The sequence below is a fragment of the Rhodococcus sp. SJ-2 genome, from assembly GCF_053750035.1.
Genome location: NZ_CM132340.1, coordinates 1,494,593 through 2,404,506 on the forward strand (window position 1 = coordinate 1,494,593; position 909,914 = coordinate 2,404,506).

Here is a 909,914-nt window from a genome sequence, read left to right on the forward strand (position 1 = left end):
GCGGCAACAAACTCGTCTGGAACGACTTCCCCGGCGAGGAAACCGCAGGCAGCTGCAAGCAGTTCACCTGCAAATACCACGCCTGGCGCTACAGCCTCGAAGGCGAACTCACCTTCGTCCAGCAAGAAGGCGAATTCTTCGACCTCGACAAGGCCGACTACGGCCTCAAGGACGTGCGCTGCGAAACGTGGGAAGGGTTCATCTACATCAACCTCGACCCCAACGCCATCCCCCTCGTCGACTACCTCGGCACCTTCGCCAAGGGCCTCGAAGGCTACCCCTTCGGTGAAATGACCGAGGTCTACAGCTACCGCTCCGAAATCGGCGCCAACTGGAAGCTGTTCATCGACGCATTCGCCGAGTTCTACCACGCACCGATCCTGCACATGAAGCAGGCCGTCAAGGACGAAGCCGACAAACTCGCCGGCTACGGCTACGAAGCCCTGCACTACGACCTGCAGCCCCCGCACTCGATGATCTCCTCCTGGGGCGGCATGGCACCGCCCAAGGACCTCAACATGGTCAAGCCCATCGAACGCGTCCTGCGCTCCGGCCTGTTCGGCCCCTGGGACCAGCCCGACATCGACGGCCTCGCCGACGACCAGCTGCCCTCCGCACTGAACCCCACCGGCTTCCACAGCTGGGGCCAGGACTCCTTCGAGTTCTTCCCCAACATGACCCTGCTCGTCTGGAAGCCGGGCTGGTACCTGACCTACACCTACTGGCCCACCGCCGTCGACAAGCACATCTTCGAGGCCAGCCTCTACTTCGTGCCCCCGAAGAACGCCCGCGAGCGCCTCGCACAGGAACTCGCCGCGGTGACCTTCAAGGAATACGCCCTCCAGGACGCCAACACTCTCGAAGCCACCCAAACGATGATCGGCACCCGCACGGTGACCGAATTCCCCCTCTGCGACCAGGAGCTTCTCCTGCGTCACCTCCACAAGACCGTCGGAGACTACGTCAAGGAGTACCGCGATGCCTCTGCCAACTGAATTCGCCGACCTCGAGCCCTACATCGGCTGGGATCTGGCCACCGAGCCCGAACGCTACGCCAAGCGACTCGCCTCGACGATGCCGGAAATGCAGGACTTCTACAACGCCGCATTCCCCCGCCTCGAAGACGCCATCGCCTTCTGCGACAAGTTCGACCTCGACGACCTGCCCGACGATGCCCGCACCGTCATGCACCTGATGCAGTCACTGGTCATGGTCTCCTTCCCCGTCGAGGTCTGGAAGCAGCCCCGCGTCCCCGACAGCGGCGCCGCATGGTGCGAAATCACCAAAGAACCGGTGGTGTAACCGCATGCTGACGCTCAAAGCAGCCGGACTCCTCGATGTCGAGACCGGCGAGATCATCCGACCGGGCATCATTCACATCGACGGCGAACGTATTGCGGGCGTCGGCGGCGAACCCCGCGGAGAGGTGATCGATCTCGGTGATCAGATCCTCATGCCGGGGTTGATGGACATGGAGGTGAACCTGCTCATGGGTGGGCGTGGCGAAAAGCCCGTCTACTCCACGGTTCAGGACGATCCTCCGATACGCATGCTGCGTGCGGTGGGCAATTCCCGCCGCACGCTGCGTGCGGGCTTCACAACGGTCCGAAATCTGGGGCTGTTCGTCAAGACCGGCGGCTATCTGCTCGACGTCGCTCTCGGCAAGGCGATCGACGCCGGATGGGTCGACGGTCCCCGCATCGTGCCCGCAGGTCACGCGATCACCCCGACCGGTGGCCACCTGGATCCGACGATGTTCGCGGCCTTTGCCCCCGGCGTCCTCGATCTGACCATCGAGGAAGGTATCGCCAACGGTGTCGACGAAGTTCGCAAGGCCGTCCGATACCAGATCAAGCACGGCGCTCAGCTCATCAAGGTATGCGTCTCAGGTGGCGTGATGTCGATGACGGGATCGGCAGGTGCCCAGCATTATTCCGACGAAGAACTGCGCGCGATCGTCGATGAGGCACATCGTCGCGGCATGAAGGTCGCGTCCCACACCCACGGCGCCGAGGCCGTGCGTCACGCGGTGGCTGCAGGCATCGACTGCATCGAGCACGGTTTCCTCATCGACGACGACGCGATCGACCAGATGGTCGAGAACGGCACATGGCTGGTTCCCACGACGCGTTTGGCCGACGCGATGGACACTTCTCACGCACCGCCTGAACTTCAGGCGAAGGCCGCCGAGATGTTCCCGAAAGCGCGCACTTCCGTGCTCGCGGCGTACAAGGCCGGTGTCAAGATCGCGGTCGGCACCGATGCTCCTGCGATTCCGCACGGCAAGAACGCCGACGAGATCGTGGCGCTCGTCGACCGGGGGCTCCCCCCGTTGGCGGTCATCCAGGCCGCGACGATCAACGCAGCCGAGCTGATCGGCGTCGACGACCGTGGCCGTCTGGCCGAAGGCCTGCTCGCCGACATCATCGCGGTACCGGGCGATCCCACCGAAGACATCACCGTCACCCAGGACGTGCGGTTCGTGATGAAAGGCGGAAAGGTCTATGTCAACAAGTGACCTCGTAGAGATCAACCAGCTTCTCGCACGCTATGCCGTGATCATGACCAAGGGGGAGTTCGACGGGATCGTCGACGTGTTCACTCCCGACGGCACCTACAGCGCTTTCGGCGACGTATTCACGCTCGACCAGTTCCCCCAGCTGGCAGCTGCGGCACCCAGAGGCCTGTTTCTCGTGGGCACTTCGATGATCGAGCTCGACGGCGACACCGCTACCGGCACACAGCCGCTGTGCTTCGTCGAGCATTCCGCGCACGACATGCGGATCGGTTACTACAACGACACCTACGTCCGTACCGAGGCCGGATGGCGCGTGAAGACACGCAAGATGACATTCATCCGGCGCAGCGGCGAGCACGACTCGGGAATCCCACACGCATTCGAGGCACCGACGGCATGAACATCGCCGGGGCGAGCGAAGCGACGGGGAGTGTCCGGGCGAGCGAAGCGACGGGGAGTGTCCGGGCGAGCGAAGCGACGGGGAGTGTCCAGGAGTTCAGGACAGCGGTACGCGCTTGGCTCGACGAGAACGATCTCACGCCCGGACCCGACCTCACGTTCGACAAGCAGGTCGAACAGCTGGGCCGGGTCCGGCGCGCTCTCTACGATGCCGGATGGATGCGATACGGATGGCCGGCGGAGGTCGGAGGACTCGGCGGGCCCGCGATGCTGCGGGCCGTACTCGGCGAAGAAGTTGCCACACGCGACCTCGCCGAGCCGGGCATCTACTCGATGATCGAGGTGCTCGCGCCCACCATGATCAAGTACGCAAGTCCTGAGCTGGCAGCCGAAATGGTGCCGCGCCTGCTCGACGGCAGCGAGCAGTGGTGTCAGGGCTTTTCGGAGCCCGGTTCGGGCAGCGACCTCGCGTCGCTGTCCACCCGCGCCGAACAGCGTGGCGACCAATGGGTGATCAACGGCCAGAAGGTATGGACCTCTCTGGCACAGTTCGCGACCCGTTGCGTTCTCCTTACCCGCACGGGCCCCGGACACGACGGCATCACCGCCTTCTTCCTCGACATGGACACCCCTGGCATCACCGTCCGGCCGCTGACGACGATGCACGACCGCGAGGAGTTCTGCGAGGTCTACTTCGACGATGTCGTGGTGCCGGCCGATCGGATGCTGGGCAAACCCGGAGATGGCTGGAAACTCGCGATGGATCTGCTCCCGCACGAGCGTTCGTCGTGCTTCTGGCACCGGATCGCGTACCTGTTCACTCGTCTCGATCAGGTCGCTGCTGTCTCGGATCCCGCCGACGATCGAGAACTCGGCGACGCCTACCTTGCGTTGCACACGGTGCGGAGCCGTTCGTACAGCACGCAGAAGCGGCTCCAGGCCGGATTGCCGTTGGGGCCGGAGACCTCGGTCGACAAGGTCCTGCTCGCGACCGCCGAGCAGCAACTGTTCGACACCGCGCGGGATCTGATTCCGGGAAGGATCGAACTGTTCGACACCGAGCTGCGGACCGAGTTCCTGTATTCGCGGGCCGCGTCGATATACGGCGGTACCGCGGAAATCCAGCGCAACATCATCGCTCGCCGTCTACTGCAACTGGGGAAAGAGTGAAGACCACGAACAGCACTGCACCGGCGGTCGATTCGGAACTGGCACTCCTCGAGGACGCACTTCGCAAGACCATGGAGGCCAACTCGGGTGTCGCACTCGACTCGGCGCTCGTCGAACTCGGCTGGCACGACATGCTCAGCGAGATGCCTGATGTCGCAATCCCTCTGGTGTTCCGGCTGCTGGGCGAGACCGGCGCGCACGCACCGGTGATCAACGACGTGATCCTGGCCGAGGCCGGCGCCGAACCCGGAGGCACAGTGCCGCTCCCATACGCGGGGGGCTCGTGGCTCGTGTGGCACCGCACCGAGCGGAGTACCGAGGCGCTCGACAAGGAGCTCACCGTCGAGGTGGTCGAATCCGGGAATCCGGTACCGCTCGCTGCGGGCCGTCGCGCGCTCGGGTGGTGGCTGGTGGGCACGAGCCGCACCATGCTCGATCTCGCCCGTACTCATGCGCTCGATCGCACGCAGTTCGGCAAGCCCATCTCCGGCTTCCAGGCCGTGCGTCACAAGCTCGCCGAGACGTTCGTGGCAATCGAGGGGGCCGAAGCGGCGCTCCTCGTCGCGGACGACGAGTTCAGCTCGCTCTTGGCCAAGGCCGCCGCAGGTAAGGCGGCGGTGACCGCCGCGCGGCACTGTCAGCAGGTGCTCGGCGGGATCGGATTCACCGACGAACACGATCTGCATCGTCATATTCGCCGCGGATTGTTCCTCGACGGATTGCTCGGTAGCGCCAAGGAATTGACACGAGAAGCAGGGGCGGCCATCCGCGCGTCGGGGTCCGCTCCGCGCATCGCCAACCTGTAGCAATCACCTGAACCAGTAGAGGCCACCGTCAACGACGGTGGCCTCTACTCGTACATCCCCTGGATCGACTACGACGCTGCCGCGCCGTTCTTGGAGGGATCGGGGTGGTTCGAGAACCAGAGGTTCTCCTCTACGGCCTTGCGGCTCTTCCATCCATCGGCTGTGCGCACGACCTCGTGGTGGTAGTTGCCGCCGCAGTATGTCAGGCCGTCGACACCCGGAAGCTGCATCGGGTTGTAGAACATCGCCGAGACCTCAGCGGTGTCGTCATCGACGAACGTGATCGCGATGTTGGTGACGAAGTGCTGGGTCATGGGGCACTGGTCGAGCCCGCGGCTCAGCATGGCGATCACCTGGTCGCGTGTGCCCGCCGGGTAGCCGACCGATGTGTAGTCGAGAGCTGCGTCGTCGGTGAAGATCGACGCCAGCGCTTCCCAGTTCTTCGTGTCGACCGAAGTCGCGTACTTGTACAGCAGGTCGGCGATGTCGAGCCGGTCCTGGAGTCGCTGCAGTGTCATTGTTGTCCTTTGCTTTTCGATGTCGGATCTGCCGTATTTTTCCATCCCGCACACAGACGGCCCTGGGCACCCACCCGCTCCGAGCGCTACTCTCCCTTCTCGAAATCGTATTCTTTCCGATAAGAATATGCTTTCCAAATTCCAGATTCTGCGTAACAATCGGTGCATGACGCCATTGGATTCACTGCACGACCTCACAGGGAAGACCGCCATCGTCACCGGTGGCTCACGGGGAATCGGCCGCGCAATCGCCCAGATACTCGCCGAGGCAGGGGCCGACGTCGTCATAGCGTCCCGCAAGCTCGACGGCTGCGAGCTCGCCGCGAAGGAAATCGAGGCATCGACCGGACGTCGCGTGCTCGCCGTCGCGTGCCATGTGGGTAACTGGGACGACTGCGACGCGTTGGTCGACCGCACCCTCGAGCACTTCGGCCGCCTCGACGTCCTGGTCAACAACGCCGGAATGTCACCGCTGTACGAGAATCTCGAATCGATCACCGAGGATCTCTACGACAAGACCCTCAACGTCAATCTCAAAGGACCGTTCCGCCTTGCCGTTCGCGCAGGTGCTCACATGGCCGCCAACGGCGGCGGGTCGATCATCAACGTCGGCACGGCGGGCTCCCTGACTGCGAGCGTGCGCGAACTCCCCTACGCGTGCGCCAAGTCGGGTCTCAATGCCCTGACGGTCGGTCTTGCAGACGCGTACGCACCCACCGTCCGTGTCAATGCGATCCTGCCCGGACCGTTCAGGACCGACCTTTCGAAGGCATGGGCGCCGCCGGAAGGCGAAGAAGCACCGTTCGTCCCGCTGGGGCGCATGGGGCGACCCGAAGAAGTGGCTCCGCTCGCGCTGCATCTCGCCAGTGACGCTTCGAGTTTCACCACCGGGGCCATCATCCGCGTGGACGGCGGAGTCACCAAGAAGGTCTGAGCCCGCGGCAATCCACACATTTCGAGAAAGGTACCTATGACGGATTCGAAGCAACTTGCAGACAAGGTCGCCATCGTCACAGGAGCGGGCGGCGGGATCGGCCGCACCTACTCCCGCGGTCTCGCCGAGGCTGGCGCCGCAGTGGTCGTCGCCGACATCGACCTCGACACCGCGACCGCCACAGCCGACGAACTGAAGGCCGACGGATATCGGGCGCTCGCCGTCCGGGTCGATGTGAGGGACGAGAAGAGCACGTCGGACATGGCCGCCTCAGCTGCCGCAGAGTTCGGATCCGTCGACATTCTCGTCAACAACGCGGGCCTGATGGCAGAGGTCGTCGGCAAGGGCGGTCTCACCTCAATGTCGTTGGACCTGTGGACCAACACGCTCGCGGTCAATCTCACCGGCCCGCTCCTGTGCACCCGCGCCGTCGTCCCGTACATGAAAGAGCGCGGCTACGGAAAGATCGTCAACCAATCGTCCAGCGGCGCCTTCATGGCCGCCCAGGCCTACGGAATCACCAAGCTCGGCCTGGTGAGCATGACGGTGTCGCTCTCACGGGAGCTCGCGCCGTTCGGGATCCGCGTCAACGCCATCGCGCCGGGCATGGTGAACACCGAGGCGGGTGACATCGCATCGCCGCCCGAACTGAAGGAGATGGTCAAGCACGCGATCCCGTTCCCCTTCGGTGAACCCGAAGAGCTGATTCCAGGTCTGCTGTACCTGGTTTCGTCCGGCAGCGATTGGGTGACAGGCCACACCTTGAACATCGACGGCGGCTGGATCGTTCGAGTCTGACCCCATCCACACATGAAAGGGCGAAGCATGAAGCATTACCTGATGGTCGAGGCGTACCCGTCCCACCCGGAACGCGTCGACGAGTTCAACGAATGGTACGAGACGACGCACATTCGTGAGGTCGTCGCATGCGACGGCTTCGTGAAGGCAACTCGTCTGGCACCCGCCGACCAGGCCGGGGGTTCGTTCGTCACGCTCTATGAGATCGAAGGCGATCCGGAGAAGGCCTTGCACAATGTGCACGCTGCCGCAGCCGCGAAGCAGTTCGACATGTCGGATTCTCTGAGCTTCGGCCCGGTCCCGAAGATGCGCATCATGAGCGTGTACTCGGAATACGTCAAGCCGTGAGCATCCGAAGCTGATTCGGGCGCCTCCGCACTTCGCGGAGGCGCCCGAATCATATTGTTCTACTTGATATTCTGCTTCATCTCGTCGAGCTTCATCAATACCGGCCATCCACCGACGCTCAGGGCATTGCCGTGGCCGGTCTGGTGTACGTCGAACACCGACTGGATCGCCGCATAGAAGCCCTGGACATCGAGCGTCTGATTGACCGCCCGCTTGGCCTGCCGCAGACCGAACGGCGGCATCTTCGCGATCTGTTCGGCGAGTGCTCGCGTCTCGGTGTCGAGCTCATCGCGGGGCACGACCTTGTTGACCATACCGGTCTTCTCGGCCTCTTCTGCTGTGACCGGCCTGCCGGTGAACAGGATCTCCTTGGCCTTGCGCGGACCGAGTTCCCAGGTGTGACCGTGGTACTCGACGCCACCGATACCCATCATGACAACCGGATCGGAGAATTTCGCGTCCTCGGCCGCAATGATCAGGTCGCACGGCCAGCACAGCAGCAGACCGCCGGCGATACAACGCCCCTGCACCGCCGCAATCGAAGGCTTGGGGATGTTGCGCCAACGCATCGAGTACTCGAGATAGCGACGGGATTCGGTGGTGTAGATCATGTCGAGAGTGATCTTGTCGGGCACCGGTCCGCCGCCGCCGGTCATGTCGTGCCCCGCAGAGAAGTGTTTGCCTTCCGCGCGCAGCACAATCACCGATACGTCCGGGTCGTCGCCCGCACGGGACCATGCCGCGTCGAGTTCGTCGAGCAGAGCTGCGTTCTGAGCATTCGCAGCATCCGGCCGGTTCAACGTGATCGTGGCGATCCTGTCCGCTACCTCGTAGAGAATGTACAAGTTACGCTCCTCAGCCGCGTGGTAGCCCGAGCACTCGCTGGGCGACGATGTTCCTTTGGATCTCGGAGGTCCCGCCCGCGATGGTGCCTGCAAAACTGCGGGCGAAGCGTTCGAACCAACTCGACGAGAAATTGTCGAGATTCCATGGCGTGTACGGCGCGGTCGATGCAGGGTGCACGAGCCCTTCAGCTCCTTCGGCATCGAGTGCGTGCTCGGCCGAGCGCTGAATCGCTTCGGATCCGAGCAGTTTCAGCACCGAGAGGGAGGCGACATCTTGCTCGCCGCGTGACTCGCGTGCCAGGGCGGCAGATCCGAGCAGACGCAGCGCTTGCAGGTCCATCACCAGCGTTGCATACCGGTCGCGATCGATGACCGTGCGCGGCTCGAAGTCTACGACGAGATCTTCCAATCGGTCTGCGAAGCTGAGCCACAGGAGTGTGCGCTCGTGTCCGAGCGAGCCGTTGGCAACGCTCCAGCCCTGGTTGAGCTCGCCGATGAGGTTTTCCGCCGGGACCCGGACGTCCTCGAAGAACACCTCGTTGAAGTCGCGATCGTCCTTGTCGGCGATGGACGCGAACGGACGCCGGACCACACCCGGTGTGTCGGTGGGGATCAGCAGCACGCTGATGCCCTTGTGCTTGGGCGCATTCGGATCGGTGCGAACAAAGGTGAGGAGCACATCGGCGTGGTGAGCGCCGGAGGTCCATACCTTCTGTCCGTTGACGACGAAGTGGTCGCCGTCGAGCACGGCGCGCGTGCGAAGACCTGCGAGGTCGGAGCCTGCGCCGGGTTCGCTCATTCCCAGTGCTGCGGTGATCTCCGCGCGCAGGATGCGCGCGGCCCACTTCTGCTTCTGCTCCTCGGTACCGAACGAGAGGATGGACGCCGCAATGATGCCGAGTCCCTGAGGATTGAAGCTGTGGTAGATCCGGCGTTTGGACAGCTCTTCGAGATGGACGGCCTGCTGTATCAATGTCGCGTTGCGGCCACCGAATTCAGGCGGATTCCCCGGAAGAAGCCAGCCGTTGTCGAATTGGAGTCGCTGCCAGCGGCGTGCCCATTCGGGCATGTCGGCGCTCGAGGTGGATCGTTCTGTGGCGTCCGCCTCGTCGGGCAGGTTCGCCTCGAGGAAAGCCACGAATTCGGCGCGGAACGCCTCGACGTCGTCGTCATACGAGAGTTGCACGGTACTCCTCGGTGATCAGTGCCCGATGCTCGGCGGCACTACCGAGCAGATGCTCACAGGCGCGGGCACGTTTGAGCGCGAACTGCAGATCGTTCTCCCAGGTGAAGCCCATGGCGCCGAACAACTGCAATCCGTGACGGAAGACGAGCGATTGGCATTCACCGGCTGCGGCCTTGGCCATCGACGCGGCGAGATTCCTGCGCGGGTCGTCCTCGGCGATGGTGAGCGCCGCGAAGTACGCCAGTGCGCGGGCGCGTTCGATCGCGATGTGCATGTCGGTGGCCTTGTGCTGGACGGCCTGGAACGACCCGATCGTGACACCGAACTGCTGCCGGTTCTTCACATGGTCGAGCGCGAGATCGAGAACCCGTTGGCACGCACCGACAGTCGTGAGCGCAAGCCCTGCGAGCGCCATGTGGCGGGCCCGGGCCGGATCGGCGTCGGAACGCGGATCGCCCTCGACCCGAACGTGCTCGAACCGAACCTCAGCGATGTGCAGGGCGGGGTCGAACACCGGACTGCGGGTCGCGGTGACCTTGTCGGAGGTGACGACGAAGACGCCCGCGTCGGTGACCACTGCCAGAAGGTCGGCGCGGTCCCCGTCGAGAACCTGTGCGGCCGTGCCGTGGAGCACCCAGCCGTCGGCGTCGCGATGCGCATGGACACCGCTGTACACCGCTGCGCCGGCCTGATCGGGTTCGGCCACACCGGGTGCGAGCTGCGCGAACTGCGTCATCGTCGCCAGATAGGGCGTGGGATCCGTGGCCCGCCCCAGCTCCTCCAGGACGATCCCGAGCTCGACAGCCGCCTCGGGATCCGTGAGCTCGGTCCAGCCGAGTCCCACGAGGGCTTTCCACAGCGGCCCTGGATCTGCGCCGTTGTCGACGATATTGCGGATCAGCGTGGACGGACATTCCTTCGCCGTGACGTCACGGACGGTGTCCTGCCACAGTCGCTGATCGGAGTCGAACTCGAAAAGCATTCCGACATACCTCTCTGACAGAGCTGCGGTGCACAGCCATATGAGAATATCATTCTCTATACAAGAAAGTAATGGTCTCATTCGGCGCATCTGACTCTTGGGTAACCTTGCGGAAAAGAGCACGCTCTCCGGTACAGTGCTCACATGTTTGCCTCACGCAACAATGGGCAGTGCGCGCAGTGACCGGCCCGAGCGAAGAACCCGCATGGAAGCAGCGCGCGGTCGAGCGGTCCATCCGGACCGCGAAACTGCGGGCCGAACAGCGCGTGCAGCGCTTTCTCGACGCCGCCCAGGCCATCATCACCGAGAAGGGCAGTACCGACTTCACGGTGCAGGAGGTCGTCGACCGCTCGAAGCAATCACTACGTAGCTTCTACCTGCAATTCGACGGCAAGCACGAGCTGCTGCTCGCCCTGTTCGAGGACGCTCTGGGTCGCTCCGCCGACCAGATTCGCGCGGCCGCGGCGGGCGAGCACGATCCGATGGATCAGCTCCGCGTGGCGGTCGAGCTCCTGTTCGAATCGTCGCGTCCGGACCCGGTTGCTCAACGCCCCCTGTTCACCGATTTCGCTCCTCAGTTGCTGCTCACACATCCGGCCGAGGTCAAGGTTGCCCACGCATCGATGCTGGCCTTGTTCACCGAACTGATGGAGAAGGTCGCGGCTTCGGGCCAGTTGCGCAGCGATTTCAACGCGCGACGTGCCGCGGCAATGACCATGCAGACCGTGATGTTCATCGCCCAGTCGAGCGGCGACGCCGACGCCACCGCGCGGCCGATCACCGCCGACGAGGTGTGGACATTCTGCTCACTCGGATTCGCTACCAAATAGGAAGAATGCTGTTCTCATTTGAGAGCGGGTCATTTACACTCGGCTTGTGACCGAGCTTTGGAATGACCTCCTGACGTGCCTCGACCTCACTCCGGCAGCCGATACGCCCCCTGCTTCCGCTGATGCCCCGTCGAGCAAGACGGTTTTCGAAGGCGCAAACCAGCGCCTGGAATACCACCGGCTCTTCGGCGGCCAGCTGCTCGGACAGTTCGTCCGGGCAGCTCAGCTGACCTGCCCGGAAAAGGCCATCAAATCGCTACACACCGTGTTCGCCCGCGAAGGGCGCGCCGATGAGGCGGTCCGATACGAGGTGACCCGCCAGCACGAAGGCCGGTCCTTCGGCACCCTGACCATCGTCGCGCGCCAGACCAAGGGTGTGCTGGCCACTGCATCGGTCTCCATGCACGCTCCGGAGAACGGCCCCGAGCGACAATCCTTCCCGCCGGTGCCTTCGCTACTCGCGGAAGAGAGCCGGGTCGACTTCTCTCTCATACCCTGGGAGACTCGCGCGTCTTCGGACCTCAATGATCTCGGAACGGCCACACCCGAATTCGACATGTGGATGCGCACGCCCACCGTCGACGAAACGCTGGCACCCGCACTCACCTCGTATGCGACCGACCTCCACCTCATCGGCACCGCACTCCTGGCCGTCGACGGCTACTGCCAGACCGGCAACGGCACGGCCTTCACCTCGGCGGTGACCTCACACAATCTCTGGTTTCACCGCCCCTTCCGCACCGATGATTGGCTTCTGTTGCGCCACAACAGCGCTCTCATCGCCAACGGTCGCTGCTTCGGCCGCGGCGATGTCTTCACCGAACAGGGCGACCTCGTCGCCTCCTTCGCTCAGGAAGCACTCCTGCGCCTTCCTCCCGAGGTGTCTTGATATGTCCCAGAAAGCACTACGCGTCGTCCAGTGGGCCACCGGCAATATCGGCACCCGAGCACTCCGGGCCGTGATCGACCATCCCGACCTCACATTGGCCGGGCTTTATGTCCACAGCGACGCCAAGGAAGGCCTCGACGCAGGTGCCCTGTGCGATCGAGATACCACAGGGGTGAAGGCAACCCGCAGTATCGACGAGATCATCGATCTCGGTGCGGATTGCGTCCTCTACATGCCGCTGCAGTTCGATCTGGATGAAGTCTGCCGCATACTCTCCTCTGGCACGAACATCGTCACCACCCGAGGCGAGTTCCACCACCCACCGAGCATGCCTTCAGCGGTGCGCAACGCCGTCGAAGCCGCCTGCGCCTCGGGCGGCACTTCCGTCCACAGTACGGGGAGCAGCCCCGGATTCATCAGCGAGGCAGTGCCTCTGGTGTTGTCTTCGATCCAGCGTAAGCTCGACCATCTCGCCATCGACGAGTACGCCGACCTGTCGCAGCGGGATTCACCCGGCATCCTCTTCGAGGTGATGGGCTTCGGTCAGTCCCCCGGTGAGTTCGCGAAGGCACGGCTCGACCACGTGAAGTCCAACTTCGGGCCTTCGCTCCAAGTGCTGGCCGACGCGCTCGGCCTACCGCTCGATTCCGTCGAGGCCAGCGGCGAATTGGCTGTGGCTCGGGACGACGTCTCGATCGCGGCAGGAACGATTGCGGCAGGAACGGTAGCAGCACAGCGCATCACGATCTCCGGAATTCGCGACGGCCGGGAGCTGATGCGTTTCCGCCCAACGTGGTACTGCACCACCGAGATCGACGTCGACTGGGACATGCACGCCACCGGTTGGCACATCTCGATCGACGGGGACGCCCCGCTCGACATCGAGATGCGCTTCCCGGTTCCGCTGGAGCGGATGAGCGAGACGGCCCCGAACTACACTGCGAACCGTGCTGTCAACGCCGTGCACGCGGTGCATGCAGCAGCACCAGGAATTCGCACGACTCTCGATCTGCCGCTGATCGTGCCGGTCCTGAACTGACCCCTCCGCCTGCCGTCTGCCCCCGGTTCTACCGACCGAGGAGGCCGGCGGCAGCGGTGTACGGGTCGCTGCGCCCGCCCGCGACGGCGGCGGCGAGATCATCGAGTCCGGGGTGGGTACGCAGCCGCGTAGTGGCGAGCGACAAGATCTGCGCACGTGCTCGCGCAGTACGACGTTCGGGGGTATCGGCGCGCTGATGCGCCTCGATAGCCTCGATCAATTTGTCCACTCCGTCGCCCGTCGACGCGATCAGCTGAAGAATCGTCATGCCGGTTTCCACCCGAAGGTCGCGCACCGTCGCGGCGGCACCTTCCCGATCTGCCTTGTTGACGACGAGGATGTCGGCCACCTCGAGCAGACCCGCCTTCGCTGCCTGAACGGCGTCTCCCGCACCAGGATTGAGAATGACGACGGTCGGATCTGCGACCGCAGCGATCTCGACCTCCGACTGGCCCACCCCGACTGTCTCGAGCAGAATCACGTCGTAGGCCAGCGCACCGAGCAGCTTGATCGCCGCCGGGACCACCGCGGCCAGGCCCCCGAGATGACCGCGCGACGCCACCGACCGGATCAACACATCCGGATCGTTGACGTGCGCGGCCATCCGGATGCGGTCGCCGAGCAGAGCTCCTCCGCTGTACGGCGAGGAAGGATCGACGGCGAGCACCGCGACACGGAAGCCCCGCGCGCGGTAGCCGCCGGTGAGCACACCGACCGTCGTCGACTTCCCGGCGCCCGGAGGCCCCGTGATTCCGACAACACGTACGGGTGCAGTGCCGCGAGCACCCGAAGATGAGGTATCGATCAGTTCGAGAACCTCGTCGCGGCGATCCCCTTCGACCAACGTGAGCAAGCGGCCCGTCGCGCGCTGCGAGCCGCGACGAGCCGCTTCGACGAGTTCGACGACGTTCACGCCGCGCCCGAGTTCGGCAACGGTGCCGGAAGTTCGGTTGTCACGGCGCAGGCACCTCGATCACCACTGCCGAGCCGATTCCTCCGCCCGCACACATCGAGGCCACACCGACGCCACCGCCGCGACGACGCAGCTCGTGGACGAGGGTGGTGAGCATGCGCGCGCCGGTTGCGGCGACAGGATGCCCGAGTGAGCAACCGCTTCCGTGCACGTTCACGCGATCGGCGTCGAGCTCGAGCATCTTGATCACGGCGACACACTGCGCCGCGAACGCCTCGTTGATCTCGAACAAGTCGACGTCGGAGATCGACATACCGGCGCGAGCCAGTGCCTTCGGAATCGCATCGACAGGCGAAAGCCCCGTGAGCGCGGGATCGATGCCGGTGGACGCCCACGCCTTGACGGTGCCGAGCGCAGGAAGACCCAGGTCGCTGCTCGCGATCGTCAGGGCGGCCGCGGCATCGTTGCCACCGCTGGCGTTGCCTGCGGTGATACTGAATCCTTCGATCTCCGGGTGGAGAACCTTCAGCGACGCAAGCTTTTCCATGCTGGTGTCACGACGCGGGTGTTCATCGACCGAGAACAGACCGTGCGGGGTCTCGATCGGAACGATCTCGTCGACGAACTTGCCCTCGTCGATGGCCTTGATCGCGACCTGATGGGAGCGCAAGGCCCAGGCGTCCATCTCTTCACGCGACACGCCGGCCTTCACCGCGGCGTTCCAGCCGACGGTGATGGACATGTCCTTGTTGGGTGCGTCCTCCCGATTCGGGTGGGTCGGCGACAGCCACGGCTCCCAGTTCTCTCCGTTGCGCATGAGCGACTGCGGGGACGTGGAGGCCGAGTTGACGCCACCGGCGATCACGAGCCGGTCCATGCCTGCCATGATGCTCGCCGCCGCATTCTGCACCGCGGCCAGGCTCGCGGCACAGTGGCGGTTGGTGGCCATGCCCGGCACAGTGGTCAGGCCGGCTGTGATCGCAGCGTGGCGGGCGATCACACCGCCGCCGTACAGGCCCTCACCGAGGATGACGTCGTCGATGTCGGCCGCGTCGTGGCCTTTCGCTGCCGCGGTGACGATGTGGTCGGCGAGATCGAAGGCGGTGGTGTCGCGGAGCGTACCCTTGCGGGCGGTCCCGACGGGCGTCCGCAGCGCGGAAACGATGACGGCTTCAGGCATTTTGGTTCTCCAGTTCGGCGAGTAGGGTGCGGCGCAGAAGCTTTCCGGTTTCGGTCTTCGGGAGTTCGTGTCGGAAGACGATGGTGTCGGGGGTCTTCGACGAGCGCAAGCGGTCCTTGACCCACTGTCGCACCTCGTCCGGGTCGGCGTCGCCGACGAGGACGGCCACGATGCGCTGCCCCCATTCGGCGTCGGACACACCGATCACGGCGGCTTCGACGATCGCGGGATGGGCCAGCAGGACGTCCTCGATCTCGGCGGGCGCGATGTTCTCGCCGCCGCGGATGATCGTGTCGTCGGAGCGGCCCTCGACATACACGTAGCCGTCGGCGTCGAGATGCCCGAGGTCGCGGGTGGAGAACCACCCTTCGGCGTCGAGCACGCTGCGTCCACCGTATTCGCCGGAGATCTGCTCACCGCGCACGAAGATCAGCCCGGTCTCGCCGGTGGCAACCGGTTCGTCGCTCTCGGTCCTGATCTCGATCTCGATGCCCGGCAGGGGCCTGCCGACCGAACCGAGCCGGTCGCGCACGGCCGGGTCGTCGGAGGAGATCGCCTCGCGGTGGTCGTCCGGTCCGAGGACCGCGACCGAGGAGGCCGTTTCGGTGAGGCCGTACGCGTTGACGAATCCGGTGGTGGGGAACGCGCGCAGCGCATGCTCGAGGACGGGCCGCGGAGTGCGGGATCCTCCGTAGGCGAGGGTCTCGAGCGTCGGAACGTTTGCGCTGTCTTCGCCGAGGTGGGCCACGATCCGGGCGAGCATCGTTGGCACGAGCATCGCGTGCACGACCTTCTCACGGCGTACGGTTTCGAGCCAGGTAGCGGGTTCGAACGCCGACAGGTACACGATCCTGCGGCCGCTGTAGAGGTTGGAGATGAGGTTCGTCAGACCCGCAATGTGGTAGGGCGGTACGGACACCAGTGACGCATCGGTTTCCTCTGCGGATGCGAACTCCATCGTGTTGAGGACGTACGCGATCACATGCCGGTGACGCAGGACGGCGGGCTTGGGATCCGACGTCGTGCCGCTGGTGTAGATGATCGCGGCAATCGCGTCGCCGTCCCACTGCGGTTCGAGTTCGGCGGGCTCTGCGTCGTCCGGTGCATGGTCGAGCAGCGCGTCGAGATCGTCCTGGCGCAGGATCGTCGCGCCGGGATGTCGATCGAGCAGCGCCGACAGTTGCTGATCCCCGAGGCGGTAGTTGAGCGGAACGAACGGTACCCCCGCGAGTGCCGCACCGAACAGGGCCACCGGATAGGCGAGGTGATTCGTTCCCAGGTAGAGCACCGCAGAGCTGCCACGCACCCGGGCGGCGAGGTGTCGCGCGTGTGTGTCGAGGTCCGTGGCAGTCAACGAGCGATCGCCGACGGTCGCAACTGCGCGCTCGCCGTTGTTTGCCACCATTTCTAGAATCATGCTTAGGTTCATGAGAACATTATTCTCTCAGCACGAGAGCTTTAGTTGCAAGAAGGGAAATCGGAATGCAGATCTCAGGTATCTCAGCCATCGTCGTCGGAGGCACCGGAGGCCTCGGGCAGGCCACCGTTCGCCGCCTCCATGAGGGTGGAGCCAAGGTTGTCGTCGCAGACGTCAACGACGAAGCGGGCAAAGCTCTCGAAGACGAGCTGGGCGTGCGCTACGTCAACACCGACGCAGGTAGCGAGGAGTCGGTCCTCGCAGCCATCGCCGAAGCCGAGTCGCTCGGACCGCTGCGCGTGTCGGTGGACTGCCACGGCGGTCCCGCCGGCGGCGGCCGTCTCGTCGGCAAGGACGGCAGCCCCATGTCGCTCGAAGGCTTCACCAAGACCATCCAGTCGTACTTGACCTCGTCGTTCAACGTCATGCGACTGGCCGCGGCGGCCATCGCCAAGCAGGACCCGTTCAATGACGAGGGCTCGCGCGGTGTCATCGTCCAGACCGCGTCGATCGCGGGCATGGAAGGTCAGATCGGCCAGCTTCCCTACTCTGCCGCGAAGGGCGGCATCCTCGGCATGACGCTCGTCGCCGCACGCGACCTGTCTCCGCTGGGCATCCGCGTCAACACCATCGCCCCCGGCACCATCTTGACCCCTGCCTACGGCAAGGCGGGCGATCAGCTCGAGGCGTACTGGGGCCCGCAGGTCCCGCATCCCAAGCGCATGGGCCGCCCGGTCGAGTACGCGACGCTCGTCGCGTCGATCGTCGAGAACGACTACCTCAACGGCGAGACCATCCGTCTCGACGGAGCGTTGAGGTTCCCGCCGAAGTGATGCCCCTCGAGGGAAAAGTCGCGTTCGTCGCGGGTGCCAGCCGTGGGATCGGGGCTGCGATAGCGGTCGCCCTCGCGGAAGCGGGGGCTGCGGTGGCCGTTGCCGCGCGGACCGAACAGGAAGGCAAGATCCCGGGCACCATCGGTGCGGTCGCCGAGCGGATCGGTTCCGCAGGTGGCAAGGCGATCCCGGTCCAGTGCAATGTCACGGACGAGGCGTCCGTCGACGCCGCGATCACCACGACGGTCGGTGAATTCGGGGGCCTGGACATCCTCGTCGCCAACGCGGGCGTGCTGTGGATGGGACCGATCGAGTCGACACCGCTCAAGCGGTGGCAGTTGTGTCTCGACGTGAACTTGACCGGCGTGTTCAACGTGACCAAGGCCGCCATCCCGCACCTCCGGGCGCGAGGCGGCGGTTCGATGATCGCGGTGACCACGACCGGAGTCACGATGATCGATCGTGGATCGAATGCCTACTGGGTGTCGAAAGCCGGCGTGGAGCGCCTCTACACCGGTCTCGCGGCCGATCTGCAGTCCGACAACATCGCGGTGAACTGCCTGTCGCCATCGCGGGTCGTACTCACCGAGGGATGGCTGGCCGGTGGCAGCGGACAGAAGATTCCGCCCGAGGCGATCGAACCGCCGGAAACGATGGGTGCTGCAGCCGTGCTGCTCGGACAGCAGGATGCCTCCGGAATCACGGGAACCATCCAGCGGTCGGAAACACTGGTGCCGCAACAACGGTAGATATTCGTCGGGGGCCCGGCCATCGTCTCGATGACCGGGCCCCCGCTGTCACCGGTCAATTCCCGAAGCGCGCGACCAGTCGTCCCGTGACCTCGTTGCGGCGCAGGCGTTCCAGCCCCTCGCCGATCTCGTCGAAACCGATCTCCGTGTATTCGGGTTCGATCTCCCGGGCGAGCAGCAGTTCGTAGACCTCTTCGATGTCCTGCACCGTTCCGCCCAAGGAGCCCACAAGCGTCCTGCCGAGGATCGTCGGGGTATTCACGGTGAACGTCGGCCTTCCCAAACCGACCTGGACAACCTTGCCGCCGCGCTTGATGGCGTCGAGCGCCTTACCAGTGGTGTCGAAGCCCGCGTAGTCGACCACGAGGTCGAACCCTTGGCCTGCCCACTCCGACGCATCGCGCACGACATCGACCACCCCGGCCGCTCGGGCAAGACCCCACACGGATTCTTTCGTTTCCGCGACATGCACCTCGGCGCCCGCGAGCACCGCTGCGCGCGTGCCGAATTGACCGAGTCCCCCGTATCCGATGACACCGACCTTCATCCCGGCCGTGGCCCCGCCCTCTTTGATGATCGCGTGGTACGAGGTCATACCCGCGTCAGTGGCGAGCGCCGCCAGCGACAGGTCGAGCCCCTCGGGTACGCGCGCGAGGTCGCGGGCATCGGCGAGGAACTTGTCGGCAAAGCCGCCGGGGGTGAACATTCCGGCCGGTGGACGGAAGCCGGACGTACATACACCGACGATGTCACCGAGTGCCCAACCGTCGACCCCGTCGCCCAGAGCGCTGATGACGCCTGCATTCTCGTGCCCCTGGGTCATGGGCAGGAACGGCATGCTCACCTCGCCGACCTCCATGTACATGATGTCGCTGTGACACAACCCGGCGGCTCTGACATCGACGATGACCTCCCCGGGGCCGGGCACCGGTTCCGGCACCTCGTTCAGTGAGATCGGCTTCCCGGCTCCTTCGAACTGCCATGCCTTCAAGTTGCTCCCCTTCGTCGCAGACCGGACTGCCGCCGGCCTTGGAATCGAACGTCGACACCGCGGTAGGAACCTTGCGGAAACACCCGCTCGAGATTATGGTTCTCCACATTCGGAAGGACATTCTTGAATTACAGACTACGCGAAGGGGGACCGTTCGGTCAGACGTCATCCGACGTTCCGCGTTCCCCACCACAGACACCAGAGAGCAGAGCCATGAGTGTTGATGACGCTGTATCCGACGTCGGCCGCAGGCAACCTGTGTTTCAGTTCGACAGGCACGCTCCCGACTATCGCGACAAGTTCCTGGACATCACCGAGGAATTGCAGTCCACGTGCCCGTTCGCTTGGTCCGATACCCACGGTGGCCACTGGGTCGCCTCCGGTAGTGACGAAGTATTCGCTCTCGCCCGCTCCGCGGACATCTCGAATGATCACGATGTCAAGGGAGTTCGCCGCGGATACAAGGGGATAATGATCCCGTCTGCGGTCAGGGCATCCGGCGTACGCGGCGGGATCCTCGAAATGGACGACCCCGAGCATCGCGAGTTCCGCGCGGTCCTCAATCCCTACCTGTCGCCCGCCGCGGTCAAGAAATGGGTTCCCGTCATCGACGAGGTGATCCGCGCTTGCCTCGACGAGAAGATCGAGACCGGGCAGATCGATTTCATCGACGACCTCGTCAACATCGTCCCTGCGGTGATCACACTCGCGATGCTGGGTATCCCGGTCGCCAAATGGAACGTGTACTGCGAACCCGTGCATGCGGCGATGTACACGCCCCCGGATTCACCCGACGTCACCCGGGTCGCGGAACTACACCGGCGCATGGGGCTGGATCTGCTCTCCAGCCTTCACGAAATCCGAGAGAATCCCCGCCCGGGCATGGTCGATGCGATTGCCAAGGCCACCGTCGATGGCGAGCAACCCGACGACGCAGAACTTCTCGGGGTCCTCAGCCTGCTCATCGGCGGCGGCTTCGATACGACGACAGCGCTCACCTCCCACGCACTCGAATGGTTGTCGCAGAATCCCGATCAGCGCGAAACCCTCAGCACCGAACGCGACACGCTGCTCGACTCGGCCACCGAGGAGTTCCTGCGCTTCTTCTGCCCATCCGCGGGCGACGGACGCACATTCTCCGCGGACATGGAGATCGACGGCGTCGAAGCAAAAGAGGGCGAACGGGTATGGCTTTCCTGGGCGATGGCCAACCGCGACCCCGCGTTGTTCACCGACCCCAACACCGTCGACCTCGAACGCAAGGGCAACAGGCACTTCAGTTTCGGTCTGGGGGTCCACCGCTGCATAGGATCCAACCTGGCGCGAACGGTGTTCAAGCGAATGCTGGTGGCGGTGCTCGACCGTATGCCTGACTTCCACTGCGACCCCGCAGGCGCGGTGCACTACGACTCCATCGGAGTCATCCAGGGAATGCGACAACTTCCGGCCGACTTCACTCCGGGCCCACGCCTCGGCGCGGGTCTCGACGAGACTCTGGCCGAACTCCAACTCATGATCGACGAACGGGAACTCGCCGCGCCGGTAACTGCGCGACAGTAAGGATTTTCGATGAATATCGATGACATGGTGATGGTCAGCATCGACGACCACGTGGTCGAGCCGGCCGACTTGTTCGACAAACACTTCCCGAAATCGCTCCGCGATCACGCTCCCAAACTCACCGCCAATCCCCGCAACCCCGCCGTCCAGGCCTGGCAATTCCAAGGCCAGGTTGTCGGCAGCTCCGGCCTCAACGCCGTCGTTTCCTGGCCCAAGGAAGAATGGGGCATGGACCCCACCGGCTACGCCGAAATGCGGCCCGGCGTCTACGACATGGACATGCGCGTGCGCGACATGGACGCCAACGGCACCCTCGCCGCCACCCTGTTCGCCACCTTCCCGGGCTTCGCAGGCACCCACCTCGCCACCCTGCCCGACAAGAAACTCTCCCTTGCAGCCCTCAAAGCCTTCAACGACTGGGTGGTCGGGGAAGTCCCCGGCGACCACCCCGGACGCTTCATCCCCCTCGGCATCGTCCCGTTCTACGACGCCGACGAATCCGTCAAGGAAATCCACCGGCTCGCCGCGATGGGGTGTCGCTCCATCTCTCTCCCGGAAACCCCCTACGGTGTCGGCGACGGCTATCCCGACTTCAAGTCGGGACACTGGGATCCGATCTTCAAGGCCTGCGTCGACCACAACATCGTGGTCAGCCTGCACATCGGCGGCGGCATGAGCCTGGTCAAGCGCCCCACGGGTTTCGACCTAGACGACATGATGGTGCTCACCCCGTTGATCTCGACGATCGCCGCGACCGACATGATGCTCAGCGGCGCGTTCCAGAAATTCCCCGACCTCAAGGTCGCGATGAGTGAAGGTGGCGTCGGCTGGGTCGCACCCTGGCTCGACCGACTCGAACGCCACATCGTCAACCAGTCCTGGACCGGTGCGAGTTTCCTGCCGAAGGGCATGTCGCCCACCGACGTGTGGAAGAAGAACTTCCTCGCGTGCTACATCACCGAGCCCAGCGGCCTGAACAATCGAGAGCGTCTCGGTATCGACACCATCGCCTGGGAATGCGACTACCCGCATTCGGATTCCACGTGGCCGCGCTCCCCCGAGATGCTCATGGAGGAACTCGTCGCTGCCGAGCTCACCGACGAGGAGATCGACAAGGTCACCTTCGAGAACGCCGCGCGGTTCTTCGGCTGGGATCCGTTCGAGCACACGGCCCGTGAGCAGGCCACCGTCGGCGCGCTGCGGGCACGCGCACAGGACGTCGACATCAGCGAAACGTCCAAGCAGGAATACCGCCGGCGCTACGAACTCGCTCACTCGTAAACCGACACGACGGTGCGTCCGAACTCTGCGGAGTTCGGACGCACCGTCGTTCTGTCGGGTCGGTCAGACTTTCAGCGCCTTGCTCACCGCGGCGCACTGTTCGCCGAAGAACTCCCGCGCGACACCGCTGCGCGAGGAGACGAGATCGAAACCGTGGAAAGCCCCCGATACCGAGTGGAATTCGCACGGCACTCCGGCTTCGACGAGACGGTCCGCGTACTCGCGATCCTCACGCGCGAACAAATCGTTGGCCCCGACACCGATCCAGGCCGGCGGAAGTCCCGCCAGATCGGTGCGGCGGCCCGGAGCCGCAATCGACGCGTCGGCATCCCCGAGGAAGCTCGTCCAACCGAAGCGGTTGCACTCCCCGTCCCACATGCGCATGTGCTCGGGCCCGGAGACAGTCCGGTCGTCGAGCATCGGATAGACCAGGAGCTGGAACACGGGCTCGGTCAGATCGCTGTCGCGTATCGCGAACGCGAGCGCCGCTGCAAGACCCCCACCCGCGCTGGCACCGCCGATCACGACCTTCGACGGGTCCACCTCCTCCCGGTGGACGAGCCACCGATAGGCATGGAGACAGTCCTCCACAGGGATCGGGTACGAGTATTCAGGCGACAGCCGGTAATCGACCGATGCGACGACCGCACCGAGCCGATCGGCGAAGCGCTGACACAGTGCATCGTCCTGCGCAGCCCGGCCGAACACGTAACCACCGCCGTGGATCCACAACAGCGCGGGACGCGGCGCATCACCTGCAGGCACGCGCGGACGGAAGAACCTCACCGCCACGCCGGGTTCCAGGACGTGGATGTCCGGGTCTGCCCCTTTGATCCGCGCCGTGAGGGTACGCAGCACCCCGAGTGTTCTCGGTGTCACTGCGCGTCGCGGTGCCACCAGCGCCGCGACGCGCAGATCAGGATGGAAGTGCGGCAAAGACCTCACGCGGCTCAGCATGGCCCGTGCCCCCTGTCCGTTTCTCCGTCAGCTCTTGCCTGCGGTGAGGCGTGCGATGTTCGCCCGGAAATCGTCGCTCTGGAAGGTCATTTCCTCGGCGCTCAGAGCGTAGTCGATTGCGGCGAGAACCGTGCGTTCGAGTTGGATGTTGATCAGGCGTTTGGTCGCCTCGATCGCCTTCTGCGGCTGGTCCAGGATGTTCTTGGCCGCTGCGAGTGCCTCGCTCAGCGGATCTTCGACCACGTGATTGGCAAGACCCAGCTCGAGCGCTCGTTGCGCGGAGATCCGCTGTCCCGTGAACGCGAACTCCTTCGCCTGCAACAGACTGATCTGCAGCGGCCAGGTGAGCGCACCGCCGTCGGCTGCAACCAGGCCGACCTGCACGTGGGGGTCAGCGAGGTAGGTCTTCTCACCCATGTAGACCATGTCGCTCAGTGCCACGATGCTGCAGCCGAGTCCGACTGCCGGACCGTTCACTGCCGCAATCACCGGAATTCGGCATCGCGTCATTCCGAGTACGAGCTCGCGGCCGTCCGCGATCGACTTCGAGCGCAGGTCGGGGTCCTCCGCAAGTTGGGCGAGATAGCCGAAGTCACCACCGGCCGAGAACGCCCGTCCGGCACCCGTGATCACAGCAACGCGGGCGCTACGGTCGGCGCTCAACTGCGGCCACAGCCGCGCAAGGCCTTCGTGCAGGGGATCGTTGACGGCGTTGAGATCGTCGGGACGGTTGAGGGTGATGATCCGAAGCGGGCCGTCGGCCTGGACGTCGATTTCGTCGGGCATGTCGTACATGTCAGACCCCCAATCCGAGGATTCGTGAAGCGATGATGTTCTTCTGGATCTGTGACGTACCGCCCATGACCGACTGCGCGCGGCTGTACATGTACGAGCCGAGCAGCTCGGTGTCGCGGGTGCCTGCCACAGCAAGTGCGGCGTGTCCGACCGACTGATCCACCCAGGTCATGAGCAGCTTGTCGAGTGAGCCTTCGGATCCGTGATTCACACCGTCGAGCTGCTCCGAGAGCCGGCGGCGCACGTGCAGGCGCAACATCTCGGATTGCACCGCCGCCCACGCCAGGTCCTCGGGTGGCCGTCCTTCGGTGCGGGCAGCGAGCTGACGAACGAGTTTGCCGTAGCGCGCAGCGAATCCGAGCGTCGACGGCTCCCGCTCGTGCCCGACCACAGTCATCGCGACACGCCAGCCGTCGCCGGGGTCGCCGACCATCTGGTCCGCGGGCACTCGTGCACCGTCGAACAGAACCTGCCCGAACTCCTTCGTGACACCGCTGATCATCTTGAGCGGACGCTGCTCGATACCCGCCTGCTTCATCGGAACGATGAATGCCGAGATACCGCGATGCCGCGGCGCATCCGGATCGGTGCGCGCAAGAAGCAAGCACCAATCCGCAACATCGGAATAGCTCGTCCAGATCTTGTGCCCGTGGATGACGTATTCGTCGCCGTCGCGGGTCGCGGTGGTGGTCAGCGATGCCAGGTCCGAGCCCGCACCGGGTTCGCTGAAGCCCTGACACCACCGCTGCGTGCCGTTGATCATCCCCGGCAGGAACCGCTGCTGCAGTTCCTTGCTTCCGTGATGCCCGAGCCCCACCACGAGGTAGCCGAGGCTCGGCCGCGGCGGCGCACCGGCGATCGCGAGTTCCTCGTCGAGGATCACATCGAAGACCGGCGGGAGTTCCTGTCCGCCGTACTCCTTCGGCCACGACAGGCCGAAGAATCCCGCCCCGTAGAGGGCTTGATGCCATTCCCCCTGTTTTGCCCAGTACTCATCGCCCGATGTGGGGAATGTTCCTGCTATCTCTGCGAGCCAGGTGCGCAGCCGCGTACGGAACGCGGCTTCTTCCTGCGAGTCACGAAAGTCCAAGGTCGATCTCCTCCAGGCTCACGGGGAACAGTTCGGTGGACGTCAGCGCCCGCCGAAGATAGACGTGTTCGATGCATTCCCAGGTGTTTCCGATGCCGCCGTGCACCTGGATGGCCGTTTCGCACACCGTGCGTGCGGCACGGGCACAGTAGATCTTCGCGATCCTCGCGGCGCGCACCGCTTCGGCGGGTGTCAGTTCGTCGACTGCCCACGCCGCGTGACGCAGCACGCTGATGGATCCTTCGATGAGCGCTTCGCTTTCGGCGAGCAGGTGCGCGACGGCCTGGTACGAGCCGATGGTGCTGCCGTACTGCTCGCGGATCTTGGCGTAGTCGACCGCGGCCGCCTGGGCGCCGCGCGAGGTTCCCACGAGGTCGGCGCACGTCACGACCAACGCCAGCGCGTAGCCGCGCTCGACCTGTTCGGGCGACAGCTCGCCGATCTGTTCGTACGGCCGGACCAACGTCGCGAATGCGCGGGTGAAGTCGGCTCCCTCTGCGGGGTCGCCGATCTTGGCCACGAGAATACTGCTGTCGCGCACCACAAGTGCGTGGGTGAGACCCGACGCATCGAAAGCGTCGTCGCCGACGGCGATGGCCCAGGTCTGCGGGTCGTCGGCGAGGTGACGTCGCAAATCGTCAGCGAGAACCGGACCGAGGAAGGGGACATCCACGAGTCCTCGGCCGAATTCTTCGGCAACAATCGCAACCTCGACGCCGGAGGCGCCGTCGGAACGAAGTTCGCGCCAGCCTGCCGCGGCCACCGTCTTCTCCAGCCGTGCGACCCGTGTCGCGTCGTCGAGGTCCTGAACCGAACCCGGCCCCAGGTCGTCGGCGAGTTTTGCGGCTGCGTCGCGTAATTGCTGCTGTTCATTGGTCAGACGTACGTCCATGGCGCTCCTCGAGTATTCGGCGCAACACCTTGCCGGAGGGCAGGCGCGGGATTTCGGGCACGAAGACCACTCGACTCGGACGCTTGTACGAGGCGAGGGTGTTCCCGACGAGATCGATGATCTCGCCGGCTTCGATCGGTGCGGTTGTAGTGACCGCAGCGACGACGGCTTCACCGGTGGAAGCGTCGTCGACCCCGAACACCGCGCAGTCGGCGATGTCGGGGTGAGTGAACAGGACGGCTTCGATCTCGGCGGGCGCCACCTGGAAACCCTTGACCTTGATCATGTCCTTGGACCTGTCGGTGATGCGCACCCAGCCGTCGGCGTCGACACTGCCGACGTCGCCGGTGCGGTACCAGCCGTCGGCGAATGCGTCGGCGGTCGTGTCGCCGGGTAGGTATCCGGCCATCATGGACGCCGACCGCACCTGGATCTCACCCGTGTCGCCCGGCTCTAGCGTCTCGCCCGTCTCGAGCGACACGACGCGCATCTCGACACCGGGTACGACGCGACCCACGCTGTCCAGGCGCGCACCCTCGATCGGGCTGCAGGCGATCACCGGGATCTCGCTCGCCCCGTACGCCGGGACCCACGACACTCCGGTCCGGCGGGTGACGGTCTCGGCGACACTCGGCGTAACGGGTGTGGCGCCCCACATGATGTAGCGCAGCGACGTCAGGTCGAAGGACTCGAGATCCGGGTGCGACGCGATAGCCAATGCAATCGGCGCCACCGCCATTTCGACGGTGATGCGGTCGCTTTCGATGTGGCGCAGCATCGCGTCGAGGTCGAATCGGCGATGCAGCCGCATCCAGGTGCCTGCATCGAGTGCGGTGACGATGTTGAGCAAGCCGAGGATATGCGATGGGGGCGTGACGATCTGGATGCGATCGCTCGCGGTGAGTTTCAGGGCGTCCCGCCAGTGCCCGACCGCAGCGGCGAACGATGCGTGGGTGTGGCGGACGGCCTTCGGAAGGCCGGTGGTGCCCGAACTGAACACGAGCACGGCGTCGGCATCCGCGTCGGCCGGTGTGGGCGGACGGAATCCCTCTTCGATCTGCTCGTCGAGGCAGAGCATGGGCATCAGGTCGGCGAGTACCGAACTGTCGCCGACAGCGTGGGTGGCCTCGCTGACATCGAGCGCGTGCGCGACTTCGGCGCGTTTCCATGCCGGACTGATCAGGACGACGACTGCGCCGAGCTGCCAGATCGCCAGCACTGCGATGACGAACTCGGGCCGATTCGACGACATGAGCGCCACACGGTCGCCAGGGCCGACACCGCGACGCTCGAGGGACGCAGCCATACCGGCAGCCAGTGCGTCGAGTTGCGTGCGGCTGTATTCCTGCTGGTCGTAGGCCAGCACGGTGCGGTCGGCCATGTCCTCGTTCCTTACGATCCCGTCTCATCCTGGGAAGAACTTCATCGGGAGCTTTCGCTCTCATTGACGAGAATAGTACTCTCCTAGTAGCAGAATATCGATACCAGGAGGAGACGGTCCATGGCGAGACCACCTTTGTTCCAGCGCGCGACCGTTACCCGGATCGTGAAGGAGACCGACGACGCCCGCACCTACGTGCTCACCCCCGTGGAGGGGCCGTTCACCTACCAGGCAGGTCAGTTCTGCACTTTCAAGGTCAATGTCGACGGCACAGACCTCTACCGGTCGTACTCGATGTCGAGTGCCCCCGAGACCGACACCGAGATGATGACCACCATCAAGAGAGTTCCCGGCGGCAAGGTCTCCAACTGGCTGCACGACAACGTGGCCGAGGGCGATCAGGTGGAGATCACCCGACCCGCAGGCACCTTCCTGCTGCGCGAAGGGGCAGGGCCGGTCATCGGATTCGCCGGCGGCAGCGGCATCACCCCCCTACTGTCCATCGCGAAGAGTGCGCTCGCCACCACCGACAGGGACGTCCGCCTACTCATCGCAGACCGCGACCGAAACGCTGCGATCTTCGACGCCATGACCGACCAGCTCGTCGAGCAGTACGGCGGACGCCTCACCGTCGTTCGTCACTTCGACGACGACTCCGGCCTGCTCACCCCCGCTGGTGCGCTGGACTTCATCGGCGGCGACACCGCGTCCGACGCATACCTGTGCGGCCCCGAGGCGTTCATGGACATGATCGAGTCCGCCCTCCCCGGCCCCGGCACGGTGTACAGCGAACGTTTCGGTGCCGCCGCGGAACCCGTGAAAGCTGCAGAAGCAGAGCCTCCGGCGCCGGCCGCGCCGGTCGAGGGCACCGTGTCGATCCGGCTGGGCAGCCAGCGCGTGTCTGTGCCACTGCAGGCGGGCGAGACACTTCTCGAAAGCGCGCGGCGAGCAGGTCTGGCACCTCCGTTCTCGTGCGAGGCCGGTAACTGCGCGACCTGCATCGCGAAGATCACCGACGGCAGTGCCACCATGCGCGTCAACGATGCACTCAGCGACGACGAGATCGCCGACGGCTACACCCTCACCTGCCAGGCTGTACCGGACTGCTCCATCAAGGTGCGATACGAGTAGGACGTGCAACACATCGATGGCCTCCAACGAGATTTCGTTGGAGGCCATCGATGTGCCCGGGCTTGTGTTCGCAACAGCGGACCAGAAGGTTCAACCGACTGGAAGCGTGCCGTGCTCGCCCAGCTTCGGCGGCGCTCCGTATTCGGGCTCATAGCCGTCGATGCGGATGGGACTTCCGACGAGCCGGAAGTCACCGGCCTCCACAACCATGGACGGTGTGGCCTCCAGCGCGTCCGGCAGCGACCGGACCGCGGCAGCGGGAACACCCAGCGGACGCAATCGCGATTCCCACCCGGCCGCGGTGTCACCGGCGAGTACTTCGGTGACGACGCGAAGCACCTCGTCTCGCTGTGCCGCGCGCTCGGCCATCGTCGTGAAGCCCTCGATACCCGCTTCGGCGGCGAACGTGCGCCAGAAACCGTCGTGGGTGATGAACAACGCCAGCGTCCCGTCCGATGTCGGGAACAACTGCGCGGGAACATAGTACGAATGCGCACCGCTCGGCATACGGCGCGGTGGGGTGCCCTCGTTGAGATATGCCGACGCCCGGTAATTGAGCTGCGAGAGCATGACGTCGCGCAACGAGACTTCCACCTGGCCGCCACGACCCGACACGATCTGGGCGAGCAGGCCGAGCGCGGCCGTCAGGCCGGTCGAATTGTCGGCCGCCGAATACCCGGGAAGTGTCGGTGGCCCGGCGGGATCGCCGGTGAGGTCGGCGACGCCCGTCACTGCCTGGATGACGTAATCGAATGCGGGGTCGTCGCCCTCGTCGAGGCCGTATCCCGTGAGCGCGACACACACGATCTTGTCGTTGAACCGTCGCAATGCGTCGTAGGTCAAACCGTACTTCCGGATCGCCGACGGCTTGAGATTGACCAGCAGAGCGTGTGATTCGGCGGCAAGCTCACCGAGCCGACGCTGGCCCTCATCGGTGGTCAGGTCGAGACAGATGCTCCGCTTGCCCCGGTTGAGACTCGCGAAGTACGCGTCGCTGACCTGCCGTGACAGATCCCCTGTCGGTGGTTCGATCTTCGTGACCTCGGCCCCGAGATCCGCGAGCATCATCGTTGCGTACGGTCCGGCAAGAATATGGCCGACCTCGAGGATCCGGATACCTGCGAGGGGACCGGTCACCGCAGTTCCTTCGCAAGCTCGGCGACGACCTCACGTGTGCGGTACTTCGACGCGACCAGTTCGTCGCGGTTGTTTCCGATGGGAAGCAGGCGCATCGACAGATCGGTCACGCCTGCGTCGCGGTACCGCTTGAACCCGGCGAGGATCGAGTCCTCGTCGCCGACGATGGCCATCTGACCGATGTCCTTTGCCTCGCCCTGCTCGAGCAGACGCTGGTAGTTCGGCGAGATCTCGGCCTCGGCGAGGATGCGGTTGGCGCGTTCACGCGCGACGTCCTCTTCGCCCGGTGCGCACAGACACACGGGCACACCCGCGACGATGCGCGGGTCGGGTCGTCCCGCGTCTGCGGCGGCCTTGGTGATGCGCGGAACGATGTGCTCTCCGATCGCGCGCTCGTCGGCCATCCACAGGATCGTTCCGTCGGCCCGTTCACCGGCGATCTTCAGCATGACGGGGCCCAACGCGGCAACCAGGAGGGGCATCGGTGCCACAGGTCCGATGTCGAGCGGGTTGTGCACGGTGAACGTGTCGTTCTCGACATCGATCGAGCCGGGCAGATCCTTGATGCCGCCGAGCACGTCGAGGTAGTCCCGGGTGAACTTGGCGGGCTTGTCGTAGGGCAGGCCGAGCATGTCCTGCACGATCCAGTGGTGCGACGGACCGACCCCCAGAGCGAGTCGACCATCGAGCGCGGCATGCGTGGACAGCGCCTGGCGCACGAGATGCACGGGATGCTGCGCCTGCAGTGGCACCACTGCGGTCCCGATCTCGATTCGGCTCGTCCTCGTGCTCATGAGGGCGATGGCAGTCAATGCGTCGAAGTCGGTGGGGATCTGCGGGACCCACACGGTGTCGAATCCGGCGGCCTCCGCCCATTCGACGTCCTTCAACATCCGGTCGACCTTGCGGTTGGTGTCCCCTTGCTCGGGTCCGACCATCACTCCGATCCGCACGATTCCTCCAGCATTCGAGTTCGTTGTCTGCGCGGCCCGGTGGCGCGCTCGGTGGGCCGGGCTCGAAAGTGACTACATCTGGACTTGTTTCCGCTCAGCGTGTGTTCTCGGTCAGCTTGCGCACTCCCGCTACCAATTCGTCGAGTGGCGTGCTGGTGGGGAACACTGCGGCAGCGCCCGCTGCGAGAAGTTTGGGAACGTCGGACTGAGGAATGGTGCCTCCGACGATCACGTCGATGTCACCTGCGTCTGCAGCACGCAAAGCCTCGACGACCTTCGTCGTCAATGCGACGTGCGCACCCGAGAGAATGCTCAGACCCACCACCGCGACGTCCTCTTGGATGGCGATGGACACGATGTCCTCGACCTTCTGACGGATTCCGGTGTAGATCACCTCGAAGCCGGCGTCGCGCAGAGCGCGCGCCACGATCTTGGCGCCACGATCGTGGCCGTCGAGTCCGGGCTTTGCGACGAGAACGCGGGCGGTCATCAGAACACCACCGGCTGCTGGAACTCGCCCCACACGGACTTCAGCGCGGACACCATTTCGCCGACCGTGCAGTAGGCGTTGGCGCAGTCGATCAGGGAGTGCATCAGATTGTCGGTTCCTTCCGCGGCGCGGGACAGTGCGGCGAGGGTGCTGCGCACGGCCTCGGGATCACGCTCGGCCTTCACTTTCGCGAGGCGCTTCAGCTGCATCTCGCGGCCTTCGGCATCGAGTTCGTAGGTGGAGATCTCCGGCGCGGGCTCGTCGGAGACGAATTTGTTGACTCCGACGACGGGACGCTCGCCGCCTTCGATCTCCTGGTGGAGCTTGTACGCCTCGTCGGCGATGAGGCCCTGGAGGTACCCGTCCTCGATAGCGCGGACCATGCCGCCGTGTTGCTCGAGGTCGGTCATGATCTCGATGATGCGTTCTTCTGTGCGGTCGGTGAGTGCCTCGACGAAATAGGACCCTCCGAGCGGATCGGCCACTCGGGTCACGCCGGTCTCGTAGGCGAGCACCTGCTGGGTGCGTAGTGCGAGCGTCGCGGATTCCTCGCTCGGCAGTGCGAACGGTTCGTCCCATGCCGCAGTGAACATCGACTGAACGCCGCCGAGCACAGAGGCCATGGATTCGTAGGCCACACGGACGAGATTGTTCTGCGCCTGCGGCGCGTAGAGCGAAGCTCCACCCGCGACACAACCGAACCGGAACATCGATGCCTTGTCGGTGGTGGCACCGTAACGCTCGCGGACGATCGTCGCCCAACGACGCCGTCCTGCGCGATATTTGGCGATTTCCTCGAAGAAGTCGCCGTGTGTGTAGAAGAAGAACGAGATCTGCGGCGCGAACTGGTCGATGGTCATGCGGCCGCGTTCGATCACGGTGTCGCAGTACGTGACCCCGTCGGCAAGGGTGAAGGCCATCTCCTGGACCGCGTTGGCTCCCGCATCGCGGAAGTGTGCGCCTGCCACCGAGATCGCATTGAAACGCGGAACTTCTGCGGCACAGAATTCGATCGTGTCGGCAATCAGTCGCAAGGATGGCTCGGGCGGCCAGATCCAGGTGCCCCTGGACGCATACTCTTTGAGGATGTCGTTCTGGATGGTGCCGGTGAGCTTCTCTCGCGACACACCCTTGCGTTCGGCAGCAGCCACATAGAAGGCAAGCAGAATCGCGGCGGTGCCGTTGATCGTGAAGCTGGTGCTGATCTTGTCGAGGGGGATGCCGTCGAAGAGGATCTCGGCGTCGGCGAGGGTGTCGACGGCGACGCCGACGCGCCCCACCTCCTCGGTGACCTCGGGGTCATCGGAGTCGTAACCGCACTGGGTGGGCAGGTCCAGCGCGACCGAGAGCCCGGTCCCGCCCTGTTCGAGCAGGTATCTGTAGCGACGGTTGGATTCCTCGGCGGTGCCGAAGCCCGAGTACTGACGGAAGGTCCACAGCCGTCCCCGATAACCGGAAGCGAAGTTCCCACGGGTGAAGGGGAATTTTCCGGGCAGGGGTAGTTCACGCTCTCGGTCCCCCGACCCGTAAACCGGATCGAGCGGGATCCCGGACGAGGTTTCCACGATATCGCTCACGCCGGATACCTTACTTGCAGAAAATGAGAATGCCAATATCATCGGTGAGAACGAGTCAGTGGTATGAAATCCGAGTAGGGAGAACGATGACGAGCCAGCATGCACTTCGCGACCGCACGATGGTTGTGTCCGGCGCCAGCCGCGGCATCGGACTTGCGATCGCCGTCGCAGCCGCAGCGCAGGGCGCGAACGTAGTGCTCCTGGCCAAGACCGGCGAACCCCACCCGAAGTTGAAGGGCACCGTGCACACGGCTGTCGCCGACATCGAAGCGGCCGGCGGAAAAGCCGTCGCGATCGTCGGCGACGTACGCAAGGAGGAGGACGTACAGCGCGCCGTCGACACCGCCGTCGAACGATTCGGCGGCATCGACATGTGCGTCAACAACGCGAGCGCGATCGGTACCGAACCGACCGAGCATCTGTCCGCGAAGAAATACGACCTGATGCAGGAGATCAACTGCCGGGGTACCTTCCTCCTCACGAAGGCAGCCCTGCCGCATCTACGCAAGTCCGAGAACGGACACATCCTCACGATCGCCCCGCCGATCAACATGAACCCGCACTGGCTGGGCGCGCATCCCGCGTACACGCTGTCCAAGTACGGAATGTCGCTGCTGACACTGGGGTTCGCGGCAGAGTACGCCGAGGCAGGAATCGCCGCTAACTGCCTGTGGCCGGAGACCTATATCGCCACCTCAGCGGTCGCGAACATGCAGGACGGCGATAACCTGCTGTCCTCGTCGCGCAGCCCCGAGATCATGGCCGACGCCGCGGTGGCAATCCTGTCGAGTCCTGCGAAGACCACCAGCGGAAAGTGCTATATCGACGCCGACGTGCTCACTGCGGCGGGTATCACCGATCTCTCGCGTTACGGTGGTGGCGACAACCCGCAACGGGATCTGTTCCTCGACGCCTGAAAATCGCACACGTACAACGGCACCGAGTGCATTCACTCGGTGCCGTTGTACATCGGCGCACTATCGAACCACACGCCGCCTGCGTGCAGCCTTTCGTTCCTCCTCGGTCATACCGCCCCATACCCCGTATCGCTCACCGGATTCCAGAGCGTAGCGAAGGCATTGCATACTCACCGGGCACGAGTGGCAGATCCGCTTCGCAGCCTCGATTCGCTCCTCTCGCGGTTCGCCGCGCTCGTTGTCGGGGTGGAAGAAGATCGCGCCGTCGACGTCGCGGCATGCGGCGTCCATCTGCCAGTCCCACGACTCCGCGACCGGCGGAGGAAGTTTGAGCAGTTTCAGAGCGGGCATGGGTCACTCTCCCTTCGACATCTCTCGATAGATTCGGATGAGGGCGTCGGTGGACGCATCACCGGTCGCAGGATCGCTGCCTTCGGTCAACGCCGCCTGCAGTTGCGTTGCCTGCACCTTCCCCAGTTCCACACCCCACTGGTCGAACGAGTCGATCCCCCACACGACGCCCTGAACAAACACCTGATGCTCGTACAGCGCGATGAGCTGCCCGAGTGTCGACGGGGTCAGTTTCGGTGCAAGGATGGTCGTCGACGGCTGATTACCCGGCATCACTTTGTGTGCCACCAACTCTTCGGGCGTGCCGTCGGCCCGCACTTGGTTTGCAGTGCGGCCGAATGCCATCACCTTCGACTGCGCGAAGCAGTTCGCCATGAGCACATCGTGCATACTTCCGGTTCCGTCGGCAGTGGGAAGGTCGTCCGTCGACGTGGCGAATCCGATGAAATCGGCAGGTACCAGGTGCGTTCCCTGATGAAGTAACTGATAGAACGCATGCTGTCCGTTCGTTCCCGGCTCGCCCCAGAAGATCTCGCCGGTCGCGCATCCCACCGGAGTTCCGTCGGCGCGTATCGATTTGCCGTTCGACTCCATGGTCAGCTGCTGCAGGTAGGCGGGAAAACGTACGAGGTCGTTGGAGTACGGCAGCACAGCACGCGATTGCGCACCCAGGAAACTCGTGTACCACACGCCGAGCAGGCCGAGCAGGACCGGAGTGTTCTTCTCGAGGGGCGCCGTTCGGAAGTGGGTGTCGACGCGGTGGAACCCTTCGAGCAGTTCGGCGAATCGCTCTCGACCGACCGCACACATCACCGACAGCCCGATCGCAGACCCCACCGAGTACCGTCCGCCGACCCAGTCCCAGAAGCCGAACATGTTGGCCGGGTCGATCCCGAACTCTTCGACCCGCTGTGCGTGTGTGGACACCGCCACGAAATGCGCCGCGACCGCGTCATCTCCGAGCGTCGCGACAAGCCAGCGTCTCGCAGAGGTCGCGTTCGTCAGGGTCTCGACCGTCGAGAACGTCTTGGAGGCCACGATGAACAATGTCGTCGCCGGATTCAGACCGTGGAGGGCCGCCGTGAGATCGGCCGGATCGACATTCGACACGAATCGCACCGGCGGACCGTCGTGGTAGTGCCGCAGGGCACGCGTCACCATCACCGGTCCCAGGTCCGATCCACCGATCCCGATGTTGACCACCGTCGCGATCTTCTCGCCGGTCGCTCCGCGCCACCGGCCGTCGCGGACGCGGTCGGTGAACTCACCCATCGCCTCGAGCACCTCGTGCACGTGGGCTACCACATTCTCACTGTCGATCCGCAACTGTGCGGTCGACGGCAGCCGCAGCGCGGTGTGCAGGACCGCTCGGTCCTCGGTGACGTTGATGTGCTCACCGGCGAACATCCGGTCGCGTGAGGCCTCGACCCCCGTCGCGCGAGCGAGGTCGAGGAGCAGATCCCTCGTGTGGGTGGTGATCCGGTGTTTGCTGTAGTCGATCTCCAGATCCGCGGCGGTGACTGTCATCGCCGTGGTCCGGGCAGGATCTGCCGTGAACAATTCGCGCAAGTGCAACGACTCGACATCGGCGCGATGGGCGTCGAGCGCCTTCCACTGCGGAAGGGTGGTCACATTCTGTGCAACCGAAGTCATCTCGTCGTCCGTCCGTTCACGCGAGGGCGCGCAGACGCGGAGCCAGATCCCGCTCGAACAACTCCAGAAAACGCCTCTGATCATGACCCGGCGCGTGAAAGACCAAATGGTTGAGACCGGCATCGATATACGCCCTGACCTGTTCGACCGCGGCATCCGGATCCGACGCCACAATCCACCGCTTCGCCACCTGCTCGATCGGCAGAGCGTCGGCAGCCGCCTCCATCTCCACCGGATCCTCGATCGAATGCTTCTGCTCCGGCGTCAACGACAACGGCGCCCAGAACCGCGTATTCTCCAGCGCCAACTCCGGATCCGTGTCATACGAAATCTTGATCTCGATCATCTTGTCGATCCCCGCCACCTCACGCTCGGCCTTTGCCGCACCCTCGGCCACCGCAGGCAACAACTTGTCGGTGTACAACTCCATCCCCTTACCCGAGGTACAGATGAACCCATCACCCGCCCGACCCGCATACCGCGCCACCACCGGACCACCCGCCGCGACATACACCGGAACACCACCGTCGGGCACGTCATAGATCGACGCCCCCACCGTCCGGTAGAACTCCCCCTCGAAATCCACACGATCACCGGTCCACAACGCCCGCATCAACCGCACCGACTCCCGAAGACGAGCAAACCGCTCCTTGAACTCCGGCCACGCATCGCTGTACCCCGTCGCGATCTCATTGAGCGCCTCACCGGTCCCCACACCCAGCATCACCCGCCCCGGATACAAACACCCCATCGTCGCGAACGCCTGCGCGATCACCGCCGGGTTGTACCGGAACGTCGGCGTGAGCACCGACGTCCCCAACTGCAACCGCTCGGTACGTTCCCCCACCGCCGTCATCCACGCCAACGAGAACGGCGCATGCCCACCGTTGTGCCGCCACGGCTGGAAATGATCCGACACCGTCGCCGAATCCATCCCATGCGCCTCGGCGAGCACACCGAGCTCGACCAGTTCACGCGGACCGAACTGCTCGGCCGATGCCTTGTATCCCAACTTGAGCATTACGTGTGACCTCCGAAAGACGACGTCGTATGCGGTCGACCGAGGTCCGTAAGTCGAGGAACCTCGGCGGTTCCGGTGTTCTGGGCGAACTTCTCTTCTCGGCAAACTTCAGGTTCGTGACAACTTCGCGAGTTCTGCGCGAGAACGTGCACGTTCTGCTCGAAATAATGCACAGTTTCGCGCAGGAGTGTCAACATCTACGCGCGTTCTGCGTGTCGGTGCGCTATGGTCGTCACCAATCGAGCAGACTCTCGATCTCGACCGCCCAATACCCACGCACCGATCCGAGGAGCATTCGTGTCCGCGAGCGCACGACGACGTGAGATCTTCACTCGAGTACTCGCCGACGGATATGTCGACGCGAAGACACTGTCGGCGGCCCTCGGCGTCGACTCCTCCACCATCCGGCGCGACCTCGACGCACTGGCCCGCGACGGCAGGGTCGAACGTACTCACGGGGGCGCCAAGGCGATCGATGGCGCGTCGTTCGAAGTCCCGTACGCGCTCAAACAGGACGTACGCCGCGCCGAGAAATCGGCGATCGCGTCGGTCGGTGCCGCCCTCGTGTCCGACGGCGACAGTGTCATTCTCGACAGCGGCTCCACCACCTATGAGGTGGCGGTCGCGCTCCGTGAGAAATCGTCGCTGACCGTGCTCACCAACGATCTCCGTATCGCGAAGTTCGTCGCGTCGTTCCCCGACGTACGGCTGCTGGTATCCGGGGGCGAGTTGCTCGGCTCCGTCTACACGCTGATCGGCGACCATGCCGTCCGGTTCATGTCGCACTATTCGGCCGATTGGGCGTTCCTCGGGGCAGACGCGATCGATCCTGCCGCCGGAATCACCAACAACAACACGCTCGAGGTTCCCATCAAACGCGCCCTGATCGCCGCGGCCGCACACACGGTGGTCGTCGCCGACCACGCCAAGTTCGGGCGGCGAGCCCTCGCAAAGGTGGCTGCCCTCGATGAGGTGAACACGATTGTCACCGACTCCGGGCTCGACGGCGACCAACGCGACCTCTACGGCGATGCCTTGATGATTGCCGACGTACCCCCCGCGTCATGACCTGATGCGTCTGCCGGTTTCGGCCGAAAAGAAGCAGACCTCACCGGATTTCGGAATCAAGTAGATTTCGTCACCGTTCGCGATGGGGGTTCGCCGATCCCACCGCACCACGATCTTCCCGACACCGTCGGCCGGGTCCGCCGATACCGCGTGAACGAACGATTCGGCACCGAGTTCCTCGACGAGTACCGTCCGCAATGTCCACGAATCGTTTCGCCATGCTCCGACCGGCGTCCACGATTCCGGCCGCACTCCCAGCACCACGCGACCGGCGTCGATGGACCGGGGCGCCGAAATCTGCAGCGCGCCGAGCTTCGCCGACCCGTCCTGCACCGGCACCTCGACGAGGTTCATTCCTGGCGACCCGACGAATCCGGCCACGAAAGTGTTGACGGGGTCGTCGTAGAGTGTCCGCGGGGCGGCGACCTGCTGCAACCGGCCACCATCGAGCACTGCGACCCGGTCCCCCATCGTCATTGCCTCGACCTGATCGTGGGTGACATACACCGTCGTGGTCTCCAGTCTGCGCTGGAGCTCGGCGATCTGGGCCCGGGTACTCACCCGTAGTTTCGCGTCGAGGTTCGACAGCGGTTCGTCCATACAGAACACCGCCGGGTGACGAACGATGGCTCTTCCCATGGCCACTCGTTGGCGCTGTCCACCCGAGAGTTTGCCCGGTTTGCGGTCGAGCAGCTGTTCGAGTTCGAGCATTCTCGCAGCCTCGAGCACACGCTTCGTACGCTCGGGTTTCTTCATCCCGCCGTTCTGCAACGCGAAAGCCATGTTCTCGGCCACGGTCATGTTCGGGTACAGCGCGTAATTCTGGAACACCATCGCCACATCACGAGCCTTGGGTGGCAATCCCGTCACGTCGCGTCCACCGATCTCGACGCGGCCGGAATCGACCGCCTCGAGACCGGCAAGCATGCGCAGACTCGTCGACTTTCCGCACCCGGATGGGCCCACCAGCACCAAGAACTCGCCGTTCGCGATCTCGAGGTCGAGCGAATCGACCGCCGGGCGCTCCGAACCGGGGTAGCGATGCGTGACATTCCGGAAACTGATCTGGGCCACTGGGTCCGTACCTCTATCTGTGAATGTGTGCTTACAGGTTCGGGGTGATCTGGCGATCGATGATCTGCTGCAGCTGATCCTGAATCTCTGCGAATGTCACAGCGACGTCGGCGTTCTGCAGCGCGATCTTCTCGAGACCGGTTCCGATCACCTGGTCGGCACCAGGAACGAACACGCGGGCGTAGTCCTGGGACCGAGTGACTGCGAGCTGGTCGACGGCGGTGCGCGCGTTGGGGTTCTGGTCGAGGTACTTCTTCATGTCGTCGTTCTCGACCGCGGACTTCCGGACCGGCATGTACCCGGTGTTCTGAGAGAAATACGCCGTGTTGTCACCGCTGGTGACGAAGTCGATGAACTTCAGCGCGTTGGCTTTGCGTTCGTCGGAGATGCCGGATGGGATTGCAAGGCCTGCACCACCGGTCGGGCAGCCGGGGCCGTCCGGCGCGGGCAGGAATGCGGTGCCGAAGTCGAAGGCCGCGTTGCTGGTGATGCCGGACAGGTCACCGGTGGACGCGATCGTGGACGCGAGGAGGCCGGCCGCGAAGTCGTTGGCGATGTCGTTCGAGACGGACGCGTACTTCTTGGTGTGGATCATGCCCTCGAGGAACTTGCCTGCCTCGATGGTCTTCGGGTCGGTGAACTTCAGATCCCAGCCGTCGGAGTAGGCCCCGCCGAATGTCCAGATCGGCCCCTCGAACGTCCAGCCGAGGTAGTCCGCGGCATTACCCCAGCCATGCGCCCACTTGCCACCACCGACGACCTCTTGAATGCGCGGTCCCCACTCGTCGAACTCCGCCCACGACTCGGGGCCGCGGTCGGGCAGCCCGGCCTGATTCCACACGTCCTTGTTGTAGTAGAACAGCGGCGTCGACCGCGCATAGGGAAGCGCGAAATGGATTCCCTCGTAACGGTAGTCGGCGAGAAGCGAGTCGACGTAATCGTCGGTGTCGACGCCGACGCTCGCGAACAGGTCGTCGAGCGGCGTGATGGCACCGGTGATCGCGTAGTTGAACCACCACACGTCGGACAGGACGACGACGTCCGGCAGGTCACCACCGGTCAGCGCGGCGTTGAACTTCTGCGACACCTCTTCGTAATTCTTGCCACCGTCGATCAGGTCGACCGTCAGACCGGGGTTCTGCGCCTGGAAGCGGCCGATCAGTTCTTTCTCGATCTCGATCGACTTGCCGGGGTGGTTGGACCAGAAGTTGATCGTGGTGGCGTCGCCGGACCCTACCGACCCCGATGCGCCGGACGAGCCGGTCGAGCCGTCGCCGGTTCCTGCGCACGCGGCCAGAGCCGCACTCGTCGCAAGGAGACCCGTCAGCCCAAGGAAGCCGCGCCTGTTCAATTGCCTGATGTCGATACCCATTACCAGCTCCCTGAGTGTTCAGCCCTTGACCGCACCGGAGGTGAGGCCCTTGATCATGTGTCGTTGCAGGAGAAGAAAAACCACGAGGATCGGGAGCATCGCGAGCACAGTGCCCGCCATGACCGGACCCCAATTGGTGACGCCGTCGTTGTTCTGGAGCAGCGTCAGCCCGATCGGCAGTGGCGCTACGGATGCGTCGTCCGCCATGAGAAATGGCCACAGATACTCGTTCCACTCGTTCACCACGGTGATGATCGCGAATGCGACCATCGTCGGCCCCGATACCGGAAGCACTACCCGCCACAGCAGCCGCACCGGGCCGACCCCGTCCATCCTTGCGGCTTCGATGATCTCGGCCGGAATCGACAGGAAGTGATTTCGCATCAGGAAGGTGCCGAAGGCGACGCCCGCGAGTGGAACGATGATGCCCTGGAAGGTGTTGCGCCACCCCCATTCCGCGATCAATGCGTAGTTGGAGATGACGGTGATCTGGTTGGGCACCATGAGCGCTGCGATGATACCGAGGAACACGATGTTCTTGCCGGGGAAACGAAGGAAGACCAGCCCGTACGCGCTGAGTACACCGAGCACGAATTTGACGCCCGCGAGGACCGAGGTGATGATCACCGAGTTGCGGAGGAATGCAAAGAACTCGACGGATTGCACAGCCTCGGAGTAGTTCTGAGGATGGAACGTGGCCGGCCACCACGTCACCGGGATCGTGTAGATGTCCGGCCGCTCCTTGAACGAAGTCATGACGATCCAGTACAGCGGCAACCCCACGATGATCAGAACACACAGCATGGCGGCATAGCCGAACACCTTCACGAGACGTTCGCGTCGCACGTGGGTAGCGGCATCCACCGGCTCGGGTTCGGCGTGGAGGGTAGGACGGTCGGCGAGAGCAGTCACTTCTGATCTCCTCGATCCATGATGCGCACCTGGTATACGGTCACCGCAAGCAGCACCATGAACATGATGGTGGCGACAGTTGCTCCGTATCCGGCGCGGAAGTTGCGGAAGGATTCGTCGTAGATCTGGAACACCATCGTGGTGGTCCCGGTGCCGAGTGGGCCCCCGCGCGTCATCACGTTGATGATGTCGAACACCTGGAACGAATTGAGCAGCACTGTGATCGACAGGAAGTATGTGGTCGGGCGAAGCTGCGGTAGCACGACCCTGCGGAAAGTGGTCCACCCGGATGCCCCGTCGATCGCTGCGGCCTCACTCAGTTCGGGGCGCAGTCCCTGCAACGCGGCGAGATAGATGACGAAGGTATAGCCGAGGTTCTTCCACAGATAGGTCAGTGTCACCATCACCAGCGCCCAGGTGGGATCCTGGTAGAAGTTGGGCGATTCGATTCCGATCCGGGCCAGAACATCTTGGACGAGACCGAAGTTCGGATCGAATACGAACTGGAAGGCGACACCGACAGCGGCGCCGGAGATGACGAACGGTGCGAACAGCGCGGAGCGGACGAGGTTGCGGCCGATCAGTTTTCGGTCGAGGAGCAGGGCGAGACCCAGCCCGGCCACCATCGAGCCGATGACGGCAGCCGCGGTGAAGAAAATCGTGTTTCCCACGATCTGCCAGGTATCGGTCCTGCCGAACCATTCGCGGTAGTTTCCGAATCCGATGAACGTCGCAGTGGGACTGGCGATGTTCCATTCGAAGAACGACAGCCGGATGTTGTCCACCAGGGGTCGATAGGTGAACAGGATCAGCAGCGCGAGGTTCGGCCCGACAAGCACCGTGAACAGCGCATAGTCGGTCCAGGGACGGCCGCGGAGTCCACGACTCGTCTGCGGCAGTGTTCGTTCCGGACTCGATGACACCGAGGCAGTTTGGCCGTCATCGGCGAACAAGTGGTTACAACAAGAAGACGCCCCCTACCTTTCCGGGCGAATGTATCGTGCGTTTCGATGGATCGAACCGATGATTCACTCGCCCGACCGGGTAGGGGGCGGAAACTCAGCGCGTATCAGAGGTTCCAGTCTCCGAGTCCGTCCCAGCCGTTCAGGACGCCGCCCGCGGTGTTCTGCACGATCACCGGGTCGCCCTTGCGGGCGTTCTCGAAGAACCACTGACCGTCCGCGGTACTCACGTTGAGGCAGCCGTGACTGGTGTTTGTGTTGCCCTGCGCCCATTCGGACCACGGGGCTGCATGGATGAAGATGCCGCTGTTGGACATCCGCGTCGCGTATTCGACGTACGTGCGGTAGCCCTCAGGGTCGTCGACAGGCACGCCGTACGTGGACGAGTCCATGTACATGTCGCGGAACTTGTCGCCGACGATGTATGTGCCGTTCGGGGTTTCGTAGCCGGGCTTTCCGAAGGAGGTGGGCATGGTCCGGACCACCTCGCCGTTGCGGGTGACGGTGATCGTCTTGGTGTTGTCGTCGGCCACCGTCACGAGGGCGTCGCCGATGGTGAACGACGAGTGCGAGCCGCCCGCCCGGACATCGACGGTGGTGTGCGCGGGCCAGAACTCGAACGGCTTCCATCGCACCTGCTGATCCGACGCCCAGTAGAAATGGCCGCCGACTGCCGGCTCCGACGTGATCTCGATTGCGCGTTCGGCGGCGGCACGGTCGCCGACGGGCTCGTTGAACCGGATGATGATGGGTTGCGCGACACCGACCGTTTCACCGGAAGAAGGATTCAGCGACGGATCCGAGAACGGCGCCGCCGGAGCCGGAGGCGCCGGGAGTTGCGGCGCACCCGGGATCGCCGGTGCGAGACCCTCGATCAGGTCTTCGACACTCGGCACCTCCGGCCCACCCGGCCACAGCGGTGCGGCGGCCGCAGGGCCGACCAATGCGAGAGCGACCGCGCCGGCGCCGGTGAGGGCGGCGACGAAGCGACCGACCCGGCGCGTGGCACGGTGGCGACTCTTGGGCATGGACTGCTTCACAGACATCGACAAATTACCCATCGTTCGACGGTGCGTCGCGTTTTCACATCCCCGACCGCGGCGCTGGCGTACCTCGTCATTACACACACCGACCCGTCGTCGAGCAATTCGGGCAGTAGAGGTGGAGGCAGTGAACGTCAGGCTTCGGGCCTCGACGCCGCGAGCATTTCCTCGATCGAGACGAACTTCAGACGCGATCTTCCCGATGCCTTGCCACGTGCGCGTTCCTGCTTGTCGATGGCTTGCCAGCCCTTGTAATCGACGTACTCGGGGCGGCGTTCGGCTACCAGGGTGTCGAGCTTCTCCCGATCCGCCACGGGTTCGGCGAGACGCCCTGCGATGAAGTCGTCGACGAGCTGCGCGACGGTCTCGGCCGAGCACTGCTTGTTGGTGCCGATCACACCGCTCGGGCCCCGCTTGATCCAGCCTGCCGTGTAGACCCCGGTGACCGGGTCGCCGGTGTCGGGGTCGATGACCTTGCCCGACTCGTTCGGGATGACGCCCTTCTTCTCGTCGAACGGGAGACTGTCGACGGCAGTGCCGCGATATCCGATCGAGCGGAGCACGAGACCGGTCGTGAGCGTCTCGGTCTCGCCGGTGGGGCGGGCGTCCAGCCGTCCGTCGGATTCGACGAGTTCGTTGCGCTCGAGGGTGATCGACTCGACCCTGCCTTCGCCTGCGATCTCGACCGGCGACGCGAGGTACCGCAGCACGATGCGCTTGTTGCCGGGGTTCGGGCTGTTCTGTGCGTACCCCTCGACCTGGCGCATCTTGAGTGCGATCCGCGGCTCCACCTCGGGATCGTCGAGGATGGCCTGGCTGGCCGAATCGAGTTGGATCTCGTTGGGGTCGACGATCACGTCGATTCCCTCGAGCTGACCGAGGGCGAGCAGCTCGGGGTTGGTGTACGCGGCCTGCGCCGGGCCGCGTCGTCCGACGACGACGACCTCTTCGATGTTCGACTTCCGCAGTGCCTCGACGGCGTGCTCGGCCATGTCGGTGCGAGCGAGCTCATCGGGGTTCATCACCAGGGCGCGGGCGACGTCGAGTGCGACGTTGCCGTTGCCGATGATCACGGCGCGTTCGCCGGAGAGGTCGAACTGCCTGCCTGCGTAGTCGGGATGGCCGTTGTACCAGGCGACGAACTCGGTGGCGGCGTGCGAGCCCGGGAGGTCTTCGCCGGGCACACCGAGGTGACGGTCGCTCGATGCACCGACCGCGTAGATCACAGCATGGTGGTGCGCAAGCAGCTCATCGTGGGTGATATGCGTGCCGACCTCGACGTTGAACCAGCACTGGGTGTTCTTGTGACCGATGGCGCTGCGGAAGACGTCGCCGACTCCCTTGGTGGTCTGGTGATCCGGCGCGACCCCGGCACGAACCAGGCCGTACGGGGTAGGCAGGCGGTCGAACATGTCGACCCGGACACTCGAGTGCGAGACGAGTTCCTGCGCCGCGTAGCACGCGGCCGGACCGGAGCCGACGATCGCGACGCGCAGCGTTCCGAGATCTGCCGGGATCTTCTTGCGGCTGCGCAGCTCCGGCCAGTCGGGTCCGATCGGGTACCGCTCGTAGTACGCGGCGTTGATCTCGAGGTACGGCTCCTGTTCGGGGGTGATTTCGTTGTCCGCAAAGATCGCATCGACCGGGCATTCGTCGACACAGGCGCCGCAATCGATGCAGGTCTCCGGGTCGATGTAGAGCATCTCCGTCGTTGCGAACGGCGCCTCGTCGGGTGTCGGGTGTATGCAGTTGACCGGGCAGACTTCGACGCATGAGACGTCGTTGCAACATGCCTGGGTGATCACATAAGCCACTTCGCTACCTGCCTGAGAGTGCCGGGTGGGGTCGTCGAAACCCCAGACTATAACACGTTACAGATTCGGTCGAGAATCACATTACCCAAATCGTACCAGGCGATTGCCGGTAGCGAGAATGTACTATTCGGACAATTCGTCGCCGGACTCGATCCGGAATCCGATCTTGAGCGTAACTTGCGTGTGCGCGACAGCACCGTCATCGATGTGACCACGCGTGTTGACTACTTCGAACCATTCCAGGTGGCGCGTCGTCTCCCCGGCCCGCGCGACAGCCTTGGCGATCGCGTCGTCCACCCCGGCCGTCGATGACCCCACCACCTCGATCACTCGGTACACATGACTCATGGCGCGCTCCTCACGTATCGGCACAGGACATGCAATGTTCTGCTCCGGATACTGCCCGCCTCGCCCCGGCTTCGTGCCGGAACGGCAATCTCCACCACCCGAGCGAATTACGCTCACGCCTTCCTTGCAAGTTCGCGTGCCAGCGCTCCGAGCCGGGCCAGACGCAGGTCACCGAGCGGGATCGCCCCGGCGCCGAGACGGTTGGTGGTGAACGCGAGCGACAGACCCGAGTCGAGGTCGGCGAACGCTCCCGAACCACCCACTCCGTAATGCCCGAGTGCACCTCGCGGACGCTCGGTGCTCGCGAACACGGGTTGGTGGTATCCGAGTCGCCACGCCATCGGGACACCGAGGACGTAGTCGTGGCCGCGGCGGCGCACCTTGTTCATCTCGGCGATCGTCCCGGGATCGAGGAATCGCCTGCCGTCGAGTACGCCACCGGCGGCAATCGCCCCGTACATCCGTGCAAGCGCACGCGCCGTGAACACGCCGTTCCAGCCTGGCATGACGGAATCGTGGACCGCCGGGTCACGGACGAGTTCGTCGAATCCGTCGGGCATCGCCGCTTCCGCGAGCCCGCGCGTAGGTCCGATCCTCGACAACACCGAAGCGCTCATACCCCAGTTCAGCCCCATCGGACTGATCCGTGGAAACAGCGGTGCGATGCGGTGTCGTTCGCCGGCGGGAACCCGATACCAGAAGTCGCCGATACCCAGCGGTTCGGCAATCTCGGTTTCGACCACGTCGACGAACGGCTTCCCGGTGACCCGCGCAGCGATCTCCGCGACCAGCCAGCCGTAGGTGACGGCGTGGTAGCCCGAACCGCGATGACGACGCTTGTCCGGGCGTGCCGCGGCGAGCGCGGCGACCGTCCGGTCGTAGTCGAGGATTCCGTGGCTGCCCGGTACGAGCCCGCGTACACGGTGCAGACCAGCGCTGTGGGTCATCACGTCGGCGACGGTGATCGAGCCCTTGCCCCCTGCCGCGAACTCCGGCCAGTACTGGGCTACGGGAGCGAAATAGTCGATCAGACCGCGCTCGGCGAGTCTGTGCACGACGGTCGAGGCGACGCCCTTGCCCGTGGAGAACGACAGCGTCATCGTGTCGCGGGTCCACCGCCGGTTGCGATCGGCCCAACCCGCCCAGATGTCGAGGATCTTCTCGCCGTGCAGATATGCGGTGAGGGCTCCGCCACCGTGTTGCGGTTCCTTGTAGAGAGCGAAGAATCGGTCGGCGAGCGGGAGGAACCTCGGGTCGACGTGCATGGCGGTCGGGGGCAGTTCTCGGACACCCTGCTCTCGTGAAACCTGGCCCCGGTCGATCGTCCGGACGCTCATGGGCACCTCCGCTCGGATGTTTCCGACACGCTACGTGTCGGCGCGAGTCCGGGGAAGGCCTTACATACTCATTGCCGGCACATACGCGATGCCGGCACGTACGCATTGCCGGAGCAGACGAGTCCTCCGCGACTACGGCATCGTCGTGTACCGCAAGGACCCGTACACGAAGCAACCCTGGCCGGTCGTGAGGTTCGCCGCAAGCGCCATCTCGCCCACGCACAGGACCGGGTCGGTCGCGTCGCCGATGAATGCCTGCGAACCCGGACCTGTCGCCACCACAGCGGTACCCGGCTGATCGAGCACACCGAGTGCGAGCGACTCGGCGCCGACCCCGACGGCAGCAAGCAGTCCTCCGGCACTCTCGGCAGCTCCGACCCCACCGTCGAGACCGAGCGCTCCGACCCTCGAGTCCCCGCGGGAATCGGCAAATCCCACTCCGCCGCTTCCGTAACTCCACGCACCTCCGGGGCCCTCGGTGTTCGCGCCACACGCTTCGGTTCCGAGGATCGCACTGGATTCCGTCGGGGCACCGGGAGGCGCAGAACAGGTCAGCGATTGTGCAGGCGCCGCAGCCAGCAGAGCACCGCCGAGTGCCGCAGCCAACGCCGCGCCGACCACCGACAATCGGCCCGACATCTTCATCCAGGTCACGCCTGCGGCCCTCCAAACGATCCGAACAACTACCCTCGGGTAACAGTTTAGGGAGACATGCCCTGTCACGCTCCACAGTGAGATAACAGCAGAATCTCGGTCAGGTGTTGTTCCCGGCGCTCTTCCCACTGTTCAGCTCCCGGTCACGACTGGGCTGCACGCGCTTCGGTTCGCCCGGCATCTTGGGATGGTTCGGCGGATAGGGCAGGTCACCGAGTCCAGCAGCCTCGTCACGGTCGGCCATCTCGAGCAGAACATCGATCGACTGCGCGGCGGCATCGAGACCCGACATCGGATCGGGTCGCCTCGCCAGCAGCTCGGGCACCGTCGCGATCGTGAAATCGTCCGGTTCCGCATCGGCGAGTTCGTCCCACGTCAGCGGCGTCGACACCGTCGCAATCGGTGTTCGCCGCACCGAATATGCCGACGCGATGGTCTTGTCGCGCGCATTCTGGTTGAAGTCGAGAAAGATCCGCTCGCCGCGCTCTTCCTTCCACCATGCGGTCGTCGCGCGGTCACCACTGCGCCGCTCCACCTCGCGCATCAGCGCGATCCCGGCACGACGCACCCCGACGAAGTCCCACTCGGGGACGATCCGCAGATAGACGTGGATGCCGCGGCCACCCGACGTCTTCGGGAAACCCGTCAACCCCAGTTCGTCGAGCAGCGGCCGGACCACGTCGAGCGCGACCGTACGCGCGTCACCGAAATCCGTCCCCGGTTGCGGGTCGAGATCGATCCGGAGTTCATCGGGCCTGTCCGTGTCGCCGCAGCGCACAGCCCAGGGATGGAATGTCACGCACCCCAGATTGGCCGCCCACACCACATCCGCGGCGGAACGCACTCGCAGAGCATCGGCCTTACGCCCGGACGGAAAGGTGATCTCACACGTCGCGACGTGGTCGGGCCGCTTCGCGGGTGCACGCTTCTGATAGATCTCCTCACCCTCCACACCGTCGGGAAAGCGCTGCAGATGGGTGGGTCGGTCCCGGAGCGCGTCGAGGAGCGGTGCGCCCATGGTCGTCGTGATCGCCCGGTAGTACTCGACGAGGTGGCGTTTGGTGCCACCCTCCGCGCCGAGCCTGGGAAAGTAGATCTTGTCCGGGTTCGACAGCCGCACGGGCACACCGTCGACGTCGAGTTCTTCCGCAGGTGATCGTTTCCCCGTCGCCACCGTCAGTTCTCCGTCCGGTCCAGTACATCGGCAAGGTCGTAACGCACGGGCACCTCGAGTTGGTCGTACGTGCAACTCTGCGGGTCCCGATCGGGTCGCCAGCGGAGGAATCTGGCCGCGTGCCGGAAACGCATTGCGGTCTCCGGAGTTCCCTCCATCTGGTCGTACGCGACTTCGAGCACCCGTTCCGGACGCAGGGGGACCCAGCTGCGGTCGGCCGCTGAGCGCCACCTCGTCTGCTCACCGTCCGCGACCACATCGTCGCCCACCCGTAGCGGTTGCAACTCGGCGAGCAACTCCTGACGCCTGACAGTGGTGAATGCGGAGGCGCCCCCGACCATCACGAGTTCACCGTCGTGGTAGAGCCCCAGCAACAGTGAGCCCACCCCGTCGACGCTCTTGTGCTTGCGGTAACCGATGAGCACGCAGTCGGCGGTCCGGGCATGTTTGAGCTTGATCATGTCGCGCTTGTCGGGACGGTATGCCCCGTGGAGCTGCTTCGCGACCACACCGTCGAGGCCTGCGCCTTCGAATTGTTCGAACCATCGCATCGCAGTCTCCGCGTCAGTGGTCGCAGCAGTCACATGGCAGCTCGGGCCGCCACCGACGGCCCGCTGCAGCCGCACACGGCGTTCGGCGAACGGTTCTTCCATGAGATTGTCGTCGCCGAGAGCCAGCACGTCGAACCCGATGAACTGCGAAGGAGTGTGCTCTGCGAGCATCGCGACACGGCTCGCTGCCGGATGGATCCTTTCCGAGAGCGCCTGCCAGTCCAAGCGAGTGTGCCCGTCGCGTTCACGCGGTACGACGATCTCGCCGTCCACCACACAGCGCTCGGGAAGTTCGGCGCGCACCCGTTCGACGAGCTCCGGGAAATATCTGGCGAGGTCCTTACCACCACGCGACGCGAACACGACCTCGTCTGCATCCCGGAACACTATCGCGCGGAAGCCGTCCCACTTCGGCTCGTACGACCACTGCGCCGCACCGGAATCCGGTTGTTCCGGCACCTTCGATGAGGCCTTCGCCAGCATGGGCGCTATCGGCGGTACGACGGGCAGATCCATGATTCTCATCGTTGCATCCGGATGCGCTGCGCGTGCCGGTTGCAACCGATCGACCTCTTCGCCGACCCATTCACAACGGCGACAGAAGGCCCATGAACTCGATCACACCGATGCTGTTTCGTGAGGTCGGAGAGGGTGTTCAGCAACCATCGCGCGAAGCGAACAATCCAGTTCCGTACTCTGTGCAGCCATGATCACTCTTCGCCGTGCGGCCGGCCTTGCTGTCGCAGCCGTTGCCGCAGTGTCGTTGGTCGCCGGCTGTTCCGACGATGTGGAGCTCCGGGCCGTGCCCGAAGCCGGCTCGTCGGCGACGGAATCGTCGGCCTCGCCCAGTTCCTCGCGCACGACAACTTCGGCTCCGACCACCTCGGACAGCCCGTCTGCGTCCGATCTCGATCTGGAGGTCGACGCCGAAATCGGCGACTGCGTCCTGCTCGGCGGCACCGTCGACGACGCCACGATCGAGGAAGCAACCTGCGGCAGCGACGACTCCAACTACCTCGTCGTCGACATCGTGACGACGAGCGACGAGTGCAATTCCGACCAGTCCTACTACGAGTCCATCCGCGGCAACGAACTCGGCGCGCTGTGTCTCGATATCGACTGGCAGGTCGACGATTGTATGGATCTCGGCGGTGAAGACCCGAAACGGATCGACTGTTCGGAGACAGCCATCGAGGGCGAGAGGGTCACCGAGATCCTCGAAGGCACCACCGACGTCAACGACTGCTCCATCTCCGACAGCGGCTTCGTCTACGAGGAGCGCGAGATGGTCGTGTGCGCAGACTCGTTCTGAGTCGTTCCCGGCAGACTCGTTCCGAGTCGTCCACCAGCAGTCCCGACTCGACCGCGGCCGGACTTGTCGGTGCCGGCAGACACAATGCCGGATGAACCACCGACCATGTCCATCGAACGGATAGGGGAACTGCCTGTGACGCCCTGGCCCGACCTACCCCTTTGCGCGTTCGACCTCGAGACGACCGATCGCGACCCGAGGACGGCCCGCATCGTCAGCGCGTGTGTCGCGACGTTCGACGGGGAACGCATCCACTCCCGCACGTGGCTGCTCGATCCCGGCATCCCTATTCCCGCCGAGACCATCGCCATCCACGGCATCACCGACGAACGCGCCCGCGCCGAAGGTATGGACTACCGGGCCGGCTATCTCGAGATCCGCGAGGCGCTGCTGGAGGCGTGGCGCCGGGGGCACATCGTCGTCGCATTCAACGCGAGCTACGACTTGACGGTGATGGACGCCGAAGGAACGCGCCTCGGACTACCCGCCCTCGGGTTCGGGCTCGTCGCCGATCCGTACGTCATCGACCGGGAAATGGACCGCGGACGGTCGGGAAAACGCACGCTCGCGGCGGTGTGCGACGCATACGGGGTGACGTTGTCGTGCGCGCACGAAGCCGAGGCCGATGCACTCGCCGCCGGTCACCTCGTGCGCGCGCTCGTCGCCCGTTTTCCGCAGCTGGCAGACCTCGACATCATGGCCGATCAGGCCGCGTGGCACGCCGAGCGGCAACGGAATTTCGCCGTGTATCTGGAAGGCCTCGGCCGCGACTCCACCGATGTCGACGGCGGTTGGCCGTTACGCGGCGCGTCCAGCGTCGACCTGCTCGAACGCCCCGCGAGCACCGTCGCCGAGCCGTGGACGACGCGACTTCGGCGACGGGCCCGGGCGTTCTTCGAGGGGTTTCGTCGCACGTAGGGGCTTCCGGCTAGATCCCTCGTCCCGGGTTGAGGATCGAGGTGGGGTCGAACGCGGCCTTCACCTTGCTCATCAGTTCGCGCTCCACCGACCCGACCATCTGCTCGAGGTACGGCTCCTTGAGGACTCCGATGCCGTGCTCGCCGCTGATCGATCCACCGAGTTCCAGGCATTCCGCCACCATGTCGTCGAATGCCAGCCGTGCGCGGCGCGTGTGGTCGTCGTCGGCTGCGTCGAACACGATGGTGGGGTGCAGATTGCCGTCTGCGGCATGTCCGAACGTACCGATCACGAGGCTGTGTTTCTGAGCGATCCGCTCGATCGCCGACAGCATCTGGGGCAACCGTGGGACCGGAACCGCGAGATCGTCGAGCAAGGTACTGCCCTGGCGTTCGAGGGCGGTCAACGCGACCCGGCGCGCCTGCATGAACTCCTCACCCTCGACCGGGTCGTCGGTGTCGTACACCTCGGTTGCGCCGATCTCCGTGCACACGGTGGCACACGTCTGGGCCTCGGCACCGGCTTCTCTGCCGTCGCACTGAATGAGCAGGAGTGCGCCCGCTGATTCGTCGAGTCCCATGTGCGTCATCTCGTTGACTGCGGTGATCGTCGTGCGGTCCATCAGCTCGAGCAGACACGGCTCGGCGCGGTTGCGGATTGCAAGCACCGCTTCGATGGCCTGCGCCGTGGACGGAAATGCGGCCACGACCGTCGACGCCGCGGTCGGCGCCGCCCTGAGCCGCATGGTGGCCTCGACGATGACGGCGAGTGTCCCCTCCGACCCGACGAGCAGCTGGGTCAGGTTGAGCCCAGCGACATTTTTCCTGGTCACTGCACCGGTATGGATGATGCGTCCGTCGGCGAGTACCGCTTTTATTCTGGCCACGTGATCGGCGGTGACGCCGTACTTCGCGCAGCACGTGCCGCCCGCGTTCGTTGCGAGATTGCCACCGATGGTCGAGATCGCCCGGCTTCCGGGGTCTGGCACGTACCAGAGTCCGCGTTCGGCGACTGCGGCTGCCAGATCGCCGTTGATCACGCCCGGCTGCACGGTCGCGGTCCGCGCGGCCGTGTCGATGTGGAGAATCTCGTTCAGTTTCTCGACGCTGAGCACGATGCAGCCGTCGAGCGCATTCGCGGCGCCTGCCAACCCGGTGCCCGCGCCGCGTGTCACCACGGGCACGCCGTGCCGGTGGGCCCATTTCATCGTTTCGACCACGTCGTCGGTGTCGCGGGCCCGCACGAGTGCCAGTGGGATTCCGGCCTCGGTCAGCAGCGACTGGTCGCGCCGGTACGCGAACATCCGATCCGGATCGGTGACGAGTGCGTCGCCGAGCGGGTCGCGCAGATCGTTGCTGAGTGCGCTGTGCAGGTCTTCGATGTTCGCGGAACCAGGCATTCCTAGATTGTCAGACAAGTACACTGGACAGTCAAGGATTGTGAGGCCGCAGCGTGAAAGAATCGCGCACCGGTTCGACAGTGGAGTGAAGGAGCCGGAGATGGCGGGACGTGTCAGAACTCTGTCGATCATCGATGCCCTGACCGAGGAACTGCGGGGACGGTTGTTCTCCGGCGAACTCGCACACGACGATGCACTCACCGAAGCCGAAGTCGCGCGGGTCTACGAGGTCGCACGACCGACGGCGAAAGCAGCCATCGAAAAACTCGTCGGCGAGGGCCTCCTTCAGCGCAGCGCCCACAAGACCGCCCGCGTACCCAAACTGGGGCCCGACGACATCCGCGACATCTACCGCACCCGCGCGCACCTCGAGTCCACAGCACTGCGCTACCTGGCGCAGAGCCCACACATTCCCAACTCTGCCGTCACCGCCAACGGTGAGATCTTCGCCATGACAGACAACGCACCGCTCGCGATCGTCGAACCCGACATGCGCTTCCACACCTCACTGGTGGACGCGATGGGAAGTCCTCGGACGAGCAGGATGTTCGGTTCGCTCGTCTCCGAGGTGCGATTGTGCATGGTCCAGGTTCAGGGCCAGCATCTGCTGACCACGGCGAGCATCGCTACCGAACACCGGCAGATACTCGATGCGGTGGCGTCGGGAAACGGAGAGCTCGCGGTCTCGATCCTCGCCGACCACCTCGGACGAGCGCGCGAACGCCTCGTCGCGGCTGTCGGTGGCGTCCCCGGCCCGGAGGCCGAACTTCCCGAGCCGGCCTGACGGATCGACTCAGAGCAATAGACCCTGCCGACGCGCCTCCACCACCGCTTCGTGACGACTGTGCACCTCGAGCTTCGCCAGAATATTGCGCACGTAGCTCTTGACGGTTTCGAGACTCAGGGCCAGGCGTTCGGCGATCTCGGCGTTGCGGCAGCCCAAGGCCACATATCCGAGCACGTCCTGTTCGCGCGGGGTCAGGTGCGCTGTCGGCACCTGCGACCCGGAGCCCCCGAGCGCCCGCAGTTTGTCCTCGACCCCCTTCAGCCGAGATTCCAGGTCCGGGTCGTTCGCTCCGGCCGCGAGCTCACGTAACTCCAGGTAGCTTTCGGTGATCGTGTCGGACACCGCCCGCGGGAGCCGCTCACCGTTTCCCATCGGGCTGCACGCTCCGACGTTGTCGAGCAGTGCCACCCGACGATCCACCTCGTCGCGGATCTCGATCTCCCGTGCCAACGCTCGCGCGGACTGCGCGAGTTGTTCGGTGACGGTGTCGCCGATGGGCAGTGGCGTTCGGAGACCGCCGTACATCGCCGCACGGGTCCGCCCCCGCACAACGACGGGGACAGCCAGCAACGACTCGATACCCTCGCCGCCGACGGGCCTGTCGTAATCGTGGGTGATGTGTCGCGACGTGAAGTAGTCGGAGACCGAACGGGGGCGCTGCTCGGCGATCGCCCGTCCGCCGAGCCCACGTTCGGAACTGATCACGAGATTGCGGAGGAATCGACCACGAGTTCCGACGTAACCGGACAACACCAGATCGGCGCCGTGCACGGTGCCTCCGAACAGAATGGGAAGGCCTGTCGTCTGCTCGAGCGACCGCAATTCGGCACGAAGCGTGTCGACGTCACTCGGCCGAAGCAGATCAGCACGGTTCACAGCACTCACTGAGCGGCTTCCTCCTAACACCCTCTTTCTAGGGTAGCGGCGCCGATTCGGAGATTCGTAGCCTCGACCGAACCCGGTGTTGCGACGATCACACGTGACGCCGACTTTCCCGATGATCCCGGAGGTTTCCGTGTCCAGCGCACTCGACCGCTCTGCCGCGTCTGCCAACCACAGTCAGCTCAGCCCGCTGCGCTTCCTCGAGCGGTCGGCGTCGGTGTTCCCCGATCGCACCGCGATCGTCTACGGCGACCGTCGGTACACATATGCGGAGTTCGCCGAGGAGACCCAGCGTCTCGCCCGGGTCCTGAAAAGCCGGATCAAGCCCGGCGACCGGGTGGCCTACCTGACTCCCAACGTGCCCGAGACTCTCATCGCGCATTTCGCGGTGCCGCTGGCAGGCGGGGTGCTTATCGCACTGAACTCGCGGCTCGCAGGTCCGGAGCTCGACTACATCCTGAACCACGCCGAGGCGTCGCTGCTGTTCGTCGACTCCGAATTCGTCGGCTCGCTCGCGGGCGTCGACGTCCCGACACTCACCGATATCGTCGAAGTCCCCGATTCGACGGTATCGGCGCCAGAATTTCCCGCTGGCGTGGTTACCGCGCGCTACGACGAGTTTCTCGCGCTCGCCGATTCGCTCGACGCATCCCCGTTGCCTTGGAGCGTCGAAGACGAACTCGGCGTCATCTCCCTCAACTACACCTCGGGCACCACCGGCAAGCCGAAGGGCGTCATGTACTCGCATCGCGGTGCGTATCTCAATTCGCTGGGCGAGACGTTCCACAACGGATTCACGGGGCAGAGCAAATACCTGTGGACGCTGCCGATGTTCCACTGCAACGGCTGGTGCACTCCGTGGGCGGTCACCGCGGCGGGTGGCACTCACATCTGCCTGCGGGCGGTGCGCGCCGACGCCATCTGGGATGCCATCGACAACCTGGGCGTGACCAACCTGTGCGGCGCGCCCGCGGTGTGCTCGACCATCGCGAACGCCGAACAGGCACACACGCTCGACCGGCCCCTGCACATCACCACCGCGGGTGCACCACCGTCCCCGACCGTGATCGCGCAACTCGAACAGATGGGCATCACCGTCGTGCACGTCTACGGTCTGACCGAGGTGTACGGCCCGTACACGATCTGCGAGTACCAGGATTCGTGGGACGACAAGACAGGTGACGAACGCGCCGCACTGTTGTCCCGGCAGGGTGTCGGCATGCTGCAGGCCGAAACGGCCCGCATCGTCGACGACAACATGAACGATGTTCCGGCCGACGCCGAGACCATGGGTGAGATAGTGCTGCGCGGCAACAACGTCATGCTCGGCTACTACAAGGATCCCGACGCCACCGCCGAGGCGTTCGCCGGTGGCTGGTTCCACACCGGCGACCTCGGTGTCATGCACCCGGACGGATATATCCAGCTCAAGGACCGTGCCAAGGACATCATCATCTCCGGTGGCGAGAACATCTCGACGGTCGAGGTGGAGCAGGCGATCATGGCGCACCCCGCGGTGATCGATGTCGCGGTGGTCGGTGTTCCCGACGAGAAGTGGGGGGAGCGGCCGAAGGCCTTCGTCATCCTGAAGGAGTCACAGTCGGTCACGGCGGACGACCTCATCGCCCACACCCGCCGCTTGCTGGCAGGCTACAAGGTCCCCCGCGACATCGTCTTTCCGCTCGAACTGCCGCGAACATCGACAGGCAAGATCCTCAAGTTCGAGCTTCGCTCAGCGGAAACCCCGCGGTCCTGACGTAGCAATCCCCGCGAGGCGGGATACTCGACGTCATGTCACACGGAACAGTCCCCGGCCGCCGTCCCGATTCGGCGGGGCCGGATCCCACACAGTTCCGGGTGCATGTCGTCACCCAGGCCATCCGACTGTTCTCGCAATACGGCTACGAGTCGACGACCGTCGAGCAGATCGCGGCGGCAGCGGGAGTGTCCCGTCGCACGTTCTTCCGGCAGTTTCGCTCGAAGGAGGACGTGATCTTTGCCGATCACGAGTCGCTCCTCGAGCAGGTGTCGGAGTACCTGTCGCGCGAATTCGACGATCCGTGGGCCGCCTGCGGCGACGCGGCACAACTCGTCTTCGGCCATTTCCGCGACCGGCGCGACCTCTCGGTCTGGCGGTACCGGATCGTGCAGCGGGTGCCGGCCCTGCGCGATCGGGAGCTCGTGACGACCTACCGATACGAGCGACTGTTCACAGAATTCCTCCGTCAGGCCGTACCAGGTGAGAAACCGATCCGGATCGTGAGCTTCGCGGCGGCGATGACGTCAGCACACAATTTCCTGTTGCGGGCAATGATTCGCGGTGACGACACCGCGACCGCGGAGGTCCTCGATCGGGAGTTGTACGAGATCAGACGCACCTTCGGGGTGGTGCCGGGTGCCGAGCCCTCCTCCGCCCCCGAGGCACCGCGTGCCGTGACAGTGGTGACGTATCCCGCGGGAACCTCGCCCTCCGCAGTAGCGGAAGAAGTGCGACGCACCCTCGGCGGATAGTGCCCGCTCGCTGCAGCAGGCCCCACCACGTGCATTGACCTGGCACTCAGTGCCGTGGTTAGAATTGGACGATTCCGCGACGTTGCGCCCCCATGGCTCGCTATTGTGGGCGCAGATCCACCCTCTGGAATGGCACCGCGTGCCGATTGGAGTTCCGCCCTCATGGCCCTCAACGCCGATTTCGATCTGTTCAAGCTCAGCGAAGAGCACGACGCCCTGCGCGAGGCCATCCGCGCACTCTCCGAGAAAGAGATCGCACCGTACGCGAAGGAGGTCGACGAGGACTCCCGCTTCCCGCAGGAGGCACTCGACGCCCTCAACAAGTCCGGCTTCAACGCCATCCACGTGCCCGAGCAATTCGAGGGTCAGGGCGCCGACTCCATTGCCGCGTGCATCGTGATCGAGGAAGTCGCTCGCGTGTGTGGCTCCTCGTCGCTGATCCCGGCCGTCAACAAGCTCGGCACAATGGGTCTGATCCTGCGCGGCTCCGACGAACTCAAGGCCAAGGTCCTTCCCGACATCGTGAACGGCGCTATGGCGTCGTATGCGCTGTCGGAGCGTGAGGCAGGCTCCGACGCCGCATCGATGCGCACCCGCGCGAAGGCCGACGGCGACGACTGGATCCTCAACGGCTCCAAGTGCTGGATCACCAACGGCGGCAAGTCCACGTGGTACACGGTCATGGCCGTCACCGACCCCGACAAGGGCGCCAACGGCATCTCGTCGTTCATGGTCCACAAGGACGACGAAGGCTTCGTCGTCGGGCCCAAGGAGAAGAAGCTCGGAATCAAGGGCTCGCCCACCGCCGAGCTGTACTTCGAGAACTGCCGCATCCCCGGCGATCGCATCGTCGGCGAGCCCGGCACCGGCTTCAAGACGGCGCTCGCGACCCTCGACCACACGCGTCCCACCATCGGCGCACAGGCTGTCGGGCTCGCCCAGGGTGCGCTCGACGCCGCGATCACCTACGTCAAGGATCGTAAGCAGTTCGGCCGTCCGATCTCCGACAACCAGGGTGTGCAGTTCATGCTCGCCGACATGGCCATGAAGGTCGAGGCCGCCCGCCTGATGGTCTACACCTCGGCCGCTCGCGCCGAGCGCGGCGAAGGCAACCTCGGCTTCATCTCGGCCGCCGCCAAGTGCTTCGCGTCGGATGTCGCCATGGAGGTCACCACCGATGCGGTGCAGCTGTTCGGTGGCGCCGGCTACACCACGGACTTCCCGGTCGAGCGAATGATGCGCGACGCCAAGATCACCCAGATCTACGAGGGCACCAACCAGATCCAGCGCGTCGTCATGTCGCGAGCTCTGCTTCGCTGATCACGCTCGGATACGGTCTTAGTCGAGAATCCCTCATCGATCAGGAGTTTGTGTAGTGGCAATCGAAAAGGTAGGCATTATCGGCGGCGGCACCATGGGTGCCGGCATCGCAGAGGTCTGCGCCAAGGCCGGCAGCGACGTGCTCGTCAAAGAGACGACCGAACAGTTCGCCGAAGCCGCGCGTGAGCGTCTCACGAAGTCGATCGGCCGCGGCGTCAAGTCCGGCAAGGTCACCCAGGAGGACGCCGACGCGATCCTCGCCCGCATCAAGGTCACGCTCGACATGAGCGAGTTCGCCGACCGCGACCTCGTCATCGAGGCCGCACCCGAGATCGAGTCGCTGAAGGCCGAGATCTTCGCCGAGCTCGACAAGGTCGTCAAGCCCGAGGGCATCCTCGCGACCAACACGTCGTCGATCCCCGTCATCAAGATGGCGCAGGCGACGCAGCGTCCCGGCAAGGTCGTCGGCGTGCACTTCTTCAACCCGGTGCCGGTGATGCCTCTCGTCGAGGTCATCTCCGCACTGACCACCGACGAGGCCGCAGCCGACACGGTGTTCGACTACGCGAAGAACACCCTCGGCAAGACTGCGGTGCGCGCCGGCGATCGCGCGGGCTTCATCGTCAACGCGCTGCTCATCCCGTACCTGTGCGACGCCGTACGGATGCTCGAGTCGGGTTACGCGACAAAGGAAGACATCGACGCCGCGATGAAGGGTGGCTGCGGCTACCCGATGGGACCGCTGACGTTGCTCGACACCGTCGGTCTCGATATCGCCCTCAACGCCGCGCAGTCGCTGTACGACGAGTTCGCTCAGCCGAACTACGCTCCCCCGGCGCTGTTGCGTCGCATGGTCGATGCGGGTCGCCTGGGCCGCAAGACCGGCGAGGGTTTCTACAGCTACAAGTAGCGTCCCAGCAGCATCCTCGAGCCCTGTCGGCCTTTCGGGACCGGCAGGGCTCGATTTTGTTCCACCCCTCCATTTTTCACGACCGTCACAATCCGAACGGGCAGATACAACCCGAACGGGATGTTGTATCTGCCCGAAGCTGTTGCGGCGGTCCGTGATCAGGTCCTGATACGCCGTTCGCAGCTCTGCTATCGTCATATCCGGACACATCGGGGGATTCTGTCGGGGGGACAGTTGTGACGTTGCAGGTAGATCCACACGCGCTTCGCGCGTTCGCCTCATCTGTGAGTGGCGCAGCAGATGCGATCGGGGAGTGGGACACCAGCGCCCCGTACGCACACTCGCACGCAGCACTTCCCGGCACAGGATTGAGTGAGGCAAGTACACGCGGCCACCTCGCTACGGCGCAAGCACTGGCCAGCATCCGCCAGCGCCTCCTCGAAGTCACCGACATCTCGAACGGCGCGGCAGACGACTACGAGATCGCCGAGGCCGACTTCGTCGCAGCACTCGCGGCGATGGACCTGCCCCGGTGAGTCCCGGCGTCTCTGCCGTCGAAGCCTGGAACCCTGACGCCCTCCGGACAACGGCGGACGGGCTCGACACGATAGTCGACTCACTCGACGACCGCATGAAGGGCCTCCTCAACGATCAGGATGCCCTCGCCGAACAGTGGAAGGGCGACGCCGCGAATGCCGCAGCCCTCCGTGTGGTCCGGGAACGTTCACTCGGCAGCGCTATCGCCGGGGCCCTCTTGCAGGTCGCCGATGCCTATCGCACCGGGGCACCGATCGTCGAAGGTGCCCGGATGCACGTACTCGGACTAGTGCGGGCTGCCGAACATCAATCGTTCACCGTGCACGACAACGGCATCGTCGACGCAGCAAACCAGATCTCACTTCTTCGCGCGCTGCTGCCACCGGGCGCGACCTACGATACCGCGTCCCTCCAACTCGAACGCCAGGCCGCCGAGCTCAGTGTCGCGTTGGTCGATGCACTCCAACAGGCTGCGGCAGCCGCAGGCGACGCGATGAGTCGCATCAACACCGCCGTAGCCGTACTGGAAGACGCGGCAAAGGCGGCGACGCCGGGGGAAATCGTCAAGTCCGATACCGGCGAGCACTCCTGGGCTCCGGACGTGCCCGCCACCGTCGCCGCGTCCACGATCGGCGTCATGACCGACGTGACCGACAAGGCATTGACGAGTGCCGCCATCTCGGCGGGCGACGACCTCGCAGCAGGAGTTGCGAAGGGACTCGGTCCATTCGCCGCGTCGCTCGGGACGATACCGGCGATCAACAACGATATCGAAGGTGGAATGGACCCTACTAAGGCTGTGATAACAGAAGGCGCAGGCGCCGTCGCCGGCCTCGGAGGAACATACATCGGCACAAAAATAGGCGGAACCCTCGGCACGTTTATTGCACCAGGGGCAGGAACCGCTGTAGGGATCGTTGTCGGCGCGGCATTCGGCGGAGCTGCAACCTGGTTTGCATCGAAATACCTTCAGAAAGAGTGGGATTGAGCCATGGAAGAATCCTTCCGAGAATGTGCGCAGGAGCACCGCAATGACTGAGTCGAGCCGCGGCACCAGCTCACCAGAATCCGGCAGCCGCACTCGCAGTGACAGCCGCCCACTGTGGCCTCAACGGTTTCGCCCGGCAATTCTGATCGGGTCGGTGGGCACATCGGTACTCGCGATATTCTGCATCCGCACTGTCGGGGAGAGCTGGCGGATCGAAGACCCATTGGTCACTGCAGGGTACTGTGGGGGTTCATTGCTGATGACGATGATTGCTCTGGGGCTGCTGCGCGAAGCCGGATTTCGATACCTGGGTCTATCGGGAAAAATTCGCCCACTTCGCACCCCGTCGCATGGCAACGGGGTGTCAATTCCAACTACCCGCATACTGATTCCGTTTCTGATCATCTCACTCATCGCTTGCGCCTGTTACGGCGCCACCGCCTCCGTCGGCTGGTTCATAGGAGCAGAAGAATCGCTCCTCCCGAACGGCCGGGACTCTCGAGCGGGTGCGATCTACATGGCCACTCTCGCCGCGCTCGCAAGCACACTCGCGCTGTTCCTGGCTTCGATCAGAATCAAAACCGTCGTGAGTATCTACAGCGACGGTATCGAGCGTTATTCCCATCGACGTATCCTGCTGTCCGACAAGGTATCCAGGATATTCGTGGGATGGCAGGACATCACGCATGTCGATGGGAAAGTCATCGACTCGTTCCAGAATCCCGGTATCGACATCCACATCTCACCCGTGATTGCGAGAGAGGAACGGACGCCACACGACGGAGAGCACAAGATCGCACTCATGGCTCACGTACTCGTGACCGAACCGAACACCCTCTTTGCGCTGTTGAAACGCCTCCACGAGAACCCGGACGACCGAGCACTCGTCTGTGAAGCCGACGCCGCAGAACTACTGCGACCTCCTACCCTGCGCCAACGCTTCCGAGCTGCGCGCGATCAGAAGGCGAAGGCATGAACTCTCAGAACCCGATTCCTGCCACCTTGCGCGCCTATCTGGAACGCCACGACGTCGAACTCATTCCCTGTTCGTCCCACGAGCCTGGAGACCCGTTTATCACAATCCCAATCCCCGACGGGTGGGTCACCGTGCCCGACGAGATGTTCCCCCACGCATATTCGGTCCTCATCGCACCCGCATACGCAGAGCACGAGTGGACACCTAACGCGGTACTCCTCCACGGCCGCTTGTCTCGGTGGCGTCCCACCGATGAACTCATCGAGACAGCAACATCCGAAGCGCAAACGCTCCCCGAATGGGTCGAGTTACGTTCGAGCCACAATGATTTCGCCGGTCATCGTTCGGTGTTCATCCACGGTGGGTATTGCGTGGACGGCATGGGGTACGAAGCAGCAACCCGCTATCTCGTAGTCGACCACGAGTACGACCGCTACCTGACGCAATTGACCGTGACGACACCCAGACATCCGCACAGCGCACTTGCTGCCGACGCGGCCACCATTCACAGCGGACTGGCGGTCGAGTCCGCCACCCGAGACAGCGAGCCTCGGTGAGACACGACGACCGGACGCACACAGAGTCTGCACCAGTGCCCACATGGCCACAGCCGTTCCGGCCCGGATCATTCGCTGTGGGAATCGCGTTCATGGTCCTGCTGGCCTGGCTCATCAGCAGAATCGACAGCATGCTTGCGGACGACGACGTCGGCATCATGTGGCTGGGGTTCACCATCATCGTCATGATCGCCCCAGGGACGTACTGGTGGTTCGAGCGTTCGGGCTTGCGCTCGATCGGGCGCAGCCGCCGAATCACGCGATGTTTCTCGGACGAACACGGCCCCGGAATAGAGATCTCCACAGCAATATCGCTCTTCGTCGCGGTTGCAATGACGTGCGCGGCCATGACTTCGGGCTCGGCGCTGTTCATCTACGTCGTTGCCACCCACGCGGACAAGGTGCTGATCGCGCGACACTCACTACGCGAGGCCATCCCGTTTCTCATTCTCACCGTCGTCGCCGCCCTCCTGGTAGGAGCGTTACCCGTCGTATTTCGCGGGCGCACGGTGCTGCGACTGCACCGGGACGGTGTCCACCGCCACGTCGCACTTCGTCGGCTCCGAGTGCACAGGCACGACACGTTCGTGCGGTGGGACGACATCGACGAAGTCGCCGCCGATGTATACACGGTTGGCACCCGCGGCCCCGATGTTCACAATCCGCTCATCCGCCTCCGTGTTCCAGGTCCGGTCGTCACTGCGGGTACCGTACCGTTCGACACCGCGGACGATGTGGCGATCACGGCGTACGTTCTTGCCGCCGAACCCAATACACTCATCGACCTGATGCGCCGCTTGCACGCCCGCACCGAGGATCGCCATCTTGTGGCGCAGTCCGATGCCGTCGAACTTCTCCGACCGCCTCCACTGCGCGAACGATTCCGTGCCGCAAGAGGAGTCACGACGCCGTGGTGAACGACCGAGTCGCACTCCTTTCCGGGCGGCAACACCTCTCACGGACAGGAACAACCTGAAGGACGTTGGTTGTCAGGATGATCGTCAGACACCCTGACAGCCAACGCGGGGATCGGAGCAACAATGTCCGACCTCATCACCGTCCCCATAAGACGCACCCAACAAGGCCACCGCGCGTTCTCCATGGCCTACAAAATCGAGTTCCTCCGCCGCTGGGACGCCTGCATCGAACGCAGCGCGAAATCCCGACAACTCCGCGAGAACAACCTCACCAGCACCATGGTCCGCGCCTGGATCAAAGCCCGCGATGCGGGGCACTTACAGGAGATCCCGCAGGCGTTTATGAGTGCACGCGAGTACGCGCTGTGGCTCGAGCGCACGGCGTTGTCCTGACAGACATCGTCACCAACCTGACCAAAGCGGGGATGCCCGTCACCCGGGGCTGCACGCTGGTGGGGATCGCCCGGTTCCCGGTGGTCTGGCGCATCGAATACAACGAGGAGAAGGTCGAGGCGGTGGAGATGTTCACCGACGCGTTCACCGCGTTCGGGCTGTTGCTCGATGCCTCGCTGCGGCGGGTCAGTGACGACAATCCGCTCTCGGAGTCACTGTTCGAGACCATCACGTACGCGCTGACGTGTCCCGCCAGGTTCGACGATATCGCTCGTGCTCGGCGGTGACCAGGAACACCGACGCAGGCAGGAACGGCTCCACCGAATTCATGAGAAGCATCCGCGTCGGTTCCGGCATCGGCCGGTCGCGGCGTTACCGAAACCGAGCGGCGTTACCGAAACCGACGGGAATCAACACGCCTGCTCTGCCTCAGACAGGTTGACAACTTCCGCCGAAGCTGTTGCAACGGTGCATGATCAGCCGCACCTGGAACAACATAGCCCATCTATTGCTGCCTCCGGACGCTTCGGGAGATTGCGTCGGGGTCAGTCGTGGCGTTCGAGTCCGATCCGGATTCTCCTTCGCATTTGTTCCGAATCCGCCGACCCGCACACAAATCGTATGTCGGCTACTACGATCGAACTCATTGGTCGGCACGCACCTGTTGTCGGCGTAGCGGAGTCTGCCTCTGCCATAGAGCTGTGCTGCAAAGAAAGTGCACGCGGCACTTCCTGTGGAAACCGAGATTCAGGTCGAGACCGTGGAGTGACAATGACCGACAGCTGGCTTTCCCGCGACCCGTTCGACGACATCTTCGACCGATTCTTCAGCTCCGGCGGACTCCGTCAACCGCAGGTACAGCGCGTGGACCTGAGTCGGCTACTCAATGACGACGCGAAGCAGCTCGTCGCCGAGGCCAGGAAGGCAGCCACGGAGTGGGGTAGCGCGGAGCTGACCCCAGAACATCTCTTGTATGCCGCCACGCTCAACGACCCGACCCGCGGTGTGATCAACGGCCTGGGTCTGGATCCTGATGCGGTCGCCGAGCAGATGCGCTCCCTTGCCGGTGGCGAAGGCAACGAGGGCGAGCAGGTGACGCTCAGTCCTGCGACCAAGCGTGCACTACGGGTTGCCCAGCAGCAGGCAGGGCAGTCGGGTATCAGCTACATCGGTCCCGAGCACATCCTCTACGGGATTGCCGCGAACAGCGAGAACCCGGCTGCTCATGCGCTGGCCGGCGCCAAACTCGATTCCGGAGGTCGGCGCGACACATCAGAGAGCACGACGCCCACACTCGACGAGTACGGCAGAGACCTGACCGCCGAGGCGCGCGCGGGCAACGTCGACCCCGTGGTCGGGCGAGCCGACGAGATCGCGCAGACCATCGAGATCCTCTCCCGTCGTCGTAAGAACAATCCCGTCCTGATCGGTGATCCCGGCGTGGGCAAAACCGCGATCGTCGAGGGCTTGGCGCAGCGAATCGTCAACGGAGACGTACCGTCGACGCTGGCCGATCGACGCGTCGTCGCTCTCGACGTCGGTTCGCTGGTCGCCGGTAGCAAATATCGCGGCGAGTTCGAGGAGCGGTTGACGAAGATCCTCGACGAGGTCCGCGAACACTCCGACGAACTGGTTCTCTTCATCGACGAGTTGCACACGATCGTCGGAGCGGGCAGTGGCGGCGAAGGTTCGATGGATGCCGGCAATCTGCTCAAGCCGGCCCTCGCACGCGGAGAGTTGCATGCGGTGGGCGCGACCACAATCGACGAGTACCGCCGCTACATCGAGAAGGACGCGGCGCTCGAACGGCGATTCCAGCCGGTGATGGTGTCCGAGCCTTCGGTCGACGACACCATCGAGATTCTGCGCGGACTGATCGATGTCTACGAGGAACACCATCAAGTTCACTACACGGACGAAGCGCTGGTGGCGGCAGCCGAGCTGTCCGATCGGTACATCACGGACAGGTTCATGCCCGACAAGGCGATCGACCTGGTCGACCAGGCGGGCGCACGTGTACGGCTGCGTACCAAGACTCCGGACGCGGATGCTCGTTCGCAGGAAGACGAACTGGCACGCCTCGAACGCGAGAAGGACACCGCGGTCGCGGCCGAGGACTACGCCAAGGCCGGTGAGTTGAAAGACGAGATAGCAGCCCTCGAAGAGCGCATCGGTTCGAGCGGCTCAGCATCGACGCCGCAGGTCGAGGTCGTCGACATTGCCGAGGTGATCTCCAGGCAGACCGGCATCCCGGTCGCCGAACTGACGGCAGAAGAACGCCAACGACTCCTCGACCTCGAGGATATGCTCCATGCTCGCGTGGTCGGGCAGGACCAAGCAGTCTCAGCGGTGGCCGAAGCTGTGCGGAGGGCGCGCGCGGGCCTGTCCGACCCGAACAGGCCGATCGGGTCGTTCCTGTTTCTCGGCCCCACCGGGGTCGGTAAGACAGAGCTCGCAAAGGCGCTCGCCGCTGCCGTGTTCGGTGACGAAGACCGGATGATTCGCTTCGATATGAGCGAATTCCAGGAGAAGCACACCGTCTCCCGTCTGGTCGGTGCTCCCCCTGGCTATGTCGGGTACGAGGAGGCAGGGCAACTCACGGACAAGGTTCGCCGTCAGCCGTACTCGGTGGTCCTGTTCGACGAGATCGAGAAGGCGCACACCGATGTGTTCAATGTACTTCTCCAGCTCCTCGACGACGGCCATGTCACCGACGCACAAGGCCGCATAGTAGATTTCAAGAACACCATCGTCATTCTCACCAGCAACATCGGGTCCGACCTCATCCTGGCCGACACCAGCGGCGACATCGAGACCCTGACCCCGAAGCTGATGGAGCGACTGCACTCCCATTTCCGGCCCGAGTTCCTCAACCGTATCGATGAGACGGTGGTGTTCCACCGACTCGACAAGGCACAGCTGCGCGAGATAGTCGACCTGATCCTCAACGGGACCCGGCGGCGATTGCGAGCCCAGGACGTCGATCTGGACATCACCGAGAGCGCGGTCGACTGGCTGGTGGACAGGGGGTTCGCACCGGAGTTCGGTGCTCGCCCGTTGCGGCGGACCGTCCAGAAGCAACTCGACAACAGACTGTCGAACCTGCTGCTTGCGGGAACGCTCGGCGCGGGAGACACGGTGCGAGTCGACACCGGTTCTGATGGTCTGGTGCTCGAGACGGTCACCGGTGGAGACGAGCAGCAAGATCCCGACGGCGACTCATCGGCAGAGGACTGATCAGCTGCCGGTCTCCCCATGTACCCGGTCGTGCAGCGCCTCCATCTTCACGTCGAGGTCACGGGCGGTTTCAGCAGCAACACGGAGTTCCTCACGCAGTGCATCCGGCACCGCGCGGTCGTGCTTGTAGTAGATCTTGTGCTCGAGACTTGCCCAGAAGTCCATCGCGACCGTTCGGATCTGGAGTTCGACGTAGACCGACTCCATGCGGTCGGACATGAACACGGGGATCTCGACGATCACGTGGACACTGCGATAGCCGTTCGGCTTGGGCCGGGCGATGTAGTCCTCGATCTCGACCACACCGACGTCCCCCTGTCGCGTGATCATGTCCATGATGCGGTAGACGTCGGAGGTGAAGCTGCACGTGATGCGAATGCCGGCGATGTCCCGGACGTGCTCACGCACGCCTTCGAGAGTCTGAGGAGCACCCTTGCGGCGTGCCTTCGCAATGATCGACTCGGGCGATTTGAGTCGCGACTTGACGTGCTCGATCGGGTTGTAGTCGCGGGCGTAGGTGAACTCGTCGCGCAAGATATTGATCTTGGTCATCATCTCGTCGATGCCGAACTTGTACACCATGAGAAACCGAGTGAGCTCGCTCTTCAGGTCCTGCAGCGATACCGGCGGCCGAGCGGAAGCATCCTCCGGCTCGTCGGGTAGGGGCACGCCCTGTTCAGGACCGTCCACCGTCGTTGTCACTCGGTTCCTCCTCGATGTGTTCCGTTACCGAGTCTGCCAGTTCCTCACGTCGGGGCTCGGTTCTCGCTCGCAATATCTGCCGCAACGTGCGCGGATACACACCTGTTTCACGTCTCGCCTTCTTGCGGGTGATCAGCACACCTACGAGGGCGAGCACCCAGATCGGGTATTGCGCGAGCCACGCGACCCGGAACGAATCGAAGCCGTATCCGCCGAACGCTTCGAGCAGTACACCCATCGTCTGGACGACGAGCAGCGTCGCCAGGAAACCACCGATGTTGACGATGCCCTGAGCTGTACCGAGCGCGGTCGACGGGTTGAAGGTGCGCGCATAGTCGAAGCCGACCATCGAACCGGGGCCACCGACCGAGATGACGACGATGAGCAGCACCAGCAGCCAGATCGGCGCAGGCCCGGGCAACGCAAGCACGACGGTCCAGGCAGTTGCGCACGCGGCGATGATCGACAGCACGAGCCACGAGCGATGATTCGGGTAACGCCCCGTGAGGATGCCGAGGATCGGGCCTGCCGCGATCGCGGTGGCCACCGACACCGTGAGCATCGAACCGGCGGCCGCGGGCGAGAGCCCTTGCGCGGATTCGAGGTATGGGACGCCCCACATCAACGCGAACGTGGTCACCGAGAACTGGGTCCCCATATGAGTGAAGAACCCCAGCCGCGTGCCGGGCCGGCGCCACACTCCACCGATCTGGGCGAGCACGTTGCGCAGGCCCGTGGGCGGGACCTCCAGTCGCTCCCCTGACGGTGCATCACGGACGACCGCAACCACCAGGACGCACGCGAGCAGCCCCAGTGCCGCGGCACTGCCGTACGCTGCCGTCCATCCCTGATCGGACAGGATCAGCACGAACGGAACGGCCGACAGCACCTGTCCGAGCTGGCCGAGGATGCCGGTCAGCTGCGACACCACAGGAACGCGGCGCGGCGCGAACCACACCGGAACCAGCCTGAGCACGGAGATGAACGTCAGCGCATCACCCACGCCGACGAACACGCGGCCCGCGTAGGCGATCGGCAGCGAGTCGGTGACTGCGAGGACCAACTGGGCCACCGCCATGACGGCGGCACCCAACGCGATGATCTTGCGCGACCCGAATCGGTCCAGCAGAACTCCGGCGGGAATCTGCATGCCCGCGTAGACAATGAGCTGCAACACCACGAACCCGGACAACACGGACGGGGAGATGTCGAAACGCTCGGTCGCAGCCAGGCCCGATACCCCGAAGGTAGTGCGATGCAGGACGGCAACCATGTAGGCGAGGACACCGACACCCCAGACCAGCCATGACCTCATGAGATACACACGATACGCCGCAGCTCGTTAGATCAGGTAACTACTCGCGCCCGAGCGACACCCACGTCGGGTCGGAAGCCCGCTCACCGACCACCTCACCGGCAAGTGCGTCGAGGCGTCCGACCTGCTCGTCCGACAGCACCACGTCCACAGCGCCCGCGTTCTCTGTGACGCGCGCAGCAAGACGGGTACCGGGAATCGGGACCGACGGCAGACCGAAAACACGAGCCTTCGCGTCGAGCCACGCCAGAGCAACCTGCGCGACGGTGGCGCCTGCTTCATCGGCGACGGCGCGTACCTTCGCACGCAACTCGAGATTCTTCGGAAGCGCCTCTGCGTCGAAACGCGGGAACCGATGACGAAGATCGCCGTCTCCGAGCTGCCCCGGCGCGAACGCGTCGGTCAGCAAACCGCGACTGACCGGGGAGAACGGAACAAAACCGATACCGAGCTCAGCAGCAGTCGGCACCACATTGCGTTCCACATCGCGCGAGACGATGCTCCACTCCGACTGGATCGCGGCGATCGGATGCACAGCGTGCGCACGTCGCAGCTCGTCACCGGTCGCTTCGGACAGGCCGAGGTGGCGCACTTTCCCGGCTTTCACGAGCTCGGCCATCGCGCCCACCGTTTCCTCGATCGGGACCTCGGGGTCGACGCGGTGCAGGTAGTACAGATCCACCACGTCCACACCGAGCCGCTGCAGCGATTCATCGATGGCCTCGTGCACATGATCGGGGTGCCCGTTGATCCCCCGATTTCCGGTCGCCGGGTTTCCGACGAGTCCGAACTTCGTGGCCAATTGCACCTCGGTGCGACGCGTACCCAGCAACTTCCCGACTACCTGCTCACTCAGCCCGTTGCCGTAGATATTGGCGGTGTCGATGAAGGTGACTCCGATGTCGACCGCGTGATGAAGCGTCGCGAGTGCGTCGTCAGGATCGACCTTCCCGTACACGGGAGCGACGGACATCGCTCCGTAGCCCTGCGCACTGACGGTGAGCCCGGGGGCGAGTTCGACGGCGGGAACGGTCATCGGCGGATTCTCCTCAGGTCGGCGGCACTCGTGCCTTCGCGCACGGCACGCCGATCGATCCTTCCGCACATTGCCGCGCACCGCAGGATTCCGAATCACCATGATCGCAACTGTGCCGCGCCTACGCTGGTCCCCATGGCGATCGACTGGCTCGACCTTCAGCTCACTGCCCGACGAGAATTCGACACGCGCCTCGCCCACATCACAGACTGGACGGCGCCCACGCCCGACACGGAGTGGAATGTCGCCGACCTCGTGCGACACATGGTCGACGAACAGCGTTGGGTCGCGCCCATCCTGGAAGGGCACACCGTCGCAGATGCGGAAGCCACGCTCGAACCGATCCGCGACGACCTCGCCGCGGAATGGCACCGCTACGCTGAAGAGGCCACCGCAGCGTGGGCTGCCACCCCGCTCGACAAGCCCGTGCACCTCTCGTACGGCACCGTGTCGTGTCTCGACTATCTCAAACAACAGGTCGGTGACATCGCAGTACACACCTGGGATCTGGCGCGTGCCGTCGGCGACGGCGACCGCCTGCACCCCGGATTGGTGGACGCCGTGTGGACCGACCTGCAATCTCAGCGCGACATGCTCGCATCGAGCGGATTGTTCGAGCCACCCGTGCAGATTCCCGACGACGCCCCCGTGCAGGACCGGCTGATCGCCCTCACCGGCCGCGATCCCAGGACCGGAGGAGCGTCATGAACGACCGGCCTGCCGACATCGACATCAAACCCCGCAGCCGCGACGTCACCGACGGCATGGAGAAGACCGCGTCACGCGGAATGCTGCGTGCCGTCGGGATGGGCGACGACGACTGGGCCAAACCCCAGATCGGGGTCGCGTCGTCGTGGAACGAGATCACACCCTGCAACCTGTCGCTGGACCGTCTCGCACAGTCTGTGAAGGACGGGGTGCACGCGGCCGGCGGGTATCCGCTCGAGTTCGGAACCATCTCTGTCTCCGATGGCATCTCGATGGGTCACGAGGGCATGCATTTCTCCCTCGTCTCCCGCGAGGTCATCGCCGACAGCGTGGAGACGGTCATGCAGGCCGAGCGACTCGACGGATCGGTGCTGCTCGCCGGGTGCGACAAGTCGCTGCCCGGAATGCTCATGGCTGCCGCGCGGCTCGACCTCGCCTCGGTGTTCCTGTATGCGGGATCGATCCTCCCCGGCATCGCGAAACTGTCCGACGGCACAGAACGCGACGTGACGATCATCGACGCGTTCGAAGCCGTCGGAGCGTGCGCGCGCGGACTGATGTCCGAAGAGGATCTCGGTGCGATCGAGCGCGCGATCTGCCCCGGCGAGGGCGCGTGCGGCGGTATGTACACGGCCAACACCATGGCCAGCGCCGCGGAAGCGCTCGGTATGTCGCTGCCCGGTAGCGCGTCGCCACCGGCCACCGACCGCCGTCGCGACGGATTCGCACGACGCAGCGGACAAGCCGTCGTCGAGATGCTGCGCCGCGGTATCACCGCATCCGACATCCTCACCAAGGAAGCCTTCGAGAACGCGATCGCGGTGGTGATGGCGTTCGGCGGATCCACCAATGCGGTGCTGCATCTGCTGGCGATCGCCCACGAAGCCGACGTCGATCTCACGCTCGACGATTTCGTGCGGGTCGGCGCGCGCGTCCCCCACCTCGCCGACGTCAAACCCTTCGGTCGGCACGTCATGAAGGACGTCGACCACATCGGTGGCGTTCCGGTCATCATGAAAGCTCTGCTCGACGCCGGTCTTCTGCACGGCGACTGCCTCACCGTCACCGGCGCGACCGTCGCGGAGAATCTTGCGGGGATCGACCCGCCCGATCCCGATGGGAAGGTGCTGCGTGCGCTGAGCGATCCCATCCATCCCACCGGTGGCATCACGATCCTGCGCGGATCCCTCGCGCCGGGAGGCGCAGTGGTGAAGTCTGCGGGTTTCGACGAGTCCGTTTTCGAAGGCACCGCGAGGGTCTTCGAACGCGAACGCGCAGCGATGGACGCCCTAGAGGACGGCACGATCACGTCGGGCGACGTCGTGGTCATCCGGTACGAGGGCCCCAAGGGCGGTCCGGGGATGCGCGAGATGCTCGCGATCACCGGTGCCATCAAGGGCGCAGGTCTCGGCAAGGACGTCCTGCTGCTCACCGACGGCCGGTTCTCGGGCGGCACCACGGGCCTGTGCGTCGGGCATGTCGCGCCGGAGGCCGTCGACGGCGGCCCCATCGCGTTCGTGCGCGACGGCGACCGGATCAAGCTGGATGTGGCGAACGGCCTGCTCGATGTCCTCGTCGACGACGCTGAAATAGCGGAACGGCGGCAGGGCTGGAAGCCACTGCCGCCGCGCTACACCAAGGGGGTGCTGGCGAAGTACACGAAACTCGTCGGGTCCGCATCACAGGGCGCTGTGTGCGGATGACCTCCGGTCAGATCGGCCGGAACCCTGCTCCTGCGCCGCCGCGCGCATTGATGTCGGCCATGATCACATCGATGTTCGTGCCGACCTCGGGACCGACGCACGGTGCCAGCAAGTAGGCGTTGACCATCGCGACCAGGGTGGTTCCGACGACGAGCGGCGCACCCGAATCGCCCTCGATGACACAGACCTGGGTCCATGTTTCCTGCGCACCGAAGACGTCGCCCCACACAATGCCGCACGTGTTGCCGGTGGTGCGGCCTTCCTTGCAGGCGATGTTCGGGAACCCGGCGGGGGTCCCGAGTCCGGTGATGGTCACGTTGCCGATGCGGTTGACCGGGGTGACCCTGTCGCCGTAGAACTCGATGACCGCGTAATCGAGGGTCTCGTTGGTCGAGACGATGTGACCCAGTGTTCCGGCGCCCATGTTGTGCTCGGACTTGACCGTCATGCCGGGGTCGCCGCAGTGCGCGGCTGTGAGTCCGACGAGCCGACCGGCCGCATCGTGTCCGATCGTGGTGAGAGTGCAGTCGTACATGCTCTCGTCGCCGTTGCCGAGCGTGATGCCCGATCCGCCGCCGAGGACCACGGAAGGGGCTGCCGTGGCAACCGCCGCACCGCTGCCGACCAGGGCAATCGCGGTTGCGAATACCACAGCAAGTTTTCTGAACATCATGCCCCTCCAACGCGGTCTGTCCCGACCGCTTCCGCGGTCAGCGTACTAGAGCGCCGTCACAGTACTAGAGGATTACGCACTATGCGGGGTTGGAACCGAGACTTTCGAGCGCTTTCCGCGCCTCTTCGAGTTCGCGGCTCAACTGCGCGACGCGTTCCTCCACGGTTCGGCGTGCCTCGTCGATCACCGAGTGCACGGCCTCGATCGCAGTCTCGTCGCCGAGCTCCTTGACGGCGCGTTCGACGGCGTCGGGTGCGACCACGGCGGGCTTCCCGATCTTCCGCGTGCCTTGCGCGACCGCGACCGTCCAGTCGTTCTCGGGGTCGATCGTGACGGTGATGCTGAGGGCGGCGGGCTTCTTGGCGCTGCGCTTGGCGGGGGCCTTGGGCTTCGCAGGCTCTGCGGCCGCCGCGGACGGCGGATTCGCGGAAGGGGAGCTCACTGTGGTCTTCTCCTTGACTGCCGGCCGGGGAGCGGGCCGGGCGGGTTCTGTTTTCGCAACCGAAGTGGTTGCTGCGGGAGTTTGCGTCGTCGAAGGCTTCGGGGCCGGAGCTCTCGTCGCAGCGGGCGGCTTCACAGCGGCCGGTTTCGACGGCGTCTTCGTCGCTACGTCCCGGGTGAAACGCAGCTCGTCGGTTTCGAAGGGAAGCTCGTCGTTGACCCCCTTGGGGCGGACAGTGACCGTGGTCCCGTCGATCGAGATGACACGCGCCGACGTACCCGGTTCGATCCCCAGGCTGGAAATCCCCTCGACGAGATATACCGTGGCGCGGCGCCCCTCCGCGAGGGCGGAGCTCAATTCCGTGAGTTGCTCCTCGGTCAGATGGTCCGCACGTCTACGGGGCGGCATGCCACGTCCTTTCTCAGCTCTACGGTGCGATCGACGGCGCCCACTGTCGCACACCTGTACGACACTCTGTCCGTCCGGACACACCCTGGCTGTATGCCACCGGGGAGCCCGGCGTGTGCTCCCCACCACGACAAGGAAGGATGACGTATGTGAACTCGCCGGAGCAACGACCGCAGCCCGGCCCCGACATGCTCGCCGCCATTCAGCGGGAACTCGAACGCAGCCTGCTCGGGGGCGAACGTCGCTACACGGTCGACGAGGTCGCCACGATGGCAGGCATGTCTCCCGCGCGGGTTCGGCGGCTCTGGCAGGCATTGGGATTCACCGTCGACCCCGAGCCGGACGCAGAGATGTTCACCGACGGCGACGTCGGTGCGCTCCGCGATATCGCAGCGATTGTCGGTAGCGGCGTGATCGACGAGAACCTCGAGCTCTCTGCGGCCCGATCGCTCGGCCAATCGATCTCACGACTCGCCGAGTGGGAACTGACCCTGTTCAACACTCACCTCTTCGACAACCTCGTCGAAGAGCATTCCGATGTGTCGGCGCAGGAGATGCCCGATCTCATCGATGCGCTCGTACAGCAGCTGTCGATGCGGGCCGAGACCCTGCAGAGCCACATCTGGCGGCGTCACATCGTCAGCACTACGGAACGTTCCGTCTGGCGCCCCGAGGGGGACGCGCCCCTGCGCGAGGTCGTGGTCGGGTTCGCCGACATGGTCGGCTACACCCAGCTCACCCGTCGAATCGACGCCGGCGAACTCAACGAATTGCTCGAGTACTTCGAATCCGAGGTCACCGCGGCCATTGCCGGTCACCACGGGTGGATCATCAAGACCGTGGGCGACGAGGTGATGTTCGCGGCCGAGGATCCGGCCGACGGCGCACGTATCGCGCTCGAGCTGCAGGAGACCTTCGGCGCGAGCAAGGACACCCCGGAGCTCCGGGTAGGCCTGGCGTGGGGGCCGGTGCTGGCACGCTTCGGCGACCTGTTCGGCTCCGTGGTCAACAATGCCGCCCGTCTCACCGGCGCAGCGCGGCCCGGTTCGATCCTGGTGGACGAGAAGCTCGCCGCCGAACTGGATCCGGACGAGTTCCGGATCCAGCCGCTGCGCAGGCTCAGGGTCAAAGACTTCCGCCGGTCGCGGCCGTTCGTCCTGCGAGCACCGGACCGACGGCGCTGGACGCTCTGACCAGTGCTCCCGCGTTACTGTCGTTTTGCTGCACGACGAGCCGCGAGGAAATCGTCGACGATCTGTTCGCATGCCGGGCGATCGATGGGCGGCAGGGTGACGAGGCGGTTGAACACAACCGGCCCGACCAGCTGGATGAGTGCGAGGTCGTAGTCGAACTCGCCGAGTTCCTCGCGTGTGGATTCCGCGCCGAGTACGCGGTCGAACGACGAACGGTAGCGCTCGACGAGCTGCTCGCGCAGCGACTGTAGTTCGGGGCGTTCCTGCGCCTCCGGGTCGGCCGGCCGGCTGGCGTGGACGAGCTCCGGACCCATTCCGAGCCAGCACATCGCGGCAAGAGGAATCGGCACGTCCTCGACGATCCGCGCCTGACCGATGAGTAGTTCGACGAGTTGTTCGCGCAGGCCGACGCTCTCCGGCACGGGCGGCGCAGGCGGGATCAACCGCGCGAAGGCCGCGGCAACGAGTTCTGTGCCGTTTGCGAAATGCCGGTACAGCGTTGCCCGGCCCACCCCGGCGCGAGTGGTCACCGCATCGATCGTGACGGCGTCGGCGCCGCCCGTGGCGAGCAGCTCGGTGGCCGCGTCGAGCAGCCGTGCCCGGGACCGCACTTTGCGGGGATCGGGTTCTCTGGATGTACGGACATCTTCGCGCGCGTTCACACCCACAGTTTCTCTCGTCTCGGTCAGGACCTAGTTATGGAACTATCGGTTCCGCTACGATACCGGCAGTCTCGTTAGTCGTTCACCCGAATCATTGCAGTTCAGGCAAACCACCGTCACGTTCGGAAGGCAACCGTGCCCGAAGCCTCAGCACCTCCGAAGTCCGAGATCCCCACCGCGCGCATGACCCGGTCCCAACTGTGGCTGCTCGTCGTGGCGTGCGCTTCGGTGTCCGCGGTGATCGCGGCGATGGCGGCGCTCAACACGGCGTTGCCCGATATCGCCGTCGACACCGGGGCGACACAGAGCGAACTGACCTGGATCGTCGACGGCTACACACTCGCGCTCGCCGCGCTACTACTTCCGGCCGGCGCACTCGGCGACCGGTTCGGCCGGCGCGGAATCCTCGTCGTCGGCCTGGTCGTCTTCGGGCTCGGATCTGCGCTGCCGCTGCTCACCGATGGGCCTACGTGGGTGATCGTGTCCCGCGGCGTCGCCGGCGTCGGGGCAGCCCTCGTCATGCCTGCCACGCTGTCGCTGATCACGACGGGCTTCCCGCCGGAGCACCGTGCACGAGCGATCGGCATCTGGGCCGGGGTGGCCGCTTCGGGTGCAGTCGTCGGCATGATCGTCTCCGGGGTCATCCTCGAATACGCATCCTGGAAGCTGATCTTCGGCGGATTCGCGATCGCGTCCGTCGCACTGGTCGCGATCGCACTGACGATTCCATCGTCGCGGGCAGAGAATCCTGGGCGCTTCGATTTCGGTGGCAGCATTCTGGCGATCGCAGCCATCGGATTGTTCGTCCTCGGGGTTATGGAAGGTCCTCACCGAGGCTGGCTCGACCCTCTCACCCTGAGCGCCGTGACGATAGGCCTCGTGGCCGCCGCCGGCTTCGTGTTCACCGAATTGCGTGCCGCCGAACCACTGCTCGACATGCGCTTGTTCACGAACCGCGCATTCGGTGTCGGCGCGGCCTGCCTGAACCTTCAGTTCCTCGCGGGGTTCGGCATGTTCTTCCTGATCGTGCAGTATTTCCAGCTCATCCTCGGTTATTCACCTCTGATGGCTTCGGTCGCCCTGACACCCATCTTCGCGGTCGTGATGGTCCTGTCCTTCACGGTGCCCGCCCTACTGCGCTGGATCAGCCTGCGCGTGCTGATCAGTCTCGGACTGGGCCTGATCGGGGTGTCGCTGATCCTCATCGGCATCCTCGACGCAGAGTCGTCGTATCTCGATGCCGCGTTGACGATGCTGATCACCGGCATCGGGTTCGGACTCTGCACGGCACCCGCAACGCACGCGATCGTCACGAACACCCCGGAGGACCAGCAGGGTGTCGCATCGGCCGTGAACGACGCGACGCGCGAGATCGGAGCGGCGATCGGCGTCGCTGCAGCGGGCAGTGTTCTTGCCGCCGCCTACGGCAACCGGATCGCCCCGACTGCGGAGACGATCCCGGAACCGGCGCGCGGGGCGGTGGAAGATTCGCTTGCCGCTGCCCTTCAGGTCGCGGAGAAGGCCGGTACCCAGGGCGAACAACTCGCCACACTCGCCAAGGACGCCTTCCTCGAAGGCATGCAGCACGCCTCGTTCGCGCTGGCGGCAATTCTGCTGGTAGGCGCAGTCGGCGCGGTCTTCTGGGCACCTCCGCGCACCTGAGCTCGCTCTTCTCCTGAGCCCACAATGCCCATCGCCGATTCGGCGGTGGGCATTGTGTCGTGGGCGCGATCACTGTAGCCTTCGATTAACAGTTACCCATCGTCACACTTAAAGGTGGAGACATGACCGCATCGCTCACCCGCGAGAACAGCAAGGGTTTCGTTCCAGGACTCCCGATCTCCGACCGCGAGGACACCGCGCGACGCCTGCTCGCATCGTCCGCCCGCAAGTCGTACGACCCGGTGATCGAGGTCGACTGGGACGCACCGATCCCCGACGACAAGTTCGGCATGACGCCGGAATGGAGCACGCTCTACGGCACCGCCCTCTGGGACGAGCTCAGCGACGAGCAGCGCATCTCACTGACGAAGCATGAGGCCGCGAGCGTGTCGGGAGTGGGCCTGTGGTTCGAGGTCCTGCTCATGCAGATGCTGCTGCGCGATGTCTACGACCGCGACAAGCATTCGAAGCACGTGCAGTTCGCGCTCACCGAAGTCGCCGACGAATGCAGGCACTCTGTGATGTTCGCGCGAGCGGGCGAGCGCCTCGGGATGCCCAGTTACGGACCTCCGCGGTACATCCATCAACTCGGACGGCTGTGGGGCCATTACTTCCGCGGCGCCAATGCCTACGCTTCGGTGATGGCAGCCGAGGAAATCCTCGACATGATGCAGCGCGACTTCATGCGGGACGAGCGCGTACAGCCCGTAACCCGCGCAGTGAGCAAGATTCACGTGCTCGAGGAGGCCCGGCACATCCGATTCGCTCGCGAAGAAGTTACTCGGCGACTCACCGGTGCGAGCCGTGCGCGTCTGGCATTCGAGCGCTTCCAGACAGCAGCGGTCGTGTACTTCGTCATGAAGAGCATGGTTCACCCGAGGGTGTACTCCAACGCCGGACTCGACCGCGATCGCGCGCTCGCGGAGGCCGAGAACAACAAGCACCATCACGACAAGGTGCGCAAGTCCGGTGCCAAGCTCATGACGTTCCTCGACAACGTCGGGCTGGTCGGCGGGCCGTCGAAGATCCTCTACAAGAAGGTTCATCTGCTCTGATCGCAAGCCGGATCCACCGAGCGGAACGCGAGACGGATCCACTGAGCGGAACGGCGCGTCCGAGCCATCGGCCGCGCCGTTACTCTCCGATTCCATGAGCATCCCGAACCCGGCCGACTTCACAGGACAGGCAGTCGTCGTCACCGGCGGCACGAAGGGCATCGGTTTCACCATCGCCGAGACCTTCCTCGCGGCCGGCGCCGACGTCCTCGTATGCGGACGGTCCGAACCCGACGTCCTCCCGGCAGCCGACGGTCGAACGGCCTCGTTCTTCGCTGCCGACATCCGTGACGCCGACCAGGCCGCAGCGGTCGTCGATGCGGCGGCAACGCGGTTCGGCCGCCTCGACGTGCTGGTCAACAACGCGGGCGGTTCCCCCGACGCGGACGCCGCGACGGTCTCGACACGCTTCTTCGACCGGATCGTCTCGCTCAACCTTTCTGCACCTTTCTATGTGGCACAGGCTGCGAACCGGGTCATGAGCACCCAGCCCACCGGCGGGTCGATCATCAACATCGGGAGCGTGTCTGCACACGATCCGCAGCCCGGCACCGCCGCGTACACCGCAGCGAAGGCCGGCCTCCTCGCCCTTACCAAGGCGCTCGCGCTCGAGTGGGCACCGGCCGTGCGGGTCAATCACATCACCACCGGTCTGATCCGCACCGAAGCCGCAGCTCACGTATACGGCGAGGACGGCGGAGCAGCGGTGACGAAGACCCTGCCCATGCAGCGGATGGCCGTGCCCTCCGACATCGCGGGAGCCTGCGTGTACCTGGCCGGGCCGCTTGCGTCCTACGTCAACGGCGCCGATCTCGCCGTCCACGGCGGGGGCGAGGTGCCCGCGCGCTTCATGGCACTGAATCCCTAGTAACAACTCCCGATACCGAGACCCCGCCCCCGGCGCTACGCAGCCCGGGGGCGTTTTCGGCTGCACACCTCGAAGACTGTGACCCTTGACACTCGATTATGGTGAATGTACCTTCAGGCTCAGTGAATGAGTATTCATTCTCTCACTTCGACAAGGGAGTCACCATGACCGACTTCGAGGACATCACCTACGAGATCGACGGCGCCGCCGCGATCATCACGATCAATCGCCCCCAGCGCTACAACGCATTTCGGGGCAAGACCGTCGAGGAACTGATCAAGGCCTTCCGCTCCGCATGGGCGGACACCCGCGTCTCGGGCATCATCCTCACCGGAGCCGGAGAGAAGGCATTCTGCACCGGCGGCGACGTCAAGCAGCGCGCCGAGACGGGCGACTACGGCCCCACCGAGAGCGGCATGTTCGAGATCGGCAACCTGCACAAGCTGATCCGGGACGTTCCCAAGCCCGTCATCGCTGCCGTGAACGGAATCGCCGTCGGCGGCGGGCACGTCCTGCACGTCCTGTGCGACCTCACCATCGCTTCGGAGAACGCGAAGTTCGGCCAGGCCGGGCCCCGCGTCGGATCGTTCGACGCCGGCTTCGGCTCTGCCTTCCTCGCCCGCATCGTCGGCGAGAAACGCGCCCGCGAGATCTGGTACCTGTGCCGGCAGTACGACGCCCCCACCGCCGAGCGCTGGGGTCTCGTGAACTGGGTTGTCCCTCAGGACAAATTGCTCGATGAGGCCAAGGCCGTGGTCGCCGAGATCGCAGAGAAGAGCCCCACCGCGATCCGATTCCTCAAGCAGTCGTTCAACGCCGACACCGACCATCAGGCAGGCCTGAGCAACCTCGCAATGTCTGCACTCGACCTGTTCGGCAAGTCCGACGAAGGCCTCGAGGGAGCGAAAGCGTTCGCAGAGAAGCGGCCTGCCGAATTCGCCAAGTACGTCAGGGCCTGACCGCAACTTTCACGTCGAGAGGACACTTCGCATGAGCAACATCGCACTCGTCACGGGAGCCGGTTCCGGTATCGGTAAATCCATTGCGTTGGCCTTCGCTGCGCAGGGCGACAAGGTGATCGCCGCCGATCTCGATCTCGCGGCCGCTGAGGCCACCGCGAAGGAGCATCCGGACCTGATCACCGCGCTGCCCGTGGATATCTCCGACCGCGCCCAGGTCGACGCCCTCCGCGAACACACTCGCGCGCGGGTCGGCGTCCCCAACATCCTCGTCAACGCTGCCGGATGGGACAGGACCGATCAGTTCCTCAATGCCACACCGGAATTTGCGCAGAAGGTCGTTGCGATCAATTACCTCGGTCCGGTGAACATCTGCAGCGCCTTCCTGCCCGGCATCATCGAGGCAGGGGAAGGCGGCCGGGTGATCAACCTCGCCAGCGATGCCGGTCGCGTCGGCAGCTCGGGTGAATCCATCTACGCCGGAGCCAAGGGCGGTGTCATTGCGCTCACCAAATCGCTTGCGCGAGAGATGGCCAGGCACGGCATCAGCGTCAATTGTGTGTGCCCCGGTCCCACCGACACGCCACTGTTCCAGGCCCAGGACGAGAAGCTCAAAGCAGCACTGATCAAAGCGATTCCGTTTCGCAGGCTCGCTCGCCCCGACGAGGTTGCCGCTCCGGTTCTGTTCTTCGCTTCCGGTTCGGCATCGTTCATCACCGGACAAGTGATCAGCGTCAGCGGCGGCCTCACCATGGCCGGCTGAGCACTCACCCACCAGGACAGGACGAGAACAATGACCGCGTCGTACAACGCCCGGGCATACCGGGAGTACTTCGAGAACGACTTCACGTATCTCAACGGGTTCCGGCGCAACACCGGGCGTTACGCGCACCGGATCGCCCTCACCGACCCCACCTCCGGGCGGCAGTGGACCTACCGGCAGCTCGGTGAACGAGTCGACCGGATCGCGACCGGCCTCGCCGACGCAGGCGTCCGGAGCGGCGACGTCGTTGCATACCAGCTGTTCAACGGAATCGAGTTCGCCGAGCTGTACCTCGCGGTGCAGGCCGTCGGCGCTGTCGGCTCACCCGTCAATTTCCGTCTTGCCGCGGGAGAGACCGCGCTCGTGCTCGACACCAGCACACCGAAGGTGTTCGTCTACGACACCGAACTCACTGCGACTGTGCAGGGGGCACTCGAACACTCGTCGCATACACCCGGTGTGATGATCGCGGTCGGCGACGGCGAGACCGTCTCGGTCCCGGGTGCCACCGCCATGCGCTATCGGGATCTCCCGGCCGACCGGGTCGCTTTGCCGCCGCTGCACCGGACCGTCTGGGACGAGACCACCCGCCTGTACACGTCGGGCACCACCGGCATGCCCAAGGGCGTCCCTCTCAACAGCATGATCGAGGTCCTCAGCGCGCACGACGTGATCATGCACTTCCCCCTCGGCCCCGAAGACAAGACGCTGAACATGACCCCGTGGTTCCACCGCGGTGGCCTGTACTCCGGTGGACCGAACCCGACGTTCTACATCGGCGGGCAGGTCGTGCCGCTACGCACCTTCGATCCCGATCGGGTACTCGATCTCGTCGAGGAGCTGGGCCTGACCTTCCTCATCGGCGCACCCACGAACCTCGCGATGCTCGCCACCGCGCAGGAGCAACGTGCCCGCGACCTGTCGACACTCCGCGGCATCGTCACTATGGGCGCTCCCCTCGAGCGCGACGCCGCGCTCCGCTACCAGAAGGTGCTCAACCCGCGAATCTTCAACGGGTACGGCAGCACCGAGGGGTTCTGGAACACCTTCCTCCGTCCGTCCGATCTCCCCGAGCACGCCGGGACCGCGGGCCGCGCCTGCACCGACGACGACGTTCGCGTCGTGCACGTGTATCCGGACCGGCTCGCCGATCCTGATGACGTGGTCGCACGCGACGGCGACGAGGTAGGCGAGGTCATCGTCCGGTCACCGAAGTGTTCCAATGCCTACTTCGATTCTCCGGACCAGGAGAAGGCCAAGTTCCGGAACGGCTGGTTACACATCGGAGACCTGGCGACCTGGGATGCCGACGAATTCGTCACGATCGTCGGCCGCAAGGACGACATGCTCGTCTCCGGCGGAGAGAACGTACATCCCGTCCAGGTCGAAGAAGCACTCAATCAGCACCCGGGCGTGCAGGACTCCCTGGTCGTCGGTGTGCCGGACCAACGGTGGGGGCGCATCGTCGTCGCCTATGTCGTCGCGTCCGACCCCGATCTGACCGTCGACGCGCTCGACGCGCACTGTCGCGCTCACGACCTGCTGTCCTCGTTCAAACGACCGCGAGCATACCGGTTCGTCGACTCCCTCCCGGTTTCGGCAACGGGAAAGAAGCTGCACTACAAGGCGACCGCGGCGGCAGCGAACGAATTCACCGACGGCCACTTCGCCACCCCTACCGCTACCGGGATGATCCGATGAACACCGCACTGATCCACGAATCCGAACATCTCCAGTTCCGCGAGGTCGCACGAGACTTCGTACGCGAGAAGATCACACCCGTCCACGAGGACTGGGAGCGCGCGAGCTGCCTCGATCGCTCCCTGTTCACCGAGGCAGGCAAGCTCGGCCTGCTGGGCTTCTCGGTCCCCGACGAGTACGGCGGGCCGGGTGTCGACGACTTCCGGTACAACGCCATCTTGATCGACGAGGTCAACCGGGCCGGTCATGCCGCTGCCGGTATCGCGTTCTCGCTGCAGAACGATGTAGTGCTGCCCTATCTCACCGACATGACCACCGACGAGCAGAAGGCACGCTGGCTGCCGGGCGTCGTCAGCGGCGAGACAGTCCTCGGCATTGCGATGACCGAACCCGGAACGGGCAGCGACCTGACGGGCATCCGCACGTCGGCGGCCCGCGACGGCGACCACTACATCGTCAACGGCTCGAAGACGTTCATCTCCAACGGACAGAACGGTGACCTGTTCGTTGTCGCGACCCGCACCTCCGACGACCCGCACAAGGGCCTGACGTTGCTGGTGGTCGAGGCCGACACCCCGGGCTTCTCGCGCGGTCGCAACCTGGAGAAGATCGGTCTGCACGCACAGGACACCAGCGAGTTGATGTTCACCGATATGCGTGTGCCCGTCGCGAATCGCCTGGGCGACGAGGGGCAGGGTTTCTACCAACTCGTCCACAACTTGCCCCAGGAACGCTTGTCGCTCGCGGTGGGAGCCGTCGCCGCAGCCGAAGGCGTCTTCGAGGCGACACTCGCCTATGTGCGGGAACGCAAGGCCTTCGGCACCTCGGTGTCCGGATTCCAGAACACCCAGTTCGTACTCGCCGAACTGTCCACCGAACTCGATATCGCACGCACATTCCTCGACGACTGCATCGCCGAGCACGTCGGCGGCAGGCTCACTGCCGCCCGCGCCGCACGGCTCAAGTGGTGGACCACCGAACTGCAGGTACGAGTCGCCGACCGATGCCTCCAATTGCACGGCGGCTACGGTTACATGCGTGAATACGCCGTGTCGCGGGCATTCGTCGATGCCCGCATCCAGACGATCTACGGCGGTACCACCGAGATCATGAAGACGATCATCGCCAAGGATCTCGGAATCTGACGAGAACGGCGGCGCGACAGGAGCAGCAGCATGACCAACGACCAGGACGAACTGTCCGTCCACGACGCGGTGCGGGCAGTACGGACGGATTCCCGGCGACGTCAGGTCCTTCGCGCCGCCGCGACGGTCATGCAGCGGACCGGATTCCATCAGATGTCCATGCAGGCACTCGCCGACGAGGCGGGTGTCAGCGTGGGCCTGATCTACAAGTATTTCGGCGGCAAGGAGGACGTCCTCCTCGCGACGATAATCAGCATTCTGGAATCGTTCCGCGACCAGCTGGCACCCGCAATGGACACCGCGGGTGACGATCCCGTCGAGCGGCTCGTCGCAGGCATGCGGCGGTACATCGAAATCGTCGACGAGAACATCGATGCGGTGACGTTGACCTACCGGGAGAGCCGCACACTCGATCGCGCCGGACGCGACCGCATCAAGGAACTCGAGGTGTCGACGTCGGCGCCACTACGTGACGTTCTCGAAGACGGCATTGCCTCAGGCCTGCTGAATGACGTCGACGTCGACCTCATGGTGTTCGACCTACTGCTTCTTGCACACGGATGGGCTCTCAAGCATTGGCACTTCGGTGCTCTCTACTCCTTGGACGAATACATCCGCCTGCAGATCCGTTTCGTGCTCAATACGATTCTGCCTGCCGAACGCCGCGACGCTTACGCCCACCTGGTCCGCTGATCCTCACCCCCGCACGCAAGCGCGCTGGAGATCTTCCGGGCGAAGTCAGCGACCAACGGTGCCATCCATTCGAGCTGGATCGCGCGCACGCCACCGGCCAGCGACACACTCGCGATGATTCCGCCGGTGCCGCGCAGGGGCGCGCCGACACTACCGATTCCGACGATCGATTCTTCGCGGTCGAACGCAATGCCGTGGCGCTTACGGACCCGATTCAGCTCCTGGTGGAGGATCACCCGGTCGGTGATCGTGTGGTGCGTGGCGGGGGCAAGTCGGGAGGGATACAGGCTGTCGACCTGTTCCGGGTCGAGCGTCGCGAGCATGGCCTTGCCGCCTGCTGTGGCATACGCCGCCGTACGGCCACCCACCCGCGTCGGCATCCCGGCAGCGCCCGCCCCACCGACCTTGTCGAGGCAGTACACCTGTCCCCCGTCCAGAACGTCGAGATGCACGACACCACCGGTTTGCATAGCCAGTTCGTGGAGGTGCGGTGCCGCGCATTCGCGGAGGCGGTCGCGGTCGATGTCGCCGCCGAGGCCGAGTGCGCGGGAGCCGAGTCCGTAGCCGAGTGCACTGTGTTCGAGCCAGTCGAGGCGGACGAGCTGTTCGAGGATTCGGTGCACGGTCGATCGGGGAAGTCCTGATCGGAAGGTCACCTCTTCGAGGGTGAGCCGCGCAATGCTTGCGTCGAAGGCCTCCAGGATGCGTGTCATCCGCTCGACCATCGAGGGTGGTGGGGTGCGCAGCATCGTTGCGTCGGCCTGCGCGAATTCCGAATCGATGACAGTCAACGTGCCCTCCATTGCTAGTGGTGGGGTGCGGAACACGAGCAGAACTGAAATTGGTTACTGCACGATAGACGCAAGGATCGCCCCCTGACGAGAAGTAGAGCACACAGAGTGTATGTGCGCTACGGATGCAAATACATCGGCGCGTCGCAGGGCGTTTGCCTGCGCACTGGTAGAGGTCGTCGATTACGACTATCGTCACGATCGTGAGCAGGACGTACGAACAGTCGCCGGGACATCCGTCGGCGCATGTCCATGCCCGGAAACTGTGTATCTGCGGGTGCCAGGCCCGCTGACCGCCCGCACCCACACCCTCCGGTCCCACGACCCGGCCGGCTCGAAGATCGCTGCGCAGGGTCGCGGACCGCAAGGTCGGCACATCCTCTGAAATCACGAGCCTTCAGAACCACCCGAGAAAACCGGAGCCCGAAACCCATGAGTGACACCACGCCCGACGCTGTCGATCCGGCCGCCGACTGGAACTTCGAGACGAAGCAGATCCACGTAGGACAGCCCGCAGGTGGCGACACCAAAGCCCGGGCGCTTCCGATCTACCAGACCACAAGCTACACCTTCGACAACACCGACCACGCTGCCGCGCTGTTCGGCCTCGCCGAGACCGGGAACATCTACACCCGCATCATGAATCCCACACAGGATGCGGTCGAACAGCGCATCGCCGCCCTCGAAGGTGGCGTCGCTGCGCTGCTGCTCTCCTCAGGTCAGGCCGCCGAGACCTTCGCGATCCTCAACGTGGCCCAGGCAGGCGACCACATCGTCGCGAGCCCCTACCTGTACGGCGGCACCTACAACCTGCTGCACTACACGCTCACCAAACTCGGCATCGAGACAACCTTCGTCGAGGATCCGGACGATCTCGAGCAGTGGCGCGCAGCCATCCGCCCCAACACCCGGGCGTTCTTCGCCGAGACCATCGCCAACCCGAAGAACCACATCCTCGACATCCCCGGCATCTCCGGTGTCGCGCATGACAGCGGCCTGCCGCTGATCGTCGACAACACCGTCGCCACCCCGTACCTGATCCGCCCGCTCGAGCACGGCGCCGACATCGTCGTCCACTCGGCCACCAAGTACCTCGGCGGACACGGCACGGCGATCGCCGGCGTCATCGTCGACGGTGGCACGTTCGACTGGACACAGGGTCGCCACGAGGGATTCACCACCCCCGACCCCAGCTACCACGGTGTGGTCTACGCCGACCTCGGCGCACCCGCGTTCGCCCTCAAGGCGCGTGTCCAACTCCTGCGCGACCTCGGCTCCGCGGTATCACCGTTCAATGCCTTCCTCATCTCGCAGGGGCTCGAAACCCTGAGCCTGCGAATGGAGCGCCACGTCGCCAACACTCAGAAGGTCGCGGAGTTCCTGGAGCAGCGTCCCGAGGTCAGCTCTGTCGCCTATCCCGGCCTGAAGTCGTCGCCCTGGTACGACCGCGCCCAGCAATTGGCTCCCAAGGGTGCCGGCGCGATCGTGGTGTTCGAACTCGCAGGCGGCATCGACGCCGGTAAGAAGTTCGTCAACGCGCTGACGCTGCACAGCCACGTGGCCAACATCGGCGACGTGCGGTCACTGGTGATCCATCCGGCATCCACCACACACTCGCAGTTGTCCGCCGAGGAACAGCTGGCAGCCGGCGTCACTCCCGGACTCGTCCGCCTCGCCGTCGGAATCGAGCACATCGACGACATCCTCGCCGATATCACCGTCGGTCTCGAGGCCGCAGGAAGCTGATCCGGCAGACTCGTGCACACGGGCCGGGGAGGGCACGCACCGAGCGTCCGTCCCCGGCCCCGTTCGTCACGGCGTGACCCGGCCACCGACCGTATGCACGACGACGACATCGAGATGCCACGGGACGAGGGTGTCAACTGTCTGCTGGAGTTCGTCCACCGGAGGTAGCCCGTCGGGTGCCAGGACATGAATCGTCGCCGTATTCTGCTGCAGGGAAACGTCGGTGACCTGAGAATTCTCGTCGTCCCCGAGCCAGATCTCGGTGGCCTCCGCGATCTGGCCTGCCCAGAGCGACGACAGCGAATTCACCACCATCGGAATGGCGACGATGATCAGTGCGACGGCAAGGACGGCGTACGCGCGCCCGCGTCGTGCTTCACCTGCCCCGGCTTCCCTGGCATACCCTACGATGACGAGCACCACTGTCGCGGTGACGATCATGGCCACCATGTTGGAAGCAAACAGCACGAACGCACCGAACGCGAGCCCCGGTGCCCCCGAGCCGAGACAGACGCCCACCACCGCAAGCGGCGGCACCAACGAGATCGCGATTGCCACACCCGGGAGCACGTCGCCGACGTCGCGCCGCGTGATAGCAACGACGCCCACCAGCCCGGTTGCCAGCGCGGCGGTGAGGTCCATCAGTTTCGGGGACGTTCGGCCGACCACCTGCGAGTTCGACAACACATTCGTCGGATTGGGAAGTAACTGCGACACCAGGAATCCCACTGCCACCACCAGCACGATTCCCGCGAGAACCAGCAGCAGGCTCCGCACGATAAGCTCTCCACGGCCCGTCGCGACTCCGAGTCCCACACCGAGGATCGGCACCGACAGCGGTGCAACGATCATGGCGCCGATCACCGTCGCGGTCGAATCACCCGCTACACCCGACGCAGCGATCACCGCGGACAATGTCAGCATGATCCAGAAGGCCGATCGTTTCGATGCAGACTCCCCCGCACTGAGATCGAGGCGGTCGACGAGTTCGTCGAGCGCCCGCCGCTGACTGTCCGGAACCAGAATGTTCATGGCCGAGTCCCGCTCTCTTGGGATGACGAATTCACAAGGTGTTCAACGCCTTATCGAACTGCATCACTGCGAGCAGCACGAGCAGAGCGACATTGACAAGCCTCGTATGCATTGCAATCCACATACGTAGTCGCATCAGTGGCCTGTGGGTCCCTCCCCTCGAATCATGAGACAGATCGACCGGATTGACCACGAACAGCCCGATCTCGAGCGCGAGATCCTTCGGATAAGTCGCATCGATCGCGAAAATGGCACCGAACACAACTGTAGAGACGGTGATGCTCGTCGCGGCTCACCCGGCGCGGATGAAAACGTACGTTGCGAATCCTGGCTGCAACGTGTGGGCTCGTCCCGTTCATCCCCCGAGGTCAGCTCGATTGCGATAAATTCGTCCGCGGGGGGCAGAGCCTAGGAGAACACATCTGACAGTTTCTTGAATGGGAGCCGCGGTGCTGCTCATCAACGGCGACGACAGTTCCACCAGGACGGCCGGACGAGGCGCTCGGTCGATTCCCCGCCTCGCAACCGAGCCCGTACACCGACATCAATTGTGCGGCCACTTCGAACGGGCCCGGCAGCTCGGCGGAGGTGTCGCGCTCGTGTGCGGCATGGCCGGAACCGGCAAGACCGTAGCGGTCACCGAGTGGCTGCGCTGCACTCGTCTGCCCGCCTCACCCGCTCAGGTGGCGTGGACGACGCTCTCCGAGGAGCACAACAATCCCCGAGCGTTCTGGGACGAACTGCATCGGTCGTTCGGCGATTCCCCGCCCTGCCACGGCGAGCAGGCGCCGAGGACGCGGGCAGAGATGTTCGTGCGGTGGCTCGACACGATCGAGGATCCTGCCGTCCTCATTCTCGACCACGCTCATGTAATCCACGACCCGCTGACCCTGTCCGGGTTGGCGCACCTTCTCGAGATTCTGCCCGACCACGTCACCGTGGTGTCGACCTCCAGATTCCCACCCCCGATACCGTGGCACCAACTGGACCTGACCGGAGCCCTGGTACGACTCGACGGGGTCGACCTGGCGTTCGGCCGGGAAGAGACCCGCCAGGTGCTCAGTGCGGGCAATGTGGCGGTCACCGAGGACGAACTCGACGCGGTCGTCGCGCTCACCGACGGGTGGGTCGCCATGGTCCGGTTCATCACGCTCGTGTTGTCGGCCCGCGGCAACAGCAGAGAGATCCTCGCATCGGCCACCGCATCGGAACATCCGGCGATATCCGATTTTCTGGTGGGTGAACTACTCGACAGCATCAGCACGGAACAGCGCGAATTCTTGATACGGACCGCGGTCACCGAGTCGTTCGATGTAGATCTTGCCACCGAACTCGCGGGACCTGAAGCAGCACGAGTACTCGCGGAGATCGTCGCCGCGTATTTCCCGATATCTCACACGGGAGCCACCGGGGCGGAAATCTACAGTTACCACCCGCTCATGCGTTCACATCTCAAGGCCGAGCTCGACCGGATGCTCGGTCGCGACGGGGTGCGCAGGCTCGAGCTCGAGGTCGGTGGCTGGTATTCGAGGAGCGGGGACCCGGTACAGGCCGCCCGCTATCTCAGCGCCGCGGACAATCGATATGCACTGTCGAAATGCGTCCTCGACCTAGGTCCGAAAGCAGTGTTCGGAATACACGGTGCTGGCTTTCTGAAAGTCCTCGATTCCGCGCCCTCCGACATCGCCGACGACCCGTTCGTCCACCTCTTGCGCAGCGTGCACGCGCTGGCTCTCGGTGTTCCGGTCGAAGCCGATACGTTTCTCCGTGCCGCATCTGCCCGCTCGTCTTCCATATGTCCTGCAGTAACGTTCGATCGTTTTCATCACGCTGTCGAAATCGATGTCCGTAGCGCACTCGGAGAAGAAATCGACAAGGTATCTGTACCGGCAGCCTCCGGAGACCATCGCGATATCGAGTCCTACATCGCGGTCCAGCAAGCCAAGTGCCAAATGACGGCCGGTCATCGAGGTACTGCCGATCGTCTTCTGGCCGCCGTCAGCCTTGCCGAGCACGCCGACAGTGTCCGCCCCCATCTGGAAGCTCTGATGCTGCTCGCATTGAACGAAGGGGTTCGCGGGCGCCTGTCGGCGATGAACGCGCGCGCTCTGATAGGCGTCGAATACGCGCGGGAAGTAGGGCTTTCGGGGTCAGGGGATGCCGACCGGTGTGCGGTGATGTGCCGCTACCACCATTTTCTTTGTGGAACGCAACCGCCGGAAGGGATCGATCGGCCGCTCGCAATGTCCGTCGGCATCGATGGACTTTCGTCGCCCTACGCCGGCTGGGACAGCTACGCGATCTCTCAGCTCATTGCCTTTCACCGGACCGCAGACAAGACGGCAGCTGCCCGCGAGATCACCGACGTGGTCCTTACCGCTCTGACCGATTCCCGGATGGGTGCCAGATCGGCGCCGATCATCCCGTTCGCAGCTCAGTCATTCGTGGCCTTCCACGAACTCGATCAGGCCCAGCGGATCATCGAGGGGGCAACAAGAGTTCTGGGCCGGCACCCCCTTTTCGATCTCGCCGCGGCAACGGTCGAACACGCTCGTGGACGCTCTGCGCGTGCCCGGGAACTTCTGGATTCCGCCCTGGGGGATCGACCCGTTCCCGGGGTCGCCCAGGTCGAAGCCCATCTACTGCGAGCGGTCCTCCGTGCAGCGTCCGACCACGAATTCGGAGCATACGACGACCTCGAGGCTGCGCTCGCCCTCGCCGAGCCCGAGCATCTGGTCCGGCCGTTCCTCACCATCGGTGGGGCAATGGCACTGCTCGATACTCACAGCGGACGGTTCGGCCGGCTGGATCCGTTCGTCGAAAGCATCCGGACGCACCCCGACGCGCCGCACGCCTCGACGCACGTCGTCCTCACACCCGCCGAAGTGCGCGTGCTCAAGCAGCTACCTTCTCCCCAGACCACTCAGGAAATCGCGCACGCGCTGGCGCTATCCGTCAACACCATCAAGACACATCTGAGAGGCGTGTACGGGAAGCTGGGCGTGTCGTCTCGGGGAGATGCCATCACAGCCGCTCGGCTGACCGGCCTGCTCTAGTAGTACAGCCCTACCGGTCAGCCCGAGACACCGGACAGGAGATCAGCGGTCGGGATCCCACGTCGCCACTGCCCAGATCACGACGATGTCCAAGGCGATGATGAGGATGGACCACATCGGGTAGTACGGCAGCCACAGGAAGTTGGCGACGATCGACAGACAGGCCAGGACGATCGCCGTGAAGCGTGCCCATGTGGCCCCCGATATCAGCGCAAAGGCCGTGATCACCACGAGAATGCCCACAATCAGGTGGATCCAGCCCCACGTTGTCGTATTCAGCTCGAATATGTACTCGGCGCCGACCACGAACAGTTCGTCGGTGGCGATGGCAGAGATCCCCTGCAGGATCGACACCACGCCGACGACGAGCAGGATGAGCGCAGCCGCGATCGATGTACCTGCCGCAAAACCTTGTTTGACGCCTCCACCGGACGAAGACATAACCGATTCCCTTCATGTGTGATGCGGACCCGGACACGGTCCGGCACGCTCTATTGCACGCGGTTCCCGAGTAATCCCACATCGCCCATCAGAGGTGATCTCTCGAAGTTCACCGCGTACGGGTGAAGCGCATCGTCAATCAGTGCGACATCCTGGTGTGCACCACGAGAGGAGCGGCGATGCAGCCAGATTCGTGGCCGAAGGGCGTGCGATACTCGTTCACCGTCGCCGGTACGCTGTCCGAACGCGCACTCACAGCGTTTCCGGAACTGAAGGTGTCCGACATTCCCGGTGCATACACCATGCTCTACGGCTCGATCGCGAGTCAGACCGAGCTACGTGGGGTACTGGCACGATTCGATGCCCTGGGCCTCACGCTCATCGAAATGAGCCGTCTTCCCGACTGATCGAGAAAGGATTCTGGATGACCCAGTACAACCCGGAGCCTGCGACAATCACGGTGGATGCCAGGAAGTTGTGGTCGGGTGGCCTTGCAACCGCCGTCGTTGCCGCACTCGCCGCCGTAGTGGGGCTACTCGTAGCTCGTGAACTGCTCGACGTCCCGGTGATCACGCCGGAAATACTGTTCGGTCGATCCCAGGCCGTCAATCTTGCGGTGTTCGCGGCTGTTGCGGCTCTGATCGCGACAGGGTTGTTACACCTGCTCATTGTGTCGACTCCGCGTGCCACGAGCTTCTTCGGCTGGATCTGCACACTCGCGACCGTCGCCGTGGCGCTGTGGCCGTTCATGTTCGATGCGACCTTGGCCTCGAAGGTGTGCAGCGGCGTGCTCTACCTCATCGTCGGTACTGCAATCGTCTCGCTCCTGTCGGGCGTCGCACGATCTGCGTCGGTTCCCGAGCCGAGAGTCCGGTGAGGCGGTGCGACGAGATCACCTCCGATGGGTGATGGCTCCGCACGGGATCGGCAACACAATCGGTCCATGACGCAACATCAGGACGCCACAGCCGCTGTGTCGAACAAGAATTCGGAAGCACAGCAGACCCTTCCATTCTCGGACACTCAGGACTTCTCGGACGCCGAGCGCGGTTTCATCGCTTCGCTCGAGCCCGGGGTCGTCAAGGATGCGTCGGGGAACATCGTGTGGGACAGCGATGCCTTCGCCTTCCTCGAAGGAGAGTGCCCACCCACCGTCAACCCGAGTCTCTGGCGCCAGTCAAGACTCTGCGCGATGCAGGGACTCTACGAGGTCACCGAGGGTATCTACCAGGTCCGCGGGCTCGACCTGTCGAACATGACCATCGTCGAAGGCGACACCGGCGTCATCATCATCGATCCGCTCATCTCCACCGAGACCGCCGCCGCAGGCCTGAGCCTGTACCGTGCGAACCGAGGGGATCGCCCTGTTACCGGCGTGATCTACTCGCACTGCCACATCGACCATTTCGGCGGTGTCAAAGGCGTCACCACCGAACAAGACGTTGCGGCAGGGCGTTGCCCCGTGGTGGCGCCGATCGGCTTCGTCGAACATGCGGTCGCCGAGAACGTGTACGCGGGTACCGCAATGGCGCGACGGTCCGCGTACATGTACGGGGCAGCCCTTCCACGTGGCCCGCAGGGTTCCATCGGCGCTGGTCTCGGCCCCACGAACTCCACCGGTACACCGACTCTCATCCCCCCGACGGTCCATATCGATCACACCGGACAGTCCGAGGTGATCGACGGTGTGCGCGTCGAGTTCCAGCTCACGCCTGGCACCGAAGCGCCCGCCGAGATGAACTTCTACTTCCCCGACAAACGCGCGTTGTGCATGGCGGAGAATGCAACCCATACGCTGCACAATCTCCTGACGCTGCGTGGGGCGCTGGTCCGCGATCCGCACGTGTGGTCGAAGTACCTGACCGAATCCATCAACAGCTACGCATCCCGCACCGATGTGCTGTTCGCGTCGCATCATTGGCCCACGTGGGACACCGAACGCATCACCGATTTCCTATCGGTCCAGCGTGACCTCTACGGCTACCTGCACGACCAGACTCTCCGAGCGATGAACAAGGGGTCTGTCGGTATCGAGATCGCCGAAGACATCGATCTGCCGCCTGCGATCGAAACCGCCTGGCATACCCATGGCTACTACGGTTCGGTCAGCCACAACGTCAAGGCCATCTATCAGCGCTACATGGGCTGGTTCAACGGCAACCCAGCAAACCTCTGGGAGCATCCGCCGGTCGCCTCTGCGAAACGCCACGTCGAGTTCATGGGCGGTGCGCAGGAAGTTATCGCGAAGGCCCGTCGATCATACGACGAAGGCGATTTCCGCTGGGTCGCACAGGTACTCAACTACGTGATCTTTGCCGATCCGGCCAACACCGAAGCCAAGTCGCTACAAGCCGACACCCTCGAGCAGCTCGGCTACGGTTCCGAGAACGGCACCTGGAGGAACTTCTTCCTGATGGGCGCGTACGAACTCCGCAACGGGGGTATCGGCACACCGCTGTCGACCGCGTCCGCCGACATCGCGGGCGCGCTCACGATCGAGCAGGTATTCGACGCACTCGCGTTGAGAGTCGACGGGCCCCGGGCATGGGATGCACACATCACGATCGACTGGGAAGTGAGCGATCAGTCGGTCACCCATCGAGCTCAACTGCGAAACGGGCTGCTCGTCCACTTCGACTTGGGGGATGCCGATCTGGGGTCGCCGGACGTCACCTTCACTCTCACGAGTCGTGCACTGCACGAGGCACTACTCGGTGGTGCCGATCTGAGTGCCATGATCGAGGACGGGTCGGTCGGGGCCGACGGCAACGTCGCCGCATTGTCCGAACTCGTCGGATATCTCGATTCTCCCGACCCGGACTTCGCAATCGTGACACCGTAGCAAAGAGCGGAGTGACCCCTGACGAGTCGCGCACTTCGTCAGGGGTCGCCCGGAATATACTCACTGCCCGGAGCAACTCGGCAGAGGCAACCCATGGAACTACTCATCCTCGGCGGCGACGGATTCTGCGGCTGGCCGACCGCTCTGCATCTCTCCGCACATGGACACACTGTCACGATCGTCGACAGCTTCGTGCGGCGTCGCATCGACGACGAACTCCGGGTTCGGTCACTGACACCGATTCGCCCACTTCCCGAGCGCCTCGAAGCATGGACGAGCGCCACCGGAAACAAGATCGACTTCGTGGAAATCGATCTTGCCGAAGACTATTCGGCATTCACGGAGCTTATTGTGATGAAGCGGCCGGATGCCGTGGTGCATTTCGCCGAACAGCGTGCAGCGCCGTACTCGATGAAGTCCTCGGCCCACAAGCGGTACACGATTCAGAACAACGTGGCCACCACCCATAATCTTCTCGCGGCTGTGGTCGAGGTGGGTCTCGATACCCATGTCGTACATCTCGGAACCATGGGGGTCTACGGCTACGAATCGGTTCCGGTCGACCTGCCCGAGGGATATCTGACCGTGTCCTACCCCGACCGCACAGGCCGAAATCACAGCCGGGAGATCCTCTACCCCACACAGCCGGGCAGCGTGTACCACTTGAGTAAATCGTTGGATCAGTTGCTGTTCCAGTTCTATGCGAACAACGACGGTGTGCGTATCACCGATCTCCACCAGGGGATCGTATGGGGCACACAGACCGACGAGACCGAACTCGACCCACGGCTCATCAATAGATTCGACTACGACGGAGACTACGGAACAGTCCTCAACCGCTTCCTGGTCGAAGCGGCGATCGGCTATCCGTTGACCGTCCACGGAACCGGTGGGCAGACTCGGGCCTTCATCAACATCCGCGACACGGTGCGTTGCATCAGGCTGGCAGTGGAATCGGGTGCGGAGGTGTCGGGGCGGGTACGCGTGATGAACCAGGTGACCGAAACCCACCGGGTGTCCGATCTGGCGCACCTCGTCGCCGACCTACTCGGCGCTGAAGTCGAGTCCGTGTCCAACCCACGCAAGGAAGCCGACGAGAACCAGCTCCAGGTACGAAACGACCAGCTCGTGAGCCTCGGGCTGAGACCGATCAAGCTGGCGACGGGTCTGTTGACGGAGTCCGTCGAGATCGCGCAGAAGTACTCGGATCGCATCGAGAGGGATCGCATCCCGTGCACGTCCTTCTGGAACCGGAATCGACAGGCCGCTGCCGGGAGGCTCGCGCATGACTGACGACAACACACCTCCGGACGGCGACACATCTCCCGACGAAAAGCCTTCCGATAAGGAACCGACGACACCGGACTACTTCCCTGGAGAGAAAGATCGTTCGGTTCCTCGGTCCGCATGGTGGGTCCTCGGCCTCGCAGTTGCACTACTGCTGGCGTTCGTCGTCGTCCGCCCCATCTGGTTCGGACAATCGGATGAGGGCGTCGCACCCTTGGATGTATCCGACGACCGGCACTTCACCAAGACACTGGCCGGGCTCGGTAGCAATGACGGCACCTGGCTGACCGACTCCTCACCGTCGACCTCGTTCCTCGTCTCGCTCCCCGTCGACTCGGCGCGCGATCGAACCCGCTTACACCTCACCGGGACCACACAGATCGCTGAGGACAGCACCGTCTTCATGAGTGTCGCCATGGACGGACAGGAAGTCTACGAAAACCAGTTGCCACGCGGTGAGAACGACCTCGACGTAGCGATCGACATCCCCGAGCAGGCGGCACAGGACGGGCACGTTCGGGTCCGCGTCAGAACCCGGGGGATTCTGCACACCGAAGTCTGCACGCCTGACCGTTCCGCAGGCATGGTCATCCACCTCGATCCTGGAACGGCGGTCGAAGCTGCACTCTCGGAGCCGATCCACACGGTCCGCGATGCGGTCGCGGCGTTGAGTCGCGATCTGACCGTGGTCCTCACCGATCAGAGCGACGAATGGCGCTCAACCGCTGCCGATGCCGCGATCGCCATGACGCGGTCCGGGTACGACGTGACATTTTCCGACCGGATCCCCGAAACCGGCCCCGCCGACACACTCCTGGTCGGTCCGGCGGCGCAGCTGACCGACGTCACCGGTTGGATCGGCACCGAGACACAGGGCGAGGGAATCTCGCTGGGCACACTGGGTGATACACCCGTTCTCGGCGTCGTCGAACCTCGGGCGGACCTCGCGGCGCTCTTCCTGTCGACTCCCGCCGTGACCCTCGCCGACACCGCGGTCTCCGATCCGCGAGCACTCACCGCTGTCGCGGCCGGCGATCCCGCGAGCCTCGGCGTTCTCGGCGCGGATGTCACGGAAACCGAGATCACGGAGTCGCACAACTGGACCGCACGGTATTCGCTCGCCGACCTTCCCGGCGGGCGCCTCCCCGAAGCTGTGCGGGTGGATCTGCAGATGCCGGCATCACCCCCAGATCTCACCTGGATCCTGAATGTCACACTGAACGGTCAGTTCCTCGACAGCCGCCGACTCGATTCGCCGGATCCCGTCGTTGTCCCGTTGCCGCCGACCGCTCAGCTCCTCGACAACAGGCTGACCCTCACCGTCGAGCGCGACCGAGACATCGGTGGTTGCGACATGCGGCTCACCAGTTATCCGATACAGCTTCTCGACACGTCCGCTCTCGTTCTCGGCGACGACCCCGGTGCCGGGTTCACCGCGATACCCCGCGACCTGGCACCCGGTTACACCGTATTCATTCCCGATACCGAGTCGGTGTCGACGGTCGAGCTGCTCAACGCTATGGTCCCGATATTGGCCGAGTTCGGTCCGCCGCATCACTATCCGGACTACCGATGGAATGCCTCGCCGATACCCGGCGCACCATTCGTCGTAATAGGCCCGAGCCCCGACGTGGACACACTCGTGGACATGCAGGACGGTCGGCTCACCGCCGGTCCAGATAACGAACCGGTGCTCGACCTGACTGCATTCGAGGACGGGACGTTGGTCCAGTGCGCAACCGAACCTGGTGGTAGCAGGGGGCTGTCGGTCCAGGCATCCGGCGATCCCGGACGTGCTCCCTGGCCCGCCTTCGGACGCGAATGCGTTCAGGTGGTCACCCCCGGAGGCAGCTTCACCCTCGATGCCGGAGGCGCCGTGGTTTCTGATGATCCCCCGCGGTCGAACACTCCGCGATGACCATGGATCACCGGGGCCTGCCGACCCCCGCAGCAATCGCCGACCACTACCGGTCGGTGGACAGCGCACCTGCGAAGTACGCGGTCGACCGCCCGGCAAGTGCAAGCAACGGTTTCCTCGTCACGTTCACGGCGATCAGCATCATCGTGCTGACGGCTCTGACCGTGCTGGTGAACGCAGGGTTCCTGGACCAGAGTGACCCTGTCCTTCTCGCAGGCGACCGTGGAAGCGTCGCCATGCCTACCCGTCTGTTCATCACCGTCTTCTTCATCACCTATGCCGTGTACGCCTATTCGAACGGGTGGCGACGGCTGTTCATCGGCTTCTCTCTTCTCGGCAAGTTCGCAGTTGCCTGCCTCGTAGTCGATACGATCGGGTGGGCGCTCTACGTACTCGACCTGCTTACACTGTCGATATTCGCTCAACAGGTGATATCCGGGCTCGTCGCACTCGCGCTCTTCCCACACACGATCATGCGGCAGGCTCAGCTTCCCACAGCGCGGCGCGGGCGGATCTCCCCCCGCACACCGCTGAGCGCCTACCTCACGTTGTTCCTCTGCTTGATCCTCGCGCTGATCGTCGCAACTCTCGTCGAGCAGGTGTTCTTCAGGGCAGTCATCGATCTCAAACAGTGGGCCCTCCTCGGAGGTATGGGCCCAGGTATCTTCCTCGTACAACAACTGTTCGCGGGATTCACTGCGTACTTCGGGTGGCGCGTACTCGCCCGATCACGCCGGCGCGAGTTCTCGCCACCGTTGGCCGTGCTCGTTCCCGCCCACGACGAGGCCCACGATATTGCGGCCACGATCGTGGCGGTCGACCGCGCCGCCGCCACCTATCCGGGCCACATCCACCTCTATGTCGTCGACAACGCATCAACCGATGCCACATTCGCCGTGGCCGAACAAACGATCGCGGAGTGCAGCGTGATCACCGGCGAAGTGCTCGAATGCGCACAACCGGGAAAGGCGATCGCGCTCAACATGGGCATCCGACAGATCAGCGAAGAATTCCTGGTCCGGATCGATGCCGACACCGTGATCGCGCCGGGATGCCTGGAAACCGCGTTACGGCACTTCGCGGATCCGAAAGTCGGGTCGGTGGGAGGCCTGCCGTTGCCCGCGAAACAGGACACCTGGATCGACAAAGTGCGCCTGGTGGAAGTGCTCCTCCGGCACGGATTCTTCCAGGTCTCTCTCGACGGATATCAGGGAGTTCTGGGCGTACCCGGGATGTTCACTGTCTACCGTCGCAGCGTCCTGATAGAAGTGGGCGGCGTCGCCGAGGGAATGAACGGTGAGGACACCGACATCTGCCTTCGTATGGACGCAGCCGGATACCACACTGTCGCGGATCCGAAGGCCCACTATTACAGCGAGACCCCAGTCTCGTACGCGCACCTACGCGAACAGCGGGTCCGATGGTTCCGCAGCATCTACCACATCGCCGCGCACAATCGGGGCACCCTGCTCGATCGACGATCCATCACCGGAACTTTCGTACTCCCGTTCCAGCTCGTCAACGCAGCTCGGCGGGCCATGCTCGCACCGATTCTCATCTACGCCCTCGTTGTCGAGATCATCTTTCGCCCGGTCTTCGGCGACCTGCGCTGGCAGCCGTTGGTCGCGACCGTTCTGGGAATGCAGATGATCGTGGCACTGCTCGTGTGCTTCTTCTGGTGGCGGAGATCCATCCGGTACATACCCGCTTATCTCGCGTTCCGGGTCCTGCGCAGCTACTTCACGATCGGCGCTGCACTGAGTCTGGTCTTCCCTCCACTCGAGCCACGGTGGCCGGGTATCAGCAGGATGCGCCGAACCTCATCCGCATCGGGTGAAGCGCAGTACGAGAATTGACGGAAGCATTGGCTCCATGACACAGCCAGTTTCTCTCGGGCCCGTGGAAATGGTCGTCCTGTCGTTCCCCGGAACGCAGATCGACGCGGCAGTGACAGCAGCCTTCGCGGAAGTCGTCGACGGTGGCTACGCCACGATCCTCGACCTCATCTATCTGTCGAAGGACGCCGACGGCACCCTCAGCCAAATCGAGATCGACGAACCCCTCTCCGAAACCGGTCTCGACGGAATCACCGTCGATCCACTCGGACTCGTCAGCGACGAGGACCTCGACGTCGTCCGCTCGTCGATGGAGCCCGGCACCTCGGCCGTCGTGATCGTGTACGAGGAGACGTGGGCCCGCAAGCTCGCCGGCGAAGTTCGCAGAGCAGGCGGCGAGGTCGAACTGCACGTGCAGGTCCCCCGCGACGCAGTCGAAGCAGCCTTGTCTGTGTCGTCGAAACAGTAGCGCCCACTCGCCGCATCCCAGAAAGAGGTAGTTCCATGGTCTTCCGTAGGGGACGCGTCGGCCGTCCAGGTCTGCTCGGCACGGTCGCACGCACCGCCGTCATCTCGGGCACAGCCACCGCCACATCCAATGCCATCAACCGGCGCGGCCAGCAACGCGCGGCCGAACAACAGGCCTACGCCGCGCAACAGGCTCCGCCTCCACTTCCCCCGCAGGACTATCCCGCGCCGGCGCCTGCAGCGCCCGCATCCTCCGAGGACTTGGTCTCGAAGCTGAAGCAGCTCGGCGAGCTTCACACAGCAGGTGTGTTGTCCGACGACGAGTTCGCCGCCGCGAAAAAGCAACTTCTCGGCTGAGATTCATCCGGTACAGGTGAGCCGGAGAACGCCGGCCGACTGATTGACTGGCCGTCATGGGCACCAGTATCGGAGAAGTCCTTCCACTGGCCGTAGGTGTCGCGATCTCGCCGATACCTATCGTGGCAGTCATCCTGATGTTGTTGTCGCGCAATGCGAGAGCAACCAGCTCGGGATTCGGAGTGGGCTGGGTCGTCGGCATCCTCGCCGTCACCGGAATTGCCATCGTACTGTCGGGCTCAGCGACCCCGGACGACGGCGGCGGCTCGTCCACCGGGTGGATCAAGGTGGCCCTCGGCCTCCTCCTGATATTCCTTGCTTTCAAGCAGTGGCGCTCGCGCGCCGACACCACACCCCCGAAGTGGATGCAGGCCATCGATCAGTTCACATTCATCAAGGCCGCCGGTCTCGGGCTGGTGTTGTCTGCGGTGAACCCCAAGAACTTACTCCTGTGCGCGTCGGCGGGTGTCGCCATCGGCACAGCCGGATTGTCCTCGGGCAACGCGACAGTGGTGTGGCTGATCTTCACGGTCCTCGCTGCCTGCTCGGTCCTGGTTCCCGTCATCGGCTACGCATTCGCGGCGGACCGACTGGCCGATTCTCTCGATGCGGCCAAGAACTGGTTGCAGGCGAACAATCACATGGTGATGGCCCTCGTGCTGCTGATCATGGGTGTGACCGTCGTCGGCAAGGGCCTCGGGGGGCTGTGATGAACCGGCGAGCCTCTCCCTCCTGGCCGGTCTTCGGATCGTTGCAGGGATATCGACGATCGTGGATCCGAGCCGACGTCGTCGCCGGGTTGACGGTCTGGGCGGTTCTCGTCCCGGAAGCTCTCGCCTATGCGACGATCGCCGGGGTTCCTCCGGTGATCGGCCTGTATGCGGCGATACCCGCCCTGGTGCTGTATGCGGCAGCGGGAAGTTCGAGGCACCTCGTGGTCGGCCCGATGTCGGCCACGGCCGCGCTGTCAGCTGCGATCATCGCACCGATCGCCGGTGCCGACGACGGCAAGTTCGTGGCGCTGTCAGCGGGGCTGGCGATCGCCACCGGAATCGTCGGCCTGATCGCGGGATTCGCGCGCCTCGGATTCATTGCGTCGTTCATCTCCGAACCCGTGTTGAAGGGGTTCATCGTCGGCCTCGCGTTGACGATCATCATCGGACAGGTCCCGAAGCTCTTCGGTCTCGAGAAGACGGAAGGCAACTTCTTCGTCCAAGCGTGGGGCGTCATCCGGGATCTCGGCGACACCGATTGGCGCACCCTGACCGTCGGAATCATCTGCCTTGCTGTCGTGCTGGGGTTCAAGCGATGGTTGCCGCTCATCCCCGGCGCGCTCGTCGCGGTGGCCGTCGGCATCCTTGCCGTAGCGATCTTCGGTCTCGACGACAAGGGTGTGGCCATCGTCGGGCACATCGATTCCGGTCTACCGAGCGTCGGTCTCCCTGCCGGGATCGGGTTTCACGACTACATCGACCTTCTCGGACCTGCCGTCGGTGTCCTTCTGATCGGGTTTGCCGAAGGACTGGGCGCCGCAAAGACGTACGCGGTCAAACAGGGGTATACCGTCGACCCAAATCGCGAACTGCTGGGGCTCGGGCTCGCCAATCTCGGGTCCGGACTCGGGTCGGGCATGGTGGTCAACGGCAGCCTGTCCAAGACCGCGGTCAACGGCGGGGCCGGCGCCAAGACCCAGGTCAGCGGCCTCGTCGTCGCCGCGCTTGTCGTGCTGACATTGCTCTTCCTCACAGGGTTGTTCGAACAACTGCCCGACGCGGCGCTCGCCGCGATCGTGATCGCCGCAGTCATCGAACTCGTCGATTTCGCTGCACTGCGGCGCCTCTACCGGGTGTGGACCGACCGGCTCGGCAGCATCTACGGCCTCGCCGCACGAGAAGATTTCGCGGCCGCGATCGCAGCGATGCTGGGCGTGCTGCTGTTCGATACGCTCCCCGGTCTCGTCATCGGCATCGGCGTGTCGATGCTGCTGCTCCTGTACCGGTCGTCGCGACCGCATGTTGCGTCGCTGGTTCGTTCGGGCGACCGGTGGGTGGACATCACAGCGCACCCGTCGGATGGCCATGCCGCCGGCAGACCCGATGTTCTCGTGGTGCGGGTCGAGTCCGGTCTCTACTTCGCGAACTCCGACTACGTGCATCAGCAGGTCAAGGCGCGGTGTACCGACGAGACGCGCGTCGTCGTGCTGGATGCGGAGACGTCCCCGTTCATCGATGTCAGTGCCGCACAGATGCTGTTCGAACTACGCGACACACTCGCCGAGGGTGGGATCGCACTGCGTATCGCCCGCGATATCGGTCAATTCGGTGATGTGCTGGAGCATTCCAGTTCAGGGGGCGCGCCGATCGCGGTCTATCCGACCGTCCGTGCCGCCGTTGCCGGCGCAGACCCGATTACCGACACGGACTGACCAGTCCCGCAGGATCTCACCCTCGCCGTATGAAGACCCGATGCCCGCGGCCCCATAGCGTCGAGTCCGACAGAATCACCACGTCACCGAATCGAGGAAACCCATGGCCGGAACCCTGACCGTATGGAAGTTCGATACCGAAACCGGCGCCGACACTGCCGTCGAGACATTGAAAGACCTGCAGCGTCAGGAACTCATCACCGTGCACGATGCCGCCGTGGTCAGCTGGGCCGAAGGAGCGAAGAAGCCGAAGACACGACAGCTGAACAACCTCGCCGGGATCGGCGCTCTGGGCGGCGCCTTCTGGGGGCTGCTGTTCGGAATTCTTTTCTTCATTCCTCTCATCGGTGCTGCAGTCGGAGCTGGGATCGGAGCCTTGAGCGGTTCTCTGACCGATGTCGGAATCGACGACAGCTTCATCAAGCAGTTGAAGGAGAAGATCACTCCGGGCACGTCTGCCCTGTTCGTCTTGACCTCCGACGCGACCCTCGATCGAGTTCACGACGAGTTCAAGGGGCAGAAGGCCGAATTGATCTCGACGAACCTGTCCCATGATCAGGAAGCAGCCCTGCGCGAAGTCTTCGCCGAGTAACACAGCGTCGACCAGGAGGAATCCGGATGGGCTCCCGATACACACCTGTGAACACAGAATCGGCACCGCTGCCCTGGACGATTCCTCGGGGGTTGATCGTTCTCCTTGCCCTGGCAGCCACCGTCGTTGCGGTTGCCGGGGCAAGAGCACTGTCAGGCCTGCTCGCTCCGCTGTTCCTGGCGCTGATGCTCACCATTGCGGTGCAGCCGATCCAGACATGGGCCGCGCGACGGGGGATTCCCGTATGGGCAGGGATGCTGGCCGCGTTGGCAGCCGTGTACGCCATCCTGCTCGGTTTGATCGGCGCACTCCTCCTGTCCGTTGCCCAACTTGCCACAGAATTGCCGCAGTACACCGACAGCCTGAACAACTTGCTCGACGGGGCACATGCGCAGTTGAGCAATGCCGGAGTCGACGACGACCGCATCGCCAGCGCGCTGAGCAGTCTCGATCTCGGGAAACTCGTCGGATTGCTCGACGACCTGCTGGCAGGACTCCTCGGAGTCGTGTCGAACGTCGTCTTCATCATGGCTCTGCTGCTGTTCATGGCCATCGATGGCAGTACCATCGGGCGCCGCATGCGCGTCGTCGACCGGATGCGTCCCGACATCTCCTACGCGCTCTCTGCTTTCGTCGGCGGCACGCGCAAGTACCTGATCGTGTCCACGGTCTTCGGTCTCATCGTGGCGGTGTTCGACGGTGCCGCGCTGTGGCTGCTGGGTGTGCCACTGCCCATCCTCTGGGCGCTGTTGTCGTTCATCACCAACTACATCCCGAACATCGGCTTCATCATCGGACTCGTTCCTCCAGCGCTTCTGGCATTGCTCGAGGGCGGGCCGGAACTCATGTTGTGGGTGATCGTGGTCTACAGCGTCATCAACTTCGTGATCCAGTCGATCATCCAACCGAAGTTCGTCGGCGACGCCGTCGGGTTGAGCGTGACAGTGACATTCCTGTCACTGGTGTTCTGGTCGTGGGTACTGGGGGCACTCGGAGCACTTCTGGCGGTGCCGTTGACGCTGCTGGTGAAGGCCCTGCTCATCGATATCGACCAGTCCACGCGATGGGTCGATGCGCTGATCGGCGATTCGTCCGACGCCTCCGAACCCGAGCCGGACCCCGACACGTCCGACCCGGACAGATCCGAAAAGCCCGGGGACCCCGACGATGCTGCAGAACCACAAGCGCAACACGTCGAGGACCCGGGTTGACCGGCATCGCCGTCACGCCGTCAAGATGTCTTGGGCGCGAGCGCCTCCGCCATCCTCTCCGCTTGAGCGTTGCTTTCGAGCAGCTGCCGGACGAGCCACAGGCTCAGTACGCGGGTGACCGCCGCCGCGAGGTACACCGCCATACCGATCAATGTGATCGTCACGAAACCGATGCTCAACAGCTGGTACGAGAGCAGGTCGCGCGAATCCGACAGCGTCAGCGACGCGATGTACACGATGAAGGTGGCCACCGCACCGATGATCATCAGCGCCAGGCCGATGTACTTGCTCTTCGCCCCACCTGATCCGGCGCCGGCCGAATCAAGACCCAGCGACGAAACATCCTTCTTGAACTGTTCACGCCGTTCGTCGACGAGAGTCATGGTCATCCTCCTAGATAACTGGTAGACAGTGCTTCTTCGATCTCCGCCGGATCACCGGTGCGAACCACTCGACCCTGCAGCATCAGTGCGGCACTGGTCGCGATGGGAAGCACTGCCCGCGCAAACTGCTCCGCGACGAGAATCGAAACACCTTCGGCTGCGAGCTCACCGACGATGTCGTAGATCTGCGAGACGATTCGAGGGGCAAGGCCCATCGACAGTTCGTCGAGCAGCAGCACGGTCGGGTTGGTTCCCAACGCGCGCGACAGAGCGAGCATTTGCTGCTCGCCACCCGACATCGAGCCCGCGAGCTGGGTTCTCCGCTCACCGAGAATCGGGAATCGGGTGTACGCGACCTCTTCGAGATCGGGGAGCGAAACACCGGTTCCGGTAGCGATCCACAGGTTCTCCCGCACCGTCAGGTTCGGAAAGACCCCTCTCCCTTCCGGGATCGAGCAGACTCCCAGGCGTGCCAATTCTGCCGCGGACGCGCCGTTGACAACGCTTCCGGCGAGCCGGAACTCTCCCGAACCCACCGGATGAATCCCGGAGCACACCTTCAGCGTTGTCGTCTTACCACCGCCGTTGGGCCCGAGCAGCGCGACGACAGCTCCCGGTTCCACGACTATGTCGACGCCGTGGAGAACCTCGATCGATCCGTACGCCGCTCGCACATCGACGAGTTCGAGCAACGGTTCGGTGCTCATACCGCCTCCTCCTCGGTTCCGATGTACGCGTTGATCACTGCCTGATCGTTCTTGATCTCGTCCGGGTCGCCGCTGGCCAGAATCGCGCCGTAGTCGAGCACGTGGATCGTCGAGCACAGCTTCATCACCAGAGGGATGTCGTGTTCGACGAGGCAGATCGAAAGGCCTTGCTCTGCAAGACCGGTGAGCAGGTCGGCGAACTGGTCAGTTTCCTGCTCCGTCTGGCCGGATGCGGGCTCGTCGAGCAACAGAACCCGTGGGGACGTCATCAGCGCTCGCGCCACCTCCACCACGCGAGCACGTCCGGTGGGGATGTCGGAGACATCCTTGTCTGCAATATCGGCGAGTCCGGTGAGCTCGAGAAGCCGGTCCGTCTCGGATTCCACATCGATACGCGTCCGGGAATTGGCGTTGTGGATGTCGCCTGCCACGCGCAGGTTGTCCCGCACCGACAGCGACACGAACAGTTCGAGTCGCTGGAAGGTGCGGGCAAGGCCCTGCCTGGCGCGCTTGTACGGCGGCGCGGAGGTGATGTCGCGGCCATCGAGGAACACCTTGCCTGCCGTCGGCTTCTGTAGCCCCGTGATGGTGTTGAACAACGTGGTCTTGCCAGCACCGTTCGGGCCGATCAGTCCGGTGATCGTCCCGTTCGAAATCTGGATGCTCACATCTTTGACTGCTTTGTGACCACCGAATTGAACAGTGACACCTCGTGTTTCGAGGATCGGCGTGTCAGCCATTGGTGACCAGCTCCTTATCGCTCCGTGTGGGAGGCGTCGACAGGTACTCCGCGATGCCGAGTTCGCGGTCGATCTCGTCGCGCACCTGCTCGCTGTAGGGCTCGTCCACACCCACACGCTCCGGTACCAGTGGCTCACGGCGCTTCGCTTCCTCTGCTCCGAGTACGGCCTCGGGCATCAGCCATTGTCCGACGACAGGGAGCATGAACACCGTCGCGATGGTGATCGACGCAAACCACCAGTTGTCCAACACACCGACGAGCGCAAGGAGATACGAGACCAGTACCACGGCCGCTCCACCGGCCAGTACCGGCTTCGCGTTCGCGAGGGTGCGGTACCCCTCGATCACCTGGTGCACACTACCGCTGGGGTTGAGCGCAACGCCGATACCGATCAGCGCCGGGCTCACCGCGGCGATGTTGCCGAAGAACGTCCACATGTCGGCGTGCCCGGGCTGCGCCGTCGCGAGGTTCGCGAAGGTGGTCATGATGACCGCGAAACCGATACCCGACATCAGGCCGCCGAACAAGGCGCCCGAGACGTAGCCGATGCCCGCCACGACGGTGAGCATCAACAACGACAGGCTCACCATGATCGAGAAGCTCTCGTTCGACACCGACCCCATCGCGCTCGCCATGAAGAGTCCTCCGAGACCGGCGATGCCGGACGACAGCGCGAAGACGCCGAGTTTGAGCCGGACGAGGCTCTGCCCGAGCATCGCGGACGCCGCGGGGCTGTCCTTCATCGCGGCCAGACGCCGGCCGTAGCCACTGTTGCGCAGGGCGATCACGCCCACGCCGAGCACGGCGAAGAGGACCGTCATGGTCATGAGGAACACGGTCTCGTTGCGCAGATCGAGTGGTCCGACCTTCAATGGCGGGATCGCGATGTTGCCGTCGGTGAAGATCGAGAACTGGACACCGAAGAGTTCACGCTGGGTGGTGTCGCGTAGCACCATGTTCGACAGGAACACACCGAATGCCATGGTCGCCAATGCCAGATACAGGCCGCGGAGCCGCAGCGCAGGCAACGCGATCAAACCACCGATCACCGCCGCCGCGGCGACGCCGAGCGCCACGCCCCATAAATTGAGGTGGGCGGCGAGTCCGGCACCCGATATACCGAAGTGGAACGCGACGATCGTGGAGATCGCGCCGAACGACACCGGCGCGAGGTTCATCTCGCCTGCGTATCCGGTGAGAAGCGTCAACGACAGCGCGATGATCGCGAATGTCATACCGATCGTCATCGTCGTCACCGCCGAAGTCACCATGAGCAGGCGGATCGCGTAGACGATGATTACCAGCGCCACAGCCCACGCCACCGCCTTCCGTACCGACGGCACGTGGTAGCGCTCGCGGGTTCGGGTGACCGCGCCGCGCAGACGATCCTGAGGCAGCACGATCAGCACCACGAACAGCGCGATCATCGGCAGTGATACACGGAAATTCGACGTCCAGTTCCAGGAGGTCGGGAAGTACGCGAGTACGTAGGTGGCCGCCAGACCCAGGAAGATCGCTCCGGCGAACGTCCGAGGAATACTGCGCAGGCGACCGAACATCGCTGCGGCGAAAGCGTCGATGACGAGCAGCGTCAGCATGTTCGCTTCGAGAGTGCCGCCATTGATGGGGGTGATCAGGATGCCGGCGAGTACCGCGAGAGTCGATCCCAACACCCACGACAGCGCGGCGAGACGATCAGGGTCGTGTCCGTTGAGCCGCAACAGATCCGGATCGTCGACGACGCCACGCATCGCCACGCCCGTACGGGTCCGGGTGAACATGATGCGCAAGCCCACTGCGATGAGAATTGCGACGGCGATGCAGATCAGTTCGTGGTAGCGGATGCCGACGCCGAGGATCTCGATTCCGCTCTGGTCACCGAAGAACATCGCCATGGTGCGCGGTTCTTCCGGATGCCAGAACCAGTGCGAGATGGAGACCATGCCGAGAAGGATCGAGACGGTGACGACGATCTTCGTCACCTCGGCCGTGTCACGCATTCCGCGCATGATGACCGTGTAGAGGAACAGGCCCATGAGCGGGCCGAGGAGGCCGAGCACGATGAGTAGTGCCACGGGGGTGGGAAGGCCCCAGCCGACTTTGAACTGCCAATAGGCGAAGGCCCCGAGCATCGCCTGCGCGCCGTGCGCGAAGTTGAAGATGCCCGATGTGTTGTAGGTGAGAACAAGGCCCGATGCTGCGATCGCATATACCGATCCGAGCACCAATCCCAGAACTGTGAAGGTCAAGAAGGTGTCCATACGAAAACCTCTGCTCGTCGGTGCCGGCAGCGCGTACGCCGCCGGCACCGGTCGTCATCGGATCAGGAAACCGGCCTGATGATGTTGGGATTCAGGTACTTCGTTGCGATGCGGTCGGGGCCGAGCTCGGTTCCCCACGTGCTCGCGTCGGTGGCAACCAGGTAACGGTCGTCGCACTTGAAGGTGCCCGCCTCCGCAGGGAACGCCTGCGAGAACTCCGCACCTGTCATCGTGGTGACCAGGCCGCACTTGGCCGGCATGTTGGCACCCGGATCGGTCACCGCGTGCAGTCCGCCGCCGTCCCACTCGTGGATCTTCGACAGTTCGTCGACCATGCACTGGCGAGTCAGGTCCGAGCCGCATTCTTCCGCGGCGGTCGCCCACAGCAGGAACGACGAGGTCGCCTGCATGCCGAGCAGCGCGGTCTTACCGCCCTTCTCACTGATGATGTCGACGTAGTCCTTCACAGCAGGAACAGTGTCGGCGGACTCGATCATCTGGAAGGTCATACCGGCATTGAGGTTGTCGAGCAGACCGCCGTTCGCACCGTTCCACTCGCGCGCAGCGTCGCCGTACCAGGTGGCCTCACCCATGAGAATGGGATCGATTCCGACCTGGTCGAGAGCCTTGACGAAGTTGAACTCGGCGGGCACCGGCGACCTCGACGTCCACAGGCCCTTGACGCCGCATTCCTTGTACTTCTCGGCGAACGGGACGTAGCTGGACTCACCCTCGTAGTTGAGGGTCACGCCGCAGTCCTTCAGGCGGAAGCCCGCCGCCTCCGCGATCGAGCGGGTCTTGGTGGTCGAGGTGATGATCGTCGGCATCGTGGAATTGATGACGTCGAAGTCGTTCAGCATGTCGGGGTGCATTTCGGCCATCTGGAACCACTGCGACCCGTTGGCGAAGTCCACAGGGAACGGCACACCTTGGAAGGTCATCGGCCCGTTCGCCGCATCCGGCGAGACAGTGAACGCCGGGACCGCCGCAAGGTTGCAGGCGACACGGGTCTGCTCGGACGTCTGATCCATAGCGAAACCGTGCCCGACCAGCATGAACTCGGCGCCGCAGGCGTTCTGCATGACGGCGTTCGCCTGAGTCATCGCGCCGTCGTAGTAGGTGCCCACGATTTGCCGACCGTTGATGCCGCCCTGCTCGTTGCACCAGTCGATCATCGCGGAAACAGCGTCGCCCATCTCCTTGTTCAGGCCCGGGCTCTTGGTGTAGCCGCTGTCGTCGCCGTAGCCGATACGGATTTCCGTGTCGGTGACGCCCTGATCGGTCGATCCGGCGGCATCTCCTGCACCACAGGGGGACTCGAGAGTTCCGAACTTCACTTCCGACGGCGCGGACGCCGCTTCCGCAGCGGCGACCGGGGCCATGCCGGCAGCAGCCGGATCCGTCCCTCGATCCGACGCACAGGCCGAGGTCACCGCCATGGTGGCGGCCAAACCTGCCACCAGTTTGGCCGCAGTACTTCGTTTCACGATGTGGAGCTCCTTCGTCCGGGGCGCGCGCCGAGAATGGCGAGGATCGGGACCTCGCGGCGGCATGTCGGTGCGGCGAAAGTAACCAGCGTCATGCAACGGACATCCCGGACTCCCGGTGAGTGAGACTCCGAAGTGATCGTCACCACAGCCCACTCCCGGTCAGTGGTAGCGATCACGCCATACTGGACACCGAGCGTGAGATCGTCGCTCCGCAAAAGTTGCTCAACCCCCACGGCGACACCAACGAAAGGCGATCGAAGTGACAGCACCAGCGGACGTCCAACAGATGCTGCAGAAGGTCGTATCCCAGCTGACAGGACCGGGCGGACGGTTCGAGATCGCTGTGGAGGAAGTTCGTGGTAATCGCATCCCGGTGATGGTCAATCGCGACCGGCGCATCAGCGATGTGATCGCGAAGTCGAAGGAGTGGGGCGACCGCGACTACATCGTCACGGCAGATCGACGCATGACCTTCGCGCAGCACGCCGACGCGGTCGCTGCGCTGGCCACAACCCTGCGCGACGACTACGGCGTGGGCAAGGGCGATCGTGTCGCACTCCTCGGAGCCAATTCTCCCGAGTGGATCGTCGCGTTCTGGGCGGCACAGGCCCTCGGCGCGATCTCTGTCGGGCTCAACTCGTGGTGGGTGCCCGCCGAGATCGCCTACGGTGTCGACCTCGTGAAACCGAAGGTGATCGTCGCCGACGCCAAACGCGCCGCGTTGCTCGCCAAGGCGGAAGTGTCCGGGTTCGAGCTGCTCTCGATGGAAGAGGACGTGCCTCGCATCGTCGCCGCGGCATCCGGCGCCGAACTCCCGGCAGCCGACGTCGCCGAAGACGATCCCGCCGTCATTCTGTTCACCAGCGGCACGAGCGGCCGGCCCAAGGGCGCCGTGCACTCCCAGCGGAATCTGCTCGCCGTCATCGACTACCACCGTTTCAACGATGCGATGATGTCGGCCATGTACGGGCGCCCGTACGACGATTCCACGCCGAGCGACCTCCGCTACCTTCTGACGTCGCCGCTGTTCCACATCGCGAGCCTCCACAACCTCGCTGTTCCCCGGCTCGCCACGGGTAGCGCTCTCGTCATGACCGAGGGCGCCTTCGACGTCGACAAGGTCTTCTCCCTGATCGAACGCGAAAAGGTCACCAACTGGGGCGCCGTCCCGACCATGGCGTCACGCATGCTCGACCATGAGAACACCGACAAGTACGACCTGTCGTCACTGAGTGCATTCGCGCTGGCATCGGCGCCGTCGTCGCCTGCCTTCAAGAAGCGGCTGCAGGAGAAGTTCCCCTTCGCTCAGCAAGCACTGGTGGACAGCTACGGCCTGACCGAGTGCAGCACCGCCATCGCAGTGGCAACCGCACCCGAGATCGAAGCGTTTCCCGGCACGCTCGGCAGTCCGATCCTCACGGTGAGCATGGAGATCCGCGACCCGTTCGGCGAGAAGGTCGACGAGGGTGTCGAGGGTGAGATCTGTGTCCGCAGCCCGTTCGTGATGCTCGGCTACTGGGACAACGACGCCGCCACCGCGTCCGCAATCACTGCCGATGGCTGGCTGCGCACCGGCGACTTCGGAACGCTGGAGAACGGCCGTCTCCGGTTGACCGGCCGACGCTCGGATCTGATCCTGCGTGGCGGCGAGAACGTGTACCCGACCGAGATCGAGCAGGCCCTCGACGAGCATCCCGATGTCCAGGAATGCGCGGTCATCGGTGTCGACGACAACGACCTCGGACAGGAGGTCGGTGCGGTGGTTGTGCTTCACGCAGGCAGCAATGCCACCGAAGACGATCTTCGGGACTTCCTGAAGGAACGTCTGGCCTACTTCAAGGTCCCGAAGACCTGGAGGGTCACACAAGATCTGCTGCCGCGTAACGCAACCGGAAAGATCATTCGGCGCGACCTCAGCGTCTGAAATCGGTCGGGTCGCACCACCGAACGTCTTCACAAGAGAAAAAGGCAGATACAGAACTCCGGAAGGTCTGTATCTGCCTTTTCCCGTTGTATCGGGCGGGCGCTGCTATCCCAGGCCGAACAGTGCGGCGGCGTTGTCGTGGCACACCTGACGTACCCACGCGGAATCCGGCGCGAACCGCTCGATCACCTCGAGTTGGTGGAGGTAGCCGTACGGAATGTTGGGGAAGTCGGTGCCGAGAAGAATCCGCGACCGCAAGGCATCGAGCCTGGGCAGTGCCGCCTCCGGAAACGGCATGTCCGCTTCCACGAAGTCCGTGAACGCCATCGTCGTGTCGAGGTACACGCGCGGGTATTCGTCCGCGAGGTCGAGAAATGCCTCGTACTCCGGCATCCCCATGTGGGCGATGATCACTGCCAGGTTCGGGTATCGGCGCATCAGTTCGGCCATCGGTCCCGGTCCGGTGTGGGTGCCGGGCGCCGGCCCCGACCCGCAATGCACCACGATCGGTAGCCCTTCGTCCTCGAGCAGGCCCCACACGTCCTCCAGCTGCGGATCGAGTGGTGTGTAGTCGCCGACCTGGATGTGGGATTTGAACACGACCGCACCCGACGAGATCGCATCGGCAACATAGGATGCCGCGCCGTCCTCGGGATAGAACGTTGCGGTGTGCAGGCAGTCCGGGGTGCGGGCGGCGAAATCGGCCGACCACGCATTGAGCCACGCCGCCATCTCAGGACGATGCGGGTAGAGCATCGACGTGAAGTACCGGACACCGAACGCGCGCAGTCGCTCGACGCGCTCCTCCTCGGTGTGCCGGTAGGTGATGGGCCAGGTCCGTCCGACGAGCGGCCCTGCCGTGTCGAAGTACTCCCAGACCTTGTCCATCACGTTCTTCGGCATGAAGTGCGTGTGGACATCGATGAGCTCATCGATGCCGTGCCGCCGACGGAACTGCGCAATTTCCTCGACCTCGTTCACTCAGCGACCGTACCGCGGTGGTTGAGGCTTCCGCCCGCGCACCCACCACCGGCCGAAAGCACGAGTTCAGGGGCGGATCCGAAGCCGGACTAGCAAAGTTTCTGGGTTAGGTTATGCTAACCGTTTTATAAGGTGTCCCAAAGGCCTTACCCAACCCTTTGTAAGCAAGCAGCAAGGAAGTTTGATGAACGCATCCCGCCTGTACCGAGGTGCCGTCCTCGGCACACTGGCTGCCCTGGCCCTGACTGCATGTTCGAGTGATCCCGCCACCGAGACCACCGACGATGCCGCAACCACCATCACGGTGGAGGACAACTTCGGCACACAGACGGTCACCGTGCCCCCGCAGTCCGTGGTCGCCACCGACAACAGCACGTTCGAGACCCTCGACACGTGGGGCATCCCTCTCACCGCAGGCGCAGTCACCCTGATGCCGGACACGATCTCCTACACGGAGGACGAGAGCATCATCGATCTCGGCTCCCACCGGGAGCCCAACCTCGAAGCCGTCGTCGCCGTCGAACCCGACCTGATCATCAACGGCGGCCGCTACGGGCAGTACCGCGAGAAGTTCCAGGAACTCGCACCGGACGCGACCATCGTCGAGGTCGCTCCTCGCGACGATGAGGCGTTCGACACCGAGCTCAAGCGCGGCGTCACGGTCCTCGGTGAGATCTTCTCGAAGCAGGACGAGGCACAGGCACTGAGCGATGCGTTCGACGAGTCGATCGCGCGGGTCAAGGCCGCCTACTCTCCCGAGCAGAGCGTCATGGGCCTGATCGTCTCCGGCGGCGAAATCGGTTATGTCGCCCCGAGCACCGGCCGCACCATCGGTCCCATGTTCGACATCTTCGGTCTCACCCCTGCGCTCGAAGTTCCCGAAGGAACCGACGACCACCAGGGCGACGACATCTCCGTGGAGGCCATCGCCGCCTCCAACCCGGGCCTGATCATCGTCATGGATCGCGACGCCGCTGTCGCCTCGGATGAGGCCGGCTACCAGCCCGCCGCGACCGTGCTCGAGAACTCCCCCGCACTGCAGAACGTGCCTGCGGTCCAGGAAGGCAACATCATCTACCTGCCCGCCGACACCTACACCAACGAGAGCATCCAGACGTACACGGAATTCTTCAACTCGCTTGCGGACCTGCTCGAGAAGAACGCGGCACCGAGCACAGAGAACAACTGAGTCACAGCGTCGAACGCCGTGTGCCCGGCCCGCGGCCGGGCACACGGCCGACGTGATTACAGAGCAGAGAACGACATGACCACGCAAGCTCCACTCGCCCGGACTCGGGACACGCTCTTCGACTGGAAACTCCTCCTGGGCTTCCTCGGGGTCGGCGTCCTGCTGATCGCGTCGCTGTTCACCGGTGTGTTCGACATCTTCGGCGGCGACTTCGGCTGGGAGATGTTCAGCATCACCCGGATCCCCCGCACGATAGCGCTGGTACTGGCCGGTGCGGCGATGGCGATGTCCGGCCTCGTCATGCAGCTGCTCACTCAGAACCGCTTCGTCGAACCGACCACCACCGGCACCACCGAGTGGGCGAGCCTGGGCCTGTTGATCATGCTCATCGTCTTCCCCACCGCGGGCCTCATGCCCAGGATGATCGGCGCCATCGTCGCCGCCTTCATCGGAACGATGGTCTTCTTCCTGTTCCTGCGGCGGGTGCAATTGTCGTCGTCGCTGATCGTCCCCATCGTCGGCATCATGCTCGGTGCTGTCGTCGGGTCCATCACCACCTACATCGCCCTCGCCACCGACAAACTTCAGAGCCTGGGCATCTGGTTCGCCGGGAGTTTCACGTCCATCATCAAGGGCCAGTACGAAGTGCTCTGGATCGTCGCCATCGTCGCGTTGCTCGTGTTCGTCGTAGCCGATCGGTTCACCGTCGCCGGTCTCGGTGAGGACGTGGCCACAAACGTCGGACTGAACTACAACCGCATCATCCTGCTGGGAACAGGGCTCATCGCCATCGCCACCGGAGTCGTGACGGTCGTGGTGGGTGCCCTTCCGTTCCTCGGGCTCATCGTCCCCAACATCGTCTCGATGTTCCGCGGCGACGACCTGCGCAGCAACCTCCCCTGGGTGTGCCTGCTCGGCATCGCCATCGTCACCGTGTGCGACCTGATCGGGCGCACGATCATCATGCCGTTCGAGATCCCCGTGTCTTTGATCCTCGGCGTCGTCGGTTCCGTCGTCTTCATCTCTCTGCTTCTCCGGAGCCGCCGCAATGCCTGAGACAACCGTCGAATCGATCGCTCCTGTCACCGCCCCCGTCCCCTCGGTCGAGTCCGGGCACACCGGTTCCGGAGCATTCGCGACCGCGCGGCAGCAACGTCGCTACTGGATCCTCGTAGGCGCCCTCGCAATTCTCTCGGTTCTGATCGCCGTGGGCATCGTGACCTGGAACAACCCTGTTCCGTTCGGGACCGCCGGATACTGGCGGATCACGCAGATGCGTGCGGGCAGCCTCCTCGTGATCGCGCTCGTCGTCGTGTGTCAGGCCGTCGCGACGGTGTCGTTCCAATCTGCCACCAACAACCGCATCATCACGCCGTCGATCATGGGGTTCGAAGCCCTCTACGTCGCGATCCAGACCGCCGCCGTCTTCTTCCTCGGCGCGGTAGGGGTGACGCTGTTCCAGGGGGTCGCGCAGTTCGCCCTGATGGTGGTGCTCATGGTGGGCTTCTCCCTGATGCTCTACGGCTGGCTGCTGTCCGGTAAGTACGCAAACCTGCAGGTGATGCTGCTCGTCGGCATTGTCCTCGGTGGCGGTCTCGGCTCCGTGGCGACGTTCATGCAACGCATGCTCACCCCCAGCGAGTTCGACATCCTCACCGCCAAACTGTTCGGGTCGGTGTCCAATGCGGATTCGTCCTACCTCCCTCTGGCGGTCCCGCTGTGCGTCGTGTCGGCAGCGATCCTGTGGTGGCGTGCGCGCAGGCTCGACATCATCGCGTTGGGCAAGGACGTGACCACGAACCTCGGCCTGAACCATCGCCGCGAGATCATCCTCATCCTGTTTCTCGTGTCGGTGCTCATGGCAACCACAACCGCGCTGGTCGGTCCCCTGACATTCCTCGGGTTCCTCGTCGCCACGCTGGCCTATCAGTTCGCGACCACCCATGAGCATCGCTACGTGTTCCCGGTGGCGATCCTGACCGGGTTCGTCATCCTCGGCGGTGCCTATTTCGTGCTCAAGAACATCTTCTACGCCGAGGGCGCCGTGTCCATCATCATCGAGGCCGTCGGCGGTTCGGCCTTCCTCTACGTGATTCTCCGGAAGGGCAGATTGTGATCGAGATCAAGGGACTCCGTAAGGAGTACAGCAGCACGGTCACGATCGGCGAGATCGACCTCACAATCCCCAAAGGCGGCATCACCGCCCTGGTCGGGCCCAATGGCGCAGGCAAGTCGACGATGCTGACGATCGTGGGACGGTTGCTCGGTGCCGACGCCGGAACCATCGAGATCGCCGGTTACGACGTTTCGAGCACCAAGTCGAAAGACCTCGCGAAGATCGTCTCGGTGCTCCGCCAGGAGAACCATTTCGTCACCCGGTTGACGGTTCGTCAGCTCGTCGGCTTCGGTCGCTTCCCGCATTCGAAGGGCCGCCTCACCCGCAAGGACGAGGAGGCCATCACCCAGGCCATCGAGTTCTTCGGACTCACCGACCTCGAACACCGCTACCTGGATCAGCTCTCCGGCGGGCAGCGGCAGCGCGCCTACGTGGCCATGGTGCTGTGCCAGGACACCGACTACATCCTGCTCGACGAACCGCTGAACAACCTGGACATGAAGCACTCGGTCCAGATGATGCAGCACCTCCACAAAGTCGCAGTCGAGCTCGGGCGCACCGTGGTCATCGTGCTCCACGACATCAACTTCGCCGGCCACTACGCCGACCGGATCTGCGCCATGAAGGACGGCAAGGTCGTCGAGTTCGGAACCCCCGACGAGATCCTGGTGGACGAGGTCCTCACCGGTGTGTTCGACACCCCCGTCACCTGTGTCGACGGGCCGAACGGCCGCCTCGCCGTGTACTACTGATCCGGAGCGGTTCACCGACTCAGAACAGCGTCATCTCGACGTCGGCGGCGGGGGCCGTCTTCTTGGGCTTGACCACGGCAGGCGCGACCGTCGGCACCTCGATCGGGCCCGGTCGGGCCGCGGCCTCTCGCGCAGCCTCACCGGCAAGCTTGTCGGCGACCTCGTTGAAGTGGTTGCCGACGTGCCCACGCACCCAACGGAAGCGCACCGGACCCTTACGCTCGGAGATCTCCCGGTCGATGTCGCGAACCAGGTCGAGGTTCTTCACCGGGGCGCCGGCTGCTGTCTTCCAGCCCTTGCGCTTCCAGCCGGGCAGCCACTCGGACGCGCACTTGATCGCGTACTGGGAATCGGATTCGATGAGCAACGGGTCCGGCCCTGGATGAGCACGGAGCGCTTCGAGCAGCGCCCGCAGCTCCGCGATCTGATTGGTACCGGAGCGATCACCACCCGACGCGCTGGGGCCTTCGTGATTGACCCACGCCCACCCGATAGCGCCACCGGGATTGCGCAAGCAGGATCCGTCGGTGCTCACGATGATCATGCGCGAACCATAGCCTTTCCCTCCGACACCGTCTAAACCCGAGTTTCGTTCACGGGCGTACGGTGATTCGGTGCCCGCGTCCACGTTCACCATGGACACCCGTATAAGAGTGCCATGGCCGGTCGACCTCGTGTCGACCCTCCGACCTCTCCAGCGTGGCGCGTGGGATCCATGTCACCGCACCGACGGCACCGCGGTGTGGCGGGTGTCGCGAATGGAATCCGGGCCGGTGACCTACCGCCTGACCCAGGACGGCCCAAATGGAGCACGCGCCCAACTGTGGGGACCGGGTTCGGCCGAACTGCAGGAACAACTCCCCGCCCTGCTCGGTGCGCACGACGACCCGTCCGGCTTCGCACCCGAGCATCCCGCGCTCGTCGAAGCCCACCGGCGACTCCCCGCACTGCGGATCACACGCACCGGACGCGTCTTCGAAGCGCTCGTCCCTGCCGTCCTCGAACAACGAGTGCACGGCGTAGCCGCGTTCGCATCGTGGCGTCGTCTCGTCACCCGTTTCGGCGACCAGGCACCAGGCCCCGCACCGGCGGGTATGCGCGTGCCACCGAGCGCGCAGGTGTGGCGCCGCGTCCCATCGTGGGAGTTCCACAAGGCAAACGTCGACCCGGCCCGGGCCCGCACGATCGTGCGGTGCGCGCAGCTCGCCGACCGCCTGGAACGCCTGTGCGACGACGCGCCGGACCGAGCTCAGCAGAAACTACGGACGCTTCCGGGGATCGGGGTGTGGACTGCTGCCGAGATCGCGCAGCGCGCATTCGGCGACGCAGACGCCCTCTCCGTGGGTGACTATCACCTGTCGAACGTCATCGGCTGGTCGCTGCTCGGAGAACCTCTCGACGACGCGGGAATGGTCGAATATCTCGAACCGCTACGCCCTCATCGCTATCGAGCGGTGCGCTTGATCACCGAATCCGGCGGGTACTCCCGAATCCCGAAACGCGGACCCAGAACGGCGATCACCGATCACCGCGGACGCTGAGCGTGGCGCACCGCACGAAACTCGCTTCACGGACATGGCCGAACGTAGACTCCGTCGCATGCCCGCCACCGATGCCCCAACCGGTCCGGCCCGACTCGAGCTCCTTCCGAGCTTCCTTCTCAGTCAGGCTGCGCGACACGTCCACCGGGTCGTGTTCGACCGGCTCGACGCCTCCGATGCTCGCGGACACCACTACCGCGTCCTCGCCGCGCTCGACGAGTACGGGCCGTCCAGCCAGGTCGAGTTGGGACGCCGGTGCGGTCTGGATCGCAGCGACGTCGTGTCCGTTCTCGACGAACTGGTCGATCGTCATTTCGTCGAACGTGCTCCCGATCCGAGCGACGGACGCCGGAACATCATCAGTCTCACCCGTCGAGGGCGGAACCGGCACTTCGACCTCCAGCTCACGCTCACCGCAGTACAGGACGTGGCGTTCGCCCCACTCGATGCGGACGAACGCGCCCAGCTGGCTGCGATGCTCACCAAGCTGGTGGGGCATCACACCCGCAACGACTGAATCGTTCGACCTCGGCAACCTCTACAACGACCGCGCGATGAGTGACTTCATCACTTCGTTCGCACCTGCGTAGATCCGCTGGACGCGTGCGTCCTCGTACATCCGCGCGATCAGATACTCGCGCATGTACCCGTAGCCACCGTGCAGCTGCACGCACCGGTCGATCACTTCGCACTGCTTGTCGGTGAGCCAGTACTTGACCATCGCGGCGTCGGACGCATCCAGCTCCGATCGCAAGTGCTTCTCGATGCAGTAGTCGAGGAACACCCGGCTGGTGCGCGCGATGGTCTGACACTCGGCGAGTTCGAATGCGGTGTTCTGGAACTCGAACAGACTGTGCCCGAAGGCCTCCCGTGACTTGGTGTAGCGGACGGTCTCCTCGACCGCACGTTCCATCGCGCCTGCGGCCTGCGCGCCGATGATGAGCCGCTCCTGCACGAGTTGCGCCATGAGCTGGCCGAATCCGAGACCTTCGGACTCACCGAGCAGGTTCGATACCGGCACTCGTACATCGACGAACGACAACTCGGAGGTGTCGGCCGCGTGCTGGCCGACCTTGTCGAGCACGCGGCCCACCGTGAACCCCGGGGTGTCACGCAGGTCGACTATGAGCAGCGAGACGCCTTTGGCGCCTGCTTTCGGATCGGTTTTGACGGCGAGGACGATCACGTCCGCCGAGGAGCCGTTCGTGATGAACGTCTTGCTGCCGTTGACGACGTAGTGGTCGCCGTCGCGGATCGCACTGGTCTTGATCGCCTTGAGGTCGGATCCGGCGGTCGGCTCGGTCATGCCGATCGCGCCGAGGATCTCACCGGTGGCCATTCCCGGCAGCCACGTCTTCTTCTGTTCTTCGGTGCCGTATTCGAGGATGTAATGCGCGACGATGCCGCTGTGCACCGAGACTCCGAATGCGAGATCGCCGGAATAGCCCTGAGCTTCGAATACTGCAAGGTCGTGCGCGAATGTCCCTCCGCCGCCGCCGTATTCTTCGGGCACCGAGCACAGCAACAGCCCCAGCTTGCCCGCCTTGAACCACACCTCACGGTCGATGCGCCGTTGAGCGTCCCACTTCTCGGCATGAGCCATGACTTCGCGCGCGAAGAAGTCGTTCGCGAGGTCGCGCACGGCGCTCACTTCGTCGTCGTACCATGCGGGGACGTGCTTGTTCACCATGGACTGTTCCGATCGTTGTGGCCGAATGTCACCTTCGGTTAGTTGAAGTGACCGAAGGTGACATTCGGCCAATCAGGCAAGGGCGATGGACTATTCCGAACGCAGCTCCCGCTTGAGGAGCTTGCCGCTCTGGTTTCGCGGCAGGGTCTCGACGAACCGAACCGCCTTGGGAACCTTGAACGGCGCCAGACGCTGCTTCACGTGATCGACGAGTTCACTCTCGGTGACGATCTCGCCGTCCTTGAGCACGACCACCGCGGTCACGGCCTCGATCCACTTCTCGTCCGGCATTCCGATCACTGCAACTTCGGCGACCGCGTTGTGCGTGTAGATCGCGTCTTCGACCTCGCGCGAGGCAACCAGAATGCCGCCGGTGTTGATGACATCCTTGATGCGGTCGACCACCGTGATGAATCCTTCGGCGTCGCGCGTGACGAGGTCGCCGGAGTGGAACCATCCGTCGCGGAACGCTTCTGCCGTCGCCTCGGGATTGTCCCAGTAGCCGATGCACAGTTGCGGCGACCGGTACAACACCTCACCCGATTCCCCGTCGGGAACATCGTTGCCCTCGGCATCGACCACGCGGGTCTCGACGAACAGGATCGCCTTCCCGCACGACGACGGACGCTCCTCGTGCTCCTCGGGGCGCAGCACGCACGCAAGCGGGCCGATCTCGGATTGGCCGAAGCAGTTGTAGAAAGCCAGGTCCGGATAGCGCTCGCGCAATCGGTTGAGCACCGTGACAGGCATGATCGACGCACCGTACTGAGCCTTGCGCAGCGACGACAGGTCGCGGGTATCGAGGTCGGGGTGGTTGGCGAGCGGCACCCACACGGTCGGTGCGAGGAACAGCGACCCGATCGATTCTTCCTCCACCAGGCGCAGCACCTGCGGAATGTCGGGGGCAGGCAACAAGCGGATCGTTGCGCCGATCGCGAGATACGGGAGCATGAACACGTGCATCGCCGCCGAATGGTAGAGCGGCATGCAGATGAGCGGATTGTCGTCGGCTGCGAGATCGAGCGCGACGATCGACGAGGTGTATTCGAACACGAGCGCGCGATGAGTCATCATGGCGCCCTTGGGCTTCGATGTGGTGCCCGAGGTGTAGAGGAGCTGCACGAGATCGGTGTCGGTCGCGGCAGAATCGACAGCGGGGACGTCGCCGGTTTCAGCGATGGCGAGGAGTGACCCGTCTTCGTCGCGCAGGGGCAGGACGATCTCGGCAGGCACATCCGAGCGCACCGCGTCGATGTTCTCCCGGAGCGCCGGGTCGACGAGTATCGCCCGCGCACCCGACTGCCCGAGCAGATAGACCAGCTCTTCACCGCGGAGCGCGTAGTTGATCGGCACGTGCACGAGCCCTGCACGCGCGACGGCGAGGTACCCGATGACGTAGGCGTCGGAATTGGTGCCGTATGCAGCAACCCGATCGCCCGGGCCGAGACCGAGCGACAGCAGGTGTGCAGCAGCGCGGGACACTGCGTCGTCGAGTTCGCGGTAGGTGACGGTGCGGGCCTCGAACCGCAATGCGACACGATCGGGGAAGCGTCCGGCAGAGCGGCGGACGATGGCATCGACAGTGCTCGAGCGAGGATCGGGACTCATATCGACGAGGTTATAGGGCGTCCAACAATCGGTCCAGACCCAGGATCGACCGGGTGCCGAAGCCTCTCAACGGCCCTGCCACACCGGGGTCCGCTTCTCCACGAAGGCAGTCATGCCTTCCTGCGCATCGCAGATCATCGCGTTCTGGGCCATCGTCTCGCCCATCGCCTCGTACGCTTCGTCCTGGGGCAGATCGATCTGGCGATAGAACGCCTCCTTGCCGATCTTGACCGTCGCGGGAGAGGCACCGACGATCTTCGCCGCCAACGTCGCCGTCTCGATCTCCAGTTCTTCCGGGTCGACGACGAAGTTCACCAGACCCCAGTCTGCGGCGGTGTGCGCATTGATCGTTTCGCCCGTAAGCAACATCTGCAGCGCACGCTTGCGCCCGATCGCGCGGCTCACCGCCACCATCGGCGTCGAGCAGAAGAGTCCGATCTTCACACCCGGCGTACCGAACACCGCGGCGGACGACGCAATTGCGAGATCGCATGCCGCTACCAGCTGACACCCCGCCGCGACCGCCGTGCCCTGCACCGAGGCGATCACGGGCTGCGGGATCGCCTGCACCGTCTGCATCATCTCGGTGCAGGTATCGAACACGGCCCGCTCCTCGTCGAGGGTGCGGCCGATCATCTCGCGCAGGTTGTGTCCGGCCGAGAACACCGGCCCCTCCGCCCGGATCACGATCACCCGGACCGCGGGCTCCGCGGACAGCGCCTTCAGCCCCAGCGTCACCTCCCGCATGACAGCGACCGACAATGGATTGCGCTGGTCGGGCCGGTTGAGGGTGAGCACACCGATCTCGGCGGTTTCGTCGACCGCGATGAGCACGGACGCGGGCATGGACTCGTCGGCGGAGCGGCCGTTCGCGTGGTGATCCGTCACAGTCCCCTTACTACACCACCGCGCCGATCCGGGCAGGTGGACGACCCAGAAGCCCGTGTAACTGCGCGCTACCGGCAACGAATCCGTGCCGGTCGTAGAAGTCGAACATCGCGGCCAGGCGTGCACGTGCGTCGTCTGTGAGTCCGCGCCCGTGCCGCTCCATCCATTCGGCCACCGGCACCTGCGAGACCATCACCGGCCCACGCGCTCGACGACACAACTGCCGAACGCTGAGCGACTCCGGACCACCGAGCTCATAGGTAGCACCGTGGTGGACGTCGGCGCCCTCGCCGAGGACACGGGCGGCAACCGATGCGACGTCTGCGAGTGCGACGAACGAGAACCGTGCATCCGGGTCGTACGGCACCTCGAGTGTGCGCACCGACCCTTCGAGCACCGCGGCGAAGTTCTCCGCGTACGCGCACGGTTGCAACACCGTCCACCGCACGCCGCCGAACGTATGCAGTTCGTCCTCGCATCGTGCCTTGTCCAGATGGTGCGGCATCCCGGGCGAATACGGCCACGCAACGGAGTGATAGACGACGTGGTCGACACCCTCCTCCACAGCAGCCGCGAGCACCCGGCGCAACAACGCCGGCTCATCGGGATGCACGTTGGGGGCGATGAAATACACACCACTGCATCCCGAAAGGGCCTCGCCGAGACCGGCTCCGGTCTCGAGGTCGACGGCCCGATCGCCCGCCCGCCGGGCGGTATGCACCACCCGGCGAACAGAAGCCTTCCCCTCGAGTGCCGCCACGACGGCGGCTCCCGTCTTCCCGGCGGCGCCGATCACTGCAAGATCAGCGCCGCCGGACATGAAGGCAACCACGAGTCAGTTCCCGATGAAGTCGTACTCGGCGAACTTGGCTCCCCCGGAGAGCCTTTCGTAACCGGGACCACGATCGAAGAACGGCTCCTCCGCAGCGCGCTCCGAGCGCATCTGCTCGCGCAATGCCTCGGTTGCCGAGATGTCCGCGACCGGCGCGTCGACGGGGGCATCCTTGAGGACGACACCGTAATCGGCACGCGCTCCGTCTACCGACACCTTGCGCCACAGCACATCTCGTACCACCTCGTCAACGGGCCGGTCGAGCGGGTCGCCCCAGCCGCCGCCACCAGTGGTGCGAATCCGGACCACTTCGCCTGCCTTGATGGGCTCGGCGTCGGTGAGCGCGTCGAATTCGCGTTCGTCGGGGGTGCCAGGATTCAGCACCACCGAGAACGGTCGCCCCGCCTTACCGCCCTTGACTCCCCAGCACGACAGAATCGATCGGTCGGCGATGGACATGAAGTGCGCGTCCTTGAGCATCCGGATGTGCTTCTCGTATCCCAGGCCGCCGCGGTACCGACCCGCTCCACCGGAATCGACGGCCAGACCCAGCTTTTCGACGATGAATGGGAACCGGCTCTCGGTGAACTCCGTCGGCAGATTGCGCGAGTCGGGAACCACATGGATGGTGTCCTCGCCGTCCGCGTAGTTGCGTCCACCGGAGCCACCGCCCAGTACCTCACGCATGAGGTACGAGTGGCCCTCGAAGTCCTCGCCGTACACACCGGTGTATCGGATGGTCTCCTGGTCGGCGGGCATGTTGCCGTCGACGGCCTTCGCAACCACCCCGGCCAGCACACCGAGCAGACGCAGGATCACGAATGTGCGGGCATTGGTAGGCGCCGGGAAGATCGGCGTGATGAGCGTGCCCTTTTCGGGGAACTTCATCTCGATCAACGGCACGACGCCCTCGTTGACGTCGAGTTCGGCCATGCGTTCCGGGGTGTCCGCCAGATTGCGGAGGATCGGGGCCAGCCACTTGATGAGGAAGTTGCCGTCGGCGTAGTCGCCGCAGTGGTTGATCGGTCCCTTGGCCTGCGGGCCGGTGCCGTTGAAGTCGAGGATCAGGCGTTCCCCGCCCTCGTCCTCCGGCCCCGTCTTCGTCAGGGTGATCCGCTGAACGTGCAGCATGGGTTCGTCCACGCCGTCGTGCTCGGCGTAGTCCTCCCAGGTGTATTCACCCTTCGGGATCTTGCTGAGGATCTCGCGACGGTAGGTCTCCGTAGTGGCGTCCATCATCGCGTCGAAGCAGGACTCGACGGTCTCCACGCCGTACCGCTCGAACAGTTCCGTGAGACGCCGCGCACCCATGAGGCACGCGGAGCATTCGGCGTCGAGGTCCGCGGCCAGCGCGTCGGGTGTCCGCGAGTTGCGGGTCATGATGCGCAGCGCTGCCTCGTTGGGAACACCCTGGTCCCACAACTTGATCGGCGGAACCATCAGGCCCTCTTCGAACACCGTGGTCGCACCCGACGGCATCGATCCCGGGCAGCAACCACCGATGTCGTCGTGGTGGCCGAACGCCTGCACGAACGCAACGACCGTCGGTTCCGTTTCACCGGGGCGGGTTGCGAACACCGGCACCGTGACGCACAGGTCCGGCAGATGGCCGATGCCACCTTCGGACAGGTAGACGTCGTTGTGGAAGAACACGTCGCCGGGCTTCATGGTGTCGAGCGGGAAGTCGCGCGCGACGGGGTGCACGAGCGCCGAATACGAACGGCCGGTGAGCTTGCGGAGGTTCCGGTCGTGGATTCCTGCGCGGAAATCGTGGGCGTCGCGGATCATCGGCGACCGTGAGGTCCGCGAGATGGAGGTCTCCACTTCCATCTCGACACTCGCGAGGTAGCCGGCGACGATCTCCACGAGCACCGGATCGGGTGCTGCTCCCCCGGCGTCGGTCAGCCGATAGGGTTTCGCCGCCTGGGCTGCGGCGGAATCGAGGATCGCGGTCATCGGTTCGCTCCGTTCGAGTCGGACGTCTTGGTGATGCGGATGTTCCCGAACGCGTCGACGCGCGCGCGGAATCCGGGGTGGACGGGAATGGTGGAGCTGAACTCCTCGATCACGGCGGGCCCGTCCAGCTCGTCGCCTGCACCGAGCAGGGTCCGGTCGTACACCTCGGTGGTGACCCACTCGTCGAAGTACGCCTCGCGGGTGCCGGTGATCGCGACGTCGGCGCCGCGGCCTGCGGCGATCTCCTTCAATTCGGGACGCTTGATGGGCCCGATACCACTGACCCGGAGATTGACCCACTCCACATGCTGGTGCGGATCGCCACAGAAGTCGTATCCGTAGAGTTCCCGGTGGGCCTCGTGGAACCGTGCGGCTGCCTCGTCCATCAGCTCCTGGGTGACCGGCCCGTCGCCGAGCGGTACTCGCACCTCGAAGGCCTGTCCGAGGTACCGGAGGTCTGCCGAGCGTGCGTAGCGACGCTCGTCGGGAGCGAAACCTTCATCGGCGAGCGCGCGCTCGGCTTCCACCGCGAGCGCGTCGAGTCCGGTCTGCAGCTCGGCGACCTGCAACCGGTCGTGCCTGCTCACGTGCGTCTGCACGTAGTCGTTGCGGACGTCGACAGTGAGCAGGCCGAACGCCGAGACGTTGCCGGGATTGAGCGGGACCAGGACATCCTTGAGACCGAGGATGTCGATGAGCCGGCACGCGAGCAACGAGCCGGAACCGCCGAAGGTGACGAGCGTGAAGTCTCGGACGTCGAGCCCCCGCTTGACGGTGACCTGCCGCAACGCATTGGCCTGGTTCCACGCCGATACTTCGAGGATGCCCGTGGCGCAGGCTTCGAATTCGAGCCCAAGCCGGTGGGCGAGCTCTTCGACACCCTTGCGGGCGAGTTCGGTGTCGAGGGGGATCTCGCCGCCGAGCAGGTGGGGCGGAATGCGGCCGAGCAGCACGTGCGCGTCGGTGATGGTCGGCTCGTCGCCACCTTTTCCGTAGCACAACGGGCCGGGATCGGCGCCTGCCGACTGCGGGCCCACACGGAGGGTGCCTTCCGGAGTCATCCACGCGATCGAACCGCCACCGGCACCGACGGTGACCACGTCGATCATCGGGATCTTCGACGGGTACACGCCGACCCGGCCCTCGGTGGTCAGAGCGGGCTCGCCGCCGACCACCACGGTGACGTCGGTGGAGGTGCCGCCGCCATCGCATGTGAGCACCTGATCGACTCCCGCGACACCCGCGATGAGCGCCGCTCCGAGCGCACCGGCAGCGGGACCGGACAGGACGGTTGTGATCGGCTGATTCACAACCTCTTTCGCCGACAGCACACCGCCATTCGACTTCATCACGTAGAACGGAATGTCGCGTGATTCGCCGTCGAGCGAGGAGAACTCGCGCAGGCGATTCGCGATGTTGCCGACGTAGCTGCGGATATTGGGCTTGACGGAGGCATCGACAAGCGTCGTGATGGACCGCTCGTACTCACGGTACTCGCGCAGCACCTCGCTCGAGATGCTCACCGTCGCCTCGGGATACTCGTCGAGCAGAATTTCCTGAACGCGGCGCTCGTGGTCCGGGTTCGCGTACGAGTGCATCAGGCACACGCCGATGGTGCGCACATCGCTCTCCCGGAAGAACCGGGCCGCGGCACGGACATCGTCCTCGTCGAGCGGACGGATCTCCTTGCCTTCGAAGTTGAGTCGACCTCCGACGGTCTTGACCCGGTCGGCAGGCACGATGCGGTCGGGCTTGACCCAGAAATAAGAGTTGCCGTAGCCGTCGGGGACGGACTGGCGGGCGATCTCGAGTACGTGTTCGTAGCCCTCGGTAGTGATGAATCCGAGGTGGCCGACCTTGCCTTCGAGCAGCTTGTTGGTCGCAACGGTGGTGCCGTGGCTGACGGCTCCGATCGCGTCGCCGGTCTCGCCGAGTTTCGCGAGCACCTTCTCGATGCCGGCGAGAAATCCCACCGCCGGGTCTGCCGGGGTCGACGGGGTTTTCGTCGTGACGATCGCACCGGACTCGTCGTCCACTGCCACGATGTCGGTGAATGTTCCGCCGGTATCGATACCGACCCGAATCTTCCTGGATCCCACGCTTCCTCCTGGGTTCGTCTCGCCGGTTCTTCCCTGACGCTTGTTGCCATTCCACCCGCTGCGCGACGCTGTTTCTTTGTCACATTTCGCCGAACTCTCTCCGGATTGTTGGGGGTTCTGCATCGGCCGCGGTACAGACGACGTCACCCCGGGCCAGCAGGCCCGGGGTGCCGATTTCCGTTCGTGTCGCGCAGCCCTACCTTCGGGCGAGAATCCCGCCCAGCACGACACCGGCGAGCGCGATACCCGCACCCACCGCGGCCGAGACCAGGACAGTGGCAACCGGCATACCGGCAGCCGTGTGCTCCGACGCGGCAGCCACCGGCATCGGGGCGCCCCCGGCCGCGGCAACCACCGCTCCTACGCTCTCGGCGCCTGCGCTCACGGTTCCGGCGGGCGCGGTATCGGCAACGGATCCGCCCGCTGCGGGTTCCGGGATGCCGTTGGCGATCACTCCGTCGATGCCGTTGAAGAACACCCCCGCCATCTTCTTCGCGACACCGGTGATCATCCGCTGGCCCACGCCACCGACCATGCCGCCCACGACTGCATCGGCGTCGTAACTCAGGACGGTGCCGCCGTCACGCTCTTCGAGTCTGACCGTCACATCGGCCTTGACCGTTCCCGGCGCACCCGAACCCGATGCGGTCATCACGAACGAGTCGGGCCTGTTCTGCTGGGAAAGAACGACTTCACCGTCGTAGGTGCCTTTGATCGACGCCACCCCCGCGGTGATGGACAGCTTGTAGTGGTTGTCGCTGACCTGTTCGAGCGACTGCACACCGGGGATGGTGGCCGCGAGAACACGGCCGTCCTGCAGGCTGTCGTACACGACCTCCGGCGGTGCCAGCAGTTGCGCGGTACCGGCGATTCTCATTCGTTCTCCTTGCTCCGGGTTGCCGCGTGAGTCAGACGCAGCTCGAACAACTCCGAGGGGGAAATCGGCATGGACGTGATCGGGATGCCCTCCGCGTCCTCGATCGCGGCGGCGATGACGGCCGACGTCGGGATCACGCCCGCTTCCCCCGCGCCCTTCATTCCGAGGGGGTTGAGTGCGGACGGAGTCACCGTGTGATCCATCTCGAGTGAGTCCGGCATCTCGGTGACGAACGGCATCAGGAAGTCCATGTAGGACGCGTTGAGCATCTGGCCGTGCTCGTCGTAGACGATCCGCTCGTACAGTGCGCCGCCGATGCCCTGGGCCACTGCACCGATCACCTGGCCTTCGACGATCCGTGGGTTGATCACGTTGCCGCAGTCGTGCACCACCGCATACTTCCGCACATGGATCTCCGCGGTGACGGGGTCGGTTTCGACGATCGCCGCGTGTATACCCGACGCGAACGTCGAGGTGGGCGGCGAATAGTATCCGGTGGCCTCGAGTCCGGGCTGCTCTCCTTCGCGGACGGGTGGCACCGTCATATCGGTATCGGCCTTGGCGAAACCTGTTGCCTGCCGGGAAGCGTCGTCGAACGCGTAACGCAACGGATTGGACAGCACCGCGACGACTCCGAGCGGGATCGATGTGCCCTCCGCCCCGGGTTCGGTGCCGAGGACGCACACGTGCCCGCCGCGCAGCTCGAGATTCGCAGGGTCGATGTGCAAGTGCTCGGCGGCGATCTTCTTCGCCTTCTCGGCAACCATCTGTGCCGCCACGTGGAACGCCGAGCCGGACATCACCGCGCCGCGCGACGCGAAAGTGCCTACCGCATATCCGAACCGGCGAGTATCACCGGTCACGATCTCGACATCCGACACGGCAACGCCGAGATCGTCGGCGACGATCTGCGCGAACGACGTCTGGTGACCCTGGCCTTGGGTGGTCAGGCCGGTCGCAGCCTTCACCTTGCCCGACGTCTCGACGAGCACATGCGCGCCCTCGTACGGCCCGGGGCCGGTTCCTTCGACGTAGGCGCCGATACCGATTCCGACGGTGCGTCCTTCGGTCTTCGCCTGCAACTTGTACTCGGCGAAACCGTCCCAGTCGATGAGTTCCTTGAGCTTGTCGATGCCGGCCTGGTAGTTGCCGGTGTCGTAGATGAGCGGGCGACCGTCCTGGAAGGTGAGGTGGAAGTCGTACGGCATCTCCTCGGGCCGGATGAGGTTGGCCTCCCGCACCGCGATGACGTCCTTGCCCAGGTACTTCGCGATCGCATCCATCGATCGTTCCATCGCGAACACACCCTGCGGCCGGCCTGCACCTCGATACGGAGTGACGATGACGGTATTGGTGTACAGCGAATAGGCATCCACCCGGAACGATTTCGGCTTGTACGGGCCGAGCACCTGAGTGGAGGTGTTGAGGATCACGATGATGCCGTACGGCAGGTAGGCGCCGTTGTCGTGCCAGATGGAGAAATCGAAGGCCAGCAGCCGTCCCTCGTCATCGAACCCGACGGTGACCTCGTGCAGCTGTCCGCGCTCGTGCGCGCTCGAGATGAAGTGTTCACGACGGTCTTCGACCCATTTCACCTCGTTGGAGATGCCTGCCTGGCCGAGCCTGCGAGCAGCCCACGTCACCATCACTTCTTCGGGCCACGGGTGCACGATCTTCACGCCGAAGCCGCCGCCGACGTCGGGGGCGATGCAATGCACCTTGTTGTGCGCCATGCCGAGCCGCGCGGCGATCGCGGCGCGTGCGGAAGTCGAAGTCTGTGTGGAAGTCCAGAAGGTCAGGGTCTTCTCGTCGTCGTCCCAGCGCGCGTAGACACCTTTGCCTTCCATGGGCATCGAGGCGGACCGCTCGATCTCGAGGTTCAGCGTCAGACGGTGCGGTGCGGCCGCGAGTTCTGCGTCGACGTCGCCGAATCCGTGTTGCAGGTGTGCGGCGACGTTGTCGGGCACATCGGGGTGGACGCTGCGCTCGGCGCGGCGGGACACGTCGATGCCCACGACCTCGGGCAGTGTCTCGTAGGTGACGTCGATGAGGGCGCACGCGTCCTCTGCGATGTATCGGTTGTCGGCGACCACCATGGCGATGGCTTCGCCGACATGATTGACTTCGTCCTTCGCGAGCGGATACCCGTTGCGAGGGGCGGTGATCGCCGGATGCGGAATCAGCAGCGGCAGATTCTCCGCCATCTGCGGTCCGTCGTCGACGAGATCGTCGTATGTGTAGATAGCGTGCACCCCGGGCACCTCGAGGGCTGCGTCGATGTCGATGCCGGTGATACGGGCATGGGCGTGCGGTGATCTGACGAACGCGGCGATGAGGGCGCCTCGCCCCAGGTCGTCGAGGTACCGGCCCTCGCCGCTGAGCAGTCTGCGGTCCTCGCTGCGCGGGATCGGGGTGCCGAACGACCTACCCGACTCCCCGACACTGTCGACGCCGTGCGGCGCCAGCTCCGGGGCCGTGCCGGTCGAAGCGTCGGTGGTGCTCGTCATGCTCGTCCTGCCTTTCCACCTACCGGGCCGGTGGTGCCGCGGACCTTGTCGTCGAGTGACGCGCGCGCCGCGTCGTCGTCGGGTCCGAGCGGTGAGCCGCCTGCGCGTTCCCTGGTGATCTCCGCGGCGCGCAGCACCGCTGCCCGAATGTTCTGGTATCCCGTGCACCGGCAGAGGTTGCCCGCGATCGCCTCGGTCGCCTCTTCCCGGGTGGGCGAGGGATTCTCCTCGAGGTACGCGGCGATGGTGGTGACGAAACCCGGTGTGCAGAAGCCGCATTGCAGACCGTGGCAGTCGATGAATGCCTGTTGCACGGGGTGCAGCGTGCCGTCGGGTTCGACGAGTCCTTCGACCGTCGTCACCGAACGCCCTTCGAGGCTCGCCGCGAACACGAGGCACGAGCGCACGGGCTTGCCGTCGAGCAGGACCGTGCACGCTCCGCACACGCCGTGCTCGCATCCGACGTGGGTGCCGGTCTGGCGCAGGTGGTGCCGGATCGCGTCGGAGGCGAGCGTCCGTGACGGCAGCACCACCGTCTGTGTCACCGAGTTCAGCGTGAACGTCACCGCGACGTGTTGTTCGCCGGTCTCGGCCTCCAGCTCGCTCACCTGTTCGTCGAGTGTGCGTTCCGGCGCGCGGCCTCGGCTTCCACGCGGCATCGTGCTCGTCATGACATTCCTCCTGTCGGCATCGGCATTCTGATCCCGTCGTGTGCGGCGTCCTGTGCGGCGGCGAAGCCGACTCGTGCGGTCAGTGCCGCGACCAGCTGCGACCGGTAGCGGGCGGTCGCGTGGATATCGGCGTCGGTCTCGACGTTCTCGCGTGCGACCTCCGCGAGTTGCTGCCACTGGGGATCGCGGTCGTCCGTTGCCGATGCTCCGCTCAGGGCGTCGCTGTAGTCGACGACCTGCCCGAGTTCCCCGGCGGACACATAGGTCATCCGAGCGCCCACGACGAGGCCGTCTTCGACCTTCACCTGTGCCACCACCCCGACGAGGGCGTAATCGCCGTGGCGGCGGGCGATCTCGTCGATCGCGGTGCCGACGCCGGGGCGGGCAGATGGCACCGTGACGCTTGTCGCGATCTCGTCGGGCTCGAGAGTGGATTCGAGCGGACCGGCGAACAGGGCGTCGGCCTCGATCTCCCGGACCCCGCGCACCGATCGTGCCGTGAGTGTGCCACCCAGCAACGCCAGCACGGCCGGCATCTCCGCGGAAGGATCGGCGTGGACGATGGACCCCACCGTGGTGCCGCGGTTACGGATGGTCGGGTGCGCAACCAGCCGCAGTGCCCGGCCGAGGAGCGGCTGGACTGCCGCCGCCCCCGGGTCGGATTCGAGCACGCTGTGTGTCGCCAGGGCGTCGAACGTGACACCGAGCTCCGGCGAAGCCGTCACCGCGGCGAAGCGCGGTATGGACCCGATGTCCACGACGTGTGCGGGCGCGGCGAGCCGCATCGACAGCAGCGGAACCAGCGACTGACCACCGGCGAGCACCTTGCCCTCAGGGGCAACCCGCGCAAGGATTTCGCAGGCCTCGTCGATCGACCGGGGCCGGTGATAAGTGAGTGGCGACGGTTTCATTCTGTAGATCCTGCCCGCATCGTGTGATCGGTGTGTCGTGAAGAAGTGACAACGCTCACGCTCTCGCTCTGTCAAAAGTAATAGTGGTCACGCCGGCTGTTCGACTCGGCTCCTCGCGGTGCCGCCGTCCGGATCTGCGTCCGGTTCGCGATGCAGGCCCATACCGTCATCGGTGTCATCCGGGTTGTCCTTCGGCGCGATCGCGCGGCACACGTGGTAGAGCACGATGACGACGATGGTGCCGAGCGCGATGCCGCTGAGCGAGAAGGTGTCGGTGAACTGCAGTGACGTGTCGCCGATCGCGATGATCAGGCCCGCGGCGACGGGCATGAGGTTGATCGGATTACCGAAGTCCACGCCGTTCTCCTTCCAGATCTTGGCGCCGAGCAGGCCGATGATGCCGTAGAGAACGACGGTGATACCGCCCAGTACTCCACCCGGTGTCGCCGAGATGACGGCACCGAACTTCGGGGAGAACCCGAGCAGCAGCGCGATCACGCCTGCCGCGGCGTAGGCGGCGGTCGAGTACACCCTCGTCGCTGCCATGACACCGATGTTCTCCGCATAGGTGGTGGTCGGCGAGCCGCCGACGCCCGTGGCCATGGCGGTGGCGAGGCCGTCCGCGGCGAGCGCGCGCCCCATCATCGGATCGAGGTCGGTCTTCGTGATCTCCGCGACGGCCTTGACGTGGCCGGCGTTCTCCGCGATCAGGGCGATCACCCCGGGCAGGACGAGCACGATGAACGTGAGGCTGAACGACGGCGCGTGGATGCCGACGATGCCGTTCGCTTCGTCGGTGAACGGCGGCAGCCCGAACCACGATGCCGACGCGACACCGTCCCAGTTGACCCGGAAGTGCTCGGTCACCGCGTCAGCAGTCGCGTCGTACGAGGTGATCGGTCCGGTGACCAGGTCGAGCACCCACGACAGCGCGTAGCCGAACAGCAACGACAGGAAGATCGCGACCCGGCCGAGGAAACCGCGGAGGACGACGCTGGAAATGACGAGCACGATCATCACGATCAGCGCCACCCACTGATCCTGCGGCCAATAAGTGCCCGCCACGACCGGAGCCAGATTGAATCCGATGAGCATGACGACCGCGCCGGTGACGACCGGCGGCAGAACCTTGAACACCACCGAACCACCGAGGAAGTGGATCGCGACGCCGATCGCCGCGAGCACCAGACCCGACACCATGATCGCGCCCGTGACTTCCGCACTGGTGCCGCCCTGCGCGTGGATCGCCGCGATGCCGCCGACGAATGCCGCCGAGGTCCCGAGATAGCTGGGGATGCGGCCCTTGACGACGAGCAGGAAGAACAACGTACAGAACCCTGAAAGCATCACCGCAAGCTGCGGATTGAGGCCCATGATGATCGGGAAGACGAAGGTGGCACCGAACATCGACACCACGTGCTGACCGCCGAGCCCGATGGTGCGGCCCCAGCTCAGCCTTTCGTTCGGTGCGACCACCCCTCCCGGTTCGATGGTCTTTCCGTCTCCGTGCAACGTCCATATGGCCATGGCGGACCTTTCAGGCAGAGTGTGGTGCCAAGAGAGTCGACGTGGATTGTTACGGTTGTGTTGCCGCTCACACATGCACCCGGATAGGCGCAAACGTTAATTGAGTGGGGACGTTCGAGGATGGGAACAATCTGCCAGTGCGGGACGGCAGATATTGGCAATATCAGGAATTGATCCCGCGCATCGCGATGATCTTGAGGGCGAGCGAGAGGTCGAGACGCAGCTCGGGATGCGCGGTGAACGGGCCCAACATCTTCTCGAGCTTCGCGACCCGATAGCGTAACGTGTTGTAATGAAAATGTAACTGGCGCGCGGTTTCTGCGATGTTGATGTTCGTCGCGAGCAACACTTCGAGGGTGCGACGCATGTCCTGCGCTTCTGCGGTTTCGTCGGTGAGGTCTTTGAGCGTCTCCCGCGCGAACGACTCGAGTTCGTCGGTGTCCTCGACGAGACTGAGCAGCCGATACACACCGAGATCGTCGAAGTGGGTGACGGCCCACGCCCCGGTTATCTTGCGCCCCACCTCGAGCGCGGTCCTGGCCTGGCTGTAGAGCGCGGGCAGGTCGACGGTCGACGACGCCGCCCGCGAGACCCCCACTCCGAACGGCAGACGACCACCGCCTCCGGCGCCGCGCACCTGGGCGACGAGTTCGTGGACGAGCGTCATGGTGTCGCTGCTTTCGCCCATGACGATCACGATCTCCGTCGCGAGCGCGGTCACGGCCGCTCCTGGATCACGTCCGGCGACAGCGCCGACGAAGGCCCTCGCCTGCCGCTCGATGACAGGCAGGCGCGCGGGCGCAGTCGGCGCATCGTCGTCCAGGACGTCCGGTTCGACCGCGACCACCACGATGTTCCGGTCGAGATTCCAGCCGAACATCTGCGCGTGCACGATGACCTGCTCGGGGTCGCCACCGCGCCCGCGCAACAAGTCGCGGACGAAGTTGGCGCGGTGTTTCTCCTCGACTGCGGAGACCGCCAGTTCCCTGCTCACCACAAGCGCACATACCGTCGCGGCCTGCTCGACGAGGTACAGATCCTCACACGCGAGAGTGCGTCCCGGACAGAACAGTACGAGACGGCCGTGGTCGATGCCGTTCGCCGAAATCGCTGCGATCGCCACGTACTCGTCGTCGAAGCGGTGCAACCCGAGCCCGCCGTCGAGGGCATCCGTGCGGACCCGGCCCGTCGAGTCCAGGGCAGCGGTCGACGCCAGCCAGCAGAAGTCCGCGTCGGCTCCGGCACGACAGGTCTGGCGGCCGTCCGGCGTGGTGATCAGTACCGCACCGCCGAGCCTCTGCGCGACAGCGTCGGCAAGCGCCTTGTATCCCCCGCCCGCCATCACGATCTCGAGGAGCCCTCGGCGCAGATGATCGGCTCTCAGGACGGAATCGACCTGCGTTTTCGCCATCTCCGCGAGGCCCTGAGCGAACTCGTGTCCGGCGACGATGTCATCGGAGGTCGTCACGATCGGAAAGGCGACCTCATCCGCGATGCCGCCCGGAAGCTCACAGCCTTCGTCGAGCCGAACCACGAGGCCTGCGATCTTGTTCCGACCCAACCGCGCCGTGAAATCGCCGATCGTTCCTGAGAGGCGCGCGAGCACCGTGGTCGAGGTGACGAGAAGCTGGTTCGGACGCAACCACGGCCCGATCTCCGGAAGCATCATCACGGCGACGGCGGTGATGTCGCGTGCGGTCGCCGGGTCGCCCGCGATCACCGTCGGGTCGACCAGTAGTCCCGATGCAACGACGTCGGCGAACGAAGGGGAGTCGACGGTCGTCCGATGGGCGCCGGAGTCGCCGTTCTGGGAGGCATTCGTCTTCCGCACCATCACAGCAACACCCGCTCACCTGCCAGTCGTCCATCCCGCCGGGCGCGAGACCATGACCATAGATTCCCCGGGACGGAGCCGTCAACACCGACACCCGACAAGAGCGTGGTCGATCCTCGACGTTAGACGCCGACCTTCGGAACACCAGCCACAGATTGCGCCGAAATCGTACGCACCCACTTGTACATTGTCGCCGTCGCGGTGAGGCATCCCTCTCGACCATCGTCGTGACGATGAAGCCTCTACTCCACGGCGTCCGCGTTCTCGATCTGTCCCGAGCCCTCGCCGGCCCCCTGTGCACGTCACTGCTCGCCGACTTCGGCGCCGACATCATCAAGGTCGAATCCATCAGCGGGGGCGACAGTTCGCGCCAATGGCCTCCGTTCGACGGATCCGACAGCCTGTACTTCGCATCGGTGAACCGGAGCAAACGCTCTGTCGCGCTCGACATGCGGTCCGACGAAGGGCGTGAACTGCTGCGCCGTATGGCTTCCGAGGTCGATGTGGTCGTCGAGAACTTCCGGCCCGGAGTCCTTGCCGCGATGGGGCTCGACCAGGAATCACTTCGACGCGACAACCCCGGCGTGATCGTGATGAGCGTCAGCGGCTTCGGGCCCACCGGACCCGACCAGTTCGCGCCGGGACTCGATCAGGTCGCGCAGGGCATGTCAGGACTCATGTCCGTCACCGGCGCAGGTGACAACACACCCATGCGAGTGGGCATACCCATCATCGATACGGTGTCGGGAATCTATGCGGCACTGGGTATCACAGCCGCGCTCGTCGCTCGGTCGCGCGACGGCGAGGGCCACCATGTGCAGACCTCACTGATCGAATCGGCATTGTCGATCATGACCTTCCAGGCGCAGGACTATCTCAGCACGGGAAGGGTTTCCGAAGCCAACGGCAATACCCACCCGACCATCACCCCGTACGGCTGCTTCGACACCGCCGACTATCCGATCATCATCGCAACCGGTTCCGACAAGCATTGGGAAGCTCTCTGCTCGGCACTCGGCGACCCCGATCTCGCGGCGCGCCCCGAGTACGCCACCGGCAAGTCCCGTCTCGAGCACCGCGACAGGCTCACGAAGGAACTTCTCGAACTACTGACACACAGATCGGCAGCCGACTGGGTATCGGCCATGCGGGATGCCGGAATACCCTGTGGTCCCGTTCATTCCGTCGATCAGGCGTTCGCAGATCCGCAAGTGCAGGCACTGAACATGGTTCAGAACGTGTCTACGCCCGACGGTAAGGAACTGCCCCTGATGCGCGGACCGTTCTGGGTCGATTCCGAAACGCTGCCGATTCGGAACGCCCCGCCGATGATCCTGGGGCAAGACACCGACGCGGTGCTCGCCGAGTTCGGGGTCTCCGGTGACCAGCTCGAATCCCTTCACCGATCCGGGGTCATCTGATCCGGAGCCTCCTCACAGTGTCGCTGCCGCTGCCAGCGCAATGTGTTCGTGGAAAGGGCGGGCGACGAGCTGCACACCGATCGGCATGCCGTCGCTCGTCTGTCCCACCGGCACCACCACCGACGGGAAGCCTACGACGCTGATCGTGCGGCAGCTCGCCAGCGCCTCCTGCCACGTGAGGGAACGACCGTCGACGTCGAACCGGTCACGGCCGAGGAGGGGAGCACCGATCGACGCGACCGGAAGCACGAGCAGATCGCCCATCTCGGCGAGCAACCTGTGCACGAGCCGGGTACGCGCAGCCCACAGGTCTTCGACATCGATGCTGCGCGGAGATACTTTGGCGAACAATATCTCCTGGATACATGCGCCGAACTCGCCCGGAGCAGCGAGGGCCGTGATGTCGGTGTGCGTCTGCGTCGCACGCAACCTCCCGAACAGGGCGTTGCCTTCGCTCAGCGCCGACCCGCGGTAGCGACGAGCACGGAGTCGGCCTGCCGTCTCCACCACTGCCGCCACGATGTCTGCGGCGACCGGCACGGTGCCCTCCCCCGGCGCCCAGGTGATGTCGAGTTCGCCGACGTCGACCGTCGCGGGATCGAGCCACGCGACGTGCGGCGCCGACACCGTCCGCAGCACGAGGGCAGCGTCGTTCAGGCTGCGCGCCATCGGGCCGATGGTCTGGAGTAGCCCGTGGACCGTGTGGGGATTCGCCAGCACATGATCGCGGGACCGCACACCGGGGTACTGACCGTCCCCGGATACCCGGCCTGCGGTCGGGCGGATCGAGGTCAGCCCTGTGCAGTGCGCGGGCCACCGTACCGATCCACCGAAATCCGTACCCAGTCCGAGCACGCTCATGTCCGAGGCGATCGCTGCCGCTTCCCCGCCACTCGACCCGCCCGGGGAACGCGGCAGATCAGCGGTTCCCAAAGGATTCGCCGTCGGTCCGAACAGCTCGTTGTCGGTGAGACCGGACGTACCGAACTCCGGGGTGTTGGTCTTCCCGATCAGAACGGCCCCCGCCGCCTTCATCGCCGCGACAGCCGGCGCGTCGGCGCAGGGCACATTCTGTGCGAGAGCGCGCGACCCTGCCGTGGTGCGGACCCCGGCTGTGGTGATCAGATCTTTCGCGGTGAATGGGACCCCGGACAGCGGGCCGGTCCGCTCACCGCGCGCGATCCGGTCGTCGAGCACATCCGCGTCGCGCCGGGCCTGCCCGGCCGCGACGGTGACAAGTGCGTTCAGCCTCGGATTGCGGTCCTCGATGTGCGCGAGATGTTCCTCGACGACTGCACGCGCCGAGGTCTCTCGCCGGCGCACCGCACAGGCAATCGTGTGGGCGTCCGCTCCGACCCAGGTACCCGCCGCCACACGACCGCTCGTCTCCACGCATCCTCCTTCGTTCCGATGGACGTGAACGCTAGGTGCGGGTGGGCCGGGCCGCCAACGTCCAGTGTCCACAGGATCGCGGCGGTCGCACTGTGAACAGTTGATACGTCAGCGCGGGGAGACACCTGACAGGATCGGTCCATGTTTGCGCCGTGGGCTCGTCTGTCGTTCGCCGTGTTCGCGGTGAGCTGGGGCGCCAATCAGTTCGCTCCGATGCAGCTCGTCTACCGCGAGCATCTGGGTCTGGGCAGTGGGTCGTTCACCGCCATGCTGGGCTCCTACATCCTGGGGCTGATTCCCGCGCTGCTGTACTTCGGCCGGGTCGCCGATCGGATCGGCCGACGTCCGGTGATCCTCGCGATGGTCCCGGTGAGCATCGCGTCGTCGGTGGTGCTGCTCCTCGGCGCCGAGCTACCCGGGTTGCTGTATCTGGGCCGGGTCCTCGCGGGCCTGGCGTCGGGGATGGCGTTCGGCGCAGGCACCGCCTGGATGAAGGAGCTCAGCGCTGACGCAGGTGCGGGGGTGGGAGCACGTCGCGCCGCGGTATCGCTGTCGGCAGGCTTCGGCTGCGGAGCGCTGTTCGCCGGGCTCATCGCGCAATGGCTGCCCGCGCCCGAATTGCTGGCTTATGTCGTGCACATCGTGCTCATGGCAGTGGCTCTGGTGCTGGTGTGGCCGGTGCCCGACGACCACGTGCCGCGCACGGTGCAGGGTTCGTGGCGGTTGTCCATCTTGTCGAACCCGCGGTTCCGGTGGGGTGTGGTGCCGTGGGCTCCGTGGGTGTTCGGGTGTGCCACGGTCTCCTTCGTGACGCTTCCGCCGCTCGTGTCCGATACGGTGAGCGAAGTATCCATTGCGTTCACCGGCACGATCGCCGCGCTCACTCTGCTCACCGGCGCATTGATCCAGCCCTTGGCGCGACGCATCGCCCGGCACGACGAGAGTCTCGGGGTGCGGATCGGGATCGGGATCGGAGTCCTCGGGTTCGCCGCGGGTGCCGGTACCGCATATGCGAGTGGGCTGTGGGCGGTCGTCGTGATCGTCGTCGCAGCTGTTCTCCTCGGTGCGGGCTACGGCATCCTGCTCATCTCAGGTCTCGTCGCGGTGGAGCACATCGCTCCGGCCGACGAGCTGGCGCAGAGCGTGGCGGTCTTCTACTGCCTGATCTATCTCGGTTTCGCGGTGCCGTTCGTCATCTCGCTCGCTGCCCCGCACCTGGGATTCGGTGTGTGCTTCGCTGCAGTTGCCGCGTTGATGTGTGCGGGCCTGGCCATAGGGCGGATACATGCCGCAACGGGATCGCCCATCGAAGCACGGACGTGAACTCCTCCTCCCGATAGGTAGGAGCGCGGCGTCGAACGCATCGCTGTCCGTAGCCGATCCCGGCGATGAACCGGGTCGGGGTGCGGGTCATCCACGTCAACCTGTAGCAAAGAGCGTAGCGTTGCGAACCCGCTCGAGCAGGCTGTCGAGAGCCCCGGCGACCATGCCGGCGCTCTCGGAAAGCACGCGGTGTCCCGCGCCTGGGATCCGGACCAACTCGGCTCCGGGCAGGTGTGAGGCGATCATTTCCGAATGTGCGATGGGCACGAACCGATCCGCCGTCCCCGCCGCCACCACGACGGGGACGCCGGTGAGTGCACCGATTGCATCGAATTCGTCGAGCACCGCGAATGCCGCCAGCAGCCGCGACCAGGTGACGACCGATGTCTCGTTCGCCAGCACCATTCCGAGCATGCGCAGCCACGATTCCGCCGGACGGCGACGCCCGAGCATCGTGCACACCGCGCCGCCTGCGCGCTTCGACCGTTCCATGGTTCGTGGCGCGCGCAGGACGGCGCGGTGCAGGAAAGACGCGGCGGGATGTCTCAGATACCGGCCGACACCGTCCTCGGCGAGCCCGCCCGCGGCGGTCGACACCAACGCAAAGCCGACGATCCGGCCTCCGATCGAACCGGGGTGCAGTCGGGCATAGGCCAGCGACACCATGCCGCCCATCGAGTATCCGGCCAATACCACGGGACCACGCGGCACCAGCGCACGAAGCACCGAGTCGAGGTCGCGCGCCAACTGGTCGAAGGTGAACGACTCGACGTCGCCGATCCCGGAGCGGCCGTGGCCACGCTGGTCGTAGCTCACCGTCCGGATCCCGGGCGCACCCAATCGGTTTCCGACACCGTCCCAGCACGACGAGTCCTGGCAATGGCCGTGAACGAACACAACCGTGAGCTCGGCATCGGCCGGACCATCCACATACGCGACGAGCGGCACACCGTCGTCGGCCGCGACGGTGAACCGGGAAGGTGAATCGGGCATGAACACTCCTCGCAGAGACCTGCCCGATTATTCGTCTCCGCGTTCCCTTCCGTTAACCGCCGCAACCGGATCGTGACTACTCGCAAGGACGTCAGCGCGGTGCGAGCGCCCTCACCATCGGTGTCGGATCACCGGGCGCGACGAGCAGGATCGCCGGCGTGGTCACCCCCGCCTCCGTGTACCGCTCGATGTGCTCACGGCATGCATCCGGATGTCCATGCACGATGAGATCGTCGACGACGCTGTCGGGGATCGCGTCGAGCGCGGCCTTACGATCGCCTTCCGCCCACAACCTCCACATGCCTTCGAACTCGTCGGACCGTCCGAGGAATTCGTGGAACGCCCGGTAGACGGGCACGTTCATGTATGCGGCGATCATGCGCCGGCCCATCGCACGGGCGGTGTCGGTGTCGTATCCGGGGAGCACGAAGATCCGGGCGACGATCTCCTTGCCCTCACCGCCTTCGTGGACGTACGGCGCGACAGTGCGGACGTCGTCCGCCGACAGCCAGTTGACGATCGCCCCGTCGGCCTCCCGTCCGGCGAGCCGCAGCATTCCCGGTCGCAGTGCCGCGAGCAGCACGGGCGGAGCGGGGTCCGCGACCATACCGGCGCGGAACCCGTCGACAGAGAAGGTGTCGTATTGCTGGGTCACCTTGTCACCGGCCAATGCCGACTTCAAGAAACGCAGTGTGTCGCGGGCGCGCTTGTAGGGCTCGTCGAAGGGGATGCCGTTCCATTTCTCGACGATCACGTTCGACGACGTGCCGACGCCGAGCACGAACCGGCCCGGAGCAGCGGAAGCCAGGGTCGCAGCCGACATCGCGAGTGTGGCCGGGCCTCGGGTGTAGACGGGAACGATGGCGGTACCGAGCCGCAACGTGGGCGCCCACGCACTCGCAAGTGCGAGCGGCGTGAACGCGTCGGCCACATTCGCTTCGGACGACCACACGTCGGTGTAGCCGAGGTCGGGAAGTTCTTCGATGAGACTGCGCTGATCGGCCAGGGGGATGCCGTCGAGGGGAACTGTCAGCCCCCACCGTCGTGTGGCACGTCCCGTCGCTTCGTTCGCTTGCTCGGTATCCGTCATGGCCGTCACCCTAGAGCACGTTCCCGCGGGTCACACCGCATCCGTATGCTGGGGATTTGTGCGTATCGGTCAGCTGTGGCGGTATCCGGTCAAGTCGTTCGGCGGCGAACAGCTGGCAGCGGCGACCATCGAAGCCGACGGCCTGCGCGGCGATCACGTGTGGGCGGTCGTCGACGCCGAGTCCGGAGCAGTGGCGACTGCGAAGAAGTTCCGTCGGTTCGGGGTGCTGCTGACGTGCGGCGCACGGCTGACGGACGACACCGAGCCGCGCGACCCGGCGTCGCTGGAGCTGACCTTCCCCGACGGCACCGTGGTGAGCGGCGACGACCAGGGCGTCGATGAGATGTTGTCGGATCTGACGGGGCACGCCGTCCGGCTCGAAGGCAGAGCCCGTACCTACGACGCGGCCCATCTTCATGTGCTCACGACGTCGTCGGTCGACGCGCTGGAGACCGGCGACCCGTTCGATGTCGCAGTCCGCCGGTTCCGTCCCACGATCGTCGTCGACACCGAAGGCATGGACGGGTTCGTCGAGAACGACTGGCTGGCTGTTCGGCTCGCGCTCGGTGACGTCGTCATCGAACCGAACAAGCGTACGGATCGGTGCGTGATGGTGACCCTGGACCATCAGGAGATCCCGGCTCGGCGCGAGATGCTGCGCACCGTCATGTCACGCAATCGCGTAATGACCCGCGAAGGCGGCAAGGAAGCGCCGTGCATCGGCGTGTATTCGCAGGTCCGCGAGACGGGCACCGTGCGCTGCGGCGATCCGGTGGAGATTACGGCCGCCTGAGCCCAGGCGCGCATTTTCGAGACAGAAACCGCCGACGGCCGGGTTGTTTCTGTCTGCAGATGTCGCAGTGGTGAACCACGAGGCTGGACATATCGTTTGTCGATGGGTATAACGATTATCGATACATCGTTTATCGATACGTCCGCCGAGAGGCATGGGAGACGACATGGACACGACCGACACCGGACCGATCACCCCCACCGACACGTCGAAGAAGGATCGCCGCGACCTGTGGGCGTCGATCGCGGTCTTCGCCCTCACCGGCGGCGTCGTCCTCTACACCTACGTCACCCGGCTACTCCACGAACTGAACGCCGGGATCGTCACAGCGCGTGTCGAGTTCGATGAACCCCAGACCCTCACATCGCTAGGGGGTGTCGCGATGCAACTGGGGTCCCCGTCCACCCTCGAAGTGCCGACCGACGCGCTCTCCCCCGTCACCGTGGGCTTCCTCCGCAGTGCAGAGGGACTGCAGACGCTCGGCTATCTGGCCATACTGGCGCTTCTGAGCTGGATGGTGGCGCGGTTCGTACGGGGCCGGATGTTCGACCGTCTCGCGGTTCGACTCGTCTGGATCGCGTCCCTCACCGGAATCGCCGCGATCCTCGTTCCTCAGATGCCCCGGACTCTCGGCACCAACATGTTGCTGCGCGATGTGGAGGCTCGGGACATGCTCGACTTCGCAGGGCTCGGGCCTGAATTCTGGTACGGCTACGTGTTTTGCATGGCGCTCTCGGCAGTGGCCATCGCGCTGCGCATCGGAAGCCGCATGGCCCGGGACAACGAGGGCCTCATCTGATGCCCCCCGAAACAGAGCATGCCGTCCGCTGCCACCTCGACACACTGCTCGCCGACCGAGGTATGACGCTGGCGCAGTTGGCCGACGAGGTGGGGGTGAGCGTCGTCAATCTCTCTGTGCTCAAGAACGGGCGGGCGCGCGCCATACGCTTCTCGACTCTCACCGCACTCTGCAGGGTTCTGGACTGTTCTGTGGGAGAGCTACTTTCGGTCGAGTGACGTACACACGGCGATGCCCGGGACCTTGTGGGTCCCGGGCATCGCTGCGTGGTCCGGCTATCAAGCCAGGGGCGCTCCTGTTGCTGCACGGACCTGCTCTTCGGTCACGCCCGGCGCGCACTCACGCAGGGCCAGACCATTGTCTGTCACGTCGATGACGGCAAGATTGGTGATGATCCGCTGCACCACACCCTCACCCGTCAGCGGAAGCGAGCACTTCTCGACGAGCTTCGGATTACCCTGCTTGTCGGTGTGCTCCATCAGCACGATCACCTTGCGGGCACCGTGCACCAGATCCATCGCACCGCCCATGCCCTTGACCATCTTCCCCGGCACCATCCAGTTCGCCAGATCACCGGTCGCCGAGACCTCCATCCCACCGAGCACGGCAGTGTCGATGTGGCCGCCACGGATCATGCCGAAGCTCAACGACGAATCGAAGAACGCGGCACCGGGATTGACCGTCACGGTCTCCTTGCCCGCATTGATCAGATCCGGGTCGATCTCGTCCTCGGTCGGATACCGGCCGGTGCCCAAAATCCCGTTCTCCGAATGCAGAGTCACCCGCACACCTTCGGGCAGGTAATTCGGGATCAGGGTCGGCAGGCCGATACCGAGGTTGACGTACTCGCCCGGCGACAGTTCTTGCGCTGCACGCGCCGCCATCTCGGTACGCGACCAGCCGAGCGTCTCCACAACAGCAGTCATGCTCAGACCACCTTTCCGGCGCTGACGGTGCGCTTCTCGATCTGCTTGTCCTGCATACCCGTATGGACGATGCGGCTGACGAAGACCCCCGGAAGATGCACCTGCGCCGGATCGATCTCACCCGGTTCGACGAGCTCCTCGACCTGCACGATGCACACCTTGCCCGCCATCGCCGCCAGCGGATTGAAGTTCATCGCAGCCTTGTTGAACACCAGGTTGCCCTCGGTGTCGCCCTTGAGCGCGTGCACCAGCGAATAATCCGCGTTGATCGACTCTTCGAGCACGTACCGCTTGCCGCGGAACTCGCGGATCTCCTTCGCGGGCGACGCAATCTCCACGGAGCCGTCGGCCGCGTACCGCCACGGCAGACCACCCTCGGAGATCGGCGTGCCGACCCCAGCGGGAGTGAAGAACGCCGGAATCCCGGCACCACCGGCACGGAGCTTCTCGGCCAGGGTGCCTTGCGGTGTCAGCTCGACCTCGAGCTCACCCGAGAGATACTGCCGCGCGAACTCCTTGTTCTCACCGACGTACGACGCGGTGACCCGGCTGATCCGCTTCTCGCCGAGAAGAATTCCGAGTCCGTGCCCGTCGACGCCGCAGTTGTTGGAGAACACCTCGAAGTCGGTGGCGTCACCCGCAGCGATCGCCTTGATCAGCTCATCGGGGATACCCGACAAACCGAAGCCGCCGACGGCGAGCGACGCACCCGAGGGGATATCGGCGACCGCGTCGTCCGCGGTAGCGAAAACCTTGCTCACTTGCTGTCCCCTGTGGCGGGCAGGATGCGGTTGCGCACCTCACCGAAACCGATACGCGAACCGTTCGGTCCAGGAGCGGTAGCGGAGATGGAGATTTCGTCGCCATCCTCGAGGAAGGTGCGAGTCTCGTCACCGACCTGGACGGGTTCTGCTCCGCCCCAGGTGAGTTCGATGAACGCACCGCGTTGATCCTTCTCCGTGCCGGAGATGGTGCCGGAGCCGAACAGGTCGCCGGTGCGGGTCGCGGCACCGTTGACCGCGGTGTGCGCAAGCATCTGCGCGGGCGACCAGTACATCTGCGCATACGGCGGCCGCGACACGATGTGTCCGTTCCACTCGACCGCGAGATCGATGTCCAGCCCCCACTTCTCGGCGCCTTTCAGGTACGGCAGCGGTTCGGGGTCCTGAACCGGGGTGTCGATGCGCGCGGCCTCGAGCGCGGCGATCGGCACGACCCACGGTGAGATCGACGTCGCGAACGACTTGCCGAGGTTCGGTCCGAGCGGCACGTACTCCCATGCCTGGATGTCGCGTGCCGACCAGTCGTTGAGGATCACGGCACCGAAGCAATGCTCGGCGAAGTCGTCGGGAGCGATCTGTTCGCCCATCTTCGAGCCTGTACCGACGATGAAGCCCATCTCGGCTTCGATGTCGAGCCGGATCGACGGGCCGTACACGGGCGCTTCGTCATTCGGGCCCTTGCGCTGACCGCACGGACGCACGATATCGACACCCGAGGTCACGACGGTCGACGAGCGACCGTGGTAGCCGACCGGCAGGTGCTTCCAGTTCGGCATGAGCGGGTCGGGGTTCTGGGGACGGAACAACCGGCCCAGGTTCGATGCGTGATTCTCCGACGCATAGAAATCGACGTAGTCGGCGACCTCGATCGGCATGTGCAGCGTGACGTCGGTAACCGGGAAGACGGCGTCGTCGGCAATATCGCCGGCGATCGTCTGCTTGATGGTGGCGCGCACCTCGTCCCAGCGCGCACGTCCCTGTGCCATGAAGGCGTTGAGGGTCGGCTCGGCGAAGACAACATCGTCTTCGAACACGCGACTCAGGTCGAGAACCGAATCCCCCACGCGCACACCGACACGCGGCTCCGAATCAGCGGTGGAGAAGATGCCGTAGGGCAGGTTGTCGGGTCCGAAGAGCGAGTCGTCCGGGATTGCAATGGTGGTCATTCGTGCGTTCCTTCGCTGATCGGGGATACGGTCGACGGTGCGAGGCCGAGGTCGAGCAGGTCGGTGAGCGGGTCGGCGATACTGCAGGTTCCGTACGAGCGGAACATGCTGCGTACCTCGGCGGCGCGCTCCTCGGACAGGTTCTTCAGGCGTGACGCAAGCGCGGCACCGTCACGGTCGGCGAGCACCTCGGCGATGGCTGCGTTGTCTCCGCCGCCCAGCGCTACGGCGACCGCAGCAAGGATGTTCAGGAAGCCGTGCTGCTCGAAACCGGTTTCGGGGTCGGTGTTGCGCACCGCGTGATGCAGTCCCGCGGTGGCCTTGAACGGCACACCCGAGGACACAACCGTGCGGATCGCGTCGGCCAATTCCGCTTCGTCCGGGTATGCCTCGGCAACGATGCCTCCGGTACGGAACTTCGCCGAGTACGGCGTCTGCGCGAGACGTGCCAGGATCTCCGGCCGACGGTCGTCGCGGGGCACCTCGACGAAGATGTCGCGTTCCGTCTCGGTCGAGGAGATCTCACCGAGCGCGGCAAACAGTTCGTCGACCGTCTGCTCTGCGGGAACGGCGATCTCGAGGGCGGTGACGGACACCGAATCGAGTGTCGCTGCCTTCTCCAGCGCGGGTGCAACCGCGGCGGTGCCTGCGGGCACCGTCAAGCTCAGCTCGAGCTCACCGCTGTACGGCGTCCGTGCGAGCAGTTCGGCGAGCTCGCCGAGACGGCCGGCGGGGAAGACGAACGAGCCGACGAGCGGCGCGTGATCGGCGGCGGTGTGGACGGCATGTGCGGGTACCGCATCCGCGATCGGCGCATTGCCGGGCGGGAAGAGTGCGGCGTCGTCACACAGATGCGTGAGCAGAGGTCCGAAAGTTGTCACTTGGACGCCTCCCGATTGCGGTTCCAGCTGCCCGCATAGGTGGTGTCCTCGCATGCGAGAGCACCTTCACCGAGCTCGAGCGGGCGGAAGGTGTCGACCATGACGGCGAGCTCGTCGAAGAACTCGGCGCCGATGCTGCGTTCGTACGCGCCGGGCTGCGGTCCGTGAGCGTGGCCACCGGGATGCACCGAGATGGAGCCCTGTCCGATACCCGAACCCTTGCGTGCTTCGTAGTCGCCACCCACGTAGAACATGACCTCGTCGGAGTCGACGTTCGAGTGGTAGTAGGGCACCGGGATCGACAGCGGGTGGTAATCCACCTTGCGCGGCACGAAGTTGCAGATCACGAAGTTGTGGCCCTCGAACGACTGGTGCGCCGGCGGCGGCTGGTGCACGCGACCGGTGATGGGCTCGTAGTCGTGGATCGAGAACGTGTACGGGTACAAGCAGCCGTCCCAGCCGACGACGTCGAACGGATGGTTCGGCATGAGGTAGCGGGTACCGACGATGCCGTGGGAGGTGCGGTGCTTGACGAGCACCTCGACATTCTCCTCCTCGACGATCAGCGGCTCGGTGGGGCCGTGCAGGTCGCGTTCGCAGAAGGGGGCATTCTCGAGGAACTGGCCGAACTTCGACAGGTAGCGCTTCGGCGGCACGATGTGGCTGTTTGCCTCGATCGTGTAGGCGCGCAGTGGCTCGTCGCCCGTCGGTACCCAGCGGTGTGTGGTGGCCATGGGCAGCAGCACGTAGTCGCCGGGCTCGGCCTCGAGCGTGCCGAACACGGTTTCGACGTTCGCGGTGCCCGACTCGACGTAGACCATTTCGTCACCCACCACGTTGCGGTAGAGCGGCGACGGCTTCTTGGACACGGCGTACGAGATGCGCACGTCGGAGTTGCCGAGGATCATGCGGCGGCCGGTGACGACATCGGTGTCGTTCCAGACGCTCTCCGGGAACAGATCGTGCAGCTTCAGGTGCCGCGGCTTGAGCGGATGGTTCGGCGTCGTGGTCTGGTCCGGGACCTTCCACTCGGTGGCGTCCACGATCGCCGACGGAATGTACTTGTGGTACAGCAGCGCGGAGTCCGACGAGAAACCTTCCTCACCCATCAGCTCCTCGTAGTAGAGGTTGCCGTTGTCGTCGCGGTGCTGGGTGTGACGCTTGGGCGGGATGACGCCGAGCTGTCGGTAGAAAGCCATAGTTCAGCTCCTCGGAAATGATGAATCGGGCTGCGCGGGGTCTCTGCCGCCGCCGGGGTTAGTAAATACATTAACTAATTGGAGAGCGTGAGCGCAACCACAGGGATCGAGTTGTCGTGAATCAGTTGCGTCCGCGCACGTCGAACTGGCTCCGGTTGGTGATGAGCTTGTTCAGCAGCATCACGAGAATCTGCTGCTCAGCGTCGCTGAGGACGTCCACCCACGCGAGTTCGCGCTCGTTCTGCGCACCGAAGGCCTCGACGATTTCCTTCTCGCCGGCCTCGGTCAGCGACAGCTGCACCGAACGCGCATCGTGGCTGACGGGCGTCTTCTCCAGAACATTGGCTTCGACCAGTGGTTTAGCGAGATTCGACACGGCCGCACGACTCATCCCGGTCAGCCTCGCCGCCACGTTCGGCTCGATGGGACCGGCCAGCCAGATCACGAACATCAGGCGATACGCCGACCACGAGCGTCCGCGCGGGCGGTGCACGCTCGATTCGAGGTCGTAGGTGACGATGTCCGACGCCCGGTTCAACGTGAGCAACACTTCGGTCGCGCTGCGGTGATGGTCGCCGAACTTGCTGTTCAGACGCTCCTGCGCGAGTTCGACGAAGGACCAGTAGTCGAGGTCGCGGGGTGCGGACATGCGGCCACAGTACCGCAGACCGCGAGCTTGTTCACACATTTATCATCTGCTGAACAACGAGCGCCGACACCCACATCGGGTGCCGGCGCTCGCTCGGAACATGTCCGACGTCAGTCGGTCGGCAACTCGATGCCCTTGGTCTCCTTGATGAGGAAGACCGCCACCAAGGTCAGTAGCGCCGTGAACACGAAGTACCCGGCCGGAGCCAGCGAGTTCCCGGTGAAATCGATCAGCCACGTGGCGATGAACGGTGCGGTGCCGCCCAGGCACATGTTCGTGACGTTGTTACCGAGTGCGATACCGCTGTACCGCACCGACGCCTTCAGCATCTCGACATAGACGACGAAGGAGGCGCCGTTGACGACCGACACACAGATGAACAACACCGACTGACCGAGAACGGCCTGCCACAGGGTTCCGCCCGCCATCAGCATGAACATCGGGACGCCGAGCACCGCCGCAGCGAGGCTACCGGCGAACAACACCGGCTTACGTCCGTACTTGTCGGCCATGTAACCGGAGATCGGCAGGGTGATCACGCCCAGGACCAGCGCGAGGGACGTCGACAGGAACGCCGCCGACGACGTCTGTCCACCTTCGGTCTGCAAGTACGTCGCCGCGTAGACAGACGCGACGTAATAGCCGCCGACGATGAGTGCCCCGAGCATGATGATCTTGACGACGCTTCCGCCGGAGGTCTTCAGAAGCTCCACGACCGGCAGCTTCTTCGTCTCACCCTTCTCGGCCATCTCCTCGAACTGCGGCGTGTCGTCGAGATGGTTCCGGATCCAGACGCCGATGACACCGATCACCACGCTCAGCAGGAACGGAATGCGCCAAGCCCACTCGAGAATCTGCTCCTCGGAGAAGGTCGACGTGATACCGAGTGCGACGAGCGACGCCACCAGCGAGCCGAGGTACGTGCCGGAGTTGACCATCGAGGTCTGCGTCGCACGCCACCGTGCAGGTGCGGATTCGGAGACGAACGCGTTGGCACCCCCGAGCTCACCGCCTGCCGCGAAGCCCTGCACACACCGAGCGAGCACGAGCAGAACCGTCGCCCATACGCCGAGCGTCGCGTAGGTGGGCATCATGCCCATGGCCGCCGTCGCCACCACCATCAACAGGATGGTCCAGGACAGCGCGGTCTTACGTCCGTACTTGTCGCCGATATGGCCGAAGACGATGCCGCCGGGCACCCGCAGGAAGAATGCCACCGCGAAAGCAGCGAAGGTTCCCAGCAGGGCTGCGGTGTCGTTCTCCGAAACGAAGAACAGTGTGGCAACCATGGTTGCCATGTAGCCGTAGATACCGAAGTCGTAGTACTCGACGATGGTGCCCACGACTGCCGCGCGGATGACCGTGGCCGTCGACTGTTTCTTCGGTGCGGGGTCTGCGTGCGACGGCCTTTCCGCGGCGGTGGCCGCGTCGGATCCAAGCATGGTTGTGTCCTTAGTGGTTCGAGGGGACAGGCGGGCGTCAGACGCCGGCTGTCCCGAGTTCAGACGACGGCGTGGAGCCGACGGAGGACGTCCGTGCCGCGTTGCGGCCTGCGATGCGTCCCATGGTCAATGCATTGGCGACGGCGTTTCCGCCACCCACATAGCGCAGGCCGAGGATTCCGGCTCCCGCTTCTCCGGCCGCATACAGGCCGGAAACGACATTCCCGATCTTGTCGAGAACTTCGGCGTTCTGATTGATCTCGAGCCCCGCGTGCGTACAGACCAGTTCGGCGGGCAGCATACGCACCGCGTAGAACGGTCCGCGAGCGACCGGGTCGGGGGCGGAGGTCGAGCCCTTGTTCGCAAGTGTCCGGTGACGAAGGAAATCGTCGTCCACACCGTGGGGAAGCTGGGCGTTCCACCGGTCCACCGTGGCCACCAACGCAGCACCAGGTACGTCGATCAGCTTTGCGAGGCCCTCGAGGGTGTCGGCGCGCACAGTACGCCCCGCGTCGGCTTCCGCTGCGATGCGGTCGGCATCCCAGTCCGCGTAACCGGCGGGAAGCTCGGTGCGCGCCTTCTCATCGAAGATCGCCCACACGGGCCCGTCCTGCGCGTCCATCAGGCCGCCGGACACGGCATAGGACGCGTCCTCGTCCATGAACCGGCGCCCCGCCTTGTTGACGTAGATCCGCGACTTGGGCGGGAAACCCGCCTGCCAGTGGTGGTAACGCTGGAAATAGGCGGTGGGCATGGTCAAGCCCCAGTTCTCGCCGACAACCGCGGAGTCGACCTGCTCGCCGAACCCGAAGTGATCGCCTCGGCTGCCGGCCGCGGCGACGACGAACAACGAATCGCGTGCGGCGAGAGGATACGGATAGTACTGCTCGAGCAATTCCGGGTTCTGCGCAAATCCTCCCGAGGCGACGACGACCGCGTGGGCCCGTACCTCGATGTCGTCGGCGACAACACCGACGACCCGGCCGTCCTCGACGAGCAGACGCTGCACCCGGGTGCCGAGGATCGCCTCGACCCCGTGCGAGCGACGCGCTCGATCGAGTGTCTGCACAAGCCCGTACCCCTGGTCCTTCGGCACATGGCCGCGCCACACGTCCTCCACACCGGCCTGGCACAGACCCGGCATGTGCGCATTCGACGACACCCTCGGCGGGATCTCCACCCCGAGTTCCAGGAGCCACTCGAGGGTGGGGCCTGCGTTCTCGCAGAACGCCCGAACCAGGCCCGGCGCGAGGATCCAGTGGTTGAGATCCATGTAGTGCTGGAAGAACTTGTCGGCGGAGTCCTCGATGCCGAGACCGGCCTGCACGCTCGTTCCCGCTGCCGTGAAGAGCCCGGCCGACAACTGCGTCGACCCGCCCAGTTCGGTTTCGGATTCGAACAGCAGAACACTCGCGCCTGCCTCGCCGGCAGATACCGCCGCTGCGAGCCCTGCCCCGCCGCCGCCGATCACCACGACGTCGATGATGTCGTCGCTCATGACAGTTGATCTCCCGTCTCCGCGATGATGCGGTGGTAGAGGCCGTTGGAGGTCATTCCGCCGTCGACGGTGACCTCACTGCCGGTCATGTAGGTGGACCGGTCGGACAGCAGGAACATGACAGCGTCGGTGACCTCGTCGACCGTCGCCATCCGCCCGAACGGAACGCTCTCGAGCGCGGCGCCGACGAACGCGTCGGCACCTCCCAGCAGCGACGTTCCGACGAGCCCTGGATGCACCGAGTTCACTCGGATTCCCCACTTCGCGAAGTTGCCTGCGGCCGATTTGGACAGGCCCCGCACTCCCCATTTGCTCGAAGAGTAGGCCGGGGAGAAGTAACCGATCTGCCCGGAAATCGAGGAGATGTTGACGATGGATCCACCGCCGCTGTCGCGCATGAGGGGTGCTACAGCCTTCATCCCGTAGAAGGGACCGAACAGATTGATGCGCATCGTGGCTTCCCAGACGTCGTCCGGGGTGTCCATGAACTCGAGCCGCCGCGAGATCCCCGCGTTGTTGACCAGTCCGTCGAGTGTGCCCTTGCGTGAACGGATCTCGTCCACCACCCGGGCCCACGATGCCGGGTCGGCGACGTCGAGTGTGTGGGCCGACGCCGAGCCTCCCGCAGTTTCGATCTCCTCGACGACCGCCGAGGTATCCGCCACGTCGGCCAGGCACACATGGGCGCCGCGAGCCGCGAGCACACGGGAGTGGTTGGCACCCATGCCCGCAGCTGCTCCGGTGATGAGGACGACCGACGGGTACGTCACGGTTTCCAGGACCGGATCAGACATGGCGTGAGCCACCGTCGACCGCGATCGAGTGGCCCGTGACGTAGCGGGCGCTGTCGGACAGCAGGAACAGCAGCGGCCCGAAGACCTCTTCCGGCGAGCCCAGACGGTGCAGCGGCACGACGTCGAGTGCGTGCTTCAGCGCTGCCGGATCCTCCTGCACCCAGCGGGTCATCTCGGTGTCGATGTAGCCCGGAGCGATCGAGTTGACACGAATTCCCTTGTCGCCGAATTCGACTGCGAGCGACTCGGTGAGGTGCGCGACGGCAGCCTTCGACGCGCAGTAGGCACCGCGACCCTTGCGCACGCGCAACGCCGACACCGACGACATGTTGACGATCGCGCTGCCCGGCTGCATGTGCCGCGCCGCGGCCTGCGCACCGAAGAGCACACCCTCGACGTTGACGTCGAGCGTTGCCGAGATCTGCTCCTTCGAGATCTCGTCGGCGAGCGCGAACGGGAAGATGCCGGCGTTGTTGATCCAGAAGTCGATCCAGCCGAACTCCTGCAGCGCGACCTGGGCGAGCGCCTCATGCTCTGCAGGATCGGTGACGTCGATACGCGCGCCGACCACGACGCCGGGAGTCTCGGCGAGAGACTCGGCTGCGAGCTCGGAGTTGATCTGTTCGGCGGTCTCCTTCATCTGGACGTCGTTGATGTCGCCACCGACGACGTTGACGCCGCGCGACGCGAGACCACGGGCGAACTGTGCCCCCATTCCGCGTGCGGCTCCGGTGACGACGGCGACCTTGCCGGCCATCTCCGGGTACTGAGCGATGATCTGCGAGGTGACGGTACGACCCGGGTTCTGAGCATCAGTGGTCATCGTGGAAATTCCTCCGTAAGTGCGAAACAAAGTGGGTTACAACAACGCAGCGTTCATGCGTCGTCGCGAGCGACGGTCCGGCGGTCGACGAGCCACGTGTCGCCGTGCCGGACGACGCGGTCGTCGATCGTGGTGAATCGGACAAGACGCGAGTCGCCGCCGCGGGCGGTGGCCACGATCTGCAGGTACGCCCGGACGCGCAGGGTGTCGTCGTCGACCCTGTCGACGGCCACGTTGGTGATGACGTGACGGTGGACCTCGTCGGCATCGTGCGCGCCGGTGTAGAACCGGCCGGCGAACGCCTCGAGATCATCGGTACCGGAGACGGGCGCCGGATAGCTGGGTGAGCAGAACTCACCGTCGGGCGTGAATGTCTCCGCCCAGGCCCGCGCGGAGCCGCCGTCGATGAGATGGCTCTGCAGCCCGTAGAGCTGATGAACCTGCGCGAGCAGCGCCGCGTCGACACCGTTGTCAATGCGTGTCATGTCGTGGAAACCCATTCGTATGTGTGCGATAATCGCACTATCCGTGCGATTAACGCTAATGCTAGGTGTTACAGTTCACAGACGTCAAGGAGGTACGGGGCAAGATGACCCAAACGCAGGATGAGGCTGCGCCTACGCGGACGTTCGACGTGCCGCGAATCGAGCCGGATTCGGGCATGTCGAAGACACTTCACAATGGTCTCGAGATCCTCGAACTACTGGCCGCGCACCCGAACGGGTTGTCCGTCAGCGAGATTGCCGAATGCATCGGCGTGCACCGGACCGTGGCCCACCGGCTGATCCGAACCCTCGAGGCACACCGCTTGTGTCGCCGCGACGAGTACAAGCGGATCTCGCTGGGAGCCGGACTCGTCACTCTGTCGGAATCGGTCGAACAGGATCTGCGCACGCTCGCGCGCCCGATCCTCGAAGATCTCGCCGACACTGTGGAAGCGACCGCCCACCTCGTCGTCCGCGAATCGGATACCACCGTCCGAGCAATGATGGTGATCGAGCCGCGACGATCACAGGTCCACATCGCTTTTCGACCCGGACAGGTCCATCCTGTCGATCGCGGATCCGCAGGCCTTGCGATCCTGGCATCGCTACCGCCTGCCCCGGACGAGCGCCCTGAGGTCGAGCAGGCACGCCGGCTCGGTTATGCGGTCTCGGCGGGCGAGGTCGTCTCCACCACCATCGGTATCTCCGCCGGCGTACGGGGTCGCCCCGGAGGGGCGCAGGCCGCGGTCGGCGTCTCGGTGTTCACCGCGGCCGACGAGAAGCGGATCGGCGCAGCGGTGGCGGCGGCAGCGAAATCACTCGGGGACATCCTGCGCTGAGCTGTATCCACCATCAGCGATGTCCGACTGTCGGTCGGGCTGCGGGGCACGCGTGCCCCGCATGGCCCAGCGTCACGCCTCCGAGTCGCCCTCGGTAGCGGCTCGTGCCGGATCGACCAGGCGGCGCATTCCTGCATTGAAAACTGCGGCATCCGGCATGAGGTCTCCGGCAAGCAGGAGCAGACCGGCGCCTTGATCCAGCGCAGCCAGTAGCTTGCCGACATCCGAGACAGCAAGCGCCTCTCCCTCGGGACGGGCCTCCTGAGCAATCGCATCGTAGTGGCCGAGGACTGCCGTGAGGCGCTGATGCAGCTGCGGAGCGAGCGCCTCGTCACGGGCGGCGCTGGCGATGAACTCCAGCGTGGCCAGCGCGAAACCCTGCGTTGCCTGCAATGGGTAGCCCTCTCGTTCCGCCAGCTCCATGCCGGTCGAGGCCGGGTTGGTCGGCTGTTCGAACGGATTTCTCGAGTCGGCTCCTGCCAGCTCCAGGTTCTGATCCATGACTGCCAGGAACAGGGCGGACTTGCCGTCGAAGTTCGAGTACACGGCGCCTTTCGAGAACCCGGCCTCGCGCGCGATCCGATCCAGGCTCGCCGCGTGATAGCCGTCCTCTGCGAACACCCCGCGCGCCGCGAAGATCAGCGCCTCGCGCGTCTGCTGCTGTCGATCCCGCCGAGAGAGTGGGACGCGAAGTTGTGTCATGCCTCCAAGAGTAGAACGCGGACACGATTGACATACCATCAGTATCCCAATACCGTCAGTATTGATATTCCGACGGTATCCGAGGAGCTGTATGAATGCCGACGTATTGCGCATCACCGGTCTCACGCGACGCTATGGACACATCGCCGCGAACGACGACATCTCACTTCGCATCCGCGCCGGCGAAGTCGTGGGCCTGCTGGGCCACAACGGCGCGGGCAAGACCACGCTGGTCTCCCAGGTGGTCGGTCTGCTGAAACCCGACGTCGGCGAGATCCGGGTGGGACACACCGACGCTGTGCAGAATCCGGGCGCCGCACGCAGGCACGTGGCCCTGCAACCGCAGGCACAAGCACCCATCGACGGACTCACCCCGCGTTCGGCGATCGAAATCGCAGGCCGCATCCGCGGGCTCTCATCCCGCGATGCCCGTGCGGTCGCCACCGACCTGGCCGAGGAGCTCGATATCGGCCCCTGGCTGGACCAGCGTGCCCTGCCCGAGGGTGGCGGCCTGTCCGGCGGGATCCGGCGACTGACGGGTTTCGCCATGGCCGTGGCGAAACCCACCCCGCTCCTCATCCTGGATGAACCCACCAATGACATCGACGCTTCCCGGCGGCGCCTGCTCTGGGATGCAGTGCGCCGCCGCGGCGATCTTGGCAGCGGCGTCCTGCTGGTCACTCACAACGTCGCCGAGGCCGAGCGGATCGTGGACGAGCTGGTCATCCTCGATCGAGGCCGGCTGGTCGCCGACGGATCGCCCGGGCGTCTGAGGGGAACCCAGGACAGCGACCTGCGCCTGGAACTGCAGCTGACGCCTGACGGAACGGACCCGACCGAGAAGGACCTGCCCCTGCCGGTGCTGCGCCGGGTCAGAACCGGACGGCGCATACTGCTCACCGTTGCTGCAGACGAGGCGGCGAATGCCGTCGCATGGGCCACCGCCCAACGCGCCAACGACCGGATCGAGGGTTTCTCGCTCGCGCCGGCGACACTCGAGGACGCGTACCTGGCCCTCACAGCACAACCTGGCCGTGCAACCGACACCATCCCCAATGCCACACCGACCGGCCAGGAGGCAACCGATGCATGAGACAACCGCCGCCCCAACGATGGCCCCCGATCTGCAACTCGGGCCGATCGCTCCGGTCCAGGTGAGCCTGTGGAACAGTTTTCGCACCATGATGCGCTGGTCACTGGCATCGATCGGAGCGATGCTGCCGCTCATCGTCATCATCCAATCCATGCTTGCCGCCGGGATCGTCGTCGGGTTCGGCTTCCTGATTCCCGACATCTCTCCCGACAGCGCACTTTTCCTGTCCTCCGGCGCGCCGACGATTCTGCTGCTGACCATCGGTCTGGTCATCGTTCCGCAGGGAGTCTCCCGCGCCAGGGCTACCGGCGCGTTGGACTATCAACGCGCACTACCGGTTTCGCGGCCGCTGCTGCTGATTGTCGACCTCACGGTGTGGACGCTCATCGCGCTACCCGGGGTAGCGATCGGGCTCCTCGTAGCGTCAGTGCGCTACGACCTGACCTTCTCCTTCGACTGGCCGTTGCTCATCCTTGCCTCGCTGTTGGTGACGACGATGGCCACCGCCGTGGGGCACGCGATCGCGGTGACCTTGCCTTCGATGCTGGCTCAACTCGTTTCACAGGTGCTGGTGTTCTTCGTCCTGCTGTTCTCGCCGATCACATTCCCGGCAAGCCAGCTGCCGGACTGGTTCCAAACGTTGCACGTCATCCTGCCCATCCAGCCCGCCGCAAATCTCTTGCGGGCCGGGATTGCGTCCGAAGTCTTCACGGCCGAGGGACGCGACCTCCTTGTTCTGGCGCTTTGGACGGCGCTCGGCCTGCTGGTCACGACGCGTGCGCTGGTGCGACGGAAGTGAACTGCGGGTAGGTGTGTACGAGGCCAACGCGTCGTGCACGGCGACATCGGTGAACGCGGGCAGGACCCCGGTAGCGTCCATCGCCTCGCGGCCGCGCCGACGGTGGCAGGTCATCAGGGTGAACAACGACGTCGAGGCCGAATGCAGCCAGTGCAGCCTGCCGGCGGCGCGGAATCCGGTCTCGTCGAAGTGCGCTACCGGCGCGGCCGTGATCCGTTCGGCCGCGGCGGCGGTGAATCCGTCGAGGTCGTCTCCACCACCATCGGCATCTCCGCCGGTGTCCCTCGCCGCGTCGGCGGGGCACAGGCAGCGGTAGGTGTCTCGGTCTTCGATGCCACCGACGAAGCACGGATCGGTGCCGCGGTGGCGGCATCAGCGAGATCTCTCGGAGAGCTCCTGCACTGAGACACGATGAGTACGCTGCCCGTATCCGGAATGATGTCGCGATCTGCGGACGAAGGGATATCGCGCATGCGCGTCGCACTCGTACTCACCACTGCTGCCGCACTGGTTCTGACCGCCTGCGGAACCTCGGACGAATCGACCGGCCCCGAGTCGGGCAACGGCGCGGAGGGCGCCTTTCCTGTCGAGGTCACCGACAAATACGGCACCGTCACCATCGAGGAACAGCCCGAACGGATCGTGACGGTGGGCTTCAACGACCAAGACTTCGTCCTCGCACTCGGCCAGGTGCCGGTGGGCACCCGCGAATACATGGGATTCGACTATCAGAACCGCCCGTGGGCTCAGGAGCAGCTCGACGGGCAGGAGATTCCCGAGGTCGGCGGGCTCGAGGTCAACGCCGAGCAGGTGGCCGCGCTCGATCCCGACCTGATCCTCGGCACCTACTCGGTGCTCGAACCGGACCAGTACGACACGCTGTCCCAGATCGCACCGATGGTGGGCGATCTCGAAGCCAGCGACGGCACCTCCACTCCGTCGTGGCAGGAACAACTCGCGGCGATCGGCGACGCGATGGGCGCGCGTGGAGAAGCCGAGCAACTCCGCGCCGACGTCGAACAGGATTTCAGAGACGCGGTGGAAGCCAACCCCCGGTTCGAGGGTCGTACTGCCGCTGTTGCGCTGCACATGGACGACGGATCGTTCTACATCCTCGAGGCCGGGGACCCGCGCAATCGGTTCTTCTCCGATCTCGGTTTCGCGACCCCAGCGGTCACCGGCGAAGTCGGCCCCGAACGCTACGACCTGCTCGACCAGGAGAACCTCATCGTCGTGGGCGCGACGGCCGAAACGCTGGCAGACGACGAACTCTTCCAATCGCTGGACGTGGTGAGTTCCGACCGCACCGTCTACCTCGGCGAGTTCGGTACCACCGCGCCTGCGGCGCTCGGATTCGCGAGCCCTCTCAGTCTGCCGTACCTGATCGACGCAGTACTCCCGTCGCTCGTAGCGGCGACCGACGACGATCCCGCGACCGTCGTCCCCGCCGTCGAGGAATGAGCGATCAGCGAGAGCGGAGAACCTTCCACCAACCGTCGCCGATCTCCCACACCGCCACCCCGATTGCAACGACGATGACGATGGTGTTCGCTACGCGCATCGAGTCGCCGGTGTCGCCGAACGCCGCCTCGAAATAATCGGGCTGGAACAGCCGGTCGACCGACGCCAGCCAGACCAGCGGGATGGTGAACAGCAGGTTGAGCACGGTGTTGACGACAGCGAGCGTGACGGTCCAGTGCCCCACTGCATACTTGACGACCTCGAACACGGCGCTGAGCACGAGCACCGCGATAAGCGCGGGTAGCCAGAACGACCATAGATCGGGGTCGAGGATCGGGATCGAGGATCCGTCGGCGTACCTGTAGGCCGAGAAGTTGCGCTGTAGGAACACCACCGCGAGCCCGACGACGAGAAACGCAATCGTCCACACGGTGTCGCCGAGAGACACGCCACGGTTCGTGTCCGTCTCCGGAAGCCTCTCGACCGTCCATTCGCCGGTGAGGTGTCCGCGTCGATGACCGTTGCGCTCCAGGACGGCGAAGACCAACGTCGTCCAGAACAAGATCTGCAGCGCAACCACCGCGGCTGTCCAGATACCCGATGCAATCGCCTCCCCCGGGGATGCGCCGTCGAGTAGGTCGAGGACCAGCACGACGACACCGGGAATCGGCGCGATCCACAGCAGAACCGAGAGCAGCCGCCTCCAGTCGAGGTAGAGACCGGGCCCGATCAGATACAGCGGGCGCTCGAGGTATTCGGCCGCCAACCGGTCGGGATCGCCGAGTTCGGTGAGCACCTCGGTCTCGGCGTCCACCGGGTCGGCGCCGGATTCGACCCGCGCATCGACAGCATCGGCGATAGAACCGCGCAGTTCACGATCGATGTCGTCGCGCTTGCCAGCGGGGATTCTGCGCAACGTCGTAGCGACATAACGATCGGTGAGTGTCATCGCGCATCTCCTTCGGTGTGGGAATCGATCGTCCTCAGGCTGCGCCCGAGAGCGGTCCACTCGTCGAGCAGAACCCCCGCAAGCCGCCCCCCTGCCTCGGAGGTCCGATAGAACTTGCGTGGACGCGCCTCATCGGTGTTCCACTCGCTGACGAGAAGGCCCTGCTTCTCGAGGCGCCGCAACAACGGATAGAGGGTGTTGGCATCGACGGCGACGCCCGCAGCGGCCAGCGCTTCGAGCAGGCCGTAGCCGTAGCCGGGGGTGCGCAACATCAGAAGGCTCGCGACGACGACGGAACCTCGTCGCACTTCTTGGCTGTGGCCGGTGGAGATCTCGGGGTCGATCACACGTCACACGATAGTGTGTGTCGCACACTATCGCAACGGACACAGGCCTCGACCCGGAAAGGCATTCCTCAGAACTGGTATCCGAGGCGGACGTCGTCGACGATCCGCGGCCGATCCAACGTCGACGGCTCCATCTCGCGAGGTTGTCGATCGAGCGGGAACGCCGACGCCGCCGCGAGGGTCGCGGAGTCGAGGAACCTCCGCGGCGCAGCATTCGCCGACAGCGCCGGTATCGGAGGTGGACCGGCCTGAGCGACGACGAATCCCCAGTCACCGAAACTCGGCACGTGCACGTGATAGGGGGTGGTGCCCAGACCCGCCGATCTCACCGTCGACACCGTCCTCCAGTAGGCGTGCGGAGTCGAGAACGGACTCCCCGACTGCACCGTCATCAAGCCGTCGGGGTTCAGCGCCGACGCCACCAGTCCGTAGAACTCCATCGAGTACAGACGCCCCAGCGCGGGAGTGTCCGGGTCGGGCATATCGACGACGATCGCGTCGAAGCCGGGACCGGTGTACTCGCGCAACCACCGGAACGCATCGTCGACGACCACCTCCACCCGGTCATCCAGCAGCGCCCCACCGTTGAGCGCGACCAGCCGGGTGTTCGCGAGGTCGAGGACCGTCGGATCGAGTTCCACCTGCACGACCTCCTGCACATGCGGATGGCGCAGGATCTCCCGCGCGGCGAGACCGTCGCCGCCCCCGAGAACGAGGACACGGGCGGGGTCGCGTGCGAGCGCCGGATACACCAGGGTCTCCGTGTAGCGATGCTCGTCGCGGCTCGAGAACTGCAGATCACCATCGAGATACAGGCGCACATCGTTGCCGCGCTCGGTCAGCACGATCTCCTGATACTGCGAGCGCTGCGCATACACCACCGGATCAGGGTAGAGCCGTTGCCGCGATGTGGTCTCGATATCGGACGAGCGCAGCAGCAGGATCGCCAGCACGGTGGCGGCGAGCAGCAGCACCACCAACGACAACGCCCGGGTCACCGGTCGCAGGTGCCCCCGCAGGAGGAACAACGCCGCGACGGCCGCCGCAGCCAGATTCACCATCCCGGTCAGCGCTGCACCGCGGATCATCCCGGCCGCGGGTAGCAACAACAGTGGCCACGCCAGGCCACCGATCAGCGCGCCCGCGTAGTCTGCCGCGTTGAGATTCGCAAGCACCTTCCCGGTGTCGCGAGCATCTGCAGTACGGCCGGTCTGCATCAAGGTCATGAGCAGGGGCACTTCGGCGCCCACGAGCATTCCGATCGCCGCTGTTGCGACGACGAGCACCCACGTCGACGACCCGACGAACGTGAACGCCACGTACAGCACAGTTGCGCTCAGTCCGCCGATCAGGCCGAGCGCGACTTCCACTCCGATGAATGCCGGTGCGGCGTGCGGCAACAACGGTTTGGCGGCGAGCGCACCCAATCCGAGGGCAGCGACGAATCCCGCCACGATCAGGGAAGTCTGGGTGATGCCGCCGCCGGTCAAACTCACCGAGAGGGTAAGCAGTGCAAGCTCGTACACCAGACCGCACGCGGCACATGCGGCCACCGCCACGAGCAGTACCACGCGGGTCCGGCGCCCAAGGGCCGGGCCGCTCGAATCCACGGCGACAGTGGTCACCTCGGCTGCAGGATCACGAGTAGCCACCGGTTCACGACAGCGCGACCGCGTTGACCAGCCCCACCGACAGCAACGTGATCGCCACAGCCCACGCGGCACCGCTCATGTGCGGCTCGGCGACGAGTGCCGTGATCCTCCCCGGCAGCACACGGTTCATGATGAGCAACGCCGCCGCCTGCAACAGCACACCCACCAGGCCGTAGACGAGCGAGTCGGTGATCCCTTGCGCGAACCCGTCGGCACTGGTGGCGATCGCGGTCACCACGATGATGGCCAGTGCCAGATGGTTTGCGCCGAGCAGCAATGCGGCGTTGGGATTGCGGTCCACATACACCTGATGACGCAGGTTCCCAGGGGTCAGACCGTCAAGCACGGTGAATCCGAGCGCCAGAACACCCACGCCGATGATGAAGTAGATCAGCGTCCCGACCACCCCCTGCACAAGCAGGGACGGGTCGACGGTGCCGAGTTCGAGGTCGGCCGCCAGCAAGGTGACTCTCATATCGTCAAGGTTCCGATCTGCTGAGTTCGTTCGTCATTTCGCGCTCCCCGATCCACCGGAGGTGTTTCCTGCCGCCGGTGAACCGGGCGTGAAACCCGGCCCGAGGAACACGAATCCGCCGCTGCTGTAGCGGCCGTCGAGATCCTCGACAGTGATGGTGCTGCCTCCCCCGGACGCAGCGCCGACGGTGACGATGTCGTCGTTGTACCGGAGATACTCGTTGCCACCGTCCGCCTTCCGCGCCGCGGGATCGTCGTTCGCGACGATATCGGAGACCGTGGTTCCCACCGGATCGGGCGAGTAGTAGGTGTCGACATCCCCTGATCTGCCACGGTGCTCGTAGGTGTCGGCAATGTAATCGTGCACCTGACTGCCGCACCCCGCGGTCGCGAGCACAGCGACAACGAGCGCGAATCCGGCTGCCATCCGTCTCACGGCCGCCACCGGCTTTCGGTTTCGACGATCACACTCGAGTCGGCGTGGGGGTAGAGATGCCAGGTGCACCAATGCCATTCGCCCGAATCGGCGGCACCGGTGAGCACGGTGAGCGCGTCGCCGTCCCCCGGGAATCCCGCACACAACCAGCCCTGCCCCGACGACGCCGCGTCGCGGAGTTCCTCGGCTCGCCGGGCCAATTCGTCGCGCCGCACCGTGATTGCCCGGCTCCGGAAGCGGTAACCTCCGCGATCCTCACGATCGGGGAGCAGGCGGCCCCCCGAATCTACGGCATCGCATGAAACCTGCTCGGTGAGCATGTGTTCGCCCGATACAGCAGTGACCACGTGCGATGCCCCCAGTACGCCGAGAGTGAGTGTGCCCGCGGCAGAATCGGTCAGCTGCTCGGACACCAACGGCGTGGGCACGGGCGCATCGAGGACAAGTCCCAGCGCCGCGGCGGACACGTCACGCGGAGCGATATCCAGCATGTGGTGGCTCATCGGGCGGGGCCCGCGTGGATGACGGTCAGCTCACTGCGCGTGACCGTACGTCCCGTGGACACCTCCCACGACCCGCCGCGAGACCACCGCTCGAACGCGATCAGGCCGGTGCTGTCTGCGGTTGCATAATCCACGTAGTCCATGGTGCCGCTCGGCGCCGTGCCGGTCGTTCCTTCCGCAGTGAATCGGGCGGTGCCCGCTTCGAGCTGACGGTGGACGCGGTCGTCGAGGACGACATCTCCTCCGGGCTCGAGGCCGGTGCCCTCACGTCGCATCCACAAGGTCATCTCGAGTTCGCCCTCGTCGTTCTCGACGGTGAGCCAGCGGCGACCGGTCGAACCGTCGAGCAGGTGCTCGTGCCAGCGATAGCCCTCCTCGTCGAGGGTCAGTGTGCCGCGCACCACGTGGTCGATACCCGCATACGTGATGATGTCGCCGACACCGATCGCGTAGGGATCCCACACTTCCGGGTAGTCGGTGAGCGGATCCACCCGCGCTGCAGGTGCAGACGGCTTACGGGTGCGGATGACCACGACGACAACGGCCACGACGAGGGCAACGATCAGCAGGACAAGCAGGACTTCGGTCATCGAGTACCCCAGGTCGACAGCAGTTCCGTTGCTCGACCCTACCGGCCGACGTGAGCCCCGACCCAGCCGTCCCGTCGTCGTGCCCTCGAGCACTTCGTCCCATTCATCGGACACAAATTCGCACACGCGTGTGCACAATCAATGGGTGAGTTCAACAGGTACCGTGACCGATCCCCACCGCAAGACGCTGCGGAGCCCCCGATTCTGGCTCGCACCGCTCGTCGTCGTCACCGCAGTGATGTCCGCGCTCGGCTACTTTTACCTCGCGAGCATGGTCAATCCGTCGGAGAACCTGCGCGAGTTCCCCATGGCGATCGTCAACCAGGACGTCGGGGACGTGATGCCCGGCGACGAAGAACCGCGGAACCTCGGAAACGAGATCACCGCGGCGATCCTGGACGGCCTGGATCCGGAAGAGATCGACATGCAGGAGATGGGTATCTCCGCAGCCAACTCCGGCCTCGACAACGGGTCTTTGTACGGCGCGATCGTGATCCCCAGCGACTTCACCAAACGCACATCGATTCTCGCGCAGGGCAGCGTCGTGCCCGGCGACATCGAAAAGCCCATCATCACCGTCTACTCGAATCCCCGGACCGGGACGTTCTCGACCGGCATCGTCGGCATCATCGGCGACACCGCTATGACCCAGGTCAACGAAACGGTGGGGGAGCAACTCACCACGCAGGTCACGAACACCCTCGCCGAAACCGCACCCGACCTGCAGTTGTCGGGCGGAAGCCTCCTCACGCTCCAAGACCCGATCAACGTCCTGAACGTCGAACACAAACCGCTGCCCGACGGCACCGGCGCCGGCCTGTCCGCGTTCTACTTCACGTTGCTGCTGATCCTCGCGGGATTCACCGGCGCCACGATCGTCAACACCCTCGTCGACACCGCTCTCGGCTTCATCCCCACCGAATACGGGCCGCTCTACATCAACAGAGAGACCACCCGGATGTCCCGCTTGACCGTGTTGTTCATCAAGTGGGGAATCATCGTCGTCCTGTCGCTGATCGTGTCCGCGCTGTATCTGTGGATCGGTACGGCACTCGGCATGCCGGTGCCGCGCGCCCTGCTGATGTGGGAATACGGGGCGCTCGCGATCAGCGCGGTCGGCATCACCTCGGTGTCGGTGATGTCCGTGTTCGGCTCCGCAGGTCTGCTCGTCAACCTGTTCATCTTCATCGTGCTCGGGTTGCCCTCGTCCGGCGGCACGGTCCCGATCGAAGCGATGCCCAAGTTGTTCGAGTGGCTGTCGACGTTCGAGCCGATGCATCAGATCTACATCGCGACCCGCGCGATCCTCTACTTCGACGGCCACGGAGCTGCGGGATTGACGCACGGAGTCGCGATGACGTTCGTCGGGCTCGGTGTCGGCGTGGCGCTCGGCGGAATCGTGACGTGGCTGTACGACCGTCGAGGATTCCACCGCTCCATCGAACTGCTGGCGGGCAGCACCGCGTCTTCGGCCGATAGAGCAGACTAGGTCGGTGCGTGCCGTCGTCGTTCCCCATGCCTCCGAGAGCGGGGGTGTACGCGGCGGCACCATCGCCCTGATCGACGACGCGGGCACCCCGGTGAGCGACGCGCGGGACTGTCGCGATCTGGCCGCGACCGTCGCGGAAATCGAATCGGCCCGCAGCCCGCGCTGGGTGTGGACCTCCACTGCCACCGTGTACCCCGGTCTGCTGCGCGCCGGTGTGCGGGTACAGCGGTGTCACGACCTCGCGACCACCGCCGCGATCCTGAACACGCGCGACGGCATCCCACCGGAACCCATCGAAGAACCGGCCGATGAACGGCCGGGACTGTTCGACGCGGCGCCCGCCACCGACATCGCCGCCGTGATCGAGCGATTCGTCGGGCAGCGACGACGTACCGCCGTCGATCGTCGCCTCGACCTGCTCGTGGCAGCCGAATCCGCGGGCACGCTCACCGCCGCCGAAATGAGCTTCGATGGGTTGCCTTTCTCCGCCGAAGCGCACCGCGCACTGCTCGAGCGCACCCTCGGTCGACGTCCACTCGGCTATGAACTTCCCTCGCGGATCGCCGAGGTGGTCGCGGAGATCCAGCTCGTGTTCGGTCGGCCCGTGAATCCGGCGTCGCACGTCGAGGTGCTCGACGCGTTCCGCCGCGAGGGCATCGAGCTCGCGTCGACCCGCAAGTACGTGCTGCGCGAACTCGACCATCCCGCGGTGCCGTTGCTGCTGCGACACCGCGACCTGTCGAAGCTCTACAGCACCAACGGGTGGAGTTGGCTCGACACCTGGGTGCACGACAACCGCTTCCGTCCCGTCTACGTGCCGGGAGCAGTGGTCTCCGGACGGTGGGCGAGCCGCGGCGGTGGTGCATTGCAGATCCCCAAGGCATTGCGGTCGAGCGTGATCGCCGACCCCGGGCATACTTTCGTCATCGCCGACGCCGGGCAGCTCGAACCCCGCATCCTCGCCGCCATGTCGGGAGATCCCCGCATGGTCTCGGCCGCAGGAAGCGATGACCTGTACGCCCCGGTGGCGGCAACAGCATTCGGCGGCGACCGCGCGAAGGCGAAGGTCGCGGTGCTCGGTGTCCTGTACGGCGCGACCTCCGGAGATTCCCGTGCGCTGCTGACGGTGCTGCGCAAGAGTTTTCCCGATGCGGTGGAGTTCGTCGAACGTGCAGCCCGCGCCGGGGAACGCGGAGAGGTGGTGCAGTCCTGGCTCGGGCGTGCCTGTCCCCCACCGGAACCCGGCTTTCTCTCGCACGGGGATGTGCGTGCACGCGGACGATTCACCCGAAACTTCGTCGTCCAGGCCACGGCGGCGGAATGGGCGCTGTGTGTGCTGGCAGAGCTACGTCGCCGGCTCGCGGCGGCTCCGGATGGTCGCGACGGCGAGCTGGTGTTCTTCCAGCACGATGAGGTGGTGGTACACACCCGGAACCCCGATGCCGCGGCCGCGCACATCGAAGCTTCGGTCGAGGCAGCGACTCGGTTGATGTTCGGCGACACCGAAGTTCGGTTCCCCATGTCGACGTCGATCCGGAACTGCTACGCCGACGAGGGCGAGGACCCCGAGTTGTGATCCGGCCTGAGGGACATTCAGGTCGACCTGCCGATTTGCTGGAGGTTACTCGGTAGAGGCGTGCTCCTCGTCACCCTGTGGACGAACACGGTGCGCTCAGTAGCGCAGCAATGCGGCCACCCCATCCGCCGGGGTCAACCGTTCGTCCATCCGCAGCATGGCTGCGCCACTGGTCACCGCCGCGAACGGCAGGGCTTCATCCGCACGATGGATCCGCTCACTGCCCGAACCCATCTCCGACAGCGCACCCGAATCGGCGGCGACAAGGGAAGGATCGTCACCCACCAACACCGTGACGTCGCCGAGATCCCCCAGGATCAACATGTCGACGCGGCGCTGACGCAACGCTGCTGTCACCTCACTCAATCCCTCGACGGCCAGTCCTGTGCCGGCTCCGGCGCGATAACGCTCCGCCGTCTCGTCCATTTCAGTCAGACGTTGCTGCGCCAGTGCCTGCTCGATGTGCTCACCGGTGCGTTCCCGGTCGCTACCCTCACCCCGAGAGCCTGTCTGCAGCTGCATCGACACCTCCTTGATGCGCTGCGGCAACGCCTCCACCAAATCACTACGAGAGCGAATTTCACCGATCACGAACACCGGCTCACACCGGTGCTCGTCGGCGAGCTCGGTGAGGCGGTCGGCGAGGGCGGCGATGTTGCGGTGCCGCTGCTCCTCGACGCGAGGTTCGGGGTCCCCATAGCCGGGCGTCTGCGCACCGGAGGCCTTGTGGATCGGATAACCCTCCCCGGCGACTGTCTCTTCATCGAGCGCAGTGCCCTGCTGGTCGTAGACCGTCAGATCACCGCCGGTGTGGTCGACGGCGACCACGAGATACGGCCGGCCGCTCGCGCCGTGTTCCACCAACGGCAGTAGGTAGGGCAGCTCGGAAACCCGCACCTCGGTGCGCAGCGGCGGACGGATGAGCCGCTCGTGCACGAGCACCTTGTCCCCGTTGGCCACGATCGCGCGTCCACCGCGGCCGATCGCTGTCGGCGCCTCCGCCAACGCGCGTTCGATGTTGTCGAGTACCGGCGGCGGGGCCTCGAGTTGTTCGAGTTGCTCGCGGATCGAACGCCATGTCAGTTCCGCGATCTGCGCCGCGTCCTCCGATGCGTGTGAATCCTCGTAGTACACCGAAGCGAACGGCCCCTTCTCGGTGGTGAACTCTGCGAAACGGTCGGCATGCACGGCTTCCCCTCTCGATGTGTCGCGGTTGTGATTCGGGTGCCCGCCGTCGACGAAGGTAAACGTATGTGCTCTTGTGCAGCGATCACGGCTGCGCGGGGCCCGTGTTGGCCACATATCGGCGTCGATGCTCCCCCGGTGGTGTCCGAGCAGCAAGACGCGGTTACCGGCTATTCGACGGGATCATCGAGTTGAACGCGTGTCACGTCCGCCAACTCCGACAACCGGGTCACCAGGGCCGATAGCGGTCCAGCCCCCTCGACTTCGAGTTCCACCTCCACCTGAGCGGCGGGAAGGGTGGCGGGATCGAGACCGTCGGCCAGCCGACCCAGCAGACCGCCATGCTCGGCTACTGATCCGCGGGTGGAGAAACCGTCCACTGCAAAACCCTGCTCGGTGCAGGTGTGCAGAATTCCACGCAACGCTCCGGTCCCGTCCAGATAACGCACCCGCACGATGTTCTGCTGCGAACGCCTCATACCGGTGAGCCGGACGATGGCCGGATACAGGTACGCGATCAGGAAATGGCTGACGGTGACAAATATTGCCGGCACCACCAAGCCTGCTCCGGCAGCAGATCCAATGGCGGCAGTCAGCCAGATCGACGCGGCCGTGGTCAGTCCCCGGACCTTGTTGCGACGTACGAACACCAGGCCGGCGCCGATGAAACCGATCCCGGAGACGATCTGTGCAGCCACCCGGGACGGGTCGAGGGTGACCAGCCCTTCCTCGGCGACGTCGTCGAACCCGTACTTGCTGATCACCATGAACAGCGCAGCACCGAGTCCGACGAGAGTGTGGGTGCGCATGCCGGCCGACTTCTGCTTGATTTCACGTTCCACACCGACCGCGGTGGAGAGCACCAACGCCACGCTCAGCAGGACAAGCAGCTGCCACCATTCGGCAGGTGAGTCGAGCAGCATTGCCCTATGTCCTTCCTTGTGGGCAGCTTCGACGACCGGGCCGACGGTTGTCCTCGCGCCCGCACGGCCACTCGATACCACTCAGGTCGAGTTCACCAATTGGTCCCCTTGTCGGAGCGGTGTGATGTGGTCTCGCATTCCACTGCAGGGCACGGCCCAAACGTCATCGGTACCGCGTGGCGGTTATTCGGCGTCGGGCATCGAGACCGTCAGTACTGCGTCGACGACGTGCGTATTGCGTTCGAGGTCTCGTTCGAGCTTGCGCAGGGTGGGGGCGATACGCGACTCGGCGTAGTCCCCCATCAGATCGACACTGGCGACGAGGAACACCTGTTTCGGCCCGACGTATTCGAGGCGGACGAACCGCACCGCCGCAACCTCGGGCATGTTCTCGATGCGTGCCACAGCCGCGGTATGCAACGCGTCAGAGGCCGGCTCGCCCGTCAGAAACCGCCGGTTGCGATCGATGAGAATCACCGCGATCACGCCGAGCAGTACGCCGACGAGTATCGATCCGATGGCGTCCCACAGCGCGTTGCCGGTGAGTTGGTGCAACGCCATTCCGACGAAGGCAATGACGATTCCGATCAGCGCAGCGCTGTCCTCGGCGAATACCGCCCGCAATGTGGGATCCGACGTCTCGAGCACGTAATCCAGAATGTCCCGGTCTGCGCGGTCGGCCTCACCGCCGAGCTGGCGGGTGGCCTGCAGCAGCGAGATCCCTTCCAGGACGAACGCGACGGCCAGCACGATGTAGCCGATCGCATAGTTTTCACCGCCCGCGCTCTCGTGGATCAGTTCGGTGATGCCGTGCCAAACCGACACCGCAGAGCCGGCGACGAAAAGGCCGACCGCAGCCAACAGTGACCACACGTACGCTTCTCGGCCATAGCCGAGTGGATGGTTCGTGTCGGCAACGCGTGCGCTTCTACGGTTGGCGATCAGAAGGAAGATCTGATTGCCCGTGTCGGCCCAGGAGTGTGCGGCTTCGGCGACCATGGAGGCAGATCCGGTGAACAATGCAGCGGCCGTCTTGGCCAGTGCGACGGCAAAGTTCGCGCCGAATGCGATGAGCACGGTGCGCATACTTTCCCCGCCGAGGTCCTGGTCTGTTGCCGCTTTACGGGGAGGGGGCGTGTCCATCTTCGTCAGTCTGGCAGGTTCGGTCAGCGGGGACCGGGTGACGCCGATTTCTGTTGCACGTACCTGGCGACCGGCCCTACACGTGCCGAACGTGACCTGGCGCGGTTCTTCCGGGGGCTGTGGCCGCGAGCGTCGGCGACGAACAGTCCGACAGGATTGGCCAGACAGCGCAGCCGGACGCGGCGCATCAAAATGGGCTTCGGCGTGGGTGGTAGTGCTGCTGCGGGCGTAGCCGACCTCAACGGTGTACAGGTCGGCCGGTGTCGACGTGATCGGCGTGACCCAGCTGACAACACCCGATGGCGATGGTCTTCCCGGTCTTCAGCCGCAAACCGATCTTCGGGTACACCGGCCTGGTGTACGCGACCATCGCGATCGCCGCTCTGTCGGTCGCGGTGTGGGCGCACCACATGTATGCGACCGGAGCGGTGCTACTGCCGTACTTCGCGTTCATGACCTTCCTCATCGCGGTACCGACCGGGGTGAAGTTCTTCAACTGGATCGGCACGTTGTGGCGAGGGCAGATCACGTTCGAGACGCCGATGCTGTTCGCCCTCGGCTTTCTCATCACCTTCCTGTTCGGCGGACTGACCGGGATCATCCTCGCGAGCCCGTCACTGGATTTCCACGTTCACGACACCTACTTCGTGGTGGCGCACTTCCACTACGTGCTGTTCGGCACCATCGTCTTCGCGACGTATTCCGGCATCTATTTCTGGTTCCCGAAGATGACAGGCCGGATGATGGACGAGCGGCTCGGTAAGTGGCATTTCTGGCTGACATTCGTCGGGTTCCACACCACGTTCCTGGTGCAGCACTGGCTGGGAAACGAGGGCATGCCGCGTCGCTATGCGGACTATCTGCCGTCCGACGGGTTCACCACGCTCAATGCGATCTCCACGATCGGGGCGTTCATCGTGGGGGTCTCGACGCTGCCGTTCGTGTGGAACGTGTTCAAGAGCTACCGCTACGGGCAGGTCGTCACCGTCGACGACCCGTGGGGTTACGGCAATTCACTCGAATGGGCCACCACCTGCCCGCCGCCGCGCCACAACTTCACCGAACTGCCGCGCATCCGCTCCGAACGGCCCGCGTTCGAGCTGCACTACCCGCACATGTCGGAGCGGATGCGCGCGGAGGCGCATGTCGGGCCGGGTAGCCACAAACGTGAAGTCAATGTGCTCGAAGGCGCCGACCGCAGGCCACCCGACAAGACGAACACACCCCGCTGACCAGCGGTTCGACTGTTCACGTATCCGCGTCACACCGTGCCGCTCACCTACGCGTGGGGACAGCCCGTGGCCTCCCGCACCTGCCTGCAGGGCGAGACCTTCACCGTCGAGCAAGCGCACGCGATGGGGCATCCTGCACGACCAACTCGCCGTCCTCATCGCCGAGAACGAAATCCTCAGCGGTAACCCGGCGCGTTCCCACCTGCGCACATGGCGTGTGAATCCGAGATCAGGACGGCCTGCACGAATGAGGGCCGTACCGTCGCCGACGCTGTCGATGTGCGCGTTCGACCAGGCGGCGGGCATCAGCGTCGGTAGTGCTCGGCCACCGCAGTGAACGACTCTTTCGGCTCCCACGCCATATCGGGGTACGTCTGCCCGCGGTGATTCTCGAGAACCTTGACGATCCCGAAGCTGGCGAGATCCAGATCATCGCGCGGGTCGCCGTCCGGGCGATGGGGGTGGTTGTACAGCGCGAAGAGGAACACGAAGGTGCTGTCGACGCCCTCGGTGTCGAAGATCTCCAACAGCTCGCGCAGATAGTCGGCCTGGCCTGCCTCGTCACGTCTGTAGTGCCCCTGCAACCGGATCGGGTCACCGTGCTCGTCGTACTCGACGATATCCATGCTGCGCGGCGCCATGTCGCCGGCTCCGTGCCACGTTGCTGTTCCGAATCCGGTGACGGCCACCGGCTTTCCTTGTGCGACCAGCGTGCGCACACCCTCACGAAAACGGTCGGCCACCTCTGCCGAGCGAATCAGCTCGATCGACAGATAGTCGAACGGCGCCCAATCGACGTGCTCGAACTGTATGCATGCGTATGTGACTTTGCCCCGGAAGTGTGCGCGAACGATCGGCAGTGCCTCACAGAAGAAGTCGTTGAGACGGGTGCTCACCTCGGCGAACCGGGCAGACCGGAATTCAGGGTCTCCGAGTAGGTGGTCCAGACGCTCGGAAGTGCTTTCACCAGAGGTGAATCCGCGGTTCATGATACTCAGCTCGACACCGGCGACGAATACGACCTCGGCGCCCGAGCGTCGTATCCGTTCGGCTCGCTCGGCGCAGTCGGCGAACAAGGTCACGATCTCGCCGGGAGTCAGTTCCAGTGGATAGGGGGAAAACCAGACCTCCAACCCCAACTCCGCGGCATAACGGCCGGCGAGTTCGAGTCGAGCGGGGTCACCGCCGGTGATCTGGACTGCGGTGCAGTGCAAATCGTTCCGGATGATGGCAAGTTCGCGCCTGACCACCTCGGGGGCGAACTCCTCACGTGAGGTCTTGCCGTTCCGGACGAAGCCGGTGTCGTATGTCATGCCCTTGCCGCGCATCTACCCGTCCCTTTCGTCCGCTGGCTGCTTCGATCGCCCACAGTAGGCATCAACATGCGTGCACGCAATATTGCGTGCACGCACCTACAGTGTCATGCTGGTGTCGTGACGACGACACAGGGATGGCGAGAGAAAAAGAAACAGGCCACACGCCGAGCACTACGCGAATCAGCACTACAGCTCGCGCGCGAACGCGGACCCGAGAACGTGCGCGTCGAAGAGATCGCCGAGGCGGCCGGTGTCTCACCCAGGACCTACAACAACTATTTCCCCAGTCGCGAGCACGCGATCGTGGCCGCCGTCACCGCCGAGCGGGAGGCCCAGGTCGCGGCAGCAATTGCAGCGCACCCGTCGGCCACCCGGCTTGTCGATGCCATCACCGATGCGATCGTCGAGCAGTACACGGCCCCGAGCGAACATCACCGCGACGCACTGCTGCTGATCACCACCCACCCGGCCCTTCGAGAGGTGTTCCTCGGCTCCACGAGCGCGATGGAGCACCCCCTGGCCGACGCAATCGCCGACCGCCTCGAAGACACCGACGAGCGCGCAGCCCGCGTACTCGCTGCCAGCGTGACGGCCGCGGTCCGTATCGCGCTCGACCGGTGGCTGCGACCGGCCACCGAGCCCCTCGCCGGCACCGGCCTGATCATGGTGTCCGGTGCACTTGCCGACGAGCTCCGTGCGGCACTTTCCCTCCTGGCGCCGGCGCTCGATGCAGCCGAGGAGAAATCCCGTACCCCAGTGCGCCGGTGAACCTACTGTCCGCGATCAGGTCGGCCACCTGCCACACGGTAGGCGGCGTGTGTCCACAGGTGAGATACGGCGTAGGCGCGCCACGGCCGCCATGATTCTGCGCGCGTGGTCGTTTCACCGGCAGTGATGCCTCCCAATGCTCGGCGCAGCACGAGGTCGCCGGAGGGAAAGGCGTCGCGGTCGCCGAGGGCCCTCAACGACAGGTAGTCGACGGTCCACGGTCCGATTCCCGGCAGCACGAGTAGGTCGTCACGAAACTCGGAGCTCGATGCCGGGTCGAGTCCGTCGGCTGCAGCGTTCGCCAGCGCATACACCGTACGTGAGCGCGCCCCAGTGATTCGAACCGTCGTCTTCAGTTCGTCCGGATCGATACCCTTGAGACGCTGCGGCGTCGGGAAACATCGCAACCCGTCGAAATCGGGTTCTCCGTATGCTGCAACGAGTCTCGCCGTGAACGTCGCGCCCGCCGCAAGACTCACTTGCTGCCCGAGCACTGTCTGCACAGCGGTGGAGAACCAGTCGGTGGCGCCGAGCACGCGCAGGCCGGGCGTTCCCGATACGAGGGGTGCGAGGATCGGGTCTGCTCCCAGCGCCGCGTCGATCACGGTCGATTCGGCGTCGAGGTCCAGCCAGGTGCGGATGCGCTGTTCGAGTTCGGGCACGTCGCGATCGTCGGCGGCGTCGATCCGTGCAGTGACATGAGAGGCTTCGGGATCGCTCGCGAACGTCACCGACACCACCGCGGGGCCACCGCGAGCCCGGACCGCGCGGCTGTGCGTGCGGGTCTGTGCGTCGTGCCGCTCATAACCCGCGACCGTGTGGCTCCGCAGTGCATCGAGCATCGCGGACGCGGCGAACGGCGGTGTCACCGGCAGTTGCAGGATCGTCATGCCGCGGTCTCGAGGCTCAGCAGAGTTTGTTTCGCCTCGATACCCCCGACGTACTGCCCGATCCCGCCGTCGCTGCGCACCACCCGATGGCAGGGAACGATCACGGGCAGAGGGTTCTTCGCACAGGCAGTACCCACTGCACGCACAGCCCTCGGGCTGCCTGCCGCCGCCGCGACTTCGGCGTAGCTGGCGGTGTGCCCGTAGGCGATGTCGGGGAGGTGCGTGATCACATCGCGCCGGAACCCGGTGGCGAGCCGGAGGTCGAGCGGTAGATCGAACGATGCGCGATTGCCCTCGAAGTACTCGTCGAGCTGCGTCGCCACGGCGTCGAGTCGGCGCGGCGCTTCGAGGATGCGAGGGCTGATCCGCGCCGCGAGGTCGTCCAGCACGTCGTCCTGTCCGTCGGCGACATACGCGACGCGAACGAGTCCGGCGTCGGTCGCAGCGAGCAGCAGAGGACCGACCGTGGTGTCGACGGTCCGGTAGGCGACGTCGAGGAGGCCGGCGGCTTCGGCATCGATCGTGAGTTGTCGATGCAGCCACGCAAGATCGGACTTCGCGACCGGTGGCGTCGGAAAGGTCATGACACGCTCCCTGTCTCGGTGCTGTAGTGACGACGCAATGCTGCACGGCCGTCGGATGCGGCACGACGTGCAGCTTCTGCGGTGTTGCCCAGCAGTTCACCGATTTCCGCGTACCGCAGTCCGCCGATGTAGTGGTAGACCAGCGCGGCGCGCTGGGTGAACGGGAGGGCCGCAACCTCGCCCCACAGTTCGTCGTCGCCGGTGCCGGGAAGGTCGGTGGTCGATGCCCGCTCGGGTAGCACCTCGGTAGGTATCGGTGTCCGCCCGTGCACACGGTGGACGTCGATGGCCTTTCGATGCGCGATGGTCACGAGCCACGCCTCGAGGTTGGCGTCCGGCTTCAGATCCGGGTACGCACGCAGTGCCGCGAGGAACGTCTCCGACCACGCGTCGTCGGCATCGGCGACGCTGAGCATGGCGCGGCACACCCGGAGCACCGTCGGACCGTGCTCGGCCACGACCCGTTCGAACGGTGGCAGATGTGTCTCAGGCCGGTGTGGGGGCATGGGCTATCCGCTTCTCCTGCTCGAGGAGGAACAGTTTGCGCTCTACTCCCCCGGCGTATCCGGTGAGTTTGCCGCTGCTGCCGATGACGCGGTGGCACGGAACGACGATGCTCAGTGGGTTCCGTGCATTGGCCGCCGCGACCGCCCGAACCGCGGTGGGGCGGCCGATCGCGGCTGCCACTTCCCCGTAGGTCGAGGTGGTGCCGAATTCGATGGCTCGAAGCGCTGCCCACACTGTGTGCTGGAACTCGGTACCCGCCGGTGCGAGCGGGATCGTGAAGGTCGTGCGTGTGCCGTCGAAGTACTCGCGGAGTTGGGCGGTGGCGTCCTCGAACCCGGCAGCGCTCTGTGGTCCGAAGCCGTCGCGATCCGGGGCAGGGTGGTGATCGGGCATGTAGAGGCCCGACAGCACTCCGTCGGTGTTCACGAGGGTCAGCTCGCCGATCGGCGAGCCGATCACAGTATGAGTACGTGATGCGGTCACGGCTTCGATCCTTCCATCCGGTGCAAGGTCTACATGGGGTAGACGCACGGGGCGGCGAAAACGTGAGGTGCCCTGTTCGGGCACTATGGGCGGATGATCTCGCTGCCACCGCTGCCCCTCGTCGGATCGATCACCGGTGCAGCACGCACCCTCGTCGAGGGCACGGTCGCCACGGCTGTTTTCGCCGCGACCATTCCCGCTCGCGTCGAGGTATTGCTCGACACCGCCGAATCACTCGTCGCACGCGTCGACGGTGTCGTCACCGACGCTGCCGCAGCCGTTGCACGAGCAGCTGCGGTGATCGAGGCGACCACGCTGGTCATCGAGGAAGCTGCGGGTACCGCTGCCCACGCGAAGCAGGTCATCGAGTCGGCGGGTGCCAGCACCGACGTCGCCGGTGAACTGCTCGATACCTACGCGCCACTCGCGAAGCAGGCAGCACCGCTGGCGTCGCAATTCCTCGACGAACTGTCGCCCGACGAAGTGCACGCGGCGATTCTGATGCTCGATCAGTTCCCGGAACTCTCCCAGCGAATGGTCGGCCTGATGCCGGTCCTGGCGACCCTCGAGACCGTCGGGCCGGAACTTCACGAACTGCTCGAGGTCGCCAAGGACGTGCGTCGGGCCATCACCGGAATGCCCGGCTTCAATTTCCTGTTCCGCCGCGGCGAGGACAAGCCCCAGAACGACTGACGCCTCATTGACCGAACGTCACCTTCATACCGTTGAACTGCATGAAGGTGACGTTCGGCCACAACCGCAGGGGCCGTCAAACCTCGTACATGCTCGAGCCGGCACGACTGAGAACCAGCCGCGGCAGCACCGCGCGCGACGACAACTTGAGCAGCGCGTCGACCAGTTCCACGACGTCGTTGACCTCGAGCATCGTCTCCGCGGGGATCTTCTCCTTGATCCAGTCCGACATGTCGGTGTCGACATAGGCCGGCGCAATCGCCGACGCGGAGACTCCGTTGCCGGATTCTTCGAGATTGAGGGTCTCGATCAGAGAGATCAACGCGGCCTTCGTCGCGCCGTAGGCCGCAAGCCCGGCTTCGGCATACACGCCGGTGATGGATGACAAGGCCACCACTTTCGCTCCTCGGGCAGGGTCTGCTGCAGCAGCTGCCCGCAACAGCGGCAGCGATGCCTGGAGCAACGCGAACGGTGCGGCGAGGTTCACCGCGAGTGTCTTGTTGAAGCGCCGTGCCGGGAATTCTGCGATCGCGCCCGCGGTGCCGACACCGGCGTTGAGGATCAGGGCCCGCATCGTGCCGAACGATTCCTCGTGCGCACCGACCACTCGTGCCGCCACTTCGGGATCGGCGAGATCGGCGGCGACCGCGCGTACTTCTGCGGCACCCGCCTCACGCAGTCGACCGGCGGCCTTCTCGAGCCGCTCCTCGTCGCGTGCCGAGATCGTGAGGGCATATCCCTGCTCGGCGAGCCTCACCGCGACACCGAACCCGATGCCGCGTGACGCCCCGGTCACCAGTGCACTCGCCGTCACGAGTCTGCTCCCTTCATTGCGTCGAGACCGGCTGCGACAAGGGCGGGAACTGCTTCGCCTGCCTTGTCGAACCCGTCTCCGATGGTCGCGCCGACTCGCCACCGGTGGTTGATGCCTTCGGCGATCACGGCGAGCTTGAAGTACGCGAGCCCCATGTAGAAGTCCCAGTGCGCGATGTCGCGACCCGAGGCCACCGCGTATCGCTGGACCAGATCGTCATTGGCAGCCAGGCGCGGACTCGTCCACGCGGCAGGGAATCCGAGCACATCGTCGAGTGCCGGATGCCGATACACGCACATCAGCGCGAGGTCGGTGAGCGGGTCGCCGAGTGTCGACAGTTCCCAGTCCACCACTGCCGCAATTGTTCCGACATCGTTCCGGTCGAGGATGGTGTTGTCGATGCGGTAGTCGCCGTGCACGATCGACGGTGCAGGCGATTCGGGAATCGAATCGGTGAGTGACGCATGCAGACGTTCGAGGTCCGGAAGTTCACGTGTCTTGACCCGGCCCCACTGGCTCGCCCACAGTTTCACCTGCCGGGTGACGTACCCATCGGGGCGGCCGAGTTCGCCCAGGCCGACGGCACGGAAGTCGACATTGTGCAAGGCTGCGATGACGCGGACGAGTTCGTCGGTGCAGCGTGCGATCTCGTCGTCGGTCAGAGTGTCGAGGTCGTCCTTGCTGCGGATGACGCGTCCGTCGACATGCTCGACAACAGTGAACGGTGCGCCCATCACTGCGTCGTCCTCGCACAACGCGATCGTCCGCGCTACCGGCACTCCGCTGTCCTGCAGCGCGGACGTGATGCGGAATTCACGGGCCACGTCGTGCGCAGAGGGTGTCAGACCGGCGGTGGGAGGACGGCGGAGTACCCACTTCGATGTGTCGTCGAAGATGCCGTAGGTGAGGTTGGATTTGCCGCCTGCGATGAGTTCCGCACGCAGTTCACCTTCGACGCCTACCCCGGATTCCGACAGGAATCGTTGGAGGGCAGGAAGATCGAGGCCTTCGTGGTGCACCGTGGTCATGACGTGGCTGCCTTCGCAGCGGCAGCCTTACGGGCGGCCCCGACGGTGCGCTTCGCGATGGCCCAACGGTGCACCTCGGACGGCCCGTCGTACACCCGGAAGGGACGGACTTCACGCGAGAGACGGGCGAGCGGCAGATCTTCGGATACGCCGAGACCGCCGCACATCTGCACCGAGCGGTCGACGATCCGGAAGATCGCCTCGGCCGCGAAGGTCTTGGCGATGGAGGTGGCGTTGGCGGCGTGGGAGCCCTGGTCGAGCTCCCAACATGCCTGCGTGAGCAGAGCACGGGTGGCGGCGATGTCGATCTCGTTGTCGGCGACCATCTTCTGGATCATGCCGAGATCGCCGAGCTTCGAGCCGAAGCCTTCACGCTCGGAGACGTATCCGACGGCGACGTCGTGACCACGGCGGGCAGCACCGAGCCAGCGCATCACGTGGGTCATGCGCGCCGGGCCCAGCCGGACCTGCGCGTAGGCGAAGCCCTGGTCGGCTTCACCGAGCACGGCGGAGTCCGGGACGAACAGATCCTCGAACGTCACCTCGCAGTGACCGCCGAGCATGGACTTGTCGAGGGTGCCGATGTGCCTGCCGACCGTCAGGCCCGGGGTGTCCGCCGGGGCCAGAAACATGGTGGCGCCGCCGCGCTGGCCGGGTTCACCGGACGTGCGCGCCATGATGATGAAGAATCCGGCACCATCGGCTCCGGTGATGAAGTGCTTGCGGCCGTTGATTTTCCATCCACCCGAGACCTTCTCGGCGCGGGTGTTGAGCGCGTTGGGATCGGCACCTGCGCCCGGGGCGGGTTCGGTCATCGCGAACGCGGAGCGGACATCGCCCGCCGCGAGCGGGGCGAGGAACTGCTGTTTTTGTTCGTCGCTCGCGATGTGCGCCAGCATGTGCACGTTGCCCTCGTCGGGCGCGGCGATGTTCAGTGCGGTAGGTCCGAACAGCGAGTAGCCCGCCGCTTCGAAGACGGGTGCGCGGTCGGACATGCCGAGACCGTGTCCGCCGTACTCGACGGGGGCGTGGGGTGCAAAGACTCCCGCATCCTTCGCGGCCTTCTGCAGGTCCGTACGGATGGCGTCGCCGCCCGCAGCGGTGATGTCACCACCGTTGGCGTCCTCGATGGGCAACACGTGGTCGCGGATGAATGTTTCGGTCTTCGTGACCAGGCCGGTTACCTGATCCGAATACGACAGATCGACTGCCATGATCACTCCCTCTCCACACCGACCGATCGATCGCTCGGTTACGGATACCGTGACATATCCGCGCCGGTCCGGTCAAGACGAGCGGAAGCTCAGCGCGCCCCTACAGCACTGCGCGCAATGGCGAGATTCCGCCGGACGAGCTCATCGGGGGTGAGCGCGCCATCCGGGCGATACCAATCGGCCACCCCGATGCACATCGTCGCCACCGCGCGTCCCGCATCCTTGGGAAACGGCGTCGTGAACTCCCCCGACTCGACTCCCGCTTCGATGATGTCGTCGATCATGCGCTGCTGCTCGTCGCGCAGCGCGACGTATGCCTCGCGACTCTCGGCCTCCATGCTGCGCATCTCCGTGGAAGCGACGAATGCTTGGTCGCGGCGGAACATGTGGAACCGCAGCAGCGACTCGACCACCGCGTCGAACCGCTCGGACGGCGTCGGTCCGGCCTCTGCGAGGGCACGACGACTGCGGTCGAGCAACTCGTTCATCACGGCCGTCGTCAGCGACACCAGGAGCGCCTGCTTCGACGGGTAATGGTGATAGAGACCGGGGACGGAGAGTTCCGCGCGCGCGGCGATCTCCCGGATGGAGGTGCCGTCGTAGCCTCGCTCGGCGAACGCGTCGAGTGCGGCAGCCAGAGGTTTCGGTAACGACACCGGGCCGTAATCTCGCCACGACCCGGTGTCGCCGGAGACCTGATCCTCACGCGTGTCCATGGACATCACGGTAAAGGACGGCCATCCCATACAGACTCAGTAGTCGTCGTCGCCGTAGACGATGACCCCGCGCAGGTTCTTGCCTGCGAGCATGTCGGCATAGCCCTCGTTGATGTCTTCGAGCTTGTAGGTCTTGGTGACGAGACCATCGAGTTCGAGTTGCCCGTTCCGGTACAACTCGAGCAGCTTCGGGATCTGCGAACGCGGCCCGACACCGCCGAAGATCGCGCCCTGCACCCGCTTCTGCAGCAGCGTGAGCTCGAACAGACTCATGGTGACCTCGGTATCCCGCGCGTCACCCATACCGACGACCACGACTTGGCCGCCCTTCGCGGTCACCGCGAGCGCAGGCGCGATCATGTCGCCGTGAATCTCACCGACGGTGATGATCGTGACGTCTGCCATTGCGCCCCAGGTGATCTCACCTATCACCGGCGCGGCCTCCTCGAGCGACGCGAAGGTGTGCGTCGCACCGAATTCCTTGGCCTTGTCCCGCTTGAATTCGACAGGATCGATCGCGATCACGAAGCGCGCACCGGCGTGGGCCGCGCCCTGCACAGAGTTGATACCGACGCCACCGACGCCGATCACGACCACCGCATCACCGACCTTGGTGCCGCCGATTGCCGTCGCCGATCCCCAGCCGGTCGCGACACCGCAACCGAGAAGCGCAGCCTTCTCGAGCGGGATATCCTTCTCGATCTTGATGACCGAGGCCTCGTTGACCGTGACATACGGGGCGAAAGTACCGAGCAGGCACATCTGGATGACCGGCTCGCCGTCCAGCGTCACCCGGTTGGTCTTGTCGGAAATCGCCTTTCCGGTGAGGAGTCCGGCGCCCTCGTCGCAGATGTTCTGCAGTCCCTTCGCGCACGAGCGACACCGTCCGCATGCCGGGATGAACGCGAGTACGACGTGGTCGCCCTCCGCCACCGAGGTCACGCCCGGACCGACCTTGGTGACGACGCCCGCACCCTCGTGACCACCGAGCGCAGGGAACGACGGGAGTGGTGACGCTCCGGTACGCAGATGTTCATCGGAGTGGCACAACCCGGACGCCGCGAGCTTGACCTGCACCTCACCCGCCACCGGGTCGCCGAGATCGATCTCCTCGATCTCCCACTGCTGGTTCACGCCCTTGACCACTGCCGCCTTGACCTTCACCGAAGCCTCCTATGCGATGGGAACCACGCGATCTACCGCAGAGTGAAACAGGTTTTCCGGCATTTCGGGAGAGAACTTCGGCCGCGCCTCTTCCCGCACCGAAAAGTAATAGCTACCCTACGTAACAGAAACAAGTGTCGAAGGGATCTACTCACCATGATCGAGGTCCGCCACAGCGCCGTCGCGAATGTTCCTGTCGACGTCGCGTTCGACTACGTCGACGACCATCGCACCGTCCCCGAGTGGATGTTCGGCGTCGTCCGATTCGAACCGGTCGGAGCACAGATCCAGGGCCTCGGCGCGATGTTCGACGCCACCATGCGGGTCGGCCCGAAGAACCTCGATTCCCGCGTCGAGATCGTCGAATGGGAACACAGCAAGGTCATCGTGTTGTCGTCGGTCTCGGGTTTCCGGACGTCATCGTCGTGGAAGTTCACCGAACTCGACGGCGGGCAAGCCCGCCTGGACGTCATCTTCGGCTACGAACTTCCCGGGGGCCTCGCCGGCCGCGCCCTCGGCAAACTCATCGAGCCGATCGTGGGCACGGCCGTACGACAGACCGAGCAGGCGCTGCGCACCCGTCTCACGCAACTCGCCTGACACCCCGCGAACAGGTTCACACCCCTGCGGTGAACCGTCCGCTCTGCTCCCCTGACAACAGACCCGGCGGAAGCGTCCGGCCGGTCAGGACCAGCAGGAGATGCTGAGCCGATCCGGTGACCGTAGAGCCAGCGCCGAACGACCAGTCGTGATCGTCGGCCTCCAATCGGACACCGGTCAGATCGGCGCCGAAGAAGTCGATGGCCTTGGGCTTCAGTGATCCGGTCATCATCTCGATGCGCTCGCTCGGCACCGTTCGGTCGATGCCGAGCGCGACGGTCATGTCGAGACCATGAATCACTTCGTGGAACAGTGTTGCCTCCGGCCCATCTCCGGGAGGATGCCACGGATGCTCGATGTTCATCCGCAGACTGTCGAGTAGTTCTGCGTCCGACAATGCACGAGTGTCGGCACGGGCACACGCGTCGGACGCGCGGTTGACGTCACCTCGCGCCTTCACCATCGCGAAAACGAGCTTCGGAATGCTGTAGCGAAACGCTGCGGTGGTGTGCGCGAGCACTTCTCGAATCCGCCACCCTTCACACAGCGACGCAGTGGCCCACTGCTGCTCGTCGAGTCGGTCGAGTACCTCGAGGAGGTCTCGCCGTTCCCCGGCAACATACGGATGTGCAGACTTCGGCATCGGCCGGTCCCTTCACTCGGAGTTTCTGCCAGTGCAGACCGGCCCGAGGTGAGGAACTCATCGCGCGATCAGAACACGATCAGAAGTTGCCTCGCGCAGCCTGCTCTCGCTCGATCGCCTCGAACAGTGCTTTGAAGTTCCCCTTACCGAATCCCAGCGACCCGTGGCGTTCGATGAGTTCGAAGAACACTGTCGGGCGGTCACCGATCGGCTTCGTGAAGATCTGGAGCAGATACCCGTCCTCGTCCCGATCGACGAGAATCCCGCGCTTCTGGAGTTCCTCGATCGGGACCCGCACCTCACCGATCCGCGCGCGCAGTTCGGGGTCCTCGTAGTACGCGTCGGGGGTCGCGAGGAATTCGACGCCTTCGGCCCGCAACCAATCCACTGTGGTGAGGATGTCGTTCGTGGCGAGTGCGAGATGCTGCGCGCCCGGGCCCTGATAGAAGTCGAGATACTCGTCGATCTGCGAACGCTTCTTGGCGATCGCCGGCTCGTTGAGCGGGAACTTGACGCGGTGGTTGCCGTTGCACACGACCTTGCTCATGAGCGCCGAATAATCGGTGGCGATGTCGTCTCCGACGAACTCCGCCATGTTCGTGAATCCCATGACCCGGTTGTAGAAATCGACCCACTCGTCCATCCGGCCCAGCTCGACATTGCCGACCACGTGATCGAGGGCCTGGAACAGCCGCTTCGGGGCACCGTCACGCTTGCGGAAGGTGGAGGTGCGCTCGACGTACCCGGGCAGGTACGGCCCGTTGTAGCGTGACCGGTCGACGAGGGTGTGGCGGGTGTCGCCGTACGTCGCGATCGCCGCGGTACGCACGGTGCCGTGCTCGTCGGCGATGTCTCGGGGCTCCTCGATGATCGTCGCGCCCTGCAGGCGGGCATGTTCGACGCACTTGTCGACGTCGGGCACCTGCAGCGCGATGTCGACGACACCGTCGCCGTGGCGTCGATGATGCTCGATCAGCGCGCTGTCCGGGTCGACCGCGCCCTTGACCACGAATCGCACAGCCCCGCTGCGCAATACGTATGCATGATGGTCACGGTTTCCGGTGTTCGGACCGGAATAGGCGACGAGTTCCATTCCGTAGACGGACTGGAAGTAGTGCGCGGTCTGGGTGGCATTACCGACCACCCACACCACCGCATCCCAGCCGCTCACGGGGAACGGGTCACTGTCGCTGTCGTATTCGACGAGCCCGACGAGTCGATGCAGCTCGTCGGCGTCGAGGTGAGCGAGCTTCTCGCTGTCGGTGAGGGTGTATTCGAGCGTCATGTCGTGAACCTCCTGCCGCCGTCTGCGGCACCGGTCGATGTGTCGTGTATCACCAGGAGAAACCCATCGAACGGGGTCGCGCAACGTCCCCTTTCCCAACTGGTCGTGTTGGCTCGAATCCACAGGAGAGTGGACGTACAGCTATACAATCGGCATAGAATTTGCGGCTCGATGGGAAGGACCCGCCATGCGCGAGCCCGTACAACTGGACGAGTTGGATTTTGCGCTGCTCGACGCGCTGCACGCCGATCCGAAGATCGGTGCACTCGAATTGTCACGTCGCCTGACGGTTGCGCGCGCGACGGTCTCTGCACGCCTCAAGCGACTGGAGGACACCGGCGTCATCGCCGGATACGAGCCCCGAATCAACCTGGCTGCAGCAGGATTCGAAGTTCAGGCCTTCGTGACGATGGAGATCGTTCAAGGCGCACTCGAGGCGGTCACCGAAGTACTGGAGGCGATTCCCGGAGTGCTCGAAGCATTCGCTACGACGGGAGCAGGCGACATTCTGTGCCGCATCGGTGCCGATTCACACATCGGGCTACAGCAGACTCTCATCGAATTGAACAGGTCGTCGATCGTCGCTCGGTCGACCAGCGTGATGGTGCTGTCCGAAGTGGTGCATTACCGCGCGATGCCACTGCTGCGAACACTCGAGCCCGAACGATCGGCGAAGGCGCCGGCATACCGTCGTTGACCTGATTCACCAGCAGGAATCGATACAACTGTGCGGATTGCACAGAAAATCCGGCCGGGGCAGCTCCGGACCTCCGCACCGTGCACAGTTGCCTGAGCCGCAGTTGCGGGCTGATTGTTACTGCCGTCACAGTTCTTCGCTATGAAGAACCTGCTGACGAAATTCGAAGACAAAGCCCCCGAAATCGTCTTCGAATGGCACGACACCGACACCACCGCCCGCGGCTGGGTCGTCATCAACTCACTGCGCGGCGGGGCGGCAGGCGGCGGCACCCGTATGCGGCGCGGACTGGATCGCCGCGAAGTCGAGTCGCTCGCGAAGACCATGGAGATCAAGTTCACCGTGTCGGGCCCGGCGATCGGTGGCGCGAAGTCCGGCATCGATTTCGACCCGTCGGATCCCCGCAAGGACGGCGTCCTGCGACGCTGGTTCGCCGCCGTCGCACCGCTGCTGCGCGCCTACTACGGCACCGGAGGGGACCTCAACGTCGACGAGATGGCCGAGGTCGTCCCGATCACCGAGGCCAACGGCCTCTGGCACCCCCAGGAAGGCGTTGTCACAGGGCATTTCGGCAACGACGAGCGCCATCGCATTCAGCGCGTCGGGCAGCTGCGGCTCGGCGTCGCGAAGGTTGTGGAGGATCCGCGATTCACACCGGCGCTCGACGCGAAATACACCGTGGCCGATCTGATCACCGGATGGGGTGTCGCCGAATCGGTGCGCCACCACCAGCGCCTGTATCCCGGTGATGATCTTGCGGGGAAGCGCGTCATCGTGCAGGGATGGGGCAACGTCGGTGCCGCTGCCGCCTATTATCTCGCGCAGGCCGGTGCCCGGATCGTGGGCATCATCGACCGCGACGGCGGAATCCTCGAGCCCGAAGGCTTGTCGTTCGACGAGATCCGCACCCTGTTGCTCACCCGCAACGGCAACGCCTTGAACAGCGACCGCATGCAGCCCTTTGCCGAGGTGAACGAGAAGATCTGGGATCTGGGCGCCGAAATCTTCCTCCCGTGCGCCGCAAGCCGTCTTGTCACCCGAGAGCAGGTCGACCGGATGGCCGCCGCAGGACTCGAGGTGATTGCGAGCGGCGCGAATGTTCCGTTCGCCGATGACGAGATCTTCTACGGCCCGACCTACGAGCACGCCGACAAATCGTTCTCCGTCATCCCGGATTTCATCGCCAACTGCGGTATGGCCCGCGCGTTCGCTCAGCTCATGGAAGGCGAGACAGAGGTGTCCGACGCAGCGATCTTCGGCGATGTGTCCGGCACGATCGAAGCCGCGCTGCGACGCTGCCACGATCGCTCGGCCGAGCACACCGGCCTCGCCGCGACCGCCTTCGAGATCGCGCTCGACCAGCTTGTTCCCGCCGGGGAGCGCATCGATGACTGACACTCTCGTCGTGGCGCCCACCACGACCGCCGAACCGGCCGGGCTGCATCGCGCGATGAAGCCGCGCCAGCTCGTGATGATGAGCCTCGGCGGCGCGATCGGTGCCGGACTGTTCGTCGGGTCCGGCGCGGGAATTGCGGTCGCGGGCCCGGCCATCTTGATCTCGTTCCTGGTTGCGGCAGTGCTCGTCGTGTTCATCATGCGGATGATGGGCGAGATGGCAGCCGCGAACCCGGCCAGCGGCGCGTTCTCCACCCATACCGAGGCCGCGCTCGGCCCGGTCGCCGGACGCACGATCGGGTGGCTGTACTGGGTGCAGGTGATCATCGTGATCGCCGCCGAAGCGACTGGTGCAGCAGCGATCACCGCGGTGGCGCTTCCCGGCATCCCGCAGTGGGCATCGGCCCTGTTCTACATGATCGTCCTCACGGGCGTGAACCTCGTGGGCGTGAAGCGTTTCGGTGAGGTCGAATTCTGGTTTGCCGCAATCAAGATCACCGCGATCGTCGCGTTCCTCGCGATCGGGATCGCCATGATCGCGGGTTGGGTACCCACGTTCGACACCACCGGGTTCGCGAACCTCACAGCACACGGCGGTTTCGCGCCCACCGGAATCGCCGGCATCGCCGCGGGACTGCTGATCGTCGTCTTCGCCTTCGGTGGCACCGAGATCATCGCGATCGCCGCCGCGGAAACATCCGATCCGCGACGCAATGTCGGCCGTGCGGTACGCACCCTGGTTTGGCGAATCCTCGTGTTCTACATCGGCTCCGTACTGGTGATGGTGACGATCCTGCCGTGGACGTCGGAAGACCTCGCCACAGGACCGTTCGTCGCGGTGCTGCAGGCCGGTGCCGTGCCGGGTGCAGCCGCGGTGATGACCGTGATCGTGGTGGTGGCACTGCTGTCGTCACTCAACGCAATGCTCTTCAGCGCGTCGCGGATGATCTTCTCGCTGTCGCACCGAGGTTCGGCGCACCCCGCATTCGGACGCACCTCGAAGAACGGGGTGCCCCGCAACGCGGTGCTCGCGTCGGTCGCGTTCGGGTTCGTCACCGTCGGACTGAACTACGCCTACCCCGACAAGGTTCTCCCGCTACTGCTCAACGCGGTCGGTTCCACGATCCTGGTGCTGTGGACGTTCGTTGCGGTGTCGCACATGGTGTTGCGACGTCGCGCTCGACGCAACGGCACCGAAGATGCTCTGCCGCTGAAGATGTGGGGCTTTCCATACCTGTCGTACGCGACGCTCGGCCTGCTCGCCGGCATCGTGGTGCTGGCGCTTTTCGACAGCGCCGCCCGCACCCAGTTGCTCGCGACCGGCGCCCTCACGGCTGCCATTGCCGGTGCGTGCACGGTTCTCCACCGTCGCAGCACCAAGGCCATGAGTCTCCGATAGCCGGCAGGTCTGCCCCCTTGAAGACACCTTCGGAAGGGGAGACCATGAAGCTCCCGAGTTAGGACATTACTAGCCGGTAGGAAGTCCCCCAGCTCCGCTACCTGCGCGTTCGCGATGTCGCGACGGTGGATTGGGACACTAACGAGATTGGTTCGGGCGGTCGTATCGCCTGCGGTCGTGACGATGCGGACGGAGTTGAGACGGCCATTGTTGCCGTGTCGACACGTCCTTGGCTTCGGATCTCACCACGCTCGACGAAGTGGGATCGAAATTCGACATCAACGCTGGGCGACCGACGGTCCTTAACGGTTTGACATCCCATTATCCTTGGTGCGGTGGAAAAGTCATCGATGCCTAGGGCGTCGACACGGTCACAAGCAGTCGTTCCGCACGGCGAGGGTCGAGCTACGGGCACGGCCATCGTTCCATCGAACTGGCGAAGCACACCTCCTGACGATCGTGTTCATGGGATTCGTGGTCGCCCCCTGCGTTCAGTGCGAGAGATCGACCTCCCGACGAGGGGCTCGCGACGATGGGTTGGCCGGCGGCCGCGCTGAACAGGAGATTCTCAGCAGGATGGGGTTCGAAACAGGACACTAAGCAAAAATGTCCTAACTCAGGTCCGATAGCCGGCAGGTCTGCCCCCTTGAAGACACCTTCGGAAGGGGAGACCATGAAGCTCACAGCGACCACATTCGTCGGTCGGCGGAGTGGCACAGGCGCCCGGTGGCCCCGAGGAAGACCTCAGTGGAGGCTTCGCTCGGGGCAGCCGGGTCGTCCCATTCAGTCGACCAGACCGAGTTTTCCGACGAGATCAGGTATCCGTGTCGCCAAGGTAGTGAAGATGAGACGATCGTTGACCTTGTCGTAGTGATGAGCAATGAGGTTCCGCATCCGGCCGATCGCCACCCACTCGATATCGGGGTGTGCTGCTTTGTATGCGTCCGGCAGTTTCTCGACGACGGTGGCCACCTGAATCAGGATATGCCGACCGTTGTTGCGGAGAACTCTCCCCGGCGCACTGTCCTCCAGATACGCATCCAATCCGAGGCCGACGGTATAGGCGGCATCAGCTGCGATTTCCGAGAGATCCTCCAGTCGGCGGCACACACGTGCGTTGCGCCCTGATTCGGGTTCATTCACAGCGCAACAGATTCCGCTCGCGCACTTCCGATGACCTTCCCGGCGCTCCTGCCGTCGATGACCTCCACACGCACCGTCAGCAGGTCTTCGAGATCGCCCTGAAGCGCCAGCAGATCAACAATGTCATGCCCATCGGTGAAGTCCACGATCAGGTCCAGGTCGGACGACGGTTCGTCGTCGCCCCGAGCCACTGACCCGAATATCTGTGGCTCGGGTAGATTCGCCCGCGCGAAGAGCTTCTTCACCTCGTCACGCCGCATCTCCAACGCTACTGACGGTCGCAGGACAAGCGCGTCCATCAACGCCGTCCGTGCCGCTTCGGACGGCACGCGCCGCCCGGTCTCGAACGCGGCGATCAATGGCTGTTTGACGCCGGAACGAGTCGCAAGATCACGCTGGGTAAGACCCAGAATGCCCCTGCGAGCTCGTAGGAAGTCGCTGAATGTTGCGGTCACGAATTCCATGATAACAATATTTGTTATCGTCAGATTCCGTCCGTCCGCGGAGCATTTCCGGCTCCGGTTATATGCCGAAGGGAGCTGCGTAGCGGACCGTGCCGCTGGGCAGCGGTTCGGCGCTGAGGCTCAACGCCATCAATGCCTCGTCCGGGACATCGATACTGAGCCGGATGCCGTATTCGGAAGCGCGGGTGAACCCGAACCGCGGGTAGTAGTTCGGATGTCCGAGAACGATCACGAAATTCTCACCCGCCTGCTCCGCGGCCTCGAGAGCAGCACGGATCGCAGCGGCACCCGCCCCGGTGTTCTGGTGTTCGGGCAGGACCGCGCACGGCCCCAGGCACAGTGCCTGGGTATCGTCGACGTGACAGCGAGTCAGCAGCGCGTACCCGACGGGCTTGCCGTCGGGTCCCGCACTGACGATGGACAGGCCGTCTATCCAGGCAGGATCGGCGCGTAGGGCGTCGACAAGGTCAGCTTCCTCTGCGGTATCGAATGCTGCGAGGTTGATCTCGCGGATTGCAGGGATCTCGGCGTCGGTCTCGGCGCGAGAAATCCAGTCGGTATGAGTGCTCAAAGCGTTCGTCTCCGTTCGAGATGGTAAGTGGCACAGCGATAGCGTCACGGTCGGGGTTATCGCTGGCGGTCGCGGAATCGATAGGTCGCGCGAAGGTCGCGCGTGATCTGCTTCTGGATTTTGCTTCTCTTGCTCGCCGCACGAGCGGCGTTGCCTCGGGTGGCGGCCCGCTCGCTTTCGCGTAACAACTTGCGGTATCGATCGAGTCGGCCTACATCCAACCTGCCGTCGACTATGGCTTCCTGCACGGCGCAGCCGGGTTCACTGCGATGTTGGCAATCACGGAAAGCGCAGTCGTGCGCGTAGGCCTCGATCTCGGAGAACACCCGCTCGACCCCGCCTGCGGCATCGTGCAATCCGATACCTCGCAGACCCGGGGTATCGATGAGCACTCCGCCGCCCCGCAACGGCAGCAACTCGCGGTGCACGGTGGTGTGCCGGCCCTTGCCGTCGCCGGCCCGCACTTCGCCGGTGCCCATCTGCTCACTTCCGAGGAGCGCGTTGGCGAGGGTGGATTTCCCTGCTCCTGACGGGCCGAGGAGGACCGTGGTCCCGGTCAGCACCTCCGACAGGACGTCCAGACCAGCACCTGTGGTGGAACTGGTGGAGACGATGTCCACGCCGGGAGCCAAGGCAGTGACGCCGGCCCGCGCTGCTCCCGGGTCGTCGGCGACATCGGCTTTCGTGAGAACGATGACGGGCTTGGCGCCGCTGTCCCAGGCCAGCGCGAGGAGGCGTTCGATCCGGCCCTCATTGGGCGGTGCCGCGAGCGATACCGCGATGACGACGGAATCGACATTCGCTGCCAGAACCTGCTGGTGGGATGTGCGATCCGATGATGCCCTGGTGATTGCGCTGCGCCGTGGCAGCAGTGCCACCAGTTCCGGTTCCGGACCTGGGCGCAGCGCTGCCCAGTCGCCCGTGCATACGGACAGGACGGGGTCGAGGGAGGCGACCGCAACGCTGGCTGCGCGGACAGGACCCGATGCGGTCAAGGTGTCGCAGCGCCCGCGGTCGACCCGCACGACGCGAGCCGGAACCAGACCAGCGGCCGCATATTCAGCGAACAGCGCTTCGAACGAGTCGTCCCAGCCGAGTGCGGACAGCGGAGACGGGGACGAGGAAGGTCGAGATGAATACATGGTGAGACCCTTGGGTGAGGGGCCCCGCTCGAGCACCGAAACCATCGAGGCTACAAGCCGATACGGTTCGCGCCGCTATCGACGATGGGAATCGATCAGACCGGAGCCCAGGAAGTAAGGATGATCCGGGCGCTGCACAGCGCAGCGGTCTTCGCCGCAATCATCAACTCACCTCCCGATCTCTAGAACCACGTCGAACTCGGACGCACGACTTTAACACCCGACGGCAGCGTCCCACCAGCCATTTACCGGCCCCCGGCCTTCATCCGCGACAGAGACCACCGGAGGACGTCAGAATCCGGTAGCCGAGTTCGTGCAGACGACGGTGCTCCGGCCAATGATCGCGGGCCCATACAGGTTCGGTGTGAGCGGCCGTGATGGCTGCGGCGGTGGAGGCGTGCAGGTCGAACTCGAGGTCGCGACGCAGCTCGGGAAGGTCCTCGCCGTCGGTCGCGATTGTCATTTCCGAGATGCGGTCACGGATCCGCGCATCCGCGAATGTGAGGTGCCTGCGATGCGCGCGCGGCAGCACACACCACATGACAACCACCGCCACAGTCACCCCGACCACCGTTTCGAGGAATCGGTCCTGAGCAACCGTTGCCAGATCGCCCGGCGTTCCGAGTACACCGAGGATCATCGCGAGCGGGGTGATGAACACCATCGCCAGTCCGTAGTTGCGCACCAGGAAGTTCTCCGTCCCGGCCATCGCCAAAGCCAGGACGGCCACGAGCGCAGCGCCGTGCAGATCGAACCACACCAGTCCGGCGAGCAATGAGAGACCGAGCACCGTGCCGACGAACCGGTGAACTGCCCGGTACGTGCCGAGGATCCGGTCCGGTCCCTGGTGCAGGATCATCGCAGCCGTGATGACCGCCCAATCCGACCTGCCGACTCCCAGCGCGACGGCGATCGCCCCGGCCGCCGGGCATGCGACAAGCAGCCGCACCACAATGGTCGTCGACCGTGCTCGAAGGTGCGCCGCACGAGCAAGCCGGTAACGCACCGAGGGCCTGCGCAGCGGGATCTGCGGCCTGAGGTGGTCCGCAGGGGTGGCTTCATCGTGGTGGCCCGCATGGAGAACTGCGGTACAGCGCAGATGGGCGGCATACAACTCTTGTGTCAGCGGATGGTCCGGGAAGGTCTCCGCATCGGCGTTTCCCGCCGATTCGGCGAGCCCCGCATCGTGCAGGCATTGCCACGCGGCGTGCAGATCGTGGACCGCGGTGCGGCGACGCATCGCCGAGTTCTCCGCCATCACGGCGTCGACAGCGGCAACCGCGGCAGCGACCGCGATACGTTCCGGGGTGCGCGGCCGGACCAGCACGCCGGACATCCCGACTACGAGCGCCGTGCCCGCGCCGATCGCAGTCCACGTGACGACCGACGCGACGGACACACCTGAGGCAGGCAGGAAGGATGCGATTTCCAGGGTGAACAGCAGCAGGAACGCTCCGGGCGCGCCGAGACGCAGCGCATCGACGACGAATGCGCATACCGCCACCACTACCGTCATCGCGAGTACCACCGCCATCGTGCACCACGCGGATCCCCCCGCGCTCACGACACGATGGACCTCCGACCCGATGGCTGCGCCGACCCCTGCCAACGCGACGAGAACCAGCCCGACGATCGCGATGACTCGCCACCGTTTCCGGTAGGGCCTTCCTTCGCCGTAGACGACGGCAAATGCGCCGAGGGTGGCGACTGCCGCAACCGAACCCAACCCCATCGCGACACCGATGAACCCCGGTAATGCAACCGTCAGTGCGGCACGTGCCGCACCCGGCCAGCGCCGCCCGTGAGGCGGCACTGCCAGCATCGCCGTCCGCAGCGAGCCCGGAGCGGGGATGGGGAGATCAGTGGCCACCGCCTGCTGACCATCCGCTCCGTTCGCCACAACTGTTCAGAGTAGGAAGCGGACGAGGCCATCCCCGAATCCAGGAAAGCGCATGAGGCGCATCTCACGCCATCGGACCCGGAATCCGCGGTCAGGCGGAGCCTGCCGCCGAGCGCCCCTGCAGGGCGGACTCGACCAGGTTGCTCTTGTGCAGTGACGCGCCGGACTCCACCGCCTTGGCCCAGTCCCCGGTCGTCGCCACGGCAGCGAAGTTCGATTGCAGCAAGACCATCAGTGCGCTGTGGAGAGACTCGGCCGACACGCTTCCGGCCTCATTGGCCAGATGAATCGCGCCGGTGGCATCGGAGAGGATCTCGGCGGCGAAGCCCAATCCTTCGGCTTCGACAGCGGTGGCGAGATCGCAATTGTTCGTCATGTATCCGACGATCGTGATCGTGTCGATGTCGCGTGCGCGCAACCATTCCGCCACGTCGGTTCCGGCGAATACGCTTCCGTAATCCTTGTGCACCCGCTTCGTCGCCGTGCCTGCACGCTGTTCGATCTCCGGATGAAGGGCCCAGCCCTTCGAACCTTCGACGAATACGGGGGCACCCTCGGGCATTCGGTGCTGCACGACGATCACGGGCACACCACCCGCGGACGCGGCATCCATCGCGCTGAGGATGTTGGCCAACGATTCGTCACGTGGCGGGTACTGGATTTCGAGCGGGCCGTCGAAGTATTCCTGCTGGACGTCGACGACGACGAGTGCACGGCGGGGTGTGGTCACGATGGGCTCCTCGGGTTGTGTGGTGCGCTCCGGATGTGCGCCTGCCCATCGATTGTTCGATAGGTCTACGCTGTCCACGAGTGGCACATATGCCGACTTCCGATGAGTTCGGGCCAGCCTTGGAGATCCAATGAAGATCGCGATCTACACGTTCGACGGCATCACGATGTTCCACCTCGCGGCCCCGCTGATGGTGTTCGGCGAGCTCGGACGACTCGGTCTCGCCTCCGACTGGGAGACCCGGCTCTGGTCCGATCACTCGGAATCGATTCGCACCGTCGAGGGATACCCGGTGGGTGAACTCGCTGGCCCGGAGACCGTCGACTGGGCCGACATCGTCATCATTCCGTCCTGGCCTCAGTCGCTCATACCGGTGAGCACCGCACTGTCATCGGCGCTGCGGGACGCACACGAGCGTGGCACGACGATCGCGGGACTGTGCCTCGGCGCGTTCGCCGTCACCGAAGCCGGACTCCTGGACGGCCGCCCAGCCGTCACCCACTGGACGATGATGCCCCAGCTCGCCGAACGACATCCCGGTACCGAAGTCGACGCATCCGTGCTGTACATCGACCACGGCGACGTCATCACGTCGGCGGGCACCGCCTCGTCGATCGATGCGTGCCTGCATCTGGTGCGCAAACATCTCGGATCGGCGGTCGCCACACGAGTGGCACGCAGCCTCGTCGTCGCTCCGCACCGCGAAGGCGGGCAAGCCCAGTACATCGAGCGCCCCCTCCGCCGGCCTGCGGGCGACACCGCGATCACCGACACCATGGACTGGGCACAAACCCACCTCGACGAGCCGCTCACCGTCGAACGACTCGCCGAACACGCCAAGATGAGCCGGCGCAGCTTCGTGCGCCACTTTCAGCGCACCACCGGCACGACCCCCGCACAATGGGTACTCGAGCGTCGCCTGCACGAGTCGCGAGTCCTGCTCGAAACCACCGACTGGGGCATCGACGCTGTCGCGTCCACGTGCGGCTTCGGGAGCACTGTGACGTTCCGGCAGAACTTCGCGTCGGCCTTCGGAACCACACCCAGCTCCTACCGACGCCAGTTCTCCGGCTGAAACGCCGCCGATCCGGTTGAATCAGATTCCGTGACGGACGGATCCGGGAACGCGAAGCGGCACGTGCTGCGCACCGCCTACGGCAGCACTTACGCAGAGGCCTTTCTCGTCATCGCCATCATCACGATTCTCGTCACCCGCCTCTACCTGGAACTGACCGGCTACCCGCAGGTGGGCGGTGAGACACTGCACATCGCACACGCGCTCTACGGCGGGGCTGCAATGATGACGGCACTTCTGATCGGCTGGCTCTTCCTCGGGTTCGGGCCACGACTGCTCGCAGTTGTCGTCGGCGGCATCGGCTTCGGCCTGTTTCTCGACGAGATCGGCAAGTTCGTCACGAAAGACAACGACTATTTCTACGGTCCGTCCGCAGAAATCATGTACGTACTCATCGTCGTCGTCCTCGTGGCGAACCGACTGGTTCGGATCGCCCGCGCTCCGACTGCACAGGAATACCTCGCCAACGCTGCTGCCATCGCCGCCGACGGACTCGCCGGTGGCATCCCACCGCACCGACGCGAGGCCGCCGCACTCATGCTCGATCAAGCACGAATGCTCGGTGGCGACACGCACACGATCGAGGGTGTGCGCGCGGTACTCGACTCAGCAGAACACCGCGATGATCGTCTCGAAGCAGGTCAGCGGTTGGCGGCCCGCATGATCCCGAAGCTGTTCCGTAGCCCACGCTGGGTTCCGGTCGTCGGATGGCTCATGGTGCTGGCCGCCGCTGCGGGCGTGGCACTCGGCGTCGTGCAGATCGTGACGGGCGGAGTACATCTCGGGACCGCCGACACCCGGATCGACATCGACAGGATGAGCATCACCAGCGGCATCCTGTTCGCAAGTGCGACGATCACGCTGGCAATGGCACTACCCGCCATGATCGCGGTGCATCGCACCGACTCACTGCGCGGGCTTCGCGCCCTGCGCACCGCGGCGCTGATCTTCACTGCTCTCAACGCGCTGGCCGAGTTCGCCACCTCAGGATTCGGTGCGCTGCCCAACCTCGCGGTCGGCCTGTTCAGCATGGCCGTGCTGTCACACCACATCACGGTCCGGGCCGAACAACTCACCGATACGACGGATACTCCGTCACTGCCTCGACGCCGGCCATCGCCACAGCGAAAATGACGACGTAGAGCACGATGAGCAAAACCATGAATATTGCCCAGACGAGCAGCGCGATCTTGCCGAGTTTCTTCGCCTGCGCCGACGCACGGTCGGCACCCTCGTAGTCACCCATCATCCACAGTGGGAAAACCTTGGAGGAGTTGTCGAACGCCGAGAATGCGAGCGGCCAGAAGAAGAGGAGTGCGGCAACCGCCCAACCTGTGTTCTGCGCGGGCGGCGCCGGTCGCGAGGGAGCGGCTGCCGGGCCGTACTGGAAACCTGCCTGCGCGAACTGCTGGGTCATCGTGCCTCCGTGTGCGTCTACTAGCGCGGAGGCACACCGCCCCCGTCACATACTTGGATGCGTCGAATCGTGTTTTGGTTCCCTCGCACGGCAAATTGGTTTCGCACACCGTGACTCACCCCACCAAGATCGAAAGCTATAAGTTAGCCTCACCTACATGCTCAGATCCTGGTCTCGCGTCGGCGTCGCAGCGCTCACAGTTGTGTTGCTCGCTTCCTGCGGCTCGAACGATACTGCCGGGCAAGCTGCAGGAAATGCCGATGTCGCGACCGGCGGGGAACGGTTCAGCACGGCAGACACCGAAACGGCGAGGCTCGGCAGCGACGCCGAACCCGGAGTGTTTCCGCGCACCGTCACTCATGCTCTCGGCGAGACCGTCATCGAGAGCAAACCCGAACGGGTGATCGTGCTCGACAGCGGTGAGCTCGACGACGTCCTGTCGCTCGGCATCACGCCGGTCGGCCTGGCCAGCCCGGAAAGCGCTTCCGGACAGCCGTCCTACCTGGCCGACAAGCTCGACGGCGTCGCCGATGTCGGAACGATCAACAACCTCAACCTCGAAGCGATCAGCGCCCTTCAACCAGACCTGATTCTCGGCAGCCAGCTGCGCGCAGACAAGCTCTACCCGCAGCTCTCGTCGATTGCACCGACCGTGTTCAGCATCAGGCCCGGATTTCCGTGGAAGGAGAACTTCCTGCTTGTTGCAGATTCCGTGGGCGACGAGAACGAGGCCATGGAAGTTCTCAACAACTACCAGGCGCGCGCCGACGAGGTCCGCGCATCGATCGATGGTGACCCCACGATCTCACTCGTTCGGTTCATGTCGGGAAAGATCCGTCTGTACGGGAACTTGTCGTTCATCGGCGTGATTCTGCAGGATGCCGGACTCCCCCGACCTGCAATCCAGGACATCGACGAGCTCGCGGTGGAGCTGAGCCCCGAGACGATCATGGAAGCCGACGGAGACCAGATCTTCTACACGAGTTACGGCCGGCCCGAAAGCACCGACGAGGCCACCGTCGTCTCGGGGCCGCTCTGGAACCAGATCGAGGCCGTCAAGGACGGTCGAGTGGAGCGGGTCAGCGACGAAACCTGGTTCCTCGGCCTCGGCCCCACCGGCGCGATGCTGGTGCTCGACGACCTGCAGGACATGCTCGGATCCTGAAGTGCCGACCAACCGCCTTGCGGGGCAGCGGAGCCCGGTCACGCAGCCATCGTCGGGGCGATCGCCTCCATCTGCACGAGCACCAACTTGATCGCTCCGGTCTGCCGGTCCGGCGGGTACTTGTAGCGAGTCAGCAGACGCTTCACCTGCGACCGCAACTTGGCTTTGACGTCTTCACGCACCTTCCAGTCGGTCTTGACATCGCGCCGCATGACACCGACGAGTTCCCGGGCAATCTGGGCGAGAACGTCTTCTCCCATCCCATCCAACGCCGACTCGTTCTGGGAAACCGCGTCGTAGAAGGACAACTCGTGATCACCCAGGGGCGGATCGAATCGCTGCCCACGCTGCGCTTCGGCCTGCACCTCCTTCGCGACCTCGACGAGTACCGCAATCACCTCGGCCGAGGTGAGCTGGCTGTTGGTGTATTTGATCATCAGATCCTGGAGCTTCTGGGAAAACGCGCGCTGCCGCACCAAATTGTGGCGCGACACCTTGCGGGATTCCTCCGATACCAGTTTGCGCAGCGCCTCGATCGCCAAGGCCGGGTTCTTCGCCTGCAGCGTGCGCTCGAGGAAGTCCGCGTTGAGATCGGCCAGTGACGGCTTGGGCATGCCTGCTGCGTCGTAGATGTCCAGCACCTCACCGGATTCCACTGACGCAGCCATGAGGGCGCGCAATGCGCGCTTGACGTCCTCGGGTACTGCGACACCGTTCGCTTGCCGTTCGGCAGCATCGAACTTCGCTACATACACCCGGACCTCTTCGAAGAAGCGTGCGTCGCGGGCCAGGGGTTGAACGTCCTCGTGGGTACTGCAGATCGCCCACACCCGCGACAGCTGCGACGCGTGCTCGCGATAACGAGCAGCGAGGGTCTTCTCCCCTTCTGACACCTTGTTCTGTGGGTTCTGCTTGTCCCGCACGAAGTTGACGGTCGCGAGGACCGCGTCGAGCCAGGCACGCCGCCCCGGAGCATTGCGGTGCGCCCTCCAATCGAATCCGTGCAGCATGTTGTCGAGGATCGTCATGCAGTTCTTGACGGCGTCGACGGCTTCGTCGACCGGTCGCCCGAGCGGCTTGGTAGTTCGGTCGGAGGCCGTGTACTCGGCCAGCGCATCGGCCAGATTCTCCGCCACGGGTGCATATGCAACCAGCAGACCGTCGCTCTTCCCCCGGAAGGTGCGGTTGACACGGGCGAGCGTCTGCATCAGCAAGGCCCCCTTGAGCGGTCGGTCGAGATACAGGGTGTGCAGGGGCGGCGCATCGAAACCTGTGAGCATCATGTCCTTGACGATCACGAGTTCGAGTTCGTCGTCGATATCCTTGATCCGCTTCTTGATTGCGGCGTTCTCGGAATCACGGCGCACATGGTCGCTGATCGGCGGCTGGTCTGTCGCGTCTCCGGAATACACCACCTTGATACGCCCGGACGAGAGATCGTCGGAGTGCCAGCCGGGGCGGAGTGCGACGATTTCGCTGTAGAGGTTGGCGCAGATCTCACGTGTCGCGCACACGATCATCGCTTTACCGGGTGCGGTCGGATTCTCTTCCGAGCCTACGAACTTCGCCATCTGGGAGCGTCGCTTCTCCCAGTGTGCGACAAGGTCTTCCGCGAGCATCTGCAATCGTGCTGGCGTGCCGTAGACGGCGTTGATCACTGCGACGGACTTTTCGATGCGGGTTCGTTCGGTGTCGTCAAGGCCGACGGTGAGTTCGTCTGCGGAGGCGTCGATCTGCTCTTCGGTGATCTCTCCGGCGAACGCGACCTTCACCAGACGGCTCTCGAAATGGACGGGGACGGTGGCTCCGTCGTCGACCGCGCGGGTGAGGTCGTAGATGTCGATGTAGTCGCCGAAGACCGCCCGGGTGTTGCGGTCGTCGAACGAGATCGGGGTTCCGGTGAATGCGATGAGCGTTGCGTTCGGGAGCGCATCACGCAGGTGGCGGGCGTATCCGTCGAGGTCGTCGTAATGACTCCGGTGAGCTTCGTCGACCACGACGATGATGTTGCGACGAGCGGACAGCTCGGGGTGACCGAGCCCTGCCTCGCGTTCCTCGCGGCTCTTCCCGAACTTCTGCAGCGTCGTGAAATAGATGCCGCCGGTAGTGCGACCGGACAATTCCTGGCGCAGTTCTTCCCGCCGTCGAATCTGCTTGGGATGCTCCGGGAGCAATTGCGACCGCGCGAAGGTTTCGTAGAGCTGGCCGTCGAGCTCGTTGCGATCGGTGATCACCACGATCGTCGGGTTCGCAAGCTGAGGATGGCGAATGACCTGGTTCGCGTAGAGCTCCATCTCCATGGACTTGCCGGATCCCTGCGTATGCCAGACCACTCCGGCTTTACCCCCGGAGCCGACGGCAACGACGGTCGACCCCACGGCCTTGGTGACCGCGAAGTATTGGTGAGGTTTCGCGATTCGCTTGACGAGGCCGTTCTCACTCTCGTCGAATGCTGTGTAGTTGCGGAGCAGTTGCAGGAAGCGCTCCTGGTTGAACAGGCCGAACAGTGCGGTGTCGAGTGGATGATGCTCGCCACTGGGTTCGACGGGCGCGCCGTCGTCGTCGACGTTCCACGGGGAGAAGTGCTCGAAGGGCGTGAACGGAGTGCCGTAGGACGCGGTGACGCCGTCCGATACCAATGCCATCACCGCGTATCGGAACGCGAGCGGGAATTCGCGCAGATACGTCTGCAGTTGAGCATGTGCATCGGTCAGGCTTGCGTACTCGCTACCGGCATTCTTCAGTTCGACGACAGCGACAGGCATTCCGTTCATGTACAGCACGAGATCGAAGCGGCGCTCGTAGTCTCCGCGGATCACGGTGACCTGGTTGGCGACGAACCAGTCGTTGTCGTCGGGGTCGACGGAGACGAGACGGATGGTGGGCGTGACCTCGACGCCGGCGTCGTCGGTGTAGGAGATCTTGCGCAAACCGTCGGTGAGGTACTCGTGGATGGCCCGGTTCTCCGCGATGGCGTCGGTCGAGCCTGCTGTTGCCACGAGCGCGACGGCATCGTCCACAGCGCTGGCAGGTACATGCGGGTTCAGTGTGACGATGGCGGATCGCAAGCGTGAGGGCACGAGGAGGTCGTCCCACGAAGTGCGCTCTCCGGATCCGGGAGCGATGTCGCCGCCGTGGATGTATCGCCATCCGAGCTCGCCCAGCGTCTCGAGTGCCATCTGCTCCCATGCCGATTCGTTGAGACGGCCGGGGAAATCCAGAATGTCTGCCATGCACACAATTTAGAAGCTCGCGCAGATACGAGCGAGGCAGACTGCCGATAATACGGGTTATCGGAAGGAAAGTGGTTCACGGGTTCGGTTCGGACGCACGATTCGAGCGTTCCGATTGCTCGATCAGGAGATCGCCGTGACCATTCAGTTCGCTCCCCCGACCGCCGATTCCGATCCTCTCACCGAGGCCAGCGGAGCCGGCACTCGGTTCTGGCCGGGCTTCTCGGTGGGTCTGTGCGCCGCGGCGATGACCGGCGCTCTTCTCGCGACCGGTTCCCTCATTGCGGATCGCGCGTCGGACGCGCCCCTGTTCGAGATCGGCGGCACCGTCACGCTCATCGATGGTGCCGCCGACAGCACTGTGCCGGGATTCGAGTGCGAAGGCGACCACGGCTACGACGACATCTCGCCTTCCACTGCAGTGCGGGTCTCCGACGACGCCGGCGCACTGCTTGCAACGGGAGCACTGACCTACAGCGTGAGCGAAGGCGACTTCTGCACGTTCTTCTTCACCGTCTCCGACGTACCACGCGGTGCGTCGTACTACGACGTGGAGATCTCGCATCGCGGATCCGTCTCGTACGACGAATCCGATGCCGAATCCGGAGTGCACCTCACTCTCGGCCACTGATCCACATTTCGCCCCCCGATGAAACGAGGCCTGTCATGACGATGCCGAACCAGCCTGATCCGCGGATCCAGCCGCCCACCCAGCAGTACTCCCCGCAACCCACCGGGTGGCAACAGTCCGGCGGATTCGCACCGGCTCCGCAACCGAAGAAGAAAAAGAAGTGGCCGTGGATCGTCGGGGCGTTCGTCGCGTTCGCAGTCATCGTCTCGGTATCGGGCGGCGGCGACGACGAACCCACCGGCGCTGCCGATCCCGCATCCTCGGCACCGCAAGCCGGTGCCCCTGCCGGCGTTGCCCCGGAGGTGGAGTCACCCACCGCTGTTGAGGAGTCCGCGGCCTCCATGAACATGCCGGTGCGCGATGGCAAGTTCGAGTTCGTGGTCACAGGAGTCGAGGCCGGCCTGACATCTCTGGGCGACAACCCGTTTCTTGCCGAAGAAGCACAGGGACAGTTCGTGATCGTCACGATGACGGTCAGCAACATCTCCGATGCGCCCAAGGGTCTGAGCCCGAGTGACCAGGAGCTGATCGACGACCAGGGCCGCACCTTCAGCCCCGACACGGCTGCTGCGTTGAATCTCGATTCGGACGTGACGTTCTGGGATGAAATCAACCCCGGCAACACCGTCACGATGCCCCTCGTATTCGACATGCCCGTCGGGGCGGTTCCCACGGCGGTCGAATTGCACGACTCCATGTTCTCCGGTGGAGTGACCGTTTCGCTGAGGTAACTCCGCCATTCCCTGCTGGTGCGCCCGACGAGGGGTCGGGCGCACCGGCGCACCCCACAGGTTTTCTGAAAGGAACACGCCGATGCCCATCAAGAACTCCTCGACTCCCGCCGGATGGTACCCGAATCCCGTTGGCGGGCAGCGCTACTGGGACGGAAGCACCTGGCTCGACCTGCCCGACCCTGATTCGAGCGACAAGCCGAGACGGAAGATTCGCAAGAAGCCGATCTTAGTGGCCTTTGTCATCGTCGTCCTCGCGGCCGTGGGTGGGACGGTTGCATGGAAGGTCGATCACGACGCCCAGGTCGCCGCTCAGGTGGCCGCCGCAGAGGAAGCCGCAGAGCGTGAAGCCGCGCGTATCGCGCAGGAGAAGGCCACGCAGGAAGCCGCTGATGCAGCCGAGCGTCTCTCACGTTCGGTGAGTGTGACGAGCATCGAATCGAGCGTCGAGGAAATGGCCGTCGAGCACGTGAACGATGGGATGTACGACGGCCCGATTCTGTCGGTGAACTGTTCACCGGTGAACGGGGGCTCAACCGACAACCTGAGTGAAACCACTACCGTTTTCGAGTGCTTCGTGGGCACCGAAGACCTCGGCGACGGTCGCATGCGCGGTCGCACGTATCACGCGACGATGAACTGGACCAGCGGTGAATACACCTACGGCTACGGCGCACCGTAACAACGCCTTCCCGCATCAGGTCGCGCCGTACCCCTTACCCGGCCCGGTGCAGGACATCCACCACCCGCCGGGCCATGTGCCGCATTCCCGCTTCGGTGGGATGCAGTTGCCGAGCGAGCGACAACGAGTACCGTCCTTCGAAGAAGCTGGAACCGGGCAGGGCACATGCGTCGTGCCCCTCTGCCCCGACAGTGACATCGACGAACTGGGCTCCGGCACCCGAAGCAGCGCCCGCCAGCACACGATTCATCCTGGTGAAGAAACCGTTGACGAACGCGGCGTCGGGGTCGCTCGTGGGGATGTTGGGCCAGCATCCGCGGGTGCCGAATATGCCGCCGTGCCCGACGAGAAGAACTCGGGCATTCGGCGCCTTCCTGGAAACCGCCCCGAGGGTGGCGGTCACTTTCGGGCCGAGCGCGCCGAGCGCGGCGTCCATGCGAGAGGCCACTGCCGGATCGTTCCTGCAGTTCGCGTCGACGCCGGGTGCATCGGTGTAGCACGCGGAAACCAGGTTGGGCCAGGCAATGTCGTTTCCACCGATGCTGACGGTGACCAACGTGGTGTCCGGCGCAAGCGATTCGAGCTGCGGCGGTACCGGACCGGCCGACGTCGGCTGCGGCACCGACGTGACGTGCTCGGTCCGAGCCCCGGTGCACGACACGTTCGTGAACGATTCCGGATGGAGTATCTGCGCCACGACCGCGGGGTATCCGAGGTTCGACCGCGAGCACCCGTTGGCGTGGGCTGCAGCGTCGAGATACGGTCCGGCCGCTCTCGAGTCGCCGAGCGCGACGTAGCGGATATTCGGATCCGCCGAGCCAAGAGCCGGACTCGACAACACGGCGATCGCAGCAACGATCGCCGCCACCACGAACGCGCGCACCGCGGGAATTGGATTTCGTCCCTCGGTCACGTCAGATGTACCAGCCTTCACGAAGGTCATTATCCGGTAGCGACGCTGTGACAGCAGCGCAATCATCGCAGTTCGATTTCCCACACATACTGAACCGTCACATGTCCTGCGTCCGTTACGGGGTAACGATCGAGAATCCGGGATCGGCTCGATCGGTCAGCGCGACGATCCTGGCGATGACCGTGGAGTCGCCGTCCATCACGACACCGTCAGTGTCGACGCCGGCCAGAAGTCCGAGCAACTGGGGCTTGGTGAGGGTCACCACCAACTCCGCAGGGTCGGACCGGCGTGTGGGGTAGTGGATCAGCACGCCGTTCGACAACTCCATCCGATACGTCTCATCGAGATCGGTGAAATGCCAGCGGATCGTTGCATTCACATCCCACGCCCGAGGACCGTCGATACAAATGGCGACACTGTCGAAGACTTGGGTGATGGTGAGTGCGGCAGCCATGCCTGCCGCGCTGACCTCGGCAGGGTGTGCAGGACCGGTGACTTCACTTGCCCCAACGAGATAGTTGTTGCGCCACGTTGCACATTCGGAGCCGTAGCCGAGTCGTGTCAGAACATCAACGAGCACCTGTTTCGCGCCGGCATGGTCGGGTTCGGCGAAGACCGCGTGGCTTGCGAGCTCTGCGGCGAACCGGAGGTCGCCCTCGTCGGCGAACTCCTTCGCCTTCGCCACAGTGACGTCGACGCCGCCGATCGTGCGGACATAGCGGGTGGCGGCCTCTTCCGGCGGGTGCTGCCACAGGTGCGCCGGATTGCCGTCGTACCACCCGAGATAGCGCTGGTAGATGGCCTTCACGTTGTGGCTGACCGAACCGTAGTATCCATGGGTATGCCAGGCGGCGTCCAGTGCGGGCGGCATCTCGAAGTTCTCGGCGATCTCGCTGCCGACGAGCCCCTGGTTGAGTTGACGCAGTGTCTGATCGTGAAGGTAAGCGTAGAGGTCACGCTGCTCGTTGAGGTACCCGACCAGATTCTCGGTGCCCCAAGTGGGCCAGTGGTGCGAGGCAAATCCGACATCGGAGTCGTGAGCGAACATCTCGATCGCCTCGGCGAGATATCGCGACCAGTTACGGGCATCGCGCACCTCTGCGCCTCGTAGGGTGAGCAGATTGTGCAGGTTGTGCGTTGCGTTCTCTGCCAAGCACAGCGCGCGACGGTCGGGGAAATAGAAGTTCATCTCCGACGGCGCCTCGGTGCCGGGAGTGACCTGGAAAACCATCCGCACGCCGTCGAACGTCTCTTCCTGCCCGGTGTGGGTGATGTCCAACGTGGGTGCGAGAAGCCCGACAGTTCCGCTGGACGTGCTCGGCCCGAGTCCCGCGCCCAGGGTGCCGGTCGCGCCAACCGGGAGGACGATCCCGGTGTGGTACATCCCGCGTCGCAGCATTGCACCACCGGCATAGACGTTCTCCGAAACTGCGTGCTCGAGGAAGTGCTCCGGCGCAATTATCGGCACAGTCGTGTCAGCAGTGACAACACCGAGCACGCCACCGAAATGATCGATATGCGAATGCGTGTAGACGACGGCAGTGACCGCACGGTCACCTCGATGCTCGCGGTACAGCGCCAGACCTGCAGCGGCGCACTCGGCAGAGACCAGCGGATCGATCACGATCACACCGGTATCACCCTCGACGAGAGTCATATTCGACAGATCGTAGCCGCGGATCTGATAGATACCCTCAGTGACCTTGAACAATCCGTGGATGGCGGTGAGCTGCGCCTGGCGCCACAAACTCGGGTTCACCGTGTCGGGGCAGTCCCCTGTGGTGGCGGCGGCGAACCCTTGGGCGTCATAGACCACACGACCATCGTCGGCACGGACCTGAGCGGGATCCAACACCGCAACCAGGCCCCGACCGGCATTGTCGAAGTCGGTGCGGTCAGAGAAATCAGCGGGCATCAGCACTCCTCTGCTAGGTCGCGATCGACGTGGATCGGACGCGGTCGCCAATCAGTGACCGTAACCGGGGCGAGCGACCACCGACTCACCCGTTCCGGGCGAATATCGGCAGGAGATTCACAACGTCAGATCCGGCGCATCTCCGGATCGTGATCTAGCGGCACCCGCTGTACTCGCCGTCTTTCACGACCGACAGCACCGCATCCGCCTCACCGACCACCGCACCCGACACCGGCGCCTGTTCGATCACGATCCAGCTCCGATCCCACACCTGCGCTCGACCCTCACCCGTGGCATCGATACTTCTCGAATAGAACACGCCCGCAGCCTGAATCGCGTCCTGCGCTGCCTGGAGGTCCATGCACATCACGTTCGGCATGATCGCGGTCGACGCGCTCGCAGGTTTCGCCGTGGCAGCGACCGTGCTCGCCGGCGCTACAGTGCGCGCCGTCGTCGCCGCCTCCGTCGACATCGGAACCGTCAGCGGAGCTGATGCGGTTGCACGAGCCGACGACTGCGGCGTCGTGACCGCGCCCTCCTCGGATGGCGCATCGAGCCCGTCGGAGATGTCGCTGATGATCCCGATGAGCACGAAGAACGCTGCCACAACCACGGCGATCACGACACCGCGACGCGCTTTCGACGGAGGCGGTAGTGGAGGCGGGGGCGCGAATGCGGCCGGATGCCCAGCCAAGAACGCGCGGTGCCCTGCCTCTGCTCGGGCAGCGAGCGCGTCGCGCTCGGCCTCGACCCGCGAGTGATGCTCTCGTATCAGCTTGCCGACAGCGAGGTAAGCGAGACCGACAGTGAACATCAGCTGGACGAGGGCAGGCCCGGCATTGCCATGGATCAATTCCACGATCGCCAGCCACAGCGTGATGCCCGCGAACATCCCCGCAAGAACCCTCAGGTAGGGCTTCAAGTGTGCTCCTCCGACTACCCGGGCCACACGCACATGGTCGGCGCGGCCTCGCAGAGGAAATCGAGTCCGATCACCACGCCGTTACCCACGACGTCGTCACATCTGCCCGGTGCCGCTCACGGGTCGACACCCTCATCGAACCAGCGTGGTCTCCGTATCCGGCGATTGTCTGCCGCACCGCGGTCGCGATGGCCGTCGCAACCTCCTCAGCTGCGGATTCGGGTAGGCAGGCATAACCGCACACCAGTCCGCGCGGTCCCTGCTCACCGGCGAGCTGCACCGACACCGGGGTCGTACGGACCCCGAGTTGCTCGGCAGTTACCGCGACCGCCACGTCGTCGAGGCCATCGGGCAGGCGCAACACCACGTGCAGTCCTGCATCGATGCCCACCACACGCACCCCCTCCAAGTCGCCGGTCCGTCGTCGGAGCGCGTCCACGAATGCGGCGCGGCGCGCCCGGTACGTGCGCGCCGTTCGCGCGAGATGCCGGGTCAGGGATCCGTCGTCGATAAATGCGGACAGTGCGAGTGCCGACATCGCGTTCGCCCCCTCACCGCACACGGATACCGCCTCGGAAATGTTGGCGCGCAGTGGCTCCGGCGGTATCAGCCAGGAGAGCCGTAACGTCGGCGACAGGATCTTCGACGCGGTCCCGAGATAGGCGACACAGTCGCGTCCGCCGTCGACGCCGCGCAGAGCAGGCAGAGCCGACACGTCGTACCGGAATTCGCCGTCGTAGTCGTCTTCGATCACGAGCATTCCGGTAGCTGTCGCTCGGTCCACCAGCTCGGCGCGACGCGCGACGGGCATGCGCGATCCCAGCGGATACTGGTGTGCGGGTGTGCAGTAGACGGCGGCATCGGTGTCGGCGAGGAGTTGCGGAGGCAGTCCGTCGTCGTCGACGGGAACCGGTCGGATACGAGCACCTTCGGTGATCAGCGCGCGACGGGCCCGATGGTATCCGGGTTCTTCGAAGGCGACGTCGCGTCCGCCGAGTCCGGCAGCCACCGCAAGGACACGCGTAGCCGCGGCAACGCCGGGAAGTATCACGAGATCATCTGGATTCACCGCGATTCCGCGGGTACGGCGCAGGTGCACGGCGAGTGAACGCCGAAGTTCGGGGTGGTCCAGCGGGTCGACGCTACCCGTGGCCCGAGGTGCACTCGCAGCTCGGCGCCAAGCCCGCCGCCACGACGGTTCGGCGATGAGTGCCGTGTCGGGGAGTCCGGGGCGGAGGTCGACGACTGCCGGAGCGGGGCGGGTTCGGGCCGGCGGTACCGGTGCGGCGTCGGGCGCGACCGGATGGGGTTGCGTGTGCGCGCGGGCAGCGATGTCGGCCCCGGGGGCAATCCTGGTAGCAGATCCGGGCACTGCAACAACGAATCCTGAAGCGGCAAGCTCGTCGTATGCCTCGACAACTCCACCTCGCGCCACTCCCAACTCGGCGGCAAGCACCCTCGACGACGGGAGGGCATCGCCGACCCGTAAGTGGCCGAGTCGGATCTGCTCGACGATCACTTCGGCAATGCGGTGTCGCAGCGGCGCCTTCCCGTCGGGCACTGTCAACGGCAGGTGGACGGGAGGGGATACGCGTGGCACGGCTGCCAGAATACTGGTCTGCCAGTATTGCTGGAATGCGGATCTGTTCTCCGGTCCAGATAGCCGGCAGGGTTGATGTCATGGACACGCTGACTCGCTACCCCGACCGCGCCCGCACCGACCGCGAAGACCTCGATCGAGTGCTCGATGCCGCGACGACCTGCACGTTCGCCACTGTGCTCGACGGACAGCCGTGGCTGGTGCCGATGTTCTACGCCCGGGACGGCGACCGGATTCTGCTGCACGGCTCAACCGGGGCCGGCGCGCTGCGCCACGTCGCGGCCGGGGCGCCCGGTGCGGTGAGCGTGATGCTTCTCGACGGCATCGTCGTCGCCGAGGACCTGTATCACTCGTCGGCCAACTACCGCTCGGCTGTGGTCCGCGGCACCATCGAGCTACTCAGCGGGAACGAGGCGCTCGATGCCCTGAACATCCTGTCCGACAATTTGATTCCCGACCGCAGCACCGAGGTTCCCGGGCCGACCGGCAAGCAACTCGCGGGCACCTCGGCGCTGGTACTGACGATCCGGCCCGGCCAATGGATCGTGAAGGAACGGAATGCGCCGCCGACCCGAACCGACGCGCCGGGGCCGTGGGCCGGGGTGGTACCGCTACGCACCGTCGCCGAGCGCCCGGTGCCGGCTCCGTGGATATCCGACGACGCGCCACTCCCCGCATCGGTGCTACGCCTGATCGCCGGTTACGGTTCGGCGGAACGAGCACGGTAGCGTCCCCCCAGCTTCGCGCTATCATGAATTTGTTCCTGATAATTAGCGAAAGCGCGAGTGGGTGTGATGAACGAAGCCGCGGATGCCAGCACCGAAGCCCGCTACCTGCGCGGTGATCTCGGTTTCGAGGATGCGCTGCGAGAGGTGACCGGCACCGATGTCGGTCGGAAGTTCTTCGCCCAGATCCTGCACAGCCTGTCCGACCGGAACCCGGCAGCACCGCCGCTGTCCGACCACGACGCGGCCCTGCTCGATCAGGCCGGATTCGTCGAAGACCCGGCCGCGGCGGCGACCGTACGGGTGGGTCGCGACATTCGCATGCAGGAACTGATCCGCAATTCACTGTCGATCGCTGAGGCGGCGGACCGTCTCGGGGTGACCGCGGCCCGGATCCGGCAACGCCTCGGAGACGGCACCCTGTGGGCGTTTACGTCGGGCCGTAACCGATTGCTGCCCCCCGCCCAGTTCACTGACACCGGGGCGGTACCGCACCTCGACCAGGTGGTGCCGTTGCTGGCGAAGGATCTGCACCCGCTGACCGTGCAGGCGTTGCTGACCCTCCCCCAACCGTCCCTGACCGTGGAGGGCCGGCCGGCGTCGATCGTGGCATGGCTGTCCGGCAGCGCCGGAGCTGCCGCCGATATCGAACAGGCCCGAGGCGTGATCACCGCCGCCGAATGGGAATCGGCATAGATGGGGTCGATGCTGCCCGCACCACCGACTGTTGCGGACCTTCGTGGTGCGGGCGTGCGCCCCGAGGAAGTGTTCGCCTGGCAACCGACCGAAATCGTGTGGCGGGTGCATCGCACCACCGGAACCAATGTGCTGCCGTGGAATAGCATGCGCACGTTCGGCCCGATCCTGAGGTTCGACCACCACCCGCCTCCGCGCGCCGAACATCCCGGCTACGGCGTCTGGTACGGCGCCTCCAGTCCTCGCGGCGGGCTGGCCGAGGCGTTCCAAAGCTCCCGTGTCATCGACCGCCACCGCGGCGACCCGTATCTGACCGGGCTGCGATTCACCCGCCTGCTGAGCCTGCTCGATGTGTCCGGCATCGGCGAGGGGACGTGGGCGACCCGGGTCGGCGGCAACCATGCCCTCGACTCCGCAGCGCACGTCCGAACCCAGCACTGGGCCCGCACCATTCACCGCGCCCACGACGATCTCGACGGCATCGTCTATCGCGGTCGGTGCGCCGGGAGTATCTGCATCGCTATCACCGAACCGGCCGCCGATGCGTTCCCCGCGCTGCCAGCGGTGTCGCTCCCGTTGTCACATCCCGGGTTGTCCGGGCCGATCGACAGCGCGGCCCATCAGCTCGGCTACGCCATCACCTGACGCTGCGGTCCTGCAGTCTGCGAGTTCCGTAGAGTGGATGCTCATGCTCTCCGGACTCGACCGCCTGACCCAGTCGCAGCAGGCAGCACTGCGTGGCCGGTTTCCCCAGTTCGATGTGGTCTCCGACATGAGCTGGAATCTCGTCGAGACCACCGTCCTGCGGATTGCCACGTCCGAGGGGCGGTTCGTCGTCAAGGCCGGCGGCGCTGCCGATCATCACATCGCCCGCGAGATTCGGGCTCACGAAACCTGGACGGGCCCGTGGGTCGCGACCGGCCATGCTGCTCGGATGGTCCACTCGGATCGCGACGCCAAGCTCGTGGTGACCGAGTTCCTACCGGGACGGCTCGTCCAGGACGACGCCGCGATGTCGAGCCTCGACACGTACGCGCAGGCGGGCCGGATCCTCGCTGCGTTTCATGCACAGGAAAGCGTCGAGGACGACGGGTACGAGCGGCGCGCCAACAACAAATCGTTGCGCTGGCTCGCAGCGCCTCACCGCATCGAACCCGACGTCGCCGAACGTCTGCGCGCGATGATCCGGGCGTGGCCGACCCCTGCCGCGACGCTGGTACCGACACACGGCGACTGGCACAGCCGAAATTGGATCATCGACGACGGGACCGTACGGGTGATCGACTTCGGGCGGGCGGATCGTCGACCCGCTATCGAAGACTTCGACAGATTGGCGGCGCGGGAGTTCGTCCGTATCCCAGGAGCCGAAGTTGCATTCCTGGGCGGCTACGGAACGGACCCACGCGAGCCGAACGCCTGGTTCCGGCAACGTATTCGCGCCGCCATTGGAAATGCAGTGTGGGCATTTCAAGTGGGCGACGAGGCCTTCGAGGCCGAGGGGCACCACATGATCGCCCAGCTACTCGGAAGATAATCTGCCTACCGTCACGCATCCACGATGGCGCGCAGCTTCTCGATCTGCGCGACACGGCCAGCCGCATCGGGGGCGAGTGCCCGGACGTTCAGCGTCGTCGCGCCAGACTCCTTGAACGCCACGACCCGTTCGCGCACGTAGCCTTCGGGCCCGATCAGCGAGATCGCGCGCACCAGGTCGTCGGGCACGGCCGCGGCAGCTTCCTCCTTCTTCCCGTCCAGGTACAGATCCTGGATGGTCTTGGCTTCCGCTTCGTATCCGTATCGGCACGCGAGGTCGTTGTAGAAGTTCTTGCCTCGCGCACCCATTCCGCCGATGTACAGCGCCAGGTGCGGTTTGACGACGTCGAGCAGGTGATCGACGTCGTCTCCGATTGCGAGCGCCGGCCCGGCGTAGACCTCGAGATCACCGAGCGCCGGATCGCGACGCGCCGCACCCTTCGCCAACGACTCGCCCCACACATCGTGTGCCCGTTCGGGGTGGTAGAAGATCGGCTGCCAGCCCTCCGCGATCTCCGCCGTCAACGCCACGTTCTTGGGTCCCAGTGCGGCAATGACGATCGGGATGCGCTCGCGCACCGGATGGTTGATGAGCTTCAACGGCTTACCGAGGCCGGTGCCCTTCTCCGGAGGAAGCGGAATCTGGTAGTGCTTGCCGTCGTGGCGCACCGGTTCGCGTCTCCACACCTGCCTGCAGATGTCGACGAGTTCGCGGGTGCGGCCCAGCGGCGAGTCGTACGGCACGCCGTGAAAGCCTTCGATCACCTGCGGACCTGATGCGCCGATGCCGAGCACGAACCGACCGCCCGACACGTAGTCGAGGCCCGCCGCCGTCATCGCCATCAGCGACGGGGTGCGTGTGTAGATCTGGAAGATTCCGGACGCCAGCTGCACCGTCTTGGTCTTCGCTGCGAGGTAGCCGAGCTGGCTGACGGCGTCGAACGAGTACGCCTCGGCCATGAAGATGATGTCGAGTCCGGCGCGTTCGAGATCAGCTGCCTCCTCGACGGTCTCGGCGAACCCACCGCTGTAGGTGATCATCGTTCCGATGCGCATCGGCAGTACTCCAATCGAACGACCCGGTGTCGAGAACGGGTCCGAGTTTCGCGAACCTGAGGATTCAGGCAGTTCAACACCTCACGGCACCATGACGCAAAGACACATCGCCGATTCAACCCATCAGCAATGCCTATGAACATGTGGGCAGGATCTGATCACATCGTCGATGACAGAACGGCGTTGTAACGCGCGAGCATTCGTTCAACGAGCACCAGGCCGGACGGGCTATCGAGACGGAGTGAGTCTTTGCTGTCGACGGCAAGTTCGGGATGGTGGGCGTGGGAAGGGTCTGCAGTAAGCATCCATGCGAAGCGGTCTTCGTTGTGGCGGCACCGGTATGTCAGACCGCCGGCCGAGGGCGCTGCTGTCAGCAGTGCTCGTGCCCATGTTCGGGTCTGCAGGTAATCGGAGGGGTCTGATTTGGTGAGCCAGGTGTCCTGACCGACGGCGGACAGGTGCGGGCCGTACAAGGCTATCACGGTGAGGTCGGTCGTTACGGTGAGCCGACTCAAGACACGGCCTGAAATCTGGACCCGCGGTACCAGTCTGGGACGGGCCGTCACTGCCAAGCCCCTACACAGTGTCTCCGCAACGGCAGCCTCCGGTGAATCGCCGACGTAGGTATAAGCGTAGTCACCGGCGAGGCTGTCGAATCGGGCCCCGCCAGGAATTGTGGGCTGCGGAGTCGGATTCATCGCATTCGCCGCGTACTTGTTGTGGTGTATCCGCCACAGCTCGGCGCCTGCAGGGAGAGTTACCAGAACGGGCGCGCCCGTCAGATCTGGAGGCGGCGATGCCGCAGGCACCGGTTCAATCCTCCAACAGATCATGGACGATGGCGCGGAGATGATCTTCGTGACCGCCCGCTGCGGCGAGGTCCGCCGGAGATTCTCCGTCCGCGAGCCACCCGGATGGACTGAGCCACCACGAACTCACTCCCCATGGGTCGTGCTTCGCATCGAGCAACTGGTTGATTTCCGCGACGACCGGTCTGACCTTCGCAGTGGTGGCGTCGAACTGGAAACTCGGGTAGAGGTAGCGCCCACCGATCTCGTATCCGACGATGTCGCCGCGTTCGCGTAACCGGCTGGCCGGGCTGCGCCGGTTACTATCACGGGACTGCAGGACGTCGGCGATATCGCTCGCCTCGAGATGTGGATGTTCGAAGATTGCTTGCCGGGCGGAAGTCTCGATCCGGGCCCGTGCGACCGCCTCCGCCACTGTGTGCGCAGGCACCGCCGAAGAGATCGAGGCGCTGAGAGTGGGCCCGGAAGCGACGAGCGAGAGCAGGGAGTCTCGTACCGAGCTCATGGACTCACGGCGGCCGACTTCGTCAGCAAGTAGAGCCAAGAACGCGCCATCCGGTAGGGCGCGCAGTTCCGCGCCGAGATCGTGGTCGATGCTCATGCCGGCCTCCACCTGATGCGACAGTAACAACAGCATACGCGTGCGTCGTTTCCGTCGCACATCTGAGCACCCCTGAGGGCTGTAGCGGGCAGACCCCCGAAGGCGTGCGAACGTTCCCGCCCCGGTTGACGGCATCCGCCGCACGTGGGACTATCCCTCCACTGACCTTGAAAATAGGTCGACCCCGGCCGGTGCGCCAACACCGAACCGGGGTCTGGGTACACGACAGAAGAGAGCTGCCATGCACCGTACGGTGGATTCTATCCACACGCCCTACAGAGGCGTGCACCAGCGACGAGCCGCGAGCGCCTTCTCACGCGCCGGCCACCTCTTCTGGCCTCCAGGTTCATCGACGTCCTGACCTTCTCGCCCCTCGACCCTGCTCCGGCAGCCGGTCGAGGGGCCCGAGGTGTTTGCCGCCTGCACCGGCGTGCACAAGGGCCGTTCCGGTAACCACGGCACAGCGGGCAGGCATCGTCGCTCATCTCCCACAGTCCGACGTCAGCGCATCGACGCTGCGAACCGGGGTGCCATTCCCACGGTTCGAAACCGACTGGGCACCAGTATTCTTCGTCTCCACAGCTGGTGGTGGAGCACCCGATCGTGAGGGTCGACACGAACGACCGGGTCCAGCGCAAGCCACACGTCATCTCCGGCGTGGGGCCAAAAGCGCTGGCCGAGATGGTCTATCGGGACATGGCGACTGGGCAGCGTTGGGGAAGGGGCCGAAGGCAAGCTCAGGGACCCGCAGGGTCTCCGCATGGTCAGGCACAGCCGCCCGCAGGGCGTCCTTCTCGAGTTGCCCAGCACAACACAGATCGCACCTCAGCTTCCTGCGGTCGTGGTGTTCAAACATCGGTGACGTGGACACGTTCGCCCTGCACGCTGTACAGAGCGATGATCTCGGCGGGTCGGTCCTTGTGGGCGTTGGCGATCCAGTGCGGGGTCGTGGTGGCGAACTCTGCCGCCTCGCCCGCCCCGAGGGTGGTGCGCTCGTCGGACAACGCCAAGGTCACCGTGCCGCTGAGGACGTAGAACCACCCTCGACCCGGATGGGTGTTGTACTTCGCCGGGGCCACCGCGCTGGGCGGGTAGATCACCTTGAATCCCCGTATGCCCCCAGCGTGGACGCCGAGCGGGATGAACGTCAGGCCGTGCTTGCGCACAGGTTTCAGATGGACTCTCGGATCACCGACGCGCGGGGCAGCGACGAGTTCGTCCAGTGGCAGTCCGTAGACCCGGGCGAGCGGAAGCAGCTGCTCCAAACTCGGACGCACCAGGCCCCGCTCGAGACGGGAGATCGTGCTGGCCGTAATCCCGCTACGTGCGGACAGCTCGTCGAGGCTCAGCCCCAGCGATTGCCGGAACCCTCGAAGCCGTGGACCGACCGCGCGGAGCACCTCGTCATCCATCGCGCCTCCTCGACCCTACCGAGCCCTCATTTTGCAATCCTGCAAGGCCCCTGGCTTCAATGCAATGCAGGGTGCGAGCGTGGATCCCATGACCAGAGCTTCCAAGACCACCTCCGAACCCTATCGGGTTGCGCCGAACGCGCGCCTCGTCGAGATGACCTCCCACCTCACCCCCGGCGACGCACTGGAGCTCGGCTGCGGCAACGGCGGCGACGCACTCTGGCTCGCTGAGCACGACTGGAACGTCACCGCCCTCGACATCTCGCAGCGCGCAGTCGAACAGTTGACAGCACTCGCCCAGAAGACCCGCCTCACGCACCGGCTCGTCGCGACTCAGTGGGACCTCGACGCGGGAGTCCCGTCCGGGGAGTTCGACCTGGTGAACGCCCATTACCTGCACGCCGCCTCCCACTTGGATCGGGCGGCCGTGTTCCGGGCCGCAGCACATGCACTGCGGCCCGGCGGTCATCTGCTGGTCGTGGATCACGGCTCCATCGCGCCGTGGTCGTGGAACCAGGACCCGAGCACCCACTTCCCGAGTTCTCGAGAGCTCCATCGCGAGATCGCACTGGATCCCCCGGAGTGGGAGCTTGTACGCGCCGAGGCGGATCAACGGATCGCGGCCGGGCCGGACGGACGCAAGGCCGAGGTCACCGACCACATCCTGATGATCCGCCGCGCCTCCGACCTAGGACGATCTGCATGACCGTGAACCGACGCCGCGACGCCCCGCCACCGAAGACCGGCAGCAGCGAGGCCGAGGTGCTGCGCGGCTTCCTGGACTACCTCCGCACATCGATCGCAACCAAGGTCGAGACCACTCCCGAACCCGAGGTGCGCACCGCGGGCGTTCCGTCGGGCACCAGCCTGCTCGGCCTGCTGAAACACCTCGCTCACGTCGAGGAGTCGATCTTCCTTGGCCACCGAACCACCAATTGGCCGAAGACATTCCGCTGCGATTCCACAGACACCGTCGAGAGCGTCGTTACCCGTTACCGCGCTGCCGTCGAACAGTCCAACGCGGTGCTGGACAGGTGCACGGACCTTGCCGCGCCGATTCCGCACGGAGCCGGTGAGCGCCCGGGGCCGAGTGCCCGGTGGGCGCTGGCGCACATGATCGAAGAAACCGGTCGCCACGCCGGACACGTAGATATCCTCCGCGAACTCATCGACGGAACCACGGGCCGATAGTGTGGATCACAGTATCTCGGCTGCGGTTGCAATGTAGGCGTCGACGTCGAAGTCGTCGCGCAGAGACTGCTGCACGATGAAGCCTTGGACCACGCCGAGCACCACCGGCGCGTATCCGGCCGCCCAGGTGTGAAGGTCGACAGCTCCGGCGGGAAGCACGCCAGGGTCGGCTTCGGCGCATTCCACGAGTGCGCCGGTGACCGCCCCGAGTAGCCGGCCGATGACAGACTGGGCGAGTTCGCGGATCTCGGGGTCGATGGTGGCTTCGGCCCACACCTGCAGGATCGCCCGTCCGTAATTGTCGCCCGCGAGGGTGTGCAGATCTTCGGCAAGAGTCCTCATGATGCCCGCAGCGACATCCCCCGGGCTCTTCGCCTCCGCAAACGCGCCGCCAGCGGTCAGTGCAGTATGCCGATCGCTGAGGACGTGGTCGGCGACCGCGACGAGCAACTGTTGTTTTCCGCTGAAGTAGCCGTAGATGGCACCGGCCGACAACCCGGATTCAGCGATGATGTCGGCCATCGATGTGCGCTGGTAGCCCGCACGGGTGAAACTCCGTAGGGCCGCGTCGATGATCTCTGCACGCCGCGCGACACGATGCGCCTCACTCACCCTCGGCACGACATTTCTCCTGTTCACAGCGCCATTGTTGACAAGCCACTCTAACCGACCTCACTATAAAGAACGAATATTCGTTTTGATAGGAGCAACATGAGCGCTACCCCACCGGCGGTCGGCACGCCACCGATTGCACGTGCCATCGCCCTCGCGGCGGGCGCAGCCGTCATCGTCGGCGTCGTCCTGCTGGCATTCGCGTGGCCGGCCGTCACCTCCGAACCGCGCGATCTACCCGTCGGAATCGTCGGCCCCGACGCATCGGTCGCACAGACCACCGGGATGCTCGAAGCTCAGTCCGGCGACGCACTGCTCCTCATCGAGGAGGACACCCGCGACGCAGCAGTTGCGGCGATCGAGCGACGCGAGATCTACGGCGCGATCGTCCTCGGCGACAACCCCACCGACATGCCCGAGGTCCTCGTCGCGACCGCGGCGAATGCTCAAGTCGCGCAAATGCTTCAGGGCATCGCGACCGGAATTCAGCAGCAGATCGACGCGCAGCTACGGTCGGCGACGGAAGCCGCGATCGCGCAGCGTCTCGCCGAACCAGCCGCAGCGAACGCGCCGACCTCCTTCACGATCCCGCAGGCCGAAGTTCCGGTGACCGACGTCGTACCGTTCTCCGATTCGGATGCGCGCGGAGCAAAGCTGAGTGTCGCCGCGTTCCCGCTCGTCCTGGGCGGCATGGCCGGTGCCGTCCTCATCTCGTTCGGGGTCGCTCGCGCATCACACCGCATCGGCGCGCTCGTGACGTACGGGGTGGTCGGCGGATTGCTGCTCGGCGCCATCCTGCAGGGAATGTTTGGGGCGTTGCAGGGCAGCTACTGGACGAACGCCGCCGCAATCGGGTTCGCGCTCGTGGCGATCACGGCACCCATCGTCGGACTTCGCAGCCTGATCGGTCCTCCCGGCATCGGGATCGGCGCGGTGCTGATGATGCTCGTCGCCAACCCTATTTCGGCTGCCACCATGCCCGTCGAATTCCTGCTCTCACCGTGGGGCGCGATCGGCCAGTGGTTCCCGCCGGGCGCGGGCGCGACACTACTGAAAGAACTCTCGTACTTCCCCGACGCGAGCACTGCCTTCTCATGGACTGTGCTGGCGGGGTGGACCGCAGTCGGTGTGCTGCTCACCGCGATTGCGGTTGTGCGCGAACGGCACACCCCCGACCCGGCCGACGCTCCGGAACTCGTGCCTGTCGTCTGAGCGAGCCCTCCCGGGTGCCCGGGCACTACCGAACGATGCCCGCCGCTCGAGCCGCACGCAGCCAGTCCGGAAATTCGCTCAGCAAACGACGGTAGAGCTCTGCATCGCTGATCTTTCCGATGTCGTCGACGCTGAAGAATCCGGCATTGTCGACGACGCGACCCTCCATGGTGTCGAGGCGTTCGAGGACCCCGTAGTTGGCCTTACCGAGCCCGACGAACTGCCAGAATGCCGGCAGCGCGGCCGCTTCTTTCATCAGCGAGCTGATCTGCCTCTTCTGATTGAAACCGCCGTCGGTGAAGAACAACACCAGGGTGGGCATCGACGCGCCCGGTGTGAGCGAGGAAATGATCTCGCCCATGATCGGCAGTTCGTCGTTGACCCCACCGATCGGCTTGTAATCGATACCGCCGTGCACACCGCTGAGGTGCAGATACGTCGACGACCACTCCTCGACCTCATGGACGGCGATGTCGGGAAGCCGCACGAACGACACCGCGTACAGGTAGGGCTCGAGCTTTCCGTCGTCGTCGACCTGCACGGCGATCGGCACCATGCGTTCGACGACTTCGTGGATGCGCTTCTTCGAATACTGGCGGTGCATGCTGCCGGTCTTGTCGATGACGAGCACGACGCGTGCCCGCACCCCGGGCGTTCCCTTGTCGAGAAGCACCTTGGCGACCTCGCGTTTGCGCAGGTCGAGCTTCTGACGCTTCTCGAGCGACAGTTTCTCCTCACCCGCGACTGTGCGCACGCCGTCCTGGGCCGGTGCGGGCGCGGGAGGCGCGTCGTCGACCTGCACACCGTGCTCGGTGACGAGACCGGACAGGCCGGAATCCCAGCCGGCGGAGACGTTGCGGATCTTCCACTCGCCGTTGCGCCGGTAGACCTCGAGGAGCACGGCTGCGCGTTCGCTGGTCAGATCGAGTGCTTTCGCGGTCGCGGCGCCAGTGGGATGAGCTACGTCGACTCCGAGTCCGGGCACGGATGCGAGGCTGCCGGAGACGCTGTCGTCGAGTGCGACTGCGATCGAGAGACGTTCGACCGCGGGCGGGATTGCGGTGAGGTCGATGGAGACGCGGTCGGCGGCGACCAACCGGACGGCACCTTCGGGCGATGCGGGTTGGTTGAAGAACACGAAGTCGGTGTCGCTGCGGACTTTACCGTCGGCGCCAAGCTGGAAGACCATCAGGTCGACGGTCCCCTGCTTCGCTCCCGTCACCGATGCCGTCACGGCTCCGGTGCCGATGGTGGTGTTCTGTCCGCGCGCCAACTCAGCCATGACTGATTCATACCTCGAGCTCTGCCGGAAAGACAGTTAGGGTGGACCGTAGCGCGGGCGTTCGGCCATGTTCCTCATCGAGTGTGCAGTTATCGACGGATTCAGTACCAAATCACGTCAATAACTGCACACTCAAACAGGATTCATTCAAGTCAGCGGCTGCCCGTGGCATCCATAGCCGCAAAGTACGGTATCGCTGCGCGTAGTTACGTTTGTGCCAGAGAAAGTACGGTATGGCTGCAAGTAGTTGCGTTTCTTGAGGGGACTCCAAGGCTTTCCATCTGGTTTTGCTCCCGCCCCAACCTTCCATGGCACACCACGGAAGAACAGTACGATCGGCTCATGCCAGCGACTCAGCACGCACCACTCGCGGCCATCTCCCCTGTCACGTTGTACAAGATCCTGATGCTGCGTACCGAGGTCTTCGTCCACGAACAACGCATCGTCGACGAACCCGAACTGGACGGCGTCGATCTCGAGCCGTTCACCGAGTTGTACTGGATCGAAGAGGACGATTCGGTGGTGGCCACGCTTCGTCTGATCACCGAGGGAGACACCGCCCACATCGGCCGAGTTGCCACATCACGCTCGGCTCGTGGCCGTGGACTCGCGGGCGCTCTCATCGAGGCCGATTTGTCCGCGACCTCCACCGACGTCGAGATCTCAGCACAGGCGTATCTTGAAAATTGGTATGGGCGGTTCGGATTCACGCGCACGGGGACGAACTACATCGAGGCTGGGATCGATCATCTTCCTATGCGGCGGACGAGCGGCGGCCGCTACTAATGATTTGATGGTTTCGACTGCGATATACGCGGTCGAAACCACCAAGTTGCGCACCGCTGGGTAGGCCCAACCCGGTCCAAAAGTGTGGATTTGAGCCCGACGGTATCCGAGCTCAAACCCACACTTTCCTCGGGTACATTGCTACAGCGCGTTCTCGACTACTTTCTCTGCATCACGCACGCGGAGTTCGCCGGACATCAGTCGGCATCATCACCCTGATCCTTGGCGCGGTGGCCACAGCGTCACTGTTCGTACGGTTCTCGCGGGAAACCGATGCACGGGCAGCGGTGCGCTGGGTTGCCCCTGTCATGGGAGTGATCTGCCTGGTCATCGCGATCTACGACCTGTTCGAGGTCTCGTCTATCACCAGCGAGTTCTTCGGAGAAACAATCGGTGTCCAGATCGGGTGGGGGTTGTGGCTACTGTTGCTCTCGTCTGCAGTGCTGTGCCTGACGTCGTCATCCATCTTGAAGCGACCGGCGAACCTCTGATCTCCACTCAGCAAGAGAACCCTTGCTGCACTTATAAGTGAAAGTAGCTACGGTGATGGGCATCGGATCGACGCCATGACGCAAGGAGGTCGGGTCCATGAGCACTGAGCACATCGCTCGCGACGACAGAACCGTCCTATCCCTGAGTGCGGACGAGATCGAGCAGGCTCGCGCGTTCAACGAGCAGGTCCATGCCGCTCGCACTACGTCGAACGATGCCCACAGCTACATGATCACGCTCGCCACGTCGGACAACGAATCCCTTCCGCTTCCCCCTGAACTGACCGGACTACTCGGTCAGGTACTCGACATCGTCAGCCGCGGGGGCACCGTCACCGTCGGGAGCCTTCCCACCGAAGTCACCACGACCACCGCGGCGAAGATGCTGGGCATATCCCGGCCCACATTGATGAAACTTGTGCGGGATGGAGCGCTACCCGCACATATGCGCGGGTCGCACACTCGCCTACTCAGCAGGGACGTTCTCGCCTACAAAGACGCCAAGCAAACCGAACAGAGCCAGGCGTTCGAACGCTTGCGCGCCCTCGAAGACGAACTCGGCATCAACGACTGAGCGCGACGGTTACGCTCGACTCACGGACTCTCCGCAACCGGCTTTCACTGCTCTATTTACGTTCTGGCGAAACAATGTTCGAGGTTCTGTGGACTGACGACATCATGGTCGAGTTCCACTACCACCACCTGCGGTGCCCACCAACGTTCGAGGACATCGACGACGCACGGACAGCGGCACGCTGGATTGCCCCGTCATGGGAATGATCTGCCTGGCCATCGCGACCGACGAACCCCGACCTCCGCCGATCGACTGCGCAGTTCTTGACGTGATTCTGCACCAAATCCGTCGAAAACTGCACTCCCAAAAGGATTTCGAGCGACTCGTAAGCCGGATTCTGGTCACGTCAGGTCCGGTCAGCGGGAACTGTGTCCGTCACCTTCTGGAGTGACGTTGTCCCCCGCGAGAGCTACGCGCAGGTTAGTACTGTCGGGTGACGATTTCGAGGCACTGAATCCGTAGGTTCGAATCGATCGCGGCGCTCGGGGCCCGCGGCGCCGAAGAAGGGATCTTCATGAGATTCGTCCCACAACTCCTGGCCGTCGCGGCGGTGTCGTTCATCGGCAGTCAGCTTCTCTTTGCTGTAGACGGGAATCCTTGGCTCACACTGATCGTCGGCGTGTGTGCGGCAGCATCCGCCCTGTGGGTCTACCGCTGGGTGGTGCGACGTACCGAGCACCGACCCACCACCGAACTGGCCCGACGCGGAGCCTGGCAGGCCATGGGGTGGGGGACACTCATCGGTATCGCGCTTTTCGCCTTGGTGATTGTGAATCTCGCTTTCCTCGGAAGCTACGACGTCGAGGGCTGGGGCTCGGTGACGGGGGCGTTGGGGATGATCGGTTTCATGGCCGCAGCCGCCGTCACCGAAGAGTTGCTCTTCCGCGGCGTCCTGTTCCGGATAGCGGAGGAACGTGTGGGTACGTGGATCGCGATGGTCTCGACCGGCGTCCTGTTCGGGATGGTGCACCTGTTCAACGAGCACGCCACCGTGTGGGGTGGCCTCGCGGTCGCGATCGAGGCCGGTGGCATGCTCACGGCCGCATACATCGCGACCCGCAGTCTGTGGCTGCCGATCGGGTTGCACTTCGGCTGGAACTTCGCCGCGGCAGGCATTTTCAGCAGCGAGGTTTCGGGGAACGGCGCCACATCCGGGCTGTTGCAGACTTCGACCTCGGGTTCCACGCTGGTCACCGGCGGCAGTTTCGGCCCGGAGGGAAGTCTGTACTCCGTCGCGTTCTGTGTGCTGGTGACGCTCGCGTTCCTGTGGCTGGCGCGGCGCCGCGGCCATATTGTGCCGCGGCGTGGGCGTGCCGACCGAAATGCTGTCACCGCTACACTCGCCCGGTGATCGGACGCGGGCTGTCTGACGCGCGCCGTCAGTTGCAGAGCAGGACGACGCCGATTCCGTCCCACACCTCGGTATCGCTGCTGTAGCGAGTGTGGGTGCTGCTGTTCCACTCTCCCGCGGCCTCGGTGTGATAGCCCAGGTCACGCTGCTCGACGACCGTGCACGAATCCCGCGAAGAACTGCCTGCTCTGCTGATGATCGAATGCGGCGCGCCCGCAGCATCCAATGCAGCGTTCGCGTCTGCCTCGCTCATTCCCACCACGTTCGGTGCGGTCGTCGCCGAGGCCACTCCACCTCCCCACACCGCTGCCGATATCACCGCAACACCGACGAGCCCGCCGACGATCTTCGAACGCATGTCATCTCCTGTTCTACAACACAACCGATGGAGGAAAGCGCCGCGATAGTGGCTGCTTCCCGTTCGACTCCATGGTTGTTGTGCAGGCTCCGAGGACCCTTCGCTCACGCTCGGAGTCTGCTGTGAACCTCGGGCTCGCTGCGCTACCGATCCGGCCCGGGTACTGGACGGTCAGCTCTCTCGCTCCGTGGAACGACCGACGTCCGGGTAGCCGCGACCCTCGCGGTGGCACCTTTCCCATTTCCGAGCCCTTGTCACACACCGGCAGATGAGCTTAGACTCCCCTAAGTTATGGGGTGCAACTTAAGGGAACGGGGCGATGAACAAGTGTCCGAGCTGGGCAGACGCGTGCGCAAGATCGACATCGACGACATCGTCCGCGTCGGTCGCGAACTGGGCATGCGCCACCTGAGCCTGAGCGCGGTCGCCGCCGAACTCGACGTGTCCACCACCGCCCTCTACCGGCACGTCGACGGACGCTGGGGGCTAGAGCGGGCGGTGGGAGAAAGCCTGCTGGATGACCTCGTCCTGCACGACGACCCGGCTCACGACGCCACACAACACCTACTGTCGTTCGGGCTACAACTCAGAGCGTTCGTTCTGGCCAACCCCGGGCTCGGCACCTACATGCAGACACTCTTCCCGCGCGGTGAAGCCGGCCGTCGCCTGATGGTGCACGAGGTGGCCGCCCTGGCGAGGCGCGGATACACACCCGACCTCGCCATCATCCTGTCCAGTGCGGTCGCGGGCAACACGATCAATTACGCGGTGGCAGACGAAAACCAGCAGGAAAGAGCAGAGGGGCTCGAGGACCAACGCCGCAATGTCACGAACCAGTTGGCTACCGACGCGGAACTGGGCACAACCCACCGCGAGCTACCGACGTTCACACACGACGAGTACGTGAAACTTGTTCTCACAGCAATAATTCGAGGCCTTGTCGCGGTCGCACCTCCAGGTCGGCCGTTGGAGCAGGTGGTCGCCGATCTGGCGGCCACCGGAATGGGGATCTGATGGCCAAACGGGGGTTCCAGGGCGCGGTGATGCGCGGATTCGGTGCCCGCGTCCACGACGCGGTCGTCACCGGTACCGAGCAACTCGCACCGCACTTCCTGCGTGTGCGGTTCTCATCCACAACACTGTTCGACGACGCCGATCCGGGACCGACCGCATATCTACGGTTCTGGGTCCCCGACCCCGACGACCCCGACACGGAACATCAACGGGGATACACGTTCTCCGAGGCAGACACGGAGGAAGGCACCTTCGCGGTCGATTTCGTGCTGCACGAACCGGCTGGGCCGGCATCGGTGTGGGCGAAACATGCAGAACCCGGCAGCACCATCAGCATCACGTCGTTCGGTTCCAAGCAGTTCACCGTGCCCGACGAACTGCCCGCCGGCTACCTGTTGATCGGCGACTCCGCCTCGATTCCCGCAATCAACAGCATCATCGACGTTCTCCCCCGCGATGTCGCCGTCGAGGTGTATCTCGAACAGCACGACGACGCCGACCTCCTCATCCCCATGTCCGATCATCCGCTGATGAACACGCACTGGGTCCCGCGGCTCGGCCCCACCTCGCTGGCCGCGGCGATCGAGGATCGCGACTGGTCCAATTGGAAAGCATGGGCCGGTACCGAATCCAAGGCTCTCAAGCACCTGCGAACCCGGTTGCGCGACGATTTCGGATTCCCCAAATCCGAGGTGTACGCACAGGCCTACTGGTTCCACGGTCGCGCCATGGGCACGTACCGCTCGAACGACACCGCCGAGCCGGAACCCACGATCGAAGAGGCACCACCGGCACCGCAGCCCACCCAGAGCAGTCGCGGCTCGTGGCAAGCGGAGTCCGGGGGCAAGCTGATCGGCACGCTGCGCAATACATTCGTCGCTGCCGGCGCCCTGCAGGCCTTGATCACCCTGATCCAGCTCGCCCCGTTCGTACTGCTCACCGAGCTTGCTCGTCGCATGCTCGACGGAGCACCGGAATCACAGCTGTGGACGATCGGCATCTGGGCGATCGGACTGATGGGTGCGGGCACGCTGCTCGCCGCCGCGCTGTCCTTCTGGCTGCACACCGTCGATGCACAATTCGAACGTGGTCTGCGGACACAGCTTCTGAGCAAACTGGCGAAGCTTCCCCTCGGCTGGTTCGACGACCGTGACTCCGGGCAGGTGAAACGCGTCGTGCAGGATGACACGTTGTCGCTGCACTATTTGGTGACACATGCTGTCACCGATGCCGTCGCCGCGGTGGTGGCGCCCGTTGCTGTACTGATCTACCTGTTCACCGTGGACTGGCGTCTGGCGCTTCTGATGTTCGTGCCGATCCTCGTCTACGTCGTGACGACGGTGATCATGGTGGTCCAGTCCGGAAACAAGACGGCGCAGGCGATGCGCTGGGCCGACCGGATGAGCTCCGAAGCGGGTGCCTATCTCGAAGGACAACCGGTGATCCGTGTGTTCGGCGGAGCAGCGGCATCCACGTTCCGCGCACGACTACGTGAATACATCGAGTTCCTCGACGGTTGGCAACGCCCCTTCAGCAACAAGAAGTCGCTCATCGATCTCGCGACGAGACCCGCCACTTTCCTGCTTCTCATCACTGTCACCGGGACCGCTCTGATCACGTCCGGAAGCATGCAGCCCACAGCTCTGCTGCCGTTCCTGTTCCTGGGGACCACGTTCGGAGCTCGCCTTCTCGGCCTCGGGTACGGTCTCGGTGGCCTGCGCGGCGGCATGCTCGCTGCCCGTCGTATCGGTGTCGTCCTCGACGAGCCCGAACTCGACACCCGTGAAAGCGACTCCGCGCCACCCCGTCACGCAAGCTCCGTCGAGTTCGACCGCGTCTGCTTCTCCTACCGGCCCGGTGTCCCCGTGATCGACGACGTCTCCCTCACCCTGAGCACCGGAACAATCACCGCGCTCGTCGGGCACTCGGGTTCCGGGAAATCCACGATGGCGGCACTGCTCGCCCGGTTCCACGACATCGACGACGGCACCATCCGCATCTTCGGCCGCGACATCCGCGAGTTCGATGCCGACGCCCTCTACGAACAGGTCGGATTCGTCTTCCAGGACACACAACTCGTGCAGGGAACGGTGCGAGACAACATCGCGCTCGCCGTTCCCGACGCCACCGACGAACAGATCGAATCGGCTGCACGGTCCGCGTACATCCACGATCGGATCCTCCAGCTGCCCGACGGCTACGACACCGTGCTCGACGCCGATCCACAACTGTCCGGTGGTGAACGACAACGCATCACGATTGCCCGTGCCATCCTCGCCGACACTCCGATACTCGTCCTCGACGAAGCAACGGCCTTCGCCGACCCCGAATCGGAATATTTCGTCCAGCAGGCACTGAGCAGGCTCACCACGGGCCGCACCGTTCTGGTCATCGCACACCGCCTGCACACCCTCGTCGACGTCGACCGCATCGTCGTCCTCGATCACGGCCGCATCGCCGAAACAGGCACCCACAGCGAACTGCTCGCCGCAGACGGCCGCTACCGGAAGATGTGGGACGCGGGTTCCCACACATCGAACGAACTCGCCTACGCAGACCAGGAGCCGGCCCGATGATCCGCACCCTGCTCGCTCTGCTGCCACCGGGCAGCCGCCGCACCGTCGTCCTCCACCAAAGCCTGACCGTCGTCAGCGTCGTCCTCCGCGCCGTCGGTGTCGTCCTGCTCGTGCCACTCGTCGGTGCCCTGTTCGGCTCCACCCCGTCCGATGCATGGCCCTGGATGGGCGCACTGGCCGCCGTCACCGTCACCGGATGGATCGTCGACACGGCCGCCTCCCGGCTCGGCTTCGACATCGGCTTCGGGTTGCTCGACCACGCCCAGAACGAAGTTGCCGAGCGCACCGCACGAATCCGGTTGACATGGTTCACAGGTGAGAACACCTCCATCAACCGTCAAGCCATCGCGGCCACCGGACCGGATCTCGTCGGTCTCATCGTGTATCTGGTGACACCGATCCTGAGCGCAATCCTGCTGCCGCTCGCCATCGCGATCGCATTGCTGCCGATCAACTGGGTCCTCGGAGTCGCCGCGCTCGCCGGTGTGCCCATTCTGCTCGGAGCGTTCCTGTTGTCGGGACGACTCGGGCGCAGCGCCGACCATGCCGCCGCCGACGCCAATGCGGCTCTCACCGAACGAATCGTCGAATTCGCCCGCACCCAGCCCGCTCTGCGCGCAGCACGACGCACCGAGCCCCACCGCAGTCATGTGGGCGAGGCCTTGGAACGTCAGCATTCCGCGACCCTGCGTCTATTGCTCATGCAGGTCCCGGGGCAGCTCATCTTCGGCTTGGCCACCCAGCTGGCATTGGTGATCCTGGCCGGTGCCGCAACCGTGCTGACCGTGCGCGGCGACCTCGGTGTGCCCGAGGCGATCGCGTTGATCGTTGTCATCGTCCGGTATCTCGATCCGTTCACGACGCTGAGCGACCTCACCGGAGGAGTGGAGTCGTCACTGACCACGCTACGGCGCATCCGTGCCGTCCTCGAGGCACCGGTCGACAGTGACGACGGCACCTGCACCATCACCGGAAGAGCTCCCCGTATCGAACTGCAGGACATCCGCTTCTGGTACGGAGACGGCGCCCCGGCACTCGACGGTGTGGATCTCACGTTCGAACCCGGTACCACCACTGCCATCGTGGGGCCGTCGGGTTCGGGCAAGAGCACCATCCTCTCGCTCCTCGCCGGTCTCCTCACTCCGCGCACCGGACGGATCCTCGTCGACGGCATAGAATCCGATGCTCTCGACCCGATCTCACGTAGCGCGCTGGCGGCCGTCGTCTTCCAGCATCCCTACCTGTTCGACGGCACGATCCGCGAGAACATCCGTGCCGGCGACCCGAACGCCGACGACACGGCACTCGCCGCGGCCGCGTCGCTCGCGCAGGTCGATGAAGTGATAGCTCGTGTCCCGGACGGGTGGGACACCCGTGTGGGCGAGGGTGGCAGCGCTCTGTCGGGTGGTGAGAAGCAACGGGTGTCCATTGCGCGCGCGCTACTCAAACCGGCGCCGTTGCTCCTCGTCGACGAGGCCACCAGCGCACTGGACACAGAAAATGAAACAGCAGTGGTCCAGGCCCTCACTGCCGACCCCACACCACGGACCCGCGTGATCGTCGCGCACCGACTGGCCAGCATCCGCACCGCCGACCGCGTCGTGTTCCTCGAACGGGGCAAGGTCGTGGAGGACGGCACTGTGGACGACCTACTCGCTGCGGGTGGTCGATTCGCCGAATTCTGGCGTCAGCGCGACGTCGCATCGGGCTGGCGATTGGAGAGCGTGTCGGATGGTGCCGGTGTGGCTCCCTGATCGTCTCCCGCCCGGAAGCACCGGCATGTGTGGAAGCACCGACGGCGGGTACCCGATCCCACATGACATCACTGACCGCACTCGCACTGACCTGTTCACTCAAGCCCTCACCTGCACCGTCGAGCAGTGATCTGATCGCAGATCAGGTCCTCGAGGAACTGCGCGCCCACGACGTGACCGGCGACAAGATACGGCTCGTCGACTTCGATATTCGACCCGGGGTCGAGGCAGACATGGGCGACGGGGACCAGTGGCCTCGCATTCGTCAGCAGATCTTGGACGCCGACATCCTGTTGATCTCGACCCCCACCTGGCTGGGCCAGATGTCCAGCGTCGCCAAACGCGCCCTCGAGCGTCTCGACGCAGAACTGTCCGAAACCGACGACAGCGGACGTCCGATCTTGTTCGGCAAAGTAGCGATCGCAGCGGTGGTCGGCAACGAAGACGGGGCCCACGCGATTGTCGCTTCGCTGTTCCAGGCGCTCAACGACTGCGGCTACACCATTCCCGCCCAGGGCTGCACCTACTGGAACGGCGAGGCAATGACACCCGGCGACTACAACGATCTCGACAGCGTTCCCGAAGCCGTCGCATCCACCAACGCAACCGCAGCCCGCAATGCCGCGCACTTGGCCCGGACCCTGCGAGAGCAGCAGTACCCTGCTGCGGAGGGATGACAGAGCACCACCGGGAAGTACGTTGCGACACCTCTCATCTCGACTACGCACAATCCTTCGGCACCCCGCTACGGTGTCGGCCTTCAAATGCACTGTGGCAGTGCTGATCGCATGGGTGCTGGCCGACCGTGTGCTGCATAGCCCCGAAGCCTTTCTCGCACCCTATGCCGCCCTGTTCATCATCGGCACCACGGTGCGCAGTTCGGTCACCGCCGCAGTGCGCCAGATCGCGGTCGTGATACTCGGAGTGCTCGTGGCCGCGCTGGCAGCAAGCACGCTGCCGGAACTCGCGGCACTGGCTGGGGCGGTCGCAGTCGGCACCGTCCTCGGCCGCAGCCGTTTGCTGGCGCCGGACGGCATGTGGGTCGCGATCACCGCATTGCTGGTCTTGCTGTACGGCACGGCTACGAACGCCGCCTTGGTGCTTCATCGCATTCTCGATGTCACCATAGGCGTGCTCATCGGTGTTGTGGTCAACGCTCTCGTGTTGCCTCCCGATCGACTTTCCACCGCGCGCGATCTCATCCTGTTCCGCGCTCATGAGCTTTCGGTCCTGCTCGCCGATCTTGCACATGAACTTCGGGAAGGCGACGGGGACGGTCAGGACCGAGACCGGAAACAGCAACAGCTGTGGAGTCTCTACAAGTCGACAGGGGCCCGCGCCGCGCTGCGTGAGGGCAGGGAAAGCTTACGCGGCAACATGCGGAACGCCGGCTGGGCCAAGGTCGGTGGCTCACGCGTGTACCAGCCGATAGCAACCATTCTCGACCAGTCGTTGCTGCACGTGTCGATGGCGGAGGTTGCAGTCGAAGCACTCATCGATCCCGAAGATTCGAGCGCCGCTCCCGTTTCCGAACGGTTGCGTCAGGACGCCGCGGCACTACTCGATACATTTGCCACCGCGTTCGACGAACTCACCTGGGATCCCGCACATCACCGCGACCCCTACCTGAAGGTCGTGAATACGGCGCTGCCTGACGCACGTTCACTTCTCGGTTCGTTCAAGGAGGGGATCCGAGACGAACATCCCGTATCCGATGCGTGGTCGGTGATCGCCATGGCTGCGGAGGGTCTGAGGACTGCGCTCGCCGCACTCGACACCCTCGAGGGACACGGCCGCGAGCCCACGCGATAGTCGCGATGAGCCCGCGTGCCGTCGTCCCTCGACGGTGTAGCGCCCCCCTCACACGCGAGGCGGCAGGTCGTTCTCCCCGGTCTCACGGCCCGTATACCCGTGGCGAGAGTCCCCGCCCACGCGATGGTCCCCACCGACGTGATGGTCCCCGCTCACGCGCTGGTCTCCGTCCACCCGGTGCTCTCCACCGGACGACGGATCGAGCTTGTTCGCCCGCGCCACATCCGCGTCGAGTTCCTCGCGGGACCGATCGGCTGCAGCGCGCTGGTTGTCCGCGCGGTTGCGCAGTCGTGCCGCTTCGGCTGCCTTGGCGTCCGCGTCCGCCGCAGCCCGCCGCGCTTCGGCATCGGTCTGCTCCGCCACCACTGCGCGTTGTTCGACAACCGGTTGCTTCTCTGTCACTCGGTCGCGGATGTGCGCCGCTTCCTCTCTGCGCTTCACTTCAGCGCGACGCCTCAGCGCCCACACGAGTCCGACGAGCAACAGCAGCACCACCAATACGATGATGATCAGCAATACCCAATCGTTCGTACTCATCGCTACCTCCTCAGGCATCTCCGATGGGCTACCCGCGAGGACGGTCCCGAAACTCGAATTGCCGCTCGATCGGCCGACCGCGGGTTCAGATCCCAATCGGTCGATCTACTCCGAAGAAAGCGGTCGCATCACTCGGGCCGCAGGAACGATTGCCGAGACCAACACGATGACGAGCGACACGACACTCACGGCCACCACCGCGCTCCAGCGCATCTGCAGCGACACCGGCTGCCCGAGGTCGGCGGCCAAGCCGGCTGCAACACCCGCCAGAGCAGGCCATGCCAGAACCACACCGAGCACCACACCGATCAGCGCGACCACCGCCGACTCCGCTGCGACGACGCCGAGAATCTGCCTGCGCGTCGCGCCGATCCGCTGCAACAAGCCGAAGGCCGCGCGACGGTTGGTGGTGGCCATCGCCATCGTGTTGGCCACCGCGAGCGCCGCGAATGTGAGTGACAAACCGACGAGCGCAAGTTCGAACAGGCGCAGAAGACGCTCGTCCTCCGCGTTGCCCGCACTCTCGTACTGTGACGGGGTCTCGACCTGCGCACCCGTTCCGGCCAGGGTATCCGCCAATGCAGCCTGTTCGATCCCGTCCGCATAGAGCACGGGAGTCATAGCTGTCCGGTCGTGATCGAGAGCAGTGCCCCGGTCTACGAATGCGAATGCCGGTGCGCCGGTGACAATGCCGGCCACCTCGAGCGGGATGTTCCGGCCGTCCGGGAAGACCGTCTCGACGGTCGCACCGATGTGTGCGCCCACTCGGCCGGCTGCGTCCCGGTCCAGCACGATGCTGCCCGCTTTCAGATCTGCCGAGCCGCCTTCCACTTCCAGGTCGAGCGCGCTCATCCCGGCCGAGTCGATTCCCCAGACATCGACAACGCGGTCACCGAAGACAACGCTGGTCGCGACCGGCGCGATCACGGTGCCGGATCCATACGAGTGAACTGTCTCGACGACATCGGGCGGCAGAGTGGGCGCACCCTCGGGTGGAGACACGACGAGATCGGTGGGGACTGCAGCGGAGGCATTGTCGCCGAACGCGGTGTCCATCGTGTCGATCATCCCGGTGAGCATGACGGCGAACCCCACCAGCACGAGGACGGGCGAGAGCACGGACGACACCCGGCGCACGCCGTGCGCGGATTCGGCCCGGATGAGTTCCGCTGTCGGGCCCGAGCCTCGGACCAAGATTTGCATCAGTTTCGGCAAGTAGACGGGGCCGAGCGCTGTGACCCCGACGATCGCAGACATGACCGCGGTGACGGCGTACATCGCACTCGATCCGCCAGTGCTCAGCCCGCTCGCCGCGGCGAAGGCGAACGCCCCGACCACGGCACACACACCGGCGATCCCACGCGATCGCGTCATGGGCGACCGTTCCACCTCGGACACCCGCAGCGACTCCATCGGCCGCACCCGCGCAGCCCGCCGGGAGGCAAACCATACTCCCGTGATGGCAACGCCGACACCGGCGATGACCGCGGCCGCTATGGGGACCGGCGTGATCGACAATTCCCATCCGGCAGGCAGCATCCCGGCGTCGCGCATCCACCCTCCGAGCAGGGGCGCCACGGTGCAACCCAGCACCGAGCCCGCAATGCTCGATACGAGGCCGACTGCGCCGGCCTCGGCCAGCAGCATGCCGCGGACCTGGCCGGGTGTCGCACCGACGGCCCGAAGCAACCCCAGTTCCTGACGTCGCTGTGTCACAGCGAAAGCGAACGTGGTGCCGACGATGAACACCGTGATCATCGCGGCGAGTACGCCCATCGCACCGAGCAACTGCGACCCGATGTTTCGCGCCCCGCGATCGGCCGAGGTCTCGATGTGCGCAAGGTCGTCTCCCGTGAGTACCGATCCGGCTCCCGCAATCCCCTCGAACACGGCGCGTACCGAACCGATGTCGGCCTCCTCGTCGAGAACTACGCCCACCGTGGTGGCGCCACCGGACAGCGATCGTGCTGTGTCGTCGTCGACGTACACCGACCTCCCGTCCGCGACACCCGAGACGGTGACGTTCGTACGTCCGGCCGGTGTCACCAACGTGGTCGCGTCGCCGGGGCTCAATCCACTCGCCTCCGGTGCGACGACCTCATCGGGCCCAACGGGAAGCTCGCCGGAGATCACCCGGGCTGTCCCCAGGATCGACGCCGAAATATTGTGTCCGAGTGGATCATCACGTTCTGTCGGAGTCAGTATCCGGTCGCCGTCGGCAAGTTGGGCGGGGAAGACGAGATCCGGTACGACGAGGGCGACACCGGCAACGCTTGCCAGCTGCGCGACGAGGCCGCGTTCGTGCCCCTCGTCCAGCGGGCGGCGGACCGGGGTGCTGTTGTAGGTCTCGCCGAGGACTTCGGTGGTGACGATGAGGTCCGCATCGAAGTACTGCGACGGTGGACGGGGTTGCGCAGACGCAATGACGAGCAGAGTCACCGAAAGCAGACCGATGCCGCACGCCAGCGCCACCGCACTGCCCACAAGATTCCGCCACTGGTGTCGCGCGGAAGTCACTGCAAGCGAAAACATCACGCCTCCCATTCGGTCATGCGGGCGGCAATGCGCTGCGCAGTCGATCTCGACCCGAACTCGTCCACGATCTTGCCGTCTGCAAGGAACAGCACCCGGTCGGCCGCGGCAGCGACCACCGGGTCGTGCGTTACCGTCACCACTGTCTGACGATGCTGGTCGACCAGTCGTCGAAGCTGCTGCAGCACAGTGCGTGACGAGGTGATGTCGAGCGCGCCGGTGGGCTCGTCGGCGAATAGGACCGACGGTCGTGAGATCAGCGCCCGCGCAATCGCGACACGCTGCTGTTGTCCGCCCGACAACTCCGAAGGCAGATGTGCCGCCCGGTCACCGAGGCCGACGAGGGCGAGCGCCGACGCCACTTCGGCCTTGCCCGGGCGCTCACCATCCAACCGCAACGGCAACGCCACATTCTGCGCGGCCGTGAGGGACGGGACGAGGTTGAACGCCTGGAACACGAACCCGATGTGCCGACGCCGGAACTGTGTCAGTGCTTTCTCTCCGAGCTGCGTCACGTCGGTGTCGCCGATCCGGACCGCGCCGGCATCCGGGCGGTCGAGCCCCGCAGCACAGTGCATCAGTGTGGACTTACCGGATCCGGAAGGTCCCATGATCGCGGTGAAGGTACCCGGCGCGAACGCGACCGAGACATCGTCGAGCGCGGTCACCACGCTGTCGCCGAGGCGATACCCCCTCGAGACTCCGCATAACGTGACATCTCCGCGCTCGGTAGCCTGAATAGTTGTCGTCATGGCATTCGACCCAACCCGATATCGAGGACCGTGTCGGTCGCGCAGAGACGACTGTTACGAGTAGCGCCAGCACTACTGTGGCGTCCCGCCGGACGGGATAACGTGCGTGGACGTGGAGTCTTCTACGCTACGCGTCGCGGTGACCCGGTCACCGATACGGTTCCTGTTGTCGTGGTGGCCGTGGCGTGCCATCGCATACCTCGCGACAGGGGCCGCGCTGGGTGCCCTGACGGCTGCCGTAGTCGCGATCGCGGCCCTGCTGTCGATCTACATCGTCGGTCTCGTACTGCTCGCCGCATGCCTGCTCATGGGCATTCCCATTGCACGGTGGGAACGGGCGCGGCTCCGCTTGGTGGACGAGGAACCGACCTTCGACCCGCACAGTCGCGTCGCCGAACGTGGATGGCGTGTGTGGCTCCGAACTCGACTGCGGGAGCGCGTCACGTGGCGGGAATTGGGCTACGCGGTGGTCAATGCGTCGATCCTGTGCTGGATCGACGCGCTGGTCCTCGTCCTGTGCCTCGGAACGGTGTTCTTCGGCGTGGAGGTGTCGTTGACGGAACCCGGTGTACCCACGCACTATCGGATCATCTTCGTGCTCGCGTCGGTCGCGTTCCTCCCGGTCGCGACCTACATCATCGCGGCATGGGCGGCCGGACGCGCCGAGATCGCCCGCGCTGTTCTCTCTCCCCGCGACGCCGAACTCGACCGCATGCTCAACGAAGTAACACTCTCGCGCAGTGCTCTCGCTGCAGCATTCGACGCAGAACGCCGACGCATCGAACGTGATCTGCACGACGGTGCACAGCAACGGCTCATCGCGCTGTCGATGTCGCTCGGCATGGCAAAACTCGATGTGCCCGCAGGTTCCGCGGCGGCCGAGCAGGTGGGTGACGCCCAGCAACAGGCGAAGCTGGCGTTGCAGGATCTACGCGACCTGATCCGCGGCATCCACCCGCAGGTTCTGGCGGAGCGCGGTCTCGCGGCAGCGGTCGACGATGTGGCGGCACGCTCTCCGATCCCCGTGGACGTGCAACTCCCCATCCCACGGATGCCCGCAGACGTCGAGTCCACCGCATATTTCGCGGTGTGCGAGGCACTCGCGAACGTCGCACGTCACGCCGGAGCGTCGCGGGTCAGTGTGTCTGGCCGGTTGGCAGAGTCGACACTGTTCCTCGACGTCACCGACGACGGTTCCGGTGGTGCCGATCCAGCGCAGGGAACCGGGCTCGCCGGGCTCGGCCACCGCCTCGCTGTACTCGGCGGCACGATGATGCTGGACAGCCCCGCAGGCGGCGGAACCCGACTACGAATGGAGATCCCATGCCGGCACTTCGCATAGTGTTCGCCGAGGATTCCCTCCTCGTCCGGGAGGGCGTGGTGGGGATCCTGGCCCGGTTCGGGCACGACGTCGTCGCTGCTGTCACCGACGCCGATTCCCTCCGCGACGCCGTCGTGTCGTACCGCCCGGACATCGCGATCACTGACGTCAGGATGCCGCCGACACACACCGACGAGGGCCTCGTGGCGGCAATCGCCTTGCGCCGCACAGTGCCCGCCCTCCCGGTTCTCGTTCTCAGCCAGTACATTCAACCCACGTACGCTGCCGAACTCATCGATTTCGACGCAGGGGGCGTCGGTTACCTCCTCAAGGATCGTGTCGGGGAGGTCGAACAGTTCGTGTCCGACGTCGAACGTGTCGCGGCGGGCGGTACCGTGGTGGACCCTGAGGTGGTTCGCACTTTGCTTGCCACGAACCGAAGTCCCCTGTCGCGGTTGAGCAGCCGAGAGCTGGAAGTTCTCGCTCTGATGGCCGAGGGCGATTCGAACGCGACGATCGCCGCGAAACTGGTGGTCACCGACGCGGCGGTAGCGAAGCACGTGCGGTCGATTCTCATCAAGCTCGATCTACCACCGGAGATGGACGGCCATCGGCGCGTGCTGGCGGTGCTGAAGTACCTACAGCGTTGACGAGGGACGTACTCGACGTACTCGCAGGCGCTTCCGTGTCAGTGTGTCGCCAACTCCACCTTCCGACGTTCCGCGGCGGGAACGCCTCCACCGCGCGCCAGATCGATTCTCACGTCGCGGAGCGTGCCGGTGAAGGCGAATCTGCCGCGCCGGGCGATTTCCTCGGCGACCGGGCTGCCCCTGTCTACGCCGATGTCGAGTTGTTCGTTCATCGAGAAGATCGCACGCGCAGTGCTCTCGACGCGTCCGTTCGCGACGGCCACGTCGTCGATACACAGGGTGACTGTGCCGCCCTTGCCGATGCCGCCCCCGTCGTAGTCGAAATGAAGCGACACCACGCTCTCCCCTCGAGGCAGCGAGTCCGGTGCACGCACGAAGGTGCGCTCACGGTCGCAGAAGTTGTAGCAGAAAACGGGTTTCGAATCGAGGACGTACAGCGCGAAGCCCCCGAACCTGCCACCGATCCCCACGAGCATCCCTTCGGACGACGCGCCGTCGGTGTCGATACGCGCAGTGAGCATGAACGACCGGTTGAAGAACGACGGTGCCGCCTTCTCGACCAGACCCTGCATGTGCGGGTAGAGAGTGATGCTCGAACGACCCTCGAACGGGTGCGGCGGTCGCGATTCCTGGGTGTGCCTGCCCACGGTGCGATCGTCGAGCGGGAGCACCTGATACTTCGCGGCCTCGACGAGGAAGAGTTGTTTCAACCGGTCCAGAACGTCCGGGTGCTCTGCCGCGAGGTCACGCGCCTGCGACCAATCGGTTCGAGTGTCGTACACTTCCCAACGGTCTTCGTCGAGAGTCGGTAGTTCCGCACCGGCCGTCGCCATGAGCCAGGGTGGTCGGTGCGCCGTCACCGCCGTCCATCCTTCGTGATAGATGCCCCGGTTACCGAAGATCTCGAAGTACTGGGTGCTGTGCCGTTCGTCGGCGTCGGCCTCGTCGAACGTGTAGTTCAGTGCGATACCTTCCATGGGCATCTGAGCGACACCGTCGACGGTGTGCGGTGCGGGTATGCCCGCAGCTTCGAGGATCGTCGGCGTGATGTCGACGCAATGGTGCCATTGGTGCCGTAGCCCGGACGGGCCTTCGATTCCGGCAGGCCATCGCACGATTAGCCCGTTGCGGGTGCCGCCGTAGTGCGACGCAACCTGCTTTGCCCACTGGTATGGGGTGTCTAGCGCCAGCGCCCACGCTGCTGGATAGTGCGGGTAGCTCGACGACGTCCCCAACTCGTCGAACCGGTCGAGAATCTCGCGGGTGGTGCTCTTGTAGCCGTTGAGACCCGCGAGATAGTTGAACGACCCTTCCATCCCGCCTTCGGCCGAGGCACCGTTGTCACCCAGCATGTACAACACCAGGGTGTTCTCGAGCGCACCCAACTCCTCGAGGCGGTCGACGAGTCGCCCGACCTGATCGTCGGTGTGTTCGAGGAACGCCGCATACAGCTCCATCAGGCGTGCGGACGCCCGGCGTTGTTCGTCGGTCAGCGAATCCCAGTGGGGCAGACCGGGCGCCCACGGTGCGAGGACGGTCTCGTCCGGCACAACACCCAACTGCTTCTGTCGTTCCAACGTGATCTCGCGTTGCCTGTCCCAACCGTGATCGAATTCGCCGCGGTATTTGTCGAGGTATGCGTCCGGCACCTGGAGCGGAGCGTGGCAGGCTCCGAAAGGCAGGTAGCAGAACCACGGTTTGTCTGCGTCCACTGCGGTCACGCCTTCGATCCACGCGGTGGCGCGGTCCACCAGATCTTCGGACATATGGTATCCGTCCTCAGCGTTGCGCGGCGGCTCGACCACCGTGAAATCCTCGTAGAGAACGGGATTGAACTGGTCGGATTCTGCGCCGAGGAATCCGTAGAATTTGTCGAAACCTTCCCGGCATGGCCACCGATCGAACGGCCCGGCCGGTGTGATCTCCCAGGCGGGCGTCTGATGCATCTTGCCGAACGCACCTGTGGCGTATCCGTTGCCCTGCAGGATTCGCGCGACCGTGGCAGCGGATGCAGGGCGTGTTCCGTTGTACCCCGGCGCGGCACCGGCCATTTCGGAGATCACACCCATGCCGACCGAATGGTGGTTACGTCCGGTGAGTGTGGCTGCGCGAGTGGGAGAGCACAAGGCCGTCGTGTGGAATCTCGTGTACTTGAGCCCATCATCGGCGAGCCGGTCTGCCGTCGGAGTCCGGCACGGGCCGCCGAATGCCGATGCCGCACCGAATCCGACGTCGTCGATCATGATGAGCAGGATGTTCGGCGCTCCCTGAGGGGGACGGACCGGAGCACTGCGCTGGAACGGGCGGTTCTGGCTGCGATAGTCGACGGCAGCCGCCGGCTGCGGAACATGCCCGACGATCGGCAGAGAATGGCGGTCCATATAGGCGAATTCCTTCCGGAATGAAAGAGTAGTGGGATTCGTGACGGTGGTCAGACACTCTCGTGATGATGAGTAGGTCCCGCGGGCGTTTCCGATGCTTGCAAGCCGCCGGTGGCGGGCGCGCGCCCGTGCTTCATGAGCACGGCGATCACCAGACCGACCACACCGACGAGCGCAGCAGATCCGAAACCGTAGACGAACGCGGAATCCGCGTACACCACGGTCCGGTCGCCTGCGCCGACACCGCTGAGGTGGCCCGCCATGACGACACCCGTCACCGTCACAGCAACCGACGACGTCAACTGCATCCCGACGCCGGCAATCGTCGATCCCACGCCACTGTGTTCGGACGGAAGGGCATCCTGAACGAGATTCGCGTTGGACGAATGCAGGAAGCCGACCGCCACTCCGGCCAACGCGCTGATCAGAACGACCTGCCCCAGCGACGTCGGCAGCTGGGAACCGAGGAACATCACGAGCACGAACAGCACACCTGATGCGATCAGCACCTGGCGCGGACCGAACTTCTTCGCACAGTATCCGCCGAGGGGGCCTGCCAACATCGCGGACAGTCCGAGTGCACAGGTCCACAACGCGTATACCGTCGCGGTCAGGCCCGCCCCGTACGAGTTTCCAGGGATCCCTGCCGGAGTCTGCAGCAGCGTCGGCATCATCAGCGCGTGCGCGTTCATCATGTACCCCACGCACGCAACCGCGAGTACTGTGGGCCCGAACCTGCGACCGAACAGGATCGTCAGGTCGATGAGGGGATACGCCGTGGTGCGCTGGTGCACGACGAACAGCACCAGCATCAGTACACCGATGGCCAACAGCGCCAAGGTCGTTGCAGACGACCATCCCCACGTCGGGCCCTTGCTGACACCGACGAGCAGAACCGCGACACCGGGACCCAGCAGCAGCGTGCCGAGGTAGTCGACGGGACGATCGGCCCGTACCGGGCTTTCCGGCACCACGGCGGCATACAACGGGATCAACACCGTCACGTAGATCGCCAGGAAGAAGAACACCGCTCGGAAGCCGAAGCCGTCGATCAGCCATCCCGCAACGAATGGTCCGACGATGGCGGACATCCCGATCCCAGTCGCGACCACGCCCAGTGCGATCGGCACGAAGTCGCGCGGCATGACGTCACGCACAAGGCTGTACGACAGCGCCACGATGCCCACAAGAGCTCCCTGCGCCGCACGACCGGCGAGCATGAGTTCGAAGGACGGCGCCACGGCACTGAGCAGACTTCCCAACACGAACACGCCGGCCAGCACCATGATGACGCGCTTCTTGCCGACCTTGTCGGAAACCTTCCCGATCAGCGGCATGAGGGTCGCACCTGCAAGGGTGACGATGGAGATGACCCATGCCACGTTGAGTGTGCGGAATTCCTCGGCGATGTGTGGCACAGCCGGGTACACCATCAGGATCTCGAAAGTTGCGATCTCCGAGAACAAGATGATGACGCCGAGCATGGCAAACAGTTGCCGCTTGGATGCGCCTGCTGTCGGAGAAGCCGAATAATGCACCAGAGTTGTCCTTTGTTCGAGTGAGTCGAGGACGAGGAAGAAAGAAAAGACTGCGACGCGGCGGCAGTCCACGCCTGAACTCTTCGGATGCGGGGATGACACCAGCCCAGCTGGGGGTGACGCTAATCACGAATTTTCGGCACTCGTCCATCCTGTCCCACTGAGCGGGACCAAGGAGCGTCCGGCACCGCCCGCCGTGGATCGACGTCAAACCTGGAGTACAGCGGCACTTTCGACACATTTAAGTCAGTGTCTTGACTCCCCCGCCGGGGTCGAATACGTTGAGCACATGTCATCGGCAGCCGATTCCCGCCAGGCCCTCCTCGACGCAGCCGAGCAGCTGTATGCCGCTCATGGCATCGAAGGAGTGTCCATGCGCGATATCGCGACGGCTGCCGGGCAACGGAACAACTCGGCGGTGCAGTATCATTTCGGGAGTCGAGAAGGGCTGCTACTGGCCATTTTTCAGGATCGAATGCGTTCGATCAATCAGGTGCGACGCGCCTACCTCGACGACGTCGAACGGGCCGGGCGGGGAAGTGACGTCCGCGCCCTCGTTGAAGCCGAAATCCGGCCCCTCACCGAGTTTCTCGCCGAGATCCCTGATGGAAGCTACTACGCCCGGTTCCTCGCGCGCGTCTCGCCATCCGCAGTCTCCACTCTCGCGGAACTCAGCGAGGTCCAGGACGCCGGCAGAGACATCGTCGAAATGCTCGTAGATGCACTGACGCATCTTCCGCGGCGCGTAGCTCTCACACGAATCGATCTGATGTTCAACATGATGATCTCCGCGCTCGCTCTTGTCGAACAGCGCAGCGCCGAAGGACTTCCCCAACTCACGAGCTTCGCCGACACCGTCGACCACTTGATCGATATGGCGGTGGGCGCGCTGCTCGCAGACCGGACAGGAGCACCATGGAAAGCGCAATCACATCCAGAACCGTAGAAATCGGCGATCACACAATCGAATTCGGACCACGATTGCTTCGTCGCACGGTCGACGGCAACGCGACCGAGCCGTACACAACCCTCCATCTCGATCCGGTGACCCCATACATCGGAGCCACCGTCACCGGAGTAGACCTCCGCGACCCGGCCGAAGAGCAGATCGACGAGCTGCGTCGTGCACTGCTGGAATGGAAGGTGCTCTTCTTCCGCGACCAGGACCTCACCCCAGCACAACACCGCGACTTCGCCAGGCACTGGGGCGAGCTCGAAGTTCACCCGTTTCTCCCCCAGGGTGACGTTCCCGAGGTGGTGCACTTCGAGAGAAGCCAGGACGATCCCGGAACGGAGAACATCTGGCACGTCGACGTCACCTGGCAGCAGCGCCCGCCTTTGGGTTCCGTCCTGCGCGCGCTCGAAGTCCCTCAGGCAGGCGGCGACACCCTGTGGGCGGATATGGGAAACGCGTACGACTGCCTCTCCGACGAAATCAAGAGCAAAATCGACACCCTCACCGCAGTACACGATTTCGTCCCGTCCTTCGGTCGCGGAATGACTGCTGAGCGCCTCGAGCAGATGAAGGAGACCTACCCGCCGGTCCGGCATCCGATCGTGCGGATCCATCCCGAGACGGGCCGACGGACACTGTTCGTGAACAGCCTTTTCACAACGCACATAACGGATCTCGACCCGGTTGAAGGGCAACAACTTCTGCGCCACCTGATCGACCAGGCAAAAGTACCGGACTTCCAATGCCGCTTTCACTGGGAACCGAATTCCATTGCGTTCTGGGATAACCGGGCAACACAGCACTACGCGACGAGCGACTACTTCCCCCATCGCCGCGTCATGGAGCGGGTTGCGATCATCGGCGACGTTCCGCACTGACCACCGTGAAGGAGAGGACTGTGTCAGGTGGCACACGTCTTCGGTGCGTCCCACCTGCCGCTCGTCATCATGGCCGGACGATACAGCGGAAACCTATGTGACACGTTGATGTTTCGACGGTTTCTGCTTGTCGTGCAGCCGGGCGATATCGCAGGCAGTAGTTCGGAGCGCACAGGTGTGAACCCCCCTTGATCACACGGCTCGGATAGTCTTCCTCACCCTCGCCGACACTCGAACGCGGGTTCGCTGGAATGCAGCACGCATGAGCAGGAGAGGTCTCGCGACCATCTGCTCCATGCTGCGTGGTGAAGAGGTCGGTGGTCCACTGCCACGCGTTGCCTGCCATGTCGACCAGACCATATCCATTGGGTCCGTACGACCCCACAGGCGAGGTGCCGACGAATCCGTCGTCGGCGGTGTTCTCCCATGGAAACTCACCCTGCCAGGTGTTGGCTCGAAATCGTCCGCGCGGAGCGAACTCGTCACCCCACACGAAGCGCGCCCGGTCGAGACCTCCGCGTGCCGCGAACTCCCACTCCGCCTCGGTCGGAAGCTCTTTGCCCGCCCACTCGGCGAAGGACAGTGCGTCGAAATACGACACGTGCACCACAGGGTGACGTTCGCGTCCGGCAATGCTGCTTCCCGGCCCTTCCGGCATGCGCCAGTTGGCGCCCGGCATCCACGACCACCATCTGCGGAAGTCGTCGAGCGGCACCGGGCCGGGGGGCGAAACGAAGACGAGTGAACCCGGGACCAGCAGAGCAGGATCAGCATCGGGATAATCCTCTGCGCGGGGCTGCAGTTCCGCTGTGGTGACGTACCCGGTGTCTTTCACGAAGCGTCGAAACTCTGCGACGGTGACGTGATGTTCGTCCATGAAGAATCCGTCCACAGATACCTGGTGGGCCGGGCGTTCCTCCGGATAGAACTCGTCCGAGCCCATCCAGAATGTGCCGCCGGGGATCCATGCCATGTTCTTGGGTGCGGTCCGTGCTCGAGACACCGTGTTCATGCAGACCATTCTCGCATGACTCGTTCTTCAGGAAACAGAATGGATGACAGCAGATTTGCTCCCGGTGGCCTCATGCCCCGCGCGCTGCACACCGAACCGGTTCTCGACGAAGTCTCCCCGGTCGTACTGGCTGGATCGGCCGCCTCTACTGCGCTTCGGCGGCACGCTTCGCGACCAGATCCTTGATGTCGTCGTCGATCTCGAGCTGGAATGACCTGAACATGCGCGCGAGCATGTCGTAGCTACCCACAGTGAAAATCAGGTCGAGAATCTGCTGAACGTCGAGGTGCGCAGCCAGCACCTTCCACGTAGATGTGCTGATCTCGCCGTCCACGATCAGTTCATCGACGGATTTCAGCATCGCACCATCGAGTTCGTCCCAGAGCGGTGCCGTCGGGCCGAACGTGACCCGGCTGATCTCCTCGTCGGAGAGACCGGCATCCCTCGCCATGAAGACATGCTGAATCCATTCGTATCCCGAGTCGCGCACCACCGATACTCGCAGAATGAGCAGTTCGCGCTGACGCTCCGACAGGGTGGTCGCCATGAGGAGGTGCCCGTTGAGAGTGAAGTACGCCTTTGCCAGTTCCGGGTGGTGCGCGAACGTGCCCAATGTGTTGAGCGCTTTGGGGCGCCCCTCCGTCGACGGCTGCGGATGCCGGGGGTTCGGTGGGGTCATCGCAGCGAGCGCCCCACGCATCTCCTTGGGGAACTCGCGCAGAGCCAGTGGTTCGATTCGTGCCATGTCGCTTCGTCCTTCTGTTCGTCCATCCATGATTCTGCAAACCCGGAAGCAATGCGGCTATGCGACCGCTTCCTCACCCACCAGCGTGGTGCGATGCATCAGGCGAGGTGATGTGGGCTCGTACGGCAATGCCCGGTGAAGAAGCCCTGTGTTGTCCCACATTACGAGGTCGCCGACCTGCCAGCGATGACGGAGCACGAACTGCGGTTGCGTCGCCCAGTCCAGCACGTCGTCCAGCAGCGCGCGTCCCTCCTCGGGAGTCATCCCGACAACCTGCCCGGCGGTCGCTCCGATCAGTAGCGAGTGGCGGCCGTCCCTGTGCTTCCAGACCAGCGGGTGTTCTCGTGCGGGAAGTTGATTCCACGCATCCTTCTGCTTCCGAGTGGCTTCGGGGTGCGTCAGTGATTGTGCGGCCGCCATACTGTGAACCACTCGGTACTGGGCCAGTTCGGCCTTCCGTGACTGTGGCAGGGCATCGTAGGCCGCGTAGGTATTCGCGAATTCGGTATCGCCCTCACCTTCGGAGACTGCGCGCGCAGTCAGCAGCGTGGCCTTCTGCGGGATGTCGTCGGTAACACCGTCGACGTGCCAGAACACGGTGCTGCGGCGCACCCGCGCCAGCTCGCTTCTGCTGGGATCCAGGGTGACCGGCGAGATTTCCGGAAAGCCCGGAAGCCCGCCCATCTTCGCTACCACCACATCTCCGAGCATTCGGCTGAAGGCAACCAGGTCTGCATCGGAAACATGCGCCCGAGGAAAAACGACGACGCCGTGGCGGGCCAGTAGTTCCGAGGTGGTCGACGCGATATCCGGATCCGTGAATCCGGACTCCGAGATCCCTTGAATCTCAACACCGATGGATGGAGAGATCATGTTTGTGATCATGAACGCACCCTTCTTCGTCCATCGGAACCTTAGATGCGCGCCGCAATGTTGTCAATGACTACATTGCGGCGGCGTTTGCTAGAGTTCCCCCACATGACCAAGGGCTACCATCACGGAGATCTTCGCGCCGCACTCCTGACGAAAGCCGAAGAACTACTGCAGGCATCCGGGGAATCCGGACTGTCCTTGCGCGAACTCGCCCGCGCGGTCGGGGTCAGCCACAGCGCACCGAGTCGCCATTTCGCCGATAAAGCCGCACTTCTGGAAGCTCTCGCCATCGAGGGGTTCCGCCGGCTGGGTAATACCTTGGACGCTGCGGCCACGATCGAGGGCCGCAGCTTCGTGGCCACCCTGCACGACGTGGCAGTAACCTTCGTCCGGTTCTCGACCGACAACCCCGCACTGGTGGAGCTCATGTCGCGCTACCGGCAGGGAGACGTCACTTCCGAATTGAGGCACGCCCGCGCTGCGAGCTTCGCTCCGGTAGCAGCCCTCGTAGATATCGGCCTGTCCAAAGGCGAACTCGCAGGAGAGGCTCGGACCATCGGCACCGTTTTCTTCGCGACCCTGCAGGGGATCTACGTCATGAGCAACAACAAGACGCTCGACCCACTGGACGACGAACTGATCATCGATGTGGTCGATTCACTTCTGAACGGTTTGGCGCCGAACCCGCATGCGCGGGACGAGCCGCATTCCCGGTAGAACTACCAAGCAATTGCTTGGTATAGTGCCGCACAGGAGGTCGTTCAATGACATTGATGCGAAGCGAATCGAGTTCGGCACCGAAAGCACCGGCCCAGCGCCCAGGCGTCGTGGAACGGTTCACCCTGATTCTCGACGCAATCGCCTCCGGCCCCGATCGGATGTACCTCGAAGAGATCACCGATATCACGGGTCTACCGCGTTCCACCGTCTTCCGGCTCCTTGCCCAGCTCATCGAACAGGGGTGGATCGAGCACCACTCCCGCGGCTACCGGCTGGGTCCGCGAATGTTCACGATGAACCGGACCAAAGACCACTCGCGGCTACGCGGAGCCGCATCGGGAATACTGAACGACCTGCACGCGAGCACCCGCGGAGTCGTTCACCTCACAGTCCTCGAGGGCGCCTCCACATACTTCCTCGACCGGATCGGCGGTGCCGCGAGCGCAGCCATCCCCTCCCAGGTCGCCACCTACCTACCCGCCGAGAGCACGATCAGCGGTCGGGTACTCCTTGCCGGACTCGAACCCGAACAGGTCGACGCACTGCTGACGGCAGGGCCCCGCGTACATTCCCGCTCCGACCTGGACGCCCTGCACCACAGGCTGAACCGGATCCGTCAGCGCCACGGGCTCGACGTCATTCCCCGTCGCGCATGCCATATGGCCATCAGCTCTGTTGCGGCGCCGATCACCGGCCCCAACGGTATCGAAGCTGCAATCTCGGTCTCCTGCGTCGGCACGGTAGAGCTGTCGAACATCGCACCACTGGTCTGGTCCGCGACTCGACGTATCTCGCGAGCGCTCCACCACCAGGGGGAGAACCGTCGGCAGCCGAAGACCTCCGCGCGATCACCTCGCGCGGAGGTACGCGCCGCACCGTAGGAACTCCGCGACATAGAAACTCATGGTTGTCGCGCGGCCCTCGGGACGGGCACCGGAATCGCGTCGAGCAGCTCCCGCGTGTACTCCTCGCGGGGCGACTTGTAGATCTGATCGACGGCACCCGATTCGACTACGGTGCCCGATTTCATCACCAGCACACGATCTGCAATGACCTCGATGAGGGCAAGATCGTGGCACACGAACAGATAGGCGAGGCCGAGTTCTTCCTGCAGATCGCGGAGCAGATTGAGAACTTGGGCGCGTACCGACACGTCGAGAGCGGCGACCGGCTCGTCACATACGATCATGTCCGGCTCGAGAGTCAACGCACGCGCAATCGCGACCCGCTGGAGCTGGCCACCCGACAGTTCTGCCGGATAGCGGCCCAGATAGCGCGACCCGATACCGACCTTGTCGAGCAGTTCCTCGGCACGACGCCCGCGGGCCGCCCGGTCCATGTCGGTATGCACGATCAGCGGCTCGACGACCGCGTCGAGTACTGTCATCCGCGGATCGAGTGAACTGTGCGGATCCTGGAAGATCATCTGCATACTGCGCCGCATCTCGCGTAGCCGTGCAGGTTTCGCCGCCAGCACGTCTTCACCATCGAACAGGACAGTGCCCGAGTCCGGCTCTATCAAGCGGAGCACCATGCGTCCCACAGTGGATTTACCCGCGCCGGATTCACCGACGACAGCAAGGCACTCGCCCGCGTCGAGAGTGAACGACACATCGCGCACGGCATGCGTCCATCCGGTGCGGCGCCCCAGCAGGTTGCGTCCGGTCGGGAACGACTTGGTCAGGTTGGTTACTTCGAGCAGGCTCATGCCCCCGTCACTCCTTGCAGTTCCAGATCCGTCACGCGCAGACAACGAGCGGAACGACCGGACGTGGTCTCAACCAGCACCGGATGGGTGTTGTCACAAAGTCCCGTCCGGGCATGGGGACAGCGATTGTGGAAGTGGCAACCGGAAGGCCATTCCCCCGCCGCGGGGATGCGCCCCGGGATCGCTGCTAGCCTCCGGTCGGAGCTCATCCCGGGACGCGGGATCGACGACAACAGGCCCGACGTGTACGGGTGCTGCGGGACCGAGAACACATCGTCGACCGTGCCGTCCTCGATCACCTCCCCCGCATACATGACCACGACGCGCTCACACAGTTCGGCCACGACGCCCAGATCGTGGGTGACGAACAACAGCGCAACCCCGGTCTGCTCCTGCAGATCCCGCAGCAACTGCAGGATCGTCTTCTGCACGGTCACGTCCAACGCGGTGGTCGGCTCGTCCGCGATGAGCAGGCGCGGGTTGCAGGCCATGACCATCGCGATCATCACCCGCTGGCACATGCCGCCACTGAATGCGTGCGGATACTCGCGCACTCGCTCGGCTGCACGTGGAATCTGCACCAGCTCGAGCATTTCCACTGCGCGTGCCATCGCAGCCTTGCGGTCGAGACCGAGGTGCTTACGGACTGATTCGGCGATCTGATCGCCGACGGTATACGCGGGATTGAGACTGCGGATGGGCTGCTGGAAGATCATGCCCATCCCTGTCCCGCGCAGTGCCCGCCACTGCGCCGGCGTGCCCGCCACCAGATCGCGCCCGTCGAATTCGACGCTGCCGTGCGAGACCCTGCCTCCGGTGTCCCCCGTCAGACCCATCACAGCGAGCGACGAGACGGTTTTTCCGGAACCGGACTCGCCGACAAGGGCAACCGATTCCCCGGCCGCCACGTCGAACGACACGTCCTGCACGGCTGTCACCCACTCCTTGCGACCCGCGCGGAACTGGACCGTCAGGTCGCGTACTCGAAGCAGGGGCGAGTCGCGTCCCGGTGGCACCTTCTCGAGTCGGGTGAGAGTGTCAGTTGCTGCCATTACGACTCCTCGTCAGCGCCCGGCGAACACCGTCACCGAGGTAGGTGAACGCCAGCACGGTCAGAAAGATCATCACCCCGGGCGGCCACACCAGATGGGGAGCCAGCTGCATGTTCGATGCAGCGGTGCTGAGCATCGCCCCCCAGCTCGCGGCGGGAGGCGCTGCGCCGAGCCCCAGGAAGCTCAAGCTGGCCTCGGCTGCCACCGCGGTCCCGAGCGACACGGAGATCACCAGCACGACAGGGGGCATCACGTTGGGAAGGATGTGCCGTCCGATGACACGGAAGGTACTGCATCCCAACGCAATCGATGCCTCGATATAGGTGTCGCCGCGCACGTCCATCGTCGTTGCCCTGGCCACCCGGAAGAACCGTGGCGCCATCACCAGGCCCACCGCCAGCATGGCGTTGGTGATTCCCGTGCCGAGGACAGCGACGATGGTGATCGCCAGAACGAGCGACGGAGCACTCATCAACGCATCCATGATGCGGGTGAGCACGGAATCCACCCAGCTGCCACGGTAACCGGCGATCACGCCCAGCGGCAGGCCGAGTACAAGTGCGAGAGCGACGGCCTGCACCGACGCCTGCAACGAGATACGGGCTCCGTAGATCAGCCGGCTGAGCACGTCCCGCCCGTAGTCGTCGGTGCCCAGCCAGTGCGCCGACGACGGCGGCTGCAGGCGGTCGACCACCTCCTGTGCGTACGGGTCGTACGGCGCGATCATCGGAGCGAAGACTGCCATCACGATCAACAGCAGCACGAATGCACCGGCGATCGCGGTCCCCGGGCGCCGTCGCAGGAATCCGGTGACACGACTGCCGATTCCGGCAGCGTTCTCGACGTTCACCGTGTCGGACAGTGTCGATGTCATGCGCGCACCTTCGGGTTGAAATAGCCGTACGAGACGTCGACGAGCAGATTGACGACAACGACCACGCAGGTGGTGAACAGGACGAATCCGAGCAACACAGGAACGTCGTGGTTCTGCACGCTGTTGACCGCCAGGCTTCCCATGCCCGGCATGCTGTAGATGATCTCGATCGTCACCGCACCACCGAGCACCTCCGCGACACGGAAGCCGAGCACCGTAACGACCGGGATACATGCGTTCTTCAGTCCATGTTTCAGGACGACACTTGCAGACCCGAGCCCACGCGCTTTGGCATTGAGGATGTAATCGCTGTTCATCACCTGCCCGAGGGCCGACCGCAACTGCACCGTCACCTCGGCCGCGGGCAGCAGGGCCAACGCCACGCCCGGCAGCACGAGGTGCTGGAACCACGGCACGACACCCTCCGAGAGCGGCACGTACCCGAAGGCAGGGAAGATCTGATTCGACACCGCGAACACCGAGACCAGGACGAGCCCGAACCAGAATGCGGGAATCGCGATCGCGACGGACGCCACGACGTTGATCCCCCGATCGAGAAGCCCACCGGGACGCAGCGACGCCACCACTCCGAGTACGACACCGATCACGACCGCAAGGACCATCGCGAACGCCACCAGCGACAGCGTCGTCGCCATGCGCCGCAGCAGGAGATCGCCTACCGCCTGATCGGACAGGAGCGAGGTTCCGAGGTCGCCCTGGAGCACTCCCCAGACCCAGTCCAGATATCGGACGAACACGTTCTGGTCCAGATTCAGCGTGGCCCGCAGCTCTTCGAGCCGTTCCGGGCTCGGGTCCTCGCCCGCGAGGATCACCGCGGGATCCCCCGGCGCCAGGTCGATCAACAGAAATATCAGTAACGGCACGATCAGCAGCAGCGGAATCGCCGCCAGCAATCGTCGCCCAGCGTACAACAGCATCGTCCAACCTTCCCGTATGTCGTTGCCCGGGCCGGCTATCCGGTCATTCCGACGTGACGCACGTCGAAGATGCCGAGATCCACCCACGGCATGTCGTCGAGGCCGGTGACCTTGCCGTTGGATACCGAGGCGTTGGTCTGGTTGCAGATCGGCACGAACATCGCTTCTTGCAAGGTCAGGTCCCAGATCTGCTGGTACAGCGCTGCTCGTTCCTCCTCGGAAAGCGCAGGATCTGCTGCCTTGGTGGCGAGATCCTCGATCTCCGCGTTGCCGTTCGACAAGTCGTACGGTCCTGTGACGAAGGTGTTGACCGTCTCCGCGGGATCGACCTTGGGGCTGAAGCTGTTCGCGACCATCGACTGGAAGTCGCCCGCGATGTATCGCGGCTCGTTCTGCACGTTCGGGACCGGATCGAGTTCGGCAGTGATCCCCGCGTCGGTGAGAGCAGACTGGAGGACATTCGCAGATTTCTCGGTGTTGGTGCCCGCGGCGAATGTCAGTGTGATCTGGGCACCGCCAGCCGATTCCACGAGGGACCTGGCCTTGTCCACGTCGTAGGTGTACGGGTATACGTACGACTCGTCCACGGACCAGCTTCCGGCCGGATACAACTGACGGCTCGGTGTGCACGTACCCGAGAACAGGGCGTTGATCGCTTCCGGATCGATCGCTGTTGCCACCGCCTGACGAACCTCGGGTTTCGCGAGATCGCCCTGCGCACGCATGTACAGCCCGAGAACATTCCGGAACCGAACTTCGTCGACGTCGAACGCTCCGGACTGTCCCAGTCCCTGAGCTTCGACCACCTCGTTGGCGGAGCTGACCCACGTCAAGTCCGTTGCGCCCGTCTTGATGCCGTTCATTCGGGTGCTCGCGTCCGAGATCGCCTCGTATTCGATCGCCTGGACCTTGCCCGCCTCGGGATCCCAGTTCGTCCCCTCCGCGCGGGTCAGCGACAGCGACTCTTCCGGAATGTACTCGCGGACGAGGAATGCGCCCGAGCCGCTCGTGCCGGGATCGTTGCGTAGGTCCGCTCCGGATTCGATCGCCCTCGGGCTGACCATCATTCCCACGTTCGTGGTGAACACACCCGGCAGTTCCACCCCGGTCCCCGGCACGAGCATCAGACGAACCGTGTGGTCATCTACTGCTTCGACGCCCGTGATATCACTCAGAGCAGCGGTGACTGTACTGCCTTCCATGGTCTTTCCGCGATCGATGTTCGCAGCCACTGCAGCGGCATCGAAGGGTGTGCCGTCGTGGAAGGTGACGTCCTTGCGCAGCCTCAGTTCGAGATAGGTGCCGTCCGGTGCGAATTCCCAGGATTCCGCAAGCGCGGGCTTAAGTGCGCCGTCACCGTCGACCACCGTCAAACGGTCGAACACCGGTGTGATGTAACCCCATCCGCCGTAGCTGGTCTGCAGATACGGGTCGAGATTGCGTGTAGGTGCACTTGCGGTGACACGCAGGACGGCAGCGCTGTCGAGCTCACCCGTGGGCCCGCCGGCCGTCGTCGAGGACACACCTCCGCCGCCACACGCCACCAGCGCCAGGGAGCCCACGGCAGAGACAGCCATCAAGCGTGACTTACGAACCCAGTTGTTCCTCATATTGTGTCCTCTCAGATACCCGCGAACCAGTGATCGAGCACAGGAACTCTCTGCACGGAAGGAGCGGGGAGGGCGAGTCACTCGACCGACGAGCGGAATCCTCGGACTCGAAACCCAAGCAGCACAGACCATCCAGCGAACCCGTTCGCTGTGATGACTGTAACACCGATCACTTGCTTGGCAAGAGATCACACCGCCGTCGTGTCGGCGCCCGGCCGCATCCCACGAGCGCAGGCATCGGCCCGGCGGGCAGCACTGAGCGGACACGCAGACCAGGCCTGCGCATCCGCCAATACTGTGTATTTTCAGTTGCTTTCGATGACCGTCCAACGCGGCAACTCTGCCCGGACATCGACCTGCTTGACCTTGCCCGTCGCATTGCGCGGCAAGTCCTCGGTCCGGAAGATCCACCGCGTCGGCACCTTGTAGCGAGCGATACGTTCGGCAACGAAGCCGGAGACTTCCGATTCCGTCAATCCCTCACCCGGAGACACGACGACCACCGCGCAGACCTCCTCGCCGTACTCGTCGTGATCGACTCCGAGAACAATGCACTCACGCACCGCCGGGTGCTCCCCGAGAACCGCCTCGACCTCTGCCGGATAGACGTTCTCGCCGCCGCGGAGAATCAGATCCGAACGCCGACTGCTGATTCGGAGGTATCCATCCTCCATCGTGCCGAGGTCGCCGGTGCGCATCCAACCGGACTCGTCGATAGCTGCGGCCGTCGCCTCCGGATTGTTCCAGTAGCCGAGCATGATCAGTGGGCCACGCAAGTAGATTTCGCCCTCGACGCCGTCCTCGACCGGATCTCCGGCCTCGTCCCGGATCTCGACACGAGTCGTGAGCACCGGCCGTCCGACGGTATCGGGACGCCCGGCAAGATCGGCCACCGTCGCCAGCGTTGCGGCAGAGGAGGATTCGGTCAGTCCATAACTGGTACCGAGCGACCGTTCCGCCGCCGGAAGGATTTCCCGCAGCCGCGCTCTGAACGCTTCCGAGGACGGTGCGGAGCTGATCGAGACAGCGCGCAGCGACGACAGATCGTAACGGGAGAGATCGCCGTGCTCGAGCAGCCGGGTCAACATCGTCGGTACCGCGCCCCAGTTGGTGAGACGTTCCCGCTCGATCAGCCGCAACACACACTCGATATCGAATCGGCCGGTGCTGATCACCGCGGTGTCACCGAACGCAAGGCGCGGTACCGCCAGATTATGCAGTGCCGCAATGTGGAACAGCGGTGTAGCGAGCAGGAACCGGCGCGCATTCGGCGCCTGGCCGAGTTCGGCCGCAAGCGCATCGTTGAATCGATGGAAGTCGACGGCCGCAACCATGTTCCGGTGCGAGTGAGTGGCACCCTTGGCGCGGCCCGTGGTTCCGCTGGTGAACAGGATGACCGCGGGATCGTCCTCGTCGATCTGCACCTCGGGTAGATCCGCACCGGGGTGGGCAGACCCCATTACCGGCACGTCGTCTTCGATCGAGAGCACTGCAGCATCGACGGAACCCAGCAAGTCCCGTCTCCGGCGGTCGGCAATGACCACCTTCGGAGCGGCCAGTTCCATGCCGTATCGGATCTCCCGGGCGGACCACAGCGAGTTCATTCCCACCGTGATTGCGCCGAGCGCCGTCGCAGCCCAGAAGGACATGATCCATTCGGCATTGTTGGCGGAGAGAATCGCCACCCGGTCGCCCTGTTCCACGCCGTATCGCGTCCGCAACTCGTATGCGAGCGACGCGACACGCGCCAGATGTTCGGTGAAGGTCAACCTGAGGTCGCCGCAGACCAGGTATTCGGCATCGCCGTAGCGCGCGGACTCCGCGAGCAGCGCGTTCAGCGACCGGTGCCTGTTGCGGAGCACCGGCATCGTGATTCCACGGACCTGCTCGTCGACGATCTCGAAGGGCGTGTCCCGCGCCGTCAGTCGCGCGATGGCGTCCGCGCGCACGTCGGACACACCATGAAGATCGGGCATCCACTACTCCTTCCCTGGCGGAGCACTGGATCCGGCCAGGCACAGCCGAGCATCTGAGGATTGTGCGGACACCGTCGATGTCCGCAACGTCTCCTTGATACCGAGAGAAGAGGGCCTTTGTGTCGCAAGTCTCACTGATCGGCACCCGGCGCGGGGTCGATGCCCTGAAGGGACGCTCATCGCCTCACGCGTACTCCGCAAGCACCAGCCGCGTCACATCCTGGACGTTTCGCAATGCCTCCGGAAACGCGATTCTTCCGGTGGTCCACAAGATCAATGAGTTGAGCATCGTGCTGCCGATCGCAAGCGAGGCGAGCCGAGCACGTTCGGCGGGAACACCGTCCATCAGCTCGAACAAGGCTGTGCGGTTGGCAGCAGAACGCTCGTCGAGCGTGTCCCGGACATAGGGATCGCCGGAGGTCTGCAGCTCGACCTCGAGTCGCGCGAAGTGGGGACCTCGCTGAAATGCCTTCATCTGCCGTGTGTAGAGGTCGATCACGCGGTCGAGGACGGAGCCGTGGGCTCGGCTCCCCCTCGACTCGCGTTCCTCCGCGAGCCGGTCGGCGAGGATATCGTTCCAGGCGACCATCGCGGCAGCGAGGAGGTGTTGCTTGGCCGGGAAATATCGGTACAGAGTGCCCATCGCCACCCCGGAACGCTCCGAGACCTCACGCATCTGGATGCCGTCCGGACCGGTCTCGGCGAGCATCTCGATCACCGCGGTGGTCAGCTGACGCCGACGCCGACGCTGCCCGTCGGTCATGTCGTCGGGGCTCATCGGCACGGCCAAGGAGTCGGTCACGACGGCATTCTAGTTGCCTCGTCGCCCTGCACCGCCGAGGACGGAGCAAGATGGCCGCCTAGAACCTCGTGCAGTTCCTCCTGCTCCCACCGCGACGCCGACGTCAGGTGGGTCTGCACCGTGGGGGCCGACATCACATCGATCCGGTCGCCGTACACCACCAGGACCTGCCCGGTGATCTGCTCGGCCGCAGGTGATGCGAGGTAGACGACAAGCGGGGTCACATGTTCGACCGACAGTGGGTCGTCTCCGGACAGCGGCTCGGGGTCGAACACGCCGTCGGTCATCGCGGTCCGGGCACGGGGGCACAGTGCGTTGACGCGCACACCGAACCGTCCGCAGCCTCGCGCCGTCGACATCGTGAGCGCGACGACCCCCGCCTTCGACGCCGCATAGTTCGCTGCGCCGGGCGGGCCCGTCGCGTATGCCTCCGATGACGTGTTCACGATTCGGGCATATACCGGATTCCCGGTCTCCTCGGCACGACGCCGCCAATGGTGGGTCGCGGCGCGGGTGGTGAGAAACGTGCCGCGCAGATTTACGCGGACGACATCGTCCCATTCTTCCGCAGACATGTTGAACACCATGCGGTCCCGGATGATTCCGGCGTTGTTCACGAGAATGTCGAGTCCGCCGAACTCGGCCACCGCAAGTGCGACGAGCCGGTCTGCGGTGGCCTGTTCGCCGATATCACCGACGTACGTCACCACGCGTCCACCCGCATCGCGGATCTCGGCCGCGACATCGTCGATCCGCGCGCTCCGCGCGTTGATCACCAGATCGGCGCCCGCGGCGGAGAGCGCGAGGGCCTCGGCACGCCCGAGCCCCTCGCTCGCACCGGTGACGATCGCGGTCCGGCCGCCGAGAATCCGTGTGCTCATCGTGGTTCTCGGGGCAGCCCCAGAATCTGCTCGGAAATCACGTTGAGCTGGATCTCCAGGGTGCCCCCGCCGATCAGCAACGACGGCGTCGACAGGTACGCCTTGGCCGCACGGCCTCCCCCGCTGACATCCGTTCCGAGGCTACCGACGGCAGCCTCCGGCCCGAACCATTCGAGCACTTGTGCCGCGACATCCGTGATGTGCTGCGCCGAAGCAGCTTTGAGCACGCTCGCTTCGACACCCGGATCTCGTCCGGACAGGCGCCCCAGCACACTGCGGTGCGCGAGCGCGTCGAGCGCTCCGGTCGTGGAGGTGAGCCGGCCGAGCGCTGGGATCGCATCCTGCCGGATCTCGGGGTCGAGTGTGCGAACCACCTCGATGGGATCGAATCGATCGCGTCCCACGACCGGCGTGCGACCCATCGACACCCGCTCGTTTGCAAGCGTCGTCCGCGCCACCTTCCATCCCTCGCCGGGTGCACCGACGAGATCGGCGTCGGACACGAACACTCCGTCGAGGGTGACTTCGTTGAACATCTCGTCGCCGGTGGCTTCCCGCAGCGGACGTACTTCGACTCCGGGCGTCGACATGTCGACGAGGAAATAGCTGATGCCGCGGTGCTTGGGTGCAGCGCGATCGGTGCGTGCCAGGCAGATTCCCCAGTGGGCCTCGCGTGCCTTCGAATTCCAGACCTTACGGCCGTCGAGTCGCCAGCCACCGTCCACCTTGGTCGCGAACGTGGTCAGCGAGGCCAGATCCGAGCCCGCTCCGGGTTCGGAGAACAATTGACACCAGATGATCTCGCCGCGCAACGTCGGGACGATCAGGCGCTCGCACTGCTCCTCGGTCCCGTACTGCAGGATCGAGGGCAGCGCCCATTCACCGATGACCGTGCTGGGCTGTGTCAGACCGGCACGCTCGAACTCTTCCGCGATGATCAACTGGCCGGCTGTGTCTGCGCCCAGCCCGTACGGGGCGGGGTAGTGCGGCGATACGAGACCGCGGTCGGCGAGCAACACCCGCGCCTTCTCGGCGTCGAGACCTGCGGCCTCGTCGATCGTGGCTGCCACCCCGGCTCGAAAGTCCGGGCGGTCCTCGGTGACGAGGGAGGACTCGCGTTCGGTGGTCATCGCCAGCTCGCCCGCCCGGCGGGCCCATTCGTCCTGTGATCCGCCGAGTGCGAGCAGGCTGACGACGCGGCGCCAGTACAGGTGGATGTCGTGTTCCCAGGTGTTGCCGATACCGCCGAGGAGGGTGAGTGCCTCGAGTACCACGTCGACGGCCTCGCGTCGTACCACCGTCGCGGTACGCGCAGCGGTGAGTGCGATCTGCTGCCGGTCGTCGCCGTCCGCGGCCACCGCCGCATCCCACGCCGAATTCGTCATCACCTCGACGCGGATGAACAGTTGGGCGCATTTGTGCTTGATCGCCTGGAACGATCCGATCGGACGGCCGAACTGCTCCCGGATCTTGGCGTATGCAAGGCTCGTCTCCTGCGCCCATCGCGCGACACCCACCGCCTCGGCACACTGCAGGACCGCATTGAGAGCGGCGATCTCGTCGGCCCTGGCCCCGAGAATGTTCTGCGCGGGAATTCGTGTCTCGGACAACCGCACCCGGCCAACGTCACGGGTCAGGTCGACACCCTCCTCCCCGAGCCGCTCGACACCCGCATCCGTTGCCGACACGACGAACCAGACCGTCTCCTCCCGGCACCGACCCGCCAGGACGAGGATCTCCGCACCGAGCGCACCGAGCACAGGCACTGTGGTGCCTGAGGCGATCACCTCGTCGCCGTCTCCGTCGAGGGTGACAGTGCCCGGTGCGAGCCCCAGCACACCCGTCGTACCGGATGCGAATCGCGGCAGCAGCGTCGTGCGCGCCGCATCGGTGCCGTGGGACGAGATCACAGCGCTTGCACTGACCGTGGGCAGCAGCGGTCCCGGGATCAGTCCGTATCCGGACTGTTCGAGCGCCACCGCGAGCTCGAGCAGTCCGGCGTCGGCACCACCGTGCTCCTCTGCGAGATGCAGGGAGGGAATACCCATCTGCACCAGCTGTTCCCAGAAGTCAGGGGTGTCGCCACGAGCGATCCGGTCGAACTGGTCGCGGGTACGTGCGACAGGCGTGTGCCGTGCAGCGAACCGAGCGAGCGAGTCGGCCAGTGCGTCGTGATCCGGTCCGATTCCGATCGGCATCTCCGGTCAACCTTTCAATCCGAGCACCTTGCGGGCATTGTCATGCAGAAACTTCGGCCACACGTCGTCGTTGAACGGAACGTTCGGCATGTCGTCGAAGATGCGGTCCAGGCTCAGACCCGCCGGAAAGTACCCGGCGTAGATGATCTTGTCGGCGCCCCGGGTGTTCGCATAGTCGACGATCGCCTTCGGATAGTGCTTGGGAGCGAAGGCCGATGTCGAATAGTACAGGTTGGGCCACTTGAGCATCAGCTTGACCGCCAGATCTTCCCACGGCTCACAGCCGTGCCGGGTGACGAACACGAGATCCGGGAAGTCGAACATCACGTCGTCGATGAGTTCGACATGCTGCACCGCGGATTTCAGCCGAGGACCCGCGATTCCTGCACACGCGAAGATCGGGATGCCCAGTTCGACACATTTGGCATAGATCGGATACATCTGCGGTGCGTTGAGCGCCACCTGCGGGAAGGTGCCTGCCGCGAAGGAACTCACCGACCGGATATCGAATTCCTCGCGTTCGCGCGTCATCCGCTCCAGGGTGCCCATGATGTCGTTGGGGTCGACGGCAGAGCCTTGCGCGACGAACCGGTCCGGAAACATCCGGACTGCTTGACGCCCTGCCTCTTTGGCAACGCTGACCATTCCGATCTCGATGCCGTGCTTGTCCATTTCCCGCAGTGTCACCGACACCGGATCGTCGGTCGCCAGGTCGCTCGGAACATCCTTGAACATGTATTGCGCGGGCATCGTGAACTCGTCACGGCTCTGGCTGTCCTTCGTCTGCTTCGTGATGAAGGCGTACTCGTCGTATCCGGATTCACGAAAACCGATGTGTGTGTCGATGATCGGAATTCCTGCGTAGGCGGTCATGCGCTCAGCTCCGCTTCGAGTTGCTCAGCGAAGGAATCGCGCATCAGTACGTCGTTGGGATTCTCGGGAAGCTCGGTCAGAGGCTGCGCGATCTCGGAGGGTGTCGGCCCGTACTCGGCCGCGAGCGGTGCAAGCGCATCGAGATCGAAGTCGTACAGTTCGGCGGCGTTGGCGGCGAACAGCTTCCGCAGCTCGGACTCGTCCACGTCGTGCATGACCTGACGAATGCACTCGCGCGTAAACGGGTAGGTTCCCTCGTTGTGCGGATAGTCGCTGCCCCACATGAACTTTCCTTCGCCGAGAGTCTCGCGCACCGCGATGTCCTGCGCGGACGGCATTGTCGCACCGACCCACACATTGCGGCGGAAGTACTCGCTCGGACGCAACGGCAGTTGCTCGTCCTCGCTGTAGAACAGCTCACCGATCCGGCCGGTGCGCTTGACGCGCAGGTCCACCGTGTCGAGCTGACGCATCAGATCCGGCGCCCACGAGCAGCCCTGCTCGGACACGGCGAACTTGAGCCTGGGAAAGCGCTCGAAGACACCCGAGAGGATCATCTGCACCAGAGGGCGCATCGAATAGAAGCCGACCTCGTTGATATAGAGCAGCGACGAGGTCTTGTACCGGCCGTAGTCGGGCAGGCCGGTACCTGCGTGGCTGTTGACCGGCACACCGAGGTCTTCACAGATCTCCCAGAGCCGGTCGTACTCGGGATCGTAGAGCGGCTTGACCCATTTGATGTCCGGCGCCAGGTTCGGCAGCAGAACACCTCCCCGTAGCCCGTTCTCTTTGATCCACTTCACATCCGCGATCGCCTCGTCGACGTCGTTGAGGAAGATCTGCCCGACGCCTGCCCGCTGCGCCGGTGCGTCGTCACAGAAGTCCTTGAGCCACCGGTTGTGCGCGCGCACTCCGGCCAGGCGTTTCTCGAAGTCGTCCGCACGAGGTGGCCCGGCCAGCACCGCCGCACTCGGGAAGAACGGTGGCACGGTGTTCGGGAACAGCACCTCACCGACCGTGCCGTCGCCCTGCGTCTCGCGCATGCGCCGCTCGTTGTTCCAGTTGCGGTCCCGTCCGTCGTCGACGAGGTCGCGGTAGGGGTTCTTGTACTTGCCGCGCCACGCGTCGAATTCCTCGTGCCACTTCGGCTCGAGGTAGTCGCGGTAGGTGGCGTGATCGGCGCCGGCATGACTGTCGGCGGAGATGAGGGTGTACGGGACTTCGTTCGTCACGAGATGCTCCTGTCCGATGGCTACGCGAAATCATGGTCACTGCATATCTGAAACTCGGTTCTAAATTTCTGATCCCAGACTAGCGCCCTATCACCTGTGGTCAAGCAGAAATCCCACTGAGTGATGCAACCCGGTTTCATTCTCTCCCGCCAAGCTCGGGAGCTGCACTGCCGACAAGATCAGGCGCCGGCCCGGGTGTACTTCGAAGCGAACGCGTGGATGGTCGCGACGGTGTGGTCGAGCTCCTCCGCGGTCGTACCGTGACTCATCCCCAGCGACATACCCCGGGCGAAGACTTCGTCGGCGAACGGCAGACCCGCATCCGGAACCCGGTATTCGACGTTGCTCATCATCGGATGGCGAGTGACGTTGCCGCTCCACACGGTGCGGGTGTCGATACCTGCGCCTTCGAGGAACTCCTGCAGATCGGAACGTTCGAACCCGGCATCCTCACAGACGGTCACCGGGTAGCACAGCCACGCCGTGTGGAAGCCTTCGAGCTGCTTGGGCAGGCGGAACAGGTCCGGGTAGGCTCCGAACGCGGCAGTGAAGGCATCGAAGATCTCGTGGCGACGCCGGTAGTTCTCCTCCAACTTGCTCAGCTGGACCAGACCGAAGGCCGAACTCAGCTCGGAGGGCTCGAAGTTCCACGGCAGGACGTCGAAGATGAAGTCGTTGTCGTAGGAGACACCGTCGAGATCCTCGCGGAACACCCGCCCGCCGGGCTCGGAACCGAACAGGTGCGGTTCCGAGCGCCGCCCCCAACGGCGCAGCATCAACCCTTTGTCGCGAAGCTTCTCGTCGTCGAGGCAGACCATACCCCCGTTCCCGGCACAGGTGATGATGTGCGACATCGCGAAACTGGTGACGGTGATGTCCGAGCGCGATCCGGTCTTGGTGCCGCGCAAGGTGGTGCCGATGCAGTCGCACGAGTCCTCGATGACCTTCAGCCCGTGCTTGTCGGCGATCTCGCGGATGGCATCCCAATCCGGCGCATTACCAGCGAGATTCGGAACGAGGATCGCCCCGGTCCGGTCAGTGATCATCTCCTCGATCTTGGCAGCGTCGACGTTGTAGGTGTCGGGCTCGACATCCACGAAGACCGGGATCCAGCCACCCCGAACGATCGGCGCGACATCGGTGGAGAAGGTCAGCGGCGAGGTGATGACCTCGGCGCCCTTGGGCAGATCCAGCAACTCGAGCGCCAGATACAGCGCCGACGAACCGGAATTGCACATGAGGCCGAGCTTCTTGCCGTAGAGATCGGCCACCCGGCGTTCCATCTCCGCGACGTTCTTGCCGATCTTCAACGCGAACGGTCCCCCGCGCAGAACCTCGAGGCAGGCCTCGATCTCGCGCTCGTCATGAACACTGCGTGCGTAGACAACCCTGGTCATGGGATCTCCTCATCCGAATTCGTCGAAGGTGCCGACGCCGCGGATCACCACTTCAGGAAGCGAAGCAGTAGGGAGTCGTAACGAATGCGGTCCGGCCGCAGCCGTCGTCGGCGATGAACATCGTTTGAACGATCATTCAATCCCGAATATAGAATTGCCGAACGCCGTCGTCAAGTACGCGGAAGATCACGGAAGACGTTGACCCCCGACGAAATCTGCTGAACAGAAAGAAGTCACCGTCGCCGCAGCCGCCCTGTTTGCGGAATACGGGAAGTCCCGATACATTTTCTCGAATGAGCGTGGCCACCCGAAAGTCAGACGGATCCGGCCCACCGGACCGGCGATCGGAGATACTCGATGCCGCCGCGACGGCCTTCGCCGCACGCGGCATCGCCGGCACGTCGATGCGGGAGATCGGCGACGCCGTCGGCCTGAACGCAGGCGCGCTCTACCACTATTTCCGGTCCAAGGGCGCTATCGTCACCGAGCTCGTGACGGGATATCTGACAGACCTACTCGACGACTACCGGGCTGCGGGGGCCGAGAACCTCGACCCCCGAGCCCGGCTGAAGGCGATTGTCGACGTCTCGCTCGCCACTGCAGCAACCCGCGGCAACGCGACGAAGGTGTACCAGGCAGAGTTCGAGAATCTGCGGCGCCTAGAAGATTTCGTCGAAGCACGGCGCCTCGCACAGTCGATCCAGGCGGTATGGCTCGACGCCATCGAGGCGGGCAAGGACGCGGGCGTCCTCCGAAAGGACATTCCTACCAGGGTGTTCCACCGATTCCTTCGAGATTCCGTGTGGTTCACCGTGTACTGGCACAAACCCGACGACGGTTACTCTCTCGACGAACTCGCGGAAGACTGTATCTCCGTTTTCCTCGACGGAATGGGGGCGGACGCCGAGCGCTGAGCCCGCCCCGGCACTCACATCCGTTCGACGATCGCCCCCGTTGCCATCGCTCCACCGGCGCAGACCGCGACGAGGGCGCGTTCCGCATCGCGACGTTCGAGTTCGTCGATCACTGCCCCGATCAAACGGACACCGGACGCTCCCACGGGGTGGCCGAGCGCGATGGCGCCGCCGTTGACGTTCAGACGGTCCTCGTCGACGCCGTGCACGCGGGCCATCGACATCGGCACCGCCGCAAACGCTTCGTTCACCTCGAACAGGTCGATGTCGCCGATCGACATCCCGGTCCGTTCGAGCAGATACTCGGTAGCCTGCACCGGGCCGTCGAGCAGGTAATGCGTCTCTGCACCGATGAGGCACTGCGCCACGATCCGCGCCCGCGGACGCAGACCGAGTTCCTCGGCCCGTGTCTGGTCCATGACCACGAGCGCAGCTGCACCGTCGGAGATCTGGGAGGAAGTGCCCGCCGTATGCAGACCTCCCTCGAGCACCGGCTTCAGTCCCGCCAGGGCATCGAGCGAGGTGTCGCGCAGACCACCGTCACGCGACACCACGACCGGTGCCTCACCATCGGCGTCGGGCGCCTTCACCGGCACGATCGCACCGTCGATGCGACGATCGGCCCACGCGGCGGCCGCACGCTCCTGTGACCGGAGCCCGAACGCGTCGAGATCGCCACGCGAGAACCCGCGACGCCGCGCAATGCGATCGGCCCCGTCGAACTGAGCGGGGATGTCCACGGTCCAGCCCGGGGGCTTCGGGCTACCGAAGTCACCGGCGATGTTGGACAGCAACGGTACTCGCGACATCGCCTCGACACCGCAGGCCATCCCCGTGTCGATCACACCCGCGGCGATCTGGGCGGCAATGAGGTGCACCGACTGCTGACCGGAGCCGCATTGCGCGTCGATGGTGGTCACACCGGTCCGCTCGGGCAAACCGGCGTGCAGCCATGCGTTGCGACTGACGTTCGACGCCTGTTCGCCGGCCTGCGTGACGCATCCGCCGATCACCTGCTCGATGAGGGCCGGATCGAGACTCAGTCGCTCGAGCAGACCTTTCTGGACGGCGCCCAGCAGCTCGGCGGCGTGCAGCCCGGACAATGCCCCACCGCGTCGGCCGATAGGAGACCTCGCCGCATCGACGATCACCGGGTTACCCATTGCAGTTCTCCTCGCAGTACGCGGTCCGAATGCTCTCTTGGTATCGCGGAAGCTGCGCTCTTACTGCTCCGGTCTCACTGGGTGGCAGCGACGACCGCAGCAACCATCTCTTCGACCGCGCGGCGGCAATCGTTGCGGTCGTAGCCGAGCAGCGCCGTCTCGTCCACATCCGGCTCGTACGACAGGGTGTTGCCGCGTCCCTGGACGATCGCAGCATCCGACAGCAGCGGGTGCGACTCGTCTTTCACCGCGACCTCACGATTGCCACCTGCGGCGTCGACCATCATCTGGAAGAAGCTCTGGTAGGTGAGGTTCTCGTCGCCGATCAGGTACGCCTTCCCGGACTCACCGTGATGCACGGCGCCGCGGATTGCCTGTGCAAGCGAGCGGGCCGACAGGTAGTTGGTGCCGCCGGGGGGAGCGAAATCGGGGATCTGCGGCTCGTTGCCTGCGGCCCACGAGACCATCTTCCGGTAGCGGCGGGTGGAGGCACCGGGCACGACACCGAGGATCGACGGCGGATTGAGCGTGCAGACGTTGAACGACTCGCCGGCGAGCGCACGGGCGCCCTCGTCGGCGGCCTTGCGTGCCGCGACATACAGGTTGGTCTCGGCGATATCCGGACGCACCTGGTGATAGTAACTTCCGACCTGCACGAACCGCCCGACGCCCGCGTCCTTCGCTAGTTGGGCGAAACGTGGCACACCCACACTTTGTGTGGTCTCCCAGAATTTCAGCTCGTCGTCGTCCTCGCGTGGCTTGTGTCGCGGGTCCTGGCCGGCAGCGAAGACGATGGCTTCGAAACCGGACAATTGCTCGCGGGTGAAGGTCGGCACCGTGTAGTCACCGGTCAGCAGCGGAAAATCGGCGACGAGCGAGTCGTCGGGAAGGGGCCCGCGTCCCGCGACCGTGACGTCGTCGCCGTGTTCGCGCAGTTCGAGTGCGGCGTGCGCGCCGATCATGCCGGTGCCGCCGATAACCAGAATTTTCATGATGTCTCTTTCGGATCGTGGATCAGGGATTGCGGGGACGGTTGGTCCAGCCGCCGGAGTTGCGTGGCACCCACCCGCCGGACGAATGCGTGCCGCCGTCGACGTGGATGGTGCCTCCGGTGACGAACCGGGACAGGTCGGAGGCGAGGAACAGCGCGACACCCGCGACGTCCTCGGGCTGCCCGGGACCGCCGAGCGGCGACCAGTTCGGCCACAGCGGCAGGTCCTCCTCGGGCACGAGCGTCGCGTAGGGAACCTGCACCGACTCGATGAGGTCCGGGGCGATGGCGTTGACCCGGATGCCGGCTGGGCCGACCTCGGCCGACAGCGAGCGGGTGAATTGCGTGAGCGCAGCGTTGTAGGCGGAGTACACGGTGTGGCCTGGAATCGCCCGGTGGGCTTCGACGGTGGTCAGGTTGATGATCGACCCGTGGCCACGTTCGGTCATGCCCGGCAGCAACGCGTGCGTCAGGCGCAGGATGTGCGCGAAGTTGACGTCGTGCAGCTCGTCCCACAGCGACGGCGAGTTGGTGGCGAATGCGTGCGGCGGCTGCAGGTAGTGGCCGACGTTGTTGACCAGCACGTCCGGCCGGTGCTCGACGAGTTCGGGCGGGCACGATCCCTCACGCACATCCCATTCGACGGCGGTGATCGATCCACCGGCAGCCGGGACGAAGTCGGGTCCGTCAATCGGCTCGATATCCGCGACGAGTACGTCAGCGCCGTGGGCGGCGAACGACCTCGCGATCGCAGCGCCGATACCTGCGGCACCGCCGGTCACGACAGCTCGACGACCTGCCAGCATCGCGCCGGGAGTCATACATGAGGGATTCGGCATGGACGGAGTACACAGCATCGGGTCCCCGGCGTGACAGCACCGATTCCGGTAGGCGGAAATACCGGATTCCGCGCGGCACGGTGTGTTACCCATGTCCGGGGACGAGGAAGGAGACCCGGATGGAGGGGCCGACCGGAACATTGCAGCGCGCGGCGGTGATCCTCGACGTGTTCGAGGGCGCAGACCGCCTGAATCTGTCGCAGATCGTCGCCGCCACCGGGCTCCCGCGCACGTCGGTGCACCGTGCACTCGAACAGCTCGTTGCGCTCCGTTGGGTGTATCGCGAGGGCATGGACTACCAGCTGGGTATGCGGATGATCGAGCTGGGCGCTGCGGCTGCGCAGCAGAATGCCCTGCGTCGCGCAGCCCTGCCCAGCCTGCGTCGGCTTCATCAGCTCACCGGATGCGTCGTCCACCTCGCCGTGCGGGACGGATCCGAGGCCGTCTATCTCGAAAAAGTCGGTGGCGAGTCGGCTCCGCTGGTGCGGTCTCGTGTCGGCGACCGGCTCCCCGTAACTTCGTCGACGATCGGCAAGGCATTGCTGGCTCTCGGCGATCCCACCGATGTGGACTGCCCCGAACTCACGAGAGTGCGTGAGCTTCGTCTGGCCTACGACCCGGAACGCTGTGTGAAGGGCTTCAGCTGCGTCGCCGTGCCTATCGGAAAGATCGGCGGCACCGAGGCCGCAGCTCTATCGGTGTTCGGTCCGGCCGACCGGGTACGAGACAAACGAATGATGTCGTCCGCGCAGACCGCGGCCGCGGAGACCTGGCGGAGGATCTACCCACACCAGAATTTGATCTCGAAATTCTAGAAGGCAATTGGCACTGAAGTGAATCTCAATAGAGGAGACTGACCCTCGATCCCTGCTTGCGAAATAATATAGATCATCCAGGAAAAACCTTCGCGAATCCTCGTGTGGGTTGTGCACGAGCGCCAGCGCTCCTCCAATTCGTCACGTAATGACCACTCCGGCACCACGCAAACGGTGCTGCGTGGTGCGGCCCGCACTCGGCCCACGCCACGCGTCGATCTACTCCGGTGCACTCGGCCGAGCGGGGTGAACGTCCATTCCGGCGTCGTCGTGGGCTTCGGACCGTGCACCGGCCGACACTCCGGCTTCTGCGGCAATGCTCGAGCCGTCTAATGGAACGGTACGAATTCTCCGTAATATATTGGAGCGCAAGATATTATGACGATTTCATATACTGGCAACGAGACGTATTGCAGTGAGACGAGTTGCCGTTGAGATCTGCTCCTGATCCGCGGTGGTTCGGACGGGTGTCAGGGCGAACCGATGGTCAGGTCGATTGTGCATCGTCGATAGCTGCGATGTATTCGGCGTAGCCGGCCGACGAGGCAGCAGCGTGCCGTTCGATCGTGGCCGGGTGATAGCCCAGGGTCTCGGCGATGATCGCCACGGGTGCGAGTCTGCTGAGTTGCTCGAGGGTACCGAGCCGGGCAGCACGCGCACTGAAGGTTCTTCTGAGTCGGTCTCGTGCAGTCGCGGAATCGAGGTGCCGACCGGGAGTGTAACCGCGAAATACCCAGTTGCTGTGGGGATGTGCGGCCGTCTGGTCGTGACCGGGATTGACGGTGAGATCACGCCACGGTTGGTCGAGCGGTGTGGGCAACGCAATCTCGAGGTCGGCGAGTCGAATGGTGACCTGCTCGTCGGTGATGGTGACATCGTCCCAGCGGAGCTGGACGATGTTCTCGATCTGTTGGGCGAAGACGAGGACCAGGATGGCCAGAGCACGATCGCGGGACGACAGTTCGTCGGTGTGGACCGCCACCTGTAGTGCATGATCCTGTTCGGCGGCGCTGAGACGTCGGCTGGTGCCGCGGCGATGCTTGGGCACGGTCAACTCCGGTGTGGCCAGTCGGCTCGCGATGGCCCAACCGAGAAAACGGTCGACGATCAGCCGGGTCGTGGAGCCGGTAGCGATCCAGTGATCGAGATGGCCTTGCCGCAGGTCGCCAAGTCCGAGGCCTTCGTTACTGAGCCAGTTGACGAAGTCGATCGCGACGGTCACGGTCTGCTTACTGCGCAAGAAGGCACCGTGTGAGACCGTCTCGCTCTGGTTCATGCGGCGCAGCACATGCCACCGGACATAACGGTCGATGATCTCGCGCATCGCCGGCTGGTGGACGCGGTTGAGAGCTTCGGTCGTCCACTGTCGGTATCGGATCCGGATCTCGTCACGCGGGGGCAGGACACCGTACTCGACGAGCAGTGCCCGAACGTAGTCACGTGTGCGTGAGGCAGGCAGCGCATCGAGGCTGCCGTGGGTGATCGTCGGTGCGGTCGACAGACCCTCGAGGAACGCGGTGACGTGGCGTTGCCGGATCCAGGTGATCCCACTGTTGGGTCGCGCCATGGCCTTCAACGCCACTGCGACCGGTGCCAGCTCCGCGACGATCGTTCCGGATTGCGGGTCGGTGAGCAGGTCATCGACCAGGCTGGCGAGTTCGCAGCGTTGGCAGCGGCCGCCGCGGTAGAGTTCGTCCTCGACGCCACAAACCCGGCAATCGAGGTTCAGAGCGATCCCGGAGCACCGGCGACACACCGGATGGCCGTCGAGAACCCCGGGGAGCACCCCGGTGTGGCCGCAGCCGCAGGTGCCGCGGGTGCGTTTGGCCTGCTGGTAGCAGTAGTTGCAGATCGGGCCGTCGGGCCAGTTCGCGGCGATCGGGTAATGCCCGCGACACCGGGTGCACGGGATCGGCCACGCGTCGGGGTCGCTGGGTTTGCGTGGTCTAACCATCGTCGTCCGGGGCGATCACGCGGATGCGCCGGGCGATCCGCGGCTCCGTTGTGACACCGAAGTTTTCGGGCCTCCGGGGTGCGTCGGCGGTCTTCGCGGCCCGCATTTCGACGAACGGTTCGAACAGATCGTTCGGTGTGCAGTCGAGAATGTCGCACAAGGCGGCGAAGGTGCGGGCCGGGATCCGTTCCGGGGTCGCGGTCACCAACCGGTGAACCTGTGCGTTGGATAGGTTGATACCCCGCGATTTGAGCAGGGGGATCAGCTCGGTGGTCTTCCACAAATTGCGTTGGGCCATGAGCTGACGCAGATTCCACCTGTAGCCGATTCGGCGCTGCTCACTCATGAGCCGGTCCCATCCTCTGTTCCGATGCCACGGAGTCGAGTGGCGATAATCCGCTGCACGGTCTTCTGCTTGAAGTCCGTGGACACCGAGGTATACAGCGCGGTGGTCGACGAATACCCGTGGCCGACCTGCTGCTGGACGAACAACGGGTCATAGCCGGCCTCGATCAGATGCGTGACGTAGGAATGGCGCAGCGCGTGCAAGGTGAGCTCGCCGGGCAGGCCGGCACGGTCGCGGGCGTGGCGGAACGCCCGATCGAAGTTGCGCACCCCCGACCCGTCGGCGCGTTCGGACGGCCACAGCAGCCTGGAGCGATCCGCGGTGGGGAACCGCTCCCGGCCCTGCGGCGACAACCAGAATTCGAGCAACGGCACCACCCACTCGAACTCGGGCACCGTCAGCACGGTGCGCCGACGCGGGCCGGAACCACTCGTACCCTTGGCCCACCGCACCTGCACGGCGCCGAACCTGCGGTAGTGCGCTACATGCGGGTTGGGACCGAAATCGACGTACTCGAGCATCGCCAACTCACGTCGTCGGAGCCCGTAGGCGTAGGCCACCTTGAACGCAATCGAGTCCCGCAGTGCTGGCAGCCACCGTTTCGATCGCTTGGCGAACTCATCGTCGACGAAGTCGTCCACCACATCGAAAAACCGCTGCAGCTCCGTTCGGGTGAGGCTGCGACGGCCGGGTGTGACCGCGTCGTCGGTCGCGTGACGGGGCGCATTCCATTCGAAGACAACCTGCGCCGGAATCTGACCGAATACCTTCTCGCAGAACGGTATCCATCCGTATCGAGGTTCGGTCACATAGCAACAGAACGTCCGGATCGACCCGGCGTTCGACCGCAATGTCGACAGCGCCAGTCGACGTTGTCCACTGCGCCGGTCGGCCATGAACTCGTCGAAGTGGTGGGGGGACCACGTCCAGGGATATTCGTTCGTATGCTGCTGGAAACGCCCGACCAGCCGACATGACGCCTCGATGTGCGCCACTGTCAACCCGCGGGCCAGCTGTTGCGCTCGCCAGCCGTCCAGCATCGCCTCGAAGGCACGATCCTCGGCGCGCAGCAAGCCGACGGTCTGATCACTCAAGAAGGCGGGAATTCTCCCCGGGACCACGTCCACACCCTGGGACCCTACGCGAGAATCTCTCATCAAATGAGAGAAACGGCCTCGGACCTGCACACCAACCACCCGGCCGCCATCCCGACACGTCAAGCACGCCTCAGCGGAACCCCGTCATCACTTGCAGGAACGGTTGTCATGGCATGGTGGGATGAGTAGTTGCATCTGTTTGAACTCGTCCTGGTTTATTGCCGATAACGAATATTACGTCAACCAACGGCCTGTGGTCGTGCCTCGGATGCATCATCGCGCCACCCGCACCGCCCGCGACCCTGTGCCCGAGTCGTCCCCGACACCGTCCGACGCCGGTGCTGGGTATCCCCGCCCGTGGGCTCCCGCCGCGCCTGGCCGACGCCTTTCGGCCGCATGCGCGGACCCGCGACCCCGGCGCCCCTGCAACCATGCGCAGCGTACGCACACCGCCCGACATCGTCGCCGTGCCACGCGCGGCCACACACTCAGCAACAGGTCGAGCCGAATCCGTCTCACATTTGGGTGAGATCGAATTATAATCCACTGCAACATATTTGATGGATAATCACACTTATCCATCACAAATAGTCACGAGTTACAGAAGACGCGAATTCATGATCAGGCTCATTGTCCGCTCTTGTTTGATCTGGGCCATTCTCGCCGTCCTTTCCCCGTAGTTCTCGAGGAAGACCAGCAGCGACGGCGACCGCGCCCGCCATCACCTGCTCGTCCCCGCAACCGACGCGGCGCTGCTCGCGCTCGCGCACCTCACCGGCAAACCTCCCGCCGACCTCGCCCACGCACTGCCTCCCTTCGGCGACACCGACATTCAAGGCCCGCTCCGGGCCACCACCGCCTGCCGACGATGCACCATCCGCCGCGGCATCCGCGGACCTGTCCCCGTCCCCCTGCCGATACACCACAATGTCTGCACACGCCACGGGATCTGGATCGGCGACGCCGACAGCCCCCAGCTCGATCTGTCCGCCTCCCCCGAGATCATCACAGCCCAACGCCGCACCAACCAGCTACTGCGCCACCACACACCCCAGCAAGTGACACTCGCCTACGCGACCGCGGTCAAAGCCATCCCGCCCTGGCCGGCCTCGACGACCGCCATTCCTCACCACCGGAGATACCGGCTGCTCCGGCTACAGACCCGCAACCACTATCTCGGCATCCAAACCGATCACGACAGCTTCACCCACGCAGCGTTCTACCCCGACACCGTCGAACTGGCCGCACAGATCCTCAGGCCCGCCAACCAGCACACGCCGAGAAGAAGTCGAACGAAACCGTGAGAAGGAGACGCCGAACAGTTGATGAGAACCGACCACAAACCCCCAGGACAGACCACGAAAAGTCGAACTTTTAGGCGGGAACCTACATCGGAGGCGGTCTGCTGGCCCAAGATCAGCGAGGACGAACACTCGGGTTGTTCCGTGCCCGGCAGACTCGGAAGTACTCACCCGGCAAGATGCGCTGGCTCGTGATTGCCTCCGTGTCGATCTGGGGTGTGTCGGCATCTGGATCATGCACTTCCTCAGCATGGATGCTCGCTGATCGGCTCCCATGCACGCTCGCGTACCCTGTACCGCATGCTCGTGAAGGCTGCATCGTGATCGACGGCCTCGAACGGGCCGTGCGGGTCCTGGACCTCTTCTCATCCGACGTCCCCGAGTGGACGGTCAGTGACGTATGCCGCGAACTGAACCTACCGAAGACAACGACCTGGGAGTACATGCAGGCCATGACCGGCCTGGGCCTGCTCCGCCGCACGGCGCGGGGCCGTTACCGGCTGGGGTGGCGGGCCTTCCAGTTGGGGCTCCGGGCGCGCATGACATCGGAGATCTCCGGCCCGGCACGGGTGGAGATGAGCCGACTGGTCGAGAAATACGCCGAGACCGTTCAACTGGCCTCGCGCTATTGCAGCGAGGTGGTCTATCTGGAGAAGATCTCACCCCGCACCGGCGTGCAGGTCAACCTGACCCGGGTGGGCGAGCGGCTCGCGGCACACTGCACCGCGGCCGGCAAGGTGCTGTTGGCCCACCTTCGTCCCGGCGACGTGCAGAACGTGTATGCCGGCGCCGGACTGACGCGTCTGACGGAGCGGTCCATCGGATCCTGGGCGGTACTGGAGACGGAACTGGCCACGGTTCGGGAGCGTGGTTACGCCCTCGAGGTCGAGGAGACCGTCGAGGGTATGTGCTCGGTCGCCGCCCCGATCAGTAATGAGGACGGCGACGTGACCTGGGCCTTGAGCATGAGCTTCCTCGAATACCTGCTGCCCACCCACGTCGAGATCTACGCCCAGGCGATTGTCGACGCGGCACAGCGACTGTCCCACCCGAAGGCTCCGTCTCCGGGCGACGGTCGATTGCCGTAGGGCCCGATCTGCCCCCCGGCGTGGTAGTTGCCCCTGTCGACACCGCCGCACGGCCGTGTTCGGCTCAGGCGAACAGGAGCATTGCGGACCTGCTGTGAGGCGGGTTACTTTTCGGACATGGAAAGCCACTTCTAACCGAGGGTTCAGCTTCGGTTCGACTGTTTTCCCGTAGTTCACTGCGCTTCGTCGCGCCCCATGGTGTGCGTCCTTGCCTGAATCCACCCCTGAATCACTGCACGGAGATGTCTCGATGATGAATGCACGCACTACAACCGGTCGCCGGGTCGGAATCGATATCGGAGGGACGTTCACCGATCTCTTCGTGGTGGAAGGAGACGGTGCCGGGCGAATCTACAAGTCGCCCACCACACCGCACGACCCGTCCGAGGGCCTGCTCACTGGGCTGACCAAGGCCGCGGACGCCGTCGGTGAATCGCTCGAGGAATTTCTCGGCGGGGTCTCCACGATCGTGCACGGCACCACGATCGCGACCAACGCCGTGCTGACCCGGCAGGGTGCGAAAACCGGCTTCGTCACCACGCGCGGATTCCGAGATCTGTTGAACATGCGCCGCGGCATCCGGGACCGTCAGAACGACTCCAAGTACGCACCACCTGTTCCGCTGGTGCCCAGGAACCTTGTTGCCACCGTGCGCGAACGTATCGACGTGTCGGGCAACGAGCTCACGGAACTGCATGAGGACGATGTCAGAGCGGCGGCACAACTGTTCAGGGAACACGACGTCGAGGCCGTGGCGGTCTCCTATCTGTGGTCCTTCCTGGATCCTTCCCACGAACAGCGCACCGCAGAAATCCTGCGTGAAGAACTCCCTGGCGCCTTCGTCACGATGTCCCACGAGGTGCTGCCGCAGATTCGCGCCTACGAGCGACACAGCACCACGGTGCTCAATGCCTTCGTCGGCCCCACGCTGCAGAACTACCTGGCCAACATCAAGCGGCAGCTGGCCGACCGCGGTTTCGATGGCACCCTGCTCATCGTCCAGTCCAACGGCGGTGTGATGTCGCCCGAGATCGCCAGCGAGATGGCCGTCAACGCGCTGATGTCTGGCCCGGCGGCCGCACCGGAAGCAGCCCTGCAGTACGCACGCCGCCACGGCTCGCAGGATGTCATCACCGTAGACATGGGCGGTACCAGCTTCGACGTGGCACTGGTCCGCGGCGGTGAGCCCTTGCTCACCAGCGACAGCGAAATCGGCGGATATCGCGTGGCCCTGCCGATGCTGGATATCCACACCGTGGGCGCCGGCGGCGGCTCACTGGTGTGGGTGGACTCCGGCGGTATCCTGCGCGTCGGCCCGCAGAGCGCCACTGCCACTCCCGGCCCAGCCTGCTACGGCCGCGGCGGAGAAAACCCCACCACCACCGACGCCGATCTACTCATGGGCTACCTGAACCCGGACCTGTTCGGAGACGGCGCTTTCACCCTGGACGTCGAAGCCTCCCGCAAGGCCGTCGAGGAGAAGGTCGCCAAGCCGCTGGGTCTGTCCCTGCCGGAAGCCGTCGAAGGCATCTACCGCGTGGTTAACGCCACCATGGCCGAGGCCGTCAACGCGGTGTCCGTCAAGCGCGGTTTCGACCCCCGCGAATTCACCTTGGTCGTGGCCGGCGGCGCCGGGCCGATCCATGCCGTGCCGATCGCCCAGGAGCTGGGCATCAGCCGCATCATCGTGCCCCGCGAGTCTTCCGTGTTCTGCGCCGTCGGCACTCTGCTGACCGACCTCAAGCACCTGTACGCACGCACCTTCGTCTCGGACACCGATGCGCTGGATCTGCGCCGGGTCAGCCAGGTGTATCGGGAGATGCGGGACGAAGCCATCACCACGCTGCGGTCGGAAAACGTCGCCCCGGACGCCATCGAGCTGATCTTCACCGCCGACATCCGCTATGTGGGACAGTTCGACGAGATCGAGGTCCCCCTGGAGTTCGACGGCGATCTCACACCCGCGGCGCTCAAGCAGCTCCTGGCCGACTTCGAAGACAAGCACGAGAGCCTCAACGGCTACTCGATGCCCGGGGAGAGCACGGAGCTGATCAATGTGCGCCTCACCGCCCTCGGTCGCACCACCAAACCGTCCCTCGCCGAAGACCCCTCCGCCGGCCAGGACCCGTCCGCCGCACTCAAGGGCACCCGCGACGCGATCTTCTCGGGCTCACGGATCCAGGTGGACGTCTACGACGGTCTTCTCCTGCACCGGGACAACCGCATCGCCGGGCCCGCCATCATCGAGCAGCCCACGACCACCGTCGTCCTCATCGAGGGCTACGGGCTGACGGTTGATGCCCAGGGAACGTACGTCATCGAACCGGCCAACTGACCGGACTGAAAGGAACACTCCAGATGACACAGACACGAACCACCTCCGATCCCATCCTCGTCGCGGTGATCGGCAACGCTCTCGACGGCATCACCCGTGAGATCGGCCAGACCATGTTGCGCACGTCGCGCTCACCGATCTTCGTGGAAGCGCGGGACTTCGCCACCTCGATCTTCAGCGCGGACTGTCGGCTGCTGGCACAGACCCACTACATTCCCGTCATCGGCGGGGCCACACCTTACGCGCAGCGCGCCATCGTGGATTTCTTCGGCGACGATGTGCACGACGGTGACGTCTTCATCCACAACGATCCGTTCAACGGCGGCTCCCATCTTCCCGACATCACCATCACGCGGCCGATCTTCTGGGACGGCGAGCTGGTGTTCTGGGCAATGACCAAGGGACACAACGCCGATGTGGGTGGCGGAGGCGTAGTCGGTTTCAATCCCGCAGCCCGGGACGTCCTGGACGAGGGGATCCGCATTCCGCCGGTCCGCATCATCGACCGGGGCACGCTCCGCAAAGACGCCTGGGAACTCATTCTTACCAACGTGCGTATGCGCTCGCTCGTGGAGAGCGTCCTGAACTGTCAGATCGGTGCCACTGCCATCGGTGAACGGCGGCTGCACGCGCTCCTGGACAAGTATGGGGCTGCGACGCTCAGTGACGCCACCGATGAGCTGATGCGAGCCAGCGCCCGTCAGGTCCGCGCGCAGATCGCCCAGATCCCCGATGGGGAGTACAGCGCAGAGAGCCTGGTGGACAACGACGGTATCGACAGGAGCCGGCCCTACCGGATTGCCTTGACCATCAAGGTTCACGGCGAGGAGCTCACTTTCGATTTCAGCGCCAGCGACCCGCAGGCCCAAGGATTCATCAACAGCCCGATCGCCAACACTGTCGCCTCGGCCCACCTCGCCCTGTTCGGATCCATCGATCCGGACATCCGCTACAACAGCGGCGCCATCGATCCGATCGAGGTCGTCGCCCCTGTGGGCTCCATCGTCAATCCCAGCGACCCGGCGCCCGTGGCGGCCTGCACCGTTCCTACCTGCGAAGCCATCGCCGGGGCGGTTTGGGTGGCCCTGTCCCAGGCCATACCGAGCCTTGCACACGCCGGCTGGGCACGCTGGTGCACCCCGGCCACCATGGGGGTCAATCCCCGCACCGGGCGCCCCTTCGGCGACCTGCACTTCCTTGGCAAGGGCGGTAGCGGCGCCACCGAAGGGTTCGACGGATGGGACCACCTGTCACCCGCGAACACCCTGGGCGGACTGCGCACCCCGGACCCCGAACTTCATGAACTGGACACCCCGTACCTGCTGGAGGAGCTCGAGTACCTTCCGGACAGCGCGGGCGGTGGCCAGTGGCGTGGCGGACTGGGCGTGCGTTACCGGTGGAGGGTACAGGCCAGCGACATTGCGTGCGCAACCTACGGCAGCGGATTCACGCCGGAGACCGCACCCGTGGGCCTGCTCGGTGGCCGGCCCGGCATCGTCCAGCGCCTCACCCTGACCCCCGAGGGCGCCGACCCCACCGAGATCGACACCAACTCCTTCTACACGCTCGGCGAGGGAGACGTCTTCGAAGTCATCTCCAGCGGCGGCGGCGGATACGGCGACCCGCATCGGCGCGACGTCGAACTGGTGCTGCGCGACGTCCGGGACGGTGTGGTGTCCGTCGACGCCGCGCGCACGGTCTACGGCGTCGACATCGACCCGGACACCCTGGACATCCGGCAGGACGAGACCCGAAGCCTACGCGCCGCCACTCGCTGACACCTTGCCCCGCAGACATATGCGGGCGAACATTCTACGCAACAAAGGAGTTTCACCATGGCCACAACCGCATTCGCGGTGGCCGCCAGCCACGCACCCGGACTGATCGGCATGTTCGACCAGGCCCCGACCGAATCGCAAACGGTGGTGTCCTCCGCTTACGGTTCCATTGCACAACACATTCGCGACGCCGACCTCGACGTGATCCTCATGGTCGCCAACGACCACATGGCCAACAACCGGATCCGGGAGTACCCCGATTTCGTGATCGGCATGTCTCCGGAACATCGCGGACCGGCCGAATTCTTCAAGGACTGGCTGGGGTGCGGCGAGTACACGATTCCCGGCCGCCCCGACATCGCGGAAGCGATCTTCAACGGCCTGAGCCGGCGGGGCATCCGCGCGTCCGCAACTCGTGAGAACCTGAACTTCGACGACAACATTTCGGTTCCGGTGGTCAAGACCGAGATCGAAGCCAGCGGCGTTCCGATCATCCCCATCCTCCAGAACGTCACGGTTCCGCCCATCCCGGATCAGCACCGCTGCTACGCGATCGGACAGCAGCTCGCGGACATCATCGAACACGACCTGCCGGACGGTCTACGCGTGGGACTGTTCGCCACCGGCGGCATGAGCCACGAGCCGGGCGGCGTACGGGACTTCTGGATCGATGAGGAATTCGACCAGTGGTTCCTCGCGCTGCTCGCCAACGGCGATCACGACAAGATTCTGTCCGAGGTCACACCGGAGCGCCTCGACCAGGCCGGCATCGGCGGCACCGGGGAACTGCTCAGCTGGATCCTGGTCATGGGTGCCATCGGCGAGCGGTTCTGCGACGTACTCGGGTACACCGCCTGGGACCAGTGGCGCTGCGGCATCGGCGCCGTCAGCTGGGACATGACCTCGACGCTTGCCGGAAACGAGGAGGTGAAGCAACGGTGAGTCTCGAGAACATCAACCGAGCCCTGGTCTCCCACGATCTGGTGCAGGATCTCAAATGGAACGCTGACCTGCGCCAGGAATTCGAGCAGGACGAGGCAGCCGTCCTCGACCGCTACGACCTGACACCGGCGGAGCGTACAGCCATCGAACAGCGGGACTTCCGCGCCCTCTACGACCTCGGGTTCCACCCCTATCTGGGGGCACAGTTCGCTCGGATCCTGTTTGCCAACAACAAATCCGGAGCCACCAGCGCGGTCCAGCTCCTACTCGCATCGATCCGTCAGGAATCCGCACCGAGCGAGCCGGACGGGAGTCGGCCATGACTCCCGATACCGTCGCGCATCCGTCCGCCGTTCCCGGGACGCAAGCCCCAAGGGCCGGGGAGCAGCACCGCGTCCATCATCTGCCCGCCGGGCCGGACACCGTCCGCGTGGGGGTCATCGACGCGGCCGCGCCGCCGGTGCTCACCGTGAACCCGGGCGACGAGGTCACGCTGTCCACCTGGGGGCACTGGGGAAACCAGGTGACACCGGAGACGGTCATCGGGGACTTCCCACGCATCCGGGAGGGTTTTCCGGAGGCACTCGGTCCGCACTCGATTACCGGACCGATCCACGTGCGCGGAACTCGTCCCGGCGACACGCTGGTGGTCGACGTGCTCGAACTCGTCCCGGCGGGCCACGGGTTCAACCTCGTGGTGGCCCACCCCCGCGGGCGGGGTGTCTTGCGCAGCCGTTTCCCCGACGGGATGATCCGCCACTTCGCCTTGGATCGCGAATCCATGACGACCACGCTCGGCGGGAACGTGACGGTGCCGCTGAAGCCGTTCCTGGGCATCATGGGAGTGGCTCCCGCCGACGACGGCCCGCGGAGCACTGTGGAGCCCGGACCGTTCGGGGGCAATATGGACCTCTCCGAATTGGTGGTCGGCGCCCGTCTGAGGTTGCCGGTCTTCCGCGACGGCGCCGGCTTCTACTGTGGCGACGCCCACGCCGTCCAGGGGGACGGCGAGGTGAACCAGACCGCCATCGAGACGGCCATGGACCATGCGCGGCTGCGGTTCTCCGTGGAACGCGGTGCCCGGTTGCGCACACCCCGCGTCGAAACCGCACACCATTTGGTCTCGACCGGCTTCGGGGGCACTCTCGAGGATGCCGCGCACGACGCGGTGGACGACCTGGTGAACTGGTTGGTGGACGACGGCCTCAGCGCCGACGACGCCTACAGTCTTTGCTCCATCGCAGCGGATGTCCGCGTGACCCAGATGGTGAACAACATCGTCGGAGTCCACACCGTCATCGAGAAACTCACCCGTCGGCCCTGATCGACCGATGCAGACCGCCCCCACCGAGACCGAGATGTCGGCACGCCGGTCGCTGGTACGACACCGGCTCCGGGCTGTGTCGAACCGGGGCGGCCCCCGCGACACGTCGCCTCGACAAGGTGCGCACAGCATACAACGGCGTCCCCGTAAACCGGGGAATCGCCACTCATCTCAGTGAAAGGAAGGTCGATGACGACCCTGCCCATCCCCGACTACCGGACCGACGCCTTCTTCGGCCTCGAAGACAAATGGCTGCAGACCGGTGACGGCGAGCTCACCCACTACCACGAGCTGGGTGCGGGCACCCCGATCCTGTTCCTGCACGGTTCCGGAACCGGTGTGACCGCTGCGGCCAACTGGTGGCTGAATCTGCCCTGGATCGCGGAACAAGGTCGCTGCATCGCGATCGACTCCATCGGCTACGGCCAGTCGATCGTGGCCCCAGACACCGAATACGGTATCCGGGAATGGGTCCGGCACGCGGTACGCGTGCTGGACGCCCTCGGTATCGACAAGACATGGATTGTGGGAAATTCCATCGGCGGCTGGGTCGCCCTGCAGTTCGCCATCGACTTTCCCGAACGGCTGCTGGGCATCGTCTCGATGGGTACCGGTGGAGCGAAGAAAACCGCTGCCCTGGCGGGTCATTCCACGCCTGAACTGTCCGAAGCCGGCATTCGCCGCACCCTGGAGCAGTTCGTGGTGGATACCTCCCTCATCACCGACGAACTGGTGAGCCTCCGCTACCGAGCGGCACTGAACGACACGGCCTCCGAACGCCTCATCGAGGTGGTCTCGGCTCGCGACCGGGACCGGGAAGCACTACCTCTCGACTTCGATGTTCTGTCCACTCTGGATCTCCCGGTGCTGCTGATCCACGGCCTGCAAGACGAGGTCATTCCGGCATCACGGACGTGGGAACTGCTCAACACCATCCCCAGCGCCGACGCACACATCTTCAACAGGTGTGGTCACTGGACCCAGATAGAACGCGCCGACGAATTCAATGAGGTGGTCAGCCAGTACCTGACCCGGCACGGAGTTACCCCGGACCGCTCCCTCTCCTCGTGACCTCGAGGAACAGGCCGAAGGTTGCGGGGTGCCCGTCGGGGCATCGCGCAACCTTCGGCCGTGTCATGCCTCCAGGTTCGCGGCAGACAAATGCCGCCCTCCCGCCGGGCTTCCGATACCACGAATACCGAACCCACTGTCTGCCCAGAGACATTCACCAGTGACAATCTTGGCGGCATCCGATGCCAGATAAGTGAATGCAGCAGCATATTCCGCAGGTTCCGGGATGAAGCCGAGTGGTATGACTTCTTCGGCTCCAGGCAGGACCGCGTCGATCGGTTGCTGATCGAGATGTGCCAGGCCTTCCATCCGCGTGCGGGCAACACCGATTGCGACACCGTTGACACGCACGTGCGGCGCGAACTCCCACGCCAGTCCGCGCACGATGCCCAGGTTCGCATGCTTGGTGGACACGTACAACGCGCCGTCGTCGACAGCGCGGTAGCTCGCGAGCGAACACGAGAAGATGATGTTGCCGCCGGTGCGTAGCAGTTCGGGTAGTGCGGCACGGGCGCCCAGGAGATACCCCTTGACATTGATCGCGTAGATCTCGTCCACAGCTGCCTCGAGCCGGTCCAGTGGGATCTGCGACAGCGGAAGATTGCCCGCGCCGACGCCTGCGTTCCCCACGAAGATGTCGAGCCCACCGAAGCGGTCGACGGCCTCGGCGACCGCGGTCCGGTTGTCGGCAAGAGTCTCGACCGAGCCGATCGTGACATGTGCGTCCGACCCGAGGTCGCTCGCGAGCTGCTTCGACGCGTCGACGTCTCGATCCAGCACCGCGACCCGTGCGCCGGCCTCAAGAAATCCCTCTACGACTGCGCGCCCGATTCCGTTCGCACCTCCGGTGACCAGAGCGACTTTTCCTTCCAAAGATCCCATGTCGTTGTTCCTATCTCTTCCGGGCGCGGTTACAGCGTCAGGCTGTAACCGCGCCGCCGTTGATGTCGATGACCGAACCGGTGATGAATCCACCGGCATCGGAGACGAGATACGGGATCACTCCCGCGATCTCGTCGGGACGGCCGAGCCGACCCATCGGGATGCGACTCGTCATCGCAGCTTCGCCGTCGCCTCCGGACTCGACGAAATAGTCCGCAAGGTGCTCGGTCCCGATGGTTCCGGGGTTGACCACATTCGCAGTGACCCCGTGGGCGGCGACCTCGAGCGCAAGCTGGCGGGTGAAGCCCACGAGCCCGGATTTGGCGGCGACATAACCGATGGCGTTGTCGCGCTGCGGCGCCGTCGTGACGATCGACCCGATGTTGACGATGCGTCCCCACCCGCGCTCGATCATTCCTGGTAGTACCGACTGGCACAGCAGGAACGGCACCGTGAGATTGACAGCAAGGTGGCCATTCCACTCGTCCGCAGTCGAGTTGAGCGTGTCGACCGGCCGGGTGAATCCGCCGGCATTGTTGACCAGGATGTCGACCGCGTTGACCGTCTGCAGCAGTGTAGTCCGGCCCTGCGCGGTTGTCAGATCACTTGCGCACCCTCGGACCCGGCCCGGTGCCCTCTTGTCGAGTTGGTGCACCTTCTCTTCCACCTGCGTGGGGTTGCGGGCACACACGACGACGGTTGCGCCATGATCGAGCAGCGTCGCGGCGATCGCGGCGCCGATACCGCGGCGTGCGCCTGTCACCACTGCGACCCGGTCGGTCAGATCGAGTGCTGTCATCGGGCATCGACCCGTCCGCCCGGCTTGGCGATGCCGCGGATGGCCAGGCCGCTGTCCACGGACACCAGGGTGCCCGTCATCGCGGCCGACTCGGCGCGCGATGCCAGCATCGTGAATACACCGTCGTAGGCAGAGACCGGCGCGACCTCTTGAGTCGGTAGCGCCCGATCGGTCCCGTCGAGTACCGAGTCGGTGATCGCCTGGCCGAGCGATTCGGTGCCGCGCAACCGAGTCGGGGCGACACCGGGCGCGACACCGTTGACGCGCACGTCCGGCGCGAACTCGTAGGCGAATTGGCGGATCAGACCGTGCACGGCATGCTTGGAGGCGGTATACAGCGAGCCACCTCCGGCTGCGTTGGTACTCGCGAACGACCCGGTGAGGATTACGCTGCCTCGTGATGCGACGAGTGCGTCGAGGCAGGCCCGCACGCCGAGCATCGGCGCGAGCACGTTGACACCGAAGAGCTCGTCGAACGCCTTGGGTAGCTGCTCACCTGTGATGTCCTCAAGACCGCGCGCGCCGTCGGTGATACCGGCGTTGCCGACGAAAACATCGATCTTGCCCCAGGTGTCCAGCGCGGTCTGCGCCGCAGTCGTGTTGCCCGACCAGGTGGCAACATTCGCGACTACGGGTACTACCGCGTCCCCGAGCTCGGCCGCGAGGTCGACGACTGTCGCGGCGATGTCGACGGCGACTACTCGCGCGCCCTCGGCCACGAACCGCGTGACGACCGATCGGCCGATTCCGGCACCGGCGCCGGTAAAGACGACAACCTGATTGTCCAGTGCACCCATGTGACTTCTTCTCCATTCTTCATCGATTCGCCGGGCGTGTGTCGTGGAGACCCGCGGCCGGGTGGTGTTTCTGGGGGTGGTCAGTAAGGAAGCCGGGCGCGTGCCTGCTCTCGTACAACCCGTTCGGACTCGGGCAGCGTGAACAGGGTCAATTGCCCCGTCTCCGGGGTCATGAGCTGGAGACACTGCTGCTCCCACGGTGTGTCGGTCATCGTGCCCGAGCGTGTGGCTCCGGCATCCTCGAGTCGTCGTGCGAGGTCTTCGATCACTGTGTCGTCGCGGACCTCGATGCGTAGGGCATGGTCGGCGTTCAGTCGTACTCCGGTCTCCGCGTCGTCGACGAAGTCCCACTGCGACTCATCGAACAGTTCGAGCGCGGCGGGAGCCACACCGAATAGCACGCCGCGCTGGCCTCCCGGGTGGACCCACTCATCGACGATCGGCAATCCCAGACCATCACGATAGACGCGCACTGCCTCGTCGAGGTCGTTGACCTTCAAACAGATCCGCATCTCGTCGAACCGACGTGCGGTGTTCGCGGGATGCATCGCAGGCCGGCTGATCAAGGCATAGATGTTGCCGTCGGGTGCACGGAAATGTGACCATGCCGTGCCCCAGGAGTCTTCGACTCCTTTGTGTACCTCACCTATGAAGTCCACACCCCGAGCCTCGAGTTCGGCTCGCACCTCGTACACGTCGTCGACGATGAGGCCCGGCACCGGATGGTCGAAGAACGAGTGGTCGGTGTCGACCGGCTTGAACACCTCGAACGCCGTTCCATCGGCGAATGAGAAAACGACCGCATTCTTCTGGTCGAGGGTCATGGTGAGTCCGAGTTTATCCGCGACGAATTCGCGCATCTGCTCGAAGTTCGAGGTGCGGGATCCGACCCACCCCATTCCGTAGACCTTCACGTGATGTTCCTTCCAAAGAGGCCGTGCAAGCAAATTCGGCTCGTTCGCTCGAGGGAGTCGAATGGTGTTGTACGAGGGTGGACCGCGTCAAGGGCCCGAGTTGAACGATGCACGTCACTCTGCCGCGGAAATCAAGTCGGGGCCCTTCCGCGTGGACTCTGTGGGCCGGCCGGAGCGCGGTCGTGAGGATCGAGTCAGCAGGTACACAGAGGCGTAGGCCACGACGGACAACACGAGGACGATGAGCTGAGCCGACTGGTTCAGGATCGCTGGGACAGTGGGTGTCTCGATCAAAACGACGCCGATCACGGACGGCACGAGCCAGGCCACGAGCCCCCAGGAAAGCTGAGGCGCACGAGAGCAATCCGATTCCGCCAGGGTGTAGCGGCGGTCGGTGCGGCTGAGTACGACATGAGTGAACACGATGCCGACCCAGCCAACGATCAGGACGCCTTGCCAGTTCAGTGCCGTCTGTACATAGCTGAACACATCGGTGAGCATCAGCAGGAAGACTGCGATCGAGACGCCGATGACCCATATGAATCGGGGAAAGCGCAATGACGTGAACGTGCTGACGATTCGTTCGAAGTTGGTGGTGCACTGGTAGTAGTTCAAGGTGTTCACCCTGGTCTGAGAGACCACGATAAAGAGCAGACCGGCAAGACCGAGGCTGCCGAGGATTGCCTGTACGACCCCGATTTCGGAGGCTGGCTCGTTGGGCAACACTGTCTGCACCAGATAGATGCCGGCGACGCCGTTGACCACGAAAAGCATCAGATAGAAGACCCAACCGAAGGTGACATTCTCATGGAACTTCTCGTCCCGACGGTCAGCGAACCGCGCGAAATCGACGGTCGTCGGCATGGTGATGAAAATGCCCATGTAGAGAACGAACCCGAGAACCCAGCCGGGAAGTGTCCGGGCCTCGGACGGCACGAGGCCGGTGAAGTTGAGCCACGCCGAATCGCCGCCGAATTTAATGTACGCGGCGACAAGAGTCGCGACTAGGCCGAGACCGTAGAACGGGAGCAGTAAGCCGTTGAGCTTGGCCATCCAGGATTGAACGCTTCCGAGCATCAGGGGGAGCATCGCGACCACCACCACCGCGTACCAGATCCGGATGTCTCCGATTCCGAAGTACGACTGGAACGCCACTGCCAGGGTGCTGCTCTCGAAAAGCGCGTAGTACAAGGTGGTAGCAGCGATCAGAAGTGACGTCACCAAGGCGCCCCATCGTCCGAACATGGGGATGGTCAGCAGATACGTGTTGAGCCCGGAACGGATTCCGAGGCGGACCATGACGATATTGCCCACGCTGTACACCACTGCTGCAAGGACGACCGCCCCGATCGCATTCATGGTTCCATACAGCGACGCCGCGAGCGCACCGTAGAACAGCCATACCATCGCACTCAGCAACGACCAGAACGACATGGTGATCTGCCATCGACCGAGTCGCACCGAGATCGGCACCGCGGTGGTACTGAAGTTTTCGTCGGGATCGATCTCACCGGTGCGGTCGGATGGGACCGAAGGAAGTGCAGGCACGCAGGCCTCCAAACTGTATACATAAGTGGATTCAAAATTAGTGTAGCGGGAATCACTCCCCGATCAAGGGGTGCCGGTGAGGAATCTGCGAGCCACCGGATCTCGACCCGGGTGATGCCTCAGCGGCACACAAAAAGACCGATACGCAGTATCGTTGGGAAAACTGTATGCAAATTGCAGCGGCTCGAGTGACCTTCGATCGGAGAATTCATGGCAACGGCAGGACGCGTCCGCGCAGGTACAACGGTGGACGATGTGTATGCCGCACTGCGCGAACGCATCATCGACGGCACGTATCAGCCGGGCCTGAGGATGTCCCAGGAGCAGCTGGCGACCGACTTCGAGGTGAGCCGCACCCCGTTGCGCGAAGCACTCCAACGCCTCGAATCGGACGGGCTCGTCGTGGCCTACGCGAACCGGGGAATGCACGTCGCACCCATCGTGAACTCGGAGACCGAGCAGAGCTATGCCCTGCGCGTGCTCGTCGAGCCCCCGACCATCGCTGCCGTCTCATCGAACCTCACCGAGGAAGACATCGCGGATATGGAGCTGCTGCTCGACGAGATGCGAGACCATCGAGCCCACAGCCGACGGTTTCAGGAAGCCCATCAGCGCTTCCACGATGTGGCGCTGCGCCGGTACCCGAGCTACTTCCGGCAGCTGATCGATCAGCTGCATACGAGAATCTACCGGCATCAACGGGTCTATCTCTCTCACCAGCGAACACCCGACGACTTCATCGAGGTGGATGCCGATCTCCTCAACGCCGTCAGAATCGGCGACTCCGGGCAGGTGCGTCGCATCATGGAGTTTCATCTCATCGACGCGGCGATCGGCCTCGTCCTCGACGCCGACCCGGATCACTGCTTCGAGTCGCTCCTCGTCGCCTTGGAAGGACGACAGATCGCCATCGATCACCACCCCGACGGGCGAATCGACCGGCCCACCGAGATCCGCTGGACGTCGGGTGAACAGGTGGATGTGCCCGACCGCGCGACGCAGAACCTCATACTGCGACCGCCCTACTGACACCGGATCACACCAGGCGGGCGGTGAAGAACGCCGAATGGATCGCGTCGAACACCCGGCCGGGTGTGCCGGCCGAGCCCACCACCCGCACATCGAGACCCGCCGCGCGCAGATCTGCGACGAATCGAGGATCCGCATCGGCCCGGCCGAGCGCGAGGACCACGGAATCAGCGACCACGAGTTCTATGGTGGCCTCACTGATTACGTGCACGCCGGAGCTGTCCACGGCCGTCACCCGCGCGCCGGTGCGCACGTCGACGCCCGCCGCCGCCAAGAACAGCGGCAGCCTCTCCTGATCGGTGAACACTTCATCGCCTGCCAACAGCTGGGGTCCCGCCTCGAGGATTGTCACGTTGACCCCGTCCATTTCGGACAACCGCAGCGCCGCTTCACAGCCCTGCAGCCCACCGCCGACCACCACTACCGTGCCGCTGAGCGGTCGGCCCGCTCGGACGTCACCTGCGTAGAGCACACCCGCCGAGGAAGACACCGGGAAATCGGCCTGACGCGGCGGCGCTCCGGTGGCGACAACCACCGTGTCGAAGCCGGCGCCCGTCAGCGCCTCGACCTCCACGTGTTCTGCAGCGATCTCGATTCCGCGGCGCTCGACCTCGTACACGAGATGGCGGAGCAGCCCCGACAGATCCTGCTTGACCGTCGAGTCCTGCGCGTGGGCCAGCGACCCACCCAACTCACCCGGCTCGAACACGGTGACCTCATGGCCGCGATCGTGGAGCACCGCAGCGCTGCGCAGGCCGGAAGGCCCGCCACCGACCACCGCCACTCGCTTGCGGGTGTCGCTCGGCAGCACCGGGAACCGGCCCTCTTCTGCGACGTGCGGATTGACACTGCACCCGGCACTGCGCCCGCGATTGAGGCCACGATGCAGGCATCCGTCGTTGCAGCGGATACACGGGGTGATCTCCAGTACTCGTCCTTCCCTGGCTTTTCGGGCCCAGTCCGGGTCGGCGAGCATCGCCCTACCGAGTGAGACGAAATCCGCGGAGCCGGACGCGATGATCTCGTCTGCGACCTCAGGTGTCACCAGCGAGCCGGACGCGATAACCGGGATCGACACGGCCTCCTTGATCTTCTCCCAACCCCACCGATGCGGCGCGCGCACCTGATACCAGGGGCTGACCTCCCACTCCATCCCGGCGTGATGGCCACCGGAACAGTGGAGTACGTCGACACCGTGCGCTTCGAGCAGGCGACACAGCTCGACGGTCTCTTCGATGGTGATCCCGTCCGGTTCGTAATCGCTCACCGACAAACGGATGCTCAGCGGGAAATCTCGCGGCACCGACGCCCGGATCTCGTCCACGATGCGCAACAGCAGTCGTGCACGGTTCTCGAAGCTGCCACCGTACTCGTCGTCGCGCCAGTTCGTGTGGGGGGACAAGAAATTGGTGATGAGATAACCGTGGCCCGCATGTACTTCGACCAGGTCGAATCGGGCGGCCCACGCCCGGGCCGCCGCCGCGCCGAACGACTTCACCACCGCATCGATTTCTTCGACCGTCATCGGCGTCGGGACCACGCCGTACTGCCCTTCCACGTCGGACCAGGACGAGGCGGTCGCCGATTTGATCGGTGCGGTGCCCAGAAACTTCTGCCGACCCCCGTGCGCGATCTGCAGTCCCACCTTCGCACCGGTCGAGTGCACCTCGTCGGCCAACCACCCCAGACCCGGGACATGCTCGCGACAGGAGTTCCCGAGTTGGTTGTGGATGGCCTTCGACGCATCGTCGTCGATATGGCTGTACTCGACCATCACCAGCCCCGCGCCGCCCTCACCCAGCCGGCGATAGTGGTTGACGGTTCGTTGGCTGACGGTCCCATCCGAATTGGACGTGGCAGTACTCTGCGGTGATTTCAGGATTCGGTTGGGGATCTCGATGGAGCCGATCCGACCGGGTGTGAACAACGCGGGAAACTTCACTGAGACTCCATGTGACGACAGGCGCCCGACGGCGCTTCGGAGGAACTGCAGGAGTAGGTGCGGTCAGGGAGCGAGCAACGCACCAGCGCGGGGCACCACCGGGTCGAGACCGAGCCGGCTCAGAATCCGCCATGTGGTTGCCGCAGCCGCGGACACCACCGGAATATCGAACTGCTGCTGTACGGCGTCGAGGACCGGTAGCGACGGCATCTGCACGCAGGCGCTGAGCACGAGCGCATCGGCCCCACTGATATCGACCCGGCGGACGTGTTCGAGCAGGTTTTGCGGATCGAGTCGTCCCACCGCGAGATTGTCGGGCACCTCGAGCGAAAGCGAATCCACTACGTTGAAGCCCTCGTGTTCGATGTAGTCGCAGACAGTGGCGGTCAGCGGCTTCATGTACGGCGTGACGACCGCGATGTTCTTGACTCCGAGATGTGCCAGCGCCTCGGTGAGAGCGCCGGCCGAGGACAGGACGGGAATCTCGGTACCACTCTCCTGCCGCGCGACCGCCGACAACTTCGATTCCGACTCGGAGTGATATCCGCGCCCCTGCGACATGATCGCTACCAGGCAGGCGTAGGCCATGGCGTCCACGCGCGCGTCGGCGAGTTCGGCCGCGCACCGCAGCGAATCGGCGTCCATTGCCGCAAGTTGTTCGGGCGTGACGTGCTGCATTCGCATCCTCGAAGAGTGGAATGTGAACCGGTCAGGACGAATTTCCTCACGCGCGCGGAGCATCGCCGGGATTTCCGTCTCCATCGTGGTGTTCGAACTCGGCACGATCATGCCGATGCGGTAGTTGGAAGTCATTGTGTTTACCTCGATTCGGTGGGTGTCTACGACGCTGCCGGCAGGTAGTCGGCGGTCGTGACGAGATTGGTTGTTGCCAGCACTGGGGCATCGGAGTCACCTCGCCAGCCGATTCGGGCGGACTCGCCCGCACGCAGCCGATCGAAATCATCAAGCGTGATCCCCATTCCCTTCAAGGTCGTTGTCAAGGAATCGAACTCATGGTCGGTGTCGATGGACATGATCATTCCCAGCGCTGTGTCGAGTAGGTGGAACTCGAGTACCGACCTGGCCCGAAGGCTGTCGCGGTTGCGGATCGCATCGAGAAACAGGGTGTCGGTTGCAGTGATGTCACCCACCGCGGCAGGCCGTTCGAAATACATTCGTTGGTGCCTGTCGATCACGGTGAGGTGGGACTCGATCACGTCCTGCATTCCATTCGGAAACCTGTCGAGGATCACCCGGTGGTACCGCCAGTGCGCCAATTGGAAATCTCGCGGCGAAATGCGGGAATCCTCCATGTCGGCGAGCGCAGCCGCCATGGCATCGGCGTCCGCATCGGTGACCTCGTCCAGTACCGCCGAGATCAGAGCCGGCTCGACCAGGAGCCGCGCCGAGTACGAATCCTCGACATCACGCAACCGGATCGGTGCAACGACCACACCGCGGTTCGCCTGATTGACCACCAGGTTCTCTGCCTCGAGCCGCCGCAGCGCTTCGCGCAACGGTGTCCGCGACACGGCGAGCTCCTCGGCAAGACGCACCTGCGACAGGTTGACGCCGGGGCGATATGTCCCCGACAGGATCCTCTCGCGTAGTAGGCAATACGTCCGATCGACGGTGTCGCCCCGCCGTGGCGCCGACACATCTGGGTCGCTGCCGACCTGCTTCGCAGCGACCACGGTCAATGGTCCGCTGAACCGAGCCGTGTCGCGATGAGTCCGGTGAAGAACTCCGGCTGCTGATCCGCAAGGACCTCGAGCGCCATCGGATCCAGGAGGATCCGTGCCTCCGTCCTCGGTACGTAGATTTCGAGGCGTTCGCCGTTCCGGGTGGACACCTTCCGGAACTGCACACCCGTGAACTCGTTACCGACCCCGTTCCACGGCTCGGCATCGACGACACCGCGAGGAAGATCCTGTGGACCATGCTGTTCAGTCATCGCGCCGGCTCCTTCTGTTCGATCGGGATACGAATGACGTCCGGTTCACCGGCGTAGACCCGCGGGTCGCGCCGACCGGAGAGGACGGGCAGCTTCGTGCGCGCACGCTCGACTTCACCGAGGTCGAGTTCGACGACCTGCACCCCCTCGGCCGATTCTCCGAGGTCGGCGAGGATATCGCCCCACGGCCCCACCACCAGCGCATGCCCGTAGGTGGCAAAAGCGTCCGTGTAGTCGGTTGTCGGTGAATGCACCGTGGCCGGGGCGACGACGAACGCGTGATTCTCGATCGCCCGCGCCCGCAGTAACGTATGCCAGTGGGCTTCGCCCGTGGTCTGGGTGAATGCCGCCGGAACGAGCAGAACCTCGGCGCCCGCCGCAGCGAGAGCACGGAACAGTTCAGGAAAGCGGACGTCGTAGCAGATTGTCAGCCCCACCCTGATCCCGTCGATCTCGACCACGACGAGTCTGTCACCGGGTTGCTCTACCGACGACGCCTCGAACGACTGCCCGTCGATGTTGGCATCGAAGAGGTGCAGCTTGTCGTAGCGCGCAACGACCGAGCCCTCGGCGTCGATAACTACGGCGGAGTTGAATATTCCTTCATCAGTGCGGTTCTTCATTCCGCCGAGCACGATGACGACGCCGATGCGCCGCGCCTGCTCGCGCAGTGCAAGTACCGGAGTGGAGCCCACGCTCAACGCGGCTTCACGCATCTCGGCGTTGGTGCCCAGAATCAATCCGTTCTCCGGCAGCACCACGACGGAGGCTCCGTCGGCTGCTGCGCGCTCGATCACACGGGCTGCCTTCTCCAGGTTCGACCCGATGTCAGTGGTCGGATGCCACTGGGTCACACCCACTTTCAGCGTTCGAGGCGATGTGATCACGACCGACCCACCTCGGAAACCAATGCGCCGGAACGCTCGCGCGCGTCCTCGAGGTCCATGTCGACCACGGTCCAGCCACCGCCGGATGCCTCCATCGGCTCGTAGGCATAGACGTTGCCTCGAACAGCCGGTCCGACAACGCCGAGCATGATCATCCAGTTCAGGATTTCGTACTGGCCGTGCTCGAGCAGCGGGAAGGGTTCGAGCGAACATATCTCGAGGCCACGACCGCTCTGGAGCAACTGCAGGATGTAGGTGTCGAATTCGGTGTCGACACCGCCGAAGTGTCCCGGGTCTAGCCAGTGCGACAGTCCGCCCGTGGCGAGGAAGGCAACCTTGAGCCCGGAGCTCTCGATCGCGCCACGCATCGCCTCACCGAACCGTCGAGCATTGAACGGCGAGAAGCTCCGGGCCGGCTGGGTGATCACCGGGATGACCGGCAGATCGGGCCGGGGCAGGAGCAGTCGCAGCGGTACGACGAGTCCGTGGTCGAGGTCGACGCGTGGCGCCGCTTCCACTTCGAGGCCGCCGGCCCGGACCGCATCGACGAGCGACCGTGCGAACTCGGGATGTCCGGTCAGGTCGAGGTCCAGATCGGGTCGCTTGAAGAACTCCATCGAACCGGTGTGCCCCTCACCGACGCCGAGCACGAAGTGGCCGGTGTCGAAGCTCTGGAAGTGGCAGTCCGCAGAAACGAGGATGACGTCGGGGTCCGCCGCGGCGAGGTCTGCCGCGAGCTTCGCGTAGCCGGCGAGCAAGCGCGCCACAGCATCGTCTGGATCGATTTCCGGCCGGGCCAGGAGATCCGGGACGTGGGAACATCCGCCCGCGAACACCAGGTTCCGCGGAACATCCGGCGTCGGCAGCGGTATCGACTCGTCCACCACGAATCCGCCGGAACTCGAGGTGTCACCGAGGTCGTCGTTGAACCAGCGGCTGACGAGAATCGTCAGCCCGTCGCCGAGGCCGATCGACCGCAACCGATCGCGATCACCGGCGAGGATAGTCGACGCCCATTCCTCTTCGATGCCCAGCAGTTCCGGTGCGCGCGACGGTGCCGCTTTCACCTCGGCCAGCAGATCGCTGTCGCGTGCCATCGCGAGAATGGCGGCTTCGATCCTGCTCTTGTCCATGTCGATCACGTCTTTCTTCATCGATCAGGTTCGGGTCGAATGTGTCAGTCGGTGACAAGCTTGCCGTCGCGGACCACCGCGACGCCGTCGATCTCGACGGTGCAGCCGCGCATCGGGATGTCGAGGTGTGCCGGGGTCTCGCGGTCCGCGAAGCGATTCGACCCGGTCGACCACATGAAGTTGCCGGCAGTGGAACGCAGTTCCTGGCCGTACAGGGTGCGTGGATCGTAGACGTCGAACGCCGACCATCGGGCGCGTTCGAGCAAGCCCCAACCCATGTGGCTCAGCGCCCAGACCTCACTGTCGTTCCACGCCTCGAAGTAGTCGTTGAGGAGATGCGCGTCGGCACCCTCTCCGGAGATGCTCTTGATGAAGCCCTTCTCCACCTCGAGGGTGACGGTGTCGCGGACGTAGCGCTGCCACGGGATGAGGGCGTCGCCCGGTTGCAGGACGATCCGGCCTTCCGCTGTGCGGTCCTGAGGGAAGCATGCGACGAAACCCGAGGGCCAGTGGTCCCAGCGTCCGGGCTCGTCGACGTACCCCCACTGGTGGGTGATTGGCAGGTCCTCGCCCGAGATATCGGCGGTGAGATCCATGCCGGCGGCATTGGTGACGCGGAGGGTACTTCCCGAGCGCAGGCGGTTGCCGCCACTTTCGACCGCGGAGCGCAGGTCGATGTTGCCTGACAAGCGTTCGAGTACGTCATTGGGCTCGGCGACGAACAGCATTCGCTTGCCGTTGCCGGTGATCCGGGTGCGGACGTCGGAGTGGATCAGCCCGCCGACGGTGACATCGACGACGAAGTCGCATTCGCCCGCAGCAGCCAGGAGCGGCGCGACCTCCCGCCCGTCGGCCACGTAGGGCGGGAGGTTCGGGTTGGACAGGCTGGAGGCATGGAGGACGAGCACACCGGCTCCGAGTTGCCGGGCGGCAGCTACCGCAGCGGCGACGTACTCGTCCTTCTGCCCGAGTTCTGCGATGATGCCGACAGTTTCGTCTGCTGTGACCTTGCACAGCGTGAACTGTTCGACGAAGTTCTCGGTCAGGGTGTTCGGCATTTCTGCTCCTTGTATGAGTTCTATCCGGCTCGGTTGTCAGTGCGCGGCGCGCACTGCGCCGCCGTCCACGGACAGGGACGTGCCGGTGATGAATGCGGCCCGCGGAGAGGCCAGGAACGCAACGGTGTCCGCGATCTCGCTGGCCTCCGCCCACCGGCCCATGGGGATGTCCTGCACCACTTTCGCGATCTCGGCGTCGACCGTGGTGCCGTTGTTGCGTGATTTCATCTCGACGATGCCCTGCATCCGGTCGGTTCCCGTCGCACCGGGCATCACCTGGTTGACTCGCACACCGTCGCCGGCCACTTCGCTCGACAACGTCTTCACGAACGCGGATGCCGCGGAGCGGTACGACGCGGAGAGTACGCCACCGGCTGCCGGCTGCCGTACCCACGTGGATGACATCAGGACGATCGAGCCGCGACGCTGCGTTTGCATCTGTCGTGCTGCCGCGATCCCGAGCTGGACGATCGGGCGCAGCAGCAGGTCATGAGCTTTCTGCCAATCCGACCACGACGTGTCCAGAGCAGAGACGATGGGTGGGCCGGGCGTGTTGAGCACCGCGACGTCGAGGCTTCCATATTGTTCGACGACAGTATCGACGAGGGTGGCCGTCGCCGCGGCATCACCGAGGTCGGCCTCGATGGGGACGATGTGTCCTTCACCGAGATCTTCACGTTCCGTGCCGACGCTGCGCGCCGCCACGACGACGGTCATCCCCTCCATCGCGAGACGCTCGGCGGTCGCGCGGCCGATACCTCGCGATGCAGCGGTGACCAGGGCGATGCCTTTGTCCAGTCCGAGATACACGATGAACTCCTTCGAAAACTATGGTGTGTGGAGACTCAGAAAATTTCGCGGATTGCCTGCTCAGGGCATAGTGAAATAGCTCGGCGCGCCTTGTCCTGGTCGCGTTCCGGAACTGTTCCGTCTCCGGCAGCAGCGGCATAGCCCCACTCGTCCGAGCGGAAAACCGACGGGCACACGTCGAAACAGATGCCGTACCCGTCGCACTTGGTTGCGTCGACAGCGACTTTCATGACCTCGGTCTTGTGCTCGACTTTCACGGCAGCACTCCTTTGCTCGAGTTCTCTTCCCGGCGAGCGAGTTCGGCTCCGGCAGTACGCGCAAGCGTGAATGCCCCGTCGGCGAAGCCGCATGCTCCGCGTCCGGGAGTCGTCGTTCCCCAGCGCATCAGGTTATGCCGGTGGGCGGGGTCGTGACTGCCGCTGAGGACCTGCCGGAAGGCGCGGGCGATCGCGTTCGTGCCGCTCACACAGATTCCGCACTGCATCGCGGATTCCTGCCGGAACCAGGCACTGAGTTCACCGGCGATCTCGATGATGTCGTCATCGGGACCCAGGACGGTGACCGCGGCGCAGCCGAGGCCACTACCGGCGGCGCGAACCGCATCGTAGCAGCAGTGCAGAGCGCTGTGGTCGCCGGTGAGGATGCCGCCGAACCATCCCCCGATCAGCATTCCTGTCATCGTCCCAGCCATCGTGCCTGCGGTGGCAAGGTCGAGTACCGGTCGCCCCAAGGACATTTCGTATACACCTGGTGACGAACACGCGCCGGTGAGCGTGAACAACGCTGTGCCCTTGGATGATCCGCTACCGACCGACGCGAACTCGGTGGCACCGTGCACATGGATCCACGCCGCGTGCGCGAGAGTCTCGACATTGCTGACCAGTGTCGGAAGCCCGTTCACGCCCTGTTGGTAGGGGCGTGGTGGCTTGCTCGTCGGTTTGGCGGGGAAACCGTTGATGGACTGACAGACTGCGGATTCCTCGCCGGCAACGTAGGTGTCCTCCGCGAGGTGCACGCGCAGGCGCACATTCTCGGGCACCAGCCCTGCCGAACGAATCTCCCCGATCGCGCGTTCCACGGCGGCCACGGCCTCCGGATGAGACGCGTACACGAGGGCGTCGTCGGCTCCGACCACCGCGGCGGCCAGGAGCAACCCGTCGAGGACGAGGTGGGGTCGACGAGTGAGCAACCACGTGTCCTTGAGCGAGGCCGGTTCGCCTTCGTGCCCGTTGGCCACGACGACCTTCGGTCCGGCTGCCGCTGCGACCGTGGCCCACTTACGGTGGGCGGGGAAGCCGGCGCCGCCACGTCCTCGCAAGCCCGACCGCTCGAGCTCCGCGAGAAATGCGGGCCCATCGACGGGTTCGCCGAAGAAGCCGAGTTCACGTTCGTTTCGCAATCCCCAGTCTCCGCTGCCGACTCCGGGAAGCACAAGTCTCGGTGGCGTGGATTCGACGACCCGGGCGGGCGTGTCGAGCGAGGGGGCACGGTACAGAGCCCTGTCGATCGCGATTGTCATGGCTTTCCCCTGACAAGGTCGAGTGCTTCGTTGAGTGAGACGACATCGCCGTACTTCGCCTCTATGTCGAAGAGAGACGCGTCGTGCGGTGCTGCTTCGCGATCGCCCACGCATTCGCGGACCACGAACGCGGGAATGTCCGCAGCGCAGGCGTCGACGACGGTGGCGCGAATACAGCCGGAGGTGGTGGCGCCGGTAACGAGGATCGTGTCGACCTCGGCTGCATGGAGCTGCTGCGCGAGGTCGGTGTGTGCGAATGCGGAGGCCGTCTGCTTGATGACGAGCTTCTCATCGGAACGCATCGCCAGTCGCTCGTCGATCCGGGTGCTGCGCTCGCCTTCGCGCAGTCCCGCGAGTGCGGGCATCTTGGCGAGCCAGGTGGCGCCCCTCCCGTCTCCGTCCGCCGGGAATGCGATGGTGGTGAACCACACGGGTATCCCCCGGCTGCGGGCCGCGTCTACCAACGTGCGCGTGTCCGCCACGACCTGGTCGAGATCGAAGCCCGGACCGTACTCGGCTTCAGTGAACCCGTATTGGAGGTCGACCACAACCACGCCGATGTTGTGTCCCGGTGTCAGTCGTCCGAGCAGACCCCCTGCCACATACTTGTCGCGGACGGCGTCATGGGCGGTCAAAACTCGAACTCCGGCCATTCGCCCTGCTCCGCGCGCATCATGTCGGCGTAGAACTGGTACAGGTTGCGTTGGACGCCTTCCTCGTAGCGTGTCCAGTACACCTTTCCGGGGCCAGGCCAGTCGGACACCGGTGTTGCCATGCCGATTCCGGGCATGCCCATCTCGTAGTTCAGCTCGAATCCGAGGAGTTCACCGGCCACCGAACCACCGGTGCGCGTCACCGTGATCCACGGTTCGGTATCGTCCATCTCGAACGACCCGCCGAGCGAGAAGGTGCCGAGGGCCGCGTGGTAGGTCCGCTCCTTCTGCTCGGGTGTCATGTTCTTGTAACCGACGAACCAATTCCAGATCTCGATCTGCCCGGGCCCCTTGGGCTGCCAGGTTCGGATGGTGAGGATGCCGGTCGGTACATGGTTGGCACCGTCCTCGGTCATCGGCAGGGCCAGAATCGAGAAGTTGGGGAACACGTTCCCGACGAACACCCGCGATCGGCGAGCCACCTCGAGTTGTTCGGGTGAGATGTTGACGCTGTCGAAGTGCTTCGAAATCGATTCGGGAAACCCGAAGAAGTTGGGTCCTGGCTCGTCGGCGTACTCGGCCATGGAGAACGACAACGAGTGCCCCGGCGAGGCCTGAATGTGGTACCCCATCATGTTCTCGCTGAACGGGACCGGGAAGGCGCCGATGCTCCACACCGATTTGTGCAGGGTGCCGAGGTGGTAGTCGTCGCCGGAGAAGTTGTCCGCACCGGATTTCCAGTTGGCATCGACGACGAAACGTTGTGGCGCGCCAAGAATTTCGACACCGTCCTTGTCCAGACCGAAGACGAGGTCGAGGTACCAGGCCATGCCCCCGAGGTAAGTCCGCAGCGGTGGGGCAGTCGGGTCGAGGGTCGCGAAGATCAAGCCGTGGAAGGACTCCACCTGGGCCGCCTTGGCGAGACCGTTGTTCTCCTTCGTCATGCCTCCGAGTGCATTTTTCCACAGGGGTGCCCCGACAAGGGATCCATCCGATGAGTATGTCCAGCCGTGATAGGGGCATCGGAAGTGGGAGGAGTTCCCGGAGTCGGATCGGCAGATTTGCACGCCCCGGTGGCGACATGCGTCGAACAGGACGTGGATCTGTCCGTGTTCGTCGCGGGTGACGACGAACGAATCTTCGCCGATCTTGCGGACGACATAGTCGCCGTTCGCTTCGATCTCCGACTCGTGCGCCATGAACACCCAGGCACGGCCGAAGATTCGACGCAGTTCAGCTTGATAGATGTCGGGATTACCGAATATCTCGGCGGGGATCCGGCCGCGTGACAGACCGTCGTCGATGCGGTCCATCACTTCACGGACCGTCGGCTTCAGGGTCGATGCCGGCTTGGTCTCAGGCTGACCTCTGTTGATCACGGGGTTCATGGCTGCACTTCCTGATTTGCGTGTAGGACGAGAAATCGTCAGAAGAAGAGGGCGAAGTTGTGCGTTCCGATGACGGTGAGATCGAGGTAGACGAGCCGCTGGAGCAGCAGCCATCGACCGTCCTCCCGGCGCAGGATGTCGTGGCGCTCTCCCGAGAGAAGCTGCGGAATCGTCTGTTCCTGACGCGTGCGGTAGATCAGGAGATTGCTCCTGACGTCGAGCAGGTCGGGATCCGAGTCAAGGGTCGGTCGGACCCGGATGTTGGTGACGAAGTGGCGCACCCGCGATGGCGGGTCCTCCGCCCAGGCGTACTTCGTCTCCCCGCGGGTGACCCGTGAATCCAGCGACCCGTATGTCTCGTCGAGGTGGAACGTTGACGAGTGGAATCCGCGGCCGCGCGCTCGTTCGACGGTTTCGCGGACCGGAATCCGGTACACGATGTCGCGGCTGACAAGTTCGGTGAGCCATGTGCGCTCGGCGAGACCATCGAGCAACTCGGCCTCGTAGTGCAGGAAATCCGCTGCTTCGGCGTGTCGAGGGTCGGACACGGACAAGGGTCGAGTCACTGTCTCGGGCTGGTTCAGAGCAGTCACCAGACGTCTCCTAACTGGATACACTTTTGGATGCACTTAGGATGACTGGTGATCTGGATTACTGCAAGACCCAATTTGTGAAATCGGAGTTGCTCCTGATCGCAGACCTCTCACCGGCCACCCGCAACTCTCGTATCGACAGCTACGCCTGCCCACCCCGTACCATGCACGCACGCAACCCTGATACAGACCCGCAGCGCTGGTTCGTGGAATTGACCAACGCAATATCCGATCAACCACTCAGGACACTTACGTCAGCAGACCCACAGGTCAGCGTACTGCGAGCGCAGTGAATCGTCTGTAAGTGTTGGCAGTGGCCGGCCCGGGCTGGCTGACAGGATCGGTGTCGTCGCCCTCATCCGCTGTGACTCGTGAATCGTCTTGCCCCCTGCCTGGGGGTACACTTCCCGGGATCTGTCCATCGCTCGAGCGGCGGCGACGCTGGCCCGGTCTCGCTTCGGTGGCTTGATTAGAAGCCTGCCCGACCTGTTTACCCAGGTTGTGGCCCATTACAGGCCTGCCTCGAAGCTCCTTCCGGACCGACGCCGGAACACGACGTCCGCCCGTTGGAAAGGAGAACCGCCGCAATGACCATCGTCGCAGACCACTACCAACACGTCATCGGTGTCGACACACACGCCGCAACCCACACAATGAACGTCGTGACAGCAGCCACCGGCGCGCCAGGGGCGCCGGCGACGTTCCCCGTCAGTGCGGCAGGACTCGACCGTGCTCGGGACTGGATCGCGCGGTCCGTGCTGAGCATCGACCTGGCGAGGCTCCGTACGCCCCGCGCGGATGGCCCGCGTGTGGCGATGCGTGTTCTCGTGGTCGCCCGGGAGCAGATGACCTGCGAGCGCACCCGTGCGATCAATGCATTGACTGCACTCGTCCGCACCGTCGACCTCGGCATTGACGCACGTAAGCCCTTGGCCCACAGCCAAATTTCGACGATCTGCGCTTGACGGCGCCGTGACGAGGACGCCGTGCTGCACACCTGTCGCCACGAGGCGGTCCGGTTGGCGCGGAGAAATCTGCGCGCTCGAGTCCGAGCTTGCCGACAACCGCAAGAAGCTCGATGCCGTCGTCAAGGCCTGCGCCCCGAAACTGGTCGACCTCCCCGGCGTCGGTGCCGTGGTCGCCGCGTCGATCCTCATCGCATGGTCGCACCCAGGGCGTGTCCGCAGCGAGGGGGCTTTCGCGTCCCTCGCGGGGACCTGCCCGATCCCGGCGTCCTCTGGAAACACCATGCGACACCGGCTCAATCGTGGCGGCGACCGGCGCTGGTCGTCCGGGTGAGGACCGATCCGGATACCCGCGCCTACATCGCACGGCGACGTGCGGAAGGTTGCAACACCAAGGAAATCATGTGGTGCCTCAAACGCTACGTGACCAGACAAGTCTTCCGTAAGCGTCACTGCCGTATCGTTTCCTCGGGATGCTTGACAGATATAGAAGTGCCCTATGTCAAGCAGCTGAGAGTTTTCGACTGGTGTGTAGTTGCGGACTGAAGGGGATTTCGTCTTGCCCAGCAGCGCCAGATGATGCGGATCCAGGCGCGTGCAAAGATCCGGATGGCATGAGGGTGTCGACAGCCTTTGGCGATGGCCCGCTGGTAGACGCTCATCGCCCACTCGTCGCCGAGGCGGCTGCCGTTCGCGAAGTCCATGACCCCGGCGCACGACCAACGAAACACGGTTTGTTCGTGTTTGCAGGATTGTCGAGTCGAGGGCGAACCCGAGGGCCCCAGGGAACGCAAGTTCGAGGTTGCACCGGAGCTGGTTCATCACCTGCACACGCATCTCTACGAGCTCCTAGCGAGCCCGGCACATCGCCCGCAATACCTTCCGTCTCCGGGTGATCCTCCCGCAGCGGCCTCCACCGGTGCCCGTCGGTGCGTAGCGTGTCCGCGAGGACGTACGCGTCGAGACGATCATCTTTGTTGCCGGCAGAGCCGTAACGGGTCCGCAAGGCTTTGATCTGACGTGACGGGACAACGAACACCGCGAGGCCGGCATCGATCAATACCTGCACGACCGGCCCGTCGCCGCGCTCGATCGCTACCGTGGCCACCCCATTCTTCCGGAGCCGGGACACCATCGCGCGAAACGCCTGGCTATCGTGTGTGATGTCGAACCGCTCGATCATCTTGCCGGCGCTGTCGAGGACACATACCGCGTGACGTTCAGCGGCCCAGTCGATCCCAGCTACCGCACTTGGTTCCTGCATACGCACCTTCTCCGCATCGTCGGGATGCTTCACCAGGTGGAAGGCGTTGGTGCTGGTCGCTCACTGCAAGGCGCTCGAAGCGCATGGCCCTATCGCCAGTCTCAACGCCGGGCCGCCGGGTCCTGCGGAACTCCTATTGGCCCTCGAAGGGCGAGCATCCACAGCAGTGGCCCAGCGGCTACCGGGTTCAGCACCCACCACCCTTTCAAAAGGCAGTCGGTACGACCATGGTTGTTCAGTGAGCATCCCGGAGTGACGGTAGCGGCGATCACGAGCAGCCCGTCCCCCAGTCTGCGGCCCTTCTTGACGTGTCGGATGATCACAGCGTCTCACACCGTGGCAGACAACGAACTGAGACGAGGTGGATATGCCCGTTCGAGTGTGGTGGGTGTTGCCGGGGGTCCTGACAACGCCCCACCAACGCTGCCTCGGTCTTGGATCGGTTCCCCGCTTTGTCAGCGTCACTGCGACGGCATAGCGATGCCATCGAGGGCTCCGGTCATCCCTTGCATCGCTGAATCGTACGCGAACGGAGTCTCCCGCCGAACCCGTCGACCGGGCTTCTACGACGTGCGCCCTCACCGAGGTGAGGGCGGCGCTTGCTTTTTCAAGCCGAGCTCTACAGTGGCCTCACCGAGGTAGCGACGTGCGTTTCCGTGGAGGATGGCCGCGGTTTGTGCTTCCGTGAGGAAGTCGGAGCGTCGTACAACCTCACCTGCTGGTCGCTCGCCGAGCGGATACGGGTAGTCGGAGCCGACCATCACCTGGCTGCTGCCGAGTGTTTCCACCAAATTGCGCAGCGCGCTGGGATGAAACACCACCGAGTCGACGCTGAAACGGTCGAGGTAGTGCGACGGTGGTAGCGCGGATTTTGCAATCAGGTCCGACCGCTGATGCCACGCGTTCTCGAAACGCCCAAGCCAGAAGCTGAAAGATCCACCGCCATGGGCGAAACAGATGCGCAGGGAGAGTGGAATCCGGTCGAACACGCCACCGAGAATCATCGCAATGATCGAGAGGTGAGTCTCCGATGGCATGCCTGTGAGCCACCGTGCCATCCAGCGGTCGAGTCGAGGCGAATCGGGCATGTCCCAGGGATGAACGAACACCGGGACGTCCAGAGCTGCCGCGTGCTGCAGGAAAGTCACAATTCCTGCGTCGTCCAAATCTCGGTCACCGACATGGTTCCCGATTTCGACGCCCCGATGTCCTGCCTGAACGGCACGTTCAAGTTCTCGACATGCCGCGTCAGTGTCCTGGAGCGGGACCTGGCAGAACGGGACAAGCCGTGGGCCCACCGGTGCACACATCTCGATGGCGAGATCGTTGAAGATTCGTGCGATCTTCTCGCCCTCACGTGGGGATGCGTCGTAGTTGAAGAACACCGGAGTCGGTGACACGACCTGAATGTCGATGTTGTCGGCATCCATATCGCGAAGCCGGATGTCAGGGTCCCAGCATTCGGCCCCGATCGGTCTGAACTCCCGTGAGTCGATCATGATCATCGCGTCACGCTCGCTGTCGATGCGCAGCCAGGGCTTGCCAGCACCCAGATCCGGCCACTGGCGAGGAACCGAGTGGGTATGGATATCAATCGCGCCCATGTCTACCCCTTCCCAGGATGCAGCGCACCGCAGTTGCCGCAGGTGCGGGCTTCTTCCGAGTCGTAGAATTCCTGGAAGACCGGCGGCAGATCCTCGACGATGTGACGAACCTGAAGTTCGATCTCATGGACGAGGTGATTGCACTCCGGGCAGAACCAGTTGAACTTCTCGAGGGTGCCCTCCTTTCGGATGCGCTCGATGACGATGCCGATCGAGCCCGGCTCAGGACGCTGCGGGGAGTGGTACAGATTCCGCGGAAGCAGCCACATCTCGCCTTCCCGGAGGTCGATGCGCTGTGGGCCGTCCTTGGTCATGAGGTTGATGTGCATATCGCCCCGATACTGGTAGAACCACTCCTCGTACGGGTCGAGGTGGTAGTCGGTGCGTTCGTTCGGACCGCCGACCACTTGGACGATGAAGTCGCCCATGGGTTCCCACATCTGCGCGTTGTTCACCGGCGGCTGGAGTTCGTCTTCGTGCTCCTTGATCCAGCGCTCGAAGTCGAAGACAGGCGGTATGGCGGTCATGGTCAGCTCCTTGTCGGAAGCCAGGCAACAGCCTGAATCTCAATGAGTAGGTGTGGGTGCGGGAGTTGATGGACAGCGACTGTGGTTCTCGTCGGCCCGTCTTCGTCGAAGTAGCTTCCGTAGACCTCGTTGTATCCGCCGAAGTCATTCATGTTGACGAGATACGTCGTGATCTGAACAAGATTGCTCAGATCTGCTCCGACCGTGCGAAGGATGTCTGAGATGTTCTCGATCACAGCGCGTGTTTGAGTTCGAATGTCGAGATCGACCACCCCGAGATGGTCAACTTTCACGCCTTCGAAAGAGTTGTCGGGTCGACGACTACTGGTGCCGGAAACGTAGACCAGGTTGCCGACCACCTTCACGTGGGGGAAGCGTCCGCGAGGAGTGGCTTTTCCTTCGATGACTTTCGACTCAACCATGGCTGCGTGCATCTCCTGTCCGGACCGAGACGGTGCCCAGCCCGTAGACCATGGCGCGGTACGAGTGCCCGACCGTGATCGGTGCGGCGGGCGTCGCCGCGCCGGCGAGCAGTATCGAGCCGGCTGTGATCTCGTGTCCATAGGTGGCCGACATGCGCTGTGCTGCGGCGATGGCTTCCCATGGATTGCCGAGGATGTCAGCGGTGGTGCCCTCGGCGATCACGTCGTCGTCCTCGAAGAGGAAGACAGGTTGCTTGCTCAGATCGAGGCGTCCTTCGACCTTTTCGACCGGCACCCAGTTGCCGATGACGAATGCCGATGCCGACGTGTTGTCGGCAACCACGTCCTCGAGGCTGAACTTGAAGGCCTCGAATCGGCTGTCTATCACTTCGAGCGCCGGAGCAATATGAGTCACGACTGGGGTGGTATCCGGATCGTTCTGGCCGCCAGCGGGATGACCGAACAGGAATGCGACCTCGGGCTCGATTCGGGGGTGAACGCCTCGCGTGAGATCGATTTCACCGCCGTTCGATACTCCCATGGAGGAGGTCAAGGTTCCGATGATGATGTCGGATACGCCCATTTGTTCGGCTTTGGCTCGACTGGTGAAGCCGAGTTTGACCCCGACTGTGCTCTCGCCGCGATCTTTCCGAAGGGAAATGCCCGCGTGCTGGACAGCGTAGGCGTCGGTCAGATCGAGGTCGGCTTGCTCGGCGACCTGTGGGATGGCCTGCCCGCTGTCTGTTGCGTCGGCGAGTTTCCGAGCAATCTGCACGAATTCGGTGTGGTGCACAGCTTTCCTCACTTTAGTGAACTCGGTCATCACAACTGCACGCACACGTTGGTGGGCTCGGAGTAGAAGTGCAGCGAGTGCATTCCGCCCTCACGCCCGATTCCTGAGAGTCCAACTCCACCGAACGGTGAGCGCAGGTCGCGCAGATACCACGTGTTGACCCATGCCATCCCCACTTTCATTTGCTGGGCTACCCGGTGACCGCGCTGTAGATCGGTCGTCCATACTGCTGCGGCCAAGCCGTATTTGGTGTCGTTTGCCATGCGGATGGCTTCTTCTTCGGTGTCAAAGGGGATCAGTGCTGCCGCCGGTCCGAAGATCTCCTCGCGGACCACTCGACTGCTGTTGTCCAATCCGGTCCACAGTGTCGGCTCGACCCAGGCTCCCCTCTCGAGGTCCTGCCCGAGTTGTGGGATGCCCCCACCTACGACCGTGTTGGCCCCCTCGCTGCGTGCAAGATCGAAGTAGGAAAGCACCTTCTTGCGGTGTTCTTGGGAGATGAGGGGACCGGTGGTGGTTTCCGGGTTCATCGGGTCGCCGAGAGTGAGTTGCCGGGCCCGTTCGGTGAGGCGTTCGACGACCGTCTCGAAGATTGGCCGCTGAATGTACACCCGTTCGGTGCACAAACAGACCTGCCCGGTGTTGAGGAAGATCGAACGGGTCAGGCCGTCGATTGTCTTGTCCAGATCGCAATCCGCGAAGACGAGGGCTGCGTTCTTACCGCCCAGTTCGAACGACACGGGTCGGACCGATGGTGCAACGGCTCGCATGATGGCCGAACCGGTCGACGATTCACCAGTGAAGGTCACGCCGTCGACGTCGGGATGCGTGGTCAGGTACTCGCCGGCGGAGTCCACTCCGAAGCCGTGGACGACGTTGTACACGCCATCGGGCAGGCCGGCTTGAGTCATGATCTCGGCGAGCAGTGTCGCGGTCGAGGGTGTTTCCTCGGACGGTTTGACGACCACCGCGTTGCCGCAGGCGAGTGCCGGTGCGAGTTTCCATGTCAGCAGTAGAAGGGGCAGGTTCCAGGGGACAATGACTGCCACGACGCCAAGTGGTTTCCGAACTGCATAGTTGAGCGCTGAGCTCCCGTCGGACAGGTCAGTGAGAAAGGAATCCAGGCCGGCGCTGGAAATGATGTCCGCGAAAGCACGGAAGTTGTGTGCTGCGCGAGGGACATCGAGTTCACGCACCAGTTTCTCGGGTTTTCCGGTGTCAGCGATCTCGGCTGCCACGAGATCTTCGAATCGCTCGTCGATGACGTCCGCGATACGACGTAGTAGCTCCGCTCTCGTGGTGACCGGCATCGATGCCCAGGGGCCGGTCAACGAGGCGCGGGCCGCACTGACTGCCTGATCGACAACGCTCTGGTCGGCCTCGTGCACCTGGACGTTGACCGAGCCATCGACAGGATTGACCTTGTCGAAGACCCGCCTACCCGGAACGCGTTGGGCACCGACCACATTGAGGATCTCCGTCTTCGACGGGACAGACGTGTTCTGACCGTAGGACTGCACGGCATGTTCGTCTAGTGTCATTACATCACCTTCTATGCACAGATGGGTATAAGCCGAGGGCTTGGGTAGTCGAGTTGCCCGCCCTGTGGGATGTGTTCTGCGTCAAGTCCGAGTCGCCCCCTTCGGGCCGCTGGTTGCTGAGATGAGACAGCGTCACTCCTCGACGACAGTCGGAGTGTGACCTCGCTGCGAAAGTCGGCTACCGGCTACAAATCCACCGAAGGGCTGCCCTGATCGTCAACCGCAGCATCGTGCAGGGAGGGCCCATCGAACATGACAGCGTTGTCGGATTCGCGATCCCAGGTACTGGGGGTTCTTCCACGTTCGCGCAGAACGACCTTCCGAATCTTGCCGTTCTCGGTCTTCGGCAAATCGGCGACAATGTCGATAAATCGTGGAACGGCGAACTTCGTCAAGCGTCCGTGGCAGTGCTCAATGATGTCCTGAGGAGTAAGGCCAGTGCCGGCCTTGGCGACGATCGCCACCATGACTTCGTCCTCGGCCATTTCCGAAGGTACTGGGTATGCGGCTACTGTCTCGACTGCTGGATGTAGACCGATGACCTGCTCGACTTCGAACGATGAAATGTTCTCGCCCCGCCTGCGAATGACATCCTTCATCCGGTCGACGAAGCGGAACCATCCGTCGGGATCGCGTATCACCCGGTCTCCGGTGTGGAACCAGAGGTTGCGCCAAGCTTCTGTGGTCTTGTCGGGCATCCCGTAGTACCCGGTCGCGAACGCGTACGGAACGCGCGAACGCAGCAGGAGCTCGCCCGGTGTTCCGTCAGGAACTGGGGCGTCATGTTCGTCTACGACGATCGCTTCGTAGTCGGGTTGCGTCTGACCAAGGTACCCCGGTCGCGGCGCGTCCGGGGCCGAGGTCAGAACGGAATTGGTTTCTGTGGAGCCGAATCCGTCGATCAGCTGGATGCCGAAGCGTTCGCAGAAGGGGGCGGCCAGTGTTGCGGGTGTGGCGGGCGAGAGCGCGATCCGGGCGGAGTGTTCTCGCTCGAGCGGATCGGGATTCCGGGACCAGAGGATGTTGATCATGGCTCCGAGCAGGTATGTGACGGTTGCTTTCGATTCCTTCAGCTGGTCCCAGAAGCGACTTGCCGAAAACCTTTGCCCCACCACCATTGTTGCTCCTGCAACAAGCGCTTGTATGAAGGCGTTGAGGGCATTGGTGTGGAACAAGGGCAGCACCGTGAACAAGGTGTCGTCCTCGGTGATCTCCAACTGCTCTGTGACGGAGATGCCCCACCAGTAGAACTGGGCGTGTGGGCAGCACACCCCCTTGGATACCCCGGTAGTGCCGGATGTGTACAGCAAGGCGGCAGTATCACCAGGAGCGACATCGCCGGCCGGCACTGATCCTGTGATCGGGGGCATGGTTCGCACGTCGTAGCCGTCGACACTCGGCTCGGTGACTGGGCCGAGGCACCATACCTGTTCCAGAGCGGGGGGCGGCGTTACTGACTCGAGTCGGGAGAGCAGGTCGGATTCGACTGCCAGTATCTGCGAGTTCGAATCTTCGAGCGCGTGGTGGAGTTGAGCACCTTGCAGTGCCGCGTTCAGTGGTACGGCAACGGCACCCATCCATGCGCATCCGAGAATGATCTGTAGCAGTTCGAGGCGGTTCTCCGACAGGATCGCGACTTTGCCGCCGTGGCTGATCCCGTTTGCCTGCAGAATTTCTGCGGTGCCTGCCGCGAGGTCTCGGACCTGCGCGTATGACAATGTCGACTCCCCGATTTTCAGCAGGGTCTTCGGACCGTACTGCTCGGCTTGCCGTGTCAACAGCGACGGGATCGTGCATTCGGTCAGCGGTAGCCCGCGAAGTGGTGCGGTGATGGCTACGGCGTTCTGCATGTTTCACTACTCCTTGATGGAAGGCTGCGGAACAACGGCGATCAACCCACCGGTATGCCTCTTGTTCGTTGATACAAGGGTGATTTCCGTTCCCGGGGCCCCGCCTTCCCCGACGATCTCTGCCACGACGATCGGTCCGAGGTCGGTTCGGATGGAGCCGAACAGTATGGGCGGTGAACCGCTCTGAAGGGTTGTTTCCTCTATGACCCCTCGGCTGGCCGTCGCGGGCGCGAAGGCATCGTTGTGGCAGTGCGGACACATGCTTCGGGGAGGAAACACTGCCTGTGCGCAATCGATGCAGCGCTGCATTTCGATACCCACATCAAACCCTTTCCAATATGGCAAGGTTGGCGCATGCGCCATAGCGATACGTGACCATGCCGTAGCCGCTCACCGCAGCAATATGTGCGTCGGGAACCTGGCGGTCTTCGGCCTCGCCGAGCAGTTGAGTCACAGCCTCGACGAGGCCATGCATTCCCGCGGCAGAACCGGCTTGGCCTGCGGACAGTTGCCCACCCGAGGTATTGACGGGCCAGTCCGCACTACGAAGACGGTGGGCGAGTTTCCGAATATCGCCGTCGGGCGCGAAGCCCATGTCGGCGAGTTGGATCAGCACCATGACCGGATAATCGTCGTAGACGCTGATCACGTCGACATCGGATGGATCCAACCCGGCTCGATTCCACAACGTGGGAGCGATACCGGCAAGTCCCGTGCGGAGGCCGTCGCCTTCATGGAGATCGAAGTTCACAGAACCGCCGACAGCACGCACACGAACTGCAACCCTTCCGGCCGGTACTCGGTCCTGCCTGGTGACGATGATCGCGTCAGCGCCTGAAACCGGAGGAACGCAGTCGAATCGACGTAGTGGTGAAGCGACGACGGGTGACATCAGATAGTCATCCATCGTCATGTCCGTTCTGTATACCGCTCCAGGATTCATCGTGGCCCAACGCCTTTGAGAGACAGCCACGGAACCGTAAGCGGTTTCGTCAAGGCCATGGCGGCTCATATGACGTTGCGTGAGCATCGCGAACATGGAATTCGGACCCCCCATACCGAGTGGCGCCACGTAATCCCTGGTGATGACGTTGTATTCGTCGACGACCGCCTGAAACTCTGTCGAGGTCATTCGGTCCCCGGCGACAAGAACGATGGCTTCGGCGTCTCCCGCTTCGATTGCGCGTACGGCATGCTGGAGCATGTTGATCCCACTGGCTCCGCCGTTGGTGTCTTCCATGATCCAACTCAGGGCCAGACCGCTTCGGAGAGCAAGATCGACAGCGTGATCGGGACCGATCGTGAAGCTGGAGACACCTAGCCCGTCGACGTCCGAGAATTCGAGCCCAGCATTCGAGATGGCATTGCGGATTGCTGTGGTGAGGAGGGCTTCGGTCGTCACATCATCACCAGGGTGCCGGGTATAGGGAACCTCGACAGCGCTGACGATGACTGCGTGGGAATGGTTCATACACGCTCACCCACTTCGTTCGTCGGGCGTGCCTCTGAAGCAGACTCCGAGCTTGTCAGGAGATCATCCGTGGGCCTGGTTTCCGGTGCCTTGATCACAGCGATGGTGCTGAGGACACCGAAACATGCGAGGTACACCGCGATGGGCCAATACGTTCCCGACCACGCGAGCAGCGCCGTGGCGATCAGGGGAGCGACGCCGCCGGCGAAGATCGCCGCGACTTCATGGCCGATCGAAAGCCCGCTGTAGCGCACATTGCCAGTGAAGAGTTCGCTGAAGAAGCTCGGCTGTGTGCCGATCATGGCACTGTGACAGATGCTGATTGCCACGATGATCGCGATCCAGATCAACGCCGTATTCTTCGTATTGATCAACAGGAAGAACGGTGCTGCCCACACGATCACACCGACTGCACCGATGAGATACACGGGACGTCGCCCGATCCGGTCAGAGAGAGCAGCGAATCCGACCATCGTGAAGGCTTCCAATATGTTCGCCGCAATGATTGCCGTCAGGATCACTCCGCTCCCGACGCCGATATGAACGCCGTAAGCAAGCGAAAACACTGCGAATATGTACGATCCGCCGTTTTCCGCCATCCGGGCACCCACGGTGATCAAGATGGAACGACGCTGCGTCTTGATGGCCTCGAGCGCGGGATAGCGGACGTTGCTTCCGTCCGATTGCAGCTCCTCGAACACCGGCGTTTCTTCAACTTTCATGCGAATCACGAGGCCCGCAATCATGAGCACCAAGCCCAGGACGAAGGGAATTCTCCATCCCCAGGAAAGGAAGTCGTCTTCAGGTAGTAGGCTGACCAGCGCAAAGACGGACGATGACAGGATGAAGCCCAGCGTGACGCCGACTTGACTGAAGGCGGAGAAGAATCCCCGGCGACGTGGTGGGGCGTTCTCGCTGATCAGCAGTACAGCTCCGCCCCATTCGCCGCCTACCGCGATGCCTTGGATGACGCGCAGGGTCACCAGGAGGATCGGCGCCCACATGCCGATCTGCGCGTAGGTCGGGAGCAGGCCGATCAATGCAGTGCAGATGCCCATCATCATCAGGGTGATGACGAGCATCGATTTACGCCCGACACGATCTCCGAAGTGGCCGAAAATGACCCCGCCGAACGGTCTTGCGATGAATCCGATCGCGAACGTCCCGAAGGCGGCCAGCGTACCCGTCAAAGAGTCGTCCCCGGTAAAGAAGAGCGGGCCGAATATGAGGGCCGCGGCTGTTCCATACAAGAAGAAGTCGTACCATTCGAGCGCGCTTCCGATAAGACTTGCGGCGGCCGCTTTCCGCGTCCGCGTTTCTGCTGTGTGATTGGACATGACAGGATCCGTTTCGTTCTGCATATTTCGAGCCCGGCTGCGGCGCATCGTCGGGCCGCACTCATCAGCGATCATGCGAGACAGTTCTGTGTCGACCGGTTCGGATAGCCGGCGGCTAGTGGCCGAAGGCTTCGACCAGCCACCACGACCCTTCGTCGGAGACGATCTTGGCGTCCAAGACCATTGGTCGGTCGGGTCGATCCGCCCACGACTTGACCGGTAGCAAGTCATCGGGGTGTCTGACGGTGAGAGCGTCACAGCCGAAGCCTCGGGCGATGGCGGCGATGTCGGTATCAGGGAAGGTCACGGTATCGAGGACGACGTCCGACCCGAAGTGATGAACCTCTGCGCCATACTTGGCATCGTTGTAGACAATTACCAGCATCGGCAGCTTGAGCCGTGCCGCGGTTTCGAGCTCGCTGAGGCCCATCATGAACCCTCCGTCGCCGCAGGCTGCGATCGGAAGTCGGTCAGGCTGGGCGATCGCGGCGCCGATTGCCGTGGCCAGTCCGAGGCCGACCGACTGGAATGCCTGTGTGAAGCAGAAACCGTATTCGTCGGGGACGTCGAGATACATGCTCGGATAGCCGAGAAAGTTTCCGGAATCGACGGACAGGACTCGTGAGCGCGGAAGCAATCGATTGAGATGTGCGCTCATCAACCTAGGATCGATGCGCTCGCCTGTGCTTTCGTCGTCGAACGGGATCTGGTGCCAGCGTCCTTCGGAACGGATCTGCTCAAGGATCTCTTCTGTTCTGTAGCCCGTCTTGGAGATTCCCTGGGTGGCCAGCAGCGCAGAAGCGTCCGCGGCGGTCGCGGCGACGTCGGCCCACACGCCGAGATCGACCGGTCGATGTCGTCCGAGTGCACCTTGGTCGATGTCGACCTGCACGACCTTGGCGTCGTCGGCGATGAGTCGGCCGTGACGCATTGTCCACATGTTCAGCCCGCACCCCCAACCGACAATGAGGTCGGCGTTGGCGATGAGGTCAGCGGCGAGGGGCGTCGAAAATCCACCCGCAACATCGATTCCCCACGGTTCGCCCTCGAACATGCCGCGCGAGACCGCGGAGGTGGCGAGTAGAGCGCCGCACCGGTCGGCGAGCTCGATCAGAGTGTGTTTGGCAGAACCTCCTCGTGCTCCACGGCCAGCGACGAACACGGGACGCTCGGATTGCCCGAGTAGCGCCGTGAGCTTTTCGACCTCTGCTCGCTGGGGGCGAGGTGCTTGCCGCGCGAGAGGTGGTGCGACGACGCCAAGCTCGGGAAGGACGTGATCTTGAACGTCGATCGGAATGTTGAGCACCACGGTGCGGTTCTGCGTCGCGCAGATGTTATAGGCGTTGGAGATGTCGGCGATGGCTGTTTCTGCCGAGCGCACGCGGAGGGCGACGGCTCCGCATCCCTGGGCGATTGCCTGCTGATCGATGTAGAAGTTGGACTTCGGATCAGTCGCCTCCGCAGTCAAGACGAGGAGCGGGCTCCCACTTTTTGCTGCCTCGACAATTCCGGTCAGGGCATTCGTGTAGCCGCACCCTTGGTGAAGGGATAGTACGGTGACTTCGTCGCTCATGCGTGCGTGTGCATCTGCCATGACAGCGGCTCCACCTTCGTGGCGAGCAGCAACGAAGCGGGCTCCGGCGTCCACGAGAGCGTTCGTGTAGTGGAAGTTGCCGCTACCAACCACTCCGAATGCCATGCGGACACCGAGTTCGTACAGTGCTCGGCCGATCGCGTCGCGAACATACATGGGTCAGCCCTCCTTCTTCGATGATTAAGCTGGTGCGTCGACGATCGCCAACACTCGGGCGGGGCTTCCCGACCCACCGACGATCTTCAATGGAGCTACAACAAGTACCCCTCCGACGGTGGGGAGAGATTCGAGATTCTGTAGCTGGGTGACGCCGTACTTTCCGGCACCGAGTAGGTAGTGGTGGCAGGGGAAGGGAGGGTCGAAGGCAAATGCTTGGCCTGCGTCGATGCCCACGGTTTCCACCCCAAGTCCTCTGATCGGGGCCTCGCCGGCCAGCCACTTGGCACATTCGACCGAGACGCCGGGTGTATGGGGACCGCGTTCGTCGGCGTTGATGAACTGCTGTTGGTCTGTGGAACGGCGATCCCAACCGCTGCGGTAGAGTAGCCACCCGCCCGTCGGGAGCGCACCGTGCCGTTGTTCCCACTTCTGCACGTGTTCGATCTCGAGGAGAAAGTCCGGGTTGTCTGCCGCTTCCTGCGACTTATCGATGACAACGAAGGGGCTGATCAGTTCCTCAGGCGGAACACTTGCGACATCTGCAAGATCGCGGCCGGTAATCCAGTGGCACGGGGCGTCGAAGTGCGTCCCCACGTGTTCACCAGTGCGGATTCCGTTCTGGTAGGAGGTCTCACCCCGTTCGTCGTAACGGGCTAGCTCTTCGAGTGCAAAGTGTGGGATCGGCTCCATGCCTTCAGGCAGTGGGAGTACCGGTGTCGAGTCGGACAATGGGGCGGTGAGGTCGATGACGTTGATCATTCTGTCTCTCAACGCCTTTACCAGGATCTCGGCAGAGGGGAGAAGTGGAGGCATGTGGTAGATACTTCATTCCTTGTGGCAATCCGCATAATGCCCTTTCCGCACCAAGTATGCCTATATGGCTATGCCTGCACCCTTAGGTATGATCTCGCCATGGAGCGTCGGCTGAGGAACTTGCTGGACGGCGGGTTCAAGTTGCGCCACCTGCGACTGATCACGACAATCGCGGAGAACGGCACGATCGCCGGCGCGGCTCGGGATCTGTATGTCACGCAACCCGTAGTGACGAGAGGCCTCCGGGAGGCCGAAGAAATCCTGGGAGTCACCCTGTTCGATCGCGGACCACGGGGTGTCACCCCCACCCCTTACGGGACGCTACTTCTAGAACACGCCGTCACGATCCTGACCAGCGTGGAGCGGTTGGCCGAGAACATCGATCATCTTCAAGACAGCGGCAACCGGCCGATCAGAGTGGGCACGAACATGACAGGGTCCCATGCTCTACTGCCTCGCGCGCTGGTATCCCTCAAATCGGCTCATCCCACCCTCAAAGTATCGGTCGTCGAAAGTACGGACGAGTCGCTGCTCGAGCAGTTGGCCCACAACCAAATTGACGTACTGATCGGTCGGATGACACCCGGCGGTGGCCGGGACATTACACAGATACATCTCTACGACGAACCCATCCGAGTCGTGGGGCGGGTCGGTCATCCTGTGTTCGGGCTGACGGATCCGCAGCTTGAGGATCTCGCAGCTTTTCCATGGGTGCTGCCGCCCCCGACCGCGGTGGGGAGTCGACTCGGTACTTCGTTTGGTCAGGTCGGAGTGTGGGCGCCCGCGAACCTCATCGAATGCACTTCGATCCTCACGATTCGGTCGATTTTGCGCGCTACCGACACTCTGGCGCCGTTGCCCATGCTGGTCGGCGCGGAGGATGAGCACCTGCAGGTGCTCTCGGTCGAGCTTGACGCGGTACCGAGCAAGCTCGGTCTCACCCATTCGTCGAGTGCTGAACTGAGTGACAGTGTCCTGCTATTTATCGATCATCTTCTCAAAGGCGCCAAGGAGATTGAGGCGGAACTATTGTAAGCACCCTTCGCTCTAGAGTCGCCAGCAAGGAATTCTGAGGCCCCCAGCCGATCGGCTGCGCCCGCGATCCGCACCACGTCGGCGCATAGTCAGCCAGCGCCACAACGGGTTGAGCTTGAGTCGACTCATGTACAAGAGATATGGCCACAGTTGGTGGCCGAACAGAAGATCCGGCATAGTGCCGATGAGAGGGTGACTGCAGACTTTCCGCACCTGCATCTCCCAGGTCATCCGATGCGGATCCGCCGCAGCTTTCGCCTCCGGTGAAGTTCCGATTGTCTCGACGAATCGACGGCACAGTTCGCCGCGGTCTACCACCAGGCCGCCGAGATGACCGATCGCCGGTTGACCCGTTGCGGCATGGCTCCCGACCTACCGCAGCGGATGCTCGCCTACCTGTCCACACCGCGCGCCCAACTGCGCACGCTCTACGGCACGATCCCCCTCCGTCGAATCCGCCGCTGGCACACCGCCGTCGGCCTCTACCGGTCCCTCGGTGGCCTCGTCGCCGACAGTCCCGGCCGCAGCCACACCCTCGCCCGGCTCCGCGGCGCCCAGGCCGCATTCGAGCAGCACGGTCTGCCGCTGACACTGCCACCGAACCTGGCGCACATGGTCGGTCCGGGACTGACCACCATCGCGATCCGGGTACACGCCGCCAACCCCGCACATGCCGCCGCGCTGGCCACTCTGCTGTTCACCGGCGCCACCTTCGACGAACTCCGATCGCTCCCCCGACTCGCGCTGACCGGGGACACCTTGATCACCGTCGCCGCATCCGCTGCTGCACGCCCCACCGACCTGCGCCTCTGGGTGATCCCCCAGCCGGCACGACCGTTGCTGCACGCCGCCGCCATCTTCCAACGAACACGCACCAACCCCACCGGCACACTGTTCATCGAGGCAGTCGGGAGGACCGGCAGGCTGCGCCGGACCGCAGCCACGTGCGGGTTGACGATCCCGGCCCTGCACCGGTGGCGCGATGGCTGGCTCTACCGGACCGGCATCCTCAACCTCGCCCTGGACGCTCCCTGACTCCCGGTGTCGGCGCCCTGCATTCGTCTAGTCACTCGGCGGAAACCGGGCGCACTTGGGAAGCTACGAAGACCAACCCCTCCACTAGGCCACTCGCCCGCTGCCACTCGAAGTCGACCTGCTGTCCCGGATCGAGTGCGCGGAAGCCCGGGACCTCGACCTCGCTGAAGTGCACCCAGCAGCCGCCCGGAGTCTCCGCGCACTCGAGAACACCCCATCCGTCCTCGCGATGCCACACACGCACAAAACCTCGTGAAGTCATCTGCCGAGCATGCCTCTACTCCCTGATTCGCCGCATGAAGTCAGCAACGCCGATCAGACTCCCGGTGGGAGAGGAAGCCGGTCACCGGAAGCGTTGCTCCCTCGGACCAGGAACAAGACACCGCTCGCTCGTAAGGCCCGGGTCGGCGCGCATTCCGGATCAGGCTCGGACGGGACTTCACTGACATCAAGTGGGAAAACCCACTGACACCCTTCGGGAAAAGCCCTGTTCGCCGCACTGACATCCCAGTGGGAAGTCTCACACGTGTTCCCGGCTGTGCTTCGAACCGGATGAGCAGAACGCGGCACCGTTTGCAGATGAGAGGCAGCACAAAAGTGTCAGCGGGAGGCCGCATGAAAATGGCAGCACCGGGAGCAGGATCGACTGCATGACCTAGGTCAACAAGCGAATCCTGCCTGAATGCTGCTGACATTCCGTGCGGCCTAACCGGTGGACATGCACTGACGAACCCCCAGGTCACACCACTGAAATTCTCGTGCAGAGTCTCACCCACCTGCAGGAATGTCGACGCACGCCACCTGCGGAATGTTGCACCAGATGCAATTCCGCCTGTTTTCGCTGACATCGAGTGACGTTTCCCCAGGTCGACCCGCTGACAATTTCGTGCGTCCTCTCAGCCTCGGATCGAGTGGCACAGGACACGAGAACCTACAACAGGACAATTCGGGCGTTTATTGTGACCTGGGGGTATGTCACTCACGGTTCGTGCGGGGTGACCGACGAAAAATACCGTTTACGCACCTATCCCACGGAAACCCGAGGTGAGCGCGTTTTCCGGTGCAGAAGGCGGTGTCGGAGCCGTCCGATACAGCCCCTCCTCGTGCACAGACGGCCGGAAACCACAGACGAGCAGCAGTTCACGGTACCCGCGAGATCTCCGCAGGGCCCCCTGCCGGACCTCGCCCCTCCGCTGCGACCCGGATCGTTGCCGGCGCATCCGGCCGCCGCCGCGTTCCCGGGCGCCGATGTCCTCGCAATCGTCGAGAAAGCGCGGGCCCACTGCCAGGGTTGGGCCGACGAGGTGCTCGAACGCCGCGGCAGCGCAATCCTGCTGCTCGGGTTTGCCTGGGCCCTTCCGGCGCAGCGAACTCGTCGCGCTGACCCGGGAGGACGCCAGACTGCATCGACTCGACGGCTGCACCGTCGCATGCGGATATCGGAGACCGATCAGGAAGGCCGCGGGCACATTCGGGCGCTGCCGTTCGCCCACGCATACGAGTTGTCCGCCGTGTGCGTGGATGTGGTGGGCCCAGATCGTGGCCGCCTTCGACACCGACGGCCGTCCCGGCAGTGATTCGGTTGGTGCGCACCGCGGAGCATTCGAATCGCATGTGTGTCGGGGCGGCGGCGCATGCGGCGATCCGCCGCGCCGCACTCTCGGGCTACGACCCCGACCTCGTGAGACAGTTGGGTGGCATCCGCTGCGGGCCGGGTTCGTCACCCAGACCAGTGGCGAAAAGGGGAAGCCATACAGCGACATCCTCAGGCAGCCCGAACCTGTGGCGCCGTACCCGAGTCGCCCGGCAATGACGTCAAGGAAATTGGAGTAAGGTCCCCGACCACGAAAGTGACGGCGACCACTTCCTTCGACGAAAGGGGTACCTCAGTGCCCGGATCAACGATGCCTCCCGACTTCGATGCCGATGCCCTGCGCGCGAAATACCGTCACGAACGGGATCGACGCATCCGCCCGGAGGGCAATGCGCAGTACCAGCGCGCGGCGGGGAAGTTCGGCTACTACATGCATGATCCGTACACCGAGCGCGTGGAGCGTGCACCACTGACCGACCGCGTCGAGGTACTCGTCATCGGTGGTGGATTCGGTGGATTGCTGGTCGGCGCCCGCCTGCGTGAGGCCGGGTTCGAATCCATCCGCATGATGGACGAGGCCGGCGACTTCGGTGGTACGTGGTACTGGAACCGCTACCCGGGCATCCACTGCGACATCGAATCGTACGTGTACATGCCTTTGTTGGAAGAGATCGGGTACATCCCGAAATGGCGGTACGCTCCCGGCGAGGAGATCCGGCAGCACGCGGTCGCCATCGCAGAGCACTACAGCCTCTATCGCGATGCTGTCTTCCACACCCGGGCGACCGACTTCACGTGGAACGAAGAGGCAGTCGAGTGGACGGTGCGCACCGACCGCGGCGACACCATTCGCGCGCGCTACGTCATCGCATCCTCTGGGACGCTCACCCAAGCCAAACTGCCCGGCATTCCCGGTATCGAAGATTTCCGCGGCCACACCTTCCACACCAGCCGCTGGGACTACGAATACACCGGTGGCGGTCCCGACGGCGGCCTGACCGGGCTCGCGGACAAGCGCGTCGCCGTCGTCGGCACCGGCGCGACCGGCCTCCAGGCCATTCCGCACGTCGCCGAGGGCGCACAGCATCTGTTCGTGATGCAGCGGACGCCGTCGACCGTGGATGTGCGAGACAACCGCCCGACCGATCCCGCATGGGCTGCCACCCTGCAACCGGGCTGGCAACGCGAGCGGATGGACAACTTCCTGGCCATCATCTCCGGGGAGGACGCCGCGGAGGACCTCGTCCAGGACGGATGGACGGCGAACGCACGCCTTCAACGCAAGATGATGACGGGCGCGCTGGACACGACCCTCGACCCCGCCGAGCGCGAACGTCGCGACGAGCTGGCCGACTTCGTGACCATGAACAGGATGCGCGCCCGCATCGAGGAGGCCGTCGACGATCCGGCCACCGCCGAGGCACTCAAACCCTGGTACCGGTACATGTGCAAGCGCCCCGGTTTCAGCGACCTCTATCTGCCGACGTTCAACCGGCCGAACGTCACACTCGTGGACACAGCGGATCACGGCGGAATCACCCGGATGACCGAGAACGCAGTCGTGGTGGGCGAGACGGAGTACGAGGTCGACTGCGTCATCTTCGCCACCGGATTCGAGGTCGGAATCTCGGGCGTGCTGTCCGGCACGCTACCGGTCTACGGGCGAAACGGGACGACGCTGCTCGAAGCGTGGGCGCGGGGCCCGCGCACATTGCACGGCTTCTACACCCACGGATTCCCGAACCTGTTCCACCTGGCGTCGATTCAGAATGGGAACTCGGTCAACATCTCTCACGTGCTGCAGGATCAAGCTGCTCACATCGCCGCGGTCATCGCAATGGCAGACAAGACCGGCGCGAGGTGGGTGGAGCCGACGGCGGAGGTGGTGCAAGCGTGGTGCGACACGATCGCCGAGAAGGCGGTCGACAATTCCGCGTTCCTGACCGAGTGCACGCCGGGCTATTACAACGGGGAGGGGACGCGCACGACATCATCGTCGTACGCGCCCGGCCCCGTCGCATTTCATCGTGTGATCTCGCAGTGGCGCGAGGGCGATATGAGCGATGTCCTCGTCCCCGCACCCGACGACGAAGTCAGTCCTTCGGGCCACCGGCAACGTAGATGACCTGCCCCGACACGAAGCCTGCGCCTTCGGACGCGAGGAACGACGCGGTGTGGGCGATGTCGTCCGGCTCACCGACACGTGCGACCGGGATTTGCTGTGCGGCAGCGGCTTTGTAGTCCTCGAACGGGACGCCGACGCGCTCTGCGGTTGCGGCGGTCATCTCCGTCGCGATGAAGCCGGGGGCGATCGCGTTCGCGGTGACACCGAACTTGCCGAGTTCGACCGCCAGTGTCTTGGTGAAGCCCTGCATGCCTGCCTTGGCAGCCGAGTAGTTGACCTGGCCGCGGTTTCCCTGTGCCGACGTACTCGACAGGTTGACGATACGACCGAACTTGTTGTCCACCATGTACTTCTGGGTGGCGCGCGCCATGAGGAATGCGCCACGCAGGTGAACGCTCATGACGGCGTCCCAGTCTTCGACCGTCATCTTGAACAGCAGGTTGTCGCGCGTGATGCCCGCATTGTTGATCAGCACGGTGGGTTCGCCCAACTCCTCGGCGACCTTCTCGACAGCAGCGGCGACGGACGCTTCGTCGGCGACATTCGCGCCCACGGCGAGGGCCTTACCACCGGCGGCCTCGATGGCGGAGACGGTGTCGGCGCACGACGCAGCATCGAGGTCGAGGACGGCGACCTGCATGCCGTCGGCGGCGAGACGCTTGGCTACTGCGGCACCGATACCGCGTGCGGCTCCGGTGACGATGGCGGTGCGGACTGTTGAGCTCACTGCAAACCTCCGTGAAGTGATGCGGTCAATTGATGGTGAGGCCACCATCGACCACGATGGTCTGGCCGGTGACATACCCGGCCGCCTCGGATACCAGCCACACTGCGGTGGCGGCGATTTCTTCCGGATCACCGGTGCGACCCAGAACGATGCGCGGCTTCATGCTGTCGAGATAGCCGGGCAGGTACTCGTCTGTCATCTCGGTTTCGAAGAAGCCCGGCGCGATCGCATTGACGCGGATTCCCTTCCTGGTGCCCCACTGCTGAGCGAGGTCGCGGGTGAGGCCGATGATCGCGGCTTTACTCGACGCGTACGCGGCCTGCGGCAGGCGCGCGGTGGTCAGGCCGAGCACCGAGGAGATGTTGAGGATCGAGCTGCCTGGCTGCATGACACGGCCGGCCGCCTGCGCCGCCCAGTACGATCCGTTCAGGTTGATGTCGATGACCCGCCGGAATTCGTCGGGGGTTTCCTTGGTGGCAGGCACCGCGGTGCCGATACCTGCGTTGTTGATGAGGACGTCGACCTTGCCGAGTTGCTCGACGGCCACCTCGACCATGCGCTGCGCCTGCTCGGGATCTGCGATGTCGGTCTCGACCGTAACGGCGCGTCGTCCCGCGGCGCGGACGAGTTCTGCGGTCTGCTCGAGCCGGTCGGCGCGCCGCGCCGCGAGAACGACATCAGCGCCCGCTTCGGCGAGAGCTTGTGCGAATGCAACGCCGAGACCGGACGATGCGCCGGTGACGATCGCGACGCGGCCGTCGAGGCGGAACCTGTCGAGTACGGACATGCAGTGATCTCCTCCTGTGACGGGCCTACGTATGTATAGCCCAAGTGAAGTCCGATGACAAAGGCAAAACACAGTTGAAACGCGTTAGGCCGCATGTCTTTTCAGACATGCGGCCTAACGATGACTTAGCCCGAACCTATGTGTGGATCAGTTCAGGCGCTCGAGCACCATCGCCATACCCTGGCCGCCGCCGACACACATGGTCTCGACGCCGAACTGCTTGTCCTGGGTACGGAGGTTGTTGAGAAGCGTATTCGTGATCCGCGCTCCCGTCATGCCGAACGGGTGGCCGAGCGCGATCGCACCACCGGAGACGTTGAGCTTGTCCTCGTCGATCCCGAGCTCACGAGCCGACCCGAGCACCTGCACGGCGAACGCCTCGTTGATCTCGAACAGATCGATATCGGAGACGCCCATGCCGGCAATTGCGAGAGCCTTCTTGGTGGCCTCGATGGGACCGAGACCCATGATCTCGGGGGACAGACCCGATACACCGGTCGACACGATCCGCGCGAGCGGCGTCAGGCCCAGCGCCTTGGCCTTGGTGTCGGACATGATCACCAGCGCGGCAGCACCGTCGTTGAGCGGGCATGCGTTGCCCGCCGTGACCGTGCCGTCGGGACGGAACACCGGCTTGAGCTGGCTGACGGCCTCGTAGGTGGTGCCGGGACGCGGCCCGTCGTCGGTGGACACCACGGTGCCGTCGGCGAGCGTGACCGGGGTGATCTCCCGCTCGAAGAAGCCCGACTTGATGGCTTCCTCGGCACGGTTGTGTGAGCGCACGCCCCAGCGGTCCTGGTCTTCACGGGAGATGCCGGTGAAGGAGGCGACGTTCTCCGCGGTCTGCCCCATCGCGAGGTACACGTCGGGAATCAAGCCTTCTGCACGCGGATCGGTCCACGCGGTGCCACCCTCGGCGAGCTTGGCGCTGCGCGCCTGTGCGTCGTCGAAGAGGGGGTTCTTCGTGTCGGGGAGGCCGTCGGCGTTGCCGGTGACGAAGCTCGACACGGACTCGACACCCGCGGAGATGAACACGTCCCCTTCGCCCGCCTTGATCGCGTGCAGCGCCATCCGGGTGGTCTGCAGCGACGACGAGCAGTACCGGTTGACGGTGACGCCGGGCAGGAAGTCGTAGCCGAGCTGGACTGCAACGACGCGAGCGATGTTGAAGCCCGACTGACCGGCAGGCTGACCACAGCCGAGCATGATGTCGTCGATCTCGGTGGGGTCGAGCTCGGGGACCTTCGCCAGCGCGGCGGCCACCATCTGCGTCGCCAGATCGTCCGGACGGACGGTTTTGAGCGAGCCCTTCATGGCGCGCCCGATGGGCGAGCGAACAGCGGACACGATCACAGCTTCGGGCATTACATGCTCCTCGTGGGTTGTCGTTACCGGGCTACAGGCCCAGGTCGCGGCCGATCAGTTCCTTCATGATCTCGTTGGTCCCCGCCCAGATCTTCGTCACGCGAGCATCCTTCCATGCGCGGGCCACACGATATTCGTTCATGAAACCGTAGCCTCCGTGGATCTGCACGCACGCATCCAATACCTCTGACTGGGACTGTGCACTCCACCACTTCGCCTTCGCGGCATCCACCGCGGTCAGCTCGCCGTCGGCGTGGGCCTCGACGGCCTGGTCGACGTAGGCCTCCGCAACCTCGATCTTCGTCACGAGCTCGGCGAGCAGGAACTTGTTGTACTGCATCGTGCCGATGGCCTTGCCGAAGGCCTTGCGTTCCTTCGCGTACTCGATGGTCTCGAGCAGGATCTGCTTGGCATGATGCACGTTGTTGACCGCGGAGCCGAGCCGTTCCTGCGGCAGCAGTTTCATCATCGAGATGAAACCCATGCCTTCTTCGCCGAGCATGTTGGCCTGCGGGACGCGCACGTTCTCGAAGAACAGTTCCGCGGTGTCGGCTTCGGGCTGGCCGACCTTGTCGAGCTTGCGGCCGTTTTCGAAACCCCCCATCCCACGCTCGACGACGAGCAGGGAGATGCCCTTCGCGCCCTTGCTCGGATCAGTGCGCGCGGCCACGACCACGAGATCGCAGTTGTAACCGTTGGTGATGAACGTCTTCGCGCCGTTGAGGATCCAGTCGTCGCCGTCGCGCACCGCGGTCGTCTTGAGATTCGCGAGGTCGGAACCGCCCGAGGGCTCCGTCATGCCGATCGCGCAGATGAGTTCACCGGTCGCGCACTTGGGCAGCCAGCGTTCGCGCTGCTCGTCGTTACCGAGATGAACGATGTACGGGACGGTGATGTCGGAGTGGATGCCGATCGACGACGACAACGCCATGTTCGCGCGGGCCATCTCCTCGGCGACGACCGCGTTGAACCGGTAGTCGCCGGCTTCACTGCCGCCGAAGCGCTCGGGAATCTCGAGCCCGAGGATGCCGGCCTTACCGGCCTCGATCCAGATGTCGCGCGGGATCTCGTGCCGCTCGATGAGCTCCTCAGCGCGGGAAAGTACGAACCGATTCACGAACTCGCGAACGGACTCGCGGAACGCCTCGTGGTCGGGGCCGTACAGGGTGCGTCGCATTCAACTGCTCCTCATAGATAAGCGCGCGCTTAGATTCTAAGCGCTCGCTTATTAAACGTCGCTGTGGTTTGCTTGTCAACCACAGAGGAAAGGAAGCCGGACCCACCGTGAGCGCACCCGAGAACACCGTGATCAGCAGCTCCAAGGCCGCCGCGCGCATGCGGGAGGCCGCGATCGAGGCGTTCGCGGAGAACGGCTACGGCAGCACCACTACGCGGCAGATCGCCGCGCGCCTCGACATGAGCCCGGCCGCGATGTACCCGCACTACAAGTCGAAGGAAGAGCTTCTCTACGCCATCGCATACGAGGGCCACGACCTGGCACTACAAGTCGTGCGCGACGCCGACCTCCCCGACGCCGACGCCATCGCGCGTCTCATCTCGATCATTCGGCGCTTCGTCGAGTGGCAAGCCCAGAACCATCGACGCGCCCGCGTCATCCAGTACGAGCTGACCGCGCTCGAACCCGACCACTATCGCGTCATCACCGGCCTGCGACGCGACACCACCAAGGTGGTCCGCGACGTCGTCGACCTCGGCATCGCGTCGGGCCAGTTCACGGTGCCCGACGCCGAGGGCGTCACCCTCGCACTCATGTCGCTGTGCGTCGACATCTGCCGCTGGTACCCGTCCGGTCGCTACAGCGAGCCCGGCACTCTCGGCTCTCTCTACGCCGACCTGTCATTACGGCTGGTGGGGGCGGTTCACTGACCTCCTCCGGTCGCGACGACGTACGCGTCCACCGCAGACTGCAGCCGATCCAGTGCGGCACCCAACGTGCGGAAGTCACCGCTGCGCTGCGCTGATCGCAGCTCGTCGAGAGCCGCCTGCAAGTTCTGCGCGGCCGTTGCCGCTTCCGGGTTTTCTGCAGGCGCAGGCGTCGCCACCGGCGGGGGCGCTTCCTCGGGCACGGTCGCGGCATCGCCGCCCGGCGGCGTCGCCGCGCTCCCCGCACCGCGACCGAGCACCTGATCGAGCGCCTCCGCCAATGTCGGGGCATATCCGACGAGGACACCACCGGTCTGCGGGTCGCGGTAACTCACCAGCACTCGCGCCAACTGCGGGAAGGTCGATCCGTCGGTCGCCGCGGACATCCGCTCGGTGTACAGCGGTTCGACGTAGAGCATCCCGCCCTCGGCGATCGGCAGTGTCAGCAGATTGCCGTAGTGGATGCGGTTCGATCGTTCGAGCAGCGTGCGCTCCGACGCGACACGCGTATCCGAGATCATCGAGTTCTGCGTCTGCTGCGGCCCCTGGGTGAGACTGTCGGTGGGCAGTTCGAGCACAGTGATCTTGCCGTATCCATCCGGATCGGAGCGCGCAGAAATGTAGGCCGACAAGAACTCTCGATGAAAACCCACCATTGCCCCTGCCAGCCGGAACGACGGCTGCGCGGCCTCCTCGTCGCCGACGAGCACGTAGTACGGCGGCTGATTCGGATTCGTGTCGACGGTGGGATCGCTCGGCACCGACCAGAATGCGTTGGTGGTGAAGAACTCCACCGGATCGTCGACGTGATAGCGGGCCAGAATCTCCCGCTGCACCCGGAACAGATCTTCCGGATAACGGAAGTGGTCGCGCAGGCCGTCGGGCACCTCGCTCTCCGGTCGGACGGTGCCGGGAAACACCCCCATCCACGTCTGCAACACCGGATCGGCCGAGTCGACCTCGTAGAGCGTGACAGTGCCGTCGTAGGCATCGACGGTGGCCTTCACCGAATTCCGCATGTAGTTGATCGCCTGCGGGCGCATCGCATCAGGCTCGGGAAGCGCACTGCGCTGCGAATACGGATACTGGTCGGCCGTGGTGTATCCGTCGACGATCCACACGATCCGCCCATCCACCACCGCCGGGTAGGGATTCGTGTCCGTCTCGAGCCAGGGCGCCACCATGTGCACCCGCTCGGCGGGGTCTCGGTGGAACAGAATCTTCGATTCCGAACCGATCTCGCCCGAGAAGATGATGTTGCGTTCGCCGTATCGGACCGAGAACGCGAGCCGGTTGAACCAGTTCCCGATCGCGACACCACCCTCGCCGTCGTAGGTGTACGACGAGGTGTCGGTGTCGTACTCACGGGGCGCCTCCCCGGGGTCACCTCCCACGATCACGTACTCCTGACCGGACTGCCCGATCACCTCACCGAAATACACGCGGGGTTGCTCGACCGGGATCACCTGCTCGGTGCTGTGCGTCGCGATGTCGCTCACCGTGTACAGCGGGTATCCACTGTCGCTGCTCGACGCACCATCGGTCGCATCCCGCACCGCCGCGTTGACCCGGTTGGCCGGGGCCGCGACGAACCCGTTGCCGTGGGTGTAGACCGTGTGCCGGTTGACCCAATGGGTCTGGTTTCCGGTGAGTCGCTCGGGTGAGAGTTCCCGCACCCCCACCACGAAGTCCCGCATTTGTCCGTCGATCCGGTAGCGGTCGAGATCGAGGTTGCGGGGGAACTCGTAGAAGTTCTTCAACTGCTGTTGCTGGGTGAATGTGCGCGACAGCACGTCGGGGTCGAGCAACCGGATATTGGCGATGGTCGTGACGTCGGAGGGAACGTCCTGGGGCGGCGTGGTACCGACACCCCGGTACGGGACGTATTCGACGGTGTCGTCCCCCACGCGATAGGCCTGCCGCGTGGCCTCGATGCCACGTTCGATGTAAGGGGCTTCGCGCACTGCGGCGTTCGGCCGCACCGAGAACTGTTCGACCACGAACGGCCAGACACCCCCGACCAGGATCGACGACAGGAACAGCAACGCCAGCGCCAGCAGCGGTATACGCAGGTCCCGAAGTTTGATCACAGCGAAACACGCCACCGCGCACAACAACGCGATGGCGCAGAGGATGAACTTTGCGGGAAGGACAGCGTTGATGTCGGTGTATCCCGCACCGGCGAAGGCGGGCTCACGATGCCCTGCCGACACCAGAGCGTAGCGGTCGAGCCAATAGGCAACGGCTTTGAGCAACACGAAAACTCCGGCCAGCAGCGCCACCTGGATCAGCGCAGGCGAGGAGAACACCTTGCGTAACTTGCCGCCGACGGTGATCCCACCGAACAGATAGTTCGTGGTGACATTCGCGATTCCCGCCAGGAACACCGCAACGAACAGCCAGCCCAGCACCCACCGGTAGAACGGCAGATCGAATACGAAGAAGCCGACGTCGAGTCCGAATTCCGGATCGACAGAGCCGAACGCTGCTCCATGCACGAACAACTGGACAGTTGCCCAATTGTTCTGTGCGATCAACCCTGCCAGCGCTCCGATGACCACCGGAATGCCGATACCGAACACGCGGAGTCGCTGCAGCACCACCCGGCGATACGGCTCGAGCGGGTCGCTGCGCGAAGGCATCAACAGCGGCCTGGTCCGGAACGCCGACCCCATCCCGGCGAAGATCGCACCCCCGACCAACGCGCCGATGACAAGGAACACCGCCCACCGGGTGAGGAACACGCGGACCCACACACCGCGGTATCCGACCTCTCCGAACCACAGCCAATCCGTGTACGCCCGGACGATCGGCGGCACGAAGGCAAGCAGCACCAGCAACGCCACCGCTGCAACGACCGTGGCCCGTGTCCGCGTGCGCATGGCTCCCTCCCTGTCGGGAGTCGGGCGCCGAGCTCTCGTACGGCGCCCGCGTGCTGCCAGTCTACGGATTACGAGTTCGGTGTATCCCCAGAAGACGTATCCCTAGAAGACGTTGACGAGCGCGACGAACGTCACCGTGCCGAGGCCGACGCTGACGAGGGTACGACGACCGGATGCAAGATGCGTGACAATCGTGACGGCCGCGGCCACGGCGGCTTCCCACACGAAACTTTCGGTACCGCCCAGCGCAGAGGTGTGCAGCGTCGACAAAGCGAAGAACCCCAGGATCCCGGCAGGCATCCAGAGCGCCAACCTCGTCACGAACACCGATTCCCTCAGCGGCCCGATCACTGCGAAGGGAAGTGCACGCAACGCGAAGGTGATGGTGAACATGACCCCGAGAACCGCGACGATATAACAGCTTTCAGACATGCGCGACCCTCCGCTGCGTAGCGACGTAACGCACGATGAGCGCTGCCACGAACAGAACGAGTCCTGTGAACATGACGGCGTCGGGTGTCAGCAGGGTCGCGAACGCGAAACTCGCCCCCGCCATGAGCAAAGAGGGCACCTGTTCTCCGGTGCGGCACGCGTCGAGCGTCAAGGTGAGGAACAGTGCGCACAGCGCGAATTCCAACCCCACGACAGGGCCTGGTAGCAGACCGGCTACGGCCAATCCGACGAGCCCTCCACCGATCCAGTACGTGTGGAAGGCGAGCTGCATCGACAGCAGTCTCCACGAGGTCCACCCCTCGGGTCGTGCCGAGGTGACAGCGTAGGCCTCGTCGACGAGCGCGAAGGCCGAATAGAAACGGGCGATGGGATTGCGCACTACTCGCAACGGGAACGAGAACGCATAGAACACGTGCCTGAAATTCACGAGGAAGGTGGTGAGCGCAATCGGCGCGAGCGGCGTGGCGACAGCCATCATCCCGATCAGAAGCAGTTCGAGCGAACCGGAGAATCCCACGAGCGACATGGCCGGGGCCACCCACCAGGGCAGTCCCGACTGCACTACGAGAAGTCCGAATGCCACCCCGATCGGGAAGATGCCCAAGCCGGCCGCAAGTGAGAGCCGGATACCCGTGCTGATTTCTTGCCGCCGTGAGAATTCGACCTTTTCACACACCTGCGTCATAGGTTCAAGAATCTCATTTATGGCGCGACATTTGATTGCCGATTCTTCCGCTGAATATCCAGCTCGTGCAATTATTGGTCATGGATGATTTGGATCGAGCAATAATCGAGGTGCTCCGCCGAGACGCACGGATACCGAACGTTGCTCTGGCCGAACGCGTCGGATTGACGCCGGGACCGTGCCTACGGCGAGTCCAGCGGCTCGAGGCCGAAGGCATCATCGTCGGGTATCGCGCTGTCCTCGCACCGGAGGCCGTCGGTCGCGGCTTCGAAGTGCTCGTCGACATCGAGATGACGAACTTCGATCGGAAAAGTATCGACACCTTCGAGTCGACGATGAGTGCGTTCGACGAAGTGCAGGAGTTGTACCGGCTGTTCGGATCACCCGACTACTTCGTGCGCATCGCCGTCGCCGACCTCTCCGCCTACGAGCACTTCCTGAGCGAGAAGGTCCAGACCATTCCCGGAATCCAGAAAGTGTCGTCGAGCTTCCCCATGAAGGTCATCAAACCCAACGCGCGGGGAGTCTGAGCGGCTCAGTTGGTGCCGGAGGCATTGAGTATCCGCACCGTCTCGTCGTAGTCGCCCCGCGCTTCACCGTGACGGAGGAACTTGACGCGCTCGACAAGTACCTCGTGGGCGTCGGGTCGGGTGCGCAGCAGTTCGACGGCTTCGGACACGTACTCGTCCAGCGGCATCGCGAACGCGTCTTCCCTGTGTCCGGGCATGAGATCGGTAGCGACCGACGGCGGCACGAGCTCGATCACGCTGACGTCGGTGTCGGCGAGCTGCAGGCGGAGAGCTTCACTGAGCATGTGGATCGCGGCCTTGGAAGCGTCGTAGCTGGGAGTGGCCGCGAGCGGAGTGAAGGCGAGTCCGGAAGAGACGGTCATGATCGTCGCGCGTGGCCGGGTCTGCAGATGCTCGATGAACGCACCGATGAGGCGGACAGGGCCGAGAACGTTGGTCGTGATCGTCTCCTCCGCTGTATCGAGAAAGCCGTCCGAGCGATGCCAGTCCTCGACGCGCATGACGCCGGCCATCGCTACAAGAGTGTCGAGGTCGGGGTGACGCCCCAGCACTTCTTTCGCAGCTGCGGCGATGCTCTCGGGGTCGGTGGTGTCGATGCGGACGGTGTCGATGCCTGGATGCTCGGTGGCGATCCGCGCGAGCAGTTCGGTGCGGCGCCCGCCGACGACAACAGTGCTGCCCTGCTCGTGGAGTGCAACAGCGAGCGCCAAGCCGATGCCGCTCGTCGCTCCGGGAATGAAAACGGTGCTGTTCGTGATGTCCATGTCCTGATCGTCTGCCCCTGCCGTCGGCCGAGGCAGAGTCCGTCGAACGGGGGATTCGCGATCCCTGGCACGTGTCGCGGCGGACCGGGACGATGAGACACATGGACCGCCCCGCACTCGCCGACTTCCTGCGCACCCACCGCGAATCACTGCAGCCGAGCGACGTCGGGTTACCTGCCGGACTGCGGCGGCGCGCGCCGGGCCTGCGCCGCGAGGAGGTCGCGCAACTCGCACTCATGTCCACGGACTACTACACGCGCCTCGAACAGCAACGCGGCCCTCAACCCAGCACACAGATCCTCTCGTCCGTCGCGCGCGCACTGCGCCTGACCTCTGATGAACGCGACTATCTCTACCGTGTCGCGGGGCACGGCGTCCCTGACCGCGCGACAGATGCCGATCACGTCGCACCTGCACTTCGACGCGTCCTCGACCGGCTCGACGACACCCCCGCCCTGATACTCGGTCCGCTCGGCGAGACCCTCGCGCAGAACGACCTCGCCCGCGCTCTGTACGGCGACGCCACTGCGCGCGGGGGATGGGACCGCAGTGAGATCTACCGGTGGTTCGCGCACCCGGAGACTGCGCGGACCATCTATCCCGCAGACGACCGCGATCGGCAGGGTCGCGCACTGGTCGCGAGCCTTCGCTCGGCCGTAGCGATACTCGGGCGGGATTCGAGAGCCGGTGAGCTGGTGAGCACCCTGCGACGCGAGAGCGCCGAATTCACGCAGCTGTGGGAACGGCAGGAAGTAGCGCGCCGGTTCGCCGACCACAAGGTGCTCGTACACCCTGAGGTCGGCGAGATCGAGGTCGATTGTCAGGCCCTGTTCACCGAAGACCGGGTGCAGGCGTTACTCGTTCTCACCGCCGCGCCGGGAACCGAAGCGGCGGAGAAGATTCGGTTACTCGGCGTCGTCGGAATCCAGAATTTCTCGCCGAGCACTACGAGCTGACTCGGTCAGCGTCCGGCAGAGCAGGTGGAGTGCCCACCTTCGGCGCGGTCCACGAGCGTCGACGCCGGTGTCCACACTCGACCGTGGACCTTCTCGAACTCACGGATCTTGCTCAGTACGACGTCGAGGCCGACCGTCTCGGCGTAGTGCATCGGGCCACCGCGGTGCTTGGGGAATCCGTAACCGTTGGTGTAGACGACGTCGATGTCGGATGCCCGCTGCGCGATACCTTCACCGAGCAACGCCGCGCCTTCGTTGACCAGTGCGAGGATGCAGCGGTCGACGATTTCCTCGTCGGTGATGGTGCGACGTTCGATACCGTCTTCTTCCGCGCACTTACGAATGATCTCCTCGACGGCCGGGTCGGGAATCGGTGTCCGACTTCCCTCTTCGTACTTGTAGTAACCGGATCCCGTTTTCTGACCGAAACGTCCTGCCTCGCAGAGGGTATCGGCCACACGCGAGTAGCGCAGATCCTTCGGTCGGGTCGGGGCGAGTCGCTTGCGCGCGGCCCACGAGATGTCGTTGCCGGCCAGGTCGGCCATGGCGAACGGTCCCATGGCGAGTCCGAATGCCTTCAACGCTGCGTCCACCTGTTGCGGGGTCGCGCCTTCCTCGAGCAGGAAGTCGGCTTCGCGCCGGTACGGGGTGAGCATGCGGTTGCCGATGAATCCTTCGCAGACCTTCGCGAGCACCGGGACCTTGCCGATCGTCTGTGCCAGCGCCATGGAAGTCACGACAACATCGTCGGCGGTGACATCACCGCGCACGACCTCGACGAGCTTCATGACATGTGCCGGGCTGAAGAAGTGCAACCCGATCACGTCCTGCGGACGGGACGTGCTGCGCGCGATCTCGTCGAGATCGAGCCGGGACGTGTTCGACGAAAGAATCGCCCCGGCCTTGCACAGCTCGTCGAGTTTCCCGAACACCTCCTTCTTGACACCCATGTCCTCGAAGACGGCTTCGATGACGAGGTCTGCGTCGGAGGCCGCCGCGAAGTCGAGGTGCGGTTCGATCAGTGCCACACGCTCCTGTGCCTGTTCAGCGGTGATCTTGCCCTTGGACGCCGACGACTCGTAGTTCTTGCGAACCGTGTTGATCCCCCGGTCCAGCGCCTCGGAGCTCTGCTCGATCAACGCGACCGACAAGCCTCCGTTGGCAAACGCCATGGCGATACCCGAGCCCATGGTGCCCGCGCCGATCACGGCGACGCGCTTGATCGGGCGCTGCGTCACCGAATCGGGAATGTCGGCGACCTTGGACGCGTCCGCGACAGCGGTGGCCAGATACTGCTCGGCGGCGGATTCCGGGCTGTCGGTAGAGGTGGGAGTACTCACGAGCCGCACTTCCTCTGAGGGTCGGGGCACAAGGTGCCGTGATCGGTGGTCACCCAATTGTCTGCCGGATGGATGGACAGCCAATTGTGATACAGGTCCCAATACCCCGCCACTTTCCTCACGTTGTCCGGATTGCCACGGGTCGTGAGGCAACGGGAACCCGGACGGCCGGGCGAAAGTTTCGCAGTGACGACACTCGCTCGGTCGCGTGCCCGGATCTGCGTTAATATCTGCCCGACCGGACGGATCGGGGGGATCCTTGGCAATGGCGTATTCACGTCTTCTCGGTGCCGCAAAGGTGGGGGCGGCGCTCATCACCGCGGGTGTCGTGCTCAGCGGCTGCACCGCAAGCGAGGCCACGGTGGGCGCAGCCGAAGACACAACGACAACCCCGACGACCCGCGCACCACGTATCACCGACGAGTCGGGCCGACCCGACATCACCTTCGACCCGTGCCTCGACATCCCCGACGACGTCCTCGCCGAGGCCGGCTACGACCCCCGCACCGAGGACTCGGCCGATTACCCGATGGAGCACTACACCTTCATCGGGTGCAAATACCGGGCTCCCGTCGCGATCCCCGGCGTGATCCGCTCCTACGGGCTCGGCATCCTCTCCGGGAACGTCACGATCGACGAAGAACTCGCCAAAGTCGGCGACATCGCCAGCGAAACAACAGTCAACGGGCGTCGTGCGCTGCTGGAATACGACCCCAAGCCGGACAACACCTGCTCCATCGCGGTGCAAACTGACTTCGGAATCGTCATCTTCAGCCGTCTTTACCACGCCGACCACACCCGCACACTCACCCGCGACGAACGCTGCGGCGGGCTTGCCGACACCGTCGCATTGTTCGAACCGTTCATCGACAACAATCCCGGGAAGAGGCCGCAGTGAGCGAATTCGTCCGCCTCGAACCACACGTGATCGACGAGATCCTCGCCATCTGCGACACCGTACTGGCAGAACTCGACAGGGCAGCCGAGGTCGCAAAGTATCTCGGTCAAGCCGAGGGATTCGGCGAGTTCGAATCCGCCAAGCAGCTCGCCACCGGTTTCGCCCGCAAAGGCGCAGGCACACCCGAGTCGGCAAAAGAGCGCGTCGACCAGTTCATCGTTGCCTTCACCAAGTTGCGCGACGCATTCGCCTCCGGCGGCGAAGCCTTTCTCGAGGCAGAGTTCGACTGGGTCCGTCAGCTCGCCTCCATCGAACAGGAGTTGTGACGATGTCCGACAACGACAATCCGATCCGCGAACTCCTCACCCCACTACTGGGCACTGTGCCACCGGAGTCGGTCGCGCGTCGGCAAGCTCGCCACGACGAACTTGCGGGACGGGTCGGCAGCGGCGTCGATCCCGATTACATCGCGCAGTTCGAGAATTTCCACGGCATGGAACACGCGGAGATCTATCAGCTCAGCCAGACGATCAGCCCACTCGCGATGTCCACACTCGCGCACGAATGGAGGGATCTCGGAACGGTATTCAGCTTCACGGTCTCCATGGCCACCGCGATGATCCGCGACAAGATCGCCCAGCATTGGGAAGGGGGCGCTGCGGAAGCCGCATCGTCGGCGACGGAACTGTTCGGCACCTCTGCGCAGCGGTTGAGCGATGCGTCGCTCGCGGTGTCGCAGAAGCTCGCGATCGCTTCGGATGTGGGTGCACGAGTGAAGTCGTCGGTCGCTCCCCCGTCTGCTTCTGTCCCGTTGCCGATGGACGTGCTCAGCCCCGTCGCAGCGGCAGATAGGGAGCGTCAGCAGGAGGCTGCACGGCAGCAGGCGATTCGCATCATGGAATCTCTCTACAAGCCGTACTACCGCGATTCCGGATCTGCGGTTCCCGTTCTACCTCCGCCCCAGGACACCGCCGGCGGCGCCGGCTCGGCAAGTGCGGGCGCGGTGGGGTTCGGGAACCCTTCGGCAGCAGGCACCAGTTCATCGTCGTCCGACCGGGCCGGGGCGGCGGGTGCTCAACAGTCCGGGTCCACGGTGACCGCGAACGGCAACAATACGACCGACAGTTCCGACAGTGACAGTTCCGACACCGACAGTTCGCGAAACACTCAGCAGCAACCCGAGAGATCCGAGGCCTCAGAAGCACCCCAATCGGAATCTGCTCGCACCTCACCGACCTCGACGACCCAGACGTCGGCTCTTCCCGGCAACACAACCGCGCAACCGTATGGTTCTTCGGCTACCGGCTCCGGACTGCCCGGAAGCGGAGGCTACGGCAGTAGCGGCGGAGGTAGCGGCGTGACCGGTGGAGGGGGTGGAGGTGGTTCTACGCTCGGCCCCGGCGCTGTCGGTGGCGTCGGTGCGGCCGCAGCCTCAGCGCCTGCCGCCTCCCAGCAGGGAACAGCCGCTGCCCGCTCCGGTGCGATGCGCCCGATGGGTATGTATCCCGGCATGATGGCCGGTCAGCAGCGCGGCAACGACGAAGAACAGAGGGTCGCGAGTTATCTCGTCACCAACGATCACGGCAACGAACTGATCGGGTCGCTTCCCGACACCGCCCCGCCCGTCCTAGGAGTTGATCCGCTTTGACCTGGGTCGTTACGCCCGACCGTTTTCTGTCGCTCTGGACGACTGCGGGGAGCGACGAATTCCCCTTTCCGCTGCGCTACCGATCGACGTCGGTATGGGAGGACGAACACGATGCCGATCTGCGCGCCGCGCACGAATGGCGGCGGGAACTGTCCGATCCGCGACTCGAGCACGCGATCCGCGTCCTGCACGCGGGCGAAGTCGCCGTCGAGGTCTACGGCAATGCAACCACCGGAGACATCCGAGTGCGCGGTGGAGCCGAGGGCGCATTCGCCGTCGTCGCACGCCAGCACGCCTCTGGGGACATCCAGATCATCCCGATCCAGTCGGACACACTCGTGCGCGCCGTCGTCGCACAGATTCCGGATGCGCGACGCGGACGTGAGCAGACGCGGACCGTGTCCATGCGCGAACTCTCCGAACCCGGCGGCACCACAGCTGTGAGAGAGCAGATCGGCGAGAATGAGCCGCGGGCACTGCGTCGCCTCCTTCTCCGCGACCGTTCCGGTGCGGGCAGTATCCGGATCCTCGCTCCGAATGCTCACGGCCGCTTCACGACCGAATCGGACATCGGCTGGTTCGACGTCGTCGACGACGGACGCTACATGTTCGTGCCGGGTGCGGACGTGCGAGTGATGCCCGCCACCAACGACGAGCTGGGCGTCGAACTCACCCGCCGGATCGATCGGACTCGCGTCCGCCGACGGCAGGACACACCGACACCTTGGTGACGGGTGTCAGCCGCGTGCTGCGCACTCGTCGACGAACGACACCACGCCACGGTGATACTCGGTCGCCGCAAACCCCACACTCATGTTGTGTCCACTGTCGGTCTGCCGATATTCGACGAACCTCGGGGTCGCGACGAATGCCGCCCTGATCTTCTCGCGCACCGCGTCGTCGGTGTCCCACACTCGTTCGTACTCGGCGTAGGTGAGCCGCACCGGAATTCGGACCTTCGGAGCGAGGCGCATGAAATCGCGGGGCCATTCGGCCGCCACCACCGTCTCGTAGCGCGGAGTGATGCACGTGAGACTGCGTCCGCCACGGACCTCCGGCGGATACAGCTCCTCCGGGTACCACAGCAGATCCCGGATAGCTCCCCGGTTGCGCGTCGTCCGCATCCGCTTGATGATCTCGAGCGCCTCGCGTTGCTTACGTGTACCCGTCCCCGCGAGTTCGACACCGAGCAACGACGCACCCCGCGGGTCCGCGGCCATCCGGAGACCGAGGTCGCAGCCCGCCGAGTGAGCAAGAAGGAAGACTCCGGCTCCGCGTGAACAATTCTCGAGCAGCTTGTCCACAGCACCGTAAGCGGCGTCGACGCGGCTGTCGGGATCGTCGAACCGTTCCTGGCATTCGAACGAGTCTGCGTAGCCCGGGCGGTCGATCGCGAGGACGGTGTGGCCGAGTGTCGCTGCGGTTCGGAGCAGGGACAATTCGGGGTGGCCGTCAAGATCGAAATACCGGGAGGTCGTGGCGCCTCCATGCAAGGCGACGATCACTGCGCGCGGACGCTCGACGTACGAGCACAGAGCCGAGATCCGGGTTCCGTCCACATCGACTGTCCGGGCGATCACGGTCTCGTCGAGCTCTCCGACACCTGCGGCATTCACCGGTCTGCCCTCAGCAACATGACACCGCTGGGCGTCAGCCCTCCGCTGCTCACCACCGCGACACGTGCATCGGCGACCTGCCGTGCGCCCCCGTGCCCCCGCATCTGTGTGATCGCCTCGTGCACGAGCCCCATTCCGTGGGTTCGTCCGTGCGAGAGCTGACCTCCTTGGGTGTTCAATGGCAACCTTCCGTCGAGCGCGATGTTCGTTCCCCTGTTCAGGAAGTCTCTGGCTCCCCCGATGTCGCAGAATCCCAATGCCTCGATCCACGACAGGCAGTTGAAGGTGAATCCGTCGTAGAGTTCCGCGACGTCGACGTCGTCGGGACGCAGTGTGGTGCGACTCCACATGTGCGCGGCCTGGCCGAGAACCTGTGGTTCGTGGGTGAGGGTGCTCTGGTCCCAGTCGAGGCGCTCGAGTATCTGTGTACCGACCGCTTCGACGAAAACCGGTGGTTGGGCGAGGTCGCGCGCGGTGTCGCGGGCCGAGACGATGACCGCCACCGCGCCGTCGCACGGCACGTCGCAGTCGTAGAGACCGAACGGTGTGGTGATCGGACGGGCATCGAGATAGTCGTCCATCGTGAGTGGCTCACGGTAGATCGCCTCGGCGGTTCTGGCCGCATTCGCGCGCTGGTTGAGCGCAATCCAGCCGAGCGTTTCGCGATCGGTCCCGTAGCGGTGGAAGTGCCGTTGCGCGGTCTGCGCAAGCAGGTGCGCGGCCGACACGGCACCGAACGGCGCGAACCATTCGTCCGACAATCCGGCCGCCGGTGCAGTGCGGCCCGTGCGGACGAGTTCGCCGTAGGTCGATTCCCATACCGTGCGGAAGCACAACACGTGTCGGGCGAGACCGGATGCGACGGCAAGCATCGCCGCGATCACCGAGCCTCCGGGCCCGAATGTTTCGATTGCTCCGTTGTGCCACGTAGGTTTCAGCCCGAGGGTCGACTCGACCGCGGTGACCCCGCCTTCGGTGAACGGACCGAGCGACCCAGCACCCGGATAGGTGGACAGTCCGTCGATGTCGTCGGCAGTGAGGCCCGCGTCGTCGATCGCTGCGCGGCAGGCGTCGACGGTCAGCGACAACGGATCGGCCATGAGGCGCCGACCGAGACGCGACATCCCGATTCCGGTGAGCGCAACTGCGTCCTCGAATTTGTCGGTACGCGCCATCGGCCGCACGCTGCGGCGAATCGCAGCGGCGTCCGGTTCCTCCGGCAGCGCTGTCACGGCCACGTGATCCGTCGGACGGAACAGTGGGAGCCACACGTCTTCTGCCTTCTCGAAGACCACTTCCATCCGCATACCGAGTGAAAGGGCGTCGGCGGTACATTCGACCGCGTTGGTCGTCAGACGCACCTGTGGATCGTCTTCGAGCATCACCTGAGCGACGATGTACGGCGGGGGCATTCCCGGCGGCGCGAACCGATGGTTGACGGTGAAGCCGATGAGCGTCGCGAAACCCGAGACGATACGCACACCCATGTCGCTGCTGTGGCAGTATCGGCATGCGGGGCGCGGTGGATGGATCAGTGCGGCGCAATCCCGGCATTCCTGGATCCGCAAGCTGCCGTCTGCACCGGATGTCCAGAAGAACTCCGTCTCCGGAGAGATCTCAGGAGACGGCCGCGCGGTCGGTGCGCTCACGAAAGCACCGCTCCTCGGCCTTGTACTTGCTGTGCAGCCCAACGGTAGTCCGGCTTTCCGTTGCCGAGGCGGCGTATCGCAGGGACGAACATGAATTGCTTCGGGGTCTTGTACCTCGCCAGCGATTCTCCGCATACCCTCTTCAAGTCCTCCGTAGGGCACTGCGCTTCGTCCACCGCCTGTACCAGGGCGACGACCTCCTGCCCCCACCGCTCGCTGGCGCGACCGGCAACCAGGGCGTCGATCACTGCCGGATGCGCGCGCAGCACTTCCTCGACCTCTTCGACGAAGACCTTCTCGCCGCCGGTATTGATCACGAGAGAGTCCCTGCCGAGCAGGCGGAGCGATCCGTCGTCCGCGAGCCTCACGCGGTCGCCCGGTATCGCCATCCGCTGACCGTCGACCACGGGGAAGGTGTGCTCGGTGGCGTGCCGGTCGCGGAAGTATCCGAGGGGGACGCGGCCTGCGCGTGCAGCCCATCCGATCTCGTCGTCGCCCGGTTTCAGCATTCGGGTGCGATCGTGTGACACCGCGTATCCCCCGGGCATCGGGGCGAATGTGTCGACCTCGGCGCCGCGATTGCTCCGCCCGAACCCCATGCCACCGGTCTCGGTCGATCCGTATCCTTCCACGATCGTCGCGTGCGGGAGCAATTCGAGGAATGCCTTCCGGTGGACGGCATTCGTTGCGGCTCCACCGCTAGCGATGACCATCAAAGAGTCGAAGTTGTTTCTGCGCTTGCGCATTTCGTCGACGAGTGGTCCGGCGTACGCGTCACCGACGATGGTCATCAACAGAACGTTCTCTTTCTCGACGATTTCCAGGGCACGCCGTGCATCGAACGTGTTCCGATCGTCGTAGAGCACAATGGTCTGACCTGCGAGCAGTCCTGAGAATGCGGTCCAGGTACCGGCCGCGTGCGACAGCGGCGACACTGCGAACCAACTCTGCCCCGTCAACGCGGTGAGCGCCCGTATCGGTTCGTCGGTCTCGTGGTCGGAGCCGTTCATCGACGACACGTATGCGTCGCCCTGCCGCCACAGCACTGCCTTCGGCCGGCCCGTCGTCCCGCCCGTGCACATCATCATCAGGTCGTCGGGCGACCCCGCGATCACTCGTGCCGGATCACCTTGTGCGACGGCCTCGTCGAACGACACTGCGCCGTCCAGCTCGGGAGTGTCGGTGCCGTCGTCCACGGACACCCGCAATTCCACGCCGGCCGTCAGTTCTGCGCTGCCGTCGAGCGCCTCGGCGACCGCGGGGCCGAACGACCGGTGATAGACGATTCCTCGCGGGGCGATGTATTCGAGAAGGCTGCGAATTTCCTGGGATGTGTAGCGCGGGTTGATGTTGACGGGCACCACCCGCGCTTTGAGGCATCCGATCAGCACATCGGGGTACAGGTCGTTGTACATGAGCATGGCGATGCGATCCTGGCCGCACTCCCATCGCTCGAGCCCGTCCCTGGGTGTGTGGGCCCCGAATCCACGATCGGCGAGGAAATTCGCAAAACGTCGTGTGCGTAGCGCAGTCTCACCGAAAGTGTTCCTGCGGTCTCCGCAGACGGTCATGATTCGATCGGGTACTGCATCTGCGACGGCATCGAACACCTCGCCGAGAGTCCATTCGGTCAACGCATCTCTCCTGTGTCAGTGTCTATCAGCGAAATTCGGTGGATCAGCGAGAGTCAGGGGACGATCGCGCAGCGGCTGACGGGTTCCGCTACTGCCTGTCGTGCGTAGATTCCCCGCTGCAGCGAGGTGAGCAGGGCGTTGCGGGTTTCCTCGGGGCTGATGAGCTCGTCGAAACCCATGTGTTCGGCTGAGCGGTAGGACGCTTCGAGTTCCATCTCGCGCAGGCTCGCATCGAGGTCGTCGTCGGCGTTCGACGCACCGCTCAGCGCAGCGGCGCTCATGGCACCCATCGTCGCGCCGGGGTACGCGTAGGCCGCGGTCTGCCCGTCGAATCCGATCAGCGACATGACCATCGACCCGAACCCGTACGCCTTCCTCAGCGTCACATGCATCTTCATGGTGGTGGCGGTGGTTTGCGCGACGAACATCCGCGCGCCGCTACGAAGCACACCTTCGCGTTCGGATTCACTGCCCGGCAACATCCCCGGATTGTCGGCGAGGAACACGAGCGGTAGGTGGAACGCGTCGGCAACCGAGATGAAGTGGGCCGCTTTGTCTGCTGCGTCGGAGTCGATCGAGCCGGCAATCACCTGCGGTTGATTCGCGACCACCGCGACGGGATGGCCTCCCAGATGAGCCAGCGCACAGATGATGGCCTGCCCGAAACCGGGCTGCACCTCGAACCAGTCCTTCGTGTCGAAGACCGCGTCGATAACCGTCCTCATGTCATAGGTGCTGCGATTGTCGCGGGAGATGATGTCGAGAAGTTCGGGTGTGTCGCGGGGTTCGGAGAACTCGTCGGGCTCGGTGGCGATCGGATACGACCAGGCGCTCGGCGGGAAGTACGACAGGTAGCGGCGGATCTCGTCGAGAACCTCTTCGTCGGTCTCCGCGACGTTGTGGATCAGCCCGCTGGCCACGGCCACATCGGGACCGCCGAGATCTTCCTTCGAGATATCTTCTCCCGTGGATACCTTCACGACCGGTGGGCCTGCCGTGAAGATCGCACCCTGCCGACTCATGATAGCGAAGTCCGCGACCGGCGCGATCAGCGCGCCGTGCCCCGCGGAGGCACCGAGGACCGCGGTGACCACGGGTACCTTGCCCGAGCACTGGGCCTGCGCAAGCAGATCCGTCGGCGTTCGGCCGTAGTGGTCTCCGGTGGGACGGAACCCTGCTCCTTCGAGGAGCATGACGAGCGGAACCTTGTTTCGGACAGCGAGTTCCGCGAGCCGGTACCGCTTGGAGTTGCTGCCCGGTGCGATGGTGCCCGCGACCGTGGTGAAGTCCTCGGCTCCCACCATCACGGGCATACCGTGGATGAGTCCGGAACCGGTGATGATCGCGTCGGACGGGATCTCACCTCCGACGAGGGTGCCGAATTCGTGGAAGCTGCCCTTGTCGAGCAGATGCTCGATCCGAGCCCGAGCATCGAGCTTGCCTTTGGCACGGTGTTTGGCCAGACGTTCCGGACCGCCCATCGCCTGCGAGTGTGCTCGGCGGCGCGAGAGGTCCTCGAGCGTGTCGTCCCAAGTCCGCGCATGTGTCATGTGAGGTCCTCGCATTGTCATGTGGCCATCGTGTAACGGATCGGCAGGTGCTTGAGTCCACCGACGAAGGTCGTCGCGGTCAGTTCCGGTTCGCCGGCGAGTTCGACCGAATTCAGACGCGGAAGCAGTTCGGCGAAGAATTTCTTCATCTCCATCCGCGCCAGACCTGCGCCCAGGCAGAAGTGCACGCCGAACCCGAACGCGACGTGGTTGTTGGGATCGCGCCCGATGTCGAAGGTGAACGGATTCTCGAAGACATCCTCGTCGCGGTTGGCCGACGCGTACGACAGCAGTAGTGAATCACCGGCAGCGATGGGCACCCCGCCGACCTCGGTGTCTTCTGCAGCGGTGCGCATGAACGCTTTGACAGGAGTGACCCATCGGATCATCTCCTCGGTGGCCTGCGGCAGCAGATCGAGGTCGCTGCTCAACGCATGCCGTTGATCCGGATGATCGATCAACGCACGAAGCCCGCCCGAGATGCAGCTGCTCGTCGTATCGTGTCCGGCGGTCGCGATGATCGTGTAGTACGACATGGTCTCGATATCCGAGAGCGGCTCGCCATCGACGCGCGCGTTCGCGATCGCGGATGCCATGTCGGCGGTGGGATTTTCACGCCGGGATGCGGTGAGCGCACTGAAGTACTCGAACATCTCCAGCAGGGCGTTCATGGTTTCGTCTGCGGGTTCACTGCGTTTGAGTTCGTCGTCGTCGCTGCCCACGAGTTCCTGCGTCAGGCGCAGCATCTTCGGGAAGTCCGATTCGGGTACCCCGAGGAGTGACATGATCACGTACAGCGGATAGTTCACTGCAACTTCGGATACGAAATCGCATTCCCCTCCGGCAGCCGCCATCCGGTCGACGTGGTGCTTCGCCAGTTCTTCGATGCGCACTTCCATGGCTCTCATGGCCTTCGGGCGGAACCAGTCCGTTGCGATGGCACGCATCACGCGGTGTTGCGCACCGTCCATGTGAATGAGCGTGCGCACCCCCGCAGCCGCCTGCATCTCGTCGGATTCCGCCGTCATGAGCACCGGTCGCGGCCAGTTGGTGAAGAGCTGGTGCGCACGTTCGACGGCCATGACGTCGGCGTGCTTGACGACTGCCCAGAAGGGCCGGTACGACGGCACTTCCACTCTCGTCACCGGGCCGATTGCCCGGGCCTTTGCCAACGCCGCATGGAGGCGGTCTTCATCCTTGTAGGCGGTGGGGGTCACCAAGACCCGTGTCCCATCTCCGACTGTCCCATCTCCGACGATTCGCTGGTTCACGAACGACACTCCGTTCCCGCGCATTGTGGCGGCGTTCCTCATCCGGCGCCGCAGGCCCGAACCCTGGTCTTCCCGCCCCAGAGTGATTTATAGTGTGCCTTACTGTCAAGCATTCTATATAGCTTTCGTCGAGTTCATTTCCGGGAAAGGTTCGGAGCCATATGCCAACTGATCAGCGCAGGATTGTCGTCGTCGGTGCGGGGTCCGGGATCGGCGCTGCGACCGCCGCCCACTTCCACGGGCAGGGTGATCACGTACTCGCAGTCGATCTTCGTCCAGATGACGCACAGGCGTCGGAGCATGCGCAGTGCGACCTGCGCGATGCGAAGCAGATCGCCAAACTCCTCGGCTCGATCGGAGCCGACTGGGATCTGCTCGCCTATGTGGCCGGGGTCCCCGGAACCGCGCCCGCTGCCGACGTACTGAAGGTCAACTATCTCGGTATGCGGCTGTTCGTCGAAGGCATGCTGCCACTGCTCCGCGAAGGCGGAGCCGTCGTCACCGTCGCGTCGGTCGCGGCACTCGGCTGGCAGGACCGCCTGAACGAACTCACCGGGCTCCTCGAAGCAACCGACGGCGAAAGCGCCGAGCGCTGGCAGGCAGAACAGGATCCGAACTATCCCGTGTACAGCACCTCGAAGCAGGCGGCGATCATCTACGCGAAGCGTCTCGCCCCCGCCGCGTGGCAGAAGTACGGAGTCCGGGTCAATACCGTGAGCCCGGGGCCCACCGAAACTCCCATCCTCGGCGACTTCGAGGAATCGATGGGCAAGGAAGTTCTCGACTCGGTGAAAGCCACCATCGGCCGCCACGCCACCGTCACCGACATCGTGCCGGTCATCGCGTTCCTCGGGTCACCGGCAGCACGGTGGGTGAACGGTCAGGACATCCACGTCGACGGCGGGTTCGTCGCCCCGCTCACCGTCGGCGCACCCATCCAGCTCTGACCACTCTCCGACATCCCGAGGTGACCATGCCCGACAACGCCGTGAGCTCTCACGGACCGCTGCTCGCCGAACAGCACGCCGGCATCCTGACACTCACTCTCAACCGACCCGAACGAAAGAACGCGATCACGCCCGAAATGTGGGCGCGTCTCCGCGACCGTCTCCGCGAAGCGAGCGCGAGCAACGAGGTCCGCGCGGTGGTGCTCACCGGGGCAGGCGGCACGTTCTGCAGCGGCGCCGACATCGCCGACACCGCGGGTATGGACGAGTTCCCCGACCCGTCCGATCTGATCGACACCATCAACGACAGCATCCGCCTACTCCACGAACTGCCGGTGCCGACCGTCGCGAAGGTGCGCGGGGTCGCGGTCGGAGCGGGCTGGAATCTCACGCTCGCATGCGACCTCGTGGTGGCTGCGTCGGATGCGCGGTTCTCCCAGATCTTCGCGCGACGCGCGTTGTCGCTGGACACGGGCGGGTCGTGGCTGCTCCCGCGTCTCGTCGGGCTGCAGCAGGCGAAACGGCTGACCCTCCTGGCCGAGATGATCGGCGCCGACGAGGCGCAGTCGCTCGGTCTCGTCACGTGGGTGTCGGCGCCGGAGTCACTCGACGAATTCACCCACGGCATCGCAACACGCCTCTCTTCGGGCCCCCCGCTCGCACTCGCACAGACAAAAGATCTGCTCAACCGCGGTCTCGACCGGACGTTGACCGAGGCACTCGAGTGCGAATCACACGCACAGGCCGCGAACCTTCAGGGCCCCGACGTACTGGAAGCCTTCGCCGCATTCTCGGAGAAGCGCGATCCCGACTACTCCCGCGCCGCGGCCGCGCGGTGAATCATCGGACCTCCGACCTCCGTGCAGAAGGAAGAACAGTGGCAGAAGGAAAAACAGTGACGTACGAGACCATCGAGTACGCCGTCGACGGCCACACCGCAACCCTCACCCTCGACCGGCCGGAAGCCCTCAATGCGCTGAGCCCGTCGATGATCACCGAGCTGCGTGCGGCGTACGACGAGGCCGAGAACGACGACAAGATCTGGACTCTCGTCGTCACCGCCAATGGTCGGGCATTCTGCACGGGTGCGGACGTCAAGGAGATTCCCGGCGACGGCAAGGTGATCAACGAGCGACCGTACCTGTCCACCTACGAGCAGTGGGAAGCACCGCAGGAAGGCACGCCTCCGTTTCGTTCGATGACCAAGCCGATCATCGTCGCCGTCAACGGAATCTGTTGCGGTGCCGGCATGGACTGGGTCACCACCGGCGACATCGTCATCGCCTCAGAGAAGGCCACCTTCTTCGACCCTCACGTCAGCATCGGACTTGTCGCGGGACGCGAGGTGGTGCGCGCCGCACGAGTTCTCCCCCGAACCGTTGCGTTGCGCATGGCGCTGATGGGCAAGCACGAACGAATGACCGCCCAGCGGGCATACGACCTGGGCATGATCACCGAGATCGTCGACCACGACCTCCTGCTGGAGCGGGCACACGAGATCGCCGACATCGTCAACTCCAATGCACCACTGGCAGTTCGGGGAACTCGGCTGGCCATCCTCAAGGGCCTGGACCTGCCGCTGCACGAGGCCGAGATGCTCGCCGAATCGTTCCGCGAGCGCGTGACGCGTACCGAGGATGCGCTCGAGGGCCCCCGCGCCTTCGTCGAGAAGCGCGCCCCCGTGTGGCAGTGTAAATAGACGGTCAGGGCAAATAGACGGTCAGGTGAAGTCCGAGCCGCCGTCGATGTTGATGTCGGCTCCGGTGATGTACGAGTTACGCCGCGAGGCCAGAAATGCCACCAGCGGGCCCACTTCCTCGGGTAGGCCCGCACGCGGCATCTGCGCTGGATGCCCGAAATGCGTTCCGATGGCGCCCATCAGCGCGTACGGATCGCTGGATTCGACACCCACCGACCTCGCCCACTCGATCAGCGACGGCGTCACGATGGTTCCGGGAGAGACAACGTTCACCAGGATTTCATCAGGCGCCAGGAGTTGCGACAGGTTTTTCGAAGCACTCGTCAACATCGATTTCGCCGCCGTGTATGCCACGAGCGGAACACTCTGTCGCTGAGTGGATTGCGCAGAGAAGTTGACGATGCGCGCCCATTCCGCAGCCCGAAGGAAGGGGAGGGACGCCCTCACGCAACGCACCATCGAGAGCACACCGTCTTCGACGGCCTCGCGCCATTGGTCGTCGGTCAGGATATCGAATGCCCCCTGCGCATTCGGTCCCACCGTGTTGACGAGCACGTTGAGCGTCCCGCCCCAGCGGTCTCCGAGCTCGACGAAGAGCTCTGACACCGCATCCCCGTCGCGCACATCTGCGACGAACCCGACGGGATCGGGACTTCCACACTCGGACAGGCTCTCCGCGGCGACTTCCACATCCTCCCGAGACCGGCCGACTACTGCGACGCGCGCCCCCTCTTCCGCCAGACACCGTGCGGTCGCGAAACCCATTCCACGGCTTCCGCCCACCACGACCGCCGCAGCATCCTCCAGCCCGAGATCCATGGGAATCCTTCCCGCAATTGCAATCCACATCGATACCGAAGACTATACGGTAAGCATATCCACAGCGGAATGCGTCGGCACATCACAGACGGAACGTACAAAGGCGGTATCCATCATGGCGAAGCGGGCACGGCTCGAGCGAGGGTCCCTCAATCCCGACGACATCCTCCGGGGCGCATTCGAGCTCGCCGAGGAGGTCACCGTCGACAATCTGAGCATGCCGATGCTCGCGCGCCACCTCGACATCGGCGTGACAAGCATCTACTGGTACTTCCGCAAGAAGGACGAACTACTCACCGCGATGGCCGATCACGTGCTGCGCGAATCCACACGTTCCATGCCCGTCGTGGAGGCAGCGAACTGGCGCGACACCCTGCGCACTCACGCGCGCACGGTCCGACGCACGTTCCTCGACAGCCCGATCCTGTGCGACCTCGTCCTGATCCGGCCGTCCCTGAGTTCCAATGCCGCCCGGCTCGGCGCCAGGCACAACGAAAGTGTGATCACCGGTCTCGTCGAGTCCGGTTTCACGCTTGCCGACGCGGTGAACATCTATTCTTCCGTGCAACTACACGTCCACGGCATGGTCGTGCTCCAGCGACTACAGGACAAGAATCGGCAGTCGCAGGAACCGTCCGGGGCATACTACGAAATCCTGTCGATCTCCGCCGAAACCACCCCGCTACTCGCAGAAGCGAGCGAGAACGGTCTCCAGAGCGGCGAGCCCAACGACCGGAACTTCGAATATGGGCTGGAGTGCATCCTCGACCATGCCGCGCATGCACTCCGGATGCCGGACCATCAGGATGCGATTCATGCGGGGGCGGAACGGTAGCCCGGCACCAACGCCCTTCCGCTCAGTTCGAGTGCGTCTCCTGCACGGTCATTTCGCGGTGAAGCGGGTTGCGTCGAGGATCATGACCACGCGGTCGTCGACATCGCCGGGCGGCTGAGGATCGGCCTGGCCGTACCGCCTCCCCAGTGACGCGTAGAACGATCCGTCGTGGTCGCCCTCCACTGTGACGAGCCACCCGCGCACTTCGAGGCACCGCTCCCGATCTTCAGGGTCGGTGATGAGGAACGAGTAGTTGGGATTCGCCTGCAGGCTCACGAATTTCTTGCGAGGAATGGTGTGGCTCACCCTCAGATGCGCTCCGTCCCAGGTGAATCGCATCGGCGTCAGGCTCGGTGACCCATCGGGACCGACCGTGCCGAGCACACCGATGATCGGCCGTTCGAGAAGATCCTCGTACCCTGGCGGCACTGTCGACATCATGGCATTACTGTAGGACGCCCGCGCCGATATTGAAAGTACAACGGTAAGTCTGTCGGCATCTGTATCGTCGTGAAGATGAGACCGTCCGATTCGAAGCCGGAGCTCGGAACCTTCGCCGATCAACTCGGCCGCCACCTCGCCGGTTACGGCTCGAAGGCATTCATCGAATACGAACGCCGTTGGTACTCGGGCGACGAGATCACCGCGTACATCGACGACGTCGGCGCTGCGCTCGACCAGGCAGGAGTCCCGCAACATGCGCCGATCGGCCTCGTAGCCAGGAACAGGATCCCGCACGCCGCAGCGACGCTCGGCCTCCTCGCGGCAGGTCGCCATATCGCGATGATCTACTCGTACCAATCCGAGCAGGCCATCGCCCGCGACATCGAAAGCCTGCTTCCTGCAGTGGTGATCGCGGACGAACAGGATTGGACCGAGGTCACCCTCGGGGCCGCACGCAGATCCGGGTGCGCAGCAGTGGCGTTGTCGTCGGCACCGCTGGCGGTGAACGTCCTGTCGGAGGCGCCGGACAGGACGCGACCCTCGACCATGTCGCAACGCTCCGACATCGATCCCGGCCTGCACATCCTGTCGAGTGGCACCACCGGACCCCCGAAGCGGTTCGCTCTGCCGATCGATGTGCTCAGCCATACGGTCCACACCATGACGATGGGCGGGGCTGGGCGCTACACCGACCCGCCCGAGCTCGTCTACTGGCCATTCGGCAGTGTCGGTGTGTGTCAGCTGCTCGCGGCCCCGTTCCTCGACAAGCGAATGGTGCTGCTCGAGAAGTTCACCGTCGACGAGTGGGTGCGTGCGATCAGAGACTTCCGCATCGAGCGCGCCGGCATCCAGCCGGCACTTCTGCGGATGCTGCTCGACGCCGACGTACCTGAGGATGATCTCGCGTCACTGAAGTACCTTCCCGGGGGATCGGGGCCGCTCGACCCGGAATTACGCCAAGCATTCGAGGCGAAATACGGCATCACATTGCTGTGGGGCTACGGGGCCACCGAATTCGCCGGCTCGGTATGCGCCTGGACACCGGACGACCATGCCCGCTTCGGCGCCGAGAAACCGCTGAGCGTAGGACGTCCCCTACCCGGCGTCGACGTACGCATCGTGGATACCGAGACGGGCGCGGAAGTGCCGATCGGCGAACGCGGATACCTCCATGCGCGCGTCGCGGTCATGGGTCCGCAGTGGACCGGCACCACCGATCTGGCGTCGGTCGATGCCGATGGGTTCGTCTACATCCACGGGCGAGGCGACGGCGCCATCAATCGAGGCGGGTTCAAGATCCTCCCCGAGCGAGTGCGTTCGGTGCTCGTGACGCATCCTTCGGTGCTCGATGCCTCTGTTGTCGGCGTCGACGACCGGCTCCTCGGTCAGGTTCCGTTCGCGGCAGTCGAGCTGCGTCGAGACGCATCGACCCCGACGCCGGACGACCTGAAGGCGCTCGTCCGTGAACACCTGCCGAGCCACCATGTCCCCGTGTCGATCTCGATCGTCGATCGGCTACCACGTAACGCAGCGTGGAAGGTGGAAGTGCGGAAGGTCGCAGGCCTGTACGAGGACGCGAACCATCACCGCGCTCGAACACACTCCGACCAGAACAGATTAAGTTACGGTAATACCGACTGTTGACATAACAGTCACTGCGCTGCGAGTCTTGATCCACGACCGGCGACGAACAAGGAGAACTGGCATGGCAGGGTCCGACGACGCACCGATCTTCGATGCCGACACGCACATGTACGAGACGTCGGAGGCATTGACCAGATTTCTCCCCGCCGAATACGCCGAAGCAGTCCAGTACGTGCAGATCGGCCGTCGTACGCGGCTCGCCATCGACGGCAGGATCACAGATTTCATTCCGAATCCCACATTCGACCGGGTCGCGGCGCCGGGAGCCCACGAGAAGTTCTTCGCCGGCGAGAACGTCGACGGACTGACGCTCCGCGAAATGCAGGGCTCGGCCATCGATTGCCCACCCGCGACTCGCGGGCCCGAAGAACGCCTCGCCGAGATGGACCGGCAGGGAGTACGCGAATCGCTGGTCTTCCCCACGCTCGCAAGCCTCGTCGAACACTCGTCCGCCGACGACCCGCAACTGACACTTGCGATCGTCCACGCGTTGAATCAGTGGATGCACGAGCACTGGGGATTCGACTACAGGAGGCGGGTTTTCACCACACCGGTGATCAACTGCGCCGAGGTGGACGGTGCGCGTCGAGAGCTCGCGTATCTCCTCGAGCACGGCGCAAAGGTGGCACTGATCAAGCCCGCACCGGTGAAAGGCGTGCACGGGTGGCGATCACCCGCCTTGCCCGAGTTCGATCCGTTCTGGCGCGAGGTGGAACAAGCCGGCCTTCCGATCGCGCTCCACGCCAGCCAGCCGCCGCTCGACGAGTACGTCAACAAATGGGAACCACCGAACACCCAGAATTTCATGGCGATGAGCGCGTTCCGGTGGCTCGCGCTCGGACACCGCGAGATCTCGGACATGCTCGGTAGCCTGATCTGCCACGGAACCCTCACGCGCTTCCCGAAACTGCGAATCGCCAGCGTGGAGAACGGAAGTTCGTGGATCCGCCCGCTGTTCCACGACCTCGAGGATCTCACCAGGAAGATGCCCCAGAACTTCCCGGAGGATCCGCTCGAGGTCTTCCGGCGCAACGTCTGGGTCAGTCCGTTCTGGGAAGGGTCGGTCGCCGATGTCGTCGACATGGTCGGCTGGGACAAGGTCATGTTCGGATCCGACTATCCACACCCCGAGGGCCTTCCCGAGCCGAAGGGCTACTGGAAGTACGCGGAAGGTATGGATCGCCGGCGCACGTGGGATTTCATGGGCGACAACGCCCGGCGGTTCATGGGTCTACCGATCGCGAATCCCGATCCGGAAGCTGCGAACCCACCGAAACTCGCCACAGCAAGGTAATCGGCCACGAATCCGTACGGTCCTCGGAAGGGAACGAGCATGGACAAGAACGACATGATCCTGATCAGCGTCGACGACCACATCATCGAGCCGCCCGACATGTTCACCAACCACCTGCCCGCGAAATACGCCGACGATGCACCGCGTCTCGTGCACATGGACAACGGCGCGGACATGTGGAAGTTCCGCGATCGCATCATTCCGAATGTGGCCCTCAATGCTGTCGCCGGACGCCCCAAGGAAGAGTACGGCCTGGAGCCCGAGGGCCTCGACGAGATCCGTCCGGGTTGTTACGACGTTCATGAACGCGTCAAGGACATGAACGCGGGCGGTGTTCTGGCACAGATGAACTTCCCCTCGTTCCCCGGCTTCGCTGCCCGACTGTTCGCGACCGAGGACTCGGACTTCTCACTGGCACTCGTCCAGGCCTACAACGATTGGCATGTCGAGGAGTGGTGCGGTGCGTACCCGGGCCGGTTCATCCCCATGGGACTCCCGGTCATCTGGGACGCCGAACTGTGCGCGCAGGAGGTCCGGCGCCTCGCGAAGAAAGGGGTGCACTCCCTGACCTTCACGGAGAATCCCGCCGCGCTCGGCTACCCCAGCTTCCACGACGAGTATTGGAATCCACTGTGGAAGGCGCTCGTCGACACCGACACCGTCCTGTCCATCCACATCGGCTCCTCGGGCAAACTCTCCATCCCCGCAACGGATTCACCCCCCGATGTGATGATCACGCTCCAGCCGATGAACATCGTGAACGCGGCAGCCGATCTACTGTGGTCACGGCCGGTCAAGGAATTCCCAGACCTCAAGATCGCCCTCTCCGAGGGTGGGACGGGCTGGATCCCGTACTTCCTCGAACGCGTCGACCGGACGTTCGAGATGCACTCGACGTGGACGCTGCAGGATTTCGGCGGCAAGTTGCCCAGCGAGGTGTTCCGGGAGCATTTCCTCACGTGCTTCATCAGCGACCCGCTCGGGGTCAAACTCCGCCACGACATCGGTATCGACAATATTTCGTGGGAAATGGACTATCCGCACAGTGATTCGATGTGGCCGGGCGCTCCCGAGGAGCTCAGTGGTGTCTTCACCGACGAACATGTGCCCGCCGACGAGATCGACAAGATGACCCACTTGAACGCCATGCGGTGGTACTCGTTCGACCCGTTCACGCACGTGCCACGCGACCAGGCCACCGTCGGAGCCCTGCGGGCTGCGGCAGCAGGGCACGACGTGAGTATCCGCGCACTGAGCCACCATCAGACGAGCGCCGAGGAGAAGCTGGCCGTCTGGGACCAGCAGATCGCCGCCGCATCGCAGATGCAGCGCTCGAACTGAGCTCGTTCGATCCGACATCGAGGAGACAACCGTTGGACGTACCGTTCACCTGGAAGGTCACGGGCTGGTTCGTGATCGGCTGGTCGGAAGAGTTCGAGACCGGGCACAGCAGGGCCCTGCGCTATTTCGGGGAGGATCTCGTCGCCTACCGCGACGACAGCGGTGAACTCCACGTCATGACCGGGCACTGCCGCCATCTCGGCGCGCACCTCGGACACGGCGGCAAGGTCGTGGGTGACTGCATCGAGTGCCCGTTTCACGGGTGGCGGTGGGGGCCGGATGGGACCAACCGCTACATCCCGTACGACCCCGACCGACCGAACAAGGCGCTGAAACTGCGTGTCTACCCGATTCAGGAGCAGCACGGAATCGTGTACATGTGGCATCAGCCCGACGGAAAACCACCGCAATGGGAGCTACCCGACCCGTTCACGAAGTTCCCCGAGATCGTCTCCGGCCCCGACAGCTACTATCGTGTCTATCCCGAGTTCTCACGCCGAGCAGAGTACGAGCCGGTGCACCCACAGGTTGTCGCCGAGAACGGCCCGGACAGTGCACATTTCCGGTACGTACACGGCGCGAGCGTGACGCCGGTATCGCTCGGCTGGGAAGCGGTCGACAACGAATGGCGATTCCTCACCGGCTGGCCGGACACCACCAGCGACGACCCCGACAAGATGGCCCTTCGCATCCACAGTCACTTCTCCGGACTCGGGTACGCGATGAGCGCATTCGAAGGCACCCAGAACTATCGGCTGATCTTCGCCTGCACACCCGTCGACAACGGGCATTCCGATCTCTTCTATTCGATCTGGTGGCCCCGCAACGAGGGAGACACCTCCGAGGTCCCGCCGCCGGCCGTGCAGGAGAAGGTCGAACGCAGGTTCCTTCATACCGTCTTCGAAGACCTCAGCATCTGGCGCCATCAGATCTACGTCGAGAACCCCCCGCTCGGTCGTGTCGACGCCAAGCCGTACATGGCGATGCGCCGGTGGGCGAAGCAGTTCTACGAGGTACCCGCAGAGAGAAACGTCGAGGAGCCGGTGTGAGCGCACCGACGCTGGCCGAGCTCGTGGATCCGGAGCGCACGGCGATCGTCACGCAGGAACTGCAGGGCGCGGTCGTCGGTCCGGATTCGGGAATGCCGGCACTCACGCAGGAGGCGGGGCGTCACGCTCTGCCCAATATCGCCCGGCTCCTGCCTGCGGCACGACAAGCCGGCGTCCGTATCGTGCACTGCCTCGTCCACCGCCGCGACGACAACCAGGGATCGAACCACAACGCGAAGCTCTTCGCAGTCGGGCGCCGCGCGACGTCGATGTCCCCCGGAAGCCCGGGGGCAACTCTCCTGCCGCAGTTCGGGCCTGCCTCCTCGGATCTGGTGTTGACCCGGATGCACGGTCTGGGTCCGATGGGCGGTACGGATCTCGATGCCGTCCTCCGCAATCTCGGCGTCGACACGATCGTGGCGGTCGGGGTATCCCTGAACGTCGCGATCCCCAACCTGGTGATGGACGCGGTGAACAAATCGTATCGGGTGGTGGTCCCCCGCGACGCCGTCGCGGGGATTCCCGCCGACTACGGCACAGCGGTGATAGACCACACCCTGAGTGTGCTGGCCACCGTCACCACGACCGACGACATCCTCGCCGCGTGGAGACGGTGACGCAGCAACGCCTCGTCAATCACTGGCAGGTAGCGCCTTGGAATCCCTCACACCTGTCTTGATCATCCGTCGACTCTCCGTTTCTCACTCGTCAATGCAATCGGGCCTTCTGCCACCACCGAGCCGATCCAGCCGAGATCGACACCGGCGTCCGTAGCGGCTGCGTCACACGCAGCAACATCCTTGCGCAGGAACGGAGACGCAACCTCGGAGAATGCTTCGACGCCACCGATCTTCCTGATCGAGTCGAGCGCATGGCTACGGCCACTGCTGAGCGACACAGCGTCGAGCAGTTCGTTGCGTCCGATGCCGAGCCGATCGCCGAGTTCGACTGCTGCCGCTGCAAGTTGGGCATTAGCGGCAAAAAGGATGTTGTTCACCAGTTTCAGGTTCAACGCAGTGCCGAATCCCCCGGTCCTGATCACCGGATCGGCATAGGCACTCACCACGGGGTCCACCCGGTCCACCACGTTCTCCTCGCCGCCCAACAGGACGGTCAACGTCCCGGCCGCGATGTCGTCGGCCGATCCGCTCACCGGCGCATCGACAAGCGCAGGACCGCTCGGATGATCGGCGCGGATCTTCGCGAGTGTGCCGACGGTGCCCGTGGTGTGCGATACGACGATCGACGTCTCCTTCGCGTTCTCCATGAAACCGTCGGGGCCGCCAGCCAGGTCGATCAGTTGCTCATCCGAGAACACGCAGACCACGAGGATGTCGGCCTGTCGTGCCACGTCGGCGACCGAGTCCGCGAGGTACGCGCCCGCACTGCCGAGACGCATGCGTACCTCCTCGCGGCGGGCGTAGAGGCGGACGTCGTATCCGGCGGCGAGAAGTCGGCGAACCATGGGTTCACCCATCTGGCCCGCTCCGAGGAATCCGATGACTTCGGGCATGGCGATACTCACCCCTTCCAGGGCACGGACTTCACATAGCCGCCGGCATCGATCCGCAGTTGGGTTCCGGTGATGAAACGCGACGCGTCGCTCGCGAGGAAGAGCACGGCCTCCGAGACGTCGTGCGGTTCGATGTACGGCACACGCATCGCCTGCATGGCCGGAAACGCCATCTCCGCCTCCTCCCGGGTGGGATGTTCGAGGTCGGGCCTGAACACCCGGTACATTCCCTCGTTGTGGAGCATGTCGGTGTTCACATTCGTCGGGTGCACCGCATTGATTCGGATGTCCTTCTTCGCCAACTGCACTGCGAGGTCGTTGACGTACCGTGCCACGATCTGTTTCGCAAGGCTGTACGCCGAACCACCCGGCCCCTGATTGGTGGCGCTACCCAACTGAGCGGCCAGAGAGCCGGTCGCAATGATCGACGCGCCCTTGCCGAGATGCGGAATGCTGCCCTGCACCACGTTGAATACGCCTGCCAGATCGGTGTCGATGGTGTCGGACCAGGATTGCAGCGTCTGCCCGTCACCCATCGGACAGATTCCCGCGTTGGCAACGACGATGTCGAGCCGTCCGAGATCCTTCACTCCCGCGGCAATTGCGTTCCATACGTCGCGTCGTTCCCGCACATCGGCGACCACGGTGTGAACACGGACGCCTTCCTTCTCGACGAGACGTGCGGTCTCGTCGAGATCCTCTGGGCGTGCCAGGGGATATGTGTTGCCGTCGAGGTCTGCGCACAAGTCGAGAGCGATGATGCTTGCACCCTCGGCGGCCAGGTGGACCGCGTGCGATCTTCCCTGTCCGCGGGCTGCTCCCGAAACCAATGCAACCTTGTTGTCCAGCTTGCCCATCCGTATGCCTTTCGTAGCCGTATGATCACCCGCGAGGAAGCCTGCCTGCGATAGTTTTCGTTTCGAGATACTGATCGAAACCTTCTATCCCGCACTGCCTCCCGATACCGCTGTTCTTGTATCCGCCGAAGGGCGCGTCGGCCCCGTAGAACATTCCGCCGTTGACGCCGATAGCTCCGGTACGCACGCGCCTGGCAAGTGCCATCCCTCGTTCGGCCGTGTCCGACATGACTGCACCAGCAAGACCGAAGTGGCTGTCGTTGGCGAGCCGTACGGCTTCGTCGTCATTCTCGAACGGAATCAGTATCGCGACCGGACCGAACACCTCTTCCTGCGCGATGGCGGCGCTGTTGTCGACTCCGGTGACGAGGGTGGGCGCCACGAAGTGGCCTCCCTGCAGGTGTTCGGCCAGACCGTCGACCTCACCACCACCGGTGAGGAATCGCGCACCGTCGGCGCGTGCCTGATCAAGTATGCCGAGCACCTTCTGTTTCTGGGCTGCGCTGATGAGTGGCCCCACGAACGTTCCCGGGTTCACCGGGTCGCCGACCGGAATCTGCTTGTACGCCTCGGCCGCACCCGCCGCCATATCGTCGAACAAAGACTTGTGCACGAGGATTCGCGTATTGACTGCGCAGGCCTGCCCCGCGTGGGAGCACGCGCCGATCGTCGCCATGATCGCCTTCGACAGATCGGCACCGTCGGTCACGATGAGAGCGGATTTACCGCCGAGTTCGAGGAACGTCCGCTTCATCGTCGCGGCTGCTCGCTGCATCAGAATGCGCCCGACGGCGGTCGATCCGGTGAAAGAGATGAGGTCGACCCGGGGATCGTCCGCGAGCCGACCCGCGACGTCGTTGTCGGGCGTGGTCACCACATTGAACACGCCCGGGGGAATATCGGTCTTCTCCGCTACGAGCCGACCGAGACGAGCCGCGTTCCACGGCGTATTCGGATCGGGCTTCAGGATCACAGTATTGCCCGCAGCCAGGGCAGGCCCGATCTTGTTGAGGATCACTTCGATCGGGTAGTTAGAGGGCGTGATTGCTGCGACCACCCCGGCGGCTTCCTTGACGACGGTGCGTACGTTGCGCGGGCCGAACAGGCCTCCGCCGTCGAGGGTCCGCTCCCATTCGAAGGAGTCGATCAGCGACGCAGGGTAACGGAGTGAGTCGGCCAGCGGCCAATCCAGCTGGGCATCGGAGGTGGCCATCACCGGGCATCCCACCTCCGCGACGAGTTCGGCACGCAGGTCTTCCTTCTCGGACTCGAGTGCGGCCTGCAACTGTTCGAGGCAGCGCCGCCGCAGGCCGCGGTCGGTCGACCACGAGGTCTCGTCGAATGCGCGTCGGGCAGCGCCGATTGCCCGTTCCATATCCGGTGCGCTCGCCGCGGCAGCATCTCCGAGTACGAGCCCGGTGGCCGGACTGAGATTTCGATATGTCGCACCGCCCGTCGCTTCGGTCAGCGCTCCGTCGATGAGCAGACGGGTTTCTGCTTGTTGCGCAACGCGACGACCCCACTCCACACTTGTCGCGGTCTCGAGACGACCCCTCCCGTCGCTCAGCTCGCCCCGACGGTCAGCGACTCCACTCATACATTCTCCTCGACTACGAAACCGGATGACTAACTGTAATCAATACAGTAATGTCTTGGGAAGCTGTACAGCCGACTTTCTGCAAGAAGGGAACGCCGATGTCCGATCTCCTCAACGGTGTCACGGTGGTGGAACTTGCTTCCTGGACTTATGTTCCGAGTGCCGGTGTCGTTCTCCGGGATTGGGGGGCCGATGTCATCAAGGTCGAAGACACTCGCGGCGGCGATCCCTGTCGCTACCTGACGGTCGGTGGCCTCGACCCCGCGGAGTCCCGCGTGAAAGCGAACTTCATGATGGAAATCGGCAACCACGGAAAACGCAGCATCGCGATCGACATCAAGACACCCGAGGGTCGCGAGATCTTTGCCAAGCTCATCGCCAAGGCCGATGTCCTCCTGACGAACTGGCTTCCCGGCGCACTCGAACGCGCCGACCTGTCGGTGGACACGCTCCGCGCCTTCAACCCGAAGCTGATCATCGCGCGTGGAAGCGGCCAGGGCCCCCTCGGCCCCGACCGCGACAAAGGCGGATTCGACGCCTCCGGATACACCGCTCGCGCCGGTGTTGCCTATGCACTCACCCCGGACGGCCAAGAGTTCCCATTCGCACAGGGCCCCGCATTCGGCGACCTGCAGGGCGGTAGCACCCTGGCCGGCGGTATCGTTGCCGCTCTCTTCCATCGAGAACGGACCGGAGTGGCACGGACGGTCGACGGATCGCTGCTGGCCCAAGGAATGTGGGCCGTGGCACCGGACATCTGCGCCGCCGACTACTACGGCATCGACCGCATTCCCGCCTACGCGCCGGGCGAAGCACCGAACCCCGTGGTGAATCGATACAAGACCCGCGACGACCGGTGGCTCCAACTCGTGTTCCTGCAAGCAGACCGCTACTGGAAGGGATTCTGCGAGCGGATCGGACATCCCGAACTCTCGGACGACGAAAGATTCACGCCGCTGGCCAACCTCATTGCCAACAAGGACGATGCCACCGCCATTCTGCGCAAGATCTTCGCCGAGCGCGATCTCGCAGAATGGCAGGAGGTCCTCGCCGACGAGCCCGGCGTGTGGGCACCGCTCGCGACACCGGCGGAAGCACTCGACGACGCGCAGGCCGTCGCCAACGGCTATCTGATGACCGTCGCCGACGACGACGGCGAATTGTTCAAGACGGTCTCCGCCCCGATCCAGTTCGACGAGACGCCCCCGAAACCGGGGCGCTCACCCGAGCACGGGGAACACACCGACCAAATCCTCGAAGAGCTGGGGATGAGCTGGGACGACATCATCGCGGCGAAGGTCTCCGGCGCCGTTCTGTAAACCCCTGATACACAACGCCGGCCGGACCACAGTGGTCCGGCCGGCGTTCTCGTCGTGACAACTCAGCTCTTCACCGGCGCATATATCGGCCGGCCCAAGCCCAGCATGTACTGGCCGATCATGTTGCGGAACACCTCGAGGGTGCCGCCGTATATTCCACACAGAGGAGCCCACCGGTACAGGTATTCACTCGCTCCGTCGTCGAGTGCCCCGTCGGTCTCCACCGGCAACGCGGATGCGGGGCCCAGGATGTCCATCAACTCGGGGGCGACATCGCGCATCGTCTGCGCAATCGCCACACGGCCGTACATGTTCGATGTACTGAGCGCCACCTCGATCCGGGCGACGGCCTTGCCCAGACGGTGTGCGACGGACTCGTCGTCGATGCGTCGAAGCCCGTCGACCCCGGGGCGGTCCACAATGGTCGCCACCTTGTCGACAGCCGTACCCATGAACATGCCCTGATGCTGGAGGATCGCGATGTCGTCGAGTCCGTCGGCGTCCGCCGCGACCACCCCGTGTTCAGCGTCGAGCGGGCCACGCAGAACGGCCCAGCCGCCGTTCACTTCCCCGAGTCGATACTTGTCGGGAATCCGGACGTCGTTGTAATAGACGATGTTGGTGCGATCGCCGTCGACGGTCCACAGGCCCTGGATCTCGATGCCCGGCGTGTCCAGCGGGACCAGGAACATCGTCAGGCTCTTGTGCTTTTTTTCTGCGTTCGGGTCGGTGTTCGTGATCAGGAAGACGTACCGGCAATTGTGCGCGCCGGTGGTGAACATCTTCGAGCCGTTGATCACCCAGTCGTCGCCGTCGCGCACCGCCCGGGTCTTGCAGGTGGCGATATCCGAGCCACCCTCGGGCTCCGTGTAGCCGAGGCACATACGCACGTGACCGCTGAAGACCCCGGGCATCACCTCGTCACGCAGTTCCGGCGAACCGTACGCCTCGACGGAATGCGAGACCAGGATGGTGGTTCCCCACGTCACCCACGGAACATGGGAACGTCGGCGCTCGAGCGCCCACAGGCGGCTCTCGACCCGTGAGAAACCGCCCTCGTCCGCCTTGCGGTACTCGCGTTCCAGATAGCCGGCTTCGCCCATCGCGAGGTGGACGCCCTCATCGAAGTTGTCGCCCGTTTCGCGATCACGTCGCCGAACTTCGTCGGTGACATGTTTGTCGAGAAACGTGCGGATCTCATCGAGAAACGCCTGTTCGTCGCCGGTCAGCTCAACCCGTGAAAAATCCATGGTCCCCTCCTCTACACCGCAGCCAGAGCCGCATGGGCACTCGCCGACCGCTTCTCCGCCACGATCCGAGCGACGTGTCGGGCGGTGTCGGCCGGATCTCCGCCTGCCAGCGACCAGCCACGCGCCCGCACCAGATACGAACTTGCCGCGGCCTCGGTGGACACTCCGAGACCGCCTTGAACATGCACCGACATCGTTGCTGCGCGCGATGCCTCATCAGCCATGAAAACGAATGCGGCTCCGGCCAACTCGGGGCGCACCTCCGGTTCGTTGTCGAGGAACCACGCTGCCTTGCGTGCCAGCGCCCGCCCACCCTCTACCGTGATCGCCATATTCGCCAAAGGGTGCGAGATGCCCTGCAGCGACGAAATGGGAACTCCCAGTGTGTAGCGCGACTTCGCGAACTCTGCCGCGATACGCATGGACTGCTCCACCAACCCGACGAGAGCCGAGGCGGTCAGCAGGCGCCATTCGGCGAGCGCTCGATCGAATTCTTCGAGGGCAGCGGGCCCACACGCAAGAACAGTTCTGTGCGTCGCCTCGGCAGGGTCGACCCACGCCATCGGCAGCTTCCCTAGATTCTCGACCCGTTCCGGAGCGGAGTCGAACGTCAGGAGCACGATGTCCTCACCGTCGCGGACGACGAGATCGTCGGCGACCGACGCGGCGGGGATCAACCGTCGGCCGGACACGTCACCGAGGTGCGGATCGAGCCCGACGATTCGCTGCCCCGACGCGATCGCACCGAGGTCCTGGACATCGAGCCGTGCCAACAGGCGTGCGGCACAGACGTGGTCGATCCACGGCACAGGTGCCAAGTACCAGCCTACTTCCTCGGCGACCAGCGTCAGATCGACCAGCGTCGCTCCGTCACCACCTGCATCCTCGGGGAGGGCCATCGTTGTGGCACCGGTCGAGCAGAGCCGTTCCCAGAGCGCGCGATCGAGCCCTGCGGCCTCGGCTGCGTGCACCGTATCGATAGTGCAGTGGGTCTCGAAGAACTTCGCGTACGCGTTCTGCAGATCCAGTTGGTCCTCGCTCAGGCTGTAGTCCTCGCGCCGTAGCTCGTACCGATCCATCTCTACTCCTCTGTGTCTTGTCGGAATCAGGCTCGTGCCGAGATCAGATGAGGGGCTGCCGGGCGCCGAAGAAGAACTCCTCCGCGTTGTTGAACAGGAAGTTGTCGAGCGCAGCCTCGGGCAGATCGAGCTCGAGCGCCTCGGGGACGATCCTGCGCTGCGACAGAACCGGCCAGTCGGATGCGAAGATCACTTTGTCCTGTCCTCGTGTCCGCATGAAGTGCAGCAGATTCTCCGGCAGCCGCTTCGGCGACCACGCCGATGTCATGAGCCTCAGGTTCGGGAATCTGATCAGCATCCGGATTGCGACGTCCCACCACGGGTCCGCTCCGTGGATCATGCAGAGTTTCAGTTCCGGGAAGCGCACGCACACCTTGTCGAGGTGTATCGGGTTCTGCGCTTCGGCGGGGAGCGGCGGGCCCGGGATCCCGGTGTTCACGCACAGCGGCAGGCCCATTTCGGCGCATTTCGTGTACAGCGGGTAGTAGACGGCGTCGCTGGGTGGATAGTCACCGTCGCCCCAGAAGCTCGGTCCTATCGCGGCGTAGCTGACCGGCAGGACCTGTGCCACCGCGGCGAGTTCGCGCAACATCCCGATCGGCCGGAGAAGATTGCCCACCCCCATCGCCAGGGAGAACCGTTCCGGATGGGCCTCGGCGAACTTCCGGGCAGTCAGGCGTGGAGTGACCACGGAGTCCATCAAGATGGCCTTCTGGACGCCCATCTCGTCCATCTCGTCGAGCAGTTGCGACATCTCGACGGCTTCGAACATCGACTTCGGTCCCTTGAAGTAATTGTCGCGGACCGAGGTCATCCACTTCGGTTGCGTCTGTGTCTCCCCGAAGTGGACGTTGACCAGACAGTCGATGACATTGCGCGGCATATGAACTCCGTTCGTGCGGAAGTGTGGACGATCGCGCGATAACCGCTCCTACTGTATACCTATCGGTATGATATACCGCAATATCTGACCAGGTGGCCGCACGCCACCATTCCCAGTCCCAGCAACCCGAGGACGGACCGTGCAGAGAGCAATCGCCCCAGAGATATCGACTTGGCCCGACGACCGACCACAACTCCTCGCCAGCACGTGCGACGACTGCGGCGCTACGGTTTTCCCCGTGCAGCCGCTCTGCCCCCGATGCAGCCGCGAGCAGATGACCGACGTCGCACTCCCCCGCACAGGAACACTCGTGGCCTGGACCACGCAGGGCTTCCTTCCCGGCGCACCGTATCTCGGCGACGAAACTCCTGAGACATTCGTACCGTTCGGCGTCGGGCTCGTGCAGTTGGGCGACGTAGTTCGAGTGGAGGGGCGCCTCACCCAGAACAGCCCGTCGGTCCTCGAGTTCGGTATGGAAGTGGAACTGACGATGATTCCGCTCGGACACGACGAGAACGGCGACGAAGTCCTCACTTTCGCGTTCCGGCCGATCGATCCGAAGGGAGTGTCGAAATGAACGAGGTAGCAATCATCGGAATCGGGATGCACCCCTTCGGGCGATTCGACAAGACAGCCATGGAGATGGGCACCGATGCCATCCGCGCTGCGCTCGCCGATGCCGGTCTCGAATGGAAGGACATCCAGTTCGCCGTCGGTGGCAGCTGGGAGGTCGCGAATCCCGACGCGATCGTGGGCCTGATGGGACTGACGGGAATCCCGTTCACCAACGTGTTCAACGCGTGTGCCACCGCAGCCAGCGCAACGGAGTCCTGCGCAGATGCGATCCGGCTCGGCAAGTACGACATCGGCATCGCGATCGGACTCGACAAACATCCGCGCGGCGCATTCACGGTGGATCCCACCCTCGTCGGGATGCCTTCCTGGTACGGCGAGAACGGCCAGTACCTCACCACACAGTTCTTCGGAATGAAGGCGAACCGGTACCTGCACGACCACGACATCTCCGTGCGTACCCTGGCGAAAGTCGCCGCGAAGAACTATCGGAACGGCGTGGACAACCCGAACGCGTTTCGGAGAAAGCCGATATCGGAGCAGCAGATCCTGGATTCTCCGATGCTCAATTACCCGCTCACGCACTACATGTTCTGCGCACCGGACGAGGGTGCAGCCGCGGTGATCATGTGCCGGGCAGACATCGCGCACCGTTTCACTTCGAAGCCGATCTATGTGCGTTCGGTGGAAGTGCGCACGCGGACCTACGGCGCATACGAGGTCAACACCACCTATGCGCCTGTCGAGGAAGTCCCCTCGCCGTCGGTGTTTGCTTCTCGCGCTGCCTTCGAAGCCGCCGGGATCGCGCCGCAGGACGTCGGCGTCGTCCAGCTCCAGGACACCGACGCCGGTGCTGAGGTGATCCACATGGCAGAAGCCGGCTTCTGCGCCGACGGCGATCAGGAGAAGCTGATCGCAGACGGTGCCACCGAAATCGGAGGAAGCCTTCCGGTCAATACCGATGGCGGGCTGATCGCCAACGGCGAGCCCATCGGCGCCTCCGGCCTGCGACAACTGCACGAACTCGTTCTCCAGTTGCGCGGCGACGCAGGCCCACGTCAGGTACCGGGCAAGCCGACCGCAGGATTCGCCCTGCTCTACGGAGCTCCGGGCACCGCTGGCGCGACCGTGGTGTCCACATAGACGCGATCACACATCACAACGCCAATAGACAGAAACAACGTTCCGGGAGGGTTGTTTCTGTCTATTGGCGTTGCAATCGCTGCCCGGCATCATTACGGCCGAGGGCGGACCCTTACTGGGACGTGGTCGTACCCCGCCACATTCTGCATACTCACGCGGGTGCAGTTGTCGAAATCGACGTCGAACTCGGGCATGAACTCGAGCATGTGGCCCAGCGCCACAGCGCTTTCCATCCGTGCGAGCGCCGCTCCGAGACAACTGTGGATTCCCGAACCGAACGCGAGGCTCTGCGCTCCCGAACGATCACGCTCGATGTCGAAGACGTCCGGCTCGTCGAATGCGGCGGGATCCCGGTTCGCCGACCCCAGCAACAGGAAGACAGGTTTACCCGCGGGAATCGTGACTCCGTGAAGCTCGACGTCGCGCATGGAGTACCGCACGTTGTACTGATTCGGTGACTCGAAGCGAAGCAGTTCTTCGACGGCATCCGGGATCAGCGAGCGGTCCTCTCTGAGCCTGGCCCACTGATCCGGGAATCGCGCGAACGTCACGGGCGCGCCGCCGATCAGTTTCGCGACGGTCTCCGCTCCGGCACCACCGAGCAGCGATGCGAACATCGCGATCTCCATGGTGGTCAACTTCGGAGGCTGATCGTCGTCGCGCTCGATCTCGGCTTGGGTGAGCTTGGTGATCATGTCGTCCTGGGGGTGCGCCCGGCGCTCTTTGACCAGCCCGTAGTAGAAGCGCATCACATCGACGACGGCGTCGAGTCCGGCCTGGGTCATCTCGATCTGGCCGACTTCGCGGTGCAGCGACGCGTCGGTCCACAGACGCAGCTGGGTCCTGTTCTCCGGTGGGACGCCGAGCATCTCCGAGATGATCTCCATCGGGAAGTGCGCCGAGAAATCGTGGACCATGTCGAATCCGGAGGGATCCACCTGTTCGAGGAATCGGACGATCTGCGCGTCGACCATGTCGCGTAGGTCGTTGATTGCACGAGGTGTGAACACCTTGCTGACCAGTCGACGCATGTGCCGGTGTTCGGGTGGGTCGAGGACGATGATCGTCTTGTACGACGAGATCTCACCCTTGCGGACGGTATCGAGGTCGAGTCCGCGTGCCGAGGAGTACGTTGCGAAGTCGCGGTACGCCGGGGCGACGTCTGCGTACCTGCTCAGCGCATAGAAATCGTATTCCTCGCTGTAGTAGACAGGTGCTTCGTCGCGCATCCGGGCGTAGATGTCGTACGGTCCGTCGAAGAACTCCCGAGAGAACGGGTCGAAGACGAGCTTCGTCTGGGTCACTGCATCCTCCTGTAGGAACTCATGTCAGGTCCGGCTCGGGGACGTGGAAGTGCTCGTCACGAAGACGGAATGCTTCTTTCGTTCCGTGTTGGGCCCGCGTCTTGACGAAGTTGAACTCGCCGGGCGAGAACTGCAGATTGGTGCCGAAGGCATGGAACAGGTAACTGGCCACTTCCTCGCCCTGGTACGCCTGGCTCTGCTCCACCAGGCGGAACGCCTCCTTCGCGATGACCACACCGTCGGCGGGCATCTTGGCGGCCTTGTCGGCCCAGTACCGTGCGCGGGCCGTGACGTGCGCGGGGTCGCAGGTCTCGGTGAACACACCGAGATGTTCGACGGAGCCTGCAGTGACGATGTCGCCGGTCAGCAGCAGCTGCCGTGCCAGGACGGGTCCGAGGCGATGGAAGAACATGTGCAGGCTCCCCAGGGCCGGGCCGAGGAACCGTGTCGCGGGCATGCCGATTCGCGTGTCACGTGCGATGACGGAGATGTCTGTCATCAATGCCATCTCGAATCCGCCGCCCAGCGCGAATCCGCTGATCTCGCCCACGGTGACCTTCGGGAAGCCCAGGAACTCGTGGTAGAAGCCGAAGGTCTTGCGATCCACGATCAATCGGCGCCGCTGGCTCGGCCTGCGCTTCTCCGGTGCGGGAGAGTCTCCGTTCCGGCCCTCGCCGTACCAGCCGTAGGCGTTGTTCATGTTTGCGCCGGTGCTGAAGACGCCTTCCGCTCCTCGCAGCAGTACCACGGTGATGTCGTCGTCGTCGACGACGATGTCGAGGTAGCGCGCGATCTCGTCGCGCATCGCCTGATCGTAGGAATTCCGCTGAGACGGATTGTTGAGGGTCACGGTCGCGATCCGTGCCTCCCGATCGACATCGAACAGCACTCTGCCGTCGGAGGTCTTGGCGTCGGTCATCGATATGCCCTTCCGAATAGTTGATCTGTGCAGCGGAGTACAGCTCGGCGCTGCGTCATTCTCGACACCGGGTCATCGCCTCCGGCCGAGTTCGGTGGTCTCCAGCGCGTCGATTCGGACCGCTACCGAATCGAGCTCGGCGATACACAACACTTCACCGTTCCGCATGAGGCGCGCTTCGGACACCAGCCCGCGCTCGGTCGTCCGCCGGACGACATCGAAATCCAACGGGGTGAGCAACGGCGTGGGACGCCGATACCGGATGCTGAGGAGCCGTGTCTTACCCGCGACCCCCACCGCGCAATTGTGGTGCTGGATCATACAATCGAAGAACACTGCGAGGAATCCGCCGTGCACAAGCCCGGGCGGTCCTTCGTACACCACGGGGAAGTACACGGTGCCGGACGCACTGTCGGCGTCGTAGGAACGAAGTTCGTACTCGGGGAAGTGCGGATTGAACGAGCCGACATCGAATGCGTGGTCGAGGTAGACGCGCCGATCGTCGTCTCGGTCGTCGGCGAGCCGGAGCCGGGTGTCCGAAGGCGCCTCCGCTGCCAGAATCTGCTCCCACTCGGCGAATCGGGAGAGCATCTCGTCGACCACATCGTGTTCGTGCTCGAGCGACAGCAGCAATCCGCTGAGCCGGCGGAGTGAGGACGCGGCACGTTCGGTCTGCCTGAGCGGAGTTTCGCCGAACCTCCCCGGAACGGAGCGTTCGCCCGAGAAGGATGTCGGCTCCACCTCATTGCTGGTCATAATCTTCTTTCGGCCGACCCGGTTCCGCCTGACCGGGTTCCTTGCTAACTTGTGTAGGAGGCAACGGTACTACATACCGTATACATCACAGTATAGATTCCGAGGGGCGGTTACCACGGTGAGTGACGAGGATGGTTCATCCGAACGAGTCGGTGAGGTACGCGTCGAACACGACGGGCCGATCCTCAGGCTGACTCTCGACCGGCCCAAGGCGCTCAACTCACTGAACCCGGCAATGGTGCACACTCTCGTCCACTCCCTCACCGCCGCCGCGCACGATGATTCCCTCCGCGCGGTGCATATCACCGGAGCCGGAGAGAACTTCTGCGGCGGCGCGGACTGGGTCGGGGCGAACAGCAAGGACGCACCGCGGCCCCGTGCCGGGAATCTGGTTCGCCGCGTCCCCCACCAGGCGCATCGCATCGTCGAACTGGTTCACGATCTCCACCTTCCCGTGGTGTGCACAGTCCGCGGATGGGCGGTGGGTCTCGGCTGCAGTCTCGCATTCGCCGCCGATTTCACCGTTGCGGACGAAGACGCGATCTTCTGGGAACCGTTCATCACGCGCGGTTTCAGCCCCGACTCCGGCGCCACCTGGCTCGTACCCCGACTCGCGGGGACAGCGCGGGCGAAGCAGATGCTGATGCTCGGAGAGAAAATCGGCGCACCCGACGCGTGCGAGTGGGGTCTGATCTACCGCTCGACCCCCGCATCCGACGTCGACGCCGCCGGCGCATCAATACTGGAGCGTCTCGCATCCGGCCCGACCGTGGCGCTCGGACTCGCCAAACAGGCAATCAACCGTAGCCACACCACATCATTGGCCGAGGCGATGAACCAAGAGTTGTACGCTCTCGAATTAGCGTGTCGTACAGATGATTTCAAATCCGGCCTGAGCGCGTTCCGGGAACGGACCGAACCCGAGTTCCACGGCCGCTGACCCCAGACCTGATGGAGAATCGGAGACCCGGAATGGCCTTACCGACAACCTTCGACGAATCGTCGATCCCCGAGTTCGACACGATCCTGCTCGACATCGACGCCGACCGACACGTCGCCACGATCACCCTGAATCGACCGGAACGGTTGAATTCGTTCGATCGCACGATGTGCAACGAGATGAAGGATGCGTGGCGCATCGTCAAATTCGACGAGCGGGTGCACGCGGTGGTCCTGCGAGCAACCGGCGACCGCGCATTCAGCGCAGGTCTCGACATCAAGTCCTCCTACGGTCAACCCGACAACGTCTGGAACCATGAGGATCCGGGTGAGCTCCTCAGCCCGAAATGGCAGAAGATGTGGAAGCCCGTGGTGTGCGCCGTCCAGGGAATGTGCACGGCGGGAGCGCTGTACTTCGTCAACGAATCCGATGTCGTCATCTGCTCCACCGACGCCACCTTCTTCGACTCTCATGTTTCGGCCGGGTTGGTATCCGCTCTCGAACCCGTCGGATTGATGCGCCGCGTGGGTCTCGCCGAGACCCTGCGGATCGCACTGATGGGCAACGACGAACGTGTGGGGGCAGAGACAGCCCTCCGCATCGGGCTCGTCACCGAAATCACGTCACGCGAACAACTGTGGACACGCGCCCACGACATCGCCGCCGGGATCGCCGCCAAGCCTCCGACTGCAACCCAGGGAACAGTGAAAGCCATCTGGGAATCCCTCGACAAGCCGTATCGGGCAGCGATGGATCAAGGCCTGATCTACACACGACTCGGCAATCCGATCGCGAAGAACGAACTCGCCACGCCCGACCCCGAGACGCAGGCATCCCGCGTCACACACCCACCGAGGATCCGCTGATGACCCGAACCGTGCTCGACGAAACCGTCACCGACCACCGGCTCACACGCCGGATCGCGGCGGTGCTCGGCCTCGATCCCGAGGCAGGCGCGATCGAGTACGACGGTGAATGGATCACGTGGGCACAGATCGCCCGCTGCGCCGACCGCATCAACACGATCTGCCGACGGTACGGTCCCGCCGATGGAGCGGGAATCGGTGTGCTGCTACGCAACCGCCCCGCGCATGTGGCCACGCTCCTCGGGGTGCTGCTCTCCGGGCGGTGCCTCGTGGTCGTCAATCCGTCGCGCGGAGACGAGCGGACCCGCACCGACATCGCGGCGCTGAGCTTACCCGTGGTCATCGGTGAGGCCGACGATCTCGGCACGCTCGTCGGCAGACCACCGGGTACGACCACCGTGACGGTCGGCAGGATCTCGCACGAACCCGAGGTCGTGCCCGCAACCGAACGTCCGCGGGCATCGGAGAACCGCCCCGGGACGGCAATCCTCATGCTGACCAGCGGCACCACCGGACCCCCCAAGCGCGTCGAACTCACCCACGACATGCTTGCCCACAGTGTGCTCGGGCCTCCCACGGCCGGCGACACGCCTCCCCACAAGCTCAGCTCGGGTGTCGCGATCGTCAACGCGCCACTCGTCCATATCGGCGGGGTCTATCGAACGTTGCAGTGCATCGTCGCGGCACGACCGTACGTGCTCCTGCCACGGTTCGAACTCGCACCATGGGCGGACGCGGTCCGCAGGCACCGCCCCCGCGCCGTCTCCCTCGTCCCGACGGCACTGCGAATGGTGCTGCACTCCGATCTCACCCGCGACGACCTCTCGAGTCTCCGGGTGGTCACCTCGGGCACCGCCCCGCTGTCGGCAGACGACGCCGACGCCTTCACCGACAAGTTCGGTATCCCGGTACTGACGTCGTATGCCGCGACGGAGTTCGGCGGTGGTGTGGCCGGATGGAGTCTCGCCGACCACCGGCAATACTGGTCGACGAAACGAGGGAGCGTGGGGCGCGCCGAATCCGGCTCTCTGCTGCGCGTCGTAGACGAGTCCGGGACCGAGGTCGATACCGACACCGTCGGGCTGCTCGAGGTCAAACCCGCGCAGCGCGGTGAGGCAACGGACTGGATGCGGACCACCGATCTCGCACGCATCGATGCCGACGGGTTCCTCTGGATCCACGGTCGCGCCGACCAGGCGATCATCCGAGGCGGATTCAAGATCATGCCGGACGACATCCGGAAGGCACTCGAAACCCATCCCGCGGTGGAGAACGCCGCTGTCGTCGGTCGTCCCGATGCGCGATTGGGAGAAACTCCTGTTGCCATGGTCGAGCCCCGCCCCGATGCAGAGGTCACATCGGCCGATCTGGTGGACTACCTGTCCGCGCGGCTCGCTCGCTACGAGATTCCGACCGAGATCGCAGTCGTCGACACCATCCCGCGTACGCCCTCCGGCAAAGCGGACCTCACAGCGGTCCGGAGTCTGCTCCTCACACAGACGCACGCGGAGGACGGGGTGCAGCATGCCTGATCTTCCCCCGGGGGCCACGATGGCGTCGCTGGTCCGCGCACGAGCATCCGAGACACCGACGAAGGACATGGTGGTGGACCCGGTGAACAGGGTCGGCTACCGCGAGCTCGACACCTCCACGCTCCGCATCGCCGCAGTACTCGTCGAGGGCGGAGTCAGTGCAGGCACCCGTGTCGGGCTGATCATGCCGAACAGCGCCGGATGGGTGCAGATCGCCGTGGCGATCACTCGGATCGGCGCCGTACTGGTCCCGCTGAGCACTCTGCTCACGGGAGCCGAACTCCGCGCACAGATCCGGACCGCGTCGATCGCCCATCTCGTCACCGTCGACGAGTTCCGCGGTCGCCGCTACCGCGACGACCTCGCCTCCGAAGTCGGACTGCCCGAACTCGAACCGGGCGATGTTCTCGATCCCGAACTGCCGTCCCTGCGGAGAATCTGGCGAGTCGCGGACGTCCTCGACGCGCAGCCGGCGGCCCGCTCCCACGCGGTTGCCGCTGCCATGGCGGACACCGTGGCACCGTCCGACACGATGGTCATCGTCTTCACCTCGGGAAGCAGCGGTGCACCCAAGGGCGTCATGCATTCACACGGCAGTGCACTCGGTGCCGTCGCATCCGGCTTGGCCGTTCGCTGCATCACCTCCGACAGCCGCCTTTATCTGCCGATGCCGTTCTTCTGGGTCGGGGGTTTCGGTGCAGGGATCCTCTCGGCGCTGCTAGCGGGCGCCACCCTCGTCACCGAGGAGATACCGGTGGCCGCCACGACCTTGCAACTCCTCGAACGAGAACGGGTGACCTTGTTCCGGGGGTGGCCCGACCAGGCCGAAGCATTGGCGCGCGCGGTCGACGAAGTGGGAGTCGACCTTTCGTGGTTGCGGCCCGGCAGTCTCGCCGCGCTGTTACCCGTCGGCGAACGTGGCGAACCCGGCTCCCGCGCGAATCTGTTCGGGATGACCGAGACCTTCGGCCCCTACGCCGGCTACCCCCTGGACACCGATATGCCGCGAGGAGCCTGGGGCAGTTGCGGCATACCGTTCGACGGCATGGAAGTCCGTATCACAGACATCGAATCGGGCAAGCAGGCGCTCACCGGCCGAGAGGGCCGGATCGAGGTCCGAGGACCCCATGTCCTGCACGGCATCTGCGGCCGCAGCCGCGAGGATGTCTTCACACCCGACGGCTTCTATCCCACGGGCGATCTCGGTTACATCGACGATGCGGGTTTCCTCTTCTACCGTGGACGGATCGACGACATGTTCAAGGTCAGCGGAGCTACCGTGTACCCGAGCGAAGTTCAGGCGGCCTTGAAAAGGATCGACGGAGTGGAGAACGCCTTCGTCACGCGGGTCGGCGACGATACCGGTCCACGAGTGGCTGCCGCGGTGATCTGCTCACGCCCGTTCGATCCGTCCGAATTACGCTCGGCAGCAAAAGAACTGTTGAGTTCGTTCAAAGTTCCGACGGTGTGGCTCGTGCTCGATTCGGACGAGACCATTCCGCGCGGAGGCACAGGAAAGGTCGACGCGACTCGACTTCGCCACCTACTGACGACCAGCAATGCATGAACCACAGCCCCGACCGGAGCGAAGGACGACATGAAGAAACGATTGACCTGCCCATGCGGCGAGTACGTGCGCGGTACCGACGAGGACGATCTCGTCGAGAAGGTGAGGCAGCACCTCAGTGAACGCCACCCCGACCACGAGTACAGCCGCGACGAGATTCTGTTCATGGCGTACTGAACCTGAATCCCACCGATCCGGAAAGGAGTGACACATGCGCGTGGAAGTCGACGGCGACAGGTGCGTCGGCCACGGCTTGTGCGAGGCCACCGCACCAGACGTGTTCGAGGTAGGCGACGGAGGTTACGTGATCATCGATGACGAGGCCGCATCTTCCTGCGACCAATCGGATCTGCGCACAGCAGTGAACAACTGTCCCTCTGCTGCACTCCGTGTCATCGAATGAGCTGACTTCCCGGCGGTGTTCCGGTATGAGCTACAGTGAGCCACCATGGGGTCGGCAGCACTCGGTGCCACCGGCAGTCCGTACCACCGCGGGCCGCTTCAGGCCTGCGCTGCCCGACTCTGCGGATCAACTGTGGACGGAAGTCGGAGAGCAATGGCGCGAAAAGAAGAACCTCAGAAGCGCGAACGGCGTGAGCGCGGATCCATCAACCCCGAGGACATCATCGCCGGCGCGTTCGAACTCGCCGAGGAGATCCCGGTCGACAATCTGAGCATGCCGCAGCTCGCGAAGCACCTCGGAGTCGGCGTCACGAGCATCTACTGGTACTTCCGCAAGAAGGACGAACTCCTCAATGCGATGACCGATCGCGCCCTCGAACAGATGCAGGTCGAGGCCGTGATGGGCGACTCGGGTTCGGACTGGCGGGAACGCCTCTACAATCACGCACACGCGGCGCGCAAGGCCTTCATGGAAAACCCGATCCTCTGCGACCTGATCCTCATCAGATCGTCGCTCAGCCCCAGAAACGCCACGTTGGGCGCGCGCGAGATCGAGCACATCATCGCCGATCTCGTGAAGGGCGGTCTGTCTCTCGACGACGCATTCGACGCGTACTCGGCCGTCCAGCTACATGTGCGCGGATCCGTCGTGCTCGCACGTTTGCAGGAGCGCGGCAAGAAGTACGACCCGACGTCGCAGGCGTACTACGAGAATTTGGTCATCACCCCGGACAGCACACCTCTTCTGGCGGAAGCCGCAGCACACGGCCGGGTCGGCGGGGCGCCGAACGACTACAACTTCGAGTACGGCCTCAACTGCATCCTCGACTACACGAGCCGGCTCCTCGAGCAGGAGAAGCCGGCTGCGAGCAAGACCAAGAAGACCACCGCGCGCGCATCCCGGGCAAAGACCGCGCCCGCAGAATAGAAGTGCAGTGGGTGTGCTCGCCGGGCGAGCACACCCACCCCGGAATCACCGGGCGTAGGAGATACCCAGGTAGTCGAGGACGTTGGTACGCATGATCGCGTCCTTCTCGGTCTCGTCGAAATCGTCCAGTTCTTCGACGAAATCCGTCGGCTTCTCGAGACCTTCACCGTGCGGCCAGTCGGAACCGAACAGGACGCGATCTGTGCCGACGAGGTCGGCCAGCGCTCGAATGTCGTCCTCGTAATACGGCGCGACCCACAGGTGCCTGCGGATCGTGTCGGCCGGCGCTTCCGTGAATGCCCACGGGGTCTGGTTCGCCTGTTTGTTCAGTCGCTTGACCAGTAGCTGCACCCAGTCCGAACCGTTTTCGATGCTGGCGATGCGCAGCTTCGGATGGCGTGTGAACACACCGTCGAGGATCAAGCTCGCCATGGTGTCGTGAATTGCGCGATCGGAGACGACGATGTTCGCGAGCGGGTTCGACGTCTTGAACGGCACGAACCGTTCCGGTGCACCCCACGCACGTGCGATCGAACCGTTGTATCCGCTGTCGCTGAGATGGAACGCGACCGGAATATCGGCTTCTTCCAGTTTCGCCCACACCTTGTCGTAGGTCAGGTCGCCCAGCGACTTCGACGTCCCGTGGCCGGCAGGCACCGGCGCGGGACGGATATAGACGAGTTTCACGTCGCGTTCGAGGAGCCGGTCGATTTCCGCGACGGCCTCGTCGGGGTCTGCCAGCGCCAGCATGGGCGCCGAGAAGATGCGGCCCTTGTAGTTGAATCCCCAGTCCTCGTCCAGCCACTTGTTGAATGCCGTCACGCTCGCCATGGTTGCGGGGATGTCGTTCTTGAGCGCCTCCTCGACGCCGCACGCGAGCGTCGGAAGCAGAATGACCCCTGACATCTCCTGTTGCGCGATCATGCCGACGCGAACGTCGCGATCCTGGTAGGCGGGGTTGAGCGGCTCGACCTTCATCAGGCTTCGCGGGTCGACATCGTCCGGGACCTGTCCGCGGAACAGCAGGTCCAGCGCTCCGGGGACGATCACAGGATCGAATGTCGGGTTCGGAACGAACTCGAAAAGCTTTCCACCGGCGAGCAATTCGGTGTGGCTCCCACGTTTGATCACTTCGACGCCGCGATCCTTGAATGCGGGATCGAGGTACCGTGTGAACGCATCGATCTTTTCGTAGTAGTGGTTGTCGCAGTCGACAGGCCGGTCGTACACGACTTCGTCGATGCGGGTTGAATTCTCGGACACGACGGTCATCGTCGTTCACCTCCGGTCGAAGTTTCAGTACACGGTGCGCGCGCAGATCAGCCCCCGCGTCGGGCCCAGACTACACCCTTACTGTTGTCAATACAGTATGTTTACCGCGCAGGCGCTTGCCGCTGCGGCGTCGGGCAATCCGCATCGTCAGAGACACGATCGCGCGCGGCACCCACCCGAACGGCGGTACAGCGCTCGACGTGGTGAGCATGAAGGGAAGATCGGTTCCCACAACGGACCGGTGATGACTGAACGTGTCGAAACCTGCGCGACCGTGATAAGCCCCCATTCCGCTGTTGCCCACTCCACCGAATGGCGCGGCAGACGGAAGCATATGAATCCCGAACTCGTTTCGCGCCACTCCACCGGTGCGAGTACTGCGGACGAACCGGCGGAAGTCGTCGTCGTCCGGGCCGAACCAGTAGGCAACCAGCGGCGAGGGCCGCCGGTTCACGTAGTCCACGACCTCGGTGAGTTCGCGGTAAGTAATGAGGACGAGCGCCGGGCCGAAGATCTCCTCCTGGGTGATACGCATGTCGTCGGAGACGTTCGAGATGAGGGTCGGAGGAACCTTACGCGTCGATGCATCGGGGAGTTGCTCGCCGCTCGGCACAGCAACCTGTACGTGGGCACCGCGGGAGCGGGCGTCGTCGATCAGTCCCACCACCCGGTCGAAATTCGCGGCGTTGACACACGAGGGGTACTCGGGGTTCTCGACCACGGTGGGGAATCGTCTGCGCCACGTGGAAAGCACCGCAGTGGAGAACCTTTCGGCTTCCCTTTCGTGCACCATCACGTAGTCGGGGCAGATGCAGACCTGACCGCCGTTGACCATGCGCCCGAGACCCACCCTCTCGGCGGCACGTTCGACGTCGGCACGCGGCCCCACCACGACGGGGTTCTTGCCGCCGAGCTCGAGCGTGACAGGTACCAGATTCTGCGCCGCTGCTGCGTGAATCCGTTTCCCGACACTCGTCGAACCTGTGAAGAAGAGATGGTCGAGTGGGAGCGACGAGAACGCTGCACCGACCTCCGGGCCGCCGGTGACAACGGCCAGCTCCGACTCGTCGAAGTACTTCGGGGCCAGGGACGCGAACAGGTCCGCCGTCTCCGGGGTGATCTCGGACATCTTGATCATCACGCGATTTCCCGCTGCGAACGCCGCCGCAGCAGGCATGATCACCAGATGAAGTGGGAAATTCCACGGCCCGATGATTCCCACGACCCCCAGTGGCGACGGCACCACTTCGGCACGAAGCCCGACCGCCCTGGCCGCACGCATCAGCGGTGTGGTTCTCATCCACTTCGCCACGTGCGCACGGGTGTGCTCGAGTGCGCCGATGATGCCGACGATCTCCATCGACATCGTGCCTGTGCGTGATTTACTGCCGAAATCCCGGATCAGCGCGCCGACGAACTCGTCCGCATTGTCGACCATCAGCGCCACGAGCCGATCGATGCGGTCTCGACGCGTCCGGGCCGAGGGAAACCCGTCGGCTAGGAAGGCGCTGCGCTGGAGCTCGAGGATGCGTGACAATTCCGCACCGGATTCGTGTTGCGTTGTGACGTCGAGGTTTTCGACCGTGCTCATCGTCATCCCCCATTCGACTTCGAGTTACCAGGCCCGAACCCTACCGCAAGGGTTGCCGTATATATTACAGTCGGACGAATAGTTCATGTGACGGGTTAGCTGATCCCACAGGAGTCGCTTTGACCGACCTCACCGCCCAGCCCACGACGGTCACCCGAGAATTCACCATTCCGGAACTCGTCGACGCTGTCGCGTCGTCCATCCCCGACCGAGAAGTCGTCGTCTTCGGCGACCGGCGGCTGACCCAGAGCCAGCTCGCCGAGCGATCACGAAGACTCGCCGCCTATGTGAAGTCCCGAGGGCTCGGCGCACGAATCGAACGCGACCAACTCGACGGACACGAAGTCGGCCAGGACACCCTCGGCATCTACGCCTACAACGGAAACGAATATCTCGAGGCGATGCTCGGCGCATTCCGCGCTCGTGTGGCACCGTTCAATGTCAACTACCGCTATGTGGAGAAGGAACTCGAATACCTTCTCTCCGACGCGGGGACGACGGCGCTCGTCTACAACGCGGCATTCGCGCCGCAGTTGGCACGAGTCCTGCCGAACCTTCCTCACCTCGAAGTGCTGATCCAGATCGCCGACGGATCGGGTGCCCCCCTGCTCCCCGGTGCGGTCGACTACGAAACCGTGCTGGCCGACTCCTCACCGGAGGCCGAACTCGACACGCTGTCGCCGGACGACCTCTACATTCTCTACACCGGTGGGACCACGGGAATGCCGAAAGGCGTTCTGTGGCGCCAGCACGACATTTTCATGGCCTCATGTGGCGGCCGGAACGTATTCACCGGCGAATGCATCTCGTCGCCCGACGAATTGGCCACCCGCGCAGCCGACAATCCGGGACTCACACTGTTCGTGCTGCCGCCCCTGATTCACGGCGCAGCTCAATGGGCGGCCCTCACGGGAATTCTCACCGGCCAGACCCTCGTGTTCTCACCGGTCGTCGACCGCTTGGATCCGGAAGCGGTAGTGCGGACGATCGCCTCCGAACGACCCGCAGCGCTGATGATGGTGGGCGACGCAATCGCACGTCCCCTCGCCTCCGAGTTCGAGAAGACCGACGCCGACCTGTCTTCCCTGTCCATCCTCGCTAACGGTGGCGCAATCCTGTCGCCCACGGTCAAACAGCGTCTTCTCGACCTCGTACCGAACGCTGTGGTGGTCGACGGCGCCGGCTCGTCCGAGACCGGAACGCAGATGACACATGTATCCAACGCAGGTTCGATCTCGACGGGGCAGTTCACTCCCGGATCGAACACCTGTGTCCTGACCGAGGATCTCGACCGCCTCGCAGAGCCGGGGCACGACGACCTGGGGTGGCTCGCGCAACGCGGGTTCGTACCACTCGGTTACAAGGGCGACGCAAAGAAGACCACGGCAACATTTCCGCTGGTCCACGGTGAGCGGTTCGTCCTGCCGGGCGATCGCGCGCAACTGCTCGACGACGGCTCGATCCATCTCCTCGGCCGCGACTCGGTCACCATCAACTCCGGCGGCGAGAAGATCTTCGTCGAAGAAGTGGAGATGGCGATCAGCTCGCATCCCGCTGTCGCCGACGTTCTCGTCGCCGGAAGGCCGAGCGACAAGTGGGGTGAAGCGGTCGTTGCCATCGTCCAGCTACTGCCGGGCCATGAAGCGACGGCCGACGATGTGGTGGATCACGCCGCGAAGTCGATCGGGCGCTACAAGCTTCCGAAGTCGGTGATCTTCGCCGAGACGATCCAGCGGAGCCCCGTGGGCAAGGCCGACTACCGCTGGGCCCGTGCGCAGGCCGCGTCGCTCGGTACCGAATAGTTCCCGACGTCATAGTTCCCGACGACGAAGGGGAGTGTCCTCCCGGCCTACGGAGGACACTCCCCTTCGCAGCGTGCAACTCAGCGAGTCTGGAATCGCTGTGCTCCATCGAGGCGCACGACCTCGCCGTTGATGTACGGGTTCTCCAGCAGATGCTGGGCGAGGAACGCATACTCGTCGGGTGTGCCGAGGCGTTTGGGGAACGGGATGTTCTTGGCGAACTTCTCGAGTCCTTCTTCACCGATCAGCTCGAGCAGCGGTGTGCGCATGGTTCCCGGGGCGATGGAGTTGAGCCGGATACCGACCGAACTGAGATCACGAGCACCCGTCAATGTCAGACCGATGACGCCGGCCTTCGCCGCCGAGTACGCGGACTGCCCCATCTGCCCTTCGAAGCCGGCGATGGAGCTGGTCATCACGATGGCGCCCCGCTCCCCGTTCGGCTTGGGATCCAACTTCGCGATCTTGGCCGCGGCGAGGCGGAGCACGTTGTACGTGCCCGTGAGGTAGAGCGAGATCGTGTCGGTGAATCCCTTGCGCGAGTGCGGTGTGCCGTCGCGGTTGACGACCTTCTCCAGCACCCCGATCCCGCCGTGGGCGATCACGGCGTACCTGAGGGTGCCGAGCTCATCGGCCTTCGCCAGCGTCTGCTCCACGGAGTCGTCGTCCAGCACGTCGGTGCGCGCATACACGACCTTGTTGCCGAGTTCATCGGCCAGTTTCTGCGCAGACTCGTCGGCGATGTCGGCGATCACCACCGACGCCCCTTCTGCGTGCAGCTTCCGTACTGTGGCCGCACCGAGCCCGCCGGCGCCGCCGGTGACAAGTACGACCTCACCCTCGAATGACATATGTTCCCCTCCTGTTGTTCGGTTGCTTCGCGCCCGGTATCAACTACCGGTCCAGTTCGGTTTCCGCTTCTCGGCGAACGCTTTCGCGCCTTCGGCTGCATCCTTGGACATGAAGACCGGGATGAGCAGATCCATCTGTTTCTTCCACTTCTCGTCGTCCGACCAGCTCCGCGACTCGGCGAGTATCTGTTTGGTCGCAGCTACTGCCAGGGGCCCGTTCTCGGTGATGCGTTCCGCCAACCGGATCGCTTCGGTCAGAGCCTGACCCGGCTCCGATACCACGTTGACGAACCCGTAGCCGGCGCCCTCTTCAGCGCTGAATGTGTCGCCGGTCAAGGCGAGCTCGACGGCCTTCTGGTAGGGAATGCGTTCGGGCAGCCGAAGGAGGCCACCACCACCGGCGACGAGACCGCGCTTGACCTCGGGCAACCCGAACTTTGCGTCCTTCGACGCCACGACGAGGTCTGTGGCGAGGACGATCTCGGTTCCTCCGGCAAGAGCGTTGCCTTCGACAGCCGAGATGAGCGGCTTCCGGGGCGGCTTCTCGGTGAACCCGAGACCGCGTCCTTCGACGGCGGCAATTTCGCCGGCGGCGTATGCTTTCAAATCCATTCCCGCGCTGAAATTTCCACCGGCACCGGTAACGATACCGACGGACAGTTCGGGACTCTCGTCCAACTCGTCCATCGCATCGGCGAGCCGCTGGCTGACCGCGCGATTCACGGCATTTCGTGCATCCGGCCGATTGATCGTGGCGATCAGTATGCGCCCGCGGCGCTCGACCAGTACTTCGTCCGACATGCGGTTTCCCTCTCAGCCTTCTACTTCGATCACGACGGCGCCACCCTGGCCGCCGCCTGCACACATGGCGGCCACACCTATTCCTCCACCACGCCGGGACAATTCGTAGATCATCGTCGTGACCATGCGGGCACCCGACGCCGAGATCGGATGGCCGAGGCTGCACCCGCTTCCGGAGACATTCACCAGTTCTTCGTCGAGGCGGAACTCACGGCACGCGGCGATGGGGACAGAGGCGAAAGCCTCGTTGATTTCCCACAGCGACACATCCGACGGGGTGAGGCCGGCGCGATCCAACACTTTGTCGATCACGGTCACGGCCCCGAGTCCGCAGTGCCGCGGCGCCACTGCGGAGGATGCCCACGCTTTCACGGAGCCGAGCACGTTCAGCCCCTTGTCGCGGGCATAGGCGCCGTCGGTAAGAACAACCGCTGCGGCAGCATCGTTGATGCCGCTGCTGTTACCCGCAGTCACCGAAAATCCCTCGATCTCAGGATGCAACACTTTCAGCCCGGCCAATTTCTCGACTGTCGTATCTCGTCGCGGATGCTCGTCCACACTGAAGTCGATGAACGAACCGTCAGCACCGGCCACCTTCAGAGGCAGGATCTCCTCGACGAACTTCCCCGCGTCGATGGCAGCGACGGCGCGTTGATGCGAGCGGGCTGCCCACGCATCCATGTCTTCACGCGAGATGCCGACCGCTTTCGCGGTGTTCCAGCCGACCGTGATCGCCATGTCCATCGTCGGCGCATCCGGAGTCTCGGGGTGGCTCGGCGGGATCCACGGCTCGCGGTATTCGGTTCCGCCCGGTGTGGGAACACGCCACTTCATCAGTGGACCGGTGGACAGCGACTGCACACCGCCTGCGATCAGCACGCGTTCCATGCCCGAGCCGATCTGCGCGGAGGCGTTGCCGATCGCGGTCAGACTGCCTGCGCAATGACGGTTGACGGCCTGACCCGGAACGTTCTCGAGTCCTGCAGCGACAGCGGCGTACCGGGCGAGATCGCCGCCGCCGTAGTTGGCTTCGGCGAGAATGATGTCGTCGATGTCTGCGGCATCGATGCCGGAGCGGCGGATCACCTCCGGGAGGATGGCCGTGGCAAGTTCCTCCGCCGAGGTGTCGACCAGAGAGCCTTTGAAGGATCGTGCGATGGGTGTGCGTACCGCACCGACGATGACAGGGTTGGGCATGCGTTGAACCTCGCGTGATCAGGGGGTGACTGTGCCCACCCCGGGTGGACGGAGTCGATCGGTGAAGTGTCAGAGCTTCCTGACCGACATCCTCTTGATGCCGTGAACGAAATCGCTGTGCACATACTCGGGGTCGGATACTTCGACCTTCGGAAGCCGGTTCAGGAGTTCACGGAACAGATGTTTCAATTCCAGGACGGCCAACTGCTTGCCGAGACAGAAGTGCGGACCGCCACCACCGAAGCCGACGTGCGGGTTGGGAACTCGACCCACATCGAACTCGAGGGGCCGGTCGAAGACTTCCTCGTCGAAGTTTCCGGAGCAGTAGAACATGACGAGCTTGTCGCCTGCCTTGATCGGGGTGCCCGCAACCTCGGTATCGACCACCGCGTGACGCGCGAACTCGATCACGGGAGTCGACCACCTGACGAACTCGTCCACGGCGTCCGGTCCACGTTCGTCCCAGTTTTCGAGGAGCCATGCGATCTGTTCGGGATTCTCGCTCAGCACCTTGAACGCATGCGAGGTCGCTTGCTTGGTGGTGTCGTTGCCTGCAGAGGCAAGAAGGACCATGAACGATCCGGCTTCCTCGTCGGTGAGCCGGTGACCGTCGACCTCGGCCTGCACGATGTTGGTCATCAGGTCGCCCTGCGGATCTGCCCTGCGTTGCTGTGCGAGTTCGACGCCCGCCTGCGTGAGCACACCGAGCTGGGTCATCATGTGTGTTGCGCGCTCTTCGATGCCGGCGTATTCGTCGTCGCTGGTGCTGAAGAGTGCTTCCGCTGCGTACGCAACGGCCTCATGTTTCGCAGGATCGATCCCGATCATCTGCGACACGGTCTGCATCGGTAGTTTCTTGGATACGGACCGGACGAAGTCGACGGGGTCACCCGAGTCGAGTTCGCGGAGGAATTCGTCGACGATCGCCGCGGCGTTCGCGATGATCTGCTCTTCGATCGTGCGCACCTGTTTGGGCGTGAACGCCATGCTGATCAAGCGTCGATAGCGGGTGTGTTCCGGGGGGTCCATGGTGAGGAAGAAGCTGATCCCCTTCTGGATCTCGGCAGGCATGGGATCCATGCTGATGCCGGCCGACGAACAGAACAGTTCGGGATGTGCACTCACATAACGAATATCGGCGTGCCGAGTGACGGCCCAGTAGCCCTGTTCCTCATGAGGGAAGAGCGACTCGGTGGGGCGATGCCAGGTGAGCCCGTCGACTGCGCGCAACTGTGCGAAGGTCCGTTCGCGCTCGAAGAAGTCCTGGCCCCAGAAGGACGACGCGGAGATGTCCAGCGAGTGGTACGGCCGAGTCGACGCAGTGGAGACGTTGCTCATGCTACCTCCGGATACCGGTTGGTTATGGCGACGAAGCTATGGGTGGAGCAACGGGCCCGCGCTCATCCGCGTGGGTCCGGACACCCATACCGTATACCATTCCGTAAGGAAGTCGATAGAACAACGGCTCACATTCTTCCGGGAACATTCGAACCCGTTATCCCTCCAGGCTGCGGCGCACCAGCCCCTTCGTCATATGCGCGAGCACCGCACTCAGTCCCGCGCCCGCGATCTTGTGCACGAAGGCCGGGCCCACCGGGTCCATCGCCGCACGCCACGTGAAGCGGGTACCTGCCCCCTCCGGCTCGAGGACGTAATCCTCCGCGAAGGCACGGCAGATCGGCCGGCTGATGCTGTCGGCGGTGAACGTCATGCGACGGTTCTCGTCCCAGCGGTAGAAACGTTCCTCGACGGTTGCCGCGCCGAGAAGTGTCACGTTGCGCACGGCCCCGATGCCGCGGTCGACCGAGTCGTCCCACTTCGCCTGTGTCACACCGGGGCTCCACGCCTGCACGGCGTCGTCGGCAGACAGCGCACGCCACAGTCGTTCGGGCGAGATCGGTACGAATGTGGTGTGGCTGCCCCGCACGGGAGCCGTGTCGAAAAACGAGTCGTCGGTGGCCGTCAAAGAATGCATACCGGTCATAGCGCTGTCCTCTTCTGGGAGGTCTGAGTATTCGGAGAGTTCTCGAGGTTCGGCGCGCAGATGCCTGCGCACGAACGCGGCCGCGTCGACGACAGCGGCGTGTGCCTCGGGAAGCCGACGGCACAGAGAGACGAACGAGTGCACCTGTCCGGGCACGGTGAACGTCGAGCTGCGAACACCAGCGTCGAGTAGCGCGGCATTCAGGCGCGCGGCGTCGGATCCGAAGCATTCGGTGGAGCCGACGAAGCTGGCGATGGGCGGCATTTCGGCAAGCATAGACGGCGGCGCACGGAACACGTCGACGTGCGGCGAGCTCCGATCCTCGCTGCCCACATAGATATCCGCGCAGCGCTGCGCGAAGATCGGCGGTAGGAACGGGTCGCGGGTCAGGGCGTCGGCGCGCAGGGCCTCCTCACCGGATGTGTCGAGCAGCGGGGAGAACAACACGACCGCGCCGGGCCCGGCGTCGCCGTTCTCGATCAACGTGGTCAACATGCTCATCGCGAGATGCGCTCCAGCCGACACTCCGACGATCGCGATGCGGCCCGGTGAATGGCCACGGGCGATCAGCGACCGGTATGCGGCGAGGGCATCCGTGCGAGCGGCAGGGAATCGATGTGCGGGCGCGAGCCGGTAGTCGAGTGCGAGCACCCGCATTCCCGTCGCAATGGCGAGATCCGAGGTGACTGCCCGCTCCTGTCTCGCCGACCCTGCGACGTAACCGCCGCCGTGCAGGTACAGGATGATCTCGTTGTCGAGGGCATGCTCAGGCACGATCATCTCGCCGGGCACGACATCGTCGACGACCGCGGTGCCCGTGGCCGCGCTCAATCCACCGAGTACAGAACCGGCTGCGACCGTGCCCCGGAGGATCGCGCGCCCGGGACCGGACGGGTCGGCGTGCTCGAAGATCGGGCGCAGCAGCGTGCGGGTGGTTGCCGCGAGCGCTCTACTACGGCGACTCACGGTCATCGATCGGCTCCGGTCATCGCCCGACCGACTCACGCCGCTCGAGGTCCTCGATGAGGGTGTGCACCGTGCGGTTCCGCACGACCCACTCGTCGATCAGAGGGTTCACAATCCCGCGTAGAGCCGAGTACGCACCCCACAGTATCGGCGTGACGACGCGTGGTGCCCGTCGTTCGATCGCGCGCACAGTGACAGCAGCCGCATGATCGGGGTGCACCCGCCTGTTCATCGGCCACGGCAACAGCTGACCGACGCGCACGCCCAAGGGATCGCGGTCGAGCGTGTTGCGCGCCAGTTCCGTGTCGACGAATCCGTAGTAGGCCACCGTGACGGTCGCACCGGTGTGAGCCAGTTCGAGTCGCAGAGCGCGTCCGACCTGTTCGACCGCGGCCTTACTCGCCATGTACGCGGATCCGCCGAGTCCCGGGCTGAACGCAGCCGCGGAGGACACGACGACGACGTGCCCTCCGCGTTCGACGACTCCGTCGAGAGCGGGGTGAATCGTATTGAGTGCACCGGTGAGGTTTACCGCCATCACGCGATCGAACTCGGCGAGGTCGGAGGTGCGGATGGTCGCAGGTGGCGGGGTGATACCGGCGTTGGCGACGACCACGTCGATCGGGCCGAAGTCCGCCGCAGCTCGCGTGATGACCTCGGCCATTGCATCACGGTCGGTGACGTCGGCGACCGCGACGAAGGTCGAGTTCACATCGAGCGCGTCGGCGGCCTTCTTCAGCGTGGTCTCGTCGCGGTCGACGAGCACCACACGAGCGCCGCGTCCGAGAAGCTCTCGGGCCATGGACAATCCGATGCCCTGGGCAGCCCCAGTGACGAGAGCGACCTTGCCCGCGAGGTCGAGTGCGCGCGTCATACCGTCGTCTCCTTCGAAGCGTGCCGTGCGGTGGAGCCGAGGACCTTGCCGAGCCGGTAGTCGGCGAGGTCGAATGCCGACATCCGTCGCCGGAACGACGCGTTGAAGCCGGGCCAGAACGTGAAGTTGCGGCCAGACGGGCTCAGGTAGTAGCTGCTGCATCCGCCGGAGTTCCACACCGACCCGGCCAGGCGACGGTCGGTGTCCTCGACGAAATCCTGCTGGACATCGGCGCGTACCTCGACACTGTCGATTTCGGCGGCCTCCATGGCATGCAGGGCCGCGAGTACGTAGTCGATCTGTGTCTCGATGGTGACCACCTGGGAGGTGTAGACCACGGAGTTCGGGCCCAGCAGCATGAACATGTTGGGGAAGTTCTCGATCGTGGTACCCACGTAGGCGGTCATCTCACCGCCGGACCACTGCTCCGACAACAGCCGGCCGTCGCGGCCACGCAGTCGGGCGAAACCACTGTTGTTCGTGAGCTTGAATCCGGTGCCGAACACGATGGTGTCGACCTCGTGCCGCGTGCCGTCGACCGTCACGACCGCGTCGTGTTCGACGTGATCGATGCCGGTGGTGACGACGTCGACGTTCTCCGACGCCAGAGCCGGATAGTACTTGTTGGAGAACGTGGGCCGCTTGCATCCGAACGCGTATGTGGGGGTGAGCTTCTCGACCAAGGTCCGGTCCTCGACCTGGCGTCGCAGGTGCCACCGGCCGAGTGCCGCAGCGCCGCTGAGCAATCCGGGCCGGTAGACGAGCCCGGGTACGAGGGCTTCCTGAACGAGATCCAAGGCCTTGCGCGCCGCGCGCTGGGTGGCCGGTACTTTCGCGAAGAGTCGCTGCACACGCGGGGCCACCGGTCGGTCGGGGTGCGGGAGGATCCAGGTGGGTGTCCGCTGGAACACCGTCATGTGACCGACCTGCGGTTGCAGGCGAGGGATGAACTGCACGGCGGACGCTCCGGTGCCGATCACCGCGACGCGGCGCCCGGTGACGTCGTGCTCGTGGTTCCAGTCGGCCGAGTGATAGGCGGCACCTTCGAACGAGTCGAGGCCGGGCAGGTCCGGCACGGAAGGTTCACTGAAAGGGCCCATCGCGGCGACGAGGATGTCAGCGGTGTAGTTACCTCGATCGGTTTCCACGCGCCAATGCTGCGCGGCGTCGTCCCAGGCCGCCTCGATCACCTCGGTCCCCAGATGCAGGTGGGGGCGGAGACCGTGCTTGTCGGCACAGTCCTCGAGGTACTGCTGGATCTCTTCCTGCAGCGGGTAGAGCCTGCTCCAGTCGGGCTTGGGCGCAAACGAGAAAGAGTAGAGGATCGACGGAATGTCGCACTGAGCGCCCGGGTAGGTGTTGGCCTGCCAGGTCCCGCCGAGGGTCTCGGCGCGTTCGAAGATCGCGAAGTCGTCGATTCCGTCCTGCAGGAGTCTGATTCCCGTTCCCAGGCCACCGAATCCGGCACCGACGACGGCAACACGCAGGTGTGTATCAGTCATGATTCGGCTCGTTTCACAGATCGATTTCGAGTATGGACCCCGCCGCGCGCGACACGCACGGGAGCATCGATTCCGCTCGCTGTTCATCCAAGAGGCGTGTGTCGCGGTGATCGACGTCGCCGGACAGCACACGCACCTTGCAGGTGCCGCAGAACCCTTGCCTGCACGAGTAGGTCGCGCCGGGGACCGCACGCCGGATGGCGGAAAGGGCGGTCTCGTCCGCAGCGACCTGGACGGTGGTTCCGGTCCGGGCGAGGCGCAGTTCGAAGGGTTCCCCTCCGACGACGGGAGGCGGGCTGAATCGTTCGGTGTGCAGCGAGCAGGTGGGTGCCACGAGCGGGGCCTGCTGGTGTGCGTCCTTCGTCAGGGGCGCCGGACCGCACAGGTAGATGGCACCGTGAGGTTGCGCGTGGTCGAGTATTTCGGCGATCGGGGTGATGCCGAATTCGTCGTCGGGCCGGATCATGACGTCGCCACCGGTCAGTGCCGACAGTTCGTTCCGGAACGGCATCGTGTCGCGGGAGCGGCCGAGGTAGTACAACTTCCACGGAGTGCCGGTGCCTGCGACACTGCGGATCATCGGCAGGATCGGCGTGATTCCGATCCCGGCGGCGACGAAGAGGTACGACGGCGCGTCGGCGAGCGGAAATGCGTTGCGGGGTCCGCGGACTCGGATCGCGCTCTGTTCGGCAACCGACTCGTGGATCTCCGCGGAGCCCACGCCGTCGTCGACGCGGCGGACAGCGATCCGGTAGCGGGTGCGATCCGCGGGGTCTCCGCACAGCGAGTACTGACGCTGCAGATCCGACGGCAGGAATACATCGATGTGCGCACCGGGAACCCAGGTGGGCAGTACCCCGCCGTCCGGGGAGACCAGCGTCAGCGAGACGACTCCGTCGGCCTCTACGGTGCGTGTCTCGACGCGCAGCAGTCGGTCGTAGTCGCTGTGCCGCACGGGAGCGGGCCTCGACAGGATCGGCGCGAACCTGCTCTCGCTGAACAGCTTCGAGTAGGCCCTGGTCGCGTGCATCACCGCGCCGAGGAACGGCGACGGGGTGGTTGCGGTGCTCATGCTGCGGCCTCCCTGGCGGCAGGCGACTTCGCGAGGTAACGAACAGCCTTGCCGATGTCACCCATCCGCGACGGATGGAAGTCGCGCCTGAGATAGGGCGGGATCTGCTTCGCGAGGAAGGTCAGGGTCGGGATCATCGACGCTTTCGCCGAACGTCGGTAGGCGCGGGGCCAGGACACGCGACGCGTTTCGGTGGTGTCGATGCGGTACAGGTAGGCGGTGGTGCTGAACCACAGCAGCGCCAAGCCCGCGAATGCGATGAACGCGGTGCGGACACGCCGCGCGTAGCTGCCGTCGACGTACTGGAACGCGTCGTAGGCGACGTTGCGGTGTTCCATCTCCTCGGCGCCGTGCCACCGCAGGAGATCGAGCATCGTCGGGTCGACGCCGCGCCGGTCGAACGGGGTGTTGTCGATGAGCCACTCGCCGACGACCGCGGTGAAGTGCTCGGCGGCGGCGTAGACGCCGAGGCGCTCGCGCAGCCAGAATCGGCCCGCGCGACCTTTCAGTCCGTGGTCGCCGAAGATCTGGTCGACGATGTATCCGATGCGGTCCAGTACGGGCGCGATGTCGACGTCGTGAGCGATGAGGTACTTGCGGAAGCTCTCGTGGGAGCTCGCGTGCGTTGCTTCCTGGCCGACGAATCCGACGACCTCTTCGTGCAGGCGCGGGTCGTCGATGTAGTCCAGGGATCGACCGAAGACATCGGCCATGGCGCGTTCGCCTTCTGGAAGGACGAGGTGCATGACGTTCCAGAACTGCGTGGCGTACGAGTCGCCGGGAACGTACTGCAGGGGCACCCCCGACCAGTCGAAGCGCACGTTACGGGCGGTGATCGCCAGCGCTTCCTCGGTGTAGGGCGTCGGAGCGCCGTGATGTGACGGCATGCTTTGTCTCCTCGGTCGGTACGTGTAACCACTCGATACAGAGAAGATACATATACACATGAGATGTTTCAATGTTTCAGCTGAAATCGGGATAACCTGGACCGATGCCAGCCGAACAACCCCCCACGGCCGTATCGCCACCGGCGATCGGCGCGACCAACCCGCCCGAGATCGAGTCGATCCTCGACGCGGCCGAGGCACAGTTCAGTGAAGTCGGGGTGCGACTGACCACCGTCAACGACATCGCACGACGCGCCGGCGTGGGGCGGGTGACCGTCTACCGGCGCATCGGCAGCCGCGACGAGATTGCCCAGGCCGTCACCGCGCGCAGCGCTGCCCGCCTGATCGACGAAGTCGTCGCCACCGCGCAGGCGGCTGGGACGATCGACGACCTCGTCGGTGACGTCTTCGCGACCACCGTCACGCGGATGCGCGAGCACCCGGTGTGGAACCGGATGCTGTCCCTCGAGACGGACAGCGCACTCCCCCGGCTGACCACCCAGGGTGGCACGCTCCTGACCACCGCCACGAACGCCGCGGTGGCGATTCTCGACGATGCAGTCGAGTCCGGCCTCCTGCCACCCGTCGACGACCTCGTCGGCCGTGCCGAAGTCGTCGTGCGGGTGGCGCACTCCGTCGTCCTCACCCCCCAGGCGCTGGTTCCTCTGCAGACCCGAGAGGATCTGGCCTCGTTCGCGCGAGAACGACTGTTACCGATCCTGGCGCCTCACCGCCCGTGACGTAGCCCAAGGACCCGCCGCAGAATCGGCAGCACATGCGCCTTGCGACGCAGCGCGATCAACTCGAAACCCGGCAACGAGAAGCGCTGACGCACGACACTTCGAGTACGCACGAACTCCCGCATCCCGTCGACACCGTGGACACGCCCGAATCCGCTCTCGCCGACCCCACCCATCGGTACTGCACCCATCCCCGCGAACGCGACCACGGAGTTGATCGACACCTGCCCCGCACGGAGTTGCTCGGCGATCTCGACACCACGCCGACGTGAGAAGACCGACGCCCCGAGCGCGAAATCACTGGCGTTGGCCAGCTTCACGGCCGCGTCGACATCACTGACCGTCCGCACCGTCACGGTCGGACCGAACGTCTCCTCCCGGACGGCGTCCGACTCCTCGGCCGTATCGAGAATCACGACCGGCTCGATGTACCGCTCCCCCACGGACTCCGGGCCGCCCAGCAGCAACTGTCCACCGTCCTTGACGGCCGCGTCGATATGACGGCGCACCACCTCGATCTGCGCGGGCATCGTCATGGGTCCGTAGGTGGCGTCGTCGCCGCTGCCCGGTCGTACCTGTTCGAGTTGGCGGCGCAGTTCGGTGAGGAACTTGTCGCGGACCCCGCCGACCACGTACACGCGCTCGACGCCGACACACGTCTGCCCCGCATTACTGAACGCTCCCCACGCGATCGCCCGGGCCGCCGCTCTCAGATCGGCGTCCTCGGCGACCACGACGGGATCCTTGCCACCACATTCGAGCAACACCGGCGTCAGGGTGCGGGCGCACTGCTCCATGATCTTCTTGCCCGTGCGCGTCGAACCTGTGAACCCGATCTTGTCCACACCCGAATTGCAGAGCAGAGCGCCGGTCTCACCGAATCCCGTTGTCAGCCCGACGATTCCGAGCGGTGCATGCGGGTTGGCTCGGTAGAACCCCTCTACATACCAGGCCGCCACCGCCGGGGTGTACTCGCTCGGCTTCAATACGACCGTGTTTCCGGCGGCAAGCGCGAACGACACAGAACTGTTCGGTGCGTAGAGCGGGTAGTTCCACGGCGAGATGATGCCGACCACCCCGAGCGGCACGTACTCGACCGACGTCGTGTAGTTCGCGAAGAGCAGGCCCGGGCCCGACTTCGGGGGCGTAAGCGCACGTGCCGCGTTCTCCTCTGCCCACCGCATGTGTTCGACGGTCAGGACGACCTCGATGAAGGCGTCGTCGCGGGGCTTGCCGTTCTCCCGGTGAAGCAGATCCACGACCTCGTCCGCGTGACGCCAGATCCACGTGCGCCACCGCCGCAGGTGCTCGGCGCGGCCGGTCGCCCCCTGGTGCTGCCACCAGGCCGACGTGGACCGGGCGCGATCCACCCGCGTCTGCACGGCACGCTCGTCGTGGATTCGGAACCGGTCGATCTCGTCGCCGGTGGCCGGATCCAGCGACCGGAATTCGTCGTCGGACAACCGGATATCGGCGCCCGTCATATCGGGAGTCATCGTGTGCCGTCCGCCGCCAAAGATTCCCGGAGTTCACGCTTGAGAATCTTGCCCGCACCCGACATCGGGATGGCATCGACGAAGTCGAAGCTTCGCGGGGTCTTGTAACCGGCGATGTGCTCCTTGCAGAACGCCTGCAGCTCTTCCGCGGTGACCTCGACACCCGCTGCCAGGATCACCACGGCGTGCACGGTTTCGCCCCAGGTCTCGGACGGCAATCCGATCACCGCGGACTGCGCGACCGCCGGATGCTTGCTCAGTGCGCTCTCGACCTCGGCGGAGTACACGTTCTCCCCACCGGTGACGATCATGTCCTTGAGCCGGTCGACGACGAAGACGAACCCGTTCTCGTCGAGGTAGCCGCCGTCGCCGGTGTGGTACCAGCCGTCGCGCAGTACGGCTGCGGTCTCGTCCGGCTTGTTCCAATATCCCTGCATGACATGGCCGCCGCGCACACAGATCTCGCCGACGGTGCCGGTCGGAACGGGAGTGCCGTCGAGGTCGACCACCCTCAGCTCCGAATGCGGCGCAGCCCGCCCGCCCGAGCGCAACGTGACGCCAGTGTGATCGTCGGGCAGCAGGAGCGAGGCGACGGGTGCAACCTCGGTCATGCCGTACGCCTGGGTCATTCGCACGCCCGGGAACATCGTCAGGATCCGGGTGGCCAGACCTTCGCCGATGGGCGAGCCCCCGTAGAGGATCCGCTGCATCGCCGACAGGTCGTGCTCGCCCACCGAAGGATGGTCGACGAGGAGCTGGAGCATGGTCGGGACCAGCAGGACGTCGGTGGGACGATGCTGCTCGATGGCCTTCAGCACAGCGACCGGCTCGAAGAACGGCACGATGATGTGCGGTCCACCGAGCATGACCTGGCCCGCCCACGCGGCGAGGTCCGCGAGGTGGAACATCGGGGCCGCATGGAGCAGACGCGCTTCGCCGGAGAGCAGTTCGCCGGTCGCGACGGTTCCGGCTGCCGAGGTCACCATGTTGGCGTGGCTGAGCATCACGCCCTTGGGGAAGCCCGTCGTCCCACCGGTGTAGAAGATGCCGGCGAGCTGGTCTCCGGACCGGCGCGCATCCTCGACCGGGCCGTGCGACGCAATCAGCTCTTCGTACGACACGGTGCCTTCGGGGGCGTCGTGCTCCCCCGCGTACACGACGGTGGCCAGGTCGGGGCATGCGGCACGCAGAGCAGGTATTGCTGCGGCGAATGCGTCGTCGACGATCAGCACCGTTGTGCCCGAATCGTTGAGCGAGTAGGCGATCTCGGCGGGGCTCCACCGGATGTTGACGGGATTGAGAACGGCGTCGGCCCACGGGATCGCAATGAGGTACTCGGCGTAGCGATCACTGTTGAGTGACAGCATCGCCACGCGATCGCCGGAGGACACACCGAGACTGTGCAGGCCTGCGGCGAGACGTGCGATCCGATCGACGTGTTCGCGGAAGGTGCGCGTGCGGTCGCCGTAGATGGTGGCGGGCGCGTCGGGGGTGCATTGCAGGGCACGGTGCACGCCTTGTGTCAGGTACATCGAGGCTCCAGGGGTCCGGGGGAACGGTGAGGGTCGTACAGCGAGCGGCTTACAGCGAGCGGGCGATGATGTCCTTCATGACTTCGTTCGCTCCGGCGTAGATCTTCTGCACGCGACTGTCGGTGAACATCCGCGCGATCGGAAATTCGGTGGTGTATCCGTAACCGCCGAACAGCTGCAGGCAGCGGTCGACGATCGAGCACTGCTGGTCACTGGTCCAGTACTTGGCCATCGCTGCGGTGGGCACGTCGAGTTCACCGCGCAGGAACTTCTCGGTGCAGTCGTCGACGAAGGTCCGGGCGATGCGCGTGACCGTCGCGCACTCGGCGAGTTCGAACCTCGTGTTCTGCATGGCCATGAGTGGCTTGCCGAAGATGTTGCGTTCCTTGGTGTATGCGGTGGTCAGCTCGACGGCGTGCTCCATCATCGCGACACTGGCCACCGCACAGATCAGTCGTTCGTTGGGGAGCTGCTCCATCAGCTGGATGAAGCCCTTCCCCTCGACCGGACCGAGGAGGTTCTCTGCCGGGATACGCAGGTTGTCGAAGAACAGCTCGGCGGTGTCCTGACCTTTCTGGCCGATCTTGTCCAGCACGCGTCCGCGCTCGAAACCCGGTGTGTCGTCGGAGATCTCGGACACGATCAGCGACAGGCCCGACGCGCGCGCCTCAGGGTCGGTCTTCGCGGCGATGATCAGAAGGTCGCAGTTGCGGCCGTTGGAGATGAAGGTCTTTGCGCCGGATACGAGGTAGTCGTCTCCGGACCTGACGGCGCGGGTGCTGATCGCCTGCAGGTCGGATCCGGTTCCTGGTTCGGTCATCGCGATGGCACCGATCCACTCGCCGGAAGCGAGCTTCGGCAGCCAGCGCTGCTTCTGCTCTTCGGTGCCGTACGCGAGGATGTAGTGCGGAACGATCCCGGTGTGCACGCCGAGCTGCATGGCACTGTCGCCGGAGCGGATCTGCTCCTCGAACAGGATCGCCTCGTAGGCGAAGTTTCCGCCGCCACCGCCGTACACCTCGGGGATCGACATACACAGAAGGCCGAGGTCGCCGGCCTTTCGGTAGACAGACCGGTCGGGGTAGCCCTGTTCGACGAACTTCGGTTCGAGCGGTGTCACTTCCTTGGCGAAGAAGTCGCGTGCGAGTTCCCGGACCGCTGCCAGTTCGCTCGAATCGGGTGTGGTGGTGAGTGCTGTGGACACGGTGCCTCCGGTGTCGCGCATGTCGGGTTCGCTTCTGCCCCGTGGGTGCCCCTAAAGTAATCAGCTTGTTGGCAGACTGTCAATAACGTTTCGGAGCGAATTCTGCCCACTCGAATGTGAGTGCCGTGCGAAGTGAGAAGGTAAAACCATGAGCTTGGACGCCGAACCTCGGCGGCAGCGCCTCGAACCCGACGCGCGCCGCCGCCAGATTCTCGATTGCGCGATCCGGTTGTTCGGCGAACGCCCGTACGCGTCGGTGTCCGCCACTGAACTGGCCAAGGAAGCCGGGGTCGCGCGGGGCCTGATCAACCACTACTTCGGAAGCAAGCGCGATCTCTACCTCGAGGTGATCAAGGCGATGGTCACCGTCCCTCCACCCGAGCGCGTGACCGTTCCCGACGGCACCCTCGCCGAGCGCGCAGACGCCTTCATCGGCTGGTTCCTCGGAATCCTCGAACGGCACGGCAAGACCTGGCTCGTCGCCGTCGCAGGCGGCGGAATGGCAAGCGACCCGGACGTCGGCAAAATCCTCAGCGACGCAGACGACCTCGCCGCAGACCGGCTGCTCGAAGCTCTCGGCCCGACCATCACCGAAGAAGAAGCCGTCGCGCTCCACCCGATGATCCGTGCCTACGGTGGCCTGATCAAATCCACCGGACGGGAATGGATCGAACGCCGATCATTGACCCGGGAACAGGTACACACCCTGCTCACCGACACCCTCGTCGTCATCGTCGAATCGACCACTTCGGCATCCCGCTCCGCGCGAGGGCCTCGCCGGACACACACGGTGGACTAACCTGGAAACATGTCGGATCGGGACCGGACCGCAGACGGGAAACCGCAGAACGCACGACCTCGCGACGCACTTGGTCGCCCCCTGCCTTACGGCGAGGAGGGGGTCGAGGGAATCCCCGAGGACGCGAGCTTCACCCCCGACGAAGCGATCACCGAGGGCCAACGGCTCCTCGACCATGGATTTCCCTTCCACGCACACGAGGTGTTCGAGTCGATCTGGAAGTCCTGCGAACCCGAGGAACGCCCGCTGTGGCAAGGACTCGCTCAGCTGTCCGTCGGCCTCACCCACCTGCTGCGCGGCAACCCGAAGGGCGCGACGTCGCTGTTGCGACAGGGGCAAGCGCGGATTCGCCATTACGAGGACGTGCCGCCTCACGGACTCGACATCGACGGCCTGGCCGCGTGGGCCGATCATCTGCTCACCGAGATCGAACGCGACGACCCGATCCCCGAACCCCCGACACCCCGGTTGAGGATGCCCTGATGCCGATTCTCCCCATGTTTCCACTCGGTACAGCACTGCTTCCCGGCGACCACCTCCCCCTGCGCGTGTTCGAGCCGAGGTATCAAGAACTGGTCCGCGACTGCATGGCCGCACCCGACGGCCCCCGTTTCGGAGTCGTACTGATTTCGCGCGGGCACGAGGTGGGTGGCGGCGACCAGCGCACCGACGTCGGCACCGTGGCCCGCATCATGGTCGACAACGAGCTCGGCGGTGGGCGCCACACACTCGAATGTATTGCGGAAGAACGTATCCGGATCATCGAATGGCTTCCCGACGATCCGTACCCACGCGCAGAGGTCGAGGCGTGGCCCGATACCGGCTCCGGCGCTGTGGATCTGAGCGAACTCACCGAATATCTGGGCAGGCTCTACGGTCTGCTCGATAGGCTCACCGAGGGGCGCGCGGCGCCCCCGCCGGACGATCTTCCGACCGATCCCGGGGCCCGGCTCTTCGCTCTCACTCGGTACATCCCCATGGGGGAGGCCGATCGTTACGCGATACTCAGCGCTCCCGGGCCCGAGGAGAGACTCGCCGCGCTCATCGAATCCATCTCGAGCACGATCGACCTCGCGGAGTGGCGGCTGAAGAACGGCTGACGTAGCTCTCGTCGTCACATACCGTGCTCCGCGAGCCACCGTTGACGCCGTCTCGGTGATGCCTGCGCCAGCCAGGCGTCCTCGATCACCTCGGCCAGTTCCTGCCGCCTGATCTCGCCGATCCGGCTCGTGCGCAGGAGCACCGATGGATGACCGTCGAAATGTGGGGTGGTGAAGAACGGCGTGGCGGGGTCCTGGATCAGTGCGAGTTTGTCGGACTCTGACGGCACCCAGAACACCACTACATCGGTGTACCGCTCGCCGGTGTCAGGATCTTTCGCATCGGGTCGCGGGGTACGGAAGAACACGAAAGACTTCCGGCCCACCTGATACACGGAATTGCCCCTCGGGCCCGTTTCCACCGTGACGTCGGGCATGGCCGACGCCAAGTCGTGGATGTCCTCCACCCGAGCCTTCGTCACACGATCACCACGTCCAGGGTACGTCGATTGTGAGATTTCACGGGCGAAACGGCATCGCAGCGGTCGTACGGTGAGAGCGTGGACATTCGAGAGCACATCGTGGCCGAACGTGCGGAACTCATCGAACTCCTGCGTTCACTGACGCCCGCCCAGTGGGCTGCACCATCGCTCTGCGAAGGGTGGTCGGTGCGCGACGTCGCGGGCCATCTGACGATCGACGCCGTGCCCCTGCACCGTTATGCCCTCGCCGGTCTGCTCCATCCCTCCGCCGATCGTCTCAACGAGCACTACGTCGTCGCGGCACGTGATGTCCCCGTCGACCGCCTCGTCGACAGGTTGTCGGCCTCGACTTCCCGTAGTTGGATGGCCCGATACTTCCCGCGACTGTGCCTCGCTGATCATCTTGTGCACCAGCAGGACATCCGCAGGCCACTGGGGCTTCCGCGAACGATCGACCCCGACCGGCTCCGGCTCGTGCTCGATCACCCGGATCCGTTCGCCCGGCCCCGGCGCTACATTCGAGAACTCCGGCTCATCGCGACCGACCTGGAGTGGGAGCGCGGCGACGGGCCCCTCGTGCAAGGCCCCGGAGAGGCACTCGCGCTGGCGATGGTGGGCAGGGCCGCAGTGCTCGACGAATTGGACGGCGACGGCGTCGAGCTGCTGCGCCTACGTATCGGTCGGTCCTGAGCACTCAGACGATCACCACATCGAGGGTCCGCGGACCGTGCACCCCCTCGACACGTTCGAGTTCGATGTCGGAGGTTGCCGACGGGCCGCTGATCATGGTGGTGGGCCGCTCCGGCACCAGCCTGGCGAGCGCCTCAGGAACCCCGACCTCGACGCTGCCCATCTGCACCACGCAGACGTGCAGGTCGGGCACCAGTGTCAGTGCGCGGCGCCCCTGATCGGGGCTGCCGTCGAGGAAGATCGTGCCCGTCTCGGCACACGAGACCGTCGATGCCGTCACGACACCGTCGAGACCCTCGAGGGCCGGCGCCGGGACGTCGACGCTGTCGACGACCACCTCGCCGTCGAACTGCGACAACCACGAAGAGTCCAGCCCCGCAGGTACTCCCACTCGGCGGGCACCTCGAGCGGCCAGCACACGCGCGATCGTGGCGGGTAGCTCCCCGAGGGTACTGCGGTACACGTTCGCTTTGTAGTCGACGAGTCTGTCGACGAACAGTTCGTAGCGTTCGTCGTCGGGAAGCGTTCGACCGGTGCGGTACTCCCGCGGAACCTCCACGGACTCAGGAGGCGCGAGCACCGACGCGTCGCGGATGCGGCCGAGGATCGTCTCGCGCGACGTCATTGCGCGTCTCCGTTCTCGCGCGCCTGCGCGATCGCTGCTGCGCCCTCGTCGGACTGCCACCATTGCCGGAAGGTCTGTTTCGGAGGTGCCGGGATGTCGCGGGCTGCCGTCCACCCCGCGAGCGGTCCGGGCAGATTCGAGATCTTGCCCTTCTTGCCTGCGACGATCCGCAACGCCCCAGCCGCCTTCTGCGCCGCGGTCCAGCGAGCCGACGACGACATTGCCATCGAAGCCGCCTTCATTGCTGCCGCTTCGGGACCGAACTTGGCATGTTCGACCTTCTGGTGCCGCAATTCGACCAGGAGCGAGGGAATGTCGATCTTCACCGGGCAGGCGTCGAAGCACGCGCCACACAGGCTCGAGGCGAACGGCAAGGTCGCGTTGGGATCCCCGGGTTCGCTCATCCCCGCCAGTTGAGGGCTGAGCACCGCACCGATCGGGCCGGGGTACGTGGAGCCGTAGGCATGTCCGCCGGTGCGCTCGTACACGGGGCACACGTTCAGGCACGCAGAGCACCGGATACAGTGCAGTGCTTCGCGTCCCACTCGGTCGGCGAGTGCTGCGGTACGACCGTTGTCGAGAAGAACGAGATGGAAGGTCTGCGGTCCGTCGCCCGGGGTGACACCCGTCCACATGGAGGTGTAGGGATTCATTCGCTCACCGGTGGACGAACGGGGCAGCAACTGCAGGAACACTTCGAGATCCCGATACGTGGGCAGCAGCTTCTCGATACCCATGACGGTGATCAGCGTGTCGGGCAGGGTCAAACACATGCGGCCGTTGCCTTCGGATTCGACGACGGCGAGGGTGCCTGTCTCCGCAATCCCGAAGTTCGCACCGGACACCGCGACGGGAACGGTCATGAATTTCCGGCGCAGGAACTTGCGGGCCGCTTCGGCAAGATGCGCGGGATTGTCGTCGAGATCCGGGTCCACATCGGCCATCTCGCGCAGGAAGATCTCGCGGATCTCGGTGCGGTTCCGATGGATGGCAGGCACGAGGATGTGCGAGGGCTTGTCGTGCCCGAGCTGGACTATGAGCTCGGCGAGGTCGGTCTCGTATGCGTGGATCCCCTCGTCTTCGAGATGCTCGTTGAGCCCGATCTCCTGCGTGGCCATCGACTTGACCTTGATGACCTCGTCGGAGCCGGTCTCCCGGACGAGCCTCGTCACGATGGCGTTGGCTTCTGCGGCATCGGCAGCCCAGTGCACGATGCCGCCGCGCGCGGTCACTGCGGCTTCGAGCTGTTCGAGTAACTCGGGAAGTCGGTTCAGCACATCGGTTTTGACGGCAGCACCGGCGTCGCGCAGCTGTTCCCAGTCGGGTACCTCGCCGGTGACGGCGAGACGTTTGGCGCGGATGGTGTGCGTCGCTTTGCCGATGTTGCGTCGTAGCTGCCCGTTCGCGAGCTCATGATGCGCCGCGGCCGGAAACGTCTCGGTTCCGCGTAGATTGCCGAATCCGCGCGGCGGGATCGAGGGCAATCCGAGTGCTGTGGCCGGGCGGGTCAGGGGGGCGGGTCGAGAGGTTGTCATGCTGGAACCGCCTTCGACTCGGTGGCGCAGAGTATCTCCGCAAGGTGAATGGTTCGGGTTCCGGTCTGCAATCGCGACATACCACCGCCGATGTGCATCAGGCAGGACGAATCGCTCGCGCTGCAGAACTCGGCACCCGTGGTCGAGACGTTGCGGATCTTGTCGGCCAGCATTGCGGTGGAGGTCTCCGCGTTCTTGAGCGCGAAAGTGCCCCCGAAGCCGCAGCACGAGTCGGCTTCGGGGAGTTCGACCAGGTCGATTCCCCGAACCGCGCGGAGAAGCTGCAGTGGTTTGTCTCCGACACGCAGCATCCGCAACGAGTGACATGTCGGGTGGTACGTCACGCGATGCGGGAAGTAGGCACCGACATCGGTGACGCCGAGGACATCGACGAGGAACTCCGACAGTTCGTACGTCTTGGTCTTGACCGTATCCACGCGACCGCACAGGCCAGCGCTGCCGTATCGCGACGCGACGATCTCATGCTGATGCCGCACCGATCCGACGCAGGAGCCGGACGGCGCGACCACGGCATCGATGGAAGGGTCGCCGAACGTACCGGCGTAGTTTTCGACCAGCGGCAGCGCGTCGGGCTGGTAACCGGTGTTGACGTGCATCTGACCGCAGCAGGTCTGCGAGTCGGGGAACACGATCTCGTGCCCGAGCCTGGCCAACAGAAGAGCAGTGGCTTTGACTGCGTTCGGGAACAATGTGTCGCCCAGACACGTGGCGAACAGCGCGACTCGCATGGAAAACTCCGCATCGGCTTGTGTGGTCTGACCACACCCTAGCGGATGAACGTGGATGCCGTCACGCGATTTCGGATTTTCACGATTTCGCCCCCGGGGCTCGATTGTGACACGCATCATGGTGTAGCTTCCCCTGTGGTCTGACCACGTGGTCCGACCACACAGCCAGTCGCCGCACACTGCGGCCGCGATCTCAGGAGCCCCCTTGTGGAAACCGACCTGCTCGCGGTGACCTTCACACCGTCGACGACCGCCGTCGCCGGCAGCCTCACCGCCTCTGCACTGCTCGGCCTGGTGCCGCTGCTGACATTCTTCGTCCTGCTCGCGGGATTCAAGCTCAAGGCCTGGTATTCCGGCCTCGGCGCGCTCGCCGTTGCACTGGTCGTCGCGGTACTGGGGTTCGGGATGCCCGCACAGCTCGCCGGACTATCGGCCCTGCAAGGCATTGCGTTCGGCCTGTTCCCCGTGATGTGGATCGTGGTCACCGCGATCTGGTTCTACGAGCTCACGGTTGTCAGCGGCCGGTTCGAAGATCTCCGGCAAGTATTCAATTCGGTCGGCCGCGGCGACATGCGTGTGCAGGCGATGCTCATCGCGTTCTGCTTCGGCGGAATGCTCGAGGCACTCGCCGGTTTCGGCGCCCCCGTGGCGATCACCGGCGCCATGCTCATTGCCATCGGAATGCCTCCCATCCGCGCCGCGGTCACCGTCCTTGTCGCGAACACCGCGCCGGTCGCCTTCGGCGCGATGGCTATTCCGATCACCACCGCCGGCAACCTCACCGGTATCCCGGCCACCGAGATCGCTGCCGTCGTCGGACGCCAGACCCCGCTGCTGGCGCTGTTCGTGCCGATGCTGCTGCTCTTCCTTGTCGATGGTCGTCGCGGCTTCCGTCAAGTGTGGCCGATCGCGCTGGTCACCGGCGCTGCGTTCGCGCTTGCCCAGTTCTGGTGCTCGAGCCACTTCTCGTACGAGCTGACCGACGTCGTCGCCTCCCTGGTGGGCTTGGCCGCCGCAGTGATCATGCTGCGCTTCTGGGGCCCTCGCACCCCTGATGACCAGCTCTCGCAGGCGTCGGCCGAAGCCATCGGCCCCACCCGCACGATGTTCGCCTTGTTCCCGTACCTGCTGGTGATCGTGGTGTTCGGCATCGCCAAGCTGTGGACACTCGGCGTGGACATCCCGAAGTGGCTGGCATCGACCGATATCAAGATCGAGTGGCCCGGCCTGTACGGGAATCTGTTGAACGAGGACGGCTCCGCATCGACCGGCGCGATCTACACGCTGCCGTGGCTGTCCACTCCGGGCACGCTCCTGCTCATCTCGGGCGCCATCGTCACCGTTGTCTACGCGATATGGAACAACGCCGGAAAGTTCCCGATGGGCGCACGCCTGGCCGTGGTCACCCTCGGAAGCACCGCATGGAAGATGCGCCTGGCCATCGCCACGGTCGCGACCGTGCTCGGCTTGTCGTACGTGATGAATCAGTCCGGGCAGACCGTCGCGATCGGCACGTGGCTCGCGGGCACAGGGGCCGTCTTCGCACTGTTCTCACCGATTCTCGGCTGGCTGGGTACCGCCGTCACCGGATCCGACACCTCGGCCAACGCACTGTTCGCCCGCCTGCAGCAGGCTGCAGGTCAGACCGCCGGGATCGACCCGACACTGCTGGTTGCCGCCAACACCTCCGGTGGCGTGGTCGGCAAGTTGATCAGTCCGCAGAACCTCACCATCGCGGCCACCGCCGTCGACCGGCCCGGTAGCGAGCCGGAACTGCTGCGCAAGGTGGTCTGGTACAGCATCGGCATGCTCGCCGTCCTGTGTGTGCTTGTGTACCTGCAGTCGACGCCAGTGCTGTCCTGGATGCTGCCCTGACCTGCCCCGACACATAGGCTGTCGAGTCATGTCGCCACAGTCCGAGCCACGCGCGTGGGAACACGTGCTGAACCATCTCGAGCAGATGCTGGTCTCCGGGGAGCTCTCCCCGGGCCAGCGCCTGCCGGGTGAACGCGTACTCGCCGCCGAGCTCGGAGTGGGGCGGTCGTCGGTGCGGGAAGCGCTGCGCGTGATGGAGGCGCTGGGTCTACTCAAGTCGCAGACCGGGTCGGGGCCCACCTCCGGAGCGATGATCGTCTCGCGGCCGACGGGCGGGATGACGATGCTCATGCGGATGCAGGTCGCGGCCCAGAACTTCCCGGTCGCCGACGTCGTGCAGACCCGCCTCGTCCTCGAAACCGAGGTGATGCAGCTGCTCGCCACCCGCAACCCCACTCCGGATCTGAGCAATGCCGAAGAGCTGCTCGACGCGATGGACGACACCGCGCTGGCGGCGAACGAGTTTCTGGTGCTCGACTCGCAGTTCCACATCGCAATGGCCGACGCCGCGGGCAACCAGGTGATCGCGGCGATGATGGCGGGACTGCGCGAATCCATCGAGGGCTACGTACTGACCGGGGCGCCGCTCGCAATCTGGCCGACGACGTGCGGCCGGCTGCGTCACGAGCACCGAGGTCTGGTCGAGGCGGTACGCGCGGGAGACCCCGAACTCGCGCGCCGCCGGATCGAAGGTCACATCCGCGGGTACTACTCCGAAACCCTCGCCGCGTTCGAGGCGTAGAACAACCCCGGTAATTGCACCCCGAAACATCGTGTACTGTAGGTCAGGCAACGCGGGGTGGAGCAGCTCGGTAGCTCGCTGGGCTCATAACCCAGAGGTCGCAGGTTCAAATCCTGTCCCCGCTACCACGACTTCAGGCCCGGCTTCCCACGGAAGCCGGGCCTGAAGTCTTTTTGCGTCCATCCCGACGGGTGAATCCGAACGGTCCGCCCTATTACTTATTACCAGCAGTTACTGTAACCTTCGCTCACATGAACAACCGCAGCCGCGCGCACGGTCCGGACCCTTCCGTGAGCACTGTGCCGCCCGTCGCACCCGATCGCGTACTCCTGCACGCCCGCGACGTCCATTTCGATTGGAGCGCACTCCCCGCGCATTGGGTCCCCGGTGATCCGTTCAGCACCCACGTGCTCAACGTGCTGCATCTACTTCTTCCCGCCGGAGAGGAGTGGTTCGTCGAGACCTTCGAGGAAGCACTCCCCCACATCCACGACGAGGAACTCCGCGAGGACGTCCTCGGGTTCATCGGGCAGGAAGCGGTCCACGCCAACGCACACCGTGGCGTTCTCGAGCACCTTCATGCCCGAGGACTCGATCCCACACCGTTCACCGACCAGATCCAATGGCTGTTCGGACGCCTCCTCGGACCACGCCCCCTGACCGGCTTGCGCGCCGAGAACTACCTCGTAGAGCGGCTCGCCATCATCGCAGCAATCGAGCACGTCACGGCGTTCCTCGGCGACTGGGTCCTCAACGCACGAGGACTCGACGCAGCGGGAACGGATCCCAGGATGCTCGATCTGCTGCGGTGGCACGGCGCGGAAGAAGTCGAGCACCGCAGCGTCGCCTACGACCTGATGCGCTACTTCGACCCCAGTGAAGCACGCCGCCTGCGGACGCAGATCATCGTCGCCCCGATTCTCACCTGGCTGTGGATCCGCGGAACCCGATTCCTCATGTCGCACGACCCCGAGCTCACCGATGCTTCCGCGAGGGCGCGCACACCGCACGTCTCGGACTGGCTCGCCGCAAGCAGGCGCGGCACCATGCCAGGGCCGTCCGACCTCGTCAGGCGACTGTCCCGGTACTTCGATCGCATGTACCACCCGAGTCGGGAGGGGTCGACTGCCCAGGCCGTCCGCTACCTCGCCTCCTCCCCCGCAGCCCGCGGAGCACACCGGTGACCGGCCTGCCCGTTCGGCAGGAACGTCCGCACGACCTCCGTGGACGCAGGCGCCCCGACCGCGCGATGGGACTCCTGAAAGTGCTCGTCGACCGGTACGTCGGCGTGGTCGCCCCACTCGGCAGCGGGACCGGACACCTTGCGCAACCGGACCCGGAGATGCGACTCACCGTGTCGCGCAAGGAGGTCGTAGCCGCGGACGGGGATGTGGTGCAGCTGACACTGCAGGCACCGGATGGTGCCGCGCTGCCAATGTGGCACCCGGGCGCGCATCTCGACGTGCACCTGAAGTCCGGACGGCGCAGGCAGTATTCACTGTGCGGCGATCCCGCTGACACCGGCAGCTACGTCGTTGCAGTGCGCCGTGTGCCCGACAGCGGTGGCGGCTCACTCGAAATGCACGCGCTCGAACCCGGACACACAGTGTCGGTGCGGGGGCCCCGCAACGGATTTCCGTTCGTTGCCGACGGACGAGTGCTCTTCCTGGCGGGCGGCATCGGGATCACGCCGATCCTGGCGATGGTGCGCGCTGCCGAGCTCACCGGAATCGACTGGCTCCTGACATACACGGGCCGAAGCCGCAGCGCGATGCCGTTCGTCCGCGAACTCGAACAGCGTTACGGTGAACGGGTTTTCATCCGTCCCGACGACGAGTACGGTGTCCCCACCGTCGACGACCTCCTCGGCGCAGCGCCCGCCGGCGGCGCCGTCTACTGCTGCGGACCCGCGCCGATGCTGGACACCGTGCAAACCGGATTCGGCAATACCGGCGCCCACGCGCTGCACTTCGAACGGTTCGGCGCGCCTCCCATCGTCGACGGCCGCCCGTTCGAGGTGCAACTGGCGAGCACAGGGGCAGTTCTTCCGGTGTCCGCAAACGAATCTGCACTCGATGTGATCCGCCGACACCGTCCCGATGTCCCCTACTCGTGCAGGCAAGGTTTCTGCGGCACGTGCCGCACACGCGTCTTGTCCGGCAGTCCCGACCACCGCGAGAACCGGCTCACCGCAGACGAACGCCGCGAGGAGATGCTCGTCTGTGTCTCCCGCGCCGATGGCCGGCTCGTACTCGACCTCTGAGGAACCGCATGCGCACACGTATCGTCACCAACGGGCCGATCCGCCTTCACACCGTCGAAGAGGGAAACCCCGACGGGCCGGTCCTGATCCTCGTCCACGGCTGGCCCGACACCCATCTGCTGTGGGACCGGGTAGTGCCCCACCTGGCCGATGAATTTCGCATCATCCGATTCGACAATCGCGGTGCGGGCGCCTCCACCGTTCCCCGAGATGTCGCCGCCTACCGGCTGACGCACCTCGCCACCGACCTGTTCGCGGTGATCGACGCGATGAGCCCCGATACCCCCGTTCACCTGCTCGCACACGACTGGGGTGCAGTGCTGTGCTGGGAAGCGGTGTGCGAGCCGGGGGCCGCCGAACGCATCGCGTCGTACACCTCGGTGTCGGGACCCAATCTCGACCATCTCGCGATGTGGATGCGGCGACGCCTCCGGCAAGCACGCCCGCTCGGACCACTCGAGCAAGCACTGGCCTCCGCCTACACCGTTCTCTTCCAGATTCCGGGGCTACCCGTGCCCGCGCTTCGATGGTGGTTCTCCCGGCACTGGCCGGGCTTCGTCGGTGCCTTCGATCGCACCGATCCCGCGGCGATCGGGCCGCTCGCACCCACCGTCGCCGACGACATGGTGCACGGACTGAAGCTGTACCGGGCGAACGTGCGCCGGCATCTGCTCCGGCCGCGCGAACGGCGAACCGACGTTCCGGTGCAGCTCGTCCAGAATCTTCGTGACCTGGCAGTACGCCCTGTCGGATACGAGGACACCGAACGGTGGGTGACGGATCTGCACCGCGAGCCGCTCGACGCGGGGCACTGGTCGCCGCGGTCGCACGCAGGCGAACTGGCGGAGCTCACAACCCGCTTCCTCCGGATTGTCGAAGCCGGTACCGCCGCGCAAAGCAGGAACGCCGAGTAGATTTCGCGTCAGAGCAGATCGCCCGAGGAGGTGCGATGAGCAATGACGCCGATACTGCGGACCGTCCACGTGCGCCTCGGTGGTTACGACCGACGATCATCGCAGTGCTCTTTGCGATCGCGTTCTACCAGATGTCGGGTTGGTTGTTCCACAACCTGAAAGGCTTTCTCGGCCTGATCTTCCTGGCGTGGCTGTTCAGCGTCACCATCGAGCCGATCGTCGACCTGCTGGAGCGTCGAGGCCTCCGGCGAGGGGCCGGCACCGGGTTGGTCATGGTGAGCCTGTTCGTGCTCACCGTCGGGTTCTTCGCGCTGTTCGGCACCATCCTCGCCGAACAGGTGGCACAGTTGCTCACCACACTTCCCGACGCTCTGTCGCGGGTGACCGATTGGGCGAACCGCACATTCGACACCAACTTCAAGACCGGCGACGACCTGCTCCACCTCACGCCGGACACGATCCGCGATCTCGCGCAGCGATTCACACCGGGCGTGCTCGGCGTCGTGAGCACCCTGGTCGGCACGCTCTTCCAGTTGCTGACGATTCTTCTGTTCGTGTTCTACATGTCTGCAGAGGGCCCGAAGATGCGGCGGGCAATCTCGAGTTGGTTTCCCGCGCGGCAGCAGAAAGTGATCGCGGAGGTATGGGAAACGTCGGTCGAGAAAGCAGGCGGCTACGTCGTGTCGCGGTTGATCCTCGCGGCGGCGAGCACCATCGCGACCGGGATCTTCCTGCTGATCATCGGCGTGCCATACTGGTTACCGCTCGCGATCTGGACCGGAGTCGTCTCCCAGTTCATCCCGACGCTCGGTACGTATCTGGCGATCGCACTGCCCGCGATCATCGCTGCCGCATCGCAACCACTCGATGGGGTGTGGGTGGTCGTGTTCGGCACGCTCTATCAACAGGTCGAGAACTATGTGCTGCACCCCCGGATCACGGCACGCACCGTGTCGATCCATCCTGCGGTGGCCTTCGGTTCGGTGATCGTCGGGGCGACCCTGTTCGGCGCGGTCGGAGCACTCGTATCGGTGCCGGTGGTCGCGATCCTGCAGGCTCTCGTCGAGTCCTACGGGACGCGGTACGCGCTGATCGAACAACCCGACTCGACGTCGCCACCGCCCGATCCGGACAGCACAGCGCCCCCGGGCCCAGAGGACCCGGAGGCGCGCTGATGTAGCAAGGCCGGACCGTCAGACGATGAGCTTCGCGGCCGTCGCAGCGACCACTTCTTCGGTGGTGACACCGGGCGCGGTCTCGACGAGCTTCAGCCCCTCGTCGATGACATCGATGACGGCGAGATCAGTGATGATCCGCTGGACGCACCGTTTGCCGGTGAGCGGAAGTGCGCATTCCTCGAGGATCTTCGGGTCGCCCTTCTTGGTGACGTGATCCATCATCACGATGACGCGCTTGGCGCCGTGCACGAGGTCCATCGCGCCGCCCATGCCCTTGACCATGGCGCCCGGAATCATCCAGTTGGCGATATCGCCCCTGGCCGAGACCTGCATCGCACCGAGCACTGCGACATCGATCTGACCGCCGCGGATCATGCCGAACGATTGCGACGAGTCGAAGTACGAGGCACCGGGGATCGCGGTGATCGTTTCCTTACCCGCGTTGATGAGCTCGGGATCGAGCTCGTCCTCGGTGGGGTACGGGCCGACGCCGAGCACACCGTTCTCTGCGTGCAGGATGACCTCGATGCCGGGCTCGATGAAGTTCGGCACCAGCGTGGGCATGCCGATACCGAGGTTGACGTACTGACCGTCGCGCAGTTCTCCGGCGACGCGCGCGGCCATCTGCTCGCGGGTCATGCCCTTTGCCGACTGTGTCATGAGCGCACCGTCCGATTCTCGATTCCGACCTCGATCTTGCCGACGTGCACCACTCGCTGCACGTGGATACCGGGGGTGTGGATCTCGTTGGGATCCAGTTCGCCCGGCTCGACGAGATGCTCGACCTGAGCGATCGTGATCCGCCCCGAGGCCGCGGCGGGCGGGTTGAAGTTGCGGGCCGAGGCCCGGTAGACGAGGTTGCCGTGCCGATCGCCCTTCCAGGCGTGCACGAGTGCGTAGTCGGCGGCGATACCCCGTTCCATCACGTAGGTCTGGCCGTCGAACTCGCGGGTTTCCTTGGGCTGCGAGGCGAGCTTGATGCCGCCGTGCCCGTCGTAGCGCAGCGGCAGGCCGCCTTCTTCGACCGCGGTACCGACACCTGCGGGAGTGAAGAACGCGGGGATACCCGCGCCACCGGCCCGCATCCGCTCGGCGAGTGTGCCCTGCGGGGTGAGCTCGACTTCGAGCTCACCCGAAAGGTACTGACGGGCGAATTCTTTGTTGGCACCGACGTACGACGAAATCGTGCGACGGATACGGCCCTTCTCGAGAAGCAGGCCCAGACCGAAACCGTCGGTACCGCAGTTGTTGCTGACAGTCTCCAGGTCGGTCGCGCCCTGCTCGAGAAGCGCGTCGATGAGGATCTCGGGGATGCCGACCAGGCCGAATCCACCGACGGCGATGGTCACACCGTCGGGGATGTCGGCTACTGCCTCGGCGGCGGAGGCAACGACTTTGTCCATGCATGCCAGAATAACCGGCGACGTACGTAATGTGAACCCTCGTCCGCAATACGAACAAATCCGCCAAAGGCCGTTGCTTCACGCTCAGGACCGCACTAGCCTGTCCGCATAGCGTCCATCCGTCCTCATTGCGAACAAATGGAGCATGCATTGACTGTCACGCTGCACTACGAACAGCACGGAGACCCGTCCGCGCCGACTGTGCTCTTCCTCGGCTCACTCGGATCCGACCTGTCGATGTGGCAGTCGCAGATCGACGCACTGTCCTCGACCTGGCACGTCGTCGCTGTCGACCACCGCGGGCACGGTTCGTCGCCCACACCGCCCGGCCCTTACACGATGAGCGCACTGGGAGCCGACATCCTCGCGCTGCTCGACTCCCTGGACGTGCAGTCCGTGCACTACGTCGGACTCTCCCTCGGGGGCGCCGTGGGCCAGTGGCTCGCGGCCAACCATCCCGAGCGCGTCGACTCGCTCACGCTGTTGTGCACGTCCTCGGCGTTCCTGCCCGCGCAGCCGTGGCTCGATCGTGCCCAGACCGTGCGCACCGACGGATTGGCCTCCATCGCCGCATCCATCGTGTCGCGCTGGTTCAGTCCCGGTCGCGCCGAGAGCGATCCAGACCTCGTCAGCAGGCACGTCGCGATGGTCGAGGGCACCACCGACGAGGGCTACGCCGCATGCTGCGAAGCCCTCGCGACCTGGGACGGCCGCGACGGTCTTGCCCGCATCACCGCACCCACTCTCGTGATCGCAGGCGAAGAAGACCCCGCCACCCCGCCCGCCGTGATGCAGGCCATGGCCGACGGCATCGCCACCGCCGAGTTCCACGTCGTCGCACCCGGCGCGCATCTCGCGAACGTCGAACAGGCAGACACGGTCACGCAGCTGATCACCGAGCACCTGAAGAAGAACCTGTCGTGACCGATACCGATACGAGCCCGGTCGTGAAGGACGCCTCGCCCGACTACGTCCAATCGCTCGCCCGCGGACTGTCGGTCATCAAAGCGTTCGACGCAGAGAACCCGCGCCGCACCCTGTCCGACGTCGCACGCGCCACCGGCCTCACCCGCGCGACCGCGCGCCGTTTCCTGCTCACATTGACCGAGCTCGGTTACGTACGCACCGACGGATCCCAATTCTGGCTCACTCCGCGGGTACTCGAATTGGGATACAGCTACCTGTCGGCGCTTTCGCTGCCCGAGATCGCGCGACCCCACCTCGAATCTCTCGCCCAGAAGATCCACGAGTCGACGTCGGTGTCGGTGCTCGATCGCGACGACGTCGTCTACGTCGCCCGCGTTCCGGTCAACCGCATCATGACCGTCACGATCACCCTCGGCACCCGGTTCCCCGCGTATGCCACGTCGATGGGCCGCGTCCTGCTCGCCGGCCTGCCCGACGTCGAACTCGACGACTACCTCGCCCGCGCCGACCTGGCACCCATCACCGGTACCACCGTGCAGACCCGCGATACGTTGCGCGCCGAACTCGACAAGGTGCGCCGCGAAGGATTCTGCATCGTCGACCAGGAACTCGAAGAGGGACTGCGGTCGCTCGCCGCACCGATCCGCGACGCATCCGGCACTGTGGTGGCCGCGGTGAACATCTCCACCCACGCCGCCCGCTACCCGATCGGAACCCTCCGCGACCGGCTGGTCCCCACCCTGGTTTCCACCGCGGACGAGATCTCGTCGGATTACGCCCGCACCCAGACGAATTGATCGGAGAGAGAACTGATGACCGATGTAGTGATCTGCGAACCGCTTCGTACCCCGGTGGGCCGCTTCGGCGGCGTCCTGAAGGACATCGCACCGGAAGACCTCGCCGCCACCGTCATCCGCGAAATCATCTCGCGCACCGGCATCTCGGGTTCCGACGTCGACGACGTGATTCTCGGGCAAGCTTCCCCGAGCGGTGAGAACCCCGCGATCGGACGCATCGCCGCACTGAACGCCGGTCTCGGCGTCGACGTTCCCGGCATCCAGGTCGACCGCCGCTGCGGCTCCGGCCTCCAGGCGATCGTGCAGGCCGTCATGCAGGTCCAGACCGGCGGCAGCGACCTGATCCTTGCCGGCGGCGCCGAGTCCATGAGCCGGGCCGAGTTCTATGCGACCGGGATGCGCTGGGGAGTCAAAGGCGAAGCAGTCTCACTCGACGACCGCCTCGCCCGGGCACGCGTCACCGCCGGAGGCCGCGACTTCCCCGTTCCCGGCGGCATGATCGAGACGGCCGAGAACCTGCGCGCCGAATTCTCCATCAGCCGAGAGGATCAGGACGCACTCGCGGTGCAGTCGCACCAGCGCGCCGTCGCCGCGCAGCACAACGGTGTCTTTGCACAGGAGATCGTGCCGGTGACAGTGCCGCAGCGCAAAGGTGATCCGCTGGTCGTCGACACCGACGAACATCCCCGCGCCGACACCACCGTCGAGACACTCGCGAAGCTGCGTCCGATCCGCGGCAAGGTCGATCCCGAGTCCACCGTCACCGCGGGCAACGCGAGCGGCCAGAACGACGGCGCCGCACTCGCGATCGTCACCACCGCAGACAAGGCCGCACAGCTCGGCCTGCGCCCGCTCGCCCGGCTCGCGAGCTGGGCGGTGGCCGGAGTCCCTCCACGCACCATGGGAATCGGCCCGGTGCCGGCCAGCGAGAAAGCGCTGGGCCGTCTCGGCCTGACGCTCGCCGATATGGACATCATCGAACTCAACGAGGCGTTCGCCGCCCAAGCCCTCGCGGTGACCCGCACGTGGGGCATCGAAGCCGACGACAGCCGGCTCAATCCCAACGGCTCCGGCATCTCCCTCGGTCATCCGGTCGGCGCGACCGGCGGTCGTATCCTCGCGACACTGCTGCGCGAATTGGACCGCCGCGAAGGACGTTACGGACTCGAAACGATGTGCATCGGCGGCGGACAGGGTCTCGCCGCGGTGTTCGAGCGCATCGCCTGATCCGCTGCCCGGCCCCGCGGCGAAGATGTCGAGATGCCGCCGCGGGGGCCGTCTGCTCCGTACGATCGCAGCATGACCGATCAGCAGACGGAAACGCCACCTACCACTCGGCCGAGGACGATTGCGCGGTATCTCCTCGCCGCGGCCCTGGTGTTCGCGGGGATGAGTCACCTGTTCTGGGCTCGTAAGGACTTTCAGGCGCAAGTTCCGGACTGGGTCCCGATGGACAAGGACGGAGTGGTGATGGCGTCGGGCGGGGTGGAAATCATGCTCGGCGCCGGCCTCGCCGTCCTCCCGCGGGACCGCGTCCGCGTGGGCCGGATCGCCGCGTTGTTCTTCGTCGCGGTTTTCCCCGGCAACCTTGCGCAGTATCTCCACCGCCGCAGCGCGTTCGGCCTCGACACCGACCGGAAGCGTCTCATCCGACTGTTCTTCCAGCCCGTGCTGGTGCTGTGGGCACTGTGGTCGACGGGCACGCCACGTCGCTGACGCATTACTGTTCCGGCGCGACCTGCACGAGCAGTTTGCCGAAGTTCTTCCCTTCGAGCAGGCCGATGAACGCTTCCGGCGCGTTTTCCAGACCGTCGACGATGTCCTCTCGATACTTCAGGTCACCGCTGCGTACCCACTCCGAGGCCTCGCGAAGGAAGTCGCGGTACATCTCGGACACGAATTCCGATTGGATGAATCCCCGGATCGTGAGGCTCTTGACGAGCACGAGCGAGAAGAAGCCGGGCAGCCGGTCGCGGCGCTCGAGGTCGGCGCCGTTGTACTGCGCCACCAGACCGCACACCGGTATCCGCGCATAGAGATTCAGCAGCGGCATCACCGCATCGGCGACGTGCCCGCCGACGTTCTCGAAGTACACGTCGATGCCATCGGGTACCGCGTCGGCAAGCTTCTGCGCGAAGTCGGGGTCGCGGTGGTCGACGGCTGCGTCGAACCCGAACTCGTCGAGCAGCGCCTTGCATTTCTCCGGTCCGCCCGCGATACCGACTGCGCGAGCACCCTTGCGTTTCGCGATCTGGCCGACCGCAGATCCGACAGGCCCGGTCGCCGCCGCCACGACAACGGTCTCGCCTTTCTTCGGCTGCCCGATCTTCAACAGTCCCGAATAGGCCGTGAAGCCCGGCATTCCCAGCACGCCGAGCGCTGTGGACAGCGGTGCTGCGTCGGGATCGAGCTTGCGCACCTCGTCACCATTGATGACGGCGTGCGACTGCCAGCCTGCGCCCGCGAGAACATAGTCGCCGGCGGTGAGGCCCGAGTGTCGCGATTCGACGACCTGCCCGACCGTGCCGCCGACCATCACGTCGTCGAGTTCCACAGGATCTGCATACGACTTTGCGGTACTCATGCGACCGCGCATGTAGGGATCGAGGGAAAGGTAGACGGTCCGCAGCAAGATCTGCCCGTCGGACAGGGCGGGGAGGTCGACGACCTCGGTTCGGAAGTTGTCGGTTGTAGGCGTCCCGTCGGGGCGAGACGCAAGGACGATACGTGTGCTCTGGATCTTCGACGATGCGCTCATACTCTCGCAGTCTGCCCTACTGTCTCGTCGACGTCAGGCCGCTCCGGGACGATCACCTCGCGGAGGCTCGTAATTCGAGAACAAACGGGAATGGATGGCCTCGGTGAACGAAGGACCATCGTGCTCGACGATGCGGTGCGGACGCTGATGCTGGGTCTGGGACCTGACCTTGGCGTTGGACGTGGATCGGATCGACACATCGACTCCTCTCGGTGATGGGAGGAGGGTGCTGACTACCGCACACCATGCGTGACCTGGTGTGCGCCCCCCTTTCGCATACATATACCCGGTCGGATCCCATGGCGCACACATCGGTCCCGGGGCACGAATGCACCGAGGTCCGGCCGGCATGTGCCGGTCGGACCTCGTGCGTGAACATCCGCGCGGATGCGCGATTTCTACGAGACCGGGACGGGTTCCCGTGCAGCGGCCGCAGCCTTCTTCTTCGCCCGTTTGCTCAGGTTCCTGGTCGCGTCCGTCTTGGGCGCATCGGCCTTCGATGCGTCCGACTTCGGCGCGTCGGCCGGCTTCCCCGCCTCGGCAGGGGCTGCCGGTTCGAGTTCCTGCGCGTAGTAGAAGTGCGGGCGACGGTGGCCGAGGAACGAACCGCACCACGACATCACCGCGATGTACCGGTTGCGGAATCCGACGAGGTACACCAGGTGCACAGCGAGCCACAGGACCCACGCGATGAACCCGGTGAGTTCGATCTTGCCGACGCGGGTGATCGCGCGGAAGCGGTTGATGATCGCCATGCTGCCCTTGTCGCGGTATTGGAACGCGGTCCCCGCGGGTGCCTTGCCGAGGATCAGCTTCGCGACATGCCGGCCGCCCTGCATCGCGAACGGCGACTGCGCGGGCAGGTTGTCGAGCGTGACCATGTCGCCGATGGCGTAGATGTTGTCGGCGCGTCCGACGGTGAAGTCGTTGTCGACGAGAAGACGGCCGCCCCGGACGGTCTCGCAGCCCGTGCGCTCAGCGAGCACGCCGGCGAAATCGTTGGCCTGGATCCCGGCCGACCAGATGATCGTCTCGGCCGTGAGGCGACGGGTCTCGTCGGTGTTCGCAGTCTTCAGGGTCGCGCCGTGCTCGTCGATGTCGGTGACCATCGTGTTGACGACGACGTCGACGCCTGCCTTCTCGAGCGATTCCTTCGAGTACTCACTGAGCTTGCCGCCGAACGGCGGGAGTACCTTGTCGGCGCCCTCGACGAGCGTGACGGTGACGTCCTCGCCCTTGATGTTGCCGATCGACTCCGCGAAGTAGCGCTGGGCGAGTTCCTTGATCTGCCCGGCCAGTTCGACACCCGTCGGGCCTGCGCCCACGACGATGAAGCTGAGCAGGTTCTTGCGGAGCTCCGGGTCGGTCGTGATGTGTGCTTCCTCGAAGCAGCGGATGATCTGGCGACGCAGGCGTTCGGCGTCGTCGACCGTCTTGAGAGCGAAGGTGAGGTCGGCGAACTCGTCGCGGCCGAAGTAGGCCTGCCGAGCGCCGGTCGCGGCGACGAGGTGCTCGTAGCCGAGCGTGTGACGCTTGCCGCCCGCCTCGTACACGACGGTGTTGTCGTCGGGGTTCACATCGACCACGCGGCCGAGACGCACATCGGCGTTCGGGTACTTCGCGAGGATGGCGCGCACGGAGGGAGCGATCTCGCCGGGCGAAATGACGCCCGTCGCGACCTGGTACAGCAAGGGCTGGAACAGGTGCTCGGTGGTCTCCGAGATGAGGACGAACGGTGTGCCTGCCTTACCGAGCTTCTTCGCCACGGCGAGAGCACCGAATCCGGATCCGACGATCACTACCTCGGTCCGGTCGACGACGGTCGTCACTCCCTTGTCTGCACCACCCATGCTGTCGATACCTCCACATTGAAGTTCATGTATGACCTCCAACCTAGGTATCTACGTCCCTTGGTATCCAGTAACCTGGGATATTCGAAAAACTGTTATCTGTTCTGCTCATAAATGAGGTGAGATGGACTTCCGGCAGCTACGTTATTTCCTCGCGGTCGGCGAGGAGTCCAGCTTCTCCCGCGCGGCCGAGCGGTGCTTCATCTCGCAGTCCGCGATCAGCCACCAGATCGCGAAACTGGAGCATGAGCTGGGCACGAGTCTGTTCGACCGCTCCACGCGATCGGTCAAGCTCACCGCTGCCGGCCTGCGGCTGATGCCGATCGCGTCGGAAGTACTCAGCCTCGAAGCGCGCGCCTTCGAAGTGGCCACCGAACCTCGCGACAGCATCCGCATCACCGCCAACATGAGCTTCGCGACGCAGAGCCTCGACGCAATCTCCCAGGTCCGCGAGCGTTACCCCCACATCGACGTCGAGTTCGTCATCAAGGATTTCACCGACCGTGTCAACGCTGTCGCCTCCGGCGAAGCCGACCTCGCCCTGATTCGCGGCGAGGTGGATCGGCCGGGGCTCGAGACCGTGCGGCTCGGCATCGAGGATCTGGTGATCGTCACCTCGGGCCACCATCCGCTGTCCGCATTCTCGACCGTCGACCTCGGCGAGCTGGCCCACTTTCCCCTGTTGCTTCCGCCGCGGAACAGCCAGGTGCTGCTGCACCGCGTCATAGAGGACGCGTTCGTCGAAGTGGGGCGACGTGTCCGCCTCGGTCCGGCGATCGCGAGCGACCACACGGCCACCCTCGAAGTCCTCACCAATCCGCGCGCCTGGACGGTGCTGTACGCCAGCACCGCCTCCGAGACTCCCAGCAAAGGGCTGAAGTTCATGCGCGACAACCGTCGTCTGCTGCGGGTGCCGGTATGCGGCGTCGTACGGAGCGGCACGGCCCCGACCCCCGAACTCGAGTTCCTGGTCCAGGCCCTCGCACATTCGATCGTGCCCGCGAGCAACAGTGTTGCTCCCGCGCGCGACGCCGGTAGCTGACTCCTCCGGCCGTCCGTCGCCGAAGACGGGACTTCCAGCTCTGGACGAGTGACCGAACATCTGACAACATCAATTGTCATAGTTCGGACGCTGAAAGGCCGTGCATGACCACTCCAATTCCGTCGCGCCACCCCGAAGCACCGTGTGCTGTTCCCGCAGGGATCAAAGCGTTCGGCCTGATCATGGGGCTGCGCAAGCCCGACGAGGCAGAATTTCGCCGCATGGGCGAATGCCTTCTCGTCGGGGACGCACCCGCAGACCGGCTCGTCGACTGGATGTACTCGGCCGGGTCGGCAGACACCCGACCGCTGTTCGAGAAGGCGCTCGCCGACGGCATCGACAGCATCGACGACGCGCCCCCGCCACTCCGAGATTTCTTCACCGAAGTCGAAACCGTGCCCGACTGGGTCGACTGGGACAAGATCGAACTCGGGGCGCGTGTGATGCGCAGCGGCGGAGCCGATGGTCTGTACATAGCCCGCGACGTCGCCTTGCTCGGCGGCTACATGTTCTCCGGATTCAACCAGACACTCCTGCGGACCGGGGCGCTCGAGAAAGGGTCGAACGCGCGATTCGCCGAAACATCACAGTGGGCGATCGACGTCATCAGTCCCGGCGGACTCGCCCCTGGAGGCGCCGGCTACCGCTCGACCGTTCATGTCCGGCTCATCCACGCGATCGTCCGGCGCCATGTCTCGGCCATGCCCGACTGGAGCACCGAAACGTGGGGTATACCCATCAATCAGACCGACATGGCTGCCACCCTCGTCGGCGCGCTCGTCGCACCGGTTATCGGCGGCATCGGCATGGGAATGGTGAGCCGCCCCGGAGAGTACGAGGCCGTTGCTCACCTGACCCGGTACGTCGGGACGCTGATGGGAGTAGCCGACGAGTTCCTGCCCATCGGCTTCCGCGACTGCGTCCGCGTGCTCCTCCACACGTCGTATGCACTTTCGACACCGGATGAGACCACGAAGCAGCTTTCTGTCCCCATGGCCGACGACCCACTGGCCTGGGACTATTCGACCAGGCCGAGTTTCCGGCGCAGGCTGGCGCGATCGCAGCACCTGTCGATCACGGCGACCTTCCTCGGCCCCGGCGCGATGCGGGAACTCGGCCTGCCGATGTTCGTCCTGCCCTGGTACCCGGTACTCAAACTGCCACTCAACCTCCTTCGGTCGTGTGCTGCGCTACGCCGTGGCGGACGCGAACGTGCCGCCGCGCGGGGTGTGCGCGAACAGCAGCACTTCATGAAGACGATGCTCGACGGCGACGCCACCATCGGCCACTCGGCAACCCTCGCCCACCCAGTCGCGTAGGGGCTGATTTGGGAAATTTCACCGAACACTTTGGAGCCCAGGGCTATTCAATGGAAGTTCGTGCTAGATTCGCATCCCGTCCGACCATCGAAAAAGGACTCGCATGCGTAAGTCGATCTTCGTTCTCGCACTTGCAGCAGGGCTCACCACAGTGACGATCGGAACCGCGAATGCCGCTCCACCGGAGTCGGCCACGGGCCCGTCGATTACAGGGGTCGCATACCAGTGCATACCCACCGGTAGCTTCATCGCAGATCTCCAGTGCCGACTCGGAACCGGCTCGTCGCTGCCGGGGTTCCTGTAGAGCCTTCCGCTTCACTGCTCAGTGCGAGTAATCCTCTCGTCCTGCTCAGCACCGACTTCGAGATGATGACACCCCACTTCAGCCTTCGGATGACATGATCCGACCATGACTGCACCCATCGCACTGCCCCGCATCATGCGTATCGGTGGCGGCGCCGTCGGCGAGATCGGCGACGTCGTCTCGAGCCTCGGCCTGTCACGCCCACTGGTGGTGACCGATTCGTTCCAAGTGGGTACCGGCGCCGCCCAGAAGATGCTCGGCAACCTCGAGGCAGCCGGCGTCACACCACGCCTGTTCGCCGACGCCGTACCCGACCCGACCACCGACTCACTCGCTGCGGGTGTCGTCGCGCTCACCGAGCACGACGCCGACTCGGTGATCGGGTTCGGCGGCGGCAGCCCGATGGACACAGCCAAGGCCCTCGGCATTCTCGGCCGACAGGGCGGGCAGATGCGCGATTACAAAGCCCCGCGTAACAACGTCGGCCCCGCCCTGCCGGTCATCGCCGTTCCCACCACCGCCGGTAGCGGTTCGGAGGCAACCCAATTCACCGTGATCACCGACAGCTCGAGCGACGAGAAGATGCTCTGCCCGGGCCTCGCCTTCCTGCCGACGGCTGCGGTGATCGATTACCGACTGACCCTGTCGATGCCGCCGCGACTGACCGCCGACACCGGTGTCGACGCCCTCACCCACGCCATCGAGGCCTACGTCAGCCGCAAGGCCAACCCCTTCTCCGACAGCCTTGCGCTCATCGCCATCGGCACGATCGGCCGCATGCTGCGACGTGTGTATGTCGACGGCAGCGACGCCGAAGCACGCGAGCAGATGATGCTTGCCGCCACCCAGGCCGGGATCGCGTTCTCCAACTCGTCCGTCGCCCTCGTGCACGGTATGAGCCGACCCATCGGTGCGCATTTCCATGTCGCGCACGGACTGTCGAACGCGATGCTCTTCCCCGCCGTCACCGCCTTCTCTGCCGGAGCAGCAGAATCCCGCTACGCCGACTGCGCGCGAGCACTGGGCGTGGCCACCAGCAGCGACGACGACACAGCCGCGGCGAACAACCTCGTCGAGGCACTACACGAACTGTGCCGCGATGTCGAGGTCCCGACTCCCAAGGCCTACGGCATCGACAAAGCGCGGTGGGACGAGCTGATCCCCCTCATGGCCGAGCAGGCCCTGGCCTCCGGGTCGCCGAACAACAATCCGCTCATTCCCACCGACGCCGAGATCCGGGATCTCTACGCGCAGGTGTACGGCTGAGAGAGTGTGGATTCGAGTCCGGATTGGACAGGCTCGAATCCACACGACTTCAGGAAGTCCTTTCCAGCTCGAGATGCGGCCAGTCGGCGATATCCCGTCGCAGCTGCCGGTCATGTGTCGCGAGCACGACCACCGCATCGGTCACCCCGAGCGCGTCGGTCAGCTCGTCGACGAGCGTGATCGACAGATGGTTGGTGGGCTCGTCGAGCAACAGCACATGGGGCCGTGCGGCGAGTACCATCGCGAGATCCAGTCTGCGTTGCTGTCCCATCGACAGATCCCGAACTCGTTGATCCAGATCATGATCGGTGAACAGACCCAGCTCCTCGAGCGCCACCACCTCCGCACCCCCCACAACACCTGCGGATTCGAGCGCGCCGATGTGCCTGTCGTACACGTCCCTCACGGACGCCCCGGACGGCGATGGTGATTCCTGGGCGAGCCGCCCGACCCGTACGTGCTCGACGATGTCCAGATCTCCGGAGGTGGGTGGTAATTCGCCTGCGAGCACACAAAGGAACGACGACTTGCCTGCGCCGTTGGGCCCGGTCACGGCGAGCCGGCTGCCCGCACCGAGCGTGAGTGAGACCGGCGTGGGGAGACGGCCCGACACGGCAACGTCCTCTGCTCGAATCAGCGGCGCGTCGGTACCGATCCCGTCGAGCTCCGCGCCGAGCGCGGGCATCGAGAATTTCAGCGGCGGTGGTGGAGTGGTGACGGCATGCTCGTCGAGCGTCTCCTGCCGTCGATGCACCGACTGCACCAGGGCAGGGGCGCGGGTGGCGCGCTGGTGCTTGCCGGTCCCCTTGTCGGGGCGCCAGCCGGAGACGAGCCGGTTCCGGGCTGCCTCGAGATCCACGGCCAGACGCGCATGCTCCGCCTGCTGACGGTTGTACTCGTCGACCCATCGCTCGTACTCCGCGACACGTCCCTTGCGATATCCGGCGTACCCGCCGCCGTACAGGCGTGGACGACCGTCGACACTGGGGTCGAGGTCGAGAATCGACGTCGCGACGTCAGTGAGCAGAGCACGATCGTGACTGACGAGGACGACGCCACTGCGGGTGGTACGCAGCCGCTCGGTGAGGTACTCGAGCCCTGACGCATCGAGGTGGTTGGTCGGTTCGTCGAGGAGCAGGAAATCGTGCTCGGCGCCGAGCAGAGCAGCCAGCCGAACGCGGTAGCGTTGTCCCACCGACATTTCGGTGAGCAGCCGCGACCGATCGGTTATCGCTCCCAGGGCATCGAGGGCGGAATCGACGCGCCGGTCGGCGTCCCACGCGTCAAGCTGCTCGGCGGCATCGAGGACGTCGGTATACAACTCCGCCGCACCGGGTTCCTGCTCGGCGAGGGCAACTGTTGCCTCGTCGAGCAGGCGCAGCACTTCACGAACATGGACGAGCTCGATGTCGATGAGGTCACCGACCGTGCGGGTCTCGGTGACGGCCATCTCCTGCTCGGCGAACCCAAGCGACCCGAAGCACCGCACTGTGCCCGCATCTGGTTCGAGCCGGCCTGCCAGCACGTTGATCAGCGTCGTCTTGCCGCGACCGTTGTCGCCGACGACACCGAGCCTCGCACCGGGCGTCAAGGCGAGGTCGACGCCCTGCAGTACAGGACGGCCACCGCGAGCGATGTGCACGCCGGTCGCTCCGAGCTGCGCACGCGCGCGCCGAGGCAGGGTGATAGTGATGGTCATTCTTCCTCCGGATGGAGGCGCGTCGACCACGGCAATATGGACGACTGCGCTTCTGACGAACGGCCGTGTGGGCGGCCTGGGGACACGCGTCGGCCCCGCCCGGCTACATCACGGGTCGCGGGGCTTGCGTCGTCAGTTGAAAAGAAGCGCTTGAATCACGTCGTCCAGGGTACGTTCGTCCTGCGCCGTGTCAATCGAATTACGCACCGTCGTGGCGGAGTGCATCGACCGCAGCGGTGAAGCGCGTTTCGTAGGCTATCGCCAGCTCCTCCAGGGCCGCGACACCGTTTCCGTCGTATGCCGGTGCGTGCATCGGCGCAAGTGTACGCGGCTGCAGATCGGCGAGAGCTCGGATGGTGGGCGCCAATTCCGGCGTCAAGCACGTCGCGTGCCCCAGATCCTCAGCAGCCAGTGCGGGACCGACCATCTCATGGTCTGTCTGCGCCGGATACTTCCCGAATGCTGTGAACAGGTCGCCGCACAGCAGCGTCGAGGTCGTCTCCTCGAACATCAGTCCGGCATCCCACCCGTGCGGAACGTGAGGTGTGTCGATGTGGCGGACCCTGCGGCGGCCAGTGTCCAGAACATCGCCGTCCTGCAAGGGCCGTGGAGGTCTATCTGCGAGGTCGTTCACCTGGACGAAGCAAGCCATTGCTCCGTGCGCAACCTCCGCTGACGGCGCGACTTCCAGCCAGGAATTCATGGAGCCGCATTCGTCGGCCTCGACGTGACCGAACGTGATCCACCGCAGTCGATCCAGCGGGACCACTCGCGCGAGGGCCTCGGAAACGTGGGGGAACAATGCGCGGTACCCAGTGTGGAACAGCAGTGGCTCATCGCCGTCGATGAGGAACTGGTTCATCGTCAGGTTCGCCTCGTCGACGAATGTGGACAGGCGGTAGATGTCGGGGGCAATTTCGGTGATCAGGGTGTCCATCGCTGTCCCTCTCGCTTACAGTCCCCTTTCCGAGGTTCCTCCGGTCTCGGCTTACTTACAAGACCGCACCTGGTACTCGTGCAAGGATGCGAGGACAGCACGTCGACCAGCCGGTAGGAGATCCCCATGCAGCACACCGAGTCCTCGTTCAACGGAGGCAACGACACTCGGATCGTGTACGACCTGTGGTCGCCCGACAACGCCGAGATCGCAGGCGTGCTGGTTCTCACGCACGGACTCGGTGAGCATGCACGCCGCTACGATCACGTCGCGCGGCGCCTTACCGAGCTGGGGCTGGTCGTGTTCGCTCCCGACCACCGCGGCCACGGCCGCTCGGGCGGCAAACGACTGCACGCACGGGCGATGTCGGCTTTCACCGACGACCTCGATTCGCTGGTCGATATCGCAACGCAGGCGTATCCGGGCCTGCCGGTCTTCCTGCTCGGCCATTCGATGGGTGGAGCTATCGCGTTGGCGTATGCGCTCGACCACCAGGATCGTCTGACGGCGCTTGCACTGTCCGGACCGGCGGTGATCGTGACGTCCGGGACGCCGGGCATCGTCGTGGAGATCGGCAAGGTGATCGGCCGGTTCCTCCCCGATCTGCCGGTGCAGAAACTCGACAGCAATGCCGTGTCGCGGGATCCCGCGGTCGTCGCGGCGTACCAGGCCGATCCGCTCGTGCACCACGGATTGGTTCCCGCCGGGATCGCGCGCGTCCTGATCGACAACGAGCAGAGCCTGCCGCAGCGTTTGCCGTCGCTCACGTTGCCGGTGCTGGTGCTGCACGGCACCGCGGACACACTGGCCGACCCCGCAGGTGCTCAGCTCATCGCCGACCGCGCGGGCTCGCGAGATCTGACTCTGAAGCTTTACGACGGGTTGTTCCACGAGGTGTTCAATGAGCCCGAGAACGACCGGGTGCTCGGAGAGCTCGTCGAGTGGTTGCGTCCTCGCATCTCTCCGGAAAGGTAAGTGAGTTTCATGACCCCGCACATGCCGGTGGCGTTCATCGGCCACGGCAGCCCGCTCAACGCTCTCGAATCGAATCGGTACACGCAGACCTGGGCCTCGTTCGGGAAGTCGGTGCCGACGCCGCGTGCGATCCTGTCGATTTCGGCTCATTGGTTCATCAATGCCACAGCCGTGACGGCAATGCCGTCGCCGCGCACGATCCACGACTTCTTCGGATTCCCGCAGGAGTTGTTCGATGTCGAATACCCCGCACCCGGACTGCCCGAGCTGACAGAGGAGATCGCCGACCTGGCCCGTCCGAAATGGGTGGGTGGCGACGTCGATTCATGGGGCATCGACCACGGCACGTGGTCTGTGCTCACCCATATGTTTCCCAACGCGGACGTGCCGGTGGTCCAGCTGAGCCTCAACGCATTCAAACCTCTCGAGTACCATCTGGAACTCGGCGCGAAACTCGCGGCGCTGAGGGATTCGGGTGTTCTGATCGTCGGTAGCGGCAATATCGTGCACAACCTCCGCATGCTGGATGCAGGTAAACCGGACGAGGGCTTCGACTGGGCGAAGCGGTTCGACGAAGCCGCCGGCGAACTACTTCGCGAGCGACCAGGCGACGCACCGTCGTTGGCCGAGCATGCCGATTTCGCGAAAGCTGTTCCCACACCGGATCACTTCATTCCGATGATGCATTTCGCAGGCCTGCTCGCCGCCGCCGGAGAACAGCCCGACACCCTCGTCACCGGGGTGAACTACGGGTCGTTGTCCATGACGTCGTACACCGCTGGTGCTCAGCATCTTTCGATTCCCGGCAGCGACGACCACAGTGCCGGACTTCCCGATTCGACGGATCCACTCAACACCAACCTGTGACAGGTCAGGCGGCGCGTCCATTGTCTACGGCGACGACGGCACGCCGCGCGAACCGGGTGCTCAGCCCGATGAGTTCCATCGCCTCGGGCAATGCTCGCGCGAGGACCGGCCACGCATGGATCTGCTCGCGCCACAGGTGCGTCTCCACCGTGTTTCCCGCCTCGGCGAGGCGCTCGCTCATGTCCTCGACGTCGGGCCGGGTGAGTTCGAATTCGGCTGCACACAGGAACATCGGAGGGAAGAGAGCCGGGTCGGCGTCGACGGGGTTCATCTCGCCTTCGATCGCTTCCTGACCCGCGAGCCAGCGCGGGCGCAACTTCTCGAGTGCTTCGATCGGCAGATAGGCGTCCTTCTTCATGTACTCGAGATCGTGGCCGGAGTCGTCGAGGTCCAGGCTCAGCAACGGCGAATAACCGATGACGGCGGCCGGCCGCTGGATACCGCGTCGCGCAGCGAGTTCGGCGACCTTGACGGCGAGATATCCGCCGGCCGAGTCGCCGCCGACGATGATCCTGGTGGGATCGACTGCTGTCTCGACCAGTGCGGTGTACGCATTCATCGCGTCGTGGACCGATCCCGCGATGGGGACGGCCGGGACCTGCCGATAGTCCATCGAATACACGGGTGCCCCCGAATCGAGAGCAAGCTGCACACACAACTGCCGGTGTGTCGAGGGTCCGCAGAAGATGAAACCGCCGCCGTGGAAGTACAGGATGGTGGCATCCTCGAGCGGATCATCGACGGGTTTGGGCGAGATGATGCACTCGCCGGGCACTCCGCCGAGATCGGTGTCGACGATCTCCACCGACCGCGGCCTGGGGGTGACCTTGTCGACCACCCACGAAAGCCTGCCGAGGAGGCCGATTCCGAAGTCGTTGCTCGGCCAGATGCTCAGAATCGGCTTGACGAGAATCCGGACGACCCAGAGAAGGATCAGCGCGATCCGACTCGTCCGATCGTGCCAGGTCACAGAAGCACTGGAGCTCATGTGCACACACTATGTGACAAATGCGTTCGCGGGTACGCGACATTGCACACGTCATGGCCAGTTCTGCGGCTCACCACACTCGACCCTGTCACTGAAGACGCCCTGTCACTGAAGACACAGAAGTGGCACGAGTAGTTCGTCGTCGGTGAGTGCGCCGTGTTGCCCGGGCAGTTCCGACATCACCCGTTCACCGTCCGTGCGGATCACCGACGACTCCCCCATTCCGATCGCGACGATGTCGCCGATGCGGCCGACGAGCGACGGTGCGGGCTCGGGGCCGAACAGGCCGGCGGCGATCACCTCGTCGCGGGTACCGACCCACATCTGCTCGCCGAGTTCGTTTCGCCAGCGCTCGAGCACCTCGCCGACGCTGTCGGTGTAGACGTGCCTGCACCGTGGCTCACCGGCGATGACGCTCACGTCCTCACCGAGTCCTGGGGTGTGGTCGAAGTCGATGCGTCGCCCGCGGGAAGCATCGATCATGCCGTGATCGGCGGTGACGAGCAGCCGGGTCCCGCGGGGAAGCGCACCCGCGAGTTGCTCGACGAACCGGTCGACGATAGTGAGCTGCGCGAGCCACGCATCGGATTCGGGCCCATACACGTGGCCGAGTGTGTCGACCTCGCCGAGATAGCAGTAGACGAGGCTGCGTTCGTCGGCGCCGGTTGCCGACACGACACGGGCGAGCAGATCACCGTAGGCGGAGACCCCGACGAATGCGCCGCCGCGCAGAACAGCGCGGGTCAGGCCACTGCCGTCGAAGTGCTTCGGAACGACGGTAGTGACGGCGATGCCCGCATCGGCGCCACGTTCGAACGCCGTCGGGTGCGGTTGCACGTCCTCGGGGACCAGTTCGTCGCGCTTGTCGATGGCGGTGCCCGCGAGTGTCCAGCGCAGCCAATTGAGGGGTGCTTCGATCTCGTCGACATACGACTGATAGCCGGTGATGCCGTGGCGTCCCGACGGCAGCCCGGTTCCGAGTGACGCGATACTCACCGCGGTGGTCGTGGGGAAGCCGGCGCGGATCGCGTGTCCGGGGGCGGAGGTGAGAAACGGTGCAACCTTCTTGTTTCGTTGCAGCAGTTCCCAGCCCATACCGTCGACGAGAAGCACGACCGTCCTGGAGCACTCGGCAAGCCCGAGGCGGTTCATCTCACCGGCGACGCCCGCGGAAGCGAGCACCGATGGCAGGAGGTCGGCGAGGGTGGGCTCGGCGTACACGTCGCGCAGCGGCAGGCTCATACTTCGAGTATGGCCCCGACTCACCCCGGCCGTCCTTTACCGCTCGGCGTGCCGATTTCTCCGGCCGCGTACGGCTCGTTCCGCGTCGACGCAGTGAGCGATTCCAGCGCTCACTCACTCGAAATATTGTCAGTGTGGGAGGGGCGAATGTGCAGGTCGACGACCTGCAGGCAAAGCATTGCACGGGACCGTGACATTTACGGCCCCACAGTGCGCCTTCTTTCTCTATGTGGCTGTCGAGCACCAACACTACGAGTTCCGCACATAGCGAGTTGTCCGCACGCCCTGTCGCCCGTCGACCCGTACCAGTCGTTCCTCGGTCAACTTCCCTGGCGCATATCGCACCTGAGCCCCGGTAAGTCCGGTGAACTCGGCGATCTCGTTTCGACCGCGGTTCGATCTATGCATCCCAGACTGCGGGCGCGTCGGTCGCGATCGACGACAAGTGGTCTATCGGGACATGGGGACCGGGCAGCTGTGTGGAAGGGGCCGAAGGCAAGCTCAGGGACCCGCAGGGTCTCCGTACGGTTGGGTGCAGCCGCCCGCAGGGCGTCCACTTCGTCAGGCCGGTTCCTGCCGCACTCGCTCGAGGAGCGTCAGCGCCGCCGATCGCAGCTCGTCGACCACGGCCGACGTGCTCACCAGTCCGTCGCTCGACAGATCCGCGGCGGCCACCGGAACATGCCGGCAGGCATCGTGGACGATGTCGGCTCCCGTGTAATTCAGGACGGTCTCGAGCGACGCATGAGCGCCCGCCGCATTGGTTGCGTTCGCCGACACGTTGATCCACGCCACGGGCTTGTCGACAATCTCCATTCCACCGACGGTCCAGTCCAGCAGATTCTTGAACGAGCCCGGGAGCGCTCCGGCGTACTCGGGCGTGCAGATCAAGACCGCGACGGCGTCGTCGATGTTCCTGCGCAGACACGCGACGACGTCCGGCAACGCCGTGGCCTCGACGTCGGGGTTGAAGTGCGGCAACAGTCCCATTTCGGCGTAGACGGTGACGTCGGCGTCGGACTCCAGCTGGGCTGCCACCGTGCGGATCGCCGCGCTGTTGCTCGACCCGTCACGCAAGGAACCGGAGATGAGGAGGAGCCGAGGACCAGTCATCCCCGGACTCTACATTCCCGCAAGTCGTTCCGGACATCGTTGACGCTCTCTGGATGCAAGTGTCTCGCCGGATGGACGGATAACCCGATCGACCGTGCAGTTATCGACGGTTTCAGTGAGAGAACGCGTCAATAACTGCGCACTCGAACAGAATTCCGCTTTTCTCCTACAAGCGAATATCCGCACCCCTTCGAGAAGAGTGCGGATATTCGAGTGCCGTACCAGCGGGAGGTGGCTACTTGACGTCCGATCCGTGCTTCGTCAGCGCCATGACCTCGATGTTCATGTACGGGAACAACGGCAGGTTGAACAGGATCTCGTGCAACTCATCGGCCGAGTCCACGTCGAAGATGGAGATGTTGCTGTACTTGCCGACGATGCGCCAGATTTCGGGCCACTTACCCGCCCGCTGAAGTTCCTGGCTGTAGGCCTTCTCCTTCGCGATGGTCTCGGCGCGCACCTCGGGGTCGAGGTCGCGCGGGATGTTGACGTCCATCCGAACGTGGAACAGTGCCATGGGGTTTTCTCCTTCTTCGGGTGTGGGGGGTCAGTCTCGCGCGTACTTCTTGACGACGTCCATGTCGAGTTCGACACCGAGGCCGGGACCCTCCGGCAGGTGCACTTGTCCTTCGGAGTACTCGAGGGGCTTCTTCAGCAGCTCGACTGCGAACAACTGGGGGCCGAACAGTTCCGTACCGTAGTTGATTCCGGGTTCGGAGCATGCGAAATGAATGGACGCGGCGGTACCGATCGGGCCTTCGATGGACGTCGCGCCGTGGCAGCGAAGACCGGCGGCCTTGGCGACCGCGACCACTTCCTTGCTGCGCTGCAGACCACCGCATTTGGTGGTCTTGAGGGCGATGACGTCGGCCGCGGCGAGTTTGGCGACCTCGTATGCGTCGTGCGGGGTCTGGACGGATTCGTCGGCCATGACGGGTGCGGAGACGCGGCGATTGATCTCGGCGAGGACATCGAGCTGGTCGGCCGGGGTCGGCTGTTCGATGAGTTCCACACCGCCGTCGACGAGCTGCGGAACGTGACGCAGCGCGGTGAAACGATCCCAGCGCGCGTTCACATCGATGCTGAATCCGACCTTGCCGTCGAATGCCTCCACGATCTTCACCACGCGGTCGGTATCGACGACGGGATCGAGCGCACCCATCTTGAGCTTGAACGAGAAGTTGAGGCGCTGCTCCATCTTGTGGGTGACCTCTTCGACGATCTCCTCGAGAGGTGCCGCGCCGAGCGCCCAGCGTACGTCGACTCCGGTGCGGAACGCGCCACCGAGCAGTGACGCGACCGGCACGCCGAGGCTGCGACCCCAGGCGTCGTGCATTGCGACATCGACCGCGGCCTTCGCGAAACGGGCGTTCGCGACGATCCGTTCGATGTCGAGCATCACGCCGCTGATCTCGTCGACGCCGCGACCGATGATGTAGGGACCGATGTAGCGATCGACGATCTGCTTCATCGTCTCGACGGATTCGCCGCCCCACCACGGACCTCCCGGCACGACACCTTCGCCGTAACCGGTGATTCCGCCGGCAGTGGTGACGGCGACGAACAGGATCGGCTGTACTTCCGAGGTCGTGGTCGCGAATTTGTGCGGACGAATCAGGGGTACGTCGACGATCGTCGATTCGACGGAAACGATCAACAGGTCGGGGTCGGACATCTTCGGTCAGCTCACAATCGGTTCTGGGTGTGACGGTCGATACGGCAGAGGTACATACGCGCCGAATGCCGGCGCCCCTGTGGGACACCGGCATTCGAGGTCAAAGGTGAATCACGCTTCGGGATCGAGCACGAAGTCGTAGCTCACCTCGGCGATACCGTCGGCGTTCGGCTGCGGGTCCAGGATGAGCTCCGGCTTGGTAGCGGTCGCGACGTCGTCTTCGACCCACTCGCCGCCCTTGAAGTAGAGCTGGGTGGTGATTGCGCGCTTACCCGGCGCCGACACCAGCAGGTGCAGGTGAGCAGGACGCCACGGGTGACCGCCGTAGGACTTGATGAACCAACCGGTGGGGCCGTCGTTCGGGATCTGGTAGGGAGCCGGCTTGAGTGTGGTGATCTCGTAGTTGCCGTCCTCGTCGGCCACGATCGTGCCGCGCAGGTTCCACTCCGGGATATCAGGAGCGAACTGCGAGTAGTAGCCGTCTTCGTCGGCGTGCCAGAGTTCGACGGTGGCGCCGGCGATGCCGTTGCCCTCGAGGTCGGTGACCTTGCCCTTGAAGATCAGCGGCGGGGCGACCTTGTCCTTCTCGCGCATCGGCATGGTGCACTTGGACGGCAGTTTCGGAGCGTTCGGAACGTAGTAGGGGCCTTCGATGGAACCCTTGGTGCCGGTGAAGTGCTTGCGGCTGTAGTTGACTTCCTCGACCTCGTGCTCGACGAAGACGTCCAGCCACAGCGGCCATTCGCCGTACTCACCGACGTCGATCATCCACTGCTTGAGGACGCGGTACTCGTCGTACGTCACCTCGTGCTTGTGGACGACCCCCGCCAGCGCCTCGAGCACGTCCTTGTAGATCGCGGCCGCGCGCTCGACGGAAGTGTCGGACGAAACCCGCTCGGACTTGAACTTGTCGGTGGCGGCGTTGCCGGAACCGTGAGCGGTCGGGTTCTCGGTGGTGGTCATGGACTCTCCTCGTCGGGGCTGAGAAACGGTGTGGAAAGCAGCGGCCCTGTCCGTGCCGGGGGCTGCGGACTTACCGGATGTACGCTGTGCGTACTTGTGGATCGCAATGCGTACAACACATACTGTGCGTGTTGTCACATCGCTTGTCAACACCCGATTGAGGCAACATCGACAGGTCCCGCAGGTAGGAGCAGGTAGGAGATGTGATGCCGAGCACCGGCCTAGGCAACAATCCGAGTAACGACCGCGACTTCATCCAGAGCATCGAACGCGGTTTTGCGGTATTGCACGCCTTCGACGACAAGGATCCGAAACCGACGTTGGCCGAGGTGGCCACCAAGACGGACTTGTCGCGGCCCGCAGTTCGTCGAATCCTGCTCACACTGCAGCGCCTCGGCTACGTCACCGCCACGGGAACCCGCTGGTCGCTGACGCCGCGGGTACTGAGCATCGGGCAGCACTACACAGCTTCACACACCCTCGTGGACTCCGCACTGCCCAAGTTGGTGGAAATCGCAGATCACACCCACGAATCTGCCTCGCTCGGCGTACTCGACGGAGCCGAGGTCGTGTACGCGGCCCGCGTGCCGGTGCGACGCATCATGAGCATCAACGTCTCGGTCGGTACCCGCGTACCCGCATACGCAACCTCGATGGGTCGCGCCCTGCTCGCCTGGTCGCCACGCGAACTGGTCGACGCGGTGATCGAGGAGACCCGGTTCGAGAAACTCACGTCCACCACCATCGACAACGCCGACGCATTCCGCACCGAACTCGCGCACGTGCGCAGCAAGGGTTACGCCATGGCCTCGGCCGAACTCGAAGACGGGTTGATCTCGCTTGCGGCACCCGTGTTCGACCCCGCCGGGCATGCGGTGGGCGTGCTTGCCTGTTCGACGTCGACGGGCAGGCACACTCTCGATTCGTTCCAGGATCTGTGCGCGAAACGTGTGGTGGACTGCGCGGAGAAGCTCAGCGAGGAACTCGGATACCGCCACCGGTGACGAGGGCGCCCTCGCTCAGGTACGCAGAGTCTCCGAGGGCGCTACCCCGTATTTGCGTTTGTACGCGGCCGAGAATCGGCCGGTGTGCGTGATTCCCCACCTCAACGCCACATCCGTCACCGACATCTCCGACCCGGATCCCGCAGAGAGTTCCTCGTGAATACGCGACAACCGCAGATCGAGCAGGTAGTCGCGAGGGCAGACGCCGAGATACTCCCGAAAACCCTCCTGCAGACGACGTACGCTCACCCCGGCAACCTCGGCCATGTCCGCCGACGTCCAGGGCAGAGACGGATCGTTGTGCACCCGGTCGAGGACCCGCTTGATGATCCGCGGCCGCGCGCCTCCGGTCGGATCAGCGTCGTCGGGCATCACCGCGAGAATGAACGACGAGGTCAGAGCACCGGAGAGCTGATCGGCGACCAGGGGGTTACCCCAGAGCGACTCATCGGACTTGAGCTGCTCGATGATCGACCGCAATAGCGCCGTCCAGCTCTGTCCCGCGTCGGTCGTCAGGTCGACCTGGGCGGGAAGGTGCAGGTCGGGGCGCCCGAGAATGCGGGCCATCTCCCGGTGCAGGTAGTCGCGCTCCAGCTTGACCCCGACGATCTCGCAGTCGCCGCTCCACCGACGGATCGTCGCGTCGATATCGGGCTCGAATACGGTGGCCTGCCCCACCCCGGACTCGGTCTCGATGCCGCCGGCGATCGACTCGATCGTGCCCGACAGAGGAATGTTCACGGCATAGGCGCCCGGGTGCGAACTGCGGACCGATGTCTCGGCGCCCCAGCCGATCCTGGCCAGCCGGACCGGCCCCAAAGGCAATGTGCGCAGATTGAGGCGGGGCTCGACCTTCTCGAGAGGGGTGAGGTCATGGGAGAAGTACGCATGCGACACCACCTCTTCCACCTCGCCCCAGTCGGACGGGTGCCGAGTCGAATCCTCTGCCATCTGCGATCCACCCACCTTCACCGGATATCGGGGGTCTTCATATCAGTGTGATCAGGGACACTCGCCCTGGCAAACAAGGACTTTATACCTACCCGCCGCGCTAACCGGATAGTGACCGCGCTCACTGGATCGCGGACCCCCTTTCGCATCCATATGGTTTGTGTCACACCAGATCGAACCGGGACAGGGAGGACGCAGACATGGAACAGCGAGACCTGCGAAACATCTTCGGACAGTTCGCAAGTGGCGTTACAGTCATCACCTGCGCCAACCGGGACGGCGAACCGCACGGCGCCACCGTCACCGCGTTCACCGCAGTGTCGCTCGAGCCGCGACTGTGCCAGGTCACCTTGACCCGCACATCGAAGGCGTGCGGCTTCCTGTCGGGCGCACCGTTCGCCGTGAACGTCCTCGCCGCCGACCAGGTCGACACCGCAATGCACTTCGCGGGCAGGCCGCAGTCGCCCGAACCGACATGGGAGGACGGCCCCACTGCCCCGGTCCTCGCCGGCACCGCCGCGACGATCTCGTGCATCCCGTGGCGCGAATACGACGGCGGTGACCATGTCATCTACATCGGCGAGATCGTCGATGCCTCCAGCCGCGACGTCGATCCCCTCCTCTTCTTCCGCAGCACCTTCCACGACCTCGGCGCTCCCAGCGCGTCTGCGGCATGGAACGGCAGCCTGGACGATCCGCACAGCGGATGGTTCGACGCCCAGACCAAGTTCACTCCGCTCCACCTGGCCACATCCCCGGCCTGACATCCCTTGACACAGCGAATCCCTGCCCCACCGGACTAGGAGAAATTCCATGACCACCACCGAACCGCGCCCCGACACTCTCGACCGCTCCAAGGTCAACGTGGCCGCAGAGTGCGAAGCGAACCGGACGAAGAATTTCGCGACCCGCCCCATGACCGGCGACGAGTACATCGCCTCGATCGACGACGGCCGCGAGATCTTCCTGCACGGCGAGAAGGTCAAGGACTTCACGAACCACCCGGCGTTCCGCAACTCCATCCGGATGACCGCGCGCCTCTACGACGCGCTGCACACCGGTGAGCACGTCGACGCACTCACCACCCCGACCGACACTGGCAACGGCGGCGTCACGATGCCGTTCTTCCGCACCCCGAAATCCTCCGCCGACCTGGTCAAGGACCGCGATGCCATCGCCACCTGGGCACGTCTGACCTACGGCTGGATGGGCCGCTCCCCCGACTACAAGGCCTCTTTCCTCGGAACACTCGGCGCAAACGACGAGTTCTACAACCCGTTCCAGGACAACGCGAAGCGCTGGTACCGGGAATCGCAGGAGAAGGTTCTGTACTGGAACCATGCGATCATCAACCCGCCTGTCGACCGTCAGCTGCCCCCGGACCAGGTCGGCGACGTGTTCATGAAGGTGGAGAAGGAAACCGACGCCGGCCTCATCGTCTCCGGCGCGAAGGTCGTCGCGACCGGCTCGGCCATCACCAACTACAACTTCATCGCGCACTACGGCCTGCCGATCAAGAAGAAGGAATTCGCGCTGATCTGCACGGTGCCGATGGATGCACCCGGCATCAAGCTGATCTCCCGCGCCTCGTACTCGGAGAACGCCAACATCGTCGGCTCGCCGTTCGACTACCCGCTGTCGAGCCGGATGGACGAGAACGACGCCATCTTCATCTTCGACAAGGTCCTCGTCCCGTGGGAGAACGTCTTCATGTACGGGGACGTCGAGAAGATCAACCAGTTCCTGCCGGGTTCCGGTTTCCTGCAGCGCTTCACGCTTCAGGGCTGCACCCGCCTCGCCGTGAAACTCGACTTCATCGCCGGTCTGCTCATGAAAGCCCTCGACGCCACCGGTGCCGGTGGATTCCGAGGAGTACAGACCCGCGTCGGTGAGGTCATCGGCTGGCGCAACCTGTTCTGGTCGCTGACCGACTCCATGGTCAACAATCCCGAACCGTGGATCGGCGACACCGTCATCCCGAAGCTCGAATACGGCCTGACGTACCGGATGTTCGCGATGCAGGGCTACCCGCGCATCAAGGAGATCATCGAGCAGGACGTCGCCTCGGGCCTGATCTACCTGCCGTCGTCCGCCGCCGACTTCAAGAACCCCGAGGTACGCCCCTACCTGGACAAGTACGTTCGTGGATCCGACGGTATTCAGGCCGTCGACCGTGTCAAGGTCATGAAGGCACTGTGGGATTCGATCGGATCCGAGTTCGGTGGCCGTCACGAGCTGTACGAGCGGAACTACGCCGGCAACCACGAGAACGTCAAGGCCGAACTGCTGTTCGCCGCCGAGACCCGCGGTGACGTGGCCTCCATGAAGGGCTTCGCCGAGCAGTTCATGAGCGAGTACGACCTCGACGGCTGGACGGTGCCCGACCTGATCGGCAACGCCGACGTCTCCGCGTTCTACAAGTAACGACACCCCACACCACCGCGCGCGGGCGGACGACCCCCCACCTACCCCGCCTGCGCGCGGTACCCAATCATCCACCCCACGCGAAGGAGCGTCCGAGATGTCCGCCGCTTCGAATTCCGGTGCCCCTGCCCCCATTCCGGAGTTCGACGCCGTGATCCTCGGGCGTTCCTTCGCATCCCAGCGCGCGGCAGGCCGTCTTCGTGACGACTTGCGTCTGTCGGTCTGTGAGCTGGTCAGCGCAACCTCGGCCACATACGACGACATCAACAATCGCTGGGAATTCCACGTAGGAAGGTTCGTCATCGCGCGCGCCAAGTTCGTGATCGATGGCGACGGGACGATCCACCTGCTGGGGCGTGAGGCCACCGCCATCGATCCTGCCGCCGTGACCGCGCACGGATTTCCCAACCTGTTCCGCCCGGTAGGCACCGACCGAATCGATTCCCTCGGTTACACGGTGGCGTGCATCGAGTACATGCGCACGCACGGCCACGACTACGTCGAACGGCGGCTACGCACACCGGTCGCCGATGACGACTATCCCGAGTTGTCGTTCGACCGTCCGACCCCGGTCATGTGGGTCGGGTAACGCAGATACACACCTATTGGACAGATGCACACCGTCAAACGGTGTGTATCTGTCCAATTCCGTTGCAGCTGAAGTTCCGCTTTCATCACTGCCGCAACATCGCCGAGGGCGTCGTCCCGTATCTCTTCTTGAACGCCGCCGCGAATCGGCCGGGGCTGCTGAATCCCCATCGGAACGCAACATCGGCCACCGTGAGGCCGGAGTCGCCTGCCGCGAGTTCGACGCGTGCGCGATCCAGCCGGATATCGAGAAGCACTGCGGAAGGACTGCTTCCGACATACTCTGCAAATGTCTCTTGCATCCGCCGCACGCTGGTGCCTGCAATCTCTGCCATATCGGCTGCGGTCCATGGACGTGAGGGATCGTCGTGCAAGACATCGAGGACGCGGCGGACCATCCCCGGCCTCGGCGCCGGAGCAGCATCCTCGACCGGGGGCGCCACCGCCAGCACGAACGCGGCCGTGACCGCACCCGCAAGTTGCTGCGACACAAGTGGGTTGGAAAGCGAGCCGGTGCCGCCGGAGAACTGGTCCGATAATGAGGCAACCAGGCGGCGCCAATCATCGGCCGACCCGGTGAGATCGATCTGATCAGGCAGCACGAGCCGGGAACGCAGCGGCGCACCCAGAATCCGGTCGGCCTCTCGCTCGAGGTGGTCGCGTTCGAACTTTACGCCGAGAACAGAACATGTTGCGTCCCAACGTGTGATGCGATTCGGAGTATCTGCACTGAACACGGTGGCCTGCCCCGGCCCGGAGATGACGTCACCGCCGCGGCCCCGGGATTCGAGACTGCCTGCGAGAGGGATGTTGATCTCGTAGGCCCCCGGATACTCGCACTCGATGGCCACGTCGACGCCCCAGGCGAGTCTGCCGATCATGACCGGGCCGAAATCCACCGAGGACAATTGTAATTCGGGCTTCTCAGCTCCCGACAGCACGGTCAATTCGTGCGGGAAGTACACGTCGGCGACCACTCGGGAGGCGTGCTCCCAGCCCTCGAATCCTGACACCTTCCACCTCCGCGACCCCTACCAGGCCACATTTCCGCGCGATTCGTATCGACTCCGCGCAATCGGCATAGAACCTGAGTGACCTGGATCATATGGTCCTCTTCACAGAGTACGGAAGGTCCGCGCGAGACGGCCCCACGACCCACCCGAGGAGCATCCCATGACAAGCACTCTCTCCTGGATCGACGAAGTCACCATGACCGAGCTCGAGCGCAATCCGTACCCGATCTACGAGCGTCTTCGAGCCGAGGCGCCTGTCGCTTTCCTGCCCGTGCTGGGGGCGTTCGTGGCGTCGACAACGGAGGCGTGCCGCACGATTGCGAACAGCGACGACTTCGAGGGGATCATCACCCCTGCCGGTGGCCGCACATTCGGGCATCCCGCGATCATCGGGGTAAACGGCGATATCCACAAAGACTTGCGATCGATGGTCGAGCCGGCTCTGCAGCCCAGCGAAGTGGACCGGTGGATCGAGGACCTCGTCCGACCGATCGCCCGGCGTTACCTCGAAGAATTCGAATCGGACGGTAAGGCCGACCTCGTCACCCAGTACTGCGAACCGCTCAGTGTCCGCGCGCTCGGAGATCTGCTCGGCCTGAAAGATGTCAGCTCGGACATGCTTCGCGATTGGTTCCACAAGCTGTCCAACTCGTTCACGAATGCCGCAGTCGACGCCGACGGCAATTTCACCGATCAGAAACGATTCGACGAGGGTGACGCTGCGAAAGCCGAGATCCAGTCGATCGTCGACCCGCTGATCGACCATTGGATCGAACATCCGGACGACAGCGCCATCTCGCATTGGCTGCACGACGGCATGCCCGACGGGCAGACCCGCGACCGCGACTACATCTACCCCACCCTGTACGTGTTCCTCCTCGGCGCCATGCAGGAGCCGGGGCACGCAATGTCGTCGACACTGGCCGGTCTGTTCAGCCGACCGGAGCAGTTCGAGGCCATCGTCGACGAGCCCGATCTGATTCCCCGTGCCATCGCCGAGGGAATGCGCTGGACGTCGCCGATCTGGTCAGGGACCGCACGAATCGCCAAGTGCGACACAGTGGTATCCGGAATAGAGGTCACCGCGGGATCGGTGGTCATCCTCTCCTACGGATCGGCCAATCACGACACCGGCACGTTCGACGCACCTACCGAGTACGACATGACGCGACCACCGCTTCCGCACCTCGCGTTCGGCACCGGCAACCACGCATGCGCCGGAATCTACTTCGCGAACCACGTCTGCCGTATCGGGCTAGAGGAACTGCTCGAAACCATCCCCAACCTCGAACGTGACACCGGCGCAGACGTCGAGTTCTGGGGCTGGGGCTTCCGCGGTCCCACCTCACTGCACGCGACTTGGGAGGTCTGACATGTCGTACACCGTCACCACCGGCTCGACGACGGTCGACTGCGGTCCCGATCAACCGGTTCTCGACGCGTTCCTGCGCAGCGGTGTGTGGATGCCCAACTCGTGCAACCAGGGAACCTGCGGCACATGCAAGATCAAGGTCTGCTCGGGTTCGGTCGACCACCGAAACTCCCCCGAGAACACGCTTCCGCAGCACGAACGCATCGCGGGCTTTGCACTGGCCTGCCAGGCCACGCCGTGCAGTGACACCACGATCGACCCACCGATCGCCGAGGAAATCGCGCCTACGCATGTGTTGCACGACTTCGTCGCCACGGTCTCCGAGGTGCGTGATATCGCCTCCGATACCCGACGTGTGCTGCTGACCCTCGATGTTCCTCTCACGTTCTCCGCGGGCCAGTATGTCGACGTCACCGTTCCGGGAACATCGACGAGACGTCAGTACTCCCTGGCCAACCCGCCGACCGAACCGAAACTGCTCGAACTGCACGTACGACGACACCCCGGCGGAGTGTCCTCCGAATGGCTGTTCGGATCGATCGAGGTGGGTGACCGGATCGATATGACAGGTCCCTACGGCGATTTCACGTTCGACGAGAAGTCGACGGGGCCGATGGCGCTGCTCGGTGGCGGCACCGGACTCGCACCGCTCAAGGGCATCGTCCGTCATGCGCTCGCGTTGGATCCGCAGCGGGAGATCCTGCTGTACCACGGGGTGCGGACCTGCGCTGATGTGTACGACGCCGACTTCTTCCGTGAACTGGAGGACAAGCACTCCGGCCTGCGGTACGTCACCTGCGTAAGCCGTGAGAACGGGGGCGACCGGGAGGGCTACGTCACCGATGCCTTCGCCGAGGACGTTGCCTCGGCGAAGGAATTCACCGGTTACGTCTGCGGGTCGGAGAAGTTCGTCGAAGCCGCGGTGAAGTCGTTCAAACGACGCCGGATGTCGCCGCGTCGGATCCGGCGCGAAAAGTTCACCGCAGCCGGGTAGGGTCCCGCTCGCCGGTTGACCGAATGTCACCTTCATGCAGCTCGAGCTCATGAAGGTGACATTCGGCCATTCCGCTCGTCCAGAGCACTTCGTCCCTCGAGCCTCGGGTCCTAGGTATCACTAGGCATTTACCCGGTGTGACCGCAAACACAGGCTGTCAGGGTAGTAGTAATGCCGGACACAGCCCGTCCGAGCCCCACCCCGACACAGCCTGTCCGACCGCCGCCACGGCAACTGTGTTCGGACCGGAATCGGACACCGACGCTGTTCGTCCCGGGAACTACGCCGACACTGGAGGATCCCTATGACCGACATCGTGGAACACGTGCGCACCCACCTCGACGGAGCTCTCGTCGAAGACCCCGCGACCGGACGGCATCAGGTCCGTCGCGATGTCTTCACCGACGAAGAGATCTTCGAACTGGAGATGAAGTACATCTTCGAGGGCAACTGGGTGTACCTCGCTCACGAGAGCCAGATCCCGAATGTCGGCGACTACTTCACCACCAACATCGGCCGTTCCCCCGTCGTGATCAGCCGCGACAAAGAGGGTGAACTTCACGCCCTGATCAACGCGTGCAGCCACCGCGGCGCGATGCTGTGCCGCCGCAAGACCGATAACCGCACGACCTTCACGTGCCCCTTCCACGGCTGGACCTTCCGGAACAACGGCAAGCTGCTCAAGGTCAAGGACCCCCGCGACGCCGGTTACCCGGAACAGTTCAACACCGACGGCAGCCACGATCTGACGAAGGTCGCCCGGTTCGAGAGCTACCGCGGGTTCCTGTTCGGCTCGCTCAACCCCGACGTCAAGTCGCTGGACGAACACCTCGGCGACACCACGAAGATGATCGACATGCTCGTCGACCAGTCCCCCGAAGGACTCGAGGTGCTGCGCGGCTCGTCCACCTACACCTATGACGGAAACTGGAAGCTCCAGGCGGAGAACGGGGCTGACGGATACCACGTGTCGGCGACCCACTGGAACTACGCCGCGACCACGGCACGCCGCGGCGCCGGTGAGTCCGCAAACGAGACCAAGGCAATGGACGCCGGCACGTGGGGCAAGCAGGGCGGCGGCTACTACTCGTTCGACCACGGGCACCTGTTGCTGTGGATGTGGTGGGGCAACCCCGAAGACCGCCCGCTCTACCCGCGCAAAGAAGAGCTCATGAAGGAGCACGGCGAGAAGAAGGCCGAGTTCATGGTCGGTGCGTCGCGCAACCTGTGCCTGTACCCGAACGTGTACATCATGGATCAGTTCTCGTCGCAAATTCGGCACCTGCGCCCGATCTCGGTCGACAAGACCGAGGTGACGATCTACTGCATCGCCCCGAAGGGCGAGAGCGCCGAGGCCCGCGCCAACCGAATCCGCCAGTACGAGGACTTCTTCAATGCCACCGGCATGGCAACCCCCGACGACCTCGAAGAGTTCCGCTCCTGCCAGAAGACGTACATGGCGTCGTCTGCACCGTGGAACGACATGAGCCGCGGCGCCACTCACGTGCTCAACGGGCCGGATCAGGTCGCGAAAGATCTGGGCATGGATGGTGTCCTGTCCAGTGGTGTGAAGACCGAGGACGAGGGCCTGTACCCGATCCAGCACGGCTACTGGCTCGACACGATGCGCAATGCCGTCGACGCCGAAGCCGCAGCTGCCGCCGCCGGCGAACCCACCGCGCTCTGAGAGGAACCGAAACCATGACTACTGCAACAGAGTTGACGCAGACCGACATCGAACAGTTCCTCTACAGGGAAGCACGCCTGCTCGACGATCGGGAATTCGAGAAGTGGATCGAGTGCTACCACCCCGACGCCGAGTACTGGATGCCGGCATGGGACGACGACGGCAAGCTCACCGAAGATCCGCAGTCCGAGATCTCATTGATCTACTATCCGAACCGCGGTGGGCTCGAAGACCGTGTGTTCCGAATCCGCACCGACCGGTCGTCGTCGACGTCACTGCCCGAACCTCGCACCGGACACAACATCACCAACGCCGAGATCCTCGAGCGCCGCGGCACCGAAATCGACCTGCGCCACAACTGGTTCTCGCTGTACTTCCGCTACAACACGACGGATACCTACTTCGGCACCACATTCCTCACTCTCGATGTCTCGGGTGATCAGCCGGTGATCAAGAAGAAGAAGATCGTTCTGAAGAACGACTACATCCACCACATCGTCGACGTCTACGTCGTCTAATACCCGGAATCACGAGAGGAGGCTTGGGCACCATGACATTCCAGGTGGCATTGAGCTTCGAGGACGGGGTCACCCGCTTCATCAAGGTCAAGCCGAACGAGACCGTCGCAGACGCGTCGTACAAGGCGCGGATCAACATCCCCCTCGACTGCCGCGACGGCGCGTGCGGCACCTGCAAGGCGTTCTGCGAATCGGGCACTTACGACGGCGGCGACTACATCGAGGATGCGCTGACCGACGAGGAAGCAGAACAGGGTTACTGCCTGCCGTGTCAGATGATGCCCGAGTCGGATCTGGTGGTGCAGATCGCCAGCACGTCGGATGTCGCGAAGACCGCCGCGGCCTCGTACACCGCGACGATCACCGAACTCAATCGCTTCTCCGAGAGCGTCGTCGGCTTCACCGTCGAGATCGACAACCGGGACGACCTGGTGTTCCTGCCCGGGCAGTACGTCAACATCGGGGTTCCCGGTAGCGACGACGGCACCGGCAAGCAGGCGAGCAGGTCGTACTCGTTCAGCACCGGCCCCCACGACAATTCGCTGGCGTTCCTGGTGAAGATCACCGAGGGCGGCCTGATGTCGGAATATCTGCGCGACCGCGCTCAGGTGGGCGACACTCTCGAATTCACCGGCCCCTTCGGTAGCTTCTTCCTCCGCGAGCGCAAGCGCCCGTCGCTGCTGCTGGCAGGCGGGACCGGACTCGCCCCGCTGTTGTCGATCCTGTCGAAGATTCAGAGCGAGGGCACCGATCATCCGGTGCACCTCATCTACGGCGTCACGTTCGACCACGACCTCGTCGAACTCGAGAAGCTCCAGGCCTATGCGGAGTCTCTGCCGAACTTCACGTTCGACTACTGTGTCGCCGACAAGGATTCGTCGGCCCCGAACAAGGGCTACGTGACCGGACTGTTCGAGCCGCAGCACCTCAACGACGGCGACGTCGACATCTACCTGTGCGGCCCACCGCCGATGGTGGAAGCGGTGCGTAATCACCTGTCGGAGAACAGCATCACACCCGTGAACTTCTACTTCGAGAAGTTCAACACCTCCGCCACTCCGGGCGGGGCGACCACCCCGGCCCCCACCGACGCGGAGAAGGCTGCTGCCGAGAAGGCCGCTGCCGAGACCGGCCGTCCCGTTGCGCTCGAGACACCCGCCGACCCCGGAAACTACGAGATCGGTGAGGAGCACCCGCCTGTCGCCGAGTCCGACGAGCAGTTCGACGCCCGCATGGCGCTCGAACTCGGTGTCCTCGAGCTCACCATCGGCCGGCTCACCCCCGAGCAGCTCGTGGAGTTCCGGATTCTCGCCGAGGCATCCGGCGCGTCCGTCGAAGGTGACCACTTCACGGACGCCGCCGCGTTCACAGACACCACCGCGGCGTTCCACGAGTACCTGTTCCGCTGCTGCACCAATCCGGTACTGCTCGAGGCCTACAACCGCCTCGAGGTGACACAGCTGATGTACCAGGTGCTCCGCGACGCGCACTGGATCGAGGGACACATCATCGACGAACACCTGCAGCTCGTCGAGGCGTTCGAGCAGGGCGACAAGGCCGCAGCCCGCGAACTGATGGTCGCGCATTCCGGCCACGCCAAGGAGACGATGCGGCGAGCGATCGCCGAGGGCGCGGCAGCGGGTGCACGATGAGCGAAGCGAAGTTCTTCCCCGGGCGGTTCGACGGCAAGTGCCTGACGATCACCGGCGCCGCACAGGGCATCGGTCTCGCGGTTGCGTCCCGTGTCGCGGCGGAAGGCGGCGAGGTCGTCCTCGTCGACCGTGCCGAGATCGTCCACGAAGTCGCCGAGACGCTGCGCGCCGAGGGCGGTAAGGCCCACTCGGTGACTGCGGATCTCGAGACCTTCGAGGGAGCGGAGGAGGCGCTCGCGTTCGCGACCCGATCCGCCGGACGACTCGACGTGCTCATCAATGTGGTCGGCGGAACGATCTGGGCCAAGCCGTACGAGCACTACGCGCCCGATGAGATCGAGAAGGAGATCCGCCGGTCGCTGTTCCCCACGTTGTGGTCGTGCCGCGCCGCTGCGCCGTACCTGATCGACCAGCGTTCCGGCACGATCGTGAACGTGTCGTCCGTGGCGACGAGCGGGGTGAACCGTGTTCCGTATGCCGCCGCGAAAGGTGGCGTCAACGCCATCACCTCCGCGCTTGCGCTCGAGCTGTCGCAGTACGGCGTTCGCGTCGTCGCCACCGCGCCGGGCGGGACCGTCGCGCCGGAGCGGCGGGTCGCGCGGGGGCCTGCCCCGCAGACCGAGCAGGAGAAGGCCTGGTACCAGCAGATCGTGGACCAGACCGTCGATTCTTCGCTGCTCAAGCGGTACGGCACGCTCGAGGAGCAAGCCGCGGCGATTACTTTCCTGGCCTCCGATGAGGCCTCGTACATCACCGGTTCGGTACTTCCCGTAGCCGGAGGCGATCAAGGCTGACAGCCGTTCGACCGGGCCTCACCAGTGGGCCTTTCCCTGCTGGTGAGGCCACTTTTCTGCCCGAATTCATTTGTGACCCCTCACACAAACCGGAGCAAGTCATGACCCGAACCACACAGACCTGGGCCAGTCCACAGCACAAACGAAGCGTCATCTGGATCGTCGCTCTCGCCACCGTCGCGATCATCTTCGACGGATACGACCTCGTCGTGTACGGAACTGTTCTTCCGACACTCATGGGCGACCCCACCCAGCTCGGCGAGATCTCCGCGCAGCAGGCCGGGGCACTCGGCTCCTATGCCCTGATCGGTGTCATGGTCGGTGCTCTCGTCACCGGCGCGTTCGGCGACCGCGTCGGCCGCCGCAAGATGATGCTGATCAACATCGTGTGGTTCTCGGTCGGTATGGGCGCAGCAGCGTTCTCGACCAGCATCGCGATGTTCGGTGGCCTCCGGTTCTTCACCGGTATCGGTGTCGGCGGCCTGGTCGCCACCGCCGGTGCCGTCGTCGCGGAGTTCGCCCCACCCGGCAAGCGCAACCTGTTCAACGCCATCGTCTACAGCGGCGTCCCCGCAGGCGGTGTCCTCGCATCGCTGCTCGCGATCCTGCTGCGTGACGTCATCGGATGGCGTGGACTGTTCCTGATCGGCGCTCTGCCGCTCGTCATCCTGTTCCCACTCGCGCTGGCCAAGCTCCCCGAATCGCCCGCGTGGCTGGCCTCCCGCGGGCGCCTCGACGAAGCGAAATCCACCTGCGACAAGTTCGGCTTCCCGATGCCCACGGCCGCGCCTGCCGCACCCACCGAGAAGGTCGGTTTCGCTGCGCTCGCCACCAGGAAGTACGCGCTCGGCACCGGTCTGCTCGGCCTGATGAGCTTCGCCGGCCTGCTCCTGACCTACGGCCTGAACACATGGTTGCCGAAAATCATGGCCGACGCCGGCTACAACGCCGACGGTTCGCTCGCGTTTCTCCTCGTCCTCAACGGCGGTGCCATCATCGGCGGCCTCATCGCATCGAAGATCGCCGACGGCCGCGGTCCGCAGTCCGTCATCGTCACCACTTTCTTCCTCGCTGCCGTCGCATTGGTGATGCTCACCCTCGGGTTCCCGCTGCCCGTGCTCCTCACCGCCGTCGCGATCGCCGGCGTCGGCACGATCGGTACGCAGGTGCTCGTCTACGGCTTCGTGTCGAACTACTACGACACCCCCGCTCGCGCAGCCGGCGTCGCGTGGTGCGCAGGATTCGGCCGGCTCGGCGGGATCTTCGGCCCGATCATCGGTGGCCTGTTGATCGGCGCCGGCTTCGCGAACAACGTGAACTTCTACATCTTCGCGGTGATCGCTCTCGCCGGTGGCCTCGTCACGTTCTTCGTTCCCCGACCGCTGCAGCACAACACGCGGATCGACGTTCCGGACGCCTCGACCGGGACTACCGTGGATGCGTGACGGACAATTCGATGCTGGTAGGACGTGAAACCGAGCTCTCTCAGCTCGACCGACTACTCGACGGGGCGCGCGCCGGGTCTCCCGTGCTCGCCCTCGTCGAGGGTCCACCCGGCATCGGAAAAAGCGCTCTCGTCCGAGCTTTCACGAGCAGGCACCGTGATATACACGCACAGTTCGCATCAGGGGCGCCGTGGGAGTCGGACCATCCGTGGGCGGTGCTCGAACAGTTGACTCACGCCCCTGAGCCGGGGGCCGACCCCATCGATGCTGCGCATGCGTACCTGGACACGATCCACAGCACCACGATCATCGTCGTCGATGACGCCCACTGGTCGGATATCGATTCGTTGCAGTCGCTTTCGTCGATGATCCGCCGCGCACACCAACGCCCGATCCTGATGTTGTGGGTGATCCCCGACGTCCTGCCCGACGGCATCGACGACACCACCGCACGAATCCTGTCGTCGCATCGGGCCGACACCATCCATGTCCGCGCCCTCACCTCCGGCGATGTCGCCCAGCTCGCGCTTCTCCGCGCGGGCGTGGACCTCTCGCCCTGGACGGCTCAACGCCTGCACGAGCACACACTCGGGAGTCCCCGGCCGGTGTTACAGCTCCTCGACGAGATCCCGCGCGCCCAATGGCAGCGGTGGCAGGCGCGGTTCCCCGCACCTGCGCAACACGCCGCAGCAGTACGGCGAGCCCTCACCGCCTGCTCACCCGACACACGCGCCCTCATCGAAGCAGCGGCGATCCTGGGCACCGGATCGCCGCTCGCTCCGGCTGCCGCACTTGCCGAAGTCGACGACCCCACACCGTTGCTCGACGAAGCACACACCGCCGGTCTGCTGACGATGCGGGAACGGCAGGGCATCGTCACCCTGCTGTTCCCCGACCCGATGACCAGCGCCGCCGTCACCGACGAGATCGGGCCTGCGCGGTGGCGCGAACTGCATGCGCGAGCGGCCACACTTGTCGACGACGAGGGCGACGCGCTGTTCCATCTGGTGTCGGCCACACCCGCCGCCGACGGCACTCTCGCGGACAAACTCGATCGGTTCGCTCGGCAACGCGCTGCCGACGGTGCATGGGCGCAGGCCGCCGAGGCGCTCATCACGGCAGGCCGCATCACGCCCGAACGCGACCTCCGCACACAACGTTTGATCCGCGGGGTCGATGCACTCACCGGCGCCGCCGATCTCCCCCAGGCTCAGACCTTCGTTCCCGAGATCGAAAGCGCCCCCGGAGGCCCGATGCGCAACGCCGTCCTCGGCTACCTCGCAATCCAGCGGGGCCGCGCCGCCGAGGCGCACTATCTGCTGTCCGAAGCCTGGACCATGGTCGACGAGTCGGATACCGACCCCGAACTGGCAGCGATGATCTGCCAGCGGATGGTTCTGCACTCGCTGGCCAGGATGCGCGGCGACGAACTCGTGGCCTGGTCCGATCGTGCCTCGTCGCTGGTCCCGGGCGATGCACCCGCTGTCGTGGAGTCCAACGCCATCCGAGGCCTCGGTCTGGGCATGACAGGACGCATCGACGAGGCGCGCGCTTCGTACGCCGGCCTTGCCGACCACGTCCGCCTCGGAGCACAGAGCCAGCGTATCCGCATGGCAGAAGGCTGGCTCGCGTTGGCGTTGGATGCGCCCGATCGTGCCCGTACCGAACTGGAAGCCTCCGAACCCACCACGTTCCGCGGTGGCTCGCTCCGGATCTCACTGTGGGCGCAAGCGTGGCTCGCCCGCACACAGTTCACCTTGGGGGCGTGGAGCGATGCCCTGCGCACCGTGGACCGGGCCGCTGCACAACTCGATTCGACCGGCCTGGATCTGCTGCGACCACTTGTCCATTGGACTGGAGCCCAGGTACATGCACTGCGCGGCAACTGGGATGCCGCGCGCGAGCACCTTCGGCGCGGCCGCGCCGGGAGCAACGACTACACGCTCATGCTCGTCCCCTCCTGCATCTCCGCAGCCCAGTGTGCAGAAGTAGCAGCAGATTACGACGGGGTGCTCCGCCAGCTCGACCCCCTCGTGACCCTGCGGCACAGAGAAGCCCTCGACGAACCCGGATTCTGGCCCTGGCCCGACCTCTACGGCAACGCGCTGGTGATGACGGGTCGCGTCGACGACGCCGACGCCTTCCTGCGCCCCCACGAAGAACGTGCCGCCGAGCGAGGTCACCGTTCCGCGAAGGCACGACTCGGGTACGTGCGCGGACGAATTCACGGCGCGCGCGGCGACATCGATGCGGCCCGCGACTCTTTCGAGAGTGCATTGTCCGAAATCGCTACCCTCCCATTGCCGTACGATCGCGCACGCATCAATTTCGCGTACGGGCAGACCTTGCGCCGCGCCGGACGGCGACGCGACGCAGACAGTGTGATCCGCACCGCGCGGGAGCTGTATGCCGTGCTCGGCGCGGGCTCGATCGTCGCGCGCTGCGACCGCGAGCTCAAAGCGGGCGGGTTGAAGTCCGGCGACGCGGTGAGCATTCGGAATCACACCGACGTGTCCGCGTTGACACCGCAGGAACGTGCTGTCGCCACACTCGTCGCGTCGGGCCACACCAACAAGGAGGTGGCGGGAGAACTGTTTCTCTCGGTCAAGACCGTCCAGTACCACCTGACCCGCGTCTATGCGAAGTTCGGCATCCGCTCACGCAGCGAACTCGCAGCACGTTTCCGCCAAGAAGAGTAAGGAAGAAGCAGCCCGATGACAGCTGTCGACGACGTCACACGCCCCGACACCGACCTGTTCGAGCGGCCCCCTCGGCCATGGCTCCGGCCCGCGGAGGTGTTGCGTGACTTCGGACCCAGGTACGTATCGAACGGGCTCATCGGACTGATCTTCTCGTGCACCGGGCCTGTCGCCGTGATTCTCGCGGCAGGCGCCACCGGGGGGCTGTCACAGGCGGAGTTGGCGTCGTGGATCTTCGGGGTCTTCGCGCTCAACGGCATCCTCACGATCGCCATGAGCCTCGCCTACCGGCAGCCGCTCGGCTTCTTCTGGACGATCCCCGGCACGATTCTCGTCGGCGGGTCCCTCACCCACCTGAGCTGGGCCGAGGTGGTCGGGGCGTTCTTCGCCACGGCCGCATTGATCACCGTGCTGGGAGTGACGGGCCTCGTCCGCCGCACAATGGAAGCGCTCCCCATGCCCATCGTGATGGCCATGGTCGCGGGTGTGTTCCTGTCGTTCGGGACGAACCTGGTGAAGGCCCTGGGCTCCGATTTCGCGATCGCAGTGCCCATGATTGTCGTGTTCCTGCTGCTCAGCACGGTAGGAGCACTGGGCCGGTGGATGCCGCCCATCCTGGGGGCACTGCTCGCCGGCGCCGTCGCGGTCGCGTTCTCGGGCCGGTTCGAACCGCAGCCCGGCAGTGGAAACGTCTTTGCAGCACCGGTCTTCACCGCGCCGGTCTTCACCTGGTCGGCACTTCTCGAACTGGTGGTTCCGCTCGCGATCACCGTCATCGTCGTACAGAACGGGCAGGGTGTGGCCGTGCTGCGCTCGGTCGGGCACAACCCTCCGATCAACGTCTCCACGATCATGTGCGGGCTGTGGTCGTTCCCCGCTGCCTGTGTCGGAGCAGTGTCGACCTGCTTGACCGGTCCTACGAACGCGCTGCTGACCTCGTCCGGTGAACGGTCCCGCCAGTACACAGCCGCGTTGACGTGCGGTGCGCTGGCGATCGTCTTCGGCCTGTTCGCGCCGCTGTTCGTGCGGTGGATGGTCGCGGCGCCCGCATCGTTCGTCGCGGTCCTCGGTGGCTTAGCGATGCTCAAGGCCCTGCAGGGCGCCTTCGTCGCCGGGTTCGGTCGCCGCTACACGATGGGTGCGCTCGTCGCGTTCATCGTCACGGCGTCGGACGTGATGTTCTTCAACATCGGTGCAGCGTTCTGGGGGATCGTCGGCGGTGTCGCGGTGTCATGGCTGCTCGAACGCAAGGATTGGGCGGATCCCCACGGCGAGTAGGAAGTCCGGCTTCTGGCAGCATGCGTGAATGGCCTTCCGCTCCCACGTCACAGCGCTGATCGTGTCGATCGTCGTGCTGGTACTGATCGTCGCCGCATTCGCTGCGTATCGCCTCATGGATTCGAGGAGCACGCAACTGTTCGGCACCCTCGTCGACCGCGTGGACACCGACGAGAAGGTCGTGGCGTTGACGCTCGATGACGGGCCGAGCCCGCTCACACCCGAGGTGTTGCAAACTCTCGCGGACGCCGATGTACCTGCCACCTTCTACGTCACGGGCACAGAGATGGCCGAGCGACCCGAACTCGGTCGAGCGATTGTCGAGGCCGGTCACGAACTCGGGAACCACACCGCAACACACCGCAGGATGGTTTTCGTCGGCCGCGACACCGTCGCGGAGGAAATCGAGAGCACCGACGCTGCAATCCGCGACGCCGGTTACGACGGAGAGATCACCTTCCGGCCGCCCTACGGAAAGAAACTGATCGCGCTTCCCCGCTATCTCGACGAACACGACCGGACCACCGTCATGTGGGACGTCGAGCCGGACTCGGCCTCGTCCGACACCGGCGAGATCGTCCGGACAGCACTCGAGGAGACACGCCCCGGTTCGATCATCCTGCTGCACGTGATGTACCCGTCCCGGACGTCGTCGCTCGAGGCGATTCCCGACATCGTCGACGGTCTGCGCGCCGAGGGGTACCGGTTCGTGACGGTGTCGGAACTGCTCGGCCGGTGAGCTCGACGCAGCGCGAACTGGACGAACAACGTAGGCCACACCGGCACGATGTCGGGTAAAGAGCACTCACGACAGCGCAGTGCCTGACAATCTGTTCTTCGAAGACCCCCGACGGAAGGATTCCGATGGCACGTCCGGTTCGCGTCGTCGTTCTCGGCTCGGGATCGTGGGGCACCACGGTCGCGGGGCTCGCGGCGCGCAACACCCCGACCCTGCTGTGGGCGCGCAACCCCGACACTGCAGCCGAGATCAACGAGACCCATCGCAACAGCCGGTACCTCGGCGACCGGGAACTGCCGCAGGATCTGCGTGCGACATCGGATCTCGTCGAGGCGGCCCACGAGGCCGACGTGATGGTGGTGGGTGTGCCGTCACACGCGGTGCGCGCGACTCTCGAACCGATCGCCGACGAAGTGCGGGCCTGGGTGCCGTTGCTGTCCCTGGCGAAAGGACTCGAGCCTGGCACCCGGCTGCGGCCGACGCAGGTGGTCTCGGAATGCCTGCCCGGGCACCCGGTCGGCCTGCTGTCGGGGCCTAACATCGCCAGCGAGATCGCCGACGGCATGGCTGCGGCATCGGTCGTGGCGATGCAGGCCGAGTCGGTGGCGACGGCGCTACAGCCGCTGTTCGCGTCGAAAGTGTTTCGCGTGTACCGCAACACCGATGTACTCGGGTGTGAACTCGGCGGCGTGTTGAAGAACATCATCGCGATCGCCGCGGGAATGGCCGAGGGGCTGGGGGTGGGCGACAACACCCGGGCGATGGTGCTGGCGCGTGGCCTCGCCGAAATGACCCGGCTCGGGGAAGCAATGGGTGCCGATCCGCGCACGTTCGCGGGCCTGACCGGGATCGGTGATCTGATCGCCACCTGCATGAGCCCGGCATCGCGGAACCGGCGTGTGGGCGAGTCGCTCGCACGCGGCCTGACATTGGACGAAACCCTCGCCGAGCTCGGTCAGGTCGCAGAGGGCGTCAAGACCGCACCGACGGTGATGGAACTCGCGCGCGAATACGACGTCGTGATGCCGATCGCGGCGGAGGTGGAAGCAGTGGTCGCGGAGAGGCGCTCGCCTGCCGAGGCGTACCGAGGGCTACGGAGGGTTGCGGCCGGACACGAGCAGGACATCGTGTGAATTCCGCTGTCCGGCCGCTGCACGTCAACTGCGGGACCGTAGCCGCTCCACGACGGACGATAATGCGCTGATCTCACTCCGGTCCAACGCAATTCCGAGTTCCAGTACCGTGTCGACGACTTCGGCGACCGATAACTTCGTGTGTTCGGTGGCCCTTCCTGGGGTTCGGATCGTGCGCGCAGCTTCGGTGAGTGTGACGTGAGCGTGCGGCATGTGCCGCATGACCATGAGGTGATTCACGAACGGCGAATTCTCCTCGCGCGAGGTGATGAAATGCCCGGTCCTGACGTCGGCTGGATGGACCGGGCTCTCGTCGACGTAGTGTTCGGCGTCGCCCTCCCGTGTGAGCGCCCAGACGGTGGTGCCCTGATCGGTGAGCTCTCGCACGCCGAACTGCCGGTCTCCCTCCGCGCGTGTAGCACCGTCCTTCAATGCGATCGGACCGGTAATACTGAATCCGAAACCCGGGTCGCACAACCATCTCTCACCATCGAGATCGACGTGGATCGTCATGTGGGTCCGGGTATTGGTCGGCTCGTGCACTCGTCCCAATGCCCGGCGCACAGAGAATCCGAGGTGTTCGAGCGCCGCTGCGAAGATCTGCGAATGCTCGAAGCAGTAACCACCTCGGCTTCGTCGCACCAATTGTTCCTGGATCGCGTCGGGCGCGACGCCGGGATGGGTGCCGAGCAGCACGTCCACGTTCCCGAAGGGAAAGGTACGCACGTGTGCGCCGTGCAATTCCTCGAGCAGGTCGAGGGTCGGCGCGGTGGGCCGAACTCCGACGGCGGCGAGATACTCCGGGACGTCGAAGAGGTCGGTGCGCCACGACCGTCCCATGAGCGGCTGTTCGTCCATTACCCACGGCCCTTCTGCGAGACATGCGGTCGGCGGATATTCCTGCAGTCTCACACAGCGTGGCTCTCGGCGACAGAACGCACGTCCCCATGGGAATATTCCAATATCTCGGCTGTGCGCTAGATATGCGTATATTCCTCGATTCTTCGCATGCAACCGGTGGTGGATCGAGGCGCAAGCCGAGGACGTCGACCATCCTGGTTCGCACGCCGGATCATCGACCCTGAACGAGCGCTAAGTCCTGTCTTGTGCCATCGTGGTCGACATGACCAGCAACGCAGAGATGTTGTCGACCCTCCTCGACTCCCGCTACAGCTGCCGCGGCTTCCTCGACAAACAGGTACCGCGCGAGGACATCGAACGCATGCTGCAGATGGGACAGCGCACCGCGTCGTGGTGCAACTCCCAGCCGTGGCGCGTGCATCTCGTCAGCGGAGACGCCATCGAACGCCTTCGTGAGGCGCTCTACGCGCAAGCCTCGTCCGGCGAACTCGACCCCGATATCCCGGGACCGGTCGAGTACCGGGGCGAGTACGCCGAACGCCGCCGCGGAGCGGGATACGCGCTGTACAACGCGCTCGGCATCGCCCGCGACGACTACGCGCGCCGCACCGAGCAGATGCTCGAGAACTACCGGTTCTTCGGCGCACCGCACGTCGCGATCATCACCACCGACAAGGCCCTCGGTGTGTACGGTGCGGTCGACTGCGGTGGCTATGTCTCCACGCTGCTGCTCGCCGCGGAGTCCCTCGGCATCGCTGCCGTCCCGCAGGCCGCCGTACCCATGGCCGGGACGGCGTTGCGGCGCGAACTGAACATCGGCGACGACCGCGACGTCGTCTGCGCGATCGCCTTCGGGTACGCAGACGACGCTCATCCGGCCAACACGTGCCGCACCGATCGGGCATCGCTCGACGCCACCGTCGAGTGGGTGGACGAATAACCACCCGAGGGTCGGTATTGCTCGGCCACGCCGCGACGGAAGGTGGTGTGACATCCACACCACCCGAGAGGACCACCGCCGTGGCCGACAAGAACACCGAACTCCTGCTCCGCCACTGGGTACCGCGCGCCGTCGCCGGCGAGCCGCACGCCGTCGGCACCGTGGTGAGCTGTGTACGCCCGCACATCCTGCAGTTCTGCACCGCCCGTATGGATGAGCAGACCCGGGCACACACACCCGCCGAAGACGTCACGCAGGAAACCTGCCTGGCCCTGGTGCGCGCGCTGCCCCGATACGACGACCGGGGCGGATCGGTGTTGCGGTTCGCTTTCGCCATCGCAGCAAACAAAGTCGTCGACGCCCGGCGCAATGTACCGCGCCCGGTTGCGCCGGTCCACGAGGTCCACGAACCCTCACCTGACGAGGATGTACTCGACAGCGAACTCGCCGCCGCTGCACGTCGTTTCGTCGACATGCTTCCGGAGCAACAACGCCAGATCGTGATTCTGCGAATCTTCCGCGGCTACAGCACCGAACGCACCGCGCTCATGCTCGGCACCACACCCGGCGCTGTGCGCGTGGCGCAGCACCGCGCCTTGACGCGTCTACGCACACAGATCAGTCTGTTTGAGCACGAAGATACTTCCCGAAGTGCGGCACGGTGAATCCGATGAATCCTCGTTCGGCGGAATAGATCAGGCCCTTCTTGATGAGTCCGTCGCGAGCCGGCGACAGCGACGCCGGTTTGCGTCCGAGTTCCACTGCGATCTTCGACGTGGGCACCGGGCCGTCGTCGCCGGAGAGCTCGGCCATTGCACGCATGTATTCGCGTTCGGCGGGGGTTGCACGCTCGTAGCGGGAACCGAAGAAGCCGACGGCAAGTTCCTCCTCCGCGTCGGGGGACCCGACTCGCACGTCGTCGGGGGTGATCGGGCTGGCCGCGGCGACGTCCCACGTGGCTTTTCCGTAGGCCTGAACGAAATACGGGTAACCATCGGCCATTTCGTACAACACGTCGAGCGCTTCCTGCGTGAATTCGACGTCTTCTCGCTCCGCAGGGGCGATCAGCGCGTGGTCTGCCGCCTCGCGGTCGAGACGGTCGATGCGGTGATAGGTGAACAATCGCTCGGAGTACGACTTGGACGCCGACAGCACGGCGGGCAGATGCGGCAGTCCCGCGCCGACGACGATGAGCGGCGCAGCATCCTGACTCAATTCGTGGCACGCGCCGCAGATCGCGGAGACGTCGTCGGGGCCGAGGTCCTGCATTTCGTCGACGAACAGGGCGATGCCGACACCGACGTCACGGGCGAGGCCTGCAGCGTCGACGAGCAGTTCGACGAGGTCGATCTCGATGTCGCCGGAGTCGGCGCGACCTTTGACCGCGGGTGCGTCGATGCCGGGCTGCCAACGTTCGCGCATGCCTTTGTCGGCGGTGGCGCGTAGCGCGAACGACTTGAGGACACCGAGGAAGTAGTCGACCGATTCCGGATCGGGATGGCCTGCGGCGATTTCGCGGACAGCCATGTGGAGCGCGGACGACAGAGGCCGGCGCAGTCCTTGATCCGGACGGGCTTCTATCTTGCCGGTACCCCAGCTCTTCGCGATCGCGAGCGAGCGCAGGTGGTTGAGCAGGACGGTTTTGCCGACTCCGCGGAGGCCGGTGAGCACGACGCTGCGCTCGGGTCTTCCCCGCGCGATGCGTTCGAGCACCACGTCGAAGGCCGTGAGCTGCTTCTCGCGGCCGGCGAGTTCGGGCGGGCGCTGCCCTGCGCCGGGGGCGTACGGGTTGCGGACCGGGTCCATCGGTCGATGGTAACGACGACATCAGCGGTTTCTGGGTTCCTCTAGCGCGTGTCTTAGATATACGAATGCACAAGTACCTTGATCGCGCGTTCAGCAGACACACGTCGTCGATCCGCTGTTCGTGCCCTTTTGGTGGCGGAGACCGTCCACAAGGGCGCTGGGCCTCGAAGTCGTGCGTTGGACGTGGCAGGAACTGTTCCACTTCGACACTGTCCGAGCTCGCCTCTCCGCCGCAGCGAAAAGGGCACGTCGCCGACAACCGCGCGGTGCGCGGACAGGTACACGACGTCGACCGACGGCATCTGCCCGCGCACCGCGCGGCTGTGTGACTTCCAGGCCTCAGCTCAGGTGGTGAACTTCCTGAAGGCCGTAGACGGGGGTCGGGATCCCCTCGTACCGCGCCTTGAGCTGGAGGGCGAGGTAGAGCGAATAGTGCCGCGACTGATGCAGATTTCCGCCGTGGAACCACAGCCCGTCCTGCTGCGTGGGCTTCCACATGTTGCGCTGCTCGCCCTCCCACGGCCCCGGGTCCTTGGTGGTGTCCGAGCCCAGGCCCCAGCACTTTCCGACCTTGTCGGCGACGTCCTGACCGATCAGGTCGGCGACCCAGCCGTTCATCGAGCCGTATCCCGTCGCGTACACGACGAGGTCGGCTTCGAGTTCAGTGCCGTCCTCGAGGATGACGGAGTGCTCGGTCAGCTCCCGCACGTTGCCGTGGGCGAGCTTGATGTCGCCGTTCGCGACGAGTTCGGAGGCTCCGACGTCGATGTAATAACCTGACGCGCGGCGCAGGTATTTCATGAACAGACCCGATCCGTCGTCGCCCCAATCATGAAGGAATCCGGCCTTTTCCAGGCGATCGTAGAAGTCGGCGTCGCGTTCGGCAATCTTCTGATACACCGGGATCTGGAACTCGTGCATGATCCGGTACGGCAGCGACGCGAACGTCAGGTCGGCCTTGTGCGTGGTCACGCCGTTGGCGAGTGCACGTTCGGAGTAGAGGTCGCCGAGTCCGAGGTCCATGAGCGAATCGGATTTGACGATGTGCGTCGACGAGCGCTGCACCATGGTCACGTCGGCGCCGACCTCCCAGAGCGCACCGCAGATGTCGTGTGCGGAGTTGTTGGCTCCGATCACCACCGCCTTCTTGCCCGCGTAGGCGTCGGGTCCCGGATGCGCACTCGAATGATGCTGGTCGCCTTGGAAACGGTCCATGCCGGGGAAGCTCGGAATGTTCGGTTTACCCGACATACCCGTCGCGATCACGAGTTGCTTGGGCCGCAGCACGAGCGGTTCTCCGTCGCGCTCGATGTTCACGGTCCACTCTCCGGCCGCATCGTCGTACGACGCCGACGTGCACAACGTCTTCGACCAGTACGGCACTTCCATGATGCGGGTGTACATTTCGAGCCAGTCGCCGATCTTGTCCTTCGGCGCGAACACCGGCCAGTTCTCGGGGAACGGCAGGTACGGAAGGTGGTCGTACCAGACGGGGTCGTGCAGGCACAGCGACTTGTACCGGCCGCGCCACTGGTCGCCCGGGCGGTCGTACTTGTCGAGGACGAGCGCCGGTAGCCCGAGCTGACGCATCCGCGCGCCGAGCGCGATACCGCCCTGGCCACCACCGACGATGACGACGTACGGCTGAGTCTTGTAACCGAGCTCGCGTTCCTCCGCTTCGCGCTGTTCCGACCACGTGACGCGGTGGCGGTCGGCGCCGTGCTTCGTTCCGCGCGGGCGGCGCTCCTTCTTCCCTTCCTCGTGCCCCTTCAACTCTTGGAGCGTGGTGAGCAGCGTCCACGCGCCCTCGTCGTTCAGACGCAGGTGCCCTTCGCCGCGACCGACGGCGGTCTCGAAAGCGATCCAGGCGCTGACCACGCCGTCGTCCTCGGTCGGCGTCTCGGTGGTGCGGAAGCCGCTGGGATCGGTATCGGCAAGGCGTTCGCGCAGCATCCCGGCGACACCGTCGCGTCCCTCGACAGTCTTGAGGTTCCAGGTGAAGGACACGAGATCACGCCAGAAGCTGTCGGTGGCGAACATGCCCGCAGCCGCCTCGACGTCACGTGCAGCGAGCGCCGCTTCGAAATCTCGCAGCCACACATCGACCCGCTGCTGCGGGCCGGTGACGCGATCCGAGGGGTGCTCGAGAATGTCGGTCATGGCCGATCCTTTCCGGTCGTTGATGTGATCCAGCACACTGCCGATGCAGCGGCGCGGCAAGCGTTGCATCACGTTGCGTGTGGCGCGCGACACAACGTGGGACCTATGCTGCAGAGACCAGCAGGAACACGGAGGGCCAGTGACGCGGATGGACAGGAGTACGTTCAGCGCGATCACGCCCGGCACCGATCTGTCCCGCTACGCCCGCGACCTGATGCGGATGCACGACACGGTCATCGGTGGCGGTAAGCCGACGATGCAGCCGCGCAGCGTTGTCGCCCGGTCGTGGTCTCGAGTCCTGCGCACCGGTCTCGACCCGGTGGGCAGCAACGTGCGCGTTCCGTATTCGCCAGAGGAGATCGAACAGCGGCGGCGGTCGTCGCCGCTGGCCTCGATCATCGGCGACCTCGAACAGGTGATCTCGCCGGTTGCCGACGCTTCACAGATGTTGCTCGTCGTGACGGACGCGGACGGCGTCATCCTGTGGCGCAGCGGTTCGGCACGCGTGCGGTCGCGGGCCGATGCGCTGGGGTTCTGCGTGGGGTCCGTCTGGACGGAAGAGAAGGTGGGCACCAACGCGATCGGCACCGCGCTGGCCGAGACCGCGCCGGTGCAGTTGTTCTCCGGCGAACATTTCGAGCAGTCGCAACACCCCTGGTACTGCACGGCAGCGCCGATACACGACCCCATCAGCGGCGATCTGCTGGGCATCGTCGACGTCAGCGGGCCGGCCATGACGCTGCATCCCGCAATCGGAGCGTTGGTCGACACCGCGGTGCGCCTCGCCGAATCGCAGTTGTGGCGGCAGCACGAACAACGACTCGATCGTCTGCGCACCGAGGCCGCGCCCCTGCTGGCGGCGGTCAGCGGTCCGGTTCTGCTGGTCGACGATCACGGTTGGGTCGCACACGCGTCCGGGGTCGCCGCGACCCGTCGCGTCGGTGCTCCCCGTACCGACCGCGCCCTGACAGTGCCCGGTCTCGGACTGTGCGTGCCGGAGCAGTTGTCGCACGGATGGTTGATCAGGCCGTCCGAATCCGCGGCGACGATCCGCATGACGTTGCGGCTGTCATCGTCACCGACCGTCGAGGTGACGGGCACGGGGCGTCAGTGGCGCAGCGCTGTGACGGTCCGACACGCTGAGATCCTGCTGCTGTTACAGATGCGTGGCCGAATCGGGATGTCGGTGACGGAGTTGAGCCACACGCTGTTCGGCGATGCTGATCACGCGGTTGCGGTACGCGCGGAGGTGTCGCGGTTGCGCCGTGCGTTGGGCTCGGTCGTGGACAGCAGGCCGTATCGTCTGGCCGAGTCGGTGGAATTGTCGTTGGATCTCTGCGGAGCCGAAGACCTGAGCGAATCTGCATTCGTGCTGCACTGTGCCGGTTTCGGCGTGCGAAACCGGATCTCGGAGAAGTATTCGGCAGTCTAGCGGTAGGCCGATACGCCTGGATATTCATAGGTGGAGTACGCACTATCGGAATCTCTACCCATATCTAGCAAATATACGATAAATCGATATATACCGGATACGCCTCCGTATCAAGCCTTCGGGAACCGCCTGAAAGGGATAAACCGAACAGCTTATGTGGCAGAACCGTCCGGACTCGGCTGCGCCGTACAACGTTTGTGTAACGTGACCACGGGGTCGCCCCGACGGGATCCCGAAACGTCGTCGTCCCCGGAGGTCTACCCCGTGCTGTTGTCCGAAGTCCGCGCAAGGCCCGTGCACTCCGCACTGATCGCCATCGGACTGTTGGTCACGGCGTACGCGGTGGCGGGCTATGTCCAGGACGCGTTCACCGAATACCTCATGGATCTCGACGTCTTCCGCGACGCCGGGTACGCCTTCCTTCACCACACCCCCCTGTACACGGAGGGCTTCTACAGCCACTCGGGCTTCCGATTCATCTACCCACCGTTCGCCGCGTTCCTGTTCGCTCCGATGGCGATGGTCGGCAGCACGACACTGCAGGTGCTGTGGACTGCGGGTCTCATCGCCCTCGTGTGGTGGATCCTCAAGGTCGTCTACCAGCGCCTCGACGTCACCCGCGCGAGCCTCGTCGCATCCGCATCCCTCGGTGTGGTCCTTCTGCTCGAGCCGTTCCGGTCGAACTTCGCGTTCGGCCAGATCAACATCATCCTCATGGCACTCGTGGTCGCCGACGTCCTCGGCGTGATTCCCGCACGCTTCCGCGGCGTCGGTATCGCGGTGGCCGCAGCAATCAAGGTGACACCTGCCGCATTCGGTCTACTGCTCCTGCTCCGCAAGGACATACCGTCGGTGGCACGCGCGTTCGGCGCGTTCTTCGCGACGGTCGCGTTCGGTTACTGGCTGCGACCCGACTCCTCGGTGTTCTTCTGGACCGACGAATTCTTCGCGACCGACCGCGCCGGCGACCAGGAATTCTTCCGGAACCAGGCACTCACCGGCTTGATCGCCCGGTTCGGATTCTCCGAGGGCACAAGCAAGATCCTGTGGATCATCGGCGCCGCGATCATCGTCGCCGCGACCGCGTGGGCAGCGCACCGCTTCCTCCGCGCAGGAGAAACTGTGCCCGCTCTCGCCCTGGTGGGCCTCGCGACGCTGCTCGCCGCACCGATCGCCGTCACCCACCACTGGGTGTATTCGCTGTTCCTGGTGCCGCTGCTCGTCGCCCCGCGCTACCGCCGCTGGTGGCCCGTACTCGTGCCCGCGACGTTGATCTTCCTGTTCGGGCCCAACAAGCTGCTCACCGATGCGTCGTCGCGCGGCTGGGTGGAACAGATGGTGCTCGAGACCCTCGGCAACTCGCAGGCCATCATCGCGGTCGTCGTGTTCGTCGCCGCGGTCTTCGCCGCACGCACCCGCCGCGGCGAGATCATGACCCCGATCCCGCCGGTCACCATTCCGACAGCGGACGCTCAGCTCCAGAAGGCCGACGCCACCAAGTAGAGGCCGGTCCCTGCCACGGTGCTCAGCGCCGCGTTGCGCCGCCACAGGTGCATCGCGATCGTGCCGGACAACCCGATCGTCGCGGGGAGCCACGTCGTCGCACCCACGTCCCGCAGCGTGTACATGACGAGGATGATCATGACGCCGACGGGCATCGTCCGGCCCAGGAAGTCGACGACGGCCGAATGCTTCAGGGCGGACAGCGCCACGAACGGCGCGGCGCGCAGCGCGACCGTCACGACGAACATCACCAGCAGCGCGCCGAGCACATATCCGGCGCCGGGTACCGATTCAGGCACTGGCAGCCCTGTTCCGATAGACGAACCTCGCGAGCAGACACGCGACGAACAATCCGAGTCCGACGACAAGCATCTGTTCCTTCGCGATCAACATCGCCACCAGCCCGCACACCACCGCGAGCACCGTGGCCGGAACGTCGCGGTTGACACGGAACGCGTCGATCGCGAGCACCGTGAACAATGCGGTGAGCGCGAACTCGAGGCCCGTGAGGCCTGCGGGCAGCACCGCACCGATGAGTGCGCCGACAGTGCCCGACACCACCCACATGGCCTGGCACAACGCCTGCACGGTCAGCACGCGGGTGCCGGACAGCTCTTGGCCCGCCTTCGGCGCCACGATCGCATAGGCCTCGTCGGTCAGCGCGTACACCGCGTAGAAACGGCCGATCCTGCTGCGTATCGAGCGCAGGGGAAAGGACAGGCCGTAGAACACGTGCCGGAAGTTCACGAGCAGTGTCGCCGCCGCGATCGACGCGAATGGCGTGACCGCGCTGACGAGACCGATCGCCAGGAATTCCATCGAGCCGGCATAGATCACGATCGAAAAGATCGGCGCCCACCACCAGTCGAAGCCGCCTCGAGTGAGCACCACCCCGAACGCGAGGCCGAGCGGAATCAGTCCGAGTCCGACGGCCCACGAGTCCGCGATACCCGCGCGGACAGCGGTGGCACGACTGTCAGGCATGCTCATGAGGCTATCGAGGCCGGCGACGTGTCGCGCCTCACCCGTACCCGACGAAAGGTGACCAGTGGCGTCGAGCCCTGACTCGTCCACGAACACAGACTCGTTCACAGACGTGGTGGGATCCGCGTGGCAGGCAGTCACCACCGTCGACGAACCCGCGTCGACGGTACTGGTGGTGATCACGGCGGCGATCGCGCTGATCCTCGTGACGGTCCGGCCGCTGTGGCGCAAGACCCGCCACGTGATCACGCAGGCGCACGAGGGTTCTCATGCCTTGATCGCGGCGTTGGTGGGACGCAAGCTATCGGGCATCCGGCTGCACAGCGACACCTCTGGTGTGACGGTGTCGTCGGGGAATCCGCGCGGCCCCGGCATGGTCGCGACGGCGTTCGCGGGGTACACCGGTCCGGCGGTGCTCGGTTTCGCCGCGGCCACACTGCTGACCCTGAACCGGCCGGCGGCGGTGTTGTGGTCGATTCTCGCCGCGTTGGCGTTATTGCTCCTGTTGATCCGCAATCTGTACGGGTTCGTGTCCGTCGTTATCGCGGGCGCCCTGGTGGGTGCCGCGGCGTACTTCGGTGATCCGGTCGTGCGCTACGCAGCCGCGTATCTGATCACCTGGGTCCTGTTGCTCGGCGCGACGCGTCCGGTGTTCGAGCTCGCCCGTACTCACCTGCGAGGACGTGGCCAGGGCTCGGACGCCGATCAGCTGAGGTGGCTGACGCGGATCCCCGCAGGTGTGTGGATCGTCGTGTTCGGTCTGATCACGGCCGGGACCGCCGTGTACGGAACGGCACGTGTCGTGGTGACGCACCTGCCCTGAGCGGTCAGGCTTCTCGGCACGAAGGACGTGCGGGCTCGTCGAGCGGGCACTCAGGTTATCGATCGGCGGGCCAATCGGTCAGCCTTGGCATCCACTCGCCGCTGGAAGCGTTCAGTGATGATGATGTTGCGGCCGTGACGGCCCGACGCAGCGATGTCGCCATCACCATCGATGGCGGTGACATCCCATTCGTAGTAGGGCGGTTCGACTTTCGTACAGACCGCTGTGACGGTCAGTTCGACCCCGGCCGGCGTCGGGCTGGAGTGCCGGATATCGACGAGAGTCCCCAAACTTCCCTCCCCCTCGTCGAGGACTCTGCGCAGCGCGATGATCGCGCACCATTCGAGCAGCCCGACCATGAATCCGGTGGCAAAAACACGCGGCATCATCCGATAGTCCGCAGACTCCGCGTAGAGATTCGGGACCATCTTGTCGTCGCGGACGACGTAACGGAAGATTTCGATGTCCCCCACGGTTATCGCGTCTTTCATGAGCCCAACCCCTTGCATCCGAATCGCTGTCCCGCATTGCGGTCCAGTCGATAGCTGCCGAGACTTCCTCATTCATAGTTCACTGAAGTATGAATGATGCCATACCTCGCAGCCCTCGGGAAAGGACCGGGACAATGACGCTTCAGCAGTACGTAAACTCTGAGTTCAGGTTCATCGACCGATCGCACAACGGCGAGGAGATGCAGGATGGACACAACCGACGACCCTGTGGCACGCGCGGCAGACCTCGCGCGCGAACTCAGCTCACCGGTGCGCGTGTCCATCTTCCAGCACCTCGCCACCGAAGGCCCGACCCGCATGCGCGACCTGGCCGAACACCTCGACCTTCCCGAGCCTCTGCTGTCCAACCACCTACGTCGACTACGGGCCAAGCACTACATCGAGGTCGACAGAAACGGCCGCACCGCCACCTACCGCATTGCAGATCCCCACATTCGCAACGCAGTCGCGACTCTGCTCGCCGCCGTCGGTGCACCCGGCCACGATCCCGGACGGGTCATCGACGACAATCCCGGCCTGACGTTCGCCCGATCCTGCTATGACCACATTGCCGGCGAACTCGGTGTGCAACTGCTCGAAGGGCTGCTGGAGGACCGGGCACTCAGAGCGAGGCCCGATGGTGAATTCGAACTCGGTCCGGCTGCCGAACCATCGTTTGCAGCCCTTGGATTGGGACTGACCTCCCTCCCGGGCCGCCGCAGACTCGCCTTCGCGTGCGCGGATTGGAGCCACGATCGAGATCACCTCGGTGGCGCACTCGGGGCTGCGTTGATGACCGGCCTGTTGTCGAAACGCTGGGTCGAACCTGTCGAATACTCTCGACGACTCCACCTGACCGACGCCGGACGAGAAGGACTCGCACGCTATCTCGCGGCGTGAGTCCATGTAGCCAGCGGACCCGTCAGGGCTCGAGCTGCATCGCCACCGCGCGCACGGGCGCACCGTCGGCGCCCTCGAACGGAATCGGCAGCAGACTCACCAGCGGGTCGTCGAAATCGATCCCCGCGAGGTTCGTCAGATTCTCACAGATCACGCCACCCGCGTCGGCGATCACGTGGTGCGCGGCAAGTATCTCGTCACCCGTCGGATCGATACTCGGAGCGTCGATACCGATGGTGCGCGCGCCGCGGGCCAGCAACCACCGGCAGGCGACCGGGCTCAGCGCCGGATGCCGGAAGTACTCATCGGTACCGAAATGGTCGGACCAGCCGGTGTGCACGACGGCGATATCGCCCGAGCGGAGATCGGTCTCACCCCACAGGTCCGGCGTGATCAGCCCGCCCGGGCCGACGCGGCCGCGTACGTCGAAAACCACTCCCCTTCCCACGAACGCTCTGACAGGGAGCTGGTCGACGGAGTCTCCGTCGTCGCGGATGTGTCGCGGTGCGTCGACGTGAGTGCCGGTCTGCGATCCCATCGCGACGTGCAGCAGGTTGTATCCGTCGCCGGCGATGGTCGCGTGCGGCGTGAACACGGGTGACGGGTCTCCCGGATACACCTGCGTGCTCGGTGACACCGGGTGACTGAGGTCCACGATCCGCACTACTCGCATGGCGCACATGCTAGTTCGGCATCGTCGTCCTCAGCCGAAGTCCACCTGCCGATGCGGATCGGCCAGTGCGGTCACCGTTCCGGAACCGAACGGTCCGAGCCGATCGAAGAGCACCGACGTGCCGACGGAGATACCGTCGGAGCTGATGTGGTGGTCGGCCTCGACACCCACCTCCGGGCCGACGGGTAACCGTGACAGTGTGATGGTGAGGTCGGCGTTGATGAAGCCGACACCGCGGTCGCTCCAGTTGGTCACCAAGCTTGTCGCCTCCCCAACCGTCGCGGTGCGGACGAATGGCGACATCTCCTCCCCGACGACGACGGGTAGCTGGCGCGCCCACAAACGCTTGCGACTCGCATTCTGATGTTCGGATCGCGTGGTCGACCATCCGTCGGGATGAGCGTCGCTGCCGAACCAGGTGGGGAACACGAATCCGGTCTCCGGGTCTGCGGGTGTTTCCGCGGGCGGCTCCGGCCGGTCCTCGCGGACCCACACCGCACCCGGCGGCTGCTCCGACGGCCGCAGGAAGACGACGGTCGCGCGGGCGGAGATGTCGTCCCCCTGCATCAGCAGCGCATCGGCGACACGGATCCGGTTACCGTCGCGCACGCGCGTGGTGGTGAATCGGATCTCGTCGTTGCGGACCGGCTTGAACAGGTCGACGGTCAGGCGCGCGGGCACCATCGTGTCGTCGCCGTGCCGGTTCTCGAGCTCGCGGGCGATCAGCCCGCACACGCACGGTCCCGCGAGCATCGTGGACGACCACGGACTCTCGGCGTACTTGGTGGGCCGGTATGTGCCCTCGGCGTCCGTGAAGTATCCCCAGGCCTTCTTCTGCATCGTCGAATGTTCCCAAGCGGGGATCGGCGGCAGACCGGGACCCCCTGGTGCGCGATGCCGAGGCGATGTCGCAAGATGTGTGTTGTGGGCTCCCCCGACCTCCCGAACACCCCGACCCGACTTGTCGTCGACGTGGACACCGGCATCGACGATGCGCTTGCGCTGCTGTATCTGCTCGCGAGCCCGGAAGCCGACATCGCCGCGGTGTTGTGCACGGCCGGAAATGTTCCCGTCGATCAGGTGACCGCGAATACCCTTGCGGTGCTTGAAATGTGCGGCAGAACCGACATCGAGGTCGCGGTCGGGGCACAGGTTCCGCTCGTCGCACCGCTGATGACTACCGAGGACACCCACGGACCGCTGGGGGTCGGGTACGCCGAGCTTCCGCCGGCATCGCGCGCGCCGTCGGCACGCAGCGCAGCCGAGGCATGGGTCGAGCTCACACGCACACACCCGGGCGAGCTGACCGGACTGGTGACCGGGCCGATGACGAATCTCGCGCTGGCGATACGGATGGACCCGGACCTTCCGAGACGACTGCGCCGACTGGTGATCATGGGCGGTTGTTTCAACCATCCCGGAAACACGACGCCGACGTCCGAATGGAATGTGGCGGTCGACCCGGAGGCCGCGCGCGAAGTGTTCGATGCGTTCTCCGGTCTACCCGACTCGCAGCGTCCGATCGTGTGTCCGCTGGACGTCACCGAAACCATCGAGATGCACGCCGTGCATGTGGCGAGGATCGCGGAGGCAGCGGAAAGCCTTCCTGCCGAAGTACTGTCGCCCGACGATCCGCGGGGGCTGCGGTCTCGGGCGTCGAACATGGTGGTGCGTCACCTGTCGGATTCCCTTCGCTTCTACATGGAGTTCCACCGCGACCAGAATCTCGGGTTCCTCGCGCACGTACACGATCCGTTCGCGGCAGCCGTGGCGCTGGGAACAATTCAGTACACGGCAAAGCCCGCGACCGTGGATGTCGAGCTGGAGGGGCGCCTCACCCGTGGCACCACGATCGCCGACTGGGCGGGCATGTGGGGGCGCGAACCGAACGCGGATATCGTGACCGGCACCCGGCCCGAGGCATTCTTCGAGCACTTCGTCGCCCGGGTTGGTGCATTTGCCCGGAATTTGAAGCTACCCTTCAGTAACAACTAGCGTCTTGGTTGAAAGTTCGGGGACAAGGAGACAGTGTGGCGCAGCAGGTGCGTGTCGAGTATTACGACGATATCGACGGCGAACCGATTACCGACGGTCTGGCGCAATCATTCCGGATCACGGTCGACGACGTGGAGTACGAGATCGATCTTCGTCCCTCCAACGCGGACAAGTTCTGGGCCGTTCTGCAGCCGTGGCTCAGCGAGTCGAAGCGAAATCGGACACCGAAGCTACCCAGCATCCCTCCCACAGCCCAGGTGGCGGCCCCCACTCCGGCACGGAAGCGAAAGCCACGTGATCGCAAGGTGATTCCCGGTCGCTCACCCGAGCAGCTGGCTGCGGTGCGTCATTGGGCACGGGGCCAGGGCTTCGATGTCAGCTCACGCGGACGCATTCCGTCGCACATTCTCGAGAGTTTCGAGGCAGCTCACGCGTGACCTCGGTCAGGTGAGCACGGTCGCCGCGCTGGAGGGTCAGCGCGGCGACGACCACCCCGACCACCACGCCGATCAAGGTGTCGCCGACGCGACTGAGTGCGACATCCGGACCGAGATCGGTGCCCAGACCGGTCAGCATCAACGCCATCGCGGTGACGAACACGGACGCGAGCGCGTAATTTCGCGTGACGAACATTTCGGTGGCCGTCTGGAGCACCACGATGACGACGACCAGCGGCCAGTAGCCCGGATCCAGCACGAGCAACACCGCAGCGAGCATTGCTCCGAGCGCATTACCGATCAGTCGTTGGATCGCACGCTGCACGGTATGGCGGTAGTTCACGCCCTGTAATGCGGCCATCGCGCCCATCGTCGCCCAGAGTGGATGGTCCATACCGACGGCCGCGGCAAACCATCCCGCAAGCAGAGACGCGATCGCAACCCTTGCGACACCCACCAGGATCTCGCCATCGCGTAGGCGCCGAGCACCGTCGCCGACAAAACCCCAGAAGCGCCCGGTGACTCCGGCACCGCCGACCGCGACCCCCTTCGCATCGATTCGGGGAATGTCGATCTCGCGCCGCACCTTGCGCAATTCCGTCTCGAACCGGCGAAAGTCGTCGCGCCGCGCACGCATCGTGTCGTGGGATCCACTGTCGAGCACGTTCTCGGCAGCGTCGAGCAGTGCGAGCAGCTCGCGACTGTGAGTTCGCATCCGGCGGTCGTCACCAAGGGCGATCACCTCACGGGCAGCGGCGATGTTCCGGCGGGCCGTCGCAACTTCTGCCGCGCCGTCGGATTCCACCGCGACACTTTCGAGCGCAGAAACAGAAGCCAGCGCACGGGCAACTGCGACTCGCGCCGGACTCTGCGGGTGCGAAAGCGCGGGGAGCATCGCGATGGTCCAGCCGACCACCGAACCGATGGCGGCTGCAGCGGTTGCGAGGCCCACGTCCGCAGCACTGTGGGCGAAACCGGCCGCACCGGCCGCGGCGAAGATGAGGATCACGGGGCCGGGGCCCGTGAGTCGGAACGCCGTGAGCAGCCAGAACGATACTCCTGCGGCTCCCGACAGAAGCAGAATCTGCAACCACATCGGCAGCCCTGTGGCGCCGAGCGTGGCACCGAATGCGGTGAAAGCGATGAGTCCGACGGCAACGCACGCAAGTTTCGTGGCGAGCCTCGGAAACGGTTCGTAGCGAAGAAAAGCCGAAGAGAGCGCACCCAACGCGGCGAATCCCGCAACTTCCGGATGGCCGAGCAGGCCACCCCCGACCAGCGCGATCAAGGTGGCCACGCCGACACGAACAGCCACAGCGATCGTGGGATCGGCCCTGCGCACCTCGAGAGCTTCCCGCCACGCGGTGGCCGACACCGAATGCGCCAGAGCGCCACCCGAATCACGGAGGCGGTCGTGGTCGGAGAGTCGGCGCGCGGGAAACATGAGTCCAGGGTAATACTTCACAGGTAAAATATCTATGAAATTGTTACTCCTCGGACGTTAGAATGCACACATGCCCACGCACCCCACCCCGCCCGACTACGTCGAACGCATACGTCACGCGTGGGCGGCCCGCTATCCCGAACTCGATCTCCGCGCAATCGACGTGATCGGCCGGATCACCAGAATCGGCTCGCTCGCGCTGGCGCAGCTCGAGAAAGAACTCGAGCCGAGCGGCGTCGGACGCACCGAGTTCGAGGTACTCAGCGCACTCGCACGCAGTGAACACCCACTACGTGCCAGCGAGGTCACCTCCGTCACCGGCATCTCGGGGGCCTCCACCACCAAGCACACCGAACGACTCGTGAAGATCGGCCTGATCGAACGTCAGCGTCTCGAACGCGACGGACGCGTGGTCCTGCTCTCGCTGACCGATGCGGGGCGCGAGGTCGTCGAGCGGGAACTTCCGCGCCGCGTCGCAAGCGAGAAGCAGATGCTCGACGGACTCAGCGACGACGAGCTCGACGTGCTCACCGGACTGCTGCAGCGCATCGCGCGCAACGTCGAGGAGCAGACGCTGCGCTGACGTGCGTCCGAGAAAAATGTCGGTCAGGGCATTTCCATGGTCTCGGACCGCTCGATCTCGGCGACGGCACGTCGCAGATACGGGCCCGGGGCGGATTTGCGCGCGGCAAGAAGATCGGCGAGCACCAGCACACCCGCGCTCAGGTAGTCGGCCGGTTGCACTTTCGGCGCTTCGTCGTCGTGCACACCCAAGGTGCCGGTGAGCACGGCAACCACCGCGTCGGGCTGCAGCGACGGCAGCCAGCGCATGCCGTTCCGAAGGGATCGTTCGAGCACGCTCTGGACATCCTCACCCGTCAATCCGTCGGGGTGAAGCTCCTCGAGCAACTCGCGCACCATCCCCGCGTGCACCGCAGTGACCTGCTCGTACGGTAATGCGGCCAGCTCTGCGAGCGCTTCGTCGAACGCGGGCACCGCCTCGCTGCGGGCCGCGGTCGCCGCAGCGTCGGTCTCAGTGGCGATCTGCCGGGTGATCGTCGGCCAATGTTCGGGCCACACGTGCTACTCCTCCAGACGCTCGGTCCCGGCGGTTCCGGGTCGTAGCCGGCGCTGCAATGACAGCGCGTCGTACGGGGCAAATCCTTTCATGTCGTTGTCGAAATAGACGTACACGTCCAGCCCGTCGCCCACCCACGTTCCGATACGCTCGGACCAACGAGCGAGTACCTCGGATGTATAGCCACTCGCATACAACTCCTTGTCACCGTGCATCCGCACATACATGAAGCTGCTGGTGACCTCGGTCAGGAACGGATATCGTCCCGCGGTGTCGGCAACGACGAGAGCTACGTCGTGCGCCCGGAAGAGCTCGATCGCCGCCGACGATGCGAAATCGGGATGACGCACCTCGACAGCGTGCCGTACGGGCCGGTCGCCGTCGGTCGCCACCCAAGCCCGGTCGCCGGTCACCTTGTCCGTGTGCCCGCCGGCCAGCTCGACCGCAGCCGCCGTCGTGCGCGGCAGCTGGTCGAAGAACCCGGCGAGACGACGCTCGTCGAATCCGAGGGTCGGAGGCAGCTGCCACAAGATCGGACCGAGTTTCGGACCGAGCGCCAGCAGACCCGATGCGAAGAAGTTGGCCAGCGCCTCGTCGACGTCGACGAGGCGCTTCATATGCGTCACGAACCGGCCACCTTTGACCGCGAATACGAAATCCTCGGGTGTCTCGGCATACCACGACCGGTAACTGCTCGGACGCTGCAATGAATAGAACGAACCGTTGATCTCGATCGTGCCGAACCGCTCGGCGGCGTACGCGAGTTCGCGGCGCTGGACGAGGCCGTCGGGATAGAAGTCCCCTCGCCAGCCCGGATAACGCCAACCCGAGATTCCGATTCGTGCCGATGCCACGTCTCGAGGCTACGGCTGTATTTGCCCATCGGTATGGCGGTCTCGATTTCCCCTGCGGATCAAGGTAAGCCGACCTATTCTGAGGACCATCAAGATCGCGCCGTCATACGCAAGGAGCCGTCATGTCCGCGAATCCGGAGTCAGCATCCGACCTGTTCCGCTCGGTGTTCAAAACAGTGTGGTGGGTGGTGCTGATTCGAGGCATCCTCGCAGTCCTCTTCGGCATCGTCGCCCTGGTGTGGCCAGGGATCACCGTGTGGGCCCTCGTTGTCGTATTCGCCGCGTACGCGATCGTCGACGGGGTTGTCCTCGTGTGGCATTCCATCCGTGATCGAGCAACGCTCGACGGCTGGGGGCTGTGGCTGGCCATGGGCATCCTGTCGGTCATCGCCGGTCTGGTCGCGCTGTTCTGGCCGGGAATCACAGCGCTGGTGCTGCTGTACCTGATCGCGTTCTACGCAATCCTGTTCGGCATCATCGGCATCGTCGGTGCCCTGCGGTTCCGTAAGGTCCCGGATTCGGGGTGGGTGTGGTCGCTGATCGCCGGGGTAGTTGCAGTGATCTTCGGCGTGATCCTGCTGATCTTCCCCGGCTCCGGCATCCTCGGCCTGATCGTCCTGCTCGGCATCTACGCAATCCTGTTCGGCGTCCTGCTGATCGTCATGTCCTTCCAGGTACGCAGCGCCGCGAAGAAGGCCGGCATCATGTGAGCAGGCCGCTTTCCGGCGTCGGCCTCACGCGTTCATCAACCGGCCCCACGCGTGCCAGCGGTCGATCTCGATCCACGCACTCACACGCTTACGGTCGCGCACATGATAGGGATGCCCGATGTAATGCCGTGCGATCCGATCGATGTCGGTCAGGTCGGGGTCGTCGACGAATTCGACGACCCTGCCCTGAATGCTCACGTGGGTAACCCAGTCGTCCGGATCCATCGCGCTCAAAGCCACTCGCGGATCATTGCGGAGATACTCGAGACGCTTGCGACCCTCGTCCATGTTCACGAGGATGCGACCGTTCTCGTAGATGTACCAGGTGGGGACCGAAACAGGCTGGCCGCTGGCGCGCAACGAAGCAATCGTTGCATGGTTGGGGCGAGCGAGTAGTTCTGCAACGGCGTCGGGAAGCGGGGGCTTCGGCACGGTGAACCTCCTCCAGGATGGTGTTCTGTTCGAGTTCGAAACCCGAGCGTAGCGAACACCGGCCTAGAGACCTGGCCTCCCGCACGGTCATTTGGGGAGCGCAGCGAAGCCGCCGTGCTCGGCCGGCTCCCCCGGATCCCGAAGCGCCTCGTCCACACCACCGCACGGCACGCCCCGGGACCTGGCGCGCTGCACCAGGGTGGCCTCGGCGGGCGTACACAGTCCGTCGAGGACGTTGTCGGTCGCGACCACGTAGACGACCCGGTCATCGAGTTCCCGGGTCGGGGTGAGCCCGTGCTCGACCGCCCATCGCCGCACCAGTTCCCACTGGGTGAGTTCCGCCAGACTGGATGGGGTCCCGATCAGCAGCACCCGCGGTCGTGTTTCGCCCGGCCTCACGGTTTCCGGGGTGACGAATGGGCCGAGACGGATTGTGGTCATGAGTTGCCTTCCGGAGTTGTCCACGGATCCGACAGCATGGGCGATCCTTTCACGATCCGAACCGGACCGATCCGAGTCGACTCGGCGCAACGCACACCGGAACACCCGAGGCGATCACTCACGTGTCAACTAATAGTGTGTGAAATCACAAACACATTTCGCTGTGATTGGTATTACACCACGATCTGGTCACGCGCGACCCAATCGACACACCCGTTCGTAACCCGTCGAGCGATACCGACACCGGCCAGGTTCGGCACACCCGGCGGTCACGTGTGATCCCTGACCGGCTGGGCATTCCGTGTGCATGAAACCGAATCGACCAGGGTGAGGCGCTGGTCGACGCCGAGACAGCAACTTACGCCGAACAGGGTCACACAGCCGGTATGTCGCCGAGCCCGCTGCGGCCCGCCGTCCGTGATGTGGAGGAGAGAGTCGATGCCCGAATGGAATGACATGCTCCTACCCAGCCTGCTGGTACTCGAACTCGTCATTCGCGGCACGATCACCTTTCTGGTGCTCACACTGCTGCTCCGGTTGGTCGGTCAGCGTGAGGCAGGCGGGCTGGGATTGACCGATCTCCTCGTCGTCGTGCTGGTTGCCGACGCTGCGAGTTCCGGAATGATGGGCGATGCACAGACGATCGGGGACGGCTTCATCGTGGTGGTCGCGATGTTGTTCTGGAGTATCGTGCTCGACGCTCTCTCCTACCGGTGGCCGGGATTCTCCCGCGTGGTCAAGGCGCGACCACGCACGTTGATCTCCGACGGCAAGCTCAACCGGAAGGTCATGCGCCGCGAATTCATGACATACGACGAGGTGCTCTCGCAGCTTCGGCTGCACGGGATCTCCGACGTCGCCGGTGTACACCGGGCGTATCTGGAACCTAGTGGAATGGTGAGTGTGATCCCCGCCGGGAACGAGCAATTGGTCGATCAACCCGAGAAGCCGGCCCTCTGACGAGGACGCCCGCTACTCACCCGGAGGGCCACCGTCGAACCGGTGCCGGGCACGTTGCATCTCTACCCGCTTTCCGGAGACAGGGGTGCCCTCTTCGGTGAGAAGCTCCAGCGCACGACCGCCGTGACACGACGCGGGCGTCCCATCTGCGTGGACGACCCGCCACCAGGGCACGTCGTCCAGCATGCTCATCGCTCGGCCCACCTGCCGTGGACCCGCTCCGATTCGTGCGCCTATATCGCCGTAAGAGGCCACCGATCCCGCAGGAATGGACAGGATCGCGTCTCGAACTTCGTCGATGATGCTCATGTCGTCTCGCCCGGTGGCGGCGGGTAGGTCAACCGCCCGTTGTGCACGTGCGCGTTCTCGTTCAATGTGGCAGATCTGGTGGCCGTCGCCGACATGATGTGGGTGACCTCTACGCCCGCGACTAGCAACGCGTCGGTGATCAACCGCCGATGACAACGCCACGGCACTGCCTCACTGCACATGATCGCCGGTCGTTCATGTGCGGAGAGTTCGATCAGCTCCCGCAGTCCTTCTGCGAACTCATTGCTCTGCATGTAGTCGGCGTAGTCGCGGAAGGCCTTGACCCGCCACGCTCCGTTCGCGCTCGGTGTACCCGCGGGTGTGTGCCTGCGGCCACCCAACTTCGGCATCCACCGATAACCGATCGCATCGGGCAGTGCCTCGATGATCGCAGCTTTGTTCCACTGCGGGAATTTTCTCGACGACGGGAACGAGCGCACGTCGATCAGGTAGGTGATCCGAGCGGTCTGCAACATGGCCAGTACTTCGTCGAACTCGCGTGTCGAATGACCGAGCGTCCAAATATGTTTCGTCATCAGGGTTCTGGAACTCCACATATCTCTCCACCCTCGATCTGCAACCGTGGCGACGCCGGCAATCTCTAACCGTCGACAGCCGACGACGCCATGGCAGCCACCGCTGGGACCATCCGATCCAGCGCCCACGCCCATCGTGAGTGCGGTGTCGGATGCTCCCGGGTAGAGCCCATCGCGTCCCAGCTCCACCACGCCACACGCCATACGCTGAGCGCCAGCTCCGCGTGGAGCCGCGCTTCGCCCTCGTCGAAACTCGGGGCCAGGGTACACAGGACTGCGACGGCGACACGCGTCAATTCACCATCCTCGCTCGAGACATGAGCGCGCAGATCCGGTTCCGCTTCCAGGAGTGCGCCGATGCGGCGATGTTCGTGATGGTCGATCGGATCGTCGCGGATGAGTTTTCCGAGCCTGCCCATCAAGCGTCCTACGGCCTGCCGGGGAGTGAGCACAGCACCGGCCTCTCCGGGGTGATCCGCCACAAGGGCAAGCAGGGCCACCCTGAGTTCACCCTGCCCGGGCAGGATCGCAGCCTCCTTGGATGGGAAGTAACGAAAGAAGGTCCGTGCGGAAATGCCGGCCGTCTCCGCGATCCGAGCCACCGTCGTTGCCTCCAGCCCATCGCGCTCCACGCACTCGACAGCGGCCTGATGGATCAGGGCAGTGGTCTCGCGGCGGCGGCGCTCGCGCAATCCTCGCGCGGGTGCGGATTCAGACATATCCACATCCTGCCGCATCACTCCGTGTGGGGTACCACACCATTCTGTCGCATTACGCCAACTTGGCAGAGTGTGTCATAATTTTCTGTCTCCGCACCCCACTCGGAAATCAGGTACCCCCTTGACCACAACGGCCCGAACCGCCGCACCCACAGCACTCCCGCCGGCCGTGAAGGGCACAATCACCGTGCTCGCCGTAGCCGCCTTCGTCATGATCCTCAATGAGACAGTCCTGGCAGTGGCCATGCCGCAGCTCATGATCGACTTCGGTGTGGACGCCACAGCAATCCAGTGGCTCTCGACTGGATTCCTGCTGACCATGGCCGTGGTCATCCCCACGACCGGCTTTCTCCTGCAACGCTTCACGGTCCGCAGCCTGTTCACGAGCGCGCTCGTATTGTTCCTCGCCGGTTCGCTGCTCGCCGCCTCGGCCCCCAGCTTCCCCGTCATGCTCGCTGCCCGGGTGGTCCAGGCCGGCGGTACTGCAATCATCATGCCGTTGCTCATGACCACGACCCTCACTGCGGTACCGCCTGCCCGGCGCGGTGCCATCATGGGCATGAACACCATCGTCATCGCGTGCGCCCCGGCCGTCGGCCCCACGCTCTCCGGAGCCATCCTGGGTTCGGCCGGCTGGCGCTGGATCTTCTGGATGATGGTCGCCATCGCCACCGTGACGCTGCCGATCGGACTGGCCTTCGTCGCGAAGGGCGGAGAAACCCGGCGCGCCCCGCTCGATGTGCTCTCGGTAGTCTTGTCCGCGTTCGGCTTCGGCGGCATCGTCTACGCTCTCTCGGGCGCGGAGGCCGCACTGAGAGGCGCATGGATTCCCACGGCTGTCGCTCTTGCGATAGGAGCCGTCGGGCTGGTGCTCTTCGTCGCCCGCCAGCGGATACTGCAGGACCGCGGCGCGTCGTTGCTGGATCTGCGTCCTTTCTCTGTGCCGACGTTCCGCTTCTCCGTCATCACCGTGGCCATCAGCTTCGGCCTGCTCCTGGGTTCGGTGGTCCTGCTGTCCATGGTGCTGCAGCACGGGCTCGGAATGAGCTCGCTCGGGGTCGGACTGCTGTTGCTACCCGCCGGGCTCGTCCAAGCCGTGCTTGCACCCTTCGTCGGCCGAGCTTTCGATCGCGTCGGCCCGCGCCCCCTGGTCCTTCCCGCAACCGTCCTCCTGGCCGTGTCGATGTTCGCACTGGGCTTCGTCTCCACCTCCACCCCGATCTGGTACGTGCTGCTCTTCAACACCCTGTACGGAGCCGGCATGGCCTTCGTACTCACATCGCTGCTGACCGCCTCGCTCTCGTCGCTACCGCGCCACCTCTACGGCCACGGTTCGGCGATCATGAACACCTTCCAGCAGCTGGCTGGAGCCGCTGGCACCGCACTGTTGGTGGCGGCCATGACATTCGGTGCCTCCAAGGCGACCGAAACGGGACCTGCCGCGGAAATGGCGGGAGCCCGCTGGGCGTTCCTGATCTCGGGAGTGCTCTGCCTGATCGCGATTCTCACCGCGACGAAGATCCACTCGGCAACGGCCGAATCGTCTCGACCCGAGTCCCTGGTCCCCGTGGAAGACGACGACAGGGCGCGCACCGTGTAGGAAGCGCACTCCCGAAGATGCCCTCGTCGACAGGTACGTCTGTTTCAGCGAAACCACCGCGCGTTGCGCGCGACCGTCCGACCATGGAAGGCGACAGCAACGCCGGTCGAGGAAAGCAGGAGCCATGCCGACATACCTGTGGCAGGTCACCTATACCGCAGAGGGCGCGAAAGGACTACTGAGCGACGGCGGCAGCGCCCGCCGCGATGCGATCGTCGCCATGGTCGAAAGTGTCGGCGGCACCGTCGAGTCCGTGCACTTCGCGTTGGGAGGGCACGATCTGTACGTGCTCGGTGAGGTGCCCGACGAAATTGCCGCCGCCACTTTGGAACTGCGCACCATCGCGTCGGGCGCAGCGCGGTCGAAGCCGATCGTGCTGCTCACCCCCGAGCAGGTCGATGAGGCTTCGCGCCGCGATGCGTCCTATCGGGCGCCCGGCAGCTGACCTGCGCCGAGCACTTCGGCGGTGTGCTGCCCGTGCCGAGGGGCGGGACGAGCATCGGTGTACCGGCCGTTCCAGCGCAGCGGCGGCCGCGCGGTGAGCACAGGACCGATATCCGGCTGGTCGATGTACTGCACCACCGAGTCGGAGCGGGCGGCGAGATCTGCGGCCACTTCGTCCATCGTGCGGTACGGCGCCCACAACACCCGCGTGCCCGCGAGGTCCGCTTCGATTCGAGCGAGGGTTCGTTCCGAGAACCAGGGTGCAAGGATTGCGGTGATCGCCTCGCGCGCCGCGTAGCGGTCGCCCTCGCGATCGAAGTCGAGCCCGCGCTGGGCACCGAGCGCGTCGAATACCGCTTCGGTGCCGGTGACCTCGACGAGCGCCCGCCACTGTCCGCGAGTCAGGCCGACGATCATGATGTAGCGGCCGTCTGCGGTCGCGAATTCGGAGCCGTAGCTGCCGTACAGGGCGTTGCCCTGCAGCTCACGCCCCGACCCACGTGCCTGCGCTTCGGCTAGCCAGCCCATGCTCGCGACCGCAGCATGTGCGACGTCGTCGAGCGCGAGTTCGAGATACGCTCCCGCGCCGGTCTGTTCGCGGCGACGCAGCGCGGTGACGATGCCGAGTGCGGCATGCACACCGGTGAGCAGATCCCACGCGGGCAGCACGTGGTTGACCGGCGTGCCGAGGCCGGCAGGCCCCGTCATCAGCGGGAGACCCGCGGCAGCGTTGACGGTGTAGTCGACCGCAGGGGTGCCGTCAGCATTGCCCGCGATATGCACATGGATCAGGTCCGGGCGATGCGCGAGGAGCACATCGTGGGCGAGCCACGGGGCATGCGCCGCGTTCTCGAGGACGATGCCTGCGTCGGCGATCAGTTCGACGACGCGGGCCCGGTCCTCGTCGCTGCGCAGATCCACCGCGACCGAGCGTTTCGCCTGGTTGAGCCCCGTCCAGTACAGGCTTGCGCCGTTCTCGGTCAGTGGCCAGCGGCCACCGTCGACAGCACCGCCGACCGGGTCGACGCGAACGACGTCGGCGCCGAGTTCGGCGAGCATCCGGCCTGCCGTCGGCCCGGCGACGAAGCTGGACAGATCGACCACACGGACGCCGTCCAGCGGGCGCACGGTCACGCGACCCGCTCGAAGATCGCGGTCAGGCCCTGTCCACCACCGATGCACATCGTCTCCAGGCCGTAACGCGCGCCGCGACGATCGAGTTCACGCAGCATCGTCGCGAGGATCCGCACTCCGGTCGCACCGACAGGGTGACCGAGGGAGATCCCGGACCCGTTGACGTTGGTGCGCTCGAAATCGGCTGCGGTGAACTTCCATTCACGCGTCACGGCGAGGGCCTGCGCGGCGAATGCTTCGTTGAGTTCGATGAGGTCGATATCCGACAGGTTCAGCCCCGCCCGATCGAGGGCCTTCGCGGTGGACGGCACCGGGCCGATGCCCATCTCGGCGGGCGACACACCGGTGGCGGCCCACGTGACGAGTTTTCCGAGCGGACGCAGGCCCAGCCTGTCCGCGGTCGCGCGGCTGGTCACGATGCAGGCTGCGGCACCGTCGTTCTGCCCGCTGGCGTTGCCCGCGGTGACGGTGGCGTCGGGGTCCTGCTTGCCCATGATCGGGCGGAGCTTCGCGAGGGTTTCGACGGTGGTGTCGGCGCGCGGGTGCTCGTCGCGGTCGACCGTCTTGGGATCGCCTTTGCGCTGCGGCACCTGCACTGGCACGATCTCGTCGGTGAACTTGCCCGATTCGATTGCGGCGACCGCGCGCCGGTGCGACTCGACGGCGAGTTCATCCTGCTCCAGGCGGGGGATATCGTACTTCCGCCGCAAATTCTCGGCGGTTTCGAGCATGCCACCGGGCACCGGATAGTTGCGGCCACCGGCGGTGACGCGGCCACGGGCGAGGCGGTCGTGCAACGCGGCGGGCGCACCCTTGGCTCCCCAGCGCATCGATTCGGTGTAGTACTCGGAGCGGCTCATCGATTCGACCCCGCCGGCAATGACGATGTCGGCGACACCGGTCTGCACGCGCATCGCGGCATCGAGCACCGCCTGCAGACCCGAACCGCATCGCCGGTCGAGTTGCAGACCGGGGACGGTGACGGGCAGGCCCGCGTCCAGCGCCGCCACACGACCGATCGCGGGTGCCTCACCGTTGGGGTAGCACTGGCCGAAGATGACATCGTCGATCCTCTCGGGGTCGAGCGCTGTGCGCGACAGCAACTCCGAGATGACACGAGCGGCCAAGTCTGTGGCGGGCACGTCGATGTACATACCGCCGTAACGGCCGACGGGGGTGCGCAGTGGCTCGCAGATGACCACATCGGTGGCGGCTGCGTGTGAAGCAATCGAATCAGTCACGACGGAAATCCCTTTCACGGTCGATCCAGTTCTGCGCCCATTCGCGCAGTTCTACGGCCCGGATCTTCGAGCCGTTCCCGCCCACGGTGGTGGGCATGCGGTCGATGACATGGATGGCCGCAGGCACCTTGAATGCGGCGAGTTCGCTCTTGCACCAAGCTTTCAGGTTCTCGGCATCCGTGTCGGCGGGCGCATCGTCCGTCGGTACCACGAAACCGACGGCCTGCGTGTAGCCACCGACGCCGGTGATCCCGACGACCTTCACGACACCCACCCCCGGATGCTGAGCGAGGCGACGCTCGATTTCGGCGGGGTCGACCAGGAACCCGCGCAGGCGCAGCACGTCGCCCATGCGGCACACGTAACGGTAGCCGCCGTCGCCCAGTGCCACAGCGAGGTCGCCGCTGCGAAACCAGCCGTCCTTCGTGAAGGCGCGCACCGCAGCCTCGGGATTACCCAGGTAGGCGTCGACGACGTTGGGGCCGCGGAACTGCAGTTCACCCTGTTCACCGTCTGCGACCGGCGTGTCGTCGAGAGGATCCGCGACACGCAGCTCGATCGCGGACTCGACCGCGCGGCCACCACCGTTCCAGCGCACCGATTCCGGGTCGTCGGCGTTCCACAACATCGCGAGAGCGAACACCTCGGACGACCCGAAGACACCGGAGGTGTGCGTGCCGAACTCGTCGCGCGCCCACCGTGCGATCTCGTGTGATCGTCCGAGGAAGTCGGCGATCCCGATCCACCTCAGGGTCGACAGATCCGTTCGCTCGCCGGCGTGCCATTCGTCGTAGAGGCGGCCGAACAGGTCGTCGGCACCCACCGCATGGGTGACCTTCACCTGCCGCATGCGGCGGAGCACCGCCGACGGATCGAACACCGTTTCCATGAGCAGTGCACCGCCCCCGGCGATCATCGCCACGGCGGTGCTGAAGCCGAACACACCGGAGACGGGAAGAACACACAGCCCCACGTCACCCTCACCGACCTGCATGATCGCAGCATCGGCATGGCCGTGTCGCACGATGGCGCTGTGACGGTGGGCCGCGAGCTTCGGGACACCGGTCGAGCCGGAGGTCGTGAACGCGACAGCCAACAGGTCGTCGGGGTCGTCATCGACTCCGGCCGCGGTGAGGGTCGCCCGATCGGGTGTGTCGGGCACCCGGATGCCTCCCGTATTTCCGCTGCCGGCGATCCAAGCTCCCCCGCCGAGGTCGAATTCTCGGGCAATGGCAGAGATTTCGGTGGGCCCGTGCACCACCGCGATGACCGGGGTCGCCACATCGGGAACAGATGCGGCAGCTTCGGTGAGACGACCGAACAGGTCCAAACCGTGGAATGCAGCCGGGACGGCGACCACGGCCGGACACGCAGCGGTGAGGATGTGGGCGACCTCACCGGTGTTGTACCGGGTGTTGACCCCGATGACGTGAGCGCCCACCGTGGCTGCGGCGAACTGCCAGACAAGGGCGTCGGACCAGTTGGGCAGCATCACCGCGATGCATTGCCCGGGACGGACTCCGACGGCGTCGAGTTCGGCGCACACCGCTTCGGCGCGGTTGCGCAGGTCGGATCTGCTGCTGACGATGACGTCGTCGCCGACCACGTCGTACGTGATTGTTGCTTCGGGGTTTTCGGAGACGAGCGAATCCAGCAGCGCCGACAGAGTCTCGGTTCTGGTGCTCACAGCACTACCTCCTCGGCGACGACCGACCGCTGCATTTCGTTGATCCAGGTATCGACGAGTCCGGCGAAGTCGTCGATTTCTTCCATCGGGTAGTGGCCGATCCCGTCCAGCACGGTGAATCGTGCACGACCGGGCGTGGTTTCGTTGGCGAGTTCTGCGACGCGTGCGATCTCGTCGACATCGATCCACGGGTCATCACGGCCCGCGACGACATGTAAGGGTGCCGTGACCTGGTTCAGCCGGTCGCGCACGTCATGAGTGCCCCAGCCGATCAGGTCGGACGACGAGATCTCCGGGTCTTCGCGCTTGTGCATGAGCGCTATAAGGTGAGCCTTGCCGTCGGGAACCGAACGCCCCACCGATGCAAGAGTACCCAGGTACGTCCGTTCAGCACGAGCAGGACCGGCGACGTCTTCGAGTTCTCGACGGAGACCGTTGACGTTGACGCGGCCGGGACCTGCTTCGGCCTCCATGGCGATCGCGCCGGAGAGTGGCCGCTCGGGGCGGGTCGCGAGTTCGAGGGTGAGTTTGCCACCGATCGAGCAACCGATCACGTAGGGGCGTTCGATTTCCAGAGCGTCGAGTACGCCGCACAGCCAGTCGCCGTAGTCGACGATACTGGTCACCGGACCGGACGGCGCGGGCTCGGAGCGTCCATGCCCGGGCAGGTCGGGCACGATCACGCGGTAACCCCGGTCTGCGAGGTCGCGCGACACGTGCCGCCACTGCACGCCGCTCTGACCGGCGGTGTGGATGCACAGGACCGCAGGCAACGCCTCGACGTCGGGGTGGTCGGGTGTGACGATCTCGACGAAGCCGAGAGCGCCATCGATTTCGAGATAACGGGCCTCGATCATGAGTCGGCCTTCCGGGCGATGAGTCGCGCATGCGCGATGATCATGTTGAGCGGCTTGGTCAACCTCAGGTACTCGTATCCGTCTCCGGTGGAGGAGAACTCACCGCTGATCGCGCGCCGCATGAAATCGTCGGCATCCGACAGAACGAGGTCGACCCAGGTATGGGCCGGTGCGACAAAGGTGAACGTGGCGCCGTGAGGGGCGCGGCGGGTGACATCGATGATGTTGCCCTTGTAGATCCGGAGATGGAGTTCCCTGTCGCCGCAGCGCAGACCGATCGTGCCGTCCCAGGTGGACAGTGACGAGGTGAACCCGCGGTCGTCTTCGAGACTGTCGCTCAGAAGGTTTCCCCATTCGGCACTGCAGAAGTCGAGTTCCGGCGCGGATACGGCCGCGGCGGGATCGTCGAGAATCCATGTTTCAGTGCCGCTCTCGCGAATCGCCCCTGCGTTGTCGCGCAGCATGATGTGCCGCTCGACGCGGCCACCGGCAACGCGGGTGATCACGGACTCGATGATCACCGTGTCGCTCACGCCCACTGGACGGTCCGTCTTCCACTGGGCTTGCGTCCGGTTGGCATCGGGTACGGCGGGGGTGACGATGTCTGCAGCAGTCACACCGACACCGGGGGAGCCGGCGGGCAGGGACACCCCGGCAGCCGAGAGGATCTCGGACACGAGGAACGACTGTGGCCCGGTCCGGTCGCCGACCTCAGCAAGTTTCGGGGGCATTGTGGTGCTCATGCTTTTTCCGGCCTTCCGAGCAGTTCATCCGAGATGATTCGCATCTGGATTTCGCTGGTACCTTCGAAGATCTTGGTCAGACGGGCGTCGCGCCAATGCCTTTCGACCTGGAAGTCGGTGGTGTAGCCGGCGCCACCGTGGATCTGCACTGCCTCACTCGTAACCTGTTCTGCCATTTCGGTTGCCACGAGCTTGCACATCGACGCTTCGAGCGAGCAGCGACGTCCGGTATCGATGTCGGTCGCCACCGAGTACATGAGCTGGCGGGCCGCTTCGATATCGGCGGCCATCTTGGCGATCTTGAACCGAAGATGCTGGAAATCGCCGATGGGGCGCCCGAACTGACGGCGGGTGTGCATGTACTCGATGGAGTCTTCGAGCGCGGCGCGGGCAAGGCCGATCGCGCGGGCCGCAGTGTGGGCACGACCCACTTCGAGGCCGGATACGGCGAGGTAGAAGCCCTTGCCTTCTTCGCCGAGCATCTTGCCTGCCGGGATTCGGTAGTTGTCGAACGCCAATTCCCAGGTGCTCCAGCCGAAGTAGCCGATCTTGCGGACCTTCGTGCCCGAGATTCCGTCGGGGAATCCGCCGCGTTCCTTCTCAATGAGGAACGCGCTGATCCCGCGATGCGGCTTGGCCGGGTCCTTGTTCGGGTCGGTACGAGCGAACAGCACCATGTAGTCTGCCTCGTCGGCGTACGTGCACCACATCTTCGTGCCGTTCACGACCCATTCGTCGCCGTCACGCACGGCTCGGCACGAGATGTTGGCAACGTCGGAACCCGCTTCGGCCTCGGACAGGGCGTAGGCACCGAGGTACTCGCCGCGCGCGACCTTGGGGAGCAGCGCTTCCTGCTGTTCCTGTGTGAACCCGCCGCCCATACCGTTACCGCGCGCAAGCAGGCCCGACACGCTCATCCATGCACGGGAGAGTTCCTCCGCGACGAGGCAGTACTCGAAGACGCCGAGCCCGAGGCCGCCGTATTCCTCCGGGATCATGATCCCGAAGAAGCCGATCTCGGCCATCTCCTTCTTCAGCGAATCCGGGATCGTGCCCTGGACGGGGTCGAGTTCGTTCGCCACGGGCAACACCCGCGTCATCGCGAAGTCGCGGGCAAGATCTCGAATCCCGAGGCGCTCTTCGGTGAGGTAGCGCGGCGAGTCGGTGCGGGGCTGAGACGGCCGGTGAGTCATGGGTACTCCCTCTATGGACCGGAGTAGGTCATTAACGCTTGTTCACCCAGTACAGCACGAGACCCACCGCCCGTCAACGTCCCGGGTCAGGCTTTCCGGTATCCCACGAGGTTGAGCGCATATCGGCCGTAGTCGTCGGCCACTTCCTGCGCGGTGAGCGGGCCGTCCACACGGAACCACAGCGGGATCCCCGCACACATCGTCAACACCGCAGTGACTGCCTGATGCACGTTCGGGAGATCGAATAACCCCTGTTGGGCGGCCTCTTCTGCAATCCCGACGAACAATTGCTCCTGCGCGTCACGCGACCCCACGACACGTCGGCGATTGAGATCGTCGAGATAGCGCAGCTCCGTGTTGGCCACGAGGCAGGCCCGCGGATTCCGCGCGGTGAACAGCGCATGGGCGACGACGGCGGCCTTCCATTTCTCGGCCGGATCCGAACCGGCCTTTCGCAGGGCATTCCGAGTCGCGGTGAACTGCTCATCGCTCGCTCGACGCAGGATCTCGACCAGCAATTCCGACTTGTTCTCGAAGTGGTTGTAGACATTTGCAGCACTACAACCTGCACTGTTCGCGATATTTCGCATGGTTGCACCGTGAAATCCGGATGCATAGAACTCGTCGAGAGCGGTCTCGAGAATTCGCTCCCGGACGGACGACAGTGTCGCAGTTGACCGCGTGTTCATCTTTCGAAGGGTAGAGGTACATGCGACGACCAGCAACAACGCCCCAGTTGACCGCATACCCACCCCTTGCTATGGTTTGGATCACATGAACATGCGTTAACCCAAGCGCTTCCGGAGGCTCTCCCGTGACCAACCCCAAATCCGATCGCTCTCTCGTCGAGCGCATCACTCGCCTCGAAGACCTCGAGGCGATCCGCACGCTCGATGCCCGGTACTGCCGCCATCTCGACGACGGGAACTGGGACGCCTTGATGGACCTGTTCACCGAGGACGGCGCGTTCGACGGCCTATCGCATCCCAAGGGCAAGGACGAGATGAAGACGTTCTTCGCCGGACTTGCCGACGGCGGCCTCACTGCGTTCTGGCATTTCATCACCAACCTCGAGATCGACCTCGACGGTGACCGCGCCACGGTCCGCTCGTTCCTGTGGCAACCGTGTGTCACCGACGGCACGGCGAGCATCGCGGCCGGACGCTACACCGACGAGGTCGTCAAGATCGACGGCCGGTGGCTCTATCGCGTCAAACAGGTCCGCTTCCATTTCTTCGGACCCCTCGAAGCCGGCTGGGACGAGAACCTCTTCGCCCTCGATACGGCACGCCGAGCGGCGGTGCGAGCATGAACGACACCGTCTCGGACAAGGGCACATTCGCCGCAGAGGATCTGGTCTGGTCGAGGATGCTGCAGCTTCCCGAAGTCGCAGAGTTGCGACGTCGACGCAAGCTGGTGACCACCACACTCGGCGGTGCCACCATCGCCCTGTTCACGAGCTTTCTGATCGCTTGGATCGGCTTCCCCGACCAGCTCGGCTCCAACTCGATCCTCGGTTTCCCACTGTCGATCTGGGTGGTCTTCAGTCAGTTCGCCGGCACCTGGGTCATGGTGTGGGCATATTTCCGGCTGTCTCGCACATACATCGAGCCCGCCTCCGACGCGGCGATCCGCGCCGTGACCGACAACCGTCCCGACTCCGAGGAGGTGGTCGCATGACCGGCGACGCCGACTACCTGGCCATTGCGATCTGCAGTGCCGTCATCTCGCTGACCCTGTGGGTGACGTTCGCCGCGTCACGTCGCGCCAAGAGCGCCGACGGCTTCTTCGCTGCCGGACGGTCGATCTCGAGCTGGCAGAACGGATTTGCCATCGCGGGTGAATTCATCTCCGCCGGTAGCTTCCTCGGCACCACGGGCCTGATCTTCTCCAAGGGCGTCGACGGCACCGTCATCCTGTTCACCTCTGTCATCTCGTTCCTTCCGGTGCTGTTCCTCCTCGCCGAAAAGATGCGCAACCTCGGCAAGTACACCCTCGCCGACGTACTCGTCTTCCGCACCGAGTCTCGCAATGTGCGGGTCGTGGTGGCGCTCAGCACGATCACCACCGGCACGTTCGTTCTCCTGGCGCAGCTCGTCGCAGCAGGTGTTCTGCTCGAGTCGGTATCGGGAATCCCCTTCTGGCTGTCCGTGATCGTGGCCGGTTCGCTCATGGGTATCTACGTGTTCGTCGGTGGCATGCTCGCCACCACCTGGGTCCAGGTCATCAAATCGACCATCCTGTCGGTGCTGGCACTCATCGTGTGCTTCGGCATCCTCGCGCAGTTCGGCTTCAGCTTCCCCAAGGTTCTCGGCGACGCCACCGACAACGCCGTTGCCGGTGAAGCCATCCTGTCGCCGGGCCTGATCTTCGGTGAGACCAGCGCGATCAACCTCATCTCGTATGCCCTGGCGTTCGCACTCGGCACAGCAGGAATGGCGCACATTCTCATCCGGTTCTTCACCGTCCCGGAAGCGCAGACCGCACGCCGGTCACTCGGCTGGACCGTCGCACTGTGCAGCATGTTCTACCTGATCGTCATCGTGATGGGTTTCGGCGCCGCGGCACTCCTCGGTCCGAACGGCACCGACCTGGTCGGACCCGGCGGAAACCTCGCAGCCCCGGTCCTCGTCACCGAACTCGGCGGCGGCATCGGCACGATCGGTGGTTCGATCGCGCTCGCTCTCGTCGCAGCGGTTGCTTTTGCCTCCATCGTCGCGGTGGTGGCAGGCGTAGTGATCTCGGCTGCAGGAACATTCGCCCGCGACGTGTGGCCGGCGTTGACGCGCAAGGAACCCGTCGAACACCTCGATGTCGAGGACCGGCACCGCGAAGAGAACGCTCAGGCACGCATTGCGCGCTACGGTGCCGTCGCGTTCAGTGTCATCGCGATCGGCCTGACCATGCTCATCGGCGACGACACCAATATCACGTTCTTCATGGGCATGGCATTCATGGTCGCCGGAAGCGCCCACCTGCCCGCTCTGGTACTGAGCCTGAACTGGCGGCGATTCAACAGCACCGGCGCGATGTGGGGTGTGCTCACCGGCCTGATCTCGACCGTCGTGAGCCTCATGTTCACCGAAGCCCTGTGGATGGGCAGCGGTCCCGCACCACTGACCATCCAGCTGCCGGTGATCTTCACGATGCCGCTCGGCCTCGCAGCCTGTGTCATCGGTTCTCTCGTCGCGGAGAAACGACGCGGTCGCGGGATCCACGACGACGAGAAGTTCGCGGAGATGCTGGTGCGTGCCGAAACCGGGATCGGCGCAGAGGTCGCGTCCACCCACTGACGCGGACCTACCCGGCCTCCCCGGGTGCGGCACGCAAGCAGATGGCACTCAGTCGAAGGTCATGCCGGCATCGGCGCCGCGTTGCATGGTGGTGTTCGCACCATCGAGCGACTCGCGAATGATGTCGGCATGACCGCTGTGGTGGGCCGTCTCGCGGATGATGTGCAACAGGATCTTTCGCGCACTCCACCATTCCCGCTCCGGTGCCCACGGTGCGGTCGGGAGCGGAACCTGCAGGTCGAGATCGAGACCTGCGACGAACTCCTCGGTCGCAGCCGCGACCTTCGCATACTCGTCCAGCAATCCGGCGAGGGTCTCGTCGTCGCTCATGTAGTACGACACCATCGCTGAATCCATGTCGAAGACGGCGTTCTCGTCCAGTTCACGAATCCTGTCGATCCAGCCGCTCTCGGTGGCCGATACGTGCTTGATGAGCCCACCGAGCGTGAGGTCGCTCGGAGTGCTGCGGGTGCGCGCGCCGGCGTCGTCGAGTCCCCGCACGGTGATCAGGAGCATTTCACGCTGTTCCGCGAGCATCGCCAGAATTTCTGCGGCTTCCACGGTGATGTTTTCGGTCATGCTCTCACGGTAGAGACAATCGAGGACAACTTCGGTCCGCAATCAACACCTGGTCGGAATCAGGCCGCGAAACCCACCGCGCCGATCACCGGGATGACCGTCATGAACACGATCGCAACGATGAACAGGGCGATGGTCAGCTTCCTGTTCCACTTGGCTCGCGCTCCGCTGGCCGCGGCGAGGAAGAACACGAAGCCCAGACAGATGGAACCGATTCCGATGATCACAGGTGTTTCGAGCATGTGCCCATCATTCCGTACACCAGGCGCACCGATATCACCGGTTGAGTTGTGCGATACGCGCGCTGAGCACCGTCGCAAACGACGTCCACACGGGGTAGGGAAGCAGCGCCGCACCGGCGACCGGATGAGCCGCAGCGGTGCGTCGCGCGAGGTCGGCGCTGCTGATGGTCAGTAGAGCCGAAACCGCCGTCGCCAGGGCGGGGCGATGCCATTTGAAGAACACCCAGGACCATCCGCCGTTGAGCACGAGGTTGGCGGCGAGCGCAGCGACATAGTTCCGGCGCTCCTCGCGGGTGCCCCGATCGGCCAACTCGTCGAGCGCTACCGCAGAGGTCGCGGCGAGGTCGGCGTACAACGTGGTCCACACGATCGGAAACGCCGCCGGGGGCGGTTGGAAGCGCGGCTTGCGCAGCTTGCGGTACCAGCGCGAATCGACGTCACGCGATGCGATCGATCCTATGAGCGCGGTCGCTGTCGTCGCAGCCGCAGTTCCCAGTCCGGTCGTGAGTTTCATCCCGATACGCCTTTCCTCGAACACCGACGACTTCCGACTTCGGCTACCCGGGGCCCGGCAATACGAAACCCGATATGCAATCTGGGGGTTGCAACAAAGAACATTCAGTGCAACCATGGGGTTGCACTTCATCCGGAGATCCACCCTCAGGAGAAATCATGACCGACGAACTCGGCACCATCGAACGGCAGATCACGATCGACGCTCCGGCCGCACGAGTATGGGAACTCGTCGCCGAGCCCGGCTGGTACATCAACGACAGCAGGATCACCGAACACCGGATCGAACGCAACGGCGACCTCACCGTCGTGCACGACCCTGTCCACGGCGCCTTCACATTCCGCACCATTGCGCTGAACGAACCGAACTATGCAGCATTCCGCTGGCTGTCCGACCACACAGACCCCGACAGCCCGTCCACGCTCGTCGAATTCCGGCTCGATGCCGTCTCCGACACCTCGACCGTCCTGAGCGTGACGGAGACCGGGTTCGATTCACTCCCGGGTGACTCCGTCGAACGCCGCGCAAAGTACGAGGGCAATGTCGAAGGCTGGATCATCGAACTGGGCCTCGCCAAGGCGCATCTCGAGATGGGGAGAACCGTTGCCGCACACTGATTCGAACGGGACGCCCGACACCACACGCGTGTTCGCAGCCCTGGCCGACGACACGCGGTGGAGCATCCTGCAGCGCCTCGGCGGCGCACCTGCCTCTGCGTCGGGCCTCGCATCGGAGTTCACCGTGTCGCGTCAGGCCATTGCCAAACACCTTGCGGTCCTGGAGGATTGCGGACTGGTGACATCCGAACGCATCGGCCGCGAACTCCGTTTCTCCGCCGCCGGTTCCAGATTGAGCGCACTCGGGCGAGCATTGGATGACGTCGGCTCCGGGTGGGACCGCAGGCTCGATGCCATCAAGGAAGCCGCGGAACACCCGCCCGGTTCGGAGTAGCGGCGTCGCGCTCGTCGTAGTCCTCGCGCATCGATAGTTCCTCACCGGCCCGGCGCACAGTCCATTTGCTGCCCACCCGTCGGGCCGGCGAGGAAACACCTGCCGATCGACTACTTGCGGCCTGCCTGCCACTGCATGCCCCACCCGTAGGCACGGTCGAGGTCGGACTGGCTGCCGTTGACGTACTCGACGAGACGCTCCACCGTCACGCCCTGGCCCGTGCTCTTCAGCATTGCGATGGCGCAGATGCGGGCGCCGTTGTTCGGCGAATCGAGGCGGACCTCGATTTCCTGACCCGACGGCTGGGTGAGAGTGATGACGCCGTCGACGGCGGCCCAGTTCGCTGCACCCTCGTAGATCATCGCGAAGATCAGCACTCGCTTGAACAGCTCGGGGCGTTCGAGGTTGATGTGCATGTTCTCGCCGCCCTGGGCGGAGCCGGTGCGGTCATCGCCGTCGAGGTGGACGTACGGCGCAGTGTTCAGCGCTCCGAAGCTGTTCCCGAGCGCCTGGATGACGCCCTTCGAGCCGTCGGCCAGCTCGTAGAGGCACCCGAGATCGAGGTCGACCCCGCCGGTGGCACCGGTGAGCTTGGCGAGGAATCCCTTCTTCTGCTCACCGCGCGACCAGTTGAGATTCACGCGGACCACACCCTGTCCCGCACCGCCCTTGCTGAGGCTTACGGTGGGGGATTCTTTCGTCAGGTTGATCTTGCTGAGGTTCACTCCACTGGACCCCTGCTCGGGCTTCTTGTTGTAGTCGATGGCCATGTGCGTGCCTTTCACTGAGTGGTGTGCAGATGTGCAGGTGCCGGATACGGAAAATGGGAGCCCTCGGCCCGAAGACAAGTCGGGGGCTCCCATCGGCTCAGTGCGATCAGACGGACACTTCCGCCTTCGCTTCCTTGCGGTTGCGGTAGATGCTCGACCCGAACGCTGCACCGATCAGAACGATGCCGACCAGACCGGTGATGAGCTCCGGGACATGGGTGCCGATCGAGTACAGCAGGATCAGTGCGAGCGCACCGATCGCCCAGTGGGCACCGTGTTCGAGATAGACGTACTCGGACAGCGTGCCCTTGCGGACCAGGAAGATCGTGATCGACCGGACGAACATGGCACCGATGAAGCCCAGACCCAGCGCGATGATGATCGGGTCGGACGTGATCGCGAATGCGCCGATGACACCGTCGAAGGAGAACGAGGCATCGAGAACCTCGAGGTAGAGGAACAGGAAGAACCCGGCTTTACCGGTTGCCTTCGCGAGGCCGCTCGGCCCACCGGTCGGTTCCTCGTCCTCTTCCGGGATATGGAACATCTCGCCGAGGCCGTTGACCGCAATGTATGTGATCATGCCGAGCGCACCGGCGATCATCACGGTCGAGACCTTGTCGTCCGGCGCGATGATCGTAGCCGTGATGAGGAGCAGCACGACCGCGATGACGACCTCGAGCTGGTCGAGCTTGCCTGCCTTCGCCAGTGGCCGCTCGAGCCATTCCAGCCACTTGATCTCACGTTCTTCGAGGATGAAGTGCAAGAACAACATCAGCAGGAACATGCCACCGAATGCCGCGATCTGCGGGTGGGCGTCGGTGATCAGCGTTTCGTAGCTGGGGTCGCCGTTGGGGAAGTACGCCGCACCATCCGCCGGCGGGTTGAGCGCGAGGTCCAACGCTGCGATCGGGCCAAGGCCCGACGCAACCCACACGATGAGCAGCGGGAAGACCAGACGCATACCGAAGACGGCGATGAGAATGCCGATGGTGAGGAAGATCTTCTGCCAGAACTCGCTCATCCGCCGCAGCACGGTCGCGTTGATGACCGCGTTGTCGAACGAGAGCGATACCTCGAGAATGCCGAGGATCACGCAGAGGAACAGAGCTTGGGGACCGCCATAGAGGAAGGCAACCACCAGAGAGACGACGGTGACGGCGAAGGACGCACCGAATACTCGCAGTACCACGAAGCGTGGCCTTTCTTTTCGAATTCAGGGCTATGCAGGGTGGTTACTGCAATCCGGCAAATGCAGATCCGGTCCCGGCATCGAGGCACAGGACCGGATCCGATCTTCGGCGACTATCAGACGTTGACGCCGTAGTCGCGGGCGATGCCCGACAGGCCGGAGGCGTAGCCCTGGCCGATCGCGCGGAACTTCCACTCTGCGCCGTTGCGGTAGAGCTCACCGAACACCATGGCGGTCTCGGTGGAGGCATCCTCGCTGAGGTCGTAGCGGGCCAGTTCGGTGCCGTTGGAGCGGTCGACGACGCGGATGTAGGCGTTGCGGACCTGGCCGAACGACTGGCTGCGAGTGTCACCGTCGTAGATCGACACGGGGAAGAAGATGGACTCGATGTTCGCCGGGACGGCAGCCAGGTCGACGTTGATGACCTCGTCGTCGCCTTCGCCCTCACCGGTACGGTTGTCGCCGGCGTGCTCGATGGAGCCGTCGGGCGACTTCATGTTGTTGAAGAAGACGAAGTGCTGGTCGGAGACCACCTTCTTGTCGGCGCCCGTCGCAATGGCACTCGCGTCGAGGTCGAAGTCGGTGCCGGTGGTGGTACGCACGTCCCAGCCGAGGCCGACCGCAACTGCGGTGAGGTTGGGGGCTTCCTTCGTCAAGGAGACGTTTCCACCCTTGGTCAAGCTGACGCCCATGCGGGGTCCTTTCGATCGGTCGTCGACGCACCGAGGCGGTACGTCCGGTTTTCGCGCGTGTTCCACCACAGTAATAGGTGGGAATGAAGTACGCTCCTGTCCACTATGCCCAGTGTTGCGGGCCACGGTGGCGAACACCGGACGACCAGTACCATTCGGTCTTGTGGCGAGCCGATGGACGCGCCGCCTCTTCGGCGGCGGGCACTCCGAAGACCCCGCGGCTCGTCGTGCCCATGATGCGATGGTGGCCGCGTTCCTCGACATGGATCGACGTCAGTCGGTCGCTGAAGCGGGCGTTGCCGACTCTCACGAGCTCGCTCCCGAGCGGAATCTGCGCCGGCAGTGGGAACCGATCAGACAGAGCTGCTATCGCGCAGCCGAAGAATACCTGCAACTCGCGCACACCGAACCCGACCAGGAATTGGCGTCGACGGCCGACTACGAACACGTCATTCGTCGAATAGGCGATGCAACAAGAATTCTCGATGAATTCTATGAGAACAATCGTGGTCACCTCGAGCATGTCTCCGCACTTGCCCAGACGGTTCCCCAACTCGCGCATCGGGTTCGGGCGGAAGCCCGAGTGGCGCTCGAGTCATTGCAGGCGCCCGAACGCACAGCGTTCGCGCACTATCGATCGGTGGGTATCGCCACCGAGGCACTCGAGAACGCGCTGCGTTCCCTGGACTCCGCGCGCGGTACCAGCGCCCTGCGCGCAGGAGCACATGCGGTCGAGGAAGCCACGAGCACTCTGCGTCAGGCCCTGACCGACGCTCCCGGGCGCCAGAATGAAGCGCGCAACACCGTGGTGTCGGTCACCACCAGGATGAACGCGGTGCGTACCCGGGCAGAGGGTCTGCCACCTGCATATTCGTCATTGCTCCGTGAATTCAATGCCGCGAGCTCCGCCGATCTGTCCGACAATGCCCGACAGGCCGAGGCACTCCTCGAGCGCGCAGACGCACGCCTCGACGAAGCACGCCGAGCTGCGGACGACGCCCGGCCCGAACTCGCACTCGATCTCGCCACCGAGGTCCGCGTCGATCTCGCCGCCGCCGAAGAACTGGTCGACGCCGTGACCGGCCGACTGGCGACTTTGCGCGCCGTCCGGAAGAATCCGGAGGCCAAGGTCGACGAGGTGCGGTTCCGCCTGCGTGATGCGCAGCTTCTTGCCGTACAACGTGACCTGACCGCAGAGTGGGGGTCGGTTCTCGACGCCCAACTGGACCGGATCGACAGGGCGGTCGATTCGCTCATCGGCGTCCACCCGGACTACTGGGCCTACGTGCGCGATCTCGATGCGGTGTCGGATTTCATCGCCACAGTGGTAGAACGAATGAGAGGACGGGCCAACGGCCGATGACGGGGGCAACCTTCACGAAGGCGCAGACGATGCGCCATTTTCACCACCTGGATCGAACCACGCTCGAGAGGTTGTTCTTTCGTGCGCCGCAGTCGTTCGGCGACGGTGACGACCGCGAACGCCTCGCGGTCGCCCTCGGTGCCACGCTGTACGTGCCCGCGACCCGCAGCGACCTCACCGCAACGATCCTGCGCCGGGCGAGCGAGGGCGTCACGTCGATGGTCCTCGATCTCGAGGATGCCGTCGCCGATCATGAGGTGGAGCAGGGACTGCGCAACGCGGTCGCCACTCTCGACGAGCTCGCCGCACAGGGTGACGACCCGATGCTTCTGTTCATCCGCGTCCGCACGGCCGACAGCATCGACCGCATCGCGGACATCCTCGGCGGCGGTGTGCGAGTGCTCACCGGGTTCGTGCTGCCCAAGTTCGATTCCGGCGGCGGCCGCGAGTTCCTCGAAGCAGTGGTGCGCGCATCCGGCCTGCTCCGCAAGCATCTGTACGCAATGCCGGTCATCGAATCCACCTCGGTGGTGCACCGAGAGACCCGCGACGACGAGTTGCGCGGCATCTCGCAGTTGCTCGCCGAATTCCGGCACCAGGTGCTGGCCGTGCGTGTCGGGGCGACCGACATGTGTGCGACGTTCGGAATTCGGCGCGACCGCGACCTGACCATCTACGACGTGCGCGTCGTCGTCGATGTGATTGCCACCATCGTCAACTACCTCGGCCGCACCGACGGCACCGGATTCGTCATCACCGGCCCGGTCTGGGAGTACTTCGCCGACCACGAGCGGATGTTCCGGCCGATGCTCCGGGCCACTCCGTTCGAGGAGCAGGACGCCGTGCTCTTCCGGCAACAGCTCGTCAGCCGCGACCTGGACGGGCTGCTGAGGGAGATCGCGCTCGACCGGGCCAACGGCATCCAGGGCAAGACCGTGATCCATCCGTCGCATGTCGCGGCAGTACACGCATTGTCCGCTGTGACGCACGAGGAATACCACGATGCCATCGACATTCTCGAAGCCGACACCGGCGGTGTCCGAGCGTCCGGGTACGGCAACAAGATGAACGAACGACGGCCGCACCGAACTTGGGCACAGCAGACCCTTGTACGCGCATCGGTGTTCGGGGTCACCAACAAAGGAGTCTCGTTCGTGGACCTGCTGACCGCACTGGTGGTCCGATGACCGACACACTTCGTCCCAGCTGGGCAACAGAGACATTCGGTCTCGCGTTGCATCATGACCTGACGTCGACGGGATACACCGTCCCCGAACTGGTCGAGCCGGGCCTGCGCCGAAACCCGCGCCGCGCACACCTGCTGGTTTCGACGGTGCTCGGCAAACACCTGCCCACCGATCCCGCAGTGGTGCTGGCCGCAGGCAACAGGCTCGGAGAGCTCGTCGCCGACGCGCTCGGCCCAGAGGCCTCCGATGCGGTCGTACTGGGATTCGCCGAAACCGCAACCGGATTGGGCCATTGCGTCGCCGACAGACTGGCGGCGGCGTGCTACCTGCACTCCACGCGCCGCCACGTTCCCGGTGCCGACGTGTTCGCAGGATTCGAAGAAGGCCACTCGCACGCCACGTCGCACCTGCTGCAGCCCACCTCGGCAGAATTGTTCGCGAACACTGCACCGCTGGTACTCGTCGACGACGAAATCTCCACCGGCGCCACCGCACTCGATGCAGTCCGGGCCCTGCACCGGCAGCAACCGCGGTCGCGCTACGTCGTCGCATCCCTGGTCGATATGCGCTCGGACGAACACCGCCTGCGCATCGCTGCCGCCGCCGAGGAACTCGGCGCTCGCATCGATCACGTGAGCCTCGCCTGCGGACACACCGAAGTACCCGACGGTTTAACCGCACGTGTGACGGCACTCCCAGATCCGGACTTGAACCCCATTGCGCCACAACGGGGAGCCAGTCGATTCGTGACATTGCCGTGGCCCGATCACGTCCCCGATGGCGGCCGGCACGGTGTATTGCGTGCCGACGTCCCGGAGTTCGACATCGCCATCACCGACGCCACCGACGCGCTGTCGGATGCGCGCGACACCACCCGTCCGGCGATCGTGATCGGTCACGAGGAATTGATGTATCTGCCGTTGCGGCTTGCGGATGCACTCACCTCACGTGGAACACCGACACGGTTTCAGACCACCACTCGGTCTCCTGCATACGTACTCGATGTTCCCGGGTATCCACTCCGGCGAGGATTCACCTTCGCCGCACCGGAATACATCGACGTCGACCTCGAACCGGAATCACCACGCTACCTGTACAACGCGCAGTGGGCCGACGCTGACGCGCGTTCCGAACTGATCCTGGTGATCGACGGCCCGGCCCACACCGAACGCCTGTGTGGCCCAGGCGGGATACTCGATGTATTGACGGCAGCGGGCGAAGACGTACTCGTCGCCGTGGTGCCGTCCACGGATCCGGTGAAGTTGCGCCGATCCAGGGAAGGTCGTGTCAGGGAGGACAACAAGTGACCACACCGTTGACCGGACCCGATTTCGGGTCGTACGCCGCCGACGAGGTGAGCTGGCTCCTCAAAGACCTGTCCCACGTCGATCTCGAGGGCGGCATCACCGAGCGGGAGGCCAGAATCCAGGCGGGACTCGCCCACTACGCCGAGTCCCTCCCCATCGAGTATCAACCCGACGCCGCCTACCGTGAACTGTTCGACAAGGCCCTCGCCACTACCGCGCCCCGTCTTGCGCAGGCCGTCGGCACCGTCACCGAGTTGCTGCTCACCGAACGCGGCACCGATCTCACCCTTGTGTCGCTGGCCCGGGCAGGCACCCCGATCGGAATTCTGATCCGCCGCTGGGCACAGCAGCATCACGACCTCGATCTTCCGCACTATGCCGTCTCTATCGTGCGCGGACGCGGAATCGACAGGGCAGCACTCGATTACATCACCGAGCATCACGATCCGAAATCCGTAGTGTTCGTCGACGGCTGGACCGGCAAGGGCGCCATCGCACGGGAGCTCGCGGCAGCGCTCGCCGAGTACAGCGCCTCCGGTGGTCCGGCCCTGTCGAGTGATCTCGCAGTCCTCGCCGACCCGGGACATTGCGTGCGCACATTCGGCACACGCGACGACTTCCTCATCGCGTCGGCGTGCCTGAACTCGACCGTGTCCGGCCTCGTCTCACGCACCGTGCTCAACGACGATTTCATCGCACCGGGCGAATTCCACGGCGCCAAGTTCTATGCCGAACTCGCACGAGACGACGTCTCCGGTGTCCTCCTCGACACCGTGGCGGCCGAATTCGGCGATCGCGGCGCAGCCGTTGCGCAGGCCAGGAAGGTCTCGGAGTCCGACCGCGAACCCACCTGGGCCGGTTGGGAATCGGTCGAGAAGGTCCGCATCCAGTTCGGCATCTCCAGTGTGAACTTCGTCAAACCCGGTGTCGGTGAAACCACGCGTGTGCTCCTGCGTCGCGTGCCGTGGAAGGTGCTCGTGCGCGACATCCACGCCGACGAACACGCCCACATCCGGATGCTCGCTTCGGCTCGGGACGTGCCCGTGGTGGAAGTCCCCGACCTCGCCTATTCGTGCATGGGCCTGATCAAGGATCTCCCGTGACCGCCACCGCGCTCATCGCGACCGATCTCGATCGCACGATGATCTACTCGCGCGGCGCGATGGGCGAAGACCGTTTCGCCGCAGGCGGGCTCGTGTGCGTCGAATACTACGAGGGTGCTCCGCTGTCGTATGTGACCGAGAAAGCGGCGCTGGGGCTCCGGGAACTCGCCGCGACTCTGCCGGTGGTGCCCACCACCACGCGCACCCCCGAACAGTTCCGCCGCATCGATCTCCCCGGCGGTCCCTGGCCGTACGCCATCACGAGCAACGGGGGAGCGATCCTCGTCGACGGCGACGCCGATGTGAGCTGGCGGCGAGGCATCGACGACACGGTGCGCGCATCCTCCGCGAGCCTCGACGAGGTCGTCACAGAGCTCAGGCGACGCATATCCGACGAGTGGGTCTCGAAGCTCCGGATCGCCGAGGACCTGTTCTGTTATCTCGTCGTCGATGTCGCCGCCCAGCCCCGGGGCTTCATGAGCGACTGGAGCGCGTGGTGTGCAGGCCACGGCTGGAATGCCTCACAGCAGGGACGCAAGATCTACTCGATGCCCGACCCCGTGTGCAAGAGCCGCGCGGTCGCGGAGGTGCACCGACGGCTGACGGATGCGGGACTGCTCGCCTCCGGCGCGCAGGTGTTCGCGGCAGGCGACGGTGCACTCGATGCCGAGATGCTCGCGTCCGCCGACTCGGCGATACGCCCCCGGCATGGAGAGCTCGAGTCCATGAACTGGCAGCATCCGACGCTCACCGTCACGGAGAGCACGGGCATCACGGCCGGTGAAGAAATCCTCACCTGGTTCACCCGGTCAACAGCAGTACCCGTCGCTTCGTAGAGTTGGTGGCGGTGTCATCACCGCCGACCCCGCCCTATGCTCAACCGTCCACCCGCCGACACAGTGAGGACTTCGATTTGTCCAGCCCGCTCGCCAAAGGCCAGAACGGCCCCCTCAGCGCAAACGACGTCGTCGTTTCCCTGGAACTGACGACACCGGCAGACCTGTCTGCACTGCTGGTCAAGGCCGACGGCAAAGTCCGATCCGACGCCGACTTCGTCTTCTTCAACCAGCCCACAGGCCCCGGCGTCAACCTCGTGCCCGGTGCGCCCGGACAGGCCGCGTCGCTCGCGGTGTCGCTCGGTGCAGTTCCGGCCGATATCGAGCAGGTACGCGCAGTGATCACCCTCGACGACGCGTCGAGCAGCTTCGGGCGCTTCGCGCCTCCCACCGCGCGAGTGTCCGACGCGAACGGCACTGTGCTCTACGAATACCGGATCGAGGGCTTGAGCAGTGAATCCATCGTGATCGCGCTCGAGCTGTATCGCCGCCAGGGTGCATGGAAAGTCCGGGCGGTCGGCCAGGGTTACGCCGGTGGGTTCGCCGCGCTGGTGACCGATCATGGTGTTTCCGTGGACGATGCGCCGGCAACTCCCCCTGCGTCGCCGCCTGCGCCACCCGTGGCGCCCCCGCCGCCTGCACCACCCGTTGCACCCCCGCCGCCTGCCTACAACCCGCCCCCACAGCAGCAGTTCGCGCCACCTCAGCAGCAGGTCGACCAGGCACCCCCCGCGCCTGCCGGGCCGCCCGAGGTGAGCCTGACGAAGAGTCGTCCGGTGAGCCTGGTCAAGGGGCAGAAGGTCACGCTCCGCAAGGATGGCGGTGTCGCACTCACGTTCCTGCGGATGGGCCTCGGCTGGGACCCCGTCAAGAAGAGCGGCCTGTTCGGCAGCCGATCGGCCAACATCGACCTCGATGCGTCCGCGGTGATGTTCGCCGATCACAACATCGTCGACGTCGCCTACTACGGGCAGCTCACCGCGAAAGACGGCTCGATCCAGCACCAGGGCGACAACCTCACGGGCGAGGGCGCAGGCGACGACGAGGTGGTCCTCGTCGACCTCACACGCGTGCCCCCGCACATCAACACGGTGATGTTCATCGTCACCTCGTACAAGGGCCACACTTTCGAACAGGTCCAGAACGCATTCTGCCGCCTCGTCGACGGCACCACCAACGACGAACTCGCCCGCTACACCCTGCAGGGCGGCATGCCGTTCACCGGCATGGTCATGGCGAAGGTCTACCGCCACGGCAGCGAATGGAAACTGCAGGCCATCGGCGAGGGCATCCAGGCCAAGCACCCGGGCGAGGCGGCGCCGCAGCTCGGTCGCTTCCTGGCGTCGTAACCGTGAACGGAGTGTTCTCTCCGGGGCAGAACGCTCCGTTGACGGCCCGGGCCGTCCGCTTCACCGTCTCGGCCACCGTCCCGGTCGACCTGTGTGCGTTCGTGGTCGACGACCGCCTGCAGGTCGCGTCGTCGGACGACGTCGTGTTCTACAACCAGCCGCGGACACAGGGCGTCCGGCTCGACGGCGACATGATCGTCGTCGAGTTGGACGCTCTGCGCGCAGGCACTCGCGTGCTGTGCGCGGCAGGTACGGATTCGGCGCAACGTGTCTCCACGTCGCTGGCCGACCTTTCCGGCACGCCGCTCGTCTCGTTCGAAGTCGAGACGTCCGGTGCCGAAACCGCGCTGCTGTGCTGGGAGCTCTACCCGCACAATGGGAACTGGAAGATGCGAGCGCTCGGTCAGGGCTATGCAGGTGGCCTGGGCGAGATGTTCACCGCGCACGGAGTCGAGGTCGATGACGATCCGCCGCCGCCAGTGCAGCTGCAGCCGTCTGCACCCGCCACGAGCGATGCGACACCGTCGTTCGAGTGGTTGTGGAAGATCTTCGAGGATGCCGCACGATCCGCAGCGGCCTACATAGCGGCCCACGAATATGCGCAGCACCGCCTCGACGACGAACTCTCTGCCGCCGTCGCCGATCCCGCGACCCGCACCGGTGCGGCAGCGGAAACAGCACGCGCACTGGCCCACCGACGGTGTGAGGAACTGAACGCTGCCGCGGAGAAGCGGCACCGTGAGGACACTTCGAGTCTCACCGACGAACTCCGCGCAATCGACGTCACGCTTCACGCGTCGCTGGCATCGTGGACGTCCCCGGCCTGGAATACGCTGCGCACGACCAGTGACGGAATCCGGGTGGGCGAGCTGTCTGCACCCGAACGTGGAACACTCCGGGTGCCGCTGTGCGTGCCGTTGCCCATGCGCCGGCCGCTGTGGATCGACGGCGATGATGCGGCCTCACAGCAGATCGTCACTGCTCTCGCCCTGCGTCTGCTCGCCGCGCAGCCCGGCACGCGTATCGACGTCGTCGACCCTGCGGGTGCGCTCGTCGAACTCAGGGAGCTGACCGCCCCGGTGCTCGCGGGACCGCCCGTCCTCGGCATCGGGGGTGTCGCGCCCAAACTGAAGGGTCTGGCCGACAGCGCCGAGCTGACAGCCCTGTCGATGTCCACCGATCCTGCTGCGGCACACTTGGAACCGCGCGTTCTCGTATTGGCAGGCATGCCTCACGGATACAGCAGCGACGACCTCATGCAGATCATCCGCCTCACCCAACTGTCCGGTGCGCAGCACATCTCGATCGTGATCGCCGGCGCATCCGACTCCGTGGTCGATGATCCCGCATACCGGATCCTGCTCGAGCAATCCCAGCACCTGCCGTCGAGTGACGATGGGCATTTTGCGGATCCGTGGACCGGAAGCGACTGGACTTTCACTCCCGATGTGATTCCCGCCGACGCGGTCCTGTTGCGACGCGTGGTCGCAACCCTCGGCACGGCGTAGCGCGAAGGGGACGAGACCATCGTGCACACCTCGGTACTGCTGCTGGGGTCGCACGCGACGGTCGGACCTGTGCTCACCCGCGACGATATCGCCGCTGAACTGGAACGTAAGGGCGTCCGATTCCCTGAGCACGAGGCGGCCCACGTCTGACGCACCCCCGGTGTCCGAGACTCTTCGACCCGGAGGACCTCCAGGATCCACGAGAATTCCGCCGGCCCGTCTTCTACCCTGCCTGCCATGACGAATCGAAACGACGACGAGACGTACCAGGCGGTCGTATCCATCGCGGACGAGTCCTTGGCCGCCATACAGGCGATCCTCGCCGGCATGACCACCGTGCAGGCCAATCGCGTCCCTGACTTGCCAGGTGCCAACAGTCCGTATGCGATCGGTGCACACTGCGTCGGCATGGCCGACTACTGGGGCGGCTCGCTGATCGCCGGTCTACACATCCCCCGTGATCGTGACAGCGAGTTCCGCGCGCAGGGCGATCCACAGCAGTTGTGTGCCGAACTCGCCCGCGTCCGCGAAGACTTTCCCCAGCGGGCTGCGATCGCCGTGACCGAGGGAGTGCGCAGCCGGACTGCCACCGGCACCACCCGCAGCGACACCGTCCGAACAGCCAGCGCCACGTGGATGCTGCTGCATATGGTGCGGGAGTTGTCCCAACATCTCGGGCAACTCGAAATCACTCGCGACATCGTGGCAGCCGACGATCACTGAACACACAGTTGCCCATGGAGATCCCGGGTGTCGAGTGGGCACGTATGGGTGAGCTCGAGATCAGCTGAGTCGATTGCCTTCCCTCACAACAACACGAGAAACGGACGGATACTGCACTTCGTAAGTGTTGTATCCGTCCGCTTCTCCGTTTCTGCTGTCGCTCACACCAGCCGGGTCACGGCACCGGCTCTAGCACCGCATCCATGCTTGCAGCCCCCGTATCGGGCACTCGGGGTTGATGCCATGCCTCGACGGGGAACGAGATGTTGATCAGCGAGTAGCACAAGTGCAGGAGCCGGGTGGCGTCCTCGGGCAGGTCATCGAGGTCGAAGGAGTCGAGATACGCTGCGGCATCGGCGAGCCGGGGGATTGCCGCGTCGTAGAACGCCTGCAGTTCGGGCATCGTGCTCTCGAGACGACGGCCGTAGCGCTGCGCCTCGGTCGGTAGTGCCCAGTCGGCCCACGGCTCTAGGTCGGAGAATCCCTCGGGAAGCAACTGTGTCATGGCGGCTTTGACTTCCTATCCGGCCGAGGCCGTTGCAGGGGTGTGCGTCGCGCGATACTCGTCGACGATCTTCTGCGCCGACGAATGCAGATGACGCAGCAGAATCTCCTGATCGCACAGTGGGAATTCCGACACCACGCGGGTTTCGAGCATCTTCTGGGTCGCTTCGAGCGTGTTGGAATCCTGCAGTGCGAACTCCTTGAACGTCACTGCAGCGATCTCCTGCCGCAACCGATCGGTGGCGCATCGAGGAGGCGCCATATACATGGTGCCCTCGAAGGTGTGACGGTTGTACGCGGTCGGCCAGTAGTGGTAGGTCAGGAACCAGCCCGGCTCCCACATGACGAGCATGAAGTTCGGGAAGAACACGTACGAATCGAGACCCCACGACGGGTGCCGCGCGGGATTGAGACCGGCGGGCAGGTCGGCGAGACCGGGAATGTCGGGCTTGTCCCACGGCCCGAAATTCCCACTGCGCAGGATGCGTTCGATGGGCTTGACCATCGAAGGGTCTTTGGGCGGGGCCATTCCGCCCCACGACGACACCATTCCGTGCGGGCCGTCCACGTCGTAGTGCAGGGCTTCGAACCCGTAGCCCTGGAGCTTTTGCGCTTCCTCCGTCACGTACTGCTTCGAGTGGAGCACCGGAGCGTGGTAGAACTCGGCGAACGCGTCGATGTAGAGCTTCCAGTTGCTCCCCACATCCGACCGGTATGTGAACCGTTGGGTGAATTCACCGAACGGGAACCCTTCGAGGCCGGCCGCGAACTTGCCCAGACTCTCGCGTAGCGGGTTCGTGTTCGAGTTGTCGAGGTTGACGAAGATGAATCCTTCCCACACGTCGACCTGGACAGGAGTGAGGTCGGCGACGGAAGGGTCTTCACCGATCGGGAATCGCAAGGCGGCTATCGTCCCGTCGGTGTCTTCGATGATCAGCACGGTGACCTCAGCGATCACGATGTCCTGCGTGTAGCGGCGTTCGTCATTCCGGAGTTGGTTGATACGACCGACATTGAGCCACGAGCGCTCGAAGATGGCCTCGCGCTCGAGCTCGTAGTGTTCGGGGCTGATCGAATCCTCGTACGACATCGGCGCGGTACCGATTCCGTAGTGCTCGGTCCAGCTTCCTTCTTCTGGTTTCGGAAAGTGCGACATGTTCTCCAGGTCCTTCCGACCGGTGACGCTTGTGCAATGCAGTGTCTCGGACCGAACCCGATAACATGACTGCCGGTCCAATTCGACGTGCAGCCGACGATATGGACCAACGGTCCAGTTGTCAACGGAAGGCTTCACGATGCCGGATCCACAGCCGAAGAAGGAGCGGAGCGACGCGGCACGCAATCGTCGCGCGATCCTCGACGCCACGGACGCGCTCCTCGCCGCCCACGGCTCCGAACACGTGTCGATCGACCAGATCGCGGCAGCGGCCGGCGTCGGCAAAGGCACGATCTTCCACCGCTTCGGAAGCCGTGCGGGCTTGATGCGAGAACTCGTGCGCGAGCGCGCCCTGGTCCTGCGTGACGCCGTGACCGACGGTGGGCCGCCCCTCGGCCCGGGAGCACCCGCACCCGACCGGCTCCTGGCCTATTTCGATGCGATGTTCCGGCTCATCGTCGACAACGTCGAGCTCATGATCGCGTACGACAATTCCACCAGCGAAGCCCAGGAAGACGAGATCAACGTGTTCTGGGCGCGACACATCGCCGCACTGCTGGCAGAAGCACGGCCCGACGTCGACGCCACCGTCCTCGGTCGCCTACTCCTCGGCGCCCTGAACCCCGATGTGATCCTGCAGCACATCCGCGCGGGACAGACCGAACGACTCGCCCACGCTGTGCACAGCCTCGTGACGTCGGTCGTCGGCGAACCCGGGCGCACCGACCGACGCACATAGGATTGCCCTATCGCTTGATGCGGCCGCAGGTCTTTGTCGCCGTCGTCACGATCGTGATCGACTGGGAATCCCCGGACCGGTAGTCCGTGCGGACAGATGTCGACCAGGAGTGTCTCGTGAGCGAACTGCACCTTCCCAACCGTATCCGGCAGCTGGCGGTCTCCCAGCCGTCGGCGCCTGCGGTCACGGCCGAAGGCACAACCCTCACGTACGCGGAGTTCGACTCGTACACCAACAAGGTGGCCACAGCACTGACCACGCTGGCGACATCCCCCGGCCGGGTCGGTGCACTGCTCCGCATGGGTCTGCCCGGCGCGGCGACATTCGTCGGTTGCGCGAAGGCCGGACTCGTCTTCACCCCCATCAACTGGCGCCTCAACCCCGACGAGATCGCGTGGATCGCAGCGGACGCTCAGCTCGGTGTGCTAGTCGTCGAGGCAGCCTTCGCCGACGCCGCCCGCGCGGTCGCCGCCGCGCTTCCGGATGTGCGCATCATCGTTGTCGGTGAGGCATCCCTCGACGGAGCCCGCAGCTGGGACGAGCTCGTCGCATCCGGTGACGACACCGACCCGGGCCTTGGCGACGACCCTGAGACCGCGGTCCTGCAGCTCTACACCTCCGGCACCACCGGCAAGCCCAAAGGCGTTGTCGCTGTGCATCGCAACCTCTACAACGTGCCGGAGAACTTCGAGCTCTACGAGTTCGACGACGATTCGGTGTCGTTGAATGCCCTGCCCCTGTTCCACATTGCCGGTTCCGGGTGGACCAGCACGTGCCTGTCTGCGGGTCTGCATCTCGTCCTTCTCGGGGAGATGCGCCCCGCGCTGGTGGCCGCGACGATCGCCGAGTACGGCGTCACCCACGCATTTCTCGTGCCTTCCGCGATCGGCATGCTCCTCGAGCTGCCCGACCTCGCCGACTACGATCTGTCGAGCCTGAAGGTGGTCGCATACGGGGCGTCACCGATCACTCCGACGATGCTCGCGCGCACCATGGACACTCTCGGATGCCGCCTCGTGCAGCGCTACGGGATGACCGAGACGATGGGCGCACTCACCGCGTTGCGCGCCGAAGACCACGACCCTCACGGCTCGCGCACGTACCTGCTGCGCTCCGCAGGAACGCCGCTTCCCGGCACCGAGGTGCAGATCCGCGACATCGTCACCGGAGTGGCACTTCCGCAGGGCGAAACCGGCGAGATCGTCTCGCGGTCGCGCAACAACGTCTCGGGGTACTGGCGCCGCGACCTCGAGAACGCGTCGCTGTACACCTCCGACGGATTCCTGCGCACCGGGGACGCCGGACATATCGACGAGGACGGGTACCTGTTCGTTACCGACCGCGTGAAGGACATGATCATCACCGGCGGGGAGAACGTGTATCCCGTCGAGGTCGAAGCGGTACTCGCCGAGCATCCCGCTGTCGCGGAGGTCGCCGTGGTCGGCCTGCCCGACGAGCGCTGGGGTGAGGCGGTCACGGCGGTAGTGCGCTTGGTGAACGGCGTCGAGCAACCCTCGGAAGCCGAACTCATCGCGTTCACGGTGGGTCGGCTCGCGTCGTACAAGAAGCCGCAGCGGATTCATATCGTCGCCGAACTGCCGCGCAATGCGAGCGGCAAGATCCTCAAGCGCACTCTGCGCGACACTCTCGGCACCCGAGTGGAGGCAACATCATGATCATCACCGAAGACATCGGTGTCGTCCAGCGCGAAGCGTGGGCCGCAAAGACCCTCCCACCGGTGGAGGAGGTGCGGCCGGGGCTGTGGTCGATTCCCGTCCCCATGCCGGGAAATGCATTGCGCTACGTCCTGATCTACGCACTCGCACTCGACACCGGACTCGCGTTGATCGACGTCGGCATGGACACCGAGGAGTCCTGGCAGGCTCTCGTCGACGGCATCGCCTCGACCGGCCACCACATCTCCGACGTCCGGTATGCGGCGATCACACACTTGCACCCCGACCACTTCGGTCTCGCTCCTCGGCTACGCGAGACCACGGGCGCTGCGATCGCGATGCACACCGCCGAGGCAGCAGCACTGGGCCACTTCACTCCCACCGATGTGGCCGCCGACGTGGAAGCCTGGCGGGTGGACCTGACCGACCTCGGCGCTCCTCCGGAGGTCGTCGCGGCACCCCGATTCGACCTCGTCCGGTTCAAGGCGGGTGAGTCGGCCGATGTCGTGTTGTCGGGTGGCGATCGCCTCGACCTGCCCGGATGGAACATCGAGGCGGTGTGGACACCCGGGCACACTCCGGGCCACCTCGCCTTCGTCGACCGCGACCACGACCTGCTGTTCAGTGGCGACCACATGCTGCCGCGCATCAGCCCGAACATCTCGTCCGGTCCGGGCGAACTCGAGTCCCCGTTGCATCGGTACCTGTTGTCGCTGCATGCGACGACCTCGTTGCCGGACTGCGAGGTGCTGCCCGCACACGAATACCGGTTCCGCGGTGTTGCTGAGCGCGCCCGGGAACTGCTGGGACACCACGACGATCGTCTCGAGGAGATCCGCGCCGCGATCGAGGCACGCCCGGAGTCGACGGCGTGGGAGGTCACCACGCACATCACCTGGTCGCGTCCGATCGATGCGATGGATCCGAGGCTGCTCCGGCTTGCCGTCCGCGAGACACAGGCCCACCTGATCGTTCTTTCCGAACGAAATGTCATTCTCTCTGATGGAGGAACTCCTTCTCGATGGAGTCTCGCCACACCCGTCGCCGACCAGTAACGAAGGAAAAGCAGACATGAGCGTTGTTCTCACCGAGTTCGCCGACGGCATCGCCGTCTTCACTCTCAATCGCCCCGAGGCCAAGAACGCCGTCACCCTCGAGGTGTCCGAGGCACTCGCCGCCGCGATGGACGAATTCGAGGCACGCCCAGACCTGACCATCGGCATCCTCACCGGTGCCGGTGGAACGTTCTGCGCCGGTATGGATCTCAAGGCGTTCTCACGCGGTGAGCGACCCTCGATCCCCGGTCGCGGTTTCGGCGGCATCACCGAGGCACCGCCCACCAAGCCGCTCATCGCCGCGGTCGAAGGCTGGGCACTCGCGGGCGGATGCGAACTCGCGCTGTCCGCCGACCTCATCGTTGCGTCGCGCGAAGCGAAGTTCGGCATCCCCGAGGTCAAGCGTGGCCTCGCCGCCGCGGCCGGTGGCCTGCTGCGCCTGCCGAAGATCCTCCCGTACCCGCTGGCCATGGAGATGGCCATCACGGGCGACCCGCTCACCGCCGAGGTCGCCTTCCAGCACGGCCTGGTCAACCGCGTCACCGAGCCCGGCGAAGCGCTGACCGTCGCGAAGGAACTCGCTGCACGTGTCGCTGCGAACGGCCCGCTCGCCGTGAAGGCAACCAAGCAGGTCGTGGCGATGTCGGCGAAGTACACCGACCCCGACGCGTTCGTCGCGCAGCGCAAGTTCATCGACCCCGTGTTCGCCTCGAACGACGCCCAGGAAGGCGCCAAGGCATTTGCCGAGAAGCGCGCTCCGGTCTGGACAGGCGCATAGAAAGAGCTTCCCGATGCAGCGTTCGGCGGTGCGTTCGTGCGCACCGCCGGGCACCACAATCCGCCGACCGCCTAACATGAACGGGTGGACCTGCATCTCGTGACTTATTTCGTGGCCGTCATCGACCACGGCGGAATCACGAAAGCAGCTCAGGCTCTGTATATTTCACAGCCATCACTGTCGCAGGCCATCCGCACCTTCGAACGAAGGCTCGGCACCACCCTGTTCGACCGGACAGGTAGGCGTCTCACCCTCACCGAGGACGGCCGCACCCTCGAGATCGCGGCACGCCGCATACTCGTCGACGTCGAACGCGCGAAGAGCAAGGTCGCTGCGGTCCGCGAGCTCGAGGCAGGCCGGATCCAGATCGTGACCTACTCCGCGTTCTCGATCCATCCCGTCGTCGAACTCGTCCGACGGTTCCGAAGCCGCCACCCCGGCATCATGGTGTCGATCTCCGACTCCGACGGACCGGCCGGTGTGCACTCCGCCCTCCGGCGCGGCGAGGCCGAGATCGGAGTGACCGATCTGTCGGCCGAGCACGCAGGCATGATCACCGTTCCACTCCTCGAGCAGGAGATGGTCCTCGCTCTGCACCCCGACCTCGCGGCCGGCCTTCCCGATCCCGTCCCGCGCGAGATCGTCCGCAAGGTGCCCCTGGTCATCGATCTGGGATCACCCGCCGATGCCGCGAAGACCGGCGAGCTGCTGGGCTCCGACAATGTCGTTGTCGATTGTGCCCACCCCACCGCCATCTGGGAGTTCGTGATGCGCGGCACCGGAGCGACTGTGGTGCCCCGGCAGGTCGCCGAGAAGCAGATCCCCGGCGCAACCGTCCTGCGCCTCGACCCGCAGCTGCACCGCCCCGTCGGGCTCGTTCTGCGAGCCGGGGAGCCGTCACCGGCAGCGGCAGCATTCATCTCTGCCGCAACCGGCACGAAACCGGGAGCGTAGACACCATGGAATTCCGCCAGATCGAATACTTCCTCGCAGTCGTGGAGAACGACGGCATCAACGGCGCGGCTGCCGCGCTCGGCGTCGCGCAACCGACCGTGTCACAGGCGCTGCGCAGCCTCGAACGCGAGCTGAGTGTGCAGTTGTTCCACCGCATCGGCCGCGGCATGGTGCTCACCGCTGCCGGACACAGCCTCATCGGGCCGAGCCGCCAGATCCTGCGTGACGTGGCCGGGGTCGAAGAGCTGCTGACCTCCTCGTCGGCCGAGGTCACGGGTCGTCTCGACCTGATGGTGTTCCCGGCGCTCGCAACCGGCCCGATCATCGATCTGGTCGCCCAGTTCAGGCGTGCTCACCCGAAGGCCACGGTGCGCTTCGGTGATCTCCGCACCGAGGGCGACTCGGCTTCGTTGATCCGCGACGGGCACTGCGAATTCGTGGTCGCGCATCTGCCGCTCGAAGGCAGGCTCGGACTCGACGTCATCGAGCTGGGCGAACAGGAGTACTGGATGGTGTATCCGCCGGGGACCGAGCTGCCACCCGGTCCGGTCACGCTCTCGGCGATGCCCCCCATTCCGATGGTGTTCGTGCCGCGCGGAGGCGGAACGTTGAGCGACGAGTTCGATCACGAAATGCGCCAGGGAGGCCATCGGCCCCGCATCGCCGCACTCGCCAATCACCGCGAGGCGCGTCTGCCGATGGTGCTGGCGGGTGTCGGCGGGTCGCTGGTGGAGCGTTCGCTCGCCGAGTCTGTCCGTGACATTGCGGTCGTGCGGCCCTGCGAACCCACCTTCACCCGTACATTCGGCCTGGTGTTCGATCCCGCAGCGCTGTCGAAGGCCGGACGCGCGTTCGTCGACCTGGCAAAAACGGCAACGAACCGGACCTGAAGCGATCAATGTTCCGCGAGCCACGCGAGGGCGGCGACGACGAGCGCTTCCACCCCGGTGTCCAGTGTGGGTTGCACGACCGGTGCGAACGCCGGTGAATGATTGACCGGGATGTCCTGCGCGACCCGGCCGCGTTCCACGGCGTTCCGATAGGCCGACGGGTCGATGCCACCGATACCCCAGTAGGTGTAGGGAACGCCGAGCGCATTCGGGATGTCGCCGAAATCCTCGCTGGCCGTCTGCCGGGGCAGTTCCCGGTACCGGTCACCGAAATGCTCCGCGAACGCGACCGCCACCCTTGCGGTCACTTCACCGTCGTTGCGTGTCAGCGGAAAACGTTCGTAGAGTTCGAATTCCGGTTCTCTCGGCGAATCCGAGGCCTGACATTCGGCAGTCACGATCCTGCGGATCGCGCGTAGCATCGTCTCGCGGGTGCCCTCATCGTAGGTACGCATGTTGAGTTGCAGCACCGCACTGTCGGGGATCACGTTGCCCTTGCTGCCCGCATGGACACTGCCCACGGTGAGCACTGCGGACTCGCCGGGCGCGGTCTCCCTCGATACGACGGTCTGGAGGCGCACGATGATCATCGCGGCGAGCACCACGGGATCGACCGCGGCCTGCGGCATGGAACCGTGTGCTCCCCGCCCGTACACGGTGATGCGCATGCTGTCCGCGGCGGACAGGACCGCTCCGGATCTGGTGCCGACGTCGCCGGCCGATGCCGGAAGGACATGCTGAGCGAGCGCGACGTCGACGCCCGGCAGCAGTTCGGCGAGGCCGTCGCCGACCATGGCACGGGCGCCGTCGCCGGTTTCCTCGGCCTGCTGGAACAGCGTCACCAGGGTGCCCTGCCAATGGTGGGAGCCCTGCCGGAGCAGATCCGCCGCCCCGAGCAGTGCCGTGACGTGCACATCGTGCCCGCACGCGTGCATCACCGGCACATCATTTCCGTCTCCGTCGACCGTCCGGACGGTACTGGCGTAGGGGAGACCGGTCGCTTCTGCCACAGGCAGGGCGTCCATATCGGCGCGGAGCAGAACGGCGGGTCCGTGCCCGTTGCGCAGAATCCCGACGACTCCGGTGCCACCGATTCCCTCGTGCACCTCGTATCCGGTGTCGCGGAGGCGGCCTGCGACCTTGTTCGCAGTGGCGTGTTCCTGATGTGAGAGTTCCGGGTGCGCGTGCAGATCGCGGTAGAAGTCCTCCAGCCCACTGCGCACACTCGGTAGTGCGTCGAGGACCGCTCCAGCACGTGAAGACGAGATCATGCCTGACCACGGTAGCCCTCCCGGACATGATTTGGACGGCGAACGACCGGTGACACAGGCCTGCCCGCGGACGACGATGGAAACAATCACTCGTCCTCCTGCACGGAGATGACCGCTATGTCCACATCGATACCCGAACAGCCCTCGGCTTCCGTTGCCCGAACCGAATCCGTCGACGACTTCGCACAGCGCATCCTCGATGCCACGCTCGGCGCGATCGACGTGTTCTCCATCTATCTCGGAGACCGGCTCGGGTGGTACCGCAGTCTGGCCTCGGACGGACCTGCGACGGCAGACGAACTTGCCGACCGCACCGGCACGCATCCGCGGTATGCGCGGGAATGGCTCGAGCAACAGGCTGCCACGGGCCTGCTCTCGGTCGATGATGCCGAACCTCCGCGGTTCACCCTCTCTGCGGCCGGTGCGGAAGTACTCACGGACGAGCGAAGCCTGTCGTACATGACTCCGCTGCCGCGCATCCTCACCGGCGGTGCCATGCAGATGCCTGCGTTGCTCGAGGCGTATCGCACGGGCAGCGGCGTCGGCTGGGCGCAGTACGGCAGCGATGCCCGGGAGTCCCAGGCCGACGTGAATCGTCCGTGGTTCGAACAGGCCCTGCCCGGCGCATTGCACTCCGTACCCGATCTCGACGAGTTGCTGCGCACCCCTGGTGCCGCGATCGCAGACATCGGGTGCGGTGGCGCATGGTCCACTCTCACGCTCGCGCGCACCTACCCGGACGCCTCGGTTCACGGTTTCGACATCGACGCCGCGACCGTCGAAATGGCCCGGTCGAATGTCTCGTCCGAACCCGAAGTAGCACAGCGCATCACGATTACCGAGACCGACGCAGCCGGGCTGCCGGAGTCGACGTTCCTGGCGGTGTTCGCATTCGAGTGCATCCACGACATGCCGCAGCCCGTCGAGGTGCTCTCGGCGGCACGCCGGTCACTGGCTCCCGGTGGCGTGGTGATCGTCATGGACGAGGCCGTAGCCGACGAATTCACGGCGCCCGGCGACGAGGTCGAGCGGCTCATGTACGGATACAGTCTGATGTTCTGCCTTCCCGACGGTATGAACCATCAGCCCAGCGTGGGGACAGGAACGGTCATGCGACCCGCGACGCTGCGGCGATATGCGCACGAGGCCGGATTCGCCCGGATGGATGTCCTTCCCATCGAGAATTTCGGTTTCTTCCGTTTCTACCGGCTGTCGGACGGGTGAAAGTCTGCAGCGTCCGGTAGACAGACGACCATGCCCACCGACTCGACGCTGTTGCTCGTTCTGGATCTGACCGGCACCTTCGTCTTCGCCCTCAACGGTGCACTGACCGCGGTCCGCGTCGCACGGGTCGACATCGTCGGCGTGGTGACCCTGGGCATGTTCACCGCGCTGGGCGGCGGCACGATCCGGGATGTCCTCCTCGATGCACTGCCCCCGGCCACCTTCCTCGACTGGCGTTATCTCGCGATCGCCGCGGCGGGCGGGTTGATCGCGTTCGGTCTGAGTCGCGTGCTCGACCGCCTCTCGTTTCCCATCACGGTCCTCGACGCGATCGGCTTGAGCGTGTTCGCGGTCCTCGGCGCCGCGAAAGCCCTGGCTCTGGATTTCGGCGTCGTGCAGGCCGTCATCGTCGGCACGATCACCGCGGTCGGCGGCGGCACGATCCGCGATGTCATGGTCATGCGGATTCCGACGGTGCTGACCAGCGAGCTCTACGCCATTCCCGCGCTGGTCGGTGCGGCCGGATTCGCCACCGCCTACAGTCTCGGTTTCGGTGGAACGGTAGCTCTTCTCAGTTCTGCCGCATTGTGTTTCGCAATTCGGATGCTCGGCGTGCAATTCTCCCTGCATGCTCCGAGACCGCCCGGACAACATCTCGATCCGTAGATCGATGTCGACCGTCGTTCATCGCCGCGTCATCGGATGAGCAGCTCCTTGAGCGTATTCAGGTGGGTACGGGTGAGGGTGGCTGCGAGCCCGGCATCACGTGAGTCGATCGCGTCGTAGATGCGTTCGTGCGTGGCCTGGTCGGCGTCATCGCCGTGATCGCCTCGGTCGCGGAGCATGTCGACCATCGCCCGCCGGTTGCGCGGCGCGAAATGAGTGAACAACTCGAGAAGGATCGGACTGTGCGCCGCACGGAGGATGCCGCGGTGGAACGCCATGTCGGTGTCGACGTGTTTCTCGACGTCGACGCGGTGGTGCGCGCGGTCGGTCAGCGCGCGGCGCAGGTCCTCGAGTTCCTCCGGTGTGCGACGTTCAGCGGCCAGTGCGGATGCCTCGACCTCGATCGCGATGCGTGCTTCGATGACGGCAACGATGTCGGCGCGGCGCAGGACGGCATCCCAGTTCTCTGGGATATCGAGGGCGGTGACGAACACCCCTGCCCCTTGGCGCGACGCGAGCACCCCTTGACCGGCGAGTTGCCGGATGGCCTCGCGCACGGTCGAGCGTCCGACTCCGAGCGCAGGGGCGAGTGTGGTCTCCCCGGGAAGCTTGTCTCCGACTTTCCACTCGCCGCCCCTGATTCTCGACAGGAGAAGCTCGGCAGCCTGTTCGGCGAGGGATTCACGACGCACGAGTGACATGTCGGCATTCTCCCACCCTCAGCACTTCTCAGCTTGTCTGAGGAGTTGTGTTACTGTGGCCCGGTGTTCATCCGCGGATTCCTCCTTCTTCGCCGCCACGGCGGGGTATAGCCTGACCGGCTCCCGTCGTGGAGCTCGAACGTGCCGGTCGACACGTCACGACCCACAGAAGGAACCACCACCATGACCACCTTCCCCCGCATCGACACACCCGCCGGGCGAGTGCCTTCCACTGCCCCGTCCTGGAATCGGCAAGCTCACTCACAGATGCCCTCACACCGCTATCGCGATGTATATTCGCGCGTGGAAGTTCCACTCACAGAACGCGACTGGCCGCACGCACGCTTGACCACGGCCCCTCTGTGGGTCCCCGTCGACCTGCGCGACGGCAACCAGGCGTTGGCCGAGCCCATGGATCCGGCACGCAAACGCCGATTGTTCGAACTGATGGTTGCGATGGGATACAAGGAGATCGAGGTCGGCTACCCGTCCGCATCACAAACCGACTACGACTTCATCCGTCTCATCGCCGACACCGACATCGCACCCAGCGATGTCACCATCGTCGTATTCACCCCTGCCCGCCGCGACCTCATCGAGCGCACCGTGGATTCGATCCGCGGTGTCCGCAATGACGTTGTCGTCCACATGTACACGGCGACCGCACCGACATGGCGCGATGTCGTGCTCGGGCACGGCCGCGCTGCACTCACCGAGTTGATCGTCTCCGGCGGACGCGACGTACTGGAGTTCGCCGGCGACCTGGAGAATGTGCGCTTCGAGTTCTCGCCCGAGGTCTTCAACCTCACCGAACCCGACTACGCCCTCGAGGTCTGCGACGTCATGACGACGCTGTGGGATGCCTCGGCGCAGCGTCCCGTCATCGTCAACCTTCCCGCGACCGTGGAGATCGCAACGCCGAACGTCTATGCCGATCAGATCGAATACATGCACAAGAACCTCACTCGCCGTGATGCAGTGATCCTGTCCGTACACCCACACAACGACCGCGGCACCGGGGTCGCGTGTGCCGAACTCGCTGTCCTGGCCGGAGCACAGCGCGTCGAAGGCTGCCTTTTCGGCAACGGGGAGCGCACGGGCAATGTCGATATCGCCACTCTTGCCCTCAATCTGCATGCGCAGGGTATCGATCCGATGATCGACTTCTCCGACATCGACGCCATCCGGCGCACCGTCGAGCACGCGAACCGCATCGAGATCCATCCCCGGCATCCGTATGTCGGCGACCTCGTGCATACGGCGTTCAGTGGAACCCACCAGGATGCGATCAAGAAGGGTTTCGCCGAACACCGCGCCCGCGCGGCAGCCGAGGGCCGCCGCACCGACGAAGTCGATTGGCGCGTACCGTATTTGCCGATCGACCCCGCTGATCTCGGACGCAGCTACGATGCCGTCATCCGGGTGAACTCGCAGTCCGGCAAAGGTGGCATCGCCTACCTGCTGGAAACCGAGTACGGAATCGGACTGCCCCGCCGTTTGCAGATCGACTTCGCACACCACGTACAGATGCACACGGACGCCACCGGCAGCGAGGTCACTGCATCACAACTGTGGGGCATCTTCGAGGCCGAATACCTTGCCGCGCCGGCCGGTGACTCCGCCGTCGAACTGGCATGCTTCGGCACTACCGATGAGAGTACGACGGTCACACTGCGTGTCGGCGACTCCGAGCTCACCAGCGTGCATCACAACGTGGGTCCGGTGGAGGCGCTCACCGATGCACTCGCGCGAACCGGGATCTCCCTCGAAGTTCTCGGCCTCCATCAGACCAGCATCGGTTCCGGCAACGACAGTGACGCGCTCACTCTGATCGAGTACCGCAGTGGCACGGTCACACGGTGGGCCGCAGGGAGGAACCGTTCCGTGCTGACCGCGACCCTCGAGTCGCTCATCGGTGCTGCCAACCAGATCAGGCGTCGGCGGTAACCGACTTCGTCGCTGTCGATTTCGCCCAACGATAGTCGGCCTTGCCCGCGGGGGAACGCAGGATCTCGGGTACGACGACAACGTGCCGGGGGACCTTGTAGCCAGCGATGACGCTGCGGCAGTGATCGGCGAGTTCCTCCCGAGTCGGCTCCTGCGCGCCGTCGCGCAGTTGCACCACTGCCGAGACCTTCTCACCCAGAAGAGGATCCGGCACTCCGGTCACGAGGGCGTCGTGCACCGCGGGATGACCCTTGACCGCTTCTTCCACCTCTTCGGCATAGATCTTCTCACCGCCGCTGTTGATGCAGGCCGAGCCGCGTCCCAGTACGACGATCGTGCCGTCCGCCTCGACCGTTGCGAGATCGCCGAGGATCGAAAGGCGGGTGCCGTCCACCACTGGGAAAGTGGCTGCGGTCTTCTCAGGGTCGTTGAAGTAGCCGACAGGCACGTGCCCGACACGTGCCAGATAGCCGATGGTGCCGGAGCCGGGTTCCACGAGCGAGTAGTCGGTATCGACGACGCGCATCTTGGGGGAGGCAGCCAGTCGCGGTTTGCCGTCTTCTCCGGGGCTGAGGGGCCCGTTCGCTCCCGACTCCGATGAGCCGAAGGAGTTGAGCAGCATGATGTCGGGGAGTAGCTCCTTCAGCCGATCGCGCACACTGACCGACCACAGGGCGCCACCCGAGCCGATGACGATCAACGAGCTCAGATCGAAATCGTCGCGTCGCTCTGCGAGCACGTCGGCGATGGGCCTGCTGATCGCATCTCCGACCACCATGAGCACGGCGGCCTTGTGTTCGTCGATCAGACGTAGCGCGTCCGCCGGTTCGAAGTTGCGCATGAGGACCTGGGGAAAGCCCATGAACAGTCCCATGAGCACCGCGTACATGGCCGCCCCGTGCATCAGCGGAGCGGTCACGACGTACGTCAACGGGTGCTCGCCTGCGGCAGCCGCAGCGGCGAGCGACTCGGGAGTGCTGTGCGGATCGCCGTATGCGTTGCCTCCTCCGAGAGCTGCGAAGTAGAAGTCCTCGTGCCGCCACATCACACCCTTGGGCATGCCCGTGGTGCCGCCGGTGTAGAGGATGTAGAGATCGTCGTCGCTCCGGGGCGGAAAATCGCGTTTGGCGGACGCATTCGCCACGGCCTCCATATAGCGCACCACAGTGACGTCGGAAGCCGAGGCCACAGCATCGAGCTCCGGCGTGGGCCCATCCCCGACCACGACGATATGACGCAGGTGTGCAGCGTTGGGCAGGACCTCGGCGACGACTGCAGTGAGGTCGGCATCCACCACGAGCGCAACGAGTTCCGCATTGTTGTAGAGGTACTCGAGTTCTGCACCCACGTAACGGAAGTTGATGTTGATCGGGACGGCCCTGATCTTCATCGCGCCCAGCATCGTATCGAGGAACTCGAGACTGTTGCGCATGTGCAGGCCGACGTGATCGCCGGGCTCGACACCCGCAGCGGCGAGGTGATGCCCGATTCGATTGGCAGCGGCGTCGTACTGCGCGTAGGTGTGCGATCGGTCGCCGGAGACGAGAGCTGCGCGATCGGGAATCGCGTCGACCACCGCTTCGGTGAGGTCGGCCAGATTCAGAGACATGTTTGCCCTTCCGATCGGTCCTGCGACGACGCGATCACATCCGCTTCCGATGTGTCCCGCATCACTGTGGCCAGAAGTAGAACACATATCAGTTCTGCCTTCAACGGATGCTTCCGACCAGCAGAACGGACAACGGTCGGCCGGCAGATGCCGGCCGACCGTCGTCGGTAGAGAGAGTGGGTCGTGTCAGGACACGCGTTCGAAGATCGCGGCGAGGCCCTGTCCACCACCGATGCACATGGTCTCGAGGGCGTAGCGACCCTCACGGCGGTGCAGTTCACGGGCGAGCGTCGCGAGCATGCGACCACCGGTCGCGCCGACGGGGTGACCGAGCGAGATGCCGGAACCATGGATGTTGGTGCGCTCGAAGTCGGCGGCACCGAACTTCCACTCGCGGGTCACGGCCAACGCCTGTGCCGCGAAGGCTTCGTTGAGTTCGATGACGTCGACGTCGGCCAGCGTGATGCCGGCCTTGGCGAGGGCGATCTCGGTGGCGGGCACCGGGCCGATACCCATGATCTTGGGCGCTACACCGGCCACACCCCACGACACGATTCGCACGAGCGGCGTCAGACCCAGCTCGGCTGCCTTCTCCGGCGTGGTGACGATAGCCATCGATGCGGCATCGTTCTGACCGCTCGCATTCCCCGCCGTGACGGTCGCCTCGGGATCCTGCTTGCCCATGATCGGGCGCAGCTTCGCCAGCGTGTCGACGGTGGTGTCAGCACGAGGATGCTCATCGGTGTCGATGACCTCGTCACCCTTACGACTGCTCACGGTGACGGGAATGATCTCTTCGGCGAGGATGCCTGCCTGCTGAGCGGCCACCGCGCGACGGTGCGATTCGGCGGCGAGTTCGTCCTGCTCCTGACGGCTGATGCCGTACTCGGCGCGCAGGTTCTCGGCAGTCTCGATCATGCCGCCGGGGACCGGGTAGTGCTTGCCTCCGGCAGTCGAGCGGGCACGGACCAGGCCGTCGTGCATCTGCACACCGGTGCGGGCACCGCCCCAGCGGATGTCGGTCGAGTAGAACGCTGCGTTGCTCATCGACTCGGCGCCACCGGCGACGACGAGTTCGTTGTCGCCGTTTCCGACCTGCAGCGCGGCCTGGATGACGGCCTGCAGACCGGAGCCACACCGGCGGTCGATGTGCATGCCGGGCACGGTGACCGGAAGCCCTGCGTCGAGAGCGACGACACGACCGATGGCCGGGGCCTCACTGTTGCCGTTGCAGTGGCCGAGAATGACGTCGTCGACCTCGTCGGGAGACACACCCGTCCGCTCGAGCAGACCCTTCAGTGCCGTGACACCGAGATCGACTGCGGTGAGGGACTTGAACATTCCGCCGTAGCGGCCGATCGGGGTACGGACGGGCTCGCAGATGACAACTTCGCGCATGATGACCTTTCGAGACGTGGGTGACGGGACCGTCACATGAAGCGGCCGCCGGTGACCTCGAGGACGGTGCCGGTCATGTAGGACGACATGTCGGAAGCGAGGAACAGTGCAACAGAGGCAATTTCATCGACCTCACCCGGACGGCCCATCGGGATCTCGGCCATCTTGCCGTCCCATGCCTTCTGCGGCATGGCCTCGGTCATCGCCGAACGGATCAGGCCGGGCTGGATCGCGTTGACGCGGACACCGTGGTGCGCCATCTCCTTCGCTGCGGCCTTGGTCAGACCCACGATGCCCGCCTTCGCCGCGGAGTAGTTGGTCTGGCCGACCATGCCGACCTTGCCGGACAGCGATGAGATGTTGACGATTGCGCCGCGCTTGGCCTCGCGCATGATCGCGGCAGCCTTGCGGGTGCCGTGCCAGGTGCCCTTGAGATGCACGGAAATGACGAGGTCGAAATCCTCCTCGGTCATCGTGCGCATCGTCGCGTCGCGGGTGATACCTGCGTTGTTGACCACGACATCGAGAGAGCCGAACCCGTCGACGGCCTCTGCGAGGAGGGTGTCCCAATCGGCGGATTCGACGACGTTCGCTTTCACCGCACGCGCCACGTCCCGGCCGCCGAGCTTCTCCGCTGCTGCGGTGGCGGCGTCGAGATCGAGATCGCCGATGACGACGCGGGCACCGGCTGCGACGAAGTTCTGGGCGATCGCGAATCCGATACCCTGGGCGCCACCTGTGATCACGGCGGTACGGTTCTCCAACAGCGACATCTGAAATCCTTTCGAGGGGACCTGAGTTGTCCCCGAAACGGGTCGATGTCTTCGAATATATCCACGCAACGACCCGAATCACCCCCCGGAATCCATCGAGACTGCCTATATGGGAATGGCGCCATTCGTATTGGACACCGCCTGGGACTGCCTCGAAAGTGGTAGGCATGACACTTGCGACTCCGACCCCCGAGGTCGACGAAGACGACTTCCGCGAGATCCTCGCCCAGACCCGCGCGTTCGTGCGCAATGTCGTGGTCCCCCGCGAGCAGGAGATCGCCGACACCAACGCAATTCCAGACGACATTCGACAGGCCGCCAAGGACATGGGCCTGTTCGGGTACGCCATCCCGCAGGCGTGGGGCGGTCTCGGCCTGAACCTCCAGCAGGACGCCGAACTCGCCATGGAACTCGGCTACACCACCCTGTCGCTTCGCTCGATGTTCGGCACCAACAACGGCATCGCCGGTCAGGTTCTCGTCAATTTCGGTACCGACGAGCAGAAGCAGCAGTGGCTCGAGGGCATCGCCTCCGGCGACGTCGTCGCGTCGTTCGCGCTCACCGAGCCCGGCGCCGGCTCCAACCCGTCGGGTCTGCGCACCAAGGCCGTCCGTGACGGCGACGACTGGGTGATCACCGGCGAGAAACGTTTCATCACCAACGCGCCGCTCGCGAACCTGTTCGTCGTGTTCGCCCGCACCCGCCCGGCCGACAGCGACGGCACCGGTATCGCGGTGTTCCTCGTTCCCGCCGACACCGAAGGTGTGCAGGTCTCCGGCAAGGACGCCAAGATGGGACAGGAAGGCGCCTGGACCGCAGACGTGCACTTCAACGAGGTGCGGGTGCCGAATTCGGCTCTCGTCGGCGGCAGCGAGGACGTCGGATACAAGGCCGCGATGGTTTCCCTCGCGCGCGGTCGCGTCCACATCGCTGCGCTGTCGGTCGGACAGGCACAGCGCGCGCTCGACGAGTCCGTCGAGTACGCGGCCACCGCAACTCAGGGCGGCAACCCGATCGGCAATTTCCAGCTTGTGCAGGCGATGATCGCCGATCAGCAGACCGGCGTGATGGCCGGTCGCGCCCTCGTGCGCGACGCAGCACGGGCATGGGTCGAGGAGACCGACCGCCGCATCGCTCCGTCGGTGGCGAAGCTGTACTGCACCGAGATGGTCGGCAAAGTCGCCGATCTCGCCGTGCAGATCCACGGCGGCACCGGCTACATGCGCGAGGTGCCGGTCGAGCGCATCTACCGTGACGTGCGTCTGCTGCGCCTGTACGAGGGCACCAGCGAGATCCAGCGTCTGATCATCGGCGGCGGACTCGTCAAGCAGGCCCAGCGCTCCTGACCGGTTACGGGAATCAGGCGGTGCAGCGCACCGACAACTCCCACAGTGCCGCTGCGGCTGCGGGATCGGTGGCGTGGTCTTCGGCCCGCCCGATCCCGCAGTCCGCGAGGTAACTCCCGCCCGCAGCCTCCAGGTCCGGGGATGTTGCGGCCCAGACCGAGGTCGCGGCGCCGGCAGGGATCGACTTCAGGTTCGTCAACAGTTCCGGCTTGCCTGCGCTCATCCGCTTCATCTCGGCCATGTCGTCACGGGACATGTGTCGTGCCAAGGACGTCGCACACACGCCGGGGTGCACGGCGAACGCGTGCACACCGCGTCCACCGAAACGCCGTTCGAGTTCGACGGTCATGAGCACATTCGCCGACTTCGACCGGGCGTAGGCGACGAACTTGTCGTAGTCGGTGCGTTCGAAATGCGGGTCGTCGAAATCCACGCCGGATGCTTGATGTGCATCGGACGACACCGTCACCACGCGCGACGAGACACCCGATCGGGCGGCGCCCGCCTCGAGACTCGGAACCAGCAACGTCGTGAGCAGAAAATGTCCGAGATGATTGGTGCCGAACTGCAATTCGAATCCGTCGCGTGTGCGCTGGAACGGCGTGTACATCACACCGGCGTTGTTGATGAGCAGATCGATCGCGTCGTGACCGGCACGAATATCAGCGGCTGCAGACCGCACACTCGACAGGTCGGCCAGATCCAGGCGCACCGAATGCACCTGCGCATCCGGGATTGCGACGCGGATCTTCTCGGCGACCGCACCGAGACCGTCCTCGTCGCGGGCGGTGAGCACAACTGTGGCCCCCACGGACGCCAGCGCTCGCGCCGTCTCCCCGCCGAGCCCGCTCGTCACGCCGGTGACCACAGCCGTACGACCGGTGAGGTCGACGCCCGGCAGAACGTCGTCGGTGGTGGTGCCGGAGCCGTACAGATTCGATTCCATTGGGTTCAATCCCACGGTAGTTCCTTCCAGTCCTTCGACACACTCGCAGTCCACAGCGGTGGTCGCCGCTCGAGGAACGCACGGACGCCTTCGGCGGCGTCCTCGCCGCCCATCACCCGGTGGTGCAATTCGGTTTCGTGATCCGCGACCTCTTCCGGTGTGAATCCGTTCATCGCGGTGTCCCACAACAGACGTTTGGACAGCGCAGCAGACATAGGTGCGACGTTCACGGCGATGTCGCGGGCGATCTCCAGTGCCGCGGGCAGCACCTCACCGGCGGGCAACGACCGGCTCGCGATACCCAGCCGCGCTGCCTCCTGCCCGTCGAAGGTCCGGCCGGTGAGCAGGATGTCGGCGGCAGCGGCCAGGCCGGCAATCTTCTGAACAGTCCAGTGCGACATGGCATCCGGAATCACACCACGGCGCACCTGCGGGATCGCGTACTTGGCGTCGTCGGCGGCGATGCGGATATCGGCCTGCATAGCGATGGTCAGCCCGATACCGATCGCATGACCGTTCATCGCCGCGATGACGGGGGTGCGCAGCCGGAACGCGGGCGGATCGACCGGCGACGCCGTGAAACCCGCCCCGGCCTCGGCGAACGTATCGGCGCCTGCCGTCAGGTCGGCTCCCGCGCAGAAGGCGGGCGGGGTGCCCGTGAGGACGATGACCCGCACGTCGTCGTCTGCGTCGAACTCCCGGTAGAGCGCACCGAGCCGCCGGCCCATATCGCCGGTGAAGGCGTTGCGGTGGCGCGGACGGTCGAGGGTGATGATCGCGATACCGTCGCGGACCTCGGACAACACCCCGGTCACGATCCGAACGCTTTCAGCGCAGTGACATCGAACGCTTTCAGCGCAGTGACCAGATCGGCGATGTGCTCGTCGCGCACAGGGTTACGAACTGCTCGACATTCTGTGAGCAAATGTGAACAAACATGATCGAATGTGTTCACAATGCGTGTGAAGCCGACCGAATGGGCGCACCCACAAGTCACATGTCGGACCCCTCTGCGAGCATGATCCTCGTGACCTACCGCAACCGTCCGGTCCGGCTCGGAGCCCTGCACCCGACGGCGGCCCTGCCGGCGCAGGACCGCCGGATCGTGGCGAGCGACCACGGTGAGACCGAGGACGATCCGGTGCGGGACCTCACCGAGGATCCGACCTCGAGATCCGTCCGCCTCTACCGCCACAACCGTGCGCGCACTCGTGCGATGCGGCCGGTCACTGCCACCACACAGGACGTACCCGAACCGCAGGTCGCGTGATGGCGCGCTTCGAGATCCCCGACGGCTGGACCGCGCAGGCCTACACGTTCGCGCTCGACCCCACACCCACCCAGATACGAGCATTCCGCTCGCACGCCGGCGGGGCCCGTAAAGCGCACAACACGATGCTCGCCGCCGTGAAAGCGGTCATGAACCAGCGGCAAGCCGAACGCACCTACGGCCTCGACGAGGACGAGTTGACACCCGCATGGGGATGGTCACTCGCGGGTCTGCGCAAACAGTGGAACGCCCGCAAACACGAAGTCGCGCCGTGGTGGGCCGAGAACTCCAAAGAGGCCTACAACTCCGGGCTGGACGCGCTCGCTCGGGGATTGGACGCGTGGTCGACATCCCGCAAAGGTACGCGGGCCGGGAAAACCATCGGGTTCCCGAAATTCAAGACCGCGAAGTCCCGCCGGTCGGTGCGGTTCACCACCGGCACCATCCGTGTCGAGACCGACCGCCATCACGTCACCCTCCCGAGGTTGGGGCGGATCCACACCTTCGAATCGACCCGGAAACTGGCCCGCCGCCTCGAGGCGGGCACCGCCCGGATACTGTCCGCCACCCTGAGTGAGGATTCGGCCGGTCGGTGGCACGTCGCCTTTCAGGTGTTGGTGCAGCGCGCGGTCGCGGTACCCGGCCATGTGGGAGCCGGTGAGCCGGTGGTCGGTGTCGACGTCGGCGTCAAAGCCGACTCCCTGATCGTTGTCGCGACGCCGGACGGACGCGAACTCGACCGGGTTCCGGCACCGAAGTCCCTGACCGCAGCCCAAGACCGGCTGCGGGCCTTGCAGCGCAGAGCCGCACGGCAGCGTGGTCCGTACGACCCGTCGACCAAGACGAAGCAGAAACCGTCGAAACGCTGGGTGCGGCAGCAACGCCGGATCGGGCGTACCCACGCCCACGCCGCGGCGGTGCGCCGCGACGTGTTGCACAACGCCACCACCGAGTTGGCGCAGCGGCATCAGGTGATCGCGGTGGAAACATTGAACGCGAGTGGGATGCGGTCGGCGGGTGGGGCGCGGAAGAAGGGCCTGAACCTGGCGCTGTCCGACGCGGCGTTGGCGCAGATCCGCCGAATGTTGTCCTACAAGACCCGCTGGTACGGCTCGGTGTTGGTGGAGGCCGGCCGGTACTTTCCGTCCAGTAAATTGTGTTCGGGGTGTGGCAGGCGAAAACCAAACCTGACCCTCGCGGACCGGATGTATGTGTGTGACCACTGCGGCCTGACGATCGATCGTGATCGTAATGCCGCGATCAACCTCGCCCGCCTCGGCGAGACCCAGCGCACGGGTGCAACGGGGACCGGTACCGGGAGTAGCCCGGCCGCCACCGATTCGGGTGGAGACGGACGTGGAGCCACGCGGGAGTCCGCGACCACGGAAGTGGTCAACGCTGCAGGCGAGGAAGCGTCAACCCGGCACCAGCAGTTGCTGGGTGAGTCCGGGACTGTCTCATCGGAAGGTGAGGCTGCCTGATGGGCAAGCACACAGAGTGGGTTCACGTGTGCTCACCAGAGGCAACGGTAGCCGGGAAAGTAGCAGCACACGCGCTCGGCATGGTCGCCGAACCGGGCAACGATCTCCGCTGCACACTCCTCGGGGGTGCCGTGTACCGCGAGCGTGGCGAGTGCGGTGTCATCGATCAGGTCGGTCATCGCCGCAAACTGTCCTTGTTTGGAGAGCACGTTGAGCGCGGGCTGAAGATCCGCCCATCCTTCGACCTCCAATACCGGCCGGTAGGCGGGGGTGGACCCGTAGAAGGCCAGAAGAGTGCGCACTCCGCGCGAGGCCGCATCGAGTTCTTCCCGCGTACGGCCCATGCCGACGACGATCTGAGGGTGGATCGCCAGGTCGGCGCGGTCGCGTCCGGCACGGTCGAGCCCTTCTTCGACGGCCGGAAGAGTGCGTTCCCGGAAGTGCCGGGCGCTGTTGAACGGCATCACGAGAAGTCCGTCCGCCACCTCCGCTGCGGTTCGCGTCATGATCGGCCCGAGTGCGCCCAGATAAACCGGTGGCGGACCGTACGGGGTGGGGCCGGGGTCGAACGTGGGCGGCATCAAGGTGTGGGTAGAGAACTCGCCTTCGAACCGGAGCTTCGAATTACCTTCCCACGCATCGAAGATCGACTTGACTGCGAGGACGGTTTCACGCATGCGCGCGGCCGGACGCGACCACTGCGCGCCGTAGCGCTTCTCGATGTGGGTGCGGATCTGCGAACCGAGTCCGAGCCGGAATCGTCCTCGGCTGAGCACCTGCAGGTCGTAGGCGGTGTGCGCCAGGTGCATCGGGCTTCGTGGCATCGCGATCGCAACGTTGGTCATCAGGTCGGAATCGACGACCGGCGCCGCAGCAGCCAGGGGGAGGAACACATCGTGCGGGCCTTCGAAGGTGAACAGACCACCGACACCGAGCGCGTCGAGTTCACGCGCACGTCGAGCGGCGTTCTCGGGCCGGCCGTCGAGCTGGACGTCGATCTTCATTGCTGCCCACCGTTCTTCACGTCGGAGATCTCACTTCCGTGCCGAGCCAGTACATACAGAGAGGCAGCCAGGTCAGCGACGAACGCGTCGGCGTCGGCGTCGCCGTGGATCAGTCCGCGAACGGTGGTGGCGCCGGAGAGGATCTCGAAGAGCAACTCCGTCGGCGCCGGTCCTGGGATCTCACCGGCGTCGGCAGCTGCATCCAGTCGTTCGGCGAAGGCCTTGCGAATCGGATCCTGCAGCGCGAACAGTCGTGCACGGTCGACGTCGGTTGCGGCGTCGGAGAGGAGTCCCGGTACGCCGGCGCGCGCGGCGGGGCTCGCTGCCCTGGCGAGGAAGATCGTTGTCCACGTCACGAGATCGGCGTGCAGGTCGGCGGTCGGTTCGGGTAGGACATGCCTGCCGGGACCGTGCACCGCTTCCTCGAGGAGTGATTCGCGGGTGGGCCAGCGCCGGTAGATCGCGGGTGCGTTGACACCGGCACTCCGCGCGATGGCGCTGATCGTGGTCTGGCGGTAACCGACCTCGCCGAGCAACCGGCGTGCAGCGACGAGCACCGCGAGATCTTTGGCAGGGTCGCGCGGGCGTCCTGGGCGGGGCGGTTTCTCGGTCATTACGTTAGAAGTTAACACGTTATGTTTCCGACGGCTCGACCACTACGAAAACGCCCTGCCCGAACAGGCCCACCCACCGAAACGATGGGCGTATCCGTCCGAGCAGGGCGTCCCTACTTGCGAAGCACTTACAGTTGTGCGCGCAGATCCGTCTTGAGGATCTTTCCGGCCGCGGAGGTCGGCAGCGCATCCAGGATCACGATGTCCCGGATCTTCTTGTACGGCAGTACACGTTCGGCCACGTACGCCATGAGTTCGTCCTCATCGACGTCGGCACCCGCGACAGGCACGACGAATGCCACGGGCTCCTGCCCTGTCGCACCCACGTCGCGACCGACCACCGCAGCGGTCGACACGGACGGATGCGTCACGAGGATCTCCTCGAGCTCACGCGGATACACGTTGTAGCCCTTGTAGATCAGCATGTCTTTCGCGCGGTCCGCGATGAACAGATAACCTTCGTCGTCGCGGTAGGCGATGTCGCCGGTCGCGAGCCAGCCGTCCACGTACTGCTCCGCCGTGATCTCGGGGTGACCGAGATACCCGTCGGTGACCTGCGGGCCACGAACCCACAGCTCGCCACGCTCGTTCGGACCGACCGTCGCCGTCGTGTCACCTTGAGGCCGGATCTCGATCTCGGTGTCGAAGACAGGAAGGCCGACGCTTCCGATCCGATATCGGAGACCCCGGACCAGTGGCATGGCGGTGACCACGCATGTGCCCTCGGTCAGCCCGTAACCCTCGGCAACGGTCGCGTTGGGGAACGCGTCAGCGAGTGCCTCGAGAGTGACATGGTCGATCGGAGCCGCGCCCGACGACACCACCCGCACCGTCGACAGGTCGCGGGTCGCGACATCCGGGTGCGTGGCAAGCGCGTGCCACATCGCGGGGCTGCCCGTGATGTAGCTGGCGCGATGGATCTCGATCAGTTCGAGCATGCGGGCCGGGTCGAAGCGGCCCGCAAGCACCTGTGTGAGACCGCACGCCAGCAGGAACGACGTATTGATCAGCGCATGTGCGTGGAACAGAGGCGACACGACGATCGTCGACCCCTCGCCCGGAACGACGCCCGCGATGTCGAGGCCGTCGATCTTCTCGAGCGACACCAGACCATCCTTCACCACGGTCTGGTACCCGGCACGCCACCCGCACATCTGCGTCACGTTGCCGACGACGTTGCGGTGAAGAACCCGCACGCCCTTCGAAATGCCGGTGGTGCCACCGGTGTACGCGATGTGTGCGACATCGTCACCGCCGACCTGCGCGGGTGCGAACTCGGTGGAGTGACCGGCCAGCAACTCGTCGAACCGGACCGTCTCGACCGCACCGGTGTCGACAGGCTCGTCGGACACGACCGCGACGAGACGGATCGTGGTGCCTGCCGCAGCACCGAGCAGCGTGGGGAGCTGCTGCGGTTGGGACACGGCTGCGACGGCTCCGGTCTCCTCGATCTGACGCCGCAGACCCGGCTCGGGCTGAAGCGGATTCACAAGGGTCACGGCCGCACCGACACGCAACGCGCCGTAATACGCGATGTGGAACTCTGCGCAGTTACCGAGATGCATGAGCACCACGTCGTGTTCGGCGACACCGGCGGCGCTCAACGCACCTGCAAACTGCGCCGACTTCTCGTCGAGCTCGCGGTACGACAGAACCCGATCACCATCGACGACCGCAGCGCGGTCGCCGTACATGGCGGCGAGACTCGGCGCCCACACCGCCATCGAAACCTGTGGGTAGGACAACGACGTGTCTGCCCAACCGAATTGAACGGAAGTCATCTTCGATCCCCGGATCAGCGCGGTGCCATACGGATGGCACCGTCCAGGCGGATGGTCTCACCGTTGAGGTAGCCGTTCTCGAGGATCGATGCGGCGAGTCGACCGAACTCCTCCGGACGGCCCATACGCGACGGGTTCGGCACAGTGGCCTCGAGCGATGCACGGACGTCGTCGCGCAGACGCGCGAGCAGCGGCGTGTCCATGATGCCCGGGGCGATCGTGTTGACTCGGATGTTCTTGCTCGCAAGATCGCGGGCAGCGACGATCGTCATGCCGACGATGCCCGCCTTGGATGCCGAGTAGTTGATCTGGCCGATTTGGCCTTCGTACGCTGCTGCAGACGCCGTCATCACGACCACTCCGCGCTCACCGTCGATCGGCTCGAGCTGCGCCATGCGCTCGGCGCCCAGGCGCAGCGCGTTGAACGATCCGATCAGGTTGAGGCGGATGACGAACTCGAAGTCCTCGAGCGAGCCGGCCTTGCCTTCCTTGTCGAGGATCCGCATCTTGCGGCCGGCACCGGCGCAGTGCACGACGCCGCGCAGTCCGCCGCGCTCGTGCGCGACATCGAGTGCGGCAGCAAACTGCTCCGCATCGGTGACATCGGCACCCGCGAACGTCGCACCGTCACCGAGATCCTTGGCGACATCGGCGCCGTTCGACGACGGCAGATCGATGAGGGTGACGTTGCCGCCTGCGGCGAGCACGCGTTGGGCGGTGGCAAGTCCGAGCCCGGAGGCACCACCGGTGATTGCGACGGAAAGACCCTTGAGTTCCATTATTTTCGATCCTTGATGTGAGTTATGTGGGTATCAGAGCAGTTCGAGGATGGTGGCGTTGGCCATACCGCCGGCCTCACACATCGACTGCAGTCCGTAGCGAATTCCGTTGTCACGCATGTGGTGCACGAGGCGGGTCATGAGGATCGCGCCGGAGCCACCGAGCGGGTGACCGACACCGATCGCGCCGCCGAGCGGGTTGAGCCGGTCGAGCTTCGCACCGGTCTCGGCGAGCCATGCGAGCGGCACGGGCGCGAAGGCCTCGTTGATCTCGAACGCGCCGATGTCGTCGATCGACAGACCCGAGCGCTTCAGCGCCTTCTCCGTGGCGGGAATCGGGCCGGTCAGCATGACGACCGGGTCGTCCGCCGCGACGACAGCGGTGTGGATGCGCGCGAGGGGAGCCCATCCCTGCGCGGCCGCGTACTCACTGGTGGTGACGAGCAGTGCGCCTGCGCCGTCGGAGATCTGCGACGAGTTACCCGCGTGGATGACGCCGTCTTCCTTGAACACGGTCTTGAGCTTGGCGAGCGACTCGAGGCTGCCGCCCCGGCGGATGCCCTCGTCAGTGGTGAGGCCGGCGAGCGGCGCGAGCTGCCGGTCGAATGCGCCTGCGTCGGTGGCCGCTGCCGAGAGTTCGTGCGAACGCAGAGCGAACTCGTCGAGTTGCGTGCGGGAGAAGCCCCACTTCTCGGCGATCATCTCGGCACCGATGCCCTGGCTGAATCCGGAGACGCCGAACCGCTCGAGCACCTGGGCCGGGTAGTTCTCGTTGGGGACCTTCACGGCGCTGCCCATCGGAACCTGCGACATGGACTCGACACCACCGGCGATCACCACGTCGGCCTGCCCGGAGATCACCGATCCTGCCGCGAACGACACGGACTGCTGGCTCGAACCGCATGCACGGTTGATCGTGGTGGCAGGCACCGTCTCGGGCCATCCGGCGGCAAAGACCGCGCTCCGCGACACGATTCCGGCCTGCGCTCCGACCTGGCTCACACAACCCCACTGGACGTCGTCGACGGTGGCGGGGTCGAGACCGGTGCGCTCGGCGAGTGCGGTGAGCACGTGTGCCGACAGGTCGACGGGGTGAACTTCGGACAGTGCACCGTTACGGCGCCCGATGGGGGTACGGACGGCATCGACGATCACGGCATCGCGCATGGGGATCGGGTCCTTTGTGAAAGCGAACAATCGGTCTTGTGGGCAACCGGTGGAGCGAGCACCGGAGAAAAGCAGCCGGCCGGGTGGTGGCCCTCACTTCGAGGAGACCACGCACCCGGCCGGTGAGGATAAGTCTTTCGGCGGAAGCTTCCGTTAGGCGGAAGCTATGCCGACTTCGTTCAGGCCACGCCGCGGATGATCTTGCGGTCGCGTTCGGGGTTGGCGAACACCAGCACGAGCACCGCCGCGATCGCACCGAGGACACCGATGATCTGGAACGAGGTCGCGTAGCCCTCCGCCGCGGTTGCAGCGTTGTCGACGATGAGGCCGGTGCCGTAGGGAGCGACGAGGCCACCGATCGCCATGAGTGCGAGGAACACGCCCATCGTGCCTGCGGTCTGCTGCGGCGGGCACAGCTCGGAGATCGCTGCGTTGATCAGTGGGAAGGCGATGGCACCGAAGCCGTAGCCGATCGAAACGACCGCCACTGCGAGGGCCGGGGTGCCGATAGACGGAAGGAAGACGAGGACCGCACCGCAGATGAGGACGCCGACGGCGGGGACGATGATGCGGACCACGCGGGAGGTGTGGCCGCGGCCGCGCAACCGGTCGGTGACGGTGCCCGAGGAGATCATCAGGAAGAGTCCGACGATGGACGGCAGAGCAAACATCGAACCGGCCTGCAGAGCGCTGTAGCCGAGACCGAGTTCGAAGTACGACGGCAGCCAGGTCAGGACGACGGTGGTGAGCGCGTAGACGACGATGATCATGAAGGCGCAGCTCGCGAAGGTGCGGGTGAAGAAGATCTTGCGCCACGGCACGGACGGCTCGGTCGGAGCGGACGCCACAGCAGTATCGGCGCCCTTGACCGCCTTGGTGGTGTAAGGGCCTTCCTTGAAGCCGGGAACCCAGCACATGATCCACACCAGACCCAGCACCGACAGCGCGACGATGGCCATCCGCCAGCCGTATTCGACGGTGATGAAGGTCAGGACGGGTGCGAGTGCGATCTTCGCGACCGAGGCGGAGCCGGCGAGGAAGGCGCCGGGAAGACCGCGCTTGGCGGGCGGGTGCCACGAGTACGCGGCGGTGTGCATGAGCGCCGAACTCGGACCTTCGCCCAGGCCGAGCAGCATGCGGCACACGACGAGCACCACGAAGCCGCCGGTGACGACGAGCGGAAGCATCACGACCGACCAGGTCAGGCCGAGTGCGAGCAGTGCCCACTTGAGAGTCAACTTCTTCTCGAGCGGTCCGGCGAGGAAGCCACCGATCGTGAAGGTCACGAAGAACAGGGAACCGACGAGGCCGATCTGCGACGAGGTCATCCCGAATTCACGGGCGAGCGGCTGGGCGATGATGCCGAGCACGGCCTTGTCGGCGTAGTTCACCACGTACAGGAAGATGACAAGACTGGTCATCCCCCACGCGCGGCCGGGAGTCACCTTGAACGGTGATCTGGATTCGGATGGCTCGAGGCCATCGTGGGTACTGGACGTACCGTTCACGATTTCACCTGTAGTCACGTGGGAGTCCCTTCAGACTCGGAGGATAACGACGCGGGCCGCACTCTGACTCGCACTCGGCGTGGACCGTCACGCCTGGCGTTGAATTCATTGAACGTGACCGAGCTCACCGAACACAAAGAGCCTTACGCGAACCAATCGATCACCAGAACCTATGACCCATCACAAGTGGTCGGGATATTGGTCTGCGCTAACCGAGCAATAGCCGATCCGGTGCTGGTCCGCCCCCGAAAGCTGTTGCATGCTGGCTAGGAACCGATTCGGGTCGCGTGTGCCCGGAACACGCGACGGACGAGGACAGGACGCCATGAATTCCACCGCTTCCACAGACGAGTTGCCCTCGTCCACCGCCCCCCTCGCGGGAGTCCGTGTGGTCGAAGTGTCGAGCTTCGTGGCGGCGCCCCTGTGCGGAATGACGCTCGCCGCTCTCGGTGCCGACGTGATCCGTGTCGACCCGATCGGCGGAGCCGCCGACTACAAGCGCTGGCCCCTCACTGCGGACGGCGAGTCGATCTACTGGGCGAACTTGAACAAGGGCAAACGCTCGTTTGCCGCTGACTTCCGAAACCCGCAGGCGCACAAGCTGATCAGAGATCTGATCATCGACGCCGGCATTCTCGTCACCAATGCGGCCGGACGCGATTGGCTCGATTACGACGAGCTCGCCGCCATCCGCCCCGACCTGATCCACGTACAGGTCCTCGGGCGCGCCGACGGCACCGGCGCCGTCGACTACACCGTCAACGCCGCAGCCGGATTCCCCCAGGTCACCGGACCCGAGAACCTCGACGGGCCGGTCAATCACGTACTGCCCGCATGGGACGTCTCGTGCGGCCTCTACGCCGCACTGTCCGTCGCCTCGGCCGTGTACCGCCGTGAGATCACCGGCGCCGGAACCAAGATCGTTCTTCCCCTCGAAGACGTCGCGTTCGCCACGGTCGGCAACCTCGGCTACATCGCCGAGGCCCAGCTCGGCCTGACCAACCGCGGCCGGGTCGGCAACGCCGTCTACGGCACCTACGGGTGCGACTTCGCCACCAGCGACGGCGCCCGGTTCATGACCGTCGCACTGACCCCGCGGCATTTCCGCGACCTCACCGAACTGACCGGCACGACCGCCGCCGTCACCGCCGTCGAAGCTGCACTGGGCACCGACTTCCGCGACGAAGGCGAACGCTACAAGCACCGCGCGGTCCTCAACGGCCTGTTCGCACCGTGGTTCGCCACGCGGACGGCCGGAGAGGTCGAAGCCGCACTCGACGGCACCTCGATCCTGCACGAGCGCTACCGCACCTTCGCCGAACTCGCCGCCGACCCGCTGATCACGAACAACCCGATGTTCCAGCAACTCGACCAGCCGCGCATCGGCACCTACTCCGCGGCCAGCACTCCCATGTCGTTCGACGGCGTGCATCCGGCCGTCCGTCCCGCCCCTGCCAACGGTGACGACACCGCCACCGTCCTCGTCGAGCACCTCGGGCTGACCGACGACGAAGTCGATGCCCTCGCCGCTGCAGGCGCCGTCCACACCAAGCAGAAGGACCTCGCATGACCCGCCTCGCCCAGACCCTCGGACTGACCGAATTCCAGTCGGAGATCCTCGACAACGTTCGACGGTTCGTCGACCGCGAGATCATCCCGAACGCGCAGGAGCTCGAGCATTCCGACACCTATCCGCAGGCGATCGTCGATCAGATGCGCGAGATGGGCCTGTTCGGCCTGATGATCCCCGAGGAGTACGGCGGACTCGGCGAGTCACTGCTGACCTATGCGCTGTGCGTCGAGGAACTCGCGCGCGGCTGGATGAGTGTCTCCGGCGTCATCAACACGCACTTCATCGTCGCGTACATGGTCCGCCAGCACGGCACCGAAGCCCAGAAGCAGCACTTCCTGCCGCGCATGGCGACCGGCGAGGTGCGCGGTGCCTTCTCGATGTCCGAGCCCGAACTCGGCTCGGACGTCGCCGCGATCCGCACCAAGGCCAAGCGCGACGCCGACGGCAACTACGTCATCAACGGCCAGAAGATGTGGCTGACCAACGGCGGCAGCTCCACTCTCGTCGCCGCGCTCGTCAAGACCGAAGAGGGCTCCGACAAAGCCCACAAGAATCTCACGGCGTTCCTCGTCGAGAAGCCCGCCGGGTTCGGCGAGGTGGCGCCGGGTCTGACGATCCCCGGAAAGATCGACAAAATGGGTTACAAGGGCATCGACACCACCGAGCTCGTCTTCGACAACTACAAGGCCTCCGCCGACACGATCCTCGGTGGCGAGCCGGGGCGCGGCTTCTTCCAGATGATGGACGGCGTCGAGGTCGGTCGTGTGAACGTGTCCGCTCGCGCGTGTGGTGTCGCGATCCGCGCATTCGAGCTCGCAGCGCGTTACGCGCAGCAGCGCACCACGTTCGGCAAGCCGATCGCACAGCACCAGGCGATCGGGTTCTCTCTCGCCGAGATGGCGACCAAGGTCGAGGCTGCGCACTTGATGATGGTCAACGCTGCGCGCCTGAAGGATTCGGGTGAGCGCAACGACGTCGCGGCAGGTATGGCGAAGTACCTGACGAGTGAGTACTGCTCCGAGGTGACGCAGGCGAGCTTCCGCATCCATGGTGGCTACGGCTATTCGAAGGAGTACGAGATCGAGCGGCTCATGCGTGAGGCTCCGTTCCTGCTCATCGGTGAGGGCACCAGCGAGATCCAGAAGACGATCATCAGCAAGGGCATCCTCCGCGAATACGCGCTGTAATCCAGCTGCCCTGTCACACATAACCCGGAAGGAAAATCCGTGCAGCGTACGGTGTTCAACGAGGATCACGAAGCATTCCGCGATACGGTTCGCACCTTCATCGCGAAGGAAGTCACGCCGGTCTACGAACAGTGGGAAGAAGAGGGACATCCCCCGCGTGACTTCTACCGCCGCATGGGTGAACTCGGCTTCCTCGGCATCCAGGTACCCGAGGAGTACGGCGGCGGCGGCGAGAAGTCGCTGAAGTTCAATGTGATCCTCGCGGAAGAGGCGTCGGCGGCGGGGGCGTCGTTCGGTTCGTCGTCGGTGCACTCGAACCTGATCCTGCCGTACATCATGCAGAATGCGACCGACGAGCAGAAGCAACGCTGGCTTCCCGGATTCGCTTCGGGCGAGCTGATGTTCGCGATCGCGATGACCGAGCCGGGTACCGGCTCCGACCTCGCGAACATTGCAACCAGCGCAAAGCTTTCGGAAGACGGCAGCCATTACGTCCTCAACGGATCGAAGACGTTCATCACCGGCGGCGCACTCGCCGACCGCGTGCTCGTCGTCGCCCGTACGACCCCGTACAACCCGGAAGACCGTCGCGGCGGCCTCTCGATCCTGGTGGTGGATGCCTCGAGCGAGGGCTACTCTGTCGGCCGCAAGCTGAAGAAGATCGGCCTCAAGACGTCCGATACCGCAGAGTTGTCGTTCGACGATGTCAAGGTTCCGGTCACGGATCTGCTCGGTGAAGAAGGTAAGGCCTTCTCGTACCTCACCCAGAACCTCGCGCAGGAGCGCCTGACAATTGCGTTCGGCGCGGCAGCCACCGCGTCGGCCGCGATCGCGCACGCAATCGCCTACACCAAGGACCGTAAGGTTTTCGGTAAGCCGGTGGCGTCGTTCCAGAATTCGAAGTTCGTGCTCGCGGAGTGCTCTGCGGAGCTCCAGGCATTGCAGATCATGGTCGACAACGCCATCGAGCTCAACGATCGTGACGAACTCACCGTCCCGGATGCCGCTCGCGCGAAGCTCTTCGCGACAGAGACCGCCGGTCGGATCATCGACAAGTGCCTGCAGCTGCACGGCGGATACGGCTACATCACCGAGTACCCGATCGCGCGCCTGTACGCCGACACTCGCGTCACCCGCATCTACGGCGGCACGAGTGAGGTCATGAAGACGATCATCGCGAAGGATCTCGGCCTCTGACCTGATCGGGCCGGGAGCCGGCCACACAGAAATCGCGGATCATGTTCCCTCACAGGGGAGATGGTCCGCGATTCCTTACCGGTGCTGGAGGAATGCCTGGTCGAGCACCAGCACCGCTCCGAGCACGATCATCACAACGCCCGACACTCGGCTCACGACACTCGCCAGCGACGGGCGGGCGCGCAGTACCCGTCTCGCTCCGGCACCGACACCGAGATACACCACAGCGCATGTGATCACATGCACCACACCGAGCATCGCGATCTGCGCGGCGAGCGGCCACGGGCCTGCCGGATCGGTGAACTGGGGGAGCAGCGCCAGGAGCAACAAGAACACCTTCGGGTTGAGTCCGCTGACACCCACGCCCTTGACCGTCTGCCGCGCCCACGAGTCCGCGCTGCCGGGTCCGCCTTCCGCCGGGGCCGACGGACTCGTGAACATTCCCACCCCGAGCCAGATCAGGTATGCGGCACCGATGGTCGAGAGCACCGTGAGCAGGACGGGCGATTGCGCGAGCACCGCTGCAACGCCTGCCGCGACGATCGCGGTCATCGCGAGGTGCCCGAGCAGCATGCCGCTGACCGCGGGCACCACACTCCGGTACCGCAGTCCCGCGGTGATGGCATAGGCCCAGTCCGCGCCCGGCGTCAACACGAACAGTATGGACACCACCCAGAACCCAGCGACGACACCGGCAGCCATGATCATTTCCTTTGCGTTCGACGCGAGAATTCCCACCGCAAAGACTAGGAAGTTCGAGCCAGAAACTGTTTGCAAATACAGCCTCGAAACGCGCCTTACGGGGGAGAATCTTCTCCATGGATGCAATCGACCGGAAGATTCTTGCCGAGCTGCAGAAAGATGGCCGCCTCACCATCACCGAGCTCGCCGACCGCGTGCGGTTGAGCATCTCGCCCTGCCACCGGCGCCTGCGCGCGTTGGAACGCGACGGAGCGATCAGCGGCTACCACGCACAGCTCGACGCGAATGCCCTCGGCCTCACCTTCGAATCCCTCGTGTTCGTCACGATGCACACCGTGGAACGCGGCACCCTCGACGCATTCGAGACGGCCGTAGCCACGATCCCCAACGTGATTCAGGCGCAACGCTTGTTCGGCGACCCGGACTATCTCCTGCGAGTCCTCACCCGCGACCTGTCGGCCTACCAGGCGCTCTACGACGAACAGCTCTCCGCGTTGCCCGGCGTCCAACGCCTCAGTTCGACGCTCGTCATGAAACGTGTCGTGGAGAATCGCCCCCTGCCGCTGTGAGCCGGCTCGCCACCGACCGGTGGAGGACCCGATACGACACGGACATCGCCAGCCGATACTCTTCGCGCCATGCGACTGCTCGAGAAATCGAAACGAGTGATCGAAGCCCAACTGAACAACTCCACGATCCGCGCTCTGTCGGGCTCGATGGTGGCGTACGAAGGGCAGATCACCTTCAAATCCGCGGGGTTCGGCGGCGGCGACGGCGTGCTCGCGGGTCTGCGCCAGCGCGCGGCCGGCGAAGGCCTGTCGCTCATGGAGTGCACGGGCACCGGCGTGGTGTACCTCGCGCACCAAGCGCAGAACACCACGGTGCTCGAGCTGAACAACGAGACGTTGCAGGTCGAGTCCGAACAGCTGCTTGCACTGAACGGGAACCTCAGCACCAACGTCACGTTCGCCGGGGTGCGCGGTGGAATGAGCGGGCAGGGCCTGTTCACGACCACGGTGTCGGGATCCGGTCAGGTGGCACTGCTCTCGTCGGGTGGCCCGCTCATCCATCTCGAGGTGTCGCCGCAATACCCGCTCGTCGTCGACCCCGATGCATTCGTGTGCGCGAAAGGAATGCTGACGCAATCCTTCGTGACCGATGTGTCGTGGCGGTCGGCGATCGGCCAGGGCAGCGGCGAAGCCTTCTCCCTCAGGTGGGACGGCAACGGCGTCGTGTCCATTCAGCCGGCGGAACGGTAGGGGACAGACCATGGCGTTCACGAAGATCAACAGCAAGGTCGTGCGGGTCGACCTCATGCAGTCGGGTCCCATCATCGCGCGGCGCGGCGCGATGCTCTTCTATACCGGCGACGTGCAGTTCGCTCCGCACGGCGCTCCGGGCGGGGTCGGCGGAGGCCCCGGACTCGGCGGCCTTGCCGGGATGGCCGGCCGGATGATGCAGGGCGAGCACGAGGCGACGATGATCGCCCAGGGCAAGGGCACCGTGCACTACGGCTTCAAGGGCCTCGAGACGCACATCGTCGACATGGCGGCCGGAGGGGAACTCCGAGTGGAGGCATCGCGGTTGCTCGCTCATACCGCCGGTCTGCAGAGCACAGTGGTCTCGGCGAACGCATCCCCGTCCGGAGGAGGTGGCGGAGGGCTGATGGGAGCGTTGCGTGGCGCCGCGACCGGCGTCGTCACCGGCCAGGGCATGTTCACCACCCAGTTGTCCGGTTACGGTGCGGCAGTGCTGCTCGCCCACGGTGGGGTCCTCGAGTTGCAGGTGGGTGGGCCGGCGCCTGTGGTCGTCGACCCGCAGGCATTCGTCGCCTCCTACGGTCCGGTGCGCACCGAATTGAAATCCTCGACGAGCTGGCGCAACGTCGGCCGGACCGGGGGCGAGTCGATGCAACTCGAATGCACCGGCCAGGGCATCGTCTACGTGCAGGCATCGGAGGAGAAGTTGTGAGCACCATTCTGAATCCGTCGCACCTGGTGGGCAGCGACAACGTTCCCGGTAACAATTACGCGTTCAGCATCGACCTGCAGTCACCCTGGTTCCTGTCGAAGGGGGCGATGATCGCGTACTACGGGCAAGTGCAGTTCAACGCGCTCACGCACGATCTGAGCGGGCAGATCCTGCAGATGGTGGCGCGGCAGTTCTCGGCGCCGATGTATCTCGGCGACTACGTCGTGGCGAACGGCCACGGGAAGCTGATCCTCGGCGACCGCGGATACGACATCAATTCGTACGATCTCGACAACGGCAACCTCACGATCCGGCAGGCAAACCTGCTCGCATTCGAGCCGGGGTTGTCGTTGAACCAGTCGATCGTGCCCGGGTTCCTCACTCTGATCGGCACTGGCAAGTTCCTGGCGTCGTCGAACGGGCCGGTGATGTTCGCCGAGCCGCCGCTACGCGTGGATCCGGAGGCGCTGGTCGGCTGGGCCGACTGCCCCTCGCCCAGCCACCACTACGACGAATCGTGGATCACGAGTCACCTGGCGGCCGGTGCACGGCGATTCGGGGTGCAGTCGGGGGAGGAGCGTCAGTTCGATTTCACCGGCGCGGGCACGGTGCTGATCCAGTCGAGCGAGAAGGTCATCCACGATTCGTCGATCGTGCGCACCATCGAGGGGCACCTTCCCGGATTGTCGTCGAGTGGATTGCAACGAATCAACCAGGTGGTGTCACAGCAGATGCAGCAGCAACAGGGGTAACACGCCCTGGGTCGATCCTGGGTCTATCACGGATCAGCCGTTCCAGTTTTGTGACTACGATCACACACTAGGGTAGCCTAACTAGATGTAAGGTTTGGGCAACCTAAGTAAGCATCCGGTTACAGGAATGGTGGCTCATGATCGTCTGCAGTTGCCACGCACTCACGCATCATCACATCGAAGCCGAGGTCGCAGCCGGTGCGCGCTGCACCCGCGAGGTGAGTGCAGCCTGCCGAGCAGGCACCGATTGCGGCAACTGCGTCCGCAACATCTCGGCGATCATCCGGCACGCCCGCGCTCAGAGTGAGACCATCGAACTCGAGACCGCCGTGTAGCCAGCCCCTACCCGGCGGTGAAACCCGATGGTTCACCCGGGAGGTGCCATGAAGGGCGACAAGAAGGTAATCGAACTACTCAACGAGCAGCTCACTGCCGAGCTCACAGCGATCAACCAGTATTTTCTTCACTCGAAGATGCAGGAAGATCGCGGATGGACGAAACTCGCCTCGCACACGCGCGCCGAATCGTTCGACGAGATGCGGCACGCCGAAAAGCTCACCGACCGGATCCTGTATCTCGACGGACTCCCCAACTATCAGCGGCTCGGGTCGCTGCGACTGGGCCAGACCGTGAAAGAGATGCTCGAATCGGATCTGGTCGTCGAGGTCGAGGCACGTGATCGGCTCCGCAAGGGATCCGAGTACATGCGTTCGGTCAGCGACATCACGTCGGCGAACATCTTCGAGGCGATCCTCGCCGACGAAGAAGAACACATCGACTATCTGGAAACCCAGCTCGACCTGCTGGAGCAGCTCGGTGAGCCGCTCTATCTGGCCAAGCACGTGACGCCGGAGGAATGACGGCGTAGCGCACGAACAACACGTGAGGGCGATCCCGACGGGGTCGCCCTCACGTGTGTCTGCGATGAGTTTCGTCCGATCCGACGGTCGGTACCTGGTGGATGGCACGGCACCCGCCTTGCCCTGTCCGTAAGGAGTCCCGATGACCGCACCCTCTCTCGGCAGCATGCTCCTGTCGAGCACCGACCCCGAGCGCCTGCGCGACTGGTACGTGAACGCATTCTCGGTGAAGGCCGAGCGCACACCAGGCGAACCCGCATACGACGTCCTGGATTTCGACGGCTTCTACGTCATGCTCGACCGTCGCGCCGATATCGGCGCACTCAATCCCGAGCCCGGACGTCTGATCATCAACCTCGAGGTCACCGGTGCGCACGACATCGTTGCTCGACTCGACGATCTCGGCACGAAGTGGCATTCGCCGCTCGAGGATCGCGACGGTAGCCTGTTCGCGACCGCGATCGATCCCGACGGCAACTACGTACAACTCGTCGAACTCAGCAACGAAGCAAAGGCAGCGATGAGCTGAGGTTGCCTCGCGTCGGACTGTTGGGGATGGCACCCTGGAATACATGACCGAACGCAAGCGTCCGGACGTGAGTTTCGAGACGTGGATCGAACGACAGATCCGCGTCGCGCAGGAACGCGGCGACTTCGACAACCTTCCCGGCGCCGGCAAACCCATCCCGAACCACGGCAGCGACGAAATGTGGTGGCTCAAGTCCTATCTCGAGCGTGAAGGTCTATCGGGAGAAGCACTGTTGCCGCCGGAGCTGCAGTTGCGCAAGGAGATCGAGCGACTACCCGAATCGGTGCGGACGATACCGACGGAAAAGGACGTGCGACAGGTCGTCGCCGATCTGAACCGCCGTGTCGCCGCGTGTCTGCTCTCCCCGGAACGTCTCCCCGTTCCACTGCACAAGGTCGACGTCGACGAGGTCCTCGACGCCTGGAGGGCCGAGAGGCAGCGACGCCGCGCACAAGCCGAGGAAGCCTTGGCGGCGACACCGGCGATCAAGCCCGATAGCCCACGGCGTCGGTTCCGATGGCGCCGGATCCGATAGCCGTCCGCCGGTCGGGCCGCGTCGTGGAGCGCCCGCACATCAGTCTGCGCCTTCCCCCGGCATGAGATAGCCCAACCCCGTCAGAAGGTCCAGGGTTGCACGCGCGTGCCGTGAGAATGCCGCTCGTGCCCCGTCGGCGTCACCTGCGAGGATGCTGGCGAGCAATGGGTCGTGGGCACGTTCGACGAATTCGACTCGCGCTCGGAATCGATTCAAGCCCAAGAGCGTCCGCGTCAGATCCGCCTGGATTCGGCCTTCCTCGTCGAGGATCCTGCGTGAGCCGGACACCTCGGCGATGAACAGATACACGCGGCTGTCGCAAAAGCGGAACTCTGGAGTGCCCACTCGTTCGTTCTGGGTTGCCGCCACCAGTTCGGTCAGTTCTCGCATCTGCGTCTGCGTGATCTGTGTCGCCGCACGGGCACATGCTTCGCCCGTTATCGCCTCCCGCCACACGGTGAAGTCGGTGAACTCCTCGAGCGTGGGGAAGCCGTCCCGGTTCCCGATGATTCGTTCGACGACATCTTCGGCGACGAATGTGCCTGCGTACCGGCCCCTGCGGGTCGTCAGGAGCCCGTGATCCCGCAGCACCTTCAGTCCGCTTCGTACGGTCATGGGGGCGACGCGAAACAGTGTCGCCAGTTCGGTTTCGGGGGGGAGGCGGTCGCCGGCTCGCAGAATCCCCGATCCCATCAAGTCGCCCAGTTGCCTCACCACGGCTTCGCTCGCTCCACTGGCCGTCACCGGCGTACACAGACGATCCCACTCCCGAGTTGTCACTCATGAACTCTATCATCTAGCGTTCATACTTCACTAATCGTGATCGGAGTGCATCCATGACAATTCTTGTAGCAGTACCCAGACGTTCGACCGTTCGATCCAGTACTGACGCTCGGGTCGCCCTCGCCGAATTCCTCTTCGACGAGGTGCTGACAGTGATGCGGGAAGTGGGCCTGGAACCGGTGGTCCTGGATCGATGCCCTGACGAATCGACGGGCTTCGCGGCAGTGGTCCTGCCAGGAGGAGGGGACATCGATCCCGACCGATACGGCGGCAGGCACGTGCCACATCTCTACGATGTGAACCCTGAACAGGACGAGTTGGACTTCGCCTTCGCGTCATACGCAGTGATGTCGGGGCTCCCAGTACTCGGCATCTGTCGAGGGTTCCAGATCCTCAACGTCCTCCACGGAGGGACTCTGGTCGAACATCTCGAACCGACAGGCGTCGAGCACTACGACTCGGCCGCCCTCGCCACGTCGGTGATCACGGCACGACTTTCCTGGCACAACGTGCGGGTCGCGGAAGGCACCCGACTCTTCCAGGAGTCCGGCCACGGTGATCCCGTCGTCGCATCCGGCCACCACCAAGGAATCGCGACACTCGGTTCCGGACTGATCGCCAGCGCTCACGCCCCGGATGGACTCATCGAGGCCTTCGAAGACCCCTCGGGCCGCGTGCTGGGGGTGCAGTGGCATCCGGAACTCACGGCCGAAGGACCAACGCGACCAGCACCGTTCCTTGCGCTCGCACGAGCGGTCGAGAGCACGGCCGACCGGGTCGGATAGGAGACAGCGGTGCCCGGGACCTTGTGGCCCCGGGCACCGCTGCATAGTCCCGGCCATCAAGCCAGGGGCGCTCCTGTTGCTGCACGGACCTGCTCTTCGGTCACACCCGGCGCGCACTCGACCAGCTTCAGACCATCGTCGGTGACGTCCACGACGGCGAGATTCGTGACGATGCGCTGCACCACACCCTCACCCGTGAGCGGAAGCGAGCACTTCTCGACGAGCTTCGGATTACCCTGCTTGTCGGTGTGCTCCATCAGCACGATGACCTTGCGAGCGCCGTGGACCAGATCCATCGCACCGCCCATGCCCTTGACCATCTTCCCCGGCACCATCCAGTTCGCCAGATCACCGGTGGCCGAGACCTCCATCCCACCGAGCACGGCAGTGTCGATGTGGCCGCCCCGGATCATGCCGAAGCTCAACGACGAATCGAAGAACGCGGCACCGGGATTGACCGTCACGGTCTCCTTGCCCGCATTGATCAGATCCGGGTCGATCTCGTCCTCGGTCGGATACCGCCCGGTACCCAGGATCCCGTTCTCCGAATGCAGAGTCACCCGCACACCCTCGGGCAGATAATTCGGAATCAACGTCGGCAGGCCGATGCCGAGGTTGACGTACTCACCCGGCGACAGTTCCTGCGCCGCACGCGCAGCCATCTCGGTACGCGACCAGCCCACGGCCTCGGTGGTCTCCACGCTGGTGCTCATGCTCACGCTCCCTTCGCAGCGCTGACGGTGCGCTTCTCGATCTGCTTGTCCTGCACACCCGTATGAACGATCCGGTCGACGAACACCCCCGGCAGATGCACCTGACCCGGATCGATCTCACCCGCCTCCACGAGCTCCTCGACCTGCACGATGCACACCTTGCCCGCCATCGCCGCCAGCGGATTGAAGTTCATCGCAGCCCTGTTGAACACGAGATTGCCCTCGGTATCACCGCGCAGGGCGTGCACGAGCGAATAATCGGCGTTGATCGACTCCTCGAGCACGTACCGCTTCCCGCGGAACTCCCGGATCTCCTTCGCGGGCGACGCGATCTCGACCGACCCATCGGCGGCATACCGCCACGGCAGACCCCCCTCGGAGATCGGCGTGCCGACACCGGCCGGGGTGAAGAACGCCGGAATCCCGGCACCACCGGCACGGAGCTTCTCGGCCAGGGTGCCCTGCGGTGTCAGCTCGACCTCGAGCTCACCCGAGAGATACTGACGTGCGAACTCCTTGTTCTCACCGACGTACGACGCGGTGACACGACGGATCCGCTTCTCACCGAGCAGGATCCCCAAACCGTGCCCGTCGACACCGCAGTTGTTGGAGAACACCTCGAAGTCGGTGGCATCGCCCGCAGCGATCGCCTTGATCAACTCGTCGGGGATGCCGCACAGACCGAAGCCGCCGACTGCGAGCAGGGCACCCGAAGGGATGTCCGCTACGGCCGCCTCGGGTGTCTCGAATACCTTGGATGCCAAGTCCAATACCCCTCCGCCACGTGGGCCGCATCTCGGAAGCGCCGATGCGTCCGCTGGATGAACACGTCTGAATACTTCAGTACTAATTAATAGGGTGTGTGCTCACATTTCAAGGGCGAGGCAGGGCGTTCCGATCGATTGGTCGCTCAACGAACACACACATCGCATGTGTCCACCCAGTGGACGTATCGTGAAGACCATGGCGTCGGGTGCACACGGACAAATGGTCGGCAGAGTTGCCGTGCTCTTACGGGCAGTCGCCGCGCATGAGCCCGACGGGGTCTCCACGTCCGACCTCGCGCGCGAGACCGAACTGGCCCGGCCCACCGTTCACCGAATCCTGGCCACCCTCACCGACGAAGGACTGATAGACCGGCATCGCGACAACGGCAGATGGACCTTGGGACCGGAGCTGTACCTTCTCGGCTCGCTCGCGGCCGCTCGGTACGACATCACCGGGCTCGCCGGGAACATCCTGCGTGACCTTGCTCGCGACACCGGCGAAAGTGCGTTTCTGTCGGCTCGGCGCGGCGACGAGACCGTGTGCCTGGCCGTCGAGGAAGGCAGTTTTCCGCTGCGCTCGCACGTGCTGCACGTCGGGATCCGGTTTCCGCTGGGGGTGGCGTCGGCAGGACTCGCAATCCTGGCGCATCTACCCGATCGCGATGTGGAGGAGTACCTGTCGAGAACCGATCTGGCTGCGGATTGGGGACCCGACCACGCGAGGGGCGACATCGAGGAACGTGTCGCCGCTACCCGCCTGGCCGGATACTCCGTCAATCCGGCTCTCATCGTCGAAGGCAGCTGGGGCATGGGTGCCGCCGTGTTCGATCAGCGAGAAGCCCCGGTGTGGGTGCTGAGCATCACCGGAGTGGAGAGCCGCTTCCGCGAAGACCGACGGCCCGAGCTGGGAAGCGCGCTCCTGAATCACGCCCATCGGCTCACCCAACTCCTCCAGCGCAGGCCGCAACGAGGATCCTGATCGGATCACACCCGCGCCGGTCGCTTCGAGCTGATACCGGGAACGCGGCACCTCGCGAACTTCGATGCCCCGGATGCATTCACCGGGGCCATCCGTCGATTCGCCCGCGAGTTGCCCGCTTCCCCACGCTGTGCGCCCGGTCAGGGATTGCTCTGCGCCGCTCGCTGCACGAGACGTTCGGCGTGTTTGAGCACAGGACCGTCGACCATCTTGCCCTCGAAATCGAAGACCCCGCGTTCGTTCTCGGCCGCGGCGAGGACCCGTCGCGCCCAGTCGGCTTCCTCCGGCGTCGGAGCGAACGCACGGCGGATCACTTCGATCTGGCCTGGATGGATCGCGACCTTGATGTCGAACCCGACTGCGACGGTGTCGAGGGTTTCCTCGTACAGCCCATCGGTGTCCTTGATGTCGAGGTACACCGAGTCCAGTGCCCAGCACGCATGGCCTTTCGCCGCGAGCAGCGACACCGACCGCGCGTGCTGCGCGACGGCCCGGTAGGTGCCGTCGGCTCGGCGGCTCGAGTTGCCCCCGAGTCCCGCGACGAGGTCCTCGGCGCCCCACATGACGCCGATCGTGTTGTCTGCCTTCGCGATCTCTTCGACCGCGAGCACACCGAGCGGCGACTCTATCAGTGCGACCACCTCGAGCAGCGCGAGCGAGCGCACTTCGTCGGCGCTTTCGCATTTCGGGAGCATCACACGCGTGTAGGACGTGCGACGTAGCGCTTCGAGGTCGAGCTCGTGATCGGCGGTGCCCACCGGGTTGACCCGCACGACCGTCCGTTCCGGATCGAGTGGCGTCGCGACGAGCGCGTCGCGTGCTGCCTGCTTGTCGCCGGCCGACACCGCGTCTTCGAGGTCGATGATGACGACGTCGGACCGGTCTGCGGCCTTGGCGTAGCGTTCGGGCCGATCAGCAGGTACGAACAACCATGCGGGACCGGGCAATTGCCATGTCATGAGGTCGGCCTCTTCTGTACGAGTGTCTTGCGGACCGCGATGCCGACGACGTCGCCGTGCTGATTTCGACCGGTGTGTTCGAGCGTGACGATGCCTTCGCCGGGACGGCTCTTCGACTCACGCTTGTCGAGGATCTTCGTCTCGACGTAGAGGGTGTCGCCGTGGAACAACGGCTTCGGGAACGACACTTCGGAGAATCCGAGATTCGCGACGATCGTGCCCTGCGTGAGCTGCGCGACGGACAGACCGATCATCGTGGACAGCGTGAACATCGAGTTCACCAGCCGCTCACCGAAGCTCGTCCCTGCCGCGTACGCGGCGTCGAGGTGCAGGGCCTGCGTGTTCATCGTCTGTGTCGTGAACAACGTGTTGTCGGCCTCGGTTATGGTGCGGCCGGGCCGGTGCTCGTAGATCGCGCCGAGTTCGTATTCTTCGAACCATAGACCACGCTGCGTAATTCGCTTTTCGTTATCGCTCACAGTCCCAGCCCCCGTGCGACGAGCATGAGTTGCACCTCGGTGGTGCCCTCACCGATTTCCAGGATCTTGCTGTCGCGGTAGTGCCGCGCGACAGCGTATTCGTTCATGAACCCGTAGCCACCGTGGATCTGCGTTGCGTCTCGCGCGTTGTCCATAGCCGCCTCGGAGGCAACGAGTTTCGCGATCGACGCCTGCTTCTTGAACGGCTTTCCGGCGAGCATGGCTGCCGCGGCATCGTAGTAGGCGGTACGGGCAGTATGAGCCCGCGCTTCCATCCGCGCGATCTTGAATGCGATGGCCTGGTTGTTGCCGATCGCGGTGCCGAACGCTTCGCGCTCCTTGGCGTACTTGATCGATTCGTCGACGCAGCCCTGTGCAGCGCCGACCGACAGCGCTGCGATCGCGATGCGGCCCTCGTCGAGGATGCGCAGGAAGTTCGCGTATCCGCGGCCGCGTTGCCCGAGAAGATTCGCTTCGGGGACACGCACGTCCGCGAAGGTCAACGGGTGGGTGTCGGAGGCGTTCCAGCCGACCTTGTTGTAGGCGGGCTCGGCGGTGAAGCCGGGCGTGTCGGCAGGTACGAGGATCGTCGAGATCTCCTTCTTGCCGTTCTCGTCGACGCCTGTGACCGCGGTGACCGTCACGAGCGAGGTGATGTCGGTGCCCGAGTTGGTGATGAACTGCTTGTTACCGTTGATCACCCACTGCCCGTCCTCGAGCTTCGCGGTGGTCTTGGTGCCGCCCGCGTCGCTGCCTGCGCCGGGCTCGGTCAGACCGAAGGCCGCGAGGTTTCGGCCACTCGTGAGCTGCGGCAGCCATTCCTGCTTCTGCTCCTCGGTGCCGAAGCGGAAGATCGGCATTGCACCGAGGGAGACGCCTGCCTCGAGGGTGATGGCAACCGACTGATCGACCTTGCCGAGCTCCTCGAGCGCGAGGCACAGGGCGAAATAGTCGCCGCCCATTCCGCCGTACTCCTCCGGGAACGGCAGGCCGAACAGGCCCATCTCCGCCATTTTCCGCACCACGTCGTACGGGAACGAATGCTCGGCGTCGTGTTTGGCGGCAACAGGTGCGACGACGGTGCGCGCGAAGTCGGCGACCGACTTCCTCAGCTGTTCGTATTCGTCGGGGAGCTGACCGGTGGCCAGGTACGTCGGTGACTCGCTCATGCCTCTTCCTTCGTGTCTGCGGGCGGTGTGATGCGTGCGAGAATCTGATCGACCTTGACCTGTTCGCCTGCGGCAGCGAACAGCTCGACAACACCGTCGATCGGGGCGGTCAGTGCGTGCTCCATCTTCATGGCTTCGACGATCGCGATCGTCTGACCCGCGGTGACCTCGACACCTGTCTCGACAGGGACGGCGATGACGGCACCCGGCATCGGGCTGGTGATGTCGGCGTCGCCGGTGTGGGCGTCGTCTCCCCGCACGCTGGCCTCTCGGACCTCACGGACCGCGACGGCACCGCGATCGTCGGCGAGCCAGATCGCGTCGTCGACCTCCGCGACCCGGAACACGTGGCGGCGACCGTTGAGCACGACAGCAAGAACCGAGCCGTCGAGAAATGCGGACAGCGAGTATTCGCTGCCGTCTTCAACATTCGCGGTGCCTGCAGACGGGGTTCCGGTGAGTCGCACGTGCGCGGTGCGGTCACCGGACGCGAGCCGGTAACTGGTGGGCAGGTGCATGCCCATGCGCCATCCGTCGGGAACGTCCCACGGGTCGGAGGTGTCGTCGGGCCAGTGCTGCAGCCAGCGGAGCACCGCCGCGGCGACGAGCGCGGCATCGGAAGTCTCCGGCGCCGTGTAGTCGCCGAGACGGCGGTCGAGCAGGCCGGTGTCGAGTGCACCGGCCACCACCTCGGGATCGGCGAGCAGGAACCGCGCGAAGTCGATGTTGGTGACCACACCGAGCACCGCCGTGTCGGCGAGCGCGCGGTCGAGGCGTCGTAGCGCCCCGGCGCGGTCGTCGGCGTGTGCGATGACCTTGGCGAGCATCGGGTCGTAGTCGCTGCCGACGACGGTGCCCGGCTGCAGGCCGGAATCGACGCGGATGCCGGTGCCGCTCGCTTCGATCACATCAGCGACGGTGCCGCCGGTGGGCAGGAACCCGCGACCGGGATCCTCCGCGTAGACACGGGCTTCGATGGCGTGCCCCGTGAGTGTGATGTCGTCCTGCGTGAAACCGAGGGGTTCGCCCGCGGCGATGCGCACCTGCCATTCGACGAGGTCGAGGCCCGTGACCATCTCGGTGACGGGATGCTCGACCTGCAGCCGGGTGTTCATCTCCATGAAGAAGAACTCGTCGGGTTTCTCGGCCGAGACGATGAACTCCACGGTGCCCGCGCCGGTGTAGTCGACGCTGCGCGCGGTGTTGCAGGCTGCTTCACCGATGCGCGCGCGGGTGGCCTCGTCGAGCAGCGGCGACGGCGCTTCCTCGATTACCTTCTGGTGGCGACGCTGCAGGCTGCATTCGCGTTCGCCGAGGTGGACGACGTTGCCGTGCGAGTCGGCGAGGATCTGCACCTCGATGTGGCGCGGGCGCAGGACGAATCGTTCGAGGAAGAGTGTGTTGTCGCCGAACGACGATGCAGCCTCGCGCCGCGCTGAAGCCAGGGCGTCGGGGAGGTCGGCGGGGTCGTGCACCAGCCGCATGCCCTTACCGCCACCGCCTGCCGACGGCTTGACCAGCACCGGATAGCCGACTTCGGCGGCGCCGGCGATCAAGTCCTCGTCGGTCAGGCCCGGTCGCGAGATACCCGGGACGACAGGGACTCCGAACTCCGAGACCGCGGCCTTCGCGGTGATTTTGTCGCCCATGGTCTCGATCGCGTGTGCCGACGGCCCGAGGAAGGCGATACCTGCCGTGGAGCACGCGGAAGCGAAAGCCGAGTTCTCCGACAAGAATCCGTAGCCGGGGTGGATGGCCTGCGCACCGGTTTCGACTGCCGCGGCGATGACCTTGTCGATCACCAGATAGCTCTCACGGGCCGCCGCGGGCCCGAGGAGTACAGCGGTGTCGGCTTCGCGCACGTGCCTGGCGTCGCGGTCGGCCTCACTGAACACGGCGACGGAGCGGATGCCCATCGACCGCAGCGTGCGAATGACGCGGACGGCGATCTCTCCGCGGTTGGCTACCAGTACTGTATCGATGCGTTTCGTGTCACTCATCTCGCTCACATCCGGAAGACGCCGTAGGAGACCGGCTCGAGCGGCGCGTTCGCGCACGTCGAGAGTGCCAGTCCGAGAACTTTTCTGGTGTCGGCGGGGTCGATGATGCCGTCGTCCCACAACCGAGCGGTGGAATAGTAGGGATTGCCCTGGTCTTCGTACTGCTCGCGGATCGGGTCCTTGAACGCTTCTTCGTCGTCGGCCGACCACGGCTTGCCCGACGCGTCGAGCTGGTCGGAGCGCACGGTCGCGAGAACGGATGCGGCCTGCTCGCCGCCCATCACCGAGATGCGGGCATTGGGCCACATCCACAGGAAGCGAGGCGAATACGCGCGCCCGCACATCGAGTAGTTGCCCGCTCCGTAGGATCCGCCGATGACGACCGTGAGCTTGGGGACGCGGGCGCATGCGACGGCGGTGACCATCTTCGCGCCGTGCTTGGCGATACCTGCGGCCTCGTAGTCGCGGCCGACCATGAACCCCGAGATGTTCTGCAAGAACAGCAGCGGGACGGAGCGCTTGTCGCACAACTCGATGAAATGTGCGCCCTTGAGCGCAGATTCACCGAAGAGCACACCGTTGTTGGCGATGATGCCGACGGGGTGGCCGTGGATGCGCGCGAATCCGGTGACCAGGGTCTTGCCGTATTCGGCCTTGAACTCGTGGAACGAGGAGCCGTCGACCACGCGGGAGATGACCTCGCGCACGTCGTACGGGGTGCGCGAATCGGTGGGGACCACGTCGTAGAGTTCGGCCGGGTCGGCGTCGGGTTCGGCAGTCGGTGCGACGTCCCACGGGCGCGGGGTGCGCGGTCCGAGCGTGGAAACGATGTTGCGCACGATCCGCAGTGCGTCGCGGTCGTCCTCGGCGAGGTGGTCGGTGACACCGGACACCTTCGAATGCAGGTCGCCGCCACCGAGTTCCTCGGCTGTGACGACCTCGCCGGTCGCGGCCTTCACCAGCGGTGGGCCGCCCAGGAAGATGGTGCCCTGATTGCGGACGATCACGGCCTCGTCGCTCATCGCGGGCACGTAGGCGCCGCCCGCGGTACACGAACCGAGGACGGCGGCGATCTGCGGGATCCCCTGCGCGCTCATCGTCGCCTGGTTGTAGAAGATGCGGCCGAAATGCTCGCGGTCGGGGAAGACCTCGTCCTGCCTGGGCAGGAACGCGCCACCGGAGTCGACGAGATAGATACAGGGCAGGTTGTTCTGCAGCGCCACTTCCTGCGCGCGCAGGTGCTTCTTGACGGTGATCGGGTAGTAGGTGCCGCCCTTGACGGTGGCGTCGTTCGCGACGATCACGCACTCACGACCGGCGACGCGGCCGATGCCGGTGATGACCCCTGCGCCGGGGCACTCGTCGTCGTACATGCCGTTCGCGGCGAGCGGGGACAGCTCGAGGAACGGGCTTCCGGTGTCGAGAAGCTCGTCGACGCGGTCGCGGGGGAGCAGTTTTCCTCGCGCGACGTGGCGTTCGCGGGATTTTTCACTTCCCCCGAGGGATGCGACAGCAAGCTTGCCCCGGAGGCCTGCGACCAACTGTTCATGCTGGTCACGGCTGGTTTTGGAGATCGCGTGAGCGGTTGTCACCGGTACCGTCCTCGGTAGATTGACCTAATCACCATTAACTGAAAAACTAGGTTAGTTACCATTAACCGAGTTGTCCATACCCAATGTCTCCCGATCAGACGAGCGGAGTGCCGGCCATGAACAAGGCTGTCGATATGGAGTCCGCCGCGCTCACACCACGGTCGCAGGCCAAGGCCGAGCGCAGGCGGCAACTGCTCGTCGCCGCAGCGCGCCTGATCGCCGAGCGCGGCTTCACCGGCGTACGCCTCGAAGACCTCGGTGCGGCCGTCGGGATCAGTGGGCCCGCCGTCTACCGGCACTTCCCCAACAAAGACGCGCTGCTCGTCGAGATCCTCGTCGACATCAGCCGGCGCCTGTTCGCCGGCGGCACCGCGGTAGAGGAGAACACCTCCGACCCGCACAAGGCACTGGAGGGGCTCGTCGACTTCCACCTCGACTTCGCACTGGGGGAGCAGGATCTCATCCGCGTCCAGGATCGCGAACTGCACTCACTCACCGAAGAGGGGCGACGCCAGGTCCGCACGCTGCAGCGCCGCTACGTCGAAATCTGGGTGGGTGTGCTGTGCCGTATCCATCCGGCCCTTGCCGAATCGGACGCCCGCACCATGGCGCACGCCACCTTCGGACTCATCAACTCCACCCCCCACAGCGCCGATCCGCGCTCACCGCACAGCACCCGCACCGTGCTGCGAAGGATGGCACTCGCAGCACTCGACTCCACTCGGGTGGAGAAGTAGGACCGAGCAGTCCGGAAAGGCAAGGAAACCGATCATGAGCTACTTCGAACGCACCGGGGAGCACTCCTTCCGCGCAACCGAGCATGTGGGTGGCGCATGGAACACCGCGGAACAGCACATCGCACCCGCCTTCGGGCTGCTCGCGCACGTCGTCGAATGCGACCGCGACGCACGGCGCGACGACGGCCTGGTGATCGGCCGCCTCTCCTACGACATCCTCGGGGTCCTTCCGATCGGCGACATGGATGCCGAGGTGACGGTGCTGCGTCCGGGCCGCACCATCGAACTCGTCGAGGCCGTACTCAGCCACGGCGGGCGTGCCGCTGTGCGACTGCGGGCGTGGCTCATGGCTCCGGGTGCCACCGACGCACTCGAAGGCACATCGCTACCTCGGATCGCCTCGCCGGACGAGATGAAACCCTGGGATGCCTCGCAGGTATGGCCGGGCGGGTTCATCGAATCCGCTGAAGTCCGGCGCGATCAGGTAGAGCCTGGACGCGCCTCGTTCTGGGTACGCTCCCCGATTCCGCTGCTCGCCGACGAGAAGGTCAGCGACCTCGCCCACGCTGTCCGGCTCTTCGACATCTCCAACGGCATGACCGTGCGCGCCGACCCGAAGGCCGTTGCCTTCCCCAACCTCGATCTGACCGCCCATCTGTTCAGGCAGCCTCAGGGTGACTGGGTCGGCTTCGACACCACCGTCTCGTACGGGGCCGACGGCATCGGCCTCACCAGCAGCGTCCTGCACGACACCGCTGGACCGCTCGGCACGATGTCGCAGATCCTCACGGTGCGACCCAACTGACGCTGCAAATGCACGTGCCTGTCCTAGGCTGACGCCATGACAGGACCGGCGACGCAGATCAAGTCCCCCGGCGAACTCGCCGATGCCCTCGAATCGACCGGTTACCTCGCCGACGAGGGTGTCGCGATGTCGGCGTTCCTCGCGCTCCGCATGGGCAGGCCCCTGTTCTGCGAAGGAGAACCCGGCACGGGAAAGACCTCGCTGGCCGTCGCACTTGCCGAAGCACTGGGCCTGCCGTTGATCCGGCTGCAGTGCCACGAGGGCATCGACGCCTCACAAGCACTGTACGACTGGGATTTCCCCCGGCAGCTGCTGCACCTGCGCACGATCGAAGCCGCAAGCGATGGAAGTTTCGACGCCGACACCGCCGAACGCTCCCTCTACACCGAACGATTCCTGCTCGCCCGCCCGCTCCTGCAGGCACTCACCGACGCCCCGTGCGTGCTGCTCGTCGACGAGATCGACCGCGCCGACGACGAGTTCGAAGCCTTCCTGCTGCAGATTCTCGACGAGAACTCCGTGACGATCCCCGAACTCGGCGAGATCCGGGCAAGCGTTCCGCCCCTCGTCGTACTCACGTCCAACCGCACCCGTGAGGTGCACGACGCACTCAAACGACGCTGCCTCTACCACTGGGTCGAACACCCCGGCCTCGATCGCGAGATCGGAATCCTGCGCAGGCGTCTGCCCGGAATCGATGCGGCACTCGCTGAACAGATCGCCCGCGCCGTCCACGCTCTCCGCGACGCGGATCTGCTCAAACCCCCGGGTGTCGCCGAATCCCTCGACTGGGCACGGGCGCTGATCGAACTCGACCGCGACGTGCTCGACACCGCGACCGCTGCCGCAACCCTCGGCGCTGTCCTGAAGTATCGCGAAGACCTCGAACGGGTCGCGCGCGCCGGTCTCGACCGACTCCTGGCAGGCTGAACACGTGGGCGACGGTGCGCTCGTCGGCGTTGCAGGGTTCGCGCGAGCCCTCGAAGAGGCCGGTCTCCCGGTCACACTCGACTCCACGCACGCTTACGTTCGCGCCCTGCGTGAAGTGGATGCGAGCGACCCCGCGCACGTGTACTGGACGGGTCGCGCGACCCTCTGCCGCGACCCCGACGACATTCCCCGCTACGACCTCGCGTTCGAAGCCTGGTTCGGCGGCGACCTGCCCGTCATCTCCCGCACCACCGGACAGCAGCAGCGCACCGCCACGGTTGCCGCGCTCACCTCACCGAGTGGATCCGACAGCGAAGGCGACGACTCGCCACGACTCCAGGTTGCCGCCGACGACACCGAGATCCTGCGGCACCGCGACATCGCCGAACTCACCCCCGCCGAACGTGCCCACCTCGACGAGATGCTCACGCTGCTGAAACCCCGCCCCCCGAGACGACCCGCAGCGCGTCTGCAGCCGTCACGACGCGGCACCGTCGACCCCCGGCGCACCCTGCGTGCCATGCTCGCTGCGGGCGGCGAGACAGTACGGCCTGCCCGGCACCGTCGCGCGACCCGTCCACGCCGAGTGGTGCTGCTCATCGACGTGTCCGGCTCCATGAGCCCCTACGCCGACGCGCTCCTGCGTTTCGCGCACGTCGTCACCCGCAGCAACCCTGCTGTCACCGAGGTGTTCTCCCTCGGCACACGCATGACCTGCCTGTCGCGCGCGCTGCGCGCCCGCGATCCTGAACGCGCGCTGGCTGCGGCATCGAGCACCGTTCCGGACTGGGCGGGTGGCACACGTCTCGGCGACACGTTGCGTGCGTTCCTCGATCGTTGGGGCCGGCGGGGCATCGCTCGGGGCGCTGTCGTCGTCATCTTCTCCGACGGCTGGGAACGCGGCGACACGTCTCTGCTCGCCGAACAGATGGCACAACTGCGCCGGCTCGCCCACGCCGTACTCTGGGTCAACCCCCATGCGGGCGCCGACGGCTACGAACCCATCCAGTCCGGGATCTCGGCCGCACTCCCGCACCTCGACCGACTGCTCGCCGGGCACAGCCTTGCGAAGTTGGAGGAACTGCTGAAGGAGGTCCACCGTGCGTGATGTTCTCGACGAACTCGAGCGCCGCTACCGTGCAGGAGAAACCGTCGCACTGGGCACCGTCGTCTCGACGTTCCGGTCCGCGCCACGCGAAGCAGGCGCGTCGATGCTCGTCGCGGGCGACGGCACCGTCACGGGCAGCGTGTCCGGCGGATGCGTCGAGGGTGCGGTCTACGAACTGGGCCGGGAGGTCATCGGTGACGGCAACGCCGTCCTACAGAGATACGGAGTCTCCGACGACGACGCATTCGCTGTCGGCCTGACCTGCGGCGGCATCATCGATGTCTTCGTCGAACGCATCGATCCCGCCGAGTTCACCGCGCTCGGTGATGTCATCGATTCGATCCACGCGGGCGAGCCCGTCGCGATCGCCACCGTCACCGAACATCCCGACCCTGCCGTGGTCGGGCGCCGCATGACAGTGTGGCCGGACCGGACGGACGGCGAACTCCCATCTGCCCGCATGACTGACGCGATCACCGACGACGCGCGCGGCCTGCTCGATGTGGGCCGTTCCGGAACCCTGCACTACGGTCCCGACGGCCAGCGGCGCGGCGAAGGAATGTCCGTGTTCGTCAATGCTTTCCAACCGCGGCCCCGTCTGCTCGTGTTCGGCGCGATCGATTTCGCCGCCGCGATGGCCACGCTCGGTGCCTTTCTCGGCTATCGGGTGACAGTGTGCGACGCGCGCGGTGTGTTCGCGACCCCCGCACGTTTCCCCTCGGCCGACGAGGTGGTCGTCGACTGGCCGCACCGCTATCTCGCCGCCGAACACGAAGCGGGCCGGGTCGACAAGCGCACGGTGATCGCGGTGCTCACCCACGACCCGAAGTTCGACGTACCGCTTCTCGAAGTGGCGCTACGAATCGATGTCGCCTATGTGGGAGCGATGGGCTCACGCCGCACGCACGACGACAGGCTCGCCCGCCTGCGCGAGATCGGTATCACCGAAGACGAGATCGCCAAGCTGAGTTCGCCGATCGGCCTCGATCTCGGTGCTCGCACCCCCGAGGAGACCGCGGTGTCGATCGGCGCCGAGATCATTGCCCTCCGCTGGGGCGGGCGGGGGGAGCGTCTCGCGAACCGGGAGGGGCCGATCCACGCACACGAGGAGTTGTCGCCGCACCCGCCCCACTGATGGCCGAAGGTGACGTTCATACAGTCGAAATGACCGAAGGTGACATTCGGCCTACAGCCCCTGCTCAGAAGTACTGAGCGCCGCCGTCGATCGCAAGACTCTGGGCGGTGACGAATGCGGATTCGTCGGAGGCCAGGAACGCGACCATGTTCGAGATCTCGTCGGCCTCCGCCATGTACTTGTTCAGGAACGGCATGGTCATGCCGCCGAGGCGCGGATTGGACTCCGCGGTCTGTGCGATGCGTTCACGCATGCTTCCCGATCCCATCGGAGTGTTCACCGCACCGGGATGGATGCTGTTGACGCGGATGTCGTGCTGCCCGAGTTCTGCCGCGAAAGCGCGGGCCATGCCGACGAGCGCGTGCTTGCTGGTGGTGTAGTGCACCATGAACGGCTGCAGCTTCACACCGGCCAGTGAGCTGGTGATGACGATCGACCCGCCACCGCGGGTGATGAGGTGCGGCGCGGTCGCGGTGATCGTGTTCCAGACACCGGTGACGTTGATGTCGAGGGTGTCGCGGAAACTCGCGGGCGTGACCTCGTCCCACGTCTGCGGAATACAGATACCGGCGTTGGCGACCACCACATCGAGACCACCGAACTGCGCGACCCCCTCCTCGACCACCGCTTTCATACCGTCGAGATCGCGGACGTCGCACTGCTTCAGGTACGCCTTCGCGCCTTCCGCCTCGACGAGCCGCCGCGTTTCCTCCAAGTCGTCGAGGGTGGCGGAATCGTAGGGGACGCCGGGCAGCGGACCCGCGAGATCGATTCCGACGATCTGCGCGCCTTCACGAGCCAGCCGTACGGCGTGGGCGCGGCCCTGGCCACGGGCAACTCCGGTGATGAACGCGATCTTGTTGTCGAGCCGGGCCATGTCCATTTCCTCTCGCGGTCGGAGCTTCGGCCGCCAGCGCTGATGCGGCCGAGAGATTTCCGTCAATCACCTCCTTTCTACGCGCGGGATACAGGAAGCTGACAGTGACTCATATCACTGGAACACACACACGGGATTGTGGAAAGCACTGGGAGGTCCGATGCGCATCGTGGTCACGGTCGACGGAGCGGTCTACACCGACGACGTCGAACCCCGGCTCCTTCTCGTCCACTACCTGCGAGAACGACTCGGCAAGGTGGGCACTGTCGTGGGATGCGACACCAGCAACTGCGGTGCGTGCACCGTCCTGCTGGACGGCAAGAGCGTCAAATCCTGCTCGGTGCTCGCCGTGCAAGCCGACGACAGGGCTGTCACGACGGTCGAAGGTCTCACGAAGGACGGCGCGCTCCACCCCGTCCAAGAAGCCTTCCGCGAGAAACACGCGCTGCAGTGCGGGTACTGCACGCCCGGCATGATCATGGCGACCGTCGACCTGCTGAACGAGAACCCCGACCCCGACGAGGAGCAGGTCCGGCACGGCCTCGAAGGAAATCTCTGTCGGTGCACGGGATATCAGAACATCGTGGCCGCCGCGCAGGACGCTGCCCGGCGAATGCAGGGAACTCGGACGGAGGATGCCCGATGACCACCACCGAATCACGCAGCACCAGCGGGGTGGAGCCCGAGATCGGGCAGTCCCGTCGCCGCAAGGAGGACGAGCACCTCCTCACCGGCCGGACCCGCTGGACGGACAACATCGTCCTCCCCGGCATGCTGCATGCCGCGATCCTGCGCAGTCCCTTCTCCCACGCCCGCATCACTGGCATCGATGTGGAGGAGGCGAAGACACTGCCCGGCGTCATCGCCGTGTACACGGGCGCCGACCTCGCCGAAGAGCAGGGGAGCCTGCCGTGTGCGTGGCCGATCACCGAGGACCAGCTGGCTCCACCCGCACCGTCACTGGCCGTCGACACCGTCAACTTCGCCGGTGAGGCGGTCGCAGTCGTGGTGGCACGCACCGCCTACGAGGCACACGACGCACTCGATTCCATCGACGTCGACTACGAGGACCTACCGGTGGTGCTCGACCTCACCGACGCGGCAGCCGATACCGAACTGGTGCACCCCGGCCTCGGTACCAACCGCAGCGCCACATGGACATTCGACTCCGCCGAAGCAGGCAGCGGGGGCAACGTCGAGGACGCGATCCGCGACGCGGAAGTTCTCATCGAACGCACCTTTCGTCAGCAACGCCTGATACCTGCGTTCATGGAACCCCGATCGGTGGTCGTCGATCCGACCGCCACGCAGATCACCATGTGGTCGGCCACCCAGGTGCCACACGTGCTCAAGCTGATGCTGGCGATGTCGCTCGGCATTCCCGAGCACAAGTTGCGGGTGATCGCACCCGATGTGGGCGGCGGCTTCGGTGGCAAGCTGCAGGTGACCCCGGAAGAAGTACTCACGCTGCTCATCGCGCGCAGACTCCACAAGCCGGTCAAGTACACCGAGTCGCGTAGCGAGTCGATGGTCGCGGCACATCACGGCCGCGACCAGGTTCAGAAACTCACGCTCGCCGCCCGGCGCGACGGCACCGTCACCGGTTTCAAGGTCGAGCTGCTCGCCGACATGGGCGCCTACCTGCGTCTCGTCACGCCCGGGGTCCCGATCCTCGGCGCGTTCATGTTCACCGGAATCTACAAGTTCGACTCCTACCGCTTCACCTGCACGAACGTGTTCACCAACAAGGTGCCCACCGATGCATACCGCGGTGCGGGGCGCCCCGAGGCGACGTTCGCGATCGAAAGGATGATGGACGAACTCGCCGTCGAACTGTCCATGGACCCGATCGAAGTACGTGAGAAGAACTGGATCAAGCACGAAGAGTTCCCGTTCGATTCGGTGGCGGGCCTGACCTACGACTCGGGCAACTACGAAGCGGCCACTGCGAAAGCCCTGGAACTGTTCGACTACGACGGCCTGCGCCGTGAGCAGGCGCAACGACGTGAATCCAAGGACCCGGTACAGCTCGGCATCGGGGTGTCCACGTTCACCGAGATGTGCGGTCTGGCACCGTCTCGAGTCCTCGGATCGCTGTCGTACGGAGCAGGCGGGTGGGAGCACGCGGCTGTCCGCATGCTGCCCACAGGGAAGGTCGAGGTGGTCACCGGGTCGTCGGCACACGGCCAGGGACACGAGACCGCGTGGAGCCAGATCGTCGCCGATCAGCTGGGAATTCCGTTCGACGATATCGAGATCCTGCACGGCGACACCCAGTCGTCGCCCCGTGGACTCGACACCTACGGGTCACGCTCGCTCGCCGTCGGTGGCATCGCCGTGGTCAAGGCGGCCGAGAAGGTGGTGGCGAAAGCCCGGCCGATCGCGGCGCACCTGATGGAATGTGCGGAAGACGATCTCGAATTCACCGGCGGCCGGTTCAAGGTGAAGGGCACCGAGAAGTCGGTCGCGCTGACCGACGTCGCACTCGCCGTGTTCGCCGCGCACGACCTACCCGACGGCGTCGAGCCCAATCTCGATTCCGAAGCGACGTACGACCCGGACAACTTCTCGTTCCCGCACGGCACACACCTGTGTGCGGTGGAGATCGACACCGAGACGGGGCACGTACGCATCCGCAAGTACGTATGCGTCGACGACATCGGGCACGTTGTGAACCCGCTCATCGTGGAGGGCCAGGTGCACGGTGGTCTGGCCCAGGGGATCTCTCAGGCGTTGTACGAGGAAGCCGTCCACGACGAGTCCGGAACACTGCTCAGCGGCTCGTTCGCCGAATATCTGCTGCCGACGGCAGTGGACCTCCCGAATTTCGTCACCGACCGCACCAACACACCGGCTCCAGGAAACCCGTTAGGAGTCAAGGGAGTCGGTGAAGCAGGCACGATCGCGTCGACACCCGCCGTGGTCAACTCCGTACTCGACGCGCTCCGGCCCTTCGGGGTTCGTTCCATCGACATGCCGTGCACGCCCATGCGGGTCTGGCACGCCCTCCGTTCCGCCGAGGAGACAAACCGATGATTCCCGCTGAATTCGAGTACGCCGCTCCCACCACACTCGACGAGGCCGTCTCGGCACTGAACGAAGCCGGTGAAGACGCCAAGGTGCTGGCCGGAGGCCAGAGCCTGATGCCGGTATTGCGACTCCGGATGGCAGCACCGACCACCATCATCGACCTCGGTCGCGTCCCTGACCTGCGCGGTATCCGCGAGGACGGCGACACCGTGGTGATCGGTGCGACCACTACGCACTACGAGGTGCTGCACGATCCGCTCGTCGCCCGGTATGCACAGTTGCTCGCTGAGGCCACCGCCACCGTCGCCGATCCGCAGATCCGCCACCGCGGAACGTTGGGCGGCGCGCTCGTGCATGCAGATCCCGCAGGGGACCTGTCGGCTCCCGCTCTGGCGCTCGACGCGGAATTCGTCATCGTCGGTGCGTCCGGTACACGCACCGTCACGGCGTCGGACTTCTTCGAGGACTACTTCACGACCGCAGTTCGGCCCGGTGAAATCCTTGCGGAGATCCGCATTCCCAAGCACACGGGGTGGCAGGCACGCTACGAGAAGTTCCATCGTGCAGCGCAACAATGGTCGATCGTGGGTGTCGCAGCGACAATCGAGATCGACAATGGCACGATCCGACAAGCGAAGGTCGCCCTGACGAACATGGCGGCGGTGCCCGTACGGGCCCGCGCGGTCGAAGAAGCACTCGTCGGGCAAGCGGCCACCGCCGACACGATCGCGTCGGCCGCCGCACACGCGGCCGACGGGACCGATCCGATGACCGACGGCAATGCCGACGCCGAGTATCGAAGCCACCTGGCGACGGTCCTCGCCCGGCGAGCCGTGACGACCGCGGCGGGACTCTGAGTAGCCCCGCAGAAACGACGCAGGAGAATCGATGCAACTCGAACACCAGCTGTCCGTACCGGCACCCGTCGACGAGGTGTGGGCCGCGCTGCTCGACCCGGAGAAGGTCGCGCCATGCATGCCCGGGGCAACACTGACCGGTGTGGACGGTGACACCTTCACCGGCACCGTGAAGGTCAAGCTGGGCCCGGTCGCGCTCACGTACAAGGGCACCGGTGTCTACGTCGAGAAGGACGAGTCGGCCAAGCGAGCAGTCATCGAAGCGAACGCGAAGGACGCGAGGGGCAACGGGACCGTCAGCGCGACCATCACCATCGTGCTCACCGGCGAGGGTGACCACACCGACGGCACCGTGACAACCGACATGACCATCACGGGCAAGCCGGCGCAGTTCGGCCGCGGCATGATCTCGGACGTCGGCGGCAAGATCCTCGAACAGTTCGCAGCGTGCCTGTCCGAGAAGCTCGGCCCGGCAGCAGCCGAGCACGAGGAGGCTCCGGCCGCAGGCGCGAGCGCTTCCACTCCGGCGGCTGATGCCCCGTCGAGCACTGCTTCTGCACCGGCGAGCGCACCGAAGGCACCGGCGGCGCAGCCCGAAGCCGAGCCGCTCGACCTCATGCACTACGCGAGCGGTTCCGCCGTGCAACGCATCGCGCCGGTCGTGGGGATCGCCGCAATTCTCGCGGTGATCCTCGCGGTGATCCTCCGCAAGCGGTCGAACTGACCGCACCGGACCGATCGCTCCGCGGTGACCGGAAAACCTTCAGGTCACCGCGGAGAGGCGTGTGGTGTGGAGTCCGGCAGCCAGATCGGGCGTGGCGATCACCGACAATTCGGTGCGCAACCAGCGGTGACCCGGGTCGTCGTCGAACTCCTCGTGCCACACCGCCCACTCACGGACGGCGGGAAGCGAGAAGTTCGGTTCGAGGATCCGTAGCTGCGCCACACCGGCGATCCGCCGTGCCATGCGCTCGGGAATGATCGTCACGAGGTCGGTCATCTCGAGCACGTACGGCAACACCGCGATGTTGGTGGTCGTCGCGGACGACCTCGTGCCGATCCCGGCCCGGGACAGAGTCCGGCTCAGGCTCTTGTCGCCGCCGTACTGCAGATAGGACAGCAGCGGGTAGCCCGCGAGCACATCCGCGGTGAGTTCGATACCTGCGTACGGATGTCCGCTCCACACGACCCCGACGTACCGGTCGTGGAGGACGACCCGGCGACGGCACTGTTCGAATTCGGATGTCGCGAGAAGTTGTTCCGGCACCACGGCGAGGTCGACCTCGTGGCGGTGGAAAGCCTCGATCCCGGCCATCGAAAGTGGTTGCATGTCGAACCTGATGCCGTGTGATCGGTACCGATTGCGTCTCAGGAGATTCCGGAGCAGCGTCACCTCCGAGTAGTCCCCGGTCAAGAGCGTGAAGGCACGCTCGGCCGTCGCGGGATCGAACTCGGGGACAGTGAGGATCGAGCGTTCCACAGTGGACAGCACGCGTCGGAGCGGTTCGGCGAGGGCGAGTGCACGCGGCGTCGGCCGCAGTGTTCGTCCGCTCTTGACGAGAAGTGGATCGTCGAACTGCTTGCGCAGGCGCGCAAGTGCGGTGCTGGTAGCGGGTTGCGACATGTTCAGTCGGCGTGCAGCCTTCGTCACATTGCATTCGGTGAGGAGGACATCGAGGACGACGAGCAGATTGAGATCGACTCGACGCAGTTCCACCGCATTTCTCCTCTTCATGGGGGATTGCTCGGCCTGGGGGATCCTATCCCAGTCGCCCGTTACATACTGAACGTCCGGTATCTGTTACATCGAATACCTGATATCCAAATCGGACATGCAATTTGTATAAACGCATGACACGGCCCTAATCTGGCCCAGATCTCACTGGTTGAGTGTTAGATTGCCGATCTTTTTTTCAGGGGAAGGTCCCGATTTCGGCCCGGCCGGTGTGAGACACGGATCAGAAAGGCCAGGCCCACCCCCCATGAGCCTCTTCCGCAACCTACGGCTGCCGACACCGGACAACTGGCGCCTGTGGCAGAAGGTCACGGCGGTTGTCGCTGTGCCCCTCATCGCCGCCTCGCTCTACGGCGGACTGCGCGTGTACGACACCGTCCAAGAGGCGACGCACTACTCCGAGCAGGCCGAGCGGGTGACGATCATCCCCACATTGGCACAGTGGAGCATGGGCGTCGCAGGCGCTGCGCTGGCAAACATGATCCACCTGCCCACCGACAATGCCGCGGCGATCATCTCCGAGAACGAGCCGGCGCTCGACGCGTTCCTCGCCGACAACGAGCTGGATCCCAAGATCATGGGCGCGGTGTCGCGCGCTGTCCAGGAAGGCGAGGCCCTCTACCAGAGCGCCACGCAAGGCGGAGTATCGCGCGAGGCACTCCACGAACAGGTCCAGGGATTCGTCTCCCGGATCACGCTGGTGTTCCGCACCATCGTCGACTCGACCGGCGACTCCCAGGTGCTCGACGATGCCGGCCTGCTCCTCTCCACCTGGGACACCCAGTGGGAGATCATCGACCAGATCGTCGCGTTCGGGGCGCTCATGGACGGGTCCGAGGCGGCGAGCCTCATGTTCACCAACGCGCAGGCCGCCGAGGCGGGCAAGCTCGCGTTGTTCCTCGAGAACGTCAATGATCCCGAGCTGGCAAGCCAGCTCAATGGGCTGATGGACCAACGACGAGCCCTCATCGCGGGTATCGACGACGCCTCCACCGACGTCTCCGCACTGCGCAACTCCATCTTCGGGACCCTGACCATCTACCAGGAGATCGTCGACGGTGCAGGCACCCGCATCGTCACGACACTCGACGATCTCGCGTCCACGGCCAAGCGCGACGCCTGGGGAACGGCCATCGGCGTGACTGTCATCCTCGCCCTCGCCCTCACCCTCGCCCTGCTCGTTGCCGCTTCTCTGATCCGGCCGCTACGACGCCTCCGCAACGACACCCTCCGTGCCGCCGAAGTCGGCCTGCCGGAGGCGATCGCGACGATCAAGAACGGCGCCGACATCGAAACGGTCAATCTCGATCCGGTGCGCGTCACCACGCGTGAGGAGATCGGTGAGGTCGCCCGCGCGGTCGACAACATGAGTGCGGGTGCGCTCCGCCTCGCAGGTGAGCAGGCGGCACTTCGCCGTCAGGTCAACGAGATGCTCGAAACCCTTGCGCGGCGGAACAAGACCCTCGTCGAGCAGCAGCTCACGCTCATCGACTCGCTCGAGCACGAAGAACGCGACCCCACACGACTCCAGAACCTGTTCGCGCTCGACCACCTTGCAGCACGTATGCGACGCACCGGCGATTCGCTGCTCGTGCTCGCAGGCACCCGTCAGCGCATGGGACGCGTGCCCGACACCCCGTTGGGCGACGTGCTCCGCGCCGCGGTCTCCCAGGTCGAGAACTACCAGCGTGTCGATTTCGGTAATGCACCGGAAGGCAGCCTGCTCGGCAGCTCCGTGACCGACATCGTGCACCTCGTCGCCGAACTTCTCGACAACGCGCTCCGCGCCTCCCCACCGGACAGCACTGTCGCATTCGCGTTCTCCCGCGCGGTCGACGGCGGGCTGCTGCTCGAGATCGCCGACCGCGGAATCGGTATCCCGAGCGAGGAACTGATCGACGTCAACGATCGACTCTCGAGCGACGACGAAGGCAACTGGGGAGCCGCCCGACGCATGGGTCTGTTCGTGGTCGCGCGCCTCGCTGCGCGTAACGGGATCACGGTGCGCCTGCGCCCGACATTCGACTCCACGACCAACGCCGGCATCACCGCGAGCGTCTATCTGCCCATCCGACTGCTCAAGGGCGTGGGCAACTCTGTCAGCGACACGTACCAGATCGACCGTCCGCGGCGGCTGCAGCGATCGGCGACCGAGACCGAGCATGCGATCAACCCGTACCCGCTCGCACAGGAGATTTCCGAACGGCCCGCAGGACAGCCGCCGAGGAATTCGTTCTCCGAGAACACAGGGCAGTATGATTCGAGCCCGCAGTACGACCCTGAGGCGCAGTTCGACCCTGAGCCCCAGTACGGCTCCGACTCTCAGTACAACTCCGAGGCCCAGTACTTGCCGGAACCCCAGTACGGTCAGGGCCCACAGCACGGGCAGCCGTACGAGGGTGGTCAGGGGCAAGACGTCGACGGTGAGTGGCAGCAGGATCCAGCACCGCGCTCGCAGAACTCCGGCACGAGCCCGACCATCCAGCGCGGCCGCCTCCATGAGCGGTGGCCGAGCAGGCGCGAGGACTGAGCCCGGGCTCACCGCGAGCCACCGATACCGACATACGTGCGGCTGACGACATTGTCGTCGGCCGCACGTATGTCTGCAGCGTCCGACTCGGTCCGACACGCCCCTCCGGATCGTGATCTTCTCGCAATCATCACCGATGAAAAAGTGACGGCAGACACTTATTCCAAAGAATACCGTTCGGTCTCCCGGTTGCCGGATTCCAGCTCCTACCAGCAGAAATAGTGACGGACCCCGTCGCCTGCACCGGAAACGGCCGCAATGAAGACGTGACCTTTCCGTTATATTCGCCTACGGTCGTGGTAATCCCGGCAACGGGAGTTACAGACCAGCGGCGCCGGGCCGAAATGCACCCGTCGGGGGTGGCCCGGCGTCGCGCCCCTCAGGGCGCTCGCCGTCACGACATGAGCCGGACGGCTCCGAATCCAGCGGCCGCTGCCACCACCGCGAGGACGAGGGTCCCGAGTGCCCCGAAAAACGCAGCGCGGTACCTGCCCTCCTCGAGCAGCCGCACCGTTTCTACGCTCACCGTGCTGAATGTGGTGTATCCGCCGCAGAATCCGACGCCGAGGACGACTTCGAGTCGCCGATCCGCGTCGTGGAGCAAGACGAGGCCCACCAGAATCCCGAGCAACAACGATCCCGACACGTTGACCACGAGCGTCGACCATGGGAACTGCAGGCTCCGACGATTGCGAATCTCGCCGTCCACCACGAATCGCGCCAGCGCGCCGAGGCTTCCCGCAAGAGCCACCCACAGGGACATCACGACGCGCCACGCCGGGCAAGGCGCGCACCCACCGCAATGCCCATACCCGCCGCACAGACGCCCAGAATCACCGAGAGAACCGCGTAGGACGCAGCGAGCACGAGATTGCCGTCACGCCCGAACGTCGTCACTTCGACGGCGAAGGTGCTGTATGTCGTGAATGCGCCGAGCAGGCCCGTCCCCGCGGCAAGGCGAAGCAGGTATCGACGACCCGTATCAGGCCCTGTTCGCAGCAGAGCCTCGAGCAACAAACCGAGAGCAAAGGCTCCCACGACATTGACCGCGAACGTGGCGGTCGGCCAGCCGTGCGGCGAGGAAGGAAACACGAGACCGGCGTAGTAACGACCGAGCGTCCCGAGCGCACCGCCGACGGCGACCGCCGCGAGCGCGGACGGGCGGCGATATGCGGCGGCACCTCGGTCGTCGACCACAGGTCAGTTCCTTCCCGTGAGAAGTAGGAACCTACCGCCGAAACTATGAAGCGGCCACTCGCGCAGCTCGGGCCTCGAGCTCGTCAGCGTCGACCTCTGCACCCCACGCCCGCAGCGCCGACGCGGTCACGCGCAGCGACTCCGCCGACGGCGTCGTGGACGACGCTGCCGGTGCGGGACGACTCTTGCGTCCGGCCAGGGGGAACATCGCGCTGAAGAGCATGCTTGACCTTTCGTGCGGATCTGCCAGGTAGTGCGCACGGCCGAGCGCCCACGACGGAGCTCCCGAACACACAGGTTGTCCGTTACGGGTCTACCACCGAGTAACTTAGATGTGAATGCGAAGTGAGTCACATCGCCGCGCGCGGCAGCGGACCCGACAGGTCACCGCGTGGGACACACGACCGCGATACCCACGAGTGAGCGAAATCATGACGTCCGCACAGGGATCCACGCGTCGAGCACATCGCCCGACTCATCGGATCGGCGCGAACATCTCCTCGGCAAGCAGCGCCGGTGCCTCGAGCGGGAGCAGGCGGCCCGCACCCTGCACGACCTCGACAGTTGCGCCGATCTCGCTCGCGATCTTCCTAAGCGGGGCGACCTGCACGAGCGGGTCCTGATCTCCCACCACGAGCTCCACAGCGCGGCCGTTCCACCGCTGCCACAGCGACCGGCCGATACGAGGCATCCCCGCCAGCGACGTGCAGTACGCGCCGACGCGGCACGACCACCGCAGTGTGGCCTCGTCCGGCTCGAAGCCCGAACCCGCGAGAGCGCGTAGGTAACGCTCGGTGTTCTCGAAGTTCGGCTCATTACGCCATTGGAGGCCCGGAATCAGTGCGCGGTGCCAACGCGCACGTGGTACCAGCCCGAGGGGCGCGGCGAGGACGAGCTTCTCGACCCGCTCGACGTCGGTGATCGCAGCAGCAACCGACGCGGCCCATCCGAGCCCTAGGATCGGTGCCACACCGATCTCCAGGAGGTCGAGGACCTCCGTGAGCCATCGGCCGTACGCGGCGTGGACGTTGCCCTCAGGACGGGTGCATGCGCTGGCCCCGGGCAAGCCGGGCAGGTCGACGAGCAGCACTCGCCGGGACGGATCGAACGAGTCGGCCAGATCGCGCAGGCCCGCAGCAGGGAGGTCACCTCCCGCAAGGACGACGATCGGATGCCCCGCCGCGGGCCCGACGCTGAGCACGTGGGTCTCGCCGAGGGAGGTACGCGCTACCTGCTCGTCGACTGGCCTCGGCCAGTGCGACAGCATTCCTGCACACGCGTGATGGATGACGCTGTCATCGCCGGGACAACGGTACGGGGACTTGGTGAGCATTCCCAGTCACCCACCGATCCGGACCAGAGCTGCATCTTCACAGGTGAACGGCATGTTTGGATCTTCTCTCGTACGTACGACACATCTCTCGCCGACCAGACTTCCGGCACACCGCAGGACACCGTAGCTCACTGTTCGGCACTCACGCCAGCAGGGCTTCTCGAAGCACGCACACCAGTACCAATCTCCCCATCAGCACCATCGGCGGGTATCGTTCCGATCACGTTACGGCCTCCGCCACAGCACCGTACGGTCTTGACCTTCAGCAGATCTCGCGAAAGGAACATGATGGACATCGACGTACTCGTCGTCATCGGCGTCGGCGGAATGGGACTCGCGATTGCGCGGCGACTCGGCGCAGGCCGCACCGTTCTGCTGGCAGACTTCGACGAGGAAACCCTCGGCAACGCCGCAACCACCCTCCACGGCGAGGGCCACACCGTGAAGACGCACGTCGTCGACGTATCCGATCACAATTCGGTGGCCTCGCTCGCCGATTTTGCGGCCGGACTCGGACGCGTCACACACGTTGCACACACCGCCGGGGTGTCACCCGAGCAGGCGCCCATCGACACAGTCCTGAAAGTGGACCTACTGGGTGTCGCACTCGTCCTCGACGAGTTCGCCCGGGTCATCGCTCCGCGCGGGGCCGGCGTCGTGATCGCCAGCATGGCCGGCCACATGGGAGCCCTGCCTTCCGAGCACGAGACGGCGCTCGCTGTCACGCCGGCAGCCGAACTACTCGACCTTCCCTTCCTCGACCCCGAGAAGCTGGGACACCCCGGAATCGCGTACACCGTCGCGAAACGTGGGAATGCCCTGCGGGTGCAGGCAGCGGCGGCTGCGTGGGGAAAGCGCGGGGCGCGAATCAATTCCATTAGCCCCGGCGTCATCTCCACTCCCATGGGCAGGCAGGAACTCTCCGGTGAATCCGGGCAGCGCATGCAATCGATGGTGGACATGTCGGCGACCGGCAGACTCGGCACCCCCGACGACATCGCAGGTGCAGCTGCGTTCCTCCTCGACCCGCAGGCCGGTTTCATCACCGGCACAGACCTTTTGGTCGACGGTGGCGTGGTCGCCGCGGTCCGTGCTGTTCAGCGGGCAGGAACGAACTGATCGGTCAATCAGGCAGTCCTCGTCTCCATTGCACATCCATCGGCAACTCGCCGATCGACTCCAGCACCAGGGGGCGGTAACCGCCGCCGACCTCGGGATCGGGGAAATGTTCCTCGGGATCGATGAACATCACCTCGATCCCGTCGAGGTGCAGCCGACGGACCATCTCGAGCAGAACCCTTCTACCCGCCGGGAACACCGAACGGACGAGGGCCAGGTCGAGCACGAGCCGCGGGGTGACGATCGGTTCGTCGATCAGGTCGCGGACGATCGTCTCCACGTTCGTGAACTGGAGGTCGCCCTGCAACACCAGCAGGGTGACCGCGGTATCTCCGTCTCCGAATTCCCTGCGGCGACGCAGAACCGAGTGCGCAACCATCGGAGCGTCCATGAGATGCAGATTCATGTCTCGTGAAAGACGTTCGCAGACTTCGACCCCGCGAGCACTCGTACCGTGCGAATCGAGACGCGGCGAGAAAACCGAAATCCCCAACTGTCCCGGGAGGATTCCGATGATCCCGCCGGATACACCACTTTTGGCGGGGATCCCGATGTTCGTCAGCCAGTCTCCTGCCGCGTCGTACATTCCGCACGTCGCCATCACCGACAACACTTGGCGCGCCACAGGCCTGGAGAAGATCTGTTCACCCGTATGCGGCTGAACTCCACCGCTCGCAAGGGTGGCAGCCATCATTCCGAGATCGGCGGTCGTCACCCGGACCGCGCACTGTCGTACATACCCTTCGACCACGTCGTCCGGGTCGCCGGTGAATACGTCGTAGCTGCGAAGCAGGTTGGCCAGCGCGATATTTCGGTAACCGTTGTCCAGCTCCGATCCTGCAACCTTGTCGTCGATGTCGAGTTCGCGCCCGGCCAACGACGAGAGCAGCTTCCGGATCTGCTCGACGCCGGAATCCGCCGACGGCGCGGATGCTACGAGGGCATGCGTCGCGAGCGCACCGGCATTGATCATCGGGTTGAGCGGACGACCGGTGTTCCGCTCGAGCGAGATCTCACTGAACGCCTCACCGGACGGTTCCACACCGACATGGTCGAGCACAGCCTCGAACCCGAGGGTCTCGAGTGCGAGACCGTACACGAACGGCTTCGAAATCGACTGGATCGTGAACGTGTCCGCGTAGTCGCCGACCGAGTACGCGTCGCCCTCCGCGGTCACCAGCGACAGCGCGAACCGATCGGGGTCGACCGTTGCCAGCTGCGGAATGTAGTCCGCAAGCTCACCCGAATCGGCCGCGCACGTCTCGAGTACCTCGTTCAGATAATCCGGGATCGGGGACCGCATGGCCTCATTCTGGCCTACCCGGCCCCCGCCCGCCGACTCAATACGAGGTCTCGATCGGTCCGGGGGTCCACCACCCGGTCCGGGTCCTCTCCTCCGTGTCGATGTGCGCAGGTTCGGCCGACGCGTCGAGCGGACGGTACTGCTCGACCGAACCCCAGTCACGGTCCCAGTCGTGGTCGAGGTACGAGGAGATCGTGCGACCACCGAGCAACATCTCGGTCCAGCCGAGCGGGCCGCCACCGTAGTGGTCCTGCCACAGGTTCGTCGAGATGGCTCCGACGCGGTCCGGGAGGACGCGGAACTCTGGGATCTCGGCAACACCGTTGCTGTGCAACATCTGATGCTGGCACGGGAAGTTCAGACCGACCGCCCAATCCAGCAGGACCGGGGACTCGGTACCGAGAACGGCCTGAGCCGTCTGCGTCTGCGGCACACGGGGTGGTGTGAACGCGAGCCACTGTTCCGGTGCCAGATCGTGGTCGTGTGCGACGATGCGCACCGTGTCGGCTTCCGCGGGAAGGGAGTCGAGCGGCACCCGCAGGTTCCGCCACGACGGCGCCGGTCCGATGTCGATCGGGAGGGCGGTCCCGAGTGCGCGCACGGCATCGCCCTCTGCGACGCCGTATTCGAGTTCGATCCGTTGCCCGTAGGTTTCGGTGCCGTCGGCGTCGACAGAGAAGATGCGTCCGGCCGCCGATATCGACACGATGTCGCCGCGCGAGCCCGCCGCATCCGGTTCGGGCAGGCGGTACCAGTCGGTGGTGACGTTCCCGGTGATGCCGCCGTAACTGCCCAGGACCGGGGTCGTGGCGGGATCGAGACCGAACGGCAGCGCGACGATACTGCCGTTTGCACCGGCCTGTCCGGTACCGCCCTGGGTACCTGCCGTGCCACCTGCCGTCTGATCGTTGTCGGAGTCGACGGTGTTCGCGGTGCCCGCGTCGGCGGACTCGTCGTCGGCGGTCAGGTCGTCGGCGACACCATTGGGACTGAAACCATCGCCGCCGCCTGCCACCAGTGCGTTCGCGATGTCGCCACTGACTGGAGCCAGCATTCCCGCGTTGGGATCCATCTCGAGCAGGACGTCGTTCGCCAGACCGCACGAGTTTCCGGTGAGCGCATCGATGTTGGACCTGGCCACCGAGTAGCCCGGGTACTGCGAGACCGCACCCTTCGCGAGGGAGAGCACCTCGAACAGCACCATTGCGGCGGCCGCGACCGTGAGCGGCGGAATCGACCAGAGCCGCGAGGGTGTATCGGTGCGTCTGGAGGCGACAGGGTGGATGTGCCACCACGCCGCCAGCAGCAGTGCGAGCACTGTCAGTCCGAAGAACACGGTGGAGAACCCGAACCCTGCGATCGACGGCGGCTTGTCCCACCACGGCACGCCGTAGCTCGACACGTACCACCATCCGTTGGGGCCGATGAACGACATGGTGACGGTGAACAGCACCGCCGCCGCGAACAACGCGCGATTGCGGCGCGAACGCAGCACCATCGGTCCCACGGCGACCGCCGCGACGATCGCCACCGAGGCAGCCAGGCCGGCGTAGATCCCGAAGTGGTGCGTCCACTTCGTGGGGGCGAACATCATCAGCACCATCGCGCCGAGGGTGATGCCCACGATTCGCCGGGACGGCCCCTGCGCCGCGCCGGGTACCTTGCCACCGCGGCGCATCAGCGCCAGAATTACCGTGATCAGGCACAACACCATCGTGAACACCGCGAAACGACGCGCGAGCGAGCCATCGACGGTGATCTGCAGCAGGTACTGATAGCGAAGGTATTCCTGGAACCACGGCACGCTCGGGCCGACGACATGCGCGGACTGCATCTCCAGCACCGCCGCCAGCGTCTGATCGGCGAACACGGCCGCGAGGATCACCGTTCCCGCCGCGACGATCGGTGCGAGCACGACGAAGAACCCGAACTGGCGGCCACGCGCGAGGACGATGCGGGCGATCGGCCGCGCACCGGCGATCAGCGCGGCAAAGCAGATGATGCCGGAGGGCCCGGCGGTGACGGTGACTGCGCCGACGAGCACTGCCACCGCAGCCGGGAAGAGCCGTCGGGTGGCGATCGCGCGCTCGACGGAGCACCACGTCAGCAGGACACCGGTCGCGACGATCGGCTCAGGACGCAGGCCGTTGTTGAACGGGAGCCAGAACGCCAGGAAGACGAAGGCGCCGGTCCACAGCGGTATCGAGTTCCGGCGGACCGCGGCGCCGATCCGCGGCGCGACCTCGCGACTGATCACCCACCATGCGAGCAGGCCTGCGGCCAGGCCGGGCAGTCGCATCCACACACTCGCGGTGGAGACATGGGTCATGAGGGCGAGCACGTCGTAGAACGGTGTGCCGAACGGCGACTCCGGTACGCCGAACCACCTGAAGTAGTTGGCCATGTATCCGGCTTCGCCTGCCGCCCGGGCCATACCCAGTTGGTAGCCGTCGTCTGCGGTGTTCGCGCCGATGATGTGCCAGAGCAGCAAAGTACCGACCACTACGCCGTCGACCGGGCGGAACGACCACCACGATGAGGGCAGGATGCGGCGGGAACGTCGGCCGTCGGTGGTGTCGAGCCGGTGCAGCGACCACAGCGACACGGCGGTGGCGAGGCCCGCGACAACCATCGCGAGCAGTTTGATCCAGGTCGGAGAGGATGTGAAGCGAGTGTCGAGGGTGGCGTCGACCGCCAGCCCGTCGGGCAGGTCGCCCGTCAGGCCGGTGAACACACCGACCATCTGCGGACGGAGGTCACGCTCGAACACCTGCTCGGTGTCCGCGCCCCCTGCGCCGCTGACGGAGGCGACCGTGCGAGTGGGATTCGAACTCACGGTGAGCGCGCACCCGGGCGCCAGTTCGTCGACGGGCACCGAGACCAGCATCGTGTTGCGCGCGATCACCTCGAGGGTGGCGGGACGTTCGCCGGAGGCCGACGTGACGCGCGCAACAAGCCCGTACCGCTCGGCGTTGGGTGCACCCTGCGGGGATGTCGAGACGATGGTGGTGCCCTCGGCGTCCGCTGCGACGGCGCAGGGGATGGTGATATCGAGTTCGACGGGGGCGTACGACACCAACGGAGCGGTCACACTTGCGCTGGTACCGCCCTGCGGCCAACTCAGCGTTCCTTGGGTCTGCGTCACAGGCAAGAACGGGATCGCCAGCGCCGCGACTATGCCGACGAGCGCTCCGACCAGGGCGATGAGTCGTGCCTGCGTCACCTCGGATCGGGTCGCCGACGGCTCGACTGCCGGTGGTCGGACGGGGTCCTCGGTCGTCCTGGCTTCACTCACGCCACGCGATGCTATCCGAGATGCAGGCGTGCCCCTATTCCAGCGAGACCCGTCACGGTGCTTCGGTCGCATTCGGACGCGGGAGAAACGCTGATCGGAGCGAGTGGTGCCTCCCACTGTTCCCGCATCACGGTGGCGGTAGCGCTGATGGGTCCGGCTCCGGTGTCGACCATGGCCGGTATGACGGTCACGCGGTGAGTGCGACCAGAAGTTCGGGGCCCGGCCAATCCCTCCGGCCACCGCGCTCTGCGGTGCGGATCAGGTCGATGAGCCGATCGTTGACCGGGGTCGCGACACCGTGCTCGCGACCGAGACGCACCACTTCGCCGTTGATCCACTCGACCTCCGTGACACGCCCCATTTCCAGGTCCTCCCACATCGACGACCGGGCGAGCGGATCGATCGCGAGCATCGACGACGCAAGCGTGCGGAACACGACGTCCGGCACTGTCAGCAACAGGGGGATCCAAGACGGCGGCAACGGCGTGAGGCGCGCCGCGGTACGTCCCGCACCCCGCCCGACGCTGAGGGCTTCGCGTTGCGCCGCAGCAATGCAACGTCGATAGGCGCGCTGTGAAAGCTCGGCCTTCAGCGGCAGTCCCGACAGCGCGTTGATCGGATTGTTCAGGTTGAGCAGCAGCTTCGCCCACAGCACCGCATCCATATCCGGCCGAAGAGTCAGCGGGAGTCCTGCCGCGTCGAACTGCGGCAGATACGGCGTGAGCAGACCACTGTCCTCGACCTCGATTCCGCCCTCCGAACCCTGATGGAACCGGCCCCTGCCCTGCGCGACCACATTGAACGGCACCATCCCCGTCAGCACGGGCCGGTCGATCTTCTCTCGTATCAGGGCCGCGTTGGACAACCCGTTCTGCAGGCTGACGACAATCGCATCGTCGCGCAGCAACGGAGCCAGAGTGGCCGCTACCTCCGCTGTGGCGGAGGACTTCACCGTCACCAGCACCAGGGACGCATCGGCGATCACGTCCGGTTCGGTGCGGTAGTCGACGGATCGCCGCCGTACATCGGCGCCGTCCAGATCCGTCAGGTGCAGTCCGTGTTCACGCACCTCGTCGGCGACCCGCTGTCTTCCCACGAACACGACGTCGGCTCCCGCACCCGCCAGCCGCCCGCCGATGTAGCAACCGATGCTGCCTGCCCCGTACACGACGATGGGGGAACGCATACAGAAAACTCCTGTCAGAAAGACGGATTGGAACGGACGAAACGCTCGTCGATGTCGGCGATAGAGCGCGCGCCCGTCAACGCCATGGTGAGGTCGAACTCGGCGATCACGTTGCGGATCACCTCCTCGACCCCGCGCTGCCCCGCTACCGCGAGCCCGTACATGTAGGGGCGGCCGAGCAGCACGGCATCGGCGCCGAGTGCGAGCGCGACGAACATGTCGGCACCGCTTCGGATTCCGCTGTCCAGCAACAATGTCGGCTCACGACCGATTGCGGCCCGGATCTCGAGGAGCGCATCGAGCGAGGCGATCGCGCCGTCGATCTGCCGTCCGCCGTGGTTCGACACCACAACTGCGTCGACGCCGAGATCGACAGCACGCCGCGCATCGTCAGGATGCAGGATGCCCTTGAGCACGATCGGCAGCCTCGTGCGATCACGAAGCGTCGCCAGATGATCCCAGCTCAGCCCGGGATTCGAGTAGATGTCGAGAAACGTCTCTGCCGCGGCCCGCGGCACGGGAGAACGCAGATTGTCGAGGAACTTACCCGGATGATTACGGGTCATCGAGATCAACGTACGGAGCGCACCGAGCGTGACGTCGGGTCGCTCGGTGATCATCTCGCGTGCCGCGTCGATCCGCTGCCGCACGATATCGCGGAACCGCGGATCCGACGTGTACTGGGCGATGCCCTCACCCCGCGCGAACGGCAACGATCCCAGATTCAGGTCTTGTGGACGCCATCCCAGCATGGTCGTGTCGAGGGTGACGACCACAGCTTCCGATCCGATCGTCTCGGCGCGGTGCAGAAGGCTGTCGACGAGCGCCTCGTCCGAACTCCAGTACAGCTGAAACCAGCGCGGCGCATCACCCATCGCGACCGCGCAGTCCTCCATCGGATTGCAGCCCTGGTTGGAGAAGACGTACGGCACGCCCGTCGCGGCTGCTGCGCGCGCGATCGCAAGGTCGCTGTCGGGCGCCATCAACGCGCCCGCCCCGACCGGGGCGAGCAGCAGCGGTGACGACAACGACGTGCCCGCCACGGTCGTGCCGAGGTGGCGTTCAGTGATCCCGTGTGCCATGCGCGGAACGATCGCCCACCGATCGAACGCACGGCGATTGTTGACCATCGTGCGTCCCTCACCTGCACCACCTGCAACGTACGACCACGCTCGGGTGGAGCTGACGCGGCGCGCCTCGCGTTCGAGGTCGCCGAACGCGGTCGGCACGGCGGGCCTGCGGCCCAGCGCACCGTCGCGGTAGACGACACCTTGACGGTCGCGGCCGGGGCCTGCGGTCGCGGGAGCAACAGTTTCGGTCACGAGTTCCCCTATCTCGAGCACTGCGGTGCCACGATCCTTCCGCACTGCGGCAGATGAGGGAACCGTCGAGACCAGCTGGCGTCACCGAATGCACGAATTATCCGAATGTGATGGACTCGGCTGCATGTACCGCGAATACCCGTCGAAGTCCGACGTGGTGACGTGCACGTGGGAACGCCGCAGTCCGCCAGTAGTTGCACAGCTGATAGTTCCGGACGGCTGCCTCGATCTCGTGTGGTTCGGGGACGGCCGAATGGAGCTCGTCGGTCCGGACACCGCACCGCTTCTGGAAGACAATCGCCGGCCTGCGCAATAGCGTTCCGCCCATGAGCAACGATCCGCCCACCATCCGCAGCCGCCACGTCAGTCAGGTCATCGCACGTCCGCCGACGCAGGTGTACGAGTTCGCGGCGAACCCCGACAACCTGCCCGCATGGGCGTCGGGCTTGGCCCAGAGCCACGTCGAACGCGTCGGCGACACCCTCGTGGTGGACTCACCCATGGGTCGTGTCACCGTACGCTTCACCCCGCACAACGAGCTAGGAGTACTCGATCACGACGTCACGTTGCCGTCCGGCACGACAGTGAACAACCCGGTGCGTGTACTCCCGCACCCGAACGGTTCCGAAATTCTCTTCACGGTGCGCCAGATCGGACTGTCCGACGACGAATTCGATCGGGACACCGCGATCGTCGCGGCGGACCTCGAACGCTTGCGTGTACTACTCGAAGAGCTCCCGCGCTGAACTGCCGTCAGGCGTGCGCCTGAAACGCCGTCGCCAGTGCTTCTCGGGTCTTGGCGAGACCGGGGGAGACGTGGCCGATCTCCGTCAGCTCGGTCTCGATGTTCGTCATCTCCACGTCCGGGAGCCCGCACGCGACCGCCAAGTGCCACGGCTGCATGTCACCCTCGACATTGAGCGCGAACCCGTGAGTTGTGATGCCGCGCCCCGAACGCATCCCGATGGAGACGATCTTGCGGCCGGTGTTCTTCGTCCACACGCCCGTCAGCAGTTCGCCACCCCGCGGGGTGTCGCGGCGCTCGGCGGCAACGCCCAATGCACCCAGTGCGTCGACGAGGCGGTGCTCGACCTCACGGACATAGTCGACGACGCCCTCGCCTGCCCGCAGCTCGACGATGAGGTATCCGACGATCTGACCCGGACCGTGATAGGTCAGCTGTCCTCCGCGGCGCGTTTCCCTGACCGGAATGCCCGTGCCGACGGGGAGGTGTTCGGGCTTCGTGCGTGCACCGACCGTGAAGGTCGAGGGGTGGGAGAGCAGCCAGAGCGTGTCGGGGCGCCGCGACTCCCGTCGCTCGTCGTACATCTCCTGCATCCGCGCCATCGCCACGTCGTAGTCGACCGGGTCCTCGTCGACCACGAGATGAAGTGGACGATCGGCCAACAGTTTCTCGCTCATGTCCCGCTCTCACTCGATCCGTGGGCCACCTCGACGGCCACACCCGGCCACTTTAGCGACCGGCGTCGGCGGGCGCGCTTACACTCACCCGGTCCCGAGGTCCCGACCGTGAGGAGTGCCCGTGCGATACACACTCGATGCCGTGATGGTCGATGTTCCGGCGCAGCAGGTCCTCGAGGCCAGGAACTTCTACGCGTCGCGACCCCCAGGCCGCGGACCCGGAAGCATCGAGGAGTTGATGTCGGTCCGAGCGAGGACACCCACCCCGTCACCGGCTGTGCCACCGGCCGTCGAGGAGCTGATCGACGCCGGCACCCACCAGGTCCCGATACGGATCGCCCTTCCCGCCAGCGGTGGGGTTCGGGCCGTCCGTCTCGAGATTCACGGCGGCGGCTTCTACATGGGCTCGGCCGCAGGGGACGACGTACGCAACCGCGCCCTCGCGGATCGTCTTGGCATCGCTGTCGTCGGCGTCGACTACCGGCTGGCACCGCAGTGCCCGTGGCCGGCCGCCCCCGACGACTGTGAGGCAGTGGCGCTGTGGCTCGCAGAGCATGCCGGGTCCCGTTTCGGTTCGTCACGACTGGTCGTCGGAGGTCGTTCTGCGGGAGCAACACTCGCGCTGGGTACGCTGCTCCGACTGCGGGACAGGGGCGTTGCCGGACGGTTCGCCGGTGCCGCACTCCAATTCGGCACCTACGACCTGAGCGCCCTGACCCCGGCGGGGCGCCGGATCGCGGACGAATACTTCCTCGAGGCATACGTCGGCCACGTAGCGGACCGCACCGCGGCAGACATCTCGCCGATCTACGCGGATCTGCGCGACCTTCCGCCGGTGCTGATGGTCGTCGGGGCCGACGACATATTGCTGGAAGACAACCTCGCGATGGCGGGTCGCCTGTCCGCAATCGGAAACGACGTCGACCTGCGCATCTATCCCGCGTCGCCCCACGGATTCACCGGGCATGCAACGGCACTGGCCGAGACAGCTCTCAGCGACATCGATTCGTGGATGCTCGAACGGATCAGCGCGTCGCGGCATTGACGGCGCCCCGTGGGCACGTCCTCGTCATCTCCCGGCACCTCGTACCGCATCGGCGAAGGCCCTCATCAGAGCCGGATCCTTGACACCCCGACGCGACTCGATACCGCTGGACACATCCACACCCCAGGCACCTGAGGTCGTCAGTGCCCGCGCCACGTTGCCTGCGTTCAGGCCGCCGGCGAGCACCCACCGACCCGACGGCAGAGCGCTGCGGTCCTGCCAGTCCCAGGTCTTCCCGGCTCCGGCGATCGCGCCGTCGACCAGCAACAGGTCGGCGCCGAAGTGGTCGGAGAGCGACTCCGCGCCACCCGAGTTGACGGCGCGAATCACCGTCAGCCCCGCGTCGTGCAGGACGCGCACGTCGTCGGCCGAACGGAGATCGTGCACCTGCACATGCTCGAGGTCTGCGGACTTCGCCATCGCGATGATCTCGTCGAGGGGGATCCGCACGTACACTCCGACCGCGAGTGTGCCCGCGGGCAACCGCATCCGCAACCGTCCGGCCTGCTCCGCCGACACTTTGCGGGGACTGTCGGCGAACACGAAACCGACTGCATCCACACCGAGTTCGACGGCGAGATCGACCGTCGACTCGTCCTGCAGCCCGCACATCTTGATGAACGTCATCCCACACCTTTCATCTCGCGCGCTCCTCGAGGCGCCTGTCCAGCCCGTCGACGATGAGGTCCAGCTCGAACTCGAACTGTTCGACTGCGCGGGACTGTGCTTCACGGCTCAACGCAAACCTGTGAAGCAGCGGCAGGTCGCCGGTAGATCCGGCTTCCACCGTTCGTACGACATTGTCGACCTGCGGATCTGCGGCTCCCGACGCCGCGGCGATGTCCTCACGTGCCGCTGCGTGCGCGATCACGGCGAGGAGAGTGATCACACGTCCCGCCTCCTCGGCGTCGAATCCTGCGCGCACCAGGCGTTCCATGATTCGCTCCACAGTCGCGAGTGCGCCGAGATCCGTCATTCCGTCGAATCTGATGTAGACGATGAGAACGCCTGCGGCCGTCAGCGCCTCCTTCATCGCTCGTGCACAGGATCGCAGCACCTGGCGCCAGTCCTGGCTTTCCGGTGTGTCGACGCCACGGATCGCGGATTCGAAGACATCGAGCGCGACCAGCTCGAGGAGGCCCTGCCGGTCGCTGACGTAGTAGTTGAGAGCCTTCCGGTCGACCCCCAGTTCGTCGGCCACGGCCTGCATCGTGAGCGTGTCGGGAGCAAGCGATCGTGCCGCGGAGACGATCCGATCGCGGCTGATCTTGCTCGGACGGCCACGGCGGCGGCGCGTGCCCGCACTGCGGATCATCTCCTCGCTACTCACCCGCCAAGCCTACGATCTCCGGCTTCGCCGCAGTGTTCGACTCCTCCCGCAGCGGTATTCCGGGCGTCCGACCTGCATGCCCACGGTGCCGAAGAGTACGAGTGAAATATTCTTCCCATGCGGGAATTAATACCGTATTCTCTCAATCGAATATCCGGTTCCGCACGGCACAGCCCAGCCGTTCGCCCAGGCCGTGCTCGAAGATCCCGTGTGCGACGACGTCGTTGTGCACCGTGAAGAGGAGGCAGACTTGACCGGCTTCGACGAGATCGATTTCTTCACCGACGCATCCCTGGTGGAAGATCCCTACCCGTACTTCGAGCACCTTCGTTCGAAATGCCCCGTGACCCACATGCCGCATCACGGAGTGGTCGCCGTGACAGGCTACGACGAGGCCCTCGAGGTGTATCGCAACCACGAGGTGTACTCCTCGGCCAATGCCTTCCTCGGGCCGTTCCCGCCACTGCCGTTCACCCCCGAGGGCGACGACATCACCGAGCAGCTCGCCGCACACCGCAGCGAACTCCCGCTCAACGAGCACATGGTCACGATGGACCCGCCGGACCACACTGCACAGCGTGCACTCCTCAAGCGGCTGCTGACACCGAAGCGGCTCAAGGAGAACGAAGAGTTCATGTGGCGGCTCGCCGACAAGCAGATCGACACCTTCTTCGGAAGTGGCCGCCTGGAACTCCTCGACGACTACGCAAAACCGTTCGCGTTGATCGTCGTCGCCGACCTCCTCGGCGTCCCCGAAGAAGACCACGACCAGTTCCGCGACAAACTGCTCTCGCAGACTGCCCGCACGCTCGACCAGAACGAGGAAGTCGAGGTCAATCCGCTCGAGTGGCTCGACGCCCAGTTCAGCGGCTACATCGAGGACCGCCGTAAGAATCCCCGCCCCGACGTCCTGACCGACCTCGCTACTGCCACCTACCCCGACGGTTCCCTGCCCGAGGTCATCGATGTGGTGCGCTTGGCGACCTTCTTGTTCGCCGCCGGCCAGGAAACCACTGCCCGACTGCTGAGTTCGTCGATCCAGGTCCTCGCCGAGCGGCCCGATATCCAGAAGCAGCTGCGCGACGACCGCGAACTCATCCCGGCATTCATCGAGGAAACCCTCCGGGTGGAGAGTCCGGTGAAGACCGACTTCCGCCTGGTTCTGAAGAACACCACACTGCGTGGCATCGATCTCCCCGCGGGCACTCCGGTGGCCATTCTGCCCGGCGCGATCAACCGCGATCCGGACCGCTTCGAATGCCCCGCAGAGTTCCGCGTCGATCGCGAAAACCTACGTGAGCACATCGCTTTCGGCCGCGGCGTTCACTCGTGCCCGGGCGGTCCGCTGGCGCGTGTCGAAGCGAAGGTCAGCATCGAGCGGTTCCTCGACCGCATGGGCGATATCAAGCTCGACGACGCGGAGCACGGACCCGAGTCGGATCGGAAGTTCACCTGGGAGCCCACCTATCTCCTGCGCGGGCTCAACAACCTGCACCTGCAGTACACCCCGATCGGCTGACCACCGAGACGTCAGGATGCCCGGCGCAGTGACCTACGGGGTCTGCGCCGGGCCCCACACCGGCCCCTTGGAGAGCAGATGAAGGTCACACTGGATACGGATCTCTGTGAAGCACACGGATTGTGCGAAGCGAGTGCCCCGGAGTTGTTCCGGCTCGGAGACGAGGACATCGTGACGATCCTCGATGACAACCCCGCACCGGAACTGCACGATGCCGCGCGCAGAGCCGAAGGAAGTTGCCCCCGGATGGCGATCCGGATCGCGGAAGACTGACGTGTGAACTTTCCTCCGGTAGTGCGGATTCCCGTTGCCTCACGACCTACGGAAACCCGCACGAGCGGAGGAAGGTTCAGCCGCGCGCCATGTCCACGAACCGCGACAGGTGCAGCTGGTGCGCCACTGTGATCGTGGCCGTCGGGCCGTTACGGTGCTTACCGACGATCAAGTCGGCCTCACCGCCACGCGGGTCGTCGCGTTCGAACGCGTCGGGACGGTGCAACAGGATCACCATGTCGGCGTCCTGCTCGAGACTGTTGTGCACCGAGATGCCGTCGGCCACGAAATTGTGTGTGCCCGGGACGGTCCCGTCGAAAACGTCCTGCTCACCGAGGCTGGCGATGGAGACGATCTCGTCCCAGTACACGTTGTTCGTGGCGACCATGTCGATGTCGGCTTCGCCCAGCACACCGGCCACCTCAGCGAGGCTGGAACGTGGGGCCCCAGCACCGACGAGTTCGCTCGGCGTGAACCGCTCGACAGCGAGGAGCCGGCCCAGTGACTCTTCGAGTTCGGGGGAGACACCGTCGACGCTGCGACGTGTGAGCGTGGGCCCGAGCTGTGTCAGTACCCACTGCGCTGCCGTGCCGTGGGCGCCGACGTCGTGCAGGAACACCGCCTGTCCGTCCGGGTCGGTCACGCGCAGGTCGTAGCCCGACGCGGTTTCCGTGATCTGCGAGAACACACCGATCCGCAGCAACAGGACTGCCAGATCATCGATGAATCGGCGGTCGGCGGCCGAGTACCGGATCATCGCCTGCTGCGCGTCGACGTCCCAGGCGAGCATGCCGCTGTCCTCCCACACGTGGCAGAGCAGCGCCGCAACCTGATCCTTGGGCAACGCGAACGCCCGCGCAGGCACGGCGGCATCGGCGACGGCCCGGAGGGCGAGTTCGACGATCTCGTCTTCGGAGGAGGTCACCATGTCGATCGGTGCGGGCAGTGCACGCGGCACCGCGACACGTCCGCCCGTCGTCAACTCACCGAGGGGCATCCAGCCGTCGACGGTCAGGAACGGGTGATTCGCCGTCGCTTCCACCTGGCGTCCGGACGCGAGCCGCAGCCGGAACACTTCCTTGCGCCCGCTGGGAAAGACCTTCGTCATCGGCCGCGCGACCATGCGCATCCGCTCGTCGAGCGACCACACGAGCGGCTGCTCACCCGTCGCGAGAAGCTCCCCGAGAGTGACCTCTGCGCCGGTGTCCGCGCGCAGAATGCGGGTGGACGCAGGGAGGCAACCCGACTCACGGAGATCGGAGACCTGCGGCTTCTTGTCGGTCCGCTGCTCTGGACCACGGTTGAGCTGACAGACCGCAATAACGGGAACTTCGAGTTCCTTCGCGAGCAGCTTGAGACTTCGCGAGAACTCCGAGACCTCCTGCTGGCGCGACTCGACCTTCTTACCGGACGTCATGAGCTGCAGGTAGTCGATGACGATGAGACGAATGTCGTGCTTCTGCTTGAGACGCCGCGCTTTCGCACGAATCTCCATCATCGTCAGGTTCGGCGAATCGTCGATGAACAGCGGTGCCTCGCTGATCTCGCTCATACGACGCGCGAGCCGGGTCCAGTCGTCATCGGTCATGCGACCGGACCGCATGTCGCCGAGCTTGATCTTCGCTTCCGCCGAGAGCAGTCGCATGACGATCTCGGTGCGCCCCATCTCCAGGGAGAAGATGACGGAGCCCATGCCGTGCTTGATCGAGCACGACCTCATGAAGTCCATGCTGAGCGTCGAGTTGTGGGTGGGCACCATCGCGCGACCCGCAAGGTACATGTGCTCGCCGTCGACCTCGACGCAGCGCACCGGCACCGACTCCACCGGCCGCACCGCGACGATGCGACGCTCGACCGGCACCGGACGCCGGCACTCCTTGTGCAGAAGGGCCTTGCTGGGAAGGACAAAGACGTCGTCGGCAGTCTCGAACGCCACCTCGTCACCATCGACAGTGCAGGCGTGACCCAGACCGGAGAGCAGTTCGGCGACGTCCTCGACCAAGCGTGCACAGTCCGAGACGAATCTGATGGTGCCGTCGCCGTCGACAGTGCCCCCGGCGTCGAGGAGCCCGGCCAGCAGATCGCGGCGCTGTTCCTGTGAGGCACGCAGATACGCCGTGGGGATGTGCGCACCGAGCGCCATCAGGGCCTCGGTGCACCCTCCCTCACCTTCGACGCGCATGTGGACGTGCGGATCGGCCGACGGACCACCGAGCCAGGCACCGAGCGTGAACGGCGGAACGGGCAGGTCTGCTGCGGGCGTCCGGAGGGGAGCGGCATTGGTGACGGCGTGGTCGGCCTCGACGGTGGCAGCAAGCTGGGCGGTGGTGCGGACGGCGCCGTCGGAGGTACACCACTGGTGCTGAGCGTCGGCGACGAGCACGGTGCCGTCGGAGAACACGACGTCGAAGCACGGCCGCCCATGCATGACCTCGGTGGCCGCGACGACACGGGTCGGCTCGCCGTCGGCGTCGAACAGTACGTCGCCGACCGAGACCTCGCCCATGGTGGTCCACCCGCTCGGGGTGGGCAGGACAGTATCGAGCGCGAGGGCTTTACCGACACCGGGGCGGGCGGCGATGATGATCATCTGCCCTGCGTGCAGGCCGTTGGTGAGTTCGTCGAGCTCGGCGAAGCCGGTGGGGACTCCGACCGAGATCCCGCCGCGGCTGGCGATGGAATCGATCTCGTCCATCGTGGGCTGCAGCAGTTCTTCGAGTGGAACGAAATCCTCGCTGGTGCGGCGTTCGGAGACGTCGAAGATCTCGGCCTGGGCGCGGTCGACGACCTCGGCGACATCCTGGCCCTCGGAGCCGGCATATCCGTACTGGACGATGCGTGTGCCCGCTTCGACGAGGCGGCGCAGGATGGCCTTCTCGGAGACGATCTCGGCGTAGTAGCCGGCGTTCGCGGCGGTGGGGACCGTCTGGGTGAGCGTCACGAGGTAGGCGGGCCCACCGATGCGCTTGAGCTCGCCCTTGCGATCGAGTTCGGCCGAAACCGTGACGGGGTCGGCGGGCTCACCCCGGCTGTAGAGGTCGAGGATCGAGTCGTAGACGAACTGGTGCGCAGGCTTGTAGAAGTCGCCCGGGTGAAGCACCTCGAGGACATCGGCGATGGCGTCCTTGCTCAGCAGCATGCCGCCGAGCACGGACTGCTCCGCCACGTAGTCGTGGGGAGGCTGACGCCCGAAATCGGTCTCGGGTTCATCGGGCGGTCCGGAGTATTCGGAGTGGCCTCGATCGTCCACCACTGCCAACGCGATACCGCCCTTCCGAATCCCGAACCAAGCACGGTCATGCCCGGCCTACGGGCTTTCCGCAGACAACTCCGGGCCCTGAGGCCCGAACCACAACCCACGTTCTACCCGTGCCCACCGACATATTTCCGACCCATACCAAACCCATGGGGGGAGTCGTGCGCACGACGTTAGGGACCGAAAAGCCTCTCACCAAATCGGGTTGTGCACACATCTGTGGATGAACTGTGGAATCCCGTGGACTACGTTGTGCACCCTCTGTGGACAACCTGGGGAGAACGCATGTCACATCACGCATTCATCCAGTTCAGAGCGCAAAAACTGCTCCTCACACCTGTGGAGCAAAAGAATTCCGGCGTGTCGTGGCCATATCGACAGCCGGGCGTGTCCGAAAGTTTCGTTCGAGAAAGATATGTTGTGGATCACATGAGAGTTGAATCCCACAGGATTTATCCACAGGTTGTACACAGACAGCGAGGAGCCCCGCGCGATGTGCGCGGGGCTCCTCGAAAACCGGATCAGGCAGCGACGACGTTCAGCGTGAACTTCGCAGTGACATCCGGGTGCAGCTTCACAACGACCTCGTGCTTGCCGGTCGCCTTGATGTGCGCCTTGGGCAGCACGACAACGCGCTTGTCGACAACCGGGCCACCGGCAGCCTTGAGCGCGCCGGCAACGTCGGCAGCGGTGACCGAGCCGAACAGCTTGCCCGAGTCTGCAGCGGTCTTGACTGCCAGCGAGACGCTGTCGAGGCCCTCGATGGCGGCCTTGAGCTCCTGTGCATGCTCGAGGCCGCGCACTGCACGGGCCTCCTGTGCACGGCGGATGCCCGCGACCTGCTTCTCGGCGCCACGGGTGGCAACAATTGCCAGTCCGCGGGGCAGCAGGTAGTTGCGACCGTAACCGTCCTTGACCTCAACGGTGTCGCCAGGCGCACCGAGGTTGTCCACGTCGGCGGTGAGGATGAGCTTCATCGTGTTCCCCTTTCCTTAGCGAGTCGTCGAGACGTAAGGAAGCAGTGCCACCTCACGGGAGTTCTTCACAGCAACAGCGATATCGCGCTGGTGCTGCACGCAGTTGCCGGTGACGCGACGAGCGCGGATCTTGCCGCGATCGCTGACGTACTTACGCAGCAGCGTGGTGTCCTTGTAGTTGATCTGCACATTCTTTTCCTTGCAGAAGGCGCAGACCTTCTTCTTCAAAACCTTCTCGCGCGCGGGCGACTTAGGCATGGTCTTTCTCCGTACTTAGATGTTCCGATCGAAGGTCGGATCAGAACGGGGGCTCGTCGTCCCCGCCACCGCCGAAGGAACCACCCGCAGGAGCGTTGCTCCACGGGTCGTCCCCGCCGGTATTGGCATTGGAACTGGGGCGCCCACCGCCCGATCCACCGGAGGAACCACCGAAGCCGCCTCCGCCACCGCCGCGACCGGCCTTGGTGACCTTGGCCGTGGCGTAACGGAGCGAGGGGCCGATCTCGTCGACCTCGAGCTCCACGACAGTGCGCTTCTCGCCTTCACGCGTTTCATAGCTGCGCTGCTTGAGACGGCCCTGCACGATCACGCGGGATCCTCGAGTCAAGCTCTCGGCCACGTTCTCGGCTGCCTCGCGCCAGATGTTGCAGCGCATGAACAGAGCCTCGCCGTCTTTCCATTCATTGGACTGACGGTCGAACATGCGGGGCGTGGACGCGACGGTGAAGTTCGCGACCGCGGCACCCGACGGGGTGAAACGCAGTTCCGGATCGGCGGTCAGATTGCCGACCACGGTGATGACGGTGTCGCCTGCCATGTGGTTCCTCCTGCAGTGTGTGGAGTCCTGATGCGCCAGAGCCTACGGCCAAGCGCCGACAGGCTCACTTTCCGAGGCGCAGAACCTTGGTGCGAAGCACCGACTCGTTCAGGCCGAGCTGGCGATCCAGCTCTGCAACCGCAGCAGGCGTCGCGCTGATGTCGACGACCGCGTAGATGCCTTCGGCATTCTTCTCGATCTCGTACGCGAGACGACGCTTACCCCACACGTCGACCTTGTCGACCTTGCCGCCTTCTTGGCGGATCACGTTGAGGAACGTCTCCAGCGAGGGAGCGACAGTGCGCTCATCCAGGCTGGGGTCCAGGATGATCATCAATTCGTAATGACGCATAAGACCTCATCACCTCCCATGGACTGTGAACGGTCACGGACGATCCGTGACAGGAGGGTCGTTGCGTCAGCAACCCAAGAAGGGTACATGACCTCCGCTCGACCAGCGAAACTGACTTAGGGTGAGAACATGCGCACGAGCCGATCCCTTCCCGCGCTCGTCGCCGTCGTCACGTGTGCGCTGACGCTGCTGCTCGGCTACCTCAACAAGGCGCGCTGCGCAGGCCCGCCCTTCGATCTGTTCGGTCGCTCGATGCAATTCGACGAGCTCAAGGACGCCACCGTCTGTTATTCCGATATCCAGCAATTGTGGCTCGGGCGGGGAATCAACCTCCACCAGTTCCCCTTCGTGGACGGCGGCATCACCACTGCCGGGAACCTCACCGGCGGCACTGTCGAGTATCCGGTGCTCGGCGGCGTCCTCATGTGGGTGGGGGCATTGTTCGCGGAGACCGACGCCGATTTCCTGCTGCACTCCGCGCTGCTACTGACGCCGTTCGGGTTGCTCACGGCGTGGATTCTCGGGCGGATCGCCGGATGGCATGCCCTCTGGTGGTCGGCCACACCACCGCTCGTGATGTATGCGTTCTTGAACTGGGATCTGCCTGTGGTCGCGGTGACCGTCCTCGCCATCGCCGTCGTGGGCACCCGGCGCTGGTCGCTTCGTACCCGCGGGATGATCGCCGCGGTGCTTCTCGCCGTCGGATTCTGCCTCAAGCTCTATCCCGGGCTCTTCGTGTTGCCGCTGATCGCCTATGTCTTCCTCGACGGCACAGCCGAGCGCGACGACAGCGCGCCGATCGGGCGCCGCGATCTCCGCGGTGCACTGGCCGTGGCCGGAACGGCCGTCGCGACCGTCGTCGCAGTGAACCTGCCGTTCGCGATCCTCGGTTTCGACGGGTGGCGTGCGTCGTTCACGTTCCAGCAGAACCGAGCGGCGGACGCGACCAGCAACTCGATCTGGTACTGGGGACTGCGTCCACTGATGGGCAACTACCAAGGGCACGAGGTCACCTCCGAATACAACGACGTGGTCGCCCTCGTTTCACCGGTACTCATGCTCGCGGTGTTCGCGGCCGCGCTGTGGCTCGGATGGCGCCGCTATCTCCGCGAAGGCGTCTACCCGTGGCTGCCCGTTGCCGCCGCGATCCTGTGCGGGTTCCTGCTTCTGCACAAGGTGCATTCCCCGCAATACACACTGTGGCTGTTGCCCCTGTTCGTGTTGCTGCGCATCCCGTGGCAACTCATCGCAACGTATCTGCTCGTCGACCTGTCGATGGGGATCGGGATCTTCCTCTGGTTCGACTCGACCGCGGGGAACAGCGACCAGGCGCTGCCACTCACGCTCGTCCACATCGGGGTGTGGGGCCGGGCACTACTGTTGGTCGTGTTGTTCTTCGTCTTCCTGAACTCTTCCGAACGGCATTCGACGAAGAGGCGCACGCATGGCCACCACGATCGATCACTCGAGAGCCCGGCAAACGCGTGATGACAGGCGACGGACCCACCGCACACACGCAACCAGAGGAGCGCGCCGGCGAATGAATGCGTATCGACAGTTCCCACCACCCGGCCCGCAGCCCGGTGCCTACGGTTCGCCGTTCCATCCGTACGGTCGGCCGCCGGAGAACAACATGGTCTGGGGCATCGTCGCTACCGTGGTGTTCTGCATGCCGATCGGGATCGTGTCGCTGGTCAAGGCGTCGCGGGTCAACAATCTGTGGGCACAGGGACGTTTCGACGAAGCGCACAGATCTGCACGCTCGGCGAAGACCTGGGCCATCTGGTCTGCGGTGATCTGGGTTGTCGGGCTGATCGCGCTCATCGTGGGATACTTCGCGTTCTGGGCCGCGGTCGTGGCCACGACGCGCTGAAACCTCACGGACGCGCTGAACCTCATGGAACGCACCCTCTCACGCCTGAAAGCACCCGCCGCAGTCGCGGCAGGTGCGGTATGCGCGTGCGCATTCGTGGCGTGGGCCGACCCGACCACCCCGGGCGGAATCATCCCGCCGTGCCCCACCTACGCGATCTTCGGGATCCTCTGCCCCGGCTGCGGTGCGTCGAGAATGTTGTATTCACTTGTACACCTCGATATTCCGGCAGCAGTTCGGTTCAATGCACTGGGCGTCGCCGTGACGGTGGGGCTGCTCGCAATGTTCTTGCTGTGGACCGTGAGTCGCGCGCGCGGCACATCGATGCCTCGATGGGGAGGGTACCGGTGGGCCCCGCACATCGCGCTCGCGCTGATCGCCGTGTGGTTCGTGGTGCGCAACCTCCCGATCGAGCCGTTCACCGCACTCCGCATCTGAAAGCAGCTCGCCATCCGAAGCAACTCGGCGACCACGAGACCTCAGGCCGCGCGGAGCGACCGCAACGCGACGTGCTGCTCGGCGCGCACCCGCCGCGGACTGATGCCCAATGCGATTGCAGTCAGCTCCAGATCCAGACCGACGATGGTGCGCAGAATGAGGACCTCCCGTTGAATCCGGGTACCGGCACCGCCTCCCGAACGAGCGAACCGGGAGTCGGCGGCGTCCACAGCGGTCGCATAGGCGAGGCGGACGAACGGCTGCTGGGCGCCCACCACCGACGACACAGCGGCGAGGATCTCGTGACACACCTCGAGAGCCAGACGATCGGCTTCGGTGAAGGAAACGCCGGTGTCACGAGCACGCGCACGGCAATACGCGGAGACCTGAGGATACAGCTGCCGAAGGAGCGCAGGCATCGCAGCCGCGTCACCTGCTGCCACCGACCAGGCGAGCTCGCACATCGTGAAATTTCCGAGTACTCCGCCACCACGCACAGTGCTCATGTCCCCTCCCTCCGTACAAGCCTAGGACGACATGCGGGCCTCCGCTGTCCTCCGATCGAACGAAACCGAATCGAAAGAAACCGGTCGGGACACCTTCGACGGCACGCGGCCGTGTGCCGGTTTCAACCATCTCGGTAGCCACCGCGGATACGCATCGGGTGCCTGGTCCAGAACACCACCGACGGGGTCGTCGATGAATCCGTACCGGACGGGATCGTCGACCGGATGCCGGATCTGCCACAACACCACCGCACACAGCGCAAGGACGGCGAGGTCCCGGATCGCCACCGTCGCGGTGAACCACTGCTCCGGTACACCCTTGTTGTCGGGACCGAGGTAATAGAACATGCGCGGAACCCACACGAGGGCATCGATCGTCATCCACGCGAGCAGGGCCCTGCGGTGCGGTATCGCGAGTACCGCCAGCGGGACCAGCCACAGTGAGTACTGCGGACTCCAGACCTTGTTGGTGAACAAGAATGCCGCCACGAGCAGGAAACACAGCTGGGCCAGTCGCGGGCGCCGAGGCGCGGTCAGCGCAAGCCATCCGATCCCGACGCATGCGATCGCGAACAGCAGCAGCGACACGGAGTTCAGCGTCGAGGGGGACCAGCCCGGCCATCCGACGAACGACCGCACCACGTTGTAGATCGAATCAGGGTCGGCGCCGCGATCGGAATTCAAGCGGAAGAATTCGTACCATCCCCGCGGGTACAGCAGCAGGATCGGCAGATTGACCGCCAGCCACGCGCCTGCCGCTGCACCGAAGGTTCGGAAGAATGCGGGCATCTTCCCGGTACGCAGACACAACACCAGCAGTGGACCGAGCAGCAACAGCGGGTACAGCTTCGTCGCGGCACCGATCCCCAGCAGCACACCCGCAAGCACGGGGCGGCGGCGAGCCCACGCAAGCAGACCACCCGCCGCGAATGCCGCAGCCAAGGCATCGAAGTTCGTGAACGCATGCACCATCACGAGAGGCGACGCAGCGACGAGCGCGGCATCCCATACTCGCCGTCCCGCCGACCTGGCGGTGGCCCACAACGTCGCGAGCCACGCGAACGCGAGCCCCAAAGCGACGACATTGAAATAGATCGCGACCTGGAGTCCGCCGGGCAGCCAGGACACCGAATCCCATGCCTTCGCGACCCGCATCGACACGTACTGGTAAAGGCCCGAAACGACGGGGTACTCCATATACCGGGTCTGCGTCTGCCCGTCCGCGCCCGGCTCCTCCCACGACGTCGCGTACGGGAACGCGCCCTCGTTGAGCCGCTCCGCACCGTAGAGCGGAACGATGTCGGAATAACACATCGCCACGTACTGCCGGTTGTCGCTCCAATCCAACCCGAGGTCACCGTCCGGGCCGAGCGGCGCCTGCTGGATGCATGCGGCCTTGCCGAACCATCCCAACGCCAAGAACACCACCGCGAGCAACAGCATCGCCCGCAGCGGCGTGAAGAAACGGGTGCGGCCGAGCAGCGCGTGCCTGCCGACAGGGCCCCCGACAAGTGCGGAAAGGCGCGACACCATCGGGTCGGTTCGACCCGGGGTGTCGCGCCAGTCCACGGAACGACGATCGTCGGCGAGAGGCTCAGGAGAGACGTGTCCCCTGTGCGCGGCCTCTCCGTCGACGGTCACGCGGCGAGGCTACCCGGCAGGCTGAAGCTCGTCGTAATCTCGGCCGTTCGCCGCGCCTGGAAACTGGTTGAGCTGGGGGACCCGATTGGTAGTGGTGGGTGCCGACGGCACGGTGGGGTCGTTGCCGTCCGAACCGTCACTTTCGGTTTCCTCCTCTTCGGAGGTCGAATTGTCGTTCGACGGCCCGCGAGGCGGAGTCGTGGTGGCAGGTGCCTGCGCCACGCCCGGAATCGGAATCGTCACACCCGGGAAGATCTCCACGTTCTGCGTCGTGATGTCGGGGACCTCCGGCAACGTCGGAATCGTTCGAGACGTCGACGGCTTGTCGCTGGTCGGTGGGGCCGTGGTCTTCGCGGACCAGCTCGGCACACCGGACTCACCGGCGATCTTGCCCGGCTTGGGGAAGGACTCGACATCGGTGCCCTCCAGAGCTCCGTCCATCGTGTCCTTCCAGATGTCCGACGGCAGGCCGGACCCGTAGATCATGCCGCCCCAGCTGTTCTCGAGTGGCAGTCCCTGCTCGGTACCGACCCACACTGCGGTGGCCAGCGACGGGGTGTACCCCACCATCCACGCGTCCTTGTTCGACCCGGTGTCGCCGAGCTGGGCGGTTCCGGTCTTCGCAGCGGACGGACGCCCACCGGCGAGGGCATGCCCGTTCGAGTAGGCAGCGATCGGCGTCATGGCCGCGGTGGTGTTGTCGGCCACGGCCTCGTCGACCACCTGTTCGCCGCTAGGCGCGCCGCGGTCGAGGAGCACCTCCCCGTCGGAGGTGACAACCTTCTGCACGAAGTGCGGGTCGTAGTGCATACCCGACGCCGCGAGCGTCGCATAGGCCGACGCCATGTCGAGAACCCGCGACTGGTACTGGCCGAGGACGATGCCGTAGTTCGGTCCCACGCCGCCCTGCTCGGTGAGGGTCTCGCCGATTCCCGGCAGTTCCTTCGCGACACCGAGCTTGTGAGCCATATCGGCGATGGCCTGCGGACCGTCCTCCATGTCGAGCATCATCCGATAGAAACTCGTGTTCAGCGAACGCTTGAGCGCCTCGGCGATCGTGCATTCACCGCACTGCTCACCTTCGACGTTTCCGATCTTGATGCCGTTGATGGTGAGCGGACCGCTGTCGTACGTCGTCGACAACGGCTTGCCCTGGTCGAGGTTCGCAGCCAGACCGAACACCTTGAACGACGAACCTGTCTGCAGCCCTGCCTGCGCGAAGTCGTAACCGACGCCGCTGTCACCGCCGTAGTACGCCCGCACCGCGCCGTTGCGCGGGTCGACGGACACCACTGCAGTACGCAGGTTCTCGTCCTCTCCCTCGAGGTTCGACTGCGCGGCGTCGATCGCGGCGGCCTGCGCTGTGGTGTCGATCGTCGTGGTGATCTCGAGACCGGCGGTGTTGAGCAGGTTCTCGTCGATCCCTTCGGCGGAGAGTTCTGCCAGCACCTGGTTCTTGATCAGTCCTTCCGGGCCCATCGACTGGTCGCCGAAGTCGAGCTCGGCGAGAGGGACGTATGCCGGGTACTGCTTCGTCGCACGGTCTTGCGCGTTGAGGGTGCCCGCGGACACCATGCCGTCGAGCACATAGTTCCAGCGGGCCTCGGCGCCCTCGGGGTTCTGTTCCGGGTCCAGCAGCGACGGCAGCTGGATCGACGACGCGAGGACCGCGCCTTCCTCGACGGTCAGATCGGTGACGGGTTTACCGAAGTACGCGGTCGCGGCCGCCGAGATGCCGTACGCACCACGACCGAAGTAGATGGTGTTCAGGTAGGCGGACAGGATCTCGTCCTTCGACCACTGGTTGGCCATCTTCACCGACAGGACCAGCTCCTTGGCCTTACGCGTGAGGCTCCGCTCGTCGCCGACCAGCGCCTTCTTGACGTACTGCTGCGTGATCGTCGAACCACCGCCCGCGCTCTCACGCCCGAGAATGTTGTCGCGCGCGGCACGCGCGAAGCCCGTGATCGAGAACCCGGAGTTGCTGTAGAAATCACGGTCCTCGGCCGCGAGCACGGCGTTGCGGACATGCTCGGGGATCTCCTGGAGATCCACCTCGTTGCGGTTGCCTTCAGGCGGAATGACCTTGGTGATGACGCTCGAGCCGTCGGCGTTGTAGATCGTCGACACCTGGTTGGTGACGAGTTCACCGGGCTTCGGCACATCCTGCGCAATGTAGGCGAGCATGAACGTGAGGACGGGAACGAGGATGCCCGCCGCAACCACCACGTAGCCGATACGCCGGATCGTGCGCCACGGCATGCGCCGCTTCCGACCGTCGCCCCCGGCTCCATCGCCGGGTCCGCCCGTGGGAGGCGTCGGCGGCGGCCCACCCGCGGCGGGCGGGCCACCAGCGGAACCGGAAGCTGAGGCAGCTGCCCGCGGCGGGGGCTGCCTGACTGCCGCTTGCTCCTGACTGTTCGGCGCACCGGCCTGCATCCGGCGTGTGGGATCGGCAGCGGGGGCGCCCCGTCCGGCGGCGCCTCCCGGTGCGCGATCGGTAGGCCCGCCGGGGAACATCTGCGGTGGACGCTGCTGCTGAGGGACAGGACCCGTGCCCGGGCGCGTCGGCTGCCCCGGTCCCTGGGGCGGAAGTCGCCGCCCCTGCTGGGGCGGCGGCCCCCCGCGGCCGGGCAGCGGACCGGGTTGCTGGGGGCCGGCCGGACGAGGCCCCGGCTGCTGCGGGGGCAGCCCGCCACGCCCGGGCGGTTGCTGCTGCGGACGCCCCTGAGGGGGGAGCGGCGGCCGTGGACCTGGACCCGGAGGTTGCCCCGACCCCTGCTGACGCGGCGGAGGCGGCAGCGGACGCCCCGGAGCGGATGCACCATCCGGTGTCGGCCGCTGCGGCGGGATACCGCCGGGACCGTTCGGCTGGGGCGGAACCGCCCGGTTGTCCTCGGGTTCGTTGTCGGTGGAACTCACGTACGTTTCTCCAAATGTCGGCGCGACGCGTTACGCCCGATCCTCGAATCCGTACTCGGACAGGGGGTCGACGACTCGGTCGTTCGGTCTTGTGCAGCTGTGTACACCGTCGGGCACGTCGATGTCACGTCGTCCGGCGACCGTTCACTCGCTCGCGGTGCGTCGATTTGCACCCGTCGATCGACGACGGGGCCGCTTCGGCGCGGGTTGCGCACCGAGAACGTACGACTGCACCAGGTGGTTCCAGCTGCAGGTTCGGCAAACTTCGACCACGTGGACGGAGAATTCCTCCTGGCTGGAGGCCAGGCGGGTCAACTCTTCGGGAGTGCGCGCGGAACCGGAAATTGCTCCGAGCTTGTCACCGAAGACCCACGAAACGATGGTCAACTGCTCCCTGCGGCAGATAGGGCACACGATCTCGCTGCCTGTGCCGTGGAACTTTGCAGCTCGCAGGAGGTAAGGGCTTGCATCGCAAACCTCGGCCACGCCGCGTCTCCCCGAGTAGACCTCGGCGAGCAGCGACCGCCGCTGCAACGCGTAGTCCACCACCTGCCGCTGAGTTTGCACGGGATCCAGAGTACGTGCGGCCCAAGTGCAAGTGGGCGCGGAGTGTGCCCGGTCCTGTGCGCGGCAGACCCATTCCGGACGAACTACGCTTCTGCCGTGGTTCGTCGACAATCGCCGCAGACCCGAGTACGCGAGGGCGATCGTGCTCTCGCGCGCACCCGTCTCGACGCCGCCTACGCCGACGGGCAGCTCACAGCGGAACAGTGGCGCGACCTCGTCGCACGCGCCGCAACAGCGACAACACTGCCGGAACTCGCGGACCTCGTTCGCGACCTGCAACCGCCGGCCGAACCCGAGGGCGACGGGACCGGAATTCCACCTGGGGCCTGATTGCCCCGATGATCGCCGGTGTGGCGGTCGTCGCTGTCGCTGCCGTTCTGTGGAGTGCACTTCCCTCACCGGCCAGGTTCGGGACAGGCGTATGGTTCTATATATCGGTGCGATATAGTTTTGCATCGCATCAGTCGGTCAGGTTCGAACGGACGTAGGAGGTGGCCCACTTGCTAGAGCTGGCAATCCTCGGGCTGCTTCTCGAATCGCCTATGCACGGTTACGAGCTCCGCAAGCGATTGACCGGACTCCTGGGCGCCTTCCGCGCCTTCTCGTACGGGTCGCTGTATCCGACATTGCGGCGGATGCAGGCCGACGGCCTCATTGCCGAGGAGGATGCCGGAGTCCCCGGGCCGGTGAAGCGGCGCGCTCGTCGCGTCTACCAGCTGACCCCGGTAGGGCGAGAACGGTTCACCGAACTGGTGGCCGACACTGGTCCCCAGAACTACACCGATGACGGATTCGGCGTTCACCTCGCTTTTTTCAGCCGGACACCCGCGGAAGCGCGGATGCGGATTCTGGAAGGCAGGCGACGCCAGGTCGAGGAGCGCCGGGAAGGCCTCCGCGACGCCATCGGGCGGGCGAGCGGCACCTTGGATCGCTACACCCGTCAGCTACACCAACTCGGCCTCGAGTCCAGCGAACGTGAAGTCCGCTGGCTCAACGAACTCATCGCCGCCGAGCAGTCGTCAGCAGCAAGCAGAAAAGAAGGAGAACCCGACCATGGGTGAGAACAGCACCTCGGTGCGCGTGGCCATTGTGGGCGTGGGGAACTGTGCCTCGTCTCTGGTTCAGGGCGTCGAGTACTACAAGGACGCCGACGCCGATATGACCGTCCCCGGTCTGATGCACGTCGAGTTCGGTCGGTATCACGTGCGCGACGTCAAGTTCGTCGCCGCATTCGACGTCGATGCCAAGAAGGTCGGGTTCGATCTCTCCGAGGCGATCAACGCCAGCGAGAACAACACCATCAAGATCACGGACGTGCCGCCGACGGGCATCTCCGTCCAGCGCGGCCACACGCTCGACGGCATCGGCAAGTACTACGCCGAGACAATCGAGCTGTCCGACGCCGAGCCCGTCGACGTCGTCCAGACACTCAAGGACGCCGAGGTCGACGTTCTCGTGTCGTACCTGCCCGTCGGGTCCGACGAGGCCGACAAGTTCTACGCCCAGTGCTGCATCGACGCCGGTGTGGCATTCGTCAACGCTCTGCCTGTGTTCATCGCCTCCGACCCGGTGTGGGCCAAGAAGTTCACCGACGCCGGTGTCCCGATCGTCGGAGACGACATCAAGTCGCAGGTCGGCGCTACCATCACCCACCGCGTGATGGCGAAGCTGTTCGAGGATCGCGGTGTCGTCCTCGACCGCACCTACCAGCTCAACGTCGGCGGCAACATGGACTTCAAGAACATGCTCGAGCGTGAGCGTCTCGAATCCAAGAAGGTCTCCAAGACCCAGGCCGTCACGTCGAACCTCAACGGCCCGCTGGCCGGCAAGGTCCACGACCGCGACGTCCACATCGGCCCGTCCGACTACGTTCAGTGGCTCGACGACCGCAAGTGGGCATACGTCCGCCTCGAGGGCCGCGCCTTCGGCGACGCCCCCCTGAACCTCGAGTACAAGCTCGAGGTGTGGGACTCGCCGAACTCCGCAGGCATCATCATCGACGCGATCCGCGCTGCGAAGATCGCCAAGGACCGCGGTCTCGGTGGCCCGATCCTCCCGGCATCCGCCTACCTGATGAAGTCCCCGCCGGTCCAGATGGCCGACGACAAGGCTCGTACCGAGCTCGAGGCCTTCATCATCGGCGCCGAGGACTGATCCTCCTTCATGACCGAATGTCACCTTCGTACACTTCAACTGTATGAAGGTGACATTCGGTCATTTCGGGGCGGTTACGCCATTCGCCGTACCACCGACAACGGCAACAGCTTCATCGCGTAGGCGAGCGGGATCCACGGCCATCCGGGCACGTACGCCTTGGCCGGCTCCTTCTCGATTGCCGCAGCCAATGCACGACAACCGGTTTCGGTGTCGACGATGAACGGGACCTTCTTCACCTTCTCGTTGATCTCCGACCGGATGTAGCCGGGAAAGATGGTGCTGACGTCGATTCCGGTGCCCGCCAGGTCCGATCGCATCCCCTCCCCGAGGGCCGCGACCGCTGCTTTCGACGCACCGTAGGTCGTCATGTTGCGCGGCATCCCGCGCAGTGCGCTCATCGACGAGATCAGGACGACGTGCCCCGCATTGCGCGGGCGCATGAGCTCGAGCGCTGCCTCGCTCTGGGCGAGTGCACCGAGAAAATTGGTCTGAGCAGTTTGCACGTTCGCACGGAAGTAGCCCGTGCCCAACGGCTGTCCTTTGCCCAGGCCTGCATTGACGATCACCCGGTCGAGACCGCCGAGTTCCTCGTCGAACTCCCGGAAGACGGTGAAGACGTCGTCGTGCCGGTTGATGTCCAGCGCCCGCACCGCGACAGTGATATGCGGATGCTCGGCGAGCAGTTCCGACCGCAGTGCGTCGAGGCGATCCACCCTGCGAGCGGCGAGTGCGAGATTGCGTCCCCGCGCGGCGAATTCGCGGGCCATTCCCGCACCGAGTCCGGAGCTTGCTCCGGTGATGAGGATGTTGCGTCGCTGTGGCCGGCTCATCGGCCCTCCTTCTCGAGTTGGTCGATGAGTTCGTTGCACCGGGAGTCGAGGTAACCGACGACCACCCAGAAGTCCTTGAACGCGGGGTTGGTGGTGTGCCCGTGGTGGTAGCGGTAGTAGATCTGCTGGGCGATCACGGCGAGCCGGAACAGGCCGAAGACTTCGTAGAATCGCCAGTTGTCCACCGGCAGTCCGGATTTCTCGGAGTAATACTCGACGATCTCACGGCGGGTGAGCATGCCGGGCAGATCCGACGGCTGCCGCTTGGTGGCAAGCATCATCGGGTCGTCGTCGGCCTGCACCCAGTACGCGAGCGACGACCCCAAGTCCATGAGCGGGTCGCCGATCGTCGCCAGTTCCCAGTCGAGCACCGCGACCGGCCGCAGCGGATCGTCCGCATCGAGCACCACATTGTCGAGCCGGAAATCTCCGTGCACGACCGTCGACGCGACGTCGGCGGGCTGTGTCTCGTCGAGCCAGCGGGTGACGCGCGCGAAATCAGGGACGTTGTCGGTCCGGACCTTCTCGTAGCGCTCGGTCCAGCCCGCAACCTGTCGCGCGACGTATCCGGTGCCGCGGCTGAATTCGTTCAGCCCGGAGGTCTGGGGGTCGACGCCGTGCAGTTCGACGAGCAGGTCGACGATCCGCAGGCACAGGGCACGGGTGTGTTCCGGCGTCAGGTCGAGGGTGGTCGGCGGATCGGTCCGCAGGATCGTGCCGGGCACGCGTTCCATGACGTAGAAGTCGCTGCCGAGCACGCTATGGTCGGTGCACATACCGACCATAGCCGGCACGTGCGGGTAGACCGGTGCGAGCAGCGATTGGATGCGGTACTCGCGCGCCATGTCGTGTCCGGACGACGGCTTCGCCCCGGCGGGCGGACGACGCAGCACGAGATCTCGATCCGGATAGCGCAGCAGGTAGGTCAGATTGGACGCGCCACCCGCGAATTGACGTACCTCCGGAATTCCCGGGATGCCTGCGTGTTCGTCGAGCCATGCCGCAACGGACCGGACGTCGAACGCGTCCTCGTCGCGGACCACTCGCGCGTTGTCAGGAAGTTCAGTCACTCCTGTATCCCCATCTCAGTTGTATTTGCCGAGTTCGAATCGTGCGACGAGGCCAAGATGCACCTCATCGGGGCCGTCCGCGAGACGCAGTGCCCGCGCTGCCGTCCAGGCGCCGGCGAGCGGGAAATCGTCGGACAGCCCTGCGCCACCGTGGATCTGGATCGCGAAATCGATGATCTGTTGCGCGACCCGCGGCGCGGCGACCTTGATCTCGGAAACCGCGGATCGGGCACCCGCCAGACCCTGCGTGTCGAGCAGCCATGCGGCGTGCAGAACGAGCAGCCGGAGCTGGTTGATGGCGATGCGGGCGTCGGCGATGCGTTCGCGGTTGCCGCCGAGGTCGACGATCGGTTTGCCGAAGGCCGTCCGGTCGAGCCCGCGGCGGCACGCGAGTTCGAGTGTGCGCTCGGCGAGCCCGACCAGACGCATGCAGTGATGGATGCGCCCCGGGCCGAGACGGCCCTGGGCGATCTCGAAACCGCGGCCAGGACCGGCGATCACCGCATCCAGGGGCAGCCGGACGTCGGTGAACGACACCTCGCCGTGCCCACCGGGTTCGTCGAAGTATCCCATCGCCGGGAGCATGCGCTCGATCGTCACCCCGGGTGTGTCGATCGGAACGAGGACCATCGAATGCTGCTGGTACTTGTGCGCGTTCGGGTCGGTCAGGCCCATGAAGATGAGTACCCTGCAGTCGGGGTGCCCGATACCTGTGCTCCACCATTTTCGCCCGTTCAAGACCACCTCGTCGCCGTCGACGACGGCGGTCGCGGCCATGTTGGTGGCATCCGACGAGGCGACGTCGGGTTCGGTCATGCAGAACGCCGACCGGATCTCACCGTCGAGCAGGGGTCGCAGCCACCGACCCTTGTGGTCGGCGCTGCCGTAGTGGTAGAGCACCTCCATGTTCCCGGTGTCGGGCGCATCGCAGTTGAACACGGCCGACGCGAACATCGACCGGCCCATCTCCTCGGCGAGCGGGGCGTACTCGACATTGGACAGGCCCGCGCCCAGGTCCGGATCAGGGAGGAAGAGATTCCACAGCCCGGCCTCACGGGCCTTGCGCTGCAGTTCTCGGAACTCCGGCGAGACGGACCAGCTGCCGGTGACCTCGCGACGCTGGGCGAGCGCCTCGCTCCGCACGGCACGGAGATGCCGTTCGACAGGTTCGACCTCGGTGACGATGAAGCTGCGCAGCCGCTCGCGATAGTCGAGGCTCCGCGCGGACTGTCCGAAATCCATGAAGGCTCCGTCCTCAATTGAGCAATGCTCAGTTAGGCTAGCGGGGTGAGTACTCCCCGACAAGCCCCGGACGTCAGACGCCGGCTGCCACCCGAAGAGCGTCGACGCCAGCTCGTCGCGGTGGGCCTTCAGGAGTTGTCGAACCGCCCGATCCACGCGCTGTCGATCGACCGCGTCGCCGAGATCGCCGGTATCTCACGCGGCCTGCTCTTCCGGTATTTCCCCACGAAGCAGGACTTCTACGTGGCGGTCGTGGGCGCCGCGTCCCGCCGTATGCTGCGCGCGGCCACACCGGACCCGGACGACCCCGACCCGCTCCGGGCGTGCCTGAACGCATTCGTCTCGTTCGTCGACCGCCACAGCGACAACTACCAGGCGTTCTTCCACGGCGGATTCGGCGCCGACCCGCAGATCCGCGAGATCCACGACGAGGTCAGGAACACGATGGTCCGGCGAATCCTGACCGCCGCGGGAACAGCACCGGATCCGCTCACCACCATGAGACTGCGCGGATGGTGGTCGATGGTCGAATCACTTGCGGTCGACCGCACCGCCGCCCCGGACACCTCGGTCGACGATGTGGTCGACTACAGCATCACCGTGCTGCGGGCCGTCGTTCTCGACGACCCCGCAGCCCGCGACGTCACATCCCCGGGATCTGGATCGTGACGCCTGGGAAGACCTCGATCTGCGGCGGTAACTGAACCTCCGGAGGGATCTCGACCGGCGGCGCCGGGATCGTGATCGGCGGCAGGTCGCTCAGACCGGGGAGTTCGAACCCGGGTACCGGACGCCCGGTGGTCGTCGGGGTGCTGATGCCCGCGTCGGCGGGCACTCCCGCCTGTCCACCGATCGGGTCGGGCCACGGGAAGCTCTCCACATCGGTGCCCGCGAGCGCGGTGTCCATCGTGTCCTTCCAGATGTCGGAAGGCAGGCTGGAGCCGTAGATGGAGCCACCCCACAGATTGGTGATCGGTCCTGCGTCGGCGGTGCCGATCCACACGGCGGTCGACAGCGACGGGGTGTACCCGACCATCCACGCGTCCTTGTTCATGCCTGTGTCACCGAGCTGGGTGGTGCCGGTCTTCGCAGCCGACGGCCGCCCTCCGGCAAGCGCGTGGCCACGCGAGTACGCCGCGACGGGCAGCAGCGCTTGGCTGACGTTGTCGGCGACGGCCGGGTCGATGCGATCCTCGGCGGGGGACGCAGGCCGGTCGAGGAGCACCTCGCCGTCGGATGTGGTGACCTTCTGCACGAAATACGGCTGATGGAAGGTGCCCGACGCCGCGAGCGTGGCGTACGCCGACGCCATGTCGATCACGCGTGACTGATATTGGCCGAGCACGATGCCCCCTTCGGGGATGCCGTTGGCCTCGGTGAGCGAAGTACCCTCGACCCCGGGGATCTCCAGCGGGATACCGGCGTCGTGTGCCGCGTCGGCGATCTTCTGCGGACCGTTCTCCATGGACATCATCAGCCGGTAGAAGCTGGTGTTCAGCGATCGTTTCGTCGCCTCCGCGATAGTGCACTTGCCGCACGACTCGCCTTCGACATTGTTGATCTCGATGCTGCCGACGGTCAGCGGGGTGCTGTCGTAGCGCGCACCGAGGCCGATGCCCTCACGCAGAGCCGCGATCAGACCGAACACCTTGAACGACGAACCGGTCTGGAGCGGCGCCTGTGCATAGTCGTAACCTGCGCCTTCTTCGCCGCCGTAGTACGCGCGCACCGCGCCCGAGCGCGGGTCGACGGACACCACGGCAGTGCGCAGGTCCTCGGGTTCGCCCTCGAGGTTGCTCCGCGCCGCATCGATTGCCGCCTGCTGGGCCACCGGATCGATCGTGGTGACGATGCGCAGGCCCTCGGTGTTGAGCACCTGTTCGCTGATCCCCGCTGCAGAGAGCTCACGCAACACCTGGGAGCGGATCAGACCTTCGGGGCCGGGCGCCTCGTTGGCTCGCGCCAGCTGATCCGACGGCACGGTCTCCGGGAAGGCGGCTTCCGCGCGGGCGCCGGGATCGAGCACGCCCATGTCGACCATGCCGTCGAGGACGTAATTCCAGCGCGCCTCGATCGCAGGACGATTGAACTCGGGATCGAGCGACGACGGGGTCTGGATGACACCGGCGAGGACAGCACCCTCGGAAACCGTCAGATCGCCGACTGCCTTGCCGAAGTACGCCTGAGACGCCGCGGCTATGCCGTAGGCGCCGCGACCGAAGTAGATGGTGTTCAGGTACGCCTCGAGGATCTCGTCCTTCGACCATTCGCGGGCCATCTTCGAGGAGATGACCAGCTCCTTCATCTTGCGCGTGAGGGTGCGATCGGCGCCGACCAGCACGTTCTTGACGTACTGCTGGGTGATCGTGGAGCCGCCACCTGCGGTGTCCTTGCCCAGGACATTGTCGCGGGCCGCGCGAGCGAATCCGGAGATCGAGAAACCGGGATTGCTGTAGAAGTCGCGGTCCTCGGCCGAGAGCACCGCGTTGCGCACGTGCTCGGGTACCTCGTCGATGCCGACCTCGACGCGATTGCCCTCCGGAGGCACCACTCGGCTGATCTCGGTGGTGTCATCGGCAGCGTAGATGCGGGCGATCTGGTTGGTCGTCATGTCGGAGGGACGGGGCACCTCTGCCGAGACGTACGCGCCGGCGAATACTCCGATCGGCACGAGAACCAGCAGCGCAACCACCACGAGTACGACATACCGGACTATTCGCCACCGCCGTGACTTCGAACCAGCGGAAGCGCGTCCGCTGCTGGACGTCGACGGTTTCGGGGGACTCACACGTACCACTTTCTCCAGAATGGGACTCGGCAGATTCTTCCATCCTGCCGACAGCATGGTACGAAGTCACGCGCATAAGTGACGTACATAGCACTCTGCAGAATGTGTGCGCAGCACTACGACGAATCGGTACGACGCCACGCTCGGTACGTGAACCACCATGCGAGCGCGAATCCCGCCAGCACCAGTGACGGCACGATACCCGGCTCCGGCGACAACATTTCTGCGACCGCCCCCACCACCGCCATCACTGCGAAGACCGTGATGACACCGAGCAGCATCTCGAGTCGCTGACGGCGGGGGAGCCGAGGACTCACGACTTCACGCCACCCGCCGTCAGGCCCGAGATGATCCGGCGCTGGAAGATCAGCACCATCACGACCAGCGGCACCATCACGAGGGTGCCGCCCGCCATGATCGACGCGTACGGCGTCACGTACGGGTCGGTGCCCGCGAACCGTGCCATGGCCACCGTCACCGGAGCTGTCCGTTCACTCGAGAGCTGCGACATGAGCAGGTACTCGTTCACCGTCGCGATGAACGCGAGGATCGCCGTGGTGAACAACGCGGGGGCCGCGAGCGGCAGCATGATCAGGCGGAACGCCTGCCCGCGGGTCGCGCCGTCCATACGCGCGGCCTCCTCGAGTTCCCACGGCAGTTCGGAGAAGAACGAGGTGAGGGTGTACACGGTCAGCGGCAGCACGAACGAGATGTTCGGGATGATCAGCGCCTGGTAGCTACCGATCCAACCGATGTCGGTGAACAACTGGAACAGCGGGGTCACGAGAGCGACGACCGGGAACATCGAGGCACCGAGAATGATGCCGGTGACGAAATACTTGCCCCGGAACTCGAAACGCGACAGCGCGTACGCGGTGAACACACCGATGAGCAGTGCGATCGCGGTGGTCGCCCCGGCGATGATGACGCTGTTCATCAGCGCGCGCGAGAAGTTGACCTTGGCGTCGGGGTCGAGTGCATCGGCGAAGTTCTGCAGGGTCGGATTCGTCGGCCACAGACTCGTGCTGAACGTCTCGGATGGATCGCGCAGCGCCGTGACGATCATCCAGTAGCACGGGGCGAGCCCCCAGACGATGATGAGTGCCACCCCGAGGTAGGTGCCGATGGTTCCCATCCGGAACCTGCCCGCACGTTTGGGACCGGGCGGCGGGCTCTCGTCGGCAGACGTCTCGGTGGCGGTGATCGTGCCGGTCATGCGACGTCTCCCTTACGCTGCTTCTCCTGGGTACTGACCGCATTGGCGCCGAGGAACCGCACCAGGATGAAGGCGACCGCGAAGATGATGAGGAATGTGATCGTCGACAACGCGGACGCCGAATTGGCGCCCTGGCGCATCTGGTCGACGACCAGCACGGAAATCGTCGAGGTCGCGGGGTTGGAGCCCATCATGATGGCGGGCAGGTCGTACATGCGCAGCGCATCCATCGTGCGGAACAGGATCGCCACCATGAGTGCGGGCTTGACGAGAGGCAACGTGATCTGAGTGAAGCGCTGCCAGGCATTCGCGCCGTCGACCTTCGCCGCCTCGTACACATCCGAGGGAATCATCTGCAGGCCCGCGAGGATGAGCAACGCCATGAACGGCGCGGTCTTCCACACATCGGCGACGATGATCGCGAAGCGGGCGGGCCAAGGATCGGCGGTCCACAGGATGTCGGTGCCGAGCATCTTGTTGGCGATGCCGTCGTTGGCGAAGATGAAGAACCACAGCTTGGCGGTCACCGCGGTGGGGATGGCCCACGGCACCAGAACCGACGCACGCAGCAGACCGCGGCCCCGGAACGACTTGGCCATCACGAGCGCCATCGCGAAACCGATCACCGTCTCGATCGACACCGTCACGACGGTGAAGAAGAAGGTGTTGAAGATCGACTGCCAGAACTGGGAACCGAGGGTTCCCGGCGGGCAGGGGATCGAACCGGTGGCAGTACCGCAGGTCTGGGTGATCCAGCGGGTGTAGTTCTCGATACCCGTGAACCCGCCCGTGACGAACCGGCCCGTCTCTGGGTCGAGCGTCTTGGCGTCGCCGTGCAACGACATCCAGACCGCTCTGCCGAGCGGGTACAGGATGATCACTGCGAGGACGATCATCGACGGCGCGATGAACATCCACACCGGCACCTTCCGCCGGGTCTTGGCCGGCGGAGCGGTCATCGGCGGCGGCGCGGGCGCGCGGTGCCGACCGGCCACACGTCCGCGGCCGGGACCATCGGTCCCGACCGCGGTGTCGTGTGGCGGATCCGCGGGCTTTCCGACCTGCGGTTCTGCCATCTACTGCTCCTAGTGGATCAGTTGCCGGCGGTTTCGATGCCGGCCTGCGTGTCGTCCAGGGCCTGCTGGACGGGCTTCTCTCCCCGGATCGCAGCGTAGGCGTTGTCGGAGATCGCCTTCGACACGGCCGAGTAGTACGGCGACGACGGACGCGGCTTCGCGCTCTCGAGCGCTTCCTTCAGTGTCGAGAAGTACGGGTACTGCTCGAGGATCTCCGGGTCGTCGTACACCTCGGCGAGGACCGGTGCGCCGCCGACCTCGGCGTAGTACTCCTGCGACTGTCGGGTCTGCATGAACTCGAGGAAGTCGCGGGCTGTTGCCGGAGCATCCGTGAACGCGCTGATGCCGACGTTGTAGCCACCGAGGGTGGACACACCCGGGCCGTCGACCCCCGGGAGAACGGCGATGCCGTACTTACCGGCGACCGACGACTGCTCACCGTCGGTGTAGAAGCCGGGCCAGGTGCGCATGAACATCGCCTCGCCGTTGCCGAATGCGGTCTGCGACTCGCCCTCGGTGTAGGTCTGCGCGGCTGCCGGGATGGTGCCGTCCTCGAAGGAGTCGACGATGAACTGCAGGCCCTCGGCCGTCTTGTCGTCGATCGCGGGAGTGAGACCGTCCTCGGCGACGAAGCTGCCGCCGAAGGCGTTGACGATCTCGGTGACGTTGACCGTCAGACCCTCGTAGTTGCTGAACTGACCGATGTAGCAGGCGATACCCGCTTCCTCTGCCTTCGGGCACTCGGCCTTCAGGTCGTCCCACGTCGCGGGTGCCTGATCGACGAGGTCGGTGCGGTAGTACAGGAACGCACCGTTGGTGTTCTTCGGCGCCGCGTACAGCGTGCCGTTGTAGGTGCCCGATTCGACGGTTGCGGGCAGCAGCCCATCGGTGTCGATGGCGTTGTCGCCCTCGAGCGGAAGCAGCCAGCCGTTGGCGGCGAACTCGGCGGTGTTCGTGACGTCGACGGCGACGAGGTCGTACTCGTCGCTCTGCGCCTGCATGCGCTGCGCGATATCGGCGTACTGGTCGTTGGCCTCGCGCGCGAGCGGCTTGAACGTGACCTGCTCGTCGGGGTTCTCGGCATTCCAGTCGGCGATGATGTTCTCGAGCGCCGCGTTCAAGGGGTCCTGGCCCTCGACGATGGTGATCGGACCGCGGCCCTCACCGGATGCGGCAGCGCCCGTGTCGGATGAGCCGGTGTCGCTGCCACCGTCGTCGGAACCACACGCCGTCAGAACCAGCAGCGCCGCCGAGGAGGCGGCGATGACGGCTCTGCGCATCGCCTTCTTGTTCAAAGCCATGTACATCTCCCGTGTGAGATCGGAAAAACAACTCGCCGGTGACCCCTGAGGCACCGGCACCGGCCACTACTGTGGCACGGGCCACCTCGAAAAGTCGGCATTCCGCCCGTCCTTGATCGGTTCTGTGTCGGCGACCCCGGTGGGCGAACGCGGCGGAACCGACCGATTCAGCCGATGCGACGACCGTCCGAGGTCTTGAACACATGCACGTGGTTGGGGTCGAACCGCAGGTGAACGCGGTCCCCCTTCTGCGGTGGAGTTCGCCAATCGCTACGAGCCACGATCTCCTGGCGGATCCCACCGATCGTGGCGTTGCCGTACACGTATGCGTCGGATCCCAGTTCCTCGAGGACGTCCACATCGACGGGGAGCCCGTCGGAGGCGATCTCGAGGTGTTCCGGCCGGATGCCGATCGTCACCTCCGTCTCGGTCACCTGCCCGAGGATATCGCGGGGCACCTGGACGTGGACGTCGCCCACCATGACTCCGCGTTCGACGACGGGGAGGGTGAACAGATTCATTGCGGGTGAGCCCATGAATCCGGCGACGAACACGTTTGCCGGCTGGTTGTAGAGCACACGCGGCGACGCGCACTGCTGGAGGATGCCCTTGTCCAGTACAGCTACACGGTCACCCATCGTCATGGCTTCCACCTGGTCGTGTGTGACGTAGACGGTGGTGGTGTTGAGCCTGCGCTGCAACTGGGCGATCTGGGTTCGGGTCTGGACGCGCAGTTTGGCGTCGAGGTTGGACAGCGGCTCGTCCATGAGGAACACCTGCGGTTCCCGCACGATCGCACGGCCCATGGCGACGCGCTGCCGCTGGCCGCCGGAGAGGGCCTTCGGCTTGCGGTCGAGGTACTGCTCGAGATCGAGCATCTTGGCGACCTCGGTGACCCGCTCACGGATCTGCGATTTCGGGGTCTTCGCGAGCTTGAGCGCGAATCCCATGTTCTCGGCCACCGACATGTGCGGGTACAGCGCATAGTTCTGGAACACCATCGCGATGTCGCGTTCCTTCGGATCCTGCGCGGTGACATCGTTGTCGCCGATGAGGATGCGCCCACTGTGCACCTGTTCGAGCCCCGCGAGCATCCGGAGCGATGTCGACTTACCGCATCCGGAGGGCCCGACCAGGACAAGGAACTCGCCGTCCTCGATCTCGAGATCCAGTGCATCGACCGCCGGTGTACTCGAGCCGGGAAACAGACACGTCGTCTTGTCGAAGGTCACCGAGGCCATCGCAGATCCTTTCCGAAGCGGACACGCTCGTGCGCTACCGGAATCTACCGTGCATCTTCACGGCCCACCGCCACCGGCGCGTCGTCGTCGCCCCACACCTGAATCCCACGGAGCCCCGGCACGTCGCCGCGGTGGAAGACCGGGTCACGTCCCTGCTTGCGTTGTGCGCTGTAGTTGTGGAACAACGCATACGCGACACCCGACAGCGGGACCAGCGCGATGAGGTTGACCGTCGCCATCACGCCCATCGCGAGGTCGGCGAGCGCCCACACGAGCGGGACCGAGCCGATCGCGCCGAGGAACACGCACACCACCACGGCCGAACGCAGATAGGGCAGGGCCTTCCGTGAACCGGTAAGGAACTCGATGTTCGATTCGCTGTAGTAGTAGTTGCCGATCACCGAGGTGAACGCGAGGAAGAAAATGAGGATCGCGAGGAAGTGCACGGTCCAGTCGCCGAGCTGCAACGCCAACGCATTCTGCGTCAACGCAGCGCCCTCGAGTCCCGAACCGAACTCCGGATCGGAGAGCAGGATGATGAATCCGGTGATCGAGCACACCAGCCACGTGTCGAAGTAGACGCCGAGGCTCTGCACGAGCCCCTGTTTGACCGGGTGCGACACCGATGCGGACGCACCGGCGTTCGGGGCCGACCCCATACCCGCCTCGTTCGAGAACAGGCCGCGCCGGATGCCGTACATGAACGCGGCACCGAACCCGCCTCCCGCGACCTCGCGGATGCCGAAGGCGTTCTCGAACACCAACCGGAACATCCCGGGGACCTCATCGATGTTGAGGACCACCACGATGATTCCGATGATCAGGTAGGCGATGGCCATGACCGGCACCACCACCTGCGACACACTCGAGATCCGCCGCACCCCACCGAAGATGACCAGAGCGACGAGGATCGCCACGCCAATGCCGATACCGACCTGCAGACCCGTCGTCTTCTCACCCACCGAGCTCGACACCGCATCGACGATCGAATTGGTCTGCACGGCGTTGAACACGAATCCGTACGTGATCGTGATGATCACCGCGAAGATCATGCCCATCCACCGTTTACCGAGCCCGTATTGCATGTAGTAGGCCGGGCCGCCCCGGAACGCACCCTTGTCGCGCACCTTGTACAGCTGCGCGAGAGTCGACTCGACGAAAGCTGTGGAGGCACCGATCAGCGCCATCGCCCACATCCAGAACAGTGCGCCGGGTCCGCCGATACTGATTGCGATCGCGACGCCCGCGATGTTGCCCGTTCCCACCCGCGACGCTGCGGAAATGGAGAATGCCCGGAACGCCGAGATCCCTTTCTCCCCATCGGGGAGGTCCTCGGCCTTCTCCACGATGGACCGCAGCATGTCGGGAATCAGCCGGATCTGGATGAACCGGGACCGGAACGAGTAATACAGTCCGGATCCGACGAGTAGCGCGATGACCGCGTACCAGTACCAGTCGTTGATGTCGGTGACGAATTCGACCGCGGTGTCCATTCCACCGATCTTCGCGGTCGAGGAACGGTTCCGCAGGATTTCGACCGGGAATCCCTTCAGATCCGGTCGGCGAGGCGGGTGCCCTGCTCGATCGCGCGCTTGGCGTCGAGCTCCGCTGCGACGTCGGCGCCGCCGATCACATGCGTCGTGATGCCGGCGAGAGTGAGCCCGTCCACGAGGTCACGTACCGATTCCTGCCCCGCGCACACGATGATGGTGTCGACGGCGAGCACCCGGCGCTCACTGCCGTCCTTGCCGAGACTGATGTGCAGACCGTCGTCGCCGATCCGTTCGTAGCTCACGCCCGAGAACTCGTGGACACCCTTGTGTTTCAAGGCGGCCCGATGCACCCAGCCGCTGGTCTTGCCCAGCTTCGCTCCGATACGGCCGGGAGTGCGCTGCAGTAGATAGACCTCGCGAGGCGACGGCGAGGGCTGCGGAGTGGCCAACGAACCGGGCGCATCCTCATCGTCGCTGACACCCCACTCACGCTTCCACTCGGCGAGATCCGTCGCCGGGGAGGTGTCGTGGGTGAGAAATTCGGAAACGTCCACGCCGATGCCGCCCGCGCCGATCACCGCGACCCGCTCACCGAGCGGCGCACCGCCGCGCACGGCCTGCGCATAGGTCAGCACGCTGGGATGATCGATGCCGTCGATGGCCGGAACTCGCGGCGTGACACCGGTCGCGACGACAACCTCGTCGAATCCGTCGGTCAGATCGGCGACCGTTGCGCGCGTATTCAACCTGACGTCGACACCGGTGAGCTCGAGTTGCCGCGTGTAGTACCGCAAGGTTTCGGCGAACTCCTCCTTCCCCGGGATGAGCCGCGCGATACCGAATTGACCACCGATCTGCGCATCTGCTTCGAACAGGCTGACGCGATGCCCGCGGCGCGCGAGGTTGACCGCAGCCGACAGACCCGCGGGGCCTGCCCCGACGACCGCGACCGACTTGCTGCGACGCGTGGGCGAGAGCAGCAGTTCGGTCTCACGGCCCGCCCGCGGGTTGAGCAGGCACGAAACGTGCTTGTTCACGAAGGCGTGGTCGAGGCAGGCCTGATTGCAGGCGATACAGGTGTTGATCTCGTCGGGTGTGCCCGCTGCGGCTTTTCGCACCCAGTCGGGGTCGGCAAGCATGGGCCGCGCGAGCGACACCAGGTGGGCGCGACCGTCGGCGAGGATTTCCTCTGCGGTCTCGGGCATGTTGATGCGGTTGGACGCCGCGACCGGGATGCTCACGTGCTTTGCGAGCCTGGCCGTGAAGTCGACGAAGGCGGCGCGGGGCACAGAGGTGACGATCGTCGGTACCCGCGATTCGTGCCAGCCGATGTCGGTGTTCAGCAGGGTTGCACCTGCCGACTCGACTTCTTGTGCAAGAGAGACGATTTCGTCCCAGCTCTGGCCGCGGTCGACGAGATCCGCCATCGACAGCCGGAAGGAGATCACGAAGTCGGGACCGACCGCCTCGCGGACGCCGCGGACGATTTCCACCGCGAGGCGACGACGCTTCTCGGGGGTGCCACCCCACTCGTCGGTGCGCCGGTTGGTCCGCTCCGCGAGGAACTGGTTGATGAAATACCCTTCGCCACCCATGATTTCGACTCCGTCGTATCCCGCCTGTTGCGCAAGGCGGGCGCAACGGACGAATGCGCGGATCTGCCTGCGCACACCCCACGAGGTCAGCCTCCTCGGCCGGAACGGGTTGATGGGCGCCTTGATCGACGAGGCGGACACACTCAGCGGCCAATAGCTGTATCGGCCCGCGTGCAGGATCTGCAGCACGATGCGGCCGCCCTCCGTATGCACCGCGTCGGTGATCGTGCGGTGCCGCCGCGCCTCGATCCGGTTGGTGAGCTTGGCTCCGAAAGGCAGCAGCCATCCGGTCCGAGTCGGTGCATAACCGCCGGTCACGATGAGCGAAACGCCACCGCGTGCGCGTTCTGCGAAGTAGGCCGCGAGCCGGCCGGTGTTCTTGGCGCGGTCCTCGAGCCCGGTGTGCATCGAGCCCATGATCACACGATTGGGCAGGGTGATCGGCCCGAGATCGAGCGGCGACAGCAGGGTCGGGTAGGCGTCTGTTGTAGTCACGGTTGTTCCTGTTCCGAAGGGGGCGTGAGGGCGTCGAGCATGTCCTGGCACCAGTCGCGGAAACCCTCCTCGACGCGGATGCCACCGCGCAGCACCAGGTACTGGTGCAACGCCGGGCCGCTGAGGGAGGCCTGCGCCGGGAAGTCCCGTTTCTCGATGAGTCGATAGACGTCGAGGCGAGCGTCGTGAGCGTCGCGGTGGCGGGTGATCTCCGCAAGCAACTCGGGCAGGGTGCCGGGACGGGCGGCGCGGATCTTGACGGCCAGTTCGCTGCGCAGGTGGTCGGGTTCCGACGGCTGCGCGATCCAGCGGTCGAGTTCGGCGTGACCGGCTGCGGTCACCGTGTAGATCTTCTTGTCGGGGCGGCCGTCCTGCGGCACGGTCTCGCACGTGACCCACTCGCGTTCCTCCATCCGTCGCAGGACCCGGTAGATCTGCTGATGGGTCGCGCGGTGGAAGAAGCCGATGGATCTGTCGAAGCGACGAGCCAGCTCGTAGCCGGATCCGGCGCGCTCGTCGAGTGAGACGAGCAGCGCGTGTTCGAGTGCCATGGGGAGATTATGCAACCAGGTGCATATGCAATCAAGTGCAGAGCATCGGCGGGCTGCTGTCGGCACGACCCTCTACGCTCGACGGGTGAGTTCGGACAAGATGCTGACCCGCATCGGCGGTCTGCTGCGCCAGGCGGAGTCGACGGACAATCCACACGAGGCCGATGCCTTCCTCGCCGCCGCCCAGCGGCTCGCGACATCCGCCTCGGTCGATCTCGCAGTGGCCCGCGCCCACACGACCGCCAGGCAGCGTCGTGCGGCGCCCGTCCAGCGACTCGTCACCATCGGGGAGGCCGGGAAGAAGGGCCTGCGGACGTATGCGCAGCTGTTCCTGGCGATCGCCGCGGCCAACGACGTGCAGTGCGACATCACCGCGACCTCCACGGTGATCTACGCGTACGGCTTCGCCGCCGACATCGACGTCTGTGAGGCCCTCTACTCGTCGCTGCTGGTGCAGATGGTGCGCGCCTCCGACGCCTACCTGCGCTCGGGCACCTACAAGGACGAGACGACGGTGCAGACGGTGATCGAACGTCGCGGAGGCCGACAGGTCCGCACAAAGGTGCGCAAACCCGTCGCGGGCGTCACCGCACGCCTGAACTTCCAGTCGGCGTTCGCCGCGCGAATCGGTGCGCGCCTCGCCGAAGCGAAACAGGACACCGAGCGCGAAGCCGAGGAATCGACGCCCGGCACCGCCCTCGTCCTTCGCGGCAAGGAACTCGAGTTGCGCGATTTCTACCGCACGACTTCGCAGGCGCGAGGAAGCTGGCGGGGGAACCGTGTGGCGACGCGATCCACCGACGCGCAACGCGCCGGCGACCGCGCCGGGCGCACGGCGCGACTCGGCGGCTCACCCGAACTGCCACCTGCCGCGAGGAGGCTGGAATCGTGACCAAGGTGCGCGATACACAGAGAACGTCTGTGTACGAGGCAGAGTCGCTCGTCCGGCGCATGTTCGATCTCGCGGACGAGCGCGGTTTGCGCGCCGTCGAAGTGGCCGGGTCCCACGTCACCTTGCCGATCGAACGGCGTTTCGCATCGCTCGAGTCCGCGCAGCAGTACGTCGACAAGGTACTGGCACTCAATTGGGTGCGCGCGTACTGGCCTCGCGCCGCACTGCCCGTACGGGTCCGCGCCCGCTCGGGGAATACCGCCGCGCACTACGAAAGCGACTGCGCAACCATCGCACTGCCTGTGTATCGCGACAATCGAGCGTGGGCATTCCGCGAGCTCGTGGTGTTGCACGAGCTCGCACATCACCTCGATCCGCAGGATCCGGACGATCCGACCGAAGCGGCCCACGGACCCGCGTTCGTCGACCGGTTCCTGACACTGGTCGAGGGGGTCGTCGGCCCTGAGGCGGCGTTTGTACTGCGAGCCAGTGGCATCACCGGGAGATGACGAGAACTTGACCGGATCGGCACTCGGTCATTACCTTCGCCCTCCTTCCTGGAGTGGACGATCGCTCGAAAAACGTAGGTAAACATACCGATTGGTCCATTCGGACAGATACACCCTCACACCCCTCTTCTTGCTCATACGGGTGCGCAAATTTTCTCGAATTTGCCGTATTGTGGTGTACATCACATTTCATGTCGGGCGTATTACGCAGTGATTCAGCGATAGCAGCTCACACCGCGGCGCGTCATACCCGCGAAGGAGAACAGTGATGAATCCAGGAGTACGAGTCGCTGTAGGTGTGGGGATCGGATACTTCCTCGGCCGCACGAAGAAGATGCGACTGGCCTTGATGCTCGCCGGTGCCGGCCTCACAGGCAAACTGCCCAGCAGTCCTCAGGAACTCCTACAGCGTGGAACCTCCATGCTCAGCTCGTCCCCTGAGATACACAAGATCACCGAATCCGTTCGCGGAGAACTGATGAGTGCAGCACGCGCGGCCGCCGTCACCGCAGCAAGCACCCGCATAGATGCCCTCAACGAACGACTGCAGGACCGAACTGCCAGACCTTCGGCCGATGAGGAACCCGAAGGGGACGACGATCGCGAGTACAGCGAAGACCGCGAGGACGACCGAGAGCACGATCAGGAGAACGACGACGCCGAGGAAGCCGACGGCGCCGAGGAAGACCCGGACGAATACATCGAAGACGACACGGCAGAAGACGACACGACAGAAGACGAAGAGCCCGAACCCGAACGTCCGGCCCCCCGCAAGCGCTCTACCCGCCCCCGCGCGACACGGAAGACCGCAGCGTCCCAGTCCTCCGAGTCGGACGAGACCGAGAGTCCTCCTCGACGCCCCCGTGCACGCACTGCACGCGCCGAGTCGACCACATCCGGCCGCGCTCCGGTGCGCCGCACGAGAAGGTGAAGTCCGATGGCGAAGTCGTTGAAGGACGCACCCACCGACGTGGCCGACGCAGTGGGCACAGCGGGGAAGACCGCAACGAAGGCAGCGGGCCGGACGGGTCGCGCGGTAACCGGAACAGCGAAGAAGGCGGCATCAGCGGGCAAGAGCGGAGCGGACAGCCCGACCGCCCGGCTACAGGAGTCGCTACAGAACCTGGCCGGCACCGTCGCGGAGTCCGCCTTGTCCAAGGTGTCGGACCGCGTGATCGGCGCCACCGGTCGGCTGCACGACTACGCGGAGGGACGCGGCGGCAACCTTGCGAGCGCCCTGACCGGCGTCGACAAACTCGCGCAGGGTGAATCGCCGATGAAAGCGGCCGCGAGTGCCGGGTTCGAAAGCCTCAAGCATGCCGCGAAGGACAAGTTCGAAGACGTCAAAGAGGCGGTCACCGGAGGTAAGGGCAAGGGAGGCGGCGGCAAGAAGATCAAGCTCACCAACATCGTCGAACACATCGACGTAGGGGTACCTCTCGAATTGGCATACGACCAGTGGACGCAGTTCGCCGACTGGCCCAAGTTCATGAAGAAGGTCGAGCAGGTCGAACAGAGCGAGGACGAGAAACTGCAGTGGACCGGAAAGGTGTTCTGGTCGCGACGGACCTGGGAATCGACGATTGTCGAGCAGATCCCGTTCGAGCGGATCGTGTGGCGTTCCAAGGGCGGAAAGGGTTACATCGACGGCGCGGTCACGTTCCACGAGCTGACCCCGGACCTCACCCGGATCATCATGGTTCTCGAGTATCACCCCCACGGCCTGTTCGAACGTACCGCGAATCTCTGGCGGGCCGTAGGACGGCGGGCACGATTGGAACTCAAGCACTTTCAACGGTTCGTGACGACCGAGGCCGTACTGCATCCCGATGACGTTGTCGGCTGGCACGGAGAAATACAGGACAGCGAGGTGGTCAAGGACGACGAGACCGCACGCCAGGAGGAAGAAGATACCGCCGGGGACGAGGACGTCGAATCCGACGAAACCGAACCGGAGGAAGACACAGCCGAGGAGAAGCAGCCTCGACGGAAGACACGCGAACGTGCACCACGACGCACACGCAGGCCTGCGGAGTCCGATGCGGACCGAGATGAGGAATCATGACGATCCAGCCCGCTGGTGGCGCCGGCGGTGGCGGTGGCGGCACTATGGCACGTCCGAACTCCTCGGGCCTCGCCGACGTCATCGACACGATTCTCGACAAGGGACTCGTCATCGACGCGTTCGTACGAGTCTCGCTGGTCGGTATCGAACTACTCACGATCGACGCCCGCGTGGTGGTGGCGAGTGTCGATACCTATCTGCGATTCGCGGAAGCGGTGAACCGGCTCGAGATCTCCGACAACGAACCGAAGGGATTACCGGATCTCGTCGGCGACATCACCGAAGGTGGAGCCAAACACAAGACGAAGGGGGCGCTCGAGGCCGCCGGGGAGAAAGTGAGCGACTTCCTCGGCGATGTGCAGCAACAACGACAGCCGGCATCTCGCGCGCGCAAGAGGGAGGACTAGATGTCCACCGAGCGGACCGAGCAAAGCACGGCTTCCGAAAATGATTCGGGAACTGCGTTCTACGTGTACGGCATCGTGCCGGCCGATGTGGAACCGGAGGGACACGCGACCGGTGTCGGCGACCCGCCCAGCGAGGTTTCGGTGGTACGTAGCGCAAAGGTGGCCGCTCTCGTGAGCGAGATCCCCACCGACCGCGCCCTCGGCACACCGGACGACCTGAAGGCGCACGCGGCCCTGCTCGACGGAACGGTTGCCGTCGCGCCTGTGCTTCCGCTCAGGTTCGGTGCGGTACTCACCGACCGCGATGCGGTGACCCGCGAACTACTCGAAGGCAACGCGGAGGAACTCGCCTCGGCGCTGGACCAGCTCGAGGGGCTCGCACAGTTCGTGATCAAGGGACGCTATTCCGAGAAGGCGATCCTGCAGGAGATCCTCGACGAGAATCCCGAAGCCGCGCAGCTACGCGAGCAGATTCGTGGGCAGCCCGAGGACGCCACCCGCGAGGCGCGCATGTCGCTGGGCGAAATCATCAACGGAGCAATCGAATCCAAACGTGCCGAGGACACCCGACGCACAGTCGAAGCACTCGATTCGCTCGAACCGATGGTCAACGAACGGCAGCCCGACCACGAGCAGACCGCGGTCCACATAGCCGTGCTCGTGGAACTCGGGAAACAGGAGGACCTCGAGCAGGCCCTTGCAGATCTCGCACGCGAGTGGGAGGGCCGCGTCGACACGACCCTCCTCGGGCCCATGGCAGCATACGACTTCGTGACGAAACCCGAAGCGCAGGAGCACTGATCATGGGACTCGTGACATCTCTGCTCACCCTGCCGCTCGCTCCGATCAAGGGCGTCTTGTGGCTCGGGGAGGTCATTCAGGAACAGGTCGAGCAGCAGATGCATGATCCGGCGAACATGCGACGCGAACTCGAACAGATCGAGCAGGCCTGGCAGGCGGGAGAACTCACACAACAGCAGATGGACGATGCGCAGCAGGAAGTCCTGAACCGGATGATGACGCCTGACGCATCCGCCGCGGACAGGAGGAGGGAGTGACGTCGTGGCGACCGACACCGGACCCCCCGCAATCTCGGCAGCGCAGGCTGCCGCGGCAGCCCTCGCTCATCTCGAAGAATTGACATCGAAAGTGCCGCAGGGGGTCACCTCGGTCGAACCCACCGACGACGGCTGGGTCGTGGAGGTGGAAGTCGTCGAGGACCGACGTATTCCGTCGTCGGCCGACATGCTCGCATTGTACGAGGTGGAAATCGATCTGGACGGTGTCCTGTTGGCGTACCGGCGAACCCGACGCTACGGACGCGGAGCAGGAGACACCGGAACGAGGGCAGGCGCATGACCGTCGTGGGCGGGGGCGGTGGCATGTCTGCAAGGCCGTACGGTGGTGGCCACCAGTCCACCAACCTCGGTGACATCCTCGAACGCGTGCTCGACAAAGGTCTTGTCATCGCAGGCGACATCCAGGTCAACCTGCTCGACATCGAACTCCTCACCATCAAGCTCCGGCTGGTCATCGCGTCGCTCGAGACGGCGAAATCCGTCGGAATCGACTGGTGGGAAAGCGATCCATGGTTGAGCAGCAAGGCTCGCAATCGTGAGCTGGACTCTCCGAAACCGGACCTCGAGATCGAGAACCGGAAACTACGTGAACGAATTGCCGAACTGGAGTCGCGCCACGCACTACCCGAATCCCGCGAGCCGGAATCCATGGACGAGCGGAACCGTGACTGAGACAACCGGAGTGTGGATGTATGCCGTTGCCCCCGCGGGCTCACACACTCACGAGGGCGGAGACATGACCGGTGTCTCGGGGGAACCGGTGCGCACAGTCGAACACTCGGACCTGGCGGCCGTGGTGGGGACCGTCCCGCTGGCCCAGTTCGGGGAATCGGCGCTCGCCCGCAATCTGGAGGACATGGCGTGGCTCGAAGCAGTGGCGCGAGCCCACGACGCCGTGGTGTCGCGAGTGGCGCGCCACGGGGCCGTGGTGCCCTTGCGCCTGGCGACAGTGGCTCTCGACGACAGCCGGGTACGAGATCTTCTCGAACAGCATCGCGAGGAGTTCCGTTCTGCGCTGGTGCTCGTCGAAGGCCGGACCGAGTGGGGCGTGAAGGCGTTCGCCGACCGGAAGGTCCTGACCTCGACGATCGCCGAGGCGCGCACGGCCGGTGCCGAACCGGGCTCGGGCACCGCCTATCTCCTGCGCCGCCGCGCGCAGCTGGCCGCGCAGGAGACCCTCGAGAGGGAAGCTGCGGCGCGGACCGACGACATCCACGAGCAGCTCGTACGTGCGGCGGCCGCCGGTCGTCGACAACCCCCGACGGATCCGGCGCTCCGCGGCAACCATGAATGGATGGTGCTCAACGGCACCTATCTCGTCGACGACGACCGGACCGATGACTTCGCCGCAGTGGTACACGAACTCGACGCTCGCCACCAGGGGATCCGGCTCGAGCTCACCGGTCCGTGGCCACCGTATTCATTTGCAGGTGCCGAGAAGGTGTCGCCGTGAGATACGCCGATGGGTCGATCGACGAGGACCGCCGGATCGCTCTCATCGATCTGCTCGATCGTGTGCTGGCCGGTGGTGTAGTGATCTCCGGTGATGTCACGCTTTCGATTGCCGATGTCGATCTGGTTCAGATTTCGCTCCGCGCTCTGATCTCGTCGATCAGCACGGTGTCGGTGACGGGCATCGAACCGCCGGTGCCACGACACGCGGGGCAGACCCGTGGATGAGGCCGCCCGGATTCCGGCCCGGATCGATGCAGATCCCGAATCGGTGGAACGGGGCCTGGTGACCCTTGTCCTCACGCTGGTCGAACTGCTCCGTCAGCTCATGGAACGGCAGGCGTTGCATCGGGTGGACGCCGGTGATCTCGACGACGAGCAGATCGAACGCATCGGAACGACGTTGATGCTCCTCGAGGACCGGATGACCGAACTGCGTGAGCATTTCGGTCTCACTCCCGAGGATCTGAACATCGATCTCGGCCCGCTGGGCACGCTGTTGCCGCGGGAGTGAGCCCGTCCCACTCACATTCCGGTGATCTCGACCCGTTCGTAGTCGCCGACGCCGGCGGCGAGGACGCGCAGATGGTCGTCCATCGTGCCGAGGGTGTGTTCGATCGCAGTGAGCCTGCTCAGGTAGTGCCCGATCGAGTGTTCGGCCGTCACGCCGATACCACCGTGCATCTGGACGGCATCCTGCCCGACCTTACGGGCCGACCGGCCGACCTGCAGTTTCGCACGCGAAGCAATCACCGGATCGACGATGCCGTCTGCCAGCGCCATGGTCGCGTACAGGCTCATGCTCGCCGCCAGTTCGTACTGCACGTACATGTCGGCGGCGCGGTGTGTCAGGGCCTGGAATGTCGCGAGCGGCACACCGAACTGCTTGCGCTGCTTCAGGTAGTCGGCGGTGGAGTACACCGCACGCTCGAGTGCACCGGTCGCCTCGGCGCACAGCACCGCTTGCGCCCTGACCTGTGCCGCGACGATCGCGGACGATGCGTCGCCTGCTTCACCGAGGGGGACGGCCGCGACACCGTCGAGCACGAACTGCGCACCGCGGCGCTCGTCGTTCGTTCGGTACGACGTGCGGGTGAGCCCTTCGGCTTCGGCGGAGACGACGAACAGACCCGTCCCACCGTCGGGCAGCTGCGCCGAGACGATCAGCGTCTCGGCGCAATCACCGTGGAGCACAGGGTTCTTGCGGCCGGTGAGAGACCACTGCTCACCGTCGGCCACAGCGGTGGTGGTGACGGACGTGGACGGCCAACGGGTTCCGGGCTCGTCGTGCGCGAACGCCATCAACAGCGTTCCTTCGGACAGGCGCGGAAGGAAGTCGCCCCGCTGGTCGTCGCTTCCGACCTCCGCGACGAGCCCGCCGGGCAGGTACACGGCAGCGAGCACCGGTTCGGGAGCCAGGGCCGCGCCGAGTTCGGTCGCGACGGCCATCACCTCGACGGGCCCGGCACCCATCCCCCCGTGCTTCTCGGGGAACGGCAGGCCGAGCACACCGAGTTCGGCAAGCTGTTGCCACAATTCGCGGCTCCAGCCGAGATCGTCTTCTGCCACGCGGTTGCGGGTCTCCACGTCGTACGTGTCGGCGAGCAGGTCACGGACGGTCTTGCGGAGCAGATCCTGTTCGGTATCGAGATCGAAGTTCATGTCCTTGGCCTCACAGTCCGAGAATCGAGGAAGCAATGATCGAACGCTGCACTTCGCTCGACCCGCCGTAGATGGTCACCTTGCGGTTGTTGAGGTAGGTCCCTGTGGTGAGCTGCGCCCACTCCGGCGAATCGATGTCGTCGGAATCGGTGGGGAGCGAATCCGGACCGGCGATGTCGACGAGGAGTTCGGTGGCGGCCTGCTGAAGTTCCGAACCACGCATCTTGAGCAGCGAGGATGCGGGATTCGGCTTACCGTCGGACGAGCTGGCGACGACCCGCAGCTGAGTCAGCTCGAGAGCGATCAGCTCGTTCTCGAGTTCGGCGAGGCGGGCGGCGAACAGGGGGTCATCGAGGAGCGTGCTCTCGCCGAGCCGGGTTTGCGCGGCGAAACTCTTGGCACGCGCCAACTTGACCTTGGTGGCTCCGACACGAGTGATGCCGATACGTTCGTTGCCGAGCAGGAACTTCGCGTACGTCCAGCCCGCATTCTCCTCACCGACGAGGTTCTCGGCGGGCACTCGCACGTCCTCGAAGAAGACCTCGTTGACCTCGTAGCTGCCGTCGATCAATTTGATCGGTCGCACGGTGATGCCGGGGGTCGACATGTCGATCAGGAGCATCGAGATGCCCGCCTGTTTCTTGACGTCGGGGTTGGTGCGGACCAGGCAGAAGATCCAGTCGGCGTGCTGCCCCAGCGTCGTCCAGGTCTTCTGACCGTTGACGATGTAGTCGGCACCGTCGCGCACCGCACGGGTCTTGAGCGAGGCGAGGTCGGAACCGGCCTCCGGCTCGGAGAATCCCTGACACCACCAGATGTCGAGGTTCGCCGTCGCCGGAAGGAAGCGCTCCTTCATCTCCTGCGACGCGAACTGCGCAAGCACTGGGCCGATCATGGAGGCGTTGAACGGAAGCGGCTCGGGAACCGACGCGAGCTGCATCTCGGTGAGCCAGATGTTCCGCTGCACCGGGGTCCAGTCCTTGCCGCCCCACTCGACGGGCCAGTTCGGGACCGCCAGGCCGTGCGCGTTCAGGATCTGCTGACTCCGGACGAACTCGTCCTTGCCCAGAGATTTACCGGCCGCGACCTTCTCTCGCAGCTCGGCGGGGAATTCCGTGGTGTAGAAGGTGCGCAGTTCATCGCGGAACGCACGCTCGTCGTCGGTGAGCTTCAGATTCATGGTGGCCCTCTGTCACGGTTGTGCCGGTAGGGAGACCAGCGCGAACGCTGGTTGTCGGGTACCTTCGAACGGTAACCTGACACTGTAAGGTTGTCCAGTACGGCGGCCGGAAGGAGACGCGCATGGCGCGGCCACGCACCCCGATCCTGAGCCGGGAACTCATCCGCGACACCACGTTGCGTCTCGTCGACGAACACGGACTCGACAGTCTGTCGATGCGCAAGATCGCCACCGAACTCGGCGTGCGCGCCCCCTCCCTGTACAGCCACTACGCCAACAAGGACGAACTACTCGACGACATCGCGAGCACCATCGCCGTAAGTGTCGACGTGAGCGGCTTCGCGAGCGACGACTGGCAGGGCGCCCTCCGCACCTGGGCGACTTCCTATCGCGATGCCCTTGCCGCCCACCCCAACATGGTTCCTTTTCTTGCGTACGGCCCGAGCGACCGCCCCGTCGCCCTCGACCGCGCCGACGCCGTTCACGGCGGACTCACGCGCGCGGGCTGGCCACCGCGGACCGCAACGATGATCGGGGCATCGATCAAATACATCGTCGTCGGTTCGGCGATCACCTCGTTCGCCGGCGGATTCATCGACGACATCGACACCTACAACGAACGCTATCCGCATCTGTCGCAGGCGCATCGGCTCCGCGAGTACGCCGCCGAAATCGACCAGGACAGCTTCGAACTGGTACTCGAAACCTTCCTGTCGGGACTCACCCTGCAGTACGCAGCACTCGACACCCGGTGATCCGGCCGGGAGTCACACCCGCCGCAATCGGACGAACCGGATCCGGCGCCCCGCCTCACGGAAGTCGTCGTCGCTGCCGTCGACCTCGAATCCCATCGTCGCGGACAACGTCGTCGCGATACGTCGGTGCTTGTCCGCATAGTGCACGAAGAATTCCGCGCCTTCGTCGGGCTCGAGTAATTCGGCAGTGACCGCGACCCGCTCGCGTCCCGACTCGACCCGCACATGCGGATCGGCGCGCAGATTGCGGTACCAGTCCGACTCCGCTCCGAAACCGACCGCGACGACGAATCCGTCTCGAGTGTTGTCGTGGTTGACGACCTCGAGCACGACGTACCGGTGCTTCCCGGTCTTGCGGCCCTTGTGCTCGAGAAGCAGAAAACGGCGGCCGAGCACAAAACCGAGGTGCCAGCGATACAACAGAATCGGCAACCGGAAGAGCCGACGTCGGATACCGCTCGGAGGTGTTGCGGGTTCCGTCTCACGCATGCGTCCAACATGCACCTTTCGCACCCCTGTTGTCGACACGCCGACCCGCGCCCTACGGGTGAAGCGGCACCATCACGCATAGCTTCGATAGGCATGCAGCACAGCGGTGCGCCACGTCGAGCACGCAACCACCCTTCGTGGTGGCTTGTCGCGCTCGGCCTCGCAGCTGCCGCCGCGTTCGTAGCGCATGATCGGCTCCTCGGCTTCGACACCTTCTACGGGCTGTTCGGCAACACCGTCGACGCCGAGGTCTACCGGTACGGCGGCACAACCGTCCGGACGTCCGAGCCGCTGTACGACTTCGTCCTGCACGACGCGCTCCCGTTCACGTATCCGCCGTTCGCGGCTCTGACTTTCCTGCCGCTGTCGGTCCTGTCGATCCACGGCACGGAACTCGCGCTCAACCTGGCCAATCTCGTGCTCGTGTATCTCGCGGTGTGGTTGTGCTGGCGGCAACTCGGCTACCGGGATTCTGCGCGCACCAGGCTGATCAGCATCTTTCTCGCGGTTCTGTTCACGTGGATCGAACCCGTCCGCATGACCATCTGGCTCGGACAGGTCAATCTCATCCTGCTGGTTCTGGTGCTGTGGGACCTCGGGAGGCCCGAACGCTCCCGGCTACGGGGGATCGGGGTCGGGATCGCGGCGGGCCTCAAGCTCACCCCGCTGTTCTTCATCGCCTATCTCGCCGCTTTACGACAGTGGTGCGCCGCGGTCGTGGCCACCGCGACGTTCGTCGCGACCGTGCTCCTCGGCTTCGTCGTGATCTTCTCGGACTCCTGGCGATTCTGGACCAGCACCATCATCCGGTCGGAGCGGATCGGGCTGATCTCCTCACCCGCGAACCAGTCGATCCGCGGGATCCTCGCCCGCACCCTGCACACCGAAGATCCCCCCATGTGGTTGTGGCTGCTGTGCGCCGGGGCGGTCGGAGTCCTCGGGTTGTGGGCGGCATACCTCGCGCATCGCAACGGCAAACGCCTCCTGAGCCTGACCGTCGCAGGACTCACCGCCCCGATGGTGGCGCCGTTCTCGTGGGGACACCATTGGGTGTGGGTGATCCCGCTGCTCGTCCTGTGCCTGGATCAGGCACTGCGCTGGCGGCGATGGTGGGGATACCTTCTGCCGTTCGCCGCGGCCGTGCCGCTGCTCGCCTGGTACCGGTCGTATCCCGACGGTGTCGTGGCGATCGGGATATTCATGACGCCCGGCTCACCCGTGGTGCAAAGCCTGCTCCAAGCCACGTACCCGATCGTCTACACGGTGCTGCTCGTCGTCGTACTCGCGACGAACCGTCCCACCGGAATCACGCTGCGTCGTGAAGCCGATCCGCCTACCGTGGACGCATGACACGCCCCATTCGCATCGGTCTCCAACTCCAGCCCCAACACCAGCCGGATTACCGAGTCATCCGCGACACCGTGCTCCGCGCTGAGGACGCAGGCGCCGACATCGTCTTCAACTGGGATCACTTCTATCCACTCACCGGCGATCCCGACGGCGCCCACTTCGAATGCTGGACCATGCTCGGCGCGTGGGCCGAGCAGACCGAACGTGTCGAGATCGGTGCGCTCGTCACCGGTGGCGGCTATCGCAACCCCGAGCTGCTCGCCGACATGGCCCGCACCGTCGACCACATCAGCGGTGGTCGTCTGATCCTCGGCATCGGCTCCGGCTGGTTCGAGAAGGACTACGACGAATACGGCTACGAGTTCGGCACCAAGGGGTCGCGCCTCGACCTACTCGCCGAGAATCTGCCGCGCATCACCTCCCGGCTCGGCAAGCTCAACCCACAGCCCACCCGGCACATTCCGCTGCTCATCGGTGGTGGCGGACCGAAGAAGACGCTGCCCCTGGTCGCGAAGTACGCCGATATCTGGCACAGCTTCGGCAAATTCGACACCCACACCGAGAAGGCGAAGATCCTCGAAGCCCGATGCGCGGATGTGGGCCGATCGCCTTCGGAGATCGAACGGTCGGCGCCATGGCCGGGGCTCGAACACGCCGCGGCATACGCCGACGCGGGCATCACGTTGTTCACCGTGGGTGTCGGAGGCCCTGACTACGACCTGACCCAGCTGGTCGAAGCAATCGAGTGGCGCGACGAGAATTCACCGCCCCCGGTGGCAGGACTGGCGTAATCGGACGGCGTGGCACTTGCGACAGCTCGCCGAGCCGAGACGCTGAGGCGCGCCGACGCCGCGCCGCTTCGCAGCATCGTCGATACGTCTCTACGATCGAAAGTGCATGCCCGATGTACCAACGCTTCCACCGTGCACCGCCGGCGACTGGGACGACGCTCGCCGGAGGCGGCGCCTGCGTGACAGCCGCACCGGCCACAGTTGGGTTCGATTCGGCAGGCTGCGCCGCTTCGTCGCCCGCACTGCGATCGCGATCGTGCCGTTCGTTGCGCTCTACACGCAGTACTGGCATTTCGACGTTGCGCCGATGCGCGAGCAACTCGCCGACACGCAGCCGCGCATCCATCAGGTCTACGAGGCCCGCGACCGGGGTGACCGCGACACCGCCGTGGTGGACCTCGTCGGCCTCGGCAATCTCGACGCCACGGACACCGCATCCCACCTGCCCGCCCTGAGTGGCCTCGGCGAAGTGTGGGCTGTCGAGTACGACAACAGCGGTCTCGACACCGCCGTCGTGAGCCGTCTCGTGGCAGCACGCGCCGAGACCCTCGGAATCGACTCGGTGATCCTCACCGGCCACAGCATGGGTGGCATCATCGCGCTCGAGGTCGCGCAGCACCTGTATCAGGACACGCCTCTCGACGTCCTCGGGGTGATCCTCGACTGCACACCGATAGATCTGCACGCCGTACGTGCCGACAGTCGCGATGCGGGGGAGGACCTGCTGCGCTGGATCGGTTGGATACCCGGAGCCCGTGAGAGCCGAATCATGCGGATGACCGTCGAGATCGCGGCACGCCAGCACCGGTTCGTGCTTCCGTCGGATCGTTGGTACAGGCGCATCGACGGTTCCGAACTCGTCGACGTCGTCGAGGAGGTGCTGAACGACAAGATTCTGTCGACCGACGCCGCGAGCAACGGTCTGATCGAATCCCAGTTCCAGGCGATCGTCGCCTCCGGCGCTTCCGACAGTCTGCGTGCACTCGCCGCCGAACAGGACGACAAGGTGCGGCCTGCAATCGTGTTCGTGCGGCCACGGAATGCGTCGAACGATCATGTGGTGGACGTCGAGTACACGCAGCAGGCCCTCGTCGACCACTCCGGCGGAGTCGACGGCACACTGCTCGTCGCGAAGCTCGATCACACCGGGCACGCCAACCCGATCCAGGCGCCCGAGGCCTACAACGACGCGATCACCAAGCGGATCGAACCGTTCATCGACCTGCGACCCGGCGAGAACGACGAGGACGACACAGGGAGCGTGCCCTCATTCGAGCCGGCCGGTCCGTGATCTTCGAACACTCACACTGCGTTCACCTTCTCGTTGCCTTCGACACGCTTCCGGCTTCTACGGTCCCTCGGTTGTACCTAGAAGATGAGGGAGACAGCCCCGTGGCCCGCAAAGATTTACCTCTGATCGTCATGCACGACGGCAAGTCGTCGCGTTCGAACATCACCTGCAAGTACAAGTGCGGCGACGCGTGCTCGCACAACGTGCCCAACACCTCCGGCGGCGCCTACTTCGGAGACCTCGTGCGTCACGCGGTGTCTCGGCGCGGCGTGCTGCGCGGCGGCGCGATGGCCGTGCTCGCCGTGGGCGCCGGAGGCGCGCTCGTCGCATGCTCCGACGATTCCGCTGCCGCGCCCGCCGAGGGCGGCACCCAGGGTGCCGCCGATCTCGGCCCCAGCCCCGCCGGCACCGACTTCGTCGCCGTCGCTCCCAACACCGACGATGCGGTGACCGTGCCCGAGGGCTACGAGCAGGAAGTCGTGATCCGCTGGGGCGACAAGGTCCTCCCGGACGCCCCCGACTTCGATATCGACAACCAGACTGCAGCAGCGCAGGAGAAACAGTTCGGATTCAACAACGATTTCGCCGGCCTGCTGCCCGTCGACGGTGTCCCGAACACGTACCTGCTCGTCGTCAACCACGAATACAGCACCGAGCCGTTCATGTTCGCCGGGTACGACGAGGAGAACCCGACCGAGGAGCAGGTCCGCATCGGCATCGCGAACCACGGGATGTCGGTCGTCCAGGTCAAGGGCGAGTCCGGATCCGGGCGTCTCACACCGGAGTTCGGAGAGTACAACCGGCGCATCACCGGCACCACCGAGTTCCTGGTCACAGGCCCGGCAGCGGGCAGCGACCTGCTGAAGACCACCGCCGACCCCACCGGTAGGCGGGTGGCCGGAACACTCAACAACTGTGCGGGTGGCGTCACCCCGTGGGGTACCGTGCTTTCCGGCGAGGAGAACTTCAACCAGTACTTCGCGAACGCCGAGACGGTCACCGATCCCGCCGGCGCCGAACGCCTCGCCCGGTACGGACTCGAAGGTGGCGCCTCCGGCCGCAAATGGGAGCGCTTCGACCGCCGCTTCGATATTGCAGCAGAACCCAACGAGGTCAACCGGTTCGGCTGGGTCGTCGAAATCGATCCCTTCGACGCCACGTCGACGCCTGTCAAGCACACAGCGCTCGGCCGCTTCAAGCACGAAGCAGCCAACATCCACGTCACCGGTGACGGAACGGTCGTCGCGTACAGCGGCGACGACGAGCGCTTCGACTACATGTACAAGTTCGTCTCGTCCCGCAAGATGCAGGATGGAAACTCCCGCGCCGCAACGGCTCACAACATGACACTGCTCGACGCGGGCACGCTGTACGTCGCGGTGCTCGAGGGCGACAACCCGGATGCCGTCGACGGCTCGGGAGATCTGCCCGAGAGCGGCGCATTCACAGGTACCGGAACGTGGATTCCCTTGCTGCGCGCGAACGAGGACGGCACGAGCGAATCCCTCGTCGACGGGATGAGTGCCGAAGAAGTCGCGGTGTTCACCCGCTTGGCGGGCGACAAGGCCGGCGCCACCAAGATGGACCGGCCCGAGGACTTCGAGGCCAACCCCGTCACCGGCAAGGTCTACGTCGCGCTGACCAACAACACCAAGCGCGGCGTCGACGGTGGCGCTGCCGCCGACGAAGCCAACCCGCGCAACAACAACAAGAACGGTCAGGTGCTCGAGATCGACGACGACCACGCCGGTACGTCGTTCACGTGGAATCTCCTGTTGGTGTGCGGCGACCCTTCCGCCGCCGACACCTACTTCGGTGGATTCGACAAATCCCAGGTCAGTCCGATTTCGTGTCCCGACAACCTCGCGTTCGATCCACACGGCAACCTGTGGATCTCCACCGACGGAAACGCACTCGGTTCCAACGACGGACTGTTCGCCGTGGTCCTCGATGGACCGCGCCGCGGTGAGACGAAGCAGTTCCTCACCGTGCCGGTCGGTGCCGAGACATGCGGACCGATCATTCAGGACGGCCGCGTCGTGGTGTGTGTCCAGCATCCCGGCGAGACCGACGACGCATCGTGGGACAGCCCGGGGTCGCACTGGCCCGATGGCGGTGACTCGCAACCGCGCCCGTCGGTGGTCGCGGCATGGAAGAGTGGCGGAGGCCGGATCGGCGTCTGATTGCCCTACCGCGAATGGCCGAACGTCACCTTCATGCAGTTCAATCGACCAAGGGTGACATTCGGCCATGAAGGCCGGGGCGCAGCTAGCCCAACCAGTCGAGAACTGCTGCAGCGGTCCAGGATTGCTGCATGCTGCCCAGAGGTTCGCCGGTGAACGGCTCGTAGTACTCGGCGAACGAGCCGCCACTGGCCTGCCGCAGCCCCTCTGCTCGCAGGGTGTTCGCGCGTTCGATCCAGCCGCGGCGCGCGAACACCCACGAGAACAACCACGTCATGACGGGCCACACCGGGCCCCGCCAGTACTCCCGCGACCGGAAGTCCAGTGACACCGGCGACGTGGACGCTGGCACCGCGTAGCGCAGGTCGGGGTGGCCGCAGAACTTCGGGCCTTCGAAGGTGCGCAGCAACGACCGCTCGACCGGCCGCTCCAGCCCTCCGCTGATCAGCGGCGCGAACATCGCGAGGGTGTCTGTGGCCACCCACTTCCCGGTTCTGAGGTCGAAGTCCTTCGCTGCGCCCGTCCGCGCATCGGCCGAGTCGACGATGCCGCGGCGGAACCGGTCGGCCCACCCGCGCAGTTCCCGTACGTCGGCGTGGGGGCGCGACTCTTCCTCACCGATCTCTGCGAGTACCTCGCACGACAACGCGAACACGGCACTGACGAAGACGTCCTCCACTGCGAAACCCATTGTCTCGGCGAGCACGTCGTCCTCGTACCGCGCGGCCTTCATCTCCTCGAGCAGATACAGGTAGCGGGTGTACTCCACATCGCTGGGTCGCTCACCCGGATCGGCGACATGAGCGAGGTCCTCGCGACGGAGTTCGGGGACGGCATCGACGACGACATTCGCGTAGGCGGCGTCCCACCGCGGCGAATTGTCCATACCGGACTCCCATCCGTGGAAGATCGCAATACGTCCGTTGCCACCGATGTCCCGGGCCTCCGCCAGCCAGCGATGCCAGCGCATCAGATCGGGCCAGCGCCGATCCAGGAACGCATCGGCGACCGCGCGGGTGCTGCGACCGTGTCGACGAGCGTGGTCGAGGATGCGCTGGACAGCGATCGCGTGCACCGGCGGCTGAGTGATCCCGGAGGTCTGTACCCCTTTCGGTGCGTGGGCCGCGAGCCGGTTGCATTCCCACCGCGACGGCCCGGGAAAGTATCCGTCGACACCGCCCGCGAACACGATGTGCGGGATCATGCCGTTCGACCATTGCGCCGACAGGAGAGTGTCGAGCTCGACTACGGCGCGCTCCACACTCAGCGGAGCCAGTCCGATCGACACGAACGCCGCGTCCCAGCTCCACATGTGCGGGTACAGCTTGGGCGCAGCGCTGGTCATGGTGCCCAGGTCGTTGCCGCGAAGTAGATATGCAGCGCGTGCGGCGAGCTGGGTGGGGGTGAATCCGCGGTCCGGCATCGTCCCATTCTCCGGCTTTCGGTCGAATACGCACCTCGGGCGTCTCGTACTAGGCTCGTCACATGGGCAGACGCAGGGCTGGCCGGGCCAAGCCGACTGTGTCGAGCCATGTACCGGTCGCAGGGTTGTACGACACCGATACGGGTACGTGTGAGCTGATCAAGGACCCGTACCGCGACTCGGGATGGATTCTCGAGGTCAACGGCGTGCCGAGTTCCCACATCGACCCGGACGATCCGACACTTCTCGAGTTCGAGTACATGCGCTGGATCACGATGCTGGTACACAGTCACTTCTCACGCGACACCCGGCTGCGTGTCCTGCACCTCGGCGGCGGTGCGTGCACCATGGCGCGGTACCTCGCCGCGACGTATCCCGAGGCCCGGCAGGTCGTCGTCGAGATCGACGGGCGTCTCGCCGAGCTGGTGCGCGAGTGGTTCGATCTACCTCGCGCACCGCTGCTTCGGATCCGGGTGGGCGAGGCCCGGTCGGTTCTCACCTCGCTCACCGACGCAACGCGGGATGTCATCGTCCGCGATGTGTTCGCGATCGACCGGACACCGGTGGCGCTGACGACCGTCGAGTTCACGCGACAGGCGAGACGCGTCCTGGCGCCCGGTGGTCTCTACGTCGTGAACTGCGGCGATACCCGCGACCTGACCACCGCCCGACGCGAGGCCGCGACCATCGGATCGGTGTTCGAGCACACCGCGATGATCGCGGATCCGGCAATGCTCAAAGGCCGGCGCTACGGCAATCTCATCATCGCGGGCAGCGACCGGCCGCTCGGAGAGTCCGACGCCCTGGCCCGTGACCTGCTCGGTGGTGCCGTGCCCGCTCAGATCAGGCACACTGCGGAGACGCACAAGTTCGCGGCGGGTTCGAAGGTTCTCGACGACAGCGAAGCGCCTCAGCGGAGCACGGCAGCACCGTAGCGCCCCAGCGGAGCACGGCGGCACCGCAGCGGGGAACACGTGGACCCCTCTGATCGTTGAAGCTTGCATGACCTCGACACATTCGCCCGTCCTGCAGGTATTCAAGCTGGGTTCGCCCTGGCAAACGATCGATCCGTTCCTGTTCGTCGCACACCACGTCGACGCGTATCCCGCCGGCAATGCCGATCTCGGGCCGGATGCGCCGCTCGACGGACGCCCGCTCGGCCAGGACTTCGGCAATCCTGCGGGGTGGAACATGTACCACGGCACCACCGTCCCGGGATTCCCCGGCCATCCACACCGTGGGTTCGAAACGGTGACGTTCGTGCGATCGGGTTTCATCGACCACTCCGACTCTGTCGGTGCCTCCGCCCGATTCGGGGAAGGCGACACCCAGTGGCTCACCGCCGGGCATGGCGTCGTGCACAGCGAGATGTTTCCGCTGCTGAACCGGGACGCCGACAACCCGCTCGAACTGTTCCAGATCTGGCTGAACCTGCCCGCGGAGTCGAAGACCGCCGACCCGCATTTCTCGATGCTGTGGAACGAGGACACGCCGACGGTGACGTTCACCGACGACGCCGATCGGGCCGTCTCCGTCCGGGTGCTCGCCGGAAGGCTGGACGACGCGACAGCGCCTGCGCCGCCGCCGCACTCGTGGGCGTCGCGCTCCGACACCGACGTGGCGATCTGGAACATCGACCTGTCGGCAGGCGCACAGTGGGTGCTGCCTCCCGCAGCAGGTGCCGGAACACAGCGTGTCCTTTACGTGTACAACGGTTCTCCGGTGCAGATCGGTGATCAACAGGTGAGCTCGGGGCACGGCGCCGTCGTCGATGCCTCCGAACCCATCACACTCTGCGGAAGCGACGACACCACCCAGATCCTGATGCTGCAAGGACGTCCGATCGGCGAACCCGTTGCGTCGTACGGCCCGTTCGTCCTCAACGACGAAGCCGGCATCCGGCAGGCGTTCGACGACTACCGCCGCACGGGTTTCGGTGGCTGGCCGTGGGAGAGCAACGACCCGGTACATGCTCCCGACGCCGGGCGATTCGCACGGTACCCCGACCAGCGGATCGAAAGGCCCTCAACGCCACAATCGTAGGTGAACGTCAGCGTGACGGCGACACCCTGACGATGCCGTGCCGCTTCATCAGTACCCTCGTCGATCGACGGTACGACGAGGGACGTGCCGGCAGAATCCACTGCGACAACCTGGTCAGAGGTCCTACGTTGGCATCGATTTCGTCGAGTACCTCATCGACCTGCCGTAGCGAAAACGGGATGATATTGGTTCCGCGAGCAGGTTTTCCCTCACTTCGCTCGATCATCCAGTCCAGTCGCGTCCGAACGAATTCGCGGCGTTGCTCCAGCGGTGGCAACTCTGCGCCACCCAGCAGGTGGTCGGCGGTCCAGAGAGCGGCGGCCTCTGCACTGAGCGGACTGAACAGCGACGACCCGTAGCCGATGAAATACAGATTGGACACATCCAATGGCAGGATCTGACGATAGAGGAGGAAGTTGCCCTCCAAATCCGTGAGACGTCGTTGGATCTCGTCGTCCAGAAACGGCACCCGTTGTTCGAACCCCGTTGCACACACGATGACGTCCGCAGGTACGACGCTTCCGTCGGACAGTTCGGCGACCGCGCGACCGTCCTTCTCGTACAACGCGGTGATGGCGGTTCCGCGACGTACCTCGATCGTGCCGGATTCCACTTTCTCGTAGAACCGCTCGGTCGCAAGGCTCACCGCGTGGCGAACAAGCCGCTCGAAGGAACCCTCGGGAACCAGGCCGACCCGATCGAGCGACAGTTGCCTTCGCACGATCCGCTGGATGAATCCGAGCATCCCGTCCCGCACGAACCTTCCCGGGCCCGTGAGGAACCGCCCGAACCCCCGCTGCTCGATATGCTCGAACAATCCCTCGCTGAGCCGGGTGAGGAGAATGTACTTGTAGTTCAGCATGTTTCCGAGCTTGCGGGGCATCTTCCAGGTGACCTCGCGAGCAACCACAGTCATCGTAGCCGAGACCTCACTGAGAGCCTCTGCAACATCGCATGCAGACTTTCCGTAGCCGACTACCAGCACGTGCTTGCCTGCCGCCTCGTCGAGATCGTGGAAATCGGACGCCGCGCACAGTCGGCCACCCACTTCCTCGAACTCCGCCACGCCCGGATACGAGGGAATGAACGGGTCGGAGAAGATTCCATTGGCAATCACAACGTGGTCGTACCAGGCATCCTCGGCGTGTCCGGTCGCGACGTTACGGGTCGAGACCGACCAGCGGCCGGTGTTCTCGTCCTGGAGCATGGAGGTCACTTCGGTTCCCAGTCGCAGGTACGACTCCAAGCCGAAGAACTCGACATAGCCGGCCAGGTACCGCTGAACCTGAGCGCCGGTCGGCCACTCCGGATACCACCGCGGCATCGGATAATCCGAGAACGCATACGTTCCTTTGTTGTTCTGGGTCATCACTCCCGGGTAGCGACGGGTCACACTCCACACGCCGCCCACATCCGGTGTCCTGTCGTACACGACCACATCGAATCCGAACTGCTTCAGCACCTTCGCGGTGCACAGTCCCGCAACCCCGGCCCCGACGATGGCAATCTTGGTCTTGTCCGCCGAGTGTACCCCCGAGACCGGGCCGCCGTTCCGCGGAGTCGACGCCCATGAGTCGTTCACAGGACTTCCTCCGGCACGAGCGACTCACCGAGGAAACCGTCTACCAACTGCTGGAATCGCGTTGCGTGTTCGATCTGGGTCCAATGCCCGCACTTACCGAACACGTGCAGCTGAGCGTTCGGAATCATGTCGAACATGTGCCGTGAGGCCTCGACCGGTACCACGCGGTCCTCTCTACCGTGCACGATCAGCACCTCGTGTCCGATCTTCGCGAGGCTCTCGTCCGCTACGATCTGAGCATCGAGCCAGCGCTGCCGTGGCTCCGGGAATACCTGCTCGAAGGCTTCTTGGGCGCCCGGGCGGATCGTGGCACGATAGCGCAGTTCGGCGAGTTCATCGGTGACGAGCGTCCGGTCGTACGCCATGATGTCCATGATGTTCCTCATGTTCTCCACCGACGGCGTGTATCCCCACAGCGCGTCGAGCTCGGGCGTGAAATCGATCTTCACTCCACCCGCGCCCATGAGTACGATTCGGTCGAGCCGCTCAGGGAATCGGGTGGCGAGATGAAGGGCAAGCCCACCACCGAACGAGTTCCCGACGACGTGCACCTTCTCGATACCCAATCCATCGAGCAACGAGAGGATCTGATCGATCCAGGTGTCGAAGATCTCGAACCGGACAGGGTCGGGCAGCGTCGTGTAGCCGAATCCCACCAGATCGGGTGCGATCACCCGAAAGTTCTCCGACAGTACGGGAATCAGGCCCCGCCAGTTGGCCCACGCCGACACGCCGGCACCTGAACCGTGCAGTAGGAGGACCGGTGCTCCCACGCCGCTTCCCACGTCGTGATAGTTGGTCTCGAATGACCCTGTACGGAAGGTCTTCCCGATCTCGGGATTGGTTGCGTGTGTCATCGTGGATTCCTAGCTCTGGAAAACGGAAACGACCGACTGCAGAAGGTCGTCCTGGAGGCGTTCGGGAGACGGGTATGCACGCTTGCTGTGCGAAAGTCCGGTCTGAACAAGCATTTCGCACATCTTGTACGCGACGACACCGGGATTGAGGACGGGAACGTCGAGCACCGACGACAGATACGCGTGGCTCTGATGCATGGTGGTCGATCCGAGCACGATGACATCGGCTCCGTCATCCTCCACGGCGGCGCGCGCCTGACGTTCGAGCTCGGTGAAGACGAACTCTTCCTTCCCTGCAAGAAGTTCCGCTGCATCGGGCCGGACTCCGATGTCGCGTACCGACGCGAGGCGTGCGCTGATTCCGTTCTCCCGAGCGGCCTTGTAGTACAACTCGTGCCACTGGGGCCACATCGTGACAACCGAGAATCGCTTGCCGAGCAGACAGGCAAGCAGCATGGTTGCCTGACTCGGCGCGACCACCGGGATCGTCAAGCGCGAGCGAAGCGCGGCGAGGGCGGAGTCGCTCATCGAGTTGACACATACACCCACGTAACCCTGTTCCTGTGCCCGGCATCCTGCCTCGAGAACGAAGGCGTCGGCGAGAGTGGTTTCGTAGGCGCTGTCGAGCGTCGCGCCACCGGCCCTGGCCGAGACGAAGACATTCTCGAAGGATGGGTGGACGAACTCGCCTGACAGCTGGGCAGCGAAGGCATCCAATGCCTCTGGCGGTACGGGAACGGGAACGATATTGAGCACACGGTTCACAGGTCGAGTTCCTCTCTGGTTCGGGTGAGGGTGTCGACGACGGCGTAGGCTACGGCCTTGGTCGCCATCATCACGTCGGCCACGGAGGCGACACCCATTCCTCCTAGCCCCTCGTTCAGGTCATCGGGGGCAGTTTCCGGCGGCCACGGATATCCGATGCGCGCGCACGGTATTCCGAGGCGCCGGATCAGTGTGCCGTCGGTCTGGCCACCGAGGAGCGGCGTCGTGGTGTACGGGCGACCCTCGACCTCCTCCCATCCTCGTCGGCACGACTGGACTATCCAGTTCTCCGGGTCGGTCATGCCGCCGGGCAGCGAGCCGTACATCTCCCAATCCAGATCGAGGTCGGGGTTCCGTCTGCGAATCTCATCGATCATCTGCGCAAATTGGTGACGAACGTCGCCCGGTGTCACGCGGGGATTGACCCGGACGTCGAGGTAGATCTCCGTGGTCGCGGACGGGAAGGCAGGCTTGTCCGGGCTCCCCGACCGGACGGCCGAGATCCAGCCCTCGGGAATGGTCGAACCGGACGTGTTGCGTGCGGTGTACTGGGGCAGCCACGCCTCGATCTCTTGGATCACCGTGGCAGCCGGCACGATCGAGGAGCGGAATCCCTTGGTTCCCCTTGTGATTCCGGCGTATCCGAAAGTCCCGCGCACCGACACCTTGAACCAGCACATACCTGGCTCTTCCGGGTATACCGCCCACCACGGCTTGAGCACGACGGCATGGTCGGGTGCCATTCCGTGGGTGAGCAGATGAAACACACCGCTACTCATCCCGACGTTGTCGCGTTCGCTCATCGTCACCGGCATCCCGCCGCCCGCGAACCCGATTGCGAGGTCCCCGATCAGGGGAAGATCGGCGTCGACGACGGCATGCATGACTTCGGTGAGCCCGGCGACCATGCACTTCGGATTCGAGGCGCCCAGGCCGACGACGAGATCCCCGTGAACCGTAGCTTCGGGAATCATGTCGGATCGCAACGATTTTCCGATCCAGGGGACATCCGATTCGGGATCGATGTGCGTGTCGATAGGGGCGTAGAGCAACAGCCTGCTACCTCCACCCGATCCCTGCATCTCGCCGATCGCGTTGCCGGTGTGTTCGGAGATCGGCTGGTATCGCGCATCGATCCCGACCCGCTCACGGAGGTGGGACGCCATGAACTCGGACGCTGCCCGCTCACGGCCGGTGGGACTGTGAATGCCGATCAGATCGACGAGCAAGTCCCGGAATCGATCAGCGTTCAGGTTCGCGCAGACGGCCTCGTACATCTCGCGCCGACGATCGTCGAGCGGGAGCGCCTTGGTTGTCGATATATCAGTCATCTGTTTCTCTCTCCGATATGCCGGGCCTCGCAGCCAGGCCGGCGCGATCCGTCAGACAGGTCGCTATGCGCACCAGCGCCTGATCCGCATGTGCGGGTGCCACAAGCTGGATTCCGAGAGGCAGGCCATGGACGCCGCGTCCTGCCGGGAGCCCGACAGCGGGACATCCGCTCACACTCGCGAGCTTGTTGAACACGGGGTCACCGGTTCCGGTACCGATCACAGGTGCTTCGCCCGGCGCGGCGAGCGTGACCAGCAGGTCCAGGTCGTCGAACAGGCGATCGACCACGGTGCGTGCCCTCCTGAGCACCGTTCTGGCAGACTGAATCGCATTCGACGGCGCCTCGCGACCCGACTGCAGGAAATTCGTCAGTTGCCTGCTGACACTTCCCGGACGCGACCCGTGGATACGTTCGGCGAGCGCAGCGGAGGCTTCGGCCGCCATGAGCAGGGTGTGCGCGTCGTCGAGGTCGGCGAGGTCGGCCGGAATCTGCACATCGACGATGTCGGACACCAGCCCACGCAGGCCGGAAGTGAAGTCTTCCAGGAGTGCGGCCGCCGCCGGAGTTGCGCGGTCGTCCCACGGTGGTCGCAGCACTCCGACCCGTAGTTCTCGCAGTGGTGCCAGCACGGTAGCCGGGGGAGGGACATGTCCGGCGGTGGAGAGGGATTCGTCGATGGCGCCCAACCACGCGGGATGCCGGGCGAATGCGCCGACCGTGTCGAAGGTGAGCGCGACGGGCAGTACACCGTCAAACGGCCAGCGCCCGTATGTCGGCTTGAGCGTGAACACGCCGCAGAAGGAGCCCGGCCGTAGGACCGATCCGGCAGTCTGGGTTCCCAACGCCAACGGCACCTGGCCGTCTGCGACCGCAGCAGCAGAACCACTCGACGATCCTCCGGGAGTATGTCCCGTGTGATGTGGGTTGCGTGTCTCGGTCGGTCGATACGTTGCGAACTCGGTAGTGGTCGTCTTTCCCATGATCACTGCGCCGTCGCGGCGCAGACGCCGAACGACTTCGGCGTCGCCGTCGGGCCGGTGGCCTTTCCACAACTCTGATCCGTATGCCGTGGGCTGGTCATCGGTGTCGATGATGTCCTTGATACCGAACGGAATTCCGTGCAGAGGCGAGCGCCGTTGCTCGGAGTCACGTGCCGACGCCTGACTCAGTGCGAGCTCAGGGTCGACGTGTGCCCAAGCCATGATCGTCTCGTCACGTTCCTCGATGCGCGCCAAGCAACGCTCGACTGCCGCGACGCTTCGATGCTCGTCGGCCAGGATGTCAGTGATGGGGGAGGTGGGTGCGGTAGGGCCGGACACCGCGGTCACCCCGCCTTCTGTGGTTCGTGACCCCATCGGGACGGAGACCGGAAGGTCTTGACCTCCCACTCGTCCGAGTCGATGAGCTCGCCGCCGTATCCGATCTCTATCGCGAATCCCGATGGCGTGCGCATGTAGAAGGACGTCACGCCGTCATTGGTGTGGCGCCCGAATGTCATCTGAAGATCGATCCCTGCAGCGTTGATGATGTCGTATGCGCGGCCCACGTCGTCCAGGGATGCCGCTTCGATCATCAGATGATTGAAATCACCTCCGGTGAACGAGAAGCATTCGTTCATCAACGCAAGGCTGTGGTGCCGGGGGTTGCAGTGCAGGAACGTCGCGTCGGCACCGTCCCACACGATGTAGTCGGTGAGCCGGAAGCCGAGCACCCGGGTGTAGAAGTCCACGGCGGCCGGGTAGTCCTTGCACATCAGCACCACATGTCCGAGACCGAGGGTCCCGGTGACGAATCCGCTGATCACATTGCCGTGCACGAGAGGGGCATGGTCGATCGTCGGGCCGAAGCAGACCTCATTGGGGAATCCGTCGTGGTCGACGAACCGGAACGCTTCGACAGCGAACCGCTCCTCCGCGGGACCGGCCGGAATCCACTCAACGTCGATTCCCTCGGTCGTGACCCGGTCCGCCAGGGTCCGCAGCATATCGGGACTGTCGACCTCCCACGTGATCGACCGGATTCGGTCCTGTTCCGCGGGATACAGTGCGATGCGATGGTGGTGGTCATCGATTCGGATCAGCAGCGGATCCTGTTCCGTTTCGCGGGGGCGTGCGTACAGCCCCAGCAGGTCCACCAAGACGTGGCGCCAGGCCTCGAGGTCGGTGACCTCGACACTCATTGCGCCCAGACGGGAAAGGCTCATCTCTTGCCTCTGTTCGGAAGTAGCGAGTCAGCTGGGTAGGAACTGCTCGGCGTGGATACGCTCGGCCGGCATCCCGAGTTCGAGCAGCCGCTCCTCCGCGGCTTTCAGCATCGCCGGCGGGCCGCACAGGTAGGCGGAGGTGAGGGGGTGCTCGACGTCCGCTGCGTTCAGAACGCTGACGGGGTTACCCTCCAGCACTCCGGTTACGGCGGTCGGTTCGTCGACAACCACGCGCACGTCGAGTTTGGACATGAAGCCCTGCCGGGCTTCCAGCTCGTCGAGATGGAACAGGTCGGTTTCACGGCTGCAACCGAATACGAGCCTGATCGGATATTCGTCGCGTGCGGTCTGCAGCTTCTCGAGCATCGACAGCATCGGGGCCAGTCCGGTACCTCCGGCAATCATGAGAACCGGGCCGGACTCGTCGATGAGTCCGAAGCTACCTGTGGGACCCTCGATCTCGATCCGGTCTCCGACCACGGCGTTGTTGCGGAGGTAATCCGACATCACGCCGGCGGGTAGCACCCGGATCGTGAAGGTCAGTTTCTTGCGGTCTCGTTCGCCGGATGCCATCGAGTACGAACGCCATTCGTCGGTGCCGGGCACCTGCATTCGCACGTACTGCCCGGCTCGAAACGCAAAGCGCACCGACTTGGGCAATTTGAGTTGCAGTTCCACCGCAGTCTCACCGAGCCAGATGATCGCACCGACCTTTGCGGTCGCCGTGATCACGGGGTACTCGTCGAGCATCGATGCCGGGTAGTCGAGGTCGATCTCGGAATCGCCACGCACGTGCGATTGACACAACAACCTTTGGCCAGCGTCGATTTCGTCCTTCTTGAGCGAGTACACGCGCCCTTCGGGCATGATCACGTCACCGCGTGCGACCCGGCCCACGCATGTTCCGCACGTGCCCACCGTGCATTGACTGACCAATCGCACACCGGCTTCGGTCGCCGCTTCGAGAATCGTGGTATCTGCCGGTACCTGAACGGTTTTGGTTCCATCTGTGAAGTTGAGACGGACATTGCTCTGGGTGGCCATCGAGCGCTCCGGAAGAGTGTCGGTCGGGGCGATCGACACGACGCTAGTCCTCGTCCTCGTAGGGGGACTCGAAGAAGCCGCGAGGGTGCCGCGACGCCATCTTGCGCCATGCAACGATGGAATAATCCATGTCGCAGAGCATTTCATTGTTCCAACCATCGAATCTGGTGTAGTGCTCCTCAGTGGCTTCGCGTGCGAAGACGTCACTGTTGTTGAACCCCTCGAGTGCGAGAGGGAGCATGAAATTGTCGTACTTGAAGTTGAACTCGGCGATGTCTTCTTCAGTGGTCACGCGGGTGGCGATGACCTCCCAGTACTCGTGATGGTGATCGTCGATCGGCACGTAGAACTCGTACTGCACGTGATCGGTGATCGGCCAATGCTCAACCATCAGGACCCCCGGAACCCACAGTGACGTGCGGAAATAGTGCGGCACAGTACCTCGGGCCTTCATGTTGACCTTCGGGTTGTCCAGCACCGGCTCGTAGAGGTCCGGCCGGTCGTAACGGTTCATCACGCCCTTGGGACCGTCCGGGATGTCGATTTCCTCGGTCGCGGAGTCGGTCAGAGCGTTGACTCCGAGCGGCAGCGCCCGGTCGAGCGCTACCAGAATCTGGTTGTCCCAGTGCACCAGAAGGTGACCGGGATCGAGGCCGTTCTCCGCCGCAAGACGCCAGTTGCCCACCAGTTTGCGGTGGATGCCACGAATGACAATTCCCTCGTCCAGTAGGTGCGCGACTGGAGAATCGTTGGGGTCGTTGGTAACCGGTGCCGGAAGGTCGGCACTGAGAGGAGGTGGGGTGCCGTAGTCGTCCTCTCCCACGAACACGTAGATGATCCCGTTGACCTCTTCGACGGGATAGGTGCGGATGCCCACTTTCCCGATCAGTGAGTCATCGGGATTTCCTACAATAGTGGTGAGGCTGCCGTCCTCGAGTCCGTAGGTGAATCCGTGGTACCAGCAGGTAATGGTGCCTTCCGACAAGCACATCGGCTTGGCCGAGAGTTTCACACCTCGGTGGATGCAACGGTCGGAAACCGCGTATGCCTTGCCGGCCGAACGTCGCAGTGCGATGTCGTGACCGCCGATAGTGACACCTTTGGCGGTGTCGTCCTCGAGTTCGTGGGACAACAGTGCGGGATACCAGTGATTGGCGTAGCCCCAATCGGCCTTGACGTACGGCGCGTACTGCCGGGTGGCTCCGGCGGACGAGCCGCTGTGAGAGGTAGTTGTCATCGAAGTGACCTCCGGAGGATGTGGTCGGGGAATAGTGGCTCCCATCCGCATGGTCTTGCCGGATGGGCGAGCGGCCCGGGCTGATGGGCCATCGATTCGAAGTCGAAACAAGGGGGTGTTGCAGACCACAATATCCATCCTCCGTGGAATGTCAATCAATTTTCTATGAATGATCAACTGATCATTCGAGTCGTCGCTGGTAACATCTGTGTCCAACACCCCATGCGCAGCACAAGCCACCGACGAGCGGACTACGGAAGAAAAGATGAGCAACACCGAACCCCGGTCGTCCGGACAACCCGAGTCGCTGGCACCGGGGCGACGCTGGCACCTCGCGGACAACGCCTACGAAGAGGCGCTGACGGCCTTCGAGTTCGCGATCCTCCAGGTCGAGGGCGGCTTCCAGCGGTTCGCGGTCCAGGCCATTCGGGTTTCCTCCGACATCGACCTGACATTCAACGAGGTCGTCGCTCTACACGTCGTGCGCATGCAGGAACGATCGAAGGACACAGCGACGATCGCCCAGCTGACCAATCGGGACGATCTTCCGAATCTGCAGTACAACCTCCGGAAATTGGTGAGCCTCGGCTTGCTGGAGCGCACCAAGTCGGGGACTTCGTCGGTCTTCACTGTCACCGCGACCGGCCGTGAGGTCACCGATCGGTACGCCCAGTTGCGCCAGCAGACCTTGAGCACCAACCTCGAGGAGCTCAGCGACAGCGTGACGAAGATGCATCACGCGGTCCGGTCGATGCAAGTACTCACCGGCCTGTACGAGGCGGCCAGTCGCGAACTCGCAACAATCAACACGGCCGCATTCTTCGACCCTCTCCCCGGTGAGGGCGCCGAGTCCGAACCTCCCACGAAACCTGCCGGCTGAGTCCGCTCACGTACCGATCGCGCTCGGTCCTGACAGCTCGCACGGCCTCATGGCAGGGCGGCGAAGTTCATCACGACCGCATCTTCCGAAGACGCGGACAGCAATGAAAACTCCGTTCATACAACCTATTTCAAATACGATGGTTGACGAATACACGAGGAGATCATAGGCTGACGCAGCCATATGTAGCGCTCTGCTCCGAATGTGGACAGCCAATCACTCTGCCGCCCGAAAGGGACCTCCCCATGACAGCTCTCACGCCGCTGCCACTACTCACCGCTCTTCAGGATTCCGGCCACGGAGCCGACGGCCCCGATGCGGTCCGGGTGGGCGACAGCGCCCTCACCCGATCCGAACTCATCGCCGCAGCATCCGCAGTGGCAAACGAGATCGCCGGTGCTTCAAGCGTTGCAGTCGATGCCACGGCGAGTATCGAGACGGTCATCGCGGTAACGGGATGCCTCATGACGGGCGTGCCGGCTGTTCCGGTTCCGCCCGACTCCGGCCCGAGCGAGCGTGCACACATCCTGAAGGACTCCGGCGCACAGATCTGGCTCGGCTCTTCGCGTGAGGACATCTCTCTTCCATCGGTCGCGGTCGACGCGCAAGCCCGTTCCTCGGCGACGCATCGCGAGCCGGATCCTGAGGCAACAGCGATGATCATGTATACCTCGGGTACCACCGGTTCCCCGAAAGGCGTCGTACTGTCCCGCTCCGCGATCGCCGCCGGGTTGGACGGCTTGGCCGAGGCGTGGAACTGGAGTCCGGATGACACTCTCGTGCACGGGCTTCCACTATTCCACGTGCACGGGCTCATCCTGGGCGTCGTGGGAGCCCTACGGCACGGCTCGCCCATTGTTCACACGGTACGACCTACCCCCGAGGCGTATGCGGCAGCATCCGGTTCGCTGTACTTCGGTGTTCCCACCGTGTGGTCGCGAATCTGCGCGAACACCGCGGCCGCACGGGCCCTCACATCGGCACGGCTCCTCGTCTCGGGCAGTGCCCCTTTGCCGGTTCCACTGTTCGAACGGATCGTGAAGCTCACCGGTCTCACCCCGATCGAGCGGTACGGAATGAGCGAAACCCTCATCACGCTCAGCACACGGTCCACCGGTGAACGCAGACCCGGCTGGGTGGGGAGTCCCATCCGCGGAGTGCGAACGCGCCTGCTCGACCAATCGGGCAATCCGGTCCCGCACGACGGGGAAACAGTGGGTCGGCTCGAGGTTGCGGGCGACACATTGTTCGGCGGATACCTCGGAAACCCAGCCAAGACTGCGGAATCCATGACTGCCGATGGTTGGTTCAAGACCGGCGACATCGCCGCGATCGACGAACAAGGCTTGCACCGCATCGTCGGACGGGAGTCGGTCGACATGATCAAGTCCGGCGGATACCGGGTCGGGGCAGGCGAAGTGGAGCAGGCACTGCTGAATCATCCCGAGGTTCGCGAGGCTGCGGTCATCGGTGTTCCCGACCACGATCTGGGGCAGAGAATCGTCGCGTACGTGGTGGGCGACTGTCACGACGATGGTGCGCTGCCTGATTTCGTCGCGCGCACCCTTTCGATCCACAAACGTCCGCGAGAGATCCGATTCGTCGATACCCTGCCGCGCAACGCGATGGGCAAAGTCCAGAAGAAGATCCTGATCGACGATCACCTGACGAAGCGATGAGCCTCGAGCGTGCCGAGATTCGGACGGAGACCCACCGGAACGTCGCAGTTCTCATAATCGATCACCCGCGCCGGCACAATGCACTCACCGGTGGGATGCTCGACGAATTGATTTCCGTACTAGAACAACTCGCGGACGACCCCGCGATTTCGGTCGTTGTACTCACTGGTACAGGAGCACAGTTCTGTGCTGGCATGGATATTCGTGAACTTCGATCGGCACGTGTAGAAGGCATCCGTATGGAAGATCGAGTCACCGATGCAGAGGAGGCGCTCGCAGCCTTTCCCAAGCCGACAATCGCAGCCATCCGCGGATACTGCATCGGCGGGGGTGCACAACTCGCTCTTGCATGCGACTTCCGGGTGGCTGCAGAAGGTTCCGAGTTCGCTGTCACTCCAGCGAAGCTCGGCGTGATCTATCCAGCGCGGACAATCCGTCGGATGGTGCTCACTCTGGGCCCTGCCACGACAAAACGGCTGGTGATCACGGGGGACCGTATCGGCAGTGCTCTTGCGGCACAACTCGGCGTCGTCACCGAGGTGGTCCCGGACGAGACGCTCGTCGCCCACGCCATGACTTTGGCGGAATCCATCGCGTCGAGGTCCTCGATCACGCAACGAGCTGCGAAGGAGATGATCGATGCGGCCGCCCGCGGGCGACTCGACGACGAGCTGGAGCACTATTGGCGAGACGCAACCAACCCCGATCTCGAGATCGGACTCGAGGCCTTCCTGTCCGGCAGGTCTCCGCAATTCAGCCACACGATGCGCGAATCAACTCATGTGAATTCCATCGACTCGTCGATCCGGCCGAATCGCATCGTGGGTAGATCGAGCAGATAGTTCTGCCGCATCAACCACGGGCTCCGTGAACCCTGTTTCGGAAGAATGCTTTCCGAACGCGCGACATAACCCGACGTCAAACCGAGCAGCGGCTGAGGTGAGGCGTCGTGATGCGATACCGGCCGGGCGATGCGATACCCGCCCCGGCGCATGTGATTCAGCAGGCGGCACACGTACAGGGATGCGAGGTCGGCGCGCAGTGTCCACGACGCGTTCGTGTATCCGAGACACAGCGCAAGATTGGGTACGCCGCTGAGCATCATCCCGCGATAGGTGTAGTGACGGGCGAGATCCACGGTCTCACCGTCGATCGTGAATTCGACGCCGCCGGCGGGAACGAGGCGCAACCCGGTCGCGGTGACGAGGATGTCGGCATCGAGGTGGTCGCCCGACTTCAGCAGCACGCCCTTCTCGGTGACGGTATCGATGTGGCCGGTCACGATGTCCGCGGCACCGGAGTTGAGAACCTTGAACAGATCGGCGTCGGGCACCAGACACATTCGCTGATCCCAGGGCCGGTAGCTCGGGGTGAAATGCGGATCAACGGTCGACCCATCACGCAGATGTCGCTTCGCAAGCCGGCGCAGTACAGGTTTCGCCACCCCGGGAAGACGCTGACACAGCTGGTAGAAGCCCAGATTGGCCACCGTGTTCTTCGCGCGGATCACCCGGTGGGACACCTTGTCGGGCAAGTATTTCCGAATACGGGTCGCGATCGGATCGCGGGACGGCAACGACATCACATACGAAGGCGACCGCTGCAGCATCGTCACGCGCTCGGCCTTCTCCGCAAGCGAGGGCACGAGAGTCACCGCGGTGGCGCCACTGCCGATCACCACGACCTTCTTACCTTCGTAGTCGAGGTCGTCGGGCCAGAACTGGGGATGCGCGACGGTTCCGGCGAAATCATCCAGGCCGGGAATGTCAGGTAGATAACCGGATTCGTAGCTGTAGTACCCGCTGCACAGATACAGGAACGCACAACTCAGTTGTGTGTCCTCCCCGCCCGAGTCCTCACCGCCGGAGCTCACCCGGACTGTCCACCGCGCATCGGTGCTCGACCATGCCGCCGACACGACGCGATGCCCGAATCGGATCTTGGCGTCGATGCCGTACTCCGCGGCGGTGTCGCGCACGTACTGCAGGATGCTCGCGCCGTCGGAGATCGATTTCTCGCCGCGCCACGGCCGGAACGGATACCCGAGCGTGTACATATCACTGTCGGATCGAATTCCCGGGTAGCGGAACAGATCCCACGTACCACCGACACTGTCGCGGGCCTCGAGAATCGCGTAGGTGCGGTCCGGGCACTGCGTCTGCAGTCGGTATCCGGCACCGATGCCGGACAGTCCGGCACCGACGACCAGCACATCGACGTGTTCCATGTCTACTCCTGCCTCCTCGTCCCTACCGACTCGCCCACGTCAACAGATCATCCACCGGCCACGCGTTGATCACCACGTCGGGTTCGACACCCCGCTCGGCCGCGCGCTCGCATCCGAACCCGAGCCAGTCGAGCTGCCCCGGGGCATGCGCGTCGGTGTCTATCGAGAACAGGCACCCGATATCCAGCGCGAGATCGATCAGTCGCGACGGTGGATCACGACGTTCGGGACGCGAATTGATCTCCACCGCGGTGTCGTAATCGCGGCACGCCGTGAACACTGCCTCCGCGTCGAACGTCGACTCGGGTCGCTGCCCGCGACCGCCGGTGACGAGCCTGCCGGTGCAGTGCCCGAGGACATCCACATTCGGATTCTCGACGGCCCTCAGCATCCGCTTCGTCATCGTCGCCCGGTCATCGCGCAGCTTCGAGTGCACGCTCGCAACGACGATGTCGAGGGCGGCGAGGAGCCCTTCGTCCTGGTCCAGCGACCCGTCGTCGAGGATGTCGACCTCGATGCCCGTGAGGATCCTGGTGCCCTGTGCGCTCTCGTTGAGCTCCGCTACAACGGACAACTGCGTGTGGAGGCGTTCGGCGCTCAGCCCGTTCGCCACCGTCAACCGAGGGGAGTGGTCGGTCAAGGCCATGTACTCGTGGCCGATCATCGTCGTGGCGGTCCGTTGCATCTCGTCGATGGGGCTGCCGCCGTCGGACCAGTCGGAATGGGTGTGCAAATCGCCCTTCAGCGCTTCGAGGAGTGCGCGACCGCCGCGACCGATCGGCTCGGCGTCGTCGCGCACACTCTGCAGGTAGTCGGGGACACTGTCGAACGCTTGCCGGATCACGGTCGCGGTCTTCGGGCCGATCCCGGCGAGTTCGGTCCAGTCATCGGCGCGACGGTGCTTCGCTCGAGCGATTTCGGAGAGGCCCGCGACCACGTCGGCGGCATTCCGGTACGCCTGCACACGATAGGTCGACGCGTGCTGACGCTCGAGCCAGAACGCGATCTCGCGGAGCGCGGCCACCGGGTCCATCTCACCATTGTGGACGCGTGCCCACAGGTTGCGCTCCGTAATGTGGGCACCATGTCGAGACGTCGAATAGTGCTGCTCACCGGATGCATCGCGACCGGGTCGGCGTTTGTGTGGGTGTCCTCGCAGGTCGCTTCGTCTGCGCAGGGCCGGATGTACAGCCTCGCCGACGCACCACCGGCTCCCGTGGTGATCGTGCCCGGCGCGCGGGTACGAGACGGCAAACCTGGCGGATTCTTACGCGGACGTCTCGATGTCGCGGTGTCGCTCGTCCGGGACGGACGCGCCCGGGCAGTTCTTGTCTCCGGTGACGCCGCGGGACGCTCCGGCGACGAGATCACCGCGATGATCGACTACCTCACCTCACACGGCGTGGATCGCAACCGCATCGTCGCCGACCCGTACGGCCTCGACACCTTCGACACTGCCCAGCGGGCCATGCGCACGTTCGGGGTGCGGGAGGCGAACATCGCGACGCAGCGGTTCCATCTGCCCCGTGCGGTCGCGCTGTGTCTGCGCGCGGGGATCGACGCGACAGGTGTCGTGGCGCGTGGACAGGCGCGGCCCGTGTCGCAGATCCGCAGTCATCTCCGCGAATGGGTGTTGTCACGTCCGAAGGCGTTCCTCGAACTTCGCTTTCCCCGCGACCCCGCGGTGTCGACACCTCCCAATGACACACTCGCCGAGATCCTCGCCGTCCGCTGACCACCGGGTCGTTTCGGTCCTGACCACCGGGTCGATTCGGTTCTAGTGTGATCGGATGCGACCTTCAGCTCTCATTACCGGAGCGAGTCGCGGCCTCGGCGCCGCGATCGCCCGCGAACTCGCCCCCACCCACGACCTTCTCCTCGGCGGCCGCAGGCCCGACTCGCTCACCGCGATCACCGACGAACTCCCAGGCACCACCCCGTGGCCCGTGGACCTGCTCGATCACGACGCGCTGACCGCTGCGACGGCCGGAATCGAGCGGCTCGACGTCCTCGTCCACAATGCGGGTGCGGCCGAACTCGGCGCCGTCGCCGACAGCGACGTCGAGCAGTGGCGACACATGATGGACGCGAATCTCCTCACCGTCGTCGCACTGACGCAGCTGCTGCTCCCGGCACTACGGGCCGCGAACGGCCATGTGGTGCTGATCAATTCGGGAGCAGGTATCCGAGCGAATCCGGGATGGGGTGCGTATGCCGCGAGCAAGTTCGCGCTGCGCGCATTCGGCGATGTACTACGCCTCGAAGAACCGTCCTTGCGGGTCACGTCGGTGCATCCCGGTCGCATCGACACCGACATGCAGCGCGCGATCGTCGCGACCGAAGGCAACGACTACGACCCTTCCCGCTTCCTGAAGGCGTCGACGGTGGCGCGCGCGATCCGGAACGCCGTCGAGACACCGGCCGACGCGCATCCTGCCGAGATCATCCTGCGCCCGTGGTCGCCGCCCGGATCATGATCGCGCACTCAGAACGGTAGGGGAATCACCACCGGGGGCCCGCCGGGCACGTTGATCCGGATCTGCGGGGGCGGCGGGGGAGCCGGTGCAGGTGCCGGCGCGGGAGGAGGCGGCGGCGGTATCTGCGGCATCGGCTCAGGTGCCGGTGCCGGTGGTGGTGGAGGCTCAGGTGCCGGGGGTGGAGGCTTCGGTGCGGGCGGCGGAGGCTCCGGTGCGGGCGGCGGTGCCTGCACTCGAGGGCGCGGTGCGGGGGCCGGATTCTGCTCGACCGTTTCGGGTGCCGCAGCCACTTCCGGTGACGGCGGCGGCGGCGGTGCAACCGGGGCGAGCGGACCGGCACCGATCGGCACCGCAAGCAAGTCACCGGTCGTGATGTCGACGACCTTCAACTCGTTCACCGCATCGGCGGACGATTGCACGACGAACAGTCGTTCCGGATCGAACCCGGTCCACTCGGTGCCTTCGATGTCGGTGTCCTTCGCCAGCACGGGCGGCGACAGTGGGTTGCCGCGGGCACATCGCACCCGCGGCATCCCGTGGTCGTCGACGAGCACCACCGTCCCTGTCTCGAGAACCGCCTGGACGGGAAGGGCCATGCCGTCGATGTAGTCGTAGCGGGTGACGCGGGTATCCGCGCGGAGCAACACCGGAGTGAGAGCGCTCGTGTACTCGAGGATGTCGTCGGCGCCGACCTTGGCCTTCCAGGCGGCAGCCTTGGCCGAATCGCTGGTAAGGGTCGCGACCAGTTCGTTTCGGTCGCACAGTTCCCGGTCGAGACTTCCCCCGTAGAGCGCGACGCGGTCGCCTGCGACCGCGGGCGTTCCGTCGTGTGATACCGGATCTCCGGACTCTGCGAGCGCGTCGTCCGGCGGTGGCGGGACCGCCACAGGAACCTGGGCCGGAAGCAGAAGTCCGGTCCAGGGGTGGTCGCTCTGCGCGGTCGCGATGTCGAGTCGCACGGGATCCGGAGAACCGGAACCGCCGGACGAACACGCACCTGCCACGAGCGCGGTCAGGGCGAGCACCAGTCCGCATCCGCGTACTGCGGTGTCGGGGGCCACGTTCGTCAGCCTAGGTCGACGAGACCGGCCGCGCCGGGTTATTCGGATCGTTCGCGCGGATACAAATCCGCAAGGAAACCGAGCAACAGGTCGTCGACCTCGCGCCGGCGCTCCATTTGCACGAAATGTCCGGCACCGTCGAGCAGATGGATCCCGCGGAGGTCTGGCACGGTCTGCCGCATGCGGTCGAGCGCATGCGGCCCCGACATCGTGATCACGGGGTCCGATGCCCCGGCGACGAACAATGTCGGCACCGTGAGGTGCGCACCGTCGTATTGTGCGGATGCCTCCCAGTTCGCGTCGTAGGCGCGGTACCACGAGAGCCCACCGCCGAAACCGCTACGGGAGAACTCGCTCGCGTAATGCTCGAGTTCCGCTTCGCTGAGCCAGTCCCATGGAAGCTCCGGCGCGGCGGGCAGCACGTCGAGGTATCCGCGCCCCTCCGAGGGATGGTCCCAGACGTCGAGGTACCGATATGCACCCGACAGTGCGAAGAACAGACGCTGAAGAAACTCCGCAGCGTGCGGATCCAGTTCGGCCTCGGCGACACCATGCTGCTGAAAGTAGTGCAGGTGCAGAAAGTGCTTGCGCGCCATCGCCGCGTACAACTCGGTAGGGCGCGAAGGCGGGCGATCCGGCGCGTACGGCACCGAGAGCAGAACCAGCCCGGCTACCCGCCCCGGGTGCCGCAGTGCTGTCGTCCATGCTGCGGGCGCACCGAAGTCGTGTCCGACGAATACGGCTCGTTCGATGCCGAGTGCATCGAGGAGCCTCGTCAACCGATCCGCGACCGCGACGTTGGTGTAGTCCTCGACGGACTCCGGGCGGTCGGTACCTCCGTAACCCGGCATGTCGGGAGCGACCGCGCGGTAGCCCGCCGCGGAAAGTGTCTCCACCTGATGCCGGTAGCTGTAGCCGAGGCCGGGGAATCCGTGGCACAGCACGACCGTGGGTCCTCTGCCCTCGTCGTGGATGTTCCACGTGAAACCATCGATTTCGACCGAGCGGACAGGCATCAGGTCGCGGGCACCGTCTGCATGTCGTCCTGACTCCAATACGCCCTCATGCCGGTGATCTTCGCGTCGTCGTCGAAGGACATGACGTCGACGACCTCCATCACCATGTCCTGCTCACCCAGGTGCGTGACCAGGCGGAAGAGGAAAGCGGCATTGTTCTCGGCGATCTTGAGGGTGAGCACTTCACCGGTTTGGTCCAGCGGTTCGATCACGCTGTAGAACTCGCGGATCTCCGTTTCCGTGGTGCGTGCGGGAGTGCCGACGGGATCTTCGACCGTCGCACCCGGCGCGTACAGCGCGAGGATGTCTTCGACGGTGCCCTTCGCCACTGCGCGGACGTAGTCCTCGACGGTGTCGCGGATTGCTTCACGAGACGGTGCCATGATGCCCTTTCAATGTTAGAACGTGTTCTATTTTTCAGAGTAGTGCACGATCGCATCCTCGGCCAGGGGCCGAACATGCAATCCTGTGCGCAACATTCATTCCCACCGACAGGAATGCCATCGCATGAGCGCAGACATCGCCTTCACCCTCACCGGGCACACGACCACGCTCGCCGCACGACGCTGGGAACCGGAGTCACCCCGCTACATCGCGCTGCTGTGCCACGGCTACGGAGAACACTCGGGCCGATACCACTACGTCGCGACGCGCTTGATCGCCGACGGCGCCGCCGTGTACGCGGTCGACCACATCGGGCACGGCCTCAGCGACGGCGAACGGGTACTCGTCGAGAACTTCGAGGACGTCGTCCATGACTTCCGCCTTCTCGATCTCACCGCACGACGCGAACATCCAGACCTCCCCATCGTTCTCATCGGCCATTCGATGGGCGGGATGATCGCCGCGCGCTACGCCCAACTCCACGGCGACGAACTCGCCGCGGTCGTCCTCTCCGGCCCGGTGCTCGGCACGTGGGCGGTCGTCGACACACTTCTCGCCGCAGACGAGATCCCCGACGCCCCTGTCGATCCGTCGACACTGTCGCGCGACCCGGAGGTGGGTCGCGCCTATGTCGACGATCCGCTCGTGTGGCACGGTCCGTTCAAGCGACGCACTCTCGAAGCGCTGAAGGACTGTCTCGGCACCATCATTGCGGCAGGTGCCGTCGACACCGTGCCGGTGCTCTGGCTGCACGGCAGCGACGACGCACTGGTCCCGGTGGACGGCACCGCCACCGGCTGGGCGACATTCTCCGGCCGCGGTTCGTCATCGAAGCAGTATCCCGGGGCACGACACGAAATCTTCAACGAGACGAACCGCGACGAGGTGCTCGACGACGTCCTGGATTTCGTGCACGAGCAGCTTCGATAGTGCGCTATCCGCCCGAACCGTATGGCCGGGTGATGATTTCGAGATAGTGACCTGACGGATCGAGGAAGTAGGTTCCGCGTCCGCCGTCGTTGTGGTTGATCCCGTGCGCGGATTGCTGGGGATCGGCCCAGTGTTCGAGCTTCTGCTCGAGGATGCGCCCGTGGATCCGGTCGAAATCCTCCTCCGACACCAGGAACGCGTAGTGCTGGGGCGAGAACTCGACGTGAGGCGGCGGCTCGGCGAAGTCGAGGGTGACGCCGTTGGCGAGCTGGACGGCCAGGAATCGACCGGCCGGGACCGGATCGGGCAGACCGAACAGAGTCGTCAGGAAATACGCCGAGTGCTGTTTGTCCCTGGCAGCGATGATTGTGTGATCGAGAGAGATGGTCAAGAGGAATCCCTTGGGGTTCGACGCCTCCATGCCTGACGCAGTCCGTCATCGACACGCGACGCTGTTTCCAGAATTACCATCTCCGGGTGGAGTTGTCGATACCGCTCGTCGCGCCCGTTCCGCACTGCTCAAGCTCCGGCGATCTTACCGATCTGCCTTTCCGCCAGGTCGACGACCAACTGATCATCGACGGGCCCGGTCGCGTTGATCTGGAAGTAGACACCGTCGACCGTTCCGGCGACGACGGTGGTGGACTCTGCTGCCCCGCCCTGGTCCGCCTCCGCGCGAGCCGCCGTGAGACTCTCGGCACCTTCCACATCGAGTTCCAAAGGGGAGACGCGGTAGGTGACGGATGCTTCGGCGTCACCGGATGAACTCGTCCGGGTGAAACTTGCGCACTCGTCGAGGTTCTCGACCACCCGACTACCGGTGTCACCGGTGGTGACCATGACGGTGACAGAACTGTCGGTTCCCTGGCTGCCGTCGGACGCATATTCCGAGACAGCCGTGCCTGCACGATCCCGGTTCAGTCTCAGCACGGTATCCACCGCGGTGGGCACGAGTGCGCCACACGATTCGGGATCGGTGACCGTGCTGCCGCTGATCTCCTCGAACATCGCGATCACCTCGTCGTTGCTCACCTCACCCATATCCGAGTCGAGCGTGTCGGCCACATCAGTGTGGATGTATCCCGCCGGGGCATCGACGTCGGAAAGAACCACCTCCGACGGTACGACTGCGACCGCTGGAGTGGACACCGCGTCGGTCTCGGTACTGCCGGAATCGGTGCCGCAGGAGGTCAGGGCACACATGGCGAGACACACGAAACCGGCGGCCAGGGGCTTGTTCACAGTGCGAAAGTTACTTTCTCCTAAGGGGAACCGAGATACTCGGCTGTACAACTCCATCAACCAAGCTATCAAGACCCGGTCGTTCAACGACAGCAGTTCGGATCCAGCACCACACGCAGAGCGTCGAGGGACTCGCCCCGGGGACGGTGGAAGACGTTCATCCCGCGTCGTTCGGAGTCGACCATTCCGGCCTTGCGGAGTTGCCCGAGGTGGTGACTGACGGTGGATTCGGTGAGGTCGACACCGGCTGCGAGATCACACGTGCACATCTCGCCGCCATCGGCGGTGAGCAGGATCGACATGAGCGTGATGCGTACCGGATCAGCGAGGGCCTTGAGACGCAACGCAAGTTCGAGAGCAGCGTCCTCGCTCATCGGCGCGGCCGATACCGGTGCGCAGCAGATCGGTGCACTGACGTCGATGACGGGCAAGGCTTTGGGCATGAGTTGAGACTATCCGCCTACTTGACATATGTCGAAAAGGTGGCGCACTCTGTAGCCGACCAGTATTTCGACATATGTCACACAAGTGGAGCCACCATGTCACGCGCACAACTTGCCCTCAACGTCGACGACCTGATCGAGGCGGTCACGTTCTACTCGAAGCTGTTCGGAGTCGAACCTGCCAAGCTCGAGCCCGGCTACGCGAACTTCGCAATCGCCGAGCCGCCACTCGAGCTGGTCCTGCTCGAGAATCCCGGCAAGGGCGGGACGATCAACCACCTCGGCGTGGAGGTCGACTCCAGTGAGAAGGTCCACAGCGAGATCGCCCGCCTATCCGAGGAAGGGCTGTTCACCGAGGAGGAAATCGGCACCACCTGTTGTTTCGCGACCCAGGACAAGGTATGGGTCACCGGCCCGGCCGGGGAGAAGTGGGAGGTCTACACCGTCCTCGCCGATTCGGACACCTTCGGCTCGAGCCCGCAGCACCTGGACAGAACCCCCGGCTCCGTGAGCGACGTGTGCTGCGGCAGCGCTGCTCCGGCCGGGGAGACGAAGTCGGCCCCAGCCGGAATATCCTGCTGCTGAACAGTTTCGGAGTTGCGATTGCGACCGAGGGTGATCACGTACTCGCAGTCGGTCTTCGCTCGGATGACGCAGCCGGGTTCACATGTGCGGCGGCTGCGCTGTCCCTGCGCCCTACTCGACTCCACGCCCTACTTGACGATGTTAACCATCTTCCCTGGCACCACGATCACCTTGCGCGGCGCAGCGCCGCCGAGCAACTCCACGATCTTCGCCTCGGCCAGTGCCGCCGCCTCGATCGCATCCGCCTTTGCGTCAGCGGGAACAGTGATCCGGCTACGGACCTTGCCGTTGACCTGGATCGGGTACTCGACGGTGTCCTCGACCAACCACTTCTCATCAGCGATCGGGAAAGGCCCGTGCGCAAGCGGTTCGGAGTGCCCGAGCCGCGACCACAGCTCCTCGGCAAGGTGCGGCGCGACCGGAGCCGTCATCAGTACCAGTGGCTCGACCGCGGTACGCGGAGCACCCGAAGGATATTGCTTGGTCAGGTGGTTCGTGTACTCGATCAGCTTCGCGATCGCGGTGTTGTCGCGCAGATGGGCATAATCATCGGTCACACCTGCGACGGCCTTGTTCAGCGCGCGCAGCGTGTCCTCGCCCGGCTCGTCTTCGGTGACCCGGACAGCGCCACTCTCCTCGTCGACGACGAGGCGCCACGCACGCTGCAGGAACCGTGACGCACCCACGACATCCTTCGTCGCCCACGGACGCGACTGATCGAGCGGCCCCATCGACATTTCGTACACACGCAGGGTGTCTGCACCGTAGTCGTTGCAGATCTCGTCGGGCGCAACAGAATTCTTGAGTGACTTGCCCATCTTGCCGTATTCGCGGGCAACCTCCTGCTCGCCGTCAGGACCCGGCCAGAAGAACTTGCCGTCGCGCTCGACCACCTCTTCGGCGGGAACATACACGCCACGCGAATCGGTGTACGCGTAAGCCTGGATGTAGCCCTGGTTGAACAAGCGGCGGTAGGGCTCCGACGACGTGACGTAACCGAGGTCGAAGAGCACCTTGTGCCAGAAACGCGAGTAGAGCAGGTGGAGCACCGCGTGCTCGACACCGCCGACATACAGGTCGACGCCGCCCGGGTCGTTCGGACCGTGCAGTTCGGGACGCGGACCCGTCCAGTACGCCTCGTTCTCCTTGGCGCAGAACTCTTCCGAATTCGTCGGGTCGATGTAGCGCAGCTGGTACCACGAGCTGCCCGCCCACTGCGGCATCACGTTGGTGTCGCGCGTGTAGTGCTGCAGTCCGCCGCCGAGATCGAGTTCGACGTTCACCCAGTCGGAGGCCTTCGCGAGCGGAGGCGACGGCTCGGAGTCGGCGTCGTCCGGATCGAACGACACCGGCGCGTAGTCCTCGACCTCGGGAAGTTCCACCGGCAGCATCGAATCGGGCAATGCATGAGCTTCACCCTGGTCGTCGTACACGATCGGGAAGGGCTCGCCCCAATAGCGCTGCCGGGCGAAGAGCCAGTCGCGCAGCTTGTACTGCACAGTGCCGGTGCCGGTGCCGTCTTCCTCGAGCTTCGCGATGATGGTTTTCTTCGCGTCGGCGATGTCCAGTCCGTCGAGCAGCCCGGAGTTCACGAGTGTGCCCTCGCCGGTGTAGGCCTCGGCTCCGACGTCGCCACCGGAGATGACCTCCCGGATGGGCAGTCCGAACGCGGTCGCGAATTCCCAGTCGCGCTGGTCGTGACCGGGAACGGCCATGATCGCGCCGGTGCCGTAACCGGTGAGTACGTAGTCGGCGATGAAGATCGGGAGCTTCTCACCATTGACGGGGTTCACGGCGTACGCGCCGAGGAACACACCGGTCTTCTCCTTCGACTCCTGCCGCTCCAGATCGGATTTCGCGGCGATCGCGGCGCGGTAGGCAGCAACGGCGTCGGCCGGGGAGGCAGCGCCACCCGTCCACCGCACGTCGACGCCGACCGGCCACGCCGATCCGACGATCGCGTCGACGAGTTCATGCTCGGGAGCGAGGGTGACGTAGCTGGCGCCGAAGAGCGTGTCGGGTCGGGTCGTGAAGACCTCGACCGCGGCGTTCGTACCGTCGACCGCGAACGCCACCTGGGCGCCGTGCGAGCGGCCGATCCAGTTGCGCTGCATGGACTTGACCTTGTCGGGCCAGTCCAGGTGCTCGAGGTCGTCGATGAGGCGGTCGGAGTATGCGGTGATTCGCATCATCCACTGGCGCAAGTTCTTCCGGAAGACGGGGAAGTTACCGCGCTCCGAACGACCGTCGGCCGTGACCTCTTCGTTGGCCAGGACGGTACCCAGGCCGGGGCACCAGTTGACGAGCGAATTCGACTGGTAGACGAGGCGGTACGAGTCGAGGACCGCGCCACGCTCGCTCGACGACAGCGATGCCCAGTCACGTCCGTCGTCGAGGGTGCGCGTGCCATCGGCGAATTCGGCCTCGAGCTCGCTGATCCGGCGCGCCTTACCGGCTGCGGCGTCGTACCACGCGTTGTAGATCGTCAAGAAGATCCACTGGGTCCAGTGGTAGAAGTCGACGTCGGTGGTCGCGACCGAGCGTCGGTCGTCGTGACCGAGCCCCAGACGGCCGAGCTGCCGCTTCATGTTGACGATGTTGGCGTCGGTCGTCGTGCGGGGGTGGGTGCCCGTCTGCACCGCGTACTGCTCGGCGGGCAGACCGAAAGCGTCGTAGCCGAGCGTGTGCAGCACGTTGCGTCCCTGCATCCGGTGGAACCGGGCGTAGACGTCGGTCGCGATGTAGCCGAGGGGGTGCCCGACGTGCAGACCCGAGCCCGATGGGTACGGGAACATGTCCTGCACGAACAACTTGTCGGCGGGCACGTCACCGGCGAGATCACCCACCGGGTTCGGTGCGTGGAAGGTGCCGCGCTCGCGCCACAGCTCCTGCCAGCGCTGCTCGATCTGCCCCGCGAGTTCGGCGGTGTACCGGTGCTGGGGGGTGGCGTCGGACGACGATGGAGAGGACTGAGGGGGACGGGTCACGGTGATCGCTATCTACTCGGCCGGCGTTTGTGGGCTGCAACCAGGGTAGAACGTGCCCCGACCCGAGGAGTGGGGCGGCCACACGCGGCGGTATCCTGGTCCGGTGCTGATCGTCGCCATTCTGCTTTTTCTTATCGCCCTCGCCATCGGCGCGGTCGGTGTCGCGGCGCTGACCGGCAAGCTTCCGCGCAACCGCTGGGCGGGTGTGCGCACGCCGGAGTCCCTCCGCGATGAAGAAACCTTCGCCATGGCCAACAAGGTCGCTGCACCCAGCATGCTCGGCGCAGGTGCGTTGTGCGTCTTCGGTGGTGTCGCGGCGCTCACCCTGCCCACGATCGGCGGTGTGATCGCGGTCGTCGTCACGGTTGTCGCAGCGCTGCTCACGGCGGGTGCCGGTGGTTCGATCGCGGCCCGGGTCGCGGAGGCGACGAAGCCCGCGGACGAAGGTTGCGGAACGTCGTGTGGTGCGTGCAGCCTGCGCGGAATGTGTGAACCGACCGCCTGATCGTTCGCCCGCACACCTTCGCGTGGCAGTGATCCATATCCTGTGCCCATGACCAGTCGTCGCGTCGTCGATCCTGCGGGGGCACTGTTCGGGCTCGCGATCCCGTTGCTGTGCGCACTCGCTGTGCTTGGGCTCACGGTCGTGTGGGAGCCTCGCCTTCCCGCCGAGGTCGCATCGCACTGGTCGGGTTCGGGCGCCGCCCCCGACTCGTTCGCAAGCCCGATGTCGGGCGCCTGGACGATGGCCCTGCTCATCGCGCTGGTCGGCGGAGGATGCAGCGCCATCGCTGCGCTCGCCCAAGCACAATTGATGATGCGTCGCTACATGCTCGTGATCGGTCTCGCGGTGACCTTCCTGATGGCGACGCTGTACGTCGCGACGCTGGCTGTGCAGTTGGATGTGTCCGACCCCGCAGAGGTGCCGTTCCCCGCGTGGTCCCTCGGACTCGGCATGTGTCTCGGCGTCGCGGTCGGATGGGTCGGCGCGCTCCTGCTCCGTGATCACCGCGAGCGCCTGTCGGCGAAGACCACGCCCGATCTACTGCTCCCGCGCGGACCCGTCGAGTTACCCATCGTCGATCAGGTCGGCACCGGCAGGCTCACCACCTTTGTGCTCGCACTTCTCGTACTGATGCCCGTGATCATCGTGTGCATCCTGATAAGGAACTGGTGGCCCATGGCCATCGCGATCCCGGCGGGCTTCCTGGTCCTGAGCCTGCTCCGGTTCACGGTGCGCGTCGACGAGCGCGGTGTCTCGGTGCGCAACCTCGGAGCGTCCTCGCTCGACTACGACCTCGAGGAGATCATCGGCGCGAAGGTCATCGAGACACGCCCGTTCCAGGACTGGGGCGGATGGGGAATGCGGATCAAGCGGCCCCACCGGTACGGACTGGTCACGAACACCGGACCGGCACTGGTGATCACCACCGAATCGGGCCACGAACTCACCATCACGACCGAACGGGCCGAGGAGATGGCCGGCGCGATCAACACCCTCGCCGACCGGCGGAACACCGTGTGATCTTTGACGTCCTCCCGGCCGTGAACGACCGAGATTCCTACCAGCGCCCGCTCGGCGCTTTCGGTGGGTTCCTGTTTCACAGGGACATACCTTCCGCTAGGCGGCAGGATTTACAGTCCCTCCGCAGGCGTTTCGCCTCTCCGCCCGTCCGGCGACGAGGATATTCTTGGCTGCATTCAGATCCCGGTCGTGGACCACACCGCACGCCGTGCAGGCCCACTCCCGCACCGACAACGGTTTCGGACCGTCCGACCCGCCGCACACCGAGCACAGTTGGGACGACGGAAACCACCGGTCCACCCGCTGGAAGGTCCGCCCATAGCGGGCGGCCTTCTCCTCGAGCAACCGAGTGAACATCCCCCACCCGGCATCGTGCACCGACTTCGCCAACCGCGTCCGCCCCAAGCCCGCGACACACAGATCCTCGACGAACACCGCTTGATTCTCGCGGACGATCCTCGTGGAGTGCTTGTGTGCCCAATCCTTGCGGGCGTCGGCCACCCTCGCGTGAGCTTTGGCGACCTCGAGGCGGGCCTTGGCCCGGTTCTTCGAACCCTTCTTTTTTCGGGACAGATTCTGCTGCGCCTTGCGGAGTCTGCGTTCGGCACGTCGGAAGAACCTCGGCGACTCGATGACCTTCCCGTCCGACAGGACCGCGAACGTGGTGAGACCGAGATCGATCCCCACCTCGGAGTCGAGTTCGGGCATCGGTTCGTCGGTGGTCTCCACCACGAACGACACGAAGTATCGGCCCGCCGAATCCCTGATGACCGTGACGCTGCTCGGCTCGGACGGCAACTCCCGTGACCACACCACCTTCAACTCGCCGACCTTCGCGATATACAACGTGCCGTTCGAACGCAGCGAGAACCCGTTGCGGGTGAGCCGGACCGTCTGCCGGTTGTCCTTGCGGGACCGGAAGCGAGGCGCCCCGATCTTGCGGCCCTTCCGCTTCCCGGACAGCGAATCGAACCAGTTCCGATACGCGCGCCGCGCGTCCTGACAGGCCTGGACCAACACCACCGACGCCACCTCGGCCAGCCATGCCCGCTGCGGGGTCTTCTTCGCTGCGGTGACCACCCACCGCTGCACGTCGGTGTCCGAGACCCTCACCCCCGCTGCGTACGCGTCCTGCCGGGCGCGAAGTGCATCGTTGAATACCACCCGTGCGCATCCGAACGAGCGGGCCAGCATGTCCTGCTGGCCGGGCGTCGGGTAGACGCGGTATTGGTATCTGAGTTGCACGCCCGCACCGTACAAGCGACCACCGACATTTAGATTGAGTGTGTGCCCCGCGGACGGACCGAGGCCATCGACTGGAACGCTTGCGATTCCTGAACAGTGAGCGGCTGTCCGCGGGGCCGGCCTGAGGTTCGGCCGGTGTCTCTGTTCGGGAACTTGAAGCCGCACGACCACCAGTGGGCGTCGTGGACTTCTGCTTACGGAATGTCTGGGCAATGCCGTCACCGATCCGGGCCGAGCGACCCCTGCAACCGAATCGTGGAAGGTAGTCCGTGAACCTGATCTTGGGCATCGACCTCGCCTGTCGAGCAGCTCATCAATCCTCCCTCGCCCGCACCGACGGAACCTACGTGTGGACTGGGAAGAAGTTCTTCACCCGCCCCGCGGACCTGGACGACCTATGGGCCGACATCGACCTCCAAGAAGGCGACACGCTGCGGGTCGTGATGGAACCCACCCGCAACGCTTGGGCACCTGTCGCGTCGTGGTTCCGGCGGCGTGGCGCGGTGGTCTCGATGGTCCCGACCACGCAGTCCGCAGACCTGCGGGCCTACTACTCCAAGCACACGAAGAACGACCACCTCGACTCCAAGCTGCTGGCCCGGCTGCCGCTGCTGCACCCCGAAGGACTCCGCGACCACACCGGCGACGGCCCCGCTGAACCGCTCCGGCGGGTGGTGAAGATGCGGTCCTCGGTGGTCAAGCGCCGCACCGCTGTCTACTCCCGGCTCGACGCGTTCCTCGAGCTCCTCGGGCCGGCCTGGTACGACGCGCTCGGATCGAACTACGGCAAGGCCGCGCTCGCGGTGCTGGTCCGCTACGCCGACCCGACCACTCTCCTCCGGCTCGGGCACGCCCGGCTGACCCGGTTCCTGATCCGTCACTCCCGGGGCGCCTGGCGCGAGGCACACGCCACCGCGCTGCTGAGGGCGGCCCGCGAGTCCCTCGACCTGTGGGGCACCGATCCTGACGTCGGCATCGACTTCGCCGAGCTCGCCGCCGACATCGCTGTCGAAGCTGAGCAGGCCCAGGTGCTGACCGAGCAGATCGAGGACCTCGACGAACGCATCGCGAACCTGTACGAAGAAGCCGATCCGGCCGGGATCATCGCCTCTGCTCCCGGGGTCGGTCCAGTCACTTCCGGTGTCATCGCCGGCCGGATCGGTGACCCACACCGGTTCCACTTGCTCGCCGCAGTTCGTGCCTAATCCGGACTCGTGCCCAAGGTTGCCCAGTCCGGGCAGTCCCACCACCAGCACGGGCTGACCAAGGCCGGCGACCCACTGCTACGCGAAGCGCTGTACGCCGCAGCCGACTCTGCCCGCAAGACCGACCCGCAGCTCGCGGCGAAGTACAAGCGGCTCATGGACAGCGACCGGCACCACGACTCCGCCGTGTGTCATATCGCGACCGTCCTGCTGACCCGGATCGTGGCCTGTTGGCGGGCTGGCGAGCACTACGTCATCCGCGACACGACAGGCCACGTCATCACCGCCGAGGAAGGCCGTCAGATCGCTCGCGACCACCACAAGATCGACCCAAAACGACGCCAGCAAGCCGCCGACACCCGGCGCTCACAGCGCCTCAAGAACAGGACGAGCCGGGAGCAGAAGGAGTCGCAGAGCGCACCAGCAACCCGGCCCGTCAACACCAAGCCTACGACGCTCGAAGTGGCTTGACATTCCTTAGGAACTCACACACCGGTCGAGGGATCGGCTGTCCCGGCCGTGAACGGCCTGGCTTGCGCCGAAGACAATGCGGTCAGTTCCGCTCGACCTCGATGGGGTGGGTCGCCAGCAGCGCCATCGGGAGCGGCTGGCGGCGCAGCACACTCGCCCACATGTCGGTACCGGCCGGGGCCAGGATGTCGCGGGGGTGGGCGGAAACGACCATCCAGTCGTCGTTGCTGAGCTCACCGTCGAGCTGACCGGTACTCCACCCTGCATACCCTGCGAAGATCCGCACTCCCTCGACGTGCTGGGCGAGGGTTTGGGGGTCGGTGTCGAGGTCGACCAGCACGACCCGGCCCGCGAGCCTGCGGACGCCCTTGATGTTGTCGACCGAAGCGCCCTGCCTCGCGATGCCGAGGCACAGAGCGGAGTTCCGGTGGACCGGCCCGCCGACGTACAGGGCACCCGGCGAGGCCGACAGGGGAGCCCAGTGGGGGAGCATCGCGCCCACGGCGGTGTCGCTGATTCGATTGAGTACGACACCGAAGCTGCCCGAGGCGTTGTGTTCGATGACGTAGATCACGGTGCGCCGGAACGTGGCTTCGGAGAGCGCGGTGCCTGCGACGAGCAGATTCCCCGCACGGACCTTGGGGGTCGACGGTGCGGTGCGGTCCTCGGGGTCGTCCTGGTGCTGCGCCACGTCGTCATTGTCTCACCGTGGCTGTGCCTTTGTGGTTACGAATCCTGCAGTGTCGGCCAGAACCCCGAGGTGGTGTTCGAACAGCGCCGACACGTCGGTGAAGGTGTCGCGGCCGTATTGACCGAAGACCTCGAAGCCGACCGCGCCGAACAGTCCGGTCCACACCAGGATCCCGCGGGCGAGAACCGTGTCGGGTAGCTCTGCGTCGAACTCACTTCTGATCCGCGAGAGATCCGACGAGAGCGAGTCGGGGACCGGAACGGTCTCGATCGCCCGCAACCCGCCCGCGGCATACGCGTCCGCCAGAATCCCGACGAGTCGGACCACGACCCGGATTCCGGGCTGGGTCGTGCGTTCGGCAGGCGCCTGGTAGCCGGGGACCGGGCTTCCGAACAGCAGCGCGTATCGCGCCGGTTCGCGCAGGCCCCATTCGCGCACGGCACGGCCGAGCGCGCGGAACCGGTCGTGCGGGTCGTCCACCCCGGTTACTGCGGCGTCGACCGTGTCGCCGAGTTCGTCGTACGCATCGACCACCAGAAGGGTGAGTAGTTCGTCGCGACTCGCAACATAGCGGTACACCGCGGACGACACCACGCCGAGATCACGTGCGACGGCTCGCAGCGAGAGTGCGGCGGCGCCTTCTGTCGCCAAGTGGTCTCGACCGATACGGAGGATGTCGGCCATCGTGCGGGCGCGGGCCCGTGCGCGGGGGGTGGTCATGCTCCCAGCCTGACCACAACAGCGAGCACTGTCAACAAATGTGAGCACTGCTCTTGACATGGGACCACTCGCGGTGCAGTCTGAGTTCAGAAACAGAGAGCAGTGCTCACATTTGTTGGACAAGGTCTCGAGAAAAGGACGGACACCATGTCGAAACTCCACGTAGTCGCCGGCGCCGGGCCTGTAGGCACCACTGTCGCGGAACAACTCGCAGCGCAGGGACACCGAGTCCGCGTCCTCACCCGCTCGGGAAGCGGACCCGAGGGCCCCGGAATCGAACGCCTGCGCATCGACGTCAACGACCCCCGCGCTCTCGACCAGGCACTGATCGGCCCCGACGGAGACAGCGCCGTAGCCTTCTACATGTGCATCCACGGCTCGACCTACTCCGCGGAAGTCTGGGAGAAGGAACTCCCCAGCGCCGAGCAGGTCGTGCTCGACGCTGCCGGTCGCATCGGCGCGGTCGTCGTGTTCCCCGAGAGCCTCTACTCCTACAGCTCACCGCACGAGGTCATGACCGAGAACTCGCCCCGCAAGGCGACCCGCGGCAAACTCGGTGTGCGCACTCGACTGCTCGCAGCCCGTGACGCACACTCCACACCGACCGTAAGCGTTGTGGCATCGGACTTCTTCGGCCCCCACGTCCTCGAAGCCCATGCGGGTGAACGCATGGTCCCCACCGTCCTCGCCGGGAAGACATCCCGGGTCCTCGGATCAGCGGACACACCGCACTCGTTCACCTATGTGCCCGATCTCGCAGCCGCGATGATCGCCGCCGCGGGCAACGACGAAGTGTGGAACCGCGTCCTGCACGCGCCCACGGCGCCCGCGGTGACACAACGCGAGATGGCCACTGCTTTCGCGGCCGCCGCGGGAATGTCCGCTCCGAAGGTGGGGACCATCCCCGCATGGGTACTGCACGTAGGCGGGCTCATGAGCCGCGATATTCGCGAACTCGCGGAAACCGTCTACATGTTCACCGATCCGTTCGTGATGGACTCGAGCCGTACCGAGACGGATCTCGGGTTGGCGCCCACACCGATCACCGAGGCAGCGGCAGCAACCGTGCGCTGGTGGCAGGACCGCGAACGGTAGACAGCACCGGCGGCGGATAGTCTCGAAAATTGTGCAGGACTCGAAGCGGCAGGCGTGGCAGTCGACGGTTTCCGCTCTCCGCGGATCACCGGGACTGGCACGCCTGACGCTCGTGCGCTTCGCGAGCCAGTTCGGCGACGGCATGTTCCAGGCCGCACTCGGCGGAGCGATCCTGTTCAATCCCGAACGGCACGCAGACCCCGTGGCGATCGCCGCGGGGTTCGCGGTTCTGCTGCTGCCGTACTCCGTGATCGGCCCGTTCGCAGGCGCGCTTCTCGACCGCTGGGACCGCCGTTCGGTTCTGTTGTGGGCCAATGCGCTGCGCGGAGTCTTCATTCTCGCTGCCGCCACCGTGCTCATCACCGGCGGAGCGCAGACACCATTGATGGTGCTCGCCCTCGCCGCCGTGGGGGTGAGCCGCTTCGTTCTCGCGGGGGTGTCGGCATCCCTTCCCCATGTGGTGAACCAATCCTGGCTCGTCGGTGTCAATTCCGTTCTCGCCACGGCAGGTTCGGCCGTATCGGCTGCCGGCGCCGGCGCCGCTGTCACCACGATCGCACTCGTCGGTGCAGGCGACCTCGGTTCCGGTACCGCTGTCGCCCTGGGGGCGTCCGGTTCGGTGATCGGCGCGGTCGCCGCGGGCGGATTTGCACGTCACGCACTGGGACCCGACGGCGCGCGGCCCCGGGCGGTGGTGCACACCATCGTCTCCGGGCTGCGGACCGGAGCAACAGCGGTCTGGGAAGCTCCCGGTGTCGCCGCCGCCATGATCGGAATCGGCGCGCACCGAATCGTCTTCGGTATCGACACGCTGATCATGGTGCTCGTGCTCCGCAACACCGAACAGGAGACGTCACTGCCCGGCGGGCTCGCAGGATTCGGTGTGGCGGTCGCCGCCACCGCAGTCGGCATGCTCGTGGCAGCGATCGTCGCACCGTTCCTCATCCCACGACTCGGCCGGCCGCGCACGGTCACCCTCGGGTTGATCGTCGCGGCGGTGGTTCAGCTCTTGTTCGTCACAGCGGTGGCCCAGGGACCTCTGCTCATCGCGGCCTTCCTCCTCGGACTCGCGGGACAGACGATCAAGCTCACCGGTGACGCCGCAATGCAGATGGACATCGACGATGCCCGCCGTGGCCAGGTATTCGCGTTGCAGGACACCGTGTTCAACATCGCATTCCTCGCAGCACTCGCAATGGCTGCATTTGTCATCGCGCCGGACGGCCGTTCACCCGCACTTGCTGTCGCCGGTGCGGCGATCTACGTGCTCGGTGTGATCGGGGTGCTTGCGATCAGGCGCTATCGGATCGACAGCGGGAGTTGATCACACAACGCGGTGGATCCGGATCTCGGTGGCCTTGACCACGAACCACACGGTTGCTCCGGGTTCGAGTGTCAGGTCGACGGCCGCGGCCGTCGTGATTTCGGCCGACAATCCGCTCGACGCACGCACCAGCACCGTCGCACCCCTCGCCTCGATTTCACCGACGGTGACACGCAGCGTGTTCCGCGGGCTTCCGTGCGGCGGCTCGGTGTAGACGGCCACCGCGGACGGGGGAAACACTGCTGCCGCCGCAGCTCCGGAGGGGCAGTCGTCGTCGACGAGGCCGTGCACGAGACCCACTTCCGTGGCAAGACCGTCGGCTTCGAGGACCCCGCCCAGCAGGTTCGTTCCAGCAATGCGCGCGGCAAATGCACTGCGCGGGCGCGTCAGGACGCGTTGCACAGTGTCGTCTTCGACGATCCGCCCACCGTCGACGACTACCACCCGGTCGGCCAGTGCCAGGACATCGAGGGGATCATGGGTCACGATCAGCGCTGTACGACGGTCTTCACGCAGCACCCTGCGCAACAGCGACCGCACGGCAGGGGCCGTTGCGACATCGAGTGCAGCCATCGGCTCGTCGAGTAGGAGCAGTTCCGGGTCTGCCGCCAATGCCCTCGCGACAGCGATACGCTGAGCCTGCCCACCCGAAAGCTGATGCGGTGTGCGATCAGCGAATTCGACGGCGTCGACATCCTTCAACCAGCGCATCGCGACCTCGCGTGCAGCATTGCGCCCCCGGCCCGCACTGCGGGGTGCGAACGCCACGTTGTCGAGTGCGGTCAAGTGCGGAAACAGCAGTGCCTGCTGGGCGAGCAGAGCGACCGAACGTTTATGAGGTGGCACCGCTGCACGCGCCTCCGTATCGGTGAGAACGCGATCGCCCAATTCCACTCGGCCCCGGTCCGGTCGGATCAATCCGGCGATCACCCCGAGAAGCGTGGATTTGCCGGCTCCGTTCGGCCCGAGCACCGCGACAGTGCTGCCCGCGTCCACGTCGAGCTCGACCTCGAAATCGCGCTCGTCGACACTCGCGTGCACGCGCAGCCGGCTCATTCCGGTCCTCCCTTCGGGTGTCGCGAGTGCACGGCGACGACGATCACGAGTGCAACGACGATGAGCAGCAGCGACAGGGCCACCGCTGCGTCCGGATCTGTCTCACGTCGCAGATAGATCTCGAGTGGCAGCGTCCGGGTAGTGCCCTGGAGACTGCCCGCGAAGGTGAGGGTCGCGCCGAATTCACCGAGTGCACGGGCGAATGCGAGCACCGCACCCGACGCGAGCCCCGGTAGCACGAGCGGAAGTGTGACGCGACGGAAGACGGTGGTGGGCCTAGCACCGAGTGTGGCAGCGACGTTTTCGTACCTGTTTCCCGCTGTGCGCAAAGCACCTTCGAGGCTCATCACGAGGAACGGTAGTGCCACGAACGTCTGCGCCACCACCACCGCGGTGGTGGAGAAGGCGATGCTGATCCCGAACACTTCGAGTTGCTCACCGATCAGCCCCCGTCGCCCGTAGGTGTAGAGAAGCGCGATACCCCCGACGACGGGTGGCAGGACCAGCGGCAGCAAGACCAGCGCGCGGAGCACCCGCAGACCGGGAATGCTGCTGCGCGCCAATACAAGCGCCATGGGTATACCCAGGATCATACACAGCACAGTGCTCGACGTTGCGGTCACGAGACTGAGTTCGAGCGCCTCGAGTGACGCCTCCGATGTGATCAGCTCAGGGTAGTTCGCCCAGTCGACAGTGAGGAGCATCGCAGCCAGCGGCACCGCGATGAAGAGCAACCCCACCGCGGCAGGCGCGTACATCCACGCAGGTATCCCCGTGGACGCGCGCACGGGACTCACGGTGCGCCGAATCCTGCGTTTCCGAGAACTGCACGCCCCTGTTCACCGGTCACGAAGTCGACGAATTCCGCTGCCAATTCGGCATTGTCGGCTGCTGCGAGCTCGGCAATCGGATAGGTGTTGACGGCTCCGGACGACTCCGGGAACGCAACCGCAGTCACCGATTCGCCTGCGCTCGTCGCATCGGTGACGTACACGAGACCCGCGTCCGCCTGACCGGAAGTGACCTTACCGAGGACATCGGTCACCGAGGATTCCTCCGAAACCGGAGTGAGAGCCACTCCCGAGGCCTCCTCGACCCGCTCGGTCGCGGCCCCGCACGGCACCTGCGGTGCACACACGACGACAGAGAGCCCTTCCCTGGAGAGATCGGCGAACGAGGCAATGTTCTCCGGGTTTCCCGGCTCGGTGACGATGGTCAGGACGTTGGTCGCGAACTCTACGGGCTCACCCGCAACCAGTCCGGCGTCGACGGCGTCACCCATGGTCTTCGTGTCGGCCGATGCGAACACGTCGGCAGGTGCACCCTCTTCGAGCTGCGTGACGAGAGACGACGATCCGGCGAAGGAGAACTCCACGGTCACCCCGGGGTTTTCGTCTTCGAAGAGATCGCCGAGCTCGGTGAATGTCGACTGCAGTGATGCTGCTGCAAACACCGTCAGGGTCTCGGAGCCCTCTTTGCCGGCATCACTGTTCGCACAGGACGTCAGGACGAGAGCGGCGGCGATTCCCGCCGACGCTGCGACGAGTGCGCGGATCTTCATCAGTTCTCCCCGGGGGTTTCGACGATGACGTTGGTGGATTTGACGACGGCGACCGAGATGCTGCCCGGTACGAGACCGAGTTCTTCCACGGCCTCGGTACTCATGAGTGAGACGATCCGGTGCGGGCCGCATTGCATCTCCACCTGCGACATCACCGTGTCGGACACAACGCGCGTGACGAGTCCGACCAGCCGGTTGCGTGCGGAGCTTCCGACACCCAGCAGGTCGGGTGCCTCGGTGGCCTGTGCCCGGGCGAAGGCTGCGAGTTCACCACCTTCGACGACCTTGCGTCCCGAGCCGTCCTTGGTCGCCGAGAGCAGACCTTGATCGACCCAGCGACGCACGGTGTCGTCGCTGACTCCGAGGAGAGCCGCGGCGTCTCTTATCCGCACATTCGTCATGAACTGGACGATACTTCCGCGTTTGCGTACGAACAAGCGCGGATTACTTTACAACGCGTGGCCGCAGCCGCGGCCGCTATTCGGGGCTCGGGTCGGGGATCTCGTCCGGCTTGTATGCGGGAAGCCGCGAGGCCGGGAGGATCGCAATAGCACTGATCCCAGCGAGGATCAGCAATCCGGTCTTCAGGGCCCTCAATCTGGCATCGGTGTTGATCTGCACGGCCGCATCGACCACCTCCGGCGAGGCACTCGTCTCGCTGAGCACTTCGCGAAGCTGGTCGTTGCTCACGAAGTTGATGTCATCGAGGTCGATCTCCGCAACGACGGACTCCGGGATCTCGACATCGTTGGCCACCGACTGGGCGACGTTCAGTCCGAGAAGCGTCACCAGCATCGCCCCCGCCACCGCCGTCCCGACAGCGGAGGCGAGATTCTGGGTCGTGCCTCGAACCGATCCCACATCCCCGGCCAGCTCTTTCGGCGCCGAGGTCACGAGCACGTTGAACACCAATGTGACCAACGCGCCCTGGCCCATACCGAAGACGATCAGACCCACTATCGTCGGCAGGGTTTCCCAGTCGTTCGTCACGACGAAGGCAAGCCACACCAGCGCAACCGTGGTCAGGACGAACGAGAACATCCCGATGGTCCTCGGGCTGAACCGCTTGTAGAAGCGGATGATCAAGGTGGCCGTGACGAACACCGTCAGATTGAACGGCATCATCGCCAGTGAGGTGTCGAACGGCGAGCGTCCCTGAACGATCTGGATGTACAGCGGAACAGTGAAGTTCAACGCAGCCTCGAGCGCGACAACCACGAACATTGCGTAGAGGGCCGCTCGCTCACGCGACGAGCCGAGCACCGACAGACTGACCAGCGGGACCTTGCCGACCCGCACCCTGCGCCTGGTCCACAACAAGAATGCCTGGCCGAGAACGACACCGAGGACGATGAGGATCGGCGCCGGCGACAATCCGACGACATCGAACGGCGCTCCCTCACGGGCAATGAGCAGGCCCCAACCGTTGAGATTGTTGAATCCCAAGGTCAATACCACGATCGCGACACCGATCAGAGTCGCAGCGACGACATCGATCTCGACCGACGAGTTACCCCGATCCGAGCGGAGAGTGAAACTGAAGACGAAGACCGCGACCGCAATGGCCAGCACGATCGCGAACACCGGCCGCCACCCCACGGTCGCGCCGAGCGCGCCGCCGATCAGGAACGCGCTCATCCCGGAGAACGCGCGGGCCGAGCCGAGTGAGCCGATGGCGGTCGCCTGCTGGGTGCCGTGATAGTTCTCCGCGATCAACGCGACGAGCGCAGGCACGATGATGGCTGCAGAAACCCCCGCGAGCGTCTGCGCGGCAATGACGAACTCCACCGTCGGCGCGAGGATCATCATCAACGACGAACCGCCGAATACGACAACCACGATGCGGAACACCAGGACCCACCCGAAACGCTGACCGAGTTTCGCGCCGAGCATCACCAGCGCGGCCACGCCGATCCCGTACATGACGATGGCGGTGCTCACCGCGGTCGGCGGTGCGCCGAAGTCGTCGACCATGCCTCCGATCGACACAGGTAGCGCAGCGACGTTGAACGACATCAGGATCTGGCCGAGGAACAAACCGATCATCGGCAGCCACGAGTTGCGCTCTTCGACGCTCACGGTGTCCTGTCCGGTACTCATCACAAGAGCCCCTTCCGTGGAGAATGTGCGGCGGAAGCAAAGATGTTCAATCCCAGCACCCTCGACAGATATCCGGTGGCCCGCTGCCCTCGAACACTGTTGCCCGCGGAGTCCAGGCGCGGTGAGAACACCCCGATTCCGCACTTGCCGGGCGCAATCGACACGATGCCGCCCGCGACGCCGGACTTGGCAGGCAATCCGATCTCGAAAAGCCACTCACCGGAACGCTCGTACAGGCCCGTCGCAGACAGAACCGCGAGCGTGTCACGACACACGCCGGGCGGCACCACTCGTCGCCCGGTAAGAGGATTGACGCCCCCGTCCGCGAGGGTTGCGCCCATGACAGCGAGGTCGCGAGCATCGACGTTCAATGAACACTGCTTCGTGTACACCTCGACCACCTCGTCGGGATCGAGCTCGACACGTCCGTAGCTCGCGAGCAACTGCGCAATGGCGCGGTTGCGCTGATTCGATTCGGCTTCGGACCTGTAGACGACCTCGTCCACTTCCAGTCGGCGCCCCGCGAACTCGGACAACCCCGTCAGGACGGCTTCCCATCGTTCATCTGCGCAAGCACCGGGCACGAGCGCTGTCGTTGCTATGGCCCCCGCATTGACCATGGGGTTCATCGGGTGCCCGTCGTTGAGCTCGATCGCGATAACCGAGTTGAAGGCGGCCCCGGAGTTGTTCACCCCGACGCGTTCGCGAACGAGCTCGTGACCGAGCTCCTGGCATACCAGGGCGTAGACGAATGCCTTGGAGATCGACTGGATCGAGAACTCGATGCGCGTATCGCCCGACGAATGAACACCACCGTCCGTGCCCACCACGCACACACCGAATCGATCCGGGTCCGCCTCGGCAAGCGCCGGAATGTAGTCGGCCACCGCACCGTCTCCGAGGGTCCGGTAGCGTCGATGGGCAGCCTCGACGAGCGAGTCCACCTCGTTCCATTCGGGTAGCAACCCCGTGGAAACTTCCTGTGAGACGTCCGAGAGCCCGAGCTCCACTGCAATCCCTCCCCGGACCACCGTGTGTGACAAGCATTCTGTGGCACAAACATTCCTGGGTGGACTGTAGACTGATCGCACGCCGCTCGCGGGAAACGCGCCGATCTTGGTCAGGAAATCGGGATTCGTTCAGTACACGTCGCGCACATAACGCTTCTGCGCGATGAGCCCGTCGATATACGCAGTCGCCTGGTCCTGGTCGAGCCGGCCGTGGGCCTGCACCACGTCGCGCAGAGCGGTGTCCACGTCTTTCGCCATCCGGGCGGCATCACCACAGACGTAGAAGTGGGCACCGTCCTCCAGCCAGCGCCACAGACGCGCACCGTGTTCACGCATGCGGTCCTGCACGTAGATCTTCTGTCGCTGATCACGGGAGAAGGCGAGGTCGAGCCCGGTGAGGAATCCGTCCGAATGCATCGCCTCGATCTCATCGCGGTACAGGTAATCGGTCTCGATTCGCTGGTCGCCGAAGAACAGCCAGTTACGTCCCGTGTGTCCGGACTCTCGACGGTCGTGGAGGAAGGCACGAAACGGCGCGATCCCCGTCCCCGGACCCACCATGATCATCGGTGTGTCCGGCGACGAGGGCGGCCGGAAGTGGTTGCTGCGCTGCACGAAAATCGGGATGTCTACGCCCTTGCTGTGGTCGGCGAGGAAACTCGAGCACACCCCTGCGCGGCCACGACCCGCGTTGTCGTACCGCACCACCGACACGGTCAACTGCACTTCACGAGGATTCACCTTGGGGCTCGACGAGATCGAATACATGCGGGGCTGGAGACGTTCGAGCAACGGCAGCCATTCGTCCAGGGGTGCTTTGAAAGGATATTCGGCGATGACGTCCATCGCCTGCTTACCCCACAGCCAACGCTGCAGTTCGAGCTTGTTGCCGGGGCGGAGAAGTTTCGCGAGTTCGGCGCTTCCGGTCTGGTATTGCACGAACTTCAGCAGGTCCGGTGTCACCCGGGTGATATCGAGGTGCCGTGTCGCGGCTTCGCGCAGCGGGATCGTCGGGAGTCCCGGGATCTCGGTGGGTGCCTCCGCGTCGAGAACGGTGACCTGAAGCCATTCGTCCACGGTGTCCGGACGATTGGTGGGCACCACACCGAGTGCATCGCCCGCGCTGTATTCGAACGCAGGATCGAACAGTTCGAATCCGAACTGACGCACCTCCTTGGACGAACCCGCACCACTGAGGCAGGTATTGCGAGTGAGCCGCGTGATCAGCGGCGATTTTCGCGAGTAGGACGGTGCTGCCGGTACCGGTGCGGCAGCAGGCCCTGCACGTCCCGGAGCGCCATCGAAGTGCAGCTCGATCTCGCTGAGCCACTGCGCCGACCGCGCCTCGTAGTCGGGCTCGCAGTCGACGCGGGAGACGAGAGCGGTTGCGCCGAGCTCGGCCAGCCGCTCATCGAGCTTTCTGCCGAATCCGCAGAAGTCGTCGAAACTCGAATCACCGTACGCAAGAATCGCATACCGCATTCCCGCGAGATCGGGAGCGTCGTCGCGGGTCAACGCCGCGAAGAAGGTGCTGCCGTTGTCGGGAGCGTCGCCGTCGCCGAACGTGCTCGCGACGACAAGCAGATTCGGGACATCGATCAGGCCTGCAACGCCCAAATCGTTCAACGACATCGACCGCACTGCGCAGCCTGCAACTCGGAGGCGTGCGGCGCACGTTCCGGCGAACTCCTCGGCGTTGCCGGTCTGCGACGCCCACGCGACGACGACGGGTGTCCCTTCGCTTTCGCCGGCAGGATCGGTGGACTCGGGCCCTCGCGACAAGGCTCCTGCCAGCAGACCCTCGATCCATGTGCGCGTCGACGCAGAGAACGGCGCCGATGCAGGCAGCACCGGGACACCGCCGAAATCACTCGAACGAATTCCTGCGAGCATGCCGGACAGGTAGATTCGTTCGGTCTCATCGAGCGGAGGCGCCTCGATATCGAGACCGATCGCCGACGCGACACGACCTGCGGGGTCGTCGATGACCTGTTCCGGCGAGTCCACCTTCGCCAACGCGACAGCACACACCTTGAATTCGGGCTGGTGAGATAGGGGATCGGTTGCGTCGTTGGTCACGGCGTTGATCGCGAGGTCCTCGCCGAACTTGTCGTTCCAATGGAACGGTGCGAAGCAGTTGCCCGGGCCCACGCGGTCGGTGACCACCGCGGGAAGCACCGCACGTCCACGACGCGAGGTGATCTCGACGCGATCTCCGTCGGTGATCGCCAGTCGCTGCGCGTCGTACGGGTTCACTTCGACGAACGGGCCGGGCTCCAGCTTGTTGAGCTTGGCGACCCGTCCGGTCTTCGTCAGGGTGTGCCATTGATGCTGGACCCGTCCGGTATTGAGGATCAGTGGGTAGTCGTCGTCGGGCAGTTCGGCGGCAGGCGCGTACGGACGCGGGAAGAAGCGGGCCCGTCCGTCCGGGGTGGCGAACACGTATCGGGGTGCGGTGCCGTCATCGCGGACGAGCTGCGGCCGGACGGTGCCGTCGTTGAGATAGCGGATGGGATTGCGCGCGGCTCCTCCGGGCGGGCACGGCCACTGCACCGGCGTCCGGCGCAACCGGTCGTAGGTCACTCCACGCAGGTCGTATCCGGTGTCCGGGTTCGCGAACCCGACGATCTCCTCGAAGATCTCGTCGGCACTCGAGTAGTCGAAGGCGCTGCCGAATCCCATCGCGGTGGCGACCCGGGCAATGATCTCCCAGTCGGGAACAGCGTCGCCGATCGGATCGACGGCCTGACCGATGAGATTGAGTGTTCGGTCAGAACCTATTGTCACGTAGTCTGATTCGGACCACAGTGCGGCGGGAAGCAGGATATCTGCGTAATCGGCGGTTTCCGTTTCGGCGAAACTGTCCTGCAGGATTACGAGTTCGGCCTTCTCGAGACCCTCGAGAACGGTCTTGCGGTTGGCGACGGTCGCTACGGGGTTGGTGCAGATGATCCAGCAGGCCTTGATCCCCCCGGCAGCCATCTTTTCGAACATGTCGATCGTGCCGGTCCCCACCTCGGTCCGCAACGTGCCGCGGGGGAGGCCCCACTGTTCTTCGACGAACACGCGATCCGCCTCCGAGAGCACACTGCGCTGACCTGGCAGACCCGGTCCCATGTAACCCATTTCGCGTCCGCCCATGGCATTGGGCTGGCCGGTGAGGGAGAACGGGCCGCTGCCGGTCCGGCAGATCGCACCGGTCGCGAGATGGAGATTGCAGATCGCGTTTGTGTTCCACGTGCCGTGGATGCTCTGGTTGAGCCCCATGGTCCAGCAGCTCATCCAATTGCCTGCTTCACCGATCCACTGCGCCGCGGTCCGGATGTCACCTTCGTCGATTCCCGTGACCTGTGCGACTGCCTCCGGCGGATAGTCGGCGAGGAATTCTTCCATCGCGGCCCAGCCATCGGTGTGATCGTCGATGAACTTCCGATCTACGTGACCGTTTTCGACGATGAGGTGCAGCAGGCCGTTGAGTAGGGCGAGATCGGTGCCGGGGGAGATCCGCAGGAACAGGTCGGCCTTGTCGGCAGTCGCTGTGCGGCGTGGGTCGACGACGATCAACTTCGCCCCGGCCTTGACACGATCCATCATCCGCAGAAACAGGATCGGATGGCAATCGGCCATGTTGGAACCGATCACGAAGAACACGTCGGTGTGGTCGAAGTCCTCGTACGAGCCGGGTGGTCCGTCCGATCCCAGCGACTGCTTGTAACCGGTGCCTGCGCCTGCCATGCACAATCGCGAGTTCGATTCGATCCCGTTGGTGCCGATGAAGCCCTTCGCGAGTTTGTTGGCCAGGTACTGCGACTCGAGAGACATCTGCCCCGACACGTAGATCGCGACGGCGTCGGGACCGTGTTCGTCGATGATGGCGTTCAGGCGACGCGCGGTGTCCGAAATCGCGGTCTCCAGCGCCACCGGGGCGTGATCGGCACCGCGTTCCGGGCGTACACGCGCGGTCTCGAGTCGGCCACCTCCGGCGAGCATCGCGGCGCTCGTCGCGCCTTTCGTGCACAGACGGCCCCGGTTGGTGGGGTGTTCCTTGTCTCCGTATGCGTCGAGCACACGGCGAGTCCCGGTGCTCGGGTCGACGCCGACCTCGAGGACCATCCCGCATCCCACGCCGCAATACGAGCAGGCGGTTCTCACCAACGCGCTCGCGTCCTGCATTTCCAGCTCCTGCCCGGACCGTCTCGTGAATGGCCCGGTGTCCATGCTGCGGACACGGTGTTGCGGGAGGATCAAACGCGGTGAGCACGCTGTGACATCTGGCTCACGAGTCCGCACAAACTGTGTGAGGAGCCGGAAACACTCACGCCTTCGGTTGCTGATCCCACCATTTCAGGAGCTCGGCCTCGGCCTCGTCCCGATCGAGCGGCCCGCGGTCGAGGCGCAGGTTCTTGAGGAACTTCCACGCCTTACCGACCTGGGGCCCTGCGGGGATCCCGAGCAGTTCCATGATCGCGTTGCCGTCGAGATCCGGACGGACCCGTGCCAGATCCTCCTGCTCGGCGATCACGGCGATGCGCTGCTCGAGATCGTCGTAGGTGGCCTGCAACGATGCGGCCCTGCGCTTGTTTCGGGTGGTGCAGTCGGCACGCACGAGCTTGTGGAGCTTCGGGAGAAGGTGCCCGGCATCGTGCACGTAGCGACGCACCGCCGAGTCCGTCCACTGTCCCTTGCCGTATCCGTGGAACCGCAGATGCAAGAACACGAGCTGCCCCACGTCCTCGACCATCTGCTTCGAGTACTTCAGCGCTCGCATCCGCTTGCGGACGAGCTTCGCGCCGACCACCTCGTGGTGGTGGAAGCTCACCCCGCCGCCCGGCTCATTGCGTTTGGTGCCCGGCTTGCCGATGTCGTGCAGGAGCGCTGCCCAGCGCAGCACCAGATCCGGGTCGCCGTCTTCGAGGTCGATCGCCTGTTTCAGAACGGTGAGCGAATGCCAGTACACGTCCTTGTGCTGGTGATGCTCGTCGATTTCGAGTTTCATCGCCGGGATCTCCGGAAGCACGCGCTGCGCCAGTCCCGTTTCGACCATCACATCGATGCCCTCGATGGGGTAGGTACCGAGAATGAGTTTGTCGAGTTCGGCCTGGACGCGTTCGGCGCTGATCCGCAGGATCTCGTCGGCCATCTCGACGATCGCCGTGTGCACCCGCTCGGTGAGGGTGAATCCGAGCTGCGACACGAAACGCGCCCCGCGCAGCATCCGCAGCGGATCGTCGTGGAAGGAGTCCTCGGGCCGCGCCGGAGTGTCGAGCACTCCCGCGACCAGCGCGTCCATCCCGCCGAGTGGGTCGACGAACTCGCCGGCACCGTCGGGGCCGATCCGGACTGCCATCGCGTTGACGGTGAAGTCACGGCGCACCAGATCGTCCTCGAGCCGGGTGCCGTACTCGACGATGGGATGGCGGGTCACACGGTCGTACGCGTCGCTGCGGAAGGTGGTGATCTCGATCTGTTCGGGGCCCTTCGACGCGCTCACCGTTCCGAAGTCGATTCCGGTGTCCCACTGATGGTCGGCCCAACCGCGAAGAAGTTCCTGCACGAGTTCGGGGCGGGCGTCGGTGGTGAAGTCGAGGTCGGTGCCCAATCTCCCCAGCACGGCATCGCGAACACTGCCTCCCACCAGGTACAGCTCGTGGCCCGCCTCGGCGAAACGTGCCCCGAGAGGAGCCAGGACATCCGAGAGTGCACGCAGCGTCGAGTCGGCGCTTGCGAGCAGTCGGGCGCGGCGATCGGCGTCCGCGGTGGGAGAGTTCACGCCTCCGGACTTTACCGAGCTGCCCGTGCTCCCGGTCGGACAGGCACCGACGTGTGGTCGGACCGGACCCGCGGTTGAAACAGCACGGTGGCCGTTACAACTACTATCGATCAGGTGTCGCCCGCAGAACGTGCCAACCGCAACCGCCGCAATCCGCGGCGGCGTGGTTCGGGCGGCAAACCACCTGTGCGGGGGGGTGCCGCGGCTGCGGCTTCGACGCCGCACGCGCGGATGCGCACCGTGCGGGAGACCTCCGCCGGTGGTCTCGTCGTCGACGGACTCGGCGGCCCGACCGACCAACTGTGCGCTGCGCTGATCGGTCGCACCGACCGCCGCGGACGCCTGCTGTGGTCGCTGCCGAAGGGCCACATCGAGAAGGGTGAGACAGCGGAAGAAACCGCTATGCGCGAAGTCCACGAGGAGACCGGCGTGCGCAGCAAGGTCCTCGCCGAGCTCGGCAGCATCGACTACTGGTTCGTGACGGAAGGACGACGAGTCCACAAGACCGTTCATCATTATCTGCTCCGTTATCTCGGAGGTGAGCTCTCCGACGCCGACATCGAGGTCACCGAGGTGGCCTGGGTCCCACTGACCGAATTGCGGACGCGGCTCGCGTACGCGGACGAGCGGAAACTCGCCGATATCGCCGATCAGCTCATCGCCGACATCGACCCCGCCTGGCTGAAGGACGCCGACGATCCGGGGGCCGCGCTCGGATGACGGTGGTGTTCTCACGGGCCCGCGCCGCGGTCCTCGCTGCGATTGCGCTGGCCCTCGTAGCTCTGGTCGGGCCGGTCCCCGGCTCCGCAATTGCCCAGACGACCGACGAACCACAGTTCCTCCGCCTCGACATCGACCAGGTCACCCCGTCGGCGGTGTCCCTGACCAGCGGTCCGGTCGTGTCGGTGACCGGCACTGTCACCAACATCGGCGATCGCGATGTCGAAGACGTCTGGGTGCGCCTGCAGCGTGCACAGGCCGTCGCGGATTCAGCGACCCTACGCAGCGCATTGACCCTTGATCAGGCCGGATACGACACGGTCGGGGAGTTCGAGGTGGTCAGCGATCGTATCGGGCAGGGAGACACCGAGGAATTCACTCTCGAACTGCCGCTTCGCTCCGATCTCGTCCCCTCCCTCGACATCACCGAGCCGGGTGTGTACCCGCTGCTCGTCAACGTCAACGGTGTCCCCGAATACGGCGGCCAGGCGCGCCTCGACGACGCCCGGTTCCTGCTTCCTGTCCTGGGGGTGCCCGCCGCGGACGAGGTCGGCACCGGCACCGATGAGAGCACCGACACGAGCGGCACAACCTCGCTCGGGGAAACGTCCGCCGAAGCCGGGGAGAAGGAATTCCCCGCGATAGCGCCCGAGGGATCGACGCCCGTCCCGACCACCGTGCTCTGGCCACTCGCCGATCGACCCCGGATAGCAGCGGGAGTACCCGGATCGGCAACCGATCCGGTCCGTCTCGTCGACGACGATCTTGCAACCTCGCTGGCCGAAGGCGGTCGCCTCGACGGGTTGCTCCGTGTCGCAGAAGAGGTCGTGCAGAACGAGCAGCAGGTCGGCGACGCAATGTGTCTCGCGATCGACCCGGACCTGCTGGTCACGGTCGCGAACATGACACGCGACTATCTGGTGGTTGCCGATCCCGCCGACCCGATCGGCGTCGCAGAGCCCGGCACGGGCACCGGCGCGGCAATCTCATGGCTCGAGCGGTTGCGGGCCCTCTCGGCGCGGATGTGCACAACCGCCGTGCCGTATGCCCAGGCAGACCTCACGGCGCTCGCCGAGACCGGCGATGCATCACTGATCGAATCCGCGCTCACCTCGCCCACCGAGATCATCGACACGACCCTGGGTATCTCTTCCGTTGGCTCGGTGGTCTGGCCCGACTCCGGCGTGCTCACCGAAAAAGCAGGAACGATGATCGCGGCGAACGGTCCGGTGACCGCGTTGCTCGCCGACGACGCCGTGCAGAAGACCGATGCCGGCGCGTCGGGTGTCCGCATCAGCGGCGTGGACGGACTCACAGCGGGCCTGTTCGACAGTGCCGCGGGTGCTGCACTCGCTGCCATGGGCGACGATCCGCAGACACCCTCGTACGTGCCCGAATCGTCGCGCTACACACTCACCGACGATTCGACGACTGCCCGACTCCAGGACGCGCTCGGCGCCATCGCCTGGCCAGCCCTGAATTCGTCGTCGGAGTCGGCATCATCGGCCGGGCCGGATTCGCTGGTGCTCGCGCCGCCGCAGGTGTGGTCCGTATCCGCCGACGATGCTGCCCGGGCCCTGTCCATGGTGTCGACCCTGATGAAATCAGGACTCGCAACGGCGCAGCCGTTCCAGTCGATGCTCTCTGCCGCCGCTGCGACCGGCAGCGACCCGGTCACGTCACTGCTGACGTATCCGGAACAGGCGATCACCGACGGTGCGCCCGCGTCGGTGGTTCACGAGGCATCCGCACAGATGCCGCGTCTCGACGGGCTGGAGAATGCCTTCGTCGAAGACCCGCAGGCCCAGCTCACCCCGAGTGCGTTCACCGCGCCGCTGCGGAACGACATGCTGCGCTCGATGACGCTGGCCGGGCGGCGCGGCACCGATCCGGATGCGGCCGCCGCAGCCGCCGAACTGCGAGCGACGGAAGTGCGTGAGGCCGTCGATCGGATGTTCGACTCGGTCACGGTGCTCGCGCCGGGCGGCGTCTTCACTCTCACGTCGGAGCAGAGCCCGCTGCTGCTCGTGGCCCGCAACGATCTCCCGGTGGGCATCACCGTCCGGTTGCATGTCGACGTGCCCGCCGCAATGGACATCACCGACATCGGCCCCACCCAGCTGCCGCCGAGAGGGAGCCGCACCCTCACGGTGCCTGCCGAGATCAGCGACTCGAGAAAGATCGAGGTCGAGTTCGCGCTCACGACCGAGTCCGGTCTGTCACTCGGCAGCCCCACGCAGGTCACGGTACGTTCCAATGCGTACGGCCAGATCCTCGCCATCGTCACAGGCTGTGCGGGAGCACTCCTGTTGTTCCTGGCGGGGCGGAGACTTCTGCACAGGTTCCGCGGGGAGCCGGATCCGGCCGATGAACGATTGGGAGAGAAATGACCGGGAACCCCACCCGCACCGGTACCGGGGGCACCACCGGTCGCAGTGAGCATCAGGGACCGACGAGGGAGCATCAGGGACCGACGAGCTCCCCGGATCTCACGGGTCCGACGACGTCTCCCGACCTCACCGGGGCGCCTCGATCCGGCAGGGCGCAGAGCCTGCTCGCCGCGACCGGGTCGATCGCGATCGCCACCCTGATCAGTCGCATCACGGGCTTCCTCAAGCAGCTCCTCATCCTCACGTTGCTCGGCGCCGGGGTCGCGAGCTCGTTCACGGTCGCTCACCAGATCCCGAACATGATCTCCGAGCTCGTGCTCGGAGCCGTGCTCACCTCGATCGTGGTGCCGGTTCTCGTCCGCGCCGAACGGGAGGATCCCGACGGCGGTGAGGCCTTCATCCGGCGGTTGTTCACTGCCGCGCTGGTGCTCCTCGGCACCGCGACGGTGCTCGCCGTCGCAGCGGCCCCGCTCCTGACGACACACGTCTTCCTCGACGATTCGGGGGAGGTCTCGACGTCGCTGACCACGGCGCTGTCGTATCTGCTGTTGCCCGCGATCGTGTTCTACGGGATGTCAGGCCTGTTCACAGGCATCCTCAACACCCGGCAAGTGTTCAAGCCCGGCGCGTGGGCGCCGGTGCTCAACAATATCGTCGTGCTGTCCGTGCTCGTTCTGTACTACCTGATGCCGGGCGAGATCACTCTCGACCCGGTACGAATGAGCGATCCGAAACTGCTGGTCCTCGGGATCGGCGTGCTGCTCGGTGTCGTCACTCAGGCCATGAGTCTGGTCCCCGCGCTGCGCAGGGAAGGCGTCAACCTCAAGCCCCTGTGGGGGCTCGACGACCGGCTCCGCCAATTCGGCGGCATGGCCGCGGCGATCATCATGTACGTACTGATCAGCCAGGCCGGCATGGTCTTCGCGACACGGGTGTCGTCGGGCGCCGACGAAGCAGGCCCCGCCATCTACAACAATGCGTGGCTGCTCCTGCAGCTGCCCTACGGCGTGCTGGGCGTCACCGTGCTCACCGCGATCATGCCGAGACTGAGCCGAAACGCCGCCGACGGTGACACGCCCGCCGTCGTCGACGATCTTTCTGTCGCGACACGCCTGACGATGATCTCGCTCATCCCCATCGTCACCTTCCTCACGATCGCCGGACCCCAGATCGGCGAAGCGCTGTACGGCTACGGAAACTTCGGCAGCGGCAATGCCGAGCTGCTCGGTCGCGCGGTGAGCTGGTCTGCGTTCACGCTCATCCCGTATTCGCTCGTGCTGATCCATCTCCGCGTGTTCTATGCGAGAGAGCAGGCGTGGACGCCCACATGGATCATTCTGGGCATCACCGCTGTCAAGATCGGGTTGTCGGCGCTGGCACCGGTCATCGCGAGCAACGGCAGTCAGGTCGTCGTCTTCCTCGGGGTCGCAACGGGTATTGCCTTCACCGTCGGTGCGTTCATCGGCGGATTCCTGCTGCATCGCACACTCGGCAACCTGCAGATGGCGAATGTCGGGCGGACTGTTTGGCACGTGGTGTTCGCGTCGGCCGCCGCTGCCGCTGTGGTGTTGCTCGCCGACACACTGCTCCAGCTCGACGCACTGAGTGAGCGGTTCGGCGGGCTCGGTTCCTTTGTGCAGGTCGGCATCACCGGTGTCCTGATGGTCCTGGTCGCCCTCGTAGGCATGTGGTTGCTGAAGGTTCCGGAGATCCTGTCGATCGAAGCCATGATCCGGCGCAAGGTAGGTGCGCTGCGCGGCGCCGCACCGGACGACACGCCGGGACCTGCCGGCGCTCTCCCGACGTCACCGCCGCCGACCGGGCCACTCCCCGCCCCTCGCCGCTACGACTATCCCGAAACCGATGTGGAGCGCACCGTTGTGCTCCCACGTATCGACTACGGGGAGTACGGAGTCGGGCCGTATGACGCGATCACAGAGGTCATTCCCGCGGTTCGGGACTTGCCCCGTCCCGTCGATCGTCGGGCGCAACTCCCGTACCCTGGTCAACAGATTCGACCCGGGCGGCGTGGACCGCGATACTTCGTGGCTCCCGGCGATCCCCGCCTCCGTACAGATGGCGGACGAGTCGACAACGAAGGAGTAAGGGTGAGCGACGACCACGCTGCCGGCAAGTCCGCGCTCGATTCAGCGAACCGGAACAACACCGGCTCCGCTGCCGAAAGCTCGAAGGCCGCCGCCGGTTCGACGGGCGCCGCAAACCGTACCTCCGCGCCCGAGGCCCGGAACCCGGATGCCGGACGGCCGCGCGATCCCCACACCGACACGGGTGTCATCCCGATCGGTTCGCCGCAGCTGCCGCCGGTTCGGGTGTCGGGCAGCGCACCTCGTCGCACGATGCGCGGACCCGAGCTCATCGCGGGCGCATCGGTCGCGGGAGGACGCTATCGGCTGCTTGCTCCACACGGAGGTGCACGGGGACTGCGATTCTGGCAGGCGCTCGACGTCAAGCTCGACCGCGAAGTGGCTCTGACGTTCGTCGACGCCGACCAGCGAGCCGCCGATGCGAGCGGACCAGATTCTCCTCAGGCCGTGCTGTCCCGCTCGCTCCGACTCGGACGCATCAACTCGCCGGGTCTCGCACGAGTGCTCGACGTCGTCCGTGGTAGCTCGGGCGGCATCGTGGTCGCCGAGTGGACCCCGGGTCGGTCGCTGAAGGAAATGTCGACCACCGAGCCGTCACCGATCGGCGCGGCTCGTGCCGTGCGCGCGCTTGCCGCGGCAGCCGAAGCCACCCACCGCGGTGGCAGCGCATTGTCGATCGATCACCCCGACCGGATCCGCATCAGTGTCGCGGGCGACGCGGTGCTCGCGTTCCCGGCCACGTTCTCCGACGCCGATGCGATCTCCGACGTCCACGGTCTCGGCGCGACCCTGTACGGGCTGATCACCGGGCGGTGGCCGATCGACGAACCCGGTAACCCGGGTGCCCCCAAGGCAGCTCCGGCGCGCAGTGGTGGCACGGTCGGCGGAATGCCGATCGCGGAGCGCGGTCCCGACGGTGTTCCCGTCGAACCTCGCGCAATCCGTCCGGATGTTCCCTTCGAGATCTCCGCGGTCGCGGTGCGTGCGCTGTCCACCGACGGTGGCATCCGGACGGCCGCGACGGTGCAGCACATCCTCGACCAGGCGTCGGTGGTCGACCAGAAGACCGACATGATCCCCGCGCTGCGACTCGGACAACGGACGGCAGCTGCGGAGAACCATGCCCTCGCCGACCCGGAAGCGCTCGCGCAGAAGAAGAAGCATTCCGAGCGGATGCTCATGGCGCTCGTCGGACTCGGCATCGTCACCGTGATCATCCTCGCGTTGATCGGCTGGTGGATCACCAATCTTCTTGCCGGCGATACCAACGATGCGCCGTTGACCAGTCAGGAATTCGGGCTCACCCCGACGTCCGAGGCTCCGGTGGCCGCGGGCTCGGGTGAAGGTGCAGAATCCGCGGCGCCGATTGCTCCGGTGGCCGCCGGACCGGTCGCCGCGACGTCTGTTGCGGTGTTCTCTCCGCAGGGCACCCCCGATTCTCCGGCGACTGCGTCGCAGGCCATCGACGGCGATCCGAGCACCGAGTGGAGCACCGACGCCTACTTCGATCCGTTCCCGTCGCTCAAGAACGGTGTGGGCCTGCTGGTCACACTCGCCGACACGTCCACGCTGTCGTCGGTGACCGTCACGACGGATTCGCCCGGAACGGTGCTCGAGGTGCGCAGTGCGCCGTCGGCTCAGTCGTCTCTTGATCAGACCCAGGTGATCGGTTCTGCCACACTCGATTCGGGCGAGACCGAGATTCCGGTCGAGGCCGACGGTGGCACGTCGCATGTGTTGTTGTGGATCACCGATCTGAGCACCAGCGGCGGTGGCCACAAGAGCACGATCTCCGAGGTCACCTTCACCGCTGCGAAGTAGGCCCCGCACAGCGGGAATCATCCGGCAAATCGGATACCATCCGCGCGTGCGAATTTTCGGGGGGATCGCAAAAGTCGCTGTGCCCGACATCGGAGAGATGTCGGATGCAGAGTTGTTGTCGGCTCATGTCGGAGGGGACAGGGCCGCGTTCGAGGCGTTGATATCTCGGCACCGCGACCGTCTGTGGCAAGTGGCCAAGCGCACGAGTTACTCGGATGAGGACGCAGCCGATGCGATGCAGGATGCGATGCTCTCGGCGCACCGGATGGCGGCCACGTACCGAAATGATGCCGCCGTGCGAAGCTGGCTGCACTCCATCGTCGTCAACGCGTGCCTGGACCGCATTCGCCGCAATCGGGTACGTCCGAGCGCGGCACGCTATCCCGATGGTGTCGAGCAGATCCGCGATGAGCACAATCGAATTTCCGATCTCGAGATCACCCTCGACGTGCAGGCCGCGTTGTTCGCGCTCCCACCCGAGCAACGCGCTGCGGTGGTGGCCGTCGACGTCGAAGGCTATTCGGTGAAGGAAGCAGCACGCAGGCTCGGTGTCCCCGAGGGCACTATCAAGAGCCGCTGCGCCCGCGGGCGAAAGAAACTTGCCTTCGTTCTCGACGACCTTCGATTCAGAGGGAACCGATCGTGAACCGCGTACGTCCTACTCTGGTGAGGGCACCCGAGCCGCCGAGGAGGAATGCGTATGAACGAGGACGAGTTTCCACGTCCGCCGTACTCCGACGACCTACTCGCTGATCTCCACGCCGGGGCATTGGACAACGAACTGGCCGATCGGCTGTGGCCGATCGTAAGGCAGGATCACCACGCCATGGCCGTGATCGACCGGCTCGATGCCGTGCAAGCACGATTACGCGCGTGGGGTGATGAACCCGCTGCCGAACCCATACCGCACGATGTCGCACTGCGTCTCGACGCGACGCTGCACAGCCTCGGACGGCATCACGGAGAGAGGCGGCTCGACCGACGGGCCCTTGCGGTGGCGGGTATCGGTGCCGCGGCGGTCCTCGCGGTCGTATTCGCTCTCGTCTTCCGCGGAATCGGTGCTGCCGAGGACTCCGTCGGACCACCGCTCGCATCCGGTACCTCACCGTCGCAGGATGATTCCCCTCTCGGGGAGAACGCACTGACCCCGGCGTCCTTGCGAGAGATCGTCGGCTCCACCGGCCTCGGGCCGCTGTCCGAGATGAATCGCCTGGGAGACTGTCTGTCGGCGAACGGATTCCATCCGGGCAGCCGGATTCTCGGTTCGCGCGAGATCCGGGTGGGCAATTCCGATGCCATCGCAATTCTGCTCGGCGGACCGCAGTCACCGCAGATCACGGCACTCGTGGTGGGCACGGGGTGCGGAGCCACCGATCCCGCGACGATCCAGGTCGAAGTTCTGGGGTGATTCCGATAGGTCAGCCTTCGGCCGCGGGCAGCAGCAACTCGAGGATCCTTGCTCGTAATTCCGGGGTGTCGTCTTCAGCGGCGATGAGCCCTGCAAAGAGCGCCGAGCCCGCCGCCATGACCAGGATCGCGCGGGCATCGATCTCGGAGTCGTGACCCGTCTCGCCGGCGAACAGGGCCGTACTCGGCCCACTGAATGTGCGCCACAGCGCGTTCCGGAGGTCGTCGTGATCACGTAGTGCGGCAAGTAGCCCGGGCAGGGCAGCACGCACATCGGGTCGGGAGAAGAGTTCCACACTGCCGGTGACGACCCATTCGATCCAGCCCCGGCGATCGATCCCCGTGTACGGCTCGAGATCAGGTGCCGCTCCGAGCAGCGCGTGGAGAACCAGGTGTGCCTTGGTGGGCCAGCGCCGCGTCAAGGTCGCGCGGCCGACACCGGCGCGTGCGGCGAGTGCACGCATACTCAGTCCGTCCCAGCCGACCTCGACGAGCATCGCTCGGGTAGTGGCCAGCACTTCGGCGTCGATTCGAGGGTCGCGGGGACGCCCGGGAGCAGCATCGGACATACAGTCTGCATTTCTCTTCGGACGGATCGTGGCGTCAGCGGCGCCGCGCGCGTTATAGTCGGATTCTAATTACGGTACCACTGGCATCGAAAGTAGGGGCATGACTTCGCCGCGACCCACCGTCTTCGAGCCCGCCCGGCTCGGACCTCTCACCCTCCGCAACCGAATCATCAAAGCCGCCACGTTCGAAGGCGTCATGCCTCGTGGAGCAGTCAGCGATGAACTCATCGAGTTCCACGCCGAAGTCGCGCGAGGCGGAACAGCGCTGACCACCGTCGCCTACTGCTCGGTGTCCGCAAGCGGTCGCGTCCACCGCGACACGCTCGTTCTCGACAGCGCATCCGTTCCCGGCCTTCGACGCCTCACCGATGCCGTCCACGCCGAGGGGGCACTCGCGTCCGCGCAAATCGGTCACGCCGGCCTCGTCGCCAACCAGATCTCGAACGGCATGAGCACCCTCGCCCCGTCGACGCGGATCAGCGCACCCGCAATGGGTCTCGTCCGCGGCGCATCGCTCGCGCAACTCGACGACATCGTCGAATGCTACGCATCAGCGGCCCGCCATGCGGTCGATGCGGGCTTCGACGCGGTCGAGGTCCATCTCGGCCACAACTACCTCCTGAGCTCTTTCATGAGCCCGAACCTCAACAAGCGCAAGGATTGCTACGGCGGGAGTATCGCCAACCGCACCGCATACCCGCGCCGCGTGCTCGAGGCGGTACGACGCGCGGTGGGGGACAAGATCGCCGTCATCGCGAAGTTCAACATGACAGACGGAGTCCCCCAGGGGTTATGGCTCGACGAGTCGCTGCCCATGGCACGACTCATCGAATCCGACGGCCACATCGACGCGATGCAACTCACGGGCGGCAGCTCGCTCCTGAACGGCATGTACTTCTTCCGCGGCGACGTCCCGATGAAGGAATTCGTCGCGTCGCAGGCCAAGGTTGTCGGGTGGGGCCTGAAACTCTACGGCCCGAAGATCTTCCCGAAACTTCCGTTCGAGGAGGCCTTCTTCCTGCCGATGGCCCGCCAGTTCCGGTCGGAGCTGTCGCTGCCGCTGATCCTGCTCGGCGGCATCAACCGTCTCGACACGATGGAGACTGCTCTGGACGAGGGGTTCGAGTTCGTCGCGATGGGTCGAGCGCTACTGCGTGACCCGGATGTGGTCGACAAGTTCCGCAATGCGACCGCGCACGAGGGGCTGTGCATCCACTGCAACAAGTGCATGCCGACCATCTACACCGGCACCCACTGCGTCATCCGCAGAACCTTGGAGGACGCCCCCACGACGACTGTCTGAGGTCCGTCGCGCACCGGCCTGATCGGGCGCTTCGGAGGACGCCGCGGGATCGTCCGCAGCAACTGTGGCGTGAGGCACGGCGAGCAGGGAACAACACCGTTTACCCTGGTGTTGATACTTGAAGCTCGGCCGTGGCCTCACCTGCACGGACGACTGTGGCCGCTGACTGCGTCCCACCCACAGCACCCGACCCAGGAAGGTTCGCATGACGACTTCGCCCACGATCCACGACCTCATCATCGTCGGCTCGGGACCGGCCGGATACACCGCCTCGATCTATGCGGCTCGTGCCGAACTCTCGCCGCTCGTGTTCGAAGGAACCCAGTTCGGTGGCGAACTCATGACCACCACCGAGGTCGAGAACTTCCCGGGCTTCCGCGAAGGGATCATGGGCCCAGAGCTGATGGATCAGATGCGTGAACAAGCTCTGCGATTCGGCGCGGATATCCGCACCGAAGACGTCGAAGAGATGGATCTGCGGGGCCCGATCAAGACCGTCGTCGCGAACGGCGAGACCTACAGCGCCCGCGCGGTCATCCTCGCGATGGGCGCCGAGCCTCGCTACCTGGGGGTGCCGGGGGAGGAGAAACTCCTCGGCCGCGGTGTTTCCGCGTGTGCCACGTGCGACGGCTTCTTCTTCCGTGATCAGGACATCGCCGTCGTCGGTGGCGGCGACTCGGCCATGGAAGAGGCCACGTTCCTCACCCGCTTCGCACGAAGCGTCACCCTCATCCACCGGCGCGAAGAGTTCCGCGCTTCGAAGATCATGCTCGAGCGTGCACGCGCGAACGAGAAGATCCGCTTCCTCACCAATGCGACCGTCGCCGAGGTCCAGGGTGAGAACAGCGTCACCAACCTCGTCATCGAAGACACTGTGACGGGCGAGCGCAGCGATCTCGCCGTGACCGGTCTGTTCGTCGCCGTCGGCCACGATCCGCGGAGTTCGCTGGTCGCGGGCCAGGTCGGTCTCGACGACGAAGGCTATGTGCTGGTCTCCGCACCCGGTACGGCGACATCCGTGCCCGGTGTCTTCGCAGCCGGCGATCTCGTCGACCACACGTACCGCCAGGCGATCACTGCCGCGGGCACGGGCTGCTCCGCTTCCATCGACGCCGAACGCTGGCTCGTCGCCAATCGCGAAGCGGCCGAGCCGGTCGCTGCCCAGGCATAGAACACCGGGCATAGAGCGCCCTTCTCGATCCCAACCATCACTGCGCAGGAGAACAACATGGCAAACACCGTCAACATCACCGACTCGTCCTTCGTCGAAGACGTACTGCAGGCCGACAAGCCTGTGCTCGTCGATTTCTGGGCGACGTGGTGCGGTCCCTGCAAGATGGTTGCGCCGGTCCTCGAGGAAATCGCGGGGGAGCACGGCGAGAAGCTGACTGTCGCCAAGCTCGACATCGATGCCAACCCTTCGTCTGCACGCGACTACCAGGTGATGTCCATCCCCACGATGATCCTGTTCTCCGGTGGCAAGCCCGTCAAGACGATCGTCGGGGCGAAGGGGAAAGCGGCGTTGCTCCGGGAGCTCGACGAGGTCCTGTAGTAACGTCCCAGGATCGAGCGCCCGTGGACATGGTCCCGGGCGTATCTGAGACAATTCCGTTCGATGCTGCCCCGCGCGTGCTGGGCACTCCGGTCAGCACGGAAAGGCCCCCGACACATGCGCCCTCTTCGTCACGGCGATCACGGCCCTGCTGTAGCCGAGATCAGGAACACCCTGGCCGGATTGGGGTTTCTTCACGGCGGAGCCGAGGTCGCCGACGAGTGGGTCGGCTCCGACGTCACCTTCGATCATGAGCTCGACGGTGCCGTTCGCGCCTTCCAGCAGCAGCGTGGTCTGCTCGTCGACGGCATCGTCGGCCCGGCAACATATCGGTCGCTGAAGGAAGCGTCGTACCGTCTCGGTGCACGCACACTGATCTATCAGCTGTCGGCGCCCCTCTACGGGGACGACGTCGCAGCACTGCAGACGCGCCTTCAGGATCTCGGGTTCTACGTGGATCGGGTCGATGGATACTTCGGCCCCCGCACCCACTCCGGTCTCAGCTCGTTCCAGAAGGAGATCGGTCTCGCACCCGATGGCATCTGCGGACCCGAAACTCTGCGGGCACTCGAGCTCCTCGGCACGCGAGTGTCGGGGGGGTCGCCGCACGCCATCAGTGAGGAAGAGATCGTCCGGCGGTCCGGTCCTCAGCTCAGCGGCAAACGGATCGTCATCGACCCGGGCCTCGGTGGTAATCACCACGGGATCGTTCTCCGCAGCCCGCACGGCACCATCTCGGAAGCGGACATCCTGTGGGATCTCGCTCGCAGGCTCGAAGGGCGCATGGCGGCCACCGGCATGGAGACTTTCCTGTCGAGGCCCTATCACGCGAACCCGACAGACATCGAGCGCGCCGGTACCTCCAACGCGTTCGGCGCCGACCTGATGATCTCGCTGCGCTGCGACGCGAGTTCGAATCCGGTGGCAAGCGGAATCGCCAGTTTCCACTACGGCAATTCGCACGGCTCCGAATCGATGATCGGGCAGGTCCTCACCGGGTACATCCAGCGTGAGATCGTCGCGCGCACACCTCTCCAGGATTGCCGCAGCCACGGACGAACCTGGGATCTGCTGCGGCTGACGAATATGCCCACGATCCAGATCGATCTCGGCTACCTCACCAACGCACACGACGCGATGGTGCTCGCCGACCCACGTCACCGCGACACGATCGCCGAGGCGGTACTCATCGCGGTCAAGCGCCTGTACCTGCTCGGTCAGGACGACCAGCCGACCGGGACGTACACCTTCGCCGAGTTGCTCGCAGAAGAGCTGTCGATCACCGAGACGCGGTAAGTCTCACTCGCAAAATGGAGAGGCCCCCTCGCTGAGGGGGCCTCTCCATTTTGCGTGAGGACGCTACTGCACACCCACCGTCGCCCTGCCTGCAAAATCCTCGACCGTGATCGATGCGGCCTCGATCAACCGATCCAAGGCAGCTTCGACCTCTTCCTTCCAGCCGTGGTCGCGGTCGAGCTCGAGTCGCAGGCGCGGATACCGGTGATGAGGCGCGACCACATCGAACCCCATGTCCTCGAGGAAATCAGCGGAGATCATGCACTCGTGCGGCGAGCAGGTGTTCGCTGCCGTTGCCGACGGCGTGTCACCGAGCGAATCCGCTACAGTGTCCGCTCTTATACCGAACGCTTCGAGCGCACGCACATTCCGCCGTACGAGATCGTCCACGACGGCGCGAATCAGGTCGGCCCCCACCGCGAGTCCCTGGGCATGCGGTTCGATCCGCATGGTTGTCAGGAGAATCGCGTCGGCACTCACCGGCGAAGTGGGAAACAACTGTGCCCGGGGAACCATATTGGGCGGCGCGTAGAACGCGCACGCGGCCACTTTGTCGCCGACGGTCGCGATCTGCGCGCAGGAACCCCATTGCAGCATGACCGTCGACAGCCACGCCTCCTTCTCGAACTCTGGGTCCGAAAATCCGCGCGCCTCATCGACAGTGTCGGGATCCATCTCCCAGAACACACACCGCCGGGAGTGCCGCGGCAACCGATCGATACCACTCAACGAGAGCGGTGTGACTCGTGTCGACACGCGATTCCTTCGCCTCCACCTCTGGTCTAGACAGCCGTCCTGCTCCGGTGGGGAGTCAAGAAGGGTTCTGACGGGCGCCCGGCTGCTGCGATTCCATCAGGGTCACGATGCGTTCGAGATCGTCGACCGACCCGAACTCCACCACGATCTTGCCCTTCCGCTTGCCGAGACTGACGGTGACGCGGGTATCGAACGACGACGACAGCCGTTCAGCGACGTCCTGTAATCCGGGCATCTGGATCGGCTTCCGCCGCACAGGAGCCGCCACGTCGGGTGTGCCTGCCCGATTCGCGAGGACGACGGCTTCCTCGGTGGCACGTACCGACATACCTTCGGCCACGATGCGCGCGGCGAGCACTTCCTGGGCATCCGCTCCGGCCTCGAGGGAGAGCAGTGCGCGAGCGTGACCCGCCGAGAGCACCCCCGCCGCGACACGACGCTGGACGGCAATGGGAAGTTTGAGAAGCCGGATCATGTTGGTGACCACGGGACGCGAGCGGCCGATGCGTGCTGCGAGTTCCTCGTGGGTGACTTCGAACTCTTCGAGCAACTGTTGGTACGCTGCGGCCTCTTCGAGCGGATTGAGCTGCACGCGATGGATGTTCTCGAGGAGCGCATCGCGGAGGAGCGCGTGGTCCTCGGTGTCGCGAACGATCGCGGAGATGGTTTCGAGCTCGGCCTGCTGCGCCGCGCGCCAACGCCGCTCGCCCATGATGAGCTGGAACCGGTCGTCGTCGATCCGGCGCACGACGATCGGCTGCATGAGCCCGAACTCGCGGATCGAGTGGACGAGCTCACCCAGAGCCTCCTCGTCGAACACCTGACGCGGCTGCTTCGGGTTCCGCTCGATGCGGTCGATCGCGATCTCGAGGTACACCGCCCCGGTGGGGGAGGGGAGGGGTTCGGCGGTGTCGGGTCGCTCCGACGCTTTCGTTTCCGTACCGGAGCCGGTCGAGTCGGGGCCGACAGGTTCGGAAGCTGCCGACTCGGTCTTCCCGGCGGCGGCCGGCGTCCCGTCACCGATGATCACATCGGCCGCTGCGGTCCCGAGGCCCGACGGGGAGATCGTGAAGCCGGAGCTACTTCCCGGACGCCGTGTCTGCGTCTTGATGACCGGCGACTTCTTCCCGGATGCGGAGGTGGCTGCATCCGTCTTGGTTGCGGTACCTGTGGCGGGTGCAGGATCGTCAGAGCTCTCGACGGGAGGGCCCGTCGGAATCAATGCCGCCAAACCGCGTCCAAGCCCACCCTTGCGTGTCGCACTCATCGGTTCCCCTGGTTGTCCTGAATCCCACGTGCCGCCAGTTCACGCCCTGCGTCGAGGTAACTCATTGCACCGCGCGAACCTGGATCGTAGTCGAGAACCGTCGTCCCGTATCCGGGAGCTTCGGAGACTTTCACACTGCGCGGGATCACCGACCGGAGCACCGCGGCGCCGAAGTGCTGACGGACCTCGGCTGCGACCTGATCCGCGAGCTTGGTCCGACCGTCGTACATGGTCAGAAGAACGGTCGACACGTGCAGCGCAGGATTGAGATGTGACTGTACGAGTTCGATGTTGCGGAGCAACTGGCCGACACCTTCGAGTGCGTAGTACTCGCACTGAATGGGGATCAGGACTTCCTTCCCAGCGACCAATGCGTTCACTGTGAGCAGCCCGAGCGACGGCGGACAGTCGATGATGACGTAGTCGTAGTCGCGGTCGCCGAGCGCTTCTTTCGTGATCGCATTGCGGAGCCTGTTCTCGCGCGCAACCATCGAAACGAGTTCGATCTCGGCACCCGCCAGATCGATCGTCGCCGGAATGCAGAAGAGTCGTTCACTGTGGGGACTCTGTTGCACGGCCTCCGCGGCAGTCACCTCACCGAGCAGAATCTCGTAACTCGACGGGATGCCGGAGTGATGGGGCACTCCCAATGCCGTGCTCGCATTGCCCTGAGGATCGAGGTCGATGACGAGGACGGTGAGCCCTTGGACCGCGAGGGCGGCGGCAAGGTTGACGGCCGTTGTCGTCTTACCGACTCCACCCTTCTGATTGGCGATGGTGAGGACGCGACGTTCACGTGGCTTGGGCAGTGCGTTTGCTTCACTCGGGTGCAGAACCTGACTCGCGCGATGCGCGGCCGCGCCGATCGGGGTGTCCATCGACGAGAAGGTATCGACGGGGACCGGAAAGAAGTCGTCTTCGTTTGCGACCTCGGTTTCACGTGAAACAGCGGATTCAGATCCACCCGACATAGAACGCTCCTTAAACATAGATCCGCTCGGTTCGCACGCTACATCCTTCACGCTTCCGATACTTGCTATGCGCGGCGGTTGCAGACGAAGACGTGGCCTCGCAAGGATTGCCCGGACGGGGGACCTACACAGCGCATCCCCGACACTTGAGGCGCATCCACTTCTTCGCTCGCGCTCAAGTATGTCAAAAGAACTCTCGGCAGTGTCGTTGACACCTCGTCGCCGCCCACACCTCGTCGTCGTTGTTTCACGTGAAACGTACGTCCGCAGGTTTCACGTGAAACAACACCAAGGGACGCGCCGCTCTGTTTCACGTGAAACATGACCCACGAAGACCGAGCGCAGCGAGAGACCTCCGGACCCCAGGAGGTTGCGATCAGTACGGAAAAGGTTATGAACCAACGCAATTCGAGAATTGTCATCGAAAACTACTGCACAGCAACGCAATTCATGCACTGATGATAGTTCGCTGTAACGAGCCGGCACGAATTGTCACAGTGACGAAAGTAATGCGGGGTATCGGGACACCCTCCCACACCACACTCTTGCGCGATGGAGTCACCAGAGCGGGACATTGCAGAACCCCTCCGGCCACAGCGGGGGAGGGGAGGGGTTCTGTTTCACGTGAAACCGGTCAGCGCTTCCGGCGTCGCTGAGGCTTAGCGATACGCTCCGCTTTCACCACAAGCGTGGGAACCTCGAGGAGATCAGCACCGCACTCGAGTACCTCGAGGTTTCCCGCTCCGAGCTTGGCAAGTTCATCGCGATCCCGCTCGATCTCTTCAGCCGCTGAACTTCCCTTGAGCGCGAGCATTCGCCCGCCCTCATGAATGAGGGGAATCGACCACTTCGCGAGTTTGGCGAGCGGAGCCACAGCCCGAGACGTGACCACATCGGCACCGCCCGCTTCGTGAACCACACCTGGCTGCTCGGCGCGGCCGCGCACCACGAGCACGTTCTCGAGACCGTGCGTCTCGACGAACTCCGCGAGATACACCGAACGCCGCAGCAACGGCTCGACGAGCGTCACCCGAAGATCGGGCCGGGCGATTGCAAGCGGAATACCGGGGAGGCCGGCCCCACTTCCGACATCCACAACTTTCTCGTCCGCTTCGATCAATTCACCGAGGACCGCGCAGTTGAGGATATGCCGTTCCCATAGACGTGGAACCTCGCGGGGGCCGATGAGTCCACGTTCGACACCGTCTGTCGACAACGACTCGTGGTAGCGCTGCGCAAGGTCGAATCGGTCACCGAAGACGCGGTGAGCGATTGCGAGAAGGTCGGACTCTTCGTGTTCCACGTGAAACATCCTCTCCCGTACACGGGCAGTGCAACAAACAATGGACCGACCTGTCGCGCCTACCGATGAAAAGAGGAGCCCGGGCCGGCCGGGCTCCTCTTCGAATCAACTGTTGATCAGTCTCGAATGATCACGACTCGCCGGTTGGGCTCAGCGCCCTCGCTCTCGCTGGACACACCATCGATCTGAGCAACGGCATCGTGCACGATCTTGCGCTCGAACGGCGTCATCGGAGTCAGTTCCTCGCGCTCGCCTGATTCGAGAACCCGCTTGGCGGCCGACGTACCGAGAGCGCTCAGTTCGGACCGTTTGCCCGCGCGCCAGCCGGCGACATCGAGCATCAGCTTGCTGCGTTCACCGGTGGCCTGCTGAACTGCCAGTCGCGTGAGCTCCTGGAGCGCGTCCAGAACCTCGCCGCTCCGTCCCACGAGCTTGGACAGATCCTTGCCTCCGTCGATGCTGACCACCGCACGGTCGCCCTCGACGTCCAGGTCGATGTCGCCGTCGAAATCGAGTACGTCGAGCAACTGTTCGAGGTAGTCGCCGGCAATCTCGCCCTCTTCGATCAGATCATCGTCGTCATCCACGTCGAGTTCTGCATCCCGCGGCTCGGTAGTCACCTCGAGGTCCTCCTGTGCCTTGTCCAGGTCACTGGCCATATTCAGCTCTCTTCTACTTCGATCAGCGCCGCTTGCGCTTGGAGTTCTTGGGACGGCTGCCAGGCTTCGGTGTACTCGTGCCGGAAGTCTTTCCGCCCTGGGGATCGGTCTTCTTCAGTGACACATCCGGGGCCTGTGCGGCGTCATCGTTGGTCGATGAATCCTCGGACGAAGATTCGGCAGCCAACGGTGCGGCAGCTGCGCCGCCCTTCTTCTTGTTCTTGGTGGGCCGTGCCCCCGGCTTGGGTGCATTCTCGTTCCGGCGTGCAAGCGCCGCCTCACGCTTCGCTTCTTCCTCGCTGTCGATCCGCCGGAAGACGATGTGCTGCTGACCGTAGGTCCAGACGTTGTTACTCACCCAGTAGAGGAGGATCGCGATGGGCAGGAACGGACCACCGACGAGCACACCCAGGGGGAATACGTACAAGGCCAGTTTGTTCATGATGGCGGCCTGAGGTGCGGCCGCAGCCTGAGCGCTCTGCCTGGCCACCGAAGCACGCGAGTTGAAGTGCGTAGCAATACCCGCGATCACCATGAGCGGGACCGCCACCATCGCGATGTCCCAGCGGGACGGCAGGTCTCCTCCGTCGACGGTGAAGGCCTGAAGTGATGCCATCGGCTGAGTGATCCACGACGAGATCGGCGCGTTGAAGATACGCGCGCTGAGGAACGACTGGACGTCCTCCGGGCTGAAGGCGTAGTTGCCGAGCTGTGCGTTCTCCTCCGGTGTCAGTCCGAGCTGACCGAGCCCCGTCCCTGTGCGGTTGAACGAGCGGAGCACGTGGAACAGACCGATGAACACGGGCACCTGCAGCAACATCGGCAGGCAACCCATCAAGGGGTTGAAGCCGTGTTCCTTCTGCAGCTTCTGCATCTCGAGCGCTTGACGCTGGCGGTCGTTCGAATACTTCTTCTGCAACGCCTTGATCTGCGGCTGCAGTTCCTGCATCTGGCGCGTCGTGCGGACCTGCTTCACGAACGGCTTGTACAGGATGACGCGCAGGGTGAAGACGAGGAACACCACGGAGAGCGCCCAGGTCAGTCCGCTGTCGGGCGCCAACACGAAGGAGAAGGCTTTGTGCCAGACCCACAGGATCCAGGACACGGGATAGTAGATGAAGTCGAGCACGGCTCTAGGTACTCCTCTGGTCGTCCATGATCGCCACGCAACGGCGTCGGTCTCAGGTCTTCAGGCGCCGCTCAGGTTCCCGCTGGGGAATGTCGGTGTCGGCGCTCCGGCACCGGATCCCAACCGCCAGGGTGCCAGGGTCCACACTTGAGCAGTCTCACAGCCGTCAGTGCAGAACCCACGACGACACCCCGCATCCGCAGCGCGTCGACGGCGTATTCGCTGCAGGTGGGAAAGAATCGGCAGGTCGGCATCCGAGTCGGCGACACATAGACGCGATAGAGCTCGATGCAGAAGATCAACGCCCGAGCCGGGGCAGTACGGACCGCTCGCAGCGCAGCACTCCATCCGCGCGAGTTCACCGGCGTCCCTCGTCCTCGAGAATCCCGAGACGTAGCAGCCCCGAGCGGACTTGACGCTCGAGATCGCGGGATTCGGCGGTAGCCGCGCCCGGCAAGGCGCGCAACACCACATCGGTGCCTTCGGGAATCGACTCGACCAGCTCCACGCAGATATGACGAAGCCGGCGCGCGACTCGATGTCGAATCACCGCCGGCCCGACAGCCTTACTCACGACGAGTCCGAAACGAGGACCGCCGACACCACTCACTACGAAATCCGGTTGCTCCCGCGAAAGCGCGTGCACAACGAGATCTCGACGCCCCTGACGACGACCACGGCGCACGGCTTCGGAGAAATCCGAACGGCGCCGCAGTCTATACGGCTCAGGTAACACCCCGAGCTCCCGGTTACAGGATCAGGCGGTGAGGGAAGCGCGGCCCTTACGGCGACGCGCCGTCACGATGGCGCGGCCCGCACGGGTCCGCATCCGGAGACGGAAGCCGTGAACGCGCGCGCGGCGTCGGTTGTTCGGCTGGAACGTCCGCTTGCCCTTGGCCACGGTCAACACTCCTCGATAATCTGCGGCACCGGGAGGCGCCATTGGTCCAACGTTTACGGAATTTCGCATGGTCCGCGCGTAGTGACACAGCACAGACCAGCCACTGCAGTACGAGTGACTGTTCGAGGCTACTCGGGTCCGGGCGCGAAATCAAACCGCGAGCCGCCCGCTCACGCAACTCGACACGCCGATCCGAATTCCGCCGAACCTTTCCGAGACGACCTGTGATTGCAGTCACTGTGGGGTAAGGTATCGATCATGGCGTCGAGGGGGATCGCTGCCGCCCTGCCAACCGTGTGCCACACTGGGTTCACGACAGGCCATCGCAGCCGGCGTCGCCGATGACAATTGCGGTTGCACCCTGTACACAACTTGCGCTGACCACAGCTTGCGCATCGAATCCCCAACCCGACCGGGCCGTTTCCCCTGGTTGTCCACACCTGTGGATAATCATGTGGAAATCCGGTCGACTCTGTGGGAGGAAGCTTCGTGAACGACGAGCCTAACGCGCTTGCCGATGTGTGGGCGGACGTCGTTTCCGAGCTCACCGTGGACAACGGTGGATTGTCGAAGAGCCAGAAGGCGTGGCTCAACCTCGTCAAACCCATCACCCTGGCCCAGGGCTTCGCGCTGCTGTCGGTACCGTCCACGCTGGCGCAGCAATCGATCGAGCGGGATCTGCGCGAGCCCATCCTGCGGGTACTCAACCGCAACCTCGGACAGGGAGTAGAAGGGCTCGGAGTCCGCGTCGAACCCCGCGAGCGGGTCGACGACCCCGCAGAGGACCCCTACGCCGAACCTCGCGACACATTGCCACTGGAGGGACTTCCGACCGAACCCACCTCGCGTGAGGTCAGATCCCGCGAAACGGCACGTCGCGACACCGAAACCCGGGAACGGCGCACTCCCCGCGACGCAATGCCCGCTGTCGACGGCAGGAGCCTCCACCCTCGCCGTTTCGGACCCGGCTACGACCACGAACCCTTCGAACCCGACCACGGGGACGTCGACGAGGTCGACGACGATCACGAAGCGCTCACCGCGGTACGTGAGTCCTGGCCGTCCTACTTCACTCAGCCGCCGCCTCCCGAAACGCCAGCGATCGGGAGCAGCAGTCTCAACGCGAAATACACCTTCGACACTTTCGTCATCGGTGCGTCGAACCGATTTGCGCACGCCGCGGCCGTGGCGATCGCCGAAGCTCCGGCCCGCGCGTACAACCCGCTGTTCATCTGGGGTGCGTCCGGCCTGGGCAAGACGCATCTCCTGCACGCCGCGGGGCATTATGCACAGCGACTCTTTCCCGGAATGCGGGTGAAGTACGTCTCGACGGAAGAGTTCACGAACGACTTCATCAACAGCCTGCGGGACGACCGCAAGGTCGCGTTCAAACGCCGATACCGCGAGACGGACATTCTCCTCGTCGACGACATCCAGTTCATCGAAGGAAAGGAAGGAATCCAGGAGGAGTTCTTCCACACGTTCAACACCCTCCACAACGCGAACAAGCAGATCGTCGTCTCTTCGGACCGGCCGCCCAAGCAGTTGGCCACGCTGGAGGAGCGGCTACGAACCCGGTTCGAGTGGGGTCTGATCACCGATGTCCAGCCACCCGAACTCGAGACGCGCATCGCCATCCTCAGTAAGAAGGCGCGGATGGACGGGCTCGATGTGCCGCACGATGTGCTCGAGCTCATCGCGAGCCGGATCGAGCGCAACATCCGTGAACTCGAGGGTGCACTCATCCGGGTCACTGCGTTCGCGTCCCTCAACAGGCAGCCACTGGACCTGACCCTCGCCGAAGTGGTGCTTCGCGATCTGATGCCCGATTCGACGGCACTCGAGATCAACGCCTCGACGATCATGGCGGTCTGCGCCGAGTACTTCGGCATCTCGATCGACGATCTGTGCGGGCCGGGTAAGGCACGCCCGTTGGCCCAGGCCAGGCAGATCGCGATGTACCTGTGCCGTGAACTCACCGACCTGTCGCTGCCGAAGATCGGCCAGACGTTCGGGCGCGACCACACCACAGTGATGTACGCGGACAAGAAGATTCGCAAGGAGATGGCCGAGCGACGCAAGATCTACGACCAGGTGCAGGAGCTCACAGCCCGCATCAAGCAGCGCTCGAAGCGGTAGCCGAGACCCACTGCAGGACCAACCACGAATCGGAAGCGCCGACCCGGCGCTTCCGATTTTTCTGTCCACAGCCTGTGGGCAACCCCTCGATTCCATCCCGGATCTCGAGAAAACAGACCCACTCACACTTGTGGACAACGGTGTGCAGAACGTGGGATCTTTGTGGACGAACGGTGGACAGAAGTAGAACAGTCTCGAGGAGTCCACATTCATCCTCGAGAATTCCTCGAGTTCATCCTCGAGTCGAACGCCTCGAGAAGACCTCGCCACCAGCGTAGACGGTCGTTCGTCCACAGATTCCACAGGACCTATTACTACTTCTGTGAGTTCTTCTCAGAAATACTCTTTCAAAACAGGTGTGTGGATCCCTCGAGTCCACAGGCCCTCGAGAGTCGTGCCCTCGCAACGAGGTCCGGCTTTCCAAGCAGCGCTCGAGGGCCTACCGTGGAGCCGCATCCCCGACGCCGAGCAATGGAGTCGGGGCCGTGTGTCAGACTCGTAAGACTTGTCGATGACCACGATCGAGAGAGGATCCCCCGGGCGATGGAGCTTGGAAGCATGAAGTTTCGTGTTGCTCGCGAGGACTTCGCCGACTCTGTCGCATGGGTGGCACGAAGCCTCCCGTCGCGCCCACCGGTTCCGGTGCTCGGTGGAGTGCTTCTCGGAGCCGATGAGCAGGGCCTGACCGTCTCGGGCTTCGACTACGAGGTCTCCGCGCAGGTTCACGTCCCGGCCGAGGTCATCACGCCGGGCCAGGTGCTCGTCTCGGGCAAGTTGCTCGCCGACATCACCCGTGCACTCCCCAACAAGCCTGTGGATGTCATCCTCGACGGCACCCGCGTGCTCATCACCTGCGGTAGCGCCAAGTTCTCCCTGCCGACGATGCCCGTCGAGGACTACCCGCAGCTTCCCGAGCTCCCTCAGCAGACGGGTGCCCTGTCCGGAGATCTGTTCGCCGAGGCCATCGGCCAGGTCGCGGTTGCGGCAGGCAAGGACGACACCCTTCCGATGCTCACCGGCATCCGTGTCGAGATCGAGGGCACCGACATGGTGCTCGCGGCCACCGACCGTTTCCGGCTCGCGGTGCGCAAGCTCGAGTGGATGCCCACCGGTGAAAGCACCAGTTCTGCAGTGCTGGTGCCCGCGAAGACCCTTTCCGAAGCCGCGAAAACAGTTGGTGGAGCGTCGAGTCCAGTGGTCCAGTTGGCACTCGGCAGCGGTTCCTCGGTCGGGGCCGACGGTCTGCTCGGCATCGTCGCCGACGGCCGCCGCACCACAACGCGGCTTCTCGACGCCGAATTCCCCAAGTTCCGTCAGCTGCTCCCGAGCGAACACACCGCGATGGCCACGGTCGAGATCGCACCGCTGGTCGAGGCGATCAAGCGCGTTGCGCTCGTCGCCGAACGCGGAGCACAGGTCCGCCTCGAGTTCAGCGAGGGCAGCGTGTTGCTCTCGGCCGGTGGCGACGATGCAGGGCGCGCCGAGGAATCGCACCCGGCCGAGTTCCACGGCGAGCCGATGGTCATCGCATTCAACCCGGGATATCTGCTCGACGGTCTGACGTCGTTGCACACCGACAAGGTGTCCTTCGGCTTCACCACATCGAGCCGTCCGGCCGTGCTGCGTCCCGCCACCGATGAGGAGCCGGTGCCCGACGAGTCGGGTACGTTCGCTGCCCCCGACAGCGCCTACACATACCTCCTGATGCCGGTGCGCCTGCCGGGCTGACCGGCAAGCAGAAAGTGAACGGACCGTGTACGTTCGCACGTTCGCGCTGCGCGATTTCCGTTCATGGGAGACCGCGTCGGCCGATTTGGAGCCCGGCCCAACCGTTTTCGTCGGGCCCAACGGACACGGCAAGACCAATCTGATCGAAGCGCTCGGGTACCTGTCGGGTCTGTCATCGCATCGTGTGTCCTCCGATTCCCCTCTTCTGCGCGCTGGGACCGCACGAGCGTTCGTGGGTGCCGTGGTCGTCAACGGTGGCCGTGAACTCGGAATCGACATCGAGATCAACGACGGCAAGGTCAATCGGGCCCGAATCAACCAGTCGCCGGCAAGGCGACCGAGAGAGATCGTCGGGATCCTCAGAACGGTGTTGTTCGCACCTGAGGATCTGTCGCTGGTCCGTGGCGACCCTGGCGACCGTCGGCGGTTTCTCGACGAGCTGCTCACCACCCGGTTTCCACGTCTCGGTGGGGTGCGCGCGGACTACGACAAAGTTCTGCGTCAGCGTTCCGCGCTGCTCAAGACAGCCGGCGGTGCCCTTCGAAAGGGTGCGCGCTCGAGCGATGGCGCGAGCGCGCTGGCGACGCTCGATGTGTGGGACGGGCACCTGGCGGCACACGGGGCGGAGTTGCTGGCGGCACGAATCGCGCTGCTGCACGACCTCGCCCCACACGTGGTCGAGTCCTACCGGTCCATCGCACCGGAATCACGGCCGGCGGCCCTGCGGTACCGGAGCAGTCTCGGCGACGCACTGCCTGCAGAATTTGCTGATCCCGCCCGAATACCCGGGCACGACGACCTGGGCCTGATCGAGGTCGCGTTTCTGCAGAGGCTGTCGGAGATGCGTTCCAAGGAGATCGAACGAGGCGTGTGCCTGGTCGGTCCTCATCGGGACGACCTCGAATTGGCGCTCGGTGATCAGCCCGCGAAAGGATATGCGAGCCATGGCGAATCCTGGTCGTTCGCTCTGTCGCTCCGGCTGGGTGCGTTCGCTCTGCTCCGGTCGGACGGCACGGATCCGGTCTTGATGCTCGACGACGTGTTCGCCGAGCTGGACCGTCGTCGCCGAGCCGCGCTCGCGGCGGTCGCGGCGACGGCGGAACAGGTCCTCATCACCGCGGCCGTGCCCGAGGACGTACCGTCCGAGCTGGCGGGTGCACGGTTCCCGGTGTACGCGGAGGAGACCGAGCGCGGCCGTATCTCGGTGCTGGGTGCCGCGAGGCGAGGAGAATCGGTAGGGGAGGTATCCGATGACGGATGACGAGGCTGCCGGATCGAAGGACAACGGACCGGAACCCGAACTGCGTGGTGTGGATCTGGCACGGCGCGCGCTAGAGGAAGCTCGAGCCGCTGCGAAGGCCAGTGGCAAATCGGTGGGGCAAGGGCGTGCTTCGAGTGGAAGGGTGCGTCCGCGACGCCGCAAGCGTGGCTGGTCGGGTCCTGGCCCCGACGACCGGGATCCTCAGCGGCTGGGTGCGTTGACCGGGGCGATCGCGAAGCAGCGTGGCTGGTCGGCGCATGTATCCGAGGGCACGGTGCTGGGCAGTTGGGCGCGGGTCGTGGGCGAGGACATCGCCTCGCATGCGAGGCCTACGACGCTGCGCGACGGGATCCTCCATGTCTCGGCGGAGTCGACCGCATGGGCGACGCAGCTGCGGATGATCCAATCGCAGATACTCGCGAAGGTCGCGGCGTCCGTGGGGCACGGTGTGGTCAAGGAACTGCGGATCACCGGTCCCACCGCGCCGAGCTGGCGCAAGGGCGAACGGCATATCCATGGCCGCGGCCCCCGCGACACCTACGGTTAGCCGCGGCGCCGGGTCTCCGTGCGAGCGCCGAAATACCGGCGATGTAGGAATTCACTTTCGCCGGTCTGCGCCGTGCCGACTGTGGGGACGTCAGCGGTGCGGCAAGCGCGCTCTGTGTCGCCGGGGGCATACGGGCTCGAGCCAAGTAGAATGGACAAGAATGCGCCACGCGCATGTGCGCGAGGCCGAGGCGGAAAAGGAGAGCTACCCACCCGTGGCTGCCGAGAAGTCGAACAAGAACAAAAGTGACTACGGTGCGTCTTCCATCACCGTCCTCGAGGGCCTCGAGGCGGTTCGTAAGCGTCCCGGCATGTACATCGGCTCCACGGGCGAGCGTGGTCTTCACCACCTCATCTGGGAGGTCGTCGACAACTCGGTCGACGAGGCGATGGCGGGTTATGCCTCCAAGGTGGAGGTGACCCTTCTCGAGAACGGTGGTGTCGAGGTCGTCGACGACGGCCGTGGCATCCCGGTCGGTATGCATGCGTCGGGTGCGCCCACGGTCGAGGTTGTGCTCACCCAGCTCCACGCAGGTGGCAAGTTCGACTCCGATGCATACGCGGTGTCGGGTGGTCTGCACGGCGTCGGTATCTCTGTCGTCAACGCCCTGTCCACCAAGCTGGAGGTGGAGATCGATGTCGATGGATACCACTGGGAACAGACCTACACGAACTCGAAGCCCGGCGAGCTGATCAAGGGTGAAGCGACCAAGCGCACCGGAACCACTGTGCGGTTCTTCGCAGACGACGACATCTTCGAGACCACGCAGTACAACTTCGAGACCGTTTCACGACGCCTGCAGGAGATGGCGTTCCTCAACAAGGGCCTGACCATCACGCTCACCGACGAGCGGGTTCTCCCTGAAGAGATCACCGACGAGGTCGTCGCCGAGACTGCCGAAGCTCCGAAGAGTGCCGAGGACGAGGCAGCGGAGGCTTCCGAGCCTCCCGTGCACAAGACCAAGACGCGGGTCTACCACTACCCGGGTGGTCTCGAGGACTACGTGCGACACATCAACCGCACCAAGACGCCGATCCACAACTCGGTGGTGGGCTTCACCGCAAAGGGCACCGGTCACGAGCTCGAGCTCGCGATGCAGTGGAACTCGGGTTACTCCGAATCCGTCCACACCTTTGCCAACACCATCAACACCCACGAGGGCGGTACGCACGAGGAAGGTTTCCGTGCGGCGCTCACGAGCGTGGTCAATCGGTACGCGAAAGAGAAGAAGCTCCTCAAGGACAAAGACCCGAATCTCACCGGTGACGACATCCGTGAGGGCCTGGCCGCGATCATCTCGGTGAAGGTCGCTGAGCCGCAGTTCGAGGGACAGACGAAGACGAAACTCGGCAATACCGAGGTCAAGTCGTTCGTGCAGAAGGCGTGCAACGAGCACATTTCGCACTGGCTAGAGGCCAATCCGGCCGATGCGAAGACGATCGTGACCAAGGCCGTGTCGTCGGCTCAGGCTCGTGTGGCCGCGCGCAAGGCCCGTGAGCTGGTGCGTCGTAAGAGCGCCACCGATATCGGCGGCCTGCCCGGCAAGCTTGCGGACTGCCGCTCGAAGGACCCGGGCAAGTGTGAGATCTACATCGTGGAGGGTGACTCCGCAGGTGGTTCGGCGAAGTCGGGCCGCGACTCGATGTACCAGGCGATCCTTCCGCTGCGCGGGAAGATCATCAACGTCGAGAAGGCGCGTATCGATCGTGTGCTGAAGAACGCCGAAGTGCAGTCCATCATCACGGCGTTCGGCACCGGCATTCACGAAGAGTTCGACATCGCGAAATTGCGCTACCACAAGATCGTGCTGATGGCCGACGCCGACGTCGACGGACAGCACATCGCGACGTTGCTGCTCACGTTGCTGTTCCGCTTCATGCGCCCGCTCGTCGAACACGGTCACGTCTACCTGGCGCAGCCGCCGCTGTACAAGCTCAAGTGGCAGCGCGCCGAAGCCGAGTTCGCCTACTCGGACCGTGAGCGCGACGGACTGCTCGAAGCGGGCCTCGCTGCAGGCAAGAAGATCAACAAGGACGACGGCATCCAGCGCTACAAGGGTCTCGGCGAAATGAACGCCAAGGAACTCTGGGAGACCACGATGGACCCGAGCGTGCGCATCCTGCGTCAGGTCACCCTCGACGACGCGGCTGCAGCCGACGAGTTGTTCAGCGTGCTCATGGGTGAGGACGTGGAGGCTCGGCGCAGCTTCATCACCCGCAACGCGAAGGACGTGCGCTTCCTCGACGTCTGATGCTTGCGGATGTGAAGGCGTCGTGGTTTGCCTCACGTTCCGGTGTGTCGACCCAATAGGGCCTGCGATGTGTGATAACTCATGTCGCAGGCCCTACTGATACTCTCATTTCGGACTAAAGCCGCTTACATTCAGCGGTTACTCATGAGTACACTCCTAACGGCCATTCGTATGCGTGGCCGCCGAACAGGGCCATGAAGGGAATCATCGGGCGTATGTGGAAACCCGTCTTCCATATCCCTTGTATGTCCCGATATGGTGCCCTCACCCAGAAACGTCTCGTTCGACTGCATTCCAGAGAAAATCACGCTCACCGGTCGAGTGGGTTGGTTGCGAATGCTCGTCGCCCGGCGCGAACGGGTTGGAAGGAGAGCTGTAATCCATGAGTGACGAGTCACCGCGCCGGCAGCGGTGGTGGAGCATCGAGGGGTGGGGTCTTCGCAGGAAGGTCACCGCTGTCCTCGCCGTTCCTGTAGTAGTGGCGATGGTCCTCGGCGGACTTCGCGTCCAAGCGGAACTCAGTAACGCGATCCATTTCTCGTCTGCTGCGGACCAGGTCGTGGCGGTGCCCGATATCGTCGACTTCTCGACTGCGTTCGCAACCACGACCGCTAGCAATGCAGCCGGCACGGCGACACCGGAGGAACTCGATACGCTCCGGGCATCATTCGAAAAGATCAAGCCGCTTGCCGCTAACCCCGAGTTCGATCCTGCTATCACTGCAGACCTCACCCAGACGATTGCCGCCGCGGAGACCCTCTACGGGCAGATGCAGGCCGGCCCCGTTCCCGTCGCACAGATGGCTACGGTCTACAACGAGGTCCGCGACAGCCTCAACCGGATCGTCGAGGCGATTCTCGACCAGATCGACGACCCGGAGGTCCTCGACCACGGGACTCGCCTGATCAACGCGTGGTACTCGCAGCGTTACCTGTTCGGTCAGGTTCTCGGCGTGATCGAGATTCTCGAGAACCCGGAAACCTCGGGCACTGCGCTGGTCACCGCGTCCGGCGGCGAACTCGCGATGCTCGATCTGCTTGCCCGCTCGTACCCCCTCGCCGACTCACAGATCGCCGACCTGCGCGGCCGCATCGAAGAACGCACCGCAATGGTGGAGGCCGCAGGCCAGGGTCCGCTGCCGGTGATGGACCTGCGCGCATCGATGCTTCACAGCGTCGACGTCTACTCCAACATCATCAACGAAGCCTCCCAGGCGATCAGTGGAACTGTGATCGACCGCGCGTCGGAAACTCGTTCTGCTGCACTCCGAGATACTGCATTCGTGCTCGCGGCGCTGCTCGTGGCTCTCGTTCTCGCGTTGCTCGTATCGCGGTCGCTGGTGGGACCGATCCGTCGTCTGCGTTACGGCACCCTCAAGGTTGCACGACAGGAACTCCCCGAAGCCATCGACCGGATCAAGGTCGGCGACAGCATCGAGGACATCGAGTTCACACGGGTTCCGGTCGAGACGACCGAGGAGATCGGTCAGCTCGCCCGCGCCGTCGACGACATGCACGGTCAGGCGCTGCGCCTCGCCGGCGAGCAGGCCCACCTCCGCTTGCAGATCAGCGACATGTTCGAGACGCTCGCACGTCGAAGCAAGTCGCTCGTCGAACAGCAGCTCGGGCTCATCGAGCGACTCGAGTTCGAAGAGAAGGACCCGTCCCGTCTCGAGAGCTTGTTCAAGCTCGATCACCTTGCGGCACGTATGCGCCGTAACGGCGACAACCTCCTGATTCTCTCCGGTACACGGATGCGCCGTGGACAGTCCGCCCCGGTTCAGCTCGGCGACATCCTGCGTGCAGCGATGTCCGAGGTGGAGGACTACCAGCGCGTCGAAATCGGTTCCACGCCAGACGGTGCGCTCAGTGGTGCCGTCGCAACGGACATCGTCCACCTGCTCGCCGAGCTGGTCGACAACGCCCTGCGTGCCTCCCCGCCGGACAGCACCGTCACGTTCAGCTTTGCGCGTGCCGTCGACGGTGGCCTGCTCGTCGAGATCGCCGACCGCGGTATCGGTATCCCGTCCGACGAACTCGAGTTGATCAACGATCGTCTCCGTCAGGGTGGCGAGGTGGGCCCGGACACTGCTCGGCACATGGGTCTGTTCGTGACCTCGCGTCTTGCAGACCGCCACGGGCTCACTGTGCGCCTGCGGCCGACATTCGACACCGCTCGCAATCCCGGTATCACCGCGAGTGTCCATATTCCGGACGTTCTGCTCATGTCGCCGCTGGCACTGGCCCAGCCGGTGCCCGTCATCGACGGGGAGGCGGAGGAGATCTCCGTCGAACAGAAGCAGGAAGCTCCTCTGACCTCGCCGGACCGCGAACACTCGCAGTCGATTCCGGAGTATCTTCCGGTGCGCGCCGATTCGCGTCAGGACTCGCGCGTCGACGATCAGCTCACGGAGATCCGTCGCCCGGACACCGCTCCGGGCGGGTTCCAGCAGTCGGAGCCCGTATACCGGGAACAGCCGCACGCGCAGCCGCAGGCGTTCCCTCCTGCTCCGGCAGCCCACGCCGTTCCGGCAGCCCACGCCGCTCCGACAGTTCCGCCTCGTCAGCAGCCGCCGCGCGAGCAGACACCGACCGGTCTGCCGCAGCGTCAGCCGGGCTCGACTCCGGGGCTACCGCAGCGCAGCCCCGGCTCGACTCCAGGACTTCCGCAGCGCAGCCCCGGCTCGACTCCAGGACTTCCGCAGCCGGATGGACAGCAGGCTCCGCGCCGGATCCAGCCCGATGCGGCGGCGGCATTCGCCTCGGCGCTCCCGTCACGTGCCAATCGCACACCCGTGGATCCGAATACCGAGAACGGACGTCGCGAGAGTCCGGAACGCGAGCAGCAGGATCCGCCAGTTCAGGAGTCGTCACGTCATGAGGCTCCGGTTCAGGAATCGCTGAACCAGGACGAGGAGAGTCGGGAATCGTCGAGCCACGCAGCTCTCGCGACTCCGCCGATCCGCGAATCCCGTCTGCCTCAGCGTCGTCCGGCCCAGGATCCGGCTTCGCAGAACCGCTTTCCGGTCCAAGGGAACCCGCCGGCCTCGGGCCCAGGTCTGCCTCAGCGTCACCCTGGTGCAACTCCCGGTGTTCCGGTGCGCGCGGTGCGGCCCCCGCAGGACGCGCCCGAATCGGGTCTGCCGCAGCGAAATCCCGGTGCCACGCCGGGTCTGCCACAGCGTCGGCCGGGGTCCACGCCGGGTCTGCCGCCGCAGAGCCAGGACGGATCGGCAACGTCGAACGGTCGTACCGCACAGCCGACCCGAAATGAGCCGGATGCACGACCGGCAGAGGTCACGTCGTCGGGTCTGCCGCAGCGGCGTCCCGGTGCGACTCCGTCGGTAGCGCCTCTACAGGCAGGTCCGCCGCCCAGCGCGGAGAATCGTCGTGGTGGAGCATTCGGGCTGCCGCGTCGGCAGCCGGGGTCGTCGCCGCGAATCCCGCAGTCCGCAGCTCGCCCGGCGAGCATTGCCGACGGTGGTTCGGTATCGGAACAGAGCGATGCGCAGAATGCGGCCCGTCATCGTTACCGCACCAATTCCGCGAAGACCGCGTCGTTCTTCCAGCCGCGGCCGGATGTGGGTTCGCCGAAACCTCACTCGGCGGCCGGTAACCCGATCTTCTCCGACATGATGTCGGACTGGCTCGTCGATCCGACGAACCTTCCCGAGGATCGGCGGAAGCGCGAATGGCATTCGGCGGCCGACTCCGGATGGCAGGCCGCGCAACGTGCAGCGGAAGTTCCGGTGGAGGAACACACCACCTCCGGCCTGCCTCGCCGTGCGCCGGGCGAACGCCTCGTCCCGGGTGCCGTGCGCGAACCTGCAACCGCAGAACAGCGCGCGCTTCGACGTCGTGACCCGGAATCCATTCGGGCCAATCTCAGTCGCCACCAGCAGGGCGTCCGCAATGGACGCGCCTCGGCGACGACAAGTAATCGCGAGAACAATGAACAGGGAGTTCGATGAACATTGATCATGGATCCGATGTAGCTCGTCCATTGGACTGGTTGGTTTCCAACTTTGCGCGCGAAGTCCCTGGTGTCTCGCATGCGGTCCTCGTGTCGGCCGACGGTCTCCTCATGGCTGCCAGTGCCCATCTTCCGGTCGACCGTGCCGAGCAGCTCGCTGCGGTGACGTCCGGACTCGCGAGCCTCTCCAACGGGGTTTCGCAGTTGTTCGACGGTGGCGGAGTATTGCAGTCCGTCGTCGAGATGCAGCACGGCTACTTGCTGCTCATGAGTGTCGGCGACGGTTCGCACCTCGCTGCGCTCACAGCTTCGGAATGCGATATCGGACAGGTCGGCTACGAAATGGCGCTCCTGGTCGACCGGGTGGGTGCGTCGGTCGAGGCGACGCCTCGGGTCGGCCTGGGGTCCTGACGTCGAGGTGGCCATGGAACCGCGCAAGCCGGAGTCGGTGCCGGACCAGCCGAGTCTGGTCCGGCCGTACTCGCTGACTTCGGGACGCACAAGTCCTGCGGTCGAACTGGCGTTGGAAGCCCTGATCCAGGCAATTCCGGGAACAGACAGCCGGGCTCGGGATCTGGACAACATCAACGCCACGATCTTGGAACTGTGCAAGGAGTCTCCGTCGGTCGCCGAGATCGCGGCGAGGGTGGGTGTGCCGCTCGGCGTTGCACGCGTGCTCGTCGCCGACCTCGTCGAAGCCGGGCATGTACAGATCCTGGCCACGCTGAAAGACGATTCGAGCGACGCGGAGCGTCGTGAGCTGATTGAAAGGGTCCTCAGTGGACTTCGCGAACTCTAACGCTACGAAGCGCGTGACCTCGACCAAGATCGTGATCGCCGGCGGATTCGGTGTCGGTAAGACCACGCTGGTGGGGGCTGTGTCGGAGATCGTTCCGCTCCGCACAGAAGCGCTCGTCACCAACGCCAGCGATGGCGTCGACAACCTTGCCGCAACGCCGCAGAAGTCGACCACAACCGTGGCCATGGACTTCGGTCGAATCAGTTTGGCCGAGGATCTCGTGCTGTACCTCTTCGGTACGCCGGGTCAGCATCGGTTCTGGTTCATGTGGGACGACCTCATCCGCGGTGCCATCGGTGCGATCGTGCTGATCGATACCCGTCGATTGGACGAGAGCTTCGCTGCTGTCGACTTCTTCGAAGCGCGCAATCTTCCGTTCATCGTCGCGATCAACGAGTTCGACGATGCACCGCGCTACCCTCTCGAAGACATTCGCCAGGCCATGGCCATTTCTCCCGAGGTGCCGATCGTCTCGATCGACGCTCGGTCGCGTGAATCGGCCAAGCAGGCACTTGTCACCGTCACCGAGTACGCACTTCGGAAGTTGCATCAGCCGGTGGCGCAGTAGGAGATTCGTGCCCGCGGCCATTCACCATTCGGTACGGATGATGGCGCGGGTCACCATCACCTCGGCAATCGGGGTGTTCGTCGGAGTGGCGGGTGCGCGCATCGCGCGCACTGCGTCAGCCGACGGGTCCGTGTGTGGTGGTTGATCATCACGACATGTCTTGTCGGTCGGGCTGTTGCGGGTGCCGCGGTGATCTGCGTGCCCGATCGTGGTGTTTCGCAACTGAAGTCGTGTCCGATCAATGGGTGTCAGGTCACATTCGTGAGAACGGTGTCGCCTGCACCGCTCGATTGCTCGGACTACCGACTGTGTCTCCTTCGAGCCTCTCGCACAACAGTTTTCGATGAAGACAGGGTAATGTTCCCGACGGCTGTCGGGGCCACTGTTGCATCGAAATCACGTGTGCAGCATGCCTCCTCGTGCTGGTGGGGTCGTGTGCTGTCCTGCTTGGAGAACATATGTCGCACGAGCTTCACCACTTCTCGATGGGAATGTGGCTCTTCGTTCTGGCCTGGCTCACATCGGTGATCGGGTCGTACGTCGGCCTGTCCTGCGCGCACCGCGCAAACCACGCTCCCACCCGGGCACTCCGGATGCGCTGGACCGTGCTGGCGAGCATCTCGATCGGCGGCGTCGGGATCTGGTTGATGCACTTCATCGGAATGATGGGGTTCTCAGTGCCCGGTTCCTCTGTGCGTTACGGCTTGATCGAAACACTGGTCTCGGTCGTACTCGCCGGTGGCGCGACATGGTTCGGCCTGAGCATCGTCGGTAATGATGCGCCCTGGATGGCGAATGCCCCGCGGCGGATCCGGCTGGTGGTCGGCGGTGGTGTCATGGGGTGCGCTGCTGCCGCGATGCACTACACCGGAATGGCCGCGGTACGCGTACAAGGGGAACTCGTCCAGGACACGACCTTCGTTGCTGCCTCGGTCGCGATCGGCGTGGCTGCCTCCCTCGTAGCGCTGGCATTGTCGCAGCGTGTCGCGAGCCCGCTCATGCGTGTACCTGAAGCGTTGTTGATGGCCTGTGCGGTGGTGGCATTGCACTACACCGGTATGGCAGGCGTGTCGGTGATCATCGATCCGGCGGCGCCGGCTCCAGGCGGCATGACCGTGATGTCCCTGATGTTTCCCGGCTTCATCGTAGGTCTCGGTGTACTCGCGGTTCTGGTGATCTTGCTGCTTGCTGCTCCCAGCGACGACGACATGCGTCGTGAGTTCCAGATCGCGGACTGGTCGGAATCGGTGGATTCGCGCGGGGTGAAGTCCGAGATGTCGTGATGCGTGGCCCGAAAGTGGATGTCCTTCGCGGCGGTTGCTGACCTGCACCTATAGACTCGGGTGGTTGCGAGAGGTTCGTCGGGCGTGAGCCCGTACCGGACGTTCGAGCCGAGTAGAAGAAGGAGCTCATGACCGACATCACGTTGCCGCCGGAGGGTGCGGGGCACGACCGTATCGAGCCCGTCGACATCCAGCAGGAGATGCAGAACAGCTACATCGATTACGCGATGAGCGTGATCGTGGGCCGCGCCCTCCCCGATGTGCGTGACGGCTTGAAGCCCGTGCACCGCCGCGTGCTGTATGCGATGTTCGACAACGGCTTCCGTCCCGACCGCGGCTATGTGAAATCTGCGCGTGCGGTCGCGGAGACGATGGGCAACTACCACCCGCACGGCGACTCGTCGATCTACGACACGCTGGTCCGTCTCGCGCAGCCGTGGTCGTTGCGGTACCCCCTCGTCGACGGACAGGGCAACTTCGGCTCCAGAGGAAACGACGGGGCTGCGGCCATGCGGTACACCGAGTGCCGCCTGACGCCGCTCGCAATGGAGATGTTGCGCGAAATCGACCACGAGACGGTCGATTTCCAGCCGAACTACGACGGACGAACGCAAGAGCCGACGGTTCTCCCCAGCCGTATCCCCAACCTGTTGATCAACGGTTCGGGCGGTATCGCGGTCGGTATGGCGACCAACATCCCGCCCCACAACCTTGGCGAGGTCGCCGACGCGATCTACTGGGCACTCGAGAACTTCGAAGCCGATGAGGAAGCCACACTCGCGGCGGTCATGGAGCGCATCAAGGGCCCCGACTTCCCGACGGCAGGCCTGATTACGGGTTCGCAGGGCATCCATGATGCCTACACCACCGGGCGCGGTTCGGTGAAGATGCGCGGCGTCGTGGAGATCGAAGAGGATTCCAAGGGCCGTTCGTTCATCGTCATCACCGAGTTGCCGTACATGGTGAACCCGGACAACCTGATCACCTCCATCGCGGAGCAGGTCCGCGACGCGAAGATCGCGGGTATCTCCGATATCCACGACGAGTCGTCCGACCGCATCGGCATGCGCATCGTCGTCACGGTCCGTCGTGATGCCGTCGCCAAGGTCGTGCTGAACAACCTGTACAAGCACACGCAGTTGCAGACGAGCTTCGGATGCAACATGTTGTCGATCGTCGACGGGGTGCCGCGCACGTTGCGTCTCGACCAGATGATCCGGTTGTACGTGAATCACCAGATCGAGGTCATCATCCGCCGGACGCGGTATCTGCTGCGTAAGGCCGAGGAACGCGCCCATATCCTGCGCGGTCTGGTCAAGGCCCTCGATGCGCTCGACGAGGTCATCAAGCTGATCCGCGCGTCACAGACCGTCGACATCGCTCGCGCCGGCCTGATGAATCTGCTCGACGTCGATGAGATCCAGGCCGATGCCATCCTGGCGATGCAGTTGCGTCGGCTCGCTGCTCTCGAACGACAGAAGATCGTCGACGATCTCGCCGAGATCGAACGTGAGATCGACGATTACAAGGACATCCTCGCCAAGCCCGAGCGGCAGCGTGCGATCGTCCGCGACGAATTGAAGGAGGTCGTCGACAAGTACGGCGACGAGCGTCGCACCCGCATCGTCCCCGCCGACGGCGACGTGACCGACGAGGATCTGATCGCCCGCGAAGACGTGGTCGTCACGATCACCGAAACCGGCTACGCCAAGCGCACCCGCACCGACCTGTACCGGTCGCAGAAGCGCGGTGGCAAGGGCGTCAAGGGCGCCGACCTCAAGCAGGACGACATCGTCAAGCACTTCTTCGTGACGTCGACACACGACTGGTTGCTGTTCTTCACCACCAAGGGCCGCGTCTACCGCGCGAAGGCATACGAGCTTCCCGAAGCGAACCGCACGGCCCGTGGCCAGCACGTCGCGAACCTGCTGGCCTTCCAGCCGGACGAGCGCATCCAGGGTGTTATCCGGCTCAAGACGTACGAGGATGCGCCGTACCTGGTGCTCGCGACCCGCAACGGACTGGTGAAGAAGTCGCGCCTCTCGGATTTCGACTCCAACCGCTCGGGCGGCATCGTTGCGATCAACCTGCGCGACGAGGACGAGATGGTGGGCGCCGTGCTGTGCTCGTCCGAGGACGATCTGCTGCTCGTGTCCGAGCTGGGGCAGTCCATCCGCTTCTCGGCGACCGACGAAGCATTGCGTCCGATGGGTCGCGCGACTTCCGGTGTCCAGGGCATGCGGTTCAACGGCGAGGACAAGCTGTTGTCGCTGAACGTGGTGAAGGAAGGTACGTACCTGCTGGTTGCAACTTCCGGTGGCTACGCGAAGCGCACGCCGATGGAGGACTACCCCGTCCAGGGTCGCGGTGGTAAGGGTGTTCTGACCATCCAGTACGACAAGCGACGTGGCACCCTGGTCGGTGCACGAATCGTCGAGGACGATGACGAGTTGTATGCGATCACGTCCGGCGGCGGTGTCATTCGTACTGCTGCCAAGCAGGTACGCAAGGCAGGCCGACAGACCAAGGGTGTGCGTTTGATGAACCTGGGCGAGGGCGACACGTTGCTTGCGATTGCACGCAACGCCGACGAGCCCGAGGAGATCGACGCATCCGAATCGAAGGAGTCGTAAGTGAGCACTCCCCAGGGGCCGAACGGATCCGACCAGGGAAAATCCGCCCGGAAGCCCGAGGACCGGAACGGACGCGAGGTGGAGACCGACCCGAGCGGGCGAGCCGCTGACAAGCAGGCGTCCGGGCAGGCGAAGTCTGCCGGTGACGCCGTGACGCCGGAGGCTGCTCAGTCGGGGAAGCCCGGTGAAAAGCCTGCGGCAGATTCCACGAGCGGGCCGGCCCAGAAGTCCGCCAAGTCATCGGAGCCCGCATCGACCCCAGCCAAGGGGGAGTCGGCTCCCGGTAAGGGCGAGTCGGCTGCCGCCGAGGATCAGGCGACGCGACAGGCACAGCGTTCGAGCCCGACGGCGCGTCCGACGGGTCAGAAACCGCCTTGGCAGCGTGGACAGCAGCCTGCGGCCAACAAGCAGGGTGCTGCGGCGTCGCAACAGAACACCCCGCAGACGAATCTCCCCGGGGTCGGGCCCGGCCTGGGGAAGACTGCAAATCGCCCGTCAGGAGCCGCTCAGCGTCCCGCGACGGGCCCCCAGCCGGCCGTGGGTAAACCTGCCGCCAAGAACAATCCCGCCGCAAAGGGCAGTGCGGCGCCTACTCGTCCCGTCGTCACCGGTACGGCAGCCGCCTCCATGACCGGTGGCGCGCAGGGGTCCGATCGGGGCGCCGCGACAGCGAAGTCGGCGGTCATCGACGGCCCGACCCGGCACATCGAGCGCAAAGACCTGGCGAAGGACCTGCCGGATCTGTCGAGCGTCAAGCACCCGACGCCGGCGGCGCCCGCCGCGGCGGAAACGCCGCACGCGAGCCCCGTCGTCGTGGCACCTGCCGCGGGTGAGGCGCTCAGGGCGACTGTGCAGCTCCGCCGTATCGATCCGTGGTCGATGCTGAAGGTGTCCGCGCTGATCTCCCTGTCGCTGTTCTTCGTGTGGATGATCGCGGTGGGCCTGTTGTACGGCGTGCTCGCGGGCATGGGCGTGTGGGATCGGTTGAACAGTGCCTTCACCGACCTCGTCTCGGAGTCGGGAAGTGACGGACTTATCACTGTCGGTCAGGTGTTCGGCTACGCGACGGTGATCGGTCTCGCGAACATGATTCTGATGACCGCTCTCGCCACGCTCGGTGCGTTCATCTACAACCTCTGCAGCGACCTCGTCGGCGGAGTGCAGGTCACTTTGGCAGACCCGGACTGACCTGCAGGAATACTGCCCCACCGAGGCGATTTTGTTCTTCGAGTGTCGGTGGGGTAGTGTTCCATCTCGGTTCGAGGGCCTATAGCTCAGGCGGTTAGAGCGCTTCGCTGATAACGAAGAGGTCGGAGGTTCAAGTCCTCCTAGGCCCACTCCCCGTGCCGAAAGGGGCAGCAGAATGAAGGTTCTCATCGCGGTGGGAACGGTAGTTCTGGTGGTCTTCGGAATCGCCCGGATGCTCCGGAGCGAGGATGAGTGGCACGAGGTACCCAGCCGGTAACCCGGCGTACGGGGCCTTAGCTCAGTTGGTAGAGCGCTGCCTTTGCAAGGCAGATGTCAGGAGTTCGAATCTCCTAGGCTCCACAGTTGAAGGGCGCTTCCGAGAAATCGGAAGCGCCCTTCGGTCGTTTACGACGAAGTGTCAGATCAGGATCGCAGTAGACGAGCGATGGCGTCGGTCGCTTCCTTGATCTTCGCGTCCGCTTCGGGCCCGCCCGCGACCGCGGCGTCGACGACACAGTGACTGATGTGGTCTTCGAGCAGACCCATCGCGACGGCCTGCAGCGCCTTGGTCATCGCCGAGACCTGGGTGAGGATGTCGATGCAGTACTTCTCGTCTTCGACCATTCGCTGCAGCCCTCGGGCCTGGCCTTCGATGCGCTTGAGTCGCTTGAGATAGGCGTCCTTCTCAGTGATGTACCCGTGTCCGGCGTGCTCATGGCAGTCGGCCGCGGGAACACCGGATGGTGTGGCCGCGGGGGTGGGGGTGGCCATTGTGTCCTCCTGGGATCCGGCTGTCATGTGGCGCAACGTCGATTATGCCTATCGTGCGGTGGAGCGGAATCGGCGAAGCCGCAGACTGTTGCTGACCACGAACACCGACGAGAAGGCCATCGCGGCGCCCGCGATCATCGGGTTGAGCAGCCCCATCGCGGCCAGTGGCAGCGCGGCCACGTTGTAGGCGAACGCCCAGAACAAGTTGCCCTTGATCGTGCCGAGGGTACGGCGGGAGAGCCGGATCGCATCGGCTGCGGCGCGCAGGTCGCCTCGGACGAGAGTCAGATCGCTCGCTTCGATTGCGACGTCGGTGCCGGTGCCCATCGCGAGCCCGAGGTCGGCCTGGGCGAGAGCGGCGGCGTCGTTGACCCCGTCACCGACCATGGCGACCACCTTGCCCTGTCCCTGCAGACGTTTGACGACGTCGACCTTCTCGGACGGCAGAACCTCGGCGATGACCTCGTCGATTCCCACTTGACCCGCGATGGTCGTGGCTGCGGCGGTGTTGTCGCCGGTCAGCATGATCGGTGCCAGACCGAGATCGCGCAGTTGGGCGATCGCCTCGGCAGAGGTGGGCTTGATGACATCGGCGACCACCAGCACTCCGCGCGCAGCGCCGTCCCAGCCGATCGCGACGGCGGTTCTGCCGTCGGCTTCTGCGGCCTTCATGGCGTCGTCGAGTTCGGCGGGCAGATGCTGAGCGAAGTCGGCGAGCAGCCGGGTGCGTCCGATGAGCACTGCACGATCGTCCACGGTGCCCTGCACGCCGAGTCCCGCGAGGTTCGTGAACTGTTCGACCGGTGGCAGGCTGCCCACCCTGTCGCGGGCACCCTTGGCGATGGCCTGTGCGATGGGGTGTTCGGACGAATCCTCCAGAGCCCCCGCCAGACGCAGAACCTCACCGGTGTCCTCACCGGGGGCGGCGATCACGTCGACCAGCGTCATCTTGCCTGCGGTGATGGTGCCGGTCTTGTCGAGGACGACGGTGTCGACGCGGCGGGTCGATTCTAGGACCTCCGGACCTTTGATCAGGATGCCGAGTTGAGCTCCGCGACCGGTGCCCACCATCAGAGCGGTCGGTGTCGCCAGCCCGAGCGCGCATGGGCAGGCGATGATCAGCACGGCGACGGCTGCAGTGAACGCTGCCGCGACCGAGCCTCCGGTACCGAGCCAGAACCCGAGGGTGCCTACCGACAGTGCGATCACGATGGGGACGAAGACTCCCGAGATCCTGTCCGCGAGCCGTTGTGCCTGGGCCTTGCCGGTCTGGGCGTCTTCGACGAGCGCGGCCATCTGTGCGAGCTGGGTATCGGATCCGACGCGATTGGCGCGCACGATGATTCGGCCGCCCACGTTGACAGTGGCGCCGATGACCTGGTCGTCCGGTCCGATTTCTACCGGTACCGATTCGCCGGTGACCATCGAGGCGTCGACTGCGGAAGAGCCGTCGACGACGATGCCGTCGGTGGCGATCTTCTCGCCGGGCCGGACCACGAACTCGTCGCCGACGGACAATTGCTCGACGGGTACCCGTTGCTCTTCTCCGTTGCGGAGTACCGAGACTTCCTTGGCACCGAGTTCGAGCAGCGCCCGTAGCGCTGCCCCGGCATTGCGCTTGGACCGGGCCTCGAAGTATCGGCCTGCGAGGATGAAGGTGGTGACCCCGGCGGCAGCCTCGAGGTAGATGTTGCCTGTGCCGTCGGTGCGGGCGATGGTGAACTCGAACGGGTGTGTCATGCCGGTGATGCCTGCGGTGCCCCAGAACAGGGCATATACAGACCAGCCGAATGCTGCAAGGGTGCCGACCGAGACGAGGGTGTCCATCGTGGCGGCGCCGTGCCGGAGGTTGGTGAAGGCGGCCTTGTGGAACGGCCAGGCACCCCACACGACGACGGGCGCGGCGAGGGTCAGGGACAGCCACTGCCAGTTCGGGAACTGGAGAGCCGGAACCATCGCCATCGCGATCACCGGGATGCTGAGGACCAGTGAGACCAGCAGTCGCTGCCGCAACACGGCGGTCGGATCCGGTTCCGCGGTGGGCTCGGATCCGGCGGCAGTGGGCGGCGCGGGTAGTGCGGCGGTGTATCCGGCCTCTTGGACGGTGGCGACGAGGTCGGCGGGTGATATCTCGCCGACATAGTCGACGCGCGCCTTCTCCGTGGCGTAGTTGACGGTGGCTGTGACGCCGTCGAGCTTGTTGAGTTTGCGCTCGATTCGGTTGGCGCACGACGCGCAGGTCATGCCACCGATCTCGAGTTCGATACGACCGTCTGCCGGACGGGCGACGGAGTTCATTCGGGTACTCCTCTCGGATGTGGTGGTCAGTGTCCGTGCTCGTCGACGGTGGTGGTGGTTGTCGCGGGGTGGGGCGGGGGATCGATGTGGCTCGTGTCCTCGGGGCCGGCCAGCGCGCCGGCCCCGAACGCAAGGGCGAAGACTGCGACCAGGCCGAGGATGAATCCGGAGACCTTCGTCGAGGTTTTCATCGGAGGGCTTCCTGTCGGAGTCGGGATAGGTGGATCAGTCGGCGATTTTGTAGCCGGCCTCATCGACGGCTGCTGCTATGGCTGCACTGTCGATTGAGGTATTCGACTCGATGTCTACGCGTCCGCTTGCGAGGTCGACTTCGATACCGGTGACACCGGGGATCTCACTGATTTCTTCACGGACCGACGAGACGCAGTGCCCGCAGGTCATCCCGGTCACGGTGACGGTGGTGGTGCTCATGAGTTCCCTCTTCTCGCTGCAGTAGGTGTTTCGCCCACCAGTATACCTATACCCCCCATGGGTATCAACCGTGGGTATAGGAGCGAAGAACTTCCGGAGATTCCCGCCGGGTGATGTCGAGACCCGGCGAACAGCTCCGTCCCAGTGGTGTATGCAGCCACACTGGCTGCACAGAACCGAGGAGACCCCGATGACGAAGTACCTACTGCTCAAGCATTACCGCGGCGCCCCCGAGGCGGTGAACAGTGTCCCCATGGATCAATGGACCCCCGGAGAGGTCGACGATCACATGAAATACATGCAGGAGTTCGCTGCGAAACTCGAGAAGACCGGTGAGTTCGTCGACGGGCAGGCACTCGCTCCCGAGGGCGCGTTCGTGCGATACGACGGGGAGGGGCGTCCGCCGGTCACCGACGGGCCCTTCGCGGAGACGAAGGATCTCATCGCCGGCTGGATGGTGATCGACGTCGACTCCTACGAGCGTGCCGTCGTCCTCGCAGGTGAATTGTCGGCAGCGCCCGGCGCAGGCGGCAAGCCGATCCACGAGTGGCTCGAAGTGCGGCCGTTCCTCACCGCGCCTCCGACGATCACCGAGTGAGATGGACGAACTGCTGCTGAGGACGCTGACTCCCGCAGTCATCGGCGTCCTCGTGCATCGCGGAGTGGACTTCGCGACAGCCGAGGACGCCGTGCAGGAAGCGCTCATCGAGGCCATCCGGACATGGCCGGAACGTCCACCCGCAGATCCGAAAGCGTGGCTGGTCGCGGTGTCCTGGCGCAAGTTTCTCGACGTATACCGCTCCGATACGGCGAGGAGGGAACGCGAGCAGCGAATGGTCGTCGAACCGCCGCCCGGGCCGACGGAGACCGCCGACGACACACTGCACCTGTTCCTGTTGTGTGCTCATCCGTCGTTGACCTCGGCTTCTGCAGTGGCGCTCACACTCCGCGCCATCGGAGGTCTGACGACCAAGCAGATAGCGTCGGCCTACCTCGTTCCGGAGGCGACAATGGCGCAGCGGATCAGCCGTGCCAAGAAAACCGTGAGCGGTGTGCGGTTCGAAGAGACACGCGATCTCGCAACTGTGCGACGCGTGCTCTACCTGGTCTTCAACGAGGGCTACACGGGGGACGTCGATCTGGCAGCCGAAGCGATCCGGCTCACTCGGCAGCTGGCGGAGATCCATGATGACGAAGAGACCATCGGGTTGCTGGCGCTGATGCTGCTGCACCACGCCCGACGTTCCGCTCGTATGCGCGAGGACGGGAGTCTTGTCGCACTCGCAGACCAGGATCGTTCCCGCTGGGACACCTCACTCATCGAGGAGGGCGTGGAGATGCTTCAGGCCGCGCTGGCTCGGGACCGGCTCGGCGAGTTCCAGGCTCAGGCTGCCGTCGCGGCCCTGCACGCCGACGCGGTGTGTGTCGAAGAAACCGATTGGGTGCAGATCGTCGGCTGGTACGACGAACTCCTCCGGTTCACCGGATCTCCGGTCGTGGCGCTCAACCGTGCCGTCGCGGTCGGTGAGGCCGACGGGCCCGCGGCGGGTCTCGCGGCCTTGGCTGCGGTGGATCCAGGTCTTCCGCGATACAGCGCGGCGGCGGCGTACCTCCACGAGAAGGCGGGTGATCTCGACGACGCCGCTCGACTGTATGCCGAAGCTGCTCTGACGGCACCCAACCTGGCCGAACGGCACCATCTCGCACGGCAGGCAGCAAGGGTGAATCGGATGCTACGCGGGTAGCCGGATGTTTCACGTGAAACGACGCCCGTGTACGACAGTTCGTAGTACCGACGTACCCTGGGCTCATGTCCACCGAACGACGGCTCGTGGCGCATCTGCGCGGCGGCTTCGTCGGGGGCACTTCCGGTGCGGTGAGCATCGCCGCACACGCGGCGGCCGGGGGAGCGGCGCCCGGTCAGAGTTCGGCGGTACTCCTCTTGCTGGCGGCGGTCGCTGTCGGAGCACTCGCGATGGGAAGTCGGCTTCCCGTGATCGCGGTCCTTGCGGTGGGCCAGGTCCTCGGTCACGTCGTACTTGCGCTGGGGTCCGAACACATGCACATGCCGAGTCCCGCCATGGTCTCGGCGCACGTCGCGGCGGTGGGGGCCGGAGCCTTCTTGATCACCGCTGCAGAGCGGGGCTGCCGCATAGCCCTGGCAGCGGTGCATCGTCTCGTCCCTCGGCGCTACAACGCGCCGCCCGTACGTTCTCGCGTCGTCCCGTGCGTTGCGCATCGCCCGCACGCGCGTCGTGTGCTTCTTCCCGCTGCCGGGCTCGGCACGCGAGGTCCGCCGGTCGTGGCCTGACCTCGACCTCGTTCACGAGTCCCCACCGGGATCGCCGCCGCGCGGCGATCGGCGCTGCCGCATGCCCGGAAAACAGCATGGAGAACCCAAGTGATCAAGATCTTCAGAACAACTCTGCTCCTCACCGCCGCCGGCGTTCTCGTCGCGGGATGCGGCGCCGACAGCAACCACACCACCGCAGCAGACTCGCTCGTCGTCTCGTCGTCCTGGGCGAAAGCTGCCGACTCAGGCATGACCGCCGCGTTTGCGGAACTCGAGAACACCGGCGATGAAGACCTGACCATCGTCTCTGCAGCGAGTCCCGGCGCGGGCAGCACAGAACTACACGAGATGGTCCCGGGTGACGGTGGCGCGATGGTGATGCGCGAGTCCGAATCCGGGTTCGTCGTCGAGGCCGGCAGTGTGCACAGCCTCGAACCGGGAGGCGACCACCTCATGCTCATGGATCTGACCGGTCCGATCGTGCCGGGAGCGGACGTGTCCTTCACCCTCACCTTCGACGACGGTTCCACGAAGGATTTCACAGCGCAGGTCCGCGACTTCGCGGGTGCACAGGAGGAATACGCACCAGGCCACGCTGAAGGAGCCGACCACAGTGGCTGACGTAAGTCGTCGTCGTCTGCTGGGCGGTAGCGCTGCGATGCTCGGGGTGGTCGGGCTCGGAGTGGGAGGCGCAGGTGTCGCCGCCGCAACGCGGGAGCCTGAGCGCAGGGGCGCACACACCGTCGAGTGCCACGGTGTGCACCAGGCGGGGATCGATACCGAGCCGCAGGCGTTTGCCGCGTTTGTGGCGCTCGACCTGAAGCCGGATGTCGATCGGGTCGGCTTGATCGGTGTGATGAAAGTGTGGGCGGAGGACACGCGCCGACTCACCCGGGGAGTGCCTGCGCTCGGCGATACCGAACCCGAGCTGGCAGTCGACCCCGCACGCCTGACCGTCACTGTCGGATACGGAAGCGCGGTGTTCGATGCGGCAGCATCGGTCGCAGCGCGACCGGCGTGGCTTCGGCCGCTGCCGTCGTTCGGCATCGACGAACTCGAGGACCGATTCTCTGGAGGCGACCTGCTGCTGCAGGTGTGCGGCGACGACCCGATGACGGTGTCTCATGCGGTACGCGCACTCACCAAGAGCGTGAGATCGCGTGCGTCGATCAGATGGGTGCAGCGGGGTTTTCGTCATGCCGCGGGTACCCGGCCCGAGGGGCTGACGATGCGCAACCTCATGGGCCAGGTCGACGGCACCGTCAATCCGCAGCCTGCGACCCCGGATTTCGATCGCCAGGTCTGGAATGGGGGAGAGCCTCGGTGGCTGGCGGGTGGGACGTCACTCGTGTTGCGCCGCATCCGCATGGAGCTCGATACGTGGGACGAACTCGACCGTCCCGCGAAGGACCTCGTGATGGGGCGCAGGCAATCGGACGGCTCACCGCTGACCGGTGCCGACGAGCACGACGACGCCGATTTCGAGGCGCTCGACGACCACGGGATTCCGGTGATCCCGCCGGAGGCGCACGTTGCTCGGGCCCGGCCGCGCAGCGCCGACGAACAGTTCCTCCGCCGCGCCTACAACTACGACGACGACGGAGCAGGTCTGTTGTTCGCCGCCTACCAGGGCGATGTGGATCGGCAGTTCGTTCCCGTGCAGGAGCGGCTCGCCGAGCACGACGCGCTCAACACCTGGACCACTCCCGTCGGATCGGCCGTCTTCGTCATACCGCCTGGATATGGGCCCGATGGGTACCCGGGGGATGTGCTGTTGGAGAACTGACCGAATATGTGACGCCGGCCCGGTTCGGGGCTAGCCTGGTTGCTGTGACGTGGATAACACAGGAACGTCAGGGGTTTGCGTCGCTGCGGGAAGGCGGCCTCAATTGGGACGCCTTCCCGCTTCGGCTCTTCTCGAAAGGCAACGCCAAGTTCTGGGATCCTCACGACCTCGACTTCTCGCGTGACGCGTCGGACTGGGCGGAGCTGAATCCGGAGCAACAGCGCAGTTCGACCTTCCTGGTTGCGCAGTTCGCCGCGGGTGAAGAAGCTGTCACTCAGGACATCCAGCCGTTCCTGCGTGCGATGGCGGCCGAGGGCCGGATCGGCGACGAAATGTACTTGACGCAGTTCTGTTTCGAGGAAGCGAAACACATGCAGGTGTTCCGGCTGTGGATGGACGAAGTGGGCCTCACATCGGATCTGCATCCGTACGTGGCGGACAATCCGTACTACCGACAGTTGTTCTACGAGGAACTACCTCACTCGCTGAAGGTGCTCGATTCGGATCCGTCACCTGCGAACCAGGTGCGCGCGAGCGTCACCTACAACCACGTGATCGAAGGAAGTCTGGCCCTCACCGGCTATTACGCCTGGCAGAAGGTGTGCACTACACGGGGAATCCTGCCGGGCATGCAAGAACTGGTGCAGCGCATCGGCGGCGACGAGCGCCGCCACATGGCGTGGGGAACGTTTACGTGCCGCCGGCACGTCGCGGCGGACGATTCGAACTGGAACGTCGTGCAGGAGCGCATGAACGAACTGCTTCCGATGGCCCTCGGGATGATCGGGTGGGTCAACGACCAGTTCGACGAACAACCCTACGGACTCGATCCCGAGGAGTTCGTCGCCTACGCGGCCGACCGGGCGCAACGCCGACTCGGGGCGATCGAATCGGCTCGGGGCCGGGCCGTCGAGGAGATCGACCTCGACTACACACCGGAGGTTCTCGAGGAGAAGTTCGGTGCCGAGGACGCAGCGGAACTCGCCTCGATCACCGAGACGGAGACTGCCGACTAGATGTACTGACCGGGGACGTTGATCAACCGCGTGAGGGTGGCTGGTTCGCCCAGGCCTTGTGGGGTCGGTGACGGTGTGGACGTAGCATCTTTCGGCCCGGGACGGCGCCGCGGCACCCGCCGCTGTCAGGTTGGATGCTGCACGTGGATGCGCAGGGCGTTCGCGGCGAACTGCGCGGCCTCTGGGCTGCCGAAGGTCTGGTGGAAGTCGGGGTTGGTTTCGTAGAGGTCTGCCATGCCTCGCACCATTGCGGCGGATCGTTCGGCATCGCCGGCGTGGGTGGGTGTTCCGGGGATGTCAGCGAACCAGGCCATGTGCTCGGCAGCGTGCGCTCGAGCAACTGGTGAGCCGGGTGTGTGGCCGGCTTCGTGGATTTCTGCCCACCGGGTGAGCAGGGCCTGGGCGCTGGCCTGCCAGTCGCGTTGCTGTCCCACGGACTTGGCATGCCACCACCGGTTCGACGCGTCGAAAGCCTCGCGTCCCCACCGTCGTACGACCTCGACCTCGTAGCGGTCGTTGAAGCCTTCGAGCATCACGTCCATGCGTGGTTCGCGGCCTTCTCGACGCATCTGCAGGGTGTGCTCGACCGCGCTGATGCGCCGGTTCAGGGCCTCGCGGTCATCGGCGAGCTGTGTCAGGTGGGCCTGGAGTGCTTCGACCTCGGCGGTGGGCGTCTCGGGTGCGTCGAGGACTGCAGCGATGTCGGCCAGTGGCATACCCGTGTCGCGGAGCAGGAGGACTTGCTGCAGGCGAGCGACCGCGTCGGGACCGTAGTAGCGGTAGCCGTTGGACCCGACGCGGTCGGGATCGAGCAGGCCGATGCGGTGATAGTGGCGCAGCGTGCGGCCGCTGATGCCTGCGCGTTCAGCGAGCTCGTGCACCGTCCATTCCATCAGTGGGCTCCTGTCGTTCGACTTACTGCTCAGTGTGCCGGGTCTGTGGTCAGGCCCAGCCGTGGCAGCGCAATGCGCAGGATTTCGGACGCGGGAGTGCTGATGTTTTGGGCGGCCGTGGTTCCCGTGGCGTCGAGGTATGCGCGGACAATTCGAGCACCGGCTGCATAGCCGGCCCCGGTCGGCAGGCCGACAGGCTCGGCACCGAATAGTTGTGCGCTGGAGTCGCCCAGCACCCAGGCGGCGAAGTCTGCCATTCCGGTGACGCCCAGGCCGCTGGCAACCTTCGCCAGGACCTGGTCGTCGGAGCGGGTTTCGTCGCGCACGAAGTGGGTGTAGCCGGCGTCGCCGTACAGTTCCGACGCGAAAATGTCGGCGAGCCCTTCGGACACAACGTGCTCGCCGACCATCACTGTCTGTGGGTCCCACACGATTCCGCCGGGTGAGTAGCGCACGTTGTGGTGCAGTTCGTGGACCGCGATCGCCTCGAGGCGATCGAGGACGCGTGAAGTGGGCCAGACGGTGATGGCGATGTAGCCGCTGATGCCGCCGAATCCTGACATCCCTTGCACCTCGTCGACGAAGTGCCTGTTGGTCGGATCCCCGAGTACGAGCAGCACGTTCAGATCGGGGATCGTCACACCCGGATCGGCAGCCCTCAACGTTGCGATGCCCTCCTCGAGGGCCTTCTCGATGCGGGTCCACGCATCTGCCGCGACAAGGGACTCCAGACCTTCGCGGACCTGCCCGATCGCGGACTCCGGACGGAAGCCGAAGTTCTGCTGGTGCACGGTGGCCATGTCCACGCCGCCGGGGATGAAGTGGTATATCCCCGCCATTGGAGCCCACATGTCGCGGATGAGGTCGTCGCGATCCTTCGCGTCCGCCGTCAGGACTCGGCTCATGCCCCAGGCACTGTCGATCATCGAAATGGTCATGAGAAGCGACCGTAAGCATTGCCGTTACGACAAGGTCAACCTTTTCCTCGATCAATGTCCCTGGTCAGTGCAACTAGACGCAGATCAGGTGGTCAGAGTATCAAGGCGAGCACGAGGCACACGACGATCACCGCGCCGATCCCGGCCAGCGCGTATGTGCGCGCCGACAATTTCGGCTCAGTGGGTGGTTCGGTGGCCAGCGCGACGCTCAGTGCTTTCTGATCTTCGTCCACCACTTCGGACGCTGAGGAGCCTCCGGGCGAGGACTCTCGGACCGGACCCGAATCGGTGGTGGTGGCAATAGCCACAGGTGGGTCGTCCTCCGAGTCGGATTCGGCTTCGCGCAGGCGCGCGAAGCCTCCGGTGAGGACATCTGTTCGGTCGTAGGACGGCGGCAGGCCGATGCGTGCCTTCTTCTCTCGCGCAGGTGTGAACCCTGTTGCCAGAATCGCGGCGCCGAGCGCAGCGGTCTGCTCGGGCCCGGGACCGACGAGGCTCCGAACCATCAATTTGGTCGCGAGGCTGTTCGCGATGTCCTGGATGTGCGACCGGTCGCGGGCGATGAGCCCATCGCCCATGACCACGACGGCATCGAGGTTGTCGGGCATCCACCCGAACGCCCCGAGCGCTGTCGCGAGTTGCGCTGCCGGTGAGGGCGCGCCCTTGGCCGTGACACGGAAGGCCTTTCCTGCGGGCACGCCGGACCGAACCAACGTGACCGTGGATCCGGCATCGTCCACGTGGTAGACGCCGATGAGCAGACCGGGGGTTTCGGAGATCTCCGAGGCATACCACGTTGCGGCGCCCTGAGCGTCGGAAACGAGGTCGACGTGCCTCAATTCGGCGTAGTCGAGCGCGGCGCGGAGTACCGAGACCCGGGACGGATCCCAATGCGATGGGTAGGTGGCGGTATAACCGGGATCGGTGTCGCGGTCCATGCCCCCGAAGGTCGGAAGCGGGTGACATTCGTTGAGGAGGCAGTGAACTGCGGTTGCCATTGCGTCCTCGGCGCGATAGACGCGGCCGTCGCTTGCCGCGATGCCCCCCGGATCTCCGACACGTGACAAGAACCCGGAGAGCGTACGTGCCTCGTCGACCGTGCGGGTGGAACCGCCGAGTTGTGAGTTGCCGTCGTGGTCGATGTGCAGGACCGTGTCGCGGGCGATGACAACAGGATCGGGGGTGCCGGGTTCGTTGGATGCCACCACTGCTGTGGAGACGATCCTGCCTATCCGAAGCCCTACCCCGATCGCCATCTCGAACCCTCCCTGTAACGATTTGCTTACATCATGCCCCCTTGCTCTTCCGGGAGGGCGTGCACGCCGTATGGCTACCGTAGACCGCGCCTGTCGTGAATATCCCATTTAGACTCCAGCGATGACACAGCAGGAGGAGCGCCCGGATCCCGGATCGTTTCGGGAGATCGTCTATCGGCGCGCAGCGCACCCGGTCGGTCTCGCTGTCGCACTGTTCTTCTTCGCGCAATCGATGACGCCGTCGCTGCTGCCGCGTGTGTGGTACCTGCAGGGTGTTGCCACGGGAATCTCGGTGGCCACGGGTTATGGACTCGGCTGCCTCGTCGCCTGGGTTCTGCGCAGATGTGGAGTGCACCCCCGGTGGTCTGCAGCCACTCGTCGTCGTGGATGGTGGTTGCTGGCCGTCGTGGCTGTCGTGGTGATTCCGACCTTCCTCGTTCTCGGCTCGTGGTGGCAGCAGATCGTCCGTGAGCTGGTCGGCCTCGAACGGCTCGAACGCCTCCTTTACCTGCCGGTCCTTCTCGTTGCGGTGATCGTGGCGCTCGTGCTGATCGCGGTGGCTCGCCTGCTGAGATTCGGGGTGATGCGGATGTCCGTGTTCTCTGCGCGATTCCTGCCCGATGGAGTTGCGAATGTCGCTGCGATCGTCGTCGTGGTGGTGTTGCTCGTGGTGGTTCTCGACCACGGGGTGTATCGGGGGATCCTCTCGGTGGCAGAGCGTTCCGCGGCCGTATCGGATCACGGTACGGCGGACGGCGTCGATCGTCCGGCCGCACCGGAGAGGTCGGGTTCACCGGACTCGTTCGAAAGCTGGGAGACACTGGGCCGGGAGGGAAGAACCTTCGTCGCGGGCGGCCCTACTGCCGCCGAGATCGCCGATGTCACCGGTGAACCCGCGCTGACACCGATCCGCGCATACGTGGGTAAGGAATCCGCCGACACTGTCGCCGAGGGGGCAGGCAAGGTGGTTGCGGAGCTGGAACGCACGGGCGCATTCGACCGCTCGGTCCTCGCGGTGGTGACCACCACCGGGCGCGGTTGGGTCAACGAGAACGTCGCAGGTGCACTCGAATTCGTGAGCGGCGGTGATTCGGCGATTGCGGCGATGCAGTATTCGTTCCTGCCGAGTCCGTTGGCATTTCTTGCCGATCGTGAAACCCCGCAGGATGCCGGACGCGCGTTGTTCGATGCGGTGTACGAGCGGTGGGCCGAATTACCCGGCGATGCCCGTCCGAAGCTTGTGGTCTTCGGAGAGAGCCTCGGATCATACGGTGGTCAAGCCGCTTTCGCGTCCGGCGATGCGCTCGTCGCCATGACCGACGGTGCGTTGCTGGTGGGCACACCGAACTTCGCGCAGCCGTGGGGGAGGATCACCGAGATGCGCGACGAAGGTTCGTTCGAGCGTCTTCCTGCTGTGGACGGCGGGCGGAACATCAGGTTTGCGTCGGATCCGGGTGATGCAGATCTTCCCGCCGAGTGGGAGTTTCCACGTGTGGTGTTCTGGCAGCACGCCAGTGACCCCATCACGTGGTGGTCGTTCGATCTGATCCTGCATCGGCCGGACTGGCTGCGCGAACCTCTGGGCCCCGACGTGGACCCGGGGATGCGGTGGATTCCGTTCGTGACGTTCTGGCAGGTGACTCTGGACATGGTCTTCTCGGCGGACGTGCCCGACGGACACGGTCATTCGTATGGGGTGGATGCAGCCGAATTGTGGGCGGACATTCTCAGCCCGCCGGGGTGGGGCGGTGACGAAACCATACGGGTGCAGGAAGCGCTTTCCGGCATGTCACAGAACGCGGAGCCGGAACTTACTGCCGAGTAAATGCATGTTACATTGCGTATCGCCGTGATGGGCGGCACACATTTCGAGGCACGGAGGAATCAATGGCGGGTCGTACCCGGCGATGGGGGATGACGGCGGGATTGGCGTCTGCGGCACTGATGGCCGGATTGATGATCACCCCGGCGACAGCGAATGCAGAAGGCGACTTCTATCAGCCGCCGGAGGTGCTCGGGGGAGCACCGGGCGATCTCATTCGCACCGAATCTTCCGACCTCGCGATCCGCGTGCCCACGGCCGACGGTGTGTTCCCCGCTCAGGGAACACGGCTGCTCTACCGCAGCAACGACGCCAACGGCGAAGCAAACGCCGTGAGCGGCACCTATCTCGAACCGTCCATGGCATGGAACGGGCCGGGCGAGCGACCCCTGGTGGTGCTGGCCCCCGGAACGCAAGGCCAGGGCGACCAGTGTGCACCGTCGAAGGCCCTCAACCACGTCGTGCAGTACACACCGCCGCTCGATCTCTTCACCGAATACGAACTCCTCTCGATCAACGCGATGCTGTTGCAGGGGATCGCCGTGGCGGTCACCGACTACGACGGATTGGGAACCCCCGGCCACCACACGTACGTCAACCGCGAGGCGGAGGCCCACGCGGTGCTCGACGCGGCCCGAGCAGCGCAGAACCTGCCCGGGGCTTCCATCTCGGAAAACGGACCTGTCGGCCTCTTCGGCTACTCGCAGGGCGGTGGCGCCACAGCCGCCGCGGCGGAACTCGCTCCCTCCTACGCTCCGGAACTCGACATCAAGGGCGCCTATGCCGGCGCACCTCCGGCCGATCTGGTCGAGACCCTGAAGCAGATCGACGGAACCGCGCTCACCGGTGCCATCGGCTACACGATCAACGGTCTCATCGAGGCACACCCGGAACTGACGGACGTCCTCGACGCAGAGATCAACGAACGAGGGCGCGAGATGCTCGCCGCGGTGGCGAACCAGTGCTTGCCCGAGACGCTGTTCACCTTCGGTTTCCAGCAGACCAGTGACTACACGCGCACCGGCGAGCCCCTCGACGTCGTGATCTCTCGGATCCCCGAGGTCCAGGAAGTGATCGCGGAGCAGCGTATCGGCCGACTGTCCCCGCAGATCCCGGTTCTCGTCCAGCACGGCACCCAGGACGATACGGTGCCGTACGGCCAGGGCCGCCAGATGGCGCTCGACTGGTGCGCCCAAGGTGCCGCGGTGCAGTTCTCCCCGAACAACACGCCGCCGATCCTCCCCGGCTTCATCGTCAATCACGCGTTGCCCATGATCGGTGGCCTGCCCGAGGCGGTGGCGTACATGAACGATCGCTTCGCGGACAAGCCCGCGCCGTCCAACTGCGGCGCATTCTGATCCTGCCACGACAGTAGAATTCGGCCCCCGCTCCGCGAGTGGGGGCCGAATTCTTTTGCGATCACGCAGGATTCTGTGTCAGCCGGAAGCGGCGGGCCAGGTTGTCGTCCTGTGACGGTCCGGGCGCCCACTCTGAGATCCACGGACCTGTGCCCTCACTCTGATCGAGCACCCCGTTCTCGAGCCACGTGTAGCGCCCCTCGAGCACACCGTGAGTGAGCGCGACATCGGCGTCGTCGGTGTTGGTCCACAATCCGTCGAAGAGCCCCTCGACTCGTATGCGCGCCTGCTCGCAGAAGGTGTCGGCCAGCACGAAGGCATCCTCGGCGCCGGGATGCCGGTCGGCGCGCTGTCGTTCGGCACGCACGCAGCACGCTGCCATCGCGAACAGCTCGGCCCCGATGTCGACTATGCGTCCCAGAAAGTTCTGTCGCTTCTCGAGCCCGGCCTGCCAGCGGGCCATCCCGTAGAACGTCGACCGTGCGAGCTTCCGAGATGCCCGTTCCACATACCTGAGATGGACGGCCAGAGAACCGAATTCATTGTAGGAGTTCGGAAGCTGGCCCTTGCCCGCTACCAGTTTGGGGAGCCACTTGGCGTAGAAACCGCTCGCCCTCGCTGCGGCTTTCGCTTTTGCCTCGGCGGAGGCCTTGGGATCGGCGAGATCACCAGCGGCCTTCAGGTGTGCGTCGACTGCCTCTCGCGCGACGAGCAGTCGCATGATCTCGCTCGACCCTTCGAAGATCCTGTTGATGCGCAGATCACGCACCAATTGCTCGGCCGGCACGGCACGTTCGCCGCGCGCTGCAAGCGATTGCGCGGTCTCGTATCCGCGACCCCCACGGATCTGCACGAGCTCGTCGGCGATGATGCACGCCATCTCGCTGCACCACAGTTTCGCGAGGGCGGCTTCGATGCGGATGTCGTTGCGTTTCTCGTCGGACATCTGCCCGGAGAGCTCGACGACGGACTCCAGCGCGTAGGTGGTGGCAGCGATGAACGAGATCTTCGACGCCACTGCGGCGTGCTCGCCGACGGGTCTGCCCCACTGAACCCTCGCGGACGACCACTCGCGCGCGATCTTCAGCGACCACTTTCCCGCCCCCGCGCACATCGCTGGAATCGCAAGACGCCCGGCGTTGAGGGTGGTCAGCGCGATCTTGAGGCCGTCGCCTTCGCGTCCGATGAGGTTCTGCGCGGGAACACGCACCTTGTACATGCGCGTGACACCGTTCTCGATGCCCTTCAATCCCATGAACGTGTTGCGGTGCTCCACCGTGATGCCCGGTGAATCCGCTTCGACGACGAAAGCCGAGATCCCGCCTCGATGTGCGTCGTCACTGTTGCCGTCGCTGCGGGGCACACGTGCCATGACGACGAGCAGTTCGGCGACGACACCGTTGGTGGTCCACAGTTTGACTCCGTCGAGTTCGTACGCCTCGCCGTCGTCGATCGGGGTTGCCGTGGAGGCGAGGCGAGCGGGGTCGGAGCCGACGTCGGGTTCGGTGAGCAGGAATGCGGAGATGGCACCCTTCGCGCAGCGTGGGAGGTATTCCTGCTTCTGCTCGTCGGTGCCCGCGAGCGCGAGTGGCTCTGGCACGCCGATCGACTGGTGGGCCGACAACAGCGCACCGATGCTCGGATGCACGCTCGCCACCAGTGTCAATGCGCGGTTGTAGGCCACTTGGGAAAGCCCGAGTCCGCCGTATTCGGGCTTGATCTTCATACCGAAGCATCCGAGGTCGGCGAGACCTGCAACGTAGTCGTCGGGGATCTTCGCGTCGCGTTCGATGACGGAGCCGTCCATCGTGCGGCACAGGTTCCGCAGTTTCGTCAGGAACTCTTCGGTGCGGGCGTCCTCGTCGGGGGTGGGTCGTGGGAACGGGTGGACGAGGTCGAGTGTGAGCCGGCCGAGGAACAGCTCCTTTGCAAACGAGGGCTTGTCCCAGTCGGCTTCACGTGATTCTTCGGCGACTGCGCGTGCTTGTTCTTCGGTGACGTGCGCGGATCCGGTCATGAAACGCCTCCATCGGGTGTCTACTCGTGAGTATCCACCTTTATGTGGTATGCGTCACACGGTTGAACGGATTCGATACCGACCGGTAACTCCAGCGGTCTCAGACGCCGGTGATCCCGTCGTCGGGCACCGCCTGCACGCGCGGCGGCTCGGGCGCGACGGGCGGGAAAGACGGGCGACGCGTGCGATAGAAGACGACGCCACCGAGGACGACAGCGCCGAGAACGCCGGCGATGAGCAGTGCCGGCCGTCTGCCACCCGACTCGGGTGCGGCCTTCTTTGCGGCGCCCTTGTCGGCCAGCGCCTTCTCCGCGGCCGACTTGATCAGCGGAGACGCCTCTTCCCGTGCGCGACGTGCGTGAGCAGCGAGCTCCCTCGACACCTCGACACCCTTGCGGGCGACGACAAGGCCGGCTGCTGCCGACCCCTGAGCCAACGCCACAGCACCGTCCCCGGCGACACGAAGCGCGCCAACGAGATTGGTGGTGTCGTCGATCGGAGGTACGAGGTCGCGGACAGACTCGGAGAAAGCACTACCGGAAAGGGACTCGCTCACACTCGACATGGCTCCACACTGCCACACCGGTTGATCCTTCCGTCAGGAGCGCGGGAGGATCATCACAGTAGGAGGAGTGCCGCGCCGAACAACACAAGGATGGCAACATGGGGGTGTGACTTCACCCAACCAGACAGCAACCGCCACCCTCCACACCAACCGCGGGGACATCGTCATCTCCCTGTTCGGCAACCATGCGCCGAAGACGGTCGAGAACTTCGTCGGCCTCGCCAACGGCTCGAAGGAATACAAGACCCAGAACGCAAAGGGCGAGACCACCGGCCCGTTCTACGACGGCGCGGTCTTCCACCGCGTCATCGACGGCTTCATGATCCAGGGTGGCGATCCCACCGGCACCGGTCGCGGCGGCCCGGGCTACCAGTTCGGTGACGAGTTCCACCCGGAGCTGCAGTTCGACCGTCCCTACCTCCTCGCGATGGCGAACGCCGGCCCGGGCACCAACGGCTCACAGTTCTTCATCACGGTCGGTGCCACCCCGCACCTGAACCGTCGCCACACCATCTTCGGTGAGGTCGTCGACGCAGAGTCGAAGAAGGTCGTCGACGCCATCGCGACCACCGCGACCGATCGTGGCGACCGCCCGACCGACGACGTCGTGATCAACAGCATCACGGTCGCCTGAAAGAGAAACCTATGACGAACCCCGGCTGGGGCCCGGCGGCCGAGGGGGGCGGCCCCGCGTCCCAGCCGCGGTGCGTCCGTCACCCCGACCGCGCCACGCTGCTTGCCTGCACCCGGTGCGGTCGACCCTTCTGTCCCGAGTGCCTGCGTCCCGCGTCGGTGGGGCATCAGTGCGTCGAGTGTGTCGCCACCGCGCAACGCTCCGCACCGCAGGCCCGAACGGTCGCCGGTGCGCCGATGCGCACAGATCGGCCGACTCCGTTGGTCACCTACATCCTCATCGCGCTCAACGTCGTGATCTTCGGGATCACCGCCGCGCAGTCCGGCAGCGTGATGAACAACGAGCAGGCATCGCGCCTGTTCTTGGATTGGGCGCTGTGGCCGCCCATGATCGCGGCCGATGGCGACTACATCAGGGTGCTCGGCAGCGGTTTCCTGCACTACGGCCTGCTACACCTCGCGGTCAACATGTTCGCGTTGTGGATCATCGGCCGCGACACCGAGTTGGTACTCGGGCGTGCCCGCTATCTCGCCGTGTATGCGGTGTCAATCGTCGGTGGTTCCGCCGCGGTGATGTTCCTTCAACCCGAGGCTGTCACTGTGGGGGCGTCGGGTGCCGTGTTCGGTCTGCTCGGAGCCCAAGCCGTCATCCTGCTGCGGTTGCGTCGGAGCCCAGCGCCGGTGCTTGCGGTGGTGGCACTCAACGTCTTCATCAGCATCACGATCCCCGGCATCTCCCTGTGGGGACACCTCGGCGGCCTGGTTGCGGGTGCTGCGGCGACGGCAGCTCTGCTCTACGCCCCGCAGTACGTGGGCGCCGGTACCGACCGAATCAAGATCGTCCGTACGGGATGGATCGCGCTCGCTGCGGTGGTGCTGGTCTCGCTCGTACTGGTGGTGCTCGCAGTGCTGCGTCTGCGCTCTCAGTTGGGAGTGTGATCGGGCGCCAGTCCGTGCACCGCAAGCGCGTCGTACACGTCGCGCGGGTCCGTGCCCAGATCCCAGCGGCCGAAGATCATCAGCCGTTCGTCGCCGGTTCCGGGTTCGAGCGTGTCGATTTCGAGCATCGGGACCCGCCGACCGAGTCGTGGGTATTCCACGATGCGCACCCGGTGCAGTGTCGCGCGCGGGAATTCGCGACGACCGGACAGGCGCGTGGTCGCAATTCCCGATGCCTGTCCGTCGGGGTCGCCGAGGACCTCGAGGCGGGGCCGCTGGCGGGCAGCCGAGAACGCCATCGAAAGAACGAGTAGCGCAGCGAATCCGATGAGAATCCGGCCAACTGCGTCGGGAACAGCGAACACCGCCGCCACTGCAAGGACCACTCCGCCGGCTGAGAGGGCTGCGACGGCGACCGGCGGAGTCGACCATTCGAGTGGAGCCCGATCGGTCATGCCACTACGTCCGCACGGTTGTGCACAGGGTTCTCCACAGGTGGGGATTAATTACAGCGGTGTAATCCAGCGTCATCGGCGGTCGTCAACGCCACTTCATCGTCATGACCAGACCCGCCACCATGAAGCCGAAACCGATGAGGAAGTTGTACGCACCGAGGCTGTTCATGAAGGAAATGTGCTCTGCGGCGAGGTAGTACACGATCAGCCACAGCAATCCGATGATCATCAGACCGAGCATCACCGAGACGTAGATGGAGCTCGACGGCGCGGCCTTGATTTTCACCGGAGTACGGCTGACCGACCTCTCGACCGCGTCGTCCTTCTTCTTCCTGACCTTCGACTTGGGCATGGTGTCCTCGCTGGTACGACTCCGCCTCCTGCAGGTCGGCAGAGTAGGTTGGGCATCTACCTGTGCTGTACACGCTAACGCAGTAGCCGAAAGGGAGGTTCGACGTGTCGAACGGTCGGCTGCGCACTCTGGCCTGGGCGTCCGCGACACTTGTCGTGTGCCTCGTCGCGGGGCTGTTGCTCGGCACGACCCGCGGTGTTTCCGACGGTAGTGAACTGCGCGCGAGTGACTCGCCGCGCCTGTCCGACCTCGTTCGTGTCGCGCAGGCCGAATCGGATGATCTCGCTGCCACCCGTGACGCGCTGGCCACGCAGGTCGCACAGCTTCAGAGCAGTGCGGCCACCGACGACGACGAAGTCGCTGCAGTGCTCGACGAGATCGCCGCACTCGAGGATCCTGCGGGACTGACCGAACGGCAGGGCGCCGGTGTCACCGTCACCTTGACCGATGCGCCGCGCGATGCCGACGGCCGGTATCCGGCAGGCGCCTCGCCCGACGATCTCGTGGTGCACCAGCAGGACGTGCAGAGCGTGCTCAACGCGATGTGGGCGGGCGGAGCGGAAGCCATCTCCATGCAGGATCAGCGGATCGTCGAGACCTCGGCGCCCCGCTGCATCGGCAACACCCTCCTACTGCACGGCCGCACCTACTCGCCCCCGTATGTCATCACGGCGTTGGGAGACCCCGCCGCGATTGCGGCGTCGCTCGATGCCGAACCCGGAGTGCGCTTGTACAAGCAGTACTCCACGCGCTACGGATTGGGCTTCACGCAGCAGGTCGGTTCCGAACTCACTGTCCCCGCCTACACCGGTGGAGCCGCGGCACGATAACTCGGTGAGTACTCTGCTCACCATGCGCATTCTCGTCGTCGACAACTACGACAGCTTCGTGTTCAACCTCGTGCAGTACCTCGGTCAGCTCGGAACACGAGCAGAAGTGTGGCGCAACGACGACGAGAGGCTGACCGCGCCCGGCGCGCTCGAGAAGGTCGTCGACGAGTTCGACGGCATCCTGCTCAGCCCCGGCCCCGGCACCCCCGAACGCGCCGGAGTCAGCATCGACCTCGTCAAGGCCTGCGCCGCCGCACGCACGCCGCTGCTGGGCGTGTGCCTCGGTCACCAGTCGATCGGTGTTGCATTCGGCGGAACCGTCGATCGTGCCCCGGAACTTCTGCACGGGAAGACCAGCCTCGTGCATCATGACGGCGCCGGTGTCCTGTCGGGCCTGCCCGACCCGTTCACCGCGACCCGTTATCACTCGCTGACGGTGCTCCCGGAAACGATGCCCGACGAGCTCGTCGTCACCGGGCAGACCGACAGCGGTGTGATCATGGCGTTGCGGCATGCGGAACTGCCCATTCACGGTGTGCAGTTCCATCCGGAGTCGGTACTCACCCAGGGTGGTCATCGCATGCTGGCGAACTGGCTCGCCGTGTGTGGTCGGGCGCCGCAAGAATCGCTCGTCGCGCAGCTCGAGGGTGAAATGGCCCGGGCGCTCGACGGTGGTGCCGCCTGACGCCCCCATACGCACGGCGCTCACACAACGCGGCGGCCCCTCCCATGGAGTAGGCCGCCGCGCTGCGTGACGTTCGCGCTATCGGATTCCGAGAACCCCGACTCCGACGCTCACGGTGTCGGACTTGGAGATCTCCGAACCGGGCGGCTGCTGCTGGGTGATGATCGTGCCCACGAGACCGGCATCGAGTGTGGCCTCACGGGTCTGCACGAGCTGAGCAGCCGAGCCGGTCCAGCCTGCCGCGCGGAGCGCCGACAGCGCCTGTGACACCGAACGGTTGGTGAGCACGGGCATCTCGATCCGGTCGCCGTCGGAAACCTGGATCGTGACGGTGCCACCCCGATCGGTCGTAGCGCCGCCCGCCGGGTTGGTCGACACCACCGTGCCTGCCTCCTCGCTCGACTCGACCTGCTCGACGACGACCTCGAATCCGGCGCCCTCGATGTTGCCTCGGGCCACTTCCTGGGCCTGCCCCACGACGTTCGGGACACGGACCTGCTCGGGCCCGGAACCGAGCGTGATGGTCACCATGGAGGCGCGGTCGATGTTCGCGCCCGCCGACGGGTTCTGCTCGACTACGGTGTCGACCTCGTCCTCGTCGGACGGCGCCCGCAACACATTCGGGTCGAGCCGCAGCCCGACCGAATCGAGTTGTTGCGCGGCCTTCTCCTGCGAGAGACCGTCGAGTCGCGGAATCTGCACTTGCTCGGGGCCACTCGACACCTCGATGGTGACGGTCGAGCCCTCATCGGCCTGGCTGCCCGGTACCGGCCGGGTGTTGACCACGTTGCCTTCGGCGACCACCGCGTCTGGTTTCTCCTGCAGAGCCACCCGGAAGCCACTGTCCTGCAGCTGGCTCTCCGCCTCGCTCGCCGCGAGATTACGGACGTCGGGAACGGCAATCTGCGCCGCAGTGGAGCCGGGGCCCAGCGACCACAGGAACACGCCGACGATGCCCACGACGATAACGGCCGCGACGCCGAGGAGGACCTTGCGCAACGTCGAACCGCCACCACCTCCGGACTCGTCGCCTGCAGCGACCCCGCCTGCAGCGCCCGCTGCGGCAGCGGGACGGTAATGCCTGCCGGTGTTCTGATCGACCGAATCGATCAAAGTGGTGCGGTCTTCGTCGGTCATCACCATCGGCGCGCTGGGACGCTGGCCGCTGAGGACCCGGATCAGGTCGCTCCGCATCTCTGCCGCGGACTGGTAACGGTTGGCGGGGTTCTTCGCCATCGCCTTGAGGATCACCGAATCCAGCTCGGGGGGAACCTGCCGATTCACCGACGACGGCAGCGGTGGATCTTCACGAACATGCTGGTAGGCGACCGCGACGGGTGAATCACCTTTGAACGGGGGTTCGCCGGTCATGATCTCGAACAGCACGCAGCCCACCGAGTAGACGTCGGAGCGCGCATCGACCTGCTCGCCCCGCGCCTGCTCGGGAGACAGGTACTGAGCGGTGCCGATCACGGCGGCGGTCTGCGTCATCGGGCTCGACGCGTCGGAGATCGCGCGGGCGATGCCGAAGTCCATGACCTTGACCGCGCCGGCTTTGTTGATCATGACGTTGGCGGGCTTGACGTCACGGTGCACGATCCCGTTGCGGTGGCTGAAGTCGAGCGCCGCACACACGTCGGCGATCACCTCCATCGCCCGCTTCGGCGCCATCGGACCCTCGCCGCGCACGATGTCGCGCAACGTGTCGCCCTCGACGAACTCCATGACGATGTACGGGATCGGGCCGGCTTCCGTTTCGGCTTCACCGGTGTCGTACACGGCGACGATCGCCGGGTGGTTCAGTGCCGCCGCGTTCTGTGCCTCGCGCCGGAACCGCAGGTAGAACGTGGGATCGCGGGCGAGGTCGGCGCGCAGAACTTTGATTGCCACGTCACGACCGAGTCGTAGATCCCGTGCCAGATGCACCTCGGACATGCCACCGAAGCCGAGGATCTCACCCAGCTCGTAGCGTGAGGAGAGCTTGCGCGGTGTCGTCATGACGTTCCTTGTGTGTCCGGCGGTGCGTTGTTCGTACCGTTGCTGGCTGCGGGCTCTTGATCGCCTCCCGTACCTCCGTCGCCTTCTCCGTCACCTGAAGCATCGCCCGGCGGCGTTTCCCCGCCTTCGGCAGGTTGCGTCGTGGTGGTCGCGGCGGTGGTTGTCGGTGTCGCGGTGGTCGTGGTGGGAGCTTGGGTGGTCTGCGTCGGAACTTCGGCCGTGGTGGTCGGCGGGACCGTCGGCGGAGCCTCGGTCGTTGTCGTCGGCTCGAATGTCGGAGGCTGGGTCGGGACCGGAAGTGGGGCAGTCCATTCCGAGGTCGTCGTGGTCTGCGGAGGACGCGTCGTCGTGGTGGGCTGTGGCCTCGTCGTGGTGATCTGCGTGGTCGGCGACGGCCCCGTGTCGGGCTCGTCCTCACCGTTGGTCAGCAGAACTACGCCCAGCGTGACCAGCGCAAGTACGATCGCCACGCCTGCGGCCCACGCGAGCGCGGTGGGGCTCGGCCCCTTCCGGTCGCCATCGCCGTCACCTCCGCCCGAAGCGGCGGCCGCAGCAGCATAGGGAGGTCGGCCGCTCGTCGGTGGCTGCGACGACCCGGTGTACGGCCCCTGCGTGTACGCGGTCGGCGCATACTGCTGCGTCTGCTGAGACGACTGCATGGGCACCGTCGTGGTCGCCCCCGGAACACCCGGAGGCAACACTCGATTGGCGCTCGTCACGGGCGGCACATTGCCCGGCGGCGGCGCGGGCCGGCCGGACCGCACGGCCGACACGGCATCGCCGAATTCGCCACCGCTCGAGTAGCGGTACTTCGGGTCCTTCGTCATCGCGATGTCGATGAGGTCGCGGACCTCGGGCGGGAGATCGGCGGGCAGCGGCGCGGGAGTTTCCTGCACGTGCTTCATCGCGACCGTGACGACACTCTCGCCAAGGAACGGGCGCCGTCCCGACAGCACCTCGTAGCCGACGGCCCCGAGCGAATACACATCGCTCGCCGATGTCGCCTCCTGCCCGAGAGCCTGCTCCGGCGCGATGTACTGCGCGGTGCCCATGACCATCCCGGTACGCGTGACGGGCGATGCGTCGACTGCCTTCGCGATACCGAAGTCGGTGATCTTCACCTGGCCGGTCGGGGTGATCATGATGTTCCCGGGCTTGACGTCGCGATGCACGACACCCGCATTGTGCGCGGCCTGAAGAGCCCGGCCGGTCTGCTCGAGCATGTCGAGGGCTTGTGGCAACGACAGCCTGCCCACACGCGAGAGGACCGCATTGAGCGGCTCGCCGTGTACCAGTTCCATCACCAGATAGGCGACGGACTGTCCTTCCTCGTCGGTCGTCTCGCCGTAATCGAACACCCCGGCGATGCCCGGGTGATTGAGTTGCGCCGTGGTGCGCGCTTCGAACCTGAATCGGGTCAGGAAGTCCTGGTCGTGCGACAACTCGGCCTTGAGAACCTTCACCGCGACACGACGGTCGAGCCGTGTGTCCAGGCCTTCCCAGACCTGACCCATACCGCCCGTGGCGATCAGTCGCGTGAGGCGATAGCGGTCGGCGACCATGGCGCCGCTGTACAAAGCCATGTCAGCCTCCCTGTATTCCGGCCGAAATCACGGCCCGTCCGATAGGCGCAGCCACCGAACCACCGGTAGCGGCGAGAGCGCGATCACCACCGTCCTCGACGATCACGGCCACCGCCACTGTGGGCTGCTGAGCGGGTGCGAACCCGATATACAACGTGTGAGGTGGGGTGTTGCGCGGGTCGCTGCCGTGCTCGGCGGTGCCGGTCTTCGACGCGATCTGAACACCGGGAATCGCACCCTGTCCACCCGACCATTCTTCGGAGCCGATCATCAGATCGGTCAGTGTTGCCGCGACCGAGGGGTCGATGGCCTGCCCGAGGGATTCGGGCTTGGTTTCCGCGAGGAGTGCGAGATCGGGCCCCTCCAGACGTTCGACGAGATACGGCTTCATGCGCACACCGCCGTTGGCGACGGTCGCGGCGATGACCGCGTTCTGCAGTGGAGTCAGCGCGACGTCGCGCTGTCCGATGGTGGACTGCCCGAGCGCAGCCCCGTCGGCGATCTGCCCGACGGTGCTCTCTGCGACAGGCAACGGAATATCCATGGTCTCTCCGATGCCCAGAGCTTCCGCCTGGTCGACCAGGGCCTCACGACCGGTGTTGATGCCCATCTCTACGAACGCGGTGTTGCACGAGCGCGCGAATGCTTCGCGAAGCGACACTGTGGGAGCGCCGCCGCAGGCAGCGCCGCCGTAGTTCTCGAGGGTGGTCGTGCTGTCGGGAAGGGTGATGTTCGGGGCGGCAGTGAACTGATCGTCCGGGGTGACACCCGAGTCGAGAGCAGCCGCCGTCGTCACCACTTTGAACGTCGAACCCGGCGGGTAGGTCTGAGAGATTGCTCGGTTGAGCATCGGCTTGTCGGGGTCTGCGTTCAGTTCGTCCCACGCCGCCGACGTTGCGGCGCCGTCGTGGCCGGACAACCGGTTCGGGTCGTAGCTCGGCGTGCTCACCATCGCGAGGATCTTGCCGGTCGCAGGCTCGATGGCCACGACCGACCCGGTGTATCCCTTGGAGGTGAGTTCGTCGTACGCGACCTGCTGCATGGCCGGATCGATCGTCGAGACCACATTGCCGCCGCGTGGGTTGCGTCCCGACACCAGATCGAACAGCCGACGACCGAACAGCAGGTTGTCGGAGCCGTTGAGCAGTTCGTCCTCGCTGCGTTCGAGGCCAGTGCTGCCGTACTGCATCGAGTAGAACCCGGTGACCGGCGCGTAGGCGAGCGGACTCATGGGCTGCGCGGGTGTCGACGGATATTCACGCAGGTACTTGTAGCGACTGTCGGTGGGGATCGACACGGCCAGCGCCTGCCCGGCAGCCGAGATCTGACCGCGCTGACGTGAGTACTCGTCGATCAACACCCGTGAGTTGCGCGGGTCGGTGCGCAGATCGTCTGCCTTGATGACCTGCACGTAGGTGGCGTTGGCGAGCAGGGCGACAACCATGAACATCACGGCCATCGCGACCTTGCGGAGCGGAGTGTTCATTCGCGCCCCATCATTTCCGTCTGCGCTTCCGCGATGGGCGTCATCGGTTTCTTACGCGGCTGCACGGGTTCGCGTGCGGCGTGCGAGATCTTCATCAGCAGAGCGAGCAGCAAGTAGTTCGCGAGCAGCGACGACCCGCCGTACGAAACGAACGGCGTGGTCAGGCCCGTGAGGGGAATCAATTTGGTGACCCCGCCGACCACGACGAACAACTGGACGGCGAGGGTGAACGACAGACCGGCGGCGAGGAGTTTGCCGAAACTGTCGCGCACGGCGAGAGCGGTGCGCAAGCCGCGGATGACGAGGATGAGGAACAGCAGCAGGATCGCGGCGAGCCCGATCAGGCCGAGTTCCTCACCGATCGCGGCGATGATGAAGTCGGTCTTCGCGAACGGCACCTGGGCGGGCCGCCCGCTGCCGAGACCCGTGCCTGCGACACCGCCGGTGGCCAGACCGAACAGCGACTGCGAAATCTGATATCCGGTGTTGCTGTAGTCGGCGAGTGGGTCGGCCCACGTCTGGACGCGGACGCGGACGTGACCGAACATCTGGTACGCGAAGACGAAGCCGACCGCGAGCAGCGAAAATCCGATGATCAGCCAGCCCACGCGTTCCGTCGCGATGTAGAGCATCACCAGAACGGTGGTGAACAGCAACAGCGAGGTGCCCAGGTCTTTTTCGAAGACCATGACGCCGATGGAGATGATCCACGCGGCGAGGATCGGGCCGAGATCTCGCGCACGGGGAAAATCCATGCCGAGGAAGTGTTTGCCTGCCGTGGTGAACAGATCACGTTTCGCCACGAGGACGGAGGCGAAGAAGATGATCAGCAGAATCTTGGCGAATTCACCTGGCTGGATGCTGAAGCCCGGGAGCCTGATCCAGATCTTGGCGCCGTTGACCTCGGAGAACTGCGACGGCAGCAAGGCGGGGATCGCGAGGGCGATCAGCCCGATCAACCCGAGGGTGTAGCTGAAGCGGGCAAGCAGCCGGTAGTCGTGGAGGAACACGAGGACAGCGATGAAAAGGGCTATGCCGATCGCGGTCCACAGCACCTGCTGGTTCGCGTCGGGCGACGGCATCGGCAGACCCATGTAGCGCGCGTTTTCCTGGTCGGCCAGGTCGAGCCGGTGGATCAGCACGAGGCCGAGACCGTTGAGCAACGCGACGATCGGCAACAGCAGTGGATCGGCGTACTTGGCGTACCGCCTCACCGCCAGGTGCGCGACGAGGAACAACCCGGCATACGCGAGTCCGTACTTCGCGAGATCGAGCGTGAGCGCCTGCTCGAGAGAGGCCTCGACGAGCATCATCGACACCGTCGTGATGCCGATCGCGACGAGCAGCAGTCCCAGTTCGGTGTTGCGCTTCGTGGATTGAGCAGGGGCCGGAGCGAAACCACCCGGGGGGCTGGGAAAAGCCCCCGCACCATGGGTCACCGACATCAGGCGCCCACCCTGCAGTTCTGGCCGGGGACCTGGGGTACGGGCGCCGGTTCCGGCGCCGCCGTCGTTTCGATTCCGCCGTTTTCGGGCGCCTGTTCACCGGGTGCGGGTGCTGCCTCATTCGGGACGGGCTCGGCAGGCGGGGCAGGTGCCTCACCGGGCACGGGTGCTCCCGGTGTGGGTTCGCCGGGCGCAGATGGTGTGGGTTCCGGGGCCGGGGCAGGAGCCGGCTCCTCGACCTTGCACACCGGAAGCAGATCCTGCTGCGCGAGGCGGGCCATCTGCACGCTCGCCTCGTCGAGCGTCCCCGACGGAAGACCGGCACGAACCTGCTCTCGCGCGGCGGGCTGAAGGTCGTCGACCATCATCACGCGACACTGCGCGTCGGCCGGATCCACAAGGGTCAGCTCACCCTCGTCGGTCACGCACCCGATACGTGCTGGTTCCTGCAGCGAGTAACCGAAGATGTTGCCGGGGAGTCCGCGCAGCACGGTGACACGCGCGTCATCGGCGCTGACGTAGTAGTTGTTCTGGATCATCTGCCGACCGAAGTACCCACCTGTGGCGATCAGACCGAGCACCACGAGCGCGATGAGCGGAGCCCACCAGCGGCTACGACGCTTCTTCGGCTCTTCGGGCGCTTTGTTGATGACGCGTTTGGGTGTGGCGCGGGGCGGCCGCATGGCGGCGGCGCGACCGGCGGCGGTGTTCGGCCGGGGAGCTTCGTCCTCGTCCTCACCCGATGCTGCTCCGGCGACGATGGGGTTGCTCTGCCCGTAGTCGAGATCGATGACGTCGGCGACCACCACGGTGATGTTGTCGGGGCCGCCGCTGCGCAATGCAAGTTCGATGAGCCGGTCGGCGCATTCGTCGTGGCCGCCCTCGCCCAGGGTGTTCGCGATCGTCTCGTCGCTCACCACATCGGACAGGCCGTCGGAGCAGATCAGGTAACGATCCCCGGCGCGCGCTTCGCGCACCGTCAGGGTCGGCTCCACTTCTGCCCCGGTGAGCGCGCGCATGATCAGCGAGCGCTGCGGATGCGTGTGCGCCTGTTCCGCAGTGATGCGACCTTCGTCGACCAGTGACTGCACGAACGTGTCGTCGCGGGTGATCTGGGTGAGCTGATTGTCGCGCAGCAGGTAAGCGCGGGAGTCGCCGATATGCGCCAGGCCCAGCTTGCTTCCTGCGAACAGGATGGCGGTGAGCGTGGTGCCCATGCCGTCGAGTTCGGGTTCTTCCTCGACCTGATCGGCGATCGCGGCATTGCCCTCTCGCACCGCGTCGTCGAGTTTGCCGAGGAGATCTCCTCCCGGCTCGTCGTCGTCGAGATGTGCGAGCGCGGCGATCATCAGTTGCGAGGCGACCTCGCCGGCGGCGTGACCACCCATTCCGTCGGCCAGGGCCAGCAGGCGCGCACCGGCGTAGACGGAGTCCTCGTTGTTGGAGCGAACGAGGCCGCGGTCGCTGCGGGCGGCGTAGCGCAGTACAAGTGTCACGGGCGGAGCTCGATCACGGTCTTACCCACGCGCACAGGAGTGCCAAGGGGTACGCGGACAGCAGTGGTGACTTTCGCTCGGTCCAAGTACGTTCCGTTCGTCGAGCCGAGGTCTTCGACGTACCAATCGGACCCGCGCGGAGATAGTCGCGCATGCCGGGTGGACGCGTAGTCATCGGTGAGCACGAGTGTCGAATCGTCGGCGCGACCGATCATCACCGGTTGCGTGCTGAGCGTGATCCTCGTGCCCGCGAGGGCACCCTGTGTCACGACCAGATACTTGGCGGTCTTGTTGCGGCCGAGCGACGGCAATACCGACTGCTTGGGGGAGTAGCGCGGTAGTGGTCGCGCAGAACCGGCATAGATGTCCGAGCGCAATGCTCGCAGCACTGCCCAAACGAACAGCCACAGCAGCAGAAGGAAACCTGCCCGGCTCAGCTGCAGAATCAGCCCCTGCACGGCATGTCCTCCTTCGGCATGTGCGACCGGCGCGCGGTCGTCCGGTTCGGTGCGGTCACTCACAATACGGACATCGACCGACTCCATGCAGAATCAGATCCGCAGCTCGTGCTGCGGATGAGATCTGTGGATCCGGTGAGCCGGTTTTTCCGCTGGTCAGAGGATACGAACGAGGATTTCCGAGTGGCCTGCGCGGATCACATCGCCATCGGCGAGCTGCCAGTCCTGAACCGAAGCACTGTTGACGGTGGTGCCGTTGGTCGAACCGAGATCGGAAAGCATCGCGACCTGCCCGTCCCAGCGGATGTCGATGTGGCGGCGGGACACACCCGTGTCGGGGAGGCGGAACTGAGCGTCCTGCCCGCGTCCGATGATGTTGCTGCCTTCGCGGAGCTGGTAGTAGCGGCCGCTGCCGTCTTCGAGCTGCAGGGTCGCGGTCAGGACACGTCCGGCCGCGGCGGGAGGCTGCTGGTAACCGCCGCCCGCGTATGACTGCTGCTGATAGCCCTGATCGGCCTGCTGGTAGCCGGGATCGGCGTAGCCCTGATCGGCGTAACCCTGCTGGCCGTACGCCTGCTGCTGGTAACCCGGGTCTGCGTAGCCCTGGTCGTATCCGGCGCCCGCTGCGTATCCCTGCTGCTGGTAGCCCTGATCGGCGTAGCCCTGATCGGCATAGCCCTGCTGGCCGTAGTCCTGGCTGTAGGCCTGCTGTCCGTAGGCCTGATCGGCCTGCTGTCCGTATGCCTGGTCCTGGCCGTACGCCTGGTCCTGTGAGTAGCCACCCTGGTCCTGCTGGTAGCCCTGGGCGCCGTATCCCTGCTGGTCGTACGCCTGCTGATAGTTCTGCTGGTCGTAGGCCGGCTGCTCGTAGCCTTGGGCGCCGTACGCGCCCTGCTGGTCGTAACCGCCCTGGTCGTCGTACCCGCCGCCCTGAGGGGCGTAACCACCGTTGTAGCCCTGTGCGTAGCGCTGATCCTGGCCGCCGTGCGCGTGACCGTTTCGTGCGTACTGTGCTTCCGCCTCGGCGGGGTCACGGCTTGGTTCGTAGCCGGGGTTCTGCGTCATGGAGCCAACTCCTGGTTCGGGGGTCACTGTTGGACGGTTCTGCGGGGTCCGCTGTGACGGGACGTGCGTCTGTGGACGCCCTGCCTCAGGGTCGACCGAGCCGCGTGTCCGGAACTGCCCGGTGTGCAGTGCCGAAGACGACTCGAATACAACCTGGATCTCACCGTATGTCTGCCATCCCTGTTCGCGAATGAAGTCCTCAAGGTGACGCGCGAACGCCTTCACAGTCAAGTCCCGATCCGCCGCCAAGGCCTCGTGATCGGAGTCGCTGATGGTGATGACGTACTTGTTCGGGGCCAGCGTGTGGCCACGATCAAGCTGCTGGACGCCGTCGGTGGCCTCTTGCTGGAGGGCAGCTTCGACTTCTTGGGGGACGACGCCACCACCGAAGACGCGGGCGAACGCGTCGCCGATTGCTGCCTGCAGCTTTCGCTCGAAGCGTTGGGCGATACCCATGACGACCCCCTTTCCGGTCCAGCGTGTCGTGGGTGCAGATCTCGCTACTGCATGGTATCCATTTTTGCTCGGATTCGACCGGGCGGATTACTCCGCGTGTTCAACCTGACATGTCGAGGTACGGGGCCGGAGCCCGAAAAGCTGCTCTGACCTCGCGAATCGGTGATTCGGTAGGCGCTGTGTTACTGTTTTCTGCGTTGCTCGGGCGAGTGGCGGAATGGCAGACGCGCTGGCTTCAGGTGCCAGTGTCCTTCGGGACGTGGGGGTTCAAGTCCCCCTTCGCCCACAGTGAGCAGTTCCACGAACTGCGACGAACGAGGTCACGAACTCGAAAGAGATCGTGACCTCGTTTTTTGTTGGCAAGTAGTCCGGGGATTGACGCGTTACGGGCTGCGGGAAATGCGGTGTGTTCCGCACCCTGTCCTCGAGAAGACTCCCGTGCTGGCGTACCTGCGACGCACGACTGCTCGCCGATAACGAGTCACGGCGGATGGAGAAGTGGAACCTCGAACCCGGCAGCTACTCTGCAACAAAAGTTTCGTAGTCTACTGCTGATATGAGCTGAGCTTGCCAGCCTGTCTGGCGGTCGAAGCGAAGCAGCAGTTCGTTGACAAGGACCCACAGAACGTCGATCTCTTCAGGCAGGTCAGGCGGAATCGTGGGTCTGAAGTCGAGACCTCGTTCGGCAGCCCAGCGTGTCGCCGGCATCCTCAACGCGTCGATTACGAGGAATCCGTGCCTCTCCCCTTGCTCACCGGCGAGCGACTCCCGCAGATTCCTGCCCCTAATCGTCATCCACTGATTCAGCGTCTCAACCATCAGATCCGGATCGACGGAGTGCTGGTGCTCCATCCCCAAACCGGCTAGCATGACGCCCCTCCCGAAACCAGGCGGACCCGAGATGGGGTCCATTCTGCTGCAATGACCGCCACAAACTAGGCGATAGATCGCGCTACTCGCATCCTTAGTCCTGGGATCGGACTTGAAGTAGTTATCGATGCCGTATGTCTCGAGCATTTTCAGATGTGGCAACAGTTGCAGCCGTGTACGAGCTGCCCAAGCCCATCTGGATAGACCTCGACGTGCTGGGCGGACGGTTTGAAACGTTCATCGGACCACTGCCTGCCACGATCGTCACGATCTGCCAAGCCTGAGCCCAGTGGTGGTGCAGCGTGGTGTGGTTATCGTGGGCCCGGGTGACCGTGACGACCGAGTTCAGAACCGAACGGCGTTCCCTGTACGGGTGGGGTAGGCGTGCCGCGACACCAGCAGACGTACTCTCGACCCCCGACCTCGACGTGATCACCCAGGCCGTACGTAGGGCAGGCCCACGCGGGGTCATCGCCCGCGGCCTCGGGCGCAGTTACGGCGACCCCGCCCAGAACGCTGGCGGCCTCGTGGTGGACATGACCGCCCTCGACCGCATCCACGGCATCGACCCCGACTCGGGAATCGTTGATCTCGAGGCTGGAGTCAGTCTTGACACCCTGATGCGAGCCGTTCTCCCACACGGCCTGTGGGTCCCGGTGCTGCCTGGCACGAGACAAGTCACGATCGGCGGTGCCATCGGAGCCGACATACACGGCAAGAACCACCACTCGCACGGCAGCTTCGGCAACCACGTCGAATCCCTCGATCTGCTCACCGCCGACGGGTCCATCCGCACGCTGACGCCCACCGGTGAAGACGGGGATCTGTTCTGGGCCACGGTCGGCGGGATGGGTTTGACCGGCATCGTCGTGCGGGCACGTGTACGGATGAAGCATACAGAGACCGCGTATTTCATCGCCGACCACGATCGCACCGCGACCCTCGACGAGACGATGGAATTGCTGACCGGCGGATCCGACGAGGGCTACGACTACTCGATGTCGGTTCCCGACACGATCTCCACCGGCCGGAAGCTGGGCCGGGCGGGCTTTACCCGCGGGTCGCTGGCAACGCTAGACCAACTGCCGCCGAAGCTTCGCCGGGATCCGTTGCGGTTCAACGCCCCCCAACTATTAACCGTCCGGGATATCTTCCCGAGCGGCATGGTCAACCGGGTAACGACGAGGATCGCGGCCGAAGCCGCGTACCGGATGTACCCGAAGCACGGCCGGGGCACAATCCAGAATCTGACGCAGTTCTATCACCCGCTGGATCTGCTCGGAGAATGGAACCGGGCGTACGGCCCGGGAGGGTTCCTCCAGTACCAGTTCTCGGTCCCGTTCGGCGCCGAACAGCCGTTCGCGGACGTCATCCGCCTGATCGCCGAGTCAGGGCACCGGTCGTTTCTCAACGTGTTCAAGCGCATGGGTGAAGGCAATCCGGCCCCGTTGTCGTGGCCAGAGCCGGGCTACATGCTCAGCCTCGACTTCCCGATCCGCGAGGGCCTGGGCAGGTTCTGCGACGAACTCGACGAACGGGTCCTTGATCTCGGCGGCCGTCTCTACTTCGCGAAGGACTCACGCAGCACCCCGGATCGCATTGCGCGGATGTACCCGCGGCTCGATGAATGGCGGACGACCAGGGATCGTATCGACCCCGAGCGCGTGTTCGTCTCCGACCAGGCACGCCGACTCCGCCTGGTCTCCTGTTAGGCGATCGTCAAACAGCACACTCAGGAATCCGCCACAGCGAGCCAGGCCGACTTCCGCCGGGGCGGACTCGCGAGTCGAAGATTGCCCACCTTTGCGTTTATTTCACTTGCTGCGTATATTTCATTTGGAGGAGGTGTGCATGTCCGCGATCGAACATCCCAGTGCCGTGGAGCAGGAACAGGCACGACAGGCGCTCAATGCCCTGCGGGACATCAAACCTGGTCCCGGCACGCTTGACGTCACCGTCGCCGGGACAACAGAGTCCGTTCACCTGCCGAGTGCGGCTCTGGAATTGATAAAAGACGTCTTGGCGAACATGGCGGCCGGCCAGGGCGTGACCGTGGTTCCTGCGCATGCGGAGCTGACCACCCAGCAGGCCGCCGAGCTGCTCAACGTCTCACGCCCGCACGTGATCAAGCTCCTCGACCAGGGCCTTATCCGGTATCGACTGGTGGGCCGGCATCGCCGGATCCTGGCGTCGTCGCTTCTCGAGTACCGGCGTACCCAGCAGCGCGACGCGCGTGGGGCTGCGGACGAGCTGGCCGTGCTGTCCGAGGACCTCGGACTGTACTGACGTGACCTTCACCGTGCTCTACGACGCGAATGTGCTGTACCCGAACGTGCTTCGCGACGTGCTGATTCGCCTGGCCCAGACCGGACTGGTGCACGCCAGGTGGACCGACCGGATTCTCGACGAGACGTTCCGCAATCTCGCCGCCGACCGACCGGACATCCCTGCCGACACCTTGGCCAGGCTGCGGGAGCTGATGAACCGAGCGGTGCCGGACTGCGTGGTCACCGGGTACGAGACACTCATCCCGGCGCTGACGCTGCCCGACGAGGACGACCGGCATGTACTCGCCGCGGCGATCCGCTGCGGCGCGCAGGTAATCGTCACCGCGAACCTGCGCGACTTCCCCGATACCGAACTTTCCCAGTTCGGCATGGAAGCTCTGCACCCCGATGAGTTCGTCATGGATCTGTTCACGCTCGACGGTGCGCGGGTGCACCAGGCGATCAGCGCGACTGCCGCGGCGTGGCGCAACCCGCCCAGCACCCCCGCCGACGTATGCGACCGTCTCGCAGCAGCGGGCCTGCCGATCTCCGCAGCTGCGTTGCGCCGCTGAGACCCACGATGCGCGCCCACGAGCACGATGGTTCCACGGCAAGATCTGGTGGAGGGTGAGCCGTCGACATTGTGTTTCTCCTAGGGGCACCGTCGACGCATTCCGGCGTGTGAGGATCGATGGACTCACACGCTGTGCAACTGGCGGGTGGCGGCTGCGTACTTGTTGCTCAGGTCCTTGTGGACCTCGGCGATGTACTCGAGCGACCTCTGGGTTGGATTGACCGCTCGTTCGCTCGTGTGAAATGTCGGGTACGACGAGATGCCTGCCATGCACGCCGGGTCGATTTCCTTGAGGACACACCAAATACGCTTGGCAACAGTGCCGTTGAGGATCACAACCTCGAGGTTCGGGATCAGCAGGAGGAATCCGCGCAGCGTCTCGGCTGCCTCACGGTCCGATCGGTCGGTCTGGGGGTGCGGCTTCGGCCACGGGTAGGCATTCCACGACACGATCTCCGAAATGTGGATGCCGGCTTCATCCAAGAAGAACTTCTGCCGAGCGGCCGTGAGGTCGACGTTCTCCAGGCAGATCATGCCGGATCCGTCGATATTGGTCGGGTCGGTCTTCGGGCCCGGGTCCTGCATGAGCGTGAGCAACCGCGCGTCGACGCCACCGTAGGTCGGCGCGATATACGGAATGGACACGCGACGCTCGGCCCGCAACGTGTCGACGTACTCGTTGATCGGCCGGACGCTCGGGTCGTACCGCCTCCTGTACAGATCGTTGCGATAGGCGTTATCGCGACACCGCTGCTTGGCAAGTGCTTCCTCGGATGTTGCGGCGGTCGGTACTGTCCACCTCTTCTTGGGAGGGGCGGGCGAATCGGCTTCCGGATTGATCTCAGCGCGAGGACCGGGGTGGCTGCGGAAACCACACGCGGGAGTATCCTGCGGTGATGCGTCGGCTTCGTCGTACATCGGTGAAGTGGAGCCGTGGCGCTGATCTCGGTGGCCACAGCTGGTCGGGCGGCGCCGCTCATCGCCGCCGATGACGAAAAAGTCCGCCGCGTAGTGGAAACCCTTCCTCAATGCATCAGCGAGTTGGCGCAGATCGCTGAACAACTCAAACAGCAGATCCTGATGTGAGGTCAGAAGCGTTGGCCGAGATGGTCTATCGGGATATGACGACCGGGTAGCGGTGAGGAAGTGTCTCCGCACTGGGAGATGCCATGCGGCGGCACGAAGATGTATGTGCCGAAAAGCGCACTCCTGATCTGCCAACGGCCGGATGTTCGACCGAGTCATCGCCAGTCGCGTCACCCGCCTGCTGGCGCGAAAGATCTTCCGGCGGTCACGCGCCCGCGCGCTCGGCGAGGCTCAGGCCGACCATCAGTACCACCGTGATCGTCGTGGCACCGAGGAGCGGCCACACCCACATGCGTGTTCGTCGTCGCGCGGCAAGGACGATACCCGCGACAGTGCCGATGCAGGCCACAGCGATTCCTCCCCACGTGACTGCGAATGCGGCGGTGAGGTAACCCTCCTGGCAACCGTCGGGGCCGCACGAATCCATCCCCATCGGGAAGAGCAGAGACACGAAGAATGCGACGGCCGCGAAAACTATGGTCACGATGACGAACAGAACGGTCACGGCGGTATCGATCGTGGCGGGAGCGGAGCTGTGCGGGTCTTCGCCGCCGCGGCTGTGGCTCATCGAGGTCATATGTTCATTGTCGGTGCTGTCGACGCGATGTCCTGAGTGGTTCTACCCGAGTATCCCAGTGGCATCTACGGTGGTCCTCGGGCACCATCGAGTGCGACGAAGGGGTAACTACAGTGGTGAACGACGCTGATCTTGCACACCTGCATCGATGCATCGAACTCGCTGAGGAAGCACTGATGGCCGGCGACGAGCCATTCGGATCCGTACTTGTCGGCGCGGATGGTCGAGTCCTGGCGGAAGATCGCAACCGAGTCGCCGACGGCGACCGCACTCGGCATCCTGAATTCGCACTTGCCAGGTGGGCGGCGGAGAACATGACGCCCGACAGTCGTGCGGGCGCAACCGTATACACCTCGGGAGAACACTGCCCGATGTGCGCAGCTGCGCACGGGTGGGTCGGTCTCGGCAGAATCGTCTACGTCGCATCGTCCCGGCAGCTCACCGGGTGGCTCGAGGACATGGGCGTTCCTGCGGCGCCGGTGCAGCCCCTGTCGATCCACGAGGTTGCGCCCGGCGTCATCGTCGAGGGTCCGGCACCGGAACTGGAGGACGCGATCCGTCGGTTGCATCGCCGATGCCACCTCGGTGAGTGAAAAGTGTGGTGAAGCTCGGGAATCGTCTGCGCTGCAGACATCAGGGCGCCACGGGGTAGTGGCTGGTGATCGCCACCCGATTCCACGCGTTCATCACGATCGCGAGCCAGCTCACCGCTGACGCCTGTTCGGCGCTCAACGATCCGTCGTCCCAGGCGTCCGTCTCCGGAACGGGCAGCCGGGTGACCTGCTCGGCGAGGGCGAGCGCGGCCCGCTCCTGAGCTGTGAAGTACTGAGACTCCCACCAGGCCGCGACCACGGCCAGCCGGTCGCTCGTCTCACCCTTGTCGAGCGCGTCGCGCGTGTGCATCCGTAAGCAGAATGCGCAACCGTTGATCTGCGATATTCGGATCTTGACCAGTTCGGCCAGGAGCGGATCCAGACCCGCGTTTTTCACTGCGGTTTCGGCCTGCTCATTGAGACTCGCCAGTTGCTCGTACGCAGCCGGATGTTGCTTGCTGAGGTTCACGTCGCTCATCTGTCGCCCTCGTGTTCGTGCTGTGCTGAGAATGCGCCGGGACTGCGCTGACAAACTAGCCGAATCGCCGGTGTGCTGTGGGCCGATTTGTATTCGAGGCGAATGAAAACGTTCCGGGGAGCACGGTGGAAGTGGAGGATGGCGGGTGCCCTCGTCTCCCGAAGGTGGCGTCCGAAGGATTGGAAGGTGAACATGTCGATCGTCGTCGTTGCGGGTAATCCCAAGCCCGGCTCCCGAACTCTCGATGCCGGAGTTCGGCTCGCTACCGCACTGACCGGCCGGGAACCCGACCACGTGATCGACGTGATCAGCCTCGGTGCAGGTCTTCTCGGGTGGGGTGACGAGGACGTCGCCGCCGCTGTGTCGACTGTCTCCGAGGCCGCTCTGGTGGTGTTCGCCAGTCCGACGTTCAAGGCAACCTACACCGGTGTGCTGAAACTGTTCCTCGATCAATTCGCCACCGGCGACGGATTGCGCGATGTCGTCGCGGTGCCGCTCATGCTGGGCGCAGGCCCGGCGCATGCACTGGCGCCAGACCTGCTGCTCAAGCCGGTACTGGTGGAACTGGGTGCGACGACACCGGCGCCAGGGCTGTATCTCCTCGACTCGACCTATACGACGGACAACTCCATCGCCGAGTACGCCGGACGCTGGTCGCCGGCGGTGACTGCGGCAGTCCGCACGGAGGCGTCTTGAACGCACTTCGACCACTTGGTCGCGTTTGTCCGTTCTTCCACACCTGGGGATAAGTGTGTTGAGCGATGTGCACGACGATCCGCGCTGCTTCAGCGCAATGCGACGTCCAGAACGGCCATGAGTTGTGCAGCACGGCTTCTGCCTGTCGGTGCCGCTGGATACCGGCACAGGACGTCGATCAACACCGGAGTTGCTCGCATGCGCGCTCTCTCGATCATCTCGTGTCCGACGGCCGGGTCGTCGCCGGCCTCGATCTCTGCGATACGTGCCGCATTGGCTGCCGCCCGAAGGATGTGCCCGACCTGGTGGGCTTTCGCGATGGGATGCAGATAGGCCGCGGCGGCGGCGTCGCCTGCGGCTTGTGCGGCCAGTCGCGCGACCTCGGTGGGAGCGTCCGCGGCTGCGCGATGCGCATCCATCGAGGTGATGCGCTGAAGTTTGGTTCGGCGCGCACCGCCGATGAACTCCCAGGCAGCGTCCAAGGCAGCGCGAGGTCGAGGATCGCTGGGCTTGACGGCCTCGAACCGGGGGAGCACCTCCTGGGCGGACTCGGCGACGTAGCGAGCAACCACACGCAATTCATCGTGTGTCAGTTCGAAGTCGCCTGTCACCGACGTCATGGCTCGGCCCTCCCTCGTCGAACTCGCCCGATCGGCACCGCGCCGGCGCCGGCCGACCCACAATGGGTGACAGCATGTCCGTCGTCGACGAAGGGATGTCCCAGTGGATCGATACGAACTCCCGCAAACGGTCCGCCGATCGTCGAAGGAGGTGCAGGAACTGTACGGTACTGCCTACGAAGCAGCGGTCAAGCGGGTCGGGGAGGGCGAGGAGGCCGAGCGCGCAGCCTACGGGGCGGTCAAGGAGAAGTACGACCTCGAGAACGACCATTGGGTACCGAAGCAGGATTGATATTCGACAGCGCCCTCAGCGAGGATGAATGACCCGATCAGCGCGGATATCCGCGGCGTACCGTGCGCGCGAGGATACCGAGGGTTGCTTTCAGGGATCCTTCGGCGATGACGGGGAAGATTCCCGCCTCACGCCATTTCGGGTCGATATCGGACCAGTCGTAGTACGAGGTCACGAGAGAGCCGCCTTCGGCCGGTTCGATGCGGTACCCGTAGATGTGCCCGATCTGCGGGCGAATGGTCCCCAGGATGGTCCAGGCGATTTCACGGTCCGGAACGAAAGTCTCGATATTCACTGTCACGTCGTATTCGCCCATCGGAAAGTCGCCGAGAGCTTCCCGATCCATGTGCACGACAAAACTGTCGCCGACGGCCCGCACGACGTCGCCTTCTGCATCCATCAACATTCCGGAACCATCGATGGCAACGTGTCCCTGGGGATCACAGAGCACCGAGAATATCGACGCGGGATCGGCTTTGATGGTGCGCTGTACTTCAATCCGCTCATTGGTCACTCGAGGATGTTGTCAGATCGACGACGAATGTGCACCTGTCTACGTCACAGTGGCTTCACGCTGCTGGACGTACAGACTGTCGACGAATCGAATGAAGCCGATGTGGCAATGGAACGCACTGCGATCAACGGACACCTGCCGATGCCGATACGGTGAGGTGTATGAGCGCTGTTCCGAGCCACTGGATTCCGCACCGCCGCGAGGACGGTGAAGTCATCGGCTGGATCGACCTGGAGTCACAGGAGCCGGAGATGATTCCCATCGACCGCCTGGGCCGACCCCTCGAGCCGGTCTCCGACTGGACGATGGCCGAGGAAGTGCTCGAAGACCGTGGTCTTCGATTCCTCATGAACCGGTTCCATTACGACGGTCATACGGTGCGGATCAGGCACCTCTACGACGACCGTGTGATCGTCACGACCGCGGTATCCGATGCTGTCGGTGATGTCGGGCAGGAGTTCACACTGCCTTTCCCGGTGGGCACGGACCTCAGTGAGATCCGAACGCGCTGATCGGACGGTCACTGTGCCGGTGGCAGACCCAGCGCATCGGCGAGCAGCGGCCACGACTGATGGAAAGCGTCCTGCCAGTACCCCCAAGAATGGGTACCTCGAGGCTGCAGGTCGAACGTCGCGGGAATGTCGAGTTCGTTCAAGCGGTTCTGCAGGTTCGTCGTGCACCAATGCACGGCCGCCTCGATCACACCGCCGACCACGACCTGGTTCGCCAGCGCAAGCGCCTGATCCTCGACACTCGCATCCGGTTCCACGACCGTGAACTCATTGCCGAGGGTTTCGTGCGGGCCGGGCAGGCCGGTGGCGTCGGAGATGAACAGCTTGGTTCCGCGCAGACCCTCGGCGTTGACCACCGGATCGTTCTCCACCCATGCCGGATCGTCGTCTTCGCCGTACATGTTGCGCACGTCGCCGCCGCCCCATGTCTCGACGACGAGTTTGACGAACTCCTTGCCGATGGGGTCCGACGTTTGTGCGCATCCGCTGTAACCCGCTGCTGCGGAGTAGAAGCCCGGTTTGGCGATCGCGTACTGCAACACGGCGGTGGCAGTCATCGAATTCGCGGCAATGGCCTGTACGCCGTTGGTACCCAGCGCGGCATCGATCAGCGGAGGAAGCTCGTCGAGGAAGAACGTCTGCCACTTGTTGAGACCGAGATTGGGATCTTCCCGTTTCCAATCGGTGTAATACGAGAACGCGCCGCCGATGGGCATGACCACGTTGACATCTTGTGTTTCCAGAAAATCGCCGACGTCGGTATTGGCCCACCATGTCGCAGCATCGGTACCGCCACCGGCGCCGTTGACGAGATACAGCACGGGCCGGGCCTGGGAGGCGTCCCGTGGTCGCTGGACCCGGACCGGGATGTTCTTGTCCATCGCCGCGGAATAGACCTGCAGTGTCAGATGCTGTCCGTCGATTTCGCTCGAGACGATCCGGGATCCGTCCGGCGACACCGGGTCGGCAAGCAACGCTTGCGCCGTGACGATCGGGTCGGTGGCGTCGCGGTCCTGTGCGAACGAGATGCCACTACCTGCGGTTGCGGCCAGGAACGTTGCAATGGCTGCTGCAACGACGGCGGTCCTGAGCATCGCGGTCCTCTCGCTGGTGCCGGCGGGCACGCGAGGAGCCCGAGGATCGATATGCAGCCATGATGCACCACGCACCGTGCTCTCGCGGGTCGACCGAACGCATCCGGCGCTTCGTCAGTGGCGCCGCGTCAGGTGCAAGCGGACGACCCTGCGGCCGTCGAGTTCGCTGACGGTCAGACGGTGGCCGTCGACAGTGAGGCTCTCCCCGAGGCGGGGAAGGTGTTGCAGGCGATCCAGAACGAAACCGGCCACGGTCTCGTAGGGCCCATCGGGCAGGGTGATTGCGGTATCGCGGGCGAAGTCGTCGATGTGCAGCTGGCCGTCGATTTCCTGATGCAACGGTGGTTGCCGAGCAGGAGCTTCGGCCGAATCCGGGTCGTCGGTGGGGTCGAATTCGTCGCCGATCTCACCGACGATCTCTTCGACGATGTCCTCGATAGTGACGATTCCCGCGGTGCCACCGTACTCGTCGACGACAAGTGTGAGCTGAGCATTGTCGCGCCGCATCATCGTCAACGCTGCCAAGGCCGGTATGGAGCCGGGCAAAGCCAGGATCGGCCGGCAGAGGTCACCGACGGTACCGGAGTGCGTGTCCGCGTCGGCGAGCATGAGATCACGCATGTGAACGAAGCCGATCACATCGTCGACCGTGTCGGCAGTGACAGGAAAACGACTGTGCGCCTTGTCCAGGGCGAAATTGCGGGCCTCGAGGATCGGGGTGCGGGCAGAGAGGAAGTCCACGTCGGTACGTGGACGCATCACCTCGGTCAACCGGCGTGACCCCACGTCGAAGACCTCCCGGAGCACACTGCGTTCGTCTTCGGGCAGTGCTTCGTGCCCGACCAGGAGTTCGCGGAGTTCTTCGCGGGTGACGTCCTCGTTCTTGCGGGACGGATCGCCGCCGAGCACGCGCACCAAGGCGTCGGTGGACACCGACAGCAACCAGATGACCGGACGCATCACGGTCGCGAATCGATCAAGGGTGGGGGCAGCGGCCAGTGCCGTTCCGGTGGCGCGTTGCAGGGCGATGCGCTTGGGAACCAGTTCGCCCAGCACCAGCGACAGGTAGGAGATGACCAAGGTGGTACCGATCAGGGCAACGGCGTTCGCCGCGGTGTCGGACAGCCCCCAGTGCTGCAAGGCCGGGGCGAGATCGGGAGCGAGAGTGGAGGCGCCATAGGCAGCCGAGAAGAAGCCTGCGACGGTGACACCGATCTGAACTGCGGCGAGGAACCGGTTGGGGTCGCGAGCGAGGGCGGCGGTGCGCTCGCCGCGTCCGCCGCGCCGGGCCAACTCACGCAGCTGGCTCTCGCGCAGCGACACCAACGCGATTTCGGTGGCAGCGAATACGCCGCCGATCAGCACGAATATCAGAACCAAGGCAAAGTTTGCGGCGATGTTGGAGGTCATGCAGACCGCTTCCGGCCGGGGCGGAAGTAGGCAGGTCCGGGTGCGTCGTCCATGTCCGTCTCTCCTTGCCGGTGGTCCCAGTGTAGGAAAATCACGGTTCAGGGGGCCGCGTTCGACGCAGTAGTGCGATGAGTTTTTCGGACGCCGGAGGTCTCACCTGTCACGACTATCGGAAGAGAAGACGGAGATCACGGTGAGCCAGCTGCTGAGAGTTCAGAATTTCGGCGTGTCCAGCGACGGTATCGCTGCGGGCGAGAACCAGAGTTTCGAGAATCCGTTCGGCCTCGACCACGGTGACATGTTCGCGTGGGCCGGCGCCACAGCGAGCTGGCCCAACCGCACGGACCCCGGTGGAAGCCGCGGTCTCGACGACTACTTCACACGCGACTTCACGCACAACATCGGGGCCGAGATAATGGGCCGCAACAAGTTCGGTCCGCAACGTGGCCCCTGGACCGACCACGAATGGCTCGGATGGTGGGGCGACGAGCCTCCGTTCCACACGCCGGTGTTCGTCATGACCCATCATGTGCGCCCGTCGTTCACGCTCGGCGACACCACGTTCCACTTCGTGAACAGCGACCCGGCAACCGTCCTCGAGCAGGCACGCGAGGCCGCACAAGGGAAGGATGTGCGCCTCGGCGGTGGCGTCACCACGATCAAAGAGTTCCTCGACGCCGATCTGGTCGACACCATGCATGTAGCCGTGTCGCCCGTGAAGTACGGACGAGGTCTCCGGCTCTGGGAATCACCCGACGAGTTGCGCGACAGGTTCCACCTGGACGTCGTACCCAGTGCGAGCGGTGTCACTCACCACGTGTTCTGGCGGAAATGATGCGGACGAATCACTCCGCGCGGGGGCGCGCGAGATACCCGGCGATGAAAAGCCCTTCGGCCGACACACAGACCTCCCCGTCGGACGTGCTGATCTCGCCGATCGTATGGATTTTCTGGCCGTCGCGCGACACCTGACGGGCAGCGACCGTCAGCGGTTCGAACAATGGCGCCACGCGGTGGTACCGGACCGTGAGCTGCGCTGTCATGCCACGCTCGCCCGCGAAGTCGTTCGCGTTACCGAGAGCGTGATCGAGTAGGAGCGCAGACACACCGCCGTGCACCTTTGCCGGTGGCCCCTGGTACGGCAGGTCGAGCGTGGTTTCGCCGCGGATCGATCCGTCGTCGTATCCCCGGAACTGCAGCGGCGGTGCGATCGGATTGTCGACGCCGGTGACAGGACTGTGGCGCGTCGGTCCGTTTCCCTCCCACATTTCGACCAATCGCGTGTCGAGGTCGGGGGAGTGCTCGTCGAGCGTGTCCGCGATCTCGTGCAGCGTGTCGCGGATGCGGGCGAGGTGTGGGTTGTCGCGTCCGGTGCGCAACACCGCCGCCATGAGACGTCGCGTTGCATCCGCGACCTCCTCGATCACATGGCCTGTGGGTGGGGCGCAGGTCGCGACACCTTCGTTGGTCTCTGCCGAGGCAGTCGATGCCATGGTCACCCCTTCTCCACAATCCCTGCGCTGTACGAGGACCGACGGTAGGTCCTGACCGCAACGGTCGCCGGGCAACTTCCGCTGATCGGGAGCGGAAGCATTCGCACTGACCGCGACGGTTGTCCGGAGTGCCGAACTGGCGCGAACCGCAACCTGAAACCGCACGGTGCGCGCACCATTGTTCTGTGACCACACCCGACCAGGGCCGTCCCACTCGCGCACCATTGGTGCTGGCATCGTTGATCCTCGTCGCGGCGGTCGCGAACCTGAACCTCGCCGTTGCGAATGTCGCACTGCCCGATATCGGGAAAGCCTTCGATGCGACTCAGACCAGTCTCAACCTCATCGCGGTCGGATACTCGCTCGGATTGGCGGCGTCCGTCCTCTATCTCGGCGCCATCGGCGACCGCTACGGACGCAAGAGCATGCTGCTCCTCGGCATGGCGCTGTCGGTGCCCGCGTCGCTTGTCGCCGGCCTTGCACCGAACGAGGGGATCCTGTTTCTGGCCCGGGTGATCGGGGGAGTGTCGGCTGGGCTCGCCTATCCGACGACGTTGGCGCTGATCACGGCGCTGTGGTCGGGAGCGGGCCGGACCCGAGCAATCGCGTTGTGGTCGTCGATCGGCGGTGGTCTCACCGCGCTCGGGCCGCTCGTCGCCGGGTCGCTGCTGGAAGGCTTCTTCTGGGGATCGGTGTTTCTCGTGACGATCCCGCTGGCACTCGTGGCGCTCGGCCTCACGATCGCGATCGTGCCGAGCCATGTCAACGAGTCGACGGACCCCGTCGACCACCTCGGCGGAATCGTGTCGGTAGTCCTCGTCGGATCACTCGTCATCGGTATCAACTTTGCTCCGGTGGACGGAATGACCACCGTCGCCGTGTCTGCGCTCGCGATCGCTGTCGCCTCGGGTGTGGGTTTCGTGATCCGTCAACTGCGGGCGCGGAATCCGCTGTTCGATCTGCGGATCGCGCGGCGTCGGACCTTCTGGGTCGCGGCTGTTGCGGGCATCATCGTGTTCGGCACGCTGATGGGGACGATGTACATCAGCCAGCAGTACCTGCAGAACGTCCTCGGGTATTCGACACTCGCCGCGGGATCGGCCGCGCTGCCCGCTGCGTTGGTGATGGTGCTGGTGGCGCCGCAGTCGGCGAAGCTCGTCGAGTCGCACGGGGCTCGGTTCACGCTGCTGCTGGGATACGTCGCAATCGTGCTCGGATTGGTGGTGGCTCTGATGATGTGGGACGCCGATGCCCGCTACTGGGTTGTTGCCCTGGGTTTCATGTTCCTCGGCGCAGGTGTCGGCCTGGCAGGCACACCGGCATCCCACTCGCTGACGGGCTCGGTGCCGGTGTCGCGCGCGGGCATGGCCTCCGGAACAGCCGATCTCCAGCGCGACCTCGGTGGCGCCATCGTGCAGTCGATTCTCGGAGCGCTGCTCACAGCGGGGTATTCGGCATCGTTCGCAGCCACGATTGCCGCGAATCCGCAGGCGTCGTCGGTCAGCGAACCGACGCAGGCCGCACTGGAGAAATCGTTCGCGGGTGCGGCGAACATCGCTGAACGGTATCCGCAGTACGCGCAGCAGATCATCGCCGCAGCCCGAGCAGCATTCCTCGACGGCGACACACGCGCATACGCGGCAGCGATCGCCATCGTCCTCCTCGGTGCGGTACTTGTGTTCTTCGCATTCCCGAAGCGCGACGCCGAGCGCGAGCTACTGGCGAGTTACGCCGCAGAGGATGCGCGTGAGGCCTGAACGGCGTGTCGTCGGTGCCCGAACCGGCAGTTCGGCGAAGGTGGCGGCATGGTCTCTGCCTTGCGATACGTCCTCATCGTCGCCGGGGGTGTTGCATCAGGTGTCGTACTGGGTGAGCCCAGCGTCGACACCTACATCGACTTCGGCTCGAACGCGGTGTTCGATTCCGATGTCGCAGCGGTCGCGGCGGGCTCGATCGTGGCGATACTCGTAGCAACGGTGTGCCGTGGCCGCTCCCAGGTGGCAATCGCGGTCCTCGCAGGGACTCTGCTCGTGGCGATCGTCGCGTTGCCCGGAGCATGGCGTTACGACACCTATCCCGCGACGATCGGCGCGGGCCTGATTCTCGGTGGCCTGTTGACGATATGCAGGGGACCACAACTGCTGTCTCGGCAGAGCGTCCTTTCCGGTGCTGTGGTCGCCGGTCTGTTGACGGCGTCGCCGATCGCCGAATACCGAAGGTTTGCGGCCGCGTCCCCCGGCTGGGCCGCGTACGTCGAGGTGAGTGAGCAACCAGCGAATATCGTGTGGTTGACCTCGGCGATTGCCGTCGCTGTCTTCACGATCGTGACAGCGGTGATCGGCGGTATCGATACGGGCGACGACGCACGGGCGTGGGACACGCGTGAGCTGGTGGCCGGAGTCGGAATCCCTTTCGTCGCAATCATCTTGTACTGGTCGTTCGACCGTGCCCTGTACACGCCGACGAGTGACTTCGGGCAGGGGCGATGGATTCTGGGCATCCTGATCGTGCCGATCGTGATCATCGCGGCACTGAGCTTGCGGAACCGCTCCGGAAAGCTGCTTCTCGCCGCTGCTGCACTGCTCGTCTCGGCTCGTGCAGCAGAGGAGCTGGCCCCGGGCGCGTGGCCGATCCTGTTGATCCCGTCGGCACTGGTGGCTCTCGGTGTGTGGCTCGGCCGCCGCTATCCGGTGCCGCTTGTCGGGATCGGAGTGCTGGCGCTCGTCGCGGCGACGGCGATCTTCGAGCGGGCACCATGGGACAACATGCATTTCGTATCGACGATCTTCGTCCTACCGTGTGCTGCCGCATACACGATCGTCTCGTCCCTGCCCTCCACCGCAACTGTGACTGCGACGTCGCTGACGCTGCCGGCCGTGATGGCGCTGCCGTTGATGATCCAGTTCGGATGGACCGCATACACCCCGCTCACCGAAGCGAATCAGGCCTTTCCGGAAGATGTGCCGAGCACGTGGACGGTGATGACGGTCGCTGCGTCGGTGGCGTCGGTGATTGCGTGCGGTGCCGCTATGGCGTGGTTGCAGTACCGGAGGCCGGGCCGGGACAACACTGTGTGATGGATGGCCCGGCGCCCGGTATTGCAGGCGTCAGGGCACGATCACTTCGGTCGACACGGGGATGTTCGGCCGGTCGGTCCGGAGAGTGAGTTGGACCCGCCCCGGACCCGTATGTACCTGCACGACCATCGGAGTGGTGCTCGAGTGGCGTGCGGGAACGAAGTGGCTCACCGAACCGCTCTGCCCGGTGTCGAGGTTGCGCCAATCGATGATGGCGGTGACGTCGCAGGCCAGGAATGTCGGCGCCCACTCACCCAAAGGTGAGAACCCCTGCGTGATACGCAGTTCCACGGAGTGAGTGGAACCCGGCGCATTCGAATACTCGTACAGCGGACCGTCGTACGCGGTGCCGGACGCGCTCAATATGCCTGCGCAGATGCCATTTCCCAACGTCAACACCGGCGCTGTCCCGACATCGTTCATAGCGCAGGATCGCGGTCCCACATTCGACCACCCGAGCATGCATGGGTCGGCGGCACTGGCCACGCCCGGTGCCGCAACGAACATTGCAGTGCCAAGGAGTCCGGCAGCTGCAGCTGAAGTCAATCGATGTGAAATTTTCATGCCCTCCACATCGTGCACGATGCAGAATTCATTACACCGGCCGGGCACATTCGGTGCCCCGACGATGCACTACCTCATCGAGCCTTCGAATTTCGAACTGCGTGTCACATTCGAGGCATCTCCGGTGTCTTCATGTCGACACCACTTCGATCGGAGGAATGATGACCACCAGAATCCCGCCGGCGGAAATGACCGGACTCTACGGCGGACTCGTCAAGGCCATATCGCGACGCATGGTCGGCAACGTACCCGACGGTGTAGCCGTGTTGTGGCACAACCGAAAGGTGATGAACTTCAGTCTCGGTGTCGGCCGCAGAATCAAGCGATGGGACCGGTGCGACGAGAATCTGAAGTCGCTCGCCAACATGGCGGCGGCGGCGTTCGTCGGATGCGAATTCTGTCTCGATTACGGGTATTTCGAGGCACACAACAAGGGTCTCGACGAGAAGAAGGCGCGTGAGACACCGCGGTGGCGCGAGTCCGAGGTGTTCACACCACTCGAACGTGACGTGATGGAGTACGCCGAGGCGATGAGCGCTACCCCGCCGACCGTCACCGACGAATTGTCGGCCCGCCTGCTCGATACACTCGGTCCGGCCGCACTGGTCGAGTTGACGGCCCACATCGCGTTCTCGAACTTCGCGACGCGCTCCAACATCGCGCTCGGTGTGAGTTCGGAGGAATATGCGGCGAGCTGCGCTCTCGAGCCGCTCGCCGTAGCGTCGAAGTCATGACCGACGATCCGTTCGTCGCCCACCGCGGCCTGCTCTTCACAGTCGCGTACGAGATGCTCGGTTCGGCAGCCGACGCCGAGGACGTCGTCCAGGAAGCATGGCTGCGATGGGATGCCGCGGACAGGACAGAGGTACGCGACGCCCGCGCATACCTGGTCCGGATCGTCACTCGTCTGTCGCTCAACCAGTTGCGGACATCGGCGCGGCGACGCGAGGAGTACATCGGAGAATGGCTGCCCGAGCCTGTCCTGACCACCCCCGATGTTGCGGAAGATCTCGAACTGGCCGACAGCCTCTCCATCGCGATGCTCACCGTGCTCGAGACACTCGCACCGGCAGAACGTGCGGTCTTCGTATTGCGTGAGGTTTTCGATACTCCGTACGAGGAGATCGCCGCTGCGGTGGAGAAGACGCCGGTATCGGTCCGGCAGATCGCTCACCGTGCCCGCAGACATGTCGCCGCGCGACGACCCCGGATGGAGGTCGATCCGGGCGAGCAGTCTGTGATTGTCGAGAAGTTCCTGGCAGCAGTCACGACGGGCGATATCCAGGCGTTGATGGAGGTCCTCGCCCCGGATGTCGTCGCGATTGCGGACGGCGGTGGAGTGGCGCCGGCATCGAAGAAGCCGGTCGTCGGAGCGCGGCGGCTCGCCTCGCTGCTGGTTCGCTACCCGAAGCTTCGGGGTTTCGAGGTGGCTGCCACTCGGATCAACGGCATGGCGGGTGCACGCCTGACTGCGAACGGCGCCACGGTCGTGGTGAGTGTGGTGGTTGCCGACGGCAGGATCACCCACATCTACGGGATCGCCAATCCGCACAAACTGGGACGCATGAACGAGACGGTGGAGTTGCGGCGGTGAGACGTCGCCGGGCAACTCACGACCTGTGCGGGCTTCGTGCTCCACGAACACCGCGTACCCGAAAATCTGCGCAAACAGGTGTAGTCCGCTCTTCGATGGGTATACAGCGAGGACGCTGTCGATGTCCGGCACGGAGTGGATCTGTGCCGGACATCGCTTGCCTTGATGCACGAGAAGGGACTTGTAGCGATGCTCGGACTCGGAATTATCGGCTGGATCATCATCGGCGGCCTGGCCGGCTGGATCGGTAGCAAATTCATGGGCACCGACGCCCAACAGGGCATTCTCCTCAACATCGTCGTCGGCATCATCGGTGGACTGCTCGGCGGCTTCCTGTTGAATCTGCTCGGAGTCGACGTCGAGGGTGGCGGACTGATCTTCAGCTTCCTGACGTGCTTGCTCGGGGCGGTTATTCTGCTGTTCCTCGTCAAGGCAGTCACGGGGCGTGGCGTTCGTCGTTGATCTCTGCTGCCTGAAACTCGCCGTGGCCGACTCGATGTCGACCACGGCGATTTTCTTGTCCGGAGTGCGCACCTGCGTGGCAACACGAATGAAACTTGTATTGTCTGTGAAATAGATCACCCTCCTTTTTCTGTCGTGTAGGTGATTGGGCGAACGGTCTGGGTACGCGATGTGTGCAGATGGGAAACGGCCCTGATGCAGAAGAAATGAATGCGGACCGAGTCCGTATCTACACGAGGAGGAAGAATGACCGAAATCCTGCAGGCAGTAATCGACAACCTCGATGCCATTCTCGGTACGCTCTCCAGCGGTAGTGCACAGCTACTCGGAACGCTGCAGTAATCGCACTCCGCTAGAGGGAATCGGAGGGTTTTCCTCTGAGAGTGTCGATCTGCACGATCATCGGCCACAGCGGTTGATTCGACCGCTGTGGCCGATGCGTGTCGGCAACGAAGTGGATCAGGGACGGACGCCCACTCCCGTGGCGATTTCCCTTATCCGGCCCCGCGGCGAGTCGGGCGCCAGAGGCGGGGTGGGAAGTCCGGCACCGGCGCGCAGCCCCTCGACGAACTCATCGAGGATGTCAGCAGGCGCATGAGCCGGGGACCAGCCGAGTTCAGCACGCGCGCGGGCACAATCCATCAATGGCAGGCGCAGTACGGTGTCGAGCAATCCGGGTTCGGCCGGCGCGATGTGGGCGTGCCACGCGGCGGCGACTGCCGACCGTACGAGTCCCGGGCGGACAGCGACGACACGTGCGCTGAGTACATCGGCCAGAGTGCGCGCGTCGACCGAATCTTCTGCAGCGATGTTGAACGCTCCGCGGACGGGGCGTACGACGGCGAGCCGGTAGGCCTCGGCGACATCATCGGCGTGGACGATCTGCATGCGTAGCCCGGGCATGTCGGGGACGACAGGGATGGTGCGCAGGAGTGAGCCCGGCACGAAGGGTCCCGCAAAGATCCGCCGCTGTGCCGACGCGGACCCGCGCTGGAAGATGAAACCCGGCCGCATGCGCACCACTCTGATATCGGGGTGGCCGAGCTCGAAAGCGTCGAGCCACCGTTCCAGATACGCTTTCTCTCGTGGATACGCTGCGCCGGGCCACCCGTGCGTGGGCCAACTCTCGTCGACCCTGCGATCATCCCGTGGACCCGGGGAGTAGGCGCCCACCGACGACGCGACCACGATGGTCGATACCCCCGCTGCTGCGGCCGCGGTCAACGTTCGAATCGTGCCGAGCACGTTGTTGGACCACGTCGCCTCCGGTTTGTGCGTCGGCTGGAAAAGCCAGGCGAGATGCACGAGGGCGTCGGCGCCGTGCAGTGTCGAATCGAGATCGTCCACGGCGATGTCGACGGCCGCGAATTGTGCTTTGGGTGCAGTCCAGTCGGTGTCACGTCGTGCGACACCGAGCACCGAGCCCACACTCGGGTCGGTGCCGAGCGCTCGGACGACGGCGGTGCCGACATTCCCGGTCGCGCCGGTCACCACGACGTGTTTGTTCGGCAGGTTGGCTTTCGGGTCTTCGGTCATGGTTCCGGGTACCCGCGATGGCCTGCGTCAACCAGTGGTGTTGATGAACCACTACCCTCCCCGCAGGTCTTGACTGTCCTGTATATGTCACAGCCGAAGATGCTCTGGCCGAGTCATACCCACCGATAATGCAAGGATATTCGAATGGATCTGCTTCGCGACGTTGTTGTACTTCTTCATATCGTCGGCTTCGCAGTCACATTCGGCGGATGGGTCACCGAAACAGTGGCCCGGCGATTCCGTATGACCCGCGTGATGGACTACGGGCTACTGTTGTCGCTCGTCACCGGCCTCGCATTGGCCGCGCCGTGGCCTGCAGGAATCGAACTCGACTACACGAAGCTCGGCGTCAAACTCGTGGTCCTCGTGATTCTCGGGGGTGTCATCGGCATGGGCAGTGCCCGCCAGCGACGCTCTGGCGAGCCTGCGCCGCGTCCACTGTTCTACGCCGTCGGCGTCCTTTCGATACTCAACGCCGGGATCGCCGTCATCTGGTGACGGATCCTGTCCAGCGGGAGCCTTCGTATACCCGATCGGCGCGCGCGGTTAGTGTCCGGCGCATCGGATCCACGCGGAAGGAACAGTGATATGCCGACCGTCGAAGAGCGCCTCGATCGCCTCGAAGCTCTCGAACAGATCAAGATGCTCAAGCATCGATATTTCCGGGCGTGCGACGCCAAGGATCCTGAAGCCATGCGCGCGTGTTTCGTCGAGCGGGGAGCCGACATCTACTACGGTCCTGCGCTCGGTAGCTTCGACGACGCGGACGGGCTGGTCGACATCTACTCCAGAATCGCCCTCCAGCGCGTCGATGATCGGTACGTCATCCTCGACATGCACCACGGCATGCACCCCAGCATCCAGCTCACCGGCCCGACTACCGCGACCGGCGCGTGGACGCTGCGTTTCCGGCAGGTGGATCTGAACGCCCGCACCGAACGGGTCACCGCCCTCGACTACGACGACGACTACGCGGTCGAGAACGGCGAATGGAAGGTCGCCAGGTGCCACGTCAAGGTGCTGTGGTCGATCGAACGTCCCCTGACAGACGATGTGAAAGTGGTTCAGTAGCATGCCTGAGCGCAAGGTTGCCCTCGTTACCGGAGCGAGCCGCAGCGTGGGTAGAGGCGTTGCGTGTGCGCTCGGTTCGGCCGGGTGGACGGTCTACGTCACGGCCCGCGGGTCCGTCGGCGTGGATGGCCCGCTCGACCGGACCGCCGCGATGGTCACCGAACGAGGCGGAAGCGGTATCGCTGTACAGTGCGATCACCTGGACGACAAGCAGATCCACGATCTGTTTGCGCGGATCGCGGACGAGCAGGGCGACCGTCTCGACCTGCTGGTGAACAACGTATGGGCGAGCCCGAAAGGGTTTGCCGGCTTCAGTGATCCATTCTGGAAGCGGCCGGTGGACGACTGGGACAGCCTCATCGGTGTGGGTCTGAGAGCCCACTACGTCGCGTCGGTCGAGGCTGCCCAGCTCATGGTGCCTCGTGGAAGGGGCATGATCGTCAACATCTCCTCGTTCGGCACTCGTGGGTACCTGCATTCAGTGCTGTACGGGATGTCGAAGGCGGGTCTGGACAAGATGGTGGCCGACATGGCCGTCGACCTGCGCGGCACCGGCGTGACCGCATTGTCGTTGTGGCCGGGACTGGTGAAGAACGAAGCGATGCTGGCACGCGGCCTCGACAACTTCCAGGGATTCCCACTCGCCAACGCCGAGACCCCAGAGTTCATCGGACGGGTCATCGCTGCGTTGGCTGCCGATCCGAAGGTGAACGAACGCAGTGGATCCACGCTGATCACGGCCGAGGTCGCGTTGGATTACGGCGTTGTGGACATCGAAGGAAACCAGCCGGATTCGCATCGGAGCGTATTCGGGGGAGGCCCGGTCTTCGGAGGCTGATCAACCGGCACACACATAGCGTCAATCCATGGTTGACGCGCGTCATACGTCAACCTATGGTTGACGTATGACTGAACCAACGCGTAGCACCCATCCGGTTCGCCTCGACGACCTCATCGAGGCGATTAAAAAAGTCCATCCCGACGCCCTCGATCAACTCCAGGACGCCATGCTCGCCGCCGAACACCTCGGGGAGGTCGCCGACCACCTCATCGGCCATTTCGTCGACCAGGCCCGACGCTCCGGTGCGTCGTGGTCGGAGATCGGTCGGCGCATGGGAGTCTCCAAACAGGCTGCCCAGAAGCGATTCGTCTCCAAGGCCGACAACGATCTCGACCCGAACGAGGGATTCAACCGCTTCACTCCGCGCGCGAGGAACGTGGTGATGGCCTCGATGAACGAGGCACGCGCCGCAGGCAATGTCGAGATCACCCCCGAGCACCTCGTTCTCGGGTTGTTCGCGGAACCAGAGGGTCTTGCGGCCCGCGCGATGGTCGCGCAGGGCGTCGCGCAGGACGAACTGCGACGTACCGTTCTTGCTGCGCTTCCGGCGAAGACGACCGGCCAGGTTCCCGAGCTGATTCCATACGACGCGCGCGCTCGAAAAGCTCTGGAACTGACTTTCCGCGAGGCCCTGCGGCTCGGCCACAACTACGTGGGTACCGAGCACATTCTCCTGGCGCTCCTCGAACTGGAGAACGGCACGGGAGCGTTGTCGTCGGCCGGTGTCGACAAGTCGAAGGCAGAAGCGCACGTCGCCGAAGCGCTCGCCGCGATTATTGCCGAGCAGGAGAAATAGCACGAACCTCAACCCTCATTGCAGGAGTGTCACTTTCGGTGCTGGTCATCGCGGGATGCAGTAACGACACTTCCGGCAACGAGGAGACCGTCGAGATGCCCCCTGCCACCCCTACCCCGACCACCACCCTGCCCGCCTCCCGCGCCCGGTACGTCCGCCGACGCGTTCGGTTTCCCGACAGACACCGATGCCAACGCCTGCACGTACGACGAGGACTTCTGACAGACGAAGCTGCTCAGAATCCGCACAGTGCCTTCCGCGAACGTGACCCTGTGCCGGAACGTCCGGCACGCACGCGACGCGAGGAGATCTGACATGCGCACATTCGTCATCGACACAATTCCGGTGGAGGGCGTGGAACTGGACGAATCACGGCTTGCTCGGATTGTCGGAGGCTTGCCCAAGAGCCGGGGTGACAGGGAGCGGACCGGCTGCACCCCCGATAGCCCTATCCGAGGGGACGATCCAATCCTGCACTGAGCCCGGAATGCCGGTCACTCGACTCGGCGAGGGACGCACAGTTGCGTCCCTCGCCGAGTTGTGTCCAGCAGCAGTGTTCGGTGGCTGTGTATTTGCTGCGCTAATTCATTGCTCAGAGTCTGCACAGCGGCCCTCGTGACTATATCCGTGCTGCCGGGAGGTCCGGCACGGAACACACGAGGAGAGCCGAATGAGCACGTTCGCAATCGACACGATTTCCGCGACCGGCGCCGAACTGGACGAGTCACACCTAGCCCGGATCGTGGGCGGCAAGGCGAAGACCAAGGAAAGGTGCGAGATCATCATCAACCAGGAGACATGCCAACCAGAGGGCCCGGATCGCATCGTCCAGGGCTAGTTGAAGGGTTGTCGACCCATCTGTGCGTCTCTCACCGGGGAGATCGCGCCGATCCGTAGCCCGGGGCGTGATGCTGCGCCCCGGGCCGCCTCCGGAGGTCTTCGTAATGCCAGATGTCCTTGTCCTCACCTGTTCCGGCGACGTGCATGCAGAAGCTGTCATAGAGCGGTTGTGCCAGCGCGGGGCAGACTTCGCCGTTATCGATCCGGGAGATTTCCCCGTCACCGCAGTACTTTCAGTCTCTTACTCCCGATCCGGACTCATCGAACGCACCCTCATAGGCTCGGCAGGACGTCTTGATCTCGGTGCCATCGGCAGCGTCTGGTTTCGGCGGCCCAATGTGCCCGAACCACATCCGGAGATCGACCATCCCGGTGCTCGTGACTGCGTCCGCGAGGAAATCCGTGCTCTCTCGCGATATATGTGGGACAACCTCGACTGCTTGGCTGTGCCAGGGACGATGAGGGCCATCCGAGAGGCATCGTGCAAGCCGGCGCAACTCGCGCGCGCCGGTCGCCTCGGGTTCGAATTGCCTCCAACAATCATCACTACTGATCCTGAGGAGTTTCTGGAGTTCTGGGGTAGTCATGCTGGGCAGGTCATCACGAAACCGTTGGATGGCCTCAGCATCGGAGTGGACGGAGAGGTATCCGGCCGATATTCCGAGATCCCGACCATCCTCGATCTCGCCGCAGCGGACGCTGTGAGATTCTGCCCTGTCATTGCGCAGGCGTATGTGCCCAAGGATGTGGAACTGAGGGTGACCGTCGTCGGTGACCGCGTGTTCGCGGTCGAAATACGCAGTCAGCGAAGTAATCATGCTCGACGGGACTGGCGAAACTACGATGCCGCCCCGGGCATGTACGCACTCCACTCGCTGCCGGATGAGACGGCCGAGCGCTGCATTCGGCTCGTGACCGAGCTGGACTTGAACTATGGCGCCTTGGATCTGATCCTGACACCCGACGGGCGCTATGTCTTTCTCGAAATCAATCCGGCCGGCCAATGGCTGTGGCTCGAATCCGCGACCGGCGCCCCGATCGCGGACGCGGTCGCAGATCTGCTGCTGTCCACCGGCGACCGGTCCTCACGATCCTTGATGAACGGAGCCCTTCGATGACTCTCACGATCCCGCAGCGGCGGCATTCATTCGACCCGGGCGTGGTGTCCGATGCTCTGGACGTGATCCTGTTGGAGAACAGTGCTGGGCACACTGATTCGTCGGAATCCCTCCGTTTGCTGCGCGAGAGCAACAGTGATTTGCGGATTCGGTTGATACGGCACGTGGAGCCTTTCGACGGGTCGTCTCAAAGCGCACTGCTCATCACCGACACGGAGGGAAACGTGACAACGGTGTCGTGGTCGCCGCCCTCGACTGTGCCGTGGCCGCTTCGCGGGGCGCGGCGGGCCGGTGAATCAACCCTGTTGTCCGTCGACGGGGAGACGCTCACGGTCGGTGACGCCATTCTGCATCTCGACGGGATGTGGGACCGTCCGGACCTCCTCACCGGACTCATCGATGCTTGCGTGATACGTATCGAGCTCGAGGAAGACCCTGTCGAGTTGACCGACGCACAGATGCAGGAAGCTCTCGACGCGTTCCGCCGGGCGCGAGGTCTGCTCACTCGCGACGCTACCGAGGCATGGATGGCACAGAATCATCTGAGCCCGAACATGTTCGAACGAACCGTCCGGCACGAAGCCGAGCTTGCGATCCTTCGTCGCCGCGTGGTCGGCGATCGTGCGTCTGCGTGGCTACGTGAGCATGGAGAGACCCTCGACCGTGCGCGTATCACGCGCGCAGTGTTTCCCAGCCGTGCAGAGGCACGCGAGTTCGCAGCACGGGTTGCGGATGTTGACTCCTTCGATGCGGATGACGCAATCCGCTACTTCGCCGGCGAACTGGGGCTTGCTGTGGCCGACGGTCGCGGACAGGCGGAATTCTGCGACGTCAAACGTAGTGATCTCCACGGCGAACTCGCGAATTCGGTTCTCGCTGCGGCGCCGGGGACTGTGATAGCTGCCGAGACGGGTGATGGCGAATGCGAAGTTGTGCAGGTCCTCGCCGTGTATCGAAGCCGGCTCGACGCAACTGCACTGCACATCGTCGAGCGTCGACTGTTCGGTGAGTGGCTTGCCGAGCGCAGGCGCGCCGCGCGTGTCGAGTGGTTCTGGGGAGAGGCCGAGAAGACCGATCGCGTGACGGCGGGCATGGCGTCATGACGCGGAGGGTTCGGTTGCGACACCAGTCGGGGATCTCGGACTGCGGTGCAGCATGCCTGGCCATGATTCTCGACTTCTACGGTGCACCGATGCCGGTCAACGACGTGGCGGACGACCTTGCGGTGGGGCGCGACGGGACGACGGCACTCACGCTGGTTCAGGTTGCCCGCGACTATGGGCTGGACGTGCGTGCGTTCGGCCGGCCCGCCGAGTCGATCGCCGACGGACACACGAGGTTGCCGGCCGTGGTGCATTGGGATCACAACCACTTCGTCGTCGTCGACCGTGCGACGGCGCGATACGTGGCGGTGGTGGATCCGAGTCGGGGACGGCAGCGCCTGACGCACACTGATTTCGCGGAGCGGTACTCGGGTGTTGTGCTCGAGTTCGGTGCGGGCGACATATCGTCGAAGACGCGGCAGGTACGGCACCGCGATACCCGCTGGCGGCGAGACTTCCTCGACCTCGTGTGGCGGGGCAACCGCGCATCGTTTGCGGGGGTCCTGAGTGCGGCGGTGATTCTGCAGATCGTCGGTGTCATAGTCCCTTTGCTCACCGCATTGTTCGTCGACAGGGTCGTTCCCGAGTCCGATTTCGGGCTCTTGGGCATGCTTGCGGTTGCGGTGGCGGGTATCGCCTTCGTGCTCCTTGCTCTGGGGGCACTGCGTACCGTGGTCATCGCTCGGATCCGCCGGCGGGTCGATGCCGTGCTCACCGGATATTCGGTCGAGCGACTGTTCGCACTGCCGTTCACGTACTTCATGCGACGGGGTACCAACGACGTTGCTCAACGCATCGGCGGTATCAGTACAATTCGTGATCTGTTCACCGAGAGGGTTGTAGCTGCTCTGCTCGACGGTCCACTTGCCCTCACCTATGTCGCAATCGTGATGTGGTGGGCACCGAGCGTCGGGGTCGGACTGCTGGCACTGACCGTGGTGCAGGCGTTGCTGATCGGCGTTGTGCATCGACGAGTTGTCGACCTGTTGCAACGTGAGGCTGCGACGGCGGCCGAAGCGGAGGGCACTCTCATCGAGAGCATCCGCGGGATCGAGACGGTGAAGGCGTCCGGAACCGAGGCTGTGGTGATTGCCCGGTGGAAGCGATTGTTCGAACATGCTCTCGCCGTGTCGGTCCGCAGTTCGCTCGTGTCGGGGCTGGTCGACGCCGCACAGGCGGCTTTGCGTGCGGTTGCGCCTGCGGTGCTCCTGTTTGTCGGGGCGTTTCATGTGGTGAGCGGCAGGCTTTCTCTCGGTCAGCTGATTGCGGTCAACGGGATGGCAGTGGTGGCGCTCGGATGCGTGACGTCGTTGCTCACACTCGTGCAGTATCTGCAGTCTGCCGCGGCATATGCACGGCGCCTTCAGGACATCCTCGAATCGGATGTGGAACAGGAAGGTCTCGACGTAAATACGGCGCCGCAACTTTCGGGAGCGATCCGGCTTCGGGGTGTCGGGTTTCGTTATGGTCCGAGGTCCCCGTGGGTACTCCGCGGCATCGAGTGCGATATTCCGGCGGGTGCCACAGTTGCGTTGGTGGGGCGGTCGGGTTCGGGGAAGAGCACGCTCGCGCGCCTACTGCTCGGGTTGTACGGCCCAGAGGAAGGCACCGTTCTCTACGACGGTCTCGACGCGCGGTGCTTGGAGGCGCGGTCACTGCGTGCACAGTTCGGCGTGGTGACGCAGGGCAGTGCACTGTTCACCGGGAGCATCGCCGACAACATTGCTACAGGCAATCCCGAAGCGCCGTTCGTGGATATCGTGCACGCGGCCTCTCTTGCACAGATCCACGAGGAGATTGCTGCGCTGCCGATGGGCTACGACACGGTTCTCCGCGAGGGCGGTGGTCTCTCCGGTGGGCAGCAACAGCGCGTGGCGATAGCTCGTGCACTCTTGACGCGGCCTCGCGTGTTGTTGTTCGACGAGGCGACGAGTGCCTTGGATTCCATGACCGAAGCTGCGGTCGTAACCGGACTCGGGCAGCTGCGCCAGACCCGAATCGTCATCGCTCATCGTTTGTCGACGGTGCGCACCGCCGACCTGATCTTGGTGCTCGAGGCAGGCAGGATCGTCGAACGCGGCAGCCACGCGCAGTTGCTCGCGAAACAGGGAATCTATGCAGGTCTGTGTGCCGAATCAGCGCGGTAACCTCGAGGTCTGGAGGTCCCGGGGAGTGGGGCCGTGACCGTTTCGGGGGATGCCACGTGGGCTCGGCACCTGCACAGATCACCGTCTGTGTTCTCGGTCCTGTCACGGCGTACCGTGACGGTGCGCCGGTCGACCTCGGAGGGCCGCGTCAACGTGCCCTGCTCGCTGCCCTTGCCGTCGCATCGCCGCATGCAGTGAGTGCGGAACAGCTTCTCGGCGAGGTGTGGCGTGACGTGTGCGCTCCGACGGCCAACGCACTGCATTTCGCCGTGTCGAAACTGCGTCGTCACCTCGATCCTCGGCGTGAACGTGGGCAACAGGGCCCGGTCGTGCGCAGCGGACATGGCTATTCCCTGCAGGTCGCAGGATTGGATTCGGCCCGATTCGAAGCGCTCGTCAGAAAAGCCCACGAGGTTCGCGCCGACTCGGCACCGTCTGCTCTCGACGATGCAGCAGTGCTTCTTCGTGAGGCGCTCGACTTGTGGCGTGGCGATCCATACCAGGACGTCGCGGACCTCACCGGCGTCGTCCTCGAACGAGCACGACTGGACGAAAGGTACCGCGACGGATCGAGTGCACTCGTCGACCTCGATCTCGCGCGCGGGTATCCGCGGGAGGCCCTCCAGGCTGCGGAGGCTCTTACCGATCGGTATCCGCTCGACGAGAACGCGTGGGAGCTGTTGGTACGGGCCATGTATCTGAGTGGTCGTCAGGCCGATTCCCTTGCTGCGATCCGGAAGCTACGGCGCACACTGATGGAAGAACTCGGGGTCGAGCCCGGCGCCGCGATACAGGACCTCGAGCGAAGAATCCTCTCGCACGAGGTCGTGGACGCTGGGCACCCGACACCCTCCGCGCAGACACCCGTGGCCGCCGTGATCTTGGATGGCGTGTCCAGCCCGGCCCCGGCTCTCCCGACTTCCCGCACACGGTTGATCGGACGCGCGGCCGATCTGACGCGAGTTTCGGTGCTGCTGGCCGATCACGGTCTGGTGACCCTTTTCGGTCCCGGCGGAGTAGGGAAGACACGCCTCGCTCTCGAGGTGGCAGGCGGTGTCCGAACCGGGGACGGCCCCTGGTTCGTCGACTCGAGTGGAGTGACGGAGGGATTGTCGCTCGTCGTGACCGTCGCGCAGACCCTCGGTCTTCCGAGTGTGGACACCGCCGAGCGTCTCGCCGGACTGATCGGCCTGCGCACGATGTTCCTCGTCCTGGACAACTGTGAACACCTCGTCGACGCAGCGGCGCACCTTGTGGGAGTGCTTCTCGCGCGTTGTCCGCACGTGTGTATTCTCGCCACGAGTCGTGAGCTGTTGGACGTGGACAGTGAAATCGGATACGAGGTCCGGCCCCTAGATCACGGTGCTGCTGAAGAGCTGTTCGCTGATCGCGCTGTTCGATTCGATCCGGAATGGACGCTGACGAACTCGGATCGCGGCTCGGTGCGCAGAATCTGTGAAGACCTGGACGGGCTTCCGCTCGCGCTCGAGCTCGCCGCTGCCCAACTCTGTGTGCTCTCCGAAACTCAGATCGCCGACGGACTCACCGACCGGTTCGCGATACTCAGTGCAGGACAACGCTTTGCCGGTGCGCGTCAACGACACCTCATCGATACCGTCGAGTGGAGCTACCGGATGCTCGATGCCCCGACGTCGTGGGCTCTGCGATCCACATCGGTGTTTGCAGGCAGCTTCGACATCTACGGTGCCGCTGCCGTGCTCGGTGAGCAAGACCCGATTCGTGCGGCTCAGCCGATCCGCGCGCTGGTGAGGCGCTCGTTGCTCTCGGTGGTGCCCGGAACTGCACCGAGAAGGTTCACGATGCTGAACACCATCAAGCATTTCGCTGCCCAGCAGAAAACTACGGACGAGGGGGCGCACATTGCGGCGGCCTATCGCGACCACGTTGTCCGGCGTGCTGTCACCCTGGCTGCCGAGTTACGAGGAGCCAGTGCACGAGAAGCGGTGTCCGAACTGACTGCTGACCGCGCAGAGCATCGGGCAGCCCTCACCGCGGCGCTCGAACATGGTGATTCACATTTCCTACTCGAATTGTCCGGTGCCTTGTACTGGTTCTGGTACCGAGATGGAAACGTGTCGGAGGGCCTGCGCTTCCTGCGAGCCGCAATCGAGGGCGTCGAGCACCATCCTGTCCAGCCGAAGCCCGTAGACCTGGGCCGGGCGCTTGTCGGGATGGCACTCCTGACCGACCTGACCGGAGACTCCCGAGCGGCAATGCGGCACAGTGATCGTGCGCGGGAGGTACTGCTCGAAGCCGGCGACGCTGCCGAGATCGTGTATGCGGACTCGTTGCGTGCCTACTACCGCACGGTGTGCGGAGACCACGACAGTGCCGCGGAGATCACCCAGCGCATTCTCGTCGACGCTCGCCGGATGGGCGTCCACTGGATCGAGGCATCGATTCTGATGGTCATGGGAATCGCGCAACGTAACAGCGGCGATAGGGCGGCAGCAGCAACGCTGAGGAAGTCCGTCGATCTCGCGCGTCGGTGCGGCTACCAATGGGTATCGATCTGTTCGCTGTGGGCGTTGGTCAAGATCGCCGTGGATTCTCGCGATCACGGCAGGGCACTCGAACTTGCACGCGAGAGCCTCCCGATTCTCGAAGCAGAATCCGAAGTGACCGGGTGGATCGTCACCATGCACACTGTGGCAGCGGCGCTCGCGCAGTCGGGGCGCACTGCCGACGCGGCGCGTGTGCTGGGTGCCGCTCGGGCGCATGGTGAGCGGGTAGGGGTGCAGGCAGACCTCCTCGACCCGTACAGCGCTGAGGAAGATGCGGCGATGGCAGCGGCGTCGCTCACCGACGGCTTCGACACGTACTGCGAGGAGGGTTCCCGCCTTTCCCGTGAGGAAGTGAACGCGCTGCTGATGTCCTCTCGACCGACCCTGTGAATGGGCCACGGCATGGTTTCTGCTGTTGGTTCCCTACACACGGCGGGGCTGGCATGCGATGCTGACGATCCAACGGCCCGAACATGAGGAGAGCGAATGAATCCCGTCGTCGAGACCACACGTGGCCGGGTACGGGGAACGGTCGTGGACGGCACTGCAGTGTTCAAAGGTATTCCGTACGCGGCCACGCCTTCCGGCGACCGCCGGTTCGCTGCGCCGGAACCTGTACCCCACTGGGACGACGTGCGCGACGCGAGCGAATTCGGTCCTACCGCACCTCAACCGCTCTACGGGCCACCGCTCGACAAGCTGCTCGACGAGGTGATGATTCCGGGTGAGAACCCGCTGAACCTGAATGTCTGGGCCCCCGACCTCGAGGCTTCGCTTCCGGTGCTCGTGTGGATCCACGGCGGCGCATTCGTCCACGGCAGCAGTGCGATACCGATCTACGATGGAGCGAACTTTGCACGCGACGGCGTGGTTTTCGTCAGCATCAACTACCGGCTCGGGGCTGAGGGCTTCGCGCTCGTGGACGACGCCCCGGCCAACCGGGGCTTGCTCGACCAAGTGGCGGCGCTCGAATGGGTCCGCGACAACATCGCGAAGTTCGGCGGCAATCCCCATTCGGTAACGATCGTCGGCGAGTCGGCGGGTGGGATGAGCGTCGGGGCGCTGCTCGCGATGCCCGCGGCGCAAGGCCTGTTCCATAGGGCGATAGCCCAGAGCGGAGCGGGACATTCGGCGCTGTCGGCCGACACGGCGCGCACAGTGTCGCGTGCGCTCGCCGAGGCGCTCGACATCGAACCCACTCGCGCGGGTTTCTCGACTGTCGACCCGGACCGTCTCATCACGGCGCAGGAAGAGCTGACCGTGCGTATCCGTGGCGACAAGGACGCCGCGAAATGGGGTGAGATACCCACTCATGCAATGGCATTCGAACCGTGTATCGACGGCACGGTGCTGCCGGAGCTGCCCATCGACCGTCTCGCTGCCGGGGCCTGTTCCGACGTCGATCTCCTGATCGGTCACAACGAGGACGAGATGACCTTGTTCTTCGTGCCCTCAGGGGTCGATTCGATGATCGACGACAACAGTCTTCGCATACTCGCGGCCCCGTACGGGCTCACTGAACCCGCCTCCCTCGAGGCCTACCGGTCTGCCCGGCCGGACACGACACCGGGGCAGGTGCTCATGCATGTGCTGCGTGACTGGATGTACCGGATTCCGGCCGTGCGCATCGCCGAGGCTCGCGCCGCGCATGACGCCGCCACCTACGTGTATCGGTTCGACTGGAAAACACCCGTATTCGATGGCCGGCTCGGTGCGACGCACGCGCTGGACATCGGCTTCGCGTTCGACAACCTCCACGTCCCGGGCAACAGCGCACTGGCAGGGCCCACGCCTCCTCAGGAACTCGCGCAACGAATGCATCAGGCGTGGGTGACCTTCGTGACGACCGGTGCGGCCGGGTGGGCGCCGTATGGACGGCAGCGTACCGAGATGGTCTTCGGTGAGACCTGTGAGACGGTCGACGATGCCGAGCCCGAACTGCGTCTGTTGTGGAACGGGATCCGCTGACGACGTTTGGTCGCCGAGCCGGAGGGTAGTCCGCAGGGGAGTCATGTACAGCCCACCTCCTCTTGGATCGGAGTGACCACATGCCCGGCGAGACTCCCAAGGTTCCAGGTACACCGTCATCGATAGAACCGAGCGTCGAGGAGCCCACGACGCCGGTGGACCCGCCCGAAGCCAAACCCGACCAGTCCGAACCGGCCGGAGTGACCGCATCCGGCGCTCCGGTCGACGCGGAGCGCAAGCGCGCACAGCAGGGCCGCTATCTGACCACCGCGCAAGGGGCGCGTCTCACCGACACCGATCATTCCCTCAAGGCAGGGGAACGCGGTCCCACCCTGCTGCAGGACCACCATCTCCGCGAGAAGATCACGCATTTCGATCACGAGCGCATCCCCGAACGTGTCGTGCACGCGCGCGGTGCCGCGGCACACGGAGTGTTTCGCGGCAACGGTGCCGCGACGAGCCTGACCAGGGCCGGTTTCCTCGGCAAGGGTGTGGAAACTCCGGTCTTCGTACGCTTCTCGACGGTGCTCGGTTCGCGAGGCTCGGCCGACGCGGTGCGCGATACTCGCGGATTCGCGACCAAGTTCTACACCGATGAGGGCGTCTTCGACCTCGTGGGAAACAACATCCCGGTGTTCTTCATCCAGGACGCCATCAAGTTCCCCGACATCATCCATGCGGGTAAGCCCCACCCTGATCGTGAGATCCCGCAGGCCCAGAGTGCCCACGACACGTTCTGGGATTTCGTCACCCTTCACACCGAAGCGGCCGCGCACACGATGTGGAACATGTCCGATCGGGGAATCCCGCGGTCGTTCCGCATGATGGAGGGCTTCGGTATCCACACGTTCCGGTTGATCAACGAGTCGGGGGAGACCTCGCTCGTCAAGTTCCACTGGAAGCCGCGCCTCGGAGTGCACTCGGTGGTGTGGGAGGAAGCCCAGTTGATCAACGGCTTCGACCCCGACTTCCATCGGCGTGACCTCGCCGATGCAATCGAGGCGGGTGCGTATCCGGAGTGGGATCTCGGTGTGCAGGTGTTCCCGGATTCTCCCGAGCAGATGTTCGAGGGCATCGACCTGCTCGACCCCACCAAGATCGTTCCCGAGGAACTCGCGCCGGTGCAGATCATCGGCACCATGGTGCTCAACGCGAATCCGAGCAACTTCTTCGCCGAGACCGAGCAGGTCGCGTTCCACCCCGGGCATCTCGTGCCGGGTATCGACGTCACCGACGATCCGCTGCTGCAGGGGCGCCTGTTCTCCTATCTCGACACGCAGATCACACGGCTCGGCGGCCCGAACTTCGCCCAGATCCCCATCAACCGCACCCACGCCCCGGTCAACGACATGCTCCGCGACGGTTTCCACCAGCATGCGGTGCACACGGGAGTTGCGCCGTATCGGCCGAACTCGCTCGACGGAGGGTGCCCGTTCACGGCGGCGCTCGAGGATGGGGCATTCATCGACTTCCCGCACGAGCTTCCGGCTGCGAAGAAGGAACGCGCGGCGGCGCGGTCGTTCGACGACCACTTTTCGCAGGTCCGCTTGTTCTACGTGAGTCTGTCCGAGGTCGAGAAGCAGCATGTGGCCGGCGCCTACACGTTCGAACTCGGAAAGTGCTACGAACAGGCGATCAAGGAACGTGGCCTGCAGGAGCTCGCGAACATCGATCGCGACCTGTGTGCGACGGTGGCCGCCGGACTCGGGCTTCCTGCTCCGGAGCCGACCGTGCCCCTCGGTGATCCCACGCCGAGCCCGGCACTGTCGCAGGTCGGATCGACGTGGCCCGTGGACGGGCGTGTCGTGGGGATCGTGGCCGACGATGCCACCGATGTCGGTGAACTGCAGGCAGCCGTCCAAGCGCTCGACGCCGCAAGCGTAGTTCCGCTCGTCATCGCGCCGCACGGTGGAACGTTGGGCGCAGGCGCGGTACCGGTCTCGCGCACCTTCCTGACCGCGAGGTCGATCGAGTTCGACGCCGTGCTCTTCGCGGCGTCGCCCGCAGATCCTCGCGTGAACGTGCTCGTCGACGAGATGTTTCGGCATCAGAAGGCGCTCGGAGCGTGGGGGAGCGGGACCGGCGCGCTCGGGGACACCGCGGCACCCGGTGTCGCTACGGCAAACGATCCCCAGACGCTGGTTTCCCAGGTGCTCGAACTCCTCGGGTCGCACCGGGTATGGGAGCGCGACACCGTGTGACAGACCTCACCGGAACCTGGGGTTTCAAGTTCGGGAACCCCAAGTTATTCTTTCGTTACCTCTGGCCGCAGCTGATATTCTCGCTGCGGCCAGTTGTTATTCACGGCCTCTTCATCTTCGTGGTCGCGGCGGACCCGATCCGCCGATCCTGCACCCCCGTTTGGCACCACCGTTAAGTGGGTATCTCCCTTTTCCCCGACCGTTTCAGTGCACGATACCGAGGCAGCGATGAGTGTCGACGATCCGATTTTCGCGTCTCGGCGCCGAGTGCAGGGCTACGCGCTCGTCGTCGCCTTCGTCTTCCTGATCATCGGCGTCCTCGGCTTCGTCCCCGGACTGACGTCCAACTACGGCACGATCCTGCACGTGGGAGCCGATTCGCAGGCGCATCTGCTCGGCTTCTTCCAGGTGTCGGTAGTGCACAACGTCGTGCACCTGATCTTCGGCGTGGCCGGTGTGCTCGCTGCGCGCCGCTTGGCCTGGTCGCGCATTTATCTTGTAGCCGGCGGCTGTATCTACGTGGCGTTGGCGGTGTACGGGATGCTCATCGATCACCACAGTGTCGCCAACGTCCTCCCGGTCAACAACGCCGACAATTGGCTCCATATCGCACTCGGTGCGGTAATGGTGTTGCTCGCCGTCGATCCCCGGGGCAGTCAGCGCCCCCTGTTACCCGGGAAGCGTCTGCCGCGCAGGAGACGACTCCGCCCTCGACGCGGGTGACGGCGGCCGCTCTTCTACATCTTGGCGTAGCGGGCCATCGCAAAGCAGTACAGACCGTAGATCGCCACACCGGCCCCGGCGCAGGTGAGCAGCACAGCGCCGAACGGCTGCGCCCCCAGCGTCTTCAATGCTCCATCCAGTCCGGTCGCCTGGCTGGGGTCGCTCCGCACCGTGGCGATGACCACGAGGATTCCCACTCCGACGATCGTGATCCCTTTCGCGACGTAACCCACCACGGCGAGTGGCTCGATCCACCTGCCCGCCCCGGTCCGGTCATAGGTAGTCAGGTCGTCGCGGAATCCCCGTGTGACGCCCTTGTACACGTGATAGCCCCCGACGCCCAAGAGGACCAGCGCAGCGACGATCAACAGCGCTTTGCCCGGCAACGATTGCATCAGCCGGGCACTGAGCGCGGCATTCTGTTCGCCGCTGGACTTTCCGGATCCCAGAGCGAAACCAATTGTCGAGTAAGACAATCCAACGTACACGGCGGCGATCCCCATGGCTTTGACGCGGTCCAGCGGTGAATTCGACCTCGCGTGTTCGCTTTGCCCGCCCCACACCGCCTCGACCACCCGCCACAGTGCCATCGCGACGAATCCCACCGAAAGAACCCACAGCGCGATGCGACCTCCGGGTTTGTCGGCCAGTGTGGCCAGCGCGCCCGACTGATCGATGTTCTCCCTCGAACCGAAAGCGACCGCGACCGCGAGCATGCCGATCAGCAGATGGAGTACTCCACTGACGACATGGCCGAATCGTGCGCCGCGTTCGAATCCTCGGCTGCGTGCGGCTCTTCGGGCACCACGACCGACTTCGCCTGTCCTCATGTTGCTCCCACGTCCGTGACCTCCGCCTACGAGTCGCATTTGCCCCGTATCGAGGCCCGGACAGGAGTACCCGGAGAGGCCTCGTCGGAAACCCTGCGATCAATGGCCTGTTTGCGGCTGAGACGCGGCGGGTAGTTCGGACGAAGACGGCGGCACCGGCCGGTGCCGCAATGGAGGAGGAAGCAACCCATGGCCGACGCACGCGTGATCTTCTACAAACCACTCGCCCTTGCAGCAAGTGTCGGCGGCGGACTGCTCGCAGGTGCGGTCTTCAATCAGGTATGGAAGCGGATCGGTAGTGGTGAGAAGCCCGAACCGCAGGACTTGTCGCAGAAGACCCGCGACGTGCTCGTTGCGGCGGCAGTTCAAGGGCTCATCTTCGGCATTGTGAAGGCAGGCGTGGACCGGGCCACCGCGAGCGGCTTCAAGAAGGTGACGCACGTGTCGCCGGAGTAACCTGCTTCTCCGCCTTCGCCCGAGGGTGACGCGACGGCGAGCCTCAGGTCTCGGCGAGGATGCGCCGAACCCTCGGGTCCTCGGCGAGTTCCGCCCTGACGTTCCGTGCCCTCTCATTCGCGTCGGAATAGGCAAACGCGTGCGCCCTCGCGATGTGGTCGGAGAGAGCCCGAGGCGACAGGTCGTATGCGTGGGGAGGGATCTCCAGACCCAGAATCCGGCCCGTGGGGGACACGGTCATTTGTATCCCGTGCGAGGTTCCGTTGCCTCTGATCATGTCGATCTCGTTCTGGATCCTGCGGACCTTCGACGAGAACTCTTCGGTTCGGGTCACGGCGTTCTCCTTTGTGTCACCAGCCTGGGTAGGCGGGCAGGGTTCTGGGTGGGATGGGGGAGCGGATGGTTTCGGAACCTTCGGCCGGGACGTCGGGTTCGATGCTGCGTCCCCAGTCTTGACAGCGGTGCATGGTTTCGCCGAGGTCTGCGCCGAAGGTGATGGTGTAGCCGGTGTCGGTGAAGAGGTCTTCGGTGGGGGCGGACCATTGGTTTGCGGATACCGGCATATCCTGCAATGCAGGATATGGATCTGTTCGATCGATGGGGGGCCATCGTGGTTCGAGTTCGAGCTGTGGGTGCTCTGCACTGTCGACGATGCGAGTGAACTGAACGTAGCTCTCTCGGCCTGAGAGCGTGGTGATCCGATATTCACCGTCGTCCCAACGAATTCCGAGATGAGACGGTTGTGTGCACACTGTGGCGTCGAACCCGGTTTCGGTCTCGGTAACTTGGAGGATGTGGGCGCGTGCGGTACCAGCGAGAGCATGATAGGGACGTGCGTCGATGCGGCTCGCGTACTCATAGCTGAGAACGTCGGCAAAACCTGGGTAGGTGACATCGAGTCCGCCGTAGTGCGCGATGGTCTTCGCTTCTTCTGCTGCGCGGATGAGTCGGCCGCGCTCGTCGAACAGATCGATCTCAGGTTCTGCGGACCACACGTAGGTGGCGTTGAGAACTTGCGTGGGAGGCTGATACTCGCGAGGGATCGTCGGCTCGGGTTCGGTCGTCGGTTGCTCCTGTGTGTCCTGCGAGCAGGAGGAAAACACAAGAATGCTCACCGCAATCCAAGAAGCTCGAAGGATCGATCTGTAAGTGGATTTCACTGTGAGTAGTCCCAACGCTCGCCACCGGACGGGACTACGTCGCCCAGTAATACCTCGCGGAAGCCGGACGAACCATCTCTTCGATCTGCGTAGACGATGTCGAGGAGGTCTTGTTGGCCTGCTGCAGATACACCCAGGTAGTACGCCTGGACATCCTTTGGGACACCGGCGTTGGCCAGGAGGTCGGGTACTTGGTCGGTCAGCACATTTCCAGCAAAGGCATTTTGTTGTTTGAGGCCACCGCTGTCTATCCAATCTGCGGGCAGAGTGTTCCTGTCTACTGTTCCTGATTCAATGAGCGCGCTGAACATGTTGTAATTTGTGGTGCTTCGCGCGCTTGTCTCCGTCAGATACATCGAGGTATCCAGACCCTCTATTCCTGATGCGTGACCCACGTATCGTCCTTCAGCATTGATGATTTCGGAGTCCAGGAGGACCCCGGTCGAATAGGCCATCGGCCCGGCCACCACCCCACCCGGAAGCGCTGTCAGAGCACCGGTGACAAGAGTCTGTGCCACCGCATACGCGTCCGAACGGTACTGATTTCGGATGTCGATCGCAGCCTGCTCGATGGCCTTCTCGTTCTCGTACGCACTGCTCAATCCCACCTCGACGAGACTCTGCAACCGGCCCGAATACGTTCCGTAGCTGTACTTCCCCTCACCGCCCACCTGATCCAGCGCAAACCGCCGATCGAAGTCGGTGGCCTGCGCGAGTGCTGCGCCGTTGACGAGCGCACCGGCTGCGGGGTCGGTGTCGAGGAGAGTGAACACCCGGGTGGCGGGGACAGGGCCGAGGTCGCCGAAGCCGTGGGTGGGTGTGGCGTCCGCGTCAGCTCCGACCATGTCGGATGCATACGGCGCGAGTGCTTCCGAGAACGACTGTACTGCAGTAGGGTTGACACTTCCGATCGTGCGGTCGGAAGGGTGTCCGTCTGTCTCGGGCATGTGCAGGAAGCGGTCGAAGTTGTTGCTGCCGTCCCATCCCGATTTGGGCGACGACAGCGTCTCGGCCAGGCCGAAGGCCGCCTGCCCTGCCCGCTCGGCCCGGGCGACGTCGACGGGGTCGGTCGGGTCGGGCGGGATTGCGTCTGCGGCGATCCAGTCGGTGAGACCGGCGAGGGTGGACCCATCGTCCTCCCACTCGCGGGTGAACAGGGGCACAAGGACTTCGTCGCGGTCGAATTGTGCCGGGGAACCGTCGACACCGGTACCCGACAACAGGTGGTACGACGCATCGGGATTGCGTGTGCCGATGTCGAGGAACGTCCGCGCAGTCTTGTCGTAATAGGAAGGATCGGGCGTGGGAACCACGTGCGGGTCGGCATAGGTCGGCACACCCGCCATGTATCCCGCGACCCTGTTCAGCTCGACCCCCATCTGGGTACCGGGCCGATACTCGGGATTCGCTTCGCCGAGCATCGCCCCGAGTGCGTCGAGACGTTCCAACCGGATAGCGGAACCCGGTTCGCGTGGACCAGGCTCGTATCCGTAGTGGAGGGTGTCGCGGATGTCCTGTGGCACTCGGTCCCAACCGCCGCCGTAGTCGGGGTTCGACAACGTGAGGAGACCGTTGCCCACTGCGTCGGCCCACCCTGCCGCACTCGGATCGCCGTCGTCCTCCCATTCCTTGAAGGTCGCGAAGAGCTCTGTCAGCTCGTCCTGCCCGAGCCCGTTGTAGAAGGCATCGAGGTATTCGATGCTCACGCCACTGTCGGAGGACAAGGCCCGTCCGATACGTTCGAGGTCGGAGTCGCGGGCACGGCCGGACATGACGATATCGGCGTCTTCGTGGCCGTCCGGTCCCTCCAACGCCCAGAGTCCCTGGGTGCGGAAGTCTCCTCCGAACGTCGACAGCCGGATGGTGATCTGGTCGATCGTGTCGGCGGCGTCGCGGTCGAGTTGGTCGAAGGAGCTCAGTGCAGATTTCAATTGCACTTCGAACGTGAGGGCTTCGTCGTCGAGGCAGGCCTGCCCGACGACGTCGGCGCGGGCATCGCCCGTGTCGCACCGGGGTGGGACGACAGTGCCGTCGTCGTGGACGGTGAAGCCTGCAGCGGTTGCATTGTCTGCGGTGCGGACGACGGTGTCGCGCGCGGGAATCAGTGCCGCCGATGCGACACGAAGGGCGTCGACGTGCTCTGTCACCGCGTTGGCAATGCCACGGCCGACGACGCGATCGCTCCACGCCCGTGCGGTGGCGGCTACGGCAGCGTCGCCGTGCCACGTGCTGAATGCGTGGTCGACGTGCCGATCGACCTGATCGGTTGCTTTGCCGAATGCGATGTTCGCAGCCTCGGCGCCGTCGGCTGCAGTTGTGAGCGCAGCGGGGTCGAGTGCTCGGATCTGCGAGAGTGTCGACATCTACGACACGGTGCTTTCGAAGGGCGCGGTGCTTTCGAAGCTACTTCCTACCGCCTCGACCTGCCGTCTGAATTCGTCCTCGGCGGTCTCGTAGTTCCTCGCGCCGACGGATGTTGCTTCGGCCATGCGGTGCAGGCAGGCGGACATGGCGTGGTACGCGGTGCGCAGTGGAGCTTCGGCGCGCGTGAGTGCGCTACCGACCGCTGAGGACGTCATCGCGCCGGCCGCCCCAGCGAGCGGGGCTTCCGGCTTCAGCTCGCCGATCGTGTCGGCCTCCGTCGTCAAGGCTGCCGCCAAGGCTTTCAAGGCATCGATGTCGACTTGCAGCGATGTCATCCGCAACCAACTCCTGATCTCGAGACCGTCCCACCAGGGTTGGACGCAGCAGCCGACCGATCGGTTCCACCGAATTTCAGGCGAAGCGGATGACCGTCCCCACCACGGTGTTGCGCACGCCGGTGAGCCGGGTCGCCGTTGCTACGCGGGCGACCATCCGGGACGCACGTACCAGCAGTTGGGTGCGGCGGCGTCGTGCCCGGTCGTAGAGACCGAGGGCGTCGTTGACCGGATGTTCGGTCAACAAGGACGCGAGTGTCGCACCATCGACCATTGCTTCGCATGCGCCTCGGCCGAGATTGGGGGTCATCGCGTGTGCGGCGTCGCCGATCAGTGCGACGTTTCCCCGAACGTACGACGGCAACCGCGGCGACTCGTATAGATCGTGGTGCAGGACTTCAGCGGGATCGAGGCGGTTCAGGACGTCGCGCACGGCAGGGTGCCAGTCGCCGAAGCGTGTGCGGAGTTCGTCGACCGTACCCGCTCCACCCGCAGGTGCGCGCACGGCCGCGAACCAGTTGGTGAGGTCGCCGTCGCGCGGGGTGATCCCGAAGAGTGCGCCGGGGCCCCAGGTCTCACTCATTGCGGTGGTGGCTCCGGGCACCCAGCCGCGCCACGCCGCGTAGCCGGAGTGGGCAGGACGATACGACGGCCCGAAGAGTTGTTCACGTACTGCACTGCCGAGGCCGTCGGCGCCCACCACCACGTCGTATCCCGTGAGGTCGGCGAGTGGAGGGGCGGTGGAACCGAACCTGACGGTGCCGGTGGGGAGGGCCCCGAGGAGGAGGCCGAGCAGGGCGGGACGAGACAGCAGGATCGCCGGCGTACGGATGTCGCTGAAGCGTCCGAGGACCTTTCCGTCCCATCTCATGAGCGCGCCGGATTCTTGCAGCACGCCGAGGCGCTGTGCCTGCCCGCCCACGCCTGCGAGTTCGAGTGCCCGGGCGGCTGCGGGCCACAGTCCAAGTGCGGTTCCGGTGCCGGGTGGTGATGCTGCGCGTTCGAAGACGTCCACGTGCCAGCCGCGGGCGATGAGGGCGTTCGCAGCGGTGAGTCCGCCGATGCCTCCACCGAGTACGGCGGCCTTTCCTGCGAATGTCGTGGTCATGCACGCAACGTACTACGCCTGTAGTGAATTGTCACTACGGGCGTAGTGCTCGTCGTAGGATCGGGATGTGACCGACAAACGCACCGTCGCGCTCGACGCCGCGATCGAACTGCTCGGATCCGAAGGTCTGCGGGCACTCACACATCGGCGCGTCGACTCGATCGCCGACTTGCCTGCGGGGTCGACCAGCAACTACTTCCGCACCAGGCAGACCCTCGTCGAGGGAGTCCTCGACCGCCTGCTCGAGCGCGACCGGCTCGATGTGGCCGCACTCGCCGGCGTCGCAGCGCCGCGTGACGCACAAGCACTCGAAGATCTGCTGTGTGGATACGTCCTGGTTGCGACCGAGAGCGACGTCGTGCGGACCCGGGCGCGCTTCGCGATGTTCGTCGAGGCCATGGCTGCCCCGGACCTCCGCGGCGCGGTGGAGATCAGACGCGGCGAGCTGAGGGCGTGGGGAGCGGAGATGCTGACGGGACTCGGAGTAGAAGGTCCAGGTGAATCCGACGCGGGTGCGCGGCTTCTCGTCGACTACCTCGACGGCGTGATCCTGCATCGACTCACGTCCGGCTCCCATCCGGACCCGCGCCCGGGAATCCGCCGCATCCTCGGAGCGATCTTGTAAGCGCGGTAGTCACGATGAAGCCCCCGCTACGGGCCGGTTACCGGCATATTTCCGCTGCTCACGTGCAAAGTAGGGCAGCCTTGCTTGCGTAACCCCCCGTGGCCTGGCATATCGTTTGCTGCGAGGCGGTGGGCCCACGACGTCCCACCGATCGTCAGGTTCGATCCCGCGCTGCCGAAAAAGGCACCCGCACCGTCGCGGATGGGCGGATACTGACGAGGACAAGGTATCGGCACACCCGGGTCGATACCCATCTACAGCAGTAGATGGCCATCAGTGTTGCTGGTCGTCAGTTGCCATCACCGCAACGAAGGCTAGGTATGACTCATCTTCCCGGGCCTCGAGGGCTCTACCACCCGGCAAACGAGCACGATTCCTGTGGCGTCGCGTTTGTCGTGGACATGCATGGTCGACGCAGCCGCGACATCGTCGAGAAGGCGATCACCGCGCTGGTCAACCTCGAACACCGCGGTGCCGCGGGCGCAGAACAGAACACCGGCGACGGTGCAGGCATTCTGATCCAGGTGCCCGACGCGTACTTCCGCGCCGTCGTGGACTTCGATCTGCCCCCCGCCGGCGCCTACGCCACCGGCATGGCATTCCTGCCCAAGGGCGCCGATGCCGCGGGTCAGGCGCAGGAAGCGGTGGATCGGATCGTCGAGGAAGAGGGCCTCGAGGTCCTCGGCTGGCGCGAGGTGCCGATCGACACCTCCGACCTCGGCTCCATGGCCAAGGACGCCATGCCGACGTTCCGGCAGATCTTCATCGCCTCGGGCGCACGAGCCCTCACGGGCCTCGACCTCGAGCGACGTGCGTACGTGGTGCGCAAGCGCACCGAACACGAACTCGGCCACAGCGGCCCGGGCCAGGACGGCCCCGGCAGCGAGACCGTGTACTTCCCGAGCCTGTCGTCGTCGACGTTCGTCTACAAGGGCATGCTCACGACGCCGCAGCTCAAGGGCTTCTTCCTCGACCTGCAGGACGACCGTGTCGAGTCGGCGCTCGGCCTCGTGCACTCGCGCTTCTCCACCAACACGTTCCCGTCGTGGCCGCTCGCGCACCCGTTCCGCCGCGTCGCGCACAACGGCGAGATCAACACGGTCATCGGTAACTCGAACTGGATGCGTGCCCGCGAGGCACTCATCGACACCGACGTCTTCGGCGGGCGCGGCAAGCTCGACAAGATCTTCCCCGTCGTCACCCCGGATGCATCCGATACCGCACGTTTCGACGAGGTGCTCGAGCTGCTGCACCTCGGTGGCCGCAGCCTTCCGCACGCCGTGCTCATGATGATCCCCGAGGCGTGGGAGCGGAACGAGGCGATGGATCCTTCCCGCCGCGCGTTCTACGAGTACCACTCGGCGCTCATGGAACCGTGGGACGGGCCTGCATCGGTGTGTTTCACCGACGGCACGGTCATCGGTGCGGTCCTCGACCGCAACGGCCTGCGTCCGTCGCGCGCATGGGTCACCGACGACGGCCTGGTCGTCATGGCCTCCGAGGTCGGTGTGCTCGACATCCCTGCCGAGAAGATCATCAGCAAGCGACGGCTCCAGCCGGGGCGCATGTTCCTCGTCGACACCGCAAAGGGGCGGATCGTCGAAGACGAGGAGATCAAGTCGGAGCTCGCCGCTGAGCACCCGTACGAGGAGTGGATCTCCAAGGGCGTTTCACGCCTCGAAGACCTGCCGCCGTCCCGATACACCTACATGTCGCACGAGCGGGTGGTGCTGCGCCAGCAGGTGTTCGGATACACCCGCGAAGAAGTGGACCTGCTGATCAAGCCGATGGCAGCGACCGGCGGTGAGGCACTCGGCTCGATGGGTACCGACACCCCCATCGCGGTGCTCTCGTCGCGTCCGCGGACGCTGTTCGATTTCTTCTCGCAGCTCTTCGCCCAGGTCACCAATCCGCCGCTCGACGCCATCCGCGAGGAGATCGTCACGAGCCTCGGTGGCATGCTCGGCCCCGAGGGCGACGTGCTGCGGCCCACCGCGGAGTCGTGCAGGCAGATCCTGTTGTCGGCGCCGGTCATCGACAACGACGACCTGCAGAAGCTCATCCACGTCAACGACAAGAAGCAGTACCCCGGATTCAACAGCGTCATCGTGCGCGGCCTCTACCCGGTCGCGGAGGGTGCGCGCGGTCTCCACACCGCGCTGGAGAGCATCCGCGAGCAGGTCTCGCAGGCGATCGACAAGGGTGCTCGCCTGATCGTTTTGTCCGACCGCGAGTCCGACGAGAAGCTCGCGCCGATCCCGTCGCTGCTGCTCACCTCCGCGGTGCACCACCACCTCGTGCGCGAGAAGACCCGCACCAAGGTCGGGCTGCTCGTCGAGGCCGGCGACGCCCGCGAGGTGCACCACATCGCCGCTCTGTGTGGTTTCGGTGCGGCCGTGGTCAATCCGTACATGGCGTTCGAGAGCATCGACGAACTGCTCCAGAACGGTGACCTGCCCGAAGGCATGACCCTCGACAAGGCGATCGCCAACTACATCAAGGCGGCGTCGAAGGGCGTGCTCAAGGTGATGTCCAAGATGGGCATCTCCACGCTCGCGTCCTACACCGGCGCGCAGCTGTTCCAAGTCATCGGCCTGTCGCAGGAGCTCGTCGACGAGTACTTCACCGGATTGCAGAGCCAGCTCGGCGGCATCGGCCTCGAGGAGATCGCGGCGGATGTCGCTGCGCGGCACCGGATGGCGTTCCTCGATCGCCCGTCCGAGCATGCGCACCGCGAGCTCGAGGTGGGCGGCGAGTACCAGTGGCGTCGCGAGGGCGAATACCACCTGTTCAATCCGGACACGGTGTTCAAGCTCCAGCACGCCACTCGCACCGGCCAGTACAAGATCTTCAAGGAGTACACGAAGCTGGTCGACGACCAGTCGGAGCGGCTCGCGTCACTGCGTGGACTCTTCGAGTTCAAGACGGGCCTGCGCCGGTCGGTTCCGATCGAGGAGGTCGAGCCGGCCAGCGAGATCGTCAAGCGGTTCTCCACCGGTGCGATGAGCTACGGCTCGATCTCGGCGGAGGCCCACGAGACCCTCGCGATCGCCATGAACCGCCTCGGCGGCCGCTCCAATTCCGGTGAGGGCGGCGAGCACCCGTCGCGTTTCACCCCCGACGCGAACGGTGACTTCCGCCGCTCGGCGATCAAGCAGGTGGCGTCCGGCCGCTTCGGTGTGTCGTCGCACTACCTGTCGAACTGCACCGACATCCAGATCAAGATGGCGCAGGGTGCCAAGCCCGGTGAGGGCGGCCAGCTGCCGCCGCACAAGGTGTACCCGTGGGTCGCGGAGGTGCGTGGTTCGACGCCGGGCGTCGGCCTCATCTCGCCGCCGCCGCACCACGACATCTACTCGATCGAGGATCTCGCGCAGTTGATCCACGATCTGAAGAATGCGAATCCGCAGGCTCGCATCCACGTCAAGCTCGTCTCCGAGCTCGGTGTGGGCACGGTCGCGGCGGGCGTGTCGAAGGCGCACGCCGACGTCGTGCTCATCTCGGGCCACGACGGTGGCACGGGTGCGTCGCCGCTGACGTCGCTCAAGCACGCGGGTGCTCCGTGGGAGATCGGTCTCGCCGAGACTCAGCAGACCCTGATGCTCAACGGTCTGCGCGACCGCATCGTCGTGCAGGTCGACGGTCAGATGAAGACCGGTCGTGACGTCATGGTCGCGGCGCTGCTCGGTGGCGAGGAGTTCGGCTTCGCGACCGCACCGCTCGTCGTGTCGGGCTGCATCATGATGCGCGTGTGCCATCTCGACACGTGCCCGGTGGGTGTTGCGACCCAGAACCCGGTGCTGCGCAAGCGGTTCACGGGCAAGCCGGAGTTCGTCGAGAACTTCATGCTGTACATCGCCGAGGAGGTGCGCGAGTACCTTGCCGAGCTCGGATTCCGCAGCCTCGACGAAGCGATCGGTCAGGTCGACTGCCTCGACACCGTCAAAGCCGTCGAGCACTATCGAGCATCGAAGCTCGATCTGTCGCCGCTGCTCGAGAAGGTGACGTCGCCGATCTTCACCGATCAGGACATGTACTGCACCAAGGAGCAGTACCACGCTCTCGACAAGGCGCTCGACAACGAACTGATCGTCAAGGCGCAGGCCGCTCTGGAGTCGGGCACCCCGGTGTCGATCGACACCACCGTCACCAACGTCAACCGCACGGTGGGCACGATGCTCGGTCACGAGCTCACGAAGCGCTACGGTGCGGAGGGACTGCCGGACAACACGATCGACATCACCTTGACCGGTTCGGCGGGTAACAGCTTCGGCGCGTACGTCCCCAAGGGCATCACGTTGAAGCTTCTCGGCGACGCCAACGACTTCGTCGGCAAGGGCCTGTCGGGTGGTCGCATCGTGGTGCGTCCGCCGGAGGACGTGGCGCCCGGATTCGTCGCCGAGGACAACATCGTCGCAGGCAACGTGATCTTGTTCGGCGCCACCGGCGGTGAAGCACTCATCCGCGGTATCGCCGGTGAGCGCTTCGCGGTGCGTAACTCGGGCGCCACGGCTGTCGTCGAGGGCGTCGGCGACCACGGTTGCGAGTACATGACGGGCGGCAAGGTCGTCATCCTCGGCAGGACAGGACGCAACTTCGGCGCAGGTATGTCGGGTGGTGTCGCGTTCGTGTACAACCCGGACAAGGAATTCGAAGACAACCTGAACACCGAGCTGGTCGATCTCGAAGACCTCGAAGGCGAGGACTTCGTCTGGCTCAAGGGTGCCGTCGAGCGACATCGTGACGAGACGGGCTCCGAGGTTGCAGCCCGTATTCTGGCCGACTGGTCACAGCAGGTCGGCCACTTCGCGAAGGTGATGCCTCGCGATTACAAGAAGGTTCTCATGGCTATCAAGGACGCCACCATTCGTGGTGCGAACGTTGACGAAGCGATCATGGAGGCGGCTCGTGGCTGATCCGAACGGCTTCCTGAAGCACGGTTCTCGCGAAACACCGGTCCGTCGTCCGGTTCCCCTTCGGCTGCTCGACTGGAAGGAGGTCTACGAGCCGTTCCCGCTCGAGTCCCTCCAGATCCAGGCTAGCCGCTGCATGGACTGTGGAATCCCTTTCTGCCACAACGGTTGTCCCCTCGGAAATCTGATCCCCGAGTGGAACGACCTTGCCTACAAGGGCAAGTGGGACGACGGCATCGAGCGACTCCACGCCACGAACAACTTCCCGGAGTTCACGGGCAGGCTGTGCCCCGCCCCGTGCGAGGCATCGTGCGTGCTGGGCATCAACCAGGACCCGGTCACCATCAAACAGGTCGAGGTGGAACTCGTCGAGAAGGCATTCGACGAAGGCAAGGTCACCCCGATCCCGCCGTCGAAGCTCACCGGACGAAAGGTCGCGGTCGTGGGGTCGGGTCCGGCCGGGCTTGCTGCAGCGCAGCAGCTCACCCGCGCCGGCCACAGCGTCACGGTGTTCGAGCGTGCTGACCGCATCGGTGGTCTGCTCCGCTACGGCATTCCCGAGTTCAAGATGGAGAAGCGGTTCATCGACCGTCGTCTCGCGCAGATGGAGGCCGAGGGCACCGTCTTCCGCACCGGCGTGAACGTGGGCGTGGACATCACCGCTGAGCAGCTGCGTGAGCAGTTCGACGCGGTCGTCCTCGCAGGCGGCGCCACGGTCGCACGCGACCTGCCGATCCCGGGGCGGGAACTCCACGGCATCCACCAGGCGATGGAGTTCCTGCCGATCGCGAACCGGGTCCAGCTCGGCGATCTGCCCGCACCCACGATCACGGCCGCGGGCAAGAAGGTCGTCATCATCGGTGGCGGTGACACCGGGGCGGACTGCCTGGGCACCTCGCACCGGCAGGGCGCCGAGAGCGTTCACCAGTTCGAGATCATGCCGCGTCCGCCGGAGGCGCGTGCCGACTCGACTCCGTGGCCGACCTACCCCCTCATGTACCGGGTCTCGTCTGCGCATGAGGAAGGCGGCGAGCGGGTTTTCTCGGTCAACACCGAGGAGTTCGTCGGCAAGGACGGCAAGGTCACCGCACTGAAGGCACACGAAGTGCAGATGGTGGACGGCAAGTTCGAGAAGGTCGCGGGCAGCGACTTCGAGCTCGAGGCAGACCTCGTGCTGCTCGCGATGGGCTTCACCGGTGCGGAGAAGCCCGGGCTGCTCACCGATCTGGGTGTGGACTTCGATCAGCGCGGCAACGTCGCCCGCTCGTCGGAGTGGAACACCAACGTCGACGGGGTGTTCGTCGCAGGCGACATGGGCCGCGGTCAGTCGCTGATCGTGTGGGCCATCGCAGAAGGCCGCTCGTGCGCGGCCGCGGTCGATCAGTACCTCGAGGGAGCAACGGCACTGCCCGTCCCGATCACCACGCGGACAGTGCCGCAGCGCTGACCCACTCACACAGGGCCGCTCACCGGACTCCGGTGGGCGGCCCGGTGTGTTCCGCTGCCGCGCGGTGCCGGAGCGGTTATCGTTCTGCGCATGACTGCATCCGGGAGTGTCACGAGGCGGGTGCTGACGGCGGCCGCGGTCGGCGCGGGCGCTACCGCGATAGCCGTATCGGCAGCGCACACGGCGGCGGCCGATCCGTTGAGCGACTGCGTTCGCAACGCCGGGGGCATCGTCACCGTCGACGGGGCCTCGCCGGTAGCACCGGTTTTCGGGTTCGACGGCCTCATGCTGCTGGGCGTCGATGGTGGTACCGGTAATTCCTGCATCACCAACGTCGGACCGGGCACGGTGAATGTGACACATCCGGAAGGACGCGAACCGGGACGCACCCATGTGACCGACGCCCCGCTCGAGATGCGCGTCGACGGGGGTATCGGCAACGTCGCGGTCACGAATCTCGGCACCGGTGGCGTGACCGTCGACCGCCACGCGGTCGCGCCGAGGCCGCAGCCGGCAGCGAGCGAGCCCGAGCTGTTGCCGCAGATGGAACTCGATGCGGGCAGCGACGGCGTGTTCGTCACCAACATCGGGACGGGTTCGGTCGAGGTGATCGATTGGGACCACGCGAGGGGTCCTCTGCCCGCGGAGATTCCGGCCCCGCCGGGCATGGTGGTGACCGACCCGATCACCGGCAACGTCTACGTCACCAACTTCTTCGGACCCGCGGTGACCGTGGTCGATCGTGCCGGAGGATCGGTCTCGAGGGTTGTCGAGAAGCCCGATCCGGTTACTGCTCTCGACCACGGCACCAGCAACGTATTCGTCACCAACATCGGGGGCGGCGCCGTCACCGTCGTGCGCGGATAGGTTCCGTTCCGCCGAAAATACCGACTCGAATCACGCCGAGTTCACCGATGTGTCATATTCGTGATGGAAACTTGGGCGCGGCGTGATGTGACGAAACGGGGCGGGGGATCTTCCATGGGGTTCGGTAGGGCATCGGCAATGTTGGCGGCAGTAGCCGCAGTCGCAGGTGCGATGGTGGCAGCGCCTGCAGCGCAAGCTGTTCCGGGTGGCTGTCCGACGTTGAACGTGATCGCTGTCCCCGGGACGTGGGAGACGTCGAGCACCCCCGACCCCGAACGTGGTAACGGCATGCTGGCCCAGGTCACGGCCGGGCTTCCCGCCGGAGCCCGGGTCGATTATGTGCAGTACCCGGCCACTGCCTTCCCGTGGGAGGGCGACATGTACGGCATCTCCCGCAACCGGGCGGTCGACAACGCCAGGGATCTGATCGCCGGTACCGCGGCGCACTGCCCCGGCACCGATTTCGCGCTCGTCGGGTACAGCCAGGGCGCCGACGCCGCGGGCGATCTCGCCGCCGAGATCGGCACCGGACTCGGTGTGGTCCCGCCACACCGGCTCACCGCGGTCGGCCTGATTTCCGATCCGCGTCGCTCCGAAACCGATTCGCTTGTCGGACCTCCCGTGCCCGGCAACGGCGCAGGTGGGTCCCGCGTCGGTGGGTTCGGATTGGTGAGCCCCAACGTCCGCACTATCTGCGCCGTCGGAGATTTGTACTGCTCGACCTCCCGCGAGGACTACGTGACGCGCCTCGCCGGGTTCATGGCGATCACGGCGGGAACCGGCCCCGATCAATTCGAGCACTATCGCGACGAGGCCACCATTCTCTACAACGACATCATGGCCGCGGGCGGGGTACCGATGTTGCAACTGCAGATCAGCCCCGAGGCGAACTTCGAACGGGAGACACAGATCCGCGAGTTCTACGGCTCCCAGGTCCACCAGGACTACTCGAACTATGCGGTCGACGACCGCGGTACGACGGCAACGATCTGGCTCAACGACTGGCTCGCGTCGAAGGTATGAGGCCGCGGGGCGCGCGATCAATCGAGATCGAAACGCGAGCCCACCCTCACTACCCGTGGAGCCAAGCGGCTCAGCCACTTCCTGGCCTTCGCACCCGGAGCGACGGTGACGATGGGCCGGTTGTGGCGCACCGCGGAGACGATCGCATCGGCGACGCGCTCGGGTTCGACATGCAATCTGCGGTGGAGCGACAGCGCGTGCTCGCGGCGAGCGGCGCGCTTCTCCCGGCTCGGAGCGACGTATTCGGAGTTCCGGGTCAGATTCGTGTTCACCAGATCCGGGCACACCACGGTCACACCGATACCGTGTTCGATCAGCTCGGCGCGTAGGCATTCCGAAAGCATGAAAACTGCGGCTTTGCTCGTCGAGTAGGCCGTCAGGTTCCGCTGCGTCATGAATGCTGCTGCCGACGACACATTCACGATGTGTCCCCCGGTACCGCGTTCGATCATCTGCGTGGTGAACGAGCGGCACCCGTACACCGCACCCCAGAAGTTGGTGTTCATGACATCTTCGAAGACCGACTGCGGTGTGTCGACGAATGCGCCGATGACTCCGAACCCGGCGTTGTTGACGAGCACGTCGGGAATTCCGTGCCGTGACCGGACAGTCTTCGCGAACTCACGGACCTGCGCCTCGTCTGCGACATCGAGCTCGTAGGCATGTGCGCCGCCACCGAAGACGGCGGTCGAACCGCCTGCAGATCCGAGATTGTCGATCAGGTGCACTGTTTCGAGCGCACCATCGAGATCTTTGTCCGCCACCACAACGATCGCGCCCGCGGCCGAGAAGGCGCGAGCGGCGGCGCGACCGATTCCGCTTGCGCCGCCGGTGACCACGACCAGCGTGCCGGTCAGGTCGTGGAGGCGGGCGCGGATAGAGGTTCCGGCTCGCCATCGTCGGATCTGCGCGTACCGAGTGGGCATGCTTCCATCCAACACGACGAAACCGCATGTGTCCGGCTCACAGTGCTCACACGACGGTGCTCACACGACGGTGATCGAGCGGGTGTGCCATCCGCTGGCGCCGTCGGGGATCGGCTCGACGCGCAGTTCGGTCTGGACGTCGCCGGCCTGATCGGTTGCCCGTACCTGAAGGGTGTGCGTGCCGGGAACGGCCTGCCACTTCCAATGCCATTGACGCCAGGTGTCGATGGAGTATTCCTCGGCTAGGGTCGCGTCGTCCCACGGGCCTCCGTCCACCCGCACTTCGACCCGGGCGATACCGCGGTGCTGGGCCCATGCCGTACCCGCGACCAGGACCTCGCCTCCGGTGACACGTGCGAACGGCGCCGGAACATCGATCCGGGACGCTGTCTTGATCGGTGCCTGCTCGGCCCAACCGCGACGCGTCCAATACGCCTGTGCCCGGTCGAACCGTGTCACCTCCCAGTCCACGACCCACTTTGTGGCCGAGACGAATCCGTACAGGCCGGGGATCACCTGCCGGACCGGATAGCCGTGCTCGAAAGGCAGCGGCTCACCGTTCATCGTCACCGCGAGCAGCGCGTCGCGGCCGTCACGCACGAGTGCTGTCGGCGTGCCGACGGTGAATCCGTCGACACTGGTCGACAACAGCATGTCGGCGTCGGGCGAGATGCCTACCTCGTCGAGTAGGTCTTTGATCGGGTAGCCGATCCAGGTGGCGGTGCCTGCGAGAGATCCGCCGACCTCGTTGGACACGCAGGTCAGAGTGATGGTGCGTTCGACCGGTGTGCGAGCCGTGAGATCGTCCCAGTTCAACGTGATCTCCCGATCGACCATGCCATGTATCCGCAGTGCCCAGTCGTCGGTGGTGAGCATCGGCACCTGCAAAGCGGTGTCGATGCGGTAGAAGCTGTTGTTACCGGTGATGAACGGTGTCGCTCCGGGGACTGTGATCTCGGAGCCGGGTGCGACCGCCGGCGCACGATCGCCCGTCTTCACGAGTGGTGCAACGAAGGCCATGCGGTTGCGGACGGCACCGGCGATCGAGCCTGCGAGGTGACGGCCTGCCATACCGGCGGACACTGCGACGGCAGCAGCGGCGCCTGCCAGTACGAGAAATCGTCGGCGGGGAAACCCTGAGCCTGCGTGTGCTGCCTTGTCGATCCCGAGCGCGCACCGGGTGAGAGTCGTCAAGGTTGCGACCCCTGCGGCGACACCCACGATTGTCGGAACGGCAGCGACGGCGGTCGCATCGGGCCGGGTCGTGGCTGCATATACCCCGACGAGGCCGAGGCCAACGAGAACGAGACTGCCGTAGGGGCGCCCGGGCCGCTCGACGATCCCGGCGAGCGCGGCGAACACCGCGATCAGGATGCTCATCCCGATGAACAGCGCTGTCTTGTCATTGGTGCCGAAGGTGGTGATCGCGATTTCACGCGCCCACGAAGGACTTCGGTCAACGGTCGTGGATCCGACTGCGAAGAGCGGGGACGCGGACGATCCGAACGGCACCGCTACGAGTTCGCCCACTCCCAGGGTGACCGCAGCGGCCAGTATGCCGGCGAGCGCCCGCGCCGCGAGCAAGGGCCGCGCATGCGGTCTACGATTCTCCGTTTCCGGGTTGCCCTCGTGCGTGCTCTCCTCGTTCGTCGTCATGCACCTGATCCTTCCGTCATGTCGGGGAGGACTTCGGCACCGAACATGAAGCGGATGGGTGAGCCGGTGCGGCAGTGGACGACGCGGCTTCCGATATCAGCCGAGATACACGAAGTGCGACGGACCTCCACCCGGCTCCGAGGAACCGGTGACCGCGGGGAAGTTGAACGGGAGTGCGGTGAGCTTGTGCGGATTTCCGTTCTGGTCGGCCTGCCAGCAGTCGAGGAGTACGCCGTGGAATTGCGTACATTCGATTCGCGTCGACTCACCGAACGGTGAGGTGAGCCGGTTTTTCGCGACCAGCGGATTCCAGAACTCGCCGTCGCTCGGAACGAGGAAGTCGGGCTGTTCGACGACGGTCACCGCGCCGTTGTCGGAGGGCCACTCGTCGGCAGCTGCGGTGCCTGCGGTGCCGAGCACCGCAGCGCCGGCCAGAGCAACTATGGACACTGTTCGGCTGAAGGTGCGCATGGCCCCTCAGCGTAGGAGCTGCGCTCGGCCCGTGTGCCGGTTTCACACGCGCAATGTGTCGCGCACATGCCCTGTCTCGTTGATCGACGCCACCCGCCGCCGACCCGCGCGGGAGACGAGAAGGCGCGTGACCGATGCGTATTCGATCGGGAATGCCAGCGGCAACTCGAGCCCGAGGAGGTCTTGCAGCACGATGTTGATGACCCCGCCGTGCGCGACGACCACCGCGGTCTCCTCATGCGTACACGAGGAAACGACCTGCTCGACCGACGTCAGCACCCGCGTGCGGAAAAGTTCCGCATCGACGAAATCGGGAAGGTGACCAGCAAGGATGCGCTGATAGGCGTCGGATCCGAGTTCTTTCGCGGTTTCGAACGGAATGTAGTGATCGAGCTCGTAGTCGTACTCCGCGAGGCCCGCGATCTGCTCGACCGGCAGCGTCAGCCGGTCGGCGAGTGGCTGGGCTGTTTGGAGCGCCCGGAGCTGCGGGCTCGAGAACAACCGCGCGATCCGGTAGGGCGCGAGCGCTTCCACCAGCCGTCCGGCTTGAACCAGTCCCTGTTCGGTCAGGGACGGATCAGCGCGCCCCAGGTTCACGCGGGCGTATTCCGGTTGGGCGTGGCGGATCAGGAGAAGCTGCACGGTGTCCACCATGCCAGGCGTGCGCGGGCAGGCGTAAACGCCCCCGTTTCACGTGAAACATGCGCGCCCTCAGCGTCCTCCTTGCATGTGCTGCGACGGGTCGTTCTCTGGGGAGAGCCGACGCGGGCGTTCGGTGATCGCGGTGGTGCTCGGTGCCTGGATTTCGGCGAGCAAGGACGAGGGGAAGTAGACCGATGCGGTCACACCGGCATTGGTGTCCGAGTCGAACGTGGGGCGAAGCCGGACGTTCATGCCGTTGCGCGCAGCGAGGCGACCCACCACGAACAAGCCCATCTGCCGAGGCGCGTTGACGTCGGCCTCGTCCCACGCGGAGAGACGCAGGTTGATCTGCTCGAGTGCATCGCGCGGGATACCGATCCCCACATCCGCAATCTCGAGCAGAAGCCCGCCACCCTCTGCGGATGCGAATTCGAGTCTTACCGGGCTGTTGGGAGGAGACGCGCGCAGCGCATTGTCGACGAGCTCGGCAACCATATGCACCACGTCGTCGACGGCTTTTCCGACGAGATAGCCGTGCGGCGTGCGCCCGATGTGGACCCGCTGGTAGTTCTCGACTTGGGAGACCGCGCCCCGCAACACGTCGGTGAGCGGCGCCGGGGATGTGCGGGTGCGAGGCCGGGTGCCCGCGAGCACGAGCAACGACTCGCCGGTGCGACGCATGCGCGCTGCAAGATGGTCGAGGGAGAACAGGCTTTGAAGGCGGGCGGGGTCCTTCTCCTGGTATTCGAGCGAATCGATGAGCGAGAGCTGCTGTTCGACAAGAGTCTTGTTTCGTCGTGCGAGGGTTTCGAACATGACGTTCACCTGCTGCCGCAGGTGTGCCTGCTCGCCCGCGAGCCGGAGAGCTTCGTTCTTCATCGAATCCACAGCGCGCGACACCTGGCCGATCTCTTCGGTGGTCTCGATGCCGATCGGTGCGAGGCGGACGCTCTCGACGTCGGCGCCGTCCTTCACCGCTGCGATTGCGTTGGGTAGTTCGGTCTCGGCGGCGGCCAGGGTTTCTTTGCGGAGCCGGCGGAGTGGGAGGCCAAGAGATCGCGCGACGAGCAGGCCGAGTCCGAGCGCGACCACGAGTAGCGTGCCGATCAGGATCGAGTCGCGGATGGCGTCGGATCGGGCGTCGGAGGTGAGGCGGTCGAGTGTCGTCGTGATCTGATCGCTGGCATGGACGATGGTGTCGGCGTACGGCGCAGAAGCCGCCACCATCGAACCGCGTAGTTGCTCGCCGAATTGGCGGGTGGGTGTGTAGTTCTGGATCAGCGTCCGGCGTGCTGCGATGTCGCCGAGCATTCCTTCGATCTGGCCGGTGTCGAGCCGCGAGCCGAGTAGCAGCCGTAGAGTCGACTCCTCGTTGTTGATGGCCTTCAATGCAGCGGCCTGTGCCGCTTCGGGATTGGTTGCAAGCATGCCGAGCGTTTCCATCTCGCTGAGCAGATTGAGCTGTGCGTCCCACACAGTGATCAGATTGGAGGCGTCGACGAGTGCGTCGTTGTCTTCGAGAAGGTCGAAGATGTCGCGGAAGATTTTCTTGCATCTGACCAGGAAATCGGTGGTGCGTCGCTCTCGTTCCTCCGCAGACATGCCCGAATTCATCACGCCGTCGTGAAGAATCGCACCGTCGGCGAGGAGTGCGTCGAGTTCTTTGTGGATGGCCGGGCCGAGTCCGCTCTCGTCTGCCGTGTCGACCACCTGTCGCATCGTTGTGGTGACGTCTTCCGAGGTCGCCAGCGTCGGTGGGATTCCGAGGCCGGTCACGGTCACCATGCTCACGAGGGCGGTCGAGTAGTCGAGCAGTGCCGGTGCGACGGCAATCTGGTCGGAGAGGGCGTCGTACCGGCTCGATTCCTCGAGCTGAGTGCTGATGCGGAGACCGCCGAGCAGCATCGCTGCGAGGAGGGGCACGGCGACGACGACACCGAGTTTGTATCTCAGCCGCCAGTTGCCGAGCTGGAAGATGCTGCTGCGGCGGAGTTTCACGCTCGATTTTCCTTCCACACAGGGCTATTTCGGCGCGTGAGAAAGTGCGCTGGAATACGTTCTACCCCTTGAGGGTGATCTTGTGCAAATCTCCACCCAAAGTTCGGGTAAAAACCCGAAGCGTGATCTGCCTGCTGTGAAGGGTGTCAACCGTCCGGTTCAGGGGGAATGTGTATTCGACGTCAGCTTTGCGAATGCCGCGGCTTTACGAACGGGAATGCGAGTGATTCGCGGATACTCCCACCGAGGATCAACATCACGATTCGGTCGACGCCCATACCGAGACCACCTGTCGGCGGCATCGCGTACTCGAGTGCGTGCAGGAAATCGTCGTCGAGCTCCATCGCTTCCTCGTCGCCGCCCGCGGCGAGAAGTGACTGCTCGGTGAGCCGCGCCCGCTGATCGATCGGATCGGTCAATTCGCTGTAGGCGGTGCCGAGTTCGACACCCCACGCGACCAGGTCCCACTTCGCCGCGACACCACGTTTGCGCGGGTGCGGTCTGGTCAGAGGCGAGACGGACGTGGGGAAGTCGGTGTAGAACGTCGGAAATTCGGTACGGGATTCGACGAGGTGCTCGTAGAGTTCCTGTGCAGTCGCGCCTGCGTCCCAGGCCGGGTCGTAGGCGATCGAGCGTTCGTCGCACATCCGGCGCAGTACCTCGGCCGGGGTCTCTGCGTCGACGAACGTGCCCAGGGCCTCGGACAACGCGTCGTGGAAGGTCTTGATCGGCCACTCACCCGAAATGTCGATCTCCACCGCCGTGCCGTGGTCGTCGCGGCGAACGATGATCTCGCGTCCGTGCGCGGCGACCGCCGCCCGCTGGATCAGGGTGCGGGCGAGTGTGAGCATTTTTTCGTAGTCGCTGTGCGCCTCGTACGCCTCGAGGATCGTGAATTCCGGATTATGCTTGAAATCTGTACCTTCGTTGCGGAATACGCGTCCGATCTCGAACACTTTCTCCATTCCGGCCACGCACAGGCGTTTGAGATACAACTCGGGTGCGATCCGCAGATACAGGTCGGTGTCGTAGGCGTTGATGTGCGTGGTGAACGGCGCTGCATTCGCCCCGCCATGTACGGACTGCAGGATCGGTGTCTCGACCTCGAGGTATCCGACGTCCTGCAGGTGGTCGCGCAGGGACCGCACCACGGCACTGCGGGCAGCCAGTAGCCGCTGGGCGTTGCGGTCGATCGCCAGATCCACGTACCGCTGGCGAACTTTCGCCTCCGGATCGACAAGACCGCGCCACTTGTCGGGCAGCGGATGCAGACACTTACCGTTGATTCGCCACGAGTCGGCCAGCAAGGAGATCTCCCCGGTGCGACTGCGACCCATCTCGCCGGAGACTTCAACGAGATCGCCGAGGTCGAAGAGGAATTGGCGGCCACCGACCCGTTCACGATCGACGAGGATCTGCACATCACCGGACCAGTCACGCACGACGGCGAACAGGACTCCGCCGAAATCGCGGATCCGTAATATCCGGCCGGCGACCTGGACCGGCCCCCCGCGGGTCGTTTCGCGGGCTTCGGCAACGGTATGGGTCGGTGCGTCGGCGACCGGATACGGGTCGACGCCGTACTCGACGATCCTCTCCAACGTATTCATCCGTACGCGGTCCTGCTCAGGGCCTCGGCGATTACCGCCGGAGTGTGCCGATCGCGATGGGGCGGAGTCGGCCTCCGAGATACTTCCGTGCTCGGGCGCCGCGTCGGGGTCGACCGGCAGCATCGAATGGGTACCGGTGTGCTTCAGGAGTTTCCGGCGACCGAAACTGGGCACCGTGAGAAAACCCTCGGCAACCGACGAAGCCAGTGCGATACGCGGAATCTCGCGGTTGTCGCGGAAACACAGGAAGCGCGGCACCCATTCGGGGTGGTACTTGACGTTGGATCGGTAGAGAGCTTCGAGTTGCCACCACCGGGAGAAGAACAGCAGGATCGATCGCCACAACCGCATGATCGGCCCGGCCCCGATGCGAGAGCCCTCTTCGAACGCGGAGCGGAAGACCGCGAAGTTCAGTGAAATTCGTTCGATTCCGAAAAGCGATGCGTGGGTGGCGAGCTCGGTGACCATGAACTCGACGACACCGTTCGGTGCCGCCGGATCACGACGCATCAGATCGAGCGACACGCTGTTTTCACCCCAGGGCGCGAGTGACAGCATCGCGACCGGTGTGCCGTCGACGATCGCCTCGACGAGAAGACAGTTCGCGTCGAGTGGATCGCCCAGCCGGCCGAGTGCCATCGAGAATCCGCGTTCGGTGTCGGTGTCGCGCCAGGCGTCGGCGAGCCGGATCACGTTGGCCATCTCGCCGGTGCCGACATCGAAGTGTCGTCGAATCCGTACGGACACACCGTGCTTGCGTGCCCGGTTGACGGCCTGTCGCACCGGTTTCATGTCGTGGCCGGTGAGGGAGAATCCCTGCGTGTGCAATACCGCCTCGTCGCCGAGCTGCAGGACCGACAGTCCGGCACGGTGATACGCCCGGGCGCCGTCTTCGCTCGCGCCCATCACGGCAGGCGTCCATCCGTACGCGCGGGCAAGGCCCAGCCATTCGTCGATCGCGTGCGGCCACGCCTCGGGATCGCCCACCGGATCGCCCGAGGCAAGGCACACACCGATCTCGACGCGATAGGTGACGGCAGCCTTACCACTCGGTGCGAACACCACGGCCTTGTCGCGTCGCGTCGCGAAGTAACCGAGCGAGTCGTCGCCGTGCTGATCGAGCAGTCGCCGGATTGCGGATTCGTCTGTCCCGGTGAGCGCATTCGACGAGCGTTGGGACCGGAACAGTACGAACAGTGCGGCAAGCAACGCAAGTGCGCCGAGGAACCCGAGGACGGTGCTGACGAGCCAGTGTGTGTGCCCGCTGAACTGGTCGTTGTCGATGAAGGTCAGGGCGGTGACGCGATTGACTGCCCACCACAAGCGGTCCTCGGGAGGCAGAGTTCCGGGAAACAGTCCGACGAGCCCCCAGCCGATCAATGTCGCGGTGACGAGTCCTCCCACGAGGACCACCAACGACCACGGAATCGAACCCGGCCGCACACGCGTGTCGAATTCGCCGAACGAGAGCAGCAGCACCCCCACGAGCAGCAGGTGCACGATCAACGCCCCGAGGTGGCTCGGATCGCGGTCCACGATCGCGAGCATCAGATTCGTGAGCGCGAACCCGCCGAGGTAGATCGTGAGGATCCACCAGGCGATGCGCTTGCGCCCCGCGATCGCGGCGGCGAGCACCGCGACGACGAGCGCGAACGACAGACTCGTATCGGGGGCGTCGAAGTAGTACTCGTCGATGTACTCGCGCGGCGTGTGAAGCCAGACGCGCAACGTGGGCGACAGCGACCACAACGCGACCACGCCCGCATACACGGCGAGCGCCACTCCGAAGAAGTGTGGAACCGCCGTCATGCGGGCGTGGAAGCGTGTGGGCGCTGTGGGAGACGGAACCGTCACCGGGGACGGTGGATCCGGCCTCGCGGTGAGATCCGCAGACATGTCCCGACCGTATCGTTGTCGGGCCTCCGTTGCGAACGGTACGCGCTAGGACATTGCCTTCGTGTCGGTCTCGGCCGCGGTATCGGGCTCGCTACGCGACAGTGCGCTCGGCCACCAGACCTTGCGGCCGATGTCGATCGTCAGTGCCGGAACCACCAGCGACCGCACCAGAAGCGCATCGAGCAGTACACCGAACGCGACGATGAACGCGAGTTGCGCAAGGAACAGCAGCGGAATGACCGCCAGCGCCGAGAACGTGGCGGCAAGCACGATTCCCGCCGACGTGATCACCCCGCCGGTGACCGTGAGCGCACGGAGCGTGCCGGTGCGCGTGCCCACCTTCTTCGTTTCCTCGCGCACCCGGGTCATGAGGAAGATGTTGTAGTCGACGCCGAGCGCAACGAGGAACACGAATGCGAAGAGCGGCACCACCGGATCCGAGCCGGGGAAGTTGAACACGTGGTTGAACAGCAGCGACGACACACCGAGAGTGGCCGCGAACGACACGATGACGGTGAGCATCAGCAGAATCGGCGCGACGATCGCCCGCAGCAGCACGATGAGCACCAGCAGCACCACGAGTGCGACGACCGGGATGATCAGTGTGCGGTCGCGGGTAGCGGTGTCCTTGGTGTCGAGGTCGACCGCGGTGGGCCCGCCGACGAGGGCGTCGGAGCCGGGCACCGCGTGCACGGCCTCGCGGATGCGTTCGACTGTCGCCTCCGCCTCGAGCGAGTCGGCCGCGTCGGACAGGGTGGCCTGGAGAGCGATCTGCCCGTCGACGACGGTGGGGGCACCGTCCGGGCCGGTGACAGGTTCGACGGTCGTGACGCCCTCGATCCGGGCGGCGTCGGTAACTGCGTCGCGTGACGGTTCGTTTGCGATGATCACGGTCGGCGAACCGCTGCCTGCGTCGAAGTGCTCGCCGAGGATCTGCTGTCCGGACTTGGAATCGGTCTGCAGGAGGAACAGATCGGACGATGCCACACCGGCAGCCTTGAATTGCGGCAGCAGCAGCGCGAAGGCGACGAGTACGAGACTGCACACGATCCAGATGGGTCGCGGTTTCGATCCCACCCACTGGGCGATTCGGTTCCAGAAGCGGTGCGCCTGTTCGAGGTTGTCGCTGTCGAAATTCGGTTCGTACCGCGGCCGGGTGGGCCAGAAGGCGACTCGTCCGAGTAGGACGAGGGCGGCGGGCAGGAATGTCATGGAGGCGACGAACGACGCGGCAATACCGATCGCGGCGACCGGTCCGAGACCGCGGTTGGAGTTCAGATCGGACAGCAGCAAGCAGAGCACACCGAGGATGACGGTGCCCGCCGATGCTGCGATGGGTTCGAGCGAGGCGCGCCACGCTGTGCGCATGGCAGCGTACTTGTCTTCCTGGATGCGCAGTTCTTCTCTGAAGCGGGCCACGAGCAACAACGCATAGTCGGTGGCTGCACCGAATACCAGGATGAACATGATGCCCTGGCTCTGCCCGTTGAGCGCGATGGTGCCTGCGTCGGCGAGCAGGTAGACGAGCGCACTGGCGAGCGCGAGTGCGAACACGGCCGAGATGATGACGACGAACGGCAGCAGTGGACTGCGGTAGACGACGATCAAGATGAGCAGCACCACACCGCCCGCGACGAGCAGCAGCAGTCCGTCGATCCCGGCGAACGCAGCCGAGAGATCCGCAGCCTGACCCGCGGGTCCGGTCACGTGGACGGTCAGGCCTTCCGGTGCGCCTTCGAGCGCGGTACGCAGCTCTTCGACGGCATCCTTGACCTCGACGTTGCTGTCGATCGGAACGATCATCTGCACCGCTTGCCCGTCCTCGGAGGGGATGGGCGGCGGTCCTGCCGATTCCGTGGCGAGGAAGGCGATGTCGTCCTGGGTGATCCCGCCCTCGCGCTCGGCGACGACAATCGCCGGAATGGCGTCGCTGTCGCGGAACTCGGCGTAGATCTCGTCGGCGCGGGTCGATTCCGCCGAGGCGGGCAGGAAGGAACTTGCGTCGGTCGAGGCGACTTCGCTGAGCTTGCCTGCGAACGGCCCGCCGCCGCCCGCGATTCCGAGCCACACCAGAAGGAGCACGGCGGGTATCAGCCATCGCAGACGAGAGCGGTGAGGTTTCGATGTCGTCGTGGTGCTCAAGAGCTCCTCCTGGTCGGGCCGGCACGGAACGTGCAGGCACCATGTTGCCTCGAGTGTGCCGGTCGCTCAGGATTCGGAGTGCCTGCCCGCACGGATGGGTCAGGCGGTGGCTGCTCCTGCGGAGTCACTGATCGACCGGATGACGCCGACGAGCCGTTTCGTCTGCTCGGGTGCGAACAACTGGGTTGGCCCCTGCGGTGCGGTATCGGTGAACGGCGCCTCGAACAGCAGCTTCGGGTCCATCTCACCGTGCCGGGTGAGGTGACTGATCACGAGGTTGACGAAGTCGATCTGGCTGGACGACGCGGTCCGCTCACCGAGGAACTCCGCGAAAGCTTCCTGCACGGCCTGTTGGTCGAGACCGACCAGGGAGCGGATGAATCGCCCGAGCCCCTGTGCGTTTGCGATGGCCCGTTCCATGTCCTCGGAGTCGCCGGCGCCGCTGCGCGCCAGCAGCTCTTCGAGGGATTCCAAGTCGGCCGGGGTCAGCGATTTGCCGGAGCGCAGCTTCTGCAGGGCCAGGTTGTGGGGCTGGCGACGCAGATAGTCGCGCACTTTCGCGGTGTAGCGCTCGACATCGGTACCGGACGACATCTCCGGCATGTTCCTTTCGACGACCTCGCCGCGGGTATCAGTGAAGTCGGTGTAGACGATGGCCCGCTTCTTCTTCTCCAGCAGCCCGACGACCGATCGCAGTTCCCGCCGAGCGTGTTCGAGCATTTCCGGGGTGACGTCCTGCCACCATTCGTCGCTCGCGACCTCGCGGAGCAATTCTTCCTTGGCTTTGACCTTCGGGATCGTCAGCCCTTCCTCGAGCAGTCCGTCGGCGACACCGCGGATGGTGCCCTCGTGTTTCGGAAGAGTGCCGTCGTCGATGATGACGGCGAGTTGGCCACGCAGGACGACGAGATCGAACCGCTTGGCCATCTCGTCGCTGTCGCGCACGGTGGTCGGCAGCCCGGCGAGACTCTCGACGATCTCGGCGGCCTGCTGCTCTGTCAGCGAGTCCCACGCGGCGCGGTCGGCGTACTTCTCTACCTCACGACGGCGAGTGCGGACGATGAAGTTGTCGAGCCGCATGCCGGCAACCTGGGTGTGCAGTGTGTCCGCGGTCGCCTTGCGCAGTTCCGTCGCCGCGCCGGAACGGTCCAGTGCCGCCACGAGTTCGGTGCGTACGGTGAACAGCCGCTGCGACAGCGAGGGCGAGAGCGCACCCTCGGAGGCATCCGGGTGCTGATCGAAATAGTCGAAGTTGCCGCACACGTCGAAGATGAAGAAGTCCGTCTTGTCCTGGCCGGGACCGTACAGGTCAGGTCGCAGACGGGTGCCACGGCCGACCATCTGCCAGAACTTCGACTTCGACCGCACGGGTTTGAAGAACACCAGGTTCACGACCTCAGGGACGTCGATGCCGGTGTCGAGCATGTCGACGGAGATGGCGATGTGCGGTTCCTGGTCGGGTTGTGAGAACTTGTCGATGAGGTCCTGACCGTAGGTCACCGAGTGTGTGATGACGCGCGCGAAGGAGCCCTTGAACTCGGGGTAGTTGACATCGAACCGATCCGCGATGAACTGGGCGTGCCGCTCATTCTTCGCGAAGACGATGGTCTTGCCGAGCCTGTCGCCTCCCGCGACGCGATGCCCGTGCGTCATGAGCGTTTCGAGGACCTTGTCGACGGTATCGATGTTGAACAGCCACTTGTTGACGGCCTCGGCCTGGACGACGTCGGGGATCTCGTCGTCGGGGACGTCGTCGCCCCAGTCGATCCCCTCGTACCGCTTCTTCTCCTCGTCGCTGAGGTCGGCGTACCGGATACCCTGCAGCGGGAACGTCAGTGGCACCGTCACCGCGCGCGGCGGTACGAGGAACCTGTCGTTGATTGCCTGATCGAGCGAGTAGTTGTCGGTGGGGACACCGGTTTCGAGCTGGAACAACTGATAGGTGTTGTAGTCCACCTCGTCCTTGGGGGTGGCGGTGAGTCCGAGCAGCAGCGAGTCGAAATAGCCGAAGATGTGCCGGTACTTCTGGTACACCGAACGATGCGCCTCGTCGATGACGATGAGGTCAAAGTAACCAGGACCGAATCGTTTTGCACCACTATCAGTTTCGTCGATAAGGCCCATCATCGTCGGATAGGTGGAGACGTAGACGCGACCCTCGGTGTTCTTGTCGGTCAGCAGGTTCACCGGCGACGAATCGGGTAGATGCGTCTTGAACGCGCCGACTGCCTGTTTGACGAGGGCCTTGCGGTCGGCCAGGAACAGCACGCGCTTCACCCAGTTGGCACGCATCAGCATGTCGGCGAGTGCGACGACGGTGCGGGTCTTTCCGGATCCGGTGGCCATCACCAGCAACGCGGCCCGCTGATTCTCGTGCTCGAACCGTTCGATGACCGAGCGGATTGCCTTCTCCTGATACGGCCGGCCTGCGATCTCCTGCGGTACGGGGATGTCGGCGAGTGGCCGGATCGAGGCTCGGCGCGCGACGAGAAGTTCGAGTTCGTCGCGGGTGTGGAAACCGGCGACCTGCCGCACCGGATAGCGCAGGTCGTCCCAGAAATGGTGCTCGAAACCGTTGGTGTAATAGATGACCGGGCGGTGCCCCGTCATCTGTTCGAGGCAGTCGGCGTACAGCTTCGCCTGCTGCTTCCCGGCGAACGGATCCACGGACGTCCGTTTCGCCTCCACCACGGCAAGCGGGCGCCCGTCGGCGCTCCACAGCACGTAGTCGGCGAATCCGCTCTTGCTGTCGGGCATTCCGGTGACCGGGTACTCGCGGTCTCGCGGCTGGTCGAGCAGCCACCCGGATTCGCGGAGCATCAGGTCGACGAGGTCGCGGCGGGTCTGCGCTTCGTCGTAGTCATGGGTGTCGGGGGCGACGGCACTGGCCTGGTGGGCCGCCTCGATCTGGGCGCGCAGCTCCGCGATGAGCTGCTCGAGGCTCGCTTTCTCCAGGTCTGCCGTCTCGGCAGCCTCGTCGCGGGCCTTGACCTGCGCGATCAGGTCTTGCTTCTCGGCCTCGGACTTCTCGAGCTTCGCGTCTTTGGTGGCCAACTCGGCTTCGAGTTTGCCGAGCTGTGCGACGGTCTTCGCGACGACTGCCCCGCCGCCCGGCTTGGGCAGCCGCGCCGGGTCGAACTGCTGCTGCGGCGACGGCTTGCTCGACGGCTGCGTCGCATAGTTGCGGGCCAGCCAGGACAGGATGTGGAATAGTTCCGCGAGCATCTTCGTGCCTGCGTCCTTCGGGACGGGCCTGGTCTCGTGGACGGCGGTGTTGCCGAGCCGGCGGATGAGATCCATTTTCGCGACGAGAGAGTGCCCGACGACGGCGACGAACTTGCCGTCGTGTAGCCGGGCCGCGAGGTCGGACTTGTACGGCTCGGGCAGGCTCTGGGTGCGGTAGATCCATTTGACGGCGTGCTCGACGACGCGACGGGCGTAGAAGCAGGTGGTGCGCGGGTCGAAGAGTGCGTCGCGCTCGGCCTTCTTGGCCTCGGCATGCAGCTGCGGCCATTCGGCCTGTAGGAAGTCGAAGTTCCCCACCATGGACCGTGGTCCTCTCTTCGCTCGTGTGCGCGCCCGCGCAGTGACGTGTCGTTCTGTGCTCGATCTTGGCACAGGCATCCGAGTTGTCCGGAGCCGACGAACACTACTGGCCGGGTCTGACACGACCGTCCGGGGCCGAATGCCGACAACCTTCAATACGATCGTCGCGCATTAAAGGTTGAGATACTAAACTTTGATTGTATCGGGCAGAATGAAGAGATTCGCACAGTGGCCGAGCTGTATCGCGCGTATTGGAAGCCGGATCCCGGTTCCGGTCTGGTTGCGCGCGATCGTCGTGGCGGTCATTACGACCGTTACCTTCCCGACCTGGTGACGGACCGACCACTGATCATGCCTCCCGACCTTGCTGCGCGTGCCGCGTCCGCAGAGCGCGACATCCGGAGACGCGGAACAGGTCCCGGTTCGGGCGGACTGCAGTCGATCGCTCGATTTCTGCTGCGGTCGGAGGCGATCGCCAGCTCGATGATCGAGGGGATCGCCCCCTCACCTCAGCAGGTCGCCCTGGCCGAATTGGCGCAGGATGAGGACATCCGCGGGTTCAGCGACCAGGCGCGCCTCGTAGCCAACAACATCTCGGTCCTCCGGCACGCGTCGAGCAGTCTGGTCGACACCGACGCCGTCACCGTGGATGACATCGTCATGCTGCACGCAGCACTACTGCCCGACGAACGGCATCACGGCCTCCGGCAGGTTCAGAACTGGATCGGAGGCTCGAATTGGCATCCGCTCGAAGCGGATTTCGTCCCGCCCTCGCCCGAGGATGTCGGACCGTTGATGACCGACCTCGTCGACTATCTCAACGGATCCCTGCACGGACCGCTGATTCAAGCCGGGATCGTGCACGCCCAGTTCGAAACGATCCATCCGTTCACCGACGGCAACGGTAGGGTCGGGCGCGCGTTGATCCACACCGTTCTTGCCAGGCGCGGTCTGGCACCGGAAGCGGTGCTCCCGATCAGTCTCGTGCTGTCGACTCTCAGCGACCGCTACGTCGACGGGTTGAGCGCCTACCGGTATGTGGGCAACCCGGTCGATCCCGACGCCGTCGCTGGCGTGAACGATTGGCTCTCGACGTTTATCGAGTCCGCTGTCGTCGCGTCGGAGCATGCGCGACGCCTGGCACAGGACATCGACGAGCTGGCGCTCGAGTGGGTTGGCCGCCTTGCCGGCCACCGCGAGGCGCAAGGGCTTCGAGGGGAGCCCCGCGCAGGGTCCGCGACAGCACGCATCCTTCCGGTGCTCGCCGAGGCGCCGATCATGACCGCGCGCACTGTGCAACGGATCCTCGGGGTGTCGTTCCCCGCAGCGCGAGCCGCGCTCGACGAACTCGCGGACGCTGGAATTCTGTCCCGTAAAAGCGTCGAACGCGGCACCACAGGGTACGTCGCACGCGACGTCCTCGACCTGATCGACTGTTTCCGAGAGACGTGTCTCGGTATCAAGGATCTGGCGGGGCGTTGTCATCGCTCCGGGTAGCGGATGTATCTCTCCGGCTCGGGCGTTCCCGCCGGTATCGGTGCCGGGCGAGGACGCCCGCGACGAAATGATCCAGGTGGTGCCGGTGGTTGACTCGGGGTCGCCGGTCGGGGTCGATGTGGGGTGGCGCGATCCATTCGACGCGGCCCGGATGCGCAGCATCGGGCGGTGCGACGCGGGTTGTCCAGCCGCCCGGACCGTCGTGAACGAGGGCATGGCAGCTGTCGCAGGCGAGATCCTCGTTGGTGATGTCGGTGGCGCCGCCGTGCTGCCACTCGTTCACGTGGTGCACGGCTGTGAGGGACGCAGGAGCATCACAACCGGGACGCGTGCACCCGCGAGACGCTGCGATGAGGGCGAGTCGCTGATCCGCCGAGGCGAGGCGTCGGGCGCGACCGAGGTGAAGGGGGCGGCCGTTGTGGTCGAAAATGGCGAGTACGGGGTGGGCGTTCTGCGCCATGCGCAGTGCATCCCTGATGGGAACGATGCCGCCGGTGGCGGTAGTCGCCACGCCGGACGCCTTCTCGAGTTGGTGTACCGACATTGTCATGATCGCCGTCACCGGTAGGCCGCGATGACTGCCCAGCACGCCGGACGACAGCATCTGCCGCAGCCCGGCCTTCAGTGCGTCGTGGTTGCGCTGTACCGCTGTGCGGGTGTCGCGGGCAGCGGCCTTAGCCATCGCCGTACGGTCCAGATTCGGGGAATCGACATCCCCGGTGGGTGATTCGGGGTCGTCGGGGTTGTTCATGCCGGGGCGGGCGAGCTTGGCGAGCACCGGTTCGAGGAGTGCCCGTGTCTCCGGATCCAGCAGTCCGGAGATCGGGGTCATGAGGTCGGTGCCCTGCTTGCCGAGCCGCAGGCCACGGCGACGCTTACGTTCGCGCTCGTCGGGGGCGTTGCCGTCTGGGTTGAGGTGGGCGAGCAGGTGGATGCCGATCTTTGTGACGTCTTCAGGGGTGGTGGAGCGGGCGGCGTCGGCGAGGATCTGCTCTGCGGCGTCGATTTCGTCCGGGGTGGTGCCGTTTGGGAGTTGGCGCATGGTTCTGGCGATAGCAGCAACGTGATCGGGACCGATGGCGCCTTCGCGGCCGGCCGACGCGGTGGCGGGCAATGTGGCGTCCATCGGCTCGCCGCTGAGCGTGTGCCAGGTGCCGGTCTTGGTGGCGCCCTTCACGCGTTTCGCGGCATCGGCTCCCGAGATGCGGAGAGTGGAGACGAGGAAGTCGTTGATGGAGCGGCAGGCGAGGTGTGCGGGGATCGACCGTTCGACGGATTCGACGATCAGCCGGTGCCCGACGGCAGCGGCCTTCCGCAGGGAGACTTCCATCCGTTGCAGCGCTTCGACGACATCGGATTCGGACAGGCCCGTCAGCGGCTCGGTGAGTAGACCCTCGATGGCAGCGTCGAGGGTGGCCAGGTGGTTTCCCACTCGACCGAGCCCGCCGACGCCATCATTCGAAAGCATGTTCGGAGTGTAGCCGGAGCCTCCGACAAGAAATGGAAGTCAGGGGAAGCGGAAATCCGGACGGTGCTTCCGATCTGGAGAACCCACATTCGGGTTGACGCCCACCGCCGCGCATGGGACCATCCCTGCACCGGCCTGAATACAGGTCGACCCCGGAGGGTGCTACCAACACCGACCGGGGTCTGGGCACAAGACAGATAGGACTGTCATGCACCGTAGGGTGGAGTCTATCCACACGCCCCCAGGGGGCGCTTCTCATGGTTCGGTCTTCGATACCGACCCTCTTCTTCTCGCCCCGCCGGGGTCTTCGCTGACGTCCTGATCTTCCGAGCCTCTCGACATCTCCGTCGAGAGGCTCGAGGTGTTTTCGCTGCGACGTGCGCGCGGGCCGGTCCGGTAGCCGCGGCGCGTCGGGCATTCGTCGCTCGTCTCCCGAGGTCCGACGTCAGCGCAATTCGACGCTGCGCGCAGGGGTGCCTTCCCGTGCGTGAAACCGACTGGGCGCCAGTACCTTCGTCTCCACAGCTGGCGGTGGAGCACCCGCTCGTGAGGGTCGACACGAACGACCGGGTTCAGCGTGAGCCGCACGTCACCTCCGACGTGGGGCCAGAAGCGTTGGCCGAGATGGTCTATCGGGGTATGGCGACCGGGCAGCTGTGGGGAAGGGGCCGAAGGCAAGCTCAGGGACCCGCAGGGTCTCCGTACGGTCGGGCACAGCCGCCCGCAGGGCGTCGTCTGGCCAGGCCACCGAGCCCGGGCAGAACCCCATCGAGTTCCCGGCCGAGAGTTGAGGAGCAGCCCCGCTTACTGCGGGCCGGACTGTAGCCACCCCGTGGACTGGTTTCGTGCACCTCCGCAGGGGGATTGAAATCAAGGCAGGAGATCGAAGTACTGCGGACGGGCCTTCATTGCGTGGATAAGAAGTTCGTTTCCACTGTCGAAACGCAGTACGACTATTTCCAGTAGACGGCCCTTCCGGTCGAAACCGAGTCGGAATTCTCGCGTGGGATGGTCGTCATCGAGGTCGGCTGCATAGACGTGATGCTGAGCCGCGTGGAGGCTGTCGGTCTCGTCGATTCCGTGCTTGAGTGCGGATTTATGTGCCTTCACGCGACCTGAGTCCAGGCGCGGATCGCTTCTCGAATCGCCTCCGACCTGGACACATGCTCCTTCTCTGCCCGCGCGTTCAGTGCCTGCAGCAACGCTTCGTCCATGCGGACCGGGACCACTGTTGCGGGGCCGTCTCCGATGGTCGGGCGACCACGCTTACGTAAGGTGGGGACGTCGTAGCCTGCCTCGGCTTCGTCGGCCCAGCCTTCGATCATCTCGTCGGTGACGGGGGTTCCGTCGATCGTCTCACCAGCCATACTCAATAGTGTAATACGAAATGGGGCTGGCCTGAACTCGCACGTAGAAGGCCAATACGCCACGAGCGCCGCACCGACGGCTACTGGTCCGGTCGTAAGTCGACCCAGCTCGCTCGGAGGTACTACTGGCGGCGGCCGTAGCGCGGCGCGTGCTGCCTGAGGTTGTGTGCGTGCGTTTGCAGCGATCGTCAGGCGTCGGTGGCTCGCCCGAGGACATGCGCCGCGAACGCACGGTTGTGGTACTGCGCGTACGGGCCGCGACCCTTGCCGACGAGCAGTTCGGCTAGGGGGCGGATCGCGGCGGCGAGAGGCAGGCCGAAGAATTGTTCGTCGGCCCCATCGTCGGACAGGAACCAGTCGATGACGACACCGTCGCCGTCCGCCGACGCCATCCCGGTGCGATGGAAACGCAGCAGTGGGAGGCTGTCCTCCAGTTGCTCGACGGTCTTCGAAGTGGCGGCACCGAGAGCGGACTCCGACACATACAGGACGATGCGGTAGTCCACGATGTCGCTTCCCTCGAGGTGGCGCTCGACGTACAGCACTTCCATCGGTCCGACGTTCAGCGTGAAGAGCCGCTGCATCTCGGCGGTCCTGTTCGTGGTGGGGAGCGCGCTCAGCGTCCACCGGTCCACTTCCGCGCCGGCCGGGTCGTCGAAGGCGTCGGCCAAGAAGTCGGCGACGAGGTCGACTCCGGGGTCGAAGAACGGGTCCCGTTGCAGTTCGGCGAAGTTCTCGTCGCTGGCGGACGGGTGGAGTGTTTTCACGGGTGTCCTCGGTTCATTCGAAGTAGTCTTCGTCCACTTCGACGACGGTGAAGGTCTGCCGGGTCTGCACGGCCACGCCATATCGAATCATCAACGACGCCAGGCGTTGTCCATCGATGAGGATGATGCGTGTGCCGATATTCTGGGCGTACTCGCGGGCACCGGAGGTGAAGGAGCTGGTGGTGATGAATACGCCGCGGGCGGCACCGACGCCGTGCAGGGCACCGACGAACGCCTGAATTTCGGGTCGGCCGACGGTGTTGTCGGCGGCGTAGCGCTTGGCCTGCACGTAGATGCGTTCGAGTCCGAGCGGGTCCTGATCGATGACCCCGTCCACGCCGCCGTCACCGGAGCCGCCGATGCGGGTGGCCTTTCCCTCAGCGCCGCCATAGCCCATGGCTACGAGCACGTCGAGGACGGACTGCTCCAGGAAGTCGGGGTGCTGCCCGCGCAGTCGTGTCAGCAAGTCTGTCGCGACCTCCGAATGCAACCGAGTGATGCCACTCTCGATCTGTTCGAGAGGGTCGGCTTCACTCTCGTCCTGTGCGGCAGTACTGACCTGGCCGGGTTCGGTTTCCGATGTATTCCGGACGACGGGAACGTAGTTCTGGTACGCCGGAATAGCTTTCAGCGTTCTCTCGGTGATTCCGTCTGGGTGCTGCGCGAGCAGGGCGCGGCCGGCGTCGGTGATGGTGAACGTGGCGCGTGCCGGTTTGTCGACGAGTTGCGCACGGAAGAGTCCGCTCAGCGTCCATCCGATCCTGTTGTCGAAGCGGCTCTGTCCGGACGCCAGCGCCTCAGCCCGCTGCTCGGCCGTGAGGCCGACATGATCTGCGACTGCTTCGTGCAACTCTCGCTTCCGCCACGTTGCGCCGTCAGCGAGCACCTCCAGCACCGGCGTGAGGAATCCGGACCACACCGGCATTGCAGACACCGGGGTAGGTGTTATCACAGTTCGCCTCGGAAGGCGCGGGACTGGAGGGAGGAGAAGAGGGCGTCGAGTTCGGCGAGTGCGGCTTGGTGATGGAATTTCAGCCTGCCGATCCCCTGCACCCGCTCTGCGTACTCCAGCTGCAGTTCGAAGGGAGGTACTGGCACCTTGAGGCCGCGGAGCCGCCCCATACTGATTCGTGCGCGTGTTTGGCCCAGGACCAAAGCATGCGCCATCTTCTCCGTTGACTTCTGATTGAGAAGTCCCACCAGGAACTCTGCGTTCGAGGTTCCGATCTTTGGTCGCACTTGAACACAGTCGGCTTTGTTCAGCGCTATCTGAAGCCATTCTGGCTGAACACAAGCGCGGAGATTCGGCTCCCCCAGGGTTCCTACCAGCACGTCACCAGGGCGGCAATCATGATGACTCAATGTGGAGTAGTGATCTTCTGCCACATACGCTCGATCTTTGTCAACGAACTCACCGACTCCGATGTTCTGAAGGCGGATGACCCGCACCCCTTCATCCACATAGTGTGAGCTCTTCAGATTCGATCCGAAGGGACCGTCGGAGAACTTGTCTGCAAGTGACCCAAGTTCCGCCACGGTCCACCCCCGTGGATTCAGCGCCGGGTCGCCGAACATGTCAACGAAGATCGACTGGGTCAGCTCGTCGAGGCGGGCGAGGGCTTCGCGGCGCTTGGCGCGGAGGGCGTCGGCGTGGTCGAGGATCGCCGCGATCCGCCGCTGCTCCTCGATCGGCGGAAGTGGGATCGGCAAAGCCGCATACTGTTGAGCATTGATGTTCGGCTGCGCCACAACGCGCTGACTGTTGGCGATCCAGCGCCAGTACTGCAGACTCTGCGTATAGCGGAAGACATACTCTGGGACCGCCCGGTCCAGATCGAGTTCAAACTTGATCAGATAGCCTGCGTACACTGCCGGCTGGCTGCCGTCCGAATGCAGATACGCCTTTCCGACGGTTGCTCCTGATCGAGCAAAGAGCAGGTCACCCGGGTTCAGAAGTGCCTTAGCCCAGGAGCCTTCATCGCCATCAGGTGCGACCCTGTTCGAGTTGAGGCATCCGTTCTCATCGATGTCAGTGATCCTGATGTATCGCGGATCACCGGAAACCCACTCCCGCGAAGAGAGCCCAACGCCGTACTGCCCTTTGCCGTGGGATATATCGCTTAGCGTCGCGACAGGCCACCCGCTCACGCTGCACCACCCGCAAGCATCTCCCGCAGCTGTGCCATGCCGTCTGTGATTTCCTTCTCGAGCCGGTCCAGCTCGTCGAGGATCTCGGTCGGCTTCCGGTGCTCGACTTCCTCGTGCACGATTTCCTTGTACCTGTTCAACGACAGGTCGTAGCCCTGCGCGGCGATGTCCTCACGGGGCACGCAGAAACTCTGCTCCGTCCGCGCGCGTTCCAGCTCCGCACCGTCACGTTCGGCCCAGCGCCGCAGCACATCCGGGAGGTTGTTCTTCACATGCTCATCGTCCGACAGTTCGGCAAGCGCACCGAGCTTGTCGGCGTCCAGCAGCGGGTTGCGCTTGTCGTCCAACGAGAATCCGTCGGCCTGCACGTCGTAGAACCACACATTGTCGGTGCCGCCCGAGTTGGTCTTCGTGAAGAACAGGATCGCCGTCGACACACCCGCATACGGCTTGAACACCCCCGACGGCAGCTTCACGACCGCGTCGAGCTTCTGCTCCTCCACAAGAATCCTGCGAAGTTCCTTGTGCGCCTTCGACGATCCGAACAGCACGCCGTCGGGCACGATCACCGCCGCACGGCCACCCGGCTTGAGTAGGCGTAGGAACAGCGCCAGGAACAGGAGTTCCGTCTTCTTCGTCTTCGCGATCTGCTGCAGATCCTTCGCGGTGTTCTCGTAGTCGAGGCTGCCCGCGAACGGCGGGTTCGCGAGGATCAACGAATACGCTTCGGCATCACCGGTGTTCGCTTCGGCAAGTGAATCGCGGTACCGGATGTCGGGCTGCTCGATGCCGTGCAACAGCATGTTCATCGACCCGATTCGCAGCATCGTGTTGTCGAAGTCGAATCCGTGGAACATCTCGTGGTGGTACTGCTGCTTGCCGGCACCCGCGTTGATGGCGTCCGCGTGATAGCTGCGCATGTACTCCGACGCGCCGACGAGGAAGCCGCACGTACCGGACGCCGGGTCCACAATCGTGTCGCCCGGCTTCGGTGCCGTCATGTGCACCATCAGCTCGATGATGTGCCGTGGTGTGCGGAACTGGCCGTTCTGCCCGGCGGCCGCGATCTTCGCGAGCAGGTACTCGTAGATGTCGCCCTTGGTGTCGCGGTTCTCCATCGGCACCTTGTCCAACCGGTCCACCACCCGCTGCAACATCCCCGCGTTCGGGATGCTCAGCCGCGCGTCCTTCATGAAATGCGCGTACGTGGACTCCTCGCCGCGCATGTTCTTGATGAACGGGAACACCCGGTTCCCGACGATGTCGAACATCTCGTCGGCATGCCGGTCCTTGAACACCGACCAGCGCAGGTCGTTGAACGGCCTGCCGTCCTCGTCGTCGCCCTCCGGGAACGGGTTGCCCTCGATCGGGTCGCCGAACAGGTTCGCCTTCTCCAGCGCCCGCGTCTGCTCGTCATCCAGCCTGCGGATGAACAGCAGGTACGTGATCTGTTCCATCACCTCCAGCGGATTGGAGATGCCGCCCGTCCAGAATGCGTCCCAGACTGCATCGACCTTGTTCTTGATGTCACCGGTGATCACGGGTACCGCTACCTGCCTGTCCTGCTCGCTCGAGTCCAACAGAACTGTATAGACCACCCCACCGACAAGGTATTGCCCAGGTCGGCACATGCGCGGTTTAGGGTGGACTGTGACCGAAATCGGAGGAAGTCCGAGCGCGGCGCCGCCCCTCGCGACACTGACCGTACGGCTGAGGTCTGCCGGGTGTGTCTTCGCGGAAGACGAAGCCCGCCTGCTCACCGATGCAGCGCGCAGCCCGTCCGATCTGGAAGACCTCGTACAGCAGCGGATCGACGGCCGACCTCTCGAGCACGTGCTGGGATGGGCCGAATTCTGCGGTCTGCGGATCAGCGTCGACGCAGATGTCTTCGTTCCACGCCGTCGCACGGAGTTTCTTGTGCACTGCGCCGCCGAAGTCGTTGCTCCGGGTTCGTTCGTCGTCGACATGTGCTGCGGCTGCGGTGCGGTCGGGGCTGCGCTCGCCGCTGCCGAACCCGCGATCCGGCTGCACGCCGCGGACGTCGATCCCGCGGCGGTCCGTTGCGCGCGGCGCAACCTCGAACGATGCGGCGGCGACGCCCACTGCGGCGATCTCTATGCGGCGCTGCCCGACACGATGCGAGGCCGCATCGATGTGATCGTCGCCAATGCCCCCTACGTGCCGACGGCGGCGATCGCGACAATGCCGTCGGAGGCACGACTGCACGAGCCGCGTGTCGCGTTGGACGGCGGTGCCGACGGACTCGACATGCATCGTCGCCTGGCGGTGTCCGCGTCGGAGTGGCTTGCGCCCGGGGGCCACCTGCTGATGGAAGCCGGTCTCCGGCAGGTCGAGGCAGCAACCGGGATCCTCGCTGCGGAGGGACTGGCAACGGTCGTTCACCGGTCGGACGAATTCGATGCCACCGTGGTCGTCGGCGTTCCCCGCAGATCGCGACCAGGGTGTAAGGAGATCGGAGGCGGGTAGACCGAAGTATGGTCACATTTGCACTCCAGAACCCGAACACCGGTACCGACGAAGAGCAGTTCGAACGAATCGACGACTCAGACCGAGATACGATCCTCGATCGCGCCACCGAAGCGCAGCGCAGCTGGCAGGAGACCTCCGTCGACCAGCGCGCGGATGTTCTCCGCGCCGTCGCCGATCTCTATGAACAGCACAAAGATCGGCTGATCGACTACATGGGCCGAGAGATGGGCAAGCTCCGACCGTGGGGCGCGGCCGAACTGGACATCGTGGTGGGCATCTACCGCTGGTACGCAGACAACGCCCACCAACTGCTCGCGCCCGAGGAACTCCCGGCGCAGGGCGCGGACCGTTCGTACGTGGTCAAGCGGCCGCTCGGAGTGATCCTGGGAATCATGCCGTGGAACTTTCCGTACTACCAGGTCGCGCGGTGGGCGGCCCCTAACCTGCTGCTCGGAAATGCGCTGGTGCTCAAGCACGCGGGGATCTGCCCGCTCTCCTCCCAGGCGTGCGAGGACCTCCTGATAGAGGCCGGGCTGCCGCGTGGCGTGTTCCAGAACATCTACGCTTCCGGCTCCCAGATGGAACCCTTCATCGCAGACAAGCGGATCCGGGGTGTCTCCCTCACCGGATCCGAAGGCGCGGGCTCGGCAGTGGCGAAGACAGCCGGGGAGCACTACAAGAAGTCGCTGCTCGAACTGGGCGGAAACGATCCCTTCCTCGTGTTGGATGCGGAGAACCTGGAGTGGGTACTGGACCGATACGTAGACATCCGGATGTTTGCAACGGGCCAGGCATGCAATGCGCCGAAGCGGCTCATCGTGCAGCCGGAATTCTACGATCGCACGGTGTCCTACCTGGAAAAGGCGATCGGCGCGCTCACGGTGGGTGCCTATGACGATCCGGATGCCGAAGTAGGCCCGCTCAGCTCGATCGGTGCCCGCGACGAGATCGTCGACCGCCTCGCCACCGCGGCACGCGAGGGGACCGCCACGATCCGGGTGGGCGGGAAGAAGATCGACCGTGACGGCGCGTACATGGAGCCGACCCTGCTCACGGATGTGGATCCGTCCGCAGATGTGGGGTGCAACGAGATCTTCGGTCCGGTCGCGATCGTGTACAAGGCGGACGGGGTGGACGAGGCCGTGCGCATTGCCAACGAGGAATCCGAGTACGGACTGTCCAGCTCTGTATGGTCCTCGGACGTCGACAAGGCGCACGAGGTGGCTGCGCGGCTCAAGGACGGCATGACGTTCGTCAACGAGCATGCGGTCACCGCAGCCGGCCTGCCTTTCGGCGGTGTCGGCCGTTCCGGCTACGGCCGCGAGCTGGCGCAGTGGGGCGTGGGCGAGTTCGTCAACGAGAAACTGATCCGTGTGTCCGGACAGCGCAGCGCTGGTCTGTCGCCCACATGAGCTTCGATTGCCCGACGCAATCGGGCGATCAACCGAGCGGCAACTCAGCGAAAATGCTTGTCGGCTGGGTTGATCCGCCTTCCGGCTCCACACTGAATCCCAATGCGGTCGCATCCGAGATGCCTTCGAGCACAGCCGTGGTCGACGGTGCGACGTCGGCGGGTGTCATGGTGCCTGCGGCAGTCGCGCCGTCGGGTCCGATCAGCCACATCTGGTAGACGGTGCCGTCGGTCGGCGGCGCGACGTTGTTCATCACCAGCACACCGGCGTCGACGTCCTTCGAATACACGACCGTCGCCGTACCGCCCCCCTCGATCGAACCCGAGGTGGTGCGCACGTCCTCGGCGGCGAGAACCTGCGCCGAGGTGGGGGGAGTGCCCTGGCCGATCTGGGTTGCCACGCCGATACCTGCGATGGCGATCACCACCGCCGCCGCTGCCGCAAGCAGGAAATAGCGTCGCCGGTTCCGGCGGGCCGACAGGTCGATCGGGGAATCGGGCGCAGAGGTATCCGGAGCAGTGCCGATGGTTTCGAGCAGACGGTGACGTACGTGGGCCGGCGGCTCGGCGACTGTCGCATGCGAAACCTGCGCCATCGTCTCGCGAACCTCGCGGACCTCGCGCCGGAATGCTGCGGCGACGTCGGAGTCGGCCTCGGCCACTCGCAGTTCGATTTCGCGGCGTTCGTCGTCCGAGACCGCATCCAGGGCGTACACAGCGGCGAGGTCGAGCAGATGGTTGTCGTCGAAGTCGAGAGGGCTACTCGTCATCGCTGGTCACCCCCAGACAGTTCTTCAAGCGGATCAGGCCGTCCCTGATTCTCGATTTGATGGTCGGCAGCGTCGAGGCCAGTCGTTCCGACACTTCGCGATAGGTGAGGCCGCCGTAGTATGCGAGCTCGACCGACTGGCGCTGCAGATCGGTCAGCGTGCCCAGACAATCGAGGACCTGACGTGTGTCGTCGCGGCGGAGTGCTTCGTCGCTGACGCTGTCGAACTCCGTGGTCGTGGACAACGCGCCGTAGCGGGCCTCTCGCTCGGCCCCCGACTGCTCGGAGCGCACCCGGTCTACCGCCCTGCGGTGCGCCAGCGTGATCAGCCACGACAGCGCCGATCCCTGCGTGCGGTCGAATCCCGTCGCGGTCCGCCACACCTGCAGGTAGACCTCCTGCAGTGTTTCTTCGCTGTAGCCGGGATCGCGCAGTACCCGCAACACCATGCCGTACGCCCGCGCTCGCGTCAGGTCGTAGAACTGCGCGAAGGCAGCCGAATCCTCCGCCGCGACTCGATCGAGCAACGCTTCGAGTGTGTCGGTTCCGCCACCGACGTCGGTCATGGTCCGTGTCCGCTCATCGGACGAAACACTAGCCGGACGAATCGGGCCGCTCAACCTGCACCCACCTGGATGTGGCCCGGTCACGAGTGGCAGCGACGCATCGAGCACGCCGATCATCTCCTGTGGACGCGCGACCGCGGGGGCCGCGGAAGGAAATACGACGTTCGCTGCTGGTACTCGGGATAGCCGGGCCGTTTCGACATGGACTGCTCGAGCAGCCGCGCACCTGTCGCGTAGACGAGGAAGTACGTCATGATCGCGGGTGAGGCCACAGTGACTGCTCCGGGCCACACACTCGCCGCGATCAGCCATACTCCCCACCACACGGTGGCGTCACCGAAATAGTTGGGATGACGCGTCCACGCCCACAGCCCGCGGTCCATGATCCGGCCACGATTCGACGGGTCCGATTTGAACCGCCGCAGCTGCAGGTCGCCGATCGCCTCGAACGACACACCGACGATCCACGCGGCGACACCGACCCAGAGCACCACCGTGCCGACGCCGCGGGTGGGCCCGAGCACCGCCGAGACCTGGATCGGCAACGACACGAACCATTGGGCCGCGCCCTGGGTCACGAAGACCTTGCGGATGATCGTGGCGATCGAGTGGTCACCGGCGCGTTCGAGCATGTCCGTGTAACGGGGATCCTCGCCTTTGCCCAGGGACTTGCGGTACATGTGCCATGTCAGCCGCAGACCCCACACCGTGACCAGTGCGAGCAGGAGGAACCGACGCGAGGCGTCACCGCTGCCGAGCAGTGCCGAGGCGGCGGCCACCGCCACGAAACCGAGACCCCACGACACATCCACCACGTTGTACCGGCCGATGCGGTGCCCGATAGCGAAGGTGACCGCCTGGATCACCGCGAGCAACACCACCGCAGACACCGTGATGAGCAAGAACTCCGGCCATGTGCTCATCGCTCGTTCTCCTTCCGGAACACGATCTGCTGGACGTCGAGATAACCCGACCGGAACCCGGCCTCCGAGTACGCCAGGTAGAACTCCCACATCCGCCGGAACACGGCATCGAATCCGAGATCCGCGACCCGGTCCGTGCGCGTGATGAAACGTTCCCGCCACAATCGCAGGGTCTCGGCGTAGTGGTCGCCGAATCGCAGACGATCGACGGTGCGCAGCGAGGTCAGCGAACGGGTGATCACGTCGATCGATTCGGTCGACGGCAGCAACCCGCCCGGAAAGATGTACTTGTGGATCCACGTGTAGCTGTCGCGCGTCTCGGCCATCCGGTCGTGCGGCATCGTGATGGCCTGCAGTGCGACGAGACCACCGGGTCGTAGGAGTCGATCGAGACTGCGGAAATATGTGGGCCAGTAGTCGTATCCCACCGCCTCGATCATTTCCACCGAGACGATCGCGTCGTATTCGCCGTCCACTGCGCGATAGTCGAGGAGATCGATCTGTACGCGGTCGGACAGACCGGCCTCCGCCACCCGCCTGCGGGCCAGCGCCTGTTGTTCGGTCGAGAGCGTCACAGAGCGCACGGTGGCACCACGCTTCGCGGCACGCACGCTCAGTTCACCCCAGCCGGTACCGATTTCGAGGAGCCGCGTTCCAGCGCGCACGTCCGCGGCATCGAGCAACCGGTCGATCTTGCGGTGCTGGGACGTCTCGAGAGCATCCCACCGTGCGGGGAGCTCGTCGAACAGCGCACTCGAGTAGGTCATGGACCCGTCCAGAAACGTTTCGAACAAGGCGTTCGACAGGTCGTAGTGGCGGGAGATGTTGGAGCGGGTGTTCTCCTCGGTGTTCCGTTCCCCAGTGGGTTGCGCCGCGACGACGAGCCGGCGCAAACGTCGGAGCGGCAACGGGATCAGCGACCCGATCTCGGCGGCGAACGGGGTGAGTACTGCGACAGGGTCGGACGCGGTCCAGTCGCCCGCCATGTAGGCCTCACCGAAACCGACGAGTCCACCGCGGCCGAGCCGTCGGGCGAACGACTCCGGATGGCGGATGATCATCCTGGGCAGGATCCGAGAATCAGTGCCATTGCTGCTTCCCGCCGCTCCGCTGCCTCCGAGTACGGTCCCGTCGGGGTACTCCACCCGCACGTCCAGGCGCGCAGCAGCATTGCGGAACAACCGGTCGGCGACCACCGCGGCGACGCGGGTGCGGAGTCCTCCTTGGACGGATGCCAGCCCGGGCCATCTCGTCGCGTCGACGCTCACATGCGGGGTCGGCAGTTCGAGTTCGGGTGTGCTCATCGAGAGATCTCCTGTAGATGTCTGGGGGCCGAGGGCGCGGCCGGACGCGGGACGAGGGGCAGCCCCCGCAGCCACAGCCCGATGCCCTGCCTTCGGATGCGAGCCGAAACCATGTGAGGTGCAAGCGGATGGGTGAACTGAGTCAGGGCGATCACCCCGAGAGTGGCGGGTCGGCCGGACCCGCGCATCGTGGCCGTGAAAGGCGGCTGTCCCTCGCGGTGTAGCGACACCTCGACATCGAGAAAGGGGCCTGGCTCCGCGAGCCGCAGGGTGTAACTGCCGGTGACCTCATTGAACGGGGAGACGTAGAAGACCTTGTCGGCCTCCGCGTGTCCCGAGGCATCCGGCCTCAGCAGATAACAGTGCCGCCCCCCGTAGGTGTTGTGCACCTCGGCCACGACGCACGCGAGCGCGCCGCCGGGATCGTGACACCAGAACAGCGTCAGCGGATCGAAGACGTGACCGAGTACCCGCGCGTTCAGCAGCGCGGTGATACGTCCGCCGTCGAGGTCGATTCCCTCGCCCGCGAGATACGCGTCGATCCGCTCTCGGAGCGTCGCGTCCGGGCGGGTGCCGTCGAAGTGATCGGCGGGGTCGAACCGGGCGAACGGACGCAACCACCACGGCAGCACCGGAAGGTCGTCGAGGTCGATGTACCAGCTGTAGCTTCGGTATTCGAATGCGTGCCGGATCGGTGCGCGCCGAACGTGTCCGATTCTGGTGCGGTAGATCCACGCCGTGGTCACGGGGACACCTCCGCCTCGATGCAGGAAGGCGCACCCCACTCGACGCCGAGCCGCCGAGCGGCCTCCACGCCGGACCGGGCGCCGTCCTCGTGGAATCCCCACCCGTGGTACGCGCCGGCGAATGCGATTCTGCTGTCGCCGATCTCGGGCAGACGTGCCTGTGCTGCAGTCGATTCGGGCGTGTACAGCGGGTGTTCGTACGTCATCTCCGCGATCACCTTGCGCGGGTCGACGAGATGCGCGCCACCCAGGGTGACGAGGAATCGTCGATCCGTGACCGTGGTCAGCCGCATCAATCGGGTCATGTCGTAGGTGACGATCACTCCCTCGGGCCCGGTGTCGGCCGGTGTCAGATAGTTCCACGACGCGCGGGCGCGCTCGTTACGGGGCAGCAGCGACGTGTCGGTGTGCAACTGTGCATGATTCGTCGAATACGGCATCGCGCCGAGTACTCGGCGTTCGATGGGTGTCGGATGGGCGAGCATGGCGAGGGCCGCAGACGGATGCACGGCGATGACGGCCGCGTCGAACCACCGCACATCTCCGTCGCCGACGACCACGCACACCCCGTCATCCGTCCGCTCCACGCTGCGCACCGGGGTGTCCACGAGCACCTCGTCGAGCCGCCGCGCGAGTGCGTCGACGTAAGTGCTCGAGCCGCCGGTCACAGTGCGCCAGGTGGGGGAACCGAAGACGGTGAGCATGCCGTGGTGGTCGAGGAACCGGAAGAGGTAGCGAGCGGGATAGCGGGTGGCCAGCGCCGGGTCGCACGACCACACCGCGGCGACGAGAGGTGTCATGAAATGATCGATGAAGAACGGGGAGAATCGATTCCGTGCGAGAAAAGCCTCTAGCGGCTCGTCCTTCCCGTCGTCACCCGATTCGAGTAGGGCCAGCGCGGCGCGGTGGAAACGCAGTATCTCAACCAGCATCCGGAGGTAACGCGGCTTCGTGAACGACCGCCAGGTGGGAAAGAGCCCCGGAAGACCCTTCGCTCCCGCATATTCGACTCCGGTGGGATCGGAGCGGATCGACATCGACATGTCGCTCTCCTGAGTGGCGACACCGAGCTCGTCGAACAGGCGTAACAGTGTGGGATAGGTGCGGTCGTTGTGCACGATGAAGCCCGTGTCGACGGCGACTTCCTGCCCGTCCTCGAGCGTGAGGTGGTGGGTGTGGGCGTGGCCCCCGAGGCGTGAGTCCGCCTCGAACAGGGTCACGCGGTCGCGCCGGGACAACACGTGGGCGGCGGTGAGCCCGGCGACGCCGCTGCCGACCACGGCGATGGAACGGGACGGTTCACGCGTCATGGTTTCCTCCGGTAGAGCTCGTCTCGGGTGTCAAGGCATCGATGAGGAAGTCGGCGGTGACGGAGTGCCACCAGCCGGGCCGGGTCAGCATGAAATGTCCCGCGCCGGGTAGTGGACACCACGTCGCGTCGACTCCGCGCCGCAGGGCCGCCGCGGTCTGGGATTCGGCCGACGCGGGATCCGTCCAGCGGTCGCCGGTTCCGTGCGCCACCAGGAGCCGACGTCCCGCAGGGATGAGTGCGGCGTCGTTGGCGGGCCACCAGGGGGCCAGCGCGACCACTGCTTCGACACCGTTCTGCGCGGCGAGATGTGCCGCGACCCGCCCGCCCATCGAATGCCCCACGAGGGCGATCCGGGTGTCGGGCCGCCGATCGAGTGTCGCGTCGAGTGCACGCAATGCGTCGTGCACGGGGCTCATCCGGTCGCCGTTCCAGCCGCGCACTCCGTACTGCACCTGGCCCACCGTGATGCCGTGACCCGTCAGCCTCGAACGTAACGCCTCGGTCAGCAGGGCCATTCGCACGCTCGTCAGATGCCACGGTCGTGTCCCCGCATGGCTGGAGGGTTTGCCACCGGGCAGTACGAGGACGTGCGCGCGTCCCCGAGGTGAAGTGGAATCCATGCTCGGGCTTCGGTGCGGGCGCGATTTCGGATGGGTCGCCGGCACCAGAAAATATTTCTTCCGATCGCACCCATCCCCCTGCCCCGCAGCGGCGAATGACTCTCCGACACACCTCATCGACGCGGTTCGAGGACCGCGCGTACCGAAGGGAACGAGACGATGGCGAATCGGACACGTAAGAGCTTGGCGCTTATCGGTATCGGCGCTGCGGCGGTACTGAGCATCTCCGCCTGCACGTCGGACGACAGCTCCGACACCACGATGGATACGACCACCACCATGACCGAAACCACCGCACCGATGGAAACGACAGAGTCCGCCGCAGCAATGCCGGCAGGCCTCGTCGGGCCCGGCTGCGCCGCCTACGCAGAACAGGTGCCGACGGGTCCCGGTTCGGTCGAAGGGATGGCGCAGGAGAATGTGACCACTGCGGCATCGAACAACCCGATGCTCACCACGCTCACTGCGGCGGTCTCCGGGCAGCTCAACCCGGACGTGAATCTCGTCGACACTCTCAACGGCGGTGAATTCACGGTGTTCGCGCCGGTGGACGACGCCTTCGCGGCGGTCGATCCCGCGACCATCGAGACGTTGAAGACCGATTCGGCGCTGCTGACCGATGTCCTCACCTACCACGTGGTCCCCGGTCAGATTGCGCCCGCCGATATCGCCGGCGAGCAGACCACCGTTCAGGGCGGCGCCGTCGAGGTCGCAGGCTCCGGTGACGAGTGGACGGTCAACGACGCCAACGTGATCTGCGGTGGCATCGAAACAGCGAACGCGACGGTCTACCTGATCGACGGCGTCCTGATGCCGCAGTAGTACTGCGTCGGCAAGCAGAAGGGAGACCCCATGAGGAAAACAATCATCGGTCTCGCTGTGGCGCTCCTCGCCGCAGCGGGCTCGACATTGGTTGCAGCACCCGCGCAGGCGGCACCGCTGAACCCCGTTCCGCAACTCGATGTGAGCCGCTACCTGGGCGGCTGGTACCAATTGGCGGCCAATCCGGCGCCGTTCAACCTCGATTGTGTGCGCGATACCACCGCCAACTACTCACTGATCGACGAACAGAACATCCGCGTGGAGAATTCGTGCACCACGATCACGGGTGAACGCCGAGGAATCGTGGGCAACGCGCGGGTCAACGACACTGCGTCGCTTCATGTGTCTTTCCCCGGTGTCCCGACACAGGATTCATTGGACGGGCCGAGCAACTACATCGTTGCGCATCTCGCGGACGACTATTCGTGGGCGCTGGTCGGTGACCCGAGCAGGCTTTCCGGTTTCGTGTTGTCGCGGTCCCCGGTGGTGGACGCGGCGGGCTGGCAGGAGATCCGTGCAGTCGTGGAGAGCGAAGGCTACAACTCGTGCCTGATGCTCACCTCTCCTACGACGGAAGGGCTTCAGGAGATCAAGCCGCTCTGCACCGTGTGAGCGAGACGGAAAGACCGGTGGCGCAGAGCGTCACCGGTCTTTCCGTGTCACCGGTCTTTCCGTGCTGTTCCAGCAATGTTCTCGAGCATGCCGGCGAAGATGATTCCGTGGAACGGAAGAAGTGAATACCAGTACACGCGGCCGGCAAGACCTTTGGGAAAGAAGACTGCACGCTGGTACAGGCGGGTGCGGTCGGAGCCGAGGGGCTCGACCCGCCATTCGAGCCATGCGCCGCCCGGCGCAAGCATTTCCGCTCGCAGCCGCAACAACTTCGGGCGGTCGATGCGCTCGACCCGCCAGAAATCGAGTGCATCCCCGGTGTGCAGGGTGCGGGGGTTCCGCCGTCCGCGGTTCAGTCCCACTCCGCCCGCGAAGCGGTCGAGCCAGCCGCGAATCGTCCACGCCAACGGGAATGAATACCAGCCGTTCTCGCCGCCGATTCCTTCGACGACATCCCACACCGCGTTCACGTCTGTGTCGCAGTCGAGGCTGCGCTCATCCGTGTAGACAACCTCCCCGGCCCACTCCGGATCCGACGGTAACGGGTCTGCAGGCGCGCCGACAGGCGACGCGTTCGCCCACGTGGTTTCCACTTCGCCGCGTTCGATACGCCCCAATGCCAATGCGACGGCGTCGCGATACCCGGTGAGCCCGCCGCGTGGCGGCGCGATCACTTCGTCGACATCGTGATCGTCCATCACCGCATCGTTTCCCAGCGATTCGATCAGGGTGCGGCCCAGGGACGGCGGGATCGGAGTGACCAGGCCGATCCACAGGCCGGCCAGTTTCGGTGTGAGAACCGGAAGCACCAGGATCCTGCGACGGTGCAATCCCGCCACGTCTGCGTAGACCTGCATCATCTCGCCGTACCGCAGCACATCGGGTCCGCCGATGTCGTAGGTGCGGCTGCGCGGCAGCGGGGCGGTCGCTGCGGCCACCAGATAGTGGAGCACGTCCCGGATCGCGATCGGCTGGATCCGGTTGTTCACCCATCGGGGTGTCGTCATGACGGGCAGGCGATTGCTCAGATGCCGGATCATCTCGAATGATGCCGAACCCGAACCGATCACCACGCCCGCCTGAAGCACCAACGTGGGCACCCCGGACTCGAGCAGGATCCGGCCGACCTGTGCTCGCGACCTCAGGTGCGTCGACAACTCCGCGGACTTCGGGTGCAGGCCACCGAGATAGACGATTCTCCCGACATCTGCACTGCGCGCGGCGGAGGCGACGTGTTCGGCAGCGCGACGTTCTGCGTCGAGGAATTCGCCGCGACCACCCATCGAATGCACCAGATAGTAGACGACGTCGATGTCCCGGCATGCTCGCTCGAGCGATTCGGGATCGCCGAGGTCGCCGCGCACCACTTCCACATCGCCTGCCCACGGCACGTCCCGGAGTTTGTCCGGATTGCGCGCGAGAACCCGCACCCGGTGTCCCGCTGCGACCAGGCGAGGTGCGAGCCGGCCGCCGATGTACCCGGTCGCCCCCGTCACGAGGATGCGCAGCGACTGCCCGGGCGAGTCGGCGCGACCTGTTTCGGTCATGACGCCGCCAGCAGGTGGCCGAGTTGGTGGCGCAGGCAGTCCTCGAGGGAAGCCCTTCGGAATGTGTGCCCGGCATCGAGCAGACGCCGGGGTACGACGTACTGGTCGGCGGTCGCCAGCTCGCGGGCACCCTGCTCACCGAGCAGCAACTTCGGACCGAAGCCCGGGACGGGCACCAACGCCGGACGGTGCAGTACATCCGCCAGAACTCGCGTGTATTCCTCGTTTCGGACCGGTTCCGGCGCAACAGCATTGACAGGGCCTGACAACGACGGGTCGTAGAGCGCGCGATGGTAGACGTCGAGCAGGTCGTCGAGATCGATCCACGACAACCATTGCCTTCCGCTGCCGAGGCGCCCACCGAGACCTACAGCGAACAAGGGCCGCATCAGCTGCAGAGTGCCGCCGCGCGGGGTCTGCACCACCCCGGTACGCACATTGACCACGCGCAGTCCCGCGTCGGCGGCGGGTGCGGTGGCAGCCTCCCAGTCGGTCACCACATCGGTGAGGAAACCTCCTCCACCCGTGGAGTGCTCGTCGAGTGGTTCGTCCCCTCGGTTGTAGCCGTACAGACCGATCGCCGATGCACACACGAACGTTGCCGGCCCGTTCGCGGTACTGGCCGCGCGCTCGGCGAGCCGCCTCGTCGGTTCGATGCGGCTCTCGCGTATCGCGGCCTTGTGGGAGTCGGTGAACCGTCCGGCGATCGACGCGCCTGCGAGGTGGACGACGGCGTCGACGCCCTCGAACAGGTCGGCGGCAGGCGACTCGGGATCCCAACGTCGCTCGTCGTCGCCGCGCGCCGTTCGCCGCACCAGGTGGATCACCCGGTAGCCGCCGGTGCTCAGGAATGCGGTCAGTGCCGTGCCGACGAGCCCGGTCGTGCCGGACACCGCGACGGTCGCGGGCCGCACTCCCTGCTCACGTGCCCAGCGGTGGCTCGCGAGGTCTTCGGCGAGCTGGCGATGCCGGTAGCGGAAGGTCTGCAGCAGCAGACGTTCGGGGACCGGGGTGTCGACGCGATCGGTCAGGCGGGTGCGGTGGCCGTCGACTTCCTCGAATCGGTGTTCGTGGCGCCACGAGCGGACAAGCCCTGCCGGTACCGACATCACCCCGTCGCGGCCGAGTTCGTCGACGAAGCGAGCCGGCGGATCGTAGGCGTCGCGCTGATGGTCCGCGACCCACCGCAAACCCCCGGGCAGTCCGAGGACGGCGCGTCCGTCCGAGAGGGATTCGGCCTCGGATACGACGCTCATCGGCTGCCACGGCGGTAACAGGCGATGGATCGCGCCGCGCCGCGTGTGCCAGTCGAACACGTCGTTGCGGGTCGCGTCGACGACGCTGCTGTACTCGATTCCCATCGTGCCTCCGTGGATCGTGTTCCGCCTGTGTTCCATTCGGAGCCGGTCGCTCGGCGGATGGTTCAGTCTCGGGCGGAGATCTCTCCGTATCGTGCCAACGCCACCTGTCGTTCGTGGGCATGATCGACCATCGGCTCGGGATATCCGGGCGGAGGGCCGTCCGGCAGCCGATGGACACTTTTACCCGCGATGTCGCCCAACTCGGGTACCCAGCGGCGCACGTAGTCACCCTTCGGATCGAACTTCTCGCCCTGTGAGGTCGGGTTGAAGACGCGGAAATAGGGTGCGGCATCGGTGCCGCAGCCGGCCGTCCACTGCCATCCGTGCTGGTTGGATGCGAGATCGCCGTCCACGAGGTGTGTCATGAAGTGCTTCGCGCCCCACCACCACGGCAGGTGCAGATCCTTGGTGAGGAACGACGCGACGATCATCCGGAGCCGATTGTGCATCCAGCCTTCGGCGAGTAGTTGCCGCATTCCTGCATCGACGATCGGGAATCCGGTGCGGCCCTGCTGCCACGCGGCGAAGGCACGCTCGGCGTCCGGTCCTGTGTCGTAGCGGATGCTCTCGAACCGGGGGTTGTAGTTGCGGTATGCGGTGTCGGGGCGGTGGTGGAGGACGTCGGCGTAGAAGTCGCGCCAGCACAGTTCGCTGCGGAAGGTCACGGCGCCGGGGTCCGAACGGCCGCGCAGATCGTGGAGCAGGGTGCGCGGGTGCAGGCACCCGAATTTGAGGGCGGCGGACAGTCGGCTCGTGCCGTCGAGATCGGGCCGGTCGCGGTCGGTGTCGTATCTTTCGAGCTCGTCGTCGCGGAACTCCCGCCAGCGGCGCAGTGCAGCCTGCTCACCGGCCGGGGGCAGCATGATGTCGGTGTCGTCGTCCGGGATGTCGACACGCAGGTCGACCCCGTCCGGGTCCAGCCACGACACGGTGGAGACGTCGGTGGTCGCGGGGGATCGCCACCCGTGGTCGAGCCAGGTGCGCCGGAACGGGGTGAACACCCGATACGGTGTGCCGTCGTTCTTGAGGACGCGACCGGGCGAGACGGCATAGGGCGAGCCGGTCCGGACCAGCGGCACCTCACCGAGCGCGGTCTCGACCGCTCGGTCGCGGCGCGACCCGTACGGCGCGTGATCGGCACTGATGTGCACGGCACCCGCATCGAACTCGCGGGCGATCTTCGGTACCACGGTGGCGGGGTCGCCGTGGGCGACCAGCAACCGCCCGCCGAGGTCGTCGTCGAGAGCGCGCAGACAGCGCAGCAGAAAAGTGTGGCGGGGCCCGGTGGCAGCGAACGTGTCGTCGAGCACGAACAGCGCGACCACATGGTCGGCGTCGGCGGCGCTCGACAGGGTGGGCAGATCGCTCAGCCGCAGATCGCGGCGGAACCAGACGACTTCGGTGGTACTCACCCGTCCAGTGTGCGTGGAGGGGGATGGGTGACAATGGCGAACATGGCCGATGCGTTCGAAGTTCCCATCCGTGACGACACGATCAGGCTCGGCCAGTTCCTGAAACTGGCGAGCCTGATCGAGTCCGGCGCCGAGGCCAAAGAGGTGATCGCCGACGGTCTCGTCTCGGTCAACGGTGAGATCGAGGTGCGCAGAGGCAGGCAGTTGCACACCGGTGATGTCGTCGAGATCGGTGGAGTGAGCGCGCGGGTGGCCCGCGACGCGTGAACGGTCAGTCTGCCGCGCGGACTACCACGCCGTCATGATCGCTGTAGACGATCTCGCCCGGGTTGAACGTCACCCCGCCGATCTCGACGGGCACGTTCTTCTCACCCGATCCGGTCTGGGTGCTCTTGCGCGGGTTGGTGCCCAGCGCTTTGACGCCGATGTCGAGTGTGCGCAGGATTGCGGAGTCGCGCACGGCACCGTTGATGATCACACCGGACCAGCCGTTGTCGACGCCGCGTCCGGCGATGATGTCGCCCACGAGGGCGGTGTGGATGCTCGCGTCGCCGTCCACCACCAGGACACCGCCGTTGCCCGGCTCGGACAATGTCTGCTTGACCAGCAGATTGTCCTGGAAACAGCGGATCGTCGTGATCGGTCCGGCGAACTCGGCGCGGCCTCCGAACTGGATGAACTGGGTGTCGCAGCTGCGGATGTCGGGGCCGATCTCGTCGGCGAGGTCGGCGGTCGCGGTGAATTCGATGGCTTCGCTCATGGGGCGAGGATAATGCGTGTGCAGGCGCCCCTCGGTGATGGTGACGACGGCCACGGGCCCACTTCGCCGCAAATGGGTAGATTCTTGTATTCTTACTGGCCGGTTTCGCCCATGACGGATACAGGACGGTGACATGCCTCTCGACGCCCGCTCGGCCGTTGTTCGCGTGCCGAAAGCCGGTGAGCTGATCGCGGCGAGCCTGCGCCGTCAGATCATCACCGGTGAGCTGGAGGCCGGCGAACCGCTGCCCAACGAGGCCGCTCTGATGGAGCGATTCGGGGTGTCGCGACCTACGCTGCGCGAAGCCTTCCGGATCCTCGAATCCGAAGGCATCATCACCGTGCTCCGCGGTGCGCGCGGCGGCGCACGCGTCCAGGCACCCGACGGATCGACGGCGGCCCGGTACACGGGCTTGCTCCTGCAGTACCGCGGTGTTCCCCTCGCCGACGTTTACCGCGCACGCACCGAACTCGAGGTCGCGGCCGTCGGGTTGATCGCCGCAGACCCGGGCGACCGCATCGACACACTCGCCGAGGTCGTCGACCGCGGCGACGCCGTGGTCGACGACCCGCACGCGTTCGTCAGATATGTGAGCGATGTCAACCGCACGATCATGGAACTCGGCCGCAATCAGACGATGTCGACGCTCGCGAGCATGCTGCTCGACATCATGGACGCGCACAACGCGCTGTTCCTGTCGACGCGGACGGAGCGGGACAGCCCGGGGACGGCTGTCGCGTTGCGCGCCAACCACAAACTCGTCGAATTGTTGCGCAAAGGGGAACCCGGTGCGGCGGAGGCGTTCTGGCGTCGTCACCTGGACAGCGTCGAGCGCTACATGACCGGCGACTCGGAAACCACTCTCGTCGAAGTGCTGTCGTGATCAGCTGCCGGTCGCGGTCAGCCACACCAGTGCGACGTTCAGCGCAACGATGAGGCCCGCGGTGAGCCACGCGGCTGCGGTCACCGCCCGGGCGTTGCGCATCCCGCCCATCACCGTTGCGTCGGAGGTCAGCCGCACGAGGGGAATCACCGCGAACGGGATGCACATACTCAGCACCACCTGACTGAGTACGAGCGCGAACGTCGGATCCACGCCGACGGCGAGCAGGATCAGGGCGGGAATCATCACGACCACGCGCCGGATGAACGGGCGGATCCGGATGTGGAGCAGACCCGCCATGATCTCGGCGCCTGCGGCAGAGCCCACCGCGGTCGACGCCAGTCCCGACGCGAGCAAGCCCACCGCGAACACCGTCGCGACTGCGGGACCGAGGGTATCGGTGATTGCAGCGTGTGCGCCCTCGATGGTGTCGGTGCCGGGCGTGTCGCGCAGGGCGGACGCTGCGAGCAGCAGCATGCCGATGTTGACGCTGCCCGCGACGAACAGGCCCCCGGCCACATCCCATCGGGTCGCGCGTATGACGCGGTCGAGTTTCGGTCCTGGTTCGACTTTGCCGTGCCGTCCGCGTGACAGCGCCGAATGCAGATAGATCGCGTGCGGCATCACGGTCGCGCCCAGCATCGACGCGGCGAGCAGGACGGTGTCGGTGCCTGCGAATCGGGGCACGAGCCCGGCGGCGGCATCGGCGGGGGAGACGTCGGTGAACAGCAGACCGCACAGGAACCCGATGGTGATGATGGCCAGCATGCTCACCACGACGTACTCGAATGTTCGCTGACCTCGACGGTTGTGCACCGACAGGATGACCATCGACACGGCGCCGGTGATCAGGCCGCCGACGAACAGCGGGAGCCCGAACAGCAGGTGCAGGGCGATCGCCCCGCCGATGACTTCGGCGACGTCGGTGGCGACTGCCATGACCTCGGCCTGGATCCAGAATGCGCGACGCGACGGGGTGCGGAGCCGGTCGCCGAGTAGTTCCGGGAGGGAGCGGCCGGTGACGACACCGAGTTTGGCAGACAGATACTGGACGAGGATCGCCATCGCGTTCGCGACGACGAGTACCCACAGCAGCAGGTAGCCGTAGCGGGCTCCCGCGGTGAGGTTGGCGGCGACGTTACCGGGATCGACGTAGGCGACGGCCGCGACGAAGGCGGGGCCGAGGAGTGCGGCCAGACGCGGAGTTGCCGTTGTGCGCGTCGTGTTCAGCGGCCGAACCGGCGCTCGTAGTCGGCGCGTTCGCGGTCCGCGCGGGCGCGGGCCTTCGCGCCGAGCAGCGCGGGATCGAAGCCGTGCTGCTGAAGGCGATGACGCTGCCAGATCGGCATGAGTGCGACGGAGAAATAGATCCACGGCAGCAGCAGGAGCAGCATCATCGACAGCGGCATCCAGACCGGGCCGGGGATGAGCAGGAACAGCAGCAGGAACGGGATGAGGGGAAGGTTCCACCGCAGCAGGTATCGTCGGGCTGCCCCCGGGCCGACGATGTCGTCGCGCACCCACTCGCGCATCTCGGTGGGCAGCGTGCGACCGAACATGTAACCGATCCGCTGAGGCAAATTAGGTCGCGCGCTACTCATATTGCCCAGGATAGAGCCTCACTCGTAGAGGCGCGTCAGGCTGTCCGAGAATGTATCGACCACCACTTTCCTTCGCAGCTTCATACTGGGCGTGAGATCGCCTTCTTCGACGCTGAGCTCGCGCTCGATGATCGTGAACTTCTTGATCTGCTCCCATCGATTGAGCTGCAGATTGAGCGTGTCGATGTCCTTCGAGATCAGTTCGCGCGTCTTGTCGTGTTGCGTGATCTCGGAGAACGAACTGCCATCGAGGCCGTTCTTGCTCGCCCATTCCGTGACGGCCTCGGCGTCGAGCGCCACCAGTGCGACGCAGTACGGCTTGCCCTCGCCGTGGACGATGATCTCCGCCGCGTAGGGAGAGATGCCCTTGAAGGTCGCGGCAATCGCCGACGGCGCGACGTACTTGCCCTGCGACGTCTTGAACATGTCCTTTTTCCGGTCGGTGATCTTCAGGTAGCCGTCGTCGTCGAGGCTGCCGATGTCGCCCGTGTGGAACCACCCGTCGGACTCGAGCGCTTCGGCGGTCGCGTCGGGACGGCCGTGGTAGCCGGTCATCACGCCTGGGCCCTTGATGAGCACTTCGCCGTCGTCGGCGATCTTCACCTCGGTGCCGGGAAGAGGCCAGCCCACTGTGCCGAGCCGGTTGGCCTGGGGGCGGTTGACGCAGGACGCCGCCGAGGTCTCCGTCAGTCCGTAGCCCTCGAGTACGGGAATTCCGACGGCGTCGAACCACTGGGCCACGTCGGGATTCAGTGCTGCCGAGCCGGAGATGAAGAAGCGGAGCCGACCGCCGAAGCGTTCGCGGATGGTCGAGAGCACCAGCTTGTCGGCAACCTTGTGCTGGGCCGAGTCGAGCAAGCCCGGTGAACGACCGCCCTGGCGTGCCTTCGACACGTTGGTGCCCACGCCCATGGCCCAGTCGAAGAGCACCTTCTTGATGCCGCCCTCTTCGTTCATCATCCCTTCGACGCGCGCGTGGGCTTTCTCGAAGATGCGAGGAGCCGCGCCCATGAACGTGGGGCGCACGACGGCGAGATTCTCGACGATCTTGTCGACCCGCCCGTCTACCGCGGTGGGGAAGCCCATCTGCAACGGCAGCGTCAGCAGCACCTTGCCGAACACGTGGGACAGGGGAAGCCACAGGTATTGCAGATCGCCGGATCCGAGAAGACCGACGGAGTCGACCGCGGCCGCCTCATACGTCCACGCCGAATGCGGCAGGCGCACGCCCTTCGGCTTGCCGGTGGTGCCGGAGGTGTAGATGACCGTCGCCAGATGGTGGGGCTCGATGCTGTGGATTCGGTCGAGCACAGCGCTCGAGTCCTCGGCGAGCTGCGCCCTGCCCAGTTCCAGGAGCTCGTCGAATCCGATCACCCAGTCGCCGTCGCCCTGTCCGTCGATCACGACGACCTTGGCGACGTCGGGTAGTTCGCCGCGATGCGCCGCGAGTTTGTCGACCTGTACGGAGTCTTCTGCGATGACGATGTGGCTTCCCGAGTTGGCCACGATGAAGGCGACATCCGGTGCGTGGGTGGTGGGATACACCGTGGTGGTCGCTCCGCCGGCGCACATCACCGCGAGATCGGCGAGCACCCACTCGAAACGGGTCGACGACGCCAGCGCGACGCGGTCTTCGAGACCGAGGCCCAGCGACAGCAGACCGGCCGCGAGCAGCCGGACCTTCTCGCCGGTCTCTTCCCACGTGATGCTCGTCCACCCGTCCTTACCGTCGGGGTAGCGGAAGGCTTCTTCGTCCGGTGTCGCGGTGACGCGATCGATGAACAGGCGCGCGACCGACGGCGCCCGCTTCTCAATCTTGGCGTGGTCGACCTTTTCTTCGGACGCGCGCATCGTGGTCATTGCCCCAGTCTAGGAGTCCGCCCGGTCCTGAGCAGCGCTTCTCCGGGCACGCTTCTCCGGGCAACATAGGGAGACAACTTTCCCCCGTCTGCACGGGTTCCCGTGGGTCGTGAGGCAACGGAAACTCGTGCAAGTGGGGGAAGAATTCAGTCACGGGCACTCCTGCCGACGAGCAAGGGAGAACACCATGAAGGACGTGAAGACCAGGACCGAGACCCTGCGGCGCACGATCGGGCATCGCGTCGTCGACGGCAAGGACGCCGCTGTCGTGACGGTGTCGCAGAGTTACCCCACCGACGCCGACGATCTCTGGGATGCCTGCACCAACCCCGAGCGGATCCCGCGCTGGTTCCTGCCGGTCACCGGGGAGCTGCGCGTCGGCGGCCGATACCAGCTCGAAGGCAACGCCGGAGGCGAGATCCTCACCTGTAACCCGCCGAAGTCGTTCTCCGCGACCTGGGAGTTCGGAGGCGGCAAGAGCTGGATCGAAGTGGCGGTGATCCCCGAACCGGGCGGTCATGCCCGCTTCGAACTGGCGCACATCGCCCATCCCGAGGGCGACCACTGGGAGACGTACGGTCCCGGAGCCGTCGGTATCGGCTGGGATCAGGCGCTCCTCGGTCTCGGACTGCACCTCGACTCGGGTGCGGCGGTCGATCCCGCCGAGTTCGAGAAGTGGTCGCTCTCGCCTGAAGGCCTCGGCTACGTCCGGGAGTCAGGGAACGGTTGGTGCGACGCCGACGTGGCCGCGGGAACCGAGCCGGATGCAGCACGCGCGCGAGCCGATCGAACGATCGCCTTCTTCTCGGGCACCTGATCCAGGAATGAGAGACCCATGACGAGGGCCACCCCTGCGCGGTAGTTTGGTGTAACTCCGATTTCTACTCACCGGTAGGGGTGCGATATGCCTGCTCCGAACACTGCGACCTTCACGAGGCTCGCAGAGCTCATCGCGATCGAGGACATCTCCTCTCGACCCACGCGACCCGTCGTCGAGGCCTTCACCGGCCGCGAGATCGCGACCGTGCCCGTCGGCACCGCCGACGACGCGAAAGCCGCGATCGACCGCGCACGCAAGGCGCAGGTCGCGTGGGCGAAGACGCCGGCTGCGGAGCGCGCCGAGATCTTTCACCGCTATCGCGACCTGCTGATCTCGAAGCGCGAGTCGCTCATGGACATGGCGCAGGCCGAAACCGGCAAGTCGCGGGCATCGGCGCAGGAAGAAGTGCTCGACATCGCGATGACCGCGCGCTACTACGCGCGCACCGCCGCGAAACTGCTGCGCCCACGCAATGCGACGGGAATGCTCCCGATCCTGACGAAGACCACCGTGCGGCACCATCCCAAAGGCGTCGTCGGGGTGATCGCGCCGTGGAACTATCCGATGACCCTCGCCGTCTCCGACGCCATCCCTGCGCTGCTCGCGGGCAACGCGGTGGTGCTCAAACCCGACAGTCAGACCCCGTACTGCGCACTCGCGGTCGCCGACCTGCTCTACGAGGCGGGACTTCCGCGTGACGTGTTCGCCGTCGTCCCCGGGCCGGGTTCGGTAGTGGGCACCGCACTCGTCGAGAACACCGACTATCTGATGTTCACGGGTTCCTCACAGACCGGTCGGTTGCTCGCGGAGCAGGCCGGACGACGTCTCATCGGCTTCTCCGCAGAACTCGGCGGCAAGAATCCGATGATCGTCACCGAAGGTGCAAACCTGCGCGAAGTCACCGAGGCCGCGATGCGCGCGTGCTTCTCGAACTCCGGCCAGCTGTGCATCTCCATCGAGCGGATTTACGTGGAGAGGTCGATCGCACCCGAGTTCCTGCGGATGTTCGGTGATCGGGTGCGCAAGGTCGCGCTCGGTGCGAGCTACGACTTCGGTACCGAGATGGGATCACTCATCAACGAGGACCAGGTCAAGACTGTGTCGGGGCACGTCGACGACGCGACCTCGAAGGGCGCGACCGTCGTCGCAGGCGGAAAGGCGCGCCCGGATCTCGGTCCGCTGTTCTACGAGCCCACCGTCCTGACCGACGTCCCCGAAGACGCAGAGTGCTACGCCGAGGAGACATTCGGACCGCTCGTGTCGGTGTACCCGGTGGACAACGTCGAAGAAGCGATCCGACGCGCCAACGACACCGAATACGGCCTCAACGCCTCGGTGTGGGCACGCACCAAGGCCGAGGGTGAGGCGATCGCCGCGCGCATCCACGCCGGCACCGTCAATGTCGACGAAGGATATGCACCGGCGTGGGGGAGCACCGACGCCCCGATGGGCGGCATGGGTATTTCCGGTGTGGGCCGGCGGCACGGCGCCGACGGATTGCTCAAATACACTGAGGCGCAAACAATCGCGACCACGCGGGTACTCAACCTCGACGGTCCTCGGGGGTTGCCGAAGAAGGTGTGGGCGAAGGTGCTGGCACCGTTCGTGGCTGCGATGAAATGGCTGCCGGGAAGGTAGGGCTGACGTCCGCTGCCCATGCCCCGTCGTGAGGTGGAGGGTCAGTGGCCCTGACGCAGTTGCCCGGAGAGGCGTTCGAGGCGTTCGCGGCTGGCCCCGTCGATCCCGATGATCTCGACGGTCTTGCTTTGGCTGCGTACTTGTGTCGGATCGCGTCTAGGGTCGCAACGGTCGACGCGTCCCAGATATCGGCACCGTTGAGGTCGATGACGACGTTCTCCGGGTCTCGTTCGAGGCGGGCCTGCGTGCAGGGGCTCGGTCTCGGTGTCGTTCGAGAGCGGTCTGCATATCGGTGAGCAGGATCTGCAGTGCGATCGGATAGAGGTTGCGGGTGCCGAACTCCTCGAGCAGGTCTGCGGTGGCCGCGATGTTCGGATACTGCTCGGCAGAGACGCCGGCGTAGACGCTCGTCCATCGCTCGGTATCGGCACCTCGGTGGAGCGTCGAGACGAGTTTCTTGGCGCCGTCCCGAGCCGCATACGAGAGCATCTGAGCGATGAAGCTCCGGTAGTACAGCACGGCGAGACGGTCGGGGAAACCCGCGCTGCGCAGTGCGGCGAGAATCGCCTCCACCCCTGCCAACTCGGCGGGACGTCCGGATATTCGGGCGGCCGAGATCTGGGCCGCGTGAGGATATTTCAGGTATTCCGTGTAGGCGCTCACTCCCCAGCGCTGAAGGTCTGCCTTCCAGTCCCCGGTGCGATGCCAATCGCGCGTGACCCGGGCGATCAGCTCGTCGGCAACCGCCAATTCCAGATCGTCCATCCCTTGAAAGTAACGGTAGATGGTGGTCGGATCCGCGCCGAGAGCTCGGCCGAGACGACGCGCCGACAGTCCTGACGATCCGTGTTCTTCGAGCATCCGAAGGGCTGTGTCCACGATCTTCTGCTCGTCGAGTACGACGCCGGACTTGGTGGATCGTCGACGTTGCCGATCGGCCTCTGCGGTCTTCCTGCCGGTCATTTTCCTCCTTATGTCAACGCCGTTGACGAGCATTCTGCCTTACCGGTTACATGAAGCGCGACACATCGACAGACGGTCTGAGTTGCAGATCACATCTTGTGAGGAATGACGATCCCCATGATTGAAACCCGGTACCGCTCTATGCGGGGCATGACCCCGGTGCTCTTGGCCGCCTTGACGCTCACAACGGCAGCGATGCTGACGGCATGCGGGACACCGACAGATACCGCAGAACCGGCCGCCCACAGTTCTGCTGCGTCCGAGAACCGCCTCGCCGAACTCGGAGTGGAAGAAGGCCCTGATGCGGTCGCCGACTTCTACGCTGCGGAACTGCCCGACGGAGCCGAGTCCGGCTCGGTGGTGTGGGCAAAGCCCCGCACGGACGCCCCGGAGGGCGCCTCCGCCTACACCGTCATCTACGCCTCCGAGAGCGTGCACGGTGGCCTGGCCCCCGTCTCGGGCATCCTCTACGTTCCCGACCGCGACATCGAGCCCGGCCTGGTGGTATGGGCACATGAAACAGCCGGATCCGCGGATCACTGCGCACCCTCCCGCACGACCCTGGCCGAACGCTACGAAGGCGAGTCCGTAGCCGAGATCCTCCGCGACGGACACGCTGTGGTGGTGCCGGACTACGAGGGACTGGGCACACCGGGAAAGACCGTGTACATGAACGGCCAGGCGCAAGCGAGAAACGCTCTGGACGCGGCCCGCGCCGCACAGGGATTCCTCGGCGACGACCTCGGCAATCGCATTGCTGTATATGGCTATTCGCAAGGCGGCCAGACCGGTCTGTGGTCTGCCCACATCGCCGCGGAGTACGCTCCGGAACTGGACATCGTCGGTGTGCTCGGCATCGGTGCCGCCGCCAAGTACCACGACCTGGCGATCTACGAGTCCACCGCCCCGAACACCCGGGAAGACTGGGGACAAGGCGGCTACCTCGTCTCGGCACTGGCCGGTATCAGCGTCGGTAAGGACCTTCCACTACAGGATGTGCTCACCCCCGCAGGCCTCGAACTGCTGCACACCCTCGGCGGGGAGTGCTGGGAGCCCTGGAAGGAATCGGCCCAACGGCCCGGTCCGTTCGCTCAGGAGCAGGCTCTGCAACCGGGCCATCCCTGGGGAGACATGCTCGCAGCCAACGACGCTTTCACTCCCGTTGCATCGACCATCCCGGTCACCCTGGTTCAAGGTGAAGCCGACACCGACGTGCCCGTACGCGTCGGCCGTGAGCTTCGCGACGAACTCTGTGCCAGCGGAGCGACGGTGGACTATCAAGAGTTTGCCGGTGAACCCCACGGCGTTCCGAGCTTCAAGCCCCAGATTCAGCAATGGGTGAGCGACCGTTTCGCAGGCCAGCCGCTGAATGACACCTGCAGCTGACCGGAGTCGACCGCCCCGTTCCTATTGCGGGGCACCACCGTGTGCAGGTGAACCAAGGCGATCCGTCGCGCGAACGACACCGAATACGGCCTCAACGCCACGGTGTGGGCGCGCACCAAAGCCGAGGTCAGGAAATCGCCGCACTCATCCACGCGGGTACTCAACCTCGACGGCCCTCGGGGGTTGCCGAAGAAGGTGTGGGCGAAGGTGCTGGCACCGTTCGTCGCTGCGATGAAGTGGGTGCCGGGGAGGTAGGGGTCGAGGGGGCGCTTTCCAACTGCCGCCGCAGTGCCTCGAGATTGTCGCGCATCTGCGGACGCATGTCGTGGTGCTGAGGATGAAGGCGAAGGTAGATCCATTCGAACGGACGATAGGGCTTCTCGATCACGCGGTAGGAGTGGCGCACCCGGGTGCCGTGGCCGTCGGGAGTGAGCTCGTACGACCAGAGCGTCGAGTCGCGGTATGCGGGGTTGCGTGAACTCGGTACAGTGCGGAACGCAAATGCCTTGCCAGGGTGGGCTTCCGTCACTTCGCAGAGCCGCGACCAACGGATGTGACCCGACCGGTTGTGCCCTCGGAACCGGGCGTCCACTTCTCCCGCGGGCTTTCCTGACAGTGGTGTGCAGGAGACGCATTCGGTACTGCGCTCGCCGGTGCGGGTGACGTCCGCGAGTGCCTCGTACGCCGATCGGGCCGGGGCATCTATGTGTACGTCGACGGATCCCTCGGTGCGGGCCGGCCGACGGTGCAGAGGGCGGATGTCGACGTCGGCGCCCCAGCGGGACGCGCATGCCCGTCGATACGACCGCGCGAACGCATGCAGCAGAATGAAACGGGTGACGGGACCGACCTTGCGGGCCATGATGTCGTAGTCCTGCCGGTCTGCTCCGTCGATCAACCAGTGCGCTTCCACGCCCAGTTCCTGTTTCGACTTCGGCGCGAGATAGAACCGTTCCTCCCATTCGTCCAACTGGGACTGTGACAGCGTCCGGGCCACAACGGGCATCGCCTCGTTCTCCTCGCGTCCCAGATGCGGTATCAAGACCTCCGACAATCGTTCGAGCGAATGCGAAAGTTGTTTTTGGGAAACGGCATTCGATCGGTAGGCGGCGACGGCCGCGGTCACCCCGGCGATCTCCGGTGCGACCAGCCGGTGGTCGGCGTCCATCCGGTCGAGCAGCGGCCCCGCGCCGGGGTTCAGTCGGCGCACCATCGGCCACAGTCCGCGGTCCTCACCGTCGTGATGCACGTGCAGAAAGTGCATCATCCAGTCCAGATGGTCGGAAAGTGCGGCGCGGCGTTCGTCGTTCGGCGGGGGAGCGGACGCGAGTGCGTGTTGTGCGCGCGTGAGGTCGCGGCGGAGTGCGTTGTGGACGATATTCATGGTGCGTGTATCGGTGATGTGCGGGTCGGCGCTCATGATGTACTCCATCAGAGACCGTCCGAATCATTCGGGACGGTCGAGGATTTCTTCTATACGGCCGGTCAGCCATGCCGTGTAGCGGGCTCGGCTCCAGCCGCGTTCGGTCACGAGCAGGTGGTAGACCTGATCGCTGGTCAATGCCCACAATTCGTCGATCCGGTCCGGCGGGAGATCTCGTCCCGAGATCATTCGTGCGGCTTCGGTGACGGTGTTGTATCTGCGTTGTGTTGCAGCGATAACTTCGGTGTGGAGAGTGGGTTCGGTTCGGGCTCCGGTTCGGAGTACCTCGATGATGCGGTGTGTGCGCTCGTTGATGTCTGCGGTGAGGCGCGCTGCCGCATCGATCCGTTGGTGACGGGTCGGTGCAGCGCCGATTCGGATGAATGCCGACCGGTCTGCGAGCGGTGACGGTTCGGCGTCGCCGACCACTGCGATGTCGACAGCAGCCTTGAGGAGTGCGGCTTTGGGACCGACCGCCGAATAGATGGTTTCGACCGATACTTCGGCAGCACGTGCGACGTCCCGCATGCTGGTCCCGGCCCAGCCACGAGAGGTGAACAGTTCAGTGGCGGTCGCGAGCACGGCGGCTCGCGTCCGGGCTGCCTGCAGTTGACGCCGCGGAGATCGGTAGGGGCGAGTGGTGGACCTGCCGGATGTCGCGGACGTATCCGTGGACACCATTCGATCGTAGAACGCCCTCACGTTCAATCCAAGGGTGTTCGGGTGAAATATCGACAGGACCCCGAGGGGCCGTGACTACAGGTCAGCTCTCTGTCACAGTCTTCCGCTCGATGGTCGTCGCGAGCGGTTTCTCGATCACGAAGAACAGGCACACTGCCGCGACGAGCGCGAGCGGCGCGATCGCAAGGTAGATCGGGGTGAGCGCCTCGTTGTACGACTCGATGACCGCCAGGTTCAGTGAGTCGGGCAGGGCATGAACAATGGACGGGGTGAGCGAATCCGCGTGGATCCCGTTGTCGGCCGCGTCGGGGACTCGCTCGGTGATCAGCGTTGCCACCCGGGTGGTGAACACGCTGCCGACCACGCCGACGCCGAGGGTCGCGCCGATCTGGCGGAAGTAGTTGTTGCTCGCCGTTGCGGTACCGACCTCGTCGATGGAGAAGGAGTTCTGCACGACGAGGACCAGCAGCTGCATCGAGGTGCCGAGGCCGAGGCCGAGGAGCGCCACGAAACATCCGAGCAGCCACAGGGGGCTGTCGACGGTGAGTGTCGACAGTAGGACCATGGCGGCTGCCACAAGAATCGCTCCGACGATCGGCCAGTTCTTGTAGCGGCCCGTGCGCGTCACGTGGCGGCCGAGGAGTGTGGAGGTGACGAACAGGGTGCCCATCATCGGGAGCATCATCAGGCCTGCGGCGGTCGCTCCCATGCCTGCCACCATCTGTAGATAGGTGGGCATGTATGACGCGACACCGAACAGCGAGACGCTGATGAGGAGCCCGGCGAGGGTGCACAGATTGAAGTTGCGGTCGCGGAACAGGTGCAGCGGGATGACGGGTTCCGCGGTGCGGGATTCGATGAACAGGAACAGCACTACGGCCACGAGGGTCGCGGCGATCATTGTGACAATGGTGGGTGATGCCCACGCGAACTGCGCGCCGCCCAGCGTCGCAACCAGCACGAGAAGTGTTGTCGCGATGGACAGCACGGCCATCCCGGCGACATCGATCCGGGGCCGCGAGCGTCGACGCTCCGGGAGGCGGAGGAAGAAGGCTGCGGCCAGCAGCGCGAGTAGCCCGATCGGAATGTTGATCCAGAACACCCAGCGCCATCCGGGGCCTTCGGTGAAGAATCCGCCCAGCAGCGGACCGCTCACCGACGACAGCGCGAAGACACTGCTCATGATGCCCATGTACTTGCCGCGTTCGCGGGCGGGAATGACGTCGGCGATCGTCGCCTGCGACAGGATCATCAACCCGCCGCCGCCGAGGCCCTGGATGGCTCTGCCTGCGATGAGCCAGACGATGTTCGTAGCGGTCGCGCTGACAACCGATCCGATCACGAAGACCGAGATGGCGACCATGAGAATCGGTTTGCGTCCCAGGAGGTCTCCGAGCTTGCCGTAGATCGGCATCATGATCGTCGACGCGAGAATGTAGGCGGTGATGACCCACAGCATCAGGTCGGCGCCGTGCAGTTCGCCGACGATGGTGGGCAGCGCGGGGTTGAGGACGGTCTGGCTCAGCGATGCCGAGAGCATCGCCAGGAGCAGCCCCGCGAAGATGAAGGCGATCCGGACTGGGGGTGCCGACGATTCCTGTTCGGACTTCGAGGTTTCCGTGGTCACGATCGCGTGACGTTTCTGAACTGGGCGCATTTGCGACGCAGAACTGCATCGGCATCGGTTTCCTCGAGGTCTGCGCGGGTGAGGATCGGGCGCATGGCCGCCCGCATCACGGCGCCCGCGACGGTGACGACCATTTGCGCTGCCTCTTCAGGGGATTCGTCGGGATGGGCCGCTGTCCAGCCGCCGGAGGCGACGAGGCGTTCGGTGACGAACTCGGTGACGAGCGCCTGCACGTCGTCGATGTACCGGAAGCGTCGGCGCGAGAGTTCGGGATGGCGCTCCATCAGATCGGCGTATTCGGTCTGCGTGATCTGTTTGTGGTTGGTGGTGCGGAAGACGGTCAGGAGTAGGAACGCGACCTTTTCGACGAGGTCGTCACCCGGTTCGATGAAAAATTCGTCGACGACCGTGTCGCTTATGACGGCGGCGCGCAGACCCAGCACGGCGTCTTCCTTCGACTTGAAGTAGTTGAAGAAGGTGCGTGGTGAGACGTAGGCGGCGTCGGCGATCGCTTCGATGGTGATGTCCGACAGGTGGTCGTGCGTCGCGGCTGCGTTCGCGGCGGCGAGGTGGATTGCCGTCCACGTGCGGGCGCGCTTGCGCTCGCGATGCGATACCTGATCGGTTGCAGTCATGAATATTTACATTATGGCAACTACCGGTGGATGCAAATCGGATTCTCGAATCTCGCAAAGTGGATCCACTGACAGTGCTCTCGGCCGGGGCACTTCGATGCCCGGTGGTCTACGGTCCCTATATGCGACCTTCGGCTCAAAGTCAATGGTTGACGAGATCCAGTGTTCGAGGTTACATCTTAGCGGTAAGTCTTTTAGGGCTTAAGTAATGGCCTCCGACACCGAGGACCCCGATGACACCGGTATCGACCACCATGTCCACTAGTGCCGAGATGATCAGCGCCCGCCTCGAGCGGTTGCCGATGAGCCGATGGCACATCAAAGCTCGCGTCATCGTCGGCGCCGTCACGTTCTTCGACGGGTTCGACCAACTGATGATCGCCTACTCGTTACCCGTCCTGATCCCCAAGTGGAATCTCACTCCGGCAGGCGTCGCGTGGGTGATCGCCATCGGCGGCATCGGCATGCTGGTCGGAGCGCTCGGCGGTGGCTGGCTCGCAGACCGAATGGGTCGTCTCAACGTCATCATCGTCTCGCTCGCGCTGTACGCCGTGATGAGCCTCGGTATGGCGTTCACCGATTCGCTCATGCTGTTCCTGGCGTTCCGGTTCGTCCAAGGCATCGGACTCGGAGCCGAGGTGCCTGTCGCGGCGACCTACATCGGTGAGATCACCAAGGCCCACAAGCGAGGCCGCTTCGTCCTGCTCTACGAGGTCATCTTCCCCGTCGGACTCGTGATGTCCGCGATCGTCTCGGCGTGGGTGGTACCCCGCTTCGGCTACCAGATCCTTTTCGCACTCGGCGCCATTCCGATCCTTCTGCTGCCCGCCTTGTTCAAGCTCCCCGAATCTCCGCGCTGGCTCGCCTCGCGTGGGAAGTACGACGAGGCCGATGCCGCCATGCGACGGATCGAAACCGAGATCACCGAGCGCTCCGGGAAGACTCTGCCAGAACCGGCACCTCTCGCCACCGGCATCGTCGACACGACTCGTGGGCGCTTCCGTGAGGCATTCCAGGGCGTCTATCTGCGCCGCACACTCATGCTCGCGGCGATCTGGGGCTGCGCCTACTTCGTCAACTACGGCATCGCGTCATGGCTGCCGACCCTCTACCGCTCTGTCTTCGAGGTCAGCGTCGACACGGCGCTGCACTACAGCATCTTCACGACGGTGGCCGGTCTCATCGGGTGTCTCGTGGTGGCGTTCCTGATCGACAACCTCGGTCGCCGCATCTGCATCACGGCCTCGATGGTGCTCTGCTCGACACTGTTGTTCCTGCTCGCTGCCACGGGGACCGGATCGGCCTTGGCAGTGCTTGCCTGGTCCGCCGGCGCCGCGCTGTTCGTCTTCGCAGTCAACATGGCCCTGTATGTCTACACCGCAGAGCTCTACCCGACCCGGATGCGTGCGATCGGATGCGCGATCGGCGGAGCCAGCGGCCGGCTCGGCATCATCGTCGGCCCCCTGGTGGTCGGCGGAATCCTCGGAGCCGGCGGAACCCTGGCACTCGTGTTCGGAATGTTCGGTGTCGTAGCGCTGATCGGTGCCGTCGTAGTCGGATTCTTCGCGGTCGAGACTCGCGAAAAGACTCTCGAGGAGATCTCCCAGTGACCACAGCACTTCGTGCCGACGCGGCACTTTGCACCGACACCGCACTCGACTTCGTACCGGTTGCCGACGAGATCGTGGTGGGCGGCACCTGGCGCCGGGCTGCCGGCCCCGCGTTCGCCGTCACCGATCCTGCCGACGGCGAAACCCTGCAGATCGTCCATCAGGCCACAGCGGCCGATGTCGATGAGGCCGTCGCTGCAGGCCGCGTCGCCGCAGCTGACCCGGCCTGGCGCGGGATGCTCCCACACGAACGCGCCCGCTATCTGCATCGCATCGCAGATGCGATCGAGGAGCATGCACCGCGGCTCGCGCTGCTCCAGAGCTACAACACCGGTAAGACCCTCACCGAGACGACCGCGCTGGTCGGCAGTGCCGCAAACACTTTCCGGTACTTCGCGGCGGTTCTCGAAACCTCCGACGACGACCTCACGACGCAGCGCGGCAACTACCTGACGATGAGTATTCACGAGCCGATCGGCGTGATCGGTGCGATCGCCCCGTGGAACTCGCCGATCGCCAGCGATGCGCAGAAGATCGCACCTGCGCTGGCAGCTGGGAACGCCGTCGTGCTCAAGCCCGCAGAATGGACGCCATTGGTATCGATGGCGCTCGCCCGCGTGATCCACGACTCCGGGCTGCCACCCGGGCTGCTGTCGGTGTTGCCGGGCAAGGGCTCCATCGTCGGAGATGCCATCGTGCAGCATCCGCACGTCGGCAAGGTGACCTTCACGGGCGGCACCCGCACCGGGCGTGCCGTCGCGCATGCCGGTGCCGAGAAGCTGATGCCGGTGTCGCTGGAACTCGGCGGAAAATCGCCGACCATCGTGCTCGACGACGCCGACATCGAGGCTGCGGTGGCAGGGGTGATGTACGGGATCTTCTCGTCGACGGGGCAGAGCTGCATCGCCGGGTCGCGGCTGTTCGTCGACAGGTCGCTGTACGAGCCGTTCCTGGCGCGGCTGGTCGAACGCACCCGGGCGTTGCGAATCGGGCACGGACGTGACCCCCGCACGCAGGTCGGGCCGCTCGTGCACCACACGCACCGCGCATCCGTTGCCCGGTATGTCGACCTCGCGCGGTCCGAGGGCGGTCGCGTGTTGTGCGGTGGCGCTGTGCCGGACGACCCGGAGCTGGCCGACGGCGCGTACTACCTGCCGACCATCATCGACGGCCTGAGCAACGACGCCACGGTGTGCCAGGATGAGATCTTCGGCCCCGTCCTCATCGCTCTGCCGTTCGATGGTGAATCGGATCTACTTGCACAGGCCAATGATTCGGTGTTCGGACTGGCGTCGGGTATCTGGACGCGCGATTATCGGCGTGCTTGGCGGCTGGCGCGAGCACTCGAGGCGGGCACCGTGTGGGTCAATACGTACAAGCGGTTCAGCATCTCGACCCCGTTCGGCGGTATCAAGGAGAGCGGTCTCGGTACCGAGAAGGGGCGTGCCGGCATCGCAGCGTATTCGCGGCAGAAGAGCGTGTATCTCGGGCTCGACGACGAGCCGGACCGCTGGGCCGACTGACACCAACGTATGGCCGAATGTCACCTTCGGTCATGTGGATCGACCGAAGGTGACGTTCGGCCACGGGGGGTCTGTACAACCAAATATCTTAGCGCTAAGATAATATGCATCACTCCATCGGAGGAATTCTCATGAATCAACCCATCGCCCGGCTGCGGCGCCTGCGCTCGGTCGAACTGCGCACCCACGCCGCCGCCGACTCCGCCGAATTCTATTCCGAGGTCTGGGGCCTGAGTGTCGTCGAATCGGGCCGGGAAGGCGCCTGGCTGCGTGGAACCGGCGACCAGCACCACGCTCTCCAGCTCACCCAGGCGGACCGAAACGGTCTCGGGCGCATCAGCTTCGCAGTGGCCACGCCGGCCGACGTCGACGAAGCGGCACGCCGTGTCGCGGAACGCGGCATCCTCGTCGTGCAAGGACCCGGCCCGGTGGACGACGCCGGAGGTGGATACGGCCTGCGCATCGTCGACCCCGAGGGGCGCATCATCGAGCTCATCGCCGACACCCTCGCCGTCCCGGCGCTCGGTCGCGATGACGCCGTGCCGGTGGGTGTGACCCACGTCGTGCTCAACACCATCGACATCGACGCCGCGGTGCAGTTCTACTGCGACGTCCTCGGAATGCGCGTGTCCGACTGGTCGGAGCATCAGATGGCCTTCCTGCGATGCAATTCCGACCATCACAGCATCGCGTTCAATCAGGCGGAGTGGACGTCGATCAACCACGTGGCCTACGAGATGCCGACGGTGGACCACTTCATGCGGGGCATCGGGCGGCTGCGTCATCACGGGCAGCTTCCGCTCTGGGGGCCGGGTAAGCACGGCCCCGGCGACAACACCTTCTCGTACTTCGCCGATCCGGCCGGTCTGGTGTGCGAATACACCTCCGGTATCGCGCAGGTCGACGAAGACCGCTGGCTGTGCCGGGTGTGGCGGCGCGTGCCGGAGCTCTCCGACCTGTGGGGAACGGCCGGTCCGCCGTCGCGCCAGGTGCGCGAGCACATGGCGGGCATCCCCGACCCGGGCGCTTTCGAACGCCACGACCTGGAACAGGCATCATGACGTACGCCGTCGACTACGGGACCGGGCCTGCCGTGGTGATGTTGCACGGAATCGGCGGTAGCTCCGACAGTTTCGCGCCGCAGATCGCAGGTCTCGGTGATTCGCTCCGGATGATCGCCTGGGACGCACCGGGATATGCCCGAAGTGAGAATCCGGTCCGCTCACTCGACCTCGACGATTACGCCGATGCCGCCGCCGAACTCGTTCGTGAGAAGTGTTCGGATGCAGGAGCACACGTACTCGGTATGTCGTGGGGAGGGGTGATCGCGACACGTCTGGCACTTCGCCACCCGGAGCTCGTACGCAGCCTCGTTCTCGGTGCTTCGACCGTCGGCTCGGGTGCCGACGCCGACAGCGCCGCGGCCATGCGATCGCGGATCGCAGACCTCGACCGCAGCGGATCCGAGGATTTCGCAGTCCGCCGCGCACCGCGTCTGCTCTCGGCCGAAGCCTCCGGCGACCTCGTGCAACAAGCCACCGGAATCATGGCGGATGCGGTTCGGCTGCCCGGCTACGGCTACGCCGCCGAATCGATGGCCGCAACCGACCACACCGACGATCTCGAGAAGATCGACGTCCCGACCCTGGTCATGTGCGGCGACGCCGATCGCGTGACGGGGATTCCTGCGAGCCAGGTGCTCGCCGGTGGAATCCGGGGCGCAGTCTTCGTCACCCTTCGAGGCGCCGGGCACCTCGCCAACCAGGAGCAGCCCGAGGCATTCAACGCCTGGACCGAATCATTCGTGCAGATCACCGAACGACTGCGCAACCACACCGCCGTTACCCACTGAATTGGAGACCGTCATGGCACTCGACTACCAGGCCGCAGATCTGAAGGAATTCACCGACTCGCTGATCCTCAGCCGCGGCACCCGCCACGAGGACTGGGATACTCTCGGGTTCCAGGCCAAGGCCGGAGATCGCTTCCGGCGCGCACAGATCCGCTATGTCGGATCCGGCGCCACCGGCAACCACGAGAACGACAACCGCACCATCGCGTCGCAGGGATTCACCTTCTCGAACATGCTTCTTCCCGCCGGTGCGGAAGGCCCCGAACACACACACCACGATGCGGAGGAAGCCTTCTTCGTCCTCGAAGGCGAGGTGGAGGTGGGCATCCACCGTGACGGTGTCGTCGAGAAGCGCACCCTCGGCTATCGCGACATGATCGTCGTCCCGGCCGGTGTGCCCCGCAGTCTGAAGAACACCGGCAGCGTCGACGCGCTGTTCTGCGTGATCATCGGGACGCAGAAGCCTCAGGTGCCCACCTACCCGGAGACGTCCGCGGTCTTCGGCATCTCCCGGGACTGACCGTGGGGGCACTCGACGACCGCACCGTCGTCGTCACCGGTGCGGCACGCGGACTCGGTCTCGCCATCGCTCACCGACTCGGAATGGACGGTGCCCGTATCCAGCTCTGCGACATCGACATCAGCCGCGGTGAGGACAGCGCTGAGAAACTGCGGACCGACGGCATCACCGCCCGATTCGTGCGCGTCGATCTCGCCGATGCGGATTCGGTGGCGGAGATGGCCGCGGCCGTCACCGCCGAAGGGCCCGTGTACGGCCTGGTCAACAATGCCGCGCTCGCCGACGGAGTGGGCGGCAGGGCCGTGCACGAACTCACTGTCGACGAGTGGGACCGCGTGCTGAACGTGAACTTACGCGGAACGTTTCTCGTCAGCCGCGCGCTGATTCCCTCGATCATCGAACACAGCGAACAGAACGGTACAGGGCGCGTCATCTCCATCGGATCCGATGCGGCACTGTACGGCTCGCCGAAATTGACGCACTACATCGCGTCCAAGGGTGGCGTGTCGGCCCTGACGCGCACCATGGCACGCGATCTGGGGTTCTACGGGATCACCGTCAACACGGTCTCGCCCGGCCTGACGGAAAGTGAATCTGCACAGCATGTTCCGGAGCACCGGCACGAACTGTACCGATTGAACCGGGCCCTCGATCGACCGCAGCGGCCCGCGGATCTCGTCGGTGCCGTCGCCTTCCTGATGGGTGACGAGGCGTCGTACATCACCGGACAAGAACTCGTCGTCAACGGCGGCTTCGTCCTGCACTAGCACCTGAGAGGACCGGGTCGTGGACCTGAATCTGAAGAACCGCACTTATCTCGTCACCGGAGGCAGTTCCGGCGTTGGTCTCGCGACCGTCGGGATGCTGCTCGAAGAAGGTGCACAGATCGTAACCTGCGCCCGCGACGTCGATCGGCTCGACGCAGCACTCGATGGGCTGCCGGGACGCGACCGTGTCCTGACCGCCGCGTGCGACGTCCGGGACCGCGACAGTGTCGCCGCGCTCGTCCATGCTGCTACGGACAGGTTCGGAGGTCTCGACGGGCTGGTCAACAATGCGGGTGCGTCGCGGATGAAGCCGCGCGCCGAAACCACGCTCGACGATTGGCGCGACGAATTCGACCTCAAGTTCGCGGGCGTGCTCAACACCGTCGAGACCGCGTTGCCCGCGTTGCGGAAGTCGTCGGCGCCGTCGATCGTCAACATCTCGGCCGTGCTGGCGCGGCAGCCGGAGACACGACTGGTCACCACCAGTGCGGCACGTGCGGGCCTGCTCAACCTGAGTAAGTCGCTGTCGCTGGAACTGGCGGCCGACGGCATTCGCGTGAACTCGGTGGCGCTCGGACTCGTCGACACCGGGCAATGGCGTCGCCGCTACGAAACTTCCGGATATGCAGGAAGTTTCGACCAGTGGGAAGCCGAGATCGCAGCGGATCGCGGGATCGCCCTCGGACGATTCGGCCGCGCGGACGAAGTGGCCCACATGATCGTCACCCTTCTTTCTCCTCGCTCGTCGTATGTGACGGGCACCAGCATCGATGTGTGCGGCGGTGTCGCGCGCTATGTCTGAAAGGACCTTCGACATGTCCATCGGAAACCGGGTCGGAAACGGTGGCGATCTTCTGGTGCAGGTACTACGCGAGGCGGGTGTCGACACCGTGTTCGGCATCGTCAGCGTGCACAACCAGCCTCTCGTCGAGGCGGTGAGCAAGCACTTGCGGTTCGTGCCGGTACGGCACGAAGCGACCGCGGTGAATGCGGCCGACGGATACGCCCGGGCCACCGGCGGCCTCGGATGCGCGCTCACGAGCACCGGAACCGGCGCGGGCAACGCGGCAGGTTCGCTCATCGAATCACTCAGCGCCGGAACTTCGGTCCTGCACGTGACCGGACAGGTCGAATCGCAGTACCTGGGTTCGGGGCGCGGATTCATCCATGAGACCAAGGACCAGTTGGGCATGCTCGACGCGGTGTCGTCGCACGCGGAGACCGTGCGCGATGCGGACAGTGCAGGAAAGGTGTTGCGCGATGCCGTCGCCCGGGCCCTGGGTACACCCGGCGGTCCGGTCAGTGTGGAGTGGCCGATCGACCTTCAGTATGCGCAGTGCCGATTCGATTCCGCTCCTGTCATCGAAGAACGGGTCGAGGCACTGGATCCGGCGCAGCTCGACGCCGCTTTCGCTGCGATGGTGGCGGCACGTCGACCGGTGATCTGGGCCGGGGGTGGTGTGGCACGCGCAGGGGGCGAGCTCACCGCGCTGGTCGAGACATGGGGCGTGCCACTGCTGACCAGCAATTCCGGTCGGGGGGCGGTTCCGGAGGATCATCCGCTGTGCATCGGAAACTATGCATCGTCACCGCTCGGACGCGGACTGCTCGCTGATGCGGACCTCGTGCTCTCCCTCGGTACGCACTTCCGCTCCAACGAGACGGGTGACTATTCGATTCCGATGCCGCGCAACCATATCCAGGTCGATCTCGATCCGGCCGCACCGGGCCGCGTGTTTCCTGCCGATCTGCCCGTGGTCGGTGAGATCGCGGCCTTCCTCGACGCGGCGTCCGGCGTCGAAAAACTCGGTGGATCGGTGGACACCGCATGGACCGAACGAGCTCGGGATACTCGAACCGCAGTCCGCGCGAACCAGCGTGCCGGACTCGGCGACCATGCTGTCCTGTGCGACGCGGTGCGCGCGGTGCTGCCGAGGGACGCCGTGATCGCGCGCGACGTGACGATTGCATCGAGTTCGTGGGGAAACCGGTTGCTGCCGATGTTCGATCCACGCTCGAACATCTTTCCCCGCGGCGGTGGTATCGGTCAGGGGCTCGGCATGGCGATCGGTGCTGCCCTCGCAGACGAGACCCGGCCGACGCTCGGCCTGGTGGGCGACGGTGGATTGGCCGTCCACCTCGGTGAGATCCTCACGATGGCGCAGGAGAAGCCCTGGCTGGTGCTGCTCGTGTGCAACGACGGCGGCTACGGCGTCCTCCGTAACATGCAGTCCGGTGCAGGTCGCGGCACCTATGCCGTGGATCTGACGACACCGGATTTCGCGCTGCTCGCCCGGGCCATCGGCGTCGAGTACCGGCGGATCGGTGGAGCGTCCGAGGCGCACGCGGTGCTCGAGGACGCGGCGTCGTTGCAGGCACCCGTGATCGTCGAGGTCGATCTCGTGTCGTACGGCGAGATGCCCACGCCGTTCACCCCGCCGGTCACCGTTCCGGCCGACTGAGAACCCTGACGCGGAAAGAATTCTCCGCCGGCTGTGGCGCAGATAACATCTTAGCGCTAAGATAATGAGCACTGAAGTAAAGCGTCTCCGAGGAGAATCATGACTACAGACACCGTCGACCTCATGGTCCGTCAGATGCGGGTCGAGTCCACCGGCGTCGTCTCGCTCCGTCTCGAGCACCCCGACGGCGCTGCCGTCGACCGGTGGACTCCGGGTGCTCACCTCGACCTCCACCTCGGAGGCGGGCTCGTACGCCAGTACTCGCTGTGCGGCGACCCCGACGACAAGTCCGGATACCGCGTGGCCGTCCTGCACGAGCGCGCCGGGCGGGGCGGATCACGTCGAGTGCACGAGGCTCTTCGTCCCGGCGACTCGGTCGCGGTGAGCGCCCCGCGCAACAACTTCGAACTGCTCCCGTCGTCGCGCTACGTGTTCATCGCCGGTGGCATCGGAATCACGCCGATTCTCGCCATGATCGGTGAGGCCGAGCGCGCAGGCGCCACATGGGAACTCCACTACGGCGGACGGGATCGCACCACGATGGCCTTCCTCGACGAACTCGAATGCTACGGCGACCGCGTCCACATCGTCACCGAGAAAACCGACGGCATCCTCGATCTCGCGTCCCTGCTCGGTACCGCGCGACCCGACACACTCGTATACGCGTGCGGCCCCGACGGATTGCTCACGGCAATCGAATCGTATTCCGAGGTGTGGCCGCAGGACGCGATCCGCCTCGAACGGTTCAAAGCGAAAGAGCGCGTCGCGGAGACGGGAGGGGATGCGCCGTTCTGGATCGTATGCGAGCAGTCCGGCGTGTCCGCGACCGTCTCGCCGGACAAGACGATTCTCGAAACACTCGAGGAATCCGGTGTCGACGTGCCCAATTCGTGCCGTGAGGGAATTTGCGGCACGTGCGAAACCCGCGTCCTCTGCGGCACTCCCGACCACCGCGACTCCCTGCTCACAGCCTCCGAGCAGGAGTCCGGCGCCACCATCATGCTCTGTGTCTCCCGTGCCCGCTCCGACGAGCTGGTGCTGGATCTGTAGAAAGGATCATTCGATGACTCGGTATCTCGAGATTCATCAGGCCCGATCGGCCGACCTCACCCCCTACGAGATCAAGCTGGCCAAGGCCATCGAGCAGGTCTTCGGTACAGGAGTTCACGACCTCGAAGGACTTGTCGAGGGCCTCAACGGTTCCGGAATTCACGGGCCCGACGGACAGCCCTGGACACCCATCTCGTTCACCACCGAAATGCAACGGATCGGAGCGTAACCATGGTGAATCGACTTCGCACCGCGCCACTGTCCGCCGACGAGATCTTCGCGACCGGCATGCGCGACCAATGGCATGCGGTCTGCCCGTCCGACTTCGTCGAGCGCGGCGGCATCAAGAAGTTGCGTCGCCTCGGCGACGACTGGGTCCTGTACCGAGGATCGGACGGCACGGTGCGGATGCTCGCAGACCGGTGCCCCCACCGCGGTGCTCCCTTGTCGCAGGGCGTACACCTCGGCGACCGCATCGCCTGCAAGTACCACGGGGTCGAGGTCGACGGAACCGGCACCGTCGCGAAAGTCCCGGGGATGCCGGGCTGCAACCTCGAGGGGAAGCGGCTGGTGACGTCGCTGCCCGTGCGCGAGGCCGGCGGTGCAATCCTCGCGTGGTTCGGCACCGACCCCGAAGCCGAGCCGGGCCCGCTCGAACTCCCCGATCCGCTCGTCGACGAGAAGGTCTCCGCGTTTCTCTGCTACGCCGAGTGGGAGACGCCGTGGCGCTTCGCCCTCGAGAACCTGCTCGACCCGATGCACGGAGCGTTCCTGCACCACGAATCGCACTCGATGTTCGGCGGTGAGACGACCGCGAAGTTCCGCATCCGGGAGACCGACCGCGGGTTCTTCTTCGAGAAGACCGACCAGCGCGGCGTCAACTTCGACTGGGTCGAATACTGTCGCACCGGAGCCGACTGGGTGGACCTCGAGATTCCCTACCCGCCCACCGCGGGGCCGGGAGGGTCGTTCGGGATCGTCGGTATGGGCACCCCCATCGACTCCGAGACCACCGCGGTGTTCTTCTGGCGATACCGGCGTGTCGAAGGCTGGGAACGCGACGTGTGGCGCTTCCTGTATCGGACCGTCCTCGAAGAGCGGCACTGGGAGGTACTCGAACAGGATCGGATCATGCTCGAGGCAATGGCGCCCGACGCAGATCAGGCCGAGAACCTCTACCAGCACGACCTCGGTGTCATGCGGTTGCGCCGCCTGTACCGGGGTCGCGCCGAGGAGTTGGCGAAGCAGCTGGCCGGATAGACAGCGTGTCCGGCAGCCGCGGCACGAAAAGACAGAAACACCCTTCCGCAAAGGGTGTTTCTGTCTTGTGCTGCGGTATACCCGCTGTACGTCTCAGTCGCCCTGGTGCCGGGCGAGTGAATACTCGAGTTTTCGCAGCAACTGCACCAGCTCGCTCTGATCGTCCTTCGACAGCTCGGCGAGCATGCGGGTTTCGTTCTCGAAATGAGCAACCGCGACCTCGTCGATGAGTTTCTTTCCTGCCTCGGTGAGCTCGGCATGCACGATGCGCCGGTCGTCGGCGTCGCGTTCACGTCTCACCAATCCCGCCTTCTCGAGACGGTCGATGCGGAGGGTGACGCCACCGGTGGTCACCAGCGAGCTTTCGGCCAGTTGTCCGGGGGTCATGCGATAGGGCTCGCCTGCGCGGCGCAGTGCAGCGAGGACGTCGAACGAGGCCATGTTGATGCCGTACTCGTCGAAGATCCGCGCGATGGTGCTCTGATAGCGCAGGTAGGTGCGGTGAAGGCGTCCGAGTACCTCGAGGGGCGTGACGTCAAGGCCGGGCCATTCGCGAGTCCACTGACTCACGATGTCGTCGACGGCGTCATGGTCGGGAACGTTGTCGCGCCCCACGCGGGCCTCCTCGTGTCTTCGGCTTGCCGCTCGATTGTTGAGCGCCAAAGCATTGTTCACGATACGGCCTGCGCGGGGCGCGTGGGGATGTCAGGGATCAGCGTGGTGCTGTGGCAGTGGCGACTGCGTCGATCTCGACGGTCGCGCCGTAGGGAAGTGCACTCACCTCGACGAAGGTCCGAGCCGGGCGCGGTTCTGCGAAGAGCCGCTCGAACTGGCGGTTGGCTTCCTCTCTCAGCGACAGGTCGGTGACGAAGTAGGTGAGTTTGACGACGTCGGAGAGCTTTCCTCCGACGACGGCGAGCCGGTCGGTCATGCGGTCGATCGCGGCGTCGAGGGCTTCGGTGCGACCCTCGACGGCGATGCCCTCGGGATCGATGGACAGCGCGCCGGAGACGAAGACGAGTCCGCCGGCGACATAGGCGGGGCTGTACGGATGGTGAGAGCTGACGGAGGTGAGTGACATCGGTGATCGCTCCTGAGGTCGGGTCGCGGTTCGCCGACTATCTTAGCGCTAAAATATTGTCTGTGAAGAGGACTTCTCATACCGATACGGACACGTCCGCCGCGTCGTCGTAGAAACACACGTGCCCCGCGATCGGTTCCATCCCGGCGAGAGGTTCCTCGTACGACCACGCCACGTTCTCGGCAGCCGCTTGCCCGGTGAACGACCAGTAGTGCGCCGTGCCCTTGTACGGGCACCCCGTGCGCAGCGCCGACTCCTCGAGCTGAGAGAAATCCACATCCGCAGGGGGGACGTAGTAGCGCGTCGGTAATCCTGTCTCGAACACCAGCACCGGGTTGCGCGTCTCGGCGACGACCGTGTCGTCCACCGTGACACGGACGTGCCGGGAACTGGGAAGCGCGTCGACACGATGATGCGGGTCGCGTGGATGGGTGAACACCTCGGCCTCCTCCTCGAACCAGTGCTCGTCCTCATCGACGTAGACCGTGTCGCCCGGCTCGGGCTCGCCCTGCCGGAACCATGCGAATGCCAACCGATCGTCGAGACCGTCGATGTCCAGCTGGAACACCGGCGAATACGCGCGCTGGTCGTCGACGACGATGTCGTACCACTGCCACACATCGGGGCGGCTGCGGCTCGGTGACAGGGATGCGGACAGCAGATCGAAGCGCACGTCGTCGCGCGGGAACGCATAGAACGGCACGGGTTTCCCCGGCGCCCACACCAGCACCGCGCGGGTGCTGTCCACGACCGTCCGCCCGAACCACTTCCCCCGGATCCTGCGCTCACTGTGTTCGTACAGATAGTCGTCGGATTCGAGGGCGGGCCGGGGCGCGGCGATCTTGCGGGCAGACATACATCGACCGTATCGCGCATGAACACCACGCGGCCGTATCCTGCGACGTCTTGTCGAGTCGATCGGCGGGATACGCTGCTCGGCGATGGTCGACGATCCGCTCGAACTCATCCGGACACTGGTGGGAGTCACCGCGCTCGCTTCCGTGGCCACCGCCGTCCTGTGGGCGTTCGGTGTTCCCCACCGGTTTGCACCGGTGTACGCAATTGCGCGCGGCACAGTGCAACTCGCATTCGTTGCCCTCGTGCTCACGGGAGTCATCGCCGACGCTCGGTGGGTCGCGCTGGTGCTCGTGATCATGTTCGGCGTTGCGCTGTGGACTGCGTCGCGGCGGGTCGGGCGAGGAATCGGGACGACAGTGATGGTCGGTGTGGCCATGTTCTTCGGAATCGGTACCGCCCTTGTCATCGTGTTCGTCAGCGGTGCCATCGAGCTCACGCCCCGATACGCCCTCGCGCTCGGCGGGATTGTGATCGGCGGTGGGATGACGGTCGCCGGACTTGCCGGCCGGAGATTCACCGAGATCGTCGACGACCGGTGGACCGAGGTCGAAGGGTGGCTCGCGCTCGGCGCGACCATGCGGCAGGCAACGCTCGGCCACGCCCGGCTCGCGGTGCGGGCAGCGCTGATCCCGTCCCTCGACCAGACGAAGACCACCGGACTGGTGACGCTGCCGGGAGCCTTCGTCGGCGCGATCTTCGGCGGACTCTCGCCCCTCGAGGCCGGTCGCTTCCAGGTGGTGGTGCTCGCGGCGATCATGGCGGCGGGATCGATCACCGCGGTGGTCCTCGCGATCGGTCTCGGACGTCTGCGGGTGCGTCCGGTCGTGCAGGAGTGAGCTGCGGTATGAATTGAGGTCGATGTCGATTCGACCTGGAGGTGCGCAGGGATGATGCTCGTAGCCAACCGCGGTGAGATCGCGTTGCGAATCATCCGTACGGCCACCGAGCTGGGCCTCGACACCGTTGCCATCTATGCCGATGACGACTCCGCAAGCCCGCATGTCGCGGCCGCTACCAGGGCAGTTGCGCTTCCGGGCTCGGGTCCCGCCGCATATCTCGACCAGGATGCGATCCTTCGCATCGCCCGCGACACGGACTGCGCGTTCGTTCATCCCGGCTACGGCTTCCTCAGCGAGAACGCCGCGTTCGCCGACCGCTGCGCCGACGCGGGCCTGACATTCGTCGGACCCGATCCGGCTTCGCTGCGTACCTTCGGCGACAAGAAGACCGCCCGCGACGCTGCGGCAGGCCTGGGCATTCCCGTGGTGCCCGCGTCGGGTTCGGGTGACCCGGAAGAACTGCGCACATTCCGTGCGCAGCACCCCGACGGCATCGTCGTCAAAGCTCGAGCAGGAGGCGGCGGCCGAGGAATGCGGATCGTGCGCGACGCCGACGACCTCATCGACGCCCACCGCTCGGCCGCAGCCGAAGCGCTGGGTGCCTTCGGTGACGACCGCCTCTACGCCGAAGCGCTCATCACGGCGGCCCGCCACATCGAAGTGCAGATCGTGGGCGCACCCGACGGCGTCGGCGGGACCGTCGCGCGCGCACTCGGCGACCGTGACTGCAGCGTGCAGCGCCGCCACCAGAAACTCGTCGAGATCGCTCCCGCCCCCGCGCTGAGCGCGGCGCTGCGCCGCGACCTGCACGTCGCGGCCGTCCGGCTCGGCGTCGGCACGCACCTGCGCGGGCTGGCGACCGTCGAGTTTCTGGTGGCAGGGACGACGATGGTGTTCCTCGAGGTGAACCCGCGGATCCAGGTCGAGCACACCGTCACCGAAGAAGTCACCGGCATCGATCTCGTGACCGTGCAGATCGCGGTCGCGCGCGGCGCCGTGTTCGACGAACTCGACCTGCCCGACGGCATCACCGCGGACTCCCACGGTGTCACCGGAGCACCTACCCGTGCCAGGGGAGTGGCTGTGCAGGCGCGCATCAACACCGAAACGCTGCGCCCGGACGGGCAGACCGTCCCCGCGACCGGAACCCTGGCCGCATTCACTCCGCCTTCCGGGCCCGGGATTCGCGTCGACACCCACGCCCGCCCGGGGCTCGAAGTGGGTGCCCGCTACGACTCGCTGCTCGCGAAGGTCATCGCACACGTGCGGGTCTCCGATCCTGCCGCCGCGTTCCGCAAACTCGATGCCGCGCTCGGCGAGTTCATCGTCGACGGTGTCGCCACGAACCGGGATGTGCTCCGGAAGATTCTGAGCGACAGGGAATTTCTGTCCGGCCAGGTCACAACGACGTGGCTCGGTGAGCGTCTTGCAGAGTTCGTCGCCCCGCACGTGGACACCGCAAGCCCGGAGCAAGTACCCGAACTGAGCGCCGGTGAGCGTGCGGTGTGCGCCGAAATGGTGGGCACCGTCGTCGAAACCGCTGCCGAGGGCGACACCGTGCAGGCCGGCGCACCCGTCGTGATCCTCGACGCGATGAAGATGCAGCACACCGTCACTACACCGGGGACCGCCTGCGTGACTCGGATGCTCGTGCATCCCGGGCAGACCGTGCAACCCGGAACCGTCCTCGCCGTGGTTCACCTCGATGCCGAGCCCGGTTCGGACGCCATCGCAGAGGCATTCGACCTCGATGGCGAGCGCACCGATCTCGACGAGATCCGCGCGCGCCACGCTGCCACCCTCGATGCCGCCCGTCCCGATACGGTTGCCCGCAGGCACCACAGCGGCAGGCGCACCGCGCGCGAGAACATCACCGACCTCGTCGACGTCGGCAGCTTCGTCGAATACGGCGGTCTCGTCCTCGCCGCGCAACGCGCACGCCGCAGCGAAGAAGACCTCATCGCGAACACCCCCGCCGACGGACCTGTAGGAGGCACGGCACGTATCGACGGTGCCGACGTCGTCGTCATGTCGTACGACTACACCGTGCTCGCCGGAACCCAGGGCAGGTACAACCACAGCAAGACCGATCGGCTCCTCGAACTCGCCGCGCGCCGTGAGGTGCCGGTGGTGCTGTTCGCCGAGGGCGGCGGCGGCCGGCCGGGCGATGTCGACGTAGCGCACGGCGCGGGTCTGGACCTGTCGACCTTCCGGTCGATGGCGGCGCTGCACGGTCGTGTGCCCACCGTCGCGGTGGTGTCCGGCCGGTGTTTCGCGGGCAACGCCGCACTCGCCGGTGTGTGCGATGTACTCATCGCGACGCCCGACGCGAACATCGGGATGGGCGGGCCGGCCATGATCGAGGGCGGCGGACTCGGAGAGCACCGGCCCGAAGAGATCGGTCCGATCGACGTGCAACGCCGCAATGGCGTCGTCCACCTCGCCGCGCGCGACGAGGAACATGCCGTCGCGCTTGCCCGGCAGTACCTGTCGTATTTCACTGTCGAGGCAACCGGATTCGAGGCGCCCGATCCGCGTCTCGCGCGACACGTGGTCCCCGAGAATCGCCTCCGCGCCTACGACGTCCGTGCCGCTCTCACTGCTGTCGCCGACGTCGATTCGGTGCTCGAACTGCGTGCGGACCACGGAGTCGGTATCGTCACCGCACTCGTGCGGGTCGAGGGCAGGGCCTACGGTGTGCTCGCGAACAGCAGCCACCATCTCGGGGGCGCGATCGACGCCGAAGCCGCCGACAAGGCCGCTGACTTCCTCGAACTGTGCGAAGAGCACAGGCTCCCCGTGGTGACTCTGTGCGACACGCCCGGTTTCATGGTCGGACCGGAATCGGAGAAACAGGCGACCGTGCGGCGATTCGGCCGGTTCTTCATCGCGGGCGCCCGGCTGACGGTGCCGTTCGGCACGATCATCCTCCGCAAGGGCTACGGGCTGGGTGCCATGGCGATGGCCGGTGGATCGTTCCACTCACCGCAGTTCACGATCGCGTGGCCGACCGGCGAGATCGGAGGAATGGGACTAGAGGGCGCGGTGCGGCTCGGCTTCCGCAAGGAACTCGATGCAGCGCCCACCGCGGAGGCCCGCGAGGAACTGTTCGGGCAATTGGTCGCGGCTGCCTATCAGCGAGGTAAGGCACTGCAGGCGGCGACGATATTCGAACTCGACGACGTCATCGACCCTGCCCACACCCGGACCTGGATTTCTCAGCTGCGATAGGGGTATGCCACCGCCATGGTCACCTATCCAGGGGCTGAGGACTATCTCCCCGACACCCTCGACATCCTCTCGCTCGAGACAGCGGCCCGGGGGTGTCGCGGGTGCGACCTGTTCAAGGCCGCAGAGCAGACCGTCTTCGGAGACGGGCCCACCGATGCTCGTCTGATGCTCGTCGGCGAACAGCCGGGAAACGAGGAAGACCTGGAGGGGGAGCCGTTCGTCGGGCCCGCAGGCCGCCTGCTGGACAAGGCGCTCGTAGCGGCCGGTGTCGAACGGGACACCGTCTATGTCACCAATGCCGTCAAACACTTCCGATTCGACCGGGCCGCGGGCGGGAAGCGGCGCATCCACAAGAAACCGTCGGGCGGGCAGATCATCGCGTGCCGGCCATGGCTCGTCGCGGAACTCGACGTGGTGCGCCCCGATGTCGTGGTGTGCCTCGGTGTGACGGCTGCCCGCGCGTTGATCGACAAGGATTTCAAGCTCACCGCGCATCGGGGTGAGGTGCTGCAGCTCGACGAGCAGGTGCGGGGCACGATCGACCCGGCGGTGGTGGCCACGATCCATCCGTCGGCGGCGTTGCGCGCCCACGTGGACCGCGACGACGTCTTCGAATCACTCGTGCGCGATCTTCAGCGTGCCGCCGGATTCCTCTGAGCAGCGATCATGCGGTGGTGGCGAGTGCGGCTGCGAGCCCGAACGCCACCGACATCGCGCAGACTTCGATGACGGCGTTGCGCAGAGAGGTATCGGCGGCGGCTCGGTGGACTTCGGCCGCGGGCACCCATGTGCGGCGCCAGATCCACGCCAGCGCGAGCAACGCCACGAGCACCACCACCTTGGCGAGCAGGACGCGCCCGTAGCCGGTGTCGACGAGCGCAGCGACCGATTCGAGGCGAACCGCCGCGTCGATCACGCCGGTCACGCCGAGCACGACGACGCATATCGTCGCGAGCTTCGAATAGCGCGGCAGTAGCCGGGACCAGGCCCCGCGGCCCCGGACCAGCAGAGCGAGCGCGGTGAGCACCCCCAGCCAGACCGCGGCCGCGAGGACGTGCGCCGCGTCGAGCAACGACCCGAACGGCTGCTGCGACATGTGCCCGGTGACGGGTCGCGCGACGAGAGCGAGAGCTGCAGCGACGAGCACCGGCGCGCTCGACCACGACGCTTCGAGCCGGAAGGCGAGGGCAGCGGTGACGGTGAGGGCGGCGACGCAGACCCACGCGGCTCCCGCGACCCGCCCCGACCCTGCGGTGCCCAGATATTCGACGAAGAGTCCGGAGCTGAGCCGGACCACGGGCACGTCGACGGTCGCGGCGGCCTCGAGGACGAGCTGGACGGTTTCGAGCAGCAACCACACCCCGCCGAGCACGGTGAGTGCGCGCCACACGTCGTCGCCGGACACATCGGGGCGCCTTCGACCGCGCATCATCGCCGCGAGCGTGGCGACACCGAGCACAGTCGAGCCCACCCCGAGCGACAGCGCCCGTATCCATGCCGACAGCTCCGGCGCGGCCAGCAGCATGCCGAGCGCGACCCCCGCGACGGCGCCGGCGGCGGCCCCGAGGAGCCACCGCCGGCGAACGATCGGCACGAGTGTCAGGCCTTCGGCTTGCGCAACACGAACCACAACGCAGCGACGACCACAACCACACCTGCGACGACGAACCACCACACGGCGGGACCCCCACCGCTGTCGGTGTCGGCGTCGGATGCAGGCGCGGCATCGCCGGCCGCGGCCTCACCGGGGGTGCCGGTGCCCTCCTGCGTGAGGGTGAACGTGCGGGTGCCGCTGACGGGATGCCCGTCGGCCGACGTCACGCGGTAGGCGATCGTGTACTCGCCGACCGGGCCGAGGCCGTCGATCTCGACGCTGACCGTGGGTCCGTCGACGACCGGGTCGCCCTTGGACCACAGATTCCCGTCGGGCCCGACCACGGTGAGCGCTGCGAACTGCTCCTGCAACGCTTCGTTGAACGTCACGCTGACCTGCTCGGGTGCTTCCGCGATCTCCGAGCCTTGCTCGGGAGAGCTGCCGAGGACCACCGAGTGCGCCGCGGCGGGGCCTGCCGCGAGCGTCAGCGAACCGACGAGCGCGAGGAGAACGGTGACGAGACGTCCGATGCCGCCGGTGTTCCTCATGGGTGCTGTGGCTTTCATGCGCGCCGTCCCCGGATCACTGCACCGAGGCCGAGCGCGGCGCCGAGCGCTCCGAGCACCAGACCGATGCCGCCGAGCCACCGCGCGGTGTTGTCGGTGCTGCTGTCCGATTCGGCGGTGGCGGTCGTTTCGGTGCTGTGCGTGTCGGTGCTGCTGCTCCCGTGCCCGTCACCGCTGCTCGCTGCGAGCGTGAGGGAGGGTGCGGGCTTCTCCGGTTCCTCGTCGCCGGTTGCGATCTGATCCCAGGCGACGACTTCCCCGTCGCTGTAGGTCTGGGTCGCTGCGAACGTGACTTCGTCTTCCTCGGGAAGCGGGCCGACGGAGAGAACGAACTGCTGGAACTGGCCCGGTCCGACTTCGACTCCCGGGTCGGCAGTCCAGGTGACCGACGTTGCGAGCTGCGTCTCGGGGTTCTTCTCCACTGTCGCCGTCCAGCCGGGCAGCGGCTCGGTGCGAGCGGACCGCAGATCGGGCAGCTCGACGGTGAGAGCGGTGGTGCCTGCCGTCTCGGACTCGGTGGGGACGCGGAATGTCAGGACCGAGTAGCCGCCTTGCTCGGCGCCCGGAGCGACGACGGTGACGTGGGCGGCGGCGATGCCGGAACCGGCAAGGAGCAGCGCCGCGGTGGCACCGGAGCCGATGACGGTCCGGGTGAGGGTGTTCTTCATGAAGATGTGGTTGCTTTCTCGAATGAGGATCAGGACACGGCGAACCGTGCGCCCGGTGGACCTCGTCGAGAGATGCCGGAAGGGAAAGACCTGACGATGTAGCTGTCGGTGTCGATGCGCGGTACGAGAACCGTGGATGCGGTGATCGCGGGACGCCACGCCCGCACGCGCCGAACAACCGAGGTACACGCAGCGTAGAGGTGGTCGGCGATGCCGATCAGCAGTGCGCACCCGACGACGGCGACCGCGTGCGCGGCAAGCATCGCCGGAGAAAGATGCAGGTGCCCGTCCGTCAGCGACGACAGGACGAGGTGGGTTCCGAGCTGGCCGGCGGCAAGCAGCACGGCCGGTGACGTCCTCGGTCGCCCGGCCCCCACGATGCCGACCCCGACGGCAACCGCCGTCAGCAACGCGACGGCGGGGTTCGTCGGTATCGAACCTCCGGCCGCACCATGCGCTGCGACGGCGAGCGCCGCGGTGGAAACCCCCGCGGTGCCGCCGAGCAGGGCCGGGTTCGTCGTCACTCGGGTGTCAGCGCACGCCGAGACGGGCCAGCAGGTCCGCCTCGATTCCGTCGAGCTCGTTGCCGATAGCGGTGTGCGCGGCCTTACGACGCGCGGCAGGCATCTGCTCTGCGGCAGACACTGCAGCGGTCAGGTCGGTGAGGCGACCACGGATGGCCTCCGCGAACTTCTTCGTCTCGGCGTCCTTGGAATGCAGCTCCTCGGTCTTCGTGACCGACTGCTCAGCCGCCGCGATGCGGGCGCTGAGCCGTGCTCCGTGACCGGTGAACTCGCCGAGCTGTTCGACACCTACACCGAGTTTGTGGGCGCGGCGGACGTCGAGTTGCCCGCGTACGGCAGTCGCGGCCTGGTAGACGAGGGGCGCGAGCACGGGCACGAGCAGGCGGGCGACTCCGAGGTAGCGACGGATCTTCGCCGCGGTCAGGCCTTGATTCTCGGCAGCCTTCTTCTGAGCCTTGAGGGTGGCGATCTGCTCTTTTTCTACCTTGGCCTGCGACTTCACGAGCTCCTTGTCGAGCTTGGCCTGCGACTTCGCGAGTTTGTTGGCGAGCTTTTCCTGGGACTTCGCTGTGCGCCGATCACTCTTGTACTGGTTCTTCGCGCCGAGCTTTGCCTCGAGCTTCGCCTTGTGCTTGAGAGCATTGGCCTCCGCTTTGCGGGTGGCACGCCGCTTCCGCCGTGTGAACAACCCCATCGAACAGCACCCTCCATTCGGTACGACCGCAGCGCGCCCGCGCTCGTCGTCAGCCTAACGTGACGGTGCTGCTTCGAGGCGCCGCACGTCCAGCGAATACCCTGGACTGTTGTGGACAAGACCGGGGAGCAGCGACGCAGGCCCGTCTCGATCGAGGCGAGCGCGCTGACGCGGTGCCGCCACCGGGTGTTTCTCGACGCCACGTTTCCCGAGGAGCTGTCCGCGGCTGCCAGGAACCCGGGCGCTGTCCAACGTCAGGAAGCCGCCGCAGCGCACCGCGAGGCGATCCGGCAGCGGATGTTCGACGCCGACCCCGACGGCTGGGTGCACATCGTTGCGGAGGGGACCATGGCGCAGCGCGCCGACCGGACCCTCGAGGCGTGCCGATCGGGTGCCGACCGCATCTGGGGTGCGGTCCTGCCCGTCGAGCCCGACACGGGCAGGCGGGGACGATCAGAGATCCTGCTCCGCGACGCGGAACGCGGCGGCTACATTCCCGTGATCGTCGTCAATCACAAGGTCACCGACCCGGGACGGGGCGCTGTCACCACCGATCTGTTCGGCTGGGCGCCTGCGGTCGATGAGAGCCGCAAGGTGCGGGCGCATTCGGGTGATCAGATGCGTGTCGCCCACCTGTACCGGATGCTCGAACGCCACGGGCTGGCCAGTCCCGCGCAGGTGGCCGGAGCGATCGGATACAACGCCGACTGCATGCTCGTCCACGACCTGAGCGCCGTCCTCGACGACTACGACGCGCGGCTCGCCGATCGCCTCGACATCGCGCGCGGCAACGTGCCGACGGTGCCGTCGCAGATAGGGGAGTGCCGTACCTGCCCGTGGTGGGACAGGTGCCGTTCCGAGCTGGCCGAACGGCGCGACGTGTCGCTGGTCGCGCCGGGGCAGCGCGCCGACGTGCTGCGCGAACTCGGGGTCACCACGATCGAGGGACTGGCCGGCTGGACCGGCGAACAACCCGAGGTGTGGCCGCAGGGACCGTTCGAGGATGCGGTGGTGATCGCGAAGGCATGGCTCGCGGGGGCGCCCCTGGTGCGCCGCTACCGGCAGGTGCATGTCGCGCGCGCCGATGTCGAAATCGATATCGACATGGAGAGCTACCACGAACACGGCGCATACCTGTGGGGCACGTTGCTCAACACCGACGTGCAGTCGGCGTACAGACCGTTCTCGACCTGGCAGCCGGTGCCCACGACCGACGAGGCCCGGTCGTTCGGTGAGTTCTGGACGTGGTTGTCGGCCGAGCGGCGCGCAGCAGAGCGCCGCGGGAAAACCTTTGCTGCCTACTGCTATTCGAGGTCGGCGGAAGACAAGTGGTTGTTGTCGTCGGCCCGGCGTTTCCATGGATATCCGGGGGTGCCGTCCGAGGCGGAGGTCAAGGAGTTCATCTCGTCGCCGCAGTGGGTGGACATCTATCAGGCGGTGACCGACCAGTTCGTGTGCCCGAACGGTAAGGGCCTGAAGAAGATAGCGCCGATCGCGGGTCATCACTGGCGCGACGACGAAGCCGGAGGGGAAGCATCGATGGCCTGGTACCGGGAGGCTGTCGGCTACGACGGAGGCGAGCCGGTGCTGTCCGAGCGCACGCGGTTGCTCGAGTACAACGAGGACGACGTGATCGCCACCAAGGTGCTGCGTGAATGGATGAGCGACCGTTCGGTGCTGGACATTCCGCACATCGACGATCTCTGAGCCCACGGTCGGCGAGATTCGCCTACCGTACGGCGTCGGCGAGTCTGCCCAGAGCGTCGACGACGGGTGCCCCGAACATCGGTGGGTCGTTGTGCTCGACACCGTGCAGTTCGACGATTTCGACGAGGTTCGGCGCACTGTCGGCAACCGCAGCGCTCTGCGCGGCGGGCACGATGCGGTCGGCGGTGCCGTAGACGACGGTGATGGGCACATGGAGTCCTGCGACGATGTCGGCGACCGGGAACCTGTCCTTCAGGAGGATGTCCGGCACGATCCGGTAGTGGTGCCGCGCGACCGATCCGAGGTCGGTGAAAGGAGACCGCAGAAGCATTCCGGCCGGTGGTGATTCGGCGGCGAGTGCGGTCACGACGGCGCAGCCCAGACTCTCGCCGAAGTACAGCACTCGATCCGGTTCGACGTCCTGCCTGCCCCGCAGGTACTGCAAAGCCGCACGTGCGTCGCGGGCCACGCCGTCTTCCGACGGCCGGCCGGGGTTACCGCCGTACCCGCGGTAGTCGAACAGCAGCGTCGAGAATCCTGCGGCGGCGAGGTCGGCGGCGGTCTCCGCGCGCCCCAATCGGTTCCCGCCGTTACCCGGTGCGAGGAGCACTGTGAAGTCGGCACCCGGACCGGTCGGATTGCGGCCGGGCACGAACCACGCTCCGAGTTCGAGGCCGTCCGATGTCGTCAGGACCACGTCCTCGGCACCCGGCAGTACGGTCGCGGCAGCGGGCGGGACCGATGTGTCGGGCAGATAGATCAACCGTCGTTGCAGCGTCCACGCCGCGACACCGGCGATCACGGCGACGAGTACGACTACGAGCACGATCCGCACGGGCAGCGGAGCGGCGTTACCGCGGTGCCATGCGGAGCGCACCGTCCATGCGGATGGTCTCGCCGTTGAGGTAGTCGTGCTCGACGATCATCTGCGCGAGCTGCGCGTACTCGGTGGGCTGTGCGAGCCGCGACGGGAACGGAACACCGGCTTCGAGACCCTTGCGGTAGTCCTCGGTGACACCGGCGAGCATCGGGGTGTCGACGATACCGGGGGCGATGGTGTTGACGCGGATGCCGAACTGCGCGAGGTCGCGTGCGGCGGGCACCGTCATGCCGTGCACGCCGCCCTTGGACGCCGAGTACGCGATCTGGCCGATCTGGCCTTCGAACGCGGCGACGGACGCGGTGTTGATGATGACGCCCCGCTGGCCGGAATCGTCGACGGTGTCGGTCTTGGAGATCGCGTCGGCAGCGAGACGCATGACGTTGAATGTGCCGAGCAGATTGACCGTGATGACCGTCCGGAACAGCTCGAGGTCGTGCGGGCCGTTCTTGGACAGGATCCGGCCTGCCCAGCCGACACCGGCGCAGTTGACGACGATGCGCAGCGGTACTCCGGACTCGGTGATGCGCGCAATCGCGGCGTGCACTTCGTCACCGCTGGTGACGTCGGTGGGAATGAGGGTGACGCCCGCGGGTGCGTTGTCGCCGACCCGTTCGATGGACTGCTCGAGATCGAGTCCGAACACCGTGGCTCCGGCGTCGGCGAGTCGGCGAGCGGTGGCGGCACCGAGACCCGATGCGGCGCCGGTGACGAGCGCGGCAGAACCTTGAATTTCCACAGTCTTGCTCCTGTTCCGGGGGACACGCGTTTCGCGTCGAACCTTAGCGCGACAACGTCCCCGAATCCGCTGTGTCGCTGCTCTGCTGCGCCGGTCGCCGCAGTACGGCGGTGCCGATCAGCGCGGCCACCACGCACGCACCGGCACCGAGAAGCAATCCGGCGCGACCGCCCCACTGTTCGACGACCCATCCGGCGATGGGGCCGCCGATCGCTGTGGATCCGAGGAATGCGACCGCCCACAGTGCCATCACCCGGCCCCGCATCTGCGGCGAGGAGGCGAGCTGCAGTGTGCTGTTCGCGCTCGTCGTGAACGTGACGCTCAGGGCGCCGACGATCACCATGAGCCCGATCAGGACCGGCAGGGACGGTGCAGCGGCTGCGACGGCCATGGCCACGCCGAATGCGAGTGCGGCGAGCACGAGTGGTCTGATGCCCGTGCGACCCCACGTGGCGACGACGAGGCCGCCCACCACGGAGCCCGCACCCATCGCGGCGGTGAGAAAACCGTACGCTCCGGCGCCCGCCTCGAAGGTGTGGTCTGCCAAGACGGGGAGCACCACCTGGAATTCGTATGCGAGACAGCCGACGAGCGCCATCATCGCCAAGGGCACAGCCAGATCTGGTGTCCGCCGCACATACGCGAGTCCTTCACGTAATTGGCCGCGGGCCCGCGCGGTCGGGGGAGAGGGTCGCAGTTTCGACACGTCGAGGGTGAGCAGCGAAGTGACCACGGCGACGAAGCTCGCGGCGTTGAGCAGGAAGCAGATCCCGATGCCGCCTGCGGCGATGACGATGCCGGCAACCGCTGGGCCGATCATGCGCGAACACGCGGCCAGGGTGGACTGCAGGCTCACCGCGTTGCGCAGGTCCTCGGGCCCGACCATCTCGAGCATGAACGACTGGCGCGCCGGATTCTCGAAGCACTGGTTGAGTCCGAGTCCGAGGGCAAGGACGTACACGTGCCACAGCTGGACGGTGTCGGTGATGACGAGCAGGCCGAGGATCAGCGCGAGCAGCCCCATCATCGACTGCAGCCCGATCATGAGCTTGCGTTTGTCGGAGCGGTCGGCGACGACACCGCCGTACGGACCGAGCAGCAGCATCGGGACGGTCTGCAGAGCCAGCACGATGCCGATCGCTGTGGCGGATCCGGTCAGTTGCAGGACGAGCCACGATTGTGCGACGGTCTGCATCCACGTCCCGACCAGGGAAATTGCCTGGCCGGTGATGTAGCGGCGGAAGTTGGGGCCGCGCAGGGCGGCGAATGTGTTTCCACGGATATCGGCGAGGACTGTCAATTGCGCGCCTCGTTTCTGCCGCATCCCATGCTGTCGGCGAGTGCTTCGAGGGCGGGGAGTGCGTCGTGCAGTGCGTCGACGTGGTGTTCGCTCAGTTCGGTGAGGTGTTCGGCGAACAGGGCGGTACGTCGGATCCGCAGTTCTTCGGCGAGCGCGGCGCCGTCGGTGGTGATGTAGGCGAGGACGACGCGTTTGTCGTCGGTGTCCGACGAACGCGACACGAGCCCGGCGTCTTCGAGCTTGCCGAGCATGCGCGAGCACATCGTGGGATTGAGGCCTTCGAGGTCGGCCAGTTCGCGTACACCGACGGTTTTCCGTCGCGCGACGGTGCCGAGGAGGGACGCCTGGGACGGGGTCAGGCTGCCGTCTCCTGCCGGTCGTGAGACGCGGCGTGCGATGCGGCCGAGTGCGATGCGAAGGCGGTTGACCTCATCGGGATCGAATGATTCTCTGCTCACCGGTGTGTGCACCTCCAAGTATTTGCCTATCGGCAAGCATATACCTGTGGGCGCCGTGGCGCCGCCGGTCGGCGCCGAAGGTCACACGTGCGTGGCGGGAGTCGCCTCGGTGGGGTCGGTCCGCTTGGTCCGACGGGCGAACAGGAACATGACCAGGGCAGAGATCACGAGAGTGACACCGCAGGCGCCGAGGCCGATCACGGGGGAGTCGGGAGCGATACCGGCCGCGAGCATCCACGCCCCGAATGCGAAGAACAGTGCCGCGGCCCCGAAGCGGATCGCATTGTCCGGCAGGTGTCGTCCGAGGAGGACGCCCGCGACGATGGCGAGCGCGTCGGCAGCGACCATGCCGACCGTCGACCCCACCCAGATGCCGATCCAGTTGTTGTCGGTCGCGAGTGTGATGGTCGCGAGCATCGTCTTGTCGCCGAGTTCGGCGAGAAAGAACGCCGAGGTGACGGCAAGGAACGCCGACCGGGTGACGCGGCCCGCCTTGGATTGCTCATCGTCGTCGAGGGAATCGCCACGCAACGTCCACGCGCCGAACAACAGGAAGGCGACCCCACCGACGAGTGAAATGGCCACGGTCGGGATCGCGACACCGAGATAGTGGCCCACCGCCACTGAGACGAGATGCACGGCGGTGGTGGCGAACAGGATCCCCGACAACACCACCCACCAGCGGTAGCGCAACGCGAACGTCATGGCCATCAACTGGGATTTGTCGCCGAGTTCGGCGATGAAGATGATTGCGAAACTCAGAACGACTGCGGACCACATGAGCGGCTTTTCCTCCTTCGTCTGTGGAGGAATCGGGCTTCCTCCGGACGTCGGACGCGTGGTGCGTCGACGGCCGAAGGTCTCGCCCACCGGAGGTCGTCCGGTTCGCCGTGCCGGGCCGATGGCGGCCAGTGTGTCGACAGGGCGATTGGGGGCTACTCCCCTTCGCTGCCACGACATTAGCGCGCGAAAGTACCCGGTGTAAAGGTAATGCTAAGTTAAGTAGAACCGAACTCTCATTTACGGCATAGCTTCATGCCGCGAGCAGCATGGCCAGAACTGCGGTGTCGGGGTCCCTGCCTGGATCCACGTTCACCTTACTGACCAGCGACGTCACGGTTCCATCCGCTTCGGCCTCCACCCACGCGGCGCGATGATCGAGACCGAGATACGGCAACCCGGGTAGGAGCACACACCCCGATGCGGCGCCCGCATTCTCTGGCAGCGACGGCGTGGTCTCCGACGGAGGATGCAGCATGATCAGTGCCGGGGGTTGATGCTGCGCGAAGCATCCCGGCTCCACGGCGGTCTCCCCGAGGACCGGCCCGGCGGCGAGGACCAGGCCGACGGTGCCCGGCTCCGGATCGTCCGGAAGTTCCTCACGAACCCCGAACACCGTGGAGGTCGGCAGCAGTCCCGGCAGTGATGCCACACGCACCGTCAGTGCGAGCAGCTGTGCCCATTCGCGCGTGGTCGAAGGCCACCGTCCCGTCACTACGAATCCCCGCAGCGACCCACCGGAATGAAACGCGGCAATCCCGATCTGATCCCGCATGGCGTTCCTCCGCTCCCGCTCGGGCGATGAGGGAAGAATGCCCGTTTTTCTCGCTGGCACACAAGAGGCGCCGAGTGCCAGGTGCATTCGGTGCCCGGTGTGTTCGGCGCTAAGCGTGTGGTCGGCCCGACACATCGACTCCCGGCACGTCGACACGCAGCCGCACGATCGCCCCGGTGCGTTCACGCGCCGCGATCTCGGGCTGCCAGTTCTCGGCGGTGCAGACGAACAGGTCGCGGCCGTCACGACCGCCGAGTGCCACCGCATACGGATTCGCGACGGGCACCCGGTCGGTGATCACCCCGGACCGCGACACCCGGATCACCTCGCTGCCGAACGGCGATGCGACCCACACGGCGTCGTCACGGTCGATGGCAAGCCCGTCCGGGAACACCGACCGATCGAACTCGATCAGCGTGCGACGGTCGGTGAGGGAGCCGTCGTCGCCCACCGTGAAGGCGGTGAGCCGGCCCGGAATCGCGCGGGTCTCGGCGACGATGAGCGTGCGACCGTCCGCGGTCGCGACCATCCCGTTGGCGAACAGCAGGTCGTCGGCGACGGGCCGGACGGTTCCATCCGGTTCGACGAGTGTGAGCACCGCGGGACGGACCGGGTCGGGTGGGGCGCTGGCATCGCCGTAGTTGCCCACATATGCGCGACCGGCACCGTCGACGTACATGTCGTTTAGATGCCAGGTCGCGAGCCCCGACAGATCCGCGTGCGGGGTGAGCGTGCCGTCGGATTCGCGCCGCATCACCGTGCGGGTGTGGCCGACGGCGATGAGCAGGCGCCCGTCGGGAAGGAACCCGAGCCCCGCTGGGTGCCCGTCGATGTGGGCGATGATCTCGGACGATCCTGTGGACGGATCCAGGCGATGTACGTCGTTCGCGTACACATCGGAGAACCAGAGCCGGTCGTCGTGCCAACGTGGGCATTCGGGAAATGCCAGGCCGGAGCACACGGTGTCGAGCGAGGGAGTCGTCATGGCCGCACAGGATAACGGTCGGCCCTAGGCAACGGTGTCCCGCAACGCTGAAGAGGGCCACCCGCTGGGTGACCCTCTTCCACATGGTGCCGGTGACTAGACGATCAGACCTGCGGTCTGGGTGCGCGCGCGCTCGAAGCGAGCCTGCACGTCGGCCCAGTTGACGATGTTCCAGAACGCCTTGACGTAGTCGGCCTTCACGTTCTGGTACTGCAGGTAGAACGCGTGCTCCCACATGTCGAGCATGAGCAGCGGGGTCAGGCCGATCGAGATGTTGCCCTGCTGGTCGTAGAGCTGGACGATGATCAGACGCTGCCCGATCGAATCCCACGCGAGGATCGACCAGCCGGAGCCCTGAATGGAGTTCGCGTTCGCAGAGAAGTGATCGCGGAACTTGTCGAACGATCCGAATGCGTCGTCGATAGCTGCTGCGAGCTCACCCGTCGGCTTGTCGCCGCCCTCGGGGGAGAGGTTCTGCCAGAACACCGAGTGGTTGGTGTGGCCGCCGAGGTGGAATGCGAGGTCCTTCTCGAGCTTGGTCGCCTGAGCGGCCATGGTGCCGTTCTCACGGGCCTCGGCCAGCTTCTCGAGTGCAGTGTTGGCGCCGGCGACGTAGGTCGCGTGGTGCTTGTCGTGGTGCAGCTCCATGATCTTCGCCGAGATGTGCGGCTCGAGCGCTGCGTAGTCGTAGGGCAGTTCCGGAAGCGTGTACTCAGCCACGAAGGGTCCCTTCTTTGCGGGCCTGTGAGCCCGTTCGATTTTTTCCGTGCCTATATGGGTATCCACCCAAACCCATAACTACACGCTGCGCAACATTCGGCCTCACGCGGGACATCGGGCCCTACCGGGAACGTGAGGGGAACGGTATGCGCAGAAAACCGAACGGAATCGCTCCTACCTGCGCCGACTCTCCTGATCGGGTGTGCGATTGGGAGCGTTGGTGAACGGGACCTTAACATTGCGGGGTGTCACGGCCGCTCTTCGACGTTCAGGCACGCGGAGCCGAGGCACCACGTGTCCAGCTGCCCGGGCTCGACCTGCTGAGATTCCTCGCCGCGATCGCGGTCGTGTACTCGCACATCTGCTTCTACCTGATCGACGATCTGGGCACCGGCTGGTGGTTCATCGACGTCACCCACATCGTGTTGACCCAGGGCGCGGGTCTCAACATGCACCTGTCGTTCGTCGGTGTCTCGGCGTTCATGATGCTCACGGGGCTGCTCATCACGCGCTCTGCGATCCGCCAGCCGCCAGGGCAGTTCCTCATCGCACGTGCGGCGCGGCTCGTCCCCGCGTTCTGGGTGTGCATCCTTGCCGCGATCCTGCTGGTCCGTTTCGGCATCAACGGTATGTTCAGCGGCCACACCACTGTCACCGACGGCGAGGCCGCACTCAGCTTCTTCCTCGGTGCTTTCTTCCTGAAACCGCAGGTGGCGGTGCTCGGAGTCGCGTGGACGCTCGCGGTGCAGATCATGTTCTACCTGTTCTGCGTGAGCGGGCGATCGCTGCTGCGGGCCAAGCCCATCGTCATGCCGCTGCTCGGGGCCGCGCTGTGCATGCTCGTGATCATCTACAACCTGTACGTCCCGGAGCCGTACACGGTGCCGTTCCTCTCGAAGATCGCCGCGACGCTGCCCACCGTGTTCCTGGGTCAGATCGCCTATCTCGCGTGGGCGCGGCTGATCTCCGTTCGCGGCCTGCTCGTGGCTCTGATCGCCCAGGTTCAGGTGATCGTTCTCGCCACCGACATGCAGGTGTACTGGGCAGGCAGCCACTACCTGTGGACCATCAGCGTGGTATTCGCGGTCGTGGTCCTGCTGTCCCGGTACGACGGCAGACTCGGTCGTCTGCGCGTCGTGCACTGGGTCTCGACCCGCAGCTACGCGATCTACCTCGTGCACACGCTCGTCATGTACCGGATCTACGAGAACACCGTCGGATTCGTCGGTATGACAGGTGCCGTGATCTGCCTGATCATCGGGGTCGCGCTGGTCTCCGAGCTGGTATATCGCGGCGTCGAAGTGCCTGCGGCCCGGTGGATCGGCAGCAGGTGGCTGCACGCGAAGCGGCCCGCGGCCGTGGAAAAGGTCGCCGCGCGGACACACGCGTAGCATCGGGTCATGTCCTGGTTCGACGACATCCTCGCCCATGCAGGCTCGAAGTCCCAGATGGTCGCAGCCGAAGCATCGCTGCCCGGACGGTCGGAGCCCATGCCGGTTCCCGAGACGCATCACGTCAACGGTCACCGCATCGTGCCGCCCTTCCCCGAAGGCCTCGCCACCGCCGTGGTGGGTATGGGGTGCTTCTGGGGAGCCGAGAAGGAATTCTGGCAGCTCGACGGCGTGTATTCGACCGCTGTGGGATACGCAGGCGGCTACACCCCCAACCCCACGTACGAGGAAGTGTGTTCCGGTCGCACCGGGCACACCGAGGTCGTGCTGGTCGTCTTCGATCCCGACGTGATCGACTTCGAGGGGATTCTGAAGCAGTTCTGGGAGAACCACGATCCCACCCAGGGCATGCGACAGGGCAACGACCACGGAACCCAGTACCGGTCGGCCATCTACACGTTCGACGAATCGCAGATCGAGGCGGCCGAGGCCACCGCAGAATCGTTCGCGACACGCCTCGCGGAAGCGGGATTCGGCAAGATCACCACCGAAATCGCACCCCTCACCCAGTTCTACTATGCCGAGGACTACCACCAGCAGTACCTCGCCAAGAATCCCAACGGGTACTGCCCGGTTCACGCGACCGGTGTGAGCTGCCCGGTCGGTCTCGGGGCATAGTAGCGCTGTGTTCAACCGCACAATGTGAGATCGGTTGGCACTCCTTGAATTTCACCCGGTCGGCGAGCACTCTGGAGGGTAGGAGTGCCGAGTGGGGGAAGGGATCGGGGTACCGAGATGACGTCCGCAGCAGGATATCTACGACGCACACGTAGGAGTCTGCGTGGGCGCAGCCCTCTCGTCCGCCGCACCGACCGCGTCGAAGCCCGTCTGTTCTCGTTGCTCGTCGCCGCGATGCTCCTCATGATCCCCGTCGCCGCGATCGTCGTCGCGAACGTCCAGAACACTCAGGTTGCGATGGCGCAGCAGCAACTTGCCGAACGCACCATGGTCACCGCCACGCTCGACGCCGACCCCGTGGTGGCCGACTCGGGCTGGGGAGAGTTTTCCTACATCGCGCCCTCGACCGCCCCCGCCACTTGGGAGTTCCGCGGCGTCTCGCACCACGGCGACGTGCAGATCACCGGTACCGAGGGTGCAGGCGACGAAGTGCAGGTGTGGGTCGATCGCGCGGGCGCCATGACCCTGCAGCCGATGAGCGTGTCCGCCGCCGAGTTCTCCTCGGTGCTTGCCGGTGTCGCGGTGTACATGTTCGCGCTGGTGACCGCATGCGGTCTGTTCGCACTCGCGCATTGGGGTGTCGAGCGTGCCCGCAGCCGCGAGTGGAGCCGGGACATCGAAGCGTTCCTCGGCTCCACCAGCAGCCACTGATCTACAGCGCTGACACCGCAGGCATGACCTCCTGCGCGACGAGTTCGAGGTGGTCGAGGTCGGCCAGATCGAGCACCTGCAGGTAGATCCGCTGTGTCCCGATGTCCGCGTAGGTGCGAATTTTCTCCACGATTTCCCCGGGGGTCCCCGCCAGCCCGTTCTCACGAAGCTCGTCGACCTCGCGACCGATACGCGCGGCACGACGGGCGATTTCTGCTTCGTCCCTCCCGCAGCACACCACGAGCGCATTCGACAGTGTCAGCTCGGCGGGATCGCGTCCCGCGTCGCGGCACGCCTGGCGCACGCGCTCGAAGAGGGTCGCCGAGCCGTCCACCGAATTGAACGGAACATTGAATTCGCTCGCATAGCGCGCCGCCAACGCCGGCGTCCGCTTCTTCCCCGCACCACCGATGACCACGGGGATCTTTTGCTGATGCGGCTTCGGAAGGGCCGGTGAATCCACGATCCGGGTGTGCGTGCCGTCGTACGAGAATTTCTCCCCGACCGGGGTCTCCCACAGGCCGGTGGTGATGGCGAGAGCGTCCTCCAGCCGGTCGAATCGCTCTTTGAGCGGCGGGAAGGGAATGCCGTACGCGGAGTGCTCCTCCTCGAACCAGCCGGCGCCGAGCCCGAACTCGACGCGGCCGGAACTCATCGCGTCGACCTGAGCGACCGAGATTGCCAGTGGGCCGGGGTGGCGGAAGGTCGCCGAGGTCACGAGGGTGCCGAGCCGGATCGTCGACGTGTCGCGGGCGAGTCCGGCAAGCGTGATCCAGGCGTCGGTGGGTCCGGGCAGGCCCTCGGTGTTCATCGCCAGGTAGTGGTCGGATCGGAAGAATGCGCCGTAGCCGAGCCGCTCAGCAGTCTGCGCGACCGCGAGCAGATCCTCGTAGGTTGCTCCCTGCTGTGGTTCGGTGAAAATCCGTAATTCCATTACTCGATTGTTCCAGGCGCCCACCTACCGCGAATTGTGAGCGGTCTCGAGCGATGAATTCGACGGTTGGGGAACCCTGGGGATGAACCTGTGGAAACTGTGGATAACTCCTGCGCGTGGGCATTGTGGAAACTCATTACGGTATGCCGCGCGGCTGCATCGCATATCGACGCGTGCCACTATTGGAATCGTGAGTTCTTCCGATGTGCCCACCGTGTCGGTGGACGAGGTTCCCGAACCGGGCCCCGACTCGGTGCTCCTCGACGTACGAGAGGACGACGAGTGGGCGCTCGGGCATGCGCCCGGCGCACTGCACATAGCGCTGGCCGATGTTCCCGCCCGCCTCGAGGAGATCGACATCGACGCCGAGATCTACGTGGTGTGTCGCCAAGGGGGCCGCTCGCTCGGCGCCGTCGAATATCTCAACCGGATCGGATACGACGCCTTCCAGGTGGCAGGCGGAATGGTCGCGTGGCAGAAGTCGAACCGGCCTCTGACAGGTGACGGCGACGACCCGGCAAAGATCTATTGATGGCCGCCTACCAGATCTGTGTCCGCTGTGAGAGCCGCTGGCCCGTGTCCTACCAGGCGCGCCAGTGGTGTCCCTCGTGCCGCGGTTTGCTGCTCTCACCCGTCGATACCCACGTTGCCGTTCCTCCCGACCGACGAAACTTCCGCTGGGTCGTCCGGTCACCGCAGGGCAGCTCTGCCGAACGAACCGCCCCCCGCGCCCCACAGCCCACGGCGGCACCCGCCTACGACGAGATTCCGCGGTGGGGACTACTCGACCGGCCACGACCGCACGATGAGGAGCCGACCCGAGCCGAGACGCTCGCGGGCCTGGCACCCACCTTGCTGGTCGGCGCGGCAGCGGTATTCGGGCTTGCCGCGGTAGCCGAGCTGTCGCGATACGTGTTGCTGCTGGTCAACCGCACGCGGCTGATCGACCCCATTGTTCTGGCATTGTCGGACTCGGCCGTGTGGGCGACCCAGATCGTCGGTCCACTCGTCGCACTCGCCGCCGCGGTCGCGTCGGGTCTACGCCTGATCGAGGTCCGCCGCCGAGTGTTCGCAGAGCGCGGCACCTCGGACCCTCGGTCGCCGGGTTCGGTGTTGTTCGGTGTTGTGGTGCCCGGTATCAACCTTGCGCTCCCCGGCGTTTTCCTCACCGAGATCGCCTACGACAGGCCGCGGCTCCTGCGTGCCGTCCGGATCTGGTGGGTGCTGATCGTGTCGAATGCGGTGCTGTTCGTATTCGTGCTGTTCTGGCGTCAGCGCGACTCGCTCCAGGCCAGAGCCGACGCGGTCCTGTTGACCGCCGTGGTCGCTGCCCTCGCCGCGGTGGTCGCATTGGCGACGCTGTACGTGCTCCGCTTGTGCGACGGCGCCGACCTACAGGGCAGGCCGCTCCAACAGCGCAGGTTCACCACGGCGACCGGGCCGGTATACGCGCCGATCGCCGAGATCGTGCCCGCCTCCGCTGTTCGGGAGGACGAGCACCGGATTCCGGCGGTGACGTCGTGACCGAGTTCGCCGTGCCGCGTGTCGTCGCCCACCGGGGCTCGTCTGCAGCCAAGGCAGAACACACCTTGGCTGCCTACGAACTCGCCCTCGAAGAAGGCGCCGATGGGCTCGAATGCGATGTGCGGCTGACCCGAGACGGACATCTCGTGTGCGTCCACGACCGCACGATCGACCGGACCTCCACGGGCACCGGTGTCGTGAGCGAGATGACGCTCGCGGAGTTGTCCGAATTCGATTACGGCCGGTCGGGGGAACCCGCGAGTCTGCTCACGTTGACTCAACTCATCGAACTGATGATGGACTTCACGAGCGTGCCGGTGAAGTTGTTCGTCGAGACCAAACATCCCGTGCGGTACGGCGCGCTCGTCGAGGCGAAGCTGCTGGCCGAACTGTCCCGGTTCGGGCTCGCGACGCCACCGTCAGCGGACTTCTCCCGGGTTGTGGTGATGTCGTTCGCCGCGAGCGCTGTCTGGCGGATCCGTAGGCAGGCGCCGCTGCTGCCCACGGTCTTGCTCGGAGAGACGTCCCGTTACCTCGGCGGCAGTGCCGCCACAACGGTCGGGGCCACCGCAATCGGCCCGTCCGTCGCGACATTGCGTGAACACCGCGACCTCGTCGACAAGGCTGCTCTCGCAGGCCGGGCCACCTACTGCTGGACGGTCGACGAACCCGAAGACGTGGAGTTGTGCCGCACACTCGGGGTCGGCTGGGTGGCCACCAATCATCCCGGACGCACCAAGGCTCAACTCGACGCGGTGCCCGGCGTGTAGTTTTGCGCCGTGGCGAAGAAGAGCAAGAGAAACAGCGGACCCAAGCCCGGCAGCAATCGCGCCGCCAAGCTCGAGCAGCGCAGGCTCGAACGGGAAGCGGCGTCCGGCGCGGCGTCCCGGCCGTTCGAGGGCCTCGCCCTCGAACTCGACCTCGTGGCGTTGCGGGAGTTCGTGCCGTCTGCACTCGTCGACCTTCCGGTTGCGGGGGGCGGACGCCGAGTGATCGGCGCAACCATCCTCCCGGGCGGTGTCGCGGCACTTGCCCGTGAAGAGGGCGACGAGGTCGTCGGGTACGTCGGGCTGCAGTTGGCGACGTTCGGTCCCGATCCGGCCGGCGAACTCGGTGCGGCACTCGAGTGGGCCCTCACCGCTGAGCCCGGGACGTCGTTGAAGGTGGCAGAGCCGACAGCGGACTCGGCGCGCCTGCAGGATCTGCTCGTGGCCGACGAGCTTCCGTCGATCACCGTGCACCAGGATTTCCAGTGGTGGATCCCGGAAGGTGTCGAGGCTGCTCCCGATGTCGCGCAGACGCTGCAGCAGGCAAACGCTGCTGTGATGCCGTCGGCACGTCTCGACGGTGAGGGCCTCGTCGCCGCGTGGTGGGTGGATACCGGAGAGAAGGCACACCTGCGCTGGATTCGGCCCGAGGACGAAGACACGCTGATGACCGCTCTGTCGCGAGTGCACGCGGCCGGTGGTCTGCACCTCGGCGAAGGCTCGCGATTTGCGGGATCGTTCCGCACCCACGGCCTGCTGGTGCCCGTGTTCGATCTCGATCGTGAGAAGCATCCCGACGAATGGGTCGCGGCGACGCTCGAGCTCGATGCCCGGCTGGATGCGGCGCTGGGCGACGAGTCGCCGCTCACCGTCGCCGAGCGAGGCTCCCGCGACGGCCTGCGCAGCCGCCAGGTCACTCTGCGCTGACCCTGAATGGCCGAACGTCACCTTCATGCTGTTGAAGTGCGCGAAGGTGACGTTCGGCCGAGGGGCAGCTGGGCTGGCTAGATGCTGCCGCCTGCGGCCAGCGGAGCGTTGCCGTTCCGCTCTGCGGTCTTCGAGTTGAGTTCGCGAGCGACGAAGTCCTCGAGGTTGAACAGGTTCTCGCCTGCGCGATCGGCGACGGTCAGCAGCGTGGTGACGGTTGCGACCTCCTCGACCTGCTCCTGCAGGAACCACTGCATGAACTGCTCGCCGAGGTAGTCGCCCTCGTCGCGGGCGGTGCGGGCGAGTTCGACGATCTGTTCGGTGACGGCCTTCTCCTGCTCGAGCGCCAGCGCGATGGGCTCACGGGCGCTCTCGAACATCGACTGGCAGGCATCGACGCCGGTGAGGTCGACGGCGATGTCGCGATCGAGGAAGTACTGGACGATCATCATGGCGTGGTTGCGTTCTTCGACCGCCTGCGCGTAGAAGTGCTTCGCGAGCTGCGGGAGATCCGCGTTGTCGTAGAAGATCGCGATCGCGATGTACTGATGCGATGCGTTGAATTCGTTGCGAATCTGGTCGTGCAGAAGTGAGTGGAATTTGGTCGTACGAGATTCGCCCATTGTTGTCATGACGGCGACGTTAATGCAGGTCAGGGATAATTTCATCCAAGCGTTGGCTAGACTGATTTCTCCGAGTATTGGCTAAGCTGGGCCATTTCAGGATTGGCTAACCCAAGATCATCTCGGGAGGAACGGCGGTCACGGTGCGGGTGCGAGCAGATCTGCGGGGATCTGCTGGTCCTGCTCGAGCGCCCCGAAGAACTCGATGGCGCGCTCCCGATCCCACAGAAGGACGTTGCCGACCCCGTAGACATCCTCGAAGCCGCCGACGGGCACTGTGGCAGTGATCGTCTCGCCGCGCATCGCCCATGCGAGCCGGCCGAGATCCCACAGGTGATCGCCGTTGTCGACGCGCACCGACGCTGCCGCACCCGATACCAGCGGCCACAACCGGAAGGGGTTGAGAAAGGTGGTGGGGCCGGTCGCCTTGCTCAGCAAGGCCGACATGAACAACCGCTGGTTGTTCATCCGATCGAGGTCGGCGAGTGGTGTGGCACGGGTGCGCACGAAACCGAGCGACTGCGCGCCGTTCAGTTCCTGACAGCCCGCTTCGAGTTGCAGACCCGCCAGAGGATCGTCGATCGGATACGGGACACAGATGTCGACGCCGCCGACCGCATCGACGATCGACGCGAATCCACTGAATCCGATCTCGGTGTAGTGATCGATGTGGATTCCGGTCGCTCCCTCGACCGTCTGGACGAGCAGCTGTGGCCCGCCGAGCGCGAACGAGGCGTTGAGTTTGTCCTGGCCGAATCCGGGAACGGACACGTACGAGTCGCGTGGGAGGCTCACCATCGTCGTGGCGCCACCTCCGCTGGGGACGTGGATGAGCATGATCGTGTCGGTGCGATCGGGGCCGACATCGCCGCCGGTCGCGAGTTCCTGTTCCTGCTCGGGGGTGAGCCCGATGCGGCTGTCGGAGCCCACCAACAGGAAATTGGTTCCGGGGGTATCGCCGATACGGCCCTCGTAGTCGGCGAGCGCATCGATGCGGTCGAGCTTGCCGTCGAAGTAGACGACACCCGCGACCGCCGCGATGAGCAGGACGGCGAGCAGCGCACCTACGCGGCGCAGGGCTCGCCGGAGACCCCCGGGTCGCCTGCGGCGCGGTTCGGGCTCGGCGACCGGCGGGGGCCGACGTCGCGGAGGCGCAGGAGGCGGTGCTGTCGCTGCACGTCGTTTGTCGACGAACGGTTCGGGTTGCTGCCGCGGCTGATGTTGTTGCTGCCGCGGCGGGGGTTGCCGTCGGGGTGGTGGTTGTTGCCTGGGAGGTGACTGTCTGGGCAAAGGCGGCGGCGCGGCACGGCGCTCGGACCGGGGTGTCTGCGACCAGGCACGCGGCGGCGCGGCCGGGTTACGCCGGATCACCTGATTGCCCTCCGGAGGGGGAGGCGCGGCGTGGGGCGGGACGGGGCGCCGCATCGGCGGTTGCCGACGCGGCGGCGGCCCCTGGGGCGGGCGCGGCCGGTTCCGAGGGTCGGGGTGGTCGCCGTTCACCCGGACAACTGTACGTTCACGGCAGTCGATCGCATGTTCAAGACAACCATGAGACGTGCTCCCGCAGTGCTTGGTACCCGATGAACGCGACGCAGTCGATCAGCGCGTGGGCGATCACGAGGGGCCACAGTTTCGAGGTGCGTTGCCAGTACCGGCCGAACACCAGGCCCATGATGACGTTGCCGAAGCCGCCGCCGAGTCCCTGATAGAGGTGGTAGCTGCCGCGGAGCAGGGCCGAGGCCAGTAGCGAGCCGTTCTCCGACCATCCGAGCTGCCGTAGACGCGTGATCAGATATGCGACGACCAGTATCTCTTCGGCGCCCGAGTTGGCGATGGCCCACAACACCTCCGTGGGCAGACGCCACCAGTAGTCGGCAAGAATGCTCGGCGCCACGTTGAGATTGAGTCCGGCGGCACGTGCCCCGAGGTACAACGCGAGGCCCGGCAGCCCGATGAGTGCGGCGAGCCCGGCGCCCGGGAGCCAGTCGCGGCGCAGCAGAGGACGCGCAAAGCCGATGATCTTCGGGCCGTGACCGCTGCGCCACAAGAGATAGAGGCCGAGCGCGGCCCATGCGAGCAGGCGCACGATGCCGAGGAGTTGTCTGGCGAGGTCGATGAACTCCTGCGACGACCGCGGCGCATTCAACGCGACTGTCTGATCGGACAGCGGTTCCGGTGCGAGGGCGGCCTCGAGCAGCGACAGGATCGACGACAGTCCGCTGAGTCCGAACGTGACGAGCAGGACGATCGTGATTTCGATCCACAACGCCCGGCGTTCGGCAGCATCGAGCGGTGTGCCGGGATTCTGCCGGGGTGGATTGAGCCAGGCGCGGATCGTCGTCACGGGAGCGATTGTGCCGGAACGCGCTGCAAAGCCGGCCGCGTGTTCAGTGAGTAGCGCGCATTCCGTTCATGAACGGGCATCCGACGAGCATGCGCAGTGCCTTGCTCAGTCCGCTCGGCTCGTCGACGGGTTCCTGGAAGGGGATGCGAACGTCGTGGTCACCGCTGCCGGATTCGATGCGCAGGCGCAGGCCGTAGCGGTCGAGGCCGAGGGGACGGATCCGGCCGGTGCGCGCCGACGGCGGGATCCTCCTGGCGATGCGGGCGAGAATGTCCGCGTGATCCTGTTCGAGGTGTTCGAGCCACGCCGTCTCGTAGGTGGCGAATGGGTCGGGGGCGGCGTCGAACACGTCGGGAAGATCGACGGATTCGGCGCCCGAGGTGTCTGCGGCGACCACGGACGTGAGCCGGAGGACGAGCAACTCGGAATTGTGGCCGACGTCGAGGAGTTCGGGGTGCGGAAGGATCTCGGCGACGTCGGCGGCGACCTGTCGCGGTTCGTCGACGGGGAACAGGTTCCCGCTGAGCCAGATCAGCGACCGGACGGGGTTGCGCAGATTCAGGGGCGAGTGGTCGGTGAGCTCGAGCATCGCGGGCAGGCCTGCGGCTCCGGACTGCCAGGTGAGTGCGACCGCCGTGGTCTCGGCCGGTACGACGATCGCGATGTTTCCGTCGTCCTGCAGGAAGTGGACGGTCGTCGGGATCGGGTCGCAACCGTCGATCGCAAGGTATGTGGTGTCAGCGCGGATGAGAGCGGTGCGCACACGTTCCGCGGTCGTCGGCGCCGGAATGTCGGTCGTGGTGGTCTGCATGCGGGCCCTCCTTCTCATGTAGGTGAGGCAAACCTAAGTCATTGTGACGCTGGTCGCAAGGGTTACCAGCGCTAACCTGGACGACGTGTCGATCCCACTGCCCCTCGGAATGCCGCCCTCACGCGAAGAACCCCGTGGTCTGCTCGACGCGCTGCTCTCGCGTCGTTACGAGACGCTGGAGGCTGCCCTCGCTGTCTCGGGGCCGGAACTGGCGGCACCGATCGTTCCCGCGAGCGAAGTCGCGGAGTTGCCCGATCGCGATGTGATCGTCGAATTGGATGCCTCGGCCGAAGCCCCGTCGCCTGCAGGCCGGCGACCCGTTCGCTACCAGCTCGACTGCACCCGCGACGACCTCGACGACGTGCTCGCGTTCACCGCTCCCGCGCCGTTGGCGGTCTACGTGCAGGTCGACGACCCGGTCCTTGCGGACTCGGCCCTGGCCGACACTGCTCGCGCACTCACCGAAGCCGGGCACATCCCCGGGTTGCCGACCGGCCGTGCGCCAGGCGCCGTTGCCGATTTCCTCGCCGTGCTCGCACACGCCGACACCGGATTCGTCGCCCGCGCCGAAACAGCTTCCGACGTGCTCGCACTGCTTTCCGGTACGGCGGCAGCGCTCAGCGGATTCGACATCCGCGATGCCCTGACCGCGCCCGACGCCGACCGCCTGGGTCGCTTGATCCCCGAGGCTGCCGAAGCGTTGCGGGAGATCCTGCTCGCTGTGGAAGTCGACGACCCCGACGAGGTGCTGGATGGACTACGGACGGCGGGTCTCACCCCGCGCTGACAGGGTTCATTTCTACGACGCATCCCGGCAAGCGACGGTGCGTAATCTGTAAGCCGTGCCCCGCATCGCGTATTTCGGACCGACCGGAACCTTCACCGAAATGGCCCTCGCCCGTTTCGAGGACTTCGGCGTCTTCGACGAACCCGTCGATCGGGTACCCGCGGCCAGCCCTCCGGCCACGCTGCAGTTGCTGCGCGACGGTGAGGTCGATGCTGCAGTGGTTCCCATCGAGAGTTCCGTCGAGGGGTCGGTGCCGCCGACGATGGACGCACTCTCGATCGGGCCCCGCTTGCAGATCGTGGCGGAAACCGAACTGGACATCGCATTCACGGTCGTGGCGCGCGCCGGGACGACACTCGACACGATCGAGACCATCGGCGCCTACCCGGTGGCGGCGGCCCAGGTTCGGCAGTGGGTCGGCGCCGCGCTGCCGGGTGCCACGGTCGTGGCCGCGTCCTCCAACGCGGGCGCGGCCGAGGACGTGGCGGCGGGCAAGGTCGACGCGGGAGTATCGACCGCGCTCGCCGGCCAGCGACTGGGTCTCGAGGTCGTCGCCGACGGTGTCGCGGATTTCGCAGGAGCCCGGACGCGGTTCGTTCTCGTCACCCGTCCGGCGCCGGTGCCGAAGCGCACCGGCCGCGACCGCACGTCGGTGATCCTGCAACTTCCCCATGAGCCGGGGTCGCTGGTCCGTGCGATGACGGAATTCGCGACGCGCGGCATCGACCTGACCCGTATCGAGTCGCGGCCGACGCGAAAGGAATACGGCACCTACTTCTTCCACTTGGACTGTGTGGGGCACATCGACGACGCACTCGTCGCAGAAGCGCTCAAGGCACTCCACCGTTTCGCCCAGGTGCGGTTCCTCGGTTCATGGGCGGCGGTGTCCGAGCCGGGTGTCGCACCGGTGTCGGACGAGGATGATGCACAGTGGCTGGAACGGTTGCGGCGCGGAGAGGAAATCAGTTGAACGGGAAATTGATCCTGGCCCGGCACGGCCAGACGGTGGCGAATGTCGAGAAGCGCCTCGACACGAAGCTCCCCGGGGCGGAGTTGACCGAGCTCGGAATCACGCAGGCGAAGACGCTCGGCAAGAACCTCATCGAACGCGCGCCGACTCTGCTCGTGTCGTCCCAGGCCATTCGCGCAAAGCAGACAGCCCGGCACGCGCAGGATCCGGTGGGTCTTCGAGCGTCTGCGCGTGACGGGCTGCACGAGGTGCAGGTCGGTGAACTCGAAGACCGCAACGACGAAGAGTCGCATGCGATGTTCGTGAAGGTCTACCAGTCGTGGCACGACGGCGACCTACGTGCCCGGGTCCCCGGCGGCGAGAGCGCATTCGACGTTCTCGACCGATTCGTGCCGGTGCTCGACGAGCTGCGCGCAGACTACCTGGAGGCAGGATCGGGCGACATCGTGGTGGTCAGCCACGGCGCTGCCATCCGCCTCGTCGCGTCGTACCTCGGGAGAGTACCGGGCGGTTTCGCAAGCGGAAACCATCTGGCCAACACCGACACCGTCGAACTGGAGCCGGTACCCGGCGGCGGGTGGGAGTGCGTGCGGTGGGCATCGGTCCACGCACCGTTCCACGACACTGCCCGCGCAGGAGCCGACGACCCGATGGGCTGACGGGAGACGGGAAGACGGGGCATGATCATTCGTCTCGGAGTGAGGCGTGATAGCCGGTCGTGAGCCAGAAGACCGTGCGATCGATCGTGGGCACGATCTCGGTGATGTCGACGTATCCCGCGTTGCAGCGCCCCACCAGGCCGTAGACGACGCTGGAGAGGATCGATTCGAGCTCCGCGACGAACTCGGGATCCACGTCCGACAGGACTGCCAAGCCGACGGGTACGACGGGGTCGAAGCCGCGCACGGCGAGGCTCTCGCCGCCCGGCGCGGCGCGGACGCGAAAATATGCGAAGAGCATCTCGGGATGCTGTTCCCACGGCTCGAAGATCGCGCGGATCACTCGCATCATCGCCGGGTGCAGTGGTTCGCCGGGGTTGCGGCTCTGTGTGGCCAGTTCGGCGTAGTTCGACTTCATCCAGTGTTCGATCGCGGCAAGGATCAGCTCTTCGCGCGTGGCATATCGCTTGTAGATGGTGGTCAACGAGATCCGTGCCCGCCGTGCCACCTCGCGCAGCTGCACCGCGTCGTAGCCGTCGTTCTCCAGAAGCTCGACGACCGTGGCGAGCAGCCGTTCTCCGGTCCGGTCCGGTGCGCCCGTGGCCTCTGCGTTCTCCATGTTTGTGAATTTCCTTGCCCTATCCGGATAACGGGGTTATCGTCTCGTCAGTAACGTTGTTACTCAGCCTACCTCCGGCGCGACGTGCACGCGTATGTCACGCCCCCGGATCCGCACTCACCATGGAGCGCCCTATGACGGGAACGCCCGAGTACCTGCACATCGATCGTGAGATGTGCGAGGCGCATGCGTTGTGTGTCGAGATAGCGCCCGAGATCTTCGATCTCGCGGACGACGACATCGCAACCTGCGACGAACACCCACCGGAAGCGCTGTGGCCCAAAGCGCGTTCGGCAGTCAGTGCATGCCCGCGCCAGGCCATCAGTATCTCCGAGCACGTGCCCGCCACGTCACCTCGTTCACCGAAAGGCCAGTGATCCGATGACCGATCTCGCCTCAGCCGACTACTTTTCCGACGGAGAACTCGCGCAGAATCCGTTCGAGTACTTCGACCACCTCCGAAGCATGAACCCTGTCTTTCGCGAACCGAACTACGGAGTAGTGGTTGTCACCGGCTATCAGGAGGTGGTCGAAGGATTCAAGAACTCCGAAGCTCTCTCGGCGGTGAACGCGATCGGTGGACCGTTCCCGCCGTTGCCGTTCGAGCCCGAAGGTGACGACATCACCGACCAGATCGAGGCGCATCGTCACCTGTTTCCGATCTCCGAACACATGGTGGTGATGGACCCGCCCGATCACACACGGGCGCGATCCCTGCTGGGCCGACTCCTCACACCGAAACGTCTCAAGGAGAACGAGGAGTATCTCTGGACGCTCGCGGATCAGCAGTTCGACGAGTTCATCGACAACGGGAGCTGCGAGTTCCTCGGCGAGTACGCCAAACCGTTTGCGACGTTGGCGATTACGGACCTACTCGGTGTCCCTGAGGGTGACCGCGAAGAGTTCCGTCGCGCGCTGGGCGCCGGAGAACGTCCCGGCACCCGCGTCGGATCGCTCGATCACGAGCCGGTGGGTATCAACCCGCTGGAGTATCTCGACGAGAGATTCACCGGCTATCTTGCCGATCGGCGTCGTGAGCCCCGCGGCGACATCCTCAGCGGTCTTGCTACGGCAACATATCCGGACGGATCCACTCCGGAGCTCATCGAGGTGGTACGACCCGCCACCTTCCTGTTCGCTGCCGGCCAGGAAACTGTGACGAAGCTGCTCAGCTCGGCGCTGCGGGTGCTCGGCGAACGCCCGGAGTATCAGCAGATGCTGCGTGAGGATCGCAGTCTGATCAAGCCGTTCATGGAGGAGTCGCTCCGATTCGACAGTCCGACCAAGATCGACTTCCGGCTCGTGCGCAAGACCACGACGATCGGTGACGTCGACGTCCCGGCGGGGACGATCGTCATGCTGAGCCTGGCAGGCGCCAACCGCGATCCACGGAAGTTCGAAAACCCCAATGAATTTCGACTCGACCGTAGAAACTCGCATGATCACATCGCGTTCGGGCGTGGACTGCACACGTGCGCGGGTGCACCGCTCGCCCGAATGGAGGGGCAGGTCACTCTGAACCGGCTTCTCGACAGGATGAGTGACATCAGGATCAGTGAGGGTCGACATGGATCGACGGACGAGCGGACTTTCGTCTACGAGCCCACTTTCCTCCTGCGCGGTCTCGTCGAGCTGCACATCGAATTCGAGAAGATCTCGAGATAGCCCGAACTGACAGAAACAGTTCGAAAAATACTGCATCGAGCTGTCGTTCGATGCGCGACGCGAGAGGTGAATCATGGCAGGCAGGGTTGAAGGCAAGGTCGCACTCATCACGGGTGCAGCGCGCGGCCAGGGGCGTAGTCACGCGGTGAGGCTCGCGCAGGAAGGCGCAGACATCATCGCACTCGACATCTGCGGTCCGGTCAGAGAAGACGCGCAGATCGCCCCGGCGTCGCCGGAAGACATGGCCGAAACAGTCGAGCTGGTCAAGGGTTTCAACCGTCGGATCGTGACGGTCGAAACCGACGTCCGCGACTTCGACGCGGTGAAGACCGCGGTGGACACCGGCGTCGAGCAACTGGGCCGACTCGACATCATCGTTGCCAACGCCGGAATCGGGACCGGTGGTACACCGCTGCACGAGACGGACGAGTTCGACTGGCAGGAAATGCAGGACATCAATCTCTCGGGAGTGTGGAAGTCGGTGAAAGCCGGTGTACCGCACATGATAGAAGGGGGACGAGGCGGCTCGATCATCCTGACCAGTTCGGTCGGGGGATTGAAGGCCCATCCCAATATGGGGCCGTATATTGCCGCGAAGCACGGCGTCGTCGGCTTGATGCGCTCGTTCGCGGTCGAACTGGGGCAGCACTTCATCCGGGTCAACACCGTTCATCCCACGAACGTGAACACGCCGATGTTCATGAACGAGGGTGCGATGAAGATGTTCCGTCCCGATCTCGAGAACCCGGGCCCCGAGGACATGAAGGTGGTCGCCCAGCTCATGCACGTGCTGCCGATCGGCTGGGTGGAACCCGAGGACATCAGCAATGCCGTGCTGTTCCTGGCATCCGACGAATCCCGTTACGTCACAGGACTCACGTTGTCGGTCGACGCGGGCAGCGCACTCAAGTAGTCACAGCGCTCAGCCGCGCAGTTCGGTGAACAGCAACTGCGCGGCCTGAGTCGCTGCCACCTCGTCACCGTCGATCACCGCGTTCACCAGGGCAGTGTGCTCGTCGTGGAAGCCTTGCCCCGTCGTGTGGACATGCCGGTCGACGGACTGCCGGATGGACGGGAGTAACGAGTCGTAGAACTCGAGGTACACAGCGTTGTGGCTGGCCTCGACGATGGCGCGATGGAGCGCGATGTCCGATTCGACCGCGGCATCGGTGTCGGGTTCGGCGAAGCGATTGTCGCGTTCGACCAACAGCGCCTCGAGGCGTGTGATGTCGTCGGGCGTGCGCCTGCGCGCAGCGAGGACGGCGGCGGTGACGTCGAGGGTCTGCCGAAGTTCCAGCACGTCACGCTCGTGCGCGGTCGCGAAGTACTTCCCGAGGGTGCCGCCGATATCGGAGGTTGCGACGACATAGGTGCCCGAGCCCTGACGACGTTCGAGAAGCCCGGTGTGCACGAGCGCCTGCACAGCCTCGCGGACGGTGTTGCGACCGGTTCCGGTGAGCTCGCTCAATTCGGGTTCGGTGGGGATGCGCTCACCTATCGCCCAGCGGCCGTTGCAGATCTCGCTGCGTAGTTGCTCGGTGACCTGCGAGATCAGGCTCGTGCGTCGAACGGGTTGTCCCAAAGTCATCCGGTCATCCTATGATTTACCGAGTGAGTCTTCTACGCGGCCGCCTGCTCGTCTTCTGCGCCATCGTCATGTCCGCACTCGTGCTCCGTCTCGCCGTCACATCGTTCAGCCCTCTGGCCTCTGCGATCAGTGAAGAACTGGGCTTCACGTCCACACTTGTCGGTGTGTTCGGCATGATGCCGACCGCGATGTTCGCGCTCTTCGGATTCGCCACTCCGTTCCTTGCGCGGCGGTGGGGTCTCGAAACGACGGCATTGGTCGCGATGCTCATGGCCGGCGTCGGCATGGCTGCACGCGCCTTCGTGTCCGACACGTGGGTGCTGCTCGCATTGTCGGCACTCGCGCTGGGCGGAATGGGTATCGGGAACGTTGTCATCCCGCCACTGGTGAAGCGGTACTTCTCCGATCGCCTGGCGGTGGTGAGCTCGCTCTATATCGTCGGCGTCCAACTCGGCACCATCGCACCCGCGTTCGTCGCGGTGCCGTTGGCCGATGCGTACGGCTGGCGCGTGTCGATCGGCGTCTGGGCCGTCCTGGGGTTTGCGGCAGCACTGCCCTGGGTCGTCGTTCTGCTCCGCCGACGCGGAGCCGTCCCGCAGAACGATCGGGTTGCAACCGCCCCGCAGGCGCATGGTCAGGTATGGCGTTCCCCGGTGGGATGGGGAATGGCCGGCATGTTCGGCATGACTTCCCTGGTCACCTACTCGATGTTCACGTGGATCCCCGACATCCTCGGCGACGCCGGGGCCAGTCCCGCCTTCGGCGGTGCCATGGTCGGATTGTTCTCGTTGATGGGCCTTGTCGGGGCCTTCGGAGGTCCGACGTTGTGCGCCAGGATGAACAACCCGTTCCCCGCGGTCCTCGCGTGCGCGACCTGCATGCTCGTCGGATTCGCCGGACTCTGGCTTGCACCGATGAGTGTGCCCATCCTGTGGATCGTGCTTCTCGGCCTCGGGCCCAGCACGTTCCCGATGGCGCTGACACTGATCAACCTCCGTACCCGCACCCAGGCCGGATCGTCCGCGCTGTCGGGATTCACCCAGGGGGTCGGTTATGCCGTCGCGTGCCTCGGCCCGCTGCTGTTCGGCGTGCTACACGATGCCACGACAGGGTGGACGGCCTCGTTCGGTCTCTTGGTCCTTGCGGTTGCACTACTGGTGGCCGGGGGTTATCACGCCTGCAAGCCGCGCGCTCTCGAGGACAGCTGGCACCGGGTGGATGCGGACGAGGAAGATCTCCCCGCGCGCTGACCCAGGAGCGACGTCACCGAGGTGCGGCGAGCCGGACATGTGTGTTGGACGCACCGTATCCGTCGTAACCGCCGCGCCGCTCGAGCAGTTCGACCTGGAACCCGCCGGGGACGGGCAGCGTGTAGGCGTGGAGCAGCTCGCCGTCGCCGACCCGGTCGTACAGCAGTCCGTGCTCCCGCAACGTGTCCAGCAGGCCGGGCTCGAGAACGAATCGTGCGTCGAGGTCGACGTAGTAGTTGTCCGGTGGTCGGAGGAACTCCACCCCGTTCGAGCGGGCACGACGGACCTCGGCGACGACATCGCTCGTCGCGAACGCCAACTGCGTGATGCCGTAGCGCGTCGCGGCGTCGGGCCCGGAATCCGAGACGTTGAGCGCAACCCGCAGGTTCCCCGCCGCCGCGCGTAGCGCGCGGATGCGGAGTCGCCCGTGCGGCTGGATGTACTCCTCGGGGTTCTCCGGCTCTAACGCGAACAGGGTACGGAAGAACGAGATCTCCTGGTTCAGCTCATCTTCGGGGACGGTGACATCGACGTGGTCGAGTCCCAGCCATCCGCCGTCTGATTGTTCAGCGGTGGGGACGAAGTCGGTCTGCCAGTCGTCGGGTGCCCCGGGCTCGGCGCTGACGAACACGTGCAAACCCGACGGCGACGTGATGCCCGGAAGTCCGGCCTCGCCTTCGCCTCGGGTCTTGTCGACGGTCGGCCACAGCAGGGCGCCCGCCCGCTGGGCGACATCCGTGACGGACGGCGCGACGAGTCCCAGCGCCGTCGCGGCGGGGCCGGGGGCGAATTCTTCGTTGAGCACCACCTCGGCGCCCCCGTTGCGCCACCGGACCACAGGCTTGCTCCGATGCCGCCCGGCGACATGGAATCCCAACCCCGTCAGGAGCTCGGAATACGCCGAGCCGGTGGGTGCTGCGAGTTCGACGAACGCGACATCGGTGCGTTTCGGTACGGGCGGAGCGACGGCCACCCGCTCGCGCGCGGGACCGGACAGACGCGACCCCAGCTGATCTTCGAGGAAGACCAGCGAACGCATGGCGTCGCGTGCGGTCACGAACGGGTCGGCCTCACGGACGACGTCGCTGAAGATCTCCAGCGACAGTGGACCGGTGTATCCGGCTTCGAGTGCGGCGGCCACGACTCCGGCCACATCCAGGGTGCCCTGACCGGGGAAGCAGCGGAAGTGCCGGCTCCATTCGAGGACGTTCATGTCGAGCACGGGCGCATCGGCGACCTGGACGAATCCGATCCGGCTCCCGGGGACCCCGTCGAGTGCGGTGCCGTCATCGCCGCGGGCCAGCATGTGGAAGGTGTCCACCGCGAGGGTGACCGCGGGATGGTCGGCGCGTTCGACGATCGACCATGCCTGTCCGACGCGGTTCACGTGCCGGCCCCACGCCAGCGCTTCGTAGGCGAGGGTGACGCCGAACGACTCGGCGAGTTCACCGACCGCATGCAGTTGCTCGGCGGACAGTTCGGCATCGTCGATCGCGTCGGGAAGTGCGTTGGAGCAGGCCAGGAACATGGTCGCGCCGAGTTCGTTCATCACCTCGAGCTTGCGCCGCACGCGGTGCAGGACCGTGGGGAACCGCGCCGGGTCGACGCCTTCGATGTCGCGCACCGGCTGGAACAGGTCGATGGACAGGCCCAGGTCGGCGCACCGTCGCGCCACCTCGCGGGGCGACAGAGGCGACGCCACGAGGTCGTTGTCGAAGAGTTCGATGCCGTCGAAACCCGCGGCGGCGATTGCCTCGAGCTTGTCGCCGAGCACGCCGGACAGCGATACGGTCGCGATTCCCTTGTACATCAGTGTGTCAGCTCCTCGAAGTGCCGGACCATGCGCTCGGCGTCGGGTGTGCGGCCGGTGAAGTACTCGAAGGCTCCGACTGCTTGGAACACGGCCATGCCACCGCCGGGCACGACCCGGCAGCCACGCGACCGCGCGAGCCGGATCAGCTCGGTCTCGAGCGGGAAGTAGACGACGTCGGACACCCACAGGTCGTCGCGGACGAGTTCAGCGGGCACCGGCAGGCCCGGGTGCCCGGTCATGCCCGTAGGGGTCGCATTGACGAGACCTTGCGCGTCGCGCAGGGCTCCGGCGAGATCGTCCGTTGCAGCGACACGTTCGTCACCGAACCGCTTGGCCAGCCGGGTCGCGCAGTCCTTCGCCTTCTGCGTGTCCGTATCGATGATCGACACGTGTGCGGCTCCCTGGTCGAGGAGGGCGTAGCCTACTGCGGCTCCGGCGCCACCTGCACCCACGAGCACGGCCGCGTCGGTGATGGCCCCGGGGAGGCGACGGCGGAATGCACGGCCCCAGCCGGACCAGTCGGTGTTTCGGCCGAGTGTTCTGCCATCGCGGAAGACGACGGTATTGACCGCGCCGAGGTCGCGGGCGTCGTCGGAGAGTTCGTCGAGGAGCGGGATCACATGCTGTTTGAACGGATGAGTGATGTTGAGTCCGTCGAATCCGAAATGCTTTGCCCAGGAGAGGAGTTCGGGAAGTTCATCGGCGCCGAATCCGATCCTTTCGGCATCGAGCCGCCGGTAGGTCAGATTGAAGCCGGATTCGAGGCCTTCTCGTTCCTGCATGGCGGGGGTGAGGGACCCGTTGATTCCGGCACCCACGAGACCGAGGACGAACGAGCTGCGATCGGTGTTACTGGTGGACACGGTGTTACTGGTGGACACGGTGGATCTCCCGGTGGATATCGAGCGAGGCGAGGCGGCGGATAGCGAATTCGTAGCCGGAGGCGCCGCAGCCGGCGATGACGGCCTGCGCGACCGGTGTGACGTACGAGTGGTGCCGGAAGGGTTCGCGGGCATGGACGTTGGTCAGATGGACCTCGATGATCGGTGCGGCGACGGTGACCAGCGCGTCGTGTAGAGCGGCCGAGGTGTGGGTGTACGCCCCCGCGTTGACGACGAACCCGGAAGTGGTCTCGCGTACCTCGTGGACGAAGTCGATCAGGTCGCCCTCGTGGTTGGACTGGCGGAAGTCGAGGTCGTAGCCGAGCTCGTCGGCGACCCGGGTGCAGAGCACTTCGACATCGGTGAGGGTGGCGGTGCCGTAGAGCGTGGGTTCGCGTTTGCCCAGCAGGTTGAGGTTGGGGCCGTTCAGCACGGTGAAGGTGGGCCGGCCGGTCATCCTGCGACTCCGGCCGGGACGCGGGTGACCTCGTCGGTGTTGTCGGTCTGCCCGAGGTCGCGGGTGAGCACCTTGTGGGTGGCCTTCGGTCCGGACAGGACTGCGATCAGCGAGATCAGCACGGCGCCGAATGCGAACAGCGCCACGCGGTACCAGTTGTCGGCGTTGCCACCCATCAGGGCACCGGCGATAGCGGGGGTGAATCCGGCGAGTGCGAACCCGAACTGGGTTCCGATGGCCATTCCGGAGAGCCGGACGCTGGTGGGGAAGTACTCAGCATATGTCGAGGGCCAGCAGGCATTCGGCATGCTGTAGATGATGCCTGCCAGCAGGATGCCGGAGATCAGTACGAGCGCGACATTGCCGGTGGAGATCGACCACAGGAATACGGTCACCATCACGGCGGTTCCGATCAGCCCGGCGACGAACACGGGTTTGCGGCCGACCCGGTCGGACAGTGAGGCCCAGAGCGGGATCGTGCCCACCGCGATGACGTTGGCGACGATCGCGAGCCACAGCATGGTGGTCGAACTGATACCGATGCCGTATTCGTCGGAAGTCGCGAAGTTCAGGGCGAAAACCTGGAAGACGGTGTTGACCATTGCGATGAACGAGGCGAAGAAGACGCGCAGCACACCGCGCCAGTGATGGCGGAACAGCAGTGCCAGCGGAGCGGGCGGAACCTCGGCGCTCTTCTTCTCGGCGTGGAATTCGGGGGTTTCGTCGAGGGAGCGGCGGATGATGAACCCGACCACCAGGAGCGCGGCGCTGATCCAGAACGGGATTCGCCAGCCCCATGAATGCAGCTGTTCGTCCGAGAGCAGTGCGATGACCGGCAGGAACACCAGTGGGGCGAGGACCTGTCCGCCCTGGGTGCCGCTGAGTGTCCAGCTGGTGAAGAAACCGCGCCGGTTGTCGGGGGCGTGCTCGAACGACATCGAGTTGGCGCCGGCCTGCTCGCCCGCCGCCGAGAGTCCTTGGAGGAGTCGGAGTGTGACGAGCAGGATCGGCGCGAGCATGCCGACCTGTTCGTAGGTCGGGAGGCAGCCGATGAGAAAGGTCGAGACGCCCATCAGCAGGAGGGTGCCGATGAGGATCTGTTTGCGCCCGAATCGGTCGCCGATGTGACCCATCAGGAACGAGCCGAACGGCCGGGCGACATATGCAACACCGAAGGTGGCGAGGGACGCGACGGTGGCGACGGCCTGGTTGCCTTCGGGAAAGAAGATGGTGGGGAAGACGAGTGCCGCGGCCGTGCCGTAGATCGCGAGATCGTAGTACTCGAGCGCACTACCACTCCACGCTGCCAACGCCGCCTTGCGCGGCGTGCGCTGCACGGTGGTCGTTTCTGCCATGGGATTGCCCTTCGAGGATTGCTGGATCAATTATCCGATGCAACGACGGTAAGGGTGGCGGCCATCACACGGCAATCGTTTGCCATTTTTTGCCATACTGTTCGCATGCCCCCCGAGCAGCCGCGCGTTTCCCCGCGTAAACGAGCCACCATCACCGACGTCGCACGCACCGCGGGTGTGGCTGCGTCCACTGTGTCCCGCTCGTTCAGCAATCCCGACCGCGTCAATGTGCACACCCGCGACCATGTGCTCGGGGTCGCCGCCGAGCTCGGCTACACCCCCAACCCGATGGCGCGCGCGCTCGAATCGGGCCGAACCAATACCTTCGCCCTGCTGGTCCCGGACATCACGAACCCGTACTTCGCGGGCGTGATCAACGGTGCCGAACAAGCTGCCACCGCGGCCGGCCGGACCCTCGTGCTCGGTAACACCAGGGAGAGCGCCGCCACCGAGGAACAACTCGTGCGGCGCCTCGGACCCGCCGTGGACGGCTTCGTCCTCGCGGCGTCGCGGTTACCCGACGACGAGCTGCGTCGCGTCGCCGAATTCAACGCCTTCACCCTGGTCAACCGCGCTACTCGCGGGGTCTCGTGCGTGGTCGCCGACTATGCGTCGGGTACGCGACAGATCGTCGACCACCTGGCCTCGCTCGGTCACCGGTCGCTGCTCGTGCTCGGCGGGCCACCGGAATCGTGGTCCGGTGCGCGTCGCTGGGCCGGCCTGCAGGATGCGGCGGAACTGCACAACATGCAGGTTCGCCGGTTCGGACCGTATTCGCCGACGCTGGGCAGCGGACCTGCGGCTGCAGATGCCGCGGTTGCGGCGGGTGCCACCGCGGTGGTCTGCCACAACGACATGCTTGCGATCGGCGTTCTCCGGAGACTGCGCGAACGGGGAATCGCGGTGCCGGAACAGATGAGTGTGGCCGGGTTCGACGACATGTTCGGCGCATCGATCTGCACCCCCGCCCTGACCACGCTCGCGGAGCGCACCGAAGACGCCGGAGCCCACGCGATCGAGATCCTCGGCCGTCTCGCCTACGAGCGGGTTGCCGAGCCGGGGTCACGTGTGCTTCCCACCCAGCTCGTGGTGCGCGAATCCACGGGTCATGCCGTATGAGGCGCCCATGGCGGCAGTCCGTCCGTCCCGGGCACCTGCACAGGTATCCTCGAGCCGTCCGGGTATAGCGATCGATAGGTTGGATGCGTTCATGGGGAGTTCGACCGACGACACCGTCGCTGCTGAGGGGACGGTCGCGCCCGACTGGCGCACCCTCGAGCCGATGGAGCTCACCCCGATCCTGTCGGCGAGCCTCGACGCGTTCTACGAAACCGGATTCCACGGCACGTCCGTGCGTGAGATCGCGCGACGGGTCGGCGTGACCGTGCCGGCGCTCTACTACCACCATGAGAACAAAGAGGGTCTGCTCATTGCGCTGCTCGAGCTGTCGACGAGCGACGTGCTCTCTCGTTCGCACGCGGCCGACGCAGACGGCGGCACCGACCCGGTGCAGCGCCTGTCCAATGTGATCGAGGCGATCGTGCTGCGGATGACGATGCGTGCGCGGCTCGCGGCGCTCGAAGGTGAGGCGCGGTACCTGAGCCCGCAGAACCGTCAGCGCTACCGGGCGGTGCGCAAGGGCATCGAAGAGATTGTGCGGAAGATCGTCGAGGAAGGGACGGCGTCGGGAGCGTTCGACGTCGACGACTCCGCCGAGACGACCCGCGCGCTGCTGGGGATGTGCCAGTCGATTCCCCGCTGGTATCACTCCGAGGGGACGCTGAGCCCGCAGGAGGTTGCGAGGAAGTACGTGGCGATCGCTCTGAAGATGGTGGGGGCTTCTCCCCGCGCGTGACGGACCGTTGTCGTCACCGGCGACAACGGTCCGATCGCGTGATCAGAGCGTGCGGAAGTTCGCGGGGCGCTTCTCCTGGAACGCGGTGACGCCTTCTTTGAAGCCCGGCCCCGCGAGCAACTTCATCTGCCCGTCGAGTTCGCGACCGAAGGCATTCTCGAGTTCGGTGAGGGTCGCGTCATTGATCGCGTGTTTGGTGGATGCCAGGGCGTCCGTGGGTCCGTCCGCGAGTCGCCTTGCGAGTTCCTCGACCTTGCTGTCGAATTCGTCATCGGCGTAGGTGTCCGCGATCAACCCTGCAGCGACCGCCTCGGGGGCCGGGAGCCGTTCGGCGAGCATCGCCATCTTCAACGCGCGGGCGCGTCCGACCGACGCGGCAACCAGTGCGGTGGCGCCGCCGTCGGGCATCAGGCCGATCTTGGTGAACGCCAGCAGGAAGTACGTCGACTCCTTCGCAACGGTGAGGTCGCACGAGAGTGCCAGCGACACACCGACACCCGCCGCTGCGCCGTTGACGGCGGCTATGACGGGACGGGGGAAGGCGCGGAGCAGGCCCGCTGCGCGGTTTGCCGCGTCGATGGTGTCGGTGGTCGGAGCCGCAGACAGGTCGCGACCTGCGATGTCGGCGCCCGAGCAGAACGCGCGGCCGGTGCCGGTGAGGACGGCTGCGCGGACGGAGTCGTCGGTCGCGTACTTCTCGAAGGCGTCGCCGATGGCGTTGAGGGTCTGCGCCTGCACGGCGTTCATGCGTGCCGGACGGTTGATCGTCACGCGCAGGATGCCGTCGTCGACCCGGACGTCGACGCCGGGTAGATCGTTGGTGGGTTTGTCGGTCATGCGGTGTCCTTCGGTGGGTTCGGAAATCAGGATCGAAGTGAGAGTGCGACTTTGCCCGTAGCGGAACGGTTTGCGAGCGAGTGCAGCGCATCCGCGGCTTCGGTCAGGGGGTGGGTGGTGGGTTCGGGGACCTGCAGGGCGCCCGATGCCAGCAGCGGCTCCAGTGCAGTCCACTGTTGTGCGGGATAGTCGGGAAGCAGGCGGATGTGTTCACCCCATCCGGCGCCGACCACCGAAATATTCTTGAGCAGAAGACGATTGACCTTCACGGTCGGGATCTCGCCGCCGGTGAAGCCGAGTACCACAGCGCGACCGCCCGGGGCCAGGCTGCGGAGGCTGTCGGTGAATCGGTCGCCGCCGACGGGGTCGAGCACGATGTCGACGCCCCGTCCGGCGGTGAGTTCGAGGGCCTTGTCCTTGAATCCGTCGACACGGATGACGTGGGTCGCTCCGTTGGCTCTTGCGACCTCGGCCTTCGCGTCGGTGCTCACCACCGCGATCGTCTCGAGGCCGAGGGCCGCGGCGACATTGAGTGCTGCGGTGCCGACGCCGCCTGCGGCGCCGTGGATGAGCACGGTCTCGCCGGGCCGGTAGCGTGCGCGCTCGTCGAGGGCGAAGTGAGCGGTCAAGTAGTTCAGCGGCATCCCGGCCGCGGCCGTGAGCGACACGCGATCCGGGATCGCGAACACCGATCCGGGGCTTACGGCGACCGTCTGCTGCCACGCTCCGCCGTGTGCGAGCACGGCAACCCGCTGGCCGGGGGTGAACCCGCTGCCTTGGGGGGCGGATCGGACGATGCCTGCGCCTTCGGAGCCGAGGACGCAGGGGAGTGGGCGCACCACCTGGTAGCCGGCGCTGGTCTGGAGCAGATCGGGGAATGAGACACCTGCGGCGTGGAGGTCGACGACGACGTGGTCCGGGCCGGGAGTGGGCTCCGGGATGTCGACGGTGTGCACGCCGTCGGGGCCGATGTTCTCCGTCAGATGTGCTGCCTGCATGGTTCTCCCGCCGTATGTGGAACGAATCGTCTCGCGCCGGTCTCCCTCGCAATCATTACCACGCGTAACTGATCGGGCGCTAGCTAGACCGCAGCTATTGACCGATCGATCGCTCCGTGATAACTATTTAGCGATCGATAAGTAGAGGTTCGGACTCTGGAGGGCACGAATGGCCGACGATACGACCACGACGGACGCTGCAGCGCTGTACGAAGTGCGCGGTGGGGTCGCAATCATCACCCTGAACCGGCCGAAGGCACTCAACGCCGTCAACGGCGCACTGTCGACCGCTGTCGGCACCTACCTCGAGCAGGCCGAGAACGACGCCGACGTCCGCGTCATCGTGATCACTGGCTCCGGCCGAGCCTTCTGCGCGGGCGCCGACCTGAAGGCCATCGCCTCGGGCGAGGACACCTCGGCTGCCGGGCACCCGGAGTGGGGCTTCGCCGGATACGCGCAGCACTGGATCAGCAAGCCTACGATCGCGGCCGTCAACGGATTCGCGCTCGGCGGCGGAACCGAACTCGTTCTCGCCAGCGACCTCGCGGTGGTCGACGAAGAAGCCAAGCTCGGACTGCCCGAGGTCAAGCGCGGCCTGTTCGCCGCAGCGGGCGGTGTGATCCGGCTGCAGCAGCAGATCCCTCGTAAGCTCGCTCTCGAGCTCGCCCTCACCGGAGAGCCCATCTCTGCCGCGCAAGGCAAGGAGTACGGCCTGGTCAACCGGGTCGCTCCGGCAGGCACTGCCCTCGACGTCGCCCTCGAGATCGCCGAAACCATCGCCGCCAACGCGCCGTTGTCGGTGCGCGAATCGAAGTCCATGATCTACCGGACCGCCAACCTTCCCGACTGGGAGGACGCGGCGTGGAACGCCAACGTCGAAGCACTGAAGGTCGTCTTCAGCAGCGAGGACGCCATCGAAGGCCCCACCGCGTTCGCGCAGAAGCGCCAGCCCGTGTGGAAGGGCCGCTGACCCGAGAGCCCGGCCCGGTGTCGCGGCGACCGCTCCTGCGACACCGGGTCGCACCACACCCCGCGAAAATTCAGGAGTCACCATGACCAACGCAGTCATCGTCGATGTCGTCCGCACCGCGGTCGGCAAAGGCAAGCCCGGAGGCGCACTTTCGGGTACACATCCCGTCGAACTGCTCGCGCACGTGCTGCGCTCGCTCGTCGAGCGCAACGGCATCGATCCCGCTCAGGTCGACGATGTCATCGGCGGGTGTGTCAACCAGGCCTCGGAACAGTCGCTCAACATCTCCCGCACCGCCCTTCTCGCGGCAGGCTTCCCCGAATCCGTGCCCGCCACCACGATCGACCGTCAGTGCGGTTCGAGCCAGCAGGCAGCCCACTTCGCGGCGCAGGGCGTCATCGCCGGTGCGTACGACATGGTCATCGCGTGCGGCGTCGAATCCATGAGCCGCGTCCCGATGGGTACCTCGTCGATGGGCAAGGACACACACGGTCCGAGCATCCGGGCCCGCTACCCGGAGGGCCTGGTCAACCAGGGCATCTCCGCCGAGCTGATCTCGGCGAAGTGGAAGTTCGACCGCGACGCCCTCGACGCGTTCTCCGCGCAGTCGCACCAGCGTGCCGCTGCCGCCATCGCCGCCGGGCACTTCGACAAGGAGATCGTCCCGATCGAGGTCACCAACGCCGCGGGCGAGCAGGCGGCGCACACGGTCGACGAGACCGTGCGCGCCGCAACGACCGCGGAAGGACTGGCCGGTCTGAAGCCGTCGTTCTACACCGAGGAGTACGCTGCACGCTTCCCCGAAGCGCAGTGGATCATCACCCCCGGCAACTCGTCGCCGCTCACCGACGGGGCTTCCGCAGCGCTGATCATGAGCGAGGAGCTCGCGAACAAGCTGGGCCTCACCCCGCGTGCCCGTTTCCACTCGTTCTCCGTCGCCGGTGACGACCCGGTCTTCATGCTCACCGCGCCGATTCCGGCCACCCGGAAGGTCCTCGCCAAGTCGGGCCTGAACATCGACGACATCGACGCCTACGAGGTCAACGAGGCCTTCGCGCCGGTGCCGCTCGCGTGGGCGCACGAGTTCGGCGCCGACCCGGCCAAGCTCAACCCGTGGGGCGGCGCGATCTCGCTCGGCCACGCACTCGGTTCGTCGGGCACCCGCCTGCTGAGCACCCTCGTCAACCACCTCGAAGCCACAGGTGGTCGTTACGGACTCCAGACGATGTGTGAGGGCGCGGGCATGGCCAACGCCACCATCATCGAACGTATCTGAACTGCAACAACTCTCGAAAGGATTCTCAATGATCGTCAACGACAGCGTTGCCGTCGTCACCGGAGGCGCTTCGGGCCTCGGTCTTGCCACCACCAAGGCGCTGATCGACGACGGAGCCACCGTCGTCATCATCGACCTCCCCTCCTCCAACGGTGAGGCCGTCGCCAAGGAACTCGGCGACCGTGCGCGCTTCGCGCCGGCCGACGTCACCGACGAGGCAGCAGTTGTCGCGGCTCTCGATCTCGCCGAGTCGCTCGGACCGCTGCGTGTTGCGGTGAACTGCGCAGGCATCGGCAACGCGGTCAAGACCGTCAGCAAGAAGGGCGCGTTTCCGCTCGACGGCTTCAAGAAGGTCATCGATGTGAACCTGATCGGCACGTTCAACGTGATCCGATTGGCAGCCGAGCGCATCTCGAAGACCGAACCGGTCGACGGCGAGCGCGGCGTCATCATCAACACCGCTTCCGTCGCAGCCTTCGACGGCCAGATCGGCCAGGCCGCCTACTCCGCATCCAAGGGCGGCGTCGTCGGCATGACCCTGCCGATTGCACGCGACCTCGCGTCGTTGCTCATCCGCGTCGTGACCATCGCTCCGGGCCTGTTCAAGACCCCGTTGCTCGGCTCGCTCCCGGAAGAAGCCCAGGCTTCGCTCGGCCAGCAGGTCCCCCACCCCGCGCGTCTGGGTGATCCCGCCGAGTACGGTGCTCTGGCCGCACACATCGTCTCGAACGCGATGCTCAACGGCGAGGTCATCCGCCTCGACGGTGCCATCCGCATGGCACCGCGCTAGACACTGCAGCACGCACACGTGAGAGGAGGGGTCGATGACCGCGCAGCCCGAGACCAGGTTCACTGATTGGCGGGTCTTCGAGCCGTTGCGGTACGACCCCATCCTCGAACACGCGCTGGAAGCCTTCAGCGAGAACGGCTTCCACGGGACCACCGTGCGCGACCTGGCCCGCCGGGTCGGTGTGACGGTGCCCGCGCTGTACTACCACCACGAGAACAAGGAAGCCGTTCTCGTCACCCTGCTCGACGCTGCCGTCCTCGACCTCATCGACCGTGTCCTGGCCGCGGTCGCGGACGGCGGCGCCGACCCGGTCGCCCGGTTCGCCAATGCCGTCGAGGCGATCGTCCTGAACATGACTCACCGGGCAAAGCGTTCCGGCCTCGATTCCGAACTGCGGCACGTCTCCTTCGAGAACCGCCGCACCTATGCCGCTACGCGCAAACGCCTCGAACTCATCATGCTCGACCTCGTCCGTGACGGTACCGAGGCAGGAGTGTTCGACGTCGACGATGCAGAGGAGACCGTGCGGGCCATGCTCGGCATGCTCCAATCCATCGCCCGCTGGTACCAGATCGACGGCCCACTCACCCCGGCGCAGGTCGCGGACCGCTACATCGTGATCGCCCTGCGCATCGTGGGCTACCACACCACTATCTGAACGTCTCACTGCGAGGAGATCTTTCGTGCTGTCCACAGCCTTCACCGAAACCTTCGGAGTTCGTCACCCCATCGTGCAGGGCGGAATGCAGTGGGTCGGCCGCGCCGAACTGGTCGCCGCCGTCGCCAACGCCGGTGCACTCGGCATGATCACGGCGCTCACCCAGCCCACCCCCGAGGACCTCGAGAAGGAGATCGCCCGCACCCGCGAGCTCACCGATCAGCCCTTCGGTGTCAACCTGACGATCCTGCCCTCCATCACGCCGCCGCCCTACGACGAATACCGACAGGTCATCATCGACTCCGGCATCAAGATCGTCGAGACCGCGGGATCCAACCCCGCGCCGCACCTCCCCGATTTCCATGCCGCCGGTATCAAGGTGCTGCACAAGTGCACCAGCGTCCGCCACGCCGTCAAGGCGCAGGACGTCGGCGTCGACGGCATCAGCATCGACGGATTCGAATGCGCGGGTCACCCGGGCGAGGACGACATCCCCGGACTCGTCCTCATCGCCGCGGCAGCGGAGCAGATCACCATCCCCATGATCGCCTCGGGAGGCTTCGGTGACGGTCGCGGCCTCGTCGCCGCACTCGCGCTCGGTGCCGACGGCATCAACATGGGCACCCGTTTCATGTGCACCGTCGAATCACCGATCCACCAGAAGATCAAGGAAGCGATCGTCGAGGCCAAGGAAACCGACACCGAGCTGATCTTCCGGCCGCTGCGCAACACCGCTCGCGTCGCCAGCAACACCGTCAGCCGCGAGGTCGTCGAGATCCTTGATCGCGGTGGACAGTTCCCCGACGTGCAGGAACTCGTCGCCGGTGCGCGTGGGCGTCTCGTATACGAGAACGGTGACCCTGAGGCCGGCATCTGGACCGTCGGCACTGTCCAGGGCATCATCCACGACATTCCCACCGCAGGTGAACTCGTCGAGCGCATCGTCGCCGACGCACAATCCCTGATCTCCGAGCGTCTCGCGGGTCTGATCGACCGCGTGAACGCCTGATACGCGCCTACTGCCAGGAGAATTCATGAAGCGTACCCACTTCGAAGGTGATCACGAGGCGTACCGGGAAACGGTGCGTGAGTTCTACGCTCGCGAGGTCGAACCGAACTACGAGCGCTGGGAAGAGGAACGGCTCATCGACCGGTCCGTGTACCTGGCCGCAGGCAAGGCAGGGATCCTCGGCCTCGGAGTACCCGAGGAATTCGGCGGGTCCGGTGTCACCGACTACCGGTTCCGCCAGATCGTCCAGGAGGAGACGGCCCGCACGAACACCACATCGTTCGGCGCGACCCTTGCCCTGCAGGACGACATCGCCATTCCGTACCTGCTGCATCTGGGCACCGAGGAGCAGAAGGCCCGCTGGCTGCCCCGCATGGCTTCCGGCGAGATCATCGGCGCGATCGCGATGACCGAACCGGGCGCGGGCTCCGACCTGCAGGGCGTCAAGACCACCGCTGTTCGCGACGGTGACGAATGGGTCATCAACGGCCAGAAGACCTTCATCACCAACGGAATCCACGCCGACCTCGTCATCGTGGTGTGCCGCACCGACCCGAGTGCCGGGTCGAAGGGATTCTCGCTCATCGTCGTCGAGCGCGACGCTCCCGGCTTCAGCCGCGGACGCAAGCTCGACAAGGTCGGTCTTGCCGCGCAGGACACCGCCGAGCTGGTGTTCGAGGATGCGCGCGTGCCCGCCGAGAATCTGCTCGGCACTGAAGGACGAGGCTTCGTCCACCTCATGGAAAACCTGCCGCTCGAGCGGATCGGTATTGCCGTCAGCGCCATCACGTCGGCGCGTGCGGCCTACGAGTGGAGCAAGCAGTACGTGTTCGAGCGCAAGGCGTTCGGCAAGCCGATCGGCGATCTGCAGAACACCCGCTTCGTGCTCGCCGAGATGCTCACGGAGATCGAGGTGACCGAATCTCACGTCGATCGCTGCATTCTCGCGCTCAACGCGGGGGAACTCACCGCGGTCGATGCATCGAAGGCGAAGTGGTGGGCCAGTGAGCTGCAGAAGCGTGTCGTCGACCGGGGCGTGCAGCTGCACGGTGGCTACGGCTTCATGATGGAGTACGCGATCGGTCGCGCCTACCGGGATGCACGCATCCAGACCATCTACGGCGGCACCACCGAGGTCATGAAGGAAATCATCGGCCGCGACATTGCCGCCGAGTTCAAGTAGTACGAACCCTTGTTCGAGTGCGCACTTTTCGCCCCGACACGCCCGGGTGGTACGACGGAAACCGCAGACCCGACACGGGTCCGAAGAGCGAGGCGAGGGCAGGTGCGCCCGGTCCTATTGCGTTGGCCGGGGTGATCGGGAAATGTAGCTCCCGAAAACGGCATTCTACGAAAGGGAGAACATGGCGCTCACCGCACTGCTGGAGCTCGAGTTCAAGTCCGATTCGCTCGACGACGCGAAGAAGATCATGACACGCGTCCTGGACGAGACTCGGGCGTTCGACGGGTGCGTCGGTATCGAGATCCTTGTGGACCAGAAGAACGAGGCGCGCTGGGTCGTCGTCGAGAAATGGCAGTCGCAGGAGCACGACACCGCATACCGCAAGTTCCGCGCGGGTGAGGGTGCGATCACCGATCTCGGGCCGCTTCTCGCAGGAGCCCCGAAGCTGACCCACTTCGACACGCTCTGACCAGCGGATCCCCGGTGGGGGCGCGCCCCGGCGCGCCCCCACTTTCGCGTGTGAAATGTGTGAGTCCAGGGCGCGTTGCATCGGCCCCGTCCGGCGCCGGTGAGCGCGACCGCACGGACATCGTCGGTGTCGCGGCGTTCGTAGAGACGCGTCACTCTACGCTGTGCGTACTTGGCCGGCGATGAGATGGGAAGAGAATGCGTGCTGCAAAAGGGGCGATGACGGGTGCCGGTCGCCAGGTGATCCTGGATTCTGCCATCAGGAACATGAACCACCGCGGCTACCACGGCACGTCCATGCGCGACATCGCGCGTGACGCCGACATCACCGTCGCATCGATCTATCACCACTTCAAATCCAAGCAGGAAATACTGCAGGACATCATGACCCGGGCGTTGCACGACGCGTTTGCGATGACCCGGGCCGCGCTCCTGCGTTCGGGCGGGTCCTCCGCCGAACAGCTTCGCGCGGTCGTGCGCGCGTGGGTCATTTTTCATACGACGCGACAGTCCGACGCCCTTGTCGGCGCCACCGAGCTGCGCAGCCTCGACGAAGAGGGTCGCCGACTGGTGGTCGCATTGCGTGACGAGCAGGAGAGCGTCTTCCGCGAGATCATCGACAGGGGAGTCGAAGACGGGATGTTCACCACTGCGCTGCCGCTGGATGCGTCGCGCGCCATCATTCACATGGGGCAGTCGGTGTGCACGTGGTGGCGTTCGGACGGGCCCTTGACGCCTGAGGAGCTCGCGGATCGATACGCAGAGCTCGCGCTTGCCATGGTGCAGCCCGCGGTCGGCCGGTAGCGCAGAATCCCTAGACGTCTGCGCTGATCGCTTTTTGCTGTACATAGAGCGAACGATTGATTGCCTGAGATCTCACTCCTCTCTGATCAGGCCGTGATTCTTCGGAAACCAGCAGCTCATGTCGAGAGAGTTGACAGTCTTCGTGCGCTGGGTCACTATTGTTCTAACCGAACGATCGTTTGGGTGTGTGATCGAAAGGAGGCCCGTGATGGCCGCTCCCATGGCCGACGCGGTGACCGAACTCGACCTCGACGCACTCGGTGCTCATCTGCAGGCGACGCTCCCCGGGAGGATCGCGGGGCCCCTGAACGCCACACTTGTCGGTGGCGGTCGCTCGAATCCGACCTATCGCCTCACCGACGGAGAGAACGTCTGGGTGCTGCGCAGGCCCCCGTACGGTCACGTACTTCCCAGCGCGCACGACATGAAGCGCGAGTACACGGTCATCGATGCTCTCACCGGCTCTGCGGTCCCGGTACCTGCTGTAATGCACCTGTGCGAAGACGTGCACATCCTCGGCGCGCCGTTCTACCTCATGGAGCGCGTCGACGGCCGATCCGTCGGTACAGTCTCGCAGGCCGAGGCCCTCACTCCCGGGCAGCGTCGCCGTCTCGGTCTCGACCTCGCGGACACGCTGGCCGATCTGCACGACATCGACCCAGCGTCGGTCGGGCTGAGCGAATTCGGCAGGCCGGACGGGTATCTCGAGCGTCAGCTGAAACGTTGGGAGCGGCAGTGGACATCGTCCAAGACCTCGGAGCGCTCGGAGGTGGCCGCTCTACTCGGCAAACTGAGCAGAGCTCTGCCCCGCACCCGATTCCCGGGAATCGTGCACGGCGACGTCAAGCTCGACAACGTGCTGGTCGCTCACGAAGACCCGGCGAGCATTGTCGCTGTACTGGACTGGGAGATGGCGACTCTGGGCGACACTCTCGCCGATGTGGGCATCATGCTCAGCTTCTGGGATGTGCCCGGCTCGCCGTTCAATCCTGTCACGAAAGGTCTCGCGACGCTCGACGGCTTCCCCACCCGAGCGGAACTCGTCGACCGTTACGCGACCAGGCGCGGAATCGAACTCCCCGAAATTGACTGGTACACCGTATTTGCAGACCTCAAGATCGCGGTCATCCTCGAAGGAATCCACGCCCGCCATCTGCAGGGCGACACTGTCGGTGAAGGCTTCGAGGACATCGCGGACATGGTCGGGCCTCTGCTGCAGCGCGCGCTCGAACTCGCCGAGACGTCGTCACTCCACGAGCTTCGCCAGTAGGAACTTACACCGATCGGAGACAGCACAATGGAATTCGCGTACAGCCCCAAAGTCGAGGAGCTGCGGGAGAAGCTGGCCGGGTTCGTGCAGGACCGCGTCCTTCCTGGGGAGACGATTGCAGCGCAACAACTGGCGAGCAAGCCCGACTTCTGGGGTGCGCCGCCGATCATGGCGGACCTCAAGGCTGCGGCCAAGCGGCAGGGACTGTGGAACCTCTTCCTGCCGGAGGACGGTGGCGCCGGCCTGACCAACCTCGAGTACGCGCCGCTCGCCGAACTCACGGGTTGGAGCCCACAGCTCGCTCCCGAAGCACTGAACTGCAACGCGCCGGACACCGGCAACATGGAACTACTCGCCCGCTACGGCACCGCGGATCAGAAGCAGCAGTGGCTCGCCCCGCTTCTCGAGGGTGAGATCCGCTCCTGCTTCTCTATGACCGAACCCGACGTCGCGAGCTCGGACGCCGCCAATGTACGGCTCGACATCGCCGAGGACGGCGACGCCTGGGTGCTCACCGGACGTAAGTGGTGGACCACCGCCGCGCTGCGCGAAGACAACCGGGTCGCAATGGTCATGGGTGTCACCGATCCCGACGCCCCGGCCGGCTCGCGTCACTCGATCGTGCTGGTACCCACCGACACCCCCGGCGTGACCATCGAACGCTCCACCACGGTCCTCGGATTCGACGACCGGCACGAAGGTGGTCACGGCGAGATCGTCTACGACCGCGTTCGGGTCCCGAAAACGAACCTGCTCGGTCCGCGCGGCAAAGGCTTCGCGGTGGCACAGGCCCGCCTCGGTCCGGGTCGCATCCATCACTGCATGCGCCTGATCGGCATGGCCGAGCGTGCGATCGCGCTCATGACCGAACGTGCGCGCACCCGGGTGGCATTCGGCAGAGCTCTCGCAGACGAAGGCGTCGTCCAGGCGACGATCGCCGACGCTCGGATCAAGGTCGACGCAGCACGTCTGATGGTGCTGCGCGCGGCGTGGAGAATGGACGTCGAGGGTCCCAAACAGGCCCGCCACGACATCGCTGCTGCGAAGGTCCTGGTGCCGTCGACGACCAAGTGGATCATCGACGAAGCAATGCAGATCTTCGGTGGTGCCGGATTGTCCGAAGACACGCCGCTCGCCATGCTGTACTCGCAGGCCAGATTCCTGCAGATCGCCGACGGCCCCGACCAGGTGCACCGTCGTTCGCTCGCCCGCGCAGAATTCGCTGCTACCCCCGTCATCCGAGAGGTTTGCGGATGATCGGCGAACACTGACGCTCCCCATCTCCCAACCTCCCTCTGGTTCGAAAACGAGGACCTACGATGTCCGAAACACAAATCCACGAACAACCACTCGGTACGCCGGCGGGTCCGGCCCCTCGTGCCGGTCGCGCCGCAGTTGCCGCCGCGATCTCCACATCGCTCGAGTGGTACGACTTCTTCATCTATTCGACGGCCGCTGCGCTCGTGTTCAACGTGACGTTCTTCGCCACCGGCAACGAAGTCGTTGCGGCAGTGAACTCCTTCGCCACCGTCGCGGTCGGATTCATCGCGCGGCCCATCGGCGGTATCCTCGCCGGGCATTTCGGTGACAAAGTCGGGCGTAAACCCGTACTCGTCGCTGCCGTCGTGCTCATGGCGGTCGCAACATCCCTGATCGGCTTCGTTCCGAACACCGAGATCGTCTGGCTTGCACCGATGCTTCTGGTCACCCTGCGTATCTGTCAGGGACTGGCGGTCGGCGCGCAGTGGGGCGGCGCAGTCCTGCTGGCCACGGAGAACGCCCCCGCGAATCGTCGCGGATTCTTCGGTAGTTTCGCCCAGCTCGGCGTTCCGATCGGTGTCGTCCTCGGCAACGTCGTCTTCCTGATACTCACCGCAACCGTCGCCCAGGACTCGTTCCTGTCGTGGGGTTGGCGCATCCCGTTCTGGATCAGCCTCGTCATGCTGCCGGTGGCGTTCGCGATCCATCGCTACCTGGAAGAGACCCCCGAGTTCAAGAAGATCGCTGCGAAACTCGAGGAGGCTCCGGCTGCCCGTCGCTCTCCGATCGTCGAAGTGCTGCGCAAGAATCCGGGCACGGTACTCATGGCCGCGGGCTCGAACGCGATCGGTGTCATCTTCTTCTACACGATGATCACCGGCTCGGTGCAGTACGCGACGACCTATCTCGGCCTCGGTCGCTCGACCGTGCTCACGTTCATCCTCATCGCGTGCCTTCTCCAGATCCCGTTGGTGCCGTTGTTCGGTTATCTGTCGGACCGTATCGGTCGGAAGCTCGTCTTCGGGGCGGGTACCGTCGCCATGATGGTGTGGGGTGTGCCGATGTGGCTGCTGATCGGGGCGTCCGGGCCGGACACAGTGTGGCCGTTCGCGGTTGCGGTGATCGTCGGCGTTGTCGCGATGTCGCTCCAGACAGGCACCCAGGGAACGTTGTTCTCGGAGCTGTTCCCGCCCGAGGTGCGCTTCTCCGGAGCATCGCTCGGCTACCAGATCTCGGCCATCATCGGCGGCTTCGCTCCGATGGTCATGGTGCTGCTCATCAACGGTGAGGCCGGCAATGCGTGGAAGGTAGGCGTATTCCTCGCGCTCTCCGCCGCGGTCGGACTGTTGTGCCTGGTCGCAATCGTGCGGAGGTATTCCCGGCCGCACGAGTCTGCGGACGCAGCCTGACCCGATACGACCAGGAGTAGACAGATGCTGGACTTCCCGGATACCCACGCTGCGGCCGACCCCGGTCGTCCCGCGTACATCATGGCGGACACCGGTGCCGTCGTGACCTACGGCGAGCTCGTCGCAGACTCGCGAAATATGGCAAAAATGTTGTGGTCCAAAGGTCTTCGGCACGGTGACTGCGTGGCCGTATTGATGGAGAACTGTACGTCGTTTCCGAAGGTCGCGTGGGCGGCACAGCGCATCGGACTGCGCTACGTCACGCTGTCCACGCGTCTGCTGCCGGATGAGATCGCATACATCCTGGGGGATTCCGGAGCGTGCGCGCTGTTCACCAGCGGGCGCTATCTCGACGCGGCAGCCGATGCCGCAGATCTGACCCCGGCAATGCAGCACCGCTTCACCGTGGACGAGGCTGCCCGGGGATTCGAGAATCTGGCGGTCGAACAGGAGTCCGTGGCGCCCACAGTGGTTCCGGACGAGCGTGAAGGTGTGGATCTGCTGTATTCGTCCGGCACCACAGGTCGGCCCAAGGGCGTCGTGGCAGACCTGCCGCTCCACCCGCTCGGGACGCCGCCGGGTGTGGCCGGTCTGCTGCACACCCAGTGGGGGATCGGCCGGGACAGCGTGTACCTGTCCCCAGCGCCGCTGTATCATGCTGCACCGCTACGCTTCACCATGACGGTGCACCGGTACGGCGGTACCGCGATCGTGATGGAGCGGTTCGATCCGGAGAAGGCGCTCGAACTCGTCGAACGCTACCGGGTGACCCATACCCAGATGGTTCCCACCATGTTCATCCGGATGCTCAAACTCCCGGAGGAGCAACGCACCGCATACGATGTCTCGTCGCTGCAAGTGGTCATCCACGCCGCGGCGCCGTGTCCGCCGGACACCAAACGAGCCATGATCGACTGGCTCGGACCGATCATCCACGAGTACTACTCGTCGACAGAGAACAGCCTGTTCACCGCTCTGGATTCGCACGAGTGGCTGGCCCACCCGGGATCCGTGGGGCGATCGATCCTGGGTACCGCGCACATCCTCGACGAGTCGGGGGAGGAACTGCCACCGGGGGAGTCCGGCACGATCTGGTCGGACGGCGGGCTGATGTTCGAGTATCTGAACGATCCGGAGAAGACCGCGGCAGCCCGCAACGAGATCGGCTGGACGACGGTGGGCGACCTCGGTTACCTCGACGAGGACGGCTACCTCTACCTGTCGGATCGGCGCGCCGATCTCATCCTGTCGGGCGGTGTCAACATCTACCCGCGCGAATCGGAGGACGTACTCGTCGTACATCCGAAGGTCGCCGATGCTGCGGTGTTCGGTATCCCACACGACGAACTCGGTGAAGTCGTACACGCGGTAGTGCAGCCGGCATCGGGCGTGCGGAGCGACATCGCGCTCGAGGAAGAACTGCTCGCGTTCCTCCGGGAGAAACTGTCGACCTACAAATGCCCACGCCGGATCGATTTCGTCGACGAGTTGCCTCGTCACGCCACCGGCAAGCTGTACAAGCGGCTGCTGCGCGACCGCTACTCGCAGAAGACGGTGTCGTGACCGCTGTCGTCATCTCGACCCGGTCGCCGGCTTCGTGCAGGTGACGATGAACCGGCCTGATGCCCTCGACGCTTCGATTACCGGAGTGACAAACGTCGGCGGGCCCCCGCGTACTCGGCACTCAGGCGCTCGACGACGTCTGCCGCGGGAACCACCGAGTCGATTGCGCCCACACCCTGGCCCGCTCCCCACACGTCGCGCCACGCTTTGGTGCTGTCGTCCGAGCCGAAGCTCATCGCCGACGGATCCGACTCGGCGAGGTTGTCGGGGTCGAGGCCCGCAGCCTCGATGCTGCCACGTAGGTAGTTGCCGTGAACGCCCGTGAACAGATTCGAGTAGACGATGTCCGACGCGGTCGAGTCCACGAGCATCTGCTTGTAGCCGTCCACGGCGTTCGCCTCGTCGGTGGCGATGAACACCGACCCGGCATACGCGAGGTCCGCACCGGCTGCCTGCGCCGCGAGGATAGCGTTGCCGTGCGCGATCGACCCCGACAGCAGCAGCGGTCCGTCGAACCACTCGCGGATCTCCTGGAGCAGGGCGAAGGGCGACTGCGTGCCGGCGTGCCCGCCCGCGCCTGCGGCGACCGCGATCAGGCCGTCGGCACCCTTCTCGATGGCCTTCCGTGCGAAGCGGTTGTCGATGACGTCGTGCAGCACGATGCCACCGTACGAGTGCACGGTGTCGTAGACATCGGTGCGCGCACCGAGCGAGGTGATGACGATCGGAACCTCGAACTCGACGACTGTCGCGAGATCCTGCTCGAGACGGTCGTTGGACCGGTGCACGATCAGATTCACCGCGTACGGTGCCGACGGCGCGTCGGGATTGTTCGCGTCGTGCTTGGCGAGGTCCTCGGTGATCCGGGTGAGCCACTCACGTAGCTGCGACTGGGGTCGCGCGTTCAGCGACGGGAACGAGCCGACGATGCCCGCCGTGCACTGTGCGATGACGAGATCGGGGTTCGACACGATGAACATCGGCGACGCGACGAGCGGCAGACGCAGCCGGTCTTGCAGGGCGGGCGGCAGACTCACAGGCTCTCCCTCACAGATTCGGACCCCTCACAGGCTTCGGACAGAGATGTGCTGAGCGTAGAACCCAGGGTGATCGACGGGAAATCATGATGGGTCCGACGCCGGTCGCGGCCTTGCCAGGGCGGGCGGTTAAGGTGGACGTTGGAGTGTCGTGGTCACCGCACGTCACTGTTACGTCGAGTGTGGAGGTAATCGGGCATGTTTGAACTGATCGGCATGGTCATCGTGGTCGCGTGTGTTGCCGTCGTAGTCGCCTGCTGCCTGATCCTGCTCGTGGCGTCGACCATCGGCCCCCACTTCATGCTTGCCTCGGACAAGAAGAACGCCGAGGTCGAGCGGAACACGCCCGCCCGCGTCTGACCCCGGCCCGACCGAGCAAGAGCCCGACCGAGCAAGAGTCCGAGCGCCTACCCCCAGCCCAGCTGGTGGAGGCGCTCCTCTTCGATTCCGAAATAATGCGCGATCTCGTGCACGACCGTCACCGCGACTTCGTGCACCACATCGTCGTCGGTGTCGCAGATGTCGAGGATCGCGTCGCGGTAGATCGTGATCGTGTCGGGTAGCGACCCGGCGTAGTGGCTGTCGCGTTCGGTGAGCGCGATCCCCTGGTAGAGACCGAGCAGGTCCGGCTCGTCCTCGTGTCGCGGCTCGACGAGCACCACCACGTTGTCGATTGCCCGTGTGAGTTCCGCGGGAATCTCGTCGAGAGCGTCGGAGACGAGTCCGTCGAAGCGCTCATCACTCATCTTCACCATCGGGTCAGGCCCCCGGCAGGGGAGCCGCGCCGGGAAGCGGCGTGGGAAGCGACCTGCCTTCGGGCTGCGCAGGCGGCGGAATCGGCGGTTGCCCATCGATGAGGATGTCGCCCTTCGCGCTGCCCGTGATGGAAGCGAATCCACCGCCCTCTACCTGCTTACCGACAGAGCAGTTGACCTTGCGGCTGCCCGCCAGCCAGCTGTCGAAGTTCAAATTGTCCCAGAACAGCGTCAGCGTCTTGTTCCGCAGCGCCTCCGGGTCGCCCAGGTACTCGTTCACCCGCTCGGTGCAGGTCTGCTCTAGATAGGCATCCTGGTCTTCGATGCTCGGCAGTCCGCCCGGAAAGTTCTCGGACAGGTCCACCGTCGCAACTACTTCGAAGGCGTGCGGCTTCGCGCAATCGACGGGATCGGCCGGGACCCCGTTGTTGATGCCGATACACAGGCCGACGTCCCACGCGCGGGACTGGTCCTGGTCGGCGACCCTGCCCTCGATGGGCAGCAGGTTGCCGGTGGTCGACGAGAACTGCAGCCCGCAGCGCAGCGTCCGTTCGCCGGCTGCCCAGCCCGCTTCGCCGGGATTGATCAGCCCGATGCTGAACTTTCCGTGCGGATCGAAGTGTCCGCCCAGGTAGTCCATTGCCGCAGGTGCGCACTGCTCGTCGCGGAGTTCGGTGAACCGCATGACCGACG

General features: G+C 64.9%; 878 protein-coding genes, 4 tRNA genes and 7 pseudogenes (2 of these 889 running past the window's edge). 424 read left to right on the forward strand and 465 right to left on the reverse strand.

What is annotated here, in order from left to right; translation table 11 throughout:
- The 6 genes from ACSYG9_RS06825 to ACSYG9_RS06850 all read left to right on the forward strand — a co-directional run.
- Nucleotides 1–995: the 3' portion of an aromatic ring-hydroxylating oxygenase subunit alpha gene (locus tag ACSYG9_RS06825; protein WP_454841778.1), read on the forward strand. 286 nt of this gene lie to the left of the window's left edge; only the last 995 of its 1,281 coding nucleotides appear in the window; its start codon lies beyond the left edge, outside the window; the stop codon is at nt 993–995.
- The gene (locus ACSYG9_RS06830; RefSeq protein WP_440126443.1) at nt 979–1,302 is read left to right on the forward strand and encodes a hypothetical protein; all 324 of its coding nucleotides are present in this window, start codon (nt 979–981) and stop codon (nt 1,300–1,302) included. Before ACSYG9_RS06825 ends, ACSYG9_RS06830 begins: the two co-directional genes overlap by 17 nt.
- Before the next feature lie 4 nt (nt 1,303–1,306).
- Complete coding sequence (locus ACSYG9_RS06835) at nt 1,307–2,518, forward strand: amidohydrolase family protein (RefSeq protein ID WP_454841782.1); 1,212 nt, start codon at nt 1,307–1,309, stop codon at nt 2,516–2,518.
- Nucleotides 2,505–2,918 (forward strand): nuclear transport factor 2 family protein, encoded by a 414-nt coding sequence (locus ACSYG9_RS06840; protein WP_454841784.1) that lies wholly within the window; start codon nt 2,505–2,507, stop codon nt 2,916–2,918. Before ACSYG9_RS06835 ends, ACSYG9_RS06840 begins: the two co-directional genes overlap by 14 nt.
- Nucleotides 2,915–4,087 carry an acyl-CoA dehydrogenase family protein gene (locus tag ACSYG9_RS06845; protein WP_454841786.1) on the forward strand — a complete coding sequence of 391 codons (1,173 nt, stop codon included), beginning with the start codon at nt 2,915–2,917 and terminating at the stop codon, nt 4,085–4,087. The genes ACSYG9_RS06840 and ACSYG9_RS06845 overlap by 4 nt, the downstream gene beginning before the upstream one ends.
- 71 nt (nt 4,088–4,158) lie before the next feature.
- Nucleotides 4,159–4,893: an acyl-CoA dehydrogenase family protein gene (locus ACSYG9_RS06850; RefSeq protein WP_454842906.1), complete on the forward strand. Its 735-nt coding sequence runs from the start codon at nt 4,159–4,161 to the stop codon at nt 4,891–4,893.
- A gap of 68 nt (nt 4,894–4,961) precedes the next feature.
- On the opposite strand, the gene ACSYG9_RS06855 is transcribed toward ACSYG9_RS06850, so the two are convergent.
- Nucleotides 4,962–5,411 (reverse strand): nuclear transport factor 2 family protein, encoded by a 450-nt coding sequence (locus tag ACSYG9_RS06855; protein ID WP_440126447.1) that lies wholly within the window; start codon nt 5,409–5,411, stop codon nt 4,962–4,964.
- Between the two features lie 166 nt (nt 5,412–5,577).
- Between ACSYG9_RS06855 and ACSYG9_RS06860 the strand changes: the two genes are divergently transcribed.
- From ACSYG9_RS06860 to ACSYG9_RS06870, 3 genes are read left to right on the forward strand one after another with little or no spacing between them, the layout of a single operon-like run.
- On the forward strand, nt 5,578–6,345 hold the full coding sequence (locus ACSYG9_RS06860) for a glucose 1-dehydrogenase (protein WP_440126448.1): 768 nt from the start codon (nt 5,578–5,580) through the stop codon (nt 6,343–6,345).
- Between the two features lie 36 nt (nt 6,346–6,381).
- Nucleotides 6,382–7,143: an SDR family oxidoreductase gene (locus ACSYG9_RS06865; RefSeq protein WP_440126449.1), complete on the forward strand. Its 762-nt coding sequence runs from the start codon at nt 6,382–6,384 to the stop codon at nt 7,141–7,143.
- A 27-nt stretch (nt 7,144–7,170) separates the two neighbouring features.
- On the forward strand, nt 7,171–7,491 hold the full coding sequence (locus tag ACSYG9_RS06870; protein WP_454841788.1) for a hypothetical protein: 321 nt from the start codon (nt 7,171–7,173) through the stop codon (nt 7,489–7,491).
- Between the two features lie 59 nt (nt 7,492–7,550).
- On the opposite strand, the gene ACSYG9_RS06875 is transcribed toward ACSYG9_RS06870, so the two are convergent.
- The 3 genes from ACSYG9_RS06875 to ACSYG9_RS06885 are packed head-to-tail and all read right to left on the reverse strand — an operon-like array spanning nt 7,551 to nt 10,504.
- Nucleotides 7,551–8,336, reverse strand: coding sequence for an enoyl-CoA hydratase (locus ACSYG9_RS06875; protein WP_440126451.1), 786 nt, complete (start codon nt 8,334–8,336; stop codon nt 7,551–7,553).
- A 10-nt stretch (nt 8,337–8,346) separates the two neighbouring features.
- Nucleotides 8,347–9,522 carry an acyl-CoA dehydrogenase family protein gene (locus ACSYG9_RS06880; RefSeq protein WP_454841789.1) on the reverse strand — a complete coding sequence of 392 codons (1,176 nt, stop codon included), beginning with the start codon at nt 9,520–9,522 and terminating at the stop codon, nt 8,347–8,349.
- Nucleotides 9,506–10,504: an acyl-CoA dehydrogenase family protein gene (locus tag ACSYG9_RS06885; protein WP_440126453.1), complete on the reverse strand. Its 999-nt coding sequence runs from the start codon at nt 10,502–10,504 to the stop codon at nt 9,506–9,508. Before ACSYG9_RS06885 ends, ACSYG9_RS06880 begins: the two co-directional genes overlap by 17 nt.
- 179 nt (nt 10,505–10,683) lie before the next feature.
- Between ACSYG9_RS06885 and ACSYG9_RS06890 the strand changes: the two genes are divergently transcribed.
- From ACSYG9_RS06890 to ACSYG9_RS06900, 3 genes are read left to right on the forward strand one after another with little or no spacing between them, the layout of a single operon-like run.
- Nucleotides 10,684–11,334: a TetR family transcriptional regulator gene (locus tag ACSYG9_RS06890; RefSeq protein WP_440127574.1), complete on the forward strand. Its 651-nt coding sequence runs from the start codon at nt 10,684–10,686 to the stop codon at nt 11,332–11,334.
- A gap of 46 nt (nt 11,335–11,380) precedes the next feature.
- A complete protein-coding gene (locus ACSYG9_RS06895) occupies nt 11,381–12,223 on the forward strand; it encodes an acyl-CoA thioesterase (protein ID WP_454841790.1) in 843 nt (280 codons plus the stop codon).
- Nucleotide 12,224: 1 nt separating this feature from the next.
- On the forward strand, nt 12,225–13,262 hold the full coding sequence (locus ACSYG9_RS06900; protein WP_440126455.1) for an NAD(P)H-dependent amine dehydrogenase family protein: 1,038 nt from the start codon (nt 12,225–12,227) through the stop codon (nt 13,260–13,262).
- A gap of 28 nt (nt 13,263–13,290) precedes the next feature.
- On the opposite strand, the gene meaB is transcribed toward ACSYG9_RS06900, so the two are convergent.
- The 3 genes from meaB to ACSYG9_RS06915 are packed head-to-tail and all read right to left on the reverse strand — an operon-like array spanning nt 13,291 to nt 16,784.
- Nucleotides 13,291–14,175, reverse strand: coding sequence for a methylmalonyl Co-A mutase-associated GTPase MeaB (gene meaB, locus ACSYG9_RS06905; RefSeq protein ID WP_454841792.1), 885 nt, complete (start codon nt 14,173–14,175; stop codon nt 13,291–13,293).
- Between the two features lie 40 nt (nt 14,176–14,215).
- On the reverse strand, nt 14,216–15,355 hold the full coding sequence (locus tag ACSYG9_RS06910; protein ID WP_440126457.1) for an acetyl-CoA C-acyltransferase: 1,140 nt from the start codon (nt 15,353–15,355) through the stop codon (nt 14,216–14,218).
- Nucleotides 15,348–16,784, reverse strand: coding sequence for an AMP-binding protein (locus ACSYG9_RS06915; RefSeq protein ID WP_440126458.1), 1,437 nt, complete (start codon nt 16,782–16,784; stop codon nt 15,348–15,350). Before ACSYG9_RS06915 ends, ACSYG9_RS06910 begins: the two co-directional genes overlap by 8 nt.
- 53 nt (nt 16,785–16,837) lie before the next feature.
- Between ACSYG9_RS06915 and ACSYG9_RS06920 the strand changes: the two genes are divergently transcribed.
- Nucleotides 16,838–17,605: an SDR family NAD(P)-dependent oxidoreductase gene (locus ACSYG9_RS06920; RefSeq protein ID WP_454841794.1), complete on the forward strand. Its 768-nt coding sequence runs from the start codon at nt 16,838–16,840 to the stop codon at nt 17,603–17,605.
- A complete protein-coding gene (locus ACSYG9_RS06925) occupies nt 17,605–18,354 on the forward strand; it encodes an SDR family NAD(P)-dependent oxidoreductase (RefSeq protein ID WP_440127575.1) in 750 nt (249 codons plus the stop codon). Before ACSYG9_RS06920 ends, ACSYG9_RS06925 begins: the two co-directional genes overlap by 1 nt.
- 55 nt (nt 18,355–18,409) lie before the next feature.
- Here the strand turns inward: ACSYG9_RS06925 and ACSYG9_RS06930 are convergent, their stop codons facing one another.
- On the reverse strand, nt 18,410–19,345 hold the full coding sequence (locus tag ACSYG9_RS06930) for a zinc-binding dehydrogenase (RefSeq protein ID WP_454841796.1): 936 nt from the start codon (nt 19,343–19,345) through the stop codon (nt 18,410–18,412).
- Between the two features lie 213 nt (nt 19,346–19,558).
- Here ACSYG9_RS06930 and ACSYG9_RS06935 point away from each other — a divergent pair, with 213 nt between their 5' ends.
- Together ACSYG9_RS06935 and ACSYG9_RS06940 are read left to right on the forward strand one after the other, a co-directional pair.
- On the forward strand, nt 19,559–20,905 hold the full coding sequence (locus tag ACSYG9_RS06935; RefSeq protein ID WP_440126461.1) for a cytochrome P450: 1,347 nt from the start codon (nt 19,559–19,561) through the stop codon (nt 20,903–20,905).
- 9 nt (nt 20,906–20,914) lie between these two features.
- Nucleotides 20,915–22,186, forward strand: a complete 1,272-nt coding sequence (locus ACSYG9_RS06940) for an amidohydrolase family protein (protein ID WP_454841798.1) — start codon at nt 20,915–20,917, stop codon at nt 22,184–22,186.
- Nucleotides 22,187–22,249: 63 nt separating this feature from the next.
- Here the strand turns inward: ACSYG9_RS06940 and ACSYG9_RS06945 are convergent, their stop codons facing one another.
- Genes ACSYG9_RS06945 through ACSYG9_RS06965 form a run of 5 tightly spaced genes read right to left on the reverse strand, consistent with a single transcriptional unit; the run spans nt 22,250 to nt 27,301 of the window.
- Nucleotides 22,250–23,143, reverse strand: a complete 894-nt coding sequence (locus tag ACSYG9_RS06945) for an alpha/beta hydrolase fold domain-containing protein (RefSeq protein WP_440126463.1) — start codon at nt 23,141–23,143, stop codon at nt 22,250–22,252.
- 27 nt (nt 23,144–23,170) lie between these two features.
- On the reverse strand, nt 23,171–23,938 hold the full coding sequence (locus ACSYG9_RS06950) for an enoyl-CoA hydratase-related protein (protein ID WP_440126464.1): 768 nt from the start codon (nt 23,936–23,938) through the stop codon (nt 23,171–23,173).
- 1 nt (nt 23,939) lies between these two features.
- Nucleotides 23,940–25,028 carry an acyl-CoA dehydrogenase family protein gene (locus ACSYG9_RS06955; RefSeq protein ID WP_454841800.1) on the reverse strand — a complete coding sequence of 363 codons (1,089 nt, stop codon included), beginning with the start codon at nt 25,026–25,028 and terminating at the stop codon, nt 23,940–23,942.
- Nucleotides 25,015–25,920, reverse strand: coding sequence for an acyl-CoA dehydrogenase family protein (locus tag ACSYG9_RS06960; protein ID WP_454841802.1), 906 nt, complete (start codon nt 25,918–25,920; stop codon nt 25,015–25,017). Before ACSYG9_RS06960 ends, ACSYG9_RS06955 begins: the two co-directional genes overlap by 14 nt.
- Nucleotides 25,898–27,301, reverse strand: a complete 1,404-nt coding sequence (locus tag ACSYG9_RS06965; protein ID WP_454841804.1) for a class I adenylate-forming enzyme family protein — start codon at nt 27,299–27,301, stop codon at nt 25,898–25,900. The genes ACSYG9_RS06960 and ACSYG9_RS06965 overlap by 23 nt, the downstream gene beginning before the upstream one ends.
- A gap of 120 nt (nt 27,302–27,421) precedes the next feature.
- Between ACSYG9_RS06965 and ACSYG9_RS06970 the strand changes: the two genes are divergently transcribed.
- On the forward strand, nt 27,422–28,432 hold the full coding sequence (locus tag ACSYG9_RS06970) for a 2Fe-2S iron-sulfur cluster-binding protein (protein WP_440126468.1): 1,011 nt from the start codon (nt 27,422–27,424) through the stop codon (nt 28,430–28,432).
- A gap of 90 nt (nt 28,433–28,522) precedes the next feature.
- On the opposite strand, the gene ACSYG9_RS06975 is transcribed toward ACSYG9_RS06970, so the two are convergent.
- The 4 genes from ACSYG9_RS06975 to ACSYG9_RS06990 form a co-directional block, all read right to left on the reverse strand.
- Nucleotides 28,523–29,569: a CaiB/BaiF CoA transferase family protein gene (locus ACSYG9_RS06975; RefSeq protein ID WP_454841806.1), complete on the reverse strand. Its 1,047-nt coding sequence runs from the start codon at nt 29,567–29,569 to the stop codon at nt 28,523–28,525.
- Nucleotides 29,566–30,522: a TIGR03564 family F420-dependent LLM class oxidoreductase gene (locus ACSYG9_RS06980; protein WP_440126470.1), complete on the reverse strand. Its 957-nt coding sequence runs from the start codon at nt 30,520–30,522 to the stop codon at nt 29,566–29,568. Before ACSYG9_RS06980 ends, ACSYG9_RS06975 begins: the two co-directional genes overlap by 4 nt.
- 94 nt (nt 30,523–30,616) lie before the next feature.
- Complete coding sequence (locus ACSYG9_RS06985) at nt 30,617–31,012, reverse strand: cobalamin B12-binding domain-containing protein (protein WP_440126471.1); 396 nt, start codon at nt 31,010–31,012, stop codon at nt 30,617–30,619.
- Entirely contained in the window at nt 31,012–32,589 is a 1,578-nt protein-coding gene (locus tag ACSYG9_RS06990; RefSeq protein WP_440126472.1) for a methylmalonyl-CoA mutase family protein, read from the reverse strand. The genes ACSYG9_RS06985 and ACSYG9_RS06990 overlap by 1 nt, the downstream gene beginning before the upstream one ends.
- 86 nt (nt 32,590–32,675) lie before the next feature.
- Between ACSYG9_RS06990 and ACSYG9_RS06995 the strand changes: the two genes are divergently transcribed.
- The gene (locus ACSYG9_RS06995; protein ID WP_454841808.1) at nt 32,676–33,506 is read left to right on the forward strand and encodes an SDR family oxidoreductase; all 831 of its coding nucleotides are present in this window, start codon (nt 32,676–32,678) and stop codon (nt 33,504–33,506) included.
- 60 nt (nt 33,507–33,566) lie between these two features.
- Here ACSYG9_RS06995 and ACSYG9_RS07000 read toward each other — a convergent pair whose 3' ends face one another.
- The 3 genes from ACSYG9_RS07000 to fgd are packed head-to-tail and all read right to left on the reverse strand — an operon-like array spanning nt 33,567 to nt 36,531.
- Nucleotides 33,567–33,857 carry a WhiB family transcriptional regulator gene (locus ACSYG9_RS07000; protein WP_454841809.1) on the reverse strand — a complete coding sequence of 97 codons (291 nt, stop codon included), beginning with the start codon at nt 33,855–33,857 and terminating at the stop codon, nt 33,567–33,569.
- Nucleotides 33,858–33,860: 3 nt separating this feature from the next.
- Complete coding sequence (gene pgi, locus ACSYG9_RS07005; RefSeq protein WP_454841810.1) at nt 33,861–35,510, reverse strand: glucose-6-phosphate isomerase; 1,650 nt, start codon at nt 35,508–35,510, stop codon at nt 33,861–33,863.
- A 16-nt stretch (nt 35,511–35,526) separates the two neighbouring features.
- Nucleotides 35,527–36,531, reverse strand: coding sequence for a glucose-6-phosphate dehydrogenase (coenzyme-F420) (fgd, locus tag ACSYG9_RS07010; RefSeq protein WP_454841811.1), 1,005 nt, complete (start codon nt 36,529–36,531; stop codon nt 35,527–35,529).
- A 297-nt stretch (nt 36,532–36,828) separates the two neighbouring features.
- On the opposite strand from fgd, the gene ACSYG9_RS07015 reads away from it, so the two are divergent.
- Complete coding sequence (locus tag ACSYG9_RS07015; protein WP_454841813.1) at nt 36,829–37,599, forward strand: DeoR/GlpR family DNA-binding transcription regulator; 771 nt, start codon at nt 36,829–36,831, stop codon at nt 37,597–37,599.
- Here ACSYG9_RS07015 and ACSYG9_RS07020 read toward each other — a convergent pair.
- The 11 genes from ACSYG9_RS07020 to ACSYG9_RS07070 all read right to left on the reverse strand — a co-directional run bounded on the left by ACSYG9_RS07020 (nt 37,594) and on the right by ACSYG9_RS07070 (nt 49,356).
- Entirely contained in the window at nt 37,594–38,673 is a 1,080-nt protein-coding gene (locus tag ACSYG9_RS07020) for a sn-glycerol-3-phosphate ABC transporter ATP-binding protein UgpC (protein WP_440126478.1), read from the reverse strand. The two genes, ACSYG9_RS07015 and ACSYG9_RS07020, sit on opposite strands and share 6 nt — an antisense overlap.
- A 31-nt stretch (nt 38,674–38,704) precedes the next feature.
- Nucleotides 38,705–40,033, reverse strand: a complete 1,329-nt coding sequence (locus tag ACSYG9_RS07025) for an ABC transporter substrate-binding protein (protein ID WP_454842907.1) — start codon at nt 40,031–40,033, stop codon at nt 38,705–38,707.
- 30 nt (nt 40,034–40,063) lie between these two features.
- On the reverse strand, nt 40,064–40,957 hold the full coding sequence (locus tag ACSYG9_RS07030) for a carbohydrate ABC transporter permease (protein WP_454841815.1): 894 nt from the start codon (nt 40,955–40,957) through the stop codon (nt 40,064–40,066).
- Nucleotides 40,954–41,880 (reverse strand): ABC transporter permease subunit, encoded by a 927-nt coding sequence (locus ACSYG9_RS07035; RefSeq protein WP_440126480.1) that lies wholly within the window; start codon nt 41,878–41,880, stop codon nt 40,954–40,956. Before ACSYG9_RS07035 ends, ACSYG9_RS07030 begins: the two co-directional genes overlap by 4 nt.
- Before the next feature lie 146 nt (nt 41,881–42,026).
- A complete protein-coding gene (locus tag ACSYG9_RS07040; protein WP_454841817.1) occupies nt 42,027–42,947 on the reverse strand; it encodes a L,D-transpeptidase in 921 nt (306 codons plus the stop codon).
- A gap of 149 nt (nt 42,948–43,096) precedes the next feature.
- Nucleotides 43,097–44,776, reverse strand: a complete 1,680-nt coding sequence (locus ACSYG9_RS07045; RefSeq protein WP_440126481.1) for an FAD-dependent oxidoreductase — start codon at nt 44,774–44,776, stop codon at nt 43,097–43,099.
- A 123-nt stretch (nt 44,777–44,899) separates the two neighbouring features.
- The gene (locus tag ACSYG9_RS07050; protein ID WP_454841819.1) at nt 44,900–45,124 is read right to left on the reverse strand and encodes a dodecin; all 225 of its coding nucleotides are present in this window, start codon (nt 45,122–45,124) and stop codon (nt 44,900–44,902) included.
- 113 nt (nt 45,125–45,237) lie between these two features.
- Nucleotides 45,238–46,461 (reverse strand): serine hydrolase domain-containing protein, encoded by a 1,224-nt coding sequence (locus tag ACSYG9_RS07055; protein WP_454841821.1) that lies wholly within the window; start codon nt 46,459–46,461, stop codon nt 45,238–45,240.
- A gap of 132 nt (nt 46,462–46,593) precedes the next feature.
- Entirely contained in the window at nt 46,594–47,106 is a 513-nt protein-coding gene (locus ACSYG9_RS07060) for a DUF6764 family protein (RefSeq protein ID WP_454842908.1), read from the reverse strand.
- A 109-nt stretch (nt 47,107–47,215) separates the two neighbouring features.
- Nucleotides 47,216–48,289, reverse strand: a complete 1,074-nt coding sequence (locus ACSYG9_RS07065) for a non-homologous end-joining DNA ligase LigD (RefSeq protein ID WP_440126483.1) — start codon at nt 48,287–48,289, stop codon at nt 47,216–47,218.
- 2 nt (nt 48,290–48,291) lie between these two features.
- Nucleotides 48,292–49,356 (reverse strand): ATP-dependent DNA ligase, encoded by a 1,065-nt coding sequence (locus ACSYG9_RS07070; protein ID WP_440126484.1) that lies wholly within the window; start codon nt 49,354–49,356, stop codon nt 48,292–48,294.
- A gap of 190 nt (nt 49,357–49,546) precedes the next feature.
- Between ACSYG9_RS07070 and lppU the strand changes: the two genes are divergently transcribed.
- Both lppU and ACSYG9_RS07080 read left to right on the forward strand, forming a co-directional pair.
- Complete coding sequence (lppU, locus tag ACSYG9_RS07075) at nt 49,547–50,152, forward strand: LppU family putative lipoprotein (protein ID WP_440126485.1); 606 nt, start codon at nt 49,547–49,549, stop codon at nt 50,150–50,152.
- A 135-nt stretch (nt 50,153–50,287) separates the two neighbouring features.
- Nucleotides 50,288–51,070 (forward strand): exonuclease domain-containing protein, encoded by a 783-nt coding sequence (locus ACSYG9_RS07080; RefSeq protein ID WP_454841824.1) that lies wholly within the window; start codon nt 50,288–50,290, stop codon nt 51,068–51,070.
- A 10-nt stretch (nt 51,071–51,080) separates the two neighbouring features.
- Here ACSYG9_RS07080 and ACSYG9_RS07085 read toward each other — a convergent pair whose 3' ends face one another.
- The gene (locus ACSYG9_RS07085) at nt 51,081–52,469 is read right to left on the reverse strand and encodes an FAD-binding oxidoreductase (protein WP_454841826.1); all 1,389 of its coding nucleotides are present in this window, start codon (nt 52,467–52,469) and stop codon (nt 51,081–51,083) included.
- Nucleotides 52,470–52,569: 100 nt separating this feature from the next.
- Here ACSYG9_RS07085 and ACSYG9_RS07090 point away from each other — a divergent pair, with 100 nt between their 5' ends.
- Nucleotides 52,570–53,253: an FCD domain-containing protein gene (locus ACSYG9_RS07090; RefSeq protein ID WP_440126488.1), complete on the forward strand. Its 684-nt coding sequence runs from the start codon at nt 52,570–52,572 to the stop codon at nt 53,251–53,253.
- A gap of 9 nt (nt 53,254–53,262) precedes the next feature.
- Here ACSYG9_RS07090 and ACSYG9_RS07095 read toward each other — a convergent pair whose 3' ends face one another.
- Entirely contained in the window at nt 53,263–54,141 is an 879-nt protein-coding gene (locus tag ACSYG9_RS07095; RefSeq protein WP_454841828.1) for a LuxR C-terminal-related transcriptional regulator, read from the reverse strand.
- A 112-nt stretch (nt 54,142–54,253) separates the two neighbouring features.
- Here ACSYG9_RS07095 and ACSYG9_RS07100 point away from each other — a divergent pair, with 112 nt between their 5' ends.
- From ACSYG9_RS07100 to ACSYG9_RS07155, 12 genes are all read left to right on the forward strand, one after another.
- A complete protein-coding gene (locus ACSYG9_RS07100; protein ID WP_440127579.1) occupies nt 54,254–55,894 on the forward strand; it encodes an acyl--CoA ligase family protein in 1,641 nt (546 codons plus the stop codon).
- 35 nt (nt 55,895–55,929) lie between these two features.
- Complete coding sequence (locus tag ACSYG9_RS07105; RefSeq protein ID WP_440126490.1) at nt 55,930–56,649, forward strand: TetR family transcriptional regulator; 720 nt, start codon at nt 55,930–55,932, stop codon at nt 56,647–56,649.
- A 162-nt stretch (nt 56,650–56,811) separates the two neighbouring features.
- The gene (locus ACSYG9_RS07110; RefSeq protein ID WP_440126491.1) at nt 56,812–57,969 is read left to right on the forward strand and encodes an acyl-CoA dehydrogenase; all 1,158 of its coding nucleotides are present in this window, start codon (nt 56,812–56,814) and stop codon (nt 57,967–57,969) included.
- A gap of 61 nt (nt 57,970–58,030) precedes the next feature.
- Complete coding sequence (locus ACSYG9_RS07115; RefSeq protein ID WP_454842909.1) at nt 58,031–58,879, forward strand: 3-hydroxybutyryl-CoA dehydrogenase; 849 nt, start codon at nt 58,031–58,033, stop codon at nt 58,877–58,879.
- A gap of 284 nt (nt 58,880–59,163) precedes the next feature.
- Complete coding sequence (locus tag ACSYG9_RS07120) at nt 59,164–59,415, forward strand: hypothetical protein (protein ID WP_454841829.1); 252 nt, start codon at nt 59,164–59,166, stop codon at nt 59,413–59,415.
- Nucleotides 59,412–60,404 carry a hypothetical protein gene (locus ACSYG9_RS07125; protein ID WP_454841831.1) on the forward strand — a complete coding sequence of 331 codons (993 nt, stop codon included), beginning with the start codon at nt 59,412–59,414 and terminating at the stop codon, nt 60,402–60,404. The genes ACSYG9_RS07120 and ACSYG9_RS07125 overlap by 4 nt, the downstream gene beginning before the upstream one ends.
- Nucleotides 60,405–60,921: 517 nt before the next feature.
- Nucleotides 60,922–61,380, forward strand: a complete 459-nt coding sequence (locus ACSYG9_RS07130; protein WP_454841832.1) for a hypothetical protein — start codon at nt 60,922–60,924, stop codon at nt 61,378–61,380.
- Nucleotides 61,377–61,937 carry an LpqN/LpqT family lipoprotein gene (locus ACSYG9_RS07135; protein ID WP_454841834.1) on the forward strand — a complete coding sequence of 187 codons (561 nt, stop codon included), beginning with the start codon at nt 61,377–61,379 and terminating at the stop codon, nt 61,935–61,937. Before ACSYG9_RS07130 ends, ACSYG9_RS07135 begins: the two co-directional genes overlap by 4 nt.
- Nucleotides 61,938–61,972: 35 nt before the next feature.
- Nucleotides 61,973–62,854: a hypothetical protein gene (locus tag ACSYG9_RS07140; protein ID WP_454841835.1), complete on the forward strand. Its 882-nt coding sequence runs from the start codon at nt 61,973–61,975 to the stop codon at nt 62,852–62,854.
- A 123-nt stretch (nt 62,855–62,977) separates the two neighbouring features.
- Entirely contained in the window at nt 62,978–63,247 is a 270-nt protein-coding gene (locus ACSYG9_RS07145) for a hypothetical protein (RefSeq protein ID WP_440126498.1), read from the forward strand.
- Nucleotides 63,220–63,534, forward strand: a complete 315-nt coding sequence (locus tag ACSYG9_RS07150) for a hypothetical protein (RefSeq protein ID WP_440126499.1) — start codon at nt 63,220–63,222, stop codon at nt 63,532–63,534. Before ACSYG9_RS07145 ends, ACSYG9_RS07150 begins: the two co-directional genes overlap by 28 nt.
- Before the next feature lie 484 nt (nt 63,535–64,018).
- The gene (locus ACSYG9_RS07155) at nt 64,019–66,484 is read left to right on the forward strand and encodes an AAA family ATPase (protein ID WP_440126500.1); all 2,466 of its coding nucleotides are present in this window, start codon (nt 64,019–64,021) and stop codon (nt 66,482–66,484) included.
- Here the strand turns inward: ACSYG9_RS07155 and ACSYG9_RS07160 are convergent, their stop codons facing one another.
- From ACSYG9_RS07160 to ACSYG9_RS07170, 3 genes are read right to left on the reverse strand one after another with little or no spacing between them, the layout of a single operon-like run.
- Nucleotides 66,485–67,186, reverse strand: coding sequence for a GTP pyrophosphokinase (locus tag ACSYG9_RS07160; protein WP_440126501.1), 702 nt, complete (start codon nt 67,184–67,186; stop codon nt 66,485–66,487).
- Nucleotides 67,161–68,501: an MFS transporter gene (locus ACSYG9_RS07165; RefSeq protein ID WP_440126502.1), complete on the reverse strand. Its 1,341-nt coding sequence runs from the start codon at nt 68,499–68,501 to the stop codon at nt 67,161–67,163. The genes ACSYG9_RS07160 and ACSYG9_RS07165 overlap by 26 nt, the downstream gene beginning before the upstream one ends.
- A gap of 40 nt (nt 68,502–68,541) precedes the next feature.
- Complete coding sequence (locus ACSYG9_RS07170) at nt 68,542–69,537, reverse strand: aldo/keto reductase (protein WP_440126503.1); 996 nt, start codon at nt 69,535–69,537, stop codon at nt 68,542–68,544.
- Between the two features lie 135 nt (nt 69,538–69,672).
- On the opposite strand from ACSYG9_RS07170, the gene ACSYG9_RS07175 reads away from it, so the two are divergent.
- Nucleotides 69,673–70,245 (forward strand): TIGR03086 family metal-binding protein, encoded by a 573-nt coding sequence (locus ACSYG9_RS07175; RefSeq protein WP_440126504.1) that lies wholly within the window; start codon nt 69,673–69,675, stop codon nt 70,243–70,245.
- A complete protein-coding gene (gene ilvD, locus ACSYG9_RS07180) occupies nt 70,242–71,948 on the forward strand; it encodes a dihydroxy-acid dehydratase (RefSeq protein WP_440126505.1) in 1,707 nt (568 codons plus the stop codon). The genes ACSYG9_RS07175 and ilvD overlap by 4 nt, the downstream gene beginning before the upstream one ends.
- Before the next feature lie 7 nt (nt 71,949–71,955).
- On the opposite strand, the gene ACSYG9_RS07185 is transcribed toward ilvD, so the two are convergent.
- Nucleotides 71,956–72,621 (reverse strand): serine protease, encoded by a 666-nt coding sequence (locus ACSYG9_RS07185; RefSeq protein ID WP_440126506.1) that lies wholly within the window; start codon nt 72,619–72,621, stop codon nt 71,956–71,958.
- 79 nt (nt 72,622–72,700) lie between these two features.
- Nucleotides 72,701–73,471 (reverse strand): DUF6319 family protein, encoded by a 771-nt coding sequence (locus ACSYG9_RS07190; RefSeq protein WP_440126507.1) that lies wholly within the window; start codon nt 73,469–73,471, stop codon nt 72,701–72,703.
- A 140-nt stretch (nt 73,472–73,611) separates the two neighbouring features.
- On the opposite strand from ACSYG9_RS07190, the gene ACSYG9_RS07195 reads away from it, so the two are divergent.
- Nucleotides 73,612–74,664, forward strand: coding sequence for an adenylate/guanylate cyclase domain-containing protein (locus tag ACSYG9_RS07195; RefSeq protein WP_440126508.1), 1,053 nt, complete (start codon nt 73,612–73,614; stop codon nt 74,662–74,664).
- A gap of 14 nt (nt 74,665–74,678) precedes the next feature.
- On the opposite strand, the gene ACSYG9_RS07200 is transcribed toward ACSYG9_RS07195, so the two are convergent.
- Entirely contained in the window at nt 74,679–75,326 is a 648-nt protein-coding gene (locus ACSYG9_RS07200; protein ID WP_440126509.1) for a TetR family transcriptional regulator, read from the reverse strand.
- Between the two features lie 183 nt (nt 75,327–75,509).
- Here ACSYG9_RS07200 and ACSYG9_RS07205 point away from each other — a divergent pair, with 183 nt between their 5' ends.
- The 8 genes from ACSYG9_RS07205 to ACSYG9_RS07240 all read left to right on the forward strand — a co-directional run bounded on the left by ACSYG9_RS07205 (nt 75,510) and on the right by ACSYG9_RS07240 (nt 84,172).
- Nucleotides 75,510–76,988 carry an MFS transporter gene (locus tag ACSYG9_RS07205; RefSeq protein WP_454842910.1) on the forward strand — a complete coding sequence of 493 codons (1,479 nt, stop codon included), beginning with the start codon at nt 75,510–75,512 and terminating at the stop codon, nt 76,986–76,988.
- Between the two features lie 122 nt (nt 76,989–77,110).
- Nucleotides 77,111–78,043, forward strand: coding sequence for a diiron oxygenase (locus tag ACSYG9_RS07210; protein ID WP_440126510.1), 933 nt, complete (start codon nt 77,111–77,113; stop codon nt 78,041–78,043).
- A gap of 94 nt (nt 78,044–78,137) precedes the next feature.
- A complete protein-coding gene (locus tag ACSYG9_RS07215; RefSeq protein ID WP_440126511.1) occupies nt 78,138–78,911 on the forward strand; it encodes an SDR family oxidoreductase in 774 nt (257 codons plus the stop codon).
- Nucleotides 78,912–79,075: 164 nt separating this feature from the next.
- Nucleotides 79,076–79,870: an enoyl-CoA hydratase-related protein gene (locus ACSYG9_RS07220; RefSeq protein WP_169690843.1), complete on the forward strand. Its 795-nt coding sequence runs from the start codon at nt 79,076–79,078 to the stop codon at nt 79,868–79,870.
- 31 nt (nt 79,871–79,901) lie between these two features.
- Nucleotides 79,902–80,633, forward strand: a complete 732-nt coding sequence (locus ACSYG9_RS07225; RefSeq protein WP_440126512.1) for an SDR family oxidoreductase — start codon at nt 79,902–79,904, stop codon at nt 80,631–80,633.
- Between the two features lie 30 nt (nt 80,634–80,663).
- Nucleotides 80,664–82,334 (forward strand): AMP-binding protein, encoded by a 1,671-nt coding sequence (locus ACSYG9_RS07230; protein WP_440126513.1) that lies wholly within the window; start codon nt 80,664–80,666, stop codon nt 82,332–82,334.
- Nucleotides 82,331–83,479, forward strand: coding sequence for an acyl-CoA dehydrogenase family protein (locus ACSYG9_RS07235; RefSeq protein ID WP_440126514.1), 1,149 nt, complete (start codon nt 82,331–82,333; stop codon nt 83,477–83,479). The genes ACSYG9_RS07230 and ACSYG9_RS07235 overlap by 4 nt, the downstream gene beginning before the upstream one ends.
- Before the next feature lie 30 nt (nt 83,480–83,509).
- Nucleotides 83,510–84,172 carry a TetR family transcriptional regulator gene (locus tag ACSYG9_RS07240; RefSeq protein WP_440126515.1) on the forward strand — a complete coding sequence of 221 codons (663 nt, stop codon included), beginning with the start codon at nt 83,510–83,512 and terminating at the stop codon, nt 84,170–84,172.
- Here ACSYG9_RS07240 and ACSYG9_RS07245 read toward each other — a convergent pair.
- The gene (locus ACSYG9_RS07245; RefSeq protein ID WP_454841842.1) at nt 84,151–84,963 is read right to left on the reverse strand and encodes an IclR family transcriptional regulator; all 813 of its coding nucleotides are present in this window, start codon (nt 84,961–84,963) and stop codon (nt 84,151–84,153) included. The two genes, ACSYG9_RS07240 and ACSYG9_RS07245, sit on opposite strands and share 22 nt — an antisense overlap.
- A 432-nt stretch (nt 84,964–85,395) precedes the next feature.
- Here ACSYG9_RS07245 and ACSYG9_RS07250 point away from each other — a divergent pair, with 432 nt between their 5' ends.
- Nucleotides 85,396–86,709: a bifunctional o-acetylhomoserine/o-acetylserine sulfhydrylase gene (locus tag ACSYG9_RS07250; RefSeq protein WP_440126517.1), complete on the forward strand. Its 1,314-nt coding sequence runs from the start codon at nt 85,396–85,398 to the stop codon at nt 86,707–86,709.
- A 66-nt stretch (nt 86,710–86,775) separates the two neighbouring features.
- Here ACSYG9_RS07250 and ACSYG9_RS07255 read toward each other — a convergent pair whose 3' ends face one another.
- Entirely contained in the window at nt 86,776–87,741 is a 966-nt protein-coding gene (locus tag ACSYG9_RS07255; protein ID WP_440126518.1) for a TIGR00341 family protein, read from the reverse strand.
- 437 nt (nt 87,742–88,178) lie between these two features.
- Between ACSYG9_RS07255 and ACSYG9_RS07260 the strand changes: the two genes are divergently transcribed.
- Entirely contained in the window at nt 88,179–90,797 is a 2,619-nt protein-coding gene (locus ACSYG9_RS07260) for a LuxR C-terminal-related transcriptional regulator (protein WP_440126519.1), read from the forward strand.
- A 42-nt stretch (nt 90,798–90,839) separates the two neighbouring features.
- On the opposite strand, the gene ACSYG9_RS07265 is transcribed toward ACSYG9_RS07260, so the two are convergent.
- Entirely contained in the window at nt 90,840–91,238 is a 399-nt protein-coding gene (locus ACSYG9_RS07265) for a DUF7144 family membrane protein (protein WP_440126520.1), read from the reverse strand.
- 179 nt (nt 91,239–91,417) lie between these two features.
- Between ACSYG9_RS07265 and ACSYG9_RS07270 the strand changes: the two genes are divergently transcribed.
- The 12 genes from ACSYG9_RS07270 (at nt 91,418) to ACSYG9_RS07325 (ending at nt 104,173) form a co-directional block, all read left to right on the forward strand.
- Nucleotides 91,418–91,645 (forward strand): hypothetical protein, encoded by a 228-nt coding sequence (locus tag ACSYG9_RS07270; protein WP_440126521.1) that lies wholly within the window; start codon nt 91,418–91,420, stop codon nt 91,643–91,645.
- 17 nt (nt 91,646–91,662) lie between these two features.
- Nucleotides 91,663–92,115, forward strand: a complete 453-nt coding sequence (locus ACSYG9_RS07275) for a DUF6069 family protein (RefSeq protein WP_454841844.1) — start codon at nt 91,663–91,665, stop codon at nt 92,113–92,115.
- Between the two features lie 66 nt (nt 92,116–92,181).
- A complete protein-coding gene (locus ACSYG9_RS07280) occupies nt 92,182–94,080 on the forward strand; it encodes an alkyl/aryl-sulfatase (RefSeq protein ID WP_454841845.1) in 1,899 nt (632 codons plus the stop codon).
- A 93-nt stretch (nt 94,081–94,173) separates the two neighbouring features.
- Nucleotides 94,174–95,373: an NAD-dependent epimerase/dehydratase family protein gene (locus tag ACSYG9_RS07285; RefSeq protein ID WP_454841847.1), complete on the forward strand. Its 1,200-nt coding sequence runs from the start codon at nt 94,174–94,176 to the stop codon at nt 95,371–95,373.
- Complete coding sequence (locus tag ACSYG9_RS07290) at nt 95,366–97,285, forward strand: hypothetical protein (RefSeq protein WP_454841849.1); 1,920 nt, start codon at nt 95,366–95,368, stop codon at nt 97,283–97,285. The genes ACSYG9_RS07285 and ACSYG9_RS07290 overlap by 8 nt, the downstream gene beginning before the upstream one ends.
- On the forward strand, nt 97,282–99,141 hold the full coding sequence (locus tag ACSYG9_RS07295; protein ID WP_454841850.1) for a glycosyltransferase: 1,860 nt from the start codon (nt 97,282–97,284) through the stop codon (nt 99,139–99,141). Before ACSYG9_RS07290 ends, ACSYG9_RS07295 begins: the two co-directional genes overlap by 4 nt.
- Nucleotides 99,142–99,157: 16 nt before the next feature.
- On the forward strand, nt 99,158–99,589 hold the full coding sequence (locus ACSYG9_RS07300) for a DUF6325 family protein (protein WP_454841852.1): 432 nt from the start codon (nt 99,158–99,160) through the stop codon (nt 99,587–99,589).
- Between the two features lie 35 nt (nt 99,590–99,624).
- Nucleotides 99,625–99,945, forward strand: coding sequence for an SHOCT domain-containing protein (locus ACSYG9_RS07305; RefSeq protein WP_454841854.1), 321 nt, complete (start codon nt 99,625–99,627; stop codon nt 99,943–99,945).
- A 56-nt stretch (nt 99,946–100,001) separates the two neighbouring features.
- Nucleotides 100,002–100,655: a GAP family protein gene (locus tag ACSYG9_RS07310; RefSeq protein ID WP_454841856.1), complete on the forward strand. Its 654-nt coding sequence runs from the start codon at nt 100,002–100,004 to the stop codon at nt 100,653–100,655.
- Nucleotides 100,655–102,370 (forward strand): SulP family inorganic anion transporter, encoded by a 1,716-nt coding sequence (locus ACSYG9_RS07315; RefSeq protein WP_454841858.1) that lies wholly within the window; start codon nt 100,655–100,657, stop codon nt 102,368–102,370. The genes ACSYG9_RS07310 and ACSYG9_RS07315 overlap by 1 nt, the downstream gene beginning before the upstream one ends.
- 103 nt (nt 102,371–102,473) lie before the next feature.
- A complete protein-coding gene (locus ACSYG9_RS07320) occupies nt 102,474–102,962 on the forward strand; it encodes a DUF1269 domain-containing protein (RefSeq protein ID WP_054712398.1) in 489 nt (162 codons plus the stop codon).
- 26 nt (nt 102,963–102,988) lie between these two features.
- Nucleotides 102,989–104,173 carry an AI-2E family transporter gene (locus ACSYG9_RS07325; protein WP_454841861.1) on the forward strand — a complete coding sequence of 395 codons (1,185 nt, stop codon included), beginning with the start codon at nt 102,989–102,991 and terminating at the stop codon, nt 104,171–104,173.
- A gap of 20 nt (nt 104,174–104,193) precedes the next feature.
- Here the strand turns inward: ACSYG9_RS07325 and ACSYG9_RS07330 are convergent, their stop codons facing one another.
- From ACSYG9_RS07330 to ACSYG9_RS07350, 5 genes are all read right to left on the reverse strand, one after another.
- A complete protein-coding gene (locus ACSYG9_RS07330; RefSeq protein ID WP_374229866.1) occupies nt 104,194–104,556 on the reverse strand; it encodes a hypothetical protein in 363 nt (120 codons plus the stop codon).
- A gap of 2 nt (nt 104,557–104,558) precedes the next feature.
- Nucleotides 104,559–105,263: an ATP-binding cassette domain-containing protein gene (locus ACSYG9_RS07335; RefSeq protein WP_440126529.1), complete on the reverse strand. Its 705-nt coding sequence runs from the start codon at nt 105,261–105,263 to the stop codon at nt 104,559–104,561.
- Entirely contained in the window at nt 105,260–106,003 is a 744-nt protein-coding gene (locus tag ACSYG9_RS07340) for an ATP-binding cassette domain-containing protein (RefSeq protein ID WP_440126530.1), read from the reverse strand. The genes ACSYG9_RS07335 and ACSYG9_RS07340 overlap by 4 nt, the downstream gene beginning before the upstream one ends.
- Complete coding sequence (locus ACSYG9_RS07345) at nt 105,996–108,266, reverse strand: ABC transporter permease (protein ID WP_454841864.1); 2,271 nt, start codon at nt 108,264–108,266, stop codon at nt 105,996–105,998. The genes ACSYG9_RS07340 and ACSYG9_RS07345 overlap by 8 nt, the downstream gene beginning before the upstream one ends.
- A 62-nt stretch (nt 108,267–108,328) precedes the next feature.
- Nucleotides 108,329–109,753: an ABC transporter substrate-binding protein gene (locus ACSYG9_RS07350; protein WP_440126532.1), complete on the reverse strand. Its 1,425-nt coding sequence runs from the start codon at nt 109,751–109,753 to the stop codon at nt 108,329–108,331.
- A 262-nt stretch (nt 109,754–110,015) separates the two neighbouring features.
- Between ACSYG9_RS07350 and ACSYG9_RS07355 the strand changes: the two genes are divergently transcribed.
- The gene (locus ACSYG9_RS07355; RefSeq protein ID WP_454841866.1) at nt 110,016–111,680 is read left to right on the forward strand and encodes a class I adenylate-forming enzyme family protein; all 1,665 of its coding nucleotides are present in this window, start codon (nt 110,016–110,018) and stop codon (nt 111,678–111,680) included.
- A gap of 105 nt (nt 111,681–111,785) precedes the next feature.
- Here the strand turns inward: ACSYG9_RS07355 and ACSYG9_RS07360 are convergent, their stop codons facing one another.
- Nucleotides 111,786–112,661 carry an amidohydrolase family protein gene (locus ACSYG9_RS07360; RefSeq protein ID WP_440126534.1) on the reverse strand — a complete coding sequence of 292 codons (876 nt, stop codon included), beginning with the start codon at nt 112,659–112,661 and terminating at the stop codon, nt 111,786–111,788.
- Between the two features lie 184 nt (nt 112,662–112,845).
- Here ACSYG9_RS07360 and ACSYG9_RS07365 point away from each other — a divergent pair, with 184 nt between their 5' ends.
- From ACSYG9_RS07365 to ACSYG9_RS07380, 4 genes are all read left to right on the forward strand, one after another.
- Nucleotides 112,846–113,850 carry an ABC transporter substrate-binding protein gene (locus ACSYG9_RS07365; RefSeq protein WP_440126535.1) on the forward strand — a complete coding sequence of 335 codons (1,005 nt, stop codon included), beginning with the start codon at nt 112,846–112,848 and terminating at the stop codon, nt 113,848–113,850.
- A 75-nt stretch (nt 113,851–113,925) separates the two neighbouring features.
- Complete coding sequence (locus tag ACSYG9_RS07370; protein WP_454841869.1) at nt 113,926–114,906, forward strand: ABC transporter permease; 981 nt, start codon at nt 113,926–113,928, stop codon at nt 114,904–114,906.
- Nucleotides 114,899–115,966: an iron chelate uptake ABC transporter family permease subunit gene (locus tag ACSYG9_RS07375; RefSeq protein ID WP_454841871.1), complete on the forward strand. Its 1,068-nt coding sequence runs from the start codon at nt 114,899–114,901 to the stop codon at nt 115,964–115,966. Before ACSYG9_RS07370 ends, ACSYG9_RS07375 begins: the two co-directional genes overlap by 8 nt.
- The gene (locus ACSYG9_RS07380; RefSeq protein ID WP_440126538.1) at nt 115,963–116,718 is read left to right on the forward strand and encodes an ATP-binding cassette domain-containing protein; all 756 of its coding nucleotides are present in this window, start codon (nt 115,963–115,965) and stop codon (nt 116,716–116,718) included. The genes ACSYG9_RS07375 and ACSYG9_RS07380 overlap by 4 nt, the downstream gene beginning before the upstream one ends.
- Before the next feature lie 19 nt (nt 116,719–116,737).
- Here ACSYG9_RS07380 and ACSYG9_RS07385 read toward each other — a convergent pair whose 3' ends face one another.
- Complete coding sequence (locus ACSYG9_RS07385; protein ID WP_440126539.1) at nt 116,738–117,262, reverse strand: RNase H family protein; 525 nt, start codon at nt 117,260–117,262, stop codon at nt 116,738–116,740.
- Between the two features lie 91 nt (nt 117,263–117,353).
- Between ACSYG9_RS07385 and ACSYG9_RS07390 the strand changes: the two genes are divergently transcribed.
- Both ACSYG9_RS07390 and ACSYG9_RS07395 read left to right on the forward strand, forming a co-directional pair.
- Nucleotides 117,354–118,259: a DNA-3-methyladenine glycosylase family protein gene (locus ACSYG9_RS07390; RefSeq protein ID WP_454842911.1), complete on the forward strand. Its 906-nt coding sequence runs from the start codon at nt 117,354–117,356 to the stop codon at nt 118,257–118,259.
- Nucleotides 118,260–118,317: 58 nt separating this feature from the next.
- Entirely contained in the window at nt 118,318–118,776 is a 459-nt protein-coding gene (locus ACSYG9_RS07395; RefSeq protein ID WP_440126540.1) for a MarR family transcriptional regulator, read from the forward strand.
- Nucleotides 118,777–118,797: 21 nt separating this feature from the next.
- Here the strand turns inward: ACSYG9_RS07395 and ACSYG9_RS07400 are convergent, their stop codons facing one another.
- The 12 genes from ACSYG9_RS07400 to ACSYG9_RS07455 form a co-directional block, all read right to left on the reverse strand.
- Nucleotides 118,798–119,949, reverse strand: a complete 1,152-nt coding sequence (locus ACSYG9_RS07400; RefSeq protein ID WP_440126541.1) for an acyl-CoA dehydrogenase family protein — start codon at nt 119,947–119,949, stop codon at nt 118,798–118,800.
- A gap of 90 nt (nt 119,950–120,039) precedes the next feature.
- Nucleotides 120,040–121,557 carry an acyl-CoA synthetase gene (locus ACSYG9_RS07405; RefSeq protein ID WP_454841873.1) on the reverse strand — a complete coding sequence of 506 codons (1,518 nt, stop codon included), beginning with the start codon at nt 121,555–121,557 and terminating at the stop codon, nt 120,040–120,042.
- A 66-nt stretch (nt 121,558–121,623) separates the two neighbouring features.
- Nucleotides 121,624–122,403 carry an enoyl-CoA hydratase gene (locus tag ACSYG9_RS07410; RefSeq protein WP_440127583.1) on the reverse strand — a complete coding sequence of 260 codons (780 nt, stop codon included), beginning with the start codon at nt 122,401–122,403 and terminating at the stop codon, nt 121,624–121,626.
- A gap of 52 nt (nt 122,404–122,455) precedes the next feature.
- Nucleotides 122,456–123,265 carry an NmrA family NAD(P)-binding protein gene (locus tag ACSYG9_RS07415; RefSeq protein ID WP_454842912.1) on the reverse strand — a complete coding sequence of 270 codons (810 nt, stop codon included), beginning with the start codon at nt 123,263–123,265 and terminating at the stop codon, nt 122,456–122,458.
- 15 nt (nt 123,266–123,280) lie between these two features.
- Nucleotides 123,281–125,233, reverse strand: coding sequence for a hydantoinase B/oxoprolinase family protein (locus ACSYG9_RS07420; RefSeq protein WP_454841875.1), 1,953 nt, complete (start codon nt 125,231–125,233; stop codon nt 123,281–123,283).
- Nucleotides 125,230–127,332, reverse strand: a complete 2,103-nt coding sequence (locus ACSYG9_RS07425) for a hydantoinase/oxoprolinase family protein (RefSeq protein ID WP_454841877.1) — start codon at nt 127,330–127,332, stop codon at nt 125,230–125,232. Before ACSYG9_RS07425 ends, ACSYG9_RS07420 begins: the two co-directional genes overlap by 4 nt.
- A 196-nt stretch (nt 127,333–127,528) precedes the next feature.
- Entirely contained in the window at nt 127,529–128,209 is a 681-nt protein-coding gene (locus tag ACSYG9_RS07430; protein WP_454841879.1) for an SRPBCC family protein, read from the reverse strand.
- Nucleotides 128,206–130,716, reverse strand: coding sequence for an aerobic carbon-monoxide dehydrogenase large subunit (cutA, locus tag ACSYG9_RS07435; RefSeq protein ID WP_454841881.1), 2,511 nt, complete (start codon nt 130,714–130,716; stop codon nt 128,206–128,208). The genes ACSYG9_RS07430 and cutA overlap by 4 nt, the downstream gene beginning before the upstream one ends.
- Nucleotides 130,713–131,387 carry a 2Fe-2S iron-sulfur cluster-binding protein gene (locus ACSYG9_RS07440; RefSeq protein WP_440126547.1) on the reverse strand — a complete coding sequence of 225 codons (675 nt, stop codon included), beginning with the start codon at nt 131,385–131,387 and terminating at the stop codon, nt 130,713–130,715. The genes cutA and ACSYG9_RS07440 overlap by 4 nt, the downstream gene beginning before the upstream one ends.
- A complete protein-coding gene (locus ACSYG9_RS07445) occupies nt 131,384–132,298 on the reverse strand; it encodes an FAD binding domain-containing protein (protein ID WP_440126548.1) in 915 nt (304 codons plus the stop codon). The genes ACSYG9_RS07440 and ACSYG9_RS07445 overlap by 4 nt, the downstream gene beginning before the upstream one ends.
- A gap of 87 nt (nt 132,299–132,385) precedes the next feature.
- Nucleotides 132,386–133,825, reverse strand: coding sequence for a solute carrier family 23 protein (locus ACSYG9_RS07450; protein ID WP_440126549.1), 1,440 nt, complete (start codon nt 133,823–133,825; stop codon nt 132,386–132,388).
- Nucleotides 133,826–133,988: 163 nt separating this feature from the next.
- Nucleotides 133,989–135,659 (reverse strand): helix-turn-helix domain-containing protein, encoded by a 1,671-nt coding sequence (locus tag ACSYG9_RS07455; protein WP_454841884.1) that lies wholly within the window; start codon nt 135,657–135,659, stop codon nt 133,989–133,991.
- Nucleotides 135,660–135,892: 233 nt separating this feature from the next.
- On the opposite strand from ACSYG9_RS07455, the gene ACSYG9_RS07460 reads away from it, so the two are divergent.
- Nucleotides 135,893–137,080 (forward strand): CaiB/BaiF CoA transferase family protein, encoded by a 1,188-nt coding sequence (locus ACSYG9_RS07460; RefSeq protein WP_454841886.1) that lies wholly within the window; start codon nt 135,893–135,895, stop codon nt 137,078–137,080.
- A gap of 12 nt (nt 137,081–137,092) precedes the next feature.
- Here ACSYG9_RS07460 and ACSYG9_RS07465 read toward each other — a convergent pair whose 3' ends face one another.
- Nucleotides 137,093–138,454, reverse strand: coding sequence for an amidase (locus tag ACSYG9_RS07465; protein WP_454842913.1), 1,362 nt, complete (start codon nt 138,452–138,454; stop codon nt 137,093–137,095).
- 159 nt (nt 138,455–138,613) lie between these two features.
- Between ACSYG9_RS07465 and ACSYG9_RS07470 the strand changes: the two genes are divergently transcribed.
- On the forward strand, nt 138,614–139,795 hold the full coding sequence (locus ACSYG9_RS07470; RefSeq protein ID WP_454841889.1) for an MFS transporter: 1,182 nt from the start codon (nt 138,614–138,616) through the stop codon (nt 139,793–139,795).
- A 96-nt stretch (nt 139,796–139,891) separates the two neighbouring features.
- Here the strand turns inward: ACSYG9_RS07470 and ACSYG9_RS07475 are convergent, their stop codons facing one another.
- A complete protein-coding gene (locus ACSYG9_RS07475; RefSeq protein WP_454841892.1) occupies nt 139,892–140,788 on the reverse strand; it encodes an alpha/beta fold hydrolase in 897 nt (298 codons plus the stop codon).
- A gap of 91 nt (nt 140,789–140,879) precedes the next feature.
- Nucleotides 140,880–141,878, reverse strand: a complete 999-nt coding sequence (locus ACSYG9_RS07480) for an LLM class F420-dependent oxidoreductase (RefSeq protein WP_440126554.1) — start codon at nt 141,876–141,878, stop codon at nt 140,880–140,882.
- On the opposite strand from ACSYG9_RS07480, the gene ACSYG9_RS07485 reads away from it, so the two are divergent.
- From ACSYG9_RS07485 to ACSYG9_RS07495, 3 genes are all read left to right on the forward strand, one after another.
- Nucleotides 141,877–142,671: an MOSC domain-containing protein gene (locus tag ACSYG9_RS07485; protein WP_454841894.1), complete on the forward strand. Its 795-nt coding sequence runs from the start codon at nt 141,877–141,879 to the stop codon at nt 142,669–142,671. The two genes, ACSYG9_RS07480 and ACSYG9_RS07485, sit on opposite strands and share 2 nt — an antisense overlap.
- A 166-nt stretch (nt 142,672–142,837) precedes the next feature.
- Complete coding sequence (locus ACSYG9_RS07490) at nt 142,838–143,470, forward strand: hypothetical protein (protein ID WP_440126556.1); 633 nt, start codon at nt 142,838–142,840, stop codon at nt 143,468–143,470.
- On the forward strand, nt 143,470–143,688 hold the full coding sequence (locus ACSYG9_RS07495) for a helix-turn-helix domain-containing protein (protein ID WP_454841895.1): 219 nt from the start codon (nt 143,470–143,472) through the stop codon (nt 143,686–143,688). The genes ACSYG9_RS07490 and ACSYG9_RS07495 overlap by 1 nt, the downstream gene beginning before the upstream one ends.
- A 60-nt stretch (nt 143,689–143,748) precedes the next feature.
- On the opposite strand, the gene ACSYG9_RS07500 is transcribed toward ACSYG9_RS07495, so the two are convergent.
- From ACSYG9_RS07500 to ACSYG9_RS07550, 11 genes are all read right to left on the reverse strand, one after another.
- On the reverse strand, nt 143,749–144,396 hold the full coding sequence (locus tag ACSYG9_RS07500; protein WP_454841897.1) for a CoA transferase subunit B: 648 nt from the start codon (nt 144,394–144,396) through the stop codon (nt 143,749–143,751).
- Between the two features lie 2 nt (nt 144,397–144,398).
- Complete coding sequence (locus tag ACSYG9_RS07505) at nt 144,399–145,157, reverse strand: 3-oxoacid CoA-transferase subunit A (protein ID WP_440126559.1); 759 nt, start codon at nt 145,155–145,157, stop codon at nt 144,399–144,401.
- Nucleotides 145,154–146,344, reverse strand: a complete 1,191-nt coding sequence (gene fahA / locus ACSYG9_RS07510) for a fumarylacetoacetase (protein ID WP_440126560.1) — start codon at nt 146,342–146,344, stop codon at nt 145,154–145,156. Before fahA ends, ACSYG9_RS07505 begins: the two co-directional genes overlap by 4 nt.
- A complete protein-coding gene (locus ACSYG9_RS07515; protein WP_454841899.1) occupies nt 146,341–147,279 on the reverse strand; it encodes a hypothetical protein in 939 nt (312 codons plus the stop codon). The genes fahA and ACSYG9_RS07515 overlap by 4 nt, the downstream gene beginning before the upstream one ends.
- Entirely contained in the window at nt 147,222–148,424 is a 1,203-nt protein-coding gene (locus tag ACSYG9_RS07520) for a homogentisate 1,2-dioxygenase domain-containing protein (RefSeq protein ID WP_454841900.1), read from the reverse strand. Before ACSYG9_RS07520 ends, ACSYG9_RS07515 begins: the two co-directional genes overlap by 58 nt.
- 121 nt (nt 148,425–148,545) lie before the next feature.
- On the reverse strand, nt 148,546–149,073 hold the full coding sequence (locus ACSYG9_RS07525; RefSeq protein WP_330133600.1) for a MarR family winged helix-turn-helix transcriptional regulator: 528 nt from the start codon (nt 149,071–149,073) through the stop codon (nt 148,546–148,548).
- Nucleotides 149,074–149,183: 110 nt separating this feature from the next.
- Nucleotides 149,184–150,515, reverse strand: coding sequence for an MFS transporter (locus tag ACSYG9_RS07530; protein ID WP_454841902.1), 1,332 nt, complete (start codon nt 150,513–150,515; stop codon nt 149,184–149,186).
- Between the two features lie 37 nt (nt 150,516–150,552).
- The gene (locus tag ACSYG9_RS07535; RefSeq protein ID WP_454841903.1) at nt 150,553–152,013 is read right to left on the reverse strand and encodes an FAD-dependent oxidoreductase; all 1,461 of its coding nucleotides are present in this window, start codon (nt 152,011–152,013) and stop codon (nt 150,553–150,555) included.
- Nucleotides 152,010–152,807, reverse strand: coding sequence for an SDR family NAD(P)-dependent oxidoreductase (locus ACSYG9_RS07540; protein WP_454841904.1), 798 nt, complete (start codon nt 152,805–152,807; stop codon nt 152,010–152,012). Before ACSYG9_RS07540 ends, ACSYG9_RS07535 begins: the two co-directional genes overlap by 4 nt.
- Complete coding sequence (locus tag ACSYG9_RS07545) at nt 152,800–153,630, reverse strand: SDR family NAD(P)-dependent oxidoreductase (protein WP_454841905.1); 831 nt, start codon at nt 153,628–153,630, stop codon at nt 152,800–152,802. The genes ACSYG9_RS07540 and ACSYG9_RS07545 overlap by 8 nt, the downstream gene beginning before the upstream one ends.
- Before the next feature lie 53 nt (nt 153,631–153,683).
- Entirely contained in the window at nt 153,684–154,115 is a 432-nt protein-coding gene (locus tag ACSYG9_RS07550) for a nuclear transport factor 2 family protein (protein ID WP_454841906.1), read from the reverse strand.
- A gap of 176 nt (nt 154,116–154,291) precedes the next feature.
- Here ACSYG9_RS07550 and ACSYG9_RS07555 point away from each other — a divergent pair, with 176 nt between their 5' ends.
- The gene (locus tag ACSYG9_RS07555; RefSeq protein WP_454842914.1) at nt 154,292–154,954 is read left to right on the forward strand and encodes an IclR family transcriptional regulator; all 663 of its coding nucleotides are present in this window, start codon (nt 154,292–154,294) and stop codon (nt 154,952–154,954) included.
- A 72-nt stretch (nt 154,955–155,026) separates the two neighbouring features.
- On the opposite strand, the gene ACSYG9_RS07560 is transcribed toward ACSYG9_RS07555, so the two are convergent.
- On the reverse strand, nt 155,027–155,656 hold the full coding sequence (locus ACSYG9_RS07560; protein WP_440126568.1) for a TetR family transcriptional regulator: 630 nt from the start codon (nt 155,654–155,656) through the stop codon (nt 155,027–155,029).
- Nucleotides 155,657–155,747: 91 nt separating this feature from the next.
- Between ACSYG9_RS07560 and ACSYG9_RS07565 the strand changes: the two genes are divergently transcribed.
- Both ACSYG9_RS07565 and ACSYG9_RS07570 read left to right on the forward strand, forming a co-directional pair.
- Nucleotides 155,748–156,749 carry an ABC transporter ATP-binding protein gene (locus ACSYG9_RS07565; RefSeq protein ID WP_454841907.1) on the forward strand — a complete coding sequence of 334 codons (1,002 nt, stop codon included), beginning with the start codon at nt 155,748–155,750 and terminating at the stop codon, nt 156,747–156,749.
- Nucleotides 156,750–156,768: 19 nt separating this feature from the next.
- The gene (locus ACSYG9_RS07570) at nt 156,769–157,548 is read left to right on the forward strand and encodes an ABC transporter permease (RefSeq protein ID WP_440126570.1); all 780 of its coding nucleotides are present in this window, start codon (nt 156,769–156,771) and stop codon (nt 157,546–157,548) included.
- 69 nt (nt 157,549–157,617) lie between these two features.
- Here the strand turns inward: ACSYG9_RS07570 and ACSYG9_RS07575 are convergent.
- A pseudogene (locus ACSYG9_RS07575) lies at nt 157,618–157,881 on the reverse strand (hypothetical protein); the annotation flags it as partial.
- Nucleotides 157,882–158,019: 138 nt separating this feature from the next.
- On the opposite strand from ACSYG9_RS07575, the gene ACSYG9_RS07580 reads away from it, so the two are divergent.
- Entirely contained in the window at nt 158,020–159,009 is a 990-nt protein-coding gene (locus tag ACSYG9_RS07580; protein WP_454841908.1) for an ABC transporter substrate-binding protein, read from the forward strand.
- Nucleotides 159,010–159,013: 4 nt separating this feature from the next.
- On the opposite strand, the gene ACSYG9_RS07585 is transcribed toward ACSYG9_RS07580, so the two are convergent.
- From ACSYG9_RS07585 to ACSYG9_RS07615, 7 genes are all read right to left on the reverse strand, one after another.
- Nucleotides 159,014–159,958 (reverse strand): permease prefix domain 1-containing protein, encoded by a 945-nt coding sequence (locus tag ACSYG9_RS07585; RefSeq protein ID WP_454841910.1) that lies wholly within the window; start codon nt 159,956–159,958, stop codon nt 159,014–159,016.
- A complete protein-coding gene (locus ACSYG9_RS07590) occupies nt 159,955–160,305 on the reverse strand; it encodes a helix-turn-helix transcriptional regulator (RefSeq protein WP_440126574.1) in 351 nt (116 codons plus the stop codon). Before ACSYG9_RS07590 ends, ACSYG9_RS07585 begins: the two co-directional genes overlap by 4 nt.
- A gap of 68 nt (nt 160,306–160,373) precedes the next feature.
- Nucleotides 160,374–161,930: a polyamine aminopropyltransferase gene (locus tag ACSYG9_RS07595; protein WP_454842915.1), complete on the reverse strand. Its 1,557-nt coding sequence runs from the start codon at nt 161,928–161,930 to the stop codon at nt 160,374–160,376.
- Between the two features lie 31 nt (nt 161,931–161,961).
- The gene (locus tag ACSYG9_RS07600) at nt 161,962–162,432 is read right to left on the reverse strand and encodes a DUF350 domain-containing protein (protein WP_440126575.1); all 471 of its coding nucleotides are present in this window, start codon (nt 162,430–162,432) and stop codon (nt 161,962–161,964) included.
- Between the two features lie 33 nt (nt 162,433–162,465).
- The gene (locus tag ACSYG9_RS07605) at nt 162,466–162,876 is read right to left on the reverse strand and encodes a DUF4247 domain-containing protein (RefSeq protein ID WP_440126576.1); all 411 of its coding nucleotides are present in this window, start codon (nt 162,874–162,876) and stop codon (nt 162,466–162,468) included.
- Nucleotides 162,864–163,370 (reverse strand): DUF2617 family protein, encoded by a 507-nt coding sequence (locus ACSYG9_RS07610; RefSeq protein WP_440126577.1) that lies wholly within the window; start codon nt 163,368–163,370, stop codon nt 162,864–162,866. The genes ACSYG9_RS07605 and ACSYG9_RS07610 overlap by 13 nt, the downstream gene beginning before the upstream one ends.
- On the reverse strand, nt 163,367–163,960 hold the full coding sequence (locus ACSYG9_RS07615; RefSeq protein WP_454841912.1) for a DUF4178 domain-containing protein: 594 nt from the start codon (nt 163,958–163,960) through the stop codon (nt 163,367–163,369). The genes ACSYG9_RS07610 and ACSYG9_RS07615 overlap by 4 nt, the downstream gene beginning before the upstream one ends.
- Nucleotides 163,961–164,105: 145 nt before the next feature.
- Here ACSYG9_RS07615 and ACSYG9_RS07620 point away from each other — a divergent pair, with 145 nt between their 5' ends.
- The gene (locus tag ACSYG9_RS07620) at nt 164,106–165,449 is read left to right on the forward strand and encodes a YhgE/Pip domain-containing protein (protein WP_454841914.1); all 1,344 of its coding nucleotides are present in this window, start codon (nt 164,106–164,108) and stop codon (nt 165,447–165,449) included.
- A gap of 4 nt (nt 165,450–165,453) precedes the next feature.
- Nucleotides 165,454–167,025, forward strand: a complete 1,572-nt coding sequence (locus tag ACSYG9_RS07625) for a bifunctional 3'-5' exonuclease/DNA polymerase (RefSeq protein WP_454841916.1) — start codon at nt 165,454–165,456, stop codon at nt 167,023–167,025.
- 96 nt (nt 167,026–167,121) lie between these two features.
- Here the strand turns inward: ACSYG9_RS07625 and ACSYG9_RS07630 are convergent, their stop codons facing one another.
- The 3 genes from ACSYG9_RS07630 to ACSYG9_RS07640 all read right to left on the reverse strand — a co-directional run bounded on the left by ACSYG9_RS07630 (nt 167,122) and on the right by ACSYG9_RS07640 (nt 170,276).
- Nucleotides 167,122–168,213 carry an Rv2629 family ribosome hibernation factor gene (locus tag ACSYG9_RS07630; protein WP_454841918.1) on the reverse strand — a complete coding sequence of 364 codons (1,092 nt, stop codon included), beginning with the start codon at nt 168,211–168,213 and terminating at the stop codon, nt 167,122–167,124.
- Between the two features lie 167 nt (nt 168,214–168,380).
- Nucleotides 168,381–169,133, reverse strand: coding sequence for an MgtC/SapB family protein (locus tag ACSYG9_RS07635; RefSeq protein ID WP_454841919.1), 753 nt, complete (start codon nt 169,131–169,133; stop codon nt 168,381–168,383).
- 183 nt (nt 169,134–169,316) lie between these two features.
- Nucleotides 169,317–170,276, reverse strand: coding sequence for a cation diffusion facilitator family transporter (locus ACSYG9_RS07640; RefSeq protein WP_454841921.1), 960 nt, complete (start codon nt 170,274–170,276; stop codon nt 169,317–169,319).
- Between the two features lie 308 nt (nt 170,277–170,584).
- Between ACSYG9_RS07640 and ACSYG9_RS07645 the strand changes: the two are divergent.
- A pseudogene (locus ACSYG9_RS07645) lies at nt 170,585–171,508 on the forward strand (cytochrome c oxidase subunit I); the annotation flags it as partial.
- A gap of 305 nt (nt 171,509–171,813) precedes the next feature.
- Here ACSYG9_RS07645 and ACSYG9_RS07650 read toward each other — a convergent pair.
- Complete coding sequence (locus ACSYG9_RS07650) at nt 171,814–172,836, reverse strand: hypothetical protein (RefSeq protein ID WP_454841923.1); 1,023 nt, start codon at nt 172,834–172,836, stop codon at nt 171,814–171,816.
- Between the two features lie 105 nt (nt 172,837–172,941).
- Here ACSYG9_RS07650 and ACSYG9_RS07655 point away from each other — a divergent pair, with 105 nt between their 5' ends.
- Nucleotides 172,942–173,592 carry a TetR family transcriptional regulator gene (locus ACSYG9_RS07655; protein ID WP_440126603.1) on the forward strand — a complete coding sequence of 217 codons (651 nt, stop codon included), beginning with the start codon at nt 172,942–172,944 and terminating at the stop codon, nt 173,590–173,592.
- Nucleotides 173,593–173,594: 2 nt separating this feature from the next.
- Here ACSYG9_RS07655 and ACSYG9_RS07660 read toward each other — a convergent pair whose 3' ends face one another.
- From ACSYG9_RS07660 to ACSYG9_RS07675, 4 genes are read right to left on the reverse strand one after another with little or no spacing between them, the layout of a single operon-like run.
- Nucleotides 173,595–174,482 (reverse strand): DNA-3-methyladenine glycosylase family protein, encoded by an 888-nt coding sequence (locus ACSYG9_RS07660; RefSeq protein WP_454841924.1) that lies wholly within the window; start codon nt 174,480–174,482, stop codon nt 173,595–173,597.
- On the reverse strand, nt 174,479–175,066 hold the full coding sequence (locus tag ACSYG9_RS07665; RefSeq protein WP_454841925.1) for a methylated-DNA--[protein]-cysteine S-methyltransferase: 588 nt from the start codon (nt 175,064–175,066) through the stop codon (nt 174,479–174,481). The genes ACSYG9_RS07660 and ACSYG9_RS07665 overlap by 4 nt, the downstream gene beginning before the upstream one ends.
- Nucleotides 175,063–175,572: an RNA polymerase sigma factor gene (locus ACSYG9_RS07670; RefSeq protein ID WP_454841927.1), complete on the reverse strand. Its 510-nt coding sequence runs from the start codon at nt 175,570–175,572 to the stop codon at nt 175,063–175,065. Before ACSYG9_RS07670 ends, ACSYG9_RS07665 begins: the two co-directional genes overlap by 4 nt.
- On the reverse strand, nt 175,553–176,056 hold the full coding sequence (locus ACSYG9_RS07675) for a methylated-DNA--[protein]-cysteine S-methyltransferase (protein ID WP_454841928.1): 504 nt from the start codon (nt 176,054–176,056) through the stop codon (nt 175,553–175,555). Before ACSYG9_RS07675 ends, ACSYG9_RS07670 begins: the two co-directional genes overlap by 20 nt.
- Before the next feature lie 93 nt (nt 176,057–176,149).
- Between ACSYG9_RS07675 and ACSYG9_RS07680 the strand changes: the two genes are divergently transcribed.
- Nucleotides 176,150–176,749, forward strand: a complete 600-nt coding sequence (locus tag ACSYG9_RS07680) for a ribulose 1,5-bisphosphate carboxylase large subunit (RefSeq protein WP_454841929.1) — start codon at nt 176,150–176,152, stop codon at nt 176,747–176,749.
- A gap of 76 nt (nt 176,750–176,825) precedes the next feature.
- On the opposite strand, the gene ACSYG9_RS07685 is transcribed toward ACSYG9_RS07680, so the two are convergent.
- The 5 genes from ACSYG9_RS07685 to ACSYG9_RS07705 form a co-directional block, all read right to left on the reverse strand.
- On the reverse strand, nt 176,826–177,563 hold the full coding sequence (locus ACSYG9_RS07685; protein ID WP_454841930.1) for an SDR family NAD(P)-dependent oxidoreductase: 738 nt from the start codon (nt 177,561–177,563) through the stop codon (nt 176,826–176,828).
- Nucleotides 177,560–178,591: a phosphotransferase gene (locus ACSYG9_RS07690; protein ID WP_440126610.1), complete on the reverse strand. Its 1,032-nt coding sequence runs from the start codon at nt 178,589–178,591 to the stop codon at nt 177,560–177,562. Before ACSYG9_RS07690 ends, ACSYG9_RS07685 begins: the two co-directional genes overlap by 4 nt.
- Complete coding sequence (locus ACSYG9_RS07695; RefSeq protein WP_454841932.1) at nt 178,588–179,805, reverse strand: acyl-CoA dehydrogenase family protein; 1,218 nt, start codon at nt 179,803–179,805, stop codon at nt 178,588–178,590. Before ACSYG9_RS07695 ends, ACSYG9_RS07690 begins: the two co-directional genes overlap by 4 nt.
- An 89-nt stretch (nt 179,806–179,894) precedes the next feature.
- A complete protein-coding gene (locus ACSYG9_RS07700; protein ID WP_440126612.1) occupies nt 179,895–180,521 on the reverse strand; it encodes a TetR family transcriptional regulator in 627 nt (208 codons plus the stop codon).
- Between the two features lie 36 nt (nt 180,522–180,557).
- Entirely contained in the window at nt 180,558–181,685 is a 1,128-nt protein-coding gene (locus ACSYG9_RS07705; RefSeq protein WP_454841933.1) for an NDMA-dependent alcohol dehydrogenase, read from the reverse strand.
- 156 nt (nt 181,686–181,841) lie between these two features.
- On the opposite strand from ACSYG9_RS07705, the gene ACSYG9_RS07710 reads away from it, so the two are divergent.
- Nucleotides 181,842–182,285 carry an SRPBCC family protein gene (locus ACSYG9_RS07710; RefSeq protein WP_440126614.1) on the forward strand — a complete coding sequence of 148 codons (444 nt, stop codon included), beginning with the start codon at nt 181,842–181,844 and terminating at the stop codon, nt 182,283–182,285.
- A gap of 16 nt (nt 182,286–182,301) precedes the next feature.
- Here the strand turns inward: ACSYG9_RS07710 and ACSYG9_RS07715 are convergent, their stop codons facing one another.
- Together ACSYG9_RS07715 and hppD are read right to left on the reverse strand one after the other, a co-directional pair.
- On the reverse strand, nt 182,302–182,928 hold the full coding sequence (locus tag ACSYG9_RS07715) for a maleylpyruvate isomerase family mycothiol-dependent enzyme (RefSeq protein WP_440126615.1): 627 nt from the start codon (nt 182,926–182,928) through the stop codon (nt 182,302–182,304).
- 79 nt (nt 182,929–183,007) lie between these two features.
- Nucleotides 183,008–184,213 carry a 4-hydroxyphenylpyruvate dioxygenase gene (hppD, locus tag ACSYG9_RS07720; RefSeq protein ID WP_454841935.1) on the reverse strand — a complete coding sequence of 402 codons (1,206 nt, stop codon included), beginning with the start codon at nt 184,211–184,213 and terminating at the stop codon, nt 183,008–183,010.
- 187 nt (nt 184,214–184,400) lie between these two features.
- Here hppD and ACSYG9_RS07725 point away from each other — a divergent pair, with 187 nt between their 5' ends.
- From ACSYG9_RS07725 to ACSYG9_RS07735, 3 genes are all read left to right on the forward strand, one after another.
- On the forward strand, nt 184,401–184,910 hold the full coding sequence (locus tag ACSYG9_RS07725; RefSeq protein ID WP_440126617.1) for a winged helix-turn-helix transcriptional regulator: 510 nt from the start codon (nt 184,401–184,403) through the stop codon (nt 184,908–184,910).
- A 141-nt stretch (nt 184,911–185,051) separates the two neighbouring features.
- Complete coding sequence (locus ACSYG9_RS07730; protein ID WP_454841936.1) at nt 185,052–186,305, forward strand: Glu/Leu/Phe/Val dehydrogenase dimerization domain-containing protein; 1,254 nt, start codon at nt 185,052–185,054, stop codon at nt 186,303–186,305.
- On the forward strand, nt 186,298–187,704 hold the full coding sequence (locus ACSYG9_RS07735) for an amino acid permease (protein WP_454841938.1): 1,407 nt from the start codon (nt 186,298–186,300) through the stop codon (nt 187,702–187,704). The genes ACSYG9_RS07730 and ACSYG9_RS07735 overlap by 8 nt, the downstream gene beginning before the upstream one ends.
- A gap of 783 nt (nt 187,705–188,487) precedes the next feature.
- On the opposite strand, the gene ACSYG9_RS07740 is transcribed toward ACSYG9_RS07735, so the two are convergent.
- The 6 genes from ACSYG9_RS07740 to ACSYG9_RS07765 form a co-directional block, all read right to left on the reverse strand.
- Nucleotides 188,488–188,847 carry a HepT-like ribonuclease domain-containing protein gene (locus ACSYG9_RS07740; RefSeq protein WP_440126620.1) on the reverse strand — a complete coding sequence of 120 codons (360 nt, stop codon included), beginning with the start codon at nt 188,845–188,847 and terminating at the stop codon, nt 188,488–188,490.
- Nucleotides 188,844–189,302, reverse strand: a complete 459-nt coding sequence (locus ACSYG9_RS07745; RefSeq protein WP_440126621.1) for a helix-turn-helix domain-containing protein — start codon at nt 189,300–189,302, stop codon at nt 188,844–188,846. The genes ACSYG9_RS07740 and ACSYG9_RS07745 overlap by 4 nt, the downstream gene beginning before the upstream one ends.
- Before the next feature lie 67 nt (nt 189,303–189,369).
- Nucleotides 189,370–189,882 carry a GNAT family N-acetyltransferase gene (locus ACSYG9_RS07750; protein ID WP_440126622.1) on the reverse strand — a complete coding sequence of 171 codons (513 nt, stop codon included), beginning with the start codon at nt 189,880–189,882 and terminating at the stop codon, nt 189,370–189,372.
- 56 nt (nt 189,883–189,938) lie between these two features.
- A complete protein-coding gene (gene rsgA, locus ACSYG9_RS07755) occupies nt 189,939–191,024 on the reverse strand; it encodes a ribosome small subunit-dependent GTPase A (RefSeq protein WP_454841941.1) in 1,086 nt (361 codons plus the stop codon).
- A 262-nt stretch (nt 191,025–191,286) separates the two neighbouring features.
- A complete protein-coding gene (locus tag ACSYG9_RS07760; protein ID WP_440127589.1) occupies nt 191,287–192,846 on the reverse strand; it encodes an FUSC family protein in 1,560 nt (519 codons plus the stop codon).
- A 169-nt stretch (nt 192,847–193,015) separates the two neighbouring features.
- On the reverse strand, nt 193,016–193,654 hold the full coding sequence (locus ACSYG9_RS07765) for an isochorismatase family protein (RefSeq protein ID WP_440126624.1): 639 nt from the start codon (nt 193,652–193,654) through the stop codon (nt 193,016–193,018).
- Between the two features lie 130 nt (nt 193,655–193,784).
- On the opposite strand from ACSYG9_RS07765, the gene ACSYG9_RS07770 reads away from it, so the two are divergent.
- On the forward strand, nt 193,785–194,729 hold the full coding sequence (locus tag ACSYG9_RS07770) for a GlxA family transcriptional regulator (RefSeq protein ID WP_454841943.1): 945 nt from the start codon (nt 193,785–193,787) through the stop codon (nt 194,727–194,729).
- Between the two features lie 30 nt (nt 194,730–194,759).
- The gene (locus ACSYG9_RS07775) at nt 194,760–195,863 is read left to right on the forward strand and encodes a hypothetical protein (protein ID WP_454841944.1); all 1,104 of its coding nucleotides are present in this window, start codon (nt 194,760–194,762) and stop codon (nt 195,861–195,863) included.
- Here ACSYG9_RS07775 and ACSYG9_RS07780 read toward each other — a convergent pair.
- Nucleotides 195,802–196,146: a CD225/dispanin family protein gene (locus tag ACSYG9_RS07780; protein ID WP_440126627.1), complete on the reverse strand. Its 345-nt coding sequence runs from the start codon at nt 196,144–196,146 to the stop codon at nt 195,802–195,804. The two genes, ACSYG9_RS07775 and ACSYG9_RS07780, sit on opposite strands and share 62 nt — an antisense overlap.
- Before the next feature lie 157 nt (nt 196,147–196,303).
- On the opposite strand from ACSYG9_RS07780, the gene ACSYG9_RS07785 reads away from it, so the two are divergent.
- Entirely contained in the window at nt 196,304–197,311 is a 1,008-nt protein-coding gene (locus ACSYG9_RS07785) for an ABC transporter substrate-binding protein (RefSeq protein ID WP_454841946.1), read from the forward strand.
- A 38-nt stretch (nt 197,312–197,349) separates the two neighbouring features.
- Here the strand turns inward: ACSYG9_RS07785 and ACSYG9_RS07790 are convergent, their stop codons facing one another.
- Nucleotides 197,350–200,544 carry a type I restriction endonuclease subunit R gene (locus tag ACSYG9_RS07790; protein ID WP_454841948.1) on the reverse strand — a complete coding sequence of 1,065 codons (3,195 nt, stop codon included), beginning with the start codon at nt 200,542–200,544 and terminating at the stop codon, nt 197,350–197,352.
- A gap of 136 nt (nt 200,545–200,680) precedes the next feature.
- Here ACSYG9_RS07790 and ACSYG9_RS07795 point away from each other — a divergent pair, with 136 nt between their 5' ends.
- From ACSYG9_RS07795 to ACSYG9_RS07805, 3 genes are all read left to right on the forward strand, one after another.
- Nucleotides 200,681–201,175: a hypothetical protein gene (locus ACSYG9_RS07795; protein WP_440126630.1), complete on the forward strand. Its 495-nt coding sequence runs from the start codon at nt 200,681–200,683 to the stop codon at nt 201,173–201,175.
- Between the two features lie 35 nt (nt 201,176–201,210).
- Entirely contained in the window at nt 201,211–201,906 is a 696-nt protein-coding gene (locus ACSYG9_RS07800; protein ID WP_440126631.1) for a DUF4352 domain-containing protein, read from the forward strand.
- An 82-nt stretch (nt 201,907–201,988) separates the two neighbouring features.
- Nucleotides 201,989–202,588, forward strand: coding sequence for a DUF2510 domain-containing protein (locus tag ACSYG9_RS07805; protein ID WP_440126632.1), 600 nt, complete (start codon nt 201,989–201,991; stop codon nt 202,586–202,588).
- A 34-nt stretch (nt 202,589–202,622) separates the two neighbouring features.
- Here the strand turns inward: ACSYG9_RS07805 and ACSYG9_RS07810 are convergent, their stop codons facing one another.
- The 4 genes from ACSYG9_RS07810 to pdxR all read right to left on the reverse strand — a co-directional run bounded on the left by ACSYG9_RS07810 (nt 202,623) and on the right by pdxR (nt 207,938).
- Nucleotides 202,623–203,501 (reverse strand): GDSL-type esterase/lipase family protein, encoded by an 879-nt coding sequence (locus tag ACSYG9_RS07810; RefSeq protein ID WP_440126633.1) that lies wholly within the window; start codon nt 203,499–203,501, stop codon nt 202,623–202,625.
- Nucleotides 203,502–203,616: 115 nt separating this feature from the next.
- A complete protein-coding gene (locus tag ACSYG9_RS07815; protein ID WP_440126634.1) occupies nt 203,617–205,416 on the reverse strand; it encodes an alkyl sulfatase dimerization domain-containing protein in 1,800 nt (599 codons plus the stop codon).
- Between the two features lie 154 nt (nt 205,417–205,570).
- Nucleotides 205,571–206,338: a hypothetical protein gene (locus tag ACSYG9_RS07820; protein WP_454841950.1), complete on the reverse strand. Its 768-nt coding sequence runs from the start codon at nt 206,336–206,338 to the stop codon at nt 205,571–205,573.
- 70 nt (nt 206,339–206,408) lie between these two features.
- Nucleotides 206,409–207,938 carry a MocR-like pyridoxine biosynthesis transcription factor PdxR gene (gene pdxR / locus ACSYG9_RS07825; RefSeq protein ID WP_454841952.1) on the reverse strand — a complete coding sequence of 510 codons (1,530 nt, stop codon included), beginning with the start codon at nt 207,936–207,938 and terminating at the stop codon, nt 206,409–206,411.
- Between the two features lie 80 nt (nt 207,939–208,018).
- On the opposite strand from pdxR, the gene ACSYG9_RS07830 reads away from it, so the two are divergent.
- From ACSYG9_RS07830 to ACSYG9_RS07845, 4 genes are all read left to right on the forward strand, one after another.
- Complete coding sequence (locus ACSYG9_RS07830) at nt 208,019–208,666, forward strand: pyridoxamine 5'-phosphate oxidase family protein (protein ID WP_454841954.1); 648 nt, start codon at nt 208,019–208,021, stop codon at nt 208,664–208,666.
- 66 nt (nt 208,667–208,732) lie between these two features.
- Entirely contained in the window at nt 208,733–209,359 is a 627-nt protein-coding gene (locus ACSYG9_RS07835) for a hypothetical protein (RefSeq protein WP_454842916.1), read from the forward strand.
- On the forward strand, nt 209,360–210,004 hold the full coding sequence (locus tag ACSYG9_RS07840) for an RES family NAD+ phosphorylase (RefSeq protein WP_454841956.1): 645 nt from the start codon (nt 209,360–209,362) through the stop codon (nt 210,002–210,004).
- A gap of 43 nt (nt 210,005–210,047) precedes the next feature.
- The gene (locus ACSYG9_RS07845) at nt 210,048–210,893 is read left to right on the forward strand and encodes a phosphotransferase (RefSeq protein WP_454841958.1); all 846 of its coding nucleotides are present in this window, start codon (nt 210,048–210,050) and stop codon (nt 210,891–210,893) included.
- An 11-nt stretch (nt 210,894–210,904) separates the two neighbouring features.
- Here the strand turns inward: ACSYG9_RS07845 and ACSYG9_RS07850 are convergent, their stop codons facing one another.
- The 4 genes from ACSYG9_RS07850 to ACSYG9_RS07865 all read right to left on the reverse strand — a co-directional run bounded on the left by ACSYG9_RS07850 (nt 210,905) and on the right by ACSYG9_RS07865 (nt 214,770).
- On the reverse strand, nt 210,905–211,948 hold the full coding sequence (locus tag ACSYG9_RS07850) for an LLM class F420-dependent oxidoreductase (protein ID WP_454841960.1): 1,044 nt from the start codon (nt 211,946–211,948) through the stop codon (nt 210,905–210,907).
- Between the two features lie 158 nt (nt 211,949–212,106).
- On the reverse strand, nt 212,107–212,757 hold the full coding sequence (locus ACSYG9_RS07855) for an RES family NAD+ phosphorylase (RefSeq protein WP_454841962.1): 651 nt from the start codon (nt 212,755–212,757) through the stop codon (nt 212,107–212,109).
- Between the two features lie 4 nt (nt 212,758–212,761).
- Complete coding sequence (locus ACSYG9_RS07860) at nt 212,762–213,358, reverse strand: hypothetical protein (protein ID WP_440126643.1); 597 nt, start codon at nt 213,356–213,358, stop codon at nt 212,762–212,764.
- Between the two features lie 848 nt (nt 213,359–214,206).
- Nucleotides 214,207–214,770: a helix-turn-helix domain-containing protein gene (locus ACSYG9_RS07865; RefSeq protein WP_054804952.1), complete on the reverse strand. Its 564-nt coding sequence runs from the start codon at nt 214,768–214,770 to the stop codon at nt 214,207–214,209.
- An 88-nt stretch (nt 214,771–214,858) separates the two neighbouring features.
- On the opposite strand from ACSYG9_RS07865, the gene ACSYG9_RS07870 reads away from it, so the two are divergent.
- Together ACSYG9_RS07870 and ACSYG9_RS07875 are read left to right on the forward strand one after the other, a co-directional pair.
- Nucleotides 214,859–215,476 (forward strand): methyltransferase domain-containing protein, encoded by a 618-nt coding sequence (locus ACSYG9_RS07870; RefSeq protein WP_440126644.1) that lies wholly within the window; start codon nt 214,859–214,861, stop codon nt 215,474–215,476.
- The gene (locus ACSYG9_RS07875) at nt 215,473–215,961 is read left to right on the forward strand and encodes a DinB family protein (RefSeq protein WP_454841965.1); all 489 of its coding nucleotides are present in this window, start codon (nt 215,473–215,475) and stop codon (nt 215,959–215,961) included. Before ACSYG9_RS07870 ends, ACSYG9_RS07875 begins: the two co-directional genes overlap by 4 nt.
- Nucleotides 215,962–215,967: 6 nt before the next feature.
- Here ACSYG9_RS07875 and ACSYG9_RS07880 read toward each other — a convergent pair whose 3' ends face one another.
- On the reverse strand, nt 215,968–216,582 hold the full coding sequence (locus tag ACSYG9_RS07880; RefSeq protein ID WP_454841967.1) for a TetR/AcrR family transcriptional regulator: 615 nt from the start codon (nt 216,580–216,582) through the stop codon (nt 215,968–215,970).
- Nucleotides 216,583–216,672: 90 nt separating this feature from the next.
- On the opposite strand from ACSYG9_RS07880, the gene ACSYG9_RS07885 reads away from it, so the two are divergent.
- The gene (locus tag ACSYG9_RS07885) at nt 216,673–217,785 is read left to right on the forward strand and encodes an ABC transporter permease (RefSeq protein ID WP_454841968.1); all 1,113 of its coding nucleotides are present in this window, start codon (nt 216,673–216,675) and stop codon (nt 217,783–217,785) included.
- 25 nt (nt 217,786–217,810) lie between these two features.
- Here ACSYG9_RS07885 and ACSYG9_RS07890 read toward each other — a convergent pair whose 3' ends face one another.
- Entirely contained in the window at nt 217,811–219,067 is a 1,257-nt protein-coding gene (locus tag ACSYG9_RS07890) for a vWA domain-containing protein (protein WP_454841969.1), read from the reverse strand.
- 342 nt (nt 219,068–219,409) lie between these two features.
- On the opposite strand from ACSYG9_RS07890, the gene ACSYG9_RS07895 reads away from it, so the two are divergent.
- From ACSYG9_RS07895 to ACSYG9_RS07910, 4 genes are all read left to right on the forward strand, one after another.
- Entirely contained in the window at nt 219,410–219,853 is a 444-nt protein-coding gene (locus tag ACSYG9_RS07895; protein ID WP_454841971.1) for a GNAT family N-acetyltransferase, read from the forward strand.
- 230 nt (nt 219,854–220,083) lie between these two features.
- On the forward strand, nt 220,084–220,344 hold the full coding sequence (locus ACSYG9_RS07900; RefSeq protein WP_054804946.1) for a hypothetical protein: 261 nt from the start codon (nt 220,084–220,086) through the stop codon (nt 220,342–220,344).
- A 97-nt stretch (nt 220,345–220,441) separates the two neighbouring features.
- On the forward strand, nt 220,442–220,918 hold the full coding sequence (locus ACSYG9_RS07905; RefSeq protein ID WP_054809989.1) for a helix-turn-helix domain-containing protein: 477 nt from the start codon (nt 220,442–220,444) through the stop codon (nt 220,916–220,918).
- A gap of 514 nt (nt 220,919–221,432) precedes the next feature.
- Entirely contained in the window at nt 221,433–222,269 is an 837-nt protein-coding gene (locus ACSYG9_RS07910) for a CPBP family intramembrane glutamic endopeptidase (RefSeq protein WP_454841974.1), read from the forward strand.
- Nucleotides 222,270–222,297: 28 nt separating this feature from the next.
- Here ACSYG9_RS07910 and ACSYG9_RS07915 read toward each other — a convergent pair whose 3' ends face one another.
- Nucleotides 222,298–222,627: a hypothetical protein gene (locus ACSYG9_RS07915; protein WP_440126651.1), complete on the reverse strand. Its 330-nt coding sequence runs from the start codon at nt 222,625–222,627 to the stop codon at nt 222,298–222,300.
- A 348-nt stretch (nt 222,628–222,975) separates the two neighbouring features.
- Between ACSYG9_RS07915 and ACSYG9_RS07920 the strand changes: the two genes are divergently transcribed.
- The 5 genes from ACSYG9_RS07920 to ACSYG9_RS07940 all read left to right on the forward strand — a co-directional run bounded on the left by ACSYG9_RS07920 (nt 222,976) and on the right by ACSYG9_RS07940 (nt 229,783).
- The gene (locus ACSYG9_RS07920; protein ID WP_454841976.1) at nt 222,976–223,641 is read left to right on the forward strand and encodes a TetR/AcrR family transcriptional regulator; all 666 of its coding nucleotides are present in this window, start codon (nt 222,976–222,978) and stop codon (nt 223,639–223,641) included.
- Nucleotides 223,641–226,217, forward strand: a complete 2,577-nt coding sequence (locus ACSYG9_RS07925) for an ABC transporter ATP-binding protein/permease (RefSeq protein ID WP_454841978.1) — start codon at nt 223,641–223,643, stop codon at nt 226,215–226,217. Before ACSYG9_RS07920 ends, ACSYG9_RS07925 begins: the two co-directional genes overlap by 1 nt.
- Entirely contained in the window at nt 226,214–227,971 is a 1,758-nt protein-coding gene (locus tag ACSYG9_RS07930; RefSeq protein ID WP_454841980.1) for an ABC transporter ATP-binding protein, read from the forward strand. Before ACSYG9_RS07925 ends, ACSYG9_RS07930 begins: the two co-directional genes overlap by 4 nt.
- Nucleotides 227,972–228,033: 62 nt before the next feature.
- Nucleotides 228,034–228,648 carry an NAD(P)H-dependent oxidoreductase gene (locus tag ACSYG9_RS07935; protein WP_054804957.1) on the forward strand — a complete coding sequence of 205 codons (615 nt, stop codon included), beginning with the start codon at nt 228,034–228,036 and terminating at the stop codon, nt 228,646–228,648.
- A gap of 94 nt (nt 228,649–228,742) precedes the next feature.
- A complete protein-coding gene (locus tag ACSYG9_RS07940; protein ID WP_440126655.1) occupies nt 228,743–229,783 on the forward strand; it encodes an FUSC family protein in 1,041 nt (346 codons plus the stop codon).
- 48 nt (nt 229,784–229,831) lie between these two features.
- Here the strand turns inward: ACSYG9_RS07940 and ACSYG9_RS07945 are convergent, their stop codons facing one another.
- The 3 genes from ACSYG9_RS07945 to ACSYG9_RS07955 form a co-directional block, all read right to left on the reverse strand.
- A complete protein-coding gene (locus ACSYG9_RS07945; RefSeq protein WP_440126656.1) occupies nt 229,832–230,320 on the reverse strand; it encodes a hypothetical protein in 489 nt (162 codons plus the stop codon).
- 105 nt (nt 230,321–230,425) lie between these two features.
- Nucleotides 230,426–232,852 (reverse strand): ABC transporter permease, encoded by a 2,427-nt coding sequence (locus ACSYG9_RS07950; RefSeq protein ID WP_454841983.1) that lies wholly within the window; start codon nt 232,850–232,852, stop codon nt 230,426–230,428.
- Nucleotides 232,852–233,604, reverse strand: coding sequence for an ATP-binding cassette domain-containing protein (locus ACSYG9_RS07955; RefSeq protein WP_440126658.1), 753 nt, complete (start codon nt 233,602–233,604; stop codon nt 232,852–232,854). Before ACSYG9_RS07955 ends, ACSYG9_RS07950 begins: the two co-directional genes overlap by 1 nt.
- Nucleotides 233,605–233,716: 112 nt before the next feature.
- Here ACSYG9_RS07955 and ACSYG9_RS07960 point away from each other — a divergent pair, with 112 nt between their 5' ends.
- Together ACSYG9_RS07960 and ACSYG9_RS07965 are read left to right on the forward strand one after the other, a co-directional pair.
- On the forward strand, nt 233,717–234,946 hold the full coding sequence (locus ACSYG9_RS07960; RefSeq protein WP_454841985.1) for a sensor histidine kinase: 1,230 nt from the start codon (nt 233,717–233,719) through the stop codon (nt 234,944–234,946).
- Nucleotides 234,928–235,575: a response regulator transcription factor gene (locus ACSYG9_RS07965; protein WP_454841987.1), complete on the forward strand. Its 648-nt coding sequence runs from the start codon at nt 234,928–234,930 to the stop codon at nt 235,573–235,575. The genes ACSYG9_RS07960 and ACSYG9_RS07965 overlap by 19 nt, the downstream gene beginning before the upstream one ends.
- Nucleotides 235,576–235,613: 38 nt before the next feature.
- Here ACSYG9_RS07965 and ACSYG9_RS07970 read toward each other — a convergent pair whose 3' ends face one another.
- Together ACSYG9_RS07970 and ACSYG9_RS07975 are read right to left on the reverse strand one after the other, a co-directional pair.
- Complete coding sequence (locus ACSYG9_RS07970) at nt 235,614–237,956, reverse strand: arylsulfatase (RefSeq protein ID WP_454841988.1); 2,343 nt, start codon at nt 237,954–237,956, stop codon at nt 235,614–235,616.
- Nucleotides 237,957–238,006: 50 nt separating this feature from the next.
- Nucleotides 238,007–239,494, reverse strand: a complete 1,488-nt coding sequence (locus ACSYG9_RS07975) for an MFS transporter (protein ID WP_454841990.1) — start codon at nt 239,492–239,494, stop codon at nt 238,007–238,009.
- 289 nt (nt 239,495–239,783) lie between these two features.
- On the opposite strand from ACSYG9_RS07975, the gene ACSYG9_RS07980 reads away from it, so the two are divergent.
- Both ACSYG9_RS07980 and ACSYG9_RS07985 read left to right on the forward strand, forming a co-directional pair.
- The gene (locus tag ACSYG9_RS07980) at nt 239,784–240,440 is read left to right on the forward strand and encodes a TetR/AcrR family transcriptional regulator (RefSeq protein WP_454841991.1); all 657 of its coding nucleotides are present in this window, start codon (nt 239,784–239,786) and stop codon (nt 240,438–240,440) included.
- The gene (locus ACSYG9_RS07985) at nt 240,410–241,327 is read left to right on the forward strand and encodes a TauD/TfdA dioxygenase family protein (RefSeq protein ID WP_454841993.1); all 918 of its coding nucleotides are present in this window, start codon (nt 240,410–240,412) and stop codon (nt 241,325–241,327) included. The genes ACSYG9_RS07980 and ACSYG9_RS07985 overlap by 31 nt, the downstream gene beginning before the upstream one ends.
- A gap of 67 nt (nt 241,328–241,394) precedes the next feature.
- Here ACSYG9_RS07985 and ACSYG9_RS07990 read toward each other — a convergent pair whose 3' ends face one another.
- The 3 genes from ACSYG9_RS07990 to ACSYG9_RS08000 all read right to left on the reverse strand — a co-directional run bounded on the left by ACSYG9_RS07990 (nt 241,395) and on the right by ACSYG9_RS08000 (nt 243,957).
- Entirely contained in the window at nt 241,395–242,300 is a 906-nt protein-coding gene (locus ACSYG9_RS07990; protein WP_454842917.1) for a formylglycine-generating enzyme family protein, read from the reverse strand.
- A gap of 184 nt (nt 242,301–242,484) precedes the next feature.
- The gene (locus ACSYG9_RS07995) at nt 242,485–243,084 is read right to left on the reverse strand and encodes a carboxymuconolactone decarboxylase family protein (protein WP_454841994.1); all 600 of its coding nucleotides are present in this window, start codon (nt 243,082–243,084) and stop codon (nt 242,485–242,487) included.
- 57 nt (nt 243,085–243,141) lie between these two features.
- Nucleotides 243,142–243,957, reverse strand: a complete 816-nt coding sequence (locus ACSYG9_RS08000) for a TauD/TfdA family dioxygenase (RefSeq protein ID WP_440126662.1) — start codon at nt 243,955–243,957, stop codon at nt 243,142–243,144.
- Nucleotides 243,958–244,062: 105 nt separating this feature from the next.
- Here ACSYG9_RS08000 and ACSYG9_RS08005 point away from each other — a divergent pair, with 105 nt between their 5' ends.
- Both ACSYG9_RS08005 and ACSYG9_RS08010 read left to right on the forward strand, forming a co-directional pair.
- A complete protein-coding gene (locus ACSYG9_RS08005; protein ID WP_454841996.1) occupies nt 244,063–244,674 on the forward strand; it encodes a TetR/AcrR family transcriptional regulator in 612 nt (203 codons plus the stop codon).
- Nucleotides 244,675–244,721: 47 nt separating this feature from the next.
- Nucleotides 244,722–245,558 carry an IclR family transcriptional regulator domain-containing protein gene (locus ACSYG9_RS08010; RefSeq protein WP_440126664.1) on the forward strand — a complete coding sequence of 279 codons (837 nt, stop codon included), beginning with the start codon at nt 244,722–244,724 and terminating at the stop codon, nt 245,556–245,558.
- 20 nt (nt 245,559–245,578) lie between these two features.
- On the opposite strand, the gene ACSYG9_RS08015 is transcribed toward ACSYG9_RS08010, so the two are convergent.
- From ACSYG9_RS08015 to ACSYG9_RS08070, 12 genes are all read right to left on the reverse strand, one after another.
- Nucleotides 245,579–246,385: an ATP-binding cassette domain-containing protein gene (locus ACSYG9_RS08015; protein WP_440126665.1), complete on the reverse strand. Its 807-nt coding sequence runs from the start codon at nt 246,383–246,385 to the stop codon at nt 245,579–245,581.
- Entirely contained in the window at nt 246,382–247,437 is a 1,056-nt protein-coding gene (locus ACSYG9_RS08020) for an ABC transporter ATP-binding protein (RefSeq protein ID WP_454841997.1), read from the reverse strand. Before ACSYG9_RS08020 ends, ACSYG9_RS08015 begins: the two co-directional genes overlap by 4 nt.
- Nucleotides 247,424–248,311: an ABC transporter permease subunit gene (locus ACSYG9_RS08025; protein ID WP_054804932.1), complete on the reverse strand. Its 888-nt coding sequence runs from the start codon at nt 248,309–248,311 to the stop codon at nt 247,424–247,426. The genes ACSYG9_RS08020 and ACSYG9_RS08025 overlap by 14 nt, the downstream gene beginning before the upstream one ends.
- The gene (locus ACSYG9_RS08030; protein ID WP_440126668.1) at nt 248,308–249,249 is read right to left on the reverse strand and encodes an ABC transporter permease subunit; all 942 of its coding nucleotides are present in this window, start codon (nt 249,247–249,249) and stop codon (nt 248,308–248,310) included. The genes ACSYG9_RS08025 and ACSYG9_RS08030 overlap by 4 nt, the downstream gene beginning before the upstream one ends.
- Before the next feature lie 35 nt (nt 249,250–249,284).
- Entirely contained in the window at nt 249,285–250,859 is a 1,575-nt protein-coding gene (locus tag ACSYG9_RS08035; RefSeq protein WP_440126669.1) for an ABC transporter substrate-binding protein, read from the reverse strand.
- A gap of 305 nt (nt 250,860–251,164) precedes the next feature.
- Nucleotides 251,165–252,835, reverse strand: a complete 1,671-nt coding sequence (locus ACSYG9_RS08040; protein ID WP_054804931.1) for an AMP-binding protein — start codon at nt 252,833–252,835, stop codon at nt 251,165–251,167.
- Nucleotides 252,836–253,019: 184 nt separating this feature from the next.
- Nucleotides 253,020–253,613, reverse strand: coding sequence for a TetR family transcriptional regulator (locus ACSYG9_RS08045; RefSeq protein ID WP_440127591.1), 594 nt, complete (start codon nt 253,611–253,613; stop codon nt 253,020–253,022).
- A gap of 20 nt (nt 253,614–253,633) precedes the next feature.
- Nucleotides 253,634–254,518, reverse strand: coding sequence for an SDR family NAD(P)-dependent oxidoreductase (locus tag ACSYG9_RS08050; protein ID WP_454841999.1), 885 nt, complete (start codon nt 254,516–254,518; stop codon nt 253,634–253,636).
- Entirely contained in the window at nt 254,515–256,716 is a 2,202-nt protein-coding gene (locus ACSYG9_RS08055; RefSeq protein ID WP_454842001.1) for an acyl-CoA dehydrogenase, read from the reverse strand. Before ACSYG9_RS08055 ends, ACSYG9_RS08050 begins: the two co-directional genes overlap by 4 nt.
- Nucleotides 256,717–256,722: 6 nt before the next feature.
- Entirely contained in the window at nt 256,723–257,589 is an 867-nt protein-coding gene (locus tag ACSYG9_RS08060) for an amidohydrolase family protein (protein ID WP_440126673.1), read from the reverse strand.
- The gene (locus ACSYG9_RS08065; protein WP_054806701.1) at nt 257,586–258,821 is read right to left on the reverse strand and encodes an amidohydrolase family protein; all 1,236 of its coding nucleotides are present in this window, start codon (nt 258,819–258,821) and stop codon (nt 257,586–257,588) included. Before ACSYG9_RS08065 ends, ACSYG9_RS08060 begins: the two co-directional genes overlap by 4 nt.
- Before the next feature lie 179 nt (nt 258,822–259,000).
- Nucleotides 259,001–260,218, reverse strand: coding sequence for a DegT/DnrJ/EryC1/StrS family aminotransferase (locus tag ACSYG9_RS08070; protein WP_454842003.1), 1,218 nt, complete (start codon nt 260,216–260,218; stop codon nt 259,001–259,003).
- Nucleotides 260,219–260,511: 293 nt separating this feature from the next.
- Between ACSYG9_RS08070 and ACSYG9_RS08075 the strand changes: the two genes are divergently transcribed.
- Nucleotides 260,512–261,132, forward strand: coding sequence for a TetR family transcriptional regulator (locus ACSYG9_RS08075; protein WP_054806700.1), 621 nt, complete (start codon nt 260,512–260,514; stop codon nt 261,130–261,132).
- A gap of 14 nt (nt 261,133–261,146) precedes the next feature.
- On the opposite strand, the gene ACSYG9_RS08080 is transcribed toward ACSYG9_RS08075, so the two are convergent.
- The 3 genes from ACSYG9_RS08080 to ACSYG9_RS08090 all read right to left on the reverse strand — a co-directional run bounded on the left by ACSYG9_RS08080 (nt 261,147) and on the right by ACSYG9_RS08090 (nt 264,125).
- Nucleotides 261,147–262,295: a steroid 3-ketoacyl-CoA thiolase gene (locus ACSYG9_RS08080; protein ID WP_454842005.1), complete on the reverse strand. Its 1,149-nt coding sequence runs from the start codon at nt 262,293–262,295 to the stop codon at nt 261,147–261,149.
- A 74-nt stretch (nt 262,296–262,369) separates the two neighbouring features.
- Nucleotides 262,370–263,287: an NAD-dependent epimerase/dehydratase family protein gene (locus tag ACSYG9_RS08085; protein WP_054806699.1), complete on the reverse strand. Its 918-nt coding sequence runs from the start codon at nt 263,285–263,287 to the stop codon at nt 262,370–262,372.
- 22 nt (nt 263,288–263,309) lie between these two features.
- Entirely contained in the window at nt 263,310–264,125 is an 816-nt protein-coding gene (locus ACSYG9_RS08090) for an SDR family NAD(P)-dependent oxidoreductase (protein WP_454842007.1), read from the reverse strand.
- A 119-nt stretch (nt 264,126–264,244) separates the two neighbouring features.
- Here ACSYG9_RS08090 and ACSYG9_RS08095 point away from each other — a divergent pair, with 119 nt between their 5' ends.
- The gene (locus tag ACSYG9_RS08095) at nt 264,245–264,940 is read left to right on the forward strand and encodes an IclR family transcriptional regulator domain-containing protein (RefSeq protein WP_054806698.1); all 696 of its coding nucleotides are present in this window, start codon (nt 264,245–264,247) and stop codon (nt 264,938–264,940) included.
- 487 nt (nt 264,941–265,427) lie between these two features.
- On the opposite strand, the gene ACSYG9_RS08100 is transcribed toward ACSYG9_RS08095, so the two are convergent.
- From ACSYG9_RS08100 to ACSYG9_RS08110, 3 genes are read right to left on the reverse strand one after another with little or no spacing between them, the layout of a single operon-like run.
- Nucleotides 265,428–266,894, reverse strand: coding sequence for a Fis family transcriptional regulator (locus tag ACSYG9_RS08100; RefSeq protein ID WP_454842009.1), 1,467 nt, complete (start codon nt 266,892–266,894; stop codon nt 265,428–265,430).
- Nucleotides 266,887–267,240: a helix-turn-helix domain-containing protein gene (locus ACSYG9_RS08105; RefSeq protein WP_054806697.1), complete on the reverse strand. Its 354-nt coding sequence runs from the start codon at nt 267,238–267,240 to the stop codon at nt 266,887–266,889. The genes ACSYG9_RS08100 and ACSYG9_RS08105 overlap by 8 nt, the downstream gene beginning before the upstream one ends.
- Nucleotides 267,237–268,397: a tyrosine-type recombinase/integrase gene (locus ACSYG9_RS08110; RefSeq protein WP_440126680.1), complete on the reverse strand. Its 1,161-nt coding sequence runs from the start codon at nt 268,395–268,397 to the stop codon at nt 267,237–267,239. Before ACSYG9_RS08110 ends, ACSYG9_RS08105 begins: the two co-directional genes overlap by 4 nt.
- A 998-nt stretch (nt 268,398–269,395) precedes the next feature.
- Between ACSYG9_RS08110 and ACSYG9_RS08115 the strand changes: the two genes are divergently transcribed.
- From ACSYG9_RS08115 to ACSYG9_RS08150, 8 genes are all read left to right on the forward strand, one after another.
- Nucleotides 269,396–269,641 carry a hypothetical protein gene (locus tag ACSYG9_RS08115; protein WP_454842011.1) on the forward strand — a complete coding sequence of 82 codons (246 nt, stop codon included), beginning with the start codon at nt 269,396–269,398 and terminating at the stop codon, nt 269,639–269,641.
- Nucleotides 269,642–269,958: 317 nt separating this feature from the next.
- A complete protein-coding gene (locus ACSYG9_RS08120; RefSeq protein WP_440126682.1) occupies nt 269,959–270,726 on the forward strand; it encodes an IclR family transcriptional regulator domain-containing protein in 768 nt (255 codons plus the stop codon).
- Between the two features lie 250 nt (nt 270,727–270,976).
- Nucleotides 270,977–273,061, forward strand: a complete 2,085-nt coding sequence (locus tag ACSYG9_RS08125) for a hydantoinase/oxoprolinase family protein (RefSeq protein ID WP_454842013.1) — start codon at nt 270,977–270,979, stop codon at nt 273,059–273,061.
- A gap of 23 nt (nt 273,062–273,084) precedes the next feature.
- On the forward strand, nt 273,085–274,839 hold the full coding sequence (locus tag ACSYG9_RS08130) for a hydantoinase B/oxoprolinase family protein (protein WP_440126684.1): 1,755 nt from the start codon (nt 273,085–273,087) through the stop codon (nt 274,837–274,839).
- 57 nt (nt 274,840–274,896) lie between these two features.
- Nucleotides 274,897–275,781: a DODA-type extradiol aromatic ring-opening family dioxygenase gene (locus tag ACSYG9_RS08135; protein WP_440126685.1), complete on the forward strand. Its 885-nt coding sequence runs from the start codon at nt 274,897–274,899 to the stop codon at nt 275,779–275,781.
- Nucleotides 275,778–276,104 (forward strand): hypothetical protein, encoded by a 327-nt coding sequence (locus tag ACSYG9_RS08140; RefSeq protein ID WP_054804870.1) that lies wholly within the window; start codon nt 275,778–275,780, stop codon nt 276,102–276,104. The genes ACSYG9_RS08135 and ACSYG9_RS08140 overlap by 4 nt, the downstream gene beginning before the upstream one ends.
- Nucleotides 276,101–277,105, forward strand: coding sequence for an acetamidase/formamidase family protein (locus tag ACSYG9_RS08145; protein ID WP_440126686.1), 1,005 nt, complete (start codon nt 276,101–276,103; stop codon nt 277,103–277,105). Before ACSYG9_RS08140 ends, ACSYG9_RS08145 begins: the two co-directional genes overlap by 4 nt.
- A 189-nt stretch (nt 277,106–277,294) precedes the next feature.
- The gene (locus ACSYG9_RS08150; protein ID WP_454842016.1) at nt 277,295–278,176 is read left to right on the forward strand and encodes an alpha/beta fold hydrolase; all 882 of its coding nucleotides are present in this window, start codon (nt 277,295–277,297) and stop codon (nt 278,174–278,176) included.
- 63 nt (nt 278,177–278,239) lie between these two features.
- Here the strand turns inward: ACSYG9_RS08150 and ACSYG9_RS08155 are convergent, their stop codons facing one another.
- From ACSYG9_RS08155 to ACSYG9_RS08175, 5 genes are all read right to left on the reverse strand, one after another.
- Complete coding sequence (locus ACSYG9_RS08155; RefSeq protein ID WP_454842018.1) at nt 278,240–279,058, reverse strand: SDR family oxidoreductase; 819 nt, start codon at nt 279,056–279,058, stop codon at nt 278,240–278,242.
- Nucleotides 279,059–279,095: 37 nt separating this feature from the next.
- Entirely contained in the window at nt 279,096–279,857 is a 762-nt protein-coding gene (locus tag ACSYG9_RS08160) for an SDR family NAD(P)-dependent oxidoreductase (protein ID WP_454842019.1), read from the reverse strand.
- Nucleotides 279,854–280,654, reverse strand: coding sequence for an SDR family NAD(P)-dependent oxidoreductase (locus ACSYG9_RS08165; RefSeq protein WP_454842021.1), 801 nt, complete (start codon nt 280,652–280,654; stop codon nt 279,854–279,856). Before ACSYG9_RS08165 ends, ACSYG9_RS08160 begins: the two co-directional genes overlap by 4 nt.
- A gap of 80 nt (nt 280,655–280,734) precedes the next feature.
- Nucleotides 280,735–281,568: a VOC family protein gene (locus tag ACSYG9_RS08170; RefSeq protein WP_440126689.1), complete on the reverse strand. Its 834-nt coding sequence runs from the start codon at nt 281,566–281,568 to the stop codon at nt 280,735–280,737.
- 114 nt (nt 281,569–281,682) lie between these two features.
- The gene (locus tag ACSYG9_RS08175; RefSeq protein WP_454842023.1) at nt 281,683–283,116 is read right to left on the reverse strand and encodes a purine-cytosine permease family protein; all 1,434 of its coding nucleotides are present in this window, start codon (nt 283,114–283,116) and stop codon (nt 281,683–281,685) included.
- Nucleotides 283,117–283,326: 210 nt separating this feature from the next.
- On the opposite strand from ACSYG9_RS08175, the gene ACSYG9_RS08180 reads away from it, so the two are divergent.
- On the forward strand, nt 283,327–284,145 hold the full coding sequence (locus ACSYG9_RS08180; protein ID WP_454842025.1) for a GntR family transcriptional regulator: 819 nt from the start codon (nt 283,327–283,329) through the stop codon (nt 284,143–284,145).
- A 7-nt stretch (nt 284,146–284,152) separates the two neighbouring features.
- Here ACSYG9_RS08180 and ACSYG9_RS08185 read toward each other — a convergent pair whose 3' ends face one another.
- From ACSYG9_RS08185 to ACSYG9_RS08245, 13 genes are all read right to left on the reverse strand, one after another.
- Entirely contained in the window at nt 284,153–286,087 is a 1,935-nt protein-coding gene (locus ACSYG9_RS08185; RefSeq protein WP_454842027.1) for an oxidoreductase, read from the reverse strand.
- 63 nt (nt 286,088–286,150) lie between these two features.
- Nucleotides 286,151–286,900 carry a maleate cis-trans isomerase family protein gene (locus ACSYG9_RS08190; RefSeq protein WP_440126692.1) on the reverse strand — a complete coding sequence of 250 codons (750 nt, stop codon included), beginning with the start codon at nt 286,898–286,900 and terminating at the stop codon, nt 286,151–286,153.
- 26 nt (nt 286,901–286,926) lie between these two features.
- A complete protein-coding gene (locus ACSYG9_RS08195; protein ID WP_454842029.1) occupies nt 286,927–287,781 on the reverse strand; it encodes a GntR family transcriptional regulator in 855 nt (284 codons plus the stop codon).
- 2 nt (nt 287,782–287,783) lie between these two features.
- Complete coding sequence (locus ACSYG9_RS08200; protein WP_054804878.1) at nt 287,784–288,041, reverse strand: hypothetical protein; 258 nt, start codon at nt 288,039–288,041, stop codon at nt 287,784–287,786.
- Nucleotides 288,038–288,928 (reverse strand): carbon-nitrogen hydrolase family protein, encoded by an 891-nt coding sequence (locus tag ACSYG9_RS08205; RefSeq protein WP_454842030.1) that lies wholly within the window; start codon nt 288,926–288,928, stop codon nt 288,038–288,040. Before ACSYG9_RS08205 ends, ACSYG9_RS08200 begins: the two co-directional genes overlap by 4 nt.
- The gene (locus ACSYG9_RS08210; RefSeq protein WP_454842031.1) at nt 288,925–290,061 is read right to left on the reverse strand and encodes a DODA-type extradiol aromatic ring-opening family dioxygenase; all 1,137 of its coding nucleotides are present in this window, start codon (nt 290,059–290,061) and stop codon (nt 288,925–288,927) included. The genes ACSYG9_RS08205 and ACSYG9_RS08210 overlap by 4 nt, the downstream gene beginning before the upstream one ends.
- A 44-nt stretch (nt 290,062–290,105) precedes the next feature.
- Nucleotides 290,106–291,119, reverse strand: coding sequence for a hypothetical protein (locus ACSYG9_RS08215; RefSeq protein ID WP_454842032.1), 1,014 nt, complete (start codon nt 291,117–291,119; stop codon nt 290,106–290,108).
- 36 nt (nt 291,120–291,155) lie between these two features.
- Nucleotides 291,156–291,929: an SDR family oxidoreductase gene (locus ACSYG9_RS08220; protein ID WP_440126698.1), complete on the reverse strand. Its 774-nt coding sequence runs from the start codon at nt 291,927–291,929 to the stop codon at nt 291,156–291,158.
- A gap of 35 nt (nt 291,930–291,964) precedes the next feature.
- Complete coding sequence (locus tag ACSYG9_RS08225) at nt 291,965–292,186, reverse strand: ferredoxin (RefSeq protein ID WP_440126699.1); 222 nt, start codon at nt 292,184–292,186, stop codon at nt 291,965–291,967.
- Entirely contained in the window at nt 292,183–293,448 is a 1,266-nt protein-coding gene (locus ACSYG9_RS08230) for an NADH-ubiquinone oxidoreductase-F iron-sulfur binding region domain-containing protein (protein WP_054804879.1), read from the reverse strand. The genes ACSYG9_RS08225 and ACSYG9_RS08230 overlap by 4 nt, the downstream gene beginning before the upstream one ends.
- Entirely contained in the window at nt 293,445–294,083 is a 639-nt protein-coding gene (locus ACSYG9_RS08235; RefSeq protein ID WP_440126701.1) for an isochorismatase family protein, read from the reverse strand. The genes ACSYG9_RS08230 and ACSYG9_RS08235 overlap by 4 nt, the downstream gene beginning before the upstream one ends.
- Entirely contained in the window at nt 294,080–295,489 is a 1,410-nt protein-coding gene (locus ACSYG9_RS08240) for a Rieske 2Fe-2S domain-containing protein (RefSeq protein WP_440126702.1), read from the reverse strand. The genes ACSYG9_RS08235 and ACSYG9_RS08240 overlap by 4 nt, the downstream gene beginning before the upstream one ends.
- A 38-nt stretch (nt 295,490–295,527) precedes the next feature.
- Entirely contained in the window at nt 295,528–296,082 is a 555-nt protein-coding gene (locus ACSYG9_RS08245) for a 3-phenylpropionate/cinnamic acid dioxygenase subunit beta (protein ID WP_440126703.1), read from the reverse strand.
- A gap of 587 nt (nt 296,083–296,669) precedes the next feature.
- On the opposite strand from ACSYG9_RS08245, the pseudogene ACSYG9_RS08250 reads away from it, so the two are divergent.
- Nucleotides 296,670–297,593, forward strand: a pseudogene (locus tag ACSYG9_RS08250) (transposase).
- Nucleotides 297,594–297,705: 112 nt separating this feature from the next.
- Here the strand turns inward: ACSYG9_RS08250 and ACSYG9_RS08255 are convergent.
- The 5 genes from ACSYG9_RS08255 to ACSYG9_RS08275 form a co-directional block, all read right to left on the reverse strand.
- Entirely contained in the window at nt 297,706–298,311 is a 606-nt protein-coding gene (locus ACSYG9_RS08255; RefSeq protein ID WP_440126704.1) for an IS110 family transposase, read from the reverse strand.
- Nucleotides 298,312–298,889: 578 nt separating this feature from the next.
- Nucleotides 298,890–299,915 carry an amidohydrolase family protein gene (locus tag ACSYG9_RS08260; protein ID WP_440126705.1) on the reverse strand — a complete coding sequence of 342 codons (1,026 nt, stop codon included), beginning with the start codon at nt 299,913–299,915 and terminating at the stop codon, nt 298,890–298,892.
- A gap of 2 nt (nt 299,916–299,917) precedes the next feature.
- Nucleotides 299,918–300,442 (reverse strand): 3-hydroxyanthranilate 3,4-dioxygenase, encoded by a 525-nt coding sequence (locus tag ACSYG9_RS08265; RefSeq protein ID WP_054804887.1) that lies wholly within the window; start codon nt 300,440–300,442, stop codon nt 299,918–299,920.
- Nucleotides 300,443–300,444: 2 nt separating this feature from the next.
- Nucleotides 300,445–300,864: a RidA family protein gene (locus ACSYG9_RS08270; protein WP_440127592.1), complete on the reverse strand. Its 420-nt coding sequence runs from the start codon at nt 300,862–300,864 to the stop codon at nt 300,445–300,447.
- Nucleotides 300,857–301,279, reverse strand: coding sequence for a hypothetical protein (locus ACSYG9_RS08275; protein ID WP_440126706.1), 423 nt, complete (start codon nt 301,277–301,279; stop codon nt 300,857–300,859). Before ACSYG9_RS08275 ends, ACSYG9_RS08270 begins: the two co-directional genes overlap by 8 nt.
- Between ACSYG9_RS08275 and ACSYG9_RS08280 the strand changes: the two genes are divergently transcribed.
- The gene (locus tag ACSYG9_RS08280; protein ID WP_454842035.1) at nt 301,271–301,723 is read left to right on the forward strand and encodes a hypothetical protein; all 453 of its coding nucleotides are present in this window, start codon (nt 301,271–301,273) and stop codon (nt 301,721–301,723) included. The two genes, ACSYG9_RS08275 and ACSYG9_RS08280, sit on opposite strands and share 9 nt — an antisense overlap.
- Here ACSYG9_RS08280 and ACSYG9_RS08285 read toward each other — a convergent pair.
- From ACSYG9_RS08285 to ACSYG9_RS08315, 7 genes are all read right to left on the reverse strand, one after another.
- Nucleotides 301,687–303,198, reverse strand: coding sequence for a 2-hydroxymuconic semialdehyde dehydrogenase (locus ACSYG9_RS08285; RefSeq protein WP_454842036.1), 1,512 nt, complete (start codon nt 303,196–303,198; stop codon nt 301,687–301,689). The two genes, ACSYG9_RS08280 and ACSYG9_RS08285, sit on opposite strands and share 37 nt — an antisense overlap.
- Before the next feature lie 185 nt (nt 303,199–303,383).
- Nucleotides 303,384–305,048: an ATP-dependent acyl-CoA ligase gene (locus ACSYG9_RS08290; RefSeq protein ID WP_454842038.1), complete on the reverse strand. Its 1,665-nt coding sequence runs from the start codon at nt 305,046–305,048 to the stop codon at nt 303,384–303,386.
- 6 nt (nt 305,049–305,054) lie between these two features.
- A complete protein-coding gene (locus ACSYG9_RS08295) occupies nt 305,055–305,411 on the reverse strand; it encodes a Zn-ribbon domain-containing OB-fold protein (RefSeq protein WP_454842040.1) in 357 nt (118 codons plus the stop codon).
- A complete protein-coding gene (locus ACSYG9_RS08300; RefSeq protein ID WP_454842042.1) occupies nt 305,371–306,450 on the reverse strand; it encodes a thiolase family protein in 1,080 nt (359 codons plus the stop codon). Before ACSYG9_RS08300 ends, ACSYG9_RS08295 begins: the two co-directional genes overlap by 41 nt.
- 65 nt (nt 306,451–306,515) lie before the next feature.
- Complete coding sequence (locus ACSYG9_RS08305) at nt 306,516–307,931, reverse strand: MFS transporter (protein ID WP_454842043.1); 1,416 nt, start codon at nt 307,929–307,931, stop codon at nt 306,516–306,518.
- A gap of 40 nt (nt 307,932–307,971) precedes the next feature.
- Nucleotides 307,972–309,606 carry a thiamine pyrophosphate-dependent enzyme gene (locus ACSYG9_RS08310; protein ID WP_440126713.1) on the reverse strand — a complete coding sequence of 545 codons (1,635 nt, stop codon included), beginning with the start codon at nt 309,604–309,606 and terminating at the stop codon, nt 307,972–307,974.
- A 24-nt stretch (nt 309,607–309,630) separates the two neighbouring features.
- Nucleotides 309,631–310,422 (reverse strand): cyclase family protein, encoded by a 792-nt coding sequence (locus ACSYG9_RS08315; RefSeq protein ID WP_440126714.1) that lies wholly within the window; start codon nt 310,420–310,422, stop codon nt 309,631–309,633.
- A gap of 99 nt (nt 310,423–310,521) precedes the next feature.
- On the opposite strand from ACSYG9_RS08315, the gene ACSYG9_RS08320 reads away from it, so the two are divergent.
- Both ACSYG9_RS08320 and ACSYG9_RS08325 read left to right on the forward strand, forming a co-directional pair.
- Nucleotides 310,522–311,457 (forward strand): LysR substrate-binding domain-containing protein, encoded by a 936-nt coding sequence (locus ACSYG9_RS08320; protein ID WP_440126715.1) that lies wholly within the window; start codon nt 310,522–310,524, stop codon nt 311,455–311,457.
- A 330-nt stretch (nt 311,458–311,787) separates the two neighbouring features.
- A complete protein-coding gene (locus tag ACSYG9_RS08325; RefSeq protein WP_454842044.1) occupies nt 311,788–312,492 on the forward strand; it encodes a hypothetical protein in 705 nt (234 codons plus the stop codon).
- A 31-nt stretch (nt 312,493–312,523) separates the two neighbouring features.
- On the opposite strand, the gene ACSYG9_RS08330 is transcribed toward ACSYG9_RS08325, so the two are convergent.
- Nucleotides 312,524–312,754 carry a cold shock domain-containing protein gene (locus ACSYG9_RS08330; protein WP_440126717.1) on the reverse strand — a complete coding sequence of 77 codons (231 nt, stop codon included), beginning with the start codon at nt 312,752–312,754 and terminating at the stop codon, nt 312,524–312,526.
- Between the two features lie 841 nt (nt 312,755–313,595).
- On the opposite strand from ACSYG9_RS08330, the gene ACSYG9_RS08335 reads away from it, so the two are divergent.
- Both ACSYG9_RS08335 and ACSYG9_RS08340 read left to right on the forward strand, forming a co-directional pair.
- Nucleotides 313,596–314,069, forward strand: coding sequence for a hypothetical protein (locus ACSYG9_RS08335; RefSeq protein WP_454842045.1), 474 nt, complete (start codon nt 313,596–313,598; stop codon nt 314,067–314,069).
- A 327-nt stretch (nt 314,070–314,396) separates the two neighbouring features.
- A complete protein-coding gene (locus ACSYG9_RS08340) occupies nt 314,397–316,211 on the forward strand; it encodes an FAD-dependent oxidoreductase (protein ID WP_440126719.1) in 1,815 nt (604 codons plus the stop codon).
- On the opposite strand, the gene fabG (ACSYG9_RS08345) is transcribed toward ACSYG9_RS08340, so the two are convergent.
- From fabG (ACSYG9_RS08345) to ACSYG9_RS08360, 4 genes are all read right to left on the reverse strand, one after another.
- Entirely contained in the window at nt 316,180–316,938 is a 759-nt protein-coding gene (gene fabG, locus ACSYG9_RS08345; protein ID WP_440126720.1) for a 3-oxoacyl-ACP reductase FabG, read from the reverse strand. The genes ACSYG9_RS08340 and fabG (ACSYG9_RS08345) overlap by 32 nt on opposite strands.
- A 25-nt stretch (nt 316,939–316,963) precedes the next feature.
- A complete protein-coding gene (locus tag ACSYG9_RS08350) occupies nt 316,964–317,725 on the reverse strand; it encodes a glucose 1-dehydrogenase (protein ID WP_054810478.1) in 762 nt (253 codons plus the stop codon).
- 147 nt (nt 317,726–317,872) lie between these two features.
- Complete coding sequence (locus ACSYG9_RS08355; protein WP_169689573.1) at nt 317,873–319,090, reverse strand: acetyl-CoA C-acetyltransferase; 1,218 nt, start codon at nt 319,088–319,090, stop codon at nt 317,873–317,875.
- A gap of 31 nt (nt 319,091–319,121) precedes the next feature.
- Nucleotides 319,122–320,267 carry an acyl-CoA dehydrogenase family protein gene (locus ACSYG9_RS08360; protein ID WP_454842048.1) on the reverse strand — a complete coding sequence of 382 codons (1,146 nt, stop codon included), beginning with the start codon at nt 320,265–320,267 and terminating at the stop codon, nt 319,122–319,124.
- A gap of 158 nt (nt 320,268–320,425) precedes the next feature.
- On the opposite strand from ACSYG9_RS08360, the gene ACSYG9_RS08365 reads away from it, so the two are divergent.
- On the forward strand, nt 320,426–320,977 hold the full coding sequence (locus ACSYG9_RS08365) for a TetR family transcriptional regulator (protein ID WP_440127593.1): 552 nt from the start codon (nt 320,426–320,428) through the stop codon (nt 320,975–320,977).
- On the opposite strand, the gene ACSYG9_RS08370 is transcribed toward ACSYG9_RS08365, so the two are convergent.
- The 3 genes from ACSYG9_RS08370 to ACSYG9_RS08380 all read right to left on the reverse strand — a co-directional run bounded on the left by ACSYG9_RS08370 (nt 320,971) and on the right by ACSYG9_RS08380 (nt 324,994).
- The gene (locus ACSYG9_RS08370) at nt 320,971–323,856 is read right to left on the reverse strand and encodes a UPF0182 family protein (protein WP_440126721.1); all 2,886 of its coding nucleotides are present in this window, start codon (nt 323,854–323,856) and stop codon (nt 320,971–320,973) included. The genes ACSYG9_RS08365 and ACSYG9_RS08370 overlap by 7 nt on opposite strands.
- 102 nt (nt 323,857–323,958) lie before the next feature.
- Nucleotides 323,959–324,288, reverse strand: coding sequence for an AzlD domain-containing protein (locus ACSYG9_RS08375; RefSeq protein ID WP_454842050.1), 330 nt, complete (start codon nt 324,286–324,288; stop codon nt 323,959–323,961).
- Nucleotides 324,281–324,994, reverse strand: a complete 714-nt coding sequence (locus ACSYG9_RS08380; protein WP_440126723.1) for an AzlC family ABC transporter permease — start codon at nt 324,992–324,994, stop codon at nt 324,281–324,283. The genes ACSYG9_RS08375 and ACSYG9_RS08380 overlap by 8 nt, the downstream gene beginning before the upstream one ends.
- Before the next feature lie 80 nt (nt 324,995–325,074).
- Between ACSYG9_RS08380 and ACSYG9_RS08385 the strand changes: the two genes are divergently transcribed.
- Nucleotides 325,075–325,524: a winged helix-turn-helix transcriptional regulator gene (locus tag ACSYG9_RS08385; protein ID WP_440126724.1), complete on the forward strand. Its 450-nt coding sequence runs from the start codon at nt 325,075–325,077 to the stop codon at nt 325,522–325,524.
- A gap of 5 nt (nt 325,525–325,529) precedes the next feature.
- Here ACSYG9_RS08385 and ACSYG9_RS08390 read toward each other — a convergent pair whose 3' ends face one another.
- Nucleotides 325,530–326,288 (reverse strand): SDR family NAD(P)-dependent oxidoreductase, encoded by a 759-nt coding sequence (locus tag ACSYG9_RS08390; protein WP_440126725.1) that lies wholly within the window; start codon nt 326,286–326,288, stop codon nt 325,530–325,532.
- Nucleotides 326,289–326,389: 101 nt separating this feature from the next.
- On the opposite strand from ACSYG9_RS08390, the gene ACSYG9_RS08395 reads away from it, so the two are divergent.
- Nucleotides 326,390–327,244 (forward strand): MmyB family transcriptional regulator, encoded by an 855-nt coding sequence (locus tag ACSYG9_RS08395; RefSeq protein ID WP_440126726.1) that lies wholly within the window; start codon nt 326,390–326,392, stop codon nt 327,242–327,244.
- Nucleotides 327,245–327,249: 5 nt separating this feature from the next.
- Here ACSYG9_RS08395 and ACSYG9_RS08400 read toward each other — a convergent pair whose 3' ends face one another.
- Nucleotides 327,250–328,584, reverse strand: a complete 1,335-nt coding sequence (locus tag ACSYG9_RS08400; RefSeq protein WP_440126727.1) for a 3-hydroxyacyl-CoA dehydrogenase NAD-binding domain-containing protein — start codon at nt 328,582–328,584, stop codon at nt 327,250–327,252.
- A 265-nt stretch (nt 328,585–328,849) separates the two neighbouring features.
- Here ACSYG9_RS08400 and ACSYG9_RS08405 point away from each other — a divergent pair, with 265 nt between their 5' ends.
- Genes ACSYG9_RS08405 through ACSYG9_RS08420 form a run of 4 tightly spaced genes read left to right on the forward strand, consistent with a single transcriptional unit; the run spans nt 328,850 to nt 331,861 of the window.
- Nucleotides 328,850–329,482: a DUF3558 family protein gene (locus ACSYG9_RS08405; protein WP_440126728.1), complete on the forward strand. Its 633-nt coding sequence runs from the start codon at nt 328,850–328,852 to the stop codon at nt 329,480–329,482.
- Complete coding sequence (locus tag ACSYG9_RS08410; protein ID WP_454842053.1) at nt 329,479–329,808, forward strand: hypothetical protein; 330 nt, start codon at nt 329,479–329,481, stop codon at nt 329,806–329,808. The genes ACSYG9_RS08405 and ACSYG9_RS08410 overlap by 4 nt, the downstream gene beginning before the upstream one ends.
- Nucleotides 329,809–329,810: 2 nt before the next feature.
- Nucleotides 329,811–331,130: a PPE domain-containing protein gene (locus tag ACSYG9_RS08415; protein WP_454842055.1), complete on the forward strand. Its 1,320-nt coding sequence runs from the start codon at nt 329,811–329,813 to the stop codon at nt 331,128–331,130.
- Nucleotides 331,127–331,861 carry an ESX secretion-associated protein EspG gene (locus ACSYG9_RS08420; RefSeq protein WP_454842056.1) on the forward strand — a complete coding sequence of 245 codons (735 nt, stop codon included), beginning with the start codon at nt 331,127–331,129 and terminating at the stop codon, nt 331,859–331,861. Before ACSYG9_RS08415 ends, ACSYG9_RS08420 begins: the two co-directional genes overlap by 4 nt.
- A 6-nt stretch (nt 331,862–331,867) precedes the next feature.
- Here ACSYG9_RS08420 and ACSYG9_RS08425 read toward each other — a convergent pair whose 3' ends face one another.
- From ACSYG9_RS08425 to ACSYG9_RS08445, 5 genes are read right to left on the reverse strand one after another with little or no spacing between them, the layout of a single operon-like run.
- Entirely contained in the window at nt 331,868–332,746 is an 879-nt protein-coding gene (locus ACSYG9_RS08425; protein WP_440126732.1) for an alpha/beta fold hydrolase, read from the reverse strand.
- Nucleotides 332,743–334,395 carry a thiolase C-terminal domain-containing protein gene (locus tag ACSYG9_RS08430; protein WP_454842059.1) on the reverse strand — a complete coding sequence of 551 codons (1,653 nt, stop codon included), beginning with the start codon at nt 334,393–334,395 and terminating at the stop codon, nt 332,743–332,745. Before ACSYG9_RS08430 ends, ACSYG9_RS08425 begins: the two co-directional genes overlap by 4 nt.
- Nucleotides 334,392–336,029, reverse strand: a complete 1,638-nt coding sequence (locus ACSYG9_RS08435) for an AMP-binding protein (RefSeq protein WP_454842061.1) — start codon at nt 336,027–336,029, stop codon at nt 334,392–334,394. Before ACSYG9_RS08435 ends, ACSYG9_RS08430 begins: the two co-directional genes overlap by 4 nt.
- A gap of 53 nt (nt 336,030–336,082) precedes the next feature.
- Nucleotides 336,083–337,579: an acyl-CoA carboxylase subunit beta gene (locus ACSYG9_RS08440; RefSeq protein WP_454842063.1), complete on the reverse strand. Its 1,497-nt coding sequence runs from the start codon at nt 337,577–337,579 to the stop codon at nt 336,083–336,085.
- 17 nt (nt 337,580–337,596) lie between these two features.
- The gene (locus ACSYG9_RS08445; RefSeq protein WP_454842065.1) at nt 337,597–338,850 is read right to left on the reverse strand and encodes a cytochrome P450; all 1,254 of its coding nucleotides are present in this window, start codon (nt 338,848–338,850) and stop codon (nt 337,597–337,599) included.
- Nucleotides 338,851–339,011: 161 nt separating this feature from the next.
- Here ACSYG9_RS08445 and ACSYG9_RS08450 point away from each other — a divergent pair, with 161 nt between their 5' ends.
- From ACSYG9_RS08450 to ACSYG9_RS08460, 3 genes are read left to right on the forward strand one after another with little or no spacing between them, the layout of a single operon-like run.
- A complete protein-coding gene (locus tag ACSYG9_RS08450; RefSeq protein ID WP_454842066.1) occupies nt 339,012–339,797 on the forward strand; it encodes a coniferyl-alcohol dehydrogenase in 786 nt (261 codons plus the stop codon).
- Nucleotides 339,798–339,823: 26 nt separating this feature from the next.
- Nucleotides 339,824–340,636 carry an enoyl-CoA hydratase/isomerase family protein gene (locus ACSYG9_RS08455; protein WP_454842068.1) on the forward strand — a complete coding sequence of 271 codons (813 nt, stop codon included), beginning with the start codon at nt 339,824–339,826 and terminating at the stop codon, nt 340,634–340,636.
- A gap of 56 nt (nt 340,637–340,692) precedes the next feature.
- A complete protein-coding gene (locus ACSYG9_RS08460) occupies nt 340,693–341,496 on the forward strand; it encodes an enoyl-CoA hydratase-related protein (RefSeq protein WP_440126739.1) in 804 nt (267 codons plus the stop codon).
- 21 nt (nt 341,497–341,517) lie between these two features.
- Here the strand turns inward: ACSYG9_RS08460 and ACSYG9_RS08465 are convergent, their stop codons facing one another.
- Nucleotides 341,518–342,315 carry an SDR family NAD(P)-dependent oxidoreductase gene (locus ACSYG9_RS08465; protein ID WP_454842070.1) on the reverse strand — a complete coding sequence of 266 codons (798 nt, stop codon included), beginning with the start codon at nt 342,313–342,315 and terminating at the stop codon, nt 341,518–341,520.
- A 115-nt stretch (nt 342,316–342,430) separates the two neighbouring features.
- Between ACSYG9_RS08465 and ACSYG9_RS08470 the strand changes: the two genes are divergently transcribed.
- Nucleotides 342,431–343,150 carry a TetR/AcrR family transcriptional regulator C-terminal domain-containing protein gene (locus tag ACSYG9_RS08470; protein WP_440126741.1) on the forward strand — a complete coding sequence of 240 codons (720 nt, stop codon included), beginning with the start codon at nt 342,431–342,433 and terminating at the stop codon, nt 343,148–343,150.
- A 48-nt stretch (nt 343,151–343,198) separates the two neighbouring features.
- Here the strand turns inward: ACSYG9_RS08470 and ACSYG9_RS08475 are convergent, their stop codons facing one another.
- A complete protein-coding gene (locus tag ACSYG9_RS08475; RefSeq protein ID WP_440126742.1) occupies nt 343,199–343,591 on the reverse strand; it encodes a pyridoxamine 5'-phosphate oxidase family protein in 393 nt (130 codons plus the stop codon).
- 75 nt (nt 343,592–343,666) lie between these two features.
- On the opposite strand from ACSYG9_RS08475, the gene ACSYG9_RS08480 reads away from it, so the two are divergent.
- The 5 genes from ACSYG9_RS08480 (at nt 343,667) to ACSYG9_RS08500 (ending at nt 349,539) form a co-directional block, all read left to right on the forward strand.
- Nucleotides 343,667–345,238 carry an ANL family adenylate-forming protein gene (locus ACSYG9_RS08480; RefSeq protein WP_454842072.1) on the forward strand — a complete coding sequence of 524 codons (1,572 nt, stop codon included), beginning with the start codon at nt 343,667–343,669 and terminating at the stop codon, nt 345,236–345,238.
- Nucleotides 345,239–345,299: 61 nt separating this feature from the next.
- Nucleotides 345,300–346,532 (forward strand): amidohydrolase family protein, encoded by a 1,233-nt coding sequence (locus ACSYG9_RS08485; protein ID WP_440126744.1) that lies wholly within the window; start codon nt 345,300–345,302, stop codon nt 346,530–346,532.
- A 39-nt stretch (nt 346,533–346,571) separates the two neighbouring features.
- Nucleotides 346,572–347,873, forward strand: coding sequence for an amidohydrolase family protein (locus ACSYG9_RS08490; protein ID WP_440126745.1), 1,302 nt, complete (start codon nt 346,572–346,574; stop codon nt 347,871–347,873).
- 32 nt (nt 347,874–347,905) lie between these two features.
- On the forward strand, nt 347,906–348,922 hold the full coding sequence (locus ACSYG9_RS08495; protein WP_454842075.1) for a Rieske 2Fe-2S domain-containing protein: 1,017 nt from the start codon (nt 347,906–347,908) through the stop codon (nt 348,920–348,922).
- Entirely contained in the window at nt 348,919–349,539 is a 621-nt protein-coding gene (locus tag ACSYG9_RS08500; protein WP_454842076.1) for a cysteine hydrolase, read from the forward strand. Before ACSYG9_RS08495 ends, ACSYG9_RS08500 begins: the two co-directional genes overlap by 4 nt.
- Before the next feature lie 62 nt (nt 349,540–349,601).
- Here the strand turns inward: ACSYG9_RS08500 and ACSYG9_RS08505 are convergent, their stop codons facing one another.
- The 3 genes from ACSYG9_RS08505 to ACSYG9_RS08515 are packed head-to-tail and all read right to left on the reverse strand — an operon-like array spanning nt 349,602 to nt 352,889.
- Entirely contained in the window at nt 349,602–350,435 is an 834-nt protein-coding gene (locus ACSYG9_RS08505) for an NAD(P)-dependent oxidoreductase (protein WP_454842077.1), read from the reverse strand.
- Between the two features lie 8 nt (nt 350,436–350,443).
- A complete protein-coding gene (locus ACSYG9_RS08510; RefSeq protein WP_454842078.1) occupies nt 350,444–351,292 on the reverse strand; it encodes a mycofactocin-coupled SDR family oxidoreductase in 849 nt (282 codons plus the stop codon).
- Nucleotides 351,293–351,317: 25 nt separating this feature from the next.
- Nucleotides 351,318–352,889, reverse strand: a complete 1,572-nt coding sequence (locus ACSYG9_RS08515) for an aldehyde dehydrogenase family protein (RefSeq protein ID WP_454842079.1) — start codon at nt 352,887–352,889, stop codon at nt 351,318–351,320.
- Between the two features lie 98 nt (nt 352,890–352,987).
- Here ACSYG9_RS08515 and ACSYG9_RS08520 point away from each other — a divergent pair, with 98 nt between their 5' ends.
- Nucleotides 352,988–354,208 carry a CoA transferase gene (locus ACSYG9_RS08520; RefSeq protein WP_440126752.1) on the forward strand — a complete coding sequence of 407 codons (1,221 nt, stop codon included), beginning with the start codon at nt 352,988–352,990 and terminating at the stop codon, nt 354,206–354,208.
- 62 nt (nt 354,209–354,270) lie between these two features.
- On the opposite strand, the gene ACSYG9_RS08525 is transcribed toward ACSYG9_RS08520, so the two are convergent.
- From ACSYG9_RS08525 to ACSYG9_RS08535, 3 genes are read right to left on the reverse strand one after another with little or no spacing between them, the layout of a single operon-like run.
- The gene (locus ACSYG9_RS08525) at nt 354,271–355,458 is read right to left on the reverse strand and encodes an acyl-CoA dehydrogenase family protein (protein ID WP_440126753.1); all 1,188 of its coding nucleotides are present in this window, start codon (nt 355,456–355,458) and stop codon (nt 354,271–354,273) included.
- Between the two features lie 11 nt (nt 355,459–355,469).
- Nucleotides 355,470–356,537 (reverse strand): acyl-CoA dehydrogenase family protein, encoded by a 1,068-nt coding sequence (locus ACSYG9_RS08530; protein ID WP_454842080.1) that lies wholly within the window; start codon nt 356,535–356,537, stop codon nt 355,470–355,472.
- 43 nt (nt 356,538–356,580) lie between these two features.
- Nucleotides 356,581–357,420: an amidohydrolase family protein gene (locus tag ACSYG9_RS08535; RefSeq protein WP_440126755.1), complete on the reverse strand. Its 840-nt coding sequence runs from the start codon at nt 357,418–357,420 to the stop codon at nt 356,581–356,583.
- A 139-nt stretch (nt 357,421–357,559) separates the two neighbouring features.
- Between ACSYG9_RS08535 and ACSYG9_RS08540 the strand changes: the two genes are divergently transcribed.
- Both ACSYG9_RS08540 and ACSYG9_RS08545 read left to right on the forward strand, forming a co-directional pair.
- Nucleotides 357,560–357,997 (forward strand): OB-fold domain-containing protein, encoded by a 438-nt coding sequence (locus ACSYG9_RS08540; RefSeq protein ID WP_440126756.1) that lies wholly within the window; start codon nt 357,560–357,562, stop codon nt 357,995–357,997.
- Nucleotides 357,994–359,136 (forward strand): thiolase family protein, encoded by a 1,143-nt coding sequence (locus tag ACSYG9_RS08545; RefSeq protein ID WP_454842081.1) that lies wholly within the window; start codon nt 357,994–357,996, stop codon nt 359,134–359,136. Before ACSYG9_RS08540 ends, ACSYG9_RS08545 begins: the two co-directional genes overlap by 4 nt.
- A 92-nt stretch (nt 359,137–359,228) precedes the next feature.
- On the opposite strand, the gene ACSYG9_RS08550 is transcribed toward ACSYG9_RS08545, so the two are convergent.
- From ACSYG9_RS08550 to ACSYG9_RS08560, 3 genes are all read right to left on the reverse strand, one after another.
- The gene (locus tag ACSYG9_RS08550) at nt 359,229–360,440 is read right to left on the reverse strand and encodes a cytochrome P450 (protein ID WP_454842082.1); all 1,212 of its coding nucleotides are present in this window, start codon (nt 360,438–360,440) and stop codon (nt 359,229–359,231) included.
- Between the two features lie 19 nt (nt 360,441–360,459).
- Nucleotides 360,460–361,359: an enoyl-CoA hydratase-related protein gene (locus ACSYG9_RS08555; RefSeq protein ID WP_440126759.1), complete on the reverse strand. Its 900-nt coding sequence runs from the start codon at nt 361,357–361,359 to the stop codon at nt 360,460–360,462.
- Nucleotides 361,360–361,431: 72 nt separating this feature from the next.
- Nucleotides 361,432–362,115 (reverse strand): hypothetical protein, encoded by a 684-nt coding sequence (locus tag ACSYG9_RS08560; RefSeq protein WP_440126760.1) that lies wholly within the window; start codon nt 362,113–362,115, stop codon nt 361,432–361,434.
- Between the two features lie 118 nt (nt 362,116–362,233).
- On the opposite strand from ACSYG9_RS08560, the gene ACSYG9_RS08565 reads away from it, so the two are divergent.
- The 7 genes from ACSYG9_RS08565 (at nt 362,234) to ACSYG9_RS08595 (ending at nt 368,350) form a co-directional block, all read left to right on the forward strand.
- Nucleotides 362,234–363,055, forward strand: a complete 822-nt coding sequence (locus tag ACSYG9_RS08565; protein WP_440126761.1) for an enoyl-CoA hydratase-related protein — start codon at nt 362,234–362,236, stop codon at nt 363,053–363,055.
- Nucleotides 363,056–363,087: 32 nt separating this feature from the next.
- Complete coding sequence (locus ACSYG9_RS08570; RefSeq protein WP_440126762.1) at nt 363,088–363,921, forward strand: enoyl-CoA hydratase-related protein; 834 nt, start codon at nt 363,088–363,090, stop codon at nt 363,919–363,921.
- Complete coding sequence (locus ACSYG9_RS08575; RefSeq protein ID WP_454842083.1) at nt 363,921–365,453, forward strand: class I adenylate-forming enzyme family protein; 1,533 nt, start codon at nt 363,921–363,923, stop codon at nt 365,451–365,453. Before ACSYG9_RS08570 ends, ACSYG9_RS08575 begins: the two co-directional genes overlap by 1 nt.
- Entirely contained in the window at nt 365,446–367,020 is a 1,575-nt protein-coding gene (locus tag ACSYG9_RS08580; protein ID WP_454842084.1) for a class I adenylate-forming enzyme family protein, read from the forward strand. The genes ACSYG9_RS08575 and ACSYG9_RS08580 overlap by 8 nt, the downstream gene beginning before the upstream one ends.
- 30 nt (nt 367,021–367,050) lie before the next feature.
- Nucleotides 367,051–367,197: a DUF1059 domain-containing protein gene (locus ACSYG9_RS08585; protein WP_440126765.1), complete on the forward strand. Its 147-nt coding sequence runs from the start codon at nt 367,051–367,053 to the stop codon at nt 367,195–367,197.
- A gap of 34 nt (nt 367,198–367,231) precedes the next feature.
- Nucleotides 367,232–367,423 (forward strand): ferredoxin, encoded by a 192-nt coding sequence (locus ACSYG9_RS08590; RefSeq protein WP_454842086.1) that lies wholly within the window; start codon nt 367,232–367,234, stop codon nt 367,421–367,423.
- A 153-nt stretch (nt 367,424–367,576) separates the two neighbouring features.
- The gene (locus ACSYG9_RS08595; RefSeq protein WP_454842088.1) at nt 367,577–368,350 is read left to right on the forward strand and encodes a TetR/AcrR family transcriptional regulator; all 774 of its coding nucleotides are present in this window, start codon (nt 367,577–367,579) and stop codon (nt 368,348–368,350) included.
- Between the two features lie 45 nt (nt 368,351–368,395).
- Here the strand turns inward: ACSYG9_RS08595 and ACSYG9_RS08600 are convergent, their stop codons facing one another.
- Together ACSYG9_RS08600 and ACSYG9_RS08605 are read right to left on the reverse strand one after the other, a co-directional pair.
- Nucleotides 368,396–369,622, reverse strand: a complete 1,227-nt coding sequence (locus ACSYG9_RS08600; protein ID WP_454842090.1) for an amidohydrolase family protein — start codon at nt 369,620–369,622, stop codon at nt 368,396–368,398.
- Between the two features lie 70 nt (nt 369,623–369,692).
- On the reverse strand, nt 369,693–371,213 hold the full coding sequence (locus ACSYG9_RS08605; protein ID WP_454842092.1) for an aldehyde dehydrogenase family protein: 1,521 nt from the start codon (nt 371,211–371,213) through the stop codon (nt 369,693–369,695).
- 119 nt (nt 371,214–371,332) lie between these two features.
- Between ACSYG9_RS08605 and ACSYG9_RS08610 the strand changes: the two genes are divergently transcribed.
- The gene (locus ACSYG9_RS08610) at nt 371,333–373,015 is read left to right on the forward strand and encodes an acyl-CoA synthetase (protein ID WP_454842094.1); all 1,683 of its coding nucleotides are present in this window, start codon (nt 371,333–371,335) and stop codon (nt 373,013–373,015) included.
- A gap of 80 nt (nt 373,016–373,095) precedes the next feature.
- Here the strand turns inward: ACSYG9_RS08610 and ACSYG9_RS08615 are convergent, their stop codons facing one another.
- From ACSYG9_RS08615 to ACSYG9_RS08655, 9 genes are all read right to left on the reverse strand, one after another.
- The gene (locus ACSYG9_RS08615; RefSeq protein ID WP_440126771.1) at nt 373,096–373,866 is read right to left on the reverse strand and encodes an SDR family NAD(P)-dependent oxidoreductase; all 771 of its coding nucleotides are present in this window, start codon (nt 373,864–373,866) and stop codon (nt 373,096–373,098) included.
- A gap of 39 nt (nt 373,867–373,905) precedes the next feature.
- Nucleotides 373,906–374,667 (reverse strand): crotonase/enoyl-CoA hydratase family protein, encoded by a 762-nt coding sequence (locus tag ACSYG9_RS08620; RefSeq protein WP_440126772.1) that lies wholly within the window; start codon nt 374,665–374,667, stop codon nt 373,906–373,908.
- Between the two features lie 12 nt (nt 374,668–374,679).
- Nucleotides 374,680–375,864: an acetyl-CoA C-acyltransferase gene (locus tag ACSYG9_RS08625; RefSeq protein WP_440126773.1), complete on the reverse strand. Its 1,185-nt coding sequence runs from the start codon at nt 375,862–375,864 to the stop codon at nt 374,680–374,682.
- Between the two features lie 69 nt (nt 375,865–375,933).
- Nucleotides 375,934–377,202 (reverse strand): cytochrome P450, encoded by a 1,269-nt coding sequence (locus ACSYG9_RS08630; RefSeq protein ID WP_454842096.1) that lies wholly within the window; start codon nt 377,200–377,202, stop codon nt 375,934–375,936.
- A 157-nt stretch (nt 377,203–377,359) separates the two neighbouring features.
- The gene (locus ACSYG9_RS08635) at nt 377,360–378,820 is read right to left on the reverse strand and encodes an alpha/beta hydrolase fold domain-containing protein (protein WP_440126775.1); all 1,461 of its coding nucleotides are present in this window, start codon (nt 378,818–378,820) and stop codon (nt 377,360–377,362) included.
- Between the two features lie 13 nt (nt 378,821–378,833).
- Nucleotides 378,834–379,688 (reverse strand): short-chain dehydrogenase/reductase, encoded by an 855-nt coding sequence (locus ACSYG9_RS08640; RefSeq protein WP_454842097.1) that lies wholly within the window; start codon nt 379,686–379,688, stop codon nt 378,834–378,836.
- On the reverse strand, nt 379,685–381,190 hold the full coding sequence (locus ACSYG9_RS08645; protein ID WP_454842099.1) for a flavin-containing monooxygenase: 1,506 nt from the start codon (nt 381,188–381,190) through the stop codon (nt 379,685–379,687). The genes ACSYG9_RS08640 and ACSYG9_RS08645 overlap by 4 nt, the downstream gene beginning before the upstream one ends.
- A 13-nt stretch (nt 381,191–381,203) precedes the next feature.
- A complete protein-coding gene (locus tag ACSYG9_RS08650; protein WP_454842100.1) occupies nt 381,204–382,262 on the reverse strand; it encodes a PDR/VanB family oxidoreductase in 1,059 nt (352 codons plus the stop codon).
- The gene (locus tag ACSYG9_RS08655; RefSeq protein ID WP_454842102.1) at nt 382,259–383,149 is read right to left on the reverse strand and encodes a metal-dependent hydrolase; all 891 of its coding nucleotides are present in this window, start codon (nt 383,147–383,149) and stop codon (nt 382,259–382,261) included. The genes ACSYG9_RS08650 and ACSYG9_RS08655 overlap by 4 nt, the downstream gene beginning before the upstream one ends.
- 104 nt (nt 383,150–383,253) lie before the next feature.
- On the opposite strand from ACSYG9_RS08655, the gene ACSYG9_RS08660 reads away from it, so the two are divergent.
- Nucleotides 383,254–383,889: a TetR/AcrR family transcriptional regulator gene (locus tag ACSYG9_RS08660; RefSeq protein ID WP_454842103.1), complete on the forward strand. Its 636-nt coding sequence runs from the start codon at nt 383,254–383,256 to the stop codon at nt 383,887–383,889.
- On the opposite strand, the gene ACSYG9_RS08665 is transcribed toward ACSYG9_RS08660, so the two are convergent.
- Genes ACSYG9_RS08665 through ACSYG9_RS08675 form a run of 3 tightly spaced genes read right to left on the reverse strand, consistent with a single transcriptional unit; the run spans nt 383,877 to nt 388,142 of the window.
- Nucleotides 383,877–385,385, reverse strand: coding sequence for an aldehyde dehydrogenase family protein (locus ACSYG9_RS08665; protein ID WP_454842105.1), 1,509 nt, complete (start codon nt 385,383–385,385; stop codon nt 383,877–383,879). The genes ACSYG9_RS08660 and ACSYG9_RS08665 overlap by 13 nt on opposite strands.
- Nucleotides 385,382–386,917 carry an acyl-CoA synthetase gene (locus ACSYG9_RS08670; RefSeq protein WP_454842107.1) on the reverse strand — a complete coding sequence of 512 codons (1,536 nt, stop codon included), beginning with the start codon at nt 386,915–386,917 and terminating at the stop codon, nt 385,382–385,384. Before ACSYG9_RS08670 ends, ACSYG9_RS08665 begins: the two co-directional genes overlap by 4 nt.
- Nucleotides 386,918–386,966: 49 nt before the next feature.
- Nucleotides 386,967–388,142 (reverse strand): acyl-CoA dehydrogenase family protein, encoded by a 1,176-nt coding sequence (locus ACSYG9_RS08675; RefSeq protein ID WP_454842108.1) that lies wholly within the window; start codon nt 388,140–388,142, stop codon nt 386,967–386,969.
- A 127-nt stretch (nt 388,143–388,269) separates the two neighbouring features.
- Between ACSYG9_RS08675 and ACSYG9_RS08680 the strand changes: the two genes are divergently transcribed.
- From ACSYG9_RS08680 to ACSYG9_RS08690, 3 genes are read left to right on the forward strand one after another with little or no spacing between them, the layout of a single operon-like run.
- Nucleotides 388,270–388,920 carry a TetR family transcriptional regulator gene (locus ACSYG9_RS08680; protein ID WP_440126783.1) on the forward strand — a complete coding sequence of 217 codons (651 nt, stop codon included), beginning with the start codon at nt 388,270–388,272 and terminating at the stop codon, nt 388,918–388,920.
- A 9-nt stretch (nt 388,921–388,929) separates the two neighbouring features.
- The gene (locus tag ACSYG9_RS08685; protein ID WP_440126784.1) at nt 388,930–389,403 is read left to right on the forward strand and encodes a DUF309 domain-containing protein; all 474 of its coding nucleotides are present in this window, start codon (nt 388,930–388,932) and stop codon (nt 389,401–389,403) included.
- Nucleotides 389,403–390,020: an LON peptidase substrate-binding domain-containing protein gene (locus ACSYG9_RS08690; RefSeq protein WP_454842110.1), complete on the forward strand. Its 618-nt coding sequence runs from the start codon at nt 389,403–389,405 to the stop codon at nt 390,018–390,020. Before ACSYG9_RS08685 ends, ACSYG9_RS08690 begins: the two co-directional genes overlap by 1 nt.
- A 14-nt stretch (nt 390,021–390,034) precedes the next feature.
- Here ACSYG9_RS08690 and ACSYG9_RS08695 read toward each other — a convergent pair whose 3' ends face one another.
- On the reverse strand, nt 390,035–390,397 hold the full coding sequence (locus ACSYG9_RS08695) for an MmcQ/YjbR family DNA-binding protein (RefSeq protein WP_440127594.1): 363 nt from the start codon (nt 390,395–390,397) through the stop codon (nt 390,035–390,037).
- A gap of 123 nt (nt 390,398–390,520) precedes the next feature.
- Here ACSYG9_RS08695 and ACSYG9_RS08700 point away from each other — a divergent pair, with 123 nt between their 5' ends.
- The gene (locus ACSYG9_RS08700) at nt 390,521–391,132 is read left to right on the forward strand and encodes a maleylpyruvate isomerase family mycothiol-dependent enzyme (protein ID WP_440126786.1); all 612 of its coding nucleotides are present in this window, start codon (nt 390,521–390,523) and stop codon (nt 391,130–391,132) included.
- Nucleotides 391,133–391,136: 4 nt separating this feature from the next.
- On the opposite strand, the gene ACSYG9_RS08705 is transcribed toward ACSYG9_RS08700, so the two are convergent.
- From ACSYG9_RS08705 to ACSYG9_RS08715, 3 genes are read right to left on the reverse strand one after another with little or no spacing between them, the layout of a single operon-like run.
- Nucleotides 391,137–391,757, reverse strand: a complete 621-nt coding sequence (locus ACSYG9_RS08705; protein ID WP_440126787.1) for an LUD domain-containing protein — start codon at nt 391,755–391,757, stop codon at nt 391,137–391,139.
- Nucleotides 391,754–393,292: a LutB/LldF family L-lactate oxidation iron-sulfur protein gene (locus tag ACSYG9_RS08710; RefSeq protein WP_440126788.1), complete on the reverse strand. Its 1,539-nt coding sequence runs from the start codon at nt 393,290–393,292 to the stop codon at nt 391,754–391,756. The genes ACSYG9_RS08705 and ACSYG9_RS08710 overlap by 4 nt, the downstream gene beginning before the upstream one ends.
- Entirely contained in the window at nt 393,289–394,041 is a 753-nt protein-coding gene (locus ACSYG9_RS08715) for a heterodisulfide reductase-related iron-sulfur binding cluster (protein ID WP_440126789.1), read from the reverse strand. The genes ACSYG9_RS08710 and ACSYG9_RS08715 overlap by 4 nt, the downstream gene beginning before the upstream one ends.
- Before the next feature lie 207 nt (nt 394,042–394,248).
- Here ACSYG9_RS08715 and ACSYG9_RS08720 point away from each other — a divergent pair, with 207 nt between their 5' ends.
- The 7 genes from ACSYG9_RS08720 to ACSYG9_RS08750 all read left to right on the forward strand — a co-directional run bounded on the left by ACSYG9_RS08720 (nt 394,249) and on the right by ACSYG9_RS08750 (nt 401,010).
- Nucleotides 394,249–395,916, forward strand: a complete 1,668-nt coding sequence (locus ACSYG9_RS08720) for a lactate permease LctP family transporter (RefSeq protein WP_440126790.1) — start codon at nt 394,249–394,251, stop codon at nt 395,914–395,916.
- A 28-nt stretch (nt 395,917–395,944) separates the two neighbouring features.
- Entirely contained in the window at nt 395,945–396,658 is a 714-nt protein-coding gene (locus tag ACSYG9_RS08725; RefSeq protein WP_440126791.1) for an FCD domain-containing protein, read from the forward strand.
- Nucleotides 396,659–396,709: 51 nt separating this feature from the next.
- Nucleotides 396,710–396,786, forward strand: a tRNA-Met gene (locus ACSYG9_RS08730).
- Nucleotides 396,787–396,909: 123 nt separating this feature from the next.
- Nucleotides 396,910–397,842, forward strand: a complete 933-nt coding sequence (locus ACSYG9_RS08735; RefSeq protein ID WP_440126792.1) for a metal-dependent hydrolase — start codon at nt 396,910–396,912, stop codon at nt 397,840–397,842.
- Nucleotides 397,839–398,921 carry a 2Fe-2S iron-sulfur cluster-binding protein gene (locus ACSYG9_RS08740; protein WP_440126793.1) on the forward strand — a complete coding sequence of 361 codons (1,083 nt, stop codon included), beginning with the start codon at nt 397,839–397,841 and terminating at the stop codon, nt 398,919–398,921. The genes ACSYG9_RS08735 and ACSYG9_RS08740 overlap by 4 nt, the downstream gene beginning before the upstream one ends.
- Before the next feature lie 8 nt (nt 398,922–398,929).
- Nucleotides 398,930–399,835: an alpha/beta fold hydrolase gene (locus tag ACSYG9_RS08745; RefSeq protein WP_440126794.1), complete on the forward strand. Its 906-nt coding sequence runs from the start codon at nt 398,930–398,932 to the stop codon at nt 399,833–399,835.
- A 35-nt stretch (nt 399,836–399,870) separates the two neighbouring features.
- The gene (locus ACSYG9_RS08750; RefSeq protein WP_440126795.1) at nt 399,871–401,010 is read left to right on the forward strand and encodes an AI-2E family transporter; all 1,140 of its coding nucleotides are present in this window, start codon (nt 399,871–399,873) and stop codon (nt 401,008–401,010) included.
- Nucleotides 401,011–401,028: 18 nt separating this feature from the next.
- On the opposite strand, the gene ACSYG9_RS08755 is transcribed toward ACSYG9_RS08750, so the two are convergent.
- Both ACSYG9_RS08755 and ACSYG9_RS08760 read right to left on the reverse strand, forming a co-directional pair.
- Nucleotides 401,029–401,673, reverse strand: a complete 645-nt coding sequence (locus ACSYG9_RS08755; RefSeq protein ID WP_440126796.1) for a CoA transferase subunit B — start codon at nt 401,671–401,673, stop codon at nt 401,029–401,031.
- Nucleotides 401,670–402,416: a CoA transferase subunit A gene (locus ACSYG9_RS08760; protein ID WP_169689512.1), complete on the reverse strand. Its 747-nt coding sequence runs from the start codon at nt 402,414–402,416 to the stop codon at nt 401,670–401,672. Before ACSYG9_RS08760 ends, ACSYG9_RS08755 begins: the two co-directional genes overlap by 4 nt.
- Nucleotides 402,417–402,566: 150 nt before the next feature.
- Between ACSYG9_RS08760 and pcaD the strand changes: the two are divergent.
- The 4 genes and pseudogenes from pcaD to ACSYG9_RS08780 all read left to right on the forward strand — a co-directional run.
- A pseudogene (gene pcaD / locus ACSYG9_RS08765) lies at nt 402,567–403,322 on the forward strand (3-oxoadipate enol-lactonase); the annotation flags it as partial.
- 14 nt (nt 403,323–403,336) lie between these two features.
- Nucleotides 403,337–404,140, forward strand: a complete 804-nt coding sequence (locus tag ACSYG9_RS08770) for an IclR family transcriptional regulator (protein ID WP_454842115.1) — start codon at nt 403,337–403,339, stop codon at nt 404,138–404,140.
- A 15-nt stretch (nt 404,141–404,155) separates the two neighbouring features.
- Nucleotides 404,156–405,367 (forward strand): acetyl-CoA C-acetyltransferase, encoded by a 1,212-nt coding sequence (locus ACSYG9_RS08775; protein ID WP_440126798.1) that lies wholly within the window; start codon nt 404,156–404,158, stop codon nt 405,365–405,367.
- 72 nt (nt 405,368–405,439) lie between these two features.
- Entirely contained in the window at nt 405,440–405,856 is a 417-nt protein-coding gene (locus ACSYG9_RS08780) for a DoxX family protein (protein ID WP_132476880.1), read from the forward strand.
- Nucleotides 405,857–405,860: 4 nt separating this feature from the next.
- Here the strand turns inward: ACSYG9_RS08780 and ACSYG9_RS08785 are convergent, their stop codons facing one another.
- From ACSYG9_RS08785 to ACSYG9_RS08795, 3 genes are all read right to left on the reverse strand, one after another.
- Complete coding sequence (locus tag ACSYG9_RS08785; protein WP_454842118.1) at nt 405,861–406,898, reverse strand: NADP-dependent oxidoreductase; 1,038 nt, start codon at nt 406,896–406,898, stop codon at nt 405,861–405,863.
- Between the two features lie 33 nt (nt 406,899–406,931).
- Nucleotides 406,932–407,096, reverse strand: a complete 165-nt coding sequence (locus tag ACSYG9_RS08790) for a hypothetical protein (RefSeq protein ID WP_440126800.1) — start codon at nt 407,094–407,096, stop codon at nt 406,932–406,934.
- Between the two features lie 200 nt (nt 407,097–407,296).
- Nucleotides 407,297–408,748 (reverse strand): FAD-dependent oxidoreductase, encoded by a 1,452-nt coding sequence (locus tag ACSYG9_RS08795; RefSeq protein ID WP_440126801.1) that lies wholly within the window; start codon nt 408,746–408,748, stop codon nt 407,297–407,299.
- 124 nt (nt 408,749–408,872) lie between these two features.
- Here ACSYG9_RS08795 and ACSYG9_RS08800 point away from each other — a divergent pair, with 124 nt between their 5' ends.
- The 4 genes from ACSYG9_RS08800 to ACSYG9_RS08815 all read left to right on the forward strand — a co-directional run bounded on the left by ACSYG9_RS08800 (nt 408,873) and on the right by ACSYG9_RS08815 (nt 412,679).
- Nucleotides 408,873–409,790, forward strand: coding sequence for a LysR family transcriptional regulator (locus tag ACSYG9_RS08800; RefSeq protein ID WP_440126802.1), 918 nt, complete (start codon nt 408,873–408,875; stop codon nt 409,788–409,790).
- Nucleotides 409,791–409,894: 104 nt separating this feature from the next.
- Complete coding sequence (locus ACSYG9_RS08805) at nt 409,895–411,109, forward strand: oxygenase MpaB family protein (protein WP_454842120.1); 1,215 nt, start codon at nt 409,895–409,897, stop codon at nt 411,107–411,109.
- Between the two features lie 103 nt (nt 411,110–411,212).
- Complete coding sequence (locus ACSYG9_RS08810; RefSeq protein ID WP_440126804.1) at nt 411,213–411,413, forward strand: hypothetical protein; 201 nt, start codon at nt 411,213–411,215, stop codon at nt 411,411–411,413.
- Between the two features lie 105 nt (nt 411,414–411,518).
- A complete protein-coding gene (locus ACSYG9_RS08815) occupies nt 411,519–412,679 on the forward strand; it encodes an iron-containing alcohol dehydrogenase (RefSeq protein ID WP_440126805.1) in 1,161 nt (386 codons plus the stop codon).
- A 49-nt stretch (nt 412,680–412,728) separates the two neighbouring features.
- Here the strand turns inward: ACSYG9_RS08815 and ACSYG9_RS08820 are convergent, their stop codons facing one another.
- Nucleotides 412,729–414,378 (reverse strand): ATP-binding cassette domain-containing protein, encoded by a 1,650-nt coding sequence (locus tag ACSYG9_RS08820; protein WP_440126806.1) that lies wholly within the window; start codon nt 414,376–414,378, stop codon nt 412,729–412,731.
- A 199-nt stretch (nt 414,379–414,577) separates the two neighbouring features.
- Nucleotides 414,578–415,315 (reverse strand): oxygen-binding di-iron domain-containing protein, encoded by a 738-nt coding sequence (locus ACSYG9_RS08825; protein WP_440126807.1) that lies wholly within the window; start codon nt 415,313–415,315, stop codon nt 414,578–414,580.
- Nucleotides 415,316–415,441: 126 nt separating this feature from the next.
- Between ACSYG9_RS08825 and ACSYG9_RS08830 the strand changes: the two genes are divergently transcribed.
- Both ACSYG9_RS08830 and ygiD read left to right on the forward strand, forming a co-directional pair.
- Nucleotides 415,442–416,290 carry an alpha/beta hydrolase gene (locus ACSYG9_RS08830; protein WP_454842124.1) on the forward strand — a complete coding sequence of 283 codons (849 nt, stop codon included), beginning with the start codon at nt 415,442–415,444 and terminating at the stop codon, nt 416,288–416,290.
- 21 nt (nt 416,291–416,311) lie between these two features.
- A complete protein-coding gene (ygiD, locus tag ACSYG9_RS08835; RefSeq protein ID WP_454842918.1) occupies nt 416,312–417,157 on the forward strand; it encodes a 4,5-DOPA-extradiol-dioxygenase in 846 nt (281 codons plus the stop codon).
- 4 nt (nt 417,158–417,161) lie between these two features.
- Here the strand turns inward: ygiD and ACSYG9_RS08840 are convergent, their stop codons facing one another.
- The 6 genes from ACSYG9_RS08840 to catA all read right to left on the reverse strand — a co-directional run bounded on the left by ACSYG9_RS08840 (nt 417,162) and on the right by catA (nt 423,138).
- A complete protein-coding gene (locus ACSYG9_RS08840) occupies nt 417,162–418,145 on the reverse strand; it encodes an alpha/beta hydrolase (protein ID WP_454842126.1) in 984 nt (327 codons plus the stop codon).
- Between the two features lie 105 nt (nt 418,146–418,250).
- Nucleotides 418,251–419,387, reverse strand: a complete 1,137-nt coding sequence (locus tag ACSYG9_RS08845) for an alkaline phosphatase family protein (protein ID WP_454842127.1) — start codon at nt 419,385–419,387, stop codon at nt 418,251–418,253.
- Nucleotides 419,388–419,948: 561 nt separating this feature from the next.
- Complete coding sequence (locus ACSYG9_RS08850; protein ID WP_454842128.1) at nt 419,949–420,500, reverse strand: NADPH-dependent FMN reductase; 552 nt, start codon at nt 420,498–420,500, stop codon at nt 419,949–419,951.
- A 235-nt stretch (nt 420,501–420,735) separates the two neighbouring features.
- Nucleotides 420,736–421,017 carry a muconolactone Delta-isomerase gene (gene catC / locus ACSYG9_RS08855; RefSeq protein WP_440126812.1) on the reverse strand — a complete coding sequence of 94 codons (282 nt, stop codon included), beginning with the start codon at nt 421,015–421,017 and terminating at the stop codon, nt 420,736–420,738.
- Between the two features lie 30 nt (nt 421,018–421,047).
- Nucleotides 421,048–422,175, reverse strand: coding sequence for a muconate/chloromuconate family cycloisomerase (locus ACSYG9_RS08860; RefSeq protein WP_440126813.1), 1,128 nt, complete (start codon nt 422,173–422,175; stop codon nt 421,048–421,050).
- A 111-nt stretch (nt 422,176–422,286) separates the two neighbouring features.
- The gene (gene catA / locus ACSYG9_RS08865) at nt 422,287–423,138 is read right to left on the reverse strand and encodes a catechol 1,2-dioxygenase (RefSeq protein ID WP_440126814.1); all 852 of its coding nucleotides are present in this window, start codon (nt 423,136–423,138) and stop codon (nt 422,287–422,289) included.
- Nucleotides 423,139–423,344: 206 nt separating this feature from the next.
- Between catA and ACSYG9_RS08870 the strand changes: the two genes are divergently transcribed.
- Nucleotides 423,345–424,142, forward strand: a complete 798-nt coding sequence (locus ACSYG9_RS08870; RefSeq protein WP_440126815.1) for an IclR family transcriptional regulator domain-containing protein — start codon at nt 423,345–423,347, stop codon at nt 424,140–424,142.
- 15 nt (nt 424,143–424,157) lie between these two features.
- Here the strand turns inward: ACSYG9_RS08870 and ACSYG9_RS08875 are convergent, their stop codons facing one another.
- Nucleotides 424,158–425,093 carry an AraC family transcriptional regulator gene (locus ACSYG9_RS08875; protein ID WP_454842131.1) on the reverse strand — a complete coding sequence of 312 codons (936 nt, stop codon included), beginning with the start codon at nt 425,091–425,093 and terminating at the stop codon, nt 424,158–424,160.
- 200 nt (nt 425,094–425,293) lie between these two features.
- Here ACSYG9_RS08875 and ACSYG9_RS08880 point away from each other — a divergent pair, with 200 nt between their 5' ends.
- The 3 genes from ACSYG9_RS08880 (at nt 425,294) to ACSYG9_RS08890 (ending at nt 428,106) form a co-directional block, all read left to right on the forward strand.
- Nucleotides 425,294–425,857 carry a flavin reductase gene (locus ACSYG9_RS08880; protein ID WP_440126817.1) on the forward strand — a complete coding sequence of 188 codons (564 nt, stop codon included), beginning with the start codon at nt 425,294–425,296 and terminating at the stop codon, nt 425,855–425,857.
- Nucleotides 425,858–425,906: 49 nt separating this feature from the next.
- Nucleotides 425,907–427,517 carry a 4-hydroxyphenylacetate 3-hydroxylase family protein gene (locus ACSYG9_RS08885; RefSeq protein ID WP_454842133.1) on the forward strand — a complete coding sequence of 537 codons (1,611 nt, stop codon included), beginning with the start codon at nt 425,907–425,909 and terminating at the stop codon, nt 427,515–427,517.
- Between the two features lie 97 nt (nt 427,518–427,614).
- Nucleotides 427,615–428,106 (forward strand): hypothetical protein, encoded by a 492-nt coding sequence (locus tag ACSYG9_RS08890; RefSeq protein ID WP_454842135.1) that lies wholly within the window; start codon nt 427,615–427,617, stop codon nt 428,104–428,106.
- An 85-nt stretch (nt 428,107–428,191) separates the two neighbouring features.
- Here ACSYG9_RS08890 and ACSYG9_RS08895 read toward each other — a convergent pair whose 3' ends face one another.
- Nucleotides 428,192–429,118: an AraC family transcriptional regulator gene (locus ACSYG9_RS08895; RefSeq protein WP_454842137.1), complete on the reverse strand. Its 927-nt coding sequence runs from the start codon at nt 429,116–429,118 to the stop codon at nt 428,192–428,194.
- Nucleotides 429,119–429,278: 160 nt separating this feature from the next.
- Here ACSYG9_RS08895 and ACSYG9_RS08900 point away from each other — a divergent pair, with 160 nt between their 5' ends.
- From ACSYG9_RS08900 to ACSYG9_RS08950, 11 genes are all read left to right on the forward strand, one after another.
- Nucleotides 429,279–430,490, forward strand: a complete 1,212-nt coding sequence (locus ACSYG9_RS08900; RefSeq protein WP_454842139.1) for a cytochrome P450 — start codon at nt 429,279–429,281, stop codon at nt 430,488–430,490.
- Nucleotide 430,491: 1 nt separating this feature from the next.
- A complete protein-coding gene (locus ACSYG9_RS08905) occupies nt 430,492–431,484 on the forward strand; it encodes a 2Fe-2S iron-sulfur cluster-binding protein (RefSeq protein ID WP_454842140.1) in 993 nt (330 codons plus the stop codon).
- Between the two features lie 304 nt (nt 431,485–431,788).
- A complete protein-coding gene (gene benA / locus ACSYG9_RS08910) occupies nt 431,789–433,171 on the forward strand; it encodes a benzoate 1,2-dioxygenase large subunit (RefSeq protein WP_440126823.1) in 1,383 nt (460 codons plus the stop codon).
- Between the two features lie 14 nt (nt 433,172–433,185).
- Nucleotides 433,186–433,689: a benzoate 1,2-dioxygenase small subunit gene (benB, locus tag ACSYG9_RS08915; protein WP_454842143.1), complete on the forward strand. Its 504-nt coding sequence runs from the start codon at nt 433,186–433,188 to the stop codon at nt 433,687–433,689.
- A 32-nt stretch (nt 433,690–433,721) separates the two neighbouring features.
- Nucleotides 433,722–435,341: a benzoate 1,2-dioxygenase electron transfer component BenC gene (benC, locus tag ACSYG9_RS08920; protein ID WP_454842144.1), complete on the forward strand. Its 1,620-nt coding sequence runs from the start codon at nt 433,722–433,724 to the stop codon at nt 435,339–435,341.
- Nucleotides 435,338–436,135 carry a 1,6-dihydroxycyclohexa-2,4-diene-1-carboxylate dehydrogenase gene (locus ACSYG9_RS08925; protein ID WP_454842145.1) on the forward strand — a complete coding sequence of 266 codons (798 nt, stop codon included), beginning with the start codon at nt 435,338–435,340 and terminating at the stop codon, nt 436,133–436,135. Before benC ends, ACSYG9_RS08925 begins: the two co-directional genes overlap by 4 nt.
- A gap of 101 nt (nt 436,136–436,236) precedes the next feature.
- Nucleotides 436,237–437,580, forward strand: coding sequence for an MFS transporter (locus tag ACSYG9_RS08930; RefSeq protein WP_440126826.1), 1,344 nt, complete (start codon nt 436,237–436,239; stop codon nt 437,578–437,580).
- An 11-nt stretch (nt 437,581–437,591) separates the two neighbouring features.
- Nucleotides 437,592–440,279 (forward strand): AAA family ATPase, encoded by a 2,688-nt coding sequence (locus tag ACSYG9_RS08935; protein ID WP_454842919.1) that lies wholly within the window; start codon nt 437,592–437,594, stop codon nt 440,277–440,279.
- A 15-nt stretch (nt 440,280–440,294) separates the two neighbouring features.
- Entirely contained in the window at nt 440,295–441,557 is a 1,263-nt protein-coding gene (locus ACSYG9_RS08940) for a benzoate/H(+) symporter BenE family transporter (RefSeq protein WP_454842146.1), read from the forward strand.
- A 28-nt stretch (nt 441,558–441,585) separates the two neighbouring features.
- A complete protein-coding gene (locus ACSYG9_RS08945; RefSeq protein WP_454842147.1) occupies nt 441,586–442,296 on the forward strand; it encodes a polysaccharide deacetylase family protein in 711 nt (236 codons plus the stop codon).
- Between the two features lie 125 nt (nt 442,297–442,421).
- A complete protein-coding gene (locus tag ACSYG9_RS08950; RefSeq protein ID WP_454842148.1) occupies nt 442,422–443,429 on the forward strand; it encodes an NAD(P)H-dependent glycerol-3-phosphate dehydrogenase in 1,008 nt (335 codons plus the stop codon).
- A gap of 24 nt (nt 443,430–443,453) precedes the next feature.
- Here the strand turns inward: ACSYG9_RS08950 and ACSYG9_RS08955 are convergent, their stop codons facing one another.
- Nucleotides 443,454–444,287, reverse strand: a complete 834-nt coding sequence (locus ACSYG9_RS08955; protein ID WP_454842150.1) for an arylamine N-acetyltransferase family protein — start codon at nt 444,285–444,287, stop codon at nt 443,454–443,456.
- Between the two features lie 265 nt (nt 444,288–444,552).
- On the opposite strand from ACSYG9_RS08955, the gene ACSYG9_RS08960 reads away from it, so the two are divergent.
- Nucleotides 444,553–445,230, forward strand: a complete 678-nt coding sequence (locus tag ACSYG9_RS08960; RefSeq protein ID WP_440126831.1) for a nitroreductase family protein — start codon at nt 444,553–444,555, stop codon at nt 445,228–445,230.
- Nucleotides 445,231–445,310: 80 nt separating this feature from the next.
- Nucleotides 445,311–445,895 carry a sigma-70 family RNA polymerase sigma factor gene (locus ACSYG9_RS08965; RefSeq protein WP_440126832.1) on the forward strand — a complete coding sequence of 195 codons (585 nt, stop codon included), beginning with the start codon at nt 445,311–445,313 and terminating at the stop codon, nt 445,893–445,895.
- On the opposite strand, the gene ACSYG9_RS08970 is transcribed toward ACSYG9_RS08965, so the two are convergent.
- Together ACSYG9_RS08970 and ACSYG9_RS08975 are read right to left on the reverse strand one after the other, a co-directional pair.
- A complete protein-coding gene (locus tag ACSYG9_RS08970) occupies nt 445,849–447,036 on the reverse strand; it encodes an AAA family ATPase (RefSeq protein WP_440126833.1) in 1,188 nt (395 codons plus the stop codon). The genes ACSYG9_RS08965 and ACSYG9_RS08970 overlap by 47 nt on opposite strands.
- 339 nt (nt 447,037–447,375) lie before the next feature.
- A complete protein-coding gene (locus tag ACSYG9_RS08975) occupies nt 447,376–449,196 on the reverse strand; it encodes an NAD(P)-binding domain-containing protein (protein ID WP_454842153.1) in 1,821 nt (606 codons plus the stop codon).
- A 148-nt stretch (nt 449,197–449,344) separates the two neighbouring features.
- Between ACSYG9_RS08975 and ACSYG9_RS08980 the strand changes: the two genes are divergently transcribed.
- Nucleotides 449,345–450,628 carry a GAF domain-containing protein gene (locus ACSYG9_RS08980; protein WP_454842155.1) on the forward strand — a complete coding sequence of 428 codons (1,284 nt, stop codon included), beginning with the start codon at nt 449,345–449,347 and terminating at the stop codon, nt 450,626–450,628.
- A gap of 264 nt (nt 450,629–450,892) precedes the next feature.
- Nucleotides 450,893–452,131: a glycosyltransferase 87 family protein gene (locus tag ACSYG9_RS08985; protein ID WP_454842156.1), complete on the forward strand. Its 1,239-nt coding sequence runs from the start codon at nt 450,893–450,895 to the stop codon at nt 452,129–452,131.
- Here the strand turns inward: ACSYG9_RS08985 and ACSYG9_RS08990 are convergent.
- Nucleotides 452,101–452,430 carry a branched-chain amino acid transporter permease gene (locus tag ACSYG9_RS08990; RefSeq protein ID WP_169689468.1) on the reverse strand — a complete coding sequence of 110 codons (330 nt, stop codon included), beginning with the start codon at nt 452,428–452,430 and terminating at the stop codon, nt 452,101–452,103. The two genes, ACSYG9_RS08985 and ACSYG9_RS08990, sit on opposite strands and share 31 nt — an antisense overlap.
- Nucleotides 452,423–453,121, reverse strand: a complete 699-nt coding sequence (locus tag ACSYG9_RS08995) for an AzlC family ABC transporter permease (RefSeq protein WP_454842158.1) — start codon at nt 453,119–453,121, stop codon at nt 452,423–452,425. The genes ACSYG9_RS08990 and ACSYG9_RS08995 overlap by 8 nt, the downstream gene beginning before the upstream one ends.
- Before the next feature lie 58 nt (nt 453,122–453,179).
- On the opposite strand from ACSYG9_RS08995, the gene ACSYG9_RS09000 reads away from it, so the two are divergent.
- Nucleotides 453,180–453,938, forward strand: a complete 759-nt coding sequence (locus tag ACSYG9_RS09000; protein ID WP_454842159.1) for a M50 family metallopeptidase — start codon at nt 453,180–453,182, stop codon at nt 453,936–453,938.
- A gap of 50 nt (nt 453,939–453,988) precedes the next feature.
- Here the strand turns inward: ACSYG9_RS09000 and ACSYG9_RS09005 are convergent, their stop codons facing one another.
- The gene (locus ACSYG9_RS09005) at nt 453,989–454,429 is read right to left on the reverse strand and encodes a thioesterase family protein (RefSeq protein ID WP_454842160.1); all 441 of its coding nucleotides are present in this window, start codon (nt 454,427–454,429) and stop codon (nt 453,989–453,991) included.
- Between the two features lie 207 nt (nt 454,430–454,636).
- Here ACSYG9_RS09005 and ACSYG9_RS09010 point away from each other — a divergent pair, with 207 nt between their 5' ends.
- Complete coding sequence (locus ACSYG9_RS09010) at nt 454,637–455,329, forward strand: ArsR/SmtB family transcription factor (RefSeq protein WP_454842162.1); 693 nt, start codon at nt 454,637–454,639, stop codon at nt 455,327–455,329.
- Nucleotides 455,330–455,351: 22 nt separating this feature from the next.
- On the opposite strand, the gene ACSYG9_RS09015 is transcribed toward ACSYG9_RS09010, so the two are convergent.
- Together ACSYG9_RS09015 and ACSYG9_RS09020 are read right to left on the reverse strand one after the other, a co-directional pair.
- On the reverse strand, nt 455,352–456,002 hold the full coding sequence (locus tag ACSYG9_RS09015) for a cyclase family protein (RefSeq protein ID WP_454842164.1): 651 nt from the start codon (nt 456,000–456,002) through the stop codon (nt 455,352–455,354).
- Nucleotides 456,003–456,032: 30 nt separating this feature from the next.
- Complete coding sequence (locus ACSYG9_RS09020; protein ID WP_440126840.1) at nt 456,033–456,842, reverse strand: acyl-CoA thioesterase domain-containing protein; 810 nt, start codon at nt 456,840–456,842, stop codon at nt 456,033–456,035.
- Between the two features lie 75 nt (nt 456,843–456,917).
- Between ACSYG9_RS09020 and ACSYG9_RS09025 the strand changes: the two genes are divergently transcribed.
- Both ACSYG9_RS09025 and ACSYG9_RS09030 read left to right on the forward strand, forming a co-directional pair.
- Nucleotides 456,918–457,997 (forward strand): nucleoside hydrolase, encoded by a 1,080-nt coding sequence (locus ACSYG9_RS09025; protein ID WP_440126841.1) that lies wholly within the window; start codon nt 456,918–456,920, stop codon nt 457,995–457,997.
- Nucleotides 457,998–458,032: 35 nt separating this feature from the next.
- Nucleotides 458,033–458,434, forward strand: a complete 402-nt coding sequence (locus ACSYG9_RS09030; RefSeq protein ID WP_169689463.1) for an Lsr2 dimerization domain-containing protein — start codon at nt 458,033–458,035, stop codon at nt 458,432–458,434.
- Here ACSYG9_RS09030 and ACSYG9_RS09035 read toward each other — a convergent pair.
- A complete protein-coding gene (locus tag ACSYG9_RS09035; protein WP_440126842.1) occupies nt 458,373–459,878 on the reverse strand; it encodes an FUSC family protein in 1,506 nt (501 codons plus the stop codon). The two genes, ACSYG9_RS09030 and ACSYG9_RS09035, sit on opposite strands and share 62 nt — an antisense overlap.
- Nucleotides 459,879–459,948: 70 nt before the next feature.
- Between ACSYG9_RS09035 and ACSYG9_RS09040 the strand changes: the two genes are divergently transcribed.
- Nucleotides 459,949–460,461 (forward strand): MarR family transcriptional regulator, encoded by a 513-nt coding sequence (locus tag ACSYG9_RS09040; RefSeq protein WP_440126843.1) that lies wholly within the window; start codon nt 459,949–459,951, stop codon nt 460,459–460,461.
- Nucleotides 460,462–460,484: 23 nt separating this feature from the next.
- Here ACSYG9_RS09040 and ACSYG9_RS09045 read toward each other — a convergent pair whose 3' ends face one another.
- Entirely contained in the window at nt 460,485–460,958 is a 474-nt protein-coding gene (locus ACSYG9_RS09045) for a hypothetical protein (RefSeq protein ID WP_440126844.1), read from the reverse strand.
- A gap of 3 nt (nt 460,959–460,961) precedes the next feature.
- Nucleotides 460,962–461,810, reverse strand: coding sequence for a DUF72 domain-containing protein (locus ACSYG9_RS09050; RefSeq protein WP_440126845.1), 849 nt, complete (start codon nt 461,808–461,810; stop codon nt 460,962–460,964).
- 122 nt (nt 461,811–461,932) lie between these two features.
- Here ACSYG9_RS09050 and ACSYG9_RS09055 point away from each other — a divergent pair, with 122 nt between their 5' ends.
- Nucleotides 461,933–462,520: a DUF308 domain-containing protein gene (locus ACSYG9_RS09055; RefSeq protein WP_440126846.1), complete on the forward strand. Its 588-nt coding sequence runs from the start codon at nt 461,933–461,935 to the stop codon at nt 462,518–462,520.
- A 24-nt stretch (nt 462,521–462,544) separates the two neighbouring features.
- Here the strand turns inward: ACSYG9_RS09055 and ACSYG9_RS09060 are convergent, their stop codons facing one another.
- Both ACSYG9_RS09060 and ACSYG9_RS09065 read right to left on the reverse strand, forming a co-directional pair.
- The gene (locus ACSYG9_RS09060; RefSeq protein ID WP_440126847.1) at nt 462,545–462,952 is read right to left on the reverse strand and encodes a TIGR03618 family F420-dependent PPOX class oxidoreductase; all 408 of its coding nucleotides are present in this window, start codon (nt 462,950–462,952) and stop codon (nt 462,545–462,547) included.
- Nucleotides 462,953–463,039: 87 nt separating this feature from the next.
- Nucleotides 463,040–463,393, reverse strand: coding sequence for a hypothetical protein (locus tag ACSYG9_RS09065; RefSeq protein WP_440126848.1), 354 nt, complete (start codon nt 463,391–463,393; stop codon nt 463,040–463,042).
- A gap of 438 nt (nt 463,394–463,831) precedes the next feature.
- Between ACSYG9_RS09065 and ACSYG9_RS09070 the strand changes: the two genes are divergently transcribed.
- Nucleotides 463,832–464,353 carry a YetF domain-containing protein gene (locus ACSYG9_RS09070; RefSeq protein ID WP_440126849.1) on the forward strand — a complete coding sequence of 174 codons (522 nt, stop codon included), beginning with the start codon at nt 463,832–463,834 and terminating at the stop codon, nt 464,351–464,353.
- 12 nt (nt 464,354–464,365) lie between these two features.
- Here ACSYG9_RS09070 and ACSYG9_RS09075 read toward each other — a convergent pair whose 3' ends face one another.
- From ACSYG9_RS09075 to ACSYG9_RS09085, 3 genes are all read right to left on the reverse strand, one after another.
- The gene (locus ACSYG9_RS09075; RefSeq protein ID WP_440126850.1) at nt 464,366–464,662 is read right to left on the reverse strand and encodes an MGMT family protein; all 297 of its coding nucleotides are present in this window, start codon (nt 464,660–464,662) and stop codon (nt 464,366–464,368) included.
- Nucleotides 464,659–465,198: a DUF488 domain-containing protein gene (locus ACSYG9_RS09080; RefSeq protein WP_454842169.1), complete on the reverse strand. Its 540-nt coding sequence runs from the start codon at nt 465,196–465,198 to the stop codon at nt 464,659–464,661. The genes ACSYG9_RS09075 and ACSYG9_RS09080 overlap by 4 nt, the downstream gene beginning before the upstream one ends.
- A gap of 65 nt (nt 465,199–465,263) precedes the next feature.
- Entirely contained in the window at nt 465,264–465,917 is a 654-nt protein-coding gene (locus ACSYG9_RS09085) for a TetR family transcriptional regulator (RefSeq protein ID WP_440126852.1), read from the reverse strand.
- 121 nt (nt 465,918–466,038) lie between these two features.
- On the opposite strand from ACSYG9_RS09085, the gene ACSYG9_RS09090 reads away from it, so the two are divergent.
- Together ACSYG9_RS09090 and ACSYG9_RS09095 are read left to right on the forward strand one after the other, a co-directional pair.
- Nucleotides 466,039–467,517, forward strand: a complete 1,479-nt coding sequence (locus ACSYG9_RS09090) for a DHA2 family efflux MFS transporter permease subunit (RefSeq protein WP_440126853.1) — start codon at nt 466,039–466,041, stop codon at nt 467,515–467,517.
- A gap of 124 nt (nt 467,518–467,641) precedes the next feature.
- Nucleotides 467,642–467,962 (forward strand): GYD domain-containing protein, encoded by a 321-nt coding sequence (locus tag ACSYG9_RS09095; RefSeq protein ID WP_440126854.1) that lies wholly within the window; start codon nt 467,642–467,644, stop codon nt 467,960–467,962.
- On the opposite strand, the gene ACSYG9_RS09100 is transcribed toward ACSYG9_RS09095, so the two are convergent.
- The 7 genes from ACSYG9_RS09100 to ACSYG9_RS09130 all read right to left on the reverse strand — a co-directional run bounded on the left by ACSYG9_RS09100 (nt 467,941) and on the right by ACSYG9_RS09130 (nt 475,505).
- Nucleotides 467,941–469,095, reverse strand: a complete 1,155-nt coding sequence (locus ACSYG9_RS09100; RefSeq protein WP_454842170.1) for a CoA transferase — start codon at nt 469,093–469,095, stop codon at nt 467,941–467,943. The genes ACSYG9_RS09095 and ACSYG9_RS09100 overlap by 22 nt on opposite strands.
- A complete protein-coding gene (locus ACSYG9_RS09105; protein ID WP_454842920.1) occupies nt 469,092–470,249 on the reverse strand; it encodes an acetyl-CoA C-acetyltransferase in 1,158 nt (385 codons plus the stop codon). The genes ACSYG9_RS09100 and ACSYG9_RS09105 overlap by 4 nt, the downstream gene beginning before the upstream one ends.
- Nucleotides 470,250–470,328: 79 nt before the next feature.
- Nucleotides 470,329–472,023, reverse strand: coding sequence for an AMP-binding protein (locus ACSYG9_RS09110; protein ID WP_454842172.1), 1,695 nt, complete (start codon nt 472,021–472,023; stop codon nt 470,329–470,331).
- Nucleotides 472,020–472,880, reverse strand: coding sequence for an alpha/beta fold hydrolase (locus tag ACSYG9_RS09115; RefSeq protein WP_454842174.1), 861 nt, complete (start codon nt 472,878–472,880; stop codon nt 472,020–472,022). Before ACSYG9_RS09115 ends, ACSYG9_RS09110 begins: the two co-directional genes overlap by 4 nt.
- Nucleotides 472,877–473,623, reverse strand: a complete 747-nt coding sequence (locus ACSYG9_RS09120; RefSeq protein ID WP_454842175.1) for a hypothetical protein — start codon at nt 473,621–473,623, stop codon at nt 472,877–472,879. Before ACSYG9_RS09120 ends, ACSYG9_RS09115 begins: the two co-directional genes overlap by 4 nt.
- Entirely contained in the window at nt 473,620–474,816 is a 1,197-nt protein-coding gene (locus tag ACSYG9_RS09125; RefSeq protein ID WP_440126860.1) for an acyl-CoA dehydrogenase family protein, read from the reverse strand. Before ACSYG9_RS09125 ends, ACSYG9_RS09120 begins: the two co-directional genes overlap by 4 nt.
- Before the next feature lie 86 nt (nt 474,817–474,902).
- Entirely contained in the window at nt 474,903–475,505 is a 603-nt protein-coding gene (locus tag ACSYG9_RS09130) for a TetR family transcriptional regulator (RefSeq protein WP_440126861.1), read from the reverse strand.
- 125 nt (nt 475,506–475,630) lie between these two features.
- On the opposite strand from ACSYG9_RS09130, the gene ACSYG9_RS09135 reads away from it, so the two are divergent.
- From ACSYG9_RS09135 to ACSYG9_RS09145, 3 genes are read left to right on the forward strand one after another with little or no spacing between them, the layout of a single operon-like run.
- A complete protein-coding gene (locus ACSYG9_RS09135) occupies nt 475,631–476,128 on the forward strand; it encodes a nuclear transport factor 2 family protein (protein WP_454842177.1) in 498 nt (165 codons plus the stop codon).
- Nucleotides 476,125–476,496, forward strand: coding sequence for a DUF485 domain-containing protein (locus ACSYG9_RS09140; RefSeq protein ID WP_440126863.1), 372 nt, complete (start codon nt 476,125–476,127; stop codon nt 476,494–476,496). Before ACSYG9_RS09135 ends, ACSYG9_RS09140 begins: the two co-directional genes overlap by 4 nt.
- Nucleotides 476,493–478,109, forward strand: a complete 1,617-nt coding sequence (locus ACSYG9_RS09145) for a sodium:solute symporter family transporter (RefSeq protein WP_440126864.1) — start codon at nt 476,493–476,495, stop codon at nt 478,107–478,109. The genes ACSYG9_RS09140 and ACSYG9_RS09145 overlap by 4 nt, the downstream gene beginning before the upstream one ends.
- A gap of 48 nt (nt 478,110–478,157) precedes the next feature.
- Here ACSYG9_RS09145 and ACSYG9_RS09150 read toward each other — a convergent pair whose 3' ends face one another.
- Genes ACSYG9_RS09150 through ACSYG9_RS09160 form a run of 3 tightly spaced genes read right to left on the reverse strand, consistent with a single transcriptional unit; the run spans nt 478,158 to nt 479,444 of the window.
- On the reverse strand, nt 478,158–478,688 hold the full coding sequence (locus tag ACSYG9_RS09150) for a DinB family protein (RefSeq protein ID WP_440126865.1): 531 nt from the start codon (nt 478,686–478,688) through the stop codon (nt 478,158–478,160).
- A gap of 59 nt (nt 478,689–478,747) precedes the next feature.
- Nucleotides 478,748–478,930 carry a hypothetical protein gene (locus ACSYG9_RS09155; protein ID WP_440126866.1) on the reverse strand — a complete coding sequence of 61 codons (183 nt, stop codon included), beginning with the start codon at nt 478,928–478,930 and terminating at the stop codon, nt 478,748–478,750.
- A gap of 34 nt (nt 478,931–478,964) precedes the next feature.
- Nucleotides 478,965–479,444, reverse strand: a complete 480-nt coding sequence (locus tag ACSYG9_RS09160) for a tryptophan-rich sensory protein (RefSeq protein WP_440126867.1) — start codon at nt 479,442–479,444, stop codon at nt 478,965–478,967.
- 158 nt (nt 479,445–479,602) lie between these two features.
- Here ACSYG9_RS09160 and ACSYG9_RS09165 point away from each other — a divergent pair, with 158 nt between their 5' ends.
- Nucleotides 479,603–480,061 (forward strand): ATPase, encoded by a 459-nt coding sequence (locus tag ACSYG9_RS09165; RefSeq protein ID WP_454842179.1) that lies wholly within the window; start codon nt 479,603–479,605, stop codon nt 480,059–480,061.
- Nucleotides 480,048–480,395, forward strand: a complete 348-nt coding sequence (locus ACSYG9_RS09170) for a metalloregulator ArsR/SmtB family transcription factor (protein ID WP_440126869.1) — start codon at nt 480,048–480,050, stop codon at nt 480,393–480,395. The genes ACSYG9_RS09165 and ACSYG9_RS09170 overlap by 14 nt, the downstream gene beginning before the upstream one ends.
- A gap of 110 nt (nt 480,396–480,505) precedes the next feature.
- Here ACSYG9_RS09170 and ACSYG9_RS09175 read toward each other — a convergent pair whose 3' ends face one another.
- The 3 genes from ACSYG9_RS09175 to ACSYG9_RS09185 all read right to left on the reverse strand — a co-directional run bounded on the left by ACSYG9_RS09175 (nt 480,506) and on the right by ACSYG9_RS09185 (nt 483,049).
- Nucleotides 480,506–481,165, reverse strand: a complete 660-nt coding sequence (locus ACSYG9_RS09175; RefSeq protein WP_440126870.1) for a TerD family protein — start codon at nt 481,163–481,165, stop codon at nt 480,506–480,508.
- A gap of 106 nt (nt 481,166–481,271) precedes the next feature.
- Entirely contained in the window at nt 481,272–482,357 is a 1,086-nt protein-coding gene (locus ACSYG9_RS09180; RefSeq protein WP_454842182.1) for a DUF475 domain-containing protein, read from the reverse strand.
- A gap of 116 nt (nt 482,358–482,473) precedes the next feature.
- Nucleotides 482,474–483,049, reverse strand: coding sequence for a TerD family protein (locus ACSYG9_RS09185; RefSeq protein WP_440126872.1), 576 nt, complete (start codon nt 483,047–483,049; stop codon nt 482,474–482,476).
- A 241-nt stretch (nt 483,050–483,290) separates the two neighbouring features.
- On the opposite strand from ACSYG9_RS09185, the gene ACSYG9_RS09190 reads away from it, so the two are divergent.
- The 9 genes from ACSYG9_RS09190 to ACSYG9_RS09230 all read left to right on the forward strand — a co-directional run bounded on the left by ACSYG9_RS09190 (nt 483,291) and on the right by ACSYG9_RS09230 (nt 492,425).
- Complete coding sequence (locus tag ACSYG9_RS09190) at nt 483,291–484,412, forward strand: hypothetical protein (protein WP_454842921.1); 1,122 nt, start codon at nt 483,291–483,293, stop codon at nt 484,410–484,412.
- A gap of 29 nt (nt 484,413–484,441) precedes the next feature.
- On the forward strand, nt 484,442–485,599 hold the full coding sequence (locus ACSYG9_RS09195) for an HpcH/HpaI aldolase/citrate lyase family protein (RefSeq protein WP_454842922.1): 1,158 nt from the start codon (nt 484,442–484,444) through the stop codon (nt 485,597–485,599).
- Entirely contained in the window at nt 485,596–486,906 is a 1,311-nt protein-coding gene (locus ACSYG9_RS09200; protein WP_454842183.1) for a phosphoribosyltransferase family protein, read from the forward strand. Before ACSYG9_RS09195 ends, ACSYG9_RS09200 begins: the two co-directional genes overlap by 4 nt.
- Nucleotides 486,903–488,009: a cysteine protease StiP family protein gene (locus ACSYG9_RS09205; RefSeq protein WP_454842184.1), complete on the forward strand. Its 1,107-nt coding sequence runs from the start codon at nt 486,903–486,905 to the stop codon at nt 488,007–488,009. Before ACSYG9_RS09200 ends, ACSYG9_RS09205 begins: the two co-directional genes overlap by 4 nt.
- Before the next feature lie 38 nt (nt 488,010–488,047).
- Nucleotides 488,048–488,845, forward strand: a complete 798-nt coding sequence (locus tag ACSYG9_RS09210) for an HAD family hydrolase (RefSeq protein WP_440127599.1) — start codon at nt 488,048–488,050, stop codon at nt 488,843–488,845.
- A 77-nt stretch (nt 488,846–488,922) separates the two neighbouring features.
- A complete protein-coding gene (locus ACSYG9_RS09215) occupies nt 488,923–490,194 on the forward strand; it encodes a TerD family protein (protein ID WP_454842185.1) in 1,272 nt (423 codons plus the stop codon).
- 11 nt (nt 490,195–490,205) lie between these two features.
- Nucleotides 490,206–491,702 carry a TerD family protein gene (locus ACSYG9_RS09220; protein ID WP_454842186.1) on the forward strand — a complete coding sequence of 499 codons (1,497 nt, stop codon included), beginning with the start codon at nt 490,206–490,208 and terminating at the stop codon, nt 491,700–491,702.
- 21 nt (nt 491,703–491,723) lie between these two features.
- Complete coding sequence (locus ACSYG9_RS09225; protein WP_440126877.1) at nt 491,724–491,852, forward strand: hypothetical protein; 129 nt, start codon at nt 491,724–491,726, stop codon at nt 491,850–491,852.
- Nucleotides 491,853–491,939: 87 nt separating this feature from the next.
- Nucleotides 491,940–492,425: a DinB family protein gene (locus ACSYG9_RS09230; protein WP_440126878.1), complete on the forward strand. Its 486-nt coding sequence runs from the start codon at nt 491,940–491,942 to the stop codon at nt 492,423–492,425.
- A gap of 175 nt (nt 492,426–492,600) precedes the next feature.
- Here ACSYG9_RS09230 and ACSYG9_RS09235 read toward each other — a convergent pair whose 3' ends face one another.
- Nucleotides 492,601–492,930, reverse strand: a complete 330-nt coding sequence (locus tag ACSYG9_RS09235) for a hypothetical protein (RefSeq protein ID WP_454842187.1) — start codon at nt 492,928–492,930, stop codon at nt 492,601–492,603.
- A gap of 15 nt (nt 492,931–492,945) precedes the next feature.
- On the reverse strand, nt 492,946–494,085 hold the full coding sequence (locus ACSYG9_RS09240; protein WP_440126880.1) for an SRPBCC family protein: 1,140 nt from the start codon (nt 494,083–494,085) through the stop codon (nt 492,946–492,948).
- Nucleotides 494,086–494,224: 139 nt separating this feature from the next.
- Between ACSYG9_RS09240 and ACSYG9_RS09245 the strand changes: the two genes are divergently transcribed.
- From ACSYG9_RS09245 to ACSYG9_RS09270, 6 genes are all read left to right on the forward strand, one after another.
- On the forward strand, nt 494,225–494,824 hold the full coding sequence (locus ACSYG9_RS09245) for a TetR family transcriptional regulator (RefSeq protein ID WP_440126881.1): 600 nt from the start codon (nt 494,225–494,227) through the stop codon (nt 494,822–494,824).
- Between the two features lie 116 nt (nt 494,825–494,940).
- On the forward strand, nt 494,941–496,500 hold the full coding sequence (locus ACSYG9_RS09250; RefSeq protein ID WP_440126882.1) for a long-chain-fatty-acid--CoA ligase: 1,560 nt from the start codon (nt 494,941–494,943) through the stop codon (nt 496,498–496,500).
- Nucleotides 496,497–497,555 (forward strand): MBL fold metallo-hydrolase, encoded by a 1,059-nt coding sequence (locus ACSYG9_RS09255; protein ID WP_454842189.1) that lies wholly within the window; start codon nt 496,497–496,499, stop codon nt 497,553–497,555. Before ACSYG9_RS09250 ends, ACSYG9_RS09255 begins: the two co-directional genes overlap by 4 nt.
- A 16-nt stretch (nt 497,556–497,571) precedes the next feature.
- The gene (locus tag ACSYG9_RS09260) at nt 497,572–498,333 is read left to right on the forward strand and encodes a crotonase/enoyl-CoA hydratase family protein (protein ID WP_054718091.1); all 762 of its coding nucleotides are present in this window, start codon (nt 497,572–497,574) and stop codon (nt 498,331–498,333) included.
- 84 nt (nt 498,334–498,417) lie between these two features.
- Nucleotides 498,418–499,287, forward strand: coding sequence for a LysR family transcriptional regulator (locus tag ACSYG9_RS09265; RefSeq protein WP_454842190.1), 870 nt, complete (start codon nt 498,418–498,420; stop codon nt 499,285–499,287).
- A gap of 5 nt (nt 499,288–499,292) precedes the next feature.
- A complete protein-coding gene (locus ACSYG9_RS09270) occupies nt 499,293–500,177 on the forward strand; it encodes a LysR family transcriptional regulator (RefSeq protein WP_169689402.1) in 885 nt (294 codons plus the stop codon).
- A 5-nt stretch (nt 500,178–500,182) separates the two neighbouring features.
- On the opposite strand, the gene ACSYG9_RS09275 is transcribed toward ACSYG9_RS09270, so the two are convergent.
- Complete coding sequence (locus tag ACSYG9_RS09275) at nt 500,183–501,448, reverse strand: amidohydrolase (protein WP_454842191.1); 1,266 nt, start codon at nt 501,446–501,448, stop codon at nt 500,183–500,185.
- Nucleotides 501,449–501,565: 117 nt separating this feature from the next.
- Here ACSYG9_RS09275 and ACSYG9_RS09280 point away from each other — a divergent pair, with 117 nt between their 5' ends.
- Entirely contained in the window at nt 501,566–502,672 is a 1,107-nt protein-coding gene (locus tag ACSYG9_RS09280; RefSeq protein WP_440126890.1) for a methyltransferase domain-containing protein, read from the forward strand.
- Nucleotides 502,673–502,702: 30 nt separating this feature from the next.
- Nucleotides 502,703–503,338: a TRIC cation channel family protein gene (locus ACSYG9_RS09285; RefSeq protein WP_440126891.1), complete on the forward strand. Its 636-nt coding sequence runs from the start codon at nt 502,703–502,705 to the stop codon at nt 503,336–503,338.
- Nucleotides 503,339–503,367: 29 nt separating this feature from the next.
- Here the strand turns inward: ACSYG9_RS09285 and ACSYG9_RS09290 are convergent, their stop codons facing one another.
- Complete coding sequence (locus tag ACSYG9_RS09290) at nt 503,368–504,039, reverse strand: FCD domain-containing protein (protein WP_440126892.1); 672 nt, start codon at nt 504,037–504,039, stop codon at nt 503,368–503,370.
- 267 nt (nt 504,040–504,306) lie between these two features.
- On the opposite strand from ACSYG9_RS09290, the gene ACSYG9_RS09295 reads away from it, so the two are divergent.
- Nucleotides 504,307–505,986 (forward strand): 2-isopropylmalate synthase, encoded by a 1,680-nt coding sequence (locus tag ACSYG9_RS09295; RefSeq protein ID WP_454842923.1) that lies wholly within the window; start codon nt 504,307–504,309, stop codon nt 505,984–505,986.
- Here the strand turns inward: ACSYG9_RS09295 and ACSYG9_RS09300 are convergent.
- The 3 genes from ACSYG9_RS09300 to fabG (ACSYG9_RS09310) all read right to left on the reverse strand — a co-directional run bounded on the left by ACSYG9_RS09300 (nt 505,970) and on the right by fabG (ACSYG9_RS09310) (nt 509,766).
- Nucleotides 505,970–507,595: an acyl-CoA synthetase gene (locus ACSYG9_RS09300; protein ID WP_454842193.1), complete on the reverse strand. Its 1,626-nt coding sequence runs from the start codon at nt 507,593–507,595 to the stop codon at nt 505,970–505,972. The genes ACSYG9_RS09295 and ACSYG9_RS09300 overlap by 17 nt on opposite strands.
- Before the next feature lie 186 nt (nt 507,596–507,781).
- Nucleotides 507,782–508,993 (reverse strand): acetyl-CoA C-acetyltransferase, encoded by a 1,212-nt coding sequence (locus tag ACSYG9_RS09305; RefSeq protein ID WP_454842194.1) that lies wholly within the window; start codon nt 508,991–508,993, stop codon nt 507,782–507,784.
- 32 nt (nt 508,994–509,025) lie between these two features.
- Complete coding sequence (gene fabG / locus ACSYG9_RS09310; protein ID WP_454842196.1) at nt 509,026–509,766, reverse strand: 3-oxoacyl-ACP reductase FabG; 741 nt, start codon at nt 509,764–509,766, stop codon at nt 509,026–509,028.
- Nucleotides 509,767–509,933: 167 nt separating this feature from the next.
- Here fabG (ACSYG9_RS09310) and ACSYG9_RS09315 point away from each other — a divergent pair, with 167 nt between their 5' ends.
- The gene (locus ACSYG9_RS09315; protein WP_169689394.1) at nt 509,934–511,112 is read left to right on the forward strand and encodes an acyl-CoA dehydrogenase family protein; all 1,179 of its coding nucleotides are present in this window, start codon (nt 509,934–509,936) and stop codon (nt 511,110–511,112) included.
- A 13-nt stretch (nt 511,113–511,125) separates the two neighbouring features.
- Here ACSYG9_RS09315 and ACSYG9_RS09320 read toward each other — a convergent pair whose 3' ends face one another.
- A complete protein-coding gene (locus ACSYG9_RS09320) occupies nt 511,126–512,073 on the reverse strand; it encodes an SDR family NAD(P)-dependent oxidoreductase (RefSeq protein WP_454842199.1) in 948 nt (315 codons plus the stop codon).
- On the reverse strand, nt 512,064–512,876 hold the full coding sequence (locus tag ACSYG9_RS09325; RefSeq protein ID WP_454842924.1) for an enoyl-CoA hydratase/isomerase family protein: 813 nt from the start codon (nt 512,874–512,876) through the stop codon (nt 512,064–512,066). The genes ACSYG9_RS09320 and ACSYG9_RS09325 overlap by 10 nt, the downstream gene beginning before the upstream one ends.
- Nucleotides 512,877–513,055: 179 nt before the next feature.
- Here ACSYG9_RS09325 and ACSYG9_RS09330 point away from each other — a divergent pair, with 179 nt between their 5' ends.
- Entirely contained in the window at nt 513,056–513,328 is a 273-nt protein-coding gene (locus ACSYG9_RS09330; protein ID WP_454842201.1) for a hypothetical protein, read from the forward strand.
- A complete protein-coding gene (gene tnpB, locus ACSYG9_RS09335; RefSeq protein ID WP_454842203.1) occupies nt 513,328–514,809 on the forward strand; it encodes an IS607 family element RNA-guided endonuclease TnpB in 1,482 nt (493 codons plus the stop codon). The genes ACSYG9_RS09330 and tnpB overlap by 1 nt, the downstream gene beginning before the upstream one ends.
- Before the next feature lie 32 nt (nt 514,810–514,841).
- Here tnpB and ACSYG9_RS09340 read toward each other — a convergent pair whose 3' ends face one another.
- The 6 genes from ACSYG9_RS09340 to ACSYG9_RS09365 form a co-directional block, all read right to left on the reverse strand.
- Nucleotides 514,842–515,813, reverse strand: a complete 972-nt coding sequence (locus ACSYG9_RS09340) for a TIGR03617 family F420-dependent LLM class oxidoreductase (RefSeq protein ID WP_454842205.1) — start codon at nt 515,811–515,813, stop codon at nt 514,842–514,844.
- A complete protein-coding gene (locus tag ACSYG9_RS09345) occupies nt 515,810–516,427 on the reverse strand; it encodes a TetR/AcrR family transcriptional regulator (protein ID WP_454842206.1) in 618 nt (205 codons plus the stop codon). The genes ACSYG9_RS09340 and ACSYG9_RS09345 overlap by 4 nt, the downstream gene beginning before the upstream one ends.
- Nucleotides 516,428–516,555: 128 nt before the next feature.
- Nucleotides 516,556–518,208: a class I adenylate-forming enzyme family protein gene (locus ACSYG9_RS09350; protein WP_454842207.1), complete on the reverse strand. Its 1,653-nt coding sequence runs from the start codon at nt 518,206–518,208 to the stop codon at nt 516,556–516,558.
- Nucleotides 518,209–518,222: 14 nt separating this feature from the next.
- Complete coding sequence (locus ACSYG9_RS09355) at nt 518,223–518,987, reverse strand: SDR family NAD(P)-dependent oxidoreductase (RefSeq protein ID WP_169689387.1); 765 nt, start codon at nt 518,985–518,987, stop codon at nt 518,223–518,225.
- Between the two features lie 33 nt (nt 518,988–519,020).
- A complete protein-coding gene (locus tag ACSYG9_RS09360) occupies nt 519,021–520,154 on the reverse strand; it encodes a thiolase family protein (protein WP_454842209.1) in 1,134 nt (377 codons plus the stop codon).
- Between the two features lie 179 nt (nt 520,155–520,333).
- On the reverse strand, nt 520,334–521,680 hold the full coding sequence (locus ACSYG9_RS09365) for an MFS transporter (protein WP_440126900.1): 1,347 nt from the start codon (nt 521,678–521,680) through the stop codon (nt 520,334–520,336).
- 307 nt (nt 521,681–521,987) lie between these two features.
- Between ACSYG9_RS09365 and ACSYG9_RS09370 the strand changes: the two genes are divergently transcribed.
- The 3 genes from ACSYG9_RS09370 to ACSYG9_RS09380 are packed head-to-tail and all read left to right on the forward strand — an operon-like array spanning nt 521,988 to nt 525,619.
- Complete coding sequence (locus ACSYG9_RS09370; RefSeq protein ID WP_454842211.1) at nt 521,988–523,232, forward strand: CoA transferase; 1,245 nt, start codon at nt 521,988–521,990, stop codon at nt 523,230–523,232.
- Nucleotides 523,229–524,422 (forward strand): acyl-CoA dehydrogenase family protein, encoded by a 1,194-nt coding sequence (locus ACSYG9_RS09375; protein ID WP_454842213.1) that lies wholly within the window; start codon nt 523,229–523,231, stop codon nt 524,420–524,422. The genes ACSYG9_RS09370 and ACSYG9_RS09375 overlap by 4 nt, the downstream gene beginning before the upstream one ends.
- Nucleotides 524,423–524,461: 39 nt before the next feature.
- Entirely contained in the window at nt 524,462–525,619 is a 1,158-nt protein-coding gene (locus tag ACSYG9_RS09380; RefSeq protein WP_169689382.1) for an acyl-CoA dehydrogenase family protein, read from the forward strand.
- Between the two features lie 75 nt (nt 525,620–525,694).
- Here the strand turns inward: ACSYG9_RS09380 and ACSYG9_RS09385 are convergent, their stop codons facing one another.
- Entirely contained in the window at nt 525,695–526,321 is a 627-nt protein-coding gene (locus ACSYG9_RS09385) for a LysE family transporter (protein ID WP_440126904.1), read from the reverse strand.
- 116 nt (nt 526,322–526,437) lie between these two features.
- Here ACSYG9_RS09385 and ACSYG9_RS09390 point away from each other — a divergent pair, with 116 nt between their 5' ends.
- The 8 genes from ACSYG9_RS09390 (at nt 526,438) to ACSYG9_RS09425 (ending at nt 530,968) form a co-directional block, all read left to right on the forward strand.
- Complete coding sequence (locus tag ACSYG9_RS09390; protein ID WP_440126905.1) at nt 526,438–526,890, forward strand: Lrp/AsnC ligand binding domain-containing protein; 453 nt, start codon at nt 526,438–526,440, stop codon at nt 526,888–526,890.
- A 69-nt stretch (nt 526,891–526,959) separates the two neighbouring features.
- A complete protein-coding gene (locus tag ACSYG9_RS09395) occupies nt 526,960–527,580 on the forward strand; it encodes an AIM24 family protein (protein WP_440126906.1) in 621 nt (206 codons plus the stop codon).
- Nucleotides 527,581–527,590: 10 nt separating this feature from the next.
- Nucleotides 527,591–528,292 carry an AIM24 family protein gene (locus ACSYG9_RS09400; RefSeq protein WP_440126907.1) on the forward strand — a complete coding sequence of 234 codons (702 nt, stop codon included), beginning with the start codon at nt 527,591–527,593 and terminating at the stop codon, nt 528,290–528,292.
- The gene (locus tag ACSYG9_RS09405; RefSeq protein WP_440126908.1) at nt 528,289–529,044 is read left to right on the forward strand and encodes an AIM24 family protein; all 756 of its coding nucleotides are present in this window, start codon (nt 528,289–528,291) and stop codon (nt 529,042–529,044) included. The genes ACSYG9_RS09400 and ACSYG9_RS09405 overlap by 4 nt, the downstream gene beginning before the upstream one ends.
- A 137-nt stretch (nt 529,045–529,181) precedes the next feature.
- Nucleotides 529,182–529,379 (forward strand): (2Fe-2S)-binding protein, encoded by a 198-nt coding sequence (locus ACSYG9_RS09410; protein ID WP_440126909.1) that lies wholly within the window; start codon nt 529,182–529,184, stop codon nt 529,377–529,379.
- Between the two features lie 48 nt (nt 529,380–529,427).
- A complete protein-coding gene (bfr, locus tag ACSYG9_RS09415; protein ID WP_169689376.1) occupies nt 529,428–529,904 on the forward strand; it encodes a bacterioferritin in 477 nt (158 codons plus the stop codon).
- A gap of 142 nt (nt 529,905–530,046) precedes the next feature.
- The gene (locus ACSYG9_RS09420) at nt 530,047–530,433 is read left to right on the forward strand and encodes a VOC family protein (RefSeq protein ID WP_454842215.1); all 387 of its coding nucleotides are present in this window, start codon (nt 530,047–530,049) and stop codon (nt 530,431–530,433) included.
- A gap of 43 nt (nt 530,434–530,476) precedes the next feature.
- Nucleotides 530,477–530,968, forward strand: a complete 492-nt coding sequence (locus ACSYG9_RS09425; protein WP_454842217.1) for a DnaJ family domain-containing protein — start codon at nt 530,477–530,479, stop codon at nt 530,966–530,968.
- A gap of 39 nt (nt 530,969–531,007) precedes the next feature.
- Here the strand turns inward: ACSYG9_RS09425 and ACSYG9_RS09430 are convergent, their stop codons facing one another.
- Entirely contained in the window at nt 531,008–531,748 is a 741-nt protein-coding gene (locus tag ACSYG9_RS09430) for an FCD domain-containing protein (protein ID WP_440126912.1), read from the reverse strand.
- A 56-nt stretch (nt 531,749–531,804) separates the two neighbouring features.
- On the opposite strand from ACSYG9_RS09430, the gene ACSYG9_RS09435 reads away from it, so the two are divergent.
- Nucleotides 531,805–532,536: a gamma-glutamyl-gamma-aminobutyrate hydrolase family protein gene (locus ACSYG9_RS09435; RefSeq protein WP_454842219.1), complete on the forward strand. Its 732-nt coding sequence runs from the start codon at nt 531,805–531,807 to the stop codon at nt 532,534–532,536.
- Between the two features lie 56 nt (nt 532,537–532,592).
- On the opposite strand, the gene ACSYG9_RS09440 is transcribed toward ACSYG9_RS09435, so the two are convergent.
- Together ACSYG9_RS09440 and ACSYG9_RS09445 are read right to left on the reverse strand one after the other, a co-directional pair.
- Entirely contained in the window at nt 532,593–533,249 is a 657-nt protein-coding gene (locus ACSYG9_RS09440) for a CoA transferase subunit B (protein WP_454842221.1), read from the reverse strand.
- 2 nt (nt 533,250–533,251) lie between these two features.
- Nucleotides 533,252–534,013 (reverse strand): CoA transferase subunit A, encoded by a 762-nt coding sequence (locus ACSYG9_RS09445; protein WP_454842925.1) that lies wholly within the window; start codon nt 534,011–534,013, stop codon nt 533,252–533,254.
- A 199-nt stretch (nt 534,014–534,212) separates the two neighbouring features.
- Here ACSYG9_RS09445 and ACSYG9_RS09450 point away from each other — a divergent pair, with 199 nt between their 5' ends.
- Entirely contained in the window at nt 534,213–534,995 is a 783-nt protein-coding gene (locus ACSYG9_RS09450) for an IclR family transcriptional regulator domain-containing protein (protein WP_440126915.1), read from the forward strand.
- 140 nt (nt 534,996–535,135) lie between these two features.
- Here the strand turns inward: ACSYG9_RS09450 and ACSYG9_RS09455 are convergent, their stop codons facing one another.
- The 5 genes from ACSYG9_RS09455 to ACSYG9_RS09475 are packed head-to-tail and all read right to left on the reverse strand — an operon-like array spanning nt 535,136 to nt 541,176.
- A complete protein-coding gene (locus ACSYG9_RS09455; protein ID WP_440126916.1) occupies nt 535,136–535,954 on the reverse strand; it encodes an aldolase/citrate lyase family protein in 819 nt (272 codons plus the stop codon).
- On the reverse strand, nt 535,951–536,433 hold the full coding sequence (locus ACSYG9_RS09460; RefSeq protein ID WP_440126917.1) for a MaoC/PaaZ C-terminal domain-containing protein: 483 nt from the start codon (nt 536,431–536,433) through the stop codon (nt 535,951–535,953). Before ACSYG9_RS09460 ends, ACSYG9_RS09455 begins: the two co-directional genes overlap by 4 nt.
- Nucleotides 536,430–537,602: an acyl-CoA dehydrogenase family protein gene (locus ACSYG9_RS09465; protein ID WP_454842223.1), complete on the reverse strand. Its 1,173-nt coding sequence runs from the start codon at nt 537,600–537,602 to the stop codon at nt 536,430–536,432. The genes ACSYG9_RS09460 and ACSYG9_RS09465 overlap by 4 nt, the downstream gene beginning before the upstream one ends.
- Entirely contained in the window at nt 537,599–539,602 is a 2,004-nt protein-coding gene (locus ACSYG9_RS09470) for an acetyl/propionyl/methylcrotonyl-CoA carboxylase subunit alpha (protein WP_454842225.1), read from the reverse strand. Before ACSYG9_RS09470 ends, ACSYG9_RS09465 begins: the two co-directional genes overlap by 4 nt.
- A 5-nt stretch (nt 539,603–539,607) precedes the next feature.
- Complete coding sequence (locus tag ACSYG9_RS09475; RefSeq protein ID WP_454842926.1) at nt 539,608–541,176, reverse strand: carboxyl transferase domain-containing protein; 1,569 nt, start codon at nt 541,174–541,176, stop codon at nt 539,608–539,610.
- Nucleotides 541,177–541,310: 134 nt separating this feature from the next.
- On the opposite strand from ACSYG9_RS09475, the gene ACSYG9_RS09480 reads away from it, so the two are divergent.
- Genes ACSYG9_RS09480 through ACSYG9_RS09500 form a run of 5 tightly spaced genes read left to right on the forward strand, consistent with a single transcriptional unit; the run spans nt 541,311 to nt 545,909 of the window.
- Nucleotides 541,311–541,931 (forward strand): SACE_7040 family transcriptional regulator, encoded by a 621-nt coding sequence (locus tag ACSYG9_RS09480; RefSeq protein WP_440126920.1) that lies wholly within the window; start codon nt 541,311–541,313, stop codon nt 541,929–541,931.
- Between the two features lie 34 nt (nt 541,932–541,965).
- Entirely contained in the window at nt 541,966–542,736 is a 771-nt protein-coding gene (locus tag ACSYG9_RS09485; RefSeq protein ID WP_454842227.1) for a thioesterase family protein, read from the forward strand.
- 36 nt (nt 542,737–542,772) lie between these two features.
- The gene (locus ACSYG9_RS09490) at nt 542,773–543,666 is read left to right on the forward strand and encodes an AAA family ATPase (protein WP_454842229.1); all 894 of its coding nucleotides are present in this window, start codon (nt 542,773–542,775) and stop codon (nt 543,664–543,666) included.
- 4 nt (nt 543,667–543,670) lie between these two features.
- Nucleotides 543,671–544,774, forward strand: coding sequence for a vWA domain-containing protein (locus ACSYG9_RS09495; protein ID WP_454842231.1), 1,104 nt, complete (start codon nt 543,671–543,673; stop codon nt 544,772–544,774).
- A complete protein-coding gene (locus tag ACSYG9_RS09500) occupies nt 544,767–545,909 on the forward strand; it encodes an XdhC family protein (protein ID WP_440126924.1) in 1,143 nt (380 codons plus the stop codon). Before ACSYG9_RS09495 ends, ACSYG9_RS09500 begins: the two co-directional genes overlap by 8 nt.
- Nucleotides 545,910–545,973: 64 nt before the next feature.
- Here ACSYG9_RS09500 and ACSYG9_RS09505 read toward each other — a convergent pair whose 3' ends face one another.
- The gene (locus ACSYG9_RS09505; RefSeq protein WP_440126925.1) at nt 545,974–546,786 is read right to left on the reverse strand and encodes a mycofactocin-coupled SDR family oxidoreductase; all 813 of its coding nucleotides are present in this window, start codon (nt 546,784–546,786) and stop codon (nt 545,974–545,976) included.
- A 160-nt stretch (nt 546,787–546,946) separates the two neighbouring features.
- On the opposite strand from ACSYG9_RS09505, the gene ACSYG9_RS09510 reads away from it, so the two are divergent.
- Genes ACSYG9_RS09510 through ACSYG9_RS09525 form a run of 4 tightly spaced genes read left to right on the forward strand, consistent with a single transcriptional unit; the run spans nt 546,947 to nt 551,397 of the window.
- Entirely contained in the window at nt 546,947–547,432 is a 486-nt protein-coding gene (locus ACSYG9_RS09510) for a 2Fe-2S iron-sulfur cluster-binding protein (RefSeq protein WP_440126926.1), read from the forward strand.
- A complete protein-coding gene (locus ACSYG9_RS09515; RefSeq protein ID WP_440126927.1) occupies nt 547,429–549,822 on the forward strand; it encodes a molybdopterin cofactor-binding domain-containing protein in 2,394 nt (797 codons plus the stop codon). Before ACSYG9_RS09510 ends, ACSYG9_RS09515 begins: the two co-directional genes overlap by 4 nt.
- Nucleotides 549,819–550,673, forward strand: coding sequence for an FAD binding domain-containing protein (locus tag ACSYG9_RS09520; RefSeq protein WP_440126928.1), 855 nt, complete (start codon nt 549,819–549,821; stop codon nt 550,671–550,673). The genes ACSYG9_RS09515 and ACSYG9_RS09520 overlap by 4 nt, the downstream gene beginning before the upstream one ends.
- A 31-nt stretch (nt 550,674–550,704) precedes the next feature.
- Entirely contained in the window at nt 550,705–551,397 is a 693-nt protein-coding gene (locus ACSYG9_RS09525) for an SRPBCC domain-containing protein (protein WP_440126929.1), read from the forward strand.
- Nucleotides 551,398–551,436: 39 nt separating this feature from the next.
- Here the strand turns inward: ACSYG9_RS09525 and ACSYG9_RS09530 are convergent, their stop codons facing one another.
- The gene (locus ACSYG9_RS09530; RefSeq protein WP_440126930.1) at nt 551,437–552,390 is read right to left on the reverse strand and encodes a LysR family transcriptional regulator; all 954 of its coding nucleotides are present in this window, start codon (nt 552,388–552,390) and stop codon (nt 551,437–551,439) included.
- A gap of 265 nt (nt 552,391–552,655) precedes the next feature.
- Here ACSYG9_RS09530 and ACSYG9_RS09535 point away from each other — a divergent pair, with 265 nt between their 5' ends.
- Nucleotides 552,656–554,938 (forward strand): ATP-binding protein, encoded by a 2,283-nt coding sequence (locus ACSYG9_RS09535; RefSeq protein WP_440126931.1) that lies wholly within the window; start codon nt 552,656–552,658, stop codon nt 554,936–554,938.
- 394 nt (nt 554,939–555,332) lie between these two features.
- On the opposite strand, the gene crcB is transcribed toward ACSYG9_RS09535, so the two are convergent.
- The 4 genes from crcB to ACSYG9_RS09555 all read right to left on the reverse strand — a co-directional run bounded on the left by crcB (nt 555,333) and on the right by ACSYG9_RS09555 (nt 557,468).
- Entirely contained in the window at nt 555,333–555,701 is a 369-nt protein-coding gene (gene crcB, locus ACSYG9_RS09540) for a fluoride efflux transporter CrcB (RefSeq protein ID WP_440126932.1), read from the reverse strand.
- Nucleotides 555,701–556,135, reverse strand: coding sequence for a CrcB family protein (locus tag ACSYG9_RS09545; protein WP_440126933.1), 435 nt, complete (start codon nt 556,133–556,135; stop codon nt 555,701–555,703). The genes crcB and ACSYG9_RS09545 overlap by 1 nt, the downstream gene beginning before the upstream one ends.
- A gap of 43 nt (nt 556,136–556,178) precedes the next feature.
- The gene (locus ACSYG9_RS09550; RefSeq protein WP_247273837.1) at nt 556,179–556,358 is read right to left on the reverse strand and encodes a hypothetical protein; all 180 of its coding nucleotides are present in this window, start codon (nt 556,356–556,358) and stop codon (nt 556,179–556,181) included.
- Between the two features lie 252 nt (nt 556,359–556,610).
- Nucleotides 556,611–557,468, reverse strand: coding sequence for an alpha/beta fold hydrolase (locus ACSYG9_RS09555; RefSeq protein ID WP_454842234.1), 858 nt, complete (start codon nt 557,466–557,468; stop codon nt 556,611–556,613).
- A gap of 288 nt (nt 557,469–557,756) precedes the next feature.
- Here ACSYG9_RS09555 and ACSYG9_RS09560 point away from each other — a divergent pair, with 288 nt between their 5' ends.
- On the forward strand, nt 557,757–558,587 hold the full coding sequence (locus ACSYG9_RS09560) for an SDR family oxidoreductase (RefSeq protein WP_454842927.1): 831 nt from the start codon (nt 557,757–557,759) through the stop codon (nt 558,585–558,587).
- 4 nt (nt 558,588–558,591) lie between these two features.
- Here the strand turns inward: ACSYG9_RS09560 and ACSYG9_RS09565 are convergent, their stop codons facing one another.
- From ACSYG9_RS09565 to ACSYG9_RS09585, 5 genes are read right to left on the reverse strand one after another with little or no spacing between them, the layout of a single operon-like run.
- Nucleotides 558,592–559,890 (reverse strand): glutaminase, encoded by a 1,299-nt coding sequence (locus ACSYG9_RS09565; protein ID WP_454842235.1) that lies wholly within the window; start codon nt 559,888–559,890, stop codon nt 558,592–558,594.
- Nucleotides 559,891–559,927: 37 nt separating this feature from the next.
- Nucleotides 559,928–563,185, reverse strand: coding sequence for an arabinosyltransferase domain-containing protein (locus tag ACSYG9_RS09570; protein ID WP_454842236.1), 3,258 nt, complete (start codon nt 563,183–563,185; stop codon nt 559,928–559,930).
- A gap of 11 nt (nt 563,186–563,196) precedes the next feature.
- On the reverse strand, nt 563,197–563,376 hold the full coding sequence (locus tag ACSYG9_RS09575) for a hypothetical protein (RefSeq protein WP_440126937.1): 180 nt from the start codon (nt 563,374–563,376) through the stop codon (nt 563,197–563,199).
- Nucleotides 563,373–564,371: a 2-dehydropantoate 2-reductase gene (locus ACSYG9_RS09580; RefSeq protein ID WP_454842238.1), complete on the reverse strand. Its 999-nt coding sequence runs from the start codon at nt 564,369–564,371 to the stop codon at nt 563,373–563,375. Before ACSYG9_RS09580 ends, ACSYG9_RS09575 begins: the two co-directional genes overlap by 4 nt.
- Nucleotides 564,372–564,385: 14 nt before the next feature.
- Entirely contained in the window at nt 564,386–565,693 is a 1,308-nt protein-coding gene (locus ACSYG9_RS09585) for an alpha-hydroxy-acid oxidizing protein (protein WP_440126939.1), read from the reverse strand.
- Nucleotides 565,694–566,019: 326 nt separating this feature from the next.
- Between ACSYG9_RS09585 and ACSYG9_RS09590 the strand changes: the two genes are divergently transcribed.
- Nucleotides 566,020–566,439, forward strand: coding sequence for an SRPBCC family protein (locus tag ACSYG9_RS09590; RefSeq protein WP_440126940.1), 420 nt, complete (start codon nt 566,020–566,022; stop codon nt 566,437–566,439).
- Nucleotides 566,440–566,446: 7 nt separating this feature from the next.
- On the opposite strand, the gene lipB is transcribed toward ACSYG9_RS09590, so the two are convergent.
- A complete protein-coding gene (gene lipB / locus ACSYG9_RS09595; protein ID WP_440126941.1) occupies nt 566,447–567,115 on the reverse strand; it encodes a lipoyl(octanoyl) transferase LipB in 669 nt (222 codons plus the stop codon).
- A gap of 121 nt (nt 567,116–567,236) precedes the next feature.
- Between lipB and ACSYG9_RS09600 the strand changes: the two genes are divergently transcribed.
- Nucleotides 567,237–568,160 (forward strand): alpha/beta hydrolase fold domain-containing protein, encoded by a 924-nt coding sequence (locus ACSYG9_RS09600; RefSeq protein ID WP_440126942.1) that lies wholly within the window; start codon nt 567,237–567,239, stop codon nt 568,158–568,160.
- A gap of 24 nt (nt 568,161–568,184) precedes the next feature.
- Here ACSYG9_RS09600 and ACSYG9_RS09605 read toward each other — a convergent pair whose 3' ends face one another.
- Both ACSYG9_RS09605 and ACSYG9_RS09610 read right to left on the reverse strand, forming a co-directional pair.
- Nucleotides 568,185–568,787, reverse strand: coding sequence for a phosphoribosylanthranilate isomerase (locus tag ACSYG9_RS09605; protein WP_440126943.1), 603 nt, complete (start codon nt 568,785–568,787; stop codon nt 568,185–568,187).
- A 10-nt stretch (nt 568,788–568,797) separates the two neighbouring features.
- Nucleotides 568,798–569,490, reverse strand: coding sequence for a TetR/AcrR family transcriptional regulator C-terminal domain-containing protein (locus ACSYG9_RS09610; protein WP_440126944.1), 693 nt, complete (start codon nt 569,488–569,490; stop codon nt 568,798–568,800).
- Nucleotides 569,491–569,740: 250 nt separating this feature from the next.
- On the opposite strand from ACSYG9_RS09610, the gene ACSYG9_RS09615 reads away from it, so the two are divergent.
- Together ACSYG9_RS09615 and ACSYG9_RS09620 are read left to right on the forward strand one after the other, a co-directional pair.
- Complete coding sequence (locus tag ACSYG9_RS09615; RefSeq protein ID WP_440126945.1) at nt 569,741–571,009, forward strand: cytochrome P450; 1,269 nt, start codon at nt 569,741–569,743, stop codon at nt 571,007–571,009.
- A gap of 78 nt (nt 571,010–571,087) precedes the next feature.
- The gene (locus ACSYG9_RS09620; protein WP_454842240.1) at nt 571,088–571,282 is read left to right on the forward strand and encodes a ferredoxin; all 195 of its coding nucleotides are present in this window, start codon (nt 571,088–571,090) and stop codon (nt 571,280–571,282) included.
- A gap of 76 nt (nt 571,283–571,358) precedes the next feature.
- Here the strand turns inward: ACSYG9_RS09620 and dnaB are convergent, their stop codons facing one another.
- The 5 genes from dnaB to rpsF form a co-directional block, all read right to left on the reverse strand.
- On the reverse strand, nt 571,359–574,541 hold the full coding sequence (gene dnaB / locus ACSYG9_RS09625) for a replicative DNA helicase (protein ID WP_454842241.1): 3,183 nt from the start codon (nt 574,539–574,541) through the stop codon (nt 571,359–571,361).
- 518 nt (nt 574,542–575,059) lie between these two features.
- Nucleotides 575,060–575,515, reverse strand: a complete 456-nt coding sequence (gene rplI / locus ACSYG9_RS09630) for a 50S ribosomal protein L9 (RefSeq protein ID WP_440126948.1) — start codon at nt 575,513–575,515, stop codon at nt 575,060–575,062.
- Nucleotides 575,516–575,530: 15 nt separating this feature from the next.
- Entirely contained in the window at nt 575,531–575,773 is a 243-nt protein-coding gene (rpsR, locus tag ACSYG9_RS09635; RefSeq protein ID WP_054806388.1) for a 30S ribosomal protein S18, read from the reverse strand.
- Nucleotides 575,774–575,813: 40 nt separating this feature from the next.
- Nucleotides 575,814–576,332: a single-stranded DNA-binding protein gene (locus ACSYG9_RS09640; RefSeq protein WP_440126949.1), complete on the reverse strand. Its 519-nt coding sequence runs from the start codon at nt 576,330–576,332 to the stop codon at nt 575,814–575,816.
- Nucleotides 576,333–576,396: 64 nt separating this feature from the next.
- Nucleotides 576,397–576,684 (reverse strand): 30S ribosomal protein S6, encoded by a 288-nt coding sequence (gene rpsF / locus ACSYG9_RS09645; RefSeq protein WP_169688997.1) that lies wholly within the window; start codon nt 576,682–576,684, stop codon nt 576,397–576,399.
- Nucleotides 576,685–576,813: 129 nt separating this feature from the next.
- Between rpsF and ACSYG9_RS09650 the strand changes: the two genes are divergently transcribed.
- Genes ACSYG9_RS09650 through ACSYG9_RS09660 form a run of 3 tightly spaced genes read left to right on the forward strand, consistent with a single transcriptional unit; the run spans nt 576,814 to nt 578,995 of the window.
- Nucleotides 576,814–578,172, forward strand: coding sequence for a glycosyltransferase family 87 protein (locus ACSYG9_RS09650; protein WP_454842244.1), 1,359 nt, complete (start codon nt 576,814–576,816; stop codon nt 578,170–578,172).
- Between the two features lie 52 nt (nt 578,173–578,224).
- Nucleotides 578,225–578,557 (forward strand): CD225/dispanin family protein, encoded by a 333-nt coding sequence (locus tag ACSYG9_RS09655; protein ID WP_440126951.1) that lies wholly within the window; start codon nt 578,225–578,227, stop codon nt 578,555–578,557.
- A 24-nt stretch (nt 578,558–578,581) separates the two neighbouring features.
- The gene (locus tag ACSYG9_RS09660) at nt 578,582–578,995 is read left to right on the forward strand and encodes a DUF2752 domain-containing protein (RefSeq protein WP_440126952.1); all 414 of its coding nucleotides are present in this window, start codon (nt 578,582–578,584) and stop codon (nt 578,993–578,995) included.
- A 41-nt stretch (nt 578,996–579,036) separates the two neighbouring features.
- Here ACSYG9_RS09660 and ACSYG9_RS09665 read toward each other — a convergent pair whose 3' ends face one another.
- The 4 genes from ACSYG9_RS09665 to ACSYG9_RS09680 all read right to left on the reverse strand — a co-directional run bounded on the left by ACSYG9_RS09665 (nt 579,037) and on the right by ACSYG9_RS09680 (nt 584,610).
- The gene (locus tag ACSYG9_RS09665; protein WP_440126953.1) at nt 579,037–579,501 is read right to left on the reverse strand and encodes an RNA polymerase subunit sigma-24; all 465 of its coding nucleotides are present in this window, start codon (nt 579,499–579,501) and stop codon (nt 579,037–579,039) included.
- Nucleotides 579,502–579,522: 21 nt separating this feature from the next.
- The gene (locus ACSYG9_RS09670; RefSeq protein ID WP_440126954.1) at nt 579,523–581,142 is read right to left on the reverse strand and encodes a glycosyltransferase 87 family protein; all 1,620 of its coding nucleotides are present in this window, start codon (nt 581,140–581,142) and stop codon (nt 579,523–579,525) included.
- A 9-nt stretch (nt 581,143–581,151) separates the two neighbouring features.
- Nucleotides 581,152–583,404 carry a transglycosylase domain-containing protein gene (locus ACSYG9_RS09675; RefSeq protein ID WP_454842246.1) on the reverse strand — a complete coding sequence of 751 codons (2,253 nt, stop codon included), beginning with the start codon at nt 583,402–583,404 and terminating at the stop codon, nt 581,152–581,154.
- A gap of 804 nt (nt 583,405–584,208) precedes the next feature.
- Complete coding sequence (locus ACSYG9_RS09680) at nt 584,209–584,610, reverse strand: DUF5318 family protein (RefSeq protein ID WP_454842928.1); 402 nt, start codon at nt 584,608–584,610, stop codon at nt 584,209–584,211.
- Between the two features lie 117 nt (nt 584,611–584,727).
- Here ACSYG9_RS09680 and ACSYG9_RS09685 point away from each other — a divergent pair, with 117 nt between their 5' ends.
- From ACSYG9_RS09685 to ACSYG9_RS09695, 3 genes are all read left to right on the forward strand, one after another.
- A complete protein-coding gene (locus ACSYG9_RS09685; protein WP_454842248.1) occupies nt 584,728–584,961 on the forward strand; it encodes a DUF1707 SHOCT-like domain-containing protein in 234 nt (77 codons plus the stop codon).
- 170 nt (nt 584,962–585,131) lie between these two features.
- A complete protein-coding gene (locus ACSYG9_RS09690; protein WP_440127607.1) occupies nt 585,132–585,692 on the forward strand; it encodes a helix-turn-helix transcriptional regulator in 561 nt (186 codons plus the stop codon).
- Entirely contained in the window at nt 585,685–586,785 is a 1,101-nt protein-coding gene (locus ACSYG9_RS09695) for an inositol-3-phosphate synthase (RefSeq protein ID WP_454842250.1), read from the forward strand. Before ACSYG9_RS09690 ends, ACSYG9_RS09695 begins: the two co-directional genes overlap by 8 nt.
- A gap of 74 nt (nt 586,786–586,859) precedes the next feature.
- On the opposite strand, the gene ACSYG9_RS09700 is transcribed toward ACSYG9_RS09695, so the two are convergent.
- The 3 genes from ACSYG9_RS09700 to ACSYG9_RS09710 are packed head-to-tail and all read right to left on the reverse strand — an operon-like array spanning nt 586,860 to nt 589,930.
- On the reverse strand, nt 586,860–587,618 hold the full coding sequence (locus ACSYG9_RS09700) for an SDR family oxidoreductase (RefSeq protein WP_454842251.1): 759 nt from the start codon (nt 587,616–587,618) through the stop codon (nt 586,860–586,862).
- Nucleotides 587,615–588,688, reverse strand: coding sequence for a phosphotransferase (locus ACSYG9_RS09705; protein WP_440126958.1), 1,074 nt, complete (start codon nt 588,686–588,688; stop codon nt 587,615–587,617). Before ACSYG9_RS09705 ends, ACSYG9_RS09700 begins: the two co-directional genes overlap by 4 nt.
- Nucleotides 588,689–588,703: 15 nt before the next feature.
- Nucleotides 588,704–589,930, reverse strand: coding sequence for an acyl-CoA dehydrogenase family protein (locus ACSYG9_RS09710; protein WP_440126959.1), 1,227 nt, complete (start codon nt 589,928–589,930; stop codon nt 588,704–588,706).
- A gap of 45 nt (nt 589,931–589,975) precedes the next feature.
- On the opposite strand from ACSYG9_RS09710, the gene ACSYG9_RS09715 reads away from it, so the two are divergent.
- Nucleotides 589,976–590,599, forward strand: a complete 624-nt coding sequence (locus ACSYG9_RS09715; RefSeq protein WP_454842254.1) for a TetR/AcrR family transcriptional regulator — start codon at nt 589,976–589,978, stop codon at nt 590,597–590,599.
- Here ACSYG9_RS09715 and ACSYG9_RS09720 read toward each other — a convergent pair.
- The 9 genes from ACSYG9_RS09720 to ACSYG9_RS09760 all read right to left on the reverse strand — a co-directional run bounded on the left by ACSYG9_RS09720 (nt 590,574) and on the right by ACSYG9_RS09760 (nt 601,686).
- Nucleotides 590,574–592,775, reverse strand: coding sequence for a transglycosylase domain-containing protein (locus ACSYG9_RS09720; RefSeq protein ID WP_440126961.1), 2,202 nt, complete (start codon nt 592,773–592,775; stop codon nt 590,574–590,576). The two genes, ACSYG9_RS09715 and ACSYG9_RS09720, sit on opposite strands and share 26 nt — an antisense overlap.
- Before the next feature lie 59 nt (nt 592,776–592,834).
- Nucleotides 592,835–593,035 carry a hypothetical protein gene (locus ACSYG9_RS09725; RefSeq protein ID WP_440126962.1) on the reverse strand — a complete coding sequence of 67 codons (201 nt, stop codon included), beginning with the start codon at nt 593,033–593,035 and terminating at the stop codon, nt 592,835–592,837.
- On the reverse strand, nt 593,032–593,853 hold the full coding sequence (locus ACSYG9_RS09730; RefSeq protein WP_454842929.1) for a carbohydrate ABC transporter permease: 822 nt from the start codon (nt 593,851–593,853) through the stop codon (nt 593,032–593,034). The genes ACSYG9_RS09725 and ACSYG9_RS09730 overlap by 4 nt, the downstream gene beginning before the upstream one ends.
- Nucleotides 593,854–593,930: 77 nt before the next feature.
- Complete coding sequence (locus ACSYG9_RS09735; protein ID WP_440126963.1) at nt 593,931–595,010, reverse strand: ABC transporter permease subunit; 1,080 nt, start codon at nt 595,008–595,010, stop codon at nt 593,931–593,933.
- Between the two features lie 17 nt (nt 595,011–595,027).
- Nucleotides 595,028–596,311, reverse strand: coding sequence for an extracellular solute-binding protein (locus ACSYG9_RS09740; protein ID WP_440126964.1), 1,284 nt, complete (start codon nt 596,309–596,311; stop codon nt 595,028–595,030).
- Between the two features lie 167 nt (nt 596,312–596,478).
- Nucleotides 596,479–597,552 carry a sn-glycerol-3-phosphate ABC transporter ATP-binding protein UgpC gene (locus ACSYG9_RS09745; protein ID WP_440126965.1) on the reverse strand — a complete coding sequence of 358 codons (1,074 nt, stop codon included), beginning with the start codon at nt 597,550–597,552 and terminating at the stop codon, nt 596,479–596,481.
- 44 nt (nt 597,553–597,596) lie between these two features.
- Nucleotides 597,597–599,045, reverse strand: a complete 1,449-nt coding sequence (locus ACSYG9_RS09750) for an alanine/glycine:cation symporter family protein (protein WP_454842256.1) — start codon at nt 599,043–599,045, stop codon at nt 597,597–597,599.
- Between the two features lie 56 nt (nt 599,046–599,101).
- Nucleotides 599,102–601,135 (reverse strand): FAD-dependent oxidoreductase, encoded by a 2,034-nt coding sequence (locus tag ACSYG9_RS09755; protein WP_454842258.1) that lies wholly within the window; start codon nt 601,133–601,135, stop codon nt 599,102–599,104.
- Nucleotides 601,132–601,686: a helix-turn-helix transcriptional regulator gene (locus tag ACSYG9_RS09760; RefSeq protein WP_440126968.1), complete on the reverse strand. Its 555-nt coding sequence runs from the start codon at nt 601,684–601,686 to the stop codon at nt 601,132–601,134. Before ACSYG9_RS09760 ends, ACSYG9_RS09755 begins: the two co-directional genes overlap by 4 nt.
- 85 nt (nt 601,687–601,771) lie before the next feature.
- Here ACSYG9_RS09760 and ACSYG9_RS09765 point away from each other — a divergent pair, with 85 nt between their 5' ends.
- The 12 genes from ACSYG9_RS09765 to ACSYG9_RS09820 all read left to right on the forward strand — a co-directional run bounded on the left by ACSYG9_RS09765 (nt 601,772) and on the right by ACSYG9_RS09820 (nt 608,604).
- Nucleotides 601,772–602,578: a DUF2786 domain-containing protein gene (locus ACSYG9_RS09765; protein ID WP_454842260.1), complete on the forward strand. Its 807-nt coding sequence runs from the start codon at nt 601,772–601,774 to the stop codon at nt 602,576–602,578.
- A complete protein-coding gene (locus ACSYG9_RS09770) occupies nt 602,575–603,087 on the forward strand; it encodes a TIGR04338 family metallohydrolase (protein ID WP_454842262.1) in 513 nt (170 codons plus the stop codon). The genes ACSYG9_RS09765 and ACSYG9_RS09770 overlap by 4 nt, the downstream gene beginning before the upstream one ends.
- A gap of 268 nt (nt 603,088–603,355) precedes the next feature.
- Nucleotides 603,356–604,018 carry a hypothetical protein gene (locus ACSYG9_RS09775; protein ID WP_454842264.1) on the forward strand — a complete coding sequence of 221 codons (663 nt, stop codon included), beginning with the start codon at nt 603,356–603,358 and terminating at the stop codon, nt 604,016–604,018.
- A 6-nt stretch (nt 604,019–604,024) separates the two neighbouring features.
- Nucleotides 604,025–605,152: an SRPBCC family protein gene (locus tag ACSYG9_RS09780; RefSeq protein WP_454842265.1), complete on the forward strand. Its 1,128-nt coding sequence runs from the start codon at nt 604,025–604,027 to the stop codon at nt 605,150–605,152.
- A complete protein-coding gene (gene gvpJ, locus ACSYG9_RS09785; protein ID WP_440126973.1) occupies nt 605,149–605,559 on the forward strand; it encodes a gas vesicle protein GvpJ in 411 nt (136 codons plus the stop codon). The genes ACSYG9_RS09780 and gvpJ overlap by 4 nt, the downstream gene beginning before the upstream one ends.
- Complete coding sequence (locus ACSYG9_RS09790; protein ID WP_440126974.1) at nt 605,560–606,360, forward strand: GvpL/GvpF family gas vesicle protein; 801 nt, start codon at nt 605,560–605,562, stop codon at nt 606,358–606,360.
- A gap of 2 nt (nt 606,361–606,362) precedes the next feature.
- Nucleotides 606,363–606,617, forward strand: coding sequence for a gas vesicle protein GvpG (locus ACSYG9_RS09795; RefSeq protein WP_440126975.1), 255 nt, complete (start codon nt 606,363–606,365; stop codon nt 606,615–606,617).
- 4 nt (nt 606,618–606,621) lie between these two features.
- Nucleotides 606,622–606,918 (forward strand): gas vesicle protein GvpO, encoded by a 297-nt coding sequence (gene gvpO / locus ACSYG9_RS09800; protein ID WP_440126976.1) that lies wholly within the window; start codon nt 606,622–606,624, stop codon nt 606,916–606,918.
- Complete coding sequence (locus ACSYG9_RS09805; protein ID WP_440126977.1) at nt 606,915–607,310, forward strand: gas vesicle protein GvpJ; 396 nt, start codon at nt 606,915–606,917, stop codon at nt 607,308–607,310. Before gvpO ends, ACSYG9_RS09805 begins: the two co-directional genes overlap by 4 nt.
- Nucleotides 607,303–608,091 (forward strand): GvpL/GvpF family gas vesicle protein, encoded by a 789-nt coding sequence (locus ACSYG9_RS09810; RefSeq protein WP_440126978.1) that lies wholly within the window; start codon nt 607,303–607,305, stop codon nt 608,089–608,091. Before ACSYG9_RS09805 ends, ACSYG9_RS09810 begins: the two co-directional genes overlap by 8 nt.
- Nucleotides 608,088–608,318 carry a gas vesicle protein GvpJ gene (locus tag ACSYG9_RS09815; protein WP_440126979.1) on the forward strand — a complete coding sequence of 77 codons (231 nt, stop codon included), beginning with the start codon at nt 608,088–608,090 and terminating at the stop codon, nt 608,316–608,318. The genes ACSYG9_RS09810 and ACSYG9_RS09815 overlap by 4 nt, the downstream gene beginning before the upstream one ends.
- Nucleotides 608,311–608,604 carry a gas vesicle protein K gene (locus ACSYG9_RS09820; protein WP_454842269.1) on the forward strand — a complete coding sequence of 98 codons (294 nt, stop codon included), beginning with the start codon at nt 608,311–608,313 and terminating at the stop codon, nt 608,602–608,604. The genes ACSYG9_RS09815 and ACSYG9_RS09820 overlap by 8 nt, the downstream gene beginning before the upstream one ends.
- Nucleotides 608,605–608,615: 11 nt before the next feature.
- On the opposite strand, the gene ACSYG9_RS09825 is transcribed toward ACSYG9_RS09820, so the two are convergent.
- The gene (locus tag ACSYG9_RS09825; RefSeq protein ID WP_454842271.1) at nt 608,616–609,752 is read right to left on the reverse strand and encodes an acyl-CoA dehydrogenase family protein; all 1,137 of its coding nucleotides are present in this window, start codon (nt 609,750–609,752) and stop codon (nt 608,616–608,618) included.
- A gap of 10 nt (nt 609,753–609,762) precedes the next feature.
- Entirely contained in the window at nt 609,763–610,932 is a 1,170-nt protein-coding gene (locus ACSYG9_RS09830; protein ID WP_440126982.1) for an acyl-CoA dehydrogenase family protein, read from the reverse strand.
- 122 nt (nt 610,933–611,054) lie between these two features.
- Here ACSYG9_RS09830 and ACSYG9_RS09835 point away from each other — a divergent pair, with 122 nt between their 5' ends.
- Nucleotides 611,055–611,687 carry a TetR family transcriptional regulator gene (locus ACSYG9_RS09835; protein WP_440126983.1) on the forward strand — a complete coding sequence of 211 codons (633 nt, stop codon included), beginning with the start codon at nt 611,055–611,057 and terminating at the stop codon, nt 611,685–611,687.
- A 12-nt stretch (nt 611,688–611,699) separates the two neighbouring features.
- Here ACSYG9_RS09835 and ACSYG9_RS09840 read toward each other — a convergent pair whose 3' ends face one another.
- The gene (locus tag ACSYG9_RS09840; protein ID WP_454842274.1) at nt 611,700–612,176 is read right to left on the reverse strand and encodes a nitroreductase family deazaflavin-dependent oxidoreductase; all 477 of its coding nucleotides are present in this window, start codon (nt 612,174–612,176) and stop codon (nt 611,700–611,702) included.
- Between the two features lie 93 nt (nt 612,177–612,269).
- On the opposite strand from ACSYG9_RS09840, the gene ACSYG9_RS09845 reads away from it, so the two are divergent.
- The 4 genes from ACSYG9_RS09845 to ACSYG9_RS09860 all read left to right on the forward strand — a co-directional run bounded on the left by ACSYG9_RS09845 (nt 612,270) and on the right by ACSYG9_RS09860 (nt 617,791).
- Nucleotides 612,270–613,526, forward strand: a complete 1,257-nt coding sequence (locus ACSYG9_RS09845; RefSeq protein ID WP_454842276.1) for a glycosyltransferase 87 family protein — start codon at nt 612,270–612,272, stop codon at nt 613,524–613,526.
- A complete protein-coding gene (locus tag ACSYG9_RS09850; protein ID WP_440126986.1) occupies nt 613,523–614,317 on the forward strand; it encodes an LLM class F420-dependent oxidoreductase in 795 nt (264 codons plus the stop codon). The genes ACSYG9_RS09845 and ACSYG9_RS09850 overlap by 4 nt, the downstream gene beginning before the upstream one ends.
- A 106-nt stretch (nt 614,318–614,423) precedes the next feature.
- Nucleotides 614,424–615,608 (forward strand): alpha/beta fold hydrolase, encoded by a 1,185-nt coding sequence (locus ACSYG9_RS09855; RefSeq protein ID WP_440126987.1) that lies wholly within the window; start codon nt 614,424–614,426, stop codon nt 615,606–615,608.
- A gap of 101 nt (nt 615,609–615,709) precedes the next feature.
- Nucleotides 615,710–617,791: a PhoX family protein gene (locus ACSYG9_RS09860; protein WP_440126988.1), complete on the forward strand. Its 2,082-nt coding sequence runs from the start codon at nt 615,710–615,712 to the stop codon at nt 617,789–617,791.
- An 85-nt stretch (nt 617,792–617,876) separates the two neighbouring features.
- Here the strand turns inward: ACSYG9_RS09860 and ggh are convergent, their stop codons facing one another.
- Entirely contained in the window at nt 617,877–619,214 is a 1,338-nt protein-coding gene (gene ggh, locus ACSYG9_RS09865) for a glucosylglycerate hydrolase (RefSeq protein WP_454842279.1), read from the reverse strand.
- Between the two features lie 62 nt (nt 619,215–619,276).
- On the opposite strand from ggh, the gene ACSYG9_RS09870 reads away from it, so the two are divergent.
- Together ACSYG9_RS09870 and ACSYG9_RS09875 are read left to right on the forward strand one after the other, a co-directional pair.
- Complete coding sequence (locus ACSYG9_RS09870) at nt 619,277–620,149, forward strand: spermidine synthase (protein WP_454842281.1); 873 nt, start codon at nt 619,277–619,279, stop codon at nt 620,147–620,149.
- A gap of 67 nt (nt 620,150–620,216) precedes the next feature.
- Nucleotides 620,217–621,257: a pirin family protein gene (locus ACSYG9_RS09875; RefSeq protein WP_454842282.1), complete on the forward strand. Its 1,041-nt coding sequence runs from the start codon at nt 620,217–620,219 to the stop codon at nt 621,255–621,257.
- Between the two features lie 7 nt (nt 621,258–621,264).
- Here the strand turns inward: ACSYG9_RS09875 and ACSYG9_RS09880 are convergent, their stop codons facing one another.
- From ACSYG9_RS09880 to ACSYG9_RS09915, 8 genes are read right to left on the reverse strand one after another with little or no spacing between them, the layout of a single operon-like run.
- Nucleotides 621,265–622,839, reverse strand: a complete 1,575-nt coding sequence (locus ACSYG9_RS09880; protein ID WP_454842284.1) for a flavin-containing monooxygenase — start codon at nt 622,837–622,839, stop codon at nt 621,265–621,267.
- A complete protein-coding gene (locus ACSYG9_RS09885) occupies nt 622,836–623,696 on the reverse strand; it encodes an alpha/beta fold hydrolase (RefSeq protein ID WP_454842285.1) in 861 nt (286 codons plus the stop codon). Before ACSYG9_RS09885 ends, ACSYG9_RS09880 begins: the two co-directional genes overlap by 4 nt.
- 9 nt (nt 623,697–623,705) lie before the next feature.
- The gene (locus ACSYG9_RS09890) at nt 623,706–624,461 is read right to left on the reverse strand and encodes an aspartate/glutamate racemase family protein (RefSeq protein WP_054806069.1); all 756 of its coding nucleotides are present in this window, start codon (nt 624,459–624,461) and stop codon (nt 623,706–623,708) included.
- Nucleotides 624,458–625,792, reverse strand: coding sequence for a M20 family metallopeptidase (locus ACSYG9_RS09895; protein WP_454842286.1), 1,335 nt, complete (start codon nt 625,790–625,792; stop codon nt 624,458–624,460). Before ACSYG9_RS09895 ends, ACSYG9_RS09890 begins: the two co-directional genes overlap by 4 nt.
- Entirely contained in the window at nt 625,785–627,122 is a 1,338-nt protein-coding gene (locus tag ACSYG9_RS09900; protein ID WP_454842287.1) for an amidase, read from the reverse strand. Before ACSYG9_RS09900 ends, ACSYG9_RS09895 begins: the two co-directional genes overlap by 8 nt.
- Complete coding sequence (locus ACSYG9_RS09905) at nt 627,119–627,997, reverse strand: VOC family protein (RefSeq protein WP_054809916.1); 879 nt, start codon at nt 627,995–627,997, stop codon at nt 627,119–627,121. The genes ACSYG9_RS09900 and ACSYG9_RS09905 overlap by 4 nt, the downstream gene beginning before the upstream one ends.
- 27 nt (nt 627,998–628,024) lie before the next feature.
- Nucleotides 628,025–629,080, reverse strand: a complete 1,056-nt coding sequence (locus ACSYG9_RS09910; protein WP_454842289.1) for an FAD-binding oxidoreductase — start codon at nt 629,078–629,080, stop codon at nt 628,025–628,027.
- Nucleotides 629,081–629,084: 4 nt separating this feature from the next.
- The gene (locus ACSYG9_RS09915) at nt 629,085–630,278 is read right to left on the reverse strand and encodes a Rieske 2Fe-2S domain-containing protein (protein ID WP_054806070.1); all 1,194 of its coding nucleotides are present in this window, start codon (nt 630,276–630,278) and stop codon (nt 629,085–629,087) included.
- A gap of 265 nt (nt 630,279–630,543) precedes the next feature.
- Between ACSYG9_RS09915 and ACSYG9_RS09920 the strand changes: the two genes are divergently transcribed.
- The 3 genes from ACSYG9_RS09920 (at nt 630,544) to ACSYG9_RS09930 (ending at nt 633,679) form a co-directional block, all read left to right on the forward strand.
- Nucleotides 630,544–631,158, forward strand: coding sequence for a helix-turn-helix domain-containing protein (locus ACSYG9_RS09920; protein ID WP_454842290.1), 615 nt, complete (start codon nt 630,544–630,546; stop codon nt 631,156–631,158).
- A gap of 245 nt (nt 631,159–631,403) precedes the next feature.
- Nucleotides 631,404–632,837, forward strand: a complete 1,434-nt coding sequence (locus ACSYG9_RS09925) for an acyl-CoA synthetase (RefSeq protein WP_454842291.1) — start codon at nt 631,404–631,406, stop codon at nt 632,835–632,837.
- Nucleotides 632,834–633,679, forward strand: coding sequence for an enoyl-CoA hydratase/isomerase family protein (locus ACSYG9_RS09930; RefSeq protein WP_454842293.1), 846 nt, complete (start codon nt 632,834–632,836; stop codon nt 633,677–633,679). The genes ACSYG9_RS09925 and ACSYG9_RS09930 overlap by 4 nt, the downstream gene beginning before the upstream one ends.
- On the opposite strand, the gene ACSYG9_RS09935 is transcribed toward ACSYG9_RS09930, so the two are convergent.
- Both ACSYG9_RS09935 and ACSYG9_RS09940 read right to left on the reverse strand, forming a co-directional pair.
- Nucleotides 633,616–635,064: a flavin-containing monooxygenase gene (locus ACSYG9_RS09935; RefSeq protein ID WP_454842295.1), complete on the reverse strand. Its 1,449-nt coding sequence runs from the start codon at nt 635,062–635,064 to the stop codon at nt 633,616–633,618. The two genes, ACSYG9_RS09930 and ACSYG9_RS09935, sit on opposite strands and share 64 nt — an antisense overlap.
- A gap of 22 nt (nt 635,065–635,086) precedes the next feature.
- Nucleotides 635,087–636,097, reverse strand: coding sequence for a PHP domain-containing protein (locus ACSYG9_RS09940; RefSeq protein ID WP_454842296.1), 1,011 nt, complete (start codon nt 636,095–636,097; stop codon nt 635,087–635,089).
- Between the two features lie 51 nt (nt 636,098–636,148).
- Here ACSYG9_RS09940 and ACSYG9_RS09945 point away from each other — a divergent pair, with 51 nt between their 5' ends.
- Nucleotides 636,149–636,799, forward strand: a complete 651-nt coding sequence (locus ACSYG9_RS09945; RefSeq protein ID WP_454842297.1) for a SanA/YdcF family protein — start codon at nt 636,149–636,151, stop codon at nt 636,797–636,799.
- Nucleotides 636,800–636,854: 55 nt separating this feature from the next.
- A complete protein-coding gene (locus ACSYG9_RS09950; RefSeq protein WP_454842298.1) occupies nt 636,855–637,541 on the forward strand; it encodes an SDR family oxidoreductase in 687 nt (228 codons plus the stop codon).
- Between the two features lie 8 nt (nt 637,542–637,549).
- Here ACSYG9_RS09950 and ACSYG9_RS09955 read toward each other — a convergent pair whose 3' ends face one another.
- From ACSYG9_RS09955 to ACSYG9_RS09965, 3 genes are read right to left on the reverse strand one after another with little or no spacing between them, the layout of a single operon-like run.
- On the reverse strand, nt 637,550–638,602 hold the full coding sequence (locus tag ACSYG9_RS09955) for a DUF6777 domain-containing protein (RefSeq protein ID WP_454842300.1): 1,053 nt from the start codon (nt 638,600–638,602) through the stop codon (nt 637,550–637,552).
- 38 nt (nt 638,603–638,640) lie between these two features.
- Nucleotides 638,641–639,618, reverse strand: coding sequence for an alpha/beta fold hydrolase (locus ACSYG9_RS09960; protein ID WP_454842302.1), 978 nt, complete (start codon nt 639,616–639,618; stop codon nt 638,641–638,643).
- Nucleotides 639,618–640,001: a nuclear transport factor 2 family protein gene (locus ACSYG9_RS09965; protein ID WP_454842303.1), complete on the reverse strand. Its 384-nt coding sequence runs from the start codon at nt 639,999–640,001 to the stop codon at nt 639,618–639,620. Before ACSYG9_RS09965 ends, ACSYG9_RS09960 begins: the two co-directional genes overlap by 1 nt.
- 124 nt (nt 640,002–640,125) lie before the next feature.
- On the opposite strand from ACSYG9_RS09965, the gene ACSYG9_RS09970 reads away from it, so the two are divergent.
- Nucleotides 640,126–640,932 carry an alpha/beta hydrolase gene (locus tag ACSYG9_RS09970; protein ID WP_454842305.1) on the forward strand — a complete coding sequence of 269 codons (807 nt, stop codon included), beginning with the start codon at nt 640,126–640,128 and terminating at the stop codon, nt 640,930–640,932.
- Nucleotides 640,933–640,936: 4 nt separating this feature from the next.
- Here the strand turns inward: ACSYG9_RS09970 and ACSYG9_RS09975 are convergent, their stop codons facing one another.
- The 3 genes from ACSYG9_RS09975 to ACSYG9_RS09985 all read right to left on the reverse strand — a co-directional run bounded on the left by ACSYG9_RS09975 (nt 640,937) and on the right by ACSYG9_RS09985 (nt 642,617).
- Nucleotides 640,937–641,353, reverse strand: a complete 417-nt coding sequence (locus ACSYG9_RS09975; protein WP_440127000.1) for a VOC family protein — start codon at nt 641,351–641,353, stop codon at nt 640,937–640,939.
- 98 nt (nt 641,354–641,451) lie between these two features.
- Nucleotides 641,452–642,174: a hypothetical protein gene (locus ACSYG9_RS09980; RefSeq protein WP_454842306.1), complete on the reverse strand. Its 723-nt coding sequence runs from the start codon at nt 642,172–642,174 to the stop codon at nt 641,452–641,454.
- Between the two features lie 83 nt (nt 642,175–642,257).
- Entirely contained in the window at nt 642,258–642,617 is a 360-nt protein-coding gene (locus tag ACSYG9_RS09985; protein WP_440127002.1) for an Rv2640c family ArsR-like transcriptional regulator, read from the reverse strand.
- A 96-nt stretch (nt 642,618–642,713) separates the two neighbouring features.
- On the opposite strand from ACSYG9_RS09985, the gene ACSYG9_RS09990 reads away from it, so the two are divergent.
- The gene (locus tag ACSYG9_RS09990) at nt 642,714–643,202 is read left to right on the forward strand and encodes an ArsI/CadI family heavy metal resistance metalloenzyme (RefSeq protein ID WP_454842308.1); all 489 of its coding nucleotides are present in this window, start codon (nt 642,714–642,716) and stop codon (nt 643,200–643,202) included.
- Between the two features lie 128 nt (nt 643,203–643,330).
- Here the strand turns inward: ACSYG9_RS09990 and leuS are convergent, their stop codons facing one another.
- Nucleotides 643,331–646,189, reverse strand: a complete 2,859-nt coding sequence (gene leuS, locus ACSYG9_RS09995) for a leucine--tRNA ligase (protein WP_454842309.1) — start codon at nt 646,187–646,189, stop codon at nt 643,331–643,333.
- 103 nt (nt 646,190–646,292) lie between these two features.
- Between leuS and ACSYG9_RS10000 the strand changes: the two genes are divergently transcribed.
- Nucleotides 646,293–646,694: an SdpI family protein gene (locus tag ACSYG9_RS10000; protein WP_440127005.1), complete on the forward strand. Its 402-nt coding sequence runs from the start codon at nt 646,293–646,295 to the stop codon at nt 646,692–646,694.
- A gap of 48 nt (nt 646,695–646,742) precedes the next feature.
- Entirely contained in the window at nt 646,743–647,714 is a 972-nt protein-coding gene (locus ACSYG9_RS10005; RefSeq protein ID WP_440127006.1) for a DUF1648 domain-containing protein, read from the forward strand.
- Nucleotides 647,715–647,810: 96 nt separating this feature from the next.
- On the opposite strand, the gene ACSYG9_RS10010 is transcribed toward ACSYG9_RS10005, so the two are convergent.
- The gene (locus ACSYG9_RS10010) at nt 647,811–648,959 is read right to left on the reverse strand and encodes an RNA-guided endonuclease TnpB family protein (protein WP_440127007.1); all 1,149 of its coding nucleotides are present in this window, start codon (nt 648,957–648,959) and stop codon (nt 647,811–647,813) included.
- A gap of 269 nt (nt 648,960–649,228) precedes the next feature.
- Here ACSYG9_RS10010 and ACSYG9_RS10015 point away from each other — a divergent pair, with 269 nt between their 5' ends.
- Nucleotides 649,229–650,164 (forward strand): IS110 family transposase, encoded by a 936-nt coding sequence (locus tag ACSYG9_RS10015; RefSeq protein WP_454842310.1) that lies wholly within the window; start codon nt 649,229–649,231, stop codon nt 650,162–650,164.
- 9 nt (nt 650,165–650,173) lie between these two features.
- The gene (locus ACSYG9_RS10020) at nt 650,174–650,635 is read left to right on the forward strand and encodes a transposase (protein ID WP_440127009.1); all 462 of its coding nucleotides are present in this window, start codon (nt 650,174–650,176) and stop codon (nt 650,633–650,635) included.
- 82 nt (nt 650,636–650,717) lie between these two features.
- On the opposite strand, the gene ACSYG9_RS10025 is transcribed toward ACSYG9_RS10020, so the two are convergent.
- Both ACSYG9_RS10025 and ACSYG9_RS10030 read right to left on the reverse strand, forming a co-directional pair.
- Nucleotides 650,718–651,326 (reverse strand): YqgE/AlgH family protein, encoded by a 609-nt coding sequence (locus ACSYG9_RS10025; protein WP_440127010.1) that lies wholly within the window; start codon nt 651,324–651,326, stop codon nt 650,718–650,720.
- Nucleotides 651,327–651,338: 12 nt separating this feature from the next.
- Nucleotides 651,339–652,046, reverse strand: coding sequence for a WHG domain-containing protein (locus tag ACSYG9_RS10030; protein WP_440127011.1), 708 nt, complete (start codon nt 652,044–652,046; stop codon nt 651,339–651,341).
- Between the two features lie 147 nt (nt 652,047–652,193).
- Between ACSYG9_RS10030 and ACSYG9_RS10035 the strand changes: the two genes are divergently transcribed.
- Both ACSYG9_RS10035 and ACSYG9_RS10040 read left to right on the forward strand, forming a co-directional pair.
- Entirely contained in the window at nt 652,194–653,141 is a 948-nt protein-coding gene (locus ACSYG9_RS10035; RefSeq protein WP_440127012.1) for an NAD-dependent epimerase/dehydratase family protein, read from the forward strand.
- A gap of 31 nt (nt 653,142–653,172) precedes the next feature.
- Complete coding sequence (locus tag ACSYG9_RS10040) at nt 653,173–654,465, forward strand: MFS transporter (RefSeq protein ID WP_440127013.1); 1,293 nt, start codon at nt 653,173–653,175, stop codon at nt 654,463–654,465.
- Here the strand turns inward: ACSYG9_RS10040 and ACSYG9_RS10045 are convergent, their stop codons facing one another.
- The 8 genes from ACSYG9_RS10045 to ACSYG9_RS10080 all read right to left on the reverse strand — a co-directional run bounded on the left by ACSYG9_RS10045 (nt 654,466) and on the right by ACSYG9_RS10080 (nt 665,962).
- Nucleotides 654,466–655,521: an ATP-binding cassette domain-containing protein gene (locus tag ACSYG9_RS10045; protein WP_440127014.1), complete on the reverse strand. Its 1,056-nt coding sequence runs from the start codon at nt 655,519–655,521 to the stop codon at nt 654,466–654,468.
- Nucleotides 655,518–656,279 carry an ABC transporter permease gene (locus ACSYG9_RS10050; RefSeq protein WP_440127608.1) on the reverse strand — a complete coding sequence of 254 codons (762 nt, stop codon included), beginning with the start codon at nt 656,277–656,279 and terminating at the stop codon, nt 655,518–655,520. The genes ACSYG9_RS10045 and ACSYG9_RS10050 overlap by 4 nt, the downstream gene beginning before the upstream one ends.
- Nucleotides 656,280–656,314: 35 nt before the next feature.
- Nucleotides 656,315–657,082 carry a molybdate ABC transporter substrate-binding protein gene (modA, locus tag ACSYG9_RS10055; RefSeq protein WP_454842312.1) on the reverse strand — a complete coding sequence of 256 codons (768 nt, stop codon included), beginning with the start codon at nt 657,080–657,082 and terminating at the stop codon, nt 656,315–656,317.
- On the reverse strand, nt 657,082–657,483 hold the full coding sequence (locus ACSYG9_RS10060; protein ID WP_440127016.1) for a TOBE domain-containing protein: 402 nt from the start codon (nt 657,481–657,483) through the stop codon (nt 657,082–657,084). The genes modA and ACSYG9_RS10060 overlap by 1 nt, the downstream gene beginning before the upstream one ends.
- A 76-nt stretch (nt 657,484–657,559) precedes the next feature.
- Nucleotides 657,560–659,182, reverse strand: coding sequence for an MFS transporter (locus ACSYG9_RS10065; RefSeq protein ID WP_454842313.1), 1,623 nt, complete (start codon nt 659,180–659,182; stop codon nt 657,560–657,562).
- The gene (glsA, locus tag ACSYG9_RS10070) at nt 659,182–660,192 is read right to left on the reverse strand and encodes a glutaminase A (RefSeq protein WP_440127018.1); all 1,011 of its coding nucleotides are present in this window, start codon (nt 660,190–660,192) and stop codon (nt 659,182–659,184) included. The genes ACSYG9_RS10065 and glsA overlap by 1 nt, the downstream gene beginning before the upstream one ends.
- Nucleotides 660,193–660,321: 129 nt before the next feature.
- The gene (locus ACSYG9_RS10075; protein WP_454842315.1) at nt 660,322–664,365 is read right to left on the reverse strand and encodes a molybdopterin-dependent oxidoreductase; all 4,044 of its coding nucleotides are present in this window, start codon (nt 664,363–664,365) and stop codon (nt 660,322–660,324) included.
- A 142-nt stretch (nt 664,366–664,507) separates the two neighbouring features.
- Nucleotides 664,508–665,962: a CCA tRNA nucleotidyltransferase gene (locus tag ACSYG9_RS10080; RefSeq protein WP_454842317.1), complete on the reverse strand. Its 1,455-nt coding sequence runs from the start codon at nt 665,960–665,962 to the stop codon at nt 664,508–664,510.
- Nucleotides 665,963–666,076: 114 nt separating this feature from the next.
- On the opposite strand from ACSYG9_RS10080, the gene ACSYG9_RS10085 reads away from it, so the two are divergent.
- Genes ACSYG9_RS10085 through ACSYG9_RS10105 form a run of 5 tightly spaced genes read left to right on the forward strand, consistent with a single transcriptional unit; the run spans nt 666,077 to nt 674,406 of the window.
- A complete protein-coding gene (locus tag ACSYG9_RS10085) occupies nt 666,077–666,682 on the forward strand; it encodes an NUDIX domain-containing protein (RefSeq protein WP_440127021.1) in 606 nt (201 codons plus the stop codon).
- Nucleotides 666,679–669,072: a glycoprotein gene (locus tag ACSYG9_RS10090; protein WP_454842318.1), complete on the forward strand. Its 2,394-nt coding sequence runs from the start codon at nt 666,679–666,681 to the stop codon at nt 669,070–669,072. The genes ACSYG9_RS10085 and ACSYG9_RS10090 overlap by 4 nt, the downstream gene beginning before the upstream one ends.
- Nucleotides 669,069–672,998, forward strand: coding sequence for a murein biosynthesis integral membrane protein MurJ (gene murJ / locus ACSYG9_RS10095; protein ID WP_454842319.1), 3,930 nt, complete (start codon nt 669,069–669,071; stop codon nt 672,996–672,998). Before ACSYG9_RS10090 ends, murJ begins: the two co-directional genes overlap by 4 nt.
- A gap of 46 nt (nt 672,999–673,044) precedes the next feature.
- Complete coding sequence (gene sigM / locus ACSYG9_RS10100) at nt 673,045–673,644, forward strand: RNA polymerase sigma factor SigM (protein ID WP_440127024.1); 600 nt, start codon at nt 673,045–673,047, stop codon at nt 673,642–673,644.
- A 54-nt stretch (nt 673,645–673,698) separates the two neighbouring features.
- A complete protein-coding gene (locus ACSYG9_RS10105; protein WP_440127025.1) occupies nt 673,699–674,406 on the forward strand; it encodes a hypothetical protein in 708 nt (235 codons plus the stop codon).
- 10 nt (nt 674,407–674,416) lie between these two features.
- Here ACSYG9_RS10105 and ACSYG9_RS10110 read toward each other — a convergent pair whose 3' ends face one another.
- On the reverse strand, nt 674,417–674,974 hold the full coding sequence (locus ACSYG9_RS10110; RefSeq protein WP_440127026.1) for a TetR family transcriptional regulator: 558 nt from the start codon (nt 674,972–674,974) through the stop codon (nt 674,417–674,419).
- A 100-nt stretch (nt 674,975–675,074) separates the two neighbouring features.
- Here ACSYG9_RS10110 and ACSYG9_RS10115 point away from each other — a divergent pair, with 100 nt between their 5' ends.
- The 4 genes from ACSYG9_RS10115 (at nt 675,075) to ACSYG9_RS10130 (ending at nt 679,125) form a co-directional block, all read left to right on the forward strand.
- Nucleotides 675,075–676,277, forward strand: coding sequence for an oxidoreductase (locus ACSYG9_RS10115; RefSeq protein WP_440127027.1), 1,203 nt, complete (start codon nt 675,075–675,077; stop codon nt 676,275–676,277).
- 205 nt (nt 676,278–676,482) lie between these two features.
- Nucleotides 676,483–677,448 (forward strand): thioredoxin-disulfide reductase, encoded by a 966-nt coding sequence (gene trxB / locus ACSYG9_RS10120; protein ID WP_440127028.1) that lies wholly within the window; start codon nt 676,483–676,485, stop codon nt 677,446–677,448.
- 57 nt (nt 677,449–677,505) lie between these two features.
- On the forward strand, nt 677,506–677,829 hold the full coding sequence (gene trxA, locus ACSYG9_RS10125) for a thioredoxin (protein ID WP_169689071.1): 324 nt from the start codon (nt 677,506–677,508) through the stop codon (nt 677,827–677,829).
- 117 nt (nt 677,830–677,946) lie between these two features.
- Nucleotides 677,947–679,125, forward strand: coding sequence for an N-acetylmuramoyl-L-alanine amidase (locus ACSYG9_RS10130; protein ID WP_440127029.1), 1,179 nt, complete (start codon nt 677,947–677,949; stop codon nt 679,123–679,125).
- Between the two features lie 63 nt (nt 679,126–679,188).
- Here the strand turns inward: ACSYG9_RS10130 and ACSYG9_RS10135 are convergent, their stop codons facing one another.
- From ACSYG9_RS10135 to rpmH, 9 genes are all read right to left on the reverse strand, one after another.
- Nucleotides 679,189–679,881 (reverse strand): GNAT family N-acetyltransferase, encoded by a 693-nt coding sequence (locus ACSYG9_RS10135; protein WP_440127030.1) that lies wholly within the window; start codon nt 679,879–679,881, stop codon nt 679,189–679,191.
- Nucleotides 679,882–679,936: 55 nt separating this feature from the next.
- The gene (locus ACSYG9_RS10140; protein WP_454842320.1) at nt 679,937–681,148 is read right to left on the reverse strand and encodes a ParB/RepB/Spo0J family partition protein; all 1,212 of its coding nucleotides are present in this window, start codon (nt 681,146–681,148) and stop codon (nt 679,937–679,939) included.
- The gene (locus ACSYG9_RS10145; protein WP_440127032.1) at nt 681,145–682,119 is read right to left on the reverse strand and encodes an AAA family ATPase; all 975 of its coding nucleotides are present in this window, start codon (nt 682,117–682,119) and stop codon (nt 681,145–681,147) included. The genes ACSYG9_RS10140 and ACSYG9_RS10145 overlap by 4 nt, the downstream gene beginning before the upstream one ends.
- A gap of 634 nt (nt 682,120–682,753) precedes the next feature.
- Nucleotides 682,754–683,431 carry a 16S rRNA (guanine(527)-N(7))-methyltransferase RsmG gene (gene rsmG, locus ACSYG9_RS10150; RefSeq protein ID WP_440127033.1) on the reverse strand — a complete coding sequence of 226 codons (678 nt, stop codon included), beginning with the start codon at nt 683,429–683,431 and terminating at the stop codon, nt 682,754–682,756.
- 107 nt (nt 683,432–683,538) lie between these two features.
- Complete coding sequence (locus ACSYG9_RS10155) at nt 683,539–684,081, reverse strand: Jag family protein (RefSeq protein ID WP_169689077.1); 543 nt, start codon at nt 684,079–684,081, stop codon at nt 683,539–683,541.
- A gap of 22 nt (nt 684,082–684,103) precedes the next feature.
- Entirely contained in the window at nt 684,104–685,210 is a 1,107-nt protein-coding gene (gene yidC, locus ACSYG9_RS10160; RefSeq protein WP_440127034.1) for a membrane protein insertase YidC, read from the reverse strand.
- A 71-nt stretch (nt 685,211–685,281) separates the two neighbouring features.
- Nucleotides 685,282–685,572: a membrane protein insertion efficiency factor YidD gene (yidD, locus tag ACSYG9_RS10165; RefSeq protein ID WP_440127035.1), complete on the reverse strand. Its 291-nt coding sequence runs from the start codon at nt 685,570–685,572 to the stop codon at nt 685,282–685,284.
- The gene (gene rnpA / locus ACSYG9_RS10170; protein WP_440127036.1) at nt 685,569–685,946 is read right to left on the reverse strand and encodes a ribonuclease P protein component; all 378 of its coding nucleotides are present in this window, start codon (nt 685,944–685,946) and stop codon (nt 685,569–685,571) included. Before rnpA ends, yidD begins: the two co-directional genes overlap by 4 nt.
- 21 nt (nt 685,947–685,967) lie before the next feature.
- Nucleotides 685,968–686,111 carry a 50S ribosomal protein L34 gene (rpmH, locus tag ACSYG9_RS10175; protein ID WP_040744549.1) on the reverse strand — a complete coding sequence of 48 codons (144 nt, stop codon included), beginning with the start codon at nt 686,109–686,111 and terminating at the stop codon, nt 685,968–685,970.
- A gap of 489 nt (nt 686,112–686,600) precedes the next feature.
- Between rpmH and dnaA the strand changes: the two genes are divergently transcribed.
- The 15 genes from dnaA to ACSYG9_RS10250 all read left to right on the forward strand — a co-directional run bounded on the left by dnaA (nt 686,601) and on the right by ACSYG9_RS10250 (nt 704,840).
- Nucleotides 686,601–688,250, forward strand: coding sequence for a chromosomal replication initiator protein DnaA (gene dnaA, locus ACSYG9_RS10180; protein ID WP_169689081.1), 1,650 nt, complete (start codon nt 686,601–686,603; stop codon nt 688,248–688,250).
- A gap of 543 nt (nt 688,251–688,793) precedes the next feature.
- Nucleotides 688,794–689,978, forward strand: coding sequence for a DNA polymerase III subunit beta (gene dnaN, locus ACSYG9_RS10185; protein ID WP_440127037.1), 1,185 nt, complete (start codon nt 688,794–688,796; stop codon nt 689,976–689,978).
- 25 nt (nt 689,979–690,003) lie between these two features.
- The gene (gene recF, locus ACSYG9_RS10190) at nt 690,004–691,239 is read left to right on the forward strand and encodes a DNA replication/repair protein RecF (protein WP_440127038.1); all 1,236 of its coding nucleotides are present in this window, start codon (nt 690,004–690,006) and stop codon (nt 691,237–691,239) included.
- Nucleotides 691,229–691,786, forward strand: coding sequence for a DUF721 family protein (locus ACSYG9_RS10195; protein ID WP_440127039.1), 558 nt, complete (start codon nt 691,229–691,231; stop codon nt 691,784–691,786). The genes recF and ACSYG9_RS10195 overlap by 11 nt, the downstream gene beginning before the upstream one ends.
- Before the next feature lie 214 nt (nt 691,787–692,000).
- Nucleotides 692,001–694,037 carry a DNA topoisomerase (ATP-hydrolyzing) subunit B gene (gene gyrB / locus ACSYG9_RS10200; protein WP_440127609.1) on the forward strand — a complete coding sequence of 679 codons (2,037 nt, stop codon included), beginning with the start codon at nt 692,001–692,003 and terminating at the stop codon, nt 694,035–694,037.
- Nucleotides 694,038–694,419: 382 nt separating this feature from the next.
- The gene (locus ACSYG9_RS10205; protein ID WP_454842324.1) at nt 694,420–698,007 is read left to right on the forward strand and encodes an ATP-binding protein; all 3,588 of its coding nucleotides are present in this window, start codon (nt 694,420–694,422) and stop codon (nt 698,005–698,007) included.
- A complete protein-coding gene (locus ACSYG9_RS10210; RefSeq protein WP_054805599.1) occupies nt 698,004–698,420 on the forward strand; it encodes a roadblock/LC7 domain-containing protein in 417 nt (138 codons plus the stop codon). The genes ACSYG9_RS10205 and ACSYG9_RS10210 overlap by 4 nt, the downstream gene beginning before the upstream one ends.
- Nucleotides 698,421–698,433: 13 nt before the next feature.
- Complete coding sequence (locus tag ACSYG9_RS10215; RefSeq protein WP_054805600.1) at nt 698,434–698,808, forward strand: DUF742 domain-containing protein; 375 nt, start codon at nt 698,434–698,436, stop codon at nt 698,806–698,808.
- A 13-nt stretch (nt 698,809–698,821) separates the two neighbouring features.
- On the forward strand, nt 698,822–699,376 hold the full coding sequence (locus tag ACSYG9_RS10220; RefSeq protein ID WP_054715879.1) for a GTP-binding protein: 555 nt from the start codon (nt 698,822–698,824) through the stop codon (nt 699,374–699,376).
- Nucleotides 699,377–699,383: 7 nt separating this feature from the next.
- Nucleotides 699,384–699,521: a hypothetical protein gene (locus ACSYG9_RS10225; RefSeq protein ID WP_454842326.1), complete on the forward strand. Its 138-nt coding sequence runs from the start codon at nt 699,384–699,386 to the stop codon at nt 699,519–699,521.
- Between the two features lie 313 nt (nt 699,522–699,834).
- On the forward strand, nt 699,835–700,659 hold the full coding sequence (locus tag ACSYG9_RS10230; RefSeq protein WP_454842327.1) for an MHYT domain-containing protein: 825 nt from the start codon (nt 699,835–699,837) through the stop codon (nt 700,657–700,659).
- A gap of 128 nt (nt 700,660–700,787) precedes the next feature.
- On the forward strand, nt 700,788–703,292 hold the full coding sequence (gene gyrA / locus ACSYG9_RS10235; RefSeq protein ID WP_440127042.1) for a DNA gyrase subunit A: 2,505 nt from the start codon (nt 700,788–700,790) through the stop codon (nt 703,290–703,292).
- Nucleotides 703,293–704,480, forward strand: coding sequence for a DUF3566 domain-containing protein (locus ACSYG9_RS10240; protein ID WP_454842328.1), 1,188 nt, complete (start codon nt 703,293–703,295; stop codon nt 704,478–704,480).
- A 75-nt stretch (nt 704,481–704,555) separates the two neighbouring features.
- Nucleotides 704,556–704,629, forward strand: a tRNA-Ile gene (locus ACSYG9_RS10245).
- A 138-nt stretch (nt 704,630–704,767) separates the two neighbouring features.
- Nucleotides 704,768–704,840: transfer RNA gene (locus tag ACSYG9_RS10250), tRNA-Ala, on the forward strand.
- A 63-nt stretch (nt 704,841–704,903) separates the two neighbouring features.
- Here the strand turns inward: ACSYG9_RS10250 and ACSYG9_RS10255 are convergent.
- From ACSYG9_RS10255 to ACSYG9_RS10270, 4 genes are read right to left on the reverse strand one after another with little or no spacing between them, the layout of a single operon-like run.
- The gene (locus tag ACSYG9_RS10255; protein ID WP_440127044.1) at nt 704,904–705,251 is read right to left on the reverse strand and encodes a metal-sensitive transcriptional regulator; all 348 of its coding nucleotides are present in this window, start codon (nt 705,249–705,251) and stop codon (nt 704,904–704,906) included.
- A gap of 48 nt (nt 705,252–705,299) precedes the next feature.
- Nucleotides 705,300–707,549, reverse strand: coding sequence for a heavy metal translocating P-type ATPase (locus tag ACSYG9_RS10260; RefSeq protein ID WP_454842329.1), 2,250 nt, complete (start codon nt 707,547–707,549; stop codon nt 705,300–705,302).
- Between the two features lie 26 nt (nt 707,550–707,575).
- Complete coding sequence (locus tag ACSYG9_RS10265) at nt 707,576–707,740, reverse strand: hypothetical protein (protein WP_454842330.1); 165 nt, start codon at nt 707,738–707,740, stop codon at nt 707,576–707,578.
- A 34-nt stretch (nt 707,741–707,774) separates the two neighbouring features.
- The gene (locus tag ACSYG9_RS10270; protein WP_440127047.1) at nt 707,775–707,981 is read right to left on the reverse strand and encodes a cation transporter; all 207 of its coding nucleotides are present in this window, start codon (nt 707,979–707,981) and stop codon (nt 707,775–707,777) included.
- Between the two features lie 190 nt (nt 707,982–708,171).
- Between ACSYG9_RS10270 and ACSYG9_RS10275 the strand changes: the two genes are divergently transcribed.
- The 6 genes from ACSYG9_RS10275 to ACSYG9_RS10300 all read left to right on the forward strand — a co-directional run bounded on the left by ACSYG9_RS10275 (nt 708,172) and on the right by ACSYG9_RS10300 (nt 713,076).
- A complete protein-coding gene (locus tag ACSYG9_RS10275; protein ID WP_440127048.1) occupies nt 708,172–708,579 on the forward strand; it encodes a YciI family protein in 408 nt (135 codons plus the stop codon).
- Nucleotide 708,580: 1 nt separating this feature from the next.
- Complete coding sequence (locus ACSYG9_RS10280; RefSeq protein ID WP_454842331.1) at nt 708,581–709,726, forward strand: RNA polymerase sigma factor; 1,146 nt, start codon at nt 708,581–708,583, stop codon at nt 709,724–709,726.
- Between the two features lie 65 nt (nt 709,727–709,791).
- Nucleotides 709,792–710,292 carry a hypothetical protein gene (locus ACSYG9_RS10285; RefSeq protein WP_454842332.1) on the forward strand — a complete coding sequence of 167 codons (501 nt, stop codon included), beginning with the start codon at nt 709,792–709,794 and terminating at the stop codon, nt 710,290–710,292.
- Nucleotides 710,293–710,382: 90 nt separating this feature from the next.
- Nucleotides 710,383–710,895, forward strand: coding sequence for a copper chaperone PCu(A)C (locus ACSYG9_RS10290; protein ID WP_454842333.1), 513 nt, complete (start codon nt 710,383–710,385; stop codon nt 710,893–710,895).
- Nucleotides 710,888–712,060 carry a Dyp-type peroxidase gene (locus ACSYG9_RS10295; protein WP_454842335.1) on the forward strand — a complete coding sequence of 391 codons (1,173 nt, stop codon included), beginning with the start codon at nt 710,888–710,890 and terminating at the stop codon, nt 712,058–712,060. Before ACSYG9_RS10290 ends, ACSYG9_RS10295 begins: the two co-directional genes overlap by 8 nt.
- 44 nt (nt 712,061–712,104) lie before the next feature.
- Nucleotides 712,105–713,076, forward strand: coding sequence for a R2-like ligand-binding oxidase (locus tag ACSYG9_RS10300; RefSeq protein WP_454842337.1), 972 nt, complete (start codon nt 712,105–712,107; stop codon nt 713,074–713,076).
- Between the two features lie 125 nt (nt 713,077–713,201).
- On the opposite strand, the gene ACSYG9_RS10305 is transcribed toward ACSYG9_RS10300, so the two are convergent.
- From ACSYG9_RS10305 to ACSYG9_RS10315, 3 genes are all read right to left on the reverse strand, one after another.
- A complete protein-coding gene (locus ACSYG9_RS10305; protein ID WP_454842339.1) occupies nt 713,202–713,969 on the reverse strand; it encodes a MerR family transcriptional regulator in 768 nt (255 codons plus the stop codon).
- A 29-nt stretch (nt 713,970–713,998) separates the two neighbouring features.
- A complete protein-coding gene (locus ACSYG9_RS10310) occupies nt 713,999–714,907 on the reverse strand; it encodes a DUF2268 domain-containing protein (protein WP_454842340.1) in 909 nt (302 codons plus the stop codon).
- 92 nt (nt 714,908–714,999) lie between these two features.
- Nucleotides 715,000–716,163 carry a hypothetical protein gene (locus tag ACSYG9_RS10315; RefSeq protein WP_454842341.1) on the reverse strand — a complete coding sequence of 388 codons (1,164 nt, stop codon included), beginning with the start codon at nt 716,161–716,163 and terminating at the stop codon, nt 715,000–715,002.
- 121 nt (nt 716,164–716,284) lie between these two features.
- On the opposite strand from ACSYG9_RS10315, the gene ACSYG9_RS10320 reads away from it, so the two are divergent.
- Together ACSYG9_RS10320 and ACSYG9_RS10325 are read left to right on the forward strand one after the other, a co-directional pair.
- A complete protein-coding gene (locus ACSYG9_RS10320; RefSeq protein ID WP_454842342.1) occupies nt 716,285–717,988 on the forward strand; it encodes an alpha/beta hydrolase in 1,704 nt (567 codons plus the stop codon).
- A gap of 62 nt (nt 717,989–718,050) precedes the next feature.
- On the forward strand, nt 718,051–719,343 hold the full coding sequence (locus ACSYG9_RS10325) for a lipase family protein (protein WP_440127057.1): 1,293 nt from the start codon (nt 718,051–718,053) through the stop codon (nt 719,341–719,343).
- Nucleotides 719,344–719,404: 61 nt separating this feature from the next.
- Here ACSYG9_RS10325 and ACSYG9_RS10330 read toward each other — a convergent pair whose 3' ends face one another.
- Both ACSYG9_RS10330 and ACSYG9_RS10335 read right to left on the reverse strand, forming a co-directional pair.
- A complete protein-coding gene (locus ACSYG9_RS10330; RefSeq protein ID WP_454842343.1) occupies nt 719,405–721,360 on the reverse strand; it encodes an acyl-CoA dehydrogenase family protein in 1,956 nt (651 codons plus the stop codon).
- A gap of 100 nt (nt 721,361–721,460) precedes the next feature.
- Nucleotides 721,461–721,916, reverse strand: coding sequence for a hypothetical protein (locus ACSYG9_RS10335; RefSeq protein WP_454842345.1), 456 nt, complete (start codon nt 721,914–721,916; stop codon nt 721,461–721,463).
- A gap of 115 nt (nt 721,917–722,031) precedes the next feature.
- On the opposite strand from ACSYG9_RS10335, the gene ACSYG9_RS10340 reads away from it, so the two are divergent.
- Nucleotides 722,032–722,559: a peptidylprolyl isomerase gene (locus ACSYG9_RS10340; protein WP_440127082.1), complete on the forward strand. Its 528-nt coding sequence runs from the start codon at nt 722,032–722,034 to the stop codon at nt 722,557–722,559.
- 11 nt (nt 722,560–722,570) lie between these two features.
- The gene (locus tag ACSYG9_RS10345; RefSeq protein ID WP_454842346.1) at nt 722,571–723,497 is read left to right on the forward strand and encodes a rhomboid family intramembrane serine protease; all 927 of its coding nucleotides are present in this window, start codon (nt 722,571–722,573) and stop codon (nt 723,495–723,497) included.
- On the opposite strand, the gene ACSYG9_RS10350 is transcribed toward ACSYG9_RS10345, so the two are convergent.
- Complete coding sequence (locus tag ACSYG9_RS10350; protein ID WP_454842347.1) at nt 723,482–723,952, reverse strand: PH domain-containing protein; 471 nt, start codon at nt 723,950–723,952, stop codon at nt 723,482–723,484. The genes ACSYG9_RS10345 and ACSYG9_RS10350 overlap by 16 nt on opposite strands.
- Before the next feature lie 85 nt (nt 723,953–724,037).
- Nucleotides 724,038–724,304: a cell division protein CrgA gene (crgA, locus tag ACSYG9_RS10355; protein ID WP_440127085.1), complete on the reverse strand. Its 267-nt coding sequence runs from the start codon at nt 724,302–724,304 to the stop codon at nt 724,038–724,040.
- A gap of 104 nt (nt 724,305–724,408) precedes the next feature.
- On the opposite strand from crgA, the gene ACSYG9_RS10360 reads away from it, so the two are divergent.
- Both ACSYG9_RS10360 and ACSYG9_RS10365 read left to right on the forward strand, forming a co-directional pair.
- Nucleotides 724,409–725,134, forward strand: coding sequence for a DUF881 domain-containing protein (locus ACSYG9_RS10360; protein WP_454842349.1), 726 nt, complete (start codon nt 724,409–724,411; stop codon nt 725,132–725,134).
- 22 nt (nt 725,135–725,156) lie between these two features.
- Nucleotides 725,157–725,819 carry an aminodeoxychorismate/anthranilate synthase component II gene (locus ACSYG9_RS10365; protein WP_169689341.1) on the forward strand — a complete coding sequence of 221 codons (663 nt, stop codon included), beginning with the start codon at nt 725,157–725,159 and terminating at the stop codon, nt 725,817–725,819.
- A gap of 78 nt (nt 725,820–725,897) precedes the next feature.
- Here ACSYG9_RS10365 and pknB read toward each other — a convergent pair whose 3' ends face one another.
- From pknB to ACSYG9_RS10400, 7 genes are all read right to left on the reverse strand, one after another.
- Complete coding sequence (gene pknB, locus ACSYG9_RS10370) at nt 725,898–727,817, reverse strand: Stk1 family PASTA domain-containing Ser/Thr kinase (RefSeq protein ID WP_454842350.1); 1,920 nt, start codon at nt 727,815–727,817, stop codon at nt 725,898–725,900.
- Entirely contained in the window at nt 727,814–729,400 is a 1,587-nt protein-coding gene (locus ACSYG9_RS10375; RefSeq protein ID WP_454842352.1) for a serine/threonine-protein kinase, read from the reverse strand. Before ACSYG9_RS10375 ends, pknB begins: the two co-directional genes overlap by 4 nt.
- A 1-nt stretch (nt 729,401) precedes the next feature.
- Complete coding sequence (locus ACSYG9_RS10380) at nt 729,402–730,886, reverse strand: peptidoglycan D,D-transpeptidase FtsI family protein (RefSeq protein WP_454842354.1); 1,485 nt, start codon at nt 730,884–730,886, stop codon at nt 729,402–729,404.
- Entirely contained in the window at nt 730,883–732,331 is a 1,449-nt protein-coding gene (locus ACSYG9_RS10385) for an FtsW/RodA/SpoVE family cell cycle protein (protein ID WP_169689110.1), read from the reverse strand. Before ACSYG9_RS10385 ends, ACSYG9_RS10380 begins: the two co-directional genes overlap by 4 nt.
- Nucleotides 732,331–733,827, reverse strand: a complete 1,497-nt coding sequence (locus tag ACSYG9_RS10390; protein ID WP_440127090.1) for a protein phosphatase 2C domain-containing protein — start codon at nt 733,825–733,827, stop codon at nt 732,331–732,333. Before ACSYG9_RS10390 ends, ACSYG9_RS10385 begins: the two co-directional genes overlap by 1 nt.
- Nucleotides 733,824–734,285, reverse strand: coding sequence for an FHA domain-containing protein FhaB/FipA (locus ACSYG9_RS10395; protein ID WP_054713680.1), 462 nt, complete (start codon nt 734,283–734,285; stop codon nt 733,824–733,826). The genes ACSYG9_RS10390 and ACSYG9_RS10395 overlap by 4 nt, the downstream gene beginning before the upstream one ends.
- Nucleotides 734,286–734,441: 156 nt before the next feature.
- Nucleotides 734,442–735,806, reverse strand: a complete 1,365-nt coding sequence (locus ACSYG9_RS10400; RefSeq protein WP_454842356.1) for an FhaA domain-containing protein — start codon at nt 735,804–735,806, stop codon at nt 734,442–734,444.
- A gap of 203 nt (nt 735,807–736,009) precedes the next feature.
- Here ACSYG9_RS10400 and ACSYG9_RS10405 point away from each other — a divergent pair.
- Nucleotides 736,010–736,092: transfer RNA gene (locus tag ACSYG9_RS10405), tRNA-Leu, on the forward strand.
- Between the two features lie 233 nt (nt 736,093–736,325).
- Here ACSYG9_RS10405 and ACSYG9_RS10410 read toward each other — a convergent pair.
- A complete protein-coding gene (locus ACSYG9_RS10410) occupies nt 736,326–736,823 on the reverse strand; it encodes a hypothetical protein (RefSeq protein ID WP_454842358.1) in 498 nt (165 codons plus the stop codon).
- A gap of 8 nt (nt 736,824–736,831) precedes the next feature.
- Between ACSYG9_RS10410 and ACSYG9_RS10415 the strand changes: the two genes are divergently transcribed.
- The 4 genes from ACSYG9_RS10415 to ACSYG9_RS10430 all read left to right on the forward strand — a co-directional run bounded on the left by ACSYG9_RS10415 (nt 736,832) and on the right by ACSYG9_RS10430 (nt 739,515).
- Nucleotides 736,832–736,960, forward strand: a complete 129-nt coding sequence (locus ACSYG9_RS10415; protein ID WP_454842359.1) for a hypothetical protein — start codon at nt 736,832–736,834, stop codon at nt 736,958–736,960.
- A 42-nt stretch (nt 736,961–737,002) separates the two neighbouring features.
- The gene (locus tag ACSYG9_RS10420) at nt 737,003–738,388 is read left to right on the forward strand and encodes an FAD-binding protein (RefSeq protein ID WP_454842361.1); all 1,386 of its coding nucleotides are present in this window, start codon (nt 737,003–737,005) and stop codon (nt 738,386–738,388) included.
- Between the two features lie 139 nt (nt 738,389–738,527).
- Nucleotides 738,528–738,962, forward strand: coding sequence for a helix-turn-helix domain-containing protein (locus tag ACSYG9_RS10425; protein WP_440127095.1), 435 nt, complete (start codon nt 738,528–738,530; stop codon nt 738,960–738,962).
- A gap of 1 nt (nt 738,963) precedes the next feature.
- On the forward strand, nt 738,964–739,515 hold the full coding sequence (locus tag ACSYG9_RS10430; protein WP_440127096.1) for a PIN domain-containing protein: 552 nt from the start codon (nt 738,964–738,966) through the stop codon (nt 739,513–739,515).
- A 125-nt stretch (nt 739,516–739,640) separates the two neighbouring features.
- Here ACSYG9_RS10430 and ACSYG9_RS10435 read toward each other — a convergent pair whose 3' ends face one another.
- A complete protein-coding gene (locus ACSYG9_RS10435) occupies nt 739,641–740,435 on the reverse strand; it encodes a hypothetical protein (protein WP_454842363.1) in 795 nt (264 codons plus the stop codon).
- 15 nt (nt 740,436–740,450) lie between these two features.
- Between ACSYG9_RS10435 and ACSYG9_RS10440 the strand changes: the two genes are divergently transcribed.
- Entirely contained in the window at nt 740,451–740,603 is a 153-nt protein-coding gene (locus ACSYG9_RS10440) for a hypothetical protein (protein ID WP_440127098.1), read from the forward strand.
- A gap of 205 nt (nt 740,604–740,808) precedes the next feature.
- Here ACSYG9_RS10440 and ACSYG9_RS10445 read toward each other — a convergent pair whose 3' ends face one another.
- Entirely contained in the window at nt 740,809–741,180 is a 372-nt protein-coding gene (locus ACSYG9_RS10445; RefSeq protein WP_440127099.1) for a hypothetical protein, read from the reverse strand.
- Nucleotides 741,181–741,293: 113 nt separating this feature from the next.
- Here ACSYG9_RS10445 and ACSYG9_RS10450 point away from each other — a divergent pair, with 113 nt between their 5' ends.
- Nucleotides 741,294–741,773, forward strand: coding sequence for a deaminase (locus ACSYG9_RS10450; protein WP_440127100.1), 480 nt, complete (start codon nt 741,294–741,296; stop codon nt 741,771–741,773).
- A gap of 40 nt (nt 741,774–741,813) precedes the next feature.
- Here the strand turns inward: ACSYG9_RS10450 and ACSYG9_RS10455 are convergent, their stop codons facing one another.
- Complete coding sequence (locus ACSYG9_RS10455) at nt 741,814–742,251, reverse strand: carboxymuconolactone decarboxylase family protein (RefSeq protein WP_454842364.1); 438 nt, start codon at nt 742,249–742,251, stop codon at nt 741,814–741,816.
- 192 nt (nt 742,252–742,443) lie between these two features.
- Between ACSYG9_RS10455 and ACSYG9_RS10460 the strand changes: the two genes are divergently transcribed.
- Nucleotides 742,444–742,947: an NAD(P)H-dependent oxidoreductase gene (locus tag ACSYG9_RS10460; protein ID WP_440127612.1), complete on the forward strand. Its 504-nt coding sequence runs from the start codon at nt 742,444–742,446 to the stop codon at nt 742,945–742,947.
- Nucleotides 742,948–743,036: 89 nt separating this feature from the next.
- On the opposite strand, the gene ACSYG9_RS10465 is transcribed toward ACSYG9_RS10460, so the two are convergent.
- Nucleotides 743,037–743,567, reverse strand: coding sequence for a putative immunity protein (locus tag ACSYG9_RS10465; protein ID WP_454842366.1), 531 nt, complete (start codon nt 743,565–743,567; stop codon nt 743,037–743,039).
- Nucleotides 743,568–743,670: 103 nt separating this feature from the next.
- On the opposite strand from ACSYG9_RS10465, the gene ACSYG9_RS10470 reads away from it, so the two are divergent.
- Nucleotides 743,671–743,859, forward strand: coding sequence for a ChaB family protein (locus ACSYG9_RS10470; protein WP_440127103.1), 189 nt, complete (start codon nt 743,671–743,673; stop codon nt 743,857–743,859).
- 37 nt (nt 743,860–743,896) lie between these two features.
- On the opposite strand, the gene ACSYG9_RS10475 is transcribed toward ACSYG9_RS10470, so the two are convergent.
- Nucleotides 743,897–744,373 (reverse strand): polyketide cyclase, encoded by a 477-nt coding sequence (locus ACSYG9_RS10475; protein WP_440127104.1) that lies wholly within the window; start codon nt 744,371–744,373, stop codon nt 743,897–743,899.
- Between the two features lie 161 nt (nt 744,374–744,534).
- Here ACSYG9_RS10475 and ACSYG9_RS10480 point away from each other — a divergent pair, with 161 nt between their 5' ends.
- Nucleotides 744,535–744,885 carry a hypothetical protein gene (locus ACSYG9_RS10480; protein ID WP_440127105.1) on the forward strand — a complete coding sequence of 117 codons (351 nt, stop codon included), beginning with the start codon at nt 744,535–744,537 and terminating at the stop codon, nt 744,883–744,885.
- A gap of 8 nt (nt 744,886–744,893) precedes the next feature.
- On the opposite strand, the gene ACSYG9_RS10485 is transcribed toward ACSYG9_RS10480, so the two are convergent.
- Both ACSYG9_RS10485 and ACSYG9_RS10490 read right to left on the reverse strand, forming a co-directional pair.
- Nucleotides 744,894–745,979, reverse strand: a complete 1,086-nt coding sequence (locus ACSYG9_RS10485; RefSeq protein WP_440127106.1) for an alpha/beta hydrolase-fold protein — start codon at nt 745,977–745,979, stop codon at nt 744,894–744,896.
- Nucleotides 745,980–746,093: 114 nt separating this feature from the next.
- Nucleotides 746,094–747,389 carry a CNNM domain-containing protein gene (locus tag ACSYG9_RS10490; RefSeq protein ID WP_440127107.1) on the reverse strand — a complete coding sequence of 432 codons (1,296 nt, stop codon included), beginning with the start codon at nt 747,387–747,389 and terminating at the stop codon, nt 746,094–746,096.
- Nucleotides 747,390–747,582: 193 nt separating this feature from the next.
- On the opposite strand from ACSYG9_RS10490, the gene ACSYG9_RS10495 reads away from it, so the two are divergent.
- Nucleotides 747,583–748,224, forward strand: coding sequence for a dihydrofolate reductase family protein (locus tag ACSYG9_RS10495; RefSeq protein WP_454842369.1), 642 nt, complete (start codon nt 747,583–747,585; stop codon nt 748,222–748,224).
- Nucleotides 748,225–748,234: 10 nt separating this feature from the next.
- Here ACSYG9_RS10495 and ACSYG9_RS10500 read toward each other — a convergent pair whose 3' ends face one another.
- Nucleotides 748,235–748,882 carry a PaaI family thioesterase gene (locus tag ACSYG9_RS10500; protein WP_454842371.1) on the reverse strand — a complete coding sequence of 216 codons (648 nt, stop codon included), beginning with the start codon at nt 748,880–748,882 and terminating at the stop codon, nt 748,235–748,237.
- A gap of 185 nt (nt 748,883–749,067) precedes the next feature.
- Between ACSYG9_RS10500 and ACSYG9_RS10505 the strand changes: the two genes are divergently transcribed.
- The gene (locus ACSYG9_RS10505) at nt 749,068–750,639 is read left to right on the forward strand and encodes an MFS transporter (RefSeq protein ID WP_440127110.1); all 1,572 of its coding nucleotides are present in this window, start codon (nt 749,068–749,070) and stop codon (nt 750,637–750,639) included.
- Between the two features lie 48 nt (nt 750,640–750,687).
- Nucleotides 750,688–751,959 (forward strand): hypothetical protein, encoded by a 1,272-nt coding sequence (locus tag ACSYG9_RS10510; RefSeq protein ID WP_454842372.1) that lies wholly within the window; start codon nt 750,688–750,690, stop codon nt 751,957–751,959.
- Nucleotides 751,960–751,989: 30 nt separating this feature from the next.
- On the opposite strand, the gene ACSYG9_RS10515 is transcribed toward ACSYG9_RS10510, so the two are convergent.
- Nucleotides 751,990–752,382, reverse strand: a complete 393-nt coding sequence (locus ACSYG9_RS10515) for a hypothetical protein (RefSeq protein ID WP_454842373.1) — start codon at nt 752,380–752,382, stop codon at nt 751,990–751,992.
- Nucleotides 752,383–752,684: 302 nt separating this feature from the next.
- Between ACSYG9_RS10515 and ACSYG9_RS10520 the strand changes: the two genes are divergently transcribed.
- From ACSYG9_RS10520 to ACSYG9_RS10530, 3 genes are all read left to right on the forward strand, one after another.
- Complete coding sequence (locus ACSYG9_RS10520) at nt 752,685–753,257, forward strand: carboxymuconolactone decarboxylase family protein (protein ID WP_440127613.1); 573 nt, start codon at nt 752,685–752,687, stop codon at nt 753,255–753,257.
- On the forward strand, nt 753,254–754,117 hold the full coding sequence (locus ACSYG9_RS10525; protein ID WP_440127113.1) for an RNA polymerase sigma-70 factor: 864 nt from the start codon (nt 753,254–753,256) through the stop codon (nt 754,115–754,117). The genes ACSYG9_RS10520 and ACSYG9_RS10525 overlap by 4 nt, the downstream gene beginning before the upstream one ends.
- A gap of 189 nt (nt 754,118–754,306) precedes the next feature.
- Complete coding sequence (locus ACSYG9_RS10530; RefSeq protein ID WP_440127614.1) at nt 754,307–754,579, forward strand: GlsB/YeaQ/YmgE family stress response membrane protein; 273 nt, start codon at nt 754,307–754,309, stop codon at nt 754,577–754,579.
- 459 nt (nt 754,580–755,038) lie between these two features.
- On the opposite strand, the gene ACSYG9_RS10535 is transcribed toward ACSYG9_RS10530, so the two are convergent.
- Entirely contained in the window at nt 755,039–756,115 is a 1,077-nt protein-coding gene (locus ACSYG9_RS10535) for an NAD-dependent epimerase/dehydratase family protein (protein ID WP_454842375.1), read from the reverse strand.
- A 144-nt stretch (nt 756,116–756,259) separates the two neighbouring features.
- On the opposite strand from ACSYG9_RS10535, the gene ACSYG9_RS10540 reads away from it, so the two are divergent.
- The 13 genes and pseudogenes from ACSYG9_RS10540 (at nt 756,260) to ACSYG9_RS10600 (ending at nt 771,448) form a co-directional block, all read left to right on the forward strand.
- Nucleotides 756,260–756,613, forward strand: coding sequence for a Fe-S protein (locus tag ACSYG9_RS10540; RefSeq protein ID WP_454842377.1), 354 nt, complete (start codon nt 756,260–756,262; stop codon nt 756,611–756,613).
- Between the two features lie 90 nt (nt 756,614–756,703).
- Nucleotides 756,704–757,186: a nuclear transport factor 2 family protein gene (locus ACSYG9_RS10545; RefSeq protein WP_454842379.1), complete on the forward strand. Its 483-nt coding sequence runs from the start codon at nt 756,704–756,706 to the stop codon at nt 757,184–757,186.
- Between the two features lies 1 nt (nt 757,187).
- Nucleotides 757,188–758,024: an SDR family NAD(P)-dependent oxidoreductase gene (locus tag ACSYG9_RS10550; protein ID WP_440127117.1), complete on the forward strand. Its 837-nt coding sequence runs from the start codon at nt 757,188–757,190 to the stop codon at nt 758,022–758,024.
- Between the two features lie 67 nt (nt 758,025–758,091).
- Nucleotides 758,092–758,823 (forward strand): Clp protease N-terminal domain-containing protein, encoded by a 732-nt coding sequence (locus tag ACSYG9_RS10555; protein ID WP_454842380.1) that lies wholly within the window; start codon nt 758,092–758,094, stop codon nt 758,821–758,823.
- A gap of 670 nt (nt 758,824–759,493) precedes the next feature.
- Nucleotides 759,494–759,661, forward strand: a complete 168-nt coding sequence (locus tag ACSYG9_RS10560) for a hypothetical protein (protein ID WP_454842382.1) — start codon at nt 759,494–759,496, stop codon at nt 759,659–759,661.
- 106 nt (nt 759,662–759,767) lie between these two features.
- Nucleotides 759,768–760,046 (forward strand): annotated as a pseudogene (locus tag ACSYG9_RS10565) (MvdC/MvdD family ATP grasp protein); the annotation flags it as partial.
- Nucleotides 760,047–760,103: 57 nt separating this feature from the next.
- Nucleotides 760,104–760,781 (forward strand): hypothetical protein, encoded by a 678-nt coding sequence (locus tag ACSYG9_RS10570; protein ID WP_440127833.1) that lies wholly within the window; start codon nt 760,104–760,106, stop codon nt 760,779–760,781.
- Nucleotides 760,778–761,884 carry a TIGR04500 family putative peptide maturation system protein gene (locus ACSYG9_RS10575; protein ID WP_454842383.1) on the forward strand — a complete coding sequence of 369 codons (1,107 nt, stop codon included), beginning with the start codon at nt 760,778–760,780 and terminating at the stop codon, nt 761,882–761,884. Before ACSYG9_RS10570 ends, ACSYG9_RS10575 begins: the two co-directional genes overlap by 4 nt.
- Nucleotides 761,885–761,946: 62 nt before the next feature.
- Nucleotides 761,947–764,031: a peptidase domain-containing ABC transporter gene (locus tag ACSYG9_RS10580; RefSeq protein ID WP_454842385.1), complete on the forward strand. Its 2,085-nt coding sequence runs from the start codon at nt 761,947–761,949 to the stop codon at nt 764,029–764,031.
- Between the two features lie 56 nt (nt 764,032–764,087).
- Nucleotides 764,088–766,946, forward strand: coding sequence for a BTAD domain-containing putative transcriptional regulator (locus tag ACSYG9_RS10585; RefSeq protein WP_454842387.1), 2,859 nt, complete (start codon nt 764,088–764,090; stop codon nt 766,944–766,946).
- 96 nt (nt 766,947–767,042) lie between these two features.
- Nucleotides 767,043–768,524 (forward strand): carboxylesterase/lipase family protein, encoded by a 1,482-nt coding sequence (locus ACSYG9_RS10590; protein ID WP_454842389.1) that lies wholly within the window; start codon nt 767,043–767,045, stop codon nt 768,522–768,524.
- 80 nt (nt 768,525–768,604) lie between these two features.
- Nucleotides 768,605–770,725, forward strand: a complete 2,121-nt coding sequence (locus ACSYG9_RS10595) for a catalase (protein WP_454842391.1) — start codon at nt 768,605–768,607, stop codon at nt 770,723–770,725.
- Between the two features lie 228 nt (nt 770,726–770,953).
- Nucleotides 770,954–771,448: a DUF4383 domain-containing protein gene (locus ACSYG9_RS10600; protein ID WP_454842392.1), complete on the forward strand. Its 495-nt coding sequence runs from the start codon at nt 770,954–770,956 to the stop codon at nt 771,446–771,448.
- A gap of 14 nt (nt 771,449–771,462) precedes the next feature.
- Here the strand turns inward: ACSYG9_RS10600 and ACSYG9_RS10605 are convergent, their stop codons facing one another.
- On the reverse strand, nt 771,463–772,278 hold the full coding sequence (locus ACSYG9_RS10605) for a DUF1206 domain-containing protein (protein WP_440127126.1): 816 nt from the start codon (nt 772,276–772,278) through the stop codon (nt 771,463–771,465).
- A gap of 189 nt (nt 772,279–772,467) precedes the next feature.
- Between ACSYG9_RS10605 and ACSYG9_RS10610 the strand changes: the two genes are divergently transcribed.
- A complete protein-coding gene (locus ACSYG9_RS10610) occupies nt 772,468–772,734 on the forward strand; it encodes a DUF4235 domain-containing protein (protein ID WP_169689147.1) in 267 nt (88 codons plus the stop codon).
- A 43-nt stretch (nt 772,735–772,777) separates the two neighbouring features.
- Here ACSYG9_RS10610 and ACSYG9_RS10615 read toward each other — a convergent pair whose 3' ends face one another.
- The 5 genes from ACSYG9_RS10615 to ACSYG9_RS10635 form a co-directional block, all read right to left on the reverse strand.
- A complete protein-coding gene (locus tag ACSYG9_RS10615; protein ID WP_440127127.1) occupies nt 772,778–773,068 on the reverse strand; it encodes a YbaB/EbfC family nucleoid-associated protein in 291 nt (96 codons plus the stop codon).
- 16 nt (nt 773,069–773,084) lie between these two features.
- Nucleotides 773,085–773,849 (reverse strand): hypothetical protein, encoded by a 765-nt coding sequence (locus ACSYG9_RS10620; RefSeq protein WP_440127128.1) that lies wholly within the window; start codon nt 773,847–773,849, stop codon nt 773,085–773,087.
- 41 nt (nt 773,850–773,890) lie between these two features.
- Nucleotides 773,891–776,257, reverse strand: a complete 2,367-nt coding sequence (locus ACSYG9_RS10625; protein WP_454842395.1) for a TPR repeat region-containing protein — start codon at nt 776,255–776,257, stop codon at nt 773,891–773,893.
- Nucleotides 776,258–776,593 carry a hypothetical protein gene (locus tag ACSYG9_RS10630; RefSeq protein WP_454842396.1) on the reverse strand — a complete coding sequence of 112 codons (336 nt, stop codon included), beginning with the start codon at nt 776,591–776,593 and terminating at the stop codon, nt 776,258–776,260. It lies immediately after the preceding gene.
- A gap of 76 nt (nt 776,594–776,669) precedes the next feature.
- Complete coding sequence (locus ACSYG9_RS10635) at nt 776,670–777,701, reverse strand: FAD-dependent monooxygenase (RefSeq protein WP_454842398.1); 1,032 nt, start codon at nt 777,699–777,701, stop codon at nt 776,670–776,672.
- A 67-nt stretch (nt 777,702–777,768) separates the two neighbouring features.
- Between ACSYG9_RS10635 and ACSYG9_RS10640 the strand changes: the two genes are divergently transcribed.
- The 5 genes from ACSYG9_RS10640 to ACSYG9_RS10660 all read left to right on the forward strand — a co-directional run bounded on the left by ACSYG9_RS10640 (nt 777,769) and on the right by ACSYG9_RS10660 (nt 786,576).
- The gene (locus ACSYG9_RS10640; protein ID WP_454842399.1) at nt 777,769–778,326 is read left to right on the forward strand and encodes a TetR/AcrR family transcriptional regulator; all 558 of its coding nucleotides are present in this window, start codon (nt 777,769–777,771) and stop codon (nt 778,324–778,326) included.
- 320 nt (nt 778,327–778,646) lie between these two features.
- Nucleotides 778,647–783,242 (forward strand): glutamate synthase large subunit, encoded by a 4,596-nt coding sequence (gene gltB, locus ACSYG9_RS10645; RefSeq protein ID WP_454842401.1) that lies wholly within the window; start codon nt 778,647–778,649, stop codon nt 783,240–783,242.
- Nucleotides 783,235–784,686: a glutamate synthase subunit beta gene (locus ACSYG9_RS10650; RefSeq protein ID WP_454842402.1), complete on the forward strand. Its 1,452-nt coding sequence runs from the start codon at nt 783,235–783,237 to the stop codon at nt 784,684–784,686. Before gltB ends, ACSYG9_RS10650 begins: the two co-directional genes overlap by 8 nt.
- 90 nt (nt 784,687–784,776) lie before the next feature.
- Nucleotides 784,777–785,553, forward strand: coding sequence for a YncE family protein (locus ACSYG9_RS10655; RefSeq protein WP_454842403.1), 777 nt, complete (start codon nt 784,777–784,779; stop codon nt 785,551–785,553).
- A gap of 114 nt (nt 785,554–785,667) precedes the next feature.
- Nucleotides 785,668–786,576: a cutinase family protein gene (locus tag ACSYG9_RS10660; RefSeq protein ID WP_454842405.1), complete on the forward strand. Its 909-nt coding sequence runs from the start codon at nt 785,668–785,670 to the stop codon at nt 786,574–786,576.
- A 17-nt stretch (nt 786,577–786,593) separates the two neighbouring features.
- Here ACSYG9_RS10660 and ACSYG9_RS10665 read toward each other — a convergent pair whose 3' ends face one another.
- The 8 genes from ACSYG9_RS10665 to ACSYG9_RS10700 form a co-directional block, all read right to left on the reverse strand.
- Nucleotides 786,594–787,502 carry an SDR family NAD(P)-dependent oxidoreductase gene (locus ACSYG9_RS10665; protein WP_454842407.1) on the reverse strand — a complete coding sequence of 303 codons (909 nt, stop codon included), beginning with the start codon at nt 787,500–787,502 and terminating at the stop codon, nt 786,594–786,596.
- A 60-nt stretch (nt 787,503–787,562) separates the two neighbouring features.
- Nucleotides 787,563–789,158, reverse strand: a complete 1,596-nt coding sequence (locus ACSYG9_RS10670; protein WP_454842409.1) for a molybdopterin-dependent oxidoreductase — start codon at nt 789,156–789,158, stop codon at nt 787,563–787,565.
- Between the two features lie 96 nt (nt 789,159–789,254).
- Nucleotides 789,255–789,629, reverse strand: a complete 375-nt coding sequence (locus tag ACSYG9_RS10675; protein WP_440127139.1) for a hypothetical protein — start codon at nt 789,627–789,629, stop codon at nt 789,255–789,257.
- A gap of 42 nt (nt 789,630–789,671) precedes the next feature.
- Nucleotides 789,672–790,271, reverse strand: coding sequence for a histidine phosphatase family protein (locus ACSYG9_RS10680; protein ID WP_440127140.1), 600 nt, complete (start codon nt 790,269–790,271; stop codon nt 789,672–789,674).
- A 69-nt stretch (nt 790,272–790,340) separates the two neighbouring features.
- Complete coding sequence (locus ACSYG9_RS10685) at nt 790,341–792,269, reverse strand: sensor histidine kinase (protein WP_454842412.1); 1,929 nt, start codon at nt 792,267–792,269, stop codon at nt 790,341–790,343.
- Between the two features lie 182 nt (nt 792,270–792,451).
- Nucleotides 792,452–795,688: a bifunctional lysylphosphatidylglycerol synthetase/lysine--tRNA ligase LysX gene (lysX, locus tag ACSYG9_RS10690; RefSeq protein ID WP_454842930.1), complete on the reverse strand. Its 3,237-nt coding sequence runs from the start codon at nt 795,686–795,688 to the stop codon at nt 792,452–792,454.
- A 132-nt stretch (nt 795,689–795,820) separates the two neighbouring features.
- On the reverse strand, nt 795,821–797,917 hold the full coding sequence (locus ACSYG9_RS10695; RefSeq protein ID WP_454842413.1) for an MMPL family transporter: 2,097 nt from the start codon (nt 797,915–797,917) through the stop codon (nt 795,821–795,823).
- A 99-nt stretch (nt 797,918–798,016) separates the two neighbouring features.
- On the reverse strand, nt 798,017–801,463 hold the full coding sequence (locus ACSYG9_RS10700) for a DEAD/DEAH box helicase family protein (RefSeq protein WP_454842414.1): 3,447 nt from the start codon (nt 801,461–801,463) through the stop codon (nt 798,017–798,019).
- 228 nt (nt 801,464–801,691) lie between these two features.
- Between ACSYG9_RS10700 and ACSYG9_RS10705 the strand changes: the two genes are divergently transcribed.
- Nucleotides 801,692–802,960, forward strand: a complete 1,269-nt coding sequence (locus ACSYG9_RS10705; RefSeq protein ID WP_454842416.1) for a Fic family protein — start codon at nt 801,692–801,694, stop codon at nt 802,958–802,960.
- Here ACSYG9_RS10705 and ACSYG9_RS10710 read toward each other — a convergent pair.
- From ACSYG9_RS10710 to ACSYG9_RS10740, 7 genes are all read right to left on the reverse strand, one after another.
- Nucleotides 802,923–804,428, reverse strand: coding sequence for a DUF222 domain-containing protein (locus ACSYG9_RS10710; protein ID WP_454842418.1), 1,506 nt, complete (start codon nt 804,426–804,428; stop codon nt 802,923–802,925). The genes ACSYG9_RS10705 and ACSYG9_RS10710 overlap by 38 nt on opposite strands.
- A gap of 870 nt (nt 804,429–805,298) precedes the next feature.
- The gene (locus tag ACSYG9_RS10715; protein ID WP_454842419.1) at nt 805,299–805,538 is read right to left on the reverse strand and encodes a toxin; all 240 of its coding nucleotides are present in this window, start codon (nt 805,536–805,538) and stop codon (nt 805,299–805,301) included.
- On the reverse strand, nt 805,535–805,795 hold the full coding sequence (locus ACSYG9_RS10720) for a ribbon-helix-helix domain-containing protein (protein ID WP_454842421.1): 261 nt from the start codon (nt 805,793–805,795) through the stop codon (nt 805,535–805,537). The genes ACSYG9_RS10715 and ACSYG9_RS10720 overlap by 4 nt, the downstream gene beginning before the upstream one ends.
- Nucleotides 805,796–805,983: 188 nt before the next feature.
- Nucleotides 805,984–806,562 carry a hypothetical protein gene (locus ACSYG9_RS10725; RefSeq protein ID WP_454842423.1) on the reverse strand — a complete coding sequence of 193 codons (579 nt, stop codon included), beginning with the start codon at nt 806,560–806,562 and terminating at the stop codon, nt 805,984–805,986.
- A gap of 13 nt (nt 806,563–806,575) precedes the next feature.
- Entirely contained in the window at nt 806,576–807,487 is a 912-nt protein-coding gene (locus ACSYG9_RS10730; RefSeq protein WP_454842931.1) for a restriction endonuclease, read from the reverse strand.
- Between the two features lie 23 nt (nt 807,488–807,510).
- Nucleotides 807,511–808,710 carry a restriction endonuclease subunit S gene (locus ACSYG9_RS10735; RefSeq protein ID WP_454842424.1) on the reverse strand — a complete coding sequence of 400 codons (1,200 nt, stop codon included), beginning with the start codon at nt 808,708–808,710 and terminating at the stop codon, nt 807,511–807,513.
- On the reverse strand, nt 808,707–810,251 hold the full coding sequence (locus ACSYG9_RS10740) for a type I restriction-modification system subunit M (protein ID WP_454842932.1): 1,545 nt from the start codon (nt 810,249–810,251) through the stop codon (nt 808,707–808,709). Before ACSYG9_RS10740 ends, ACSYG9_RS10735 begins: the two co-directional genes overlap by 4 nt.
- Nucleotides 810,252–810,360: 109 nt before the next feature.
- Here ACSYG9_RS10740 and ACSYG9_RS10745 point away from each other — a divergent pair, with 109 nt between their 5' ends.
- Nucleotides 810,361–811,197 (forward strand): putative protein N(5)-glutamine methyltransferase, encoded by an 837-nt coding sequence (locus ACSYG9_RS10745; protein WP_454842426.1) that lies wholly within the window; start codon nt 810,361–810,363, stop codon nt 811,195–811,197.
- An 8-nt stretch (nt 811,198–811,205) separates the two neighbouring features.
- Nucleotides 811,206–812,612, forward strand: coding sequence for an aldehyde dehydrogenase family protein (locus ACSYG9_RS10750; protein ID WP_454842427.1), 1,407 nt, complete (start codon nt 811,206–811,208; stop codon nt 812,610–812,612).
- 28 nt (nt 812,613–812,640) lie between these two features.
- Here ACSYG9_RS10750 and ACSYG9_RS10755 read toward each other — a convergent pair whose 3' ends face one another.
- The 7 genes from ACSYG9_RS10755 to ACSYG9_RS10785 all read right to left on the reverse strand — a co-directional run bounded on the left by ACSYG9_RS10755 (nt 812,641) and on the right by ACSYG9_RS10785 (nt 818,851).
- Entirely contained in the window at nt 812,641–813,381 is a 741-nt protein-coding gene (locus ACSYG9_RS10755; protein ID WP_435278224.1) for an anti-sigma factor, read from the reverse strand.
- Nucleotides 813,371–813,946: a sigma-70 family RNA polymerase sigma factor gene (locus ACSYG9_RS10760; RefSeq protein WP_435278223.1), complete on the reverse strand. Its 576-nt coding sequence runs from the start codon at nt 813,944–813,946 to the stop codon at nt 813,371–813,373. The genes ACSYG9_RS10755 and ACSYG9_RS10760 overlap by 11 nt, the downstream gene beginning before the upstream one ends.
- Nucleotides 813,947–814,059: 113 nt before the next feature.
- The gene (locus ACSYG9_RS10765) at nt 814,060–814,869 is read right to left on the reverse strand and encodes a DUF1295 domain-containing protein (protein WP_454842430.1); all 810 of its coding nucleotides are present in this window, start codon (nt 814,867–814,869) and stop codon (nt 814,060–814,062) included.
- Entirely contained in the window at nt 814,866–816,173 is a 1,308-nt protein-coding gene (locus ACSYG9_RS10770; RefSeq protein ID WP_454842431.1) for a class I SAM-dependent methyltransferase, read from the reverse strand. Before ACSYG9_RS10770 ends, ACSYG9_RS10765 begins: the two co-directional genes overlap by 4 nt.
- Complete coding sequence (locus ACSYG9_RS10775; protein ID WP_454842433.1) at nt 816,170–816,919, reverse strand: DUF1365 domain-containing protein; 750 nt, start codon at nt 816,917–816,919, stop codon at nt 816,170–816,172. Before ACSYG9_RS10775 ends, ACSYG9_RS10770 begins: the two co-directional genes overlap by 4 nt.
- Nucleotides 816,916–818,229: an NAD(P)/FAD-dependent oxidoreductase gene (locus ACSYG9_RS10780; RefSeq protein ID WP_454842435.1), complete on the reverse strand. Its 1,314-nt coding sequence runs from the start codon at nt 818,227–818,229 to the stop codon at nt 816,916–816,918. The genes ACSYG9_RS10775 and ACSYG9_RS10780 overlap by 4 nt, the downstream gene beginning before the upstream one ends.
- Nucleotides 818,219–818,851: an alpha/beta hydrolase gene (locus tag ACSYG9_RS10785; protein ID WP_454842437.1), complete on the reverse strand. Its 633-nt coding sequence runs from the start codon at nt 818,849–818,851 to the stop codon at nt 818,219–818,221. The genes ACSYG9_RS10780 and ACSYG9_RS10785 overlap by 11 nt, the downstream gene beginning before the upstream one ends.
- Nucleotides 818,852–819,010: 159 nt before the next feature.
- Here ACSYG9_RS10785 and ACSYG9_RS10790 point away from each other — a divergent pair, with 159 nt between their 5' ends.
- Together ACSYG9_RS10790 and ACSYG9_RS10795 are read left to right on the forward strand one after the other, a co-directional pair.
- Nucleotides 819,011–819,673, forward strand: a complete 663-nt coding sequence (locus ACSYG9_RS10790; protein WP_435278217.1) for a fasciclin domain-containing protein — start codon at nt 819,011–819,013, stop codon at nt 819,671–819,673.
- Nucleotides 819,674–819,703: 30 nt separating this feature from the next.
- Nucleotides 819,704–820,285, forward strand: coding sequence for a lipocalin family protein (locus ACSYG9_RS10795; protein ID WP_454842439.1), 582 nt, complete (start codon nt 819,704–819,706; stop codon nt 820,283–820,285).
- Nucleotides 820,286–820,332: 47 nt separating this feature from the next.
- Here the strand turns inward: ACSYG9_RS10795 and ACSYG9_RS10800 are convergent, their stop codons facing one another.
- From ACSYG9_RS10800 to ACSYG9_RS10810, 3 genes are all read right to left on the reverse strand, one after another.
- Nucleotides 820,333–821,832 (reverse strand): SDR family oxidoreductase, encoded by a 1,500-nt coding sequence (locus ACSYG9_RS10800; protein WP_454842441.1) that lies wholly within the window; start codon nt 821,830–821,832, stop codon nt 820,333–820,335.
- The gene (locus ACSYG9_RS10805) at nt 821,829–823,193 is read right to left on the reverse strand and encodes a TIGR01777 family oxidoreductase (RefSeq protein WP_454842443.1); all 1,365 of its coding nucleotides are present in this window, start codon (nt 823,191–823,193) and stop codon (nt 821,829–821,831) included. Before ACSYG9_RS10805 ends, ACSYG9_RS10800 begins: the two co-directional genes overlap by 4 nt.
- 62 nt (nt 823,194–823,255) lie before the next feature.
- A complete protein-coding gene (locus ACSYG9_RS10810) occupies nt 823,256–824,605 on the reverse strand; it encodes a cryptochrome/photolyase family protein (protein WP_454842445.1) in 1,350 nt (449 codons plus the stop codon).
- Nucleotides 824,606–824,638: 33 nt separating this feature from the next.
- On the opposite strand from ACSYG9_RS10810, the gene ACSYG9_RS10815 reads away from it, so the two are divergent.
- Nucleotides 824,639–824,872: an RNA-binding S4 domain-containing protein gene (locus tag ACSYG9_RS10815; protein WP_226437032.1), complete on the forward strand. Its 234-nt coding sequence runs from the start codon at nt 824,639–824,641 to the stop codon at nt 824,870–824,872.
- Nucleotides 824,873–824,876: 4 nt separating this feature from the next.
- Here the strand turns inward: ACSYG9_RS10815 and rraA are convergent, their stop codons facing one another.
- Entirely contained in the window at nt 824,877–825,365 is a 489-nt protein-coding gene (gene rraA, locus ACSYG9_RS10820; protein ID WP_169689180.1) for a ribonuclease E activity regulator RraA, read from the reverse strand.
- Nucleotides 825,366–825,498: 133 nt separating this feature from the next.
- On the opposite strand from rraA, the gene ACSYG9_RS10825 reads away from it, so the two are divergent.
- Entirely contained in the window at nt 825,499–826,248 is a 750-nt protein-coding gene (locus ACSYG9_RS10825; RefSeq protein WP_440127162.1) for a GntR family transcriptional regulator, read from the forward strand.
- Here the strand turns inward: ACSYG9_RS10825 and ACSYG9_RS10830 are convergent, their stop codons facing one another.
- Genes ACSYG9_RS10830 through ACSYG9_RS10840 form a run of 3 tightly spaced genes read right to left on the reverse strand, consistent with a single transcriptional unit; the run spans nt 826,249 to nt 829,709 of the window.
- Complete coding sequence (locus ACSYG9_RS10830; protein WP_440127616.1) at nt 826,249–827,478, reverse strand: Nramp family divalent metal transporter; 1,230 nt, start codon at nt 827,476–827,478, stop codon at nt 826,249–826,251.
- The gene (locus ACSYG9_RS10835; RefSeq protein WP_169689182.1) at nt 827,475–827,849 is read right to left on the reverse strand and encodes a DUF5313 family protein; all 375 of its coding nucleotides are present in this window, start codon (nt 827,847–827,849) and stop codon (nt 827,475–827,477) included. The genes ACSYG9_RS10830 and ACSYG9_RS10835 overlap by 4 nt, the downstream gene beginning before the upstream one ends.
- Nucleotides 827,850–827,867: 18 nt before the next feature.
- Complete coding sequence (locus ACSYG9_RS10840) at nt 827,868–829,709, reverse strand: AMP-dependent synthetase/ligase (RefSeq protein ID WP_454842446.1); 1,842 nt, start codon at nt 829,707–829,709, stop codon at nt 827,868–827,870.
- Between the two features lie 187 nt (nt 829,710–829,896).
- Between ACSYG9_RS10840 and ACSYG9_RS10845 the strand changes: the two genes are divergently transcribed.
- Complete coding sequence (locus ACSYG9_RS10845) at nt 829,897–830,526, forward strand: SRPBCC family protein (protein WP_454842448.1); 630 nt, start codon at nt 829,897–829,899, stop codon at nt 830,524–830,526.
- Nucleotides 830,527–830,613: 87 nt separating this feature from the next.
- Entirely contained in the window at nt 830,614–832,167 is a 1,554-nt protein-coding gene (locus ACSYG9_RS10850; protein WP_454842450.1) for a succinic semialdehyde dehydrogenase, read from the forward strand.
- 41 nt (nt 832,168–832,208) lie between these two features.
- Here the strand turns inward: ACSYG9_RS10850 and ACSYG9_RS10855 are convergent.
- Both ACSYG9_RS10855 and ACSYG9_RS10860 read right to left on the reverse strand, forming a co-directional pair.
- Nucleotides 832,209–832,393 (reverse strand): annotated as a pseudogene (locus ACSYG9_RS10855) (STAS domain-containing protein); the annotation flags it as partial.
- Nucleotides 832,324–833,130, reverse strand: coding sequence for a TetR family transcriptional regulator (locus tag ACSYG9_RS10860; RefSeq protein ID WP_440127166.1), 807 nt, complete (start codon nt 833,128–833,130; stop codon nt 832,324–832,326). The gene ACSYG9_RS10860 and the pseudogene ACSYG9_RS10855, both read right to left, overlap by 70 nt.
- Nucleotides 833,131–833,280: 150 nt before the next feature.
- Between ACSYG9_RS10860 and ACSYG9_RS10865 the strand changes: the two genes are divergently transcribed.
- Nucleotides 833,281–834,516: a lipase family protein gene (locus tag ACSYG9_RS10865; protein WP_454842451.1), complete on the forward strand. Its 1,236-nt coding sequence runs from the start codon at nt 833,281–833,283 to the stop codon at nt 834,514–834,516.
- 331 nt (nt 834,517–834,847) lie between these two features.
- Here the strand turns inward: ACSYG9_RS10865 and ACSYG9_RS10870 are convergent.
- The 4 genes and pseudogenes from ACSYG9_RS10870 to ACSYG9_RS10885 form a co-directional block, all read right to left on the reverse strand.
- Nucleotides 834,848–835,948 (reverse strand): annotated as a pseudogene (locus ACSYG9_RS10870) (hemerythrin domain-containing protein); the annotation flags it as partial.
- Between the two features lie 15 nt (nt 835,949–835,963).
- Nucleotides 835,964–836,620: a TetR/AcrR family transcriptional regulator gene (locus ACSYG9_RS10875; protein ID WP_454842453.1), complete on the reverse strand. Its 657-nt coding sequence runs from the start codon at nt 836,618–836,620 to the stop codon at nt 835,964–835,966.
- An 82-nt stretch (nt 836,621–836,702) separates the two neighbouring features.
- Nucleotides 836,703–838,277: a DHA2 family efflux MFS transporter permease subunit gene (locus tag ACSYG9_RS10880; protein WP_440127168.1), complete on the reverse strand. Its 1,575-nt coding sequence runs from the start codon at nt 838,275–838,277 to the stop codon at nt 836,703–836,705.
- Entirely contained in the window at nt 838,244–838,882 is a 639-nt protein-coding gene (locus tag ACSYG9_RS10885; RefSeq protein WP_440127169.1) for a TetR family transcriptional regulator, read from the reverse strand. The genes ACSYG9_RS10880 and ACSYG9_RS10885 overlap by 34 nt, the downstream gene beginning before the upstream one ends.
- A 233-nt stretch (nt 838,883–839,115) precedes the next feature.
- Between ACSYG9_RS10885 and ACSYG9_RS10890 the strand changes: the two genes are divergently transcribed.
- From ACSYG9_RS10890 to ACSYG9_RS10940, 11 genes are all read left to right on the forward strand, one after another.
- Nucleotides 839,116–840,492: an MFS transporter gene (locus ACSYG9_RS10890; protein WP_440127170.1), complete on the forward strand. Its 1,377-nt coding sequence runs from the start codon at nt 839,116–839,118 to the stop codon at nt 840,490–840,492.
- On the forward strand, nt 840,489–842,015 hold the full coding sequence (locus ACSYG9_RS10895) for an aldehyde dehydrogenase (RefSeq protein WP_454842455.1): 1,527 nt from the start codon (nt 840,489–840,491) through the stop codon (nt 842,013–842,015). Before ACSYG9_RS10890 ends, ACSYG9_RS10895 begins: the two co-directional genes overlap by 4 nt.
- Nucleotides 842,016–842,146: 131 nt before the next feature.
- Nucleotides 842,147–843,076: a VOC family protein gene (locus tag ACSYG9_RS10900; protein WP_440127172.1), complete on the forward strand. Its 930-nt coding sequence runs from the start codon at nt 842,147–842,149 to the stop codon at nt 843,074–843,076.
- Nucleotides 843,073–843,867, forward strand: a complete 795-nt coding sequence (locus ACSYG9_RS10905; RefSeq protein ID WP_454842457.1) for an alpha/beta fold hydrolase — start codon at nt 843,073–843,075, stop codon at nt 843,865–843,867. The genes ACSYG9_RS10900 and ACSYG9_RS10905 overlap by 4 nt, the downstream gene beginning before the upstream one ends.
- Nucleotides 843,868–843,880: 13 nt before the next feature.
- Nucleotides 843,881–844,387: a cupin domain-containing protein gene (locus tag ACSYG9_RS10910; protein ID WP_440127174.1), complete on the forward strand. Its 507-nt coding sequence runs from the start codon at nt 843,881–843,883 to the stop codon at nt 844,385–844,387.
- A 2-nt stretch (nt 844,388–844,389) separates the two neighbouring features.
- On the forward strand, nt 844,390–845,154 hold the full coding sequence (locus ACSYG9_RS10915) for an SDR family oxidoreductase (protein ID WP_440127175.1): 765 nt from the start codon (nt 844,390–844,392) through the stop codon (nt 845,152–845,154).
- 19 nt (nt 845,155–845,173) lie between these two features.
- Nucleotides 845,174–845,956: an SDR family oxidoreductase gene (locus ACSYG9_RS10920; protein ID WP_454842459.1), complete on the forward strand. Its 783-nt coding sequence runs from the start codon at nt 845,174–845,176 to the stop codon at nt 845,954–845,956.
- Entirely contained in the window at nt 845,949–847,616 is a 1,668-nt protein-coding gene (locus ACSYG9_RS10925; RefSeq protein WP_454842461.1) for a thiamine pyrophosphate-binding protein, read from the forward strand. The genes ACSYG9_RS10920 and ACSYG9_RS10925 overlap by 8 nt, the downstream gene beginning before the upstream one ends.
- 99 nt (nt 847,617–847,715) lie before the next feature.
- Nucleotides 847,716–848,666 carry a PDR/VanB family oxidoreductase gene (locus ACSYG9_RS10930; protein ID WP_454842462.1) on the forward strand — a complete coding sequence of 317 codons (951 nt, stop codon included), beginning with the start codon at nt 847,716–847,718 and terminating at the stop codon, nt 848,664–848,666.
- A 13-nt stretch (nt 848,667–848,679) separates the two neighbouring features.
- Nucleotides 848,680–848,895: a recombinase-like helix-turn-helix domain-containing protein gene (locus tag ACSYG9_RS10935; protein ID WP_440127179.1), complete on the forward strand. Its 216-nt coding sequence runs from the start codon at nt 848,680–848,682 to the stop codon at nt 848,893–848,895.
- A 2-nt stretch (nt 848,896–848,897) separates the two neighbouring features.
- Nucleotides 848,898–849,926, forward strand: coding sequence for a Rieske 2Fe-2S domain-containing protein (locus ACSYG9_RS10940; RefSeq protein WP_440127180.1), 1,029 nt, complete (start codon nt 848,898–848,900; stop codon nt 849,924–849,926).
- A 93-nt stretch (nt 849,927–850,019) separates the two neighbouring features.
- Here ACSYG9_RS10940 and ACSYG9_RS10945 read toward each other — a convergent pair whose 3' ends face one another.
- The 3 genes from ACSYG9_RS10945 to ACSYG9_RS10955 form a co-directional block, all read right to left on the reverse strand.
- Entirely contained in the window at nt 850,020–850,541 is a 522-nt protein-coding gene (locus ACSYG9_RS10945; RefSeq protein ID WP_440127181.1) for a MarR family transcriptional regulator, read from the reverse strand.
- 97 nt (nt 850,542–850,638) lie between these two features.
- Nucleotides 850,639–851,007: a RidA family protein gene (locus tag ACSYG9_RS10950; protein ID WP_440127182.1), complete on the reverse strand. Its 369-nt coding sequence runs from the start codon at nt 851,005–851,007 to the stop codon at nt 850,639–850,641.
- A gap of 76 nt (nt 851,008–851,083) precedes the next feature.
- A complete protein-coding gene (locus tag ACSYG9_RS10955; RefSeq protein WP_440127183.1) occupies nt 851,084–851,863 on the reverse strand; it encodes a DUF427 domain-containing protein in 780 nt (259 codons plus the stop codon).
- An 85-nt stretch (nt 851,864–851,948) separates the two neighbouring features.
- Between ACSYG9_RS10955 and ACSYG9_RS10960 the strand changes: the two genes are divergently transcribed.
- From ACSYG9_RS10960 to ACSYG9_RS10970, 3 genes are read left to right on the forward strand one after another with little or no spacing between them, the layout of a single operon-like run.
- Entirely contained in the window at nt 851,949–852,701 is a 753-nt protein-coding gene (locus tag ACSYG9_RS10960) for an ABC transporter permease (RefSeq protein ID WP_440127184.1), read from the forward strand.
- Between the two features lie 51 nt (nt 852,702–852,752).
- Nucleotides 852,753–855,935, forward strand: coding sequence for a carboxyl transferase domain-containing protein (locus tag ACSYG9_RS10965; RefSeq protein WP_454842464.1), 3,183 nt, complete (start codon nt 852,753–852,755; stop codon nt 855,933–855,935).
- Between the two features lie 15 nt (nt 855,936–855,950).
- Complete coding sequence (locus tag ACSYG9_RS10970; RefSeq protein ID WP_440127186.1) at nt 855,951–856,592, forward strand: UdgX family uracil-DNA binding protein; 642 nt, start codon at nt 855,951–855,953, stop codon at nt 856,590–856,592.
- A 7-nt stretch (nt 856,593–856,599) separates the two neighbouring features.
- Here the strand turns inward: ACSYG9_RS10970 and ACSYG9_RS10975 are convergent, their stop codons facing one another.
- Genes ACSYG9_RS10975 through ACSYG9_RS10995 form a run of 5 tightly spaced genes read right to left on the reverse strand, consistent with a single transcriptional unit; the run spans nt 856,600 to nt 859,981 of the window.
- Nucleotides 856,600–857,529, reverse strand: coding sequence for a CopD family protein (locus ACSYG9_RS10975; protein WP_454842465.1), 930 nt, complete (start codon nt 857,527–857,529; stop codon nt 856,600–856,602).
- A 5-nt stretch (nt 857,530–857,534) separates the two neighbouring features.
- Complete coding sequence (locus ACSYG9_RS10980; protein ID WP_454842933.1) at nt 857,535–858,077, reverse strand: copper resistance CopC family protein; 543 nt, start codon at nt 858,075–858,077, stop codon at nt 857,535–857,537.
- Nucleotides 858,078–858,091: 14 nt separating this feature from the next.
- The gene (locus ACSYG9_RS10985) at nt 858,092–858,763 is read right to left on the reverse strand and encodes a DUF1775 domain-containing protein (RefSeq protein ID WP_440127188.1); all 672 of its coding nucleotides are present in this window, start codon (nt 858,761–858,763) and stop codon (nt 858,092–858,094) included.
- A 29-nt stretch (nt 858,764–858,792) separates the two neighbouring features.
- Entirely contained in the window at nt 858,793–859,287 is a 495-nt protein-coding gene (locus ACSYG9_RS10990; RefSeq protein ID WP_454842467.1) for a hypothetical protein, read from the reverse strand.
- Nucleotides 859,288–859,294: 7 nt separating this feature from the next.
- On the reverse strand, nt 859,295–859,981 hold the full coding sequence (locus ACSYG9_RS10995) for a DUF6474 family protein (protein WP_440127190.1): 687 nt from the start codon (nt 859,979–859,981) through the stop codon (nt 859,295–859,297).
- Between the two features lie 111 nt (nt 859,982–860,092).
- Here ACSYG9_RS10995 and ACSYG9_RS11000 point away from each other — a divergent pair, with 111 nt between their 5' ends.
- On the forward strand, nt 860,093–861,688 hold the full coding sequence (locus tag ACSYG9_RS11000; protein WP_454842468.1) for a TM0106 family RecB-like putative nuclease: 1,596 nt from the start codon (nt 860,093–860,095) through the stop codon (nt 861,686–861,688).
- Nucleotides 861,689–861,710: 22 nt separating this feature from the next.
- Here ACSYG9_RS11000 and ACSYG9_RS11005 read toward each other — a convergent pair whose 3' ends face one another.
- The 8 genes from ACSYG9_RS11005 to ACSYG9_RS11040 form a co-directional block, all read right to left on the reverse strand.
- The gene (locus tag ACSYG9_RS11005; RefSeq protein WP_440127618.1) at nt 861,711–862,523 is read right to left on the reverse strand and encodes an alpha/beta fold hydrolase; all 813 of its coding nucleotides are present in this window, start codon (nt 862,521–862,523) and stop codon (nt 861,711–861,713) included.
- Nucleotides 862,524–862,539: 16 nt separating this feature from the next.
- The gene (locus ACSYG9_RS11010) at nt 862,540–863,307 is read right to left on the reverse strand and encodes an SDR family NAD(P)-dependent oxidoreductase (protein ID WP_440127192.1); all 768 of its coding nucleotides are present in this window, start codon (nt 863,305–863,307) and stop codon (nt 862,540–862,542) included.
- Between the two features lie 43 nt (nt 863,308–863,350).
- The gene (locus ACSYG9_RS11015; protein ID WP_440127619.1) at nt 863,351–864,607 is read right to left on the reverse strand and encodes an MFS transporter; all 1,257 of its coding nucleotides are present in this window, start codon (nt 864,605–864,607) and stop codon (nt 863,351–863,353) included.
- Nucleotides 864,604–865,020, reverse strand: a complete 417-nt coding sequence (locus ACSYG9_RS11020; RefSeq protein WP_454842934.1) for a MarR family winged helix-turn-helix transcriptional regulator — start codon at nt 865,018–865,020, stop codon at nt 864,604–864,606. Before ACSYG9_RS11020 ends, ACSYG9_RS11015 begins: the two co-directional genes overlap by 4 nt.
- Before the next feature lie 126 nt (nt 865,021–865,146).
- Nucleotides 865,147–865,845 carry a TMEM165/GDT1 family protein gene (locus ACSYG9_RS11025; protein ID WP_454842469.1) on the reverse strand — a complete coding sequence of 233 codons (699 nt, stop codon included), beginning with the start codon at nt 865,843–865,845 and terminating at the stop codon, nt 865,147–865,149.
- Nucleotides 865,846–866,098: 253 nt separating this feature from the next.
- On the reverse strand, nt 866,099–866,620 hold the full coding sequence (locus tag ACSYG9_RS11030) for a peptidase (RefSeq protein ID WP_330133353.1): 522 nt from the start codon (nt 866,618–866,620) through the stop codon (nt 866,099–866,101).
- 109 nt (nt 866,621–866,729) lie between these two features.
- Nucleotides 866,730–867,605: an SMP-30/gluconolactonase/LRE family protein gene (locus tag ACSYG9_RS11035; protein WP_454842471.1), complete on the reverse strand. Its 876-nt coding sequence runs from the start codon at nt 867,603–867,605 to the stop codon at nt 866,730–866,732.
- 96 nt (nt 867,606–867,701) lie between these two features.
- Nucleotides 867,702–868,325 carry a Fe-Mn family superoxide dismutase gene (locus ACSYG9_RS11040; protein WP_440127195.1) on the reverse strand — a complete coding sequence of 208 codons (624 nt, stop codon included), beginning with the start codon at nt 868,323–868,325 and terminating at the stop codon, nt 867,702–867,704.
- A gap of 245 nt (nt 868,326–868,570) precedes the next feature.
- Here ACSYG9_RS11040 and ACSYG9_RS11045 point away from each other — a divergent pair, with 245 nt between their 5' ends.
- The 3 genes from ACSYG9_RS11045 to ACSYG9_RS11055 all read left to right on the forward strand — a co-directional run bounded on the left by ACSYG9_RS11045 (nt 868,571) and on the right by ACSYG9_RS11055 (nt 871,105).
- Complete coding sequence (locus tag ACSYG9_RS11045; RefSeq protein ID WP_440127196.1) at nt 868,571–869,716, forward strand: acyltransferase family protein; 1,146 nt, start codon at nt 868,571–868,573, stop codon at nt 869,714–869,716.
- A gap of 9 nt (nt 869,717–869,725) precedes the next feature.
- Nucleotides 869,726–870,394 carry a peptide-methionine (S)-S-oxide reductase MsrA gene (gene msrA / locus ACSYG9_RS11050; protein ID WP_440127197.1) on the forward strand — a complete coding sequence of 223 codons (669 nt, stop codon included), beginning with the start codon at nt 869,726–869,728 and terminating at the stop codon, nt 870,392–870,394.
- Nucleotides 870,395–870,511: 117 nt separating this feature from the next.
- Complete coding sequence (locus ACSYG9_RS11055) at nt 870,512–871,105, forward strand: Rv1733c family protein (RefSeq protein ID WP_440127198.1); 594 nt, start codon at nt 870,512–870,514, stop codon at nt 871,103–871,105.
- A 1-nt stretch (nt 871,106) separates the two neighbouring features.
- Here ACSYG9_RS11055 and ACSYG9_RS11060 read toward each other — a convergent pair whose 3' ends face one another.
- Entirely contained in the window at nt 871,107–872,039 is a 933-nt protein-coding gene (locus tag ACSYG9_RS11060; RefSeq protein WP_440127199.1) for a TIGR03560 family F420-dependent LLM class oxidoreductase, read from the reverse strand.
- Between the two features lie 190 nt (nt 872,040–872,229).
- On the opposite strand from ACSYG9_RS11060, the gene ACSYG9_RS11065 reads away from it, so the two are divergent.
- Genes ACSYG9_RS11065 through ACSYG9_RS11080 form a run of 4 tightly spaced genes read left to right on the forward strand, consistent with a single transcriptional unit; the run spans nt 872,230 to nt 875,257 of the window.
- Nucleotides 872,230–872,571: a rhodanese-like domain-containing protein gene (locus ACSYG9_RS11065; RefSeq protein WP_440127200.1), complete on the forward strand. Its 342-nt coding sequence runs from the start codon at nt 872,230–872,232 to the stop codon at nt 872,569–872,571.
- Nucleotides 872,571–873,563: a DUF4328 domain-containing protein gene (locus ACSYG9_RS11070; RefSeq protein WP_454842472.1), complete on the forward strand. Its 993-nt coding sequence runs from the start codon at nt 872,571–872,573 to the stop codon at nt 873,561–873,563. Before ACSYG9_RS11065 ends, ACSYG9_RS11070 begins: the two co-directional genes overlap by 1 nt.
- Nucleotides 873,560–874,333: a glycerophosphodiester phosphodiesterase gene (locus ACSYG9_RS11075; RefSeq protein WP_440127202.1), complete on the forward strand. Its 774-nt coding sequence runs from the start codon at nt 873,560–873,562 to the stop codon at nt 874,331–874,333. The genes ACSYG9_RS11070 and ACSYG9_RS11075 overlap by 4 nt, the downstream gene beginning before the upstream one ends.
- Before the next feature lie 9 nt (nt 874,334–874,342).
- Nucleotides 874,343–875,257, forward strand: coding sequence for a DUF5926 family protein (locus ACSYG9_RS11080; RefSeq protein ID WP_440127203.1), 915 nt, complete (start codon nt 874,343–874,345; stop codon nt 875,255–875,257).
- 77 nt (nt 875,258–875,334) lie between these two features.
- Here the strand turns inward: ACSYG9_RS11080 and ACSYG9_RS11085 are convergent, their stop codons facing one another.
- The 4 genes from ACSYG9_RS11085 to ACSYG9_RS11100 form a co-directional block, all read right to left on the reverse strand.
- On the reverse strand, nt 875,335–875,880 hold the full coding sequence (locus ACSYG9_RS11085; RefSeq protein ID WP_440127621.1) for a ferritin-like domain-containing protein: 546 nt from the start codon (nt 875,878–875,880) through the stop codon (nt 875,335–875,337).
- A gap of 138 nt (nt 875,881–876,018) precedes the next feature.
- On the reverse strand, nt 876,019–877,251 hold the full coding sequence (locus ACSYG9_RS11090) for an LCP family protein (RefSeq protein ID WP_454842935.1): 1,233 nt from the start codon (nt 877,249–877,251) through the stop codon (nt 876,019–876,021).
- Nucleotides 877,252–877,417: 166 nt separating this feature from the next.
- Nucleotides 877,418–878,224 (reverse strand): CPBP family glutamic-type intramembrane protease, encoded by an 807-nt coding sequence (locus ACSYG9_RS11095; protein WP_440127204.1) that lies wholly within the window; start codon nt 878,222–878,224, stop codon nt 877,418–877,420.
- A 43-nt stretch (nt 878,225–878,267) separates the two neighbouring features.
- A complete protein-coding gene (locus ACSYG9_RS11100) occupies nt 878,268–879,035 on the reverse strand; it encodes a DUF2470 domain-containing protein (RefSeq protein WP_440127205.1) in 768 nt (255 codons plus the stop codon).
- A 109-nt stretch (nt 879,036–879,144) separates the two neighbouring features.
- Between ACSYG9_RS11100 and ACSYG9_RS11105 the strand changes: the two genes are divergently transcribed.
- The 3 genes from ACSYG9_RS11105 to ACSYG9_RS11115 are packed head-to-tail and all read left to right on the forward strand — an operon-like array spanning nt 879,145 to nt 881,451.
- Nucleotides 879,145–879,822, forward strand: a complete 678-nt coding sequence (locus ACSYG9_RS11105; RefSeq protein WP_454842936.1) for a hypothetical protein — start codon at nt 879,145–879,147, stop codon at nt 879,820–879,822.
- A gap of 55 nt (nt 879,823–879,877) precedes the next feature.
- Nucleotides 879,878–880,792 (forward strand): prephenate dehydratase, encoded by a 915-nt coding sequence (gene pheA, locus ACSYG9_RS11110; RefSeq protein ID WP_440127206.1) that lies wholly within the window; start codon nt 879,878–879,880, stop codon nt 880,790–880,792.
- Nucleotides 880,789–881,451, forward strand: coding sequence for a histidine phosphatase family protein (locus ACSYG9_RS11115; protein ID WP_440127207.1), 663 nt, complete (start codon nt 880,789–880,791; stop codon nt 881,449–881,451). The genes pheA and ACSYG9_RS11115 overlap by 4 nt, the downstream gene beginning before the upstream one ends.
- A 25-nt stretch (nt 881,452–881,476) precedes the next feature.
- On the opposite strand, the gene ACSYG9_RS11120 is transcribed toward ACSYG9_RS11115, so the two are convergent.
- Nucleotides 881,477–882,070: a TetR family transcriptional regulator gene (locus ACSYG9_RS11120; protein ID WP_440127208.1), complete on the reverse strand. Its 594-nt coding sequence runs from the start codon at nt 882,068–882,070 to the stop codon at nt 881,477–881,479.
- A gap of 134 nt (nt 882,071–882,204) precedes the next feature.
- Here ACSYG9_RS11120 and ACSYG9_RS11125 point away from each other — a divergent pair, with 134 nt between their 5' ends.
- From ACSYG9_RS11125 to ACSYG9_RS11135, 3 genes are all read left to right on the forward strand, one after another.
- Complete coding sequence (locus tag ACSYG9_RS11125) at nt 882,205–882,447, forward strand: ferredoxin (RefSeq protein WP_440127209.1); 243 nt, start codon at nt 882,205–882,207, stop codon at nt 882,445–882,447.
- 4 nt (nt 882,448–882,451) lie between these two features.
- A complete protein-coding gene (locus ACSYG9_RS11130; protein ID WP_454842476.1) occupies nt 882,452–883,735 on the forward strand; it encodes a cytochrome P450 in 1,284 nt (427 codons plus the stop codon).
- A 73-nt stretch (nt 883,736–883,808) separates the two neighbouring features.
- The gene (locus ACSYG9_RS11135; protein WP_440127211.1) at nt 883,809–884,648 is read left to right on the forward strand and encodes a mycofactocin-coupled SDR family oxidoreductase; all 840 of its coding nucleotides are present in this window, start codon (nt 883,809–883,811) and stop codon (nt 884,646–884,648) included.
- Nucleotides 884,649–884,657: 9 nt separating this feature from the next.
- Here the strand turns inward: ACSYG9_RS11135 and ACSYG9_RS11140 are convergent, their stop codons facing one another.
- Entirely contained in the window at nt 884,658–885,323 is a 666-nt protein-coding gene (locus ACSYG9_RS11140; RefSeq protein WP_454842479.1) for a FadR/GntR family transcriptional regulator, read from the reverse strand.
- An 11-nt stretch (nt 885,324–885,334) separates the two neighbouring features.
- Between ACSYG9_RS11140 and ACSYG9_RS11145 the strand changes: the two genes are divergently transcribed.
- Nucleotides 885,335–886,573 (forward strand): CynX/NimT family MFS transporter, encoded by a 1,239-nt coding sequence (locus ACSYG9_RS11145; protein ID WP_454842481.1) that lies wholly within the window; start codon nt 885,335–885,337, stop codon nt 886,571–886,573.
- Between the two features lie 13 nt (nt 886,574–886,586).
- Here the strand turns inward: ACSYG9_RS11145 and ACSYG9_RS11150 are convergent, their stop codons facing one another.
- The 4 genes from ACSYG9_RS11150 to ACSYG9_RS11165 are packed head-to-tail and all read right to left on the reverse strand — an operon-like array spanning nt 886,587 to nt 891,079.
- A complete protein-coding gene (locus ACSYG9_RS11150; RefSeq protein ID WP_440127214.1) occupies nt 886,587–888,383 on the reverse strand; it encodes a bifunctional sugar phosphate isomerase/epimerase/4-hydroxyphenylpyruvate dioxygenase family protein in 1,797 nt (598 codons plus the stop codon).
- A complete protein-coding gene (locus ACSYG9_RS11155; RefSeq protein ID WP_440127215.1) occupies nt 888,383–889,267 on the reverse strand; it encodes a shikimate dehydrogenase in 885 nt (294 codons plus the stop codon). The genes ACSYG9_RS11150 and ACSYG9_RS11155 overlap by 1 nt, the downstream gene beginning before the upstream one ends.
- The gene (gene aroQ / locus ACSYG9_RS11160) at nt 889,254–889,724 is read right to left on the reverse strand and encodes a type II 3-dehydroquinate dehydratase (RefSeq protein WP_440127216.1); all 471 of its coding nucleotides are present in this window, start codon (nt 889,722–889,724) and stop codon (nt 889,254–889,256) included. Before aroQ ends, ACSYG9_RS11155 begins: the two co-directional genes overlap by 14 nt.
- Complete coding sequence (locus ACSYG9_RS11165) at nt 889,721–891,079, reverse strand: MFS transporter (RefSeq protein WP_440127217.1); 1,359 nt, start codon at nt 891,077–891,079, stop codon at nt 889,721–889,723. Before ACSYG9_RS11165 ends, aroQ begins: the two co-directional genes overlap by 4 nt.
- 105 nt (nt 891,080–891,184) lie before the next feature.
- Here ACSYG9_RS11165 and ACSYG9_RS11170 point away from each other — a divergent pair, with 105 nt between their 5' ends.
- Together ACSYG9_RS11170 and ACSYG9_RS11175 are read left to right on the forward strand one after the other, a co-directional pair.
- A complete protein-coding gene (locus tag ACSYG9_RS11170) occupies nt 891,185–892,198 on the forward strand; it encodes a LacI family DNA-binding transcriptional regulator (protein WP_454842484.1) in 1,014 nt (337 codons plus the stop codon).
- Nucleotides 892,199–892,289: 91 nt separating this feature from the next.
- Nucleotides 892,290–892,934: a TetR/AcrR family transcriptional regulator gene (locus ACSYG9_RS11175; protein WP_454842486.1), complete on the forward strand. Its 645-nt coding sequence runs from the start codon at nt 892,290–892,292 to the stop codon at nt 892,932–892,934.
- Nucleotides 892,935–892,976: 42 nt separating this feature from the next.
- Here the strand turns inward: ACSYG9_RS11175 and ACSYG9_RS11180 are convergent, their stop codons facing one another.
- Nucleotides 892,977–893,771: an enoyl-CoA hydratase gene (locus ACSYG9_RS11180; protein ID WP_440127220.1), complete on the reverse strand. Its 795-nt coding sequence runs from the start codon at nt 893,769–893,771 to the stop codon at nt 892,977–892,979.
- Nucleotides 893,772–893,797: 26 nt separating this feature from the next.
- Entirely contained in the window at nt 893,798–894,769 is a 972-nt protein-coding gene (locus tag ACSYG9_RS11185; protein ID WP_440127221.1) for a zinc-binding dehydrogenase, read from the reverse strand.
- A 169-nt stretch (nt 894,770–894,938) separates the two neighbouring features.
- Here ACSYG9_RS11185 and ACSYG9_RS11190 point away from each other — a divergent pair, with 169 nt between their 5' ends.
- The 12 genes from ACSYG9_RS11190 (at nt 894,939) to ACSYG9_RS11245 (ending at nt 907,429) form a co-directional block, all read left to right on the forward strand.
- The gene (locus tag ACSYG9_RS11190) at nt 894,939–895,739 is read left to right on the forward strand and encodes a crotonase/enoyl-CoA hydratase family protein (protein ID WP_440127222.1); all 801 of its coding nucleotides are present in this window, start codon (nt 894,939–894,941) and stop codon (nt 895,737–895,739) included.
- Between the two features lie 82 nt (nt 895,740–895,821).
- On the forward strand, nt 895,822–897,015 hold the full coding sequence (locus ACSYG9_RS11195; RefSeq protein WP_440127223.1) for an acetyl-CoA C-acyltransferase: 1,194 nt from the start codon (nt 895,822–895,824) through the stop codon (nt 897,013–897,015).
- A 28-nt stretch (nt 897,016–897,043) separates the two neighbouring features.
- Nucleotides 897,044–897,805, forward strand: coding sequence for a 3-hydroxyacyl-CoA dehydrogenase (locus ACSYG9_RS11200; protein WP_440127224.1), 762 nt, complete (start codon nt 897,044–897,046; stop codon nt 897,803–897,805).
- 34 nt (nt 897,806–897,839) lie between these two features.
- Complete coding sequence (locus tag ACSYG9_RS11205; RefSeq protein WP_440127225.1) at nt 897,840–898,463, forward strand: TetR family transcriptional regulator; 624 nt, start codon at nt 897,840–897,842, stop codon at nt 898,461–898,463.
- A 25-nt stretch (nt 898,464–898,488) separates the two neighbouring features.
- Nucleotides 898,489–899,472, forward strand: coding sequence for a nitronate monooxygenase (locus tag ACSYG9_RS11210; RefSeq protein ID WP_440127226.1), 984 nt, complete (start codon nt 898,489–898,491; stop codon nt 899,470–899,472).
- A gap of 25 nt (nt 899,473–899,497) precedes the next feature.
- Entirely contained in the window at nt 899,498–900,655 is a 1,158-nt protein-coding gene (locus tag ACSYG9_RS11215) for an acyl-CoA dehydrogenase family protein (RefSeq protein ID WP_440127227.1), read from the forward strand.
- 181 nt (nt 900,656–900,836) lie between these two features.
- On the forward strand, nt 900,837–901,124 hold the full coding sequence (locus ACSYG9_RS11220) for a putative quinol monooxygenase (protein ID WP_454842488.1): 288 nt from the start codon (nt 900,837–900,839) through the stop codon (nt 901,122–901,124).
- 197 nt (nt 901,125–901,321) lie between these two features.
- Nucleotides 901,322–901,927, forward strand: a complete 606-nt coding sequence (locus ACSYG9_RS11225) for a TetR family transcriptional regulator (RefSeq protein ID WP_454842490.1) — start codon at nt 901,322–901,324, stop codon at nt 901,925–901,927.
- A gap of 208 nt (nt 901,928–902,135) precedes the next feature.
- On the forward strand, nt 902,136–903,197 hold the full coding sequence (locus tag ACSYG9_RS11230; RefSeq protein ID WP_454842491.1) for a phosphotransferase family protein: 1,062 nt from the start codon (nt 902,136–902,138) through the stop codon (nt 903,195–903,197).
- A gap of 27 nt (nt 903,198–903,224) precedes the next feature.
- A complete protein-coding gene (locus ACSYG9_RS11235; protein ID WP_454842492.1) occupies nt 903,225–904,454 on the forward strand; it encodes an acyl-CoA dehydrogenase family protein in 1,230 nt (409 codons plus the stop codon).
- 62 nt (nt 904,455–904,516) lie between these two features.
- Nucleotides 904,517–905,866 (forward strand): MFS transporter, encoded by a 1,350-nt coding sequence (locus ACSYG9_RS11240; RefSeq protein WP_454842494.1) that lies wholly within the window; start codon nt 904,517–904,519, stop codon nt 905,864–905,866.
- A gap of 24 nt (nt 905,867–905,890) precedes the next feature.
- The gene (locus ACSYG9_RS11245; protein WP_454842495.1) at nt 905,891–907,429 is read left to right on the forward strand and encodes an AMP-binding protein; all 1,539 of its coding nucleotides are present in this window, start codon (nt 905,891–905,893) and stop codon (nt 907,427–907,429) included.
- A 77-nt stretch (nt 907,430–907,506) separates the two neighbouring features.
- Here the strand turns inward: ACSYG9_RS11245 and ACSYG9_RS11250 are convergent, their stop codons facing one another.
- A complete protein-coding gene (locus ACSYG9_RS11250) occupies nt 907,507–908,466 on the reverse strand; it encodes an NAD(P)H-dependent flavin oxidoreductase (RefSeq protein ID WP_454842496.1) in 960 nt (319 codons plus the stop codon).
- Nucleotides 908,467–908,664: 198 nt separating this feature from the next.
- Here ACSYG9_RS11250 and ACSYG9_RS11255 point away from each other — a divergent pair, with 198 nt between their 5' ends.
- Nucleotides 908,665–908,826, forward strand: a complete 162-nt coding sequence (locus ACSYG9_RS11255) for a hypothetical protein (RefSeq protein WP_440127229.1) — start codon at nt 908,665–908,667, stop codon at nt 908,824–908,826.
- Nucleotides 908,827–908,873: 47 nt separating this feature from the next.
- Here the strand turns inward: ACSYG9_RS11255 and ACSYG9_RS11260 are convergent, their stop codons facing one another.
- Together ACSYG9_RS11260 and ACSYG9_RS11265 are read right to left on the reverse strand one after the other, a co-directional pair.
- Nucleotides 908,874–909,212 carry a metallopeptidase family protein gene (locus tag ACSYG9_RS11260; RefSeq protein ID WP_169689234.1) on the reverse strand — a complete coding sequence of 113 codons (339 nt, stop codon included), beginning with the start codon at nt 909,210–909,212 and terminating at the stop codon, nt 908,874–908,876.
- A gap of 13 nt (nt 909,213–909,225) precedes the next feature.
- Nucleotides 909,226–909,914 carry the 3' portion of a septum formation family protein gene (locus tag ACSYG9_RS11265; RefSeq protein ID WP_440127230.1) on the reverse strand. The gene runs 361 nt beyond the window's last position, so 689 of the gene's 1,050 nt are visible here — the last part of the coding sequence; its start codon lies off the right edge, out of view; the stop codon is at nt 909,226–909,228.

What these genes read in the sequence shown, in the direction of transcription:
- ACSYG9_RS06840 (WP_454841784.1), top strand. Translation starts at nt 2,505, where the DNA reads ATGTCAACAAGTGACCTCGTAGAGATCAACCAGCTTCTCGCACGCTAT.
- ACSYG9_RS07420 (WP_454841875.1), bottom strand. Translation starts at nt 125,233, where the DNA reads ATGACCGCGATCCTCGATTCCGCCGCAGCCCAGGCGGCGAAACCCTAT.
- benC (WP_454842144.1), top strand. Translation starts at nt 433,722, where the DNA reads ATGACATTCCAGGTGGCATTGAGCTTCGAGGACGGGGTCACCCGCTTC.
- ACSYG9_RS08615 (WP_440126771.1), bottom strand. Translation starts at nt 373,866, where the DNA reads ATGTCATTCGAGGGTGAGGTCGTACTTGTCACCGGCGGCGCCGGCGGG.
- ACSYG9_RS08800 (WP_440126802.1), top strand. Translation starts at nt 408,873, where the DNA reads ATGGACTTCCGGCAGCTACGTTATTTCCTCGCGGTCGGCGAGGAGTCC.
- ACSYG9_RS08685 (WP_440126784.1), top strand. Translation starts at nt 388,930, where the DNA reads ATGTCGGATCGGGACCGGACCGCAGACGGGAAACCGCAGAACGCACGA.
- ACSYG9_RS07415 (WP_454842912.1), bottom strand. Translation starts at nt 123,265, where the DNA reads ATGTCCGGCGGCGCTGATCTTGCAGTGATCGGCGCCGCCGGGAAGACG.
- ACSYG9_RS07830 (WP_454841954.1), top strand. Translation starts at nt 208,019, where the DNA reads ATGGACACGCTGACTCGCTACCCCGACCGCGCCCGCACCGACCGCGAA.
- ACSYG9_RS08655 (WP_454842102.1), bottom strand. Translation starts at nt 383,149, where the DNA reads ATGCCGTCACATCACGGCGCTCCGACGCCCTACACCGAGGAAGCGCTG.
- ACSYG9_RS08285 (WP_454842036.1), bottom strand. Translation starts at nt 303,198, where the DNA reads ATGACACTAGACGAACATGCCGTGCAGTCCTACGGTCAGAACACGTCT.
- ACSYG9_RS07555 (WP_454842914.1), top strand. Translation starts at nt 154,292, where the DNA reads ATGTCGAAGACACTTCACAATGGTCTCGAGATCCTCGAACTACTGGCC.
- ACSYG9_RS07725 (WP_440126617.1), top strand. Translation starts at nt 184,401, where the DNA reads ATGCGCGAGCCCGTACAACTGGACGAGTTGGATTTTGCGCTGCTCGAC.
- ACSYG9_RS08490 (WP_440126745.1), top strand. Translation starts at nt 346,572, where the DNA reads ATGGACAAGAACGACATGATCCTGATCAGCGTCGACGACCACATCATC.
- ACSYG9_RS09440 (WP_454842221.1), bottom strand. Translation starts at nt 533,249, where the DNA reads ATGAGCACCAGCGTGGAGACCACCGAGGCCGTGGGCTGGTCGCGTACC.
- ACSYG9_RS08950 (WP_454842148.1), top strand. Translation starts at nt 442,422, where the DNA reads ATGGCACGTCCGGTTCGCGTCGTCGTTCTCGGCTCGGGATCGTGGGGC.
- ACSYG9_RS10260 (WP_454842329.1), bottom strand. Translation starts at nt 707,549, where the DNA reads ATGAACTCCGTCGCCCGTCCGGCAGACGGTCGTATCGAACTCGAGATC.
- ACSYG9_RS10700 (WP_454842414.1), bottom strand. Translation starts at nt 801,463, where the DNA reads ATGGTGGGGAACTTCGACTTCCTACAGGCCGAATGGCCGCAGCTGCAT.
- ACSYG9_RS09735 (WP_440126963.1), bottom strand. Translation starts at nt 595,010, where the DNA reads ATGGCAGAACCGCAGGTCGGAAAGCCCGCGGATCCGCCACACGACACC.
- ACSYG9_RS08745 (WP_440126794.1), top strand. Translation starts at nt 398,930, where the DNA reads ATGCGCACACGTATCGTCACCAACGGGCCGATCCGCCTTCACACCGTC.
- ACSYG9_RS09960 (WP_454842302.1), bottom strand. Translation starts at nt 639,618, where the DNA reads ATGCCTGTCCGCTCGGTCGAAATCGATGGTTTCACGTGGAACATCCAC.
- ACSYG9_RS07870 (WP_440126644.1), top strand. Translation starts at nt 214,859, where the DNA reads ATGACCAGAGCTTCCAAGACCACCTCCGAACCCTATCGGGTTGCGCCG.
- ACSYG9_RS08815 (WP_440126805.1), top strand. Translation starts at nt 411,519, where the DNA reads ATGACTGCACCCATCGCACTGCCCCGCATCATGCGTATCGGTGGCGGC.
- ACSYG9_RS08150 (WP_454842016.1), top strand. Translation starts at nt 277,295, where the DNA reads ATGACGACCCTGCCCATCCCCGACTACCGGACCGACGCCTTCTTCGGC.
- ACSYG9_RS08845 (WP_454842127.1), bottom strand. Translation starts at nt 419,387, where the DNA reads ATGAGCCTGCCGCTGCGCGACGTGTACGCCGAGCCCACCCTCGCCGAC.
- ACSYG9_RS06935 (WP_440126461.1), top strand. Translation starts at nt 19,559, where the DNA reads ATGAGTGTTGATGACGCTGTATCCGACGTCGGCCGCAGGCAACCTGTG.
- ACSYG9_RS08605 (WP_454842092.1), bottom strand. Translation starts at nt 371,213, where the DNA reads ATGAGCACGGTCGAAAACCTCGACGTCACAACGCAACACGAATCCGGT.
- ACSYG9_RS08675 (WP_454842108.1), bottom strand. Translation starts at nt 388,142, where the DNA reads ATGCGCGACACCGGAGGCACCGTGTCCACAGCACTCACCACCACACCC.
- ACSYG9_RS10520 (WP_440127613.1), top strand. Translation starts at nt 752,685, where the DNA reads ATGACCACCAGAATCCCGCCGGCGGAAATGACCGGACTCTACGGCGGA.
- ACSYG9_RS07145 (WP_440126498.1), top strand. Translation starts at nt 62,978, where the DNA reads ATGTCCGACCTCATCACCGTCCCCATAAGACGCACCCAACAAGGCCAC.
- ACSYG9_RS09845 (WP_454842276.1), top strand. Translation starts at nt 612,270, where the DNA reads ATGCAGCACAGCGGTGCGCCACGTCGAGCACGCAACCACCCTTCGTGG.
- ACSYG9_RS10105 (WP_440127025.1), top strand. Translation starts at nt 673,699, where the DNA reads ATGAACGAGGACGAGTTTCCACGTCCGCCGTACTCCGACGACCTACTC.
- ACSYG9_RS07345 (WP_454841864.1), bottom strand. Translation starts at nt 108,266, where the DNA reads ATGGACACCTTCTTGACCTTCACAGTTCTGGGATTGGTGCTCGGATCG.
- ACSYG9_RS08395 (WP_440126726.1), top strand. Translation starts at nt 326,390, where the DNA reads ATGGACCGCCCCGCACTCGCCGACTTCCTGCGCACCCACCGCGAATCA.
- ACSYG9_RS10205 (WP_454842324.1), top strand. Translation starts at nt 694,420, where the DNA reads ATGAGTGACGAGTCACCGCGCCGGCAGCGGTGGTGGAGCATCGAGGGG.
- ACSYG9_RS08375 (WP_454842050.1), bottom strand. Translation starts at nt 324,288, where the DNA reads ATGTCTGAAAGCTGTTATATCGTCGCGGTTCTCGGGGTCATGTTCACC.
- ACSYG9_RS09885 (WP_454842285.1), bottom strand. Translation starts at nt 623,696, where the DNA reads ATGACACACGCAACCAATCCCGAGATCGGGAAGACCTTCCGTACAGGG.
- ACSYG9_RS07910 (WP_454841974.1), top strand. Translation starts at nt 221,433, where the DNA reads ATGAGATTCGTCCCACAACTCCTGGCCGTCGCGGCGGTGTCGTTCATC.
- ACSYG9_RS07535 (WP_454841903.1), bottom strand. Translation starts at nt 152,013, where the DNA reads ATGAGCGACGACATCATCGACGTCGTGGTGATCGGCGGCGGCGGGGCA.
- ACSYG9_RS08775 (WP_440126798.1), top strand. Translation starts at nt 404,156, where the DNA reads ATGACCGATGTAGTGATCTGCGAACCGCTTCGTACCCCGGTGGGCCGC.
- ACSYG9_RS08595 (WP_454842088.1), top strand. Translation starts at nt 367,577, where the DNA reads ATGGCGCGAAAAGAAGAACCTCAGAAGCGCGAACGGCGTGAGCGCGGA.
- ACSYG9_RS08330 (WP_440126717.1), bottom strand. Translation starts at nt 312,754, where the DNA reads ATGACTTCACGAGGTTTTGTGCGTGTGTGGCATCGCGAGGACGGATGG.
- trxA (WP_169689071.1), top strand. Translation starts at nt 677,506, where the DNA reads ATGGCAAACACCGTCAACATCACCGACTCGTCCTTCGTCGAAGACGTA.
- modA (WP_454842312.1), bottom strand. Translation starts at nt 657,082, where the DNA reads ATGAAGATCCGCGCACTCGTCGCAGCGTCGGCGGGAATCGCCGCCGCT.
- ACSYG9_RS10545 (WP_454842379.1), top strand. Translation starts at nt 756,704, where the DNA reads ATGCCGACCGTCGAAGAGCGCCTCGATCGCCTCGAAGCTCTCGAACAG.
- ACSYG9_RS07175 (WP_440126504.1), top strand. Translation starts at nt 69,673, where the DNA reads ATGGCGATCGACTGGCTCGACCTTCAGCTCACTGCCCGACGAGAATTC.
- ACSYG9_RS10655 (WP_454842403.1), top strand. Translation starts at nt 784,777, where the DNA reads ATGACTGCATCCGGGAGTGTCACGAGGCGGGTGCTGACGGCGGCCGCG.
- ACSYG9_RS07660 (WP_454841924.1), bottom strand. Translation starts at nt 174,482, where the DNA reads ATGACGATCCTGCAACTGCCGGTGACACCGCCGTTCGCCGCGTCCGCG.
- ACSYG9_RS10330 (WP_454842343.1), bottom strand. Translation starts at nt 721,360, where the DNA reads ATGACCGGATCCGCGCACGTCACCGAAGAACAAGCACGCGCAGTCGCC.
- ACSYG9_RS10910 (WP_440127174.1), top strand. Translation starts at nt 843,881, where the DNA reads ATGGCACTCGACTACCAGGCCGCAGATCTGAAGGAATTCACCGACTCG.
- ACSYG9_RS10980 (WP_454842933.1), bottom strand. Translation starts at nt 858,077, where the DNA reads ATGAGGAACACCGGCGGCATCGGACGTCTCGTCACCGTTCTCCTCGCG.
- ACSYG9_RS07700 (WP_440126612.1), bottom strand. Translation starts at nt 180,521, where the DNA reads ATGGACACGCGTGAGGATCAGGTCTCCGGCGACACCGGGTCGTGGCGA.
- ACSYG9_RS09010 (WP_454842162.1), top strand. Translation starts at nt 454,637, where the DNA reads ATGGACACAACCGACGACCCTGTGGCACGCGCGGCAGACCTCGCGCGC.
- ACSYG9_RS10955 (WP_440127183.1), bottom strand. Translation starts at nt 851,863, where the DNA reads ATGTCTGCCCGCAAGATCGCCGCGCCCCGGCCCGCCCTCGAATCCGAC.
- ACSYG9_RS07905 (WP_054809989.1), top strand. Translation starts at nt 220,442, where the DNA reads ATGAGCACTGAGCACATCGCTCGCGACGACAGAACCGTCCTATCCCTG.
- ACSYG9_RS10535 (WP_454842375.1), bottom strand. Translation starts at nt 756,115, where the DNA reads ATGACCGAAGACCCGAAAGCCAACCTGCCGAACAAACACGTCGTGGTG.
- ACSYG9_RS08780 (WP_132476880.1), top strand. Translation starts at nt 405,440, where the DNA reads ATGACCGATCAGCAGACGGAAACGCCACCTACCACTCGGCCGAGGACG.
- catA (WP_440126814.1), bottom strand. Translation starts at nt 423,138, where the DNA reads ATGACCACCACCGAGAACCCGACCGCTCACGGTTCCGGCAACGCCGCC.
- ACSYG9_RS08485 (WP_440126744.1), top strand. Translation starts at nt 345,300, where the DNA reads ATGGCAGGGTCCGACGACGCACCGATCTTCGATGCCGACACGCACATG.
- ACSYG9_RS08785 (WP_454842118.1), bottom strand. Translation starts at nt 406,898, where the DNA reads ATGAGCGCATCGTCGAAGATCCAGAGCACACGTATCGTCCTTGCGTCT.
- ACSYG9_RS09470 (WP_454842225.1), bottom strand. Translation starts at nt 539,602, where the DNA reads ATGAGTGACACGAAACGCATCGATACAGTACTGGTAGCCAACCGCGGA.
- ACSYG9_RS11170 (WP_454842484.1), top strand. Translation starts at nt 891,185, where the DNA reads ATGCCCCCCGAGCAGCCGCGCGTTTCCCCGCGTAAACGAGCCACCATC.
- ACSYG9_RS08360 (WP_454842048.1), bottom strand. Translation starts at nt 320,267, where the DNA reads ATGCGACGCACCCTGTACGGCCCCGACCACGAGGCGTTCCGCGAGTCC.
- ACSYG9_RS08970 (WP_440126833.1), bottom strand. Translation starts at nt 447,036, where the DNA reads ATGGACCCGGTCCGCAACCCGTACGCCCCCGGCGCAGGGCAGCGCCCG.
- ACSYG9_RS07000 (WP_454841809.1), bottom strand. Translation starts at nt 33,857, where the DNA reads ATGCCCGCTCTGAAACTGCTCAAACTTCCTCCGCCGGTCGCGGAGTCG.
- ACSYG9_RS08380 (WP_440126723.1), bottom strand. Translation starts at nt 324,994, where the DNA reads ATGACGCAGGTGTGTGAAAAGGTCGAATTCTCACGGCGGCAAGAAATC.
- ACSYG9_RS08530 (WP_454842080.1), bottom strand. Translation starts at nt 356,537, where the DNA reads ATGGATCGGTACGAGCTACGGCGCGAGGACTACAGCCTGAGCGAGGAC.
- ACSYG9_RS07410 (WP_440127583.1), bottom strand. Translation starts at nt 122,403, where the DNA reads ATGCCCGCGTCCGTGCTCATCGCGGTCGACGAAACCGCCGAGATCGGT.
- ACSYG9_RS10515 (WP_454842373.1), bottom strand. Translation starts at nt 752,382, where the DNA reads ATGAACGATGTCGGGACAGCGCCGGTGTTGACGTTGGGAAATGGCATC.
- ACSYG9_RS09260 (WP_054718091.1), top strand. Translation starts at nt 497,572, where the DNA reads ATGAGCGTTGTTCTCACCGAGTTCGCCGACGGCATCGCCGTCTTCACT.
- ACSYG9_RS07440 (WP_440126547.1), bottom strand. Translation starts at nt 131,387, where the DNA reads ATGACGAGCACGATGCCGCGTGGAAGCCGAGGCCGCGCGCCGGAACGC.
- ACSYG9_RS07250 (WP_440126517.1), top strand. Translation starts at nt 85,396, where the DNA reads ATGAGTGACACCACGCCCGACGCTGTCGATCCGGCCGCCGACTGGAAC.
- ACSYG9_RS08995 (WP_454842158.1), bottom strand. Translation starts at nt 453,121, where the DNA reads ATGAGCATGCCTGACAGTCGTGCCACCGCTGTCCGCGCGGGTATCGCG.
- ACSYG9_RS09140 (WP_440126863.1), top strand. Translation starts at nt 476,125, where the DNA reads ATGAACGACACCGTCTCGGACAAGGGCACATTCGCCGCAGAGGATCTG.
- ACSYG9_RS08390 (WP_440126725.1), bottom strand. Translation starts at nt 326,288, where the DNA reads ATGGACATCACGAACAGCACCGTTTTCATTCCCGGAGCGACGAGCGGC.
- ACSYG9_RS10845 (WP_454842448.1), top strand. Translation starts at nt 829,897, where the DNA reads ATGAAGGACGTGAAGACCAGGACCGAGACCCTGCGGCGCACGATCGGG.
- cutA (WP_454841881.1), bottom strand. Translation starts at nt 130,716, where the DNA reads ATGACGAGCACCACCGACGCTTCGACCGGCACGGCCCCGGAGCTGGCG.
- ACSYG9_RS08635 (WP_440126775.1), bottom strand. Translation starts at nt 378,820, where the DNA reads ATGACCGTGAGTCGCCGTAGTAGAGCGCTCGCGGCAACCACCCGCACG.
- ACSYG9_RS07935 (WP_054804957.1), top strand. Translation starts at nt 228,034, where the DNA reads ATGACATCACTGACCGCACTCGCACTGACCTGTTCACTCAAGCCCTCA.
- ACSYG9_RS10425 (WP_440127095.1), top strand. Translation starts at nt 738,528, where the DNA reads ATGTCCGCGATCGAACATCCCAGTGCCGTGGAGCAGGAACAGGCACGA.
- ACSYG9_RS07315 (WP_454841858.1), top strand. Translation starts at nt 100,655, where the DNA reads ATGAACCGGCGAGCCTCTCCCTCCTGGCCGGTCTTCGGATCGTTGCAG.
- benB (WP_454842143.1), top strand. Translation starts at nt 433,186, where the DNA reads ATGACTACTGCAACAGAGTTGACGCAGACCGACATCGAACAGTTCCTC.
- ACSYG9_RS10345 (WP_454842346.1), top strand. Translation starts at nt 722,571, where the DNA reads ATGACGAACCCCGGCTGGGGCCCGGCGGCCGAGGGGGGCGGCCCCGCG.
- ACSYG9_RS07110 (WP_440126491.1), top strand. Translation starts at nt 56,812, where the DNA reads ATGGCCCTCAACGCCGATTTCGATCTGTTCAAGCTCAGCGAAGAGCAC.
- ACSYG9_RS07460 (WP_454841886.1), top strand. Translation starts at nt 135,893, where the DNA reads ATGAAGCCTCTACTCCACGGCGTCCGCGTTCTCGATCTGTCCCGAGCC.
- ACSYG9_RS08440 (WP_454842063.1), bottom strand. Translation starts at nt 337,579, where the DNA reads ATGACACATGCGCGGACTTGGGACGACACGCTCGAGGACCTCTCGCGC.
- ACSYG9_RS10030 (WP_440127011.1), bottom strand. Translation starts at nt 652,046, where the DNA reads ATGACCACCCCCCGCGCACGGGCCCGCGCCCGCACGATGGCCGACATC.
- ACSYG9_RS10130 (WP_440127029.1), top strand. Translation starts at nt 677,947, where the DNA reads ATGCGCCCTCTTCGTCACGGCGATCACGGCCCTGCTGTAGCCGAGATC.
- ACSYG9_RS10270 (WP_440127047.1), bottom strand. Translation starts at nt 707,981, where the DNA reads ATGAGCACCACCACCGTCACCGTGACCGGGATGACCTGCGGGCACTGC.
- ACSYG9_RS07280 (WP_454841845.1), top strand. Translation starts at nt 92,182, where the DNA reads ATGACGCAACATCAGGACGCCACAGCCGCTGTGTCGAACAAGAATTCG.
- ACSYG9_RS07990 (WP_454842917.1), bottom strand. Translation starts at nt 242,300, where the DNA reads ATGGCATGGATCCCCGGCGGCACATTCTGGATGGGCTCGGACGAGTTC.
- ACSYG9_RS07835 (WP_454842916.1), top strand. Translation starts at nt 208,733, where the DNA reads ATGAACGAAGCCGCGGATGCCAGCACCGAAGCCCGCTACCTGCGCGGT.
- ACSYG9_RS06945 (WP_440126463.1), bottom strand. Translation starts at nt 23,143, where the DNA reads ATGCTGAGCCGCGTGAGGTCTTTGCCGCACTTCCATCCTGATCTGCGC.
- ACSYG9_RS09245 (WP_440126881.1), top strand. Translation starts at nt 494,225, where the DNA reads ATGCCGGATCCACAGCCGAAGAAGGAGCGGAGCGACGCGGCACGCAAT.
- ACSYG9_RS08905 (WP_454842140.1), top strand. Translation starts at nt 430,492, where the DNA reads ATGTCGTACACCGTCACCACCGGCTCGACGACGGTCGACTGCGGTCCC.
- ACSYG9_RS11130 (WP_454842476.1), top strand. Translation starts at nt 882,452, where the DNA reads ATGACCGATCTCGCCTCAGCCGACTACTTTTCCGACGGAGAACTCGCG.
- ACSYG9_RS06855 (WP_440126447.1), bottom strand. Translation starts at nt 5,411, where the DNA reads ATGACACTGCAGCGACTCCAGGACCGGCTCGACATCGCCGACCTGCTG.
- ACSYG9_RS07500 (WP_454841897.1), bottom strand. Translation starts at nt 144,396, where the DNA reads ATGACTGCTGTTGTGGAGACGCTCGGCTGGTCGCGTACCGAGATGGCG.
- ACSYG9_RS10785 (WP_454842437.1), bottom strand. Translation starts at nt 818,851, where the DNA reads ATGGATTCCACTTCACCTCGGGGACGCGCGCACGTCCTCGTACTGCCC.
- ACSYG9_RS07600 (WP_440126575.1), bottom strand. Translation starts at nt 162,432, where the DNA reads ATGAGAGTCACCTTGCTGGCGGCCGACCTCGAACTCGGCACCGTCGAC.
- ACSYG9_RS08095 (WP_054806698.1), top strand. Translation starts at nt 264,245, where the DNA reads ATGGAGGGGCCGACCGGAACATTGCAGCGCGCGGCGGTGATCCTCGAC.
- ACSYG9_RS07650 (WP_454841923.1), bottom strand. Translation starts at nt 172,836, where the DNA reads ATGCGCGGCAAGGGCATGACATACGACACCGGCTTCGTCCGGAACGGC.
- ACSYG9_RS09175 (WP_440126870.1), bottom strand. Translation starts at nt 481,165, where the DNA reads ATGGCCATCGACTACAACAAGAAGCCCGAGCAGGGGTCCAGTGGAGTG.
- ACSYG9_RS07375 (WP_454841871.1), top strand. Translation starts at nt 114,899, where the DNA reads ATGCCTGAGACAACCGTCGAATCGATCGCTCCTGTCACCGCCCCCGTC.
- ACSYG9_RS09085 (WP_440126852.1), bottom strand. Translation starts at nt 465,917, where the DNA reads ATGTCTGAATCCGCACCCGCGCGAGGATTGCGCGAGCGCCGCCGCCGC.
- ACSYG9_RS08005 (WP_454841996.1), top strand. Translation starts at nt 244,063, where the DNA reads ATGACCAAGGGCTACCATCACGGAGATCTTCGCGCCGCACTCCTGACG.
- ACSYG9_RS10720 (WP_454842421.1), bottom strand. Translation starts at nt 805,795, where the DNA reads ATGGCTGGTGAGACGATCGACGGAACCCCCGTCACCGACGAGATGATC.
- ACSYG9_RS07285 (WP_454841847.1), top strand. Translation starts at nt 94,174, where the DNA reads ATGGAACTACTCATCCTCGGCGGCGACGGATTCTGCGGCTGGCCGACC.
- ACSYG9_RS10445 (WP_440127099.1), bottom strand. Translation starts at nt 741,180, where the DNA reads ATGACCTCGATGAGCCACAGCCGCGGCGGCGAAGACCCGCACAGCTCC.
- ACSYG9_RS11105 (WP_454842936.1), top strand. Translation starts at nt 879,145, where the DNA reads ATGCCGCCCTCACGCGAAGAACCCCGTGGTCTGCTCGACGCGCTGCTC.
- ACSYG9_RS07105 (WP_440126490.1), top strand. Translation starts at nt 55,930, where the DNA reads ATGTCACACGGAACAGTCCCCGGCCGCCGTCCCGATTCGGCGGGGCCG.
- ACSYG9_RS09805 (WP_440126977.1), top strand. Translation starts at nt 606,915, where the DNA reads ATGACCGTCGTGGGCGGGGGCGGTGGCATGTCTGCAAGGCCGTACGGT.
- ACSYG9_RS09420 (WP_454842215.1), top strand. Translation starts at nt 530,047, where the DNA reads ATGACCGCACCCTCTCTCGGCAGCATGCTCCTGTCGAGCACCGACCCC.
- ACSYG9_RS07185 (WP_440126506.1), bottom strand. Translation starts at nt 72,621, where the DNA reads ATGATGTTCAGAAAACTTGCTGTGGTATTCGCAACCGCGATTGCCCTG.
- ACSYG9_RS09020 (WP_440126840.1), bottom strand. Translation starts at nt 456,842, where the DNA reads ATGCAGAAGAAGGCCTGGGGATACTTCACGGACGCCGAGGGCACATAC.
- ACSYG9_RS09395 (WP_440126906.1), top strand. Translation starts at nt 526,960, where the DNA reads ATGCGACTGCTCGAGAAATCGAAACGAGTGATCGAAGCCCAACTGAAC.
- ACSYG9_RS11125 (WP_440127209.1), top strand. Translation starts at nt 882,205, where the DNA reads ATGACGGGAACGCCCGAGTACCTGCACATCGATCGTGAGATGTGCGAG.
- ACSYG9_RS07895 (WP_454841971.1), top strand. Translation starts at nt 219,410, where the DNA reads ATGCCAGCGACTCAGCACGCACCACTCGCGGCCATCTCCCCTGTCACG.
- ACSYG9_RS06870 (WP_454841788.1), top strand. Translation starts at nt 7,171, where the DNA reads ATGAAGCATTACCTGATGGTCGAGGCGTACCCGTCCCACCCGGAACGC.
- ACSYG9_RS11180 (WP_440127220.1), bottom strand. Translation starts at nt 893,771, where the DNA reads ATGACCGACAAACCCACCAACGATCTACCCGGCGTCGACGTCCGGGTC.
- ACSYG9_RS06830 (WP_440126443.1), top strand. Translation starts at nt 979, where the DNA reads ATGCCTCTGCCAACTGAATTCGCCGACCTCGAGCCCTACATCGGCTGG.
- ACSYG9_RS07915 (WP_440126651.1), bottom strand. Translation starts at nt 222,627, where the DNA reads ATGCGTTCGAAGATCGTCGGCGGGCTCGTCGGTGTTGCGGTGATATCG.
- ACSYG9_RS11220 (WP_454842488.1), top strand. Translation starts at nt 900,837, where the DNA reads ATGGCGCTCACCGCACTGCTGGAGCTCGAGTTCAAGTCCGATTCGCTC.
- ACSYG9_RS07050 (WP_454841819.1), bottom strand. Translation starts at nt 45,124, where the DNA reads ATGAGTCATGTGTACCGAGTGATCGAGGTGGTGGGGTCATCGACGGCC.
- ACSYG9_RS09580 (WP_454842238.1), bottom strand. Translation starts at nt 564,371, where the DNA reads ATGCGTTCCCCCATCGTCGTGTACGGGGCAGGCAGCATCGGTTGCTAC.
- ACSYG9_RS10805 (WP_454842443.1), bottom strand. Translation starts at nt 823,193, where the DNA reads ATGGGAATCGAGTACAGCAGCGTCGTCGACGCGACCCGCAACGACGTG.
- ACSYG9_RS09665 (WP_440126953.1), bottom strand. Translation starts at nt 579,501, where the DNA reads ATGAGCACTGTGCGTGGTGGCGGAGTACTCGGAAATTTCACGATGTGC.
- ACSYG9_RS06970 (WP_440126468.1), top strand. Translation starts at nt 27,422, where the DNA reads ATGGCGAGACCACCTTTGTTCCAGCGCGCGACCGTTACCCGGATCGTG.
- ACSYG9_RS09490 (WP_454842229.1), top strand. Translation starts at nt 542,773, where the DNA reads ATGACAGGACCGGCGACGCAGATCAAGTCCCCCGGCGAACTCGCCGAT.
- ACSYG9_RS10325 (WP_440127057.1), top strand. Translation starts at nt 718,051, where the DNA reads ATGGCGGGTCGTACCCGGCGATGGGGGATGACGGCGGGATTGGCGTCT.
- ACSYG9_RS07760 (WP_440127589.1), bottom strand. Translation starts at nt 192,846, where the DNA reads ATGCTGGCAGTGCCGCCTCACGGGCGGCGCTGGCCGGGTGCGGCACGT.
- ACSYG9_RS10315 (WP_454842341.1), bottom strand. Translation starts at nt 716,163, where the DNA reads ATGGCGATCGGGGTAGGGCTTCGGATAGGCAGGATCGTCTCCACAGCA.
- ACSYG9_RS10530 (WP_440127614.1), top strand. Translation starts at nt 754,307, where the DNA reads ATGCTCGGACTCGGAATTATCGGCTGGATCATCATCGGCGGCCTGGCC.
- ACSYG9_RS10525 (WP_440127113.1), top strand. Translation starts at nt 753,254, where the DNA reads ATGACCGACGATCCGTTCGTCGCCCACCGCGGCCTGCTCTTCACAGTC.
- ACSYG9_RS07365 (WP_440126535.1), top strand. Translation starts at nt 112,846, where the DNA reads ATGAACGCATCCCGCCTGTACCGAGGTGCCGTCCTCGGCACACTGGCT.
- ACSYG9_RS10230 (WP_454842327.1), top strand. Translation starts at nt 699,835, where the DNA reads ATGTCGCACGAGCTTCACCACTTCTCGATGGGAATGTGGCTCTTCGTT.
- ACSYG9_RS08690 (WP_454842110.1), top strand. Translation starts at nt 389,403, where the DNA reads ATGCCGATTCTCCCCATGTTTCCACTCGGTACAGCACTGCTTCCCGGC.
- ACSYG9_RS08310 (WP_440126713.1), bottom strand. Translation starts at nt 309,606, where the DNA reads ATGTATGTTCGCGACGCGATCGGCCGAGCACTGTACGAACTCGGTGTC.
- ACSYG9_RS08270 (WP_440127592.1), bottom strand. Translation starts at nt 300,864, where the DNA reads ATGGTTGAGTCGAAAGTCATCGAAGGAAAAGCCACTCCTCGCGGACGC.
- ACSYG9_RS09285 (WP_440126891.1), top strand. Translation starts at nt 502,703, where the DNA reads ATGCCCACCGACTCGACGCTGTTGCTCGTTCTGGATCTGACCGGCACC.
- ACSYG9_RS08900 (WP_454842139.1), top strand. Translation starts at nt 429,279, where the DNA reads ATGACAAGCACTCTCTCCTGGATCGACGAAGTCACCATGACCGAGCTC.
- ACSYG9_RS06850 (WP_454842906.1), top strand. Translation starts at nt 4,159, where the DNA reads ATGGAGGCCAACTCGGGTGTCGCACTCGACTCGGCGCTCGTCGAACTC.
- ACSYG9_RS09315 (WP_169689394.1), top strand. Translation starts at nt 509,934, where the DNA reads ATGACACTTGCGACTCCGACCCCCGAGGTCGACGAAGACGACTTCCGC.
- ACSYG9_RS07400 (WP_440126541.1), bottom strand. Translation starts at nt 119,949, where the DNA reads ATGGTGAACAAGCACGTCCCCGCATGGTACGACGACGAAGTGAGCGCC.
- ACSYG9_RS08015 (WP_440126665.1), bottom strand. Translation starts at nt 246,385, where the DNA reads ATGAGCCTGCTCGAAGTAACCAACCTGACCAAGTCGTTCCCGACCGGA.
- ACSYG9_RS08810 (WP_440126804.1), top strand. Translation starts at nt 411,213, where the DNA reads ATGCGTAAGTCGATCTTCGTTCTCGCACTTGCAGCAGGGCTCACCACA.
- ACSYG9_RS09275 (WP_454842191.1), bottom strand. Translation starts at nt 501,448, where the DNA reads ATGATCTCGTCTTCACGTGCTGGAGCGGTCCTCGACGCACTACCGAGT.
- ACSYG9_RS09035 (WP_440126842.1), bottom strand. Translation starts at nt 459,878, where the DNA reads ATGTTTCCCGCGCGCCGACTCTCCGACCACGACCGCCTCCGTGATTCG.
- ACSYG9_RS11200 (WP_440127224.1), top strand. Translation starts at nt 897,044, where the DNA reads ATGATCGTCAACGACAGCGTTGCCGTCGTCACCGGAGGCGCTTCGGGC.
- ACSYG9_RS08090 (WP_454842007.1), bottom strand. Translation starts at nt 264,125, where the DNA reads ATGCCGAATCCCTCATGTATGACTCCCGGCGCGATGCTGGCAGGTCGT.
- ACSYG9_RS10500 (WP_454842371.1), bottom strand. Translation starts at nt 748,882, where the DNA reads ATGGCATCGACTGCCTCGGCAGAGACCAACGAAGGTGTCGCGACCTGC.
- ACSYG9_RS07480 (WP_440126554.1), bottom strand. Translation starts at nt 141,878, where the DNA reads ATGACGGATACCGAGCAAGCGAACGAAGCGACGGGACGTGCCACACGA.
- ACSYG9_RS08840 (WP_454842126.1), bottom strand. Translation starts at nt 418,145, where the DNA reads ATGAGCTCCAGTGCTTCTGTGACCTGGCACGATCGGACGAGTCGGATC.
- ACSYG9_RS06965 (WP_454841804.1), bottom strand. Translation starts at nt 27,301, where the DNA reads ATGGCCGACCGCACCGTGCTGGCCTACGACCAGCAGGAATACAGCCGC.
- ACSYG9_RS08795 (WP_440126801.1), bottom strand. Translation starts at nt 408,748, where the DNA reads ATGGGTGGTGCAGACAAGGGAGTGACGACCGTCGTCGACCGGACCGAG.
- ACSYG9_RS08510 (WP_454842078.1), bottom strand. Translation starts at nt 351,292, where the DNA reads ATGGGCAAGCTGGACAACAAGGTTGCATTGGTTTCGGGAGCAGCCCGC.
- ACSYG9_RS07085 (WP_454841826.1), bottom strand. Translation starts at nt 52,469, where the DNA reads ATGCCTGGTTCCGCGAACATCGAAGACCTGCACAGCGCACTCAGCAAC.
- ACSYG9_RS09525 (WP_440126929.1), top strand. Translation starts at nt 550,705, where the DNA reads ATGCAACTCGAACACCAGCTGTCCGTACCGGCACCCGTCGACGAGGTG.
- ACSYG9_RS07980 (WP_454841991.1), top strand. Translation starts at nt 239,784, where the DNA reads ATGTCATCGGCAGCCGATTCCCGCCAGGCCCTCCTCGACGCAGCCGAG.
- ACSYG9_RS09210 (WP_440127599.1), top strand. Translation starts at nt 488,048, where the DNA reads ATGATCTACTCGCGCGGCGCGATGGGCGAAGACCGTTTCGCCGCAGGC.
- ACSYG9_RS09375 (WP_454842213.1), top strand. Translation starts at nt 523,229, where the DNA reads ATGACCCGCCTCGCCCAGACCCTCGGACTGACCGAATTCCAGTCGGAG.
- ACSYG9_RS08670 (WP_454842107.1), bottom strand. Translation starts at nt 386,917, where the DNA reads ATGTACCTGACACAAGGCGTGCACCGTGCCCTGCAATGCACCCCCGAC.
- ACSYG9_RS09065 (WP_440126848.1), bottom strand. Translation starts at nt 463,393, where the DNA reads ATGACCACAATCCGTCTCGGCCCATTCGTCACCCCGGAAACCGTGAGG.
- ACSYG9_RS11135 (WP_440127211.1), top strand. Translation starts at nt 883,809, where the DNA reads ATGGCAGGCAGGGTTGAAGGCAAGGTCGCACTCATCACGGGTGCAGCG.
- ACSYG9_RS09255 (WP_454842189.1), top strand. Translation starts at nt 496,497, where the DNA reads ATGATCATCACCGAAGACATCGGTGTCGTCCAGCGCGAAGCGTGGGCC.
- ACSYG9_RS09990 (WP_454842308.1), top strand. Translation starts at nt 642,714, where the DNA reads ATGTCACGCGCACAACTTGCCCTCAACGTCGACGACCTGATCGAGGCG.
- ACSYG9_RS09130 (WP_440126861.1), bottom strand. Translation starts at nt 475,505, where the DNA reads ATGAACACGCGGTCAACTGCGACACTGTCGTCCGTCCGGGAGCGAATT.
- ACSYG9_RS09510 (WP_440126926.1), top strand. Translation starts at nt 546,947, where the DNA reads ATGCGCATCGTGGTCACGGTCGACGGAGCGGTCTACACCGACGACGTC.
- ACSYG9_RS08215 (WP_454842032.1), bottom strand. Translation starts at nt 291,119, where the DNA reads ATGCCGAACACCCTGACCGAGAACTTCGTCGAACAGTTCACGCTGTGC.
- ACSYG9_RS10050 (WP_440127608.1), bottom strand. Translation starts at nt 656,279, where the DNA reads ATGTACGCGCCTGCCGCGGTGGGGTTGCTCTTCATCGCGGTGCCGCTG.
- ACSYG9_RS07215 (WP_440126511.1), top strand. Translation starts at nt 78,138, where the DNA reads ATGAGCATCCCGAACCCGGCCGACTTCACAGGACAGGCAGTCGTCGTC.
- ACSYG9_RS10665 (WP_454842407.1), bottom strand. Translation starts at nt 787,502, where the DNA reads ATGCCCACTCGGTACGCGCAGATCCGACGATGGCGAGCCGGAACCTCT.
- ACSYG9_RS09520 (WP_440126928.1), top strand. Translation starts at nt 549,819, where the DNA reads ATGATTCCCGCTGAATTCGAGTACGCCGCTCCCACCACACTCGACGAG.
- ACSYG9_RS07170 (WP_440126503.1), bottom strand. Translation starts at nt 69,537, where the DNA reads ATGACCGTTCCCGCCGTCGAACTCGCCCCCGGGCTCACCGTCAGTGCG.
- ACSYG9_RS11240 (WP_454842494.1), top strand. Translation starts at nt 904,517, where the DNA reads ATGTCCGAAACACAAATCCACGAACAACCACTCGGTACGCCGGCGGGT.
- ACSYG9_RS08665 (WP_454842105.1), bottom strand. Translation starts at nt 385,385, where the DNA reads ATGACTCCCGATATGACGGGCGCCGATATCCGGTTGTCCGACGACGAA.
- ACSYG9_RS07560 (WP_440126568.1), bottom strand. Translation starts at nt 155,656, where the DNA reads ATGACACAACTTCGCGTCCCACTCTCTCGGCGGGATCGACAGCAGCAG.
- ACSYG9_RS08010 (WP_440126664.1), top strand. Translation starts at nt 244,722, where the DNA reads ATGACATTGATGCGAAGCGAATCGAGTTCGGCACCGAAAGCACCGGCC.
- ACSYG9_RS06985 (WP_440126471.1), bottom strand. Translation starts at nt 31,012, where the DNA reads ATGACCGCCCGCGTTCTCGTCGCAAAGCCCGGACTCGACGGCCACGAT.
- ACSYG9_RS08100 (WP_454842009.1), bottom strand. Translation starts at nt 266,894, where the DNA reads ATGGTTAGACCACGCAAACCCAGCGACCCCGACGCGTGGCCGATCCCG.
- dnaN (WP_440127037.1), top strand. Translation starts at nt 688,794, where the DNA reads ATGGAGCTTGGAAGCATGAAGTTTCGTGTTGCTCGCGAGGACTTCGCC.
- ACSYG9_RS07255 (WP_440126518.1), bottom strand. Translation starts at nt 87,741, where the DNA reads ATGAACATTCTGGTTCCGGACAGTCAGCGGCGGGCGCTCGACGAACTC.
- ACSYG9_RS08735 (WP_440126792.1), top strand. Translation starts at nt 396,910, where the DNA reads ATGAACAACCGCAGCCGCGCGCACGGTCCGGACCCTTCCGTGAGCACT.
- ACSYG9_RS08585 (WP_440126765.1), top strand. Translation starts at nt 367,051, where the DNA reads ATGAAGAAACGATTGACCTGCCCATGCGGCGAGTACGTGCGCGGTACC.
- ACSYG9_RS11035 (WP_454842471.1), bottom strand. Translation starts at nt 867,605, where the DNA reads ATGACGACTCCCTCGCTCGACACCGTGTGCTCCGGCCTGGCATTTCCC.
- ACSYG9_RS09240 (WP_440126880.1), bottom strand. Translation starts at nt 494,085, where the DNA reads ATGTCGCACTTTCCGAAACCAGAAGAAGGAAGCTGGACCGAGCACTAC.
- ACSYG9_RS08320 (WP_440126715.1), top strand. Translation starts at nt 310,522, where the DNA reads ATGGAGCGTCGGCTGAGGAACTTGCTGGACGGCGGGTTCAAGTTGCGC.
- ACSYG9_RS06910 (WP_440126457.1), bottom strand. Translation starts at nt 15,355, where the DNA reads ATGCCTGAAGCCGTCATCGTTTCCGCGCTGCGGACGCCCGTCGGGACC.
- ACSYG9_RS09195 (WP_454842922.1), top strand. Translation starts at nt 484,442, where the DNA reads ATGCGCCATTTTCACCACCTGGATCGAACCACGCTCGAGAGGTTGTTC.
- ACSYG9_RS09710 (WP_440126959.1), bottom strand. Translation starts at nt 589,930, where the DNA reads ATGGATTTCGGACAGTCCGCGCGGAGCCTCGACTATCGCGAGCGGCTG.
- ACSYG9_RS08210 (WP_454842031.1), bottom strand. Translation starts at nt 290,061, where the DNA reads ATGGACAAGAGCAGGATCGAAGCCGCCATTCTCGCGATGGCACGCGAC.
- ACSYG9_RS07800 (WP_440126631.1), top strand. Translation starts at nt 201,211, where the DNA reads ATGACGATGCCGAACCAGCCTGATCCGCGGATCCAGCCGCCCACCCAG.
- gvpJ (WP_440126973.1), top strand. Translation starts at nt 605,149, where the DNA reads ATGACGATCCAGCCCGCTGGTGGCGCCGGCGGTGGCGGTGGCGGCACT.
- ACSYG9_RS07885 (WP_454841968.1), top strand. Translation starts at nt 216,673, where the DNA reads ATGAGCGCTACCCCACCGGCGGTCGGCACGCCACCGATTGCACGTGCC.
- ACSYG9_RS09640 (WP_440126949.1), bottom strand. Translation starts at nt 576,332, where the DNA reads ATGGCAGGCGACACCGTCATCACCGTGGTCGGCAATCTGACCGCCGAT.
- ACSYG9_RS10110 (WP_440127026.1), bottom strand. Translation starts at nt 674,974, where the DNA reads ATGTCCGATGCTGCTCCCGGGCGTCCCCGCGACCCTCGAATCGACGCC.
- ACSYG9_RS08315 (WP_440126714.1), bottom strand. Translation starts at nt 310,422, where the DNA reads ATGCCTCCACTTCTCCCCTCTGCCGAGATCCTGGTAAAGGCGTTGAGA.
- ACSYG9_RS09740 (WP_440126964.1), bottom strand. Translation starts at nt 596,311, where the DNA reads ATGGCTTTGAACAAGAAGGCGATGCGCAGAGCCGTCATCGCCGCCTCC.
- ACSYG9_RS08075 (WP_054806700.1), top strand. Translation starts at nt 260,512, where the DNA reads ATGAGCGTGGCCACCCGAAAGTCAGACGGATCCGGCCCACCGGACCGG.
- ACSYG9_RS07305 (WP_454841854.1), top strand. Translation starts at nt 99,625, where the DNA reads ATGGTCTTCCGTAGGGGACGCGTCGGCCGTCCAGGTCTGCTCGGCACG.
- ACSYG9_RS10780 (WP_454842435.1), bottom strand. Translation starts at nt 818,229, where the DNA reads ATGACGCGTGAACCGTCCCGTTCCATCGCCGTGGTCGGCAGCGGCGTC.
- ACSYG9_RS08305 (WP_454842043.1), bottom strand. Translation starts at nt 307,931, where the DNA reads ATGATCGCTGATGAGTGCGGCCCGACGATGCGCCGCAGCCGGGCTCGA.
- ACSYG9_RS08295 (WP_454842040.1), bottom strand. Translation starts at nt 305,411, where the DNA reads ATGGCGCATGCGCCAACCTTGCCATATTGGAAAGGGTTTGATGTGGGT.
- ACSYG9_RS09150 (WP_440126865.1), bottom strand. Translation starts at nt 478,688, where the DNA reads ATGACCGAAAACATCACCGTGGAAGCCGCAGAAATTCTGGCGATGCTC.
- ACSYG9_RS08710 (WP_440126788.1), bottom strand. Translation starts at nt 393,292, where the DNA reads ATGACAACCTCTCGACCCGCCCCCCTGACCCGCCCGGCCACAGCACTC.
- ACSYG9_RS10770 (WP_454842431.1), bottom strand. Translation starts at nt 816,173, where the DNA reads ATGAGCACACCCGAACTCGAACTGCCGACCCCGCATGTGAGCGTCGAC.
- ACSYG9_RS07770 (WP_454841943.1), top strand. Translation starts at nt 193,785, where the DNA reads ATGAAGATCGCGATCTACACGTTCGACGGCATCACGATGTTCCACCTC.
- ACSYG9_RS07965 (WP_454841987.1), top strand. Translation starts at nt 234,928, where the DNA reads ATGCCGGCACTTCGCATAGTGTTCGCCGAGGATTCCCTCCTCGTCCGG.
- ACSYG9_RS07515 (WP_454841899.1), bottom strand. Translation starts at nt 147,279, where the DNA reads ATGCGAGGACACCACCTATGCGGGCAGCTGGAACCGCAATCGGGAGGC.
- ACSYG9_RS11255 (WP_440127229.1), top strand. Translation starts at nt 908,665, where the DNA reads ATGTTTGAACTGATCGGCATGGTCATCGTGGTCGCGTGTGTTGCCGTC.
- ACSYG9_RS10850 (WP_454842450.1), top strand. Translation starts at nt 830,614, where the DNA reads ATGCCTGCTCCGAACACTGCGACCTTCACGAGGCTCGCAGAGCTCATC.
- benA (WP_440126823.1), top strand. Translation starts at nt 431,789, where the DNA reads ATGACCGACATCGTGGAACACGTGCGCACCCACCTCGACGGAGCTCTC.
- ACSYG9_RS10710 (WP_454842418.1), bottom strand. Translation starts at nt 804,428, where the DNA reads ATGCTTTCGAATGATGGCGTCGGCGGGCTCGGTCGAGTGGGAAACCAC.
- ACSYG9_RS11205 (WP_440127225.1), top strand. Translation starts at nt 897,840, where the DNA reads ATGACCGCGCAGCCCGAGACCAGGTTCACTGATTGGCGGGTCTTCGAG.
- ACSYG9_RS07290 (WP_454841849.1), top strand. Translation starts at nt 95,366, where the DNA reads ATGACTGACGACAACACACCTCCGGACGGCGACACATCTCCCGACGAA.
- ACSYG9_RS10375 (WP_454842352.1), bottom strand. Translation starts at nt 729,400, where the DNA reads ATGGCTTTGTACAGCGGCGCCATGGTCGCCGACCGCTATCGCCTCACG.
- ACSYG9_RS06925 (WP_440127575.1), top strand. Translation starts at nt 17,605, where the DNA reads ATGCCCCTCGAGGGAAAAGTCGCGTTCGTCGCGGGTGCCAGCCGTGGG.
- ACSYG9_RS08925 (WP_454842145.1), top strand. Translation starts at nt 435,338, where the DNA reads ATGAGCGAAGCGAAGTTCTTCCCCGGGCGGTTCGACGGCAAGTGCCTG.
- ACSYG9_RS09075 (WP_440126850.1), bottom strand. Translation starts at nt 464,662, where the DNA reads ATGAGCATCATCGACGAAGTTCGAGACGCGATCCTGTCCATTCCTGCG.
- ACSYG9_RS07040 (WP_454841817.1), bottom strand. Translation starts at nt 42,947, where the DNA reads ATGCCCAAGAGTCGCCACCGTGCCACGCGCCGGGTCGGTCGCTTCGTC.
- ACSYG9_RS07190 (WP_440126507.1), bottom strand. Translation starts at nt 73,471, where the DNA reads ATGCCGCCCCGTAGACGTGCGGACCATCTGACCGAGGAGCAACTCACG.
- ACSYG9_RS08715 (WP_440126789.1), bottom strand. Translation starts at nt 394,041, where the DNA reads ATGCGAGTCGCGCTGTTCGCCACGTGTCTGGGCGACACATTGTTCCCG.
- ACSYG9_RS08290 (WP_454842038.1), bottom strand. Translation starts at nt 305,048, where the DNA reads ATGCAGAACGCCGTAGCCATCACCGCACCACTTCGCGGGCTACCGCTG.
- ACSYG9_RS10480 (WP_440127105.1), top strand. Translation starts at nt 744,535, where the DNA reads ATGAGCGCTGTTCCGAGCCACTGGATTCCGCACCGCCGCGAGGACGGT.
- ACSYG9_RS10835 (WP_169689182.1), bottom strand. Translation starts at nt 827,849, where the DNA reads ATGAGTAGCGCGCGACCTAATTTGCCTCAGCGGATCGGTTACATGTTC.
- ACSYG9_RS10385 (WP_169689110.1), bottom strand. Translation starts at nt 732,331, where the DNA reads ATGTCGGTGACCCATGGTGCGGGGGCTTTTCCCAGCCCCCCGGGTGGT.
- ACSYG9_RS10755 (WP_435278224.1), bottom strand. Translation starts at nt 813,381, where the DNA reads ATGACGAGTAGCCCTCTCGACTTCGACGACAACCATCTGCTCGACCTC.
- ACSYG9_RS09795 (WP_440126975.1), top strand. Translation starts at nt 606,363, where the DNA reads ATGGGACTCGTGACATCTCTGCTCACCCTGCCGCTCGCTCCGATCAAG.
- gyrA (WP_440127042.1), top strand. Translation starts at nt 700,788, where the DNA reads ATGACCGACATCACGTTGCCGCCGGAGGGTGCGGGGCACGACCGTATC.
- ACSYG9_RS09720 (WP_440126961.1), bottom strand. Translation starts at nt 592,775, where the DNA reads ATGCTGTCGGCAGGATGGAAGAATCTGCCGAGTCCCATTCTGGAGAAA.
- ACSYG9_RS09750 (WP_454842256.1), bottom strand. Translation starts at nt 599,045, where the DNA reads ATGGACACCGCGGTCGAATTCGTCACCGACATCAACGACTGGTACTGG.
- ACSYG9_RS07520 (WP_454841900.1), bottom strand. Translation starts at nt 148,424, where the DNA reads ATGGCTTTCTACCGACAGCTCGGCGTCATCCCGCCCAAGCGTCACACC.
- ACSYG9_RS10065 (WP_454842313.1), bottom strand. Translation starts at nt 659,182, where the DNA reads ATGAGTACCGGACAGGACACCGTGAGCGTCGAAGAGCGCAACTCGTGG.
- rsmG (WP_440127033.1), bottom strand. Translation starts at nt 683,431, where the DNA reads ATGTTTCACGTGGAACACGAAGAGTCCGACCTTCTCGCAATCGCTCAC.
- gltB (WP_454842401.1), top strand. Translation starts at nt 778,647, where the DNA reads ATGACTCATCTTCCCGGGCCTCGAGGGCTCTACCACCCGGCAAACGAG.
- ACSYG9_RS09125 (WP_440126860.1), bottom strand. Translation starts at nt 474,816, where the DNA reads ATGACTCACCGGCCGTCTCAGCCCCGCACCGACTCGCCGCGCTACCTC.
- ACSYG9_RS06845 (WP_454841786.1), top strand. Translation starts at nt 2,915, where the DNA reads ATGAACATCGCCGGGGCGAGCGAAGCGACGGGGAGTGTCCGGGCGAGC.
- ACSYG9_RS11175 (WP_454842486.1), top strand. Translation starts at nt 892,290, where the DNA reads ATGGGGAGTTCGACCGACGACACCGTCGCTGCTGAGGGGACGGTCGCG.
- ACSYG9_RS10155 (WP_169689077.1), bottom strand. Translation starts at nt 684,081, where the DNA reads ATGGCCAGTGACCTGGACAAGGCACAGGAGGACCTCGAGGTGACTACC.
- ACSYG9_RS08230 (WP_054804879.1), bottom strand. Translation starts at nt 293,448, where the DNA reads ATGACAATCGCGATCGACAGGGCTCTGTACCGTGCCCCCTCGCTCGAC.
- ACSYG9_RS08145 (WP_440126686.1), top strand. Translation starts at nt 276,101, where the DNA reads ATGACTCCCGATACCGTCGCGCATCCGTCCGCCGTTCCCGGGACGCAA.
- ACSYG9_RS09115 (WP_454842174.1), bottom strand. Translation starts at nt 472,880, where the DNA reads ATGATCGAGGCCCGTTATCTCGAAATCGATGGCGCTCTCGGCTTCGTC.
- ACSYG9_RS08160 (WP_454842019.1), bottom strand. Translation starts at nt 279,857, where the DNA reads ATGACAGCACTCGATCTGACCGACCGGGTCGCAGTGGTGACAGGCGCA.
- ACSYG9_RS07570 (WP_440126570.1), top strand. Translation starts at nt 156,769, where the DNA reads ATGGCCCCCGATCTGCAACTCGGGCCGATCGCTCCGGTCCAGGTGAGC.
- crgA (WP_440127085.1), bottom strand. Translation starts at nt 724,304, where the DNA reads ATGCCCAAGTCGAAGGTCAGGAAGAAGAAGGACGACGCGGTCGAGAGG.
- ACSYG9_RS06960 (WP_454841802.1), bottom strand. Translation starts at nt 25,920, where the DNA reads ATGGACGTACGTCTGACCAATGAACAGCAGCAATTACGCGACGCAGCC.
- ACSYG9_RS11030 (WP_330133353.1), bottom strand. Translation starts at nt 866,620, where the DNA reads ATGCGGGATCAGATCGGGATTGCCGCGTTTCATTCCGGTGGGTCGCTG.
- ACSYG9_RS10590 (WP_454842389.1), top strand. Translation starts at nt 767,043, where the DNA reads ATGAATCCCGTCGTCGAGACCACACGTGGCCGGGTACGGGGAACGGTC.
- ACSYG9_RS09505 (WP_440126925.1), bottom strand. Translation starts at nt 546,786, where the DNA reads ATGGCCCGGCTCGACAACAAGATCGCGTTCATCACCGGAGTTGCCCGT.
- ACSYG9_RS09985 (WP_440127002.1), bottom strand. Translation starts at nt 642,617, where the DNA reads ATGCCCAAAGCCTTGCCCGTCATCGACGTCAGTGCACCGATCTGCTGC.
- ACSYG9_RS07340 (WP_440126530.1), bottom strand. Translation starts at nt 106,003, where the DNA reads ATGGCTGACACGCCGATCCTCGAAACACGAGGTGTCACTGTTCAATTC.
- ACSYG9_RS07450 (WP_440126549.1), bottom strand. Translation starts at nt 133,825, where the DNA reads ATGGCCATATGGACGTTGCACGGAGACGGAAAGACCATCGAACCGGGA.
- ACSYG9_RS09840 (WP_454842274.1), bottom strand. Translation starts at nt 612,176, where the DNA reads ATGCGTGAGACGGAACCCGCAACACCTCCGAGCGGTATCCGACGTCGG.
- ACSYG9_RS07680 (WP_454841929.1), top strand. Translation starts at nt 176,150, where the DNA reads ATGATCTCGCTGCCACCGCTGCCCCTCGTCGGATCGATCACCGGTGCA.
- ACSYG9_RS07985 (WP_454841993.1), top strand. Translation starts at nt 240,410, where the DNA reads ATGGAAAGCGCAATCACATCCAGAACCGTAGAAATCGGCGATCACACA.
- ACSYG9_RS10140 (WP_454842320.1), bottom strand. Translation starts at nt 681,148, where the DNA reads ATGAGTGCGACACGCAAGGGTGGGCTTGGACGCGGTTTGGCGGCATTG.
- ACSYG9_RS09400 (WP_440126907.1), top strand. Translation starts at nt 527,591, where the DNA reads ATGGCGTTCACGAAGATCAACAGCAAGGTCGTGCGGGTCGACCTCATG.
- ACSYG9_RS08680 (WP_440126783.1), top strand. Translation starts at nt 388,270, where the DNA reads ATGAGCTTGGACGCCGAACCTCGGCGGCAGCGCCTCGAACCCGACGCG.
- ACSYG9_RS11245 (WP_454842495.1), top strand. Translation starts at nt 905,891, where the DNA reads ATGCTGGACTTCCCGGATACCCACGCTGCGGCCGACCCCGGTCGTCCC.
- ACSYG9_RS10550 (WP_440127117.1), top strand. Translation starts at nt 757,188, where the DNA reads ATGCCTGAGCGCAAGGTTGCCCTCGTTACCGGAGCGAGCCGCAGCGTG.
- ACSYG9_RS09775 (WP_454842264.1), top strand. Translation starts at nt 603,356, where the DNA reads ATGAATCCAGGAGTACGAGTCGCTGTAGGTGTGGGGATCGGATACTTC.
- ACSYG9_RS09480 (WP_440126920.1), top strand. Translation starts at nt 541,311, where the DNA reads ATGAACAAGGCTGTCGATATGGAGTCCGCCGCGCTCACACCACGGTCG.
- ACSYG9_RS10435 (WP_454842363.1), bottom strand. Translation starts at nt 740,435, where the DNA reads ATGTACGACGAAGCCGACGCATCACCGCAGGATACTCCCGCGTGTGGT.
- rplI (WP_440126948.1), bottom strand. Translation starts at nt 575,515, where the DNA reads ATGAAGCTCATCCTCACCGCCGACGTGGACAACCTCGGTGCGCCTGGC.
- ACSYG9_RS08050 (WP_454841999.1), bottom strand. Translation starts at nt 254,518, where the DNA reads ATGAGCACACGGATTCTCGGCGGCCGGACCGCGATCGTCACCGGTGCG.
- ACSYG9_RS08080 (WP_454842005.1), bottom strand. Translation starts at nt 262,295, where the DNA reads ATGGGTAACCCGGTGATCGTCGATGCGGCGAGGTCTCCTATCGGCCGA.
- ACSYG9_RS09465 (WP_454842223.1), bottom strand. Translation starts at nt 537,602, where the DNA reads ATGAGCGAGTCACCGACGTACCTGGCCACCGGTCAGCTCCCCGACGAA.
- ACSYG9_RS10045 (WP_440127014.1), bottom strand. Translation starts at nt 655,521, where the DNA reads ATGAGCCGGCTGCGCGTGCACGCGAGTGTCGACGAGCGCGATTTCGAG.
- ACSYG9_RS07530 (WP_454841902.1), bottom strand. Translation starts at nt 150,515, where the DNA reads ATGCTTGGATCCGACGCGGCCACCGCCGCGGAAAGGCCGTCGCACGCA.
- ACSYG9_RS08350 (WP_054810478.1), bottom strand. Translation starts at nt 317,725, where the DNA reads ATGTCCGTACTCGACAGGTTCCGCCTCGACGGCCGCGTCGCGATCGTC.
- ACSYG9_RS10145 (WP_440127032.1), bottom strand. Translation starts at nt 682,119, where the DNA reads ATGTCGGGTGGATCTGAATCCGCTGTTTCACGTGAAACCGAGGTCGCA.
- ACSYG9_RS10995 (WP_440127190.1), bottom strand. Translation starts at nt 859,981, where the DNA reads ATGGGGTTGTTCACACGGCGGAAGCGGCGTGCCACCCGCAAAGCGGAG.
- ACSYG9_RS08850 (WP_454842128.1), bottom strand. Translation starts at nt 420,500, where the DNA reads ATGACTGGTCCTCGGCTCCTCCTCATCTCCGGTTCCTTGCGTGACGGG.
- ACSYG9_RS10900 (WP_440127172.1), top strand. Translation starts at nt 842,147, where the DNA reads ATGAATCAACCCATCGCCCGGCTGCGGCGCCTGCGCTCGGTCGAACTG.
- ACSYG9_RS11215 (WP_440127227.1), top strand. Translation starts at nt 899,498, where the DNA reads ATGAAGCGTACCCACTTCGAAGGTGATCACGAGGCGTACCGGGAAACG.
- ACSYG9_RS07490 (WP_440126556.1), top strand. Translation starts at nt 142,838, where the DNA reads ATGGACACGACCGACACCGGACCGATCACCCCCACCGACACGTCGAAG.
- ACSYG9_RS08760 (WP_169689512.1), bottom strand. Translation starts at nt 402,416, where the DNA reads ATGGACAAAGTCGTTGCCTCCGCCGCCGAGGCAGTAGCCGACATCCCC.
- ACSYG9_RS10660 (WP_454842405.1), top strand. Translation starts at nt 785,668, where the DNA reads ATGGGGTTCGGTAGGGCATCGGCAATGTTGGCGGCAGTAGCCGCAGTC.
- ACSYG9_RS08020 (WP_454841997.1), bottom strand. Translation starts at nt 247,437, where the DNA reads ATGGCAGCAACTGACACTCTCACCCGACTCGAGAAGGTGCCACCGGGA.
- ACSYG9_RS07230 (WP_440126513.1), top strand. Translation starts at nt 80,664, where the DNA reads ATGACCGCGTCGTACAACGCCCGGGCATACCGGGAGTACTTCGAGAAC.
- ACSYG9_RS10800 (WP_454842441.1), bottom strand. Translation starts at nt 821,832, where the DNA reads ATGACCGAAACAGGTCGCGCCGACTCGCCCGGGCAGTCGCTGCGCATC.
- lipB (WP_440126941.1), bottom strand. Translation starts at nt 567,115, where the DNA reads ATGAGCGAGAAACTGTTGGCCGATCGTCCACTTCATCTCGTGGTCGAC.
- ACSYG9_RS10625 (WP_454842395.1), bottom strand. Translation starts at nt 776,257, where the DNA reads ATGTCGACACTCTCGCAGATCCGAGCACTCGACCCCGCTGCGCTCACA.
- ACSYG9_RS09450 (WP_440126915.1), top strand. Translation starts at nt 534,213, where the DNA reads ATGGCGTCGGGTGCACACGGACAAATGGTCGGCAGAGTTGCCGTGCTC.
- ACSYG9_RS09855 (WP_440126987.1), top strand. Translation starts at nt 614,424, where the DNA reads ATGCCCGATGTACCAACGCTTCCACCGTGCACCGCCGGCGACTGGGAC.
- ACSYG9_RS07130 (WP_454841832.1), top strand. Translation starts at nt 60,922, where the DNA reads ATGGCCACTCTCGCCGCGCTCGCAAGCACACTCGCGCTGTTCCTGGCT.
- ACSYG9_RS08405 (WP_440126728.1), top strand. Translation starts at nt 328,850, where the DNA reads ATGGCGTATTCACGTCTTCTCGGTGCCGCAAAGGTGGGGGCGGCGCTC.
- fahA (WP_440126560.1), bottom strand. Translation starts at nt 146,344, where the DNA reads ATGACCACCATTGCAATCCCGGACGACTCGCTCTTCGGACCCGACAAC.
- ACSYG9_RS10890 (WP_440127170.1), top strand. Translation starts at nt 839,116, where the DNA reads ATGACACCGGTATCGACCACCATGTCCACTAGTGCCGAGATGATCAGC.
- ACSYG9_RS07335 (WP_440126529.1), bottom strand. Translation starts at nt 105,263, where the DNA reads ATGAGCACCGAACCGTTGCTCGAACTCGTCGATGTGCGAGCGGCGTAC.
- ACSYG9_RS10925 (WP_454842461.1), top strand. Translation starts at nt 845,949, where the DNA reads ATGTCTGAAAGGACCTTCGACATGTCCATCGGAAACCGGGTCGGAAAC.
- trxB (WP_440127028.1), top strand. Translation starts at nt 676,483, where the DNA reads ATGACGACTTCGCCCACGATCCACGACCTCATCATCGTCGGCTCGGGA.
- ACSYG9_RS08060 (WP_440126673.1), bottom strand. Translation starts at nt 257,589, where the DNA reads ATGACCGCCTACGCAGGAATTCCGATCATCGACACACACATCGGTTTT.
- rraA (WP_169689180.1), bottom strand. Translation starts at nt 825,365, where the DNA reads ATGAGCGAAGCCATCGAATTCACCGCGACCGCCGACCTCGCCGACGAG.
- ACSYG9_RS08260 (WP_440126705.1), bottom strand. Translation starts at nt 299,915, where the DNA reads ATGGGCGCGATTGATATCCATACCCACTCGGTTCCTCGCCAGTGGCCG.
- ACSYG9_RS06860 (WP_440126448.1), top strand. Translation starts at nt 5,578, where the DNA reads ATGACGCCATTGGATTCACTGCACGACCTCACAGGGAAGACCGCCATC.
- ACSYG9_RS10905 (WP_454842457.1), top strand. Translation starts at nt 843,073, where the DNA reads ATGACGTACGCCGTCGACTACGGGACCGGGCCTGCCGTGGTGATGTTG.
- ACSYG9_RS07525 (WP_330133600.1), bottom strand. Translation starts at nt 149,073, where the DNA reads ATGTCCGCACCCCGCGACCTCGACTACTGGTCCTTCGTCGAACTCGCG.
- ACSYG9_RS10875 (WP_454842453.1), bottom strand. Translation starts at nt 836,620, where the DNA reads ATGGTGTCCACGGATACGTCCGCGACATCCGGCAGGTCCACCACTCGC.
- ACSYG9_RS06865 (WP_440126449.1), top strand. Translation starts at nt 6,382, where the DNA reads ATGACGGATTCGAAGCAACTTGCAGACAAGGTCGCCATCGTCACAGGA.
- ACSYG9_RS09390 (WP_440126905.1), top strand. Translation starts at nt 526,438, where the DNA reads ATGGATGCAATCGACCGGAAGATTCTTGCCGAGCTGCAGAAAGATGGC.
- ACSYG9_RS10465 (WP_454842366.1), bottom strand. Translation starts at nt 743,567, where the DNA reads ATGACGTCGGTGACAGGCGACTTCGAACTGACACACGATGAATTGCGT.
- ACSYG9_RS07405 (WP_454841873.1), bottom strand. Translation starts at nt 121,557, where the DNA reads ATGAGTCCCGATCCTCGCTCGAGCACTGTCGATGCCATCGTCCGCCGC.
- ACSYG9_RS07955 (WP_440126658.1), bottom strand. Translation starts at nt 233,604, where the DNA reads ATGACGACAACTATTCAGGCTACCGAGCGCGGAGATGTCACGTTATGC.
- ACSYG9_RS10320 (WP_454842342.1), top strand. Translation starts at nt 716,285, where the DNA reads ATGACACAGCAGGAGGAGCGCCCGGATCCCGGATCGTTTCGGGAGATC.
- ACSYG9_RS11185 (WP_440127221.1), bottom strand. Translation starts at nt 894,769, where the DNA reads ATGCAGGCAGCACATCTGACGGAGAACATCGGCCCCGACGGCGTGCAC.
- ACSYG9_RS09015 (WP_454842164.1), bottom strand. Translation starts at nt 456,002, where the DNA reads ATGCGAGTAGTGCGGATCGTGGACCTCAGTCACCCGGTGTCACCGAGC.
- ACSYG9_RS08890 (WP_454842135.1), top strand. Translation starts at nt 427,615, where the DNA reads ATGTCCGCCGCTTCGAATTCCGGTGCCCCTGCCCCCATTCCGGAGTTC.
- ACSYG9_RS07610 (WP_440126577.1), bottom strand. Translation starts at nt 163,370, where the DNA reads ATGAGCCACCACATGCTGGATATCGCTCCGCGTGACGTGTCCGCCGCG.
- ACSYG9_RS08130 (WP_440126684.1), top strand. Translation starts at nt 273,085, where the DNA reads ATGACACAGACACGAACCACCTCCGATCCCATCCTCGTCGCGGTGATC.
- ACSYG9_RS10765 (WP_454842430.1), bottom strand. Translation starts at nt 814,869, where the DNA reads ATGAGCACATGGCCGGAGTTCTTGCTCATCACGGTGTCTGCGGTGGTG.
- ACSYG9_RS09160 (WP_440126867.1), bottom strand. Translation starts at nt 479,444, where the DNA reads ATGAAACTCACGACCGGACTGGGAACTGCGGCTGCGACGACAGCGACC.
- ACSYG9_RS09120 (WP_454842175.1), bottom strand. Translation starts at nt 473,623, where the DNA reads ATGAGCACCACAATGCCCCCGAAACTTGCTGAGGTCGGCGACCGGACC.
- ACSYG9_RS08480 (WP_454842072.1), top strand. Translation starts at nt 343,667, where the DNA reads ATGAGACCGTCCGATTCGAAGCCGGAGCTCGGAACCTTCGCCGATCAA.
- ACSYG9_RS10675 (WP_440127139.1), bottom strand. Translation starts at nt 789,629, where the DNA reads ATGCGCACCTTCAGCCGAACAGTGTCCATAGTTGCTCTGGCCGGCGCT.
- ACSYG9_RS07485 (WP_454841894.1), top strand. Translation starts at nt 141,877, where the DNA reads ATGGCCGTCACCCTAGAGCACGTTCCCGCGGGTCACACCGCATCCGTA.
- ACSYG9_RS11150 (WP_440127214.1), bottom strand. Translation starts at nt 888,383, where the DNA reads ATGTACAAGGGAATCGCGACCGTATCGCTGTCCGGCGTGCTCGGCGAC.
- ACSYG9_RS09025 (WP_440126841.1), top strand. Translation starts at nt 456,918, where the DNA reads ATGTGTGTTGTGGGCTCCCCCGACCTCCCGAACACCCCGACCCGACTT.
- ACSYG9_RS08805 (WP_454842120.1), top strand. Translation starts at nt 409,895, where the DNA reads ATGACCACTCCAATTCCGTCGCGCCACCCCGAAGCACCGTGTGCTGTT.
- ACSYG9_RS06940 (WP_454841798.1), top strand. Translation starts at nt 20,915, where the DNA reads ATGAATATCGATGACATGGTGATGGTCAGCATCGACGACCACGTGGTC.
- ACSYG9_RS08180 (WP_454842025.1), top strand. Translation starts at nt 283,327, where the DNA reads ATGGCAACGGCAGGACGCGTCCGCGCAGGTACAACGGTGGACGATGTG.
- ACSYG9_RS10600 (WP_454842392.1), top strand. Translation starts at nt 770,954, where the DNA reads ATGAGTGTCGACGATCCGATTTTCGCGTCTCGGCGCCGAGTGCAGGGC.
- ACSYG9_RS09080 (WP_454842169.1), bottom strand. Translation starts at nt 465,198, where the DNA reads ATGACGAAACATATTTGGACGCTCGGTCATTCGACACGCGAGTTCGAC.
- ACSYG9_RS07260 (WP_440126519.1), top strand. Translation starts at nt 88,179, where the DNA reads ATGGGAGCCGCGGTGCTGCTCATCAACGGCGACGACAGTTCCACCAGG.
- fgd (WP_454841811.1), bottom strand. Translation starts at nt 36,531, where the DNA reads ATGCTCAAGTTGGGATACAAGGCATCGGCCGAGCAGTTCGGTCCGCGT.
- ACSYG9_RS08830 (WP_454842124.1), top strand. Translation starts at nt 415,442, where the DNA reads ATGCAGCACACCGAGTCCTCGTTCAACGGAGGCAACGACACTCGGATC.
- ACSYG9_RS08885 (WP_454842133.1), top strand. Translation starts at nt 425,907, where the DNA reads ATGACCACCACCGAACCGCGCCCCGACACTCTCGACCGCTCCAAGGTC.
- ACSYG9_RS08355 (WP_169689573.1), bottom strand. Translation starts at nt 319,090, where the DNA reads ATGCCCGAAGCTGTGATCGTGTCCGCTGTTCGCTCGCCCATCGGGCGC.
- ACSYG9_RS08190 (WP_440126692.1), bottom strand. Translation starts at nt 286,900, where the DNA reads ATGACTTCCAACTACCGCATCGGCATGATCGTGCCGAGTTCGAACACC.
- ACSYG9_RS07395 (WP_440126540.1), top strand. Translation starts at nt 118,318, where the DNA reads ATGCCCGCCACCGATGCCCCAACCGGTCCGGCCCGACTCGAGCTCCTT.
- ACSYG9_RS10935 (WP_440127179.1), top strand. Translation starts at nt 848,680, where the DNA reads ATGACTCGGTATCTCGAGATTCATCAGGCCCGATCGGCCGACCTCACC.
- ACSYG9_RS07785 (WP_454841946.1), top strand. Translation starts at nt 196,304, where the DNA reads ATGCTCAGATCCTGGTCTCGCGTCGGCGTCGCAGCGCTCACAGTTGTG.
- ACSYG9_RS09345 (WP_454842206.1), bottom strand. Translation starts at nt 516,427, where the DNA reads ATGACCGAGAAACCGCCCCGCCCAGGACGCCCGCGCGACCCTGCCAAA.
- ACSYG9_RS10730 (WP_454842931.1), bottom strand. Translation starts at nt 807,487, where the DNA reads ATGCCGGTGTGGTCCGGATTCCTCACGCCGGTGCTGGAGGTGCTCGCT.
- ACSYG9_RS10060 (WP_440127016.1), bottom strand. Translation starts at nt 657,483, where the DNA reads ATGACGAATGTGCGGATAAGAGACGCCGCGGCTCTCCTCGGAGTCAGC.
- ACSYG9_RS08705 (WP_440126787.1), bottom strand. Translation starts at nt 391,757, where the DNA reads ATGACGTCGCGCGAGACGATCCTCGGCCGCATCCGCGACGCGTCGGTG.
- ACSYG9_RS09620 (WP_454842240.1), top strand. Translation starts at nt 571,088, where the DNA reads ATGAAGGTCACACTGGATACGGATCTCTGTGAAGCACACGGATTGTGC.
- ACSYG9_RS07310 (WP_454841856.1), top strand. Translation starts at nt 100,002, where the DNA reads ATGGGCACCAGTATCGGAGAAGTCCTTCCACTGGCCGTAGGTGTCGCG.
- ACSYG9_RS10825 (WP_440127162.1), top strand. Translation starts at nt 825,499, where the DNA reads ATGCCTCTCGACGCCCGCTCGGCCGTTGTTCGCGTGCCGAAAGCCGGT.
- ACSYG9_RS07325 (WP_454841861.1), top strand. Translation starts at nt 102,989, where the DNA reads ATGGGCTCCCGATACACACCTGTGAACACAGAATCGGCACCGCTGCCC.
- ACSYG9_RS07945 (WP_440126656.1), bottom strand. Translation starts at nt 230,320, where the DNA reads ATGAGTACGAACGATTGGGTATTGCTGATCATCATCGTATTGGTGGTG.
- ACSYG9_RS10750 (WP_454842427.1), top strand. Translation starts at nt 811,206, where the DNA reads ATGGTCACATTTGCACTCCAGAACCCGAACACCGGTACCGACGAAGAG.
- ggh (WP_454842279.1), bottom strand. Translation starts at nt 619,214, where the DNA reads ATGCCGGACCGCGGATTCACCCCCACCCAGCTCGCCGCACGCGCTGCA.
- ACSYG9_RS10885 (WP_440127169.1), bottom strand. Translation starts at nt 838,882, where the DNA reads ATGACTGCAACCGATCAGGTATCGCATCGCGAGCGCAAGCGCGCCCGC.
- ACSYG9_RS09730 (WP_454842929.1), bottom strand. Translation starts at nt 593,853, where the DNA reads ATGGGAACCATCGGCACCTACCTCGGGGTGGCACTCATCATCGTCTGG.
- ACSYG9_RS10940 (WP_440127180.1), top strand. Translation starts at nt 848,898, where the DNA reads ATGGTGAATCGACTTCGCACCGCGCCACTGTCCGCCGACGAGATCTTC.
- ACSYG9_RS09360 (WP_454842209.1), bottom strand. Translation starts at nt 520,154, where the DNA reads ATGCGCGATGCCGTGATCGTCGATGCCGTCCGTACCCCCATCGGGCGC.
- ACSYG9_RS07495 (WP_454841895.1), top strand. Translation starts at nt 143,470, where the DNA reads ATGCCCCCCGAAACAGAGCATGCCGTCCGCTGCCACCTCGACACACTG.
- ACSYG9_RS08475 (WP_440126742.1), bottom strand. Translation starts at nt 343,591, where the DNA reads ATGATGTCGACAGTGCCGCCAGGGTACGAGGATCTTCTCGAACGGCCG.
- ACSYG9_RS10985 (WP_440127188.1), bottom strand. Translation starts at nt 858,763, where the DNA reads ATGAAGAACACCCTCACCCGGACCGTCATCGGCTCCGGTGCCACCGCG.
- ACSYG9_RS10285 (WP_454842332.1), top strand. Translation starts at nt 709,792, where the DNA reads ATGTCCACCGAACGACGGCTCGTGGCGCATCTGCGCGGCGGCTTCGTC.
- ilvD (WP_440126505.1), top strand. Translation starts at nt 70,242, where the DNA reads ATGAACGACCGGCCTGCCGACATCGACATCAAACCCCGCAGCCGCGAC.
- ACSYG9_RS08980 (WP_454842155.1), top strand. Translation starts at nt 449,345, where the DNA reads ATGGACAGGAGTACGTTCAGCGCGATCACGCCCGGCACCGATCTGTCC.
- ACSYG9_RS09435 (WP_454842219.1), top strand. Translation starts at nt 531,805, where the DNA reads ATGACAATTCTTGTAGCAGTACCCAGACGTTCGACCGTTCGATCCAGT.
- ACSYG9_RS08030 (WP_440126668.1), bottom strand. Translation starts at nt 249,249, where the DNA reads ATGCTGTTGTACGCTGGGCGACGATTGCTGGCGGCGATTCCGCTGCTG.
- ACSYG9_RS09870 (WP_454842281.1), top strand. Translation starts at nt 619,277, where the DNA reads ATGGGCAGACGCAGGGCTGGCCGGGCCAAGCCGACTGTGTCGAGCCAT.
- ACSYG9_RS09875 (WP_454842282.1), top strand. Translation starts at nt 620,217, where the DNA reads ATGACCTCGACACATTCGCCCGTCCTGCAGGTATTCAAGCTGGGTTCG.
- ACSYG9_RS07220 (WP_169690843.1), top strand. Translation starts at nt 79,076, where the DNA reads ATGACCGACTTCGAGGACATCACCTACGAGATCGACGGCGCCGCCGCG.
- ACSYG9_RS09935 (WP_454842295.1), bottom strand. Translation starts at nt 635,064, where the DNA reads ATGGAACACGTCGATGTGCTGGTCGTCGGTGCCGGACTGTCCGGCATC.
- aroQ (WP_440127216.1), bottom strand. Translation starts at nt 889,724, where the DNA reads ATGACCGGCCGGCCCACCTTCACCGTGCTGAACGGCCCCAACCTCAAC.
- ACSYG9_RS08820 (WP_440126806.1), bottom strand. Translation starts at nt 414,378, where the DNA reads ATGACCATCACTATCACCCTGCCTCGGCGCGCGCGTGCGCAGCTCGGA.
- ACSYG9_RS08575 (WP_454842083.1), top strand. Translation starts at nt 363,921, where the DNA reads ATGACCCGAACCGTGCTCGACGAAACCGTCACCGACCACCGGCTCACA.
- ACSYG9_RS10965 (WP_454842464.1), top strand. Translation starts at nt 852,753, where the DNA reads ATGATGCTCGTAGCCAACCGCGGTGAGATCGCGTTGCGAATCATCCGT.
- ACSYG9_RS10950 (WP_440127182.1), bottom strand. Translation starts at nt 851,007, where the DNA reads ATGTCACTCACCTCCGTCAGCTCTCACCATCCGTACAGCCCCGCCTAT.
- ACSYG9_RS07370 (WP_454841869.1), top strand. Translation starts at nt 113,926, where the DNA reads ATGACCACGCAAGCTCCACTCGCCCGGACTCGGGACACGCTCTTCGAC.
- ACSYG9_RS10195 (WP_440127039.1), top strand. Translation starts at nt 691,229, where the DNA reads ATGACGGATGACGAGGCTGCCGGATCGAAGGACAACGGACCGGAACCC.
- ACSYG9_RS07090 (WP_440126488.1), top strand. Translation starts at nt 52,570, where the DNA reads ATGGCGGGACGTGTCAGAACTCTGTCGATCATCGATGCCCTGACCGAG.
- ACSYG9_RS11145 (WP_454842481.1), top strand. Translation starts at nt 885,335, where the DNA reads ATGATTTACCGAGTGAGTCTTCTACGCGGCCGCCTGCTCGTCTTCTGC.
- ACSYG9_RS08860 (WP_440126813.1), bottom strand. Translation starts at nt 422,175, where the DNA reads ATGTCCGACCCCGACCTGTTGATCGTTTCCGTCGAATCGACGATCGTC.
- ACSYG9_RS07925 (WP_454841978.1), top strand. Translation starts at nt 223,641, where the DNA reads ATGGCCAAACGGGGGTTCCAGGGCGCGGTGATGCGCGGATTCGGTGCC.
- ACSYG9_RS10860 (WP_440127166.1), bottom strand. Translation starts at nt 833,130, where the DNA reads ATGACCGGCAGGAAGACCGCAGAGGCCGATCGGCAACGTCGACGATCC.
- ACSYG9_RS08930 (WP_440126826.1), top strand. Translation starts at nt 436,237, where the DNA reads ATGACCCGAACCACACAGACCTGGGCCAGTCCACAGCACAAACGAAGC.
- ACSYG9_RS11025 (WP_454842469.1), bottom strand. Translation starts at nt 865,845, where the DNA reads ATGTGGTCCGCAGTCGTTCTGAGTTTCGCAATCATCTTCATCGCCGAA.
- ACSYG9_RS07585 (WP_454841910.1), bottom strand. Translation starts at nt 159,958, where the DNA reads ATGACACTCACCGATCGTTATGTCGCTACGACGTTGCGCAGAATCCCC.
- ACSYG9_RS09350 (WP_454842207.1), bottom strand. Translation starts at nt 518,208, where the DNA reads ATGACTTCCGTTCAATTCGGTTGGGCAGACACGTCGTTGTCCTACCCA.
- catC (WP_440126812.1), bottom strand. Translation starts at nt 421,017, where the DNA reads ATGGCACTGTTCCACGTTCGGATGGACGTCAACATCCCGCGCGACCTC.
- ACSYG9_RS07845 (WP_454841958.1), top strand. Translation starts at nt 210,048, where the DNA reads ATGCTCTCCGGACTCGACCGCCTGACCCAGTCGCAGCAGGCAGCACTG.
- ACSYG9_RS07665 (WP_454841925.1), bottom strand. Translation starts at nt 175,066, where the DNA reads ATGACCTTTCCGACGCCACCGGTCGCGAAGTCCGATCTTGCGTGGCTG.
- ACSYG9_RS11165 (WP_440127217.1), bottom strand. Translation starts at nt 891,079, where the DNA reads ATGGCAGAAACGACCACCGTGCAGCGCACGCCGCGCAAGGCGGCGTTG.
- ACSYG9_RS11195 (WP_440127223.1), top strand. Translation starts at nt 895,822, where the DNA reads ATGACCAACGCAGTCATCGTCGATGTCGTCCGCACCGCGGTCGGCAAA.
- ACSYG9_RS08265 (WP_054804887.1), bottom strand. Translation starts at nt 300,442, where the DNA reads ATGACCGCCATACCGCCTGTCTTCGACTTCGAGCGCTGGATCAAGGAG.
- ACSYG9_RS07475 (WP_454841892.1), bottom strand. Translation starts at nt 140,788, where the DNA reads ATGCCCGATTCACCTTCCCGGTTCACCGTCGCGGCCGACGACGGTGTG.
- ACSYG9_RS07205 (WP_454842910.1), top strand. Translation starts at nt 75,510, where the DNA reads ATGACCCGGTCCCAACTGTGGCTGCTCGTCGTGGCGTGCGCTTCGGTG.
- ACSYG9_RS08470 (WP_440126741.1), top strand. Translation starts at nt 342,431, where the DNA reads ATGGCGAAGCGGGCACGGCTCGAGCGAGGGTCCCTCAATCCCGACGAC.
- ACSYG9_RS07070 (WP_440126484.1), bottom strand. Translation starts at nt 49,356, where the DNA reads ATGGATCTGCCCGTCGTACCGCCGATAGCGCCCATGCTGGCGAAGGCC.
- ACSYG9_RS07225 (WP_440126512.1), top strand. Translation starts at nt 79,902, where the DNA reads ATGAGCAACATCGCACTCGTCACGGGAGCCGGTTCCGGTATCGGTAAA.
- ACSYG9_RS08600 (WP_454842090.1), bottom strand. Translation starts at nt 369,622, where the DNA reads ATGACCGTCGTGTCCGAGAATTCAACCCGCATCGACGAAGTCGTGTAC.
- ACSYG9_RS10840 (WP_454842446.1), bottom strand. Translation starts at nt 829,709, where the DNA reads ATGACCACGATGCGCGCGTCCGAAGAAAAGGTCGACCACGCCAAGATT.
- ACSYG9_RS07670 (WP_454841927.1), bottom strand. Translation starts at nt 175,572, where the DNA reads ATGCCCCCACACCGGCCTGAGACACATCTGCCACCGTTCGAACGGGTC.
- ACSYG9_RS09920 (WP_454842290.1), top strand. Translation starts at nt 630,544, where the DNA reads ATGAGCAACACCGAACCCCGGTCGTCCGGACAACCCGAGTCGCTGGCA.
- ACSYG9_RS09930 (WP_454842293.1), top strand. Translation starts at nt 632,834, where the DNA reads ATGAGCCTCGAGCGTGCCGAGATTCGGACGGAGACCCACCGGAACGTC.
- ACSYG9_RS08515 (WP_454842079.1), bottom strand. Translation starts at nt 352,889, where the DNA reads ATGAGTGGAGTCGCTGACCGTCGGGGCGAGCTGAGCGACGGGAGGGGT.
- ACSYG9_RS10595 (WP_454842391.1), top strand. Translation starts at nt 768,605, where the DNA reads ATGCCCGGCGAGACTCCCAAGGTTCCAGGTACACCGTCATCGATAGAA.
- ACSYG9_RS09605 (WP_440126943.1), bottom strand. Translation starts at nt 568,787, where the DNA reads ATGACGTTCATCAAGATGTGCGGGCTGCAGGACGAGTCGACGGTCGAT.
- ACSYG9_RS10365 (WP_169689341.1), top strand. Translation starts at nt 725,157, where the DNA reads ATGCGCATTCTCGTCGTCGACAACTACGACAGCTTCGTGTTCAACCTC.
- ACSYG9_RS07195 (WP_440126508.1), top strand. Translation starts at nt 73,612, where the DNA reads ATGACGTATGTGAACTCGCCGGAGCAACGACCGCAGCCCGGCCCCGAC.
- ACSYG9_RS08165 (WP_454842021.1), bottom strand. Translation starts at nt 280,654, where the DNA reads ATGGGTGCACTGGACAATCAGGTTGTCGTCTTTACCGGCGCCGGTGCC.
- ACSYG9_RS09485 (WP_454842227.1), top strand. Translation starts at nt 541,966, where the DNA reads ATGAGCTACTTCGAACGCACCGGGGAGCACTCCTTCCGCGCAACCGAG.
- ACSYG9_RS08085 (WP_054806699.1), bottom strand. Translation starts at nt 263,287, where the DNA reads ATGAAAATTCTGGTTATCGGCGGCACCGGCATGATCGGCGCGCACGCC.
- ACSYG9_RS09165 (WP_454842179.1), top strand. Translation starts at nt 479,603, where the DNA reads ATGACCGACGAACTCGGCACCATCGAACGGCAGATCACGATCGACGCT.
- ACSYG9_RS07805 (WP_440126632.1), top strand. Translation starts at nt 201,989, where the DNA reads ATGCCCATCAAGAACTCCTCGACTCCCGCCGGATGGTACCCGAATCCC.
- ACSYG9_RS09105 (WP_454842920.1), bottom strand. Translation starts at nt 470,249, where the DNA reads ATGTACATCGACGTGCCCGCCACAGACTTGGCCGCTCGTGTCATCTCG.
- ACSYG9_RS08750 (WP_440126795.1), top strand. Translation starts at nt 399,871, where the DNA reads ATGAGCAATGACGCCGATACTGCGGACCGTCCACGTGCGCCTCGGTGG.
- bfr (WP_169689376.1), top strand. Translation starts at nt 529,428, where the DNA reads ATGAAGGGCGACAAGAAGGTAATCGAACTACTCAACGAGCAGCTCACT.
- ACSYG9_RS07235 (WP_440126514.1), top strand. Translation starts at nt 82,331, where the DNA reads ATGAACACCGCACTGATCCACGAATCCGAACATCTCCAGTTCCGCGAG.
- ACSYG9_RS10555 (WP_454842380.1), top strand. Translation starts at nt 758,092, where the DNA reads ATGACTGAACCAACGCGTAGCACCCATCCGGTTCGCCTCGACGACCTC.
- ACSYG9_RS10815 (WP_226437032.1), top strand. Translation starts at nt 824,639, where the DNA reads ATGGCGAACATGGCCGATGCGTTCGAAGTTCCCATCCGTGACGACACG.
- ACSYG9_RS07875 (WP_454841965.1), top strand. Translation starts at nt 215,473, where the DNA reads ATGACCGTGAACCGACGCCGCGACGCCCCGCCACCGAAGACCGGCAGC.
- ACSYG9_RS10280 (WP_454842331.1), top strand. Translation starts at nt 708,581, where the DNA reads ATGGACGAACTGCTGCTGAGGACGCTGACTCCCGCAGTCATCGGCGTC.
- ACSYG9_RS08105 (WP_054806697.1), bottom strand. Translation starts at nt 267,240, where the DNA reads ATGAGTGAGCAGCGCCGAATCGGCTACAGGTGGAATCTGCGTCAGCTC.
- ACSYG9_RS07840 (WP_454841956.1), top strand. Translation starts at nt 209,360, where the DNA reads ATGGGGTCGATGCTGCCCGCACCACCGACTGTTGCGGACCTTCGTGGT.
- ACSYG9_RS10580 (WP_454842385.1), top strand. Translation starts at nt 761,947, where the DNA reads ATGATTCTCGACTTCTACGGTGCACCGATGCCGGTCAACGACGTGGCG.
- ACSYG9_RS11230 (WP_454842491.1), top strand. Translation starts at nt 902,136, where the DNA reads ATGGCCGCTCCCATGGCCGACGCGGTGACCGAACTCGACCTCGACGCA.
- ACSYG9_RS10350 (WP_454842347.1), bottom strand. Translation starts at nt 723,952, where the DNA reads ATGACCGATCGGGCTCCACTCGAATGGTCGACTCCGCCGGTCGCCGTC.
- ACSYG9_RS07055 (WP_454841821.1), bottom strand. Translation starts at nt 46,461, where the DNA reads ATGAGCGTCCGGACGATCGACCGGGGCCAGGTTTCACGAGAGCAGGGT.
- ACSYG9_RS10455 (WP_454842364.1), bottom strand. Translation starts at nt 742,251, where the DNA reads ATGAGCGACGTGAACCTCAGCAAGCAACATCCGGCTGCGTACGAGCAA.
- ACSYG9_RS07100 (WP_440127579.1), top strand. Translation starts at nt 54,254, where the DNA reads ATGATCCCGGAGGTTTCCGTGTCCAGCGCACTCGACCGCTCTGCCGCG.
- hppD (WP_454841935.1), bottom strand. Translation starts at nt 184,213, where the DNA reads ATGACGCTCGAATACACCCTCACCGACAGCGAGAAGCTCGCTCACCTC.
- ACSYG9_RS10670 (WP_454842409.1), bottom strand. Translation starts at nt 789,158, where the DNA reads ATGACGACGAACGAGGAGAGCACGCACGAGGGCAACCCGGAAACGGAG.
- ACSYG9_RS09940 (WP_454842296.1), bottom strand. Translation starts at nt 636,097, where the DNA reads ATGGACCCGGTGGCCGCGCTCCGCGAGATCGCGTTCTGGCTCGAGCGT.
- ACSYG9_RS09590 (WP_440126940.1), top strand. Translation starts at nt 566,020, where the DNA reads ATGAGCAACGATCCGCCCACCATCCGCAGCCGCCACGTCAGTCAGGTC.
- ACSYG9_RS09230 (WP_440126878.1), top strand. Translation starts at nt 491,940, where the DNA reads ATGACGAATCGAAACGACGACGAGACGTACCAGGCGGTCGTATCCATC.
- ACSYG9_RS08650 (WP_454842100.1), bottom strand. Translation starts at nt 382,262, where the DNA reads ATGAGCACCGCAACCACCCCGTCGCCGTTCCTCGGCGCGGTGATGCAC.
- ACSYG9_RS10610 (WP_169689147.1), top strand. Translation starts at nt 772,468, where the DNA reads ATGGCCGACGCACGCGTGATCTTCTACAAACCACTCGCCCTTGCAGCA.
- ACSYG9_RS08365 (WP_440127593.1), top strand. Translation starts at nt 320,426, where the DNA reads ATGCGGGAGGCCGCGATCGAGGCGTTCGCGGAGAACGGCTACGGCAGC.
- ACSYG9_RS08325 (WP_454842044.1), top strand. Translation starts at nt 311,788, where the DNA reads ATGACCGATCGCCGGTTGACCCGTTGCGGCATGGCTCCCGACCTACCG.
- ACSYG9_RS09330 (WP_454842201.1), top strand. Translation starts at nt 513,056, where the DNA reads ATGTCGGACCCCTCTGCGAGCATGATCCTCGTGACCTACCGCAACCGT.
- ACSYG9_RS07060 (WP_454842908.1), bottom strand. Translation starts at nt 47,106, where the DNA reads ATGAAGATGTCGGGCCGATTGTCGGTGGTCGGCGCGGCGTTGGCTGCG.
- ACSYG9_RS09290 (WP_440126892.1), bottom strand. Translation starts at nt 504,039, where the DNA reads ATGTCACTCGTGCGTCGTGAATCCCTCGCCGAACAGGCTGCCGAGCTT.
- ACSYG9_RS08415 (WP_454842055.1), top strand. Translation starts at nt 329,811, where the DNA reads ATGTCCGACAACGACAATCCGATCCGCGAACTCCTCACCCCACTACTG.
- ACSYG9_RS07695 (WP_454841932.1), bottom strand. Translation starts at nt 179,805, where the DNA reads ATGGCAGTCGATCTGTCGTATTCGGATCAGGTAACCGGCCTGGTCACG.
- rpsF (WP_169688997.1), bottom strand. Translation starts at nt 576,684, where the DNA reads ATGCGTCATTACGAATTGATGATCATCCTGGACCCCAGCCTGGATGAG.
- ACSYG9_RS10960 (WP_440127184.1), top strand. Translation starts at nt 851,949, where the DNA reads ATGGTCGACGATCCGCTCGAACTCATCCGGACACTGGTGGGAGTCACC.
- ACSYG9_RS09270 (WP_169689402.1), top strand. Translation starts at nt 499,293, where the DNA reads ATGGAATTCCGCCAGATCGAATACTTCCTCGCAGTCGTGGAGAACGAC.
- ACSYG9_RS07320 (WP_054712398.1), top strand. Translation starts at nt 102,474, where the DNA reads ATGGCCGGAACCCTGACCGTATGGAAGTTCGATACCGAAACCGGCGCC.
- ACSYG9_RS11100 (WP_440127205.1), bottom strand. Translation starts at nt 879,035, where the DNA reads ATGCAGACCACCACGACCGACATTCCGGCGCCGACGACCGCGGAACGT.
- ACSYG9_RS07155 (WP_440126500.1), top strand. Translation starts at nt 64,019, where the DNA reads ATGACCGACAGCTGGCTTTCCCGCGACCCGTTCGACGACATCTTCGAC.
- ACSYG9_RS08975 (WP_454842153.1), bottom strand. Translation starts at nt 449,196, where the DNA reads ATGACCGACATTCTCGAGCACCCCTCGGATCGCGTCACCGGCCCGCAG.
- ACSYG9_RS06920 (WP_454841794.1), top strand. Translation starts at nt 16,838, where the DNA reads ATGCAGATCTCAGGTATCTCAGCCATCGTCGTCGGAGGCACCGGAGGC.
- ACSYG9_RS08505 (WP_454842077.1), bottom strand. Translation starts at nt 350,435, where the DNA reads ATGCCCGAAGTCATCGGATTCCTCGGAGCGGGCCAGATGGGTGAACCC.
- ACSYG9_RS07240 (WP_440126515.1), top strand. Translation starts at nt 83,510, where the DNA reads ATGACCAACGACCAGGACGAACTGTCCGTCCACGACGCGGTGCGGGCA.
- ACSYG9_RS08555 (WP_440126759.1), bottom strand. Translation starts at nt 361,359, where the DNA reads ATGACCGACGCCAAGACCTCCGACGGCAGAGTGCTGTTCGATGTCGAT.
- ACSYG9_RS06835 (WP_454841782.1), top strand. Translation starts at nt 1,307, where the DNA reads ATGCTGACGCTCAAAGCAGCCGGACTCCTCGATGTCGAGACCGGCGAG.
- ACSYG9_RS08825 (WP_440126807.1), bottom strand. Translation starts at nt 415,315, where the DNA reads ATGGACACCCTGATCACCGAAATTGCCCCCGACATCTACCGCCTGTCC.
- ACSYG9_RS11070 (WP_454842472.1), top strand. Translation starts at nt 872,571, where the DNA reads ATGGCCGCCTACCAGATCTGTGTCCGCTGTGAGAGCCGCTGGCCCGTG.
- ACSYG9_RS09555 (WP_454842234.1), bottom strand. Translation starts at nt 557,468, where the DNA reads ATGCTCACCAAGTCCCCGTACCGTTGTCCCGGCGATGACAGCGTCATC.
- ACSYG9_RS07385 (WP_440126539.1), bottom strand. Translation starts at nt 117,262, where the DNA reads ATGATCATCGTGAGCACCGACGGATCCTGCTTGCGCAATCCCGGTGGC.
- ACSYG9_RS08620 (WP_440126772.1), bottom strand. Translation starts at nt 374,667, where the DNA reads ATGTCGGACGAAGTACTGGTCGAGCGCCGCGGGCGCATACTGATCGCC.
- ACSYG9_RS09190 (WP_454842921.1), top strand. Translation starts at nt 483,291, where the DNA reads ATGGTGGCCGCGTTCCTCGACATGGATCGACGTCAGTCGGTCGCTGAA.
- ACSYG9_RS07890 (WP_454841969.1), bottom strand. Translation starts at nt 219,067, where the DNA reads ATGGCTGAGTTGGCGCGCGGACAGAACACCACCATCGGCACCGGAGCC.
- ACSYG9_RS11085 (WP_440127621.1), bottom strand. Translation starts at nt 875,880, where the DNA reads ATGGGCGAATCTCGTACGACCAAATTCCACTCACTTCTGCACGACCAG.
- pgi (WP_454841810.1), bottom strand. Translation starts at nt 35,510, where the DNA reads ATGACTTCGGTTGCACAGAATGTGACCACCCTTCCGCAGTGGAAGGCG.
- ACSYG9_RS07545 (WP_454841905.1), bottom strand. Translation starts at nt 153,630, where the DNA reads ATGACCACTGATGCTCAGAACCCGGGTCGTACCGTCACCTCGCAGATC.
- ACSYG9_RS09650 (WP_454842244.1), top strand. Translation starts at nt 576,814, where the DNA reads ATGCGCACGAGCCGATCCCTTCCCGCGCTCGTCGCCGTCGTCACGTGT.
- ACSYG9_RS09915 (WP_054806070.1), bottom strand. Translation starts at nt 630,278, where the DNA reads ATGACAACTACCTCTCACAGCGGCTCGTCCGCCGGAGCCACCCGGCAG.
- ACSYG9_RS08000 (WP_440126662.1), bottom strand. Translation starts at nt 243,957, where the DNA reads ATGATCTCTCCATCCATCGGTGTTGAGATTCAAGGGATCTCGGAGTCC.
- ACSYG9_RS07300 (WP_454841852.1), top strand. Translation starts at nt 99,158, where the DNA reads ATGACACAGCCAGTTTCTCTCGGGCCCGTGGAAATGGTCGTCCTGTCG.
- ACSYG9_RS08560 (WP_440126760.1), bottom strand. Translation starts at nt 362,115, where the DNA reads ATGACCAGCAATGAGGTGGAGCCGACATCCTTCTCGGGCGAACGCTCC.
- ACSYG9_RS07210 (WP_440126510.1), top strand. Translation starts at nt 77,111, where the DNA reads ATGACCGCATCGCTCACCCGCGAGAACAGCAAGGGTTTCGTTCCAGGA.
- ACSYG9_RS09695 (WP_454842250.1), top strand. Translation starts at nt 585,685, where the DNA reads ATGGGTGAGAACAGCACCTCGGTGCGCGTGGCCATTGTGGGCGTGGGG.
- ACSYG9_RS09950 (WP_454842298.1), top strand. Translation starts at nt 636,855, where the DNA reads ATGCGACCTTCAGCTCTCATTACCGGAGCGAGTCGCGGCCTCGGCGCC.
- ACSYG9_RS10930 (WP_454842462.1), top strand. Translation starts at nt 847,716, where the DNA reads ATGACTACAGACACCGTCGACCTCATGGTCCGTCAGATGCGGGTCGAG.
- ACSYG9_RS10215 (WP_054805600.1), top strand. Translation starts at nt 698,434, where the DNA reads ATGGAACCGCGCAAGCCGGAGTCGGTGCCGGACCAGCCGAGTCTGGTC.
- ACSYG9_RS10575 (WP_454842383.1), top strand. Translation starts at nt 760,778, where the DNA reads ATGACTCTCACGATCCCGCAGCGGCGGCATTCATTCGACCCGGGCGTG.
- ACSYG9_RS11260 (WP_169689234.1), bottom strand. Translation starts at nt 909,212, where the DNA reads ATGAGTGATGAGCGCTTCGACGGACTCGTCTCCGACGCTCTCGACGAG.
- ACSYG9_RS08955 (WP_454842150.1), bottom strand. Translation starts at nt 444,287, where the DNA reads ATGGACGAACAGCCGCTCATGGGACGGTCGTGGCGCACCGACCTCTTC.
- ACSYG9_RS06885 (WP_440126453.1), bottom strand. Translation starts at nt 10,504, where the DNA reads ATGCTTTTCGAGTTCGACTCCGATCAGCGACTGTGGCAGGACACCGTC.
- ACSYG9_RS10865 (WP_454842451.1), top strand. Translation starts at nt 833,281, where the DNA reads ATGACCCCGGTGCTCTTGGCCGCCTTGACGCTCACAACGGCAGCGATG.
- ACSYG9_RS08525 (WP_440126753.1), bottom strand. Translation starts at nt 355,458, where the DNA reads ATGGATTTTTCACGGGTTGAGCTGACCGGCGACGAACAGGCGTTTCTC.
- ACSYG9_RS07580 (WP_454841908.1), top strand. Translation starts at nt 158,020, where the DNA reads ATGCGCGTCGCACTCGTACTCACCACTGCTGCCGCACTGGTTCTGACC.
- ACSYG9_RS10510 (WP_454842372.1), top strand. Translation starts at nt 750,688, where the DNA reads ATGGTCTCTGCCTTGCGATACGTCCTCATCGTCGCCGGGGGTGTTGCA.
- ACSYG9_RS08370 (WP_440126721.1), bottom strand. Translation starts at nt 323,856, where the DNA reads ATGCGCACGCGGACACGGGCCACGGTCGTTGCAGCGGTGGCGTTGCTG.
- ACSYG9_RS10540 (WP_454842377.1), top strand. Translation starts at nt 756,260, where the DNA reads ATGGATCTGCTTCGCGACGTTGTTGTACTTCTTCATATCGTCGGCTTC.
- rpsR (WP_054806388.1), bottom strand. Translation starts at nt 575,773, where the DNA reads ATGCCTAAGTCGCCCGCGCGCGAGAAGGTTTTGAAGAAGAAGGTCTGC.
- ACSYG9_RS08870 (WP_440126815.1), top strand. Translation starts at nt 423,345, where the DNA reads ATGCCGAGCACCGGCCTAGGCAACAATCCGAGTAACGACCGCGACTTC.
- ACSYG9_RS09895 (WP_454842286.1), bottom strand. Translation starts at nt 625,792, where the DNA reads ATGACTGATATATCGACAACCAAGGCGCTCCCGCTCGACGATCGTCGG.
- ACSYG9_RS06950 (WP_440126464.1), bottom strand. Translation starts at nt 23,938, where the DNA reads ATGTACGACATGCCCGACGAAATCGACGTCCAGGCCGACGGCCCGCTT.
- ACSYG9_RS08070 (WP_454842003.1), bottom strand. Translation starts at nt 260,218, where the DNA reads ATGACCAGGGTTGTCTACGCACGCAGTGTTCATGACGAGCGCGAGATC.
- ACSYG9_RS08200 (WP_054804878.1), bottom strand. Translation starts at nt 288,041, where the DNA reads ATGACTGAACAGCATGGTCCACAGGATCTTCCTCGCGGTGTCGTCGAT.
- ACSYG9_RS10265 (WP_454842330.1), bottom strand. Translation starts at nt 707,740, where the DNA reads ATGAAAACCTCGACGAAGGTCTCCGGATTCATCCTCGGCCTGGTCGCA.
- ACSYG9_RS08935 (WP_454842919.1), top strand. Translation starts at nt 437,592, where the DNA reads ATGCTGGTAGGACGTGAAACCGAGCTCTCTCAGCTCGACCGACTACTC.
- ACSYG9_RS09905 (WP_054809916.1), bottom strand. Translation starts at nt 627,997, where the DNA reads ATGAGCCTTTCCCGTCTGGGCGCAATGAGTGTCGAGGTCACCGACCTC.
- ACSYG9_RS09565 (WP_454842235.1), bottom strand. Translation starts at nt 559,890, where the DNA reads ATGCGGTCCCCGATCCCGGATTATCTGAACGAGGTACTCGAGACGTGC.
- ACSYG9_RS09655 (WP_440126951.1), top strand. Translation starts at nt 578,225, where the DNA reads ATGAATGCGTATCGACAGTTCCCACCACCCGGCCCGCAGCCCGGTGCC.
- ACSYG9_RS07970 (WP_454841988.1), bottom strand. Translation starts at nt 237,956, where the DNA reads ATGGACCGCCATTCTCTGCCGATCGTCGGGCATGTTCCGCAGCCGGCG.
- ACSYG9_RS08040 (WP_054804931.1), bottom strand. Translation starts at nt 252,835, where the DNA reads ATGCCCGATCTTCATGGTGTGTCCGACGTGCGCGCGGACGCCATCGCG.
- ACSYG9_RS08875 (WP_454842131.1), bottom strand. Translation starts at nt 425,093, where the DNA reads ATGGCAGAGGATTCGACTCGGCACCCGTCCGACTGGGGCGAGGTGGAA.
- msrA (WP_440127197.1), top strand. Translation starts at nt 869,726, where the DNA reads ATGTCCTGGTTCGACGACATCCTCGCCCATGCAGGCTCGAAGTCCCAG.
- ACSYG9_RS08385 (WP_440126724.1), top strand. Translation starts at nt 325,075, where the DNA reads ATGGATGATTTGGATCGAGCAATAATCGAGGTGCTCCGCCGAGACGCA.
- ACSYG9_RS10795 (WP_454842439.1), top strand. Translation starts at nt 819,704, where the DNA reads ATGAGGAAAACAATCATCGGTCTCGCTGTGGCGCTCCTCGCCGCAGCG.
- ACSYG9_RS08055 (WP_454842001.1), bottom strand. Translation starts at nt 256,716, where the DNA reads ATGCCGATCGGAATCGGACCGGATCACGACGCACTGGCCGACTCGCTC.
- ACSYG9_RS11055 (WP_440127198.1), top strand. Translation starts at nt 870,512, where the DNA reads ATGACGTCCGCAGCAGGATATCTACGACGCACACGTAGGAGTCTGCGT.
- ACSYG9_RS10460 (WP_440127612.1), top strand. Translation starts at nt 742,444, where the DNA reads ATGTCGATCGTCGTCGTTGCGGGTAATCCCAAGCCCGGCTCCCGAACT.
- ACSYG9_RS07565 (WP_454841907.1), top strand. Translation starts at nt 155,748, where the DNA reads ATGAATGCCGACGTATTGCGCATCACCGGTCTCACGCGACGCTATGGA.
- ACSYG9_RS10210 (WP_054805599.1), top strand. Translation starts at nt 698,004, where the DNA reads ATGAACATTGATCATGGATCCGATGTAGCTCGTCCATTGGACTGGTTG.
- ACSYG9_RS10400 (WP_454842356.1), bottom strand. Translation starts at nt 735,806, where the DNA reads ATGGGTATCGCCCAACGCTTCGAGCGAAAGCTGCAGGCAGCAATCGGC.
- ACSYG9_RS07135 (WP_454841834.1), top strand. Translation starts at nt 61,377, where the DNA reads ATGAACTCTCAGAACCCGATTCCTGCCACCTTGCGCGCCTATCTGGAA.
- ACSYG9_RS09965 (WP_454842303.1), bottom strand. Translation starts at nt 640,001, where the DNA reads ATGGCACCGTCTCGTGAAGCAATCCGCGACACCGTCGAGGACTACGTC.
- ACSYG9_RS10305 (WP_454842339.1), bottom strand. Translation starts at nt 713,969, where the DNA reads ATGGAATGGACGGTGCACGAGCTCGCTGAACGCGCAGGCATCAGCGGC.
- ACSYG9_RS09370 (WP_454842211.1), top strand. Translation starts at nt 521,988, where the DNA reads ATGAATTCCACCGCTTCCACAGACGAGTTGCCCTCGTCCACCGCCCCC.
- ACSYG9_RS07270 (WP_440126521.1), top strand. Translation starts at nt 91,418, where the DNA reads ATGCAGCCAGATTCGTGGCCGAAGGGCGTGCGATACTCGTTCACCGTC.
- ACSYG9_RS08465 (WP_454842070.1), bottom strand. Translation starts at nt 342,315, where the DNA reads ATGGATCTCGGGCTGGAGGATGCTGCGGCGGTCGTGGTGGGCGGAAGC.
- ACSYG9_RS08940 (WP_454842146.1), top strand. Translation starts at nt 440,295, where the DNA reads ATGACAGCTGTCGACGACGTCACACGCCCCGACACCGACCTGTTCGAG.
- ACSYG9_RS08645 (WP_454842099.1), bottom strand. Translation starts at nt 381,190, where the DNA reads ATGACTGATACACACCTGCGTGTTGCCGTCGTCGGTGCCGGATTCGGT.
- ACSYG9_RS10410 (WP_454842358.1), bottom strand. Translation starts at nt 736,823, where the DNA reads ATGCTCGAGACATACGGCATCGATAACTACTTCAAGTCCGATCCCAGG.
- ygiD (WP_454842918.1), top strand. Translation starts at nt 416,312, where the DNA reads ATGCCGGTGGCGTTCATCGGCCACGGCAGCCCGCTCAACGCTCTCGAA.
- ACSYG9_RS08035 (WP_440126669.1), bottom strand. Translation starts at nt 250,859, where the DNA reads ATGAGGAACAACTGGGTTCGTAAGTCACGCTTGATGGCTGTCTCTGCC.
- rsgA (WP_454841941.1), bottom strand. Translation starts at nt 191,024, where the DNA reads ATGTATTCATCTCGACCTTCCTCGTCCCCGTCTCCGCTGTCCGCACTC.
- ACSYG9_RS08960 (WP_440126831.1), top strand. Translation starts at nt 444,553, where the DNA reads ATGACCAGCAACGCAGAGATGTTGTCGACCCTCCTCGACTCCCGCTAC.
- ACSYG9_RS10790 (WP_435278217.1), top strand. Translation starts at nt 819,011, where the DNA reads ATGGCGAATCGGACACGTAAGAGCTTGGCGCTTATCGGTATCGGCGCT.
- ACSYG9_RS09760 (WP_440126968.1), bottom strand. Translation starts at nt 601,686, where the DNA reads ATGGCACTCGAACACGCGCTGCTCGTCTCACTCGACGAGCGCGCCGGA.
- ACSYG9_RS07295 (WP_454841850.1), top strand. Translation starts at nt 97,282, where the DNA reads ATGACCATGGATCACCGGGGCCTGCCGACCCCCGCAGCAATCGCCGAC.
- ACSYG9_RS07275 (WP_454841844.1), top strand. Translation starts at nt 91,663, where the DNA reads ATGACCCAGTACAACCCGGAGCCTGCGACAATCACGGTGGATGCCAGG.
- ACSYG9_RS07635 (WP_454841919.1), bottom strand. Translation starts at nt 169,133, where the DNA reads ATGCTGCTCGACTCACCTGCCGAATGGTGGCAGCTGCTTGTCCTGCTG.
- ACSYG9_RS09455 (WP_440126916.1), bottom strand. Translation starts at nt 535,954, where the DNA reads ATGACATGGCAATTGCCCGGTCCCGCATGGTTGTTCGTACCTGCTGAT.
- ACSYG9_RS09040 (WP_440126843.1), top strand. Translation starts at nt 459,949, where the DNA reads ATGCCCACGCACCCCACCCCGCCCGACTACGTCGAACGCATACGTCAC.
- ACSYG9_RS08255 (WP_440126704.1), bottom strand. Translation starts at nt 298,311, where the DNA reads ATGCAGGAACCAAGTGCGGTAGCTGGGATCGACTGGGCCGCTGAACGT.
- ACSYG9_RS07615 (WP_454841912.1), bottom strand. Translation starts at nt 163,960, where the DNA reads ATGACCGAAGTCCTGCTTGTCCTGCTGATCGTTGCCCTCGTCGTGGCC.
- ACSYG9_RS08590 (WP_454842086.1), top strand. Translation starts at nt 367,232, where the DNA reads ATGCGCGTGGAAGTCGACGGCGACAGGTGCGTCGGCCACGGCTTGTGC.
- ACSYG9_RS10880 (WP_440127168.1), bottom strand. Translation starts at nt 838,277, where the DNA reads ATGCGCCCAGTTCAGAAACGTCACGCGATCGTGACCACGGAAACCTCG.
- ACSYG9_RS09745 (WP_440126965.1), bottom strand. Translation starts at nt 597,552, where the DNA reads ATGGCCTCGGTGACCTTCGACAAGACGACGTGTCTGTTTCCCGGCTCG.
- ACSYG9_RS07780 (WP_440126627.1), bottom strand. Translation starts at nt 196,146, where the DNA reads ATGACCCAGCAGTTCGCGCAGGCAGGTTTCCAGTACGGCCCGGCAGCC.
- ACSYG9_RS07690 (WP_440126610.1), bottom strand. Translation starts at nt 178,591, where the DNA reads ATGACCACGGTGCACCACGAAGGCCTCGATCTTCCTGCCCTCCAACGA.
- ACSYG9_RS08025 (WP_054804932.1), bottom strand. Translation starts at nt 248,311, where the DNA reads ATGACATCGACACTGTCCGACACGGTGAACGTCGAGAACGCTGCCGGA.
- ACSYG9_RS10485 (WP_440127106.1), bottom strand. Translation starts at nt 745,979, where the DNA reads ATGCTCAGGACCGCCGTCGTTGCAGCAGCCATTGCAACGTTCCTGGCC.
- ACSYG9_RS10605 (WP_440127126.1), bottom strand. Translation starts at nt 772,278, where the DNA reads ATGAGGACAGGCGAAGTCGGTCGTGGTGCCCGAAGAGCCGCACGCAGC.
- ACSYG9_RS07865 (WP_054804952.1), bottom strand. Translation starts at nt 214,770, where the DNA reads ATGGATGACGAGGTGCTCCGCGCGGTCGGTCCACGGCTTCGAGGGTTC.
- ACSYG9_RS09975 (WP_440127000.1), bottom strand. Translation starts at nt 641,353, where the DNA reads ATGGAGGCGTCGAACCCCAAGGGATTCCTCTTGACCATCTCTCTCGAT.
- ACSYG9_RS09660 (WP_440126952.1), top strand. Translation starts at nt 578,582, where the DNA reads ATGGAACGCACCCTCTCACGCCTGAAAGCACCCGCCGCAGTCGCGGCA.
- ACSYG9_RS09005 (WP_454842160.1), bottom strand. Translation starts at nt 454,429, where the DNA reads ATGAAAGACGCGATAACCGTGGGGGACATCGAAATCTTCCGTTACGTC.
- ACSYG9_RS09550 (WP_247273837.1), bottom strand. Translation starts at nt 556,358, where the DNA reads ATGCTCTTCAGCGCGATGTTCCCCCTGGCCGGACGCAAGAGTCGTCCC.
- ACSYG9_RS09155 (WP_440126866.1), bottom strand. Translation starts at nt 478,930, where the DNA reads ATGCTCGAAACACCTGTGATCATCGGAATCGGTTCCATCTGTCTGGGC.
- ACSYG9_RS08545 (WP_454842081.1), top strand. Translation starts at nt 357,994, where the DNA reads ATGAACGAGGTAGCAATCATCGGAATCGGGATGCACCCCTTCGGGCGA.
- ACSYG9_RS09145 (WP_440126864.1), top strand. Translation starts at nt 476,493, where the DNA reads ATGACCGGCGACGCCGACTACCTGGCCATTGCGATCTGCAGTGCCGTC.
- ACSYG9_RS11225 (WP_454842490.1), top strand. Translation starts at nt 901,322, where the DNA reads ATGCGTGCTGCAAAAGGGGCGATGACGGGTGCCGGTCGCCAGGTGATC.
- ACSYG9_RS06995 (WP_454841808.1), top strand. Translation starts at nt 32,676, where the DNA reads ATGACGAGCCAGCATGCACTTCGCGACCGCACGATGGTTGTGTCCGGC.
- ACSYG9_RS08880 (WP_440126817.1), top strand. Translation starts at nt 425,294, where the DNA reads ATGGAACAGCGAGACCTGCGAAACATCTTCGGACAGTTCGCAAGTGGC.
- ACSYG9_RS08945 (WP_454842147.1), top strand. Translation starts at nt 441,586, where the DNA reads ATGGCCTTCCGCTCCCACGTCACAGCGCTGATCGTGTCGATCGTCGTG.
- ACSYG9_RS09340 (WP_454842205.1), bottom strand. Translation starts at nt 515,813, where the DNA reads ATGAAGATCGACGTCCAGCTCGACGGCCGGCCCGAGAACGCCGCTCGA.
- ACSYG9_RS09095 (WP_440126854.1), top strand. Translation starts at nt 467,642, where the DNA reads ATGCCGACATACCTGTGGCAGGTCACCTATACCGCAGAGGGCGCGAAA.
- ACSYG9_RS06900 (WP_440126455.1), top strand. Translation starts at nt 12,225, where the DNA reads ATGTCCCAGAAAGCACTACGCGTCGTCCAGTGGGCCACCGGCAATATC.
- ACSYG9_RS08630 (WP_454842096.1), bottom strand. Translation starts at nt 377,202, where the DNA reads ATGAGCAACGTCTCCACTGCGTCGACTCGGCCGTACCACTCGCTGGAC.
- ACSYG9_RS10490 (WP_440127107.1), bottom strand. Translation starts at nt 747,389, where the DNA reads ATGACCTCCAACATCGCCGCAAACTTTGCCTTGGTTCTGATATTCGTG.
- ACSYG9_RS10760 (WP_435278223.1), bottom strand. Translation starts at nt 813,946, where the DNA reads ATGACCGACGTCGGTGGCGGAACCGACACACTCGAAGCGTTGCTCGAT.
- ACSYG9_RS09535 (WP_440126931.1), top strand. Translation starts at nt 552,656, where the DNA reads ATGAGCCTCTTCCGCAACCTACGGCTGCCGACACCGGACAACTGGCGC.
- ACSYG9_RS10635 (WP_454842398.1), bottom strand. Translation starts at nt 777,701, where the DNA reads ATGACCACGACATTCGCAGGAAAGGCCGCCGTACTCGGTGGAGGCATC.
- ACSYG9_RS09700 (WP_454842251.1), bottom strand. Translation starts at nt 587,618, where the DNA reads ATGAGCCGGCCACAGCGACGCAACATCCTCATCACCGGAGCAAGCTCC.
- ACSYG9_RS10970 (WP_440127186.1), top strand. Translation starts at nt 855,951, where the DNA reads ATGGTCACCTATCCAGGGGCTGAGGACTATCTCCCCGACACCCTCGAC.
- ACSYG9_RS08535 (WP_440126755.1), bottom strand. Translation starts at nt 357,420, where the DNA reads ATGCCGCGCAATGTCATCGACTGTCTGGTCAACGTCCACTTCGGGGAG.
- ACSYG9_RS10075 (WP_454842315.1), bottom strand. Translation starts at nt 664,365, where the DNA reads ATGCAGGACGCGAGCGCGTTGGTGAGAACCGCCTGCTCGTATTGCGGC.
- crcB (WP_440126932.1), bottom strand. Translation starts at nt 555,701, where the DNA reads ATGTCCCTGTGGGTGGCTCTTGCGGGAAGCCTCGGCGCGCTGGCGCGA.
- lysX (WP_454842930.1), bottom strand. Translation starts at nt 795,688, where the DNA reads ATGACGGCGGTTCCACACTTCTTCGGAGTGGCGCTCGCCGTGTATGCG.
- ACSYG9_RS09200 (WP_454842183.1), top strand. Translation starts at nt 485,596, where the DNA reads ATGACCGACACACTTCGTCCCAGCTGGGCAACAGAGACATTCGGTCTC.
- ACSYG9_RS09850 (WP_440126986.1), top strand. Translation starts at nt 613,523, where the DNA reads ATGACACGCCCCATTCGCATCGGTCTCCAACTCCAGCCCCAACACCAG.
- ACSYG9_RS09835 (WP_440126983.1), top strand. Translation starts at nt 611,055, where the DNA reads ATGGCGCGGCCACGCACCCCGATCCTGAGCCGGGAACTCATCCGCGAC.
- ACSYG9_RS09070 (WP_440126849.1), top strand. Translation starts at nt 463,832, where the DNA reads ATGCCCGAATGGAATGACATGCTCCTACCCAGCCTGCTGGTACTCGAA.
- ACSYG9_RS09780 (WP_454842265.1), top strand. Translation starts at nt 604,025, where the DNA reads ATGGCGAAGTCGTTGAAGGACGCACCCACCGACGTGGCCGACGCAGTG.
- ACSYG9_RS11120 (WP_440127208.1), bottom strand. Translation starts at nt 882,070, where the DNA reads ATGGAGAACGCAGAGGCCACGGGCGCACCGGACCGGACCGGAGAACGG.
- ACSYG9_RS09305 (WP_454842194.1), bottom strand. Translation starts at nt 508,993, where the DNA reads ATGCGCGAAGTTGTCATCTGCGAGCCCGTCCGTACCCCGATCGGCCGC.
- ACSYG9_RS08580 (WP_454842084.1), top strand. Translation starts at nt 365,446, where the DNA reads ATGCCTGATCTTCCCCCGGGGGCCACGATGGCGTCGCTGGTCCGCGCA.
- ACSYG9_RS09945 (WP_454842297.1), top strand. Translation starts at nt 636,149, where the DNA reads ATGTCGAGACGTCGAATAGTGCTGCTCACCGGATGCATCGCGACCGGG.
- ACSYG9_RS08625 (WP_440126773.1), bottom strand. Translation starts at nt 375,864, where the DNA reads ATGCCCAACCCTGTCATCGTCGGTGCGGTACGCACACCCATCGCACGA.
- ACSYG9_RS11190 (WP_440127222.1), top strand. Translation starts at nt 894,939, where the DNA reads ATGGCCGACGATACGACCACGACGGACGCTGCAGCGCTGTACGAAGTG.
- ACSYG9_RS09235 (WP_454842187.1), bottom strand. Translation starts at nt 492,930, where the DNA reads ATGACACAGTTGCTTCCCGAGGGATTCTCCGACCTAGAGCCGTGGGCC.
- ACSYG9_RS08135 (WP_440126685.1), top strand. Translation starts at nt 274,897, where the DNA reads ATGGCCACAACCGCATTCGCGGTGGCCGCCAGCCACGCACCCGGACTG.
- ACSYG9_RS10560 (WP_454842382.1), top strand. Translation starts at nt 759,494, where the DNA reads ATGAGCACGTTCGCAATCGACACGATTTCCGCGACCGGCGCCGAACTG.
- ACSYG9_RS07850 (WP_454841960.1), bottom strand. Translation starts at nt 211,948, where the DNA reads ATGCGCATCGGAACGATGATCACCTACAGCGGTGGGTTCGCCGAGACC.
- ACSYG9_RS09185 (WP_440126872.1), bottom strand. Translation starts at nt 483,049, where the DNA reads ATGGGCGTCAGCTTGACCAAGGGTGGAAACGTCTCCTTGACGAAGGAA.
- ACSYG9_RS10035 (WP_440127012.1), top strand. Translation starts at nt 652,194, where the DNA reads ATGTCGAAACTCCACGTAGTCGCCGGCGCCGGGCCTGTAGGCACCACT.
- ACSYG9_RS09385 (WP_440126904.1), bottom strand. Translation starts at nt 526,321, where the DNA reads ATGGCTGCCGGTGTCGTCGCTGGGTTCTGGGTGGTGTCCATACTGTTC.
- ACSYG9_RS07930 (WP_454841980.1), top strand. Translation starts at nt 226,214, where the DNA reads ATGATCCGCACCCTGCTCGCTCTGCTGCCACCGGGCAGCCGCCGCACC.
- ACSYG9_RS08110 (WP_440126680.1), bottom strand. Translation starts at nt 268,397, where the DNA reads ATGAGAGATTCTCGCGTAGGGTCCCAGGGTGTGGACGTGGTCCCGGGG.
- ACSYG9_RS07330 (WP_374229866.1), bottom strand. Translation starts at nt 104,556, where the DNA reads ATGACTCTCGTCGACGAACGGCGTGAACAGTTCAAGAAGGATGTTTCG.
- ACSYG9_RS07640 (WP_454841921.1), bottom strand. Translation starts at nt 170,276, where the DNA reads ATGGACACGCCCCCTCCCCGTAAAGCGGCAACAGACCAGGACCTCGGC.
- ACSYG9_RS07550 (WP_454841906.1), bottom strand. Translation starts at nt 154,115, where the DNA reads ATGACACGCATTGACAACGGTGTCGACGCGGCGCTGCTCGCGCAGGTT.
- ACSYG9_RS08725 (WP_440126791.1), top strand. Translation starts at nt 395,945, where the DNA reads ATGTCGCCACAGTCCGAGCCACGCGCGTGGGAACACGTGCTGAACCAT.
- ACSYG9_RS09925 (WP_454842291.1), top strand. Translation starts at nt 631,404, where the DNA reads ATGACAGCTCTCACGCCGCTGCCACTACTCACCGCTCTTCAGGATTCC.
- ACSYG9_RS07815 (WP_440126634.1), bottom strand. Translation starts at nt 205,416, where the DNA reads ATGCCCGCTGATTTCTCTGACCGCACCGACTTCGACAATGCCGGTCGG.
- ACSYG9_RS08340 (WP_440126719.1), top strand. Translation starts at nt 314,397, where the DNA reads ATGCCTCCCGACTTCGATGCCGATGCCCTGCGCGCGAAATACCGTCAC.
- ACSYG9_RS11060 (WP_440127199.1), bottom strand. Translation starts at nt 872,039, where the DNA reads ATGGAATTACGGATTTTCACCGAACCACAGCAGGGAGCAACCTACGAG.
- ACSYG9_RS08280 (WP_454842035.1), top strand. Translation starts at nt 301,271, where the DNA reads ATGAGTCACGACTGGGGTGGTATCCGGATCGTTCTGGCCGCCAGCGGG.
- ACSYG9_RS07430 (WP_454841879.1), bottom strand. Translation starts at nt 128,209, where the DNA reads ATGAGAATCGCCGGTACCGCGCAACTGCTGGCACCGCCGGAGGTCGTG.
- ACSYG9_RS07790 (WP_454841948.1), bottom strand. Translation starts at nt 200,544, where the DNA reads ATGGCAGACATTCTGGATTTCCCCGGCCGTCTCAACGAATCGGCATGG.
- ACSYG9_RS07860 (WP_440126643.1), bottom strand. Translation starts at nt 213,358, where the DNA reads ATGAGCATCGACCACGATCTCGGCGCGGAACTGCGCGCCCTACCGGAT.
- ACSYG9_RS08045 (WP_440127591.1), bottom strand. Translation starts at nt 253,613, where the DNA reads ATGAGCCCCGACGACATGACCGACGGGCAGCGTCGGCGTCGGCGTCAG.
- ACSYG9_RS10275 (WP_440127048.1), top strand. Translation starts at nt 708,172, where the DNA reads ATGACGAAGTACCTACTGCTCAAGCATTACCGCGGCGCCCCCGAGGCG.
- ACSYG9_RS09410 (WP_440126909.1), top strand. Translation starts at nt 529,182, where the DNA reads ATGATCGTCTGCAGTTGCCACGCACTCACGCATCATCACATCGAAGCC.
- ACSYG9_RS09970 (WP_454842305.1), top strand. Translation starts at nt 640,126, where the DNA reads ATGAGCGCAGACATCGCCTTCACCCTCACCGGGCACACGACCACGCTC.
- ACSYG9_RS08125 (WP_454842013.1), top strand. Translation starts at nt 270,977, where the DNA reads ATGATGAATGCACGCACTACAACCGGTCGCCGGGTCGGAATCGATATC.
- ACSYG9_RS08240 (WP_440126702.1), bottom strand. Translation starts at nt 295,489, where the DNA reads ATGAACCCCGTGATCAACAGAGGTCAGCCTGAGACCAAGCCGGCATCG.
- ACSYG9_RS07470 (WP_454841889.1), top strand. Translation starts at nt 138,614, where the DNA reads ATGTTTGCGCCGTGGGCTCGTCTGTCGTTCGCCGTGTTCGCGGTGAGC.
- ACSYG9_RS09355 (WP_169689387.1), bottom strand. Translation starts at nt 518,987, where the DNA reads ATGGAACTCAAGGGTCTTTCCGTCGCAATCACCGGTGGTGCCTCCGGG.
- ACSYG9_RS10310 (WP_454842340.1), bottom strand. Translation starts at nt 714,907, where the DNA reads ATGACCATTTCGATGATCGACAGTGCCTGGGGCATGAGCCGAGTCCTG.
- ACSYG9_RS07455 (WP_454841884.1), bottom strand. Translation starts at nt 135,659, where the DNA reads ATGGTGCGGAAGACGAATGCCTCCCAGAACGGCGACTCCGGCGCCCAT.
- ACSYG9_RS08755 (WP_440126796.1), bottom strand. Translation starts at nt 401,673, where the DNA reads ATGACACAGTCGGCAAAGGGCATGACCCGCGAGCAGATGGCCGCGCGC.
- ACSYG9_RS09295 (WP_454842923.1), top strand. Translation starts at nt 504,307, where the DNA reads ATGCCCTCACACCGCTATCGCGATGTATATTCGCGCGTGGAAGTTCCA.
- ACSYG9_RS10630 (WP_454842396.1), bottom strand. Translation starts at nt 776,593, where the DNA reads ATGACATCGCTGCAAGTCGACATCGATGCCTTGAAAGCCTTGGCGGCA.
- ACSYG9_RS10005 (WP_440127006.1), top strand. Translation starts at nt 646,743, where the DNA reads ATGACCAGTCGTCGCGTCGTCGATCCTGCGGGGGCACTGTTCGGGCTC.
- ACSYG9_RS07715 (WP_440126615.1), bottom strand. Translation starts at nt 182,928, where the DNA reads ATGCCGAAGTCTGCACATCCGTATGTTGCCGGGGAACGGCGAGACCTC.
- ACSYG9_RS09515 (WP_440126927.1), top strand. Translation starts at nt 547,429, where the DNA reads ATGACCACCACCGAATCACGCAGCACCAGCGGGGTGGAGCCCGAGATC.
- ACSYG9_RS09425 (WP_454842217.1), top strand. Translation starts at nt 530,477, where the DNA reads ATGACCGAACGCAAGCGTCCGGACGTGAGTTTCGAGACGTGGATCGAA.
- ACSYG9_RS07540 (WP_454841904.1), bottom strand. Translation starts at nt 152,807, where the DNA reads ATGTCTGATCCGGTCCTGGAAACCGTGACGTACCCGTCGGTCGTCCTC.
- ACSYG9_RS07165 (WP_440126502.1), bottom strand. Translation starts at nt 68,501, where the DNA reads ATGAGGTCATGGCTGGTCTGGGGTGTCGGTGTCCTCGCCTACATGGTT.
- ACSYG9_RS10090 (WP_454842318.1), top strand. Translation starts at nt 666,679, where the DNA reads ATGACGGTGGTGTTCTCACGGGCCCGCGCCGCGGTCCTCGCTGCGATT.
- ACSYG9_RS11140 (WP_454842479.1), bottom strand. Translation starts at nt 885,323, where the DNA reads ATGACTTTGGGACAACCCGTTCGACGCACGAGCCTGATCTCGCAGGTC.
- ACSYG9_RS09675 (WP_454842246.1), bottom strand. Translation starts at nt 583,404, where the DNA reads ATGCCGTGGCGCACGATCCGGCGTATCGGCTACGTGGTGGTTGCGGCG.
- ACSYG9_RS08660 (WP_454842103.1), top strand. Translation starts at nt 383,254, where the DNA reads ATGCCAGCCGAACAACCCCCCACGGCCGTATCGCCACCGGCGATCGGC.
- ACSYG9_RS10115 (WP_440127027.1), top strand. Translation starts at nt 675,075, where the DNA reads ATGACTTCGCCGCGACCCACCGTCTTCGAGCCCGCCCGGCTCGGACCT.
- ACSYG9_RS07995 (WP_454841994.1), bottom strand. Translation starts at nt 243,084, where the DNA reads ATGGCACGAATCGAACCACTGGCTCTGCGCGAGTTCCCCAAGGAGATG.
- ACSYG9_RS07730 (WP_454841936.1), top strand. Translation starts at nt 185,052, where the DNA reads ATGAAGAACCTGCTGACGAAATTCGAAGACAAAGCCCCCGAAATCGTC.
- ACSYG9_RS08640 (WP_454842097.1), bottom strand. Translation starts at nt 379,688, where the DNA reads ATGACGCGCGCACTCGACCTCGCGGGCAAGGTCGCTCTCGTCACTGGG.
- ACSYG9_RS07265 (WP_440126520.1), bottom strand. Translation starts at nt 91,238, where the DNA reads ATGTCTTCGTCCGGTGGAGGCGTCAAACAAGGTTTTGCGGCAGGTACA.
- ACSYG9_RS09790 (WP_440126974.1), top strand. Translation starts at nt 605,560, where the DNA reads ATGTCCACCGAGCGGACCGAGCAAAGCACGGCTTCCGAAAATGATTCG.
- ACSYG9_RS11235 (WP_454842492.1), top strand. Translation starts at nt 903,225, where the DNA reads ATGGAATTCGCGTACAGCCCCAAAGTCGAGGAGCTGCGGGAGAAGCTG.
- ACSYG9_RS10255 (WP_440127044.1), bottom strand. Translation starts at nt 705,251, where the DNA reads ATGGCCACCCCCACCCCCGCGGCCACACCATCCGGTGTTCCCGCGGCC.
- pknB (WP_454842350.1), bottom strand. Translation starts at nt 727,817, where the DNA reads ATGACGACACCGCGCAAGCTCTCCTCACGCTACGAGCTGGGTGAGATC.
- ACSYG9_RS07445 (WP_440126548.1), bottom strand. Translation starts at nt 132,298, where the DNA reads ATGAAACCGTCGCCACTCACTTATCACCGGCCCCGGTCGATCGACGAG.
- ACSYG9_RS08155 (WP_454842018.1), bottom strand. Translation starts at nt 279,058, where the DNA reads ATGGGATCTTTGGAAGGAAAAGTCGCTCTGGTCACCGGAGGTGCGAAC.
- ACSYG9_RS09280 (WP_440126890.1), top strand. Translation starts at nt 501,566, where the DNA reads ATGTCCACATCGATACCCGAACAGCCCTCGGCTTCCGTTGCCCGAACC.
- lppU (WP_440126485.1), top strand. Translation starts at nt 49,547, where the DNA reads ATGATCACTCTTCGCCGTGCGGCCGGCCTTGCTGTCGCAGCCGTTGCC.
- ACSYG9_RS08455 (WP_454842068.1), top strand. Translation starts at nt 339,824, where the DNA reads ATGCCCGACAACGCCGTGAGCTCTCACGGACCGCTGCTCGCCGAACAG.
- ACSYG9_RS09560 (WP_454842927.1), top strand. Translation starts at nt 557,757, where the DNA reads ATGGACATCGACGTACTCGTCGTCATCGGCGTCGGCGGAATGGGACTC.
- ACSYG9_RS08570 (WP_440126762.1), top strand. Translation starts at nt 363,088, where the DNA reads ATGGCCTTACCGACAACCTTCGACGAATCGTCGATCCCCGAGTTCGAC.
- ACSYG9_RS07390 (WP_454842911.1), top strand. Translation starts at nt 117,354, where the DNA reads ATGGACACCCGTATAAGAGTGCCATGGCCGGTCGACCTCGTGTCGACC.
- ACSYG9_RS08520 (WP_440126752.1), top strand. Translation starts at nt 352,988, where the DNA reads ATGTCCGATCTCCTCAACGGTGTCACGGTGGTGGAACTTGCTTCCTGG.
- ACSYG9_RS07950 (WP_454841983.1), bottom strand. Translation starts at nt 232,852, where the DNA reads ATGTTTTCGCTTGCAGTGACTTCCGCGCGACACCAGTGGCGGAATCTT.
- ACSYG9_RS10380 (WP_454842354.1), bottom strand. Translation starts at nt 730,886, where the DNA reads ATGAACACTCCGCTCCGCAAGGTCGCGATGGCCGTGATGTTCATGGTT.
- ACSYG9_RS07735 (WP_454841938.1), top strand. Translation starts at nt 186,298, where the DNA reads ATGACTGACACTCTCGTCGTGGCGCCCACCACGACCGCCGAACCGGCC.
- ACSYG9_RS09300 (WP_454842193.1), bottom strand. Translation starts at nt 507,595, where the DNA reads ATGTCTCTGAATCTGGCCGACCTCACCGAAGCGGTGGTCGACGCGATT.
- tnpB (WP_454842203.1), top strand. Translation starts at nt 513,328, where the DNA reads ATGGCGCGCTTCGAGATCCCCGACGGCTGGACCGCGCAGGCCTACACG.
- ACSYG9_RS08450 (WP_454842066.1), top strand. Translation starts at nt 339,012, where the DNA reads ATGCCAACTGATCAGCGCAGGATTGTCGTCGTCGGTGCGGGGTCCGGG.
- ACSYG9_RS06915 (WP_440126458.1), bottom strand. Translation starts at nt 16,784, where the DNA reads ATGAACCTAAGCATGATTCTAGAAATGGTGGCAAACAACGGCGAGCGC.
- ACSYG9_RS07710 (WP_440126614.1), top strand. Translation starts at nt 181,842, where the DNA reads ATGATCGAGGTCCGCCACAGCGCCGTCGCGAATGTTCCTGTCGACGTC.
- fabG (WP_454842196.1), bottom strand. Translation starts at nt 509,766, where the DNA reads ATGTCGCTGTTGGAGAACCGTACCGCCGTGATCACAGGTGGCGCCCAG.
- ACSYG9_RS09830 (WP_440126982.1), bottom strand. Translation starts at nt 610,932, where the DNA reads ATGAATCTGAAGCTCACCGACGACGAGCGTGCGTTCCGCGATGAACTG.
- ACSYG9_RS09825 (WP_454842271.1), bottom strand. Translation starts at nt 609,752, where the DNA reads ATGAACTTCGATCTCGATACCGAACAGGATCTGCTCCGCAAGACCGTC.
- ACSYG9_RS08695 (WP_440127594.1), bottom strand. Translation starts at nt 390,397, where the DNA reads ATGCCCGACGTCACGGTGGAAACGGGCCCGAGGGGCAATTCCGTGTAT.
- murJ (WP_454842319.1), top strand. Translation starts at nt 669,069, where the DNA reads ATGACCGGGAACCCCACCCGCACCGGTACCGGGGGCACCACCGGTCGC.
- ACSYG9_RS09055 (WP_440126846.1), top strand. Translation starts at nt 461,933, where the DNA reads ATGTCCGCGAATCCGGAGTCAGCATCCGACCTGTTCCGCTCGGTGTTC.